We start from the raw sequence: 922,746 nt of genomic DNA, 5'->3' as shown, positions 1-922,746 counted from the left end.
ATTTGGCCAAACGCCAGACAAACAAAAGGGCCATTCAATAATTGAATGACCCTTATAAAATCCCGCATAGCGGGTAATCGTGGCGTCCCCTAGGGGACTCGAACCCCTGTTACCGCCGTGAAAGGGCGGTGTCCTAGGCCACTAGACGAAGGGGACGCAAAACCTTCTATACAACTGATCAGTGCTGAGAGCTGATCGATTCAAAGTCTGCGTGGCCAGACCTTGAACTGTAAAATTGGTGGAGCTAAACGGGATCGAACCGTTGACCTCTTGCATGCCATGCAAGCGCTCTCCCAGCTGAGCTATAGCCCCGATTTATCGCCTGGCGGCGGAGCAGCATCTTGCGACACTGCTTCTGTAAAACTGGCGTCCCCTAGGGGACTCGAACCCCTGTTACCGCCGTGAAAGGGCGGTGTCCTAGGCCACTAGACGAAGGGGACGCAAACCCTTCTATACAACAGATCAACGCTGAGTGTTGATCGCTTCAAGGCCGGTGTGGCCAGACCTTGAAGTGTAAATTGGTGGAGCTAGACGGGATCGAACCGTCGACCTCTTGCATGCCATGCAAGCGCTCTCCCAGCTGAGCTATAGCCCCTCATCGCTGAGGACGGGGCGAATCTTAATGGCGGATCGAAAAGCTGTCAAACTTATTTTTAAAATATTTCAAAGTTTTTTGCCGACATAACAATCACTTACCGCCGAACCCCGTAAATCCGAGGCCAGATCCGTCCCTGTAGCAGCTGCCGCAGGCTGCGTTCGAGTGCGCAGCACTCGCGATTCGGCCACCCTGCCCTTTCAGACAAAATGTGTAGCGGCCACAAAGGGCCGCTGCGCAGCCCAACGCAGCCTTCGGCAGCTGCTACACGGGAACGGAGTGGATCAGGCGATGTTGCCCAAGAGTTTTTCCCACTCCTTGTTTTCCTTCTTCGACACGCCGCCCAACAAGTCAATTGCCTGGCGCAGACGGAAACGGGTCAGGTCCGGACCGAGGATTTCCATCGCATCCAGCACCGACACCGAGCTGGCCTGGCCTGTGATCGCGGCAAACATCAGCGGCATGGCGTCACGCAGCTTCAATTCCAGCGATTCGACCACTGCCTGAATCGTCGCGGTGATGCTGTCCTTTTCCCACTGACGCAGGCTTTCCAGCTTCCACAGGATCAACTGCATCAACTGACGCACCTGATCGCCCGAAAGCTTCTTGGATTCGAACAATTTGGCATCCGGATTCACGCCGCCGGCAAAGAAGAAACCGGCGAGCGGAGCCACCTGGCTGAAGGTTTCAACGCGGCCCTGAACGTGCGGCGCGATCTTCATCATGTATTCCGGGTTCAGCGCCCAGGTCTGCAGGCGCGAGGCGAACTCTTCCACCGGCAGATCACGCAGCCATTGGCCGTTGAGCCAGGACAGCTTCTCGATGTCGAAAATCGGCCCGCCCAGCGAGACACGGCTCAAGTCGAAGTTGTCGACCATTTCCTGCAGCGAGAACTTCTCGCGCTCGTCCGGCATCGACCAACCCATGCGGCCCAGATAGTTGAGCATCGCTTCCGGCATGAAGCCCATGCGCTCGTAGAACGTCACCGAGGTCGGGTTTTTGCGCTTGGACAACTTGCTCTTGTCCGGGTTACGCAACAGCGGCATGTAGCACAGCTCCGGTTGTTCCCAGCCGAAGTACTCGTAAAGCAGGATCAGTTTCGGCGCCGAGGGCAGCCACTCTTCACCACGCAATACGTGGGTGATGCCCATCAGGTGGTCGTCGACCACGTTGGCCAGGAAGTACGTCGGCAGGCCGTCGGTCTTCATCAGCACTTGCATGTCCATGCGATCCCACGGGATCTCGACATCGCCACGCAGCATGTCCGGCACCACGCACACGCCTTCGCTCGGCACTTTCATGCGGATGACGTGCGGCTCGCCCGCCACCAGGCGACTGGCGACCTCTTCCTTGGACAGCAACAGCGCACGGCCGTCGTAACGCGGGGTTTCGCCGCGTGCCATTTGCTCGGCGCGCATCTGGTCCAGCTCTTCGGCGGTGCAGAAGCACGGGAAGGCATGACCCATTTCAACCAGTTGCTGGCAATACTTCTGGTAGATATCGCCGCGCTCGCTCTGACGGTAGGGACCGTGCGGGCCACCGACGTCCGGGCCTTCGCTCCAGTCGATGCCCAACCAGCGCAGGGCGTCGAAAATCTGCTGTTCGGACTCGCGGGTCGAACGCAACTGGTCGGTGTCTTCAATCCGCAGGATGAACTCACCGCCATGCTGCTTGGCAAAGCAGTAGTTGAACAAAGCGATGTAAGCGGTACCTACGTGGGGGTCCCCGGTAGGCGATGGCGCGATGCGCGTGCGGACGGTGGTCATGGCAAGTCTCGAAATGAAGATAAAACAAAGGGCGAATGGTAACAGGCGATACCCGCCCCGCTCCAGTGAACAGGGCATTTAAGCCAAGTTTGCGTCTACAGAGCGCGTATGGCGTGGTGAATGGCCGAATATCAACCGATGGCATTTACCGCTTGTCGGCTGTATGACAGATTCACCTGCTGATAACTTTCCTTACAATTTCTCGACTACAGTCTGCCCCATGCCTGCCCAACTCAAGCGTCGCCTGTTTATTTTCTTGTTGCTCGTCCTGCTGATTGCCGGGGCCTTCTTTGCCCAGTGGTTCTTCAAGGGGCGATTTTATGAAAGCACCGATAACGCCTATGTCCAGGGCGAGATTACCCGCGTCTCAAGCCAGTTGAGCGCGCGCATCGACCAAGTCTTGGTGCACGACAACCAGCATGTCGAAAAAGGCCAGTTGCTGGTCAAGCTTGAAGGCGCCGACTTCCACCTCGCCGTTGACCGCGCCAGCGCTGCCCTCGCCACTCGCGAGGCCGAACGCCTGCAAGCCCAAAGCAAGCTGACCCAACAATCGAGCCTGATCGCGGCCAGTGAAGCGCAAGTCGCGTCCAGCCAGGCGAGCCTCGGCCGGTCGCTCATCGATTTGACTCGCGCCCAAACCCTGCGCAAACCCGGTTTTATTTCCGAAGAACGGGTGACCACCCTGTCCGCCGATAACCACATCGCGCGCTCCCAGGTCGTCAAGGCTCAGGCGGACGCTCAGAGCCAACGCCAGCAAGTCAACGCCCTGACCGCTGAGATCAAACGTCTTGACGCGCAGATCGCCAACGCCAAGGCCGACCTGGCGCAAGCCGAACTGAACCTGACCCGCAGCGAAATCCACGCGCCCATCAGCGGCCTGATCGGCCAGCGCGCCGCCCGCGAAGGCCAGGTGGTGCAGGCCGGCGCGTATTTGCTGTCGATCGTCCCGGACCAGGACATCTGGATTCAAGCCAACTTCAAGGAAACCCAGATCGGCCACATGGTGCCTGGCCAGAGCGCCGAACTGATTTTCGACGCCTACAGCGACACGCCGATCAAGGCGCGAGTCGACAGCCTGTTCGCCGCTTCGGGCGCGCAGTTCAGCCTGTTGCCGCCGGACAATGCCACGGGCAACTTCACCAAAGTCGTCCAACGGATTCCGGTCAAACTGACCTTCGCCGCGGACAATCCGCTGCAAGGCAAGATCCGCCCGGGCATGTCTGTCACCGCTAAAGTGAACATCAAAGACGCCCCTGACGATGGCCGGTGATCAACTGATCCGCCCGGTCGGCGAACCGACCCGGCGGGACTGGATCGCGGTGATGAGCGTCATGCTCGGCGCCTTCATGGCCGTGCTCGACATCCAGATCACCAACTCTTCGCTCAAGGACATTCAGGGCGCCCTGTCGGCCACCCTGGAAGAAGGCTCGTGGATTTCCACCTCGTACCTGGTGGCGGAAATCATCATGATTCCGCTGACGGCGTGGCTGGTGCAGTTGCTGTCCGCACGACGGCTGGCGGTGTGGGTTTCACTGGGATTCCTCGTCGCCTCGCTGCTGTGTTCCATGGCGTGGAGCCTGGAAAGCATGATCGTCTTCCGCGCCTTGCAGGGCTTCACCGGGGGCGCGCTGATCCCGCTGGCCTTCACCCTCACGCTGATCAAACTCCCGGAACACCACCGCGCCAAAGGCATGGCCATGTTCGCCATGACCGCCACCTTCGCGCCCTCCATTGGCCCGACGCTAGGCGGTTGGCTGACCGAAAACTGGGGCTGGGAATACATTTTCTACATCAACATACCGCCGGGCCTGCTCATGATCGCCGGCCTGATGTATGGCCTGGAGAAGAAAGAAGCGCATTGGGAATTGCTCAAGAGCACCGACTACATGGGCATTCTGACCCTCGGCGTCGGGCTCGGTTGTTTGCAGGTGTTTCTGGAGGAAGGTCACCGCAAGGACTGGCTGGAATCGAACCTGATCGTGACCCTGGGCAGCATCGCACTGATCAGCCTGATCACCTTTGTGATCGTGCAGTTTTCCAAACCCAACCCGCTGATCAACCTCGGCATCCTGCGCAATCGCAACTTTGGCCTGTCGAGTATTTCCAGCCTGGGGATGGGGGTCGGGTTGTATGGCTCGATTTATCTGTTGCCGCTGTACCTGGCGCAGATCCAGAACTACAACGCCCTGCAGATCGGCGAAGTGATCATGTGGATGGGCGTGCCGCAACTGTTTTTGATTCCGCTAGTGCCCAAGTTGATGAAGTACATTTCGCCAAAATGGCTGTGCACCCTGGGATTCGGGTTGTTCGGGCTGGCGAGTTTTTCATCGGGAGTGCTGAACCCGGACTTTGCCGGGCCACAGTTCAATCAGATCCAGATCATCCGCGCGCTGGGCCAGCCGCTGATCATGGTCACCATCTCGCTGATCGCCACCGCGTATATCTTGCCGCAGGACGCGGGGTCGGCGTCGAGCCTGTTCAACATCCTGCGCAACCTCGGCGGCGCGATTGGCATCGCCCTCCTCGCCACCCTGCTGGATGCGCGAACCAAGACCTACTTTGATTATTTGCGCGAAGCCATTGTGCCGAGCAATGCGCAGGTGGCCGAGCGGCTGTCGTCGATGGCGGACAGGCTAGGCAATGAGACGGCGGCACTGGCAAAGATCAGCGAGATTGCGCACCAACAGGCGTCGATCATGGCCTACAACGATGCGTTTCACTTTGTCGGGATTGCGCTGGGGGTGAGCATGCTGGCGATCTTGTTGACCAAGAAATTGCCAGAGGGGATTAAGGCTGGGGAAGCACACTAAGACCGAGTACGCCCCTATCGCGAGCAAGCTCGGCTCCTACATGTAGGAGCCGAGCTTGCTCGCGATGGCGGCCTGACAGGCACCGCAAATCTCAGACAGTAATCAACCGCTCCCGCAACTTGCCAATCTCATCACGCATCTGCGCCGCCGCTTCAAACTCCAGATCACGCGCCAACGCGTACATCTTCTCTTCCAGGGCTTTAATCCGCTTGGCGATCTCGCCCGGCGAGCGCAATTCCGCTTCGTACTTGGCGCTTTCCTCGGCAGCCTTGGCCATGCCCTTGCGCTTCTTGCTGCGCGAACCCGGCACGGTGGCGCCTTCCATGATATCGGCGACGTCCTTGAACACGCCCTTGGGCGTGATGCCGTTGGCCAGGTTGAAGGCGATCTGCTTGTCGCGCCGCCGCTCGGTTTCGCCAATCGCCCGCTCCATAGAGCCAGTGATGCGGTCGGCGTACAAAATCGCCCGGCCGTTGAGGTTACGTGCCGCCCGGCCGATGGTCTGGATCAGCGAGCGCTCGGAGCGCAGGAAGCCCTCCTTGTCCGCATCGAGAATCGCTACCAGCGACACTTCCGGCATGTCCAGGCCTTCACGCAGCAGGTTGATCCCCACCAGCACATCAAAGGTGCCCAAGCGCAGATCACGAATAATTTCGACTCGCTCTACCGTGTCGATGTCAGAGTGCAGATAACGCACGCGAACGCCGTGGTCGGCCAAGTAATCGGTCAAGTCTTCGGACATGCGTTTGGTCAGGGTCGTGACCAGAACCCGCTCTTCGAGCGCAACGCGCTTGGTGATTTCCGAAAGCAGGTCGTCGACCTGGGTCAGCGCCGGGCGGATTTCGATTTGCGGATCAACCAGCCCCGTCGGACGCACCAACTGTTCAACGACGCGGCCTGCATGTTCTGCCTCGTAATTGCCGGGCGTCGCCGAGACAAAAATCGTCTGCGGGCTGATGCTTTCGAACTCGTCGAAACGCATCGGCCGGTTATCCAACGCCGACGGCAGGCGGAAACCGTATTCCACCAGCGTCTCTTTACGCGAACGGTCGCCCTTATACATGGCGCCGACCTGCGGCACGCTGACGTGAGATTCGTCGATCACCAACAAGGCGTCAGCCGGCAGATAGTCGAATAACGTCGGCGGCGCCTGACCGGATTCACGGCCGGACAGGTAGCGCGAGTAGTTTTCGATCCCGTTGCAGTAGCCCAGTTCGAGGATCATCTCCAGGTCGAAGCGGGTGCGCTGCTCCAGACGCTGGGCCTCAACCAGTTTGTTGTTGGTGCGCAGATAATCGAGGCGTTCCTGCAACTCGACCTTGATCCCTTCGACGGCGCCCAACAGGGTTTCTCGCGGCGTCACGTAGTGGCTTTTCGGATAGAAGGTGAAGCGCGGCAGCTTGCGGATCACTTCGCCGGTCAGCGGATCGAACGCCGACAGGCTCTCGACCTCGTCATCGAACAGTTCGATGCGGATCGCTTCGAAATCGGATTCCGCCGGGTGGATATCAATCACATCGCCACGCACCCGAAAAGTCGCACGGGCGAAGTCCATGTCGTTGCGGGTGTATTGCAGGTCCGCCAGGCGACGCAGCAGCGCACGCTGATCGAGTTTGTCGCCGCGATCCACGTGCAACACCATCTTCAGATAGGTCTCCGGGCTACCCAGGCCGTAGATGCACGACACGGTAGTGACGATGATCGCGTCTTTGCGCTCCAGCAACGCCTTGGTTGCGGACAGACGCATCTGCTCAATGTGGTCGTTGATCGAGGCGTCTTTCTCAATGAAGGTATCGGACGACGGCACGTAGGCTTCGGGCTGGTAGTAGTCGTAGTAGGAAACGAAGTACTCCACCGCGTTGTTCGGGAAAAACGCCTTGAACTCGCCGTACAACTGCGCGGCCAGGGTCTTGTTCGGCGCCAGCACCAGCGTCGGACGCTGCACTTGTGCAATCACGTTGGCGATACTGAAGGTCTTGCCGGAGCCGGTCACACCGAGCAACGTCTGGTGCGCCAGCCCGGCTTCGATGCCCTCGACCATCAGGCGGATGGCTTCTGGCTGATCGCCGGCGGGCTCGAAGCGGGTGACTAGCTGGAATTCAGACATTCAATACCCCTGGATTCGCGCCTGCCCGGTCAAATGGGACAGCAACGAAAAAGACCGCAAACGGCTAAAACCGCCCGAGGAAAAAACTGGATTGTGCTCAATGTGGAGTCGATTGCCTGCTCTTTCAAGGCAAACGTCCTACATCCGGCGAATCGTTTGACGTCAGCATTCGACTAACGGTCGGAAAATAATCGGAAAAACTTAACGGAAAAGCCCAATCGTCTGTCGCCATCGATCGCAGATGGCCTCTATACTAGCTCCCCGTTTGTGCACCGCTCTAGTGCATTCGGCTGGAGCGCGACACGTCCCTCCATTCTCCATTCAGAGCCGCCGCAAAAATGAGCCTGTTCTCCGCTGTCGAAATGGCACCACGCGATCCAATCCTGGGCCTCAACGAAGCATTCAACGCCGATACCCGTACCAACAAGGTCAACCTGGGGGTCGGTGTTTACTGCAACGAGGAGGGGCGAATTCCACTCCTGCGCGCCGTTGTCGAAGCCGAGACAATTCGCGCCGCTCAACACGCTTCCCGTGGCTACCTGCCAATCGACGGCATCGCTGCCTACGACCAGGCAGTGCAGAAACTGCTGTTCGGCAACGACTCGCCACTGATCGCCGCTGGCCGCGTCATCACCACCCAAGCGGTGGGCGGCACCGGCGCACTGAAAATCGGTGCCGACTTCCTCAAGAAACTGCTGCCGAACGCCGTTGTAGCGATCAGCGACCCAAGCTGGGAAAACCACCGCGCACTGTTCGAAACCGCCGGTTTCCCGGTACAGAACTACCGCTACTACGACGCCGCGACCCACGACGTTAATCGTGCCGGCCTGCTGGAAGACCTGAACGCCCTGCCAAACGGCTCGATCGTTGTGCTGCACGCCTGCTGCCACAACCCGACCGGCGTGGACCTGAGCCCTGCCGACTGGAACAACGTGCTGCAAGTCGTCAAAGCCAAGGGTCACGTACCGTTCCTCGACATGGCCTATCAAGGTTTCGGCGATGGCATCGACGAAGACGCCGCCGCTGTGCGCCTGTTCGCCGAATCGGGTCTGACGTTCTTCGTATCCAGCTCGTTCTCCAAATCGTTCTCGCTGTACGGCGAGCGCGTTGGTGCGCTGTCGATCGTCAGCGAGTCCAAAGAAGAAAGCGCGCGCGTACTGTCGCAAGTCAAACGCGTCATCCGTACCAACTACTCCAACCCGCCTACTCACGGTGCAAGCATCGTTGCCGCTGTGCTGAACAGCCCGGTATTGCGCGCCCAGTGGAAAGAAGAACTGGCTGAAATGCGCCTGCGAATTCGCGGCATGCGCATCCAGATGGTCGACACCCTGGCAAAAAACGCGCCTCAGCGCGATTTCAGCTTTGTGGGCCGCCAGCGTGGCATGTTCTCTTACTCCGGCCTGACGGTTGAGCAAGTCACCCGCCTGCGCACCGAGTTCGGCATCTACGCCCTGGACACCGGCCGCATCTGTGTGGCTGCGTTGAACCAAAGCAACATCAAGGCCGTAACGGACGCCATCGTTCAGGTGATCTGAGTCGCCCGGTAGTACGAAAACGGGAAGCCGATGGGCTTCCCGTTTTTTATTTGTCGCAGATAATTCTCAAAGCAGTGGCTGCGCCCTCTAAACTCCCCCCATTCAACCTGTAGGAGTGAGCCTGCTCGCGATAGCAGACTGTCGGGCGACAATGATGTTGAATGTGATGGCCCTATCGCGAGCAGGTCGGATCGCCGCACCGTCACTCCTACAGGTTTGTGTACATCCAGGAATTTTACGAGCCCCCCATGAAAAACGATGACCTACGCGCTGACCGCGATGAGCTGGACCACTTCGTGCCTCGCACCCCAGCCAAACGCGGCAACAACCTGGTGCTGCAAGTCGCTGCGGGCGTATTTCTTGGCGGCCTGGCCTTGTGGCTGGTGCAACTGGGCGCCACGATGCTCTATGCCAAACTGATGCTCGGCACCCTTACCTTCGGCGGTTAAGCCAGTTCGGTGGCACGCTGACTGGCGGCGTCGTCATAGGCGACGTAGAGCGATTCCGCCACCTGACTCTTGATGGCCTTGGTGCTTTCCAGCCCCAGAACAAACCCTTCGGCCTTGCCGCCAGCACGGTTCAACTCCTCGGCGTTGCTGGCCTGAGTGATTGCGTCGAACAGTTTTTCGGCGTGCGAGCCAACCCCTTTGGGCAAGCTGATCTGAGCGATGCTCATGCGAACACCCCGTTGTTGAGAGGTGTAAGGATTGAATGGTTCATGGCGCGTACCTTTTCGGCGAATGGCCGGCAGCGCGTGTGACCACTTCCGGGCGGCCATGGTAGACCTCTGAAACGATTCTGGTAACCGCCCACGACCGATTAACCGCCGTCTGTCCCGACGAATCGGTCAAGTTGCTATCAGACGCTTGACTTCTCTTTTTGAATCAGTAACATAGGCGCCATTCCGCGATAGCTCAGTTGGTAGAGCAAGTGACTGTTAATCACTGGGTCCCTGGTTCGAGTCCAGGTCGTGGAGCCAGACAAGGTTCCAGAGAAGGCTTTCAAAATCTCTGCCCCCCGAAAAACCCGCCTTCTGGCGGGTTTTTTCGTTTGCAGGTCAAGCGAATGCTGGCGGATGCCATTGCCCCCCCCCATAGAAGCTAGAAGCCAAGAACCAAGCCAAGACGGAGGCCCCATCAACGGCCGCCACCTGGAAAGCGTTGCCCTCGACTGGTATTACGGCACGACCAAAGCGCACAGTGATCGGTGGCAAGCGGTACTCAAGCAACGTGAGTGTTCGCTGCAAACTCATGCGCGGGCTCAGGCTTGATCTTGAACCAGAGGGCATACATCGCTGGCAGGAACACCAGGGTCAGCACGGTGCCAGCAAACGTACCGCCAATCAGGGTGTAGGCCAGCGTTCCCCAGAACACCGAATGGGTCAGAGGAATGAACGCCAGCATCGCCGCCAACGCCGTGAGAATCACGGGCCTCGCGCGCTGCACAGTGGCTTCGACCACGGCGTTGTATGGCGACAGGCCGGCTTGCTCATTTGAGTGAATCTGGCCGATGAGGATCAGCGTGTTGCGCATCAGAATCCCTGACAAGGCAATCAGTCCCACCAAGGCGTTGATCCCGAACGGTTGCTGGAACAGCAGCAGAATTGGCACCACACCAATCAGGCCCAAAGGCGCGGTGGCGAACACCATCATCATTGCCGACATCGAGCGCACCTGAATGATGATAGTCAGCAACATCAGCGCGATCATGATCGGGAACAACGGCAACAATGCCTTGTTTGCTTTACCCGACTCCTCGATCGCGCCGGCAAACTCAATGCGGTAGCCCGCCGGCAGTTTTTCGGTGATGGGCTGCAACTGCGTTATCAAGGCGTTGGAGACATCGGGAGGCTGAAGACCTTCAGCCACGTCACCGCGCACGGTTATTGTCGGCGTACGATCACGACGTCGCAGGATGGGCTCTTCCATGCGCACATCCACCGCCCCGACCTGGGACAGCGAAACGCGCTGGCCTTGGACGCCGGTCAGCGTGAAGGCGGCAATTTTCGATGGATCCAGACGCGTCTCACCCGCGGAGCGAGCGACCACCTGAACCGAACGAATGTCCTCACGCACCTCGGTGACAGGCACCCCCGTGAGCAGAAATTGCAGCTGTTGCGCGACATCGGTCGAGGTCAAGCCGAATGCTTGCAGGCGATCCTGATCCAGCGTGAGATGAAGTGCCGGCACGCGCTCGCCCAAGTCGGTGTTGACGGTCCTCATCATGGGGCTGGCGGTCATGATCTCACGCACCTGCGCGGCGATATCCCGCAACACTGCGGGGTCGGCGCCCATCACCCGAAAGGCCACCGGATACGGTGAATAAGGACCAAATACCAACTGCGTCACTCGCACCCGAGCTTCAGGCGCCAAGCCATCGGCCGCCGCTTGTCTGAGGCGGAGCTTGAGCGCCTCACGCTCTTGCTGATTCGCGGTCAGGACGACGATTTTTGCGAAGGATGGATCGGGTAGTTCAGGGGCCATCGCCAAGTAGAAGCGCGGCGCGCCCTGGCCAATGTAAGCAGTGACGATCTTGGCCTCCGGCTGCTGAGCCAACCACGCCTCGACCTTGGCCGCCGCCACATCAGTCTGTTCGATAGAGGTGCCGTAAGGCATCTGCATCTCAACCAGCACCTCAGGTCGGTCGGACGTGGGGAAGAACTGCTTGTTGACCACGCCCATGCCCAAAATCGCAACAACAAACAAGCCCACGACGGATGTCGCCACCAGACCTTTGCGGCGGATCACACTGCCCAGCAGGCGCCTGAAACGCTGGTAGTTCGGTGTACCGTAAATCGCCGTATGTCCGCCTTCAGGCACCTTGATCTGCGGCAGCAGTTTGACGCCCAGGTAAGGGGTAAACACCACGGCCACCACCCAGGAAGTGATCAGCGCGATGCCAACGATCCAGAACATGTTCGCGGTGTACTCACCAGCGGTCGACTTGGCAAAACCGTTGGGCATAAAGCCGATCGCTGTCACCAACGTTCCCGACAACATCGGCGCGGCCGTGTGGCTCCAGGCATAAGCGGAGGCCTTGATTCGGTCGTAGCCCTCCTCCATCTTCACCACCATCATTTCAATGGCAATGATTGCATCGTCCACCAGCAGTCCCAGCGCCAGAATCAACGAGCCCAGGGTAATTCGATCAAAGTCTTTGCCCGTGGCCGCCATGACAATGAACACGGCCGCCAGGGTCAGCGGCACCGCCGCGGCAACCACAACGCCGACACGCCAGCCCATGCTGAGAAAACACACCAGCAGCACCACGCCCAAGGCAGCAAAAAACTTCACCATGAACTCGTTGACGGAGGCGCCAATATTCACCGCCTGATCCGTGACCTTGGTCAGGCTCATGCCCAAAGGCATCTGCTCGTTGATCGCTGTGGCCTCAGCGTCCAGCGACTTCCCCAAATCCAGGCCGTTCCAGCCGTCGCGCATGACCACGCCGAGCAACAGTGCCGGCTCGCCGTTGTTGCGTACCAGGAACGTCGCGGGGTCCTCATAACCACGCTTGACCTCAGCCACATCGGACAACTTGAGGGTTCTGCCTTGCACCGTCAGTGGGGTATTACGAATCTTCTGCAGGTCATCAAACGCGCCATCCAGGCGGATGAAAACCTGTGGGCCCTTCGCTTCTACCGAACCTGCCGGGGTTATCATGTTTTGCGTGTTCAACGCACTGAAGATGTCTCGTGCGGAAATGCCCAGTGTCGCCAAACGCTCGTAGGACAGCTCGACAAAAATGCGCTCGGCCTGTTCACCGATGATGTTGACCTTCTTCACACCCGCCACATGCAGCAGACGCTGGCGCAAGCTCTCGGCTTCGCGCACCAACAGACGTTGGGGCTCGCCCTTGGCCTTGAGCGCATAGAGCGCGAAGGTGACATCGGAATACTCATCATTGACCATCGGGCCGATCACCCCAGACGGCAACCCCTTCTGCTCATCCAGGATTTTCTTGCGCGCCTGGTAAAACTCCTCCTGGACGGCTGAGGGGGGCGTGCTGTCGAGCAGGTACACCGTAGTGAATGCCAAGCCGGGCCGGGTAAAGGTCTCGGTCCGATCGTACCAACGCAGTTCCTGCATGCGTTTTTCCAGCTTTTCTACCACCTGGTCTTGCATCTCCTGGGCCGTCGCCCCAGGCCAGGCGGTGACCACCGTCATTTGTTTAATGGTGAATGCGGGATCTTCCGCACGCCCCAGTTTGAAGAAGGCGTACAACCCACCCACAGAAATCAGCAGGATCAAAAACAGGGTGATTGAGCGCTCGCGTACGGCCAGCGCCGAAAGATTGAAGCCGCTCATCGACTTACCTCAACCACTGAATTTTGCGGAGCATCGGCGAGTTCAGTCCTGACCTTCTCTCCCTCGCTCAGCAAGTGAGCACCCAATGCGACAACTCGATCACCCACCTGCAGATCCCCCGTCACGCGCACGCTGGCCTCATTATTCAGGCCGCGAACCTTGATCGGGCGCCATGCCACCTGCTCAGCTTCCCCGCCCACCACCCAGACCCCCGGGCCTTTACCGGCGTCGTAGAGGGCCCCCATGGGCACCTGTAATTCCTTGGCATCAGCAACATCCGTGTCAGCGATAACCACTGAGATCGTCGAACCCAGGGTGGCGTTGGAGAGCGCCCCCTCCAGCACATAACGCGCTTCAAACGTTCGGGTCTGTCGGTCGGCAGAGTCGGACAACTGGCGTAAACGCGCTTTACCTGCAGTCTGGTGCTGGCCGTATAACTCAACCGTCGCCGCCGAGCCCAGCGCAGGACGTAGCGTCTCGGGTAACTGGATCACGGCCTCGCGCTGCCCTGAATGGGCAACGCGTACCACCACCTGCCCTGCGCCAACTACCTGCCCCGGCTCCGCCAAGGTATCCACTACCACCCCGTCAGCATCCGCCAGCAACGTCGAATAACCGGTCGCGTTTTTCGCCACATCAGCCTGGGCCTGGGCAGCGTTGAGTTGGGCTTTCGCCGAGTCGGCAGCTGCTTTGAACCCTGCGTAAGCTGAAGCAGATACCGCTCCGACGGACACCAGATCACGGTAGCGAAGCTCGTCATCGGAGGCCTGCCGAGCTCGGGCCATGGCGGCCAGTACCGCTTCCTGCTGTGCCCGCGCGGTCAGCGTCAGGTCGTTGGCATCGATTCGCATAAGTGGCTGCCCGCGCTTGACACTTTGTCCAGCATCCACCAAACGCTCCAAGACCTTCCCAGGGACCCGAAAACCGAGATCGCTCTGAACTCGGGCCGCGACGATACCGGTGAATACCCGTGCCGCAGGCGCGGAGGGTTGAACCACGCCGATGCGCACCAAGGGCACTTGAAGGCGAGGATCGGCAGGCGTGGCCTCGTTGCAGGCCGCTAGGGCAAACGGCAACAAGACAATGAAAATGGCTGACATGCGGTGGCGCTGGATCATAAAGATCTCTCGGTAGCGGATGCACCATGCTTATTCAAGTGACCATTTATGTCAATAGTCACTACCGAGACGAATGAACATCGCCCACTTGATCAGAGCAAAGCAAAGAGGCTCGATATCTAGTTTTTTCAGGCGCACACGCTGATACGGATGCGCAGCGCATCCGTCAGCAGAGGTTTAAGGCATCAGGCTGCGCAGAACAAGATTGGAGATAAGCGAGGGGGCTTCTTCAACAAAATCGAGGTTGTACTGCAATAGCAGAGGATTGATGAAGGGCCGCAGAGCGAGATGAATCGCCTCTACCGTCTCGTCCAGCGGAGTCTTGCGTTCAAACTCACCGAGCTCTCGCCCCTCACGCACGATTTGCAACACGAAGCTCTTGATCTGAGCGTCATAGACTTGTGAGCAGGGCCATCGCTCCGACGCGGCGAACGCTGCGATGTCGTAGAGTTTACGGTCGTTAAAGAACAGGCTCACCCCTGTAGCGATTAAGGTTTTGACCAGGCGCCGAAAACGTTCAGTCGGCGAGATGCCGTCTACATTGATGGCTTGCTCCACTGCCGCAACGATTTCAGTCAGGCAATTTGTACAGATTGCTTCACCAATCGCCTGCTTGGATTCAAAGAATTTGTAGATGTAAGCCTTGGAAAAGCCGATGGCCTTGGCTAGGTCAGAAACCGTTGTTTTGCCATAACCGTATTGACTGAAATGTTCGTTGGCCGCCGCGACAATCTGGTCTCGAATGTCGTGATCGGCTGGGCCACGGGCGCTGGGCGAAGAAACTGAAGGCTGATTCATGCGAGCAGCTTACTCATCCCAAAGGTGGTTGACAACTTGTGACCAATTTGTAATATCGTCACAAACCGACCCTTTCGCAGGTATCGCATGCACCCTCCTCCTCGTTTCGCCGTTTTGCTGTGTTTGGGTATGGTTGCAGGTTGCGCAGTGGGCCCTGACTACTCAAAACCCCGTGTGGAATTGCCCGAGCATTTCTCCGCGCAAACGTCCAAGGCACGACAACTGGGCGCCGCAAATGACGATCTCGCCGCTTGGTGGAACGCATTTAATGACCCAATACTCAGTCAGCTGATAAATCGAGCACTTGAACAGAACCTCGATTTAGCCCAGGCAAACGCAAGGATCGAGCAGGCTCGCGCCGGTTTGGGCGCAGCTAACGCAGCCCTCCTGCCGTCGGCTACCGTCAATGGTCAAGCGGCCCGAGCCCGTCAGTCATTGGAGACGCCGTTGGGCCAAGCGCTGAATTCAGACCCTTCCTATAATCGCTACGGCAGTGCCTATGAGGCGAACTTGAATGCCGGCTGGGAGCTGGATGTGTTTGGCGGGCTGCGCCGAGGTAAAGAAGCCGCCTTCGCCGATTATCAGGCCTCGCAAGCCGGAGCGATTGCCACACGCCTGGCAGTGGTCGCGCAGACAGCCGATCTTTACATCAGCATCCGCGGCCTTCAAGCACGCCTGGAAATTGCCCGGCAGCAAGTAGACACACGACAACAACTGCTCACCACCATCGAACATCTCTACGCAAAAGGCCTGGCGGCTGAACTGCAGTTGAACCAGACCCAAGGCGCGCTGAACCAAGCGCAGGCCACCGTGCCGGTACTGCAAGCAGGCATTGACACGGCAATGAATGCGCTGGATGTCATGTTGGGCAAGGCGCCCGGCACTTACAGCGCGCAGTTGACTAAGCTGGCGCCCATCCCTGAGGCGCCAGGCCTCTCGGACATGGGCGCTCCAGCCGACCTGCTGCGTCGGCGTCCAGACTTGATCGTCGCGGAGCGCCGTCTTGCGGCATCCAGCGCGCGCATCGGCGAAGCCATGTCCGAGTACTACCCCAAACTGTCTGTGGCTGCGCTGCTCGGCAGTGCTACATCGGTATCCAGTGCAAACCTGTTCAGCAACGGCGCCAGTCAGGCTTCGGCGGCACTGGGATTACGCTGGCGGCTGTTCGATTTTGGCCGCATCAACGCCCAGATTGATTTGGCAAAGGGCCAGGAAGCCGAAGCCTTGGCCGCTTACCGCCAGTCCGTTCTGCGGGCCTGCGAAGATGTGGAAAGCGCTGTTTCGGCACGGATCAACCGCGAGCAACAATCGACCCAGTTCGCCCAGGGCGAGTCGGCGTATGCGAAAGCCAGAGCGACATCGTTTGCCGCCTATGAAAAAGGCGTGGTCAGCTTGATCGAAGTGCTGGATGCCGATGAACATCTCCTAGCGGCATCTGATGGCAGAGCCCAGGCACAAACTGAATCGGCTCGCGCTGCAGTGGGCACGTTCAAAGCATTGGGCGGCGGTTGGCAGCGAGATGACTCAGATGCTCGCGTTGTCTCAAAAAGAGCGGAAACACGAATGTTTTTTCCTGATCCAGGGATATCGAAAGAACTCCAATAAAATACGGGCTGGATTAGGATAATCGTAGGGATATATATACTAAAAAACAGAATAATTTCATTGTAGAACAAATGCTTATTTTTCTGTTCGAGTCCAGGTCGTGAAGCCAGACAACGTTTCAGGGAAGGTTTTCAAAATCTCTGAAGCTCCGAAAAAACCCGCCATTTGGCGGGTTTTTTCGTTTCTGGCTACCGAGCCTACTGCTGCAGTATGAACGTTGCCAGGGTTTGCAGATTGTCCGGGCTTATCTGTGCGAACGGTGGCATCGGGATATTCCCCCATTTGCCGGTACCGCCGTGCTGGATGCTGGATGCCACCTTGACCAGTGCCTGCGGGTCACCGGCGTACTTGGCAGCTACAGCATGATAGGCCGGCCCTACGACTTTTTGATCGATCGAGTGGCAAGCCAGGCAACCGTTGCTCTGGAGCAACGCCATGGCATCGACTTTTGCTGCTGGCGCCGCCGGGGGCGGCCCCGCGGATGGATTCAAAGCAGCCTGCACATCGGCATCGCTCGTTTGGGCACTCCCGTAGGTCACCGCCAGGTAGACGCCGATAGTGCTCACATCCTGATCGCTGATCGGAGCCCCGTACACGTGCTGCATCTTGCCCGCCTCAGCGGTCCACTGCGCCAGCGTCATGCCCGGAGGCTGGAAGTTGATGTAATCGGCCGAATGGCAGATGGAGCATTTCTGCTGGGCCAACGGATAGCCAGGCAGCGCACTGGGTTTGAGCACAGCCGTTTCGGGCGGCAAGGTGATCGATAGTGGCGCTGCGTTAGCCCAGCCAGCCAAACAAACCTGAGCCGCACAGAGCAAAATCATCATGTATTTCATGCGTTTCATGCGAGCCCCTCAGGCGACAGTCACGTGGCTGGTTTCTACGACGTGGCGGCGGTAGCCAGCCGGGTTCCAGTCGGCCTGCAGCGGCTGTGTTTCGCCCGCACTGTTACTGGCTCGCACCATCAACTGGGTGGCACCCGCGCTGGTAAAGGTGATCGGCAGCGTCCACTCACGGAAGGAGAAACGGCCAAGGTCCTGCCCAAGCGCGGCTTCGCGCCAGACTTTTCCTCCGTCGATCGAGATTTCCACCTTGTTGACGCCAACACCGCCGTCGAACGCAATACCCTTGAGCACCACGCTTTTTTTCAGCGGCAACACATCGCCATGTTTAACGTTGGTGATGAAACTGCGCACCGCCAACTTGGAAATCGGCAGGGTTTTTGCCGCTGTGGTGCCCGGGGCAATGCAGAAGCAATCGTTGTCCGGCAGGCGGTAACCTTTCGCCATGAAGAAACCTTCATAGGTATGGTCGACGACTTCAATCTCACTGAGGTGCTTGACCCAGTAGGTGCCGAAATAACCGGGTACGACCAGACGTATCGGGTAACCGTTGAGGAATGGCAGATCGGTGCCATTCATCGACCAGGCAATCATGGGCTCGCCGTCCATGGCATGGCTGATGTCCAGCGCCTTGATGAACTCCGGCGTACTTGGCAGCACGGGCTTATCGAGCCCACGGAAGGTCACTTGCCTGGCATCGGCTGTCACACCCGCCTTTTCCAGTACCGCCTTGAGCGGCACCCCCACCCAGCGCGCATTCCCCATCGAACCATTGCCCAACTGAGCACCAAACACGCGGGGCATCGAGAAGCCGCGGCTGTTACCTGAGCACTGATTGACGGCCACCACTTCTACCGGCTCGGCAAGGGCCTTGAGCTCTGCCAGGGAAAGTGACAGCGGCGTGTTGACCGAGCCCTTGATCGTCAAGCGGTAGCTGTCTGGATCAATGCTGGTAGGGAAATTGGCCAAGTGGTAACGCACGAAAAACGCGTCATTGGGCGTGATGGGCCCTTCGTTGAAGACCGGAAACGGCGTTTCAAGGTGCGGCGGGCGTGTGGTCACCAAGGTCAACGGGCGTTTTTGCGGATACTGCACCAGTGGCCGGGGGCCGGCGGCAAAGGTCACTTCTTCGGCGGTCTCGTCGGCCTTGGTTTCGTCGGCTGCCCTGGCCAGGCTCGCCAACGGAGAAGCCGCCAAAGCGAGGGTGAAGGCATCGCGCAGAACGCGTCGGCGGCTCGGCTTGCTGTTATCTATAAAACTGAACTTCATTCGGTGCTCTCTATAATTGTTTTACTGAGATGCAACTGTCAGCCCGGCCAAGGCACGCAGGCCTCGGGCTCGATGTTTTTTTAAAGGGTTTCGCTTCACGGTTGGACTTCGGTGCGAAACCAGTATCGTCACGCCAAAGTCGACCGCTTTTCATTTGACGTCAGCGGCTTAACATTTGACGACAGTCGTTGCCGACGCATGCGGTCGAGCGTGGTATCTCAACAGACTTGTCCCAAGCCACACATTCAGCCAATAAAAAAGGCGTCCCGAACAGACTGTGTGAAAACGCGCTGAAGGCCGGCCCAACAAACGCCCCGACTTGTTCGGGGCGTTTGTTTTGGTGCGGGCGACAGGCGAAAAAAGCCTTTCAGCCCATTAACGCCATCAATTGGCGGGCCCCGAGCACACTAATTGCGCGTTTTAGGTTGTAGGCACTCACTGCCAAGGCCATTTCCGCTCTCGCGCCCTCCAGTTGACGCAACAGGAAGCGAGCATTGCCAAACAGCCATTGCTTCAGGTTGCCGAAGGGGTGCTCAACAATGGATCTTCGGTTGGCCATCATCTGCGGATGGGCCAGCATTCGTTGCTCCATTCGCTCAAAGGCTTCTTCATGGGCGTGGCGTGAGACGTAGCGGCGCTGAGCGCCAGTGCATTGGGATTTGAGCGGGCAGGCGGCGCAGTCGCTGACATCTGCCTGATAGATCCGATCGCCCTTGTGGCGCTGTTTGAGCGTTAACCACTTGCCTGCCGGGCACTGATAACGATCGTGTTCGGCTTCGTAGATAAAGTCTTTGCGCTCAAAAAAGTCCTCACCACCAGGATTGACCGAGCGGTTGGGCGGCACATAAACGGTAATCGCAGCCTCCTCGCAGGCCTGAAACTGCTGGCCGTTGGAGTAGCCGGCATCGGCAGTCACGGTCAGGGCATCTTGTTCCAGCTGTTCTTTGGCGGCTTTAGCCATTGGTTCGAGTTGCTTGCGGTCGTCGCCATCCTGGGTAACCTCATGATGCAGAATCAGGCAATGCTTGGCATCCACGGCGCTCTGCACGTTATAGGACACACGCGGCCCCTTGGGCGTGCGCATCATTCGGGCATCGCTTTCGTGGGTGTTGAACTGCTCCAGGCCCATCGAGTTCATCAGCGCTTGGCAGCTCTGATTGTCCTGCTGGCGAACTTTAAGCTGCACCAGTGCTGTTTTGATCGCGCCGCGATCAATCACCTCTCCCGCATCGAGCCTGTCAGCCTCATCCAGTTCGGCCAGATACTGAGCGATGCGCTTATCCAGTTTTTCTTCCTGACGCTTGAGTTGCTTGAGGTTCATATGGCGCCGCGAGGAAGCGACTGCCTGAAACTTGCTGCCGTCGATGGCCACCAAGTCTCCTGCGATCAGACCGGCCATGCGGCAAAACCGGACGAAGGCACCGCACGTCGCCACAAAGGCGGATTTGTTGTTTTTGCGAAAGTCGGCGATGGTCTTGAAGTCGGGCTTAAGCCGGTTGATCAGCCACATCACTTCGATGTTGCGCTGGCACTCGGCTTCGAGACGCCGCGATGAGCGAATCCGCTGAAAATAGCCATAGAGGTAGAGCTTGAGCTGATCGGCAGGATCATAAGAAGGACGACCTGTGCTTTTGGGCAGCGCTTTATCAAAGCCCAGTTGCACCAGATCCAGCTTGGCGACGTACAGGTCAATAACCCGAACGAGATGATCCTCGGGGATCAGTTCTTCCAGCGAGACCGGGAACAGACTGGTCTGGCTACGGGACTCACCTTGGATGTAAGCCATAACGAAAAATGCTCCGTATCTTTCGATACGGAGCATTTTCTTTGAGCTTTGCGCAGATTGCTAGGTTTTCACACAGTCTGCGAAGGACGCCTTTTTTATATTTCCATGCCTTGAATGTTGTCAGACATGCTCACTGCTTTTCGCATGCAGCGCTCGCGGCTCTCCATGCCCATGGTCGGTTTCCACCACCGGGATTTCTTTTCCGTCGCAGTCATGCAGTTTGCCTTCGCTGAAATAATCCCCTTCGCGCAACGCCGCCAGGTCCTGATAACGCAACACGCGCTCAGTACCGGCCGCGAACACCGACTGCTGATCCGAGTTACCCGCCGTGAGGTGGTTGAATGTCAGGTTCAACACGATGGCCATGATCGCCGACGAGCTGATGCCCGAGTGGAAGATGGTCGCGAACCAGCTAGGAAAATGGTCGTAGAAGTTTGGTGCAGCAATGGGGATCATGCCGAAACCGATAGAGGTAGCGACGATGATCAGGTTGACGTTGTTGCGGTAATCGACCTTGGACAGCGTCCGGATACCACTGGCCGCCACCGTACCGAACAGCACGATACCGGCACCACCCAGAACAGACGTCGGCACAGCGGCGATGACCCGGCCCATGAACGGCAGCAAGCCGAGAATCACCAGGAACAAACCACCCGTGGCGACCACGTAGCGGCTCTTGATCCCGGTCACCGCCACCAGCCCGACGTTCTGGGCGAAGGCACTTTGGGTGAACGAACCGAAGATCGGCGCAATCATGCTCGACAGCATGTCGGCGCGCAGACCGTTGCCCAGGCGTTTGGAGTCGACTTTGGTGCCAATGATTTCACCGACGGCGAGGATGTCCGCCGAGGTTTCCACCAAGGTCACCATGACCACGATGCACATCGACAGGATGGCGGCGAAGTGGAAGGTCGGCATGCCGAAATGAAACGGCGTCGGGAAGCCGAACATCGGACCTTGGGTGACGGACGAAAAGTCCGCCATGCCGAGGAACACCGCGATGACCGTGCCGATGACCATCGCCAGCAGAATCGACAATCGGGAGATGGTCGCGCTACCGATCTTGCTTAGCAGCAACACCAGCACCAGCGTCACCGCCGCCAGGCCAATGTTCGCCACGCTACCGAAGTCCGGCGCGTGACTATTGCCGCCCATGGCCCAACGCGCAGCCACCGGCATCAACGTCAGGCCGATGGTCGTGATCACAATACCCGTGACCAGCGGCGGGAAGAACTTGGTGATGCGCGAAAACACCGGCGTGATCAGCAAACCAATCAACGACGCGGCAATCACCGCCCCGAGAATCGACTGGAATCCGCCCTCCCCGCCACTGCTGACTATCGCCACCATGGTCGCGACACCCGAGAACGACACGCCCTGTACCAGCGGCAACTGACAACCAAAGAACGGTAAACCGAGGGTTTGCAATAATGTCGCCAAGCCCCCCGCAAACAATGAAGCTGCAATCAACAAACCGATGTCCGCCGGCGAGAGTCCGGCCGCCTGACCGATGATCAAAGGCACCGCGACGATGCCTCCGTACATGGTCAGAACATGTTGCAGGCCGTAAGCCATATTCGCGCCGATCCCGAGATTTTCATCCTCGGGCCGTTGGTGTGAAACATGGGGCGTTTTCATGGTTGGGGGGTTCCCTGGTTTTTGTTGTGCGCACACTGTATTCAAGACACAGGACAAATGTCTATATAGTTGTATACAACTTATCGGTCAGATTATGGACAGGTGTCCATTTTGCTCGTCGAGTGACGAACCTGATCGCACAAAAAACCTTGAAATACATCCCTCCAGGTACTCGCCCCTTCTGCCGCTAATCTTTTTCGTTCATGGCGACCGCCGGCACGGATGCCCTCTTTTTTATACATATAAAGTATGCATAATGAAGCCATTCGACATTCAGTATGACAAGGCAAAGAACGCGGCCAACAAACTCAAGCATAGTGGCATCAGCCTGGCGGAAACCGAACCGGTGTTCGATGACGAGCGGGCCCTGACGCTGCAAGACCACGATCACGACGAACAGCGCTGGATCATCATGGGGCAGGATGCCAAAGGTCGTTTACTGGTGGTTGCCTACACGTGGCGCGAACCGAATTTCGTTCGAATTATTTCCGCACGCGTCGCCACCAAAAACGAGCGTCGCCACTACAGGGATGCATGACCATGAAAGACGAATACGACTTCAGTAACGCCAAGCGCGGGGCCGTTGCCTCCAGCAAAGGCAAGACCCGCATTACCATCATGCTGGATGATGCCGTCATCGAGGCGGCTCGCTCGCTCGCGGAGAACGAAGGATTTGGTTATCAAACAGTCATCAACAACACGTTGCGCCAGAGCTTGCTCAGCGATAAAGGACAAGGCGCGAAGGTCGATCAACCCAGCGGCGCCACTGCCGGCCAACTCAAAAAAGGCGTAACGGCCACCGACCTCAAGAGCCTCGAACAGAAACTCGCAGAGGCCCTTAACGAAATCCGTCGTGTGATGGAGCCGGGGATTCGGCCATAGGGGATAGGATCCTGAAGGCAAGTCAAGATCAGCATTAGTGCGCAAGGCAGATCGGCAGATCTGCCTTGCGCAGGCTCGGTCAGACCTCTTCCTTCGGCGCGATCAAACGCTCGATCACCTGCCTCAACCGGGCGCTCTCAGGTACCAGAATTCCGAACTCGCTGCCCAGCAGCTCGATCAGCTCATCCACATCCGTCACTTGGCGCCGCTCACTCTCGTGACCGATCCGATGTATTGCAAAGTTGCCGTTGTTGAGCGTACGGCGCCAGCCCTCCCCGGTCCGGGCAACCATCAGTTGTTTGGCAAACGAAGACTCGGGATGGGTCGAGACGTACCAGTTGCCGAGGGTGTAATCGATGTCTTCCTGGCGCTGCAGGTCGAAGATGTACATCGCCCGCCACTCGCCGCCGACGTTGGCGCGCAAGGTGTAGCCATCCGCATGTTGTTCAATGCGATACGGCTCATGAGGGGTGGGTTGCCCGGCTTCGGTGTCGAGCATCAGTGGTGCCGTGGGGACCATGCCGCCAAAGCCGACGTCGGTGATGTAGCGCACACCGTCCAGAGTGACCAGGCTCAAACGGTGAGTGCGAGCGGTCCACGCGCCTTCGGGCTGCCCCATCACAACCCGTCCGGTGATGCCACGGGCGTCGAAGCCCAGCTCCTGAAGCAAAGCCAGGAATACATGGTTGAGCTCATAACAGTAGCCACCGCGACCGTCGAACAGGACTTTCTGTTCAATGGACGGCAGGTCTATCCGCACCGGTTCGCCCGACAATGTGGTGAGGTTTTCAAATGCGAAGGCACCGGTGTGGCGCAACTGCAACTGGCGCAGGGTTTCCAGGGTGGGTGCCGGGGGCGCATCGAAGCCCAGGCGCTGCAAATACAACTCAAGGTGGGTCAGGCGTGGCTCGCTCATTGCTCAGTCCTTATGCATGGGGCCGCGGATCGCTCCGCCGATGGCCGCCATGTATAAGGGATAAAGCGCTTCGACTGACAATTGATTTCGCCAATCACTATCCCCGCCGAAATCAATGTTACTTGCGCGAACTCACACGAATCCATGTCGGCGCATGGTCACTGGCATGCGGCTCGTTGCGCACCCAGGCGTCGACACCGGCCTCTTGCAAATAAGGACTCAGCACCGGGTTCAGCAACAGGTGATCGATGCGCAGCCCGGAGTTTGTCTGCCAGTGCTGCCGGAAATAATCCCAGAAGGTGTAGAGCCGGTCCTGCGGATACAGATGTCGCAGGGAATCCGTCCAGCCCTGATCCAGTAAACGTTGATAACACTCGCGGCTTTGCGGTTGCAGCAGCGCATCCTTGAGCCAGGACCGAGTGTTGTAGATGTCCAGATCGGTGGGTACCACGTTGTAGTCACCGGCCAGCACCACCGGGTGTTCACTGCCTTGCAGTTCCTTCGCATAGGCGATCAGCCGCTCAAACCACGCCAGTTTGTAGTCGAATTTCGGCCCCGGTTGCGGGTTGCCGTTGGGCAAGTACAGGCACCCCACCAGCACACCATGCACCGCCGCTTCCAGATAGCGACTGTGGGTATCGGTGTCATCGCCTGGCAAACCGCGCCGACTCTCCAACGGTTGCGCATCTCGCGCCAGAATCGCCACCCCGTTCCATGAAGATTGACCCTGCCAGATGGCACCGTATCCGGCCGCCTCAAGCTCGGCGGCAGGAAAGGCTGCGTCCACCGATTTCAGTTCCTGCAAACAGGCAATGTCCGGTTTTTCCCGTTCCAGCCATACCCGTAAATTGGGAAGACGTGCGCGCAGGCCGTTGACATTGAACGTGGCGATTTTCAGGTTTTTCATGGTCGGACACTCGCTACGGATTGGCGGTATCCAGTTCTGACCGGAGTGCGTGGCAACAGTTGCCCTCGCACACCCGGCGGTCGATTAAAGGTGTCGCAGCGGGACTTGCCAATCGACGGCGGCTCCCTTGTAATGCCCTCTGCGATTCTTTTCCGAGACAGCCTCGAACATGGACACCCTGGAAGGTCACCGAATCAGCCTGCGTCCCCTGCAACTGAGTGATGCCACCCCCCTGCTCAATGCCGCGCAGGACGGCGAATTATGGAACCTGACAGTTACCGTCGTGCCCTCGCCCACCACCATTGATGGCTACCTGAAAAAGGCGCTCGATGGTCGAGATGCCGGCACCGTCCTGCCTTTCGTCATCGTGCTCAACGAAACCGGCGAAGTGATCGGCTCAACGCGCTTCTGGAAAATCGACCGCCTCAACCGCAAGCTGGAAATCGGCAGCAGCTGGATCAGCGCCCGTTGGCAGAAAACCTTCGTCAACACCGAAGCCAAATACCTGATGCTGCGCCATGCGTTCGACGTGCTGGACTGTGTACGGGTGCAGTTCACCACCGACGAAAACAACCAGAAATCACGTCACGCCATTTTGCGGCTGGGTGCGCAACAGGAAGGTATCGTGCGCCACGAACGGATCATGCCGGACGGTCGCAAGCGCAACTCGGTGCGGTTCAGCATCATTGATGATGAGTGGCCGTCGGTGCGCAGCAATCTGGAACAGAAAATGACCGAATACAGCCTTCGATAGTGCTCCCACATTGAATAGCGACCACCGACCGCTCGTCATCCAACCGGTACCCATCGACCCGCCTTCGGACCAACATCAGGTAACGACTCACCTTGGGGAGACGGACCATGATGACCACAAAACTCACTTCACTCTTACTGACCGGGTTGTTATGCGTCGCAGCGACGGCCTCGTTTGCAGCGCCCTACGACAGCCCCCATCCGGCGGACACACGGCCCGGCGGCGCCCGCGGATCAACCCTGTCCCCCGACTACACCCGCAGCGCGCCTTCGGCCGGCAACAACTCAGGCTCGGTTAGCGGCACCGGTACTAATGGCGGGGCCAGCGGCTCGGGCTCTGGCGCAGGCGGCGGCACCGGGGCGGCTGGCGGCGGAACCGGTGGTGCGGGAGGCGGAACAGGCAGCTGGACGAATAAAAGCAAGCCATGAAGCACTTCATGGTCTGCTTTCGCTATAAGTCCATCACAGTCGTTTGACGGCTGGCGGGTTCCATTTGCCGTTCAATGCCTCGGGTTTTGGGCCGTACAGGCGCATGGTCAGGTTAAACGGGCCTTTGGGGGCGGGAAGCCAGTTGGCCTCAAGGTCTTTGCCGGGGCTTTCGTTCTGGAAATAGATGTCCAGGGAACCATCGGCGTTAGTCTTGAACGGCATCCAGCTGCTGACTGCAAAACGGTTTAGCGTATTACCCACCTGGAATCCTTCCGGATCGTACAACGTGATCGACCAGAAAGCGTTCACCGGCGGTACTTCAGCTTTATCAAAATGCAGGACGTACTTGTTGGCCCCATCGAGCGGCTTGCCCTTGTCGTCCCCCATGTTCAGCGGATAAATCGCATCCTCGGGCAAGTTCGCCCCCAACCCGACCTGCGCCACGATCGCGCGTTTAAGGTAGTAATTGCCGTAGACCCCCATGGTGTCGGTGTTCATCGACCAGCCGTTGACCACCCGAGCAAGCGTTTCAACCTTCCACTTCATCAGTGTTTGCGCTTCTTCAGGCACGGTCTGCAATGCGGCTTTCACGGCCGGGTCCAGTGTCTCGATGTTGAACGATTTACCCACCTCGATACCGATGCGTTGCATCTGCGCCAGGATCGGCTGATCGGTGAGGTGAGGCGGATGCACTTTGAGCAATTCGGCGGCGTAGGCAAAGTATTTTGCCGCCGACAGCGTATCGACCTGAATCTTCGGCGGCGTTTTCATGTCCACCGCCGGGTCGACTTTCACGGTGACCGGTTCAGCTTTTTTACCCAGCTGCGACAACGGCGTCACGGTATAGCCCGCCTGAATACTGTGCACTGCCGCGTAGTCGGCTTCCCCGTCGGTCTTGGTCCGGCCGATGATCCAGACGAAAGGCGTCGGCGCTGGCAAATGACTCAATCCGGCAGGTACCGTTCCCGTCCAGCCCGGTGGTGTCACCAGAAACTGACTGGCCTGTGTGCCGGTAGTGCGCCAGCCGGGCGAAGCGAAGACGTCGCTCCACATGTCGAGCATCGGCAACAGATAAAAACGCCCCGCGGTGTCCGGCGCGGAAATCACCAGCGGCTCCTTGGTCAAATCGAGCCAGGCGATGGAATACAACGTATCGAAGTTCGCCCGCACCACCCCTTTGAAACTTGCGGGAGGATACTGCGGCACACTCACAAACATGTTCATCGGGCCTTTACCAAACTCCTTGCCGGGTTCGATATTGGTGAACTGCTTGCGGGTGATGTCCATGGTCAATAGCGGATAAAAATACAGGTAGGCCTCAACGCCGATGGCATGTGCTTCTTCAGGGGTGACTTTGGTTTGAGCCTGGCTGGCCAGTGGAAAAACGGCGGCGGCCGCAAGGGTTAGAGCAACGGCTGTCAATGCTTGAGTAATCAACATCTAGGCGATCGTCCGTGCTATGGGGAACGCTGCCGGGTTCGGCAGGGCTAACGGAACTCTAGACGATCGATTCAGGAAGAACTGACAGGCGGACGACCGGTTGTCGGGTGTTGCAAGGCTCAAACAACAGCACTGAACGGCTCAACGATCCGAGCGCATCAGCGCCTCCACGCCCCCTTCCATGGACAACACCGCAGAACGATTGCGCCCCGAATGCTTGGCTTGATACAGCGCTGCATCGGCACGCTCGATGAACACTTCGATGCTGTCGCGCCCTGACGGTATGAACGCGTAACAGCCAAGACTGACCGTCACATAGCCGGTGGGTGAGCCGCTGTGAGTGATGTTCTTGTCCATGACGCTGCGGCGGATTTGTTCGGCAATCGCGAGCGCGCCGTGGATATCGGTATTGGGTAACAACACCGCGAACTCTTCACCGCCATAGCGCACCGCCAGATCAGCTTTGCGATGACAGCAACTCTTCAGCGCTCGCGCCACTTCGGCCAGGCAATGATCGCCGGCGACATGGCCGTAAGCGTCGTTGTAACGTTTGAAGAAATCGATGTCGAGCATGACCAGGCTCAATGAACTCAACTGCCTGGCACCGCGCGCGAACTCGATGTCCAGCGCTCGCTCGAACAATCGACGATTGGCCAGCCCGGTCAGGCTGTCATGGGTGGCGATCAGCTCCAGGGCTTCTTGCGCTTTGCGCAAATCGGCCTCGATCCGCTCGCTATCGCGCACTTGATGGATGAACACCCAGCCAAACAGCCCCACCCCAAGGATCACCAACGCCACGATGACGCTGGATTGAAACGCCGTGTCGTACCAGCCCTGCAAAACCGAGTCCCGCGAAGAAGCCGCAGAAACCACCAGTGGATAACCCTCCAGCTGACGATAACCATGCAATCGAACGATGCCATCCACCATCGAACTGATCATCGCGTTGCCGGCGGGCGCGTTGGGCAGCAGGTTCCGGAAAATGTCCCCCTGGGCCAATGACGTATTGATCTGCGACTCCACAAACGGCCGTCGCGCCAGCAGCGTTCCATCGGTCAGCGCCAAAAACATCGACCCCTGGTCATCGAGGCTGAAGCTTTTGAAGAACTGATCGAAGTACGCCATCTTGATCCCGGCCAGCAATACCCCTTGGAAGTTGCCGTTTTTGTCATTGATGCGCCTGGAAACCGGAAGGATCCACTCGCCATTCTCCCGACTGCGGATGGCCGGCCCGATGTGCGCAACCGAGGACACATTCTGCTGGTGAAACTTGAAGTAGTCCCGATCGGCCACTCCAGCGCCCCGAGGCAGGTCCTCGAACGAAGTCACCACCCACTGCCCCTGCTTGTCGAACAGGAAAATCCCGTGCAACTGGTCCAGCGCCAGCACCCTGCGGGCAAAGGTTTTCTGCAAGCGCGAGTGTTGCGCAGGGCCATAGCCGTCAACCTGAATCCAGTCCACCAGACTGGTCAGCACCAGATCGGCCTTCATGAAGGTGTCTTCAGCTTGCTGCGCCATGGCTCGGGTCAGGTTCGACGACGCCACTTGCGCCACTTCCAGGTCGTGGCGCTGCGACTGCTGTAGTTGCAGGTACAGCAAACCACAAAGACACAGGCACACTGCCGCGATAAACAGCACCGCGGCTTTAAGCAGCGGTAACCGTTTCAACGTGCCACCGGGGGCGTGATGCGGGTCGTGAATGGGGATAGGCAAAAACTCGTCCTGTAAGGGCATGCGCGGGCGAAGACCCAAAAACCCTTATTTTTTGTGAGCTTAGTCTACGCCTTAGTGAGGAACAATTGTCCTGTGGAGCGTCGGCAGTCGCGCAAACCGGAGCGCTCACCAGGAAACGAATTGTCACGCTTGTATCGCGGGTATGACCCAAGGCAAGACCTGGATGACGTTGTAGGAGCTACGATTACTCTTACATCACGACAGGGAATCGAAATGAGTAAGGCAGACGAACTCGCCGCGAAGTTGAAACACACAGGGTCTACCAACGCAGATCAGATCATCGATAGTTGGCCGGGCCAGGTTTACGACCTGTATCGCCAGATCGAGCATTGGCTGCTGCCGCTGACGGAGGTTGGCCTGGTTTTGCGGCGCAATCCTGTTCACATATTCGAGAGCGATCCGACTGGGGAAACGTTCGACTATTCCATCGACCAACTGGTGATCGAGGGCAACCGCTACTCGCTGACTTTCGACCCGGTCGCACGATTCACCGCGGATGGCGCGGGTCGGGTAGAGATCCATTCCAAAGGCAAGGAGCTCGCACTATTGCGCACTGTGGATGAGCACGGCGAGACGCATTGGTGGCTGCAAACGATTGAGCAATCCGGTCAACAGGAGGATGCGGTAGCGCTGACAGAGCACACCTTGCTCTCGGTGGTGCAGGAAGGGCTGGAGCTCTGAACCCGAGGGATTTATAGCGGGCAGGCTCGGTTCATTGAGCCTGCCCTTTGCGGTTACAGATCCGGCCTCACCGCCACCACAGACCCCGTCGCCGCGCGCAAATCCAGCGCCGGTACTGGCGAAGGCCGGTTCAGCGCCTGCAACACCGGCGCATCGTAGCCATACACATCCGGCTTGAACGCCACCCGCCCGTCACTCTCCAGATCCACCGTCCAGTACGCCAACAACACCGGCACTTTCACAGGAAGCATGACGTTCTCGGTCTTGCCATTGGCCAGTTGTTTTTGAATGCCGGCGCTGTTCCATTTAACCGGATCGTTGAACAACAGCTCCACCAATTGCAGCGGGTTCTCTACGCGGATGCAGCCCGAACTGGTTGCCCGGACCGTTTTGGCAAACAGTTCGCGATGCGGTGTGTCGTGCAGGTAAATCGCATAGTCGTTGGGGAAGCGGATTACCACCTGCCCCAACGAGCTGTCGGGCCCGGAGTCCTGACGCAGGGTGAGCCCGCGTGCGTTGCTCCAGTCGACGGAAGACGGGTCGAGCACATTGCCCTCGCGATCCAGTACTCGCATCCGGTTGGCGGCCAGGTAACCGGGATTGGCCTGAATTTTTGGCAGCACGTCTTCCTTGAGGATCGTAGGCGGCACGGTCCAGGTCGGGTTAAACGTGATGTAGGTGATCTGCGCCTGGAAAATCGGTGTATTGCGCGCCGCTTTACCGACCTGTACCCGGGAACGCCAGATCGGCTTGCCATCGCGGTACATCGCCACCTTGTAGCCGGCGATATCGACAATAACGAACGTGCCCTGAAGTTTATAAAGCAGCCAGCGCGCCCGTTCCAGGTTCACCCGCACCTGGTCGATGCGCGCATCAACGGGCACATTCAGCGCCGCCAGCGTCGTCGCCCCCGCCACGCCATCTGCACCCAGGTATTGCTCGGTCTGATACTTCTTCACCGCTGCGGTGACGGCGCCGTCGTACTTCGTGCCGCGGATCAATCGCGGATCGAGAAAGCCTGCCGCGACCATTCTCGCGCGCAGTTGGGCGACAGCAGGTTCGTCCATGCCGGGTTTGAGCGAATGGTCTACAGCTACTTTCGGCCAGCCGCCCCGGTCCCGAATCCCGCGCAATTGCGCAAGCGCCTGGCGCAAACCAACGTAGACCGCTGCTTGCGGCGGCGCCTGGGCAAAAGCGCTCGCCACGTCGTGATGGTCGAGTGCGATGAAGAAGGCATTGACGTCCTCACGGGGATCGACGCCATTGCCGTCAAAATTCCAGTGATTATCGAGCCGCGACGGATCGACTTTGCCGCGCCGCAATTGCAGCAGCGCAGCAATAAAGGTGTGGGTGGTGGCGATATCAAACGCTGCCCGCTGCTCAGGTGTGACCGTCAAGGTTTGTACTGAGGGCTGCGTACGGACAATTTCATCGATATGGAAATCCGCCGGGTTCAAGCCGTCGGCCTGCGTGTCGTTCAGGCTTTTGATCAACTGCGCGACATCGCTGTCATTCGTCCACGCCGCGCGATAGGCGCGATGGGTGTAAAAATCCATCACCAGACGACTGACATCCACCCGCCGATGGCGCTTTGAGGTGAGCAAGGGCGGGAAGGCGGTTTTCAGAGGGGCGAGCGAGGCCTGAATCGTTTGAGCGACGATGTCGTCCGCTGCGGCGTCCATAACGGTGCTCGGCGCAATTGCCGACTCAATCGGCGAAGTTTCAGCAATCGCTGCACCACTTATCAGAAAGCCCATAAAAAGTATGCGGCTTATGACGAATAACCTTGTTAATTGCACCATAGATAATCCTTAATCTCCCGCATTCAATCGCTAGCTTCCCATGCACTGCTAGACTCGAACTTAACATGATGAGACATCTATATGGCGCTACTACGTTTTGGCCTTCCATTCGCGGCCCTGTTACTGACTGCAATGTCCGTACCGTCAGCCTACGCCGATTCGCTTGCCGCCGCCCTCGTCAAAGCAGCGCCGAGCGCCGACGCCAAGGTCATTGACCTGGCCGTCCGCGCTTCAAAATGCAGCATCGCTCAAGGCAGAGCCCCCGTCCAAAGGCTCGCCATTATCGACTATTCCTTGCCTTCGACTGAACAACGTTTGTGGGTCTTTGACCTGAAAAAACGCAAACTGCTGTTCCATGAACTGGTAGCACACGGTCGAAACAGCGGCGAGAACATGGCCGTTAACTTCTCCAATCAAAACGAAAGCTTCGCCACCAGTCTCGGCTTGTACCGTACACAGTCAAGTTATGTCGGCCAAAATGGCTACTCGCTGCGCATGGAAGGCCTGGAGCCGGGTTTCAACGACAACGCGTACGACCGGGCGATCGTGATTCATGGCGCCCCCTATGTCAGCCCGATGCTGGCCCGTGTGAATGGCCGGATTGGCAGAAGCCTCGGTTGCCCGGCCGTTCGGCCGGCGATTGCGCATCGGCTGATTGATTCGATGAAGGATGGGCAACTGTTGTTCTCCTACTATCCGGATCAGCGCTGGTTGAAGTCGTCTTCTTATATCAATTGCGGTAGCGGCACGGTTGCTTCGGCATTCAAGCCAAATAAAGGCTGACAACAAAGGGCAGCCTTTCATCACCGCCCTCCCCCCGATATCACACAAAGTGATATCGGTCCCACAAGAATTAATTCTGTGCTTCACGCAGAAACAAACATTTGTGGCTACTCCGTGGAAGAAAACACCGAACGGTACTAGCGTATGAGGACGGATAGCACATTTAAGCCGTTTTTGTTCTACGCTTCCATCACGAACAGAAGTCACAGAAGGTGATCACAGTCAACAACCCGGTCTTTACTTAACCTAAAGTCACGGGCTGTTATGCGCGCATACAACTTGGAGGTACGCTTATGAAAACAGGCTTGTTAATACTACCTGCCCTCATATCGCTAACTTCTGGCTGCGTATCATTGGACTCGGTCAAAAACTACGCCTCCTATTCAAAATTAACTGTAGAAAGCACCAGGCCAATTGCACAAGACTACTTTGATTCCTGCATGAGGACCAACAATTACAAACCCTATAGCCATGCCAGCAATTGCCAAAGCGAAAGAGCCACTTCAAATGCGATTTCCGAGATCGCAGAAGTACTGGCCGCTTATAGCGACTCGCTCGGCGCTCTTGCCTCTGACGAGCTCGTTAGCTATGACGACAATCTTAACGAAGTCGCATCCGAACTAAAAAAAAATCAAGGGCGCCTCTCCGGAAAAAGTTGACGCAATCAAAACTCTTTCAGCAAAAATTGCATCAGCGACGACTAACGCCTATCGACAGAAGCAAATTGTAAAATACATATCAGAAAGTAACGATGCAGTAGTTTCGGTTTCCGACACATTGGCATCAGTCATTGAGCAAAATTACTCCTTTGCAATTTCTCTAGAAATTGATGCTTGGAGTGACAGCTATCGTAAAGTAGAAATAGTTGAGCGTGATGCTCACCCCTTAGCGTGGGACGCCTTTGCGACAAGCAAATGGCAGGAGAGAGAGAATCTGGAGAAAAAACAATCTGCCGCCACTGCTTTGGCAGACAGCATCAGAAAAATCGGCTCAACACATGCAAAATTAAAAAAAGATGCAGAACATATTACCGGCGATGAGGTTTATGCATCGGTCAGATCCTTTATTAGCGATGTCAAACCAGCCATTAACCAGGTTAAGGCAGCCTATACTGAAAAATAGAGGTCTTCACAATGAGCATTACTATATCTTCAGAAAATATTCTCGCTTTGAGCCGGGCATATCATGATTTATCTACGGGCTTGGGAAACTACAGATTTGACCACTGGAAGACTCTGTCCGACGATGAGCGTAAAGATCTGGAGGACAAACAGTGGACTTTATTTAACCTCTCCAGCGACCTGAACGCCCAATCCGCGTTATTAGCGTTGAGCGCTACACACGAAGATATAGAAACTCTACAAAAATGCACCAAAGGCATGAAAAAAGCCGCCCAGACCATAGAAGACATTAAAGACGCCATTACTATCGCGAGTAAAGCTATCGCTTTAGGCGGAGCATTTTATCTAGCAATGTCTACAGGCCAGTTGAGCGTCGCCGTGATAGCGGCAAATGAATTGATCGCGCAGATGTCGAATTAACACCTATGCATCACCTCGACCGGAGTGAGCTGACATCATGATGTATCGCCCTAGAACGCCGTGAACTACTCCGTGTCACTTAAAGCCGGTGGGGGAGATGCGTGGTTCATCTCAAAAACGCTCAGCAGTCGTGAGACTTGACTCCAGAACCACGGGCATACGCCTCATTGCCCCACTCGATAATCGATAGGCATCGCCAGCAATATCCCGCGAACCTGTCAAATCTGTAATCCCCGCCTCAGTTTTCTGAAAGGCTGCGCTCGTTAGTCTCGGCGTCAACTACACGTTGACGGACCGGGAACAACGGCATGCATTCCACTACTTCAAGACGCACCTTCGTGAAGGGACTGGCCGCCGGCGGGTTGCTCGGCGGCCTCGGTTTATGGCACACGCCTGTCTGGGCGGTCACCAGCCCCGGCGAAACTCAGGTCCTGGCGGGTACCGATTTCGACCTGTTGATCGGCGAAACTCCAGTCAACATCACCGGCAACCCGCGCACCGCCATGACCATCAACGGCGGCATTCCCGGCCCGTTGCTGCGCTGGCGTGAAGGCGACACCGTCACCTTGCGGGTGCGCAACGCACTCAAGGACGACACCTCCATTCACTGGCACGGCATTTTGCTGCCGGCCAACATGGACGGCGTGCCGGGGTTGAGCTTCCACGGCATCGAACCCGGCGGAATGTACGTCTACCAATTCAAGGTTCGGCAAAACGGTACTTACTGGTACCACAGCCATTCTGGCCTTCAGGAACAGTCCGGCGTCTACGGCCCGTTGGTGATCGACGCCAAAGAGCCGGAACCCTTCCAGTACGACCGCGATTACGTGGTGATGCTGACCGACTGGACCGACGAAGACGCGGCCGGTCTGATGAAGAAGCTGAAAAAACAGTCCGACTACTACAACTACAACAAACCCACCGTGGGGGATTTCATCCACGACGTCGGCGAGAAAGGTTGGGGCGCAACGGTCGCGGATCGAAAGATGTGGGCCGAGATGAAGATGAACCCCACCGACCTGGCCGACGTCAGCGGCGCCACTTATACCTATTTGATGAACGGCCAGGCGCCGGACATGAACTGGACCGGTGTGTTCCGGCCTGGTGAAAAGCTGCGCCTGCGCTTCATCAACGGTTCCGCCATGACCTACTTCGACGTGCGCATTCCCGGCCTGAAAATGACCGTGGTGGCAGCAGATGGATTGCACGTCAAACCGGTGAGCGTCGACGAGTTTCGTATCGCGGTGGCGGAGACGTTCGATGTGATCATCGAGCCGACACAAGAGGCCTACACCCTCTTCGCCCAGTCAATGGATCGCAGCGGTTATGCGCGCGGCACGCTGACCGCGAAGGCCGGGTTATCCGCACCAATCCCTGCGCTGGACCCTCGCCCGCTGGTGACCATGGATGACATGGGCATGGGCGGGATGGACCACGGCAGCATGGGGGATATGGCGGGCATGGATCACAGCAGCATGGCGATGCCGGGCATGCAATCTCATCCAGACACGGAAAAAGACAACCCGCTGGTGGACATGCAAGCCATGACCACGTCGCCAAAACTCGACGACCCGGGATTGGGCCTGCGCAACAACGGGCGACGAGTCCTCACCTATTCCGACCTGCGCAGCACTTTCGAAGACCCGGATGGCCGCGAGCCCGGTCGCACCCTTGAGCTGCACCTCACCGGCCACATGGAGAAGTTCGCCTGGTCGTTCAACGGCGTGAAATTTTCCGATGCCGAACCGCTGCGCCTCAAGTACGGCGAGCGGGTTCGGGTAGTGCTGGTCAACGACACGATGATGACCCACCCCATCCACCTGCACGGCATGTGGAGTGATCTGGAAGACGAGAACGGCCAGTTCATGGTGCGCAAACACACGATCGACATGCCACCGGGTTCCAGGCGCAGCTACCGGGTGACCGCCGATGCGCTTGGTCGCTGGGCCTATCACTGCCATCTCCTGTACCACATGGAAATGGGCATGTTCCGTGAAGTTCGCGTGGAAGAATGAGGCGCTCATGACCAGACTTATCCCGATTTCTTTCGCGCTCATGACTGCGGGCCTGCCGCTCTCATCGGCCATGGCCGCCACCCCCGACATGCAGGGCATGGACCACAGCCAAATGACCGGCATGGACCCCAGCCAGATGCAAAGCATGGACGACTTCCAGATGCAGCCCGCCGCGCCGACCGAAAGTCGCACGCCGATCCCGGTGCTGACCGATGCCGACCGCGCCGCCGTGTTCGTCAGCCCCGGCGGCCACAATGTGCATGACAGCGCGCTCAACTATTACTTCCTTGCCGACAAACTCGAATGGCAGGACGCCGACGACGCCAGCACGCTCGCGTGGGATCTCTCCGGCTGGGTCGGCGGCGACATCGATCGCCTGTGGTTGCGCTCCGAAGGCGAGCGCAGCAACGGCAAGACCGAAGACGCCGAAATCCAGGCCCTGTGGGGCCACGCGATTTCCCCCTGGTGGGACGTGGTGAGCGGCGTTCGCCAGGACTTCAAACCCGGTGCCCCGCAAACCTGGGCGGCATTCGGCGTACAAGGCATGGCGCTGTACAACTTCGAAGCCGAGGCCACTGCGTTCATTGGCGAAGCAGGTCAAACCGGCGCGAGGCTGGAAGGCGACTACGACATTCTGCTGACCAACCGGCTCATCTTGCAGCCGACAGCCGAACTGAATGCCTATGGCAAAAACGACCCACAACGCGGCATCGGCTCCGGCCTGTCCAACACCGAAGCCGGCCTGCGCCTGCGTTACGAAATCCGCCGAGAGTTCGCGCCTTACATCGGTGTGACCTGGAACCGCACGTACGGCAAAACCGCCGATTACGCCGCTGATGAAGGCGAAGATCGCAGTGAAACGCGCCTCGTCCTCGGCGTTCGACTGTGGTTCTGAATGCATCAAATCAAAATCAAAATCAAAAAAACAACCGCTTAAAGAGGCCTTGCATGCGCACCATCAAAATCACCGCTATCACCCTCGGACTGCTGATGAGCACACTCGCTCAAGCGCACCCGAAACTGCTCTCCTCCACCCCCGCTGAAGGTGCCGACGGTACGTCGCCGAACACCATCGAACTGCACTTCTCCGAAAACCTCATGACCCAATTCTCCGGCGCAAAACTGGTCATGACCGAAATGCCCGGCATGGCCCACTCACCGATGCCGATGAAAGCCAAAGTCGCCGCTGGCAGCGACCCGAAAACCATGCTCATCACCCCGCTCTCGCCACTGCCCACGGGCAGCTACAACGTCGAATGGCGCGCGGTGTCTTCGGACACGCATCCGATAACCGGCAACGTTTCGTTCAAAGTGAAGTGATTGATGAGCGAGTCGTTCAGCGTTGCCCTGCGGTTTGTGTTGTATCTGGACTTGATGTTGTTGTTTGGCATAGCGGCATTCGGGTTGTACAGCCTGAACGGACGGGAACGGTTGTCCGGGGTGGTATTGCCGTTTCGGTCGATGCTTGCGGGGGCGGCGATGCTGGGTGTGTTGCTGTCTGTCGCGAGCATGGTGGTGATGGCGAGCGCCATGAGCGGTGAAACGGACTTTACCGAATTGCGCCCGCACATCGAGATGATGGTGCTGGAGACGGACGTCGGGTTGGCCTGGGTGGCGCGAATCGTTGCGCTGACTGTCTGCGGTCTAGCCATGGCGCTCAACACTCGCGCACCCGACTTGAGCTTGCTGATTGCCTCTATTGCCGGCGGCATCGCCCTCGCTTCCCTGGCCTGGAGCGGACACGGAGCAATGGACGAAGGCAGCCGGCGCATTTGGCATTTCACCAGCGACATCCTTCATTTGTTGGCGGCAGGTGCCTGGCTTGGCGCGCTCGTGGTGTTTGCGATGATGGCGAAGATTAATGCGCTGCAATCGCAAGAGCCCGTCAGGCTGCTGGCTCGTGCGGTTGCACGATTTGAAACGGTGGGTGCGGTGATCGTCGTCGTCATTTCGGTGACGGGAGTCGTGAATTACCTGTTCATCGTCGGCCCCAAACTGGATGACGTTTTACTCAGTACTTACGGGATTTTGCTGTTTATCAAAGTGGCACTGTTTGCCGGGATGCTGGTGCTTGCTGCCTTGAACCGGTTTCACTTGGGGCCTTTTTTGGAGCAGTCGTTGCGGGACGGGCAGTATCGAGTCGCGGCAAAGGCGTTGCGGCGCAGCGTGATCCTGGAATTGGCAGCCGCCGTGTTGATTTTGGGATTGGTAGCGTGGCTGGGGACGTTGAGCCCTGAAGTAGAGACGAGCAATCTTTAGCAAATCAAGTTCTACTCTGAGTCCCAAATCCATCATGGAAGCCGGACAACAATGAAACACATAAGCAGCACAATCATGCTCGGGGGCTTACTCGCTCTATCGTTTGGCGTTCAGGCAGAACCTTCGCACCTGGACAGCGTCATTCAACAAGGCCAACTACGGGTTTGTACGACAGGCGACTACAAACCCTACACCTACAAAGCCGAGACCGGTGAATACTCAGGCATCGACATTGCCATGGCTCGTTCACTGGCGGACAGCCTGGGCGTCAAGGTTGAATGGGTGCAGACCACTTGGAAAACCCTGATGCCCGACTTGCTGGCGGGCAAATGCGACATCGGCATGGGCGGGATCTCGGTCACCCTGGAGCGTCAGAAAAAAGCCTTCTTCAGCACCACACTGGACGTCGACGGCAAGATCCCGCTGGTGCGCTGCGAAGATCAGTCGCTGTACCAGACCGTCGAGCAAATCAACCAGCCTTCAGTTCGTCTGGTTGAACCGGCCGGTGGCACTAACGAAGCCTTTGTTCACGCCTTCTTGCCCAAGGCGCAATTGAGCCTTCACGACAACGTGAGCATCTTCCAGGAGCTACTGGACAAGAAGGCGGACGTGATGATTACCGATGCGTCGGAAGCGCTTTACCAGCAGAAACTCAAACCCGGTTTGTGCGCGGTTAACCCGAGCCGGTTTATGCAGTATGGGGAAAAGGCCTACCTGCTGCCGCGCGACGACATCACCTGGAAGTTGTATGTCGATCAGTGGCTGCACCTGGCCAAGGTGACGGGCAACTACCAGAAAGTCCTGGGACAATGGATAGCAACGCCCGAAGCTAAATAACCCGCAACCTGCCACGCCCCCCCTGTAGCAGCTGGCGAAGCCTGCGTCCGACTGCGCAGCAGTCGCCAGCCCTCAAGTAAAACGCAAAACGGCGGAAACACTTCCGCCGTTAATCAATCATCGTGCAACAACCCCGAACTGTACTCGCCAAAGCTGTTGCCGAGCGCACTGCCATGGAAATTCATCTTACCGGGATTGTTGGTGGGTCCCGGGCCAAAGCCGGCAGAGGGCACGGATTCTTCCGAATAATTGCTCTGGGTGCTCACACCCGAACAGGCGCTCAACAGCAACGCACCACCGATCAGCACGACTTTGAACAGTTTCGAGATCATTTTCAGTTCCCTCTATGGGATGGGATGCAAGCGCGGTGATACGACCTTAAGTGGTCATCCTAGACTGCCATTTCGCCGGGCATCATGAAACTTTGCGCGCCGACAGCATTGGTTCAGCTTCGGCGGCCCGGGAGGTGAAAAAGGGTCGTTCAACGGTAGCAGAACGTTACAAAGCAGCCTCGCCAACGGGTGACCTCGTCCAGCCAGATGACATCACACGTTGCCGTCGGTGCTTTGGCCCATGCGGGCCACGTGCGACTTATTTGGGCTGACGTCACCCTTACTCTTTTCCGAGACACGATGAATGAAGCAATGGCGAACATGGATACCTGTATTGATGCTGCTGATCTTGACGGGCTGCACAACGTCGCCACCAAAGGACCAAAACAACCTCTGCAATATTTATCGTGAATACCCTGACTGGTACGAAAACTCGCTGGAGATGCAGGAAAAGTGGGGCACGCCTCAACATGTGGCGATGGCAATCATGAAGCAGGAAAGCAGTTTTGTTGCCGATGCGCTCCCCCCTCGCGACTACCTGCTGTGGGTCATCCCTTGGGGTCGAGTCAGCTCCGCCTACGGCTATGCGCAAGCGCAAGACCCCGTGTGGGGCGAGTACAAAGACGGCACCGGCAATGGCGGTTCGCGCGACAACTTTGATGACGCAATCATGTTCATCGGCTGGTACACCACCGGCACTCAGCGCCAACTCGGGATCTCCAAATGGGATACCTATAACCAGTATCTGGCGTACCACGAAGGACGCGGGGGATATCGCAACGGCACCTATCTCAGCAAGCCCTGGCTAATGCAGGTAGCGCGCAAAGTAGAACAACAATCACAGAACTACAGCTCGCAGCTCAAGCAATGTCGCCAGGAACTTGAGGATGATCGCAGCTGGTTTTTTTGAGCTGCGTACATGCCTAGTGTCCAGCCCTGAAATAGGTGTAACAATATTTCAGGGCTGGAAAAAATCAAAAAGCCTCAACCGGCTTCTTAGCCGCCTGAATAATCTTATTCGCCTCTAACCGCGGAAACGAAAACCGAATCAACACCCCCGCGTCAGCCCCCTCTCCCGCAAGCACCAACTCAGCAGATCTCGTATTCTCAGGCGATGCGTTCAACGCGCCAACCGCATTCGACTGTCCTTTGGCACTCACACCTTCCAAAAACGTATAGGTCAGACTCCCGGAGGTCAGCGCGACCTGTTCGAAGTTAGTTAACTTCGCTGTCAACTCGTCTTTGCTACTCACTTTTTTCGCAACTTCGACCACGTCCAGCATCGACTTATCATCGGTCATGGAAACCAACGTGAATGTCTTGGAAAGCCCTGCGATGGCTTTGCCATACAAATCCTGATCGAACGGGCTGATCAACGACACCATGATCAGCTTGTCTCCCGAGAACACCAACGCCACGGTGAATTTCTCTTCCAGGAAATCGACGTCGTCGATGCACCTTGCCGTCCCGCCGACATCTTCGGAGCAGTCGTAGTAACCAGTGGCTTCGGTGTAGTTCGCGAGGGGGGATTGATAGACGTAATTCTTGAAGAGCTTGTCTTCGGCAGCTGCGCCTTGCGCAAATAGAAAAATGATGGCGGTGACTAAAGCAAATGACGCAATTTTCTTCAACATGGGATCCTTCCTCGAACGGCTTTGTAGTTAGTAGCCATATGCTATCAGTCCGCGTAAATGCTGTCTCGCCCATTACCTCCAGTAGATTTGCCAATGGCAGCCGGAGATATAGCCGCAGGACTCGCCTCAACCCAACAGATCCATTCCTGATAAACTCCCGTCTTTCGCCCCACCGATTCCAGACCGCCAATGCCCCCAATCACCGCCATACCCGCCCCACTTTCCCGCCGCTTCTCCGTCGCCCCGATGATGGATTGGACTCACTAGGCGAACCGCCCCCGCAAATAAAGGCCGATAGGTCTGTTCTGAATCCCCCGTACCAATTTCGTACCATCAACATTCGCTTCCGTCCTCTCTCACTCGCAGTAGCAAAATTTAAGCAACCGTTTTCGGCTCCAATCATGAGCACTGTCGCAGCGCTATGGCTGGATTCTTTTTAAAAGGTGTCGGTAGTCGGGACAATCGAACCGCACAGATAAATACATTCATGAGTGCACGAGTAGCAGCGCTTCTTGAAAGCTATGTGATAGCATAATGACAGGCAGGCTGTCGGAGGCTATGGGGCAACCCAGAATCATTACAGGTCTTAGGATATCTAAGGCAAGGAGGTTCGACTCCTCCCCTGTCAACCCATTGTGAGGCAGGTATTGTGAATTACCGTATTGAATTGGCTTGGAAGGTCTTCTCCACTCTCGCACCCGCGGGAGAGATAGCCACTCGAAAGTCAGGAGCTTTATTCAATGTTAAAGGTGGTAATGTATTCCGCCGGAGTTTAGGGGGAAATATTCGAATCCAATATACCCCCTCAACCTTAGAACCTACTGTCAACTTTCAATATGCATTGAAGCACATAAAGCAAACACTGGGAATTAAAGGAAAAAGATTTCCATTTGAATTATGCTTGACTGGAGTTTCGCAACCACTGAAGGTAAATATTGATATTCGCAGATATCAGTCTGTTGTATGCATTGCGGTAAAAATTGCTCCATTTAACATCGACGAAACAATTGATTTATCAAACCTACAAAAGCTCGAGCACCACTCAGACCTGTATAATATTATCAAAAAGATTCTTGCGATCACTACTGCTTATGACGTGCATAAAAACCTCCTTTCCGAAATCCCAAAAATCTTCCCTATTGTTTCGCTGACCTCCCTTGCCCCCGACACTGTCGACTGGAAGGCGCGCGCAGTAGCAATAGTAACTCGACACAAAGAGCCTAATGAAGAGTTTGTTTGTGACGTTACTAGCAAGAACAGTCACCACCAGGTTGATGCAAGCAGCATTCTAATTGATCGCCAAGGGATTTTTTCTTATATACCTTCATCCTGCATAGAAGCGCAACAGGCAGCCAATTCTCAACGCCTAGCCAATGCCAGCGCACTAATTGAACTCGCGTATGCGATCAAAAAAGACCTGCGCAATGGATACAATCAAAGCGACGACATTAAATACATTATTGAATCACCAGGTACGGCCATCCCCGACAGTACGTCCGCGCAAAGAATGTGGAACTTAATCGTCAAAGAATTCTCTTTAATTACCGAACTTCAACGACAGTCTAAAAAAATGACCACCGTTACCAAAAAAAGAATTTTGCTTGTTTGTGTAACCGACATCGAGACTCAAGCAGTCTTGAACATCTTCGAAAAAGAAACTGGCCAAAGTGCAAAGTCAATATTCGTGGACGACTTTGGTTACCAGTCACTTGGCATACTTGGTGTTTTCGAAGTATTTTTATCCATGTGTGAAATGGGCAGCTCTGGTCTTGGAGGCTCTCAAGAAACTGTTAGACGCAGCATTCGCGCACTTAATATTGATTCAGTTATGATGGTCGGAATTGGCTTCGGCATGGATAAAGATTCGCAGCCGGTCGGCCAAATTTTGGTATCCAAGCAACTGCTATTGTATGATCTCCAAAGAGTAAACACCCCTTTCTCCATTACTCCTCGTGGTGACAGAGTCTCATGTTCATCCAGACTTTTGAACTGGATTAGAAACGCAGACATCTCATGGAAGAAGCTAAGCGACGTAAAAATCAAGACAGGACTAGTATTGAGTGGCGAAAAATTAATTGACAACATTGACTTTAGAAATCAGCTGAAAAATATGGCTCCTGATGCGATTGGTGGCGAGATGGAAGGGGCGGGACTATATACATCCTGCCAGAACGAACGTGTTGATTGGATATTGATAAAAGCTGTTTGCGACTGGGCTGATGGAAATAAAAGCCAAGATAAGCACTCACAACAAGAAATGGCCGCTATAGCAGCCAGTACATTTGTCGCGCATGTCTTGAAGGTCACGCAACTGTAAAGTATGTATATGTAAACAAGATAAATTACTAGCTAATAATAGGCCCTGAAACTCCAGCCCTGCCCCCCCTTGAAGCAGACGCAATCTCGTTATCATCTTCCCAAGCTGATAACGAGGGTTCGATTCCCTTCACCCGCGCCACTATTTTCAAGGCTTCCAGCGGTAAAGAAGCTTGGCTGCTCAAGACTGGTGACAGTTTTGGTGACAGTTTGTCTGTTGGTGCGTTTGAGCATAAGTCTCCCGCAGGCATACAGAGACCCGCCAGTTTTCTGGAAAGCCCTCGGAAACGAGGTAAGCGCTCCATGAACCCCACATTCAAAGCGCTTAGTTGATCCCGGATGCTTTGCTCCCGATTCCCTCAGGAGCCAGCCCGCCATGATGCGACCCGATGCCAAAGTCGAAAAAGTCTATCTCTACCCCAAACCCGTGGACTTTCGAAAATCCATTGATGGCCTTGCCGCGCTGGTCGAACTGGATATCAAAGTCGCTGTATTCGACCCTGTGCTTTTCGTCTTCCTCAACAAGCCACGCAACCGCGTGAAGATTTTGTATTGGGAACGCAACGGCTTCTGCCTTTGGCTCAAGCGCCTCGAATCCGAACGATTTAAAACATCGCCCGATGCCAACGATGAAGCGATCATCCTGACTGTCCAGGAACTGAACTGGCTACTTGATGGTTTTGATCTGTGGCGCAACCGTCCTCATCAGGTTTTGACGCCTCGATACGTGGCCTGATTCGGTATAATCCAGGGCATGATTTCCATGCCCGAAAACCTCCCCGATGATCCTGAATTGCTCAAGCAGATGCTTGCGAAGATGCAGTCCAGAGTCGGTTTCCTCGAAGAAGAAAATACGCTGTTACGTCAGCGCCTGTTCGGACGCAAGTCCGAGCAAACGGCTGATCCGGCAACGCCGCAGTTGGCCCTGTTCAATGAGGCGGAAAGCGTCGTCGAACCCATTGATGAAGCCGCAGAAGAAGAGGCTGTTGCGCCGACCCAGCGGCGTGGCAACCGCAAGCCGCTGCCGGCCGATCTCCCCCGTATCGAAATCATCCACGAACTGCCCGAGCGTGAACTGACTTGTGCCTGCGGCTGCCGCAAACACGCCATCGGCGAGGAGGTCAGCGAGCAGCTTGAAATCGTGCCGATGCAAATCCGCGTGATCAAACACGTCCGTAAGGTTTACGGTTGCCGTGCCTATGAAACGGCACCGGTCACTGCGGACAAGCCCGCTCAGTTGATTGAAAAAAGTATGGCCAGCCCAAGCGTGCTGGCGATGCTGCTGACCACCAAATACGTGGACGGTTTACCGCTTCACCGTTTCGAAAAAGTGCTGGGCCGCCATGGCATCGATATCCCGCGCCAGACCCTGGCCCGCTGGGTTATCCAGTGCGGCGAACACTTGCAGCCACTGCTGAATTTAATGCGCGACCAGTTGCTGGAAAGCCGAATCATCCACTGCGATGAAACCCGCGTGCAGGTGTTGAAAGAGCAGGATCGGGAACCCAGCAGCCAGTCCTGGATGTGGGTGCAAACCGGTGGCCCGCCCGACAAGCCAGTGATCCTTTTCGACTACTCCACCAGCCGGGCGCAGGAGGTGCCGACGCGCCTGCTTGATGGCTATCGCGGATATGTGATGACCGATGATTACGCCGGTTACAACGCGCTGGGCGCGCAGGACGGGGTTGAACGTCTAGGTTGCTGGGCGCATGCACGGCGCAAATTCGTCGAAGCGCAAAAAGTGCAGCCCAAAGGCAAGACGGGACGTGCCGACATCGCGCTGAACCTGATCAACAAGCTTTATGGCATCGAACGCGATCTACAGGCCGGCAACGACGGCGAGCGTAAAACCGGTCGTCACGCGCACAGCCTGCCGGTGCTGGCTCAGTTGAAAAACTGGATGGAAAAGACACAGCCTCAGGTCACAGCTCAGAACGCCCTGGGCAAAGCCATCAGTTATCTGGCCAACAACTGGAACAAACTTGCGCGGTATGTCGAGGAAGGCTACTTGCCGATCGACAACAACCCTGCCGAACGCGCCATCAGGCCCTTCGTGATCGGAAGGAAGAACTGGTTGTTCAGCGACACGTCCAAAGGCGCGACGGCCAGTGCCCAACTTTACAGCCTGGTCGAGACAGCCAAAGCCAACGGCCAAGAGCCCTATGCGTGGCTGCGCCACGCACTTGAGCGCCTGCCGACGGCTTCTTCGGTTGAGGATTACGAAGCTTTACTGCCCTGGAACTGCTCGCCGGTATCGCGTAGTTAAACGCGCTATTTATCTTGATGGCTGGCGGGGTTTACGGTGAGCTTAAAGAGTACGAACGGAGCAACGATCATGGAATACGACGATAAACTGATTGAAGAAGCCGTGCTTGCCCTGTTGGCAACCTTCAGCTTTGATAACGGCAATGCTTGGAAAGGGTTCGACTTCGAGACCATGAACCGATTACATGAACATGGTTTCATCAGTAATCCGGTGAACAAGAACAAATCGATTTGGTTGACGGCTGAAGGGTTGGAGCGAGGTCGGCAGATAGCCGACCGGTTGTTTGGGGTAAGAACTCAAGTGGAGCATGTATCCGACTCGGATATCTGACTTCATACCGCGGACATACGGTAGGTGGGGTTTATGGATCGCATACGAAACGAGTAAGATCGGTACGACGCCCCACAATCCCGCTTTAAACCCTTGATTTCATTAGCTTTCGAAGACTGCGAACAAGGTAATTTTTGAGTAATGTAGAAGTAAGATAATTACTCTCTAGTAAGGTAATTTACTATTTTACAGAACCCTTAAAAATCAATCACTTAAACTCACATCACCTTTCTCATTACTCAAAATCACCTTCCGAAGTAATCCAGAAAAGCCAATAAATACGGGGCTTTCAGCGATGCCGTCGCCCTAGCATTACTCCATTACCTTTTCCCGACAGCGTTTCCGAAAATCCATGCTCGCTTGGTCGATCAGTACAGAGCAGCCAAGCACCACCGTGGCGAACTCTCGTTTTTTGCCTACCCTTCGCAGGGATTCGCAGGCTTTTTTTCACCCCGCGACGCCCTCTCCAGCGCCCAGTCTTTGCCGTCCTCAGCCAGGTGCAGAAGTGCGGAAAAAAAGACCCATTTAGCCCGCAGGCGAGGTGGGGGGATGACAGCGCGCGCCAAGTTTGAACCATATCGCCGGAACGCTTGTGGCGCGCCAACAGCCCGAACATCTGAGCAGCTCAGCGATTCGTGCTCGTGTCCCCTCATCAGCCAGAACACTGTACAAACATCCAGCACTTGTACAGCGATTGATTTTCATGAACTTCGACCAGGCCAATGCGATCAGGCTCAAAGCAGTGGCGCTCGGCCCTCGACGACCACGACTACCGAATACATAACCCAGAGGGCATGAGGAATGATTACCGCACATGTGTCGGTAAAGGCTTTATCAAAGGACCGCTCACCTTTTTGCGATTTTTGCTAATGGCAATATCATTTTTTTCTATTACAAGGTAGCTTCGGTTTCATGCCCGACAGCTGCACTATGACGGTGTCAAATTCACAACATAAAAAGACTGGGCAATAAAAGGATTTGGAAATGGCTGAAGAAGCAATTTACCCTGGTGGCTCAAGAAAACGAGTGAGTCGGGCAGGCGACAACGTTCGAATTGACGCCGCTGGCAAGGACGATTTAGATACTATTGAGGAGTGGCGAGCGGCTCATCGAGGGGTGCTTAACACCTTCCAAGCTATTCTGAGAACTCGAACCAAGTTCACTGACATCATTGTTGCCCAGCGGCACAAACGGAAAAACACGATATTCAATAAGTTGCGACGCCTGCCCGGCATGAAACTTGCCCGCATGGATGATGTAGCAGGATGCAGGTTAATATTTCAAAGCCTCGACGAGTTATATGCTTTTCGGGCAAGTTTTCACAAAGCTCGCTTCAAACACAAAAGAAGAAACGACGAAGAAAAATATCATTACATAAACAATCCAAAGGACACGGGATACAGAGGTATCCACGACGTTTATGAATATGATGTAAATTCAGTTGCAGGCCAGAACTTGACCGGCTTATATATTGAAATCCAGTATCGAACACTAGTCCAACATGCTTGGGCAACAGCGATCGAAGTGATAGGTTTCATCACCGAAAGCCAACCTAAATTCAAGCAAGGTGATCGCAGATATGAACAAGCCATGGCGCTAGCGAGTGAGATACTAGCTAGGGCGCATGAAGGACTGAAGGGACCATTCCCCGACCTATCCGACAGAGAACTGCTTGAAAGCTTTCTTGTTTTAGATAAGGAACTCTCGCTTCTGCAAACATTGCGCGGCCTAAACGAAGCCAAAGGGGAGATTTCCGACAAACGAAATACTATCTTGATTTTTTCTGAATCAGGTGAGCTTGAAGTAAAAAGTTATCGAGACGCGCCAGACGCACTACGTGCATTGTTCGATTTAGAAAAACAAATGCCGAACAAGGACATCGTTTTGGTACGAGCCGACTCAAGCGAAGAAGTAAGATTAGCATTTCGAAACTACTTCTCGGATGCAAGGGAGTTCATTCGGCTGCTAGACGACGCCTGCGACAAACTCGGAAGAGTACCCAACGACCACCCTGCCGACATTGCGAACTACTTAGCAACGTATGAAAATAGCGGCGATTAAATTGTCTTCGGAAGGGGGAGCTCATCACTCCCCACCGATTTCATAAGCCTTAAACCGAATTACTTCCTCACCCAGCCAATCGTTCAGTTGCAACATCCGCGTCTGGATAGGTTCCAGTTCATTCGCCGCGTAAATCTGCGCCGCTTCTCTGATCGATCCGAATCCCCCCGCATTTTGTGGAACGATACCCATCAACTGCGGCGGGATGCGCAGGCTCGCCAGTACGTCATCCCTGGTCTGATTCTTAATCGAGTTGAATTCATCCTTCGCCGCCACCTCACTCACCGGAATCAACTGAATCCCGTCCTTCTTCCCGGTCGGCGAGTAAACAAACAGGTTCCGGAAATTGCCCGGCCCCTTCGAATCCTTCAGCGCCTTGCGCAAAGCATCAATGTCCGCCTCGGTCTGCGCCGCATCCGTCATATACAAAATGAACCCCGCATGACTCCCATTCTCGTAATACTTACGCCGAAACAGCGTCGCCGACTCATTCAACAACGCCGACTGCAACGCGCTGATCCACTCCGGCAGCCCATAAATTTCCTGATGTAGGTCCGCCTCGCGCAGATGAAAAATGCTATCCGGCTCAAAGGCGTGTTCATCCTTCCACCCTCGCACCTGGTAGAACTGCCCATCCGGCCCGGCCCGCATGTACTTGGCCAACGGCGTTTCCAGCTTTCGAACGCCTCCGAGTCGCGAACGTCTTCCTTCAAGGTAACCGTTGCCCACGCATAGAAAGTCCAAGGCGAACTGCTCAAACGAAGCCCGCGACAACAACGGATGCGGAATAAACGTCTTGCTCAACAGGTTGCGCTTGAACATCAACCCCGAATGCAAATGCACGCTCGCCCCCACCGAGCGGGCCAGCCCATCCAGCGACAGCGGCGGCTCATACCAACGCCCGTTAAACCAACACTCCAAGTAGTCGAAAACCTCCCGACCAACCAACACTGGCGACGGCTCCCCGAAGCTAAAAACCTGAGTTCCTGCACCGGTGGAAGCGGTCGCGGGTAGCAGCGCCTGGTTAGCGAGCTGTTCAGTCATCAATAAATCTCCATCCGCCCAGTATTGGCAGCGGTCTGCCCCTCAAGCGGTTCGTTGTGCAATGCATGAAAGAGCGCCCACGCCAGATCGGCATGACCGGTGTTGTCGTTGCGCCCGGCGGTATAGGTGTACTGGCGCCCACCAGCCGTGACCGTTTTACGAATCGCCATCAACGACTGCGCCATGTCGGTCCAGCCAGCATCGAACTCAAGCCGTCCCTTGTGGATCACGTCATAGGCCTTCAGCACCAAGCGGGTTTTGACCTCGGGCGAATAGCTGAAGGCGGTGACCGCCGGGAAGAACTGGCGCACCAACTGGGCCACGCCGCTGCCCAGTCCAGTGACATCGATCCCGATGTAAGTCACCCAGTAACGGTCGCACACGCTCTTGATAAACGCGGCCTGGGCAGCAAAGTCCATCCCTCGAAACTGATGCCGTTCCAGCACCCGAAATTTCCCGCCCGGCACCAACGGCGGCGCGACCACCACCAACCCCGAACAATCACCCGTCTCAGCAGGGTCATACCCCACCCACACCTGGCGATCGCCAAACGGGCGCATGGCAAACGGCTTGTAGTCCTCAGCCCATTCAACCCAGCTATCGACCATGCACGACTGCAAAAGCGTCAGCGGGAAGATGCTCGCCCCGTCGTCGATAAACTCGCACATCAGCAAATTGGCGAACGCCTCGGCGCTGTACTCCCGACGCAGTTCCTCAAGGTTAAATTTGTCGCAGCCGCCCTGCCGCGCATCCAGAATCGTGACGATGTGCCGCCATAACTGGTCCTCACAAAACCGCCCCTGCTGGAGCACGCCGTGGGAGACATCCACTTTCGTGTGCTGCGCGGCCGGCAGGCCCTTGTTAAAGCGTTCACCAGTCCAGAAGCTGTACGCTTCATGGGCCATGCTGGACGGCGTCGAGAAATAGGTCTTGCGCCACTTACTGTGCATCGCCATGCCCGAGGCGACGTTGTTCAGTTCCTCGAACTTGAACGTCCAGAAGAATTCATCGAAATAGAAATTGCCGTGATACCCCTGAGCGGTACGGGCATTGGTCCCGAGAAAATACATCTCGGCGCCATTGGGCAAAACGATGGGGTCACCCGTCAGGTCAACCCCAATCACCTCACGGGCAAACGCCAGAATGTAGCCGCGAAATAGGTGGGCCTGATTCTTCGAAGCCGACAGAAAAATCTGATTGCGCCCGGTCTCCAGCGCGTCAATCAATGCCTCACGAGCGAAGTAGAAAGTCGCGCCGATCTGCCGACTTTTGAGAATGACGCGGGTGCGCTGATTGCCCGCCCGGTACCAGTCTTTCTGGTAGTCATAACAGCCATCGATAAACGCTTCGCGAAGCAGCTCGACCTGGTCTTCACTGATGTCGTTCTTCGGCTTTTTCTTCTTCGGCCCTTCGTTGCGTTTGGCCAGGTTCGGGTTGAGGTCGGTTTCAGTACCGCCGCCCTGAAAGCGCTGAATGCGGGCCTGCCGCTCCAACTGCCGATGCAGCAAGTCAATCTCTTTGAAGTCGCCGCTGGTCTTGCCGTCCTTGAGGATCAGTTGTACTAACCGCGCCTCAAGCGCCCCACCGATACGCTCGACCGTGTCCGCCCGATCCCACTCGTCTCGGGCCTTCCAACTGTGTAGCGTCTTCTCCTTTTCGCCCGTCGCCTCGGCGATCTCACAGACACGCCACCCCATCCAGTACAAGAACTTGGATTGGCGGCGCGGATCGATGGGCAAGAGCGCGGTCGTAGTCATGGCTGCGATGCTGCCGCCCAGACCCGCGACTCAATAGCACCGCCCCTTGTACCCTCCCCGCCGACAGTCCCGCCTCGTTGCCACCACCCGCGCGCGTCCCGAACATGCCCCTCATTGCAACGCACTGAGAATCCACGGCATGAAGAAATTTCGCAGCAACTGGTTCCGCGTCGCCGTCGAAGGCGCCACCTCGGACAAGCGCACCATCAAACGCGACTGGCTGGAACAGGCCGCGAAGAACTTCAACCCGTCCACCTACGGCGCCCGCATCTGGCTGGAGCACTTCCGCAGCCTGCTGCCGGACAGTCCGTTCAAGGCCTACGGCGACGTCCTCGCCGTAAAGACCGAAGAAATCGACATCAACGGCCAAAAGAAACTGGCCCTGTTCGCCCAGGTCGAGCCCACCCTCGAACTGATCGCCATGAACAAGGCCAAGCAGAAGATCTACACATCAATCGAAATCGACGACAGCTTCGCCGACACCGGCGAGGCCTACATCGTCGGTCTGGCGGTGACCGACTCCCCGGCCAGCCTCGGCACCGACGTACTCGCCTTCTCGGCGCAGAAACCCGACGTCAGCCCCTTCAAGGACCGCCACTACTCCGCAACGTCGATGTTCACCGAGGCCGTCGAAGCCGAATTGACGTTCGAAGAGTTTGAAGAAAAGCCCAGCCTCGGCGCCCAGCTCTTCAGCAAGGTACAGACCCTGCTCAAAGGCAAACAGACCAAGGACGACAGCGAGTTCGCCCAGATCGGCCAAGCCGTCGAAACCCTCGCCGAACACGTCAAAGACCTGCCCGAACAACTGGCCGCGGAGAGGCAATTTTCCGGAGCGCTGAAAACGCAGCTCGACCAGTTGGCCAAGGACTTCACCGAACTGAAAACCAAGCTTTCGACCACCCAGGACCACAACCAAAAGACACGCCCTCCCGTCACTGGCGGCGGAAACCAGGTCATGACCGACTGCTGATACCAAGGACGACCCCCATGCGCAACGACACCCGCAACCTCTTCAACGCCTACCTAGGCCAGTTGACCAAACTGCACGGCGTGCCCGACGTCACCACCAAATTCGCCACCTCGCCGAGCGTCACCCAAACGCTGGAAACCCGCATGCAGGAATCCAGTCAGTTCCTCAGCGCGATCAACATCTACGGCGTCACTGAGCAGATGGGCGAAAAGATCGGCATGGGCATCGGCGGACCCAACGCCGGCACCACTGACACCACCCAGCACGACCGCGAAACCAGCGACATCACCACCCTCGATGATCGCGGCTACTTCTGCTCGCATACCAACTTCGACACCCACCTGCGTTACAGCAAACTGGATGCCTGGGCCAAATTCCCCGACTTCCAGGCACGCATCCGAGACGCGATCCTGAAACGCCAGGCGCTGGACCGTATCCTGATCGGCTGGAACGGCACCAGCCGCGCCGCTACGTCCAACCCGGCGACCAACCCACTTCGCCAAGACGTCAATGTCGGTTGGCTGCAAAAGATGCGTACCGAAAACGCCGCGCGAGTGATGAAGGAAATCGCAGAAGGCTCCGGCAAGATCGCCATCGGTGCCGGCAAGGACTTCACCAACCTCGACGCCCTGGTGTTCAGCATGGTCGAAGAATTCATCGCGCCCTGGTATCAGGAAGCCCCAGACCTGGTGGTGATCTGCGGCCGCCAACTGCTGGCCGACAAATACTTCCCGATCATCAACAAGGACAACGCCCCGAGCGAGATGCTGGCCGTCGACATCGTCACCAGCCAGAAGCGCCTGGGCAACCTGCCGGCGGTCCGTGTGCCGTACTTCCCGGCGCGCGGGTTGCTGGTGACCAAGCTCGAAAACCTGTCGATCTACTGGCAGGAAGGCAGCCGCCGTCGCACCGTCCTCGACAACGCCAAACGCGACCGTATCGAAAACTACGAGTCGGTCAACGACGCCTACGTGATCGAGGACCTGGAATGCGCGGCCCTCGCTGAAAATATCGAAATCGCATCGTAAGGCCGATGACCATGACCAACCCCTGCCGTCATCACTTCCTGCGCGTCACGGCCGCCATTGAGGCGGCCGCAGTCGAACCCAACCAGACCATGGCCGGTGCCACTGCCTACGAACATCAACTCAACCAGTTGCTGCAAGATCGCCTGCGCCTGAAACAGATCCAGTCGAATCAGGGCAAGGCCGAACTCAAACGCCAGTTGCTGCCCGACTACGTGCCCTATGTGCAAGGCGTATTGGAAGCAGGGCTCGGTGCGCAGGACGAAGTGCTGACCACCATCATGGTCTGGCGCTTCGATGCCGGCGACTTCACCGGCGGCCTCGACATCGCCGAGTACGTGCTGAAGCACAAAATGGTCATGCCGGACCGCTTCGCCCGCACGTTGGGCTGCCTGGTCGCCGAAGACATCGCCACGGCGGCCTTGAGTGCCCAGAAGATCAACGAACGGTTCGACCTGGCCACCCTGCATCGCGCCGCCGAACTGACCGACACCGAAGACATGCCCGACCAGGCCCGCGCCAAGCTGTTCCTCGCCATGGGTCGCGCCACCCTGGAAGGCATCACCGAAGAACTTCCCGGCCAACCCGGTCAAGTTCAGGCCGGCATCGACCTGCTGAAAAAAGCCATCGAACTGCACGACGCCTGCGGTGGCAAAAAAGATCTGGAGCGGGCCGAACGCCTGCTCAACAAACTCGCTGCCACCGGCAGCTAACCTAGCGTCCCCACGCACCCCGCCGGCTCGGGGCGGATCGGCCAGGCCACGCACCTGAACGAGAAGCCTCGACCACCGGCGACCTATTGCAGAGTGCAGCGTAATGAGCGGATTCATAGCGGGCGGTAAGGCCCCCACCGGCCACATCAACACCGACCCTTTCTGGCCATCGATCAATCTGGACAACGTGCGCGGCACGCTGCGGATCGACGCCAGCGTCACCGCCATCCGACTGGAAACCGCGACCATCGCCGCCGCCATTAGCGTCAACCGCGAGCTCGCCGAGTGGCGCCGTACCCAACAGGCCGAGGGCTACGCCACCCTCACTGACGTCCCTGCCGATCGAGTCAAAGATGTGTCGCAATTCATCCACCTGTACCAACGGGCGATCTACGCCGCGACCGGTGCAGAAATCTGCGAGCGCTATCGTTCCTACGACAGCACCAACAGCGGCAACCAGAACGCCGACGACCTCACCCCCAGCATCGACGAACTGCGCCGCGACCAACGCTGGGCCGTGCGCGACTTCCTCGGCCTCGGTCGCACCACCGTGGAGTTGATCTGATGGCCGTCACCGTTCGCGCCCAGCAAAACGATACCGTCGATGCCCTCTGCTGGCGGCATTACGGCCGCACCGCTGGCGTGACCGAAACCGTGCTGCAGGCCAATCCCGGGCTGGCCGACCACGGCCCTACATTGCCACTGGGCTTGGCCGTGCAAATGCCCGAAACACAAAGCGCAGCCCCTCGCCGCCAAATGGTGAACCTATGGGACTGACCCATTGAAACCACCGACTAAACCATGGAAGGAAACACATGCCTGAACGTCCCGACACCTGGGCCTGGCTCGCAGCTTGGCTCGAACAACACTGGCCGACCCTGTACTCAGGCCTTCTGGCTTTGATCATCGCCGCCCTTCGAATCATGTACGGCGGTGGCACTTGGCGCCGCATCGCCATCGAAGCCCCGCTCTGCGGTGCCTTGGCATTGGCCGCCAGCCACGGCCTACCGTTGCTCGGTGTTTCCGCGTCCACCGCGCCTTTTTTTGGTGGCATCATCGGCCTGCTCGGCGTGGAAGGAACCCGCGCTGCCGCAAGGAAACTTTTCATTCGCAAGGAAGCCTCACGATGATTCCATTACGTCACGGCGACCGCTCGCAAGCGGTGCGTCACCTGCAAACCACACTGAACAACAACGGCGCCCGCCTGGTCGTTGACGGCCACTACGGCGAAACCACTGAAGCGGCCGTACGTGCTTATCAGTTGAGCATTGGCCTAGTGGCCGATGGCATCGCTGGCCCAAAAACCCAGGCAGCGCTCGCCGGCAATGACTGCCAGAAACTGCTGAAAAACGCCGACCTGGTCAACGCCGCACAACGCCTCGACGTGCCGCTGGCTGCCGTCTACGCAGTCAATGAAGTCGAGTCGAAGGGCATGGGTTTTCTCGACATCGGCAAACCGGTGATCCTGTTCGAACGTCACATCATGTACCGCCGGCTTTCGCAAGTACGACACGAAAGCGATAACCCCGCCGACCTTAAACGCCGCGCCGATCAACTCGCCGCCGCTCACCCGGCCATCGTCAATCCGAAAGCCGGTGGCTACGTCGGCGGTAGCGCCGAACATCAACGGCTGGGGAGTGCCCGAGTGCTTAACGACATTGCCGCCCTGGAATCCGCTTCCTGGGGCGCTTTCCAGATCATGGGCTTTCACTGGAAACGTCTGGGCTATGCCGGCGCGCAAGACTTCGTCGCAGCCATGAGCACAAACGAATCGCAGCAGTTCGATGCGTTCGTACGCTTCATCGAAACCGACCCGGCTTTGTACAAGGCATTGAAGGCACGCAAATGGTCCGAGTTCGCCAAGCTCTTCAACGGACCGCACTACCAACGAAACCTGTACGACATCAAGCTCCAGCGCGCCTACGAGCGGCATGAGAACTGCGGTTGTGGTCAGTTGGTGGCCGCATGATCCGTCCTTACATCGCTTATCTACACATCAGCCCCGCAGGTGACCATGAACAAACCCGATAGCCTGCGCACCCATCTGCTGGCCACCATTGCCGAACTCAAGCACAACCCTGACCGGTTGCTGATCTTCATCGACAACGGCAAGGTTCGCTGCACCGCTGCGGCGAGCCTGTCGTTCGAATACAGCTTCGATCTGCAGATCATCCTCACCGACTTCGCGGGTCATCCCGACAGCGTCATGTTGCCGCTGCTCGGTTGGCTGAGCGTGCATCAGTCTGAGTTGCTGGAGAACCTGAGCAAGTCCGTCGACGGCATCCAGTTTGAGGCGGACGTTCTCGACAGCAGCAAAGTGGACATGAGTTTGACGTTGCCGCTGACTGAACGTGTGGTGGTAGGCCAGGATGACGAAGGCAACACCACAATCCGTCATCCTGGTGAACCACAGCGAGTCGCGGCATTTCTCGACCCGAACTGGATACCAGATACTCAAAACACCGGTAGCGAATGGGCAGTACCGTAATGGCCAATCGCCTGGAAGCGCTAGAAGACTGGGCGGCTGGCCTACTCGGACAGCTTGAGCCGGCATCGCGAAATCGGCTCGCCCGCTACCTTGGCCAGACACTGCACCGTAGTCAGCAGCAACGAATCATTGCCCAGCGCAATCCGGCCGGCAACAAATACGCACCGCGTAAACAGCGCGACTTGGGCGGAAAACAGGGGCGGGTGAAGCGGAAGGTTAGGATGTTCCAGAAGCTACGCAAAGCGAACCTTTTAAAAGTTCGGGGTGACGGCAATGCAATCAGCATTGGTTTCACAGGCCGAATTGCACGTATTGCACAGGTTCACCAATACGGTTTGAAGGACCGCGCGGACCGTGGAGCTCCCTATGTACGTTACGAACAGCGTGAATTGCTGGGGCTAACCGAAGCGGACCTTGCTCTGATCCGCGACAGTTTGATTGACCGACTTTTCATATGAATATTTATTGTGTCACCAGCTGGCCTGTATAGAGATGACGAGGCTCAATTTTTTCTTTATAAACCTGATGCAACGAAACCAGATAAGAAAATCCAATACCAGTTATTTCATAACTAGTTTTTATATACTGCTCCGTCTCACCAGCCAACATATTTATTGATTTTGTGGCAATTTCAACTTTACGCCTTGCCATTCGATATGGAACCAAAACATCTCCGAGCGACTCTTCCAAAATGTAAGAATTATGATAACCATGCATAAAATTATGAATATGCAAAGTTAGCATATCATTTGTAATCCTCACTTGATCTTCAAACTGCGCATACTCAATCTCTTCTTTAACTAAGCGCCGAAAGACACCACCCAAAATTTTTGCTTTTTGCTCTGAGCTAACCTGCTCGATAATTTCAAGCAACTCATTAATAAACTGTTCTTTTCTGCCTTCCTTTTCTAACGAAACTGAAAACGCGGCCCATTCGTCACTTGACATCTCTCCAACAGCATCAACAAATGACTTCACTTTCTTCTTGAATTTCCCCTCCTTATACTGAAGAAACAACTTAAGTGTCGCTACGCCTGTAGACACGAACGGAATCTCTTTTAGCGTCTCACTTTCAACACAAGAGTCCAGTAAAGCCTCTGCATAATCAGCAAGTGGAAATTTCCCGGCCGCTTTTTTGACTTCGGTAAACCTCCCTACTCTTTCATCTGTCATAACCAGCCTACTCATAAGATGGATGAATTTTCAAAATCAAGTATGGAATAAAACCATCATCAAACTCAGAACAAAATTAGCAAGTCGCCCCTTATCGCACAAGCAATCACTCTCAGGATTTAAATATCTTCAATACTTAGAACATCCTCTTCAACATCGAAATATTCTGGAACCTTATAAAGTACAGATCGTACAACCGGCCCCTTAAACTGAAGCTTATTCTTAAAATAATACTGAAACGCGTTAACTAACTCTTCGGGCGCTCGAGGATCTAGAAGAATTCTATCAATAAAACCATGAGGATCAACCGGAATCGTAAGGCCTTTTTTATCACTAGCGCGATCTTCAGAAAGCGCTAGCAAAGTGGCTCTCCATTCACTCTCATGACTAAACGCGTCCCTCTTCATGTAAAGCATATCTGCAGCACGCCTCACATCAAAAACCTCGCGCAGTTCATCCGTTATTTTTTTAGCTTGATAATTCAAAGACTTCTGAGACTTATACACCACTTCTCTGACGCGATACTTATATTGATTCGCTTTGCAGGCAGCCTTCAATACAGCTGTTAATTTGTCAACAGTGGTAGATATGCGCACCCCCATGCCATTCTGGGAGTAAATCCTCCACATTGCATCGGATATACCTAACTGACACCAGCACTGAGCAAAAAGCGCATGATCTTTTGGATGTTTTATACGTTGCTCATAGGGGTCTTCCCACGTGCTAGGTTTCGCAAAATAAAGTTCTTGCTTTTCGAAAATCTGAACAACTCGAGAAAAATCCATAATACGGTAAAGAGGCTTCGAACCAGTATCAACTGCCATGTAACTTCTCCGTTGAGTCTCACAGATCATTTCAAGAGGCTACTATTTTGCCACTAGAGTGTCCAACCTGGATTCTCAGGCCGGCTTTCCAGCACTCGTATTTCAGAGAATTCCCCGTAAATCCGGTAGCAACAAGTCAATCGAGCGGCACTAACTCAGTCGCCCGGGCACCATTGCTCTCATGAATGACTTACCTACCCTCGCCCGCCTGATCGAAAACCTCATCCGCCTCGGCACCATCGCCGAAACCCAGATGAAGCCCCCACGAGTGCGAGTGAAAACCGGCGCGCTGACCACCGGCTGGCTCCCCTGGATTGCCCCGCGAGCAGGTGCCGACCGCGAGTGGAGCCCGCCTACCGTGAAAGAACAGGTCATCCTGTTCAGCCCCTCCGGCCAACTTGGCAACGGCATCGTCCTCACCGGCTTGTTCAGCGACCACTCCCCCGCCAACGGCGACCGCGAAGGCTTGCACCGTTTTACCTACCGCGACGGCGCCGTCATCGAATACGACAGCATCGCTCACCACCTGAACGCCACGCTGCCTAATGGCGGCACCACGAACCTGGTCAGCCAAGGCGGCATCCACATCGTCGGTCCGATCACCCATAAAGGCGACTACACCCAAACCGGCAACCAGACCATCACCGGTAAGGTCACCGTGACGGAGGATGTGGTTGCAGCCAACATCAGCCTGGTCAAACACCCCCACGGCGGCGTCATGTCTGGTAACGGCATCACAGGCCAGCCGCAATGAACCGAGAAACCGGCGTCGCCCTCGATCTGGTCGAACACATCACCCAGTCCATCACCGACATCCTCACCACCCGCATTGGCACCCGCGTCATGCGCCGAGAGTACGGCAGCTTGCTACCCGAACTGGTGGACCAGCCGTTCAACGACTTCACCCGCTTGCAAGCCTACGCCGCCACCGTTATGGCCCTCATGCGTTGGGATCCGCGCATCAGTCTCAGCCGCGTGCAATTACTAGGAGCCACATTGGCAGGCCAAGCAACCCTGGACCTAGAGGGCAGCATCGTCGATACCAACGAGCCGCTGAGCCTGAGTGTTCCCTTGCGCCTGGGGGGCAGCGCATGAATACCTTCGTAGCCATCGACCTGAGCCAACTGCCGGCACCACAGGTCGTCGAACAGATTGATTACGAGCAGATCCTTGCCGAGCGCAAGGCCTATGCCATCAGCCTCTGGCCAGTGGAGGAACAGTCACAAATCGCGGCTCGCCTGAACATGGAATCAGAGCCGCTAACCAAACTGCTCGAGGAAAACGCTTACCGCGAAATGGTCTGGCGCCAGCGGGTCAATGAGGCATCAGTGGCGAACATGCTCGCCCTGGCCAAGGGCGCAGACCTGGAGAACCTGGCCGCGAATTACAACGTGAAGCGGTTGATCATTCAGGTCGCCAATCCTTCTGCTATGCCGCCCATTCCAAAGCTGATGGAAAGCGACGACAGCCTACGCGAACGAGCCCAAATGGCCTGGGAAGGTCTCAGTACCGCCGGCCCGCGCAACAGCTACATCTTCCACGCACGTTCCGCCGACGGTCGTGTGGCGGATGCCACAGCAGAAAGTCCGAAACCTGCGGAGGCGGTCATCACCGTGCAATCGGCACTGGGCAATGGCAGCGCCTCGGCGGATCTGCTGGCCACCGTGAAAGCCTACCTGAGCGACGATGACCGCCGCCCATTAGGCGACCGCCTGAGGGTTCAAGGCGCGCAGATCATCAACTATGAAATCAGCGCCGAACTCTACCTCTTAACATCGGGGCCAGAGTCAGAGCTGATCCTGAAAGCGGCCAAAGAACGGCTGCTGAAATTTGTGCATCAACGCCGTCGGCTGGGGCTGGAGGTCTCCGAATCCATCCTCCACGCCTCGCTGCATGTAGAGGGCGTGCGCAAAGTGGTGCTGGACGATTGGGACGACATTGTCGCTACTCCCTACCAGGCGCCGTACTGCACCAACATCGACCTGTCACTGGGTCTCGATGATGCCTGACCTTTCACTGCTGCCGCGCAACGCCACACCACTGGAACACCAAACCGCTCAAGCCTTGGCCCAGATCCAACGCGTACCGATCCCGCTGCGCCAACTCCACAACCCAGACCTTTGCCCTTTGCCCTTGCTGCCTTATCTGGCCTGGGCTTTCTCGGTAGACCGCTGGGACAGCCAATGGCCCGAAGCAGCCAAGCGCTCCGCTATCCGCTCCGCGTACTACATCCACTCGCGCAAAGGCACCCTCGGCTCACTGCGCCGCGTTGTCGAGCCATTGGGCTTTGTGATCGAAGTCGTGGAGTGGTGGCAGACCATCCCCCTCGGCCCTCGCGCGACCTTTGCCTTAAACATCAGCGTCTCCGAAACCGGCATCACCGAACGGATGTATCAGGAACTCACTTGGCTCATCGACGACGCCAAGCCCCTCACCCGCCACCTGACCAGCCTCGACATCATTCTGGAAACCCGCGTCGATACCCACGCCACAATTGCCGTCGATGACGGCGACGAAATCGATGTCTACCCGTGGGTCAACCCGGACATCGACGTGTTCATCCAAGGTTACGGCGGCACTCGCATTTACACCCTCGACGAACTGGACGTGTACCTTCATGGTTGATAAGAACACCCTTTTCGGCGGCATGCTCACCACCCTCGGAGCCGCCAAGAAAACCAACTGCGACGCCCTCGGCATGCCTTGGGAACCGAGCCACATGCTGATCGGCGATGCCAACGGCACCGACCCCGTACCTGATCCTTCACAGACCAAGTTGATCAATCAGGTACACCGCGCGCAGCTCAATCAACTGCGCGTCTCGCCTACTGATTCGAACGTGTTGATTGCCGAAGTCGTGTTACCACCCGAAGTGGGCGGCTGGTGGATGAGGGAGCTCGCCCTTGAGGACAAGGACGGTGTGTTTTCGGCCGTCGCGAATCTGGCGCCCAGCTACAAACCGCTGCTGGCCCAAGGTTCGGGGCGCAACCAAGTGGTGCGGATGCACATCATCACCAACGGCACCGCGAATATTCAGCTCAAGATCGATCCGTCCGTGGTGCTGGCCACCCGTGACTATGTGGATCGATCCGTCAATGCAGGGACTGCCTTCACCAGCGTATCGTCATCCCGAACGTTAAAACCCACAGAGATGGGCTTCGTCCTGATCGATGCCAGCGCGGGGGCGTTGAACATCCAACTGCCGTCAGCCGATGCCACCGTGGGCCGGCGCAATGTCATCGTTCACCGCAAAGACAACAGCATCCATCGCCTGGTCATCAAGGCGAAAGGCAAAGACAAGCTGAAATTCCACACGCATCTGAACCCGGCGGGCTACCCCTTTCTGGTGTTGATGGGCGCGGGCGATTGGTGGCACTTGCGCAGCGATGGTGCCGGGAGTTGGTGGCCGATTGGGCGCTTCGATAGCACAACGCTGGGTCGCCCGGTCTTTGAAACCACGACCGTGTTCAGCCCCGGAGGGTACGGCGCCATGAATGGGCAATTACTCCAAAGGGATGAATGGCCATGGCTGTGGGATCACGCCCAACAGTCGGGAATGCTGTACCCGGAAAAGTATTCGTATATGGAGGGTGCCTGGACCTTCGGTGATTACAAATCGACGTTTCGCATACCCGAGGCGCGAGGCGAATTTTTCAGGGTGCTCGACGAAGATCGGCGCGTCGACAAATCGACCCTGAAGGGGGTTACGAAATCCGGTAGCCCTGTCATCACCCACCTCAACGGTCGCGGGCGTGTAAAGATTGGTATGACGCTGGAGGGTGGCGATTTTCCGAGTGGCACAACCGTTATTTCGGTCGGTGAAGGGGAGATAACAGCTTCCAACGCATCGCAAACGGATGGTGCTGGGGAGTGGCGAATTGTCGGGCGGATAGCCGGCTCGTGGACACCCGACAATCTTGAACGTCACACCCACCCCGTCTCTTTCGGATCAGGCACGGGCGACCGTGTAGCACTTCTTTCGGCACCCTCCTCACTCGCTGGAGGTAACGCTCGACTAGACCATGTCGAGGCCAGAAACACTTCACCCCCCTTCATCGGTCGCGTGGGTGACGAAGAAACCCGCCCCCGCAACATTGCCTATCCCGGCCGTATGAAAATTATTTGAGGTCTTGATGATTACTTATTTGATTGATGACGCAGGCGCCCTTTCTGGCCCGGTCACGTTCCCGGACATTCCCGGTTTCGGTCCGCAACTGCCGGGTAATGCAGTGCAGGTCCCTAAGGCACTCGCGCCACCAGAACCAGGAAAAACCTGGGCATTGATCGATGACGCGACGCAGCAACTGCTCGACCTGCGAGGTACCGTATTCCGCACCACAGACGGTTTGGAGCAATCATGGCAACTACTGGGAGAACTGCCCGAAGGCCTCACCACCCAACCGTGGCCAGGCGAACATTTCAAATGGATCAACGAGCAATGGAACCTCGACGATTCTGCGCAACTTGCGGCACAAAGCGCCCAGGCCTTGGACCATCGCGACAATTTGCTGCGTGATGCGCAACTGCGTATCGCGCCGCTTCAGTACGCGGAGAAACTGGGCACCGCCACACCCGAAGAACAAGCCTCTCTACTGAACTGGATGCGCTACAGCGTCGAACTCAACCGCATCGAACAACAGACTGACTTCCCCAACACCATTGTCTGGCCAACTCAGCCCCAACAGCAGCACCGCTAAACGCCCGTGCTGTAACCGTTCCCCCTACAACCCCTGATGCGCGACGAATTGACGTACGCGCGGCAGCCTGTGCACTGACTCAACATTCACTGCACAGGCCGCAACCATGTCCGACTATCTTCACGGCGTGCGAGTCATCGAACTCAACGATGGCTCTCGCCCCGTCCGCACCATCCCCACCGCCGTCATCGGCATGGTGTGCACCGCCGACGATGCCGACGCCACAGTCTTCCCCTTTGACACACCCGTCCTGATTACCAGCATCCAGACAGCCATCGGCAAAGCCGGTGTAAAAGGCACCCTCGCCGCCAGCCTCCAAGCCATCGCCGACCAAACCAAACCCTACGTCATCGTCGTGCGTGTGAAGGAAGGTCAGGACGAAGCCGAAACCACCAGCGCCCTGATCGGCACCACCACCGAGTTGGGCAAATAAACCGGCTTGAAAGCCTTGCTCGCTGCAAAGTCGAGACTCGGCCTGGTGCCGCGCATTCTCGGTGCCCCAGGCTTGGACACCCTACCCGTCGCTACTGCACTCGTGGCCATCGCCCAACAACTACGAGCGTTCAGTTACGTCAGCGCCTGGGGCTGCAACACCAAGGAAGAAGCCGTCGCCTACCGAAAAAACTTTGGCGCCCGCGAAGTCATGGTCATCTGGCCCGACTTCCTGAGCTGGGACACCGTCACGAGCAAAACCGTGAACGCCACCGCGACCGCTCGCGCCCTCGGCCTGCGCGCCAAGATCGACCAGCAAACCGGCTGGCACAAAACCCTCTCCAACATCGCCGTCAACGGCGTCACCGGCATCAACGCCGACGTGTTCTGGGACCTGCAAAACCCCGCCACCGACGCGAACTACCTCAACAGCCACGAAGTCACCACGCTGATCAATGAAGGCGGCTTGCGCTTCTGGGGCAGCCGCACCTGCAGCGACGATCCACTGTTCGCGTTCGAGAGTTACACCCGCACCGCGCAGGTACTGGCGGACACCATGGCCGGCACGCAGATGTGGGCCATGGACAAACCGCTGCACGCCTCGCTGGTGCGCGACATGATCGAAGGGGTGAATGCCGAGTTCCGCAGCAAGGTTTCGGCCGGCTACCTGATCGGCGGAAGCTGCTGGTATCCGGAAGACATCAACACCAAAGACACCCTCAAGGCCGGCAAGCTCTGGCTCGATTACGACTACACGCCGGTCCCGCCGCTGGAAGACCTGACCCTGCGCCAGCGCATCACCGATCGCTACCTCATCAACTTCGCCAGCCAGATCAATCGCTAACCGGAGAGCTGCGCCATGGCCATGCCGCGCAAACTGAAAAACCTCAACCTGTTCAACGATGCCAACAGCTACGTCGGCGTCGTGAAGTCGGTCGTCCTGCCGCCCTTGGGCCGCAAGATGGAAGCCTACCGCGGCGGCGGCATGAACGGCCCGGTCAAGGCCGACCTGGGCTTTTCCGACGACGGCATTCAGTTCGAATGGAAGACCGGCGGCCTCGATCTGATTTCCCTGCGCCAATTCGGCGCCGTCAATGCGTCGGGCGTTGCGCTACGTTTCGCCGGCTCCTTTCAGCAGGACGACACGGGCGACGTCAGTGCCGTGGAAGTCGTGCTGCGTGGTCGCCACGAAACCATCGAGATGGGCGACCACGAACCCGGCGAAGACACTGAACACAGCGTCACCACCACCTGTACCTATTACAAGCTCATCGTCGACAGCGAAGACATCATCGAAATCGACTTGCTCAACTTCATCGAAAAGGTCAACGGCGTCGACCTGCTCGAAAAACAGCGCGCCGCTATCGGCCTCTAACCCTTGGAAAACACTATGCAGACCGTTGACATTCAACCCCTCGCCGACGACAACACCGTCACCCTAGATGCGCCTATCAAGCGCGGCAAAACCACCATCGACACCCTCACGTTGCGCAAGCCTTCTTCAGGCGAGTTGCGCGGCGTGCAACTGGTGGAGTTGCTGAACATGGATGTGGCCACCCTGATGAAAATCCTGCCGCGCATCACCAGCCCCGGCATCACCGCCCCGGAAGCCGCCGGCATGGACCCCGCCGACCTGCTCGCCTGCGGCAGCAAGATCTCCGGTTTTTTGTTGCAGAAATCGGTGAAGACGGACGCCTTCCTCGTTGCGTAGAGGACGCCATGGCTGACTTGGCGGTGGTCTTTCACTGGGCACCGGCTGATATGAATCAGCTGGGCCTGCAAGAACTCATGGAATGGCGCGAGCGCGCCAGAGTGCGGAGCGTCGCCGATGGCGAATGACCTAAAACTTCGGGTGCTGCTGAGCGCCATCGACAAGGCGACTCGCCCACTCAAGGCCATCAACCACGGGAGTATCGGCGCGGCCCGCGCCTTGAAAGAGGCGCGCGACAGCCTCAAGGCTCTCAACGCGCAACAGAAAGACATCAGCGCCTGGCGCACGCAACGCGCGGCGGCCGAACACACCGAACAAGCCCTCGGTGCCGCGCGGGACAAGGTCAAGGCGCTCAGTCAGCAGTTCTCGGCCATGGGCGCTCCCACCAAAGCCATGACGAAGGACTTTCGTGCAGCAGTGCGGGAAGCGCAAAAACTCAAGCAGCAGCATCAATTCAACAGCGAACAGCTTCAAAGCCTGCGCGGTCGATTGAACGCTGCCGGCATCAGCACCAAAAGCCTCGGCGACCATGAGCGCCAGTTGCGAGAACAGGTCCGCGCGACCAACCACAGCATCAGCGAACAAACCAAACGTCTGGCCGCACTGGGCACTCAACAGCGGCGACTGGCAGCCGCTCGCGCGACCTTTGATAAATCCAAACACCTTGCCAGCGACATGGCTGGGAAAGGTGCTGCCGCCACCGCCGGTGGAGGTACAACGTTATATGCGGGCGCCAAGCTGCTAACACCGGGCATCGACTTCGATGCCAGCATGAGCAAAGTGCAGGCGATCACGCGGCTAGATAAAAACGCTCAAGCGCTCAGAGCAATGCGTAAACAGGCACGTGAACTGGGCGGTAAAACCCAATTCACAGCCGGCCAGGCAGCCGACGCTCAAGGCTTCCTGGGTATGGCCGGCTTCGAGCCTACGGCGATCAAAGCCGCCATGCCGGGGATGCTCGACCTCGCGGCCGCCGGCGGCGCTGATCTGGCACAGACGGCCGACATCGCCTCAAACATCCTCTCCGGGCTTGGCATGAGCGCCGGTCAAATGGGCAAACTGGGTGACGTATTGGTGGGCACCTTCACGCGCTCCAACACCAACCTGCAGATGCTCGGCGAAACAATGAAGTACGCCGCGCCGATGGCGAAAACCTACGGTGTCGAATTGGAGGTGGCCGCCGCCATGGCCGGCAAACTGGGTGATGCGGGGTTGCAAGGCAGCATGGGCGGCACTGCGCTCAGTTCAATCATGAATCGCCTGGCCGCCCCGCCTAAGGCCGCGGAAAAAGCCTTGCAACTACTGAATATCACCACCGCCGATGCCCACGGCAATTTGCGAAACCTGCCGGACATTCTCAAAGAGATCTACGACAAAACCAAAGACCTGGGCACCGCCTCAAAAGGTGGGCTGTTCAAAGCCATAGCCGGCGAAGAAGCGGTCAAAGGCATGGCCCAACTGGTGGAGCAAGCGGGCACAGGTGAATTGCAAAAGCTCATCGTGAGTCTGCGGCAAAGTCAGGGCGAAGCGTCGCAAACAGCCAGCGTCATGGCCGACAACTTCAAGGGTGATTTGAAGACCTTAAGCAGTGCCTGGGAGGATCTCGGTATCGAGATTCAAACCCAGCAGGATGGACCGTTGCGTGGGCTGATTCAGTCCGTCACAGAAGTCATTCAAGGGATCAAGAGCTGGGCCAATGAAAACCCGAACCTCGCCGCCGGGCTGGTGAAAACCATCGCCATCATCGCGGCTCTGGCCATCGTGCTGGGAGGTTTGTTGATGGCAACGGCCAGCGTACTGCTGCCGTTCGCGGCGTTGCGTTTGATGTTCGCCTTGATGGGTATCCGACTGCCCGGCCTGATCAGCCTGCTGTGGAAACTTGGCCGGTTCGTCCTGCCCTTCGTGGGCAAAGCGCTGCTCATGCTTGGCCGTGCGCTGATGCTCAACCCTATCGGCCTGGCGATCACCGCTATTGCCGCGGCGGCCTACCTGATCTACCAAAACTGGGATGCGGTGAAGGCCTACTTCACCGATGCGTGGAAAGAAATCAAAGCCGGGTTCAATGGCGGCACCCGCGGCATCCTCAAAACTTTGGCCAACTTCAGCCCCATCGGATTGCTCTACCAAGCCTTCTCGGCGGTGATGAAGTACCTGGGCATCGAATTGCCCAGCCGCTTTACCGAGTTCGGCGCAATGATCATCGACGGTCTGGTCAGTGGACTGTCGGCAGGCTTCGGCAAGCTCAAAGGCGTCATGGGCGAGATCAGCGATTCAACCATTGGCTGGTTCAAGGAAAAGCTCGGCATCCAGAGTCCGTCGCGAGTGTTTGCCGAACTGGGTGGCTTCACCATGGCGGGTCTCGCCCAAGGGCTGGAGCGTAGCCAGAACGAACCGATCGGCGTGATGGCCGATGTCAGTGGGCAACTCATGGCCACAACCCGCGCCATCACGCTCGCGCAGAACACCAGACCGTCTTCATTGACCGTCGATAACCGGGCACCACTAAAACCGGTCCAGCGACCGGCCTACGACAGTCACGACACTTACGAAATCACCATTCATTCCACACAGGGCATGGACCCATTGGCGATTGGCCGCGCAGTGCGCGCTGAGCTGACCCGCGTCCAGTACGAGAAAGATGCCCGTCAACGCAGCCGACTGGCCGACCTGGAGTAATCCCCATGATGCTTGCCTTGGGCATGTTCGTCTTCAGCCTTTCCACCGCGGCTTATCAGGCACTGCAACGCCAGACCGAATGGCGCCATGTCAGCAACTCGCGCATCGGCGCAGCCCCGGCACGGCAGTTTGTGGGGCGTGGTGACGACGCCATCACCCTCCCCGGCATCATCCTGCCCGAGCTGGCGGGCAGCGCCCTCAGCCTGGATGCCCTTCGCCTGATGGCCAACACCGGTAAAGCCTGGCCCATGGTGGAAGGCAGCGGCCGTATCTACGGCCTGTGGGTGATCGAGAGTTTGAATGAAACCAAGACGGTATTTTTTCGCGATGGCACACCGCGCCGGATCGAATTCAGTCTCAGCCTCAAGCGTATCGACGACGACCGCATTGACCTGATCGGAGCCGGGACCAGCGTGGGCGTCAGCATCATGAGGAGCTTGCTGTGATTGATGCTGCGCTCTCCCGAGTGACCGGTTTCCTGAACGACGCTGCCGAGCGCTACCAGCGCAACGCCGGTTATCCCGTCCCGGCCATTCGCATCACCGTCGATGACACAGACATCGCCCCTGCGATCATCCCTCGCCTGATCAGCCTCGATCTGTTGGACAACCGCGGGATCGAGGCCGACCAATTGACCCTCACCCTCAGCGACCACGACGGTCTACTGGCGATTCCGCCCAAAGGCGCAATCATTCGGTTCTGGCTCGGCTGGAGCGATACCGGCCTGGTGGACAAAGGCACCTACACCGTCGATGAAACCGAACACAGCGGCGCCCCGGACGTACTGAGCATCCGCGCTCGATCGGCGGACTTTCGTAGAAGCCTGAAGACCAAACGCGAACGCAGCTGGAGCAACACAACGCTCGGCGACGTGCTGGGCGACATCGCCCTGGACAACGGCCTGACCGCGACCATTGCCGGAGCCCTCCATGGTCTGCCCATCCTGCAGCTCGACCAGGCCAACGAATCCGATGCCAACCTGATCAGCCGTATCGGTGAAGAATTCGACGCCGTGGTTACCATCAAAGCCGGCCGCCTGCTGTGCCTGCCTGCGGGCCGCGGCAAGACCGCCAGCGGCGCCGAACTGCCTCACATCACCCTCACACGCACCGATGGCGACCAACACCGCTACCTGCAAGCCGACCGCGACCGCTACGACGGCGTGCGCACCTATTTCTACGACGTGAACAGCGCCAAAAAACAGGAAGCCATTGCAGGCGGCGGCGAACACCTCAAGGACCTGCGCCACACCTACAGCGACCGCCAGTCTGCCCTGCGCGCAGCCCGGGCCGAATTCAACCGACTGCAACGCGGCAGCGCCACGCTCAGTTACACGCTCGCGCTGGGGCAAGCGGACCTGATTCCGGAACTGACCTACACGCTCCAGGGCGTAAAGGACGAGATCGATGAAATCATCTGGTATGGCGGAAACGTGCAACACACCCTCAGCGCGGACACCGGCTACACCGTCAGCCTGGCGCTGGAGAGCAAGGTGCCGGACGACACCGTCGAGGAACTGGTTGAAGAGAACAAGGGGGACTTTACCGGCGTCATTGCTCACTACCGCGATAAGAGAACCGGCAAGCAGAAGACTGTGACCGCTGGGGATCAGAGCAAGCCGAAACGGTTGCGATGGTTGTATGCCACTGAGAAAGCGGCGAAACGGGCGGTTGATCGTGAGTGGGGACGGATGCAGGCAGATAAAACATAAACCCACCGGTTACAGAATCGCGTCAATTACTGAGGCCATCAAGGACGATTCCATGCAGGACATACGCTGCGGCCACTGCTGCCGCAAACTCGCCGCCGCCAGCGGCTTCATCGAATTACAGATCAAGTGCCCGCGTTGTCGGACACTCAACCACTTGAAGGCCCAGAGCCTCCCCCAAGCGTGCCGCGAGCATCCAGAACAACGAGTTCATGAATGCAGCAACCCACCCTTGGCAGCCTGTTCGCAGGCATAGGAGGCTTTGATGTCGGATTTGAAAACGCCGGTTACCGCAGTGCTTGGCAAGTTGAACTCAACCCTATCAACCGGGCTGTGCTTGCCGATCGATTTCCCCATGCACGCCAATTTGAAGACGTGCGCCAATGCGGCGCTCACAACCTTTGCCCCGTCGACGTCATCACCGCCGGTTTCCCCTGCCAGGACATCAGCATCGCCGGCGCCCGACCAGGCAACAAAGAAACCCGCGGACTACGAGGTGAACGCAGCGGCCTGTTTTGGGAAGTCATACGAATCCTCAAAGAAACTCAACCTCGCTGGGTGGTCCTTGAGAACGTCGTTAACCTGCTCGCTGTCAACGATAGCCAAGACTTTGAAACAGTCATCCGGGCCCTTGCGGACTGCGGGTATGTGGGATTTTGGCGAGTGCTTAATGCTCAATATTTCGGAGTCCCCCAGCAACGTCGTCGAATATTCCTGGTCGCAGGTTATCGACGAATGCCCCCCTTCGAGTTCCTGGCTGACGCCGCGCCAGTGGACGCAATACCTCCAGCGTCTCAATCGATCCAGTGGCCACGGCCCGCGGATGCCTGGGCTGCCAATACTTTATTGGCAAACAAGGCCGGCTCCCAAATCTCTCTGGGCTGTACCACTTTCGTCGCTCACGCGAACGGATGGGATCAGATGGCTGAGCGGCAGCGAGCGTCTGAAGATGATGGGTTTTGCCTCGGATTGGATGCGGCCAACCTTGCAGAGGCTTTTGGTGCCGGAAATGCCGTTGTTACGCAGGTTGCGGAGTGGATTGGGCGGGGGTTGAAAGCGGGGTGATTCTAAACGGCTAAAACAAACGCCCCAGCTGATAGCTGAGGCGTTTGTTTACTTATAACCAGGTGAAATTCATCTACTCCAGTCGGCACCACCAAGATTGCGCATAGGCGCAGCCACCGATGTATTCAATGCGACTCAGGACAAAGCCGGTAACCGCCATCCCTACCAGTGTTGCGTCGAGCAGCTGCGGTAAAGGGTCGGGCTCAAGTGGCATGCCTACTTCAACACGAGCGACGTTGGTGGCCCGCCCTAGTTCCTGACAGACAGCCGAGTTCACCATCACATTTCCCTTGATCGCGGGATAGCGGCGTCGTGCCTGGGCATCGAGAGCGACACCACGAGACCTCATTGGGGTGACAAGTACATGCATGCAGGAGCCCTACTCATCACTGTCGAGTTCGAGCATTAACTCGACGGCAAAGCCCAACGCCCCGTCTGCCAGTTCAAGCAGGTCGCAGAGGTCATCGCGATCAATCACCTTGTTTTTATGCAACGCGTGAGCGTAGATCAGCAACGCCTTGTGATGAGCACCTGGCTGAGCGAGTAACGCAGTTTTGTCAGCAAGCATGGTTTGCCAATGTGCCAAATCCATTTGCTCGGCGGTGATCGGGTCTGTCATCGGTTCGAATTCCACGGCGAATAATACTGTATGCATAACCAGTATATTGAAGTATTCGGATGAGACCTACAGATATCGACGAAACGCCCTACAGACTCCCGAGAAGAACATCAGAATATTCATACTTTCGACAGCTTTTATAAATCAAAAAAAAGCCCGTTTCAGCCGAAACTGAAACGGGCGTTTCCTCACATCAACGACCGTTACTTCAGGTCATCAAAGTGATCTCGCAGGAACTCGTAAAAGCGAAACGCTTGAAACGATCTCCATACGAGGCTCAGCGTACGCAGCAAAAGCTTCATACGTTTTGGCCTCCAGGTTGGGGGCCAAACCTCCAGCGCACTTACCGGATCACGTGTGCCTTCGGGCATACACGCTAATGTCACCCATGAGGCGGCCGGCTGAGTTCCCCCCGAACAATCATTCCGGCACGGGTGCAAAACCGTGTCAGAGGGCGTGAAACTGTTATGTCGCTGGCCAAACCCCGCAGTCGCACCTGCATGTGAGCGCCGGCATATTAACCTAGAAACAAAAGAGCAATGGCTGATCTTTGACATACCAGAGCAAAGCGACGCGGTGTTTTTGTAAAACGTTATTTCTGTCAGGTTATCGCAGCCGCCTTGAACGCCAAAACCCAACCACTGACGCCTTCAGATGACGTGAGTCAACTAAAGCAAAATAACGTTGCAAGGAAAAGCAAAGCTTAATATTATGCCCCCACGCTAATGTTGCCCGTGAGATGCACCAAGCCCCAGCCGCAAGCTGAGGTTTACAAAAAAACCGCCCCGCAAAGGCGGTTTTTTTTCGCCTGTCACTTGGGGTCTTGGTCATGTTTGTGTTGTACCGCATCGCAGTCCGAGGGATCGAACAGCGAGCATCAAGAAATGTGCGTTCAACCTGACAGTCATTTGCCTTCATTCTGATCACCTCCAATTGCATCGGATTTGACCTGCACGCGTTGTAACCATGATCGGCAGAGAATGGCCGATTCTGTTGAAAAAGTCGGCTGCGGTTTTCGGCTCAGGAAAGAACGCGTCTGAGATTGAAATCCGCACTACGCGCAGAAGGATCAGGGCTCAGATTTTACGTAGCAGCGTACAAAAATTACGTTTTCACCGCTCAATGCATTGCCCATTGGGCCGGGTCGACTTTTTCAACACAATCGGCCAAAAGCGGTCATCAAGTGCTTACAAAACAGGGGACGATGTATCACCAGTTTGGTTGCCCAACGAATGCGACGTTGCCTGTCGCATCCCTGCCTGACACTAGCCTCTGAGATCATCCGCGGGCATAAGGGGAACTTGAATGAAAGAACTCAGCATTTTTGTAATTGGTTTGGTGATCGGTAGCGTACTGACTAAGCAGGCAATGGATGGCAGTGCATTGCGTGCTGCGTTGCGCTATCAGCAACAACGAGATCGCCAGGTTTGACGTGCCCCCATTCTCCAACAGTTTAAATCTGACTGAGCATGCTCGAACTCAACAAGGAGGCGGACTTGAACACATTGGACGTTGTTTCTACAGGAGCATTGATATTGCTTGGGTTGATCCTGCTGGCGCTATTGATACAGACCCTGAGGTTGCGCGATATATGGCAGATGATGCTTGGTTATCAGAAGGCTGTGCGGTGGGTGAGCATCTGGGAAATGGAAAATAAAGAGCTACGCTCAGCCCTGCGGGCAGAGAAAGAGCATGTCGAACAACTCAAAGGAAAGCTGGTGATTTTGGAGGCATTGATACCTGCAGTATGAAGAAGGGATTCGGGGCGATTCAATGGGTCCTTAAAACCAGCGTAGCTTACTGGCTAAAGGCCATTGTTTGGAGTATCTTCAGCCCCGAAAACAGATCTGAGAGCCCGACAAGTCACAAGGCCGTGAACAGGTAAGATCAAGATGTCAGAAGTCAAAGATACGCTGTTCAGATATCTCGCAGTGCTCCAACTCATTCCCTGCCTGCCGGGCCGTATATCCACCCCTGCCCTGCAAGAAAAGCTAAAGGACAGAGGTTTTGAGATCGGCGTGCGCTCGCTGCAGCGCGATCTACGCGATAAGCTTTCAATCCCGTTTTCTATTATCTGTCATGAAGACGAACGCCCATACCGCTGGAGTCTGGACGCCAAGGCCAATTCCAAACTGGACGGCCTAGATCCAGCATCAGCCTTGGCGCTAAATCTGGCTGAGGGTCATTTAAATCGATTATTGCCGCAAAGCGTAATGTCGCTACTTGCACCTCGGTTTCGTGCCGCCACCCACTACCTTATGGGCATGGAAAAAAACGGTCTAGCCCAATGGCAGCGCCGCGTCAGAGCCATTCCCAATGGAAAGGCATTATTCCCGGCCGAAATCTCTCACGCCGTATGGGAGTGCGTTTCTTGTGCTCTTGTGGAACAACGACAACTTCGTGTCCGCTATCTAAGTCGCAGCAAAGGCAATACCAAGATGTTGGATCTTCATCCAACGGGTTTGGTATCACGCCATTCCGTCAACTACTTGGTCGCCTGTGTGGATGGTTATGAGAGCCTACGACACTTTGCGTTGCACCGCATTCAAACCGCCGAACTGCTAGATGAATCCTCACTTCACCGCAGTGATTTCGACATGGATCGCTATATTGCTTCGGGTGCTTTTTCTTTTCGGCAAAGTCTTGAGGAGGTAGAACTGGTTGCAGACATCCATCCGCAAATTGCGTGGCTGCTGAATGAAACTCCACTCAGCCTAGAGCAAGCAATAACGCCTTTACCTGGCAGTGAGTGGCATAGGTTGCGGGCCTCGGTTCCTCAGGACCAAGAAACACTGTGGTGGCTTTTCGGCTTGAACGATCAGATTCGCGTGTACGCACCATCAGTATGGGTTGCTGAGTTTGCATCCAAGGCGAAGAAACTTCATGACTGGTACTCATCGAATGCGACATTGTCTGTCGCATCGTTGCCCGACACTCTTGTATTGACCACCGACACAACTTGCACGGTCGTGCGCTAACTGCGCAGCCCCTCGTTCGCCGATATCTGGTACCCCCATGAACTACTACTGCACTCGATGCACAGCGCTACACAGCCTCGATGAACTATGCGTCTACTATAGAAACAAGCTTCGAGGCGACCCCACGCTTCTATCCGAAGCAGCCAAATTCGCTAGCATTGCAGGCCAGTACGAATTGGTGTCCGGCCAGGGGCTGGATCATGTGGCCAAAAGTATCAACCAGCTATCAGGGATGAACCTGTCTTACGAGGGGGCTCACCAATACGTACGTGATGTACAGGTCTTCCGCCAACTCAATGTTGATGCCTATTGCAAGTCCGGAATCTTTTCTAGCGCCGAAAACGCCCGTGCTTATATGGCCAGCGGCACCGATGGGCAGTTGGCTACGCTGACAAAAAAACTCAATGGCACTGCCCAGGAAATAGATTGGGTGCAGATGCGCAACGGTAAGCTCTCAGCGCTGTGGCAACGCTCCACTCTGTTGGGTGAGGAAGTCACCAATGCTGCTGGCGTGGACGGGGTCACCATCAACAGGTTCACTGGCACACAGATCTCACGCACTACGGTCAAGGCTACACAAGACATTAGTAAGGGGTTGGGCACTAACGTAAAAGATGTTGTTCAAGCCTTGGAAAACGGTACGCTGGACCCCATCGACAATGTCGCCGGCGTTCGAGGTACCGCGTCCGCCGTACGCAAAGCGATAGAGGGTAATCTTGCCAAGGCCGAGCGTGATGGCAACGAAAAGCTGGCGATGTGGAAGCAAGCCCGCGATAAGCTCACCGTCGAGGAAGTCGGTACAGACACCAAGGTCAGGTCTTCTACCGCTCGGCTAAAAGACAAAATCACCAACAGCAGCGCTACGCCGGCCCTGACCGGCGAAGAAATTGCGCGCAAGGCAGTTAATGGTGCGGTGATTGGCGCGGTGATCGGCCTAAGTGTCAGCACCATCGTCAATTACTTGGAGTACAAGGAAGGCAACATCAGCAAGGAACAAGCTTTCCAGAACGTCTCCCAAGCCACGGTCAAGGGTGCCTTGACCGGCGGCGCTTTGAACGTCGCGGCTCTATTCCTGCCCGCCGGCGCCCTAGGCTTTGTAGCGGGTATGGCGGTGGGCATTTATCTGAACGCTGCGCTGACCAATATCCTCGATGAGATCTATGGCAAAGGCACCTACGTTGCGATTCTCGATGCCTCGGGGTTCATCTTAGGGGCCTCGATGAGTCTCCAGGACGCCCTGAGTCAGCTCAAACGCGACCAGATCGTCATCGAGCAAACGGTCCGGGCAATCCGTTCGTCCCAAGCCTCCACCACGCAATCATTCGATATATTCAAAGACTTGATGGGGAAACAACCATGAGCCAGGAAGCTGTAATCACGATCGATGGTGAATACTACTCCAGCGGAAGTTGCCAGTTTGACGACCTGCAAGCGGCGGCCGCAGTGCTGTTCGATGCAAGCGAAGACCAGTTTGAAGCGCTGAAGGCCGAGCGCTGGTATACCCGGGTCTTCGACATCGCGACCTTTTCGCAAAAGAAAAACATCCGCATGGCTAGCCAGATCCAGCACTTGGCCCAGGCGCAGCAGATCCTGTCCGAGATATTGGTGTTTCTCTCCCAGCGCGACAAGCAAGTCTTCGAACTATTTGGACAATGCCAAACCTCGATCGAGTACCTAGCGCGACAAGACGTCGCCCTGGCCAAACGCATCATTGCATTGGAAAACCGCGTGTTGCTTGGGCTTGAGACGTTGCCTACCTTGGAGCAACTGGCCTACGTCGAGAAACAGATTCTCGCCGGCTTGTTGTTGAAGTTCAGCGGCAGCCAAAGCGCAACCGGCGTCGATCAGCAAACCTATGCAAATGGCCTGATTTCGCTTCTCCAGGTCGAGCCCGCCATAGGTGAGCCCCTGCTCGGCGCCCTGGATCACATCCGCGAGATCGAGACCAAGCGGCTGATGCTGGTGTGCTGCTTGGAATACCTTTACCTGCACAGCAACTCGTTCGAGTTCGACGACGACACCCAAGGGGTGATCGACGCTTTCGACTTCGGTGATAAGACTGTCAAGTCCCTCCAGGACAAAGTCCGCGCGGCCCAAATGCTTCGAGGGAATGCAGGGCTAGCCGGCAAGTTTGGCCTGGCCACTAACGACTTATTGGAAAAAGACTTCTTCATCAGTTTCGACGAGGTGGAAGAACCGGCATTCAGCGCCGAGCCCGCGGAGCTGGAGAGCTTCACCATCTCGACTGTACTGCACATCCCGGTCGGTGAAGAACGCGTGTTCACAAACAAAGACATCCTGATCCAGTCCTACGTCAATTGCGAAGGCTCATTGATCTTCGAGAACTGCCGGATCCAGTACAACGTAGGCGACCTGCCCGACCGCATTACCCTAAGCGAAGGGGCCAGATTGAAGTTTGTCGACAGCCATGTGGAGTGCAAGCGCATCGACGAGGGCAACGGTTATTTCGTGCAGGGAAAGGGCAAAAACAGCGTGATGTGTACCAATACGCTGTTCGATGGCTGCAATCACTTCCTTGATGTGGGGGGCTCGGATAATCAGCTCGACATTCAGGCTTGCATCATCAAGAATCCCGGCAAATCTTTCATCCATTCCCATGGCTATGAATCAACTGCGCGGATAGAGAAGAGCGTCGTTAAGTTTTCGGATATTTCCACCGAGCTTCTTTCGCACTACCAATCATACGGGTCAATCATCCATTCATCGGTAGCGATAGAGTTCAACGACTGCGTATTCCAAGGTTGCGAATCGATACTTGAAAAGTCTGTATGCATCACGCTTTTGGATGTCAAGTATGGCAAATTAAAGTCTTGCGGTTTTTTCCAGATAAAAAATGTGGTAATTAGCGCTGATTTGATAGAAGAATGTTACTTTGAAAATTGTGAAGATGTCTATACGTCAGATTATGGCAATCAAAAAACGATCTTGAACAGCGTGTTCAAACGCTGTAATAATGTTATAGATGGCATAGATATAAATATCGAAAACACTCAGTTTTTCGAATGCGGAAAACGCCTTGTAGGTGGCTCCGGTTACAAAATTCGTTTTTGTGAGTTCATCAACACCAAGCCAAACGATAATTCATACAGTGTAAGTAGCGGCACCAGCCTTCATTTCTTGGGTAGTGGTGATAGCGCGCCGAGCGAGATCACGAAGTGTAAGTTTGATGGCTATGACGGCGGCGATTGCTTCCTAATTTCAGCGAGTATCTTTAATAAGTTCTCGGGCAGTAAAGTTAACCTTTCTGAATGCACTTTCAGCAACTGCCGAACCACTCGCCCCTCCGGAAAAATTATCAAGGAATTTGATTTTTATTATGGACTCTTTAATAGAAGGATCGAAACCAAACCCGTTTCCATTTATAAGTGTCGCGGACTAGACAAAATCAATACTGAACGCGCTAAATCTGAAGATGCAAAACCTAAGGGAAAAACGGAAAACGGTACTACCATTGGCGCAGCTTTTGCCACCTCAGCACTGGCCGCTACCCTCGTCGGTGGTGTTCCCGGGTTTTATGCGCATAAATTCCTTAAGGACGACGATTTGCAGGCCGAGTGAGTGAGGGTACGATTATTGGCCTGGGTGACGTTATATCCTCCAAGCCAAGTGGTGACAGGGTCATGTGTGTGTGTGGCTTGGGCCGATGCTTTCTTAGCGCGGAGCAATGGGTGGACGGGTTATTTTTGTTCCAATCATAGGGTCCGTCCAGCCGACTCCCCTAAGCTCACTTTTCCACTCCGGCCAACATTCTTTTCAGAATCTTGGGTGGCTTCATGTCGAAGTTGTAGGCAAAATCCGAAAGTTGCGTAAGGAAGCGCGTTACTGTGCTTTTCAGCAAGCCACCGCCTTGCTGGCCTTTCTTTCGGCGGATATTCTCCAGACGTCGCTGCTATTCAGCGATCGGGCTTGGTAACCCGACGAGTTGCGCAACAGCGCCCCTTCATAGCTCATGGCTTTTTCAAGCCTGTGGTTATGTTATGGCGGCTGTGCGTGGGACGCCTTCGGGCGTGCCGGTCTCCTTGACTCCCGGTTTACCAACCTGCGCGCAGCTGCCACCCATTCGCTTGGTAACGAAAAGTGGCAGCTCCTCACGTCAAGGAGTTAGACAAATGCACACAGTAAATCCGTACACACTCAGCCTTTCCTCTCACCCCGTCAACTTGCGTTATACCCTCTCGCTCAACCTCCCTTGCTTCATCAATGGAGGTGACAAATGACCGAGTCATCAGCAGCTAAAACCATCGGCTTCACCCCCTGCATTTATTGCGAAGACAACGCACTGTTCCACGTCAGCGCGGGCGTTCCTGTCGACGCTGCCTTGGCCATGGCTTCCGACCTACTGTTCCTGGCCAAAGCGCTTACAAAAGACGCGGCTTATGACAGAGAAACCGACCGCTTTGCTTGGGCCGCGCATTATTTGACGGCGATGGGAAAGGCCGTGATTGATGATGTGGTAAAAGCCGTTACGCCTCGGCCTGTGAGGGCGGGCATGAAAGTCGCCAAATAGTATTAAATGAGTCGCGCATAAAAAACCCGGTGGATAGCCGGGTTCTTTGAAGAGTACTGGGTGCAGTCAAAAACTAGTTAACTGGCTTTGTTATCGTTCTACACCGGTCAGAGTGCCGCCAGCGTCTGCGCGATATGCAGGATATAGCCCTGATCCGCCTCAGGCACTTCTCTGTACCATGTAAGAAGTTTCCACTCATCTTGTGTTAGCTCAGAATTTTCGCTAGTGGTGTTATCTCTGCGAATGTTCTCTTTTTCATCCTGATCCAACATGCACACTACTCCGTTAAGTGATTGCAGGCGCAACGTTACTTAGGAGTGTGAAAAATCAAAATGAAATCCGTCGTAACGAATGTTTTAAATATCGACGAGTTATTTCTTGGCGTTTGAAAGACTGGTGACTTCGGACATAGCGCCGACGATGCGATGCACAGCTTTTTGGTCATAATCAGACAGCGTTCTGAACTGCTGGATTAGCCGCTCTTCGGCCTCGTCCAGTCCTTCAACAGCGCGTAGCAAACGCCCGCCCGTCAAGACGTACAGCACGTCGACACCGGCTGCGGCTACGGCAGAGAGGTAGACAGAATCAGCGTTTCGCTCGCCTTTTTCGTAACTGCCCTGGGTATTGCGGGTGATGCCTCCCAGTTGCGCAAAGGCTTCTTGATTAAGCCCCAGTCGCGTCCTTTCTTCACGCAGGCGCTCACCTACGGCAACGTCCAGGTGTTCTTTAGATGCACAACTATTCAAGCTTTCACCCTTTACAGGCCAAAATGTTTGGGCATAATGGCGAAAAATTCAACCCGGATGCCCACGAATGGACACTATGCCCGCCCCTCTCACTACCGAGCAAGCCCGAGCAGCACTTGATCGAAAAGGGATTAGCCTCGCTGAGTTCTCTCGTCAGCATGCGCTAAACAGCAACTTGGTCAGCGACTTGTTGAATGGACGGAAAAAAGGGCGCCGCGGGCAGGCACATCGAGCCGCCGTATTGCTGGGCATCAAGGAAGGCACTATCGATTAATGAGGCACAGGCTCTACTACGTTTCCAGAACAGCGCAAGGATGCATTAAGTGAGCACTTACAAACTGGTTTGCCCTCATTGCCTCTCCCGAATGCGGATACGCACCAGCGAAGGGACCCATATATTTTTACGCGTCGCTTATCTGCAATGCACCAATGAAGCCTGCGGCTGGTCGGTACGCGCTGAATTCGAGATGACTCATGAGATGAGCCCAAGCGGTATGGCCAACCCTACCGTCAAGCTCCCACTGGCTGACACGGCGTTGCGTCGCGAAGCCATGAAACACGCCAGCGATCAGCTGGAATTGCTGCCAAACCAAGGATCGGAGACCGCACCATGACCCTCACGCAAGATTCTTTTCAGGATTACCGCACCAGCATGCAGGAAGCCGCTCGTGCGTATCTGCTGCGCCACCAGGCGCAATACCTGTCTGACTCCGATCAGCTCTTTGAAAGCTGCGTTCGCCATCTGATCGTGGCCCTTGAAGTGCCCACCAGCACCGCAACAAAGCTGGTGCACTTGGCGTGGAGTGAGATTCAGGCCGCAGCCTGATAAACACCGTGTAACCCCCAGCTCAACAAGCCTCACACCTATGCCGCAATGGGTTTGGGTGAGGTGCGCCAAAAATTTGAGGCTAGCATGGAAAACGACGTGAATATCTTCACCACCCTGCCCCGTGAACAAGCGGGAATGTTGCTTGAGACGCTGCGTGCGGATTATGCCAACCAGTTCAACGCGCACTGGTATGAAGAGCGCTTCATTGCGGTGCCCGAACATTTACGGCATGACGCACTGATCGCGACCTTCCCAAAGATGGCGGCGCAGAAGCGATTGATCGGCGCGCTCTCGTTCAGCCTCGGCCGAAGGTGCTGATCGTGAAGGAGTTATCACACACGCTTCGCGCGGAAGTATTGCAGCGCCTTGCCAACGACTACGGCCTGAAAAAACGCCTCAGCACCGACTACCTGCGCGGTGGCCGATGCCCCGCATGCGGGAAAAAAGAACTCTACACCCGCGCTTCCAACCCTTGGCTGATCATCTGTGGCCGCGAGAGTAAGTGTGGGCAGCGTTGGCACCTGAAGGAGATCTATGAGGACCTGTTCGACGACTGGAGCAAGCGTGCGCCCTCCTCCGATCAGTTCCCCACCGCGACCGCCCGCGCCTATCTGGAGTTTGCCCGGGGCTTTCGCTTTGAGCTGATTCAAGGCTGGTTCACCCAGGAGACGTACTTCTCGGGCGAGTTGAACGCCGGCAGCGCGACGGTACGTTTTGCGCTTGATCAAGGCGGTTACTGGGAGCGGCTGATCGATCGACCGCATCGCTTCGGCAAGATGAAAGCCCGTTTTCAGCCCGGGGAGAGTTACCGAGGCACCTGGTGGTGCCCACCCTGCGTTGAGTTGCTGGAGGTCAAAGAGCTGTGGATTGTCGAAGGCATCTTTGATGCGATTGCCCTGGCCCATCACGGCATCGCCGCGGTGTCGGCCATGTCCTCCAACGCGTTCCCGGAAACATCGCTCAAAGAGCTCTCTCGCCAGCGCGGTGGCAAGCTGCCCAAACTGGTTTGGGCGCTGGACAACGAACCCGGTGCACATCGCTACACCAAACGCTGGGTCCGCGACGCGCGCGCCTTAGGCTATGCCTGCGACGCGGCGCAGATCCCGCAACCCGACAACCGCAAGGCCGATTGGAACGACCTGCACCAGCGTTGGCAATTCATCGAGGACATCGAGCAACGCGCCGAGCAAGTTCAACAAGACCTGAGGACCGCCCGCCACTACGGTGCACTACTGATTGCCGAAAGCGCCGCCGAGAAAGGCGTGCTGATGTACGAATGGCGTGAAAGCCATGAGTTTCACTTCGGGTACGAGAGCCGCTTGTACTGGTTCAAGATGGACCTGGATAAATTCAACAAGGCCATGCAGGCGCTGGACACATCCGAGCGCCATGAAGACCTGCAGCTCAGCGACAAGCAGCGCCGGGCCAAAGCGTTGCGCCAGTGTGGCGGCGTGGTGGAGATCGCGAATTGCTACCCGCAAGCTTTGTACTTCCAGCGCAACGACGTCACCGATGAGTCCTGGTACTACTACCGTATCGATTTCCCTCATGACGGCGGCAGCGTCAAAAACACCTTCACCGGTGGTCAGGTTGCGGCGGCCAGCGAATTTAAGAGGCGTCTGCTGAGCATGGCCGCTGGTGCAGTGTTCACCGGCAGCGGCAAACAGCTGGACAAGATCCTCAAAGACCAGCTCTACGGATTGAAAACCGTCGAGACGATTGATTACGTGGGCTACAGCAAGGAATACGGCGCTTACGTGTTTGGTGATGTGGCCATGCGTAATGGGCTGGTGTGTGAGGTGAACAAGGAGGACTTTTTCGAGTTTGGGAAACTGCGGCTGAAGACGCTGCAGAAGTCGATCAAGATGCATATTCAGCGGGATCACAAGCAGTACCGGACTGACTGGCTGCCGATGCTGTGGTTGTGTTTCGGCGCCAAGGGAATCGTCGCCCTGGCGTTCTGGTTCGGTTCGCTGTTCGCCGAACAGATTCGGGCCAAGTACAAATCCTTTCCGTTCCTCGAAGTCACGGGCGAAGCCGGTGCCGGCAAAACCACCCTGCTGACCTTTCTATGGAAATTGCTGGGCCGCGAACACGAAGGATTTGATCCTTCGAAATCAACTCGCGCCGGCCGCCAGCGCGCCATGGGCCAGGTGTCGAACATGCCGGTGGTGCTGATCGAGGGTGACCGCAATGAGCCAGACAAAGCCCATGCAAAAAGCTTCGACTGGGATGAGCTGAAAGACTTCTTCGGCGGCGGCACGCTCGGCACCAAGGGCATGAAGACCAGCGGCAATGAGACGTATGAACCGCCGTTCCGTGGCGCTATCGCCATCAGCCAGAACGCCGATGTCAGCGCGTCTGAAGCCATCCTTACCCGGATTATAAAATCGCACTTTGCGCGGCCTGAAGTTACCACTGAGAGCCGCGCAGCCGCCGACAATCTCAACGTAATTCCGGTTGAACAGCTCAGCCACTTTCTGGTGCTGGCGGTGCGTGCTGAACCGCAGGTCTTGTCGAAATTCGCCGAGCGTGTGCTCGTGCACGAGGGGCGACTGCGACAGATCAAGGAAATCCGCGTGGAGCGGATTATCAAGAACCACAGCCAGATGATGGCCCTGGTTGATTGCCTGCGTCTGATTTGTCCGCTGGATGAGAACCAGGTGGTCACAACTTACCGGCAACTCACCGCCATGGCGTTGGAGCGACAATCTGCGATCAGCGCTGACCATCCGCTGGTGGCGGAATTCTGGGAGGTCTATGAATACCTCGAAAGCCTGGGAGAAGGCCCGCAGGTCAATCACAGCACCGATTCGAAACTCATCGCCATCAACCTCAACGAGTTTGCCGAAAAAGCCGGTGAGCATCGACAGAACTTGGCTGACCTAAAGACGCTGCGGGCGTTGCTTGTCGATAGCCGTAGCCACAAGTTACTGGACATCAATAAAGCCATTTACAGCATTGTCCGCGCGTCCCAAGCGTCGAACAACTCGATGGCCAAGAAACCAACCACTGTGCGCTGCTGGGTGTTCCAGAAGGCGTAACGGCTCAACTCAGTTGAAGGAACAACGCAATGAAAACTCTGTTCGTCCTCATGGCTCAATACAATGGCCAAGTCGTCATTCCCCTCGACCGCGTCTGCAAGGACTACTTCACCCACCTCACCACTGACATGTTCCAGCGCAAGGTGATGGCAGGACAAATAAGAATTCCGATCACACGAATGGAAGCGAGCCAGAAGAGCGCCAAAGGCGTCCACATTACCGACCTTGCCGACTATCTGGATGTGCAGCGCGCTGCTGCGATCAAAGAGAGCAACCAGTTAAACAGCGCACTGCGCAATAGCAGAATTATTTGAACAGTCGGGCGCCGAGTGTCACCGGCGCCTGCAAGATTTTTTCCTTCCACGCCCACTTAACATAGGCATCACCTCGGCCACGTAAATGCGTGTAGCGGCGCATTGAGTTCCAGTCTCGATGCCCCGAAACACTCGCCACTCGGGGAATGTCCCAGTCCATTTCAAACAGCCGACTGACTCCTTCGTGCCGCAGGTCATGAAAGTGCAGGTCTACTATTTCGAGAAACTGGCAAGCTCTTGCCCAGGACATGGACACTGACTCTGCATTGTATGGAAAGATCTCGGGCCGCTCTTTGGGCATGGATTGAAGAATGGCCCAGGCTTCTGGTGGTAAATGGCACCAGACGTCATTGCCGATCTTCTGACCAGGGTTCTTCATGTCGCGAACCAGTACACGATGGCCAACCTCATCCAGATCGGCCCACTTAATCCGAGTGATTTCCTCTTGCCGGCGTGTTGAGAACAGCGCGAACCCAGCTACTTTAAGCATGTTAATAGCCGTCGGACGGCGGGCTTGGATGCCTTGAAAATACGTCAGCAGTCGACCAAGTTCATCCAGCGTAGGACGGCGGTCGCGCTCGCGGCTGCGCATGTTGTAGCCCAATTTTTTCAATACCTTTCGGGCATCACCCATCGCCTGCGGGTCAACCTCATAGCCCACGCTGGGCGAGCCACTGAAAGCACTGCACCCAGATGGGAGAGATCGTTACCGACGGTCTGGGGTTTGACGTCTCCGCCCTCTTTCCCCATACGCCACAGCGCATACTCCACCAACTTCTGGCTGTTGATGTCTTTGTCATTCAGCTCGCCGAAATATGACTCGCCGATGGCATTGAGCGTGGCGAGCTTGGTTTTGCCCAGAGGTCGAACTTTCTTCATTTCGGCCAAGTAGCGCTCGATCATTTCCTTGACCGTCGCGCCCGTGCGGTTTGCTCGCTCGATGGCGCCTGGCTGATCCAACTCGGCCTCGCGATTACGAACCCAGGCCTTCGCGGCCTCTTTTCGAGCGAAGGTCTGGCTCTCTTGGTAAACTTGCGCACCATCACGAGACAGGCGTATCTGTGCGGTGTAGCTGACGCTGCCGTCGGCGCGTTTCCTTGCTCTGATCGTGGCCATGGTCACCTTGGTACAATTGCAAAATTGACTGGTACATTGTACCAGTCACTGGTACAAAACGCCGTTTTACCCCCGAAAACCGGCCTCAAACACGTAGAGCAAAATGATACAGAATCTTGCTACACCCCATGTAAACAAAGGCTCTGCGGTGTCTAGACGGTTTAGCGTTGCCCCCATGATGGATTGGACTGACCGCCATTGCCGTTTTTTCCTACGCCTATTGTCGAAAAACGCCCTGCTCTACACCGAAATGGTCACCACCGGCGCGCTGCTCAACGGTGATCACGATCGCTTCCTGCGTCACAACGAAGCCGAGCACCCGCTCGCCCTGCAACTCGGCGGCAGTGTCCCGTTGGACCTTGCCGCCTGCGCCCGCATGGCACAGGAGCACGGTTACGACGAGGTGAATCTGAATGTCGGCTGCCCGAGTGATCGGGTGCAGAACAATATGATCGGCGCGGTGCTCATGGGGCATCCGCAGTTAGTGGCTGATTGTGTGAAGGCGATGCGTGATGCGGTGTCGATTCCGGTGACGGTGAAGCACCGCATCGGTATCAATGGGCGGGACAGTTACGAGCAACTGTGTGATTTCGTCGGCACAGTGCGGGATGCCGGGTGCACGAGTTTTACCGTGCATGCGCGAATTGCGATTTTGGAGGGGTTGTCGCCGAAGGAGAATCGCGACATTCCGCCCCTGCGTTATGACGTGGCAGCGCAGTTGAAGAAGGATTTTCCGGACCTGGAGATTATTCTCAACGGCGGGATCAAGTCGCTGGAAGCCTGCCATGAACATTTGCAAACGTTCGACGGCGTGATGCTGGGCCGCGAGGCTTATCACAATCCTTATGTGATGGCTGAAGTGGATCAGCAACTGTTTGGCAGTACGGCACCGGTGATCACTCGGGCCGAGGCGCTGGCGCAGTTGCGGCCTTATATAGCGGCGCACATTGATGCGGGCGGTTCGATGCACCACATCACTCGGCATGTGCTGGGGCTGGGCACCGGGTTTCCGGGGGCGCGCAAGTTTCGGCAGCTGTTGTCGGTGGATATTCACAAGGCCAAAGAGCCTTTGGCGTTGCTGGATCAAGCAGCGGAGTTACTTGAGGGACGTTAACGGTTAGCCGTCTGGATTTACGAAAACCAGGCTGTATGTCTTCAGCCTGGTGCACGTATCAGAGTGCTGCCGCTTCAGTCCAGTTAACCCAACCGACTACCCACGTTGCCAGAATCAACAAACCGAATGCGATCCGGTACCAGGCAAATACAGCGTAACTGTGGCTGGCGATGAACTTGAGCAAGCCGCGCACAGCAATCATGGCGAAAAAGAACGCGGTCACGAAACCCAAGGCAAACACCGGCAGGTCGCCGGCCTGGAACAGTTCCCGATATTTGTAGCCTGAGTAGACCGCGGCACCGACCATGGTTGGCATTGCCAGGAAGAACGAAAACTCGGTTGCGGCCTTGCGTGACAGCCCAAACAGCAGTCCGCCAATAATGGTCGATCCAGAACGTGAGGTGCCCGGGATCATCGCCAGGCATTGGGCGAAGCCGACTTTAAGGGCGTCGGTCCAGCGCATATCATCAACGTGATCGACATACACCACATGTTCTCGTCGCTCAGCCCACAACATGATGATGCCGCCCACTACCAATGCCACCGCCACGGTGATTGGATTAAACAGATATTCATGGATCTTATCGGCGAACAACACGCCCAGGACAACGGCCGGTAGAAAACCGATCAATAAGTTCAAAGTAAAACGTTGTGCATTACGTTGAGTCGGCAAGCCTGTGATGATCTCGAGGATCTTGCGACGAAACTCCCAGACGACCGCGAGTATGGCGCCCAGTTGAATAATGATATTGAAAGCCATCGCTCGTTCGCCGCCAAAATCGAGCAAGTCTGCAACAATAATTTGGTGCCCAGTACTTGATATGGGCAAAAACTCCGTCAGCCCTTCGACCACCCCTAAAATCAATACCTTTACGGTAGTCAAAAAATCCATTGCTCCCCCTCATCGTCAAAAGCACACACTGACGTGCTTTTTAATGTATCGCCAAGGAGAAAGTAAACCGCATCCACTCCAAAATTAAAACCCAATGTTAATAATTGTCCAGCGCCACAAATAACATACTCGATGTTATGTATCGGCACAAAGCGGATAGATCATGACCGTAGAAAAACTCAAACTAACCAATTAAGCAATCACGCAATGGTAATTCATAGCACCCCAACAACAATCCAAGTAACAGCAGCATTAACCGACCCCATAGCGAATCGATCTGAAAATGCAGGACATCACAGCAAAAGATGGCACAATGACACTCCCTCCTCAATCGTCACCTCCCACACACGAGCGCAAAGATTCACGTCTTCCTCACCAGCAATGTTAAAAAAAACTATGCCGTCCGCTAGGAAAACCAATGAAATGTTACCAATTGTCAGTCACAAATGAGAATTGGTGCTTTAACATTCAAATGTCAGCACCCAGCCGAGTCAAAGCATGATGCTTACAAGGAAAATAACGACTACCCGTCACAACCATACAAAGGAAATGACCGGTATTCTCACCATCGGACGGACCCATACGTTAGTGGAGAGCTTTAAGACTTTAGTAGTACACCACGTCACCGATGATATATCCGTTGATACGATGTGCTACAGCAACCCCTTCAAACAAAACAAGGACCTCCACTCGTATCGCGCAGTTTTTATTGTCATTGACATCCCTCAGGCGTTTGCTGAAAGCCTCACCTTGGTTGAAAACATTCGCGCCGGTAACCATGCACTTATTATTGTAGTAGCCATCACCGGAAAAGGCACCTTCAACAAGATGAAATACTATCTTGCCGGAGCCGATCACTGCATTAAATTTGACACTGTAACTGAGGAAAACCCGGACGTGATTTCCGAGTTTTTTAATAGCGCCGAATGGAAAAAGCAGCATAATCTACTCCTGGATCCGACTCGCATGTGTCTGATCGGAGACTGTAAAAAACTAGATGTTTCGTTTTCTGAAATGAAGATTCTTGAAGCATTCTCCGAAACTAAAAACCAAATATTGAGTCATGATGAAATCGCCATAATCATGGGCCTCAATATAACTTTTTATGATCCAAGGGCCTTGGAAAAGTCCATTAGCCGCCTTCGCGGAAAAATAAAAGGCCTGTATGGCACGAACGCTATTCAAAGTATTCGTGGTCATGGATATCGTTTAATCAGGGGTCTGATCTCGACCGCCTGATGATTAATGTGCAAGGGAGTTACTGCTGTATGAACGCAACGGGAAGCGTGTCTCACGTCAATCGTGCAAGTCATTACTTGTCTCGACAACTGATCCTCGCTCGCGATGACTGCCCATTTGGCAGTGAGATCAGAATACAACTTGACGACAGTCAGGTTTCGCCTACTCGTGCATCCTGTACGCCACCGCTGCATCAGATGAGTGGCATCTACAGTGAAGTACTCATGCATACTCGACTGATTGCCTTCTCGCTAAAAGATCAAAATGCCACTAGCGAAAACAAGTACTTAAGCCGACGTTTTGTATGCGTAGCACAATCAGATCTCACCAGTGCGGCCCTCACCGAAGAGTTGATACAGTGCAACGATGCGCTGCGCAATTTCGGTCAGACATTGGCTATCGCTCTCAATGAGCTGCCTCTTTCGGCGATCAGCTTCACCGACAAAAAGAAAATCCTCAACAACGTATATCTGTTGAAAGATCACGGCATAGAAATCGCTTTCGATGGCTATAACATCCACGACGAAAGTATCGAAATCTTTACAACCCTGAATCTATTCGACTATATAAAAATCTCCCTTTCAACCCTAGACTCTGGCCTTAAACTGACTGGCAACCCCGAGTTATTCAATCGACTGCATGAACGTATGACCATGCTGACTCACACTACAAAAGTCGTCTTTATAGCTGACAGAGTCGAGCATGCCGCCAGCCATATATTGGCCCGTGCACTGCCCTTTGATTACTTCCAAGGGAGCCACTACTCCCCCGCCGACATACTTTTAAATTAAAACCGAGAGTGCACTTCAGGAGAGAAGACATGGAAAGCCGCACACCCCTCCCCAGAAAATATTTTGTCGTAGTTACTCATAGCCCGGCATTACAACTTGAGCTTGAGGAATTACTGTCAAGCGAGCGATACAACTCATTTGGCACGTCACAGGCAAAAATGTTTGTCGAAGGTGTTGTCATGCCCTCTTCCGCCCCTAAACTCATGGAATTCATTCCCCCTCACTTGGACAACATTGTCCCACCTGTTATTAAACACGATACGCAACGCATACTTTCGATGTTTGAATCCGAATGGCTAGTGGCTCATTCCGATTCTCGGTTTGACAACATCCATTCACTTGCAGTTGAAACCAGAGACACCCTCTCCAAAACGGCCAAACCGCACACCCCCTATGCAGATGCCTGGCGACTGAGCAATGGCAACGGCGCCTTAATCAAAGATGACATCGAGATTGTCTTGACGGGCCTGGAGGCCACACTGGTCAAAAGAATGTTGCACCATGACGATCGCGTGGTCAGCAAGGATGATCTTATTCGGAGCATTGGCAGAGAGCCCGAATATTATCGAGGTCTCGAAATGTGCCTTAGCCGATTACAGGAAAAGTTTAAAAATGCCAGCAATGGCGAGCGTCTTTTCCGCGCGGTCAGGAACCGCGGCTACTGCCTTATACAAAAAATCATTCGAGGAAAAGGCCTCAACTGAGTAAACATAACAACCAGACTGATCGTGCATTACAAAAATAAAAAGCACACTAGTCCCTCGTTGGCGCCAAAACAAACTCCTCTAGTAATACTCCGCCGCCCTCCGCACATTATCGACTATTTCTAACACTTTACCGTCCAGGCTAATGGACGCAGAAACTAACTACTCGTTAGAAGTCGTCAGACAGCCCTCTCCCCAATAATTTAACCTATTCACTGACGAGTACGCCGCACAGTGGCGTTTCGGTCGTCAATGTTTTGCCAACTTATAAAAATAATAACGCCTATTTCATCAACTTTGGCTGTTGTCTGTCGACGCGCAAATGGACGTATTTTGGGGATATCGCATGGTTAACAATCTTCGTATCAATCGAAATACCCACCTCAAAGGATTGACCTTCTGGGGACAATGGGCACTGGGTCAGGGCTTTGTTATTGCCCTGTTATTTTCATTGGTTTATTACAAGACCGGAACGGTAGAGTTTTATTATCGAGTGTGCGCAATTCTTACTGTGCTTGCCTCGGTTCCCGCCTATTCGTGGTGTGGTGTCTATGCAAAAAAGGATAACTACCTGACAGGCTTGGGACGATTGCTGATGGGGTGGTCAATGACCTTGGCCGCGTTAGCCTGTGTGGCGTTTATCTGTAAGGCTGACGAATTGTTTTCTCGTCAACTTATCCTGATATGGGCCGCATGCGGCTACATCGGGCAAGCCCTGCTGTACGTCCCACTGCACGGATTCTCGCAATACTATCGAAGGTCACTACAACGCGAGCATAAGACCCTGATCGTGGGTACTGGCGAGCTGGCGCTGGGACTGGCCAGGAACCTTCGTAGCCTGGAACACTCCCCACTCGTGGGACTGGTCAGCACGGATACCTCGCTCCCGCCGGGAATGGGTTCACCGCGTATTGTGGGTCCGCAAGAGCAACTGCTGGAATTGATCAAAGTCCATGACATCCGACGCTTGTACATTACGCTGCCCCTGAGTGAAGCGGCAAAAATCGAAGCCATGTATATCGATTTGCTGGGAGCTAACGTAGACGTGGTCTGGGTGCCGGACTTGAATAGCCTGACACTGCTTAATCATTCTGTGAGTATCGTGGACGGCTTGCCGGCGATTTACTTGAATGAAAGCCCGTTGACCAGCCAGCCCACCGCTGCATTGAGTAAAAGCCTGCTGGAAAAGGGCGTTGCGCTCTTGGCCATTGTTCTGCTGAGCCCACTACTGTTGCTCATTGCCTTGGCCGTGAAATTCAACTCGCCTGGCCCGGTGTTCTTCAAGCAGGACCGTCACGGCTGGAACGGCAAGGTGATCCAGGTCTGGAAGTTTCGCTCGATGCGCGTGCACGATGATCATGAAGTAAAGCAAGCCAGTCGTAACGATTCACGGATTACTTCAGTGGGACGTTTTATCCGCCGCACCTCGATCGATGAACTGCCGCAACTGTTCAATGTATTGCAAGGCCAAATGGCGCTTGTCGGACCACGTCCGCACGCCGTTGCACACAATGATTACTACTCAGGGAAAATTCTCGCCTACATGGCGCGCCACCGAATCAAACCGGGGATTACCGGGCTGGCTCAAATCAACGGTTGCCGCGGCGAGACCGACACCCTCGACAAGATGCAGAAACGCGTCGAGATCGACCTCAAGTACATCAACAATTGGTCGTTGTGGCTGGACCTGAAGATCCTGGTGAAGACGCCCTTCACCCTGCTGTCTAAAGATATTTACTGATGGCTTGGTAGTTGGACACAGGCAAGCTCGACAAGGGGATGCAAGTCCCCTTTTTCGTGGGCGCCGATTGGGCTCTCTGATGGCCACTCAAGTACGACCAACCACCTCAGGGATTCCCGGGCTCAGTGTTGCATTGGTGTCTTGGGGGGAGATAGCGCAGAGAACTCTGCGCCACATCTTGCGGTTGATCCGGGTGCGATCTACAGCGCTGATTGCCCTGTAGATCGCCCGCAGTCACTCAGTGATCTTGTCAAAGTTGCGGTAGAACAGATCGGTGTCACGGCTATCGGTCATGGCGTGCAACGAGTAACTGCGATTGAGCCGTGCACCACCGTCCCGGGTCAGTGGGGACCAGACGATATTGGCGCGACGCATCGTCGACATACTCATCATTTCGTCGAACGGTATGGAGATGTAAATGCCCTTGTCGAAACTGCCCTCGCCGTATTCCTCACTCGTTGCGGTGGTCAACGTGGCCCAGGCCCCGAATCGCACACCATTGGCGAACTCCCGTGACAGATCGACCGTAGCGCCCCAATCCCGCGCCAGGTAACGACCGACACTGACAGCCGCCTGAGCCTCGAAAGGCAAGTCGGTATAACCGGTGATGTGGCCCGTAACGGTCGAGTAATCCCGCAGGCCGAAGCCTTGGTCAAACTCGCGCTGACGCACGAAATTCAGGTCCGCGCCGACAGACCAGCGCTGCCCCATTGGACGAAACAGTACCTCACCGCCAACGCCGGCAAACATCGACTCCAGGTAGCCGCCATAGACCATGCCATACAGGTCTTTATCCAGCCGTTCAGCGTGATTGAGTTGGAACGTCGGCATGGTGACATCCGAGGTCGTCAGGTACTTGCGCAGGTCCGTCCTCACCCGGGGTAAACCACTTGGCGCGTCGTAGGTGAAGTGATCGTAGTTGTTGGCCAGATTGGTACTGAGCAGGCCACTCCACCAGATATTGCGCGTGAAGCGGTACTCGGCGTCCACATCGGCAGTCAACTGATAGAGCAACCCATCAGGGCCGCCCACGTTCTGTTTGTAGCCCAGCCCGATGCCATATTTGAATGGATCGAGCGCCCCGGTATAGAGCGTGGTCTCCGTGCGCGGGAGCGGGTTATTGACCTCAGTCGCACGGTGCAGACTGTGCAATGGCTCCTCATTGTTGACCACCTCGCGAAAGGTCTCGCGAGGCACACTGGTTTCGTCCAGCGGCATGTCGTAGCGCTTGTTGACCACGGTAAACCAGTCGATATCGTCGTTAACACTGTTGTCCAGAATCCGGCTGGCCCGGCCGACGGCTTTTGCCGAATAGAAATAATTCGACTGTTCGCCGTACACCAATAACTCTGAGCCGCGCTGGGCAATGCGCTCAACGTTGTAGCCCGCATTTTTTTGCAGCCGTTGGGACACGTTGGCCCAGTTGACTTGATCCGGCGCAGTCGCGGGTGCATGCGCCGGCAGGCGCTCCGCTGGCGGATCGTAGGTCTTGGCCGGCGCCTTGCGGCTGACGAAGTTGGTGTGCAGGGTGATGCCGAACATGGCCGTATTGCCACGCTCCCAGCCAGCGCTTAGATCAACCGAATCGGTCAGCTTGAACACTGCGCCAATGTTGATGGGCGAGTCTTGCTTGATGTGGTTGTCCTTCGGCTCGTTTTTATAGTCGTTGCCTTCGTACTCGAGTTTGAGACTGAGCGGGTCCCAGGGCGTCTGGTAGGTCACGCCACCGAACAAAGAGGGTCGACCACGGAAGTAGGCGTTGGTATTGACGTCGCCCGTGCCTTCGCTTTGTGGCCGAGTATTGAAGCGGTCATCCACCCAACCTGGCGGGTTTTCAAAATCGCCTCGATTCCCCAGATAACCCCAGGCAACACCCGCGCTGAAATCAAAGTCGTCATAGCGCTTGTTGGCCACCACGTATTCGCTGGAAAACAGACCAGTACCACCAACGTCGCGAAAACCCACGGCCAATTCAGGTGCCCAATGGCTTTCTTGCCAAAGGCGCAGCTTGACGTCCACAGCCTTGTCTTTATAGCTCTGGTCACCACTCAACGACTCGGGGCCATATTTACGGTTGGTGATCGCGGTATAGCGAAACGAGCCTTCCAGCCATTCAAATGGCTGCAGTGAAACGCTGTAACGACTATAGGGACTGGTTCGACTGGCATTCACGCTCAGCTCGCCGGCCGGAGCCATCCGGGCAGTCGGTGTCTGCATCAAGCCCACACCGCCAAAATCACTCTGAGTAAATCGCGGTTCTCCATGAACCAAACCACATGGCAACAACAATACCGCTGCAAAACGTAAATTCAAGGAACCACCTCAGCCAGTTGCGTGGCAAGAAATTCGGCCAACTGCTGATTCAGTTCAGGTATAGGCGGATTAAGATCATCGTTTTTGATAGGGACCAGGATTTTGCTGCCCGCGGCAGGCACCTGCCCGCTTTCGCGATTCCACGGCGCAATGCCGACCCGGCGGATAACGCCATCGGGCTGAATGATCCAGAGGTAATCGGCTTCAGCATCGGCAAGCGGTGCACACCCTTGCAGGTAGTCACGCGCCTCCTGCATCGCGCGATACGCGAGCCGGCACGGTTCGGCGACAGCACCCAGCACTTCAACCACACTGGAGCGCATCGGGTAGATCAGGCTGTCGCCGTCAGCGAGGCGGAAATTGCGAGCGAACCCGACCTCTACCGCGACCGGATCCAGGACGGCCACCTGGCGCCCCGTGACGGGCAAGTAGCTGACTTGCTCGTACATCCGCAACGCCAACGTCGCCCGGCTGGTTCGCTCCAGGAGCAACGCGGTACGTTGCAACACCTTCAAGTCGAACAAGACTCCGGCTTTAAGCCGAGTCTGCTCTTCGAGCAATGACCGTCGCAGCCACCCTGCCGCCATCCAGTAGCCTTCAGGATTGGGTTGCGCGACGCGGATCACGTCCAGCACTCGACCATCGGGTTGCAGTTCGACCACTCCCGGATTGCGCACGTCACCGCTGACGGTGACAGCTGCACTCACGCCGCCGGAGATCAACCACAGGCACGTCCATAACACCTTGGGAAACTTCAACGGACAGCCCTGCGTTCAGAGGTCAGTTGAACGATCGTCACCCTGAGTTGCGCTGTCAGTTGCTGCTCGCTCTGCAGGATGAAACCGTTATCCGGATTGACCCAATAATGATTGGTCGCGTGCAGTCCAATAAGCGGCGCATCAATATGCTCATCAACACGCATCACAGCGTATTCCTTGTCCAGAATCCTGATGGTTTCCATGGGGTGTCGCGTGAAGCGACTGTTCACGACGACACCCACTTCGTAGCCATGATAAAGATCGATCCAGCGCTGGCTGGTGTACCCATCGGGCAGCCGATGAAGCCCCTGTTTGAATGGCGAGACCGCTTCAAAACGGGTCCCGTCCAGATCCCCTCCGACGCCAAGACCGACACTGCGAATTGCCAGGCCATCGCGCAGCAACAACACCTGCTTGCCGGACGCGACCCAGTACTGCAAGTCACCTCGTTCACGCACCATCGCCAACACCCCTACGCCGGAAGGGGTGGTCAATTTGAGTTGGGGGTAGTGAACTTCGGCTACTTGAGCCGGGGTCAACTCCAGATCATCAGGTCCGCCGGCCACGGCTTTGAAGTTCGCCAGCGTGGCCTTCATCAGCGGATTACATCCACACAACAGCAACGCCGCCATCAAGCAGACGCTAACTCTCAACGCTCTCACAGTTGGACCAGACCTTATCGGTTGTTAGCTTCGCTTAAGTTGTTTTGTGCGGCAGCGCCAATGCCCAGAATCGCGGCCGAAGGCACCAATTGACTGATGAAGCGGTTCCAGCGGGTGACGTTGGCAGGTCCCACATAAACGATGTCCTGGGGGCGAACATCGAAGTGAGTGGCGAGTGCCATGGCGGCAGGCGACTCAGCTTGCAGCTGAAAGATTTTGGCGGGTTCTACATCGAGGTTTTCTACGCCCCTGATGACGTACACGGCGTTGCCGTTCGAGGTGGCCTGATTCAATCCCCCTACCGAACCTATAACGTCAGAAAGATTCATGGTGCGTGTCTTGAACGTCAACGCGCGTGGCTGATTGACCTCGCCCATTACATAAATCTTTTTGCTGTCGTTGTACGGCAGGTACAACTGATCGCCGCCTTTGAGGTAGACCTTTTGCAACGCCGCATCCTGTTGATTGAGCGCATCAAGGTTGAGCGGATACACCCGCCCGTTTCGCGTCAACAGCAACCCGGACAAGTCAGCATTCAGCGGGTCAATGCCGGCGGAACCCAAGGCTTCAACAACATTGAGCGGGGTGGTGGAAATCGCTTGAGGACCTGCTTTCAATACGGCGCCCGACACCACCACTTTCTGGCTGGCAAAACGCAACACGGCGACATCCACTTGCGGATCAGAGATGAAGGTCGACAACTTTTCTGCGATATCGGATCGCAGTTGCTGGATGGTTTTGCCGGCGGCCTGGACTTCCTTGATATAGGGGTAGTAGAGCGTGCCATCGGAACGGACAAGTCGTCCGTTTGCATCGATCTGCTGCTGCGCCCCTGAGGGTGCAGTCAACTCGGGGTGATCCCACACCGTGATGTACAAGACATCGTTATTACCGATGCGGTACTCGGCGGGTGCCGTCAGTAATTCCGCGGGCAGTGGCTTATCGATCGGTGCGGCCCTGTCCATGGCGATGAGCTTGGGGGTAATTGGAATCAGCTCGACCCGACTGCTTTCGCTGGCCCCTTCGCGAGTGATATCACTGGTGCTCAGATGTTGACCCGGCGAAAACATGCAACCTTGCAAAGCAATACTTGCCAGCATTAAAAAAGGAACACTACGAATCATAAAGGCACTACGCTATTCAAGGGCAAATACAAAACAAGATCGCCCAGTGTTAGCCGGGCAATCTTGCATTACACCTGCGAAATTTCTTAGTTACTGGTGCCGGTCGTCCCGGTAGTACCTGTTGTCCCGGTGGTGCCGCCATTGGAACTTCCACCACTGTTGGAGGCGGCCACGGCACCGGCAACCAGTGCGGTACTTGCCAGTACGGCTTGTCCAGCGGTCACGTCACCCAACACTTTTGTTTCCAGAGTGAGAGGTTCTTCTACGGCGAGTACCCAGCTGCTCATCATGGACAACAAGGCTATTACCATCATCTTTTTCATATCAAACTCCTTCCTGCGAGTTCTTTATATCTACGGACTTGCCGGATGGGTTTCCAGTCAATTTTCCCGACCATAAATAACATCGAAGCCTGATATAACAGTTCAGCAGAAAAACAGGCCGTTGAAGGCCCGCCCATCAGTTTCAATCGACGTATCCCCGGGATGATTCGATTGCCAACGCCAGGTATCGGTCATCATCTCCTGCAAATTCCGTGTGGCCTTCCAACCCAACTCCTTCGCCGCTTTAGAGGGGTCGGCCCAACACTCGGCGACGTCGCCCGAGCGTCGCGGCATCATCCGATAAGGCACCGCTCGCCCCGACGCTTGCTCAAATGCCCGCAGTACTTCAAAAACGCTGTAACCATCGCCAGTGCCCAGGTTCCAGATATTGATCCCGGTGCGCGCCGAGATCGACTGCAACGCTTTGAGATGACCATCAGCCAAGTCCACGACGTGGATGTAATCGCGTACGCCGGTGCCATCGACGGTGGGGTAATCGTCACCAAATATCGACAACTCCTGCAGACTGCCGACGGCAACCTGGCTGATGTACGGCACCAGATTGTTGGGAATACCGTTGGGGTCTTCCCCCATTTGCCCACTTGCGTGAGCACCGATCGGATTGAAATAACGCAACAGTGCGATGCTCCAGCGCGGGTCCGCCGCACACAGGTCATGCAATACGTTTTCGATGATCAGCTTGGATTGCCCGTAGGGATTGGTGGGCGTGCCCGTCGGAAAGTCTTCACGAATCGGCATCTGCTCAGGCGCGCCATACACCGTGGCCGATGAACTGAATACCAACCGCAATACACCGGCCGCAGACATCGCCTGGCAAAGCGTAATGCTTCCGCAAACGTTGGTTTCGTAATACTCAAGCGGCTTGCGCACGCTTTCACCTACGGCTTTGAGCCCGGCAAAATGCAGAACAGCATCAATGGAGTGCTGCTGAAAAATCCGGTCCAGCAACGCTCTGTCGCACACGTCCCCGTGAATCATTAAGGCGGATTTTCCGCAAATGGCTTCAACCGCATGAAGGGCGGCATCAGAGCTATTGCAAAGGTTGTCCAGCACAACCACTTCGAAGCCTGCTTCAAGCAGCGCAAGAGTGGTGTGCGAACCGATATAACCGGTTCCACCCGTTACCAGAATCTTCATAGAGCGGTCCATAGTGGGGTATTGAAGTATTCAACTGCATGCCATATTTAAAGCAATTAGCGCACGCAAGAAATTGACGCCAACGACTTATTAGCACTTCACAAGAACCGACACTATTAATAGACACCGACTAAAACTAACCAAATACAGGCAGACCCGACAACTAATAACATTTACCCCATTCTGCACATGCCATTAATTGCCATCAAACCACGCCTCAGGTATTAAAGTACAACCATCGTAAAACATCCAAACTCATGGCCACCCTCTTCTGTGTGGCTGTGAACAATGACTTTCCAGGAAATATCTATGATTCGTAAATGCTTGTTCCCCGCCGCCGGCTATGGCACGCGTTTCTTGCCTGCAACAAAAGCAATGCCAAAGGAAATGCTGCCGATCGTCAACAAGCCTTTGATCCAATACGCCGTTGAAGAAGCACGGGACGCCGGTTTGCAGAACATGGCCATCGTTACCGGTCGGGGCAAGCGCGCACTGGAAGACCATTTCGATATCAGCTATGAACTGGAACACCAGATTCGCGGCACCGAGAAAGAAAAGTTTCTGGCCGGCACACGAGAGCTGATAGAAACCTGCACCTTCGCCTACACCCGCCAGGTCGAAATGAAAGGCCTGGGGCACGCGATTCTCAGCGGTCGCCCCTTGATCGGTGACGAACCCTTTGCCGTGGTGCTGGCGGATGACCTGTGCCTGAACCTGCAAGGTGACGGTGTGCTCGCGCAGATGATCAAGCTCTACAATAAATTTCGCTGCTCGATCGTGGCCATTCAAGAAGTCCCGCGGGATCAGACACACAAATACGGGGTGATCGCCGGCGAACTGGTTTCCGAAGGGATCTACCGCGTCAACAGCATGGTTGAAAAACCCGCCCCCGAGGACGCACCGTCCAATCTGGCAATCATCGGCCGGTACATTCTGACCCCCGACATTTTTGATTTGATCGCCGATACCCAGCCCGGCAAGGGCGGCGAAATCCAGATCACCGACGCGCTGATGAAGCAGGCGCAAGATGGCTGCGTGCTGGCCTACAAGTTCGAAGGCCTGCGCTTTGATTGTGGTGGTGCAGAAGGCTATATCGACGCCACCAACTTTTGTTATGAGCAGCTGTATCTCAAGGGCCTTTAACCAATCGGCTCAGCACACTCACCGCTCACCTTGCGGAGCCCTCCGTCACACTCTTTCATCCAGGCAGGCCACTATGACCACTGCAAAACGCTCGGTAGACACCGAACTGAAAGCGAGCAACTTCGGAATGATGGCCTGGCTGTCAAAAGCGCCATCGTTATCCTTCGACACTGCTGCCTGGCTGGGCACAACCCTGCTGGTTGAACGTATCGGGGTGTTCCCCTCTTCGGGCGATATCCATCGCCCGATCAGGGACCCGCTTTCCCTCCTGGCTCACCTGAAAAGTCTGTATGCCGACAAGGCCCTGGATATCGATGAACGCGAAGGGCTTAAAGTGATTTTCAACGATTGGCGATTCCGGGTTCGCATTCGCTACAGCGACCCGGCGATCGTCATCAATGTTGAAACGCGGTGTGATCCCGAACTCATGCCTCTGAAAACCGCAGAACTGCTGAGTCAGCTGGAGCACTTTGAACGGTGAAGGATTACTTTGAAGCGGCACCACACGGCAATTCACCGACAAGCAGTCGATAGAAGTAATCGGCAATAAGCCGACCTCCCGAACCCGGGATGGGGTGAATCTTGTCCGGGCCGATCATGGGGGTCGGCCCGTCACTGGCATAGCGTTTGAAGTCGGCACCGAACGCACACTGCAAACTCCAATAGGCGACGTTCTGCGAACGCGCCCACGGTTCAAGTGCTTGGGCATAGTCCGACATCGGATAGGTACTGGAACGTGTTGTGTCCTGACGCAAGATCACATTGATGCTCGCCGCCGGATGAACCTCGCGAACCATCTGCACCAAGCCTTTCATGTTCTCAAGATAATCCTTGGGCTTAACGCCAAACCCTTGATCATTGCCGCCCAACATAATCAGGTAAACGTCTGCCGGTATCTTTGAAACGACGGCCTTCCACTGGGTCTGCCATTGGTTGTCGCTTTTAAAAAAGTCACCGGAGGTGGCACCTGAAGCAGCGAGTTTGGAGACCCTGATGCCGCCCCGGTCATTGGCCAGCCACAAGCCAAATAATGTCGGCGCACCTTTCACCACTTCGAGCCTTAGCGCCCAGTCAGCACTGGCGGGGACACTTAGTTGCACTTCCTGAACACCGGCCCCCGCTATCGTCAATGGATGCCACGGGCCTGAAGGTGTCCACCGATACCTCATCTCGCTGGTTTTGCCGTTTCCCAAGTAGAGTAAGTTGGCGTGGGCAATGGACGTATCAATCGCAGCCGTCTGGCTGGAATCGATCTCAAGATAAGCACCCGCCTTCCCGGTAACAGTGCGACTGTCCGGGCTCGCTTGCCCAAGACTGGAAACGCTCCAATCACCACCGAAGTACTGCTGATTGCTGCGGGTGTACTTGAAGTTCGTACCGCCGAGCGCTACGCCGTGGTTAAACCCGACATAACCAGGCCCGGCGAAACCAAAGTCTTTCGCCAATCGTTGAGTGAGGCCATTCAGATAAAAGTTCTGCCCGGCGCTATAGCTGTCGCCAATCACCGAGATGTCCAGCACCATCCCCGCTTTACCCTTGCCCAGTCCGGCAAGCGGTTCGCGTGAGCTTCTCACCTCGATGACCGGAGCCGGGACAGGACGCACATCATCGACATAGACCATTGGCTCATCTATCTAACAGGAAACCTGCTTTGGTGTTCAGGTGCGAGACACGTTCAGACCTTTCGCCGGGGTCTTTTTGCTGATCGCACGTTCGCCCAAAAACAAAGTCGATGTGATGGCGAAACGGCTGAAAACATTCGACAGCACCACGGGCCCCAACAATCCGAACAGCACACCGCCAACAACCAAAACGCTTTCATCGGTGACACCCAAGCGACGTAACGCGACCCGTGAACTGCCCGCAAACAGAACATGAAAGAGGAAAATCGCGTAGGAATATCCACCGAGCCAGATCAGCGCTTTCGAGCGCATGTCACTCGACAACAACGCGATGCAGGAGGCACAGCCAACGAGCAATCCGACAAGGCTTCTGCGATCGACAATGAGCTCGCGATCCACGGCGGCAATGTAGAGCAGTGCGACCGATATCAAGACGAACACGACGGGCCCGATCACTTTCAGGGACTGCTTTAATTCATTGCCCTTTTCGTGGCAAATCATCCCCGTCACGAAGAACGGCAGCAAATAGATGGCGCCATTGATGCCAAAGGCATCGACTGGAAAAAGCGGCATCAAGAACACCACTGCGGAAAACAAAAACAACAGGTACAACCGTGTCGCCGTCTGCAACCAGCCGCGCCACTGAAGAAATCCGACAAACATAAAGATGATAAAAACCGCCTGCAAGAACCAGAAGTGGTTAATCGGCACGTAAAACGACAACAAGGCGTCTATTAACCCGAAGTCGTTGTTTACCCCCGGCCCGACAACCTGCAGCACCGAAAATGGTATACCGACAAAAAACAATGGCACGATCAATCTTCTTACCTTGCCACGCCAGTAAGCGGAAAAGTCGTTGCCTCTGATTTTGTAAATCGAATAGATGTAGCCCGATATAAAAGTGAACAACGGCATCCGGACGTACACCATCGAATCGGCCAGGATTCGAAAAGGTGATCCCAGGTCGATTTTCAATCCGCCGCCTAATGGCCCTATCACGTGATAGAGCACCAGCAGCAGGCATGCCAGCCCTCTGAGTGTTTCTATTTCCAACGACTTCTTATTGCTTTGCATAAACCACAAACCTCAGTTCAAGACGCTTGATTCAAGCGACTCAGGTTTTTTTGAGCGCAACTGCAACCCCAGCCCCACAAACAGAACCGGAACCACCATGGAGAAATGTCGGGCAAACGATCCGAAGTCAGGTTCAAACAGGCCCTGCACCAATAAAAAGGACAGCGGAATAGCGATAAGCTCTTTGACTTTGGGTTCGATGATTGAGCCCTTGTAGTGACTCGACGTCATCATTTTGAACATCAGCAACGAGGTCATCATCATCAGGACGACAAAGATGATCTGCCCCAGGCCGGAAAGAAGGATTAACTCCACCGGGAAAGACAACCTGAAAAAGATGCTCATCGAATCCACGGCCTGCGAAACGAAGTCGCCGCCGTTAATCCACGACACAATCAATGACTTTGAGCCCTCTTCGCCCAGTGTGCGCTGCTCGTTACTATTGGCTCGAATGGACGAAACCGAATAGCCGGCGAGCATCTGAATCGCTGTCGCGATGGCCAAATAGAACGTGAACAACATCAGGAAAAAGCTGAAACGTGACACACGCTTCTTCATGACACACACGCCAACCCAGACCAGCGAAAACAGTATCCAGTAGGGTCGAACCAAGATGCCGTAAAACAGCGCAGAGAGAAAAAAGCCCACTCTGTATTGCTTCGAAAATGAAAAAACCAGGATGGTAATCATCGCCACCGAAACAATGATTTCCTTGGTCAGGTTATCGAGAAAGAACGACCTGACCACCCCCCACAGACACAGGGTCAGAAAAATCGTCAGCGGTATTCTTCTGAAGATAAAGATCGGGATAGACGTGAGAAACAAGTTGCACATCATCCCGTAGGCCCAGGCATTGTCCAGATTGATGCCGGTGGGACGTAGCACGTAAGCAGTGCAATCGTAAGAAGACCGGTCTGGCGAAAAGGGATTCCAGAAATTGCAGTAGTCTGAACGAGCGTATGACGACCACAACGTCATCGCATCCGGGCCCGGTTCTCGGTGAACCAGCAGCGGCATTGCTACGGACAGAAAAAGACCGCACATCAAAATCAGGAGTGAGATCGACGAATCCAGCTTTGTACCGCGAAATTCTATGGAAGGCAGAGATAAAGCCATTACAACGCCCCCTTCGCCTGGGCAAACCTGGCCAGCAAAGCAACAACGACCAGCTGCACCGTAATCGAGAAAACGTTCCCCCAGGCCGCCCCATAAATTGAATAGTGTTTAATAAGGACATAGCTGACAGGCAGTGAAATCAGCAGGCAAATCACCGCACTGGCCAACGACACCCGATTGTTCTTCGACGCAATAAGACCTCCCCATACGATGTCGCCGACTGCTCGCAGCGCAAACGAGAAAATCAGGATGCACAAAACCCCGTTATCCGGACGCGGAACTGCCGCGTCCACATAATCGAGCACAACATTAAAGAAGGCATAAATCAGCACAGCAACTGCGCAGGAAACGACCAGCGAGCGCAACACCCATTGATTGAAGAACAGTTGCCGGACCGTCAGTGCCTGTTGATTATTCTTATAACGCTTGGCGAGCACGGGAATGCCAACGACGGCAACAACGGCAAAAGACAGCGCTTGCAGGGTGTTAGCGGCAGACCAGGCATACACGTACTTGCCAAGGCTGTCGTACGGCTCAAGGTCCACAATCAGAAAACGCTCGGCAAACTGACTCAATAACATCAAACCGTCGCCCAGATAAAAGGGCAATCCGGCTTTCCAGACAGAAGCCGTCGTGAGGGCACTGACCTCCCTCCCCTTATGTACATTCACCACAATAAAGTATCCGGCCACGATCACCAGAAGGTTGCTGATCACCCATAACCAAAGAACACTGGCAATGCTGGACACCACGCCCGTCATTAGCCCTCCCACAGCAATCAGCGCCCAGAGCCCGGTTTTTATGAAGAACAATAACGCTCCCCAATTGGCTTTTTGCGCAGAAAAAACAAAGGAGTTAATTTCGAAGGACAGATGCTCCGTGATCAGGAGCAGCATGACGCAGGCGATCAACGCGGTGCTCGCCGGAACATCGCTGAAGAGTGAGTAGAGTATGACTGTGACCACCGAAAACAACGATCCGACGGCCAAGTACAAGACCAGTACTTTATCGATGACGAATCGGGAGCTGCCCCCGATGCTGATCAACCGATTGATTTCAGAGCTGAACCCGACGCTGTAAAACTTCGAGGCTAGCAAAGGAGCGATCACCACGACGCCGTAGAAGCCTAATGCGTCATAACCCAGGTAATGAGTGATGGCCAACACCAGCAAAAACTTCGCGCCTAATGCAGTCCCCCTAAGCAACAACCGAAATATCATCGAACAACCCCTTTGATGATATTGTCCATCAGCACTGTTTTGGCTTCGATTTCTTTACAGGTATCCGTGAGTTTCTTGGCAAACCTCGATAGAGCGTTGGGGGCGTAAACAGTGTCGATGATGGTATCGACATTGATATCGCCTTCGTTGATCACCCAGTCTTCCACTCCCATGTCCTGATACGCCCCAAAACCTTTGCGTTCATAACTGATATGGAACGCGGGTACACCGGCCAGGAGCGCCTCGATAGCCCCGTGTAACCTCACGGAAATAACCAGATCCGGCTGATATTTCGCAAGTGTTGCCTTCAAAGGCAGCAGGTCTTCGGTAATGCCAAGTTCGCGATAAAACGCGCCATCGTCATTGCCGCAGACGGTGCTTTGCACAGCGCAGACCACTTGGCTTTTCGCCCTTAATCTCCTCAATAGAAGCTTCAGGTTTGCAACGTAGGCGACTTTCTTCTCTTTGCTCCAGTGCGACGGCTTGCGTAGAACAACACAGACCACGGCAGGAGATGATGCACAGTGGATAAACTTGGGCTGCAGCAGTATCTTTTTCGCTAACGCCTGGATCGCCAGGTCCGGCGCCCAGTAGACATTCTCATTGGACTGGAAAATTTCCGAAGACCGGTTGTCTCTGACAAATACCGCATCGGCGCTGGCGTAGTGCTCTACGATTTTGCTGCTCTCGCCATGGAACGGACCGATACTTTGTGGGAGGTAAACCGTCGGTACCTTGCTCAAAATCGCGGTTTCAAGCTGTTTGGCATGACCCAGTTTCAGCTTGAAGTGTTCAAAGGTACTTTTTGAGCGCATGTACCCACCGCCCACCCCGACAACCAGATCGCTGGTATTCAAAAGATCGGCAAGGGGGACATAAGACTGTTTAAGGAAAATAGCTTCCCTCACCCTTCCGAATCCCTTAGCCGCCATGACCGGCGCCTCATATCGCTTACAGGAAAGATAGCTAAATGATTGAGGGTCTGACGCAACTACGTTGATTAAAGTGCCGGCACCAAAATTGCGTTGCACCGTGGCTATTGCCAAATCCACGAGTAGACCATCACCCGAACTGGACGCACTGTAGCCATGCAAAATAGTTACGTTCATCATCTGATTGTCTACTTAATAAGTTTTAGCGGAGTACACGTCATAGGTTTGCTGAATCATCAACGTTGCACTGAACCGCTCGCGCACTTTCTTGCGGCTTTCTGTACCGAGTTCAAGCAGCTTATGTTTTTTGATATTCACTAATATGCTGGCAAGGGCCTGGTAGTCGCCGGTCGAGAACAGGTAGCCGGTGATGTTGTCCGTCACCAATTCAGGAAGCGATGTACAGTCACTGGCAATCACCGGCACGCCCATGGCCATCCCTTCGAGGGGAACCATGGCAAAGCCTTCCCAGCGACTTGGAACAATCAAGGCATCCGCCGTTTTGTACAGTTCGTTGACTTCAGCCGGAGTCACCCAAGGCAGGTACTCCACGGCGTCAATATCGGGGCACTCGACGAAGTCTTCATTGACAGCACTCCCAACGACAGTGAGTCTCAAGTCAGTTCGCTCGACTTCAGCAAACGCCTTGAGCAAAAGATCGAAGCCTTTTTGGTAATCCAGTCGACCTACAAATAGAAGCTGAATGTCCGTGCTTTCGCTGGACTTGTTCTCATCACTTTTATAATGAATCCCGTTGTAGATCAGCTTCATGCGGTGACGATCAATACCAAACGACGCGGCTTTATCCATTTCATACTGACTGACGCAGATAATGACGTCCGTTACTTTCTGCAAGAGTCGCTCCACCAGCGAATACACTTTCTGCTTGACTGGCGAGCTCTCCATCAAGAAGGAAAATGCGTGCGGGCAGTAGACAATTTTAGGTGACCGCCAAGGGCGCAGTAGCAGACAGACACATCGGCCAATGACCCCGGAAAACGTGCTGTGCAAGTGCACGACATCCGGTTTTTCCTTGAAGATCACGCGGGCCAATTGCCAGGCAAACCGCAACAGGGACATGACATCGCGCTTGTTTCGGGAAAAGGTTCTGATGTTTTTTTCATCAATGCCATGCAACTCTTTCTTCTGGTCGTACGGAACCAGATAAACCAGTTCATACTTCAGAGCATGGTCCCGAGGGGGGGTTGATATCGTACGAATGACCGTCGCAACGCCACCCTTGATAGTTTCCGCCACATGTAATATTTTTTTCATAATCCACCTATCTCCATGAACTTAGTCGCAGGCAAAACACGATTAAGAGTGGTGAGTTATCACCCACTCACTCCCAACCGATTACCTGGTAGATAGAACTCGCATCAGGACTTGTCAGAGGCGTACTCATAGTTGTAATAAGCGCCATTACCGTAGTAACTGGATGCCCGCTTCTCGACTCCATTAAAAATAGCGCCCTTCAACTCGATACCGTTTTGCGCAAACCGACGAATTGTCAATTCAATCTCTTTGGCCGGATTTACACCAAAGCGGGTCACGATCAAATTAATGGCAGCTTCACGCCCAACGATTGCAGCATCTGTAACTGCCAGAAGAGGTGGCGTATCGATGATGACGACGTCGTAGAGTTCACTCAGTTCTGCCAGGAGTTCTCTGAAGTTGGCATGCATCAACAGCTCTGATGGATTAGGCGGTACCTGTCCACGACTGATGAAATGCAGGTTATCAACCTCGAGCCTATTGATTGCCTGCTCAATGCTGCAGCGTTTGGTTAAAAGATCGGATAAGCCGTTGCTGATCGGTGTAGCCAAGGTTTTGTGCAGGTGACCTTTGCGCATATCGGCATCGATCAGTACGACCCTCTGCCCGCTTTGAGCAATGACCGCGGCCAGGTTAGAGGAAACAAACGTTTTGCCCACCTGCGGGCTCGGACCGGAAATCATGATCCGGTTGTTGGTCGCATCCAGCCCCGCAAAATGCAAACAGGTTCGCAGGCTGCGTATCGACTCAATGGACAGGTCAGTAGGGTTGCGCAGCGCCAATAGGAAAGCCTGGCGGTTGACGCTATCGCCCAACCGAAGTTTTTTATTGTCTTCTTCTTGTTGCAGGGCGCTGTAGGGAATAGAGGCATAGACGGGCAGCCCGAGTTGTTCGATGGCTTCCGGCCCCTCAAGTCCTCGGCTCAACGATTTACGCACCAACACCAAGGCAACGCCGACAAACCCGCCCAGCAACGTTGCAATAATAATGAGCAAGGCTTTGCGCGGTTTGACCGGGGATGTGATGTCGACATCGGCGGTATCGATCAATCGAGCATTCCCGACCGCCCCCGCTCTTACGATGTCCAGCTCCTGGGATTTATTCAGCAGTTGGGTATAAATCTGTGTCGCCACTTCCACATCACGAGTGAGGTTCAAAAGCTCCTGTTGCGTTGCCGGAAGATCCTGAACCTTCTTCTCCAAACCGCGGCGCTGATTATTCAAATCCCCCAACTGGGCCATCAAGGCGCGGTAGGCCGGATGCTCACGGGTGAACTTTCGATCCAGTTCTGCTTGCTGGAGTTTTAAATCGGAGATGCGCGTATCCAAAACCACCATCTGCTCCAGGACAGACTTGGTTTCGAGTGAGATATTTACTGTATTTCCGCGGGTTTGATAGCTGTTCAGCGCATTGCTGGCCTTGACCAGATCCTCTTTGACTTGAGGGAGCTGTGACTGCAGGAAATCCAGGCTCTGAGCCGCCTCGGCAGAGGTGCGTTGCACATTCTGCTCTACATAAAGCGTAGAAATCTTGTTCAGGATTTTCACAGCCAGGGAGTAGTCGGTGCTGGCTAGCGCCAGACTTATAATGCCCGACTCCTTACCTTGTTCGGAGACTTCAAGGATGTCCTGGTAATTCTGAATAGTGACAATTCGTGGGTTGCGTACGACTTCGAATTTAGTGCCAGGGTTCGCAATCATGTTCGCGACCAACACCTCGACCCCGTTCTCTACCACGGCGACGCCTGTGGTTCCATCGGCCAACAATCCACCCTCTTCATCGTAAAGCTTGAAGCGGTTCTGCTCTCCGGCAATCAGGGTCAGTTTTTCACCTAACAGTTCATCGGGCAGTTTGAGTTTTTCGATTTCAAGCTGCTCGCCACCCCAGGCGAAACTGTTCATGCCAAGGAGTGGAGGCGAAATAGTTTGGCCGGGAGTACTTTTATATCGCCGCGCAATAAAACCACCCACGACGGGAAAGGTGTTCGGCGTGATCACAATATCCAGACGCAGGTCATCGACTGTTTTGCCGATGACTGCGCGAGACTTGATAATTCCGATCTCGGTAGCCGCCGGGGATTGCCCACCCAGCATGCTGCTGATATCCGAAAAGCCCAACATGTCGTTCTTTTTCGGCTCGACCTGCACCAGGGCGTTTGTCAAATACACGGGCGCCGACAAAATCGAATACGCGGCACCGGTCACCATGAACGCTCCGGTAATGGCGCCTATTAACCATTTGTGATCTATCAATGTGCCTAGCAAACCGAGAAGATCAATCTCGTCTTTATCGTTATCTCGGCCACTGACTACTGACGGTAACTGCATAAGGTCTATTCTTTTACCATTAATACTAATCTGAAAATCATCCATCAACGTCCGAGGCGCTGTGCCCATGAGCAAACAGCATCTTCAATCAATGCATGGGCATGGACAAAAGCAGCTTTTCCTTGACGATACGGATCCTTTATTTCGCGCTCACTCTGCCACTTCCCCAGAAGAAACACTTTGCCCCTCGCGTGCGAGGCAATACTCAGCACGCCTTTTACATGCTCTTTCTCCATGACCAGAATGAGGTCTGACTCATTAACAATGGCTGGAGTGATCTGCCGCGCTTTAAACTCTTGGGCGGCGCCACCCTGTTCTTCGAGAACTGAAAGTGCGTTTGGCTCGATAGACTCCCCCACCCGCGCGTTGAGTCCCGCGGAGGTCACCGAGATATCTGAAGGATCCAGCGCGTTGCGGAGCAACATTTCAGCGGTTGGACTTCGGCAAATATTACCAACGCATACGATAAGAATCTTTCTGAACAAGGCTACTCTTCCCGTGTAGTGTCGATTCGGCCAATGTGTAGCGGGGACATGAGTGAACCGACAAAATCGGTCCCGCATTCAGAGATGAATCCATCATAAAAATACAAGTGCATTAAATAGCACGACATACAAAAAACGCCCAACAAGAATAGCCGGACCAAAAATAACGACAACAATCCCGCCGTCATTTACCCGACAAAAAATAACATTGGAGCGTTTGCATAAGAGGGTTGATGATATCGCTGTATATGACTGGCCACACCTGTTTTGACTTCGCCCCCGCCCGGACAAACATCGTAATCATCAGGAAGTCCGCGCTGTCAAGACGCTATTAAAATCACAATAGAAAAAATACTCTCTTCACTTAATGCAGGCGCTTACCAATAAACTCGGAATAATACGCCACGTTCATTGCCAGCGCCCCTTCCACCAGCACCTCCAGCAATACGACCTGTGCTTCGAAGCGCAAGTTCTGGTTACATTTATGCGCGTCGTCCATTTGCTCCTTCATCATGCGGGTCACTTTACAGGGATCACTGTACTTCACTCTTTTTAACCAGACGGGAATTTTCGCTGCGGCTTTAACCCGTCCCATCTCAAGCACACCACTCATATTGTCCGGGTAGTTTCTTTTCGAGACCGCCATCAGCTCTTCCAATACATCGGTCAACTTCTTCAAGACATAAGCGAGTATAAAGTCATCGAAAGCCTCCACAACTCCAGACACTTGTGTTTCCTGTGAAGTCATCTTTCCATCCGCTACCTACGTTAATCGGCAGCACATTACACTTCATCGGCCTTGATTATTTGACATATTATAACGGTCAAAATCGACACTTTTTAACAGCGCTAAACGATCAAAGGCCCGCCCGTAAGAACCGGCGGCGACATTGTTGGCGCGGGGTCAACGGTCAGTTACGTTGAACCTGCGCCCCGTTTTGGCATCGTATAAACCGACACCGCGCCCCTCACCTTTCAAACACCTGTTTTCAGGTTGTTGCCGCTGGGGCCATCGATACGTACATGCGCCCTTGAGTGGCTGTCAGCGCTCGGGTAATGTCATTAGACCCACAGGACAGAGCACGCCCATGACTTCCAAGCTGGAACAACTTAAACAAATGACCACCGTGGTTGCCGACACCGGCGACTTCGAAGCTATCGCCCGCGTTAAACCGGTGGACGCCACCACCAACCCTTCCCTGCTGCTCAAAGCCGCGGCAATTCCTGCGTATGCCGAATTGCTGGATGCTTGCGTTCACGACTGCAAGGGCGATGTGGGCCTGGCCAGCGACCGTTTTGGCGTAGCGGTCGGGCAAGAGATCCTGAAGGTTGTACCGGGTCGTATTTCTACCGAAGTGGATGCACGCCTCTCGTTCGACACTGACGCCGTATTGAAGCGTGCGCACCGTCTGATCGAGCTGTACGACAAGGCCGGTATTGGCCGTGACCGCGTGCTGATCAAGATCGCCTCCACCTGGGAAGGTATCCGCGCGGCAGAGACGCTGGAAAAAGAAGGGATTCAGACCAACCTGACGCTGCTGTTCTCGTTTGCTCAGGCAGCGGCGTGTGCGGATGCCGGTGTGTTCCTGATTTCACCGTTCGTGGGCCGGATTTACGACTGGTACAAGAAAGCCAACGGCAACGACTATACCGGTGCGGATGATCCGGGCGTGCAGTCGGTGACACGCATCTACAACTACTACAAGGCCAATGACTACAAGACGGTGGTCATGGGTGCGAGCTTCCGCAACCTGGGCCAGATCGAGCAACTGGCAGGCTGTGATCGCCTGACTATCAGCCCGGATCTGCTGGAGAAACTGGCGGCTGACACTGGCAAGCTGGAACGCAAGTTGTCACCTGGGCATGCCGGTGAAGCGCGCTTGAGCTTGAATGAAGCGCAGTTCCGTTGGTTGTCCAACGAAGATGCGATGGCGACCGAGAAACTGGCTGAGGGGATTCGTCAGTTTGCCCGGGATCAGGAGAAGCTTGAGGCGTTGTTGCAGGCCAAGCTGTAACAGCTGACAGGCCAACGCAAAAAGGGCGAACCCTCACAGGTTCGCCCTTTTTTGTATGTGTCTGGTGACTGTCAGGACGCCATCGCGAGCAGGCTCGCTCCTACAGGGAATCAGTGTCGCTCCAGCGCATTTACCAAGTCATGGAACGCTTCACGATTGGAGTCGTTCAGACCCATGAGGATTTTGTGCGCTTCGAGGACTTTGATCCGCACCACTTCTTCGGACTGATCCTGGTCTGGCAAGTCGTCCAGGCATTCGGGACAGGGCACGGGCTGGTCAACGATGTTGAACACTTGCTCGAAGCCCATTGACTCCAACAGACGCGTAATGTCTTCGTGGGTGGTGACGACGGTCGGCAGCAGGCCGACCTTTTGCCGCGACAGGATCGACAGCTTGGCCAGCAGGCCCAGCGTGGTGCTGTCGATGCTGCGGGTTTCGGTCAGGTCGATCACGATCGCATTGAAGTTCAACGCGGTGAAGATCCGATCAATAGTCGCATCCAACGCCGAACACAGGGTCAGGCGAACTTCACCGACGAATTTCAGGACGAAGGTGCCGTCCTGCTCGGCGAACTGGATTCTACCGGTACTCATTAAAGATTCCTGCTCAACACCAACAGGGCGATATCATCCGGCATCTCCCCAAGCGTGGCCAATCCAAAAACCTGCCGCAGCCCGTCCAGGGTGCCGCCCGCAGCCTTGACCCTTTGGGGCAACGCCGCTTCTTTTTCTTTGAGTGTGGGTTCTGGCAAAAGATCCAGAATGCCATCAGACATCAGCGTCAGGCTGAACGTCGGCGGCAGTTCCAGTACGTGGTCTTCGTAGGTGGCTTCATTGAAGAGGCCTACAGGCAGACCGCGCCCTTCCAGATAACGAACACTGTCGGGTGTGTACAACACTGGCAACGGCAGGTGACCACCGATGCTATAGGTCAACAAACCTGTCTCCTCGTCGATGACTCCACCGACCATTGTGACGTGTTTGCCCAGCTTACAACTGATCAGGCCCCGGTTGATATGACCAAGGACCTCTGAAGGCTTGAATTCCGGCAATGTGCCGCTGCGTTTGGATTCAAACAGCAAGCGCGTGGTCATGAACTTCAGCAGCACGGTAACGAAGGCTGAAGAAGCACCATGACCGGAAACGTCCGCCAGGTAGAAGGCTACCCGGCGCTCGTCGACCCGAAAGTAGTCAACGAAATCACCCGACAGGTACAGCGACGGGATGATCTGGTGAGCAAACTGGAACTCGTCGATGGCCCAGGGGCTGACCGGCAGCATGTTCATCTGTACCTGGCGACCGGCGTTCTGGTCTTCCTGGAGCAGGTTCAGGCTGGCAGCGAGCTCACGGTTGGCCTTTTCCAGCTTCTCGCGGTAGCGCTGGTTCTCCAGCAGCAGGCGCGCACGATCCAGGGCTCGGCGAACAGAATGCTCGAGCACGGCCAGATCTTCGAGAGGTTTGATCAGGTAGTCCGCTGCACCCAGGCGCAGCGCCTCGACCGCGTCGTTCATCACGCCGGCACCTGAAACCACAATCACAGGGGTTTGCGGTGACCGCTCGGTGACCTGGCGGATAAGTTCGAGTCCGCCCATCTGCGGCATGCGCAGATCGCAGATGACCAAGTCGGGCTTGTCTTGCTCGAATACCTGAAGACCCTGCTGACCATTACTGGCCTGCAGGACACTGAAACCACTGTCTTCCAAATAGGCCGCGAGGCTCGCGCGCACTACTTCGTCATCATCGATTATCAGCAGCGTGGCACTGGTTTTTGGCATGTGGGCAAACGGCGCCAGAATTAGGTTGGCGTAGCAGGCAAGGCCTTTAGCCCGGCTCACACTACTGGATTCGCTTTCTAGCCTCTCTATTGCACCGTTTTCGAGCGTTTGCCCTACTCACACGTACACCAGAGGTGCCCTTCTAAGGCGCAGACGGTACTCCCATCCGCGGGGCGTTTCAAGCTCACGCCGATGGTCGCTTGGCGTCTTTACTTGTCAAATCACCGGGAGTTATAAGAACAGGCAAATCCGTAACCCAATGGAAGGATCGAGCCCATGAGTCAAACCGGTCGGGACTACAGCGAAAAGCGTGATTTCATTCGCATGCGCGTCGATGCCGATGTGTCGCTGATTCATGAAGGCGATGAGGTGCCAGCCGTCTGCATCGACCTTTCCAGCAGTGGTATGCAGGTCGAAGCGAAACGAGAGTTCAAAGTCGGTGACCGGCTCAATGTGCGCATCGATTCCGATCACGCAGCGTTGAAGGGGCTCGAAGCCGACACCGAGGTGGTGTGGGTGAAGTCATTGGACGGTGATGCTCAGAAACTCGGGCTTACAATCTTGAAAATGAAATAAACCGGATCCAAACGAAGAAGGCGGCCAATGGCCGCCTTCTTCGTTTTTACCGGTCGAGATTAAAAATCGTCTTCAACCTGGCCGTCTTTGACTTTGAACTCACGGTTCTGCAAATACGCATTACGGATAAAGGTGTACTTGTCCCCAGTGATCAGTTTTTCGCTCGACAGCAAGCTGGCACGCGTGTCGACGATATTCAGGCCGAAGACCGAGTTACGCACCGGCACGTCGTTGATGTACGGGTACGGGCCCGTGTAGCTGTCGACGACCTTCGACGGCGCATCACGCAAGGTGCTTGGACCCAACAGCGGCAGCATCACGTAAGGACCGCTACCCATACCCCAATAGCCAAGGGTTTGACCGAAGTCTTCGTCGCTGCGTTGCAGGCCCATCTTGGTGCCCACATCGAAGAAGCCCAGCAAGCCGAACGTGGTGTTGAAGATGATGCGTGCAGTGTCGGTGCCCGCTGCAGCCGGTTTGGCTTGCAGAATGTTGTTCACCAGGTTGGTGACGTCACCGACGTTGCGGAACATGTTGTGAATGCCGTCTTCCAGAAACTGCGGCGTGATGAACTCATAGCCCTGAGCCACAGGCTTGAGTGCATACGTGTCGATGACGTCGTTGAATTTATAGATTGGACGGTTAACGCTTTCCCAAGGATCGTCTTCCGAAGCAGCCTGAGCCACAAACGGAACCAGCAACAGGCTGGCACACACAAAAAGCTGAGCGAAATGATTGCTCCAGCGCATAGAAAAACTCCTTGGATTTGTACTGGCGCGAGCACTTGGCCCGGGCATTAAGCTGATTAGTATAAGACGGAAAACCCGGTTTAGGCAGCATCGCGCGCATTTCGACTATAGATGACTCGCGCTGACTGAGAGCGTTTCACATCAATGTCACTCAACTGTCACTCACGCCGCCTAGCCTTGTTGCTATTTCAGGGACGCCGATATGTCGCACGCCGAAACTTTGCCTCTCGCTGCCCCCAGTTTGACCGCCGTCTTGTTCGGCCTCAGTGGTTGCCTGGTGGATTTCGGCGCCCGGACGCGCCAGCACGGGGCGTATTCTGCGGAGCACGCCGAAGCCACGCCCGGCGCGCTGGACAGCCTGCGCAGTTTGCAGCGCCAGCAAATCCCCTGCGCCTGGCTCGATGAACTACCCCCTGCCCTCAGCCATTCTCTGGCCGTTACCTTGCCGGCCTGGATTACATCGTCGCAACACCCGGCAACAATCAATCCATGGCCTGCACCAAACGCTTGCTGGCAAGCCCTGATGGCGTTGAATGTCGATCGCCTGGATGGCTGCGTGCTGGTCAGTGGCGAACCACGCTTGTTGCAATCGGGTTTGAACGCCGGCTTGTGGACGATTGGCCTGGCGTCCTGCGGTTCGCTCTGCGGCCTGGCGCCCAGCGAATGGCACGCATTGAGCCAAAAGGAACGTGAACACCTGCGCGGCAAGGCGACGATGCAGTTGTTCGGCCTGGGCGTGCATTCGGTGATCGATCACCTGGGTGAACTCGACACCTGCCTGGCCGATATCAGCCTGCGCCGACTCAAGGGCGAAAAGCCCTGACCGAGATCATGCAGGTTGCGCGAGAGTGGATTAATCTAAAGGTCAGCCATAGACCTTTGGTGCGCTGCCGTGGTCTATGCCAGTGCCAATCGAGAGAAGGAAGAACGCCATGCCTGCCCGCGAACTGCAAGAACAGCTCAATGCCCTGCGCGAGCAATTGGAACAGAATCCTCCACTGTCCGAATCCGAACGCGAAAACCTGCATGAACTGATGCAACAGATCGAACTCAAGCTTGAGCTAGAAACCAAAACCCAGGACGCCAGCCTCGCCGATGGCGTTAACCTGGCAGTTGAACGCTTCGAACTCGAACACCCTACCCTGGCTGGCACCCTGCGCAACATCGCGCAAGCCTTGGGTAACATGGGTATCTGAACCCGCCAGACGCAAAAAAGCCCCGCCATCGCTGGCAGGGCTTTTTCATTTCCACAATTTGAAACGCAGTCCCTTGTAGGAGTGAGCCTGCTCGCGATACCGGTGGATCAGACGACATCAATATTGAATGTCAGTCAGCTATCGCGAGCAGGCTCACTCCTACATTGGATTTTTATTGACGCACCAACCGATGATTCGGCAGTTGGACGGTTTCGGTGCTGCGGTACGGGTTGATATCCAACCCGCCACGGCGCACATAGCGCGCATACACCGTCAACTTCTCCGGTTTCAACAACCGCTGCAAGTCGAGGAAAATCCGCTCCACGCACTGCTCGTGAAAGTCCGAGTGTTGTCGGAAGCTCACGATGTATTCCAGCAAACTCGCGTGATCCAGTGCCGCGCCACGGTATTCCACCGCCACACTGCCCCAATCCGGCTGACTGGTAACCGGGCAGTTGGATTTGAGCAAATGGCTGTGCACGCTCTCCTCCACGATGCGCGATTCATCGCAACGCAGCAGTTCCGGGCGCGGATGCTCGTAGTTGCTGACGCTGATGTCCAGGTCATCAATGCACACGCCGGGCAGCGCCACGACGCCTTCGGCTTCGACATCTTTCAAGCTGCGAATGCGCACACCGACCGGTTTGCCGGCAGCGGCCGACAGGTCTTTGGCCAGTGTCGCCTCAAGGCTTGCCGTGTCGGCAAACGGTGTCTGGTTCAGTGAGTTCAGGTACAGCTTGAACGACTTCGATTCGATGATATTCGGCGAATCCGCCGGGATGCTGAACTCGCCAATCGCCACCACGGGCTTGCCCGACGGCAACAGCCACGACAGCTCAAAGCAGTTCCAGAAATCCACGCCTTTATACGGCAGGGTTTCAGCCGTCAGGCCCAACTCGGCCCATTTCGCAGTACGCGGGATCGGGAACAGCAAGGACGGCGTGTAAGTGGCGATGTATTCGCTGGATTTGCCCAGCGGCGAATGTTCGGCTGCGGGATGCATGGCGGAAACCTGACTGAAGAATCAGCGGATTCTACCAGCCTTTGCTCCCGCCATTGAGTCCTTACTGACTGACAGTCAACTTGCCGACCATGCCAGCCTGATAATGGCCAGGGATATTGCAGGCAAATTCCAGGTTGGTGGCCTTGGTGAAGGTCCAGGTCAGCTCGGCGGTCTTGCCCGGCTCCACGAGCACGCTGTTCGAGTCGTCATGCTTCATTCCCTGCCCGGATGAGTGGTCCATTTCGGCCATGGCGCTGTGGTCCATTTCCTTCATGGCGGTAGGCGCCAGCATGCCGCTCTGTTGCATCTGCAACATTTCCTGCTGGTGTTTGGCATGCATCGCTGCATCACCGAGGTTGAATTCGTGCAGCAACTGGCCTTTATTCACCAGCACAAAACGAATGGTCTCACCGGCCTTGATATCGATGGCCTTGGGCGAGAACGACATATCACCCATCACCACTTCAACACTGCGAGTCGCCTTGGCCGCCGGCGCAGGTTGGCCGAAATCGTAGGTGTTTGCCGGGCCGGCCCACACTGGCGAGTTCAGCGCCAACAAACACACCACCGGCAGCAAAGATTTGCGCAAAAACATCGTCGTACTCCAACAAGATAAGGTTCAGCCTGTGGAAAACTCTAAACTCCTGTCACTGCCCGCAACCTGACAGCCAGATTACAACTTTGTCAGGTTGACCTGAATTAACGCTGCCCACGGTATAAAGCGTTCGTTCCATTTATCTCGAGTTGCCCATGAAACTGCTGATCGTCGAAGACCAACCGAAAACCGGCCACTACCTGCGTCAGGGCCTGACCGAGGCCGGGTTCAACGCAGAACTGGTGGCTGACGGCAACACCGGCCAACAACTGGCGCTGAGCGGTGACTACGCCTTGTTGATTCTCGACGTGATGCTGCCCGGCCGCAATGGCTGGCAGATTCTGCAAGCAGTGCGCAGTAATGGCCTGGACACACCGGTACTTTTTCTGACCGCACGAGACGCAGTGGAAGATCGGGTTCATGGCCTCGAACTGGGCGCCGATGATTACCTGGTCAAACCATTCGCCTTCTCCGAACTGCTGGCCCGGGTCCGTAGCCTGCTGCGTCGCGGCAACGCCTCACCTCAGGAAACCCAATTACAACTGGCAGACTTGCACCTGGACTTGATTCGGCGGCGCGCTGAGCGCGGCGGCCAGCGCATCGACCTGACGGCCAAGGAATTCGCCCTGCTGGAAATGCTCCTGCGTCGCCAGGGTGAAGTCCTGCCCAAATCGCTGATTGCCTCGCAAGTGTGGGACATGAACTTTGACAGCGACACCAATGTGATCGAAGTCGCGATCCGTCGGTTGCGTCTGAAGATCGACGATGAATTCCCCAACAAACTGATACACACCGTGCGCGGCATGGGCTACGTCCTCGAAGAGCGTGCAGCCTGATGCGGCACCTTTCGTTGAGCAGCCGTCTGGCGTTGCTGTTTGCGGCCTGCACGGCGGTGGTTTCGCTATTCGCCGGAGTATTGTTCAGCCGTGCCAGCGAAGCGCACTTCGTCGAACTCGATCAGCAATTGCTGGACGGGAAATTGATTGGTTTACGCCGGGCGCTTCAGGACATTCAATCCAGCGAGAGCGAAATCAGACTGGCAGATGAACTCAGCCGCCAGGCTGATTTGTCGCTGCGCATCACCGGCAGTGACGGCCAGCGCTGGTATGACAGTTCCGCGCACCTGCCGGAAAAACTCCCGCAACAGCCCGGTTTATCGACCCTGAACAACGACGGCACCGACTACCGCGTGCTGATTGCGCCATTGTTTGACGATAGACCGGATTCCCCACAACTGACGTTATTGCTGGACATCACCCATCACCAGCACTTTTTGCAACGCATGCAGCACCTGATCTGGCTGACCGTGGGTTTGTCAGCCCTGGCCACCGCCCTGCTCGGCGCCTGGGCTGCGCGTAGCGGGTTGCGCCCGTTGCGGCGCATGAGCGCGGTCGCCAGCGGTGTGTCGGCGCAATCGCTCAATGCTCGACTGCCCGAAGAAGACATGCCGCCTGAGCTCGCGGAATTGGCCCACAGCTTTAACGCCATGCTCGGACGCCTTGATGCCTCTTTTCAACGGCTCTCCGCGTTCTCCGCTGACATCGCCCATGAATTGCGCACGCCGCTGTCGAACCTGCTGACCCACACGCAGGTCACCCTCACCCGCCCCCGGCCCATCGAGGACTACCGCGAGGCGCTGCACAGCAACCTCGAAGAACTGCAATGGATGGCGCAACTGGTCAACGACATGTTGTACCTGGCCAAGGCGGATCACGGATTGCTGACGCCCAAACGCGAGCCGCTGGAGCTGGCGCAGGAAGTGGATCTGTTGCTGGAGTATTTTGCACCGCTGGCGGAAGACGCTCAGGTGACGCTCACGCGGGAAGGCACCGCGCATCTGGAGGGTGATCGCAGCATGCTCCGTCGGGCATTGTCCAACCTGCTGGACAATGCGTTGCGGTTCACACCGGCCCAGGGTGAGGTTCGAGTGCGGATTGTCGAGGAGGCTAAAGGGTTGAGCCTGGTGGTTGAGAACAGTGGCGATGGGATTGACGGGGCGTTGCTACCGCGATTGTTTGACCGGTTTTATCGGGCCGATCCGGCGCGCCAGGAAGGCAGTAGCGAACATGCGGGGTTGGGGTTGGCGATTACGCAGTCGATCGTGCGTGCCCATGGCGGGCAGATTCGTTGCGAATCGGCGAATGGGTGGACGCTGTTTGTGATTGAGTTGCCAAAGGGAGATTGAGGCCAGCAGTACCGGCCTCATCGCGGGCAAGCCCGGCTCCCACAGGGTTTTGAGTCGTTCACAAATGTGTGATTCAACTCGATCAACTGTGGGAGCCGGGCTTGCCCGCGATGGCGATTTCAGGAGTTACGAATACCGCAACGCGTGAGCTGGCTCAATTTTCGCCGCACGCCAGGCCGGGTAGACGGTCGCCAGAAAGCTCAAGATGAACCCCGCCGAGCAAATCAGCAGCACATCGGCGCCCTGCAATTCCGAAGGCAGGTTACTGACGAAGTACACATCGGAACTGAAGATGTGCTGACCGCTCACCCGCTCGATCCAGCCCACCATTTCACTGACGTTCAGCGCCGCGATCACGCCGAGCACGCCGCCGATAAAGGTCCCGAAAACACCGATCACCGTCCCCTGAACCATGAAGATCGCCATGATCTGCCCAGGCGTAGCGCCAATCGTGCGCAGGATCGCGATATCCGCACCTTTGTCGTTCACCACCATGATCAAGGTGGCGATGATGTTGAACGCCGCCACCGCGACAATCATCAGCAACAGCAGGCCGATCATGGTTTTTTCCATCTTCATCGCGCTGAACAGGCTGCCCTGGGTGTGGGTCCAGTCGTCAGCCTTATAGGCAGCCCCCAAACCACTGGCGATATCGCTGGATACTTGCGGCGCCGCGTACAAATCCTTCACCGCCAGGCGCACGCTCTGCACCTGATTGGGCTCCCAATGCTGCATCTGCGCGGCATCGGCGACGTGGATCAACGCCATCGAACCGTCGAGCTCGGCACCGACCTTGAACACGCCAACCACGTTCAGGCGCTGCATGCGCGGGGTAATCCCGCCCGGCGCAGTACTCACTTCCGGCACGATCAGGGTGATCTTGTCACCGACGTTCAAGCGAAAGCGCCGGGCCGTGATTTCACCGATCACCACGCCGAACTCACCCGGCTTCAGGGCATCGAGGCGCCCTTGAACAATGTGCTTGGCGACAATTGAAACCTTGCCTTCGAGTGCCGGATCGACACCGCTGACCTGGATCGGCTGCATCGAGCCCTTGTAGGACAGCATGCCCTCCATTTCGGTGAACGGCACGGCGGCCGTCACTTCCGGGTTTTTCATCGCGGCCGCCGCAACGGGCTGCCAATCGTCGATCGGGTTAACGCCGACGATGGTTGCATGCGGCACCATGCCAAGGATGCGCGAGCTCATTTCGCGCTGAAATCCGTTCATGACCGACAACACCACGATCATCGCCAGCACACCCAGGGCGAGGCCGATCATCGAGGTCATCGAGATGAAGGAAACAAAGCGATTGCGGCGCTTGGCGCGGGTATAGCGCGTGCCGATAAAGATCGATAACGGTCTGAACATTCGCTGGGGCACCGTATAAAAATTAAAGACCCGACGCACTGTTCAGCACACCGGGTTTCGGCCAATCAGATGGGTGTCAGGCAACCTTCCTGCAAATGCAGGACGCGATCCATCTGGCGGGCCAGGTTCATGTCGTGGGTCACCACCAGGAACGCCGTGCGCATCGAGGTGCTGAGTTCCAGCATCAAATCCTGAATACCCTGGGCTGTGTGGGAGTCGAGGTTGCCGGTCGGCTCGTCGAGCATCACCAGGCCCGGGTTGTTCACCAAGGCACGAGCGATGGCCACACGCTGGCGTTCACCACCGGACAATTCGGCCGGTTTGTGCTCCAGACGATGGCCCAACCCTACGCGCTCCAGCAACGCCGTGGCACGCTGACGCGCCTCGGGGATCGACGTCTTGCCGATCAGCAGCGGCATGCAGACGTTTTCCAGGGCCGTGAACTCCGGCAGCAAGTGGTGAAACTGGTAAACGAACCCGAGGGCGCGGTTACGCAGCAGGCCGCGATTCTTCTCGCTCAGCGCTGACAGTTCTTCACCGTCGAGCCAGACGCTGCCCTTGGTCGGCGTATCGAGCCCGCCCAGCATATTGAGCAAGGTGCTTTTGCCAGAACCCGACTTGCCGACAATCGCTACGCGCTCACCCGGGTGCAGTTCCAGTTGCAGACCGGCCAGAACCTCAACCGACTCCGGACCTTCCTCGTAGGATTTGCCCAGGTTGCGGCAGCTCAAGATTGCTTTATCACTCATGCCCGACTCACTCATAACGTAGCGCCTCCGCAGGCTGGGTGCGCGCGGCACGCCAGGCTGGATACAGGGTGGCGAGGAAACTCAGGACCAACGCGGCGGCGCAGACCATCAACACATCCTGGCTTTGCACTTGCGACGGCAGGTAATCGATGAAGTACACGTCGGCGTTAAGGAATTTGTGGCCGATCAGGCCTTCAAGCGCCGAGATCGCGGCGCTGACATTCAACGCGGCGAAGATCCCGACCACAGCGCCGATCAGCGTACCGACCACACCGATGACCGTACCCTGCACCATGAAGATTGCCATGATCGTGCGCGGCGTGGCGCCCAGTGTGCGCAGAATCGCGATGTCGCCCTTCTTGTCGTTCACCACCATCACCAGCGTGGAAATGATGTTGAACGCAGCAACGGCGACAATCAGCAGCAACAGCAAACCGATCATGGCTTTTTCCATGCGGATCGCCTGATACAGGTTGCCGTGGGTGCGCGTCCAGTCACGGGCGTAGAAACGGTCCTCGCCGAGTTGCTGGGCGATGCTCCACGCGGTGCGCGGCGCCTGGAACAGGTCGTCGAACTTCAAGCGGATGCCCTGGACCTGATCCGGCTTCCAGCGGTGCAGCCGGGCCAGGTCCTGCAGGTTGGTGATGCCCAGGTAGCCGTCCAGCTCACCGGCGCCCACATGGAAAATGCCCACCACGGTAAAGCGTTTCATGCGCGGGAACATGCCAGCCGGGGTCACGGTGACCTCTGGCGCGACAAACGTCAGTTTGTCGCCGATAGCCGCGCCGAGCTTGGCTGCCGCCTTGTCGCCGATAACGATGCCGAATTCGCCCGGAACGAGATCGTCGAGTTTGCCCTGCTGCATGAAGTTATCAATGATCGAGACCTGCCGTTCAAGCGCAGGATCGATGGCGTTGAGCAGGACTTTGGAGACTTTGCCGTTGTTGGTCAGCAAACCCTGCATCTGAGTAAACGGCGCAACGGCCGTCACCTGCGAGTTCTGCTTGACCTTGGCGGCCAGGCTTTGCCAGTCGCTGATCGGCTCACCGGACTCGATGGTCGCGTGGGGCACCATGCCCAGCACACGGGTGCGCATCTCATGATCGAAGCCGTTCATGACCGACAGCACCACAATCATCACGACTACGCCAAGGGCGAGTCCGATCATCGAGGTCAGGGAAATGAACGACACAAAATGATTGCGACGCTTTGCACGGGTATAACGCGTGCCAATAAATGCGAAGAGAGGTCTGAACATGTCGGGGCTTGTTCGGAGGGAAAAGGAACGTCCTTGTGGCGGGGGTCGATAACCAGCTTTACACTCAGACCACCGCCGCTACCATGGGTTCGCCATGTCGACATTAGATGAAGAAGATCGCCGCGAATACTACCGTATCGAGGACACGATCGCACTGGAAATTCGGACCCTGTCCGCTCCCGAGGCCGCAGGCCTGGAAGTGTTGCAGGATGCTTCTCCACTATTCAACTTGCTCAGCGAACTGCACCTGAGCGAATTCGAGTCACAACACCTGTTACGCCAGATCAGTGAGCGCGAGCGCAACCTCGCAGCCTTCCTGAAATCCCAGAACAAACGTATCGATTTACTGAGCCAGGTGATCGCGATCACCGTGCTCGGACAGATCGGCGAACCGCAGCCGGTGATCATTTCCGAAGGCGGCATCGACTTCCAGCACCCGACACCTATATCCGTAGGTGCACACCTGTCCGTCAAAATGGTGCTGATGCCGCAAGCCCTCGGCCTGTTGCTGCGAGCCCGCGTCACCCATTGCGACCGCAAGGCTGGTGCCTTTGATATCGGCACCGAGTTCGAACGCCCGACCGATGCTCAACGGCAGTTGCTCGCCCGCTATATTTTGCAAAAGCAGGCCCAGGAACGACGACTGGCCCGCGAAAACGAATCAGGCATTTAATTTAAGGAAGAACCGTGACCCTCATCTACGGCCATCGCGGCGCCAAGGGCGAAGCACCGGAAAACACCCTGATCAGTTTTCAGGAATGCCTCAAGCACGGCGTGCGCCGCTGCGAACTGGACCTGCACTTGTCCATGGACAATGAGTTGATGGTCATACACGACCCGACACTCAAACGCACCACTGACCGTCGCGGCAAAGTCGTCGAACACACGGCGGCCGAATTGGTGACCTACGACGCACGCAAGGGTGGCCCGGGCTGGATCAAACCCTGCCCTATCCCGACGCTGGAAGAATTGTTCGAGAAGTGCGACTTCGATCACTGGCAACTGGAAGTCAAGAGCGCCTCACGCACTCGCGCTGCGACGACGGTACTGGCGATTCGTGAAATGGCTCAGCGTTTCGGTCTGCTCGACAAGGTCACGATCACCTCAAGTTCACGCGAAGTGCTGAAAGCCGCGCTGGACCTGGTGCCGGACGTGTCTCGCGGATTGGTGGCCGAATACGCCTGGCTCGACCCGTTGAAGGTTGCGGCAAGCTACGGCTGTGAGATTCTGGCGTTGAACTGGACCCTGTGTACGCCGGAGCGCCTGCAGAAGGCGCAGCGCCAGGGGTTGCATGTGTCGGTATGGACAGTCAACGAGCCCGCGTTGATGCGCAGACTCGCCGACTTCGGCGTTGACAGCCTGATTACAGACTTTCCCGGTTTGGCCAGCGCCACGCTCGAGAATTGCTGAAATCGGTCTCCCCGGCCGGCTCAGGCCACCGGCCGGAGCCCGTCAAAAAAGCCGGTTGAGGCCATCGTACGCCGCTACCCGATAGGCTTCGGCCATGGTCGGGTAGTTGAACGTCGTGTTGACGAAATACTTCAGCGTGTTCAGTTCGCCCGGCTGGTTCATGATCGCCTGACCGATGTGCACGATCTCCGACGCCTGATAACCGAAGCAGTGAACGCCCAGCACTTCCAGGGTTTCACGGTGGAACAGGATTTTCAGCATGCCTTGCGGCTCACCGGCAATCTGCGCCCGCGCCATGCCCTTGAAGAACGCCTTGCCCACTTCGTACGGCACCTTGGCCTGAGTCAGCTCCTGCTCGTTCTTGCCGATCGAGCTGATCTCCGGAATGGTGTAGATGCCGGTCGGCACGTCATTGACGAAGCGCCAGCTGCCGTTGTCGACGATGCTGCCAGCAGCCGAACGCCCCTGGTCATGCGCGGCACTCGCCAGGCTCGGCCAGCCGATGACATCACCGGCACCGTAGATGTTTGGTACGCAGGTGCGGTAAGCCTCGTCGACTTCGATCTGGCCACGGCTGTTGACCTTCACGCCGATGTTTTCCAGGCCCAACTGATCGGTGTTGCCGGTACGGCCGTTGCACCAGAGCAAGGCGTCGGCCTTGATCTTCTTGCCGGACTTGAGGTGCAGGATCACACCGCTGTCCACGCCTTCAACGCGATCGTAGTCTTCGTTGTGGCGAACCGTGATGTTGTTGTTGCTGAAGTGGTAGCTCAACGCCTGGGAAATTTCGGAGTCGAGGAAGCTCAGCAACTGACCGCGGTTGTCCACCAGCTCGACCAGTACACCCAGACCGCTGAAGATCGACGCGTATTCGCAACCGATCACACCGGCGCCGTAAACGATGAGTTTGCGCGGGGTGTGGCCAAGGCTGAGGATGGTGTCGCTATCGTAGATACGCGGGTGGTGGAAATCGATGTCCGCCGGGCGATAAGGACGCGAACCGGTGGCAATGATGATGTGCTTGGCTACCAGCTTTTCGACCACACCGTTGGCGCAGACCACTTCGATGGTTTGCTCGTCGGCGAAGCTGCCGGTGCCGAAAAATACGTCGACGCGGTTACGGGCGTAGTAGCCGGTGCGCGAAGCGACTTGCTTGGAAATGACTTTCTCGGCGCTTTTCAGTACGTCCGGAAACGAGAACCAGCGCGGCTCACCAATGGCCCGGAACATAGGGTTGGTGTTGAACTGCATGATCTGCCGGACCGAGTGACGCAGTGCCTTGGACGGGATGGTACCTAGGTGGGTGCAGTTGCCGCCGACCTGGCGACGGCTATCGACCATCGCCACCTTGCGCCCTGCTTTGGCGGCGTTCATTGCCGCGCCTTCTCCCGCCGGGCCGGAACCCAACACCACCACGTCGTAGTTGTAGACAGCCATGCGTACTCCTCAGAACAGGCCGCGATGCCATCGGCACCCTGCGGCTAAATCACGCCAATCTGTGGCGTGAAGGAACAATTTGGGGCCAGTGCAGAACCCGGACACAGTCTATAGAAGCGTCAACGCCGCGCACATTAACCCTTGGTCGCGTCGTAGGCTACTTTTGCCTGCACTACAACGCCAGCTTTCGTATTGTCCTCAGTCAGTTTTTGCGCCGCTGAGCCGCTCGAAAGCCTGATTGGTTCGTGTGACGAAACCTGTATCGGCACGAATCACAAAGAATGCACCGATGTCATGTGCCTGGGCATAGTCCCACCCCCGTTCAGGGCCGAGAATCAGCAACAGCGTCGATAGTCCATCGGCCATCAATGCCGAAGGATGAATCACCGTTACTGACGCCAGAGTGTGTAGGACCGGAGCACCAGTGCGGGCATCGAAGGTGTGGGAATAACGCCTTCCGTCTTGCTGAAAATAATTGCGATAGTCACCGGAGGTGGAAACGCCATAGCCATCGACAGCAATGATGCGCTCCGCCACTTGCTGGTCGTCACGAGGCTCTTCCAGGGCGACGCGCCACGCTGAGCCATCGATTTTTTTGCCGGCAGCCTTGAGTTCGCCCGTGGCTTCGGCGAGGTAATTGTGGATACCCATGGCTTCGAGTTTTGCGGCAATGGTGTCGACGGCATAACCGGCGGCGATGCTGTTGAAGTCGACTTCGACGGCGGCATCCTTGCACAACTGATCACCGTCGATGCGCAGGTGCTGGTATCCGACACGCTGCCTAACCTCTGCCTGCGCTTGAGCAGAGGGAACAGTTTCCGCTCGCGCCTGCGGGCCGAACCCCCAAAGGTTGAGCAATGGTTCTACCGTCAAGTCGTAGGAGCCTTCGCTTTGCTCTGACAGCTGTTCGCCAACACGGATCAACTTGAGGATGGGCGGAGGCATTTTTTGACAGCGATTGGCAGGGAGATCGTTGAAATGCTCGATGTCCGAGTCGCTGCGGTAGGTCGACATTTGTTGATCGACCTCAGCGAGGATTTTTTCGACTTCGACCTTGACGTCTTTTGGGGCGGGAAGACCTTCGCGGCGCACGTACTTGATCGAATAAGTACTGCCCATGGTCGGGCCGCCGAAACTCTCCATGGAGTCGCTGTTGCCGCAGCCTGGCAACGCGGCGATCAATGTGACGAGACTGAAAAGCCGCCATTTCAACAAATCCTGCATCCCCTGAAAAAAGCCCAGACACGCCGTCAAGGCCCGCCATTATGCGATAGAAATGAGGGTATGATCACCGCACAAACAAAAACGCCCCGACCTAGGTCGGGGCGTTTTCATTTGCAGCGGATAGCGCTTAGCGCGGGAAAGCTGGCGGGTTTACACCGGCCATGTCTTCCATTACGCGAACTACCTGGCAGCTGTAACCGAACTCGTTGTCGTACCAAACGTACAGAACAACGCGGTTGTCTTGGGTAATGGTCGCTTCAGCGTCCACAACACCTGCGTGGCGCGAGCCAACGAAGTCGGTGGAAACCACTTCCTGCGAATTGACGTAGTCGATTTGCTTATGCAGATCGGAGTGCAGCGCCATGTAGCGCAGGTACTCGTTCATCTCTTCGCGGGTGGCGGCTTTCTCAAGGTTCAGGTTGAGAATGGCCATCGACACGTTTGGCGTCGGAACGCGGATCGCGTTACCGGTCAACTTGCCAGCCAGTTCAGGCAGAGCCTTGGCAGCAGCAGTGGCAGCACCGGTCTCGGTGATAACCATGTTCAGCGCGGCGCTACGGCCACGGCGATCGCCTTTGTGGAAGTTGTCGATCAGGTTCTGGTCGTTGGTGTACGAGTGAACGGTTTCAACGTGACCATTGATGATGCCGAACTTGTCGTTGACAGCTTTCAGCACCGGCACGATGGCGTTGGTGGTGCAGGAAGCGGCAGAAACGATCTTGTCATCAGCGGTGATTTCACCGTGGTTGATGCCGTGAACGATGTTCTTCAGCTTGCCTTTACCTGGCGCGGTCAGAACAACGCGATCGATCCCCGGGCAAGCCAAGTGCTGGCCCAGGCCGTCGGCATCACGCCATACACCGGTGTTGTCCACCAGCAGCGCGTCTTTGATGCCGTACTGGGTGTAGTCCACTTCAGTCGGGTTTTTCGCGTAGATAACCTGGATCAGGTTGCCGTTGGCGGTGATGGTGCTGTTGGCTTCATCAATGGTGATGGTGCCATCGAACGGACCATGAACCGAGTCACGACGCAGCAGGCTTGCACGCTTGACCAGATCGTTCTCGGCGCCCTTGCGGACAACGATGGCGCGCAGACGCAGGCCGTCGCCACCACCGGTTTTCTCGATCAGGATGCGCGCCAGCAGACGGCCGATACGACCGAAGCCGTACAGGACAACGTCGGTGCCTTTGCGCGCGGCAACGTTTTGCTGACCAACCACATCAGCCAGTTCTTCACGGACGAACTGCTCGGCAGTACGGCCTTTGCCTTCGGTCTTGAACTTGACCGCAAGCTTGCCCAGGTCTACCGAAGCGGCGCCGAGCTTGAGCTCGCTCATCGCTTTGAGCAGCGGGAATGTTTCGTGGACGGACAATTCGCTGTCATCGGACTGACGATGACGAGCAAAGCGGTGAGCTTTGAGAATCGCAATGACTGAACGGTTGATCAGGCTGCGGCCATAGATCGAGCTCACCACGTTGTTATTGCGGTAGAGCTGACCGATAAGCGGAATCATCGCTTCTGCGAGTGCTTCACGGTCGATCCATTCACCAAGACACTGGTCGGGCTTCTGAGTCACGGGAACCTTCCACATGTAGGGGCAGAAAAAAGGGGCTACATTATGCCGCCGACTCCCTCCCGTAGCAATGCGCGCTTGTCGTGCGATCCGTAACATTTTCCTGTTCAAAAAAATCACGCCTCGCCAAAGCCCAATAAAACCGGGGCTTTCAGCGCAGTCAATTTTTTGGAGACAGCGCGCCCTTATCCGTAACCCTCCGTAACACTCATTGGTTTTGCCACTACATACCCAGTCATTTCCAGTAAAAAACCGCCGAATTTTGTCTTTACCACTACATTTCGCCAAACCTGCGTAATAGACACAGTCTGCAACTGACAGGCGGCACCCGGGACCGCTACAATTACCGACTTTGTCGCAACGCTTGGAGCTCAACCTTCCGTGCCCGTTCTGCGTCTACCGCTTCTCCCTGCCGCGGCAGGTAAACAGCATTGGGGCAACCTGCCCGGTGCTGCCCTCAGCCTGGCGATTGCCGAGGCTGCCAGCGCTGCCAAGCGCTTTACCCTGCTGCTGACCGCCGATAGCCAAAGCGCCGAACGGCTGGAGCAGGAGCTGAGCTTCTTCGCCCCGGATTTGCCCGTGTTGCATTTCCCGGACTGGGAAACCCTGCCCTACGATCTGTTTTCGCCGCACCAGGACATCATTTCCCAGCGCATCGCTGCCTTATATAGGCTGCCGGAGCTGAACCATGGCGTTCTGGTGGTGCCGATCACCACAGCCCTGCATCGCCTGGCGCCGACCAAATTCCTGCTCGGCAGCAGCCTGGTGCTGGATGTTGGCCAGAAACTCGACGTCGAACAAATGCGCACGCGGCTTGAAGCCAGCGGTTATCGCTATGTCGACACGGTGTACGAGCACGGCGAATTCACCGTGCGCGGCTCGCTGATCGACCTGTTCCCGATGGGCAGCAAACTACCGTTCCGCATCGACCTGTTTGATGATGAAATCGAGACGCTGCGCACATTCGATCCCGAAAACCAGCGCTCCATCGATAAGGTCGACACTGTCCGCTTGCTGCCAGCGCGGGAGTTTCCGCTGCAAAAAGACGCGGTCACCCGTTTCAAGGCACGCTTTCGCGAGCGCTTCGATGTCGATTTCCGTCGCTGCCCGATCTTTCAGGATTTGAGCAGTGGCATCACACCAGCAGGTATCGAGTACTACCTGCCGCTATTCTTTGAGGAAACCTCGACGCTGTTCGATTACCTGCCGCAGGACACGCAAGTGTTTTCCCTGCCGGGCATCGAGCAGGCGGCGGAGAATTTCTGGAACGACGTGCGCAATCGCTACGAAGAACGCCGTGTCGACCCGTCCCGTCCTTTATTACCGCCGGCCGAGTTGTTCCTTCCAGTCGAAGACTGCTTTGCACGCCTGAAGACCTGGCCCCGCGTCGTCGCCAGCCAACAGGACGTGGAAACCGGTGTCGGTCGAGAGCGCTTCCCGGCGCGGGAATTGCCAAACCTGGCCATTGAAGCCAAGGCCACTCAGCCATTGGCGGCACTGGCCGGCTTCCTCGATGAATTCCCCGGACGCGTTCTGTTTACCGCCGAGTCGGCGGGCCGTCGCGAAGTGCTGCTGGAATTACTCGAACGCCTGAAACTGCGACCGAAAACCGTCGACAGCTGGCCGGACTTTGTCTCCAGCAAAGAACGCCTGGCGATCACCATTGCCCCGCTCGACGAAGGCTTGGTGCTCGATGATCCGGCGCTGGCGCTAGTTGCCGAAAGCCCGCTGTTCGGTCAGCGAGTGATGCAGCGCCGTCGTCGCGAAAAACGCGCCGACGCCAATAACGATGCGGTCATCAAGAACCTCACCGAACTGCGCGAAGGCGCGCCGGTGGTGCATATCGATCACGGTGTCGGTCGATACCTCGGGCTGGCGACGCTGGAAATCGACGATCAGGCGGCCGAATTCCTCACGCTGCAATACGCCGAAGGCGCCAAGCTTTACGTGCCGGTGGCCAACCTGCACCTGATCGCTCGCTACACCGGCAGCGACGATGCCTTGGCCCCGCTGCACCGTCTCGGCTCCGAAACCTGGCAAAAAGCCAAACGCAAAGCCGCCGAACAGGTGCGCGACGTGGCTGCCGAACTGCTCGACATCTACGCACGTCGTGCAGCGCGCGAAGGCTATGCCTTCGAAGACCCGAAAGCCGACTACGCGACCTTTAGCGCCGGTTTCCCGTTCGAAGAAACCCCGGACCAGCAAACCACCATTGAAGCGGTACGCGCCGACATGCTCGCGCCGAAGCCGATGGACCGCCTGGTCTGCGGCGACGTTGGCTTCGGCAAGACCGAAGTGGCGATGCGCGCCGCCTTCATCGCCGTGCACGGCGGTCGTCAGGTCGCCATTCTGGTACCGACCACCCTGCTCGCCCAGCAACACTACAACAGCTTCCGCGACCGGTTTGCCGATTGGCCGGTGACCGTGGAAGTGATGAGTCGTTTCAAGTCGACCAAGGAAGTGAACGCCGCGGTCGCGGATCTCGCCGAAGGCAAGATCGACATCGTCATCGGCACCCACAAGTTGCTGCAAGATGACGTGAAGATCAAAAACCTTGGGCTGGTGATCATCGATGAAGAGCACCGGTTCGGTGTTCGTCAGAAGGAACAGCTGAAGGCGTTGCGCAGCGAAGTCGACATTCTTACCCTGACCGCCACGCCGATTCCGCGCACGCTGAACATGGCAGTGTCGGGCATGCGCGATCTGTCGATCATCGCAACCCCGCCGGCTCGTCGCCTGTCGGTGCGCACCTTCGTCATGGAGCAGAACAAGAGCACGGTCAAAGAGGCCCTGCTGCGGGAATTGCTGCGTGGCGGTCAGGTTTACTACCTGCACAACGACGTGAAGACCATCGAGAAATGCGCCGCCGACCTCGCCGAACTGGTGCCAGAGGCGCGGATCGGCATCGGCCACGGACAAATGCGCGAACGCGAACTCGAACAGGTGATGAGCGACTTCTACCACAAGCGCTTCAACGTGCTGATCGCCTCGACCATCATCGAGACCGGCATCGACGTGCCGAGCGCCAACACCATCATCATCGAGCGCGCCGACAAATTCGGGCTGGCACAACTGCACCAGTTGCGCGGCCGTGTCGGGCGCAGTCACCACCAGGCTTACGCTTACCTGCTGACGCCGCCGCGCCAGCAAATTACCCCGGACGCAGAAAAACGCCTGGAAGCGATTGCCAACACCCAGGACCTCGGCGCGGGCTTCGTGCTTGCCACCAACGACCTGGAAATCCGTGGCGCAGGTGAGTTGCTGGGCGACGGTCAAAGCGGGCAGATCCAGGCGGTTGGCTTTACGCTGTACATGGAAATGCTCGAGCGCGCGGTGAAATCGATCCGCAAGGGCGAGCAACCCAACCTGGATCAGCCGTTGGGCGGTGGCCCGGAAGTCAATCTGCGCGTTCCGGCGTTGATTCCCGAAGACTATCTGCCGGACGTTCACGCCCGATTGATTCTCTACAAACGCATTGCTTCGGCCACCGATGAAGATGGCCTCAAAGACTTGCAAGTTGAAATGATCGACCGTTTCGGCCTGTTGCCGGAACCGACCAAGAACCTGATGCGCATCACCGCGCTGAAGCTGCAGGCCGAACTGCTGGGCATCAAGAAAGTCGACGGCGGCCCGCAAGGTGGCCGCATCGAGTTCGCGGCGCAGACGCCGGTCGACCCGCTGACACTGATCAAACTGATTCAGGGCCAACCCAAACGCTACAAATTCGAAGGTGCCACGATGTTTAAATTCATGGTCCCGATGGAAAGCCCGCAAGAGCGCTTTAATACTGTAGAGGCGCTGCTTGAGTGCCTCATCCCGAAAACTGCTTGAAGGACGCCGCATGCGCCTGTTTCGCTTACTGACCTTGCTGACAACCCTGGTCGCTCCAACGGCGTTTGCCGATGACCTGTATCAGGTCGAAATGATTCTGGTCCGCCAAAACGCTGTGCCTGCTATCGTTAGCCGCGCAGCACCGGAAGACTGGGCCGCCGGCGCACAAAGCATCAAACCTGACAGCCTGCGTACGCCAAGCCTGAATGGCGAAGTGGAAAAACTCACCGCCAGCGCCGACTACACCGTGTTGCTGCACAAAGCCTGGCAACAGACACTCGGTGAAGCACCGAGCAAAATCGCGATCAGCGACGGCAAGGAACAGTTCGGCCAATTCCCGATCGAGGGCACGCTGAACCTGAAATTGGGACGATTCACCGACGTAGACGCCGATTTCTGGGTTAACCAGATCGACGCCAACGGCATGGTCACCGCCAGCGAGCGCCTCAAGCAAGAAAGCCATACCAAGAACGGCCAGCTGAACTTCCTCGACAACGGCCACCTCGGCTTGCTGATCAAGATCACCTCGCTTACCGCCCCTGCACCTCGGCCAGTCCCCGATGAAATTCCGGACTGATTGAAGTCCCTATGACCTCGACCCTGAGCAAACCCCTGGGACCTTCCTGGGTCAGCCGGTTCAAAGAGCAAAGCCTGGAGCGCGGCCGTCGCTACGCCCTGGAGAATCGCGTCAGAATCGTCGAGGTCGGCGATGCTACGATTATCGCCGCGTGCGAAGGTTCTGGCGGTAACGTTTACCGTCAGACCATTCGCCTGCGCGAGTCGGCCAAAGCCACCTTGCTGATGGTCGACGCGACGTGCACCTGCCCGGTTCACAACAACTGCAAACATTGCGCAGCGGTACTGCTGAAGGTCCAGGAAACCCTGGACTACCCCGCCGCCGCGCAGGACGCCGAGCTACTGGAAAAACTTCAGGCCGTGCTGGAAAACCGCAGCCCGAAAGCACCTCCGCAAATCCTGGTGGATAATGTCCAACCGGTGCCGCGACTGTGGCTGGCGAGTATCGAGTTCAGCGCTTTCGAACCGCGCAACGGCAAAATGCAGCGCTATATCCAGCATCGCGCGGCGTTGTCTTTCAGCTATCTGGATGAATACGTCTGCGGACAAAAGAACACCGACATCCTGATTCGCCAGGAAACCCAGACGCTGCGGATAAAACGTCACCCGGACGTCGAACAAACCTACAGAGAACAGCTGCGAATCCTTGGCTTCAAGATTGCCACCCGGCAAAGTAAAGCGTTGCCGGAAAGCGCCGGCGAGCTCTACGAGATGGTCAATGACAGTGCCTGGCTGACGTTCACCCTGAATGAGCTGCCGAAGCTGCGCACCCAAGGTTGGGAATTGCAGATCGACGAAGACTTCGGTTTCGACCTGACCGCCGTGGACGACTGGTACGCCACCGTCGAGCAGGCACCGGAGCGCGACTGGTTTGATCTCGAGCTGGGGATTATCGTCAATGGCGAGCGCCTGAGTTTACTGCCGATCCTGTTGAACCTGATGCGCTCCCACACCGAAATCCTCAACCCGGAGCGCCTGGCCCGCCGGCGCGACGACGAGCTGATTCTGGTGAACATTCCCAATCGTCCGAACTCCGAATACGGCCCGCTGCAAGTCGCCCTGCCCTTCGGGCGCTTGAAGCCGGTACTGGCGACGCTCGGCGAGTTCTATCTGCAAGAACCCGGCGAAACCACGCTGCGCTTGAGCAAGGCTGACGCCACGCGCCTGAATCCGCTGGAAGACATGCCGCTGCTGTGGGAAGGCGGGGAACAGATCCGCTCGTTCGCCCAGCGTCTTCGCGACATCAAGGACTACACCGCGACCGTACCGGAAGGCTTGAACGCAACCCTGCGCCCCTATCAGCTGGAAGGCCTGAGCTGGATGCAGTCGTTACGGCAACTGGAGGTCGGAGGGATTCTCGCGGACGACATGGGCCTGGGCAAAACCCTACAAACCCTGGCGCATGTTCTTACCGAGAAAAATGCCGGGCGCCTGGATCGGCCGTGCATGGTGGTGATGCCCACCAGCCTGATCCCGAACTGGCTCGACGAAGCGGCGCACTTCACGCCGCAACTCAAAGTGCTGGCACTGTACGGCGCCAGTCGCAAAAAACATTTCGACCATCTGGCCGATTACGACTTGATCCTGACCACCTATGCGCTGCTGCCCAAGGACGTCGAACGCCTCGCCGCGCAGCCATTGCACGTACTGGTGCTGGATGAAGCGCAGTACATCAAGAACCCCAACAGCAAGGCAGCCCAGGCCGCCCGCGAGCTCAATGCGCGCCAGCGCCTGTGCCTGAGTGGCACACCGCTGGAAAACCATTTGGGTGAGCTGTGGTCGCTGTTTCACTTCCTGCTGCCCGGCTGGCTGGGGGATGTAAAAAGCTTCAACAGCGACTACCGGGTGCCGATTGAAAAACGCGCAAGCGAAGTCAGGCTTTCGCACCTCAACGGCCGGATCAAACCGTTCCTTTTGCGCAGGACGAAGGAACAGGTCGCGAAAGAATTGCCGCCAAAGACCGAGATCATTCACTGGGTCGAGCTCAACGAAGCCCAGCGCGATGTGTACGAAACCATGCGCCTGGCCATGGACAAAAAGGTCCGCGACGAGATCACCCGCAAAGGCGTAGCGCGCAGCCAGATCATCATTCTTGAGGCGCTGCTGAAGCTGCGTCAGGTGTGCTGTGATTTGCGCCTGGTCAACGATGCCGCCCTGCCGTCTCGCGGCAGCACATCGGGCAAGCTCGACAGCTTGATGGAAATGCTTGAGGAATTGTTTGAAGAAGGTCGGCGGATTCTGCTGTTTTCGCAGTTCACGTCAATGCTGGCGCTTATCGAAGTCGAACTGAAGAAGCGTGGCGTCGAGTACGCGCTGCTGACGGGACAAACCCGCGACCGACGTGCGCCGGTGAAGGAATTTCAGAGCGGCAAGCGTCAGATTTTTCTGATCAGCCTGAAGGCCGGCGGTGTTGGTTTGAACCTGACCGAAGCGGATACGGTGATTCACTATGACCCTTGGTGGAACCCGGCAACGGAAAACCAGGCGACTGACCGGGCTTATAGAATTGGCCAGGAGAAACCGGTGTTCGTCTACAAGATGATTGCCCGGGGCACAGTGGAAGAGAAGATTCAGCATCTGCAAAAAGAAAAATCCGACCTGGCTGCCGGCGTTCTGGATGGACGCAAGGCCGGGGACTGGAAGTTGCAGAACGATGATATTGAAGCGTTGTTTGCGCCACTGCCGGATAAGCTGGAGAAGCGCTGACGTCTCTGCGTCTGATCGATTGCTTTCGCGGGCAAGCCCGCCCCCACAAGGTCAACATCAATCCTGTGGGAGTGGGCTTGCCCGCGATTGGGTCAACTCGATGCAAAGCCTGCCTTACCCTTTCAGCACCCGCGCCAACGTCGACTTCACCTTCCCCATCCCGTCATGCAATGCCTGCTCGATTTCAGCCATGGTAATCACCGCCGTCGACTTGCCCGCCGCCGGGTTCACCACCAGCGCCAGGCAGGCGTAATCCAGTTCCAGCTCACGAGCCAGTGCCGCTTCCGGCATGCCGGTCATGCCGACGATGTCGCAGCCATCACGCTCCAGCCTGGCGATTTCCGCAACAGTTTCAAGCCGCGGCCCCTGGGTGCAGGCGTATACGCCATGACTGCTGTAGCCGACGCCTTCAGCCGCCAACGCCGCGATTAACTGCTGACGCAATGGCTCGCTGTAGGGATAGCTGAAGTCAATGTGTGTGACGTGTTCCAGCTCATCGGCGAAAAACGTGTGTTCACGACCGCTGGTGTAATCGATCAACTGATGCGGCACGCAGAAATGCCCGGTGCCCATCGCCGCATGAATCCCGCCCACGGCGTTGACCGCGAGGATCGCTTCGGCGCCCGCCTGCTTCAACGCCCAGAGGTTGGCGCGGTAGTTCACCTGATGTGGCGGGAAACGGTGCGGATGACCGTGACGGGCGAGGAACAACACTTCCTTGCCGGCGTATTCGCCGATCTGCACTTCAGCCGAGGGCGCACCGTACGGAGTGTCCACTGCCAGTGACTGGCGAATGCTCAGGCCTTCGAGTTGAGTCAGGCCGGTGCCACCGATAATCGCGTAAACCGTCATAACGTAAAGTCCTTATTCAATCAGTTGAGCGTCTTTGAGCGCGCCGACAGCCGTCAGCCATCGCGGGTTCTGACGGTATTCGGTATTGGCGTATGACTGGCCGCGCATTCGCGCAATACGCTCAGACGGTTTGACCTTCAGCCGCTGGGCAGCGCTGAGCGCCAACTCCGCAGCAGCGCGATCGTTGCACACCAGGCCCATGTCGCAACCGGCGGTCAGCGCGGCTTCGATCCGGCTGGCCGCATCGCCCACCACATGAGCACCGGCCATCGACAAGTCGTCGCTGAAGATCACACCATCGAATTGCAACTCACCGCGCAGGATGTCCTGCAACCATCGACGAGAGAAGCCGGCAGGCTGGGAGTCGACTTGCGGGTAAATAACATGGGCCGGCATGACGGCAGCCAGTTGCTTGCTCAATTTGGCGAACGGCACCAGGTCGTTGGCGCGGATCTCGTCGAGGCTGCGCTCATCGTTCGGGATGGCGACGTGGGAATCCGCCTCAGCCCAGCCATGACCGGGGAAGTGCTTGCCAGTAGCGGCCATGCCGGCGCTGTTCATACCCCGGATAAAAGCACCGGCCAGCAACGCGGCGCGCTCGGGGTCACCTTCGAAGGAACGGGTTCCGACGACGGCGCTGCGCTGATAATCAAGATCCAGTACCGGGGCGAAACTGAGGTCGAGGCCAACGGCAAGCACCTCGGTGGCCATGATCCAGCCGCACTGCTCGGCCAGGTATTCGGCGTTTGGATTGTCGGCGATGGCGCGCATCGCCGGCAGTCGCACAAAGCCTTGGCGCAAACGCTGGACGCGACCGCCCTCCTGGTCCACCGCCAGCAGCAGATCGGGGCGAATTGAACGAATCGCAGCACTCAACTCGCGCACCTGGCGTGGAGTTTCAATGTTACGCGCAAAAATGATCAAGCCGCCCACTTCGGGCTGGCGCAACAATTGGCGATCTTCAGCCGTCAGCCAGGTACCGGCGACGTCCACCATCAACGAGCCTTGCAGGCCAGCAGTCATAGAAATTCCTTGATAACGAGAAACCCGACCCACACGAATTCGCCGCCTTGGGCAAAGCCCGGCAGGTCGGCGATACAAATGGGGAACGGGTTCAAAACGAGAGTCGGCATGGGCGGCTAGCTTAGCGGATGTCAGCTGCCGCGCCCACCCGTGAGCGGTTAAACCTTGGCGGGAGCCGGGGCCGACTTGCTGCGAGGACGCAACTGCGCGGTCGCCATGGCGGAATCGGTCACACCGGTTTCGGCACGCATGCCGGCAGCCAGGAACGGCACCATGAGGCGCATGACTTGCTCGATGGAGGTGTTGACGCCGAAATCGGTTTCGGCAATCGCGCGCAGGGCCTTGATCCCCGACATGCTGAACGCTGCGGCACCGAGCATGAAGTGTACGCGCCAGAACAGCTCGATCGGTGGAATGCGCGGTGCGGCTTCGTTGACCAGCATCATGTAGCGACGGAACACCTTGCCGTACATGTCTTCCAGATAACGCCGCAAGTGGCCTTGGCTCTGACTGAAGGCCAAACCCAGCAAGCGCATGAAGATCGAAAGATCATTGCCGCTACGAGGCTGCACGACAAGGGCTTGCTCGACGAGGATTTCGAGCAGCTCTTCAAGAGTCGGCTTGTTCTCGGGCTTGGCCTGACGCCGCTCGAGCTCTTTATCGAGGCTAATGCAGAACGGCCCGAGGAAGCGCGAAAAGACCGCTTGAATCAGCGCTTTCTTGGAACCGAAGTGATAGTTCACCGCCGCCAGATTGACACCGGCCTTGCTGGTGATCAGACGCAACGAGGTTTCAGCGAAACCTTTTTCCGCGAACAACTGCTCGGCAGCATCAAGAATACGTTCAACGGTTTCCGACTGGGCCATGGCTACTCCGCCTGACAAACACTTGTTTGAAACATACGTTTCAGCCTATGCGTTGTCAAGCCTGGCAGTTCGATTTGGGAATGGTCGGTCAGCTATTTAACCATACAACGGCAAAGCTTCAATCAGCGGGTCGATCGACCGTCCGGCAGTCGGTGAAAAAAGGGGCATTGCCAAGACGCTTTCACTGTATATAATCCCAGTCACTGTATAAAAAGACAGAGCGATCAAAATGCTAAAGCTGACGCCACGCCAAGCAGAGATTCTGGCCTTCATCAAACGCTGCCTCGAAGACAACGGCTATCCACCAACCCGCGCGGAAATCGCTCAGGAACTGGGTTTCAAGTCGCCCAACGCAGCAGAGGAACACCTTAAGGCGCTCGCTCGCAAGGGTGCTATCGAGATGACTCCGGGCGCGTCCCGTGGCATTCGTATTCCAGGCTTCGAAGCCAAGGCCGATGACTCGACGCTGCCAATCATTGGACGAGTCGCTGCCGGTGCTCCCATTTTGGCCCAGCAGCACATCGAAGAGTCTTGCAACATCAACCCCGCCTTCTTCCATCCGCGCGCTGACTACTTGCTGCGGGTTCACGGCATGAGCATGAAAGACGTCGGTATTTTCGACGGGGACCTGCTGGCCGTGCACACCACACGTGAAGCCCGTAATGGTCAAATCGTGGTCGCTCGAATTGGCGACGAAGTGACGGTCAAGCGTTTCAAGCGTGACGGCAGCAAGGTCTGGTTGATTGCCGAAAACCCTGAATTTGCCCCTATCGAAGTGAACCTGAAAGATCAGGAACTGGTGATTGAAGGCTTGAGTGTCGGCGTGATTCGCCGCTAAAGGAGGCTTTATGCAGTTCCCACACACATCACAGCAAGCCCAATTACCGCTGTTTGAGGCGTTCATGGCGCAACCATTGGCGCCGATCCTGAAAGACGTGGTCGAGTCGCCGTGGTGCGCCGAGCCCGAAGCCTTCAGTGAGCTGTCGCTACGTGGTGCAGCCGGGAACTGCCTGAACCTTCTGGCACCTATTCTCAGGGAGCTGAGCCAGGATCAGGACGCACGCTGGCTAACATTGATTGCCCCGCCAGCGAGCCTGACCCAGGCTTGGCTGCGGGATGCAGGTCTTAACCGCGAACGCATCTTGCTGTTGCAACCTCGCGGCACCCAAAGCGCCCAGCAGTTGACCTGCGAAGCCTTGCGTCTGGGCCGCAGCCACACAGTGGTCAGCTGGCTCAATCCGTTGAACACGACTTCACGGCAACAGTTGATCAGCGCCGCCCGAACCGGGGACGCACAGAGCTTGAATATTCGATTGGGCTAACCGAGTAACAATGCGCGCGTTGAACTGCGCGGGGCTTCTCCAAGGATAGAGAAGCCGATCTGTAGCGATTCCTGCAATCCGACGGGCGGGATCAATGAAGGACGCGAGATCCCTGATCTTTATCAAATTCGCCTTCAACCAGGCGCCCTGCCATCTGAACACCGACGCTCAACATCGCCTTGGCGACTTCCACGTACTGACCTTGAAGGAACGCTTTGGCATCCTCGGAGAAATCCAAAGTGACCAGAGAACCCTCGTCCTCGGCCCTGCGCAGCTCGATACGACCGTCTGGTAACTCGACAATTTCTAGAAAGGACGTTGGCATAAAGGTCTGTTCTCCACGAAAGGCGGGGATTATATAGGCATCGGTCAGGCTTCGCTCGGCAACTTGACCAGATGTCATGGCAAGGAAATATCTTTCAGCACCCATCCTTGAGCGGACACCTTTCAAGGCATCCGTCATACCGGCTAATCCGTCAGCACTCGTTCAACCCTTCTCGAAACCGGATTGCCAGCCCTTTCAGGTTCTGACGCCAGCCTTCCAACTCCTCCCGACTCAGTTCCTCTGGCGCCTCTTCTTCATCGAGGTTAACAGCCAGAATCAATGGCTGAGTCACGTCACCCTTAGGCTTGTGCGGCGCGCGCGGAGGTTGAAACAACGCCGCATGGGCCGCCAACAACTTGGCCAGCCAGGTTTCAGGGTTTTGCGCGAGCTCGACCATTTCAGCCATTTCAGGAATTGCGATGGTCTCGAGTATTTCGCGAGTCAGCAACAACTCAGCCCGAGGCGCATTAGCTTGAGGCAAACGATAGAACCCGGCGATTTCATGGCATAGCCCCAACAAGGCACCGTACAGGTGAAACAACGCCGATTCGCGACCCGCCTGGATCAGCGCCAGCGAGTTCATTGCCCGCCCTTCTTCAGCTCTGGCGAGCGCCTCCAGCGACAGACCGGCGAAATAAATCTTCTGATTGGTACGGGTATAGAGTTCGTGGGCCATGACGGCAGTCTCCACAACGAAATAATTGCTTCACACAGGTCAGACAGTGTCGTGGATCACCTCCGCTTCCCGCAAGCACAAAACAAAAGGCCGCATGAAAACCCGAGGGTTGTCATGCGGCCTTTGTAATGTGGCGAGGGAGCTTGCTCCCATTGGCCGACGGCGTCGGCCCACTATCCTTTAAGCCTTTGCAGCGGGACGCTTGTCTTCAACCTTCCACTTGCCGCCGTCGTAGTACGCCTTCCAGCCAGTCGGCTTACCGTCGACTTCTGTCTGCACATACTGCTCTTTGGTCTTGCGGCTATAACGAATCACCGCCGGGAGACCGTCCGGATCCTTCTTCGGCGCTTCGCAGAGGAAGTGGTACTTCGGATCGATCTCGTCCTTGTGCGGCACGATTTCCATGACCAGCGGAGCACGGGTTTCGCGGTTTTTCGGGAATTGGCTCGCCGCCAGGAACAGGCCGGAAGCACCGTCGCGCAGGATATAGGTGTCGTTGACCTTCTCGCACTTCAGCTCAGGCATCTTCACCGGATCCATCTTCGGCGGCGCAGCATCACCGCTCTTCAGCAGCTTGCGGGTGTTCTTGCACGTTGCGTTGGTGCAACCGAAGAACTTACCGAAACGACCGGTCTTGAGCTGCATTTCGCTGCCGCACTTGTCGCACTCCAGGCTCGGACCTTCATAGCCTTTAATGCGATAAGTACCCTCTTCGATTTCGTAGCCATCGCAATCCGGGTTGTTACCGCAGATGTGCAACTTGCGCTTCTCGTCGAGCAGGTATGCGTCCATCGCCGTGCTGCAGATCGGGCAGCGATGCTTGCCACGCAGCACCAGCGACTCCGATTCACCTTCGTCGTCCGCGGCAATCTCATCACCGGGCACCAGATTGACGGTGGCCTTGCAGCGTTCTTTCGGCGGCAAACTGTAGCCCGAGCAGCCGAGGAACACGCCCGTCGAGGCCGTACGAATCTGCATTGGGCGACCACAGGTCAGGCACGGAATGTCCGTCATGACCGGCTGGTTGGCACGCATGCCACTTTCTGGACTTTCGGCTACTTCCAGCTTCTTCTTGAAGTCACCGTAGAACTCGTCCAGTACGTTTTTCCAGTCGCGCTCGCCCTGGGCCACGTCATCGAGGTGCTCTTCCATGCCGGCGGTGAAGCCGTAGTCCATGAGATTGGAGAAACTCTCGGACAGACGCTCAGTGACGATGTCACCCATCTTTTCCGAATAGAAACGACGGTTGTGCAGCGCGACGTAACCACGGTCCTGAATGGTGGAAATGATCGCTGCGTAGGTCGAAGGACGACCGATGCCGCGTTTTTCCATTTCTTTAACCAGGCTCGCTTCCGAGTAGCGCGCCGGCGGTTTGGTGAAGTGCTGGGTCGGATCAAGCTTGATCAGCTTCATCGCATCGCCCTGAGCCATATCTGGCAACACATCATCATCGCCCGGCTTGGTAATTTGCGGCATGACGCGGGTGTAACCGTCGAACTTCAGGATGCGACCCTTGGCACGCAGCTCGAAATCACCAGCACCGACGGTGACCGTGGTCGACAGGTATTGCGCCGGCAACATCTGGCAAGCCAGGAATTGGCGCCAGATCAGCTCGTAGAGGCGCTCGGCATCACGTTCCATGCCCGACAGCTTGCTTGGCTCGGTATTGGCGTCGGAGGGACGAATCGCTTCGTGAGCCTCTTGTGCACCTTCTTTGCTGCTGTAGACGTTCGGGGATTCCGGCAGGTACTTCTTGCCGAACTCGCCTTCAATATAAGTGCGCGCCATCGTCACGGCATCGGCCGAGAGGTTGGTGGAGTCGGTACGCATATAAGTGATGTAGCCGGCTTCGTACAGACGCTGGGCCATCATCATGGTTTTCTTCACGCCGAAGCCCAGGCGGTTGCTTGCAGCCTGTTGCAGGGTGGACGTGATGAACGGAGCCGACGGTTTGCTGCTGGTCGGTTTGTCTTCGCGCTTGACGATGCTGTAGCTGGAAGCCTTGAGCTTTTCCAGCGCGGCCATGGCCTGGGCTTCGTTGAGCGGCTTGAAGGCCTCGCCTTTCTCGCGAGCCACGTCGAAGCGCACGGTCGCGCCCTTGGCGGTGCCGAGGTCAGCATGGATTTCCCAGTATTCTTCCGGGTTGAACGCACGGATTTCACGTTCGCGCTCGACCACCAGTTTTACCGCAACCGACTGCACGCGACCGGCGGACAAGCCACGGGCGATTTTGGCCCACAGCAGCGGCGAAACCATGTAACCCACCACGCGATCGAGGAAGCGACGCGCCTGCTGAGCGTTTACTCGGTCGATGTCCAGCTCGCCCGGCTTGGAGAAGGCTTCCTGAATCGCCTTCTTGGTGATTTCGTTGAACACCACGCGCTTGTAGCGGCTGTCGTCACCACCGATGGCTTCGCGCAGGTGCCAGGCAATGGCTTCCCCCTCGCGATCCAAGTCGGTTGCGAGATAGATGGTGTCAGCATCTTTGGCGAGCCGGCGCAGCTCTTCGATGACTTTTTCCTTGCCCGGAAGGATCTCGTACTTGGCTTTCCAGCCATGATCGGGATCGACCCCCATGCGCGAGACCAGCTGCTTGCGCGCTTTCTCTTTCGGCGAGAGCACCGGACCTTCGCCCGCGGCAGCCTTGCCGCGCTTCGCGGCTGGCTCTTTGCTGGCGCTAGCCGAACCGCTGGTGGGCAGGTCTCGGATATGGCCGATACTCGACTTCACCACGTATTGGTTACCCAGATACTTGTTGATGGTCTTGGCCTTAGCCGGGGATTCCACAATGACCAGCGATTTGCCCATGGATCAGAAAATTCCTGAATTCTAGAAGTGAAAGGCGGTTGGCGCCTGACGCGGCACCGCTATATATAGTGGCTACAAGGTGAGGTCAAGCGCAGGGTTTTGCGCGCACTCAGCTTATGGCTTCGAAAAAAGGCTCGGTTCGGCTTGCACCAAAGCAAAGCGTGGCACCTGTTCGCCGTCAACCTCGACCGACTCAAGAAACATGCTCAAGGGACGTACCCAAAAGCCGTAATCGCCATACAGGGCTTGGTAGAAGACCACTTCTTCTTCAGTTTCCGAATGCCGCGCAAGACTGAATACGCGGTACTGCGGACCTTTGTAATGTTGGTAGAGCCCAGGTTGTATCGGCATGGTTTGGCCCTCACTCAAATCTTTTCAAAATAAAAACAAAAATAAATTCAGAAAAACAAAAACCGGGGCACTTGGCCCCGGCTTCCGTCAACGGAACGCTTAAACGCGTTCGAAGACGGTGGAGATGCCTTGGCCGAGACCAATGCACATGGTAGCCACCCCGAAGGTGCCGCCATTTTGCTTCATCACGTTCAGCAGAGTGCCGGAGATACGTGCACCGGAGCAACCGAACGGGTGACCCAAGGCGATCGCGCCGCCGTGCAGGTTAACCTTCTCGTTCATCTTGTCGAGTACTTTCAAATCTTTCAGCACTGGTAGAGCCTGTGCGGCGAAAGCTTCGTTGAGCTCGAAGAAGTCGATATCGTTAATGCCAAGACCCGCACGCTTCAGTGCTTTTTGTGTAGCCGGTACTGGACCATAGCCCATGATTGCCGGATCCACACCTGCCACTGCCATCGAACGAATCACTGCCATAGGCTGGATGCCCAGGTCCTGTGCACGCTGCGCCGACATCACGATCATGCACGAGGCACCGTCAGTGATCTGCGACGACGTACCGGCTGTCACGGTGCCGCCCTTTGGATTGAAGGCAGGCTTGAGAGCCGCCAGACTTTCCAGGGTGGTTTCCGGACGAATGGTTTCGTCGTAGTCGAACAGTTTCAGGAAACCGTTCTCGTCGTAGCCCTGCATCGGGATGATTTCGTCTTTGAACTTGCCTTCCAGCGTCGCTTTATGGGCGAGCTGGTGGGAGCGCACGCCGAAAGCATCCTGCTGCTCGCGAGTGATGCCGTGCATTTTGCCCAGCATTTCAGCGGTCAGGCCCATCATGCCCGAGGCTTTCGCCGCGTACAGGGACATGTGCGGGTTCGGATCGACACCGTGCATCATGCTCACGTGGCCCATATGCTCGACGCCGCCGACGACGAACACGTCACCGTTGCCGGTCATGATTGCTTGAGCAGCAGTGTGCAGCGCACTCATCGAGGAGCCACACAGGCGGCTGACGGTCTGACCGGCAGCCGTGTGCGGGATCTGAGTCATCAGGGACGCCATGCGAGCGATGTTCCAGCCCTGTTCCAGGGTCTGGTTTACGCAGCCCCAGATCACGTCTTCGACTTCGTTCGGGTCAACCTTGACGTTGCGTTCCAGCAATTTGCTGATCAGGTGCGCCGACATGTCTTCGGCGCGGGTGTTGCGGTGCATGCCGCCCTTGGAGCGGCCCATCGGAGTACGACCGAAGTCGACAATCACGACGTCTCTAGGATTCAAGCTCATAAGTTCACTCTCACTCTAGTTGGGGGCGCTTAACCGAAGAAGCTCTGGCCGTTTTTGGCCATTTCGCGCAGCTTCGCGGTCGGGTGGTACAGCGCGCCCAAATCAGCGTACTGGTCAGCCAGGGCAACGAACTCGGCAACACCGATCGAGTCGATGTAGCGCAGCGCACCGCCACGGAATGGAGGGAAACCAATACCGTAGACCAGACCCATGTCGGCTTCGGCAGCAGTCTCGACGATGCCGTCTTCCAGGCAACGCACGGTTTCCAGGCACAGCGGGATCATCATCCAGTTGATGATGTCTTCGTCGGTGACTTCACGCTGCTCATAAACGATCGGCTTGAGCACTTCCAGCACCGAAGGATCGGCGACTTTCTTCTGCTTGCCGCGCTTGTCGGTCTCGTAGGCGTAGAAGCCCTTGCCATTTTTCTGGCCCAGGCGCTTGGCTTCGTAGAGCACGTCGATAGCCGAACGGCGGTCGTCTTTCATGCGATCCGGGAAGCCTTCAGCCATCACGTCACGACCGTGGTGACCGGTGTCGATGCCGACCACGTCCATCAGGTACGCCGGGCCCATTGGCCAGCCGAATTTTTCCATGATCTTGTCGATACGGACGAAGTCCACGCCGGCGCTGACCAACTTGGCGAAACCGCCGAAGTACGGGAACAGTACGCGGTTAACCAGGAAGCCCGGGCAGTCGTTGACGACGATCGGGTTCTTGCCCATTTTCTTGGCGTAGGCAACGGTGGTGGCAACCGCCAGCTCGCTAGACTTCTCGCCACGGATTACTTCAACCAGCGGCATCATGTGCACAGGGTTGAAGAAGTGCATGCCGACGAAGTTTTCCGGACGCTTGAGGGCTTTGGCCAGCAAGGTGATGGAAATGGTCGAGGTGTTGGACGCGAGGATGGTGTCCTCTTTGACCTTGTCTTCGACTTCGGCCAGTACGGCTTGCTTGACCTTAGGGTTTTCGACAACCGCCTCAACCACCAGGTCCACGTGACCGAAATCACCGTAGGACAGGGTTGGACGAATGCCGTTGAGCACTTCAGCCATTTTCGCGGCGGTCATGCGACCTTTATCAACGCGGCCGACCAGCAGCTTGGCGGCTTCAGCCAGGCCTTGCTCGATGCCGTGCTCGTTGATGTCCTTCATCAGGATCGGCGTACCTTTGGAGGCCGACTGATAAGCGATACCGCCACCCATGATGCCGGCGCCCAATACGGCAGCCTGCTTCACGTCTTTGGCGATTTCGTCGTAGGCCTTGGCCTTTTTCTTCAGCTCCTGATCATTCAGGAACAGACCGATCAAGCTCTGCGCGGCAGAGGTCTTGGCCAGTTTGACGAAACCGGCGGCTTCGACTTCCAGCGCTTTATCGCGACCGAAGTTCGCGGCTTTCTGGATGGTCTTGATCGCTTCAACCGGCGCCGGGTAGTTCGGGCCAGCCTGACCAGCTACGAAACCTTTGGCGGTTTCGAAAGCCATCATTTGTTCGATTGCGTTCAGCTTCAGCTTTTCCAGCTTCGGTTGACGCTTGGCCTTGTAATCAAACTCACCGGAAATGGCGCGTTTGATCAGTTCCAGGGCCGCCTCCTGCAGTTTCTCAGGAGCAACCACTGCGTCCACTGCGCCGACTTTCAGCGCGTCTTCAGGACGGTTTTCTTTACCAGCGGCAATCCACTCGATGGCGTTGTCGGCGCCGATCAGGCGCGGCAGACGCACAGTACCGCCGAAGCCTGGGTAGATGCCCAGTTTGACTTCCGGCAGACCGATCTTGGCCTTGGTGGACATGACGCGGTAGTCCGCCGCCAGGCACATCTCCAGACCGCCACCCAGGGCGATGCCGTTGATTGCGGCGACAGTCGGGACGTTGAGGTCTTCGAAATCGCTGAAAATCTTGTTGGCTTCCAGATTGCCAGCAACCAGCTCGGCATCAGGCAGCTTGAAGTTTTCGACAAATTCGGTGATGTCGGCGCCGACGATGAACACGTCCTTGCCACTGCTGACGATCACGCCTTTGATCGAAGCATCTGCCTTGATGGTGTCTACAGCCTGACGCAGTTCGTTCAGGGTTAGACGGTTGAACTTGTTGACGGACTCACCCTTGAGGTCGAACTTCAGTTCGACGATGCCACTTTCAAGAGCCTTAACCGTGATGGCTTTACCTTCGTAAATCATCAACTGATCTCCACGATATGGAAGCTGAACAGTACACGTCGGACGCAGGTGAATGGCTCGGCAGGACGTTAAACGTCGATGCTACGCCAATCCACCCGGCACACCCTCCAACGCGATAGTCGGGATTCTGTAGGAGCGATCTGAAATACAAACGCTCAATTCATACGCCCGTTTGATTTGGGTACGTCACCTTCACGGAATTTCCGACAATTGTCAATCGCCCAAAATACAGGTTCAAACGCGACTTTCCGGTCATTTCCGTACCGCGAAGCACTTCAACACGCCGCTGCATGTGAAAGCATTCATAGAATCAATAGTTAGAAAAGTCGCCCTAATTCACTGCAGCCTTTGTTTAACAAGCTACGCTGGCAGGAACCTGAAGGAAAATTTGAACGCGTTTGGCGAATACCGTGCGTAAGATCAGCCCTACAGCGAATTACCGGCCTGCCTGGCCAACCCCAGCCCGATGATGATGTCGGGCTTTTTATTGACTGTCTGCCGCGCTTTGCGCCATTGCAGCGCAAAACATTCTCGGCTCACGCCAGCGCTTTCAGCACGGCGTCAATGTCTTGCAGAACCGTCGCCTCGCCCTTCTCTCCCCAATACAAGGTGATCATCTGCTTGTCTGCCTCAACCTTGTAGACATTTTCTGGCAACTTTTCGAAATGAATCAAAAACGCCGGATCCTCGCAAACTTCCTGCCATTGATTCACCCATACACCCGGCGATTTTTGCCAGTAACTCCAGCATGCCGGTTGATTGCCGCGACGCGAGCGATGGTACTGGGCGCAGGGGCTCGGCGGCTCCTTGCTCAGCCAATGCGGCCACTCTTGAGGCGCCAGTTGCATGGCCAGACCGATACGTCGCGCCTCCATGCGCAGGGCCATTCGCCCGCTCTGACCACGAGACGGCCGCAACCATGCGAGCGGACTCAGTACCACCAGCAGGATTGACACCACTATCCAGACCGTCATATCTGTACTCCCGAATCTTGATGAGCGCTTTGAGCCACATAGAAACCAATGCGCTTGAAACCAGCCATACTTACCAATATTGCAACCCTCAGGAGGAGCACCTCATGCCCTACAACCACATTCTGGTCGCTGTAGATCTAACCGAAGAGTGCGACCCTGTAATCCACCGCGCTCGCGAGTTGTCGGTGAGCAATGGGGCAAAGCTGTCCCTGGTGCACATTGTCGAGCCAATGGCCATGGCCTTTGGCGGTGACGTCCCCATGGACCTGTCACAACTGCAACAACAGCAGTTCGATCAGGCCAAGGAGCGCCTTGAGCGCCTGAAACTCAAGTACTCCGAACTCGAAGGTGCCAACTGCCATTTGACTTATGGCCAACCACGCCAGGAAATCCATCATTTCGCCAAGGAACAGCAATGCGACCTGATCGTGGTCGGCAGCCACGGCCGCCATGGTCTGGCACTGTTGCTTGGCTCAACCGCCAATGACGTGCTGCACGGCGCGCCTTGCGATGTACTCGCGGTGCGCCTGATCAAAAGCTGAAACACGCTCCCACAATGGATCGCTGTAGCCTCGTAGATCTCACTCCATATGAAAAGCCCGGCGTTCATCACTGAACGCCGGGCTTTTTTACAACAGGATCAATCAGGCATCCAGCTCGGCCCAGCGCTCGACCATCACGTCGAGCTCAGCCTGCAACTGCTCCAACTGCGCGATCACCGCGGCGGTCTCGGCAGCAGGACGCTGATAGAAAGCGGCATCAGCCATTTGCGCTTCAACCACAGCAATCTGCTGCTCCATGGCTTCGATCTGGCTCGGCAACATTTCCAGCTCGCGCTGCAACTTGTAGCTGAGCTTCTTCTTCGCCACCGGCGCTTCAACAGCGGCAACCACAGGCGCCGCTTCAGCCGTTACGACTGCGGAGGTCAGGTCGGCTTTGCCGGATTTGCTCTCGGTCACGCCCAGCAGACGCGGCGAACCGCCCTGACGCAGCCAGTCTTGGTAGCCACCGACGTACTCACGAACCTTGCCTTCACCTTCGAAGACCAGGGTGCTGGTGACCACGTTATCGAGGAATGCCCGGTCGTGACTGACCATCAGCACGGTGCCGTTGAAGGTCAGCAGCACCTCTTCCAGCAGCTCGAGGGTTTCGACGTCGAGGTCGTTGGTCGGTTCGTCGAGGACCAGCAGGTTCGCCGGCTTGCTGAACAGCTTCGCCAGCAACAAACGGGCACGCTCGCCACCGGACAGCGCCTTGACCGGCGTGCGGGCACGCTGCGGGCTGAACAGGAAGTCGCCGAGGTAGCTCAGCACGTGACGGCTCTGACCATCGATGTCGATGAAGTCGCGACCTTCGGCCACGTTGTCGATCACGGTCTTTTCCAGGTCCAGCTGATGGCGCAACTGGTCGAAGTAGGCGACGTCGATGCGCGTCCCCTCTTCCACTGTGCCGCTGGTTGGCTGCAGACCGCTGAGCATCAGCTTCAGCAGTGTGGTCTTGCCGGTACCGTTGGCACCGAGCAGACCGATACGGTCGCCGCGCGTCAGGACCATCGAGAAATCCTTGATCAGGAACGGGCCACCCGGGTGAGCAAAGCTCACGTTCTCGAGGACCATCACCTGCTTGCCGGACTTGTCAGCGGTATCCAGCTGAATGTTGGCCTTGCCGGTGCGCTCACGACGTTCGCTGCGTTCGACGCGCAGGGCTTTCAACGCGCGGACACGGCCTTCGTTACGGGTGCGACGGGCCTTGATGCCCTGGCGGATCCAGACTTCTTCCTGAGCCAGCTTCTTGTCGAACAGCGCGTTGGCAGTTTCTTCAGCCGCCAGCGAGGCCTCTTTGTGCACGAGGAAACTGGCGTAGTCGCCGTTCCAGTCGATCAGGCCGCCGCGATCCAGTTCGAGGATGCGGGTCGCGAGGTTTTGCAGGAATGAACGGTCGTGCGTGATGAACAGCACGGCGCCCTGGAAATCCTTCAGCGCTTCTTCAAGCCAGGCAATTGCACCGATGTCCAAGTGGTTGGTCGGTTCGTCGAGCAGCAGCAGGTCCGGTTCGGAAACCAGGGCCTGGGCCAACAGGACGCGACGACGCCAGCCGCCGGACAACTCGGCGAGGGTCTTGTCGGCTGGCAACTGCAGACGGCTCAACGTGCTGTCGACCAGTTGCTGCAGACGCCAGCCATCGCGGGCTTCGAGGTCGTGCTGGACGTGCATCAGCTTGTCCAGATCGGCGTCGGTAACGATGTTCTGGCTCAGGTGATGGTATTCGGCGAGCAACGCACCGACGCCGTCCAGGCCTTCGGCAACCACGTCGAACACGGTCCGCTCGTCGGCTACCGGCAATTCTTGCGGCAATTCGCCAATTTTGAGTCCGGGTGCACGCCAGACGGAGCCGTCATCGGGCTTCTGGTCGCCCTTGACGAGCTTCATCATGCTGGACTTGCCAGTGCCGTTGCGGCCGATGATGCACACCCGCTCACCACGGGCGATCTGCCAGGACACCTTGTCCAACAACGGCATAGCGCCGAAAGCAAGGGACACATCGCTGAATTTGAGCAGGGTCATGAGCTTCTCCAAAAACCGGGCGCGCATTCTACCTGACTTGAGGCTTCAGAAGGCCGGCAATTTCACTCTCGAAGCACTCTGCACAACAAATGTTGCGAACTTATGCTGACAGGCCCGCAAAGCTTTCGCCTGCTGCTGGCAAAAGGCTAAGCTACAGACAATTCAGTGCGGGCATTGCCCGCACTTGTCATGATTTCTCTGCCCGGACGTCTCATGCGCAGTCGCCTTTTCAGTCTTTTATCTTGTCTGCTTCTTTCTGCCACTGCCGTCCAATCAGCCCAGGCGGTGGACCTGTCCACCCAGCGTCAGTATTACGATGAAGCCAAGCGTGCCTTGGCCAAGGGCGATTCCGGCCCCTACTTCCGTTACAGCCAGGCCCTCAGGGATTACCCGCTGGAGCCCTATCTGGCCTACGACGAATTGACCGCGCGCCTAAAAACCGCCAGCAATGCCGAAATCGAAAAATTCCTCGCCGAGCACGGTGACCTGCCGCAAGCCAACTGGATGAAATTGCGCTGGCTGCGCTGGCTGGCTGACCGTGGCGACTGGGCGACCTTCGTCAAGTATTACGACCCCAAGCTCAACTTCACCGAACTGGACTGCCTGAATGCGCAGTATCAGATCAGTCATAACCAGAAGACCGAAGGTTACGCCAACGCCAACAAGCTCTGGCTGACCGGCAAATCCCAACCTGAGGCCTGCGATGCACTGTTCGGGCAATGGGCCGCCGAAGGTCAATTGACCGAGCAAAAACGTTGGGAGCGCGCCAAACTCGCCGCCCAGGCACGCAATTATCCGCTGGCCAAAAGCCTCGTTAACGGCCTGACCACCCTCGCCCCTCGCGGTCAGCTGTTGATTGATGTGGCGCAAAAGCCTGAGCTGCTCAACCAGCCTTCGCGCTTCACCCCTGCCGACGAACCGATGTCCGACATCGTCAGCCTCGGCCTGCGCCGCCTGGCCAAGCAAGACCCGGACAAGGCCATGGACCTGCTGGACGGTTATGCCAGCAGCATGCACTTCTCCCGCGATGAAAAAGTGGCGATCGCCCGGGAAATCGGGCTGACCCTCGCACGGCGTTTCGACAGCCGCGCACTGGACGTGATGACCAAGTACGACCCGGAACTGCGCGACAACACCGTGTCCGAATGGCGCATGCGGCTACTGTTGCGCCTGGCCCGCTGGGACGATGCCTATCAATTGACCCGGCGTTTGCCGCAGGACCTGGCGACTACCAATCGCTGGCGTTACTGGCAGGCCCGCAGCCTCGAACTGGCCCAGCCACAGAACGCGGAACCGCAAACGCTTTATAAAAACCTCGCTCACGAGCGCGATTTCTATGGCTTCATGGCGGCCGATCGTTCGCAGTCGCCCTATTCGCTGGTCAACAAACCGTTGGTATTGAGCCAAGCGTTGACCAACAAGGTGCGTAACACCCCTGGCGTACGCCGCGCCCTGGAGTTGCACGCCCGTGGACAGATCGCCGACGGGCGCCGGGAGTGGTACTACGTCAGCCGTCATTTCAGCCGCGACGAAATGGTTGCCCAGGCCAAATTGGCCTATGACCTGAAATGGTATTTCCCGGCGATTCGCACCATCAGTCAGGCGCAGTACTGGGACGATCTGGACATCCGCTTCCCGATGGCCCACCGCGATGCGCTGGTCCGCGAATCCAAAAACCGCGGTATCCATTCGAGCTGGGCATTCGCCATCACCCGTCAGGAAAGTGCCTTTATGGACGACGCCCGCTCTGGTGTCGGCGCCACAGGCCTGATGCAATTGATGCCTGCCACCGCCAAGGAAACCGCGCGCAAGTTCAGCATTCCGTACTCCTCGCCGCAGCAGCTGCTTGACCCGGACAAGAACATCCAGCTCGGCGCCGCTTATCTGAGCCAGGTCCACAGCCAGTTCAATGGCAACCGCGTCCTCGCCTCCGCCGCCTACAACGCCGGCCCGGGCCGCGTACGCCAGTGGCTACGTGGTGCCGATCACCTGAGCTACGACGTGTGGGTGGAAAGCATCCCGTTCGACGAAACCCGCCAATACGTACAGAACGTGCTGTCGTATTCGGTGATCTACGGTCACAAGCTCAACACGCCCCAACCGCTGGTGGAATGGCATGAACGGTTCTTCGACGATCAGTGACCGGTAGCGCCCGTTAAACAGGAACAGCGCGGAACCGGTGTTGTAGGAGATGTGTAGGAGCTGTCGAGTGAAACGAGGCTGCGAATTTTTGATCGCAGCCTCGTTTCACTCGACAGCTCCTACACATCTCCTACACGACGCTTATAGGTGAAGACCACGCTCGGCCTTGCCATCACTGAACTGCAACGCCGCCAACCGCGCATACAGCGCATTGCTCGCAATCAACTCCTGATGCGTGCCCACCGCCACCAACCTACCCTGATCCATCACGGCAATCCGGTCGGCGTTTTTCACGGTGGCCAAACGGTGGGCGATCACCAGGGTGGTGCGGTTTTTCATCAAGCTCGGCAGGGCCTGTTGGATCAGGTGTTCACTTTGCGCATCGAGTGCGCTGGTGGCTTCGTCGAGCAGCAGGATGGGTGCGTCCACCAGCAACGCCCGAGCGATGGCCAGGCGTTGGCGCTGACCACCCGACAAACCCAGCCCTGCGTCGCCGAGATGGGTCTGGTAGCCATTGGGCATGTGCTCGATAAATTCATGGGCGTAGGCAATTTTTGCGGCCTCCTGAACTTGCGCCGGGGTCGCCGCTGGATTGCCGTAGCGAATGTTCTCCTCGATGCTGCCAAAAAACAGTGCCGGGTTTTGCGAAACCAGGGCGAAGCAACGGCGCAGGTCGAGTGGGTCGAGCTGGGTCAATGGCACGCCATCGAGCAGGATTCGCCCTGCGGCCGGATCGTAAAAACGCAGCAGCAGGTCATACACGGTGGATTTACCGGCACCGGAGGGGCCGACCAGGGCCAGGGTTTCGCCCGCGTTAATGGTCAGACTCAAACCATCGACCGCGTAGCTTTGCGGACGCGACGGGTAGGAAAAACGCACATCTTGTAGAACCAGATCGCCCTTCACCCGCTCCGGCAAGGTCACCAGGCCAGAGCTCGGCGGCTGGATGATGTTTTCCGAGCGCAGCAACTCAGCAATCCGCTCGGCCGCGCCCGCTGCACGCTGCAACTCGCCGATCACTTCGCTCAAGGTGCCGAACGCACTGCCCACGATCAGACTGTAGAAAACAAATGCCGCCAGTTCACCGGACGAGATCCGACCGGCAATCACATCCATGCCGCCGACCCACAACATGACGCCCACCGCGCCCAGCACCAGCACGATCACCAGCGTAATCAGCCAGGCTCGCTGGAAAATACGTTTACGAGCCGTGTTGAACGCCTCTTCCACCGTCACGGCGAAACGCTGCTCGTCCTGGACCTGATGGTTGTAGGCCTGCACCGTCTTGATCTGGCCGAGGGTTTCAGCGACGTAGCTACCGATGTCAGCGATCCGGTCCTGGCTCAGGCGCGACAGACTGCGCACCCGGCGGCCGAAAATCAGAATCGGGGCGATGACCACCGGTAATGCGACGACCACGATGCTGGTGAGTTTGGGGTTGGTGATGAACAGCAGCACAATCCCGCCGATGATCATCAGCGTGTTGCGCAGGAACAGCGACAACGAAGAGCCGATCACCGATTGCAGCAACGTTGTATCGGCGGTCAGCCGCGACTGGATCTCGGAACTGCGATTGTTTTCATAGAACCCCGGATGCAAGTAAATCAGATGGTTGAATACTTGCCGGCGGATGTCAGCGACCACGCGCTCGCCGATCCACGACACCAGGTAAAAACGCGCAAAGGTGCCGACCGCCAGCCCGACCACCAACACCATGAACAAGCCGATGGACTGATTGAGCAAGTGCGGTGATCGGGTCATGAACCCCTGATCCACCACCATGCGAATGCCCTGCCCCATCGACAAGGTAATGCCGGCGGTGACAATCAATGCGAGCAGCGCGCCAAGGGCTTGCCAGCGGTAAGGCACAAGAAAGCGACTGGTCAGGCGGATCGCACGGCGGTAACGGGCAGAGAGCATCGGAGTATCCAGTATGCAATGGTTGTAGCCAGCCTACACCGCCAGCGGTTGAACCCTGTAAATCACAATGAGTCAGGTTAAATATGACCGCGACGACTAGTCTCTAGACGCTATTGGTCTAAAGTCCGGGTAGCAACGTTTTTAAATTTCTGGTGGACTGATGTTTCCGTCGGGAAAGATCGCAGGGAGTTGTCATAGCCCGGTCACCTGAGGGTTTTAGAGTAAGCACACAACCTGATGAGGAGACAGGCCATGTCCTTGCAACACAGCAGCGATGACAAGATTCAAGTGATCCGCACGCAGCCAGACCAGTCTCTGGGTTGCTCGATTATCGATGAACAGGGCCGCGAAGTACCGATCACTGAAGACATGATCCAGCAAGCGTGCAGCGAACTGGAAAAGCGATTGGTCAAGCCTGCCAAACAAAAGTGATATAGCCACCGTCTTCTTGACCCGGCCCTGAAGGGCCGGGTTTTTTATGGGTGATTTTTGAGGGTGCTGCGCACCCTATCGCGGGCAAGCCTGAACTGGTCAAGTAATCTCGGACACCGATTACGGTGTTTATGCCGCTTTTTGCTCCATGGCTATTGGCGACAGGTAGTCGTTATAGCTATGGAGTCTGGTGCGGTTGTAGTACATGAAGAAGCGCACGATATCGGTTTTGGCTTCCTCGATCAGGCTGTAACCGCCACGAGGCACCCACTCTGACTTGAGCGTGCCGAAAAAGCGTTCTGTCGGCGCATTATCCCAGCACTGCCCGCGATGACTCATGCTTTGCAAAATGTCGTGTTGCAGCAGCTCTTCTTGAAACTTGCGACTGGTGTACTGACATCCCTGATCTGAGTGAAACATCAGCCCAGGAGGACACGTTCGTACCTCTGTCGCCATACGCAGCGCTTTGCTGACCAAGTTGGCGTCATTGACCAGAGAAAATGCCCAGCCAATAACCCTTCGGGCATACAGATCGATCACGATGGCCAGATGAACCCAACGTTTGCCCACCATCAAACTGGTGACGTCGCCACACCAAACCTGATCGATTGCAGTCGGTTTGAAGTTGCGCTTGAGCCGATTGGGCGCGACAAATGCTTCCACTCCTTTGGATCTGAAAGGGTGAGGCTGGCGTTGTTTACTGACGATATTGGCCTCTCTCATCAGCGCTCTGACAAGACTCCTTCCAGCTGTAATGCTTTGGGATTTCAGGCCTTTACTGATCATTCTGGAGCCCATGGCTTCGCGGCTTTCGCTGTGCAGCTCAACTACTTTCAGCTTGAGCTCTTCGCGTTTGCGCCTCGGTTTGGCGCGTCGCTGAATCCACTCATAAAAGCTGCTGCGCTTCACACCGAAAACACGACACACCACAGCCGTCGGGAATGACTCTCTTAGCTCTGCGATCATCGAAAACGATCGGGATCCGACATCAAGAGAGCGGTAGCCTTTTTTAGGATATCGGCTTCCATCTCCATGCGCTTGATCTTGGCTTTTAGTTCCTGGATCTGGCGCTGATCTTCGGTGATTGCCTTGGTGCCTTTGACTGGCTGCCCTTCACGTTCCTTACGAACCTGATCGACCCAGCGCCGTAAAGCGGTGGGCCCGATATCCAGCGATGCACAAACATCTGAAACCGGGCAGTTATCATCAAGCACCATGCTGGCAGCATGAAGCTTGAACTCGCGCGTATAGACCTTTCTTTCGTTCATGGAGCCTCCAAGTTGGCGAAATCATATCGCCCTTAAGAGGTGTCCGAAATTATTAGGCCAGTTCAGCCACGCTCCCACAGGTTGGGTGGATGACTCAAGATCTGTGGGAGCGTGGCTTGCCCGCGATAGGGCCGACTCGTTCCCTAGACTGTCACAGCACCCAACGCCGCCACGATCTTGTGCAATTGAGCTGACTCGCCCTCAATCCGCACCTGCAACCCTTCAATCTCCCGACGCGACGGATAGTGTTTGCGCAGCGCATCAAACGCTGCGCGCTGTTCGCTCACATTACCGACCAGGCTGCGCCGAAAGTCCGCATCGTCACGGCGCGGGTCGTACACGCCACGGCACAACATGGCCAACGCCCACGCAGGGTCTGTTTGCGCATTCAAGGTCACTTGCGACAACCACGGCGCCGGCAGCAAATCATTCAGGCTGATGGGCGCCGGTTGCCCGAGAAACTCGCAATACGCTTGATAAATCTGCGCCGTCCCACGCTGTTTGCCATCAAGGCTGTATCCGGCAATGTGCGGTGTTGCCAGTACACACAGCTCAGCCAGCGCTACATCGACTTCAGGCTCGCCTTCCCAAACGTCGAGCACGGCTTGCAGGTCTTCGCGCTCCAGCAACACCTGGCGCAGGGCGGCGTTGTCGACCACCGGGCCACGACTGGCGTTGATCAGCCAGGTGCCAGGCTTGAGCTGGTTCAAACGGTTTTGATCGAACAGATGCCAGGTCGACTGCGCGCCGCTTTTCTTCAAGGGCGTGTGCAGACTGATGACATCGCACTGCTCGATGATCTGTTCGAGGCTGACGAAGTCGCCGCCTTCAGCCGCTTGCCGGGGCGGATCGCACACCAGCACTTTCCAGCCCAGGCCTTTCAGGACCTTGACCAGTCGCCCACCCACTTCGCCGGCACCGACCACGCCATAGGTGCGCGGGGTCAGGTCGACCCCTTCGATTTCAGCCAGGGTCAACAGGCTGCCCAGCACATAGTCGACGACGCCCCGAGCGTTGCAGCCGGGCGCGCTGGACCAGGTGATGCCGGCGCGCTGAAAGTAATCCAGGTCCAGGTGATCGGTGCCGATGGTGCACGTACCGACAAAACGCACGTTGCTGCCTTCGAGCAAGGCACGATTGACGTTGGTCACTGAGCGCACCAGCAACACATCGGCTTGTTCGACGGTGGCGCGGTCGATGGACCGTCCCGGTACCCGGCGGATTTCACCGAAACCTGAGAAGAAGGCATCGAGCAGCGGGATATTTTCGTCGGCAACAATCAGCATGGCAGGCTCCTTTGGCGGATCGGCAGTGTAGGCGCAGATGCCTGTACTGAGCCAGCAGGCATTGCGCATCCTTGTAGCAGCTGGCGAAGCCTGCGTCCGGCTGCGCTGCAGTCGTAAAACCTGAGTTTGCAGTCTTACTGAAACACCGCATCGTCTGACTTTACGACTGCTTCGCAGCCGGACGCAGGCTTCGCCAGCTGCTAAAAGGCATGTCGCAACGTCCGAAGTACGATTACAAATCCCTAACACAGGACTTTTCCTGACCACTGCGTCAGGGCGTAGAATGCGTCGCCTTGCGCATTAAAACCTTTGGACGTTTCGCCCTTGAATTCCGTGACTGACCACCCCGCCACACTCTCCCTCACCCGCCCGGCCCGGGTTCGCCTGGAGCTGAAAAACCTGCTCACGCTGGCGCTGCCGATCATGATCGCGCAACTGGCGACCACCGCCATGGGCTTTGTCGATGCGGTGATGGCAGGCCGGGTCGGGCCTCGCGATCTGGCGGCCGTAGCGCTGGGTAACTCGATCTGGGTCCCGGTGTTTCTGCTGATGACCGGCACCTTGCTGGCCACCACACCCAAAGTCGCCCAGCGTTTTGGCGCCGGCACCCACAGCGAGATCGGCCCGATTGTGCGTCAGGCCCTTTGGCTGGCCTTGGTGGTCGGTTTGATGGCGACCGGCATCCTGTTCAGCGCCGAGCCGATCCTGCACATCATGAACGTCGATCCCGAATTGATCGGCCCCTGCATGCAGTACTTGCACGGCATCGCCAGCGGTTTGCCCGCCGTCGCCTTCTATCATGTATTGCGCTGTTTCAGTGATGGCCTGGGCCGCACGCGCCCGGCGATGGTGCTTGGCCTGTGCGGGTTGGCGCTGAACATCCCGCTGAATTACATCTTCATCTACGGCCACTTCGGTGTGCCGGCCATGGGCGGTGTCGGCTGCGGCTGGGCCACCGCGATTGTGATGTGGGTGATGGCGCTGGGCATGGCCGGCTGGGAGCGCTGGGCGCCGGCTTATCAGTCGAGCCAGTTGTTCAGTCGTTTCGACTGGCCACAATGGTCGGTGATCAAACGCTTGCTGGGCATCGGCCTGCCGATCGGCATCGCAGTGTTCGCCGAGTCGAGCATTTTTGCGGTGATTGCGCTGCTGATCGGCAGCCTCGGCGCCACCGTGGTGGCCGGGCACCAGATCGCCCTGAACTTCAGCTCGCTGGTGTTCATGATCCCTTATTCCCTCGGCATGGCCGTGACGGTGCGGGTAGGCCAGGCCCTCGGTCGCCAGGAGCCACGCGAGGCACGTTTCGCCGCCGGTGTCGGCATGGGCACGGCGCTGGCGTATGCCTGCCTTTCCGCAAGCATGATGTTGTTGCTGCGCGAGCACATTGCAGCGATCTATACCGCTGACCCGACGGTGATTCGCGTGGCTGCCATGCTGATCGTGTACTCGGCGTTGTTCCAGTTTTCCGATGCGATCCAGGTGACAGCGGCCGGCGCTTTGCGCGGTTATCAGGACACGCGCGTGACAATGATCCTGACCCTGTTCGCTTACTGGGGGATTGGTTTGCCGGTGGGTTACGCGCTGGGCCTGACCGATTGGTTCGGCGCGCCGAGCGGCCCGAGCGGCCTGTGGCAAGGTTTGATCGTGGGCTTGAGTTGCGCAGCCGTGATGCTGTCGATCCGCCTGGCGCGCAGTGCACGCAAGCGGATTCGCATCAGCCATTCGGCGGGATGAGCGAATACAAAAAAGGGCCTGCGTTTGCAGGCCCTTTTTTTGTGCCCGTTAATCGAGCTTCTTGCGAATCCAGTAGAGGTAGGTGCCAGCCTCTTCGTGCTGCCCCACCAACTCGTGGTCGAGAAACACGCAGAACTTGGGAATGTCGCGACGGGTCGACGGGTCGGTGGCGATCACCTTGAGCAGACCGCCAGGCACCAGGTCACGGATGTGCTGGTGCAACATCATCACTGGCTCCGGGCAATTGAGGCCGGTGGCGTCGAGCGTGCCGTCAACCGGCGTATCAAACATTTCACTCATGATTAACTCCTGAAACTGGCCGGCATTGTCGCGCATTGCCGGGTGTTCGGTCATCTGTGGCATACCGCCGCCCCTGTGGGGGTCAGCTGTTGTGGGAGCTGGGCTTGCCCGCGATGGCATCAACCGGGTTCGACGTCAAACCGAGTCGCCTGCATCGCGGGCAAGCCCGGCTCCCACAAAAGCTCTTTCCCACAGGGGTCCGTGAGAATCAGCGGGACTTGGGTTTCTTCACATCCAGCCGACGCAAATGGCAGGTCACTTCTTCGCGATCGTGGTACAGCTGTTTGCAGCCGATCTCGACCCGGATACCGCGCTCCTTGAAGCCGTCGGCGATGCGTTCCAGCAAACGCTTAACTTCAGCGTAACGCTGTTTCATTGGCAGTTTGAGGTTGACCACCGCTTCCCGGCAATGCCCCTCGCCAATCCACTCCTCCAGCATCGCAGCGTTACGCGCCGGCTTCTCGACGATGTCGCAGACCATCCAGTCCACCGGCTGGCGGGGCTTGAAAGTAAAACCGTCGGCCATCAAGTGTTGCACCAGCCCGGTGTCCATCAAGCTTTCGGCCATCGGGCCGTTGTCGATAGCGGTCACCAGCATGCCGCGATTGACCAGTTGCCAGGTCCAGCCGCCGGGGGCAGCGCCAAGGTCAACGCCGGTCATGTCACTGTGCAGACGCTCATCCCACTGATCGCGTGGGATGAAGTGATGCCAGGCCTCTTCCAGCTTCAGCGTCGAACGGCTCGGGGCCTCACGCGGAAATTTCAGGCGCGGAATGCCCATCGGCCACATCGCCGAGTTGTTTGACTCGGCCAGGCCCATGAACACTTCACGGCCGCTCTTGAACGTCAGCAGCAGACGCGGCTTATGCGCATCTTCCACCAGCTTGCCGGCAGCCATCAGCGCCTTGCGCAGGTGACCTTCGAATTTCTTGCAGAAGTTCGACAGCTCCTTGCCATCGTTGGTGTCGACCATTTCCAGCCACAGGCTGCCGCACAGCGGAAAGTCCGCCATGTGCGCGAGGATTACGCTGATGCGGTCGGTTTCCGGCAGGTCGATGAAAATTCCGCGAGCCCATTGGCGCGGGAAGATCAGCTCGGCGAAACGCTGGCCACGCATCAAGCGCTCGGCGCCGTCTTCTTCGGTGCAGATGAACTCGGCGCAGGCGCTGGCGGTTTTGGCCTTGGCATAACCGGCCACGTTCAGACGCGCCGCGTGTTCAGAAATCTCGGAACAGACTTCGCCTTCGAAGCCCGGCCGGCAATGCATAAAGAGGGTGTTCATTTTTACTCCTGGGCAGATGGCGAGACATTCAACCACTGCGCGATGCCCAGACTTGCGTTGAAGCAAAGCCTGTCACGAAAACCGGCGCATGATAGCCGAGTTCGGAACCTTGGACTTGGCCATAGAGTCCAGTTATTAGCCAGCTACTTAAAACAGGGCTAGGTTTAATGCTCTGCCCATCCCCTCAGTCCGTAGCCGTGCGGACTTAAAGGAGTGATCGTAATGCCCTCTCTCGATAGCCTGAAAACCCTTAAAACCCTGCAAGTCGACGACAAGACCTACCACTATTTCAGTCTGCCCGAGGCCGCCAAGAGCCTCGGTGATCTCGACACATTGCCCATGTCGTTGAAAGTACTGCTGGAAAACCTGCTGCGCTGGGAAGATGAAAAAACCGTCACCGGTGCCGACCTCAAGGCGATTGCCGCGTGGCTCAAGGAGCGTAGCTCCGACCGCGAAATCCAGTACCGCCCCGCCCGCGTACTAATGCAGGACTTTACCGGCGTTCCCGCCGTGGTCGACCTGGCAGCCATGCGCGCCGCCATGGCCAAGGCCGGCGGCGATCCGCAGCGCATCAATCCGCTGTCGCCGGTGGACCTGGTGATCGACCACTCGGTGATGGTCGACAAATTTGGCAGTTCCAGCGCCTTCGAACAAAACGTCGACATTGAAATGCAGCGTAATGGTGAGCGTTACGCATTCCTGCGCTGGGGCCAGAGCGCATTCGACAACTTCAGCGTAGTGCCACCGGGCACCGGGATCTGCCATCAGGTCAATCTGGAATACCTGGGCCGCACGGTCTGGACCAAGGACGAGGACGGCCGCACCTATGCCTTCCCCGACACGCTGGTCGGCACCGACTCCCACACCACCATGATCAACGGCCTTGGCGTCCTCGGCTGGGGCGTCGGCGGAATCGAAGCGGAAGCAGCGATGCTCGGCCAACCCGTGTCGATGCTGATCCCCGAAGTGATCGGCTTCAAGCTCACAGGCAAACTCAAGGAAGGCATCACCGCCACCGACCTGGTGCTGACCGTCACCCAGATGCTGCGCAAGAAAGGTGTGGTCGGCAAATTCGTCGAGTTCTACGGTGACGGCCTCGCCGACCTGCCGCTGGCCGATCGCGCGACCATCGCCAACATGGCCCCGGAATACGGCGCCACCTGTGGCTTCTTTCCGGTAGACGATGTGACGCTGGAGTATTTGCGTTTGTCCGGCCGGCCGCCGGAAACGGTGAAACTGGTCGAGGCGTATAGCAAGGCTCAAGGCCTGTGGCGCTTGCCGGGCAAGGAACCAGTGTTCACCGGCAGCCTGGCGCTGGACATGGCCAATGTCGAAGCCTGCCTCGCCGGGCCAAAACGTCCACAGGATCGCGTTTCATTGCCCAATGTCGCGCAGGCGTTCACCGACTTCATCGACCTGCAATTCAAACCCACCAGCAAGGAAGTAGGTCGCCTGGAAAGTGAAGGCGGCGGCGGTGTCGCAGTAGGCAATGCCGATCTGGCCGGTGAAGCCGACTACGAACACGGCGGCCAGACCTATCGATTGAAAAACGGCGCGGTGGTGATTGCCGCGATCACCTCCTGCACCAACACCTCCAACCCGAGCGTGATGATGGCGGCGGGTCTGGTGGCGAAAAAGGCCATTGAAAAAGGCCTCATGCGTAAACCGTGGGTCAAGAGCTCACTGGCGCCGGGCTCCAAAGTGGTCACTGACTACTACAAGGCAGCGGGCCTGACACGCTATCTCGATGAGTTGGGTTTTGCCCTTGTCGGGTACGGCTGCACCACCTGCATCGGCAATTCCGGCCCGCTGTCGGAGCCCATCGAAAAAGCCATCCAGGCCGCTGACCTGACCGTTGCCTCGGTTTTGTCGGGCAACCGCAACTTTGAGGGACGTGTACATCCACTGGTGAAAACCAACTGGCTGGCCTCCCCACCGCTGGTCGTGGCGTATGCGCTGGCCGGTACCGTGCGCATCGACATCAGCAGCGAACCGCTGGGCAACGACAAGGAGGGCAACCCGGTGTACTTGCGCGACATCTGGCCGAGCAGCAAAGAGATCGCCGACTCGGTGAATCAGGTCAACACCGCCATGTTCCACAAGGAATACGCCCAAGTATTTGCCGGCGACGAACAATGGCAGGCCATCCAGGTCCCGCAAGCAGCGACCTATGTCTGGCAGGATGACTCGACTTACATTCAGCATCCGCCGTTTTTCGATGGCATCGGCGGACCGCCACCCGTGGTCAAGGACGTCGCCGAAGCCAGAATCCTTGCCCTGCTGGGTGACTCCGTAACAACCGACCACATCTCCCCGGCCGGCAATATCAAGGCCGACAGCCCGGCCGGACAGTACTTGCGCAACAAAGGCGTGGAGCCGCGCGACTTCAACTCCTACGGCTCCCGCCGTGGCAACCACGAAGTGATGATGCGCGGCACCTTTGCCAACATTCGTATCCGCAACGAAATGCTCGGCGGCGAAGAAGGCGGCAATACCTTCTATATCCCCACGATGGAGAAAATGCCGATCTACGACGCGGCCATGCGTTATCAAGCGTCGGGCACGCCGCTGGTGGTGATTGCCGGCCAGGAATACGGAACCGGCTCAAGCCGCGACTGGGCAGCCAAGGGCACCAACCTGCTGGGCGTAAAAGCGGTCATCGCCGAAAGCTTCGAACGGATTCACCGCTCCAACCTCGTCGGCATGGGTGTGTTGCCGTTGCAGTTCAAACTCGATCAGAACCGCAAGATCCTGAAACTGAGTGGCAAGGAGACGCTGGATATCCTCGGATTGACTGGCGTAGAGCTGACGCCGCGGATGAACCTGACACTGGTCATCACCCGCGAAGATGGCAGCAAGGAAAAGATCGAAGTGCTGTGCCGGATCGACACACTCAATGAAGTCGAGTACTTCAAGTCCGGGGGGATCTTGCATTACGTGTTGCGGCAACTGATTGCCTCTTAAGCGCTTGCGGACACAGACACCGCCTTCGGGCGGTGTTTTTGTTTGTGCCGCGCGCGCCCCTATAATCCCCCCGCTTTGTAGGCTCGGCACAAAACCACTGAGGCCCGAGGCGTTCCGCAAAATTTGTACACAAGGACTTCACATGCTCGCCCTGCCATGGAGCTACCTGGCCCTGCTCTCCCTCGGCTACGCCCTCGCTTTGACCTACGGCCAACTTGGCTGGATGGCCGTTGTTTCCGTGGCGTTGCTGCTAGTGGCCGGTGTTGCCGTCCGCCAACAAAAACTCCCCGTCGCCCACTACCTCGGTCACGGTCTGTTCGTGATCCTGGCCCTGGCGCTGGCATTGCACTGGCTTCCCGGTTTCTATAACGGTCGCGGCATTGCCCCTCAACGCCTCACCGACGATGCCGTGCCTTTTTCAATGTATTTGAATCAGGACAAACCCCTGATCGGCTTCTGGCTGCTATTGGCTTGTCCGTGGATTGTCGGCCGGCGTTCTTTACGACTTGGAATCTACGCCACTGCCCTCGCCCTGACGCTCAGTGCCGTGCTGGCCTTGGGTGGCGCGTTGCTGTTGGGCATGATCAGTTGGGCGCCGAAGTGGCCGGATCACGCCTGGCTGTGGCTGCTGAATAATCTGCTGCTGGTCACCCTCGTGGAGGAAGCCCTGTTTCGCGGGTATCTGCAGGGTGGCCTGAGTCGTCGCTTCCAGCACCTGCCCCATGGCGAAAACCTCGCCTTGTTAATGACCTCATTGCTGTTTGGCCTCGTGCATCTGGGGGCGGGCTGGCAATGGGGGCTGCTGGCCAGTCTCGCCGGTGTCGGGTACGGCCTGGCCTATCGCTTCGGCGGCCTGGGTGCAGCCATCGCCACCCATTTCGGCCTGAACCTGCTGCACTTCGCGTTCTTCACTTATCCCATGCTCGCGGGCTGAGGCAATTCTCGTTTTGCGACGCACTGCTGATTATTAAAAAATAATTTAAACTAATGCCTGCCACCGCCGACAACCTTTCAAAGCCTTGCAGATTGAGAAAGCCATGCGTAACAACCAGCCCATTACACAACGCGAACGGACCTTCCCGGCCCAGCAACGGTTGATTTCCACCACCGATGCCAAGGGCATGATCACCTACTGCAACGACGCGTTCGTGGAGATCAGCGGGTTTTCTCGTGAGGAACTGGTCCGCGCACCGCACAACCTGGTCCGTCACCCCGACGTTCCGGCCGCGGTGTTCGCGCACATGTGGGACACACTCAAACAAGGCTTGCCATGGATGGGCATCGTCAAGAATCGCTGCAAAAGCGGTGATCACTATTGGGTTAACGCCTACGTGACACCGATTTTCGAAGGCAAACAGGTGATCGGTTACGAGTCGGTGCGGATCAAGCCCACTGCCGAACAGATCCAGCGTGCCGAAGCACTCTACCAACGCATCAACCAAGGCAAGTCGGCCATCCCCTCCACTGATAAATGGCTGCCGGTGCTTCAGGACTGGCTGCCGTTCATTCTGGTCAGCCAGCTAAGCTTCATGATCGGGGCCACGTTGACGTCGCAATGGGGCTTTGCCCTGGCCGCCGGCCTGTCGGTGCCGCTGGGCCTGATGGGGTTGAGCTGGCAACAGCGCGGCCTCAAGCGCCTGCTGCGCCTGGCCGAACAGACCACGTCCGACCCGCTGATCGCGCAGATGTACACCGACAGCCGTGGCGCTCAGGCGCGACTGGAAATGTCGATCCTCAGCCAGGAAGCCCGCTTGAGAACCTGCCTGACCCGTCTGCAGGACACCGCCGAGCACCTGACCGATCAGGCGAAACAGTCCGACGCCCTGGCGCACAACAGCTCCAGCGGCCTGGAACGCCAGCGCGTGGAAACCGAGCAAGTGGCCACCGCCGTCAACCAGATGGCGGCCACCACTCAGGAAGTCGCCAGCCATGTACAACGCACCGCCGACGCCACGCAGGAAGCCAATCGCCTGACCGGTCGCGGTCGCGACATCGCCGGGGAAACCCGCGAAGCCATTCAGCGCCTGTCGGTGGTAGTCGGCGAAACCGGCCTGACCGTGACCCAACTGGCCAAGGACAGCGACGAAATCGGCGGCGTGGTCGACGTGATCAAAGGCATCGCCGACCAGACCAACCTGCTGGCTTTGAACGCGGCCATTGAAGCGGCCCGCGCCGGTGAAATGGGGCGTGGTTTTGCGGTGGTGGCTGACGAAGTCCGCCAACTGGCGCAACGCACCAGCGAATCCACCGGGCAGATCCATAGCCTGATCGCCAAGCTGCAACAAACTGCCAGCACGGCCGTGCAGACCATGGAAGCCGGGCATCGTCAGGCCGAAGAAGGCGTGGCACGGGTGCTGGAAGCGGATCAGGCGCTGGTGGGCATCAGCGAAGCGGTGGCCAACATCACCGACATGACCACCCAGATCGCGGCAGCGACCGAAGAGCAAAGCGCGGTGGCCGAAGAAATCAGCCGCAACATCAGCAACATCTCGCAATTGGCGGACCAGACGTCCGAGCAAGCGCAGAACTCGGCATTGCTGAGTGAAGAACTGACGAAGACCGCGAATACCCAGTATTCGTTGGTGGAGCGGTTTAAACCGCTGATTGCACTGGTGAGACCAAAAACCCGGACAGCGAAAGCTTCCGGGTTTTTTGTGGCCGCTCTGAAAATGAAGCAGCTTGGGTTGGCTTCTTCATTGGCAGCCAGCGAAGAAACCATGACTGCTAACGACAAACTCATTCAACCGACGCTGACGCTGCCTACAACATCGCCAGAATCCGCCGACTTGTACGCATTGGGGGGCAGGTTCTATTGTTTGCCGGTCAAAAACTATTCACATAAGCTGGCCGGTATGAATACACATCCTTCGGAGGCTCCGATGGCCACCACCAAAAAAATCGACAAACCCAACAAAAAGGTTGTTCGTGATGAACTGACATTCCTGGATGTTCGGCAAGCCGCACGTGATGGACAGAAAGTGTTCGATAAATTTGTGATCACAGGCAGGCTACCCATTACAAAGTAGGCCTGGATGCCAACCGTCAAAATCTCCGCGATTTTCGAACAATTAATCAACTGGCAAAACTTCGCGGCACACTTTTATAACTACAAAGTGTGCAACGAACTGTCAGCAATTTTCGGACGGGACGAACGACTCGATCTGAACGACATGCACCACATTCACTTGGCAAGTACTCACACGACTCAAGTGCGATGGGCGAAAATCGAACGCCAGTATTACCGCACAGCATTGGTCAACGACCCTGACAATGACTTCTGGCTGATCTATGCCTATGACGCCTTTCGGGACGAGTACCTATTGCTTACCGTCACCGGCCCGGATGCCCATAATCGAATGGAATGGGGTTCATTTCTGCGTACAGTGAATTGCGAGATTGTTGAGCCTTGGGTGATGGGGAAAATTATCTTTCCCGATCTGGACGATCTTTGACCCGACGGAGTAGTCATGCCCCAAAAAACTCAGCCACCTTCCCCGTCGCAGCCGCCAAATGCTGCTCATGCGTAAACCCCGACGCCTTCAACGGCTTCAAGTCATGATCCCCCGCCGCCAGCCACATCACCTCGATGTTCGGCGATAGCGCGTAACCCTCGACCGCCTCCCGATTGCCCAGCGCATCCCGCTCGCCCTGCACAATCAACGTCCGCGTCTTCAACCCGGCCAGATGTTCGACCCGCGGTTTCTCGGGCTTACCCACCGCATAGAACGGATAACCCAGGCACACCAGCGCCTCCGCGCCCAACTCATCCGCCAGCAAACTGGCCATCCGCCCGCCCATGGACTTGCCACCGATGGCCAGAGGCCCAGTGACATGACGTCGCACTTCGCCATACACCTCGCGCCAGCATTCCAGCAGTTTCGGCGCCGGATTGGGTGGGCGTTTACCGCCCTCGGTGCGCCGCTGCGCCATGTACGGGAACTCAAAGCGCAACACGTTGACGCCTTGTGCAGCAAGGCGTTGCGCCATATCGCTCATCCAGTCGCTGTCCATCGGCGCACCGGCACCGTGGGCGAGAATCAGCGTCGCCGAGGCCGGCGTGACAGCCGCATTCCATAACCATCCATGATCGCGCGTGCACTGCGCCCATTGATCCCCGTCAATACTGGCCTTGTGCTGTTTGTCCATGCTTGCCTCGCTTTTAGTCTGCCTATAACTCCAGGCGAAGGGAGCGTCATTGCCTTGCGAGACGCCTTCACTTCGGCTGAACCGTGGATGGGGAACCATGAACACTTCTATCAGTACCGCCTACAACTACAAGGTGGTCCGCCAATTCGCCATTATGACGGTGGTGTGGGGCATCGTCGGCATGGGGCTCGGGGTTTTTCTCGCGGCCCAATTGGTCTGGCCCGAACTCAACTTCAATCTGCCGTGGACCAGTTTCGGCCGGTTGCGCCCGTTGCACACCAACGCGGTGATCTTCGCCTTCGGCGGTTGCGCCCTGTTCGCCAGTTCGTTTTATTCGGTGCAACGCACCTGCCAAACGCAGCTGTTCGCGCCGAAAATTGCCGCGTTCTGCTTCTGGGGCTGGCAACTGGTGATCCTGCTGGCAGCGATCAGCCTGCCGCTGGGTTACACCAGCTCCAAGGAATACGCCGAGCTGGAATGGCCGATCGACATCCTGATCACCATCGTCTGGGTCGCCTACGCCATCGTGTTCTTCGGCACGCTGGTCAAGCGCAAGACCAAGCACATCTATGTCGGTAACTGGTTCTTCGGTGGGTTCATCATCACCGTGGCCATTTTGCACCTCGTCAACAACATGGAATTGCCGGTCAGTTTCACCAAGTCCTACTCGGTGTACGCCGGTGCGACCGATGCCATGGTGCAGTGGTGGTACGGCCACAACGCCGTGGGCTTTTTCCTCACCGCCGGTTTCCTCGGGATGATGTACTACTTCGTTCCGAAGCAGGCCGAACGTCCGGTGTATTCCTATCGCCTCTCCATCGTGCACTTCTGGGCGCTGATCACCCTGTACATCTGGGCCGGTCCGCACCACTTGCACTACACCGCGCTGCCGGACTGGGCACAGTCGCTGGGCATGGTGATGTCCTTGATTCTGCTGGCACCCAGCTGGGGCGGGATGATCAACGGCATGATGACCCTGTCGGGCGCCTGGCATAAGTTGCGCAGCGACCCGATCCTGCGCTTCCTCGTGGTGTCGCTGGCGTTCTACGGCATGTCGACCTTCGAAGGCCCGATGATGGCCATCAAGACCGTCAACGCACTGTCTCACTACACCGACTGGACCATCGGCCACGTTCACGCTGGCGCTCTGGGCTGGGTGGCGATGATTTCCATCGGTGCGCTGTACCACATGATTCCGAAAGTCTTCGGCCGCGAGCAGATGCACAGCATCGGCCTGATCAACGCGCACTTCTGGCTCGCTACCATCGGCACCGTGCTGTACATCGCCTCGATGTGGGTCAACGGCATCGCTCAGGGCCTGATGTGGCGCGCCGTCAACGAAGACGGCACGCTGACCTACTCCTTCGTCGAAACGCTGGTGGCCAGTCACCCAGGCTTCATCGTGCGGCTGGTAGGCGGGGCGATCTTCCTCAGCGGCATGTTCCTGATGGCTTACAACACTTGGCGCACCGTGCGGGCCTCGCAGCCCGCCGACGTCGCCGCTGCCGCGCAGATGGCTTGAGGAGTCCGCCATGAAACACGAAACAATCGAAAAAAACGTCGGCCTGCTGCTGTTGCTGATGGTACTGGCAGTGAGCATCGGCGGCCTGACCCAGATCGTCCCGCTGTTCTTCCAGGACGTGACCAATAAACCAGTGGAAGGCATGAAGCCCTACACCGCCCTGCAACTGGAAGGTCGCGATATCTATATCCGCGAAGGCTGCGTCGGCTGCCACTCGCAGATGATCCGCCCGTTCCGCGCCGAGACCGAACGCTACGGCCACTACTCGGTCGCCGGGGAAAGCGTCTGGGATCACCCGTTCCTGTGGGGCTCGAAACGTACCGGTCCGGACCTGGCCCGGGTCGGCGGACGTTACTCGGAAGACTGGCACCGCGCGCACTTGTACAACCCGCGCAACGTGGTGCCGGAATCGAAAATGCCCGCCTACCCGTGGCTGGTGGCCAATCAACTCGACAGCAGCCACACCGAAACCAAGATCAAGGCAATGCGCACCCTTGGCGTGCCGTACACCGACGACGACATCACAGGCGCCGTCGCCTCACTCAAGGGCAAGACCGAAATGGATGCCCTGGTCGCCTATCTGCAAGTGCTCGGCACTGCCATCAAGAGCAAGAGGTGAGCCATGGTCATTGAAATGAGCACTGGAATGATCCGCGGCCTGGGCACGGTCGTGGTGTTTGTGGCTTTCGTCGGGCTGACGTTGTGGGTGTTCAACAGCAAGCGCAATCCGGAATTTGCCGAAGCACGCCTGCTGCCGTTCGCCGACGAACCGAAACCCGATGACGCCACCCAAGAACCTGAAACAAGGAGTACCCGGCCATGACCACCTTCTGGAGTACGTGGATCTGCGTGCTGACCATCGGCAGCCTGATCGGCCTGACCTGGCTGCTGATCGGCACTCGCAAGGGCGAAACCAAGGGCAGCGTCGACCAGACCATGGGCCACAGCTTCGACGGCATCGAGGAATACGACAACCCGCTGCCGCAGTGGTGGTTCATGCTGTTTGCCGGCACGTTGGTGTTTGCCGTGGGTTATCTGATCCTTTATCCGGGCCTGGGCAACTGGAAAGGCATCTTGCCGGGCTATGAAAACGGCTGGACCGGCGCGCATGAATGGGAAAAGGAGATGGCCAAGGCCGACGCGAAGTTCGGGCCGATCTTCGCCAAATTCGCCGCCATGCCGGTGGAAGAAGTGGCCAAGGACCCGCAAGCGCTGAAAATGGGCGGCCGCCTGTTTGCGTCCAACTGCTCGGTCTGCCACGGCTCGGATGCCAAGGGCGCGTTCGGCTTCCCGAACCTGGCCGACAGCGATTGGCGTTGGGGGGGCGCGGCGGACACCATCAAGACCACCATCATGGGCGGACGCATGGCCGCGATGCCGGCCTGGGGTGAAATCCTCGGCGAGGCGGGTGTGAAGAATGTCGCCGCGTATGTGCGTCATGACCTGGCCGGCCTGCCGTTGCCTGCCAACAGCGGCGCTGACCTGCAAGCCGGACAGCAACTGTTCAGCACCACCTGCACCGCGTGTCACGGGGCAAACGGCCAGGGTACGCAAGCCATGGGCGCGCCGAACCTGACGCACCCAGCCGGTTTCATTTACGGTACGAGCCTGACGCAGCTTGAACAAACGATTCGTCATGGCCGCCAGGGTCATATGCCAGCGCAGAACGAATTGCTCGGCAACGACAAAGTGCAATTGCTGGCGGCTTACGTGTTCAGCCTGTCCCACGGGTTGAACACCGAGCGTTTGCAGGCTGAAGGCAAGAACGAATAAATCTGGACCGCTCTGCTGCCGCATTCTGCGCAATGCGGCAGTTCCCTGCCCCTTTGCGACTCATTGTCGCACCCTCCCCCTGCTCTTTCTTTCGGTTCGCCAGATTCGGGTCTAAGCTTGCTCCGTGCGAACTGGCATGGGCCGGTTCCGGGTCGTTTTTAGCCGATGTGTTCGACAATTCTGTCCGATGACAACCCGCAAAGGCTGGTAGATACCGGCTGTCGCGCCAATTGCCATCGGTCACTGGATCGTTGCGTTTCAACACACTCCGTTACATCTGACCTGGCCCCCTCATCATTTTCGTTCGCTGCGACATTTTGCCCACGGGCAATTTTGTCCTTACGCGGCGCATGGAAAGGCCGCAGAATCAGCTTTTGAAAGCATTGACCCAGGTCATGGCGCGTTGCAATGACCCCCTGCTTTCTCCATACTTGCGGCCGATTTTTACTCCTAATAAAACACCCAAACCGTGGAACCTTAGAATGAGCACAGCAATCAGTCCGACTGCTTATAACTATAAGGTAGTCCGCCAGTTCGCCATCATGACGGTGGTCTGGGGGATCCTTGGCATGGGGCTCGGTGTCTTCATCGCCTCACAGCTCGTATGGCCGGAATTGAACTTCGGTCTGCCGTGGACGACTTTTGGACGCCTACGCCCGTTGCACACCAACCTGGTGATTTTCGCCTTCGGTGGTTGTGCACTGTTTGCCACTTCTTATTACGTCGTGCAGCGAACCTGCCAAACGCGACTGATTTCCGACAGCCTCGCAGCCTTCCACTTCTGGGGTTGGCAAGCGGTGATCGTCGGTGCAGGCATCACCTTGCCGTTGGGTTACACCACCACCAAGGAATACGCTGAGCTGGAATGGCCTCTGGCAATTTTGCTGGCCATTGTCTGGATCGTTTACGCACTGGTGTTCTTCGGCACCATCGTCAAGCGCAAGACCAAGCACATCTATGTCGGTAACTGGTTCTACGGCGCGTTCATTGTCGTGACCGCGATGCTGCACATCGTCAACCACATGTCGCTGCCGGTCAGCCTGTTCAAGTCCTACTCGGCCTACTCGGGTGCGACTGACGCGATGATCCAGTGGTGGTACGGCCACAACGCCGTAGGTTTCTTCCTGACCACCGGCTTCCTGGGGATGATGTACTACTTCGTTCCGAAGCAGGCCGAGCGTCCGATCTACTCCTATCGCTTGTCCATCGTGCACTTCTGGGCGCTGATCACCCTGTACATATGGGCCGGTCCGCACCACCTGCACTACACCGCTCTGCCGGACTGGGCACAATCGCTGGGCATGGCGATGTCGATCATCCTGCTGGCTCCGAGCTGGGGCGGCATGATCAACGGCATGATGACCCTGTCGGGCGCCTGGCATAAGCTGCGCACCGACCCGATCCTGCGTTTCCTGGTCGTGTCGCTGGCGTTCTACGGCATGTCGACCTTCGAAGGTCCGATGATGGCCATCAAGACCGTCAACTCGCTGTCTCACTACACTGACTGGACCATCGGCCACGTACACGCCGGTGCCTTGGGCTGGGTAGCGATGATCTCGATCGGCGCGATCTACCACATGATTCCGAAGCTGTTCGGTCGCGCGCAGATGCACAGCACTGGCCTGATCAACACGCACTTCTGGCTCGCGACCATCGGTACCGTTCTGTACATCGCGTCGATGTGGGTCAACGGCATTACCCAGGGTCTGATGTGGCGTGCAATCAACGACGACGGCACCCTCACCTACTCGTTCGTCGAAGCGCTGCAAGCCAGCCACCCTGGTTTCATCGTTCGCGCCCTGGGCGGTGCGTTCTTTGCCAGCGGCATGCTGTTCATGGCCTACAACGTATGGCGCACCGTACGTGCCTCGAACCCGGCTGAAGCTGCAGCCGCCGAACAGATTGCTGTAGTTGGAGCTCACTGATGAAGCATGAAGCAGTCGAGAAGAATATTGGCCTGCTGGCCTTCTTCATGGTTATTGCCGTCAGCATCGGCGGCCTGACCCAGATCGTTCCGCTGTTTTTCCAGGACGTCACCAACAAGCCGGTCGAAGGCATGAAGCCGCGTCCCGCCCTTGAACTGGAAGGCCGCGACATCTACATCGCCAACGGTTGTGTCGGCTGCCACTCGCAGATGATCCGCCCGTTCCGCGCTGAAACCGAACGTTACGGCCACTACTCGGTTGCCGGTGAAAGCGTCTGGGATCACCCGTTCCTGTGGGGTTCCAAGCGTACCGGTCCGGACCTGGCCCGTGTCGGCGGTCGTTACTCCGATGACTGGCAGCGTGCGCACTTGTACAACCCGCGCAACGTCGTGCCCGAGTCGAAAATGCCGGCGTACCCGTTCCTCGTGGAAAACAAGCTCGACGGCAAAGACACCGCCAAGAAAATGGAAGTCTTGCGCACGCTCGGCGTTCCTTACACCGACGAAGACATCGCCGGTGCCAAGGATGCTGTGAAGGGCAAAACCGAAATGGACGCGCTGGTGGCCTATCTGCAAGGCCTGGGCACCATCATCAAAAGCAAACGGTGATTTAGATGGATATCGGGATGATTCGTGGCCTGGGCACCGTTGTTGTGATGGTGGCCTTCATCGGTCTGGCGTTGTGGGTGTTCAGCCCCAAGCGCAAGTCGGAGTTTGAAGACGCGACCTTGCTGCCTTTCGCGGATGATCCCGAAGCCATCAAGCACGTCGAGCAAGCTTCTAGGAGTAACAAAGAATGACTACGTTCTGGAGTCTGTACGTCACAGTCCTCAGTCTCGGCACCATCTTCGCCCTGACCTGGCTGCTGCTGTCCACCCGCAAGGGCCAGCGCACCGAGCAGACGGACGAAACGGTTGGCCACTCCTTCGACGGGATCGAGGAGTACGACAACCCACTGCCAAAATGGTGGTTCATGCTGTTCGTGGGCACCATCATTTTTGCCTTGGGCTACCTGGTCCTGTACCCGGGCCTGGGCAACTGGAAAGGCTTGCTGCCGGGTTACAACTACCTTGATACCGAGAAGCAGACCCCATTCGCCAACGGCCAGGCCGGCTGGACCGGCGTTCACGAATGGGAAAAGGAAATGGCCAAGTCGGACGCCAAGTTCGGCCCGATTTTCGCCAAATTCGCGTCCATGCCTATCGAAGAAGTCGCCAAAGACCCGCAAGCCTTGAAGATGGGTGGCCGCCTGTTCGCCTCCAACTGCTCGGTTTGCCACGGTTCCGACGCCAAAGGCGCTTATGGCTTCCCTAACCTGACCGACGCCGACTGGCGCTGGGGCGGCGAGCCGGAAACCATCAAGACCACCATCATGGGCGGCCGTCACGCGGTCATGCCGGCGTGGGCTGACGTGATCGGCGAGCAAGGCGTTTCCGACGTCGCGGCGTTTGTCCTGACCAACCTCGATGGCCGCAAACTGCCGGAAGGCACCAAGGCTGACCCGGTTGCCGGTCAAAAGCTGTTCGCTGCCAACTGCGTGGCCTGCCACGGTCCGGAAGGCAAAGGTACGCCAGCGATGGGCGCACCCAACCTGACCCACCCGGCCGCGTTCATCTACGGTTCGAGCTTCGCTCAACTGCAGCAGACCATCCGTTACGGCCGTCAGGGCCAGATGCCTGCGCAAGAGCAACTGCAAGGCAACGACAAGGTTCACTTGTTGGCTGCTTATGTCTACAGCCTCTCTCACGGTGAGAAGGCTCCGGCGGCAGACGCTCAGTAAGGCAAACGCCTGATGCAACAAAAAACGGCCCCGCCAATGAGAATTGGCGGGGCCGTTTTCGTTGAAGATAATCAGTGAAGGTTTACTTGACTGGAATCGTTTTCACGAAGGTGCGGCTCGGCCAGTGGTTCCCTTTGACAAGGTCAACGGTCACGGATTTGCGGTCCTTCGAAAAGTTGGCAATCAAGTACGTCTGCTGTGAAGCTGCGCCGCTCAGGAACAAGGGCACATCGCCCAAAAAGTATCCACCGTGAAATCCCCCGGCGTCCTCGTGTATATGACCTGCGAAGACAGCGGTGACCTTGTAATCCGCGACGATCCTGCGGAATCTGGCGACCTGTTCCGTGCTGCCTTTCCAGTAACTTGGTTTATGCATGTTAAGAATGATGATCTGACCTTTGGAGCGTGCTTCTTTCAAATTCTGCTCCAGCCAATCCAGCGAGTCCGTTATCTCGAAAGTAGTCGGGTTCAGAGGGTGGTAAATTCGGTCCGTGTACGTCGGTTCGTTATTCAATTGAACAAAATGTACATCCCCGACATCTCTGGACCAAGCGAGGCTTCCGGAATACAACCTGTTAAAGAAAGGACCACTGATCTTCAAATCAAAACTCCCAACTTTGTCGCGATGATGCGCCTCAAAATCGGTAATACTGCCCGCAGCACAACTATTGGAAAAACAATCAAGACCTTCATAATCATGATTACCCAATCCGTATACAAAATCGCTACCGAAATACTTCTTCTGCACCGAGCGGATATAGGAACGCTGCCAGCCATGACCATACGCTGTGATATCACCGTTGATCATGACGGGAACTTCCAACCATGGACGGCTCTTCCTGAAATGAGCAATGTCGGAGTACTGACTTTCGATCAGCGTTCTGGATCGGGCCTGTTGTTCAGAATCTGACTCTTCTACACCCGCGTCCGTTTTGTCAGTCCAGGGGTATTGCGGATCAGATGTAAATATCGCGAACTCAGGATTTTTCGTGCTCGGCACATACGCAGCATTACTGACTAGCGAGATCATCGCGAGACTGACAATCAAACAACTTTTAACTAACAACATTATTGAATTCCATTTCCATTGAACTAAACAAGAACGGCGACTCTTCGCCGAAAACAAACTTATGTCAAAAGACCGAAGATTAAAATACGCAACAGCCATCTAATTAATGAATAGTATTTCAGAAACCGCAAGCACCAAAATTATTAAAGCTGGGTGTTTTTATATAAAACAGCAAAACCGGTGCCGAACATACAGAAGCGAAAGGTCTGTCCGGTCGCCCACCTACCAGAAATCAGCAGATCGATGAACCTCATCGCCAAAAATTCGTCCATACTTCTGAAGTCAATTGATCTGAATCATGTTTTGTTACATTCGCTACACCATTCATGATTTTCCACCAACGCGACCAAAGGTCGCACCCTTGAGCTAGAGCTTCAGGCGTATCATTGGGCCACTGCAACAGCCCTTTTTGACCGCGGTCGGCATGTACTGACCGGGGCATTTTTCCACTGCCGTGGGATGCAACGATGAGCAATCAGATTCCGGTACACGACGTCACTCCCCCCAACAAGAACGCGAACAACAGCGTCGACCTCTATGCCTCTCGGGAAAAAATCTACACCCGCGCCTTCACCGGGTTGTTCCGCAACCTGCGAATGATGGGCGGCGCCTTTTTGTTTTTGTTGTATTTCGGCACGGTGTGGCTGAATTGGGGCGGCCATCAAGCCGTCTGGTGGAACCTGCCGGAGCGTAAATTCTTTATTTTTGGTGCAACCTTCTGGCCTCAGGATTTCATCCTGCTGTCCGGCATCTTGATCATCAGTGCCTTTGGCCTGTTCTTCATCACCGTCTACGCCGGCCGGGTCTGGTGCGGCTATACCTGCCCGCAAAGTGTCTGGACATGGATTTTCATGTGGTGCGAAAAGGTCACTGAAGGCGACCGCAACCAGCGCATCAAACTGGACAAGGCGCCCATGAGCGCCAACAAGCTCCTGCGCAAATTCAGCAAGCATTCGATGTGGCTGTTGATCGGGTTTGTCACCGGCCTGACCTTCGTCGGTTACTTCTCGCCCATCCGCGAACTGGTTTTCGACTTTTTCACCGGCGAAGCCGATGGCTGGTCGTACTTCTGGGTCGGCTTTTTCACCCTTGCCACTTACGGCAATGCCGGCTGGCTGCGCGAACAGGTGTGCATTTACATGTGCCCCTACGCTCGTTTCCAGAGCGTGATGTTCGACAAAGACACCCTGATCGTCTCCTACGATCCGCGTCGTGGTGAGTCCCGTGGGCCTCGCAAGAAAGGCATCGACTACAAGGCGCAAGGCCTTGGCGATTGCATCGATTGCACCATGTGCGTCCAGGTCTGCCCGACCGGCATCGACATCAGAGACGGCCTGCAAATCGAGTGCATCGGGTGCGCGGCCTGTATCGACGCCTGCGACGCGATTATGGACAAAATGGACTACCCGCGCGGCCTGATCAGCTACACCACCGAGCACAACCTGTCCGGGCAAAAAACCCATAAACTGCGTCCGCGCCTGATCGGCTATGCCGTGGTGCTGCTGGCGATGATCTCGTTGTTGATCACCGCGTTCTTCATGCGTTCGCTGGTCGGTTTCGACGTCAGCAAAGACCGCGTGCTGTACCGCGAGAACGCCGAAGGCCGGATCGAAAACGTCTACAGCCTGAAAATCATGAACAAAGACCAGCGCGACCATACCTACGTGCTGGAAGCCACTGGTTTGCCGGACCTCAGGCTGCAAGGCAAGCGCGAGATCAAAGTCGCCGCCGGGGAAATTTTCAGCCAGCCGGTGGAACTGTCCAGCGCACCAGAACAACTGCCATCGAGCACCAACGAGGTGAAATTCATCCTCAAGGATGCCGATGACAACAGCGTTCATGTTGAAGCCAAGAGCCGATTCATCGGCCCACAAATTCGTTGAGAGAAGTGATCATGCCCGCAGCAACTGCCGCAAGTCCTTGGTACAAGCACCTTTGGCCGTGGATCATCATCGGGATTCTGGCCTGTTCGGTGACCCTGACCTTGTCCATGGTGACTATCGCGGTGAACAACCCGGACAACCTGGTGAACGACAACTACTACGAGGCTGGCAAAGGCATCAACCGCTCGCTTGACCGTGAACTGCTGGCCCAGACCCTGCAACTTCACGCCAGCGTTCATCTGGACGGCGTGACCGGCGAAGTCGACCTGCACTTGAACGGCAACAGCCAACCGAAAACCCTGGAACTGAACCTGATCTCGCCGACGCAGCCGGAGAAGGATCGCAAGATCACGCTCGCGCGTAGCGAAACAGAGCAGGGCCGCTACATTGGCCAAGTGAACGACAAGGTCGATGGCCGTCGCTTTGTGGAACTGCTGGGGGTTGAGGGTGACAAGACCTGGCGCCTGTTCGAAGAAGAACAGGTCAGCCACGACAAAGACCTGCTGCTGGGCGATGAGCCGCTGCAAGGCGCGGAAGACTTGAAAAAGTAAGCCTTACCTGATCGTTCCCACGCTCGGCGTGGGAACGCAGCCAGGGACGCTCTGCGTCCCAGCCGAAACGGACGCGGGGCGTCCGGGGAGGCATTCCCACGCAGAGCGTGGGAACGATCATCGGACAACACCCTGTGAATACCTCATGACCAGTCCAACCCCCTGCTACCACTGCGCCCTGCCCGTCCCGGCCGGCAGCCGCTTTACCGCTGCGGTCCTGGGTGAAACCCGTGAGTTCTGCTGCCCGGGTTGCCAGGCCGTGGCCGAGGCCATTGTGGCCGGTGGGCTGGAAAGCTATTACCAGCATCGCAGCGAGTCATCGGCCAACCCCGAAGCCTTGCCGGTGCAGTTGGTGGATGAACTGGCGCTGTACGACCGCGCCGACGTGCAAGCGCCGTTCGTGCGCCACGACGGCGAACTCGCCGAGACCACGTTGTTGATGGAAGGCATCAGTTGCGCCGCGTGCGGATGGTTGATCGAGAAACACCTGCGCAGCTTGCCGGCCGTGGCCGAAGCACGCTTGAACCTGTCCAACCATCGCTTGCACGTACGCTGGGCTGACGCACAATTACCGTTGAGCCAGATGCTCAGCGAATTGCGCCACATCGGTTATGCCGCCCATCCATATCAAGCCGACCGCGCCAGCGAACAATTGGCCAGTGAAAATCGCCTGGCCTTGCGTCAGCTCGGTGTCGCCGGGCTGCTGTGGTTCCAGGCAATGATGGCAACCATGGCCACCTGGCCGGAATTCAACATCGACCTAAGCCCCGAACTGCATACCATCCTGCGCTGGGTTGCGCTATTTCTGACCACCCCCATTGTGTTTTACAGCTGCGCGCCGTTTTTCAAAGGCGCCATGCGCGACCTGCGCACCCGCCACCTGACCATGGACGTTTCGGTGTCATTGGCGATTGGCAGCGCCTACCTCGCCGGAATCTGGACCTCGATCACCGGCGTCGGCGAGCTGTATTTCGATGCCGTGGGAATGTTTGCACTGTTCCTGCTCGCCGGCCGCTATCTGGAGCGCCGAGCCAGAGAGCGCACCGCCGCCGCCACCGCACAACTGGTCAATCTGCTGCCCGCTTCCTGCCTGCGCCTGGGCGCGGATGGCCAGAGCGAGCGTATCCTGCTCAGCGAATTGCGCGTGGGCGATCAGGTGCTGGTGCACCCTGGCGCGATTCTGCCGGCTGACGGCAAGATCCTCGACGGCCATTCGAGCATCGATGAATCGCTGCTGACCGGCGAATACCTGCCGCAACCGCGCACGCCGGGCGATGCAGTGACCGCCGGCACACTGAACGTTGAAGGCGCGTTGACGGTGAAAGTTTTGGCACTGGGCCACGACACGCGCCTCTCCGCCATTGTCCGTCTGCTGGACCGGGCGCAGGCCGAAAAACCGCGCTTGGCGGAAATCGCCGACCGCGCCGCCCAGTGGTTTTTGCTGCTGTCGTTGATTGCCGCCGCCGCCATTGGCCTGTTGTGGTGGGAGCTCGATTCATCCCGGGCCTTCTGGATTGTGCTGGCGATGCTCGTCGCCACCTGCCCCTGCGCCTTGTCGCTGGCAACCCCGACGGCACTGACCGCGGCCACCGGCACGTTGCACAAACTCGGCCTGCTGCTAACCCGCGGCCATGTTCTGGAAGGCCTGAACCAGATCGACACGGTGATCTTCGACAAGACCGGGACCCTGACTGAAGGGCGCCTCGCTTTACGTTCAATCCGCCCGCTGGGCGTGCTCGACAGCGACCAGTGCCTGAGCCTCGCCGCTGCACTGGAAAACCGCTCCGAACACCCGATCGCCCGTGCGTTCGGCCGTGCGCCACTGGCCGCCGAAGAAGTCCACAGTACGCCGGGGCTGGGTCTTGAAGGCATGGTCGGCGTACAACGATTGCGCATTGGCCAACCAGGTTTTGTCTGCGAACTCAGTGGTGCAGCCGTGCCATCGATGCCCGATGAAGCGGGTCAATGGCTGCTGCTCGGCGACAGTCAGGGCCCCCTGGCATGGTTTGTCCTCGACGACCGTCTGCGCGCCGATGCCCCGGCGTTGCTGCAAGCCTGCAAGGCGCGTGGCTGGCGCACCTTGTTGCTGTCCGGCGACAGCTCGCCGATGGTCGCCAGCGTCGCCGCCGAACTGGGCATCGACGAGGCCCGAGGCGGTTTGCGTCCGGACGATAAATTGCAGGTCTTGCAACAATTGCACAAGGAAGGCCGCAAGGTGTTGATGCTCGGTGACGGGGTCAACGACGTGCCGGTGCTGGCCGCTGCCGACATCAGCGTGGCGATGGGCTCGGCCACCGATCTGGCGAAAACCAGCGCCGATGCCGTGTTGTTGTCCAACCGCCTCGACGCGCTGGTGCAAGCCTTCAGCCTGGCCCGGCGGACACGTCGGGTGATCATCGAGAATCTGTTGTGGGCCGGGTTGTACAATGGCCTCATGTTGCCGTTCGCCGCCCTTGGCTGGATTACTCCGGTTTGGGCCGCCGTCGGCATGTCGATCAGTTCGCTGACCGTGGTGCTGAACGCCCTGCGCCTGACTCGCCTGCCGAGTGCGCCTGCTGCCCACACCACGCCAGAAACCCGCCCGCTGCCGGCCTGAGCCGCGCGGGCATGGAGTCCACCCATGCCAGCTCTTTACGTGATGATCCCGGCCGCGCTACTGATCGTGGCCATCGCCGTGTACATCTTCTTCTGGGCGGTCGACAGCGGTCAGTACGACGACCTCGACGGGCCGGCCCACAGCATTCTGTTTGACGACCAGGATCCGGCACACAAGGCGGCGGTCGACGAAGCCAGCGGCCATCCGGCCAAACCCGACGACAAGGCGCCGCCTCATGCTTGAATTGGCGCCCCTGCTGGTGTCTGCGGTAATTCTCGGCTTGCTCGGGGGCGGCCATTGCCTGGGGATGTGCGGCGGCTTGATGGGCGCGCTCACCCTGGCGATTCCCAAGGAGCAACGTAGCCGGCGCTTTCGACTGCTGCTGGCCTACAACCTGGGACGAATTCTCAGCTATGCAACGGCCGGGATGCTGATCGGCCTGGCAGGCTGGGCCGTGGCGAACAGTCCGGCGGCGATGTTTATGCGGGTAATTGCCGGCTTGCTGCTGATTGCCATGGGCTTGTACCTGGCGGGTTGGTGGAGCGGCCTGACCCGCATCGAAAGCCTGGGTCGCGGCCTGTGGCGGCATATCCAGCCGATTGCCAACAAATTGTTGCCGGTGTCGAGCCTGCCCCGCGCCTTGCTGCTGGGCGCGCTCTGGGGCTGGCTGCCGTGCGGGTTGGTTTACAGCACATTGCTGTGGTCGGCGAGCCAGGGCAATGCGCTGGACAGTGCGTTGTTGATGCTCGCGTTCGGCCTGGGCACCTGGCCGGTGCTGCTGGCCACGGGCCTGGCGGCTGAGCGGGTGACGGCGCTGTTACGCAAACGCAGCGTGCGCATGGCCGGCGGGTTACTGGTGATCCTGTTCGGCATCTGGACCTTGCCGGGGCCACATCAACATTGGCTCATGGGCCACTAGTTCGCAGTCCTGTAGCAGCTGCCGAGCCCGCGAGGCTGCGTTCGGCGGCGAAGCCGTCGTGAAATCAGGCAGCGCGGTCTTTCAGGAGGATCTGGGGCTCAGGGTTTGCGACGGCTTCGCCGCCGAACGCAGCCTCGCGGGCTCGGCAGCTGCTACAAGCCCATGCTCACCGTTGATGCAAATCAAGATGCCCCATCGCCGCACCCCCTAGACTCGCTGCCACTGCCAGCCTATCCGGGGGAATGCCCGCATGATGCTCGACGCCATTCGTTGGGACACCGATTTGATCCGCCGCTATGACCTGGCGGGACCGCGCTACACTTCCTATCCGACCGCTGTGCAATTCAATGGTCAGGTCGGCACGTTCGACCTGCTCCATGCGCTGCGCGACAGCCGTAAAACCCTGCGTCCACTGTCGCTGTACGTGCACGTGCCGTTCTGCGCGAACATTTGCTACTACTGCGCCTGCAACAAAGTCATCACCAAGGACCGCGGCCGAGCCCGACTCTACCTGCAGCGCCTTGAGCAGGAAATCCAGCTGATCGCCTGCCACCTCGACCCGACACAGAAAGTCGAACAACTGCACTTTGGCGGTGGCACCCCGACCTTTCTCAGCCACGATGAACTGCGCCAACTGATGGCGCAGTTGCGTAAAAGCTTCAACTTGCTGGACGACGATTCCGGCGACTATGGCATTGAGATCGACCCTCGCGAAGCCGACTGGTCGACTATGGGCCTGCTTCGCGAGCTGGGTTTCAACCGGGTCAGCATTGGCCTGCAAGACCTCGACCCGGCCGTGCAACGGGCCGTCAATCGCCTGCAAAGCCTGGAAGAAACCCGCGCGGTGATCGACGCAGCCCGGACTCTGCAATTTCGTTCGATCAACATCGATCTCATCTACGGCCTGCCAAGACAGACACCGGAAAACTTTGCTCGCACGGTCGACGAGGTTATCAATCTGCAACCGGATCGGCTCTCGGTGTTCAACTACGCACACCTGCCGGAACGCTTCATGGCGCAACGGCGCATCGACATTGACGAATTGCCGACACCGGCACAGAAACTGGAAACGCTGCAGCGCACCATCGAACAACTGACCGCGGCCGGTTACCGCTACATCGGCATGGACCATTTCGCCCTGCCCGACGACGAACTGGCGATTGCCCAGGAAGAATCGACTCTGCAGCGCAACTTTCAGGGCTATACCACCCACGGTCATTGCGATTTGATCGGCCTTGGGGTGTCAGCCATCAGCCAGATCGGTGATCTGTACTGCCAGAACACCAGCGACCTGGCGCAATACCAGAACACCCTGGCCACGGCTCAATTGGCCACTAGCCGCGGCCTGGTGTGTAACGCCGATGACCGGTTGCGGCGGGCGGTGATACAGCAGCTGATCTGTAATCTCAGCCTGGAGTTCGTCGACATCGAACACGACTTCAACATCGACTTCCGCGGCTACTTCGGCCAATTGTGGCCGCAACTGCAGACCATGGCCGATGATGGCTTGATCACGCTCGACAACGAACGAATCAGCGTGTTGCCGGCCGGTCGCTTGTTGGTCCGCTCGGTGTGCATGGTGTTTGATGCGTATCTGCAACACCTCAGCCACCAGCGGTTTTCCCGGGTGATTTGACTTCTTTGCCAGGGAGGCAGCGTTCAGCATTGACTCAAGGCCAGGTTGAGATGCGACAAAGTGGCACACTCTGGCCTGAATGCCCTTCCGTGGGTTACCCTTACGTCTTATGTGTGTTTTCCCACAAGGATTGAAGAAATGTCTGAGCCAGTCAAATTGCGCGCTCATAACCAGGTCCATTGCAAGGACTGCAGTCTTGCCCCCCTGTGTTTGCCGCTTTCGCTGAATCTGGACGACATGGATGCGCTGGACGAAATCGTCAAACGTGGCCGCCCGCTGAAAAAAGGCGAGTTCCTGTTTCGCCAGGGCGACGCCTTCGATTGCGTCTACGCGGTACGTTCCGGCGCCCTCAAGACCTTCAGCCTGAGCGACGGCGGTGAAGAGCAGCTCACCGGTTTCCACCTGCCGAGTGAACTGGTCGGCCTGTCCGGCATGGATACCGAAACGCACCCTGTTTCCGCGCAAGCGCTGGAAACCACCTCGGTCTGCGAAATTCCTTTCGAGCGCCTCGACGAACTGGCACTGCAACTGCCGCAATTGCGCCGCCAGTTGATGCGCGTCATGAGCCGCGAGATTCGCGACGATCAACAAATGATGCTGCTGCTGTCGAAAAAAACCGCCGATGAGCGCATTGCCACTTTCCTGGTCAACCTGTCGGCACGTTTTCGCGCCCGCGGCTTTTCGGCCAACCAGTTCCGTTTGAGCATGTCACGCAACGAAATCGGCAATTACCTTGGGCTGGCGGTCGAAACCGTGTCCCGGGTCTTTACCCGCTTCCAGCAGAACGAATTGATCGCCGCCGAAGGCAAGGAAATCCGTATTCTCGACCCGATCCAGCTCTGCGCGTTGGCCGGCGGCACCGTCGAAGGTTGACTGTAACCATTGCGGCTGAGCGAAACGGTTCAGCCGCCGTTATACTGCGACGTTTGCAGCCTGCCAGGACACCTCGATGATGGTCTTCGACTCCTTCGACATCAAATCCCTGATCCGCCCCGTGATCGACTTCCCCAAGCCGGGCGTGATCTTTCGTGACATCACCCCGTTGTTCCAGTCGCCGACGGCCCTGCGCCTGGTGATGGACAGTTTTGCCCATCGCTACGTCGAGGCCGATTTCACCCACATCGGTGCGATGGACGCGCGTGGATTCCTGATCGGCTCGGTGCTGGCGTATCAGTTGAACAAGCCACTGGTACTGTTCCGCAAGCAAGGCAAGCTGCCGGCCGATGTGCTGGCCGAAGGTTATGCGACCGAATACGGCGAAGCGTTCCTCGAAGTCCATGCCGACAGTCTGTGCGAGGGCGATTCGGTGGTGATGTTCGATGACCTGATCGCCACCGGTGGCACGTTGATTGCGGCAGCAAACCTGATTCGGCGCATGGGTGCGCGGGTGCATGAAGCGGCAGCGATCATTGATTTGCCGGAGCTGGGCGGATCGCAGCGACTGGAAGACATGGGCATTCCTACGTTCTGCCTGACGCAGTTTGCGTTGAGCGATAAGTAAACGGTGCCTGTACCGACGCCATCGCGAGCAAGCTCGGCTCCCACAGTGATCTATGTCGTATACACGATTTGTGTCCGGCGACATTCTCCTGTGGGAGCCGAGCTTGCTCGCGATGACGCCAGCCGCTACACCGCCGATTAAAGCCCCATCTGCTTACTGATGATCTCGTTCATCACTTCCCGCGTCCCGCCACCAATCGACAGAATCCGGTTATCGCGGTACAGCCGTTCCACCAGGCTTTCACGCATATAGCCCAAACCACCCAGAATCTGCACCGCATCGTTGACGATCCGGTCAGCCGTGTCGGTGGCAAAATTCTTGGCCATTGAAATTTCCTTGATCACACTCTGCCCCGCCGCCATTTTCGCCGCCTGGCGATAGGTAAATTCCCGGGACACTTCCAGCGCTGTCGCCATCTCGGCGAGGCGGTGTTTGATGACCTGGAACTTGCCGACAGGCTTACCGAAGGCTTCGCGCTGGCGGGCCCACTTCAGGCTCTCCTCCAGCGCAAGCTGCGCGGTCATGTTGGCCATCAACGCCAGCGCCAGTCGCTCACTTTGAAAGTTACCCATGATGCAGGCGAATCCCATGTTTTCGACGCCGATCAGATTAACCACGGGCACACGGCAATCGTCAAAGAACAATTCGGCGGTGTCCGACGCCCACCAGCCCATTTTCTTCAATTGACGACCGACAGAGAAACCGGGCGTGCCCTTCTCGATCAGCAACAGGCTGATACCGCCAAAACCCGGCTCGCCGGTGCGCACCGCGACGGTGTAGAAATCGGCGCGAATGCCGCTGGTGATAAAGGTCTTGCTGCCGCTGACCCGGTAAAACTCGCCGTCACGCACGGCGCGGGTTTGCAGGTTGGCGACGTCGGAACCGCCGCTGGGCTCGGTGACGGCCAGGGCACTGATCTTCTCGCCGGCCAGCACTTGCGGCACCACCCGATCACGGACTTCAGGCCTGGCCCACTTGAGGATCGGTGGCAAGCCGATGTCCAGCGAACCGAGACCGGCTACAAGCCCGCCGGAGCCACAGCGCATCAGTTCTTCGCTGGCCGCGACCTTGGCAAACAGATCACCTTCATGACTGCCGCCGAGTGCCTCGGGGTAGCCAATGCCCAGAATCCCGGCAGCACCGGCCTTGAGGTAGAGCTCACGGGGAAAGCTTTCAGCTTCCTCCCACAGATCAATGTCCGGGAGAATCTCACGCTCGACGAAACGTCTGACGCTGTCTCGGACCAATTGGTGGCTGGGATCGAAGTATTCCTGAAAGGCAGGCATCGGCGAACTCCACTGAAGGTTCAGCGAAGTTAACCGAGCGCTTGCTTGGTTTTCAACAGGAATGTGTGGAACAGGGTGACCGAGGTAAGCCTTTCGCGAGCAGGCTCACTCCTACAGGGGCTCTGTGAATGCCACAAATCCCGTGTGGGAGCGGGCTTGCCCGCGAAGAGGCCCGTACAGGCACTAGAGGGCTATCGGCTTACGCCCGGCAAACGAATGCGCCAACGTCCCGCCATCCACCAGTTCCAGCTCGCCACCCAATGGCACGCCGTGGGCGATACGCGAGGCAATCAGGCCTTTATTACTGAGCAACTGCGCAATGTAGTGCGCCGTCGCCTCACCTTCCACCGTCGGGTTGGTGGCGAGGATGACTTCAGCAAAGGTCCCGGCCTCTTCAATCCGCGCCATCAACTGCGGAATACCAATCGCCTCAGGCCCGAGGCCATCAAGCGGCGACAAATGCCCCTTGAGCACGAAGTAGCGGCCGCGGAAGCCCGTCTGCTCCACCGCATAGACGTCCATCGGCCCTTCCACCACGCACAACAAGGTGTCGTCGCGACGGGTATCCGCGCACTGCGGGCACAGGTCATCTTCAGTCAGCGTGCGGCACAGGCGGCAATGACCCACCCCTTCCATGGCCTGGCTCAAGGCGAACGCCAGTCGCGAACCACCGCTGCGATCGCGTTCAAGCAGTTGCAGCGCCATACGCTGGGCGGTTTTCTGACCCACGCCCGGCAAAATTCGCAGGGCATCGATCAGTTGGCGAATCAAAGGGCTGAAGCTCATGGGGGAAACGTCCGACAAAACAACGAGATGCGGTTTATACCCGCGCCTCTCATTAGCGTCAAATACTCAGTCTTGCGCGACCCGCACCACCAGTTTGCCGAAGTTGCGCCCTTCCAGCAGACCGATGAACGCTTCGGGCGCCTGCTCCAGCCCGTCGACCACGTCTTCGCGGAATTTAACCTTGCCGTCGCGCACCCATGGCGCCATGGCACTGATGAATTCCGGCTGGCGGTCACCGTAGTCGTCGAACACGATGAAGCCCTGAATACGCACGCGTTTAGTCAATAGCGTGCGCTGCAACAGCGGCAGGCGATCCGGGCCTTTCGGCGCCTCGGAGGCGTTGTAACCGGCAATCAGGCCGCACAGTGGAATGCGTGCCTTGGCATTGAGTAACGGCACTACCGCGTCGAACACATGACCGCCTACGTTCTCGTAATAGATGTCGATGCCATTGGGACAGGCTTTGGCCAGTAGTTCGGCGAAATCAGCCGCCTTGTGATCGATGCAGGCATCGAAGCCCAACTCCTCGACCACGTAACGGCACTTCTCTGCACCACCGGCCACACCCACTACGCGCAGGCCCTTGATTTTCGCCACCTGCCCGACCACCGAGCCCACCGCGCCGGATGCCGCCGCGACCACCAGGGTTTCGCCGGACTTCGGCTGACCGATGTCCATCAAGCCCATATAAGCCGTCATGCCCGGCATTCCCAGTACACCGAGGGCCATCGACGGACTCGGCAATCCGGACGGCACCGGGATGATGTTGCGACCGTCACTGATGCTGTGGCTTTGCCAGCCGGTAGCGCCTACCACGATATCCCCTTCCTGGAATTTTGGATTCAACGAGCGCTCGACTCGGCTGACAGCCCCACCGGTCATGACCTCGTCGATTTCTACCGGTGCTGCGTAGGACGGCGCGTCACTCATGCGCCCGCGCATGTAAGGGTCCAACGACAAGTAGAGGGTTTTGAGCAATAACTGGCCGTCAGTGAGGTCCGGCAACGCCTCCCTTTCCAGGCGGAAATTCTCTGGCGTCGGCGCGCCGACCGGGCGGGACGCCAGGACGATACGTTGGTTGAGGGTCAATGCTTGAGGCATGTGAGCGTCTCCTTTGATCGAGAATTGGGCGGTATAGGGAAGCAGACCTTTGTGGCGGTTTAGTGTTCGATGTTTTTGATCCTGATCGTCCTGATCGTTCCACGCTCTGCGTGGGAATGCAGCCCGGGACGCTCCGCGTCCCAAAGCGTGACGCAGAGCGTCACAAGAGGCATTCCCACGCAGAGCGTGGGAACGATCGGTCGGAGCTGGAACGATCAGTGTGGGCCAGAAACAAAAATGCCAGGCGCATTGCCTGGCATTTTTTTGTAGCTCATCCGACGCGCTTTAGCGAATCAGAATGGCAGCTTCATGCCCGGCGGCAATTGCATGCCAGCGGTCATGCCGGACATTTTGTCCTGGCTGTTGGCTTCGATCTTGCGCACAGCGTCGTTGACGGCGGCGGCAACGACCGCTTCCAGCATTTCCTTGTCGTCTTCGCTCAGGCCTTCGACCAGGCTTGGGTCGATGGTCAAGCTCTTGACGTCATGACGACCGGTCATGACCACGGTGACCATATCGCCGCCGGCTTTACCGATGACTTCAGCATTGGCCAATTCTTCCTGCATCTTGGCCATTTTTTCCTGCATCTGCTGCGCCTGCTTCATCAGGCCGGCCATGCCACCTTTCATCATGGGAATCACCTCGAAAGTACTTGGATTAAAACAGCGCCCGGCCCATGTGACCGAACGCCTTCAGTTATTAGCCCTGACTGACCAGAGCGTCGACAGGTTCAATAGTATCGTTACGGATCACCGCACCGAACTGCTGCATCATTTGCTGGATGAACGGATCACCGTGGATCGACTCTTCGGCTTCGCGCTGACGGTTGGCACGGCGCCTGGACGCGGCCTGGGCCGGGGTTTCCTGTTCCGGCTTGATCAGTTCCATGGTCAGGGTCAGTGTGCGCCCGTGAAACTGGTTCAGTGCATCGTTGAGACGACGCTGCTGGGTCGCGTTGAACAAGGCGCTGTGGGCCGGGTCCAGGTGCATCAGCCAGTGATCGCCCTCGACGGATATCAGTGTGCAATTGGCCGCGATGCTGCCCGTCATGCCGGAGATCGGCAGTTTCGGGAACAGCTCCAGCCATTGCAGCGCCAGGCCCGTGGCCGGCATTGCAGCGGGTTCCGGCTCCGGTTCCGGCGCGGGTTCGGCGGTATGTTCGCTCGCCAGCTCATCGAGATAACTGTAGGCCGAATCCATGTCCGGCTCGATGTAATCCTCGTCCAGCGGCGGCTCGTCGTCCAGGTCCATGCCCGGCGTGGCGGCATCGACTTGGGCCACGGAAGGTTCCGGGATGGGCGCAGCGGCCCATTCCGGCGCATCCGGCACCACGCTGTCCGGCGTCGGCAGCGGCATCGGTGGCAAATCCGGCTGCTCGCCAGTAGTTTCCAGAACTGGCTCGACGGCCGGTTGCTGGACAACTTCAGGCTCGACCGGATCATTCCACGGCAGGTCGACGACGGCTTCGACCGCCACCGGCGCAACGACTGGCTCGGGCACCACAACGGGTGCAACCGGCTCAGGCTCGGGTGCTGGAGCGGGCGCAACAACGGCCGCGACTGGCGCAGGCGAAGGCATAACAGGTGCTACTGCCGCAGCGACTACCGGCGCAACAACCGGCGCGGCAGCCACTGAATTTGCGGAATCAACTGTGGCCTGGCTGATCCCCACTGGCTTTAGCGGTTGCCTCGGGGCGTCGGCGGTGTCTGCCGGGCGGAAGGCGAGCATGCGCAGCAAGACCATTTCGAAGCCGCCACGCGGGTCGGGGGCCAGCGGCAAATCGCGACGGCCGATCAGGCCCATCTGGTAGTAAAACTGTACGTCTTCGGCCGGCAACGCCTGGGCCAGCGCCAGCACCCGGTCACGGTCGCCGTGACCGTTGTCGACACCTTCAGGCAAGGCCTGGGCGATGGCAACACGGTGCAGCACGTTGAGAATTTCCGAGAGCACGCCGTTCCAGTCCGGGCCTTGTTCAGCCAAATGACGGACACCTTCGAGCAACGCCTTGGCGTCACCTTCGATCAACGCATGCAAAACGTCGTAGACCTGGCCGTGATCCAGCGTGCCGAGCATCGCCCGCACGTCGGCGGCCATGACCTTGCCTTCACCAAAGGCAATGGCCTGGTCGGTGAGGCTCATGGCATCGCGCATCGAGCCATCGGCGGCACGGCCCAGCAACCACAGTGCATCATCTTCGAACGGCACGTTCTCGACACCCAGCACGTGGGTCAAATGCTCGACCACACGTTCCGGCGTCATGTTCTTCAGGGAGAATTGCAGGCACCGCGACAGAATGGTTGCAGGAAGTTTCTGCGGATCGGTCGTCGCCAGGATGAACTTGACATAGGGCGGCGGCTCTTCGAGGGTTTTCAACAGCGCATTAAAGGAATGGCTGGAGAGCATGTGCACTTCGTCGATCAGGTAGACCTTGAAGCGCCCGCGGCTTGGGGCGTATTGCACGTTGTCGAGCAGTTCGCGGGTGTCTTCGACCTTGGTCCGGCTCGCGGCGTCGATCTCGATCAGGTCGACAAAGCGCCCCTCATCGATTTCGCGGCACACCGAGCACTCGCCACACGGTGTCGACGTGATACCTGTTTCACAGTTCAGGCATTTGGCGATGATGCGTGCGATGGTGGTCTTGCCGACCCCCCGCGTACCGGTAAACAAGTAGGCGTGGTGCAGCCGCTGGCTGTCCAAGGCATTGATCAGAGCCTTGAGCACATGGGTCTGGCCGACCATTTCGCGGAACGAGCGCGGACGCCATTTACGTGCAAGAACCTGATAACTCATCGAAAACCGTCGCAACTAAGGAACAGAAGCGGCTAATGCTAGCGGAGCAAGGCCAAAATTGCATCCGGTGTGCTCGTCTAATCTGGCTAAGCTGCGCGTTTGGGTCTTTAATCGGCTCGGGTTTCAGTTGTACCGGAGCGTTTATGCGTTGTGCCTTGGGGGCATTGCTGTGGATAAGTCTGAACGTCGCCGCCGCCGAAACGCCGCTGCGTTTTGTCATCCCCGACAGTTGGGCCATGCCAATGGTGCAACTGGATCACGGCCGCCCGACCCAGGGCATCCTGTATGACGTGATGCTCAGCCTCGCCACCCAGGTCGGGGTACCCGCCGAGTTTCATGTAATGCCTCGGGCACGTGTACAAGGCGCCATGGAGCATGGCGACGTTGATATCCGCTGCTACGCCGCGCAGTCCTGGCTTCCGAATCAGTCCGGCGACTACATCTGGAGCATTCCGCTGTGGTTTCAACGCGACGTGCTGACCAGCCAGCAAGACCCTCCCGCCTCCGTGCTGCCTGCAAATTTGTCACGCCAACCCATCGGCACAGTGCTGGGCTATACCTATCCGACGCTGCAACCATTGTTTGATGCCGATCGCCTGCACCGCGAAGACGCGCGCAATCAGGAACAAGTGCTGGAAAAACTCAACGCCGGGCGCTATCGCTATGCCGTGAGCAATCAATGGACACTGGATTGGTTCAATCAGCGCCTGCTGCCCGAGCGGCAGCTCAAAGCAGTGGCCGTGGTGCAGGAACAACGTGTCGGTTGCTACATACGCAATGACCCCAAGGTGCCGGTGCAACGAATTCTGCGCACCTTGTTGCGAATGAAAATGTCGGGGGAAATCGATGACTACATTCGTCTGTATATTGGCACCCCCGCAAGCCTGTAGCAGCTGGCGAAGCCTGCGTCCGACTGCGCAGTAGTCGTAAATCCTGTATCCACGGTACATCTGGAAAACTGCATCGCCTGATTTTACGACTACTGCGCAGTCGGACGCAGGCTTCGCCAGCTGCTACAGGGACGTCACCAGCCGCCATTGCGCCGGCGCAACAAACGTCGCGACCCAGCCAGGCACCTCTTCGGCTGGCATGGGTCGGGCGATGAAATACCCTTGGGCGATCTCGCAGCCCATTTGCAACAGCAATTCACCGTGCTCAACGCTTTCCACCCCCTCGGCGATCACTCGTCGGCCAAACGCCCGGGCCAGCCCGATCACGGCAGTGGTCAGCGCCAGATCATCGCGGTCATCAAGCATGTCGCGAATGAACGACTTGTCGATCTTGATCGTTTGCGTGCGCAAACGCTTGATGTAGCTCAGCGACGAATAACCAGTGCCAAAGTCACCCAGTGAAAACTGCACCCCCAGCGCCTGACAGGCCTGCAAACATGCCGTGACATGATGAATGTTCTCAACGGCGACTGACTCGACGACTTCCAGGTCAAGCATCTGCGGGGGAACGTGGGCATGCCTTGCCAGCACCTGTTTGAGCCGCTCAACAAAATCCGCTCGCTGAAAATGCCGTGCCGCGACATTGACGCTGATCGGCCAGCTCTGCCCCATCTGCTGCCAGCGATGCAGCTGCAACAGGACCTGATCCATCACCCATTCGCCGATGTCGATGATCAGGTCCGTCTCTTCTACCGGCGGCAGGAAATCCCTGGCCCGCAGCATGCCGTTTTGTGGATGGTCCCAACGCAACAGCGCCTCGAAACCGACCACGTCGCCCAACCGCATGTTGACCTTGGGCTGGAAATGCAGGCGCAACTCACCGGCCGTCAGCGCCTGACGCATGCGCTGGACAGTCTGGTGAGTTGCCTTGATCTCACGATCCCGGGACACATCAAACAGATGAAAACGGTTGCGTCCACGCTGCTTCGCCACGTACATGGCCTGATCGGCATGACGCAACAGGGTTTCGGCGTTTTCGTTATCGAGGGGAAACAGCGTGACACCAATGCTGGCGAACACATGGATGTCCTTGCCGTGCAGCGAGTACGGCGCCGAAACCGCCCCCAGCACCCGGTTCAACGCCGCACGCAATTGCGGTAGATCGCGAATATGACGCAGCACCAGCACAAACTCGTCGCCGGCCAATCGCGCCACCACATCCTCGCCGCGCACGATGTCGCGCAAACGCCGGGCCACCTCGACCAGCAACACATCGCCGCTGGCATGACCGTAGCCATCGTTGACCGCCTTAAAACCGTCGAGATCAAGCATGCACACCGCCAACGGGATGTCTTCCTGTCGGGACATCGCCAGTGCCTGATCCAAAAGGTCCGAGAGATACGCTCGATTGGGCAATCCGGTCAGCGCGTCATGCCCTACCCGCCATTGCAAGACGTGCAGCAACTCGCGCTTTTCACTGATGTCGAACCGAATCGACAGGTATCGATCGACCCGTCCGGTGGCATCGTCGAGCACCGGCACCATGGTGCTGTCGACCCAGTAAAGGCTGCCGTCCTTGGCGCGATTGCAGATTTCCCCCTTCCACACACCGCCCAACGCAATGGTGCGCCACATGGCAGAAAAGAAATCGGTGGGATGTTGGCCGGAATTGAGGAGACGATGATTCTGGCCGATCAGCTCTTCACGGCTATAGCCAGACACGTCACAGAATTGGTCATTGACGTAGGTGATCCGGCCTTCCAGATCCGTCTCGGAAAAAATGGCGGCGGCATCCACGGCCCTTCGGTATTTATCATCCATGAATCAGGCTCGTTGTCGCTGGCGGAGGGGTGGCGCAAACACGTTTCATCCCGAGACCCGTAGGCGATGGTTCCCGCAGAACCGCAGATCAATCAGGCGAAAAACCTCGTGCAAGTCTGACGAGGGAGCGCAATGCTGACAGCTTCACATCGCCCAATCTCCGGAATGGCGTCACCCAATGCCGCTCAAGGGTGGCAATTCTACGAAACGCATCACATTTTGCAAGACAAGGTGATGAAACATGCTGTTGTCTAATGTAAAAATCTATCGTTAAGTTCTTGATTCTAAATTGGAATTGAGCAATGCAAATTTCAAGTTTGGGTCCAGCCATCCGACGCTACCGCAAGGTCGCGGGGCTTACTCAGGCTGAACTCGGTGAAAAGACCGGCTTTGACCCCAAAACCATCAGCCGCTTTGAAACGGGCACCTATACCCCCAGCGTGGAAGCGTTGTTCCTGCTTGCCGACGTGCTGGGTGTGAAGCTGGCCGCTTTTTTCGCAGACCTGGGCGATGAAGATGAGCAGCGGGCGTATCTGTTCGGCGTCATACACAAAGCCACCCCGAAGGAACTGGGAAAGCTGATTGCAGCGGTTGACCAGGCCTTGTCCAAGCCTTAGTGCATAAATGACAAAAGGAGGCCGACTTGTCTGATGCGACAGGTCGGCCTCCTTTTTTATTGTGCGCTCCGAAAATCGGAAACGACGAAACACCGCCCTGGACGTGATCCATGGCAGAGAAGACAAATAAGTATTTTCAAACCGATAACGCGAGAGAGGGCTCGCGTGGCGTTAAGGTGGTAACCCCACCAGCCACACCCCGGCACACAATGTTCCCGCTGTGGCTGCTGCCTTCCGGCTCTGACCAGGTTCACGGGTAATCGTTGCGGGGGGACCGATGGGGTCACCATAACGACGCTCACCTGACGGCGAGCCGCGCCATTGTACCTATCTGAGACGAAGTTACAACCGTTGGTGCGGATTAAAAAATATGAGCCGCTTCAAGGACATGCAATGCCTCTGAAACACCGCTGTCTGTAGCAGCTGCCGAGCCCGCGAGGCTGCGTCCGGCTGCGAAGCAGACGTAAAATCAGAGGGCGCGGTTTTTCAGATAAACCACGATCACCCAACAGGCGACTGCTTCGCAGCCGGACGCAGCCTCGCGGGTTCGACAGCTGCTACAAGCGGACGTCCAATTGAGCGATCGTCATAGCTCCTGCATCACCTCATCCGCCCTGCCGCCCTCTTGCTGGATCACCAAGTGAATAAAATGCAGCTTGGCGATCACCGCCGGTGGCAACACGAACGGATAGAAATCCGGCTGCCCCATGCTGCGCGAAAGCTCATTGAGCATGCCGGCCAGTTCGATCCATGCATTGACGAACGACAGGAACGCCCCACCGCCGGGATGCTGTGGATCGTAGAGTGTGCTTAGGGGAAATGGCTGGTAATCAAGATCCATTTCCCGCGCACTCATACCGAATCCCAGAGCGGTGTCCACCGCATCCATCATGTGCAGGTAATGCGCCCAGGTTTCCGCCCAGTCTTCCCAAGGGTGCATGGTCGCGTAAGCACTGACGCACTGTTGCTGCCAACCCTGCGGCGCACCTTGCTGGTAATGCCGCTCCAGCGCCGCTGCGTAACTGGCGCGCTCGTCCCCGAACAGCCCGCGAAAGGGTTCCAGCCAATGGCTTTTGGCGATCAGCCGATCCCAGTAGTAATGCCCGACTTCGTGGCGAAAATGCCCGAGCAACGTGCGATACGGCTCGTGCATTTGCACACGGACCTGCTCACGGTGGGCGTCATCGGCTTCTTTGATGTCGAGGGTGATCAGGCCATTGGCGTGACCCGTGGTCGGCAGCTTGCCTTCGAGGTCGATACCGACGAAATCAAACGCCAGACCGCTTTGCTCGTCGACCGTTTTGGGAGTTACCTGCAAACCCAAGTCGAGCAACTGCGCGACCAGGCGCCTCTTGGCCGTTTCCACCTTGCGCCAGCGTTCGTGGTTTTCGGTAATCGACAGGTCCGGGATGGTGTGATTCAGGCTGCAAGCAATGCATAGCGCATCGTGGTCGTTGGCCGGGAGCAGCCAATTACATGCGGCCGCGGAGTCGAGATTGGCGCAGCGGCGAAACACACCGGCTTGCGGGTCGGCGTCGACCAGCCAGGTATCCGCCTGTAAACCCGGTTGCAGCGACGACAGACGCCCCTGCTCGGGCTGATAACCGAGCGCCGCCGAACAGGCCAGACACTGGCTGTTGCGAAAGAACAGCGACTGCCCGCATCGACACTGCCAGACCTTGCTGTTGCGCGCGCTTTCGCCCATGAAAGGCGCGGCGATGCGCGAGCTGAGCTGTTCAAAGAAGCGGTACATGGCGATCTCTCCCTGGGGCTTGCCAAGACTAGATCATTGTCGCGCGAAGATCGTTCCCACTTTCTGCGTGGGAATGTCGCCCCGGACGCTCCGCGTCCGCTGTGACGCAAAGCGTCACGAGATGCGCTACCACGCGGAGCGTGGGAACGATCGACTAAACAGAAATACCGTGTTGTTTCAGGAATTCGACAAACGCTTCTTCATCCAGCACTTTCAAACCCAACTCATTGGCCTTGGCCAGCTTCGAACCGGCGCCCGGCCCGGCCACCACGCAGTGGGTCTTGGCCGACACCGAGCCCGCCACCTTGGCACCGAGGCTTTCAAGTTTGTCCTTGGCGATGTCGCGACTCATCAACTCCAGCGAACCGGTCAGCACCCAGGTCTGCCCAGCCAGTGGCAAGCCTTCGACGACTTTCTTCTCGCTCAGCCAGTGCATGCCGAAATCGCGCAACTGCTGCTCGGCCGCCTGCGCAAGCTGGCGATTGTCTTCAACGGCAAAAAACTCGCGAACTGAATTGGCCTGCTTCTCTGGCAGCGCCTGACGCATGTCCAGCCAGTCAGCGCTCATCACCGCTTCCAGCGACCCAAACTTGTCCGCCAGCTTCTGTGCCCCGCCCGGCCCCACCGACGGAATGTGCAACTTGTCGAGGAAGCCGCCCAGCGTGGTACTCGCGGCAAACTCAGCACCGAGCTCGCCCTGATCCTGAATCTGCAGGCCGTGCTTGAGCAGTTCCGCGATCACCTGCTGGTTGTGCGCATCTTCAAAGAAACTGTGGATCTCATACGCCACTTCCAGGCCGACATCCGGCAAGTACGTGAGCACTTGCGGCAACGCCTGCCGAACTCGCTCCAGCGAGCCGAGAGAGCGCGCCAGCACCTTGGCCGTCTCCTCACCGACATCAGGAATCCCGAGCGCATAGATAAAGCGCGCCAGGCTTGGCTTCTTGCTGTCCTCGATGGCGCTCAGCAGTTTGTTGCTCGACAGTTCGGCAAAACCTTCCAGGTCGACGATGTCGTCGAACTTCAGGGCATACAGATCGGCTGGCGAACTGACCAGGCCTTCGTCGACCAGTTGCTCGACGCTCTTGTCACCCAGGCCTTCGATGTCCATCGCGCGACGGGAAACGAAGTGAATGATCGCCTGCTTGAGCTGCGCCCCGCAGGCCAGACGACCGACGCAACGGTACACCGCGCCTTCGCTGACGGTCTCGCGACCTTTACTGCGCTTGACCAATTGCGTGCGCTCGACGTGTGAGCCGCACACCGGGCACTGCTCGGGAATCTGCACCGGCCGGGCATTTTCCGGACGGCGCTCGAGCACCACTTGCACCACTTGGGGAATCACATCTCCGGCGCGACGGATGATCACCGTGTCGCCGATCATCAGGCCCAAACGCGCGACTTCGTCCATGTTGTGCAACGTCGCATTGGCCACGGTGACGCCGGCCACCTTGACCGGTTTCAAGCGCGCCACTGGCGTGACAGCGCCGGTACGACCGACCTGGAATTCCACGTCGAGCAACTCGGTGAGTTCTTCCATGGCCGGGAATTTGTGCGCGATCGCCCAGCGCGGCTCGCGAGCGCGAAAACCCAGCTCCCGCTGCGAGGCGATGCTGTTGACCTTGAACACCACGCCGTCAATCTCATACGCCAGGGCGTTGCGGCGCTCGCCGATGTCGCGGTAGTAATCCAGGCATTCGTCGATGCCGTGCGCCAGTTTCAGCTCGTGGCTGATCGGCATGCCCCACACCTGGAGTTGCTTGAGATTGCCGATGTGTGTGTCGGCGATGTCCGCCGAAATCTGGCCGATGCCATAGCAGCAGAATTCCAGCGGACGGTTGGCGGTGATCTTGGAATCCAGCTGGCGCAAGCTACCGGCGGCGGCGTTACGCGGGTTAGCGAAGGTCTTGCCGCCGACTTCCAGCTGCGTGGCATTAAGCCGTTCGAAACCGGCCTTGGACATGAACACTTCGCCGCGCACTTCCAGGGTCGCTGGCCAGCCAGTGCCGTGCAGCTTGAGCGGAATGTTGCGCACGGTGCGCACGTTGATGCTGATGTCTTCGCCAGTGGTGCCGTCACCGCGCGTCGCGCCGCGTACCAGCACGCCGTCCTGATACAGCAAGCTGACCGCCAGGCCATCGAGCTTCGGCTCGCAGCTGTATTCCACCGCCGCGCCGCCACCAAACAGATCGCCGACCGGTAGATCCAGGCCTTCTGTCACCCGGCGATCGAACTCGCGCATGTCGGTTTCTTCGAAGGCGTTGCCAAGGCTGAGCATCGGTACTTCGTGACGCACTTGCGTGAACGCAGACAACGCGGCGCTGCCCACGCGCTGGGTCGGCGAATCGCTGGTGATCAGTTCGGGATGGTCCGCTTCAAGGGCTTTGAGCTCGTGGAACAAGCGGTCGTATTCAGCGTCCGGAATACTGGGCTCGTCCAGCACGTGGTAACGGTAATTGTGCTGATCCAGCTCAGCGCGCAGCTCTAGAATGCGGTTTTTGGCGGCGGTCATGGGTGTTCTCTCATAAAGCAAAAGAGCAGCCGAGGCTGCTCAATCTGTTAAATCATTGTAGGAGCACGGCTTGCCGGCGATGGCGTCTTTGAGATCGCCATCGCGAGCAAGCTCGGCTCCTACAGGGTACGGGAGACGCGGCGCAGTCCCCCATACGTTGTCAATTTCAACGCTTCTGGGTCAGGGCGCGACGCTCGAATTCAACGATGCGCTGACGGTAGTGCTCAATCGTCTGGGCGGTCAGCACGCTGCGCTGGTCGTCTTTCAGTTCGCCGTTCAGTTCCTGGGACAGTTTGCGCGCCGCGGCCACCATCACATCGAAGGCCTGCTTGGGATGACGCGGGCCTGGCAGACCGAGGAAGAAGCTCACCGCCGGGGTGCTGAAATGATCGATGTCATCCAGATCAAAGACGCCCGGCTTGACCGCATTGGCCATTGAGAACAGCACCTCGCCATTGCCGGCCATGCTTTCGTGACGGTGGAAGATGTCCATTTCACCGAAACGCAAACCGCTTTCCAGAATGTTCTGCAGCAGCGCCGGGCCTTTGAAACCGGCAGCGTCACGGCAAATTACGCTGATCACCAACACTTCTTCCGCTTGCGGCTGATCTTTTTCGCTGACCGCTGGCGAGGCCTTGGTGTCATCCGGGAAATCGTCGTCACGGCTGCTGAAGCTCGGGCCGCCGTCCAGATCCAGGCTGAGGTTCATGTCGCCTTGCGACGGCTCGCCATGGCCGCGCTTGCCACGCTTGGAACCCGATTCGCGGGGCTCACGGGCAGGCATGCTCACCGACGGCAGATCGTGCTCGTCCAGTTGTGGTTCTTTGTGGTTGTCCAACACGCGCGGCGGGCCCAACAGCTCGGCGCTGGTGTCCTCGTCCGGCAGATTGGACAAACTTCGGTCAAGACGGAATTTCAGTTTTCCCTTGCCACCGCGCATACGGCGCCAGCCATCAAAAAGAATACCGGCAATGACAATAATGCCGATGACGATCAGCCACTCGCGCAGACCGATTTCCATGTAATCCCGTGCCTCTATAAAAAATGCTGAAAAATAAGGGGTTTACAACCTGTAAACCGCTTTAAAACGTGGCGCCAACTCTATGTTCTGACAGGCGTTTTGCCCACGTATACGAAAAATTGACATTAAACTAGCACGACCAAAGGCAACTTTACACCGTCTGTCACAGTGGCTTTAGCGAATATGTCGATTGGCCAGCAAGTCAGGGCAAGTAAAAACATCCTACAGCCTTGTAATACCTGCCCTACAGACGCCAACTCAGGCATCCACCATCGCCATCGCCTCCTCGACATCCACCGCCACCAGACGCGAGCAACCCGGTTCATGCATCGTCACACCCATCAGTTGTTCAGCCATTTCCATGGCGATCTTGTTGTGGGTGATGTAGATGAACTGCACCGTCTGTGACATTTCCTTTACCAGCCGTGCGTAGCGTCCAACGTTAGCGTCATCCAGTGGTGCGTCAACTTCATCGAGCATGCAGAACGGCGCCGGGTTCAATTTGAAGATGGCAAAAAACCAGGGCCAATGCGGTCAGGGCTTTTTCGCCACCGGAGAGCAAATGGATGGTGCTGTTCTTCTTCCCTGGCGGCTGCGCCATGATCGTTACCCCTGTATCGAGTAGATCTTCGCCCGTCAGTTCCAAATACGCGCGACCTCCACCGAAAACTTTTGGGAAAAGCGCCTGTAAACCGCCATTGATCTGATCAAAGGTATCTTTGAAGCGGTTACGGGTTTCCTTGTCGATCTTGCGAATCACGTTCTCGAGCGTGTCCAGCGCTTCCACCAGATCATCGTTCTGCGCATCCAGATAACGTTTACGCTCCGATTGTTGCTGGTATTCGTCGATGGCCGCGAGGTTGATCGCACCGAGACGCGAAATACGCGCGGCAATGCGTTCGAGTTCTTCTTCGGCATCCTTCTCGTTGGCCTCGGCCGTCAGCGTGGCGAGCACACCGTGAAGGTCGTAGCCGTCTTCCAGCAACTGCTCTTCAAGGGCCTTGCGGCGCACGGTCAGGGCTTGCCATTCCATGCGCTGGCCTTCCATTTGCCCGCGAATCAATTGCGATTGCTGCTCGGCCTGATTACGCCGTTTTTCGGCATCGCGCAGTTCGCGGTCGGCGTCTTCCAGGGCGATCTGCGCGGTCTTGAGTTCTTCGTCGACGGTCATGCGCTTGTCGAGCAACTCTTCCAGTTTCAACCGCAACTCTTCCAGGGGCGCCTCGCCCTCTTCCAGGTTCAGGTTGAGTTGTTCGCGTTTTTCGGTCAGGCGCTCGGATTGCATTTCCAGGCGCTCCAGCGCCTGACGCGTCGAGTCGTGTTGCGCCTTGAGCGAACCGAGGCGCACGGCCAATTGATGCGCGTGATCCTTGTGCTGCCGGGCTTCCTGACGCACCCGATCCAGTCGCTCGCGCAGGCTGTCGCGCTGGGCCAGCAGCAACTCGCGCTGTTCGGTGTCCAGCGCCATGGCGTCAAGGGCTTCCTGCAATTGCAGGCGCGCCTCACCGATATTCTCGTGCTCCAGCGCACGCTGCTCACTCAGCTCGGCCAGCTCTTCGTCCAGACGTGTGCGCCGCAACGTCAGTTGTTCGACCTTGGCTTTGCCGGCAGACAGTTGCGCTTTCAATTCGCCTTGCTGACGCGCTTCGTCTTGCAGCAGACGACGCAAATGCTCGCGCCCGTTTTCCTGCTGACGCTGTTGCGCCCGCAGATTTTGAAGTTGGGTTTCCAGTGTTTCGACCGTGGCTTCGCGTTCTTCGCGTTCCTCGGTCAGGCGCTGGATTTCCTGCCCTCGCGCCAGCACACCGCTTTCCGCTTCGCTGGCCCGGCGTACGCGTAAAAAGTGTCGGCCGACCCAGTAGCCATCACGGCTGATCAGGCTCTGCCCGGCGCTCAATTGACCGCGCAGTGCCAGTGCCTGTTCGAGGCTATCGACCGGTTTGACCTGCCCCAGCCACGGCGACAAATCAATTCGCGCCTCGACCTTGTCGAGCAAACTGCCCGGTACGCGCACGCCGTCGGTGGCCGGGCTGAGCAAGCGCAAATCGCCTTGGGCGAAACCCGCCAGATCGAAGTCGCCAAAGTCGTCCACCAGCACGGCTTGCAGGTCGGCGCCCAGCACGGTTTCCACCGCCAGCTCCCAACCCGCTTCCACCTTCAAGCCTTCGGCCAGGCGCGGGCGATCCGCCAGGTGCTGTTCGCGCAACCATTCGGCGGTGCCGGTGCCCGGATCGAGCGCGGCCTGCTGCAAGGCTTCAAGGGAGGCCAGTCGACCGTTGAGGCGCTGCAAATCGCCTTGAGCCTGTTGCTGATTGTGCAGGGCCAATTGCAACTCTTGACGCAGTTGCTCAAGGCGTTCGACCTGAGCCTCTTCACTGGCCTGCAAATCTTCAAGCGTGGCTTCACTGGCCGCCAGCTGCTCGCTGAGCTCCATGATCGCCGCATCTTCCGGGTCCGCCGAGAGCAACGCACGCTCTTCGCCCAGCCGCTTCTGGCGGTCGGCCAAACGCTCCAGGCTGGTTTCCAGCTGCTGGATGCGTGACTGCTGCACTTCGGATTGGCGACGCGGCTCGGCGGCAGTGAGGTTGAACGTGTCCCACTGCTCCTGCCAGCCGTGCATGGTGGTTTCAGATTCTTCCAGCGCGGCGGCGGCCTCTTCGGCGGCGGCGCTGGTGACTTCCTGTTCCGGGGCGAGCATGTCGAGCTCTTCGCCCAGGGTCAGCAGCAGCGTGCGGTCGTGGCCCAGGTGAGATTCGGTTTCCAGACGCGCGCGCTCGGCCTCCTTCAAATCGTCTTGCAGCTGACGCAGACGCTGTTGGCCGTGCTGGATGCTTTGCTCGACCCGGGCGATATCGCCGCCGACCGAATAGAAGCGTCCTTGCACCAGATTGAAGCGTTCAGACAGGTCATGGTGCCCGTCGCGCAAGCGTTCGATGCTCGCATCGGCATTGCGTTGCTCGGCGACCAAGGCTTCGAAGGTGACTTCCTGGTTGCCGATCACCGCTTCACGCTGACCGACCTGCTCGTTCAGCGCCTGCCAGCGCAAGGCTGACAACTGGGCCTTGAGCTGACGCTCTTCGCCTTTGTATTCCTGATACTTCTTCGCGGCCTCGGCCTGGCGGTGCAGGCGTTCGAGTTGACGCTCCAGCTCTTCGCGCAGGTCAGTCAGGCGTGCGAGGTTTTCGTGGGTGCGGCGGATGCGGTTTTCAGTTTCGCGCCGGCGCTCCTTGTACTTGGAGATGCCTGCCGCTTCTTCAATAAAGTTGCGCAGGTCTTCGGGCTTGGATTCGATCAGCTTGGAGATCATCCCCTGCTCGATAATCGAATAGCTGCGCGGGCCCAGGCCGGTGCCGAGGAAGATGTCGGTGATGTCGCGACGCCGGCATTTGGTGCCGTTGAGGTAATAGGTGGTCTGGCTGTCGCGCGTCACTTTGCGGCGAATGGAAATTTCCGCATAGGCGGCGTATTCGCCGAGCAGGGTGCCGTCGGAGTTATCGAACACCAGTTCGATACTCGCCTGGCTCACCGGTTTGCGGCTGGTCGAACCGTTGAAGATGACGTCGGTCATCGACTCGCCGCGCAAGTTCTTCGCCGAACTCTCGCCCATCACCCAGCGTACGGCGTCGATGATGTTGGACTTGCCGCAACCGTTCGGCCCGACGACTGCCGCCATGTTACTGGGGAAGTTCACCGTGGTTGGATCGACGAAGGATTTGAACCCCGCCAGCTTGATGCACTTGAGCCGCACGCTTAGGCGTCCGTCAGGGCAGAGATCACCAGATCGCAACTGCGCTGGCCGTAAGCGGTCAGCACTTCACGGATCTGCGCAAAATCGCGGGCAATCACGGCTGCGAGCAAGCGCTCGAACAGTTCCAGATACTCGCTCATCGACGCCTTGCGCTGATCCAGGGCAAGGAAGTAAGCACGGCTCATGGCTGGCTGCAGATTCTCGACGGTTTCCTGCAGATACGGATTGTTGGCAAATGGATACGTGGCGCGCATCACGCTGAAACTGTCGTCGACGAAGGTGTGGATGTCCTGGCGTTCGTAACTGGCAGCCAAACGCTGCTGTATTTGCACGAACGGCGCCAGGTCGGCCTGGACTTTCCAGCCACTGGCCACGGCATTGGCGAGCAGGATGTACATCTCGCCCATCAGCGTGCACAGGCTCTGCACCTTGTGCGGGGTGAGCTCGGTCACATGGGCGCCACGTCGCGGCAGGATCGCGATCAAGTGACGGCGCTCAAGGATCAGCAAGGCTTCGCGGACCGAACCGCGGCTGACATTGAGAGCCAGCGTGACCTTCTGTTCCTGAATGCGCTCCCCGGGCTTCATTTCGCCGCGAATGATGCGTTCGGCGAGGTGGTGAGCAATTTGCTCGGCGAGGCTGTCCGGCGCCTTGAACGTCATGGTTGTCCTTCAAACTCTTCGATCTGCACAAGCGGCGCAGTGTAGCGCACTTGATAGGTCATGGCGCAGGGCCCACTCGGCGGTTTTGGCACGATTCAAGCAAAAAGCAGGCAAGTGCGCGAGGGTCAATAATGAATAAATGAGGTGTTAACCGACAAAATGCTTTTTCCTGACCTTCAAGTCAGAAAAACATTGACCGAAAAGTCAGACCTGCTAAATTCGGTTCAAGTGGGTTAACAACAATAATGAGTCTGCGAGGCCTTCCGTGATCCAGTTTTTACTTAACCAGGAACTCCGTAGTGAGCACGCCCTGGACCCAAACCTGACCGTGCTCAATTATCTGCGCGACCATGTGGGCAAACCCGGCACCAAAGAAGGCTGCGCCAGCGGTGACTGTGGCGCCTGCACCGTGGTGGTCGGCGAGTTGCAAACGGATGACGATGGCCGCGAACACATTCGTTATCGCAGCCTCAATTCGTGCCTGACGTTCGTCTCGTCACTGCACGGCAAACAATTGATCAGCGTTGAAGACCTCAAGCACAAAGGCCAACTGCACAGCGTGCAACAAGCCATGGTCGAGTGCCACGGCTCGCAATGCGGTTTCTGCACCCCCGGCTTTGTCATGTCGCTGTTCGCCCTGCAAAAGAACAGTGATCAACCGGACGCGCACAAGGCCCACGAAGCGCTGGCCGGCAACCTGTGCCGCTGCACCGGCTACCGACCGATCCTGGAAGCGGCCCAACAGTCCTGCTGCGGTAAAAAACCGGATCAGTTCGACGCCCGTGAAGCAGAGACCATCGCGCGCCTGAAAGCCATCGCCCCCACCGCCATCGGCGAACTCAACAGTGGCGACAAGCGCTGCCTGGTGCCGTTGACTGTCGCCGACCTGGCCGACCTCTATGACGCTTATCCACAAGCCCGCCTGCTGGCCGGCGGCACGGACCTGGCGCTGGAAGTCACGCAGTTCCACCGTACCTTGCCGGTGATGATCTATGTCGGCAACGTCGCCGAGATGAAGCGCATCGAGCGCTTCGACGATCGCCTGGAAATCGGCGCCGCCACCGCCCTCTCCGATTGCTACGAAGCGCTGAACGCCGAATACCCGGATTTCGGTGAACTGCTGCAACGCTTTGCGTCCCTGCAGATCCGCAACCAGGGCACCCTCGGCGGCAACATCGGCAACGCCTCGCCTATTGGCGACTCACCTCCCCTGCTGATCGCCCTCGGTGCGCAGATCGTGCTGTGCAAAGGTGAAACCCGTCGCACCCTGGCGCTGGAGGATTACTTCATCGATTACCGGGTGACGGCGCGCCAGGAAAGCGAGTTCATCGAGAAGATCATCGTGCCGCGTGCCAGCGCCGAACAACTGTTCCGCGCCTACAAGGTGTCCAAGCGTCTGGACGATGATATTTCCGCGGTCTGTGCCGCGTTCAACATCCGTGTGGAAAACGGCGTGATCGCCGATGCCCGCGTGGCTTTCGGCGGCATGGCGGCCATCCCGAAACGTGCCAGCACCTGCGAAGCCATGTTGGCTGGTGCACCGTTCAACAGCGCCACCGTCGAGCGCGCCTGCGCCGCACTGGCCGAAGATTTCACCCCGCTGTCGGACTTCCGCGCGAGCAAGGAATACCGCCTGCTCAGCGCGCAGAACCTGCTGCGCAAATACTTCATCGAACTGCAAACACCGCACATCGAGACTCGGGTGACCGCTTATGTCTAATCATCACGCTGTAGAGAAGACCCAAGCCGAACTGGCTGAACTGTTCGCCAAGGACCTGACCACCGGTGTCGGCCGCAGCGTCAAGCACGACAGTGCCGCCAAGCATGTGTCCGGTGAAGCGCAGTACATCGATGACCGCCTGGAATTTCCGAACCAGTTGCACGTCTATGCGCGCCTGTCAGACCGCGCCCACGCGAAAATCATCAGCATCGACACCGCGCCCTGCTACGCCTTCGAAGGCGTGCGCATCGCCATCACTCATGAAGACGTGCCAGGCCTGAAAGACATCGGCCCGTTGCTGCCGGGCGACCCGTTGCTGGCCATCGACACCGTGGAATTCGTCGGTCAACCGGTGATCGCCGTCGCGGCGAAAGACCTGGAAACAGCGCGCAAAGCCGCGATGGCCGCAATCATCGAATACGAAGATCTGGAGCCGGTACTGGACGTGGTCGAAGCCCTGCGCAAACGCCACTTCGTGCTCGACAGCCACACCCATCAACGCGGCGACTCAGTCACTGCATTGGCCACCGCTAAACATCGCATCCAGGGCACGCTGCACATCGGCGGCCAGGAACACTTCTACCTCGAAACCCAGATCTCGTCGGTGATGCCCACCGAAGACGGCGGCATGATCGTTTACTGCTCGACCCAGAACCCCACCGAAGTGCAAAAACTGGTGGCCGAAGTGCTGGACGTGTCGATGAACAAAATCGTCGTCGACATGCGCCGCATGGGCGGTGGTTTCGGTGGCAAGGAAACCCAGGCAGCGAGCCCGGCGTGCCTGTGTGCCGTGATCGCGCACCTCACCGGTCAACCGACCAAGATGCGCCTGCCGCGTGTCGAAGACATGCTGATGACCGGCAAGCGTCACCCGTTCTACGTCGAGTACGACGTGGGCTTCGACAGCACCGGTCGCCTGCATGGCATCAACCTCGAACTGGCTGGCAACTGCGGTTGCTCGCCGGACCTGTCGGCGTCGATTGTCGACCGTGCGATGTTCCACTCCGACAACTCGTACTACCTGGGCGATGCGACCATCAACGGTCACCGCTGCAAGACCAACACCGCGTCGAACACGGCCTATCGCGGCTTTGGCGGCCCGCAAGGGATGGTCGCCATCGAAGAAGTGATGGACGCGATTGCCCGTCACCTGGCCCTCGATCCGCTGGCCGTGCGCAAGGCCAACTATTACGGCAAGACCGAGCGCAACGTCACCCATTACTACCAGACCGTCGAGCACAACATGCTCGAAGAAATGACCGCCGAACTGGAAGAAAGCAGCCAGTACGCCGAACGCCGCGAAGCGATTCGTCGCTACAACGCCAACAGCCCGATCCTGAAAAAAGGCCTGGCGCTGACCCCGGTCAAATTCGGCATTTCGTTCACCGCCAGCTTCCTCAACCAGGCGGGTGCGCTGATCCACGTCTACACCGACGGCAGCATCCACTTGAACCACGGCGGCACCGAAATGGGCCAGGGTTTGAACACCAAGGTCGCGCAAGTCGTGGCCGAAGTGTTCCAGGTGGAAATGGACCGCGTGCAGATCACCGCGACCAACACCGACAAAGTGCCAAACACCTCGCCGACGGCCGCTTCCAGCGGTGCCGACCTGAACGGCAAGGCTGCACAGAACGCCGCCGAAACCATCAAGCAGCGCTTGGTCGAATTTGCCGCGCGCCAGTACAAAGTCAGCGAAGAAGACGTGGAATTCCACAACGGTCACGTGCGGGTTCGCGATCACATCCTGACGTTTGAAGCGCTGATCCAGCAGGCTTATTTCGCGCAGGTGTCACTGTCGAGTACCGGCTTCTACAAGACCCCGAAAATCTACTACGACCGCAGTCAGGCCCGCGGTCGTCCGTTCTACTACTTCGCCTTTGGCGCCGCGTGCTGCGAGGTGATCGTCGACACCCTGACCGGCGAGTACAAAATGCTGCGCACCGACATCCTCCACGACGTCGGCGCCTCGCTGAACCCGGCCATCGACATCGGCCAGGTCGAAGGCGGATTCATTCAGGGCATGGGGTGGCTGACCATGGAAGAGCTGGTCTGGAATGCCAAAGGCAAACTGATGACCAACGGCCCGGCCAGCTACAAGATCCCGGCCGTGGCGGACATGCCGCTGGACCTGCGGGTGAAGCTGGTGGAGAACCGCAAGAACCCGGAAGACACGGTGTTCCATTCCAAGGCCGTGGGCGAGCCGCCGTTCATGCTGGGCATTGCGTCGTGGTGCGCGATCAAGGACGCCGTGGCGAGCCTGGGTGACTACAAGCATCAACCGAAAATCGACGCACCGGCGACGCCGGAGCGGGTGTTGTGGGGCTGTGAGCAAATGCGCCAGTTGACGGCAGTGAAGGCTGTTGAGGCTGAGACCGAGTTGGCTTCGCTTTAAGACCGCAGTGCGGCCATCGCGAGCAAGCTCGGCTCCCACAGGGATTGCACGAAACCTGTAGGAGCATGGCTTGCCAGCGATGAGGCCCGAACAGACAACAAAAGATGTCGAGGTGAATATGTACAACTGGATCGACGCCCTCGCCGACCTGCAATCCCAGGGTGAACCCTGCGTGTTGGTAACCATCATCGAAGAGCTCGGCTCGACGCCGCGCAATGCCGGTTCGAAGATGGTCATCAGCGCAACCCAGAGCTTCGACACCATCGGTGGCGGGCACTTGGAATACAAAGCCATGCACATCGCCCGCGACATGCTCGCCAGCGGTAAGCAAGACACACATCTGGAGCGTTTCAGCCTGGGCGCCAGCCTCGGCCAGTGCTGCGGTGGCGCGACGGTGTTGCTGTTCGAACCGATGGGCCAGGTCCAGGCACAGATCGCCGTATTCGGTGCCGGCCACGTTGGCCGCGCATTGGTGCCACTGCTCGCCAGCCTGCCTTGCCGGGTACGCTGGATCGATTCGCGCGAAGACGAGTTCCCGGAACAGATCCCCCACGGCGTGCGCAAAATCGTTTCCGAAGAACCTGTGGATGAAATCGACGACCTGCCCGCCGGCAGCTACTGCATCGTCATGACCCACAATCACCAACTCGACCTCGAACTCACCGCCGCCATCCTCAAGCGCAACGACTTCGCCTACTTCGGCCTGATCGGTTCGAAGACCAAACGGGTGAAATTCGAACATCGCCTGCGCGACCGTGGTTTCGACAGCGGCGTCGTGCAACGCATGCGCTGCCCGATGGGTATCGGCGAAGTCAAAGGCAAGCTGCCTGTGGAAATTGCCATCTCCATCGCCGGCGAAATCATCGCCACCTATAACGCGAATTTCGGCCAGCAGACCGCCAGCGCCGGATCATCGATTGCCAAACTGCTGCCTGCTTCACGCCGCAGCCAAGCCTCCAATTGATAAGCCTAAAAACCGAGAACCCCCATGCCTTTGACTCGCAAAGCTTACCGCGCCGCCATCCTGCACAGCATTGCCGACCCTGCTGAAGTCGGCATTGAAGCCTCGTACGAGTATTTCGAAGACGGCTTGCTGGTGGTCGACAACGGCCAGATCAGCGCGCTCGGCCACGCCAGCGACTTGCTGCCGACCCTGCCGGCCGACATTGAAATCACCCATTATCAGGATGCGTTGATCACCCCGGGTTTCATCGACACCCATATCCACTTGCCACAAACCGGCATGGTCGGTGCCTACGGTGAACAACTGCTGGACTGGCTCAACACTTACACCTTCCCGTGTGAAAGCCAGTTCGCCGACAAGGCCCATGCGGACCAGGTGGCGGACATTTTCATCAAGGAACTGCTGCGCAACGGCACCACCACCGCACTGGTGTTCGGTAGCGTGCATCCACAATCGGTGAACTCATTCTTCGAGGCCGCCGAACAGTTGGACCTGCGCATGATCGCCGGCAAGGTGATGATGGACCGCAACGCCCCGGACTACCTGACCGACACCGCCGAATCCAGCTACGTCGAAAGCAAGGCATTGATCGAGCGCTGGCACGGCAAGGGTCGCCTGCACTACGCCGTCACCCCGCGCTTTGCGCCGACCAGCACCCCGGAACAACTGACCCTCGCCGGCCAACTGCTCAGCGAATTCCCTGACGTGTACATGCAGACCCACATCAGCGAAAACCTGAAGGAAATCGAGTGGGTCAAGGAACTGTTCCCCGAACGCAAGGGCTACCTCGACGTTTACGATCACTACCAATTGCTGGGTGAACGCTCGGTGTTCGCTCATGGCGTGCACCTGTGCGACGACGAGTGTGCGCGGCTCGCGGAAACCGGCTCGGCCATCGCCTTCTGCCCAACGTCGAACTTCTTCCTCGGCAGCGGTTTGTTCAATCTGCCGATGGCCGAGAAGCACAAGCTCAATGTCGGCATCGGCACCGATGTGGGCGGCGGCACCAGCTTTTCGATCCTGCAGACGTTGAACGAAGCGTACAAAGTCATGCAATTGCAAGGCGCACGCCTGAGCCCGTTCAAATCGCTGTACCTGGCCACCCTGGGCGGTGCGCGTGCGCTGCGCCTGGAAGACAAGATCGGCACCTTGCTGCCGGGCACCGATGCCGACTTCCTGGTGCTGGATTACAACGCCACGCCGCTGCTGGGCTATCGCTTGAAACAGGCCAACAACATTGCCGAGACGTTGTTTGTGTTGATGACGCTGGGGGATGACCGGACTGTTCTGCAGACGTATGCGGCGGGGAATCTGGTGCATCAGCGCTAAGGTATTCCGGGCTGATCGTTCCAACGCTCTGCGTGGGAATGCCTCTAGGGACGCTCCGCGTCCAGTGACGCGGAGCGTCACGGGCTGCATTCCCACGCAGAGCGTTGGAACGATCAGACGCTCAAAAAAATCCCCCGCAGTCTTCAGGCTACGGGGGATTTTTTTGTCCCGGGTCTATCAGAGTTTCGCGGCCGAACGCCCTGGCTTTTTGGTCTGCAACAAATGCGAGAACACCGCGTGCAAATCATCCGACGCGCTTTCTTCGTCGAGGTTGAGTTTGCTGTCGATGTGATCCATGTGATGCATCATCAAATTCACCGCCAGCTCAGCGTTGCGCGCTTCGATGGCATCGATCAGTTGGGTGTGTTCATCGTAGGAACAGTGGGAACGGTTGCCACTTTCATATTGGGCGATGATCAATGAAGTCTGCGATACCAGGCTGCGCTGGAAGCTGATCAATGGCGCGTTCTTCGCCGCTTCGGCGAGTTTGAGGTGGAATTCACCCGACAGACGGATGCCCGCACCGCGATCGCCACGGGAGAAGCTGTCGCGCTCATCGTTGACCATTTGCCGCAACTCGGCGAGCTGCTCGGCGGTGGCATGCTCCACCGCCAGTTCGGTGATGGCCCGCTCCACCAGACGTCGGGCGAAGAACACCTGACGGGCCTCTTCGACGCTCGGGCTGGCGACGACCGCGCCACGGTTCGGACGCAGCAGCACCACGCCTTCATGGGCCAGGCGCGAGAGTGCGCGACGAATGATGGTGCGACTGACCCCGAAAATTTCCCCCAGCGCTTCTTCGCTCAACTTGGTGCCGGGCGCCAGGCGCTGTTCGAGGATGGCCTCGAAGATATGCGCGTAGACAATATCGTCCTGGGTACCGCTGCGGCCGGCTTTGCCTGCTCGCGGTTGTTTCTTGAGGGGCTGCAACTGTTCGTTCATGGGCACTCGAGTCGGGGGAGAACTGCGGCGAATTGACGGTGACTGTAATACGGCACAGTGGGTCGCTGGCAAGTATCGCGTAAAAAACACCGCGATTGTACACAATGGATGGTGGCAACACGACTGTACGGCTGTTTGTCGCTTCCGCTGTATTGCAACGATCCGCTACGTTTGAGTTTAGGCTTGAACGCAGAATCCGCGCGTTAACCCGATCCCTGTAGCAGCTGGCGAAGCCTGCGTTCGGCTGCGTAGCAGTCGTAAAACCTGAATACGCGGGCTCCCTTATACGCCGTGCCGGCTGATCTCACGACTGCTTCGCAGCCGAACGCAGGCTTCGCCAGCTGCTACAAAGGGCCTGGGCATCTCCACTAGAACAAGGAACAACGCCGTCATGAACGACGCCACGCACACGCAGCTCCGCCCCTTGGCCGACACCTCGCCTTCGGCCATCGTCGCCGGTTTCATTGCGATGATGACCGGCTACACCAGCTCCCTGGTCCTGATGTTCCAGGCCGGACAAGCGGCGGGCCTGACCAGTGGGCAGATTTCGTCGTGGATCTGGGCGATCTCGATTGGCATGGCGGTGTGCTCGATCGGTTTGTCCCTGCGTTATCGCACCCCCATCACCATTGCCTGGTCGACCCCCGGCGCGGCGTTGCTGATTACCAGCCTGGGCGGTGTGAGTTATGGCGAAGCCATCGGTGCCTACATCACCTGCGCGGTGCTGGTGACGATTTGCGGCCTGACCGGCAGCTTTGAACGATTGGTGAAAAAGATTCCGGCATCCCTGGCCGCGGCGCTGCTGGCGGGGATTCTGTTCAAGATCGGCAGCGAAATCTTCGTCGCCGCCCAGCACCGCACCGGGCTGGTGCTGGGCATGTTCTTCACGTACTTGCTGGTCAAACGCCTGTCGCCGCGTTATGCCGTACTGGCCGCGCTGTTGATCGGCACCGCATTGTCAGGGGCCATGGGGCTGCTGGATTTCACTGGTTTCCATCTGGAGGTGGCCACGCCGGTCTGGACCACCCCGCATTTCTCCCTGGCTGCAACCATCAGTATCGGAATTCCCCTGTTCGTGGTGGCCATGACCTCGCAGAACATGCCGGGCATCGCCGTCCTGCGTGCCGATGGCTACACTGTGCCGGCCTCACCGCTGATCACCACCACCGGCATCGCCTCGTTGCTACTGGCTCCGTTCGGCTCCCACGGCATCAACCTCGCGGCCATCAGCGCGGCGATCTGCACCGGGCCGCACGCCCACGAAGATCGCAACAAACGCTACACGGCAGCAGTGTGGTGCGGGATTTTCTACGGGATTGCCGGGGTGTTCGGCGCGACGCTGGCGGCGCTGTTTGCCGCATTGCCGAAAGAGTTGGTGCTGTCGATCGCGGCACTGGCGCTGTTTGGCTCGATCATCAATGGCTTGAGCATTGCCATGACCGAAGTGAAGGAGCGGGAAGCGGCGTTGATTACCTTTATGGTCACGGCGTCAGGGCTGACACTGTTTTCCATCGGTTCGGCGTTCTGGGGGATTGTGGCGGGGGTGGTGACGCTGGTGATTCTGAATTGGCGTAAAAGTTAAACGCTTCGCAGCCTCGTTTCACTCGACAGCTGCTACAGGACCACAAAATCCATGTAGCAGCTGTCGAGTGAAACGAGGCTGCGTGCATTTAATCTGCACATAAAAAAACGGCGACCCTTGGGTCGCCGCTTTTTTTAAGACAAAAAGCTATGACATCAAGCTACCGGATTGATCGGCTTTTCCGGGTACCAGACGTCCAGCAGCGGGCTGACTTCAACGCTGGTCAGCTCGGTGCGGCCTTTGAGCCAGGCTTCAACGGCAGCGCGTTGTTCAGCGCTGACCGAGCCACGCTTCTGCAGGCAAACCAGACCGTAGTCGTCGCCGCCAACATAGCCCAGACCGTTGGCTTCCATGGCTTCTTTGAGGAACGCGTCGAGGAAAGCATCAATGGCTTCATCAGCCAAATCTTCTTTGAAATCCAGGTTCAGTTCGAAACCCAGCTCTTGAAATTCATCGACGCACAGTTTTTTGCGCAGACGCTGGGAACGGTTAGTCGCCATTGGAACAATCCTCAAAAGTAATAACGGGCGGCACTTTAGCAGTTTAAGCCGCTTATTGCCCGACTCTCTGGCCGCCAATGCTGACCGTCGGTAAAAAAATAGCGGTTTAGAGGGGTATCGCAAGGCACAAGCCATCAAGCCTTGGGGCATAATGCCGACACGTTCATGACCACTGAGGGATTTTTATCGCCATGCCCTCGTCTTTTCCCCCCTCGCCTGTAGGGTTTTACTGCACATGATCAAATCTTTGCGTCCATTGCTGCTGGCCGGTTTCATTCTTCCCCTGGCCCTCTCCGTTTCCGCCGCTCCAATCAACACTGCGCTCTCGCCCAACGTCGAAAAAGCCCTCAAGGCCAGCAAATTGCAGGACAGCGCCTTGTCGCTGGTGATGATTCCGCTCACCGGCCCAGGCACTCCCACCGTTTTCAACGCGGATGTTTCGGTCAACCCGGCCTCGACCATGAAGCTGGTCACCACCTATGCGGCGCTGGAAATGCTCGGCCCCAACCACCAGTGGAAAACCGAGTTCTACACCGACGGCACCCTCAGCGGTGGCATCCTCAACGGCAACCTCTACCTCAAGGGTGGCGGCGATCCAAAGCTGAACATGGAAAAACTCTGGCTGCTGATGCGTGACCTGCGCGCCAACGGCGTGACGCAAATCACTGGCGACCTGGTGCTGGACCGCAGTTTCTTCACGCAACCGCAATTGCCCGAGTTCAACGACGATGGCAATGACGAGAACAAGCCGTTCCTGGTCAAGCCCGACTCGCTGATGGTCAACCTCAAGGCGCTGCGCTTCGTGGCGCGCAACGACAATGGCCGTGTGCTGGTGTCCGTCGAACCGCCGATTGCCAGCATCCGCATCGAAAACCAGGTCAAGGCCCTCAACTCCAAGCAATGCACCGGTGGCGTGCGTTACAACCCGGTAACCCAGGCCGATGGCAGCGTGACCGTGACCGTCGGTGGCCAGTTGGGCGATGGTTGCAGCTCCCAGACCTACCTGTCGCTGCTTGACCATGCGACCTACACCGCCGGCGCCGTGCGGGCAATCTGGAAAGAGCTGGGCGGCAGCATTCAGGGCAAGGATGTATTGGCGCCGACCCCAAGCAATGCCAAATTGCTGGCCCGCGCGTTTTCGCCGGACCTGGCGGAAATCATCCGCGACATCAACAAATACAGTAACAACACCATGGCTCAGCAACTGTTCCTGAGCCTGGGCCAGAAGTACCGCACGGACGCCGACGGTGACGACGCCAAAGCCGCGCAGCGTGTGGTTCGTCAGTGGCTGGCGAAGAAAGGCATCACCGCGCCGCACCTGGTGATGGAGAACGGTTCCGGCCTGTCCCGCGCCGAACGCGTCAGCGCTCGTGAAATGGCGTCGATGCTGCAAGCCGCCTGGCACAGCCCGTACTCCGCCGAGTTCATTAGCTCGATGCCGATTGCCGGCACCGACGGCACCATGCGCAAACGCCTGAAGACTACTGCGATGCGCGGTGAAGCCCACGTCAAGACGGGCACCCTGAACACTGTGCGCGCCATCTCCGGCTTCAGCCGCGACGTCAATGGCAACACGTGGGCCGTGGTGGCGATCCTCAACGACAAAGCACCGTTTGGCGCATCGTCGGTACTGGATCAGGTCCTGCTGGACTTGTATCGCCAGCCGAAACTGCCGGAAACGGCTTCGGTCTTGTAACCCCCCGATCCGATCGTTCCCGCGCTCTGCGTGGGAACGCATTCAAGAGCGGACGCAGAGCGTCCATTGAGGCATTCCCACGCAGAGCGTGGGAGCGATCAAATGTTGGCGCGGGCTTGCTCCCACATCGACTGTTTCCGGTCTTAGCTTATCTGCGTCTCGACCCGATCCCGACCGGCCTGCTTCGCCGCGTAAACCCCCGAATCCGCCCGCAACAACAGCGCATCCGCGCCCTCTCCGACCTGCCAACTGGCAATCCCGAAACTCGCGGTAACGAACCCCACACCCTCGATCGGTGAACTGCGCAACCCTTGCCACAACTGCAAGGCCAGCACTTGCGCCTGCTCGCTGTCGGTGTCCGGGCACAACACCATGAACTCCTCGCCACCGAGGCGACAGAACACGTCTGTGCGCCGCAGTCGATGACCGATGCGCTCGCACACCACCTGCAACACCCGATCCCCCACGGCATGGCCATGTTGATCATTGATGCGTTTGAAGTGGTCGATGTCGAGCATGATCACCGACAACTCGCCCCCTCCGCGTTCGACGCGGGCCATTTCGGTGGTCAGGCGCTCCTGGAAGTAGCGGCGGTTATGAATCCCGGTCAGCGAATCGGTGATCGACAGCGCACGCAATTCTTGTTCTACCCGTTTCAAATCGGAGATGTCGGAAACGTAGCCATGCCAGAGCACGCCGCCACCGGGCTGCTCTTCAGGGGTCGCCTCACCGCGAACCCAGCGCAGGCCGCGCATGGGCAACTGCACGCGATATTCCTCGCGCCACGGGCTGAGGGTGTCCGCCGACGCCCGGATCGAGGCTCGGACCCGGGTCGTGTCTTGTGGATGAATGCGCGTGAAGATCGATTCGGCGTTGAACAGCAGCACGTCCGGCTCGAGTTCGTAGATCTCGCGGATACCGTCGCTGGCATAGATCACGCTGAAGCGACCGTCGAATTCCATCTTGAATTGATAGATGCCGCCGGGGACATGGGCACTGAGTTTCTTCAACAACAGGTCCCGCGCCGCCAAGGCCTCATGGACGCGTTTGCGTTCGGTAATGTCGATGCAGATCGCCAGGTGACCGACCCACAGACCTTGCTCGTCGAGTACCGGGGTCGCCAGCATGTTGACCGCCAAATGGCTGCCATCGCGGCGCACCAGCGTCCACTCCCGCGCAGCGTTACCAATTTCATCGCCGTCTTTGACCAACATCGCCTGACAGGTTGGAATCGGTTTTCCATACCGCGCGCTCAACTCCGCCGCCCGTGCCACCAGCTCTCGGGGGAAATGCAGGTTTTCCAGAGTCATGCGCCCCACAACCTCAACGCCGGCGTAACCCAACATCTGCTCGGCACCGGCATTGAACGTGGTGATGACCCCGCGCAGATCGGTGGCGATGATCGCCACCTGGGTCGCCGCATTCAACACGCCACGCAACTGGCCGTGAGTGCCACGTAACTCCTGCTCGCGGGCGCGCAACTCCTCGGTCTGTTGCTCAACCATTTTCAGCGCTCGCTGACGCTGGCTGACCAACACGTACAGCAATGCGCTGACCAGCAGACTGAGCAAGCCGCCCAGCACTATCAGGGTCGTCACCGAGGAATGGTTGGCTTGTATAAAGGCTTCGCTGGGCTTGATGTCGACCTGATAGTCGTGATCGGCCATTCGCAATAGTCGGCTCGCGGACAAATCACTGGCCGCCGGTCCGTTGAAGGACTCGTAAAGCACTTCGTGCTGGTTGACGATCGACAAGTCGAGAATGCGGACCGAGAGATAGTCGTAATTGGCATCGGGCAAGCCATCCGCCAGCAACTGACGCATGCTGATCACCGCCATGACATAACCGTAGGGTTTTACCCCTGCGCCGCTTGGCGTGTTAGACACAATCACCGGGGCCACCAGCAGCACGCCACGCGCATAGGCCGGCTCGATACTGACCAGATGCATGGGCTGCGACACCGCCAGGCTGCCGCGTTTATCCGCTCGCTCAAGGGTCGCCCGACGCATCGGCTGAGCCCATAAGTCGTAACCCAGCGGCGAGCCCAGTCGGCTTAGCGTCTGGCTGTAAAGCACCACCACGTATTCATCGCGTTCAGCGGCCAATTGCAATTGACCATCGCTGGCGAGTTCACGAACGGTGAAATCGCTAAAGCCCTCGTCACGCACCTTGCGCTCGAACTCTGCGCGCTCGGCACGCGTCACGCGGGCCGCGAATGAATAGGCTTGAGCGCGGTGCAACAGGGGTTTGGTGAAACCGTCGAACTCCTCGCGGGAGACCGAGTCGGAATTGGCGAAGAACCGGCGCAGGCTGTCGAGGCGCTGCTCCTGGTCCTGAAATCGTTCTTCAATGCGGCTATAGCGTTCACTGGCCAGCAGTTGGAAGCGTTGCTTGAGTTGATGGCGAAACACGTTGACCGTCGACCAGGCCAACAACCCCGTCAGAACACACCCCATAAGCAATACCAGCAGCGCGACCAGCCAGGCCGACACATCTTCGCTGATAAAACCCAGGATCTTGGGGCGCACGGCGTGTAACGACATAAACGCAACTCACAACGCCAGGTGCGGGAAAGCCCATTGGCCATGAGAGAGTTATAGCTATTAGCCACTAATTTGACCAGCACTGAAAGAAGCCACAGAGCCTTTAAAAATCAAGGCTCTGTGGATCCAATCCACACAGCTATCAACGTGCGGTGATTTTCCATGCGCGGTGGATCTTGCCGTTGCGGGCGAAATCCGGATCGATGGTCTGGGCGGTGATTTCTTCGACCGCGTAACGCTGCGTGAGATTTTCCTCAAGGGCGAACTTGCGGAAGTTGTTGGAGAAGTACAACACGCCACCGGGTGCCAGACGGGCCATCGCCAGGTCGATCAGTTGCACCTGATCGCGCTGCACGTCGAAGATCCCTTCCATGCGCTTGGAGTTGGAGAACGTCGGCGGGTCGATGAAGATCAGGTCGTACTCGTCACGGCAGGCGTCGAGCCAGACCATCACATCGCCCTGCTCCAGACGGTTCTTGTCAGAGAAACCGTTCAGCGACAGGTTGCGACGCGCCCAGTCCAGATAGGTTTTCGACAGGTCGACGCTGGTGGTGCTGCGTGCCCCCCCCTTGGCGGCGTGAACGCTGGCCGTCGCGGTGTAGCAATACAGGTTGAGGAAGCGCTTGCCGGCCGACTCTTTCTGAATGCGCATGCGCATCGGGCGGTGGTCAAGGAACAGCCCGGTGTCGAGGTAGTCAGTCAGGTTGACCAGCAGCTTCACGCCACCTTCGTTGATCTCGACGAACTTGCCCTGCGCGGCTTGACGCTCGTATTGCTTGGTGCCGCTCTGACGCTCGCGACGCTTGACCACCACGCGGCTCTTGTCGATGTTCAAGGCCTGCGGAATAGCGGCCAAGGCATCGAACATACGTGCCGAGGCTTTTTCCGGATCGATGGATTTCGGCGCCGCGTATTCCTGAACGTGGACCCAATCCTGATACAGGTCGATGGCCATCGAGTATTCCGGCATGTCGGCGTCATACACGCGATAGCAGTCGATGCCTTCGCGCTTGACCCACTTGCCCATGGCTTTCAGGTTTTTTTGCAGGCGATTGGCAAACATCTGCCCGCCTTCGCTCAAACGCGGCTGCTCGATCACCGGCGCAGGTGCTGGTGTCGGTTTGATCGGGTTGCCGTTTTTGTTGTACTTGCGCTCTTCTGGCTCGCTCGGTGCCTGATCGTAAGCCGCCTGCTCGCGCTCGACCTGACGCTGCTCAGGGGTGCGACGCTCGCCCGTGACGAACTGGTCTGGCGTGACTTTGATCAGCAGCAGCTTGCACGGCAATGCGCCGTTCCAGAACGAATACTGCTTGTGACTGCGAATGCCCATGCGCTTGCCCAGATCCGGGGCGCCGGTGAACACCGCGGCTTCCCAGTTCAAGCAGGCCTGACGCAGACGCTCGCCGAGGTTTTGATAGAGGTAGAGCAAGCTCGCCTCGTCACCCAGACGCTCGCCGTAGGGAGGGTTGCAGATCACCAGGCCTTTCTGGTTCTGGTCCGGACGCGGCTCGAACGTACCGACTTCGCCCTGGTAGATCTTGATCCACTCGCTCAGGCCGGCACGCTCGACGTTGTTGCGGCCCGGTTGAATCAGGCGCGGGTCGGCTTCGTAACCGCGAATCCACAGCGGTGGCTTGGCCAGGCCGGCCGCGCAACGTTCGGTGGCCTCTTCGTGAAGCTTTTTCCACAGCGCCGGAACGTGGCCCAGCCAATGGGTAAAGCCCCACTGCTCGCGACGCAGGTTCGGCGCCATGTCGGCGGCGATCATCGCCGCTTCGACCAGGAACGTACCGACACCGCACATCGGGTCAGCCAGCGCGCCGCCTTCGGCCGCAATGCGTGGCCAGCCGGAACGGATCAGGATCGCGGCCGCCAGGTTTTCCTTCAGCGGTGCCGCGCCTTGCTGCAAGCGATAACCGCGCTGGTGCAGGCTGTGGCCGGACAAATCGAGAGAAAGAATCGCTTCGCCACGGTCCAGGCGCAGGTGAATGCGCAGGTCCGGGTTGAGTTTGTCGATCGACGGACGGTCACCTTGCGGGGTGCGCAGTTTGTCGACGATGGCGTCCTTGACCTTCAAGGCACCGAAGTGGGTGTTGTCGATGCCCGAACCGTGGCCGCTGAACTCGACGGCCAAGGTACCGGCGTTGAGCATGTGGTCTTGCCACTCGATGTCCAGTACGCCGTGGTACAGGTCTTCGGCGTCCTTCATCGGGAAACGCTTGAGCACCAGCAGCACCCGGTTCGCCAGACGCGACCACAGGCACAGGCGGTAAGCGGTTTCCATGGTGGCCATGCCGCGCACGGCCGAGGTGTGCTCGCGTGCCTCTTCAAGGCCAAGCCCGACGGCTTCCTCGATGAGCAGGCCTTCAAGGCCTTTTGGGCAGGTGAGGAAGATTTCGAATTGGTCGGACATGGGAATTTCAGAGCCTTTGGCGAAGTGAACCGGCAACGCATTGCCGATCCGGTTTTCAATCAGGCGCTTTTCTCGAAGAGCGCCCGCGTGGCACGAAGGTGTGCCGTCCCACCCCTGCTGCTCGGGTTAAAAGAGCTTAGATGCAAGGACAGATAAAATAGTTGATGCAACAAAATGTCATAAAGCGACCCTTCGTCGAATAATGCTTCCACCAACAGAAGTCATTCTCACTAAGGGATTACTCCCGTCATCCTGCGGGGGGCCGATCATACAGGGCTTTTGCCAATCAACACCGGGCATTCATCGTGATGCTTATGGCCTTAGCATCTTTATGGTTACGTTCTTATGACAAAACGATCATTCCCTCGATGTGACGCATTGGTTAGAACTCAACACAGGTTGACGCCGCAACGACGTCAACACCTTGGCTCGTCACGCCGGCAGCGAGCCCCCAACGGCAGAGTTTTTCTGCCAGACCTCAATAGAGGTCGACGCGATAAATACAGTCAACAAGTGAGGGCAACACCCTATGAGAAGACTTAAGCGTGATCCGTTGGAAAGAGCATTTTTGCGCGGATATCAATATGGCGTTGGTGGCAAATCCCGTGAGCTTTGCCCATTTACTCTACCGTCGGTACGCCAAGCCTGGATTAACGGCTGGCGAGAAGGACGCGGCGACAACTGGGACGGTATGACCGGCACTGCGGGAATCCACAGACTCAACGAACTTCACGCCGTCGGCTAATTTACAGGGCCAAACACTCCGACACGACAATCTGATGACTGACTGAATTAACCACGCACGTCCCATCCGGACGGCGGGCTCCGGCCCAGGGGCTCCTTCGAGGAGCCCTTTTTTATGCCTGCGTTCTAGCCAAACACCATCCCTGTAGCAGCTGCCGAGCCCGCGAGGCTGCGTCCGGCTGCGAAGCAGTCGTGAAATCAGACACCGCGATTTGCAGAGGCACCGTGCATGCAGGTTTGACGACTGCTGCGCAGCCGGACGCAGCCTCGCAGGCTCGGCAGCTGCTACACAATCAGCGCAGGGCTGCGATGGCGTCTACAGACTCACGAATCAGCGCCGGGCCTTTGTAAATGAAGCCGGAGTAAATCTGTACCAGGCTCGCACCTGCCGCGATTTTCTCTGCCGCGTGCTTGCCTTCGGTGATACCGCCCACGGCAATGATCGGCAAGCGACCCGCCAGTTCCGCCGCCAGTACTTTCACGGTGTGAGTGCTCTTGTCGCGAACCGGTGCACCGGACAGACCGCCCGCCTCGTCACCGTGCTCCATGCCTTCGACGCCGACGCGGCTGAGGGTGGTGTTGGTGGCGATCACTGCGTCCATGCCGGTTTCAATCAGCGCTTGTGCGACCTGCGCCGTTTCTTCGTCGCTCATGTCCGGCGCGATCTTGATCGCCAGCGGCACGTGTTTGCCGTGGCGCAAGGCCAGTTCTGCGCGGCGCGTGGCCAGATCAGCGAGCAACTGCTTGAGCGAATCACCGAACTGCAGGCTGCGCAGGCCCGGTGTGTTGGGCGAGCTGACGTTGACCGTCACATAGCTGGCATGGGCATAGACCTTGTCCAGGCAAATCAGGTAATCGTCGACCGCACGTTCAACCGGAGTGTCGAAGTTCTTGCCGATGTTGATACCCAGCACGCCCTTGTATTTGGCGGCGGCGACGCGGGCCAGCAGGTGATCGACGCCCAGGTTGTTGAAGCCCATGCGGTTGATGATCGCCTCGGCTTCCGGCAGGCGGAAAATCCGTGGCTTCGGGTTACCGGGTTGCGGACGCGGGGTGATGGTGCCGATTTCGACAAATCCAAAGCCCAACTGGGCGAAACCGTCGATGGCCGCGCCGTTTTTGTCCAGACCGGCGGCCAAACCGACCGGGTTCGGAAAATCCAGGCCCATGACCGACACCGGCATGTTCGCCGGAGCTTTGCACAGCAAGCCGTTGAGGCCCAAACGCCCACCCGCGCCGATCAGGTCCAGGGACAGATCGTGGGAGGTTTCCGGGGAAAGTTTGAACAACAGCTGACGGGCCAGGGTGTACATGGGCGGGTTTGACTCTGGGCTACGAAAAGTGGCGGCAATTATAGCCGCGCATCGGCGTCGCAGGCGAGGCACGCGACAAAATCAGCCCGCGATGGCATATGCCTTGCACCACCACCGCTATCAGCACTCATGCCAACGGCGGGATGGGTCGAAAGACAAAGGCGTCGTCACTGGCCCTTGCTCTGGCAAGCCGCCCGGTACGGCGTTTTTTTATGGAAGGTGCTTAACGATGATTGAAGTTCCAGCCACCCCCCTGGCCTGGGTCAATGGCAGCGATGCCCCGGAAAAGACCGACATCAATCTCGGCTTCATGGCCCTGAGCGACTGCGCCTCGGTCGTGGTCGCCGCCACCCAGGGGTTCGCCCAGCCCTACGGCCTGACCCTGAACCTCAAGCGCCAGTCGTCCTGGGCCAACCTGCGCGACAAACTGGTCAGCGGCGAACTCGACGCCGCGCACAGCCTGTACGGCCTGATTTATGCGGTGCACCTGGGCATCGGCGGCGTAGCCTCGACTGACATGGCCGTGCTGATGGGGCTGAACCAGAACGGCCAGAGCATCAATCTCTCCCACGGTTTGCAGGCGCTGGGCGTGACCGGTCCTGAAGCACTCGACCGACACGTGCACCAAACTCGCCCAAAACTCACGTTCGCCCAGACATTTCCCACCGGCACCCACGCCATGTGGCTGTATTACTGGCTGGCGAGCCAGGGTATCCATCCGTTGCAGGATGTCGACAGCGTGGTGGTACCGCCACCGCAAATGGTCGCGCACCTGCAAGCGGGGCGTATCGACGGTTTTTGCGTGGGTGAGCCATGGGCCGCCAGCGCGGTGCAGCAAAACCTGGGGTTCACAATGGCAACCTCCCAGACCATTTGGCCCGACCACCCGGAAAAAGTCCTCGGCTGTACCCGTGCGTTTGTCGAGCACTACCCCAACACCGCGCGGGCCTTGGTGATGGCGATCCTGGAAGCCAGCCGCTTCATCGAGCAAAGCACGGAAAATCGCCGCAGCACTGCACAACTACTTAGTGCACCCGATTACCTCGACGCCCCTCTGGACTGCATCGAGCCACGTCTGCTGGGCGATTACGCCGACGGCCTGGGCAATCGCTGGCAGGACCCGCACGCACTGCGTTTCCACGCCGGTGGCGAGGTCAACGTTCCGTACCTGTCTGACGGCATGTGGTTCATGACCCAGTTCCGGCGCTGGGGTTTATTGCGCGACGACCCGGATTACCTCGGTGTGGCCCGTCAGGTTCAGCAGTTGGACCTGTACCGCGAAGCCGCCAACGCCGTCGGTGTCGCCGCTTCGGATCAAGACATGCGCAGCAGCCAGTTGATCGACGGCAACGTCTGGGACGGTTCCGATCCGGTCGGCTATGCCCGCAGTTTCAAGCTGCACGCGATGAGCGACAGCTCTTACCGATTCGCCCACCGCTGACAGGAGACTGCGAACATGTTGCGTATCCTGCTGATCAACGACACGGCGAAAAAAGTCGGCCGCCTGAAAGCCGCGCTGACTGAAGCCGGATTCGAGGTGATCGACGAATCGGGTTTGACCATCGACCTGCCCGAGCGCGTCGAAACGGTGCGCCCGGACGTGATTCTGATCGATACCGAGTCACCGAGCCGCGATGTGATGGAACAAGTGGTGCTGGTCACCCGCGATCAGCCACGGCCGATCGTCATGTTTACCGATGAACATGACCCCGGCGTGATGCGTCAGGCGATCCAGTCCGGGGTCAGTGCCTACATCGTCGAAGGCATTCACGCACAACGCTTGCAGCCGATTCTCGACGTGGCCATGGCGCGGTTTGAAAGCGACCAGGCACTGCGCGCCCAATTGCATGCCCGCGACCAGCAACTGGCCGAGCGCAAGCGTATCGAGCTGGCCAAGGGCTTGTTGATGAAGATGAAGCATTGCAACGAGGAAGAGGCCTACACCCTGATGCGCCGCCAGGCCATGAGCCGCCAGCAGAAACTGATTCAAGTGGCGGAGCAGATCATTGCCATCAGTGAGTTGCTCCAGTAACCGATCTCCCGAACCTGGCACAGATGATCGTTCCCACGCTCCGCGTGGGAATGCATCCCGTGACGCTCCGCGTCACAGCGTGAAGCGGATGCAGAGCGTCCACGGCGGCGTGACCACGCGGAGCGTGGGAACGATCTCCACCAGGTCTCGGTTGTTGGCACAGATTTGGCTATGTAATCACCACAGGTAACCAACGGCGGTTGCCCCACCTACGACAAAGACGTCGCTCACCTCATTTGCCCCTGGCGAATCGGGTAGCGGCGTTTTTTCGTTTTGGCCCCACAGCCCGGGGCCGGTGGTGCGGCCCAAAGGCGCCCCACCTGCTAGCTCATGACTCCTTCTCGAGACTCTTCACAGCTGAGGTGCGCGATGAATTCAAGCTTCTGGAAATCCGGCCATACCCCGACCCTGTTCGCGGCCTTTCTCTATTTCGACCTGAGTTTCATGGTCTGGTACCTGCTCGGCCCACTGGCAGTGCAGATCGCCGCCGACCTGCACCTGACCACGCAACAGCGCGGGCTGGTGGTGGCCACGCCGATTCTGGCCGGGGCCGTGCTGCGCTTCATCATGGGCATGCTGGCAGATCGGCTGTCGCCCAAAACCGCCGGGCTGATCGGCCAGGTCATTGTCATCTGTGCGCTGTTCGGCGCCTGGAAACTAGGCATTCACAGCTACGAGCAAGCGCTGGTGCTGGGCCTGTTCCTGGGCATGGCCGGTGCGTCCTTCGCCGTCGCCCTGCCGCTGGCGTCGCAATGGTATCCGCCACAGCATCAGGGCAAAGCCATGGGCATCGCCGGAGCGGGCAACTCCGGCACGGTTCTGGCGGCATTGATCGCCCCGGTACTGGCGGCGGCATTCGGCTGGAGCAACGTGTTCGGCTTCGCCCTGATCCCGCTGATCCTGACCATTATCGTCTTCGCCTGGCTGGCGAAAAACGCACCGGAGCGGCCGAAAGCCAAATCCATGGCCGACTACTTCAAGGCCTTGGGTGACCGCGACAGCTGGTGGTTCATGTTTTTCTACAGCGTGACTTTCGGTGGTTTTATCGGCCTGGCCAGCGCCCTGCCCGGCTACTTCAACGACCAGTACGGCCTGAGCCCGGTGACCGCCGGTTACTACACCGCGGCCTGCGTGTTCGGCGGCAGTCTGATGCGTCCTTTGGGTGGCGCACTGGCCGACCGGTTCGGCGGTATTCGCACGCTGCTCGCGATTTACACCGTGGCCGCCGTCTGCATCGCGGCGGTGGGTTTCAATCTGCCGAGTTCCTACGCAGCGCTGGCACTTTTCGTCTGCACCATGCTCGGTCTGGGCGCTGGTAACGGCGCGGTTTTCCAGTTGGTGCCGCAGCGTTTTCGTCGGGAGATTGGTGTAATGACCGGTTTGATCGGCATGGCCGGCGGCATCGGCGGCTTCGCGTTGGCGGCCGGCATGGGCGCGATCAAGCAAAGCACCGGCAGCTACCAACTGGCGTTGTGGTTGTTCGCCAGCCTCGGTGTTCTGGCCTGGTTCGGCTTGCACGGGGTGAAACGTCGCTGGAGAACCACATGGGGTTCGGCCGCCGTGACGGCGGCTCGGGTCTGACGCCTCAATGAGCCTGCAATTGAGTTTTGCCGAAGCCAGCGCCACGGGGCCGCGCGAGGAAAATCAGGACGCCCTGCGCCTGGTGACGCCCGCCCCGGCATTGGCGGCGAGCAAGGGTTACTTGTTCGCCATTGCCGACGGCGTCAGCCAATGCGCCGACGGCGGCCTCGCCGCTCGCTCGACCTTGCAGGCCCTGGCGCTGGATTATTACGCCACCCCGGAAACCTGGGGTGTCGCCCAGGCATTGGACCGTCTGCTGCTGGCGCAAAATCGCTGGTTGCAGGCCAATGGCGGTGGGCAGCCGCTGCTGACCACCGTCAGCGCCCTGGTCATGCGCGGCAGGCGTTTTACCTTGGCCCATGTCGGCGATTGCCGCGTGTACCGCTGGCACGCGGATCAGTTGCAGCGCGTCAGCGAGGATCACGTCTGGGACCAACCGGGCATGCAACATGTGCTCAAACGGGCGCTGGGCCTCGACCAACATCTGGTGCTGGATTTTCTCGATGGCGAATTGCGCCTCAATGAAAGTTTTGTCCTGCTGAGCGATGGCATCTGGGCCGTGCTGGGCGATACGGCCATTGCCGCTATTTTGCGCGATCAGCCCGATCTGGACAGTGCCGCACAGACCTTGGTCAGCGCGGCGCACCTGGCCGGCAGCCAGGACAACGCCAGCGCCCTGCTGGTGCGCGTTGACGCCCTCGGTGAAACGAGCATCGGCGACGCACTGATTCATTTGCAGCAATGGCCGCTGCCTCCTGCACTGAAACCCGGTCAGTCCTTCGAAGGCTGGCAGGTCGAGGGGATCGTCGGCCAGAGCCAGCAGTCACTGCTCTACCGAGTGCGCGATGGGCAACAGCAACCCTGGCTACTGAAAACCTTGCCCGGTGCGCTGCGCGACGATCACTTGGCCGGGCAGGCACTGCTGTCGGAGGAATGGTTTCTCAAACGCGTGGCCGGACGGCATTTCCCTGAAGTCCATGCCGCCAGTCAGCGTCAGCATTTGTACTACGTGATGCGTGAATATTCCGGATCGACGCTGGCAGAACTGCACGCAGGTGTCGGACCACTGCCACTGGCTCAATGGCAAGACCTGGCCGAACGCCTGCTCCGCGCCGTGGGGCTGCTGCATCGCCGACAAATCCTGCACCGCGACATCAAACCGGACAACCTGCTGCTGGGGGACGACGGTGAGCTACGTCTGCTGGACTTCGGCCTCGCCTACTGCCCGGGCTTGTCCGAGGATCAACCCTCGGCCCTGCCCGGAACACCCAGCTATATCGCACCGGAAGCCTTTCGCGGGGGCATCCCGACGCCGCAACAAGACCTGTATGCCGTCGGCGTGACGTTGTACTGGCTGCTGACCGGGCACTATCCCTACGGCGAAATCGAAGCGTTTCAGCGGCCCCGGTTTGGTGTACCGGTGAGCGCCAGTCGCTACCGGCCGGATGTGCCCGACTGGATCGCGCAGTGTTTGCAACGGGCTGTCGCAGCGGATCCGCTTGTGCGCTTTGAAACGGCGGAAGAATGGTTGCTGGTACTGGAGCAAGGCGAGCGGCGCAGTTTGAGCGTGCGCCCCAAGCCGTTGCTGGAGCGCGAGCCGTTGAAAGTCTGGCGCACGATGGCGCTGGTGTCGCTGGTGATCAATCTGGCGCTGCTGTTTCTAGTGGTTCATGGCTGACACAGATCCCTTGTAGCCGCGCCAATTGCGGGCGACGTGCATTGAATCGGTGCAAAAACGCTCCTGCCAAAGTCCGAAACCACGACTAAACCCAACAAACCCGTTGACCTGGAGCACTTGGCACAACCACTGCATTACCTTCTTCACCACACATAAAGCCCGGCCTTCAACGTAGAAGGCTGCGCTGCCCGAGAGAACGGGACAAGGACAAAGGCGTCCTCGCTAGGCAACTAGCGGGACGCCTTTTTTTGTTTGCGCAAAATTGTCGAGCAAGACCTGAAAGCCCTGATGAGGCGGGTCTGAACTCCCCGGAGAACCTGATGAAAAAACTAAAACTGGTGATGATCGGCAACGGCATGGCCGGGGTTCGCACCCTGGAAGAACTGCTCAAGCTGAGCAACGAGCTGTACGACATCACGGTCTTCGGCGCCGAACCTCATACCAACTACAACCGCATCCTGCTGTCGCCAGTACTGGCCGGTGAGCAGACGTTCGAAGAGATCGTGCTCAACGACCTCGACTGGTACCTGGAAAACAACATCAAGCTGTTGCTCAACCGCAAAGTCGTGGAGATCGACCGGGTCAAACGCCGCGTCATCGCCGAAGACGGCACCGAAGCCGAATACGATCGCCTGCTGATCGCCACCGGTTCGACCCCATTCATCTTGCCGATCCCCGGCAACACCTTGCAGGGTGTGATCGGCTACCGCGACATCGCCGATACCCAGGCCATGATCAACACCGCCAAGACCCACAAGCACGCTGTTGTGATCGGTGGAGGCCTGCTGGGCCTGGAAGCCGCCAACGGCCTGATGCTGCGCGGCATGCACGTGACCGTGGTACATATCGGCGAGTGGTTGCTGGAACGACAATTGGACAAGACCAGCGGTCAACTGCTGCAAACCGCCCTCGAAGCGCGCGGCCTGCACTTTCGCCTGCGCGAGCAAACCCAGGCGCTGCACGACGGGGGCAATGGCCGGGTCGGGTCGGTTGAATTCAAGAACGGCGACATCATCCCCGCCGACTTGGTGGTGATGGCCGCTGGCATTCGCCCCAACACCGAACTCGCGGAAAAATCCGGCATCCCCTGCAACCGCGGGATTCTGGTCAATGACACGATGCAAACCTACGACCCGAGGGTCTACGCCATCGGTGAATGCGCCAGCCATCGCGGCATCGCCTACGGCCTCGTCGCGCCCCTGTTCGAGCAAGCCAAAGTCTGCGCCAACCACCTCGCCCAATTGGGCTTCGCCCGCTATCAAGGTTCGGTGACGTCGACCAAATTGAAAGTCACCGGCATCGATCTGTTTTCTGCCGGCGACTTCATGGGCGGCGAAGGCACGGAAACCATCACCCTCTCCGATCCGATCGGCGGGATCTACAAAAAACTGGTGATCAAGGATGACGTGCTGGTCGGCGCCTGCCTGTACGGCGACACGGCCGATGGCGGTTGGTATTTCCGGCAGATTCGTGAGAATCACGCCATCGACGAGATCCGCGATCACCTGATGTTCGGTGAAAACGCTCTAGGTGACGTCGGGCATCAAGGTCAGGACAAAGCCATGAGCATGGCCGATACCGCCGAAGTGTGCGGTTGCAACGGCGTGTGCAAAGGCACCATCGTCAAGGCGATTCAGGAGCACGGACTGTTCAGTGTCGACGAGGTGAAAAAACACACCAAGGCTGCAAGTTCATGCGGCTCCTGCTCAGGGCTGGTGGAGCAGATCCTGATCAACACCGTGGGTGGCGCGGCGGACGTCAAACCGAAAAGCGAAAAAGCCATCTGCGGATGCAGCGACCTCAACCACGGCCAAATCCGCCAGGCCATCCGCGAGCAACATTTACTGACCATTGCCGGGACCATCAGCTACTTGAACTGGCGCACACCGAATGGCTGCGCCACGTGCCGCCCGGCCCTCAACTACTACCTGATTTCCACCTGGCCGGGTGAGGCAAAGGACGACCCGCAATCACGCCTGATCAACGAACGCGCCCACGCCAACATTCAAAAAGACGGCACCTATTCGGTTGTCCCGCGGATGTGGGGCGGCGTGACCAACCCTTCGGAACTGCGGCGCATCGCCGACGTCGCCGACAAGTACAACGTACCGATGGTCAAGGTCACCGGTGGCCAGCGCATCGACTTGCTGGGGATCAAGAAACAGGACTTGCCGGGCGTCTGGAAAGACCTCGACATGCCATCCGGTCACGCCTACGGCAAATCCATCCGCACCGTGAAGACCTGCGTTGGCAGCGAGTTCTGCCGCTTCGGCACCCAGAACTCCACCCAATTGGGCATCGAACTGGAGCATGACCTGTTCAACATGTGGTCACCGCACAAAGTGAAACTGGCGGTCTCCGGTTGCCCACGCAACTGCTCGGAAGCGGGCATCAAGGACGTAGGAATCATCGGCGTGGATTCCGGCTGGGAGATGTACATCGGCGGCAATGGCGGGATCAAAACCGAAGTCGCCGAGTTCTTCGTCAAGCTGAAAACCGCTGAAGAAGTTCGTGAATACAACGGCGCGTTCTTGCAGCTCTATCGCGAAGAAGCCTTCTACCTGGAGCGCACCGTGCATTACCTGCAACGGGTCGGCATGGAACACATCAAGAAAGCCGTGCTGGAGGACCCGGTGCGGCGCAAGGCACTCAATGATCGCCTGCAATTCTCGCTGTCGTTCGAGCAAGACCCGTGGAAGGAACGCCTGGCGCAGCCGCAGCTGAAAAAAGAGTTCGACGTCATTCCGTTGAAGAACCTGGAGGTGCTGGCATGAACTGGCTGGATATCTGCGCACTGGAAGACATCAATGCCCTGGGCTCGCGGATCATTGCCGGGCCGAAAGGTGATATCGCGATTTTTCGTACAAGCGACGATGAGGTTTTCGCCCTCGACGACCGCTGCCCACACAAGGGCGGGCCGCTGTCACAAGGCTTGGTGTACGGCAAACGCGTGGCCTGCCCGCTGCACAACTGGCAAATCGACCTGGAAGCCGGCGAAGCCCTGGCCCCTGACATCGGCTGCGCCCACCATCACTCGGCACGGGTCGAGAATGGTCGGGTGCTGCTGGCCCTGCGGGAAGCAAGCTGATGAACCGTCAAATCACCGCTTCTACCTGCTGCTATTGCGGCGTCGGCTGCGGTGTGCTGATCGAACATGACGACGAGCGCATCCTCGGCGTCAGTGGCGATCCGGCCCACCCGGCCAACTTCGGCAAATTGTGCAGCAAGGGATCAACCCTGCATTTGACCGGTGACCTGACTGCGCGAGCGCTCTATCCCGAACTGCGCCTGGGCAAAGGCCTGGCACGCAGCCGCACCGACTGGGACACCGCCCTCGATCATGCCGCCAGCGTTTTCGCCCGGACCATTGCCGAACACGGCCCGGACAGCGTGGCGTTCTACATTTCCGGGCAATTGCTGACCGAGGACTATTACGCCTTCAACAAACTGGCGCGGGCGTTGGTGGGCACCAACAACATCGACAGCAATTCGCGACTGTGCATGTCGTCGGCGGTGGTCGGCTACAAGCGCAGCCTGGGCGCCGATGCGCCACCGTGCAGTTATGAAGACGTGGAGTTGAGCGACTGCGTGATGATCGTCGGCAGTAACATGGCCTACGCCCACCCGGTACTTTTTCGTCGACTGGAAGAAGCCAAATCCCGCCGACCACAGATGAAAGTCATCGTCATCGATCCGCGTCGCACCGACACGTGCGATCTAGCTGACCTGCACTTGGCGATTCTTCCCGGGACCGATGTCGCCCTGTTCCATGGGATTTTGCACCTGCTGCTGTGGGAAGACTGGATCGACCGAGACTTCATCAAGGCCCACACCGACGGTTTGACCGAGCTGAAAAACCTGGTGCGCGATTACACACCGCAAATGGTTTCGCAGCTGTGTGGAATCAGCGTTGAGCAATTGCAGCAATGCGCCGAATGGGTCGGTACGACACCGAGTTTCCTGTCGTTGTGGTGCATGGGGCTAAACCAGTCCACCGCCGGCAGCGCGAAAAACAGCGCGCTGATCAATTTGCACCTGGCGACCGGGCAAATTGGCCGCCCCGGCGCAGGACCTTTCTCATTGACCGGTCAGCCGAACGCCATGGGCGGGCGGGAAACCGGCAGTCTGTCGAACCTGCTGCCAGGGCATCGCGACGCCGCCAACCCTGAGCATCGTGCCGATGTAGCGGCTTACTGGGGCGTCGATCAACTGCCTGAGAACCCTGGGCTGACGGCCATCGAGTTGTTTGACCAGGTCGGCCGCGGAAAAATAAAAGCACTGTGGATCGCTTGCACCAACCCCGCACAATCACTGCCTGATCAGACGGCTGTGCGTGCGGCACTTGAAACCTGCCCGTTCGTGGTGCTGCAAGAAGCCTTTCGTACCACTGAAACCGCCGGGTTTGCCGACCTGTTGTTGCCCGCTGCGAGCTGGGGTGAAAAGGAAGGCACCGTCACCAATTCGGAACGGCGTATTTCCCACGTCCGCCGGGCAATCGTCGCACCTGGTTCCGCGCGCCCGGACTGGGCGATCACGGTGGATTTCGCGCAGCGGCTGGAAAAACATTTACGCCCCGAATCCCCAAGTTTGTTTGCCTTTGAAACACCGGCGCAGGTGTTCGACGAATACAAATTACTGACCCGCGGCCGTGATCTGGACTTGTCCGGGGTCAGCCATGCGCTGATCGACCAGCTCGGCCCGCAGCAATGGCCATTTCCGGCCGGCGCCCGCCAAGGTACCGCCCGCCTCTATCTCGACGGTATCTTCCCGACTGCCAGCGGCCGCGCGCAATTCGTCGCCGACCCGTATCGCGCCGCCAAGGAACAACGGGATGCGCGTTTCCCACTGACGCTGATCACCGGTCGCCTGCGCGATCAATGGCACGGCATGAGCCGTACCGGCACTGCGGCGCAGCTGTTCGGTCATGTCAGCGAAGCGGTGTTGAGCCTGCACCCGGACGAGTTGCGCAGGCATCGCCTGCAACCAGGTGACTTGATCAGCCTGAAAAGCCGTCGCGGCGCCGTGATCGTGCCAGTCTCCAGCGATGACAGCGTGCGCCCGGGGCAGGCGTTTTTGCCGATGCATTTTGGTGACCGCTTCCTCAAGGGAGGTGTAAACACCCTCACCCTTGCGGCCTTCGATCCACTGTCGAAACAACCGGAACTCAAGCACAGCGGTGTGCGCCTTGAGCCCGTGCATTTGCCATGGCACCTGTTTGCGCTGATCGAGGGAGACATCCCACAGCATTTTGAGAGCCTACGCACCCTCTGCGAGGCGTTTTCCTACGCCAGCCTCAGCCTTGCCGGCCGTGAGCGCCCCGCGCTGCTGATACGCGCTGCCAGCGCCTTCGCGCCAGCCCCGAAACTGCTGCGTGACATTGATGAGTGCCTCGGGCTCCTCGATGGACCGGTTTTGGCATACGACGATCCACGGCGCTCCATCGGCAAGCGAGTGCGGATCGAGAACGGGCGCATCACCGCTATTCGCCTGGCGGGTGAAACTCTCGCCCAACACTGGTTGCAAAGCCTGTGGCTCGAAGGTCGCGCCGATGAGCAACTGCGGCGCTGGCTGCTCGCGCCCCTGAGCGCACCACCGGGGCAGATCGATGCCGCCTCGATCGGCAACAAAACCCTGTGCAACTGCAAAAACGTCAGCCAAAACGCAGTCTGCGCCGGTATCCGCCGTGGCCTGGACTTGCAAGGTTTGAAACAGGAATTGGGTTGCGGCACGCAATGCGGTTCGTGCGTCCCGGAAATCAAGCGTTTGCTGGCTGCTACTGCGCAGCCGGTCGCCGTCATCTCGTGAGGAAAACACTATGAGCGCAAAAGTCTGGCTGGTGGGTGCGGGTCCCGGCGACCCTGAATTACTGACGCTCAAGGCTGTGCGGGCACTGAGAGAAGCGGATGTGGTGCTGATCGACGATCTGGTCAACGAAGCGGTGCTGGAGCATTGCCCCGATGCGCGGATTATCCCGGTGGGTAAACGTGGCGGCTGCCGCTCAACCCCTCAAGCGTTCATTCACCGCCTGATGCTGCGTTATGCCCGACAGGGCAAATGCGTGGTACGGCTCAAGGGTGGTGATCCGTGCATCTTCGGTCGAGGTGGCGAAGAGGCGCAGTGGTTGCGCGAACGCGGGGTCGATACCGAATTGGTCAATGGCATCACCGCCGGGCTGGCAGGCGCGACGCAATGCGATATTCCGTTGACCTTGAGGGGCGTTGCCCGAGGAGTGACGTTGGTCACCGCCCACACCCAGGATGGCAGCAGCCTGAACTGGCAGGCACTGGCCCAAGGTGGCACGACGCTGGTGGTTTACATGGGGGTGGCGAAGCTCAGCGAGATACGCGAGCAATTGTTGGCCGGCGCGATGGCGGCAGATACGCCGGTGGCGATGATCGAAAACGCATCGCTGCCGCATCAACGGGAATGCCGCAGCACCCTGTCAGCCATGGAAGTAGATGCCGGCGCCTTTGAGTTGAAAAGCCCGGCCATTCTGGTGATCGGCGCAGTAGCGGCCAGTGCAACTCAATCCCTGTGGGGGTGTGAGTCACTGCGAAGACAAGTAAATCGATCTGAGTAGTTCTGACTTGCCTCACCAAATCGCAGACAAAGAAAAGCCCAGCCTAAGCCGGGCTTTTCTCAGAGCTTAAGGCTAATTACTTGCCTTTAGCTTCAACCTGCGCTTCTACGCGACGGTTTACAGCGCGACCTTCTGCAGTTTTGTTGTCAGCAACTGGGCGGGATTCGCCGTAGCCAACAGACTGAACGCGGGAGGATTCAACACCGTACTGGTTGGTCAGAACTTGTTTAACGGCGTTTGCACGACGCTCAGACAGTTTCTGGTTGTAAGCGTCAGGACCGACGTTGTCGGTGTGACCTTCAACAGTAGTGGTAGTCGATGGGTACTGCTTCATGAAATCAGCCAGGTTCTTGATGTCGCCGTAGCTGTTTGGCTTGACTACCGACTTGTCGAAGTCGAATTTCACGTCCAGCTCAACACGAACAACTTCAGCAACTGCCGGGCAGCCATCAGCGTCAACAGTTACGTTGGCTGGGGTGTCTGGGCACTTGTCAACGTTGTCGCACACGCCATCGTTGTCGCTGTCGGAGCAGACTTCTGGAGCTGGAGCTGCAGCGACTGGCTTGTTGCCGCCACCGAAGTTAACACCCAGACCTACGGAAGGAATGTAATCCCACTTGCCGTTGTCCAGTTTGTAGTCAGCTTCTACGCCAGCACGTGCGTAAACGTTTTCTACGAAGTAGTACTTAACGCCAGCGCCAGCAGTCAGGAAAGTCGACTGGTCACGGCCGCTGTGGCCGTCAGCTTGAACGTTGCTCATGCTGCCGTGCTTAACACCACCTTGAACGTAAGGACGCAGAGCGTCGCCGGCGTTGTTGAAGTGGTACTGAGCGTTCAGACCGAAGCTGTCGCCTTCGATTTTCTGCTTGCCAGTGTTGTTGTTCGAACGGGTGTAGTCTTCAGCGTTGTAGGTGAAGTTCAACGATACGTCGTCGGTCAAGAAGTAACCGATGGAGGCGCCAGGAGTGTAGCCGTCTTCAACGTTCTTAACGCTGTCGTTGTACTTCTTCCCGTAGTTGAGCTCGCCTTCAACTGCGCCTTGGCCTTGTGCCAGAGCGCCGAAAGAAGTAGCGGCAATAAGAGTACCAATGGCCAAGCCCAAGGTGTTTTTCAGTTTCATCCGTTAAATCCCCATCTGGTGATTGTAAAGCAGTCCCTCAAACCGGGGGACAACTCGGCGGCAAGTCTATCAGAACTTGCCTACACGTAAGAGATATTTGCGCTGAACTAAGTTTCAGCAATGCCTGCAAATTTCTCACGCAATTTATCTAGAGCACGTTTATACCGCATTTTTGTCGCACTCAATCCCATATGCATGATATCCGCGATCTCTTGAAATTCCAGCTCTGCGACAAATCGTAGCACCAGAATTTCACGGTCAATCGGATTTACATACACCAGCCAGCGATCAAGTCCACCCTTATCCTCAGGTTTCGGCGTCTTCTCTTCAGACGCTTCCTCGAGGGGGTCCAGACTCAAAGCGTCCATCAAGCGACGCTTTCGCCGTTCCTTCCGATACTGTGTGATGCATTCGTTGTACGTGATGCTATATAGCCATGTCTTGAACTTCGATTTACCCTCAAAGTTCTTCAGGCCATACAGCACCTTCAACATGACCTCCTGACAGACATCATCTGCGTCGCGATCGTTCCCAAGGTATCGGGCACAGACGTTAAATAATGTTCGCTGGTAACGCCGCATCAGTTCTTCATAGGCGCGCGTTACGTGAAACAGCTCGGTGTGCGAGCGCGCGACCAACTCCTCATCAGAGAGCTCGCGGGGGTCGTAGCGCGTGGAGAGCGATTGAGCTTTATTCAAAACAAGTCGGGCCGACAGTCAGGTCAATGTCCGCCGCAGCCCCTCAGGGCATTTTGCGGCGGCGTACATTAGCAGGGTTTGCCGGGTTAGCGGCTACTCACATGCTGCTCCAGGAGAATCCGATTTGAGAGAGAGACTAGCTCACCCTCATCGGTCAGCAATGTGGTTTTAACCGTGCCGATCTCTTCGATCTGGCCTTCGACCTCGCCAACACGCACTTGTTGCCCAACCTGATACAACTCACGCACATAGATTCCCGCAAGAATCTGACCGGCAATTTCCCGGCTTCCCAAACCCATGGCCAACGCTACCGCCAGACCAACGGTAATCAATACGATAACGATCACATGGTTGAGCAGGTCAGTCTTGACCTCCAACTGGCTGATCGCTACCGAGATACTGATGATGATCACCAGGCCCTGAGCAATACGTCCCAACCCGGAAGCATAGTCCAGACCTACGCCTTCTGCTGCGCCGCGCACCAATCCATTGGCCAGTTGTGCCAGCAAGACACCCACCAACAGGACCAGCGCCGCACCGAACACCTTCGGCAAATAGAGCGCAAGCATATCCAGCGTAGCTGAAACTCGTTCAAGTCCAAGGGATTCCGCTGCAGAAACCAGAAAAATAAGCAGAACGAACCAATAGACAATCTTGCCGATCAAGGTAGAGATCGGTACTTGAAGACCGGCCCGGGACAGTAATTTAGTCAGACCGGTACCGCCCATCAGGCGATCAAGACCCAGTTTGGCCAGCAGCTTGGACAGCAAAGTGTCCAAAAGTTTCGCCACGACAAAACCCAACAGCAGCACGACCAGTGCGCCGAACAGGTTCGGAATGAAGTTCGCAACCTTGGTCCATAACGCAGTCATTGCAGTGACGAGGCTCTGAGTCCAGAGATCAAGTTCCATATTCAATCAGCCTTATCAGCAGTGCGAACGGTAGGTTTACGGTGACGGGATACCGGCGAGATGTGGGCCGAGCCGTTATTGAGGGCGATCATCAGCGCGGGCAACCAGCGGCCCAACAGGCTGAACAGATCACCGGCGCCGACCTGGCGGTTGGCGGTTTTCAGTACACGCCCAAGGCACGCATCGTCGTCCCGGGTGGACGGTGATGCATTGAGCATGTCGCGCAAAGACTGTTCAAACGGATCGTGCATACGCACCTCTCGTGATGTCTGTGAAAGACGCGGTCAAATTTGCTCGGGTCACATGCCGCATGCTCAGACCCAGCGCAAACGTCGAAATAACCACCACTGCCCGACCGCCACCGAAACCATCATCAGGCACGCAATCAGGAAGCCATACGGACTGGCCGAGAACGGAATCCCACCCACATTGATCCCCAGAAGACCGGTCAAAAAACTCATCGGCAAAAAGATCCCGGTGATGATCCCGAAGCGGTACATCGTGCGATTCATCCGCACGCTCAAGCGTCTGTCTTCAGCCTCGAGAACCAGGCCCACCCGCTCGCGGGTCAATTCCAGCTCTTCCAGATACCGGGTCAGGCTGTTGTTCAATTCGTTCCAGTAATCCGCATCGTCGTCGACGAACCAGGGCAATTTGATCCGTGTCAGCTGACCGAATATATCTCGCTGCGGTGCCAGGAATCGTTTCAGCGCTGCGGCCCTGCGACGGATCTGCAAAATGGCTCCGTGCTCGGGAGTATACCGTTCGTCGGCATCCAGTTTTTCCTCTTCGTCATCGACCACTTCCGAGAGGCAACTGACCAGATCCTGCACTTTGTTGGTGAGGTACTGCGCCATATAGAGAACGAGTTCGGAGGCCGTTTTTGGCCCTTTGCCTTCGGCGAGCTGCACCAGCAATTCATCGGTTGCGCGCAATGGGCGCAATCGCAAGGAAATAACACGCTGGGCCGATGCAAAAATCCGCACCGAGACCATGTCTTCCGGTTCAGCGCCGGGGTTCAGGTTGACCCCGCGCAGAAACAGCAACAGTTCGGCATCCGGCAACGGCAACAGGCGCGGCCGGGTGTTTTCTTCGAGCAGAAGGTCACAGCTGAATTCACTCAAACCACTGGATTTACGCAGCCAGGTCTGAGTTTGCGGGTGACTGCGATCCCAGTGCAGCCACAGACTTTCATAAGCCTGAAGCTGCAAGTCATCGAGTTCAGTCCGGGCTATCGAACGCGCACCGCCTTTACCGTCCAGCACCAGGGCATGCACCAGGCCCCATTGCGCGTTTTCTTCCTCGAACATCCTCACTCCTTTGTTGGCAACGCTTTATTCAGGCATTTTCAGCGGGCTTGGCGAGATAATCACGCCATTGTTGTCCGCATAGATGTAATGGCCTGGATGGAACGTCACGCCCGCAAAGGTCACCGCAACATTGAGATCGCCAATACCGCGCTTGTCGGTTTTCATCGGGTGACTGGCCAGGGCCTGCACGCCCAGATCGGTCTGTGCAATGACGTCGACATCACGAATGCAACCGTAGATCACCAGCCCTTCCCAACCGTTTTTCGCGGCTTTCTCGGCGATCATGTCGCCCAGCAGCGCACGACGCAGGGAACCGCCACCGTCGACTACCAACACCTTGCCATTGCCCTTGAGCTCGGCTTGTTCCTTGACCAGCGAGTTGTCTTCGAAGCACTTGATGGTCACGATTTCGCCGCCGAACGAATCACGGCCACCGAAATTGCTGAACATCGGTTCCAGCACCTGCACCAGCTCCGGATAGGCGTCGCACAGGTCAGGCGTGAGGTAATGATTCATCGAGAAACTCCTGTAAAAAAGAAGACAGTCGAGTTGGCCGCGCTGAATGAAACGTTAATTCAGTCACTGAAAATGACCAGAACAACACAATGCGTCATATCTTAGCCTCAAGCCGACCAGAGCGAAATGCCCTTGTTAGAGCATCGGGCTCAAATGGCCGCGGCCAGATCCGGCTTGTCGCCCAACAATGGCGTCAGTTGATCGCCCAACCAACGGGCCACCAACGGCCAGACCTCTGCCTGAGCCGCTTTGCTGACGAGCATTTCCACGTGACCGAAATTGTCGCCAAAGCCATGCTCACGCCCAAGGTTCATGAACTGCTTGTGTTCGCTACCAATCTGCTCGAACAGTTTGTGGCATGCCCACGTCGGGTCCTGATGATCGCCAACCGCGCTCACCGCTAACACCGGCACCTGAACGTTGGCCAATCCGGCCCACCAGTCCTTGTCGACATCGCCAAAGCGCCCGAACAAACCGTACCAACGCATGCTTTCCAGGGCCAGGCCAATCGGCTCGTCTTCCGGGCCACGCTTGAGCCGTGAGCCCGACAGCTGCGCAAAGCGCTTGAGAATGAAGCGTCCGCCCCACTCCACCGGGGGAATCTTCAACGGCCAGTAAGTGCGGCTGACTTGCGTGCCGAAAAACGCCGCAGACGCCACCACAGGCTCACCGATGTACTCACCGCCCAATGCCGCCGCCAGGGTAATCCCGCCCAGCGAGTGACCGATCCAATGCGGGACCTGGCCACTTTGCTCGCGCACAAAAGCACCGATGGCCGGCAGGTCGTAACGAGCGTAGTCGGCGACGCGGTTCTTGCGGTAGTTCTGATTGCGCTGGGACAGGCCATGGCCGCGCATTTCCGGAATCCATACATCAAACCCCAGACGCGTCAGATAAGCGCCCAACCCCAAGCCTTTCGGGGAAAACCAGAAGCGTCGATTGGAAAAGCTGCCGTGCAACAGAATCACCGGCACGCCACGCACCGCCGCTTCATCGGCCATGCCCAGTCGCGTGACGGCCAATTCAACGGTGCCATCAGGGCTGTTGCCCGGCTTCAAACGGTAAACGTCTTCGCTCAGATCGCCGCGCCGTTCGGCGCTGATCAGGGCGACAGGAAATAGGTTGCTGCTGCTTTGCATAATGCTCTTGCACAAAAAAGGGCGGCATCCAGAGGAGCCCGCCCTACTCAAATCTTAAAGCCCCGGCCACTTGACCGGGGCTTCATTCACATCAAGCCTGCGCCTGACCCTCAGCCAGGAAGAACCAGGTTTCCAGTACGGAATCGGGGTTCAACGAAACGCTTTCAATGCCCTGCTCCATCAGCCACTTGGCCAGGTCCGGGTGGTCCGAAGGACCCTGACCGCAAATGCCGATGTACTTGCCGGCCTTGTTGCACGCGGCGATGGCGTTGGCCAGCAGCTTCTTGACCGCCGGATTACGCTCATCGAACAGGTGCGCGATGATCCCGGAGTCACGATCCAGGCCCAGCGTGAGCTGAGTCAGGTCGTTGGAGCCGATCGAGAAGCCGTCGAAGAATTCGAGGAACTCTTCAGCGAGGATCGCGTTGGATGGCAGTTCGCACATCATGATGATGCGCAGACCGTTTTCGCCGCGAGCCAGACCGTTTTCGGCCAGCAGATCGATCACTTGGCTGGCTTCGCCCAGGGTACGGACGAACGGCACCATGATTTCGACGTTGGTCAGACCCATCTCGTTGCGCACGCGCTTGAGGGCGCGGCACTCGAGTTCGAAGCAGTCACGGAACGATTCGCTGATGTAACGCGAGGCGCCACGGAAGCCCAGCATCGGGTTTTCTTCTTCCGGCTCGTAGAGCTTGCCGCCGATCAGGTTCGCGTATTCGTTGGACTTGAAGTCCGACAGACGCACGATGACCTTTTTCGGCGTGAACGCTGCAGCCAGGGTGCTGATGCCTTCCACCAGTTTGTCGACGTAGAAGTCGACCGGGTCGTTGTAACCGGCGATGCGCTTGTCGACGCTGTCCTTGATGTCCTGCGGCAGGCCGTCGTAGTTCAACAGCGCTTTCGGGTGAACACCGATCATGCGGTTGATGATGAACTCCAGACGGGCCAGGCCCACACCGGCGTTCGGCAGCTGCGCGAAGTCGAAGGCGCGGTCGGGGTTGCCGACGTTCATCATGATTTTGAACGGCAGGTCCGGCATCGCGTCGACGGAGTTCTTCTTGATGTCGAAGCCCAGTTCGCCTTCGAAGATGTAACCGGTGTCGCCTTCAGCGCAGGAAACGGTCACGCCCTGGCCGTCTTTCAACAGCTGGGTGGCGTTGCCGCAACCGACCACGGCCGGGATGCCCAGCTCGCGAGCGATGATCGCCGCGTGGCAGGTACGACCGCCACGGTTGGTGACGATGGCGCTGGCGCGCTTCATGACCGGTTCCCAGTCCGGGTCGGTCATGTCGGAAACCAGCACGTCGCCCGGCTGGACTTTGTCCATCTCGGACACGTCCTTGATGATGCGAACCTTGCCGGCGCCAATGCGCTGGCCAATGGCGCGACCTTCAACCAGCACGGTGCCGGTTTCTTTCAACAGGTAACGTTCCATGACGTTGGCCTGGGTACGGCTCTTCACGGTTTCAGGGCGAGCCTGAACGATGTAGAGCTTGCCGTCGTCGCCGTCTTTGGCCCATTCGATGTCCATCGGGCACGCGTAGTGCTTCTCGATGATCATCGCTTGCTTGGCCAGCTCGCTGACTTCGGCGTCGCTCAGGCAGAAACGTGCGCGATCAGCCTTGTCGACGTCGATGGTCTTGACCGATTTACCGGCCGTGGCGACTTCGCCGTAGATCATCTTGATGGCTTTGCTGCCCAGGTTGCGGCGCAGGATGGCTGGGCGACCAGCGGCCAGCGTGCCTTTGTGGACGTAGAACTCATCCGGGTTCACGGCGCCTTGTACGACGGTTTCACCCAGGCCGTAGGCGCCGGTGATGAACACCACGTCACGGAAACCCGATTCGGTATCGAGGGTGAACATCACACCGGCAGTGCCGGTTTCGGAGCGGACCATGCGCTGAACGCCGGCCGACAGGGCCACCAGCTTGTGGTCGAAGCCCTGGTGCACGCGATAGGAAATCGCACGGTCGTTGAACAGGGAAGCGAACACCTCTTTGGCGGCGCGGATAACGTTTTCCACACCACGGATGTTCAGGAAGGTTTCTTGCTGACCGGCGAAGGAAGCGTCCGGCAAGTCTTCGGCGGTAGCGGAAGAGCGCACGGCCACGGCCATGTCAGGGTTGCCGGCCGACAGCGTGGCGAACGCGGTGCGGATCTCGGCGTTGAGCTTCTCGGGGAATTCGGCTTCCATGATCCATTGACGGATCTGGGCGCCAGTGCGGGCCAGGGCGTTGACATCGTCGACATCCAGGGCATCGAGGGCGGCGTGGATCTGATCGTTCAAGCCGCTCAGTTCCAGAAAATCACGATAAGCCTGAGCTGTCGTGGCGAATCCACCGGGCACCGAAACACCGGCACCTGCCAGGTTACTGATCATCTCGCCCAGGGATGCGTTCTTGCCCCCCACATGCTCAACATCGTGTTTGCCGAGCTTATCGAGGGAAACTACGTACTCTACCAAGGTGATCTCTCCACTAACTGTGTTGGAAAAGCTCAGGAGCCGGCTGCTCGGAGGAGCGTTTGCCAGCTGTATGGCCTGGACCTGGAAAATAAGTGAGAATGCGGGCCACTGGCGGCCAACAAACCGCGCCTATCATATCCAAGATTCGTCTTTAGCTTAAGGCCCAAGGTGCAAATGAAACGATCTGCTTTCTTTATTTCCGACGGGACAGGCATCACAGCCGAAACCCTGGGTCAAAGCCTCCTGGCGCAGTTCGAAAACATTACCTTCAGCAAATTCACGCGACCGTATATCGATAGCGTGGATAAAGCGCGGGCCATGGTACAACAAATCAACAAAGCCGCCGAAAATGACGGCTTCCGGCCGATTATTTTCGACACCATCGTCAACCAGGACATTCGTGAGATTCTCGCGACCTCAAATGGTTTCATGATCGACATTTTCTCGACGTTCCTGGCACCGCTTGAACAGGAATTGACCGAGCATTCTTCCTACACCGTCGGCAAATCCCATTCCATTGGCGCCAACACCAACTACATGGAGCGTATCGAGGCCGTGAACTTCGCCCTCGACAACGACGATGGTGCCCGCACGCACTATTACGACAAGGCCGATTTGATCCTGGTCGGCGTGTCGCGTTGCGGCAAAACCCCGACATGCCTGTACATGGCCATGCAATTCGGTATTCGCGCGGCCAACTACCCGCTGACCGAAGACGACATGGAGCGCCTGACACTGCCGAACGCCCTGCGCGCCCATCAACACAAGCTGTTCGGCCTGACCATCGACCCGGACCGCCTCACCGCGATCCGCAACGAGCGCAAGCCCAACAGCCGCTATTCGAGCTATGCCCAGTGCGAGTTCGAGGTGCGAGAAGTGGAAAACCTGTTCCGCCGCGAGAACATTGCGCACATCAACTCCACGCATTTTTCCGTCGAAGAAATCTCGGCGAAAATTCTCGTGGAGAAAGGTGTGGAGCGGCGGTTCAAGTAGTTCTGCGGCGCTTGATTGATCGCAATCGCTCCCACAGGGATCCTCAGTGGACACAATATTTGTGAACGACTGAGGCCCCTGTGGGAGCATGGCTTGCCCGCGATGAACGATTACTCGGTCTCGACCAACGCCCCCACCAACGCTTCAAACCCTCGCAACAACAATCGATCATCCCCCGCCGAGTTACACACACTCGCCCGAACACACTGCGCAACGGCGGCATGCCCAACCGCAAACGCCTCCGCTGTCGCCACCCGATAATTTTTCTCCTTGAGCTCCGCCGCAATCTGCGACGCCCGCCACGGCTCAGGCACTTCGATCCAGAAATGCGGACTGTGGGAATGAGTCTTGTACACCGCCCCTTCCAGCAACCCCGCCACCAATGATTTACGACGGCTGATCTCGGCAATTTGCTGCGCCAACAACTGCTCGGCCATGCCGTTTTCTATCCACAGGCTCGCCACTTCCAACGTCAACGGACTGGCCATCCAGCAGGTCCCGCGCACCGCGGCGCTCAAGCGTCCGATCAACGGCTGCGGCGCGTGCAGATAGCCAACCCGTAACCCCGCTGAAACAGCCTTGCTCAAACTGCCGATCAGCACCGAGCGCTCCGGGGCGAAATAGCTCAGCGGCAACGGTCGCTGTTGAGCCAATACCGCGTGGGCTTCGTCTTCGAAGATCAGCAGATTGTGCTGACGACAGACCTGTGCAATCGCCTCGCGTCGTGCGACGGACATCACCGCAGCCGTAGGATTCTGGATCGTCGGCGTGCAGTACAGCGCAGAAACCCGGTGCTGACGGCAAATGTCCTCCAGCGCTTGCGGCATCAGCCCTTCATCGTCCATCGCGATGCCGATGAGTTTGATTCCCAGCATCCGTGCAACACTGATCAACCCCGGATAAGTCAGGTGTTCCGTCACCAACGTATCACCGGATTTGAGCAGCGCCATCAGGGCACACAACAGACCGTGCTGGCCGCCATTCACGCAGACAATCTGATCCGCGTGCGGCGCAAACGCACCGTGCTGAAGCCAACGTGCACCCGCCTCGCGGTAGTGCTGCAAACCGACATCGGCGGTGTAGCCGCTGACGCGCTGCATCGCTGCAGAATCGAGCGACACGGCGTGCAGACTCTGGCTCAGAAACAGCGCCTCCTGCCCCGGAATCGGCTGATTGCGGCTCATGTCAAAAAACGGCTGCGGTTCGTCGCTGACATTGCGAAAGCCTGCGTCTCGCACACGCTCCATCCCTTGCTGACGCACATACGTCCCGTCACCGACGCGAGCGACTACCACACCGATTCGTTCGAGTTCGCCGTAAGCGCGACTGACGGTGCCGATGGTCACACCGACGCTATCGGCCAGCAGTCGATGGGGCGGCAATTTGCAGCCGGGTTCGATCAATCCGTCGACAATGCTTTTGTGCACGGCATCGGCAAGGCGCTTGTACTTCACGCCCACACCATTGGCGAGCCCGTCGCGCAGAATTGACACCATGGCAATACTTGTTTTGACAGTCATTGATGCCCCGAATAGCGTGCTGAAAACAGGTGCAATCATGGATAGACCGTTTACAGATGCAGGTCAATTGCGCCGACTCCGGGAGCTCGATCATGTCCGTCGCCATCAGCACGTCTTCAACCCCTGAAAAACCCTGGCTGGCCGCGCTCGTTACCAGTGTGTTGTTCCTGATCGTGTGCCTGAGTTGGGGCACGACCTGGCTGGGGATCAAGATTGCCGTTGAAACGGTGCCGCCATTGACCGCGGCCGGGTTGCGCTTCCTGATGGCCTTTCCACTGTTCCTGACCTTCGCGCTGTTGCGTCGTGAACCGCTGCGATTTCCGAAAAAAAGCCGCTGGTTTTTTGTGTTCGTCACGCTGTCGTACTTCAGCCTGCCGTACTACTTGCTCAACTACGGCGAGATGCACGTTTCGTCCGGGCTGACCGCCCTGCTGTTCAGTTGCATGCCCGTGTTCATCCTGGTGTTTTCGGCGTTGTTCCTGCGGGAAAAAATCTACCCGTCACAGGTACTCGGCATCGTCATTGGCTTCGGCAGTTTGTTCATGATTATTCGCAGCCAGGGCCTGCATCTGGACCATGCCGAATTGTTCGGAGTGTTGGCCATTCTCTGCGCCGCAGTGATGCATGCGTTGTGTTATGTGGTGACCAAAAAACACGGCACGGCGATCAGCGTGATCACCTACAACACCTTGCCCATCGGCATTGCCGGATTGATGTTGTTCGTCGCCGGACTGACGGTCGAAGCGCCGGTGTTTACGGCCATCAGCCTGCGTTCATGGAGTGCCCTGTTCTATCTCGGGCTGGTGGCCTCGGTGGGCGGTTTTATCGTTTATTTCCTGCTGCTCAAACGGCTGAGCCCAATCATTTTGTCGTTCGTGTTTATCATCTTTCCGGTGTTCGCCGTGATCATCGGCGCCTGGTACGAGGGGCAAACCTTGTCCCGGGAACTGATGATCTACTCGGCGATTTTGCTGACAGGGTTTGCGATCACCAAACTGCCTGTGGAAAAGTGGCTCAGATGACCAACAAATCCATGAAGCGGTTGACCGGCATGGCTTCGAGGGCAGTCTGATCCTTGCACAGCGTAACAATCTGCGCACTGCGCTGAGCGGTAAAACGCGTCGCCAGATTCGCTTTGAACTTGTCTTCCAGCAGCGGGATACCGTCGGCGCGACGACGGCGATGACCGATTGGATACTCCACCACCACGTTCTCGGTGCTGGAGCCGTCCTTGAAGAACACTTGCACCGCATTGGCAATGGAGCGTTTGTCGGCTTCCAGGTATTCACGGGTGAAGCGCGGGTCTTCGACGATGACCATTTTCTCGCGCAGCACATCGATGATCGGATGCGCAGCGTGGAAGTCGTCTTCGTAGTGCTCGGCCACCAGAGTGCCGAACGCCAACGGCACGGCGGTCATGTACTGGAGGCAGTGATCGCGGTCGGCGGCGTTGGCCAGCGGGCCGACTTTGGAAATGATGCGGATCGCCGACTCGTGGGTGGTGATGACGATGCGGTCTATCTCGTGCAGACGATTGCGAACCAGCGGGTGCAACGTCACGGCGGCTTCACAGGCGGTTTGCGCATGAAACTCCGCCGGGAAGCTGATTTTGAACAGCACGTTTTCCATCACATAACTGCCGTACGGCCGCGAGAAACTGAAGGCTCGTTTGCCTTCAGGCTTGAGCGCCAGATCGTTGTTGGTGTGGCTGAACAAGACGTCGTAAAAGCCCCATTGCTTGGCCGTCAGCACACCGGGAATTCCCATCTCGCCACGCATCGCGATGTCTGCCAGCCGCACGCCACGACTGGTCGCATCCCCGGCCGACCAGGACTTACGCGAGCCGGCATTTGGCGCATGCCGATAGGTGCGCAGCGCCTGGCCGTCGGCGAATGCATGGGACAACGCCGACAACAATTGCTCGCGATTGGCGCCCATGAGTTTGGCGGTGACGGCAGTCGAGGCCACTTTCACCAGCACGACGTGATCGAGGCCTACGCGATTGAAGGAGTTTTCCAGGGCGATCACGCCTTGAATTTCGTGGGCCATGATCATCGCTTCCAGCACCGCGCGAACAGTCAGCGGCGCCTCGCCATTGACCAGACGTTTTTGCGAGAGGTGATCGGCCACCGCGAGAATCGCGCCAAGGTTGTCTGACGGATGCCCCCATTCGGCGGCGAGCCAGGTGTCGTTGTAATCGAGCCAGCGCACGGTGCAGCCGATATCCCACGCCGCTTTGACCGGATCAAGTCGATAAGGGGTGCCCGGCACACGAGCACCGAACGGCACGACGGTGCCTTCGACGATAGGCCCCAGGTGTTTGGTGCATTCGGGAAACCGCAGGGCCAGAAGACCGCAGCCGAGTGTGTCCATCAGGCAGTTGCGGGCGGTGTCGAGGGCTTCTTGGGATTCGATTTTGAAGGTAAGGACATAGTCGGCAATGTCCTGTAGGACACGGTCGTACTCGGGGCGGATGTTCTGGTCGACGTTGGCACTCATGTTCGATTCACTCTTGAAGTGGTTCGTTGATGGGACCTCGGTTCAGGGATAAGTCTCGGTTGGTGTAACCATTCTTGTTATTGAAATGCAATAACCTGTGGGAGCGGGCTTGCCCGCGATAGCGGTGTATCAGCCGACATCAATTTCGGATGTGCGGGCCTCATCGCGGGCAAGCCCGCTCCCACAGGGTTTAGCGTTTATCTCAGAACGAATCACCCGGTACACGGACGTAACCTTCCATCAACACCCGCGCACTGCGGCTCATGATGGCTTTTTTCACGACCCATTCACCGTTGACCAGACTGGCTTCGGCACCGACACGCAGCGTGCCCGACGGATGCCCGAAGCGCACCGCGTTGCGTTCGACACCGCCGGCGGCGAGGTTCACCAACGTGCCGGAAATAGCGGCCGCCGTGCCGATGGCCACCGCTGCGGTGCCCATCATCGCGTGGTGCAATTTGCCCATCGACAGCGCACGCACCAACAGGTCGACATCGCCCGCCGCAATCGCCTTGCCGCTGGACGAAACGTAGTCCGCCGGTTTGGCCACGAAAGCCACTTTCGGGGTGTGTTGACGCTTGGCCGCTTCGTCGATGTTCGAAATCAGGCCCATGCGCAATGCGCCATAAGCGCGGATGGTTTCGAACATCAGCAGCGCTTTCGGATCGCTGTTGATCGCGCCTTGCAACTCGGTGCCGGTGTAACCGATGTCCTGGGCATTGACGAAAATCGTCGGGATGCCGGCATTGATCATGGTCGCCTTGAAGGTGCCGACGCCGGGTACTTCGAGGTCATCCACCAGGTTGCCGGTAGGGAACATCGAACCGCCGCCGCCCTCTTCTTCCGCTGCTGGGTCCATGAATTCGACCTGCACTTCGGCGGCTGGAAAGGTCACACCATCGAGTTCGAAATCACCGGTTTCCTGCACTTCACCGTTGGTGATCGGCACATGGGCAATGATGGTCTTGCCAATGTTGGCCTGCCACACGCGAACCACGGCCACGCCGTTGTGCGGAATGCGGCTGGCTTCGACCAGGCCGTTACTGATGGCGAACGAACCGACCGCTGCCGTCAGGTTGCCGCAGTTGCCGCTCCAGTCGACGAAAGGCTTGTCGATGGACACCTGACCGAACAGGTAATCAACGTCGTGATCGGCCTTGAGGCTTTTCGACAGGATCACGGTTTTGCTGGTGCTGGACGTCGCACCGCCCATGCCGTCGATTTGCTTGTCGTACGGGTCGGGGCTGCCGATCACGCGCAGCAGTAAAGCATCGCGGGCCGGGCCTGGAACCTGTGCCGCTTCGGGCAGATCTTGCAGGCTGAAAAACACGCCTTTGCTGGTGCCGCCACGCATGTAGGTGGCAGGGATTTTGATCTGAGCTGCGTGAGCCATGTGCTCGTTACTCCTTACCTTGAAAACAGACACGGGACTTGAAGTCCCGTGTCTGTACAGCGTGTGTTAAACGGCGACTGCCGACTCTTCGAGGAAGTCCTGGGCAAAGCGTTGCAACACGCCACCCGCTTCGTAGATCGACACTTCTTCGGCGGTGTCGAGGCGGCAGGTCACCGGCACATCGACGCGCTCGCCGTTCTTGCGATGGATCACCAACGTCAGCTCGGCACGCGGTGTGCGCTCGCCGATCACGTCGTAGGTTTCGCTGCCGTCGATGGCCAGGGTGTGACGGTTGGTGCCGGCCTTGAACTCCAGCGGCAACACGCCCATGCCCACCAGGTTGGTGCGGTGAATGCGCTCGAAGCCTTCAGCGGCAATCGCTTCCACACCCGCCAGACGCACGCCCTTGGCTGCCCAGTCGCGGGACGAACCCTGACCGTAGTCAGCGCCGGCAATGATGATCAGCGGCTGCTTGCGTTCCATGTAGGTTTCAATCGCTTCCCACATGCGCATCACTTGGCCTTCCGGCTCGACGCGAGCCAGCGAACCCTGCTTGACCTTGCCGTTTTCCAGAACCATTTCGTTGAACAGTTTCGGGTTGGCGAAGGTCGCGCGCTGCGCGGTCAGGTGGTCACCACGGTGAGTCGCGTAGGAGTTGAAGTCCTCTTCCGGCAGGCCCATTTTCGCCAGGTATTCGCCGGCGGCGCTGTCCAGCATGATCGCGTTGGACGGCGACAGGTGATCGGTGGTGATGTTGTCCGGCAGTACCGCCAGCGGGCGCATGCCCTTGAGCGGACGAGCGCCGGCCAGCGCGCCTTCCCAGTACGGCGGACGGCGGATGTAGGTGCTCATTTCGCGCCAGTCGTACAGCGGCGCGACTTTCGGGCCAGTGTCTTCGTGGATGGCGAACATCGGAATATAGACCTGGCGGAACTGCTCCGGCTTCACCGATGCCTTGACCACGGCGTCGATTTCTTCGTCGCTCGGCCAGATGTCCTTCAGGCGGATTTCCTTGCCATCGACCACGGCCAGCACATCTTTTTCGATGTCGAAACGGATGGTCCCGGCAATGGCGTAAGCGACCACCAATGGCGGCGAAGCAAGGAACGCTTGCTTGGCGTACGGGTGAATCCGGCCGTCGAAGTTACGGTTACCGGAGAGCACCGCCGTGGCGTACAGATCGCGGTCGATGATTTCTTGCTGGATCACCGGATCGAGTGCGCCGGACATGCCGTTGCAGGTGGTGCAAGCGAAGGCGACGACACCGAAACCGAGCTTGTCCAACTCATCGGTCAGGCCGGCTTCATCCAGATACAGGGCGACGGTTTTCGAACCCGGGGCCAGGGACGACTTGACCCATGGCTTGCGGGTCAGACCGAGCTTGTTGGCGTTACGCGCCAGCAGGCCGGCAGCGATCACGTTGCGCGGGTTACTGGTGTTGGTGCAGCTGGTGATGGCGGCGATGATGACGGCGCCATCGGGCATTTGACCCGGTACATCGTCCCATTGGCCGGAGATGCCTTTGGCGGCCAGATCCGAAACCGCCACACGGGCGTGCGGGTTGCTCGGGCCAGCCATGTTGCGCACGACCGTCGACAGGTCGAAGGTCAAGCCGCGCTCGTATTGCGCGCCTTTCAGGCTGTCGGCCCACAAGCCAGTGGTCTTGGCGTAATGCTCGACCAACTGCACCTGATCGTCTTCACGGCCGGTGAGTTTGAGGTAGTCGATGGTTTGCTGGTCGATGTAGAACATCGCAGCCGTAGCGCCGTATTCCGGGGCCATGTTGGAAATGGTTGCGCGGTCGCCGAGGGTCAGCGCGGCGGCGCCTTCACCGAAGAACTCCAGCCATGCGCCAACGACTTTTTGCTTGCGCAGGAACTCGGTCAACGCCAGCACCATGTCGGTGGCGGTGATGCCCGGTTGCAGCTTGCCGGTCAATTCAACGCCGACGCTTTCCGGCAGACGCATCCAGGAAGCACGACCGAGCATGACGCTCTCGGCTTCCAGGCCACCCACACCGATGGCGATCACACCCAGCGCATCGACGTGCGGGGTGTGGCTGTCGGTGCCGACGCACGTGTCGGGGAACGCCACGCCGTCACGTACCTGGATCACCGGAGACATTTTCTCCAGGTTGATCTGGTGCATGATGCCGTTGCCTGGCGGGATCACGTCGACGTTCTTGAACGCCTTTTTGGTCCAGTTGATGAAGTGGAAACGGTCTTCGTTGCGACGGTCTTCGATGGCGCGGTTCTTCTCGAACGCCTCCGGATCGAAGCCACCGCGCTCGACGGCCAGGGAGTGGTCGACGATCAATTGAGTCGGCACCACCGGGTTTACTTGCGCAGGATCGCCGCCTTGCAGGGCGATGGCGTCACGCAGGCCGGCGAGGTCGACCAGTGCGGTCTGGCCGAGAATGTCGTGGCACACCACACGGGCCGGGAACCACGGGAAATCGAGGTCGCGCTTGCGTTCGATGAATTGCTTCAGGGAATCGGTGAGCGTGGCCGGGTCGCAGCGACGCACCAGGTTTTCCGCCAGCACGCGGGAGGTGTACGGCAGGGTGTCGTAGGCGCCGGGCTGGATGGCCTCGACCGCCGCGCGGACGTCGAAATAATCCAGATGGCTGCCGGGAAGCGTTTTACGGAATTGTGTGTTCATCGTCAGGACTCGGGTCACGGTAGTTACAAAGGGTGGGGCCTGGCATTGCATTGAAACCGATCCCCTGTAGGAGCCGAGCTTGCTCGCGATGGCGGTGTATCAGACGACATCAATGTTGAATGTCAGTCCGTCATCGCGAGCAAGCTCGGCTCCTACAGGTTTGCGGTTAGCCGGCCTCCACCATTCAGCGTTGTTCGATTGGCACGAACTTGCGCTGCTCAACGCCGGTGTACTCGGCGCTTGGGCGGATGATGCGGTTGTTGGCGCGCTGTTCGTACACGTGTGCAGCCCAGCCTGTCAGGCGCGAGCAGACGAAAATCGGGGTGAACAACTTGGTCGGAATGCCCATGAAGTGGTACGCCGAGGCATGGTAGAAGTCGGCGTTCGGGAACAGTTTCTTTTGCTCCCACATGGTCTTGTCGATGGCTTCGGAAACCGGGAACAACACCTTGTCGCCCACTTCGTCCGCGAGTTTTTTCGACCAGCCCTTGATCACCTCGTTGCGCGGATCGTTGTCCTTATAGATCGCGTGACCGAAGCCCATGATCTTGTCCTTGCGCTCGAGCATGCCGAGGGTGCCTTCGATCGCCGCTTCCGGCGAGCTGAAGCGCTCGATCATTTCCATCGCCGCTTCGTTGGCGCCGCCGTGCAGTGGACCGCGCAGCGAACCGATTGCAGCAGTGATGCAGGAAAACAGGTCCGACAAGGTGGACGCGCAAACACGCGCAGTGAACGTCGAGGCGTTGAACTCGTGCTCTGCGTAGAGGATCAGCGAAACGTTCATCACCTTGACGTGCAACTCGCTCGGCTTCTTGCCGTGCAGCAGGTGCAGGAAGTGGCCGCCGATGGATTGCTCGTCGCTCACGCAGTCGATGCGCTTGCCTTCGTGGCTGAAGCGATACCAGTACGTCATGATCGCCGGGAACGCGGCCAGCAGACGGTCGGTTTTGTCGTGTTGCTCGGAGAAGTTGTTCTCCGGCTCCAGGTTGCCCAGGAACGAGCAGCCGGTACGCATCACGTCCATCGGGTGGGCGTCGGCGGGGATGCGTTCCAGTACTTCTTTCAAGGCTTGCGGCAGGTCCCGCAGCTTGCTCAGTTTGGCGACGTAGGCGGCCAGTTGCGCTTTGCTCGGCAGTTCGCCGTAGAGCAGCAGGTAAGCGACTTCTTCGAATTGCGCGTCCGCCGCCAACTCACGAACGTCATAGCCACGATAGGTCAAACCGGCGCCCGACTGGCCCACGGTGGACAGTGCGGTTTGCCCGGCAACCTGGCCACGGAGCCCGGCGCCACTGAGTACTTTTGCTTCGGCCATTGCTGTCTCCAGTATTTTTTGAATTTGTCAGGGAATCTGCAATTTCTTTCAGATTTACATCGCACATCCGTAGCAGCTGTCGAGCACCGCGAGGCAGCGTCCGGCTGCGAAGCAGTCGTAAATCCTCGCCTGATTTGGCGAGTCCTTCGGCCTCGAACGCAGCCTCGCGGGCTCGGCAGCTGCTACATGATTGCGTCCTTCATTACTTCTTCGCGGCGAACAACGCATCGAGCTTCTGCTCGAAGGTGTGGTAGTCGATGCGATCGTAAAGCTCCATGCGGGTCTGCATAGTGTCGATGACGTTCTGTTGCGTGCCGTCCCGGCGGATAGCGGTGTAGACGTTTTCCGCGGCTTTGTTCATCGCACGGAAGGCGGACAGCGGGTACAGCACCAGCGATACATCGGCACCGGCGAGTTGCTCGGTGGTGTACAGCGGTGTTGCACCGAATTCGGTGATGTTGGCCAGGATCGGGGCTTTCACACGACTGGCGAACAGCTTGTACATGTCCAGTTCGGTGATGGCTTCCGGGAAGATCATGTCGGCGCCGGCCTCGATGCACGCAGCCGCGCGATCCAGGGCAGACTCCAGGCCTTCGACGGCCAGGGCGTCGGTACGGGCCATGATCACGAAGCTGTCATCGGTACGCGCATCAACGGCAGCCTTGATGCGGTCGACCATTTCCTGCAACGACACGATTTCTTTATTTGGGCGGTGACCGCAGCGCTTGGCGCCGACCTGGTCTTCGATGTGAACGGCTGCGGCGCCGAACTTGATCATCGACTTCACGGTGCGGGCAACGTTGAACGCCGAAGAACCGAAACCGGTGTCCACATCCACCAGCAGCGGCAGGTCGCAAACGTCGGTGATGCGACGCACGTCGGTCAGCACGTCATCCAGGCCAGTGATGCCCAGGTCCGGTACGCCGAGGGAGCCGGCAGCCACCCCGCCACCCGACAGGTAGATCGCCTTGAAACCGGCGCGCTTGGCCAGCAACGCGTGGTTGGCGTTGATCGCGCCGACCACTTGCAATGGATGCTCGCTGGCGACCGCATCGCGGAAACGCTGGCCTGGAGTGCTCTTGTTCAAACTCATGACTCACCTCGTTTGGCTGTCGGGTTAGCGCCGTCCTGGTAATGACGGGCGATATTGCGTTTGGAGGCGCCGATGTGACGGCGCATCAACAACTCGGCCAGCTCACCGTCACGGTCGGCGATGGCATCGAGAATTCGGTGGTGCTCGGCAAACGCCTGATGTGGGCGATTGGGTACGGTGGAGAACTGGATGCGGTACATGCGCACCAATTGATAAAGCTCGCCACAGAGCATTTGGGTCAACGTGCGATTGCCGCTGCCCTGGATAATCCGGTAATGGAAGTCGAAATCGCCTTCCTGCTGGTAGTAGCCACGTCCGGCCTGAAACGCCTCATCGCGCTCATGGGTTTCGAGGACCCGACGCAGTTCGTCGATTTCTTCAAGGGTCATGCGCTCGGCAGCGAGACGGCAGGCCATGCCTTCAAGGGATTCGCGGATCTCGTAGAGCTCCAGCAGCTCGGCATGATTGAGCGAAACCACCCGTGCCCCGACGTGCGGCACACGCACCAGCAGGCGCTGGCCTTCCAGGCGATGGATCGCCTCACGCAGTGGCCCGCGGCTGATGCCGTAGGTACGCGCCAGCTCTGGCTCGGAGATCTTGCTGCCCGGGGCGATTTCACCCTTGACGATGGCCGCTTGAATACGCCGGAAGACGTTTTCGGAAAGCGTCTCCGAATCGTCTTGCGTTGTGAGCGGGGGATCCAGTTGATCCAGCATATTGTCGACACCTTGAAAGCTGATGCGGCAAAAACTAGCGAAAACCGGCCGCACAGTCAAAGGTTAATTGGATATTGTCGACAATCGTCTAATAACCTGCCGCACCATAACAAAGCAGCACTACCATTTATAGCCGCCTGCCAGCGCTGGCGCCATCAAGCCACCGTGCTAGAATGCCGCCCGCAATTGTTTGGGACATCTGCATTGATTGTCACAAATGGCTGATAGGCATACGAGGGAGCTTGCGCAGCGATGCCAGGGCCTTGAATCAAGTACGGACCGCTGCGCGCCAGGATTTATGAGACTCAAGCTTCTCCCTACATTCCTTTATCTACTGTGTCTGCCCGGTTTTGCCGCGGCGGCGGGGAAAACGGTGTACGGCCTCAACGAGTACGCCTCCCTGGATGGCATCAACCTTGAAGTCGCGGCCAAACTCGACACCGGGGCGAAAACCGCTTCATTGAGTGCGCGCGACATCAAACGCTTCAAACGCAATGGCGAATCCTGGGTGCGCTTCTATCTAGCCATCGACACCGCTCATTCGCACCCGATCGAACGGCCACTGGCCCGGGTCAGCAAGATCAAGCGCCGGGCCGGTGACTACGACCCGGAAGAAGGCAAGAAGTACACGGCCCGCCCGGTGATCGAGCTGGACATCTGCATGGGTTCGGCTTTACGCAGCATCGAAGTGAACCTGACCGACCGCAGCGCCTTCCAATACCCGCTGTTGATCGGCTCCGAAGCGCTCAAGCGCTTCGACGCGCTGGTTGACCCCAGTCTTAAATACGCTGCTGGCAAACCCGCCTGCGCCACCGACGCTCATACCGCAGAGTAATTCCAATGCGCTCTCTTACCCTCCATCTGAAACTGCTGATCACCATCCTGGTGGTGCTGGGCATTTCAGTTACGGCCTATCAGATCTTCGTGCTCGGGATTCCCGTGACCGAAGACGCCACCGACGACTTGTGGAACATCGACGCCAAGGTCGAGTTCGTCGCCAGTGCCAAGGATCCGGTCAAGATCCAGATGTTCGTACCGCCACTGAGCCGCGATTACGTCAGCCTCAACGAGAGCTTCATTTCCAATAACTACGGCGTCGCCGTGAACCGTGTCGACGGCAACCGCAAGGTCACCTGGTCGGCGCGTCGGGCCAAAGGCAATCAAACCCTTTATTACCGCCTGGTGCTGACCAAACGCTACACCGGCGAAAAATCCAAGATCAAAGGCCCGACCTTCCGCGACAGCATCGCCGTCGAAGGCCCGGAAAAAATCGCCGCAGAAGCCCTGCTCGCCCCTATTCGCCAGCACTCGGCCGACGTCGAAACCTTCATCGGTGAAGCCATCAAGCGGGTCAATAACGTCAACGACGACAATGTGAAGTTGCTGCTGGCCGGCGATCCTTCCTCCGCTCACAAAGCCAAAATCGTCGAACTGGTGCTGTCCATCGCCCACGTGCCGGTGGAAAAAGTCCACACCATTCGCCTGGTGGCCGACCAGCCGCAAATCCCTGAACTGTGGTTGCGCAGCTTCAATGGCACCGACTGGCTGTACTTCAACCCGGAAACCGGTGAACAAGGTCTGCCGACCGACCGCCTGCTGTGGTGGACGGGCGATGAAAACCTGATCACGGTCGATGGCGGCAAAAAAGCCAACGTGACCTTCAGCCTGAACAACAGCGAAATGAACGCCATTCGCCTGGCCAAGCTGACCGACGAAAACACCGACGCCAGTTTCCTTGAGTACTCGTTGTACGGCCTGCCGCTGCAAACCCAGCAGACGTTCATGATCATGGTGATGATCCCGATTGGCGTACTGGTGATTCTGATCCTGCGCAACCTGATCGGCATTCAGACGCTCGGCACCTTTACCCCGGTGCTGATCGCCCTCGCCTTCCGCGAAACCCAGCTCGGTTTCGGCATCATGCTGTTTACGATCATTACGGCGCTGGGGCTGTCGCTACGCTCCTACCTTGAACACCTGAAGCTGCAAATGCTGCCCAGACTCTCGGTGGTACTGACCTTCGTGGTGGTGCTGATTGCGGCCATCAGCCTGTTCAGCCACAAACTGGGCCTGGAGCGCGGGCTGTCGGTGGCGCTGTTCCCGATGGTGATTCTGACCATGACCATCGAACGCCTGTCGATTACCTGGGAAGAACGCGGCTCGGGCCACGCCATGAAAGTGGCCATCGGCACCCTGTTCGCAGCGTCCCTGGCGCACCTGATCATGACCGTGCCGGAGCTGGTTTACTTCGTGTTCACCTTCCCGGCGATCCTGTTGATCCTGGTGGGTTTCATGCTGGCGATGGGTCGCTATCGCGGCTACCGCTTGACCGAACTGGTGCGTTTCAAGGCTTTCCTGAAGAAGGCTGACGCCTGATGTTCGGCTTCTGGAAGACCTGGAAGGCCCTGGAAGCCCGGGGCATCATGGGAATCAATCGGCGTAACGCCGACTACGTGCTCAAGTACAACAAGCGCAGCCTGTACCCGATTGTCGATGACAAGATCATCACCAAGGAACGCGCCATCGCCGCCGGCATCCATGTGCCGGAACTGTATGGCGTTATTTCTACCGAGAAAGAAATCGACAACCTCGACGAGATCATCGGCGGGCGTACCGACTTCGTGATCAAACCGGCCCAGGGCGCGGGCGGTGACGGCATCATTGTGATTGTCGACCGTTTCGAAGGCCGCTACCGCACGGTGTCCGGCAAGATCATCAGCCATGAGGAGATCGAGCACCATATCTCCAGCATCCTGACCGGCCTGTATTCCCTGGGCGGTCACCGCGACCGTGCGCTGATCGAGTATCGGGTGATCCCGGACCAGATTTTCAAGAGCATCAGCTACGAAGGCGTGCCGGACATCCGCATCATCGTGTTGATGGGCTACCCGGTGATGGCCATGTTGCGCCTGCCGACCCGGCAATCCGGCGGCAAGGCCAACCTGCACCAGGGCGCCATCGGCGTCGGTGTCGACCTCGCGACCGGGGAGACACTGCGCGGCACCTGGCTGAACAACATCATTACCAAGCACCCGGACACCACCAACGCCGTCGATGGCGTGCAACTGCCCTACTGGGACGGTTTCATGAGACTCGCTGCCGGCTGTTATGAGCTATGCGGGCTGGGTTATATCGGGGTCGACATGGTCCTGGACCAGGAAAAAGGCCCGTTGATCCTTGAACTCAATGCCCGACCGGGCCTGAACATCCAGATCGCCAACGATTGCGGCCTGACATTGCGCACGCATGCGGTTGAAGCGCGACTGGAGGAGTTGAAGGCACGCGGGATCACCGAGACGGTTCGTGAGCGGGTGGAGTTTGTGCAGGAGATGTTTGGGCATATTCCGGCGGTTGAGGGCTGATCAGAGACCGAGTCGCGGCCTTCGCGAGCAAGCCCGCTCCCACACTCGATTTGTGTAGCACCGAAGATCAAGGGACTGTCAGATATTTTGTGTGCGGGCCGTTAACGGCCTGCCGTTAGGCAGGCCATGCTTTTACCAGGTCGGCCTGATAAATCGATCTCCGTACAGAATCGCGAATTGATTCATCGCACTTTTCCAGTCATGGGCCGCGGCCCCCCAGTTTGCTGTGATATTGCGCAGTCCAAGCCAGATCAGTTTTGTCGCCGCATCGTCAGTCGGGAAGTGACCTCGGGTCTTGATGATCTTGCGCAGCTGAGCGTTGATGCTCTCAATGGCGTTGGTCGTGTAGATCACCTTTCGGATCGCCGGCGGGAAAACGAAAAATGGAATCGCTCGATCCCAAGCGCGGCGCCAAGCAGCCACTACCGTCGGATACTGCTTGCCCCATGGCCCGCTTTCAAACGCATCCAGCGCCTGCTCGGCTGCTTCGGCGGTGACTGCCTGATAGATCGGTTTGAGCGCCTTGGCCAATTCGCGACGCTTATCCCAAGCCGCGTAATCAAGACTGTTGCGGATCAGATGAACAATGCAGGTTTGCAGTGTCGTGTCTGGAAATACGGCGCTGAGAGCTTCTGGCATGCCTTTAAGGCCATCGGTCACAGCAATCAACACGTCTTCGACGCCGCGTGTCTTGAGGTCGTTGAAAACCTTCATCCAGAATTTGGCGCCCTCGGTAGTTTCGATCCAAATGCCGAGAATATCGCGTGTTCCGTCAGGTAAAACCCCCAGGGCCAAGTAGATCGCCTTGTTGCGAACCAGCCCCTCTTCGCGGATTTTGACCCGCAGAGCATCGAAGAAAATAACCGGATACATCGGCTCCAAAGGCCGCTGTTGCCATGCACCGATCTCTGCCATGACCTCGTCGGTTACGGAGCTGATGAAGTCGGGAGAAACGTCCGTACCGTACTGCTCGGAAAGAAACGCACGGATCTCTCTGACCGTCATTCCACGGGCATACATGGCGATGATCTTGTCGTCGAAACCGGTGTAACGACGCTCGTGTTTGGGGATCAGGATGGGCGAGAAACTACCGTCCCGGTCCCGAGGAATATCCAGTCGAAGCGGGCCATCGCCGGTTAGAACCGTCTTGCTGCTTTTGCCATTGCGCTGGTTGGTTTCATCCTCTGGGCGCTGCGCGCCCGGCGGATAGCCCAGGTGGTGGCCGAGCTCAGCACTCAGGGCTCGCTCGATCAAAGCCTTCTTGAACGCCGCAGAGGCGTCCTCAATGGCTTCCGCTGTCATCGGTCCATCAGTGAATTGCTCGAGCAGCTCTTTCGGGATTTTCGGCAGCTCTCGCAACGCGGGTTTCTTCTTGGTTGGCATACATGCACCTCTTACTCATGTTATGCCCGAACACAAAATTTCTGACACCCCCAAGATCAAATGTGGGAGCGGGCTTGCTCGCGAAGGCTGACCGCCAGTCACTACCCCCCCAACCCTGCCTCCAATCTACCCAACACCGACATCCCCTCTAGGAGCAAATCCTGCAGAGGACTACAATCGCCACCCCGCCTCGATGGCTGACCCGCCCCGCCCATGTTGACCTGTTCCGTACACCCGCTCCCCTATCGCGCCAATCCCGCCGAGTACTTCGCGGCGATTCGTCATGCCCCCGGCGCCGTACTGCTCGACAGTGGCCGGCCGAGTGCCGAGCGTGGCCGCTTTGATCTGCTCAGCGCCTGGCCGCTGGCGCAATTGGCCGTGCTGCCTGACGAAAGCGGCAACGACTTCCTGCAACGCCTGCGCGAGAATCTGGCGCAACTGGGCGAAGCGAATGTTCCGTTTGACCTGCCCTTCGCCGGCGGCCTGATCGGTTATCTGAGCTACGACTTCGGTCGGCACCTGGAACATCTGCCGAGTCAGGCACAAGACGATTTGCAATTGCCCGACGCGCGTTTCGGGCTGTACGACTGGGCCTTGATCAGCGATCACCACTTGAAGACCAGCCAACTGGTGTTTCATCCGTCGTTGATCGACAGCGAATGCCAGCGTCTGATCGCGCTGTTCAGCCAGCCGACGGCTGATGCCGTGGCCCCCTTCAAACTGAACGCGCCGATGAGTGCCGACCTCAGCGCTGACGAATACCGCCAGGCGCTGGAGCGTATCCAGCAATACATTCAGGCCGGTGATTGCTATCAGGTCAACTTCGCCCAGCGCTTTCGCGCACCCTGCGAGGGCGATTCATGGACCGCTTACTGCGCGCTGCGGGCGGCGTGCCCGACACCCTTTTCCGGTTTCCAGAGCCTGCCCGACGGCGGCGCGGTACTGAGCCTGTCACCGGAGCGCTTCGTCAAAGTCAGCCAACGCCATGTGGAAACCCGCCCCATCAAAGGCACCCGCCCTCGCGGCCTGACCGCCACCGAAGACGCAGCGAACGCCGCCGAATTGCTGGCCAGCCCCAAGGATCGCGCGGAAAACCTGATGATTGTCGACCTGCTGCGCAACGACCTCGGCCGCACCTGCCGCATTGGCTCGGTGCGCGTACCGGAATTGTTCAGCCTGGAAAGCTATCCGAACGTGCATCACCTGGTCAGCAGCGTGACCGGTGAACTGGCCGATGACCGCGATGCGCTGGACCTGATCGCTGGCAGCTTCCCCGGCGGCTCGATCACCGGTGCGCCGAAGATTCGTGCGATGCAGATCATTGATGAGCTGGAGCCGACCCGTCGCGGCTTGTACTGCGGCTCGTTGTTGTACCTGGATGTGCGCGGCGAGATGGACAGCTCCATCGCGATTCGCAGCCTGCTGGTCAAGGATGGACAGGTGTGTTGCTGGGGCGGCGGCGGGATCGTCGCCGATTCCGAGTGGCAGGCTGAGTACCAGGAGTCGATTACCAAGGTGAAGGTGCTGCTCGATACCCTGCAGAACCTTTAAAAGCATCGTCGGAACGCCGCCCGGACCAAGCCTTGCTCCTACGGGTTCTGAGTCGTTCCGACTTCCGGCGTACGACACAAAATCTGTAGGAGCAAGGCTTGCCCGCGATGGCGTCCTCGAAAACGATTACAAACTCAATGCCCGGTTCGAAGCCTTGATGAACTCCTGCTTCAAGTCCTCAAACGTATGCACCGCCGGGAACTGCGGGAACTCGCGGATCACATTGTCCGGCGCGTGGAACAGAATCCCGGCGTCCGCCTCACCCAGCATCGTGGTGTCGTTGTAGGAGTCGCCCGCCGCAATCACCCGGTAGTAAAGGCTCTTGAAGGCCAGGACCGACTGACGCTTGGGATCTTTCTGACGCAACTGATAGCTCGTCACCCGACCGGAATCGTCAGTAATCAAGCGATGGCAGAGCAGCGTCGGAAAGCCCAGTTGGCGCATCAGCGGCTGGGAAAACTCGTAGAACGTGTCCGACAGAATCACCACCTGAAAGCGCTCACGCAGCCAGTTGACGAACTCAATGGCGCCATCGAGCGGCTTCAGCGTGGCAATCACTTCCTGAATGTCGGTGAGTTTCAAACCGTGCTCGTCGAGGATGCGCAGGCGTTGCTTCATCAGCACGTCGTAATCGGGAATGTCCCGAGTGGTGGCCCGGAGCGATTCGATCCCGGTTTTTTCGGCGAAAGCGATCCAGATTTCCGGGACCAGTACACCTTCAAGATCCAGACAGGCAATTTCCACAAGACACTCCCATTTGTATTGATTATTGAGTCGAGCGAGCAAAAAGACTGCCGAACTCTAGCGATTCATGCTGACGGGCGCAACGCAGAGGGCGCGCCAGTAGCCGCAGGATTTTGTTACCATCTGGTCCATATAGAGCGCCCAGCGCCACCGACCTGTAGGAAGCCGCCCTGATGAGCCCAACGTTCGACGTCGTGGAACTCGCCACGACCTATGCCAACAAATCCGCCCAGGACATCCTGAAACTCGCGTTCGCCGAGTTTGGCGATGACCTGTGGATATCTTTCAGCGGTGCCGAAGACGTGGTGCTGGTGGACATGGCCTGGAAACTGAACAAGAACGTCAAAGTGTTCAGTCTCGATACCGGCCGCTTGCACCCGGAAACCTACCGTTTCATCGATCAGGTGCGTGAGCACTACAAGATCGACATCGAATTGGTGTCGCCGGACTACACGAAACTTGAACCGTTCGTGAAGGAAAAAGGCCTGTTCAGTTTCTACAAGGATGGCCATGGCGAATGCTGCGGCATCCGCAAGATCGAACCGCTGCGCCGCAAGCTGTCCGGCGTAACCGCTTGGGCCACCGGTCAGCGCCGCGACCAAAGCCCAGGCACTCGCAGCGCCGTAGCGGTGCTGGAGATCGACACCGCGTTCTCGACACCCGAGCGCACCCTGTACAAATTCAACCCGTTGGCGCAGATGACCAGCGAGGAAATCTGGGGCTACATCCGCATGCTGGAGTTGCCGTACAACAGCCTGCATGAGCGCGGCTTCATCAGCATTGGCTGCGAACCGTGCACTCGCCCGGTGCTGCCGAACCAGCACGAACGCGAAGGTCGCTGGTGGTGGGAAGAAGCAACGCAGAAAGAATGCGGGCTGCATGCGGGGAATATCATCAGCAAATCCAAAGGCTGATTCCGCCTGACAGACTGCCCTTGTGGGATCGGGGCGGGCAAGAGCCCGGCTCCCACAATGGATCTGTGACGTTCACTAATTCCTGTGGGAGCCGGGCTTGCCCGCGATGGCAGCACCTCGGTTCCAAGGCAGGCTCAAACCGCACTAAACCGCCGGCTCAACCCCTGCTCCGCAAACTGCTCAATGATGAAATCCACAAACGCCCGGGTCTTGCCCGGCAACAGTTTGTGTTCCGCGTAATAGATCGAAATGTTGCCATCGTCGACATACCAGTCCGGCAACACCCGCTGTAGCTTCCCGCTTTCCAGATACCCCGAGGCAAACGGCATGCTCACCAGCGCAATCCCCAGTCCTTGGGCCGCCGTTGCGCACGCCGCTTCCGAATCGCTCATGGTCATTCGCGCCTTCAGCGTCAACGGGCTGTGTTGCTGCGTGCGGCTGGTCAACTGCCAGGAACGCACCCGGCCGGTCTGCGGGGAACGAATCAGGATGCCATCGTGGCGCTTCAAGTCGTCTGGCTCGATGATCGCTTCGTGTGTGCTCAAGTAATCGGATGACGCCACCAACACCCGGTGCGCCGGTGTCAGCTTGCGTGCCACCACGCCTTGGGGCAGTTCGAATCCACCGCCAATGGCCGCGTCGAAACCTTGCGCGATCAAATCGACCTGGCGGTTTTCGAAATGCCAGTCCGGATTGATCGCCGGAAACCGCCGTAAAAACTCGCCCAGCAACGGCACCACATACAATCGTCCAAACACCGTGCCCATGCTGACCTTCAACGTCCCCGCCGGCCGCCCTTCGGCGCTGGCCAGATTGGCGACGGCATTCTGGATGGTGTGCAGGCTGGAACTGACTTCGTTGAGAAACAGCTGACCGGCCTCCGTCAGTGTCAGGCTGCGCGTGCTGCGCTGAAACAGCCGCACGCCGAGCCGCGCCTCAAGTTTGGCAACACTCTTGCCCACGGCGGCCGGGGTCAGACTCAAGCGCCGGGCGGCTTCGGCAAAGCTGCCCACCTCGGCACTGCGCACGAAGCATTCGATACTGCTGAAGGTTTCCATAGGCGCCACTATAAACTTTTGGTTTACACAGACTATCGTAATTACCGTCTACTCAGCCTTCGGCGGTCATTAGAAACTAAAATGGAGTCATTAGATTCTAAATCCAAGGAGAGCTGAAAGCCTTTACCCACGTGTATTGCCTCGGATTGCAAGGACCGAAGCACGCTTAAAATCGGTCGTTCATGAGCGTGATGTTTCTGGCAAATAGCTGCTGTAAAAAGCCTCATAAGCGCAAACGTCTTGTGAAATAAAACTGTTGCACTGGGCTCGATGCAGCCCTAACAGCTAGTCCCGCACAGAGCGAAGCATCAGCGTTGCCATTTCAATACATTGCGCGTATAGCGAATTGATCACAAAGATCAATTTACTAGAGTCGTAAGCGCCTGTTGTCATGGCATCTGACGTAGCTTTGTAAAATGCCTTGGCGTAGCTCTCCTTGTATTCGAGCGCACCCTGATAGATATCCAACGACTCCTTGTAGTTTGTCCAAATCACCTGCGGGGGCGGGCGATCTTTTAATCGAAGATCCAAATAGCATTCGATGGCTGCTGCACGACCATTGATATCTACATTCTCAACACCGCTGGGCCCCCGGGCCGAAAAACTGCGTAGCTCTTCAAGGGCAGGCAGAAGCATTGCTCGCATGTTTGCCGGAAAGTTGAAACGACGGAGGCCTTCAAACGCTTCGACCCCTTCCGCATCGTTGTCAAATAGGATGACAACACGATTGTGGACATCAATCTTGATCAATCCCTCGGCAAACTTTGACAAGCTCCCTGTTCCGGAGAACGGATGTCGCTCCTCTATGTCGATGAACCGAAAAAAATCTTCGATATCTGGTCGGAGAAGCATGAGGGCTCTCTTCAGGATTCGAGTGTCGGATGTCCCTTCAGTCGCGATTAAATAAGTCTGAGAACGACGGGCATTGGGATGGAAGTCTTCGTTTTGCGCCCAGCCTGCACTGACGAAATTGCCGTAATCCCACACCACATCAAGGCTTAGATTGGCCGGATTCTCAGCAAGAGTTCGGAGAATGGAATACGGGTGGAGGAACTCAATTAATGCGAAAAAATGACTGCGTTCAGAGTATCCACCCCTTTCTCGGCCAACATCCCCTTCGGGTAGCAGCAAGACAGCGGGTTCGCTAGCGAGTCGACCATATCCTTCTGCGTGCTTGGCATCATAATTTTCAACGTAATCGTTCTTCAGATCACACACGGCATTCGTGCGTATAAAGTCAATGAACTGCTGGAACGTTAAACGATTCGGCGGGGGGCCGCCGTCTTCGGTATAAGCGAACCGTTCGCTGTCGAGTGCTATTTGAACCTGATAATCAGCCTCGACCGATTCAAGTGTGTGCCCGAGAAGTTCCAGCCGCGAGACCATCGAACCAAGGGTGCGACAAAAGCAAAGCTCGCTTTGTGAAACATCCTTTGAGTGCTTCTCGTAGTATTCGTAATTGATACTCGCATGACGACGGCGACGCCGGTCGCGCTCTTGGAACAGCATGCCGTGGTCCATGCCCATGTGTCCCGTGTTGTACGTGAGGTCGATATCGCCCACAGCCAAAGTGATCGGCGTGCTCATAATTCTCTACTCACAGGCACACGCCTGCCATTGCCGATAATCGTCAGAGACTTGGATCCGCGAGTCATCGCAACATACAGATGCTTGGCATCGAGAGAATCCGCATCCAGGATCACTGCATGATCGAATTCAAGACCTTTAACCAACAAGGTGGTGCCGATGAGTTTGCGGTGAGAGATGGGGCGCCCCGTATGCCTCATATCGCGTTGGTAGATCTTGCCCACCTCTATTAGGGTCAACCCTTCACTCTCGCTATGCATTTTGAGTACATGGAGCAGGCGAAACAACAAGTCACGGCGATAAGCACCCGTCTCCGGGTTTGCTTTGAGCTCTAGGAAGAATGCTATCAGGTGACGGCTTGTAGGGTCTCCGAGGTAAACATTTGCGGCCAAAAGCAGGCCTGGGTATTTGGTAGTTTTCCGGAGGATCGCAGACTCTCCGCGACTGGTACCGGCCGTCACTACGCTGCCAACGCCAGTGAAACACTTTTTCGCAAACGCCAGCGCTAGTAGTAACCCCTTCTGGGCGGTCTTCGCCGCAGTCAATTGCTTGAGGAATGTGTGAAGCGCCCTGCCCTCAATTTCCTCAATTGAAGAGAACCGGCCCGCCATTCCTTGAGCCAAATTGTGCGTCATATTCTTGGATCGTGGGTCTCCACCGTGGAGCGCGATGACGCTTTCATTGTGACCTAGCAAGCTCCAAAGTGCAGAGCGCTGCTTTTTTTCGAGGTCTTCAGGTTCGGTGCGGTACCGAATTACGCAGGGAGGCCTCTTCCCTAAAAGATCGACCTGCTGACCTGCCTGAATTCTGGTGCGGACGTCCTTAAGCCAAGCGCCCAACGCTGGATTATCAGCCCAGCACCATGGTGTCTCCAGCAGGCCTAGACACTCGAATTTGGGATAAACGCTACGCCCCCAATCCACAGGCTTGGCGTCGTCAAAATCATAAATAGCCTGCATTGGATCGCCCAAGAGCCGACAGGGTAAGAGGTCTGCCAAGGCACATACCAACGAGTGCTGCAAATCAGAGCAATCCTGATATTCGTCGACATAAATACCCGCGTATGAAGCTGATATGGCATGCCGAATGAACGACTTCGCTAGCAGGACAGAGCAGCATCCATAAAGCTGGTTCCACTGTTCATCTGTCGGGTTGTCTACATTCCACCCTGATGTCTTCGGATAGGCCAAGCACAGACGCAGAGACCAGCTCGCAATGGTGTCGACTTGGTATTTTGAAGTCGGTACTCCGAGCGAAGTCATCTTCGCTCTGATCGAATTTACGCCGGCGAAGGTGTGAGTCAAAACCAGCTGCTTACCGTTAGAAACCCGCGTTGCCAAAGCAATGAGATGCGTCTTTCCGTAGCCTGCTGGGGCGATTACGTACCCTTTGGTCCTGCAGTCGTTGAGCTTGATGGCTAATTCTTCAGACATGCTCGACCCACCTCCAAAGCTTGGTTAACTGGATGGATAGGTCCGTTTTAGCGAATTCAGCGTCCTCAAACGCAGGTTTGATCGTTTTGAACCACAGGTCGCCACGTGTGATGTCTTTGAACCAGTTCGATTTTTTGGCCGCAATACCAATCGCCTTTCGCAGCTCAGGGCTGTCTTCCCAGTGGCCAAGCTCCTTTTCCAAGTTACCTTCGAACTTATTGAGTACTTGATCCCTAACCGAGTAATTCAGCGTATCCCGTGCCAGATAGAGGCTATGCAAGACAAATTCCCACGGCACATCTTGAAAAGCACGCTCCTCCAATGACAGCTTGTCACTCCACATGAAGACTGGAATCTCCAACTCCCTAAGCTCACGCGCATCAGCCTCGGAAAATTGGTCGTCCGCATCTCCATCGGCGAGTGCAGACACATTGTAGTGAAGTGCCTTAAACGCCTTGGCGATCGGTTTCACCTTTGACCCACCGATGACGTCCAGCAGTGCCACTCCATGGTATGACAGTGGATCTTTCTTATTCTCGACCTGGTAATCATCGAATCCCCGGAGGAAGCCAACCTCTGTTGCGCCTTCACACACGATGACCTTCTTGGCTAGGAATGCGTCGGAGCTTGAACGTACTTTTCCCTGTAGTTCATGCTGTTCAAGCCCTTTTTTTGCTGCTGGGATAACCTGAGTTAAGCCACCTTCACGGTGCACGACGTAGAGCTCATTGATGGTCAGCTCACGCAATACTGTCGGCGAGTGGGTCGTGAGGAAATATTGGCCCCGTTTGTCTTCCCTGATGTGCTTGATCAGCCGTGTAATCCGGTGAGGCTCCAGGCCGAGCTCCACCTCGTCGAACAGGGTGATATGGCCGTCATCCAATCCCATCTTCTGAATACCGCACAGAAGCATGCGCCTGGATCCTAGCCCCAACTGGCGCAGCGGAATTTCACCGTCATGCAGGACTAGTCCACCAGCTTTCAAATTTATGGAGGCAAGATCGAGGTGCGCCTTGTAGGCATCGACCACGGGAACCCCAAGGAGCTTGGCGACTTCCTGAGATTTCAACGCCGCAGCATCGAAATTTTTTAGCGTCTCCCCCCGCTTCGCATCTAATGACGATCGCGCAGTTCTAGAGGCATCTGCCAGCAGTTCATTCAGGCTCTGTGCCGCGGTCAGCTTCGACAAGGCAGTACCCGTAGCCCATGAAAGCTGCCTTTCACTGAATGTGCCGATCAAGCCGACGCTGACTTTGTTCCGGTCGGCTTGCTTGAAGGGAACTCCCTCCGGTTGTCGGTCGCATACGACAACCCATTGGGGTTCGAGATCTTTGCCAACAGTGAAACGCACGGTGAGCACGTTTTCGAGATGGTCATCTGGCTCATCGTTGATCTGAAACGCGTCGATGTCCCAGCCTCGGAGGTAATGCCCATACTTAGCGAGAGAACAAAAATCGTCTACAAGCTCGCCGATCGTTGCTTCGATTGTGATCGAATTTTCAATGTTGCCGTTATGGAAGTCGGCGTCGCTGAGCGTGAGATTCCACTGGGGATAGAACGTATACCGAATGGCATCCAGTATGGTCGATTTAGACGAGTCTCCCTTTCCAATCAGACAGAAGATGTGAGCCTTCGGGAGGTTCCATTCCAGCTTGCTGACGCCACGGAAGTTCCTGATCTCCAGCTTTCTAATTTTCACCAGACTGTATCTCCTTCACATTCGCGCTCCTGGAAGGAGCAGCTTCGAAGCGTGGATGCGACGCAGCCTCGCTGATGCTCCCTAGGCATTTCCAAACCCTGAGCCATCGTCTCTCGCGGCTATGAAGGCACGGAGGCATAATGCTGGCCACCCAAGATAAGCACGAAACTGTTCAAGGAGCCATATGGGCGGCATTAAGGATGTATTTGATGATGCAAACTATCTGGGAAGGCTAGCCAACTGGATTACGTCCCAGGCCTCGAAACGCGCACTCACCAGGGTGCTGCTCATGGCCAGCGTGGGTATCGTGATTTTAGGTAGTTACCTTGGATACCTTACCTATCTGCTCGGTGAGTATCGGAAGAGTTCTAACGAACATAACGCTAAGTACAGTTATATGGTTGCCGAAAACCAAGACAAGCGAACGTTTGATTACCTTGAGCTATGCATCGACGCATCAAAAAATAATGATGCGAATCGCAATTACTACTGCGGTAAGGCAGTGGATCTTTACAAACTCACGTTCAAGGAAATGCCTGGCGACACAGATGAGAATATAGAAAAAGAAGCGTTCGGCGCCATGAAGGCCGACATCGCAGGCAGAATTCGTTTCATGGCTCTACAGCGCACGATGGGTCAAAGCTCAGAAATGGATGGCGTATTAAGCTTCCTGCTGAGCATCACAGGAATTACGATTGCTATGTTCGTAGCCGTAATTTGCATGCTCACTACGATTGTCTGGACTTGGCGAATTTCTCGAGCACAGCTCATCGCTCAGCAAAACACCAACCCGCCCCCCACGCCAACGTAGGACCAGCGCGCGCTGGACGATAGGCAATATCGGCGACTCGAGCTTTGACGCCGGGGCGAGAAGAATCAATCAGAGATTCGTATGGCTCCGGCGGAATATCGCAGCTTCAACATTCGTTCGATTTCGGCTACGTATTTCTCAGGAGCCATGCCGCAAGGCTCATTTCGAAGCTGGTGCACGGCGAGCACCGTTTCCGCGCGGATTTTTTGATTGCTGGTCAACTGGATAACCATTTCCAGGTTGGCGGGATTAAGGAATTCGTCGATCAGCTTCGTCTGGGACTGTATATCTCTCTCGATGACTGTCAGTTCACACTAGCTACTCATAACATCCCTCCGAGAATCGGCATGAACCCAGAACTAACTGAAGAAGAGATGCGCCGGGTGCTGTTCGGTGCTGACGAGCCGGTTGCGCAGGACGATGCGCCTCCCGTGCAAAAGCCTCTCACGGATATCATGATCGCGCAGTCGACGAAGGTGGCAGAGAAAAAGAAGGTCGCGAAGGCATTTACACCTAGGCTGCAAGTCACGCTTCCGGTGGGCAATGAATTTGAAGGCAAAACGTACGAGATGGTCCATGAGGCCGATACGTTGAGCACCTCCTAGCTGAGCAAGAAACGGCTAGGGTGGCCAGGAAAAAATTCCGATTTGTGGAAGTAGTTTCGATCAAGTCGATGTAGATGGATTTTCACGAGGCTACCGGGCTAGTCGTTGAAAGGCTTTCATTTGGTGGCTAACACGAACGACCTCGCTGGAAGGACTCCCGTCTTGGACGTCACTGGCCGTAATCGACCCAAACCGACCGGTCTCGATGCCACAGAGTCCTATTTTCTCTCGCGTCAAATCAGGACTCGATCACGCGAGAGGAACAGAATGTTTGATGATGCCTACAACTGCCGAAGCCGCATGATGGCGTCTGTGATGCCTTGAGCGTTTGTATCCAGCGTTTCCATGGCCTCTAATGCGTTAGCAGAAACACTTCCCACACCATTTTCTGAGAGCCACTCGGTGATCTCCTCTATGGCTGCACATATGGCGTGCTGGTTGTGCAGGAGCAACGTGAGTGCGTCCGCTGTAGCAATCTTGGCTTCTGAGTTATCTGACATGGTTATCGTCCTTGAGTGATGTTGAGGGAACCTAGTACACCTCACCACAGGCTAGGGGTAGGCGTGTAATACCTGTTTTCGTTCGACCTGACTAACCTCTTGGACCGGGCTGACCAGCACATTTTCTGGCTTGACCAACAGAGGACGACCCAAGACTGACGGTGGTGACAGACAGCCAAAAGCGATCGGTGGACAGGTTAGTGGCCGCACTTGCCAACGAAATATAGGAAGGTCTCGATCCGTTTCCCGGCATCACGACCGCTATCTCATGTACACCTCGGCAGAGGTGGTTGAGAAGCTTGCCAAAGCATCGGGTTGGTCTGGGAAGAAACAAAAGCCTGTGACCTACCTAGGTAAGGTCTGGGCAGAGGCTGAGGACATGCCTGAAAGCTCCAAAATCAGGTTGCTGAGAAACTGGGTTCAACTCAAACCAAGTCGACCCTCCTTCAAAAGCATGCAAAACCTCGTACGCGTATGCTTCGATCTGGCTGTTAAAGCGCGTCATGAGCTACCTGCTGACGTGGTAGTCGCTTATTTGCAAGGTGCATGCTGGTTTCGCTTTGCCGAGACGATGGCAATTCTGGTTCGAGACTTCCAGAAAGATGGCTGGTCCACAGATTTGATGGCTTCAATGATGAGTGTCTACGAGTCGGAATATCGAACTGCTCGTCGCGAATCAGCTGATGGACTTCGACGTTCCTGTTTTCTACGATGAAGCTTTCGAGGCGAATTTCCTAGGAAAGGCCTGGACAAAAAAACTCAAAGAGATTTTCGCGGACGAAAGCCGCTATGTCGTCGTACTCCTCGACAAGCACCATGCCGATAAAATCTGGCCAACGTTCGAGCGCGAGCACTTTGCACCACGCATCGCCGATGAGCACGTTATCCCCATTTACTTAGACGACACCAAGTTTGTGGGAATCCCCGCGGACATCATTGGCGTCCGTTTTAAATTCGATATGGAAGACCCCGATTGGCGCGAGAAAGCCGACCGAGAGATCGTTGAAAAATTGATTGAGAAGCTGACCTGAGAGTCTCCGACGAGGCCGTGAATATCACTGATGGTCGATTGTAGCCCCAACGCTGATATCAAGAAGGTGACTTGGCCGAACGCTTACTGTTCCTATGCTACCGAGTAGGAACGATTCATATGCGAGAAGGCCAATCACCGCGTCAGTCACCCTATTGACTTGCTGGAGAATCCTTGCGCGGCAAAGACATCGCCCCTCGAAATGGGAATTTCGTTCTCGTTGTGGTTACTAGGTATCTAGACCGGAACCAATAAAGCGCAGCAGTCAACGATTACCCCGTTACTGCCACGCTTTCTGGAGTGCCGACTTAGTGCCCGTTTTTGATCATGTCAGCGGCCTTTTCGCCGATCATGATGCACACCGAGTTAGGGTTCCCTGAAATCAACGTGGGCATGACCGATGCGTCGGCAACGCGCAACCCTTCCATACCATGCACCTTGAGATCCGGGCCCACTACCGAAAGCTCATCTACCCCCATGCGGCAAGTGCCGGATGGGTGCAGTGCGGCGTGTGCCTCTTCGTGACAGAATTTTTTCATCTCTTCCCGAGACCTGACCACCGCGTCCGGCACATGGCGCCTGGCAATGAAAGGCTTGAAGGCGGCCTGGGCCATGATCTTCTCACCCACCATGCAACCATCCACCAGGCTTTCAATGTCGTAAGGGTCCGAGAAGTAGTTGGGCACGATCCGCGGAGGTGACATCGGGTCGGCTGAATAGAGTTCGACATAGCCTCTGGACCTTGGACGTATCTGGCCCAGGTTCAGCGTGCAGCCATTGCCACCAGGAACAGAGTCAACGCCCTCTTCAATACCTGCTCCCACGACCATGAAGTACTGGATATCCGGATGGGCAGCCGCCTTATCGCCCCACCAGAAGGCCCCGCCCTCGATAAGGTTCGACGCCGCCGGGCCCTGCCTGAACAACGCGTATTGCAAGCCAGCCATCATTTTCCAAAGCGGCTTTTTGTATTTGTCGTAGCTGTGCGGCCCCGTCAGCTCATACACCAGCGACACTTCAATATGGTCCTGGAGGTTCTGGCCGACGCCGGGCAAGTCCTTGACCACTTTAATGCCATGCTTATCCAGTTGTGCGGCCGGACCAATGCCGGACAACATCAACAATCGCGGCGAGTTGATGGCGCCGGACGACAAAATGATTTCCTTTTCGGCGTGCATTACATGGCGCACCCCCTTCTCGATGTATTCAACACCAATGGCTTTGTTGCCCTGCGTCAAGATACGAATGACGCGACACCCGGTCTTTACCGTCAGGTTCTTGCGCGATTTGGCAGGTGCTAGGTAGGCCACGGCCGCACTGCTGCGAAAGCCGTTTTTGGCAGTGATTTGATAAAGCCCGCAGCCTTCAGGCTTACCCGAGTTGAAATCTTCGTTGTATGGCAAGCCGTATTGCTGGCATGCGCGAAGCCACACTTTGGTCAGCGGGTGGACATTGATCGGATCAGAAACACCCAACGGCCCGCCAACGCCATGGGCTTCGTTGCAGAAGCGCTCGTTGTCTTCGGCCTTTTTGAAGTAAGGCAGTACGTCGTTGTAAGACCAGCCGCTCGCTCCCTGCTCGGCCCAGCCATCGTAGTCGGCCGGGACACCACGGATATAGATCATCGCATTGACCGAACTGCCGCCACCCAGCACGCTGGCCTGAACCATCGTTGGCGTCTCGGTCCGGCGTTGATCTTCAGTGGGCTCCCATGCATAGCGTTTGAGTAGCGGGCCCTGCGCCGTCTTGTAGTAGGCGCCGGGAATATGGATATAGGGGTTGCGGTCGCGAGGCCCCTCTTCGAAAAGGACGACGGATGCAGATGCGTCTTCGCTCAGTCTCGAAGCCACGGTGCAGCCTGTCGATCCGCCTCCGATTACGATGAAATCCACCATTACGACCTCAGATCTTCTTAGTATTGAAAATAAGGCTGCCGGGAGCGGTGGCAGCCCATAGATGTTGGCAAGCTTTGACTTGTCCTCTGCTCAATGACGAGCAGGCCGAAATCAAACTTGAAAGTATTTTTGGTTCTTGTTGAACAGAGCTGTTTATTGACCCACAAGCCGGCTCAATAGTGACTTCAACTCTTTGGCGACTTCGTAGCTGTTTTGTTGTTGCTGTTTCTTGCAAAACAGTTCGCAACTCCACCAGCCCTCGTAGCCGTTTGCCTTCACCGCGTCCGTCCATTCGACGAGGTTCAGAACCCCGCTTCCCGTCGGAACATCCCTGAGGATCTCTTCGTTCGGGATACCCCCTTCAAACGGCAGCGAGTCACAAACATGCACGCCGTAGATCAAGTCTTTGTTCATCCTGGCAATGTCTTGCGGATTCACGCCGGAGGTAAAGCAATGCCAGTAATCGATGACTATCTTAACGTTATCGCGCTCGGTGCGATCAATAAGCTGAAGTTGATGGTCCAGGCTGTTCAGCGGGGTCCAGGACAACGCTTCAAGATAAAGTAGAACGTCATACTGCTTCGCCAGGTCAGCCAGCAAGGCGAGGTTTTTTGCGGTCAAGTCATACTGAGTCGCTTCATCAAAACCCAGCAAACCCGAGTAATACGTGCTTTTGCCGTGTTTCTGAAAATCGATCACGGCCTGTACATTGATTGGTCCGGTGAGCACCTGCACACCTTTTGCGCCTGCCAGATTGGCCAATTGGAAAAGCCGCTCGGCCTCTTTCAGCAAATCATCGCGTTCAGCACCCTGGCGCTCGATATCCCTCAGGTAACCAATGCCTGTGACCTGTACGTCCTTGAGCAGATTTTTAAGTTCCTGTTCGGAATAACCTGCCTGCAGCCAGTCTTCCAGTTTTGCACTGTTGATCTCCAGCGCATCGAAACCCACGGCTCTTGCGATATCGATATCCATCGCCAGGGTCGAGTGCTTTGCAACTGTGGAATGCAGGGCCAGGATATTGTTTTGGGTTTGCATATGACGCTCCTACGGTTGTCATTCATTGTAGAGCGATCGGATTCAAGTAGAGATTTCGCAGTCACTGAAAACACGGCGCAACCTGACGCAGTCACTGCGTCAGGTTCCTATGGCCCGAGTTCTCAAGCGTCTGCAAGTCGGTTGGCCAAGGTCGATACCGCCAAGGCAGCTGCGTTCAGTCGCTCCTGAGGCAAGGCCCCACGAGCGACGGCTGCGACAATCGCACCAGCAATCTGCGCGACCTCGGGCATGGCCTTTGCCGATATCAGCAGCAGATCAGCCCCTGCATTCAGCGCGGCGACCGCCACGTCACCAAGCGATGACGTACCGATGATGGAGCGGTGGTCAAGGTCTATGGTCATGACCAACCCCTTGAACCCCAATTCACGCCGCAGCACCTCGATCAGCTCAGAAGAAACGGATGCCGCCATCGGTGGCTCACACGCAGCGAAAATCGCCGGCCCCATCATGACCGCGTCCGCTCCGGCATCCACTCCGGTTTGGAAGGGGGGCCAGTACGCGCGTAGTTGATCCAGCGACTCGGTCACTACCGCCACCTCTGTCGCGGGTTGACGCAGCAACACCGGGTGCCCCGGAAAATGCTTCAAGGTACTCGCCACCCCGGCCCGTCGCACACCACGGACATACGCCCCGACCATGGCTGCAGCCTGGTCCACATCATCGGACAGCGTGCGTCCCTGCAACCAGATGTTGGTTCCACCCACGACATCGGCGGTCGGCGACAACAGCAGATTCACTCCGGCATTTCGAACGGCCGTCGCCATCTGAAAACAGGCTTGTTCAAGTTCAGCGAGCGCCATGCTCCTGGCCAGATCCGGTTCAGGAAGTGCCGGCGCCACACCTTGTAAACGGTGAACGGCGGAGATGTCAGCGTCGGCCGCCAGTATCAGCGGTCCGGCCATTTTTTTTGCTGTGCCAGTGAATCGTTGCCACTGTTCCAAGGTTTCCGATTCCAGACGGCCGGCGCTCATTTTCCCGCTGGCGTACTCCTGCACCGTCTCGCCAAAGAGCAGGCTACACCCGCCCGACTCGAGAAATCTGCGCACGTCATCACTCATGTGCAGATCGAGCAAAACCGGAAACAGGACGCTGAATGCCTTGCTTTCATTTGAGCTCATGGTCAGTCCTGGTTTGAAGCGTTCTGATCGTGCGTCGCATTGGCCAACTCACGCACCTTGAACGAGGCGTTCAACAGAGTTTGACGGTCCAGTACACCTCCATGGACAGCCGAAACAATGGCTTCGGCGATGGCATCAAGGCCAGACTCACTGGACACCAGCAATAGATGCGCGCCTGCCTTCAGTGAAGCAACGGCCGTGTCCGTAATGGAGTTTGTGCGGAGAATGGACACCGCATCGAGGTCATCGGAAATGATCAAGCCATCGAAACCAAGGGTGTCACGCAGAATGCCAATGACTTTTGACGAGGTAGAGGCAGAATGCTCAGGGTCGATCGCCGGAAAAACTGCTGGCCCCGGCATCACCGCTTTTACACCGGTGGCAATGACGTTCTTGAACACTTCAAGGTTGTCATGCAGCAATTCCAGTGGCCCGGGAACCGTGGCTTCAGCAATCGCCGGATCTTCTTCAGTGACGTAATGGCCAGGAAAGTGCTTAGCCGTCGCAATCACTCCGGCCCGTTGAACACCACGGATAAAAGCACAGGAAACTCGGCTGACCTCAACCGGTTCCGCGCCCAGGTGCCGATTGAGTAACCATGGGTTGGCGCCGGTCACCACGTCGACAATCGGCGCCAGAAAAAGATTGACGCCCAAGCTTCGTGCCGCCCTGGCCATCTCGAAGCATCGATGTTCGATGTCCTGCGAACTCAATTCCTTGAGTTGCTCTCTCGACGCGATTGCAGGGACCAGTTGATGAAGGCGTTCGATGCCGCCGAGTTCCTGATCCACTGCAATCAGCAAAGGCGCACCCGCCAAAGCGGCTGCTTGCCGCACGATGTTGATAAAGTCTGCCGGGGTTTCCGCGCCCTTTCGAGCCTCGCTCATGGCTCTGCCGACGTACTCGTCCCGTGTCTCCCCCAGCAAAAGGGAAACGCCACCTCGGCTTAGATAACGACGGACGTTGTCATCCAGGTTCAAATCCCCGAACGCGGGCAGTAGTACCGAATAGGCAGCTCTATAGAGTTCGCTAAACATTGATTGTCCTCAGTTCCGTAGTGTTGAGCACAACGCTCACTTTTTTTGCTGCGTGCAAAACCCTTGTGTCGCCAAACGAGTCGATAACCCGCTGCCGAGATACGGGTGTCAGCTGTATGGAAAAGGCACCCAGGCACGCCGTCGGCTGGACTCGACACACGCCTGGGACAGGGCGACGCCGCGCACGCCTTCGTGGATGTCAGGTAGCGGGATGGAGGTCGCCGAGCGCCAACCTGCGCCGGCATCAAGTGCCTCGGCGAAGTCGGCATAGAGAACGGCAAGTGCTTCCAGGTAGCCCTCGGTATTGCCGGCGGGCAAACTGGTGAAGGTCAGCGTCTGGGCGGCGTTATCACTCTGCCCACGGCGGTAGAGGCGTTCGGCGCCGTCGACAGGCGTAAACCGGAGTATTTCCGGGGACTCTTGGCACCATTCGAGCGAGGCCTTGCTGCCGATGATCTTGAAACGCAGGCCATTACGATGACCAGGCGCTGCGAAACTGGCCCACAGCAAACCGTCTACGCCGCCTTCAAACTCCAGTTGCACCACACAGGTATCGTCCAGCCCCCAGCCGGGTACGACCGTGGTCAACTTGGCATTCAGGCTTGTGCAGCGACGCCCGCACAGGAACTCCAGCATGTTGAAGGCATGCGTCCCGATATCCCCCACAACACCGGTCGGGCCAGCCTTCTGCGAGTCACCGCGCCAGGCAAGGCTTTTGCTCAACGTCGATACACCCGGCGCCAACCACTCCAGCAAGTACTCGACATACATGAAACGAATGTCGCCAAGTTCTCCAGCCTGAATACGGCTGCGAGCATCCTTGACCATGGGGTAGCCTTGATAGGTATAGGTAAGCGTGAAGAACGTGTCGTTCTGATCGGCAATGCTCGCCAACTCAATGGCTTCTTGTGGGCTGTTGACCAATGGCTTGTCGCAAATGACCGGGATTCCCGCCTGCAGAAACAAGCGGCAAGGTTCAAAGTGCAGGTGATTGGGTGTGACGATGACGACCGCCTCTATGGGGTCGGACCGACGCGACTCGACAGCGGCCATTTCCTCGAATGACAAGTAAATCCGCTCTGGTTGGAGGCCAAGTGCCTCGCCCGCTTCCCGGCACTTGTCAGGGTTCGACGAGAAGGCCCCGGCGACAATGTCGAAGCGATTTGAAAGGCGCATGGCCGCCCGGTGATAACTAGCGAAGTAAGCGCCCTGCCCACCGCCAACCATGCCTACCTTGAATCGCCTTTTCCCTGGAATGTCGCCGGTTAACCTTGCCATCGCTTAAAGACTCCAATAGTTAACGCTCACTCGCGCATGATCTCTGAGTTGAGAACCCCTCTCATCTCCAGCTTTCGAATTCGCAGCGTTAAGTATCGACGGCGGCTTTTCTCTGCACCATTTCGCACACTATCGATACATGACGCGGACTGACGCACTCGCCAATTGCACCAGAAAGCAAGGGTCATGTTCGTAATCTGGAAATTCCCGTTCAAAACCGACGGCAACAGTTGTTACCGACACCAGGTAAGTGTTACTTGCCGGGCTTATCAGTACCCAACTTACGGGGCCGACACAGGTTCCCGGTCACCCTCAGCGGTGACTTCCCCCGCATTGACAGTACGGGGGCATGCGTCAAAGCGCTTACAATCTGACGCATTGACTGATATTGACAGGTTGAACTTAAATATCATGATTGGGCATGGAACATGCTTATTCAAAACATTGAATACGCAAGTGTTTCTCGGCACGGAGCTATACAAACAGCTATTTCGATAACTGATTTATAACCTATATAACCTATATAACCTTCCGCTCTTACATCCAGGCCAACATCGAGATAAAAAATGCCCAGCCGAGGAGATTCGTCCCCCATGTCATTAACTGCTGCCACCTCTCACCCTGAGCGACAACAGGTTCGCAGTGACTTGCAAGCCAACGTGCAAAAAAACCTGAGTACGCTGGTTGAGTCTTGCCGCTCGGTTGCAGACATGTGCCGCAAAGTTGATGTCAATCGCCAGCAGTTCAATAAGTACCTGGTGGGCCAGCACGTACCCTCACAGAAAATCCTCCAGAAAATCGGCCGGTATTTCATGATGGAGGCCGAAGATCTTTTCCGGCCGCCCGCCGAGTTCAAGAAGTTTTATGAAGGCTACGAAAACGAATTGCCGACAGATTTGCGTGCCTCGGCGCAATTCAATCATTTCCTGCCCCTGGCGAAGCAGTCAGCGGATCTGCTCGAAGACTACCTGGGCGTCTATTACCGGTACCACAACTCATCTATCTATAAAGGCCGAATCCTGCGTTCGGTCACCTGCCTGTATCGGACCGATTCGATGGTCCAGTACGTCACCGTAGAACGCTTCCCCTTGCTCGATGGCAGCGGAAAGATCGGCTATTCGTTCACTTATCACGGTTTTTGCCTGTTGCTGGGCGATCGCCTGTTCATGGTCGATTTTGAGGGCAAGCAACGCAATGAAATGACGTTTTCGATTCTCACGCCGCAGCATCGCCGACCGATCCGGTTCCTTTATGGGTTAGTCACCGGTGTGGCGTCGTCCTCTTTCCGTCAGCCCTTCTCTACCCGTATGGCGCTGGGGCTGGTGGACAAAGGCAAGATCCGTAAACATCACCTGCGCAATGCAACCGCTGTGCTTCCCAGCGATCAGTCGTTACCGCTGGAAGTGCGCGAGTACATGACCGGCGACAACGCCACTATTGTCTGGGGCGGTCAGGACTGAGGCGGCTGAGGCCGCCTGCGCGCTGCTCAGACCTGGCGATGCTGGCCGTCGATGACCGGCGGCGCATCAAAAGCAGTGCCAGCCTGCTGCACCGAGGCCGGCGGGCGTTCGCTGTCCGCGTCCTCGTCATTCATTGCGTTGCGAAAACCCTTGATGGATTCGCCGACATCGGTGCCTAGGTTTTTCAGTTTTTTGGTGCCGAAGACCAGCACAACCACCACCAGAATGACGATCCAGTGTTTCCAGTCCAAAATGCCCATTTTGTGATCCCTCTGCTGATGGCTTGATTAATTTACGCGTGAACCGCGGGCGGTAATTATCTCGACCAACGAAGGCCCTTTGCTGTTCAGCGCCTTGATGAAGGATGGATTGAGTTGCGAAGCATGTTCGACTCTCCACGCTTCAAGACCAAAATTTCTGGCGATGCCCGCGAAGTCAGGCGAGTAAGGTTTGCCGTCCGGCAAATTGAATTCCCCGGTCCGATGTTGCCCCACGAGCGAAACGTGCACATCGCTCAACGACTCCGGCCCGCTGTTGTTAAACACCAGGAACACCACGGGAAGACTGTGCATGACGCAGACCGCCATCTCCTGCATCGACTGCAAAAAATCCCCGTCACTGATGGCACACACAACTTGACGTGCCGGCATGGCGAGCTTCGCACCAATGGCCGCTGGAACGGCCCAACCCACCGTACCGACGTTAGCGGTGCAGAAATGTGCTCGGTGTTGATAATCCGGGAACATCTCACCGACTGTCTCCTGGAGACTCTGCGTCCCGACCATCAGCAGCGCATCGCCTTCCAGGACCGAGCTCAGTTGCGCCAAAGGTCTGGGAACCATCAGTGGCAGGATGTCGCTGGCGCCGTTCGCCCGCAAGGTGGAGGGTGACAAACTGGCGTCAACCCGGGCTTTCTGAACAGCCGTCGAGATATCCAGGCAGACAGGGCCGATGCGACCACTGAACATCGTATCGAAGGCCTGGCGCAGGGTCTGCGGTAACTGCTCAATCGACGAAACTCGCACATGCTCTTTGGTGATGCCAGTGGCGGTGAATTCAGGCAAGTCATCGCCGCGATCGGTGTCGCCGCCACTGATCACCAGCATGGCCGAGGAATCCGCCAACGCAACCGCGATCCCGCCCAAGGCTTTCGAGATGCCCAGCGGCGCCGGCAGGAGAACAGCCATCGGACGACCGCAGGCACGAAAATAGCCGTCGGCAAGATGGACTGCGCTTTGCTCCTGTATGACATGAATGAACGGGATGTCGGAGCCTGTCCTCAGCAATGCTTCCACCAAGGCCCACGAACCGTCGCCCGGCACACCGGCAACATAGTCGACACCGTTCGCTTTCAGCGCTTTCGCAACAATCTGACCACCCGTGAGCTTCACAGAAAAAACTCCCATCGAATAGACGCTGGCGCGAGGGCGGATGCACCTTGCTTCGTCTCAAGACCGTCATCGGAGTATTCGCCTGGAACAAACACGGCTCAATTTCGCACCCCCCGCAAAAGAGACGCACGTTGACGCAGGTGAACACCGCCCGTCTCCCGTTCAGGCGGGGCTATGGTTATCAGGAGCCTGCTGCGCCGATTAGGTCACTTTGATGCGTCAGAGTGCGTCGCTTTTAAAGGGGCTGCGAAATTGAGTGCCCTGCCCGCCAGGCCAATACTCGACCCATGAAAACAACAAGCCGAGCCTATCAAGCGCTGGGCGCGCCACGTGAAGCCTTCCACTTGCAACCTGAGGAAAGCGGCGCGCAACCAGCTAGGGAAGAGTCAATCGGACCAGTGGAGGCCAACTGCGCAATGCTCTGTTTACCAGGCAGCAAAGCGCCACAACCTCCCCAGCAGCATGGAAACAATGCTGGCCATAACTCTGCCGATGTACAGGACTGCATGCATAAGGATGTGCCCGGCTAAACCCGCCGAGCCCAAGCCACTTGCAGGTCGCTAATTGTTTGCTAACAACCACCCTAGGCAGGAACTCAAAATGAAAAAAGAAAAAGAGACGGGTTATGGATCAGCCGGCATCAACCTGGATTCGATCAGCCTGAACCGGCGCACCTTTATGCTGGGGGCTGCAGCATCTGCCGCAGGGTTGTACATCAGTTCGTTCGTGCCAAGTGCGTTCGCCGCATCTTCCGGCCATCTGGAGATTCTTGGCTGGGAAGGTGAAACCGGTGATGCGGAGCTGGCCGACTGGCGCAAACAGCGGGGCATTACCGTACGTTCAAGCTATGCCAGCAACCAGGACGACATCACCGCGCGACTGGCCGGCTCCGACCCTGTGCAGCTTGACTTGACCATGTATGCGTTGGGCTACGAGACCATCTATCAGGAAATGGGACTGCTCAAGGCGATCGATACCTCGAAGATCCCAAACTACTCGGCAGAGAATACCGTCCCGCTGTTCTACAAGGGCAGCCGCTGGTACTGGGATGGCAAGCAGTGGGGCATCCCGCTGTTGTGGGGCATGAACACCATCGTCTACAACCCCAAGAACGTGAAGAAACCAACCGAGTACAAAGACCTGCTTGACCCGAAATTGAAGGGCCGTCTGACCTTTGTCGATGACGGTACTTCCAACTGGTCACTCATCGCGATTATTGCCGGTTATGGCGACAAGTTTCCTAACCTGACCCGCGCCGAATTCGACGACGCCTTCGAAAAACTCAAACCGTATCGTGATCAATGCCGAGTCTTTGCAGCTTCCTCGGGCGATGCAGTTTCGCTGTTGGTATCGGGCGAAGTCGACGCGGTGTTTTCGGCGTCGGCCAACACCCCCAGCGAGACCAAGAAGCGCGGCGTAGTCACAGAACTGTCGGTGCCCAAAGAAGGGGCTGCCCTTTGGTGTGACGCCCTGTTCATTCCGAAGACAGCCAAGGATGTACCGCTCGCACTGGAATTCATCAACAAGACGCTTGAAGCGGATACCCAAGCGAAGATGGCAACCACGATGTTCTCTGGCGTGGTCAACAGCAAGGCTGTGCCGCTGCTCCCCGAAGAGCTGAGAAACACTTTCGACTACGCGAACCTGGACAGCTTTTTCGAGAAGTCGAAGCTCTACGGCCAACCGCCCCTGAGCTCCGACAAGTACGTGACCTATGCTGAATGGATCGATCAGTGGGCGAACTTCAAGGGCTCGTTCTAGCCCCCTCGGCAATCCGGTGGGCTGAAAGAACGGCTTGAGAGGACTGTACGAGTGAGTGGGTGCTTGCGGGCACACACTCCTCTGCTCGATGCCGGATGCTGTCCGTACCACTCAGACAGAGCACAGGTCACAACGTGCATGCGCCCGGCAAGGCGCCCTCGTTATCGAAATAAAAAAGCAAAGGCACAAAAATCATGAACGTAGTCAACAACAGCGAGCCCATCCTCCTCGATGACAGGGATTCCAAGGCTGGCAAACACATGAAAATCGACAAGAAAACCCTCAGCGGGTATCTGTTGGCGTCGCCTCCACTGTTCTTTCTGGTGGTGTTCTTCCTCATTCCGTCGCTACTGTTATTGGTCGCGAGTTTCTGGACCGCCAAAACCTTCAGCATGGAACCCGCCGCAACACTGGCCAACTACGCCAAGGCCTTGAGTGCCACTGGGTTTTACGACTCGCTGTGGATCGCCTTGCAGAACGGTTTCTGGACCGCCGTGCTGTCGACGGTCATCAGTGCACCGGTGGCCTACTACATTGTCTATCGGACGCGCTCCAATGCCGTTCTGTACCTGGCCTTGGTCTCCTGGTTCTCCAGCTACCTGGTACGGGTCTACGCCTGGCGCTCGATTCTGGGTACCAACGGCGTGATCAACTCCACCCTGCTACACCTCGGGCTGATCGATCAGCCGCTGGAATGGCTGGTGTTCAGCAAGTTTTCGGTGGTGTTGACTCTGGTGCACATCATGCTGCCCTTCACCCTGCTGCTGTTGGTATCGGGCTTGCGCGATATCAAGAAGGACTACCTGGAGGCCGCGGCGGACCTGGGTGCCGGCGGCGCCACCATCCTGTGGCGCGTGATCATGCCTATGGCGCACAAGAGCATCGTCAGCTCCTTCATGTTCACCTTCGTCCTTGCCGCCAGTGACTATGTCACCCCCCAACTGTTGGGCGGCAGAGACGCGATGACCACGGGCCTGGTGATCGCCAACCAGTTTCGCTCGGTCGGCAACTGGCCACTGGGTGCTGCGATGGCCTACTTGCTGCTGCTGGTTTTCATGCTGGTCTATGCGCTGTTGCTGGGTGTGTTGCGGGCTGCAAACCTGGCACCCGGCAAGCGTTACCACGACTGATGACCGCTCATAAAAAAGGTAACTCGCCATGATCAGGCTATTCACTTACGTCTACATGCTTTTTCTGTACGCGCCCATCGCGATCATCGCGCTGTTCAGCTTTCATTCGTCGGCCTCGCTGTCGTTCCCGTTCGAGGGCTTTTCGACTCAATGGTACGAGGCGCTGTTCAGCAGCCTGGATTTCATGACGGCATTGACCAACAGCGCCATCGTCGCCGCGGGCTCGACCATTCTGACCACCTTGCTGGGGACCTTCTCAGCCCTGGCGCTGATGCGCATGAAGGGCCGGTTCAAATCCATTTTCGCCTTCATGAACTTCGCTCCCATCGCCTTGCCCGGTTTGTTCCTGGGGATTGCGCTGGTGATTTTCTTCTCGTTGATCGGCCTGCCACGTTCACTGCTGACGGTGATCATCGGCCATACGTTGTTCACCTTCCCATTCTTTGTCGAGTCCGTACGTTCTCGTCTTGAGTACTTCGATCTGTCGTTCGAAGAAGCCGCTCGCGACTTGGGTGCCTCACCGCTCAAGGCGTTCTGGCTGGTCACACTGCCCATCATAGGCCCGACGATTGCCGGTGCCGCGATCCTGGCGATCGCACTGTCCCTGGACGAATTCCTGATCACCGTGTTTGTCACCGGCAGCGACACCACGTTGCCACTCATGATTCTTTCGATGATGCGCCGCGCTGTCAGCCCAACCATCAATGCCGCCTCGGTATTCATGCTGGTCGTGACCATTGCCATCATTGTCATCGCCGGCCTGGTCATGACCCTGCGCCGTCGCCGCCTCGAACTTGAACGCGCAGAAACTGCAGAGTAATCGCCATGACCAACAGCATCGAACTGACCGGAATATCCAAGAGCTACGGTAATCTGACTGCCCTGGGCAAAGTCGACCTGACCGTAAAGCGCAACGAAATCCTGACGTTGCTGGGCCCAAGTGGCTGCGGCAAGACCACACTGATGCGCATCATTGCCGGCTTCGAAGAGCCCACCACCGGCAAAGTGGTGATCGATGGCAAGGACTCCACGGCACTGGCGCCGGAACATCGCCCCGTCAACATGGTGTTCCAGAAGTATGCCCTGTTCCCGCATCTCGATGTCTTCGACAACGTGGCTTTCGGCTTGCGCCTGAAGAAGAAACCGCGGGATGAAATCAAGCGTGAAGTGACCAAGGCATTGGAACTGGTGCAACTGGAAAGCTTCAAGAATCGCTGGATCTCCGAACTCAGTGGCGGCCAGGCGCAACGGGTCGCCCTAGCTCGGGCCTTGGTTAATCGCCCCGCCGTGCTGTTGCTCGACGAGCCACTCGCGGCACTTGACCTGAAGATTCGCCACCACATGCTCAATGAGATAAAAAGGATCCACGAAGAGACTTCGACCACCTTCGTTTACGTCACCCATGACCAGGACGAAGCGATGATCCTGTCCGACCGGGTGGTCCTGCTGAACAAGGGTGGCATCGAGCAGATTGGTGGACCGCAGGAGATGTATTGGTCGCCGCGTACGTTGTTCGCCGCCAAATTTTTCGGCGACACCAATATCGTCAACGGCACCTATGGGCTGGGCGATACCACCAGTGGTTATGTCGAGCTTCCGTTCGGGCGCTACGCACACACGGCCAAAAACAGCCTGAGTGCCGGGCCGGTCAATGTCTCGATCCGTCCGGAAACCATCTGCCTTGAGCCAGCCAAGGGCAACCCGCTGGCAGACGGCGCCTTTATCGGAAAGGTCAAAGATACCTCGTTCATCGGCAATCGGGTCATTTACCGCGTCGCCGTAGCCGGCGGAACCATTGACCTCAAATGCCAGCAATTGCCCACCCCCGGCAGCCTCACTCTGCCGCCGGGTGCGGATGTCGCCTTGACCTGCAAACCGGACAGCTTCGTGGTGATACCCGCCTGAACAGCTTTCGTTTGAACGACAATCCCTGCTGCATTTCGCGCAGGGTCTGCCAGTAACGCCAACGCTGGATCACCTCTTCACCAAGAGTCTGATCCGGCGTTTTTTTGACCTGAACGGTGAACAACAATGGTCCAATACATCGTGGTCGGGGGTGGGTCAGCCGGGTGCGTCATCGCCGCGCGCCTGAGCGAAGATTCACTGGCGTCAGTCGTGCTGCTGGAAGAAGGGCCGAGAGACACCCACCCATTCATTCATCTGCCGGTGGGTTTCTATAAAACCAGCCAGGGCAACCTGGTTGAACGCTACCCCTGGGAACCACCAGCCGATTATATCGGCACGCCGAATCCGACCATGGTGCAGGCCCGGGTGCTCGGCGGCGGGAGTTCGGTAAACGCCATGGTTTACTTGCGCGGGCAACCTGCCGACTACGACAGTTGGGCCGATGGCGGTGCCTGGGGCTGGGCCTACAAGGACGTACTGCCGTTCTTCAAGAAATGCGAAAACAATGACCGCTTCAGCAACGACGCCCATGGCACCGACGGCCCGCTCGGCGTCTGCGATCAACATTTCACCCACCCCTTGACCAAACTCTGGCTACAGGCCTGCCAGCAGGCAGGTCTGGCCTATAACGCCGATTTCAACTCCGGGGTGCAGGACGGTTGCGGGCTGTATCAGATCAACGCCAGCAACGGCCTGCGATCGAGCACTTCGGTGGCCTATCTCAAACCCGCGCGGCGGCGCCCCAACCTGACGGTGAAGACCAATTGCCGGGTGCTGCGAATCCTGGTCGAGAACGGTCGGGCCACTGGCGTTGAATACCTGGAGAAAAACCGTCGTCATGTTTTGCGGGCAGAACGCGAAGTGATTGTCAGCGCCGGGGCGATCAATACGCCAAAACTGTTGATGCTGTCGGGCATTGGTCCCGCCACTCACCTGCACGACAAGGGCATCAAGTGCATCCATGACCTGCCAGGGGTCGGTCAAAACCTGCAGGATCACATCGAGGTGTCGTTGATCAATGAACTGCGTCGCCCCTTGAGCTACGACAAGTACAAGACGCCGCACTGGAAGATCGCCGCCGGCTTGCAGTACGCCTTGTTCCGGCAAGGCCCGGTGACCTCCAACGTGGTCGAAGGTGGCGCGTTCTGGCGTACTTCTCTGGCCGAGAACCGCGCGGACGCCCAGTACTGTTTCATGGCCGGGGCCGGCGTCGAGGCCGGTGTAGGTTCCGTCCCCGGTGGCAACGGCTGCACCTTGAACGTGTGTCAGACCCGTCCCCGTTCCAGCGGATTCCTGCAACTGCGCAGCGCAGACCCCATGAACTTGCCCCGCATCGAGCCTAATTACCTGACCGACCCGCTCGACGTGGAGTGCATGGCACAGGCCACTGAGTTTGGTCGGCACATCATGTCCCAAGCTGCATTGGCCGGCCACATTCTGCGCGAGCACGTGCCCGCAGAACCGTTACGCACACGTGACGACTATCGGCGCTTCGTGCGCCAACACGCCCACGCCGCGCTGCATCCGGTGGGCACCTGCAAGATGGGTACGGACGCCATGGCGGTGGTGAACAACGATCTGCGGGTACACGGCATCAATGGCCTGCGGATCGCCGACAACTCCATCGCACCGAGCTTGTGCTCCAGCAACACCAATGCACTGGCAATCATGATCGGCGAGAAAGCGGCTGATCACATTCTGCGTGCTGATCAGGCCCTGTAGCGGCCTGGCCGCGATGGACAAACTCGACGCCATCGCGGCCAACCTCTTACAGGCGGGTCAAACCCGGAAGTTGTTCATCAGCACTTGCTGCCGGTTGGCAAAATCGTTCAGGGACAGGCTGATACGCGCCGATTGATCCGCCTGTTCCACCAAGGCCCCCGTCACATCCCTGATAGCCGAAATGTTACGACTCACCTCTTCGGATACGGCACTTTGCTCTTCGGCAGCACTGGCGATTTGCAGGTTCCTATCGGTGATGATGTCGATACTGCGACTGACATGGGTCAATGCATGTACAGCCTCAAGTACTTGCGCTGCGCTGGTGTCGGCCTGGCGGTGCTGGCTCTGCATAGCGTTGACCACTTCGCTCGCCCCGTTCTGCAGGCTTTCGATGACACCCTGAATCTCACTCACGGAGTCCTGGGTACGCTGGGCCAGATGACGAACCTCGTCAGCGACTACAGCAAACCCTCTGCCCGATTCCCCTGCTCTGGCAGCCTCAATCGCAGCATTCAACGCCAGCAAATTGGTCTGCTGGGCAATAGTGCGGATAACATCGAGGACGCTACCGACTTTCTCACTGCTGTGGGCGAGATCGCGTACCCCCGTCATGGCGCCATTCATATGCGTCGCGAGTGACTGGATGGACTGTGCAGCAGTCTCGATGGTGTCTTTGCAGGAGCGGGCCGCGACATTGCCATCGCACGCGGCAGTCGCCGCCATGGAAGCATGTCGGGCCACCTCCTGAGAAGTCGCACTCATCTCGTGAGCGGCGGTCGCCACTTGCTCAACCTCCCGCAGTTGCTGTTGCATACCGCGGCTGGCGCACGTTGCAATCGAAGACGCTTGGTCAGCCGTGGAGCGGGTGTCCAGTACGCTCTGACTGACCTGAGCGATGATCGGCTGCAGCTTATCGAGGAATCGATTGAACCAACCTGCCAGCACGCCAATTTCGTCCCTCCGCTCAACGCTGAGTCGGCGGGTCAGATCGCCTTCGCCATTGGCGATGTTTTCCAGCATTTCCGATACGCGTCGAATAGGCCGGGTGACACTCGCCGCCAATAATCCCATCAGCAACGTACCCGCCAGAGTGACACCAATCCCGGTGGCCATCTGCACGGTGACCGACTTTTGATTTGATTGATCCAGAACCTGCTGCAACGTAGCGACGGAGGCCATCAACGTGGCACGCGGCACTTCAATAACCGTCATCCAGTGGTTGGCGTTCGGTATAGGGGAAAACGGTACAACGAGCATGATGACCGGGTTGTCAGGATCATCAATGGATAGGGTTTCGCCAGTTTTAGATCCCTCAAACATCTTTGCAGCCTGCCCCGGATAGATGTCCCTGATAGATTTTCCCAGCGATGCAGGATCGTCACTGCGCCCCATGATGACGCCGGCGGCACTGACAAAGGTGAGCTTTCCTTGCCCCTCGAACAGGGAAGCACTGCCTTTCTGTGCAATGTTTTGCAGGCTACTCAACGCCAGGTCGATACTGACCACGCCGATGAACTTTCCGCCGTCCATCAGGGGTAACGCAATGCTCGAGGTCAGTGTTGGCGCTCCATTCAACAAGAAGGAATAGGGCTCGATCAAACAGGGCTTGCGCGTTTTCTTCGGGCAATTCCACCACGCTTTTCCCGGGTCACCGTCATCCTGCATTTCCTTTTCTTCAAGGGCGAAGTTCTGCATGGAAGAGACGTACACCGCAAAACGCCCATTGGCATTGCCGGTGAACTCTGCTGCATTGACGCTGTTCGAGTCGGCGCCATCCAACGCATTGGGCTCAAATGAGAGGCCTACGCCGAGTATCTCCGGCGTGGTTGCCACCTGCGCCCGAATCAGGCGATACAGATCGCCTCGCAGTTGCCTGGCAGCCAATCCATTTTGTCGTGCTTGCCGGCGCATCATTACGACCTGGGTAGCCAAGGAACGGGTAAACATCATGCTGCTGAGGAACCGCTGCTCAATCCCATTGGCCTGCAGGTGTCCGGTCGCCCCAAGGTACTGCATCGAGGCCAGTGACAGCGAGTTCGTGCCGGACTCTCTGACCACCGTTGACGTGTCGCGCATCTGCTGAATTGAAAAGCCCACCAAGCAAAACACCATGACAAACAGGCAACTCCCGGCGGCTAGCGTTATTTTTGTTTTAATCGACAAGGTTCCCATCGCATTGCCTCACTAAAATTCAACTAAAAAAAAAGCCCCCCAGTTGGGGAGCCTGAAAACACTTAGCAAGCGGTAAGAGTGACCCGTAGTACCGAGAAACGACCCTTTTTCCCGCTACCCACTTGCCAAGTGTTGCAACTAACCAGTGACCTGGTGAGATCCGTCGGTTCGATGTTGGAGAACGAACGCTCTCACCCAGACAAACGTTGCGCTCTATAAACGGCAGACATCAGACTGGCTGCTTGTAACGCCGAATGCGGATATCCGCCTGTTCCTTGTGCCCGGCAAAGCCTTCCATGCCGCACAGGCGCGAGCAGTACTCGCCCACCAGCACAGAGGCCTCGTCCGTCAAGACACGTTGATAAGTGCAGGTCTTGATAAACTTGCCGACCCACAGGCCGCCGGTGTAACGCGCCGTCCCGGTGGTAGGCAGTGTGTGGTTGGTGCCGATCACCTTGTCGCCGTAGGAAACGTTGGTCCGCTCTCCGAGAAACAGCGCACCGTAGTTGGTCATGTGCTCCAGGAAATACAGCGGGTCACGGGTCATGACCTGGACGTGTTCGGAGGCAATGCGGTCGGCTTCCTGGACCAATTCGTCCACGGTGTCGCACAGGATGATCTCGCCATAGTCACGCCAGGCGACGGAGGCGACCGGCGCGGTCGACAGAATGGCCAGCTGACGCTCGATTTCCGCCGGCAGGGTTTCTGCCAGTTCAGCGCTGTTGGTCAAAAACACCGCTGGCGAGTTGACGCCGTGCTCGGCCTGACCCAGCAAGTCTGCGGCAATGATTTCAACGTCGGAACTGTCATCGGCGATCACCAGTGTTTCGGTCGGGCCGGCAATCAGATCGATGCCGATTTTGCCGAACAGCTGGCGCTTGGCTTCGGCGACAAAGGCGTTGCCCGGGCCGACGATCATATCGACCGGCTTGAAGTCATCTGTGCCCAATGCCAACGCGGCAATGGCCTGAACCCCGCCCACACAATAGATTTCATCGGCACCGGCGAGGTACATGGCCGTCACGATGGCCGGATGTGGCTTGCCGTCGAACGGCGGAGCCGCTGCCACCACACGCTTCACCCCCGCCACCTTGGCGGTCAATACGCTCATGTGTGCCGACGCCAACAACGGATACTTACCGCCGGGGATGTAGCAGCCCACCGAGTTCACCGGAATATTGCGATGCCCCAGGATCACACCCGGGAGTGTTTCGACTTCGACATCGTGCATCGAGGCTTTCTGCACTTCGGCAAACCGACGGACCTGTGCCTGCGCAAATTTGATGTCGCCGATTTCCTGTTCCGACAGACTGGCCACACACGCGGCGATTTCTTCGTCGGTCAAGCGGAAGGTAGCAGGCTCCCACTTATCAAATTTCTTCGAATACTCCCGAACGGCTGCATCACCGTTTTTGGCGACATTGGCAATGATCTGCTCGACCGTATCGCGGACTTGGGAGGCGATTTCTGCTTGGGCTTCGACGGGCTTACTTTTTTTCAGATAACGAATCATCAATTTGCTCCAGGTGGTTCTTGATGCACGCAACATGCACTCAGCCTTGGCAAACATCTTTTCTCACCCCCCTGCTCCCGGCAATTTCGCAGCGGGTTTATTGCTGACGCGATCTGACGCAGCACAGACGCAAAGTTGAAGCACTGTTGACAGCACCGCCGCTCTGGCACGGGCATCTCTATTATTCGTATAACCTTTTCTTATCAAAAGCGCAGCGAACAAAACTGTTCCGTTGTTTGTGGCCATTCACGCCATCTTGACGAATCTCCAGGCCGACTTGGCCATTCAATTAAAAAATGCACTCCAGGCATTGACAGCGCCGTTTTGAGTGATAGCTTAAATAAGCGGTTATACGTATAACCTAACAATCACAACCAACCAAAGAGGTGACTAACCGTGAGTCGAGTCTTGTATCTATACGGTGGCTGGCCCGGCCATTTCCCCTATGAAATCGCCGCTTGGGCCCGGACCGTTTTCCAGGAGCTGGATTTCGACGTTGAAGAGTCCACAGACATCTTCACCTTGGACAGGGATTTGACCGGTTACGACCTGATCGTCATTGGCTGGAACAACGCAGTTACCACTGAAACGCTGACCGCATCTCAGGAAAACCGCCTGCTCGAAGCGATCGAAAGCGGCACCGGCCTGGTGGGTTGGCACGGTGCGGGCGCGGCTTTTCGTGCAAGCCTCAAGTACCACTGGGTACTGGGTGGCTCCTTTCTCGAGCATCCGATGGGCGAAGGCTTTCCCCATCCTTACCAGGTCAACGTGATCGACCACACCCATGAGGTCACTCAAGGCGTCGAGGATTTCGAGGTGCGTTCCGAGCAGTACTACATGCAAGTGGACCCGAACATCCATGTGCTCGCCGAAACCACGTTCGACGGCAATCCGTTCCCCTGGATCAAGGGTCATCGCAGCCCGGTCGCCTGGGTACGCCAGTGGGGTCAGGGACGGGTTTTCTACCACTCCATCGGCCACGACACCAGCAACCTGGCCGACCCGAACATTCGCCGCCTGACCAAGCAGGGCCTGAACTGGGCAACGCGCGGACGCGCTGAAGGTCACGGCAAAACCACCGCATCCACCCCGCTTTCATCAACCCAAGGAGTCCTGTCATGAGCAAATTGACCGGCAGCCAGATCGTGGCACAAACCCTGAAAAACTACGGCGTCGAGTATGTCGCCGGTATTCCCGGCCACGGTATCTGGACACTCACCGACGCCTTTCTCGAAGAAGACTCGAAACTCAAGTTCATCCAGGTCTTCCACGAGCAGAGTGCCGTGCACCTGGCAGACGGTTACTACCGGGTGTGCGGCAAGCCGATGGCGGCTGTCACGTCCATCGGCGCCGGTGCCACCAACACCATCATTGGTCTCGCCACGGCCTTCACCGACTCCACCAGCCTCATGCTGATCACCGGTGGGCCGCCCACCCACATGCGCGGCCACGGTTTGCTGCAAGAACTGGAGCGCTACACCGATAACGATTTCCCGAAAATCGCCGAAGCGGTGACCAAGCGCCATTGGGTCGCAACGCGCGTCGAAGAGCTGCCGTTCATGATGCACCGCGCCTGGAGCGCGATGGTCACCGGCCGTCCTGGCCCGGTGCACATCGAAATTCCGATGGACGTGCAAGCCGAAGCGGCTGAAGTGACGCTGCATGACCTCGAAGAGCGCACCCCGATCGGCAAATCGTTCCCTGACCCGGCGGCCACCGCCCGTGCCGTGCAAGAACTGCAAGCCTGCCAACGCCCGGTGCTCGTGATCGGTGGCGGTGTGATTACCGGTGAAGCGCACGCCGAGATCCTGGCCCTGGCCGAAGCGTGGAAAATCCCGGTGGTCACCACCTGGAACGGCAAAAGCGGTTTCCCCGAGGACCATGAATTGTTCGCCGGCAGCGTCGGACAGACCGGCACGATGTGCGGCAACAAAGTGGCTTCCACCGCCGATGTGATTATCGCCGTGGGTTGCCGCTTCACCGACTGGTCATCGTCCAGCTACGCCAAGGGCGTGACCTTTGCGATTCCGCCGTCGAAGCTGATTCACATCGACATCGACCCGCACGAAATCGGCAAGAACTACCCGGTGACCGTAGGCATTTGCGCCGACGCCAAGTACGCCCTCGCCGCCATCGTCGAAGGCCTAAAGGGTCAGACCGTCGATCGCGAATCGTACCTTAGCGATCTGCGTGGCTATCAGAATGAATGGGAAACCAAGCTGGCCGGTCGTCGTGACTCGGACCGTTTCCCGTTCACTTCTCAACGTCCACTGGGTGCGCTGCGCAAGATTTTCCCGCGGGACACCATAGTAGTGGTCGGCTCCGGCAATACCCAGGGCGCGGTCAAGCAGACCTTCCCGGTCTATACCCCTCGCACTCACCTGACCTCCGGCGGGTTCTCCTCCATGGGCTGGGCCGTACCTGCCGCCATCGGCGCCAAGCTGGCTGCGCCGAACCAGCCGGTGGTGTGCATCCTGGGTGACGGTGACTTCCTGATGACCTCGCAGGAAATTGCGATCTGCGTGACCAATAACATTCCAGTCGTGTTCATGATCCAGAACAATGCCGGGTACATGTCGATTCGCGGTGGCCAGCGCAAGCAGACCAGCCGCCATATCGGTACCGAGTTCAACCATCCGGATGGCACTCCATATAGCCCGGACTTCAAGGCGGTGGGCGAAGCCTTCGGCCTGAAGTCCTACCGTGTGGAGCGCCCGGAAGACCTAGAGCCGATCCTGCAGGAAGCCCTGGATTTGAACGCGCCGGTGCTGATCGAGGTCCCGACCGACCGCGACGCTGCGGGCCCTTGGGTACCGGGTTGGTGGGACTTCCCGATTCCTGAGTACATCACCGATGAGCGCCAGGACGAATACCGGGAACTGCGCAACTCCGAACAACACCTATAAGAACTGGAGCGGCTCAAATGAGTGATGCATTGATTACGCATCATGCAGAGCTGAATCCACAATCGGGGGCGTCGCGCGAACCGCGCGCCCTCGACGTGGTGACACCTGATGCAGATGGCAATATCAATTGTGATGTGGTGATTATCGGCTCGGGCATGGGCGGTTCGACCTTTGCCCATGCGCTGCGCGACAGCGGACTGGACATTGTCATCGTTGAACGCGGTGATTTCCTGCCGCGAGAAATACAGAACTGGAGCACCGAATCGGTTTTCGGCCAAGGCCGTTATCGCAATGCCGAACAATGGCTGGACGAATCCAACCAACCCTTTTCGCCAGGCGTTTTTTATTACGTCGGCGGCAACACCAAATTCTACGGCGCGATGCTGCCACGGTTTCGCGAAGCCGACTTTGCCGAAATCCAGCACGCCGAAGGCCTCTCCCCGGCCTGGCCGATCAGCTATGCGGACCTGGAGCCCTGGTACGACGAGGCGGAAAAACTCTACCGCGTGCATGGCGCAGCAGGCGTAGATCCCAGCGAGCCTTGGCGCTCAGGCCCCTACCCAAGACCTGCGCTCAAACATGACCCTGCCCTGGCCTCCCTGGAGCAGAGCATGCGCCGGTCCGGGCTCAAGCCTTTTGTGATGCCCGCGGCAGTGGACTATGGCAATGGCGGTGACTGCGTACTCTGTTCAACGTGTGATGGGTACCCTTGCCTGCTGGACGCCAAAGCTGACGCAGAGGTCAGCGCGTTGAGACCGGCCTTGCGCAGTGCAACCGTCAGGCTGTTGACCCGTACCACGATCAACCAACTGAAGACAGCGGCAGACGGGCGGACGGTCACTGAGGCCCACGGCCTGATCGAGGGTCGTGCAGTGACGCTGCGTGCCAAGCGCTTCGTATTGGCCTGCGGAGCCGTGAACAGCGCTGCGCTGCTGCTCAAGTCGGCAAACGAACAGCACCCCGAAGGCCTGGGCAACAGCTCAGGGCAAGTGGGTCGCAATTACATGGTGCACAACAGCACCTTCATGCTGGCGGTAGACCCTCGACGCAAGAACAAGGTGGTATTCCAGAAGACCCTGGCCCTCAACGACTGGTACAGCGCCGGTGCGAACAACGCGTTTCCTCTGGGTAACGTGCAGATGCTGGGGAAAATTCGCGAACCCATGATCAGCTCCATGCGTCCGTGGCTGCCGAAGTTCGCCTCGCGATACATCACCGATCACAGCGTCGACCTGTACCTGACGTCGGAAGACCTGCCCACCCAGGAAAACCGGATCACGTATGACGCGCAACGGGGTGCGATCAAGGTCCATTGGACACCCAACAACCTCAAAGCCCATGAAGGCCTGGTGAACAAGACCAGCCGTGTCATGCGGGCCGCGGGCTATCCGCTGATCCTCAAGGCGCGCATGGGCATTGCCACCAACTCGCATCAATGCGGTACGGCGGTCATGGGCAAGGACCCGGCGTCGAGCGTGCTGGACCTCAACTGCAAGATGCACGACCTGGACAATGTCTGGGTGGTCGACAGTTCGTTCTTCCCGTCCTCGGCCGCGGTCAATCCGGCACTCACCATCGCTGCCAACGCCCTGCGGGTCGCGGCGAACTTCAAACACGAAGTGTCCTGAGCGGCAAGCGCTGCGGTGTAGTGATTACACCGCAGCCTGATGCCATGAGCGCGGTTAAACGCCCGGCACCTTCTGGGTTGAACCACGCACGATCAGTTTGGTGGCGAAAATCTTCTGCTCAGGCTCAAGCCGGGTGTCGGCCGGTGCATTGAGTTGCTCGGTCAAAAGCCTCGCGGCGTAGACGCCCTTCTCCACCATGGGTTGACCAATAGTAGTCAGGCCCAATTGCACCGCTTCGGGAATGTCGTCGAAACCGATCACCGACAGGTCTTGCGGAACCTTGCGATTGAGCGCGTGAGCCGTTTTCATGCAAGCGATCGCCATCACATCGGAACAGGCAACCACCGCCGTGACGTCGCTGGACGTCAGCAGGGTAAACGCGGCCGCTTGCCCGGACGTCGAATCCAGTCCACCAGCTTCGATAATGCTCAGGTCCTCGAATGCCAGGCCAGCCGCATTCGCCGCCTCGACGTAGCCGGTCAGCCGCTCCCTGACAATGCGCTCACTGGCATGCTTGAAACGCTGCGGATCGATCGGACCGCGATAACCGTCAGGGTTCAGACGGTCAATGATGATCCCTATTTTGCGATGCCCCAGATCCAGCAAGTGCTGCACCTGCGTGCGGGCGGCCCCCCGGTCATCGATCCCGACAAAAAAAGCACCTTCCACCAGCGGCGAATCGATCACCACAAACGGAATGTTCTGTTTCACCACCGCCAGTACCGCAGGGTGGTCATCGGGCAGGGTCGAGATGATCAAGCCATCAACCAACCCTCGCAGCGCCAGGCTGCCGTGATTGGCTGCCGGTGTCCGACCGACCAACCGGTTGTTGTTGAGAGGGAACAACGTCAGCGCAACGTTCTCCAGTTCGCCCACCTCGCTGATCCCGCGCAGCAAGGCAACGGTGCAAGGGTCGGCGAACGCCAGGGACAACTTGTCCATCATCATCAACCCGATCGCCCCGATCTTGCCCGAGCGAAGGCTCCGGCCAAGCACATTGGGTCCCGGGTAGCCCAGCGACGCGGCTACGGCAAGGATATGCTCACGTTGGGCCTCGGACAGCTTGGATGGGCGATTGTAAGCGTAAGACACCGCAGGCTGAGACACCCCCGCCGCCAGTGCTACATCTTTCATTGAAACGGATGCCATCGCTTGCTTCCCAACCTTTGTGAAAACCCCGTGCGAGGTCAGTGATAAAAAACGCCACGCGCTCAGTGTAACTGTTGAGGCGAAAACTTCGGAACCAGCCGAGTGGCAGTGACAATGACCGCGATCATTAGCGCGGCAACCACGAGCAGCGCCAGGGGCAGGCTGCTGGCATGGGCGACAAACCCGATGGCGGCCGGGCCCATTAAAATCCCTAGGTAACCCAGGCTGGTGGCAGCGGCAATGGCCAGTTCGCCAGGCATGGTCTTTTGCGCACCTGCCAGCGACAAATAAACCGGAGCGATGTTGGCCAGACCGGCGCCAATCACCGCAAACCCAACCAGGTTCAACAGCCAGTCATTGGCCAACACGACCATCGCGAATCCCAACATGACCACGAGTCCACCGCCGATCAACACCACCCGTGCCCCCAGCTTCAGCAGTATCCGGTCACCGTTCAATCGCCCCAGCGCCATCATCACCGCAAACACGGCGTACCCCAGGCCGGCAAGGGAATGCTGGACACCTCGTTCGTCAGCCAGGAACACCGCGCTCCAGTCGAGAATCGCCCCTTCGGCCAGGAAGGCGAACAGACACAGCATGCCCAGCAGTAAAACCTTTCGGGTAGGCCGGACAAAAATCGGGCTGCCTTCGTCACCGCTGCGCCCCAACAACTGGCGGCCATGGGTCAGGACGAAGGCGACCAGGATTGCCATGACCGCACTGCTGGCCATCAACGGCGTGGCGCCCAGCCATAACAACGCGGTAATACCTGCCGCACTGATAATCGCGCCGAGGCTGAACAGGCCATGGAAACCGGACATGAGTGAACGTCCCGTCGCGCGCTCGACCATCACGCCCTGAACGTTCATGGTCACGTCGACCGACCCGCACCCTGCCCCAAATACCACCAAGGCGAACATCAAACCGATAAAGGAATGAGTCGTCGCCAACAAAGGCAAGGTCAGCAGTACCAGCGCAATGCCCACGTGCATCGTAAAACGACAGCCCCGGCGCGCGTTGAGAATGCCGGCCAGTGGCATCATCACCAATGAGCCCAAGCCCAGGCACAGCAACAGCAGCCCCAGGGCCGCGTCGTCAACCCCGGCCCGGGTGCGTGCATAGGGCACTAGGGGCGCCCAGGCACCCATACACAGCCCTGACAACAGGAACGTCGATCGATAGGCCAACATATGAGGCGTGGTGCACGGCAGTAGCAATTCTTGAGACGACACGAAAACCCCTGCGCTCGGATCAATGCAAGTTATACGTATAACTCAAATTACCCTGTTCGACCACAGGCCACGTTAAAAACTGATCGCCTTGCCGAGCATATCTGCATGCCATATGTCACCTGAATGGCAATCGCCTCCCAGAAACAGTTGACATCAATGCCGTCACCGATATTATTTTTGAACGGGTTATACGTATAACTCTTGTGTGACTCAGCTTTTGCATGAACACCCCCACAAAAACAACAGGGACAAATGCAGCGTGATGAATAACGTTCAAAAAACACCGATCCCCACACGCATCCGCAAGGCGCGTATCGCGACCTTCCTCGGCTTCATGATGATCGGCGCAATGATGTACATCTGGTCGACCGGGGTGAGTGTCTTCAGGACACAACTGGGTTTCACCGGCGAGCTGGGTGATGCGAACTTCGGCCTGATCGCGCTCGGGGTCGGCGTCGGCTCAGCGGCGGGAGCCCTGCTGGTCGGCCGTCTGCTGGACAGCTTCGGTGCAAAACCGGTGATCACCGTCTGCGCCCTTGCCTATCCGCTATCCATCATTCCGTTGGGTTTCGTCAGCGGTTTCTGGTTTGCAATGAGTTTTGGCGTGGTGCTGGGTTTGCTGCGCGGCGCGCTGGATACCGCGTTGAATGCCCATGGTGTGCAAGTCGAGCGGTTTTATCGGCGCTCGATCATGTCCGGCTTCCACGCGTTCTATTCGCTGGGTGGTTTTCTGCTCGGGATGGCCTGCAGTTGGCTGACGGGTTTCTACACCGACAGCGTCAAAGTGCCGTTTACCGTGCTGGGCATTGCCATGCTGATCGTCGGCTGTGTGTTCAGCCGCTGGCTGCTGGGCAAGCATGACGTTCCCGACGCGGCTTCAGGCGACTGGCAAACAGACGCTCAGTCCGCGGATGAAATCGGCAAGCCTCCATCGACCAAAACGCTGCTGGTGATGATTGCACTTGGTGCACTGTTGTTGGGCAGCATGATGGGGGAAAACGCGATTGCCGACTGGGGCCAGGAATACATTCGCCGCGAGTTCTCGACCTCGACGTCCACCGCCGGCATGGCAGTGTCGATATTCGTCGGTGCGGCGTTCATCGGGCGTCTGTTCGGCGACCGGCTGGCGGCGGCCTTTGGTAACGCTCAAGTGGTGTTCGCCTGCGGCACAGTCTGTGTGCTGGGCATGACCCTCACCATCGTCGGCGGCACGGTCGTTACCGGAATTCTCGGCTTTGCGTTGTTCGGCCTTGGACTTTCCTGCATCGCGCCGCTGATGATTTCCGCTGCCGGACGCCGGGACCCGCGACATGCCGGTCGCAACATCGGCATCGTCAATTGCATCGGCTTCTCCGGCATGCTCGTGGGACCCGCCGCCATCACCGTGATCGTCAGCCAGTTCGGCCTGGAGTCACTGATGTTTTTCCCGTTGATCATGCTTGGCCTGCTCGCAACATTTGGCCCGCTGCTGATGAGAGCGCCAAAAACCGCGAAGGGCGTCAAACAGACCGCCGTAAGCAACACCCGCGCCTAGATCATCGGCGAACTGCTGACGATACGCAGAGCCAGGCCTTCATAGGCATCGAGGGTGATGGTGAATTCGCCCTCGGGCGTGAGGTCGCCCTCGACCCGCTCATTGATGATGTCGACCACCGGCCCCGGTGCAATGTTGGGCAAGTGCAGGGTTTCGGTGATCGGTGTCGCGCCAAAGTTCAGCGCGGTGATTTGTGTGCCTTTGCCCGCCGGCAATTCGTGGACCATGATCAATAGCCCTGGGTGCTGGACATCCGGAACCAGGATCTGCCGACTGGCGGCAATATCGTAGGCTCGGCGAGCCGCCAGGATTCGCTTCAGTTGCGAGGCAAACGAATCCGGGTCTTTCAATTGCGTGGGCAGGCTGTCGTACAGGGTTTTCGGACGGGGCATCAGGCCCGCTGACAACAATGCATCCGGGTTCAAGTCCACCAGATCGTAGGCGCCACGGTGAATCCAGCGGGTATCGCCATCGCTCATCAGGTGTTCGACCTGGTCCGCCGGCAGCGGCAGTGCACCCACGAGGTCCCATCCCGATAACGCGAACACACCGGGTTGCATCGCGTTGTACATCACCAGCAGCAAATGAATCTGGCGGATCTGTTGGATATCGGCAGCAGTAATTGCATCGAGATCGCGAATCCCGAGCGCGGCCGTGATGATGCTGGCGGTGGTACACGACACGCCGTTGGTGACGAACTTCAGGTTGTAGGGCGCGTGTTCTCCGGCCAGGCGTTCATACATCTGCTCGCGGATGTGTTCGCGCAAGATGTTGCCGGGGAATGTCTGGCCCTGGAACAAAAAGGTGTCGTGGGCATGCAGTGTCCAGAAATGCACCAACTCCAGCGTCAGCTCGTCATGATTCTGCAAGGCATGGATCAGCGAGCCGGGGTCGATACCTAGCGAACGCATCTGGCGCAGCATCAGTCGCAAAAATTCCGTATCCCCCATCAGCAACGCGTGCTGGTAGGCCGGCCGGGTGATGAAATCGTACGAGAGATCAGCACCACCGTGGGACATCGCGGCGATATCGTCAACGGTCAGGTTTAGTTCCTGAAAACTGAAGCCGCCGGCCTTGCGAATCGCCCCGCCCAGCAACTGGTTACCGGTGATGGACAGAGGATGGCTTTCCGACCAGGCCGTGCCATCGAGCTTGCGTTCCACACCGAGAAATCCGTTGGCATCGAGACGCAGGATTTTCGCCCCCATGACGTCTATGGCGTGCAGCGCGTCGCCGATGATCATCTGTTGCGCGGCAAAGGTTGGGTCCAGCCAGTTCAACGAGGGCTGGCCTTCCTTGAAGTAATGCAAGTACACCCAGCGCCGTGGCTTGCCATCGACGCCCAATATGATCGGCGTCGCACTCCAGTCGGTTTCCTTCACACCCGGTTCGAAGAAAATCACCCGCTGCAACTGGCCGACGATGTAATGCTTGTCTCGCAGCGCATCAACCTGCTGCGGGTTGAGGTTCTGCGCGTCGCGCCCTTTTGCAACGTCAGGGAGCAGCGGCCAGTCTTCATCGCGGATTTCCACCATGTGATAGAGCCCCGGATAATCTTCATAGGCCATCTCGGCCAGACGGAAATCCGCGCCCTTTCCGGTATGAGACGGGATGACATCATCGATGATGACGGCGTTGTGCGCGGCGGCCATGCGGGTCAACGCCTGAAGCTGCGCCTCCGTGCCCAGTTGCGGGTCGATGTCGAAACTGATGCGGTCAAAATTTCCATCGATGGTCGGCGTGTGCTCCGTCCCCCTCAGACCCCCGGACTTTTTCAGCGGCCCATTGTGGATGCCCTGGATGCCGATCCTCGACAGCGCATGCCACAAGGTTTCATCGCCCAAGGCCTCAAGTACGGTGCCGTTTTCCCGGGTAACAATGGAAGACGGATAGGCAGTAAACCAAACCGAAGCCAGGGCCGAAGCGTCGCGAGGTCGGGTATGGGCATAGGGCTGTTGCCACAAGCGTCCTTGTCCCGAATAAAGTAGGGTCCGTTGCCTTGCGGCATGTAGCATGGATTGTTCGACCAACCACGCCACATGGTTATTTTCAGCAGTCGTCATGAAATCCATTGCCTCTAGTTGGGGGGGAGCCTGCAACCGACCCTTGCATCCATTACCAGCAACAATGGCTCGGTTCGTTTATGTATGAGGCCCGGGCGTGGAATTCGTTGCATTGACCTTGGAGAACACTCCTCGCCCCATTAGACAAGATAAAAAATCAGGTGTTGGACATTGCCTACCTGGAGCTTTATTCAATCTTTCCGGACAGGCAACAAACGGCCCAGAGTGTGTAAAAACGCCTTCGCGAACTCTTGCTATGATTTCTGAGGATTTCATGGCAGGGATCGCCCATGAAGCGTTTTATCCAAGGTGAACATCGAGGCCAAGGCACCTTACTTCCCGAGAGTCTCGACGACTACATCAGCGATACCAACCCGGTGCGCGTAGTCGACGTCTTTGTCGATGAACTCGACCTGGTCTCCTTGGTTTTTGACGGTGCTATCCCAGCCGACACAGGCCGGCCTGCTTACCACCCAGCGATCCCGCTTAAGATTTACATTTACGGCTACCTCAACCGCATCCAGTCGAGCCGACGTTTGGAGCGAGAAGCCCAACGCAACGTCGAGCTGATGTGGCTGACCGGGCGGTTGATGCCAGATTTCAAGACCATCGCCAACTTCCGAAAAGACAACAGCAAGGCCATCCGAGGCGGATGTCGCCAGTTCGTCGTGCTGTGTCAACAGTTGGGACTATTCGGAGAAAATCTGGTTGCCATCGACGGCAGTAAGTTCAAGGCAGTCAACAATCGCGACCGCAATTTCACCAGCGCCAAACTGAAGCGGCGAATGGAAGAAATCGAATCGAGTATCAACCGTTACCTGACGGCACTCGATGCAGCCGATCGGCAAGAACCCACAGCTTCAGAGCCCAGTGCCATGCGGCTGGCAGTGAAAATCGCCAAGCTCAAAACTCAAAACTCAAAACTCAAAACTCAAAACTCAAAACTCAAAACTCAAAACTCAAAACTCAAATGAAGGAGCTTCAGGCGATCGAAATCCAGCTCAATGAATCGCCGGATAAACAGGTCTCACTGACCGATCCAGACGCCCGCTCCATGATGACGCGCGGTTCGGGAATCGTCGGCTACAGCGTGCAGACAGCGGTCGATACGCAGCACCATTTGATTGTTGCACATGAGGTTTCCAACATCGGTTACGACCGCGATCAACTCAGCTCAATGGCCAAGCAGGCCCGCGAGGCGATGGCGTCAGAAACGTTGTCGGTAGTGGCTGACCGAGGTTACTTCAAAAGCGAACAAACCTGGCTTGTCCCGGCATCACCGCCTACGTGCCCAAGCCGATGACCTCTCGAGCTAAGGCTGACGGGCGTTTCAATAACGATGCGTTCATCAGTGGAAGTAGTGTCAAACCACCCAGGTTTTAATGTTCCTACCGTTGATTCCCAACGTAGTGAGATGGGGGAAAGGTCGTGGCTTACACGATTGCAGCGCAACCCAAGGCGGCTGCAGCCCTAGGTGTTTCGCTACGAATTCATTCCACCTGCAACCTAACGGACCGGTACAACCTCAAGCTTGTCGGCGTAAGTATGGCGATGCTTGATGGTTTGCTGATCATCGGTAATGACTTTAGTAATCGCGTCGAGGCTACAAACATGCGAAAAGGCCTTGTATCCGAGCTTGGAGCTATCCGCCAGGACGATGGTCTGATTCGCCGAGGCGATCATCGCTTGCTTGATCGGAATTTCCACCGTGTTGATATTGGTGATGCCACTTTCCGGATGCACGCCTTCAGCCCCCAGAAACGCCCAGTCCGTGTGGATGTTCTCGAATTTTTGCACGGTGTCGGGCCCGACCAGGGTGAAAACATTGTTGAGCATCATTCCGCCGGCGACATGCAGTGTAATGCTCGGGTGCTGGGAGAGCTGCATCGCGATCATCAGGTCATTGGTAATGACCGTGATGTTCTTGCGGGCTTTCAAGGCCAGCGCCAACTGAAACACCGTCGAGCCGTTATCCAAGATGATCGATTGACCGTCCTCGATGTAGTCCAGCGCGGCCCGGGCAATGGCGGCTTTGCCCTGCTCATGCATGTTGCGTCGTACGTTATACGGCGTATCGCCTTGGTCGGCATCCTGCGAGGGCAGCACACCGCCGTGGGTACGAATCAGTTTGCCGCTGTTCTCCAGGGATGACAGGTCCCGGCGGATAGTGGAACTGTCGACCGAGAACATTTCGGACAACTCGGCGGCATTGACGTAGCCACGCTCTTTTATGAGTTCCACAATCTGGAGCCGCCGTTCGGACGCTGTCATTTTCTGCTCATTTACTGAAAGGGATTGCACGATTGCGTGCAAAGAGTAGCCATTTAACCCCTTGAACGCAAAAGAGCCCACCGTCAAAACAGCAGCGCAGCGCCCATGGCCCCCGCCCCGTCACCCAAAGTGGACATCACAATGCGCGTGTTTAACTCAAAGCCTTTCGAACGTACCAACGAAGCCTGGACCGCGTCTTCGTATAGCGGGAAAAGCTGCGCCGCACTGCCGCTCAGTACGGTCAGATCGGGCCCGTAGAGCGACATCAACGAACCCAGGCCCCGACCGACCTGATTCCCGTACTGCTGAAACAGCCGGGCGATCCGGGAATCGTTCTGATAAAGGTCTCGATAGAAACCCAGGTCGTGCCGCTCATAAACGATCCCGGGCAACAACCTTGCCAGCTCGGCCTGCAACCAGGTGCGTGATGCCAGGGTTTCCCAGCAACCGGACACACCACAGTAGCAAGGCGTGTCCGAGTCACCGATGGGAATATGCCCGCCTTCAGAGTGCGCGCCGTTTGCAGTGCGCAACGGCTGCCCGCCGATCAGCAAGGCAACGCCGACACCGGTTCCGAGAGTAACGGCGAGCATTCTGCGGCTATCGATCCCAGCCCCCAGATGAAACTCGCCCAGGGCCGCTGTCACCGCATCATTATCGATACGCACCGGCACCTGCAGATGCGTCGACAATTCCGCCACCAGCGGAAATGAGGAAAAGGTCGGCAGCGTGCTAGGGTTTTCGATGACACCGGCCACCGTATCCACCGGCCCGCTGGCACCAATCCCCAACGACATCAGTGTCTTGTCATTCGGCACCAGTGCGCGGATGTGGCGAGCCAGCGCCATCGAGCGCTGGTGGCGCTCGAAGCGTTCGAAAGACGATGTGGGCAGCGTGACAGCGGCGATTTCACGGCGATCCTCGAGGATGACCACGCGAATGCCGGTGCCGCCGATATCGACACCGGCCCGAACGCCACCCTCAGCTGCCCCACTCATAGTTTCACCGTGATTTTATTGCCATAGAGGAATTCGCCCGGCACCAGGCCCCGGGCTCGCGCAAAGGTCACTGTAAAGTGCTGAACATACAGAATCCCGGCGATCAGGCGGGTTAATTCATCATGCCCGGGGGTGGGCAACAGTTGGCTCTGAGCGTAAGCCTTTGGCCCGATGGTCACCACCGTCGTGCCATTGGCGAGCAAGTCTTGGGCGAGGGTTTCAAGCGTGCTGTCAGTGCCGTCGCCGATCAACACGGCAATCATTCCCGGGCCTGAGGTTTCCAGCGGGCCGTGGCGAAACTCTCCACCCAAATACCCTTCGGCCATGACCTTGCAGGCTTCCTTGAGTATCAATGACCCTGTCATCGCAGTGGCACCGTCGGCGCCAATGCCTACCAATGTCAGTCGTGGCTCGGCGTTATCGAACGCATTGTCGGTCAGCTGTTGAACATGCTGCCGGTCGTTGATCAGGCTCGCCATGTGCTCCCGAAAATCGTTCAGTGTCGCCAGCAGCGGTGCTTCACTTTCGCCCCGCAGCGCCAGAGCGATGCGGTATTGCGCGACCAGGGTGTTGATGTAGCTTTTGGAGCTGACCGTCGCCTCGTCCCCGGACTTGAGTGCCACCAAAATATCGCAAGCCTGCGCCAGCGTGCTGTTTTCTGCGTTGGTGACCCCGATTATCGTTTTGGGCCGTTTCGTCCCGGTCAACTGCCCCAGCAGGGAGACGATTTCCCCGCTCATGCCTGACTGCGAAGTTGCCCACAGCAAGGTGCTGGAGGTGATCAGTTGCGGGAAATCCAGCAAGCGTCCCGCATCGATGCGCCACACCGGATAGCCACGGGCAGCCAGATCGCGCTCGATCGGCAGCGCGGTGTAATCGGAAGACCCCATGCCGGTGAGAATGATGCGGTCATAGGCCGTCAGGTCCAGCTCAGCCAACGCTACCGGCAGCTCATAAGCCAGCTGGTCATCCAGCGCGGCAATCTGATCGTTAATATCGAGTTCATAAGGACTGGCAGAAAAAGGCATCAGGAAACTCCAAGATCGATGTGCGTGTTTTTCAATGCTATATGCACGATATCGTGCAGTCAATGCACATATACCACCACAAATCCGAACGATATACCCGATACCACTGAGCAAATACACGATAAGGGGTATTGACTGCACGATTTCGCGCATCAATACTCGCAACCTCAGAGGCCCGGTGCGCACTACCGCTCCTCGTACCACAATAAGATGAGGAGATATCGATGAACGACGATCACCCCCACTCGGTGCCGGCCACCGGCTTGCAAAGTAACTCTGTCGGCCTGGTCACCGTGCTGATGCAAAGTATTGCCCAGATCGCCCCCGCTGTCGGCGTGCTCACGACCATTGCGTTCAATACCCAGCAAGCCGGTCTCGGTGCACCTTCTGCGTATATCGCGGCCTTTATCATTGGTTTGATCGTTGCCGTGTCCCTGGCGCAATTGGGCAAGCACTTTCCCTCCGCTGGCGGTTTCTACACCTACGTCAGCGCCACGGTCGGTCCGAGCGCCGGGTTCATGGTCGGCTGGCTCTATTCCTGGATTGTGGCCCTGATTCCAGGTGGCCTGGCCGCGTTTACCGGGTACGTGCTGCAAACTGAAATCAGCAAAAACTATGGAATAGACATTCCATGGCAGTACATTGCCGGCGTCATCCTCTTGCTCGTGGGTTTCATCGCCTACAAAGGCATCAAGACCTCCGGAAAGATGCTGACCGTGCTGTCAGTGGTGGAGATGCTGATCATTGCGGCACTGGCAGTCGGCGGCTTGATTTCTCCAGGTGAAGGTGGGGTTTCTCTAGAGGGGTTCAACCCGGCCAATAGCACCAGTTCCCATGGCTTTTTCCTGGCGGTGGTGTTGTCGATATTCGCGTTCACAGGTTGGGAAGGCGCCGCTGCAGTGGCCGAAGAAGCGCGCAATCCTCGCAAGGTGATCCCGCAGGCCATCATTGGCTCGCTGATTCTGTTGGGCATCTATTATGTGTTCTGCGCTTGGGGCATTCAGACCGGCTGGGGCATTGCGCACCTTGATACGCTGGCCGACTCCAAGGACAGCCCTGCATTCGCCGTCGCTCACCGACTGTGGGGCAACGGCTGGATTCTGATTCTGCTGGCGCTACTCAACTCCGGGATCGCGGTATGCATTGCCTGCACCGTGGACTCGACGCGTAACTGGTACGCCATGGCCCGCGCGGAAGCGATTCCTGGTTGGCTGAAAAAGGTTCACCCCGTGCACCGCACTCCGCACACGGCGATCCTGACTCAAACAGTACTGGCGTTGATAGTCGGGCTGGTTGGCGGCAGTTTCATGCAACCCGACCAGGCCTTCTTCATGCTGGCGACACTGGCGACCATTATTTACGTGTTCGTCTACTTCATGGGCAACATTGGTGTCGCGCGTTTCTTCACCACCGTCATGCGCAAGGACTTGAATGTCATCGTGCATATTATCTTCCCGATCATCTCGACCATCGCGCTGTTCACCGTTCTTTACTACTCCCTCGTGCCGCTGCCGGGGCCTCCGGTGGGTTATGCACCGATTGCTTTCGTCGCTCTGATGATCCTCGGTTTGTGGCGTTTGATGCACCTCAAACGCAGCGGTAGCAACACCTGGAAGACGCTGTCCAAATACGTGGTGGAGAGCGACAGTCGCCCCGCCGCGGGATCGGAACATACGTCCCCCACTGCGAGTCCTGTTTCTGCGACACGCAAAGCCTAAAGCCTCGATTTAAGGCAGCCCCGGATTCACGGGGCTGTTTCAGCCAAACATGTCTTACCGGGTTACTCAAGATGGTCAATAAGGTTAACGAATTTGATTACGTCATCGTCGGTGCAGGATCGGCAGGCTGTGTCCTCGCCAACCGCCTGACCGAAGACTCCAGCGTCACGGTCTGCTTGATCGAGGCCGGGCCCAGCGATAAAAGCATTTTTATCAAGATGCCCGCCGCCCTGACCTTTCCCATTGAAAGCGATGTATTCAACTGGAAGTTCGAGAGCGAACCCGAGCCCGAACTGCATGATCGGGTGATCGGCCAGGCACGCGGCCGCTGTCTGGGCGGCAGTTCATCCATCAATGGCATGGTCTATGTCCGGGGCTGCGAAAAGGACTATGACCACTGGCGCACGCTGGGTGTCGACGGTTGGGACTTTGCCGATTGCCTGCCTTTCTTCCGCAAGATGGAAAGTTTCGAAAATGGCGCAGACCCTGCGCGTGGTGCGGACGGCCCGATCACCGTGGTGCGCAGCAAGGCTGACCACCCGCTGTATCAATCGTTTCTGGACGCCGGCCAGCAATTCGGCCTGGACGACGCCGGCGACTACAACAGCGGCAATCAGGAAGGGGTGCACGTCACCCAAACCACCATTCGCGATGGCGTGCGTTGCAGTACCAGCCTGGGCTATTTGAAACCGGCGATCCGCCGGCCTAACTTGACCGTTCTGACCAACTGCCTAGTCAAGCGGGTGAACCTGGAAGGCAATGTCGCCAGCGGTGTCACTGTGCAGCACAAGGGCGAGCAGAAAATCATCCACGCTGCCCGGGAAGTCGTGCTTTGCGCCGGCACCATCGGCTCGCCTCATCTACTGATGCTGTCGGGTATCGGCAACCGCGACGATCTGGCCGCCCATGGCGTGATATCCCGCGTGCACTTGCCCGGTGTCGGTTCCGACTTGCAGGATCATGTGGTCGCGCCGTTGCGCTTCAAGTCACCCTCGGGCGTATCCATTTGCAAAGAGTTGAATACCTTCGGTCGATTGAAGCTTGGGGTGCAATGGTCGTTGTTCAAGACAGGACTGGGAGCAACGCCTTTCTTCGAAGTGGGCTCATTCTTCAAGAGCAGCGACGATGTCGACTACTTCAATATGCAGCATGAATTCTTGCCCTTCCTGGCGGACTTCCAATCCGGCAAGGTGCACATCGCCGACGGTTTCCAGTACTTCGTCAGCCAGATGCGCCCGCACAGTCGCGGCAACATCACGCTGCGCTCGGCCGACCCACGCCACAAGCCGGTGATTCGCTTCAACTACCTGACCGATCAGCGGGACGTTACGCAGATGGTCGACGGCATTCGCAAAACCCTGCAAATGGTCGAACAGCCGGCCTGGTCGCGTTATCGCGGCGAATCGGTGGACACGCCAGGGCTTAACGCGACGGACAGCGAACTGGCCGCGTGGTTACGCCAGGTGGCCAACACCGAGCACCATCCTACCAGTACGTGCCGCATGGGTGTGGACGATATGGCCGTCACCGACAGCCAGGGTTGCGTGCATGGCGTGAGTCGCCTACGAGTGGTCGATGGCTCCATCCTTCCACGCGTGCCGACGGCCAATATCAATGCACCGATCATCATGGTGGCGGAGAAAATTGCCGCCGCAATGTGCGCCCGCTAAAAGAGCGGCCCTGCCCAGCCGCTACGTGAAAATCGCGGCCGGGCTTATTGGCGATACCTCGCGACATTTGCATAAGGAAAACCGCAGCGATGGCGTACTACCGCACTCCTCACGATGTGACCGCTCTGCCCGCCTGGCAAGCCTTGAATGACCACCGCCAATCCATGCAGGATTTCAGCATGCGCGAGGCCTTCAATGCCGATCCGCAGCGCTTTACTCAATTCACCCTCAGCAGCTGCGGCCTGTTTCTCGACTATTCGAAAAACCTGATCAACGCCGAGACCCGCAACCTGCTGGTGGACCTGGCCAACGAAGTCGATCTCAAAGGCGCGATCAAGTCGCTGTTCGATGGCGAAATCGTCAACTCTTCCGAAGGTCGTCCGGCCCTGCACACGGCCCTGCGCCGTCCGGTCGGCGACAAACTGTCGGTCAATGGCGTCAACGTGATGCCTGAAGTGCACAAGGTGCTGAACCAGATCACTGACCTGGTTGGCCGCATCCACGACGGGCTGTGGCGCGGTTACACCGAGAAGCCGATCACCGACGTGGTGAACATCGGCATCGGTGGCTCGTTCCTCGGCCCGGAACTGGTCTCCGAAGCGCTGTTGTCCTACGCCCAGAAAGGTGTTCGTTGCCACTACCTGGCGAACATCGACGGCAGCGAGTTCCACGAACTGACCATCAAACTGCGCGCCGAGACCACGCTGTTCATCGTCTCGTCGAAATCCTTCAACACCCTCGAAACCATGAAAAACGCTCAGGCCGCCCGTGCATGGTACTTGGCCCAAGGTGGTTCGGAAGCCGAGCTGTATCGTCACTTCATCGCCGTTTCCAGCAACAACGCCGCCGCAGTGGCGTTCGGTATCCGCGAAGAAAACATCTTCCCGATGTGGGACTGGGTTGGCGGTCGTTACTCGCTGTGGTCGGCCATCGGCCTGCCAATCGCACTGGCCATCGGCATGTCGAACTTCAAGGAACTGCTGTCCGGTGCCTACGCCATGGACCAGCACTTCCAGAGTGCGCCGTTCGAACAGAACATGCCGGTGCTGCTGGCCCTGCTCGGCGTGTGGTATGGCAACTTCTGGGGCGCGCAAAGTCACGCGATCCTGCCGTACGACCACTATCTGCGAAACATCACCAAGCACTTGCAACAGCTGGACATGGAATCCAACGGCAAGAGCGTGCGTCAGGACGGCACCCCGGTGTCCACTGACACCGGCCCGGTCATCTGGGGCGGCGTGGGTTGCAACGGTCAACACGCCTATCACCAGTTGCTGCACCAGGGCACCCAACTGATCCCGGCCGACTTCATCGTGCCGATCGTCAGCTTCAACCCGGTGTCCGACCACCACCAATGGCTTTACGCCAACTGTCTGTCGCAAAGCCAGGCATTAATGCTCGGCAAGACCCTTGCCGAGGCTAAAACAGAACTGCGCGACAAAGGCATGAGCGAAGCCGATGTGCAGAAACTTGCACCGCACAAGGTGATTCCGGGCAACCGTCCGAGCAACACGCTGGTGGTCGAACGCATTAGCGCTCGTCGTCTCGGCGCGCTGGTTGCGATGTACGAACACAAGGTTTTCGTGCAAAGCGTGATCTGGGGCATCAACGCCTTCGATCAGTGGGGCGTGGAGTTGGGCAAGGAGTTGGGCAAAGGCGTCTACAACCGCCTGGTTGGCATCGAGGAAACCGAAGCTGAAGATCCGTCCACTCAAGGCCTGATCAATTACTTCCGCGGTCGTCATCGCGGGTGATCTGACGCCACTGTGCCCCGTCGCGAAACGCTGCCTGGTTAAGTGCCCATAGTGCCAATAATACTGTGGTCACGGTGTTGCCAAAACCCTGCTAGCAACGCCGTCTTACAGTACCTCTTGAGTACCTCCTGGATTGTTGAGGCCGATGCCGAATTGACCCACATGCCGACGTAAGACTGCCCCACCTCTATATCGGCACAAACCCTGCACGGGCAATGTTGTTCGAGGAATCAGACTGGGTCAGTGACATCTCGGCAACTGGGTCAATTCGACGTCAGTGCCAACAGCCGACCCGCTGACGGTGCGACCCTGATGCTCACGATCGGACTTACAGCTCGACAGAAACTGGTCAATTCAGCATCGGTCTTAACACTCAAGCCATGTAGTGTTGCTAAATTACACTCAGCCTCTTATAACCAAACTAAATATTCACTTTATTTCGTTATTCTGTGCAGTTATTTTAGTCACTTTCATCGACTGACATCCATCAATCAGGATCGGGGGCTGCATATGGACCCAGAGACTCGTGAGGCAATGGTTCTCCATTTAGCGCAGCCATGATTTGGTCCAGAACCTCAACCTTGGCGTCAAGCATTCCGCAGACGTGGTAAAGATCAGCCAATACGCCGAGTAATGTTTCAACATCATGCTGATAACGAACTGGTGTCAGGGTTATCGTGCCGTCAGGCTGTTTTTCCATGTTCAGCTTGTCGCCGCTGGTTAACCCGATAGCCGCCAGCAGATCGTCAGGCAAAGGTATGATCAGGTCGCCAGTTCCATCTTCAGTGTCTTGGCAGGTAACAATCCATCTGCCATTTTCAGAGAGTGGTGTTGGGTTCATTTTTTTCCCCTGCTGATCAAATGACATAGCTCAATTCTGATTTTGACCCTGCGGACTACTTGGATAATGCAAAAGTCGTGGCGTTCTTTATGGCTGATGCGTAAGGCACCGGGGACGATGCATGGATTGCCGAGGCGATGGCCATTGTTACCCGCGCCAAAATTCGTATCGATGCCGCTGAAGAAGTACAGAATCCATCGTCATATTCGTGAAGGCGTTTTTCTCGCATGCAAGAAATTCGGCCTGACCAGTCTGACGCCCAACATTTAGGGGACCGGAATTTCTTGTACGGAGCGGCAAGACTTACCGCCAATGGCTGAGCCCTCAACCTTGGCAAAGGCATCGATAGCAAACGACGTTAAAAAAGCTATGGTACCTGGAGCACTTCTGCAGACGCACAAGTTTGGCTTGGGCCTCGCCTTTGACGGTGCTGTTGATTTTCAACTTCGGATACTTGGCGTGATCAATAGAATTGTAGTGAGGCAATGCCTGGCTGCAAATCCGATCACCGGAGACTCTCAGGTCTCTATAAGAAGGTTCGCATAATGTGAGGAACGTTATGTTAGCGCCGCTGGCGGAATGGCCGAATCAGGCGCCTGGATAATCGCGAACTCACGGCGCCGGATTTACACATAGCGTGCATGATGCGAGGCTTAGAAGTAGAGGTTTGTGCTGACGAGACTCGCTGAGAGCGCCATTCTATAATCGCTCTATAATCGCTCTATAATCGCTCTATAATCGACTATAAAGTCCTCTTTCTGCCAGTTGAAGGGCTACCTCAATTTCAGCTGTCCTCAAGTTCCACCGTGGAATTTTTGCGAGCTTTTTCAGAAAACCACACAGGTGCAGATAACGCTGTTTCGTTAAATGGCACCGTCATCCAAGCCCACACCCCGGTGGGCTTTTTTGTGGGTGCTGGACGCCAGAGTGGTGGGGGATGGTCCACCACAGCTCTCGACACCTAAATACACCGCTCGATCAACGAGGTAGCCTTTGATGTTGGCGCCGACGCCAGATCGAGTTCATCGGCGAAAACGTCGACCGCCCGCACTGGATTTTCTTCGGCAACGTAATCGTCCAGGCCCGGCAGCAACGTGACTTGCGTCCAAGCCTCCCCTTAAATGAAATCCCTTATGATCGTCCCTCCATGATCTGGACGACCAGAGGATTGGGAAATCGCGGACGTTTTCACTCAAGCTGGGTCGGAAGCTGCCCGCCGTATTGCACTCCTACCAGTCATCAGTTGAGGAGCAAAAAACGGGGCTAAATGTACCTATCCCCATTTTTTTTGCTTGCTCTTCAATACGGCCAGCCTGTAGGACATCGTGCTTAGTCGGAAAGTGGCGTAAAAGGAAGTGAGCGTTTTTTCTAACGCGTTCGGGCACTTCTGTGTCGAGGGCAAGTTCCGTCAGGAAAGCGTGAGTTTGTGCGACGGACCTGGTCCGTTCAAATGGCATCGTCATTTAAGCCTCCACGCGTTGAGATCGTTAGTCCAAGACAAGGCGGCCAGATTCAGTCGCCTATTTTCGCAAGTCTAGTCCTGCTAAAGAAGTTTCTGCAGCTGTCGATTTATCTTCAATACCCGAGGCAGGAGCCGTATTCGGTCATTCCGCAGGTACAGATCTGTGCGGGGTGCGGCAGGTAACTACCGTCCCTGCCGCTACCGGATGAAATACAATAATAGCTTCTAGCCGGTAGAAAATCTTAATGAGCGACGTTTCTTGGCGACGAATTCCGTTTTACCCCCCCCTTTAGCTACCGGCAGCAAGGAAAAGAAAACTTTTCTTTAAGAGCTCAAAGCAGTGGTAAGGACAAACATTCTTTACTTAAGGTTCTGCTGTGTTGACGCCGACGCGGTGTTGACCCAGCTGCCGAGATGGCTGTCCCGGTCCGACTCCTCGCGAACGGTTTCCTGTTCTAAATTGCCGATTTTGAGGTGCTCAGTCTTAAATCGGCGTCGGCGCCTCCCCCCGATCTGCTGGCGCCAACAAATCTATACAGCCGTTGATATCATGCACGCCAGACCTGCAGGAAGGTGGCTCAACATGCCTGTCCCCCGAACCCCGTTCGAAATAACGGAGAATCTCGACACTGAGCAAGCAATCAGCGAATACCTGTCTCCAATCCTGGCTGACGGTAATACCGACGAACTGATACGCGCCCTCAATCATGTGGTGAAGGTTCGCGGAATGACTCGGATTGCAAAGGACTCAGGCATCAGTCGCGCCCGCTTGTACAAAGCATTAGCGCCAGGTGCCAAGCCCAGTTTTCACACCGTAGTGAAGGTAATGCGTGCGATGGGGGTCGTGCTCCGAGCACGGCCAGTACCCACCTGAGCAAAGGAAAGCTCGATGCACCCTGTCTGGCACCCGCAGAAACAGTAGGGGGTGAAAACATTCAGCGGTATCGCTAAGTAATCCCGCCGCCAGCCGCGACTTATCGCGTTCGATACATCACAGGCTTCGACATTTTTCTCTGCAATGCCCATCCGCTCGACGCCCCCCTTGCTTGAGCCCCATCAACACCCTTTGAGCACCTCACGGGGTGCCCGTTTAACTCAAAACCCCACAGCCGTCCAGATCACCGACACAAAGCAAACTGCAGAGTATCGCCCGCTTACTGGCCTCGCATCGAGGCGTGGACGACTAACTCAGTACCGGCCAACCAACCCCTTGCCCTATACCGAAAAGACACCGGCATACTTTTTCTTCGTATCGTATTATTGTACGTAGCAAGTGCCGCCGGCTGCTGTGGGAACAGGCGCGATACATGGCCGCCCGACAAATCGTGAAAAAGCAGATTGAGGTATCGCGGCTGAAAGCAGTAAGGCGAACCGTCTATAGCCCCAAACAATCGCTGGCGCCCCCTCAATGATACCCAAAACGCGCCACTTAACCCGATGAACGGTCATCACCCGTGATAACGCTCAATTATCCCGTGTTAATAAGCTCCATAAACAAGCGTTCGATCAGGGACCTTGTACACTGTAATTACATGCAACGTAATACAGGGCGTAAAAGTAGGGGATCACATGGCTCGCGAAGGCATCACCAAGCAATTGGTGCAACAAGCCAAAACGGCGCTGCTGGCCCAAGGCAAGCGCCCGACCATCGACGCAGTGCGCATCGCGCTGGGCAATACCGGATCCAAAACCACGATTTCCCACTACCTCAAAGAACTCGAAGAAAAACCCAAACCCACGCTTGAGCGTCTCAGCGAGCCGCTGGCGCAGCTGGTTTTGGGTTTGAGTGAACAACTGCAAGCTGAAAGCGAGGAGCAATTGACTAGGGCTCAAGCGCAACTTGCCCTGGATAAAACCCAGTTGGAATCACAGTTTCAAAGAACGCAGAAACAATTAGAGGAACAGCAAGACCACAAGGAGAACTTGGAGGCACGCCTGCTCAACGAGCAACAACAACGACAAGAAGCCACGGCCAAAGTTACCAAACAGACTTCCGATTTAGCTCTCGCACAACAACGAATTGAAGAATTAACCAGACAGCTGCAGGAACAACACACGCAGATCGCGATACTTAACAATGAACGGCAGCATGCCGATGAAATTTTTAAACAGTTTCGTCAAGTACGCCAGGAGGAACACGACACCCTGTTACTGCAACACGCACAACAGGTGACCCAGCTGTCTGAAGAACTACACCACAATTTCGAGAAACTCTCGATTACGCAAAAAGAGCTGATTGAGCTGCATCGCGAGAATGCTCGACTCCTGCAGCAACTCAGCACTCGGCATTCGGCACTCGGCACTCGGCAAAAATTTAATGAATGAGCAATAACCGCGGCCTGCCTATAACTGCAGTTCAAGCAACTTGGCAAGCTGGCTAAGCCATCAGTAAAGTTTGGTAATTTTCATTCGACTATGTTCCGGCCGTTGCTGAAGTTATTCAGCAGACGGGCAACCAACAGCCTCCCCTTTAGCGCAATGCCTCTTGGCCATGACGATTTCTTCCCCGGGAACGTGCCCTTCCCCTCAGGGCTTTACTTTCAAGAGATAGCGACTGCATCGACATAGGAATGGCCTCATAACCGCCTAGTCACCACCGGAAAATGAGACGAACCAGGTTGGGTTCAAAAGTCGAGTGGTATTGACCTGCATCTCACCCTGCATCGAGGCCCTATCAACTCGTGCCATCACTCGCCCCCGAAGTGTCAACACTTAGGAGCTCGAGGGCGTACGTATCAAAACCATGTCAATTTACCAGCAACAGTTAATTACTTTCTATACAGCAGTCTTAACTAATTGTATTTATTACATAATTCCGTACGTCGCGAACTAAAATTGATAAAGGGTACAGGCGTAAAATCATATGTACGCAGTCGATTTCACGTTTTTGAGTGGTCAACTGATCGATGACTAAAAGGCCAGATAACCCGAAGCTCAATAAATATCGAGCTCGTCTTCGGCGGACAAAGGTGATTACTACATGGCAGGTCGGATATAGCCGGAAGCACTAATGCCCTTGTGGACATACAAAGCGCCTCGACCAATAAAAACTCCGATCTGTATGCCATCCGTTGTCGCAGGGGTGGCGCCGTCAGAACATTAGAGGAGTGTCGCAAGATGATCATCACGTCCAAGGAAATGAACCTCGAGAATGGTCCCGCGCGGTGTTCCCCCCGGCGGCGCCGTCAAAATTTCATCGTGGACTTTCCTTCCCTCAAAAATCGCCATTCAGTGGAGTGTGATTCGATACTTGAATCCGCGTACTGCATTTGGTTAGAGCATGACCCAACGGTAGCAAAGTACTACGCGCAACCTCACACGTTCACCTGGACAGACGAAACTCAACGCTATCGCTATACCCCGGATTTCCTTGTGGTGCTGACGAACGGGGATAGTTACTTCTCTGAGGTCAAGCTCGATTTCACCAAACAAAGGACGAGTCGACTGGCGACGCTGGAGAGCTTCCGGGCACTCTGTTTTCAGGAAGGGTGGACCTTGACATGCCACGACCAGCGGAGTCTCACCGGGCCACCCAGTTTTCATAACTTACAGGTGCTTTACAGTCGATCAAGTACTTGGAACGAGCAGCGGCAAATGCATTTCTACCATTACGTGCAACACCGTCATTGGCCGACGACGCTCGGCGATCTGGTCCAAGACAGTGCCGCACCAACCATCGGCACGATTTGCTACAACCTGTTCACAGGACAATTGAGCGCCGATTTGAGCCAACCTTTGACGTTGCACCTCATAGTTGATTGGAAGGCGCCTCATGAGTGAGCAACCGGAAGCACCTACCGTCGGGAGCCAATACATCGTCCATGGCCGAACCATGGAGGTCATTCATGTGGATGAGGAGCTGGTGACGCTAAGGGACTTGGAGCGAACGTACACTCGCGCCCTAGCAGTCGATGCCATGATGTCCGAGTTGTCTCATCACACCATCGTGCCATTTGCCCGCCCGCCGGGTGCGGGCTCCAAAGCATTGGCTTTCCTTTTCCCAGACGATCCCCAGGTGATTGCAGCGCAACGAAAGTATCGTTACGTCGATGCCGCATTTAAGCAATTTGGTGGCCCCCTACCTGTGGAAGCAACTAAAGCACTGATTGATCGCCTCAGCGCTGAGATGAGCGACTCCTCACCGCCCTCCTACAACTCTCTGTACAAATGGCTCAAATACTACAGAGAGCACAACTTCGACCGATTTTGCTTACTGAAGGACAAAAGTGTTGCGCCGCGCGGGAAACGACTGGCTGCAGATGTTGAAGCCATCACCCGCGAAATAATCGATCAAGAATACAAACAAACTACACCACCTACCCGACCGATAACGATACATAGACTTATTGATGGTCAGATCACATTGATGAATCGTCTCCGCGCAGGTTACTCGACTCTGTTGCTCAAGGCCCCCTCGCTTTCAACAATCCAGAGAAGGCTAAAAAAACTTTGTCAGTTCACTAGCGATACTAAGCGTTACGGCTCAGACTATGCTAAGAAAAAGCATCACTCAAGTAAACTAAGCATGGACCCTGATGAGGTGTTGGATCTTGCCGAGATCGATTCTCACCTCGTTGACATTGTTATCATCGACAATCAGGGAAAATCATTAGGAAAAATCCTATGGTGGACAGTCATTCTTGAGATTAAGACTCGAATGATCATCGGCTGGGAACTTTCAACAACGTATCCTTGCGCGGAAAAAACTATTCGTGCATTAAAAAATGCATTAAGGGCTGTACCCGGAGAGGAATATCTTCGCGGTAAGCCCATCCGTTTACGCAGTGACAACGGCTCTGAATTCGTAAATGCGATAATTAGATACTTTTTGGATCGATTGAATATTACGTATGACAGACCTCCACCTTATACCCCCAATGCACGTCCGGATATTGAGCGCCTTTTCAGAACGTTTGAGCTGTGGCTACATGAACAGGCTGGTAGCACGATGTCTACTCCTGCCGAATGTCAATACTATAACTCGGAAAGCGAAGCGGCATTTACCGAAGAGAGTATGAATCGGCACGTCGAGGATTGGGTAGAGAAGATATATCATCAAAGGAAACATAGCGCATTAAATATGCCGCCAGCGATAGCTTGGGAGCGGGCAATGAAAAATGGGCTACCACCAGAAAAATTTTCCGAAGAGGACCTAGATAAACTGTGTCGAGTTATCCAACCAGGAATGATCAGCGCTGCAGGACGAATCAATTTCCTATGCTTAAGTTGGTACGGTCCAGATCTACAAGAAATTCGCTCACGACTGAAAAAAGGGCAACCGGCAATTTGCTATTACAACCCCTTGGATTTAGGTGAAATATGGGTCGCCCACCCAAATGACACGCGTAACCCTGTGCGTGCGTCTGGTACCAACCCCCAGTACCAAAACGGACTCACCCTGACAGAGCATAAGTTATTACATCAACAGTATCTTGACGCGGGGCGAAAATTCGACAACAGCGAGGCCAATGTCGCCCTATGGCGGCTTCGACAGCGTATGGTTCAAGAATACGAAGCGTCTCGACATTTACGCACAACCAAGCCGAATAATAAAACCAAACTCGATCCCTTTTTCGATAACGAAACCAATACCGCGATATCGGAGGACAAGCCGATTGTCGACGGCGAGATCCCTACTTTCATGGTAGACCAATTATGAATATATCCCCTAATGGTATCAACATTGATGAAGCGTTAGAAGCTCTGGCGGCCTGTACGGTCTGGTATCCAGATTATCGGGAGGCAATGCGAATCATTACTAAATGCATAAACACTACGCGCCACCGCAAAGACCCCTCGTCAGCCATGTTAATCGGCCCGACGGGGGTTGGTAAAACCAGACTGTGTCGCATGATTGAAAAGGATCTAGGCCCGACTCAACAGGCTCGGAACTCCGAATGCGACAAAAAAACATGGCCTTGTGTTTATATAGAGCTGCCGGAATCCGCCACAATAAGAAACTTATCCGTGGTCATGGCGCAAGTACTCGGCGGAAAACCAACCGACAATCAAAGTGTTGTTATTTTAGAAGATTTTATCATCCAAAGACTTGTTACGATAGAGGCAAAACTTGTGATTTTGGATGACTTTCACCATGTAGCTGAGAAGGGTTTAACAAAAACCAAAAGCTCACTGTGCAACTGGATCATTAAACTTTTAAACAGATCGGGAGTTGCTTTTTTGATATCGGGGTCGTCCAGCGCAGAAGAAACAATAGATTTAGTTGAGGAGTTAAGCGACCGATTTCCCTATCGCGCCAAACTGCAGCCACTCCCAATGGCTGATAAGGCATCGACGTCTGTGCTTCTGGGTGTATTGGCGAGCTTAGAAAAAGAGATGATAAAACTTGGGCACTTGAAAGAATACGCTCACTTAACTGACCCCACTCCTTACAAGGCCATTTACCTCGCCACTCGAGGGAATTTTAGGCGATTAAGCGATTTGCTGCATGATAGTTTCGAAATCGCGCTCCTAAGAGGGGACTACACCCTGAAAATCAGCGATTTCGCAGAGGCTGCTGCAGACTTGGCATTCTGTTGTTGCCCAAACTACTTCCTCATGTCGCATTCTCAGCTGAACTTTGCATTGAAGTTTCAAACCAACAAATCTAGTGAGACTGCGAAGAAATGAACGCTATTTGTTATGTAGGTATCCCACAAAAATGGGAAAGTCCTAAAGGGGTTATGATGCGAACTGCATTTTACAATGGTTATTCCACTGTTGCCGCTATGTGCGCGGCCCTAAACGTTCCTCTTTATGGAGATGCGCTTGAAATATTAACGGAGCAATCATCACTGCTCACTAGCTTAACCATGGAAGCGCCGGATATCGCACAGTTGCTCTTGGCAAACAGTTATACGGTGAATAATCCGGATGCTTCGCTCTGGATCATCGATGCGGTCACTCTTCATCGCTCGCAGTTTTCACGCCACTTCATGTACTGCCCAGAATGTTTACGCAACAAACTCATTACGGTTTTCCAAGACATACGGGATTTACCTGTTTGCCCGCTTCATGCAACACGGATAATTACGCACTGCCCTCAATGTCATATGCGAGAACATTGGACCAAGGCCAATCTATTTTTTTGCAAATGCGGCTCTGATAGACGAAATACTAAATGTGAAAGCGGCGCAGTATTTGAAGAGGAACGGCTAGAAATATTCGGTCCAGACGCTGACATCCGCGACCTTTCATACATGACATACGTTGCACAAATTTGTGAAAAAATTTGGACCTCAAGAAAATCCACCGAAGATAAAAACTCATGCTTGCTTGAAGACGCCATTCGAAAGCATGCGATAAAAATGATTAGAGCACAGCTTGTAAAATACCCCGGATTCACGCGATTGATGCATCTTTCACCCTGGCGGTCTAGCCACCCCCTGCTGGTAGCACTTTCAAATGAAATCCCTCAAGAACCAGATACTTTCAATGAAAAATGCAAGACCGGACTTTGCTGTGCGGATCTCGAACTGACATTATCTCAGGCAATATATCCATTCAACAATCGAAAACAACTATCAAAAGAAGGCACTTTCATTTCCAGCAACTTTACAATAAACCGATACGGAAAAAGCATGCCGTATTATCATTGCAACACCCCTATTTGCCATCTAATAAGAGTTACAAACAAGCAACTACCGCCACTCAAAATTGAGAAAAATACACCGGAAGAAAAAATTGAAATTATTAATCTTTCCACACAATACGCCGCCTTGCTACTTCACTGCAGCAGACGTACAACCTTAATGCTAACCAAGCTAGGATACTTGAAACTCGCACCGACTAAGTCAGGAAAGGGAAAATCCGTGCTAATCACTAGGAAATCAATAGAACATTTCAATAACACTTATATCTTAATTAGGGAAATCTCACAGCAGCTAAACACGACACCTATACATATCATTCGCGCACTTGATAGGCTAGGTTTCGAAAATGACCACGACGAGCCAGCTCCCTATTTCTATAAAAAATCTAAAATTTTTTCCATAATTGATGAATTGATAGACGAAGTACAAAATCCTTCGCGACACTCTAACAAAGAACCATTAGAAGAACCACCAGAAGAACCAATTGATTTTATTTGGTTATCTACACAACACGCTGCTCTACTACTTCACTGTAGCAGTCACACAGTTCTAGAACTAGCCACGCTAGGATACTTAAAGCGATCAATCAGCAAATCAGGAAAACGAACAGTGTCATTAATTAGCAAAAGCTCAATAGAGACCTTCAACAACTCTTATATTTTAGTTAGTGAAATCTCTCAGCAGCTAAACACAACACCTATACATATCATTCGTGCACTTGATAGGCTAGGATTCGAAAATGGCCATGACGAACTAGACCAACATTTCTATGAACAATCTAATATTAACTCCATTTGGGATGAACTGGTAGACGAAGTTAAAAACCCTTCGTGTTGTGCTCCAAGAGCCTGCCGTCAGCTTATAACAAAGCCATTAATCATATCCCCCCCATTACAAAAGCGCCCACCCAAGTAACGATCAACCTCCGAAATATATCGACCCATTACCAAACAATGGATTCACCGAAAATAAACAGCTACTATCCCAATACATCGCCACATACCACAACCCAAATCCAGCCAACAAATGAACTCATCATAAAAAGTCCCTTTGAGCGCCCCAGATAGTCACAGTTTATTCAACCCACTCTATAACGCACTCGTGAAAAACAACGTCCGCCAGGCTAAACAGGCTTCCCAAATCTAACTAAATTGCATATTAACTGCACGCGACAGCAATGCCTTCCAAAGCATTTTGTAGTCGAAGGCGTGAATCTCACCCCATCAGTAAAACTAACTCGGTCAATCCACTCTATGCATCCATAGACCGAGAATAGGTTTCGCCTCTGTGAATAATTTTTATCGTCAATTGACCGCAGCTATATTTCTTTTAATATCTAATGCAATTTAATTTTATCTTCTGATGCCTCAATGGCTGTAACCTCTTGATTTCTTGTGATGCGATTTTATTTTCAGATGATCAACGAAGTCAGCGTGTAATCCTCAATCGATACTAGGCTCCATCAACCGGGGCATCTCGCTTCGGGACTTTGGAGATCGATATGACTACTCAGAACCTCAGCGGCAAAGTGGCTTTGATTCAAGGCGGATCTCGGGGTATCGGCGCAGCCATCGTCAAACGCCTGGCCGCTGAAGGCGCGGCAGTTGCCTTCACCTACGTCAGCTCCACGGTCAAAGCCGAAGAACTGCAAAACAGCATCACCGCCAACGGCGGCAAAGCCCTGGCCATCAAAGCGGACAGCGCCGACGCCGAGGCCATTCGCAACGCTGTGAGCGCTACCGTCAAAGCCTTCGGTCGCCTGGACATCCTGGTCAACAACGCCGGCGTGCTGGCCGTTGCCCCCCTGGAAGACTTCAAGCTCGAAGACTTCGACCAGACCCTCGCCATCAACGTGCGTAGCGTATTCATCGCCACCCAGGCCGCCGCCCAACACATGACTGAAGGCGGTCGCATCATCAACATCGGCAGCACCAACGCTGACCGCATGCCCTTCGCCGGTGGCGGCCCGTACGCCATGAGCAAGGCAGCGCTGGTCGGCTTGACCAAAGGGCTGGCCCGCGACCTCGGCCCACGCGGTATCACCATCAACAACGTGCAGCCCGGCCCGGTCGACACCGACATGAACCCCGCCGACGGTGACTTCGCCGAAAGCCTGATCCCGATGATGGCAGTGGGTCGTTATGGCAAAGCCGAAGAAATTGCCAGCTTCGTTGCCTACCTCGTCAGTCCAGAAGCCGGCTACATCACCGGTGCCAGCCTGACCATCGACGGTGGTTTCGGCGCCTGACCCTCGGCTTGATCAAAACAAAAACGCCGGCAACCCTGATCAGGTTGCCGGCGTTTTTTGTTTATCGCTTCAGGTCCATTCCAGGGCCGGCAAACCACACGCGCTCGGCGTGAAGGCTTTCAGCGAACGAAGAATGCCATCGGCATGTGCGTATTTTTCGTCAGCCATGGCCGCGTCCGGGATCGCAATAGCAGTCATCCCCGCCGCCTTCGCCGCAGTGACCCCGAACGGCGAATCTTCAAACACCAGGCAGTCCTCAGGCGCAACACCCAGGCGGCGCGCCGCCGTGAGGAAGATATCCGGTGCCGGCTTGGCTGCACCTACTTCCGGGTCATCGGCCGTCACGATGAAATCGAACAGCGCAAACCAGTCACGGTGCAACGTGGTTTTCTGGCCGAACGACTGGCTCGAAGAACTGGTACCGACTGCGATCGGAATACGGTTGGCCTTCAAGTGCCGAACCAGCTCCTGCGCACCGGGCATCGCCAGCGCCGTAGGAAAACGCTCACGCATCAGCGGCTCGCGGATCACCAGGAACTCTTCGGCGGTGATCGGCAGATCAAGCGCCTCGACCACGTACCGCGCCAGATCACCCGCCCCACGCCCGATGATGTTCTGCTTGATGCTCCAGTCGAACACCCGGCCGTAACGCGCGGCAATCAGGGACGTGACCTCGGTATAAATGCCCTCGGTGTCCAGCAGCAAACCGTCCATGTCGAAAATCACAGCCTTGATCGGGCCGAACGTGTTGAGCGGTGCATTCATCGCATCTGATCCGTTTTCAAATGACACCTCAGAGACGGCTCAGGTACGGCCGGGTCCGTGATCGATTAAAGGATTCAGCAGCATAGCGAGCGCGGCTGACGTTGGGCAACGGGCAATGCCTGGCCGTTACAAAAAGTGCTCGTCGTCATTTAGCGAATCCTCCTACATAAAACGCCTCCTTTCCCGACTTCTTTACCCGTTGATCCCAAGCAAAGTCTCGCGCTCATCTTGATCTGCGCGAGGGACTGCGAATGTTCGTACCTGACAAGGTACTGGCCTTGAATAACGCCATCGGCTTGCTGGTGGTCGCCGCCATGGACCCCAAACAGCCGAACGTCGAGGCGCTGCTCGCTGACTTTCGGCTCTGTCTCAACGATTACGACGCGTGGGCCGAGAGTTTCTGGACTGGCAAGGCACTGGAGATCGAGCAGGTATTCAAGGTCGGCAACGATGTCCGGCTGATCGCACCGAAGCACTCCACTGCGCCCGTCAGTTCAACCGTCGGCGCATGCCCGGCCAGCGGCCCGTTGACACTGGTGCACATGTTCGAGGCCGCGCGATTCGTCCCCATTGGCAATACGCCGGTGACGCTGGAACCGTTGAACCCGGACGGAACATTTGGCGAGCCGGTTCACCACCAGATCGGCCCCAGCGGCATCCTGGAGGTCCCCAAGTGCGAGCGCGGTCAACGTTACCGCATCACCTTCTTTCCAAACGTTTCCACCGAACACGTCAAAGCGCTGTACGCCTCTTATCAAAGCGTCATCGGCGAACTGGAAGGTTGGTTGCGCAACGAATGGACGACTGAATTCGAACCTTCCTGGGTCGAGTTCGCCGAGGCGGGTTTCATCAAGCGCTACGGCCTGCTGCAACAGGCTGACTGGCGAGGCTTCGAGAATGCGCTGAACGGTTTGTGGGACGACGTGAAGCAGATATACGAGCTGATCGCGGACCTGCAAGCCAACAGCCAAAAGCTCCTTGAGTACCTGACCGAGACCGAACTTGAAACACTGCTGAAGGCCTCGGCGGAGTCGATCGCCAATCTGCTGCTGATGCTGAGTGACGAGCCGTTGATGTTCATTCATCTCGCGGCGTTTACCAGCTGGGTGCGGATGCTGCCGCCACATCACGCTGCAGAGGTTGTGGCGGAAATCCGCACAGGCATTTTGATCGGTTTTCTCCTGGCACGATTTACCGGCACCAAAGGACTGAAACTCGGCATCAGTGCCAAGGTGCTGAACAAGCTCAAATCGGAACGGGCGCGCAAATGGCTGGCTGCCGCGAGTTTGCGGCTGGCCGCTCAATCCGACCTGACGCCCCATGCGGAGGTATTCAAACCCCTTGCGGTCAACGCCCGCACTGCTGCGCTGAACCCCGCGCCTACGCTGCCATTACAGATAAGTGCCGGCTCTGCGCCCATAACGCAGGTGGAAAATCCGCTCGCCATCGCTCGCAAAAAATCCGCAGCCACCACCCGCCTCAGCCGTCACGAACACCGTGACGACGCCTCCGAACAGGCGAAAAACCCCAATGGCGACAGCGCCGACTGCGGGCCGCTGACCTGTACGAACGGTTGCCCGGTGTCGATGGTCACCGGCGAAGAGTTGCTGACCCTGGAGGATGGTTCGCTCAATGGCTTGCTGCCCTTTGCGTTCACCCGGTTGTACCGAACCAGCGCGGTGGAAATCGATTGCGGGCTGGGCTGGGGCTGGAGTCATTCGCTGGCGCATCGGCTGGAGCTGGACGCTGAACACGTCGTCTGGATCGACCATGAAAACCGCCGTACGACGTTTCCGCTGCCCAGCCAGGAACGCCCGGCCATCCATAACAGTCTGTCGCGGGCCGCGATTTATCTCGGGGATCAGCCAGAGGAATTAGTGCTCGCATTGGCTGGCGAGACGGTGCGGTTTTATCACTTTCGCACTGGGCGGCTGACCACGATCAGCAATGCCTACAACAACCGGGTGCACATCACCCGCGATCGTCAGGATCGCATTCAGCGCCTCGACAACGGTGCAGGCCGTTCGCTGCTGTTGCGCTACGAGCGCCGGCACATCGTTGCCGTCGAGTATCAATCGTTTCATCCCGCCGACACTGCGGATGACGCCTGGCGTACAGAGCAAACGCTGATTTCCTACCGCTACGACGCCCGCCAGCGACTGATCGAAGCGACCAATGCCGCCGGTGAAAGCGAGCGGTACGACTACGACGACCACCACGTGATTCTCCAGCGGCAACTCGCCGGCGGGGCAAGTTTCTTTTGGGAGTGGGAACGGTCGGGCAAAGCGGCCCGATGCATTCGGCACTGGGCGACGTTTTCGCAGATGGATACACGCTATGCCTGGGACGACAACGGTGGCGTGCGGGTTAAAAGCGTCGATGGCAGCGAAGAAGCCTACGTCCATGACGATACGGCGCGGTTGGTGCGTCGGGTTGAGCCAGAGGGTGCCGAGTATCTCAAGACTTATGACCACAAGGGTCATCTGATTGCCGAACAGGGGCCGCTGGGAGCGATCACTCAATACCGCTACGACGAGATCGGGCGGCTGATTGCGCTGATTCCACCTGAAGATGAGCCAACGTCCTACGAATACCGCAACGGTTTCCTGCATGCGTGCTCTCGCGGTAAAGCCGTATGGAAATATCAACGCAATGCTCAAGGCGATGTCACCGAGGCCATCGATCCCGATGGCCAAACCACCCATTACCACTACGACACCCAAGGACGGCTGCTCTCGATTCGTTTTCCGGACAGCAGTCGCCAGGTTTTCGTTCGGGATGCACTTGGGCAACTGATCGAAGAAACCCTGCCGGACGGCGGTCAGCGGCGGTTTTCCTACGATGTTCTGGGACGGAAAATAACCTTTCAGGACGAATTCGGCGCTGTCACTCACTACCAACGGGACGCCGTTGGCCGACTGATCCAGACAACTCTTCCTACTGGCGCCAGTCGAGCCTTCAGTTACAACGCCTACGGCAAGATCACTGCCGAACGGGATGAACTGGGTCGTGTCACGCGTTTTGAGTACGACGATGACTTGCACCTGGTCAGCCGCCGGATCAACCCCGACGGCACACACCTGCGTTACCGCTATGACAACGCACGGCTGCTGCTGACCGACATCGAGAACGAGTCCGGTGAACGTTATCGACTGGACTACACCGCCAGTGGATTGGTCCGACAGCAAACCGGTTTTGATGGTCGACGCACGGCGTATGCCTACGACCTGAATGGCCATTTACTGGAGAAAACCGAGTACGGCGATGACGGCTCGAAGCTGATTACGCGCTACCAGCGGGACTCGGCCGGTCGGTTGCTGATCAAAACCCTGCCTGACGGCACCAAGGTTGAATATTGCTACGACAGCCTCGGTCGGCTGGTCAGCGTCGACGACAGCCAAGACCACCCACTGGAGTTCGAATACGACACCCAGAACCGCCTGATCACTGAACACCAGAGTTGGGCCACGTTGCGTTATGGCTACGATGCCTGCGGCCGGCTCAATCACCTGCGCCTGCCGGACAACAGCAAACTCAGCTACCACCGCGCCAAAGGTGGCGCGCTGACCGCCATCGACCTTAACGGCACACGCCTCACAAGCCACACCTCCCGATTCGGTCGCGAGTTACAACGCCAGCAAGGCCTGTTGCGCAGTCAGTACGACCACGACGAACAAGGCAGCCTGAAAGCCCACGCTGTCAGCCAACACCAACAGTCGCTGTATCGGCGCGACTACACCTACAACGCCAACGGCAATCTCGACTACATCGCAGACACCCGTCATGGCCAACGCAACTACCAATACGACCCTCTCAACCGCCTGATCCGGGTCCGTCACTCGCGCGATCAACAACCCGAAAGCTTCGCCCACGATCCCGCCGGCAACCTGTTGATGCAGGACCGCCCCGGCCCGGCAGCCGTCAAAGGCAATCGTCTGTCGATGCAAGGCGACCGTCACTTCGACTACGACGCCTTCGGCAACCTGATCCGCGAACGCCGCGGCACCGCGCAAAAACTCGTCACCGAATACCGCTACGACTGCCAGCACCGGCTCATCGGCGTCACGCTGCCCAATGGCACTTGCGCGACCTACCGCTACGACGCCTTCGGCCGCCGCATCCGCAAAACCGTCGACGGCAAAACCACCGAGTTTTTCTGGCAGGGCGACCACCTCATCGCCGAACACAGCCAGGAGCATCACCGCAGCTACCTCTACGAACCCGGCACCTTTCGCCCCCTCGCCATGCTCGACGGCAAAGGCCCGCGCCAGGCCTGCCCGTTCTACTACCAACTCGACCACCTCGGCACCCCGCAAGAACTCACCGATTACAGCGGCGACATCATCTGGGCCGCGCAATACACCGCCTACGGCCGCCTGACCCGACTGAACCGCGATACCCACCAGGTGCTGGACCAACCGTTGAGGTTTCAAGGGCAGTACTTCGACGCGGAGACAGGCCTGCATTACAACCGGCATCGTTACTACAACCCGGATATCGGGCGGTACCTGACACCGGATCCGAGTGGGTTGGCGGGCGGGATTAACGGGTATCAGTACACGCGGAATCCTACGGGCTGGGTTGATCCGTTGGGGCTGAATGAATGTCCTGGCGCGGATGGGTGCAAGAGGCCGGGGTTTGGGGATGAGGATCCGGCGGGGAAGGTTAGGGTTGATGAGGGTGAAGTAACGCTTCCCGTACCTAACGGCAAGATTGATTATCTCTATCGGGGTGACGTGAAGCACCCCGACGAAATCTTCAGAACGGGATTTAAGAGTAAAGGCGAAAGCAATGACCTATTGCTTCATGCTATCGACAGCGATGATCCGCCAAGCAATTTCGTCAGCACCTCACCATCCAAGGTTACGGGCATCCAATTTGCGACGAAATTTAGAACAAGAAAAGGTTTTTTGTACACACTCAGACAAATTGATGGGATAGATGTCAATAAAGAGTTGAAAAACCTTGTTCCGTTTGCAGATGAAACTGAAATAGCTATCCCAAACAGGATTGATACAGCCGATATAATAGGCGTGACACCGATGAAAAAGGACGGGAGCTACGTTGGATACTCCATTCCTAACCCAAATAGGAAGCCAAATGGAAACCACTAAAATCACAATAATAATTGACAACCATAAGGAGCAGGCACAGCTGCAATATGATGCCGCGAAGATGGTTATAATTTTTACAATGAAGAATGGTTTCCGCAAAAGGTATGAAAGCGAGGATCTCTATCTATGCCTAGCAAAAATAAGGCTTGACTTCCCCTATGTAAAATTCCTATGCAAAGGGGCAAAACTAAACGTAACCCCTTCTAGAATGTGCTCCCAAATGAGTGGCGGGTTCGTTGCATACGAACTAAAAATGGGAAAATCCGCGACATTTGATGACATCGTCTACATATTTGACTATGAAGAAACCGATATCGTAAACACATTGAAAGAGCAAAAAGATTTTTATAAAAAATGGCTACAGTCATTGAAAATAGAGTAATCCGGATCAGCCTCCCTCCTAAACGGTATTGACCTTGGAATCTTCGAGCAACGTGGGACATGACAGACTGGAGCATCGAAGAGAATGAGTCATAGAAACGACAGTCTCGAACAACTTGTATCCGATTTTCTTTCGATGGTGGATAAAGCCACCGACCTGCTCGAAGAAAAATTTGGCACCAGATGCATCCTAAGGTTATGGCGCGCCAATAAAATCGAACAATGCGGTGTAATCGTTGGCGACATAACGTACGAGTTACACGCCGTTGGATGTGCTGTTTACTTCCCCGACTTGTGCATTGATTTTGATTATGGACCAGAGGGAAGGACAGACTGCTTCGATGCTTTGAGACTTTATATGTTTGCTTGCGAGTCGCCGGAGAAGTTCAAAAAATATACTGACAAAAAACAAATCAAGGCCGAATTCGAAGAATATCTAACTATGGGTGAACTTTCCCGGTGAAGTGTATTGTTTAAAGTCCCCCAAAATAAGCAACAAAATCCACTAACTGGGGAATTGCCAATCGAATTGACCCCTAGCATGGGGTGCTAGGGGTCAGGTACTTCAACTACCCGAACCACTCGTTCCACCCCCAGCACCACCTGTTCCTCCACCTGCACTCCCAGAACTTCCACCTACCCCACTTCCACTCATCCCGGAGCTACCAGATCCTCCAGACCCACTCCCTCCACCCTTCCCCATCGAACCTCCACCACTCGCCGCCCCACTTCCCGCCCCCGGGGACGTACTACTTCCATTGGCATCCCCACCATTCCCACTATTAATAGAGCCAGGCGGCAGTGCGTTACCATCCGCAGAATTCGCATTCATTTCAGTGGACGGAGGCATCCCGCCTTTATCCACAGGAGCATCGTTCCCGTAAGACTGGGCAAACGCGGTCAGCGAGCTGACTGACAACAGCCCTGCAATGGCCAAGGCCGCAAACTTTGAACCGATCATGATGCGTCTCCTTAAAAACGTGCATACCTGATCTGGCAGCAGTCATTTTTCAAAGGTGCCGCACAATCGACGAGCGGCTTTTCAGCTCGGTTCACCCGAGTAATCATCACCGGCAATGTCCGGATCTTCAGGATCAGCCTCGACATCACCGCGCTTCACATCATCAGCGGGCACTTGTTCCACCGCTGTATCGTCATCCGGCGGACGTTGATCGCGACTCAGCGAGTCGGTCGGCGAAGGCAGCGGATACTCTGGAGTGTCATCAATGTCGGGGTTTTTCGGATCAGCGTTCATAAGCACCTCTCGAAGGACCTGAAGAGCAGGTCCTGATATTTCGAGGTGGCAGGTTATGCATGGGTTCGATGAAAGAGACGTTCGGTCAACGAGACCGCACAAAGATCAATCTTCGTCGTCTTCATACTCGTCTTCGTACTCAAGATTTCCCACATCACCCGCGTCATCGGAATCATTGAGCGGCACCGTGGCGTCGTCAATCAATGAACCTGGATCTTCATTGCCGGGATCATTGATGAACGGAAGCCCACTCGGGCCTTTTTGTTCTTTGCCTTCGGTTTCCGGCGTCATGGCGGGCCTCGCAATTATTGGGGGGTGTATAAAGTTCGAGAGTAGCTGCCGCCATTCGTTCCGGCTTGCCAGGCACAGATACGAAAAGCCCGGCGCTAGGCCGGGCTTCTACTCGTTGGCGAGTTAGTGATGCTTGTTTTTGTGCTTATGCTTGTGTCCGTTACCGGAATGGGAGCTGCCATGATTATCGTCGTCGCCCAGGTTGTTACCGACGGCACCACCCGCGGCACCACCCAGGCCAGCACCGATGGTCGAACCGGTAGAGCCGCCGAGGCTGTTGCCAACCACCGAGCCGCCTGCTGCGCCCAAGCCGCCGCCAATGGCCGCCTCATTGCGATTGCCTTTTTCCGCCCCGACCGCGCTCCCTGCCGCGCCGCCGACACCGGCGCCGATGGCCGCTCCCGTGCTGCCGCCCAATTGTCCGCCGACGACATTACCCAACGCCCCGCCCAGGCCGCCGCCCACCGCAGCGGTGCCGTCGTTGGCCGCCATTGCACCTTGAGCCGCCAACAGTCCCACCACAAACACGGACAGCGCCAAACGTCGAGCGTTGATGCTTGTACACTTTTTGCCATTGTTAACCGGGGTCATGGGAAGCCTCGTATTCTTCTGGGGTATATGAGCTTCGAGGCTTTGTTTAAAGAATCGTTCATAAACGAAAAAGCCCGGCATTTAGCCGGGCTCTTCAATGGGCCGATCAGGATCAGTGACGCTTGTGACCTTTGGCCATGTTGCTGCCTACGCCGCCGCCCAGTGCACCACCCAAACCTGCGCCGATGGTAGAACCGGTCTTGCCACCCAGGCTGTTGCCGATCACTGAACCACCCGCTGCACCCACACCGCCACCAATGGCGGCTGAAGTGCGGCTGCCTTTGCGTGCGGTAGCAGCACTGCCGGCCGCGCCCGCTACGCCAGCACCAATCGCTGCGCCGGTGCTGCCGCCCATGCTTTGGCCGACCACATTACCCAGCGCGCCACCCAGACCACCGCCGATTGCGGCGGTGCCATCGCTGGCAGCCATCGCACCTTGAGCAACCAGAAGCCCAAGAACCAGGGAAGGCAGTGTTAAACGCATGACGAAACCTCAAAAATAGGGGAAAAAAGAAAGCCGGGGATTAAATGCTGTCACGCAGTAAACGTCCACACAAAAACCACCGCACCGCTCAATCAGCGACGGTTGGACAGCTTTTATGGGAAAGGTTTTATGACAGGCAAAAAAAAGCCCGCTGGGGAACGGGCCAGGTACTGCTTTCTAACGGATGGTTTGAGCCTACGGAGGTGGCTGTGAAAAGTATGTGAAAAAGTAAACGGCATCATTACCGAACGTCGGCACTTCAGGTTTCAACCGGTAATCGAGATTTCACACATGAAAAACCCCGCTCGATGGCGGGGTCTGTCCAGTTAACGATTACTTCCTGGAAGGCGCCGCCACTCTCGGCAGAAATTTGGCCTTCGGCCCTCTGGGCGTCGTCGATTTCACTTTGCTGGTCTGGATCGGGTCTTCCCCAAAGCCCGCCACATACTCTGTCTGGCCGCATTTAACGCAATTGTTGATCGGAAATTCAGCCCCGTCGTCTTCGATATACGGATCAGCCATACCTCTTCCCCTCTCAAATGGATCGACACCGGCAAAGCCCTTTGCCTGAAAAATATCGATCACCAAGGGTTTTGAGACTAGTCGGTCATTACCGGACTTGGAATTCAGATTTCCGCGTGCCCGACGAATGGCCCACGTTTCACCTCATCTCAGTTTCACCGCCGTCCCTGTCACAAACACCACCACCATCCCGCCCTTGCCTGCCGGCATGCTGATCTCAAAATCAAGCCCCACCACCGCGTCCGCCTGAAGTGCTCGCGCCCGCTCCTTGATTTCGTCGGTCGCCTGAATCCGCGCTTCCTTCAACGCTCGCTCCAACGTCTGGGAACGCCCACCAAAAAAATCCCGCATCCCGGCAAACATGTCGCGAACAACGTTTATGCCCTGCACCGACTCGGCGCTGACGATGTCCAGGTAAGCGGTGATCTGGCGGCCTTCGATGGCGTGAGTTGTGGTGGTGATCATAGGAATTCCTTCTTAATAAACAGCGAATCAAGGCAACTTGGACAAATACGCAGCCAACGCATCAAACGCCGGCAACGTCACCGGATCATTCGCCGAGTTACTGGCAACCGGGTGCGAGGCATAACGAACAATCACCATCTCGGCTTTCGGATCAACATAAATGCGCTGGCCATGAACACCGCGCGCCATGAATGCCCCGCCCTCCTTGTCCGTCACCCACCACATCGAGCGATAACTCCAGCCCTTCAACAAGTCATAGCCGGCCTTGGCAAAAACCTGTTTGTCGCCGCCACGGCGAATGTCGTCCACCACCGCTTTGGGCACGATCTGCTGGCCATTGAACAGCCCATCATTGCGCAACATCTCGCCAAATCGGGCGAGGTCTCGCAAGCCAGTATTCAATCCACCACCGGCAAACGGCGTGCCGATAGAGTCCACCGTGAAATAGGCATCCTGCTCGGCGCCCAGTCGACTCCAGATGCGCTCCGACAACAACTGCGCCACGTTGCGGCCGGTCGCTCGGGCGATGATCCAGCCCAATACGTCGGTGTTGACGGTCTTGTAGCCAAACGCACTGCCGTGTTCGCCTTGCAGTTGAACGGTCTGCAAAAACTCGTAGTAACTTCGCGGCCCGGTGTAGTCCTTTGGCTTGGGCAAGGGGCTACCCGCTTTTGCGTGAGCCCATACTTCTGCGTTTGGGTCGGCATAGTCTTCGCTGTATTTCAGAGCCGTTGTCATATCGAGGACCTGACGTACCGTGGCGCTGCCAAACGCGGAAGCTGCCAACTCGGGAACGTATTCGACAACAGGCTTGTTCGCGTCGATTCGCCCTTCGGCGACCAACATCGCGCCCAATGTGCCAACTACGGACTTGGTCACCGACATCGCCGCGTGCTGACCTTCGGGTTTCAGCACGCCGAAGTAACGCTCGTACACAACCTTGCCGCGATGCATCACCACAATTCCATCGGTGTAAGTGGCCGCCAGGGATTGATCCCAGGTCATCGGCTTTTTAGCGCCGAGCGGCGTGAAGCTGATGGCGTCGATATCGTTGCGCAACAAGGACGCCAATGGCACAGGGGCGCCGAGACCTCGTGAGACGTTGATCGTAGGCATGAGTTGCCGGAAGTTCGAGACGCTCCAGCGCATCGCCGGGAACTGGAAATAGCTGCCGTCTTCGAAGCGTACGGTGCGATCAGCAGGGGGTGGCGAGCCGACCATCCAGCCGAGTTTAGCGGGGTCGCTGGCTTCGGCGTCCGGGAATGTTGTTGCGGTGGCGAGTGATGACAGAGTGCACGCCAACACGGCGGCAATAGATATGACCTAGCGGCGGTAAGTGGCGCGTGGGCGGGACATGGTGTCGATTCCGTTCGAGGGGTTCGGGCAGTCTAACAGGTGGGTGACGAGGCTGAAGACCAGGCTTTTCGAGGCGCCAAATGAAATCAACTATCCAAGCCCATTGAAAAAAATCAGAGGCTAAAGAAGCTTAATCAACACCGCCGTGACGGTTGCCACCGCCCCAATCATCCCGATGGCGATCGCCACCGGGCATCAAAAGGTTTCACGGGTCATCTTGCCGGCTTCGGTATTCAACTTGCTCGCCTCGGCATTCAGCTTGCGCTGCTCAGCAAGCAGCTTGATGATTTCAACGTGGAGCTTTTCGAGCTCGGCCTGTTTCATGGTCATTTCCTGCATAAAGCGCGTCAGTCCATTCCAGGGAAATGGGGCGCCCCTGAGGTGTGCTGCCCTTTTTTTCATCTTGAACCCTAAGGCCCAAAGCGAACAACCCGTCCCGAGATGGGCTATGTGGAGCGCATTTCCCGTGGAAGCACCTAACCTGCTAGCTTTCCAGCGTTACGCCCCACACGCCCAAGACTCGTCCTACATAAAACTCGGAAACTACAGCGTCGTTCACAAACTCCAGACACCAGAAACCACAAAACCCCTGACTTCTTTCGAAATCAGGGGTTTTGGTTACATCGAATTTGGCGGTGAAGGAGAGATTCGAACTCTCGATACAATTTCTTGTATACACACTTTCCAGGCGTGCTCCTTAAGCCACTCGGACACTTCACCGTATCTCGTCAAACATGTTCTGTCTGTCGAGGCGCGCTAATGTAGTCGAAACCTTTTCCGATGGCAAACTTTTTTTGCAGAATTTTCATGCGCTTAGCGTTTTAGTCGTTCCGGCGGGTTCCGGGCCATGGCAAACCTGCCAATCTCTGGCTTCGCCCTCCCTTCTATATAGAGAGGAATACGCGACGGGTGTGGCCGGCTACGCTTGCCCGGCGGGGAAAGGGTGACTGGCGGGTCAGTCACGGCGCTTTACCTGGCCTGCCGTGGTGGGTAACGTCTGCCCCAACTTTCATACAAGGAATAGCGTCATGAGTGAGTTGATTTCCTACCATCTCGAAGACGGTATCGCGACCCTGACCTTGAGCAATGGCAAGGTCAATGCCATCTCTCCGGACGTGATTGCTGCGTTTAATGCTGCGCTGGATCAGGCCGTGACTGATCGTGCGGTGGTGATCATTACCGGTACGCCCGGGATTCTGTCGGGTGGTTATGACTTGAAGGTGATGACGTCCGGCCCTAAAGAAGCCGTGGCGTTGGTCACGGCCGGTTCGACACTGGCCCGTCGCCTGCTGTCGCACCCGTTCCCGGTGATCGTCGCGTGCCCTGGGCATGCTGTGGCCAAGGGCGCGTTCCTGCTGTTGTCGGCGGATTACCGCATCGGTGTCGATGGCCCGTTCAGCATTGGCCTGAACGAAGTGCAGATCGGCATGACCATGCACCACGCCGGTATCGAGATCGCCCGTGATCGCCTGCGCAAGTCGGCGTTCCACCGTTCCGTGATCAATGGCGAGATGTTTAACCCGCAGAGCGCTGTCGATGCCGGTTTCCTCGACGCGGTGGTGTCGGCCGAAGAGCTGCAAGGCGCAGCGTTGGCGGCGGCTCGTCAGCTGAAGAAGATCAACATGACCGCGCACAAGAACACCAAGTTGAAAGTGCGCAAGGCGTTGCTGGAGACGCTGGACAACGCGATCATCCTGGATCAGGAGCATTTGGGTTAAGCCCAAAACTCGCTGCACCGAAAAGCCCGACCGTCGTGTCGGGCTTTTTCTTACACATCGCGATGAAAGGTCTGTAACCGCTCTAGTATGCGACTGACCAACAAGTCGGAAACATGCGCACAAATATCGCCTATCTCCCCCTTCTATAGCGGCAATTGCCGAAAACAGTGCACATCCGTACACTGCGCCACCTTTTGTCCCGGTGGGGCCTGTAAATGCTGTTTGTGTTTCGTATGTTCTTGATGGGCCTGCACTTTATTCTGGCCGGAGTGCTTGGGGTGTTTCTGGGCCTGTGTCGCCCGTTCAACCCGGACAACAGCCGTTTGTGCGCACGCCTGTATGCGTGGCCGGCGATGTGCATTTTGCGTTTACGGGTGAAGGCTGACGTCGGGCCATTGATGGATAAACCCGAGAGCTGCGTGATTATTGCCAATCACCAGTCCAACTACGACCTGTTCGTATTCGGCAACGTGGTGCCCCGCCGCACCGTGTGCATCGGCAAGAAAAGCCTCAAGTGGGTGCCGCTGTTCGGGCAGTTGTTCTGGCTGGCCGGGAACGTGTTGATCGACCGCGGCAATGCGCACAAGGCGCGCCAGTCAATGTTGACCACCACGCACACCTTGCAGCATGAAGACACGTCTATCTGGGTGTTCCCGGAAGGCACGCGCAACCTTGGCGAAGAGCTGCTGCCATTCAAGAAAGGCGCGTTCCAGATGGCGATTGCTGCCGGCGTGCCGATCGTGCCGGTGTGTGTCAGCAGTTACGTCAAACACATGCGATTGAACCGCTGGCGCAGTGGGAAGATTCTGATTCGTTCGTTGCCGGCAATTCCGACGGTGGGGTTGAGCCTGGACGATATGCCCATGCTAATGGACCAGTGCCGCGAACAGATGCGCGAGTGCATCGCTTCGATGGATCGGCAACTGCAAGCCGCGTAAAAAGAAACCCGCCTGGTGCGGGTTTTCTTTTGCCTGCGAACTTTCGCCTGCGAACGATGCAGAGTTTGCTCACTCTCAAGCAGTAGACAAGGCTAAGCTGAAGATTGCCTGCCACTGCCACCTGCTAAAAAGAAGTGAACTTGAATCATGGGTAGAGTTGTTGCTGCTGCGGTTTACAGCGCCGGTAAGAAAGTCACCAATATCACCTTGGATGAAGGCGCAGCCTGGGCCGCAAAGCCCGGCCATTTTGTCTGGATCGGCCTCGAAGAGCCAGACGCCCAGGAACTGGCCAACCTGCAACGCCAGTTCAACCTGCATGAACTGGCCATCGAAGACGCCCTGGAAAAACACAGCCGACCGAAGCTCGAAACCTTCGGCGATGCACTGTTCATCGTCACCTACTCGCCGATTCGCAAGGAAGGCAAACTCGAATTCATCGAGACGCATATCTTTGCCGGCAACGGTTACATCATTACCGCACGCAATGGTCACTCCGCGTCCTACGCCTATGTCCGACAGCGTTGTGAGGCGCGTCCGTTATTGCTTGAGCACGGGGAAGATTTCGTCCTCTATGCCCTCCTCGATTTCGTGATTGAAAACTACCAGCCGATGGGCGAAGCGATTCATGCCGAGATTGATGAGCTGGAGCGCAACGTGTTGTGCAGCGCGCTGAATGAACATGACATCCAGAAGCTTCATGGCCTGCGCCGGGACGTCTTGCGCCTGCGTCGTTATGCGGCGCCGATGGTGGAGATCGGTGAAGAGCTGCAGAAGCTGAGCTTTCCGTTTATCGACAAGAACATGCGCCCCTACTTCCGCGATGTGCAGATCCACGTCACACGACAGATGGAAGACCTGACGACTTTGGCCGACATCGCCAGCCAGACGATCGAAATTGGCGTGCTGCTGGAGGCTTCACGTCAGAGCGTGGTGCAGCGCAAGTTTGCAGCGTGGGCGGCGATTCTGGCGTTTCCGACGGCAGTGGCCGGGATTTACGGGATGAACTTCCAGAACATGCCGGAGCTGGCGTGGCAATACGGGTACTTCGGGGTACTGGGGGTTATTGCCGTGGGGTGTACGGGTTTATGGGCGAGTTTCAAGAAGTCGGGGTGGCTTTAGTCAATACCGAGTCGTCTGTGACAATCGCGAGCAGGCTCGCTCCCACAGGAAATCAGCATTGTGGGAGCTGGCATGTGTTGGCATTAAACCGTTTCTGGCTTGTGCGCCACAAACCGCATCATCCACTCCGCCACCGTAGCGCCATGATGCTCATGCTCAAGGCTGGCTACACCTTTGGAGTAGATTTGCTCGCCCAGTGCTTGCTGGCGGATTTCCAGCAGCGCTCGTGAGTAATCGTGAATGAATTCCGGATGCCCCTGGAAACAAAGCACCTGATCGTTGATGTGGTAAGCCGCATACGGGCAGAAATCGCTCGAGGCGATGACTGTGGCGTTTTTCGGTAGCGTCGTCACTTGATCCTGGTGGCTGATCAGCAAGGTCAACTCTTCCCTGACCGGGCTCATCCACGGTGCTTTCGCCGCCAGTTTGTAACTGTGGGTGCCGACGCCCCAGCCTTGGCTGGCACGTTCGCTTTTGCCGCCCAGCAACAACGCCAGCAACTGGTGGCCGAAACACACGCCCAGCAGTTTGTCGCCGCGCTCGTAACGGGTCAGCAGGTACGCCTTGAGGGTTTCGATCCACGGGTCGGTGCCGAAAGAGTCGGCCTTGCTGCCGGTGACCAGATAAGCGTCGAAGATCAGATCATCGCTGGGGTATTCGCCCTGCATCACGTTGTAGACCGTGAACTCGGCCGCGATAGGCTGCTGCGAAAACAGGTGTTTGAACATCTGCCCGTAGCCCTGATATTGGTCGACCAATTCTGGACGCAGGATGTCGGTTTCCAAAATGCAGATGCGTAACGACATAAAAAATACCTGACACGTGATGGGAATAATGCACACCCCAGAGCCTGCCTCGAAACACTGTTCCAAGGCAAGCCCCGCGAGGCGTCATCGGTCCCTTAAAACGCCTCCCCTTTAGCGGCTTTATCCAGCAACAAGGCCGGTGGATTGAAACGCTCGCCATACTGCCCAGCCAGGTATTGGGCTCGGGCGACGAAGTCTTTCACCCCGTACTGATTGATGAATTGCAGCGCGCCCCCCGTCCACGCCGCGAAACCGATGCCGAAGATCGAGCCGATGTTGGCGTCTGCGGTCGACATCAGCACGCCCTCCTCCACGCAGCGCACGGTTTCCAGGGCTTGCACGAACAACAGGCGATCACGCACATCCTTGGGCGATATCTGCCTGTCTGGCTGCTCGAAACGGCTTTTCAGCTCGGGCCACAGATGTTTCTGGCCAGCGGCCGGGTAATCGTAGAAACCGCCTCCTGCCGCTTTGCCGGGCCGTTTGTATTCGTTGAGCAGCAAGTCAATCACGGCAAAGGCCGGGTGCTCAATCAGCGGTTTCCCTTCGGCTTGCAGGTCTTTGGCCGTTTGCTGGCGGATATGGCTCATGAGGCTGAGGGAAACTTCGTCAGAGATCGCCAGTGGTCCGATGGGCATGCCGGCCTTGCGGGCTTCGGTTTCAATCATCGGTGCACTGACGCCTTCGCCGAGCATGGCGATGCCTTCGTTGGTGAAGGTGCCGAACACCCGCGAAGTAAAGAAACCGCGACTGTCGTTGACCACAATCGGAGTTTTCTTGATTTGCAGGACGAAATCGAACCCGCGAGCCAGGGTTTCGTCGCTGGTGTTCGCGCCTTTGATGATTTCTACCAGCGGCATTTTCTCTACGGGGCTGAAGAAATGCAGGCCGATGAACTTGGTCTGATCCGGTACAGCCGTGGCCAGGCCGCTGATCGGCAAGGTCGAAGTATTGGAGGCGATCACCGCCGCCGGGCCGACGACTTTTTGCGCAGCCGAGGACACTTTGGCCTTGAGCTCGCGGTCTTCGAATACCGCCTCGATGATCAGGTCGCAACCGGTCAGGTCAGCATCGCTTTCAGTGGTCACGATCCGCGCCAGAATCGCCTCGCGCTGCTCGGGGAGTAGCTGGCCCCGCGCGACTTTTTTGTCCAGCAGCGCCGCCGAATGGGCCTTGCCCTTCTCGGCTGCCGCGAGGTTGATGTCCTTGAGCACCACTTCAATGCCCGCCGATGCGCTGACAAATGCAATGCCGGCGCCCATCATCCCGGCACCGAGCACGCCGACTTTTTGCGTCACATAAGGGGCAAAACCCTGTGGCCGCGAACCGCCGGCGTTGATTTCGTTGAGCTGGAACCAGAACGTGCCGATCAGGTTTTTAGAGATTTGACCGGTGGTCAATTCGGTGAAATAGCGGGTTTCGATCAGGTGCGCGGTGTCGAAGTCCACCTGAGCACCTTCAACGGCTGCGCAGAGAATTTTCTCCGGCGCCGGCATGCAGCCTTGGGTTTTACTGCGCAGGATCGACGGCGCGATGGCGAGCATCTGCGCGACTTTCGGGCTGGACGGTGTGCCACCGGGGATCTGATAGCCCTTCACGTCCCAGCGTTGTACCGCCGTCGGATTGGCCAGAATCCAGGCCCGTGCCTTGCTGAGCAGCTCGCCAGAATCTTTCGCCAACTCGTCAATCAAACCCGCTTGCAATGCCTGTTGTGGCCGGACTTTTTTGCCCTCCAGCAAGTAGGGCAATGCTTTCTCAATACCCAGCATCCGCACCATGCGCACCACCCCGCCGCCGCCCGGCAACAGACCCAGCGTGACCTCCGGCAAGCCAAGTTGTACGGACGGATTGTCCAGCGCCACGCGGTGGTGGCACGCCAGGCAGATTTCCCAGCCGCCGCCCAATGCTGCGCCGTTGATCGCCGCCACCACCGGTTTGCCGAGGGTTTCCAGGGTGCGCAATTGACCTTTGAGGGTCAGCACCATGTCGTAGAACGCTTTGGCTTCGGGTTTGCCGACCTTGATCAGTTCATTGAGGTCGCCACCGGCGAAGAACGTCTTCTTCGCCGAGGTGATGATGACCCCGGCAATGCTGTCTTTTTCAGCGACCAGGCGAGCGACGGAGGCCTCCATGGCTTCGCGGTAGACCGCGTTCATGGTGTTGGCGCTCTGGCCCGGCATGTCGATGGTCAGGACGACAATCTGGTCCTGACCCTTTTCGTAACGAATGGCTTCAGTCATGAACATGTTTCCTTGGAAGTCGGGGGGCTCAGAGGCGTTCGATGATGGTGGCGATGCCCATGCCGCCGCCGACACATAGCGTCGCGAGGCCATAGCGCAGGCGCCGGGTTTCCAGCTCATCGAGCAGCGTGCCGAGAATCGCGCACCCCGTGGCGCCCAGCGGGTGGCCCATGGCGATGGAACCGCCGTTGACGTTGACCTTGTCCGGGTCGATGGCCATGTCCTTGATGAACTTGAGCACTACCGAGGCAAACGCCTCGTTGACCTCGAACAGGTCAATGTCTTCGACCCGCAGGCCGGCCTTGGCCAGTGCTTTGCGGGTAGCCGGCGCCGGGCCGGTGAGCATGATGGTCGGGTCGGTGCTGGTGACCGCCGTGGCGACGATCCGTGCCCGCGGCTGCAAGCCCAGCGCCCGGCCCTTGGCTTCGGAACCGATCAGCATCAGCGCCGCACCATCGACGATCCCGGAACTGTTGCCGGGCGTGTGTACGTGATTGATCCGTTCGACGTGGCTGTAGACGCGCAACGCCGTGGCGTCGAAGCCCATTTGCCCCATCATTTCGAAACTCGGCTTGAGCTTGCCCAGGCCTTCCAGCGTGGAATCGGCCCGAATGAATTCATCGTGATCGAGCAGGATGATGCCGTTCTGATCCTGCACCGGTACCAGTGACTTGTTGAACGAACCATTCGCCCGCGCCCGCGCGGCTTTCTGCTGCGAGTGCAGCGCGTAGGCATCGACGTCCTGGCGGCTGAAACCTTCAAGGGTGGCGATCAGGTCAGCGCCGACACCCTGCGGGGTGAAATGGCTGTGCAGGTTGGTTTCCGGGTCCAGCGCCCAGGCCCCACCGTCGCTGCCCATCGGCACGCGAGACATCGACTCGACGCCACCGACCACCACCAGATCTTCGAAACCGGAGCGCACCTTCATCGCGCCAAGGTTCACCGCCTCCAGCCCCGAAGCGCAAAAGCGGTTGATCTGCACGCCCGAGACGCTGACGTCCCAATCCGCCACTTGGGTCGCGGTCTTGGCGATATCGGAGCCTTGATCGCCAACCGGCGTCACGCAGCCAAGCACGACGTCATCGACCTGGCTGGTGTCGAGCGAAGTACGCTGCTGCAACGCCGTCAGCAACCCGGCCACCAGATTGACCGGTTTGACGCTGTACAAGGCGCCATCGGCTTTGCCTTTACCACGGGGCGTGCGTAATGCGTCGAAAATCAAAGCGTGGGTCATGACGTCCTCGAACCTGGGCAGTGGGTAAATGCGAGTTCTTACCTTATGCCGAGCCGCTGCGGATTCAATGACCGCAGCGCTCATCGACGTTGACGCACACGCTCAGACGGACGGTAGTGAACTACCGAATTAACCGATTCAGGAGACGGAGCTGTCTAGCAAACGGGCGCCCAAGAAGCTGGCAATAGGCCTCATGCCTTTTTAAGAGCTTTTAATGGCATCTCCATACGAAATGGATCTAAACCGCGGCTGACGCGGGCTCTAAGGTGAAGTGTACGAAGTTGTCGTCGGGTTTTGCCGAGGCGCTCGTCTGACAGGAAGTGCAACGCTCTGCCGTCATGGAGATATGCAGGCAGGCATCAGGAAATAACAAAAAAGGCGGTCAAGCCATGTTCAAACATTCGAAAGTACGTCAAGCCGGGCTCATTCTTTTCGCCACTACGCTGTTGTTGATTTTGCCGAACCTGACCAAGGTGATTGGCTGACTCAAGCGCCAAGAATTTATCGCCATCTTAAAATTGTGACCGGCTCGCTACCCGGGCCAGCGTGGGTGTGCCAACCTTTATGGCACTTGCACGACATGGACGGCGATCTATTGAAAACGCTCACACTGCTCGGGGCCTTGCTGCTCAGCACGCCTCTGTTTGCCGCACAGCTGAACCTTGAGCTGGGCGCGAACAGCCGCACCTGGCAAACCGGGGAACTGCTCAAGCACCCTAAAATCCAGACCCTTCACATTGCCGACGACGTTTCCTACAAACGCGAGATGAACTATCAAGCCGTGCCGCTGGCGGCGTTGTTGACCGGCATCAAGCCTGATGACCACCTGCAAGCCGTGGCGCTGGATGGGTTTGCCGCCGAGCTGGCCGCCGCCCCGTTGCTCAACACTCAGGGCGCGCAGGCGTGGCTGGCGATTGAAGACCCGGCCAAACCATGGCCGGCATTGTCTGAAGGCAAACCGGGTGCCGGGCCGTTTTATCTGGTCTGGACGAATCCGCAAGCCGGCAACATCAGCCCGGAGCAATGGCCGTTCCAGGTCGCCAGCATCAAGCGCCTGGCGCCGGTGGCGGAACGCTTCCCTGCCCTGCTGCCTGATCCCGGGTTAAAAGCCGATGATCCGGTCAATCAAGGTTTTGCACTGTTTCAGAAAAATTGCCTGGCCTGCCATCGACTGAACGGTGCCGGGGATGCGCAGTTCGGGCCAGATCTGAATATTCCGTACAACCCGACCGAGTATTTTGGAGCGGATTTCCTGAAGCGGTATATCCGTGATCCGCAGAGCTTGCGCCAGTGGCCGCAGGCGAAGATGCCGGGGTTTTCCGCGCAGGTATTGCCGGATGGGGATCTGGAGAAGTTGGTGGGGTATTTGAAGCACATGGTCGGGCGCAAGGTTAAACCGTAACCGATCGTTCCCACGCTCCGCGTGGGAATGCCTCAATGGACGCTCTGCGTCCGCTTCGGTGGGACGCGGAGCGTCCCGGGCTGCATTCCCACGCAGAGCGTGGGAATGATCAGCGTGCAGGTTTATTGCTGCTGGACAGAGATAACCGGCATCGGTGTCGGCGACACAAACACTTTCGCATGCATCTGTTCACACCCGCCGCCCCGGCGCATCCCGCGCACCGGGCAGGCATCCAGATAATCCAGGCCTACCGCCAGTTTCAAGTGACGTTCCGGCCGGGCCAATTCGTTGGTCACGTCGAAGCTGTACCAGGCGTCATCCAGCCAGGCTTCCGCCCAGGCGTGACTGGCCAGGTGTTCGCTGTTCTCGCTGTACAGATAACCCGAGACATAACGCGACGGAATGCCCAGGCTACGCGCGCAGGCGAGAAACGCATGGGTGTGGTCCTGACAGACGCCGGAGCGCCCGGCGAAGGCCTGAGCCGCACTGGTGTCGACTTCGGTTGAGCCCGGCGTGTAGGTCATGTGCTGGTTCAAGCCATGCATCAAGTCGATCAGCGCCGTGCGATCCCGGCGTGTTTTGCACTCTTTTTGCGCGAATGCGCGCAAGGCTTCGTCGGGCTCGGTCAGGCGGGTAAAACGCAGGAACGGCAGCGCCGATTGGCTCTCATGCTCGGCTTCACTCAGTTCGTCGATGTCCACCTGGCCACGGGCGCCGATGATGATCGCCTCGTGCGGCTCGTCCATGGTCAGCACGTGCAGGATGTTGCCGAACGGATCGAGTTGCGCGCGCACCGGGCGCGGCAGGTCGAGTTGCCAACTGAGCACGTGCTGGCGCTCGCTGTCGTGGGGTGTCAGTCGCAGGTACTGGATGCTCGCCCGCACCTGATCTTCATAGTGATAGGTGGTTTCGTGGCTAATGGAAAGTCTCATGCAGCCTCCAGGTAAGAACTGTGAATGGCGTTGCCCAACTGGCGCACCAGCGGGATGAATTCGGTCAGCCAGGCGTGCAGGCCTTCGTCGAGAATTTCGTTGATACCGGTGTAGCGCAGGCGCGCGTCGATTTCGGCGGCCAGACGCTGTGCGGGACGGCCATTGGCTCCCGGCAGACTGGCAAGGATCTGGTCGATTTCTTCGGTGCAGGCGCGCAGCGAACGCGGTACATCCGCCCGCAGTAACAGCAACTCAGCCACATGCCGGGCACCGGGCGCGTCGCGGTAGATCTCGGTGTACGCCTCGAACGATGACAGCGCCCGCAGCAAGGCACTCCACTGGTAATAGGCGTGCGCCGTGCCGTCACTGACGGCTTCGGCCTGATCGCCGGCCATTTCGTAGCGAGCGTCGAGCAGGCGCAGCGTGTTGTCCGCCCTTTCGATAAACGTCCCCAGGCGAATGAAGCGGAACGCATCGTTACGCATGATGGTGCCGTAGGAAGCACCGCGAAACAGATGGGAACGCTCCTTGATCCACTCGCAAAAGCGACTCATGCCGTAGCGACTCAAGCCCTGCTCGGCAATCCCGCGAATTTCCAGCCAGGTGGCGTTGATGTTTTCCCACATGTCGGCGGTGATTCGCCCACGCACCGCATGGGCACTGGCCCGCGCCGCGCCGAGACAGCTGTAGATGCTGGCCGGGTTGGCGGCGTCGAGGGCGAAGAAGTGCAGCAACCGTTCGGCATGCAACTCACCATGGCGCTCCAGGTAATCGTCCAGGGTGCCGGTGATCAGCAACGGCATGGCGAGTTCGTGCAGGCCGTTGCCGCGACCATCCTGCGGCATCAGCGACAGCGAATAACTGATGTCGAGCATCCGTGCGAGGTTTTCCGCCCGCTCCAGGTAACGCGACATCCAATACAGATCCGAGGCAGTTCTACTTAACATGGCAGGCTTCCTTCAATCCTCGACCACCCAGGTGTCCTTGGTTCCGCCACCCTGGGAGGAATTCACCACCAGAGAGCCTTCACGCAGGGCGACACGGGTCAAACCGCCGGGCACGACCCGGGTTTCGCGGCCAGACAAAACAAACGGACGCAGGTCGATATGGCGTGGCGCAATGCCGTTTTCGACAAAGGTCGGACAGGTCGACAGGGACAACGTCGGTTGCGCGATGTAGGCGTGCGGCTTGGCTTTGATCCGCTCTCGGAACGACTCGATTTCCGCCGTCGTCGCCGCCGGCCCCACCAGCATTCCGTAACCGCCCGAGCCCTGGGTTTCCTTGACCACCAGATCCGGAAGATTGGCCAGTACGTGGGACAGCTCAGACGGGTTGCGGCACTGGAACGTCGGTACGTTCTTCAGGATCGGTTCTTCGTCGAGGTAGAAACGGATCATGTCGGTGACAAACGGATACACCGACTTGTCGTCCGCAACGCCCGTACCGATGGCGTTCGCCAGCACGACATTGCCGGAGCGGTACGACGACAGCAGCCCCGGAACGCCCAGCATCGAGTCCGGATTGAAGGCCAACGGGTCGAGGAACGCATCGTCGAGGCGACGGTAGATCACGTCGACGGCTTTCGGGCCGTCCGTGGTACGCATGAATACTTTGTCGTCACGCACAAACAGGTCCGCACCTTCCACCAGTTCAACCCCCATCTCCCGAGCCAGAAAGGCATGCTCGAAAAAGGCGCTGTTGAAACGACCCGGCGTCAGCACCACCACGCTCGGATTGTCGATCGGGCTGGAGCTTTTCAGCGTGTCCAGAAGCAGATTCGGATAGTGATCGATGGGCGCGATGCGTTGTGCCGCGAAGAGTTCGGGGAACAGCCGCATCATCATCTTGCGGTCTTCGAGCATGTAGCTCACGCCGCTGGGTGTGCGCAGGTTGTCTTCGAGCACGTAATACGTGCCGTCACCGTCGCGCACCAGATCGACGCCAGAGATGTGCGAATAGATATCGCGATGCAGGTCCAGCCCCTGCATCGCCAACTGGTATTGCTCGTTGGCCAGCACTTGCTCGGCCGGAATGATGCCGGCCTTGATGATGCGCTGCTCGTGATAGAGGTCGGCAAGGAACATGTTCAATGCCTTGACCCGCTGAATGCAGCCGCGCTCGACGACCCGCCATTCGCTGGCAGGGATGCTGCGGGGGATCGTGTCGAAGGGAATCAGGCGCTCTGTCCCCTGCTCGTCCCCGTAGAGCGTGAAGGTAATCCCGGCGCGATGAAATAACAGATCGGCCTCGCGTCGCCGTTGTGCCAAAAGCTCGTCAGGCGTTTCGGCCAGCCAACGGGCAAACTCCCGATAATGCGGGCGGACCTGGCCGCCGGCATCGTACATTTCATCAAAATAGGTGCGGATCATGCCGTACTCCTTGTCACCCGGACATCCAGACCTTCGCAAGGCCCGTGCCAGCGGCATAAACGCTTTGATATCAATCAGTTGGATTTTCACACCGCCAATACCGCACCAATCCTGTGCAGCAAACGCCCCAACCTGATTGCCCCCGCTTCATTGCAAGGCGACGTTGTCGCCTATCACCAGCATAGTCAGAGTTGATTTCACTGCCCGGTTTCGGCCCGGGATAATCCGCGCATTCGCTGGAAAAACAGCCCGAACTTCCCTTTAGCCGCCTGCTCAGGCGGTTTTTTTTTGCCTCGGATTCTTGTTTCAGGGTTTTGCCAGCAGCGGTTTACTGCGCCCATAAACCAAAACGGCCAACCCGAAGGTCAGCCGTTAGTGCGTGTCACTGTTCATAGGATTATGCGAGTAGCCCTCGTACCTCCTGCTTGACGCCCCATCCTTCAATGATGCCGCCCAGAGGCTCGACCACCGCCTCGAAACCTTGCTCGAAATCGCCGATGTCATCATAAGTGGCGTACATGACCTTGCTCAGTTCGAGTGCCCATGCGCCATCGTCGCGCACACTGATTTGCGCATTCAGCGATTCGCCACGGTAATGACCTGCTGCTCTGCGGGCCCGCTCCTCGTCGGGAAAAATGGCGTAGAACTCGATGGGGTGGAATCTTGAAAAGTCGAAACCGCCTTCTTTCATGCGGCGCAGTACCGAGCTGCTGATGTCTTCTTGATAGGCTGTGCTCATGAAACGTCCCCCTCATAGTGATGGATAGACTTTCCGTATTCCCGGCACACGCAACCGAATGGTGCGTGCGATGCGGCAACCTCGTTGCCGGTGGGAAGCAAGCATGTAGCTGACAAGACCAGACCTTAGCGATCCATTCGCTGATCTCGATTGCAGAGTAGCCTCAAGAGAGAGCCGCTGCCAAGGCCTGGATGAGAATGAGACAGGAGGTGTTCAGATTGGCGTGATGCCGAGGATTTGGATGCTGTTCTGGGCTTTGAGGCTTTTGACGCCGGCATCAACGGTTCGTCCTTCCAGATCATTCAGATCCAGTTCGGCGGCCACAGGAAGAAGCCTGGCCTTGATGAGTTTGGCTGCTTCCTCGTTGTCCGGGCACTCGTCGCACTCAAAGACTTCGTCGATGGTTTCGCCGTGATCATCCACGAAAGTGATTTTCCACTTTTGCATCAGTGCCTCCTCGATAAAACCCATGGATGGGCTTACAAGCATCTCGACCTTGTTAGCAGGCTAATTGTTCCACTGACGCGCTCCAGGACAGATGAAAAAAAGGGCCGGTAGCGGTGTGTTTTCACACCACCACAAACGGCCCTTTCTGATTGACGCGGGATCAGTCGTTGCTTGGCTTGTTCACAGCCTGCAGGACGTATTGCGGCAAGGCAAAAGCGCCGATGTGTATCTCTGGATTGTAGTAACGGGTGATGATGCCGCTACCGGCAAAGCGCTGCTGCAGGGTTTCGCGGGACAGTTTGCGATAAGCGGTATTGGTCGCGCCCCAGGCAAACGTCATCGAGCCGCCGATGTAGGTCGGCACGGCCGCCTGGTAGAAGTGCCAATCCGGGAACAGGCTGCGCAGGCGCCCGGCGGTGGTTTTGACTTCTTCGATCTGCATGAACGGCGTGCCGTTCTGGGTCACCAGAATGCCGCCTTCGTTCAGGCAGCGGCGGCAGGCCTGGTAGAAGTTTTCCGAGAACAGCACTTCGCCCGGACCGATCGGGTCGGTGGAGTCGGAAATGATCACGTCGAACTTTTCAGTGGTGGTGGCGACGAAACGCATGCCGTCGTCGATCACCAGGTTCAGGCGAGGATCTTCGTACGCACCTTTGGAGTGGTTTGGCAGGAATTCCTTGCACATGTCGACCACGGTGCCGTCGATTTCGACCATGGTGATGTGTTCGACGCTGCGGTGCTTGGCCACTTCACGCAGCATGCCGCCGTCGCCGCCACCGATGATCAGCACGCGCTTGGCGCTACCGTGCGCCAGGATCGGCACGTGGGTCAGCATTTCGTGGTAGATGAATTCGTCGGCTTCGGTGGTCTGGATCACGCCGTCCAGTGCCATTACCCGGCCCATGCGCGGGTTTTCGAAAATCACCAGGTGTTGATGCTCGGTGCGCACTTCGTGCAGCAGTTTTTCCATGCGAAAACGCTGGCCATAGCCTTCGTAGAGGGTTTCCAGGTAGTCGCTGGTAGCGGTGGTGCTCATGGGAAGTGCTCCGATGAATGCGGGTGGCAACGGACGGTTACCCGCCCATGATGGCCAATCGATTGGCTCGATTGACCGGGAAAGGCGCGCATTCTACGTCGCGAAAGATGACAGGTCGAACCTCTTGATCGGCTCACCCCAATCCTGTGGGAGCGGGCCTGCCCGCGAAGCAGACGACGCGGTCTGTCAGTTGCACCGCGATATCGTTCATCGCGGGCAAGCCATGCTCCCACAGGTTCAGTGTCGTTTTTTGGGAGACCCGTCAGAATTTGACGTTGCCCCGTGGCCCGGCGATGGCCCAGATGATCAGGCCCAGCACCGGCAGAAAGGCGATCAACAACACCCAGAGGATTTTCATCCCGGTGGTGGCACCACTTTTAAACACGTTGATGATGGCCCAGATGTCCAGGACAAAAATGATCAACGCAACAAGGCTGTTGAACGTGGAACCCATGGTGACGCTCCCGAAGAGTGATAAGCCCCCTTAGGATAGACGGTCGTCGCGAGGGTTCCTTTTTATTGACAGTGTCTGGGTGTCAGACGTGGATGGCCACTTTCAGCGCTTCCAGCGATGGCGCGGCAGCGATGCCGACTTCGGCGCACAGCTCCAGCACGCGAGGAATGTCGTTGCCGTAGACCAACACCACTTGCAGCTCATCGTCGAGCAACTGGCTGAAGTTCATCAGCGTGTAGCCGCCGTTTTCCTTGTTCATGCTGCCCATCTGCACCTGAATACGGTTGAGCGCGGTCAGGGCTTCGGTTTTGGCCAGTTGCTTGGGTTTGATATTGAAATCAACGCCTGGGCCGAACGAGGCGACGATCTGCGCGAACAGGTCCACGTAGGTATCCGCCTGGAACAGCACCGTCTCCGGCAGGCTGCCGACCACCACCCATTCGCCTAATGGAATCGGGAACGTGTCGTCGTAGTTGATATCCGGATTGGCCGTCAGAAAAGCTTCAGGATCGGCGTAGGCCTGGGCCGCTTCGTCCGCGACCTTGAGGATTTCGTCGTCGCTCATGCACCCGGAGCTGATTTTGCTGATGAGTTCGACGAGTGCGGCTTTCATGGCGACGGATCCTGTAGCGAGTGAATTTTGAGGGCGCGAAGGATAGCGCATTCAGGAGGGATTGCGGACCTGTGGTGAGGGAGCCAGCTCCCTCGCCACAAAAGGTCAGCCGAGCAGCTTTTCCAGCTGAGCGATGGTATCGACAGCGCCCAGGGTTTTCGCCGCATCGAGTGCCGACACGCCGTTGGCGTCCTTGGCTTTCGGATCGGCGCCTTTGCTGATCAGGTAGTCCACGATGGCAACGCGGTTGAACATCGCGGCCATCATCAAAGCAGTACGGCCATCAAACGATGAACCTTCCACTTGCGCGCCACCGTCGACCAGTGCCGTGACCACTGCCAGATCGCCCTTGAACGCCGCACCGGCGATCGGGCTCTGGCCGTTGTCGTTGCGAATTTCCGGGTCGGCCTTGTGTTCGAGCAGGACTTTCACGGTCTCCACGTGGCCATGGTAGGCGGCCAGCATCAGCAAGGTGTCGCCTTTGTGGTTGCGCAGGTTAGGCGGCAGGCCTTTGGTCAACAGCGCAGCCATCATGGCCGCATCGCCCTCGCGCGCCTTGTTGAATACCTGTTCGGCAAATTCAGCGGCTTCTTCGGGGGTCATCTGGCGGCTTTGGTCTGACATCGGGGGCTCCCTGTTGGGTTATTCGCAAAGCCGACAGTTTCCCGAGCGGCCCCCACGCTGTCACTTGTTTTTTCTCAAGGGCCGCCATAGCCACATTCAATAGCGGTACTTGCCACCCTGGATATCCGCCAGCACCTGCTCGGTCACTTGTACGTAAGTCTGGGTGCCGGGTAGCCAGGCATAGATCGGGTCGTCGCCGGTTTTGCCTGGGTCGAAGGCTTCGTCCTTGAGCCGGGTCTTTTGGTATTTGAACGTCCCGGTGGTCTCCATTTTCACTTTCACCCGCAAGAACAGCGGCACCGCATAGGCCGGCATTTGCTGGCGAGCAAATTCCAGCAGTTCGCTGAAGTCCAGGGTGGCCAGGGATTCAGCCGGCGTAATTGCCGCCATCCCGGCACGCCCGTTGGTGTTCTGGACTTCCACGCCATACGCCACGGCTTCGGCGATGTGCGGGTGTTGCAAGAGGATATTTTCGACTTCCGTGGTCGATACGTTTTCGCCCTTCCAGCGGTAGGTATCGCCCAGCCGATCGACGAATTGCGCATGGCCGAAACCGATGTTGCGCAGCAGGTCACCGGTGTTGAAGAAACGGTCGCCCTTCTGGAACACGTCATGCAATACGACTTTTTCGGTCTTTTGCGGATCGGTGTAGCCGTCCAGCGGCGCCTTGTCGTCGATCCTGGCCAACAGCAAACCCTGTGCACCCTTGGACACTTTGCTCATGAAACCCTTGGCATTGCGAATCGGCTGACCGCTGTCGTGGTCGTAAGCCACCAATTCCCAGGCCATCAGCGAGAAACCGATGGTGTGGTCAAAGTTGAGGATATTGGTGAACCCGATGTTGCCGTCGCTGGCCGCGTACAGCTCGCAGATGTGGTCGATGGCAAAACGGGTTTTGAAGGCGTCCCAAGCGCCGGGACGCAGACCGTTGCCGACCATTTTTTTCACGGTGTGCTGGCTGTCGTCGGTGCTCGGTGGCTGATCCACCAGATAACGGCACAGTTCGCCCACGTAGCCGAGGGTGGTCGCGTGGTATTTGCGGACGTCGCTCCAGAACTGGCTGGCGCTGAACTTGCGTCGAATGGCAAACCCCGAGGCGCCACTGATGGCCGAGCCCCAGCACACGCAGAGCCCGGTCGCGTGATACAGCGGCAAAGTGCAATAGACGATGTCGTGCGGCTGCATATCGAGGGCGATCAGGCCGAAACTGGCGGAGCTACGCATCCAGCGCCCGTGCTTGAAGACACCGGCCTTGGGCAATCCGGTGGTGCCCGAGGTGTAGATATAGAAACAAGGATCGTCGAAAAAAACCTGCTGGCTGCTGGCCGGGTTGTCGTCGATCGCGTCGGCACTGGCCGTCATCAGGTTGACGAAACCATCGGGGGCAATGCCCGGATGGCTGTAGGTGTCTTGATCGGCGACGTACCAGATTCGCGCTGGCGCGATGGACACCCGTTCGCGGACTTGCGAAAACGCCGGGACCAGTTCGCCGCCGACAATGATCGCCACGGGCGCCACCAGGTTCAGGCTGTGCGCCAGCGTATCGCGGGTCTGCGAGGTATTGAGCAAGGCGCTGATCGCGCCGACCTTGGCCACCGCCAGTATTGTCACCAGCAATTCCGGGCGGTTCTCGATGAAGACCGCGACCACGTCACCCTTGCCGATGCCTTGGGCCATCAGGTGATGCGCAATGCGGTTGGCCCATTGGTTGACCTGCGTATAGGTCAGCGTGACATCGCCCTGCAGTAATGCGGGCCCCTCGGGGTTGCGCAACGTCGCCTGCTCGAAACTCCAGCCCAGGCCACACGGTTGGGTCGGATCCTTGACGTTGGCGACTTTCAGGCCCTTCACCACGCGGGGAATGGCTTTGGCGATCGTCGGCAGTTTGCGGAGCATCATGCCCCAGGTAATCGTGTCGCTGGACGTGCGTTTCATGCGTGCTCCCGCTGATTTTTTTATTGTCGGGCGGCGTTTATAGAGGCCGAAAATACGTCAGCGGTTCTGGCGCTGTACACGCGGTTTTTGCAATGTTTTGTATCCGCCCAGCGACGGATGAATCGTGAACATCGACGCGCCGATTGGTTCCATTCAATCATCGCTCATCTTTCAAAATGCAGGATGCACGATGGCCATTCATGCAGATTGCACGAAACCGAAAAACAGCAAGATTATTAACTTATTGATTCACAACGACTTTATAAAAATCAGGTACTGGCACAATCACTGCAACCTCCTCTCCATGCTTGCCAATCATGTGCAAATGGAGCTGATCGACATGAACCTGATCCAAGAAAAATTTTCGTCCCTGTTCTCCAACTTCGAAGTCACCACCCAACCGCGCCCGGACGGCGGGATTCTGCTGACCCTGCGCAGCACAGAAGGCAAAGTGTTTAAACGTTCGATTTCCTACCAGCAATTGCACGCTGGCGATCAGCTGTCGTGGGTAATCAGTGCGATTCGCCGTGACTTGGCCGAACAGGCCAGCGAATTACCGCAGATCTCCATGCTGCAAAGCCAGCAACGGTTTGCGCTGCCGACTTATCACACGGCGTAAACCGCGCCAGCGCTAAAACAAACAGGCCGTGAGAGCTTTCGCTTCACGGCCTGAGTTGTTTCTGGCGCTGCAGACAATATCTGGTTGCACACCAACCCTGTAGGAGCCGAGCTTGCTCGCGATGGCGGTGTGTCATTCAACAACAATATTGAATGACGGGGCCTCATCGCGAGCAAGCTCGGCTCCTACAGGTTATGTGTTGTGGGCTTTAGAAGGTGGTGGGGTTTATCCGCTCGAAACTGTCGACGGTTACATGGCCCGCCAACTCCCCGCCCTCTCGCGCCAACCCGCATGTCGCCATCCCGGCCGTGCGCGCAGCGTCCAGCTCTTCGACGATGTCGGACAGAAACAGAATCTGCGAAGGCTCAAGGCCGATGGCCTGGGTGATGCGCTCATAAGACTGCGCTTCACGCTTGGGACCGGACGTGGTGTCGAAGTAACCGCTGAACAGCGGCGACAAGTCACCCGCCTCCGAGCAACCGAAAATCAGTTTTTGCGCCTGAATCGAACCCGACGAATAAACAAACAGTTGATAGCCTTCCTGATGCCAGCGCTTGAGCGCTTCAACGGTATCCGGGTAAACGTGGCCCTTCAACTGCCCCGCCTGATAACCCTGCTCCCAGACCATGCCTTGCAACGCCTTGAGCGGCGTGGCTTTGCGGTCTTCGGCAATCCAGCCCAGAAGAATCTCGATCACGCGCTCAACGTCGGCGTCCGGTTCATTGCTGTCACGGCGAACGGCGGACAGTTGTTCAGCCACATCGGCGCGCCCGGCGTGCTGACGGACAAAATCCGGCAGGTGTCTGGCGGCGTAGGGAAACAACACGTCGAACACAAAACTCACCGCGCTGGTGGTGCCTTCGATGTCGGTGAGCATCGCTTTGATCGGCATCGGTTCAGTCCTCAAGACGCGGGAAGCGGCTGGCGATGTCTTCGCCGGTGAAGTTGGCCACCCAGCCTTCAGGGTTGTTGAACAGGCGGATCGCGACGAAATGCGGATGCTCGCCCATGTCAAACCAGTGCGGCGTGCCCGCCGGCACCGAGATCAGGTCGTTCTTTTCGCAGAGTACCGCGTAGACGTAATCACCGATGTGCAGGGTAAACAAACCACGACCGGCCACGAAAAACCGGACTTCGTCTTCGCCATGACGGTGCTCGTCGAGGAACTTGGCACGCAGTTCGGCCTTTTGCGGGTGATCGCTGTTCAGGCTGATGACATCAACGGTGATGTAGCCGCGTTCGGTCATCAGCTTGTCGATTTGTTCCTGGTAGGCGGCGATCACTTCTTCCTGACTGGCGCCAGGCTGGATCTTCACCGCCGCTTGCCAGCGGTCGAAGCGCACGCCCTGCTCGGCCAGCGTCGAGGCGATGTCTTCGAAATGGGTCAGCACCTTGTTCGGTAAGTCAGGGCTTGAGACGTGGTAAACGGACAGGCTGCTCATCAGGGCAACTCCTTAACGGTTAAGGATCGTGCGCGTCTTCAACTCGCACTCGAACAAAAATTCAAAGGCCTCGATCTGCCGCAACGCATCGCTCATCCGTGCGCCCCAGGTGTAGAGGCCATGACCGCGAATCAGGTAGCCGACGCAATCAGGGTGGGCGTCCAGCCAAGGCTGCACCTCGGCGGCAAGGCGCGCAATATCCTGATCATTGTCGAAAATCGGTACCCGTACCCGAGACTCGTGGGTTGACACGCCGCTGAAGGCTTTTTGCAGTTCGTAGTCTTCGAACTCGATGAAGTCTTCCGGCGTCAGGCGCGACAACACCGTGGCGTTGACCGAATGGGTGTGCAGCACCGCGCCGATCTCCGGGCGCCAGTTGTAAAGCTGGGTATGCAGCAAGGTTTCGGCCGACGGTTTTTTCCCCGGCTCCAGGCTGTTGCCCGCCAGGTCGGTGGCCAACACATCATCCAGACCCAACTGACCTTTGTGCTTGCCGGACACGGTCAGCAGCGCTTCGCTCGGCGACAGGCGCGTCGAATAGTTGCTGCTGGTGGCCGGTGACCAGCCGCGGCCATACAGAAAACGCCCGGCGTCGATGATTTCCTGGGCAAGGTGTTCACGGGTAAGGCTCATGGCCTGTCCTCTTGCAGAAGTGTGGCAATGATAACGGCAGCCGCCAGGGCTGCGAGGCTTGCAATACTAAAGGTCAATGTGGCGCCCAAGGCATTCCAACTGTAGCCGGAATACAGCGCGCCCAATGCGCCACCGGTGCCGGCCAGCGCGGCGTACAACGCCTGGCCCTGGCCCTGCTGGCGTGCGCCAAAGCTACGTTGCACGAACTGGATGGCAGCTGCGTGAAAGCTGCCGAAGGTCGCCGCGTGCAGCACCTGGGCAAACAGCAACACCCACAGATGGTCGGCAAATGACCCCAGCAGCAGCCAGCGCAGTGCCGCCAGCAGAAAACTCGCCATCAACACCCGGCGCACCGAGAAGCGCATCAGGATTTTGCTCATGGCCAGGAACATCAGGACTTCGGCGACCACGCCGACCGCCCAGAGCATGCCGATCACGCCACGGCTGTAGCCCAATCGCTCAAGGTGCAAGGTCAAAAACGTGTAATACGGCCCATGGCTCAACTGCATCAACGCCACGCAACCATAAAACGCCAACACGCCGGGGCTGCGCAATTGCGTGAGGAAGCCCTCGCCCGCCAGCCGCTCACCCTGGACCGGTTGCGCATTGGGCACCCACAGGCTGCTGAGCACGATCCCGGCCATGATCAACACCAGCGCGGCCGGATAGATGTCGAGGCTGAGCCATTCGAACAACCGCCCCAGCGCTACCACGGTGATGATGAAGCCGATCGAACCCCAGAGGCGAATCTGGCTGTAGCGCGCAGTCTGGCCTTTCAAGTGCGCCAGGGTGATGACTTCGAATTGCGGTAATACCGCGTGCCAGAAGAACGCGTGCAACGCCATGACCATCGCCAGCCAGGCGTAGGTCTTGCTGACGAAAATCAGCGAAAACGTCAGCAACGTGCACACCGCGCCGAAGCGCACGATGGCCAGGCGTCGGCCTGTGTAATCACCCAGCCAGCCCCAGATGTTCGGTGCCACGCAGCGCATCAGCATCGGGATCGCCACCAGCTCGCCGATCCGCGCGCTGGAAAAACCCAGGTGATCGAAATACAGCGCCAGAAACGGCGCCGTCGAACCGAGCAAGGCGAAATAGAACAGGTAGAAACTGGAGAGCCGCCAGTACGGGAGCGCCGCCACAGTCATCAGACTGCAGCGACTTCAAGGCCAGCCATTAAAGCTGACCCAGCACCGGTGTGCTCACACGCACATCGGCGTTCTGCCCGCGATGGCGCAGCAGATGATCCATCAGCACGATGGCCATCATCGCTTCAGCGATTGGCGTTGCACGAATACCGACGCACGGGTCGTGACGGCCCTTGGTGATGACTTCCACCGGGTTGCCATGGATGTCGATGGAGCGACCCGGCGTGGTGATGCTCGACGTCGGCTTCAGCGCCAGGTGCGCAACGATCGGCTGACCGGACGAGATCCCCCCCAGAATGCCGCCAGCATTGTTGCTGAGGAAACCTTCCGGGGTCATTTCATCACGGTGCTCAGTGCCGCGTTGGGCGACGCTGGCGAAACCGGCGCCGATTTCCACGCCTTTGACCGCGTTGATGCTCATCAGCGCATGGGCCAGTTCAGCGTCGAGGCGGTCGAAGATCGGCTCGCCAAGGCCTGGCATGACACCTTCAGCCACGACGGTGATTTTCGCACCGACCGAATCCTGATCGCGACGCAGCTGGTCCATATAGGCTTCCAGCTCCGGGACTTTGTCCGGATCAGGGCTGAAGAAGGCGTTCTCTTCGACCGAATCCCAGGTCTTGAACGGGATTTCAATCGGGCCGAGCTGGCTCATGTAGCCGCGAATGACGATGCCCTGGGTCGCCAGGTACTTTTTCGCAATGGCACCTGCCGCCACGCGCATCGCCGTCTCGCGCGCCGAGCTGCGACCGCCACCACGGTAATCGCGCTCGCCGTATTTGTGGTGGTAGGTGTAGTCGGCGTGGGCCGGACGGAACAGATCCTTGATCGCCGAGTAGTCCTTGGACTTCTGGTCGGTGTTGCGAATCAGCAGGCCAATGGAGCAGCCGGTGGTGCGACCTTCGAACACGCCGGAGAGGATTTCGACTTCGTCGGCTTCCTGGCGTTGAGTGGTGTGACGGCTGGTACCGGGCTTGCGCCGATCCAGGTCGCGCTGCAGGTCCTCAAGGGAAATTTCCAGGCCCGGCGGGCAGCCGTCGACAATGGCGACCAACGCCGGACCATGGCTTTCGCCCGCGGTGGTGACAGTGAACAGCTTGCCGTAGGTATTGCCGGACATGCAGGACGCTCCGTGAAATAGAACCTGAATACGTAATGCGCGCCAGTATACGCAGGCTACCCAAGTAGTTCATCCTCGAACCTTATGGGTGCCTGCGAGTCCAACCGGCATCTTTGTGAATGATGGCGTGATGATGCTGCGAGTTCTAGCCTTGAGCCTTACCCTGATATCTGGCTTTGCCCAGGCCACTGTGTTGCAACGGCCCATTACATTGGACACCGGCAGCGGTGAGCTTTTCGGCTCGTTGTTGCTGCCAAAATCCGACAATCCCGTGCCGGTTGTCCTGATCATTTCCGGCTCCGGCCCTACGGATCGTGACGGAAACAATACCGACGGAGGGCGCAATGACAGCCTCAAACGGCTGGCCTGGGTGCTGGCCAAACACAACATCGCCAGCGTGCGTTACGACAAACGCGGCGTGGCGGCGAGCCTTGCAGCCACGCCGGACGAGCGCAATCTGTCGGTAGAGGCCTATGTCGCCGACGCTGAAGCCTGGGGCGAGAAACTCAAACATGATCCACGTTTCGGCCCATTGATTTTGCTCGGCCACAGCGAAGGCGCCTTGATCGCCACATTGGCGGCACCGAGTGTCGATCCTGCGGCGGTCATTTCCCTGTCCGGCAGTGCTCGACCGGTCGATCAGGTGTTGCGCCAGCAGTTGAGCAATCGCCTGCCGCCCGCCCTGATGCAGCGCAGCAATGAGCTGCTCGACAGCCTCAAGGCCGGGCACATTGACGAAAACGTGCCGCCACCGCTCCAGGTGATTTTCCGCCCAAGTGTACAGCCGTACCTGATTTCGCTGTTCCGTCAGGACCCGGCGGCAGCGTTCGCCAAGTTGAAGATGCCGGCGCTGATCATTCAGGGCAGCAACGACATTCAGGTCGGCGTCGGTGATGCCAGGCTGCTGAAGGCTGCCAAACCGGACGCTGAACTGGCGCTGATCGAAGGCATGAACCACGTCATGCGCATCGTGCCCAACGATGTAAAACGGCAAATGGCCTCTTATAAAGATCCGCAATTGCCGCTGGCGGCCGAACTGGGCACTCGCATCCTCGGGTTTATTGACGGACTTCGCACCAGTTAAGCGCCGTTTGCCCTCCAGTCCTGTCAAAAACGGCCGATAAGCCTTTGTCGCCAGCGCAATGGCTGGCGGCAGGGCTTGGACAGGATCTCGCCGTTATGACTGATACCCAGACTTCACCCGACACCACCGCTGAAAAAGACGCTCCTACAGCGGTCGAGCTGCCGTGGGCGGACGTCCACGTCGAGCACCACAAGATGCTCCGTCTGGCGCCGCTGAAAACCGACCGCAACACCGGTGGTCGGCCACTTCGCTTTGTCGAATTCGGCTATGCCGAACGCAACAACAAAGAGCAGAGCCTGATGCGCATGAGCATCACCCTGCCCGGCCAGCGTGTGCGCAAAGAACAGAATCATCTGGACGTGTGGGTCGATCACACCACCAAACGTGTGCATTTCGGGCCCGACAGCGGCTTGCAGATTGAACCGATGAACCGTGGCATCGGCCGCTTCATGGCGGCTCAAGGGATTACCTGGGCGAAAAAGCGCTGGTCCGGCTACACCGTCGACGGCACGGACCTGAACAACAAAGATGCGTTGAACGAAGACACTCGCCTGCGTCGCGATCACTTCCTGAAGGCGCATGGTTTTGAAGTGGTGTATGCCGATGCCCAGCATTTGAAGGGCAGCGTCAAAGACGTACAGGTGGGTGATCTGTCGGGCGAGTGGAACACTGAAAAACTGCAACTGGTGGAAATTCTCGAAGCCGCGCAGATGCTTCAGCAGGCCGAGCAGAATCTGGCCGAGCAAGAAGTGAAGCTCAAGACGCACGAAGAAAAGGTCAGCAAGTACAAGCGTGAAGACGCCGGGCTGCGCTTTACCATTACGTGTCTGGTGGCGTTTGCGGTGTTTCAGGCGGGGTTGTTGATCTGGATTGCGACACACCGGTAAAGATTCAGGACCGAGGCGTGCCCATCGCAGGCAAGCCGTGCTCCCACAGGTTTTATGTTGTGCTCAAGTTATGTGGCACACCCAAAACCTGTGGGAGCACGGCTTGCCCGCGATGGCGTCCTCAGGTCAGACGCGGGAAGCGAACAAGGCCTGATGTTCGCGGCATTGTTCCGCCGTCAACATGAACACCCCATGCCCGCCACGCTCGAAATCGAGCCAGGCGAAATCGACTTCCGGGTACAGCGCCTCGACGTGAACCTGGCTATTGCCCACTTCGACAATCAGCAAGCCCTTCTCGGTCAGATGATCCGCCGCTTCTGCGAGCATGCGGCGCACCAGGTTCAAACCATCATCGCCACAGGCCAGTCCCAGCTCGGGCTCGTGTTGATATTCGTCCGGCATGTCGGCGAAATCTTCCGCATCGACGTAGGGCGGGTTCGACACGATCAGGTCGAAACGCTGACCCGGCAAACCATCAAAACCATCGCCCTGAACGGTGTACACCCGCTCATCGACACCGTGGCGCTCGATGTTCTGATTGGCCACCTCCAGCGCTTCGAACGACAGATCGGCCAACACCACTTCGGCGTTCTGGAACTCGTAGGCACAGGCGATGCCGATGCAGCCGGAACCGGTGCACAGGTCCAGAATGCGCGCAGGCTCGGTGCCCAGCCATGGCGTGAAGCGGTTTTCGATCAGTTCGCCAATCGGTGAACGTGGAATCAGCACACGCTCGTCGACAATGAACGACATGCCACAGAACCATGCTTCGCCCAGCAAGTAGGCGGTCGGGATGCGTTCTTCGATGCGGCGCTTGAGCAAGCGTTGCAGATTGACCAGCTCGTCTTCTTCCAGCGCGCAGTCGAGGTAGCTGTCGGCAATTTCCCACGGCAAGTGCAAAGCCCCCAACACCAACTGACGGGCTTCGTCCCAGGCGTTGTCGGTCCCATGGCCGAAAAACAGATCCTCCCCATGGAAGCGGCTGACGGCCCAACGGATATGGTCACGCAGGGTACGAAGGCGGGAAGTGATCACGGCGGCAAACTCCAGAAAAAACGACTGGCAATTCTAACAGCCAAAACGCGCCACGACGACGCAGGAAAAACACCGGAGCAGATGTAGGACCGATCCCTTTTTTCCGCTGGCTATTGAACAAATCGAGTAACTTGACAAGGCTGCAAGCCAGCAAAGACGGCGCCTACGATAGTAGCGATTCACAGAACCGCTCAGCCAGAGGACAATGTCGCAAAAGCCCCACTCCAAGGAGCCCCAGAATGTCCGTTCCAAAAACGATGTTTCAACTCAGCGGCCGCGGTTATGCAGCCGCCAATCTGAGCCATGCGACGCTTGTTATTATCGATGCCCAGAAAGAGTACCTCAGCGGCCCGCTGGCCCTGAGCGGCATGGACGCTGCCGTCGCGAACATCAAGCAATTGCTCAACGCTGCCCGCGCCGCCGGCCGGCCAATTGTGCATGTACGCCACCTCGGCACGCTGGGTGGGTTGTTTAACCCGCAAGGCGTCGGTGGCGAGTTCATCCCGGGGCTTGAGCCACAGGCTGACGAAACCATCATCGGTAAAATGCTGCCGAGCGCGTTCCACGGCACCGAACTGGCCAAACGCCTGGAAGACCTTGGTGCCCTTGACCTGATCGTCTGCGGTTTCATGAGCCACTCCAGCGTCAGCACCACGGTGCGCGCCGCCAAGAACCTGGGCTTTCGTTGCACCCTGGTCGAAGACGCCTGCGCCACGCGCGACTTGCCTTACAAGGGTGGCGTACTGACTGCCGAGCACGTTCATCAGACCGAAATGGCGATCATGGGGGATAACTTCGCTACCCTCGCGCTCACTCACGAACTGATTTGATCGGCACTCGATGTGCGGCCAATACTGCCGCTCATCCGCAAAAGTCTCTCATTTGCCGCAATTGTCTTAGCCTCAGGAACATCCCGGTCAACTCCCGGTCGAAGGGCCGATACCCATTGAGGAAGGTCGGAATGAAGTTATCCGATGGTTTTGACGCTCGGCGCTTGCGGCCTAAAGGCCAACGCAACTGGCGTTTTCGAATTGGCGCCGCGTTTGCCGCATTGCTGGCAACCTGCGGTGTGTTGCTCGCCATGGCCGCCGCTGCCAGCCTGTTTGGCCACGTACCCGCGCTGGGTGAATTGAACGCCAGCCGGACCGCAGCGGCAGTGATTCTGGCGGTCGGCCTGTTCGTGCTGTACCTGGGCGTGTGGCTGTGGCGGCGCTGCCGGCGGCGTGCACGCCAGTCGCGCGAGCTGAACATGTCCCCGCACCTGATGAAAAAACACGACTGAACCGACGGCCTGGCTTTTTGCCGGGCCGTTTCGTGATTACTTGGGTAAACTGGCCGCCCTTCGCGGAGGCTGACATGCAAGACGACGATTTTTCCCTGTTCAAAAGTGCGATCCAAGGCGTCAAGCCGATCAAGCACGATCGCGCCGAAACCGGCAAACCCAAGGCCGACCGCGCGCAAATCGCCAAGCTGCGTCAAGCCGCAACCATTCGCACTGATGCCACCACGGTTGATGGGCTGTCCGATCAGTTCGTCATCGACGTCGGCCCGGAAGACGAATTGATGTGGGCCCGTGACGGTGTGCAGGAAAGCCAGATGCGCAAACTCAAGATCGGGCAGATTCCGTTCGAGGGCAGCCTCGACCTGCATGGCATGAACGTGGAAAAAGCGCGAGAAACCCTTTGGGCCTTTCTCGCCGAAGCCACCAAATTCGAAATTCGCTGCGTGCGCGTCACCCACGGTAAAGCCGTGCGTCTGGACGGCAAGCGGCCGATGATCAAGAGTCACGTCAACACCTGGCTACGCCAGCATCCACAGGTGCTCGGTTTCACTTCATGCCAGGCAAAACATGGCGGCGCGGGAGCAGTGTATGTAATGCTCAAACGCACCATGATGGAAGGTCGCGACGAGTAAAGCTGTCGCGTCGCTCTTGCAGCACCGTGTTTGCCACCGTACCCTTGCCCTTTGCGTAAAATCCCACAGGTAGTTTCATGTCCCTGGAACAGAATTACACCGCGATCCTTGGCCAACTGGGCGAAGACGTCTCCCGCGAGGGCCTGCTCGACACGCCAAAACGTGCCGCCAAAGCCATGCAGTACCTCTGCCGCGGTTATGAACAGACGCTCGAAGAAGTCACCAACGGTGCCTTGTTCAGCTCCGACAACAGCGAAATGGTGCTGGTCAAGGACATCGAGTTGTACTCGTTGTGCGAACACCACCTGCTGCCGTTCATCGGCAAGGCCCATGTCGCTTATATCCCGAGCGGCAAAGTATTGGGCCTGTCGAAAGTCGCGCGCATCGTCGATATGTACGCCCGCCGCTTGCAGATCCAGGAAAACCTCAGCCGCCAGATCGCGGATGCGGTCCAGCAGGTCACCGGCGCCCTGGGCGTTGCGGTGGTGATCGAGGCCAAGCACATGTGCATGATGATGCGCGGTGTGGAGAAACAGAATTCGTCGATGATCACCTCGGTGATGCTCGGTGAGTTCCGCGAAAACGCGGCCACCCGCAGCGAGTTTCTCAGCCTGATCAAGTAACGGGCCGCACGAAGAAAACCGGCATTCATCGCCGGTTTTTTTTCGTCCGCAAAAAATCAGGTAAGCTGCGCGCCCTTCTTCATTCGCACCGTGAGGCTTTCAACGTGTTCGTAAAAGCGCTTCGTGTCGGCCTTGGCCAACTGATCATCTTCATCGACTTCATCACCCGTCCGGGCAAGAAGCAGCGCCCTGCCGCTGCTCAGGCTCAGGTCGAAGCGGCCGCCAAGGGCCTGACACTGTATCAATTCCACGCCTGCCCGTTCTGCGTGAAGACCCGCCGCTCCCTGCGCCGCCTGAACGTGCCGGTGGCCCTGCGCGATGCGAAGAACAACGAGCAGGATCGCCAGACTCTGCTGGAACAAGGTGGCAAGATCAAAGTGCCGTGCCTGCGTATCGAAGAGAACGGCCAGACCACCTGGATGTATGAGTCCAAGGTGATCATTGATTATCTGGACAAGCGATTCGCGGCAGCCTGACACCGCAAACTCCAGACAAAAATAAACCGGCCCTTGAGCCGGTTTATTTGTTTCTGCCCCCCCTCAGGCTGCTTTAGCCGCCAGAGCCTGACGCACGACCGCCGCCAATCGCTTCAGCCCTTCATCCAGTCGAGCCGGGTCAATGTGACTGAAGTTCAGCCGCAGATGCCCGTGATGGTTGTCCGGCTCGGGAAAGAACGGTTCCCCCGGCATGAATGCCACGTCATTGTCCAACGCCGCATTGAGCAGGGTTCGTGTGTCCATTGGCTGTTTCAACGTCAGCCAGAAAAACAACCCACCCTGGGGCACGTTCCAGTCCGCCAGATCGGCAAAGTGCGTTTGCAGTGCTGCTTCAAATGCGTCTCGACGGCAGCGGTAGAAGTTGCGCAACTCACTCAGGTGCTGCTGGTATTTCTCGGTGCCGATCCATTGCAGCGCTTGCCATTGGCCAATCCGGTTGGTGTGCAGGTCCGCCGATTGCTTGAGCTTCAACAAATGCGGAAACAGGTCTGGGCTGGCAATCAGGTAACCGACACGCAGGCCCGGCAACAGGGTTTTCGAGACGGTGCCGGTGTAGATCCAGCTGGCTTTCTTCAAGCGACTGACAATCGGCGTGGCGCTGGCGCCGTCGAAGGTCAATTCGCGATAAGGCTCGTCTTCGATCAGGGTCACACCGAACTCGTCGAGCAATGCCGCCACGGCATCGCGCTTGGCCTCGCTGTAACGCACTGCCGATGGATTCTGGAACGTTGGAATCAGGTAGATGAACGCCGGACGATGTTTTTCCAGGCGTGCGCGTAACTGCATCAGGTCCGGGCCATCCGATTGCTGCGGCACGGTGATGCAGTCGGCACCGAACAGCTGGAAGATCTGCAACGCCGCCAGATACGTCGGTGCTTCGAGCAATACCTCGGTGCCTTTATCGATATAGAGCTTGGCCGCCAGATCGAGGGTTTGCTGGGAACCGCTGACCACCAGCACCTGACTCGCCTCGCACGGCACGCCCAGCGCCCGCGCCTCTGCTGCCAGGGCTTCACGCAATGCGGGTTCGCCTTCGCTCATGCCGTACTGGCCCATGGACAACGGCAAGTCGGCCCATTCCACCTTCGGCAACATGGCTTCGGCCGGCAAGCCACCGGCAAACGACATCACTTGCGGACGTTGAGCGGCCGCGAGGATTTCTCTGATCAAAGAACTTTTGAGGCGCGAGACACGTTCGGAAAAAGCCATGAGAGTCACCGGTAGCGAGGCCTGAGGAAAATGAGTCAAACTTGTTGACCGAAATTACGACAGACCTGACGGATACGTCAACATGATTGACCTTAAAAACCCGACATCCCAGCAACAGGCCATGGAAGCGTTTTTCTTTGGCTACCAGGCGTTCACCGCCAAAGCCGATGAAATGCTCGAACGTCGCGGCTTGAGCCGGGTGCATCAACGCATCGTGTTTTTCATCGCCCGTTATCCGAACCTCAGCGTGAAGGAGTTGCTGGCGCTGCTCGGCGTGAGCAAGCAAGCGCTGAACATGCCGTTGCGTCAGTTGGTAGAGATGCATTTGGTGAACAGTGTAGCGTCAGAAACTGACAAGCGGAAACGCCTGCTGGAGTTGACTGAGGATGGCGCGCGGTTCGAGCAATCGTTGCGGCGCGAGCAAGTGAAATTGCTTGAGCGGGTGTTTGCCGAGGCCGGGGAGACGGCGGTGAATGGGTGGTTGGCGGTGAACAAGGCGCTGGGGCAAACCCAGGTGCTTGCGGACTGAGTGTTCTGGTTGATGGATTTGTAGTGGGTGGTTTGGCCCCTTCGCGAGCAGGCTCACTCCTACAGGGGAATGCGGTCAACTGTGGGAGCGTGGCTTGCCCGCGATGGCGTCCTTCCTGGCGATATACCCCTATCGCCAAATATTTCGTCGACAAAATCAAAAACATTATTTGCTTTCTTTGTATACAAAAGCATAATCCACTTCGTGCGAGTTTCTGACCGTACGGTCAACAAATTCGCAAGTGCCTCAAAGGGCCGCTGCCACCCTCATGGGTCCGGCCCTGGAAATAACAATAAAACTCTTGAGGAGTACTCGCTGTGGAAAGCCGCAAATCCGAAGCATCGACGCTGGATCTCTCGCCGCCTTTACGAAATGGCTGGCTGGAGCGCATCTTTAAACTCAGCTTGCATGGCACCACGGTGAAGACCGAGCTGATCGCCGGTCTGACAACCTTCATCACCATGGCTTACATCATCTTCGTCAACCCGAACATCATGGCCGATGCCGGCATCGATCACGGCGCCGCGTTTGTCGCCACCTGCATCGCCGCTGCATTGGGTTGCCTGCTGATGGGCCTGTACGCCAACTGGCCGGTCGGCCTGGCGCCGGGCATGGGACTGAACGCCTTCTTTACCTACACCGTGGTCGGCACCATGGGCTACAACTGGGAAACCGCCCTCGGTGCGGTGTTCGTGTCCGGTGTGTTGTTCATGATCCTGACCTTTTCGCGGATTCGCGAATGGCTGCTCAACAGCATTCCGGTCAGCCTGCGCTTCGCCATGGGCGCCGGCGTGGGGCTGTTCCTGGGCCTGATCGGCCTGAAAACCGCAGGCATCGTCGTCGATAGCCCGGCGACCCTGATCAAGCTCGGCTCCCTGCGCGAACCCGGCCCGCTGCTCGCCGCCGTTTGCTTCTTGATGATCGCCATCCTCAGCTACCACAAAGTGTTCGGCGCGATCCTCATCAGCATCATCACCGTGACCCTGGCTGGCTGGGGTCTTGGCCTGGTGCATTACGAGGGCATCATGTCCGCCCCGCCGAGCCTGGCCCCGACCTGGATGGCCATGAACCTCGCCGGCGTCTTCAACGTCAGCATGATCAGCGTGGTCCTGGCTTTCCTCTTTGTGCACATGTTCGACACCGCCGGCACGCTGATGGGCGTGGCCCAGCGCGCCAACCTGGTCGGCGCTGACGGCCGGATCGAAAACCTCTCCCGCGCGATGAAAGCTGACAGTGCGTCCAGCGTATTTGGTGCGGTTGTGGGTGTTCCGCCGGTTACCAGCTATGTGGAAAGCGCCGCGGGTGTTGCGGCGGGTGGGCGCACCGGCCTTACGGCGGTCACCGTCGGCGTGCTGTTTATCGCGGCGATGTTCTTCGCCCCCCTGGCCGGGATGATCCCAGCCTATGCCACCGCCGGCGCGCTGATTTATGTGGCGATGCTGATGATGGGCGGCATGAAGCACATCGAATGGGACGAAGCTACCGATAGCATTCCGGCGATCGTCACCGCGATCATGATGCCGCTGACCTTCTCGGTCGCCGACGGCATCGCACTGGGTTTCATCACCTACGTGGCGCTGAAGGCCGGTACCGGTAAATACAAGGAAATCTCCGTCAGCTTGTGGGTGCTCTGCGCGATCTTCATCGCCAAGTTCATCTTCTTGTAAGCGGTCCTCGTTTCAACCCGCCTCACCCACCGGGTGGGGCTTTTGCACATTTGGAGGAAAGTGATGAGTCTGGAAACCTGGCTGCTGTTCAGCGGCGCTGCGCTGGTAGTGATCCTGATCCCGGGGCCGCTGTCTTTGCTGATGATCAGCAACAGTCTCAATTACGGTTTGCGCCGTTCTTACCCGGCGTTTCTCGGCGGTGTCATTGCCTCGATTTGCTTGCTCAGTGCCTCGGCGCTGGGCCTGGGCGCCTTGCTGTTGGCGTCGGAACAACTGTTCAGCGCGCTGAAAATCGTCGGCGCGCTCTATCTGTTCTACCTCGCCTGGCAGAGCTGGCAGCAATCGCGCCAGCCGTCGGTGGGCGCCGAAGTGCCTCTGGCGGCGCCAGTGCCGCGCTTTCGTGCCCTGTTCGGGCGCGCGTTTGTATTGGGCGCGAGCAACCCGAAAGACATTCTGTTCTTTGCCGCCTTCCTGCCGCAGTTCCTCAGCGCCGAGCAGCCGTTCCTGCCGCAGTTGCTGGTGATGATTGCGACCTGGACCGTGCTCGATCTGCTGTGCAAGTTGGCTTATGGGCTGGGTGCGCATGGTGCGGCGCGGTATTTGCGTAGCGGCAAGGGGCAGAGCTGGTTTAACCGGGTGAGTGCGGGGTTGTTTGGTGGTGCAGGCGCTGCATCTTTGTTGAGCCGCTAAGAGCATCGCGGGCAAGCCCGCTCCCACAGGGTTATGTGAGCGCCACAACTCCTTGTGGGAGCGGGCTTGCCCGCGATGGCATCGGCACAGGCAACATTTCTCCAGACGAAAAAAAGCCCGCAGTGTGAGCGGGCGAAAGACCAAAGAAGCTATATGCGCAGTCGCTTCCAGGTTGTGGCAGCTGCTTGGGGGATCAGCTGCCGCGGTACGTGGAATAGCTATAGGGCGAAATCAGCAGTGGCACATGGTAGTGATCCTGCTCGGCAGAGATGCCAAAACGCAGCACCACCACATCCAGAAATGCCGGCTCCGGCAGCGCAACGCCACGGGCGCGGTAGTAATCGCCCGCATGGAACTGAACCTGATAGACCCCGGTACGGTAGTCATCGCCTTGCAGCAGGGGTGCATCGACCCGACCGTCGCTGTTGGTTATCGCGCTGGCGACCAATTCCAGCTGCGATCCTTCAACGCGGTACAACTCGACCTTGATCGAGCTGCCCGGGCAACCGTGTGCTGCGTCCAAAACGTGTGTAGTCAAACGTCCCATTGATTCTGCGCGCCTGCCTGCGTCAAGCAGTCAGACCTCGCGCCTCCCGAAGTCAGTTAAAAAGGAGACCGCACCGGTTCGGAGCACGAAACGCTGCGGCGAGCGATTGATTAAGACACTTTTCAAAAAAATTGTACACAATAAAAACGACATATTTACCTCGATGCCCGCCAGTCGGGAATTTCCGGCGAATTTGCGCCACCTCATAAGATCAGAGGAGCCTCTACCATTTAGCTGACCGGTCAGGCAGGTTTCTTGCAGTATCATCAATTCATGACAGTTCGCGAAAAATGCAAAAATTCAGGCTTACAAAGTGAATATAAAGTTGTATACAATCAGCCCATCGCTGTGACGCCAGCCTGGCACTCAATGTTCAGGCACGTCGCGCCAACGTCATCACCGAATTAAGAAGGAAGACTGCAGTGAGCGCTGACTACCCACGCGACCTGATCGGTTACGGCAGTAACCCTCCTCACCCACATTGGCCGGGGAACGCCCGCATTGCCTTGTCTTTCGTACTCAATTACGAAGAAGGCGGCGAGCGCAACATCCTGCACGGCGATAAAGAATCCGAAGCCTTCCTCTCCGAAATGGTCTCGGCGCAGCCACTGCAAGGCGCGCGCAACATGAGCATGGAATCGCTTTACGAGTATGGCAGCCGTGCCGGTGTCTGGCGGATTCTGAAGCTGTTCAAGGAATTCGACATTCCACTGACCATCTTCGCCGTGGCCATGGCCGCCCAGCGCCACCCGGACGTGATCCGCGCGATGGTCGATGCCGGCCACGAGATCTGCAGCCACGGCTATCGCTGGATCGACTACCAGTACATGGACGAAGCCCAGGAACGCGAGCACATGCTCGAAGCGATCCGCATCCTCACCGAAATCACCGGTGAACGTCCGCTGGGCTGGTACACCGGTCGCACCGGCCCCAACACCCGCAAGTTGGTGATGGAAGAAGGCGGTTTTCTCTATGACTGCGACACCTACGACGACGACCTGCCCTACTGGGAACCCAACAACCCGACCGGCAAGCCGCACCTGGTGATCCCGTATACCCTGGACACCAATGACATGCGCTTCACCCAGGTCCAGGGTTTCAACAAGGGCGACGACTTCTTCGAATACCTCAAAGATGCGTTCGACGTGCTGTACGCCGAAGGCGCCGAAGCACCGAAGATGCTGTCGATCGGCCTGCACTGCCGCCTGATCGGCCGTCCGGCGCGTCTGGCATCGCTCAAGCGCTTTATCGAATACGCTAAGAGTCATGAACAGGTGTGGTTCAGCCGCCGCGTCGACATCGCTCGTCACTGGCACGAAACCCACCCGTACCAAGGGGCTGCGAAATGAGCACCTTTCAAACCGTCAAACCTTCGAGCCTGAGCCGTGACGCGTTCGTCGCCGCTTTCGCCGACATCTACGAACATTCGCCATGGGTGGCCGAGAAGGCCTTTGACCTGGGCCAGGACGCTTCGATCGACGAGATCGAAACCCTGCACCAGCGCATGAGCGACATCCTGTTGAGCGCCGATCACGCAAGCCAGCTTGCCCTGATCAACGCTCACCCGGACCTGGCCGGCAAAGCTGCCGTCCAGGGCCAACTAACCGAAGCCAGCACCCATGAACAGGCTGGCGCCGGTATTCACCAATGCACGGCCGAAGAGTTCCAGCGCTTCACCGAGCTGAACGACGCCTACAAAGCCAAGTTCAAGTTTCCCTTCATCATGGCGGTAAAAGGCAGCAACCGGCATCAGATCCTCGCAGCGTTCGAAACGCGCATCCACAACTCGGTCGACACCGAATTCAAATGTGCGCTGGCAGAGATCAACAAGATCGCCCTGTTCCGATTACTGACCCTATAGCAAGCCTGGCCCGAGTGGATTCAAGAACGCTGATTCACCCAGGGCCTCGCAAGCATCCCAAGCCAACTTATTAAAGGCAGACAAGAAGAATGAAAGCTTACGCCGTACCTTTCGAGAAGTTCGTCAACCTGGCCGATGCCCGTTTGGGCACCAAAATCATCTCGGTCACCGATGACTGGTTCGCAGACGCCAACCGTCTGTTCCAACCGACCCCGGCCGTGTGGAAGGAGGGCGTGTTCGATGACAACGGCAAGTGGATGGACGGCTGGGAGTCGCGCCGCAAGCGCTTCGAAGGCTACGACAGCGCGGTGATCCGCCTGGGCGTACCGGGCTCGATCAAAGGCGTCGACATCGACACTTCATTCTTCACCGGCAACTTCCCGCCGTCGGCCTCCCTGGAAGCCTGCTTCCTGGCTGAAGGCGAGCCGACCGAAAACACCCAGTGGGTTGAAGTTCTGTCCGCCGTCGAACTGCAAGGCAACAGCCACCACTTCCACGAAATCAACAACGATCAGGCGTTCAGTCACCTGCGCTTCAACATCTACCCGGATGGCGGCGTGGCCCGTCTGCGTGTGTACGGCGTGCCGCACCGCGACTGGTCCGCTGTGGGCGACAACGAGCAAATCGACCTGGCCGCAGCCCTCAACGGTGGCCGCGCCCTCGCCTGCTCCGACGAACACTTCGGTCGCATGAGCAACATCCTCAACCCGGGCCGTGGCATCAACATGGGCGACGGCTGGGAAACCGCACGTCGTCGCACGCCAGGCAATGACTGGGTGATCGTCGCGCTGGGTCATGCCGGCGAGATTGAAAAAGTCATCGTCGACACCCTGCACTTCAAGGGCAACTACCCGGACACTTGCTCGATCCAGGGCGCCTTCGTGAAGGGCGGCACCGACAGCCAGATCGAAACCCAATCGTTGTTCTGGCGCGAATTGCTGCCGGCGCAGAAACTGGAAATGCACGCCGAACACACCTTCGCCGAGCAGATCAAGGCATTGGGCCCGATCACCCACATCCGCCTGAACGTGTTCCCGGATGGTGGTGTGAGCCGCCTGCGCGTACTGGGCAAGGTCGCTAAATAAGGGTGAACCTAAATGATCGTTCCCACGTTCTGCGTGGGAACGCATCCCGTGACGCTCTGCGTCACAGAGTGGACGCGGAGCGTCCGGTGAGGCATTCCCACGCAGAGCGTGGGAACGATCAAACACAGAATTCGGATAAGAACAGCATGCGCACACTGACGATTGAACCGCTGACCAAAGAAGCCTTCGCCCCTTTCGGTGACGTGATCGAAACCGACGGCAGCGATCACTTCATGATCAACAACGGTTCGACCATGCGTTTTCACAAACTGGCGACGGTGGAAACCGCGAAGCCAGAAGATAACGCGATCATCAGCATCTTCCGCGCTGACGCGCAGGACATGCCGCTGACCGTCAGCATGCTGGAGCGTCACCCGTTGGGCAGCCAGGCGTTTATTCCGCTGCTCGGCAACCCTTTTCTGATCGTGGTCGCGCCACTTGGCGATGAACCTGTATCAGGCTTGGTCCGCGCCTTCGTCACCAACGGCAGGCAGGGCATTAATTACCATCGCGGCGTCTGGCACCACCCGGTGCTGACGATCGAAAAGCGGGATGACTTCCTGGTGGTTGATCGCAGTGGCACAGGCAATAACTGCGATGAGCATTTTTTCAAAGAGGATGAGCGTTTGATCCTCGCCCCCCACCAATAAGAGAAGGTCTGATCACTCGACAACAGAGTGACAGGCGAGAGGTAAAGACTGTGGAAGCACATCTGTTGGAATGGCTGAACCTCAGCGTGCGCTGGGTTCATATGATTACTGGCGTGGCCTGGATCGGTGCGTCGTTCTATTTCGTCTGGCTGGAAAACAACCTCAATCGGGTCAACCCGAAAAGTGGGCTGGCTGGCGATTTGTGGGCAATCCACGGTGGCGGTATCTACCACCTGGAAAAATACAAACTGGCTCCACCAACCATGCCGGACAACCTGCACTGGTTCAAATGGGAAGCTTACTTCACCTGGATGTCGGGGATCGCGCTGCTGTGCGTGGTGTTCTACTCCAACCCGACGCTCTACCTGCTGGCACCGGGCAGCGCCCTGAGCGGTCCTGAAGGCGTACTGTTGGGCATCGGCTCGCTGTTCGTCGGCTGGTTCGTCTACTCCTTCCTGTGTGACTCGGCCCTGGGCAAGCGCCCTGCCCTGCTCGGGTTCATCCTGTTCGTACTGATCATTGGCGCGGCCTACGGCTTCAGCAAAGTGTTCAGCGGACGCGGTGCTTACCTGCACGTCGGCGCGATCATCGGCACCATCATGGTCGGTAACGTGTTCCGCATCATCATGCCGGCGCAGCGCGCACTGGTGGCGGCGATTGCCGAGAACCGCACGCCCGATCCGGCCCTGCCGGCCAAAGGCCTGCTGCGTTCGCGTCACAACAACTACTTCACCTTGCCGGTGCTGTTCATCATGATCAGCAACCACTTCCCGAGCACTTACGGCAGCCAGTACAACTGGCTGATCCTGGCCGGGATCGCGGTGTTGGCGGTGTTGGTGCGTCACTACTTCAACACCCGTCACGACAGCCACAAGTTCGCCTGGACATTGCCAGTCGCGGCAGTTGGCATGATCAGCCTGGCTTACGTCACCGGTCCCGCACCGATGACCAGCCCGGACGTGGCCAAGGCTCCGGCAAAAATCGAATACCAGCCGCTGCCGGAAACGGCGCTGGGTGGTGGTTTGAAACCTGCTGAAACCAAACCCGCCGAAGCACCCACCGCCGCACCGGCGCAAGCGTCCAACGCAGGCCCCGGTTTCGACAAGGTGCACAGTGTGATTCAGGAGCGTTGCGCGGTTTGCCATTCGGCCAAACCAACCAGCCCGCTGTTCAGTGCCGCCCCGGCCGGCGTGATGTTCGACACCCCCGAGCAAATCCGCCAGAACGCGGCGCGGATCCAGGCTCAAGCCGTCACCAGCCAGATCATGCCACTGGGCAACATCACTCAGATGACCCAGCAGGAACGTGACCTGATCGGCGCCTGGATTGTTCAGGGAGCACCGACCAACTAAGTAGCAAAAGCATCGCGAGCAAGCTCGCTCCCACAGGTTTTGCATTGTCTGTGTGGGAGCTGGCTTGCCTGCGATTGGCCGCAACGCGGTCTACCTGATGCACAAAATCACAAGAATAAAAAAGATCCGAGGTGTTGCATGTCCGAGCTATCCGCAGCGCGCATCCCCGACGCACCCGCCATTCAGCGTTTGCCCCTTTTGCAACTGATCCTGGTCGGTCTGCAACATGTTCTGCTGATGTACGGTGGCGCCATCGCGGTGCCGCTGATCATCGGACAGGCCGCTGGCCTGAGTCGTGAAGAAATCGCCTTCCTGATCAACGCCGACCTGCTGGTCGCCGGCATCGCCACCATCGTTCAGTCGCTGGGCATCGGCCCCATGGGCATTCGCATGCCGGTGATGATGGGCGCCAGTTTCGCTGCGGTCGGCAGCATGGTCGCCATGGCCGGCATGCCCGGAATCGGTCTGCAAGGGATCTTCGGCGCAACCATCGCCGCCGGGTTCTTCGGCATGCTCATCGCGCCGTTCATGTCCAAAGTCGTACGCTTCTTCCCGCCGCTGGTGACGGGCACGGTCATCACCTCGATCGGTTTGTCGCTGTTCCCCGTGGCCGTGAACTGGGCCGGCGGCGGTGCGAGCGCCGCTCAGTTCGGTTCACCGATTTACCTGGCCATCGCCGCACTGGTGCTGGGCACCATTTTGCTGGTGCACCGTTTCATGCGCGGTTTCTGGGTCAATATTTCCGTGCTGATCGGCATGTGCCTGGGCTACGTGATCTGCGGCGTGATCGGCATGGTCGACCTCAGCGGCATGGCCAACGCGCCGTGGGTTCAGTTCGTCACCCCACTGCATTTCGGTATGCCGAAGTTCGAACTCGCGCCGATCCTGTCGATGTGCCTGGTGGTGGTGATCATCTTCGTCGAGTCCACCGGGATGTTCCTCGCGCTGGGCAAAATCACCGGCCAGGAAGTCTGCCCGCGAATGCTGCGTCGCGGCTTGCTGTGTGATGCCGGCGCCTCGTTTTTCGCCGGGTTCTTCAACACCTTCACCCACTCCTCTTTCGCGCAGAACATCGGCCTGGTGCAGATGACCGGCGTGCGTTGCCGCTCGGTCACCATCGTTGCCGGCGGTTTGCTGATTGTGCTGAGCCTGCTGCCCAAGGCCGCGTTCCTGGTCGCATCGATTCCGCCAGCAGTACTGGGCGGCGCGGCGATTGCGATGTTCGGCATGGTCGCGGCGACCGGAATAAAGATTCTCCAGGAAGCTGACATCGGTGACCGTCGCAATCAGTTGCTGGTGGCGGTGAGCATCGGCATGGGGCTGATCCCGGTGGTACGCCCGGAGTTTTTCGCCCACCTGCCCGTGTGGATGAGCCCGATCACCCACAGCGGCATCGCGATGGCCACCCTCAGCGCGCTGACGCTGAACCTGCTGTTCAACATCCTGGGTGGCGCCGAACGCGCAGCCATCAACGACTGCCACGCACACACCCATTGATCTGACGAACAACCAAGGGGGCCCGCCTGTGGTCAGCCCCCTGGCCACAACCTGCGCCTCGAACAATAAAAACAAGAGGGAGCAACAGATGATTCGGACACAAACCAACGTGCTGTTGAGTGGTGGCCTGCTGGCCGCGAGTCAGGCCATGGCTGGCGATTTACTGCTGTGGCAAACCAACAGCCTGAGCTACCTGTACGGCAAGGATTTCGTGGTCAACCCGGCGATCCAGCAGACGATAACCTTCGAACACGCCGACCGCTGGAAGTACGGCGACAACTTCCTGTTCGTCGACAGCACCTGGTACAACGGCGAGAAAGACCGGAACAAAGGCGCCCACGCCTATTACGGCGAGTTCAGCCCGCGCCTCTCCTTCGGCAAAATCCTCGATCGCCGTTTCGAATTTGGCCCGATCAAAGACGTGCTGCTGGCCATGACCTACGAAAGTGGCGAAGACGACACCGAGGCCTACCTGATCGGCCCCGGCTTCGACCTCGCTGTCCCGGGCTTCAACTTTTTCACCTTGAACTTCTATTACCGTCAGACCGAAGGCTCGCGCCCCGGCGACGATGTCTGGCAAGTCACCCCGGCCTGGTCCTACACCCTGCCATTGGGCAACTCGAACGTGTTGATCGACGGCTACATCGATTGGGTGGTGGACAACGACCAGAACTCACACGGCACCTATCACGCCAACCTGCACTTCAACCCGCAGATCAAATATGACCTGGGCAAAGCCCTGGGCTGGCGTGAGAAACAGGTGTACGTCGGCGCCGAATACAGCTACTGGAAAGACAAATACGGCATCGAGAACACCTCTAACTTCGACACCAATGAAAACACCACCAGCCTGCTGGTGAAGGTGCATTTCTAAGATGACCGGCAACCGTGCCCCAAACCTGTCGTCGGTGCGCTGTTGCGGGGCACTTGAGACCTGGCCAAGGAGTCAGTATTCTCCGCGGCCGCCTGAATCCGCTTTAAAAAAAAGCCCGGATTTAATTCCTGACCAGAAGGCCAACTTATCCCGGCTCTGGACGGTACCAAGGCATTCCACCCCCCCTCTCAATCGACTGTTCTTGAGCAGCCGAGCGGGAGTTTTTTTGCTTTTTGAAAGCCTTGGCGCAGCTCTTGCTAACAGCATTAAAGCTGACCGATTGGATGATTTTTTACCGCTACAGAAACAGGCGCCACACCAGAGCGCCGACCTTAAAAAAATAACGTGGAACCACCTACTTTTTGGGAGCAACCGAATGAAACGTACGTGCACTAGCCTGATGTTGGCGGGATCGATGCTGGCCGGGGGCCAGGCCATGGCCGGCGACTTGCTGCAATGGCAGACCAACAGCCTGACTTACCTCTACGGTAAAGAATTCAAGGTCAACCCTGCCATTCAGCAGACCGTGACGTTCGAACACGCCGATGGCTGGAAATACGGCGACAACTTCTTCTTTATCGACAAGATCTTCTACAACGGCAAGGAAGACGCCTTTGCGGGCAAGAACACTCACTACGGTGAGCTCAGCCCGCGCTTGTCGTTCAACAAGATTTTCGACCAGAAATTCGAACTCGGCCCGATCAAAGATGTACTGCTGGCCATGACCTACGAGTTTGGTGAGGACGATACTGAGTCCTACCTGATCGGCCCGGGTTTCGACCTGGCTATTCCGGGCTTCGACTACTTCCAGTTGAACTTCTACAACCGTCACACCGAAGGCGATCGCCCAGGCGACAACGTCTGGCAAATCACCCCGGTCTGGTCTTACACCATTCCAGTGGGCAGTTCGAGTGTGCTGATCGACGGTTACATGGACTGGGTCGTCGACAACGACGTCAACAGCCGAGGCGAATACCACGCCAACCTGCACTTCAACCCACAGGTCAAATATGACTTGGGCAAGGCGCTGAATTTCGGTGCGAAGCAGCTGTATGTCGGTGTTGAATACGACTACTGGAAAAACAAATACGGGATCGAAGATTCCGGTGCCTTTACGACCAATCAGAACGTGACGAGCCTCTTGGTGAAGTTCCACTTCTGATCCGGCTGTAAGTGGCGTCTGCGAGGACGCCATCGCGGGCAAGCCACGCTCCCACAGGGTTTCAGGTCGTTCTCAAATTGTTTAAACGACACAAAACCCTGTGGGAGCGTGGCTTGCCCGCGATGGCCGCACCACAAGTCTCAAGCCGGGACCACAGACTCCACCAATCCCAGAAACCGGCAAAGCTCCCCACGCTTGGCCAACGCATCGCGTCGCCCCAGCTCAATCAATTCGCTGCAATACCCCGCCTCGAACAGCAAATAGCTCAACACCCCCGCCCCGCTCGTCTTCGTAGCCCCAGGCCCACGCAGAAACAGGCGCAACGCTGCCGGTAATTCCTGCCGATGCCGCGCCGCAATCTCGTCGATCGGCTGACTCGGCGAAATCACCAGCACGTCTACCGGCGCCACGCCCAGCGCACGGGTCGGCGTACCATCGGGCATCAAGTGACTGAACTGATTCAGACGCTGCAACAGCTCGATGTCGCTTTCCAGGCTATCAATGAACGTACTGTTGAGCATGTGCCCGCCGATCTGCGCCAGCGTCGGCTGTTGCCCGGTGTAGGTGCGTTGCAGCGGTTGCTGCGGGTCGACGCCACGCGGGTTGCCGCTGACACCCACCACCAGCACGCGGCTGGCGCCCAGGTGCAGCGCCGGGCTGATCGGGGCGGATTGGCGCACGGCGCCGTCGCCGAAGTACTCGTCGCCGATTTTCACCGGGGCGAACAACAGCGGAATGGCGGAGCTGGCCAGCAAATGCTCGACACTCAATGCAGTCGGAACGCCGATGCGCCGATGACGCAACCACGAATCGATGGTGCCGCCGCCCTGATAGAAGGTGACGGCCTGACCGGACTCATAGCCAAACGCAGTCACCGCCACCGCCTGCAATTGCTTTTGCGCAATCGCTTCGGCGATGCCGGCCATGTTCAGTTTGTCATTGAGCAAACCGCGCAGTGGCGAACTGTTCAGCAATGCCACCGGCACCTGAGCGCCGATGCCCAACAGGCTGTGACTGACAAAGCGACTGGCCTGGCTGATCACGCCGGGCCAATCGCTGCGCAGCACCAGATGGCTGCGAAAGCCCTGCCAGAACGCCGTCAGTTTTTCGATCGCGCCGCGAAAATCCATCGCCCCGCTGGCCAGGCTGACCGCGTTGATCGCCCCGGCCGAGGTGCCGACGATCACCGGAAACGGGTTGCTTGCGCCCACCGGCAATAGCTCGGCAATCGCCGCCAACACCCCCACTTGATACGCCGCCCGAGCCCCACCGCCGGAAAGAATCAACCCTGTAACCGGTTCAGCAGGACTCATCGCAACACTCCATGGCGCTTAAAGGGATCGGTCACTCAACCGCGTTTTTTGTACAGCTTCGGCTCGCCCGGTGGACGGCTCTTGAAGCGGCGGTGAGCCCAGAGGTATTGCTCCGGGCATTCGCGCAAGGCGCCTTCGACCCACTGATTGATGCGGATGCAATCGGCCTCTTCGGTTTCGCCGGGGAACCCTTCAAGTGGCGCATGAATCACCAGTCGATAGCCGCTACCGTCCGCCAGGCGCTCCTGAGTGAACGGCACCACCAACGCCTTGCCCAACCGGGCAAACTTGCTGGTGGCGGTGACCGTTGCGGCCTGAATGCCGAACAGCGGAACGAAAATACTTTGTTTGGCGCCGTAATCCTGATCCGGTGCGTACCAGATCGCCCTGCCCGCGCGCAGCAATTTGAGCATGCCGCGCACATCGTCGCGCTCTACCGCCAGCGAATCGAGGTTGTGCCGCTCGCGACCACGGCGCTGGATATAGTCGAACAACGGATTTTTGTGTTCGCGGTACATGCCGTCGATGGTGTGCTGCTGCCCCAACAGCGCCGCGCCGATTTCCAGCGTGGTGAAATGCACCGCCATCAGGATCACGCCCTTGCCCTCGAGCTGAGCCTTTTTCAGGTGCTCCAGCCCTTCGACATGGGCCAGTTTGGCCAGACGCTGACGCGACCACCACCAACTCATCGCCATTTCAAAGAAGGCGATACCGGTGGAGGCAAAGTTTTCCTTGAGCAGCCGCTTGCGCTCGGCGGGCGATTTTTCAGGGAAACACAGTTCGAGATTGCGTTTGGCAATGCGCCGTCGGTCGCCGGCCAGGCGATACATCACGGCCCCCAAGAGGCGACCGATAAACAGCAACGCCGGATACGGCAACTGCACAACCAGCCACAACAGCCCCAAGCCACACCACAGCGGCCAGAAACGCGGAGAAAGAAATGCTGTTCGAAAACGCGGGCGATCCATTAAAGGTTCCGGAAAGACAATGGCCGGGCATTCTACATCGTTCGACCCGGCTTGCGGCTTGCGGGCGTTCTCGTTATAAGTCTCGGCACTTTTAGTGACAAGCCGTTGTATGCCGACCATGAGCCAAACCGAACTGCAAGACCAGGATCCCGTGTTCCAGTTGAAGGGCAGCATGCTTGCCATTACGGTGCTGGAACTGGCCCGCAACGACCTCGAGAACCTTGATCGGCAACTGGCCGCCAAGGTCGCACAGGCACCCAACTTTTTCAGCAACGCCCCGCTGGTGCTGGCCCTGGACAAGCTCCCGGCCAGCGAAGGCGCGGTGGACTTGCCGGCCCTGATGCGTGTCTGCCGTCAACACGGCCTGCGTACCCTGGCCATCCGCGCCAGCCGCATCGAAGACATCGCTGCCGCCATTGCGGTCGATCTGCCGGTGCTGCCGCCGTCCGGTGCCCGTGAGCGCCCGCTTGATCCGCTCGAAGGCCAGGTGAAGAAAAAACCGGAAAAACCACCGGAATCGACTATCAAACCGACGAAAATCATCACTTCGCCCGTACGCGGCGGTCAGCAGATTTATGCACAAGGCTGCGATCTGGTGGTGATTTCCTCGGTCAGCCCGGGTGCGGAACTTCTCGCCGATGGGAACATCCATGTATACGGCCCTATGCGCGGCCGGGTATTGGCCGGCGTCAAAGGTGACACGAAAGCCAGGATTTTTTGTCAGCAAATGAGCGCTGAACTGGTGTCCATCGCAGGCCACTACAAGGTTTCCGAGGATCTGCGTCGAGATCCCTTGTGGGGTGCGGGCGTACAGGTCAGCCTGTCCGGCGACGTGTTGAACATCATTCGGCTTTAACGGATACTGCCGCATTTTCCAAGCATCTCTAAAACGTAGCGAAAACGGCTCAAACGAAGTAGGAAAACGGCCAAAGGCAGTGTTTACCGGAGGTAAACCCCGCCCAGGACCGTATTCCAGCCAAGGCTGTCCGACTGCAGTAGTTTTTCAAGAGATGTTTTTCAGGGGCTAAAAGTCCTTTTTCCTTAGGGGTGAAACACCTTGGCCAAGATTCTCGTGGTTACATCCGGCAAGGGTGGTGTGGGTAAGACCACCACCAGCGCCGCTATCGGTACCGGCCTCGCTCTGCGTGGTCACAAAACAGTTATCGTCGACTTCGACGTCGGCCTGCGTAACCTCGACCTGATCATGGGTTGCGAACGTCGCGTCGTGTATGACTTCGTCAACGTGGTCAATGGCGAAGCCAACCTGCAACAGGCGCTGATCAAAGACAAACGCCTGGAAAACCTTTACGTACTGGCCGCCAGCCAGACTCGGGACAAAGACGCGCTGACCACTGAAGGCGTGGAAAAAGTCCTGATGGCGTTGAAAGAAGACTTCGAATTCGTGGTCTGCGACTCTCCGGCGGGCATCGAGAAAGGCGCCCACCTGGCCATGTATTTCGCTGATGAAGCGATTGTCGTGACCAACCCGGAAGTGTCCTCGGTACGTGACTCGGACCGCATGCTCGGCCTGCTGGCCAGCAAGTCCCGTCGTGCCGAACGTGGTGAAGAGCAGATCAAGGAACACCTGCTGATTACCCGCTACCACCCGGAACGTGTCGAAAAAGGCGAAATGCTCAGCGTCGAAGACGTCAAGGAAATCCTTTCGATCAAATTGCTCGGCGTGATTCCGGAATCCCAGGCGGTGCTCAAGGCTTCCAACCAGGGCGTGCCAGTGATTCTTGACGACCAGAGCGATGCAGGTCAGGCCTACAGCGACACGGTTGATCGCCTCTTGGGCAAAGAAAAGGAACATCGTTTTCTCGATGTAACGAAGAAGGGATTCTTCGAGCGCCTGTTTGGAGGTAGGTAATGAACATTTTTGACTTCTTTCGTGCCAACAAGAAGCCAAGTACCGCATCGGTAGCGAAAGAGCGTCTACAGATTATCGTGGCGCATGAACGCGGCCAGCGCAGTACCCCGGACTACCTGCCAGCCTTGCAGAAGGAATTGGTCGAAGTGATCCGCAAGTACGTCAACATCGGGTCCGATGACGTGCACGTCGCTCTGGAAAACCAGGGCAGTTGCTCGATTCTGGAACTCAACATCACCCTGCCGGATCGTTAATCGATCCAGCGGTAGCCACGGCGGCTCAGGCTTGCGCCCCTGTAGGAGCCGAGCTTGCTCGCGATGACGGTTTTACATTCAACGACGATGTTGAATGAACCACCGCTATCGCGAGCAAGCTCGGCTCCTACAGGGTGCGAGGTTCTGAGCCGCCGTTGGCGTTTGTTACGAGGCTGTTTTAATGCCGTTGTCCAACGTTCACATCATCCATCAGGACGCCGCCGTACTGGTGGTGAACAAACCGACCCTGTTGCTCTCCGTGCCCGGCCGGGCCGATGACAACAAGGACTGCCTGATTACCCGCCTGCAGGAAAACGGCTACCCGGAAGCGCGAATCGTCCATCGTCTGGACTGGGAAACCTCCGGCATCATTCTGCTGGCCCGTGACCCGGACACCCATCGCGAGTTGTCTCGGCAATTTCACGATCGCGAAACCGAAAAGGCCTACACCGCCCTGTGCTGGGGTCAACCGGAACTGGACAGCGGCAGCATCGACTTGCCACTGCGCTACGATCCGCCGACCAAGCCTCGTCATGTGGTCGACCACGAATTCGGTAAAAACGCCCTGACATTCTGGCGTGTGCTGGAGCGCTGCGGCGACTGGTGCCGCGTCGAACTGACGCCGATCACCGGCCGCTCGCACCAACTGCGCGTGCACATGCTTTCCATTGGCCACCCGCTGTTGGGTGACGGGCTCTACGCCCATGAGCAAGCCCTGGCCGCCTGGCCGCGCCTGTGCCTGCACGCCAGCATGCTGAGCTTTACTCATCCGCAAACCGGCGAACGTTTGCGCTTCGAGTGCCCGGCACCGTTCTGACAGCCGATGATTAATCTGTAGGAGCTGAGCTTGCTCGCGATAGCGGTCTGTCAGCCGACATCCACGTTGAATGTGGCATCGTCTTCGCGAGCAAGTTCGGCTCCTACAAGTGATTTTCCACACCCGCAGCCCACCGCCAATTCTCTGACCAATACGTTAAACTGGCGCCACTGCTGTCTGGAGCTTCTTATGCGCGAAGAGTTGAACCAAGGCCTGATCGACTTCCTCAAGGCCTCCCCTACCCCGTTCCATGCCACCGCCAGCCTTGTTCAACGGCTGGAAGCGGCGGGCTATCAACGCCTCGACGAACGCGAGCCATGGACCACCGAAGCCAACGGTCGCTACTACGTCACCCGTAACGACTCCTCGATTGTCGCGTTCAAGATGGGCCGTCATTCGCCACTGCATGGCGGTATTCGCCTGGTGGGCGCGCACACCGACAGCCCATGCCTGCGGGTCAAGCCCCAGCCGGAGCTGCAACGCCAGGGTTTCTGGCAATTGGGCGTCGAAGTCTATGGCGGTGCGTTGCTGGCGCCGTGGTTCGACCGTGACCTGTCCCTTGCCGGCCGCGTGACCTTCCGCCGTGATGGCAAGGTCGAAAGCCAGTTGATCGATTTCAAGGCGCCCATCGCCACCATCCCCAATCTGGCCATTCACCTCAACCGTGAAGCCAACATGGGCTGGGCGATCAACGCGCAAACCGAACTGCCGCCGATCCTTGCGCAATTCGCCGGTGACGAGCGCGTGGACTTCCGCGCCGTACTGACCAATCAGTTGGCGCTCGAGCATGGTTTGAACGCCGATGTCGTTCTTGACTACGAGTTGAGTTTCTACGACACCCAAAGCGCTGCGGTCATCGGTCTGCATGGTGACTTCATCGCCGGGGCGCGCCTGGATAACCTGCTGTCGTGCTACGCCGGCCTGCAAGCTTTGCTGACCGCCGAAACGGACGAAACCTGTGTGCTGGTCTGCAACGATCACGAAGAAGTCGGTTCCTGCTCGGCCTGCGGCGCCGATGGCCCGATGCTCGAGCAGACGTTGCGTCGCCTGTTGCCTGAAGGTGACGAGTTCGTACGCACCATCCAGAAATCCCTGCTGGTGTCGGCGGACAATGCCCACGGCGTGCACCCGAACTACGCCGATAAGCACGACGCCAACCACGGCCCGAAACTCAACGCCGGCCCGGTGATCAAGGTCAACAGCAACCAGCGCTACGCTACCAACAGCGAAACCGCCGGCTTCTTCCGCCACCTGTGCATGGCCGAAGAAGTACCGGTGCAAAGCTTTGTGGTGCGCAGCGACATGGGCTGTGGCTCGACCATCGGCCCGATCACCGCAAGCCACCTGGGCGTGCGCACTGTCGACATCGGCCTGCCGACGTTCGCCATGCACTCGATCCGCGAACTGTGCGGCAGCCACGATCTGGCGCATCTGGTCAAAGTCCTGAGCGCGTTCTATGCCTGCCAGGAATTGCCGTAGCCGCTGAAAGGCTTCGCGAGCAGGCTCGCTCCCACAGGTTGATACGAATCATGTGGGAGCGAGCGCTCTGCTCAGACCGGCTCATTTCTGATACACATCACCCTCGGTCACCCAAAAGCCACCTAGACTTAAATTATCCCTCCTGACAAGGCTGTCTCCATGATCTCGTTGTCTTCGTTTCACGCCATGCTGATCCCGATCCTCGCCGGGATGATCCTGCTGGCCCTCGGCTTCAACTTTCGTGACAAAAACGCCGGCGTGTTTGCCATGTGGATCGGCATGATGACGATCCTCGCCACCGTGGTAATTAAAATCCTCGCCAAACTCAACGAATAAATCCTCCCCTGGCTCGCATTGATTTAGACGGGCTCGTACACTCGGCCAATCCGTTCATCCCGAGGTTGACCGCCTAGTGCTCGCTCGTCTTTTCGCCCTGCCGTGTTTCTTCCTTGCCTGCCTCTTGGTGCTGCTGCCGATGGCACCTGCCCAGGCGGTCGGTTTGCCGAGCTTGCTCGGCGGTTCGACGAAAGCCCAGCCAGAGGCGCAAGTCCCGTTGGGGCAATCGCTCGACGAAGTCATCAAGTCGCTGGAAAACGATCAGCAGCGCACCAAGCTGCTCGCGGACCTGAAGAAGCTGCGCGACGCCACCAAAAAAGCCCAACCCGCCGCCGAAGAAGGCGTACTGGGCTTGATCGGCGGCACGTTGGCCACGTTTGAAAAACAATTCTCCGGGGCCGACAGCCCACTCAATCGCTGGTCTGAAGAGTTTGGCCTGGCTCGCGATGAGCTGTCTGCGTTGCTGCTTCCCGCCAGCGAATGGCTGCCGATCATCTTCGCCTTCGCCATGATCCTGATGGTCTGGAGCCTGTTGGCAGCAGCCCTGATCTGGGTCAGTCATCGGGTGCGGATGCGCTTCGGCCTGACCGAAGAATTGCCGCAACACCCCAAGGCGCTGGACATGTTGCGCTTCGCCCTGCGCAAGCTCGGGCCATGGATGATCGCGTTGGTGATCACCGTCTACATGAGTTACGCCCTGCCCTCATCGCTGGGCAAAAGCCTGGCCATGGTGCTGGCTTATGCGCTGGTGGTCGGCACCTGTTTCTCGGCAATCTGCGTGATCGCGTTCTCCCTGCTCGACGGCCCGCACCGCCACCGCGCCTTGTACATCCTGCGTCACCAGGCGTTCCGGCCGTTATGGCTGATCGGCAGTTTCGCCGCGTTCGGTGAAGCGCTGAACGATCCCAGACTGGTCGCCGGCCTTGGCAGTCATCTGGCCCACACGGCCGCGACGGCCGCCAACGTCCTGGCGGCGTTGTCCACCGGGCTGTTCATCATGCGGTTCCGCCGGCCGATCGCGCATTTGATCCGCAATCAGCCGCTGTCCCGACGCCTGACCCGGCGCGCCCTGAGCGATACCATCGAGATCCTCGGCACCTACTGGTATGTCCCGGCACTGGTGCTGGTGGGCGTCTCGCTGTTCGCCACGTTCGTCTCGGCCGGCGACACCAGCACCGCCTTGCGTCAGTCGCTGATCTGTACCGTGCTGCTGGTGTTGTGCATGGTCATCAACGGGCTGGTGCGGCGCCATGCCCTCAAACCGCAACGCGGTGTGAAGCGCCACGCGCTGTATTCGGAACGGCTGAAAAACTTCTTCTATACCCTCGCCCACTTGCTGGTGTGGCTGGCGTTCATCGAACTCGGCCTGCGGGTCTGGGGCATGTCGTTGATCTCGTTCACCGAAGGTGAAGGCCATGAGGTCAGCGTCAAACTGTTCAGCCTTGCCGGCACGCTGATTTTCGCCTGGCTGATCTGGATCCTCAGCGACACCGCCGTGCACCACGCGCTCACCCGTTCACGCAAAGGCCTGGCCAATGCCCGCGCGCAGACGATGATGCCGCTGATCCGCAACGTGTTGTTCGTGGCGATTTTCATTGTCGCGCTGATCGTCGCGCTGGCGAACATGGGCATGAACGTCACGCCATTGCTGGCCGGTGCCGGTGTCATCGGCCTGGCCATCGGTTTCGGCGCGCAGTCTCTGGTGGCAGACCTGATCACCGGACTGTTCATCATCATCGAAGACTCCTTGGCCATCGACGACTACGTGGACGTCGGCGGTCACCTGGGCACCGTCGAAGGGTTGACCATCCGCACCGTGCGCCTGCGGGACATCGACGGCATCGTCCACACCATTCCGTTCAGCGAAATCAAAAGCATCAAGAACTACTCCCGAGAATTCGGCTACGCCATTTTCCGCGTGGCCGTGCCCGCCAGTATGAACATCGATGAGGCCATCAAGTTGATGCGCGAAGTCGGCCAAAAAATGCGCACCGACCCGCTGCAACGGCGCAACATCTGGTCGCCGCTGGAGTTCCAGGGGGTTGAAAGCTTCGAGTCCGGCAACGCGATTCTTCGCGCCCGGTTCAAAACCGCGCCGATCAAACAGTGGGAAGTTTCACGGGCATTCAACCTGTCGCTCAAGCGTCATCTGGACGACGCAGGGATGGACCTGGCGATGCCGCGCATGAGCGTGCAGGTGGTGACCGCTGGCGGCGGACCGCAGACCGAAAACGATCAGACCACATCCACCCCGACGTGAATCGCATCATGGCGCCAAAACTCCAGGTCACAATCGATCAGCCGCTCATGCTGATCGTAGTTGACCCGGGCGATGCGCAGTCCCGGGCTACCCACTGACACCCGTAGCGCGGCGGCCGCATCCGCCGAGAGCGACGTTGGCACAATTTCGAAACGCACCCGCCCGTAGTGCAAATCGTAATGCCGCGCGTACAACTCGGTGATCGACTGATTCAAATCAAATTCAAGAATCCCCGGAAAATACTGCGGGTTCAGATAGTGCTCCACGTACAACACCAGCCGCTCATCAATGCGTCGCGCGCGGCAAATCTGGATCACGCTCGACAGCGCCGGCAATTGCAACCAGGCGCACACCGCCGCTGACGCCGGCTGCAACCGCGCCGAAATCACCTCGGTGGACGGCACCCGCCCCTGCGCACTGACCATCGCGTGAAAGTGACTGCGCTGCATCAGGTTATAGGCCAGGCGCGGTGGTGAAACGAACCAGCCGCGACGCTCCTCGCGATAAATCTGCCCCTGCGCCTCCAACTGCAACAGCGCCTCACGCACGGTAATCCGCGTGGTCCCGAACAACTCACTGAGCTTGCGCTCGGCCGGTAGCTTGTTGCCGGGCGCCAACAGACCGTGGTCGAGCTGTTCCTGCAGGACCTGACCTATGGCTGTCACCGCTTTTGTTGCCTCATCACGCATCAACGTTACCTATCTGGACTAGACCAGCACAGTTTCGGGGCAGAACCGCACTGTAACCCCGGCTCATTTTCATCCTGCAAGCGTAGGCAGTGCAGATGACTGATCGATGACAAAGCTACCCAACGGTCATGCCCACGGTCGCTTCAAGCCCTGCAATACATCGGCCAAGTCCCTTGCTCACCGGGCCTTTGCCCATGGTCTACGCTTATCTGGCACCTGCCAATACCGGGCAAATAATTGTGCTGCCGGGCGACGACCGACATGAAAGTGTCATCGAGCCCACCTAAATTGGCTCAGGTATTGCTGACCTAGACCAACACAACCGCAATCGCAGCGTTGAAAACGCCCAAAGGAGCTTCGGATGAAAAAGCTTTTCCTGGCATCACTGTTAGGCTCGACCATTGCCATGTGCACCGCCGCCATGGCGGCTGATGATTTGAAAACCCTCGAAGCCGCTGCGAAAGCGGAAGGCGCCGTCAACAGCGTCGGCATGCCCGATGACTGGGCCAACTGGAAAGGCACCTGGGAAGACCTGGCCAAAACCTACGGCCTCAAGCACATCGACACCGACATGAGCTCGGCACAGGAAATCGCCAAGTTCGCCGCTGAAAAAGACAACGCCAGCGCTGACATCGGTGACGTGGGCGCAGCGTTCGGCCCGATCGCGGTCAAGCAAGGCGTAGTTCAACCGTACAAGCCGACGACCTGGGATCAGGTTCCCGCCTGGGCCAAGGACAAGGACGGCAACTGGGCTCTGGCCTACACCGGCTCCATCGCGTTTATCGTCAACAAGAAGCTGCTGCACGGTTCCGAAGCACCGACCAAGTGGGCTGACCTCAAGGGCGGTAAATACAAGGTTTCCATCGGCGACGTGAGTACCGCGGCCCAAGCGGCCAACGGTGTATTGGCAGCGGCATTGGCCAATGGCGGTAACGAGGCAAACCTTGAACCGGCCCTGAAACTGTTCGCCGAAATCGCCAAGCAGGGTCGCCTGTCCATGGCCAACCCGACGATTGCCACCATGGAGAAGGGTGAAATCGAAGTCGGCGTGGTCTGGGACTTCAACGGCCTGAGCTACAGGGCCAAGATGGCCAACCCGGATGACTACGTAGTGCTGATTCCATCCGATGGTTCGGTGATCTCCGGCTACACCACCATCATCAACAAATACGCAAAAAACCCGAACGCCGCCAAGCTGGCCCGCGAATACATCTTCAGCGACGCCGGCCAGATCAACCTGGCAAAAGGCAACGCGCGTCCGATCCGTGCCGAGCACATCACATTGCCGGCCGACGTGAAGTCCAAGCTGCTGCCTAACGAGCAGTACAAAAACGTGACGCCGATCAAAGACGCAGACGCATGGGAAAAGACCTCCAAAGCCCTGCCTCAGAAGTGGAACGAAGAAGTCATCGTAGAAATGAAGTAATGCTTCATCCGTAAGAGCAAAGCTTGCTCGCGATAGGGGAAACCCCGGTCTATCCAAAGAACGGGGTAACTCCATCGCGGGCAAGCCTTGCTCCTACAGGATTTGAGAATATTCAATGTTCGCGGAGTTTTTGCCCCTATGAAGCACAACGTCATCCTTGTCGTGCTCGACGGCCTCAATTACGAGGTCGCGCGCCACACCATGGGGCACCTGCAGGCCTACGTCGGCGCAGGACGCGCAGCGCTCTACAAACTGGAGTGCGAACTGCCGGCCCTGTCTCGCCCCTTGTACGAATGCATTCTCACCGGCGTCCCGCCGATCGAGAGCGGCATCGTTCACAACAATGTCTCGCGCCTGTCCAACCAGCGCAGCATCTATCACTACGCCACCAACGCCGGCCTGAAAACCGCTGCGGCGGCTTATCACTGGGTCAGTGAGCTGTACAACCGTTCGCCGTTTATTGCCGCACGGGACCGTCACACCGACGACGAGAACCTGCCAATCCAGCACGGTCACTTTTACTGGAACGACCACTACCCGGATTCGCACCTGTTCGCCGACGCCGAAAGCCTGCGCGTGCGTCATGCGCCGAACTTTCTATTGATCCACCCCATGAACATCGACGACGCCGGGCACAAGCACGGCCTCGATACCCCGCAATACCGCAACAGCGCCCGTTCGGCCGACATCATCCTGGCCGACTACCTGCGCACCTGGCTCGACGCCGGTTATCAAGTACTGGTGACGGCCGACCACGGCATGAACAACGACCGATCCCACAACGGCCTGTTGCCGGAAGAACGCGAAGTGCCACTGTTTGTCCTCGGCGATGCGTTCAGCTTGAACACCAGCGCTATGCCGAAACAGACTGAAATCTGCGGCACCGTCTGCGAACTGCTGGGCGTGGCCCACGACAAACCTGTGTGCCGGGAGCTGCTCAAGTGAATGCCAATACCCGTGGCAAGTGGCTGGCGGCGTTGTGTCTTGTGCCCTTTGTACTGTTCTTTATCGTGTTCGAAATCGCCCCGCTGATCTGGGTGATGATCAACAGCCTGGAATCGGAAGAGTTTGGCTGGGGCCTGGCCAACTTCACCAAGATCTTCAATTCAAAGTTCTATTTGCAGGCGATCCAGTACAGCCTTGAGATCAGTTTCTGGTCCAGCGTATTCGGAATCATCATCGCGGTGCTTGGCGCCTACTCCCTGCGTCGGGTCGACTCGAAACTGCGCAACTTCGTCAACGCCTTCGCCAACATGACCAGTAACTTCGCCGGCGTGCCACTGGCCTTCGCGTTCATCATTCTGCTGGGCTTCAACGGCAGCTTCACCATCATGCTCAAGCAGGCCGGGATCATTCAGGACTTCAACCTGTACTCGAAAACCGGGCTGATCATTCTCTACACCTACTTCCAGATTCCACTCGGCGTGTTGCTGCTCTACCCGGCGTTCGATGCTTTGCGCGAAGACTGGCGCGAGTCCGCCGAACTGCTCGGCGCCAGCGGCTGGCAGTTCTGGCGGCACATCGGTTTGCCGGTGCTGACGCCAGCGCTGCTCGGCACATTCGTGATCCTGCTGGCCAACGCCCTCGGCGCCTACGCGACGGTGTATGCACTGACCACCGGCAATTTCAACGTGATGACCATCCGCATCGCGGCAATGGTGTCCGGTGACATTTCCCTCGATCCGAATCTGGCCAGTGCCCTGGCGGTGGTGTTGGTGGCGTTGATGACCCTGGTGACCATCGTGCATCAGCTGCTGTTGAAGAGGAGTTACCATGTCTCGCGCTGAACTGGGCCCCGTGGGCGTTTACCACCGCGTCGTGGTGTACCTGCTGTTTGCCATTCTGTTGTTGCCGCTGCTCGGCACGTTCATCTATTCGATCTCCAGCAGTTGGTCGGCCACTATCCTGCCCAGCGGCTTCAGCATCAAATGGTACGTCCAGCTGTGGAGCGATCCGCGCTTTCTGAACGCTTTCGGTCAATCGCTACTGGTCTGCGTCGGTGCGCTGATCCTGTCGGTGGTGCTGATTCTGCCGCTGCTGTTTGTGGTGCATTACCATTTCCCGAAACTCGACGCATTGATGAACATTCTGATCCTGCTGCCCTTCGCGGTGCCGCCGGTGGTGTCTTCGGTGGGGCTGTTGCAACTCTACGGGTCGGGGCCTTTCGCGATGGTCGGCACGCCGTGGATTCTGATTGGCTGCTATTTCACGATTGCCCTGCCGTTCATGTACCGGGCCATCACCAACAACTTGCAAGCGATCAACCTGAGCGACTTGATGGACGCGGCCCAACTGCTCGGCGCCAGCACCTGGCAAGCGGCCTTCCTGGTGGTGCTGCCGAACCTGCGCAAAGGCTTGATGGTGGCGTTGCTGCTGTCGTTCTCGTTCCTGTTCGGCGAGTTCGTGTTCGCCAACATCCTCGTCGGCACCCGCTACGAAACCCTGCAAGTCTACCTCAACAACATGCGCAACAGCAGCGGCCACTTCACCAGTGCACTGGTGATTTCCTACTTCCTCTTTGTGCTGGTTCTGACCTGGGCGGCCAATATCTTGAACAAGGACAAAAGCGAATGAGCTATGTGAGCGTCCAACATCTTCAAAAGAGCTACTCATCATCAAGGCAGGCCGGCACCACAGTATTCAGCGACATCAACTGCGAAATCCAGAAAGGTGAATTCGTTACCCTGCTCGGCCCGTCCGGTTGCGGCAAGTCCACGCTGCTGCGCTGCATCGCCGGCCTGACCTCGGTCGATGGCGGCAAGATCCTGCTCGATGGCCAGGACCTCGTTCCCCTGAGCCCGCAGAAACGCGGAATCGGCATGGTGTTTCAGAGCTATGCGCTGTTTCCGAACATGACGGTGGAACAAAACGTCGCCTTCGGCCTGCGGATGCAGAAGGTCAACGCCGACGACAGCCAGAAGCGCGTCGCCGAAGTGCTCAGTTTGGTGGAGTTGAACGACTTCGCCGCTCGATATCCGCATCAACTGTCCGGCGGCCAATGCCAGCGCGTCGCCCTCGCCCGTTCACTGGTGACCCGGCCACGCTTGTTGTTGCTGGACGAACCGCTGTCAGCCCTCGATGCACGGATTCGCAAGCACCTGCGCGAACAGATCCGTCAGATCCAGCGTGAACTGGGCCTGACCACGATCTTTGTCACACACGATCAGGAAGAAGCGCTGACCATGTCAGACCGGATTTTCCTGATGAATCAGGGAAAGATCGTACAAAGCGGCGACGCCGAAACCCTGTACACCGCCCCGGTGGATGTCTTTGCCGCCGGTTTCATCGGCAACTACAACCTGCTGGATGCCGACAGCGCCTCGAAGCTGCTGCAACGGCCAATCAGCCACCGCATCGCCATTCGCCCGGAAGCCATCGAGCTGAGCCTGAACGGCCAACTGGATGCCCAGGTGCGCAGCCACAGTTTGCTGGGCAACGTGATTCGGTACCGGGTCGAAGCCCGTGGTGTGGAATTGGTGGTAGATGTGCTCAACCGCTCGGCGGCCGACCTGCATCCCGATGGTCAGCGCCTGGCGCTTTCCATCGATCCGACGGCCCTGTGTGAGGTAGCCTGATGACCTTGCTGATGTTGAAGAGAGAACTGCACTAATGGCCCTGGCAATTTTTGATCTGGATGAAACCTTGATCCACGGCGACTGCGCCACCCTCTGGAGCGAGCAAATGGGTCGACTGGGCTGGGTCGATCCCGAGTCGTTCATGCGTCAGAACAACGAACTGATGGACGCCTACAGCCACGGCAAGTTGCGAATGGAGGACTACATGACCTTCAGCCTGGAACCGATGATCGGCCGCACGCCGGAAGAGGTTGAGCACTTGGTCGGGCCTTGGGTGGAGGACTTCATCGAGCCGATTATCTTCAGCGACGCTACCAAGGCCATCGCCGCCCACCGCAAGGCCGGCGACCGGATTCTGGTGATCTCGGCGTCCGGCACGCACCTGGTGAAGCCGATTGCCAATCGCCTGGGCATCGACGAGATTCTCGGCATCGAACTGGAAGTGGCGCATGGCGTGTACAGCGGCCACACCGTGGGCACGTTGACCTACCGCGAAGGCAAGATCATCCGATTGCTGGAATGGCTGGATGCGGAAGAGGAAAACCTCGAAGGCGCGAGTTTCTACTCGGACTCACGCAATGATTTACCGCTGTTGCTGAAAGTGGATTTTCCCCACGTGGTGAATCCGGATCCGGTGCTGCTTGAGCATGCCGAAAAGGCCGGCTGGCCGATCCACCTCTGGAAGTAACAGGTAGCCCCTGTAGGAGCATGGCTTGCCAGCGATTCAGGCGACGCGGTGTGTCTGTCAAAACACGCCAACGTTCATCGCGGGCAAGCCATGCTCCTACAGGAGAGAGTCAAACCAGGCTTTCGTCGATCACCAGCACCAGCTTCCCCGCCACCGTGTTGGTCGCCAATTCGGCAAACGCCGCTTCGGCATCCTTGATCGGGAACGTCCTGGCCAACTGCGGGCTCAAACGCCCCTCGGCAAACAGTGGCCAGACGTGCTGGCTCAAATCGCTGAACAAGTCCGCCTTGAACTGATCGTCGCGACTGCGCAAGGTCGACCCCAGCAGTTGCACACGCTTGGCCAGCACTTGCGCCAGGTCCAGCTGCGCCTCACGGCCGCCCATCAGGCCGATCAGCACCCAACGTCCATCTCGGGCCAGCAGCTTGAGGTTCAGCGCCGCGTAATGACCGCCAACCGGGTCGAGGATCACATCGAACGGCCCCAGGTCATTCAAACTGTCCAGGCCACCCTTGCGCACCACCCCGCCCTGCGCCCCCAGCGCCTCACAGTAAGCCAGACGCTCGGCAGAACCGACGCTGACCCAGCACGGGTTGCCAAACGCCTTGCACAGCTGAATGGCGGCTGAACCAATTCCACTTGCTCCGGCGTGCAGAAGAACTTTCTCACCCGGTTTAAGCGCCGCGAGTTGATACAAATTCAGCCAGACGGTTGCATACACTTCGGGCAGTGCTGCCGCCTCGACCAGTGACAAACCGTCTGGCACTGGCAACACATGCCGTCCGTCGACAACTACCTCTTCGGCCATCCCGCCCCCGGCCAGCAAGGCGCAAACCCGATCTCCGACCTGCCAGGAAGACCCCGGGCCGACCTCGCTGATCACCCCTGAACACTCAAGACCCAGTACTTGACTGGCCCCGGGCGGCGGCGGATACAGACCCGCTTTCTGTAACAAATCGGCGCGATTGAGACCCGCAGCCGCCACGCGAATGCGAACTTGTCCTACATCGCATGTAGGACTGGGCTCTTCAAGCCACTCCACTTGACCGTCAACGCCTTGCAATGCTTTCACAGTGCCTCCATAGTGAGTCTGGACTGAGCCCGTAGCTGTAGCCTCGGGCTTTCTTGCATTATGCGACCGGCCCTTGTGGATCCGGCGACTTCAAAGACGGCCTAATATGCGTGATCAATTGTCCCCGCGTCGAATCAGCATGAAGCATTTTTTTCCTGGCACCGCCCTAGCCCTATTCATCGGTATCGGCCTGTTGCCGCTATCGACCAATACGTTTGCAGCCAATAGCTGGGACAAGCTTCAGCCTGATCGTGACGAAGTAATCGCCAGTCTGAACGTCGTCGAATTGCTCAAGCGCCATCACTACAGCAAACCGCCGCTCGATGACGCGCGCTCCGTGATCATCTACGACAGCTACCTCAAGCTGCTGGACCCGTCGCGCAGCTACTTCATGGCCAGCGACATCGCGGAATTCGACAAATGGAAAACCCAGTTTGACGACTTCCTCAAAAGCGGCGACCTGAACGCCGGGTTCACCATCTACAAGCGCTACCTGGACCGCGTCAAGGCGCGTCTGGACTTCGCCCTTGCCGAGTTGAACAAAGGCGTCGACAAGATCGATTTCACCACCAAGGAAACCTTGCTGATCGACCGCAAGGACGCGCCTTGGCTCAAGTCCACCGCCGAACTCGACGACCTGTGGCGCAAACGCGTCAAGGACGAAGTGCTGCGCCAGAAGATCGCAGGCAAGGACTCCAAGCAAATCCAGGAAACCCTGACCAAGCGCTACAAGAACCAGTTGGCGCGCCTGGACCAGACCCGCGCGGAAGACATCTTCCAGGCGTACATCAACACCTTCGCCATGTCCTACGACCCGCACACCAACTATCTGTCGCCGGATAACGCGGAGAACTTCGACATCAACATGAGCCTGTCCCTGGAGGGCATCGGCGCTGTGTTGCAGAGCGATAACGACCAGGTGAAAGTCGTGCGTCTGGTGCCGGCAGGCCCGGCCGACAAAACCAAACTGGTTGCTCCGGCCGACAAGATCATTGGTGTTGCCCAAGGCAACAAAGAGATGGTCGACGTGGTCGGCTGGCGTCTCGACGAAGTGGTCAAGCTGATCCGCGGCCCGAAAGGCACCGTGGTGCGCCTGGAAGTCATTCCGGCCAGCAATGCGCCTAACGACCAGACTTCCAAGATCGTGCCGATCACCCGCGAAGCGGTGAAGCTTGAAGACCAGGCCGTGAAGAAGTCCGTGCTGAACCTGAAACAGGACGGCAAGGACTACAAGCTCGGCGTCATCGAGATTCCGGCCTTCTACCTCGACTTCAAAGCCTTCCGTGCCGGTGATCCGGACTACAAGAGCACCACGCGCGACGTCAAGAAACTGCTGACCGAGCTGCAGAAGGAAAAAGTCGACGGCGTGGTCATTGACCTGCGTAACAACGGCGGCGGTTCCCTGCAGGAAGCCACCGAACTGACCAGCCTGTTCATCGACAAGGGCCCTACTGTTCTGGTGCGTAATGCCGACGGCCGTGTCGACGTGCTGGAAGACGAAAACCCGGGCGCGTTCTACAAAGGCCCGATGGCGTTGCTGGTCAACCGCTTGTCCGCCTCGGCTTCGGAGATTTTTGCCGGCGCCATGCAGGACTACCACCGCGCGTTGATCATCGGCGGCCAGACCTTCGGCAAAGGCACCGTGCAGACCATTCAGCCGCTGAACCACGGCGAACTGAAACTGACCCTGGCCAAGTTCTACCGGGTTTCCGGCCAGAGCACCCAGCATCAGGGCGTACTGCCGGACATCGATTACCCGTCGATTATCGACACCAAGGAAATCGGCGAAAGCGCCCTGCCGGAAGCCATGCCGTGGGACACCATCCATGCGGCCATCAAGCCTGCGGTCGACCCGTTCAAACCGTACCTCTCGCAACTCAAGTCCGAGCATGACGTGCGTTCGGCCAAAGACGCGGAGTTCGTGTTTATCCGCGACAAACTGGCCCTGGCGCAGAAACTGATGGCAGAAAAAACCGTTAGCCTCAATGAAGCGGATCGTCGTGCACAACACACCGATATCGAAGCCAAACAACTGGCCATGGAAAACATCCGTCGCAAGGCCAAGGGCGAAGAGCCGCTCAAAGAGCTGAAGAAAGAAGACGAAGACGCCATCGCGGCCGAGCCGGACAAGACCAAGCCAGAAGACGACGCCTACTTGAGCGAGACCGGTCGGATCCTGCTGGACTACCTGAAACTCAACAGCGCGGTCGCCAAGCACTAAGTTGATACAATCACGATGATGGCAATTTAATGCTGACGCTCCCCGGAGCGTCATCAAACAGTCATCATTCTGTCGTGAAATAAGGGACTGGGAGCACCTCTGACAAGAGGCTGCTCCCAGTCCTTTTTTATCGCCCCGAGATTGCCATGACCATGACAGAACAGCTGAGTGCCTTGAGTTCCATACTGGCTCAAAGCGGCTTGCACAGCCTGTTCCAACCGATCATTTCCCTCTCCGAGCGATGCATTGTCGGCTATGAAGCCCTTACTCGCGGCCCTTCGAACAGCCCGCTGCACTCCCCCATTGCCTTGTTCTCCGTGGCGCGCCAGGCCGGTCGCTTGAGCGAGCTGGAAATCGCTTGCCGTGAAAGTGCTTGCCGACGTTTCAACGAACAGCAACTGCCAGGCAAGCTGTTTCTCAACGTCTCCCCGGAATCCCTGCTCGAAGCCGCCCACCAGCCTGGGCGCACCCTGCAACTGCTGCAGGATTTCGGCATTCCACCGAGTCAGGTGGTCATCGAACTCACTGAACAGACCCCGACCGACGATTTCCAGTTGCTGCAAAACGCGCTGCATCACTATCGGGCGATGGGCTTTTCCATCGCACTGGATGATCTGGGGGCGGGGTATTCAAGCTTGCGATTGTGGTCCGAGCTGCGTCCGGATTACGTGAAGATTGATCGCCATTTCATCGACGGGATTCACCAGGACGCGCTCAAACGCGAATTTGTCGGCTCGATCCTGCAAATCGCCAAAGCCTCGCGGGCCCAAGTGATTGCCGAAGGTATCGAATTGCCGGAAGAGCTCGCGGTGTTGACCGAGATGGGCGTCGACCTGGTCCAGGGCTATTTGCTGTGCCGTCCTCAGGAGCACCCGCCCCGGGATGCACGTAACCTGATGCCCAAACACGACAGCACCGCCGTCGCGCTTAACGACGAAGGCAGCGACCTCAGTGCCCTGCTCAACGACCAACCGGCCGTGTCGCGCGACACGCCGACCGCCACCGTGCTGGAAGCGTTCCGCCGCCAGGCCAACCTGAACTCCCTGGCGGTGCTCGACGAGCAAGGCCACCCCTGCGGCATCGTTCACCGGCATTCGCTCTCAGACGCGCTACTCAAGCCGTTTGCCACCGACCTGTTCGCGCGCAAACCGATCAGTCGCTTGATGAACGACGACTTTCTGGCCGTGGAAATGAGCCAGTCGCTGCAACAGGTCAGCCGCCTGATCACCAGCCGCGCCCGCCAGCGCATCGAAGAAGATTTCATCATCACCCTCAACGGCAGCTACCTGGGACTGGGTCGGGTCATTGATGTACTCAAACTGATTACCGAACTAAAAATCCAGCAAGCCCGCTACGCCAACCCGCTGACCCTGTTGCCCGGCAACGTACCGATCCAGCAATGCCTGACACGGTTGCTGCAACAGGAGCGCGAGTCGATCATCTGCTACGTCGACATCGACAGCTTCAAACCCTTCAACGACATCTACGGCTACGGCCGTGGCGACGAAGTCCTGTTGTGCCTGGCGCAATGCCTGAACGATCGCGTCGACCCTTCCCGCGACTTCGTCGGCCATATCGGCGGCGACGACTTCCTGCTGGTGCTCGGCCCGGAAGACTGGCGAAAACGCTTGAACCAACTGCTGGACGACTTCCACAGCCAATGCCGACGCTTCTACCGCAGCGAACACCTGGAAGCCGGCTGCTTCATCGCCCCCAATCGTCAGGGAGTGCGCCAGGAATTTGCGCTGCTGTCACTGTCGATTGGCGTAGTGCACCTGCATCCGCGGGCCTGTGGACAACTCGATGCGAGCCAGTTGGCGGAGATGGCATCGCAGGCTAAACACCATGCGAAGAATGTGCAGGGGTATAGCGTGCATGTGATTGATAGTTTGGCGGTGCCAGAAAATGAGGACGCACTGTTTGAAGGGCAGCGCTGAATGATCTGACGCCATAGCGAGCAGGCTCGCTCCTACATTAACCGCTTACTTCTGGAAATACTCGGTTAAATGTAGGAGCGGGCTTGCCCGCGAAGAGGCCCAATCAGACTGACCAAATTTTGAGCCTGATCCTCAATTTCTAAACCTCAGAAAATCGAGCCCGCAACCGCCGCCCCAGCACATCAAGCACGTCACAGCCATCGCGCAATGGAATGGCACAGAGTAAGGCAAAGTCGCTGAGGATAAAGGATTCACACTCAACCGATCCGCGCATCGACATGTTCTCCAGCACCTGTGTAACGGCGCGAATTCGATAGTTGGCGGCGTCGTATAAAACATCGAGCGGGGCGTGGGTATCGACGAACAGCGTAGGCATGTTGGTGCAGTTGCTGGTGAGCGCCATGAAGCGATTTTTGGGATGCGGGATTGGTTTTTCGTAGGGTGGATCAGGATGTAGTGTTGGCATTTAAGACCTTCCGATGAAAATAGGAGCTGCCAAAAGCCTTCCTACAGGCTTGGGTGGCAGCTATACGCGGGGTAGGAATACCGAGCATCGGAAACTCGACCACGCCGAAACGTGCCCGCGCACAGCCGCCGTAACAGATGTTACGGACGTGCATTGACGGCCGCAAATCAAGTTTCGAACGCTTACAGCGCTACCGATGCTATGAAGGGTTCCTACACCCCACCACTGAATTTTCAGTGACCATCAAAGGCTATCGGTTGAATTCGATTCACACCAGTTCATGGAAACCGATACGAGTTGAAGGAAACTTCCGACGGGCTTGCCCAGAAATTTCGCTCAAAAAAGCAAACGTGGCGAAAGGCTCCACTGCAGCTTGGCTTGATTTCGCCACCTGTTGAATCCACCACCTATAGCTGCCGCTCAGCAACGACAGAATGCGGCCCAGAGTGTGTAAAAACGCCTGCCACTCTCTTGCTACCGACTTCAGACGGAGCAGAACGCCAAGCTATCAAGATCGATCTTGGCGTAGCTCCCCAATTCGCCCTTGTAGAGATTGATCTTGGAAACTCCTAGCTCGGATTGTAAAAACTCAACAATCTTTCTAAGATTACCGTTTTTAGATATCGTAGTCGGACGTACTACCGTTGCCTGTCCGGGTTCATCATCGTAAATTCTGATCAGAAACAAATCCACTTCGTTCTGTATTTCGTAGTTACAACCACGGTACTCATATCCAACTTCGTGGTCGACATCATCAAATCGAGTAGATTTCACTATCTTCAAAGTAGAAGCCCGTTAAATATTTTTCACAAAGGACCACAAAGGGGACGGATGTATCTATTACTTAGAACGGGACCAAAAAGAGGACGGATTTGTTTGTTGCTCTTATTAATGCTACCAATACCTTCGAAGCTGACAGCAAAAATAATCCGCCCCCCTTTACTCCGCTACTTATCGCGACAAACCATCAAAATCGATATTCTAGATAAAAAACACATCCTCACCAATTAACTGCGCTCTTAAAGTAGAGATTCGACATAGAGCCAGAAACCCTCTCTACCTTTCCAAGACTGATATATTCATTGAGGTCTCGCTTCACCGCATCCTGATCTATGTATTTAGGGTGTAGCAGAGGAACTTCACATGCGTAAATGTATAGTCTCCACACATCAAATCCATCGACTCGTTCGCCTGGCCCGTAATCGAAATCAACGCATATCTCCGGAAAATACACCCTACAACCAACACCATGCAATTCGTAATTTATGCCATCTAAAATTTCACCTCGCTGCGGAATTTCATTTGCTCGCCACAGCCGCAGAATACATTTTTTACCAAATCGTTCCTCAAGCAAGTCTGTAGCTTTTTCTACCTGAGCCAGAAAGTCATCAATCAAACATTCTAAATCTTCGTTTTTCATCTTCTTGCCCTCACCAATCTATCATGCCCTACATTATCGGCAGACTCTTTAACTTCATCGATACTATTGAAAATACTGTGATGGCTTACAATATCTTTAATCAATACGATACTGACTTTAGTGTGGGTTTGTCTGGCCGCAGAAGCCCTATGGTGCCCATCGACTATATAGCGGTTTCCATTATGTTCCACAACATCAATTGGCCAATCGTCGTCATATCCTTTTTTTTGCATTTTTCCAGCTATAGCTTCTACTTGCTTGGTGGAAGTTTTACCCTCTATTGAATGAGTTCTTTTTAAACTGCCTGGATCTACTCCGCTGATTATTGTAGGAAGCGCCGGTTCACCCTCATCCACCCTAGCGCCAGTCGTATCATCCGGCGCCGAACACCCAGGCTTATTCGGCGGCGGGCAGTTCCCGCTCAACCCCAACGGATCAACCCATCCCGTCGGATTCGGCGTGTACTGGTACTGGTTCAGCCCACCCGCCAACTTGATCGGGTCCGGCGTCAGGTACCGTCCAACATCCGGATCATAGTACCGATGCCGGTTGTAGTGCAGGCCGCTCTCGGCGTCGAAGTATTGCCCCTGAAACCGTAGCGGCTGCTCAAGCTGCTCGCCTCCGCCGAACGCCAGGCGCGTGACTTTGCCGTAGGCGTTGTACTTCGCCGACCAGACGATTTCGCCGCCAAAATCGGTCAGTTCCTGCGGTGTGCCGAGGTGGTCGAGTTGGTAGTAGAACGGGCAAGCTTTGTGTGGGCCTTTGCCGTCGAGCATCGCCAGCGGGCGGAAGCTGCCGGGTTCGTAGATGTAGCTGCGGTAGTGTTCGCGGCTGCTTTCGGCGATGAGGTTATCGCCTTGCCAGAAGAATTCGGTGGTGTGGCCTTCGACGGTTTTGGCGATGCGGCGGCCGAAGGCGTCGTAGCGATAACTTGAGTTGCGTCCATCCGGGGTGGTGACGCCGATGAGCCGGTGCTGGCAGTCGTAGCGGTAGTCGGTGACGAGTTTCTGTGCGGTGCCGCGACGTGCGCGGATCAGGTTGCCGAAGGCGTCGTAATCGTAGTGGCGGTCGCCTTGCAGGAGCAGGCGATTGCCCTGCACTTTGGCGGCGCCGGGTCGGTCCTGCATCAGCAGGTTGCCGGCCGGGTCGTGGGCGAAGCTTTCCGGTGGGTCGTCGCGAGTGTGGCGCACGCCCGTCAGGCGGTTGAGCGGGTCGTATTGGTAATTGCGCTGGCCGTGGCGGGTGTCGGCAATGCTGTCGAGATTGCCGTTGGCGCTGTAGGCAAAATCGCGTCGATACAGCGATTTCTGCCGTTGGCTGACAGCGTGAGCCTGCAAACGACCCTGATCGTCGTAGGCATATTCGCTGAGCAACTGGCCTTGCTGGCGACGCTGCTCGCGACCGAAGGCAAACTGATGGCTGGTGAGCCGCGTGTCGTTGAGGTCGACGGCGGTCAGCGTACCGCCCTTGGCGTGGTGGTAGTCGAGTTTGCTGTTGTCCGGCAGGCGCAGGCGCGTGAGCAGGCCGCAGGCGTCGTAGGCATAACGCAGCGTGCCCCAGCCCTGATGTTCGGTGATCAGCCGGTCCTGTCGGTCGTACTCGAATTCCAGCGGGTGGTCGTGGCCGTCGTCGACGCTAATCAGCCGACCGAGTCGGTCGTAGCGGTACTCGACCCGGATGCCGTCAGGCAGCGTTTTGACGAGCAAGCGCCCGGCCGCATCCCGTTCATAGGCGGTAACGAGCTGCGAACCATCAGCGCCGAACTCGGTTTTCTCCAGCAGATGCCCGTTGAGGTCGTAGGCATACGCGGTGCGTTGGCCGTCGAAGCCGGTTTCCTGTCGGATCAGGCCGCTGGGCGTGTAGTCCAGCTGATATTTTTCACCGGATTCGTTCTCGATTTCCGTGAGTAACAGCTGCGCGTTGTCGTAGCGATATTTCAGCTGAGTGCCATCGGCGTTGAGACGGCGGCTGACCAGGTGCAGATCGTCGACGTACTCGTAACGCGTGACGCGCCCCAGTTCGTCGCGTTCGGCGGTGACTTTTCCGTAGGCGTTGTAGCTATAGGCGCGACTGGCGCCTGTCGGCAGGGTCGTCTGGATCAGTCGACCGACGGCGTCCCATTGGTACTTCGTGACGGCGCCATGTTCGTCCTGACGGGTAAGCTGCCGCCCCAAGGCATCGTAGGAAAAGCGCCGTTGACCACCGTCCGGCAAGGTCTCTTCGAGCAATTGCCCCAAGGCATTCCAGACGAATACATGGCGGCTGGTGTCCGGGTAGCGGATCGACAGCAAACGTCCTTGGGCATCGTAGTGGTAATGGGTGCTTTGGCCATCGGGGTCGGTCGCTTCAGTGACGTCGCCCTGAGCGTTACGGTGGTACTTCCAAATGGCTTGGCCGCGATAGCGCGCATGCAGGAAACCGTTGCGGTACTCGTAGGCCGTTGGCTCGTCTTCTGGCGGAATCAGCGCCACCAGGCGTCCGACTTCGTCATAGCGGTATTCGGTGACGGCGCCGAGCGCATCCTGCTCGGCGATCAGCCGCCCTTGCTCGTCGTAGGCCTTGAGCTGTTCGCCACCGTCCAGGTCGACCTTGCGCACCAGCCGCGCACGCTCGTCGTGGACGTAAACTTCTTCGCTGCCATCGATGTTGTGGACGGTGACGCTACCGGCGTCATCCCAGACGTAGCGCGCGTCCATCTGCGCAAACGAGGCCCAGTGGCGGATGCAGCGTGCCGCCTTGCCGGAGCGCTCCCACTCCCAGAAAAAACTCGCCCCGCCGGCCAGTTGCCGCTGGAGGATGACGTGCTGGTCGTCGTAGTCGTAGCGCTCGCTTTCGTCGGCGGCGTTGGTCGCTTCGATAAGCTGTGCGCGTTCGTCGTAGGTGTAACTGACCAATGTTTGCTCGGTCTGCCAGGACGCTTCGAGGGTCTGCGTCGGGGCAAATACCTGATAGTCGACGGCGACCAGATGATTGCGTTCATAACGCAACAGCAAGGCGCGACCGGCACCGTTGTCGAGGCGCTGAATGCGCGCCTGGCGGTCGCGGGTGATGCGCAAGCGGTTGGCGTAGGCGTCACTGATCGCCGTGAGTTGGCCGTGGTGAAAATGGTAAAAGCGCGTGTCGTCGCCGGCCTGGGCGAGGATCAGTTCTTGCGGTTCAGTACCGAGGTAAATCGCCGCACGCGACAGGCTGTTGTGGATGGCCGGACGCTCGCTGCTCGGCAGTGGGAAAGCGCTGCGACGGTTTTCGTGGTCAATCCAGATGACGCTGTCGCCATCGATTTCCAGTCGATGGGATAAGGAATGACTCCAGCCGAAACCGAGGCCGCTATCGAGCTCGGCAGCGCTGGTGCGGTAGAGCCGGGTGAAGTCGAACGGCAGGAGGCCGTCCAGCGTACCGTCAGTGAGGGTCAGCAGTTCTTCGCCGGTGACCATCGACACCGGGCATTTGTTGGTGGCGGTGTTGGCAGCGGAATCGGCACTGTCGCCGTTGGGGTTGGTGGCTTGTTTTGAGGCGTCGTCGTGGAGTTCGTTTTGCTTGAGGGTGGTGTTGCGTTTGGGCTCCCAGCGCAGCTGCATCCGGCCCTTTTTCAGGCCGGCCGCGCCGCCGCGGGCGGCGACGGTTTTGTAGTGGTCGACGTACTTCATGAAGCGGTTGAGGATGTTGAAGGTGGCCTCGACAAAACGTATCGCGAGACCGGACAGAACCTTTCCGTAATGAAGTCCGCGGGAGGTTAAATAGGCTTTGGCGACGGGTATTCCGACTCGCGTGGACACCAGCGCAGAAGCGATCAACAGGTCGATCAGTAATGAGGCAATCACATGGCTGGTGATCTTTGTCGATTCACCCGCAACCACACTCGGCGGCAGCATCTCCAACCACAAGCTGGCTGTGCGCAGCAGCAAACACAGCGCCGCTTCGTCGCTGGCCAGCAACTGAACCTTCTCCATCGTGGCCGGAAATTGTTCAGCCAGTTCGACCAAGTGATCGGCACCACTGCCCAACCGCTCAGCGAACTTGCGAGGATCCTTAAGAATGTCCGACAGCAGGCTGATGCTGTCCCACACCCCGACCACCGCCGCCCAACTCCCGGCGAGCATGCCGTTGCCCGCCGCAGCAAAAGCCGATTGCGACCACTGCGGTTTGAACCCTTGCCACTCGCTGCGCAGCCACCCGTCCAGCTCTTTGCTCAGGCCGTCATAGGAGGCAAAAAGCTCATCAATTTGCTCAGGCGTGACCTCGCTCTGAACATGCACGCGGTAGAACTTGCCGGGTATCCCTTCGAACTGCCCTTTACCGTTTTCATCGAGCTTGACCGATTTAATCTCGCCGCCATCCTTGGCAATCACATCCACCGAAATATTCCCCAACGGGATGTCATAAACCGACTCGAACTTGCTCTCGATCTGCAGAATGCCGCCTGCCGGACACTGCGCCACACTGGACAGAAAATCCGCATCGCCACTGCTCACCGCCGTCGTGGTATTGCCCAGTTTGATCAGCCGTTCCATACCCATCAGCGCAGGCATATCCACGGCGTGACTGGCCGTGTCCGCCGTTCGGTTAAACCAGCGCTTGAGCTGCTCGCGGTATAGCGAAAGCGTGTCTGGAAAACTGTCGAGTTCCTGCTCGATGCGGGCGATGTGCGGGTGAACAATCGGGTCAATCATGGGCAATCCCTCGCGCAGAAAATGGGCGCGCGAGACTTTGCCGGGGATCAAACCGGAAAGAAGTCAGGGAAGTAGGCAATGGCCGTAGGGCAAATCTCTAATTCGCCCTCACAAAACGCCAGACAGGCACAAACAAAAACGTGGCGTGAGTTCGCCCTCACGCCACGTTCATTTATCAAACAATTTTTTGGGAGTTACTGTGTAGGACCGCGAGACGCCAGCTCTTTCAATTTGAGCTCGGCCAATGGATGCCCGGCCTTGGCGGCCATGCCCCACCAGCGCGCGGCTTCAAGTGGGTCCGGCGCCTTGCTCGGCGTGCCGGCCAGGCTGATCACACCGACCTGGTAGGCGGCCTTGCCGTCACCCGCCAACGCCGCCAGGCGCAGCAGTCGAACGCCCTCTTCACGAGCACCCAGCCCGACACCGCGAAAGGTCAAAATGTGGCCATAGAAGCTCTGAGCGCCAACGTCACCCAGGTTCGCCATGCGTGCGAACTGGCCTTCCAGCCAGTGCCAGCCCCGCGGCTGGCGCACAAACCATGACCAATGAAACAAACGGCGAGCCAGCCAGTAACCAGCCCGCGCCTTGAGCTTTAAAAACACTCAGGCCTCTGCCGATTCGGGGTATTCGTATTCGAACACTCGCACCACTTCCGATGCATGCCAGGACGCGGCGGCGACACCGTCAGACGGTCCGGAAAAACGCCCCAGACGCTCGACACATTCGAAGAAGCCGGTGCGCGGCAGACGGCTGGCACCCTGGCTGATTACCAGCGAACTGCGCAACGGCTGTTCGGCCCTGGCATCCAGTGCGGCCAGATGTTCAAGGGCTGCCGTCAGGGTTTGCATGGCCGGCGTGGGCAATTGCAAACGCTCCAGCAACGCTCGATACGTCAAGAGATGGCGCTGACGTCGCGCCTGATCCAGCTCCCCAAGCAATCCGTCCCAATGTTGACGACTGATGCGTACGCTCACGATTCATCCCTCCACCCTGGCACCGTCAATTCCCAGGCCAGGCTGCGGCGAATCGCAGCGTCGGGTTGACGCTCGCCACTTTCGATCAAGGCCAGATAAGACGGGCTGATGCCTACCGTGCGGGCCAACGCTTCAATGGCGATGCCCTTCCCTTCGCGCAAACTGCGTAGTTGATCCAGACCGGGAAGAATCGGTTCTGGTGTTGCCACGTGAGGCACTGGCGCTTCGCGTGGCGGTTGCTCGTTGATGCCTGCTGCTTTCAGTAGAGCCTGATATTGAGCCCACGGTAAAACTGCATACTCGGGCTCGCCTTCGCGTGTGATTATCTGAATATCCATGACTTCCCCGTAGGACAACGACACTTAGCGAGTCGGCACTTTTCCCTAGAAGTGTAATCCTAACAGCGGCCAAGGTCGCGCGGGGGTATGAATAAAGGGGGATTCTCAATCAGTTCAGTGTTTTCTCGGGCCCTGAAGCTGAAGTTTTTCCGGGGTGTCAGGCAGACGCTCGACCACCGCCAGCTTTTCCGGCACCTGACGTTTGCGCCAGAGGCGGAAGGCGTTGAGTTCGTCGTCGAGCACTTTCATCAGCCAGGCCAGCACTGCGATGTCATCGAGCATGCCGAACACGGGAAGGAAATCCGGAATGGCATCCACCGGACTGAGGAAATACATCAGGCCTGCGACCACCGAGATCAGCGCCTTCGGGCTGATGGCACGGTACTCCCCACGCCAGTAGGCCAGGCACAGTGCCTGCAACAAGCGCAAATCGTCTTTGACCTTGCCCAGGCGATTACCCTGGCTGGCACCTTTGCTGGCGACAGCGAACAGCAGCGTCGGCAAACGCCCGCGTGCGAGCAGGCGCCCGGCGAGTGGCAAGAATCGAGCGAAACTCCAGGGTGCTTTCATCATTCCTCCCACTGAAATGTTATCCACACAAATTGTGGATAACCTTGTGAACAGAGCTGCATTTCACGGCTGAAACCCCCGTTTCATAAGGGTCTCGCTCAGATCGGGCGTTTTTTACTCACATAAAAAAACCCAAGATTTCATTGACTTGGAGCGCCGGCACCGCTAGCACGGGCCTCTTCAATGGCTATGACTCCAGCGTACAGCAACCGTTCGCTTTGTTTACCTTCGCTAAACGCCAGATGCAACAACGCCCCGCATTAAGCGAGGCGTTGTTGTCAAAGCAGACGCAGATTACTTGGCGGCGTCTTCTTTGGCTGGATCTTTGATCGCCAGCAGTTCCAGGTCAAACACCAGCACCGAGTTGGCTGGAATTGCCGGGCTTGGGCTTTGGGCGCCGTAAGCCAGTTCGCTAGGGATGTACAGTTTGTACTTCTCGCCAACGTGCATCAGTTGCAGGCCTTCGACCCAACCCGGGATCACACCGCTGACCGGCAGATCGATCGGGCTACCGCGCTCGACGGAGCTGTCGAAAACGGTGCCGTTGGTCAGCTTGCCGGTGTAGTGAACGGTCACTACATCAGTCGGCTTAGGCTGTGCGCCATCGGCTTTCTTTTCCACTTCGTATTGCAAGCCCGAAGCGGTGGTCACTACGCCGGCCTTCTTGGCGTTTTCTTCGAGGAACTTCTTGCCGGCAGCGGCCGACTCTTCGCTCATCTTGGCCATACGCTCTTCAGCACGCTTTTGCAGCGCGGCGAAGGCTTCGACCAGCTCCTCGTCTTTGAGTTTCTGCTCTTTCTTGCCGACGGCATCTTCGATGCCCTGGGCTACGGCCTTGGAATCCAGGTCATCCATGCCTTCCTGAGCCAGGCTTTTGCCCATGTTCAGGCCAATGCCGTAGGAAGCTTTTTGCGCCGGAGTTTTCAGCTCTACGCTGGTCTGCGAATCACAACCCGCGAGTACCAGGCTAACCAGGGCTACCGCCGCCGCCAACCGATGCTGTTTCATGCTATTTCCTTGTTCATGCGCCTAAAGGGCAATCGAGTAAAGCCGCGAGCTTATCAGGCGGCCACGACCAATGGCTACCGGCATGAGAGCGGGAAACTTCTGATAAGTTCAGGTGTTTTAACCCATTTGAGCAATGGGATGATGAAGCTTCTGTCATCTGACTCCTACAGACACTGATCCCGGATCCCATAACATGGCGTAATGGCCACTTGCCGCACCTCAGACACTGAGGCATAAGAGAGCTACAACTCGACAAGGAAGTTCATCTTGCGCCTCTTATCTCGCCTCTTAATGCTGGTCGCTGTATTGCTGGGTCTTGGCCTGACCGTAGCGTTGTACTACGTCGCCAACCCCAAGTTACCGAGCTGGTCGCCCGCTCAACAGGTGCATTACCTGGAGCAATGGAGCGCAGAGGACCGCCAGACTTACTATTTCACCCCTCAAGGCACTCAGGTCAAAGGCTTGCACTATGACTGGTTCAACGCCCTCGAGCTGCCCTTCTCGCAGCAACGATTCGCTTCGCCGGACTACCTCGCACGCTTTGGTTTCCTGATCGACCCTGGCCTGAAAGCCACACCCGACAACCCCGGCAATCTGCCCGTCGGGTTTGCCCGTCACAAAAACCCCGGCAGTCAGGACGAGTTTCTCGACATCACGTGCGCGGCCTGCCATACGGGCGAATTGCGCTTCAAAGGCCAGGCGATTCGCATTGACGGTGGCTCGGCACAGCATGTGTTGCCTTCCAGTGTGCCTACATTGAAAGGGGGCAGTTTCGGACAAGCGCTGGTCGCCAGTCTGACCTCGACTTACCTCAACCCCTGGAAATTCGAGCGCTTCGCCCGCAACGTGCTGGGCGAGGACTACGACGCCCGACATCAACAGCTGCGCAATGACTTCAGGGCGTCTCTCCTGACCTTCGTCAAAGTTGCCTGGAACGACACCCACCGTGGGCTCTACCCCACCGAGGAAGGACCGGGCCGCACCGACGCCTTCGGGCGCATCGCCAATGCGGCCTTCGGCGATGCGATTTCCGCCGACAACTACCGCGTGGCTAACGCCCCGGTGGACTACCCGCAGCTGTGGGACATGTGGACGTTCAATTGGGTGCAATGGAACGGTTCGGCGCAACAACCCATGGCCCGCAACATCGGCGAATCGTTGGGCGTGGGCGCCACCCTGAGCTTCTTCGATGCCAGCGGCCAGCCGCTTAAAGGCGATGAGCGCTACCCGTCGAGTGTCCGACTGCGCGACCTGCACCAGATCGAACAAACCCTGCAACGACTCAAACCACCGGCCTGGCCTGAAGCATTGCTCGGTGCTGTCGACAAGCCCCTGGCCGCCAAGGGTCGCGAGTTGTTCAGTGAAAATTGCGCCGGTTGCCATATACCGCGCTCGGTCGAAAGTGACGGACGCTGGGTGCAGCATCTGAAAATGCTGCCGGTGGATGTCATTGGCACAGACCCGGGGGCCGCCAACAACATTGCCGACCATCGTTTTGACTTGAGCGCCTTGCAATGGGATGTGACTGAGCTGAAACAACTGGACGTTCACCTACAGCCGACACCCACTGAACCGCTGGACTTGAGCAAGCTGTCGTCGGCCAAAGGGTTGGCCTACATCACCGCTTTCGTTGGCAACCGCGCCTACCGCGACGCGAAAATTCCCACGGAGGAACAACCTGCCATGAATGGTTTCGGCCTGCCGATTGGTGTGCGGGAATTGCGCGCCTACAAGGCACGACCGTTGGCGGGTGTCTGGGCGACGGCGCCCTTTCTGCACAACGGCTCAGTACCGAGCATTTATCAATTGCTCTCGCCTCAGGATGAACGCGCCACCACCTTCTATAAAGGTACGTTCGAGTACGACCCCCAACACCTTGGTTATCGCACCGAGGCCTTTACCGATGGCTTTGTGTTCGACACACGCATCACCGGCAATCACAACAGCGGCCACGAGTTCCGTGCCGGCCAGCGCGGCAATGGCGTGATTGGTCGTCTGCTGCTGCCAGAGGAACGCTGGGCGCTGCTGGAATACCTGAAAGTATTGGGCGGCCCGCTGGAGACACAATTGCCATGAGCACACTTTGGATGCGCTTGGGCGCTTTTCTCGGCAAAACCCTTCTGTGGCTGCTGGGTCTTGGCGTGCTCGCCTGGGCGCTGGCCACGGCGTGGTTTGCCTGGCAGCACAGTGGCCCGGTTTCGGCAGATGAATTGATTCCGGAAGGCGAAGCCGCGATGACCCAGGACGTGATTCAGACGGCCGTGCGCATTGTCGATCAACACCGCGAGCCCACCCGCTACCTGCGCGACGCCCATGCCAAGGCCCATGGCTGCGTGAAAGCCGAAGTTCAGGTGTTGCCGGACCTGGCTGGAGAGATGCGCCAAGGTGTGTTCAGCGAGCCCGGCAAAACCTGGCAAGCGACGATGCGCTTGTCCAACGGCAATGCGTATCCGCAGTTCGACAGTATTCGCGATGCCCGGGGCATGGCGATCAAATTGCTTGATGTGCCTGGTAAACAGCTGCTCGCCGACCAACAGCGTCGCGCCGAACAGGACTTCGTGATGTTCAGTCACCCGAATTTTTTCGTCAGCGATGTCGCCGAGTATCGTCAGAATGTGGCGGCTCAGGCTGACGGCAAGAAGCTGATGGCGTTTTTTCCGGGGTGGGACCCGCGCAGTTGGCAGGTTCGCCATCTGTTTATCGCGTTGGCGACCTTGTCGCCTGCTCCGGAAAGTCCAACCCGGACCACCTACTTTTCGGTGTCGCCCTACAAGTTTGGTGAAGCCAATGCCAAGTTCCGGGTGATACCGGACCCGGATAGCTGCCCGGCCTACACCCTGCCCGCGCAAAACCAGAAATTGCCGAACTTTCTGCGCAACGCGCTGAACCAGCAATTATCTACGGATCGGGTGCCGGCCTGTTTCGTCTTGCAGATTCAGCGCCAGGACCCAAGCCACTACATGCCCATCGAAGACACCAGCATCGAATGGAGTGAAAACGAGGCGCCGTTCCAGACCGTGGCGCGGATCAAAGTCCCCGCGCAGGACTTCGACACGCCAGCGCTGAACCTGCAATGCGACAACCAGTCGTTCAATCCGTGGTTTGGCCTGGAGGCTCATCGGCCGATTGGCGGCATCAACCGTCTGCGTAAGGCGGTGTATGAAGCCGTGAGCGACTACCGGCACAGTCGCAACGCTGAGCAATAAGCCGATAGAAACGAAAAAGCGACCCGGACAGGTCGCTTTTTTTGTGGAGGCCCGGCAATTGCCAAACCCCGGACAGCAAAAAGCCCGCATTAAGCGGGCTTTCTGTGTGGTGACCTGGCGTTCAGTGTTCCAGGTTACCGAATATGGCGCAGCGGACGGGACTCGAACCCGCGACCCCCGGCGTGACAGGCCGGTATTCTAACCGACTGAACTACCGCTGCGCGTAGCGTTGAAAGTGGTGGGTGATGACGGGATCGAACCGCCGACATTCTGCTTGTAAGGCAGACGCTCTCCCAGCTGAGCTAATCACCCTTTACCTTCGTTGCGGGGCACATTATGCCACAGGTTTTCGTAAAGTGTTGATTTAATTGAATAATTTTTCAAATAAATCTAAAAACCAGTGAAACGACGCAACCCACAGGAACAACATGCAAACTTCAGACAGAAAAAAACCCGCGTTAGCGGGCTTTTCCGTGGTGACCTGGCGTTCAGCGTTCCAGGTTACCGAATATGGCGCAGCGGACGGGACTCGAACCCGCGACCCCCGGCGTGACAGGCCGGTATTCTAACCGACTGAACTACCGCTGCGCGTAACACTGAATGCGAATGGTGGGTGATGACGGGATCGAACCGCCGACATTCTGCTTGTAAGGCAGACGCTCTCCCAGCTGAGCTAATCACCCTTCACGTTCGGTGTGGCGCGCATTCTACGGAGCGACCTCACCTCTGGCAAGCACTTTTTTAAATAATTTTCTCAGGCCTTCCAAAGGCTTAGCGAAGGGTTGGCCTATGGCGCCGCTAAGAGAATAATGCCCACCTTTGTATATAAGGAGAGACTTACCCCATGTGGTTCAAAAACCTGCTTATCTATCGCCTGACCCAAGATCTGCCTGTTGATGCCGAGGCGTTGGAAACTGCACTGGCCACCAAACTGGCGCGTCCATGTGCAAGCCAGGAGTTGACCACCTACGGTTTCGTCGCGCCATTCGGTAAAGGCGAAGATGCGCCGCTGGTTCACGTCAGCGGCGACTTCCTGCTGGTCTCGGCGCGTAAAGAAGAACGCATTTTGCCGGGCAGCGTCGTGCGCGACGCTGTGAAGGAAAAGGTCGACGAGATCGAAGCCGAGCAAATGCGCAAGGTCTACAAAAAAGAACGCGACCAGATCAAGGATGAAATCATCCAGGCTTTCCTGCCTCGTGCCTTTATTCGCCGCTCCTCGACGTTCGCCGCCATTGCACCGAAGCAGGGCCTGATCCTCGTCAACTCGGCCAGTCCGAAACGTGCCGAAGACCTGCTGTCCACCCTGCGCGAAGTGATCGGCACCCTGCCAGTACGTCCACTGACCGTAAAAATGTCGCCGACCGCCACCATGACCGAATGGGTCACCACGCAGAAAGCGGCGGACGATTTCTTCGTGCTGGACGAATGCGAGCTGCGTGATACCCACGAAGACGGCGGCATCGTGCGCTGCAAGCGTCAAGACCTGACCAGCGAAGAAATCCAGCTGCACCTGAGCACCGGCAAAGTGGTCACTCAGTTGTCGCTGGCCTGGCAGGACAAACTGTCTTTCGTGCTCGACGACAAGATGGTGGTCAAGCGCCTGAAGTTCGAAGACCTGCTGCAAGACCAGGCCGAACAGGACGGCGGCGAAGAGGCCCTGGGTCAACTGGACGCCAGTTTCACGTTGATGATGCTGACTTTCGGTGACTTCCTGCCGGCACTGGTAGAAGCGCTGGGCGGCGAAGAGACGCCGCAGGGGATCTGATAACAACCGGTTTCTACTAACGAAACCGAACTAATTGTGGGAGCCGGGCTTGCCCGCGATGGCGATCAGTCAGCTATCAATCGGCTGACTGATACACCGCTATCGCGGGCAAGCCCGGCTCCCACAATGATTGAATTCCACCCTGGGATTGCTACTGAATAATAAGGATCAAGCCATGCGCGCACTGGCTGCATTGAGTCGTTTTGTCGGCAACACTTTTGCTTACTGGGTACTGATTTTTGCAGTCGTGGCGTTCCTGCAACCGGCCTGGTTCATCGGCCTCAAAGGCGCGATCGTGCCGCTGCTGGGGTTGGTGATGTTCGGCATGGGCCTGACCCTCAAACTTGAAGACTTCGCCGAAGTCGCCCGCCATCCGTGGCGCGTGGCCTTGGGCGTGGTTGCCCATTTCGTGATCATGCCCGGTGTGGCGTGGTTGCTCTGCCAGGCGTTCCACCTGCCACCGGAAATCGCCGTCGGCGTTATCCTGGTCGGTTGCTGCCCAAGCGGTACCTCGTCGAACGTGATGACCTGGCTGGCGCGCGGCGATCTGGCGCTGTCAGTGGCCATCGCCGCCGTCACCACCCTCCTCGCCCCACTGCTGACCCCGACACTGATCTGGCTGCTGGCGTCGGCCTGGTTGCCGGTGTCCTTCATGGAGCTGTTCTGGTCGATTCTGCAAGTGGTGCTGTTGCCGATCATTCTTGGCGTGGTGGCTCAACGCGTGCTCGGCGCCAAGGTGCGTCATGCCGAGGAAGTCTTGCCGCTGATTTCGGTGGTGAGCATCGTGATCATCGTCACCGCCGTGGTGGCCGCCAGCCAGGCGAAGATCGCCGAGTCCGGCCTGCTGATCATGGCGGTGGTGATGCTGCACAACAGCTTCGGGTATCTGCTGGGTTACTTCACCGGGCGCCTGTTCAAGCTACCACTGGCGCAACGCAAATCCCTCGCGCTGGAAGTCGGCATGCAAAACTCCGGTTTGGGCGCTGCGTTGGCCAGTGCCCACTTCTCCCCGCTGGCGGCGGTGCCGAGCGCTTTGTTCAGCGTGTGGCACAACATTTCCGGGGCGCTGCTCTCAACGTATTTCCGTCGCATGAGCGAGAAAGAAGATCGAAAACTGGCGGCACGGCCCGTCGCCGACTGAGCCACAACTTGATCCCCGGATTAATGATTGGCACTCTATGGCGCATTGCGAGGACGACCTCGCGGCTCGATCGAGTCATTAATCTGGGGACGACCCCGTCAATCGATGGAGGTCTTTCATGTCCTGGATCATCCTGTTTTTCGCCGGCCTGTTCGAAGTCGGCTGGGCCGTCGGCCTGAAGTACACCGACGGTTTCAGCCGTCCCCTGCCCACCGCTTTGACCGTTGCAGCCATGGCCATCAGCCTTGGTTTGCTGGGCCTTGCCATGAAGGAATTGCCGCTGGGTACGGCCTATGCGATCTGGACGGGCGTGGGTGCCGTGGGCACGGTGATCGCGGGGATCATTCTGTTTGGTGAGTCGATGGCGTTGTTTCGGCTGGCCAGTGTGGCGTTGATCATTGCCGGGTTGATCGGCCTAAAGGTTAGCGCTTAGGCCACTGACGCCATCGCGGGCAAGCCCGGCTCCTACAGGGTCCTTGGAGCGCCTAAAATCTGTGGCACAACACAAAACCTGTGGGAGCCGGGCTTGCCCGCGATGAGTCCGGTACATTCACCCACTATCTAACGGTGCCGCGCAACTCGCCGACCATCGCCTGCAACGCCGCCGGCTGCGCCGCCTCAACGGCCACCGCCGGCCCCGCCACCAACGTCACCCGCGACCACAACCGGTGAAACACGCCTTTGCCCGGATCACGGCTGAAGAAACTCCCCCACAAGCCCTGCAACGCCAGCGGAATCACCGGCACCGGTGTCTCTTCGAGAATCCGCGCCAACCCGCCCTTGAATTCGTTGATCTCCCCATCCGCAGTCAATTTGCCTTCCGGGAAGATGCACACCAACTCGCCATCCTTCAGATACTGCGCTATCCGCTTGAAGGCTCTTTCGTAGATTTGAATGTCTTCCTGACGACCCGCTATGGGAATTGTCCCGGCCGTGCGGAAGATAAAGTTCAGCACCGGCAAGTTGTAGATTTTGTAATACATCACAAAGCGAATCGGCCGACGCACTGCGCCGCCAATCAGAAGTGCATCGACAAAGGACACGTGATTGCACACCAGCAACGCCGCGCCCTCATCGGGAATCAGATCAAGATTGCGATGCTCCACGCGGTACATGGAGTGACTGAGCAACCAGATCATGAAACGCATGCTGAATTCAGGGACGATTTTGAAGATGTAGGCGTTGACGCCGATGTTCAGCAGCGACACCACCAGGAACAGCTGCGGAATCGACAGTTTGACCATGCTCAACAACACGATCGAGACAATCGCCGACACCACCATAAACAGCGCGTTGAGAATGTTGTTGGCGGCAATCACTCGTGCCCGTTCATTCTCGGCGGTGCGCGACTGGATCAGCGCATACAGCGGCACGATGTAGAAACCGCCAAAGATCCCCAGACCCAGGATGTCGATCAGCACCAGCCAGGTGTGGCCAAACCCGAGGATTTCGACCCAGCCATGGCCCGTCACGCTGTCCGCAATTCCACCGGAATGCCACCACAGCAGCAGGCCAAACACGGTCAGGCCAAACGAGCCGAACGGCACCAGGCCTATCTCGACTTTGCGCCCGGAGAGCTTTTCGCACAGCATCGAGCCGAGCGCGATACCGACCGAAAACACCGTCAGAATCAGGGTCACCACGGTTTCGTCGCCGTGCATCCATTCCTTGGCATAGGCCGGAATTTGCGTCAGATAAATCGCCCCGACAAACCAGAACCACGAGTTGCCGACGATCGAACGCGACACTGCCGGGGTCTGCCCCAGGCCCAGTTTCAAGGTGGCCCAGGATTGACTGAAGATGTTCCAGTTCAGGCGCATTTGCGGTGAAGCCGCCGCCGCCCGTGGAATGCTGCGACTGGCCAGGTAACCGAGCACCGCAACGCCAATGATCGCGCTGGAGACGATCGGCGCGTAGTGACTGGACGACATCATGATGCCGGCGCCGATGGTCCCGGCGAGAATGGCCAGGAAGGTCCCCATTTCCACCAGCCCGTTACCGCCGACCAGTTCTTCTTCGCGCAGGGCCTGGGGCAAGATCGAGTATTTCACCGGCCCGAACAGCGCCGAGTGGGTGCCCATGGCAAACAGCGCGACCAGCATCAATGACAGATGATCGAAGAGAAAACCGACTGCACCGACCGCCATGATGACGATTTCGCCGAGCTTGATCAGACGGATCAAACGGTCCTTGGCGAACTTCTCGCCGAACTGCCCGGCCAGCGCCGAAAACAGAAAAAACGGAAGGATGAACAACAGCGCACAGAGGTTGACGTAGATCGAGCGGTCACCGTCGATGGTCAGTTTGTACAAAATGGCCAGGATCAACGACTGCTTGAAGATATTGTCGTTGAACGCCCCGAGGGACTGCGTCACGAAAAACGGCAGGAAACGCCGGGTGCGGAGCAAGGTGAACTGTGAGGGGTGACTCATCTTCCATGTGTCCCTGATGTTAGGTAGCGAGTGGCGTGGATACGGTTATTGGAATGTCGAACGTCGATCCAGGCCACACATTACCTAATCTTTGCAGGTTATTTCTTTAATCCTGCAATGCATGGCGAGACAAACAGCTCACCGCGCCAGGCGCCTTTCAGCGTGCGTTGGGCAACGATCATCCACATCACCACCAGCAGGGCCACCAGCACGCAGCCAAAGACACTGAAGAACGTCAGGTTCAAGGTGCTGGCCAGTTTCAACGTCGTCAGCGAGTAAACACCCAACGGGAAAGTAAACCCCCACCAGCCGAGGTTGAACGGAATGCCGTCGCGCAGGTAGCGCACGGTGATCAGCACCGCGATCAGCATCCACCACAAGCCAAGCCCCCACAGCGTGATCCCGGCCACCAGCCCCAGGCCGGCGGCGACTTCCCCTATGCCCGGCAGACCGTTGGCGGCGAAGATTGCCGGTGCGTCGGCCCCCAGCAGCAACATGCCCAGTGCCCCGGTACCAATCGGGCCCAGCGCCAGCCAGCTCGAAGCAGCCATGTTTTCGTGGGGCAGTTTATGCAGCGCCATGCGCAACAACAGGATCGTCAGAATGCTGAACGCGACCGGCAAGGAAAAGGCCCACAGCACGTAGCTCGTCACCAGCACCACCAGTTGCGAATGAGCGTCCGCCAAGTGCGGCGCCAGCAAACCACCGCTGGCCGCAGCGACTTCTGCGGCCACCACCGGCAACAGCCAAACGGCGGTCATCTGGTCGATGCTGTGTTCCTGACGAGTGAACATCATGTAAGGAATCAGTACGCCGCACGCGAGCGACATCGCCACATCCAGCCACCAGAGCATTTCGGCGACATGAATCACACCGTCGCCCCAGCGCGGCAGGCCAAACACCAGGAAGCCATTGATGATGGTCGCGAGGCCCATCGGGATGGTGCCGAAAAACATCGACACGGTGGAGTGGCCGAAAATGCGCCGGGCTTCGTCGAAGAACAGTACCCAGCGGGCCGCGTACATGACGCTGAACAACACGAACAACAAAATATTGAACAGCCACAGGCCTTCGGCGAGCGCGCGCAAGCCGGGTATGGCGACGGGCAATTGCGCCAGCGCCAACGCGAGCACGCCGGTGCCCATGGTCGCGGCAAACCAGTTGGGTGTGAACTGACGGATGACTTCACGCGGGTGCTGCAAATGGCTTAAGGGTTTGAAACCGGTTTTGACGCTATTGGGGCATGTCATGGCGAACTCCTGTCCTCTGATGAGGTAGAGCCCATGGTAGAACCGAATAGAATATCTATATAACGGGTAATATCTCTAACTGTTATCTGTTTTGCAGATATAGAGTCAAATACTGCCTTCTGATTCGATCACCAATATCCGTGCCGCGCCCTGCGGATGGGCCACATGCTCGGTGCCGACGGACGCATAAAAAATGTCGCCGACGTCGAGCAGCGCTGCCTTCTCGATGCCCTCTTCGCGGTAACGCATCTGCACCTGCCCATCCAGCACCACGAACACTTCCTGGCCATCGTTGACGTGCCATTTATAAGGCTGATCGGTCCAGTGCAAACGCGTGGTGATGCCGTTCATGTTGGCGATGTCCAGCGCCCCCCAAGCACGGTCAGCGGTGAAGGATTTGCTGCGGATGATTTTCATCGGGGCGGTCCGTCGAATGAGTGGCGAGGCCTAGGCTAACGATCAACGCACATCAGCGCCACAGACTTTCAATGAGCGCTGAAGCATCAAGGCCAGTAACGCGCCAACGGACAACACAATCAAAATCAGGCCATACCCATCGGTTGTTGCGACCAACCCGAAGGCTCGGATCAGATTCCCCGCCAGCAACGATGGCAAACAGAACGCCAGGTAACTGAGCACATAAAACGCCGACATCAACCCTGCGCGCTCATGGGGTAAAGCCAACGGCACCAGACTGCGCACGGCCCCCAGAAAACCGGCACCGAAGCCACATCCAGCGACAAGCGTACCCAGGAAAAACAGCGACAGGCTGGCGCTGTGCACGCCCAGTAACACCAGGACAATGCCCATCGGCAGCAGACTCGCCCCCAACCGTAGCGCCAGGGCGGCAGGTCGATTGCGCAGGGTGAAAATCATCAATGCCCCGGTGAGTGTCAGCGCGGCAACGGTCGAGCCGGCAATCAGGTTCGAGGTGGAACCGGTGGCCGCGCGTACCAACGAAGGCGCCAGGGACGCATAAAAACCACCGAGCGCCCACGTCGCGGTGTTGAGCGGCAACACCCGCCACAAGGTGGGGCGCGCCTGAACCGGCACATGCAGGGTCGGTCGCAATGACGCCCATGCCCCGGCCTGTCGCGAGACACTTTCCGGTAAACGCCAGCTGTACAACGCCTGCAACGCAAACAGAACCAGCAGCAGCCAGTAGGTCAAGTGCAGCGGCGCCGGGGCAAATTCTGCCAGTAAGCCGCAGCCCATACCGCCGAGGGCCATGCCGATCAACGGCGCAACGCTATTGATCAACGGCCCTTGCTGGCGGTCAGTGTCCAGCAGCGTGGCACTGAGCACCGCGGTTGCCATGCCGGTGGCAAACCCTTGCAGCACCCGCGCGCTGATCAGCCACGTGACGCTGTCAGCGTAGATAAACAGCAACATCGCCAGAGCATTCAGCACGACAGCGGTGAAAATCACCGGTTTGCGCCCGAGGTAATCCGACAGCGACCCGACCGTCAGCAGCGCGGCCAGCAGGCTCAAGGCATAGACGCCGAAAATCAGGGTCAGGGTGGCCGCCGAAAAATGCATCTGCTCCTGGTACAAGCGATACAACGGCGTCGGCGCCGTGGAAGCCGCCAGAAAACTGAGTAAAGTGATCGCCAGGAACCACAGGCTGGCACGGTTTGAATGGGAACTGGACATCAGCACACTCCGCAAAAGCTAATTTTTTGCTTTGCGGAGTGTGCTACCGACCAAGGCTTAAAGCAAATTCTTTGTGTTAAGGTCCGCTGCATGGCTTTTACCACCGATGCCCAGCTAGTCAGCGGGTTGCGGCGAGAACAGGAAACACGCAATGACAGGCCCCACTTTACGTCCCGGCGGCCGAAGCGCCCGGGTGCAGGAATCAATTCACAAAGCCGTGCACGCACTGCTCGAAGAGCAGGACCGCGCCAGCGTGACCGTGCCGCAAATCGCAGCGCGCGCAGGGGTTACGCCGTCCACCATCTATCGACGCTGGGGGGATTTGTCAGCGCTGCTGGCGGACGTCGCGCTCGCCCGAATGCAACCGGAAACCGAGTCGGCCAATACCGGCAGCCTCTCGGGTGATGTGCAGGCCTGGGCGGAACAGTATCTGGACGAGATGAGCTCCGAACCCGGTCGCAACATGCTGCGCGACGTGCAATCAAGCCTCAAACCCAGTTATTGCGCGACGATCATTGGCGGACAGTTACAGCTGATTCTGGATCGCTACCCGAATGAGCCCAAACCGGATGTCGATCGGCTGATCAACATGGTGGCGGCGCCCATTGTGTTTCGTATCCTGTTTGCGCAGGCGCCGCTGGAGGTTGAGGAGCTGCATCGGTTGATCGCGATTGCGTTGAACCAGTAAGGGCTTGCTCGCAAAGGGACCCGAAAATACACCCTTGATCCCCCTGCGCCCCCGCGCCAAGTCTCGACCTTGGTCGACACTGACTAACCGGGGCGGTCGTGCGAGACTGTCTGACCGGGCGGGAGTCCCGGCTGTCTTTTGTCTGGAGTTCCCATGTCGCTGTCCAGCGGGCTGATCGCCGCCGTCGCCCTGGCCTATATGGCCATCATGTTCGCCATCGCCTTTTACGGTGACCGTCGCAGCACACCGTTGCCGCCGCGAGTGCGCGCTTGGGTGTACAGCCTGTCGCTGGCCGTTTATTGCACCAGTTGGACCTTCTTTGGCGCCGTGGGCCAGGCGGCGGAACAGCTCTGGTCGTTCCTGCCGATTTACCTCGGGCCGATCCTGCTGTTAGTGGGCGCGCCCTGGGTCCTGCAAAAAATGGTGATGATCAGCAAGCAGGAAAACATCACCTCCATCGCCGACTTTATCGCCGCCCGTTACGGCAAATCTCAGTCGTTGGCGGTGGTGGTGGCGCTGATTTGCCTGGTGGGCGTGCTGCCCTACATCGCGCTGCAGCTCAAGGGCATCGTGCTTGGCGTGAACCTGCTGATTGGCGCGGGCGCCGACGCCATGGGGGTTCGCGCTCAGGACACGGCGCTGATTGTGTCGCTGGTGCTGGCGCTGTTCACCATTGTCTTCGGTACCCGCAACCTCGATGCCACGGAACACCACCGTGGCATGGTGCTGGCGATTGCATTTGAATCACTGGTCAAGCTGTTCGCCTTTCTTGCCGTCGGCGCTTTTGTCACGTTTGGTCTGTACGACGGTTTCGACGATCTGTTCAACCAGGCCATGCTCGCACCGCGCCTGGAGCAATACTGGAAGGAAACCGTCAATTGGCCCTCGATGGTGGTGCAGACCGGCGTGGCGATGATGGCGATCATCTGCCTGCCCCGGCAGTTCCATGTGACGGTGGTGGAAAACATTGATCCTCAGGATCTGCGCCTGGCCAAATGGGTGTTCCCGGCCTACCTGGCGTTGGCGGCATTGTTTGTAGTACCCATCGCCCTCGCCGGCCAGATGCTGCTGCCCAGCTCGGTGTTGCCGGACTCCTTCGTCATCAGCCTGCCCCTGGCGCAGGCTCACCCCGCCCTTGCCTTGCTGGCGTTTATCGGTGGCGCTTCGGCGGCAACCGGCATGGTGATCGTCGCCAGCGTGGCACTGTCGACCATGGTGTCCAACGACATGCTGTTGCCATGGTTGCTGCGACGCAATAATGCCGAGCGGCCGTTCGAAGTGTTCCGCCAGTGGATGCTCTCGGTGCGCCGCGTGAGCATCGTGGTGATTTTGCTCCTGGCCTACGTCAGTTATCGCTTGCTGGGTTCGACCGCCAGCCTGGCAACCATCGGCCAGATTGCCTTTGCTGCCGTGACACAACTGGCACCGGCCATGCTCGGCGCGCTGTACTGGAAACAGGCCAACCGCCGCGGTGTATTTGCCGGCCTCGCTGCCGGGACATTCCTGTGGTTTTACACGCTGATCTTGCCGATTGCGGCCCGTGGCCTCGGCTGGCCGCTGGAGAGCTTTCCGGGCTTGGCCTGGTTGCACAGCAACCCGATGAACCTGCCGATCACCCCGCTAACCCAAGGCGTGGTGCTGTCGCTGGCCGGTAATTTCACGTTATTTGCCTGGGTGTCGGTGTTGTCGCGTACACGGGTGTCGGAGCACTGGCAGGCCGGTCGTTTCATCGGCCAGGAAATCAGCGCACGCCCCAGCGCCCGTTCGATGCTGGCGGTGCAGATCGACGATTTGCTGCAACTGGCGGCGCGTTTCGTCGGCGAAGAACGGGCGCGCCAGAGCTTCATCCGATTCGCCTACCGTCAGGGCAAAGGCTTCAACCCGAATCAAAACGCCGACAGTGAATGGATCGCCCACACCGAACGTTTGCTGGCGGGTGTACTCGGTGCCTCCTCGACACGCGCAGTGGTAAAAGCCGCCATCGAAGGTCGGGAAATGCAGCTTGAGGACGTCGTGCGGATCGCCGACGAGGCGTCGGAAGTGCTGCAGTTCAACCGCGCCCTGCTGCAAGGCGCCATCGAAAACATTACCCAGGGCATCAGCGTGGTCGATCAGTCGCTGAAACTGGTGGCCTGGAACCGGCGCTATCTGGAGCTGTTCAATTACCCGGATGGACTGATCAGCGTCGGCCGGCCGATTGCCGACATCATTCGCTACAACGCCGAGCGCGGTTTATGCGGCCCCGGCGAAGCCGAGGTGCACGTTGCCCGCCGTCTGCACTGGATGCGCCAGGGGCGCGCCCATACCTCTGAACGACTGTTCCCCAACGGGCGGGTAATCGAGCTGATCGGCAACCCGATGCCCGGTGGTGGTTTCGTCATGAGTTTCACCGACATCACCGCGTTCCGCGAAGCCGAACAGGCGCTGACCGAAGCCAATGAAGGCCTGGAGCAGCGGGTGACCGAGCGCACCCACGAACTGTCGCAACTCAACGTCGCGTTGACCGAAGCCAAGGGCACCGCCGAGTCCGCCAACCAATCGAAAACCCGTTTTCTCGCAGCCGTCAGCCACGACTTGATGCAACCACTGAACGCCGCGCGCCTGTTCTCCGCCGCCCTGTCCCACCAGGACGATGGCTTGTCCGCTGAGGCACAGAAGCTGGTCCATCACCTGGACAGCTCATTGCGCTCTGCCGAAGATTTGATCAGTGACCTGCTGGACATTTCCCGTCTGGAAAACGGCAAGATCAACCCTGACATCAAGCCATTCGCGCTCAACGAACTGTTCGACACGCTCGGCGCCGAGTTCAAGGCGCAGGCTCAGGAACAAGGGCTGACGTTCAACGTTCGCAGTAGCGCATTGCGGGTCGACAGTGACATCAAACTGCTGCGACGAATTCTGCAAAACTTCCTGACGAATGCATTTCGCTACGCCAAAGGGCCCGTGCTGCTCGGCGTTCGCCGGCGCAAGGGCGAGTTGTGCCTGGAGGTCTGGGATCGGGGACCGGGCATTGCGCCAGACAAACTGCAGGTGATTTTCGAAGAATTCAAACGTCTCGACAGTCACCAGACTCGCGCGGAGAAAGGCCTGGGGTTGGGTCTGGCGATTGCCGATGGTCTGTGTCGCGTGCTGGGTCACACGCTGCGCGTTCGCTCCTGGCCGGGGCGTGGCAGTGTATTCAGCGTCAGCGTGCCGCTGGCCCGGGCGCAAACCGTCGTGGCGACGCCGACCGCTGAACTCAACGGCCATGTGTTGAGCGGCGCGCAGGTGCTGTGCATCGACAATGAAGACAGCATCCTGATCGGCATGAACAGCCTGCTGACGCGCTGGGGTTGCCAGGTCTGGACCGCGCGCAATCGGGATGAATGCGCAGCGCTGCTCGAAGACGGCGTGCGCCCGCAACTGGCACTGGTGGATTACCACCTCGATCATGGCGACACCGGGACGGAGCTGATGGCGTGGCTGCGCACCCAAATGGGAGAGCCGGTGCCTGGCGTGGTGATCAGTGCCGATGGCCGGCCGGAGATGGTGGCGCAAGTGCATGCGGCGGGGCTGGATTACTTGGCCAAACCGGTGAAACCGGCGGCATTACGGGCGCTGCTGAGTCGGCATTTGCCGTTGTAGCGCGGCAGGCCGCGCCCTAACTGAAAATTTACTCGGGCAACTCGACCAGGCCATCCACATCGGTCATCGCCCGCTCCAGCAAATCGGCCGGCAAACTCTTGCTGGCTCGCGCGCCGAGCAACTTCAATTGTTCGCTGCGACTAACCAGGTTACCGCGCCCCTCTGTCAGCTTGTTGCGCGCAGAGCTGTAGGCTTTGTCCAGTTGCTGCAAGCGATTGCCGACTTCGTCCAGGTCCTGGATGAACAACACGAACTTGTCGTACAGCCACCCCGCTCGCTCGGCGATTTCACGGGCGTTCTGACTTTGCCGTTCCTGCTTCCACAGGCTGTCGATGACCCGCAGCGTGGCCAACAACGTGGTGGGGCTGACGATCACAATGTTGCGGTCGAAGGCTTCCTGGAACAGTGTCGGCTCGGCCTGCAAGGCGGCGGAGAACGCGGCCTCGATCGGTACGAAGAGCAAAACGAAATCCAGGCTGTGCAAGCCGTCGAGCCGTTTGTAATCCTTGCCGGCCAGGCCTTTGACGTGATTGCGCAGCGACAGGACATGCTGCTTGATGGCGATCTGGCCGATGGCGTCATCTTCAGCCGCCACGTATTGCTGATAGGCCGTAAGGCTGACCTTGGAGTCGACCACCACCTGCTTGTCGCCCGGAAGGTAAATAATCACATCCGGCTGGAAACGCTCCCCGTCCGGGCCCTTGAGGTTGACCTGGGTCTGGTACTCACGGCCCTTCTCCAGGCCCGCGTGTTCCAGCACTCGCTCGAGAATCAGCTCGCCCCAGTTGCCTTGGGTTTTCTGCCCTTTGAGCGCACGAGTGAGGTTGGTGGCTTCGTCGCTCAGGCGCAGGTTCAGCTGCTGCAGGCGCTCCAGCTCCTTGGCGAGCGAGAAACGCTCGCGGGCTTCGGCCTGATAACTTTCCTCGACGCGTTTTTCGAAGGACTGAATGCGTTCCTTCAGAGGATCAAGCAACTGTCCCAATCGCTGCTGGCTGGTTTCGGCAAAGCGTTGCTCGCGCTCGTCGAAAATCTTGCCCGCCAGTTCTGCAAACTGCGCCCGCAGCTCATCTCGCGAACCTTGCAGGTCACTGAGGCGCTGCTGATGGCTTTCCTGCTGCTCACGCAACTCGGCCTTGAGGGACGCCGCCTGGGTGTCCAGGCGACGCAACTCAGCCTCTTTGCCGGAGCGCTCAATGTTCCAGGCATGGGCCGCATCTCGGGCGTCGTCGCGCTCGATTTGCAGCAGTTCGACTTCACGGCGCGCGGCGGCGAGGTCTGCTTGTCTGGCGGCGTTAGCCTGGCTCAGATCAGCGACTTCATCGCGACACGCATCGAGTTGGGCGTTCAAGCCGTCCTGCGCCAGTTGGGCCATGGCCAGCCGTTCTTCCAGCAGTGCAACCTCGGCCTGTGAGGAGCTCGCACGGCGCTGAATTTGCCAAGCCAGTACCAGCAATGGCAGGCCAGCGCCCGCCAGACCGAGTAATAGGCTGGTCAAGTCCATAGCCATAGAGATTCCTGCTGATGAGATAAAGCTTGAAGGTTAACCAAGGCAACCGGACTTGGACAGCTCAGTCTTCGATCAGGCCCAGTTCCTGTAGGGCGCGTGTATCTCCTGCTCGCGCGGCTTGGCGCAACAGGTCCTGGCCGATGCGGCGATCACGGGCATTGCCGCATTCGCGGCACATCAATTGCCCGAGACGGCTTTGCGCGGCCACGACGCCTTCACGGGCAGGCTGTTTAAGCAAACGCCCGGCGAAGTGCTTGATGTTGGGGTTATCCCCAAGGCGTGGACTGTCCAGCAACCACTCTGCCACGCGCATTGAAAAGCGCTTGGGCGGGGTAACACTTGAGGGCGTTGAGGTAGCAGGGTTTGATACTGAGCGAAACTTCATAAAGCACTGCAGGGCAAATCCGAAGGCGCGCAACTTTACTCTTTTTTTCTTACAGGTAAAGCCCAAAAAAACCCGGCACGCCCGTGCTAGAGCAAGCGCTCGGGACAATCCACAGAAGCTGTGGATAACTCAGTGGACAACCGCCCTTGAACTCGCGCAAAGCCTTGTGGAATGGGGCTCGCAGTCAAACTGACGATTTTTTCACCAGTAAAAAAAAGCGATGTTTTTCATTGACTTAAATTTTCAACACAGGCACCCACTGCGACTGAGGCGTGGATGACAGTGGGGTTACAGTCTGCGCAACTTATGTGCACAAGTACCTACGAGGCGGTTATATCGCTGCCCTTTTTCGGCGCATATTTGCCTGGCTTCTGGGGATAAACCGGGAAAACCCTTGATCCAGGCAGATCGCGGCCCGATGAACGACCGCCACCACCGGTCGGAATGTGGACGATTGCGGGGCACATCGTCCGACCTCACGAATTCTTTTTGCTAACACACTTCCTTTCTGAAATTCAATCCGTTAGTATCCGCGGCGTTAGTACCAAGCTGAAAGTCAATTCTGGTCGAACAAATCCTCGCGGTCAGCCTTCCCTCAAGAGAAGCCTCCACCGACAAAACAGGATCGACCACCTCGATGGTTTCCAGGTAAACCTTGCGCCAACACAGCCTTCGAACAAAAGCGAAGGGTGTTGCGAAGCTCACTTACTCTGACCGAACCAGCCTGCAAATTGATCAGGATCTTCACCCCGGGCCCAGAACCTTTGCCCTTGATGTGTTGCCTGCCCTCCTAAGTACCTACCTGCCAGCCCAAGCGCGCCAATTATCAGCGCTTCAAACTGGCTGCTTTGTTCCAGTCGGGTTCTTCGTTCGACCAACGGTGGTCGTCGTCACTGGAACGTTTTAATTTTGCACGGCTCTTATCCGTGTCGCTTGTAGGAACACCAACACTATGTCTACTCAAATCCACACTCAGGATGCCATCCGCACCCTAACCAACGCTTTTGCACCAATGAACTGCCTGATCATGGCCGCTCGCAAAGGCTGCTTCAGTTTCACCCTGGTCAACGAACACGGCATCGCTCGTCACAGCGAACGCCTGTACCCCGATCAATACTCCAGCGCAGAGCCGCTGCAGGCCGTGATCGAGCGTACCCGCCAGGCATTGATCGCCTGAGACGCCAGAAAGACTGAAAAACCGAAAAGCCCTGCTCAAAAAGCGGGGCTTTTTATTACCCGTTATTTCTCTTTTCACCCCCAGCGGCTAAGCACTAACCGATATAACGGTTATAACTCGAAGCTGGAAATATTTTAAAAACAGTCCTTTACAACGCGAATATGACACTACACTTCAACTCAAGCGGCGTGATCCGCTTCCGGCGAGCCTGATTCGATCCACCGCTGCCAATGCCCCTTCAGGTATCGCCGCCCACTTCATGTTTCGAGGGCTTTATGGGTATCGCTGCCAGCGAACTGTGCCGTTATGTGATTCGTCCGACACTGATTTACCTCGGACGCCATAGCGCAACTGCCGAATCCCTGCTGCTGGGCATTGCCGCCAGCCAGTCTGCCCTTGGTTCCGCCCTGCATGACCGCCGTGGCCACGGCCTCTACCGAATCGCCGAACCCCGCCACCAGGCACTCTGGGATCATTACCTGGCCCTGGACCCCGAACGCGCGAGCCTCGTGCGCGGCCTGGCCAGCCAACATGCCTTTCTCAGTGGGCCGCACCTGGAATTGACCGTTAACCTGCGTTACGCCACCGCCATCGCCTGGCTGCTGGTAGAAGAACAGAACACGCCCCTCCCCGCCGCCGATGACTTGTTGGGCATGGCCCGCATCTGGCGTCAGACCTTTCAGCCTCAAGGACGCCTGCGCGACTTCACCTGCGCCTGGCAAACTTGTGTTTCACCACTGAATCAGGTCGCTTGCTGACCCACCAGTTCTGAAAGATCGTGCAACCGGTCGCGAATCTGGTCGGATTGTCCTACAAAACCGCTCTAACTCAAGCCATACAGCCTATAGCGCTGGGACGAAAATGTTGGTAGTTTTCGCCCCGGTGATCACCAGGAGTTCTAATAATGAAAAAAGTAATGCTCAAAACTACCCTTAGCCTCGCCGTTACCCTGGCATCCACCCAGATCTTTGCAAGTGGCTTCGCCATTAACGAACAAAGCATTAGCGGGATGGGTACAGGTTTTGCCGGGCGATCTTCCGCTGCCGATGACGCAAGTACAATTTTTGGCAACCCTGCCGGCATGTCCCGCATCAAGCGTGAACAAGTCACTGGTGGTGTTGCGATGATCGACGCACACACTGACATCAGCCACGCAAGCTCCTTCCCGAACGGCGGCAGCAACGACGGCGACATGGTACCGTTCATCGCCGTACCTATGGGCTACTACGTCAAGCCAATCGACGACCACTGGGCCTTCGGTATTGGCGTGTACGCACCGTTCGGTCTGGTAACCGACTACGAAAACAACTTTGCCGGTCGTTACTTCGGTAGCAAGAGCGAAGTAAAAATCGCCACTCTGCAACCGACTGTCAGTTACGCCTTCAACGACAAGGTTTCCATCGGTTTCGGCCCGACCATCAACCGCATCGACGGCACCCTGGAATCGAACCTGTCGATCACCCAGGCTGCACCAGACGGCAAGGTCAAGATCACCGGTGACGACACCGCGCTGGGCTACAACATCGGCGTGCTGGTTCAAGCCACCGACAGCACGCGCGTCGGCCTGACTTACCACTCGAAAGTGAAGTACAAGCTCGAAGGCAACACCAAGGTCAACTACGGCGTGCTGGGCCTGATCGGCCAGAACCCGAATCAGAAATACGACGCTTCGCTGGACGTGACCACGCCTGAATCGGTGGACTTCTCGGTTACTCACCAGCTCGACGACAAGTGGACTCTGTACGCAGGCAGCACCTGGACTCGCTGGAGCCGCCTGAAAGACATCACCGTCGAAAACAGTGGTGTTCCAACCGTTCTGAACGGCCAATTCGGTACCATCACCGAAGAACAGAACTGGCACGACACCTGGGCTTCCGCCATCGGCGCGTCCTACCAGCTGAACAAGGAATGGGTACTGCGTGGCGGTCTGTCCGTTGACCAGGCACCGACCAACAACGCCGACCGTTCCCCACGCATCCCGACGGGCGATCGCAAGGCGTTCAGCCTGGGCGCTGGCTGGAGCCCAACCAACGACCTGACCATCGACGTGGCGTATTCGTACCTGCGTGAAGAGTCGGTCAAGATCAACAACTCCAACGACCGTGGCCAGACCTACAACGCCAAGTACGAAAACAGTGCAAACGGTTTCGGTCTCGGCGCGACCTACCGCTTCTGATGATTCACGGCGAACCTGAATCACTCGCCGGCTGAATCAAAAAAGCCCCGCTCTCTGGTAACAGAGGCGGGGCTTTTTACTGGGCGCCGATCAGGGTTGGGAAGCCAGGGCTTGCTCCACCGCGGCGATGAACTCGGGATCGTCGGGTTTGGTCAGGCTAGAAAAGTTGGCGATGACGTTGCCTTTGCGATCAACCACGTATTTGTAGAAATTCCATTTCGGCGCACTGCTCTGCTCGGCCAGCACTTTGAACAGGTGGGTCGCGTCAGCGCCACGTACTGACTGCGGTTCGGTCATGGTGAAGGTCACGCCGTAATTCACATAGCAGACCTTGGCAGTCTCGGCCCCGTCCTTGGACTCCTGCTTGAAGTCATTGGACGGAACACCCAGCACTTCCAGTCCCTGCCCTTTATAACGCTGATTCAGCGCCTCGAGGCTTTTGAACTGCGGGGCGAAACCGCAGAAGCTCGCGGTATTGACCACTACCAACGGCTTGCCTTCAAACCGTTGGCACAGGTCGATGGATTCCTTGGCGCGCAGCTTTTGCAATGATCCTTGCAACAGCTCCGGGCACTCGGCCGCACAGGCCAGCCCGGCAGATGTCACCAGTAACACGGGGACTGCAATCCAGCGCATCAGCATGTCGGTGCATCCTTGATAAGTCGTCAAAAACGACGTTACTCGCCCTCGCCGTTCGCTAGCAAGCACCCATGCCCAACTGCATCAACGCGAGCCCGCCCTGATGCCAGCCCCACCATGACAACGCCAGCAATAAGGCGCAGACGGCCGCTACAGCGATCCGCGGCCACAGACTGTTCATATCGCACTCATTTGTGATTGCAACCGCGCTACCGGCCGCTCACGCACTGGCCAGTTGAGGGCAGCGGCCAGCAGGCTCAAAAGAATTGCCACTTGCCAGATCAAGTCGTAACTCCCGGTTCGGTCGTACACCACCCCGCCCAACCAGCCGCCCAGAAACGAGCCGAGCTGGTGAAACAGGAAAACAATCCCGCCGAGCATGGACAGATTTCGGACACCGAACAAGGTCGCCACGGTGCCGTTGGTCAACGGCACGGTCGACAACCACAGGAAACCCATGGCCATGCCGAACAGGTATGCCGTGGTCGTGGTGACCGGCGCCCACAGGAACAGCGCAATCACCACCGCCCGCAGCAAGTACAAACCGGTGAGCAAGCGCGGTTTTGACATGCGCCCGCCAAGCCAGCCTGCGGTGTAGGTGCCGAAGATGTTGAACAACCCGATCAGCGCCAGCACCGTCGTGCCGACCGTCGCCGGCAGGTGCTGATCCACCAGATACGCCGGCAAATGCACGCCGATGAACACCACCTGGAAACCGCAAACGAAAAAGCCGAACGCCAGCAGCCAGAAACCAGAATGGGAACAGGCTTCACGCAGCGCTTCGCTGAGGGTTTGTTCATGACCGAGCGTCGGCAGCGGCTTGTCCTTGAGCATGCTCACCAGCGGCACGATCAACGCCACCAACAGGCCGAGCACCAGCAACGCGGCGGACCAGCCGAGCCAGCCGATCAAGCCCAGCGTGCCCGGCAACATCGCGAACTGACCGAACGAACCGGCGGCACTGGCGATACCCATGCCCATGCTGCGCTTCTCGGGCGGCACCGCACGCCCCACCACGCCGAGGATCACCGAGAACGAGGTGCCCGACAGACCGATGCCGATCAGCAGGCCGGCGCTCAGGGACAGGGTCACGGCGGAATCGGACAAGCCCATGAACACCAGGCCCAGCGCATACAGCACGCCACCGACCAGCACCACTTTCGCCGCGCCAAAACGGTCGGCCAGCGCGCCGGTGAAGGGCTGCGCCAGGCCCCAGATCAGATTTTGCAAGGCGATGGCAAACGCAAATGTCTCACGCCCCCAGCCGAACTCCGCGCTCATCGGCGCCAGAAACAGTCCGAAGCCGTGCCGCACGCCCAAAGACAACGCAAGGATCAGCGCACTCCCCAATAACACCCAACCGCAAGTACGCCACATCGATGTCATTTCTTATTCTCCGGTAGCGGGTATATACCCGCTTAAGATCGGAAAAACCGGCCTTACGCCAGTTCGTCCAGCAGTCGCAGCAAGGTTTCACGTTTCTCGGCCCCCAGGCGGTCCACCAACCGCTGTTGCGCGGCCTCCCAGGCGGGCAAGGCGGCCTTCAGACGTTCGGCACCGGCCTCGGTCAGGCGAACAATGCGATTGCGCATGTCCTCGCCTTCGGCCAGCGCTACCAGCCCTTCGCCTTCAAGCACGCGCAAATTGCGCCCCAAGGTGCTGCGGTCCAGGCCCATGGCCTCGGCCAGGGTGGAAATACTCGGTTGATCCAGTCGTTGCAAATTACACAGCAAAGAATACTGGGCAACGTTGATTCCGAAGCCGTCCAGAGCGCCGTCGTAATGCCTGCTGACGCCACGGGCGGCGCGACGCAGGTTGATGCATAAACATTGGGAGTCGAGCATGGTGCGTGTATATACCCGTGGTTGTGTTAAATCAAGTTACATGATGTGGGAAGATTAGAAGATCGCCAAGCCCACCAGCACCGCCACTTCCAGCAATTCCAGGAGTGCGCCGGCGGTGTCGCCAGTCGTACCACCCAATCGCCGCACCATTTGCCGCCGTAAGCAGGCGAACACCACCGCCGCTAAAACTACCGCGACGACACCGCTCAGACCCGCGATCAATACACAGGCCAATGCGCTGACCGCCAACACCTGCTTACCGGCCAATCGCGGCAGATGATCGGCCAGCGCTTGCCCCAACCCGCCAGCGCGCACGTACGGCGTGGTCAGGAATAAACCCAGCATCGCGCTGCGGCCGATTAGCGGAACGATGACCAGGAAAATACTGTGCGGCTGCTCGATCAACGCCAGCAATGCGGCGAACTTCAGCAGCAGCACCAACACCAGCGTCACCACGGCAATCGGGCCGCTGCGCGGGTCCTTCATAATCGTCAGTGTGCGCTCACGGTCACCGAAGCCACCCAGCCATGCGTCGGCGCTATCGGCCAGACCGTCCAGGTGCAACCCGCCGCTGAGCAATACCCAAACGGTCAGCAACAACGCGGCATGCAGCAATAATGGCGTGCCCAGCAACAGCCAGTTCAATGCCCACAGAACCACACCGAACAGCAGCCCCACCAACGGATAAAACAGCAGCGACCGCCCCAATTCCTCTGGCGTCGGCATGCCGGGCAGACGAATCGGCAGACTGCTCAAAAATTGCAGGGCGATCCAGAACGGCAGCATGTTCAGTTCGCTTCCTTGAGAATGACGCCGGCCTCGACACTCAACGAAAACAACGCGCCGTGAGCGACTTCGACATCGAGCAACTGCTCACGCGGCAACCCCCGCGCCTGAGCCAGCAACAAACGCATGACGCCACCATGGCTGATCAACAGAATCCGCTCGCCAGCGTAGGCCACGGACAGGCGTTCGATGGCCGCCAATACCCGAACGGAAAAATCTGCCACCCGCTCGCCATCCGGCGGTGTAAACGAATAGGGATCAGCCCAGAACAGCCCCAACGCCTCGGCATCGGTTTCCATCAACGCCGCTGCGCTCTGCCCTTCCCATGAACCGAAGTGCAGTTCTTGCAGGTCTTTCTCCAATTGCACCGGCAAACCCAGTTGCGCACCGAGCTCTTGCGCAAACCGAGCACAACGCTGCAACGGCGAACTGACCAATCGATCCCACGGCCCCTGCTCGATCACCGCCGCGCGCATCTGCTCCCAGCCCTTGGCGGTCAGCGCGTCGTCGAGACTGCCGCGCAACCCGCCACCGAGTTCGGTCTCACCATGGCGCAACACGTCCAGACGCAACGTCATACCGGACGATCCGCAACCGCCGCTTCGGCGAAGGTCGCCATTTGCCCGTGCAGATCGCAAGCCAGACGCAACAACGGCACGGCCAACGCGGCACCGCTACCCTCGCCCAGTCGCAGGCCCAGGTCCAACAGAGGTTCGGCGTTCAGGCTTTCCAGTACATGGCGATGGCCCGGCTCGGCACCCCGATGGCCAAACAACAACCACGGCCGACACTCGGGGTTCAAACGCACCGCCACCAATGCCGCGACGCTGCAAATGAATCCGTCTACCAGCACGGCCACACCTTCTTGCGCACACGCCAGGTACGCCCCCACCAGCGCGGCTATTTCAAAGCCGCCCAGATTGAACAACGTCTGCAAAACGTCCCCGCGCTGAGCACTGTGAAGCGCCAACGCACGCTCGATAACCTGGGCTTTGTGATTGACACCCGCCGCGTCCAGACCGGTGCCCGGCCCGGCCAGATGCGCTACCGGGCAATCGAGCAAGGCACAGGCCAACGCACTGGCTGCGGTGGTGTTGCCAATGCCCATTTCGCCGCCGATGAACAACTGCGCTCCTGCCGCGAGGGCGCGCTGCACGCTGTCACGACCGGCGTGCAAGGCGAGTTCACCCTGGGCTGCGGTCATGGCCGGGCCATTGACGAAATTCGCCGTACCGGGGCCAATGTTCAGATGACGCACACCCGACAGATTCAGCGTCGGCGTCACCGTACCCAGATCAACCACTTCCAGGGACGCGCCCAATTGCCGCGCCAACACGCTGATCGCTGCGCCACCGGTGACGAAGTTGTGGAGCATTTGCCCGGTGACTTCCTGAGGAAACGCCGACACGCCTTCCGCCACGACACCATGGTCACCGGCAAAAATCGCGATCCACAGTTGATCCAGACTGGGTTTGAGCTGCCCCTGCAATCCGGCCAATTGCACCGCCACCGATTCCAGTCGGCCAAGCGAGCCGGCCGGTTTGGTCAGCTGCTGTTGACGCGCCACAGCCTGTTCGATGGCGTGCGCATCGATCGACTTGCACGGGTTCAGCCACCAGGATTGAGTCATAACGCAGTTCCTTTCAGAGTCAGGGGCAGGCCGGCGACGGTCAGGACGACACGTTGGCAGCGCTCGGCCAGAGCTTGATGCAGCCAACCGGCTTCATCGACGTAGCGGCGAGTCAATTCGCCCAGCGGCACGACACCCATTCCGGTTTCGTTGCTGACAAAAATGATTTCACCCGGCAACGAGGCCAGGCAGTCCAACAGGGCTTCGCGTTCAGCGTTGAGACGTTCGGCGTCGTCGAGCATCAGCAGATTGGTCATCCACAGCGTCAGGCAATCCACCAGCAGGCAACGGTTGGCACTGGCGGTTTCGCGCAGGACGCGGGCGAGTTCGACCGGTTCTTCGATCAAGGCCCATTCGGCGGGACGACGGGCACGGTGATGGGCGACGCGGTCGTTCATTTCGCCGTCCAGTGGTTGGCTGGTGGCGATGTAGGTCACGGCCAGTTGGCTGTCTGTCGCCAGTTTTTCAGCCAGACGGCTCTTGCCGGAGCGGGCGCCGCCGAGGATTAGTTGCAGCATGTTCATTCCTTTAAATCATCGGTGTCGTTGGGGGCCTCATCGCGGGCAAGCCCGCTCCCACAAGGATCGAGCCTGTTCGCAGATTTCTTGCCCTCCCACACAACCTGTGGGAGCGGGCTTGCCCGCGATGGCGGCCTCTAACTCAGCTCAAAACCCGCAGAGCTCTCGCAACAGCCCGGTATCCAGATGCTTCTCCACCAGATCCGCCAGCCGTTCGATATCGCGCTCGCGCAAGGCGTGGTAATCGACGTCCTGCACCTGCTGCAAACCGGCCCAACGCAACAACGCACCGCACGCTGCCGGCGATTCAAACAGGCCATGCAGGTAGGTGCCGAAAATCTGTCCATCGGCACTTTGCGCGCCATCGCAGCGACCATCGTCCAACTGCACGGCCGCGTTTTCCAACGCCGGCCCGGTGGTTACGCCCGCATGGATTTCATAGCCGCTGACCACTGCATCTTCCAGGGCCAGGCGACCGCGCACATTGCGCAATTGTTTCTCTTCTTCGAGTTGGGTCTGGAACGCCAGCAACCCCAGGCCAGCGCTGGAGCCCGGTGCGCCTTCAAGGCCCAGCGGGTCATGCACCTGTTCACCGAGCATTTGCAGTCCTCCGCAAATCCCCAGCACTTTACCGCCGTAACGCAGATGACGACGGATCGCCGTTTCCCAGCCATTGGCCCGCAGGTACGCGAGGTCGCTGCGTACGCTTTTCGAGCCCGGCAGGATGATCAGGTCGGCCGGTGGAATCGCCTGGCCGGGGCCGATGAATTGCAGGTCCACTTGCGGATGCAGGCGCAACGGATCGAAATCGGTGTGGTTGCTGATGCGCGGTAGCACCGGCACCACCACTTTGAGCACATGGTCAGCCTTGTCGGTCTGGCGCTGATCGATGCCGTCTTCAGCCTCCAGGTGCAAGTCCATCACGTAGGGCAGCACGCCGATCACCGGTTTGCCGGTGCGCGCTTCCAGCCAGTCCAACCCCGGCTGCAGCAAGGCGAGGTCGCCACGAAAACGGTTGATGATGAAACCTTTGACCCGCGCCTGTTCAGTCGGTGACAGCAGTTCCAGCGTGCCCACCAGATGCGCGAAAACCCCGCCGCGATTGATGTCGGCAATCAGCACCACCGGGCAATCCACCGCTTCGGCGAAGCCCATGTTGGCGATATCGCCGGCACGCAGATTGATCTCGGCCGGCGAGCCCGCGCCTTCGACCATCACCACCGGATACGCCGCACTCAAGCGTTCGTGAGAAGCCAGCACCGCTTGCATGGCGATGGTTTTGTAGTCGTGATAGGCGACCGCGTTCATCGTGGTGACGGCGCGACCATGGATGATCACTTGGGCGCCGGTGTCGCTGTTGGGTTTGAGCAGCACCGGGTTCATGTCGGTGTGGGGTTCGAGGTTGGCGGCCTGGGCTTGCACGGCTTGCGCGCGACCGATTTCGCCACCGTCAGCGGTCACCGCGCTATTGAGCGCCATGTTCTGCGGCTTGAACGGCACGACGCGCACGCCGTGGCGGGTCACCCAGCGACACAGCGCCGTCACCAGCGTGCTTTTACCGGCGTCGGACGTGGTGCCCTGCACCATCAACGTCGTCATTTTGTTTCCTTGGCGTAGGCTTCGAAGGCTTGCTTGAGGCGCGCCCAGTCCGCTTCGTCGGCGGGCAAGCCAAAACGCAGGCTGCTGTTGTGAGCAAACAACCGCAGCAAAATGCCCTGCCGCGCCATGAACTCATGCAGTTGCTCAGCCTGTTCGGTGATCAACCACTGAAACAAAGCGCATCCCCCCTGAGATTTAAAGCCCTGCTGTTCAAGCAGCCGCGCCAGACGCTCGCTGGCCTCCTCGCTGCGATGGCGCTGGCGGGCGTGCCCTTCGGTGTCCAGCAAACACGCTCGGCCAATCACCCGGGTTGGTCCACTGACGGCCCAGGGCCCGACTTGCTCGGCGAGCAATTTGAGCAACTTGCGTTCTGCCAGCACAAACCCCAGCCGCACACCGGCCAGACCAAAAAACTTGCCGAATGAACGCAACACGATCAAGCCAACCTGATGAGTAAACGGTGCCAGGCTCAGCTGCGGCGTGTTGTCCATGAACGCTTCGTCCACCACCAGCCAACCACCGCGCGACGCCAGTCGAGTGTGCCAGTCGAGCAGACGGCCTGGCGTCAGGCTCAGGCCAGTCGGGTTGTTGGGGTTGACCACTACCAGCACGTCAAGGCTGTCGAGAAAGAAGTCGACTTCCTGCTCCAGCACTTCGCGCACGATATAGCCGCAGCGCCGCCAGGCTTCGGCGTGCTCGGCGTAACACGGCGACAGCACCCCGACCTTACCGGCACGGCGCAAACGCGGCAGCAGTTGGATAGCCATTTGCGAACCAGCCACCGGCAGCGCGTGCGCTGCACTGTAATAGTCGCAGGCCGCCTGCTCCAGGCCGTCATCGTTTTCCGGTAAACGGGCCCAGGCGCGCGGCTCGATATCCGGGATCGGAAAAGGCCACGGCGCCAGACCGGTGGACAGGTCGAGCCAATCGGTTTCCGCGATGCCGTATTCGAGCGCCGCCTTGCGCAACCGGCCGCCGTGCTCAAGCATAGAATTCAGCCCCCACGCAGAGAATCAGTAACCACAACCATACCCCGCGCTGGACCAATTGCCAGCCACGGTCAATGGAGTCGGCATCCGCCGGCACACCTTCGCCCAGTTGCGGACGCTGATGCAGTTCACCGTGATAAATCGCCGCTCCGCCCAACTCGACACCCAATGCACCAGCACCCGCCGCCATGACCGGGCCGGCATTCGGGCTGTCCCAGGTAGGGCCTTGCGTGCGCCAGCATTTCAACGCCAGACGGGTTTTACCCAGCAGCGCGTAGGTCAACGCCACCAGACGTGCCGGAATGTAGTTGAGGATGTCGTCGATCTTCGCCGCCGCCCAGCCGAATCGTTCAAAGCGTTCATTGCGATAACCCCACATCGCGTCCAGCGTATTGCTCAAACGGTAGAGCACCACGCCCGGTGCGCCGGCCACGGCAAACCAGAACAACGCGGCGAACACCGCATCGCTGCCGTTCTCCAGCACCGATTCGGTGGCCGCGCGGGCGACTTCAGTCTTATCCAGTTCACTGGTCTGGCGGCTGACCAGATACCCGACACGCTTGCGCGCCTCTTCCAGATCATCACTGCGCAGCGCTTTGGCCACCGGCTCGACGTGTTCACCGAGGCTGCGCAGACCAAGGGCACAATACAACGCAAGAATCTCGACGACCCAGCCAATATAAGGCGCCCAGGACAATGCCGTCGCCAGCAAGGTCAGCGGCAACACAGCCATCACCCACGCCGTGACGCCATGACTGCGCCAGCCGCGCCCGGCGGAATTGAAACGTTGCTCGATGCGATCGGCAAAACGACCGAACGCCACCAGCGGATGCCAGCGTTTGGGTTCACCCAGCAGCGCGTCCAGCGCAACCGCGGCGACACTCAATAACGCCACACTCATTGACTCACTCCCCAATAATTTTCATACAGCAACTCACTCAGCGGACGCGCTTGCGCCCAACCTTCGAGTACCAGCATCGGCGCCGGATAGAATTCCTTGACCGGCCCCAGACAAAGAACCGCCAGCGGCTTGGCCCCGGCCGGCAGACCCAGCAGGTCCGCCAGCGCTTGCGGCTCGAACAGCGACACCCAGCCCATGCCCAGACCTTCCGCGCGCGAAGCCAGCCATAAGTTCTGGATGGCGCAGGACAGCGAGGCCATGTCCATTTCCGGCAAGGTGCGACGCCCGAAGATGTGGCGCTCGCGATCGTCCATCAGCGCGGCGACCAGCACTTCGGCACAGTCATTGATGCCTTCGACCTTGAGCTTCATGAATTCGTCGGTGCGCTCGCCGAGGGCTTCGGCGGTGCGCACGCGCTCTTCTTCCACCAGCAACTGGATCTTGTCGCGCACGTCTCGGTCGCTGATGCGGATGAAACGCCAGGGCTGCATCAGGCCGACACTAGGGGCCTGATGCGCCGCTTCGAGCAGGCGTCGCAGCAGCTCGGGCTCGACCGTGCCGCCACTGAAGTGACGCATGTCGCGGCGTTCGCCGATGGCGCGATAGACCGCTGCGCGTTCGGCATCTGAAAAAGCGTTGTCGCTCATGGCCGCTTCGCGAGCAAGTCGGCCTCAAGGTCCGGCGCAAACAGCGCGGCAATGGCCGATGGATTGGATGGAAAATAGAAGTGCACGTACGACGCGGTCATCCGCCCCTCACGATAAACCGCCTCGGCGCCGCGACCGCCGTTCGGACTGAGGCCGCGCGCGATAGGGTCAAGCTCGGTGCTGGTCAGGGAGTGGTGATACGTGTGGCCGCGCAGCGAACCTTCCGGCAGCTCGACCGCTTGCAAAGCCAACGCGGCCAGACGCTTTTGCATCACCGCGTCCCCTTTCAACAAACCGACCAGCTCTGCACGAGTGCCCTCGACATCGGTCAACGAGTCGAGCAAGTACAGCATGCCGCCGCACTCGGCCAACAACGGTTTACCGGCCGCATGGTGCGCACGGATTGCGTTGAGCATCGGGGTGTTCTGTGACAGTGCGACATGATGCAATTCGGGATAACCGCCCGGCAGGTAGAGGCTGTCGGCGTCCGGTAATTGGCGGTCGCGGATCGGCGAGAAGAACGACAGCTCGGCGCCCATGACTCGCAGCAAATCCAGGCTCGCGCCGTAAGTGAAGGCGAACGCTTCGTCACGGGCTACCGCAATGCGCACGCCCGCGAGCAACGGCTCGGCAACAATCACATCCGGGGCGGCAAACTCTACCGCCGGCGGCAATGCCACTTCACAGCTGCTGGCCAGCGCATCGGCTGCCGCGTCGAGACGCAAGTCCAAATCATTCAACTCGCTGGCCTGCACCAGCCCCAGATGACGGCTCGGCAACTCGATCCCGGTTTCCCGCGACAACGCACCGTACCAACGCAAGCCTTCGGTCAGGCTGCCTTCAAGCAATTGCGCATGGCGCAGCGTGCCCACGCGGTTGGCCAATACACCGGCAAACGGCAAATCCGCTTGATAGCGCGCCAGCCCTAACGCCAGTGCACCGAAGGTCTGCGCCATGGCAGTGCCGTCGATCACCGCGAGCACCGGCACTCCGAAGTGCCGCGCCAGGTCGGCGCTGGACGGCGTGCCGTCGAACAGCCCCATGACACCTTCGATCAGGATCAAGTCGGCTTCAGCAGCGGCTTCCCACAGCAGTCGCCGACTTTCCTGCTCGCCGACCATCCACATGTCCAATTGATACACCGGCGCACCGCTGGCGCGCTCGAGGATCATCGGGTCAAGAAAGTCCGGACCGCATTTGAACACACGCACCTTGCGCCCCTGATTGCGATGCAAACGGGCCAGCGCGGCAGTGACGGTGGTCTTGCCCTGACCGGAAGCCGGGGCGGCAATCAGTACCGCCGGGCAACAACGTGGCTGATTCACAGCTCGACGCCTTTTTGCGCTTTGATCCCGGCCTGGAACGCGTGCTTGATCACACCCATTTCGGTGACGGTGTCGGCCAGTTCGATCATTTCCGGCTTGGCACCGCGACCGGTGACCACCACGTGTTGCATCGGAGGACGGGCCTGCAAGTCGCTGAGCACTTGATCGAGATCGAGATAACCGTGCTTGAGCGCGATGTTCAGCTCATCCAGCACCACCAGACCAATGGACGGATCGCTGAGCAATTCGCGGGACACCGCCCAGGCAGCTTCGGCGGCGGCAATGTCACGCTGGCGGTCCTGGGTTTCCCAGGTAAAGCCTTCGCCCATGACATGGAAACGCACTTGCTCCGGGAAGCGTCGGAAGAACAGCTCCTCGCCGGTGCTGTTGCGCCCCTTGATGAATTGCACCACGCCGCACTGCATGCCGTGCCCCATGGACCGGGCAAGCATGCCGAATGCCGAACTGCTCTTGCCTTTGCCATTGCCGGTCAGCACCAGCAACAAACCGCACTCGTTGGGAGAATTGGCAATGCGTTCGTCGATCACGGCTTTTTTTCGCTGCATGCGCGCCAAATGGCGTTCGTCACGATCAGGGGTATCGGTCATGGGGGAGCTCTCCGTTGAGGCTGGATAACGGCGGGCGGGCACAAGAATAGACGGCAAGAAGCCTGGCATCGCCCACCGTGATGCCGCTGGATGAATCAGGCCGGTCTCCGGGCTCATGAGCGGCGTGATGCCGGACTGCGCGCCTTCCCATGTCGACAATAGACACAGTGGCTCAAGGCGCAGTTTTCACTCATTTACCGTTGCGGGGGCAGCGCCGGGATCGTGACGTTTCGTCGTTTTACGATAGTCACTCACCGGCTTCCCTGTTTCACTCTGTCGGCCACTGCCACAGAGCACCTGAAACAAGCCGCGAAGGTTAGAGGGTTGGGGGTGGAGCGTCAAATGAAGACAAAGCTGCGGCGAGCGATATACTGCCGCCGATCAATTTACTGACGCCAATCTTGCACCACACTGTCAGCAGTGATATCAAAGCGCCACAAAACCCAACAACACAATTACAAGGGTGAGCAACATGCAAGGCATGATCATCAGCAATCCGAAGCTGGAATTCCTGCGGCCGGTGCTGGAGCGCTGGTTTGACTGTATCGACCGCTACAACACGGTGCGCGGTGATAACGACTCGCCTTATTGGCACGATGAAAAAGCCAACCTCGGCCTGCTCTCCGCAGCAGCCTGGATGGCGGAAATGGTCACGCTGCCAAACACGTCGACGCGCAAACAGAACGAAGAAGGCGAGCGCAACGCCCGCGCCGATCTGTTTATCGCAACCGCCGAAGAGCGCGCCTACCTTCAGGCCACTCAACGCTGGCCCAAGGTCAACAGCCTGAACCTGACGCAGGCACTGCAGGACATCACCAGCGATGCCAAACGAATCAGCTACGCCAGCGACCTGAAACTTGGTTGCCTGTTCGTTGCCCCGCAAAAAGCCCAGCAAAGCGCCACCCCTGAAGAACTTCAGGACATGGTCGACGATCTGCAAAAAGAACACTGCTGTGCCGTCGCCTGGTATTTCCCCTACGCCTATCGCAAGTTGCGCAACGAAGCCGGCAACTATCACCCAGGCGTTGCCGTGTTGTTCAAGGAAGCCCGCGGCTAATCGACGGAACCATCGCACGCTGAAGCTTCTCTATGATTAAGTCAGAGCAATCATAGGGAAGACCAGCATGCGCAAGTCCCCGCTCGCTATCGTCATAGTGCTCGCCGGAGGGCTTGCCGCCTGTGGTGAGACCTCCATACTGCAAGTCTCCGACGGCACCGGCCCGTCACCCAAGCTGCCTGAACCCAACAAAACCCTGATCCCGACGGTGAATATCGCCCCGGCGATCGGCTGGCCGAAGGGCGCGAAACCTACTGCCGCTGCCGGCACTCAAGTGGCCGCCTTCGCCGAAGGCCTCGATCACCCGCGCTGGCTCTACGTGCTACCCAACGGCGACGTGCTGGTAGCCGAAACCAGCGCGCCACCCAAACCCGATGACGGCAAAGGCATTCGTGGCTGGGTCATGGGCAAAGCCATGGGCCGTGCCGGCGCCAAAGTACCGAGCCCGAACCGCATCACCCTGCTGCGTGACAAGGACCACGACGGCGTCGCCGAAACCCGCACGGTGTTCCTGGAAAACCTCAATTCGCCCTTCGGCATGACGCTGGTCGGCAATGACCTGTACGTGGCCGACACCGACCGTTTGCTGCGCTTTCACTATAAAAACGGTGATACCGCGATCAAGTCACCGCCGACCAAGGTGGTCGATCTGCCGGGAGGCACTCTGAATCATCACTGGACCAAAAACGTCATCGCCAGCAAGGACGGCCGCAAGCTGTACGTCACGGTGGGCTCCAACAGCAACGTCGGTGAAAACGGCCTGGATCAAGAGGAAGGTCGCGCAGCGATCTGGGAAGTGGACCGCGCCACCGGCAACCACCGGATATTCGCTTCAGGCATTCGCAATCCAAACGGGTTGGCCTGGGAGCCCCGCAGTGGCGCACTGTGGACGGCGGTCAATGAGCGGGACGAAATCGGCAGCGACCTGGTGCCGGACTACATCACCTCGGTCAAGGATGGCGGGTTCTACGGCTGGCCGTTCAGCGACTACGGTCAACATGTCGACATTCGTGTCGAGCCACAAAACCCGGACCTGGTGGCCAAGGCCATTGCGCCGGACTACGCAGTGGGTCCGCACACGGCATCGCTGGGGTTGACGTTCGCCGAAGGCACCAGCCTGCCCGCGCAATTCAAGGAAGGCGCCTTTATCGGCCAGCACGGCTCGTGGAACCGCAAACCGCACAGCGGCTACAAAGTGATCTTCGTGCCATTCGCAGGCGGCAAACCGACCGGGAAACCGGTCGATGTACTGACCGATTTTCTCAATAAAGACGAAGAGGCCATGGGTCGGCCGGTAGGCGTCGTGATCGACCAGCAGGGTGGCTTGCTGGTGGCGGATGATGTCGGGAACAAGGTGTGGCGCGTGTCAGCCGCTAAGTAACCGCCCCCCAACCCCCTGTAGGAGTGAGCCTGCTCGCGATAGCGTTGGGACAGTCACATCGATATTGACTGACCCAACGCTATCGCGAGCAGGCTCACTCCTACACGGGGCAGCAGCGTGACTAGGGATTGCGCGCCAAGTGCTCGGGTTGCAGAACGCGCTTGGCGCTCAGGTAAGCCCGTTGCCAATAGGCTTTGGACAAGCTGTCGAGCTTCACCGTGCCGCCCGTGGCGGGTGCATGAACGAAGCGGCCCTCGCCCACGTAAATCCCGGCATGGCTCACCTGAGAACCGCCATTGGTAGCGAAGAAGATGAGATCACCGGTTTGCAGACCTTCCTTGCCCACATTGGCGGCTTGCATGCTGATCATCTCGTGCGTGGTACGCGGCAGGGAAATGCCGGCGGCATCACGATAGACAAAGCCGATTAACCCACTGCAATCAAAACCGGAGTCCGGCGTATTGCCGCCCCAACGGTAAGGCGTGCCCACCAGGCCCAACGCGCGAAAGAGCACCTCTTCTGCTTCAGGGGAAGATGCCTGGGAGGAACCAAAGACGATCGGCGCGCGATTCACCGGCGCAGGAGGCGGTGTGCGGCTGGCGCAGGCGCTGAGCAGCGCTGCGAAGAACATGAGTGCAAGGCGGGCCGACATCGTCATAAGCAGAGCATCCTGATCTGGCTGCGGCTTTTTCCTGCTGGGAGTGCAGAAAAGAAAACCGCCTGCGCGTGACGCAGGCGGTTTGCCATCATTAAGATCAGAATTCTAGCGCCTACGCAGCAAACTTCAAGTAAGACTTTAACTTCGCCTTACAACTTGTACGTTTACTTGCGAGCGGTGACCACTGTCGGTGCCATCGCGAGGGCGCGCTTGGCTTCGATAAAGGTCTTGCTCCAGTAGCTGTCACCCAGGCTGTCGACCCGGACGCCACCGCTTTTGCGGCTGCTGGAGTGGATGAACTGGTTGTCACCCAGGTAGATCCCGGCGTGACTGACGCGACCACGACGACCATTGGTCGCGAAGAACAGCAGATCGCCTGGCTTCAGCGCGCTGCGAGCCACCAGAGGAGCGTCCACGTTGATCATTTCGCGAGTAGAACGAGGCAGGTTCATGCCCGCTTCCTCACGGAACAGGTAACCGATGAAGCCGCTGCAATCAAAACCGGCTTCAGAAGTGCCGCCGAAACGGTAACGGGTACCGATCAGGGACATGCCACGCTCAAGAATGCTGTCGGCCAGAACCGGTAGCTGGTAGGCCTTGCCGTCGGCAAAGTCGGCCAGTTCTTTATCGGTGGCCAGTTCTTCCTGGAAAAGAACGGAAGAAGATTGTGCGGTAACTGAATTTTTAGCCTGCTGTTGTTGCTCTTGCTGGGACACTGGAGAGTGAGCAGCGCAACCGAACAACAGGGTGACGAGTGCGAGAGGCACGAGGGGTGCGAAGCGCTTTAGCATGGGCACGACCGTGGCTGATAGTTGTAAAGAAGTCGAGACTATGCCCGCTATCATCCTCATTTGCAAATTCAATCGAACTTTATGTGACTTATCGGTTTCTCGTTAACATCTAAGCGCTTAAGCCCATTTTAAACGCTTGCGCAGCCTGCAGCTCTGTAGGAAAGCGGATTTCCTGGCGCCTGAAATATGCCGAAACCCCTGCCAGGCTTTGGTTTTACCAGCCCAGCGTTTCCTTCAGGAAGGGGATTGTCAGCTTGCGCTGAGCTTGAAGAGAGGCCTGATCGAGACGTTCAAGCAGCTCGAAAAGCGCACTCATGCTGCGAGTACCGCGAGTCAAAATAAAATGGCCGACTTCATCGGTCAGGTGTAGGCCGCGACGCGACGCACGCAATTGCAAGGCGCGCAATTTGTCTTCGTCGGAGAGTGGACGCATCTGAAAGATCAGCGCCAGGGTCAAGCGGGACTTCAAGTCTGCCAGCTTCACCGGCAGTTCACGCGGGGATGTCGACGCGGCGATCAGCAAGCGCCGACCACTGTCACGCAACCGATTGAACAGATGGAACAGCGCCTCTTCCCAATCCGCCCGGCCGGCAACCGCCTGCAAATCATCCAGGCAGACCAGTTCGTATTGTTCGAGGTTATCGAGAATCGAGATGCCACGATCCAGCAGCTCGGCCAACGGCAGGTACACCGCCGGCTCCCCCAACTGCTCGAAGCGCAGGCAGGCCGCCTGCAACAAATGCGTACGCCCTACCCCGTCCTTGCCCCAGAGATAAATCAGGCTTTCGGTCCAGCCGGCGTCGGCTTCGCATAGCCGCTCGACATAGCCGAGTGCTGCGGCATTGGCGCCAGGGTAGTAATTGATAAAGGTAGCGTCATCACGCAGACGCACACCTAGGGGCAGCTGAATCGGTTTCATGCTGACTGAACAGTTCCAAAGGAACCGTTAGTGGCCTCTGTGTAAAGTTTGCGAAGTTTATACCCGTGACGCTGGTCGCACAATGCGACAGACCACAAGCAAAATCAAAGGTTTGCGTTGACGCACCGGTTTTATGACAGTTTCTTTGACAGCACCGGCCTCTGGCACACCCGGGATGCAGGCCGACCTGGCACGAAAACAGGCCGACCTCTGTGAACCGTCGACAACCGTTGCAATCAAGGTTTGTCGACACCACCGTACATATCTGAATCCCTATACAAATCTTGTACATGGCGCACCAGCACCATGATCACCGCCGCCACCGGCAGTGCCAGCAACACGCCGGTAAAACCGAACAATTCTCCCCCTGCCAGAATCGCGAAGATCACCGCCACCGGATGCAGGCCAATCCGGTCGCCAACCAGCAATGGCGTCAGCACCATACCCTCCAGCGCCTGCCCGACCATAAACACCGCGACGATCCCCAGCATGGGATACAGTTCGCCGCCGAACTGAAACAGACCGGCAATCAACGCCGCGCCAATCCCGATGACAAACCCCATGTACGGCACGATCGCGGCCAGACCGGCAATCAGGCCGATCAGCAGCCCCAACTCCAGCCCCACCAGCATCAGGCCCGACGCGTAGATCACGCCCAAAGCCACCATCACCAGCAATTGCCCACGCACGAACGCACCGAGCACTTCGTGACATTCACCGGCGAGCTCGACGACGCGCTCTTCACGATCGCGCGGCAGCAGGCTGCGGATTTTTGCCATCATCAGGTCCCAGTCCCGCAGCAGGTAAAAACTTACCACCGGGATCAACACCAGATTGGCCAACCAGCCAATCAATGCAAGACCGGACGCTGTGGCCTGGCTCAACACCACACCGACAATATCGCTGGTCTGCCCCATGTGTTCACTGATCGCGGCCTTGAGCTTGTCGAATTTCCAGAACCCCTCCGACAACCCGAACTTCGACTGCGCCCACGGCAATGCGGTGTGCTGCAGCCAGTCGAGCATTTGCGGCGCCAGCTCATACAAACGAAACAACTGCCTGGCCAGCAGCGGCACCAACACCAGCAGCAGCGTGGTGAAAATCAGGGTGAACAGTGCGAACACCGCCACCACGCCCCACGTCCTTGAAAGTCCGGCTTTCTCCAGCCGATCCACCAGCGGATCGAACAGATAGGCCAGCAGCAACGCCACCAGGAAAGGTGTCAGGATCGGATGCAACAGCCAGATAAACGCGCAGAGCAGAACCACTCCACCCAACCAGAACCAACGCCGCGTATCGGCCATGTACCACTCCATATGCATCTATATAAAGAAAGAAAACCTTACCAACGGAAGCGCAATTGCGGCACCGGTGCCGGCGCTGGGGCCACGGCAGGCGTCGCACCCTGCGCCACGGGCTGAACCGGCGCAACGGGCGCGGGCACTTCACCGGCGGGCATTTCCTGCAACTTCGCCAGCGACAACTGCGAGCGCAATTGCTCGGCGCTGCCGTTAACCCGATAAAGAATGCGATCACCGTCAACACTTTGCAGACGCGCGCCAAAAGGGTCGAGCAATCGCCCCAGCGCCGCATAGCGCTCCAGGTTCATGCCCTGCACTTCCAGCAATTGCTCGCCAGAAGCGCCCGGCTTGACAACAAACCGTGGCGCCAGTCGCTCGCTGACCGCCAGCATCACAGCGTCAGCCACAGCGGCCTGATCCGCGCCCTGTACGTTGCCCGCTTCCTTCTTGTCGCCCATCCACAAATTCCATTTGGCCTGCCACTGGCCGCCCTCTTCGCGGGCATGCACGGCGAGCAAGGCGTCAGCGTTGTAACGTTCCGAGACCCCGCGCAGTGGCGTTGCGTCGGTGCCTTCCAGGTTGGGCGCCGTAGCGACCAGTTGCTCACTCAGGTCCGCCAGCGGCAAACGCAGCGGCAAACCACGGTGCTGCGCCGCTCGACGCAACGGTGTAGCGGCGGCCTGGCCATCGCCCACCAAACTTGAACCCTCGGTGGCATCGTTCAACCACCAACCGAGGATCGACGGTCGATTGGCACCCCACAACGACAACCCGGCACGACGCAATGCTTGCTCGGTAGTGTTCGGATCAAAATCGACCTTCAGTACTTCTGGAGGGCCCGCGTCAAAACCAAATTGGCTGATGATTTGCTGCGGATCTTTGCGCAGGGCTGCCAACCCCGGACTCTGCACCGCCTTGGGATCGCCGGTCAGACGCAACACCAGCGTGTCCAGCGCCCGCTGGATCGCTTGATCACGCTCCGCGGGCGCCTGACTGGTGACAGGCTCGCGCACCTGATAAAGGCCTTTCACGTTTTCGGCATGACTCGTGAGGCTGATCAGGGAAAAACAGCTCAAACACAACAATTTAGAAAAAAAACGCATGGAAGATTCCTGACGACAAGAGCGGCTGGAACAGACCGCATGAAGACGATCGAACAGGGCTGTGACCACTTCCCTGTGCAAAACATTCACACGGCCGCGATAAGTTTTCGCACTGTCATAACGATAGACGGTTAATCGCGTTACCTTATACAGCCCACTAACACGCTCAATATCAATTTTTTTAATAGGATATGCCCCTGCCGTCGGCGTGAGGATGGCCGCTGCCCCTCAAGCCTGATAAAATCGCGCGCCTTCGCAGACCGGCAACAGCCGGGCACATCGAATTTCGCGTGAGGCAATCGCCCCCGTCGATTTCGGCGTCCCCCGCTGGACTCGGTCGTTACCCCTGAATCCCCCCTAAAGGCCTGGATCATGAGCAAGCAACCCTCCCTGAGCTACAAGGACGCCGGTGTAGACATCGACGCCGGTGAAGCATTGGTCGAACGCATCAAGAGCGTCGCCAAGCGCACTGCGCGCCCGGAAGTCATGGGCGGCCTGGGCGGTTTCGGCGCCCTCTGCGAAATCCCGGCTGGCTACAAGCAGCCTGTGCTGGTTTCCGGCACCGACGGCGTGGGCACCAAGCTGCGCCTGGCCCTGAACCTGAACAAGCACGACAGCATCGGCATCGACCTGGTGGCCATGTGCGTGAACGACCTGGTGGTCTGCGGCGCCGAGCCACTGTTCTTCCTCGACTACTACGCTACCGGCAAACTCAACGTCGAAACCGCGACCCAGGTCGTCACCGGCATCGGTGCTGGCTGCGAACTGTCCGGTTGCTCCCTGGTTGGCGGCGAAACCGCTGAAATGCCGGGCATGTACGAAGGCGAAGACTACGACCTGGCCGGTTTCTGCGTCGGCGTCGTGGAAAAATCCGAGATCATCGACGGTTCCAAAGTCGCAGCCGGCGACGCCCTGCTCGCCCTGCCGTCTTCCGGCCCGCACTCCAACGGCTACTCGCTGATCCGCAAGATCATCGAAGTGTCGGGTGCCGACATCGAAAACATCCAGCTCGACGGCAAACCGCTGACCGACCTGCTGATGGCCCCGACCCGTATCTACGTGAAGCCGCTGCTCAAGCTGATCAAGGAAACCGGTGCTGTCAAAGCCATGGCCCACATCACCGGTGGCGGCCTGCTGGACAACATCCCGCGCGTTCTGCCAAAAGGCGCACAAGCCGTGGTTGACGTGGCGAGCTGGAACCGCCCAGCCGTGTTCGACTGGCTGCAAGAGAAAGGCAACGTCGACGAAAACGAAATGCACCGCGTGCTGAACTGCGGCGTGGGCATGGTCATCTGCGTCGCTCAAGAGCACGTTGAAACCGCGCTGAACGTTTTGCGTGAAGCCGGCGAGCAGCCTTGGGTCATCGGTCAGATCGCCACCGCTGCCGAAGGCGCGGCCCAGGTTGAACTGAAGAACCTCAAGGCTCACTGATGTCAAAGACCTGTGATGTCGTGGTGCTGCTCTCCGGCACCGGCAGTAACTTGCAGGCCTTGATCGACAGCACGCGGACCGGCGACAGCCCGGTCCGCATTGCTGCGGTGATTTCCAACCGCGCCGATGCCTATGGCCTGCAGCGCGCCAAGGACGCGGGTATCGACACCCGCGCCCTGGATCACAAGGCTTTCGAAGGCCGCGAGGCCTTCGATGCCGCGCTGATCGAGCTGATTGACGCCTTCAATCCCAAACTCGTGGTACTGGCCGGTTTCATGCGCATTCTCAGCGCTGACTTCGTGCGCCACTATGCGGGTCGCCTGTTGAATATCCACCCGTCGCTGCTGCCCAAATACAAAGGGTTACACACTCATCAGCGCGCGCTGGAGGCCGGCGATACCGAGCACGGCTGCTCCGTGCACTTCGTCACCGAGGAACTCGATGGCGGACCACTGGTCGTACAGGCAGTAATACCGGTAGAGTTGCACGATTCGCCGCAAAGCCTGGCGCAGCGAGTCCACGTTCAGGAACACCTGATCTACCCGTTGGCAGTACGCTGGTTTGCCGAAGGTCGCTTAGCACTCAGCGAACAAGGTGCTTTACTGGATGGGAAGTTACTCGCGGCCAGCGGCCACTTGATTCGAACTTAGGAGATATTATGCGTCGCGCCCTGCTCTTCGCTTGCGCTCTGTTTGCCCTGCCCCTGGCACAGGCTTCGGAACTTCAACCTTTCTCCGCCAGCTACACCGCCGACTGGAAGCAGTTGCCCATGAGTGGCACGGCTGAACGCAACCTGACCAAGGAAGCCAACGGCGTCTGGAAACTCAGCTTCAAGGCGTCGATGATGATCGCCAGCCTGACTGAAGAAAGCACCCTGACCGTCGACAAGGAAACTCTGCTACCTCAGACCTACCACTTTGAACGTGGCGGCCTGGGCAAAGCCAAGAAGTCTGATCTGGATTTCGACTGGGCCACCAAAATGGTCACCGGCACTGATCGCGGTGACGCAGTCAAGGTCCCGCTGAACCCTGGCATGGTCGATAAATCCACTTACCAGTTGGCCTTGCAGCACGATGTCGCCGCCGGCAAGAAAAGCATGAGCTATCAGGTAGTCGATGGCAACGAAGTCGACACCTATGATTTCCGCGTGCTGGGCTCTGAAAAAGTAGACACCAAGGCTGGCAAGATCGATGCAATCAAGGTCGAGCGTGTGCGCGACCCGACACAAAACAAGCGCATCACCGTCCTGTGGTTTGCCAAGGACTGGGATTACCTGCTGGTCCGTCTGCAACAAGTTGAAACCGACGGCAAGGAGTACAACATCATGCTCCTCGACGGCACGGTCAACGGCAAATCGGTCAAGGGTAGCTAATCCAGGATCGACAAGAAAATCCGGAATCCGATAAGGGTTCCGGATTTTTTTTGTCCGCTGAAACTCAGATCAGCGCCAGCGCTTGTGCCAGATCGGCACGCAAGTCTTCGACGTCCTCAACGCCCACGGACAACCGCACCAGCGCATCGCCAATGCCAAGTTGTGCGCGGGTATCGGCGGGGATGCTGGCGTGAGTCATGATCGCCGGATGCTCGATCAGGCTTTCCACCCCGCCCAGACTCTCCGCCAACGCAAATATTTGCACGTTCTCAAGGAAGCGCTTGGCGCCGGCCAGGTCACAGTTCAGGTCGAGGGAGATCATGCCGCCAAAACCGCGCATTTGTCGTTGTGCCAGTTCGTGCTGCGGATGTGACGGCAGGCCTGGGTAGTAGACACGCGCCACTTGCGGTTGTTGCTCCAGCCATTGCGCCAGCGCCAGTGCGTTGCTGCAGTGGCGTTCCATGCGCAACGCCAGGGTCTTCACCCCGCGTAACGTGAGGAAGGCGTCAAACGGCCCGGCGATAGCGCCCACGGCGTTTTGCAGAAAGCCCAGCCGTTCGCCCAGCTCCGCATTCTGCCCGACCACCGCAATGCCACCGATGACGTCAGAGTGACCGTTCAAATACTTGGTGGTCGAATGCACCACGATATCGAAGCCCAGTTCCAGCGGACGCTGGATCCACGGGCTCGCAAAGGTATTATCGGCCACACAAATGATGCCGCGCTGGCGACAGATGCGCGCGATGGCTTCGAGGTCAGTCAGGCGCAACAACGGATTGCTCGGCGTCTCGACGCAGACCATCCGCGTGTCCTCCTGCAGCGCCGCTTCAAAGGCCGCCAGATCCGTCAGGTCGACGAAACTGAAGCGATGCCCGGCGCTGCGCCGGCGTACTTTGTCGAACAGGCGAAACGTCCCGCCATACAAATCATTGCCCGAGACGATATGCGAGTCGGCATCGAGCAATTCGAGCACGGTGGAGATCGCCGCCAGCCCGGACGCGAACGCGAACGCCTTGGTGCCGCCTTCGAGGTCCGCCACGCAGCGCTCCAGCGCCCAACGTGTCGGGTTGTGCGAGCGCCCATAGTCGAGGCCTTTGTGTACGCCGGGGCTTTGCTGCAAATAGGTGGAATTGGCGTAAATCGGCGGCATCAGCGCCCCGGTGGAAGGGTCCGGCGTCTGCCCGGCATGAATCACCCGAGTAGCGAACCCACGTGGCGCAGCGTTTTCATCGTGTTGACTCATGCAAGAGATCTCCGTAAATGATTGAGTAGGTCAACGCGGGTAATCAGGCCATGGAAGCCCGAGGCATCGGCAATGATCGCCACCAACCCACGGTCGAGTTCGGCTTGCAGCTCAGCCAGGCTGGCAGCGGCCGGCAAGGTTTGCAGTTTGCCCGTCATGGCGCTGGCGACGGTCAAGCGGAAGTGCGATGGGTCTTGGTGCACCCCCAGCAAAATGTCGGATTCGTCGATGACGCCGACCAAACGCTGCCCCTCTACCAGCACGGGCAGTTGCGACACATCGGCCAGGCGCATGCGCTGGAAAGCGGTGAGCAACGTGTCGTCCGGGCCGACGCTGATCACCCGCCCGTCCTCGAAGCGCCGCGAGATCAAATCGCGAAGATCACCGTAGCGCTTGTATTGCAGCAGGCCCTGATCGTTCATCCATTGATCGTTGTAGACCTTCGACAGGTAGCGGGTGCCGGTGTCACAGACAAAACTCACGACCCGCTTCGGCTCGGTTTGCTCACGGCAATAACGCAACGCCGCCGCCAGCAACGTGCCGGTCGATGATCCGCCGAGAATGCCTTCGGCGCGCAGCAGCTGGCGGGCATGATCGAAGCTTTCCTCGTCGCTGATCGAATACGCGTGGCGCACGCTGGACAGGTCGGCAATCGAGGGAATGAAATCTTCGCCAATGCCCTCCACCGCCCACGAACCGGGTGTCCCAAGGGTGCCGCTGCGGCTGTATTCGGCCATCACCGAGCCCACCGGGTCGGCCAGCACCATGACCAGGTTTGGCTGCACGCGGCTAAAGAACCGGGTCAAGCCGGTCAGCGTGCCGGCTGAACCGACGCCGACGACGATGGCATCGACATCATGCTGGGTCTGTGCCCAGATCTCCGGCGCGGTGCTGCACTCGTGCGCCAGAGGGTTGGCCGGATTGTTGAATTGATCGGCAAAGAACGCGTCGGGAATTTCCTTGGCCAGCCGCGCGGCCACGTCCTGGTAATACTCGGGATGGCCCTTGCCGACATCGGAACGGGTGATGTGCACTTCGGCGCCCATCGCCTTGAGGTGCAGGACTTTCTCCGTCGACATCTTGTCCGGCACCACCAACACCACGCGATAACCCTTGGCGCGGCCGACAAGGGCCAGGCCCAGGCCGGTGTTGCCGGCCGTGGCCTCGACGATGGTGCCACCGGGTTGCAGGCGACCATCGCGCTCGGCGGCGTCGATCATCGCCAGGCCGATGCGATCCTTGATCGATCCGCCGGGGTTTTGTGATTCGAGCTTGAGGAACAGCGTACACGGGCCGGTATCGAAGCGGCTGACGCGCACCAGCGGCGTATTGCCGATCAGCTCAAGGACGGCAGGGCGGGAGTCGTTCGGCATGTCGTCACCTCGCTGCAGTGATTCGTACTGGATGGACACAAACCTGCGGCGCGTCATCATGCGACAGTCGCAGGCAACACCTCGCTTGGACCATAGGCCGCGATGGCGTCATTCGCAACCGCGCGCGGCCAGCCGGTAACCCGCTCGTATGAACCCCGCAAGAAAGTGGAACGCGCCGCTGGCGCAATGCTCTATAACTTCACAGTCTTTTTTGATCGAACGACTTTTCCAGCCTGGGAGGCTTTCCATGACCGTTACCGTCAATACCGTTTCCGCCGAAGGTTTTCGTCACAGTGTGCAGATTGATGACCATGAACTGTTTGCCGATGTGCCGACCACTTCCGGCGGCGAGGGCTCGGCGCCAGAACCCCACGATTATTTCGATGCCGCTCTGGGTGCCTGCAAAGCCCTGACCCTGAAGATGTACGCCAACAAGAAGGACATCCCATTGACCGGCGTCACCGTCGAGGTCAAACGCGACAACAGCGAAGAGCAGAAAGGCAAATACGCCCTGCACGTCAAACTGACCCTAAAAGGCGTGCTCACCGATGCGCAACGCGAAGAACTGCATCGCGTGGCCGACCGTTGCCCGGTCCACAAACTGATGACGACCACTGACGTCAGCATCGAAACCCACTTGTCCGAAGGGGCGTTCAGCCAATAGCGGCAAGGGCTGCGCAAGCGGGTTATGCTCCACGCATCACCCGCTCAGCCTGGAATGCAGCATGAACACTCCGCTCGTGATCCGCCCCCGCGCCGAAGATGTAGAAGGCCAGCCGATATTTCGCCCGTTGCCGTCCGCCAAATGCCGCAGTGTCGGGCCTTTCGTGTTTTTTGACCACATGCTCGAAACCGTTTATCCGGCGGGCAAAGGCATGAATATCCGACAACATCCGCACATCGGCCTGTCGACCCTCACCTACTTGTTCGAAGGGCAAATCCAGCACAAGGACAGTCTCGGCTCCGACCAGGTGGTGAGCGCCGGTGATGTCAGCTGGATGACTGCCGGCAGCGCAATTGCCCACGTAGAGCGCACGCCCGAGGCGTTGAAGGACAGCGGCTTTACGATGCACGGCTTGCAGATCTGGCTGGCCTCACCCAAGGACCATGAGCAGGGTCCAGGCCACTACAGCCATCACCCGGCGGCCACCTTGCCGGTCAGCGATAACCTTGGCGTGAAGATCCGGATGATTGCCGGGTCAGGCTTTTGCCTGGAGTCGCCGGTGCCAGTGCTGTCCCCTACGTTGTACGCGGAATTGAACCTGCAAACGGCGACCACACTGCTGATTCCCACCGAACATGAAGAGCGTGCGTTGTATGTCTTGAGCGGTGAAGCGCAGCTGAATGGCGACACGCTGGAGGTGAATTCGCTGGTGGTGTTGCCTGCGGGGGAAGAAATGACCCTGTTCGCCGAAAGCGACTGCCACGCCGTGTTGTTCGGCGGCGCGCCGCTGGACGGGCCACGGCGGATCAACTGGAATTTTGTGGCCAGCGATCCGGCGGCCATCGATGAAGCGCGGCGGCGCTGGGCGGCCGGGGATTGGCCGACAGTGCCGGGAGAAAGCGAGCGGATCGAACTGCCTTAGCTTTTCGATCGTTCCCACGCATCATCGTTCCCACGCTCTGCGTGGGAATGCAGCCCGTGACGCTCCGCGTCACTGGACGCAGAGCGTCCCTAGAGGCGTTCCCACGCAGAGCGTGGGAACGATCCGAAAATCAGTGGTCAGCCTTTAAACACTTCATCCAGCAAATTGTGCATCGACGTAAACGCCCGTGCAGCGATCTTCGCGTCGTACATCATCATGCCTGGCACATTGGCATGCGGATCGGTAAAGGAATGCACCGCCCCGCCGTAGCTCAGCAATTGCCAGTCCACACCCGCCGCATTCATTTCCGCTTCGAATGCCGGCAGTTGCTCCTTGGGCACCAATGGATCGGCGGCACCGTGCAGCACCAGCACCGAGCCCTTGATGTTTTTGGCATCCGCCGGATTTGGCGAGTCCAGCGTGCCATGGAACGACACCGCCGCTTTCAACGGTGCCCCCGTGCGTGCCAGGTCCAGGGCGCAGCAACCACCGAAGCAAAAACCGAATGCCGCCAGTTTCGAGGTATCGACCGCCACCTCGTCCTGATTTTTCAGTTGTTCAAACGCCGCCTGCAGGCGCTTGCGCAACAACGGACGGTCATGTTTGAGCGGCATCATCGCCGCGCCCGCCTCGTCGCCGTTCTGCGGGCGAACCGACTGACCGTACACATCCGCGATCAGCACCACGTACCCCTTGGACGCCACCGTCTTGGCAATCACTTCGGCCCCGGCGCTCACACCCATCCAGTTCGGCGCCATCAGCAAGCCCGGGCGCGGGCCTTTGTGGTCGGCGTCGAAAGCCAGGCGGCTTTCATACGAGTGGCCATCAATTTGATAAACGACTGAACGAACAGTGATTTGACTCATGACTCTCTCCCAGCAAAAGGCACCAGAATGAAAAAAACCCGCCGAAGCGGGTTTTTTTACAACGCAGTTAAACCGACAGTTCAACCAGCAGCTTGTTCAGACGGCGCACGTAGGCGGCCGGGTCTTTCAAGCTGTCACCGGCAGCCAGTGCCGCCTGATCGAAGAGAATGTGCGACAGGTCGCCGAAACGCTCCTCGCTCTGCTCGTTGTCGAGCTTCTCGATCAGTGGGTGGGCCGGGTTGAATTCGAAGATCGGCTTCGAGTCCGGAACCTTCTGACCGCTGGCTTCCAGGATCTGACGCATTTGCATGCCCAGGTCCTGCTCGCCGATGGCCAGAATCGCCGGGGAATCGGTCAAACGGTGGGAAACCCGTACTTCAGCAACCGAGTCACCCAGTGCGGTTTTCAGACGCTCAACCAGACCTTCTTTGGACTTGGCGACTTCTTCTGCGGCTTTCTTGTCCTCTTCCGAGTCCAGATTGCCCAGGTCGAGGTCACCGCGCGCCACGTCAACGAAGCTCTTGCCGTCGAAGTCGTTGAGGTAGCTCATCAGCCACTCGTCGATACGATCGGTCAGCAGCAGCACTTCGATGCCTTTCTTGCGGAAGACTTCCAGGTGCGGGCTGTTTTTGACTTGCGCGTAGGTTTCGCCGGTCAGGTAGTAAATCTTGTCCTGACCTTCCTTGGCGCGAGCCAGGTATTCGGCCAGGCCAACCACTTGCTCGCCTTCCTCACCATTGGTCGAGGCGAAACGCAGCAAGCCAGCGATTTTCTCTTTGTTGGCGAAGTCTTCTGCCGGGCCTTCTTTCATGACCTGACCGAAGTTCTTCCAGAAGCTCTTGTATTGCTCAGGCTCGTTCTTCGCCAGTTTTTCCAGCATGTCCAGAACGCGCTTGGTCAGCGCCGACTTCATCGAATCGATGATCGGGTCTTTCTGCAGGATTTCCCGCGACACGTTCAGCGACAGGTCGTTGGAATCGACCACGCCTTTGATGAAGCGCAGATACAGCGGCAGGAACGACTCAGCCTGGTCCATCACGAACACGCGTTGCACGTACAGCTTCAGGCCTTTCGGCGCTTCACGCTGGTACAGATCGAACGGAGCACGGGCCGGCACGTACAGCAGCGAGCTGTATTCGAGCTTGCCTTCGACCTTGTTGTGGCTCCAGCTCAGCGGGTTCTCGAAATCGTGAGCGACGTGTTTGTAGAACTCCTGGTATTCCTCGTCTTTCACTTCAGTGCGAGGACGAGTCCACAGGGCGCTGGCACGGTTGACGGTTTCCCACTCAACGGCTGGCTGCTCTTCGCCTTCTGCGGCGGCCGCTTCCTTGGGCAACTCGATCGGCAGCGCGATGTGGTCGGAGTACTTCTTGATGATGTTGCGCAGACGCCAGCCATCGGCGAATTCGTCTTCACCGGACTTCAGGTGCAGGACGATGCGAGTGCCGCGCTCGGCTTTCTCAACGGTGGCGACTTCGAAATCGCCTTCGCCCTTGGACGACCAGTGCACGCCTTCGCTCGCCGCATCACCGGCACGACGGCTGAACACGTCGACTTTGTCGGCGACGATGAATGCAGAGTAGAAACCCACACCGAACTGACCGATCAGGTGCGAATCTTTCTTCTGATCGCCGGACAGGTGTTTCATGAAATCGGCGGTACCGGATTTAGCGATAGTGCCCAGATGGGTGATCGCGTCTTCGCGGGTCATGCCAATGCCGTTGTCTTCGAGGGTGACGGTTTTGGCGTCTTTGTCGAAGCTCACACGGATTTTCAGTTCGGCGCCACCTTCCAGCAACTCAGGCTTGGACAGGGCTTCGAAACGTAATTTGTCGACAGCGTCAGAGGCGTTCGAGATCAATTCGCGAAGGAAAATTTCCTTGTTGGAATACAGCGAATGGATCATGAGGTGCAGCAGCTGCTTCACCTCGGTCTGGAAGCCCAGGGTTTCCTTTTGAGTTTCCACACTCATGGTCATCAAACTCCAATCAGATGGCTAAGCCGCGACCTTGAGGGTCGGCGGCGGGATGTCATCAGAGTTGGGGGCTGTGTTCAGGATTTCAAGGGCTCTTCAATTTTGAAATGCGCGCGGGCCGTGGCAATGGGCTCGGATTCGGTGCTTTGCCAGGCCGTCACGGCCACGTTGGCGACCCGGCGCCCCTGCCGGCAAACCTGACATTTGGCCCAGGTATCGCGAAACTGCCCGGCGCGCAGGTAGTCGAGGGAGAAGTCGATGATTTTCGGCACACCCGGTGAGCCGGTAAAAATCAGCAGGTGCAGCGCAGCCGAGAGTTCCATGAACCCGGCGATCACGCCGCCATGAATCGCCGGCAATAAAGGGTTGCCAATGTTGTCCTTGTTGGCCGGCAGGCGAAACAGCAGGTCATCCCCTACCCGCGAACATTCGACGCCGATCAGTTTGGCGTAAGGAATCAGGTGCAGCAGCGAGGCGTAGTCACCCTGCTCATGGGCCAGTTGAAGTTGTTCCTTGAAAGCGTCCGTCATTGCGCACCTCCGGCAATCGCACCGCCAAAACTTTTGGTGCCCTTAATGCCTTTGCCCATGCGCATGAATGTACCGACAACATGAGCGATAGGTTGCTCGGGATCATCCTGATAGGCAAAGCCGCGAGCGAAGATCACGTCAGTGGTCACCCGATAGCATTGGGCAAAGCCGTAGACATCTTTATGTGGCTCGGCGGCATGCATGTAATCGATGCGCAAATCGAGGGTCGGGCAGACTTCGAATTCGGGCAGCACACACAGTGTCGACATACCGCACGCGGTATCCATCAACGATGTCAACGCCCCGCCATGAATGACCCCGGTTTCTGGATTCCCCACGATTTGCGGACTGTAAGGCAAGATGACCGTTAGTCCGTCACTGCTGGCGCTGTGAACCCGCAGCCCGAGGACCTGACAATGACGCAGCGCCGACAGGAATCGCGTCGCACGCTCAAAAACGGGGTTTTCGGCCATGTGTTTAAAACTCTTCTTAATGTTCGGTCAAAGTAGCTCGTCAGCGGGGAAAAGTTCCATCACCTAACAAACTTATATATCTGAACGAATTGAGGAACTTAACGCTATGGAGCGTGCTCGAAAGGCCAGTAGTTATTTCCATAAGGAGAAACACCCCATGCGTAAGACTTTAGCTATTGCCTTGATGTTGACCGCTACCCTCGGTCTCGCTGCCTGCGATAAAAAATCCGAGGACAAAGCTCAAGATGCTGCCAAACATGCTGAGCAAGCTCAGCAAGATATGAGCAAAGCTCAGGATAAAGTGAACGACGCGGCAAAAGAAAACGCCGAAGCTGCCAAAGCTCAGGCTGAATCGAACGAAGCTGCTGCAAAAGAAGCACCTAAAAACTAAAACAGTTTTTAGCGTGACAAAAGAAAACCCGCCAAGTGCGGGTTTTCTTTTATTTGTGATTTGCTGCGTTAGAGCAAAACGCTTCTAAAAGTCGGACTAATCATCAGTAACAACGAACAGACGAAACCCACAAACCAGACCAGACTGCGCTGCCAGGCCAAATCCCCCCAGTAACACAGCAAGTAAATAACACGTGTGATCACAAAAATGATCGCCAACACATCGATCAACCATCCTGCAGTTTGTGTGGTGTGCGCCATCAACACGCCCACCGCAAACAATATGAATGCCTCAAAACAGTTTTGATGCGCAGCCACCGCCCTGGCGCCGAAACCGGTAAGTTGTGCCTGTTGCTGGCGTGGCGAGTGATTGTTGTAACCACCCTGCTCTTTCATCGCCTTGGCCACCGGCATGCGGGCCACGTAAATCAGTAGTGCGCTGATAAACACACACCAGAACGGAATACTCATCAAGCGACCTCTTTGTTCGCCTCAGGCAAGGGTGCCTCTGTAGGGGTATAGACCATCACGTCGAGCACGTCGGAATGGAATTCCCGGCGATACAACACCAGCACCACGCCGGCACTCATCAACATGAACAACCACGGGCTGACAAACCAGGCCAGCATGGTCATGCCGAAGTAATAGGAACGCAGGCCAAAGTTGAACTGGTTCGCCGCCATCGAGATAACGCGAGCCGCTCGGGCAGCAAAGGCTTTGCGCTCCTGTTCGGACACATGGCGCTCACCCACCATCGGCGCCGAGCCAATCAGGATCGCCGCAAAGTTGTACTGACGCATGCACCAGCTGAACGTGAAGAACGCGTAGACAAACACCATTGCCAGGCACAGCAACTTGATTTCGGACATGCCCTGGGACGCCTGCTGCACCATCGGGATATCCGCCAGTAACGACACTGCTCTTTCGGAAGCACCGAGTACCGTCAAAATACCCGCCAGGATAATCAATGTGCTGGAGGCAAAGAACGAAGCGTTGCGCTCCAGGTTGCCGATCACACTGGCGTCGGCAATGCGGTTATCGCGCAGCAACATGCGACGCATCCAGTCTTCCCGGTAAAGGTGCAACACACTGGCCAGGCACGCGGTGTCGCGGCCCTTCCACGAGGCATAGCGGGTGTAACCACCCCAGCAGATGACAAACCAGAGCGCGGCGAGGATGTGGATCAGGTTGGCGTGGATGAACGACATGCAATTCCTTGTGAGACGTTGGCATTGGTAATCCCCGTAGGAGCAAGGCTTGCCCGCGATAGGGCCTTGGAAATCGCCATCGCGGGCAAGCCTTGCTCCTACAGGTAGTGCTTCGACGTTAGCTCAAGGAAAAAGACACTGCCTGACGCCCATAAAAAATGCCCCGTATCGATTGATACGGGGCATTTCTGTTTCAGCGTGACAGCCCGCTTGTGGCGGGCCATTGCGCGACTTAAGCCAGCACTTCTTCGCGCTTGCCCAGCAGACGATCGCAAACCACTGCGACGACCAGGGTCATGACCGATGGCACCAGCCACGCCAGGCCCTGCTCGCTCAGCGGCAAATGGGACAGCTGAGTCGGCATCCAGTCTGCCAGACCGGCGCCCTTGAGCGCGTCGATCAGGCCGAAGATGAACGACACCAGCATCACCGGACCGACAATGCGGCCCTGCTCATGCCAGAAGTCCTTGCAGAAGCTCAGCGCCACCAGGGCGATGCACGGCGGGTAAATCGCGGTCAGTACCGGGATCGAGAACGCAATCAGCTTGGTGAGTCCCAGGTTGGACACCAGCAAGGAGAACGCCGCCAGGATGATGACCAGGGTCTTGTAGGACAGTGGCAACACGCGGCTGAAGTACTCGGCGCAGGCACAGGTCAGGCCGACCGCCGTCACCAGGCAGGCCAGCGAGATCAGCACCGCCAGGAAACCACTGCCCAACGAACCGAAGGTGTGTTGAACGTAGGCGTGCAACACGGCCGCGCCGTTGGTGGCACCGGCGGCCACTTCATGGCTGCCCGAACCGAGGCGGAACAGGCTGACATAAACCAGCGCCAGGCCCACGCCGGCAATCAGGCCGGCAATGATCGCGTAACGGGTAATCAGTGCCGGTGATTCCACACCGCGGGAACGGATCGCGTTGACGATGACAATGCCAAACACCAGCGCGCCCAGGGTATCCATGGTCAAGTAACCGTTGATGAAGCCCTGAGAGAACGGTGCCGCCACATATTCAGGCGTGGCCATGCCGATATCACCGGCAGGCAATGCAAACGCAGCGATACCGAGCGCGGCCAGGGCGATGATCTTCAGCGGCGCGAGGAAACGTCCGACGGTATCCAGCAAACGGCCCGGATAGAGCGAGATGAAGAACACCACCAGGAAGTACACGGCACTGTAGATAAACAACGCCAACGGGCTCTCGCCGGTCAACGGCGCCAGGCCGACTTCGAACGATACGGTGGCGGTACGTGGTGTCGCGAACAACGGGCCGACGGCGAGGTAGCACGCGGCAGCCAGCAGGCCACCGGCGATTTTGCCGATAGGACTGCTCAGGGCATCCATTGCCCCGCCGACTTTTGCCAGCGCAACCACCGTGACCACCGGCAAACCGACTGCGGTGATCAGAAAGCCCAGCGCCGCCATCCAGACATTAGGCCCGGACTGCAAACCGACGATAGGCGGGAAGATGATGTTGCCAGCCCCGACAAACAGGGCAAACGTCATAAAACCAAGTGCCAGGATGTCCTGGCCTTTCAACACTTTCATTAAGGAAATACCACACTACTGAATCGGAATTTAGAGAGGGACTTCCCTTGGGGGTGAGGGAAATGCTGTCGGTCCGTATAGGACTGACCCTTTAGCGCGTAGCAACCTTGTGGGACGCGGACGCAAAAATGGCGAGTAGCCTAACGAATTTGCCCGACAAACGCACTGTTAGAGGGCGAACTATCCGATACGCGACGTTTCTGTGTCGCGTTTATGCATGTAAATGGTGGATGCCTGTAAATCCGTCTTCGCGAGCAAGCCCGCTGCCACAAGACTTGGGGCGTTCAACCGATGATTGATCGTTCCTACGCAGAGCGTGGGGACGATCACCCGGAAACGACAAAGGCCACCCGAACAGACTGTGTGAAAACCTAGCAATCTGCGCAAAGCTCAAAGAAAATGCTCCGTATCGAAAGATACGGAGCATTTTTCGTTATGGCTTACATCCAAGGTGAGTCCCGTAGCCAGACCAGTCTGTTCCCGGTCTCGCTGGAAGAACTGATCCCCGAGGATCATCTCGTTCGGGTTATTGACCTGTACGTCGCCAAGCTGGATCTGGTGCAACTGGGCTTTGATAAAGCGCTGCCCAAAAGCACAGGTCGTCCTTCTTATGATCCTGCCGATCAGCTCAAGCTCTACCTCTATGGCTATTTTCAGCGGATTCGCTCATCGCGGCGTCTCGAAGCCGAGTGCCAGCGCAACATCGAAGTGATGTGGCTGATCAACCGGCTTAAGCCCGACTTCAAGACCATCGCCGACTTTCGCAAAAACAACAAATCCGCCTTTGTGGCGACGTGCGGTGCCTTCGTCCGGTTTTGCCGCATGGCCGGTCTGATCGCAGGAGACTTGGTGGCCATCGACGGCAGCAAGTTTCAGGCAGTCGCTTCCTCGCGGCGCCATATGAACCTCAAGCAACTCAAGCGTCAGGAAGAAAAACTGGATAAGCGCATCGCTCAGTATCTGGCCGAACTGGATGAGGCTGACAGGCTCGATGCGGGAGAGGTGATTGATCGCGGCGCGATCAAAACAGCACTGGTGCAGCTTAAAGTTCGCCAGCAGGACAATCAGAGCTGCCAAGCGCTGATGAACTCGATGGGCCTGGAGCAGTTCAACACCCACGAAAGCGATGCCCGAATGATGCGCACGCCCAAGGGGCCGCGTGTGTCCTATAACGTGCAGAGCGCCGTGGATGCCAAGCATTGCCTGATTCTGCATCATGAGGTTACCCAGGATGGCGACGACCGCAAGCAACTCGAACCAATGGCTAAAGCCGCCAAAGAACAGCTGGAACAAGATGCCCTGACCGTGACTGCCGATGCCGGCTACTCCAACGGCCAGCAGTTTCAGGCCTGCGAGGAGGCTGCGATTACCGTTTATGTGCCGCCCAACCGCTCGGTCAATCCTGGTGGTGAGGACTTTTTTGAGCGCAAAGACTTTATCTACGAAGCCGAACACGATCGTTATCAGTGCCCGGCAGGCAAGTGGTTAACGCTCAAACAGCGCCACAAGGGCGATCGGATCTATCAGGCAGATGTCAGCGACTGCGCCGCCTGCCCGCTCAAATCCCAATGCACTGGCGCTCAGCGCCGCTACGTCTCACGCCACGCCCATGAAGAAGCCTTTGAGCGAATGGAGCAACGAATGCTGGCCCATCCGCAGATGATGGCCAACCGAAGATCCATTGTTGAGCACCCCTTCGGCAACCTGAAGCAATGGCTGTTTGGCAATGCTCGCTTCCTGTTGCGTCAACTGGAGGGCGCGAGAGCGGAAATGGCCTTGGCAGTGAGTGCCTACAACCTAAAACGCGCAATTAGTGTGCTCGGGGCCCGCCAATTGATGGCGTTAATGGGCTGAAAGGCTTTTTTCGCCTGTCGCCCGCACCAAAACAAACGCCCCGAACAAGTCGGGGCGTTTGTTGGGCCGGCCTTCAGCGCGTTTTCACACAGTCTGCGAAGGTGGCCTTTGTTTGGTGAAGCGTGAATTAAGCGCGAGGCTTACTTCATCGCCCAACCGGTCAGCTCGGACAAAGCCTTGCCGATGTCTGCCAGCGAACGCACGGTTTTAACGCCTGCGTCTTCCAGGGCAGCAAACTTCTCGTCTGCAGTGCCTTTGCCGCCAGAGATGATTGCGCCAGCATGGCCCATGCGCTTGCCCGCAGGGGCAGTCACACCAGCGATGTAGGAAACAACCGGCTTGGTCACGTGTGCCTTGATGTAGGCAGCCGCTTCTTCTTCAGCCGAACCGCCGATCTCGCCGATCATCACGATCGCTTCGGTCTTCGGGTCTTCCTGGAACAGCTTCAGGATGTCGATGAAGTTCGAACCCGGGATCGGGTCACCACCGATGCCGACGCAAGTCGACTGACCGAAACCGGCGTCAGTAGTCTGCTTCACAGCTTCGTAGGTCAGGGTGCCGGAACGGGAAACGATACCGACCTTGCCTGGCAAGTGAATGTGACCTGGCATGATGCCGATCTTGCATTCGCCTGGAGTGATCACGCCTGGGCAGTTAGGGCCGATCAGGGTGATACCCAGCTCGTCGCACTTGACCTTGGCATCCAGCATGTCCAGGGTAGGAATGCCTTCAGTGATGCAAACGATCAGCTTGATGCCGCCGAATGCTGCTTCCAGGATGGAGTCCTTGCAGAAAGGAGCTGGAACGTAGATCACGCTGGCGGTGGCGCCAGTGGCAGCTACAGCATCTTTCACGGTGTTGAACACTGGCAGACCCAGGTGCTCGGTGCCGCCTTTACCCGGAGTTACGCCACCCACCATCTTGGTGCCGTATTCGAGCGCTTGCTGGGTGTGGAAACTACCTTGCGAACCGGTAATACCCTGGCAGATAACTTTGGTGTCTTTATTGATCAGGACGCTCATTATTTGCCCTCCGCAGCTTTAACAACTTGTTGAGCAGCGTCGGTCAGGCTGGTAGCAGCGATGATGTTCAAACCGCTTTCTGCCAGTACTTTAGCGCCCAGCTCAGCGTTGTTGCCTTCAAGGCGAACAACAACCGGGATTTTCACGCCGACTTCTTTCACAGCGCCGATGATGCCTTCGGCAATCATGTCGCAACGAACGATGCCGCCGAAGATGTTAACCAATACTGCAGCGACGTTAGTGTCGGACAGAATGATCTTGAACGCTTCGGTAACGCGTTCTTTGGTAGCACCGCCGCCCACGTCGAGGAAGTTGGCTGGTTTGCCGCCATGCAGGTTGACGATGTCCATGGTACCCATGGCCAGGCCAGCACCGTTGACCATGCAACCGATGTTGCCTTCCAGTGCTACGTAGTTCAGTTCGAACTTGGCAGCGTGCGCTTCGCGCGGATCGTCTTGCGACGGATCGTGGAAAGTCTTCAGCTTAGGCTGACGGTACATGGCGTTGGCGTCGATGTTGATCTTGGCGTCGAGGCAATGCAGATCGCCGTCAGCCTTGATCACCAGCGGGTTCACTTCCAGCAGAGCCAGGTCGTGATCCTTGAACAGCTTGGCCAGACCTACGAAGATCTTGGCGAACTGAGCAACCTGCTTGCCTTCCAGACCCAGCTGGAATGCCAGCTCGCGACCCTGGAATGGCTGAGCGCCAACCAGTGGATCGATAGTGGCTTTCAGAATTTTTTCTGGAGTGTCGTGAGCGATTTTCTCGATGTCCACGCCACCTTCGGTGGAAGCCATGAACACGATACGACGGCTCGAACGGTCAACGACAGCGCCCAGGTACAGCTCTTTAGCGATATCAGTGCACGATTCAACCAGGATCTTGGTGACTGGCTGACCATTGGCGTCAGTCTGGTAAGTCACCAGACGCTTGCCCAGCCACTGCTGTGCGAATGCCTTAGCGTCTTCTTTGCTGCGAACCAGCTTTACGCCGCCCGCTTTACCGCGACCACCAGCGTGGACCTGGGCTTTGACAACCCACTCGGTGCCGCCGATTTTGTCGCAAGCTTCTGCTGCTGCTTCCGGGGTGTCTACTGCATAACCGGTGGAAACTGGCAGGCCGTATTCAGCGAACAGCTGCTTACCCTGATACTCGTGAAGATTCATGCTTATTACCGTCTTCGTTAGGTACTGCGCATTCGGTGCTGCACTCATTCAAGTGCCGCACCACCTGTGACTGCTGCTTGCGTAGCCTTTCCGGGCATCCGGTGCAGCTACGCAAGACTGCGTCCAGCGGATATTCCGCGGTGAGTCTTGCATGCAAGGCTCACGACGGGCCATTCCGCCGTGGTTTCTTATTGTCTTAACGCTTCTTGCGGTTGGCGATGTGGATGGCGCCGCCATTCACTGCCAGAGCAGCTTCGTGCAAGGCTTCAGACAGGGTCGGATGGGAGAAAACCATCATGCCCAGGTCTTCAGCGCTGGTGCCGAATTCCATACCGATCGCGCCCTGCTGAACCAGTTCTGCAGCGCTCGGGCCAATCACGTGGACGCCCAATACGCGGTCGGTCTTGGCATCGGCGATAACTTTTACGAAACCGCCGGTATCGTTGGCAGCCATGGCACGGCCACTGGCTGCGAACGGGAAGGTGCCAACGTTAACTTCAACGCCTTCTGCCTTCAAGGTCTGCTCGGTTTTGCCGACCCACGCGATTTCCGGGTGAGTATAAATAACAGACGGGATCAAATCATAGTTCATCTGGGCTTTGTGGCCCTTGATGCGCTCGACGACCATGATGCCCTCTTCCGAGGCCTTGTGTGCCAGCATCATGCCGCGAACCACGTCGCCGATAGCGTAAACGCCCGGTACGGTGGTGGCGCAGTGATCGTCAACGTGCACGAAACCGCGCTCGTCCAGGGTCACGCCGCAATCAGCGGACAGCAGATCAGTGGTCACTGGACGGCGACCAACGGCTACGATCAGCTTGTCAAAAGTGATGTTCTGCTCGCCTTTGGCATCGGTGTAGTTCACAACGACTTCGTCGCCGTTCACTTTGGAACCGGTAACGCGAGCGCCCAGTTTGATGTCCAGACCTTGTTTGGTCAGGGTTTTCAAAGCTTCTTTGGACACAGCAGCGTCGGCAGCCATCAGGAACGTGTCCAGGGCTTCCAGAACAGTGACTTCAGCGCCCAGACGGGACCATACCGAACCCAGTTCCAGACCGATCACGCCAGCGCCGATCACGCCAAGACGCTTAGGTACGGACTGGAATTCCAGTGCGCCAGTCGAATCGACGATCACATTCTGGTCAACCGGAGCTGGCGGAATGTCGATCGGACGCGAACCTGGAGCCAGGATCACGTTCTCGGCTTCAATGATTTCTACCGAACCGTCAGGCTTGGTGACTTCGACTTTCTTGCCGGCCAGCAGTTTGCCGTGGCCCTGGATCGAGGTCACGCCGTTAGCCTTGAACAGGGTGGCAACACCCGAGGTCAGGCCTTTGACGATGTTGGCTTTACGGCCGACCATTGCTGGCACGTCCATGGTCACGCCGGCGTGGTTGATACCGTGGATCGCGAAGCCGTCTTGGGCTTCGTGGAACTTCCAGGAGCTGTCCAGCAGCGCCTTGGATGGAATGCAGCCGACGTTCAGGCAAGTACCGCCGAGGGCCAGTTTGCCTTCCTTGTCGGTGTACTTCTCGATGCAGGCAGTGGTGAGACCCAGCTGGGCTGCTTTGATGGCAGCAACGTAGCCGCCAGGGCCCGCGCCGATCACTACTACGTCAAATTTCTGCGACATTCAAAAAATCCTCTTTTTTGCGGCAAGCTTGAAGCCGCAAGCCTCAAGCCAGACTGCCCTTTCGTGCAGCCTGGACCTTGAAACCTGCAGCCGCTTCTATCAGATATCCAGCAACAAACGAGCCGGGTCTTCCAGCAGGTTCTTGATGGTAACCAGGAAGGTCACAGCTTCTTTGCCATCGATCAGACGGTGATCGTAAGACAGAGCCAGGTACATCATCGGACGGATAACGACCTGACCGTTGATCGCCATAGGGCGCTGCAGAATGTTGTGCATGCCCAGGATAGCCGCTTGCGGCGGGTTGACGATCGGGGTCGACATCATCGAACCGAAGGTACCACCGTTGGTGATGGTGAACGTGCCGCCGGTCATTTCGTCCATCGACAGTTTGCCGTCACGAGCCTTCTTGCCGAAGGTGGCGATGCCGCCTTCGATTTCAGCCAGGCTCATCAGTTCGGCGTTACGCAGAACCGGTACAACCAGACCACGGTCGCTGGAAACAGCAACACCGACGTCGGCGTAGCCGTGGTAAACGATGTCGCCACCGTCGATCGACGCGTTGACAGCCGGGAAGCGTTTCAGCGCTTCGGTAGCGGCCTTGACGAAGAACGACATGAAGCCCAGGCGTACGCCGTTGTGGGACTTCTCGAACAGGTCCTTGTACTTCGAACGCAGGGCCATGACTTCAGTCATGTCGACTTCGTTGAAAGTGGTCAGCATCGCCATGTTCGACTGAGCTTCTACCAGGCGCTTGGCCACGGTAGCGCGAACGCGGGTCATCGGTACGCGCTTCTCGACGCGGTCGCCGGCGGCGAACACAGGAGCAGCGGCAGCCGGGGCAGCAGCCTTGGCAGGCGCGGCAGCCGGAGCGGCTTTCTTGGCAGCGACAGCGGCTACTACGTCTTCCTTGGTCACACGACCGCCTTTGCCGGTGCCGGCAACGGAAGCGATGTTGATGCCGTTTTCTTCAGCCAGCTTGCGAGCAGCCGGTGCAGCAACAGGATCGTCTTCGCCATCAGCAGCTGGAGCAGCCGCTTGTGCAGCGGCCGGAGCGGCAGCAGGAGCAGCGGCTGCAGCGCCGCCTTCTACGATGGAGCCCAGAACTTCGTCGGACAGGACGGTCTCGCCCTCGCCCTTGACGATTGCGCCCAACACGCCATCAGCGGTAGCCAGAACTTCCAGTACGACTTTGTCGGTTTCGATGTCGACGATCAGTTCGTCACGCTTGACGGCGTCGCCCGGTTGCTTGTGCCACGTGGCAACGGTGCCATCGGCAACCGATTCCGGGAAAGTGGGGGCTTTGATTTCGATAGCCATTATCTGTGAGTCCTTAAATTCGGTTTCAGGTGCGCGAAGGCGTTAAACAGTAAAGGCGTCTTGCAGCAGTTTTTCCTGCTGTTCGGCGTGCATCGATGCATAACCACATGCCGGTGCAGCAGAAGCCTCACGGCCCGCGTACTCGAGTACGAGAGACTTGTTGAGGGTACTGATGCTGCGACGCAAATGGTGTTGGCTGCAGTACCAGGCACCCTGGTTCATCGGCTCTTCCTGACACCAAACGGCATGTTTGGCGTTGGTGTAAGGAGCCAGGACTTCTTTCAAGTCGTCCTCAGGGAATGGGTACAGCTGCTCGATACGCACGACGGCGATGTCGTCACGACCTTCGGCACGGCGTTTTTCCAACAGGTCGTAGTAGACCTTGCCGCTACACAGAACAATGCGCTCGACCTTTTTCGGATCTTGAGCATCGATTTCCGGGATCACGGTCTGGAACGAACCTTCGGCCAGATCTTCCAGCGTCGAGATGGCCAGTTTGTGGCGCAACAGCGACTTCGGAGTCAGAACGATCAATGGCTTGCGCAGCGGGCGAATGACCTGGCGACGCAGCAAGTGATAGATCTGAGCCGGCGTAGTCGGTACGGCTACCTGAATGTTGTGCTCGGCGCACAATTGCAGGTAACGCTCCAGACGTGCCGAGGAGTGCTCAGGACCCTGACCTTCGTAACCGTGCGGCAACAGCATGGTCAGACCGCAGAGACGGCCCCACTTGTGTTCGCCACTGGTGATGAACTGGTCGATAACCACCTGGGCACCGTTGGCGAAGTCGCCGAACTGGGCTTCCCAGATCACCAGCGCATCAGGCGTGGTGGTCGAGTAACCGTATTCGAACGCCAGTACGGCTTCTTCGGACAGGAACGAATCGTACAGGTCGAAACGTGGCTGGCCGTTGTACAGGTTTTGCAACGGGATGTAGGTACCCGCGTCTTTCTGGTTGTGCAAGACAGCGTGACGGTGCGAGAACGTACCGCGACCGATGTCCTGACCCGTCATGCGAATCGGGTGACCTTCGAACGCCAGGGTCGCGTACGCCATGGTTTCGGCGTAACCCCAGTTAATCGGCAGGCCGCCGGCTTGCATTTTCTGACGGTCTTCGTAGATTTTTGCGACCTGGCGCTGAACCACGAAACCTTCTGGAATTTCCAGCAGCTTGGCGGACAGTTCCTGCAGGGTCTTGAGGTCGAAACGAGTGTCGTGACGCGCAGTCCAGGCATGGCCCAGGTACGGACGCCAGTCCACGAACAGCTCTTTGTTCGGCTCTTTGACCAGGCTTTTTACAACATGCAGACCGTTGTCCAGTGCGTTGCGGTATTCGTCGATTTTCGACTGCACACGCTCTGCGTCCAGCACACCGCTCTGTGTCAGGCGATCGGCATACAGCTCACGGGTGGTGCGCTGTTTGGTGATCTGCTGATACATGATCGGCTGGGTGCCGCTTGGTTCGTCGGCCTCGTTGTGGCCGCGACGACGGTAGCAGACCAGGTCGATCACCACGTCACGCTTGAACTGCATGCGGTAGTCGATGGCCAGCTGGGTCACGAACAATACAGCTTCCGGATCATCACCATTCACATGGAGGATCGGTGCCTGGATCATTTTCGCAACGTCAGTCGCGTACTCGGTGGAACGCGAGTCCAGCGGGTTGCTGATGGTGAAACCGACCTGGTTGTTGATCACGATGTGCACGGTACCGCCGGTTTTGAAACCGCGGGTCTGCGACATCTGGAACGTTTCCATGACCACGCCTTGACCTGCGAACGCAGCGTCACCGTGGATGGAGATCGGCAGGACTTTTTCACCGGTAGGATCGTTACGACGGTCCTGACGGGCGCGAACCGACCCCTCGACCACCGGGGAAACGATTTCCAGGTGGGACGGGTTGAACGCCATGGCCAGGTGAACTTCACCGCCGGCGGTCATCACGTTGGACGAGAAGCCCTGGTGATATTTAACGTCACCAGAACCTAGCTCGACCTTCTTCTTGCCTTCGAACTCGTCGAACAGCTCGCGCGGGTTCTTGCCGAAGGTGTTGACCAGCACGTTAAGACGACCACGGTGGGCCATGCCGATGACGATTTCCTTGGTGCCGTAGGAGCCGGAACGCTGGATCAGTTCGTCGAGCATCGGAATCAGGCTTTCGCCGCCTTCCAGACCGAAACGCTTGGTACCCGGGTATTTGGTGCCCAGGTATTTTTCCAGGCCTTCGCCGGCGGTCACGCGCTCAAGCAAGTGGCTCTTGATGTCAGCGGAGTACGTCGGACGACCGCGCACGCTTTCCAGACGCTGCTGGAACCACTGGCGCTGCTCGGAATCGGTGATATGCGTAAATTCAGCGCCGATGGTGCGGCAATATGTCTGCTGCAACGCTTCGTGAATTTCGCGTAGGCTCGCCTCCTCTTTGCCGATGAACAGGTCGCCGGCACGGTAGGTCGTATCAAGATCGGCATTGGTCAAGCCGTAGTGATTGATTGACAGGTCTGCAGGTGCAGGACGCTGCCACAGCCCCAGCGGGTCAAGCTGGGCTGCCTGGTGGCCACGCATACGGTAGGCCTGGATCAATCGCAGCACTTCAACTTGCTTCTTCTCGTGCTCACTGCTCACGCTGCCGGCGGAAACCGGTTGGGCGCGGCGCTGGTTCTTTGCCAGCAAGACGAAATGATCGCGAATTGTGGAGTGCGAAACATCGGTGGCAGTGTTGCCGTCAGCAGGCAACTTCTGGAAGTAGGTGCGCCACTCTTCTGGCACAGCGTTAGGGTCGTGCAGGTAGAGCTCGTAAAGCTCTTCCACATAGGCAGCGTTACTACCGGACAGGTAGGCGCTGTTCCACATGCGCTGCATCACGCTTTCTTGCATGCTTGGTCACCCTCGGTTAGGGGAACACCACCGGCGTCGACACCGAGCAAACTTGCAGAAGTCCGAATGCAGCGACCAAAACAAGCCACTTAGGATCACGCTGATAGTCCGGGTACCAGCCCGGATGCCCCTGCTTGTCTCATTTCTTCAAAATAAGAGCTGCAGCTTTGTGAGCTGCTGCTCAGGTTAAAACTACGGCGCCGGTTGAAGCCTGCGCCGTAGCATCTACGGGTACAGCGGTCTTACGGGTACAACAGCTGAATCACACGCCGCTTTGCAGAAGCATGTTACGAATGTGACCGATGGCCTTAGTCGGGTTCAGGCCTTTCGGACAAACGTTGACGCAGTTCATGATCCCGCGGCAGCGGAATACGCTGAACGGGTCATCCAGCGAAGCCAGACGCTCGGAAGTCTTGGTGTCGCGGCTGTCTGCCAGGAAGCGATAAGCTTGCAGCAGAGCAGCTGGACCCAGGAACTTGTCCGGGTTCCACCAGAAGGACGGGCAAGAAGTCGAGCAGCAAGCGCACAGGATGCACTCGTACAGACCGTCAAGCTTTTCACGCTCTTCAGGGGACTGCAGACGCTCGATGGCCGGAGCCGGCGTGTCGTTCTGCAGGTAAGGCTTAACCTTCTCGTATTGCTTGTAGAAGATGCTCATATCGACGACCAGGTCACGGATAACCGGCAAACCTGGCAGAGGACGAACGATCAACTTGTTACCTTTTACGACGGCGGACAGCGGCGTAACGCACGCCAGACCGTTTTTGCCGTTGATGTTCATGCCGTCGGAACCGCATACACCTTCACGGCAAGAGCGACGATAGGAGAAACCTTCGTCCTGCTCTTTGATCAGGGCCAGCACGTCCAGCACCATCAGGTCTTTACCACCGGTATCGACCGAGAATTCCTGCATGAACGGCGCGGCGTCCTGATCAGGGTTGTAACGATAAACGCTGACTTTCAACATGGCGGCCACCCTTAATAAGTCCGAATCTTAGGTTCAAAAGTCGGAACAGTCTTCGGCGAGAAGTTCACAGCACGCTTGGTCACGCGCTTGTCACCCGGGAAGTACAGGGTGTGGCACAGCCAGTTTTCGTCGTCACGGTCTTCGAAGTCTTCACGGGCGTGAGCACCGCGGGACTCTTTACGTACTTCGGCAGCGATGGCAGTAGCTTCAGCCACTTCCAGCAGGTTCTGCAGCTCCAGAGCTTCGATACGTGCAGTGTTGAACGCCTGCGACTTATCGTTGATCTTGACGTTGGCGATGCGCTTGCGCAGGTCAGCCAGCTGGGCAATACCCTTCTGCATGTATTCGCCAGTACGGAATACACCGAAGTAGTTCTGCATGCAGTTTTGCAGCTCGCGACGCAGGGTTGCCACGTCTTCGCCTTCGGTACGCTCGTTCAGAGCAGACAGACGCGCCAGGGCCGCATTGATGTCGGCGTCGGTGGCGTCGTCGTATTCGATACCGTCGGTCAGTGCTTTTTCCAGGTGCAGGCCGGCAGCGCGGCCGAATACCACCAGGTCGAGCAACGAGTTGCCGCCCAGACGGTTGGCACCGTGAACCGATACGCACGCCACTTCACCCACTGCGAACAGGCCAGGGATGATTTCGTCGACGCCTTCGTCGTTCTGGGTGATTGCCTGACCGTGAATGTTGGTCGGAACGCCGCCCATCATATAGTGGCAAGTCGGAACAACCGGAACCGGAGCAACAACCGGGTCAACGTGAGCAAAAGTCTTGGACAGTTCGCAGATGCCTGGCAGACGGCTGTGCAGCACTTCCTCGCCCAAGTGGTCGAGTTTGAGCATTACGTGGTCGCCATTCGGGCCGCAGCCGTTACCAGCGATGATTTCCTTAACCATCGAACGGGCAACAACGTCACGACCTGCAAGGTCTTTGGCGTTCGGAGCATAACGCTCCATGAAACGCTCGCCGTGCTTGTTGATCAGGTAACCACCTTCACCACGGCAACCCTCGGTAACCAGTACACCAGCGCCGGCGATACCGGTCGGGTGGAACTGCCACATTTCAATGTCTTGTACCGGCACGCCAGCACGCAGAGCCATGCCGACGCCGTCACCGGTGTTGATCAGGGCGTTGGTGGTGGACGCGTAGATACGACCTGCACCGCCGGTAGCCAGTACGGTGGCCTTGGCACGGATGTAGGTGGTTTCGCCGGTTTCGATGCAGATGGCGATCACGCCGACGAACTCGCCTTCGCCGTTCTTCACCAGATCGACAGCGTAGTACTCGTTCAGGAACACGGTACCGGCTTTCAGGTTGCCCTGATAAAGGGTGTGCAGCAGCGCGTGACCGGTACGGTCGGACGCAGCGCAAGTACGAGCAGCCTGCCCGCCTTTACCGTAATCCTTCGACTGACCGCCGAATGGACGCTGGTAGATACGACCTTGCTCGGTACGCGAGAATGGCATGCCCATGTGGTCCAGCTCGTAAACGGCAGCCGGGCCTTCCTGACACATGTACTCGATAGCGTCCTGGTCACCGATGTAGTCGGAACCCTTGACGGTATCGTACATGTGCCAGCGCCAGTCATCGTTCGGATCAGCCGAAGCGATGGCGCAGGTGATGCCACCCTGGGCAGATACAGTGTGCGAACGGGTCGGGAAAACCTTGGTGATCACGGCAGTCTTGTGACCGCCCTGCGCCAGTTGCAGCGCAGCGCGCATGCCGGCACCGCCACCACCAATGATGATGGCGTCGAAAGAAATCGTTGGAATGTTAGCCATGAATCAGATACCCCAGAGAATCTGCACACCCCAGACGAAGTAAGCGAACATCGCAACGCCGCATACTGCCTGGAAAAGGAAACGTACTGCAGTCGCGGACTTGCCCAGCGCCATTGGCGTCAGGTAGTCGGTCGCGATGGTCCACATGCCGACCCAGGCGTGAGCGCCCAGGGCCACAAGGGCCAGCAGACTGAAGATACGCATCCCGTTGTGGGCGAACAGGCCATGCCATTGGCCGTAGCCAATGCCCGGATTCGCCGCGAGGTATCCGATCAGGAAGATGAAATAAGCCGCGAGAACAACCGCAGACACACGTTGTGCCATCCAGTCATAGAGGCCCGAACGCGAAAGGTTCGTAACGCTGGTTACCATATCCAAACTCCTGCCAGAACGATCAACACCACGGAAACGGCGATGATAATTTTCGAGCCCAGGCGGCCGCCTTCAAGCGTCTCGCCGATGCCCATATCCATGATCAAGTGGCGCACACCGGCTACCAGGTGATACAGAAGAGCGGACAGGAGGCCCCATGCTACGAACTTGGCCAGCGGGCTGGTCAAGCATGCCTTCACCTCGGCAAAACCTTCCTCGGAACCCAGGGATTTGCCCAATGCATAAAGCATGAAGCCAAGGCCCAGGAAGAGGATGATGCCGGAAACACGGTGAAGAAACGACGTAACGCCGGTGATGGGGAGTTTGATGGTCCTTAGGTCTAGGTTTACAGGTCGTTGGCTTTTCACGGCTTTTTTTTCACACTGAAGAGCCCCTAACAATCAGGGCAAAGTTGTTGGGGAGTGCACTGGTCAGGTAACCACCACCCAGGGATGCGACCCCCAATAAAGCAGGCCCAAAAGCCCCTGGCGGTCGGTGGCCGAGTATAGACAGTTAGGCTACTAATGACAACGCGTTCACCTTCCCCTAATAGCTGATTGCACAAGTTGGATAAAAGGCGTAAATGGCAGTCAATTTCGAGGAAAAAGTCCGGTTAAAGCCTTCTGGAGCAAGACTTTAGGCAAATTGACATTCGAATTTATCTCACTATAGTGGTGCGGGCCCTGCGTGGGGGGTCTGTCTGATGATTTCAAGCATAAATAGGAGGCCACATGGCTGACAAAAAAGCGCAGTTGATCATCGAGGGCGCAGCCCCCGTCGAGCTGCCCATTTTAACCGGCACCGTTGGTCCCGATGTTATCGATGTTCGGGGCCTGACGGCCACGGGCCGTTTCACCTTTGACCCTGGTTTCATGTCGACAGCCTCCTGCGAGTCGAAGATCACCTATATCGACGGCGACAACGGCATTCTGCTGCACCGCGGTTACCCGATCGAACAACTGGCTGAAAAGTCGGACTACCTGGAAACCTGCTACCTGCTGCTCAACGGCGAATTGCCGACCGCAGAACAGAAGGCCCAGTTCGTCAGTACCGTCAAGAACCACACCATGGTTCACGAGCAGTTGAAGACCTTCTTCAACGGCTTCCGTCGCGACGCCCACCCAATGGCCGTCATGTGCGGTGTAGTCGGCGCGCTTTCCGCCTTCTACCACGACTCCCTCGACATCAATAACCCGCAGCATCGCGAAATCTCTGCGATCCGCCTGGTTGCCAAGATGCCGACCCTGGCAGCAATGGTTTACAAGTACTCCATGGGCCAACCTATGATGTACCCGCGCAACGACCTGACGTACGCGGAAAACTTCCTGCACATGATGTTCAACACCCCGTGCGAGATCAAACCGATCAGCCCGGTGCTCGCCAAGGCCATGGACCGGATTTTCATCCTCCATGCCGACCACGAGCAGAACGCATCGACGTCAACCGTACGCCTGGCCGGTTCTTCGGGTGCCAACCCGTTCGCCTGTATCGCCGCCGGCATCGCTGCACTGTGGGGCCCTGCCCACGGCGGTGCGAACGAAGCCGTTCTGACCATGCTGGATGAAATTGGCGATGTATCGAACATCGACAAGTACATCGCCAAGGCCAAGGACAAGAACGATCCGTTCAAACTGATGGGCTTCGGTCACCGGGTTTACAAAAACCGCGACCCACGCGCCACCGTGATGAAGCAGACCTGCGACGAAGTACTGAAAGAACTGGGCATCAAGAACGACAAGCAGCTCGAACTGGCCATGCGCCTGGAAGAGATCGCCCTGACCGACCCGTACTTCATCGAACGCTCGCTGTACCCGAACGTCGACTTCTACTCGGGGATCATCCTCAAGGCGATCGGCATTCCAACCAGCATGTTCACCGTTATCTTCGCCCTGGCGCGGACTGTTGGCTGGATCTCCCACTGGAAAGAAATGCTCTCCAGCCCGTACAAGATTGGCCGCCCGCGCCAGCTGTACACCGGCTACGAGTCGCGTGACATCACCAAGCTGGAAGACCGCAAATAAGACCTGTCTTGCGATAACGTCTTAACTGCACCGGAAACGGCCTCTATTTATATAGAGGCCGTTTTTGTTTGTGCGCTTTGAAAGTCCTCATCCCACCACCCTCCTCGCCGCGCCGGAAAAAGCGGGACGCAGAGCATCCCCGGCAGCATTCCCACGCAGAGCGTGGGAACGATCATCCTACACATCTGTTAGAGATGGGTCGGCTGGCAGGCCGCCATCGCCGGCAAGCCTGAACTGGTCAAGTAATCTCGGACACCGATTACGGTGTTTATGCCGCTTTTTGCTCCATGGCTATTGGCGACAGGTAGTCGTTATAGCTATGGAGTCTGGTGCGGTTGTAGTACATGAAGAAGCGCACGATATCGGTTTTGGCTTCCTCGATCAGGCTGTAACCGCCACGAGGCACCCACTCTGACTTGAGCGTGCCGAAAAAGCGTTCTGTCGGCGCATTATCCCAGCACTGCCCGCGATGACTCATGCTTTGCAAAATGTCGTGTTGCAGCAGCTCTTCTTGAAACTTGCGACTGGTGTACTGACATCCCTGATCTGAGTGAAACATCAGCCCAGGAGGACACGTTCGTACCTCTGTCGCCATACGCAGCGCTTTGCTGACCAAGTTGGCGTCATTGACCAGAGAAAATGCCCAGCCAATAACCCTTCGGGCATACAGATCGATCACGATGGCCAGATGAACCCAACGTTTGCCCACCATCAAACTGGTGACGTCGCCACACCAAACCTGATCGATTGCAGTCGGTTTGAAGTTGCGCTTGAGCCGATTGGGCGCGACAAATGCTTCCACTCCTTTGGATCTGAAAGGGTGAGGCTGGCGTTGTTTACTGACGATATTGGCCTCTCTCATCAGCGCTCTGACAAGACTCCTTCCAGCTGTAATGCTTTGGGATTTCAGGCCTTTACTGATCATTCTGGAGCCCATGGCTTCGCGGCTTTCGCTGTGCAGCTCAACTACTTTCAGCTTGAGCTCTTCGCGTTTGCGCCTCGGTTTGGCGCGTCGCTGAATCCACTCATAAAAGCTGCTGCGCTTCACACCGAAAACACGACACACCACAGCCGTCGGGAATGACTCTCTTAGCTCTGCGATCATCGAAAACGATCGGGATCCGACATCAAGAGAGCGGTAGCCTTTTTTAGGATATCGGCTTCCATCTCCATGCGCTTGATCTTGGCTTTTAGTTCCTGGATCTGGCGCTGATCTTCGGTGATTGCCTTGGTGCCTTTGACTGGCTGCCCTTCACGTTCCTTACGAACCTGATCGACCCAGCGCCGTAAAGCGGTGGGCCCGATATCCAGCGATGCACAAACATCTGAAACCGGGCAGTTATCATCAAGCACCATGCTGGCAGCATGAAGCTTGAACTCGCGCGTATAGACCTTTCTTTCGTTCATGGAGCCTCCAAGTTGGCGAAATCATATCGCCCTTAAGAGGTGTCCGAAATTATTAGGCCAGTTCAGCCATGCTCCTACAGGGAATGAGTACATCTGCAAAAGGCTGGCCGGCTGTCAGGCCGCAATCGCGGGCAAGCCCGGCTCCTACAGGGAATGAGTACATCTGCAAAAGGCTGGTCGGCTGGCAGGCCGCCATCGCGGGCAAGCCCGCTCCCACAAAAAGCAAAACAACACACATCCGCTGTTGCCCCTCACCACTCATCAGGCCGAGCGTTAGCTCGCCTACAGCTTTTGATCTTGATCCACCCGCCCCTTCGGGAGGCTGAGTAGAGGTGTTCATCCGGGGAGTGGCGCGCAGCGCCGTTCGACGCAGTCGAACACGCTGCATGTAGGTCGAAGCGAAGCCGACCGGAGGGCAGTGTCCCCGGAGGGATACCGGAGCGAAGGAACGCCGAGCCTTAGCGAGGGGCCGGACGCTCGGGGCGAGCGCTTTTGGTTACTTTTAAGGCGTTTGTTAAAAGTGACTCGCCGTAAGGGCGAAACCCTAAGCCGCCATTACCGCAGCAACGGATATGTACTCAACCAACCAAAACACAGGCCGGCTATCAGGCCGCCTCGACAAAAAACCAAATTCAGACCGATAACCGCCCAATAAAAAATGCCCCGATCTCTCGACCAGGGCATTTCATATTTAACGCAACTTACATAAATACCACTGAAACCTTAGTGCGCAACCGCCCCACTCGCCCCCAACCCAGTCTGCGAACGAACAAACTGCGGGAAGAACAGCGCACGCTCATTGTCAGCTGCGGTCGATTTGTCAGTAACCGAGAAGAACCAGATACCGACAAACGCAATCGCCATCGAGAACAGTGCAGGGTACTCATACGGGAAGATCGCCTTCTCGTGATGCAGGATCTGCACCCAAATGGTTGGCCCAAGCACCATCAAGCCCACAGCGCTGACCAGCCCCAACCAGCCGCCAATCATCGCACCGCGCGTGGTCAGCTTCTTCCAGTACATGGAAAGCAGCAGCACCGGGAAGTTACAGCTCGCCGCGATGGAGAACGCCAAGCCCACCATGAAGGCGATGTTCTGGCTTTCGAACAGAATGCCCAGGCCGATCGCCAACACACCGAGTGCGATGGTGGTGATTTTCGAGACGCGGATTTCATCCTTGTCGTTAGCCTTGCCCTTCTTGATCACACTGGCGTACAGGTCGTGAGACACCGCAGTAGCACCGGCCAGAGTCAAACCAGCCACTACAGCCAGAATGGTTGCAAACGCGACCGCCGAGATAAAGCCCAGGAAAATACTGCCACCCACCGCGTTGGCCAGGTGCACCGCCGCCATGTTGTTACCGCCCAACAGTGCGCCAGCCGCATCTTTAAAGGCCGGGTTGGTGCTGACCAGCAAGATCGCGCCGAAGCCGATGATGAAGGTCAGGATGTAGAAGTAACCAATGAAGCCGGTTGCGTACAGCACGCTCTTGCGAGCTTCTTTCGCGTCACTCACGGTGAAGAAGCGCATCAGAATGTGCGGCAGGCCAGCGGTACCGAACATCAGCGCAAGCCCTAAGGAGAATGCCGAGATCGGGTCTTTCACGAGGCCGCCTGGGCTCATGATCGCTTCACCTTTAGGGTGAACCTTGATCGCCTCGGAAAACAGCGTGCTGAAGTCGAAGTTGACGTGCTTCATCACCATCAGTGCCATGAACGAGGCACCGGACAGCAGCAGCACAGCCTTGATGATCTGAACCCATGTGGTCGCCAGCATGCCGCCAAACAACACATACAGGCACATCAGGATGCCGACCAGAATCACCGCAACGTAGTAGTCGAGACCGAAAAGCAGCTGGATCAGCTTGCCGGCACCCACCATTTGCGCGATCAGGTAGAACGCCACCACCACCAGCGAGCCGCAAGCAGACAGCGTGCGGATCTGGGTCTGCCCCAGGCGATAGGACGCCACGTCGGCAAAGGTGTATTTACCCAGGTTACGCAGGCGCTCGGCGATCAGGAACAGAATGATCGGCCAGCCCACCAGGAAGCCGATCGAGTAGATCAGGCCGTCGTAGCCGGAGGTGAATACCAGGGCGGAAATCCCCAGGAAGGACGCCGCGGACATGTAGTCACCGGCAATCGCCAGACCGTTCTGGAAACCAGTGATCTTGCCGCCCGCCGCATAATAGTCGGCAGCAGAATTGTTGCGCTTGGAAGCCCAATAGGTGATGCACAGGGTCAAACCGACAAACGCCACGAACATCAAAATGGCGGAAACGTTGAGCGGTTGTTTATGCACTTCGCCGGTCAGGGCTTCACCCGCCCAAACGGCCGGGGCAAAGGCTGCGATGCTCAATAGAGCCATTAGACGCCGGATCATTGCTGAGCCTCCTTGAGAATCGCATTGTTCAGGTCGTCGAATTCGCCATTGGCGCGTCGTACGTAGATTGCAGTCAGGACAAAGGCCGAGACAATCAGCCCGACACCAATGGGTATCCCCCAGGTAATCGAAGACTCAGGGGTGATTTTCGCCCCCAGCACCTGCGGCCCGTAAGCAATCAAAAGGATGAATCCGGAGTAAAGCCCAAGCATGATTGCCGAAAGAATCCAGGCGAATCGCTCCCTCTTGCTGACCAGCTCCTTGAAGCGCGGGCTGTTTTGAATCGAGAGGTAAATGCTGTCGTTCATTGTTTTTATCCTCGCAGCACAGATTATTGTTAGAACGTTATCCACTCTATGCGGCTGCGATACAGGTTCCAGACGACCTTAGTATTAGAACGACATGACTGTTTTGTTTCCTGTAGGAGCCCGGCTTGCCGGCGATGGCGATTTTGAGACCGCCATCGCAGGCAAGCCGGGCTCCTACAGAAACGCAAAAGGCCGCTTGGCGGTTATGCCAAGCGGCCTTCAGAAGTGCTGACCAGACGCGTCAAATCAAATCATTTGGTCCAGTCGGCAACACGTTCCGGGTGTTTGGCCACCCAATCCTTCGCCGCGGCTTCCGGCTTGGCACCATCCTGGATTGCCAGCATGACTTCGCCGATTTCATCTTTCGACGCCCACTGGAAGTTCTTCAGGAACTTGGCCACTTCCGGTGCCTTGGTGGCGAGTTCTTTGCTGCCGATGCTGTTTACGGTTTCAGCGGCGCCATAAACGCCTTTCGGATCTTCCAGGAAGCGCAGCTTCCACTTGGCGAACATCCAGTGCGGCACCCATCCGGTCACGGCAATGGATTCGTTTTTCTTCTCGGCACGGGTCAGCTCGGCAATCATGCCGGCGCCGGAACTGGCCTTGAGTTGATACCCGGTCAGGTCGTAGTCCTTGATTGCCTGTTCGGTCTTGAGCATCACGCCTGAACCGGCGTCGATGCCGACAATGCGGTTTTTGAAGCTGTCGTCGGTTTTCAGATCGCCGACGGTTTTGGCTTTGACGTACTCCGGCACGATCAGGCCGATTTTTGCGTCTTTGAAGTTCGGACCGTAATCGACGACCTGATCCTTGTTCTTGGTCCAGTAATCACCGTGTGTCACCGGCAACCAGGCCGACAGCATGGCATCGAGTTTGCCCGTGGCCACACCCTGCCACATGATCCCGGTCGCGACGGCTTGCAGTTTCACGTCATAACCCAGTTTCTGTTTGATCACTTCAGCCGCTACGTGGGTCGTCGCGACGCTGTCGGACCAACCGTCAACGTAACCGATGCTCAGGGTTTTGCTCTCGGCATTGGCCATGGTGGAGCCAATCGCAAGCACCAGAGCGGCACCTGCACCTAAAAGTCGTCGCATCTTCATCGTTACTTCCCCGAAAGTGCTGCGCTCGACGGATGCCGAGTCGCGTCAACGTATTGTTATGGTGCACAGCGCCCTCATCACGCCCACCGCAAACTCGTTCGAACATCAGCGTGATTTATCTATGAGAGCACTGATGCTTCGATAATCAACCTCGCGACAATAGCGACCTGCTCTGCCAGCGACATCAAGGCATCGAGAAACGACATCAGAACGCCATTAATCTTGAGCGGCGCAAACGCCTCGGTCGTCCCGCCCGAACTTTGCATGTCAAAACCATGCAGGCCACCTGAGCCGGGAGAAATGCAGGTAACATGCGCGGCTTTGCTCTCAGACGGCCTGACCATGCCCGCGACATCACGCTTTCCTTTTTTTGCTTACCTGTTCGCCTGTCTGCTGGGGTTGTTTGCCTTCGGCGGCTTTTGGTACGGCCTCGGCAAACCGGTGATTCTGCCGGACGTGGCCAGCGCGACACACAAACTGCAATGCGCCTCCTACACCCCGTTCGACAAAGATCAATCGCCGTTCGATGTTCCGTTCAAGTTGCGTCCGGAACGCATGGACGCCGACCTCGCGCTGCTGGCCAAAAGCTTCGAATGCATCCGCACCTATTCCATGACCGGCCTCGAGGCCCTGCCCGACCTGGCGCGCAAACATGGCTTGAAACTGATGATCGGCGCCTGGGTCAACAGCAACCCGGTGGACACCGAGAAAGAAGTCGACCTGCTGATCGCCTCGGCCAATGCCAACGCCGACGTGGTGACCTCGGTCATCGTCGGCAATGAAACCTTGCTGCGCAAAGAAGTCACCGGCGCGCAGCTGGCCAGGCTTATTAACAAGGTCAAAAGTCAGGTCAAGCAGCCGGTCACTTACGCCGACGTCTGGGAGTTCTGGCTCAAGCACCCGGAAATCGCCCCGGCGGTGGACTTCCTGACCATCCACTTACTGCCGTACTGGGAAGATGATCCCTCGAACATCGACGCGGCCCTGCAACATGTGGCCGAAGTGCGCCAGGTTTTCGGCAACAAGTTCGCGCCCAAAGACGTGATGATTGGCGAAACCGGTTGGCCGAGCGAAGGCCGCCAACGGGAAACCGCCCTGCCGAGCCGGGTCAATGAAGCCAAGTTCATTCGCGGTTTTGTCGTGATGGCAGAACAGCATGGCTGGCATTACAACCTGATCGAAGCCTTCGACCAGCCATGGAAACGTGCCAGCGAAGGTGCGGTCGGTGGCTACTGGGGATTGTTTGACGCTGATCGCCAGGACAAGGGCGTGCTCGCAGGCCCGGTGTCGAACGTGCCGTACTGGTCGCAGTGGCTGGCGGTGGGCGTGGTGATTTTTTTCGGCACGTTGATGCTTGGCGGTCGCGTTCGCAGCACTCGCGCCGCGTTGGTACTGCCACTGCTCGGCGCACTGGCGGCTTGTTCGATTGGCGCGTGGGGTGATCTGGCTCGCGTCACCACACGGTTTGCCAGCGAATGGCTGTGGGTGGCGCTGCTGACGGTGTTGAATTTGCTGGTGTTGACCCATGCCGCACTGACGCTGAGCGCCCGCACGGGTTGGCGTGAGCGCGCCTTCAATGCGCTGGAGCGCCGGGCTGGCTGGTTACTCGCGGCGGCAGGATTTGCCGCCGCGGTGATGATGCTGGAACTGGTGTTCGATCCGCGCTATCGCAGCTTCCCGAGTGTCGCGTTCATCCTGCCGGCGTTGGTTTACCTGTGCCGCCCGGTGAGCGTGCCACGTCGCGAGATTGCGTTGCTGACCTTCATCATCGGGGCTGGCATTGCGCCGCAGTTGTTCCGTGAAGGTTTACACAACCAGCAAGCCTGGGGCTGGGCGCTGGTGAGCGGGCTGATGGTTGCAGCGTTATGGCGCAGTTTGCGGGTTCGCAACAGGTAAACGTCGGCGAAGCTTCTGGCCTCATCGCGGGCAAGCCACGCTCCCACAGGACTCTGCAGCGAATGCAGCATTTGTGTACGACAAAATCCCTGTGGGAGCGGGCTTGCCCGCGATGACGATTTATCAGGCGCTACGAGAAGCCCGAACCAACCGCAAACCCGCAATCACCACCGCAAAAACAGCCAGCGTCGTGTTGTACAACGCCAGTGCCGGGAACCCGAACACCAGCGCCAGCACCGCCAGCCACCAACCTGCCCGGCCCGGCAGCACGAAGCCAAGCACCGCTGCCGAAATCGCCGCCCAGCCCAGCACGTTGAAGTGAATCATCAAGCCCAGATTCGAACGCACCCCACATTCCCAGCGGTTAGCCTCGTCCACGCAGATGCCCACCCACTGCCCATCCTCCATGAAGCCATAACGCGCGCCGTAACTGGCGGCCAGCCATAAAGGCAGCAAAACGAGCAGCAAAAACACGGGCAGACGGCGGGACATGAAACACTCCAATAGGGGAAAACGGCGGCCAGCTTAATCCCCCGACAGCGGTATGCAAACGCGAGCAACAGATAATTGGTAAGGAAACCGCTGCAAAGTGTATCGTCCAGCTACTATTACCCGAAAATAAGCCTCTTTGGTGCCGATGCGTGGCACTTTGGCGCAATACAAGTGGTCTTAGCCTGCGAACTTTATTCAGCACCTTCTTCTAAGGGATCTAGTCATGCTCCGTTCCTTGCGCTTCGCCGCCCTGTTTTGCGGCCTTATATTGAGTGCGTCCGCACTGGCAGTCGATATCGACGCCGCCAGTTATGGCTACCCCTTGACCAACCCGTTCGAGGCGACCATCGCAACGACACCTCCGGACCTGCGTCCGGAATTGCCGCTGGACGACGACATCAATCAGCGGGATGAAACCATCACGCTACGCCCGGAGCGCGCCTTCGAACTGCCAGACAACTTCTGGGCCGTGAAGAAGCTGACCTACCGCATCGCTACGCAAGATAAAGCCGCACCGCTGATCTTCCTGATTGCCGGCACCGGTGCCCGTTATGACAGCACCCTCAACGAATACCTGAAAAAGCTCTACTACCAGGCCGGCTATCACGTGGTGCAACTCTCGTCGCCGACCAGTTTCGACTTCATCGCCGCCGCCTCTCGCTTCGCCACCCCCGGCATAACCAAGGAAGATGCCGAAGACATGTATCGAGTGATGCAGGCCGTGCGGGCACAAAACCCGAATCTGCCGGTCACCGATTACTACCTGACCGGTTACAGCCTGGGCGCCCTCGACGCGGCGTTTGTCGCGCATCTGGACGAAACCCGCCGCAGTTTCAACTTCAAGAAAGTCTTGCTGCTCAACCCGCCAGTCAACCTGTACACCTCGATCACCAACCTGGACAAACTGGTCCAGACAGAGGTCAAGGGCATCACCAGCAGCACTACGTTTTATGAGCTGGTGTTGAACAAGCTGACCCGCTACTTCCAGCAGAAAGGCTACATCGACCTCAACGATGCCCTGCTCTACGACTTCCAGCAGTCCAAGCAACACCTGACCAACGAACAGATGGCCATGCTGATCGGCACTTCATTCCGTTTCTCGGCTGCCGACATTGCCTTCACCTCGGACCTGATCAACCGTCGCGGCCTGATTACGCCGCCGAAATTCCCGATCACCGAAGGCACCAGCCTCACGCCGTTTCTCAAGCGTGCGCTGCAATGCGACTTCGACTGCTACATCACCGAACAGGTCATTCCGATGTGGCGTGCCCGCACTGACGGCGGCAGCCTGCTGCAACTGATCGACCAGGTCAGCCTGTATGCGCTCAAGGACTACCTGCACGACAGCCCGAAAATCGCTGTGATGCACAACGCCGACGACGTGATCCTGGGCCCGGGCGACCTCGGTTTCCTGCGCAAGACCTTCGGCGATCGCTTGACCGTTTATCCACTCGGCGGCCATTGCGGCAACCTTAACTACCGCGTCAACAGCGACGCCATGCTGGAGTTCTTCCGTGGCTAAATATCTCCTGCTTATCGCTGCGTTACTCTGTGCAGGCGTCGCCAATGCCGACAACAGCAAAGCCAACGCCCCCGTCGTGATCGACAATGACGGCTTCAAGGAGCCGCTGAGCAAACTCAAGTTCAACCCCGGGCTGGACCAGCGCGAGTTCGAACGCTCGACGCTCAACGCACTGGCCGTCTATGACCCGCTGGAAGAGTGGAACCGCCGGGTGTATCACTTCAACTACCGCTTCGACCAATGGGTGTTCCTGCCCGTGGTCGACGGCTATCGCTACGTCACGCCAAGCTTCCTGCGTACCGGCGTGAGCAACTTCTTCAACAACCTCGGCGACGTGCCGAACCTGGTGAACAGCCTGCTGCAACTCAAGGGCAAGCGTTCGATGGAAACCTCTGCGCGCCTGCTGCTCAACACCACCATCGGCATCGCCGGCCTGTGGGACCCGGCCACCGCCATGGGCCTGCCGCGCCAGAACGAAGACTTCGGCCAGACCCTGGGCTTCTACGGTGTACCAGGCGGCGCCTACTTCGTCTTGCCAATTCTCGGGCCGTCCAACATCCGCGACACCGGCGGCCTGGCAGTCGACTTCACCGTAGAGTCGGCGATCAACTACCTGAACGTCTCCGAAGTCAGCTCCAATCATCCTGAAGTGTGGATCCTGCGCGGCATCGACAAACGCAACCAGACCCGCTTCCGCTATGGCCAGCTGAACTCGCCGTTCGAGTACGAGAAAGTGCGTTACGTGTATACCGAGTCACGTAAGTTGCAGATCGCCGAGTAATTCCGGCGGCAACAAAAAAGGCCATTCGATGTGAGTCGAATGGCCTTTTTTCATGCCTGTGTCCCGTCCTGAATAAGGTTTACACCTTCTGATCTACTTCAGACTCCAATGGGTCCAGACCGAAATTATTCTCTCCCTTCGTCCCGCTTGCCGCCATCATAATCAGGAGAATAAACGGCCCAATCAGAGGGATACCTGCCCAGAAGAAATTCAGTCCACTTCTATTCATGTCGTGGAATCGGCGCCAAATCAGCGCCAATCTTGGACATACAGTTAAAAGCCCATATACAAGTTCAGCAATAAGAAAACCTATTTCACGGATCAAGCCAGTCCAAATAGCTATGGCCGTCCAAACGCCAAGAAAACAAGTCTCCAAGAGCACGAACATCCAGAACTCTTCTCTACTGGCGCGCCCTCTAAACGTGGCGTACTTCCTCAGCACCTGCAAATACCACTTCATCCCTAAACCCTTTCGCTACCGGAAATTCTATTCAGGCCATTGCAGCCCAAATAGCGGAGCGCAGTTTACGAGAACCCCAAAAATAGCCTTGTAGGAACAATCTGAAAGGAATGTGGGCGCTTTGAGTTCCTTAACCTTTCACCGCTTTCCAGATTTTGCTGGCTACCAGCACACCCGCCAACACCACCGCGCCGGCCACAATCCCCGCGACCCCATTGAGCAAGGTCGGCACGATAAACCCGGCGCCACCGGCCGCTGCGCCAACACCTTCAATCCAGTGATGAATCACCGGCACGCCGTGAGTCAGGATCCCGCCACCGACCAGGAACATCGCTGCCGTACCGATCACCGACAGGCTTTTCATCATGTAAGGCGCTGCGCGCAAAATGCCGCCCCCGATGCTTTTCGCCATCTGCCCAGGCTTTTGGGTCAACCACAAACCGAGGTCGTCGAGTTTGACGATACCGGCGACCAGGCCATAGACGCCGACGGTCATGACGATGGCAATCCCCGAGAGCACGATCACTTGCTGGGTCAGCGAGGCGCCCGCCACGGTGCCCAACGTGATGGCGATGATTTCTGCCGACAGGATGAAGTCGGTGCGGACCGCGCCCTTGATCTTGTCCTGTTCGTAAGCCACCAGATCGACCGCCGGATCGGCAACAGCCTCGACCAGCTCTGCATGTTCAGCCTGATCCTCGGCCTTGCTGTGCAAAAATTTGTGGGCAAGTTTCTCGAAGCCTTCGAAACACAGGTACGCGCCGCCGACCATCAACAATGGGGTGACCAACCACGGAATGAATGCGCTGATGGCCAACGCTGACGGCACCAGGATCAGTTTGTTGCGAAACGAGCCCTTGGCGACCGCCCAAACCACCGGGATTTCCCGCTCGGCCCGCACGCCGCTGACCTGCTGGGCATTGAGCGCCAGATCGTCGCCCAGTACACCGGCGGTCTTCTTGGCGGCCATTTTGGTCATCAATGCCACATCGTCGAGCACAGCGGCGATGTCATCGATCAGCACCAGCAAACTGCTTCCTGCCATGAATCAGGTTTCCTTCTTGAATGAATGCTGCGCAGCATAGCGCGGCCGAGTGCCACACGGGGCATTCTTGAGCGGCGCGCGAGGCCGGTGATACCATGCGCAACCGCCAGAACAGGCAAGGAACCCCCTGGTTTATGAGCACTATCCGCGAGCGCAACAAAGAACTGATCCTGCGTGCCGCCAGTGAAGAATTTGCCGACAAGGGCTTCGCTGCGACCAAAACCAGCGACATCGCAGCCAAGGCGGGATTGCCCAAGCCCAACGTCTACTACTACTTCAAATCCAAGGAAAACCTCTACCGCGAGGTCCTGGAAAGTATCATCGAGCCGATTCTGCAGGCCTCGACACCGTTCAACCCTGAAGGTGTGCCCAGCGAAGTGCTGAGCGGCTACATCCGCTCGAAAATCCGCATCTCCCGCGACCTGCCTTTCGCTTCCAAGGTGTTCGCCAGCGAAATCATGCACGGCGCCCCGCACCTGAGCGCCGACCTGGTCGAACAACTCAACAGCCAGGCCAGACACAACATCGACTGCATCCAAACCTGGATCGACCGCGGCCAGATCGCCGCCATCGACCCTAACCACCTGATGTTCAGCATCTGGGCCGCGACCCAGACCTATGCCGACTTTGACTGGCAGATCACCGCCATCACCGGCAAAGCCAAACTGGATGAGGCCGATTATGAAGCAGCGGCGCAGACGATTATCCGGTTGGTGCTCAAGGGGTGTGAACCGGACTGACAGACCGGTTCAAAGCGAAAAGATCACCGGCCCATGCAGCAGTCGCGCGCTGGCGAAGATTGCGATCTTTGAGCCTAAACTTCACCGCCCATCATCCAGCGCAATGCCTGCGGGAGTGATGTTCTCCAGCCGTCCGGAAACGTGTGCCCGCCATCATGGGTAATGGATTTAACCTCGTTACCCTCACTGAATAACGCACGAAAATCGGCACTCATTTGCAAGTTGCCCGGTCCTTCCATCTTCCCGTTGATCACAAACACCTTTTTGCCACGCGCCTTGCTCGTGGTCGGTGTCGGTTGCATACCGCCGGGTGACAGCAACAATGCGCCTGCGTAATCATCCGGATGTTGCGCCAACAACGCTCCGGCATGCTGTGAGCCTTGAGAAAAGCCCATCAGGTAAACATGTTTGCGGTCGATGCATTGCTGCACCGCCAGCTCCTTCAGACCGTTTTGTACCGCTTTATGCGTGCCCTCAAAACCCGGGCCGATCCAGCGGAAGCTGTCGACAGAATTGATCATTTCAGTGCCATTAATGCCCAAGATAATGGCACCGGTGTCCGCAAGTGGCTGGTAATCCTCATCGACTTCACCGTTCACGCCATACCCGTGCAACCAGACCACCACCGGCCGACACGCGGCGGGCACAGGAATAGTGGCGGAAGGATTGAGCACTGAAATAGCTCCGACCTTGCCTAGGGCAATTTTCTGATAGCGTTGCTGGGCATTGGCCAACACGTTCTTGTAGGTGGATGTCTGGCGCAGATCGGCAAAGTCCTCGTCGCTCGCCATCAGTGGACCGAACCACATGCCGCGGTCATCGGCTTCCTTCAAAAAGCGCTCCGCCAGCTTGTTGTCACCGCGACGGGCAAACAGCGCCGCCACCTGATAAGGCGCTATCAACTGCTCGGGTTCTTCGCGGCTCGCCGCCAGGTAAACAGCAATAGCCTGCAAGGTGTCGGTACCTTCCAGTTTTTCAGCCCGGGCCATTAGCTCTTCTGCATCTTCGGCGTTGAGCAACGCAGTGACGACAGGACTGAGCGCCTGGAAAGCGATTTCATCGGCGTCCAGCGCTTCGTCGGCGTGCAGAAAAGGGGGGCAGAGGGTCATGGCCGCAGCCAGGGTGATGCCAAACAGCGTCTTCACGCATATCTTCCTTGATACAAAAACGAGAGGGGCGGCAGTCTATAGAGGCCGCCCCGCTTCGTCACCAGCGTCCTGCCGGCAGTATCGATTTAATTCACATCAAGCCGTTACCCCAGCATCCGCCGTCAACCCCAACGCCTCGATCGCACTAATCGCGCACTGTTCATCAACATCCGACAGATCCCCGCTGATGCCGACCGCCCCCAGCACGTTCCCTGCCAGATCGCGAATCAGCACACCACCCGGTGCCGGCACGATGCTGCCCTGCCCCAGGCTGTTCAACGCCGCGATAAACGCCGGGCGTTGTTGTGCGTCCAGCGCCAGCAGACGCGAGCCTTTGCCCAGGGCAATGGCGCCCCAGGCCTTACCGATGGCGACCTGCGGGCGTAGCAGGCTGGCGCCGTCTTCGCGTTGCAGGGTGATCAGGTGCCCGCCGGCATCCAGTACTGCAATGGTCAATGGAGCTGCAGAGATTGCACGCCCGGCAGAGATGGCCTGATCGATCAGGTTGACTGCGACTTTCAAGGTTAAAGCGCTCATGGTGCCGTCCTCATTTTGTTTTTCGGAAAGCCGTTGGGCTGCGCCGTTGTGCCGCAGTCCGATGCAACAAATAGAACACAATGAATTATTTTTTTGTATACAATAATTATCGAAAAGCGCCACATGCGACGAAAAGCCACACGTTAAAGGGCTTCCGACGAATGAAACAGTCGCTTGAGAAAATGGATTGACCTGCGCCGTCCGCCGTGAATACACTCTGCGCAAAGCCACTTGTATACAATTACAAAACGTAAGAGGCACAAAACCATGAGCAAAATGAGAGCAATCGAAGCCGCCGTTCTGGTGATGCGCCGTGAAGGGGTTGATACCGCTTTTGGCATCCCGGGTGCTGCAATCAACCCGCTGTACTCCGCCCTGCAGAAGGTCGGTGGCATCGATCACGTCCTCGCTCGCCACGTTGAAGGCGCCTCGCACATGGCCGAGGGCTACACCCGCACCAAGGCCGGCAACATCGGCGTGTGCATCGGTACTTCCGGCCCTGCCGGTACCGACATGGTCACCGGGCTCTACAGCGCCTCGGCCGACTCGATTCCAATCCTTTGCATTACTGGCCAGGCACCCCGCGCCCGTATGCACAAGGAAGACTTCCAGGCTGTCGACATCACCACCATCGTCAAGCCAGTGACCAAGTGGGCAACCACCGTCATGGAACCGGGCCAGGTGCCTTATGCGTTCCAGAAAGCCTTCTACGAAATGCGCTCCGGCCGTCCAGGCCCGGTGCTGATCGACCTGCCGTTCGACGTGCAGATGGCCGAGATCGAATTCGACATCGACGCTTACCAGCCGCTGCCGTTGGCCAAGCCCACCGCTAACCGCGTGCAAATCGAGAAGGCCCTGGCCATGCTCGATCAGGCTGAACGCCCATTGCTGGTTGCCGGTGGCGGCATCATTAATGCGGACGCCAGCGAGTTGCTGGTCGAGTTCGCCGAACTGACCGGCATCCCTGTCATTCCAACCCTGATGGGCTGGGGCACCATCCCGGACGATCACCCGTTGATGGTGGGCATGGTCGGCCTGCAAACCTCGCACCGTTACGGCAACGCGACGATGCTCAAATCCGACCTGGTACTGGGCGTCGGCAACCGTTGGGCCAACCGCCACACCGGCTCGATCGACGTGTACACCGAAGGCCGCAAGTTCATTCACGTTGATATCGAACCGACGCAGATCGGCCGCGTGTTCAACCCGGACCTGGGCATCGTTTCTGACGCCGCAGCCGCGCTGACCGTGTTCATTGAAGTCGCTCGTGAATGGCAAGCCGCCGGCAAGCTGAAAAACCGCAGCGCCTGGCTGCAAGACTGCCAGCAGCGCAAAGCCAGCCTGCAGCGCAAGACTCACTTCGACAACGTGCCGGTCAAGCCGCAGCGCGTCTACGAAGAAATGAACCAGGTGTTCGGCAAAGACACCTGCTACGTCAGCACCATTGGCCTGTCGCAGATTGCCGGCGCGCAGTTCCTGCACGTCTACAAGCCGCGTCACTGGATCAACTGCGGTCAGGCAGGTCCCTTGGGCTGGACCATTCCGGCGGCACTGGGCGTGGTCAAGGCGGATCCGACCCGTAAGGTCGTGGCGCTGTCGGGCGACTATGATTTCCAGTTCATGATCGAAGAGCTGGCAGTCGGCGCGCAGTTCAAACTGCCGTACATCCATGTTGTGGTAAACAACTCGTACCTGGGGCTGATTCGTCAGGCTCAGCGCGGTTTCGACATGGACTACTGCGTGCAGCTGTCCTTCGATAACCTGAACGCTCCGGAACTCAACGGTTACGGTGTCGATCACGTCGCAGTGGCCGAAGGCCTGGGCTGCAAGGCATTGCGCGTGTTTGAACCAAGCCAGATCCAGCCTGCCCTGCGCAAGGCTCAGGAACTGATCGAAGAGTTCAAGGTGCCGGTGATTGTCGAGATTATTCTGGAGCGCGTGACCAACATTTCCATGGGCACCGAGATCAACGCCGTCAACGAATTCGAAGACCTGGCGCTGGTCGGCAACGATGCGCCAACGGCGATTTCGTTGCTTGATTAAGAAGACCTGATACCTGTAGCAGCTGCCGAGGCACGAGGCTGCGTTGCGTGTCCGCAGGACCGCCCTCGGGGGCCGCTTCGCAGCCCAACGCAGCCTCGTGCCTCGGCAGCTGCTACAGGCAACTATTTTTACAGGAGACCACCATGCCGCGTTTCGCAGCCAACCTGTCCATGCTGTTCACAGAGCAAGATTTTCTTGCCCGTTTCGAAGCGGCCGCCAAGGCCGGCTTCAGTGGTGTCGAATACCTGTTCCCGTATGACTTCAGCTCCGCCGAGATCAAGGCCAAGCTGGATGCCAACGGTCTGACCCAAGTGCTGTTCAACCTGCCAGCCGGTGACTGGGCCAAGGGCGAACGCGGTATCGCGTGCCTGCCGGATCGGGTTGAAGAGTTCCGCGCCGGTGTCGACCTCGCCATTGCTTACGCGCAAGTGCTGGGCAACACCCAGGTCAACTGCCTGGCCGGTATTCGCCCACAAGGCGTGGACGATGCCACCGTGGAAAAAACCTTCGTCGCCAACCTCAAATACGCAGCAGACAAGCTGCAAGCGGTGGGCATCAAACTGGTGATGGAAGCGATCAACACTCGCGACATCCCGGGTTTCTACCTGAACAACACCGCGCAAGCCCTGTCGATTCGCGAACAGGTCGGCAGCGCCAATCTGTTCCTGCAATACGACATCTACCACATGCAAATCATGGAGGGTGACCTGGCCCGCACCATGGCCACGCACCTGGGCGAAATCAACCACATCCAGTTGGCCGACAACCCTGGGCGCAACGAACCGGGCACCGGTGAAATCAACTACCGCTTCCTGTTCGAACACCTTGACCGCATCGGTTATCAGGGTTGGGTGGGTTGCGAATACAAGCCGCTGACCACCACTGAAGCGGGCCTGGGCTGGCTGAAAACCCATAACGCGATCTGACACCGATCCCTGTAGGAGTGAGCCTGCTCGCGATGAAATCACCTTGGTACACCTGATGTACCGCAGCGGCTGAATCGCGAGCAGGCTCACTCCTACAAAAAGCTACGCCCCCTATTTGCTTGAGCAAGACAAAAACAAGAGGATTTTCTCATGGCTAAAATCGGATTTATCGGCACCGGCATCATGGGCCACCCAATGGCGTTGAACCTGCAGAAAGCCGGCCACAGCCTGTTCCTGTCGGCGCACCACGACGCTGCCCCTGCCGACTTGGTTGCTGGCGGCGCCGTTGCTCTGGCGAACCCGAAAGAAGTCGCACAAGAAGCCGAATTCATCATCGTCATGGTGCCGGATACCCCCCAGGTCGATGACGTGCTGTTCCGCGCCGACGGCGTTGCAGCCGGTGTTGGCAAAGGCAAAGTCGTCATCGACATGAGCTCGATCTCGCCTACTGCCACCAAGGCTTTCGCCGCCAAAATCAATGAAAAAGGCGCCCAGTACCTCGACGCACCGGTGTCCGGCGGTGAAGTCGGCGCCAAGGCGGCGAGCCTGAGCATCATGGTCGGCGGCGATGCCGATGCTTTCGAACGCGCCCTGCCGCTGTTCCAGGCCATGGGCAAGAACATCACCCTGGTCGGTGGCAACGGCGACGGTCAAACCGCGAAAGTGGCGAACCAGATCATCGTGGCGCTGAACATTCAGGCGGTGGCTGAAGCCCTGCTGTTCGCTTCGAAGAACGGTGCTGATCCAGCCAAGGTGCGTGAAGCACTGATGGGCGGTTTCGCCTCCTCGAAGATCCTCGAAGTACACGGCGAGCGCATGATCAAAGGCACCTTCGATCCGGGTTTCCGCATCAGCCTGCACCAGAAGGACCTGAACCTGGCCCTGCAAGGGCCAAGGAACTGAACATCAACCTGCCGAACACCGCCAACACCCAGCAAGTGTTCAGCACCTGCGCAGCCATTGGTGGCAGCAATTGGGACCACTCGGCGCTGATCAAGGGCCTGGAGCACATGGCGAATTTCTCGATTCGCGATAAGTAAGCCCTGCGCTACAGAGGGCCTGACTGGCCCTCTGTAGGAGCAAGGCTTGCCCGCGATGGAATCGCCTCGGTGCAGCAGAAACACCTCAGCGTCTGCATCGCGGGCAAGCCTTGCTCCTACAGGGATCGTGCACGTTCGATAACCCCAATAACAAGAATTCCGGGAGCCCGCCATGTCGGTCGATCCGCAACAATTCCTGCGCGAGCTGTTTGCCACAGCCATCGACGCCGCCCACCCACAGCAAGTCCTCGAAGCCCATTTGCCCAAAGACCGTAGCGGTCGGGTGATCGTCATCGGCGCCGGCAAAGCTGCGGCCGCCATGGCCCAGGTGGTCGAGCGTTGCTGGCAGGGTGAAGTCTGCGGTCTGGTGGTGACCCGTTACGGTCACGGTGCCCCGTGCGAAAAAATCGAAGTGGTCGAAGCGGCCCACCCAGTGCCGGACGCTGCCGGTCAGGCCGTTGCCAAACGGGTCTTTGAACTGGTCAGCAACCTGACCGAAGACGACCGCGTGATCTTCCTGCTTTCGGGCGGCGGCTCTGCCCTGCTGGCATTGCCGGCGGCCGGCATCACCCTCGTCGACAAGCAATCAATCAACAAAGCCCTGCTCAAATCCGGCGCGACCATCGGCGAGATGAACTGCGTGCGCAAGCACCTCTCGGCGATCAAGGGTGGCCGTCTCGGCAAAGCCTGCTGGCCTGCCACTGTTTATACCTATGCGATTTCCGATGTACCGGGCGACCTCGCCACGGTCATCGCCTCCGGTCCGACCGTGGCCGACCCAAGTACCTCTGCCGAAGCACTGGCGATCCTCAAGCGCTACGACATTGACGTTTCGGTCTCTGTGCGCAACTGGCTGCAAAGCCCGGAATCGGAGACGGTCAAACCCGGCGACCCGAGCCTGGCCCGCAGCCACTTCCAGTTGATCGCCCGCCCACAGCAATCGCTTGAAGCGGCCGCCGTGAAAGCGCGGCAGGCCGGTTTCAGCCCGCTGATCCTCGGTGATCTGGAAGGCGAATCCCGTGAAGTGGCCAAGGTTCACGCCGGCATTGCGCGGCAAGTGGTCCTGCACGGCCAGCCACTGGCGGCGCCATGTGTGATTTTGTCGGGCGGTGAAACCACCGTGACCGTGCGCGGCAATGGCCGTGGCGGGCGCAACGCCGAATTCCTGCTGAGCCTGACCGACAGCCTCAAAGGCCTGCCCGGTGTGTATGCCCTGGCCGGTGACACCGACGGCATCGATGGCTCCGAAGACAACGCCGGCGCCCTCATGACCCCGGACAGCTACGCCCGTGCCACGGCGCTGGGCCTGAGCGCCAGCGACGAGTTGGACAACAACAATGGCTACGGTTATTTCGAGGCACTGGACGCCCTGATCGTCACTGAGCCGACCCGCACCAACGTCAACGACTTCCGCGCCATCCTGATTCTCGAGAACCCAAAAAATGACGCCTGACAAGAAGGTTAAAATCCTCGCCACCCTCGGCCCCGCCACCGACGGGATCGACGACATTCGCGAACTGGTGCAGGCCGGGGTCAACATTTTCCGCCTGAACTTCAGCCACGGCGATCACGCCGACCACGCACAGCGCTACCAGTGGATTCGTGAAGTCGAGCGCCAGCTTAATTATCCGCTGGGTATTCTGATGGACCTGCAAGGCCCGAAACTGCGGGTCGGCAAGTTTGCCGAGGGCAAGGTGCAACTGCATCGCGGTCAGGCCCTGCGACTGGACCTGGACCCGACGCCAGGGAACGAGCGCCGCGTTAATCTGCCTCACCCGGAAATCATCGCGGCGCTGGAGCCGGGCATGGACTTGCTGCTGGACGACGGCAAGCTGCGTTTGCGAGTGGTCACCAAGTACTCCGACGCCATCGACACCACCGTGTTGAATGGCGGCGAACTGTCGGACCGCAAAGGCGTGAACGTGCCGCAAGCGGTGCTGGACCTAAGCCCGCTGACCGCCAAGGATCGCCGCGACTTGAGCTTCGGTCTGGAGTTGGGTGTGGACTGGGTCGCGCTATCGTTTGTGCAACGTCCGCAAGACATTCGCGAAGCCCGCGAACTGATCGGCGACAAGGCCTTTTTGATGGCCAAGATCGAGAAGCCATCGGCCGTGACGCAACTGCGGGAAATCGCCGAGTTGAGCGACGCGATCATGGTGGCGCGTGGCGACCTCGGCGTGGAAGTGCCCGCCGAAAGCGTGCCGCAGATTCAGAAAAACATCATCACCCTCTGCCGCGAGCTAGGCAAACCGGTGGTGGTGGCCACGCAGATGCTGGAGTCGATGCGCTTCTCCCCGGCCCCGACCCGGGCCGAGGTTACCGACGTGGCCAACGCCGTGGCCGAAGGTGCGGATGCGGTGATGCTGTCGGCGGAAACCGCCTCCGGCGAGTACCCGCTGGAAGCCGTGCAGATGATGAGCAAGATCATCCGCCAGGTGGAAAACGGCCCGGACTATCAGGCACAACTTGACGTGAGCCGACCGAAAGCCGAGGCGACGGTGTCCGATGCGATCAGCTGCGCGATTCGTCGCATCAGCAACGTGCTGCCGGTGGCCGTGCTGGTGAACTACAGCGAGTCCGGCACCTCGAGCTTGCGTGCGGCGCGGGAACGGCCGACGGTGCCGATCCTCAACCTGACACCGAACCTGCAAACCGCGCGCCGCTTGACCGTGGCGTGGGGCGTGCATTCGGTGGTCAATGACCGACTGCGGCAAGTGGATGAAGTGTGCTCGACGGCGCTGGAAATCGCCCAGGCACAGGGCATGGCCAAGCGTGGCGATACATTATTGATCACGGCAGGTGTGCCGTTTGGGCAGCCGGGATCGACTAACTCACTGCGTATCGAGACATTGATTTAGCGCCTATCCGGCCTCATCGCGAGCAAGCTCGGCTCCTACGGTTCGTTGAGGACCTGTAGGAGCCGAGCTTGCTCGCGATGCAGGCGACACGGTCCCACTGACACACTGAACTAAAATGCCTGCCCACCATTTCAACACCCACTGTCCCGACTGGGCCGAAGCGTTGCTCAACGGCTTCAGTCAGATCTTCCTCCAGCGCAATCCGCTGTGCGGCCTGCTGTGCCTGTTGGCGATTCTGTTTACCGCGCCGACGTTGCTCGGCGGTGCGCTGCTGGGCGGTGTCGCCGGTTTGCTCACTGCGCAACGCCGCAACTATGCCAAGGCTGATCGTCAGGCCGGGTTGTTCAGCTACAACGGCGTTCTGCTCGGTCTGTTGCTGAGTTTGTATTTCCCTTGGTCGGCGATGATGCCACCGCTAATTCTGGCCGCCGGCGGTCTGAGCGCGATGATCACCCAGCAGTGGCTCAAGCGCGTCCGGGTCAGCCAATGCCTGCCGGCCTACACGGCGCCCTTCGTCGGGCTGGGCTGGTTGCTGCTGTGCTTCGCCACGCCCTCGACAACGGCGCATTTGATCGAAATCAACACGCTGAACATGCTCGCCGCCCCCTTCAAAGGCGTGGGTCAGGTGATGTTCCTCGGCCATCCACTGGCCGGTGCGATGATTGCCGTCGGTTTGCTGATCGCAGATCGCCGTGCATTCTGCTGGGCGTTGTTGGCGTCTGTCGCGGGCATGGGCTGGAGTATGTTGCACCACGACTTCTACAGCGCATTGCTCGGTCTCGGGAGCTATAACGCCGTACTCGCCGCCCTCGCCTTCAGCTCACAGCGTCGCCAACCGTGGCTGCCGTTGGTGGGCATCGGCCTGGCGCTGTTACTGACGCCGGTGTTTGCCGCCATCGGCCTGCCCACGCTGACCGCGCCGTTCATTCTCGCAGGCTGGTTGATCCGCACGGTTGTGCAGATGCTCGGCAAAGCCACGGTCGAAAGCGCGCCTTGCGTTCCCGGGGAGAATCAACCTAGGCTGCGCTGATTAGCGGCCAAGGCGATTTGAATGAACAGCAACGACACGTGGCGCAATCGCCTTTACGTGATTATTTTCCAGACCGACACCGTCGCCGGACGGCGCTTCGACTCAAGCCTGCTGCTGATTATTTTCGCCAGCTTGGTGGTGGTGATCCTCGACAGCATCGATGACGTTCATCAGAACTACGCCGGCCTGCTGGCGGCCATCGAGTGGGGCTTCACGGTGATTTTCCTGGGCGAGTACTTCCTGCGCCTGTATTGCTCGCCCAAACCCATGCGTTACGCGTTCAGTTTTTACGGCCTGGTGGATCTGCTGGCCATCGTGCCGGGCATCCTCGCGCTGTATTACAGCGACGCCCAGTACTTGCTGATCATTCGGGTGATCCGGATGCTGCGCATCTTCCGCGTGCTCAAGCTCGGTCCCTACCTCAAGCAAGCCCATTACTTGCTCGATGCCCTGCGCGGCAGCAAGCAGAAAATCCTCGTGTTCCTCCTCAGCGTCTGCACCCTGGTCACGGTGTTCGGCACCCTGATGTATGTGGTTGAAGGCCCGCAACATGGCTTCACCAGCATTCCCAAAGGCATCTACTGGGCGATCGTGACGCTGACCACCGTCGGCTATGGTGACATCGTGCCCAAGACCGCGTTGGGCCAGGTGATTTCGTCGATGGTGATGATCACCGGTTACTCGATCATCGCCGTACCCACCGGGATCTTCACCGCCGAACTGGCCACGGCCATGCGCGGTGGCCAGTTGCATCACGATTGCCCGGTGTGTACCAAAGACAACCATGAACAGGAAGCATCGTTCTGCTCTCGCTGCGGCAATGCGCTGTTCAAAAAACAGGAATAAGCAAAGAGCTTTTTAATCTTTAAGGCTCTATGCGAGCCCAGTTATAGTCGCTGGCAAATTGCCTCAATTTAAATAGAACAAGGACTGCGCAGTGAAAAAACTCTTTGGCGCCTCACTTCTGGCCGCTGGCCTGGCACTGACCAGCATGGCCCAGGCCGCACCGACCCTGCTCAACGTTTCTTACGACGTGATGCGCGATTTCTACAAGGACTACAACACTGCCTTCCAGAAACACTGGCAAGCCGAACACAACGAAAACATCACCCTGCAAATGTCCTTCGGCGGCTCCAGCAAACAAGCGCGCTCAGTCATCGACGGCTTGCCGGCTGATGTCATCACCATGAACATGGCCACCGACATCAACGCCCTGGCAGACAACGGCAAACTGGTGCCGGAGAACTGGGTCACGCGCCTGCCGAACAACAGTGCGCCGTTTACTTCCGCCACGGTGTTCATCGTCCGTAAAGGCAACCCGAAAGCCCTGAAAGACTGGCCTGACCTGCTCAAGGACGGCGTTCAGGTGATCGTGCCCAACCCGAAAACCTCGGGCAATGGCCGCTACACCTACTTGTCCGCCTGGGGTTATGTGCTGAAGAACGGCGGTGACAAGAACAAGGCCAAGGAGTTTGTCGGCAAGCTGTTCAAGCAAGCACCGGTGCTGGACACCGGCGGTCGTGCCGCTACCACAACGTTCATGACCAACCAGATCGGCGACGTCCTGGTGACCTTCGAGAACGAAGCGGAAATGATTGCCCGCGAGTTTGGTCGCGACCAGTTTGAAGTGATCTACCCAAGCGTTTCCGCCGAAGCCGAGCCACCGGTGTCGGTGGTCGACAAAACCGTCGACAAGAAAGGCACCCGTGCCGCCGCCGAGGAATACCTGAAGTACCTGTGGTCGCCGGAAGGCCAGGAAATTGCGGCAGCCAATTACCTGCGCCCGCGTGACCCGGCGGTGCTGGCCAAGTACACCGATCGCTTCCCGAAAGTGGACTTCCTGTCGGTGGAGAAGACCTTCGGTGACTGGCGCACCGTGCAGAAGACTCACTTCAATGATGGCGGGATTTTCGATCAGATTTACACCGGTCAGTAATCGCTGAGCGGCCATGAAAAAGGCGACCTTTGCAGGTCGCCTTTTTTGTGGGTTTCAGCGGTTACAGTTTCCTTGTACGACGTCAATCCTGTGGGAGCGGGCTTGCCCGCGATGGCGGTTTATCAGTCACATCAATGCTGAATGTAGCGCCTTCTTCGCGGGCAAGCCCGCTCCCACAAGGATTTCGCCAAGCCCTTACATCGGCGGCGTCACACCCTCCTTACCCGCAGAAATCGACTGAGCCGTCAGCGTCCCGTCCGCACTCTGTGTCACAAATGTCACGATCTTCACCCCCACTTTCAACAAGCTGCGATCCCCCGGCATCAGGTTCACAATCGGCACGTCCTCCGGCACCAGAATCTTCTGCTGGCCGCCCTTGTAGTTGACCGTCAAGACCCGGCCGTTGCTGACCACCAGATCGCCGACGCTGCCGTTGGTCATGCTGCTGCCCTTGACCAGGTCGAACGGTCGATGCCCGTCGCCGCTACCCGCCAGTTCCGGTGGGAAGACATGGACTTCCAACGCCTTGAGAGTGCCATCCTCCTGAGGAATAGCCGCCGAGCCGATGTAGCTGCCCGGTTTGATGTCGTCGATATTGGCCAACGTGACAGCGCGGACTTTGGTATCCGGGGTCAGGTTGATCACGACGTTTTCGCCGCTGTTGACGTGAACCTTCAACACTTCAGGGCTGACCCCGGTGATTTCGCCACGAACACCGATACGCAATCCCGGCGCGTCGGCGGCCTGGGCCAGGCCTGTGGTGAACAATGTGATCAGTGTCAGGGCCGAAGCGCCGCGAATCAGGTGACGGAACATCGTATTCATGGAAGTACCTTGCGGTGATGAAACGTGAGAGAGAACATAAGCACGCTATCGAACAGGATGTAAGTGAATGTATCATCGGACCTGATTATTTGGACGCAAGGTGCATGGGCCAACTGCACATGCCGGTGCCACTCATTCCGCAATGGAATGATTACTATCACTTCAATCCCACTTCCGCCGTCCCGGCTTGCCGCTTAGCCTTCGCGCATTCCCTTCTGTTCAGCGAGACACGTTATGAATCCAGCGACGCCGGCGCCTCACGGTGCCACGACAATGACCAAAGGCATGGTGCTGCTCTTCGCCTTCTGTTGCGGCGCCATTGTGGCCAACCTCTACTATGCCCAACCGATCATCGGCCTGATCGCGCCGGACATCGGCCTGACCAGCACCATGGCCAGCCTGATCGTTTCCCTGACACAGATTGGCTACGCACTGGGGCTTTTCTTCCTCGTGCCGCTGGGCGATTTGCTGGAAAACCGCCGACTGATGATCATCACCACCGTGGTGGCGATTGCGAGTTTACTGGGCGCCGCGTTCACCGATCAGCCCAATGTATTTTTGCTGATTTCGTTGCTGGTGGGCTTCAGCTCGGTGTCGGTGCAAATCCTGATTCCACTGGCCGCGCACCTGGCTCCGGAAGAGTCGCGTGGCCGCGTGGTCGGCGGGATCATGGGCGGGTTGCTGCTGGGGATTCTCCTGGCTCGCCCGGTGTCCAGCGTGGTGGCTGACTATTTCGGCTGGCGCGCGATGTTTGTGATAGCAGCGGTGTTGATGGTGGCGATCAGCATCGTGCTGGCGCTGACCATACCCAAGCGCCAGCCTGATCACAGTGCATCTTATGGGCAATTGCTGGGTTCGCTGTGGACATTGCTGCGCCAACAACCGGTATTGCGTCAGCGTGCGTTTTATCAAGGCTGCATGTTCGCGACCTTCAGCCTGTTCTGGACCGCCGTGCCGCTGGAGTTGGCGCGCAATCACGGCCTGTCGCAAACCCAGATCGCGATCTTCGCCCTGGTCGGCGCCATCGGCGCTATCGCGGCGCCCATCGCCGGTCGCCTGGCGGATGCCGGCCACACGCGCATCGCCTCGCTGCTGGCCCTGCTGTTCGCCAGCCTGAGCTTTCTGCCGGCGTTCATCCATCCGCTCTACAGCGTCATTGGCCTGGCCGTGACCGGCGTGGTCCTCGACTTCTGTGTGCAGATGAACATGGTGCTCGGCCAACGCGCGGTCTACGCCCTCGACGCCAAAAGCCGCAGCCGCCTGAATGCGCTGTACATGACCAGCATCTTCATCGGCGGCGCCTTTGGCTCTTCGGTGGCCAGTGCCGTGTACGAGCACGGTGGCTGGTTGTGGATCGTGATAGTCGGCAGCGCGTTTCCACTGTTGGCGTTGCTGCGTTTTTTGAGTGTTTCGCAGAAGGGCTCGCTGGCGACGGCTTAAGTGTTCAAAAACAACTTCGCAATACCGGCCGGAGCAAGATCCGGTCGGTGTTCCGACAAATGTGACGTATCCGCCACCTCATTCCCCCCAAGAATGAATCCTATGCCCCCCGCCTGCGTTCCGCCCTCCCCGCCTCAAGGTCACCATTGATCCCAGCCAACCGGCTTTCCCACCAAGGATTACGATCATGACCCTACAAGCAAAACTCGATGCCTTCAAAGCGGACTTCAAGGCTGGCAAACCGCCCTATAACGCCCCGGCTGACATCCACCCGATCATGGAGCGCGCGACTGCCGAGCTGATCGCCTCGGGTGCGGCGAACAAAGCGCTGAAGGTCGGTGACAAGGCGCCGCTGTTTACCCTGAAAGATCCCGACGGGCATCCAGTGTCCTCCATCGATCTGCTGGCCAAGGGGCCTTTGGTGCTGACGTTTTACCGTGGCGTGTGGTGCCCTTACTGCAACATGGAGCTGCAAGCGTTGCAGGATTTTCTGCCACTGCTGCAGGACGCCGGCGCCAGCCTGCTGGCGATTTCGCCACAGATCGCCGCCAACAGCCGCAAGTCGATGCGTACCAATGGCCTGACGTTTCCTATCCTCAGCGACACCCACAATGACGTGGCGCATGCATTGGGTTTGCGCTTTGAGTTGCCGGATTACCTGATCGAGCTGTACAAGAATCTGCGTAACGATTTGCCAACTTTCAATGATGATCCGTCGTGGACGCTGCCGATGCCGGCACGCTATGTGATCGGTCAGGACGGTGTGATTCGTTACGCCGAGGTCAACCCGGATTACACTCAGCGTCCTGAGCCTGAAGCGATGCTGGATGCTATTCGCGGCTAACCGATCAAATGCCGCCTGACCCGCGGCATGTTTTTTCAAGGAGTGTGAAATGACCCGTCGTACCTTCCTCATCACCGGCGCCAGCAAAGGCATTGGCCGCGCTGTGGCCGAGCACCTGGATCGTGCGGGCCACCGGGTGGTGGGCATCGCCCGCACGCCCGACCTGACGTTCCCCGGCATCCTGTTTCCGCTGGACCTGAGCGACCGCGTCCTGACCCAGGAAGTGCTGGCCGATCTGGCCCGGACTTACGAATTTGACGGGCTGGTGAACAACGTCGGCCTGGTGCGCCCACAAGTACTGGGCGAGATTGACCTGGACACCTTCGACGACGTGATGCGGGTCAACCTCCATTCGGCGTTGCAGGCCACTCAGGCGCTGCTGCCCCACATGCGCGACAAGGGGTGGGGTCGTGTGGTGAACATTTCCAGCCTGACCGTCCTCGGGATTACCCAACGCACGGCCTACGCGGCGGCCAAAGCAGCGCTGATCAGCTTCACGCGCTCCTGGGCGCTGGAACTGGCGAAAACCGGCGTGACGGTGAACGCCGTGGCGCCAGGGCCGACCGAGACCGAACTGTTTCGCACCAATAACCCGCCGGGCAGTGAAGGTGAAGCACGGTATCTGGCGGGAGTGCCGATGGGTCGATTGGGGCAACCACAAGAAATCGCGGCGGCGATTGCGTTTTTGTTGTCCGAGCAGAGTGGGTTTATTACCGGGCAAACGTTGTTTGTCGACGGCGGCGCCTCAATAGGAAAAGCCGCTTTCTGACCGACGATTTTCGGTGAATTTCAGAACCTCATAAGGACCTTCGATGGACCGCCTCGGCGCAATGGAAACCTTCGTCTACGTGGTGGAAACCGGCTCGTTTTCCGCTGCCGCCCGGCGTCTGAATATCGGCCAGCCCGCCGTGTCGAAAGCCATTGCGCAGCTGGAATCACGTCTTGCCGTGCGACTGCTGTTGCGCTCAACCCGAGGCCTGACACCGACCGAGGCCGGCCTGGCCTTTTTCGAGCGTTCCAAACGCGCCCTCGAAGAAGCCGACGAGGCCGACAACGCCGCCCGCGGTGCCGCCAGCGGACTCACTGGCAACCTGCGCATTTGCGCCGCCGTGACCTTCGGCCGGCTGCACATCGTGCCGCACCTTGGGCCGTTTCTCGAACAGAACCCGGACTTGAACATCGACCTGATGCTCGACGACCGTAACGTCAATCTGGTCGAGGAAGGCGTCGACATTGCCCTGCGCATGGGCGCCCTGAGCGACTCGGGGCTGACGGCCCGCAAAATCGCCGAGTGTCGACGCGTGGTACTGGGCACACCGGCCTACTTCGAAAAATACGGCGAACCCACCTGCCCCGCTGACCTGTGCAAGCATCAGGCGGTCGTCTACTCCTTGGGCGGCGGCGCCAATTGGCAATTTCGAAACGCCTCTGAAGAACAGGCCGTGATCATCAGCGGCCGAATCCGCGTCAACGCCGCCGAGGGATTGCGAGAAGCAGTTCTGGCTCATCAGGGGCTGACCATGGCGTCGCAATGGATGTTTGCCCCGGAGTTGGCCAACGGGGCGGTCAGGGAAGTGATGACGGACTGGACGCTGCCCAACCTGGACCTGTGGGCAGTGTTTCCAACCGGAAGAATGGCCAGCGCCAAGGCGCGGGCGTTTGTGGAGTATGTGCAGGAGTTGCTGACAAAAGAGACCTGAGGTTCGCCGGTTTCGTTTCCTGACAGTACGCGTGGACTGATTTCACGACTGCTTCGCCCGAGCGCGGACCGGCCGAACGCAGGCTTCGCCAGCTGCTACAGGTTTGGGGTGAATCGGGAATTTCAACAGGCACAAAAAAGGCGACCCGAAGGTCGCCTTTGCTTACTGCCCGAATTGCCGTCCCAACCCACCCGGCACGCCGTGAATATCCGTGTCTTCCCATGGCCCGTTGGGGCTGATCGAGCGGCTCCAGCCATTGTTCCAGCGGTAGTAGGTGCGCTGGCGGTAGAAGGTGTTGGTCTGGTCATCCAGCACGTAGACGCCGAGTTTGGCATCCCAATGGCTGTTGCCACCCGGCGGCGGCGCGAAGCTGGCGGAGGTGCGCGGCATCGGTTTGGCAGGCTTGGCCGGAATGCCCGGTTTACCTGGCGTGGGTGTTGGCGACGGAGTAGGCCTTGGCTGTGACGGCGGAATCGGTGGCGGCGACGTTCGCTCCGGCGGCTGGACCGCACAAGCGCTTAACCCCAAGACCAGACTGAGCAGGGTGATACGAGCGATGGCGGTCATGGGGCGTTTTCCTGTTATTTGTCAGGGCTGTCGATGGTCAGTGTCTGCGGCGCCGTCGTGTTGCTGGCCAGAGGCTGGCTGCGACCGACCCATTCACCGGCAGTCGGTTGGCCGGCACGGGAGACGCGCGCAACCAGTTGGACTTCAGGAAAGTTCGACAGTTTCAACTGCGGCATCATGGCGTCGGCATCGCCTAATTCGACGGTCACCGGCAAGTCGGCCACGGTCAGGCGCTTGGCGGCCAACGGTGCAGGTGGACCGGAGGTGGCGCGGGCGAAAATGAACACGCTGTCGCCCGGCTGGACCTTGGCTTTGAGCGCCGGGGCCAGGTCAACGGTGACTTTCAACAACGCTGCAGCTTTGGCCGCAGGTGCCTGAACCACCTTGCCGCCGCTGGCTTCGAGCTTCTCGGTGGCCCGGGCAATCCCGCCTTGCAGCGCAGCGCGGGAGTTGTCATCGGGTGGCAGTTGCGTCAACAGACGATTCCAGTAGTTGATGGCGTCCTGGTAACGCTGGCTTTCAAACGCGGCGATACCGAGCAGGCCCAGGCTGGTGACTTCTTTCGGATCGGCTTTCAGCGCTTCATCGGTCAGGGCCTGAATCTTGTCCGACCACTTTTTACCTTCGGCAAAATACAGCGCCTGAGCCCATTGGCCGAGCAGTTCCGGTTGGCGACCGGCCAGGTTCACGGTGCGTTCGAAAATCTTCGCCGCGTCGCCCGGACGATCCTGAGCCATGTACGTGCGGCCGAGGAAATACAGGCCTTCAGCCGACTCCGGTTGAGCAGCGACGGCGCGTTCCAGCCGACGGGTCATCTCTTCCATCGACTGCGGCGCCTGAGCGAACTCGCGGGTCAGCTCGACTTTGTCGCTGGCACCGAAATGCAGGTACAAACCAAGGCCCAACACCGGAACCAGAACCGCCGCCAGCAAAGGCAACGGCTTGCCCAGGCGGGTCACTCGCGGCGCCCCAACGCCTTCGGTGTCGGCGAGCAGCTCACGGGCCGCTTCGGCGCGGCCGGCGTCCATTTGCGCCGCGTCGAGAACGCCCTCTTCCTGCTGAACCTGCAGCTCAGCCACGCGCTCTTGATACAGCGCGACGTTCAGGGCAGTACGATCCTCTTCACGCTGAGCGCGGCGACCGCGCAGAACCGGGATCAACAGAAAACTCAGGGCAACCAGAAGCAGCAGACCTGCAGCGAGCCAGAAATCAATCATTCTTGGTTTTTATCCAACAGGTGGTCGAGGCGCTCACGCTCATCGGTGGAAAGCTCAGTCTTGGTTTCGGCGCGTTGCACGCGACGACGGCGGACGATCACGGCGATGACCACAAAACCGCCCAAAAGCAGACCGGCCGGGCCGAACCAGAGCAGTGCAGTCTTGGCGTTCAGTGCGGGTTTGTAGCGGACGAAATCGCCGTACCGATCAACCATGAAGTCGATGATCTGCTGGTTGTCCTTACCCTCGCCCAGCATGCGAAAAATCTCTTTGCGCAGGTCGGCGGCAATCGGTGCGTTGGAATCGGCAATGTCCTGATTCTGGCACTTGGGGCAACGCAGCTCTTTGGTCAGCTCGCGAAAACGCTCGCGATCACCTTCTTTGGCGAACTCGTAGGTGTCGATGGCCGCGTGTGCCACGCCGGCCAAGCTCAAGCCCAACACCACGGCGGCTATCCAGCGCTTCATGGCTTGGCCTCATCGACCAGCGCCTGATACTTGGCGGCCAGTTTTTCACGCCAGACTTGCTCGTCGATCACGCCGACGAACTTGTCGCGGATGATGCCCTTGGCGTCGATGAAGAAGGTTTCCGGCGCGCCGTAGACACCGAGGTTCAGACCCAGGGTGCCGGCATCGTCACGAACATCCAGTTGGTAGGGGTTGTGAAACTCCACCAGCCACTTCAAGGCGTCGGCATTGACGTCCTTGTAGTTGATGCCATAAATCACCACGCCCTGCTGGGCCAGCTTATTCAGCACCGGGTGCTCGACCCGGCAGGAAATGCACCAGGTGCCCCAGACATTGACCAGCGCCGGTTTACCGACGATGTCAGCGCGGGTCAGGGTCTTGTCGCCCTGCACCGAAGGCAGGGAAAACTCCGGGAACGGCTTGTTGATCATCGCCGAAGGCAGCTCGGCCGGGTCCAGGTACAACCCACGGTAAAGGAATACAGCGACCACTAGAAAAATCGCCAGTGGCAACAACATCAACCAACGCTTCATGCAGTGGCTCCCGACATGCCCAGTGCTTCACGCACCCGGCTTTTCACCTTGACCCGATAACGGCGATCCAGCGCCGCCAGCAACCCACCGAAACCGGTCAGCAGTCCGCCGAACCAGATCCAGCGCACAAACGGTTTGACGTGAACACGAACAGCCCAGGCGCCATCGCCCAGCGGCTCACCGAGGGCGACGTAGAGGTCACGGGTGAAACCGGCGTCGATCCCGGCTTCGGTCATCACCGAGTTCTGCACGGTGTAGAGGCGCTTTTCCGGGTGCAGCACGCTGACTTCCTTGCCGTCGCGAATCACTCGAACGGTGCCCTTGTCGGAGGTGAAGTTCGGGCCTTCGAAGTGCTTGGCGCCTTCGAACACGAAGTGATAACCGGCCAGGTCCATGGACTCGCCCGGCGCCAGGCGCAGGTCACGCTCGGCGCTGTTCTGGCTCGACAACACGACGCCCAGTGCGCACACGGCAATGCCCAAATGCGCGACCTGCATGCCCCAATAGCTGCGAGTCAGGGTCGGCAAGCCTTTGATCAGGCCTTTGTGGCGGGTCTTGTCGAAGATGTCTCGCACGCCGGCCAGCAATACCCAGGCCGCGAGCATGAACGTCGCGATCACCGCCCAGTTGAAATCGCCGTAAGCGACGCCGGCCACTACGGCCAGTGCGGCACTGCCGAGCAATACCGGCGTGAGCATGCTGGCCAGCCATTTCACCGGCGTGTCTTTCCAGCGCACGATCACACCGACCGCCATCACCATCATCAGCAACGCCATCAATGGAATGAACAACGCGTTGAAGTACGGCGGGCCGACCGACAGCTTGGCGCCGGTCATTGCGTCAAGGATCAGTGGGTACAAGGTGCCGAGCAGGATCATCGAGGCCGCCACCACCAGCACCAGGTTGTTGCCCAGCAGCAGGGTTTCCCGGGACCAGAGGTTGAAGCCCACCTGACTCTTGACCACAGGCGCGCGCAGGGCGAACAGCGTCAGCGAACCACCGACCACAAACAACAGGAAGATCAGGATGAACACGCCGCGCTCAGGGTCGGACGCAAACGCGTGAACCGACGTCAGCACGCCGGAACGCACGAGGAACGTACCCAGCAAGCTCAACGAGAACGCGGCGATGGCCAGCAACACGGTCCAGCTCTTGAACACGCCACGTTTTTCCGTGACCGCCAACGAGTGAATCAGCGCGGTGCCCACCAGCCAAGGCATGAACGAGGCATTTTCCACCGGGTCCCAGAACCACCAGCCGCCCCAGCCAAGTTCGTAATACGCCCACCACGAACCGAGGGTGATGCCGATGCCGAGGAATGCCCAGGCGACGATGGTCCACGGACGCGACCAGCGAGCCCACGCGGCATCCAGGCGACCGCCCATCAGCGCCGCGATGGCGAAGGCAAAGGCCACTGAGAAACCGACGTAACCCATGTACAGCATCGGCGGGTGAACGATCAGGCCGATGTCTTGCAGTAACGGATTGAGGTCGGCGCCATCGCTGGGCATCTGCGGCAGGATGCGCTTGAACGGGTTGGACGTGAGGATCAGGAACAACAGGAAACCGGTGCTGATCATGCCCATCACGGCCAGTACCCGGGCCAGCATGACTTGCGGCAATTGGCGGGAGAACACCGACACCGCGAAGGTCCAGCCGCCGAGGATCAATGCCCACAACAGCAATGACCCTTCGTGGGCGCCCCATACCGCGCTGAATTTGTAGTACCACGGCAAGGCACTGTTGGAGTTGCTGGCGACGTAGCCGACCGAGAAGTCGTCAGTCATGAACGCGTAGGTCAGGCACCCGAAGGCGAACACCAGGAAGGTGAACTGACCCCAGGCGGCCGGCTGCGCCAGGCTCATCCACAAGCGGTCACCGCGCCAGGCACCGAGCAACGGCACCACGGCCTGAACCAGCGCGAAACACAGCGCCAGGATCATGGCCAGGTGGCCCAGTTCGGGGATAAACAGCCCTGAATTATAGAGAGCGGATGTCATCAATTAACCCTCTTTGGCTTGTGTGGGCGCCGACTGGCCGCTGTCTTTCAGGGCCTTGGTCACTTCCGGCGGCATGTACTTCTCATCGTGCTTGGCCAGCACTTCGTCGGCCACCACCACGCCGTCGGCGTTGATTTTGCCCAGGGCCACGATACCCTGCCCTTCACGGAACAGGTCTGGAAGAATGCCGCGATAGGTGATGGTCACGGATTTGTTGAAGTCAGTAACGACAAATTTCACGTCCAGCGAATCACCGGAACGTTGCAGCGAACCTTTCTCGACCATGCCACCGGCACGGATGCGCGTGTCTTGCGGCGCTTCGCCATTGGCGATCTGGGTCGGGGTGTAAAACAGATTGATGTTCTGCTGCAGGGCGCTCAGGGCCAGGCCGACGGCAGCGCCGACACCCACCAGGATCGCGAGAATGATGATAAGACGCTTTTTGCGCAGCGGATTCACTTGCCGTTCTCCCGGCGCAGACGACGCGCCTCTTGTTGCAGATACCGCTTGCGGGCCAGGATCGGCGCCGCCACGTTGAGGGCCAGCACCGCCAGGCAGATGCCATAGGCTGACCAGACATACAGGGCGTGATGGCCCATGGCGAGGAAGTCGCCAAATGAAGCAAAACTCATCGAGCGACCTCCAGACTGTTCTGTACTTCGGCCTTGACCCAACTGGCCCGCGCTTCGCGCTTGAGTACTTCAAGGCGCATGCGCAGCAACAGGACCGCGCCAAAGAAACAGTAGAAGCCCAGCACCGTCAGCAGCAGAGGCAGCCACATTTCGGCCGGCATGGCCGGTTTTTCGGTGAGGGTGAAGGTCGCGCCCTGGTGCAGGGTGTTCCACCACTCCACCGAGTATTTGATGATCGGGATGTTGATCACGCCAACAATCGCCAACACCGCACACGCCTTGGCGGCGCTGTCACGATTGCTGATGGCGTTGCCCAGCGCAATCAGACCGAAGTACAGAAACAGCAGAATCAACATAGACGTAAGTCGCGCATCCCAGACCCACCACGAGCCCCAGGTCGGTTTGCCCCAGATCGCGCCGGTGACCAGCGCCACGGCAGTCATCCAGGCACCGATGGGCGCCGCGCATTGCAGGGCGACATCGGCCAGTTTCATCTTCCAGACCAACCCGACAATGCCGCACACGGCCAGCATCACATAGCAGGATTGCGCCAGCATCGCGGCAGGAACGTGGATATAGATGATGCGAAAGCTGTTGCCTTGCTGGTAGTCGGGCGGCGCGAAGGCCAGGCCCCAGACTACGCCAACGCCGATCAACAGCAACGCCGCGACGCTCAGCCAGGGCAACAGTTTGCCGCTGATGCCATAAAACCATTTGGGCGAGCCGAGCTTGTGAAACCACGTCCAGTTCATACTGTTTCCATCACGGTTGCCCTTCGCTGTGAAGGGCTGGGTCTTTACTGGTCAAATTTTAACCAGACCTCATTATTCGCCGACGCTGATCTTCAGGCCAGCAGCTATTGCAAACGGTGTCAGGGTTATCGCCAGGGCGGTCAGGCTACCAAGCCACAAGAGATAACCGGTCGCCGGCATGCCCATCAAGGCTGCCTGCAAGGCGCCACTGCCGAGAATCAACACCGGGATGTACAGCGGCAGAATCAGCAGCGCCAACAACAGGCCGCCACGCTTCAATCCTACCGTCAGGGCTGCGCCCACCGCACCGAGCAGGCTCAGTACCGGTGTACCCAGCAATAACGAAAGCAGCAACACCGGCAGACAAGCGGCAGGCAAACCGAGCATCAACGCCAGCAGTGGAGCGAGCAAAACCAGTGCCAGGCCCGAGAAGGCCCAGTGTGCCAGTACCTTGGCCAAAACCAGAAGAGGCAGAGGGTGCGACGAAAGGACCCACTGTTCGAGGGAACCGTCCTCGAAATCACTGCGGAAAAGCCCGTCCAGCGAGAGCAAAACCGATAAAAGGGCCGCGACCCAGACCAGCCCCGGAGACAAGGTTTGCAACAATTGAGCCTCGGGGCCGACCGCTAGCGGGAACAGGGCAACCACGATGGCGAAGAACACCAACGGGTTCGCCAACTCCGCAGGACGGCGGAACAACAAACGGGCCTCACGGGCGACCAACAGGCCGAAAACACTCATACGGCCCAATTCCCCAGATCAATGTCGCGATAACCGGCCGGCATCCGTGTCAGCGTGTGGTGAGTGGTCAGAACGACCATGCCGCCGCGCTCGCAGTGTGCGGCCAGGTGCTCTTCGAGCTGCGACACGCCTTGTTTGTCGAGCGCGGTGAACGGTTCATCGAGAATCCACAACGGCGGGCTATCCAGGTACAACCGCGCCAGCGCTACACGGCGATGTTGGCCGGCAGACAGCGTGTGACAGGGAACGTCCTCGAAACCGCGTAACCCCACCGCCGCCAAAGCTTGCCAGATGGCGTCATGGGACGCCGGATGATGCAGGGCGCAGAGCCAGCTGAGGTTTTCCTCAGGGGTCAGCAATTCCTTGATACCGGCGGCATGTCCGATCCACAACAGGTTGCGTGCCAGCTCAAAGCGTTGCTCATTGAGCGGCTGGTCATTGAGCAGCACTTGGCCGGCGGTCGGTTGCATCAGACCGCACAGCAGGCGCAACAGGCTGGTCTTGCCACTGCCGTTGGGGCCGCTGATTTGCAACATTTCGCCACTGGCCAGTCTCAAATCGAGATTTTCGAAGAGCAGCCGAAGGTCTCGCTCACAAGCGAGGGCAACGGTTTGCAGGACTGGGCTGGTCAAGGGATCACGGGCCTTTTGCGGTTCAAGTCGGCAGTAGTACGGCCGCTAAAGAGATGCAGAATAGATGCATTGGCGGCCCGTCATAGAGAGCTGGGTCAAACATTTGCAATGTTTTTAGCGCCCCAGTGATAACGGGGCGGCATTATACATGCCATGCCCTACTCTCAAGAGGGCAATTTCCTCAGGTTGTGACCGCGTATGACAGGCGAAATGAACATTCTCCCGCTACCGCAGACCCCGCCCGCGACGTCGCGGCCGCTGGTGGTGAGTGGCGACCTGCTCAAGTTACTGACGCCAATGGAGGGCCTGATCTCCGTCGGGCAAACCGCCAAGGCTGAAGTGCTGTCGCTCAAGCAGACGGATCAGACCTTTCAATTGTTGCTCAAAGTCACCCTCGACAGCGGTCGCCAGACCACGGTCCAGGCCACCAGCAGCCAGCCTCTGCCTCAAGGCACCAGCCTGGCGATCACCCAACCGTCGGCCAGCAACCTGGCGATCACCGTGCAACAGGCCATCGCGGCGAGCGTCGCCACCCTCACCCGCATTGACACGGCGCAACTGCCCGCTGGCACGCTGTTGCAGGGCAAAGTGCTGACCTCACAAGTCCTGCCACAAGTACCGGGGCAACCCACGGTGTTCCGCTCCATGGTGAGCTTGCTGAACACAGTGCTGAGCGGCAGCACGCTGAGCATCGACAGCCCCACGCCCCTGCGCATTGGCACGTTGTTGAGCGCCATGGTGCAAGACACCCAAACGCTTAAATTCGTCCCGCTGAGCAGCCGTCAGGAACAGTTGGCGGTGACGCAGCAACTGGTCAGCCAGCAAAGCCGCCAAGGTTCGCTGGATGGCTTGATCAAAGCCTTGCAAAACCTGACGCCGACGCCGCAATCGTCACTGCAGCCGCCATTGCAGCCATCGCCACTTGCGTTGGACCCAACCTCCAGCGACCTGCGCCTGGCCGTGGAAAAACTCCTCGCCGGCCTGCCGGACGTTCAGCAACTGAGCACGCCAAAGGGCCTGGCTCAAGCGCTGGCAAACAGCGGACTGTTCCTGGAAGCGAAATTGCTCACCGGGCAAAATCCGACATTGGCGCCGGACATGAAAGGCGATTTGCTCAAGCTGATCGCGCAACTGACACCGGGACTACCGGCCAATACCAACCTCAACGCGATCATCGCCGCCAATACATTGGTGCAGACGATGCCGAGCTTCGTGCGCAGCGCCCTGGGGATGCTCGGGCAAGTCAGCGCCAAGCCGCTGCCGACCAGTTTCCCGCTGCCCGAACGCCTGCTGCAAAGCCATGACGGTGAAGGTGATCTGGAGCATTTGCTGCGTTTGGCGGCGGCAGCCGTTTCGCGCCTGCAAAGCCATCAACTGTCGAGCCTGGAGCAAACCGGCGTGACCGACGATGGTCGGCTGCTCAGCACCTGGCAACTGGAAATCCCGATGCGAAACGCGCAGGACATTGTCCCGCTGCAGGTCAAGTTCCAGCGCGAAGAAGCGCCCGAGAAAGAACACCCCCACGAACGCCGCGACGAACACGAACCCAAGCAACCGCTGTGGCGTGTCGACCTGGCCTTCGACATGGAACCGCTGGGCCCCTTGCAGGTTCACGCGCAACTGATCAAGGGCAGCCTGTCCAGCCAGCTCTGGGCCGAACGGCCGTACACCGCCAGCCTGATCGAAAGTAACCTGGCCGGCCTGCGCGAACGCTTGCTGGCATCGGGCCTGAACGTCGGCGATCTGGATTGCCACCTCGGCACCCCGCCACAAGGACCGCAAACCCGTCTGGAACAACGCTGGGTCGACGAAACCGCATGAAAACCACCAACGCCCCACGCCAGGCCATCGCCCTCAAATACGACGGCAGCCACGCCCCTACCCTCACGGCCAAGGGTGACGAAGAACTGGCCGAAGAAATTCTGCGCATTGCCCGCGATTATGAAGTGCCGATCTATGAGAACGCCGAGCTGGTAAAGCTGCTGGCGAGGATGGAACTGGGGGAAAGTATTCCGCAGGAGTTGTACCGCACGCTGGCCGAAATCATCGCGTTTGCGTGGAATTTGAAGGGCAAGTTTCCGGCGGGGCATGATCCGCACGCGCCGATGATCGAGAAGGATGTCACCGATCGCGGGGATGATTATTGATCGTTCCTACGCTCTGCGTGGGAATGCAGCCCGTGACGTTCCGCGTCACATTCAACAACGGAACGCGGAGCGTCCCCAGAGGCATTCCCACGCAGAGCGTGGGAACGATCTCTGACAGGCATCAGTTCTTGTGAAGCTTACGCATCAACTCCGCCTCAGCCTGGGTCAACCCGCAAGACTGAGTCAGTTCATCAACCGTCGCCCCCATTCCCACCAATCGCGCCGCCTGGGCGAACGACAGGCTCGACGGGTCGCGCTGTTCCAGCTGTGCCAGTTTGTCCGGCAAGGGACCAACCACCGCGCGCAGTTCGTGCAGGTCTTCACCCATGCGCACGTTGCCGCTCTGGTAGTCGTCCACGCGTTTGGCCAGGTCCTTGATGCGCTGATCCCGCAGCGCATCGCCCTGGGCCTGTTGAGCGGCGATCAGTCGTTGACCGCGAATGTACGCCAGAAACATCGCCAGCGTGCCTGCCCAGAAGAGGAACAGGACAATGACCGCAACCTCAAGAATCAATCAGATGTTCTCCAGGTCCGACCATTCTTCTTCGCTCATCATCTTGTCCAGCTCGACCAGGATCAGCAGTTCGTTGTTCTTGTTGCACACGCCTTGAATGAACTTGGCGGATTCTTCGTTACCGACGTTTGGCGCAGTTTCGATTTCCGACTGACGCAGGTAAACCACTTCGGCCACGCTGTCGACCATGATCCCGACAACCTGCTTGTCGGCTTCGATGATGACGATACGGGTGTTGTCGCTGATCTCCGCATTCATCAGGCCGAAGCGCTGACGGGTGTCGATCACGGTGACCACGTTACCGCGCAGGTTGATGATGCCCAGCACGTAGGTCGGGGCACCCGGAACCGGGGCGATTTCGGTGTAGCGCAGGACTTCCTGGACGCGCATCACGTTGATGCCGTAGGTTTCGTTGTCCAGCTTGAAGGTTACCCATTGCAGGATCGGATCTTCGGAACCCTTTGCAGCCGTCGCCTTATCATTCATACCCTGACCCCTCAAAAAACCGCCCTGGCGGTGTGTGTTCTGTGCAGCGGCATTCACTGCCGTTGCGTGTTTTTTATGCTGGTTTGTGAGCCGGCTTGATATTGCTTATGTGCTTTGCCCCGCCACTGGCGATCAACTCGGCCAGCGCGGAGACGTCGAGCAATGCACACATGTGTTCAATCACAGTGCCCGCCAGCCATGGCCGTTGACCACGGTGGCTGCGCCATTTGATTTCGTTCGGGTCCAGGCGCAACGAGCGGCTGACCTGATGCACCGCCAGCCCCCACTCGTAGCCCTGAACCGAAATAACGTATTGCAGGCCCTGCCGGAAATCGTCGCGGTAGCGGTCGGGCATGACCCAACGTGCGGTGTCCAGGACTTTCAGGTTGCCGGCCTGGCTCGGCAGAATCCCGAGGAACCATTCTGGCTGGCCGAACAGCGGCGTCAGCTCGTGGCCCGCCAACGAATAAATCGAACCCAGGCACACCAGTGGCACCGCCAGGGTCAACCCGGCGACGTCGAATAACAGACACTCGAACGGCTCGGCGGCCCACGACGGGCGACCATCGGTTTCGACCGGTGGCGGCGTGTTGCTCGGTGGCAAGTGGACTTCGACGACGGGCGGCACCAATGTTTGCAGCAGGGGTGCAATGGTCGATACCGGTGCGAGGATCGGTGCCGGCGCCTCCATGACCGGCGCTGGCGCCTTGGCCACGGCGGCGATCACGGGCGCTGCAACCACAGGTGCGGCAACTACAGGCGCAGCAACCGCCGCCGGGCGTGCATCGCGCGCTTGTTCTTCGAGGACCGCGGCCTGGAATTCGTCCAGGGTGTTATCCGGTTCGAGCACTTCGGCGGGCGCTTCGATGATCGGCGCAAGCTCCTCCGTCGCGTCCTGCAGCAAGCTGTCCAGATAATGCTGGAGCGCCAGTTGCGGGCGAGAGGTGATCTTCACCGGCCGATTCATTTAAGCACCACGCAAGGAAGGTTCATCTCACGCCACCTGCGCGACAGATTGCTGCGCCAGCAAATGCTTGAGCAGCGCACGGTAAGCGAGAACTCCACGGCTCTTGCCGTCGAATTGCGAAGGCGTTAGGCCGGCCCGGCTCGCATCCCGCAAGCGGGTGTCGACCGGGATGTAACCTTGCCAGATTTCTTCCGGGTACTTGTCACGCAGCACGCGCAGGGTCCCGAGGGACGCCTGGGTACGACGGTCAAACAAGGTCGGGATGATGGTGAACGGCAGCGCCTGTTTGCGTGAACGATTGATCATGTCCAGGGTGTTGACCATGCGTTCCAGGCCTTTGACGGCCAAGTGCTCGGTCTGCACCGGGATCACCAATTGCTGGCTCGCCGCCAAGGCATTGACCATCAGCACACCGAGCAACGGCGGGCTGTCGATCACCGCGTAATCGAAGTCCTGCCACAACTGCGCCAGGCTCTTGGCGATCACCAGGCCCAAGCCACTCTGCCCCGGCGATTGACGCTCAAGCGTGGCCAGTGCGGTACTCGAAGGCAGCAGCGAAATACTGTCGTGACTGGTGGGCAACAACAACTGACCGGGCAAGCCTTGCGGCACGCTGCCCTTATGCAGGAACAAGTCGTAGCTGCTGTGTTCCAGGCTATCGGGATCGTAGCCGAAGTAGCTGGTCATGGAGCCGTGCGGATCGAGATCGACCACAACCACGCGCTTGCCCGCCTCGGCCAGCAAACCGGCTAAAGCGATAGAGGAAGTGGTTTTACCAACACCACCCTTTTGATTGGCAACGGCCCAGACTCTCATTTGAATGTTTCCTCCCGGCCGACGAGGTCAGCCGAGAAATAGCTCAACGTTTTAATGCGGGTGACGGAGAATTGACGGCGCTCTCTCGTACCGGCGACTTGACCGCTGACGGTGCAGTTTGTGTGCCAGCACGCTTCAACGCGGCGTCCGGTTGCGCATGAGCGGTTCCGGTGCCGGTGAGGCTGCGACGTACATCGAGATTGCGCGAAACCACCAGCACCACACGACGGTTGCGTGCCCGGCCTTCGGCGGTGGCATTGTTGGCCACGGGCTGAAACTCGCCATAACCCACGGAGGCCATTCGGCTCGGGTTCACGCCCTGCATCGCCAGAATGCGCACAATGCTCGCCGAGCGGGCCGAGGACAGTTCCCAGTTAGTGGGGTACTGCGCGGTGCGGATCGGTTGATCGTCGGTAAAGCCTTCGACGTGAATCGGGTTGTCGAACGGCTTCAGAATCCCGGCCACCTTGTCGATGATATTGAACGCGTTGTCGCTGGGCATGGCATCGCCGCTGCCGAACAACAGGCTGGAATTGAGTTCGATCTCGACCCACAACTCATTGCCACGCACGGTCATCTGATTGGAGCTGATCAGGTCGCCGAACGCCGCGCTGATGTCGTCTGCAATGCTTTTGAGCGGGTCGTTGGAACCGGCAACACCGGCATCGACCTGCTCGCTGTCTTTCACCAACGGCTTGGCCGGCGTCACTGTCATCGGTCGCTCTTCACCCACCGGGATCGGTTTGAGAGAGCGATCGGCATCGGTGAAGACCCCGATCAGCGCTTGCGAAATGATTTTGTACTTGCCTTCGTTGATCGACGAGATCGAGTACATCACCACGAAGAATGCGAAGAGCAAGGTAATGAAGTCGGCATAGGAAACGAGCCAACGTTCATGGTTTACATGTTCTTCAGGTTGGCGACGACGAGCCATAATCCATTACCCCCATCAATCCATGAAGCCCTGAAGCTTCAACTCAATAGAGCGAGGGTTCTCACCTTCGGCGATCGACAGGATCCCTTCCAGCAACATTTCGCGGTAACGCGATTGGCGCAATGCAACCGATTTGAGCTTGGACGCAATCGGCAGCAACACCAGGTTGGCACTGGCCACGCCGTAGATGGTGGCGACGAAGGCCACGGCAATGCCGCTGCCCAGTTGCGTCGGGTCAGCGAGATTGCCCATGACATGGATCAGGCCCATCACCGCACCGATAATCCCGATGGTCGGCGCGTAGCCGCCCATGCTTTCGAAGACTTTGGCGGCCTCGATATCGCGGCTTTCCTGGGTGTAGAAATCCACTTCCAGAATGCTGCGAATCGCTTCCGGTTCCGCACCGTCGACCAGCAACTGAAGGCCTTTGCGCGAGTAGCTGTCGGGTTCGGCATCGGCCACCCCTTCCAGGCCCAGCAATCCTTCCTTGCGCGCGGTCAGGCTCCAGTTCACGACTCGATCAATGCCACCGGCCAGATCAACGCGAGGTGGAAACAGAATCCAGCCAACAATTTGCATGGCGCGCTTGAAGGCGCTCATCGGCGACTGCAACAAGGCTGCGCCAATGGTCCCACCGAGAACGATCAGCGCCGCCGGGCCGTTGGCCAGCGCGCCAAGGTGGCCACCTTCAAGGTAGTTGCCGCCAATAATGGCGACGAACGCCATGATGATGCCGATAAGGCTTAAAACATCCATCAGATACACGCCTCGACCAAGTGCTTGCCAATATCTTCCAGCCCATAGATCGCATCCGCGAGATCGGCTTTGACGATGGCCATCGGCATGCCGTAGATCACGCAACTGGCTTCATCCTGAGCCCAGATCGCGCTACCGCTCTGTTTGAGCAGGCGAGCACCTTCACGACCGTCGGCGCCCATGCCGGTGAGTACGACCGCCAGAACTTTGTCGCCGTAGGACTTGGCTGCCGAACCGAAGGTGATGTCCACGCACGGTTTGTAATTGAGACGCTCGTCGCCCGGCAGGATTTTCACCGCGCCACGGCCGTCGATCATCATTTGCTTGCCACCCGGTGCCAGCAACGCCAGGCCCGGACGCAGGATGTCGCCATCCTCGGCTTCCTTGACGCTGATGCGGCAGAGCTTGTCCAGACGCTCGGCGAAGGCCTTGGTGAAGGCTGCCGGCATGTGCTGGACCAACACGATCGGTGCCGGGAAGTTGGCCGGCAACTGAGTCAAGACTCGTTGCAGCGCAACCGGACCGCCCGTGGACGTGCCGATGGCAACCAGTTTGTAGGCTTTGCGCTTGGGTGCAGGCGACGATGGGCCGGGGGACGCAGGGGCATGATGCGTACGTGTCGGGATCGGTGCCGGTGCAGGGCGCGAAGGTGTGCTGCTGCCGTAACTGCTGACGCTCGAAGGCGCGGGCGTCGGGGTTGGCGCGGCAACCGGTGCCGGCGCGCTGTAGGCGCTGGCGCGACGGTTACTGCGTGAAATGCTGAGAATCTTCTCGCACAGCAGTTGCTTGACCTTCTCCGGGTTACGGGAGATGTCTTCAAAATTCTTGGGCAGGAAATCGACGGCGCCGGCGTCCAGCGCATCGAGGGTGACCCGGGCGCCTTCGTGCGTCAGCGACGAGAACATCAACACCGGCGTCGGGCAGCGCTGCATGATGTGCCGCACGGCGGTGATGCCGTCCATCATGGGCATCTCGTAGTCCATGGTGATCACGTCCGGCTTGAGGGCCAGGGCCTGATCGATCGCCTCTTTTCCGTTGGTCGCCGTACCGACGACCTGGATATTCGAATCCGCTGAAAGAATTTCCGAGACGCGGCGGCGGAAAAACCCCGAATCGTCCACCACCAGGACTTTAACTGCCATAAACACTCCGTTAGACGCAGCGGGGCCTCAGTCGCCCCGCTCCACCAGAATCAAATACGCCGTGTGGCGTAACGCTTGAGCATGCTCGGAACATCGAGAATCAGCGCAATACGGCCGTCACCGGTGATGGTGGCGCCCGACATGCCCGGGGTTCCCTGGAGCATTTTGCCCAATGGCTTGATGACCACTTCTTCCTGGCCCACCAGTTGATCGACGACAAAGCCGATCCGCTGCGTGCCCACCGAAAGGATCACCACATGGCCTTCGCGCTGCTCTTCGTGAGCGGCGGAGCTGACCAGCCAGCGCTTGAGGTAGAACAGTGGCAGCGCCTTGTCTCGCACGATCACCACTTCCTGGCCGTCCACCACGTTGGTGGTCGACAGGTCGAGGTGGAAGATCTCGTTGACGTTCACCAGCGGGAACGCAAACGCCTGGTTGCCGAGCATGACCATCAGCGTCGGCATGATCGCCAGGGTCAACGGCACCTTGATGACGATTTTCGAACCCTGGCCCTTGGTCGAGTAAATGTTGATCGAACCGTTGAGCTGGGAAATCTTGGTTTTCACCACGTCCATGCCCACGCCACGACCCGACACGTCGGAGATCTCGGTTTTGGTCGAGAACCCTGGCGCAAAAATCAGGTTGTAGCACTCGGTATCGCTCAAGCGATCGGCCGCATCCTTGTCCATCACACCGCGTTTAACCGCGATGGAACGCAGGACGTTCGGGTCCATGCCTTTGCCGTCATCGGAAATCGACAGCAGGATGTGGTCGCCTTCCTGTTCGGCAGCAAGGACCACCCGGCCGCCACGGGACTTGCCCGAAGCTTCGCGTTCTTCCGGCGACTCGATGCCGTGGTCGACCGCGTTGCGTACCAAGTGGACCAGCGGGTCGGCCAGGGCCTCGACGAGGTTCTTGTCGAGGTCGGTTTCTTCACCGACCAGTTCCAGGTTGATCTCTTTCTTGAGCTGGCGAGCCAGGTCGCGAACCAGGCGCGGGAAGCGCCCGAAGACTTTCTTGATCGGTTGCATCCGGGTCTTCATGACCGCGGTTTGCAAGTCAGCCGTGACCACGTCGAGGTTCGACACAGCCTTGGACATTGCCTCGTCGGCACTGTTGGCACCCAGGCGAACCAGGCGGTTACGCACCAGCACCAATTCGCCCACCATGTTCATGATTTCGTCGAGGCGAGCGGTATCGACCCGCACGGTGGTCTCGGCTTCGCTGGCCGGTTTTTCCGGTGGCGGCGCGGCTGGAGCACGGACCGGGGCCGGTGCAGCAGTGGCGGCTGGTTTCGGTGTTTCAGCTTTCGGTTCAGGCGCCTTGGCGATCGGGGCCGGTGCGGCAGCCTTGGCGACGGGTGCCGCGACATTCGATACAGCAGAACCTGTGCCGACTTCGCTGAACTTGCCTTTACCGTGCAATTCGTCGAGCAGCGATTCGAACTCGTGATCGGAGATCAGATCACCACCCGCCGCCGCTGCAGTTGGCGCAGCAGGAACTGGCACAGAAGCAATGGCCGACTCCAGCGCATCCACCGCAAAGTTGCCTTTGCCGTGCAACTGGTCGAGCAGTGCTTCAAATTCGTCGTCGGTAATGTCGGAGCTATCGCCTGCCGCTTTCGGGGCGGCTGGTGCAGCTGGCGCGGCGGCCACGGCATCGACAGCGAACTGGCCTTTACCGTGCAGTTGATCGAGCAAGGACTCGAACTCGGCATCGGTGATTTCGTCGCTCGCAGCGGCATCGCTGGAAGGCGTTGGTGCAGGTGCAGCCGCCGGAGCCTCAGCTTGAGCCTTGACGGCATTGAGCGAGTCCAGCAGTTGTTCGAATTCGTTATCGGTGATGTCGCCCGATTCGGCTTCAGCGGCAGGCGCTTCAAACACTTCAGCGACCGGTGCAGCTTCATCAGCCGTTTGCGGCTCGGCCAGTCGGGCCAGAGCTGCCAGCAATTCAGGTGTGGCAGCCGTGATCGGGCTGCGCTCGCGGACTTCGCTGAACATGCTGTTCACCGCGTCCAGCGCTTCGAGCACCACGTCCATCAGTTCTGAATCAACGCGACGCTCACCCTTGCGCAGGATGTCGAACACGTTCTCGGCGATATGGCAGCACTCCACCAGCTCGTTGAGCTGGAGGAAGCCGGCGCCCCCTTTTACAGTGTGAAAACCGCGAAAAATTGCATTGAGCAAGTCCGCATCATCCGGTCGGCTCTCAAGCTCGACCAGCTGTTCGGACAGTTGCTCTAGAATCTCGCCGGCCTCAACCAGGAAATCCTGAAGGATCTCTTCATCGGCGCCGAAGCTCATGTATGGGGTGCTCCTAACAGGTTTAAAAACCTAAAAAACCTAGAATGCTAAAACTCTAAAATCCCAGGCTGGATAGCAAATCGTCCACATCGTCCTGACCGGACACAACGTCTTCTCTTTTATCGGCATGAATCTGCGGACCTTCACCCTGAGAGAGATGTTTTTGCGGATCTTTTTCAGCCAGCATCGATTCACGGTCATGTTCGATACCCGCAAAGCGGTCTACCTGGCTGGCCATGAGTACGAGCTTGAGCAAATTGCTTTCAACTTCGGTGACCAATTGGGTCACACGCTTGATGACCTGACCGGTGAGGTCCTGGTAATCCTGAGCCAGCAGGATGTCGTTGAGGTTGCTCGACACCATGCGGTTGTCTTCGATACTGCGAGTCAGAAAACCGTCGACCCGACGGGCCAGTTCACGAAACTCTTCAGCCCCGACTTCACGACGCATGAACCGGCTCCAGTCGGTGCTCAACGCCTGGGCTTCATCGCTCAGGTTGTTGACCAGCGGCGTGGCGCTTTCCACCAGGTCCATGGTGCGGTTGGCCGCGGCCTCGGTGAGCTTGACCACATACCCCAGGCGCTCGGTGGCGTCCGTGATCTGTGACACTTCCTCGGCTTGCGGCATGTTCGGGTCAATCTGGAAGTTGACGATCGCGCTGTGCAGCTCGCGAGTGAGCTTGCCCACTTCCTGATACAGGCCGCGGTCACGGGTCTGATTGAGCTCATGGATCAGTTGCACAGCCTCGCCGAACCTGCCTTTTTCAAGGCTGGCGACCAGTTCGACGGCGTGTTTTTTCAGGGTCGATTCAAAATCGCCCAGTGAAGATTCTTTATGCTCCATAGCTCCCCCGTGGCGCAGTGGATCAACCGATGCGTTCGAAAATCTTCTCGATTTTTTCTTTCAACGCCTGGGCCGTGAAGGGTTTGACCACGTAGCCGTTTACACCGGCCTGGGCTGCTTCAATGATCTGCTCGCGCTTGGCTTCAGCGGTCACCATCAGCACCGGCAGGTGCTTGAGCTTTTCATCGGCGCGCACGTGACGCAGCAAGTCGATACCGGTCATGCCAGGCATGTTCCAGTCCGTTACCAGAAAGTCGATGCTCCCGCTGTTGAGAACCGGAATGGCAGTAGTGCCATCGTCGGCCTCGACCGTGTTGGTGAACCCAAGGTCACGCAACAGGTTTTTTATGATCCGCCGCATCGTTGAGAAGTCATCAACGATGAGGATTTTCATGTTCTTGTCCAATTCGACCTCCAAGCAGTCTTAAACGCGCCCAGCACCTGGACGCGCCATTTCAATCAATCCGGCAATGCATTCGATGACTGTCTGGAGCACAACAGATCGCAACCGGTGCCGTTCAAAACCGCACCAGCCACGTTCGCAGTGTCCCCACACTGCCTTCAGCGCGCTCGCCACTCCCCCAAACGCCCCCGCAAGCGGGCCGCGCACTGGCTGTGTAACTGGCTGACCCGCGATTCGCTGACCCCCAGGACCTCACCGATTTCCTTGAGATTCAACTCTTCGTCGTAGTACAGCGCCAACACCAGTCGCTCGCGCTCCGGCAAATTGGCAATCGCGTCCGCCAGCGCCGCCTGGAAGCGTTCATCTTCCAGATCGCGTGACGGTTCGAGATGAGCACTCGCGCCATCCTCGTGCAGCCCTTCGTGTTCGCCGTCTTGCAACAGATCGTCGAAACTGAATAGGCGGCTGCCCAGGGTGTCGTTCAAAATCCCGTAATAATCGTCGAGACTCAATTGGAGTTCGGCCGCAACCTCGTGATCTTTAGCGTCACGGCCGGTTTTAGCTTCAATAGAGCGAATTGCGTCACTGACCATGCGGGTATTTCGGTGGACCGAGCGTGGCGCCCAGTCCCCCTTGCGCACTTCATCGAGCATTGCGCCGCGGATTCGTATGCCCGCGTACGTCTCGAAACTCGCGCCTTTGCTGGCGTCGTATTTGGTCGATACTTCCAGCAGGCCGATCATCCCGGCCTGAATCAAATCTTCAACCTGCACACTGGCTGGCAGACGCGCCAGCAAATGGTAAGCAATGCGTTTGACCAGTGGCGCGTAACGCTCGATCAGCTCGTACTGCGCGTCACGCGCCGACTTCTTGTAGAGGTTGTAGCCACTGGCTGTCATAGGACGGGTCCTGCGGTCTGTTGCACGAGGCGCTCGACGAAAAACTCCAGGTGCCCACGCGGGTTGGCAGGCAACGGCCACGTATCGACCTTCTGAGCGATGGCCTTGAACGCCAGGGCACACTTGGAACGCGGGAAGGCTTCGTACACGGCGCGCTGTTTCTGCACGGCCTTGCGCACGCTTTCGTCGTAAGGCACCGCGCCGACGTATTGCAGGGCGACGTCGAGGAAGCGATCGGTGACTTTGGTCAACTTGGCGAACAGGTTGCGACCTTCTTGCGGGCTCTGGGCCATGTTGGCCAGGACACGGAAGCGGTTCATGCCGTAATCGCGGTTGAGCAATTTGATCAGCGCGTAGGCGTCAGTGATCGAGGTGGGCTCATCGCAGACCACCAGCAATACTTCCTGGGCCGCGCGAACAAAACTGACTACCGAGTCACCAATACCTGCAGCGGTGTCGATGACCAGTACGTCGAGGTTGTCGCCAATATCACTGAACGCCTGGATCAGGCCGGCGTGTTGCGCCGGGCTCAAGTGAACCATGCTCTGTGTACCGGACGCCGCCGGAACGATTCGAATACCGCCCGGCCCTTGCAACAGAACGTCGCGCAGCTCGCAGCGGCCTTCGATCACGTCGGCCAGGGTACGTTTGGGTGTCAGTCCCAGCAGGACGTCAACGTTCGCCAGGCCCAGGTCAGCGTCCAACAGCATGACGCGACGGCCGAGCTCAGCCAGGGCCAGCGACAAATTCACTGACACGTTAGTCTTGCCGACGCCACCCTTGCCGCCGGTCACCGCGATCACCTGTACGGGATGCATGCTGCCCATGTTATTTCTTTACCTTGTCTTGCATAGACGGAGGCCACATTACTGGCTGCGCGTTCGCAATTGGAACAATGCATGGCAGACCATCGATGTAGGTACAAAAACTGTTCATTACTACCTTAGCCAACCTGCTTGGTCGGGCTGTGGTAAATATCAGCGAACATGTCAGCCATGGCTTCTTCGCTGGGTTCTTCCTGCATTTGTACGCTGACGGCACGGCTGACCAATTGATGACGACGCGGCAGATGCAAATCATCCGGAATCCGCGGACCGTCAGTCAGGTAGGCCACCGGTAACTCATGACTGATCGCCAGGCTTAACACCTCGCCCAGACTTGCCGTTTCATCCAGTTTAGTCAGGATGCAGCCAGCGAGCCCGCAGCGCTTGTAACTGTGATAAGCGGCTGTTAGAACCTGTTTCTGGCTGGTGGTTGCCAATACCAGATAATTTTTTGATTTGATGCCACGTCCGGCCAGGCTTTCAAGCTGCATGCGCAGTGCCGGATCGCTGGCCTGAAGGCCCGCGGTATCGATCAGCACGACGCGTTTGCGCAGCAGCGGCTCCAGTGCCTGAACCAGGGACTGGCCCGGATCGACGTGGGTTACCGACACATTGAGGATACGCCCCAACGTCTTGAGTTGTTCCTGGGCACCGATGCGGAAGCTGTCCATGCTCACCAGCGCGATGTTCTGCGCGCCGTACTTAAGCACGTAACGGGCCGCGAGTTTGGCCAGCGTGGTGGTCTTGCCCATGCCGGCAGGACCGACCATGGCAATCACACCGCCCTCTTCCAGTGGTTCGACTTCCGGCGTGGCAATCATCCGCGCCAGGTGCGCCAGCAACATGCGCCAGGCCTGACGGGGCTCATCGATGTCGGGAACCATCGCCAGCAAATCGCGGGACAACGGGCCGGACAAGCCGATGCGTTGCAGGCGACGCCACAGATTGGCCTGGGCCGGACGGCTGCCTTGCAGTTGATTCCAGGCCAGCGAGCCGAGCTGCACTTCCATCAGTTCGCGCAGGCTGTTGAGTTCGAAACGCATCGAGTCGAACGCACGCGGATCCACGCCGCCCGCGGCAGGTGCCGGTGCTGGCGCAGCGCGACGCGGCTCGGCGTAGGTCGGCTCGATCAGCGGCTCGGCGGCGGTCAGCGGCAGACCGGCGAACAGCTGGCGATTGGTGGTCTTGTCGCCGTCAGTTTCGCCATCGCCACGCAGGCTCAGTTCGGCCTGGGCGGTGACGATCCGCGACTGGGTCTTGCGCAGCTCATCCTCGAGTTCCATGTTCGGAACACGCGGGGCCAGCGCCGACAACTTGTAATCCAGGGCAGCCGTCAGCTCGACACCACCGGCGATCCGGCGATTGCCAATAATGGCTGCATCGGCGCCCAGCTCATCACGAACCAGTTTCATGGCCTGACGCATATCGGCGGCGAAAAAACGCTTAACTTGCATAAACCACTACCTCAGCCGTTGGGCCCTACTGTCGCAACGATGGTCACTTGCTTGTTGTCAGGGATTTCCTGATAAGCCAACACATGCAAACCCGGGACTGCCAGTCGGCCAAATCGCGACAACATTGCGCGAACCGGACCGGCCACCAGCAGAATCACCGGTTGACCTTGCATTTCCTGACGCTGCGCCGCATCGATCAACGAGCGCTGCAGCTTCTCCGCCATGCTTGGCTCCAGCAGAACACCCTCTTCCGAGCCTTGTCCTGCCTTCTGAAGACTATTGAGCAATATCTGTTCCAACCTTGGCTCCAGAGTGATCACTGGTAGCTCGGAGTCAGTGCCTACAATGCTTTGCACGATTGCGCGCGATACGCCGACGCGCACTGCGGCCACCAATGCGGCAGTATCTTGACTCTTGGCCGCATTGTTGGCGATCGCTTCGGCGATGCTGCGAATATCGCGCACGGGCACCTGTTCGGCCAGCAGCGCCTGCAACACCTTGAGCAGTTGCGACAGCGAAACCACGCCCGGCACCAATTCCTCGGCCAGTTTAGGCGAGCTTTTGGCCAGCAACTGCATCAGTTGCTGGACTTCTTCGTGACCGATCAGTTCGCTGGAGTGCTTGTACAGAATCTGGTTCAAGTGGGTTGCCACGACCGTACTGGCATCGACCACGGTGTACCCGAGCGATTGCGCCTGGGCCCGCTGGCTGATTTCGATCCAGACCGCCTCCAGGCCAAATGCCGGATCCTTGGCAGTTATGCCATTAAGCGTGCCGTAAACCTGCCCCGGGTTGATCGCCAGTTCGCGATCCGGATAAATCTCCGCCTCGGCCAGGATCACCCCCATCAACGTCAGGCGATAGGCACTCGGCGCCAGATCGAGGTTGTCACGGATATGCACGGTCGGCATCAGGAAGCCCAGGTCCTGGGACAGCTTCTTGCGTACGCCCTTGATCCGCGCCAGCAACTGACCACCCTGATTGCGGTCAACCAACGGAATCAAGCGGTAGCCGACTTCAAGGCCAATCATGTCGATTGGGGTGACGTCATCCCAGCCAAGCTCTTTGGTTTCCATGGCACGGGCCGGCGAAGGCAGCAGTTCCTGCTGACGCTTGACCTCTTGCAGCGCCTGAACCTTGACCACGTTCTGTTTTTTCCAGAACAGGTAGGCACCACCGGCGGCGACGGCGGCCATGCTCAAGAACGAGAAGTGCGGCATGCCGGGCACCAGGCCCATCACTGCCATCAAGCCAGCGGCCACCGCCAACGCTTTGGGCGAGGCGAACATCTGGCGGTTGATTTGCTTGCCCATGTCTTCCGAACCGGAAGCACGGGTCACCATGATCGCTGCAGCGGTGGACAACAGCAGTGATGGCAATTGCGCCACCAAACCGTCACCAATGGTCAGCAGCGCGTAAACCTTGCCTGCGTCGGCAAATGACATGTTGTGCTGGAAGATACCAACCGCCATGCCGCCGATCAGGTTGATGAACAGAATCAGCAGGCCGGCGATGGCGTCACCGCGCACGAACTTACTGGCACCGTCCATGGAACCGTAGAACTCGGCTTCCTGAGCGACTTCCATCCGGCGCAGCTTGGCCTGGTTCTGATCGATCAGGCCGGCATTGAGGTCGGCGTCGATCGCCATTTGTTTGCCGGGCATCGCATCGAGGGTGAATCGCGCGCTCACCTCGGAAATCCGCCCGGCGCCCTTGGTCACCACGACGAAGTTGATAATCATCAAAATCGCGAACACTACGATACCGACCACGTAGTTACCGCCGATCACCACCTCACCGAAGGCCTGGATCACCTTACCGGCGGCAGCATGACCGTCCTGACCGTGGAGCATCACCACTCGCGTCGAGGCCACGTTCAGCGCCAGCCGCAACAGCGTCGCCACCAGCAGAATGGTCGGGAACACCGCAAAATCCAGCGGCCGCAAGGCGTAGACGCAGACCAGCAACACGACGATGGACAGCGCAATGTTGAACGTGAAGAACACGTCCAGCAGGAACGGCGGCACCGGCAGCATCATCATGGCCAGCATGACCAGCAGCAGCAACGGCACGCCCAGATTGCCCCGACTTAAGTCGGCAACGTTTGTGCGGGCACTGTTGAGTAACTGAGAGCGATCCACCGGTTTTCCCCGTTCCTTTAAAGCAAACTTTTGACGCCTGAAGCAGGCGCAGGGCGGCTATTGCAAGAAGCCTTCCAACTTTTGCAAAGGTCGTAAATAGAGGGGTTTATTAGGGTTTGTAGCAGCTGCCGAGCCTGCGAGGCTGCGTCCGAGGACGGAGTCCTCGCAAAGCCTTACGACTGCTTCGCCCGAGCGCGGACCGAGCCGGACGCAGCCTCGCAAGCTCGGCAGCTGCTACAGGCGTAGGGATCAGGAATCGCGGCGCAGATCCGGTGGAATCGGCAGATCATCCTTGAGCGGCTCCGGCGGCTTGCCCTTGCCCGCACGGTGCTGGCGGATCTGGTAGACGTAGGCCAGGACCTGAGCGACCGCCAGGTACAGCCCGCCGGGAATTTCCTGCTCAAGCTCGGTGGAGTGATAGATCGAACGCGCCAGGGCTGGCGATTCGAGCAGCAGCACCTCGTTGGCCACGGCGATTTCACGGATCTTCAAGGCCAGGAAATCAGTACCCTTGGCCAGTAGCACCGGCGCGCTGCCTTTGTCCGGGTCGTACTTGAGCGCGACGGCGTAGTGGGTCGGGTTGGTGATAACCACATCGGCCTCGGGAATGGCTGCCATCATCCGGCGCTGCGACATCTCGCGCTGCAACTGGCGAATGCGCTGCTTGACCTCCGGCCGCCCTTCCTGATCCTTGTGTTCGTCGCGCACCTCCTGCTTGGTCATCAGCAGTTTATTGTGGCTTTCCCACAACTGCACCGGCACGTCGACAGCGGCGATGATGATCAGCCCACAGGCCATCCACAACGTGCTCCAGCCGACGACTTGCAGACTGTGAATGATCGCCATCTCCAGCGGTTCGTGCGCGATACGCATCAGGTCGTCGATGTCGGAAGACAACACCGCCAGCGCCACGAACAGCACGATCAAAAACTTCGCCAGCGCCTTGAGCAGCTCGACGATAGCCTTGGCCGAAAACATTCGCTTGAGGCCCGCACCGGGGTTCATTCGACTGAATTTCGGTGCCATCGAGCCTGCCGCAAACAACCAGCCACCCAGGGAAATCGGGCCAATCAAAGCAGCCAGCAACAAGGTGATCATCACGGGTTGAATCGCGACCAGGGCAATCTGCCCTGAATGCAGCAGGAAGGCCCCCATGTTGCGCTGATCCAGAATGACTTCCCGCGACAGCGTGAAGTTCATCCGCATCAATTCCATCATCTCCTGCGCCAGGGCACCGCCGAAAATCAGCAATCCGCCCGCGCCGGCGAGCATGATCGCCAGGGTATTGAGCTCCTTGGAGCGCGCAATTTCACCCTTGTCCCGGGAGTCCTTTTTGCGTTTCTCCGTGGGGTCTTCTGTTTTGTCCTGACCGCTTTCGCTCTCAGCCATGACTCAGCGCGCCCGTGCCAGTTCGCGTAAAAACTGCAAGGCCTCGCTGGCCAGCGGTTGATACTGATTGATGATGTCCGCCAGCCCGACCCAGACAATGAACAGCCCGAGCACCAGCGTCAGCGGGAAACCGATAGAGAAAATGTTGAGCTGCGGCGCAGCCCGGGTCATCACGCCAAACGCGATGTTGACCACCAGCAGCGCCGTAATCGCCGGCAGCACCAGCAACAACGCGGCACCCAGGACCCAGCCAAGCTTGCCGGCCAGCTCCCAGAAATGATTGACCATCAACCCGCTACCGACCGGCAGCGTGGTGAAGCTTTCCGAGAGAATTTCGAAGACCACCAGATGCCCGTTCATCGACAGGAACAGCAGCGTGACCAGCATGGTGAAGAACTGCCCGATCACCGCCACCGAAACGCCGTTGGTGGGGTCGACCATCGACGCGAAACCCATGCCCATTTGAATCGAGACGATCTGCCCGGCGATCACGAAGGCCTGGAAAAACAACTGCAAGGAAAAGCCCAGCACCGCGCCAATCAGGATCTGCTCGGCAATCAGCAGCAACCCGCTCAGGTCCAGCGCATTGACCGGCGGCATCGGTGGCAGGCCCGGCGCAATCACCACGGTGATTGCCAGCGCGAAGTACAAACGCACTCGCTTGGGCACCAGCGTCGTACCGAACACCGGCATGACCATCAGCAACGACCCGATGCGAAACAGCGGCAACATGAAAGTCGCCACCCAGGTACTGATCTGGATGTCGGTCAGCTGCAACAACGAGGGCATGGTTCAGCCAATGACCTGAGGAATACTGCCGTACAGCTGCAGGATGTATTCCATGAACGTCTGCACCAGCCACGGACCGGCAACGATCAGCGTCACCAGCATGACCAACAGGCGCGGCAGGAAGCTCAGGGTCTGTTCGTTGATCTGCGTCGCGGCCTGGAACATCGCCACCAACAGGCCGACCAGCAGGCTGGGAATCACCAGCACGGCGACCATCATAGTGGTCAGCCACAGCGCTTCGCGAAAGATGTCTACCGCCACTTCCGGCGTCATGGCGATACACCGCCGAAGCTGCTCGCCAACGTACCGATGATCAACGCCCAGCCATCCACCAGCACGAACAACATGATTTTGAACGGCAGGGAAATAATCAGCGGCGAGAGCATCATCATCCCCATCGCCATCAACACACTGGCCACGACCAGGTCGATGATCAGGAACGGAATGAAGATCATGAAGCCGATCTGGAACGCGGTTTTCAGCTCGGACGTGACAAACGCCGGCACCAGAATGGTCAGCGGCGCCTGATCCGGCGAGGCGATATCGGTACGCTTGGACAGGCGCATGAACAGTTCAAGATCACTGCTGCGCGTCTGGGCCAGCATGAAATCCTTGATCGGCACCTGGGCCTTGGCGACGGCGTCCTGAGCGGTGAGTTTTTCCGCCAGATACGGTTGCAAGGCGTCCTGGTTCACCCGATCAAAGACGGGCGCCATGATGAACATCGTCAGAAACAACGCCATGCCCGTGAGAATCTGGTTCGACGGTGTCTGTTGCAGGCCCAGGGCCTGACGCAGAATCGAGAAGACGATGATGATCCGGGTGAAACTGGTCATCAGCATGACGAACGCCGGGATGAAACTCAGCGCCGTCATGATCAGCAGGATTTGCAGGCTGACCGAATATTCCTGAGCGCCATTGGCGTTGGTGCCCAGGGTGATCGCCGGGATCGACAACGGATCGGCGGCGAACGCCAGCGGTGCAGCCAGCATCAGGGCCAGCGTCAAGACGATGCGTAACGCACCCATTACTTCTTATCCTTCTGATCCTTGCCGAGCATCTTCAACAGATGCTGGGCAAACTCGGGGGTCGCTTTCTCAGTCCCGCCCGGCACTTGCACCGGCTCCTTGAGCACATGCAGCGCAGTGATGGTGCCAGGGCTGAGGCCGAGCAGAATCTGTTCGTTACCGACTTGCACCAGCATCAAACGGTCGCGCGGGCCCAGCGCACGGGAACCGATCAACTCGATCACCTGCCCTTTACCGGCCGGCCCGGCCTGCTGGACCCGGCGCAGCAGCCAGGCGAGGAAGAAGATCAACCCCAGCACCAACAGCAAGCCGAACACCAACTGTGTCAATTGCCCGGCCACACCGCTGCTGACGGCGGGCGCTGCGGCCACCGTCGCGGTCGTTACCGGTTCGGCAGCCAGCACGCTGAACGGCAACGCCAGCGCGAATGCCAGCAAAGAACCCAGGACCTTTTTCACTTAGCGCAGCTTCTTGATGCGTTCGCTTGGGCTGATCACATCGGTCAGGCGAATGCCGAACTTCTCGTTGACCACAACCACTTCGCCATGAGCGATCAATGTGCCGTTGACCAGCACGTCCAGCGGCTCGCCGGCCAGACGATCCAGCTCGATCACCGAACCCTGGTTGAGTTGCAGCAGGTTGCGAATGTTGATGTCGGTGCTGCCCACTTCCATGGAAATCGATACCGGGATATCCAGGATCACGTCCAGGTTCGGACCTTCCAGGCTTACCGGATCGTTGCTTTTCGCCACGCCGCCGAACTCTTCCATCGGCACACGGTTGGACGACGAGCCAGCGGTATCGGCAGCCAGCAAGGCGTCGATATCGTCCTGACCGGCGTCACCGGTTTCTTCCAGGGCCGCAGCCCACTCATCAGCCAGCGCCTGGTCGTCCTGGGCGTTCATATCGTCGTTCATCATTTGTCCTCGGCGGGCAACTATTCAATCAAGAGCAGTCAATTAATAGGGAAGTGGAGCGCCGGTCAGCGGCGCTCGATCGGCTCGATCACTTGCAACGCGAGGTTGCCTTTGTGCGAGCCCATCTTGACCTTGAAGGCCGGCACGCCATTGGCGCGCATGATCATGTCTTCCGGCATCTCGACCGGGATAACGTCCCCCGGCTGCATGTGCAGGATGTCGCGCAAGCGCAACTGGCGACGGGCAACCGTGGCGCTGATCGGCACGTCGACATCCAGCACGTCCTGACGCAAGGCATTGACCCAGCGCTCGTCCTGATCGTCGAGGTCGGACTGGAAACCGGCGTCGAGCATTTCACGCACCGGCTCGATCATCGAGTACGGCATGGTGACGTGCAGGTCGCCGCCACCGCCATCGAGTTCGATGTGGAACGTGGACACCACTACCGCTTCGCTCGGGCCGACGATGTTGGCCATGGCCGGGTTCACTTCCGAGTTGATGTACTCGAAGTTCACTTCCATGATCGCCTGCCAGGCTTCCTTCAAATCGACGAAGGCCTGCTCCAGCACCATGCGCACCACACGCAGTTCGGTCGGGGTGAATTCACGCCCCTCGATCTTGGCGTGACGGCCGTCGCCACCGAAGAAGTTGTCCACCAGCTTGAACACCAGCTTGGCGTCGAGGATGAACAGCGCGGTACCGCGCAACGGCTTGATCTTGACCAGGTTGAGGCTGGTCGGTACGTACAGCGAGTGCACGTATTCGCCAAACTTCATGACCTGCACACCGCCGACGGCAACGTCCGCCGAGCGGCGCAGCATGTTGAACATGCTGATGCGGGTGTAACGGGCAAAACGCTCGTTGATCATTTCCAGGGTCGGCATGCGTCCGCGGACGATGCGATCCTGGCTGGTCAGGTCGTAGCTTTTGACGCTGCCGGGTTCAGCAACGTTATCGGTCTGTACCAGACCATCGTCGACGCCATGCAACAGCGCATCGATCTCATCCTGGGACAGCAGGTCCTGCACGGCCATGTCGTGTTCCTACTGCAGTACGAAATTAGTGAAAAGCAACTGTTCGATAACCACTTTGCCGAGCTCTTTCTGCGCCACTTCCTGCACGCTGGCCGTAGCCTTCTGGCGCAACATTTCCTGACCAACCGGCGTTGCCAGCGTGGCGAAATCCTGACCGGAGAACAGCATGACCAGATTGTTGCGGATCACCGGCATGTGCACCTTGAGCGCTTCCAGGTCGGCCTGATTGCGCCCCTGCATGGTGATGCTCACCTGCATGTAGCGCTGACGGCCATTCTGGTTGTAGTTGGCCACGAAGGCCGGCGCCATGGGTTCGAAGATCGCGGGCTGCTTGCCAACCACTGCGGGTTCCGCGGCAACAGGCTTGCTCTGGGCGCTATTCATGAAGAACCAGGTCGCCCCCACGGACATGCCGATCGCCAGCAGCAAGGCCACCACGATCAAAATGATCAGCTTGATCTTGCCTTTGGTTGCGGGGTCTTTTACTGCTGCTTCGCTCTTCGCCATGCCAATAATCCGTCACTATTCGGGTTTTCACAGTCGCACGGCAAGGCAAGAGCAAGTGTTATGCCAGAAGTGTCGGAGGCAGTTGGGGCCGGGAGCTTCAGCCACCCTAAACGACTGTGGGAGCGGGCTTGCGCGCGATAGCGGTGTGACAGTCAATGAAGATTTTGACTGTCAGACCCTCATCGCGGGCAAGCCCGCTCCCACAGGTTTTTGTTGCGTTTGATCAGGCGTAGTAGTCGACCGCGCTTGAGCCGATCACGCTGCTGGTTTCGGCGGTGGCTTCAGTGATGGAAGCCGAAAGCTCCTCATCCATCGAATCAACGCGACCGCCACTGGCGCTGGTGCGTCCACCCTGCCCCTGCTGAGCCTGCTCTTGACCCTGCCCCTGCCAGCCACGGGACTGATCGGACACGTTGACGTCGACCTGCCCCATGCCCTGTTGCGAGAACATGTCACGCAGGCGATGCATTTGGCTGTCCAGCGCTTCGCGAACGCTTGGATGGGCGCTCATGAAGGTGACTTGGGTCTGCTGGTCCGGAACCATGTTCACCCGAATATCCAGGCGACCCAGTTCGGCCGGTTGCAACTGAATGTCCGCCGCCTTGAGATTGGCGCTGGAGAGGTACATGACCCGGTTGACCACTTCTTCGGTCCAGCCACTTTGATGCATGGCGATCGGCTGATTCACCGGCAACGCGTTGGCGGTCTTGGGTGTGGCTGCCTGAGTCAATGCCGCCAGACGGTTGGCGAAGTCGTCGACACGGGTATCGCTGCTGGCGGAGGTCAGGTCTTTCAGGCCATCGTCGATGAGACCGCTGAAGGCTTTCTCGCCGCCTTGGCTGGTGCTGTCTTTATCGACTTGCAGGTCGAGCATGCTCGCCATGCCGGCGGCAAAATTCTGCGCCGACGTCGGCTCGCTGTTGGCCTGGACTTGGGCCTGGGAAGCTTTTGGCTGGGCCTGGCTGGAAGCGGACACGTGACCACTTTGCTCCATGGCCAGACGCACGGCTGGTAGCGCATCAAGTGGATCGGCTTCAGGATCGAACCCGCTGTCAGCGAGAGGAGCGGCCACTTGCGCGGGAGCGGCAACGACGGCTGCAGCCACCGGCGCTTCAACTTTCGGCGCAACGCTCGCCACAACCGGTGCAGGTGCCGGCGTTACCGGCACAGTCACCAACGGCTGCACGGCTTGCATCAAGACAGGATCGAGGGCCGGATCGAGGGTCGGATCTGCCGGTGGAACATCGGCTACCGGCGTATCAATTGTCAGCAGTGGGTCATCGCTGGCCGTCGTGTCATCTGTCGGCGCCGGTTTATCGGCGGGCAAGGAATTGCCGCTATCGGCAACCGCAGGTTCCACGACGGCAGCCGTATCGGTGCTGGCGCCAGGCTTGGCGGCGTCTTGCGGCGCATTGTCAGTCGTCGGCTTGGCCGATTTATCAGCGACCACAACAGGCGTGTCCTGACCCTGTTTGGCGTAAACCTCAGCAAAGCTGGACGCCTTGTCCCCTGGCTCGGCAGCCACCGCCGGGGTATTGGCGGAAGCGGCGGGAGTCTTGGCCGCCGGGCTGGCCTGAAGAAGTGAATTGGGGGTAACGGGCATAAAACGGTCTCCGCTGCACTGGGATCGTAGGTACAGTTGATCGGTATACGTGCAAGTGTCGGGCCAGAATTGCCAGAATAATGTTTAAAACGTCGAGTGGCTGGATAGCCCAGCCAGAGAGCGTTGCTTTTCCGCCCCGTAAAGCACTCGGACGATGGCGAATTCAGCCTCAATTTTCTCCACCAGATTCCCAATGACTTCGGGGCTTTCTTGCTTGGCACGCCGTTCAAGGTCACCGCACAACTCAGCCAGGCGAACGGCGCCCATGTTACTGCTGCTTCCCTTGAAGCTATGGGCGGTTTCCACGAGCTGCGCGGCATCGCCAGCCTTTTTCAGCAGAAGCAAACGCTCTTCTGAATCGCGAAGGAACGTATCCAGCAATTCGGGATAGTCTTGTTCCATGACCTCTTGCAACGCGCTCAGCACGTTTCGGTCCAGATGTTCGTCAGCCACTTGCTCACTCCTTGATCAAGAATGGGTGAATTATGCCAGAGCCTCCCAGAGAAACTCCACGCGCGCACTTCGACCATCGTCAGACCAGCTCGCGTTACGGCTCAACTGGCGGATAAGACTGATGCCACGACCCGACAGACGGATACCATCAAGCGGTCGCTCCAGCACCCGATCCACATCAAAACCGATACCGCTGTCCTCAACCCGAACAATCAGCCGACCGCCCTCGCCTTCGGGCACCACTTGCAAATGCACCCGCACATAGCCGTCCTGCAGCGCCTCCAGCCGCTCATTTCGCTGAAGATAATAACGCGCGAACCCCGACGAATCACGCTTGAGGCTTGAATCCAGCCCCAGCACGCCGTGCTCCAGGGCATTGGAATACAGCTCGGCGAGCACGCTGTGAAGCGCGCCACTTTGAGCCCGCAGCCCATGAACCTCAAGCAACAACTGCAAGAGGTATGGCAGCGGGTTGAAACGCTTGAGGGTGGCCGCACGAAACTCGAAACTCACCGACCAGTCCAGCGGGCAGGACTGACCACTGTCGGAATACACCAGTGCCGGCGGGCTCAGTTGCGCCGCCTCCAGCAGACTGACCTCGACCATACTCACGTCATCACGGGCCTGGCCACCGAAATCGCGCAAGGCCTGTTCGATTTCCTCAAACAGCAGGTCAGGCTGACGATTGGCTGCAAACACCTGCTGCAACCGGTCCACGCCAAACAATTGTTCGTGGCTATCGCAGGTGTCGATGACCCCGTCGGACAGCAGGAACACGCGATCCCCGACCGCCATCGGAAACACTTCGGTGCGGTCATCGAAGGTTTGCGGACTCAGCACCCCCAGCGGCAGGTGGCGCGCTTTCAATCGTTTGCGCTCCCCCGTAGCAATGACGTGCAGGTAGCCATCCGGCATTCCGCCATTCCAGACTTCCACCGAACGTCGTTGAAAACTCAAACTCAACAGCGTTGCGCAACAGAACATGTCCACCGGCAGGATGCGTTTGAGCTTGGCGTTCATTTCACGCAGGGTTTCGGCCAGCCCGTAGCCCTTGGCGGTCATGCCGTAGAACACTTCCGCCAGCGGCATGGCGCCCACGGCCGCCGGCAAGCCATGGCCGGTGAAATCCCCCAGCAGCACGTGCATGTCGCCGGCCGGGGTGAAGGCCGCTAACAGCAGATCACCGTTGAACAGCGCATAGGGTGATTGCAGGTAGCGGATGTTCGGCGCATTCAGACAGCCCGAATGCGCCACTTTGTCGAACACCGCCTTCGCCACCCGCTGCTCATTGAGCAAATAATCGTGATGTTTGGCGATCAGGTCGCGCTGTTGCAGCACCGTCGCCTGCAAGCGGCGCAAGCGATCCATCGCGTTGATCTTGGCGGCGAGAATGACCGGGTTGTAGGGCTTTGCCAAAAAGTCGTCACCGCCGGCCTCCAGGCAACGGGCCAAGGCTTCACTTTCGGTGAGCGACGTCAGAAAGATGATCGGCACCAGGGTTTCCCCGGCCAACAGTTTGATCTGGCGCGCCGCCTCGAAACCGTCCATCACCGGCATCATGGCGTCCATCAAGACCAGTTGCGGTCGCTGTTCACGAAATGCATCGACCGCTTCGGCGCCATTGGCGGCCGTCAGCACCTCATGGCCCTGGCGACGGACGATAGTCGACAGCAGCATGCGATCGGCCGCGCTGTCTTCGGCGATGAGTATCGTCAGGGGGGCGAGCGACTGCATGGCAGTCAACTGATGTCGAACAGCTTGTCGAAGTTGGAGATGGCGAGGATCTTCCTGACGTCCGAACTGCTGTTGACCACGCGAATATCGGAATCGTCGCCACCGGCGTGATCCCGTAGCAGCAGCAACATGCCCAGCGCGGAGCTGTCGAGGTAGGTCGCATCTTTCAAGTCGACCACGACCGCCGAAAGCGCCTTGTCCTCGTAAGACTCACGAAACTCCTGATGCTTGGCGAAATCGAATCGTCCCTTGATCGAAATCGTCAGTTTTTGCCCATCTTTGGACACTTCTGAGATGACTGACATTTAACGGCTTCCTTGTCATGGGGTAGCGTGCTGTACAAGGTTTAGCACTTGGTAGAGAGGGGAGCAAGGCGCAGCGATTGTTCAATACGGATTCTGACGCGGCAAGCGCTGGGACAGCTCATCCAGCAATCTCTGCTCGCGCTTGTCCTCCAACTGCCGCGCTTCGTCCATGTAACGTTGTACAAGTTTGCGCAAGCCTTCAACCCGCGCGAACGCCTGCTGCCAGGAATCGCGCGCTTTGCTCAGGTTGTTTTGATGCCAGTTCAGGCTCTGTCGCTGCTGATCGATGGCCGTACCGAGTTGCGTCAGAAAGCCCTGATAGCCGAGCAACCACTGACCAGAAACGCCACTGCTGCCGCGCACGATCCATTGTTCCTGGTATTCGAGGCGAAAGGCTTCGAGGTCGGCGAGTTTGCTTTCCGCCACGCGAACCTGACCCTGAAAGTGCCCGAGGCGCATGACGGCGGTTTTCTCGGCCTTTTCGGCCATTTCCACCACCGGCGCCAGGCGCGCGGCTCGACTCAGGGCCATGGTCGGTTAGCCGCCCGCTGCCGGGGCAAAGACGGAGGCGAGATGGTTGACGCTGGCGCCCATGCCAATGTTGTCGTTCAAACCCTGACGCAGGTAAGTAACCATGGCCGGCTGGAGGGAGATCGCGGTGTCGGTTTCACGATCGCCGCCCGGCACATAGGCACCGACGCTGATCAGATCGCGACTCTGCTGATAGCGTGACCAGTATTGCTTGAACATTTGCGCACGGGTCATGTGTTCCGGGCTGACCACCGACGGCATGACCCGGCTGATGGACGCTTCGATATCGATGGCCGGGTAATGCCCTTCCTCGGCCAGGCGCCGGGACAACACGATGTGCCCGTCGAGCACGCCTCGCGCGGCATCGGCAATCGGGTCCTGCTGATCATCGCCTTCGGACAACACCGTGTAGAAGGCGGTGATCGAACCTCCGCCCTTCTCGGCGTTACCGGCCCGCTCCACCAGTTTTGGCAACTTGGCGAACACCGACGGCGGATAACCCTTGGTGGCAGGTGGTTCGCCGATGGCCAGGGCGATTTCCCGCTGAGCCTGGGCAAAACGGGTCAGGGAGTCCATGAGCAACAGGACGTTCTTGCCCTTATCGCGGAAATATTCGGCGATGCGCGTGCAGTACATCGCTGCGCGCAGACGCATCAGCGGCGCATCGTCCGCAGGCGACGCCACTACCACGGAACGCTTGAGCCCTTCTTCACCGAGGATGTGCTCGATGAATTCTTTAACTTCGCGACCCCGCTCACCGATCAGCCCGACGACGATGATGTCGGCCTCGGTGAAGCGCGTCATCATGCCCAACAGCACCGACTTACCGACGCCGGTACCGGCGAACAGCCCGAGCCGCTGACCGCGACCGACTGTCAACAAACCGTTGATGGTACGAATGCCAACGTCCAGCGGTTCGCTGATCGGCTCGCGCTTGAGCGGGTTGATCGTGGGGCCGTCCATCGGCACCCAGTCTTCGGCTTTCATCCCGCCCTTGCCGTCGAGCGCGCGGCCGGCGCCATCAAGCACCCGCCCGAGCATGCTCATGCCCATCGGCAAGCGACCGGTATCGGCCAGGGGAACCACGCGGGCACCGGGCGCAATACCGGCAACGCTGCCGACCGGCATCAGGAAAACTTTGCTGCCGGAGAAGCCCATGACCTCGGCTTCGACCTGCACCGGGTGATACGTGTCGTCGTTGATGACCATGCAGCGGCTGCCCATGGCCGCCCGCAAGCCTTCGGCTTCGAGAGTCAGGCCGACCATGCGCAACAAACGGCCTTCCAGGATCGGCGCGCCGGCAAGCTCCGTGGCCTCGGCGTAACCGCCCAGGCGCTTGGCGAAGCTGGTGCGATCAAGGCGCATCGGGGTCGTCCAGTGTCGGCTCGGCAACAGGTTTTTCGTCGACCGGAACGTCCAGGCTCAGATCCGGCGCAGACGGGTGCAACGCCTGATCGTGCAGTTGATCGAGCAACTTGGCCATGACTTGGGCAACGCGGGTTTCGACGGTGGCATCGATGCGGCTGTGTTCCGTCTCGACGCGGCAACCGCCAGGCAACAGCGACTCGTCTTCGACGATGCGCCAGGTTTCTTCATGGCGTTCGCGCAGGGCTTTGACTTGTTCGAAGTCTTGCGGGTTGATGTACAAGCGCACGTTACCCACGCCCAATGGCAGGAGCTTGAGCGCTTCACGCATGACGTGTTCGATCTGTGTCGAATCGATGGCCAATTCGCGCTGGATCACCTGTTTGGTGATGTGCTGCACGAGGTCGACCAGCGATTTTTCAATCTGGGTGTCCTGCTCGGCGATGGGCTCGAACAGGTTGACCATCAGTTGCTCCAGCCCGGCGATTTTCGGCGCCAGGGCCGCTTCGGCTTCCTGACGGACCTTGAGCGTGGTGCTGTGGAAACCTTCTTTCTCGCCAACGGCGAAGCCTTCGTTGTAGGCCTCCTGGCGAATGGCTTCGAGCTCTTCGAGGGTCAGTGGCTGGACTTCTTCCAGCGGCACTTCTTCCATCTCCGGTGGCTCGGGCTCAGGTTCTGGCTCGGGCTCCGGGACGAAAGGGTCGAAACTGGGCAGCGCCCAGACGTCGAAACCGGCAACGTGCTTACCGCGAATCAGGTCGGTCTGGGACTCATCATGTTTGGACGACATAGTGACCTTAGATCATCTCTTCGCCGCCCTTCCCGCCGAGAACGATTTCTCCGGCTTCGGCCATACGGCGGGCAATGGTGAGGATTTCTTTCTGCGCGGTTTCCACGTCGCTGACGCGCACCGGGCCTTTGGCCTCGAGGTCGTCGCGCAACAGTTCGGCCGCCCGTTTGGACATGTTCTTGAAGATCTTTTCCTTGACGCCTTCGTCCGAACCCTTGAGGGCCAGCACCAGCACGTCGGAGGACACTTCGCGCAGCAACGCCTGAATTCCGCGGTCGTCGACATCGGACAGGTTGTTGAACACGAACATGAGGTCTTCGATCTGACCGGACAGGTCTTCGTCGACTTCGCGGATCGAGTCCATCAGCTGACCTTCGATCGAGCTGTCGAGGAAGTTCATGATGTCGGCCGCGCGCTTGATACCACCCAGGGTGGTGCGCGAGGCATTCGAGTTGCCGGAGAACTGCTTCTCGAGAATCTGGTTGAGTTCCTTCAGGGCCGCCGGCTGCACAGTGTTCAGCGAGGAGACTCGCAGAATGATGTCCAGTCGTACCTTGTGGTCGAAGTTACCCAGCACTTCGCCAGCCTGATCCGGGTCGAGATACGCCACCACGATCGCCTGGATCTGCGGGTGCTCGTAACGGATCACGTCGGCGACGGCGCGCGGCTCCATCCACTTCAGGCTGTCGAGGCCGCTGGTGTTGCCACCCAGTAGGATGCGGTCGATCAGGCCGTTGGCCTTGTCTTCGCCCAGTGCCTGGGTGAGCATTTTGCGCACGTAGTCGTCGGAGCCGACGCCCAGGCTGGTCTGGTCGCCGACGATGTCGACGAACTCGCTCATGACCTGTTCGACTTGCTCGCGGTGCACGTTGCCCATCTGGGCCATCGCCACACCTACACGCTGGACCTCTTTAGGCCCCATGTGGCGCAACACCTGGGCAGCATCGGTCGAACCGAGGGACAGCAGCAGGATCGCGGCTTTGTCGACCTTGGTCAGTTTGGCGGCAACGGCTCGGTTATCACTCATCTGCGTTAATCCACTCTTTCACGACCTGGGCCACGCGACCCGGGTCTTCTGCCACCAGACTCTTGATTGCATTCAACTGTGCGTCATAGCCTTCGCTCGGGCTCGGCAGCAGGATGCTTTGCGGGCCGCCGAGGCTGACGCGATCGTTGGCCAGTTCGCCGTCCAGGCCGACCATGCCACCGAGTTCTCCGTCGCTGCCCAAGCCAGCCAGTTGCTTGTCTTTGCCGCCACCGGTGATGTTGTTGAGCACCGGACGCAGCACGCCGAACACCAGCACGAGGATGAACAAGACACCCATCACTTGCTTGACGATGTCCCAGAACCACGGCTGCGAGTAGAACGGAATATCGGCAATCACTTCACCGCGTTCTGCGGAGAACGGCATGTTGATCACGCTGACGCTGTCGCCACGGCTGGCGTCGAAACCGACGGCGTCCTGCACCAGGCGAGTGAAGCGTGCCAATTCGTCGGCACTCCACGGCGCACGGGTGGTTTCGCCGTTGGCTGCATTGACCTTGACCTGATCGTCCACCACCACCGACACCGACAGGCGATTCAATCGACCCTGCTGTTGCTTGGTGTGACTGATGGAGCGGTCGAGCTCGAAGTTCTTGGTGGATTGTTGACGCTTGTCTGCCGGGTACGGCGCCAGCATTGGCTGACCGGTGGCAGGATCCATGATTTGCTGGCCGTTGGCATCGATCAACGGCTGGCCTGGCTGCACCATGCCGGCTGAGGCGGTCGTGCCACCAGTGGTTTGCGGTGCCGAGGCTGGCGACGGCGGCTGGTTGCTCAAGGCACCCGGCACACCTTGCGGGCCATTGCTGGCGGTGCGTTGTTCGTTGACCGATTGCTCGCTGCGCAACGCCGGTTGATCCGGGTTGAACTGCTCGGAGGTCGACTCGACGGCACTGAAATCGACGTCAGCCGAGACTTCGGCTTTATAGCGGTCATTGCCCAACACCGGTTGCAGGATGTTGTGCACGCGCTGGGTCAGCATGGTTTCCATGCGACGGCTGTAATCGAATTGCTTGCCGGCCATCGTCAGTTCGGAGTTCTCCGCCTGATCCGACAGCAGGTTGCCTTTCTGGTCGACGACGGTGATCTGCGATTTGCTCAGTTCAGGAACACTGGTCGCGACCAGGTTGATGATCGCGATCACCTGACCCGGTTCCAGCGAACGACCGGAATACAGCTCAACCAGTACCGAAGCGCTTGGCTTGCGTTCATCACGCACGAACACCGAGCTTTTCGGAATCGCCAGGTGCACGCGGGCACCCTTGACGTTGTTCAGGCTGGAAATGGTCCGTGCCAGTTCGCCTTCGAGGCCGCGACGATAACGGGTCGCTTCCATGAACTGGCTGGTCCCGAGCCCCTGGTCCTTGTCGAGGATTTCAAAGCCGATGTTGCCATCGCTGGGAGTGACACCAGCGGCCGCGAGCTTGAGACGCGCACGGGACAGGTCATCGGCCTTGACCAGCAAGGCACCGGAATTGGGTTCAACGGTATAGGGAATATCGGCGGAGGCCAGGGTGTCCATGACCTGCTTGGCGTCCATACCGGCAAGGCTGCCGTACAGAGGCCGGTAGTCCGGCTGCTGGGACCACAGCACGACGGCAAAACCAATCGCCACGCTCGCAGCCAGGCCGACCAACAGGCCTACCTGACGCAACATGGTCATCTCGGAGAGGTTTTCCAGGAAGGACAACCCGAACAGCGGCGGTTTGCCGTCTATTGGAGTGACCTTGGCCGGAACGTTATCGGCGACTGCTTCTGCCATGACTCAATTCGTCCTTAAACCGGCATCTGCATGATGTCTTGGTAAGCCTGAACCAGCTTGTTGCGCACTTGCGTCAACGCCTGGAAAGACACGCTGGCCTTCTGCGAGGAGATCATTACGTCCGTCAGGTCGACGCCGCTCTTGCCGATCTCGAAGGCACTGGCCAACTGATTGGACGCCTGCTGGGTGTCGTTCACTTTATTGACGGCCTGACCGAGCATGTCGGAAAAGCTGCTGCCACCCAATTCAGGGACTGCGGCAGTCGATTTCGGCGCAGACATGGCATCCATTTGCATGGAACGCATATCCAGCATCAACCGATTAAATTCAATACCTTGGCTCATGGTCTACTCTCATTGGCGACCCGCAATTTTTTGACACTCACTCGGCGGGTAGTGAGGTGTTAGCAACAAGGGTGCCAGCTCCGTGGCCACTCCAAACAAAACCGCATCCTCACAACCTGTAACGCTATCTGTAGCAGCTGGCGCAGCCTGCGTCCGGCTGCGCAGCAGTCGTAAAATCAGTCAATGCGGTGTTTCAGGAAAATCGAGTACTCAGGCTTTACGACTGCTACGCAGCCGGACGCAGGCTTCGCCAGCTGCTACAGGGATCCGGTGGCGAACAAGTAAGCTTCGACGTCCATGCCGGCGTCGCGCATCTGCGCCAGCTTGTAGCGCAAGGTGCGCGGGCTGATGCCCAGTCGTTCGGCGGCCTCTTTGCGACGGCCGCGCTCGGAACGCAAGGTGTCGACGATCATCTGGTACTCGCGGCGACGCAGGTCATCACCCAAAGCGCCAGCCGATTCAGCATCAACCTCCACCGCACGCACCGGCACCGGCGCCATTGCAGGCAACGGCGCGCAGGCGACCGGCCCGGACAGGCAGAAATCCTGCGGCTGAATCAAACCACCCTGCTGCAAAATCAAGGCACGCTGGATCGCATTATCCAGCTCCCGCACGTTGCCCGGCCACGGATATCCCATCAGGCAGGCCTGCGCCTCGGGCGACAGCTTCGCCGCGGCATGCTTCATTTTATTGACGTGCTTGGCCAGAAGGCGCTCGGCCAGCGGCAGGATGTCGGCGGTGCGTTCGCGCAGCGGACGCCAGGCCAGCGGAAACACCGACAGCCGATAGTAAAGGTCTTCACGAAAACGCCCCGCCGCCACCTCACCGGCCAGATCCCGGTTGGTGGTGGCCACCACTCGGATGTCGAGCGTGATCGTTTTGCGTGCGCCCACCCGCTCGACTTCGCGCTCCTGCAAAACACGCAGCAACTTGGCTTGAAGTCCAAGGGGCATTTCGGAAATTTCGTCGAGCAGAATCGTGCCGCCGTCAGCCTGTTCGAACTTGCCAGCCTGCGCCGCGATGGCGCCAGTGAACGAACCTTTTTCGTGACCGAACAACGTGGCTTCGAGCATGTTGTCGGGAATCGCCGCACAGTTGATCGCAATGAACGGCTGACTGGCGCGATGGGAATACTGGTGAATGTAGCGCGCCAACACTTCTTTACCCGTGCCCGATTCGCCAGAGATCAACACCGTGGAATCACTGCGCGCCACTCTGGCGGCTAATTCCAGCAATTGCGCACTGGCCGGCTCGAACGCCACCGGGCCTTCGCCCTCGGCCGTACCGAGATTGCCCAGCGCATGCCGCGCCACCAAATCAAGCAATGCCTTGGGTTCGAACGGCTTGACCAAATAATCCGCCGCGCCCTGGCGCATTGCATCGACCGCCCGCTCGACGGCGCCATGAGCCGTCATCAGCAACACCGGCAATTGCGGCTGACGCGCCCGAAGCAAGCCAAGCAGTTGATGCCCGTCCATGCCCGGCATGTTGACGTCACTGATGACCAGATTGAACGCCTCGACAGCCACAGCCGCCAACGCATCCTCGGCCGAGCCGACTGCCTTGTAGTCGTGACCCGCCAACATCAGCGTATCGGCCAACGCTTCGCGCAGCGCGCGGTCATCTTCGACCAGCAGAACCTTGATTGTCATGCCCTTCACTTCGCTCCCTGAGCATTGCGCTTTTCACCCGAAAACAGCGGCAGGATCACTTGCGCACACGTACCGCGCCCGGGCCGCGAGTGCAGCTGCAATTCTCCCTGATGCGCACGCGCTACCGCCTTGACCACGGTCAGGCCCAGGCCGGTTCCGGTGGTCTTGGTGGTAAAGAACGGCTCCCCCAGACGCGCCAGCACTTTGCTGTCGATGCCACTGCCACTGTCGCTGACGCACACGCGCAGGTTGTTTTCACGGGTATAAAAGTGAACCTTCAAACGGACATCGCCGGCACTCGCCTGAATCGCATTCTCGATCAGATTGAGGATCGCCCCAATCAGCGTGTCGCGATTGCACAGCAACTCTCCGGCGTGACTGTCGCACTGCCAACGCACCGGCAAATCCTGAACCTGGGTCAATGCCGCCGCTTGCAGCGACCGCATCAGCTGCCCGGGCGTGAGGCGATCGGTCAACGGTAACTCCCCACGCGCGAACACCAGCATGTCGCGAACCTGATGCTCCAACTCATGCAAGCGCTCTTTCAGGCGACCGGCAAAACGTTGCTGCGTTGCGACGGGGAGTTCCTGCTCAGTCAAGTGACTGGCGTAAAGCAGAGCGGCCGACAACGGCGTACGAATTTGATGAGCCAGCGAGGCAACCATTCGACCCAGGGAAGACAATCGCTCATGACGGGCCAGTTGATCTTGCAGGTGGCGGGTTTCAGTCAGGTCGTTGAGCAACACCAACTGCCCCGGCTCAGCATCAAGCGAGCGAGTGGCGATCGACAGACGGCGACCGTCCTTTAGCGAAACTTCGTGACCGTCGTCTTCGCGAGGCGCGAAGCAACGGGCGATGACATGGCGCCACAGCTCTCCTTCCAGAGGCAACCCAAGCAATTCGCAAGCCGCCGGGTTGGCTTCGCGCACGATGCCTTGGGCATCGATAACGATGACGCCGCCGGGCAATAGATCGAGGAGGTTTTGCAGACGATTAGCCAGGCGTTCTTTTTCCGCCAGCTCTTGCATGCGCTGGGCACTGACCACGGCCAGCTCGCCCTTGAGCTCAGTGACCCGAGCTTCAAGCATGCTGTAGGAATCGGTCAATTGGCTCGACATCTGACTGAACAGTGCAAAGGCCTGCTCAAGGCCTGGCCGGTTTGCCTGCTCTACGGACGACAGTTGCCCCGAGGTGTCAGGGACAGGAGACATCTGGGCGGCTTGGGGCATCGTGCTCTCTCGCTTGGCTGACCGTCAGTTAAACGGAACGTTGCGAGGGACTTAGCAATACCCGTGCCTAAAAAAAACCGCCCAAATATGAAGGACTTGAAAAACAGGCGTCAATCATCCGCCTGTTCATCACCGTCACGACGACTCATGCCGTACTTGCGCATCTTTTCCACCAGCGTGGTGCGACGAATACGCAGGCGTTCAGCCGCGCGTGCAACGATGCCATTGGCATCATCCAGCGCCTGCTGAATCAGGCCCTGCTCCAGACCACCGAGGTAGTCCTTCAGGTCCAGGCCTTCCGGCGGCAGCATGGCATTGGCGGTGAAGTCCGGGGTATGACCATTGATGGCCACCCGCTCTTCAAGCTCGCTGCGCAAGCTGTCGACCAGCTGCTCGTCTTCGTCATCGACGTAGCGGAATTTCTTCGGCAACTCGACGACGCCGATTACCCCGTACGGGTGCATGATCGCCATACGCTCCACCAGGTTGGCGAGCTCGCGGACGTTGCCCGGCCAACCGTGACGGCACAGCGACATGATCGCGGCGGAGTTGAAACGGATCGAACCGCGCTTCTCGTGCTCCATGCGCGAGATCAACTCGTTCATCAGCAACGGAATGTCTTCGACGCGTTCGCGCAGCGGCGCCATTTCGATCGGGAACACATTCAGGCGGTAGTACAAGTCTTCGCGGAACGTGCCGATCTCGATCATGCTTTCGAGATTCTTGTGGGTCGCGGCAATGATGCGCACGTCGACGCTCTGGGTCTTGTTGCTGCCCACGCGCTCGAAAGTGCGTTCCTGCAGCACGCGCAACAGCTTGACCTGCATCGGCAGCGGCATGTCGCCGATTTCATCGAGGAACAGCGTACCGCCATTGGCCAGTTCGAAACGCCCGGCACGGCTGGTGATCGCCCCGGTGAAGGCACCTTTCTCATGACCGAACAATTCGCTTTCCAGCAACTCGGCCGGGATCGCCCCACAGTTGACTGGAACGAATGGCGCATCACGGCGCTTGGAGTGGTAATGCAAGTTGCGCGCAACCACTTCCTTGCCAGTGCCGGACTCACCGAGGATCAGCACGCTGGCGTCGGTGTCGGCCACTTGCTGCATCATCTGACGGACGTGTTGAATCGCCCGGCTGGTGCCGACAAGGCTGCGGAACAGATTGGGTTCACGGTGACGACCGCGCTCGCGAGCCTGGTCGTACATCTCGCGATAGACCTGGGCACGGTGCAGCGAATCGAGCAATTTGCTGTAGCTGGGTGGCATTTCGAGGGTCGAAAGTACCCGGCGACGCTGGTCTTCTGGCAGGTCAACGGAAGAATTATCGCCCATTAACAAAACCGGAAGGAACTCATCCCAGGTTGCGAGTGTCTTTAACAAGCCCGTAAGTGCGCCAGGAGCATTGACCGTCCCGATGAGGACACAGATCACTTCACGACTTGATGACAAAGAGCCGACAGCCTGCTGCCAGTCATGGCTACCACAGGGTAAATTTTCTTCGCCAAGAAAATTTAAAATCACCGCCAGGTCGCGGCGACGGACGCTATCGTCATCAATCAGCAGAATTTTGGTTTCACGCCACATGCAATAGCAACTTCCCTAGTCAACTCAATGCCCAAAAATGATGGGGCAAGCTAGACGCTTGCAGACACATTCTGCCTGTAAACGTCTGAAATCTGGAACCAGCCACTAGTTAAGTCAAAAAACCGTGCACAGTCAAATTTATGGCGCACTATCATTGGATTAACTGAGGATTAATTAACCGAACAGATGGTAAACCTTTGCCGCGTTCTGTGCTTGATGGATCTGCGACATCTCGTCGACTATCGCTTGCCTCTCCCCCGTCGCCGCCTCAAGAAGCTGCTTGTACACCCCAAGCAACTCCTCAAGATTGTCGCGCAACGCGGCCTCGTCCACCGAAGCTTCACTCAAGACGTCTTCCATGCAGGACCGGCACGCCAGGTCCAACTCACCGATGGCCTCCCAATTACGCTCGGCCAATGCACCGACCAGGGCTTCGCGGGTGTGTTCGATTCGCTGCAATACAAGACTCATGGTGACCCCCTTAAAACTGCGGAACAGGTGCGGCGATACCATCCCAACCGTCTTTGACAGTACGAAGCAAATCAGAGACTTCGTCGAGAATCTTCGGATCAGTCTTAATATTGGCTTCTGCCAGACGCTTCATCATGTAGGTGTATAGATTATCCAGTTCACCGACCGTTTCGATGGAGTTTTCGAGGTCCAGGCCTTCACGCAAACCACCGATGATGCCGATGGCCTTGCCGATCAGAATGCCTTTGTTCGGAATGTCTTTACGCTCCATCGCGCCTTTGGCCTGGGCAATACGATCCAGGCCACCTTCCATCAGCATCTGCACCAGTCGATGAGGACTGGCTTCGGAAGTTTGCGCTTGAGCGCCAATCTTCTGGTACTGGCGAAGGGCTAACATTGGATTCATGTTGTACCTCATCAAAATTCTGTGTTCGTCTAACCAGTGTATCGACGACGCGTCAAAAAACTTTAGATTCAAATGCAAAAAGCCCGGAGCGCTTGAAAACGCTGCCGGGCTTTTGGCGTTTTGGGTGTTACGAGTTCTTCTGCTGAGCAGCCATGGCATCGAACATGCTGGTGATATTGCTGGCTGTCGCCTTCAATTTACCAACGAGGGAATCCATGTCGTTGTACTTTTTAGTCAATAGAGCGGTCAGCGTTTCGACTCGACGATCCAAATCAGCCTGATCGGCGGTCAGCTTGGTTTTGGTTTTATTCAGGTTGGCGGTGCGTGTGTCGATAATGCCACCGGTATCGGTGTAGGGCTTGATCACATTGTTCATGCGCTCAAGCAGACCGTTAGTACCGGTAAACAGGGTCTGAACCTCGCCACCAAGCTTCTTGTCGTTCATGGCAGCGGTGAACTTGGTGCCATCAAAGGTCAACGCACCGGTTTTCTGGTCGGTGTTGATCCCCAGCTGCGACAGAACAGTCAGCTTGTCGCCGGCACCGGTCTGGGACAATGGGCCACGAATGGCCGCCAACAGGGCACGAGGCATCGGGTCACCGGTCAGCGCAGCCGGTACGGTTGGCTTGCCATCGTCGTCCAGGGACGGCTTGGTCAGCGAGGTCACAGCGTTGGCGACTGCGTTGTAGGCGTCGACAAACTTCTGGATCGACGCTTTCAGACCATCGTTGTTGGAAGCGACGGTTACAGTCGATGTACCTACGGCGACCAGGTTCAGACTCAGACCAGAGATCGTCTTGTCGATGGTATTGGACTTGCTGGTCATTGCCAGACCGTCGACCGAGAACACCGCATCCTTGGCAAGGGCACTAATGGCACCCGAAGACGTCGCCGTCGGGGTGGCGCCCATTGGGAGCGACCCGTTGATTGCCAGTTCCGCAATGCCGCTGGCAGAGATATCAGAACCTGCACCGGTCGTGGTAGAGCCCAACACCAGGCGGGAACCGAAACTGTCGGTCACGATGTTGGCGCTCAGACCACTGGCCTGGTACTGGCTGTTGATCGAGTCACGCACCGATTGCAGCGTGGCGCCCGCACCGACGGTAACAGGGTAGCTGGTGCCGTTCTGAGTAATGGTCAGCGTGCCCGGAGTGATCGCACTGGTCGCACCGCCGGCAAATGCCGCAGAGGCTACTTTGGACGCAGTGGCAAGACTGGTGACGTTGACGACGTAGTTGCCGGCAACAGCCGTGTTACTGGACGTGGCGGTCAGCACCTTGGCGTCGGACGACGTGGCCGCATACCCCGTGAACTGAGGGGTTGTCGTGCTGCCCAGATCGGCGAGCGCTTTCTGGAACGTGGCCAGAAGCGACTTCAGGGTACCGATCCCAGAGATGCTCGCGGTATTGGTAGTGGTCCCACGGTCGATCTGACCTTGCTTGGCCGCTTTGTCAGCGTTCACCAAGGCCTTGACGATAGCACCGGTATCAATACCTGAACCTAAACCCGTGCCCGGTAAAATTGGACTTGCCATGTGGAACTCCCTTCAGTGTGTCGCCGGTCTTTTGACCACTACAACGCCCAAAAGAACATAGCAACAAAATTCGTGCCAGCTGTCAGGCTTTAGCGCTGAACAACAAGCTGCTTGCATCATTCAAACTATTGGCCAGCTTCAGGACTTCTTCGTTGGGGATCTGGCGAACCACCTCACCCGACTCACTGGCAATGACTTTCACAACCACTTGCCCGGAAGGCTCATCAATCGAGAATTCCAGGTTACGCTTGACCGACTGAACGAACTTTTCAATTTCCTGGACAGCCATCTTCAGCTTGTCCTGTTCAGTCTGGGCAGTCTGGCGCGCGCCCTTGACGTCGACCACTTTCGCGGGCTCCGCTCGAGGCTTTTCCGCAGGCTTATCGGCAACGGTCGTCGCCTGCTTGGCCGCCGGATAAGACAAGTTCAGCTTCACGCTCATATCCATGTCCATCACCTCTAAAAGTGAAAAAGCGAGAGGGCGCCAACAGCGCGCACCCCTCGCCAAAACTCAATCAGCTATTACTGAAGCAGTTTCAGTACAGCGGATGGCAGTTGGTTGGCCTGAGCCAGAACTGCGGTGGAAGCTTGTTGCAGAGTTTGTTGCTTGGTCAGCTGTGCAGTTTCAGAAGCGAAGTCGGTGTCTTGTACGCGACCACGAGCAGCTTCGGCGTTTTCGTTGATGTTCTGCAGGTTGGAGATGGTGCTGGTCAGACGGTTTTGTGCAGCACCCAGGTCAGCACGGCTGGCGTTGATTGTTGCCAGAGCAGCGTCGATCTTGGTCACAGCAGCGGTGAACGAAGCCTGAGCAGTAGCCGAGCTGTTACCAGTGATCTGCAGGGCAGCCGAGTTAACGGACAGAGTTGTTGCGTCGAAGCCGCTGGCCAGAGTCAGAGTGATCTGGTTAGCAGTACCGCTGTTGGAACCAACCTGGAAGGTCATGGTGCCGGCGGTGCCGTCGATCAGGTTTTTGCCGTTCAGGTTGGTCGACTGGGCGATACGAGTCACTTCGTCCGACAGAGCCATGAACTCTTTGTTCAGAGCGGTGCGGTCAGCAGTACCGTTCGAGTCGTTTCGTGCCTGAACAGCCAGTTCACGCATACGCTGCAGAATGTTGGTCGATTCCTGCATCGCGCCTTCAGCGGTCTGAGCGATCGAGATACCGTCGTTGGCGTTTTTGATCGCCATGTTCTGACCGCGGATTTGCGAGGTCATACGGGTAGCGATCTGCAGGCCGGCGGCGTCGTCTTTAGCGCTGTTGATTTTCAGGCCGGAAGACAGGCGGGACATCGAAGTCGACAGGGCATCGGAAGCGCGGTTCAGGTTTTTCTGAACGTTCAACGACGTGGTGTTGGTGTTTACAGTTAAAGCCATGACGAATTCCTCGTTGGTTGGGTACTGCGGCTTCCGGCCCTGGCAACCGCCGGGTATGGCCTAGAGAACCTTCGTAATAGTTATCGTCGCCAATGCAACTTGCTTTAGGGGATTTTCAAAAATATTTGCCATCACGTTGCCACCCCCCACAAATCAAGGGGTTGGCAACGATTTGATTGCGAAAAAATGACGCCAGGGAAACGTCGGCGACAGATTGGCGAGCGTTCGCCGGCACCGAAAGAAGAGAAAATTGCTTAAATGGACAGGCTTTCGGTCAACAACTCGACCAGTTCGTATTCCAGATAATCGGCCAGCGCGAGCCAGTTCTGCGCTTCCTGACACGCAGACAGCTGGCCGAGCAGAGATACCCACTGCTGCTGCGCTTGCTGCGACGCCGAATCGAATGCCGGGTGGACCTCACCGACCAGGTCGGTCATCTCTATTCCGGCTTCGACGTCACTCCCCAGACGGAACAAGGTGGCGCAGTGTTGCGCCTTGGCAATGAAAGACTCACGAACGCTCATGACGCAAACTCCGGATGAAACGTGGTCCCGACGATAATCGCCCCTGCCCGGCTGCTGTTATAGAAGCGCACCTGCGGATGGCCGGCAATAAACCGCTCCAGCTCACACAAGTAGCTGCGGAAGTTGAGCTGCGTCTTGATCCGCTGACCGTGACCATCCAGCACCCAGTGCTTGGCCGCGCCCAGTTGCGGCCCCAGATCGCCATCGTTCCAGCCGGCGTGGGTCTTGTCGCCGGGGAAGGCGAAATCGGCGCCAAACAGCGTGATCTGCGCCGCTCCCATTTTCACCGCCAGGTCTGCCGCCGGATGAATCACGCTGCCACCGACATACAACTCGCCCTTGGTCAATTGTTCGCGCAACGATTGGTAGATGGGGCTGGTGGAGTAAGCGGCATACCGCGCCCCCTGCCAGGCTTGAAGTACCAACGGGGCCAGCATGGGCATGTACACCAGGCGAATGCCGGCCGAATCTTCAGAGGGCAGATGGCGAGCCGAGATGCGTTGATCGATGCTGACCACTATATCCGGGTGAATCCCGTGTTTAAGCAAGGGTCGGTAAGCTGTATCGACGCAAATGAACAACGGCCGTCCTTCCTGCCCGCGAATCGCGCGCAACGTATCGAAGTGCTGCTCCAGGCTTGGGCCGGTGGCAATCACAAAGACCTCCCGCCCCGCTTGCGAGCCAAACAGTTCAGCCACGTCGGCATCGGCGGTCGCGAGCGGCAAACAGGCCTGCAAGCGTTCGATGATCTCAGGCGACTGCGGATTGAACTCACGATTATTGAACGTCAGATGAGTTTCGCTGATCAACCGGTCGCGGATCTTGGCATTGAAGTCATCCGCCAGCACCAGCTCGGACGGCAAGGCAAAAAACGGCAGTTGGATTTCCGCCAGGTCGCCGGCATACAACAGCTCGACGCGAGGGTCGCTGAGCCATTGATGTTGTTCGAGCAACTGCAACACCAGCGCAAACACCGCACCATTGAGAATGTGCACGTACAATCGCTGCAGACTGGCGCGCTCAAGCAACTCGACCTGCAGATCGCCAAGCCCGGTGCCGTAGACATGCAGCACCGCACTGTCGACGGGCAAGCTATCGGCCTGGACCCTGGCCTCGCGAGTGCGATCGTGGCGGCTGGTCAATTGAATGCCGTTGATGCTCAACGTCGAACCCAGGCCTTCCACCAGATCAGCCTGCAACAGGCTCGTGTCTTCAACCAGCAAACGCACAGCCAGTGCCGGCCAACGCTGCTGGATGACGTCGACGTTGCGCTCAAAGAACTCGCTCATGCAGCCTCGCTTTTCGTTCGGGCAAAAAAATAGCGCTCAAGATTACACCTTGAGCGCTATTTTTGTGTCTGGCTTTCTATGACTGAAGCGCCGCCGTCACGGGCGATAAAGAATCGCCGAACCCCATGACAATCCAACACCGAAACCACTCAGCGCGACACGCTTCCAACTGGAATCCAGTACATGTTTTTCCAGCAGCAACGGAATGCTCGACGACACGGTATTGCCGGTCTCGACCATGTCCTTGATGAACTTCTCCGGCTCGCCTTCGAAGCGGCGTGCCACGGCGTCGACAATCGCCGCACTGCCCTGGTGAATGCAGAAGGCATCGATGTCGTCGGCGGTCAGTTGCGAATCGGTCAGCAGCTCATGCAAATGCGCCGGAACTTTGAGCAACGCAAAGTTGAACACCTGACGACCGTTCATGAAGAACACGCCATCGGTCACTTTCAGGTGCGGAGCACCAGAACCGTCGGTGCCGAACTTGGCCTTGCCCAACTGCCAGGGGGCGTTTTCGCCCATCCAGGTCGCGGTGGCGGCATCGCCGAACAGCATGGTGGTGTTACGGTCTTCCGGGTCGACGATCTTGGAGTACGGATCGGCGGTGATCAGCAAGCCATTCTTCAGGCCCGCAGCTTCCATGAAGCCCTTGATCGCGTAGATGCCATAGACGTAGCCGGAGCAGCCCAGGGAAATATCGAACGCTGCCACAGTCGTTGGCAGGCCCAATTTGTCCTGAACGATGGCCGCCGTGTGTGGCAGGCCTTCTTCGTCACCGTTCTGGGTGACCACGATCAGCGCGTCGATCGCTTCACGTTTCAAATCAGGGTTATTGGCGAACAGCGCGTTGGCAGCTTCGACGCACAGGTCCGAAGTCTCTTGCCCGTCGCCTTTGCGCGGCAAGAAAGCCGAACCGATTTTGCCGAGGATGAACTCTTCATCCTTCTCGAATTTTGCACCTTGTGCGTAATTGTCTATGCCGGCTACAGGAACGTAGCTCGCAATGCTCTTTATGCCAATCATTACGGCTTCCCAATAATAAACAGCCCAATACCACCGCTCGTAATGATTCGAGGGGCGCCGACAAGCAGAGAAATACGTCGCCCCGAAAAGGCGACGGCGGGAAGAATAAAAGGCTGTCACTGGGCCAAAAAGCAGGCCAGGCGCCACCTTCCCGATTAATACAATACAGTGAAGATGCGCGTTATGACTCGCAGGTCACGCTAATTTGCCGAATCAACCCGATAAGCTGTTATTCGACCAGCGACCAATCCAGCGGGGTTCCACGCGTGATGGCGTGGCGGGCGCGGCGGCCCAGAAGGGTTTCAGCGTGTTTGGGGGCCAGCCCCAGGCCAGGACGGATGGCTCGCAGGTTGGCTGTGGTGAATGGCTCGCCGGCGGCCATGTCCTGGGTGACATACAGCGATCGGCGGTACACCAGCGATTTGCGCTCGGCGTCAGTCACGCCGTAATGCACCTGCCCCATCGCCTGCCAGGCGCGTTCCGTTTCGATCACCAGGCTTTCGAGTTCGGCCGGTTCCAGCGAGAAACTCGCGTCTACGCCACCGGCCGCGCGGTCGAGGGTGAAATGTTTCTCCACCACTGTCGCCCCCAGCGCCACCGCCGCCACGGACACCCCGACACCCATGGAGTGATCGGACAAACCGATCTGGCAACCGAACAATTCGCGCAGATGAGGAATCGTGCGCACGTTGCTGTTGGCCGGTGTCGCCGGATACGTGCTGGTGCACTTGAGCAGAATCAGGTCCTTGCAACCGGCCTCGCGGGCGGCACGCACGGTTTCATCGAGCTCGGCGATGCTGGCCATGCCGGTGGAGATGATCAATGGCTTGCCAGTGGCGGCCACCCGGCGAATCAGCGGCAGGTCAGTGTTTTCAAAACTGGCGATTTTGTACGCTGGCACATCGAGGCTTTCAAGGAAGTCGACGGCGGTGTCATCAAACGGCGTGGAGAAGGCCAGCATCCCCAGCTCTTTGGCCCGGGCGAAAATCGGCGCATGCCATTCCCACGGCGTATGCGCCTTCTCGTACAACGCATACAACGAAGAACCAGCCCACAGGCTGTTTGGATCCTTGATGAAGAACTCGCCTTCCGATAAATCCAGGGTCATGGTTTCAGCGGTGTAGGTTTGCAGTTTCAAGGCATGGGCGCCGGCCTTGGCCGCCGCTTCGACGATGCGTAAGGCCATGTCCAGCGACTGGTTATGGTTACCACTCATCTCAGCGATGATGAAGGGTGGCGCATCCGCACCGATCAAGCGGTTGCCGATCTTGAAACTAGTCATTGCAGTGATCCTTCAATACGCGCGTAAACGCGCAGGCACTCTGGGTAAAACCGGCTTCGCGAAAGACTTTCAGCGACGGCTGATTGGTCGGCACTACCTGGGCGGTAATCACCTGCAATTGCGGCCAGTGGGCCTTCACAAACGTTTCGCCCCGCGCCAGCAGCGCCCTGCCCCAGCCCAGCCCGAAACGGCCTTCAAACAGATAAATCGAAACTTCGGCTTCAACGCCGCGCCGGTCATATCGCAGCACACCCACCGGGCCGTCATCCGCCTCGGCGATCAACAACAAGCGCTGGGCGTTGCTCAAGCTGGCGGTCAGCCAGTTTTGATGCGATTGCCAGTCGATGACCCCGGTCTCCAGCGACCAGCGTCGCACGGCCTCGGCATTGCGCCCCTCGAACAGCAACCGGGCATCGGCCGGTGTCGCCGGGCGCATCTGCAAAACAGCACCGGCCAATGCGGCAGCCACGCGTTGCGCGCCCCGGCCATCGACCAGTTGCCGGGAATGTTGCGCGAGACTCTGGCGCAGCCCCTGATTGCCAGCGACAAAGCCAATGGCCTGACGCAACTGTTCAACGCTGACCTGCTCGCGAGGCCCCAGATAGACATGGGCGCCCGCCGTCGCCATCACCTCGCCGTTGGCCTGCTGATTATTCGACACGGCAATGCAAATCGTCGGGAGCCCCAGGGCCGCCCGCTCCCAACTGGTGCCGCCACCGGCTCCGATAAACAGGTCCGCTTCGGTCATCAACCGATAGAAGTCGCGGACGAAACTGTGCAATCGCCAGTTCGGACGCTTGGCCGCCAGCGCCTGCATTGGCTCCCAGGCCGGGTTATCGGCACCGGCAACAAAATCGACTTCCAAGTCATGGAAATCCGTCAGCGCCAACATCGCATGGTGAGTCTGCATGGCGGCATCGAAACCACCGAAGTTCACCAGCACGCGTTTGGCCTGCGGTTTGATCTCGATGGCCGGGCAGCTGAATTCTTCGCGCAGCATCGCAAACCGTGGGCCGAGCAAGGCCTGGCAACCGGGCGATAGCAGCGAGGCGTAAGCCTCAGGTGTACCGGACAGGTTTTGATTGAGCAGCAGATCGACATCGTAGGTGCGCGTCGCGAGGTCATCCACGGCCGCAATCCGGGGCGCCCAGCGCCGTGCTGCGCGCTGCCAGTGATGGTCGAGGCCATAGTGATCGACGACGATCCAGTCGAATACCGCCTGGTTTTCCAGTGCCTGCGCCAACGCGTCGATGTCGGCCTGCCACGGCAGCATGGACTCGATGGCTTGCTGCGGGTCTTCATCGGGATAACGATCGGGCAGCGCAAAGGTTTCGAAGCCTTCGCCAGCCAGCATGTCCAACCGATGTCCCGGCAGCCGCCGGCACGCAAACGCCACGTACACCCCTTGCTTGCGCAAGGTTCTGGCCAGTGGCAACAAACGGGCGATATGCCCGCTGCCAATAGTCGGCGAGGCGTCGGAACGAATCAGCACTCTCATTGCAATTCACCGCCGGCTTTCAACGCGGCGTACAAATATTCGGCGCGTTTCCAGTCTTCAGGGGTGTCGATGTCCTGCACCAGATAGCGTGGCAGAATCACCGGCAGGCTTTGTGGCGAGTACAAGGTGTCGCCCCGCAACCATGCCTCGCGGCGGCCCCAGTAGAACTGGCCGGCGTCCTGATAGGCCGGCGGCAAGTCCTGGGAACGGGCGTTGCGAAACTCTGGGTACAACGCGGTCAAGGCCCCTTGGTCGTCGACGGTTAAAGCACGCTGTACCGGGAAACCGAAATCGCACACCGAAAACGCGAAAGACTTGGCCGGGTGCTGCTGCAGAAGCGCCAGCCCTTGTTGCAAAAACCGGGCTTGCAGCAGTGGCGCAGTGGCGTAGATGCAACAGGCAAAATCAAAATCCAGGCCCTGTAACGCTTGCAAGGCATGAGCAATCACCGCCGCCGTGCCGGTGTAGTCATCAGCCAGTTCTGCGGGCCGCATGAATGGCACCTGAGCGCCGCACGCCAGGGCCAGCTCGGCAATCTCCTCGTCGTCAGTGCTGACCACGACTTGAGTGAACAAACCGGAATCGAGCGCGGTTTGAATCGAGCGGGCAATCATCGGAACGCCATCGAACGGCTTGAGGTTCTTGCGCGGGATACGCTTGCTGCCGCCTCGGGCCGGGATGATCGCGACGCTGTTCAAGGACGTTTTTCCAGAAGAAACCAAGTGATGTCATCCACCGGGAATTGCGGGTCGCGATGATAGCCAAAACCGTAGTCGAGCAATTGCAGGTCGCTGTAGCGATCAAGCATTTCACCGGCGAAATCGCGCTTGAACAGCTTGCCGCTGTTGCCGCGATAAGACACCTCCACCGGTGCCGGGTTGTAGTACTCCGCGATCAGGATGTAACGCTCGCTCAGTTCATACAACTGTGCATAGGCGGCGGACAGCAGCTCGGGCGCCAAGTGAATCAGCACGCCCTTGCTCAAGGTCAGGTCATAGCGGCGTGTCCGGGGGAAGTCGAACAGCGATCCATGCCAGATCTGCGCAATGTCCAACGCCTGGGCCTGGGTGCAGGCGCTGGCATTGATCTCCACACCAAACAGCTCGCACCGGGGCAACAGTTGACGCAGCGCCTGCAAATTGTTGCCGGCATTGGTGCCCAACTCCACCAGGCTGTCGATCCGCCCGGCCCGGGTCAGTGCCTTGGCAAACAGCGCCAGGTTAGCCGCCACCAGCGGCTGCCCGACGTTGCGGTCAACGTACTGGTTACCAAAATCGCCCTGCCAGAATTTTTCCTGCTCGGTCAGTCCACGCATCACACATTCTCATCAGCCGCTTTCGCAGTGTTTACTCAGTCAATCGTCGCAATTGCTCGACCACATAATCTTGCTGCTCATCGCTTAGCAAGGGGAACAGCGGCAGGCTGATGGCCTCGGCGTAATAACGCTCCGCTTGCGGGAAGTCACCCTCGGCAAATCCAAGGTCACGATAGTACGGCTGCAAATGCACGGGTATGTAGTGCAGGTTCACACCAACCCCGGCCGCTCGCAACCCTTCGAACACTTGGCGATGGCTGAGACTGATCCGATCTGTCTGCAAGCGAACGACGTACAGATGCCATGCGGACTCGGCCTCAGGCTGAATACCGGGCAAGGTCAGCGGCAGGTGCGCCAGCAAACGCTCATAACGCGCCACCAGTTCACGACGACGCTCGATAAACCCGTCGAGCTTGCTCAACTGAGACAAACCCAGCGCTGCTTGCAGGTCCGTGATTCGGTAATTGAAGCCCAGTTCCACTTGTTGGTAATACCAGGGGCCGTGGCTGGGCTCGGTCATATGCTGCGGGTCGCGGGTCATGCCGTGGCTGCGCAGACGCTGCAAGCGTTCGGCCAGTTCCGGCCGATTGGTCAGCACCATGCCACCTTCGGCACTGGTGATGATCTTGACCGGATGGAAGCTGAACACCGTCATGGCGGCAAACTCACCACAGCCCACCGGGCGCCCGGCGTAGGAAGCGCCGACCGCGTGGGAAGCGTCTTCGATGACCGTAAAACCGTAGCGCTCAGCCAGTTCGGCGATCATACGCATGTCACAGCTTTGACCCGAGAACGCTACCGCCACCAGCACTTTAGGCAGCGTATTGTTCTCTTCAGCGGTTTCCAGCTTCGCTTTCAGGGCGTGGGTGTCAAGGTTCCAGGTCAGCGGATCAATGTCGACGAAATCCACCTCCGCACCGCAATAACGGCCGCAGTTGGCCGAGGCCAAAAAGGTGTTCGGCGTGGTCCACAAACGGTCACCCGGCCCAAGCCCTGCCGCCAGACAGGCAATGTGCAGCGCCGCTGTGGCGTTGCACACCGCGACGGCAAAATCGGCCTGGCAACGTTCGGCCATGGCCTGCTCGAAACGCTCGATGGTCGGCCCTTGCGTGAGCCAGTCAGACTGCAACACGGCAACCACCGCGTCGATGTCTGCCTGATCGAGGCTTTGCCGACCGTAGGGAATCATGCCGGCAGCTCTGCGTGCAGGTCAGCGATCTGGCCCACGGACAAGAAATGTGGATTGGTGTCAGAGCGGTACTCGAAGTCTTCGCTCACGGGCTTGCCCTGCTCACCCAGCTTGTCCACGGCAAAATCCACATCGACGCTGGTGAAGCGCACTGATGGCTGAATCGTGTAGTGGTCGGCGAATTCCAGGGTCATCCGCGCGTCGTCCAGCGGCACCATCAGCTCGTGGAGTTTTTCACCCGGTCGAATCCCGACGTGCTTGTGCGGCAAGTGTTCAGCCATGCCCAGCGCCAGATCGACAATGCGGATCGACGGGATCTTCGGCACGAACACTTCACCACCGTGCATGCGCGCGAAGCTGTCGAGTACAAACTGCACGCCGTGATCCAGGGTGATCCAGAAGCGGGTCATGCGCTCATCGGTGATCGGCAGTTCGGTTGCGCCTTCGTTGATCAGCTTGCTGAAAAACGGCACCACCGAGCCCCGCGAACCGGCAACGTTGCCGTAGCGAACCACGGCGAACCGGGTTTGCTGTTCGCCGGCAATGTTGTTGGCCGCAACGAACAGTTTGTCCGACAGCAACTTGGTCGCGCCGTACAGGTTGATCGGGCTGGCCGCCTTGTCCGTGGACAACGCCACGACTTTTTTCACGCCGTTATCGATCGCTGCGGCGATGATGTTTTCTGCGCCGTTGACGTTGGTGCGGATGCACTCGGTCGGGTTGTACTCGGCTGCCGGCACTTGTTTCAGGGCGGCGGCATGCACCACGTAATCGATGCCGCGCATGGCCTGGCGCAAACGGTCGGCGTCGCGCACGTCACCCAGGAAGTAGCGCATGCACGGGGCATTGAACGTCTGCTGCATTTCGTACTGCTTGAGCTCGTCGCGCGAGAACACGACGACGCGCTTGGGCTGGTATTGCTCCAGCAGGCGACGGATGAAATTGCGTCCGAACGAGCCGGTGCCGCCGGAGATGAAAATCGATTTACCGTTAAACATGCCTTGAGTCCTTGTACCTGTCAGCCAGGCTTAAGCGAGCAACTGCGCCCAGTTCACACTGGACGCTGCGCCGAGGGTAAAGCCCTTGCCGGTCAAGGCCAGGTTCTGGTTGTACGCCACATCCTGGGTGAAGCGTGCGCGCCACTTGTCTTGCAGGGCGGCAGCCGTTTGCGGTGCATCCGGCAACAGGCCCGGGTGCAGCATCTGGGCTTGAGGGCACCAGACAATCAGGTAACCGGCGTCTGCGGCTTTCAGGCACAGGTCGATGTCGGCAAACGCTTCATCGAAATGTTCTTCGTCCAGCCCACCGACGGCTTCATACAGATCCTTGCGAATCATCATGCAAGCCCCGGACACGGCCGAGTAGTTCTGCTCGACCAGGTGACCGTTCATGTAGCCCTTGGCATCTTTGCGCTCACCGATAAACATCGAACCGACCACACCATTGAAGCCCAGCACCAGACCGCCTTGCGTGGTAACGCCACGGAAATCCATCAGTTTGGCACCTACGATCCCGACTTCCGGACGCTGGGCCTGGTTCAGCAAACTGTCGAGCCAGTTGGAGTTGACCACTTCAACCTGGGCCGACATCAACACCACATACTTGCCCTTGGCTTCAGCGACCGCGAAGTTGTGCAGCGCCGAGGCGCTCAGACGTTCACCGGTGCGCAATATGCGCAAGCGATCACTCTTGCCGTCCAGGCTGGACAGCCAGGCTGCCAGTTCTTCGGACTGACTGTGATTGTCGGCGATCAGAATTTCGTGCTGCTGGTAACGGGTACGTTGCAGCACGCTGACCACGGCGCGTTGCAGCGTCTCCAAATTGTCCTGGCTGTGCAGGATGATCGAGACCTTTGGCCGCTCGCTGTGCTGGTAATCGATCTGCCAGGTCTGCGCCAGCTCGGAGCTGACTTGACCGCGGTAGCCGCGGGCCGTCAGGTGTCGGGTCAGGGTTTGACGCTCGTGAGGGTTTTCCTCTGCGGACGGTGCATTGCAGATCAGCAGCGGCTCAGCCAGATGCGCCAGGCCACCGAGCCCGCCGTCTTCGATCAGGCGCAACAGCAGGTCGAACTCCAGCGCCGACATGTATTCAGCCGAGTAGCCACCGGCGCCCACCAACACGTCACGCTGGATCAACCAGTGCCGGGCCATCATCGACGGCACGGTTTGCAGCAGATCAAGATTGACGCCCGGACGGAACACATCCGCCAGGGAACCATTGTCCTGGCGCTGGATTTCGTCCATCGCCACCGCACGAACGCCTTCGGCACCCATCAGTTCGAGGCTGGCGCGCAGCAGGCCACTGGCGGTGAACTGATCACCAGCCTCGGCCAGTACCAGCCAGTCGGCGGTGGACTGGTTAACGCTCTGGTTGAGGCGTTCGACGTAGTTGTTGGCCGTGACTTTGACGAAGTGCACAGTGTCACGCGACGTGGTGGTCGCCGGCAAATCGCCGGTGGTGAACACCACGACTTTGAACGCCTTGCAGTGACCTCCGGCCAGACTGTCGAAGGTGGCCTGCAACTTGACCATGTCCGCATCGAGATCCAACAGCATGATGCCGAACTGCGGGCCACCATTACGTTTGCGCAGCTGCGCCGCAATCACTTTGAGCTGTTTGGCATCCGGGTTGCGAGCCTCCAGCCAGTTCAGCAGACGCCCGGACGGCATGTTTTCGAACAACGATTGTTCGTCCTGTGCCGGCACCGACGCCAGACGGTCTGCCCAGGCTTGCAGCTTGAGGCCTTCTTCCGCTTCTTCTGTGCCCTTGAGCGACTCGACCAGACGCGAAACCACCGTGCGGTTGAACGCATAGAGGCTCAAGGCCTCCCACAAACGACTGCGCAAAGTGCGCTCGTTGTCGTTGGGATGAACGCGCATCAACTCATGCTGTTTGAGCAAAATGCCTTCCAGTTCCTGCAACTGATAATTGGCGGCAGGCATGGTGTGCAGAAGGAATTCGAACTCAGTCAGCAGATCGAAAACCGGCTGGTTATAGAACGGCATCTCGACAAATTGCAGTTGACCAAACAGACGCTCCGGCTCTTCGCCGGCTTTATGCCAGGCCGAATTGAAAATGGCCGTTCCCTTGAGCGAGCGGGTGTTACTCAGGCAGTCAGCCATGGTGGCGAAACTGTCCAGCGCAACCTGCTTGCCCTCAGCCAGAGTCTTGTGGCTCATACCGGTCGGTAGCGACGCCAGAAACTCGGCAAAGCGCTCGCGGTCGGCAACGGTTTTGGCGTCCTTGAACGTCAACACCGTCAGTACGTTGGTGTTGTGCTCCGTGGCACCGTAAGTGATTTCCCGCACAGCGAACGGAATCGGCAGGATCCGCGCCTTGGCACGCGCGAGCATGTAATAGGCATGCCCGATTTCCTGCCACTCGAAGCTGGTGCCCGGCAGTAACGTGTTGTGCCAGTCCTGCAGCAACTCGGTACGGCTGACCGCGTAGAACGGCGGCAGGAAGTGCCCCATGAATTGCATCAGGCGCTCTTCGGCGTTATCCGAGCAGTAATCTTCCGGCCCCTTGCGGTCACGGCGGAAATAATCCACTTGCGTGGCGCGCGCCAGGTACATGATCCCGTAGCCGTGGCACATGCCGTAGTCGGCGTTGTCTTCCAGAAACTCCAGGGACTCGGTCACCGCGTCGTGAATCAGGAAATCATCGTCGGCCGACAGCACCATGTACGGTGTAGTGACCTGATTGACGCCAAAGGCGAGTTTTTCCTGCAACCCGGTATAGGTGAATTGCGGCAGATGCCGGTAATCAACCATAGGGTAATCACGGGCGATGTTCTCGTCGATTTTCAGCGAAGAGTCCAGCACCAGGATCTGGCAGGGATAGCTGCTGTAATACTGCAAGGTGCGCCGCAGGTAGGCGTTGCGGTTGTGGGAAATCACCACCACCGTCAATCGTTCATTCAGCGGTGCCACATCATTTCGAGCAGTGTTTTGAACGCGCATATTTCTATCCCCACAACCGGCCAGACGCCGAGAACCTACTTTCAATAGTGATTAACGAACGCGACGCAGGTAGCCGTCCGGCGCCACGGTGATCAGCAGTTTGTTCTGCAACTGACGGTCGATTTCGAAGTCAGCGTTTTCTTCCAGGTATTTCCATACCGCGGTTTTCGGGTTGTCGCCCGGGCCCCATGGACGGTCCGGGAAGAAGTCGGCCGGCATGTCTTCAACCACGGTGTCCATGACCACGCAGTAGCTGTCCACCGACACCAGTGGTGCGTACAGGCGCAGCTCTTCGAGCACGTGATCGTGGGTGTGGTTGGAATCGAGGACCAGAATGACTTTCTTGCCTTCGGCGGCAGCGCGGACTTGCGCGGCGATGCCGGCGTCGATGCTCGAACCTTCAATCATCTTGATGCGCTTGCTCATCGGGTGGCTTTCGATGGCTTCGCGGTTGTGCGGGCGAATGTCGAGGTCAATGCCCAGCACTTCGCCGTGACCTTGCAGTTCCAGCAACGAGGCGTAGTAGATGATCGAACCGCCGTGAGCGATGCCGCATTCAATCACCAGGTCTGGTTTGACCTGCCAGATGATTTCCTGCATGGCCATCATGTCTTGCGGCAACTGGATGATCGGACGGCCCATCCACGAGAAGTGGTAGCTGTACTTGTGCTTGGCCGACTGATTGAAGAAATCCTGGGCCAGGCCGGTGAGTTTCTGGTCGTCGCCCTGAGCGGCGATTTGTTCTGCGCATTCGGCTTCGAAGGCTTTATTGATGGTGTTGTCAGTCATTTTTCTAATCTCAATAGTCACTGGAACGAAGCGCTGTCGACGGCGTGATAGACGTAGCGTCCACCGGTCATCCGCTTGATCTCTTCGAGGTAGTTGGAATTCATTACAAACAGGTTGGCGCCTTCGGGCAGTGCATCCATGGCCTCTTGCGGTGAGGAAACCCGCGCGCCACTGAGGGGCAGATACCGGCCCTGTTTGGCCGGGTTGATATCCACCACGCGGTCCACCGCCACGCCGGCCCGTTGCAGGAACAGCGAATAGATCACGCCTTTGGATGACGCGCCCCAGATCGCCGAACCTTGCTGCGGCGCGCCTTGAACAATCTGCACCGCACGCTCAAGGCTCGCGGTGAAACCGTCAGGCAGGTCCAGGCGTGGCACCGGTTGTTCCGGGGTCAGGCGCAAGGTTGCAAGGTCTGCAACGATGTACAGGTACTGGCCACCGAAAAGATGGCCGGCCTCGTGCACGGTGCCGAACATCCGGCGCAGGTCATCGAGGCGGAAATAATTGACGTGCTCGTAGAACAGGTCGAACCAGGCTTTGTGCTCCAGGATCCAGTCGAAGCACGGCACTTCGATGTAGATCTGCCCGCCCTGATTGGCGTCGGCGATCTCGGCGAGGAAACTCACCGGGTCCTGAATGTGTTCCAGTACATGGCGCAGCACGATGGCGTCCGCCGCCAGACCGAGGCCACGGGTGAACGGAGCCTTGATCACGTCGGCGTTGCTGCCTTCATAGGCCGGGTCGATGCCGGTGATGGCGTAGCCCAGGCCTTTGAGCAGTTCAAGGAAGTAGCCCTTGCCGCAACCGACTTCGATCAGTTCCCGGCCTTTGAAGTGGCGGGCAATGATGCCCTCGACATCGTTCAAGTGCTTCTGGAACTGGCCCGAATGCGCCTGCTCGTTCTGATAGTCGGCGTCGTAGCTGAGCTTGTTGGCGTTAAAGGCCTGATTGAAGATCAACCCGCTCTTTTCGTCCTGCACCAGCAGCATGTCGGCGCTGGCCGAAGCCCTGGCTGACGCGGGGTCGGCGAAGGTGCGGTTTTGCAACACCGGCAGGTCGGCGACCCGATACAACTCATGCCTCATGCTCTGCTCCCAGTAGCTGTTGCAAACGGTCCGTCACGCCCCAGAACGCCATCGGTTCGTGAGTCGGGTATGGGTAATGACCGAGGTTCAACCGGATCGATGAACCACGCGCCTGTAGCCGTTGCTCAACCAGCGCCCGCACCGAAATCGGCTGGCCGCTGGCGCAATTGATTACGCCATCGAATTTGCGCTGTTGCAGGATCGCGGCGAGGTAACCGGCAGCGGTTTCAATCGCCAGGTAATCACGCAACTGCTCGCCGGCCGACATGTTGAAACGCTCGTCACCGGCATCGATTGCCCGGTCCAGTGCCGCCAGCAAACTGTTGGGGTTTTGCCCCTCGCCATGCAGGTAAAACAACCGAGCCCATTGCAGGGTGAACGGTTGAGCCTGCTGCAGGTTTTGCAAAAACACACGCAGCGTATTTTTTGCCAACCCGTAAGGGTTGCTGGGTTGCGGTGCGGTTTGCTCGCTGAGCGGGCCGCTTTGCAGGCCGTATTCGAAACACGTTCCGGTGACCAATACTTGCGAGATCCCCGCCTCCACCGCGCCCTTGATGAACCGGTAATCGGCCATCAGGTTGTGCTCGAAGTGAAACAGCGCCTGATAGTTCGGCAAGCCCGGCCACGCCAGATGCACCAGCGCATCGACGCCATCGGTCAGTGCCTGGATGTTCAGTGTCGGGGCGTGAATATCCGCCGCAATGAACTCCACCGCATTGATCCACGACATATCCGCAGCGGTCTCGGCGTTGCGCGCCACGGCGCGGACTTCGCAGCCACGAGCAAGCAAGGCCTGGACCACATGGCGGCCGACAAACCCGGTGGCACCGGTCACGAGCACTTTCACAGGACGGTCAACTCAGGCACGGCGATGACAAAACGGCCATCCCACTGGCGCACCTGCGCCAGTTGCTGACTGACTTCGTGCAGCAGGTTCCACGGCAGCACCAGGACGTAATCGGGCTTTTCAAGATCGATCTGCGCCGGCGACACAATCGGAATGCGGCTGCCCGGCAAGTACTTGCCCTGCTTGTGCGGGTTGGCATCGGCCACCCACGCCAGCAAGTCAGGTTTGACCCCGGCGTAATTGAGCAAGGTGTTGCCCTTGGCGGCGGCGCCATAACCGACCACACGCTTGCCGTCGGCCTTGGCCTGCAACAGGAAGCGCAGCAGTTCGTGCTTGATGCGTTCAGCGGCGGGCGCGAGGGTCGCGTAGTACTCGGCGGTTTTCACCCCGGCGGTGAGTTCGGCTTGCAGTTGCTGTGCAACCGCTGGCTGCACGTCGCGACGCACGCCATCGGCACGCTGGACGAAAACCCGCAGCGACCCGCCATGGGTCGACAACTGACTGACGTCGAACACGTGCAGACCGTTGCGCTCGCACAAGGTCTGCACGGCCGTCAGTGACAAGTAGGAATAGTGTTCGTGATAGAGCGTGTCGAACTGCTGGCCGGCCATCAGCGTCAGCAGTTGCGGAAACTCGAACGTCGCCACACCGGTCGGCTTGAGCAGGGTCGCAAAGCCGCCAAGAAAATCATTGATGTCCGGGACATGGGCCAACACGTTGTTGGCGGCCATCAGGTCGGCGGACCAGCCTTCGCTGACCAGCTGCGATGCGGTGTCGCGACCGAAGAACAGTTCACGAATTTCCAGGCCTTTTTCCCGCGCCGCTTGCGCGGTACTGCGGGTCGGCTCAACGCCCAGGCACGGGATGCCGCGACCGGCGACGTACTGCAACAGGTAACCGTCGTTGGCGGCGATCTCCACCACGCGGCTGTCCGCCGTCAGGCCGAAGCGCTCAGTCATCTCGGCGACGTAACGCTCGGCATGGGCCAGCCAGGTTGTGGAGAACGAACTGAAGTAGGCGTACTCAGCATCGAACAGGCTGTCGGCGCTGGTGTAATCCTCGGTCTGCACCAGCCAGCATTGCTGACAGACCGCGACCTTGAGCGGCACCCATTGCTCGGCTTGCTCAAGTTGATCGGCACGCACGTAAGCGTTTGACGGCGGCGAGGTGCCGAGGTCGATCAGCGGCAAGGCCAGGGAAGTCCCGCAACCACGGCAGTTCATACACGCACTCCAGCGAAGTGTTCATCGAGCAAGAGATGGCTGGAATCCCGGGCCGACAGATTATTGACAGGCAACGGCCAGGTTATCGCCAGCCGTGGATCGTTCACACTCAAACCACCCTCATGCGCAGGCGTGTAATCGGCGCTGTGCAGGTAGAGCAATTCGGCATCGTCAGTCAGGGTCTGGAAGCCGTGGGCGAAACCGGCCGGGATCAGCAAGCTGCGTCCGTCGCCGGCACGCAAGTGCTCGGCATGCCAGTGCAGGAAGGTCGCGGAATCAGGGCGCAAATCCACCGCCACGTCCCAGACTTCGCCACGCAGGCAGGTGATCAGCTTGGCTTCCGGCGCACTCGCATTTTGAAAATGCAGGCCTCGCACACTGCCCCGCTCGCGGGTGCAGGAATGGTTGATCTGACGGATATGAAACGGCTGGCCGAAGGCGCTCAGGCTGCCTTCGCAGAACAGGCGCGCGAAGTGCCCGCGCTCATCCTCGAAGCGTTTGTGCTGCACGCTGAACAGACCGGCCAGCGGCAATGGCTTTAACAGAAACTCGCTCACAACGCGCCCCGATACAGGTTTAACTGAGCCAGGGTGATGGCGCGCATGTCGTCGCCGTTTTGCCAGGCCAGGTGCCAGTCCAGCGTGTGGGTCAGGCACTGCTGCAACGACCAGCGCGGTTGCCAGGCCAACAGTTGACGTGCGCGGCTGCTGTCCAGGCGCAGCAGGCCCGCCTCATGCAATTCACTCGGTTCGATGCGCAAGCCACGGGCTTGCGGCCAGCGGTCGGCGAGCAATTCGACGACTTCGCCGACGCTGCACATGTCCGTTTCACTCGGGCCGAAGTTCCACGCACCGGCAAACTTGGGGCCATTTTCGTAGAGGCCGGCCGCCAGTTGCAGGTAACCGGCCAGCGGCTCCAGCGCGTGCTGCCACGGGCGCACGGCTTGCGGGTAGCGCAGGGTCACCGGTTCGTCAGCGGACCAGGCCTTGAGCACATCGGGAATCAAACGCTCCGGTGCAAAATCACCACCGCCCAACACGTTGCCGGCACGGGCCGTGGCCAGGGCCAGACCATGCTCGGCATATTTTTCAGCCGGGAAGAACGAAGCCGCGTAAGACTGCGCCAGCAACTCGCAGCAGGCTTTGCTACTGCTGTAAGGGTCATGCCCGCCCAGCGCTTCGTTTTCGCGGTACGGCCACACCCATTCCTGATTGGCGTAGACCTTGTCGGTGGTCACCAGCACGCAGGCGCGCACACCGCCAACCTGACGGATCGCTTCGAGCAGATTGAGCGTGCCCATGACGTTGCTGGAGTACGTTCCCAGCGGATCACGATAACCTTCGCGCACCAGCGGCTGGGCCGCCAGGTGCAGGACGATTTCCGGTTGGGTCTCGGCGATCAGCTCCAGCAACGCGCCCAAGTCGCGCAAGTCGCCGCGCTGATCGTTGATGCCTTCGTGCACGCGCGCCAGTTCAAACAGGCTGGGCTCGGTGGACGGGTCCAGCGAAAACCCGCTGACCTCGGCACCCAGGCTTTGCAGCCACAACGTCAGCCAACTGCCCTTGAAGCCGGTATGGCCGGTCAGCAGAACCCGCTTGCCGCGCCAGAAGTCCTGGCTCAGTCCCATTGCTTCCATGGGGCCTCCCCGCTCTGCCACAGATGCTCGAGGTGGTTTTTGTCGCGCAGGGTGTCCATCGGATGCCAGAAGCCATCGTGCTGGAACGCTTGCAACTGTTGTTCGTTGGCCAGCGCGGCCAAGGGCTCGGCTTCCCAGGAGGTTTGATCGTCGGCGATGTACGGCAGCACTTTGGGCGACAGCACGAAGAAGCCGCCGTTGATCCAGCCACCGTCACCGCGCGGTTTTTCAATGAAGCCCTTGACGCTGTCACCGTCACGCTCCAGGGCGCCGTAGCGTCCCGGTGGCTGCACGGCGGTCACGGTCGCGAGCTTGCCGTGGGTCAGGTGGAAGTCCACCAAAGCGCCAATGTTCAGGTCCGAGACACCATCGCCGTAGGTGAAGCAGAACGCTTGCTCGCCTTCCAGGTAACGGGCGGCACGACGCAGGCGGCCACCGGTCATGGTGTCTTCGCCGGTGTCGATCAGGGTCACGCGCCACGGTTCGCTGTAGTTCTGGTGAACGTCCATGCGGTTGTTGCACATGTCGAAGGTGACGTCGGAGGTGTGCAGGAAGTAGTTGGCGAAGAAGTCCTTGATCGCGTAGCCCTTGTAGCCAAGGCAAATCACGAAGTCATGAATCCCGTGGGCGGAGTACTGTTTCATGATGTGCCAAAGAATTGGCTTGCCGCCGATTTCGATCATTGGCTTGGGCTTGAGGTGCGACTCTTCGCTGATCCGCGTACCGAGACCACCCGCCAGAATTACTGCCTTCATCGCTGTCCTCTTGCTCTTCACGCGGCTTGGCCACCCCCGCAAGGGTTGGCGAACCGTCAGATGCACATCATTAACCCGCAGCCACTGGGGCCTTCACGCCTTTGAGGTGAAGGATTTATGGCGATATACGGGGGACTTGCAGGAAGTGAGCCAATTGCTTGGGGTGGGCGACTGATGGAGGGGGTGAAGGTTTGTAGTTGGAGGTGAACTTGGGATTGGGCACATATCCGTTGTTTTGGTTACGGCTGCTGGCGGTTTCGCTCTTACAGCGAGTCACTTTGGAAAAGCCCAAAGTAACCAAAGGCTTTTGCCCCTCCATTCGGTGCCTCGCCTAGGCTCGGCATGCCCTCACTCCGGCATTGCTCCGGGGGCCCGCCGCCATCGGCCATCCATGGCCGGGGGCGGCTACCGCGGCATCCTTGCCGCGGTGCCCCCTACGCAACGCCTGCGTTCGGCCTCTGGGAAAGGGGCAAAAGATCAAAAGCAAAAGCAAAAGCAAAAGCAAAAGCAACGGCAACGGCAACGGCAACGGCAACGGCAACGGCAACGGCAACGGCAAAATCAAAAGCTTCGCGAGCAGGCTCACTTGCACACAGAGATGCGTGCTCTGAGCTCAGGCCGGCCCATAGGCCGCCTCGCTTTTGATTTTGATCTGCTTTTGATCTTTCGCCCCTTCGGCAGGCCGAGCGTAGGTGTTCATCAGGGGGTTAGGCGCGTAGCGCCGTGCGGCGAAGCCGCACACATCGAGAGGAGGTCGTCGCGAAGCAGACCGTAGGCGATGCCCCCTGATGGATACCGGAGCGAGGGAACACTGAGCCTTAGCGAAGTGCCGTACGCCGGGGCGAAGCCTTTTGCTTACTTTTCGGCGTCTGGAAAAGTGAGTCGCTGTAAGAGCGAAACCATAAGCCGCCGTTACCGAAGAAACGGATATTCACTCAGACCAAAGCGCACACACGAAGCCTTTGATTTTGATCCGCCCCCCACGGACCGAACGCAGAAAATCAGTCTGGCAACCACCCCCACAACCAATGCTGAAGATTATCCCCCCGCAACATGAAGTCCCGATGCACCGCCTCACGCAATTGATCACCCATGCGATAACTGGCATCCGGATCAGCCAGATGCATGCGAATCGCCTGCAACCACTCATCGGTGCTATTGCTCAAAATCTTGGTGCACGGCAAGAAACCGTCATAAGCACGGGTATCCGTGCAAATCACCGGATAACCGCACGCGCCATATTCCAACAACCGCAGGTTACTTTTGCAATCGTTGAAGATATGGAACTCCAGCGGCGCCAGTGCCAGATCGAGATTCAGGCTCGCCAGTTTGTACGGGTAGTTTTGTAGATCGATGGTGCCATAAAACTCATGAACGTACGGGCGCAAGGCGTCCGGGCACATGCCGAAGAACACCCACTCCACTTCATCGGCCAGCTCGCGGACCACCTCGGCAATGATTTCCAGATCACCGGTGTGGCTGGTGCCGCCACCCCAGCCAACCCGTGGTTTTTTCGACGTGCGGCGTTGACTGGTCAGCGTCGCCCACGGCTCGGGTGGCAGCATGTTAGGCACCACGCGAATTTCACTGTGCATACTCGACAGGGCATCCGCCAGCGCCTGGGTAGTCACCACCACGCGGTCGCATTGGGCAATGCCCTCACGCAGCAACTGCTCGGTGTTGACCGGCTTGTTGCGCGCATGAGTGTTCTTTTTCGGCGTGCTGACGATGTAGTCGTCCAGCTCGAAAATTCGCAAGGCGTTGGAGAATTTCTTCATGCGCAGAATGTCTGCCGCCGAGCCTTCCCCGTAGCGCCCCTGCAAAACAATAGTGTCAGGCGACAGGCGCTCGATTTCCACGGTCGATGGCGACTCGTAGGCCACACGTGAAATGACTCGCCCAGCCGACTCAAGTGCCGCCAGGGGTGCTGTCACGCGGTAATACCCGATCGCCGACTCGTTGACCGGCAACCCGAGAATCACCGGCAGGTCGCGATGGCAGAACGGATTCCAGTTATTGCGCAGCGAAGGCTCCAGACTGAAGCTCGACACACCGAGTGTCAGCGCCGGATTGTAGGCCGGATCGCGAGATATTTTCGGCAACCACTTTTGGTAGAAAATTTCCTGTTCAAGTACCAGCGCCTGCACATCGCCCGGCGACGCAGCTGGCGGGGCATCCTCCCCAATCACGACGCTCGCAAAAGGCGTCCAGACGATCAAGTAGCCGTTTTTATCCGCCTTGAGGCACAGATCAGTTGCGCCGAGTTCCAGATTGAATTCGGCGTCATCCAACTGACCCAGGCTGTCGAACACTTCTTTACGCACCATCAGGCAATCACTGCTGACCGCGCTCCAGTTCTGCACTACTTGCAGACGCTGCATGTAGCCACGCGCACTGACATGTTCGCCAAGGAACGGCGAGGTGGCGGGTCCGGCCAGCCCCAGAATCAAACCGGCGGAGACAATCGCACCGCTGGGGTTCATCAGGCGCGCGCCGACCACGCCGACTTCCGGACGCTGGGCGTGGTTGAGCAGTTCGGCGAGCCAGTCGCCGGCGCAAATCACACTGCGCGGGTTGAGCGTCAGCAGATACTCGCCACGCGCCTGGCTGGCTGCGAAGTTGACCAGGGACGCTTCACCGGTACGACCGTCAAAAGGCAGCACTCGCAACATCGCGGCGCCCAGCTGAGACATCGCGCCCAGCCAATCGGCCATCGCCGAATCGCCGCGCCCTTCATCGACAATCAGGATTTCGTATTCGGCGTACGTAGTCTGCTCGATCAGGCTTTCCGTGCAGCGTTGCAAGGCGGACAGCGAGGCGCCCGCCGCAATGATGATCGAGACCACAGGTCGGTGAGTGTGCAGGTAATCGATGCGTTTTAGCAGCGGCAACTCTTGATCGCGAATCCGGTGTTCGAGACCGATGCGGGTCAGGTGCGCGCTGACCAGCGCCTCACTGCCTTCGATCACTTCAGGCAACGACAGCCAATCGGCGTAGGTCTGTGTCGACTCCACCTGAATCTCGCTGATGTGCTCAATGGTGTGCAACCCGGCCTCTTCCACCAGCCGCCAGAGCAAATCATGCGGCGCCAATTCGCCATGAGCCGAATCGAAACCGCCCACCGCCAAAAAGCGCTGGCGCTCAAACGCCAGGGTGCGCCCGACGTATGGGTAGGAACGCATCAGGTCGAGATTGAAGCCTGGCTTGAACACTGGCTCCACGGACTCCCCTTCCACCAACGCGCCTTCGTCACTGTAGGCGCAGAGCATGCCCGGCGTACCGGCAATGCGTTCCGCGAGCACCACCAGTGACGACTCACGCAACGTGTCGCCGGCGCGCAGCAAGTAGAACCAGTGCGCGCCTTCCAGCTGCGGTATCACAGCATTGAGCTGGCGCGACCAATTTGCCTCAAGCGGCAATGGCAGCACGTTATCGGCGGCATCGAATGGCGTGTTGGACAACACCACGATGGCTTGCGGTGCGTAGAGTTGAGTGGCGAGGCTGTCCAGCGTGGCTTTCAGCGCAACGCCATCCGACTCGGTGTCGATGATGATTGGCACCAGGTTCGGACGCACAGCCCAGCGGCTGATTGTTTGCGGCATGTGCCGCGTTTCCGCCGAGGTAAATCGGCGGCTTGCCAGCCATTCGCGATAGAACTCGGCATAGCTGTCGCTCTGCCCGCCGACTCGGCCGTTGACCACGGTGTTGCGACCGCCCAGCACGCGTACCACGCACAACTCTTCCCACTGACGAGGCTCATCAGCAGCCTTGTTTAAATCAACCATGCGCACCCAACCCGAGGCCGGTGCCGACTCCCCCCCTCGCGAGGTGAGCATTTGAATCAACCATTCCAGTTCCTGAGCGCCGGCGCGGACCATTTCCGACGTCTTGCTCAGACGTTCCGGGTACATACGCTCGGTGCTCATTACCGTGTTGAGCGCCGCCATATTGCCGCGTCGCAGCAGGCACACGAATAAAGCGAAATCGAGCATCGCGACAAAACCGGTGCCTTCCTGGACCAGCGCAGGCAACACTTCCAGCACATCGGCACGGCGCATCAGGGTCGAGCTGAAGTTGCCGATGAAATTCTTCGTCGTGTTCTCGAAAATGGCCAACATGTCATCGCCCTTGAGCAACGCATCACCATACGTGAAACGGCAGTTATCGAGCCGCGGCGGCAGGATGAAGTTACCGGCATCGCTCAACATGCGCAGACCGCAAACGAGGTTGACCTCGGGATGATCGATCAGTACCCGGGCCTGCAACTCGATGCTCGGCGCAAACAGACGGTCGTCGTCGCACAGCACTTTGATGAACTCGCCTCGAGCTTCCTTGACGCAGCGCAATACGTTCTTTTGCAGGCCCAGACGCTTTGGGTTGCGCAAGTAACGAACGGTGTGTGCAGGGTCGGCAAACGACTCGACGATGCGCTGAATCTCGGCGGAGGACGAATCGTCACAAATGACGATTTCAACGTTCTCGTAAGTTTGAGCAAGCGAGCTTTCCAGCGCCTGACTGAAGAAGCGCGGGTTGAAGGCAGGGATGACGATACTGACTAGAGGGCGTTGATTCACGACAGAACTCTCGAGCGGCGAGCCTCTGCCCTTTCAGGCAGAGGCTGCGGAACCGCTTAGGAAAAGACGGCTGGTAGCTCGGCAGCCACAGACTCAGATTTTGTTGAACAAGCCCAGTTGAGCAATCTTGCTGAAAGCCAGTTGCGACGCTTGCAACATGGTTTGCTGCAAGGTCAGGCGGGTCATGACTTCGGCTGGATCAGAATCGCGGATCGCCGACTGGGTCTGGGTGTTGGCCATGACCAGACTCTGATTGGTTTCGCTCTGGGTAGACAGGGCTGCACCACGACCGCCCACCGAACTCAGAGAGCTGGACAACTGATCGCTGCCGCTCGCCAGGTTGCCGATGCCCGAGGCCAACGCAGCCTGAAACTTCTGAATCTGGATCGGATTGCCGCTGATTGGCGTATTCAGCGCAGTCTTCAACTGGTTCACGGTATCCAGGATGTTCTGGGTTTCGTGGGTATTGACGGCCACGCTGAACTGATCGCCCGCGCCCGGCGTACCGGCCAGGGTGAAGCTCACGCCCGAAGCGGTGGCGATGCCAGCCGCTACGGTGCCGGAAGACACTGGCTGGCTGTTGGCGGTCAAAGGTGCTGCGTACAGGTCGAACGCCGTGGCGCTGGTGAACTTCATCACTGCCGATCCCGTAGGGAAACTGGCGTGATAAGCCACTGGGTTGGTGATGCTGCTGCCAGTGACCTGAGTGGCTGTCGGGTTGCCCGGGCTGCGGGTTGCCGTGAAGGTGTCAGGCTTGGCCGCAAGCGTAAAGCTGTGGCCTGGCAGCACGGTGGCTGCGTTGTCACCGACCGCCAGATTGATGTTCAGGTTCAGGTCGACGCCACGGAACGACACGGTCTGGCCAACCGTGGTCGCCGGGTTGAACGCGCCACCCTGACTGGCTTCAGCGGTCACGTCGTTACCGCCCGAGTCGGTGATTTTCAACTGGGTGCCGCTGACGAAATCGACGGTGTACGGCTCGCCCGAACGGAACTTGCTGTTGTAGGTCACGCTCGACGACACCTGGCCATTGGACAGGACCACGCGACCGTCATCCACGGCCGGCGCGGTCATGGTGACCTGGCTGCGGCTGGTGTTGACGGCCTGCTGGAACACTTCCCAACCGGTGCTATTGGTGGCCATCGACATGGTGTCGCCGACTTTCAAATCGAGGGTGACCTGGTCGCCGTTGTAGCTGTAGGTACCATCGGCGTTGCGGGTGAACGGCACGGTGTCGCCCTTGGAGCCGGAGAAGATGTACTTGCCGTTCTCGTCCTGGCTGTTCATCAGGCTCAGCAACTGCTCTTCGATCTGACCCAGTTCCGAAGCGTTGGCCTGACGGTCGGCGTCGGTGTAACCGGCGTTGCCGGCACCGATCGCCAGTTCCTGGGCGCGCTGAAGTACGTTGGTGATGCTGGTCATGACCGACTCGGTCTGACCCAGGGTCGACTTCAGGGTATTGGTGTTGGCTTTGTACTGGTCGAGCATCGAAGCCTGTTGGCCGAGCTGCAACAAACGCGAAGCGCCAACCGGATCATCCGCAGCAGTGTTGATGCGAACCAGGCTGCTGGCCTCTTCGCTGCTCTTGACCACGTTGGAGAAGTTCTTCTGATAGTTGGCAGCAGAGGACTCGTAAAACTGGGCGGTAGAAATGCGCATGGGCTACGACTCCTTAAAGACTGTTGATCAGTGTGCTGAAGATTTCTTGCGCAGCTTTAATGATCTGCGAAGAGGCGGTGTAGTACTGCTGGTATTTGACCAGGTTGCCGGTTTCCTCATCGAGGTCGACACCGGACAGCGAATCGCGAGCGCCCTTGGCGTTGTCCAGGATGGCGCCGGTCGCGGCGCTGTCGAGCTTGCCCTGAGCAGCTTTGGCGCCCACACCCTCGACCAGTTTGCCGTAGGCGTCGGTCAGGGAAATGCCTTTGCTCGCGGAGCCGGTGTCGACCACCTGCTTGGTCTGCAAGCCGGCCAGTGCGGTGCCGTTACGGTTATCCATCGTGCCTGGTTGCGCGATGTTGATGTCCACCGCTGTGCCAGTGGCCGGCGAACCGGCCACGGTCATGTCGAAGCTGACCGTACGCTGCACGGCAGGTGGGCCCGGATCCATGATCGGCGCACCCGTGCCATCTTGCAGCGGCACGGTCAGGCTCAGGGTGTTGTTCTGGTTCGGTATGATGGTGCCGGTGCTGATCTGCACGCCTTTGGCATCGAGCAACTGGTAAGGCTGGCTGGCACCACCGGCCGCCGGGGCACCGAACACCACTTTGACCGGCATGGAGGTTTTCATGCCGTTCTGGATGAGTGCGGTGGTGGCCGTGTCGTAGATGTCGAACTTCGTGGTCACGGTTGGCTGACCGCTGGACGAAATGGTCAGGGTACCGCTGCCGCCCGGCGCAATGGCCGCGCTCAACGGTGCCGCGATCGCCAGACGCTTGGAGTCGGTCATCTCGGTCTTGATGTTCGCCGCCGCGTTGCGGGTCGGGGTGATCTTGAACGTATCACCGGCGGCGGCAGTACCGCCACTGAGCGTCAACGAGAAACCGTCAATCACTGGCGGCGGCGTGGTCAGGGTGCTGAATGCGCCCATGGACGTGCCGTCCGGCAGACGTTGTACGGTGTAGTTGGTGCCACTGGTGAAGGTGACTTTGTAATCGTTGATAGTCAGCTTGCCGCTGTCCTCGATGCTCACATCGAAGTCGCCTGAACCGGCGCTGTTGCCGACGGTGGCAACACTGCGATCGGCCATCTGTGCGGCACTGTTGATGCTGTTGAACAGGTTGGAACCGAACGCACCGTTCTTGTCGATGCCCTGGGCCTGGAGGCCGTTCATCTGATCGGCGACGACCAGCGCCACGCGTCCCAGCTCGTTCATGGCCGGATCGAGCACGGTGCTGCGGTAGCGCAGCAGACCGCCAATCTCGCCACCGGTGATCACCGAGGTGATGTCGACAGTGCTGCCGCCACGGTTGAGCTGAATGCCCATGCGCGAAGGATCGGCCAGGCTCGGCACCACTTGCAGGGTGCTGGCGGTACCGCCCATGACCAGCGGCTGGCCGCTGCCCAGGTACACATCAAGGTTGCCGTCGCGCTCGATGACTTGCGCGCCGGTGAAGGTGGAGAGCTGACGCACGGTTTCGTTGCGCGCATCGAGCAACTCGTTCGGCATGCCGCCGGCCTTGGAAACCTCGGAGATTTTCTGGTTCATCTGGGCCACGGTGGCGGCCAGTTTGTTGATCTGGTCGGCCATGTTCGTCAGGTTGCCGTTGATGCTGGCGTTCTGCGCGGTCAACTGGCTGGATACGGAGTTGAAACGAGCGCTCAAGGCCTGAGCATCGCTGAGCAGCAATTGACGAGACGCATCGTCACCCGGCTTGGCGTTGACGTTCTGCACCGAGGCGAAGAACTTGGTCAGCGCGCCGTTGAGGCCGGTGCCGCTGTCCGACAGCAAGGCATCGAGCGGGCTGATCTGCCCGGCGTACGCGGCCGCATCGCTGTTGAGCGAGGTGGTGGTCTGCAGTTGTGCATCGAGGTAGCTGTTGTACACCCGACGCACATCGGCCAGGGTCGTGCCGGTGCCGATGTAGACGTTGCCGAATTGATTCGAGGCTTTGCTGCTCTGCACGGTTTGCTGACGCGAATAACCGGCGGTGTCGGCGTTGGCAATGTTATTGCCGGTAGTCATCAACGAGGATTGGCCAGCGGCCAGACCCGACATCCCGATATTGAGCAAACTCATGGTTCAGACCTTATGCCTTGTGCCTATAGAGGCGTGGTGGAAGCGCCCGCCGCAGCGTAGTTTTGGTAACTCGTCATCTGCTTGGCTATCTGCGAGATCTTGCTTGCGTAATCCGGGTCGGTTGCATACCCGGCTTTCTGCAACTCGCGTACAAACTGTTCTGGGTTATCGGCCGACTTCACAACATCTTGATAGCGATTGTTGGTTTGCAGCAAAGTCACAAGGTCATGGAAGCTGTCTTTGTACGAGTCGTAGGAACGGAACTCGGCCGTCTCCTTGACCATCTCGCCATTCCTGAATTCGCTGGTGATGGCCCGCGCCGAATCGCCCTTCCAACTGGTGCCGGCCTTGATGCCGAACAGGTTGTGGCTACTGCTGCCATCCTGGGCGCGCATGACCGATTTACCCCAACCGGTTTCCAGCGCCGCCTGGGCCACCAGGTAACGCGGATCGACGCCAATGCGCTCGGCGGCTTCCTTGGCCATCGGCAGCATGGTGTTGACGAATTCGTCGGCGGAACTGAAGGCTTTCTTCGGCGGTGCCAGGGGAATCTGCGCCATGGCACGGCCGTAAATCTGCAGGCGTCCGCTCGATTTCGTGTCCGTTTGCGAGGCCAGCCAGTCACCATTGAACAGCGGACCGGCACCGGTCGCTGCCGCAGGCGTCGCGACGCCACGCTCAGGCAACAACGGTTTGTTGGCGGTCGCAGCAGTCGTTGCCGAAGGCACCAGACCGGCGAGCAAGCGATCCGCCAGTTTCGGTGGCAAGGCCAGACGACGCTGATTGATCAGCTCCATGTCATTGCGATGCGTGCCCTCGCCTGCCGGCGCTTTCACCGAGCGCGAAGCCCACAACGGACGCTGACCATTGAGCCGCGACAGCGGACCGTCGGTGGCCACGGTGCCCGCTGCAATCGGCGTCGGCACGGCGGCTTTCGCCGCTTCCTGCTTGGCCGCGGATGCCGCTGCCGCCTCACCCGGCGCCAGTGGTTTGTTCTTCGACATCTGACGCATCAGCACGTCCGCCAGACCAATACCACCGCCCTCACGGGACATGGAAATGGCCAACTGCTGGTCGTACATTTCCTGATACTGCTTGGCCGCCGGCGTGTTGAGCGGGTTGTCCTTGCCCAACGCTTCGGTGGCCGAGCGCATGGACTTGAGCATTTCACCAAGGAACAGCGACTCGAATTCCTGCGCAACCTTGCGCATGTTGCCGTCACTGTTCTTGTCGCCCACCTTGAGCTGGTTCAAGCGATTCAAGTCCGAATAGGAACCGGAGTCGCTACTGCTGACCAGACCGCTCTTGCGCATATCCATGACGACGGTCCCTTAGATCACGATCAGGTCGGCTTGCAATGCGCCAGCCTGTTTCAGTGCTTCGAGGATCGCCATCAAGTCGCCCGGTGCCGCGCCGACCTGGTTCACCGCACGCACGATTTCGTCGAGAGTGGTGCCCGGGCCGAACTTGAACATCGGCTTGGCTTCTTGCTGTGCGTTAACCCGCGAGCGCGGCACAACCGCCGTCTGACCATTGGACAGAGGGCCGGGCTGGCTGACAATCGGGTCTTCGGTAATGGTCACGGTCAGGCTGCCGTGCGTCACGGCGGCCGGTGAAACCTTGACGTTCTGGCCGATCACGATGGTGCCGGTACGCGAGTTGATGATGACTTTCGCCACCGCCTGCCCCGGATCGACTTCAAGGTTTTCCAGGAGCGACAGGTAGTCGACCCGCTGACTTGGATCAAGCGGTGCGCTGACGCGGATCGAACCGCCGTCGATGGCCTGGGCAACGCCCGGGCCGAGCATGTTGTTGATCTTGTCGACGATGCGCTTGGCGGTGGTGAAGTCCGAACGGTTGAGGTTCAGCGTCAGGCTGTTGCCCTGGTTGAAACCGCTCGGCACTGAACGCTCGACCGACGCACCACCAGGGATACGACCGGCCGACGGAACGTTGACGGTGATCTTCGAACCGTCACGGCCTTCGGCATCAAAACCGCCCACCACCAGGTTGCCCTGGGCGATGGCATAGACGTTGCCGTCGATACCCTTGAGCGGCGTCAGCAACAGGGTACCGCCGCGCAGACTCTTGGAGTTACCGATGGACGACACGGTGATATCGACTTGCTGACCCGGCTTGGCAAACGGCGGCAGGTCCGCGCTGATCGATACCGCGGCCACGTTCTTCAACTGCACGTTGCCCGAACCCGGCGGCACCTTGATGCCGAACTGAGAGAGCATGTTGTTGAAGGTCTGCAGGGTGAACGGGGTTTGCGTTGTCTGGTCACCGGTGCCGTTAAGCCCCACCACCAGACCGTAACCGATCAATTGGTTGGAGCGTACGCCGGAAATACTGGCGATGTCCTTCAGCCGCTCGGCTTGAACGTTGAAGGCTGCCGACAGCAAAAACGCAGCCACCATAAGGCTTTTGAAATTCAACGTAGCCACCTAGAAAGGGAACAGCGGGCTGAGGAAGAAACGGTCGAACCAGCCTGGCTGACTCGCATCGGCAAACGAACCGGTGCCCGAGTAGGTGATGCGTGCATCGGCGACACGGGTCGACGACACGGTGTTATCGGTCGAGATGTCATCGGCGCGCACCAGTCCGGCAATCCGCACCAGCTCATCGCCCGTGTTAAGGGTCATCCACTTCTCGCCACGTACGGCGATGATGCCGTTAGGCAACACGTCGGCAACGGTGACGGTGATCGAGCCGGTCAGGGTGTTGCCCTGCGCCGCCTTGCTGTCACCCTTGGTCGCGCGGTCGCCTTCATAGCTGGCGTCCAGGCTCAAGTCACCACTGCCAAACGGGTTGTTGGTGTTGGGGGTAGAGCCGAACAGCGAACTCAGGCCGATGCTGGTTTTGCTGTTCTTGCCAATTTGCGAGTTGGCGTTTTTGCTGGCCTGGGTCTTCTCGTTCAGCGTGATGGTGATGATGTCACCCACCCGGAACGCCTTGCGGTCGCTGTACAGGTTCTGTTCGAAACCGGCCTGATAAATCGAGCCATTGTTCGCGGCCGCCGGCAACGGTGTGCGCGGCAACACCGGGGCGTAATAAGGGTCATTGGGCTTGGGCGTCGTTGGGACGCAGCCCGCGAGCACAACAGCCCCACTCAGTGCCAGAACAGATACAAAGCGATTCATGACCCTACCTCACGGTGTTGCAGGCGACCTCATGGCCGCCTCATAGACTTGATTACAGATTCTGCGTTACGAACGAGAGCATCTGGTCGGCGGTGGAGATCACCTTGGAGTTCATCTCGTAAGCACGCTGAGTGGTGATCATGTTGACCATCTCTTCAACGGTGCTGACGTTGGACGTTTCCAGGGTGTTCTGCAGCGTGGTACCGAAACCGTTCAGGCCCGGGGTACCGACTTGCGGTGCTCCGCTGGCCGCGGTTTCCAGGAACAGGTTGTTGCCCACTGCTTGCAGACCGGCCGGGTTGATGAAGTCGGCGGTTTGCAGGTTGCCGATCACCTGGTTGGCCGGGTTACCCGGAACGGTGATGGACACGGTGCCGTCGCGACCGACCGTGAAGGTCTGCGCGTTGCTGGGAATGACAATGGCTGGCTCAAGGGCGAAGCCGCTGGCGTTCACAACCTGACCGTTGGAGTCGAGGTGGAACGTACCGTCGCGGGTGTAAGACGTGGTGCCGTCCGGCTGCAGGATCTGGAAGAAACCGCGACCGTCGACCGCCAGGTCAAGTGGCTGCTCGGTGGTTTGCAGGCTGCCGGCGGTGAAGTTTTTCTGGGTGCCGACGATGCGCACACCGGTACCCACTTGCAGACCCGACGGCAGTTCGCTGTCCTGGGTCGACTGGGCGCCTGGCTGGCGCTTGATCTGATAGAGCAAGTCCTGGAATTCGGCACGATCACGTTTGAAACCCGTGGTCGACACGTTGGCCAGGTTGTTGGAAATGGTGGTCAGGTTGGTGTCCTGGGCGGACAGACCTGTTTTGGCAACCCATAGAGCCGGAAGCATTCGATTCTCCTCGTGCGCCTGTTTTACGGCGCGACGTTCTGATAATTAGCTGATCTGCAAGACCCGAGCCATGGCCTGGTCATCGTCTTTGGCGGTGTTCATCATCTTGATGTGCAGCTCGAACTGCTTGGACAAAGCCAACACCGAGGTCATTTCTTCCACGGCGTTGACGTTGCTCGACTCGAGGAACCCGGACACCAGTTTGACGCCGGAGTCGGCTTGCGCCGGCTTGCCGTCCTTGGTGTGGATCGAACCATCCAGGCCTTTGGTCATGTTCTTCATGTCCGGGTTGACCAGCTTGATGCGGTCGACTTCAGCCATCACGCGCGGGCCTTCGCCCATCGCACGGATGCTGATGGTGCCGTCCTCGCCCACCTCGATTTGCTGCTCGGGCGGCACGGCGATCGGTCCGCCATTGCCCATCACCGGCATACCGTTGCCAGCCCGCAGCACGCCCAGGGCGTCCACGTTCAGGCTGCCAGTGCGCACGTAGGTTTCTTGACCCCCAGGGTTCTGCACGGCGATCCAGCCATTGCCTTGCACGGCGACATCGAGGTCGCGGCCGGTCTCGACCAGCGAGCCAGGGGAGAAGTCGGTGGCCGGGCGTTCGGTCATGGCAAACGCACGCGCCGGAAAGCTGTCACCAAACACCGGCATCGAACGGGCCTGTTCCAGGTCCTTCTGAAAACCGTTGGTGGAGATGTTTGCCAGGTTGTTGGCATGAGCCTTCTGCGCCAGTGCATTCTGGCTGGCGCCGGTCATTGCCACATAAAGGTACTTGTCCACACTCTTTCCTCTGCATGCCGGACGTTTGCCGCCCACCGCTGTACTTCGCAGGCTGTAGCAATTTGCAGACCAACTTGCACGCAGAGGCTCAAAGCCCTTTAAAACACTGGGCTTGAGGGTTATCAGGGGAGGCTGACGGATTGTGTCAAAGTCGAAAAACCGGCGCGGATATGCCGCTTCGCGGCAATACGGTGAAAGCCCTCGGCCGGATTTGCTACCAGCCTTTGACTCCGCTCATGTCGGGCAACTGGTGGGCAATGCCTTTGTGGCAGTCGATACAGGTCGCCTGGCCGCTGGCCAGTGACGTGGAGTGCATATTGGCGGCGCGTTTGCCCTGACGGGTGAAATCCATGAATTCGAAGTTATGGCAATTGCGGCACTCCCGGGAGTCGTTGGCCTTGAGCCGCCCCCACTCGTGTTCGGCCAACTCACGCCGCATATCAAGAAACTTTTCACGGGTATCGATCGTGCCGAACACCTTGCCCCACACTTCCTTGGAGGCCTGCATCTTGCGGGCAATCTTGTGCGTCCATTCATGGGGAACATGGCAGTCCGGGCACGTGGCTCGAACGCCGGAGCGATTGGTGTAGTGAATGGTTTCCTGCAACTCGACAAAAACGTTGTCGCGCATTTCATGGCAGGAAATACAGAACTTCTCGGTATTGGTCGCTTCCAGCGCGGTGTTGAAACCGCCCCAGAAAATCACCCCGGCAATAAACCCGCCAAGCGTCAGGAAGCCCAGGCTGTAATGCACGCTGGGCCGACGCAGAACACCCCAATAATCCTTGAGCAGGGCAAGCAACGATTTCATGTCCTCTCCTCAGGGTTTCGACTGGCCGTTGATTTCGTCTTGCAGCACCTGGTCAATGTTCTTGAAGCTGTTGTTCACCAGAGGTTTCACGTCTTTTTGCGGCACATGGCACTGATTGCAGAAATACCGGCGTGGCGATACCGCGGCCAGCGCCTGACCATCACGGTCCATGTAGTGGGTGATGCTGATCATCGGCGCCTGAGTGCGAGCGCTATTGGCGCGGCTATGACAAGACAGGCACTTGTTGCTGTTCTTGTCGATGCGGTATCCCCGAGTGCTGTGCGGGATGGTGGGCGGTTGCTCGGGATAATTGCGCTCGCGCTTGAGGTCCTTGTTCTCGTCTTCAGCTATCGGCGGGGCCGGGAACTCCTGCGTCAAGGTCCCTCCGGGTCGCCGACCATCCGGCGCCGGGGCGTCCAGCGGGTAACCCGGCTGCGCCGCGAATGCCGCTGGCAACCCAACCAGCAGAGCAGCAAGCAAGGACAGCGAACGACAATTCATCAGAGCTCTCCTTATGCCGTCTTGATCACTTCAATCCTGATCGCGCATTTTTTGTAATCAGTTTGTTTGGAGATAGGGTCCGTCGCATCGAGCGTGACTTTGTTGATCAGCCTGTTGGCATCGAAGAACGGTACAAACACCAGGCCTTCGGGTGGCTTGTTACGCCCTCGGGTTTCGATGCGCGCACGCATCTCACCGCGCCGACTGATCAGTTTCACTTCGCTGCCACGGCGGGCATTCAGGGCTTTCGCATCCGCCGGATGCATGTAGACCAAGGCGTCGGGGACCGCTTTATAGAGTTCCTCTACGCGCTGCGTCATGGTCCCGGTGTGCCAGTGCTCAAGGACCCGGCCGGTGCTGAGCCAGAACGGGAAGTCCGCGTCCGGGGACTCTGCTGGCGGCTCGTAAGGAAGCGCGAAGATGATCGCTTTCTTGTCGGGATAGCCATAAAACTGCACACCGCTGCCCTTCTCCACGTAAGGGTCATACCCCTCCCGGAAACGCCAGAGTGTTTCCTTGCCCTCGACGACGGGCCAGCGCAATCCACGTTCGGTGTGATAGCGATCAAACGGGGCAAGGTCATGACCGTGGCCACGGCCGAACTGGGCATATTCTTCGAACAGCCCTTTTTGCAGGTAAAAGCCAAAATCCCGGGCCTCGTCGTTTTGATAACCCGCCGCCATCTGATCCAGTGGGAACTGATCGACCTGACCGTTCTTGAACAGCACCTCATACAGGGTCTTGCCCTTGTACTGCGGTGACGTGGTCAACACCTCTGCCGACCAGACCTCATCGGTTTTAAAGCGCTTGGAAAACTCGACCAGTTGCCACAGATCAGACTTGGCCTCACCCGGCGCCGAAACCAACTGATGCCAGAACTGCGTACGCCGCTCCGCATTGCCATAAGCGCCCTCTTTCTCGACCCACATCGCGGTGGGCAGAATCAGATCGGCCGCTTGGGCGGAGACCGTGGGGTACACGTCCGAGACCACCACAAAGTTCTCGGGGTTGCGCCAGCCCGGCAACACTTCCTGCATGATGTTGGGGCCGGCCTGCATGTTGTTGCTGGCCATCGTCCAATACACGTTGAGCACACCGTCCTTGAGCATGCGGCTCTGCTGCACGGCGTGAAACCCGACCTTTTCATTGATGGTGCCCGGCGGCACTTTCCAGATCTGCTCGGCCTTGGCGCGATGCGCCGGGTTGGTGACCACCAGGTCGGCGGGCAAGCGATGGGAGAACGTGCCCACTTCGCGCGCCGTCCCGCAGGCCGAAGGCTGGCCCGTCAGGGAGAATGGACTGTTGCCCGGCTCGCTGATCTTTCCGGTCAACAGGTGGATGTTGTAAATCAGGTTATTGGCCCACACGCCACGCGTGTGCTGGTTGAAGCCCATGGTCCAGAACGAAACCACTTTGCGCTTGGGGTCGGCATACAGTTCGGCCAACGCCTTGAGGCGCTCGGCCGGCACGCCGGTTTCCTTGGCCGTGCGCTCAAGCGTGTAAGGTTTTACGAACGCCGCGAATTGCTCAAAATCGATATCGGTCCAGGTATTCGCCTTGGCGGCATTGCGCGCCTTCATCTCCAGCGGATTATCGGCACGCAGGCCGTAGCCGATGTCATCCGTACCTTTGGCGAACTTAGTGTGCTTACTGACAAAGTCCTTATTGACCGAGCCGCTTTCAATAATGTGATTGGCAATGTAGTTGAGGATAAACAGGTCAGTCTGTGGCTTGAACACCATGGGAATGTCGGCCAACTCAAAACTGCGATGCTCGAAGGTAGAAAGCACCGCGACCTTGACGTTGGGCTGGCTCAATCGGCGATCCGTCACCCGACTCCAAAGAATCGGATGCATCTCCGCCATGTTTGAACCCCACAACACGAACGCGTCGGTGACTTCGATATCGTCATAACAGCCCATCGGCTCATCGATACCGAACGTACGCATAAACCCCATGACCGCAGACGCCATGCAATGACGTGCATTGGGATCAATGTTATTTGAGCGAAACCCGGCCTTCATCAACTTGTTGGCCGCATACCCTTCCCAGACGGTCCACTGACCCGAACCGAACATGGCGATTGATTCGGCCCCTTTGTTTTTTATCGCCTCCTTAAACTTCAATTCCATCACATCAAACGCTTGATCCCAGGACACCGGCTGAAACTCGCCCTGCTTGTCATACTGCCCGTTGGTCATGCGCAACAGTGGCTGAGTCAGGCGATCAACGCCGTACATGATCTTTGACAAGAAGTAGCCTTTGACGCAGTTCAGCCCGCGATTGACCTCGGCTTTCACATCACCGTGAGTGGCGACCACCCGATTGTCCTTGGTCGCCACCATCACGCTGCACCCGGTACCGCAAAAACGGCAGGGTGCCTTGTTCCAGTCCAGGGCCACCCGATCTTCTTCGGTGATGAGATTGCTGGCAGAGGTAAATACCGGAAGTCCCGCAGCCGCCGCAGCAATCCCCGCAGCCTGGGCTTTGACAAATTCTCGCCGCGTCATAGGCATGTGCTTTCTCCCGTCACATCGAGAATCTCGTGATAAACGAGGGAGGCATTGAGCACACCCGGCAAGTTGTTGATCTGGTTTATGCGCTGGGAAATCTCGCTTTCTTTTTCCATCTCCAGCACCACCACCAGTTTGCCGGCGGGACTTTCCTGATGCAGTTCAACGCCATTGAGCAAACGTAAATTGGCCTTCACCGCCTTGAACAACTCAGGACGAGCAAGCACTACCAGACTGGCAATATGCAGCGTCTTTTCCATGATCAGTACTCCCCGTCATGCCACTAAGAGGGACAACAATCAATTGGGTGGTCCGGGAGGGCCAAGCAGCATTTGCAGAAACCAGACAAAGAAACCGTAACCACCCACTATCGCCACCGACAGCACTGGAAAAAGAACAACAATCAGAAAAAAGAACAGGCGAGTTTCTTTGCGCACTTGCTGGGTAGAGTCATCCGCTGATGGCATGGTGATCGCTCCTGCCAAACTTTGAATTGAGCCTAGATGGCCTGCCTGGGAAGCTCTACGATTCGGATCAACGGTAAGGGTAAAGCGCTTCCAATGCGATTTAGAGGCGCTAGAGAACAACTAACAGCCGATAATTATTCTTGTCTTGGCTGCTCGCCGAATAACGTTAACGCTCAAGTTTGCCAATTTCATAATCACGCAACTTATTGGCAATGGTTGTATGAGAAACACCCAGGCGCTTGCCCAATTGCCGGCTGCTGGAATGCTCCGAATAAAGTCGCTCCAACACCGCTTTCTCGAAACGCCCGACGATCTCGTCAAGCCCGCCCTCCAGCGAAAAATCGCCAAGCGGCTGACGCACACCGTAATCCGGCAGACGAATATGTTCGGCCTTGACCGTCCCGCCCTCACACAACGAAACCGCCTGGAACAACACGTTTTCCAATTGCCGGACGTTACCCGGCCAGTGGTAATGACTGAGCCGCTCCATCGCGGCCGGTGCCAGTTTCGGCAGCGGGCATCCGATTTGCCGGCTGGCCTGATCGAGGAAGTGCTCCACCAGCGGCGTCAAACCATCAAGGCATTCACGCAGTGGCGGGATGTGCAGCGACAACACATTCAAGCGGTGATAAAGGTCCTGGCGAAACTCGCCCCGCGCGCACAGTTCGGACAAATCCACCTGGGTCGCGCAGATCACGCGCACATCGAGGTAGACCTCTTCATCACTGCCCACACGACGGAAGCAACCGTCCTGCAGGAAGCGCAGCAATTTCACCTGCAAGCGCGGGCTCATTTCTCCCACGCCATCGAGAAACAGCGTACCGCCCGCCGTCAGTTCCAGCAGCCCGAGCTTGCCTTCGGCGCGTGCGCCTTCGAAGGCACCGGGGCCATAGCCGAACAATTCGGTCTCGGCCATCGACTCCGGCAGCCCGGCGCAGTTGAGTGCCATCAAGGGTGATTGCCCGCGCGGGCTGGCCAAATGACAGGCCCGGGCCAACAATTCCTTGCCGGTGCCGGTCTCGCCTTCTATCAAAAGCGGCGCATCCAGCGGCGCCATGCGCCGGGCTTCGCGCACCACGGCCGCCATGACTTTCGAGCTTTGGAAGATGCTGTCGAACCCACGCAGTTCCTGCTTGCGCACGTTATAGATGCGCTCCCCTACCCGGTCCGCGCGGTGCAGCGTCAGGACCGCGCCGGCCATGGCTTCGCTGTCGTCATGTTCCGATTGCAGCGGCGCGATATCAGCCAGAAACACGTCGCCCTTAACCTTGACCCGCAGCCCGTTGATTCGCGATTTGTTGGCGCGCACCAGTTCCGGCAAATCGAAATCCTCGGCATAACGCGACAGCGGAATCCCCGGCACTTCATCCACCCGCACCCCGAGCAACTGCGCCGCCGCGCGGTTGGCCGCAACGATGGAACCGCCCATGTCGATCGACAACACCGGAAACTCCAGGGCACCGAGCAACGCATTGAGTTCCATGTGCCGACGCTCGCTGGGCATCAGCCCTACGCGCTTGACGCCAAATACGCCGGCAATCGATTCAAATTTCGGACGCAGCGCCTGGAACTGAATGTTGATCAGGTTCGGGCAATGCAGGTAGATCGCGTTGCCATGTTCGCCGCCGACCTCACCGCGGGCGACGTTGATCCCGTACTCAACCAGCAAGTTGAGAATGTCGCGCAGGATACCGATACGGTTCTGGCAGTGGACTTTGATACGCATATAAATGGCCCGAAAAACGATAAATGAGGTCAGTGCCTGCACACATTCCCTGTGGGAGCCGAGCTTGCTCGCGATAGCGGTGTACCAGCCGACATCCATGCTGAATGTGGCCCCCTCATCGCGAGCAAGCTCAGCGCCTACAGGGGAATCGCAGCGCTCAACTGAACGTGCCGGCAGAATTTTTCTGTCGAGCGTGAAGATAGTCGTCAAGATTATGTGACACCTTTGCACCATTTCAAACCCGCGAATCTCAACAGCTAGGCCATAGCCGCCAATCCGTAACGAATTCTTTACGAAAAATGGCGAATTTTCCTACGCAACAAGCCGTCACCCTGCTGCAACGCCGCAATCCTTGGGGTATTTCTAGGTCCATAGCAGTACATAACAAGAACGAATCCCCTCGCAGGAGAGCAGCATGAAGCAGACGCAATACGTGGCTCGCGAGCCCGATGCGCAAGGTTTTATCGACTACCCCGCTGAAGAGCATGCGGTGTGGAACACGCTGATTACTCGTCAACTGAAAGTGATCGAGGGTCGTGCGTGCCAGGAGTACCTGGACGGTATCGAAAAACTCGGCCTGCCCCACGACCGCATTCCGCAACTGGGCGAGATCAACAAAGTCCTCGGTGAAACCACCGGCTGGCAAGTGGCCCGGGTTCCGGCGCTGATCCCCTTCCAGACTTTTTTCGAGTTGCTGGCCAACAAGCAGTTTCCGGTGGCGACGTTTATTCGTACCCGCGAAGAGCTGGATTACCTGCAAGAGCCGGACATTTTCCACGAGATTTTCGGGCACTGCCCGCTGCTGACCAACCCTTGGTTTGCCGAATTCACCCACACCTACGGCAAACTGGGCCTGCAAGCGACCAAGGAAGAACGCGTTTACCTGGCGCGCCTGTACTGGATGACCATCGAATTCGGTCTGGTCGATACCGCTGAAGGCCTGCGCATTTACGGCGGCGGCATTCTTTCTTCTCCAAAAGAAACCGTTTACTGCCTGTCGAACGAACCTGAGCATCAGGCGTTCGATCCGCTGGAATGCATGCGCACGCCGTATCGCATCGACATCCTGCAACCGCTGTACTTTGTCCTGCCGAACCTCAAGCGTCTGTTTGATGTGGCTCATGAAGACATCATGAGCATGGTCAAACAAGGCATGCAGCTGGGCTTGCACACCCCGAAATTTCCGCCAAAGGCTGCGTGATCCGCTGCTTTTAGAAACAAGTGAGCCTGTCAGGAACCGACGCTTTGGTTTAGCGTGGTGTGACACTGACGGCCGATGTCCAATCATTCGATTTCAGGAATTCATCATGTCCACATTGAACCAAGCCCACTGCGAAGCCTGCCAAGCCGGTGCCCCTCAGGTCAGCGACGAAGAGTTGCCGGTACTGATCAAGCAGATCCCAGACTGGAACATCGAAGTACGCGACGGCGTGATGCAGCTGGAAAAGCTGTTCCTGTTCAAAAACTTCAAACACGCGCTGGCGTTCACCAATGCCGTTGGCGAGATCTCCGAGGCCGAAGGTCACCACCCGGGCCTGCTGACCGAATGGGGCAAAGTCACCGTCACCTGGTGGAGCCACTCCATCAAGGGCCTGCACCGCAACGACTTCATCATGGCTGCGCGCACTGACGAAGTGGCCAAGGACGCCGAGGGCCGCAAATAATGCATTTCGACGCCATAGGTCGAGTCCCCGGCGACCCGATTCTCGGCTTGATGGAGGCTTATGCGCAGGACCCCAACCCGCGCAAATTCGACCTCGGCGTGGGCGTCTATAAAGATGCCCAGGGCCTGACGCCGATTCCGCAGTCGGTGAAGCTTGCCGAGCAGCGTCTGGTGGATCGTCAAACCACCAAGACCTACATTGGCGGTCACGGCGAACCGGCCTTCGGCAAAGCCATCAATGAGCTGGTGTTGGGTGCCGATTCCGCCTTGATCGCCGGGCAACGGGCCGGGGCGACCCAGACCCCGGGCGGCACCGGTGCATTGCGCTTGAGCGCCGACTTCATCGCCCAGTGCCTGCCGGGCCGTGGCGTGTGGCTGAGCAACCCGACCTGGCCGATCCACGAAACGATTTTCGCGGCGGCCGGGGTCAAGGTCAGTCACTACCCGTACGTGGGCAGCGACAACCGCCTCGACGTCGACGCTATGCTCGCGGTACTCAGCGAAGCGCCGAAGGGCGACGTGGTGTTGCTGCACGCCTGTTGCCACAACCCGACCGGTTTCGACTTGTCCCACGACGACTGGCACCGAGTGCTGGACGTGGTGCGCAGTCGAGACCTGTTGCCGTTGATCGACTTCGCTTACCAGGGCTTCGGCGATGGCCTGGAGCAGGATGCCTGGTCGACCCGGTTGTTCGCCGCGGCGTTGCCGGAAGTGCTGATCACCAGTTCCTGCTCGAAGAACTTCGGTTTGTACCGCGACCGCACCGGCGCACTGATTGTCTGTGCAAAAACCGCAGACAAGCTCGTGGACATCCGCAGCCAGCTGGCCAACATCGCGCGTAACCTGTGGTCGACGCCACCGGATCACGGCGCGGCCGTAGTCGCAACCATCCTTGGCGATCCGGAGCTGAAAAGCCTCTGGGCCGACGAAGTGGAAGCCATGCGTTTGCGCATCGCCCAATTGCGCAGCGGCCTGGTCGAAGCGCTGGAGCCACATGGCTTGCGCGAGCGCTTTGCCCACATCGGCGTGCAACGCGGGATGTTTTCCTACACCGGGCTGTCGCCGGAGCAAGTAAAAAACCTGCGGGACCATCACAGCGTGTACATGGTCAACTCGGGCCGGGCGAACGTGGCGGGCATCGATGCTACGCGTCTGGATCTGTTGGCCGAGGCAATCGCCAAGGTTTGCAAATAACCCCCGCCTTACGCTGATCGTTCCCGCGCTCTGCGTGGGAATGCAGCCCGGGACGCTCGGCGTCCCTTCCAGAGCCGAACGCGGAGCGTCCGTTGAGGCATTCCCACGCAGGGCGTGGGAACGATCAGCGCAGGCTGCGCCAACTCCTACACAGACCTGTCTAGACAACCCCTTCCGTCGCAACAATTGGATATAAAAGTCCGATTGTCATTTTTACTGCTGTATTCTGCCCAAGCTTTTTAAAAGCGCGGATCTACCAGATCTATCAACAGACTTTGCGAGGAGCGCGAAACATGCACGAGATTCCTAATCTCCCCTTCCCAAGCCTGCACGAAACTGAGCAGACAACCACGCAACAAGCCGGCGCCCAACAGCCCGAGCCAAAAAAAGAAGCCACTGAACGCCGCCAGGCCGACAGCGAAGACTGAAACACCTGCAATGCCAGACCGTGTGGAAAGCGCTAACATGCGCTTTCCACACCGCCTGAACCCTTGAGCTACACACCATGACCGATGAATTCAGCGAGACCCAAGCCAGCGTCCTGATCGGCACCGCCGAGAAGATGATCGAGATCTGGAATCGCCTTTCCCCCGAGAAACAAGCCGCGTTGCTCGCCCGTTTCGGCAGCGAAGAAAACGCCTTGGCCGCCCTGGTCACGACGCAACTGGTTGCCCCCGCCAAGCCCTGATTCACCCCGCCCGGCAAATAGTTTTACTTTTTCCACGACCCGCAGCCGCTCGCGCCGCTATCATAAGCAGCCTATCTATCCTGCTTTCCCCGTGGACCTTTACCCATGTCTGAAAACCAGCGCCCCCTGGCGGTCACGCTGCAAGTCGTTTCCATCGTTCTGTTTACCTTCATCGGCTACCTGAATATCGGCATCCCCTTGGCCGTATTGCCCGGCTACGTCCACAGCGACCTGGGTTTCGGCGCAGTCATCGCCGGCCTGGTAATCAGCGTGCAATACCTGGCCACCCTGCTCAGCCGCCCTTACGCCGGGAAAATCATCGACAACAAGGGCAGCAAACTGGCGGTGATGTACGGCCTCGCCGGTTGCGGCTTGAGCGGCGTGTTCATGTTGATTTCGGCCTGGACCCAGAGCTTGCCGACCCTGAGCCTGATCAGCCTGCTGATCGGCCGCCTGGTACTCGGCAGCGCGGAAAGCCTGGTCGGTTCAGGCTCGATTGGCTGGGGCATCGGCCGGGTTGGCGCGGCGAACACCGCCAAGGTGATTTCCTGGAACGGCATCGCCAGCTACGGCGCATTGGCCGTCGGCGCGCCGTTGGGTGTGCTGTTGGTCCATCAATTGGGCTTGTGGAGCATGGGCGTGAGCATTGTGCTGCTGGCCATTCTTGGCCTGGCACTGGCCTGGCCAAAAACCGCTGCGCCGATCGTGGTCGGCGAACGCCTGCCGTTCATGCATGTGCTGGGGCGCGTGTTGCCGCATGGTTGCGGCCTGGCGCTGGGCTCGATTGGCTTCGGCACCATCGCCACCTTCATCACCTTGTATTACGCCACGCAACACTGGGACAACGCGGTGTTGTGCCTGAGTTTGTTTGGCGCCAGCTTCATTGGTGCACGCTTGCTGTTCGGCAACTTGATCAACCGCCTCGGCGGCTTTCGCGTGGCGATTGCCTGCCTGTCCGTGGAAACCCTGGGCTTGTTGCTACTGTGGTTGGCACCGGACGCCCATTGGGCGTTGGCTGGCGCGGCGCTGAGCGGTTTCGGGTTCTCGCTGGTGTTTCCAGCGCTGGGCGTGGAAGCGGTCAACCTGGTGCCGGCCTCCAGCCGTGGCGCGGCCGTCGGTGCTTATTCGTTGTTCATTGATTTGTCGCTGGGGATTACCGGACCGCTGGCGGGGGCCATTGCGGCCGGATTTGGTTTTGCCTCGATCTTCCTGTTCGCCGCCCTCGCCGCGTTGAGCGGTTTGATGCTGAGCATTTACTTGTACCGGCAAGCACCGAAGCAACGCGAAGCGCGTGAGTCGCGTTAAAAATCGACCTTGCCGCGTCCGGCCTTGATACTCCCGCGCTGGCTCTTCGATTCGAGCCGACGCTTTTTTGAACCCAGCGTCGGTTTGGTCGGGCGGCGCTTCTTTTCGACTTTGGTCGCGCTGAGGATCAGTTCGGTCAGCCGTTCCAGCGCATCGGCGCGATTGGCCTCCTGCGTGCGGTATTGCTGGGCCTTGATGATCAACACACCTTCGCTGGTGATGCGACTGTCGCGCAGTGCCAGCAACCGCTCCTTGTAGAACTCGGGCAAGGACGAGGCCGGAATGTCGAAACGCAGATGCACGGCGCTGGAAACCTTGTTGACGTTCTGCCCGCCGGCACCCTGAGCGCGAATGGCCGTCAACTCGATCTCGGCATCCGGCAGATGCACGTTGTTGGAAATTACCAGCATGTAAAAGCGTCCGGGTTCAGAGTGCGCAGGATACCGCGAATAGACCGGTGCAACGCGCCCCTGTAGGAGCATGGCTTGCCCGCGATGAACGAAAACGCGGTGTACCTGGTAAACCGCGGTGCCTGAATCGCGGGCAAGCCATGCTCCTACAGGGGTTTTGTGTGAACCCTGAAAACAACAAACCCGGCACATTGGCCGGGTTTATTGTTTTTGCGTACGGCGTTATTTCACTGAAGCCTGGAGCGCATGCTGCGCACTGCGCTTGTTCTTGATGCCGTAGCAGATCCACATGAACACGACCCACACCGGAATCGCGTACACCGAGATCTGGATCCCCGGAATCAGCAGCATCACGCACAGGATAAACACCACGAACGCCAGGCAGATGTAGTTCCCGTACGGGTACCACAGCGCCTTGAACAGCGGCGTTTGTTTGGTCTTGTTCATGTGCTGGCGGAATTTGAAGTGCGAGAAACTGATCATCGCCCAGTTGATGACCAGGGTCGCGACAACCAGTGACATCAACAGTTCCAGCGCATTTTGCGGGATCAGGTAGTTCAGCAACACCGCAATCAGCGTCACCGCGGCCGAAGCGAGGATCGAACGCACAGGCACGCCGCGCTTGTCGATCTTCGACAAGGCTTTCGGCGCATCGCCCTGCTCGGCCATGCCCAGCAGCATGCGGCTGTTGCAATAGGTGCCGCTGTTGTACACCGACAACGCCGCGGTCAATACCACGAAGTTGAGGATGTGCGCGGCGGTGTTGCTGCCGAGCATCGAGAACACTTGTACGAACGGGCTGCCGCTGTAGGAATCACCTGATGCATTCAGGGTGGTCAGCAGGGCGTCCCATGGCGTCAGGGACAACAGAATGACCAACGCGCCGATGTAGAAAATCAGAATCCGGTAGATCACCTGGTTGATGGCTTTCGGGATCACGGTTTTCGGCTTGTCCGCTTCTGCTGCGGTGAAACCGAGCATTTCCAGGCCACCGAAGGAGAACATGATGATCGCCATGGCCATCACCAGACCGCTGACACCGTTCGGGAAGAAACCACCGTGGGACCACAGGTTGCTGACCGACGCTTGCGGGCCGCCGTTACCGCTGACCAGCAAGTAGCTGCCCAGGGCAATCATGCCCACGATGGCCACAACCTTGATGATCGCGAACCAGAATTCGGCCTCGCCAAAGACTTTGACGTTAGCCAGGTTAATCAGGTTGATCAGGACGAAGAACCCGGCTGCCGAAACCCAGGTCGGGATGTCCGGTGCCCAGTAGTGGATGTATTTGCCGACTGCGGTCAGCTCCGACATGCCCACCAGGATGTACAGGATCCAGCAGTTCCAGCCCGACAGGAAGCCGGCGAAACCACCCCAGTATTTGTGCGCGAAGTGGCTGAAGGATCCGGCCACGGGCTCTTCGACGATCATTTCGCCGAGCTGGCGCATGATCATGAAGGCAATGAAGCCGCAGATGGCGTAGCCGAGGATCATCGACGGGCCGGCGGACTTCAGCACCCCGGCCGAGCCGAGGAACAAACCGGTGCCGATCGCGCCACCGAGGGCAATCAATTGAATGTGGCGGTTTTTCAGGCCGCGCTTCAGCTCGCCTGAATTCGAGTTTTGTCCACTCATGAAAAGGCTCTCACGTTCTGCATAGTTACAACGGTCATGCGTCACCTGTTTGTTTTTATCTGTGACGAAATCGAACCCGACACACTCGTGGCGTGGCGGAGTGAACAAGACGGGTAGCCTTGAGGTTTGCGCATTTGCGCAGGAGGTCACAGTTAAAACGCGGCGCATTGTACACCCGTAACCCCCTGCTGCCAGACCCGCTGGATCAGCGTGTTGTAAGCCGGGATTGCCTGTGTCCGCCCCGAGTGTCCCGGGCGGCTGCAAATAGAGAGTCAGACCCTTGCGGGCCATCGACGGGAACGATTGAAAAATCGCCCCACGGGGAGAGATGGAGATGAATCACGGCGTACATTGCGCCTCCTTCTTGTTATGCACCTGCACGACAGGCATGCGGCGCATCTGACCCTGCATGGCGTGCTGAAACAAGCGGGGGAGAGCCTTGGAGCGAGAATGGAGCGGTCACGAAATGGAAGAATTTTCTTACAGTTCCCGGGAGATGGGAGTTTCATGGGGTTAATGGGTGGTTTTCGTAAAGTATTCGTTACAGGGCGTAACGACGGTTTTCCATTCTGGAAATGGCGGAGCCTGAGTTGACGCCTTCGCGGGCAAGCCCGCTCCCACCATTGGCGCGATCGTTCCCATGCTCCGCGTGGGAATGGCTCACCGGAGGCTCCGCGTTCGGCTTTGAAGGGACGGGCTGCATTCCCACGCGGAACGTGGGAACGATCAGTCAGCCAAAAAAAAAACGCCATCCCGAGGGATGGCGTTTTTATGCAGCGCTTACCGATTACTCAGGTTTGCGACGACCGAAACCCGGACGCTGGCCCGAACCGGCTGGCGCGCCGCGGCGCTTGCCCGATGGTGCGTCCTTGTCGACCAGGACGATGCCCGGGCGTTTCTTCGGCGCAGGCTTGGCCGGGCGCTTGGTGTCAGCAGGACGGTCTGCCACTGGCGTTCCGCGACCGGCTGGAGCACCGCGATCGCTGCGGCCGCCGCTTGGCGCACCACGGCCTTCGCCACGTTCAGTGCGGCCGTTGGCCGGGCGTGGAGTGCGTGGACCGCGCTCGCCGTCTGCACGAGGTGCAGCAGGTTTGCGGGCCGGGCGCTCGCCTTCGATCTGCGGCTCGCGAGAATCACGCGCCGTGGCCGGGGCACCCGCCGCTGGACGCAACGTACGCACGCGCTCGGTCTTGCCCATCGGACGCGACGATTTACGCTGCATACGATCGAGCTTGTCTTTGCTCTTGGCGTTCAACTGTGGCATCGCGACCGGCGTCAGGCCAACCTCGGCACTCAGAATGTCGACTTCGTACTGGCTCATTTCGCGCCAGCGGCCCATCGGCAGGTCGGAGTTGAGGAACACCGGACCGAAGCGCACGCGCTTCAGACGGCTGACCACCAGGCCCTGGGATTCCCACAGGCGACGTACTTCGCGGTTGCGACCTTCCATCACCACGCAGTGGTACCAGTGGTTGAAACCCTCACCACCTGGCGCTTGCTTGATGTCGGTGAACTTGGCCGGGCCGTCTTCGAGGACAACGCCTGCTTTCAGACGCTCGATCATCTCGTCATCAACTTCGCCACGTACACGTACCGCGTATTCACGGTCCATTTCGTAGGAAGGGTGCATCAGGCGGTTGGCCAATTCACCGTCGGTGGTGAACATCAGCAAGCCGGTGGTGTTGATGTCCAGACGACCGATGTTGATCCAGCGACCTTCTTTCGGGCGCGGCATCTTGTCGAATACGGTCGGACGGCCTTCGGGGTCGACACGGGTGCAGATTTCACCGTCGGGCTTGTTGTACATGATCACGCGGCGTACCGATTCGGCCGCTTCTTCGCGCTTGATCACCTTGCCATCAATGGTGATGGCGTCATGCATGTCGACACGCTGACCGAGCGTGGCGTCTTTGCCGTTGACCTTGATGCGGCCGTGGCTGATCCAGGCTTCTACGTCACGGCGCGAGCCGACGCCGATACGGGCGAGGACTTTCTGCAGTTTTTCGCCTGCTGGGCCGATTTCCTGGTCGTCTTTCTGGTCGTTGATACTCATCTGGGCACCTCCCGGTGTGGTCTGTTCAGGCGTTGCCTGAAGCGATGTAAATCTGTGCACTTGGGCGAAGGGATCGCCGAAGGGTCGCGAATCATACGCTCATGTGGGCGATTTCGCATCAGAGACTAGCTGATGATCACAGCGTTACTGGTTTTTCCGCCGACCGGTGGCACCGTACGCGTATTGAGCTTGTGTAGAAGCCGAGCTTGCTCGCGATAGCGGACGTCCATTCACTTTGATGTTGAATGTGCTGACGTCATCGCGAGCAAGCTCGGCTCCTACAGGACTGGGGTCAGTCGTCGAATTCGCGGCGTTCGGCTTCGATGGCTTCGGCGAGTGCCCGGGCTTCGGCTTCTTCGTCGCTCAACTCGGGCTCAGGCTCGGGTTTCGGCTGTTCAAGGGCCGCGACGGCAGCCAGGAGTTTTTCGCGAGCTTCGGCGACGCCTAGCACGTCGTCTTCAAGCTCTGGCTCCGGCTCCGGCTCTTCTTCGACTGTGGCTTCTGGCCCTACCTGAAGTTCATTGTCGATTAGCGGCTCAACCGCGGTCATCTCGCCGTCACGCAACAAATCATCGAAATCAGTCTTGAGCCCCTCCTCCATGGTGTCCAGTTCCAGCAACAACGTGTGGAAACTGGTTTCTTCCTTGGGTTCTTCCGGCTCGGCGCTGGCGTCCGCCAATTCCTGCAGGCTGGCAGGCACGGGTGCGTCGTCGAAATCGAGAACCGGGTCCGGTTCAAGTTCGCGCAGTTCGGCCAGCGGCGGCAGATCGTCGAGGTTTTTCAGGTTGAAGTGGTCGAGAAATGCCTTGGTGGTGGCAAACATCGCCGGTTTGCCGGGCACATCGCGGTAGCCAACAATGCGAATCCACTCACGTTCCAGCAGCGTCTTGACGATTTGGCTGTTGACCGCCACGCCCCGCACGTCTTCGATTTCGCCCCGGGTGATCGGCTGGCGATAGGCAATCAGGGCAATGGTTTCGAGCATGGCGCGGGAATAACGCTGCGGGCGCTCCTCCCACAAGCGCCCGACCCACGGCGAAAATTTCTCGCGGATTTGCAGACGGTAGCCCGAAGCCACTTCCTTCAGCTCGAAAGCGCGGCCGTCGCAGGATTTGGCCAAAATCGTCAGCGCTTTCTTGAAGACCGGCGGCTCTGGTCGCTCGCCCTCTTCGAAGAGTTCGAACAGTCGTTCAAGCGATTGCGGTTTTCCCGAGGCCAACAGAAAGGCTTCAAGCAGTGGCGCCAGCTCGCGGGGTTCAGTCAGGTTCATGATTCAACTCGTTATTCGGCTCGGGCCCGCACATGGATCGCTGCGAACGGCTCATTCTGCACCAGCTCGACCAAGGATTCCTTGACCAGTTCGAGGATTGCCATAAAGGTCACCACTACCCCGAGCCGCCCTTCCTCCGCCGTGAACAGCTCGACAAAGGGCACGAAACCACCGCCCTTGAGCCGGTCCAGCACATCGCTCATGCGCTCGCGGGTAGACAACGCCTCGCGGCTGACCTGGTGGCTTTCGAACATGTCGCCCCGGCGCAGGACCTCGGCCATGGACAACAGCAACTCCGACAGACGCACGTCCGGCAAGAGCTTGCGCGCCCGGGCTTCGGGGGCATCCAGCTTGGGCACGACGACATCGCGTCCGACGCGGGTCAGACCATCGATGCCTTCGGCGGCCGCCTTGAAGCGCTCGTATTCCTGCAAGCGACGGATCAGCTCGGCGCGCGGGTCGTCTTCTTCGTCTTCAATGGTTTCGGCGCGGGGCAAGAGCATCCGCGACTTGATTTCGGCCAGCATCGCGGCCATCACCAGGTATTCGGCGGCCAGTTCCAGGCGCACCGACTGCATCAACTCGACATACCCCATGTACTGACGGGTAATTTCCGCCACCGGGATGTCGAGGATGTTGATGTTCTGTTTACGGATCAGGTACAGCAACAGGTCGAGCGGGCCTTCGAAGGCTTCGAGAAACACTTCGAGCGCATCCGGCGGGATGTACAGGTCCAGCGGCATTTCCAGAACTGCCTGGCCATAGACCATCGCGAAGGGCAGCTCTTGCTGGGCTCCGGCTTGACTGTCGACAACAGGTTCTACTGCAGACATCTACGCCTCGGCCATGAACGGCACAGGGTCGCCGCAACCGACGCGGATCACTTCCGGCTCGCCGTCGGCGAGATTGATCACGGTGGACGCCTTGATCCCGCCGAAACCGCCGTCAATGATCAGGTCGACCTGATGTTCAAGCAGTTGGCGCATTTCATAGGGATCAAACATCGGGTCGGTTTCACCGGGCATGATCAGGCTCACACTCATCAACGGCTCACCGAGCTCCTCCAGCAGCGCCAGGGCAATCGGATGGCTTGGCACACGCAGGCCGATGGTGCGTTTTTTCGGGTGCAACAACAGCCGCGGGACTTCGCGGGTGGCGTTGAGAATAAAGGTGTACGGCCCTGGCAAATGAGCCTTTAGCAGGCGGAACGTGCCGGTATCGATTTTGGCAAACAGGCCCAGTTGCGACAGGTCGCAGCAAATCAGCGCGAAATTGTGCTTTTCATCCAGCCCGCGTAAACGGCGCACGCGCTCTACGGCCACCTTGTCGCCGATCTGGCAACCAATGGCGTAGGAAGAGTCCGTGGGATAAACCACCACCCCGCCCTTGCGGATGATCTCGACCGCCTGTTTGATCAGGCGCACTTGCGGATTTTCCGGATGAATCTGGAAAAATTGACTCACATTCTCTACCTGTTCAGACGGCGGCAATATTTGGGTCATGTTTGAATCGACACCACAGTGGTGGCAGATCCTCCGGCAGAGGTCGGTATTCACCGATCTCGGACCAGCCTCCAGGGCCATGAAAATCACTGCCGGCGCTGACCAGCAGACCGAACTCGCGAGCAAGAATCGCCAGGCTGCCCACTTGCTCGGCGGGCTGATGGCCATTGACCACTTCAATCGCATGGCCCCCGGCTTGAATATAGTCAGAAATTAGCCGACGACGCTTGCTGCGTGTGAAATCGTAATGCCAGGGATGCGCCAGGCTGACCCAGGCCTTTGCCGCGCGCAGGGTTTCGACGGTCTCTTCCAGGGTCGGCCAGTGTTGCTTGACGTCGCCCAGCTTGCCGGCGCCCAACCATTTGCGGAAGGCTTCGGCGCGATCCTTTACATACCCTTCACGCACCATCCAGTCGGCGAAGTGCGGGCGGGCCGGCGCGTTGCCGCTGTCGCCCAGTTCCTGCTGTATGGCCCGGGCACCGTCCAGCGCGCCCGGCATGCCTTTCAATGCGAGTTTTCGGCCAATTTCCTCGGATCGCAGCCATCGGCCATCGTGCAACTTTGCAATGGCCTCGACCAACGCCGGCGCGTTTACATCAAACCCGTAACCCAATACGTGAATGGTCGCGCCGCCCCAGGTGCAGGACAATTCGACGCCGTTGACCAGCAGCATCCCCAGCGCCGTTGCCGCGGTGCGGGCCTCATCAAGGCCCTCGAGGGTATCGTGATCGGTCAAGGCCAGGACTCGCACGCCTTTCTCGAACGCACGCGCAACCAGTACCGCAGGCGCCAGGGCGCCATCGGAGGCCGTGCTATGGCAGTGCAAATCAACATTCACAGGACTTTGTTACCTCAAATCAGCTGGCGCTATCGCGCGCCCATATGTTTGTTATTATGCCGCCACATCCTGCTTCTGGCTGCCACTGTGAAACAATTCATCGATTTCATCCCGCTTCTTCTGTTTTTCATCGTCTTCAAACTCGATCCACGGGTCGTCGACATCGGCGGTCATGAATTGACTGTAGGCGGTATTTACAGCGCCACCGCGATGCTGATCATCAGCTCCCTGGTGGTTTACGGCACGCTGTTCATCAAGCAGCGCAAGCTTGAAAAGAGCCAGTGGCTGACGCTCATCGCCTGCCTGGTCTTCGGTAGCCTGACCCTGGCGTTCCACAGCGAAACCTTCCTGAAGTGGAAAGCGCCGGTGGTGAACTGGTTGTTTGCCCTGGCATTCATTGGCAGCCATTTCATCGGTGACAGCCTGTTGATCAAACGCATCATGGGCCACGCGCTGACCCTGCCGGAACCGGTCTGGACGCGTCTGAACATCGCCTGGATCGCCTTTTTCCTGTTTTGCGGTGCCGCCAACCTGTTCGTCGCGTTTACCTATCAGGACTACTGGGTCGACTTCAAAGTCTTCGGCAGCCTGGGCATGACGCTGCTGTTCCTGGTCGGCCAGGGCATTTACCTGTCCCGCCACCTGCACGACGCCGATACCACAACGCCAAAAACCGAGGACTGACATGCTTTACGCAATCATTGCCACAGACGTCGCCAACTCCCTGGAAGCCCGACTGGCCGCGCGCCCTGCCCACCTTGAGCGCCTGCAAGTGCTCAAGGGCGAAGGCCGCATCGTATTGGCCGGTCCACACCCGGCGGTCGACAGCAATGATCCGGGCGCGGCGGGTTTTACCGGCAGCCTGATCGTTGCCGAATTCGATTCCCTGAGCGCCGCACAGGCCTGGGCCGACGCAGATCCGTACATCGCGGCAGGCGTCTACGCCAACGTTCTGGTCAAGCCGTTCAAGCAAGTCCTGCCGTAACTTTCCCCCACAAATGCCCCCGCGCGGTGAACCTTGTCGGTTCATCGCGCTCTCAATCGCTCATTATTCTCGTTTGCCTGCCGATAACCTGCCCAATTACTCGATTGGAATCAGGAGTCGCGATGCGCAAGGGTCCGTTGTGTCTGTTGTTGGTGACGTTGTCGATCATGGCCCCGGCTCATGGTGAAGAAGGCGTCGAGGGCGGTAATTCGACGCCGCTGTCCCTGAGCGCCGGCAGCCAGATCAGCGAGTTGCAGCAGCGCTTGAAGGCAAGCGAACAACAACGAGAAGAACTGAGCAAACAATTGCAAACTACCGATGGCGAACGCGAAAGCGCTCAACTGAGCCGGTTGCGCCAAGAGAATCAGCGCCTCAAGCTGCAACTCAAGGAAGCGCAGGCCAGCAGTCCGCTGCCACGCTTTCTGTCTGATCAGCAGCAGTGGTTTGTTATCGGCGGTGGAGTAGCGCTATTGGCCCTGCTCTGCGGTATCTTCGCCAGTGGTGCCACCAGAAAACGTCGGCAATGGCTGAATTGAGTGATTCATGAGCGAGCTGTTACTAATTGATGATGACCAGGAACTGTGCGAGCTCCTGGTCAGTTGGTTGAGCCAGGAAGGCTTTCAGGTCCGCGCTTGCCACGATGGCCATAGTGCCCGCCGCGCGCTGGCCGAAACCTCCCCGGCCGCCGTGGTGCTGGACGTCATGCTGCCGGACGGCAGCGGTCTGGAATTGCTCAAGCAATTGCGCAGCGATCACCCGGACTTGCCGGTGCTGATGCTTTCAGCACGCGGTGAGCCACTGGACCGCATTCTCGGCCTGGAACTGGGCGCCGATGATTATCTGGCCAAACCCTGCGACCCACGAGAACTGACAGCCCGTCTGCGCGCCGTGTTGCGCCGCAGCCATCCGGCGGCCGTGTCCAGCCAGATGGAACTGGGAGATCTGTGTTTCAGCCCGGTGCGTGGCGTGGTCAGCATCGATGAACAGGAGTTCACCCTCACCGTCTCCGAAAGCCGCCTGCTTGAAGCCCTGCTCAAGCAACCCGGCGAGCCGCTGGACAAACAGGAGCTGGCGCAGATTGCCCTGGGCCGCAAGCTGACCCTGTACGACCGCAGTCTGGACATGCACGTCAGTAACCTGCGTAAAAAAATCGGCCCACACCCCGACGGCCGTCCTCGCATCGTTGCCCTGCGTAGCCGCGGCTACTACTACAGCCTCTGAAGCGTGTAGCAGCTGCCGAGCCTGCGAGGCTGCGTTCGGCTGCGCAGCAGTCGTAAACCCGACAACGCGGTTTACCTGAAAAATGTAGCGCCTGATTTCACGACGGCTACGCCACCGAACGCAGCCTCGCAGGCTCGACAGCTGCTACACGGGGCGTGCGTGTGCAAAAGGTGGTGGAGTTGTCAGGTCAGTACAACCCCGTCTTTACCCAAGCTTTACGTTCCGCTGACCGCCGCTGACCTTGATCTGCGTAATCTGTACTCATCCGGAACGTACCGGGAACGAGACAAGGAGATTCACCATGCGCAAGACTCTTATCGCTCTGATGTTTGCTGCCGCCCTGCCGACTGTTGCCATGGCCATGCCTGAAGGCACCGGCCCGATGGATGGCTCGATGGACGGCTCGCGCCACGGCGGTCAGATGCACGGCATGCACGGTAAAGGCCCGTACAGCCAGCTGGACCTGAGCCGCGAACAGCGCGAGCAGATCCGCAAGATCATGGGCGAACAGATGCACGAGCGTAAGCAACTGGTCGACAAATACCTGGAGAAACTCTCCCCGGCTGACCAGAAAGCCTTGAAAGACGAAATGACCGCCAAGCATCAGAAAGCCGAAGCCGATGTGCGCGCCGTACTGAAGCCGGATCAACAGAAGAAATTCGACGAGATCCAGAAAAAGCAGGCTGAGCGTCGCGCCGAATGGGCCGAATTCAAGGCCTGGAAAGCGCAACAACCGCAAAAAGCGCAATAATGCGCTAACCCCGGACCCAACGGCTCAACCCCGCTGGGTCTGCTCCATTGAGCCAAATGTGAGAACGGGCTTGCTCGCTCCCACATGGATTTGCGTTTGTTTGAGGATTTTCTGTGCGCTCATTGTTCTGGCGTATCCTGGCCAGTTTCTGGCTGGCCATCGCTCTGGTGGCAGGGCTTTCCATTCTGCTGGGGCATATGCTCAACCAGGATGCGTGGATTCTCAGTCGCCATCCGGGCCTCAATACCTTGGCCGAACAATGGACGCAAACCTACGAATCCCAGGGTGAAGAAGCCGCTCAGGACATTCTGGAACAGCGCAAACGTCAATATCACATTGACGTTCAGGTGCTGAACGAGAGCGGTGACCCGGTAGTTCGAGGCACCTTCCCTCGTCGTGCTGCGGCGTTCGAAGCGCGGCAGAACAACGATGACCGGCGCCTGCCATGGCGTCGTTTGACCGCGGAATACACCAGCGAAAAGACCGGCGATACCTACCTGCTGATCTATCGCATCCCGCACCCCGAACTGGATTCATGGCACCGCGAAAGCCTGTTGTGGCCGTTGAGTGCCCTGGGCATTGCTCTGGTGGTGCTGACCTTGTTCAGCTTGTTCGTCACGCTGTCGATCACCCGCCCGCTCAGTCGTCTGCGCGGCGCAGTGCATGACCTGGGGCAAACCACCTATCAGCAGAACAGCCTGGTGAAACTGGCCAATCGCCGCGATGAATTCGGCGTACTGGCCAACGACTTCAATCGCATGGGCTCACGCCTGCAAAGTCTGATCGGTAGCCAACGGCAACTCCTTCGCGATGTATCGCACGAATTGCGCTCTCCGCTCGCCCGGCTGCGCATTGCACTGGCGCTGGCTGAACGGGCCACCCCTGAAGAACGGGAGAAACTCTGGCCGCGCCTGACCCGAGAATGTGACCGGCTTGAAGCGTTGATCAGCGAAATTCTGGTGCTGGCGCGGGTCGACGCCGACAACGCCAGCGCCGAAGAGGTCGACCTCAGCGCGCTACTCAATACGCTACACAAAGATGCGCAACTGGGCTCGCCGGAGCAGAGCGTGCGACTTGAAGCTGAGCCGCAACTGAACCTCAAAGGCTGGCCGACGATGATCGAGCGTGCCGTCGACAATCTGCTGCGCAATGCTCAGCGTTTTAACCCGGTTGGGCAGTCGATTGAAATGCAGGCCGTGCGTCAGGGCGAGCGGATTGTGGTCAGCGTGCGTGACCATGGGCCGGGTGTAAGCGCCGAGTATTTGAACCAGTTGGGTGAGCCGTTTTATCGGGCTCCGGGGCAGACAGCCGCCGGGCATGGCCTTGGATTGGCCATTGCGCGCCGCGCGGCAGAACGGCACGGCGGGAGCCTGGTGCTGGCCAATCATCCGCAGGGCGGGTTTATTGCCAGCCTGGAACTGCCGTTGGTGCCGGGTGCTGTCGTCCAGCCATAAATGCAGTGAGGATGCAAAAAGCACGCAGCCTCGTTTCACTCGACAGCTGCTACAGGTGTACACATATCTCTGTAGCAGCTGTCGAGTGAAACGAGGCTGCGATTTTTTGAACGTCAGGATTTAGCGGGCCAGGCGCTGACAAATTCGGCCAAATCGACTTTCTCCGCCACTCGCGGTTCTTTCTGCGGCGTGCCCAGGTAGAGGAACGCAATCACCTCCTCCCCTTGCGCCAACCCCAACCCATTGGCCACATGTGCGGAATACGCCAGTTCACCGGTGCGCCATACCGCGCCAATCCCCTGCGCATACGCCGCCAGCAAAATCCCGTGTGCCGCGCAGCCCGCTGCCAGCAGTTGTTCGGATTTCGGATATTTGACGTGATCCTGTAACCGCGCGATCACCACCACAACCAGTGGCGCCCGGAGTGGGCCGTTGCGCGCCTTGTCCAGCGCGGCCTCGGACACCTCGGCGTCTTGTAGCCTGGCGGCTTCAGCCAGCAACTCGCCCATCTGCTCACGCGCCGCACCCTCGACCGTCAGGAAGCGCCACGGCTGCAAATGGCCATGGTCCGGTGCACGCATGGCGGCGCCAAACAGAACTTCGCGCTGCGCTGCGGTCGGTGCCGGGTCAAGCAGTCGTGGAACGGAAACACGGTTGAGCAAAGCGTCGAGAGCCTGCATCGGCCACCTCCTGAAAAAATGTTTGGCTATTCTAGCTGCAAGTGCGCAAGCGGCGTCGGTTTACATGCCCTGCCCCGCAGGTAGAATGGCGCCCTCCTCCACAACAGCCCGAGCGGATTTCATGGCGTTGCCGACCTTACGGATTATTGGTTTTATCATCGGCATCTTCCTGATCACGCTGGCGATCTCCATGATCGTGCCCATGGCAACCCTGGTGATCTTCGACCGCACCAACGACCTGCCGTCGTTCCTGTGGTCGAGCATGATTACGTTTGTGGCTGGCCTGGCGCTGGTCATCCCCGGACGTCCCGAGCATGTTCACCTGCGTCCACGGGACATGTATTTGTTGACCGTCAGCAGTTGGCTGGTGGTGTGCATCTTCGCCGCGCTGCCATTTTTGCTGACCCAGCACATCAGCTACACCGACTCCTTCTTCGAAAGCATGTCCGGCATCACCGCCACCGGCTCCACAGTACTCAGTGGCCTGGACACCATGTCACCCGGCATTCTGATGTGGCGCTCGCTGCTGCACTGGCTCGGCGGCATCGGCTTTATCGGCATGGCAGTCGCCATTTTGCCGCTGTTGCGTATCGGTGGCATGCGCCTGTTTCAGACCGAATCGTCGGACCGCTCCGAAAAAATCATGCCTCGCTCGCACATGGTGGCGCGCTTGATCGTGGCCGCCTACGTCGGCATCACCATTGTCGGCAGCCTCGCGCTGTGGTGGGCCGGAATGAGTCTGTTTGATGCGATCAACCATGCGATGTCCGCGATCTCGACCGGAGGGTTTTCCACGTCGGACCAGTCACTGGCCAAGTGGACACAACCGGCGGTGCACTGGGTGGCGATCGTCATCATGATTCTCGGCAGCCTGCCCTTCACCCTGTATGTGGCGACCTTGCGCGGCAACCGCTGGGCGTTATTCAGGGATCAGCAGGTTCAAGGGATGCTCGGCATGCTGCTGGTGACCTGGCTGGTGCTCGGCACCTGGTACTGGTGGACCACCCAACTGCATTGGCTCGAAGCCTTGCGGCACGTGGCGTTTAACGTGACGTCGGTGGTCACCACCACCGGTTTTGCGCTGGGGGATTACAGCCTGTGGGGCAATTTCTCGCTGATGCTGTTCTTCTACCTGGGCTTTGTCGGCGGCTGCTCCGGCTCGACGGCCGGCGGGATCAAGATATTCCGCTTCCAGGTCGCCTATATCCTGCTCAAGGCCAACCTTAACCAGTTGATTCACCCGCGCGCGGTGATCAAGCAGAAGTACAACGGTCACCGTCTCGACGAAGAAATCGTGCGTTCGATCCTGACGTTTTCGTTCTTCTTTGCCATCACCATCTGCGTCATCGCGTTGCTGCTCTCACTGCTCGGCGTGGACTGGATGACCGCCCTGACCGGTGCGGCCAGTACCGTGTCCGGTGTCGGGCCGGGGTTGGGTCCGACCATCGGGCCGTCGGGTAACTTTTCATCGTTGCCGGACGCCGCCAAGTGGATTCTGTCGTTCGGCATGCTGCTCGGCCGACTGGAGATCATTACGGTGTTTGTTCTGTGCATTCCTGCGTTCTGGCGGCACTGACCAGCCCTGCCGCGTCCGTCAGATGCGCCCGGTACTCGCCGGGCGTGGCGTCAAACCAGCGGCGGAAGGCGCGGAAGAAGTTGCTCGGATCGGCGAACCCCAGCAAGTAGGCAATTTCCAGCAGGGTCATGGTGGGCTGGGCAAGGTATTGCTCGGCCAATTCACGTCGCGTGTCATCGAGCAACGCCTGAAAACTGGTGCCCTCCTCCTGCAAGCGCCGCTGCAAGGTGCGCTGTGACAAGTGCAGCGTTTGCGCCACGGTATCGCGCTTGGGTTCGCCCTGCGGCAGCAGACGACACAACACTTGACGCGCATTGTGCGTCACGCGGCTCTCGGAGAACCGTGCCAGGTACTCGCCGGCAAACCGGTCATGCAGCAGCGCCATCGCTTCGTTGGCAGTTGGCAGGGGGGCTTCCATGTCGGCACGTTCAAAGATCAACGCATCGTAAGCCGCGTTGAACACCAACGGCGCATGAAAGGCTTGTTTATACGGTTCGAGGTCGACGGGTTGATCGCCCTGCACCAGCACCTTGCGCGGTTGCAGCGTGCGCCCGGTCAACCAGCCGCACAACGCCAACGCACAGGCCAGCGACGCTTCGGCACTTTGCCGGGTGGGTGGCAAGTGGTCGCCATGCACCGTCAGAATCAGCGCATAACCCTCATCCAGCAGGCGGAAACTCAAGTCGGCACTTTCGGCAATGATCCGCTGATAGCGCACCAGTCGCTGAAAGCCTTCGGCCAGGGTCTGGCTGGACATCAAGGCGTAACCCGCCACATGGAAGGAGGCCGGTCGCACCACTTTGCCCATGTTCAGGCCTATCGCCGGGTTGCCGGACAGCTCGACCGCGCGCTGCCACAGACGCGTCATGGAATCTTGCGTGAAGCGCGCATCCGGATCATCCAGCGATGCGTAGTCGAGCCCTAGCTGCTTGAACAGAGCCCGGCAATCCAGACCGTCCATCTCCAGTGCCTTGACAATCCCCATCGCCCAGCTTGCAGAAGTCGTTCGTTCGCTCATGGCGTTTACTTCACGTTCGGTGAGCCGTCTGACGCGGCTGATTTCCAAAGGATACTAAAGTGGCGCCTATTGTCACTGGCTGATGCCATTGATCACTCTAGACTCAAATAAGCTACCCGCAGAACAACTTGCAATCAGAACAATAACCACAGAGATCGCAGTCGTGGAAAACATCAAACGTTTCAACAGTTTTGCTGAGTTCTACCCGTATTACCTCAGCGAACACAGCGACAGTACTTGCCGACGACTGCACTTTATCGGCACGACGCTGGTCATTTTCATCCTGGCCCTGACCATCGGCAAAGGCGCATGGCTGTTGCTTTGGGCCCTTCCGCTGGCCGGTTACAGCTTCGCCTGGGTCGGGCATTTCTTCTTTGAGAAGAATCGACCTGCAACCTTCCAACATCCTCTTTATAGCCTGCTTGGCGACTTTGTCATGTACCGCGACATGATTCTGGGTCGTGTGCCCTTCTAGGCTCCACTGGCCATAAAAGCGACCTGCGTGGCCAATGTAATATTGGATCCAAGTTCTACACTCAAGACATCCCATTCGATTAGAACAAGAGGATAGCTGATGAATGCCCATGCCCGATTCACGCACATGCAGGATGGCACGCAGGAAGACTGGGCGATCATCGCCGCGGACTTCAGTGCCTACGCCAAACAATTACCGGCACGGATTGTGGCGCACCTGAAGTTGCTGGCGGGTGATTTTGGCGGCTTCCCGGTAGATCGCCTGACCCATTCGCTGCAAACCGCCAGCCGCGCCTGGCGCGATGGCCGTGATGAAGAATACGTGGTCTGTGCGCTGCTGCACGACATCGGCGACACCCTTGGCTCCTACAACCACCCGGACATTGCAGCGGCGATCCTCAAGCCGTTCGTCAGCGCCGACAACTTATGGATGGTGGAGAAACACGGGATTTTCCAGGGTTACTACTTCTTCCATCACCTGGGGATGGATCGGCACCTGCGCGAGCAATTCAGCGGACACCCGCAATATCAGGCGACCATCGAGTTCTGTGCCAAGTACGATGCGGCGGCGTTCGACCCTGAGTATGAGACGCTGCCACTGAGCTTCTTTGAGCCGATGATGGAGCGGGTGTTCGCCCAACCGAAGAACTCGATTTATACAGCGGCGATGGAACAACATTCGCCGGCCTGATAGACCTCAGGGGACCGCTGCGCGGTCCATCGCGGGCAAGCCCGCTCCCACAGGCTTTTCTAGCAGTCACAAATCTAGTGTTCACCTTGCTCAATGTGGGAGCGGGCTTGCCCGCGATGAGGCCTGCCCAGACACCGTATTCCTAGGCCGGTTCGGCGACCTTGATGGCCCTCAATTCAGCTTCCCGCGCCTGAGCATCCGCCAGGCGATACAGCTCGATCGTCCCGTCCCAATGCTCGATCAGCGCCGTGCACGACTCCACCCAGTCCCCGCAATTGAGGTAATCCACCTCGCCGACCTTGCGAATCTCGGCGTGGTGAATGTGCCCGCACACCACGCCATGCAACTCGCGCTTCAGGCATTCGTGAGCGATAGCTTCCTCGAAGTCGCTGATGAAGCTGACCGCGGTTTTCACCTTGTGCTTGAGGTACGCCGACAACGACCAATAACCATAGCCATAACGGGCGCGCCAATGGTTGAGCCAGCGGTTGAGGGTCAGGGTGAATTCGTAGGCCGAGTCGCCGAGAAAGGCCAGCCAGCGGTGATACCGGGTGATGACATCGAACTGATCGCCATGGATAACCAGCAGGTGACGGCCATCGGCGGTCACGTGCACGGCTTCATCCACCAGTTGGATGTTGCCCAGAATCAGCTTGGAATAGCGACGCAGGAATTCGTCGTGATTGCCGGTCACATAGATGACTTCGGTGCCGCGCTTGCTCATGGTCAGCAAGCGCCGGATCACGTTGGTGTGCGCCTGCGGCCAATACATGCCGCCGCGCAGTTTCCAGCCGTCGATGATGTCGCCGACCAGGTAAATCTTGTCCGCGTGGTAGCCCTTGAGAAACTGCGACAGGTGTTCGGCCTGGCAATCCCGAGTGCCCAGGTGCACATCGGAAATCCATAAGGTGCGCACACGTTGCTTACGACTGGGTTTGGCGAGCTCGGCGCTGGTCATGGGCAACCCTCTGCGATGGTTTTTCCAAGGTTGCGCCGATCGGGTTAATTGAGCATGACAGTGGCGAGTCATTCCTGTGACAGCGGCAGGCCGGTGTAGACTGGCCCCATCATGCCAGGAGACCTGTGATGAGACCGATCCTCACACTACGCCAGTACACCGAAGACTTGATCGTCCACAGCCACGACCACGCTCAACTGGTGTTCGGCTTGTCGGGTGCGCTGGACTTCGAAGTCGATGGCCATGGCAGCCAGGTGGTGCAGCAGAGTTTCGTGGTCGTCCCGTCCGGTTTCCATCACGCGTGCGGCAGTAGCAATGGCAGCCGTTGCCTGGTGCTGGATGTGCCGAGCGATCAATGGATTTCACAGTCTCTGGGTGACCACGCCGAAGCCAGTCGCCGCCTGCTCGACAACGCCGGGCGCCTGCCGCTGGATGCCGGGCAAAGCCAATTGGTCAATTGGCTGGCAGGCAGTCAGGTCAACGATCCGTTGATCGCGCAACAAGGCGCAGTGCTGTTGCTGGCCAGCCTTAATAACGCCAAACCTGACAGCGTCGGCGGACGGCGCCTGCCGTATGCGGCGATGAATGCGCACATCGATCAATACGCGGCTTATCCGCTGCAAGTGGCAGATCTGGCCCAGGTGGCCGGGCTGTCCAGCGCTCGCTTGCACGCACGGTTTATCGCCGAATGCGGGCAGACGCCAATGGACTACATCCGCAGCCGGCGGCTTCATCTGGCGGTGGGATTGCTGCGCGATTCACCATTGCCCATCGGCGAGATTGCCAGCCGGGTCGGCTATAGCTCCCAGAGTGCTTTCGCCGCGGCGGTATTGCGTGAGTTTGGCGCTTCCCCCGGCAAACTGCGGCGCGAGGCTGGCGATAAATGACGCGAGTCTGACGACAGACACGCCAAGCCTCACGCGATTTAATGTAGCCGCTGGCGAAGCCTGCGTCAGACTCGGGCTGCGTTCGGACGAAGCGGTCGCAATCGGGACAAATGCGATGTGTCTGATGCACCGCGTTTTCCGGTTTTACGACCGCTTCGTCCGAACGCGGCCCGAGTCTGACGCAGGCTTCGCCAGCTGCTACAAGTCCGTGGACTCTGTCGGTTTGGCTTACTACGTTAATCAAGGATTGTAATGACTCCCCGTACCGCCCTTGGCGCTTTGCATATCGGCGCACTGATGTTCGGCCTGACCGGTGTGTTCGGCAAGCTCGCTGCCGCCTCCCCCGCTGTCATCGTCTTTGGCCGTGCCGCGTTTGCGGTCCTGGCCCTGGCGGTGTTTGCGCGCTTCGCCAGCAACACCCGCTGGCAACAGCTTGAAGCCGTGGACTGGCGCCGTCTGCTGCTCAGCGGTTTGTTGCTGGCCGGGCACTGGGTGAGTTTCTTCATTGCGGTGAAGGTGGCGGGTGTGGCGATTGCGACCCTGGGTTTTGCCAGTTTCCCGGCGTTTACCGTCATGCTCGAAGGGCTGGTTTTCCGCGAGCGGATTCGCGCCAACGAAATCCTGCTGGTCGTGCTGGTGAGTGTCGGGTTGGTGCTGGTCACCCCGGACTTCGATCTGGCCAGCGGCGCTACCACCGGCCTGCTTTGGGCCGTCGGTTCCGGGCTGTTGTTTGCCTTGCTGTCACTGACCAACCGGGCCAGCTCCGGGCGAATCCCGCCGGTGCAGGCCGCGCTGTGCCAGAACGTGGTGGTCGCGGTGTGCCTGCTGCCCGTGGCGGCACCGCAATTGAGCGAAGTGCGCGGCATCGACTGGCTGTGGATCGGTCTGCTCGGGGTGTTCTGCACCGGCGTTGCACACAGCCTGTTCGTCGCCAGCCTGGCGGTGATCAAGGCACGCACTGCGGCGGTGGTGTTCGCCCTGGAACCGGTTTACGGGATCACCATGGCCTGGCTGCTGTTCAATGAAAACCCGACGCTGGGCATGCTGGTCGGCGGCGCGTTGATCATCGTCGCGATCGTGGTGTCCAGCAGGCTGTCGGGTGGCTCAAGCAAAAAGACCGTGGTCGCTGAAGCGGCGTCTCACTGAGTCCGGTCGTTGTGGCCCAGGTCGCGGTCCGGGTCAATCTGATCGCGGACCCGCTGCTTGAGCACCTTGGCCTCCGGGAAACCGCCATCGGCTTTGCGCTCCCAAAGCTGCACCTCGTCACAGAAAATATGGAACACCCCGCCGGTGCCGGGCACCAGCGACACTTTGCCCAAGTCATCGCCAAAGGTACTGAGCAGTTCCTGAGCCAGCCAGGCGGCACGCAATAGCCATTGGCATTGCGTGCAGTAGGTGATGACGATTTCCGGTTTGTGCGCGGTCATGACGGGCGAGTCTCTGAATCTGAGGGCGTCGCTATCATAGAGCCTCAGCGGATACCGGCCAACAGACTGCGGGCGGTCTGGCGAAGTGGCTCGTCGCCGTCCTTGAGCAATTCATTCAGCAGCGCGATGGCGTTGTCGTGATCACCATCGTCAATGCAGGTCTGGGCCTGCTCGAGTTTACCGGCGTTGCTCGGCTCCAGCGGCGCAAGGCTCAGCGGTTCATGTTGCAATGACTGACTGACGTCGCTGAATTCATCGAGAAAATCGACAGCCTGCAACGGCAAATCAGGTACCGGGTCCCACTCCAGCTCGGGTTCCGGCAGCAATGACGCGTCGGGCAATGGGTGCACGTCGGGCGTCGAACTGTCGAAGGGACTGACGAGATCCCAACTGGAATCCATCGACAAATCATCCAGGTTCAACTGGAAACCGTCGTTGGGTGAGGCTTGCTCAGGGGCGACGACCGGTGCCGCGACCGCAGGTACCGCACTGTTCAGTTTCGGGTGACGGGTGCGGATGTCCTGAAGTTTTTGTCGGTCAAACCCGGCTTGTCGCAGGCTGTTTTCCTGTGCCTCATAGGCGGGCACATCACCTTGTTTACCGAGCACCTCCAGCAGTTGCACGGCCAGGTCCGAGCGTTGAGGCTCTTTGCTCAGCGCCTCTCGCAACAAGGCTGCGGCTTCGGAAAAACGACCATAGGTCAGGTAGATGCCGACACCTTCCAGCACATCGCCTGCTGACGTTGCTTCACGGTGATCGGTGGCCGGTTTAAGCATGGCGGTGTGTGCCAATGGTTGTGCTGGACGATCGTGTACCGGCTCCTGCGGTGACGGCAAATCGGTGAAAGCCTCGGGCAACACCAGAACTTGCTGGCGTCGATGACGAACGAACCACCCCAGCAGTGCCAACGCCACCAGCGCCAGCAATCCAATGATCAACTGCCAGTGGGTCGCTCCCTGCTCCTCGACAACGACGGGTGTGGGCGCGACAGGCACTGGCGTCACGGGCTCGGCGGCCGCGTGAGTGACTTCAGCCAATCGGGTTTGCAATTCGGTCACCTGTTTTTTCTGACCGGTGATCTGCTCGTTCTGCGCTTGAAGCTTTGAATTCAACTCGTCGACAGTGGTTTGCAGCTGCTGGTTGTGCAGCACGCTGGCGGCCAGTTGTTCGGCAACAACGGGATCATTCACGGGGACGGTGGCAGGTTGCACCGCTACCGGCACTGCGGCGGATGTCTTCACCGGGTTTGATGGCGCGCTGGGTTTGACGACGGGGAAGGCAGAAGACTGAGGCGTGGTGACCGGCTCATCCGCGACGGGTTCGACACCCGGAGTACCTGGTGGATCAATCAGTACCGTGTACTCACGCAGCACGCGCCCGTTGGGCTGATTGAGCTGCACCACAAAATTCAGGAAAGGTTCGCTGACCGCTTTGCTGGAGGTGACCCGGATCAGGCTTCGATTGCCCCGCAGGATCGGGGTGAACTTCAGGGTGTTGAGGAAGAACAACCGCTCCACGCCAGCGCGACTGAATTCATCTGCCGTCGCCAGACTGACAGACAACTCGCCCTCCTCCAGCCCGCCGACATCCACCAGGGCGATGTCGGCACTCAATGGCTGATTCAGCGCGGAGTGAAGCGTGATATCCCCCAAGCCCAGCGCGGGCGCCAATGCCGAGTAAGTGATCGCACCACCGACCAGAAACAACCTGGCGCCACACCGTAAAACCAATGGCCAACTCTCAAGCATGAGCATCCCTTAGATAACAGAACCAACCTATGCGTGTTCGCACATCCGTTACGAACACGATATTGCGTAGTAGTTCTTTATAGTCTGCCCAGCGGGGGTATCTCAAAAGTCTGGCGAGGGGTTATGCGTCAAGATTTTTCCAGGTTGGCCAGAATGTGCCCGTGAACCCGCATGCAGACCTTTAGATCGGCCTCGTCGACGCCTGCGAACAGCTCTTGGCGCAGTTGGGTGGCAATGGTTTCAATTTGTTCGATCAGGGGAAGGGCCGGCGCGCAGAGAGCGATTTTTTTCGCCCGGCGGTCTTCCAGCACCGCTTGGCGCTGCACCAGTCCCTGGGTTTCCAGGCTGTCGAGCAATCGGGCCAGGGTCGGCCCTTCAACACCGACGCTTTGCGCCAGTTCACGCTGGGTGGGGGCTTGTTCGAAGCGTGCCAGGTGCAGCAGCACTAGCCAGCGAGCCTGGGACAATCCCAGCCCCGCCAGTCGACGGTCCAATTCGGCACGCCAGCCTCGCGACATCTGGGCCAATTGCATGCCAAAGCGGTGTTGATCGGTTAACGGCATAAAACACTCATGATTAGACTGAAGTAATAAAAACTAATTATTAGCCAGCTAAGCATGCCCCTTGGCTTGAGGCAAGGCTCGGTCTGTAGTGAATCGTTACATCAACCTACAAAACCGCTTAAACCTCAAACTCCGATTGCAGGGCCGCACGCACGCAATACAAAACCCCTTCTGGCACTCGCCCGGCAAACAGCGCGGCAATCTCCGAAACCGCCGGCAACTCACCTTCGCCGTCGAGGAAGGCATCCTGGACTTCGCCCATCAGCTCTTCAGGCAAATCCAGCGCCTGCTCCAGCGACAACTGTTGCTTGCCGATGGCCTCGGCGAGCATGGTGTAGACGTTCTTCTCCGAACACTGCAACTGACCGGCGATTTGCAGCGGCGTCATGCCGGCTCGGGCCAGGGTGATCAGTTCGTGGCGCACGTCGGCCACGACTTTCGGCGCTTCGACCTGACCGCCGAGCACTTCGAGGAACGCTTCGCCGTAACGCTCCAGCTTGCGTGCACCGACGCCGCTGACCGTGGCCATTTCCGAGAGTGAGGTGGGCTGGCTGCGGAGCATTTCCAACAATGTCGAATCGGGGAAAATGACATACGGCGGCACGCCATGTTCTTCGGCGAGTTTGCGGCGCAGAGCGCGCAAGGCTTCCCACTGCTCGCGCTCTTCGCCCCGGACCAGTTGGCTCGCCTGGCTCTTGCTGCTTTTGGCGGTGGTTTGCGGCTTGAGGTCGCGGCGCAGTTCCAGGGTCACTTCGCCCTTGAGCAGCGGCCGGCAGGTGTCGCTCAGGCGCAGGCCACCGTAGCCTTCGAGGTCGATGTCGGCCAGGCCACGGGCAACCAGCTGTCGGAACAGCGACCGCCACTCACTCTCGCCCATTGCCTTGCCAACACCAAACACTGACAGATGCTGATGACCAAAGCTGCGGACCTTTTCGTTGTCCTTGCCCAGCAACACGTCCACCAGGTGCCCGACGCCATAACGCTGGCCGGTGCGATAAATCGCCGACAGCGCCTGACGCGCAGGTTCAGTGGCGTCCCAGGTCTGCACGCCATCGACACAGTTGTCGCAATGGCCGCATGGTTCGGGCATGTCTTCATCGAAGTAGGCCAGCAACGTCTGGCGACGGCAGCGGGTTTCTTCGCACAGCGAGAGCATGGCGTCGAGCTTGTGCTGCTCCAGACGCTTGTGGCGCTCATCGCCTTCGGAGTTTTGCAGCATTTGCTTGAGCATCACCACGTCTTGCAGGCCGTACGCCATCCAGGCATCCGCCGGCAGACCGTCACGACCGCCGCGACCGGTTTCCTGGTAATAGGCCTCAAGGGACTTCGGCAAATCGAGGTGAGCGACAAACCGCACGTTGGGCTTGTCGATGCCCATGCCGAACGCCACGGTGGCGACCATGATCAGGCCTTCCTCGTTGAGGAAGCGTTTCTGGTGATGGGCCCGGGTTTCGTTGGGCAAACCTGCGTGATACGGCAGCGCCGGGAAACCTTGTTCGCTGAGGAACACCGCCACTTCGTCGACCTTTTTGCGCGACAGGCAGTAAACAATGCCGGCATCGCTGCGCCGCTCGGCCAGGAACGCCAGCAACTGCTTGCGCGGCTGCTCCTTGGGCACGATGCGGTAGAAGATGTTTGGACGGTCGAAACTCGACAGAAAACGTTCCGCATTGTGCAAGTGCAGGCGATCGACGATTTCTTCGCGGGTACGTTTATCGGCGGTGGCCGTCAGGGCGATACGCGGGACGTTCGGGAACAATTCCGCCAATTGGCCCAGTTGCAGGTATTCACGGCGGAAGTCGTGACCCCACTGCGATACACAGTGCGCTTCGTCGATGGCGAACAGGGCAATTTCAAGGCTTTGCAGGAACGCCAGCATGCGCGGCTGGACCAGACGCTCGGGCGCCAGGTAGAGCATTTTCACTTCGCCACGCTTGATGCGGGCCGCCAGGTCGCGCTGTTGTTCAGCGCTCAGCGTGGAGTTCAATGCAGCCGCCGCGACACCCAGCTCTTCGAGGGTGGCGACCTGGTCGTCCATCAGTGCGATCAGCGGCGAAACCACCACCGCCAGGCCTTCACGCAGCAGTGCCGGGACCTGGAAACACAAGGATTTGCCGCCACCGGTAGGCATCAGTACCAGGGCGTCGCCGCCACTGGCCACGCGCTCAATGATTGCACCCTGACGGCCACGAAAACTGTCGTAGCCGAAGATGTCCTTGAGGACGCGTTGAGCCTGTTCGAGCATAAAAACTCCAAAAATCACAAAAACATCCCTGCAAGGCTGGTTCAGAACCACGCACGCTGCACCGACAAATCGTAAGGGCGCGTTGCATGACGCTTCACATTTCAGCCGGGACGCCAGCAGGGCATCACAAAACGCGCGAGTATACCCGAGGCCTCCCTCGCACAGGGCACCGCTGATAAGACACATGAAGCAAATCCAATGAAGAACCCTGTGGGAGCGAGCTTGCTCGCGATGGCGGTGGGCCAGTCAACATTGATTTTGAATGTGGCACCGCTTTCGCGAGCAGGCTCACTCCTACAGGGATTGCGGGGTTGCCTGTTCTTACGAGGGTGCAAATATGCCGCGCGGCTGGCCTGAGCGCTCAAGAAGGCCTAGAATTCCCGCATCGAACATTCCCCAAGGTAGCCCTTTAATGTCCTTCGCTGAGCAACTAACCCGTTTGCAAGTCTTCCTCGACGCCGACGAACTGCATGACGAGGCGCTGGACTATGTGGCCGCTCACGGCTACCTCACCGCGCTGTCGATCTGTTCCGAAACCGTTCCTGACCGTGAGTGGATCGACGCCCTCTTCGCCGAAGAACCGCATTACAGCAGCGAAGCGCAGCGCGAAGAGATCGAAGCCACACTGATCGGCCTCAAGGCTCACATTGCCCGCCAACTGGCGTCCGATGAAGAATTCGAACTGCCATGCGACCTGGACCTGGGCGAAGAGCCGGATGATTCCGACCTGCGCGGCTGGTGCATCGGTTTCATGGAAGGTGTGTTCCTGCGCGAAGCAGCCTGGTTCGAAAGTGCCGAAGACGAAGTCAGCGAAATGCTGCTGCCGATCATGGTCGGCTCGGGCCTGTTCGACGAACAGCCAGAGTTCGAAGACATCGCCAAGGATGCCAACCTGATGGACGACATGATCGTTCAGATCCCGGAAGCCCTGACTGCGCTGTACCTGCTGTGCAACGCACCAGACGAAAAACCGGCGATCCTCAAGCCACGTCACCACTAAGGTCTTGCCTATGGACAACCCCATAGGCAACCGCCCCCTGATGTTGCGCTATGTGCTGCTGGCCATCGGCTGGCTGAGCGTAGCGCTGGGGGTGATCGGGATTTTCCTGCCAGTTTTGCCCACCACCCCCTTCCTGTTGCTGGCCGCCGCGTGCTTCGCCCGCAGTTCGCCGCGTTTTTATCAGTGGCTGGTGGAGCATCCACGGCTCGGCCCGTGGATTCGCGACTATCTCGACGGCAACGGCATCCCGCTCAAGGGCAAGGTCTACGCCATCGGGCTGATGTGGGCGAGCATCCTGTTCTCCTGCTATCTGGTGCCCCTGCCGTGGGCGCGCGGGTTCATGCTGACCAGCGCCGTGCTCGTCACGATTTATATCCTGCGACAGAAGACCTTGCACAAGCTATGAGAGGCTTCAGCCCGAGGCAACCGTCACAACTCCGCCGGTGACCGCTCGTCTAAAACCAGCCGTAACCTGTCAGATTTGACAGTAGCCAGGATCCCCCTCCCAGACCATAAATAACTCCGTCGCCCATTCCTTCGACCGGAGTTATCACCATGCTCATCCAACCGCCGAGAGACGTTGCACCCCTGGCGCTGCGCGAACCGGAAATCCCCGGCCGTACCGAGCCGCAACTTCCGTCCGGGGAATGGGGTATTAACCGAGCCGCCGCGCTCGACAACTTTCCCGACAAGGGTTTGAAAGTTCATCTTCCCGACTGGGCGAACATGAGCAAAGGCGACAAGGTTGAACTCTTGCTCAATGGCAACGTAGTGGATCAACACACACTCTCCGAAGACACCGAAGTGGGCCAACGCGTTACGTTGTGGATCGCGCCGGGTCGCCTGCAAACCGGTACTTATTCACTCGCCTACCGCGTGACTCGTCTCAGCCAGGCCCCCGAAACCTCTACGCCCGCCACCAAGCTCTACATCAAACTCGAATTGCCTGGCGGTCAGGATCTGAACCCGGAACCGGGAGCCCACTCCGAGCTGTTCATGTACATCGACCCGGCACTGATCGCCGACGGTGTGGACAAGGACGTCGCCAAGGACGGCGTGGACATCACCATCCAGGCCAAACCCGGTAGTCCCGAAAAATCGCCCTACCCGAATGTCTTCGAGGGCGACGTGATCACGCTCAGTTGGGGCGGCATCATGGTGCTGTCCGACCCGGTCACCCAAGAGCAGGTCGATGACCCGGCCAACAATCCCATTGTGATCCACGTGACCGAAGCGGTGATTCTTGACGCCGCGGATTCAGGGCCCGATGGTCTGGCCGTGACGTTCCTGATCCATGACAAGGTGAACAACGTCGCCGAAGACTGGTGTGAAGAAACCCGCATCATGGTCGACACCGGCAACTCACGGCTGGAGGCGCCGATTCTCGAGCAGGCTAATGGCAGCGTACTCAATCTGGACAGCCTCGGCGACGAGGACCTCGACCTGCAGGTTTGGGCCGCCTCCCCCGTCGATTTCATGCTCGACGATGTCATCATCATGCACGTCAAGGGCACCACCCTTGAGGGTGAGCAGGTCCATGCCAGTGTTCGCCAACCCATCGAGAAGAATCCACCCGTCGTAGTCGATGTTTTCCTGCCCAACAGCGCCGCACGCAAGCTGGCCAAGACCCAGGCGATATTTTCCTATGAGCTGGAGCGTGGCGGCTCGGTCATCCAGCGCTCGAAGGGCCGGTTCATCAACATCATCGGTGAACCCAGACGTCTGGCGGCGCCCAGCGCCGAAGATGCACTGAACGGCAGCATCGACCCCGACCTGCCGAGCACCCGGGTACAGATCCCCTTCGACGAAATCTTCGAAGAAGGCATGGCAATCGAATTGAAATGGCTCGGTACCCGACCTGACCTGAGCACCTATGACCCAGAGTTGGACTGGCACCAAATCAGCCATGGCGACGTCGACGCCAAGGAAGATTTTTTCATCACCGTGGAGGGCCGGCACCTCAAGACCCTGGAAGGTGGCACGCTGGACCTTTCGTACAACCTGCTGAGCGACGAGGACGGCGAGATTGTCCGCCGAGCGTCACGGCATGCGGCGTTGCTGAATGTCGGCGAAGCGCAATTGGAACTGGTCAAGCCGATCGTCCTCGGTGAAGCAGACGGCATCCTGGAACCCAACGAGCTTTCTAACGGCATCAGCAAGGTGACCTGCCCCAACCCGGTCTCCAATCCGAGCAAGGCCAAGGACGTGGTGACCTGGCAGTTACGGGACGCCGCAGGCGCGCTGATCGCAGAAGACTCAAAAACGCTCAATGCACTGAGCGCCGGCAAGGACGTGGATTTCCCCCTCAACGCAGCGTTTGTGCAGCAACACTTCGAAGCGCGACGTCATGAAAAACTGAGTGTCAGTTACAACATCCTGCGTTTTGAAACAGGCAGGACCAGTTATTCAAACCCATTGACGTTCCTCATTGGAGGGATTGGGCTTGATCTGACCACATTTGACAATGGAAACTGGAACGAGTGGGCAAGAGGGGAAGCAACTCATCCATCGGACTGGTCGATCATCCTAGTGGACGGTAATTCGGTTGCCAGAAACTATACCTACAGCAACGACTCTGCCGGCACTGTCCTGCAGAAACAATTTTTGAACCTGCAAGCAAACAGCTCTTATTCATTTACGATCAATTACCGCAGACTTGTTGAATCCCAAGCTGTCCCATCGATTTCGCTAAGCGCAAATGGAGTACAGATTGCCGGGCCTGTTATGGTCGACAGTCTGACCTGGAAATCGCTTTCGGGAACGTTCGTTGCCTCGTCTCCGGAAACGACATTGACCATAGTCAGTCATGTAGCATCAGGACAGGGCAACGATTACGTAATTGACGATATCGAAGTAAAAATAATCTAGACCGCTATCGGTAAAAAGAAAATCCGCCACCTTACTTCAAGGATGGCGGATTTTTTCGTTGAACTTACGTCCCCTGGCCCACTGACACCGATTTAAATCAGATCCCGAACCGCGTCAGGCACGTTTCACACGGATCAGCCTTCGCCAACCGTTCGTCGAAAAGCCAGCCTAACCTGTTACTTCTGACAGTAGCCAGATCCACTTTCAAGGTTCCAAATCCTCCTCATTACCTTCGTAACGAAATAGCCGAACGTATTGGGAAAGGAATTGACCATGACCTCTTACACCCGCTACCTGCCTCTCGTTGTCGCGCCGCGTGCCGGTCTCCTGGCCCTGCATCCTCTGTTCGTCACCGGCATGACCAGGCCGATAGTGGGGGGTGATGGCGGCATCAGCATTGCCGTAGTCAACGACCATGCCCAAGGGGCGCTGTTTGTCATTGACCCATGGGTTTCCATGCTGGAAGGCGACACGATTGACGTTTTCCTCGATGCGCAAATCGTGTACCACCACGTAGTGACGGCAACGGAGGTCGATCAGCGCCTGTTCTTCTACGTTGAGGCTGTGCGATTCGTACCCGGCTGGATCGAGCAGTGTTATTACCTGTTACTTCGCAAAGGTGAAACAGCGCCCGATGATCCTTCGGTAGCGCTGCGACTGCGGGTCAAGCTTGACCGCCCCGCAGGCCCCGACAGGGAGCCACACAAACCGGGGCATTCGGAGCTCAAGATCGTCCAGTTGCCCGAAGAGGTCATCAGGCAGGGGGTTGATGCCGAGTGGGCGGCCAAGGGTGTGCCGATGACCCTCCAGCCCTACCCCAACATCGCCTTGCGCGACACGGTACAGGTGAAGTGGGGCAGCGTTTTTCTCAAGCCTCTGGTGCTCACACAAGCGCATGTCGACGGCACGCAGCCCATTGTGATCACTGCCGACCAGGGCGAAATCCTGGCGGGTGGTGACAGCGCGGCCCTACTGATTCAGTACGAGGTGTACGACGAAGTCTGGAATTATTCGGAAAAATGGTCGATCCCCACCACGGTCAACGTCGATGCCGGAGCCTGGCGCCTGGAACAACCCATCATCAAGGAATCGGTCAATGGCGTTATCGACCTCAAGGGATTGAACCAGCAAGACGTCACGGTGCAGATCCATGTCCGCACCGAGGATTTCGAACTCGGCGATACGATCACGATGACCTGGATAGGCACGCCACAAATCGGCAAGCCGTTGATCCACACCCAATCGCGCGACATTACCAACGTACCGAGCATCCTCGAACTGAAAGTGCCTTACGAAGAAGTCCGCGCCATTGCCATGGGCTCGGCCGATGCCTCGTATGTGCTGACCAAGAAAAACGGTGGCCCCCCGCTCTCCTCCAAACGTACCTTTGCCGATGTGATCGGAGACGTGTACGCGCATCCCGCACCGACCATTCGCGAAGTGGTGGGTGAGGTCCTTGAGCCGGACGTGATGTATGCCACCGTGGACATTTCGTACCTTGGCATGACCGACGGTGACGTCATCGAACTGATGTGGGACGGTTCCTTGTCCAGCGGAGCGCCGTATTTACATACGGAGCAACATACCGTCAGCAGAAATGAAGCCGCAGACAAGCTCATAACGATCTACATACTCGACGAGCACATCAGTGTGCTTGCCAATGGCCGCCTCACGCTTTGGTATCGCGTGTCCAATGACAATGCTGCGTACGGCGTGAGCGAGTCCGAGCGCTTGCTGGTGAAAGTGCAGGCGATTGCTGCGACATTACCCGCGCCGCAAGTACCGGAAGCGCCAGACGGAGTGCTTGATCCGTCAAAAGTATTCGACAAGGTTACGGTGCGGATCGACTACACAGGAACGGTGAAGGACGACTTTCTGACTTACTACTGGACCGCTATCAGTTCGGCCATCAGTACCAGCGACTGGCTTCCCATCACCACCGTCTCGGCGGGTAAACCGGTCAATTTCCGTGTCGATGCAAGCTACGTCACGCCAAGCATCGGCCAATACGTCAAGATCCGCTACACCCTCAAACATGCCAGCACCCAACTGCTGAGTTATTCCGCTACGTTGAACCTGCAAATCGGACAACGGGTGGGAGATCTTCCCCCACCAGAAGTGGTTCAAGCGGCCAATGGCAGTCTTGATCCCATGGTCGCAACCAACGGTGTCGACGTGATCGTCAAGTACGACAACATGGATCCGGCCCTGGACACCATTGCCCTGAAATGGCGTGGAACCCCGGGGCCAGGGACCTCCGACGACCTGGAACTGCCGGCGCATGCCAGTGGTCAGGTGCAATTCCGTCTCCCGGCCACGCTTATCGGTCCCAATATCGGCAAATCTGTTGCGGTGAGCTACGACGTCAAGCGCTACAACTTCTGGAACACATCCGAACTGCTGACGCTGAATGTGCTGAGGTTTCAGAATCCAGAAACTCAACTGCCACGCCCCGAGGTGCCACAGGCTATTGCAGGCGTCCTTGATCTGATGGCGTTCTCTGGCAACCCCGATGTCGTTGTACAAAAGTGGCCGTTCATTGCCCTTGGGCAACGCCTCTGGCTGCGATTGGAAGGCAAGACAATCGCCGGAGCGGATTACCGCATCGTGTTACTCGATGGCGTACTTGTCACGGCCGGGCAAGTCAGCAACGGGCTCAAGGAAATCCTGTCACGCACCGAGCTGCTGAAACTGGCGCATGCATCGGCGGCGACTGTCTTGTGCAAAGTGGCATTCGACGGTGCCAACGATGAATCGAGCGCCATCGCGTTTCCGTTGTTGCCGTTAACTGTCCGGACCCGCTATGACTACGTCACCCCAGTCATTACCCAAGTCAGTGATTCACGAGGCGAGGTTGCCGAGGGCGGCTTGACCTTCGATAAGGAAGTGACACTCAAAGGAACGGCAACGCGAGGTGAAAAAGTCGAGCTTTACGATGGTTCCACATCATTAGGATCTGCTGACGTTGGCACCAATGGCACGTGGGAAAGATTACTGACCAATTTGACGGTGAAGAATTATCACATCACCGCCCACGCTCTTTATGATGCCGATCCCGTGTCCAGCCTGCTTCGGGCCTTTACGGTAGAAGCGGCGATCACCCCGACGATTGACTCTGTCAAAGACTCCAAGGGAGCAGACGTCCCACTCAACGGCGCCACCTTCGATACCAGTGTCACCGTCACCGGCAAGGCGAGCCCTGACCAGGCCGTGCAGTTGTATGACGGCAGCACACCGATCGCTCCCGTCACACCGGTTGATAGCAATGGCGACTGGAGTAAGACATTTACCGGCCTGAGCGTCGCGGCGCACACGATCAAGGCAAAAGCGCGGTACGGTACGGAACCCGAATCCACTGCTCGCACCTTCACCGTCTTGCAAACGGTGACGCCAACCATCACGGGGGTCAGCGACACCAAGGGAGAAGTACCACCCAACGGCACCACCTTCGACACCAGCGTGATCGTCTCCGGCAAGGCGAGCCCTGACCAGACCGTGCAGTTGTATGACGGCAGCACACCGATCACTCCCGTCACACCGGTTGATAGCAATGGCAACTGGAGCAAGACATTTACCGACCTGAGCACCGCGTCGCACACGATCAAGGCAAAAGCGCTGTACGGTACGGAACCCGAATCCACTGCTCGCACCTTCACCGTCTTGCAAACGGTGACGCCAACCATCACGGGGGTCAGCGATTCCAAGGGAGAAGTACCACCCAACGGCACCACCTTCGACACCAGCGTGACTGTCTCCGGCAACGCGAGCCCTAACCAGGCCGTGCAGTTGTATGACGGCAGCACACCGTTCCCCTCTGTCACACAGGTCAATGGCAATGGCGACTGGAGTCAATTACTCCCCGGCCTGAGCGTCGCGGCGCACACGATCAAGGCAAAAGCGCGGTACGGCACACTGCCGGAGTCTACTGTTCGGGCGTTCACCGTCGCCGTGGCATCGGCGCCGACAATTGTCTTCGTCAAGGACTCCAAGGGAGCAGAAGTCCTGCACAACGGCACCACCTTCGACACCAGCGTGATCGTCTCCGGCAAGGCGAACGCCAATCAGACCCTGCAGCTGCATAACGGCAATACACCGATAGGCCCTGTCACATCGGTCAGTGGCAATGGCGACTGGAGTCAAGCACTCCCCAACCTGAGCGTCGCGTCGTACATGATCAAGGCAAAAGCGCTGTACGGCACGCAGCCGGAATCGGCGGTTCGGGCGTTCACCGTCGCCGTGGAATCGGCGCCGACGATTGCCTTCGTCAGGGACTCCATGGGGGCAGATGTCCAGCACAACGGCACCACCTTCGACACCAGCGTGATCGTCTCCGGCAAGGCGAGCCCCAACCAGACCCTGCGGCTGTATGACGGCAGCACACCGACCCCCTCTGTCACACAGGTCAATGGCAATGGCGACTGGAGTCAACCAATCAGCGGCTTGAGCGTCGCGTCGCACACGATCAAGGCAAAAGCGCTGTATGGCACACAGCCGGAATCCACAGGTCGCACCTTTACCGTTTACCAAACGGTGACGCCAACCATCACAGGGGCCACCGATTCCAAGGGAGAAGTACCACCCAACGGCACCACCTTCGACACCAGCGTGAGGGTCTCCGGCAGGGCGAGCCCCAACCAGGCCCTGCGGTTGTATGACGGCAGCACACCGACCCCCTCTGTCACACAGGTCAATGGTAATGGCGACTGGAGTCAGCCACTTACCGGCCTGAGTGTCGCGGCGCATACGATCAAGGCAAAAGCGCTGTATGGCACACAGCCGGAATCCACAGGTCGCACCTTTACCGTCTTGCAAACGGCGACGCCAACCATCACGGGTGTCAGCGATTCCAAGGGAATAGTAGTCATACCCAATGGCACCACCTTCGACACCAGCGTGACCGTCTCCGGCAAGGCTAACGCCAATCTGTCCCTGCAGCTGTATGACAACGGCACACCGAAAGGTCCTGTCACATCGGTCAATGGTAATGGCGACTGGAGTCAGACACTTACCGGCCTGAGTGTCGCGGCGCATACGATCAAGGCAAAAGCGCTGTATGGCACACAGCCGGAATCGGCGGGGCGCGCCTTTACCGTCGCAGCTCATACCGCCCCAACACTAAACTCGGTGAGAGATGCCAGCAGCGAAGTGCAAAACGGCGGACAGACAACAAGCAGCACGGTCACCCTGCAGGGCACCGTGACGCCCGGCCACCAGGTGCAGATTTTCGACAATGGCGTCGGAAAACACACAGTAACCGCTGTCGGAGCGAACTGGACCACGTCACTTACCGTGGTCCTGGGTAGTCACGCGGTGAAGGCGAAAGCAGTCACCACCGGGCAGGATTCAAATACTCGCAGCTTTACCGTGATTTCACCGACACCCCCCTTGAACTTCAACACAAGCCCCGTGACGTTGAGCGGCAAGATTTACCTGTTGCGAGACTATCCCGCTGTGCTTCCCGCCTTCGGCCCGGGAACCTCGGTGCATCATCAAGCCACCGGTGGACAACCGGGATACCTCTACACCTCCAGTAATCCTGCGGTGGCTGCCGTTGACACCACCGGACTGGTGACCGTCAGAGGGCGTGGCACCGCCAGCATTACGGCCAGAGACGCGGCTAATCAATCCTTGAGTTACACGGTGACCGTTACGGGGGTAATCCACTGCTTGGGATTGGGGAAACCCACCTGGGCGAATGCCAACTCGCAGGCCTCCCAACAAGGCGCGCGGATCCCCAGCTATGGCGAGCTGATCGAAATTCATCAGGCCTACGGTGCGCTCTGGCCAATGGGCAATGACCTTTATTGGTCGACAGACCCCAGCAATGCGTGGTGGCCAATTCCAGCAAGAAAAACCTTTAATCTTGTAACAGGAGCAAACGCTGCCGCGCCACAAATCAACGCCGCCCTGGGGGTCGCAATCCAATAGTCGCAGAGCTACAACCGCACCGCACAACCCTAACCATCCAGCAGGATAGAAACCCGCCCCCCCGTTTAGACGAGAGGGCGGTTTTTTTTCATTTCAGGTTACTGCCTCCCCTCAACGAAGGTTCCAAAACCACCCCGACCTCCCCCACAAAACCCTCGATTCAAAAAGCGCCGCAACCCGACGATCTACCTCACCTTTCAAAAAACACCGCCTAGACTTCAGGCATCTGCACGCGAGCAGCCAGACATGTCCCGTCGTCCGCGAAGTCCAGGATGGTCAACGCTCCGACTTCGGCTCGGCGGGTGGCTACTGCTGGCCAGTTTTCTGCTGGCGGGGCTGGGCACAGTCCTGGCCGACTGGGACTTTACGCAGATCCTGCAAACCGCCGAAAAGCGCTATGGCCCCCTCGGCCCGGCCCAGGGAAGAATCGAGGCCTGGAGTCAAATGCTCAAAAGCGAACAGCAGCAGCCCGAGCGCGAGCAACTGAACGCGGTCAATCGGTTCTTCAATCAGCAGCTGAATTTTCAGGACGACACGCGCATCTGGCGTCAGACCGATTACTGGGCCACGCCAGTAGAGTCGCTGATCAAGGGTGCCGGCGACTGTGAAGACTACGCGCTGGCGAAATATTTCAGCCTGCGCTACCTCGGGATTCCCAGCGAAAAACTGCGCATTACTTACGTCAAGGCGCTGGCCCAGAATCAGGCGCACATGGTGTTGACCTTCTACAGCACCCCAACGGCCGAACCGCTGGTGCTGGACAACCTGATCAGCGAAATCCGCCCCGCGTCCCAGCGCAAAGACCTGTTGCCGGTGTACGCCTTCAACGCCGAAGGCCTGTACTTGCCGGGGGCCAATGGCGGTAAACGCAGCGGCGACACTAAAAAACTGTCGCGCTGGCAAGACGTGTTGAAAAAGATGCAAGCCGAAGGATTCGCCGTAGGCGAAGGCTAGCCGTCACAGCAAGGAGCGATTTATGTCACTGCGCAAACAGTTGTTTCTCGCCATTTGCCTGTTCCTGCTGGTGGCCTTCAGTGGCAGTTTTTTTGTCAGCCTGGAAAGCTCCCGCGAACAAACACTCAGCCAGTTGCGCTCCCACGCCCAGGACGCCGCCACCGCGCTGGGTTTGTCGCTGACCGCACAAATCGACGACCCGGCCATGACCGAACTGATGGTCAGTTCGATTTTCGACAGCGGCTATTTCCGCAGCATTCGCGTGGTCAACATCGTCGATGAAAAGGTGTTGGTGGAGCGCAATGCCTCCGCAAAAATCGACGGCGTTCCGCGCTGGTTTGTCCGCCTCGTCAACCTGAGCCCGGAAGGGGGCGACGCGCTGATCATGCGTGGCTGGGAACAGGTAGCGCGGGTCGAAGTGTTGAGCAATCCGCAGTTCGCCCTGGCCAAACTCTGGGACAGTACGCTCGGCAGTCTGATCTGGCTGCTGCTCTGTGGATTGCTCAGTGCGGTGTTCGGTGGCTGGTTGTTACGCCGGCAATTGCGCCCGCTCGACAAAATGGTCAAACAGGCCGAAGCCATCAGCAAACGCGAGTTCCTGAGCCTGCCGAAACTGCCACGCACACCGGAATTGCGGCGCGTGGTGCTGGCGATGAACCAGATGGTCGAGAAACTCAAGGCGCTGTTCGCCGAAGAAGCCACCCGCAGTGAAAAACTGCGGGCCGAGTCCTATCAGGACAGCCTCACGGGCCTCGCCAATCGCCGTTTGCTGGATGAACAATTGGCCGATCAGCTGCTGATCAGCGAACAGAGCAGCGCCGGCCATTTACTGATGTTGCGGGTCAACGACCTGATCGGCCTCAACCAGCGCCTGGGTGGTCAACGCACCGATGCATTGATCAGCGCTGTCGGCGAACTGCTCAAGCGTCTGACGCATTTGCCGGAACGTCGCACCTGGTTGGCGGCACGCAATCGCGGCGGGGAGTTCAGCCTGCTGACGCCGGGCCTGGATGGCGCCGACGCCGAACGCCTGGCCTCGGAAATCAGTGCGACCCTGGAAAACCTGCGCCTGACCGGCGCCAGCGATTGCATGCCGGTGGCGCATTTGGGCATCGTCCCCTACCACCCCGGCGAACCGGCCAGCGACGTGCTGCTGCGCCTCGACCAAGCACTGACGCAAGCCCGGCAACATCCCGAGCGGCCGTGGGTCCATCTGGCCGACACCGACACCGCGAACAACCACTCCCAGCATGACTGGCGCAGTTGGATCGACGACGCCCTGACCCACGGCAAACTGCAACTGTACTTCCAACCTGTCGTGCAATGCGCCGACACCAGCCAGGTGCTGCACCACAAAGTCCTCGCGCGTCTGCTCGACCCGCAGGGCGAGGCGATTGCGGCCGGGCATTTCCTGCCGTGGATCGAGCGTCTCGGCTGGTCCGCGCGGTTCGACCTGACGATGCTCGAAGCAACCCTCGACTATCTTGTCGTCAACCGCTGGCCCCTGGCGTTGAGCCTGTCCGGTAGCACCCTGCGTGACCCGGCGCAGCTGCGACAAATCATCGACCTGCTTGATTCACTGCCGGAACTGGCACCCCTGCTGACCCTGGAGATCGACGAACGCCAATTACCGCCGCCGGAAGAGTTGCAGCGCCTGAGCCATAGCCTGCTCGATACCGGCTACCGCATCGGCTTGCAGCACTTTGGTGGCAGCTTCAGCCAGATCGGCAACCTGACGCAGCTCGGGTTGGCGTATTTGAAAATCGATGGCGCGTACCTCCGCAGCATTGATGTGCAGCCTGACAAGCGGCTGTTTATCGATGCGATTTATCGGGCGACCAACAGCATTGATCTGCCATTGATTGCGGAGATGGTGGAGACGCAGGGGGAGTTGGAGGTGATTCGGGAACTGGGGTTGTTTGGGGTGATGGGGCGGTTGATCGGGCCGCCGGAGCCGATGTGAGTGGTATGACCGCTCGTCTTAAATCTGTGTGTACCTGTCAGATCTGACAGTAGCCGGCTGCTCCGGACCGGGTGTCTGATACCCATCAGCCCATCCTATCCTTCAGGAGTTACCCCATGACCAGCGTTCAAGCCGACGCTTTCGATAACACGGTTTTGGTGCTCTATGCCCCCAGAGTGCCCGAAGCCACCGAGCCGGTCGTGGGCGCAGATGTTGGCGTACCCCTGCGTATTTATGACCTGGCCCCCATGGGCGCTACTGTTTTGGTTGACCCCTACCTGGGTCAAGAACCGGGCGATACCGTCTCCCTCAATCTGAACGGTCAGCCCGGCATCGACAGTCAACTCACTCAGGCCGAGGACGACACCGTCACCCTCTACATTCCGAAAAAGTTGCTATTCGCCGACATCATCAATCGCCTGACCTATACCGTCACGCGCAGCAGCCAGAACATGGGCACTTCCGAGCCACCGCTGGAGCTACTGTACAACGCCATTCGGCCCGGCAATCAGGACACGGATCCCGGCGAGGATGGCCACTCCCGGCTGGAGCTGATTTTGCCGGATGCCATTAAAAATGGTGTCGGCCCGGACTTTCCCGCAACGGGCGCTCAAGTGTGCGTCTCCTACCCGTTTTGCCGGGCCCACGACCTCATCCGCCTGAACTGCAATGGCCACGATGTGTTTCACAAGGTCACGGAACTGCAAGCGCCCAGTCCCGGTTCCGACGAGCCTGTCACCGTGTGTTTCACTGTGAGCCGCGCCGATCTGGAGACTGCCAGGGACCATCCGCAATTCAAGTTTTCCTACACGGTCACCGACCAGCTCGGTAATGGGCCCGATACCGATTCCCCCTGGTCGGCGACGCAGATCGTGGATGTGGACCTGGCCGGCAGCCGCTTGCCGATGCCCATCCTGCGGGAAATCCAGAGCGACGCGGCAGACGACCCCAGCCTCATCGACCTGGAAAAACTGGGCAAGAATCCGCTGCTGCTGATTGTGCTGACCAACGATCCGCGCTTCCTGCCCGGCGATACTCTCAGTGCGACCTACACCGCCAAAGTCACCGGCCAGCCAGACGTGGTGGTGACGGCAAATGGCGTCGTCGACGCGGACGAGTTCGGGCAGAAAAAACCTTGCGTGTTGCAAGTGCCCAACGACAGCGTCATTGCCGGCAGCCTGGTGACGGCAACGTATCAGTTGTTCAGAAACGGCACGCCGATCGGCACCTCCCGAGTGGCCTCGGCCCGGGTCATCGGCGAAGGCTTGCCGGACCTGTTCGCGCCAAGGCTGCAGAAATCCGTCAATGCCGTGCTCGATCCGCTGGACGTCGCCAACCTGCAAGGCGCCAACGGCCAGGTTGAAGTGCTTGGCCACCGCGTGGGCGACACAGTCCAGCTCATTGTGGAGGGCGCCCCCGGTGCGGGCTCTCCCACCTTCACCGCCCAGCCTCTGAACGCCAATAGCCGCGCCAACTTCCCGCTGGACAAGGCGTTCGTTGCGGCGAACATGGGTAAACCGGTCAAGCTCAGTTACCTGCTGTTTCGTGACGGCAAGTCCTATGTGTCGCCAGTGTTGAACGCGTCCATTGGCCGGATCCCGGATAGCCATCCCGGTTTACCGACACCGCACGTCGACGGTTCACCGGGTACGACACTGGATGTGAGCAAACTGCAGGCCACGGATCAGCTCCGGGTGGCTGAGTGGCCCCATCAGGTGCTGGGGCAAAATGTCTGGTTGCGGTATGACGGATTCGATATGAATGGCGCCCCGGTTTACTTCGACGACCGCACTGGCGAGCCCCATGGCACGCTTCCCGGGTTGGGTCGGCCAGTGCCGCTTGATTGGTTGAAAACACTGAAGGATGGCAGTGCGCTGACGATCAGTTTCAGGGTGAATTTTGAGGGTGTTGCCGACAATGCAACAGCAGTGTCATTTCCGTCACGCGGGTACATCGTTAAATCCGCTGTCCTGATCATCGACCCATCCGACATGATTCTGGACGGCTTCGCAGTTCATGCCGATGTCACCTGGACATTTTCTGGCTTAGACGCACCGAACAATACCGCTACTCGCATTCCAACGGGGGGAACCCCTCCTTACACCTATACCTCCGACAACCCAACGATTGCATTAGTCATGGATGGCAAGGTGGTTGGGACGGGCAATGGCCGCACAACGATACGGATCACGGACAACAGCGGTATTACCGCCAATTTCCAGGTGCAAGTATCCAATGTGTATCGATTGATCGTTAGTCCCAAAAAAATGAACCATGCCGAAGGCACCGCCTGGGCAGCGAGCCACGGCCAAATTGTCGATTTCCAGGATGTCAGCCTAAGAGAGATCCTGTTAACCGATATCTACAGAAAATGGCCAAAAACATCCGAATACCTGGATAACACTGGGGCTAATACAATCCGAATCGCTCGCATTCCGGTACCGGCACAAGGTAATCAAGATTCGCACCTGTCGATTAGGTACAACACAAACGAACGACCCGTTTGGTACTTTCATTCAACTCCACTCCCCTACACCGTCACCACATGGGTGTTGAAGCAATAACCCCTCTGCATGGCGTTATGGATATTGGGCAAATAAAAACGAAATGTTTAAAAGACACCTCAAGACACTCTCTCAGGCTACACATCCTTGCGCCGCTGCCTACGACTGCGCCAGAATCCGCCGGCTTGTGCGCTTTGTCCCTGATCTTTATCGTTTCCGCATCGCTGCCAATCAGCGATCGGGTTTAGCGACCCGGACTATTCAAAGTGCATCAGTGCTCCAGACTTTGTTGCAGACTTTTGACGTCGGCAATAACGTTATGGTGGCTGTATGCGGGAGACCTTCGGGTCTACCGGGTACCTTTGACCGGTTCGCTAACCTGCATACAGTCGCCACCCTTACGTGTTTAGCGACAGGTTCTGGTGGTCTTGTTTTTCAAAGGAGCTTCACCCTGTTCAAAATCACACCCAACCCGCCCGAAACCGACGACGTCTCCCCCTACGAAACCACCGATTCCAAAAAGCTCAACACCGCCGCCGATCGCGCCCTCGACTACTATCTCAAACCGGTCATTCCCAAAGACACCCCGCGTAAACCCAGCACGATCTACTTCTTCGGCTCCGACACCGATCACGAAACCCTGCTGGTCAACGCCTGTGAGACGTTGGCCTCAGCGAGCGTGATGTTGAGTGATTTCGCGGGACAACTGAACGGTACACAGCGCCACACCCTGCTCGGCATTCAAAACTCCGTCATGTTGGGCGAACTGGCGGTGAACCGGATGCTCGACAACGTCGACCCACAGGGCTGACGCGGATCTACAGTCAAACGCGTATCTGTGAGGTGTTTGATCGGGCCGCTTCGCGGGCATGCTCCGGGCGTCGATCCGACGATAGCGATTTCACCGACGAAAAAATCCCGCCACTCCTCACACAGAAGTGGCGGGTTTTGTCGTTTCAAACTCTGTGGCATCGGCCCGTAGAGCGATACGGGATCGTTCATCGAGCCGATTGTTGGAGCAACCGTTCGTCTTAAACCTGCCAAGACCTGTCAGATTTGACAGTAGGCAGAACGCCTGAATCACACCATAAATGACGTTGTCGCTCATTCCTCCGGCAGGAGTTTTCGCAATGCTCATTCAACCGTTGAAAAACCTCGCCCCCCTGGCGCTGCTCACCCCGGAGATTCCCGGCGCTATCGAGCCCCAGGCACCCGCTGATGAATGGGGCATCAACCTCGCGGCGGCGGTGGGCAACTTTCCTGACAAGGGCCTGAAAGTCCAGATTCCCATCTGGTCGAGCAAGAGCCTGGGCGACAAAGTCGAGCTGCTGCTCAACAACAATGTGGTGGACCAACACACCATCAGTGACCCCGTCGAACTCCGCGAGCGCACCACGCTGTTCGTCGCCCCCGGCCGCCTGCAAACGGGCAACTGGGCACTGGCCTACCGCGTAACGCGGTTGTCGCAGCAGCCCGAACTGTTTGCGCCACCGCTCAAACTCTACGTCAAATTCGAACTGCCCGGCGGCCAGGACACAGACCCGGATTTTGGTCATTCCGGGTTATACATGGCCTTTTTCCCGCCGGAGGTCGTTCAGGACGGCGTCGACAAGGACAGCGCAAAAAACGGCGTGGATGTCATCGTCCAGGCCAAACCCGGTAGCGGCACTGACCGGCCCTACGAAAATATCGCGGTGGGCGACGTGATCACGGTGAGCTGGGGCGGCCAACTGGTGCTGTCCACGCCAGTCACCCAGGCGCAAATCGACGCGCCCCTGACCAATCCGGTCAAGGTTCACATTGATGAAGCCACGATCCTGGCCGCCGGGGACTCCGGCACCGAAGGCCTGGCCGTGACCTTTATGGTCCGCGACCGGGTGCACAACCAGGCTGAGGACTGGTGCAAGGAAACACGCATCGTCGTCGACACCGGTAACTCGCTGCTGGACGCGCCCATTCTCGAGCAGGCTGACGGCAACATGCTCGACCTTGACACGCTGGGCGAGGAGAAGCTGCTGCTCCATGTCTGGGCGGCATCAGCCGAGTTCAATCAAAACGACGTCATTATCATGAGCCTCAAGGGCACTACGGTTGACGGTGATCCCATCAACATCACTGTGCGCCAAGCCATCGAGAAGAAACCACCGACCGTGGTCGAAGTGTTGCTCGACAACGCGGGCGCCCGTGCGCTGGCAAAAACCCAAGGGGTGTTTTCCTACGTACCGGAGCGTTCCGGCACGATCGTCAATCGCTCCAAGGGCCGCTTCATCAACATCATCGGTGAAGCCAAACGCCTGGCCGCGCCCATCGCTCTGGACGCAACGAGTGGAGCACTCGATCCCGATCTGGCCGGCACCCGCATTCGCATTCCTCATGACCCGCTGATCACCGCCGAGAATGGGATAGAACTCAAATGGTTCGGCACCCGGCAGGACCTCACCACGTACGACCCCGAACTGGAGTGGTTCGTCCCCAGCACGGATGAAGCCAATGACCCCGATGGTTTCGTCATCGTTGTCGAGGGCAAGCACCTCAAGACCCTCGACGGCGGCACCCTGGATCTTTCTTACAACCTGCTCAGCGATGACAACGGCACCATCGTCCGTCGTGGTTCACAGCATGCGGCGCTGTTGAACGTGGGTGAAGCGCAATTCGAACTGGTCAAACCGATTGTTCTCGGTGAAGTGGATGGCGCGCTAGAGCCCGACGAACTGCCCGGAGGCATCGGAAAACTGACCGCGCCGAGGCCGATCGCGACCCCGACCGTGTCCGGAGACGTCGTGACTTACACCTGGCTCGGGGAGGTGACCGGCAAGAAAGAGGACTCGATTACCCTCAATGCGCTCTCCAAGGACAGGGACGTGAACTTCGCCCTCAACGTTCAGTTCGTGACCGACCACATCGAACCCAATCGTGGGAAGAAGATAACGGCGAGCTACCGGATCTTGCGGAACGTGACAGGAAAATACAGTTATTCGAATCTGTTGGAGTTCATTGTCGGTGAAGCGGTGAGCCTGGATCCTCCGACCATTGACTCGGTGAAAGGCTCGCCCAGTAACGACGAGATCGCCGACGGCAGCAACACCGTCGAGACCATCGTGGTGCTGACCGGTACGGCCAGTAAAGGTCAGAAAGTCGATGTACTCGACGGCACCGTGTCCAAAGATCAGCCCATCGCCGATCCGACAACGGGCATCTGGACCCTGACCGTCAGCGGCCTGGCGGTGGCGGAGCACAGTTTTACCGCGAAGGCACTTTACGGTTCGGGCCAGGTTTCAGCAGCGCGCACCCTCACGGTGGTCGCGGTTGTAGCCCCGACCATTACCACGGTGAAAGGCTCGCCCAGCAACGACGAGATTCCAGAAGGCAGCAACACCGTCGAGACCATCGTGGTGCTGACCGGTACGGCCAGTAAAGGTCAGAAAGTCGATGTACTCGACGGCACCGTGTCCAAAGATCAGCCCATCGCCGATCCGACAACGGGCATCTGGACCCTGACCGTCAGCGGCCTGGCGGTGGCGGCGCACAGTTTTACCGCGAAGGCACTTTACGGTTCGGGCCAGGTTTCAGCAGCGCGAACCCTCACGGTGGTCGCGGTTGTAGCCCCGATCATTACCACGGTGAAAGGCTCGCCCAGTAACGACGAGATTCCAGAAGGCAGCAACACCGTCGAGACCATCGTGGTGCTGACCGGTACGGCCAGTAAAGGTCAGAAAGTCGATGTACTCGACGGCACCGTGTCCAAAGATCAGCCCATCGCCGATCCGACAACGGGCATCTGGACCCTGACCGTCGCGGGTCTGGCGGTGGCGGCGCACCGTTTTACCGCGAAGGCACTTTACGGTTCGGGCCAGGTTTCGGCGGAGCGCACCCTCACGGTGGTCGCGGTTGTAGCCCCGACCATTACCACGGTGAAAGGCTCGCCCAGTAACGACGAGATCGCCGACGGCAGCAACACCGTCGAGACCAGCGTGGTGCTGACCGGTACGGCCAGTAAAGGTCAGAAAGTCGATGTACTCGACGGCACCGTGTCCAAAGATCAGCCCATCGCCGATCCGACAACGGGCATCTGGACCCTGACCGTCAGCGGCCTGGCGGTGGCGGAGCACCGTTTTACCGCCAAGGCGCTTTACGGCTCGGGCCAGGTTTCGGCGGAGCGCACCCTCACGGTGGTCGCGGTTGTAGCCCCGACCATTACCACGGTGAAAGGCTCGCCCAGTAACGACGAGATCGCCGACGGCAGCAACACCGTCGAGACCAGCGTGGTGCTGACCGGTACGGCCAGTAAAGGTCAGAAAGTCGATGTACTCGACGGCACCGTGTCCAAAGATCAGCCCATCGCCGATCCGACAACGGGCATCTGGACCCTGACCGTCAGCGGCCTGGCGGTGGCGGAGCACCGTTTTACCGCCAAGGCGCTTTACGGCACGGGCCAGGTTTCGGCGGAGCGCACCCTTACCGTTGTCGCTGTGATAGTCCCGACGCTCACCAACGTGCAAGACGATAGCGGCAAGGAGATTCCAGAGGCGGGAACCACGACCAGCACCACCTTGAAACTCAAAGGCAAGGCAAGCAACGACCAGCAAGTCGAGATTTTTGAGGGTGATGATCCAGGTGCAGTCTCCAAAGGGAAAGTAACCGCCCATCCAACCACCGGCGACTGGGAACTCATCATCAGCGTAGCGGTCGGTGCACGTCGCTTGTACGCGCTATCGCTTTATCACAGCGCACCAACCTATTCGAATGTGCGTACCTTGACTGTGGCGTCCGGGCTAATTGTTGATACTTCTCCACTCGCGCTATCCGGGCTGAACTTCTCAATCAAAGACTCAGGCCTGCCCTGGGTTCTCTCAGGAATAGACCCCGTTGGTACCACTGCAAATCGGGCAGCTTCGGGTGGCGCTCCTCCCTTCACTTACACATCATCTGATGCTCAAATTGCCTCGGTTGATGGCAATGGAGTAGTTCGTAGCCTGGAGAACGGCTCGACTAAAATCACAGTCAGCGATACAACCGGCCAATCCGCTTCATTTGATGTGACGGTTACAAATGTCAAGAGACTGTATCGCAGTGCCACGTATATGCAGATCAGTGGAGTCGCAACCTGGTTTCAATCCGTATCAGGTGCTAGTCCCATTGACCGCATTCAGCATCTCCGGGTGCTGGATAAATTTAGTACCACTATATACGACGACGACCCCGACGATTTTGGCTTTTACTGGTGCGCAGCCCCCATTTTTACGCAGAAAGCTGTATTGATAAGAGATTTTTCTGGTTGGTACGTAGAGACTGGTAATCATGGATGGAACATTTTTGCAGTCTGTATCCGTTAGACGTTGCGGTGAATCTGGCGTTGGCAACGACAAAGGGGACGTATTTATTTATCCGTCCTGCACCCGCTCCGTGACCTGAGACAACATTAAATACCAGTGTTTAAAAGACACCTCCAGACACTCTCTCAGGCTACACATCCTTGCGCCGCTGCCTACGACTGCGCCAGAATCCGCCGGCTTGTGCGCCTAAGGGCCGGGCTCTATTGTTTCCCGGTCGCTGACGAATCAGCGATCGGGTTTAGCGACCCGAACCTTTGTAGGCGCAACAGCGCTCCAAACACTCTTGCAGACAGTTCATGTTTGCGATTGTTGTCATGGCGGCTGTGCGCGGGAGATCTTTGGATCTGCCGGGCGCCTACACCCGGTTCGCTAACCTGCGTGCAGCCGCCACCCTCACTTGTTTAGCGACAAGTATTGGTGGCTCCATTTTCTGTAGGAGTTTCACCATGTTCAAAATCACACCCAACCCACCCGAAACCGACGACGTTTCCCCCTACGAATCCACCGATTCCAAAAAGCTCAACAACGCCGTCGACCGCGCCCTCGATTACTACCTCAAACCGGTCATTCCCAAAGACACGCCGCGCAAGCCCAGCACCATTTTCTTCATTGCTCCCGAGACCGATGACGAAACCTTGCTGGTCAACGCCTGTGAGTCATTGGCGTCCGCCAGCGTCATGCTGAGCGATTTCGCCGGGCAACTGAACGGTACACAGCGCCACACCCTGCTCGGCATTCAACACTCCGTGATGTTGGGTGAACTGGCAGTGAACCGGATGCTGGATAACGTCGACCCGCAAGGCTAACGAAGTCTCTGTACCGAACGGACAACAAAAAACCCGCCATTCCTTACCCAGGAATGGCGGGTTTTGTCGTTTCAGACGTCAGGTCACACGGTGTCCACCTTCAACGAATGGTCGTTGAGCATGCCGGTGATGATGGTCGCCGTGTCATGCCCCCCGGCCACCACACCGCCCGCCCCCGGCGTGACACCGTAGTGGCTGGCGAGGTCGACGCCCGCCAGGTCGATGGTCTGGTTCGGTGTGGCGCCGGCCATGGCGCTGACATCAATGCTGGTGATGACCGAGGCGCCGCTGCCGACCACTTTGAAATGCAGGTAGTCATCCAGCGAGGCCGTGGTGCTGTTTTCACCTTGCAACAGTTGCGACAAATCGAGTTTGTCGGTGCCTGGGGTGAAGTCGGTGACGACGTCGTGGCCGCTGTTGCCTTTGAGCCACTGGAAGGTGTCGGCCCCTGCCCCGCCCGTGAGGGTGTTGTTACCCAACCCGCCAATCATGAAGTCGTCACCACCGCCACCCTTGAGGATGTCGTCGCCCAACCCGCCGTTGATGACGTTGCTGTTGTTGTCACCCGTGAGGGCATCATTGAAATTGGAGCCGACCAGGTTTTCGATGCCGGTGAGGGTGTCAGTGCCAGCGCCTCCTGTGTTTTGCGGGGTGAGCAAGCTCAGGTCAACCGTGACCCCGGCAGTGGCGTGGGTGTAATTCACGGTGTCAATACCCGTGCCGCCGTCGAGCAGGTCATTGCCCGTGCCGCTGAACAGCAAGTCATTGCCAGCGCCGCCATGCAGTTCGTTGTTGCCGGTGCCAGCGGTGAGCACGTCGTTGCCGTCGCCAGCGTTGATGATGTTGTTGCCGGTGCCCGCCACCATGACGTCGTCGCCCGCGGTGCCGGTGAGGGTGTGGCCGTCCTGGTAGGTGATGGTCACGGCCGCGGTGTCGCTGCCGCCGTGGTTGTCGCTGGCGGTGTAGGTGCCGTGGGCGTCCGGTGTGCTGTCATGGGCGCCGGCGTAGTTGACGGACATGGTCAACTGGTAGTTTTCGTCTCCTTTGGCGTTGCCGCCACTGGTGTTTTCGATGTTGGTGATGTGGATCCGGTAGGTCCCATCCGCCGAGGCGGTGATCGTCTCTCCGTCCCCGATGCCGATGAAGGCGCCGCCATTGAGGGAGTACTCCATGGTGATGTGCCCGGCCGCCAGGTTGTGATCCAGATTGAGGGTTTCACCCGCTTTCAGCTTCACGGTGATGAGGTCTTCATCGTTGGCGTTGTTGCCAGTCACCTGCCCCAGATAACCGCTGACCACCAGCAATGCCGTCATCGCCGCAGTGTTGCCCGCAAAGGCATTGCGCACGTCGGCCAGGTTCTGGTTGGCCGCGGTGTCATTGGTGCCTTTGAAATTGATCGCGCCGGTGCCGGTGAAGTCCGCGCCCTTGGCCACCCAACCGGTAGCGAAGTTGGTGGGCGATGCGGTCAGCGGATCCTTGTCGGCATCGGTGTCGTTGGCCAGCAGCAACTCGCCCGGCACCACGATATTGCCCGACATCACGTTGGTGATGATGTGGTCATCGACGGCCACCGGTGCCGCGTTCGGAATGACTTTGACCGTCAGCGTGGAGCTGGCCAGGTCGCCGTCGTTGTCGCTGACGGTGAAGCCGATGTTTTCGGTGATCACCACCGACGTGAATTTTTGCGAGGTGTAGGTGTATTCACCGGTGTCGAGGTTAACCACCAGCGTGCCGCCATTGTTGGTGGCGATACTGATGCTGTTGTTCACCGTGTTGAACGTGCCGTGGTTGACGCCGCCACTGAAGGTCAGCGAACCCTGGTTGGTGTTGCCTTTAGGGTCGAAGGTGTACGTGGTGCCGTCAACCGTAAGGGTTTTGATGAAGCCGCCATCAGCGCCGAATGTGCCGCCCTCCAGCAGCGTACCGGTGACCGGCGCGCCGACCACTGTGCCCGAGAGCACCGAGTTGAGTTGGTTGAGGTCGGTTACCACCACCGCGTTGTTGTCGGTGTGGGTGCTGCCGTCATAGGCGATCGGGTTGAGGTTGGCGTTGCTCACGCCGCTGCCCAGGCCGATCGCATAGTTCTTGATGCCGTTGGCGTCGAGGAAGGCTTTCAACGTTGCCTCGTCCGACGCACCGATGTCCTGGCCGGTGGTCGGTTTGCCATCCGAGAAGAAGTACCCGACGTTCTGCGCACCGGTCAGTTTGCCGGACGTATTGAACGCTGTCTGAAGCATTGCCACGGCAGCATCGTAGTTGGTGCCACCGCCCGCGGACAGCCCGGCAAGCAGTGTCTTGGCGGTTGCCACGTCGACCCACACCGACGTCCTGTCAGAGGCGGTGCTGCTGAAGGTGACAAGCTGCACTTTCACATCGCCCAGGTCATCGTATTTGTCGAGCAAGGCGCTGATGGCCTGCTTGGCCAACTCCAGCCGCGACAGGCCCGGCACGCCGGAGTCGTCGGCCATACTGCCGGAGATGTCGAGCACGATCAGAATGTTGGAGTCGATCTCCACCGCTGCCACCGAGCGATCCGAGGCCACCGCTGTGGGCACGTCATCGACAATGTTGACGATGATGGTGCTGGTGACGCTGTTGCCCGCGGCATCGGTGGCTTTGTAGGTGAAGCTTTCACTCAGGGTGTTTGGCCCGTCATTGGCGTTCGGCGAGGTTTTGGGCGCCGAGGTGAGCGTATAGGTGTAAGTGCCGTTGGCGTTGAGCAGGATCTGCCCGTACGAGCCAGTGGCGCTGCCGACCAGGCTGTAGGTGAGCCCGCCGATGCCGCCGGTGACCGAACCGACCAGCGTACCGGCGGCGGTTTCCCCGGTGTTGCCCGGGTCGCTGCCGGTGACAGTGCCCGCCGCCAGGTCCTGACCGTCCTGGTTCAGGTCGAGGGCTTTTTCGTAGACCGTCACGTCCTGGTCAATCACCGCTTTGAGGCTCGTGTCGGTGATATTGATGGTGATGGTGGTGGTGCTTTCGTCGCCATCGGAATCGCGAATGGTGTAGGTGAACGTGTCGGTGGCACCTGCTTCACCCACTGAGTTCGGGTTGCTGTGGTACACGGCGTTACCGGCCGCATCCAGGGTCAGGTAGCCGTAGGTGCCATTGATATTGAGGCCCACTCCCCCGCTCGCCGGGGTCCCTGTGTTGCCGCCGGCCCGTACACCCACCACCGCCCCACCCACTGCGGCACCATCGGCGCCGAGGACATCGTTGCCCAGGACGCTGATGTTGACCGTTGAACCTTCGGCCGCGTTGGCGGTGTTCGGGGCAGCGGTAGGCAAGTCATCGACAATGTTGACGTTGATCTGACCCGACGCAGTGCTGCCGTCGCCGTCCGTGGCCACCACGTTGAAGTTCTCGGTGAGGCTATTGGCGCCGTTGGCGTTTGGATGTGCTTCGTTGTCGACCAGGGTGTAGCTGTAACTGACCACGCCTGTCGTCGGGTTGTAGCCAGTGATGGTCAGCGTGCTGCCCAACGGCGTGACGATCGATTGTGGGAAACCGGCGGCGACACCACCGACCACCACATGAATACCGCCGATATCGAGGGTTTGCAGACCATCGAGCGCGGTCACGGTGAAGGTACCGTTTTGAGTCAGCGCCGGAGTGTTCGGGTTGCTGCCGTCGCTGAGGTTTTTCTCGTAGACGGTGAGTTCGCCGCCGTAAACATCCAGCCCACTGATGGTCACCGGATCGTCGTTGTTGTGGATGTTCAACACCAGATTGGCGGTGCTGGTATCGCCGTCAGCATCGGTGATGGTGTAGGTGAAGGTTTCCGTGCCATTGCCATTGCCGTGCAGGGCTTTGAAGTCGGCATCGCTGGTGTTCAGGGTGTAGGTGTACGTGCCGTTGGCATTCAACACCAACGTGCCGTAAGTGCCGGTGAAGGTGCCGGCAGTGATCGGCCCGGCATTGGGGCCGGTGGTCACGCGGTCGGCGCCTTGGACGTCATTGGTCAGCACATTGCCGTTGAGGGTGAGCAAGATTTCCGAGGCAGTCCCGGCGTTGCTGTCATCCACGCCTTTTGGCAAATCGTCGACGATGTTGACGTCGAGGTTGGCATTGGCAGTGGTGCCGTTGTCGTCCACTACGGTCACGGCGAACTGCTCGGAGAGCGTGTTGGCGCCGTTAGCGGTTGGGTGCGCTTCGTTATCGACCAGGGTGTAACTGTAACTGACCACGCCAGTGGTGGCGTCGAACCCGGTGATGGTCAGCGTGCTGCCCAGCGGGGTGACGATCGATTGCGGGAAACCGGCGGCGACACCACCGACGACCACATGCAGACCGCCGATATCGAGCGTCTGCACGCCGTCGAGGGCGGTGATGGTAAAGGTACCGTTTTGAGTCAGCGCCGGAGTGTTCGGGTTGCTGCCGTCGCTGAGGTTTTTCTCGTAGACGGTGAGTTCGCCGCCGTAAACATCCAGCCCACTGATGGTCACCGGATCGTCGTTGTTGTGGATGTTCAACACCAGATTGGCGGTGCTGGTATCGCCGTCAGCATCGGTGATGGTGTAGGTGAAGGTTTCCGTGCCATTGCCATTGCCGTGCAGGGCTTTGAAGTCGGCATCGCTGGTGTTCAGGGTGTAGGTGTAGGTGCCGTTGGCATTCAGCACCAGGGTGCCGTAAGTCCCAGTGAAGGTGCCAGCAGTGATCGGGCCGGCGTTGGGGCCGGTCGGTACGCGGTCGGCGCCCTGCACGTCGTTGGTTAGCACATTGCCGTTGAGGGTGAGCAGGGTTTCCGAGGCAGTCCCGGCGTTGCTGTCGTTCACGCCTTTTGGCAGGTCATCGACGATATTGACGTCGAGGTTGGCATTGGCGGTGGTGCCGTTGTCATCCACTACGGTGACGGCAAATTGCTCGGAGAGCGTATTGGCGCCGTTGGCGGTTGGGTGCGCTTCGTTATCGACCAGGGTGTAGCTGTAACTGACCACGCCAGTGGTGGCGTCGAACCCGGTGATGGTCAGCGTGCTGCCCAGCGGCGTGACGATCGATTGCGGGAAGCCGGCCGCGACACCACCGACGACCACATGCAGACCGCCGATATCCAGCGTCTGTACACCGTCGAGCGCGGTGATGGTGAAGGTGCCGTTTTGGGTCAGTGCCGGGGTATTCGGGTTGCTGCCGTCACTGAGGTTTTTCTCGTAGACAGTGAGCTCGCCACCGTTGACGTTGAGGCCGTCAATCGTGACAGGGTCATCGTTGTTGTGGATTTGCAGCACCAGCGTCGCGGTGCTGGTGTCACCGTCCGAGTCGGTGATGGTGTAAGTGAAGTTCTCGGTGCCGTTGCCATTGCCGTGCAGCGCTTTGAAGTCGGCATCGCTGGTATTCAGGGTGTAGGTGTACGTGCCGTTGGCGTTCAACACCAACGTGCCGTAAGTGCCGGTGAAGGTGCCAGCAGTGATCGGGCCGGCGTTGGGGCCGGTCGGCACGCGGTCGGCGCCTTGGACATCGTTGGTCAGCACGTTGCCGTTGAGGGTGAGCAGGGTTTCCGAGGCAGTCCCGGCGTTGCTGTCGTTCACGCCTTTTGGTAAATCGTCGACGATGTTGACGTCGAGGTTGGCATTGGCGGTGGTGCCGTTGTCGTCCACTACGGTGACGGCGAATTGCTCGGACAGCGTGTTGGCGCCGTTAGCGGTTGGGTGCGCTTCGTTATCGACCAGGGTGTAGCTGTAACTCACCACGCCGGTGGTGGCATCGAACCCGGTGATGGTCAGCGTGCTGCCCAACGGGGTGACGATCGATTGTGGGAAGCCGGCCGCGACACCACCGACGACCACATGCAGACCGCCGATATCCAGCGTCTGTACACCGTCGAGCGCGGTGATGGTGAAGGTGCCGTTTTGGGTCAGTGCCGGGGTATTCGGGTTGCTGCCGTCACTGAGGTTTTTCTCGTAGACAGTGAGCTCGCCACCGTTGACGTTGAGGCCGTCAATCGTGACAGGGTCATCGTTGTTGTGGATTTGCAGCACCAGCGTCGCGGTGCTGGTGTCACCGTCCGAGTCGGTGATGGTGTAAGTGAAGTTCTCGGTGCCGTCGCCATTGCCGTGCAGGGCTTTGAAATCGGCATCGCTGGTGTTCAGGGTGTAGGTGTACGTGCCGTTGGCGTTCAGCACGAGGGTGCCGTAAGTGCCAGTGAAGGTGCCGGCAGTGATCGGGCCAGCGTTGGGGCCGGTCGGCACGCGGTCGGCGCCTTGGACATCGTTGGTCAACACGTTGCCGTTGAGGGTGAGCAAGGTTTCCGAGGCGGTGCCGGCGTTGCTGTCATCCACGCCTTTCGGCAGGTCATCGACGATATTGACGTCGAGGTTGGCGTTGGCAGTGGTGCCGTTGTCGTCCACTACGGTGACGGCGAATTGCTCGGACAGCGTATTGGCGCCGTTAGCGGTTGGGTGCGCTTCGTTATCGACCAGGGTGTAGCTGTAACTGACCACGCCGGTGGTGGCGTCGAACCCGGTGATGGTCAGCGTGCTGCCCAGCGGCGTGACGATCGATTGCGGGAAACCAGCGGCGACGCCACCGACGACCACATGCAGACCGCCAATATCGAGGGTTTGAACGCCGTCGAGGGCGGTGATGGTGAAGGTGCCGTTTTGAGTCAGCGCCGGAGTGTTCGGGTTGCTGCCGTCACTGAGGTTTTTTCGTAGACGGTGAGTTCGCCGCCGTAAACATCCAGCCCACTGATGGTCATCGGATCGTCGTTGTTGTGGATGTTCAGCACCAGATTGGCGGTACTGGTATCGCCGTCAGCATCGGTGATGGTGTAGGTGAAGGTCTCGGTGCCATTGCCATTGCCGTGCAGGGCTTTGAAATCGGCATCGCTGGTGTTCAGGGTGTAGGTGTACGTGCCGTTGGCATTCAGCACCAACGTGCCGTAAGTCCCAGTGAAGGTGCCGGCAGTGATCGGGCCAGCGTTGGGGCCGGTCGGCACGCGGTCGGCGCCCTGTACGTCATTGGTCAGCACGTTGCCGTTGAGCGTGAGCAGCGTTTCCGAGGCCGTGCCGGCGTTGCTGTCATCCACGCCTTTCGGCAGGTCATCGACGATGTTGACGTCGAGGTTGGCGTTGGCGGTGGTGCCGTTGTCATCGACCACGGTGACGGCGAACTGCTCGGACAGCGTATTGGCGCCGTTAGCGATTGGGTGCGCTTCGTTATCGACCAGGGTGTAGCTGTAACTGACCACGCCAGTGGTGGCGTCGAACCCGGTGATGGTCAGCGTGCTGCCCAGCGGCGTGACGATCGATTGCGGGAAACCAGCAGCCACGCCACCGACGACCACATGCAGACCGCCAATATCGAGGGTTTGAACGCCGTCGAGGGCGGTGATGGTGAAGGTGCCGTTTTGAGTCAGCGCCGGAGTGTTCGGGTTGCTGCCGTCGCTGAGGTTTTTCTCGTAGACGGTGAGCTCGCCGCCGTAAACATCCAGCCCACTGATGGTCACCGGATCGTCGTTGTTGTGGATGTTCAGCACCAGGTTGGCGGTACTGGTATCGCCGTCAGCATCGGTGATGGTGTAGGTGAAGGTTTCCGTGCCGTCGCCATTGCCGTGCAGGGCTTTGAAGTCGGCATCGCTGGTGTTCAGGGTGTAGGTGTACGTGCCGTTGGCATTCAGCACCAACGTGCCGTAAGTCCCAGTGAAGGTGCCGGCAGTGATCGGCCCGGCATTGGGGCCGGTGGTCACGCGGTCGGCGCCTTGGACGTCATTGGTCAGCACGTTGCCGTTAAGGGTGAGCAAGGTTTCCGAGGCAGTCCCGGCGTTGCTGTCATCCACGCCTTTCGGCAGGTCATCGACGATATTGACGTCGAGGTTGGCGTTGGCGGTGGTGCCGTTGTCATCGACCACGGTGACGGCGAACTGCTCGGACAGCGTATTGGCGCCGTTAGCGGTTGGGTGCGCTTCGTTATCGACCAGGGTGTAGCTGTAACTGACCACGCCAGTGGTGGCGTCGAACCCGGTGATGGTCAGCGTGCTGCCCAGCGGGGTGACGATCGATTGCGGGAAGCCGGCGGCGACACCACCGACCACCACATGCAGACCGCCGATATCCAGCGTCTGTACACCGTCGAGGGCGGTGATGGTGAAGGTGCCGTTTTGCGTCAGCGCCGGGGTATTCGGGTTGCTGCCGTCGCCAAGGTTTTTCTCGTAGACAGTGAGCTCGCCACCGTTGACGTTGAGGCCATCAATGGTCACCGGGTCATCATTGTTGTGGATTTGCAGCACCAGCGTCGCACTGCTGGTGTCGCCGTCCGAGTCGGTGATGATGTAGGTGAAATTCTCGGTGCCGTCGCCATTGCCGTGCAGGGCTTTGAAATCGGCATCGCTGGTGTTCAGGGTGTAGGTGTAGGTGCCGTTGGCATTCAGCACCAGGGTGCCGTAAGTCCCGACGAACGTGCCTGGGGTGATCGGGCCGGAATTTTCCCCCGTGATCACGCGGTCGGCGCCCTGTACATCGTTGGTCAGCACATTGCCGTTGAGGGTGAGCAGCGTTTCCGAGGCAGTGTCGGCGTTGCTGTCGTCGACGCCTTGAGGCAGGTCATCGACGATGTTGATGTCGAGGTTGGCGTTGGCAGTGGTGCCGTTGTCGTCCACTACAGTGACAGCGAATTGCTCGGACAGGGTATCGGGGCTGTTGGCGGTTGGATGCGCCAAGTTGTCCACCAGGGTGTAGCTGTAACTCACCACGCCGGTGGCGGCGTCGAACCCGGTGATGGTCAGCGTACTGCCCAACGGCGTGACGATTGATTGTGGGAAACCGGCAGCCACGCCACCGACGACCACATGCAGACCGCCGATATCGAGGGTTTGAACGCCATCGAGGGCGGTGATGGTGAAGGTGCCGTTTTGCGTCAGCGCCGAGGCGTCCGGGCTGCTGCCGTCGCTGAGGCTTTTCTCGAAAACGGTCAGCTCGGCGCCTTCGATATTGAGGCCGTCAATCGTGACCGGGTCATCGTTGTTGTGGATTTGCAGCACCAGGTTGGCGGTGCTGGTGTCGCCGTCCGCATCCGTCAGCGTGTAGGTGAAGGTTTCCGAGCCGCTGCCACCGCCATGCAACGCTTTGAAATCGGCACCGCTGGTGTCGAGGGTGTAGGTGTACGTGCCGTTTGCGTTGAGCACCAGGGTGCCGTAGGTCCCGGTGAAGGTGCCGCCAATTACCGGGCCGCTGTCAGGGCCGGTGGAAATGCGGTCCGCGCCCTGAGTGTCGTTTGGCAGGACGCTGCCGGTCAGGGTCAGCAAGGTTTCCGACGCAGTGTCGGCGTTGCCGTCATCGACCGCCTTGGGTACGTCGTCAGTGATGTTGATGTCCAGCGTGCCAGTGGCGGTGTCACCGTTGCTATCGCCGGCCACCACAGTGAACTGTTCGCTGAGGTTGTTGGCGCCATCGCCGGCCGAATGGGTGTCGTTGCCGTTGAGGGTGTAGCTGTAACTCACCACGCCCGTGAGCGAGTTGTAACCGGTGATGGTCAGGGTATTGCCCAGTTGAGTGGTGATCGACTGCGGAAAACCGGCGGCCACCCCGCCACTGATCACATTGATGCCGCCGATGCTCAGGCTGTTCAACCCGTCCGGTGCCGACACGCTGAACGTTCCGTTCTGAGTCAGCGCGCCCGGATTGCTCGCAGAACCGTCAGCCAGGTTGGCTTCGCTGACGGTCAGTTCGCCGCCCGTCACCGACAGGCCGTTGAGCGTGACCGGGTTGTTGACCGGGATTAGCGGAGGTACCTCGACGGTCGGAGTTAGCGGTGGCGCCACGACGGCCGGGGTGCCGTCGGCGTTCTGGATATCGGCGTTGTGCCGTTCTTCCGGGAATTCGGGAATGCTGCCAAACCCAGCCGTCGGGAAGCCAATGGTCGGGTCAACCCGCCCGCCCACTTCTTCGAGCATGACAAAACTGTGGCCGCCGCCCAAAGCACCGCCGGCCGCCCCGGTCGAACCACCTGGCCCGGCCGCCGTGGCTTCACCGGTCTGGGTCGGGTCAGCGCCGGCCGCGATGGCTTTTTGCAGTTGCTCGACATCGGTCAGTTGCGCTTCGCTCGGCGTCACCGCCTCAGAGGTGCCGACGTGCGGCGACTCATTGGCGAGGAGCTGCGGGGTCATTTGCAGGCTGCTGTCACGCCCGAGGGTCAGTTCCTGGCCATTTTTCAGATGAACGGCCACTGCGCCTTCGGCTCCGGTAACCAGTTGCTCGCCGGCGAACAATCGATCGCCCTCGACCAACGCACGCCGGGTGCCATCGCTCGCAACCGCGAACACCTGACCAATGACTTTACTGACGATACCGATGAGCGTAGCCATGTGCATTTCCTCCGCTGCCAACAGCTGTCGTCGGCATCCTGTTTGTCAGCGAAGAATGTGCTCATGGTTAAAAGCAGGTGGCTGCGCGGCTCGCCTGCAGGGAGGGTTTACCGGAGTAAACCGCCGCCCTGGCGATGAACTCGCCCAGCGTGTCGATCAACGGCAATGTTTGCGACTGTGGGATAAACCCTATGCAATCAATGGCTTCAGGGCCCATTAGTGTCGCGATTTGCCTGATGAACGATGCGTAACAGTCCTGATCCAGTCGAGTGACAAAAAACCGTCACTCCCTACCGTTACGCCTCCCTCCCCTTCAGCACTTCCCCGCCCCATGTCGATAAGTGGATGGAACTTTTGTTAAAACCCCTGCAAGCTCCCTAAAGCTCATAATTCAAGGGCTTTCGTATTGAACAATGTGCTGGATTTTGCTGACGGCATAAGTTTTTTTTGGCATAAGGATTATGAAAAATATTTCTTAGCTACGCTCTAGAATGTTCTTAGCTCTGTTGTTACAAGGGTGAAACGGTTTTACCTATAAATGCCGTCAAATAATTGGCGACTAATAAGCACCATCAGGAATTCAGGGAGATGCACCCATGCGCGTTTTAACCCCCCTCTGCAGCGCGGTTTTGCTGGCCATGGCCTGCACTTCCAGCGCTCAAGCCATGTCGTTGACCGAGGCTATCCAGAGCACTATCGCGACCCACCCGGAACTGGCCTCGCGAGTGGACGCGCGCCTGTCCGCGGATGAGCAGGTGAAAGTTGCCAAAGGGGGCTTTTATCCATCAGTTGATCTGAACGCCGCCTACGGGCGCGGGTACAGCGACAACACCAACACCCGGGCATTCGGCAATCACCACACTGAAACCCTCAATTACACCCAGTCGGAACTGCGCCTGCGGCAAATGCTGTTCGACGGTTTCAACACCTCGAACGAAGTAGCGCGCACCAAAGACGTGGCCAACTCCCGCGCTTATTACGCGCAAGGCACCGCTCAGGACCTGGCGCTGCGCACCATCGAGGTTTACCTTGAAGTCCTCAAGCGCCGTGAACTGGTGACCCTGGCCACGAACAACCTGCAAGCCCACTTGCGCGTCAACGACCAGATTGGCCTTCGCACCCAACGTGGCGTCGGCAGCAACGCTGACTCCGATCAATCCGGCGCCCGTCGCGCACTGGCACAAAACAACCTCGACACCGCCGAAGTCGATCTGGCGGACGCCGAGTCGAACTTCTACGCCGTTGTAGGGCGCATCCCCGATGAGCTCGAAACACCGCCATCGATCCGCGGCGAAGTACCCACCGCCCTGCCGGAAGCCCAGCAGAGCATGGTGGAGAACAACCCGTACCTGAAATCCGCCCAGGCGGACGTGCAATCGGCCGAGAGCCAGTACGAAGTCGCCAAATCGCCGTTCTACCCACGCTTCGACGCCGAAGCCGCGGTGGGCGCGAACAACAACGTGCAAGGCGATGAAGGCCATGACAACGAGTGGCGTGTGGGTGTAGTGATGAACTACAACCTGTTCCGAGGCGGCAGCGACAAGGCGCGCCTGGCTTCCGATGCGCACCAGATCAACCAGGCAATGGACATCCGCAACAACGCCCTGCGCCAACTCAACGAGAACATTCACCTGGCCTGGAACGCCATGGTCAATGCGAAGAAACAAACCCCGACCGCCCGCGAGTACGCCGAAACCAGTAAACGCGTGCGCATTGCGTATCAGGATCAGTTCGGCCTCGGTCAACGGACACTGCTCGACTTGCTCGACAGTGAAAACGAGCTCTACAACGCCAACCGCCGCTACACCGAAGTGCGCTATACCGAGGAGTTCTCGATGTACCGCGTACTGGCTAACATGGGCCAGCTACTGAGCAAGCAACGGGTGGTATTGCCCGCCGATGCGATCGCCTCCACCGAAGTGAAGAACGAAGCCCGTTTGCCTGAATTGAAGTAGCTCACTGGAGCGATCAATGTGACCAGCATGGAATCCGGCAACACCGGTGTCGATCCGCGCCTGAGCTTCGATGACCCGCTTCTGGACGGTCTGTTGATCCTCTGCAAACTCCACGGCGCGACCGTCAGTCGCGCCAGCCTGAGTGCGGGGCTACCGCTGGACAAACAACGCTTGAGCCTGGACCTGCTGCCCCGCGCAGCGGCCCGGGCCAGTCTGCAGGCGCGTTTGTTGCGCCGCGAGCTGGGGGACATTTCTGCCCTCAACCTGCCCGTGATGTTGATCCTCAATAATGGCCGCACGGCCATCCTGCGCCGCTTCGGCGATGACGGTCAGGTGTTGATCCTGCCCAGCGAAGCCGACGGCGGCGAACAATGGGTCAGTCGTGAAGAACTGGCCGAAAATTACAGTGGCCAGGCCTTGTTCGCCCGGCCACGCCATGAACTCGAAGACTTGCGCTCGCCCTTGGTGCCGCGAGTGCATGCCTGGTTTCGCGACACGTTGAAACTGTCGAAATGGCTGTACAGCGATGCGATTCTGGCGAGTTTTTTGATCAACCTGCTCGGGTTGATGGTGCCGCTGTTCGTGATGCAGACCTACGATCGGGTGGTGCCCAACCAAGCCACTTCGACCTTGTGGGTGCTGTCGATCGGTTTGCTGATCGGCACCGGTTTCGAACTGGTGCTGCGCGTCGTGCGTGCGCATTTGCTGGACACCGCCGGGAAGAAAACCGACGTAATCCTTTCGGCGACCTTGTTCGAGCGCATCACCGGCATGTCGATGAAGGCACGCCCGGCGACCATCGGTGGCTTCGCCCAGAGCATTCATGACTTCCAGGGCCTGCGCGAGTTTCTCACGGCGGTCACCCTGACCAGCCTGATCGACCTGCCCTTCGCTGTATTGATGCTGGTGGTGATCGGCTTGCTCGGCGGTTGGCTGGTGGTGATTCCGTTGCTGGCGTTTCCGATCACGATCCTCTTCGCGATGGTGATCCAGGTGCGCCTGCGCGATACCGTGCAAAAAAGCCTGAGCCTGGGCGCCGAACGCCAGGCCTTGCTGATCGAAACCCTCGGCGGCCTGGAAACCCTGAAAGCCTGTAGCGCCGAAAGCGAGCGCCAGCACAAATGGGAAAGCACCCACGGCGCCCTCACCCGCCTCGACAGCCATGCGCGCAACCTCTCGGCGCTGGCCACCAACGGCACCTTGTTCATCCAGCAGTTCTCCGGCATGGCGACCATCGTCGCCGGGGTCTACAGCATCATCGCCGGCAACCTCAGCGTCGGTGCGCTGGTGGCGACTTACATGCTCGGTAGCCGTGTGCTCGCGCCGCTTGGGCAGATTGCCGGTTTGATCACCCGTTACCAGCAAGCACAGCTGACCATGAAAAGCACTGACGCGCTGATGGGGCTGCCGCAGGAGCGTGACGCCAAACAGCGGCCGCTGGAACGCACGCAACTGCAAGGTGCCCTTGAGGTCAGCGGCGTGACCTTCCACTACAACGGCCAGAACGCGCCGGCACTGGCCAACGTCAGCTTCAGCATGAAGCCGGGTGAACGCATCGGCATCATCGGCCGTAGCGGTTCGGGCAAAAGCACTCTGGCCCGCCTGGTGATGGGTTTCTATGAGCCGGAAGAAGGCCAGTTGTTGCTCGACGGTCTCGACTTGCGGCAACTGGATGTCGCCGACCTGCGCCAGCAAATTGGTTACGTCGCCCACGACCTGCCGCTGCTGGCCGGCAGCCTGCGCGATAACCTGACTCTGGGCGCCCGCTACGTCAGCGATTCACGGATGCTCGAAGTCGCCGAACTGACAGGCGTCACCGAGCTGGCTCGCCAGCATCCTCAAGGCTTCGACCGGCCGGTGGGTGAACGCGGGCAGTTGCTGTCCGGCGGTCAACGCCAGGCGGTGTTGCTGGCCCGGGCCTTGTTGCTCGATCCGCCGATCATGCTGCTCGATGAGCCGACCAGCGCCATGGACAACAGCAGCGAAGACATTCTGCGGCAAAAACTTCACGGCTGGGTCCAGGGAAAAACGTTGCTGCTGGTCACTCACCGCACCTCGATGCTCAGCCTGGTAGACCGGCTGGTGGTGCTGGATAACGGGCGGATCGTCGCCGACGGTCCGAAGGAAGCAGTCATCGATGCACTGCGCAAGGGCCGTGTCGGCTCTGCGGCTGTCTAGGAGCTCCCCATGGCCCGTTCCTCATCCGACACCTCGCTCCCTGATTCGAAGCCGCGAGGCTACTTCGGCAGTTTCGGTAAAACCGCCGAAAGCGAATTCATGCCGGAAACCGCCGGCGCCTCGTTGCAGGATTCCCCTCGCGGGTCACGGATCACTGTATGGTTGGCCGCCGGGCTGATTATCAGCGCACTGGTCTGGGCCAAGTTCGCGGTACTGCAAGAAGTCACCATGGGTGAAGGCAAGGCGATCCCGTCGAGCAAGGTCCAGGTGATCCAGAACCTGGAGGGCGGCATCGTCACCGAGATCTTCGTGCGCGAAGGGCAAATGGTGAACAAGGGCGACACCTTGCTGCGCCTGGATGACACGCGGTTTCTGTCGAACAAGGGCGAGAGCGAAGCGGATCGCTATGCGCTGACCGCGCAGGTTGAACGTCTGTCGGCGGAAGCCGAGGGCAGGCCCTTCAAGCTGTCAGAAGAAGTGATTGCCAAGGCACCGCAAGTCGCTGAAGACGAGCGCTCACTGTACGAGCAGCGGCAACGTCGGCTCGCCAGCGAACAGCGCACCCTGAGTGAACAACTTCGGCAAAAAACCCAGGAACTGGCGGAGTTCCGTTCCAAACAGGGGCAATTCAGCTCCAGTCTGGCGTTGCTGCAACAAGAGATGAACATGTCCACGCCACTGGTGGGCACCGGCGCGGTTTCACCGGTGGAAATCCTGCGCCTCAAACGCAGCGCGGTGGAGATTCGCGGCTCATTGAATGCAACGACGCTGGCGATCCCTCGAGCCGAAGCGGCGATCAATGAGATCAAGAGCAAGATCGACGAGTCGGAACAATCCTTCCGTTCGGAAGCAGCTAAAGAGCTGAATGAGAAACGCACCGACCTGTCGAAAATCACGGCATCGAGTATCGCCATTGATGACCGTGTGACACGCACGACCGTGGTGTCGCCGGTTCACGGCATTATCAAAGTGCTGAAGGTCAATACCATCGGCGGCGTGGTCCAGCCCGGCAGCGACATGGTGGAAATCGTGCCGCTGGAAGACAACTTGCTGATCGAGGCCAAGGTGCGACCGCAGGACGTGGCGTTCCTGCATCCGGGCCAGAAAGCGATGGTGAAGTTCAGTGCGTACGACTACACGATTTATGGTGGGTTGAGTGCGAAGCTGGAACTGATCGGGGCCGATACCATCACGGATGACAAGGGCAACAGCTTCTATCTGATTCAGGTGCGCACTGACAAAAACCACCTGGGCGGGGATGTGAAACCGCTGCTGATCATTCCCGGCATGGTCGCCACGGTGGACATTATTACGGGTGAGAAAAGTGTTTTGGATTACCTGCTGAAACCGGTGCTTAAAGCCCGGACGGAGGCGATGCGGGAAAGGTAGTCATTCTGAACCGGCCTCTTCGCGGGCACGCTGAACTGGCCTAATAATTTCGGACACCTCTTAAGGGCGATATGATTTCGCCAACTTGGAGGCTCCATGAACGAAAGAAAGGTCTATACGCGCGAGTTCAAGCTTCATGCTGCCAGCATGGTGCTTGATGATAACTGCCCGGTTTCAGATGTTTGTGCATCGCTGGATATCGGGCCCACCGCTTTACGGCGCTGGGTCGATCAGGTTCGTAAGGAACGTGAAGGGCAGCCAGTCAAAGGCACCAAGGCAATCACCGAAGATCAGCGCCAGATCCAGGAACTAAAAGCCAAGATCAAGCGCATGGAGATGGAAGCCGATATCCTAAAAAAGGCTACCGCTCTCTTGATGTCGGATCCCGATCGTTTTCGATGATCGCAGAGCTAAGAGAGTCATTCCCGACGGCTGTGGTGTGTCGTGTTTTCGGTGTGAAGCGCAGCAGCTTTTATGAGTGGATTCAGCGACGCGCCAAACCGAGGCGCAAACGCGAAGAGCTCAAGCTGAAAGTAGTTGAGCTGCACAGCGAAAGCCGCGAAGCCATGGGCTCCAGAATGATCAGTAAAGGCCTGAAATCCCAAAGCATTACAGCTGGAAGGAGTCTTGTCAGAGCGCTGATGAGAGAGGCCAATATCGTCAGTAAACAACGCCAGCCTCACCCTTTCAGATCCAAAGGAGTGGAAGCATTTGTCGCGCCCAATCGGCTCAAGCGCAACTTCAAACCGACTGCAATCGATCAGGTTTGGTGTGGCGACGTCACCAGTTTGATGGTGGGCAAACGTTGGGTTCATCTGGCCATCGTGATCGATCTGTATGCCCGAAGGGTTATTGGCTGGGCATTTTCTCTGGTCAATGACGCCAACTTGGTCAGCAAAGCGCTGCGTATGGCGACAGAGGTACGAACGTGTCCTCCTGGGCTGATGTTTCACTCAGATCAGGGATGTCAGTACACCAGTCGCAAGTTTCAAGAAGAGCTGCTGCAACACGACATTTTGCAAAGCATGAGTCATCGCGGGCAGTGCTGGGATAATGCGCCGACAGAACGCTTTTTCGGCACGCTCAAGTCAGAGTGGGTGCCTCGTGGCGGTTACAGCCTGATCGAGGAAGCCAAAACCGATATCGTGCGCTTCTTCATGTACTACAACCGCACCAGACTCCATAGCTATAACGACTACCTGTCGCCAATAGCCATGGAGCAAAAAGCGGCATAAACACCGTAATCGGTGTCCGAGATTACTTGACCAGTTCACGCCCGCTCCCACAGGTTCAGTGGCGTTCGCAGAGTTTGTGTACACAACGGACACTGTGGGAGCGGGCCGCGAAGAGGCCCGCACATACACCGATCACCTGTCGGCATGATTACGCTGGTAGGTCTCCTCCCCCATCGCCGCAATCTGCCCCTCGATCAACGCTTCAAACGGTTTCAACAACGGCTCGAACGAGCTCGGCGCTTCCAGGGTTTGCAACGCCTGCACAATCGCTTCCACCGTCGACAACGCGCCCGGCCCCGGTGCCTTGCGCAGCCGATAGCGCGACACTGCGCCGTCCGCCAGCGTCACCCTCGGCAACGCCGCCAGCAGCGGATTGAGGTGCAGCAGCTTGCGCGCCTTACGCCAGGTGCCGTCCGGAACCACCAGCAATAGCGGCTCGTCAGTCGCCGTATAGGTTTGCATCGGCTGAGCGCCCTCGCCGGGAAACAACAAGCGCGCCTGATATCCCGGCTGATTCAGCAATGTCGGCAAATCCTCGAAGACCTCGCCCACCATCAGCTCGGCATTCTTCAGCCCCAACGCCGCCAGCCGCGCAGTGTTCAGCGCATGATTCACTTCGCTTGGATGTTGCAACAGCAACACCCGGGTTCGGCTGTCGAGGCTCGGGATCAGCGGACACAAGCAATGGGTTTGTGGGCGCAGGCAACGGGGACACTGGATTCTGGACATTGATCAAGCCTGATTCAGTTGTGCTTTGAGCAGATCGCGAAAGGTCTGGATCAGCGGTTCGCGACTGCGGCCACGGCGCACGATCATCGAAAACGGCGCCTGATAACCGAACGTTGCCGGCAGTAATACGCGCAGATCACCCTTGTCCGCCCAGGCCTGGGCGTAGTGCTCCGGCAGGTAACCGATGTAGGCACCGGACAGCACCAGAATCAACTGCGCCTCCATACTCTCCACCGTGGCCGCACTGTGTTTGAAACCGTGACGCGCCAGTTCGGCCTGGCTCCAGTAACCCCGGCCGACCATGCGCTGCTGGGTAATCACTTGCTCCGGGATGCGCCGCTCGGTAAATAGCGGATGACGGCTACTGCAATACAACCAGTGTTGCTCGCGATAGAGCGGCATGTAGACCAGGCCGCTCATGCGCGTGGAGAACGCACCGATGGCCAGGTCCAGGCGGTTGTCCTGCACGCCGAGTTGCAATTCGTAAGGGCTCATCACCGACAGGTGTAAATGCACGGCCGGGTGTTCCTGGCTGTAGGCGCCGATGGCTTCGGCGAAGGGCAAGGCCTTGTCGCTGACGGTGGAGTCGATGACGCCCAGGTTCAATGTGCCGCGCAGCTCACCTTTCAAGGCTGCGGCGTATTGCTCGAAACCTTCGAGTTCACCGAGCAGGCGCAGGGTTTCCTGATGAAACAACTCGCCCTTGCTGGTCAGGCTGAAACCACCGCGACCGCGATGACAGAGCACCAGGCCGAGGGCCGCTTCGAGCTGGCTCATGTAGGTGCTGATGGCCGAGGTCGAGAGGTTGAGCTCTTGCTGGGCGTTGGCAAACCCCTGATGGCGAACCACGCTGACGAAAATGCGCAATAGTTTCAGGTCGGGTAAAGCGTTGGCCATGGGGATCTCTCCAAAGATCGTTCCCACGCTCTGCGTGGGAATGCCGCCTCGGACGCTCTGCGTCCGCTCCGGGGTTGTGACGCGGAGCGTCACGGGATGCATTCCCACGCAGAGCGTGGGAACGATCAACCGCGAGTCTATCGCCACCGCCGCCATTAGTTTAGAAAAATCTGAACTAAGTATTTGCCCGTAGCGATTCTTCCCGGCCACTACATTTCGCAGAATCGCCCCACAACGGAGCCTGTGTCTGTCCTGACCTGCGCATCCGACATAAATAAAACAACGACGATGAGGCCCTACCCGTGGACAAGATTCTTCACCAACCACTGGGCGGCAATGAAATGCCGCGCTTTGGCGGCATCGCCACCATGATGCGCCTTCCCCATTTGGATACTGCTGCCGGTCTGGACGCTGCCTTCGTTGGCGTGCCACTGGACATCGGCACCTCGCTGCGCCCCGGCACCCGTTTCGGACCTCGCGAAATCCGCGCGGAATCGGTAATGATCCGTCCGTACAACATGGCGACCGGCGCTGCGCCGTTCGATTCGCTGTCGGTGGCCGACATCGGCGACATTGCGATCAACACGTTCAACCTGCTGGACGCAGTACGGATCATCGAAGAGTCTTACCACAAGATCCTCGAACACGATGTGATCCCGCTGACCCTGGGCGGCGACCACACCATCACCCTGCCGATCCTGCGTGCCATTCATAAAAAGCACGGCAAGATCGGCCTGGTGCACATTGATGCTCACGCCGATGTGAACGATCACATGTTCGGCGAGAAAATCGCACACGGCACCACCTTCCGTCGCGCTGTCGAAGAAGGCCTGCTCGATTGCGATCGTGTCGTACAAATTGGCCTGCGCGCTCAGGGTTACACCGCTGACGACTTCAACTGGAGCCGTAACCAGGGCTTCCGTGTGGTTCAGGCCGAAGAGTGCTGGCACAAATCCCTGGCCCCATTGATGGCCGAAGTTCGCGAGAAAGTCGGTGGCGGCCCGGTGTACCTGAGTTTCGACATCGATGGCATCGACCCTGCCTGGGCACCGGGTACCGGCACCCCGGAAATCGGCGGTCTGACGACCATTCAGGCAATTGAAATCGTTCGCGGCTGCCAAGGCCTCGACCTGGTCGGTTGCGATCTGGTAGAAGTCTCGCCCGCTTATGACACCACCGGCAACACCTCGCTGCTGGCCGCCAACTTGCTGTACGAAATGCTCTGCGTACTGCCAGGCGTGGTCCACCGCTGAGGAATGGTCGTGAACGAACGTGATCAGGTTCTGAAAGCCGCCGCCGATCTGGTGTCGGCGTTTGCCCGTAACGATCGCGAAGCCTACTTCGGTGCGTTCAGCACCGATGCCAGCTTCGTGTTCTACACCCTCGAGCTGCCTCTGCTGTCACGCGATGCCTATCAGGCGTTGTGGGACACCTGGCGCTCGGAGGATGGCTTTGAGGTGCTTTCGTGCACCTCGAGCAACGCCTTCGTCAGCCTGCAGGGTGATGCGGCGATTTTCATTCATGACGTCGCCACCGAGCTGCGCATGCAGGGGGAGCAGCACTTTAGCCAGGAGCGCGAGACGATTGTTTTCAAAAAACAAACGTCTGGCCAAGAACAACAAGGCCTATGGCTGGCCTGCCACGAACATTTATCCGCAATGCCGGAAGGGCTGCCAACCCCTTAGCCAAACAGGCGACGCTCACACACGATGAGCGCGCCTTTATGATCGGAGCAGATCATGAATAACAACAACAACGACCAAAGCCTTACGCAAATTGAAACCCACGGGGTCGAACAGATCCCGGACAACGAACGCACCGCAGGCCCGACGGACTTGTTCCGGATGATCTTCGGCGGTTCCAACACCTTTGCCACCGCCGTGCTCGGCAGTTTCCCGGTATTGTTCGGCCTGTCGTTTCAGGCGGGCGTCTGGGCGATTGTGCTGGGCGTATTGCTGGGTTCGCTGATCCTCGCGCCTATGGGCCTGTTCGGCCCGATCAATGGCACCAACAACGCCGTGTCTTCCGGTGCGCACTTTGGCGTGCACGGACGGATCGTCGGTTCGTTCCTGTCGTTGCTGACCGCCATCGCCTTCTTCTCGCTGTCGGTGTGGAGTTCCGGTGATGCGTTGATCGGTGGTGCCAAACGCCTGATCGGCCTGCCGGAAACCGACCTGACCCTGGGCCTGGCCTACGGTCTGTTCGCGATTCTGGTGCTGACCGTTTGCATCTATGGCTTCCGCTTCCTGCTGTGGGTCAACAAGATCGCCGTGTGGAGCGCCAGCCTGCTGTTCCTGCTGGGCGTCTTCGCCTTCGCCGGTCCTTTTGATGTGAACTACGCCGGTACCGTCGGCATGGACCAACCCGGTTTCTGGGCGGCGTTCATCGGCGCTGCGCTGGTGGCCATGAGCAACCCGATTTCCTTCGGCGCGTTCCTCGGCGACTGGTCGCGCTACATTCCGCGTGAAACCTCCAAGCGCCGGATCATGGCAGCGGTGGTGATCTCGCAGATCGCAACCTTCATTCCGTTCCTGTTCGGCCTGGCCACCGCGACCATCGTGGCAATCAAGGCGCCGGACTACATCGCGGCCAACAACTACGTCGGCGGCCTGCTGGCGGTATCGCCGAGCTGGTTCTTCCTGCCGGTGTGCCTGATCGCAGTGATCGGCGGCATGTCCACCGGCACCACGTCGCTGTATGGCACCGGGCTGGATATGTCCAGCGTGTTCCCTCGCGTGCTGTCGCGGGTTAAAGCGACGCTGCTGATCGGTGTGTTGTCGATTGCCTTCATCTTTATCGGTCGCTTCGCCGCGAACCTGGTGCAGAGCGTGTCGACCTTCGCCGTGCTGATCATCACCTGCACCACCCCGTGGATGGTGATCATGATCATCGGCCTGTTGGTCCGTCGCGGCTTCTATTGCCCGGATGACCTGCAAGTGTTCACCCGTGGCGAGAAAGGTGGCCGTTACTGGTTCACCCACGGCTGGAACTGGCGTGGCCTGGGTGCCTGGATCCCGAGCGCGGCCGTCGGCCTGTGCTTCGTGAACCTGCCGGGTCAGTTTGTCGGACCACTGGGCGAAATGGCCGGCGGTATCGACATCAGCCTGCCGGTCACCCTGGGCCTGGCCTCGCTGGTGTACCTGGCACTGCTGAGCCTGTTCCCGGAAACGGCAGCGGTGTTCGGCCCGAACGACTCCCGCAGCAAGGGCACCCATTCGCTCGCTAAACCAGCGATGCGACAAGCTGCCTGATTCAACGCATTACCTGTGATCAATGCAGTACCTGTGGGAGCGAGGCTTGCCCGCGATGAACGATGACGCGGTCTGCCTGACGGACCGCGGCGCCCCCATCGCGGGCAAGCCACGCTCCCACAAGGGATTGATGTTCCCACAGGGATTGATTTCTGCTTCACCATAAAAAAGACAATTGGAGACACGCAACAATGGCTTTGGATTTATTCGTCGTACTCATCTACGCCGCCGCGATGCTGATACTCGGCTATTACGGCATGCGCAAGGCCAAGACCAACGAAGACTTTTTGGTCGCCGGTCGTAACCTCGGCCCGAGCCTGTACATGGGCACCATGGCTGCCACCGTTCTGGGCGGCGCCTCCACTGTCGGCACCGTACGTTTGGGTTATGTGCATGGCATTTCCGGTTTCTGGCTGTGCGCAGCCCTCGGTTGCGGGATCGTGGCGCTGAACCTGTTCCTCGCCAAACCGCTGCTGAAACTGAAGATCTACACCGTTACCCAGGTGCTGGAAAAACGCTACAACCCGATGGCCCGCTCCGCGAGCGCGGTGATCATGCTGGCGTATGCGCTGATGATCGGCGTGGTCTCGATCCTGGCAATCGGCACCGTGCTGCAAGTGCTGTTCGACCTGCCGTTCTGGCTATCGGTATTGGTCGGCGGTGGCGTGGTGGTGATTTATTCGGCGATCGGCGGCATGTGGTCCCTGACCCTGACCGACATCGTCCAGTTCGTCATCAAGACCGTGGGCCTGATGTTCATCCTGTTGCCAATCTGCCTGTACCGCGTCGGTGGTTGGGATGAGTTGGTGTTGAAGCTGCCGGCGTCGAACTTCAGCTTCACGACCATCGGCTGGGACACCATCATCACCTACTTCATGATCTACTTCTTCGGGATCCTGATCGGTCAGGACATCTGGCAACGGGTGTTCACCGTCAAGACCGCTAAAGTGGCTCAGGTTGCCGGTACATTCGCAGGCTTCTACTGCATCCTTTACGGACTGGCCTGCGCCCTGATCGGCATGGCCGCTCATGTGCTGATCCCGGACCTGGACAACGTCAACAACGCCTTCGCCGCCATCGTCAAACTGTCCCTGCCGGACGGTATTCGTGGTCTGGTGATTGCGGCTGCCCTGGCGGCCATGATGTCTACCGCCAGCGCCGGCCTGCTCGCCGCTGCTACCACCCTGACCGAAGACCTGCTGCCGAAACTGCGCGGCGGTAAACAGTCGACTCTGGGCATCAACCGCCTGTTCACCCTGTTGACCGGTATCGTGGTGCTTGGCATCGCACTGGTGGTCAACGACGTGATCAGCGCCCTGACCCTGGCCTACAACCTGCTGGTGGGCGGCATGCTGATCCCGCTGATGGGTGCGATTTTCTGGAAGCGCGCGACCACCGCCGGCGCTATCGCCAGCATGGGCATGGGCTTCGCCACCGCGCTGGTGTTCATGTTCAAAGACGGCCTGGACGCCAACACCCCGATCTACTACAGCCTCGGTGTAGGCCTGGTGAGTTTCGTGCTGGTGAGCTTGATGTCCCGCCGCCCAGCCTTGGTGGCGAACGCCGCCTAAGCTGAACATAACGACTTGATGCTTTCTTCGACGGGTGTGGCGTCGGTTGCCACACCCGTTTTTTTTCGTCTGGAGAAAACTGCTTATGAAGATCGTCAGCCGCGATCAGTGGTTCGAGGTGAAACAGCTCAGCGATGGCATCCGCCTGATTCACGAGCCTTACATCCGCCCTTTCTACCGCTGCAACCTCTGGCACATTCAGGGGCGTGACAAGGATCTGCTGCTGGACAGCGGCTCCGGACTGGTCAGCCTGCGCGAGCAACTGCCGTGGATCACCGAGCGGCCGTTGGTGGCGGTGGCCAGTCATTGCCATTTCGACCACATCGCCGGGCATCACGAATTCCCAGAACGGCTGGTGCATCCGGCTGAGGCGGACATCCTCGCCGCGCCCGACGGCGACAACGATCTGAGCAAAGCCTTTGTCGGCGATGACATGTTCGAAGCCCACCCCGATTGCCCGTTGTGCTACGCCGAATACCGGGTCAAAGCCGCGCCGGCCACGGGCATGATTGAAGAAGGCGATGTGCTGGACCTGGGGGATCGCGTGCTGCAAGTGCTGCACACACCGGGGCATTCACCGGGCGGCATCAGCCTCTACGAAGCGGCGACCGAGACGCTGTTCAGCGGCGACATCATTTACGACGGGCCGCTGATCGAAGACGCCTACCACTCCAACCTCGACGACTATGCCCGCAGCCTGCAACGCTTGCGCGCGTTGCCGATCCGTACCGTGCATGGCGGGCATTTCGGCAGTTTTTCCGGGGAACATTTGCGCACGATGATTGACGAGTGGCAGCGCTTGCACGGCTGAAGCCTGCTGTACTCATGCGCAGGGAAAACAACAATAACGCCCTTGAAGAATTTCCATGAAAAGAGCCGTCGTGCGTGCCGCCGTTCACCAATTCATCAGCCGGTTACTGGAAGGTCGGCAAGACTTCGACGACAACGCCAGTCTGGCGCAATTGGGTCTGGATAAAGCGGATATCGAAGATCTGATCTTCCATCTGGAAGATGAGCTGGGGTTGACGGCGTTTACCGCCGAGGAAGACCAGATGCTCAAGACCGCCAGGACGGCGAATGACTTGAGCCGGTTTTTGATTGAGATCGGGCGGCATTGAGTGTGCCCGGTCTCAGGAACGCATCTGAACCCTGTAGCAGCTGCCGAGCACCGCGAGGCTGCGTTCGGCGCAAGCCACATTCAGACGAAGCCGTCGGTGGGTTCAGATCCTGCGTGCAGGGATTGCGACTGCTGCGCAGCCGAACGCAGCCTCGCAGGCTCGACAGCTGCTACACCGGCCGCATCGCCATTACCGGCGGCGTGGCTGGCGTCGGCGCTGTTCGTCGTCCGTACGGATGGGCACAGGTTGCAGAGGCGGTTCGATCAAACCGAGTGCGACACCCAGGTCATGCAGCCAGTTTTGGATTTTCTCTTTCATGGTGCCCCCTTCAGGGTAGTGCCGAGCGACCGGAATTCTGAGGCCGCTTCGCACTGATAATAGTCCGAAGTCCTACGCAATGCTCATCAAAAGTAGCAATGATCTGTTACTGAATTGAACAGAATACCTGACCGATCGTTCAAGCCAGCGCCTGCGCTGGAACCGGCGCCAACGGATAGACCGTCTGCTGCTGCTCGATCCACGCGTTCAAGTTGGCCCCGACCATCCCCTTGCGCCACATCAGCCACGTCGTCGCACGGGCGAACGGCTCGGCCAGCGGATGCACCGCGACGCTTTCACGGCCCGGCAGGCTGGCGAGCATCGATTCGGACATCAACGCCACGCCCGAGCCGGCAATCACGCAGGCAAGCATGCCCGGATAGGATTCGATCTCCATCGCCCGGCCCATGGCGGCACGGTCATGCGCGAACCAGGCCTCCAGGCGCATCCGGTAGGAACAGCCCTGGCGAAAGGTGAACACCGAGCGCCCTTCCACATCCAGCGCACTGTGCACCGGCGGGTGATCGGCCTCTGTGATCAGCACCAGCCGTTCGTCGCACAAGGGCACACCGTCCAGCCCAGCAAGCTCCAGCGGGCCATCCACCAGCGCTGCATCAAGCCTGCCGGTCAGCAAGCCTTCAAGCAGTTCGCCGCTCGGCCCGGATTGCACTTGCAGGTTTACCGCCGGGTAGGTGCGGTGGTAACGCGCCAACAATGGCGGCAGATGAATCGCCGCCGTGCTGTACATGGTGCCAAGCACGAAGTCCCCCGCCGGTTGCCCGCCTTGAACTGCCGCCTGGGCTTCGTCGTGCAGGTTGAACAGCTTGGCGGTGTAGTCCAGCAGGACTTTTCCCGCAGGCGACAACTGCAAACGCTGACGCTCGCGGAGGAAGAGTTCTACGCCGAGTTGCTCCTCAAGCTGTTTAAGCCGCGTCGACAGGTTGGACGGCACCCGGTTCATACGTTCGGCGGCACGGGTAATCGAACCCTCCTGTGCCACGGCCTGGAAGATCCTCAGTTGGCTGAATTCCACGATATTCTCCAATACAGAACAAGTTGCTCACTATTATTCATTTTTAAAGAAAGTCAAACAGCCCTAGCCTGACGGTCATTGATCTCCGATTGGAACTCAGGCTATGTCCCCTCTGATTCGCTTGTCCGCCAGTTTTATCGCCCTGATGATGGCCATGGGCATAGGGCGCTTTGCCCTCACCCCGCAAATGCCGCACTTACTCAGCGAAGGTCAGATCGACTTGACCGCGGCCGGGCTGATCGCCGCAGCCAATTACCTTGGCTACTTCCTCGGCGCGCTGGATGCCATGTTCTCCCGCCGGCCGACGCAAGTCCGTCAGCGTCTGCTGGGAGGGTTGTGGCTCTGTGTGCTGCTGACCCTGGCGTCGTTCTGGGCCAACGGGTTCTGGTCGCATTTGCTGCTGCGCTTCGGCACCGGCGTGGCCAGCGCCTGGGTGTTGGTCATGATCACCGCGCTGAGCCAGCCATTGGCGGCAGCGGCCGGGCGTCCACGATTGGGCGCCCTGGTATTTGCCGGACCGGGTCTGGGGATTTTTCTCACGGGTTTATTGGCCTTGGGGTCGAACTTGATGCAGCAGACTTCCGCCACGTTATGGCTGGTGTATGCCGGTGTTGCGCTGGTGATGCTGCTGGGGATTCTGCCGTTCCTTCCACAACCTGCGCCCACCGTGAGCACGGTGCAAAACCCGGCCCCTTCTGGCAATCAGGGTATCGCTCGATTGGGCCTGATTTATGGCTTGTACGGTCTGGGCTACATCATCCCCGCCACTTTCCTCTCACAAATGGCCAACGCGCAGTTTCATGGGCAATGGCAGGCTGACCTGTTTTGGCCATGCTTCGGCCTGGCGTCGGCGGTCGGCGTAGTGCTGGTGAGCCTGCGTCGACAATCCATGAATGGCACCCGCCACTGGCTGATGATCACTTTGTGGCTGCAAGCTGTCGGGGTCTTCGCTTGCCTGTTGGGCAGCGGTGCGGGGTTGGCGCTGGGCGTGTTGCTGTGCGGCACGCCGTTCCTGGCCTGCATGCAACTGGTGATGCAACGCTCCCGCGAACTGGCCCCCCATGCCACCCAGCGCAACGCCGGGATGCTGACCGCGTGCTTCGCCGTCGGTCAACTCGCCGGGCCTTTGCTGGCCGCGCTCAGCAGCCATTTCAGCGGGGGTTTGCAGCCAGCGCTGGTGTTCGTCGGTGCCGGGCTGGTCGTTGCGGGGGGATTGTTACTGCGTCCGGTCAGTGCTGCCCAAGGGCTTTGCGCAACCGACGGCGCACCCACTGCTCAGCGCTGACAAACGTGATGCCGAGCAGCACCAGCACCGCGCCGATGACGAAATTGAGGCTCAGTTCTTCACCCAGCAACACCACACCGAACGTGACGCCGAACAGCGGCGTCATGAACGAAAACACCGCCAGGTTCGCCGCCAGATAACGCCGCAACAGCCAGAACCAGGTCAAGTAGCTGAAGAACGACACCACCAGTCCCTGGAACAACACACTGGCCACCGCCACGGGGGTCAGGCTGACGTGAGTAACCTGACCACTCAGGATGGCGATCAGGATCAGGCCAACAAAACCGACGATCAATTGATAGAACAAGGTGAGCGTCACCGGCGCTTCCGACAGCCGCGAAGCGCGCACCACCACCGTGGTTGCGCCCCACGCTGCGCCGGCCAGTACGCCCAGCGCATCGCCCATCAACATGCGGTGATCAAGGTTGTCCCAGGACACACCACCGGCAAATGCGATGGCGATTCCGACGAAGGCGAGGAAAATCCCCAGCCACTGCACAGGCCTTAAACGTTCACTGGGTAACAACCAGTGAACGCCCAGCGCGGTGAAAATCGGTGCGGTGTAAAGGAACACCGACATGTGCGCCGCCGTGGTCAGTTGCAAACCTTCGGAGATGAAGAAGAACTCCAGACCAAACAGCACACCGGCCAGCAAACCACCGCGCCAGGTCGTGCCGACCTGATCCCAGCCGCCCTTCCAGCAGATCAGCAATCCTACGAGCAATGCGGAAATGCCTGACCGCCCCGCCGCCTGCATGACTGGCGCGATGTCGGGTGCCGCCCACTTGATCATCACCTGCTGCACGCCCCAGATCAGGCACAACCCGATCATCACCTGCAGGGCAAACCCGTCGGCGCTACGCCGGCTGGCGCTCACCGTGACACCTCGACAACACAATCCATGGCAGAAACTCGGCAGTAGAATACGAAAGCCCGGCGCTGACCCCCTGTAGCAGCTGTCGAGCCCCAGCGAGGCTGCGTCCGGCTGCGTCCGGCTGCGTAGCAGTCGTAAATCCTGTACACGCGGACTTTCTGAAACACCGCATCGTCTGAAATTACGGCCGCTTCGCAGCCGGACGCAGCCTCGCTGGGGCTCGACAGCTGCTACGGGCTGGACGGGCGGTGCGGGGTCAGCTTAGTTCAATGCGATCCGCGTGAATCACGATCTGGCCATTCTTGTACAACGCACCGATGGCCTTTTTGAAGTTGCCTTTGCTGACGCCAAACATGCTGCTGATCACCGTTGGATCGCTTTTGTCGCTGACGGGCAGGCTGCCGTTGTTTTCACGCAACTTGGCCAGGATCTTCGAGTTGAGACTGGTCGCAGCTTCTTCACCCACCGGTTGCAGGCTCAGGCTGATCTTGCCGTCGGCACGGACTTCTTTGATAAAGCCCTTCTCTTCTTTGCCGGCACGCATGAACTTGAAGATTTCGTTCTTGTGGATCAGGCCCCAGTGCTTGTTGTTGATGATTGCCTTGAAGCCCATGTCGGTCGCTTCGGCCACCAGCAAATCAACTTCCTGGCCCGGGGTGTAGTTGGCCGGGGTCTTGTCCAGGTAGCGATCCAGACGCGCGGTCGCGGTGATGCGACGGGTGTGCTTGTCGAGGTAGACATGCACCACCACATACTCACCGGCGGTCATCTGACGTTTTTCTTCGGAGTACGGCAGCAGCAGATCCTTCGGCAAACCCCAATCCAGGAAAACGCCGATGCTGTTGACTTCAACGACTTTCAAACTGGCGAATTCACCGACCTGAACTTTCGGCTTTTCCGTAGTTGCAATGAGTTTGTCATCGCTGTCCAGATAAATAAAAACGTTGAGCCAGTCTTCATCTTCGCTTGGAATATCTTTGGGAATATAACGATTAGGCAAAAGGATTTCGCCATCCGCCCCACCGTCAAGATATAAACCGAAGTTAGTGTGTTTAACCACTTGCAAACTGTTGTAACGCCCGACTAAAGCCATTTCAAATACCCTCATTACGTGGGCGGCATTCTACCCGGTTTTGCGGGCGACGTTCGGTGGCCGGCCCGGTGGCGAAAGAAAATACTCTGCAAGCTTTGATTTTCCTGGGGGGGTGCCCCGATGGGCGTGCCGCTCGTCAGCCCGACAGGGTAATTTTGCCCTCTCCAAGCCCCCTCCAGGAACGGCCTCTTTTGAGCAGAAGTTCTTAGTTAAAACAGCGGGTTATAGACCTATTACAGATCACCGCCCGGGATAAATTCCGGCCTTGCGATGTGTATTTCGAGGGGATATTAGCCAAGCAATTGTCAAGTATTTCCTGTACGATGCCTGGCCAAGTTAATTTTCTACAGGTTAATGGCCGCCATGCGTGTAAAAGCATCCAACAGCAAAGCAAAGCCAGCTCCAGCCGTTGAAACCAGCGAATCGATCAACAGCCAGATCGCTGCGTTCCTCAAGTCCGGCGGTGAAATTCAGCAAATTGCCAAAGGCGTCAGCGGCCAGACGTTCGGCCCGTCCAAGCAGATCACTTTGGGCAAGAAGTAACACCCCCGCAGCAACTGGTCCATAGGCGCTTTGAGCTTCGAAGCGCTTGGACTGGAACCCTCCCGCAACACCCCGATACTCCCATCCTTCCAAAAATCGACGAACGGCCCACCATGCCGAGCATTCGCCGGTATCCTTGCACACGTCTAGAACAAGCGTTTCGGTAGGTTTTCGATTCCTGCTCCTCGCTGTCAATGGAGTGACGCATGCTCAAACCCTCTTATTTATTACTCAGTCTCCTGTTGTCGAGTTCGCTCGCCAATGCACAAATCTTTCAGCGTGAACTGGGCGATTTCGACCTCAAGCTCGGCACCACGCCCAGCCGCAGCATGGCCCAAGGGTTGGTCAAACCATCCAGCTCCGGCTCATTCCATGGTGGCCTCGACCTGACGCACGACAGTGGTTTTTACGTCGGCCAATGGGCACCGAGCATGGGGTTAAGCCCGGGCAAGAACCTTGAAGTCGAATCCTACGTCGGGTTTAAACAACCCTTCGATCAAACCCTCGGCTACGAAGTCGGCATGATCCACTACAGCTATCCGAAAGTGGACACCCTCGACAGCCAGGAACTCTTCGGCGGCCTGACCCTGCTCGGCAGTCGCTTTGGGGCGGCCTTCAGCAACGACCCCGACAAACTGAACCAAACGTTGTTTGCCGACCTCAGGGGCAACCAACCGTTCGGCATCGGGATCAGCATGAAATACACCACCCACCAGCTCTACAAACCGGTGACGGTCGACGGAGGGTATGTCGGCAGTTTTACCGACTGGTCAGTGCAACTTTCGCGGCCGTTCATGGGCATCGACCTGGACCTGATCTACAGTGACTCTAACCTCAGCGGCAGCCAGTGCTCGGCCTATTCCGGGCACAACAGCCAATGCGACGGGCTGGTCACCCTCAAGGCCGAACACGCGTTTTATTGAGCGGCTGAACGGCCAGGCTCATCCAGCGTTCACATGAGAACTACGCATTCGCAAGGATCCGCCCATGTCGTACTGGCCAGTTCGTTTCGCCACGTTGATCATCCTGGTCCTCGCCCTCGGCGCGTGCAGCCGAATGGGCCTGGCCTACCGCAACCTCGACGTGATCATTCCGTGGACGCTCAACGACTACCTGGACATGAACAGCGAGCAAAAAGGCTGGTTCAACGAGCGCCTCAAGGAACACCTGAGCTGGCACTGCACCACGCAACTGCCGGGCTACCTGGATTGGCTGGACCGCTTGCAGACCATGGTCGAAACCAACCAGGTCACCGACGCAGCCCTGCAAGCCCGCACGCAGGAAGCCAAAGCCGCCATCGCCCAGACCGCCCGGGAAATCACCCCGTCGGCCATCGAGTTGTTGCAGGGGCTGGATGACAAACAAGTCGCGGAAATGAACGATGCCTTTGCCAAGGATCAGCGCAAACGCCAAGAGGAATACCTCAAACCGTCCCTGGATCAGCAGATCAAGCAGCGTGCCGCCCGTATGGAGAAGCGTCTGGATGACTGGCTTGGTCCGCTGAGCCCCACCCAGCAACAACGGGTGCTCACCTGGTCGAAAGCCCTGGGTGATCAGAACACGCAATGGATCGCCAACCGCGCACATTGGCAGACGCAGTTCAGCGCAGCCGTTGCCCAGCGCCATAGTGCGGATTTCCCACAGTTAATCGAGACGCTTCTGGTCAATCGCGAGAGTTTGTGGACGCCGGCCTACCGTCAGGCCTACGCCAATACCGAAGCCCAGGCGCGGGGATTGATCGTGGATCTGATGGCCGAGAGCACACCGACCCAGCGTCAGCGGTTATTGAAAAAAATTGAAGGTGTGAGGAAAGACTTCAACGACCTCAAGTGCCTGAAGGCCGCCAAACAAACTTAACCCCCCCTGTGGGAGCGAGCTTGCTCGCGATTGCGGTACATCAGTCACATCATAGTTAACTGACACACCGCAATCGCGAGCAAGCTCGCTCCCATAGGGTTATGCGCTGTCTTCAGGCAATCTGCGCTTTAGACGCGACGTGATCAAACGTCAATTCATCCAGCGCATCGTCCTGCTCATCCAGCACCTGCCGCGGATGGTCATTGCCCGGAATGCTGCTGTCGATCAGGCTTAATAAGCTGGAGCCGCGCGGGGTCAAGATGTAATTCGAACCGGTGCCGCCCTGCTCCTCAGGCCGAGGCTCGATGTAGCCTCGTAGCAGAAGTAACTTTTCGTACTCGCCCGCCACCGCTTTCAGGTGATCCAGGTTTTCCGTCTGTTCGCCCTCCGCCGTTTTTTGTGCCACGTACTGCTCGGCATAGGGCCGCGGCGTGAAACTGCTGGCGCCGTTCTGCACTTCGTGCAGCAAGCGTTCAATCAAATCCCAGTTATAAGTCGTCATCCTGATTCAACCTCCGGACCGCGTGATTCAAAGGGCCTTCTTAGGTTGTGACCGGTGCCGCGCGCAGCCGTTCAGCCGAGGTCTTGAACAGCACCGACCGGCGGTATGTCGAATCGGGCGCAGGCCAAACGACTAGGCTGTGTAAGTCACCTCCCCGCCCCCCGCAGGAGAAAAGCCAATGAACATTCAGAATCACCCCGTCGTGTCCCGCGAAGAATGGCTCGCCGCGCGCAAACAACACCTGGCCCACGAAAAAGCCTTCACCAAGGAACGCGACAAACTCAGCGCCGAACGCCGCGCCCTGCCCTGGGTGAAAATCGACAAGGACTACCACTTTCAGGGCCCACACGGCGAACTGAAACTGGCCGACCTGTTTGGCGGCCGCAGTCAATTAGTCATCTACCACTTCATGTTCGCCGACGGATGGGACGAAGGCTGTCCCGGCTGCTCGTTCCTGTCTGACCACATCGACGGCGCCAACCAACACTTGGCGCACCATGACATCGCCGTCGTGGCGGTTTCCCACGCCCCCTTCGCCGAATTTCAGGCCTTCAAACGGCGCATGGGCTGGAAATTCGACTGGGTGTCGTCAGAGGGTTGCGATTTCAACTACGACTTTGGCGTCACCGCCCGAGCCGAAGAGGTGGCGGCTGGCAAAGCTACCTACAACTACGAAAAAACTGACGGCGCCGAAGAAGAACTCCCAGGCTTGAGCGTGTTTTATCGCAATGAAGCCGGCGATATTTTCCACACCTATTCCACCTATGCCCGAGGCCTGGACCTGCTGGTCGGCGCCTACAACTACCTCGACCTCACGCCCAAGGGCCGCAATGAAGAAGAGATCATGGAATGGGTGCGGCATCACGACCGCTACGAAGACAAAGCCGCAGCTGCCTGCTGCCATGGTGGCTAGATCACAACACTGAGTTGCGCCCATCGCGAGCAGGCTCGCTCCGACATTGGATTTGCATACGCCAACCCGCTGCTGACCAGGTCTTTTTTGGCAGTCGCTTCCAGATTCTGGCTGGCGCGCAGGGTACCGGCGTTGTTCAGGTCTTTGCCCGCGATCAGGGTCACGTCGCTGCCCTGGATCAACGCGCCGTTGGCGGCGAGGCGGTTGTTGGCGTTGGCCAGGTACAGCACCGGCACCAGGACTTTTTCGCCATTCACTTCGTGCTCTTCGAGCCAGACGATATCGTGGGTCAGGGCCGCGACCTGTTGTGCGGTGAGGGTGACGCCGAGGCTGAGGTTCAACGCGTCCTTGCTGGCGATGGCGTTGTTCATCAGATACTTGAAAACCGCCTCGTCCGAGGTCTGGCCGTCGATGAAGCGTTGGCCGGTGCGGGCGACCACGGCTTGCTGGATCATTTTCTGTTCGAAGAGGCCATCGCCCAGGCGCTTGGCGCTTTGATCAGGGTTGTAACCCAAGCCTTGGAGCAGGTAGTCCGAGCTCATGAATTGCTTGAGGTCGGTGAGGACCGGGTTGGTTTCGATCAGGTATTTGTGCGGCTGGGATTTGCCGGCGTTGCTGGGCAGACCTTGGACACGGTTGATCGTAAAGGTCCTACACCAACCTCGGAATCAGGCACCTTGCACCGCTGGAACGATGAAGCTTATAGTCCGCCCGTCGTCAACATGGCGACCGGGTTTGGCGACCTGACGAACGAGTGCGAGAGCTGTCTGCTTATTTGCAGGCGCCTTCGCATCCGCAAAACTGTTTTTATGGCAGTTGTGCGCGGGAGACCTTCGGGTCTGCCGGTTACTCGTTTCCGGTTCGCCAACCTGCGTACAGCTGCCACCCCATTTCGTTTGGCGACGATCTGCTGGCAGTCTCAGCAAACTAAACGAGGCTTCAACTATGGATAGATACATGCCCCTCACCGGAATCGACCTGATCCCGGCTTCTCTGCTCATCGACACCCAAGCGCCACTCGACGTGCTACAGGCGATGGCGGATTACCGCATTCGCACGGTTACCCAGGTATTGGAGAACATCGCCTTTCGTGCCGAGATTGGTTGCGACACGGTAGTGCTTTCAGACTTTTCCAAACTGCTGGCCATTCCGTTGCGCGATGGCTGTGATTTGATGGATGTGATTGGCCGGCGGTTGCGGGCGCAGCCTGCGGAGTGAATGAAAACGGGCGACCTGTAGGTCGCCCGTTTTATATGGTTCATACAAAAAACCTGACAGTCTCGGTTCTTTGATTTGTCGTACGAAAAATCGGAGATTTTTCAGGGAGAGATTTATTTTCTGGGCACAGGCAATAAATAAATTCGTCCCCTTTTATCTACTTTTCTCTGAGTCAAAACCGAGTTCGGCACTTCTTTTGCACAATCTACATAGCTTTAATCTCTGAAATCAGAGCCAAAAGCTCAGACTCAGTCAACTCAAATTCCTCACCTTCCTCCATTGCCATCAATGTGAGGAGTGCTCGATCCATGAGGGCAGTGACTTCTAAGCCATGGTTTTGATAGATTTCAAATGCCACTTTAGAAATCCTAAAGACATCGAAACCATTAACCAGTGCCTTTTCTAAATCTAAAGCAAGGTCGGCTTGTGAGTACATTATTCCCAACGCTTCAATTCTGCACCTGTCGGTGAAAAAGTGAAAAAGGGGACAGATTTATTTCCTGGCCAATCCCTCCCCTTTTCCGTGACCATCTTTTTGCACCATAAAATTATCGGGGCAAAAACTCTCTCGTAGTTTTTTCACAACTTGGCTCATGGCTACAAGCGGGTCAACACCATCTTGAGAGTAAATACTGCAAGAAGCCATATCTTCCGGATAATCAAAGTCCGCATAGACTTCCTGAAGCCTATTTATTTTATTTTCGTCATTATCATTCGACGCTTCAATACAAAGCAGGAAAGCTAAACGCCACTTATCCATTTCGGCAACATAATTCGTCATCTCCGTTTGTTTTGAGATAACCTCAAGAAGCTCTTCATCGCTTAAGTATTCACCTCCAGCAATGATGGCGACACTTTCGCTTTCGCAACCGTTTAAAAGCTGACTCATGGCATATTCAAAAATATCTTCTCGCCTTATCCAGCGCTTTCTAAATCCCAAAAAAATGGTTGACCAACAATCCAAACCCAAACTAATCAATACACCAAGTGGAGACATTACTTCCTCCTTATTTTTTCGGAATCTGGTTGGGCAGGCCAGTTACTTGACCGCCGGGGATAAAACGTCGATGAGTCACGTTGCCTTCATCAACAATCCATTCAAAAACTCCACCAACTCCGTTATTGCTGCCTTCGACTTGTCTTAACTCGGACACTCTCACCACCTCGCCACCAGGTCCTTTGGTTGGTATCTCAAACTTAGCTGCTTCACCAGCATAGTTATCAATTAAGTGAAAAAAGGGGACAGATCTATTTTTCTGGTTTGTCCCGCCCTGAATAAGGTTTACACCTTCTGATCTTTATGGGACATGGCAAGCAAATAGATCTGTCCCTTTTTCTGATCCTTTTTCTTGATCTGTAATTTAAGTCTAGCAGCATTAGCCGCGCTGCTCGCTCCTGACTCAGCAATAGCAGGAACGCCCTTTGCACCGAAGGCAAATTAAAAGCCATGCTGATTAAACTTACTGAACTATCCACTCCACCTCAAAATCAACTAGCTGAGCCTGAAGCCCTGCCTCATTCTCGAACCAGTAGTCAAACCCTTCAATATCACTTTTCTTCAAGTAAAGATAATACCCGCCAGTGTCGCCATCACGGTCGTCCGCAACAACAATTTCCCACCCAGAATATTCGCCAGTGACAACAATACCCTTCCCAACGATAGACATATCCATATCCTAGTCCGCATAGGGAACATGATTGTTAGAAATATATTTTCCAGTCACAGGGTCTTTAACTCCGAAATGTACATGCGGAACTCCCGGGGCGTGTGCTCCTGATATAGATCCTGAGTCGATACGGAACTCCTTGGCGCCATCAGCGCTGTGAAACACCCCAGAGCCGGGCTTACCGATTTCCCTGTACTCGGGGCCGAGATATTTTTGCCCTGCTGATAGGGCCTCATCGGTTGTGAGCGTCATAGAGCTCGTGAAATTTTTCTTACCAGATAGAGTTTCATTGATAACTTGATCTACACGCTGCCCAGCACCTGCTTCCAGTTGAATCTGCTTTTCAGCACTAACAAAGGTTTTCCAGTTTTCAGTAGGACCAGCTAGTGGAGTGCGTGGAGTAGCAGTAGCTTTTGCACCAACTATAACTGACTCTTTTGCAAACCACGACCCCGCCTTCCCTAGTAACGCAGCCAACCCTAATCCGGAAAGCTCTCCCGCAGTGAAGGCGCCCCACGCCTTGACGAACTCGTTTGCAGGCAGGACGCCATCAAAACCTTGCCCTTGAGCCAGTGCCAATTGCGTTTGGGCAATTTCTTCTGCTGAGGCTTTATTTTGCCGCATGAATTCCGTGAGGGACGTTGCTGCTTGTCCATACTCCGTCAAACCTGGCGGCATGTGAATTTCAAAATTGTACTGCGTAGCATTGTTGGCAACCCATGCCCCACTTTGCAGCGTTTCTGCATTCCCCCCTTGAGTCGACGCCGCCAGTACCCCGACGATCTGAGATGCCATGGAACGCAAATCAGGGTCGCCAGCAACCAATTTATTCAGGTCTACGATGAGGGCTTCATTCGCACCTGCTGCCAAGGCGCCCGTTGTAAAATCACCACCCGATATTTCTGAAAGCAACCCACCGACCATCGCGTGTATCGCGATTTTCTGAACAGATCCGTCGGCATAGGCTTTCGTATAGTCACCGACCGCGTTGAAACTGGCTGCCGCCAATGTATTGAACAGAGCTGTTTTCAATACATCACTGACACTGACGTCCTGCCCCAACGCCTTGCCCAGCAGTGCTGAAGTCCCACCTTGCAGCACTTGGCTTGAAGCAAACTGACCGACGCCCGTCCAGGTGTTCAGTGGGGGGCCAGTGACTTTGCCAGTGAAGGAGTTTGTAGTCGTCCCAGTCAAATCATTGATGTAAGCGGCCGTGAAACCCGCCGTCACACCTGAAATCACATAGCCTTTTAGCGCATCCGAGGACGTCACATCCTTGAATACAGCACCAAGATTCCCTCCATTGTTGATAAAACTGGTCGTCGCATTTGTCGCAGCACCCGTAGCCACCGCAGCAAGACCTGCGGCCCCAACGGTCCCCATACTGGCAAAAGCCGTCAGTGCAGCAGGGCCGACAATGGCCGCCATGACAATCGCAATGATTATCTGAGAAGCCGGACCAAGCCCCGAGTTCTCGTACTTGAACGACTCGTGGATTTCCTTGACCAACTGCCAATCGACATCGCCCCGAGCTTCGGCTTGCTTCAGCCAAGCCAGTTGCGGATCGGCCTGGACCATCGCATCAATGGTCTGACTGACGCTTTGCTGATCGACCTGTTTGATGTCGATTTTCAGGCCATCCACAGCCTTAATCACGATGTTGCCTTTAGCAATCATCTGGGTCTGGCGCAGTGTCTCGTCGGTATTGCCCTTGCCTTTCGATGAGGTCCAGAAGGCGTCGCCATCACTCTTGGTATGGCTTTCGTCATGCAGGTCCTTCACCCCTTCAAAAATGATCGCCCCACCACTGTCCAGCGTGATGTCCTTGCCACTCTCCAGCTTCGCCACCTGATAGCGCTGATCCCCACCACTGGACAACGTCAAGTCGCCACCGGACTTAATCTGCGTACCGATGTGGGTGACCTGCGTCACCTCATCGTGCTGGGTCTTTTTACTGCCCCAGCTGCCACTTTTTTCCATGTCATACAGCGAGTAATCACGGTCCTGTGCGGCCAGCAGTTGCAGGTCGCCGTCGGCATGCAGGTAGGCTTCTTTGCCGGCGCTGATGTCGCTGGCGATCAGGGTCATGTCCTTGCCGGACTTGAGGGTGAGTTTGCCGCCTGCATCCAGTGAGGTGCCGATCTGACTGACGTGGTCTTCCTGGCGGGTTTCCTTTTTGTCCTTGAAGTAGCTGTGCTGTTCGTCGGCGGCGGTGGCGAACAGCAGGTCGCCCTTGGCGTCCATCGTCACGTCGCCTTTGGCGTCGAGCTTGCTCGCCACCACGGTTACGTCGCCGCCGGCATTGACGGTCAGGTCACCGCCCGCACTGACGCTGGCGCCGTGCTGGGTGAGGGTTGAGTCGAGGAAGTCGGTACGGCTGTCGGAGTGGCGTTCTTCCACGGCGGTGATGCTGACGTCGCGCTTGGCATTGATGGCCATGTCGCCACCGCTTTTCAACACACCACCGGTATTGAGAACGTCGCGCCCGGCGTTGATCACCAGTTTGTTGGCGGCCTCGATGCGGGCGGCGCTGTCCACGAAGTCGCGCGCGTGGCTGTAGTCGCCGACGCTACTGTCGTGGGAGGTCACTGTGCGCTCGTTGACGACGTCGCCGTTCGTGGCGCTGAGCGTTACGTCCCGCCCGGCAATGATGCCCCCCGCCTTGTTGGTCAGGTTATTGGTGGCGAGCAAGTTCAACCGCTCCCCAGCCTCCACCAGCCCGCTGCTGACCAGGTCTTTTTTGGCCGTTGCCTCCAGGTTCTGGCTGGCGCGCAGGGTGCCGGCGTTGTTCAGGTCTTTGCCCGCGATCAGGGTCACGTCGCTGCCCTGGATCAACGCGCCGTTGGCGGCCAGGCGGTTGTTGGCGTTGGCCAGGTACAGCACCGGCACCAGGACTTTTTCGCCGTTCACTTCGTGCTCTTCGAGCCAGACGATGTCGTGGGTCAGTGCCGCGACCTGTTGTGCGGTGAGGGTGACGCCGAGGCTGAGGTTCAACGCGTCCTTGCTGGCGATGGCGTTGTTCATCAGATACTTGAAAACCGCCTCGTCCGAGGTCTGGCCGTCGATGAAGCGCTGGCCGGTGCGGGCGACCACGGCTTGCTGGATCAGTTTCTGTTCGAAGAGGCCATCGCCCAGGCGCTTGGCGCTTTGATCAGGGTTGTAACCCAAGCCTTGGAGCAGGTAGTCCGAGCTCATGAATTGCTTGAGGTCGGTGAGGACCGGGTTGGTTTCGATCAGGTATTTGTGCGGCTGGGATTTGCCAGCGTTGCTGGGCAGGCCCTGGACGCGGTTGATGGTGACCGGCGTAGACGATGCACCGGCGGTGACTTTGCCGCCGCTCAGCGTCCAGCTCTGCGGGCCGGTCGAGGTCGGGGCGCTGATGCCTTCCTGGCTCAGACGGAAGATCCCGTTCTGGCCGGTGGGTAGGCTGAAGCCGGGCAGATCCACCGGGTTGACGTGCTGTTGGGCAAGATCCGGCGGCAGTTGCGCGTTGATAGTCACCGGCGTGGAGAAGCCGTTGCCGGTACCCGTCTCAGTGTTGGTCTTTCCGCCAGCGACGTAGCTGTAATAAGGACGCACCACGCTGTTGTCGATGGTCTGCGTCGCGTTGAGGGAAATGTTGCCGCCGGCCTGGATCACCGCATCATAGGAACTGTCGGAACCCGCTACCGTGGTGGTGCTTTCGGTCAGCATGCCGCCGCCCAGCAGGCTGATGAAATAGCTCAGATCCGACTCGACAGTGGCCGAGGGTGTCGGACTGTTTTTATCGTTGAAGGCCGCCGCCGCGGGCACCGTGGCGAAGATTTGGTCGACGTAGTTCCAGAATGTGCGCTTGGTGATGATGTCCTGCTCTTGCAGGCCGGTGTTATTGATTGTGTCGGCAGTGACAGTGATGTTGCCTGTGGACGCGATGGTGCTGCTAGTGTTGTTCAACACCTGAGCGTTGATCGTCATTTCGCCGCCGCTGGTCAGACTCGCAGCCTCGCTGCTGTCAGAGACCTTCAGGCGGTCAGTCTCGGCAATCTCCCAATGGCCGTTACGACGCGAACCGCTGCGGAAGTCGCACCCCGCAATCGGGATCAGGTTGCAGTCCAGCTCTGTGATAACCACCGAACTTTTCTCATGCGCGGTGTATTCCAGAATATCCCGTACGTTGTTCACCGTCAGGGCATTGATGATCAGGTCCTGCGCGCTGTAGATATCGCCGGAGCGGTTGTCCAGCAAGTCGGCCTTGCCGCTGTCGCGGTCTCGGCCAATGTGCACGTTGCTCAGGCCATAGACCTGGCCATAGGCGTTGGTGAAGCTGGACAGCAGCAGCCGCATATCGCCACCGCTGGAAATCAGGCCGCGACTGTTGAGCAGCGCGCCGGTGGTGAGGGTCAGGTCTTTACCGGAACCGATCGTGCCGTAGTTGTTAAGGTTGGCGGCGGTGATGATCAGGTCGCCGCTGGAGGTCAAACGGCCTTGGTTATTCAACTCGCCATTGATGTTAACCGTGGTGTTGCCACCACCGGCGATGCTGGTCGCCGCGTTGAGGGTCAGTTGATTGGCTTTGAGCGTCAGATCACCGAGGCTGCTGAGGCGACCATTGCCGCTGTAGTTGCCCCACAGGGTCAGATCGAGTTTGCCATCGCTGGCGATCAAGCCATCGTTGTTCCAACTGCCGCCATTGCCGGTCAACTGGCTGACGGCCAACAACTGGCCGCCGGATGTCTGATTGAGGCTGTTGACGTTGACGGTCAGGCGATCGGCCTGGATCACACTGCTGTTGGTCCAGCCGTCGGCGGTGAGCGTCAGGCTGCCACGGGTGACGAAGGTGCCGCCGGCACTGCCGAGTTGACCTGTCGCGATATCGAAAATACCGGTACCGACGTGCAGTACGTTGCCGCCGATGTTGAGCAGTCCTCCAGCGCCAAGGCTCAGATCAGTGTTGGCGCTTTCGACTGTGCCGCTACTGTTGTCGAACACGCCACCAATGCTGAATGCTGTTTTGCCGGCAGTGCCCAGTGCGCGCAACTGGCCGGTCTGGTTGTCCACACCACCGGCGCTGATGCTCAGGGTGCTGGTGCTTTCAATGATCCCTTTGCGGTTGTTCAAGGCGCCGCGCAGGCTGAGGTCGATCTGTTTTGCTCCGACCTGGCTGTCGGTGTCGCCGTTGTTGTAAAAGTCCTTGCCCGAGACACTGACGCGCCCCAGCGCAAACAGCCCGCCATTGCGGTTGTCGAAGTTGCCGTTGGTGCCGGTGTCGACGATGGCATCACCGGTTTGCGCGGTGACTCGCCCGCCATAGTTGTCGAGGCCGGCCAGCGCCTTGAGGTCCAGGCTCTGGGCCTGAATGATCCCGCCCTGACGGTTATTGTTCAGGTCATAGCCGTTACGCAGTACGCCGGTGATATGGCTACTGAACGCACCTTGCAGGCTGGAGAGCACACCGCCACGGCTGTCGAGGCTGGCGGCGGTGATGTCGAGGTTGCTGCCCTTGGCGACGATGCGCCCGCTTTGGTTATCGATGGCACCGACGGTTTTCACCGTCAGATCGCCCTGGCTTTGCACAATGCCTTTGGCGTTATCGAAGCTGGCGGCGTCGAGCGTCAGTCCTGCGTCACTGCTGAAGATCTGACCGCCCGCGCTGTTCTGTACGGTGCCGCTGGCGGAAATGGTCAACGAATCACTGGCCGCGACAGTGCCGCCATTGCGGTTATCGAGGCCTCCGGTCAACAGGCTCAGCAAACCCTGGCTTGCAAGCTGGCCACCCTGGTTGTCGATTTGCTGCGCGCGCTTGATCACCAGTGGGCCGTTGCTCACCAGTTTGCCGTTGGTATTGGTCAGGGTGCCGAGCAGATCGAGGGTGATCGCGCCCTTGCCGGCCAAGGTACCGACGCTGTTGTTCAGATGGGTGCCGGTGATACTGATGTCGTTTTGGGCGTTGATGGTTGCATTGGCGTTGCTCAGGGTTTGAGCCTGAATATCCAAAGCGGCGCCGCTGTCGATCAAACCGCCTTGGGCGTTATTCAGTGTTCCGGCAATGACGAAAGTTTGCGCACCGGCACTGGAAAGAATGCCGTTGTCGCTGTTGTCGAGGCTGGCCGCCGTGACCTTCAACGTGCCGTTACTGGCCAGAGCGCCAGCGTTGCTGTTACGCACAGCGCCGGTAAGGTCCACCAGCACGTCACCGTCGCGGCTCGACAAGGTGCCATGATTGCGGTTGTCGAGGCTGCCGCCCAAAAGGCTCAGACTTTGCCATCCGGAAATCAGACCATTGAGGTTAGTGGTGGCATCGGCAGTAAGGTCCAGTTGTTGGCGACTGATGAGTTTGCCGTCGCTGTTGTCCAGGTTGCGACCCTTCAGCGTGTAGCTTTGGCTGCTGGAGAGTTCACCGTCACGGTTGTTCAAGTCCCGCAGGTTGCGGATGCTCAATTGCCCGGCAGTGGTGATCAGGCCGTTGGCGTTGTTCAGATCGCCCATGGCGCCGCTGAAGTCGATGGTAATGGCGCTGCCGAGCAACGAGCCGCCGTTCTGATTGTTCAAACTCGCCGCGTTGATGTTCAGGTTTTGAGTAGCGTTGATCAGCCCGTTGTCCTGATTATCGAGCTGGCCGGTAACCCGAAGATCGAGGTTGGTGCGGCTGGTAAGGGTGCCGTCGTTGTTGTTCAGGCTACCGGCCTGTACATCGACGCTTTCCGCCGCGATCACGCCTTTAACGTTGGTCAGGGACTGCTGCACGCGCAGGGTCACGGCCTGGTTGCCGAGCAGTTTGCCGTTGCTGTTGTCGAGGCTGTCGGCCGCCAGCGTGAACGCTTGGGCACTGGAGATTTCGCCGTTGCGGTTGTCCACCTGCGCGAGGTTTTTTAGCACCAGCAACGGGGCGTTAATCAAACCGTTCTGGTTGTTCAGCTCGCCGTGATTCAGATCCAGCGCCAACGACGTAGCGCTGGTGAGTTGCCCACCATCATGCTGATCGAGACTGACGACACTGGCGGTCAGCGCTTTGTTGCTGGCGATCCGCCCCCCGCTGCTGTTATCGACCTTGCCGGCGTTAAGGCTCAGGGCGTCGAGGCTGGTCAGTTTGCCGCCCTGATTGTTCACCGCCGCCGTGGCGGTGATGCTCAAGGTCTGACCGGCGTTCACCAACCCTGCCACGTTATCCAGAGTCGCCATGCGCAACGTCGCGGCGCCCAGGCTCGAGAGTTCGCCAGCGCGATTGTTCAGGTGACCAAGGGTGGCATTGAGATTACCGGTACTGGCAATCAGACCATTGCCATTGAGTACCTGATTGGCCGCGAGATTGAGATTGCCGCTACTCAACACCCGACCCTGGTTCTGGTTATCCAGGGTCCCGGCGGTGATGTTGGCGGTTTGCCCGGCGCTCAGCGTACCGCCCTGGTTAGTCAGCGTCTGCGCGGTATTCACGATCAGATTGCGACTGGCAACCACACTCTTGCCGCTGTTGTTGAGGTTCTGCGCTGTCAGGCTCACATCACCCGTGGCGTTGCGGCTGTTATCCGCGTTGACCCCGGCCTCGATGATGCCGTTGTTGGTCAGTTGGCCGCCGGCACTCAGGACGATGCCGTCCCGCGCTGCGAGGGTTTGCTGGTTCGTCAGGTTGCCCTGAGTTTGCACATTGACGGCGCTGCCGGCATAGACCGGTCCCTGGGCGTCGAGGCTCGCTGCTTTGACGTTGATCGCGCCAGTGGCAGCGGTCTGCGCCAGGCTCAGATGACCATTGGCATCGATCTGAATGTCACCACCACTGGCCGCCAGGTTCCCGGCCAGTTTCACCCCGACCCCGGCTTCAGTGCCTACCAGTTTGATCGCCCCGGCGTACATGCCGCCCAGCGCCGAACTGTCGATGGCCAGTTGTGGTTTGGCGCTGCCATCATCGGCGCGCGCGGTAGCGTTGAGGGTCTGTGCGTTGACGTCGTTGCGGCCGGCCACAATCGTCAGGTTTTTCGCCTGAATCTCGGCGTTGATCTTTGCGCTGCGGGTGATGATTTCGAAGCTGTCGACGTTGTTGGCGTTCAGCCCGGCGCCGTCGATGGTGACGCTGCCTTGATCCACCTGAAAGCGATCCAGACGTCCGTTATCCAGCACCGGTTTGCCGGTGGTGAGGGTCACCCGCGGGGTGTTGATGAACCCGCAACCGTTGCAACTGATGCCGTACGGGTTGGCGACGATCACTCGTGCCGACTGCCCTGCGACTTCGGTGTAACCGCGCAACTGGCTCGGGCTGCCGCCGACCACTTCGTTGAGGATGGTCTGCGCCGCGACCCGGTTGGTCATGTTCGGGTTGCCGACGATGATCCCGCCCAGTTGCGTCGCACCGGTTTGCGCGGCGACGTTGTTGAGGATGACGCCCTGGGTGCCGACGTTGTAATCGTGGAACTGGTTATGCGACAGCCCCGTGCCGTTGGGCGTGGCAATGTTGACGATCGGCACGCCATTGCCCGCCTGACCGAGACTGGTGCCCGGCGTGGCCACGACGATGCCGTCGGCCTGCGCCCACATCGGTTGCCAGAACATCACGTTCGCCAACAGGAACGCCAATCCGCGCTTGGGCATACCCCAGAAGTGCTCGCGGGTTCTCACAGCAGCAGAAGGCTGACGGCTCAGGAAGGCGAATTGGCGGGCGTCCATGTCGAAGGTCTCGATGAGGCGAAATTAGAGAAAGAAATCCATGCGGAAATAGATCGGCGCTTCGCGCTCGGTCAGGGTGTCCGGACGTTCCAGGGAATGGGCAAAGGTCACGCTGGCCGCCACGTGCTGGCCGCGAGCAAACAGCTCGATGGAGTTGCTGGACATGCGCCCGTGTTGATCGGCGTTGTATCGATCATGGGTGATCACGCCTTGGTCGTAACCGAGGCTGGTGCCGTATTCAGCGAACACCGGACGCAGCCATTCCAGGGTGACTGGACGGTTCCAGCGCAGGTCGTTACGCCAGTAACCACCGCTGTCGCCGGACAAGGATTGATCCTTGTAACCCCGAATCGACGACAGCCCGCCGAGGCTGGTGCGCTGCGGGCTGAACAGCACGTCTTCACTGTGCTGCCCGGTCATAAGGCTGCTGAAGCTGAATGACTCGCCCCACACCTTGAATGGCTGCAGGTAGCTCGCGGTCGCGGTGTATTTGCGGTAGCGCGCGTCGGGTTCACCAGGGCCTGGATGGTCGTTACCCTGAGCGTCGAATGCACCGATCCCCTCTTGCATCCCGAGGTCGAGGTTGACGAATGCACTGCCGATTCGCCGACCGTGGTTGATGCCGAACTGTGCTTCGCTGATGCGGTTGCTGCTCAGCTTGAGCTTGCTGTCTTCGATGAAGTTGTTGGTGCGCAAGTACGACAGACCGGTGCTGAGCGAGGTTTTGCTCACGGCATCGCGATGGATCACCCGCTCGGCGTGCAGTTGATGGTTTTCGCTGTCGCCGGTCTGTTTGAAGTTGAAGCCGTTGGCTTGGGCCAATGAGCGATAGTCACTCTGGCTGTAGGTGTAACTGAAGTTCCACCAGCCCCACGGCAGGCTGTAATTGAGCATTGCGTTGCTGGAGGTGTGCTGGTGATCGCTCACTGCATCGTGACCGCCGCGCAGATTCAACTGGTCGGCCAGGCCCAGCGGGCTGTCCCAATCAAACGTCGTGCCCCACTGCTGCTCGCCGGTGCTTTGCAGACCGTCGTTGCTGCGTGACAACCCGGCGCGCCAAGGCTTTTGCGGGGTGTTCTTGACCAGTACTTCGCTGCCGCCGACGTTCTTGCCCGGCGCTAATTCCATTTGCGCCTGATTGGAGGGCAAGCGGTTGAGTTGATCGACCAACTGCTCGATTTCGCGCAGGTTGACCAGCTCGCCGGTCTTGCCGGGGAAAGCCATGCCCAACTCGCGCTCCGACAGATTGCTGTCGTCCGCGCCTTTCAAGCCCTCAAGCTTGCCCTCGACGACCAATACCTTCAGATGCCCGCCGGACAAATCCTGTTGCGGCAAGTAAGCACGGCTGGTGACCAGGCCTTTTTCGATGTAGTGATCGGTGATGACTTTCAGCAGTTCGTTGAGCTGGGTAACACCCAGGCATTGGCCGATGTAGGGCTTGAGCAGGCGATTTTTCTCGCTCTCGGAAAGGCTGTCGGCGCCCTTGAGTTCGATGTCTTTGATCGCAAAGCAACGGGTGTCCGCAGGCGCCGCGGGCTGTACGGGTTTGGCTTCCTTGCCGGGCAATTCCTTGAGTTCTTCGAGACGCCGGCGCTGCTCTTCGAGCAGGCGATCCTGACGTTCGCGGATGAGATCCGTATCACCTGGGGTGGTGGCTGCATGAGCAATGTTTAGCGGAGAAAGGCACAGCAAAGCCAGGCATAACCTCGCCACTTGGGCGGGTGAGTACATGTTCGATCCCTCGAAGCGGAAAGTGATAGCAAAATAGTGGCGCGATATTAGAGAGCCATCATCTTGACATCAAATAATGGATCCATTCGAAAAGTATGGGGGACGAACGGTAGTGGTGAAATCGGGCGCTTCCGACCGGTATGCAGGATGTTTCTTGATGCCATGAAGAAAAGTGACGGCCAGAGTGACGGCATTTCCGAATGCGTATTTGTCCTACAGAAGCAACGGTATGAACTTTCCGAACAGTGCAGCCTCAACCGTTTAACCGCCCAACACGGATACCGAGGCCCCCCATGAAAACCCTTCTGACGCTAACTTTCGCCACCACCCTCGCCTGCGCCCTCCCCGTTTGGGCCTGCACCCCCGAGGAAGCCACCGCCAAACGCGAGCAACTGGCTCAGGAAGTGGCCAGGCTCACCGAGCAGAATCCGGCCAAAGCCAAAGAGATCAACGACGAGTTGCAGAAGATGGACCTGGGCACAGCCGCCAAGGATTTGCCGGATAAATGCCAGTTGATTGATCAGCGTTTGAAGGAGTTGCAGACGGCGGACAAGAAAGCCGAGAGCTGATCGATACAGGAATTTCGAGCATAAAAAAACCGGACATCCGTCCGGTTTTTTTTGGGTCACGACAACGGCTTATTCAGCAGCCGGCGCTTCCGGCTTGCGGCGCTTGAGCGGCGCCATGCCGTCCTTGCTGACCAGCGACAGGGCGTCGGTCTTCGGGCGGTTGGCGATTTTGCGCTTGGTCGGGGCCTTGGCGCCGGTTTTTTTCTTGTCGCCTTTGGCGTCGACTTTTTTCTTCTTCACGCCAACGGCTTTGCCCGAGGCCTTGACCTTTTTCGGTCCGCCGTAGGTGCCTTTGACTTCCTTGATGGTGCGGCGCTCGAAGCTCTGCTTGAGGTAGCGCTCGATGCTCGACATCAGGTTCCAGTCGCCGTGGCAGATCAGCGAGATGGCCAGGCCTTCATTGCCAGCGCGGCCGGTACGACCGATACGGTGAACGTATTCGTCGCCGCTGCGTGGCATGTCGAAGTTGATCACCAGGTCCAGGCCTTCGACGTCGAGGCCGCGAGCGGCAACGTCGGTGGCGACGAGGATTTTCACGCCGCCCTGCTTCAGGCGGTCGATGGCCAGTTTGCGGTCTTTCTGGTCTTTATCGCCGTGCAACACGAACGCTTTGTATTCCTGCGCCACCAGACGACCGTAGATGCGGTCGGCCATGGCCCGGGTGTTGGTGAACACGATGGCCTTCTGATAGGTCTCGTTGGCCAACAGCCAGTTGAGGATCTGCTCTTTATGCACGTTGTGGTCAGCGGTGATGATTTGCTGACGGGTAGTCGCGTTCAGGTCGCTGACGTTGTTGACCTGCAAGTGCTCAGGGTTGTTCAGCACTTTGGCGACCATGTCGCGCAGGCCCGAACCGCCGGTGGTGGCGGAGAACAGCATGGTCTGCTGACGGTTGGTGCACTCCTCCACCAGACGCTGCACGTCTTCGGCAAAGCCCATGTCGAGCATGCGGTCGGCTTCGTCGAGCACCAGCACTTCCACTTCTTTCAAGTCGAGGTTACCGGCGTTCAGTTGCTCGATCATCCGGCCTGGCGTGCCGATCAGGATGTCCGGCACCTTGCGCAGCATGGCAGCCTGGACCTTGAAGTCTTCACCGCCGGTGATCAGACCGGATTTGATGAACGTGAACTGCGCGAAGCGCTCGACTTCCTTGATGGTCTGCTGAGCCAGCTCGCGGGTCGGCAGCAGGATCAGGGTCTTGATGCTGACACGGACTTTCGCCGGGCCGATCAGACGGTTGAGGATCGGCAAAACGAAAGCAGCGGTTTTGCCGCTACCGGTTTGCGCTGTCACCCGCAGGTCACGCCCTTGGAGCGCCAGCGGAATAGCCGCTGCTTGCACTGGCGTTGGCTCGACAAATTTAAGCTCGGCCACGGCTTTGAGCAGGCGTTCGTGCAGGGCGAATTGGGAAAACACGGGTGCTACCTCGAAGAAATACAAAAAAACAGCTGCATAGGGTAACGGTTTCGAGCGCTCAGGCCGAGTTTCTTTATACAAACGACGGTAAACAGTGGCTTTTTGTTGCCTGATTTGTCTTCAAATGTCATCCCAAGTGTCTTAAATGCTCTAATCGCCCCATCGCGTCCTACAGGAAAATCGTTTTAGCCCATGGATATCAAACAGCTCTGGCTCAACGCCCAAGACCTCTGGGGGGCCCTTGATCAGCACCCGCTCCTGCATTCAAGCCTGGGATTGGTGTTGTTACTGGTCATTGCGCTAGTCCTCGGACGAGTGGCGCGCTTCCTCATTCTTCACGCCACCAAAATGCTGGGTCGTCAGCCAGCGCTGCACTGGATCAACGACTTTCTGCACAACAAGGTGTTTCATCGCCTGGCCCAGATAACGCCGTCGCTGGTGATTCAGTTCGGCCTGCACCTGGTGCCGGAGTTGAGCAAGACCAGCCAGAACTTCCTCGGCAATGTGGCGCTGTCCTTCACCATTCTGTTCCTGCTGCTGGCGTTCAGCGCCCTGCTCAGCGCCTTGCTGGACATCTACGCGCGCACCCAATACGCCCGCACCCGCTCGATCAAAGGCTACGTGCAACTGGCGCAGATGGTTTTGTACGTGCTGGGCGCGATCATCATTGTCGCCACCCTGATCGACCGTTCGCCGCTGTTGCTGCTCTCGGGTCTGGGCGCCATGTCGGCGGTGATTCTGTTGGTCTACAAGGACACCCTGCTGTCGTTCGTGGCCAGCGTGCAATTGACCAGCAACGACATGCTGCGGGTGGGCGACTGGATCGAGATGCCACAAGTCGGCGCTGACGGTGACGTGGTCGATATCACGTTGCACACGGTAAAGGTGCAGAACTTCGACAAGACCATTGTGTCGATCCCGACCTGGCGCCTGATGTCCGAATCGTTCAAGAACTGGCGCGGCATGCAGCAATCCGGGGGGCGACGGATCAAGCGCAGCCTGTTCATCGACGCCAGTGGCGTGCGTTTCATCCGCGATGATGAAGAGCTGAAGTTGTCGCAGGTGCATTTGCTGACCGATTACATCGGCCGCAAACAGGCAGAACTCAAAGCCTGGAATGAAGCACAGGGCAATGTGGCGGCCATGGCGGCCAACCGGCGGCGGATGACCAACATCGGCACCTTCCGCGCTTACGCATTGGCGTATTTGAAAAGTCACCCGGGGATCCAGCCAGACATGACGTGCATGGTCCGCCAGATGCAGGCCACTGCGCAGGGAATCCCACTGGAAATCTACTGCTTCACCCGCACCACGGCGTGGGCCGATTACGAGCGGATTCAGGGGGATATTTTCGATTACTTGCTGGCGGTGCTGCCGGAGTTTGGCTTGAGTCTTTATCAGCAGCCGAGTGGTGGGGATTTACGTGCCGGGTTGTTGCCCGCGATGCTGGGCGCAAGCCACATCCCCGAAGCCGAAAAACACATCATGTAAACACCACAGAACCCAATGTGGGAGCGGGCTTGCTCGCGAAGGCGGTGTGTCAGTCAATGTAGATGTCGACTGACACTTCGCCTTCGCGAGCAAGCCCGCTCCCACAGGGGTTTGCATTTGTTTCCAAGGTTGGCGGATTACTTGACCTGACGCTGCGGCGCCTTGTGCACCATGGTGTACGCGTAATCCACGCCCATGCCATACGCGCCGCTGTGTTCCAGCACCAGGCCCATCACGGCTTCATAAGTGTCTTTGTGTGCCCAATCGCGCTGGTACTCAAGCAGTACCTGTTGCCAGGTCACAGGCACCGCACCGGCCTGAATCATCCGCTGCACCGACATGTCGTGCGCTTCCTTGGTGGTGCCGCCGGAAGCATCCGTGACGATGTACACCTCGTAGCCTTCTGCCAACGCTTCCAGTGCCGGGAAGGTCAGGCAGACCTCGGTCCACAGCGCCGCAATGATCAGTTTTTTACGGCCGGTGGCTTTCACCGCATCAACCAGCGCCTTGTCTTCCCAGGAGTTCATCGAGGTGCGCTCGATCGGCTTCTGATCCGGGTGAACAGCCAGCAACTCAGGCCAGATGTAACCGCTGAAGCTTTCAGTTTCGACCGAGGTGTAGATGGTCGGAACGTTGAAGATCTTCGCAGCCTTGGCCAGACCGATTGTGTTGTTCTTCAGGGTCTGACGGTCGATCGACTGCACGCCGAACGCCATTTGTGGCTGGTGGTCGATCAGGATCAGGGCGGAGTTAGTTGGGTTGAGCAGTTCACGGATAGACATGGCGCGTTCCTTTTGATGTCGATATTCAGGTGAGTAATGAGTGAGTCGACGTTGCCGTCAGCGGCTTTGTTGTCGGCTTGGATGTCACTTTAGGGGCTAGCCACAAAAGGGACAATTACCTAAAATCGAGAATCATTGATTCTAAAACAGGGACAATCATGGACCGCATCGAATGCATGCGCGCCTTCGTCGTCACGGTCGGCGAGAACGGCTTCGCCGCCGCTGCCCGGGCAATGGATGTGCCGCGATCAAAAGTCAGCAAACAGATTCAGGCGCTGGAGGAAGCCATCGGCGTGCAACTGTTGCAGCGCACCACCCGCAGCCTGCACCTGACCGAGGCGGGCGCCGAGTACTTCGACGCGGCACGCGAGGTGCTGGCGTCGCTGGACGAGGCTGAACAGCGAGCGCGTAATGGCATTGGCGAATTGCGCGGGGTGTTGCGGGTCAATGCGCCAATGTCCTTCGGCTTGCGCCGGCTGGGGCCGCTGATTCCGCTGTTTCATGAACAGCACCCGAACATCGAACTGCAACTGGTATTGAGCGACCAGCAAGTGGACCCGGTACGCGGTGGTTTCGACGTGACCATCCGCATCGCCAGCCTGCCGGATTCGACGATGATTGCCCGGCAACTGGCACCGGCACCACGAATCATGGTGGCGTCCCCGGCTTATCTGGCACGTGCCGGTATACCGCAGACCCCGCAAGACCTGCGCGCCCATCAGTGCCTCAACTACGGGTACCTGCAAAGTGGCGTCAGCTTGCAGCTGTGTAATGGCACGGAAACTCAACGGGTCAACGTGACCGGCCCGTTGCATGCCAACAATGGCGACTTGCTCGCTCAGGCGGCCGAGGCTGGCATGGGCATTACGCTGCTGCCGGACTTCATAGTCGAAGAGGCCTTGGAGGCCGGTCGGCTGGTGCCGGTGCTGTGCGAGTGGCAGGCACCGGCGATCAGCATCAACGCCGTCTACTCGTCAGCGCGGCGCGTGCCGCAGAAAACCCGAGCGTTTATCGAGTTTCTGGTGGGGCAACTGGCTCTGAAGTAGTGCTGGCTTATAGAGCAAAATCCGGCGCATTGCTAAACATGAGGTATACCGGTTCGAGGCCTGAATCCTCCGGAAAAACCACGACGTAATCATCAGAAACCACAGTTTCCGGGTCCGCGAAATTTTCCAGTAGTGGCGTCGACGAAGATCGAACTGTGCCCAACCGATAGTCCGCAATAGAAGCTGATGGCCGATAGTGTTCCAGCGCGTCAGGAAGGCTCCAGTTGACGGTGATGGGGGCGAATCCTTCAGCCGTGAAACTGTAGGTTTGCGAGGTTTCACTCCATAACGCAGGGCTAACCCTTACGCCCTCTGTCGGCTTCGCGGCGTTGACCGGTGCAAGCACCACCTGGTGCAAGGTTTTTATTTCCCTGATGCCCTGAAACAGGGTGCCGGACGGAACGGTGTAAGTGCCGCTGCTCATTCTGAACGGGACGTCGACTGTCTCCTGGGTTGCCGCCAGAAACTGCCAGTCCAGCCCTTCAACCGGCAGAAACTCCGCTAAAGGAACACAAACCCCGTAGCGGCCAACCTCGGCACGGCTGCGAAAGTCGAACCGCAGCACTGCGGCATACTCAGCTACATCCGCTTGAGCGTTTGAGGTGATTTGCCAAGTGAACTCAGCGACTGCCGAGCGAATCGACTTTTGCAGATCGACCCGGTGGCTTTCCAAGGTTCGCGATAGCTCGCCGTCGATCAGAATTGCAGGGCGTGCATTGACGAATGCCAAGGGGGCAAACAGCTCCACCGGCACAGGTGTTGGACCGAATTGCTGTTGCTCACGCCGTTTTACAAGTTGAGTCTGGACTGTCGTCAGCAGCACTTCGGCCTGTTCCTGAAAACGCCTGAGTTGCTGATTGACGATATTCAGCGACGCCACATAACGATCGTAAGTAGCGCTGATTTGCTCAGCAATGCTTTGCCACTGTCCACGCTCGGCTTGAGCGTACGTCACCTCACGCTGCGCACCGTCTCTTTTGAACTGGACATGCATCTTCCAATACTCGTAATTGCGCACTGCTGAGCGAGCGTCGAACTCAGCGAGTTCCAGAGCGCGGATATCCGCTTCACTACCAGAAATAGCTAATTGAGCATTTGATCGTGCGCGCAGATGGTTAATCCGTTGATGCAGAACAGTCAGTGCTGCTTCGGCTGCGCGCTGTGAGCTCGCCAGATCGGCATTGATCTTATGAACCTCGGCCAGACTTCGGGCGATGCGCTGCTGAGTGATTTGCGCGTGACCGACCGGAACTTGAGGTCTTGCAGGTGGCGCAGTCAGTGCTGCTTGCCCCTTGAATGCCGCACGGCCCTGCTTGCTGTGCCACTCTTTGACGAAGTACACGACTGAGCCGGAGGAGTTTTGATTCGGCTCAATCTCTGGGTGGTAGAAAAACAGATCAGCACCCTTGGGATGCCCTGCTATGCGGTCGAAGTGATTAATCAACCAGTCGTGGTCAGCCTTGGGCAGATCGACAGCCCAGATTAGGTCAACCAATGCCTGAAATTCAGGTTCGGTGTAGTCGTTGAGGGTTGGTTTGAGCTTCATGCTTTAAAACTTCCTTGTTTATTTGTACTGCGTTCGGCGACGGCATTCGCTCGATGCTTGAGCGAATGCCGTCGGTTGGTTAGCCATCTATTCGAATGCGTTTATTCCGATTTGAAACCTGGCTTGTTGTTACGCGCACGCCATTCTTTGACTTCTTTCAAAATTCCTTCGGGGCTGTCTTCCTGCCCTTCTTTGGGATAGAAGATGACGTCTGAGCCACTTGGATGCTCTGTTACCAGCTCAAAATGTTCCACTCGCGCCAACATATATTTATCAAAATCATCCGATGATAAATCTTCCCCTCCTTCAAAAATCTCTCGAAGAAAGGAGAGAAATTCAGACTCTGTGTAGTCTTCAAGACGAGTTGTATTTTTCATTGCTGATTACCTCTTTGATGCAAGCGAATATGTCGCCGCGGGGTCATCACCAGAATGTTTTCCATATCAAAAACTGCACCTCCTTTTGCGACCTCAACATGATGATGTAACTCAAACTTCTGCCTACCTCCATAGTGGTCATCCTTTGATGGAAACGGGGCTGTGCCCTTGCTCATGAATCTCAAGTTGGTGACATTAAATTGCTTCCTCAAATTTTTATTCTCGGCCACCGCCCTCCAGAACGCCTCTCTAAACCGATGAAAATTGGCAAACTCTCTTCCTCGTAGCTTGTCGGCAATCTGCCTCGGAATCGGCGCCCCGTCCGTACGTGCATCCTCACCCAACCAGATCCCCGTCACGTCCCGCCCGGTACCCGTCGCAATCCCAGGATCATCCCGCCGATCCAGAAACAACACATCCGGCGAAGGCAACTCCATATCCGCCGGGAACCCAGGAATCCTCGCACCAATCTGCCCTTCGTCAACAGCCGGAAACGTCTCGTTTTCCGGTAGGACGAGGACGAACAAACTGTGGAAACAGAGCTATAAAGCCGAGGACAGCTACCAGCTAGAAGCAGCTGGTAGTTTTGCACTCCAACTAGTTACTCTCGCTCTTTATCAATCAGTGTAAAGACCAGCGTATTAACTTGCATATCGGCGGCATATTGAAACATTACTTTTTTACCAGGATAAATATCTTGATCAAGCGGGTAGGCGTCCCACCCACCCGTTTGGCCCATTGGCTGAGGCATCTTTATTGGCCCCATTGACTCCACTGGGGTTCCAAAAATCGCGCGAACATCAGACTGAGTCATTAAAGAAAAATAAGGATCTGGCAACTCCCCTCTATACTCAGTCGTTGACGGCATAGTTTTTCTTAACGTCACGAAAAAAATTTCAAACCTTAGTGTTTCACGCCAAAAATTCAAACTCAATCCGCCCTCAAACTTAAAACTCAAAAGATCGCGCCCTGGATAAAGTTCGGTGAGCGGGCCGGGTATAACCCCAGCCTGCTTCAAAACTGGGTATTTTTCGCCGAGGCTTTTTATCAGTCTGTCAAGCTCCGCCTTTATCATCAGTACCACCCCTGTTCTTTATGAAGTTTATGCAATAACGATCGTGCCTTGGCTATATCATCCTCAGTGAATCCAGACTCTATCAAGCCAGGCTTCAGCGCATCAAAGTTTCTATTTACGGCAACTTCTAGATTCGAAGCGTCATTCAATTTACGAGTAGCGTTGTTTCTCCCACCGTACGTTTCGCTAAATTTTTGATGGACATGAGACGGTATGGCGACGCTTGGAGCTTTGCGTATGAAGCCTTCTATTTGAGCGTCCTCCAAACCTTCAAAATTCTTGAGTATGTAAGCCTCTAACGCCCTACGCGAAGGAATGTGGTCAATATCCAACCCATCCCCCCTGCTCCTGCCGCTGAGCTCGTTATACGGCCCTACCTCCAGCGGCTCTACCGGTGGCCCGACGAACACCAGATCCGGCGAAGGCAACTCCATATCCGCCGGGAACCCGGGAATACTCGCACCAATCTGCCCTTCGTCAACAGCCGGAAACGTCTCGTTTGCCGGTAGGACGGGGACGACAGGCGCACCGGGGTACACCGCTGGAACTGGCGTTGTGATGGGCGTTTGTGTCGACCCGAGGTGTTCGACGCCCGGTGGTTGCAGCGGCGTCCAGGTGCCGATACCGACCGGAGGCACCGGCCAAGGTTGAATGGCCGGAACAATCCCGCGGCGGCCATGCACGCTTTGTGGCGTATTGACGCTGATTCGGTCGAGGTTGAACGGATTTTCACCGAGCGCCGCGGACTCCTGAAAGCGCAGTTCAAACTCCCGGCGCTCTCCGACCCAGGTGCTTTTCGGCGCATAGGGTGCGAAGCCTTGCTCTACCCGCCTTTTGTTGACCTCATCAAATTGACTGGTAAGTGCAGGTTGCTCGCCCAATACCCGCCACAGCACGTCATGAAACGCGTCGAACGAATGGATTTCGCGTCCACGCATCTGGTCGCCGATCTGGCTTGGGATAGCTGCACCCGCGTTGCGACTGGCAGTCTTCCACCAGTCCGCCGTGGCGGGCTGGCCATTGCCGGTGACAATGCCTGTGCCCGGCGGAGGCAGATTGAAGGACAAGTACATCGACGCCGAACCCGGCAAGCAGATGATGCAGTCCTGAATGCGCAGGTCGGCGCCTGTCGGTACGTCCTGAGTTATGGGCGATAGCACCGCTATACCGGCATGACTCGCAGCGCCTGCCTGAACGGTTGTGTCGGGAGTGATCTGCAGTCGCCGGGGCGGTGAACCTGGGACTTCTGCGGTGTAGTTCCCCGTCAATGGATCCAGTACAGCGTTGATCACCGGCACCTTCGCGCCCAAATCATCACCGGTAGAGACTGCAAGGATCGCCGTGCCTTGCGCTACAGCCTCAATTTTCAGCCGATAGGACATCTCCACCGAGCCACCAGCATCGGCAATTGATTGCAGCGTCCGGCTGTCATCAAGGCCCAGTGTCCCGACTGGAACAGCAATCGACTGAAGCATTCGCTGACGCTGTTCGGCGGTCAATTCACCGTTGCCCAGGGTGGGCGAGTACACCATTGCCGCAGCAAATAACTTGGCGTGCTGCGGGGCAAGTCGTGCCAGCGTCAAGACCGCAGACCGGATAGAAGCCTCGATCACGGCTTGCGCTGTTGGTGAGCCGATGGCGCCTTCACGCGTAAAAATGGCACCGTTCACCGTCATCGATGACATCGGAACGGTCAACGTATTGGCCTGGCGGATTCGGCTTACGCGTGAATCTTCATCAGACTGCTGCTTGAAACGAACCCGTGCCTCACGCTGTTGGACGTATTGGCGCTGCGCCTCCCAAGCGGCCTCCCGCTGACGCCAGGACACGGTTTGCTCGGCATGATGTCGTGCCAATGCGGCCGTTTTTTCTCTGAGAGCATTGATTTGCGCCGCCAGTACTCGCGCTTCATGGGCAGCGTTATAGGCGTTCTCCCAAATCTGATGACCTTCATTGAGCGCTTGGCCGAACTGGCCCAGCCGCGTCAGGTAATCGTTGGAAGTGCGAGTCAGCGGATCGAGGCCATCGAAGGATCGGGCCGTTGAGTTCTTTGAATCGAGCTCTGCGGACTTGCGAGCAATCAGTCCGTCAATTTCGTTCTTTTCTTTGGTAATCAGGTAAAGCTGATAGCGCTCGCTGTCATCGCTGTTCGGCGGCTTGCGCGAAGCGAGAATTTCCTGCTCCAGCAACGGTGCGAGCTGTCTTGCTCGCTCGGCGAAACGGCTGTCTGCCTCGGCTCTGATAGCGTCATGTCGCTGAGTAAGCCCTGCCAGGAACTGCAAAAGGGCCTGATGACGTGTCTGTTCCTGAGTTTGTGCTGCGGCAGCCTCAGCCTGGGTTACTTCGGCTTGTGCCTTGGCCGCAGCCAGCGCTCGCTCTTGCTGCTGTTTTTGCAAATGCGCCGCTTTGACCCGTGCCCGGGCCTTTTGCTTTTTCTTGCTGGTTTTACCGAATCCGCCGGAGACTCCGCCGCCGCCAATACCACCACCCGAGCCGCCACTTGAAGCCGGCGGACCGGATCTGATGACGACGCTACCTGACGATCCATCGTTGAATGTGTTTTGTGCCATACAGTCACTCCTTGTCTGTAGGGCACAGCGTGTCGATTAAGCGTTTGTCAGGTGCGGTACATAGTTATCGCAATGAAAAATAATGGCTGATTGGCGATTCAGCGGATGACTAGCGGTTTGCGAATCCCCAACCGGCTGCCCCACACCGCCATCAAAATCACCGACCCACCGAGAAGCAACCGTCCCAACTCCTCATGCTGATTCCAGATCAGCAGATTGATCAACAACCCCACCGGCACGTGCAGATTGTTCATCACCGCCAGCGTCCCGCCATTCACCAGACAGGCGCCCTTGTTCCACCAATACAAACCCAGCGCCGTCGAGACCAGGCCGAGGAACACCAGCACGCCCCATTGCAGCGGCGCTTCGGGCAGGAAGTTTTGTTTGCCAAACAGCAGGAATGCGGGCAATGCCACCGCCAATGCCCCCAGATAGAAGTAACCGAATCGCCGGTAATGCGGCAGATCGCTCGGATGGCGGGCCACCAGATGTTTGTAAAGCACCTGGCCGGCAGCGTAGGTGAAGTTGGCCAGTTGCAGCAGCAAGAACCCCATGAAGAAATCCGGGTTGATCCGGTCGTAGCGAATCACCGCTGCGCCCATCACCGCCACCACTGCGGCAATCAACGCCCACGGATTGAAACGCCGGTTCAGCGCGTCTTCGATCAAGGTCACGTGCAATGGCGTGAGGATGGTGAACAGCAACACTTCCGGCACCGTCAGTACCCGGAAGCTCAGGTACAGGCACACGTATGTCACGCCGAACTGCAACGCGCCGATCAACAGCATGCCGCGCATGAACGCAGGCTCCACCGAACGCCAGCGCGTCAACGGAATGAACACCAGTCCCGCCAGCACTACGCGCACCAGTACCGCGAAATAACTGTCGACGTGACCGGCCAGGTATTCGCCGATCAAACTGAAGGAAAACGCCTGGATCAGCGTGACAAAAAGTAGATAGCCCATGCTCGCCTCATTTCGAATGGCGGCGACGATAGCGGGTTTTACCCGTCACAGCGAATCGTCAGACGACACACAGCCCTGTAGGAGCTGAGCTTGCTCGCGATGAGGGGGCCACATTCAACATGGATATCGGCGGGTACACCGCTATCGCGAGCAAGCTCAGCTCCTACAGGGTTATGTGTGTGCCCATCAAATCGCAGGCAAAAAAAAGCCCGATCTCGCTAAAGCGTTCAATCGGGCGACAGCACTCAGGAGCAAAAAGTGCAAAGGGAGGTTCGATGCGCGTAAAGCCGTGAAGGGGTTGCGCCAGGTCACTAGACCATCCAGTGATTATCTGGCGATTAAAGGATCAGGCGACCTGAGAAAGCTTGGCGTTGGCCTGGTTCAAGCCCTTCTCCTGGAAGTCGCCGCCCAGGTTCATGCCTTCGGCGTGAATAAAGGTCACGTCGTGGATGCCGATGAAGCCCATGACCTGACGCAGGTACGGTTCCTGGTGATCCGATGTGCTGCCTGCGTAGATCCCGCCGCGAGCGGTCAGCACGTAGGCACGCTTGCCGCTGAGCAGACCTTGCGGGCCGGTCTCGGTGTATTTGAAGGTCACGCCGGCACGCAACACATGGTCGAGCCAGGCTTTGAGCGTGCTGGGAATAGCGAAGTTGTACATCGGTGCGGCCATGACCAGCACATCGGCGGCCAGCAGTTCATCGGTCAGCTCGTTGGAGCGTTCCAGTGATGCCTGTTCGATGTCGCTACGTTGCTCGGCCGGTTTCATCCAGCCGCCCAACAGATTGATGTCCAGGTGCGGCACCGGGTTGACGGCCAGGTCACGAACAGTGATCTGGTCAGCCGGATGGGCGACTTTCCACTGGCTGATGAAGGTCTGGGTCAGCTGACGGGAAACCGAGTCTTGCTGGCGGGCGCTGCTTTCGATGATCAGAACGCGTGACATAGGTTGTAGGCTCCATCTGAGAATGCTGTAAGTCGATGGAGTGAAGATTAAACAGAGTCAAATCGATGAAAAAGCGCAAATAACTGCTATAACCCATCAATTAATTCGTTTATAAGCTGAGCATGCCTTTGTAGGAGCTGAGCTTGCTCGCGATAGCGGTGTGTCAGCCGACATCAAATTAAATGACACACCGCTATCGCGAGCAAGCTCAGCTCCTACAAGAGATTGCAGTCATTTCGGGGTGCAGGTCAGCTCGATACGCAGCTTGATAATGCTGCGGGTGAACTTCGCGGTGGCGTTTTTATGTTTGCCGGCAGGCACATCGATCGTGCGCGTACGCGGCGCTTCCGGACCATTGCTGAAAACCGCCTTGCAGGTAGCATCGACGTCGCCGTAGTTAGCCACCCGGATGGAGCCGATGTCGTTATCCGTATCGAAGGTCTCGTAATCGATCTTCAAGCCGTTGAGTTTTTTCTGCACATCGATCGGATAAGCAAACGCCGTCAGCGGCAGCATCGCCAGCAGCACACAACCCGATACCACACAGCAAAGCTTTTTCATTCAGCAGTCTCCAAAAGGGCTGCCAGCTTAGGACAAGAGGAGCCATTCATGAAAGCGCCCCGCGTGACCCTTGATCAATGGCGAACATTGCAAGCCGTGGTCGACCACGGTGGTTTCGCCCAGGCCGCCGAAGCGCTGCACCGCTCGCAATCATCGGTGAGCTACACCGTGGCCCGCATGCAAGACCAGCTCGGCGTGCCGCTGTTGCGCATTGACGGTCGCAAAGCGGTGCTGACCGAAGCCGGCGGCGTGTTGCTGCGTCGCTCCCGGCAACTGGTGAAACAGGCCAGTCAGCTCGAAGACCTGGCCCATCATATGGAGCAAGGCTGGGAAGCCGAAGTGCGACTGGTAGTCGACGCGGCATACCCAAGCGCCCGCCTCGTCCGCGCCTTGACCGCGTTCATGCCGCAAAGCCGCGGCTGCCGGGTTCGCCTGCGTGAAGAGGTGCTTTCGGGCGTGGAGGAAGTTTTGCTCGAAGGTGTGGCCGACCTGGCGATCACGGGATTGAGCATCCCGGGTTATCTGGGAGCGGAGTTGAGCGACGTAGAATTCGTCGCAGTGGCCCATCCCGAACATGCGCTGCACCGCCTCAACCGTGAGTTGAATTTCCAGGACCTGGAAAGCCAGATGCAAGTGGTGATCCGCGACTCCGGTCGGCAACAACCGCGCGACGTCGGCTGGCTTGGAGCCGAACAGCGCTGGACCGTCGGCAGCCTGGCCACCGCCGCGACGTTTGTCAGCAGCGGCCTGGGGTTCGCCTGGCTGCCCCGGCACATGATCGAACGAGAACTCAAGGAAGGCACGCTCAAGCTGCTACCGTTGGATCAGGGCGGCAGCCGCAACCCGAGTTTTTACCTGTATTCGAACAAGGACAAACCCTTGGGGCCGGCGACGCAGATTCTCATTGAACTGCTGCGCACCTTCGACACCGCACCGCTGGACGCGCCTTTCGCCGCCCCTGAACAAGCCTGATAAGGAGTATCTGCATGGCCTATTTCGAACATGAAGGTTGCAACCTGCACTACGAGGAATATGGCCATGGCACGCCGTTGCTGCTGGTCCACGGCCTGGGTTCCAGCACGCTGGACTGGGAAATGCAGATCCCTGCACTGTCTGCGCGCTACCGGGTGATCGTCCCTGATGTGCGTGGCCACGGTCGCTCCGACAAGCCCCGCGAGCGCTACAGTATTGCCGGTTTCAGCGCTGACCTGATCGCGCTGATCGAACATTTGAACCTCGGCCCGGTGCACTACGTGGGGCTGTCGATGGGCGGCATGATCGGTTTTCAACTGGCCGTGGATCAACCGCAATTACTCAAGAGCCTGACCATCGTGAATAGTGCGCCACAGGTCAAATTACGCAGTCGCGACGATTATTGGCAGTGGTTCAAACGCTGGAGCCTGATGCGCGTCCTCAGTTTGGGTACCATCGGCAAAGCCCTCGGCGACAAGCTGTTTCCGAAACCGGAACAGGCGGACCTGCGACAAAAAATGGCCGCGCGCTGGGCAAAAAACGACAAACATGCTTATCTCGCCAGCTTCGATGCCATTGTTGGCTGGGGAGTCCAGGAACGACTTTCGAGGGTCTCCTGTCCAACCCTCATCGTCAGTGCCGACCGTGATTACACCCCGGTTGCACTGAAGGAAACCTATGTAAAACTGCTGCCCGATGCGCGGCTGGTGGTGATCGCCGATTCGCGCCACGCCACCCCGCTGGACCAGCCCGAACACTTCAACCACACACTGCTCGAGTTTCTCACCGCAGTCGACACCACCCCACTCAGGATCACTGACCCATGCTGAAAAAAATCGCCCTCGTCGCCGGCTCCGTGCTGTTTGCTGCCAACCTGATGGCTGCGACGCCTGCCAAGGCGCCGCACGTTCTGCTGGAAACCACCAACGGCCAGATTGAAATCGAACTGGACCCGGTCAAGGCGCCGATCAGTACCAAGAACTTTCTTGATTACGTCGACAGCGGCTTCTACAACAACACGATTTTCCACCGTGTGATTCCTGGATTCATGGTCCAGGGCGGCGGGTTCACCCAACAAATGCAACAAAAAGAAACCAAGGACGCGATCAAGAACGAACACAAGAACGGTCTGGTCAACGTTCGTGGCACCTTGTCCATGGCACGCACCTCGGCGCCTGATTCGGCCACCAGCCAGTTCTTCATCAACGTCAAGGACAACGATTTCCTTGATCAGGGCGATGGCTACGCCGTGTTCGGCAAAGTGGTCAAAGGCATGGACGTGGTCGACATCATCGTCAACTCGCCGACCACTGTACGTGGTGGCATGAAAGACGTGCCGGCCGACCCGGTCCTCATCAAGTCGGCCAAGCGCATCGACTGAGACTAAGCTGGACAGGGATGTCAGAGCCGTTGCCGGTTTTGCCGGCAACGCTCAAACCGTTTAAAGGAGAGCCCGTTTACGGGCGAGAAACTGATGCTTTATCGCCGTTTTGAACAACTGATCGACGTGTTTCGCGACGCCCCGACGGCCGCTCCGCCGGATCGCGTTCTCCCTTTTTATACCTACTACCTCAAGCAGGTCTGGCCAAGCTTCGCCGCCCTGCTGATCGTCGGCCTGTTCGGCGCACTGATCGAAGTGGCGCTGTTCAGCTACCTGAGCCGCATCATCGACCTCGCCCAAGGCACGCCCGGTGCCGACTTCTTCAAGGAACACGGCATTGAACTGGCCTGGATGGCCGTGGTGGCGCTGATCCTGCGCCCGGTGTTCGTTGGCCTGCATGACTTGCTGGTGCACCAGACCCTGAGCCCCAGCATGACCAGCATGATCCGCTGGCAGAACCACAGTTACGTGCTCAAACAGAGCCTCAATTTCTTCCAGAACGACTTCGCCGGGCGCATCGCCCAGCGCATCATGCAGACCGGCAACTCGCTGCGCGATTCGGCCGTGCAAGCGGTGGATGCGCTCTGGCACGTGCTGATCTATGCGATCAGTTCACTGGTGTTGTTTGCCGAAGCCGACTGGCGCTTGATGATCCCGTTGCTGAGCTGGATCGCCGCGTACATGGGGGCGCTCTATTACTTCGTGCCACGGGTCAAGGAGCGTTCGGTGGTGTCTTCCGATGCGCGCTCCAAACTCATGGGGCGGATCGTCGATGGCTACACCAACATCACCACGCTGAAACTGTTCGCCCACACCAACTTCGAACAGCAGTACGCCAAGGAAGCCATCGAAGAACAGACGGTGAAGGCCCAACTGGCCGGTCGCGTGGTCACCAGCATGGACGTGGTCATCACCAGCATGAACGGCTTGCTGATCGTCACCACCACCGGCCTGGCGCTGTGGCTGTGGACGCAGTCGCTGATCTCCGTGGGCGCGATTGCCCTGGCCACTGGCCTGGTGATCCGCATCGTCAACATGTCCGGCTGGATCATGTGGGTGGTCACGGGCATCTTCGAAAACATCGGCATGGTCCAGGACGGTTTGCAGACCATCTCGCAACCGGTCAGCGTGACCGATCGGGATGAGGCCAAACCGCTGGCCGTCGCCCGTGGCGAAGTGCGTTTCGAGCACGTGGATTTCCACTACGGCAAGAAGAGCGGGATCATCGGCGACCTCAACCTGAGCATCAAGGCCGGTGAAAAGATCGGCCTGATCGGGCCCTCCGGTGCCGGGAAATCGACCTTGGTCAACCTGCTGCTGCGTCTGTATGACGTGGAGGGAGGGCGAATCCTTATCGATGGCCAGAACATTGCCGATGTCGGCCAGGAAAGCCTGCGCGAGCGTATCGGCATGATCACCCAGGACACGTCGCTGTTGCACCGTTCGATCCGTGACAACTTGCTGTACGGCAAACCCGACGCCACCGACGCAGAGCTCTGGGACGCGGTCCACAAGGCCCGCGCCGACGAGTTCATCCCCTTGCTGTCCGATGCCGAAGGCCGCACCGGCTTCGATGCGCATGTCGGTGAACGCGGGGTGAAACTCTCCGGGGGGCAGCGCCAGCGTATTGCGATTGCTCGCGTGCTGCTCAAGGATGCGCCGATCCTGATCATGGACGAGGCCACGTCGGCACTGGATTCGGAGGTGGAAGCAGCGATCCAGGAAAGCCTGGAAACCCTGATGCAGGGCAAAACCGTGATTGCCATCGCTCACCGACTTTCGACCATCGCCCGGATGGACCGGCTGGTGGTTCTGGAAAACGGCAAGATTGCCGAAACCGGCACCCACGCCGAACTGCTGGCCCATGGCGGGTTGTATGCACGGTTGTGGCAGCACCAGACCGGAGGCTTTGTCGGCATCGATTGAGTCTTGTTCTCACCACAGATCCTGTCTGATCGTTCCCTCGCTCTGCGTGGGAATGCAGCCGGTGACGCTCCGCGTCACTGGACGCAGAGCGTCCCTTGAAGCATTCCCACGCAGAGCGTGGGAACGATCGGCCCTCGGCTACCTGCTGGAATTCTCTTGAAACCCTGCTGTACTCAGCCAAGGTTCTGGTGATGGTTCTGCAGTCCATCTGCTGGATGCGATAGACAGTAAAACCTCGAAAGGGCACGCTCTATGTCTCTATTCAAACGATCAGCGACAGAGTTGGTTGGTACGTTCTGGCTGGTGCTGGGGGGGTGTGGCAGTGCGGTGCTGGCCGCCGCTTTCCCGGAGGTGGGGATCGGTTTGCTGGGGGTGTCCCTGGCGTTTGGGTTGACGGTGCTGACCATGGCGTTCGCTATTGGCCATATCTCCGGTTGTCACCTTAACCCGGCCGTGTCATTGGGGTTGGTAGTCGGTGGACGCTTTCCCGCCAAGGAGCTGCCGGCGTACATCATTGCGCAGGTCATCGGCGGGATAATTGCAGCCGCATTACTGTACTTCATTGCCAGCGGCAAACCCGGTTTCGACCTGGCCGGTGGCCTGGCATCCAACGGTTATGGTGAACATTCCCCTGGCGGCTATGCCATGGCGGCAGGTTTTGTCTGTGAACTGGTGATGACGGCGATGTTCATCCTGATCATCCTCGGCGCCACCGACAAACGCGCTCCGGCTGGACTGGCCCCTATTGCCATCGGCCTGGGGCTGACCCTCATCCACCTGATCTCGATTCCGGTCACCAACACCTCGGTCAACCCGGCGCGCAGTACCGGCCCGGCACTGATCGTCGGCGGCTGGGCGATTCAACAACTGTGGATGTTCTGGGTGGCGCCACTGCTGGGCGCGATAGTCGGCGGCGTGCTCTATCGGTGGCTGGGCAAGGAAGACACTTAAGACCTGGGACGAGGATCAGTCTTGCCGATAAGGCAAGGCGGTCCTCGCCTCCTCGGCATACGCCAACACCCCAACGCGTTCTTGCTGCAGGAAGTCTTTGACCGCTGCTTTCAGGCCGGGATGGCGCAAGTAATGCCAGGAATGCGTGATCACCGGTTCAAACCCGCGAATCAGTTTGTGCTCGCCTTGGGCACCCGCGTCAAAACGCTGAAAGCCGTTGGCAATCGCATAATCCATACCTTGATAGAAACAAGTCTCGAAATGCAGTCGATCAAACTCGGCCAGACAACCCCAGTAACGACCGTAAAAACTGTCGCCACCCACCAGACTGAACGCCATGGCCACCGGTCTTGAGCCCTGTTTGGCCAACACCACCCGAATCGATTCCGGCATGCGCTCGGCCAGCAGGCTGAAGAATTCGCGCGTCAAGTAAGGCCTTTGTCGACGTACCGCATAGGTATTGGCATAGCAGGCGTAGACGAAATCCCACTGCGCCTGATCCAGTTGCCGCCCCTCAAGCCATTCGAACTCAATCCCCTGCCCCGCTACCTGTTCACGTTCTTTGCGCATCTGCTTGCGCTTGCGTGAACTCAGGACGTCGAGGAAGTCCTGAAAGTCCCGATAGCCGCGATTTTGCCAGTGGTACTGACAGCCTATTCGCTGCAACCAACCGGGTTGTTCGGCCAGTGCCGCGTCCGTAAACGAATCGGTGAAATTGATGTGCGCGCTGGAGAGCTCTTCAATCTCCAGATACCCCGGCAAGCTCTTGAGTAACTCGAAACCGTCCTCGACGCTGGCCGCCAGCAGCCGTGGCCCGCTGACCGGGCTGAAGGGCACGGCGGTCAATAATTTGGGGTAATAGTCGATGCCGGCTCGCTCACAGGCATCGGCCCAAGCGTGATCGAACACGTACTCGCCGTAAGAATGCCACTTGCGGTAACTGGGCAGCGCGGCGATCAGCCGATCACCTTCCATGTGCAACAAATGCTCGGGCTGCCAGCCGGAATGCGGCCCAAGGCTGCCGCTGTCTTCCAGCGCACTGAGAAAGGCGTGGCGCAGAAATGGCTGATTCTCAGGCACCAGGGTGTCCCAGGCCTGGGGGGCGATTTCAGACAGATTTTCCAAACGTTGCAGCGGCATCAACTTCCTCTCCACTTCTTGCGTGAAAGCCTCGCGAGTATCGCTTATCGCCACCGGTTGCACACACGCGTTTCGCCGACAAACGTCCGAAGAAAAAGTTCAAACAGCCTTTTTATCGTCATCTAGACGCCATCACTTCGCCACTGCTTTGTCATAAACCATCGCGATACTGGCGCCTGTTTTTATAGCGCCGGGTTATACCCGGCCACTGTTTTCCGTCCATCAATGGTCGGTTGTGCCCTGGATGGCTCAGTCATCCACTCTCATCTTCGGAGATTGATATGCGTCTTGCTTCCACGAAAACTGCGGCGGCCCTGTGTGGCGGGCTGTTGCTGGCCATGAGCGTTTCCGCCAGCGCCGCAGTCGACGCCAAACTGCTCGACATGCTCAAGGCTAACGGCTCGATTACCACTGCGCAGTACAGTGAACTGCAAGCTGAACTGGCCCGGGATCAGAAAGATCAGCAAATCGCCCGTCAGGCTCAGCAAGAGACCAACGAGCAGATCGCAGCAACCGCGAAGAAAACCACTGAACTGAGCACCTTCGACCAGAAACTGGCGTGGGCTGCCAAGACCCAATTCAAGGGCGACGTGCGCTTCCGTGAGGAAACCGTACACAACGATGGCGTTCCAAACAACAAAGACCAGGATCGCCAGCGCATTCGTGCCCGCCTGGGTGCCTACAGCGAAATCAACCCGCAAGTCGACACCGGCATCCGTATCGCCACCGGCAACAACGACGATGCCCGTTCCACCAACCAGGACCTGAACAACTACTTCGACAAGAAGTCGATCTGGCTGGACCAGGGTTACGTCGACTACCACCCTGACGCGATCAAGAACCTGCACCTGGTTGGCGGCAAGATGCCACAGCAATGGGTGAGCATGGGCGACATCATCTGGGATAGCGACATCAACCCGGAAGGCCTGGCTGCGACCTACAAATACCCGCTGAGCGGCAGCACCGAGTTGTTCGGTAGCGCCGGTCACTACACCCTCAAGGACAACGTCGACGGTGAAGGCGTGCAGTTCAAGCATGACCTGCGTCTGTACGCCGGCCAGTTGGGTGCACGCTTCGCCATCACCGACAGCATGAAAATGACGTTGGGCGGCAGCATCTATTCGTATGACAACGACAGCAACAGTGCTTGCCCGACCACCGGCACCGTCACCGCGCCATGCGCACTGGCCGTCAACGGCAACAGCCCGGGCGAAACGTTCAAGCTGTATGAAGGTTTTGGTCAGCTCGACTTCACCAACCTGCCAGTACCGCTTTCGTTGTACGGTCAGTACGTCAACAACAAAGACGCGAGCAACGACCAGGACACTGGCTGGTTGGCCGGCGTCAAGTCCAAGTTCTACGGCTTCGCAGTGGACTACAACTACCGCGACGTCCAACAGAACTCTGTGGTGGGTGCCTTCACCGACTCCGACTTCGCCAACGGCTACACCGGTTCGCGCGGCAGCAAGCTGAAAGTGAGTTACGAGTTGGACAAGAACTTCAACCTCGGCGCCACGTACTTCATGGCTAACTCCGACTACACCAACGCCAGCATCAAGAAGACCGATTCCGACATCAACACCCTGCAACTGGATGCTGAAGCGAAGTTCTGATTTACCCCGCTACACGACCCGGGCAAGGAAGCCCGGGCCGCTTTTACAGTCTGGCGTGGATGGATTGATCCCCATCATCCGTTCGGCTCATCCACGCGAGCCTGTTTCTTGATCCGCGCGATAAATATCCTCTGCTACGGATTGTCCTTGCGACGCTCGGCAGCGAGACGTTCAGCCAGTGCATCAACGTCTGGCACCGTTTCTTCCGGCATGGCACGCAACGTCGCCTGCATCAGCCGCATCTGACGAATGAACCGCCGACAATTACGGCAGAACATCAGATGATGCCGAACCATCAACTTCTCGCGAAAGCTCAACTGACCGTCGAGATAATCGCTGGAGCGCGCCACTTGTTCCTTGCAGGTCAACATTCCCCTGTCTCCTCAAAATGCTCCACGGTCGCAAATACCTTCAACCGTGCCCGATGCAGCAGCACGCGAACATTGGAGAGCGAGATGTCCAAAAGATTACAGATCTCCTCCAGCTCGAGCCCCTGACGCTCGCGCAGTAATAACACGCTGCGTTGCAGTTCCGACAGACTGAGCAACGTATAGTCCAGGCATGTGCGCAGCTCGGTTTCGAGCAGTAGCGCTTCCGGGGTGTCCTGATGCCAGGCAAACGGCGCCACCAGCCAATGGCCATCGCCGGATGAGAAACGATCGTCATCGATGGTGCCGTGGGGGGATGGAATGTCATCAAGCAGCACCTCGCGGCGGTTTTGCTTGTAGCGACCTTTGGCCGCGTTGGCGGTGATGGTCAGCAACCAGGTCTTGAGGCTCGAACGCCCTTCGAACTTGCTCAGGTTACGCACCACCGACAGCCACGCATCCTGCACTATTTCGTCGGCATGCCGACTGCCGACAATGGCATACGCCACCGCGCGCATGGCGCTTTGGTAGGTGCTGACCAACTCTTTGAAAGCGCGTTGCTCCCCTGCCAGCAATCGTTCCAGCAATTGCGCGTCATCAGCCGCCATCAAACAGTTTCCTTGTTCTGAACTCGAATTTGACTACAACAGGACGTCACCCAAAGGTTGTCCTGCTGTCATTTCCGAAAGTTACAGCGTCCTGACGGTTTCGAATGTAGGAAACTTCATCACAACTCAAGGAAAACGCTCAAAAACACTCGATTAACGCTTGCGCAGTAGCACGCTGCCAATCGAGTAACCGGCGCCAAACGAACTGAGCACCGCCAGGGAACCGGCAGGCAGATCATCCTGGTTCTTGTGAAACGCAATCACGGAACCGGCGGAACTGGTGTTCGCGTAAGTGTCGAGAATCACCGGTGCTTCTTCTTCGGTGGCCTCGCGACCCAGCAGTTTCTTGACGATCAGGTGGTTCATGCTGAGGTTGGCCTGGTGCAGCCAGAAGCGCTTCACGTCGCTGACGTTGAGCTGGTTTTCTTCCAGGTGCGTAGCGATCAACTCGGCAACCATTGGGCAAACATCGCGGAATACCTTGCGGCCTTCCTGCACGAACAGTTTGTCCTTGGCACCGATGCCCTCTTCCGCCGCGCGGTTGAGGAAGCCGAAGTTGTTGCGGATGTTGTTGGAGAACTTGGTCAGCAGCTTGGTGCTGACGATGTCGAACTGGTACTTGGACGTCGCCAGGTCAGCACGCTCGATGATCACCGCCGTGGCCGCGTCACCGAAGATGAAATGGCTGTCGCGGTCGCGGAAGTTCAGGTGGCCGGTGCAGACTTCCGGGTTGACCATCAGGATGGCCCGGGCCTGGCCCAGTTGCACGCTGTTGGCGGCCGCCTGAATGCCGAAGGTCGCCGAGGAGCAGGCAACGTTCATGTCGAAACCGAAACCCTGGATGCCCAGCGCTTCCTGGACTTCGATGGCAATGGCCGGGTAGGCGCGTTGCAGGTTGGAGCAAGCGACGATCACACCGTCGATGTCCGCAGCGGTCTTGCCGGCGCGTTGCAAGGCTTGTTCGGCGGCGCCGATGGCCATTTGGCACAGCACCGACCACTCGTCGTTCGAACGCTCCGGCAGGCGTGGTGCCATGCGTTGCGGGTCGAGAATACCGTCCTTGTCCATGACAAAGCGGCTTTTGATGCCAGAGGCTTTTTCGATAAACGCCGCGCTGGACTCGGTCAGCGCCTCGATCTCGCCATGGGCAATGGCCTGGGCGTTGTCGGCGTTGAATTGCGCGACGTAGGCGTTGAAAGACTGCACCAGCTCTTCGTTGGAGATGCTGTTGGCCGGGGTGTACAGGCCGGTGCCGCTGATGACGACGTTATGCATGGTCGTTTCTCTAATCTGTTCAGGCAGAAAGCATTGGCACCGACGTACCAACACACAAAGGGTCTATTCCCATCCGGGGGACGCAAACCTGGCATCGCTTTATTCCGACCTGCCCGCGGCCGTAGAGGCTCAAAACCGTGGGGCCGGTGTTTATAGGCGCGAAGTTTGCCATAAACGTTAGAATTTGGCGCCTTTTGCTGGATAAAGCACCTTCCTCAAACGCAAGGGCGTATCGGTAGGAGCACGGCTTGCCGGCGATGGCGTCCTTGAGGCCGCCATCGCGAGCAAGCTCAGCTCCTACAACCCGAGGGTTCTACGGTTCGACCTGGGTCCACTGTTTATTCAGGCGCTTGTCGGAAATCGGCACCTTCGTCCCCAATTGCTGGGCGAACAGCGAAACCCGGTATTCCTCCAGCCACCAGCGATAGAGCTCCAGCTGCGGATCGCGTTTGCCTTCCTGGGCATGTTTATTGGCGCGAGTCTGGTACTGGGTCCAGAGGCCGGACAATTCGCCGCTCCACACCCGGTCTTTCTGCACCTGAGCGCCCAGCTTCTCGAAACGCTGCTCGATTGCCTTGAGGTAGCGCGGCAATTCCTTGAGCCACTGCATCGGCGTCTCCCGAACGAAGCCCGGATACACCAGGTGACTGAGCTGCTGCTTGATGTCGTTCAGGGCCACCGCTTGCGCCAGGTCGATCTTGCCCTTGAAGCGCTTTTGCAGGCCATGCCACAGCTTGAGGATTTCCAGTGTCAGCTTTGCCAGACGCTCCGCGTGCTCGGTCCAGCCGCCGCGCTTGCGCTCGGCCAACGCCGCCAACCCGGCGCCGTCGCGCGGCAATGGGTCTTCACCGTCGAGAATGCAGCTGTCGAGGCTGGCCAGCAGAATGTCTTCCACCAGGCTATCGACGCGCCCCATGTCGCGGTACATCAGGCCCAGCTCAGTCAGGCCCGGCAACTTACTGCGCAGGAACTTCGCCGGTTCGGCCAGTTGCTGCATCAGCAAGCGCTGCAAGGCGCGGCGATGCTGGAACTCGGCTTCGGCCGGCGTCGAGAATCGACCTTCCTTGACCGTGCCGCCCTCTTCCACCAACGCCGGATAAACCGTCATCGACAGCCCGGCGATCTTTTGCTGGGTTTTCTCGGCCACGGCGGCAAAGACTTTCGCCTCCACCGGCTGCTGGCTTTTCGCGGTTTGCGGTACCGCCAACGCCGCCTGACTGGCTTCGGCAAATCGTGCGGTCAACTCCGCCAGATCACGTCCTTCGCCCAGGAACTTGCCCTGGCCGTCGACGATTTCCAGGTTCATGCGCAAATGACTGTCGACTTGCTGCGACGCCTCCGCCCACGCTTCATCGCTGACCCGCGCACCGGTCATGCGCAGCAATTCACGGCCCAGTGCCTGAGGCAACGAGCCCTCGGCGAACGTCATGCGCTGCAACGCCGCTTTGACGAAGTCCGGCACCGGCACGAAATTCTTGCGCAGTGCCTTGGGCAGGTTACGCACCAGCGCGATGCACTTGGCTTCGATCACACCCGGCACCAGCCATTCCAGACGTTCCGGCGGCAGCATCGGCAATAGCGGCGCCGGCACCCGCAAGGTCACACCGTCGCGCGGATGATTGGGTTCGAAGTGGTAACTCAGCGCCAGCTCCAGATCGCCGATATGCAGCGTGTCCGGGTAATGCAGGGCGGTGACTTCGCTGGCCTCGCGAGCCAGCACGTCTTCTTCGCGCATGATCAGCAACTGCGGGTCTTTCTGGCTGTTGATCCGGTACCAGCTGTCGAAGGTCGCCGTCTGGTGGATCTCTGCCGGCAGCCGTGCATCGTAGAAGGCGAACAGGGTTTCTTCGTCGGCGAGGATGTCGCGACGACGGGCCTTGGCTTCCAGTTCGTCGAGTTGTTCCAGCAACTGCGCGTTGGCCGACAGGCATTTGGCTTTGGATTGAATCTCGCCGCGCACCAGGCCTTCACGAATGAAAAACTCACGGGACACCACCGGGTCAATCGGCCCGTAATGCACCGGCCGGCGACCGACCACGATCAGCCCGAACAAAGTGATCTGCTCGAACGCCACGACCTGGCCGCGCTTCTTCTCCCAGTGCGGTTCGAAGTGGTTTTTCTTGATCAGGTGCCCGGCCAGCGGTTCGATCCAGTCGGCGTCGATCTTGGCGACCATGCGCGCGTAAAGCTTGGTGGTTTCCACCAGTTCGGCGGTCATCAGCCATTGCGGGCGTTTCTTGCCGATCCCCGACGAGGGGTGAATCCAGAAGCGTCGCTGGCGGGCGCCGAGGTAATCGCCGTCTTCGGTTTTCTGGCCGATCTGGCTGAGCAGCCCCACCAGCACCGCTTTGTGCAGTTTCGGGTAGTCCGCCGGCTCTTTATTAATGTGCAACTGCATGTCGCGGCAGATCAGGCTCAACTGACGGTGAGAATCGCGCCACTCGCGCAGGCGCAGGTAGTTGAGGAAGTTCTTGCGACACCAGTTACGCAACGGGCTGGCCGTCAGCGCCTGGCGTTGTTCTTCGAAACCACGCCACAGATTGACCAGCCCGGCGAAGTCCGAGTCCACGTCTTTCCACTGCGCGTGCGCCTGGTCCGCCGCTTGCTGACGCTCCGGTGGACGTTCGCGCGGGTCTTGAATCGACATGGCGCTGGCGACGATCAGCACTTCCTGCAAACTGCCGAGTTTCGCTGCTTCCAGCAACATGCGGCCCATGCGCGGGTCCACCGGCAAACGTGCCAATTGACGCCCGAGCGGAGTCAACTGACTGTTGCGGTCCACGGCCGAGAGTTCTTGCAGCAAGTTGAAACCGTCGCTGATGGCTTTGCCGTCAGGTGGTTCGATAAACGGGAAATCGGTGATCTCGCCCAGGCGCAGGTGCAGCATCTGCAAGATCACGGCGGCGAGGTTGGTCCGCAGGATTTCCGGGTCGGTAAATTCCGGACGACCGATGAAATCGTCTTCGCCATAGAGGCGGATACAGATACCGGGCTCGACCCGACCACAGCGACCTTTACGCTGGTTGGCGCTGGCCTGGGAAATGGCTTCGATGGGCAGGCGCTGGACCTTGGCGCGATAGCTGTAACGGCTGATGCGCGCGGTGCCGCTGTCGATCACGTAACGAATGCCCGGCACCGTCAGCGAGGTTTCGGCAACGTTGGTCGCCAATACGACTCGGCGTCCGGGGTGCGACTGGAAAATCCGCTGTTGCTCGGCCGGCGACAGCCGTGCGTACAACGGCAGGATTTCGGTGTGCTTGAGCTGGGCCTTGCGCAGCATGTCGGCCGCGTCACGAATCTCGCGCTCACCGGGCAGGAACACCAGCACATCGCCGGGACTCTTGCGCTCACTGCGTTCGAACGCGGCGATTTCATCGAGGGTGGCGAGGATCGCCTGGTCCACAGTCAAGTCATCTTCGACGCGGTTGCCCTCTTCGTCCTGCTCCAGCGTCAGCGGGCGATACCAGGTTTCTACCGGGAAGGTACGGCCGGAGACTTCGACAATCGGCGCGTCGTCAAAATGCTTGGAGAAGCGCTCCAGGTCGATGGTCGCCGAGGTGATGATGACTTTCAGGTCCGGGCGACGCGGCAGCAGGGTTTTCAGGTAACCCAGCAGGAAGTCGATGTTGAGGCTGCGTTCGTGGGCTTCGTCGACGATGATCGTGTCGTAGCGTTCGAGGTAGCGGTCGTTCTGGGTTTCCGCCAGCAGGATGCCGTCGGTCATCAGCTTGATCAGGGTGTTGGAATCGCTCTGGTCCTCGAACCTCACCTGATAGCCGACCAGCGCGCCCAGCGGCGTCGCCAATTCTTCGGCGACCCGGCTGGCGACGCTGCGCGCCGCAATTCGACGGGGCTGGGTGTGGCCGATCAGGCCATGCTGGCCGCGACCGATTTCCAGACAGATTTTCGGCAACTGAGTGGTTTTACCCGAGCCGGTTTCGCCGGCAATGATCAGCACCTGATGCTTGAGCAGCGCTTCCTTGATTTCGTCGCGCTTGGCGGCGATGGGCAGGCTGTCGTCGTAACGAATCACCGGCAGGCTGGCGCGTCGCGCCAACACCTGATCACAGGACGCCTGCAGGCGCGTCACCCACAGGGCCAGCTTGGCCTCGTCAGGTTTCTTGCGCAGCTCAAGCAACTGCCGCCGCAGCCGGTGACGGTCGGCGAGCATGGCGTGATCGAGGTTTTTCAGCAGTTTGTCGATGGAGGGCGATTCGTCGGTCATCAGGTACGCAATTCAGTCGTCTAGTGGCGCAGGGGGGCGATTGTCGCAGATTTAAAGGACGAACGAGATCCCTTGTAGCGCCGACGTTCGGTTCCGTAGCTGTCGAGCCCCGGCGAGGCTGCGTTCGGCTCCGTAGCTGTCGAGCCCCGGCGAGGCTGCGTTCGGCTCCGTAGCAGCTGTCGAGCCCCGGCGAGGCTGCGTTCGGCTGCGAAGCAGTCGTCATTCGGACTACCCCGGTTTACCTGAAACACCGCGTGTGCTGATTTTACGACCGCTTCGCAGCCGAACGCAGCCTCGCCGGGGCTCGACAGCTGCTACGGGCGTGCGGGTCTGGTTATTCGTTATCGAGGCCTTTGCGTCGATACGGGAACACATCAATCACCTTCCCCGCCCGAATCGCCTCTTGCAGGCTTTTCCAATAATCGGCGTTGTACAACTCACCATGCAGCTGATCAAACAGGCGCCGCTGCCCCCAATCTGCAAACAGGAACGGCGGAAACTCCTCGGGAAACACATCCAGCGGCCCGATCGAATACCAGGGCTCGGACGCCATTTCGTCTTCCGGGGTGCGCGGCTGCGGGATGTGCCGGAAGTTGGCTTCAGTCAGGAAACAAATTTCGTCGTAGTCATAAAACACCACGCGACCGTGCCGGGTGACGCCGAAGTTTTTCAGCAACATGTCGCCGGGAAAGATATTCGCCGCCGCCAGTTGCTTGATCGCCAGGCCGTAATCCTCCAGCGCCTCATGCACCTGCGCCTCGTTGGCGTTTTCCAGGTAGAGGTTCAACGGTGTCATCCGTCGTTCGGTCCAGCAGTGGCGAATCAACACGGTGTCGCCTTCGAGCGACACCGTAGAGGCTGCCACGTCGAGCAATTCCTCCAGGCACGCCGGATCGAACTTGCTCAGCGGAAAACGGAAATCGGCGAACTCCTGGGTATCCGCCATACGCCCGACGCGGTCAACGCTTTTGACCAAACGGTATTTCTCGATCACCGTGGCGCGGTCGACGTTCTTCGAGGGCGAGAAGCGGTCCTTGATGATTTTGAACACGGTGTTGAAACCCGGCAGGGTAAACACGCTCATGACCATGCCGCGCACACCGGGGGCCATGATGAATTGGTCGTCGGTGTTGGCCAGGTGATTGATCAGCGCCCGGTAGAACTCGGACTTGCCGTGCTTGTAGAAACCGATCGAGGTGTACAGCTCGGCGATGTGCTTGCCCGGCAAAATGCGCTTGAGGAAACCGATGAACTCCGCCGGCACCGGCACATCGACCATGAAATACGAACGGGTGAACGAGAAGATGATCGACACATCCGCTTCATCGGTGATCAGCGCATCGATCTGAATCCCGCGGCCTTCACGGTGCAGCAGCGGAATCACCAGCGGCCACTGTTCGTCCTGGGTGTAGATGCGCCCGACCAGGTACGCACCTTTGTTGCGGTAGAGCACCGAGGAAAACAGTTCGACGCTCAATTCCGGGTCCTTGCACACCCAGTCCGGCAGATTCTCGCGCAACTGCGCTTCGAGGCGGCTCAAGTCGCCGGCCAGATCAGCGTAATCCTCACTGAAACGGTAGTCGGCAAAAATGCTCGCGAGCATGCCGGACAACTGGCCCTGAGGTTTGTAGGTGCGGGTTTGCGCGGCGCGAGCCCGGCGCAGGCTTGGGCGGGTGGTGTGGATGAACATGCAGCCGTCGCTGATCAGGTCATGGCTGAACAAGCCGCAGAAGATCGAGTTGTACCAGGTCTCGGACAGTTCATCGTCGAAACGCAGGTCGATCAGCGTGATGTACGCGCTTTTGACCAGCGGCCAGCAACTGACATCCAGCGTGTCGGCGTCAAACGCGATGCGCAGGCGCTCGACCGTTTCGCCGACTTTCTCTTCGTAAAGATTGATCCGCGCCGCCGACGCGATTTGCGTTTCCTGCCACTGGGCCTGTTCGAAGCGGGCCCGGGCGCCGTCGGTAATCTGACGGAAATGCTCGCGGTAATCGTCAAAGCCATCGAGGATCATTCGGGCGATATCGGCGGCTGGCCATTGCTGCGGCATGGTGAGACCTCTGCGGGAATTTTCGAGCCCTGAGCTTAGCCAGTGAACCGGGTCGAGGAGAAGCGTAATTTTCGGCCCGGATTGATTGCTCGTTTTTCGGTTGCCATCAATCGGGCGCTCGGCAACACTCTCGTCCCGATCAAGGAAGGAGTGCACCGTGAGCCCCGTCGATATCGTTCGTTTACTGTCACTGGCGGCCATTTGGGGTGCGAGCTTTCTGTTCATGCGCATCATCGCCCCAGTGATTGGCACAATCCCCACGGCTTTTTTCCGTGTGTCGATTGCCGCCGTCGGCCTGCTGGTAATTGTCGCGTTGATGCGCATCAGCTGGGATTTCAAAGGCAAGCTCAAGACCGTGATGCTGCTCGGGGTAATCAACTCCGGGATTCCGGCGACCCTGTATTCCGTGGCCGCCCAAGTGTTGCCGGCCGGGTACTCGGCGATCTTCAACGCCACGACGCCGCTGATGGGCGTGCTGATCGGCGGGTTGTTCTTCCATGAAAAGCTCACCGCGGCCAAGCTCGGCGGGGTGTTTCTCGGGCTGCTCGGAGTTGGCGTGCTGACCCGTGCGGGCCCGGTGGCGTTCGACATGCAATTGCTGATGGGCGCCCTCGCCTGCCTGATGGCCACGACGTGCTATGGCTTCGCCGGCTTTCTCGCCCGCCGCTGGCTGGACCAGGCCGGTGGTCTCGACAGCCGTTTGTCTGCGTTGGGCAGCATGCTGGGTGCGACGCTGTTTCTGTTGCCGTTGTTCGGGTACAGCGCGATCAGCCAACCGCCGGCGAGCTGGGGTGGCTGGAATGTCTGGTTGTCGTTGCTTGGGTTGGGGCTGGGATGTACCGCGCTGGCGTACGTCATTTACTTCCGGTTGCTGAGCTCGATCGGGCCGGTGAGGTCGATGACCACGACCTTCCTCATCCCGCCGTTCGGGGTGTTGTGGGGCGCGTTGTTGCTGGATGAGCCGCTGTCCATGGCGCATATCTATGGCGGGGTGTTGATTGCGGCGGCGTTGTGGCTGGTGTTGAAACCGGCCAAAAAGGTAACCCAGTAATTTTGTGGTGCTGCTGATGACGCCATCGCGGGCAAGCCCGCTCCCACAGGGTTGGGTATTGAACACAGAATCTGTGCACGACACCCATCACTGTGGGAGCGGGCTTGCCCGCGATGGCGTCAATTCAGACACTACAGAGGTGAATCGCTAACCTCCCCATCCACCAACCGCCGAATCCCCAGCGGATTGGCGTTCTGCAACGGCTCAGGCAGCATCGCATCCGGGTAATTCTGGAAGCACACCGGCCGCAGGAATCGATCGATCGCCAGCGTCCCCACTGACGTTCCCCGCGAATCGGACGTGGCCGGGAACGGCCCGCCATGCACCATCGCCTCGCACACCTCGACCCCGGTCGGATAGCCGTTGAGCAAAATCCGCCCGACCTTTTCCTGAAGCGACTCGGCCAGCCAGCGGTATTCCAGCAACTCCCCGGCCTCGCCAATCAGCGTCGCCGTCAATTGCCCGCGCAATCCGTGCAACGCCGCCGCCAACTGCGCCTGGTCTTCCACCTCGATGACGATAGTCGTCGGCCCGAAGACTTCTTCCTGAAGCAGTTCATCGCCCTTGAGCAACAGACTGACATCAGCCTTGAATACCTGCGGTTGCGCCTGATTGCCCGCTTGCCGTCTGCCTGCCAGGTGCGTCAGCCCCGGATGTTCGTGCAACTCCGCGAGCCCTCGGCTATAGCTGACCAGGGCACCGACGTTGAGCATGGTTTGCGCCGGTTGCTGGTTCATGCTCGCGCAAAAAGTTTCCAGGAAGGAGCTGAACTGCGGCGAACGCAGGCCAATGACCAACCCCGGATTGGTACAAAACTGACCACACCCCAGCGTCACCGAACCGGCCAGTTGCGCAGCGATTTGCTCACCGCGTACCGCAAGCGCTTCGGGCAACAAGAACACAGGGTTGATGCTCGACATCTCGGCAAACACCGGGATCGGCTGCGGCCGGGACGCGGCCAGCTGGCTCAGGGCATTGCCGCCCTTGAGCGAACCGGTGAAGCCCACGGCCTGAATCGCAGGGTGTTTGACCAGCCACTCACCGACGCCCCCGCCGTAGACCATGTTGAACACGCCGGCTGGCATTTCGGTGCGTTCGGCCGCCCGGATGATGGCGTCCGCTACCCACTCAGCCGTTGCCATGTGACCGCTGTGAGCCTTGAACACCACCGGACAACCGGCGGCCAATGCCGAAGCGGTATCGCCACCGGCGGTGGAAAACGCCAGTGGAAAGTTACTCGCGCCGAACACGGCGACTGGCCCTAAAGCGATGCGGTACTGACGTAGGTCCGGACGCGGCAACGGCTGGCGGTCCGGCAGTGCCCGATCAATTCGTGCACCGTAGAAATCCCCGCGACGCAGAACCTTGGAGAACAACCGCAGCTGGCCGCTGGTGCGTGCGCGCTCACCCTGGATACGCCCTGTGGGCAGTGCGGTTTCGCGGCAAACGGTGGCGACAAAATCGTCACCGAGTGCATCGATTTCATCGGCAATGGCATCGAGGAATCGTGCGCGTTTTTCCGCGCTCAGGCTTCGGTAGATCGGGTAAGCGGCAGCCGCTGCTTGGGCGGCGGCAGACACTTCGGCTTCCGACGCCTGAATGAAGGTGCCCGGCAGCGGCTCGCCGGTCGTCGCATCAAGGCTTTGCAGGTGCAAGGTCCCATTGGCGCTGCGGCGACCGCCGATGTAGTTGTGTCCGAGTGGCAATGTCATGAGGCTTTCCTTTTGAACACTCAAAGCGCACGAACCTGACCGATAGCCAATGGCTGGGCACTTTCGCCGATACCGTTGACTAAAGGCGCGCCGAACTCGTCGAGGCTGATCTGGAAACGATCCCCCGGCCGGGTTTTGACCCCATCGGCAAACGACAACGTGGCGGTGCCGAAGTAATGCACATGGACATCGCCAGGGTGCAAAAACTGCGCATATTTGAAGTGGTGGAATTCAAGGTTGGCGAGGCTATGGCACATGTTGTCTTCGCCGCTGAGAAACTCCTTCTCCCAGATCGTTTCGCCGTTGCGCTTGATCCGGCTGGTACCTGCCAGGTGTTTGGGCAACTCACCGATGCGCAGTTCCGGCCCATAAGAACAGCAACGCAACTTCGAATGCGCGAGGTACAGGTAATTGCGCCGTTCCATCACATGGTCAGAGAACTCGTTGCCCAGCGCATAACCGACGCGATACGGCTGGCCGTCATCGCCGATGACATAGAGGCCGGTCAGCTCCGGTTCCTCACCGGCATCTTCAGCGAACGGCGGCACCGGGAAGTCCGCGCCGGGGCGCACGACGATGCTGCCGTCGCCTTTGTAGAACCACTCCGGTTGCGCGCCCACCTCACCGGCCGCCGGTTTGCCGCCCTCAAGACCCCACTTGAAGATGCGCATGGTGTCCGTCATGCCGGCTTCGACTGCGCCGTCATGCTGGTGCATTTTGTCCCGCGCCGAAGCACTGCCCAGGTGAGTCAGGCCGGTGCCGCTGATCAGGCAATGGGCCGGGTCTTCGTGGTCCAGCGGCGGCAGGACGCTGCCTTGGCGCAATAGCTGCGCATAGTCCGGGCCGGGCTCGGTGCCGCGCAGGGCCACTTCTTCTTGCAGGCTGCGCTGGCCGCGGATCGCCGCGAGCGCCAGTTCGCGAGTGTTGCGGGTGTCGCGCAGCACCTGAATCTGTGCCCCATCAACCAGGCCAACCTGGCGCTGCCCGGCGGTGTTTTCAAATTGAATCAGGCGCATGACGGCCTCCAGAAAGTCGGGGATGGCGCCGCAGGCATGCGACGCCTCAAGGTCACTCGATGATGTTGAAGTCACTCAGGTATTCATCGGAGATTTCCAGGCCCAGGCCCGGCGTGTTGTCGTCGAGCTGGATGTAACCGTTGACCGGTTGAGGCTCGCCCTTGAATACGTAGTAAAAGAGTTCGTTGCCGACTTCGACGTCGAATACCGGGAAGAACTCGGCCATCGGCGAGGCGGTGGTGGACATGGTCAGGTGATAGTTGTGCATCTGCCCGGCATGAGGAATGACCGGCACCGACCAGGCTTCGGCCATGGCGTTGATTTTACGTGCGGCGGTGATGCCGCCAACGCGGTTGGTGTCGTACTGGATCACGTCGACGGCGCGGCGCTCCAGCAGGTCTTTGAAACCGTATGAGGTGAATTCGTGCTCGCCGCCGGAGATTGGCATGATCCCCATTTTTTTCAGCTCGATGTAGCCTTCGATGTCGTCGGCGATCACCGGTTCTTCGAGCCAACGCGGTTCGAATTCGGCGAGTTTGGGCAACATGCGCCGCGCATATTCCAGGGTCCAGCCCATGTAGCATTCGAGCATGATGTCGATGTCGGGGCCCGCCAGATGGCGCAACGCGCGCACTTGCTCGATGTTCTTGCGCATGCCCGCCGGGCCGTCTTTCGGGCCGTAGCCAAAGCGCATCTTCAGCGCGGTGAACCCCTGATTCAGATAACCCTGGGCTTCTTCGAGGAACAGGTCGAGGTTGTCGTTGGCGTAGAGCTTGGAGGCGTAGGTCCAGATTTTTTCCTTGGTGCGTCCCCCGAGCAACTTGAACACCGGTTTGTTCACGGCTTTACCCATGATGTCCCAGATGGCGATGTCGATCGCCGAGATCGCCGCCATGCCGATGCCTTTGCGCCCCCACGCGTGGCTCTGACGGTACATTTTCTGCCAGATGTATTCGTTGTCGAACGGGTCTTCGCCGATTGCAATCGGTGCCAGGTAGGTGTCGATGATCTCCTTGGCTACACGTGGCGCGAGGGCGCAGTTACCGATGCCGACCAGACCGGTATCGGTCTCGACTTCCACCACCAGCCAACCGTGAAAACGGAACGAGCCCATGGCATCGCCACGCTCGAACAGGATGTCGCTGGCGTTAGTGCAGAAGTGCGCCTGAGGCGGAACGACTTTGCCTTTCCACTCAAAAACGCGGGTACGGATTGCTTTGATTTTCATGAATACAGTTCCTTGCGCTGCCGGCTTCTTGTAGTTGTTGAGTCGCGTACGCCGAGCCGCTCGGGGGCGGGTTCCGGGCATTCGATGGAGCGACTTTAGCCAGCGCTCGGGGGGCGCGGATAATCACTTATGCGTATCCGGCGATAACCTGGGGTGATCGCTAAAAGTGTTTTTCAGATAGATAAAGTTATCGACCACACACAAACAACTGTGGGAGCGGGCTTGCCCGCGATAGAGGTAGTACAGACACTTTGGTAGTGACTGTCAGACCGCCATCGCGGGCAAGCCCGCTCCCACAGGGTCCAGGGTGGACAGGGGATTTATGATGTTGAGATCAGGGATCAGTAGTTGTTGGTGCCCATCCGGCACGCGATCTCGAACGCCTGCCGAATCGCCCCGACATTCGCCTTGCCCTGCCCCGCGATATCAAATGCGGTGCCATGCGCCGGGGTGGTAATCGGAATCGGCAAGCCGCCCTGCACCGTCACGCCGCGGGAGAAGCCCATCAACTTGATCGCGATCTGGCCCTGGTCGTGATACATCGTGACCACCGCGTCGAAGGCACTGGCATCGCCCTGCACCTTGAGGAAAATCGTGTCCCCCGGGTACGGCCCTTCCGCCGCAATCCCTAACGCCTGAGCGGTCCGCACGGCGGGGCCGATGATGTCCAGTTCTTCGCGTCCGAACGAACCGTTGTCGCCGTTGTGCGGGTTCAATCCACACACGCCGATGCGCGGCTTTTCCAGGCCATTGCGCTTGAGCGCGGTGTCGATCAACTGAATCGCTTCCACCACCCGCGCCTGGCTGAGCAGGCCCGGCACATCGGCCAAGGCGACGTGGGAGGTCACGCGTGACGTCCAGAGATTGTCGAGTACGTTGAACTCGCAGAACGGCCCGTGAAAATCCAGCAGTTCGGCGAACCAATGCAATTCATCGCTGTGGGCCATGCCGGCCATGTGCAGCGAGGTCTTGTTCAGCGGCCCGAACAGCACGGCATCAGTGATACCGGCCTCGGTCAGGCGCAAGGCTTTCTCCAGGGTATCGAGGCTGTAGCGACCGCCGATGTCACTGGCTTCACTGCGTGCGAATTCGCCGACCGTGTCGCCGCGATAGTCGTAGAACAGCGGCGTGTCATCGACGAACGACAGTTGCTCCAGCGACTCCACGCGACGGTAAGGAAACTCCATCCCGGCGATGCGCATGCCGCGACGCATTTCTGCTTCGTCGGCGATCAGGATCACATTGGCCTGACTGCGCACCTGGGGTTCGGCGAGCAGGCGTGCGATCAGTTCCGGGCCGATGCCCGCCGGGTCGCCCAGGACCATCGCGATGGTGGTTTTGTTCATGCTTCACTCCTCAAGGGTTCGGGCCATGTCCGATCAATGGCGCAAGGCTCGCAGCGATAAACCTGCTGCGCATTGCTGTAGAAAAGACGTTGCTGATCGGCACTCGGAAAATCGGCAACGATGGATTTGAAACCGCTATAGATGTCGTCGAACGAGCCGCACAGGCTGTCCACGGGGAAGTTGCTGGCGAACATCGCGCGGTCGCAGCCGAACATCGCTATGACTTCGCGCACGATCCAGGCGTTGTCCTTGGCACGCCAACGCTGACCGCCCTGGCCCAGGCCGGAAATCTTCACCCGCACATTCGGCCACTGCGCCAGCCGCGCCATCGCCAGGCGCCAACCGGCCAGGCCTTCGGCACTGCGGTCGTTGGGTAATCCGGCATGATTGAGAATCAGCGTGATACCGGGAAAGTCCCGGGCCAGGCGTTCGGCTTCGTGCAGATTCCACCAAGGCGTCTGCAGGTCGAAATGCAGGCCCAGGCCTTCAAGCGCGGCGTAACTGCGGCGCCAGTGTTCGTCACTCATCAAGCTACGCATGTGCCCAACCTGCTCCGGCGCGATCGGGCCGCCGGGTTTGTGGCGCACGCTGCGCACGCACTTGAAATTCGCTTGCTCGGTCAGCACTGCGATGGCGTCCGGATGGTCGAGCCAGGCTTGTGCGACGATCGCGTTCGGCACGCCATAGCGAGCGGCCAGTCCCTCGATGAAACGGGTTTCGCCAATCGGGTCTTGCGGGTTCCATTCGGTCTCGACATACACCGTTTGCACGACGTTATGGGCACCGGCATCGGCGAAGTAGTCATCGGGAAAATAGCGACGCTTGATCGCGCTGTAATCACCGTAGCGAAATGGGATGTTGGCCTCAGGCGCCAACCAAGGATGGTCATTGATCGCCGGGTCCCAGAAATGGTGATGCGCGTCTACGATCGGGCCGTCCCACACCTTAGTCATGACGCACCTCATCCAGGCTGATAAACAATGTGGCCAACACGAAGACCGCCGAGCACGCTGCAAAGAACCCCAGCACCGGCGCGAAACCGCCGGCCATTTGCACAATGACGCCCACCAGAATCGGCACCGCGATACCGCCCGTGCTGCCGGCCATGTTCATCACGCCGCCGATCAAACCGACCCTGGCCGGGCTGCCAGCAATGCCGGAAAGCTCCAGTAAAGACTGCCCCACATCAGGAAAAACGCCGTCATGGCCAGCAACGCCACGGCGGCAAAAGGATCGCTCAGGGTCGGCAGCAACAGGAACGCTCCCAACGCCACGACACCGGAAAACGCCAGCAGACTCTTGACCGCCACACCGCGGCTCACACCTTTGCGAATCAGACCGTCGCAGAGGAAACCACCGGTCAACGACCCCAACGCACCGCAGATGAAAATCACGAACGTCGCCGCGCCAATGCCCTTGATATCGAAGCCGCGAGCCTGCGCCAGGTAACTCGGGCCCCAGGTCAGCAAGCCGAAATAGACCATCGCCCAACTGGCGCGACCGATCAGCAGCCCCGTCAGTGAACGGGCCGCGATGCCCAGGCCCTTGACCGGCGCACGGGCGGCTTCGGCAGCCGGCGTGGCGCGTCCGGCGTTGATCTTCTCCAGCTCCAGGGCATTCACTTGTGGATGCGTGGCCGGGTCATCGCGCAGATAACGCCGCGCCAGCCAGGCCAGCACCAGAGTGGCGATGCCGGCAATCACGAAGGCCAGGCGCCACGAGTCCAGCGAAGCAATCAGGTAGGCAATGATCAAACCACCCACGGCCACGCCCAACGGGCTGCCACTGTCCATCAACACCGCGCCGCGACTGCGCTCACTCGGCGCCAGCCACAGGGAAATCAGTTTGCCACCCGAAGGAAACAGAGGCGCTTCGGCGGCGCCCAGCGCCACCCGGGCAAACAACAATGACAAGCCGCCCGTGGCAAACGCCGCCAGCACCTGAAACGTGCCCCACAAACCGGTGGACCAACTGATAACCCGGTGCGGGCCGAAACGGTCGATCAGCCAGCCGCCGGGAATCTGCAACAGCGCATACGCCCAGAAAAAGCTGCTGAGGATCAGCCCTTGCAGGCTCGGCGACAGGGAAAACTCATGGGCAATGGTCGGCATCGCAATGGACAGCGACACCCGGTCGATCAGGTTGATCATGGTCAACGCAAAGATGATCGCAAAGATCCGCCAGCGTACGCTGCTGGCTTTGCTCGCACCGGAGAGCGGGACAGCCGCTGCCGTTGATTGAACACCTGCTGATTGAACACCAGAGTTGTGCAGATGCAGGGAAGCACTGGGACGAGCCATGGTGCGTACCTCGATTTATTATTCTTGTGGTGACGACATGCCGCTGCGTGGCGGCGTTGGTGAGCACTATCGAAGGCTCAGTGATAACCGTCTAATCAAAACTTGAAATCAGGCGATAGCCACGAGTTATGGCATGCCCTGCTTTCAGGCAGCTTTCAACGGGCAGCGGCCCTTTCGGCTTTCCTCGAAAACCGCTCTGGCGCACAGCCTGGCGCCTCAGCTGCCACTTTCACTGCCCAGACCTATAACCCCAGGCTATCGGTGTATGTATTGTTTTGACTAGACGCGGGCCCTGAGGCTTCACACACTCAGGCCAGGCTTGCAGCAATCGAGCATCGACAAGCCACTCATAACAACTACAAAAACGAGGCCCTTCCATCATGCGAAATGCATTCGTCCGTCGCACCTCCCGTTTGTTTCTCGGCTGCACACTGATCGCCGCAGGCGCCCTTCCCGCTCTCGCCAACGCTGCCTGGCAGCCGGACAAAAACGTCGAAATCGTCGTCGCGGGTGGTCCCGGCGGCGGCACTGACCAACTCGGTCGCCTGATCCAGTCGATCATCACCACCCACAAGTTTCTCGATGTGAATACCATCGTCCTGAACAAGGGCGGTGGCAATGGTGCCGAAGCCTTTCTCGACCTGAAAATGAACAAGGGCGACCCGGAAAAACTGGTGATCGGCACCAACAACATCTACCTGTTGCCGCTGGTGTCCAAGCTCGGTTACCAATGGCAGGAACTGACGCCCGTCGCCGCCGTGGCCGAAGATGACTTCATTCTCTGGAGTTACAAAGACGCCCCCTGGAAGGACGCCAAGGGCTTCTACGCCGCGGTCAAGGCCGACCCGTCGAACCTGCGCATGGGCGGCAGCCAGTCCAAGGATGTCGACCAGACCCTGACCCTGCTGCTGAACCAGACCAACGACGCCAAACTCGTCTACATCCCGTTCAAGAGCGGCAGTGAAGCCGCGACCCAACTGGCCGGCAAACACATCGCCGCCAACGTCAACAATCCCAGCGAAAGCATCAGCCAATGGCGCGGCGACCAGGTCGAGCCGCTGTGTGTCTTCAGTAAAGAGCGCATGAACTACACCGAGAAAGTTGCCGGTGACAAATCCTGGGCCGACGTGCCGACCTGTCACGAAGAAGGCCTGGGCATCGATCAGTACCGCTTCCCGCGCACCGTGTTCATGCCGGGCGACGTCACTGCCGAACAGCGCGCGTTCTATGTTGAGCTGATGCGCAAAGTCACCGAGACGCCGGAGTTCAAGGCGTACGTGAAGCAGAACGCGCTGGTACCGACCTTCCTCGAAGGTGAGCCACTGACCGCCTACATTGAGAAGGACACCGCCCGCGTGACCCCGGTGTTTAAAGAAGCCGGCTGGCTGAAAAACTGAGTCGCCAACGGCCGTCCGCACGCGCACGGCCGTCATCTGCTGGAGGTGTTTTCATGTCCCAAAATTCGGATTCACCGGCGCTGGTCGGCACCCGCTGGGTCGAGCTCGGCCTGACACTCTTCACCACGCTGATCGGCGCGGTGGTGATGTTTGGCAGCGTCGAACAAGGTATCGGCTGGGGCGATTCCGGCCCTGAGCCGGGTTACTTCCCCTTTTACATTGGCCTGCTGTTGAGCGCCGCCAGTGTCGGCAACGGCGTGTTGACCGTGGTGCGCTGGCAAGCCCTGAGCGTTTCGTTCGTCAGCCGCAGCGCGTTCAAGCAAGTGTTGTCGGTGTTCATCCCGATTGCGCTGTTCGTCGCTGCCATGCCGTTCACTGGCATCTACGTGGCCTCGGCCTGTTTCATTGCCTGGTTCATGTGGCGTGACAAGGTCCGCGTCAAACCGTACGGCAAACTGATGATCGGCACGGTGTCACTGGGCGCGGTGCTCGCCAGCTACCTGATTTTCGCGCTGTGGTTCAAGGTCCCGCTGGATGCCGGCCCGATGGGCGACTGGATTGCCCTGGCCGGGAGAAATTTCAAATGAGCGAGTTCGATTCCCTGCTGCAAGGCATGAACCTGATCCTGACCCCGGGCCACATCGGCCTGATGGTGATCGGCGTACTGCTGGGCATTCTGGTCGGCGTGTTGCCCGGCCTCGGCGCCCCCAATGGCGTGGCGTTGCTGCTGCCGCTGACGTTCACCATGTCGCCGGTGTCGGCGATCATTCTGCTGTCGTGCATGTATTGGGGCGCGCTGTTCGGCGGCTCGATCACTTCGATCCTGTTCAACATTCCCGGTGAGCCCTCATCGGTGGCGACGACGTTCGACGGTTACCCTATGGCCCGTGAAGGCCGCGCCGCCGAAGCCCTGACTGCCGCATTCAGTTCCGCGCTGATTGGCGCATTGGCCGGGGTGTTGCTGCTGACATTCCTGTCGACCAGGATTGCCGCGTTCGCCATGTCGTTCAGCTCGCCGGAGTTCTTCGCGGTGTACCTGTTGGCGTTCTGTACCTTCATCGGCATGAGCAAGAACCCGCCGCTGAAAACCGTGGTCGCGATGATGATCGGTTTTGCCATGGCGGCGGTCGGCATGGACACGGTGTCCGGCAACCTGCGCCTGACCTTCGACCAGCCAATCTTGATGACGGGCATCAGTTTCGAAGTGGCGGTGATCGGTCTGTTCGGTATTGGTGAAATCCTCTGCACCGTCGAGGAAGGCCTGGTGTTTCGCGGCGAGCATGCGCGCATCACGCCGATGGTGATTCTGCGCACCTGGGCAAAGCTGCCGCGCTACTGGTGGACGATTGTGCGCAGCACGCTGGTCGGTTGCTGGATGGGCATCACCCCCGGCGGCCCGACTGCTGCGTCGTTCATGAGCTACAGCCTGGCGCGGCGATTCTCGAAGAACCGCGAGAATTTCGGCAAAGGTGAACTCGAAGGCGTGATCGCTCCGGAAACCGCCGACCACGCGGCGGGCACCAGCGCCCTGCTGCCGATGCTGACCCTGGGCATTCCCGGCTCGGCCACGGCAGCGGTGATGCTCGGCGGCTTGATGATCTGGGGCCTGCACCCTGGCCCGACGCTGTTCGTCGAACAGCATGATTTTGTCTGGGGCCTGATCGCCAGCATGTACCTGGGCAACGTGGTCAGCCTGATCGTGGTGTTGGCCACCGTGCCGCTGTTTGCCTCGATCCTGCGGATTCCGTTTTCGATCATTGCGCCGATCATCATCATGGTCTGCGCCATCGGTGCCTACTCGGTACACAACTCGTTCTTCGACGTGGTGCTGATGCTGGGCTTTGGCGCGCTGGGTTATCTGTTCAAGAAACTCGGTTATCCGATTGCGCCACTGGTACTCGCCGCCGTGTTGGGGGACAAGGCTGAAGATGCGTTCCGTCAGTCGATGCTGTTTTCCGATGGCCATTTGGGGATCTTCTGGTCCAACCCGCTAGTGGGTAGCCTGACCACGGCGGCGTTGCTGATGCTGTTCTGGCCACTGATTTCCAAGGCGCTGGGCGGCCTGATGGGCCTGCGCAAATCCCACGTCGCCAAACCCAAATCGGTGCTGTGACACGGCAATGCTGGCAACGCCTGACATTTGTTGGCAGGCTTGCCGCAGACTTCCCAGCGAGCCACGGCCCATGACCCGAATTCCTGCTGCCAATGTGATCCACAGTCGCCTGCGCCTGCGCCAACTGCGGTTGATGCTGGCGTTGCAGGAGTTCGGCTCGTTGCGCCGCGCGGCCGACCATATCGGCATGACTCAACCGGCCGCGACCAAGATGCTCCACGAAGCCGAGGACTTGCTCGGTGTCGAACTGTTCGAACGCCTGCCACGGGGCATGCGCTCTACCGCGTTCGGGGAAACCGTTATTTACTACGCGCGCATGGTGTTTGCCGAACTCAGCGGCATGCGTGAAGAACTGGTGGCACTGGAATCCGGCAACCTGGGGCGAGTCGCGGTCGGTGCGATTCCGGCACTGGCGTCGGGGCTGTTGACTCGCACCATCGCCACGCTGAAACAAAGCCATCCCCGACTGTCCATGAGCATCCAGGTCGATACCAGCGACGTGTTGGTCCAGGCGCTTTTGCAGGATCAACTGGATATCGTGCTGGGGCGGATTCCGGCCGGTGCACGCGCCGAAGAGTTGCTGTTTGACAGCCTCGGTGAAGAAGCGTTGTGCGTGATCGCCGGCGCGAAAAACCCACTGGCGCAGGAAAAACAACTGAGCTGGGCGGAGCTGCAGCACATGACCTGGGTACTGCAACAGCATCCCAGCCCGATGCGCGCCATCATCAATCAGGTGTTTCACAACGCGCGGGTCGATATCCCCAGCAGCATCGTCGAAACCACGTCGATCATGACCTTGCTCTCCCTGGTCCAGCAAACCGACATGCTCGGCGTCACACCGGTGTCGGTGGTTGAGGATTATCCCGGTCGTGATCTGCTCGCCATACTGCCGATCAAGTTCGAAGCGCGGCTGCCACCCTACGGGCTCATCACCCGCCGCCATCGCATTCAATCATCGGCGATGCAGGCGTTCATGAATTCGGTACGGGCCGAGCATGCGCTGGCCAAATAAAAAGACCCGGAGCCAATGCTCCGGGCCTTTGGGTGTTTACGCTGTCTTACGGAACACAAACACCAAGCCGACGATGATCAGCAGCATGCCCAGCAGGCTCAACGCCGCCAGCCTGTTGCCGAAAATCAGATAGTCCATCACCGCCGTTACCGCCGGCACCAGGTAAAACAGACTGGTGACATTCACCAGATTGCCCCGGGCGATCAGGCGATACAGCAGCAACGTCGCCAGCACCGACACCACCAGCCCCATCCACAACACCGGCACGATAAAACCTGTGCTCTGTTCGAAATGAAACGGCTGGAACGGTACGAAGATCCCGCACAGCAACAGCCCCGCCAGGTACTGCACCGGCAAAGTGCCCAGAGGATTGTCGGTGATGCGCTTCTGCATGATCGAGCCGAACGTCATGCTCGCCAGCGCCAGCAAACCGTAGAGCATGCCGGCCAGTGACATGCCGGCCAGACCGATGCCCTGATACACCACCATGATCAATCCGGTCAGGCCCAATGCCAGACCGAACATCCGGCTGATGGAGCGCTGACGCTCCATGATGACCACCGTCAGAATGGGCTGTACACCCATGATGGTCGCCATCACACCCGGCGTGACTTTCAGGTCCAGGGCCAGCAGATAGAAAATCTGATAAGCCCCCAGCAACACCATGCCCGTGGCCATCGCATACAGCATCGGCTTACCGCCCTTGGGCAACTTCAGCTTGAGCAACGGCACCAGCAACACCAGACCGCACAAGGCAATCACGAAGCGAAACAACAGAAAGGCAAACGGTGACGCGTGGGCCAGGCCCCATTTGGAGAAGATCGCCCCACTGCTCCACAGCAGGACGAACAGGCTCGTGGACGCCGCCGCGAGCGCGGTTTTTTTCGAAAGGACAAACATGAAAACCACCTGTAGTCAGGCAAAAAGCCAACTCAGCCGAAGCTGAAATTCAGTTGTTTTTTCTGGGGGCACAGGGGAACAGCAAAGAGACGCTGATCAGCCCGAAATGCCAACACCCGGCGGCGATACGACTGCACACACCGGTGTGTTACTGACAGGTGGGGGGTAATGACTGATCTGCACAGGCTGCTGATTCCCGCACGGCACCACGACAGCGTTGACCGCTGAATCGACTACCGCGTTGATGTGGGATGCAGGCATGGGCTGATCTTTTTTGATGAGGTTGACGGTGGGCTGGAAATCACCGTGCGCCGACTATAACCAGCGACTGACATAGATTGCAATGACCTGGACAAAGGGCCAGTAACGACAGCCGGAGAAGTGCTGCTTACTCTGAGTGAAAGGGAATCGCCCGCGTTGGGAGGACAGGGAATGCAAGAGATCACATGCCAAGGGAACGGACGTGTCTGCGGTATCAGTTGTATAAATCAAGGGCTCGAAAGCTGGCTGCCGCTAGTACTTCCCAGCTTCAACATGAACTGGAACTAGCCGGCCCAACCGCCCTCGATTTATCCAGGGTGCGCTTCGAAGCGATCAACGCGCAGGCACTGGGTGCTTTCGAGCATTGGGAACATCCACATTTTTCGTGGGGCGACGTTGTTGGATGGAAAGCTCGAGAGCCATTGGCTCTGGATATTGCCATCTGGTTCGAGGACGAACTCTGTGGAATGTGCTTCGCGAATCCAAACAAAAGTCGGTTGCGAATCCGCATCGTGCGACTGGAGGGGCGTCCAAAGGAAGCACATCCATTGAAAAATCGCGTGGCGACACTGTCGATGATTGCCATTGAACACTACGCAAAAATCATCGGCAGCCGATTCCTCGAAGTTCAGGAGCCTCAGGAAGGTGCGGTATCAATTTATCAGGAGCTTGGCTTTGACTTCGACACAGAAGGCCGGCTTGTCAAAACATTGGAGCACCTTGTATCGTGACAATTGTTCAATTAGTAACCAGCCACGGAGGGAATATGCGCAAAGTCATCAAGAGGTCCGCCACAAGGAAAAGCTCGCGCACTACTGAAGACAAGACCATCGCTGTAGAACTGACTGCCAGTCAGCGGCGTCTCTTACAGATACTTGTCACGGGCACCGAAGGCGACGAACCGAGCCTGCTCGCAGGACGCCCTTGAAAAAGGCGAAAAAAAACCGCTCCAGCAGACTGTGTGAAAACCTAGCAATCTGCGCAAAGCTCAAAGAAAATGCTCCGTATCGAAAGATACGGAGCATTTTTCGTTATGGCTTACATCCAAGGTGAGTCCCGTAGCCAGACCAGTCTGTTCCCGGTCTCGCTGGAAGAACTGATCCCCGAGGATCATCTCGTTCGGGTTATTGACCTGTACGTCGCCAAGCTGGATCTGGTGCAACTGGGCTTTGATAAAGCGCTGCCCAAAAGCACAGGTCGTCCTTCTTATGATCCTGCCGATCAGCTCAAGCTCTACCTCTATGGCTATTTTCAGCGGATTCGCTCATCGCGGCGTCTCGAAGCCGAGTGCCAGCGCAACATCGAAGTGATGTGGCTGATCAACCGGCTTAAGCCCGACTTCAAGACCATCGCCGACTTTCGCAAAAACAACAAATCCGCCTTTGTGGCGACGTGCGGTGCCTTCGTCCGGTTTTGCCGCATGGCCGGTCTGATCGCAGGAGACTTGGTGGCCATCGACGGCAGCAAGTTTCAGGCAGTCGCTTCCTCGCGGCGCCATATGAACCTCAAGCAACTCAAGCGTCAGGAAGAAAAACTGGATAAGCGCATCGCTCAGTATCTGGCCGAACTGGATGAGGCTGACAGGCTCGATGCGGGAGAGGTGATTGATCGCGGCGCGATCAAAACAGCACTGGTGCAGCTTAAAGTTCGCCAGCAGGACAATCAGAGCTGCCAAGCGCTGATGAACTCGATGGGCCTGGAGCAGTTCAACACCCACGAAAGCGATGCCCGAATGATGCGCACGCCCAAGGGGCCGCGTGTGTCCTATAACGTGCAGAGCGCCGTGGATGCCAAGCATTGCCTGATTCTGCATCATGAGGTTACCCAGGATGGCGACGACCGCAAGCAACTCGAACCAATGGCTAAAGCCGCCAAAGAACAGCTGGAACAAGATGCCCTGACCGTGACTGCCGATGCCGGCTACTCCAACGGCCAGCAGTTTCAGGCCTGCGAGGAGGCTGCGATTACCGTTTATGTGCCGCCCAACCGCTCGGTCAATCCTGGTGGTGAGGACTTTTTTGAGCGCAAAGACTTTATCTACGAAGCCGAACACGATCGTTATCAGTGCCCGGCAGGCAAGTGGTTAACGCTCAAACAGCGCCACAAGGGCGATCGGATCTATCAGGCAGATGTCAGCGACTGCGCCGCCTGCCCGCTCAAATCCCAATGCACTGGCGCTCAGCGCCGCTACGTCTCACGCCACGCCCATGAAGAAGCCTTTGAGCGAATGGAGCAACGAATGCTGGCCCATCCGCAGATGATGGCCAACCGAAGATCCATTGTTGAGCACCCCTTCGGCAACCTGAAGCAATGGCTGTTTGGCAATGCTCGCTTCCTGTTGCGTCAACTGGAGGGCGCGAGAGCGGAAATGGCCTTGGCAGTGAGTGCCTACAACCTAAAACGCGCAATTAGTGTGCTCGGGGCCCGCCAATTGATGGCGTTAATGGGCTGAAAGGCTTTTTTCGCCTGTCGCCCGCACCAAAACAAACGCCCCGAACAAGTCGGGGCGTTTGTTGGGCCGGCCTTCAGCGCGTTTTCACACAGTCTGCCAGGGAGCGGTTTTTCATTTCTTGACGGGTCTCACCCAAACAACCAATACCCCAACAACGTCAGCACCACCACCGCCAACACCGGCCGCAGCACGCGGTAGGCCTTGGGGTTGCGACGTTTCCACTTTTTGATCACGCCGCTGAACTTGTCGCTGGAATTCTTGCTCCAGGCATACGCCCGGTTAATCCCGCCGACGCGTTCATCATCAAGGTTTTGAGGTGCTGTGGCGCGACCGAGCTGACTGCTGATCCAGCGGTTAATGCGGGTCATGACGCGGTTGCTCAACGGACGTTCGATATCGCAGAAAAGGATCACCCGGGTTTTCTCGGTTTCGTTCTTGACCCAATGCACATAAGTCTCATCGAACATCACGTCTTCGCCATCGCGCCAGGCGTATACCTGGCCATCCACAAAGATGCGGCAATCATCGGAGTTGGGGGTCGACAGCCCCAGGTGATAACGCAAGGAACCGGCAAACGGATCACGGTGCGGATTGAGGTGACTGCCACCCGGCAACAGCGCGAACATTGCACCCTTGACGTTGGGAATGCTGCTGACCAACGCCACGGTTTTCGGGCACAGGGTTTCGGCCGATGGCAGTGGTTTGTCATACCACTTGAGGTAAAAACGCTTCCAGCCTTTCTTGAAAAACGAACCGAAACCGGCGTCGTTATTCTTCTCGGCAGCGCGAATGTAACCCTCGTCGAACAGGTGCATGGCCTCGTCGCGGATGACTTCCCAGTTGTCCTTGAGTACGTCAAGTTCCGGAAACTTGCTGCGGTCCAGATAGGGTTTGGATGGCACGCCGGAAAACAGGTACATCAAGGCGTTGTAGGGCGCAAACAAAGCCGAGTGGTTGACGAATTGACGCAAGACCGGCAGACGCGCCTTGCCACGCAAATGGACATAGAGCGTGCTGCAGAAAAATAGCAGCAACACCGACGTTTTCGCGGCAAACGAAAAACTCATCAACGACTCCTTGAGAATAGGCTCATTGCTCAACGCCTTTTACCCGACGTGGCAGTCGGCCATGATAAACATTCCCGACCTTGGGAAATACCCGCCCGTCGCAACATTCAGTATTAAAGATTGCGCAACAAAGCCCTTCTTAGCATAAGTTCCCTGAACGGAGGCTGACCTGATGTCCTCTGTCCATTATCAATGGCTACTTAGCCGCAGCCGCTGTTACTGCTGATTCTCCTGTTCGGTAAACAGATCGCTGAACAGCATGCTCGACAGGTAGCGCTCACCGGAGTCCGGCAGGATCACCACGATGGTCTTGCCCTGCATTTCCGGGGTTTCCGCCAGACGGACAGCGACCGCCATGGCAGCGCCGCACGAGATACCGCACAAAATCCCTTCTTCCTGCATCAAGCGCAGGGCCATGGCCTTGGACTCGTCGTCAGTGGCCAGCTCCACTCGATCAACCATCGTCAGGTCCAGGTTCTTCGGTACAAAACCGGCACCGATACCCTGAATCTTGTGTGGGCTCGGCTTGATTTCTTCACCGGCGATGGCCTGGCTTATCACGGGTGAAACAGCAGGCTCCACGGCCACCGAGATGATCGGTTTGCCCTGTGTATTCTTGATATACCGCGAAACACCGGTGATGGTTCCACCCGTTCCGACCCCAGCCACCAACACATCGACCGCGCCGTCGGTATCGTTCCAGATTTCCGGACCGGTGGTCTTTTCATGAATGGCCGGGTTGGCCGGGTTGTCGAACTGCGCCGGCATGAAGTACTTGGCCGGATCGCTGGCAACGATGTCGCCCGCTTTTTCAATCGCGCCTTTCATGCCCTTGGCCGGTTCGGTCAGCACCAGTTCGGCGCCGAGTGCCTTGAGCACTTTGCGCCGTTCGATACTCATGGACGCCGGCATGGTCAGCATCAGCTTGTAACCACGTGCTGCGGCAACAAATGCCAGGCCGATGCCGGTATTACCAGAGGTGGGTTCGACGATGGTCATGCCAGGCTTGAGTTTGCCGCTGCTCTCGGCATCCCAGATCATGTTCGCGCCAATCCGGCACTTGACCGAGTAACCGGGGTTGCGCCCTTCGATCTTGGCCAGGATGGTCACGCCGCGCGGGGCGATGCGGTTGATCTGCACCAAAGGCGTATTGCCGATGGAGTGGGCGTTGTCAGCGAAGATACGGCTCATGACTGGGTCCTTAGCTACAGCATGGAATTAGCGCATCAAGGTAAGCCTCTTGCCCTTGGGCGTCCAGTCAGGTCGAACGTCCGGCTGTCAGCGCAGTCAATGGTTTTACATCGCCAGAGATTTGCCACCATGAAACGTCGATACAGCTGGCCCCTGTGGATCTTCGTCGGCCTCGTTGTGCTCCTGATTGCCCTGCACATCGCCCTGCCCTACATGGTGCGCAACTACCTGAACGACAAACTGGCGAATATGGGTGACTACAGCGGGCAGATCACGGACGTAGACCTGGCCCTGTGGCGCGGCGCCTACAAAATCAACGGACTGAAAATCGTCAAAGTCGACGGCAAGGTCCCTGTGCCTTTCGTTAACGCACCTTTGATCGACCTCGCGGTCAGTTGGCACTCGCTCTGGTACGACCACGCGGTGGTGGCCCATGTGCAGTTCTTCAATCCCGAGGTGAACTTTGTCGATGGCGGTGCCAATAAGCAGAACTCTCAGACCGGTCAGGGCACCGACTGGCGCGCACAACTTGGCAAATTGTTACCCATAACCCTGGATGAGGTGCAGATCCACGACGGCAAGCTCAGTTTTCGAAACTTCAACTCCAAGCCACCGGTGAACATGAACGCCACGCAGGTCAACGCCAGCATCTATAACCTGACCAACGTGGTCGACACTAAAGGCAAGCGAGACGCCCGCTTCGACGGTAAAGCCCTGCTGCTGGGGCATGCGCCACTGGAAACCAGCGCAACGTTCGACCCATTGAGCAATTTTGAAGACTTCCAGTTTCGCCTGCGCGCCAAGGACATCGAACTCAAGCGCATGAACGATTTCGCCGCGGCCTACGGCAAATTCGATTTCAATGCGGGCCACGGTGATGTGGTCATTGAAGCGCAAGCCAAAAAAGCCCAATTGACGGGCTATATCAAACCATTGCTCAAAGACGTCGACGTGTTCAATTGGCAACAGGACGTGGAAAACAAGGACAAAGGGATCTTCCGATCCATCTGGGAGGCCATCGTCGGCGGCTCCGAAACCGTGTTGAAAAACCAGGGCAAAAACCAGTTTGCAACCCGAGTGGAACTGCGCGGCAATGTGCATCGGCAGGATATCAGCGCGTTTCAGGCGTTTTTGCAGATTTTACGCAATGGTTTCATCCAGGCATTCAATGCGCGCTATGAGCAGCCGAAGCCGGAAGCGGGCTAAGGTTTGCGTGTGACGGTATAGCGCCCCCTTGTTTCTGCGGCTCGTGTAGACGTTGATTGCTGTTGCAAGAAATCCCATCCCAGACAGGCCAAGGCTAACGATCGTGGCACCGCTTCACGGCCACTACTATATCGGGTGATGCTCCGCGCACTCACCCCAAGCGCCTCCGCTGCCTGATTGAGTGACAAACCGGTGCGAGCGCGCCATTCAATGAACGTTCGCGTGTTTTCATCGGGAGAGTTTTGAGCGAGCGCATCCAGATACAACGTATCAGCCCCTATCTGGATGTCCAGGTCAGGCCACTCGACGCTCCAGCCATCATCGGCCAACGCGGCGCCTTCAAACGCAGCCTGCGCCTGCAATGGCTGCAACCCTGGATAGGCTTGCAGGTCACGGCTCAAATCGAGTGTGAGTTGTTGGCCATCGATAAAGGTCAGCGCCAGACGGTTTTCCGGCAATGCCTGAACGGCCAACAGCCGCGGTCGCTTCATGGGTAACATCGTTTCCAATCCTCCAATAACGGCACTTGATGGGCGCTGACCCACTCGAGCGCTTCCTTGATTATCAGCGGCGGTGCCTTGCCCACCATGACTTCTACGGTTTCAAGGCTGAGCATTACATCCAGCCCACCCCCTGTCAGGTGGACATGGGGGTGGCGGATGATCCTTCTCGCGCAACTGAATACGGTATGTGTCGCGAAATCGATATTTAGTAGACATGCCCCGAAAGCTATCGCCAAAATGGCGATAGCTCAATACTGGCCAGCAGCCGAGACTGAGTCAATATGTGACGTGCCATTCAGAGACTGAATAAGTCGTCTGCGTTCACAGTCGACCGGGCAGCGCGGTATAGTCGGGCATCACAATTATTGCGTCCCGGCCTGCATTACTCAGGTCGGCGTCACCGTTCGAGGATTAGCAGATGAAGTTCGAAGGCACCCAGGCCTACGTCGCCACCGATGACCTGAAGCTGGCGGTCAACGCCGCCATTACCCTGGAACGTCCACTGCTGGTCAAGGGCGAGCCAGGTACAGGCAAAACCATGCTGGCCGAGCAATTGGCCGAGTCGCTTGGCGCCAAGTTGATCACCTGGCACATCAAGTCCACCACCAAGGCGCATCAGGGCCTGTACGAGTACGACGCGGTCAGCCGCCTGCGCGACTCGCAACTGGGCACGGAAAAGGTCCATGACGTTCGCAACTACCTGAAAAAGGGCAAGCTCTGGGAAGCCTTCGAATCCGAAGAGCGGGTGATTCTGCTGATCGACGAAATCGACAAGGCTGACATCGAATTCCCGAACGACCTGCTGCAAGAACTCGACAAGATGGAGTTCTACGTTTACGAGATCGACGAGACCATCAAGGCCAAGAAGCGCCCGATCATCATCATTACCTCCAACAACGAGAAAGAGCTGCCGGACGCCTTCCTGCGTCGCTGCTTCTTCCACTACATCGCCTTCCCGGACCGCACCACGATGCAAAAGATCGTCGACGTGCACTACCCGGACATCAAGAAAGACCTGGTCAGCGAAGCGCTGGACGTGTTCTTCGACGTGCGCAAAGTGCCGGGGCTGAAGAAGAAGCCATCGACGTCCGAGCTGGTGGACTGGCTCAAGCTGCTGATGGCCGACAACATCGGCGAAGCGGTACTGCGCGAACGCGATCCGACCAAAGCCATCCCGCCGCTGGCCGGCGCGCTGGTCAAGAACGAACAGGACGTGCAACTGCTTGAACGCCTGGCGTTCATGAGCCGCCGCGGCACCCGCTAAGAGGCTGATGCCATGTTGCTCAACCTGTTCAATGAAATGCGTGCCGCCAAAGTGCCGGTTTCGGTGCGCGAGCTGCTGGACCTGATCAACGCGCTTAAACTGCGCGTGACCTTCGCCGACATGGACGAGTTCTATTACTTGTCCCGGGCGATTCTGGTGAAGGACGAAAAGCATTTCGACAAGTTCGACCGGGCGTTCGGGGCTTACTTCAATGGCCTGGAAAAACTCGACGATCACCTTCAGGCACTGATTCCCGAAGACTGGTTGCGCAAGGAATTCGAACGTTCGCTGACCGACGAAGAGCGGGCGGCGATCCAGTCCCTCGGCGGCCTGGACAAACTGATCGAAGAGTTCAAGAAGCGCCTCGAAGAGCAGAAAGAACGCCATGCCGGTGGCAACAAGTGGATCGGCACCGGGGGCACCAGCCCGTTCGGCTCCGGTGGCTTCAACCCGGAAGGCATTCGGGTCGGCGATGCCGGCAAACGCCAGGGCAAGGCGGTCAAGGTCTGGGATCAGCGCGAGTACAAGAACCTCGACGATTCTGTCGAGCTGGGCACGCGCAACATCAAGGTTGCCCTGCGCCGCTTGCGCAAATTTGCGCGTCAGGGTGCAGCAGAAGAACTCGATATCGACGGCACCATCGACCACACCGCCAAGGATGCAGGGCTGCTGAATATCCAGATGCGGCCGGAGCGGCGCAACACCGTCAAGTTGTTGCTGCTGTTCGACATCGGCGGCTCGATGGACGCCCACGTAAAGATCTGCGAGGAGCTGTTTTCGGCCTGCAAGACCGAGTTCAAGCACCTGGAGTACTTCTACTTCCACAACTTCATTTATGAATCAGTGTGGAAGAACAATATGCGTCGCACCTCCGAACGCACATCGACCCAGGACTTGCTGCACAAGTACGGCGCCGACTACAAAGTGATCTTCATCGGTGATGCCGCCATGGCGCCTTATGAAATCACCCAGGCCGGCGGCAGCGTCGAGCACTGGAACGAAGAAGCCGGTTATGTGTGGATGCAGCGGTTCAAGGAGAAGTACAAGAAACTCATCTGGATCAACCCGTATCCGAAAGATACGTGGGGCTATACGTCGTCGACCAACATTGTGCGGGACTTGATTGACGACCAGATGTATCCGCTGACCCTTCGTGGGTTGGAAGAAGGGATGCGGTTTCTTTCCAAGTAATCTTCGCTGTCCGTTCGGGCCTCATCGCTGGCAAGCCAGGCTCCTACAGGGATTTAAGTGGTTCACATGTTTTGTGAGCGACCTCAATCCCTGTAGGAGCCTGGCTTGCCAGCGATGCTTTTAGCGTTTTGAAAACCGCCGCAAATACTCGACCTGCTCCCGATGCGCCACATCCTGCACCACCGGCCGCAGTCGCACCTTCGCTCCCGGCAGGCACTGCGCCAATCGTGCCAGCGCCAACGGCGTCAACGCGCCCAATCGTGGATACCCACCAATAGTCTGCCGATCATTGAGCAACACAATCGGCTGCCCATCCGGTGGCACCTGCACCGCGCCGAGCGGGATGCCCTCGGAGATCATTGGTTTGCCCTGGTACTGCAACGCCATACCCAACAGGCGAATGCCCATCCGGTCGGCGCGGCTGTCGAGGGTCCAGGCGTTGTTGAACGCGTCGAACAGACTCTGCCCGCTGAACTCGCCGATCTGTGCGCCCAGCACCAGATCCAGCGGCGAATCGTTGGTGAGGTCCGGTCGATGCTCCTCCGGCAATTCTCGCAGCAGTAGCAATGCACTCCCGGAGTAACTCAGTTGCGAACCTTTGGCCAAGGCCCGACCCATCCCATCCAGGCCGCCAAGTTCCTCACGGACCACCGTCGAACGGCTGCCCAGTACGTTTGGCGCATCAAACCCACCGGGTGCCGCAAGATAAGCCCGAGCCCCGAGCAGCGGCTGGGTGAAGTGCAATCGCTGGCCCTTTTGCAGCCTGAAACTGCGCCACGGCGCCAGTGCCTCGCCCTGCACCTGTGCCCCCAGATCCGCCCCGACCAGTGCCAGCACGCAATCCTCTTCGGCCACCACCGTGAATCCGCCGAGGGTGATTTCGATCACCGGCGCGTTCAGGTCATTGCCCAGCAGCCAGTTGGCCCAGGACATCGATCGCCAATCCAGCCCGCCCCCCTGGGTCACGCCCAAGTGCCGCACGCCAAAACGACCGGCGTCCTGCAACAGGCACAGCGGCGTACTCGCTTCAATGGATAAGCGGCTCATGCCTGCGCCTCCAATGGCGTATCGTCACCGCCCAGATTGATGAATTCGGCATGGTCGACCGCTTCGAAGCGCACGGTGTCTCCCGGTTGCATCAGGCTGTAGCCGTCGCGCTCACGGTCGAACAGTTTGGCTGGGGTGCGACCGATCAGGTTCCAGCCTCCGGGCGAAACCACCGGATAAGCCGCCGTTTGCCGCTCGGCAATCCCGACACTGCCCGCCGCCACCTTCTTGCGGGGCGTATTCAGACGTGGAGCCGCCAGCACTTCTTCTACCAGCCCCATGAATGCGAAACCTGGCGCAAAGCCTAGCGCGAACACCTGATATTCACGCTCGCAGTGGCGGCGGATGACGTCGTCCACCGCCAGCCCACAGCGCCTGGACAACAGGCTCAGTTCCGGGCCGACGCTCAGGTCGTACCAGACCGGCAACACATGGCATTTGCCACGGCTACGGGCGTTGGGCGACAAATCGATCAAGGCTTCGGCAATCAGTTCCCGAGCCTGAGCCGGGGTTAATGCCAGCAGATCGTAATGCACCATCAGAGTCGTATAAGACGGCACCAGGTCAATCAGTTGCTTGCCAAAGGCTTCGCGCAAGCGCTCGCTGGCGGCGAGCATCCACGGCATGTTGGCCTCGTTGATCTCGTCGAACAGACGCAGCATCAGGCAATCCAGCGCCACCACTTCCACGCGCGGTTTCATGGTGCGCTCTGCTCATCGAGGGCTTGGCGAATCCGGCGCACGGCAGCCACGGAACTGGCGTTGTCGCCGTGCACACAGAGGGTGTTGGCCTGCAAGTGCAAGGCACTGCCGTCGCTGGCGACAAGGTGATCGCCACGGGCAATGGTCAGCGCCTGCTCAATAATTTTTTCCGGATCGTGATGCACCGCCCCCGGCAGTTGTCGAGAGACCAGCATCCCAGCGCTGTCGTAGGCACGGTCGGCAAAGGCTTCGAACCACAAGGTCACGCCATATTCATCGCCCAGTTGTTGCGCGGCGCTGTTGTCTCGGGTGGCCATCAACATCAGCGGCAATGTCCGGTCGTAAGACGCCACGGCCTGAAGCACCGCGCGCAATTGTGCCGGGTTGGCCATCATGTCGTTGTACATCGCGCCGTGAGGTTTGACGTAGCTGACACGTGCGCCCTGAGCCCGGCAGATGCCGTCGAGAGCGCCGATCTGGTAGTGCAGAATGTCTTGCAGTTCCTGGGGGGTGTAGGCCATGGAGCGACGGCCGAAACCGACCAGGTCCTGATAGGCCGGGTGTGCGCCAATCTGTACGCCATTGCCCAGGGCCAGGCTGACGGTCTTGCGCATGATGCTCGGGTCGCCGGCGTGGAAACCGCAGGCGATATTGGCGCAATCAATGAAGGGCATGACCTCGGCGTCCAGACCCATGGTCCAGTTGCCGAAACTCTCGCCGATGTCGCAGTTCAATAGCAGGCGGCTCACGGTGAACACTCCTGTAGGCATTGTTCTTTTCAGATGCAGGCAGATTACTGCGCATCCAGTTGTTTGCCACGGGTTTCCGGCAGGCTCAGCGCTGCAAGGATCACCACCCCATAGGACACTGCCGCAAAAGCCCCGATGCCCACGCTCAGCGGCACACGCTGGCTAAGCAAACCAATCAGCAGCGGGAACAATGCCGCCAATGCGCGGCCAATGTTGTAGCAAAAACCCTGGCCCGAACCGCGAATCCGCGTCGGAAACAACTCAGTCAAAAACGCGCCCATGCCGCTGAAAATCCCCGAAGCGAAGAAGCCCAGCGGGAAGCCCAGCCAGAGCATCACAGCGTTGCTGACCGGCAGTTGGGTGTAGAGCAAAACGATGGTGAACGAGCCGACCGCGAACAGGATGAAGTTCTTCTTGCGCCCCAGGAGGTCAGTCAAATACGCGCTGATAACGTAACCGACGTAGGAACCGACAATCACCATCGCCAGATAACCGCCTGTGCCGAGTACGCTCAAGCCCCGCTCGTTCTTCAGAAACGTCGGCAACCATGAGGTGATCGCGTAGTAACCGCCCAGTGCGCCCGTGGTCAGCACCGAAGCACGAATCGTGGTGAACAGAATGCCGGGGGCAAAAATCTCGTAGAACTTCGCCGGGTTGCTCGGTTCCTGTCTGGCTTTGGCTTCACGATAGATTTCCGGGTCTTTGACCAGACGACGAACGAAGATCACGAAAATCGCCGGCACAATGCCCAGAATAAACAGGGCGCGCCAGGCGTCTTCCGGCGGCAACACTGAGAACAGCAGCGCATAGAGAATCGCCGTCAACCCCCACCCCAACGCCCAACCCGATTGCACCATGCCCACGGCTTTGCCACGGTCCTTGGCGCGAATCACTTCGCCCATCAGTACGGCGCCGGCGGTCCATTCACCCCCAAAACCGAATCCCATCAGGGTGCGACTGATCAACAGTTGTTCATAGTTTTGCGCGAAGCCACAGAGGAAGGTGAAGAAGGCGAACCACAGCACCGTCAGTTGCAAGGTGCGCACACGACCGATGCGGTCAGAGAGAATCCCCGCCACCCAACCGCCGATGGCCGAGGCGATCAGGGTGCTGGTGTGAATCAGCCCGGCCTCGCCGGTGGTAATGCCCCACATCGCAATCAGGGTCGGCACCACGAAGCTGAGCATCTGGGTGTCCATGCCGTCCAGGCCATAACCGATCTTGCAACTCCAGAAGGTGCGACGCTCCTGCTGATTGATGTTGCGGTACCAGTCGAAAGGTCCCGGGCGGGCCTTGGCATTGGGGATGTCGAGCGTGTCGGGCGCACTCATGGCAACTCTCCGTGCAAATTTTATTGGTATTGTTCTAAGCCCCGACGACGCCTATCGTGGGAACCGGATGCGTCGATTTTTGGGTCCGTGGCCCTGCTGCGTCCAACTAATAAAAACCCGCTCCAGACATAAGAAAACTTTATCCCCACGAGCTGACCCCATGAATTTGAAGTTTCTTGAAACCTTTGTCTGGGTCGCTCGACTCAAAAGTTTTCGTCTGACCGCCGACAAACTCTTCACCACCCAGGCCTCGATTTCCAGCCGAATTGCGGTGCTTGAAGGTGAACTGGGGGTGAAGCTGTTTTTGCGCGATTCCCGCGGCGTCAGCCTGACGCCTGAAGGCTTGAAAGTGCTCGACTATGCCGAGCAGATGATGGACACCATGCAGGCACTCAAACAATCGATCGAGACCCGATCGAGCAAGGTCGGACGGGTGCGGATCGGCGTCATGGACACGGTAATCCACACCTGGCTGAGCCCGCTGGTGGCGCAGATGACGGATCTCTATCCGTTGGTGGAAATCGAACTGGTGGCCGATACCTCGCTCAACCTCTGCGATCAGCTGCAAAAAGGCTTTCTCGATCTGATCCTGCAAACCGACCTGATGCGTCAGGAAAGCGTGCGCAGCCTGGAGCTGGCCAGCCATCCCATGGGTTGGATCGCGGCGAATAATTCACTCTACAACCGCGAATATTCGGGCATCGCCGATCTGGCGCGCGAGCGGATCATTACCTACTCGAAAAACTCCCATCCACACCAGGAAGTGCTGGCCCTGATGCAGGCCAATGGCGTAATGGCCCCGCGCCTCAACTGCGTGAATTCGGTGTCGGCGATAACCCGCTTGTTGCGTGATGGTTTTGGCATTGGCGCGCTGCCGCCGGTGCTGGTAGCCGAGGAATTGGCGCGCGGGGAATTGACGCTGTTGGCCATTGATCAACGACCGCCGGATTTACAGGTGGTGGTGTCGTGGCGCACGGGCGTTGAGTGGGTCGAGGAGATTGTGGCGTTGTGTCAGCAGGTGCTGAAACGGTATGCGCAGGAGATGGGCGAGGATTTCATCGTTCTGGCGCGCCAACCTATGTAGCAGCTGGCGTAGCCTGCGTCCGGCTGCGCAGCAGTCGTAAAATCAGCCTCCGTGGTGTTTCAGGTAAATCCCGGTCGCTGGTTTGACGACTGCTGCGCAGCCGGACGCAGGCTGCGCCAGCTGCTACAGGGGGCCGATTCGGCCTAGAGGCCGCGCACATCGCGGTCTTCAATCGGTCGGCTCTGGCGCAGGCGTTTGCCGCCCAGCACCACCCAGTCGATCAAGCGGAACAGGCATTCAATCCCGAACGACAGCAACAACGCGCCGCTCATCCCCCAGATCATCGCTTCGGGCGTCAGCAGGATCTGATAGCTGTAGCCGTTCCAGGTTTCCTTGCGAATATCAGGGTCAGCCGCCAGTACCACCTGCAGGAAGCGGATGTACCACGGGCCTTGCATGGCCTGGAATTGTTTGTCCAACGCCAGCTGACGGGTCAGCAGGTTGCTCAGGCTGTCGGCATCGCTGCGAAAGATCGGGTCTTCGCTGGCGCGGTAATGAGCGACCAGTGCCTGCATATCCCCCTTGAAGAACTGATTGGCGGTGCCCTGAAAACCGCTCAAGCCTGTTTGCGCCTCTATCAGATGCGCCTCGACCCGCTTGGCGTAATCATTGATAAACCCCGGCACCTGTACACCGACCAACAGACCCGCCGCAAACAACACCAGGCGTAGATAACTGAGCAACATCGGGGAGATCCTTATTCGGTCTTGCCCTGGCTGACGCATTCGCCGCGTCGCCAAAGGCTCCATTGGCCCGGTTCGTAGCGGGTCCAGGTTTCGTTTTCGGTCAGGGGTTCGGTGGCAATCACCGTGACCACGTCGTTGGGCGTGGTTTCGGCCTGGAAGTCGACAATCACATCGACATCCTTCAAGCGCGCAGGGCCGAAAGGTGCCCGACGAGTGATCTGGGCCAATTTGGTCGAGCAATAGCAGAACAGCCAGTCGCCGTCGCTGAGCAGGCAGTTGAACACGCCTTTGCTGCGGTATTCGGCGCAGGCCGCCACCAGGTCGGGTAGTAATTCTTCAACCTCGACCGGTTCCGGGAAGGCTGCGCGCACACGGTTGAGCAAATCGCAGAATGCCGCTTCGCTGTCGGTGTCGCCGACGGGGCGGTAGAAACTGGCGGTCGGTTGAAAGTCAGCGAGTTGGCCGTTGTGCGCGAAACACCAATTACGCCCCCACAGTTCGCGCACGAACGGGTGGGTATTGGACAGGCAGACCTTGCCGACATTGGCCTGGCGGATATGCCCGATCACCACTTCACTTTTGATCGGATAGCGCTGCACCAGGTTCGCCACCTCAGACTCGCAGCTGGCAGCCGGGTCCTGAAACAGGCGCAGGCCGCGCCCCTCATAGAACGCGATCCCCCAGCCATCGCGGTGCGGCCCGGTACGGCCGCCGCGCTGCATCAGCCCGGTGAAGCTGAACACGATATCGGTCGGCACATTGGCGCTCATGCCCAATAACTCACACATGCTCGGGTTCTCGATGAAAAGGCAGGGGCAAGGTTACAAACGTGGCTCGACCCGCAATCGCTGAGGATTGCTCGGGACCGGCGGTCGGCCGTAACGATCATCGCCGGCACCGCCGAAGGGATGATCATCGTCAGGGTCTTCTGCCTTGGCAGCAGCCTTGGCGGCGGCCGCCTGTTCCTTGCGAGCGTTGGAAGCGCGCTCGATCGGGAAGCGGATCGCCACCATCACCAGGTACAGTCCGAAGGCGATCATGCCGTACATAAAAAGATCGGAAATTGCCCGCCAGGCGTTGTTGCCGACCTTGAATAGCAGGTCGAGCGCCGTGATGGCGATGGCCGGTGCGACTTTGTCCTTCACCGGGTCGATGATCGTCGGGCTAAACAGCAACACTGCCACCAGCAGCCGCAACGGCTCGCGCAGCCAACGCCACATCCAGCGGGTCAATCGCATCCACACCAACAGGCAGCCCAAAGCGGCGAAGGCGTAGAGGCCCCAAGCGATCAGATAGTCGTTCTCGGTCATGGTGTCCATGGCAAGGCAGGCAAAGAGGCGCTTATAGTAACGACTTTTCGCACATCAGGCTTGCCCGCTGTCTGCGACCCGCCAATTTCGTACAACGTTCGAGAGTCTTTCATGCCCCTATCCGCCAACGTTTCCGACGCGCCCATTGCCCACAAGGCGGAAGGCGATGACCCGTATGCCTGGCTACAGGAGCGCGACACCAACGCGGTGCTCGACTACCTCAAGGCTGAAAACAGCTATCAAGAGGCACAAACCGCCGATCAGGCCGGCCTGCGCGAGACCCTGTTCGAAGAGATCAAGGGGCGGATTCTCGAAACCGATTTGTCGCTGCCCTCCCCTTGGGGGCCGTACCTGTATTACACGCGCACCACGGCCGGTGACGAATATGCCCGGCACTACCGCTGCCCGCGCCCGGCCGATGACAGCCTGCAACTCGACGAAAGCCAGGAACAGCTGCTACTGGACCCGAACGAATTGGCCAACGGTGGCTTCTTTTCCCTGGGGGCGTTCAGCATCAGCCCGGACCACCAGCGCCTGGCCTACAGCATCGACTCCACGGGTGATGAGATTTACACCCTGTTCGTGAAGGAATTGTCGGACGGTCGCGTCAGTGAACTGGAGTTCCAGGACTGCGACGGCAGCATGACGTGGGCCAACGACAGCCTGACGCTGTTTTTTGGCGAGCTGGACGACACCCATCGCCCGCACAAACTGTTCCGTTATCGGCTGGACGGCACGGCGGCCGAAGAAGTGTTCCACGAGCCGGACGGCCGATTCTTCATGCATTGCTACCGTTCAAGCTCCGAGCTGCAACTGCTGCTGTCCCTGGGCAGCAAGACCACCAGTGAAGTCTGGGCGCTGGACGCCTCCCTGCCGCATCAGGCCTTCACCTGTCTGGCGCCACGGGTTGAGGACCATGAGTACGACGTCGACCACGGCGCCCTCGATGGCCAATGGGCCTGGTTCATTCGTACCAACCGCGACGGCATCAACTTCGCGTTGTACAGCACCGTCGATACCGGGGTGGCGCCCACCGAGGCCGAATGGCAAAACCTGATCCCCCATAGCGACACGGTGATGATCGACGGCATGAGCCTGAACACTGGCGCCATGACCCTAAGCCTGCGCGAAGGTGGCTTGCCGATCATCGAAGTCCACCCACAAGGCCAGTCGCCTTATCGCGTGCAATTGCCGGACGCGTCCTACAGCCTGCACGTACAGAACAGCCTGGAGTTCGCCAGCGACAGGATCCGCCTGCGCTACGAGGCGTTGAACCGTCCGGCGCAAATCCGTCAGCTCGTACTGGCGAGCGGCGAGCAAAAAGTCCTCAAGGAAACGCCGGTACTCGGCCCGTTCGACGCCGATGCCTACGTCAGTCAGCGCCTGTGGGCAACGGCACCGGACGGTACGCAGGTGCCTATCAGCCTGGTGGTCAAGCGCGAGCACCTCGGCAAACCGGTGCCGCTGTATCTGTATGGCTACGGCGCTTATGGCGAAAGCCTCGACCCGTGGTTCTCCCACGCTCGCCTGAGCCTGCTGGATCGCGGCATGGCCTTCGCCATCGCGCACGTGCGTGGCGGTGGCGAATTGGGTGAGGCCTGGTATCGGGCCGGTAAACAGGAACACAAGCACAACACGTTCAGCGACTTCATTGCCTGTGCAGAGCATTTGATTGCCAACGGTTTCACCAGCGCAAAACAATTGGCGATCAGCGGCGGCAGCGCCGGTGGCTTGCTGATTGGCGCCGTGCTCAATCAACGGCCGCAATTGTTCGGCGCGGCGATTGCCGAAGTGCCGTTCGTCGACGTGCTCAACACCATGCTCGACCCCGACCTGCCATTGACCGTCACGGAATACGACGAGTGGGGCAATCCTGAAGAGCCGGACGTTTATGATCGGATCAAGGCCTACGCCCCGTACGAAAACGTCACCGCACAAGCCTACCCGGCAACGCTGGTGATTGCCGGCTACAACGACAGCCGCGTGCAGTACTGGGAAGCGGCCAAGTGGGTGGCTAAATTGCGTGCGACCAAAACCGACGCGAACCCTCTGCTGCTCAAGACCGAATTGGGCGCCGGACATGGCGGAATGAGCGGTCGTTACCAGGGATTGCGTGACGTAGCGCTCGAATATGCATTTTTGTTCAAGGTATTGGGTATTGCCTGAGGAACTTGGCCCGGTGTGTCGGTCTTAAGACCAGACTCCGGGCCCGCTACCACTCAGATCCCCTGTGGAAGCAGGGGACGTGTGGTGCGTTCAAACTCGACCCAGCAACAGACACAAGAAAAAAGACCGTGACGACATGTCAGAACTAACCTTACTGAACAACGAAATTCGCGACTGGCTGATGGATTGCGGCCTGTTCGATCAATTGCTGCCCGCAGACTTCGCGGCCGCCTCGGGCTATTTCAGCATCAGCACCGTGGCGCAAGGTGAGGAAATCTTCCACGAGGGCGATGCCGGCAGCTTCATGTGCATCATTCACACCGGCCAGGTGGCGGTGCAAAAAACCAATGGTGACGGGCAACTGGTGACCATGGCTACATTGCGCAGCGGCCGCTCGTTCGGCGAGATGGCGGTGCTGGACGGTGAACGACGCTCCGCCAGTTGCGTGGCCGCCAGTCACTGCCAACTGCTGAACCTGGGCAAGGACTCGCTGGAAAAGATGATCAACGACGCACCGAAAATCGCCGCCAAGATCATCCGCGCCCTCGCCGTCTCCCTCTCCAAACGCCTGCGCATGGCGGATGGACAACTGCTTTCGCAACAGGTTTAGCCGCCCGGCGATTTGGCTTTCGTCGGGGTCGGCTCGATCCCCGGCACAGGCTGGTCCTTGGTCGGCGGGCTCGGCATTTCAATCGGCACCAATGGCGGACCACTGCTGCCCGGCCCCGTTTTTGGCAAGGAAGGCGCGGTGATTTGCGGGTACGGCGTCGGCGTCGCGGTGCCGGGCGAACCGGGCATGGTTGGGGGGCTGACGGGGATGGATTGCAACTGTTGCGCCTGCACTGCAGTAATCGAGAGCGCGGCCAGAGCAATGGCCGTTAGAATGGTGCGCTTCATCAATGGCTCCGTTGGCGATTTCGTCACATTCAGGCTACTCCCAACTGCGCCCGTTTGCCCTCCCAGTTTATGCAAGACTTTCTCAAGAGAGCCCCATGAAACGTTTCGTCCTGCTCGACACCACGCCCATTCCTGAAAACGGCGGTGCCCTGTGCCTGTTCGAATACGGTGAGGACTTCGTCATCAAGATCCAGGGTGGCGACGGCGGGCAGTTGATGAACACGCGCATGCACGGCTCCGAGGATGCACTGGCCGAGATCCCCTGCCGCAAAGTGGCCGGCCGGCCGAATTCGCGCGTGCTGATCGGCGGCCTGGGCATGGGCTTCACCCTCGCCTCGGCGCTCAAGCATTTGGGCAAAAGCGCGCAAGTGGTGGTCGCCGAGCTGGTGCCGGGCGTCGTGGAGTGGAACCGTGGGCCGCTGGGCGAAAAAGCCGGCAACCCGTTGCTCGACCCGCGTACCGTCATCCGCATGGAAGATGTCGCCAACGTCCTGCAAGCCGAACCACAAGGGTTCGACGCGATCATGCTCGATGTCGACAACGGCCCCGAAGGCCTGACCCAGAAGGCCAACAGCTGGCTCTACTCCGCCGGCGGCCTCAGCGCTTGCGCCAAGGCCCTGCGGCCCAAGGGCGTATTGGCGGTGTGGTCGGCGAGTGCCGACCGACAGTTTTCCGACAAATTGAAAAAGGCCGGTTTCAAGGCCGAGGAAGTCCAGGTCTTCGCCCACGGCAACAAGGGCACACGCCACACCATCTGGATTGCCGAGAAGCTCAAGGGCTGAGCTAAACTCTGAACATAACCGTCATTAGTCTTTTACAAAGGTGAACCCATGAGTTCGTCCACCCCGACCAACACTTCGAAGCTGGATCGCATCCTCGCCGACAACCAGCGCGACAAGGAAATGGGCTACCGCGACAAAGCCCTGAAGATGTACCCGCACGTGTGCGGCCGCTGCGCCCGTGAGTTTTCCGGCAAGCGCCTGAGCGAACTGACCGTGCACCATCGCGATCACAACCACGACAACAACCCGCAGGACGGCTCGAACTGGGAATTGTTGTGCCTGTACTGCCACGACAATGAACACTCGCGCTATACCGACCAGCAGTATTTTGGCGAAGGGTCGCTGAGCACGCCGAAGATCGCCAAGGCGACACACAACCCGTTTGCGGCGTTGGCGGGGTTGATGAAGAAGGAAGACTGAAGGTCTTCGGCGCCCTTACTGGCCTCATCGCGAGCAAGCTCGCTCCCACAGTTATTGTGTACACCACGAATCCTGTGGGAGCGGGCTTGCCCGCGATAGCAATTGTCCAGGCACCACCAATCTCAAACCAAACACCCCTCCCCCAATCCCCGTATAATCGCCGTTTTTTCCCCGAAGGCACCCCGCTCGTGGCAGACAAACGGTACAGCTGCATTGGTTTGTATAACCCCAAATCACCCGAAAACGTCGGTTCGGTCATGCGCGCCGCCGGCTGCTATGGCGTGGCGTCCGTGTTCTACACCGGCAAGCGCTATGAACGCGCTGCCGACTTCGTCACCGACACCAAGCGCGTGCACTACGACATCCCGCTGATCGGCATCGACGACCTGAAAAAAATCCTGCCTCTGGGCTGCGTGCCGGTTGCCGTGGAACTGGTCGATGGCGCCCGTTCCCTGCCGGAATACACCCACCCGGACCGCGCCCTCTACATCTTCGGCCCGGAAGACGGCTCGCTGGATAAAGACATTCGCGACTGGTGCGAAGACGTGGTCTACATCCCGACCACCGGTTGCATGAACCTGGCGGCCACCGTCAATGTCGTGCTCTACGACCGCATGTCCAAAGGGCTCAACACCCGTTCCGGTGCGAAATTTCGCTGAATCAATGCACATCCAATGGAACAAGCCGCCGGCCTCGGCAGTCAGCTTAACTATCCACGACTGAATCAGTGATTTCTGCCAGGAGAAAGATCATGAGCGAACTCAAACGTGTAGAGCGCATCGAATCCACCCCGTTCCAGACCCCTTCCGAGCAGAACGTTCACGGCTGGGAACGCGCCGGCTCCGTGGCCGGTGGCGTGTTGATGATGGGCAAGGGCCTGCGTCGCGGCGGTATTTTCGGCTTGATTCAGGTGGCGATCGGCGGCGTGGCACTGGCTCGAGGGATTACCGGGCACAGTTCGCTCAAAAGCATGATCGAGAAAAGCCGCCAGGACATGGACATCGTGCGGGCGAAGATCGAGCGGGCCGGGGAAGAGTTGAGCAAGCTGAAGGCGAATGCCGAGGCGGCGACCAACACGGCTACGGTGACGGGGAATGATTCGTTGAAGTCGCCGAAAGCCGAGGTTTGATCCTCAAGATGTACTGAAGCTGAGGGCCTCATCGCGGGCAAGCCCGCTCCCACCTTGGAATGCGTTTCCCTGTGGGAGCGGGCTTGCCCGCGATGGCGGTGTTACTGAAGCAACGCGGTATCAAGGACCTTGGACGATTCGCCAATGACGCTCTCGGCCAACTGAACGAACGCCTTGGTATCCACACTTCCCAGATGCATCGCCTCGCGCAGTACATCATCCAGCGAACGCTTGTTGCGGGTTTTCAAGCGTATCTCGCGATCCAGTTCCTGTAACAGCACCACGGCTTTCGACACTTGCGCCGAATTGATCTGTTCGCCGCGCAGGGTCGTGACTTTCTGGCTGTCCTTGATCAGCTTGCCGTGCAAGCTTTCATACCGCTCATCGCTCATGCCGCCGGCGCGGCGCATCAGCTCAATGGCGTAATACTCGGCAAAACCTTCGCTGATCCAGTCGCTGCGCTGCGTATCGTTGAGCCGTGCGAACACCTGCACCAATTCACGCACCAGCGCACTGCTGCCGCTTTCGCTGACCAGCGGCAGACGCGTATTGAGGTAGATCGATTCATGCGCCGCGAGGCTACCGCGCCACATCGGGTCGTTGGCACCGACAATCAGCAATTTGCCTGGATGGCTCGGGAACACGGCTTGAACTTGCGGCCAGACAAAGGTCAGCAGCGTCAGTACGTCCATGCGATGCATGCCCTGGCCCTGAGGCGAAGCGACGGTGACTTCGGTTTCCCCCAACCGCGTGCGGCGGCTGCCGAGGTGGCCGGCGAGCATCCACCCAGTCGGCCGGTCGAACAGCCGGGACACGTTGTCGATGCGGAATTTGTTTTTGCCGATCCGCGGCCAGGCGGTTTCGACGCTTTTCCAACCGGTGGGCAACTCGAACTCAAGGCGTGATACCAGCTCGACGCCGTCCTGCTGATCGAGCTTGGCGGCCGGCACCAGATCGTCACCGCGCATCAGCGCCCAGGTCGGCGTCATGCGCGTGTCGAAACTGCCGCTTTTGCGCCCATGGCTGATGCGCACGCGGTAGGTCAGGCTGGCCTTGTCGGCGGCGGGATGCCAGACACCCCGCGCCACCTTGCCCGGCGTGAGCTGCCACTGGCCATCGGCCTTGAAGTCGCTGTAGCGGCTGCCATCGCCTAGGTCAAAATCCAGGCTGCGCACCGACGAACCCTGCGTCAGCGTCAGGCGCACCTCAGCCTGATCACTTTGCGGCAACAGGCGCACGTGATAATCCAGATCGACTTTCATCGCCGCCCACACGGACGAATTCAGGGCCAGCAGCCCAACGACCAACGCCAGCCGCAATCCCACAGCCATACACACTCCTTCGTGAAACGTTAAAACCCTGGTGCGATCAGCCCGCCCGGAAAATCAGGTGATCTTCCCAATCATCTTCAGGCACGCTGCCTTCGGCAAGCATGCGTCCGGATTGTGAAATACGTTCGTGGTGCACCGCATCGCGGTCGCCGCACACCAGATGGTGCCAGAGCGGCAGGTCCTTGCCTTCACTGACCAAGCGATAGCCGCAGGTCGGTGGCAGCCATTTGAATTCGTCCGCCTTGCCCGGCGTGAGCTGGATGCAGTCCGGAACGAAGTCACGCCGGTTCGGATAATCGGTGCACTGGCAGGTTTTCAGGTCGAGCAATTTGCAGGCGATACGCGTGTAGTAGACGCTGTTGTCGTCTTCATCTTCGAGTTTTTGCAAGCAGCAAAGGCCACAACCGTCGCACAGCGACTCCCATTCCTCTTGATCCAGTTGATCGAGGGTTTTGCGTATCCAGAACGGTTCGACTTTGGCGGCCATGGCTCAAGCATCAACATCAGGTGGTGAAAAGGCCGCCAGTCTAGTGCCAAGGCCCCTGTGGGCCAAGCATTGGCGACTGCCGGTAGAAACGGGCTTGTCAGTTTTTGCGCCGGCCAGTAGGGTTTCGCCTCGCCCCCTCACTTTCAAACGTAGCAAGGAATCTCTTGATGAGTGCTAATCCACGCGTTGCCGACTATGCCATCCACCCTCAGTTCACTGATCGCTGGTCGCCCCGCGCCTTCACCGGTGAAGCGATTCCAGAAGAGACACTGCTGAGCTTCTTCGAAGCAGCACGTTGGGCGCCGTCGGCCTACAACTCGCAGCCTTGGCGCTTTCTTTACGCGCGTCGCGATACGCCAAACTGGCAGCGTTACCTGGGGCTGCTGAACGAATTCAACCGCAGCTGGGCCCAACATGCCTCGGCTCTGGTGATCGTGATCTCGAAAACCACCTTCGCCGTGCCGGGCGCCACCGAAGAAACCCCGGCCCTGTGGCACACCTTCGACACCGGTTCAGCTTGGGGCCATCTGGCGCTGCAAGCGAGCATCAGCGGCTGGCACACCCACGGCATGGCCGGTTTCGATCAGGAATTGACCCGCAAGGAGCTGAATATTCCTGAAGGTTATGCACTGCATGCGGCGGTCGCCGTCGGCAAGCTGGGCGACAAGGCATCGCTGGCCGATTACCTGCAAGCGCGTGAAGAGCCGAGCCCGCGCCGCCCGTTGAACGAACTGGCGGCTGAGGGCGACTTCACCCTCTAAGCCCCACTGAAGATCTACTGTAGGAGCCGCCCGGACCAAGCTCGGCTCCTACAGTGTTTTGGCATGTGTTTAATACCCGCGTTCGAAATCCACTTCCCCGCGCAATGCCTCACCGGCCTGATACGCCCGCAGGTTCTCGACAAACAGGTCCACCATCATCGATGGCGACGTCGGCGCCGAGCTGTGGCCGGTCAGCAGCAAGCCCCAGGCGGTCCAGAATGGATGGCGCTGCGGCAGCGGTTCCTGACGGCAGACATCAATCACCGCGCCCGCCAGATGCCCTTCTTTCAAGGCTTCTACCAAGTCAGCATCGACCACGGCCACACCGCGCCCGACGTTGATGAACAACCCCGTCGGCTTGAACTGCTTGAACAGCGCCGCGTCGTACAAGTCATGGGTCGTGGGGGTGTTGGGCAGCAGATTGACCACGTAATCCACTTCACCGACCAGTCGCGGCAAATCGGCCAGCGAACCCACTTCAACAAACGGCGCCAGCTCGCGAGATTCGCTGGCGATGCCGTACAACTTGACCCCAAACGGCACGAGGAACTGCGCCACGGTCTGACCGATGTCACCGGTACCGACGATCAACACCTTGCGTCCGGCCAGGCTTTGGCCGTGGCGGCTGTCCCATTTGCGCTCGACCTGGCTAATCAGCCGCGCCAGTACTTCACGCTCGTGGCCAAGCATATAAGTCAGCACATACTCGGCCATGACCTGACCGAAAATGCCTACCGCGCGAGTCAGTCGATAGTGCCGGGGCAAGCCGTCGGCCAGCAGCGGCGTGATGCCCGCCCAGGTCGATTGCAGCCACTGTGGCTGGTGGCCCTGACGCAGGAGTGTCGCGAGTAAATCCGGCTGGCCCAGCCACACCGGGCAGTCCGCCGCCTGACGGGCCAGCTCGGCGGAGTCGCCACTGGTCAGCACTTCCAGCTCTGGCGCTGCCTGACGCAACAATTGGGCGTACACAGGGTGATCGTGTTCAGCAATCAGAACGCGCATGGTTAAACCTTTCAAAAACAGTGCAGACGGCCACCGAAGGCAGGTCGCGCCCTCGCTATAGCCATCATCAAAAATTGTTCCAGTGTTTCATGAAGGTCCTGAACAGAACCTGTCAGCCCCTCACATCGGGTCGTTGCGTCGCAGCAATTCTTCCGGCAAGTGCTCGATGTACTCGTCCTCGGCGGGCGGCATTTGCAGGTGATAACCCTGCGTGTCGAGATTTTCCAGAACCACGGCGATGTCTTCGCGCGACAACTTGCGCTCGGGGGTCAGCACCAGGTCGAACGCATGGATGGCTTTGCCGAAGGCCGCCATCAATGAGTCCGGGACGCGCTCCAGTGCATCGCTTTTGAGCACATAGAGGTACATTTCACTTCTTTTCGAGCTGCGGTAGATCGAGCAAATACGTTTCAAGGCTGTTCTCCGGCGGTGGCCAGGCTGTCGAGCAGCGCCTGGCCCATCAATTCGCGGCGCCAGCCACGCAACGAATCAGGCAATTGGTAAGGACCATTGGGGAAGCCGCTCTTGAGCAGCGCTTCCAGGGTTTTCTTGCGCAGCATCAATTCCGGCGCGATGTTCAAGCGTTCGGCTTCGGCCTGGCCGATAGCGCGCAATTGTTTGACCAGTGCGGCGGCATCCACCGGCAACGGCTCCGGCACGGTTGGCGGCCATTGATCAGGCGACACACTGCCGGAACGCTTGATCAGATCAAGCAGAAACTCGCCATCCTGACGCACGGTACGCGGGTGCATGTCTTCGATTTTCGCCAGCGCGCCGAGGTTGTCCGGCTGAGTCCGCGCCAGCGGCCACAACGAATGCTCACGAACGATACGATTGCGCGGCAGATCCCGGGCGCGGGCTTCGCGCTCGCGCCAGGCGCACAGTTCACGCAACACGGCGAGTTGGGCGCGAGACAGCTTCCAGGCCAGTTTGGCGTCGCGGTAGACCTCGTAAGGGTCGACCTCGCGGCGCAGGTTGGCCACCAGCTCGGCGCCGTCTTCCAGGACCCAGGCATACTTGTCGTCAGAAAGCTTCGGACGAAGCTGTACGAAAACTTCCGCCAAATGCAAAGCATCTTCGGCGGCGTAGCTGATTTGGGTGTCGGAAAGCGGACGTTGCAGCCAGTCGGAACGGGTCTCGCCCTTGGGCAGGTCGATGCCGAGCACCTCTTGCACCAACCGCGAATACCCCATGGAAAAGCCCAGGTTCAGGTAGGCCGCCGCCAGTTGCGTATCGAACAACGGCGCTGGCAGGCTGCCGGTCAGGCGCAACAGCACTTCGAGGTCTTCGCTGCAGGCATGGACGACTTTGACCACGGCCGGGTTTTCCAGCAACGCGGCCAAGGGCTGCCAATTGTCGATGGTCAGCGGGTCTATCAGGTAAGCGCGTACGCCATCGCCGATCTGCAGCAGGCCTGCGATCGGGTAAAAGGTGTCAACCCGCATGAATTCGGTGTCGAGGGCAACGAATGGCAACTGCTGCCACTCGGCGCAAAACTGACCGAGGCTATCGTTGTCGCGAATCCAGTGAATATCGATGGCCACACGGCTCTCCCTTGAAGAATGGCGCGCAGTATATATCGCCCCCGGCGATTTCCGCGCATCCACTGAACAAGAGCTTTAGCGAAAAGACCTACCCGACGGCAAGAAAAGTCTGACAAGTGGAGACTAGCTGGTCTTACTCAGTACGTAGACCCGCATCCACGTGCAGCCCGGGAGGAAATCTTTATGACGCAACACGCGAAAACCCGCCTGTTTGAATTCGGCTTCAATCTCGACCTTGCTGACCAGCTGTGGAGCGTTAGCGGTCGCTATTTCGGGTAGCCGCAGCTTGAACAATCCGTCCACCCGCACTGCAACAATGACCGTATCGCGACTGACCCGATGGAACTCCTCAAGCATCGCCAATCGATGTTCGGCGCAGGTGATGTGCTGAAACAGGTGCATGCAAAAAATGCAGTCCACTGCATTCGCCGACAGTCCAAGGGTGAAGGCTGAACTCTGGAAGGTCTTGATCCGCTTGAGCAAGCTCTGCGGATGATGAGTCTGCGCATGGTTGAGCATGTCCTGAGACGGGTCCGACGCGAGGATCACGCGGTTCGCATGCTCCGCCAGCACCGGCCAGAAACGCCCGGCGCCGCACGCCACGTCAAGGATCAACCCCGGCTCGCCCGCAACCTTGAGCGCATTGCGCACCAGGTTTTCCTCGCGCCAGAACGCCAGACGCCCCGTCAGGCTACGCGGTTGCGGCTGCTGGCAGACGCGGGCGTGTTCCTGATCGTAGCGCCGGGCGAACTCAAGCTCGATGGCGGATGTGGGTTGCGCAGACATGTGCAATGACTCTTGGTAGTGACTCTACCGGCTGCCTGTTAGCGGCCGGTGCGTAAAAAGCTTGAAGCCTTCATTTCTTGGCCAGCACACCGTCGCCAGCTGCACCACGACACCCGGCGAACATATCCAGGTCCGGGTTGTAGACCTTGCTACTGACTTCCAGCAGCCCCAGCATCGAATGGAACAGGTTGTCCTGGCTCAACGGTTTGTCGCGAGTCAGCTGCAGGCATTGGGTGTCCACCGAGAACGATTTCTGAAAGCTGTCGGAAAACCACGCCAGCATGGCCACGTGCTTCTGTTGTTCTGGCGCCAGCATGTAAGGCGTGCCGTGCAAGAACAGGTTGTATTCACCCAACGACTCGCCGTGGTCGGACAGGTACAGCATCGCGGTGTCGACTTTCTCCTGGTTCTTGCGCAACAGATCGATCAGGCTCGACAGTACGTGGTCGGTATACACCAGCGTGTTGTCGTAACCATTGACGATACTTTCGCGACTGCAATTGTTCAGTGCGTTGCTTTCGCAAACCGGGGTGAAGCGCTCGAACTCCTTCGGGTAACGCTTGAAGTACTCAGGGCCATGGCTACCCATTTGATGCAAGACCAGCACGGTGTCTTTATCGAGTGTGTCGATAAAATGTTGCAAACCTTGCAGCAGGATTTCATCGCGGCATTCGCTGTTGGCGCACAGTACCGGGTCTTTCAAGTTGCTCACGTCGTCGAGGGTGACCCGATCGCAAGTGCCTTTGCAGCCCGACTGGTTATCACGCCAGATCACTTCCAGGCCGGCACGTTTGAGTACATCCAGCAGGCCTTCTTCATTCTTCGCCTTGCTGGCGTTGTAGTCCTTGCGGCCCATGTTGGAGAACATGCACGGCACGGACACGGCGGTTTCCGTGCCGCAGGAATGCACATCGGTAAATGCGATCAGGCCGGCTTCTTTACTCAGCTTCGGGGTGGTGTCGCGGTCATAGCCCAGGATGCCGAAGTTCTCGGCCCGGGCGCTCTCGCCCACCACCAATACCGTCAGGGATTTGCGATCGCGGCCCTGCCAGGTCGGATTCTTCTGCGCGTCTTCGCCGATTTTGACAAAGGGTTGATGGGCCGAAGCAACCTGTTCGCGCAAATAGCCAGCGGAGGCACCGATGTAGTTGCTCGGCACGACCATCAGGCGCAACTCGTGATGATTGCGGAACAATGAGGACAAGCCCTGATAGTTAATCAGTGCCACACCACCGATGACGGTAGCCGACACAACACTCACCAGAACTTTACTTAATAACTCATGGTGCCAACGGCGATAATTAACCGGGGTTTTCCATAATAACCATGACGGCAAAACACCCAGGAACAGGATATAAGCCAACAACTTCAACGAGAGTAAGTCTCGTACTTCCGTCGCATTGGTTTGTGCGAAGTTACGCAACATGCCGGTGTCAATCAGTACACCGTATTGACTCATGAAATACGCCACCCCGGCGCTGATCATGAAGATCAGCATCAGCACCGGCTTCAACACACGTTTGAACGCCAGCAAGGTCAGCACAATGTTGAACGCCGCCAGAATCATCGCCCCGAATGCCACGCGCATGACGATGCCTTTACCGTCGGACGTCGTGATTTCAAACAGGTGTTGCCAGAGCACAAAATTGAAGGCGGCTAACAAAAAGGCACTGGCAATCAGTGTCACCCATTCCGGGCGCACGGCTTTAATCTTCAACATGGTGATCGGCTGTTCCTAAAAAGAAGTGCCTACGGCAAATGTGAAAATTTCATTGACCGTGACAACACTTATGTTAGGTACCCAACCATCAATTTTTTGTGAAAAAGAAGCCAACGAATAGTTGGCTTCGAAAACCAGCGACACACATCGCAATTATTTGAGAATGCTTCAGGCCTGGTTCAGGTACCAGCGCCAATCCTGTTCACCGACCTCGCCCATGAATTGTCGGTACTCGGCGCGCTTTACGGCCAGGTAAACGCCAAGGAAGGGGCCGCCGAACGCTTCACGTGCCCAGGTCGAACTTTCAAGCGCACGTAACGTGGTCAGCCAATCGGTCGGCAACAACTCCGTGGCCTGGGCGTACCCGTTGCCTTCCACCGGCGCACCCGGGTCCAATCGTTCGCGGATACCGCGATGGATGCCGGCCAGGATCGCCGCGGCGGCCAGGTACGGGTTGGCGTCGGCACCGCAAATACGGTGTTCGATGTGCCGGGAAAACGCAGGCCCGCCTGGCACGCGCAAACTCACCGTACGGTTGTCCACACCCCAGGTCGCCGCCAGGGGGGCGTAGCTGTTGGTCTGGAATCGGCGGTAGGAGTTGGCATTCGGGCAGAACAACAGCAGTGAATCGAGCAAGGTGCTGAGCATCCCGCCGACGGCTTGTCTGAGCAGTGGTGTGCCGTCTGGCGCTTCGCTGGCGAACAGGTTGTTGCCCTCTTTGTCCGCCAGGCTGACGTGCATGTGCATCCCGGTGCCCGCCAGGTCATCAAAGGGTTTGGCCATGAAGCACGCCGTCATCCCGTGTTTATGGGCCACGCCCTTGACCAACCGTTTGTAACGCACCGCTTCATCCATTGCCTGTAGGGCATTGGTGCGGTGTTCGAGGGTAATTTCCACTTGCCCCGGCGCATATTCGGAAATTGCCGTGCGCGCCGGAATTCCTTGCAGCTTGCAGGCACTGTAGAGATCGGCCAGAAACGGCTCGATCTGCTCCAGTTCACGCAAACCGTAGACTTGAGTCGTGCGAGGTCGCCCGCCGTCGACATCGCGCGCCGGTTGCGGTCGCCCCTGACTGTCGCGCTGTTGGTCCAGCAGATAAAACTCCAGCTCTGCCGCCATGACCGGGTAATAGCCATCGGCCTGCAAGTCTTCGATCACTTTCGCCAGGAGGTGCCGAGGATCAGCGATCGTCGCCGGCATGCCTTCTTTGGGGTGCATGCTGACTTGCACCGCCGCTGTCGGAATCAGCCGCCACGGCATGCGCGTCAGGCTGCCGCTGACCGGGTAGGCGCGGCAGTCAATATCGCCGACATCCCAGACCAGTCCGGAGTTTTCCACGTCATCGCCATTAATGGTCAGGCCGAGAATGGTACTCGGCAATGGCCGGCCACTTTCGTAGACCGCCAGCAGCTCATCGCGATGCAACAACTTGCCCCGTGGCACGCCGTTGTTGTCGAGAATGAACAGCTCGAACATTTCGATATCCGGGTTCTGTTCGAGAAAGGTCAGGGCTTCTTGCAAGGTGGCGAACGATGTCGTGGCACTACTCATGAGCATTCTCTTATTTCCGCGTCAGGCGAACGCGCAGGCGTCGCCGATTTGATCCAGCGCCGGGCGCGGGACCTGTCAGAACAATCAACGGGAAATGCAGGAATCCGGTGGGCGTGCGTGACGACAATGCCACAGCGCCCAGAAGGCCAACTCGGAGGGAAGTGCGACGGGACAATCGCCCATAGAAAAAACCGCAGAGAACAGATGAGCAGCAGCGTCACACGGCCGGTTATGTCTTTAAATCTGGATTTGAAGAACCTTGGTTACGGATTGGCTAAACAATCATTCGCGCCCTACCCCACGCCTTTCAATGAAACTTCCTACAAGGCATTCTCCTGGTACGGTCGTTCCGTTAGGATCGTTCGCACACGTTTGCGCACTGTCAGCGCAAGGAGCACAGCGAGTCAGAATGGATGCTGAACAGTAATTTGCTTAGAAAGCTCGACATGCAAGACCTCATGGTATTTGTCGCCGTGTACGAGCAAAGCAGCGTCACCGGTGTGTCGGCGGCACTCTGCGTCAGCCAGTCCACGGTAAGTTACTGCCTGAAAAAGCTGCGTATCAGTTTTGAAGACGAGCTCTTCACCAATACCCGCACCGGTATGCGCCCTACCTACAAAGCCAGCACCATGTACACGCATGTGCAGAAAATTCTCGAAAGCATCAACTTGTGTCACGTCAGTGCCCCGGCGTTTAACCCGACCTTGCAAGCGGTGACGTTCAATATTTGCGCGCCGGAGTATTTCGAGCAGCTGATTCTGCCGCGCCTGTTGAAGCGCTTCGACTTCGCCGACCTGCCGGTGATGGTCAACCTGCACACATTCGAAACCGATATTCCGGTCGAAGAGTTGCGCGATGGCAGTCTCGATCTGGTGATCTGTTTCGGCCCAAACTTCCATCGCAGCCACACCGGCTTCAAATCCCGAATGTTGCTGGAAGATGACTTGGTCTGCGTGTTCGACAAACGCGCCACACCCCTGGAACCGCGTTTAAGCCTGCAAGCCTTTGTCGAACGCCGACATGTGTTCCCGACCCCATGGACGTCCACCGCCAACAGGGTCGACGGCTGGCTGGCGCAACAGGCGCACAAACGGCAGGTCGTCGCGCGCGCCAACAGCTACAGTGCGGCACTGAAAACCATCACCGGCACAGACTTCATCCTGACGTTGCCCCGTCGCATCCAGCAATTGCTGGCCAACAAAGCGATCTTCAATCACTGCGAAGCCCCCAACGGGCTGCCGGGTTTCACCCTGGACATGCAGTGGAGTCAACGTGCCGATCAGGACAATGCCAACACCTGGTTGCGCGAGCAGGTGATCGAGGTCTGTGCCGAGCAGGCAATGGCTTGAAGCTCAGCGGCTGATGGCGGTCTTGGCGTAGGACTCGCGATCAATGTCGAGAATCTCGACACACAGTTGCACTTCAACCTCCGCCGGCCACTCGCAAAGGTCCTGTACCACCGCCAGCAAGCTTTCAGACAGTTGCTGCTTGATCTGCGGCGAGCGACCGCTCAACAACGCCAGCTTCACATGGACGAACCCCCGTTCAGCCAACGCGGTACCCACCTTGAACGTCTCGACCTTCATCGCTCGGCTCTTGATGTCGAACTCCGCAGCAAACTGACCGGAAGCCACCAGGGTGTTATTGAGCCGGATCAACGCCACGTCGGCGTTCAGCCCGGGCAGGTTGGCGGTGTATTCCATGTGCAGGTGTGGCATGACGCGGCTCCAGAAAGGGTGTGCAGAAAGAGTGTGCAGAAAGGTCCTACGTATAACACAGCGTTGACCGACGACTCACTGGGCCAACGGCAGTGACGAACGTTCACTCATGAACCCCTCCAGACGCGAACGCAACCAGCGTTCAGCGGGGTCGGTATCGACATGGCTCAACCAGACCATCGACAAGTCCAGCGTCGGGGTCTCGAACGGAAAGGGTTCCTTGAACAGCAAGCCAGAGGCGGCCATGGCTTCGGCGGTGTAATCCGGCAGGCTGGCAATCAAATCAGTGCCGGCGAGCAAGGCCGGCAACGCACTGTATTGCGGCACGGAAAGGACGACCTGGCGCGTGCGACCAATCTCCGCCAGCCACTCATCGGCGTAACCACTGACGTTCGCGGTGTGGGAAACCAGCACATGAGGGCGTGAGCAATATTCATCGAGCGTCAGCGGTGTGTCGGACGCATCGGCGCGCAAGATGCTCGGTTGAATGTGCCGCAACAGCTTGCGCTTGGCATTGGCTGGCAGGCCGCGGGTCTGGCTGATGCCGACGGTGATGTCGCCGGACGCCAACAAGTCCGGTATGCGCCAGTAGTCGACGTGCTGAACCACGAACACCACCTTCGGCGCTTCCTGGCGCAAGGCCCGCAACAGCGGCGGCAGCAGGCCGAACTCGACGTCATCCGACAACCCGATGCGAAAGGTCATGGTGCTGCTGGCGGGGTCGAAATCGTGGGTCAGGCTCAGGGCCACCGACAGCGAATCCAGCGCCGGCGACAGGTACTGAATCAGTTCCTCGGCGCGGGCCGTCGGCTCCATGCGATGGCCGACGCGAATGAACAACGGGTCATTGAACATCGTGCGCAGGCGATTGAGCGCGGCACTGATGGTCGGCTGCCCGAGAAACAGCTTCTCCGCAACCCGCGTCACGTTGCGCTCGAGCATCAACGTTTCGAACACCACCATCAGGTTGATGTCCGCCTTGCGCAGTTCATTGCGATTCATTCATTGCCCCCGGTCCCCGACACTCACGGCAGTGTAGAAAGGCGCGAGGGGAGCGTCTACGTGCAACGGCCATCAATTGACCGTCAAGGCCTTCAATCCGAGTGCAAGTTGTCGCACGTCCTGGCCCATTGCGAACTGTTTTGGACTGACGGCATCGGCAAACTGAAATTGCAGCCTCAGTACACCCTGACTCGCTACCCGCGCTTGCATCTCGGTGGTGAGCGGCATTTCGATAACATTGCCATCGGCCTGCTCAAGCAGAGTATTCATGGCCGGCAGGTCATTGATGCTGATGGCGACACGTTGGCGAGCATGCCCGGGAGGAAGGAACGCCGTGGCCTCCAGACGCAAGGAATGCACGGGCGCCGGGACCCGGAACATGACTTCAGCTTCAGGCTCCTTGGACCAGGTCCCCCAAAGCTCGGTATCGGACCACCCCTTGGCCAGCAGCGCCCCGCCTTTGCTGCCGGTGTTGAACAGCGTTTTTTGTCCGGGCTCCAGCGATGGAACCAACTCCAGCGGATTGATTTGCGAGGTAGCCTGTGTGCAGGCGCTGCACTGTTTCCAGCCCGGAGCAAGCACCGTGAACCCGTCAATCCTGGCGAACAGATCCGTTGGGGTATTCACGTTTCTCACGGCCTGCATCCAGGCACGGTCATCGAACAGGTACAACGAATCAGCGTCGTACTTGCCCGACGCCATTTCACGCCCGGTGTCCTGCCCGGATTTTATCCAATTGCCCGTGTCCACCCGCCCCAGGTAAACGGCATTCGTGGCAAGGCCATGGGCGCTGGCAAAATCAGCCACTGCCATCCAGTTTGGGGACTGGTTTTGCGGAACCACCCAACGAATGTTCCGGTAATGAGCCGCTGCACTGTTCCAGAAGGGATCGACCATGGGCGAGGCCCACTTCGATGCGGGTTCAACCATCAACTGCTTGCGAACGCCGGCCCAGCCGGCATGGGTGTCCAGCACCTGTATCAGCAATGCCAGGGACAACAGACTCACGGCGGTGCGGGAGGTATTGGCGCGGATCACCAGGAAAATCATGGCGAAGATAAACGCGTAGTACAGCGGCCAGAACATCCGCCCGGAAGCACGGAAGACGTTGGCGATTGAAATCACCCAAGGCGGCAGTGGAAAGGTTATATCGAGCGAGCCTAAAGCCACATGGTTGGAAATCGAGAACAGGCCCAGTCCCACCAACGCTACCAGCAATAACGGCCAGCGCCGCAGTCGCTGGAAAAAACCTGTACGGCCTTGAAGTAACCCCACCAGTGCGCAAATGCCCAGCGTCATCAGCCCAAGGCCAAGGAAAAGAAATCCTTCAACCTCACCGAGCCCTTGAACACCGGGTAAATCCTTCAGCACATAGGACCACTGCCCCGCCCAGTTCCCCGGATCGATCAGCGACAGCAGGTTCATGGCGTACAGACCAAAACCGGCCGATATCGCACCCTCGCTGCCCACCGAAAAATAGCCCGCCTGCCAGCAGCAAACAGTGACCAGCGAAAACAGCCCGATCAATTCGATGGCAGCAGGCTGCAGTGTCAGTTTTTTCTTGAAATAGCCGCTCGTGAGATCGGCGATCCAGATCACTGCAACCATCGCCAAAAAATACGCATGGATCAACGCGGCCGCCGCTAGCAACGCCCCCCAGGCCAGGCGTCGACGACGCAATTGCGGGTGCAGCGCCAGATACAACGAGGCCAACACCAGAAAATGCCCACCCAGGGACAAATGGAAAGGCATGCGCATGAGCATGGGCGGAACAAACAGGAACAACGCCGTACTCACGGCACGCACACCCACGTGGGTCGACACCAGCCCTACCAGTTTCCAGGCAAACCAGGCCTGTAAAACGAAGCAGGCCAGGAACCAGAGTCCGAAATACTGGAAAGGCGTTGGCAACAGAGAGGCGAACGGTTTGAACAAGAATGCCAGCAGTGGATTGGAGTCAGAGAAAATGATGCCATTGCTCAATTCCAGCCCATAGGAAGGATTGTGTCCAATGGGAAAGGTCCAGGGCGACTGTCGGAAAAACACCCAGCCCAGATAATGCGTCGCCGGATCACCATTACCCAGCCATGCAATGTTTTGAGGGTTCAGCGCCCTTGGCCCAACGACGATGAAAAAGGCCAGAACACCGATCAACACAGGCAACAGGTTGATCGGCAACTGCTTAACCAAGTCCTTCATCGATACGTCCAGAAGTTATGCAGTACAAAGGTAAATGCCGGAATAGTCAGCGCCACCGCGCCAATCCCCAGCAAATAATGCAGCCCGGCCAATTGCGCGGCCCACGCCACCAGCATCGCCAGCAGAAAACCGGCACCGGACACCATCATGAAACGCAGCAGCGTTCGGCCGTGCAGCCGTGCGGAAAAACTCCAGGTGGTGTTGATCACGTAAGACACCACCGTCGCCACGGCAAAAGCCACGCCGTTGGCCAGTGGTGGCTGCGCCACCACGAAATTGATGAACAGCACGGCCACCAGCGCATGCAGCGCCGTGACGAACAATCCGGTCACGGCAAAACGCAGGCCACGCTTGATCAGGGCGGATTTTTCGGCCGACGTCACGGCTTCTGCGCCAGCACAAACACCGTCAGACCCGCCCAGCGATTGGCGCCCATAAGCGGCAATTCGAGGCGGCACAGCGTCTTCAGGATCGAATTGACCAACGGGTGATGTCGCTTGAGTTGCGAGCGCGGCGGTGACGGTTGCGCGCCTTTGGGCAGCAGCCGCAATGTGGCTGCTATCGGGAACACCAGGCCGAAGTAGTAAGCACCCTGCTTCACCGTCAGCCCGGCATCGCGCGCCACCGTTTCCAGCTGAGCCAAGGTGTATCGGCGTTTGTGTTCAAGAAAGTCATCGTGTCCGCTCCACAGAAACTGAAACGCGGGCACCGTCATCAGGAATCGACTGCCGGACGGGACTTTATCCACATACGCCTTGAGCAAACCGACGTCGTCATCGACATGCTCCAGCACGTCCATCAGCAGCACCAGGTCGGCATCCAGCGCGTCGACTGCGCGTCGGTAATGCACGGGTTTTGCGGCGGTGGTCGTGTCCGAGTCAGCTTCATAACTAATGTCTACGCACCACGCCTCGGTGGCCGGTGAATGCTTTAGCAAGTGGTGAGTAAAGAACCCGGAGCCTGCGCCCACATCGAGAATCTTTGTGAAAGGTGTGTTGCCCAACAAGCGCATGGTCGCCGCCGCTTTGGAGGCGTAATACCAATGCTGGTCGATGCTCGAACCGAGGATGTCGGTTTCCTTGAGGTCCATGCTTCAGTCCTTGGGGTCGTAGACACGACGCACCAAGAAAACCGGGCGGCGCTTGGATTCGATGTAGGTCCGGCCCAGGTATTCACCCAGCACGCCGATGCCGATCAATTGCAAGCCACCCAGAAAAGTCACGGCGACCATCAGCGAGGCGTAACCCGGCAGGTCAATTCCGGAAATCAAGGTGCGCAGGATGATGAAAATGGCGAACGCGAAAGAAATCAGCGAAACAACCAGACCAAGGTAGGTCCAGACCCGCAGCGGTTCAGTGCTGAAACTGGTGATGCCTTCCAGGGCGAAATTCCACAAGCGCCAGCCGTTGAACTTGGTCGCCCCCGCCACCCGTTCGGGGCGCTCGTAGTTCACGTAAGTGGTGCGAAATCCGACCCAGGCGAACAGGCCTTTCATGAAGCGTCGCGACTCGGGCAGTGTCTGCAAGGCATCGACCACGCAACGGTCCATGAGCCGGAAATCACCGACGTTTTCCGGCAGGTGTTGTTCGGCAATCTTGTTGTGCAGGCGGTAGAACCAGTTGGCCGAGGTCTGTTTGACCCAAGAGTCGGTGTTGCGACTCAGACGATGGCCCAGCACCACTTCATAGCCTTCACGCCAGCGGGCGATCATTTCAAGAATGACTTCAGGCGGGTCCTGCAAATCGACATCGATCGGCACCACGACCTGTCCGGTAGCCGTCTGTAAACCCGCAGTCAGCGCCGCTTCCTTGCCGAAATTACGACTCAGGTCGACGATGCGCAGGCGTGGATCTGTCTGCTGGCGTTCCAGCAGCAGGTCCAGTGTGGCGTCGGTGCTGCCGTCGTTGACGAAAACCAGCTCCAGACCAATCAGCGTCTCTTGGTTGAAGACGTCATTGATCCGCGCGATGAACAAATCGACGGTCGCTGCTTCATTGAACACCGGGATGACGAGCGACAACGCCAGAGGCCCGGTCAGATGCGTTCCGTGCTGATGAGTCAATTGATTGCTCTTTTTTATAGTGGTTTTACGACAATCCGGGGGCATCGACAGGTGCTCGACGCATGAACCGAATCGTATTAAGCAGGACCGAGGAAGGTGATGCAAGGGCGAATCCGAGGGGGAATTGGCCATTCCCACCGGCCCGCTGGCGCCGGCAGAAATATTTTCAAATGCCTGGAAACAAATGCTGGATGGCCAAAAAAGCCAGCTCCGCTAGGCTTGCCCCCGATGCGTCACACTGGTTGTCGCTATAACCCATCGCATGGAGCGAGCAGTATGTATTTCGAGATCTACAGGCAGTCCAAAGGCACCCCGAGCACCGGCAAAGGACAATGGCGCTGGCGGTTGAGGGCGGGGAATCACGAGACGATTGCCAGTGGTGAGTCGTATGTGAACAAAGCCGATTGCCTGCACGTCATCGGGTTGATCAAAGGGGTCGAGGGTGAAACGCCGGTGAAGGAAATCTAGGCCTGATAGCCAGTGCCCGAGGCAGATAGCTGATTCTTGGGCTGATTTCACTGGCCTCATCGCGGGCAAGCCCGCTCCCACAGTGGATTGCATTCGTTCAGGAAGAATGCGGTCTACTGTGGGAGCGGGCTTGCCCGCGATGGAGCCCGAAAATGCACCATCAAATTCCTGGGTAACAATCCGCGTCAGACAGGCAACGGATTCAGCGCCTCATCAAACTGCGACAAGCGCGGAAACTGCATCGGCAGGTCATCGCTCAAGTGTTCCAGACGCTGCTGATAACCCTGCAGGAACTCCTTGCGCGCTTCATCGCTGATGTACGGCACATGCCAGGCCACGAACGGTTCCAGCACCTCGAAGCCGACATACGCCAGCGTGCCGCGCAGAATCGGTCGCAGCATGTCTTCCAGCGGACCGTGAATCGCGCCGTCACCGAACATGTGCTCGCGCCCGCCCAGGGTAACGGTCACCAGCGCTTTCTTGCCGCTCAAGCCACCCTGGTCGTAAAAGCGTTTGCCGCCGTAGCAAATCCCCGACACCAGCACCCGGTCAATCCAGCCCTTGAGCATGGCCGGGGCCGAGAACCAGAAAATCGGGAAATTGAGGATCAGCAGGTCAGCCCACAGCAGTTTGTCGAGTTCTTGCTGGATGTCCGGCGCCAATGACTGGCTCTTCACCCCAAGACGTTGCTCCAGCGCATACACCAGATATTCAGGATTCTCTCGCGAAGAAAAGTCATCGGCGCTTGCCACCGGGTTCCAGTTCATCGCGTACAAATCGCTGACCTGAACTTCATGCCCCTGGGCTTGCAGGGTTGCGACAGCCTGGTCACGCAACGCGGCGGTGAAGGACTTCGGCTCCGGGTGGGCGTGGACGATCAGTACTTTCATGGCAATTCCTTAAACGTTTACACACGTTGAATTTGAAGGCGGTAACGCGCGGGGTCATTGGACGATTACACCTGAATCGCCTTCACTTCAACGAACTCGTTGAGCCCTTCCTCGCCCCATTCCCGGCCATTGCCCGATTGTTTGTAGCCACCGAACGGCGCCTGATAATTGAAGACAGCGCCGTTGAGGAAGCACTGCCCGGCACGCAGTTGCCGCCCAAGCTGCAAGGCGCGCTCGGCGCTGCCGGCCCAGACGCCGCTGGACAGGCCGAAAGGTGAATCATTGGCGATCTGGATTGCCTGCGCTTCATCGGTGTAGGGAATCAGGCACAGCACCGGGCCGAAGATTTCTTCCTGAGCGATGCGCATACGGTTGTCGACATCGGCGAACAGCGTCGGGGTGACGTAGAAACCACGCTCGAACTCGCCCGCCGTGTCCCCGCCATACACCAACCGTGCGCCCTCCTGCTGGCCGACCTTAATGTAATCAAGCACGGTACGACGTTGCGCTGCCGAGCACATGGGCCCGAGGAAACTGTTCGGGTCCAGAGGATCGCCCATGCGCAGGTTCCGGGTTTCGGCGATGGCCAGTTCCACGGCTTCGGCGTAACGACTGGCCGGCAGCAACATCCGGGTCAACGCGGTGCAGGTCTGGCCGGAGTTGATCATCACGTCCTGCACGCCGTAACGCACGGCGGCGGCGAGGTCCGCGTCTTCGGCAATCAGCAGCGGCGACTTGCCGCCGAGTTCCAGGCACACTCGTTTTACCGACGGCGCGGCCGCTTGCGCCACGCGAACGCCGGCACCGGTCGAGCCGGTGAACGAGACCATGTCCACGTCCGGGTGTTTGGCCAGCGCTTCACCGACCTTCGAGCCGGGCCCGCTGACCAGGTTGAACACACCGGCCGGCAAGCCGATGGCTTCGATCATCTGCGCCAGCAAAAAGGCGTGCAGCGGGGTTTCCTGACTGGGTTTGACCACCACGGTGCAACCAGCGGCCAGCGCCGGGGCGAGCTTGCCGATCAATTGATGCAGCGGGTAATTCCACGGGTTGATGAAGGCGCACACGCCCACCGCTTCGCGAATCACCAGCGAGTTGCCGACCTCACGCACTTCGTCCATCAGGCCTGCGAGTTCGACGTAGTGCTCCAGCCCGATGATCGGCCCGTCGACTTGCACCGAGCGGCACCATTGCACCGGCATGCCCAGTTCAGCGGTAATGACCGAAGCCATCTCGTCAGCCCGCGCGCGCAACTGCTCGGCGAGGGCGCGGATGTAACCGGCACGCACGCTCGACGGCGTGCGTGACCATGAATTGAACGCCTTGCGTGCGGCGGCCACCGCGTTGTCGACATCGCGCTCATCACCCAGCGGCACCGAGCCTGCGACTTCTTCTGTGGCCGGGTTGATCACTTCGGCAATGCCCCGCCCCGACGGGGTTTGCCAGCGACCATCGATAAACAGCGTGGTGTGGTTATGCATGAATGGGGGACTCCAGCAGTTCAATGGCGCAGCGGGTAATGCGCTGGCAGGCGTCACGCAACGGCTCCGCACCCAACACCAGGCCCAGTCGAATGTGCCCTGCGGCGCTCGGACCGAAGGCTTCACCGGCCAAAACTGATACGCCATGGCGGTCGAGCAAGCGGTCGGCAAACGCCTGGGCACTGAGGCCTGTGTCACGAATGTCGACCATCACGAACATGCCGCCATCGGGTTTCAAGGCGCGCACGCCGGGGCAATCAGCCAGGCATTCGCAGACCAGATCACGGCGTTGGCGATAGGCTTCGCGCATCGCGTCCAGTTCCGGCAAATGGCTTTCGAGGGCGACGACGGCGGCGTCCTGCACGAAGTCCGGCAAGCCGTACAGCATGCACAGCGCAAGGTTTTCCAGATGTGCCGCCAGGGCCGGTGGTACGACAGCCCAGCCGATTCGCCAACCGGTCATGGCGTGGGATTTCGACAAACTGTTGAGTGTCGCGGTGCGCTCGGCCATGCCCGGCAAACTCGCCGGGCTGACATGCTCGCCGTCAAACAACAATTCGCTGTAGACCTCATCGGAAATCAGCCACAGGTCGTGGGCGATGCACAGGTCTGCCAGCGCTTGCCAGGTGGCCCGCGATAAACTGGCCCCGGACGGATTGTGCGGGCTGTTCAGTGCCAAGGCCCGAGTGCGCGGCGTGATGCGGGCGGCGACGTCTTCAGGCAACACGCGAAAACCGTTTTCGGAACGCACCGGCACCGGCACCACCACCGCGCCACACGCACCAAACACGGCTTCATACGTCACGTACATCGGTTCGGCGACAATCACTTCATCACCGGGGTTGAGCACGCATTGGGCAACGCTGAACAACGCGCATTGCGCGCCGGCCAGCACGATGACTTGATCGGCCGAAACCTGTTGGCCGCTGCGGCGCCCGTAGTGCCGGGCGATGCTTTCACGCAGGGCACGCTTGCCACGCACGTCGGCGTAGTGAGTATGGCCGGACAACAGGCTGTCGATGGCGGCTTGCACAATCGGCGCCGGCGTATCGAAATCCGGGTCGCCGACCGACAGCAGCAGGATATCTTCACCCTGCTCCTGCAGCGCCAGCGCGCGGTAATGAATGTCCCAGGCGGCAGCGCCGTCTCCGGCGATGCGTTGTGTCAGATCAGAAAAGCGCATGGCGATACCTCTGCCAAAAAATGAAAATCAGTGCGCGCACGCATGCTTGAGTTCGATCAGGGTCACGCCGTTGCGCTTGAAGCCGTGGCGCAAATCGGTTTGCAGCTCGGCCAGGCTTTGCGGCTGGCTCACTGTGCAGCCGAACGCGCGACCGAGGGCGGCGAAGTCCGGGTTGCGCGGCAGTACGCCAATCGGTTCGATGTCGAGCCCGAGCATGTCGTCGCGAATCTGCCCCAGCGCGTCGTTGTTCCACAGCAACACCACCAGCGGACTGTCGAGTTCTTCGACGGCGGTCGCCAGTTCTTGCGCGGTGTAGAGGAAACCGCCGTCGCCGACCAGCACCAGACCCGGCCGCTGCGGCGCGCCGAACTTGGCGCCGATGCCCGCCGGCAAGCCATACCCCAACGTGCCGTAGCCGGTCGGGTGCAACCAGCTGCGGGTTGCCAGGCTGTTGAAGGCGTAGTTGCCGGTGTAGGCCAGCTGGGTCATGTCGGTGCTGATGAACGCGTCGTCCGGCAGCTCGGTGGCGATACGCTCGAGTATCGCCTGGTGAATCGACTGCAACGGGCCGTGGCCCTGCTTCACCGCTTCACGCATTGCCGCGACGGCGGCAATCGCCGCGCTGGCATCGCGCGTGGCGGGCGGCAGGCGTTCCAGCAACGCTGCAAGGGTTTGTTGCGCGTCACCGTGCAACGCCACCGCACAAGGGTAAAAGTCGTTGAATTTGCGTGGGTCGATGTCCACCCGCAGCAGTTCGGCATTCAGTGGCAGACGCTCTCGCCAGAAATCGGTGTCGGCCATTTCGGTGCCAACCGCCAACACCACGTCGGCCTCGGCGATCAGGTTCCAGCCGGGCTCGACGCACAGGGTCGAGCCCGCATTGAGCGGTGCATCCGGCGGCAACAAGCCTTTGCCGGCGACGCTGGTGAACAGTGGCGCGGCGAGTCGGTTGCTGATGTCTTGCACTGCTTGCTGCGCGTTCAATGCGCCACCGCCCGCAATGATCATCGGCCGCTTGGCGTTTTGCAGCTTGGCCACGGCTTCTTCCAGCGCGGTGGTTGAGGCGGCGCCACGACCGGGACGACGGACCACGTCGCTACTCCAGTCGCGGCTTATTTTTGCTGACAGCACGTCCAGCGGCACCGAAATGTGCACCGGGCGCGGACGTTCGCTGTCGAACACCGCGTAGGCACGGGCGATCAATTCAGGCAGATCGTCAGTGCTCAGCGCCACCGCCGAGAAGGCGGTGATCGGCGCGGTCATCGCGCGTTGATCCTGGGTTTCGTGCAGGCAGCCCCAGCCCTTGCCGAGGCTGGCGGTGTGGTTGACGCTGGAAATCACCAGCATCGGAATCGAGTCGGCATACGCTTGGCCAATACCGGTCGCGGCGTTGGTCACACCGGGACCGGTGATGATGAAGCACACGCCCGGTTTGCCACTGACCCGGGCGTAGCCGTCGGCCATGAAACTGGCGCCTTGCTCGTGGCGGGTCAGCACATGGCGAATGCCACTGCCGGGCAAGCCGCGATACAACTCCAGCGTGTGCACGCCGGGAATCCCGAACACGGTGTCGACGCCGTAGTTGGCCAGCAATCGCACCAGTGCCTGGCCGCCCGTCAATGTTGTGGTTTGCATGTTCACATCCTCACTCGTGGCCAAGGCGAATCAACGCATCGACCGCAGTCGTGCCAGCGGCACCGACCAACAATGGGTTCACATCGAGTTCCAGCAGTTGACCGGCGTTCTCACAGGCGTAATCGGCCACCGCGCGGATCGCCGCGACCAGCGAGTCCAGGTCCGCTGTTTCGCGCCCGCGAAACCCTTGCAGCAATGCAGCACTGCGCAGGCTCGACACGGCCTTGCGAATGGCGCCGTCGGTGGTCGGCAGCAGCAGGCTGCGACTGTCCTTGAGCAACTCCACCAGAATTCCGCCAGCGCCAATGACCAAGGCGAGGCCAAAGTCGTTTTCGCGCTTGATGCCGACGATCAATTCGGCCAGCGGCGGCTTGGCCATCGGCTCCAGCAGCACTTGATCGAACGGCACCTGCGGCGCGTACTCGGCAATGCTCGCACGCATTTTTTCCAGCGCGGCGCTCAGGGCCGCGGTGTCCTTGAGGTTCAGCGCCACGGCACCGGCTTCGGTTTTGTGGGGCAGTTGCACGCTGACCGCTTTGAGCACCAAGGGGTAACCCAGTGCATTGGCATCCGTCAGAGCGTTGGCTGGCGTGCTCAAGACACCGTTGGGCGTCGGCAGGCCAAAGGCGCGCAATGCCGTTTTGGATTCCCACTCGTTGAGCAGGTGACCATCACTTTCTAGCGCCTGTGGGCACAGCGGCACCAGCGCCGATTCACCGAGCGCCAGCAGTGCCTGACGATTGCGCTGATAACCGGCAATGCGCCCCCACGCGGCCAAGCCGTCTTCCACGCCTTGCAACGCTGCCACACCTTGCGCATGCAGGCGTTCACGAGCGTGGGCCGGTAGCAATTCGGGAAACGCCGAGGTGACAAAACCGGTCTTGCCGTGGCGCACCAGTGCGGCGCAAAACAGCTCCAGCAGCAGGTCGCATTCTTTGCGTTCGCCGGTGGATTCAGACGGGTAATCCAGCACCAGCATCGCCGCGTCCGCTTCGGTGCGCAGGGCGCTGTCGAGCATGCGGTTCAACGCTTCGCCGTCACCCCAAATTGCAGTGGTGAAATCCAGCGGATTGACCAGGTTGGCGTAGCTGGGCAGCACCTGCGCCAGTTCGTTGATTTGACCGGCATCGAGCTTGGGCAAGCTCAGGTCATTGCGTTCGGCATAGTCAGCAATCAGCCCGGCATCGCCGCCAGAACAGGCGAGCGCAATCAGGCTGTTGCCTGCTGGTAGCTTGCCGCACGCAGCAGCCTTGAGGGTTTCGACAAAACTCACCGGGCCACTGACGCGGATCACGCCCAGACGCGCAAACAGGCTGTCATACAGCGCATCGGAACCGGACAGCGAACTGGTGTGGCTGAGCGCCAGTTCGGCGCCGATCTGCGACACGCCGGTTTTCAGGGCGATGATCGGAATGCCCTTCTCCAACGCCTTGTGCGCGGCGCGGGCGAAACCCGGCACGTTTTTCAGGCCTTCGAGGTGCAAGCCGATGGCGGTGACGCGCGGTTCATCGAGCAGCACGTCCATCAATTCGGCGATGCCCAATTGCGCCTGATTACCGACCGACGCCATGTAGGCCACCGGCAGCGAGCGGTCGCTCATCGACAGGTTGTAGGCGAAGTTGCCGCTCTGGGTCAGGACGGCGACGCCCTTCTCCACCGGTTTGCCGCCATGGGCCACCGGCCACAACGCGGAGCTGTGCAGGTAATCGAGCAAGCCGTAGCAGTTAGGGCCGAGCAAGGCCATGCTGCCGGCCGCTTTCAGCAACTTCTGCTGCAAGGCCTGGCCTTCGGCGCCGGTTTCGGCAAACCCGGAGGCGTAGCAGATCGCGCCGCCCGCGCCTTTGGCGGCCAGTTCGGCCACGCAGGTCAGGGTCAGTTCACGGTTGGTGGCGATGAACACCGCGTCCGGGCCGCACGGCAGTTCGGCGATGCTGCGCACACACGGCACACCTTCAAGGCTTTCATGCTGCGGGTTCACCAGCCACATCTGCCCCTGGTAGCCACCTTCGGCGCAACGCTTGAGCGCGCGGGCCATGCTGCGGCCACCGACAAACGCCAGATGACGCGGCGCGAGCAGGCGTTTGAGGTTGTCACGAATCGTCTGCGACATAGAAATTCTCCGGGGCGATCAGCGCAGCAGCGGCCGCAGTAATTCGCGGGAAATGATGTGCCGCTGGATCTCCGAGGTGCCTTCCCAGACGCGCTCGATCCGGGCGTTACGCCAGATGCGTTCCACCGGGCATTCATCCATCAGGCCCATGCCGCCGAAAATCTGCACCGCTTCATCGGCGACTTTGCCGAGCACCTCACTGGCGAACAGCTTGGCCATGCCGGCCTCGCCATCGGTCATGGTGCCCTGGTCCATTTTCCAGGCGGTGTGCAGGGTCAGCAGTTCGGCCGCGCGGATCTGCGTGACCATGTCCGCGAGCTTGAACGAGATGCCCTGATAGGTGCCGATCGGCTGGCCGAACTGCTTTCGATCCGCCGCCCATTGCAGCGACACATCCAGCGCGCGTTGCGCCTGACCGACGCAGTTGGCGGCGACCATCACCCGCCCGGCGGTGAGCCAGGCGTTGGCCACGTCCCAGCCCTTGCCGACTTCGCCCAACACTTTGGAAGCCGGTACGCGGCAGTCGTCGAAGAACATTTCGAAGGTGTGATAACCGCGATTGCTCACGCATTTCGGACCACGGCGAATGGTCATGCCCGGCGTGTTGCGATCGACCAGGAACGAGGTCACGGCGTTACGCTTTTTGCCGTTGTGTTCGTAGGTGTCAGTGACGGCGAAGACGATGGCGAAATCGGCGTGGCCGGCGTGGCTGATGAAGTGCTTGCTGCCGTTGAGAATGAAGTCATCGCCCTCGCGCACGGCGCGGGTCTTGATCGCATTGGCGTCGGAGCCGGCGCCCGGTTCGGTCAGTGCGAAGCAATCAATCTTCTCGCCCTGAATGCACGGCAACAGGTAATCGTTGATCTGGTCGCCGGTGCAGGCCATGAGGATTTTCGACGGGCGAGCGACGAACACGTGCAGCGCCCAGGAAACCTTCGACAGCTCACGCTCGATCAGCGCCTGGGACAGGTAGTCCAGACCGCCACCGCCCACCTCCTCCGGCATGTTGAAGGCATAGAAACCGGCGGCGATGGCCTTGCCGCGAATCTGTGCCGCCAGCTCTGGGGAGACTTCGTCGGCACGGTCGACCGCTTCCTCATGAGGCAGCAGTTCCTTGGCGACAAAGCTGCGTACCGCGTCCACCAACATTTCTTGTTCTTGGGTCAGTTGGAAATTCATGGGGCTACCTGTTGTTCGTGTGCTGAAGGTGGTGTTCGGGCTTAGCGGCCGATGAAACGGGCCGGGCGTTTTTCAATGGAGGCGCGCAGGGCTTCGTTGCCGTCTTCGCTGCGACCGCACAGCAGGCCGGCGGCGAGCTCGGCTTGCAGTTGTTCGGGCAGGCTGCGCTGGGCGCCTTCACGCATGAGTTTTTTGGTCTGGGCAAACGCGAAGGTCGGGCCGTTGGCCAGGCGAGAGGCCAGTTCGGTGGTCACCGCCAGCAGTTGTTCATCGGCGCAGACTTCACCGACGAGGCCTGCGGCCAAGGCCCGATCGGCGCCCCACAACTCGTCAAGGAACAACAGGCGTTTGGCTTGTTCGGTACCGATCAGCCGTGGCAGGTGCCAACTGGCACCGGCATCCGGCGAGTAGGCCATGCTGGTGTAGCCGGCCTTGAAGCGTGCCGATTGCGCAGCGATACGCAGGTCGCAGCACAGCGTCAGGTCCATGCCGGCGCCGACGGCGGTGCCGTTGATAGCGGCGATGGTGGGTTTTTCCAGGCTGTACAAACGGCTCATCAAGGCGTGAGCCGTTTCCGTCCAGCCGTAGGTTTCGAGGGCGCCACGGGCTTCAGCGTCGGCCCACTCGGCGAGGTCGGCGCCGGCGCAGAAGCTGCGACCGCTGCCGGTCAGGACCACCACTCGCACGGCGGGGTCGGCGCTGAAATCATCCAGCAACGCGTGGAGGTTTTTCAGGGTCGGAATGTCCAGCGCATTGCGCTGGGCGGTGCGATTGAGGGTGATCCAGGCAACGCCGGCTTCGACCTGACTGAGCAGAGAAGATTGAGTAGTCATGCGAATCCTCGAATTATTTTGATTGGTCTGAGGTGATGCGACTTGAGGCCATACTAAACGAGTGTTCAGTAAGGCGGCAATTGGTGGTGGAATCAGCTGTAACAGTTGAAAAATAAGTCTAACTAACTGTATTTGAAGGATTTATTCGACGAGACCAGAACGGCGAGGATTGCGCTGTTACAACTTCGAACAACTGCCTACAGGATGAGTCGTGCAGCGCATTGATCGTTCCCACGCTCCGCGTGGGAATGCAGCCCATGACGCTCCGCGTCACTGGACGCAAAGCGTCCCTAGAGGCATTCCCACGCGGAGCGCGGGAACGATCAGTGGTTAGCTGGAGTAGTTACGCAGTCGGCAAGCTCGGTGCCAGCACCGCTTCGCGCTTGCGATGGATCAGGAAGTACGCGCCATAGCACAGCGCAATAAATCCAAAGCCCCAGTACAACGAAGGCCGTTGCGTTTCATCCAGCGCCAGGAATACGAACAACGAGCAGCACAACGCGATGCACGTCAGCGGCAGCAGCGGGAACCATGGCGCGCGGTATTTCAGATCGCTGAGCTTGCCGCCATCACGCAGATACGCCTTGCGGAATTTGTACTGGGCCAGCGCGATGACAATCCAGGTCACGGTGCCCGACATGCCGCTCACCGCCATCAACACCATGAACAGCGTGTCTGCCGCGACGAAGCTGGTCATCAGCGACACCAGCGCAAAACACAACGTGATGCTCAGTGCCCGCAGCGGTACGCCGCGCTTGCTCAACGGCGACAGGCTTTTCGGTGCCATGCCGGTTTTCGACATCGCCCACAGAATGCGCGTCGAGGCATACAGACCGGAGTTGCCCACCGACAGAATCGCCGTGAGGATCACGAAGTTCATCAGGTCGGCGGCGTACGGAATGCCGACCATGTCGAACACCTGCACGAACGGGCTTTCCATCAACCCGGCCTGCTGCCACGGCACGATCGCCGACAACACCACGATCGCCAGCACATAGAAAATCAACACGCGAAACACCACGTTGCGCACCGCGCGCGGGATGCTTTTTTCCGGCTGATCGGTTTCGCCGGCAGCCACGCCCATGATCTCGCAGCCCTGGAAGGCGTAGACCACGGTCATCATTACCGCGAACACCGCTGACAGGCCGTTGGGGAACAGTGAATCGCCGATCAGGTTGTTCATCATCGGCGCCGGTGCACCGCTGGTCAGCGGGATAGCGCCGAAGATCACCAGCACGCCGACCACGATAAAGCCAAGAATCGCCGCCACCTTGATCCCGGAGAACCAGTATTCGGCCTCACCGAAGGCGCGAGTCGCCAGTGCGTTCAAACCGAACAGCACCACCACAAACAGCGCCGACCAATACCAGATCGGCACCGCCGGAAACCAGCGTGTCATCAACATGCCCGCTGCCGTGAACTCCAGGCCCACGGTGGTCGCCCAGCTCATCCAGTACACCCAGCCGATCATGAACCCGGTGGCCGGGCCGATGAACTTGGTGGCGTGGGTCTGAAACGAACCGGACACGGGCATTTGCACGGACAGTTCACCCAGGCAAACCATCACCAGGTACATCAGGAAACCGGCCACCAGATACGCCAGGATTGCTCCCACCGGCCCGCCCTGATTGATGGTCACACCGGAGCCCATGAACAGCCCGGTACCGATCACGCCGCCCAGCGACAACATGAAAATGTGCCGGCTCTTCAGGGCGCGGGTCAGTTGGATGCCTTTACGTTCGATAGATTCGCTCATGTGCGCACCTCAATAGTCAGCAAGGTGCGCGGCATGGCGCGAGGAAGGATCAGCTTTACGGCAGTTCATTATTATTATCTCCAATAAGCTTCGAAGACCGCGCTGTGGCGGTTGCCTCGATTATTGGAAGACCTTGTAAGGTCCCGTTGACCGTAAAGATCAAAGATGTAAAAAGTCGTAACGAACTTGTACGTCAGCTGCGCAAAAGGTCCGCCAGCGTCTGTTGCGCGTTGTGCAGTTGCGCCTGAACCTTCGGCGCCATGGCGCGCAATGCCGACTCGTCGTTGACCAGCGCGGCCTCCTCCAGGGCCCGCAACACATTGGCCAACGCGCGAAAGCCCAATGAATCGCTGCTGCCGGCCAGTCGATGGGCCAGCTGTGCGACTTCGGTGCAGTCGTCGGCTTCGATGGCTTCGGTGAGTGCTTCGCGATGCTGACTGATCGAGTCGAGCAGCACTCGCAACAAGCCCCGAAGTTTCTGTTCACCCAGCAACGTGCGATGGGTCTCTAGCAACGGCCAATCCATGGCCTCGTCATCCGGCTGTGGCGCGGATACCGGCAACTGCCCGGCCAACGCTTGTCGCAAGTTTTCGAGTTTCAGAGGCTTGGCGAGAATGCCATCCATCCCGGCATCCAGATAACCGCGCATCAAGGCCGGCTGTACGCTGGCGGTCAGGGCGAAGATGCGGGTGTGACGGTTCGGCCCGTTGTTGCGCCGGATCAGTTTGCACAGCTCGACGCCGCTGATACCCGGCAGGTGCACATCGAGCAGGATCAAATCAAAGGTCTGTTCGGCACATTGCGCCAGCGCCTGCTCGCCTTCTTCAGCGAGCCAGACCTGATGCCCGTCACGCTGCAACAAGCCGCTGACCACTTCGCGGTTCAGCGCCACATCCTCGACCACCAACACCTTCAACGCCTCACCCGGCGCGCTGCTCAGCGCACTCGCCGCCACGCCGATTGCCGGCTGCAACGTCAACTCGAACCAGAAACAACTGCCGCGCCCGACGTCACTGTCGACGCCAATTTGCCCGCCCAACTGCTCGACCAGATGTTTGCTGATCGCAAGGCCAAGCCCGGTGCCGCCGAAGCGTTGCGCCACTTCTTCGCTGGCCTGGGTGAAGCGCTCGAAGATCTTTGCCTGCATGGCAGGAGCGATGCCGATGCCGTTGTCCGTCACGCTCACGCGCACGTGTTGCCCGGTCTGTTTCGCAGCGTGAGCCAGCAGCGTTATTTCCACATTGACGTCGCCGCCCTCAGTGAACTTGATCGCATTGGCCAGCAAGTTGCTCAGCACCTGACGCAGGAATTGTTCGGCGCCGTGATGGCGCTCGGCGACGTGCGGATCGATTCGACAGCGCAGCGTCGTGTCGTTGCTCCGCGCGCGCGGTTCCAGCAGTGTCAGCACTTCGTCGAGCAGTTGCCGGATTGAAAAGTCCACCGGTTCCGGGTGGCTGACGCCCTCTTCCAGTCGGGCGAAATACAGCACTTCGTTGAGAATCGACAGCAAGCCTTCGCCGGCCTTGTACAGCGCATCCAGACGTTTGCCGTCGCGCTCATCCAGACTCGCGCCGCGCAGCAGTTCGGCCATGCCGAGAATGCCGTTGAGCGGGGTGCGCAACTCGTGGCTCATGGTCGCCAGAAAACGCGACTTGGCAAGGTTGGCGGCCTCGGCTTCATCCTTGGCGCGCATCAGGCTGGCGGTGCGGCGTTCGACCAGCCTGAGCAACTCGTCGCGATTGTCTTGCAGGGCCAGCCGATCGGTTTCGCGACGGTCAATGTCGCTGAGAATCGCCCGGCGCATATCGTCCAGTGCATGCGCCACGGTGTCGATTTCGTCTTGCTGGGCGTGACGGCGCTTGTCCAGGTGCAGGGGCTCGTGCCAGTCACCGGCGGCGATGCGCCGGGCAAACTCGGCCATCACTTGCAGGTGCCGCGTGACCAAGCGGTAAAACAGCCCCGACAACGCCACCGCCAGACCGCACAGAAACACACTCATCCACAGCAGGCTGGTCAAACCGGTGGCGAACAGGCGCTGATGCACTGCGCCCAAATCGGTGCTGACTTCCAACTGCCCCAAGTGCCGTGAAGGCCCGGTCGGTGGCTGATAATCCAGTTCAAAACGCTCGATGCGCAACGGCCCGACCGGGTCCGAACTGCCGTGCAGCAGATCGAAATCGGGGCTGATCAGATGAACCCGCGCCACGTCGGAAAAGTCCACCAGCCCTCGCAACTGAACGTTCAATTGTTCCTGGTTCAAGTCCCAAAGACTGCGCTCCAGACTGGCCAGGTAACCGGCCCGAATCAGCTCCATGCGCGAATCGATATCGCGCATCTCGCGGCGGTATTCGAAGTACAGCTGCACGGTGCTCGCCAGCACGGTAAAGCACAGGCTGAACAACAGAATGAACAGCAACAGACGCCGTAACAGTCCACCGGGTCGGGCGCGGATCATTTCGAGTTCGCCGGCAGGTTGATCATGTCGCGGTACGTGACCTCGCTTTCGCTGAGTAAACGATCGACCTCCCCGGAATCGACCATGCGCTTCAATTGCGCGTCGATCTGCGGCATGCGCGTGGCCAAGGAGGATTTGCGCGAGACGGCCACTCGCAAATAGTCGACGCTCAAGGCATTGGGTAGCGCGACGATGTCTTGCGCGCCCGGCAGGTTCTCGACGTAAAGCTGCCCGGTGCGGCGTTCCGAGGTGATGAAATCGATGCGCCCGCGAATCAGTTTGCCGAAATTCTGGCCGCTGTCAGACACCCATTCAATGTTCTGATGCTCGGCCACCAAGCGGTCGAAATCCACGCCGTAACTTTCGCCGAACAACAGCCCGCCACGGTAATTTGCCAGGTCTTCCAGGCGCTCGAATTTCACCGGGCGCTGACGGTTGATGAATAACGCCACCTCCTCGCGCAACACCGGCACCGTCGAAAACACCATGCTCTGCTCGCGTTGCGCGGTGCTGTAGGCCAGCACCACATCGACCCGGCCTTCGGCGGCGTCGAGCAGGCAACGTTTCCAGTTGCCGAGCACGACGATGTCGACGTCGTAACCCAAACGCCCGAAGAGGTTTTTAACGACGCTGGGGGCGAGGCCGCGAACCTGTTTGCCGTCGCTCCAGGAAATCGGCGGGTACACCGGGTAATCGCAGTAGCGAACTTTTTCCGCCGCCATCGTACCGTTCGCGACCAGCGCCAACAGCAGGCCAAACACCCGCCGCATGGTATTCAGGCCGCCACGCTGGCGGTGAACAGGTAACCGGCACCGTGAATGGTAATGATCAATTGCGGTTCGGCCGGGTCGTCGTGCAACTTGCGACGCAAGCGTCCGACCAGCACGTCGATGGAGCGATCATTGGGCACCCATTCGCGGTTGCGGATCTGATCCATCAGTTGATCGCGGCTCAAGGTGTGGCCGCTGTTGCGCAGGAACACGCTGAGCAACTGGTACTCGCCGTGGGTCAGCAGGGTTTCGGCGCCGGTCTGGTCGATCAACCGTCGACGGTCAGTGTCCAGCGCCCAGGCGGCGAATTGCTTGACCGGTTTGGCGATGGCCGCTGCAGGTTGCGGTGTCTGCGCGTGGCGAACCCGGCGTATCAGGTTTTTCGCCCGTGACACCAGTTCGCGTGGGTTGAGCGGTTTGATCACGTAGTCATCGGCGCCGCATTCAAGGCCGACGATGCGGTCGATTTCGTCGTTGCGCCCGGTGATCAGAATGATCCCGACTTCCGAACGGACCCGCAGCTCCCGGGTCAGGGTCAGGCCGTCCTTGCCCGGCAGGCGGATATCGAGCATCACCAGGTCGACCGCCTGGCTCGCCAGGAAGGTTTCGGCCAGCTCCGCCGTGGCGGCGCAATGCACCTCATAACCCTCTTGGGACAAGTAGGCCTGCAGCAGTTCGCGTATCAGCGGATCGTCGTCGACGATCAATACCCGAGGAGTCATCGCATGGTGTCCCGCGTATGCCCGAAGGCGTGTTTCTTATTAGAGTGTTTTACTGCTTTGGCGCCAGAGAGTATCGACAGCTGAACGACCGATCAACAGCCCGTCGTCTGGACGCAAAACCGTTGCCGGCCGCCCGCCTGCAATCCGTCGACCCAGGCTTCGCAAATCTGGATGCCCTGTTCCGGGGTGAACGTACCGGGGTTGAGCCCCGACTCCAGCCACAAGCCGTCGAGCAAGGCGCTGAGGCTGATGGCGGCCAGATCGGCGTCGAAGTTTTCCCAGCTTTCTTCCTGCGCCAATTCGGTCAGCACCTTGCGCAAAATGCCGCGGTACTCGCCATAGGAATGCTCGTGCGCAAGGTTGATCGACTCCGCCGTGCGTACCGCGCCCCAGAACGCCAGCCAGGCATCGATCAATTGCGGGTCGAGCAATTCGGCGGAAAACGAGCCCCGGAAGAACGCCGACAATCGCTCGCGAGCAGTCGGAGCCGCCTGCGCCATGGACTCGCGCAACAGGTTCATGACCCGACCGGTAATCGCCCGGTAGGCCTCGGCCACCAGTTCATCCTTGCCGGAATAGTGATGGCTGATCAGCCCGACCGAGACGCCCGCCTCGGCGGAAATCTTGCGGATCGAGGCACCCTGGAAACCATGGCGCTTGAGGCATACCAGCGTCGCCTCGATCAGATTGGCCTTGCGCAACTCCGGCTCCATGCGGGAAAAACGGGCTTCCTGACTCATGCGCGACACTCTCTGTGGATCAATCGTTGGGGATGCGGCTGGCTAAGCCGCGCGCTGAACGACTGTACAGCAAGAGAGTGGCAAGTCTCTAGTCGGTTGCAGGGTTCTGGGACCGTGTCGCGCCCATCGCGGGCAAGCCACGCTCCCACATTTGATCTGTGTGTTTTCATTGTTTGCGTCCAACACACAACCCTGTGGGAGCGAGCTTGCTCGCGATGGGGCCAGCCGATTAATACATGAACATCGGTCAATCCCGATAACCCGGTGCCACCCGATCAAGCAATCGCAACATCGCAGCCCAAGCCAATTGCATGGCGTCCGGGTCACTCAACTCGCCTTCCTCCAGCGGCCGGCCTGGGTCGTTGAACTGACGCTCGGTATATTCGCAAACCTCCGCCGGCGGCAACACCAACTCACCGGCAGCTTGCGCGGCGAGCTGAATTTCGCAAGCTTTCTCCAAGTAATACATACGCAAAAACGCCTGGCTGACGGTTTCACCCACGGTCAGCAAACCGTGGTTGCGCAGCATCAATACCGGTTTGTCGCCGAGGTCCTGCACCAAGCGCTGTTGCTCGCTCATGTCCAGCGCCACGCCTTCGTAGTCGTGGTAAGCGACCCGGCCATAAAACTCCATGGAAATCTGGTTCACCGGCAACAATCCGCACTTCAACGCAGCGACCGCACATCCGGATTTGGTATGAGTGTGCAGCACGCACTGCGCGTCTTCACGAGCCCCGTGAATCGCGCTGTGAATCACAAACCCCGCCGGGTTGACCGGGTACGGCGACGCCTCGACGGCCCGGCCATCGAGGCCGATTTTCACCAGATTGGACGCGGTAATTTCATCGAACATCAACCCGTACGGATTGATCAGGAAGTGATGCTCAGGCCCCGGTATGCGCACCGAGATGTGAGTGAAGATCAGATCGGTCATGCGAAAGTGCGCGATCAATCGATAACAGGCGGCCAACTCCTCGCGCAGGCGCTGCTCGGTGGCGCTGCGCTGAGAAAACGTGGCGATATCGTTCATTGTTTTAGTCTCCAGGCTGATCGGCTGCGCAGACAGTAAGGCTGGACGCCTTGAGGCGTCCAGCCGCGTGCGATTACTTGCTGGCCCAGGCGTTGAAGCGCTCCTCAAGTTCTTCGCCATGATCGACCCAGAACGCCACGTCCATCGACAGCGCGCCCTTCAGGTTTTGCGGCGCGGTGGGCACCCATTGCGCGAGTTGGCTATCGAGTTTGGCGGCCGCTTCGGTATTGGTCGGGCCGTAAGGAATCTGCTCGACGTACTTGACCTGAGCGTCCGGCTGATTGGCGAAGGCGATAAAGCGCTTGGCCTGATCGACATGTTTGGAGCCCTTGATGATCGCCCAGTAATCCATGCCATACAGGCTGCCCGGCCAGACCAGCCCGAGGTGACTGCCGCTTTGCGCGGCGGCGGCCACCCGTCCGCTGTAGGTTGAAGTCATTACCACATCCCCGGCGGTCAACCATTGCGCCGGTTGCGCGCCGGCCTCCCACCACTGGATGTAAGGCTTGAGTTCTGTGAGTTTGGTGAATGCACGGTCGACGCCTTGCGGAGTGTTCAGCACGGAATACACGTCCTCGACTTTCACGCCGTCGGCCAGCAAGGCGAATTCCAGGTTGTACACCGCGCGTTTACGCAGCCCGCGCTTGCCGGGGATTTTCTGCACGTCCCAGAAATCCGCCCATGACGTCGGGGCCTGCGCCAGCTTCTGCGTGTCGTAGGCAATCGCCACGCTCCACACCAGCGCCGCCGAACCGCACGCTTGTGCCGCATCGGGAATCAATTGCTCGACGCGGCCGAGTTTGCTCCAGTCGAGTTTCTCGTACATGCCCTCATCGCACCCGCGCATCAAGTCCGGGCCTTCGATCTGCACCACGTCCCAATCGGCATTGCCGGTGTCGACCATCACTTTGATCCGGGCCATCTCGCCGTTGTATTCGCTCTGGATCAGCTTGCTGTGATCCGCGACGCTGAACGGCTGGAAAAACGCCACATCCTGGGCTTTCTGGCCGGCACCGCCGTAACCCACCACGACCATGTCCGGGGCGGCCTGAGCGCTACCGAGCCCCATGGCGAGGGACAGGACCAAGGGATAAAAACCGTGCTTGAGCGTATTCGATTTCATCGGTGGTTCCTCTTGCAGGTGCCACGCGACCCACGCCGCCGTGACCCATTTTTATTGTTGTGAGGTTCGCCCCAGGTGCGGGCGCCAAATGAATCTACTGCGAGCACCAGTAAAAAAACAAGTTGATTTTTTACTGAAGGTAAATTTCTATAGGCAAATAATAACAACGCCGAAAACCCGGCCTTTCGGCTTCAGCCAGCCTGGAGTAACCGCACCATGCCGTCCTCTTCCGCCGCTTTTGCACACCTGTTCGAACCCTTGCAGTTGCGGGGCAAACGCCTGAAAAACCGCATCATGTCCAGCGGTCACGACACCTCGATGCCCACCGACAACCTGGTCAATGAGCAGCTGATCGCCTACCACACCGCACGAGCCGAAGGCGGTGTCGGGCTGATCGTGTTGCAAGTGGCCGGGGTGCATGACAGTGCGCGGTACACCTCGCACGTGCTGATGGCCACTGACGATGCCTGCATCGAGGGATATCGCAAAATCGCTGAGCGTTGCCATGCACATGGCACCGTGGTGCTGTCGCAGATCTTCCATCCGGGTCGGGAAATCATGGAGTCTAGCGATGGTCTGCTGGCGGTCGCCTACTCGGCTTCGGCGGTGCCTAACGAACGATTCCGGGTGATGCCGCGTGCGCTGGATCAGGCGATGATCGACGAGATTGTCGCCGGTTATGCCGCCGCCGCCCGGCGTTTGCATCAGGCCGGGATCGACGGAGTGGAAGTGGTCGCCAGCCATGGTTACCTGCCGGCGCAGTTCATCAACCCGCGGGTCAACCGTCGCACCGATGGCTACAACGGCGACCTGGAGCAGCGCCTGCGCTTTTTGCGCGAAGTGATTGCCGCCGTGCGCGCCAGCACCGATGAACACTTCATTATCGGTCTGCGCATCTCCGCCGATGAGCGCGATCCCGAGGGGCTGACTGAAGACGAGTCCTTGTCGGCCGTGCAATTGCTGCAACCGAGTTTGGATTACGTGCACATCGTCGCGGGCACCTCGGCATCCTTGGGTGGCGCGGTGCATATCGTGCCGCCGATGGCGATCGAGGCCGCGTATCTGGCGAAGGAAGCCGGAACGTTCAAGGCCTGCCTGTCGATTCCGCTGTTCGTGACCGGGCGCATCAACCAGCCGCAGGAGGCCGAGTTGATTCTGTCCCGCGGTCAGGCCGACGTTTGCGGCATGACCCGCGCCCTGATCTGCGACCCGCAAATGCCCAACAAGACCGACACCGGCCACCTCGAAGATGTGCGCGCCTGCATCGCCTGCAATCAGGCGTGCATCGGTCACTTCCACAAAGGCTTGCCGATCTCCTGCATCCAGCACCCGGAAACCGGGCGCGAGCTGATTTTCGGCCAGCGGCAAATGACGGGGCAACGTAAACGCATCATGATCGCCGGCGGCGGCCCAGCCGGGATGAAAGCCGCTGCCGTGGCCGCTCAGCGCGGACATGACGTGACCCTTTACGAAGCCAGTTCGCAACTCGGCGGCCAGGTATTGCTCGCGCAACTGCTGCCCCGGCGCAGCGAATTCGGCGGCGCCAGCACCAACCTGCAACGTGAAATGGAACTGGCCGGCGTGCGCGTCGTGCGCAACACCCGCGTCGACCGCGCGCTGGTGGAACGCGAACGGCCGGACGTAGTGATCGTCGCCACCGGCGCCGAGCCGTACTGGCCAGCGTTCGAGCGCGGCGGCGAATTGCAGGTGGTCGACGCCTGGCAAGTGCTGCGCGAGGAAGTGCCAATCGGCCGCTCCGTGGTGGTGGTCGACTGGCGCTGCGACTGGATCGGCCCCGGCATCGCCGAACGCTTGGTACGCGCCGGGCATCAAGTGCAACTGGCGGTCAACGGCACCCATTGCGGGGAAAACCTGCCGCTGTACGTGCGCGATCAACTGGCCGGCGAACTGCACAAACTTGGCATCCCGATCACCCCCTACGCCCGCCTGTATGGCTGCGACGACAACACCGTCTACCTGCAACACACCGCCAGCGGCGAACCGATGATCTTCGAAAACATCGACACCCTGGTGCTCTGCCAGGGCCATCAACCGGTCGACACCCTCGGCGCAGAACTGCAAGGCCTGGTGGAGTTTCGACGCATCGGCGACTGCCTCGCCCCGCGTACCGCCGAAGAAGCCATTTACGAAGGTTTGAAAGTCGCCTGGGAGCTTTAAGGCTGTTTATACTCCGGGGTTTTGACAGATCCCGGTTTGGAGCACGCCATGAGCAACAGCAGCAAGATGCAGCCTGCCACCGGCGCGTCCACACTGGACAGCGCCAGCGCTGAGCCGCACTTCCTCGGCACGCGAATTCGTGGGTTGCGTAAACGCCGGGGCATGACCCTGGCCGAATTGGCGCAGATGAGCGAATTGACGGCGGGGTACATCAGCCAGCTCGAACGCAACCTCGCCTACCCTTCCATTCCGGCCCTGTTCAACATCGCCCGGAGTCTGGGCGTGACCATTCAATGGTTCTTTGCCAGCGAAACGCAAACGGCGCCGGAGGATGACGGCATCGTGGTGCGTAAAAACTCCCGGATGAGCGTGCATTACGAAGACGGCATCGTTGATCACCTGCTGACACCACAGCCGAATCGACAATTGGAAATGCTGCATTCGCGGTTTCCCCCTGGGACTTATAGCCAGCAGAGTTATAGCCATGAAGGGGAAGAAGCGGGGTATTTGCTGTCGGGGAGTTTTGAGTTGTGGGTCGGGGAGCGGCACTTTTTGCTGGGTGAAGGCGATAGTTTCAGCTTTTCCAGCCAGGAACCGCATCGGTATGGGAACCCTGGAGATGTGGATGCGGTGGTGATTTGGGTGGTGACGCCGCCGACGTTTTGAGAGGGGCTGAATAACACCCTCTCACCGTTGTTTCTGCTGGGTTGAATCACCAGCGGGCAGTATCAACGTTTGTTCCTCAGTCAGCGCCACATCGTTCTCATGCTCCGCTTGAGGCGCGGGCTTGGCAGGGACAAAACGGGCCACTAAACGCTTCACCGTCCTTTCAATCAGTGAAAGGAATCCAAAAATGATGAAGCCGAAGATCAGCCCGGTCACCAGAATGCTCAACGGATGTATTCCCGTGGCGTCAGGGCTGTCCAGCATGTAGTAAAAAGCCTGGAAACCAGCAGCCGCACAGGCCGCTACGGCTGCAGCCAGCTTCACTCCCAACCAAAACCGTTGCCATTTGTTCATGCACTCCCCCGCTATCCGGTGATTTGCTCTGTGTGCATGATAGCTAATGACGTGGAGGTGTCTTGTTTCTGTTGTCGTCAGGCATGCGCCTCACGATCTGGAACGTCCCGGGTTAGCCCTAGATATAAACGACATCTTCGCTCGGTACCCAATGCAGGATGCGGGCAAGATCATGCCACGGGTAGTGCTGGGGGTCCGCGCGAAGACAACTGCTCTCATGGGGGAATGGCAAGTTGGCTTCACTGGCTTTTTGCCCGCTGCCACAGGACGTACAGCGCAGATAGACACCACTCAAATACCAGTGACGGGAAAACTTCAATACTTGGTTATCTAGCCCTGTCAGTCTTGGCGGTGGGAGCTTTTCAGCCAACTCGAACTCGTCATTCATTGCGTGAACGTCCCCAGAATTGCGCCGCCAGCAGTTGAAGGCGCTCGGCCAGTTTGGCGACATGGGCAGCAGTCGTGTGGCTCTGGCTACTGGCAAGCACGTTACTTTGGGTGGCTTGACTGATACTTTTCAGGTTGCACTGGATACTGTCACCTACCGCGCTCTGCTCCTCCACGGCGGTGGCTATTTGCACACTCATGTCGCTTATTTCACCGACTCGTTGGGTGATCCCATCCAGCGCCCGGGCGGCAAACAGTGCCTGTTCAACACTGGTTTCGGCCTTGCTGTGGCTACGCTGCATCGCGACCACCGCATCCCCCGTGGAACGCCGTAAGGTATTGATGGTTCCCTGGATTTCTGCGGTGGATTGCTGGGTGCGCGTAGCCAGCCCGCGCACCTCGTCGGCGACCACGGCGAAACCACGCCCAGCCTCGCCGGCGCGAGCGGCCTCGATAGCGGCGTTGAGGGCGAGCAGGTTTGTCTGTTCGGCGATGCTTTGGATGACCTCGACTACACGGTTGATTTCCTGGCTATGTTGTTCCAGTTGATAAATCACTGCGCCGCTCTGTTGCACCTCGCTGGCGAGGCTGTCGATGTGCTGGCGGGTTTGCTCGACCAGTTGTCGACCTCGGTCGGTTTCTTGATTGGCCAGACTCGCGGCGCTGGCGGTGAGCTGAGCGTTGCGCGCCACTTCCTGCACACTGCTGGCCATCTGGGTTATGGCGCTGGACACCTGAGCAGTTTCCCCTTGCTGCTGTAGGGTCGCGCAGTTGTTGTTGTCCACTGCGGCGACGAGCTCTTCGGCTTCTTTGTTCAGTTGACGGGCCGAGTCGGCAATGCGGCCGACGACTGCCAGCGTCTCGGCTTCAAGCATTTTCAGGGTGAAATCGATCTGTCCAAATTGGTCGCTGCGGCCGCTGTAGAGCATTTGGCTTAGTGGGTTATCGGCGATATTTTTAGCTTTTCTGGCAAGGGCGTCCAAGGGGCGCAGGCTGTAGCGCAGCATGCCTGCGAGCAACAAACTGAGTAGTGGCGCAGCGATAACCACCATGTTCCAGGCGAGGGCACCGACCATGCCAAGGACGGTAAAACCGAGTAGGTTCAGCCCGGTGCCGGCGAGTGCTACGCGCATGCCGACAGACAGTCGTGACGGCGTCAGGTAGCGTATTTTTTTACCGTTGCGCAACTGTGCATAGAGATGTTCGGCGGCGAATACCAGTGCTTTCGGCGGGAGCGTTCGAACCGACTGGTACTCTACTATTTCACCATTGCGCTGCATCGGCGTGACGTAGGCGTTGACCCAGTAGTGGTCACCGTTTTTACAACGATTTTTTACAAGGCCCATCCACGAGCGTCCGGCCTTGAGGGTCTGCCACAGGTGTGCGAAGGCTTCTGGCGGCATATCCGGATGACGCACGATGTTGTGATTGACGCCGACCAACTCGGCCTCACTGAATCCGCTGATGTTGATGAAATCCGGATTGACGTAAGTGAGGGCGCCCTTGGGATTGGTAGTTGAAATAATGTTCGCATCGACGCTGAACTCGACAGCACGACCACTGACCGGAAGATTGATTTTCATTATTTGCCTCCTTAGCTGATGGATACCGCTGGGTGCCTGCTGTGCTTACTGCAACGGGCACCCAAGCCCCTCGAAACTGTCTTCGCCGCTGAATAACCGTTGCATCTGCGCAGCCGGTCGTGCTCGGCTGAACCAGTAGCCTTGGCCGTAGTGGCAGCCTTCACTGATCACAAAGTCGAGTTGTGCCGGGCTCTCGATGCCCTCAGCCACCACTTCCAGGCCCAGGCTACAGCCGAGGCCGATGATCGCCTGGCTGATCGCGCTCTTTTTGTGGTCGTACGGGATGCCGCCGATGAAGCTTTTATCCAGCTTGAGGATGTGCAGCGGAAAGCGCGTGAGATAGCCAAGCGAGGAGTAACCGGTGCCAAAATCGTCCAGCGCCAACAACACGCCAAGGCTGGCCAATTCGTTCAGACAGGCCAATGTGTCCTCGTCGTCGTGCATCAGTTGGCTTTCAGTAATCTCCAGGATCAGGCTGGCGGGTGGCAGGCCGCTTTCTTGCAAGATGTCGATTAGCCGGAGGATGAAGTCGACTTGTTGCAATTGGAGGCTGGAGATGTTGACCGAACAACGCAGGCTTTCATGACCGGCCAGTTGCCAGAGGCGGGTCTGCTGACAGGCTTGGCGCAATACCCATTCGCCGACGGGGATGATTTCCCCCGACTCCTCCAGCGCCGGGATGAACTCCAGTGGTGAGATCAAGCGTTCGCCATGGCGCCACCGCAACAGCGCTTCGACCCCAGACACGAGGGGTGCCCCTTGATCAAGACGATAGATCGGCTGGTAGTGCAGTTCGAATTCATTGTGTTTCAGCGCTTGGCCCAGAGCGGACTCCAACTCCAGATGGTGCTGTGCGGTGTCTTGCAACGCCTCGCTGTAGTGGGCGAACCGCGCCTTGCCGGCAGACTTGGCTCTGTAGAGGGCCAGGTCGGCGGCCTGGAGGACATCCAGCGCCTTGCCGTTATCATGTAATGGCGCGATCCCGATGCTGGCACTGACCACCAGGGTCCTACCGTCCATGTGCAGCGGTTGATGCAGGTTGTCGAGAATGCGCTGGGATATTTGCTCGGCGTCGCGGCCGCAAGTGAGTTCATGAAGCAATACGATGAATTCATCTCCGCCGAAGCGGAATAGCTGATCACTGGGGCGCAGAGAGTCTCTCAAGCGCTGTGCCACTTCTACCAGCACTCGATCACCGACGTTGTGGCCAAGGCTATCGTTGATCAACTTGAAGCGGTCGAGGTCGATGAACAGCAGCGCCTCCTGGACACCTCCCTTGCGCTGTTTCATGAAGGTTTTCTGCATTTGCTCATCAAGGCGCGTTCGGTTGGCCAAGCCGGTCAGCGGGTCATGGTGGGCGGCATGTTTAAGGCGCTGCTCGACATCCTTTTTTGCACTGATATCGGTCTGTGAACCGGCCATGCGCAGTTGGCCCGGTGTCGTCGCTTCGGCGACCCCACGCACCAGTACCCAAATATAGCCACCGTTGTTTTGGCGGATGCGGTACTCATGGTGAACAAAGGAAGTCTGCCCCTGTAAATGGGCATCGATGGCTTGGCGAAAATCCGGCAAGTCGTCCGGATGCACACGACCGAACCAACTGGCGCTACTCTCGCCGACGCTGTCGCGGCTGAGGCCGAGCATGTTGGCCCAGCGTTCGGAAACATACAGTCGATCCAGATCGACATGCCAATCCCAGATACCGTCGTTGGCACCGCGTAGCGCTCGGGCGAAGCGAGCCTCACTGTCCTCCAGAGCCTTGTGCTGGGCCGCACTGTAAGTGTCGATGGCCAGAGTCATGTCGAAAAAAACCGCTTTCAACAGACTTGAATAGAGCGTGGTGTTTTGGCAGTCGCCGAACACACTTGCAAGCATGTCGTTGAGGTATAGACGATAGGCGCCCAGATACCACTTCAACTCCAGGCCGACCTGCTGGTGGATCACACCGATGCGCAGACGGCCGTTGACGTACTCGTCATCGTAAGGCCCGCCCCACAAACACTGGTAATACTCGACCTGGCTGTGCTTCAGTCGGGCGGTGACGTCCGGTGCGCGAAGCAGCACAGACGGAGTAGGAAATTTCGCCAAGTGACCGTACAAATGATCAACGAAAGCCTGCTGAGCCGAGGCCATATGCGGGGCTGCTGCGCCGAGACGTTCGCCATCTTCGGCACTCCAGTCGAGAAAGCGGAAACGCTCGACGATCTCCTCGTGATCGAGACGGATGCGCCTGAGCAACTCCGTCAGATCTTGTGTCACCTTCATTCTCACTCCCCGGTGTTTGTACGGATGACTTTTTACTGACAAAAAAAAACGCCGTGACAACCAGTTCTTGACCAGAACTGGTTGTCACGGCGCTTCGTCTTCCAGGCCCATTGTCCTGCTCGGCAAAGCCGGCCCCCGCCTTGGGCGGAACCTACTAATGGCATATTTACATCATTCTGGGCTGTCTGACAATTTATCTAGCAATGCCTGCAATCGTCGTCGTAGCAACCCCAGTTCGCGAGATTTGAAGGCATGTCTTGTCTGCTCTAAAACCTCTGTAGCTTCGAGCAAAGCGGACTGTATCCGCCCGGTTGGTCCCAATTGCCCTTCACCGAGCCAGCGGCAAAACGGCGCGGCAGTGCAATTACCCGGCGCGCTCAGCACCTCGCAATCTGGCGCTATCTGAACCAAGAGAGGGCGCAATTGATCGGCTAGTTCACGATCATTGCAGATAACTCTGGCTGTCTGGTTGGACTCGTACATAACACATCATCCCCATAAGGTTGATGTGCTGTTTACAGCACTGTTCTTGTCATTTTATTGACTAAAATCAATGTTGTAGCCGTTGCTTTGGATTCTCTATTTACCCTGTGAAACTCATCACTCTTCATTCCATTCAGGGAGCCCGGAGGGGAGTCCGCGAAAGCACAAAGCCATGCTGGTCCAAAAAAGTAGGGGCCGGGATTTTTTCAGAAACACAGAAACGAAAAAGCCCTGAATAATCAGGGCTTTTTCGTATATGTAATGGCGGAGAGATAGGGAGTCTCCGATTTCAGACCTACAGCCCGCAGAACACGGTATTTCTTGGCTTACAGCCTCAAGAGTGGTCAAATTGAGTGGTCAAAATAGAGACCTATCAGCATGGCGACTCACCTTGTACAGAAACCCGGCGAAAGCACTTGGTATGTTCGTATGGCAGTACCAGCCGGCGTTCGTCATGCCTTTGGTGGTCGCACCAAGCTGATCAAGACCACGGGCACCAGCAACAAAGCTGAAGCTATGGATAGACGACTGCCAATCCTTGCCCAGTGGAAAGCTCAAATTGCGGCGGCGAAGGAACAAAAGCTCACAGTGGCTGACCAGTGGCGCCCCGAACTGGCAGACAGAGGTTTGACGCTGGAACAGAAGATAAATGCACGTTTGCTAGACGCGATAAAGAACCCGTCAAAAGGTTCAGATTTCCTCTCTGGTGCGTACCAGTTGGACGTCCCTGCACAAGAGTTACCATGGTCCGGTAAACAACCGGGGCAACCAATCCCTAGCGAATATGTAGAGGTCATGAAGGCTGCCTTCAAACGAGAACCTTCCTCAACTGTCGATGCCGTGTTGGGTGGTTCTCAATTCACTGCTGACTTTATGGTGTTACTCGCCAAAGACAAATACAAACTTTCTCAGCTTGAGTCGGAGGAAGCTCGTGAGTTGATCATTAACCCAACAAGCTACAAACCAGTTTCACCTATTACAGATCGCCGTTTGGAACAGTTCCGAGCTCACCGGGTGAAAGACAGTATTGCGGCCAAGACCATTGACCAGCAGGAAAGCAAGCTCACCAAACTGTCTGATTACCTCCGTGATCAAGGTTCATCGCTGACCAGTGCGACCATTGCCTCGTGGCTGGAAACGCTCAATCTATCGAGCAAGACCAAAGCTCAATACTTGTTAGCAGGTTCAACGTTCTGGCGGTGGGCAACGAAGAATGATGCGCGCTGGCAAGAGTTGCACCTGGGACTGGACAACCCGTTCAAAGGCCAAGAACTTCCCAAGGTGCGTGGTAAGGCCAAGGCAGATGCAGCCCGCAAGGCGTTCGCCCCAGAGCAGATTGAATACCTGTACGGAGTCGCCCTAGCAGACGGTAACCAGACGTTGTGCGACTTGATCATGCTGGGTGCCCACACGGGCTGCCGTATCGAGGAGCTTGCTCAGCTTCGGAAAGAATCAGTGGTGAAAGTTGAAGGCGTTCTAAGTTTCAAGATTGACGACAGTAAGACTGTTGCCGGTATCAGAGAAATACCTGTTCACCCTTCCCTGTCGGCCACGGTAGAACGCCTGATCGCTGATAGTACTGATGGCTTCCTTCTACCAAGCTCAGCCGGTAACAAGTACGGGATTCGATCCGACTCCCTCAGCAAGGCATTCGGTAGATTGAAAACGGCACAAGGTTTCGGCAAACACCACGTTTTTCACAGTGTACGGTCGATGGTCGTTACCCTCCTACTGCGCAGTGGAGTACCCGGCCCTACTGTGGCAAACATCGTTGGTCATGAGACTGGGTTGGTTACGTTTGACGTTTACGATGAAGGCGCTAGCCCTAGGCAAAAGTTTGACGCACTTTCCAACCTGTCATTTAACTTCTCAGGCATCAACCTTCCAGCCGGTGGTTGACCTGACGAAGCTGAAAATAAATGACGAAAGTGCTTGACAAAGAAGCACAACGTATTGACTTTTTTGAAGAAAATCTGTAGAATAGTGCGTAGAAGGAGGAGAAAACCGACACAACCATATCAGTACCTTCAATAGTCTTGTGGCTCCTCTTACGACGTTTAGTTTCTTCCTTCCTAACCGTCGTAAGTTGTTGGTTTCCTTCTCCGCTAAAATACTTAGAGCCGTACTCTTCAACCAGTACGGCTTTTTGTTGCCTGATACACAACACATCCAACAACTCTTTATAACCAACTTTAAATGGAGGCGATTCTATGCCTGTAGTAAAGCAATGCGCGTCATGCAACAAACCTTTAACTGGATACAGGTCGCACGCCCTAACTTGTGGATCAACCTGTCGCGGAATCAAATGGCGAGCAAAGAAAGAAACAATCGTACCTGTGAAACTTGCTTTCAGTGTTACCCACTTTGAGGCAATCAGTAAGGCTGCTGACAAGCTGGGTGTAACAGTTGCCAGCTACATTATCAGCCGGTCAATTGGTTCTGACATCAACACTGTTACCAGCTGCTGAAAGCAACGGTAGCTAGTACGTACAGATGACTGGCTACATTGCTCTAAGCCTTATAGAGCGTGGCCTTGACCCAAAACAGGAATTTCAAAAATGAAGATTAGACTTAACCCAGACCGTGTTGAACAACTTGTCTGGATCATGGAGAAGACAGGACATACAAATCCGACACATTGTCTCCAAGTGATGATATCGACCATCTACAACAACCTAAACAAGAATTCGAACAGAAATGTGAACAACCCTAAATCCCCAAGTGAGGACACCCATGGCAATCAATCGAGTAAAACAGTGCCTAACATGTAAGACAGAATTCAACACCAGTCATATCAGAGCAAAGTATTGCCCCAACTGTCGTACAACATCCTACACCAAGGTCAAGAAAGACCGGCGTCAGACAGTTGCTGAAAAGCGAGTATTAAAACTTGCACTGTCAGATGAATGGCGATCAGTTGCTAAAGAGTGCAAACGATCAGGTACAGTCGAGATTCTACAAGGTGTCGACCTTGTTGCATTGTTTGCATTACGTAACGCCACGTTCAAAACTTATGGATACAACCCTGAGACAAAGAAGTCTCAATATCATCTCTGTCATATCTCACCAGCAGTTGGTAAAGATACAGTAGGACTATTGAATCATCTTAACCTGTTTATTGGTACTGCATTCCTTAATCAAAAGCACAGCAACAAGGTCTACAAAGATCGTGGATTGTCCATTCCAAAGAAACAGCTTAAAGCCAAGTGGAAAGTAACGAAGGAAACCAGTGATCGCGTTGTGCTTGATAAAGTAACTGAGTATCTTGGTCAAGTGTTAATTGACTATGCCAAAGAACACCCGGTCAACATAAGTCGGCGTTACAGCTTGGCTAAATGGGTATTCCAAAACGATCCTGACAATACATTACCACTAAGTAAACTTGAAACAATGTCAATGTATGACCTACAGGCAATCAGAACAAAGATAGAAAACAAACCAGCCTTTACAATTGAATATGCAACTAAACGATCATTCATTGTCATGCTAGAAGAATGTCAGCGGTTGTCTGAACAACTGCCGGATGGTCAGCATAAAGATGACATCTCATTCATGGTACCAGTGTTGCAAGTTGCAATTGCTTTCTTGAGTCGTCAACAAGATCAACATGGACTTTCAAGTGTACTTACAAATCCACACGGTGTTACATGGAATCCACTAACACTACGTGAAGATATGAGTGCTTCAAAGTTCCGTGACTATATAAGCTTTCAAGCCTTTGACACGCTCCAAGGCAAGGCTGTAGACCGCAAGATTGTTCGTAGCACCCTGAGTACGTATTTGAGCGTAACGTCGTTGACACCGGACTACAGCCAGTCTGACAGTGCAATACAGAATTACTACGCAGACGATTACACTCAGTTTGTTAAACAAGTACCAGTGATTAAGAATGCACTCATCACACTTAGTATGGTTGACAAGTACATGCTGGCCGATGAGATTGAGAAAGCTCAAATAGCATTGCATGAGGAAACAATGTTCACCAGTTTCCCACCGCAACTGTGTGAAGGTGAACACGACTACTCAACAACTCACTATGAGATTGAAGATGATTACGTGCCAAACCCTAACCTTGTCACATACAAAGAGCCAGTTTATGTACCACCTAAACCTGTACCTGCATGGATGAGAGAGTGCGAGTTCTAATACCGAGGTAGTACGTACACTGGGTTGGCTACATGCCTCAAAGCGTGATTCTATAAGGGCTACAGCTTATTTGAGAGTATGAATTCTCTGTCTGATTGAGACAGAAACCACAACATCAAAACAATACATAGAAAAGGGAAAATGAAAATGAAAGATACAGAATTCACATCATACGATGTAGATCGAGCATTAGCTGTAAAACAGATGGTTCATTACCTACATCTTAAACAGTCAGCGGTAACCATTGATGACAAACAAGAGGTACGTCGTACCACAGACATCCTTGACCAACTGGTAACAGAGTATGGTGTACAAGCCCTGATTGAAGCCGAAGGGGAACTGCTATGAATGAACGTCTAAACTACTATGCCAAACGACTTCAACAAGCATTCGACAAACAGCAACAAGAAGCCAAGCAACAGGTTGTACAGAAAGCTGAAGTAGGTAAGGTGACATCTAGAACAACCAAGCCTGATCGACTATGTAAAGCAACCATCATTAAAGAAATGACTACATTAATTAAACAGAGGAAAATGAAATGACCAACAAGACAGAAGAACGAATTACGATCCAAGGTGTACCACCACAGTACGATGAGAAAGAACTTTTACGACATCAAGCAGAACGCCATACCGAGTATCACAGCAGTCGCGAAAGTTACACGCATGTATTTGGCGAGCTTCCATTTGACTTCATAAACAATGTTATCGAACTCGCTAACCAAGGTTATGAACTGAGTAACAAACTGCCGATCACCCTTGCACCACTATCAAATCACGCATTTATGCGAAAGCCGGAAAATGTACGAGCGGTTGACCTTGAAGCAATCGACATTCAAGTTAAACAGTCATACGTGACTTGGCTTGAAAGTGAACATGAAGATTATCGTCAACGGCTGAAAGCACAGTTGATTCAGACTGCTGAGATTAAAGAAGCTAAGCGAATTGCTGACAAGGAGGCCAAGATGATTGCTGACATTGAACGTCAGGTTGCCGACACTTTCACTCCATTAGTTATTCCAGCATAAACCAAAGACAACCCCTGTAACACTCTACAATTGATTCTGAGAGCGTTTACAATGTTAGTGGTAACGAGCAACAACCAGAGCCCTTGACTGCCTAACCGCACTCAGGGGCATTTTCACATCTGAAATATAGCTATAACAACAGGCAATCATTCAGACATAGCAACAGGGATGACAGTCAGTAACAACTCTTGAATTTTTGTGCTAACACCTCTGAAACACTGATTATACCTGGGATTAAGACCTTTAAGGTTAAGCACGATTCACTTTCCACCTCAAAATCACGTAGAGTTAAACAACACGATTGAAATAAGGCAATAAACTATTCGTTTTTCAAGCCGCTCATTGCATTACCAAACTCCGCCTCCATTACCGCCCAATGCCGCTCTAGTTGCCGCTCAAGGTCTGCGACATTAAAGGAAACACCAAGGTCTTTACGTATAGCAATTGCAACCTTCAATTGCAGCTTAGATAGTTCTTTCATCTCAGGCAGAAGCATTGCGTTAAATTCATTCACCCTAATATTACGCACAGTGTACGCAAGGGCTCGCGCGCTTGCATATTGCTGAGCCTGCGCAGAAAAAAAGTCATAATTGCTTTGAAGAGCCTGAAAGATAACTGCATCTTGTCGTCCTTCCTCGTTAAACTTATGCAGGTCCCGCATGACTCTAGAAGCCTCTGCCGAAGAATTGACATAAGCGGAATCGTTGATTTCAATGTCTGACCTTGCTTCCATTACCGGCATGAGCCTAGGTATGAGTCTTAAAAACAACGCCCCAAACGCGGCACTCAACTCTCCTGCTAATCTCGCTGTCTCAGGCTCAGATACCAATTTTAGCTTTGCTATCGATGCGGTAATCGCTTGAATTTCCGCAGTCATATTTGAATTAACAAGATCGCGATTTACCAGAGTACTCATATGAATGTTTGTAGCTTCAATATCTTCGATAACCTTGAGGTATACTTCTTTCCTGAGATTGTTGATTTTGTCCTTCGATTTCTCTCGCGCATCATGATCCAGTTGCAACTTCAGACGCTTGGTGTTACTACCATTTGAAAGCATAACGCCTAACAAAGTTATGCAAGACGCGACTATACCGGACCAAACAACGTTAGGAATATCTTTCAAGCATGAAATCAACTGCTCAAACATTTCTCAATCCTTTTGTAAAGAAGCATCTTAATCTACAGGCGATTGTATCTGCGGCTCATTGAGAACAGTCACATGTAGCGGACCATCCATCAATTCTCCATACAACTCTTCAAGTACCTTTTTTACTGTAACCGCGTCAGTCATATTTTCAGGTCGGAGACAGTTAATAACGAAAGGCCATTCCTGCCCTATCATTCCTCCAACGTCAACAAATGCCGTATGCAGCTTCCCTTTCATGGTGAAAGTTAAGGCGTACCGGACGAGGTCATTAAATATATGCCCGTTAAACAAGCGTCTATGAATTTGCACATGTTGGTACTCTTCGTCTCTTGCAATTGAGAAAAGATTTGGAGTGGGGTCTGCATCACATTTGAATCTACCACCTGTAGTTAGTACGTAAATTTCCCACACATGCTGAAAGTCAAATTCAAATGAATGCTCACCTACGCTATATGATGATACCGGATCGCATTCGATCAGAGCACTCTCCAGCCCCTTTATTACTAACGGTGGACTGAATTCTTTGAGTGGCACGAGAATGTGACGGTCAACGATGATGTACAAGGCATGAACAATCAGTGGTCGGTCCTTACAGTTGGTCAGTGCAATGTCCGTCAGACGTGGTGCCATGTAGAGATTGTGTGTGAGGGAGTATGTAACCAGAGCTTTGTTGCCAAATTTCTTCCATGCCAGCATCAAGGTAAGTGGAAACAACACCACTCCCGGAACGATTTTGAAAAAATCACCAACATACGGCCATCCAGCCCAAGCGATAAAGTCTTCCATCGTAAAACTCGCAATCCGTCGAAGGTCGAGAGCATACCTGTTTCCAGACACCTTGCCCTGTCCCACGGTTCTAATAACTATCACCTGGCACTGCTTGTACAATAATTCCAGATGGCCAAAAATCGATCACTCAAGGATGACCGCCCCATGCCAGACAACCACGCCGCAATCGCCACCGCCGATGTACTCACACTGTTGCTGCACAACCAGCACGCTTTGGCTGCTGCAATTGAAGAAGTTTCTTTGTGGGTAAAGTCCGCAGGCTCGCCCGACGTGCATGACAATGCGATAGCGGCATTGGAAACCCTCGACAGGAACGCGTCAGCTATCACCGCTGGCATTCTTCGGATACGTCAGTAGGTATTAGAAGTGGCGGTATCAACAAACGACCGTTAAACGATGACCGGAAAACCGGCCTGAATTAGCACCATCAAAATAGGGTTTCTTGTTTGTTGATACCTTGGTACACTGATACCACGTTAAACGATACCAAGGAGTCACCCATGTCACGCACCTTCTTGTACTGCCGCGTTAGCACGTCGTCACAATTTACTGAAAACCAAGTGCAGGAAGTGAAAGCCGCTGGTTTCGACGTACAGTCGAGTCGGGTAGTAGAAGAAACCATCTCAGGAAGTATTCCTGCAAAGGAACGTACAGGCTTTCAAGCACTGTTGACCAAGATGGAATCAGGTGACGTGTTGATCGTAACCAAACTGGACAGGCTTGGTCGTAACGCCATGGATGTACGTCAGACAGTTGAACATCTGGAATCGAGTGGTATCCGTGTTCACTGCCTTGCACTTGGTGGCGTAGACCTGACCAGTCCAGCGGGCAAGATGACCATGCAGGTTCTAGGCGCTGTCGCAGAGTTTGAACGTGACCTGTTGATAGAACGCACTCAGTCAGGTTTGCAGCGTGCAAAGTCTGAAGGTAAGAAGTTGGGCAGACCAGAAGCCACCGACACCACAACCGCCGTACAGAAGCTCAAAGCAAAAGATATGAAGCAATCTGAAGTAGCCGCTGAGCTGAAGATCGGTATCGCAACTGTTAAACGCCACTGGAATAAAGCGTAATACAGTAACGCAGTCAAAGCTCACAGGAGCAACGACAAAGCCGGGTGAAGTGGTGGCATTTCTAATCGGCTTAACCTTCCCATACGCAATCCTGCGCAGTCTCAGACCACTTCCTGACCCTCACCCTACGGATTTCAGAGAACATTGAAGGGGGTATGGTCAGTTATTGTTCTAGCAGTTAAACCCTCGTGACCAATCACTGACACCCAACAACCAACAACCAACCACCGGATTCTGGTCAGTGAATATCTTGAGTCGACTCTGAAATCGACTTTCCTAAAATATGGAGAATTGGTTTTGAGGGGAAGTTGAGTGGTCAAACTGAGTGGTCAAACGCAAAAATCAGCAGACACAAAAAAACCCCGTAAATCAACGACTTACGAGGCTTTTTGAATAATGGCGGAGAGATAGGGATTCGAACCCTAGGTACCGGTGAAGGTACAACGGATTTCGAATCCGTCCCATTCGGCCACTCTGGCATCTCTCCAACGGCGCGCATCATAACAACACTTTCGCCGGAAGCGAACCCCCTTTTGCGATTTTTTTCCGTGCTATCAGATGCTTGCGTCGATTAAAGCGGTACGCCCAGACGATTGGCGACTTCTTCGTAGGCTTCGATGACGTCACCGAGGCCCTGACGGAAGCGGTCCTTGTCCATTTTCTTGCCGGTGGCCTTGTCCCACAGGCGGCAGCCGTCCGGGCTGAATTCGTCGCCCAGGACGATGGAGCCGTCGTGGAATACGCCGAATTCGAGTTTGAAGTCGACCAGCAGCAGGCCGGCGTCGTCGAACAGTTTGCTCAGGACTTCGTTGACCTTGAGCGACAGTTCTTTCATGCGAACCAGTTGCTCGGCGGTGCCCCAACCGAAAGCCACAACGTGGGATTCGTTGATGAACGGGTCGCCCTTGGCGTCGTCCTTCAGGAACAGTTCGAAAGTGTAAGGGTTGAGCTTCATGCCCTCTTCGACGCCCAGGCGCTTGACCAGGCTGCCGGCGGCGTAGTTACGCACGACGCACTCGACCGGGATCATGTCGAGTTTTTTCACCAGGCATTCGTTGTCGCCCAGCAGTTTGTCGAACTGGGTCGGCACGCCGGCGGCTTCGAGTTTCTGCATGATGAAGGCGTTGAACTTGTTGTTCACCATGCCTTTGCGGTCGAGCTGCTCGATGCGCTTGCCGTCGAACGCCGAGGTGTCGTTGCGAAACAGCAGGATCAAGCGGTTAGCGTCGTCGGTCTTGTAAACCGATTTGGCTTTGCCGCGGTAGAGTTCTTCACGTTTTTCCATGATGGGCTCCGCTTGCTAAGTAGGTGGGCTAGGCGATGTGTCGCCAGTCGAGCCCTGAATCTTGATCGGCCAGTTGCAGCCAGTCCGGGTCGCACCCGAGGGTGTCGACAAAACATTGCCGGGCCAGCTGCGGCAGGTTGTTCTTGCTGCTCAGATGGGCCAGGACCAGGTGTTGCAGGCCTTGCCAGCCCAACTCAGACACCAGGAATGCCGCCTGGTGGTTGTTCAAATGTCCCAGTTCACCGCCCACCCGCTGCTTGAGAAAGTACGGGTAGTGACCGCGAGCCAGCATGTCACGGCAATGGTTGGACTCGATCATCAACGCATCGAGGTCACGATAGCCGTCCAGCACCTTGTTGCAATACGAACCCAGGTCGGTCAACAGGCCGAAGCGCCGCTCACCGTCGCTGAAGACGTACTGCGTCGGTTCCTGTGCATCGTGGGCCACGGCAATGACGCCGATGCTCAGTGCGCCGATCTGCAGTTGCTCGCCGCCAGCCAGAAGGCCCGCCGGTTCAATTGGTTTGCGCATCCCGCGCAGGGTCCCGCGACTGAGGTAGACAGGCAGATTGTAGCGCCGAGACAGCAAACCCACGCCATGCACGTGGTCGGCATGTTCGTGGGTCACGAGTATCGCGCTCAACTGCGCCGGATTCACACCCAGGCGCAGCAGGCGTTTTTCGGTTTCTCTCAAGGAAAAACCACAATCCACCAGCACGTACGTGTCATCGCTGGCTACCAGCGTGCCGTTCCCTTGGCTACCGCTGCCGAGAACGGCAAAACGCATGTGATCAGCCCAGTTTGTCCTGAATCTCACTCAACACTTTACGCGCCACGTCTGCCGGCGCCACGGTGTTGATGTTTTTCTCGACTGTAACCTGGACGTTTTCACCGACCTTGCTCAGGCGAACCTGATAACGCTCGGCACGGGCTTCAACTTCTTCCTTGCTCGGCGCGCTGCCGAACAGGCTGCTGAAGAAGCCGGGCTTCTCGTCTTTCTTATCGGCTTTCTCGGACAGGTTGATGTAGTACAGGCCCAGGCTGCGGTTGATGTCTTCAACACGCCATTCGCCCTGTTCCAGCGCACGACCGACGCTCGACCAGGCACGATCCAGGTCTTTGCCGACGTTCAGCACCGGGTTACCGCTGCCGTCTTCGCTCAGGCTGACGCGACTCGGTGTATCGAAATCACGCGAAGCCAGCATCGAGACCGAACCGCCCTTCTCCGAGATGCGGCTCATGCTGGCGAGCATGTCGTCGACCAGCGCCGCGTCCAGGCCGGTGTTGACCGAACGGTTGGTGAAGTCCACGTCGGCCGTGCTGCCGGCAGGACGCTCGGCGCTGACCACATAGACTTCACTGGTGTTGCGCTGCACGCCCGGCTCGATACGCACCCGCACGCGGGTTTGGCTTTCGGTGCTGACACCGGCTGCGCTCAGACGCTTGGCCATCGCGGCGGACAGTTCGTCGGAATGTTGCCAGGTGGTAGTAAATTCGCCGGTTTGTGGACGCTGTTCATCCAGACGGAAACCGTTGTCCTGGAAGAACTGCACTGCCACTGGCCAGACTTCAGCCGGCGGGTTCTGCGCCAGGATAGAGCGCGAATCGCCGGTTTTCTGCAAGGTGTAGGCACTGGCTTCGACAGAGGCCGACAACGGCTGCGGACGAGGAACAATGTATTCGCCCTTGACGGTGTCATCGGCCACGTTACGCGGGATCGGCAGCAGCGGATCCAAGCGTTTGGCGTCGGTGATATTCGGTGGCAATTGCATTGGTGCAGTCTGTTGCGCTTCCAGGTAATCGCTACCACGGTCACGGAAATAACCTTCCGGGCCCCAGACCCATCCACAGCCACTGGTGCTGGAGATAATCAAGGCAAGTGCGGAAAGTCCGGCCATTCGCTTCATGCGTTGTACTTCCTCAATTAAACCAGGACGCTGCACTGGCGCAGGGCCGTGCGAAGCGTTTCATGACAAGGTGCGCTCAGCCAGGTCAGCGGCAGGCGAATGCCTTCGTGCATCAGGCCCATCTCCACCAAAGCCCACTTCACCGGAATCGGGTTGGCTTCAATGAACAGGTCCTTGTGCAGCGGCATCAATTTTTCGTTGATAGCCCGTGCGGTTTCGGCGTCGCCCTTGAGCGCGGCCTCGCACAGGTCGGCCATTTCGCGCGGTGCGACGTTGGCGGTGACGGAGATGTTGCCCTTGCCGCCCATCAGGATCAGCTCGACAGCAGTCGGATCATCGCCGGACAGCACGATGAAGTCCTTGCTCACGCCATCAAGGATTGCCTTGGCACGCTTCAGGTCGCCGGTGGCTTCCTTGATACCAATGATATTCGGCACGGTAGACAGGCGAATCACGGTCTCGGCCTGCATGTCGCAGGAGGTGCGGCCTGGAACGTTATAGAGGATCTGTGGAATGTCGACCGCTTCAGCGATGTGCTTGAAGTGCAGGTACAAGCCTTCCTGGGTCGGCTTGTTGTAGTACGGAACGACCAGCAGGCAGGCGTCGGCGCCGGCTTCTTTGGCATTGCGGGTCAGTTCGACGGCTTCGCGGGTCGAATTGGCGCCGGTGCCGGCGATAACCGGAATGCGACCGTTGACCTGCTTGACCACTGCCTTGATGACAGCGATGTGTTCATCGACATCAAGGGTTGCCGACTCGCCGGTCGTACCGACCGCGACAATGGCATGAGTGCCGTTTTCAAGGTGGAAGTCCACGAGTTTGCTGAGGCTGTCCCAGTCAAGACGCCCTTGTGCATCCATGGGTGTGACCAGTGCCACCATACTGCCCGCAATCATGAAACCGCTCCTGCCGGAAAAAGAGAGCCGTAATGGTACTGGCGCCAAGATGCTTGCACAAGCAAAGTACTGCGCTGCCGCCATTCCCCTTGGCGTTGCTTTTCGCTACCCTTCAGACTTTGATCGGTACTGACTAAGGTCGTACGCCAGATTCCAGCCTCCAGTTACGACATCACAAGCCCCGATCCAGCGTTGCCGCCCCGCGCTCCTGCCACACTGGAGCATATTGCAACCTTGGGCCCGGGCCTTTTGAATTCGCATTCGCAGGCTCGTTCCCGGTAAAAACCCTCTTGGACGTATCGACCGCTCATCGCTTTAGGAATGCTGCATGTCCACCCCCACAGTTCGCGAACAATTCCTTGTCATCAGTGCCCTCGGCGCCAACCCCATGGAGCTGACTAACGTCCTGTGCCGCGCCAGCCATGAAAACCGCTGCGCCGTAGTCACGTCCCGCCTGACCCGTCATGGCGAGTGCAGTGCGTTGATCCTCGAGATCTCCGGTAGCTGGGACGCCCTGGCGCGCCTGGAAGGCAGTTTGCCGAGCCTCTCCAAAAAGCATGCGTTCACCGTCAACGTGGTGCGCAGCGCTGCCCTGGAGAACCGTCCTCAGGCCTTGCCTTACGTGGCTTATGTCAGCTCGGCCTATCGCTCGGACATCATTAACGAGCTGTGCCAATTCTTCATGGACCACAACGTCGAGCTGGAAAACCTGACCTGTGACACGTACCAGGCACCGCAAACCGGTGGCACCATGCTCAACGCCACGTTTACCGTAACCTTGCCGGCCGGCGTGCAGATCAGCTGGTTGCGCGATCAGTTCCTGGATTTCGCCGACGCGCTGAACCTGGATGCCCTGATCGAGCCGTGGCGCCCACAAAACCCAATGTAAGGAAGCTTTCATGGCCGTTGCCATCGACCAACCGGTTGCCGACTTCGAAGCACCCGCCACCAATGGGCAGACCGTCAGCCTCGCGGGCCTGAAAGGCAAGCAGGTGGTGATTTACTTCTATCCGAAGGACAGCACGCCGGGTTGCACCACTGAAGGCCAGGGCTTTCGCGATCAGCTTGAAGCGTTCAAAACGGCCAACACCGAAGTGTTCGGTGTGTCGCGTGACAGCCTCAAATCCCATGAAAACTTCAAGGCCAAGCAGGCGTTCACCTTCGAGCTGATCAGCGACAAGGAAGAAGCGCTTTGCCAACTGTTTGACGTGATCAAACTGAAAAAGCTTTATGGCAAGGAGTACATGGGCGTTGATCGCAGCACGTTCCTGATCGACAAGGACGGCGTGCTGCGTCAGGAATGGCGCGGCGTAAAGGTGCCGGGGCATGTGGATGCCGTGCTGGCTGCTGCTCAAGCGCTGAACAAGGCCTGATTCATCTGGCGCCTGTTCCGACGCTATCGCGAGCAGGCTCACTCCTACATTAGTTGGCCGAGTTGTTTTGACTGACGCGATCTAATGTGGGAGCGAGCCGGCTCGCGAAGAGGCCATCAGCCTCACTAAAGAATTAAAGCAGCGGCGCGACTTCCGGCTCTTTGCGTGGCCACGCATCCAGCACGGCTTTGAACAGCGTCGCCAGCGGAATCGCGAAGAACACCCCCCAAAACCCCCACAACCCACCAAACAACAGCACCGCACAAATGATTGCAACCGGGTGCAGGTTGACCGCTTCCGAAAACAGCAACGGCACCAGCACGTTGCCGTCCAGCGTCTGGATAATCCCGTAGACCGCCATCAAGTAGATGAACTGATCACTCCAGCCCCACTGGAACAGGGCAATCAGCATGACCGGCACGGTCACCACCACGGCACCGACGTACGGCACCACCACCGACACGCCCACCAACAAGGCCAACAGCGCTGCGTAGTTCAGCCCAAGAACCACAAAACCGATGTAGGTCACGCCCCCGCAAATGAAAATCTCGATGACCTTGCCGCGAATGTAATTGGCGATTTGCCGGTTCATTTCGTGAGCGACGCGGGTGATCAGCGCCCGTTCACGGGGCAGGTAGCCCCGCACCCACTGGCCGATCATCTCCCGGTCCTTCAAGAAGAAGAACACCAGGATCGGCACCAGGACGAGGTAGATCATGATGTTGACCAGCAGCGGCAAACTCGACAGAGAGAACGTCAGCGCCCACTGGCCGAATTTGCCGATTTCGCCGCGCGCCACTTCAATGGCCCGCAACACCTGCTCATCGGACACCAGATGCGGATAGCGCTCGGGTAGCAGCAATAACAGCGACTGCCACTTGACGAGCATGCCGGGCAACTCGTTGAACAGCGTGATCAGTTGATGCCAGAGCAGCGGCACGACGACAACAATGAAAACCAGCAACACCCCCATGAACAGCGCAAAGACCAGCCCCACCGCCACGGCGCCGGGTATACGCAGACGTTCGAGGGTGACCACCAGACCTTGCATGAGATACGACAGCACCATCCCGGCGAGCACCGGCGCGAGCATGCCACCCAAGGTGAGGACAGCCGTGAATGCCAGAACCAGCAGCACGGCCAGCACCACGGCTTCTTCATCGGAAAAATAGCGCTGAATCCAGTCGCGTAACACCTTGAACATCGATATTCCTTAGAAACGAACGCAGCCGGTTTCAGGCTTTTTTTAACCAGTAGCGGTAAACACCCGCCTCATCTTCTTCGCGAAGCAGCGTATGACCGGCCAATCGGGCAAAGGTGCGAAAATCGCGCTGAGAACCTGCATCCGTGGCGATGACCTTGAGCACCGCGCCGCTGGCCAGGCGATTGAGCTCCATCTTGGCCTTGAGCAGCGGCAATGGACAATTCAGGCCGCTGGCGTCCAGTTCGGCGTCATGGGCTACTGTGTCAGTCATTGCTTCACTCCGGGTCTGGTGGTTGAGTTGCCTAGAATATCTGGTCGCAAGCCAAGTGTCCGGCTACAGTAAGGTCTTTGTCGACTAAGGCTTTGTGCATGACTTTTTTGCGCCCTACCCTGCTGACGCTCGCTTGCCTGCTCGCCTCACCGGGCTTTGCCGACGACCTGCCGTCACTCGGCGACGCCAGTTCTGCCATCGTCTCGCCGCAACAGGAATATCAGTTGGGCCGTGCCTGGCTGGCGCTGTTGCGCAGCCAGGTCGCGCAGCTCAACGACCCACAACTCAAGGATTACGTCGAATCCAGCGTTTACCGACTGGTGGAAACCAGCCAGGTCAATGACCGGCGCCTGGAGTTCATCCTGATCAACAGTCCACAGCTCAACGCCTTCGCGGCGCCCGGCGGGATTGTCGGGGTCAATGGCGGCTTGTTCCTCAATGCGCAGACCGAGGGCGAATACGCGTCAGTACTGGCTCACGAATTGGCTCACTTGTCGCAACGCCACTTTGCCCGTGGCGTTGAAGCCCAAAAGCGTATGCAGGTGCCGATGATGGCCGCCCTGCTGGCCGGGATCGTGATTGCGGCGGCCGGTGCTGGCGATGCGGGGATTGCGACCATTGCCGGTACGCAAGCGGCGGCGATTCAGGAACAGCGGCGTTTCTCGCGTCAGAATGAACAGGAAGCCGACCGGATCGGTATCCTCAATCTGGAAAAAGCCGGTTACGACCCACGCTCAATGCCGAGCATGTTCGAGCGCCTGGGGCGCCAATACCGCTATGACGCCAAGCCACCAGAATTTCTGCTGACTCACCCGGTTACCGAATCGCGGATCGCCGACACCCGCAACCGTGCCGAACAAGCCCCACAGGGCGGCATTGAAGACACGATGCGTTATCAGCTGATTCGTGCGCGGGTCCAGTTGATTTATGAAGAAACCCCTGGCCTGGGCGCCAAGCGCTTCCGTGCCTTGCTTGAGGAAAACCCGAAAAACGATGTCGCGCGCTACGGTTTGGCGATCGCACAAATCAAGGGTGGCCAGCTCAATGAAGCTCGGGAGAACCTCAAGCTGCTACTGGCAAAATCACCGAATGAGATCATCTACAATCTGGCGCAGGTCGATTTGGACATCACCAACAATCGACTGCCCGACGCTCAATCACGCGTCGAGCGGATGCTCACGCAATACCCCGGCAACTACCCGCTGAATCAGATACGTGTCGATTTGCTGCTGAAACAGAACCGCACCGCCGATGCTGAGAAGGCCCTGGAAGGCCTGCTCAAGTCGCGTCCGGACGATCCGGATGTTTGGTATCAGGTGGCGGAGACTCGCGGCCTGTCGGGCAACATCATCGGCTTGCATCAGGCTCGTGCAGAATACTTTGCGCTGGTTGGCGACTATCGCCAAGCCATTCAACAGCTCGATTTCGCCAAGCGTAAGGCCGGCAGCAACTTCCCGCTTTCTTCGCGTATCGATGCACGTCAACGCGAGCTGATGGAACAGGAGCGCATGATCAAGGACATGATGGGCTGACGCTCAGCAAAATCCAGGCACAAAAAAACCGCCTCTTTCGAGGCGGTTTTTTATTCAGCCGACAACCGGTTTATTCAGCCAGTTTGAAGGTGATGAAGCTGGCACGACCTTGACGCAGAACCCGCATCGATACCGAACGGTTCTTCGGCAGTGCCTTGGCAATCTCGGTGAACTCCTTACTGGAGCCGATGGCCTGGTTGTTCAGGTGAGTGATGATGTCGCCCGGTTGCAAGCCAATCAGCGAGGCAGGGCCTTCCTGCACTTCCTTGATCACCACACCACCTTTGAGGTCGTAGGTTTTCTTCTGCTCATCAGACAGCTCGGCGACGGAAACACCCAAACGATTGCTGCTGATTTCAACGCCCGATTTAGGCGTTGCATCCAGCTCTTTGCCTTCGTCAGGAATCGCGCCAACCGTCAGCTCGACGTTTTTGCGCTTACCTTCGCGAATGACTTCAAGATTCGCCTTGGCGCCCGCCTTCAGCGCACCCACCAAGTGTGGCAGATCGGCCGACATGATGATCGGCTGACCGTTCATGCTCAGAATGACGTCGCCGACTTGCAGGCCACCCTTGGCCGCCGGGCCGTCGTCCTGGATTTGAGCCACCAGCGCACCAGCCGGTTTCTCTAGACCAAACGACTCGGCCAGGTCCTTGTTCACTTCCTGAATCACCACACCCAACCAGCCTCGGCTGACTTTGCCGCCGTCTTTCAACTGGTTGGAAACATCCATCGCGACATCGATAGGGATCGCGAACGATACCCCCATGAAGCCCCCGGAGCGGGTGTAGATCTGCGAGTTGATCCCGACCACTTCGCCATTCAGGTTGAACAGCGGACCACCGGAGTTACCCGGGTTGATCGGCACGTCAGTCTGGATGAACGGCACATAGTTTTCGTTCGGCAGGCTGCGCCCGATGGCGCTGACGATGCCTTGGGTCACGGTGTGGTCGAAACCAAACGGCGAACCGATGGCGACAACCCACTGACCGGCTTTCAGGTCCTGGGATTTACCGAGTTTAAGGACCGGCAGGTCCTTGCCTTCGATTTTCAGCAGCGCCACGTCGGAGCGTGGATCAGTGCCGACCAGTTTGGCCTTCAGCTCACTGCGATCAGCCAGACGGACGAGGATTTCGTCGGCATCGGCGATCACATGGTTGTTGGTCAGAATGTAGCCATCAGGCGAGATGATGAAACCCGAGCCCAGAGACTGCGCCTCACGCTGGCGATCACCGCGAGGGGAGCGCGGCTGAGGCATGCCCCGCTCGAAGAACTCGCGAAGCGCTGGTGGCAGGCCTTCAAGGTCCGGCATTTGCCCGGACACTTTGCGGTCCGGCAGTTTCTGGGTGGTACTGATATTCACCACGGCAGGCGAGGCCTGCTCGACGAGCTGGGTGAAATCAGGCAACTCGACTGCTTGAACAGCAGCCGCCTGACCGAGGACCAACACGGTGGCAAAAATGGAAAGGTAAGACTTCAAGCGTGGTATCGACATACGGCTCCCGTTACGACGAGCATGGTTAAGCGATATGGAGCAAGGAACACCGGGAACAATACGCCGGTATTTTTGTTCCGGGAACAACAAAACAAGGCCAGAGCCGTGAGGCTCTGACCTATAGAAAAATTCTGGTTTGTTTGCAACTTGAAATGCTCACCAAACATTTCGAAATCGGCTCACTACTGGGTTGCAGTGGCATCGTTGCGCATGGAGAGCGCGATCCGTTCAGCTGTGCCAATCGGAATCTCACCGACCACGGTCACCATCATTTCGCCTTGAGGCGTGGTCAGGCGCCGGGATACAGCAACGGTTGGTCCCAATTGTGTGCGAGTGTCCGTCACAGTTGCGCCATTCAATGGCTCGAGAAATACCGAGAACCGCGCCAGACCGTCGTCATACATCAGGCTATTGACCTGGGTCTTGGTCTGCGGATCCTTTCTAGCACTGCTGCTGGTCAACTCGAAACCGGGTGGTAACCAGTCCGAATGCCAGACTTGAGCCACTTTAACGGCGGAAGCCTTGTCACTGTCAAAAGTGATGGCCTTACATTCGGCGCCGGGCTGTAAATCCTGGTCTGATGGCACTTCGGCGGTGTCCAGTTGCGTGAACTGGAATCGCTCCAGCAACTGCCCTTTGTCATTGAGTAGCAATGACTTGAGCGGCAGGCCGGTCTCTTTATCCAAATGAAGCTCAAAACCGTATCGGTGCTGATCACGTGGCGTCAGTGAAACAATCACCGCTGCACGACCAGCCACACGCGACTTGCCAATGACGGCAAGGTCATACCAATTCTTTAACTTTTGGGGATCCAGTGCACGAGCAGCGGAGTTGGGAGTATCCCCAAGTCCTGCTATCAGGGTGCCGCTAACGCATTGAGTATGCCCATCAATGCGTACGACTTCCTGTGCGGAGCCGTCAAGCTGGAGTAAACGCTCTCGGACTTTGCCATCCTGGACGCGATGCCAGATGTTATGGGTAGAAAAACTACCGTTACGCTCGTAAACGAATGTGCCGTGAAAGCTTTGCTGTTGCTCGGCCTGACCCAAGCGGGTCAACCAGTCCTGGGCTTCATCAGCGTGGGCTGGAACAACAATCCAGCCTGCGAGCAGAAGCGAAAGTAGAGGTATGGAGCGCATGATCCTCCTTAACGGTTTTCCAGGCTTGCTGCACGAGCATAAGGCAGCGCACTTTCAGTGCCTTTCAATGCAGCCTGTTGAGCATGTTGGCGCAAGTAGCTTGGCAGACGCTGATCGTGCCAGCCTGGCTGACCTTGCAATACGCCGTTGGCCATAGGGCCAGTGGCTTCCGAACTCTCATTGTAGCCTGCCAATACAGCTGGACCCTTGACCTGAGGAACGGCCAGACCCGGTTGATTGGATTGCTGAGCCAGTTCTACACCAGCGATCTCGTCCTGATTGTACAAACGAACGCCAGCCAGCACAGCAAGTGTTACCGATGCAGCGACTGCCAGACGACCCAGGCTGCGCCAAGGACCACGGGAAGCTTTTGCCGGCACGGCTTCATCGGCCAATGCAGCCGATACTGCCGCAGCGATATCCAGGCGTGGAAGCAACAAGTCCTTGTGCATGACTGCCCGAGCGATTTGGTAACGAGCCCAGGTTTCACGGGTTTCAACATCGTCAAAGGCATTCAGTACCCGACGCAATTCCAGTTCGTCCGCTTCGTTATCCATCACTGCGGACAGCGATTCCTGCAGGGCTTCACGACTCATGGCGTTCCTCTCTTGGCTATCGCCGCTGTCTCAGTTTTCCTGCAACAACGGCTGCAGGGCTTTATCGATGGCCTCCCGGGCGCGGAAAATCCGGGAGCGCACGGTACCCACCGGACACTGCATGACTGCCGCAATGTCCTCGTAACTCAGACCATCGAATTCACGTAAAGTTAATGCCGTACGTAAATCTTCTGGCAGTTGCTGGATGGTTCGATGGACGGTGCCTTCGATCTCATCCCGCAGCAACGCGCGTTCTGGCGACTCGAGATCCTTGAGGCCATGATCGCCATCGTAGAACTCTGCATCCTCGGAACTGACATCGCTATCCGGCGGCCGGCGGCCGCGTGAAACCAGATAGTTTTTCGCCGTGTTAATGGCGATGCGGTAAAGCCACGTGTAAAACGCGCTGTCCCCGCGAAAATTTCCAAGTGCACGGTATGCCTTGATAAAGGCTTCTTGTGCCACATCCTGGGCTTCATGGGTGTCGTGCACGAAACGCACGATCAACCCGAGAATTTTGTGCTGGTATTTCAGCACTAGCAGATCGAAAGCACGCTTGTCGCCGCGTTGAACGCGCTCGACCAGTTGCTGATCCTCTTCCTGGGTTAGCATGAACACTCCTCGATAAGCTCGGAGGAGGCTTGCATTACTAAACGACCGGACTTGCAAACATAGACTCGGGCTTTTCGCAAAAGTTCTCCCCCTCCAAGCAAGTTTCCTGCGCGCTCTGATTCGGCACGCACGAAAAACGCAGCGCGAGATTCCCCGGCTGCGCGAATAATCTTGTCATCGGATTCGCCGGCAAGGATCCAACCCGCAGATCCCGCACCTGAAGCCGACACTGTCCCTTGAATCAGGCAACCGTCTATTGATCTTGAGCCCTTGGCAAAAGTTCCAAATATTTATAACCAGACGGCACCGACATTGTGCAACCGTGAATAGAAAAATACTGTTAAATCGACGATACAGTCGTCTTGTCGTCGAACCGTTCAAAAAACCATCCGACGAAGCGTCAGGTTTTTCCCGTCACAGTAGTTTCACAATGCCATGTGTGCACGGGTATTGTGCCGCCCCACCCCTCTATATACTAGTGGGCTGTGTGGCCGCCCTGACTCGCCGTTACAGCAGTCTCGCGCCAACCCCGACCCGGGTCGCTTTGAGCGGAATCCTGAAATGAGCCAACAGTTTCAACACGATGTTCTGGTCATTGGCAGCGGTGCTGCCGGTTTGAGCCTTGCGCTGACCTTGCCTGGTCATTTGCGCATTGCGGTACTGAGCAAAGGCGACCTCGCCAACGGCTCGACATTCTGGGCCCAGGGCGGCGTTGCAGCCGTTCTGGATGACTCCGATACCGTCGAGTCCCACGTCGATGACACCCTCAACGCCGGCGGTGGCCTGTGCCATGAAGACGCTGTGCGTTTTACCGTCGAGCACAGTAAAGAGGCGATCCAATGGTTGATCGACCAAGGCGTGCCCTTTACCCGTGATGAACAATCCGGCACCGAAGACGGCGGCTTCGAGTTTCACCTGACCCGCGAGGGTGGCCACAGCCATCGGCGCATTATTCATGCTGCGGATGCAACGGGTGCTGCGATATTCAGAACACTACTGGCCCAAGCCAGGCAACGCCCGAACATCGAATTGCTGGAACAGCGGGTCGCGGTGGACCTGATCACCGAAAAACGCCTCGGCCTTGAGGGCGACCGCTGCCTCGGCGCCTATGTCCTCAATCGCGGGACCGGCGAAGTCGATACCTACGGCGCACGCTTCGTCATACTCGCCTCCGGCGGCGCGGCCAAAGTCTACCTGTATACCAGCAACCCCGACGGAGCCTGCGGCGACGGCATCGCCATGGCCTGGCGCTCTGGCTGCCGGGTGGCGAACCTGGAATTCAACCAGTTTCACCCCACCTGCCTTTACCATCCGCAGGCAAAAAGCTTCTTGGTCACCGAGGCCCTGCGCGGCGAAGGTGCGCACTTGAAGCTGCCCAATGGCGATCGCTTCATGCAACGCTTCGACCCGCGCGCAGAACTGGCACCACGGGACATCGTGGCCCGGGCCATCGACCATGAAATGAAGCGCCTGGGTGTCGATTGTGTCTATCTGGACATCAGCCACAAGCCCGAAGCGTTCATCAAGACCCACTTCCCGACGGTATACGAACGCTGCCTCGAGTTTTCCATCGACATCACCAAGCAACCGATTCCGGTAGTGCCAGCGGCGCACTACACCTGTGGCGGCGTGATGGTTGATCAAAACGGTCGCACCGACGTACCGGGGCTGTATGCCATTGGCGAAACCAGTTTTACCGGACTGCACGGCGCCAACCGCATGGCCAGCAACTCGTTGCTGGAGTGCTTCGTTTATGCCCGTTCGGCGGCAGCGGACATTCTTGAGCAGTTGCCGCACGTGTCGATTCCAGTCGCCCTGCCCATTTGGGATGCGAGCCAGGTGACCGATTCCGATGAAGACGTGATCATCGCGCACAACTGGGATGAACTGCGGCGATTCATGTGGGACTACGTCGGCATCGTGCGCACCAACAAGCGCTTGCAACGAGCCCAGCACCGTGTGCAGCTATTGCTGGACGAAATTGACGAGTTCTACAGCAACTACAAGGTCAGCCGTGATTTGATCGAATTGCGTAACCTGGCTCAGGTAGCGGAACTGATGATCCAGTCAGCCATGGCGCGCAAGGAAAGCCGGGGCCTGCATTACACCCTCGACTACCCCAACATGCTCCCGGTTGCCCTGGACACTATTCTGGTGCCGCCCACCTACGCCGACTGAACGTGAGGCGAACCCGCAGGCGTCGGTGCACATCCGCCGCCTGCGAGTCGCGGGGTACGCAGATCGACCTGATCCGCCGTTCGCCACGCAGGCGAAACCGCAGCACCACGATCAATGGCAGCGCCAGGCTGTCCGGGCGCAACTGCACGGCTTGCCAACCCGCGGCCCGATTCCACAATTGCCAGCCATCGGCGACCCGGCGCAAGCCGCAGAAGGCCTGTGGGTGTTTGAGCAAGATCTGTCTGGGTAACACCCAAAAACCGTGAGCCGCGCACAGCGCAATGCCGAGCAGGCTGGCCCAGGCCGGTATGGATAGAAGAATCAACGAACCCAGCGCGAACAGCTGGGCCACACCATACGCCGCCAGCAACTGCCGAGAGGCATGCCAGCGGCATTCGAACATATTACTTGGGCTGGACACGGTCCAGGATCATGCGAACCATGCGCTGAAGCTCTGGATCTTCCGATTCGGCGCGTTCCATGAACCAGCCGAACATGTCCTGATCTTCGCATTCGAGCAGCCGGACGTAACAGGCACGATCTACTTCGTTGAGGTGCGCATAAACTTCTTTCACAAACGGCACCAGCAACACGTCCAACTCAAGCATGCCGCGGCGGCTGTGCCAGTAGAGGCGATTCAGTTCAACATCTTCGACCATGGAGCGCTCCTCAAATAGGCGGCAAGTATACAGCCCCGGACAGTGTCGAACAGTCGGCTTTGGTCGGGCACCACCTCCTTTTGTGAACTACCCATTTCCAGGGCGCCACCTTATGATGTCCCCCAGACTCTTTACCCTGCGATGACTCATGGCCGATTCTGCTTTTTTCTGCACCCTGTCTCACGAAGGCGTTCTCGCGGTCCGCGGCGTGGATGCTGGTAAATTCCTGCAAGGCCAATTGACCTGCAACCTCAACTACTTAAGCGATACCCAGGCCAGCCTTGGCGCACGCTGCACGCAAAAAGGCCGGATGCAGTCGAGTTTCCGCATCCTGCTGGAAAGCGACGGCGTTGTGCTGGCCATGGCTACCGAACTGCTGGAACCGCAGTTGGCTGACCTGAAAAAGTACGCCGTGTTCTCCAAATCCAAATTGACCGACGAAAGCGCCGCCTGGGTCCGTTTCGGGATCGACCATGGCGATACCGCGCTGAGCAGTCTCGGTCTTGAATTACCGGCAGACACCGACAGTGTCGTGCGTCACGAAGGCCTGATCGCCATCCGCGTCTCGCCGGATCGCGCTGAACTGTGGGTCGCCGCCGATCAAGCCGACGCAATCAAAGGCAAGCTGTCCACCCTGTTGGCCGAAGGCAATCTGAACCAATGGCTGCTGGGCCAGATCCGCGCAGGGATCGGTCAGGTCATGCCGGAAACACGCGAGCTGTTCATTCCGCAGATGCTCAATCTGCAAGCCGTCGGCGGCGTGAGCTTCAAGAAAGGCTGCTACACCGGCCAGGAAATCGTCGCGCGCATGCAGTACCTGGGCAAACTCAAGCGTCGCTTGTATCGTCTGACCCTGGAGGCCAGCGAACTGCCGGCCCCTGGCACGCCGTTGTTTTCCCCGAGCCACGGCAGTTCCATCGGCGAAGTAGTCCTGGCTGCCAATGCTGAACACACCATTGAACTCCTGGCCGTGCTGCAAGCCGAAGCGGCCGAGGGCGGGGACATTCATCTCGGTGCCCTGGAAGGACCTGCACTGAACTTGCTCGACCTGCCTTACTCACTGGATCGCGATCTAGAAATCCAGCGCTAACCGCAGCATTTGTTGCAACACCTAGAGAAAAGAAATGAGCGATCTGGCGGAAAAGGTCCAACAGGATTTGGTTGAGGCCATCGATAACGATGACCTGGTTCTGCCAACGTTACCGGAAGTGGCCCTGCAGATTCGCAAGGCCGCTGAAGACCCGGAAATCAGTGTCAGCACCCTGAGCAAAGTAATTGGCCGCGATACGGCGCTGTCGGCGCGCCTGATCAAAGTGGTCAACAGCCCGCTGCTGCGCGCCACTCAGGAAGTGAACGACCTGCACACCGCCATCACGCGGCTGGGCATCAATTACAGCAGCAATCTGGCGATCGGCCTGGTGATGGAACAGATTTTCCACGCCCGCTCCGAGGTGGTCGCACAGAAAATGCGCGATGTCTGGCGCAAAAGCCTGGAAATCGCCGGGGTCAGCTATGCGCTGTGCCGCAGTTACACACAACTCAAACCCGACCAGGCGGCACTCGGCGGCCTGGTGCATCAGATTGGCGTGTTGCCGATTTTGACGTACGCCGAAGATCACTATGAACTGCTGTCCGACCCGGTCAGCCTCAACCATGTGATCGACCACATTCACCCTTTGATCGGCGTAAAACTGCTCAAGGTCTGGGAGTTTCCGGAATTGCTGGCGAAGCTGCCGGGGATGTACCTGGACTTCAACCGTCAATCCGGGCAGGTCGACTATGTCGATCTGGTGCAAGTGGCCAGCCTGTACTGCCACAAGGACACCGACCATCCACTCGCAAAAATCGATGCGTTCAACGTGCCTTCATTCAAGAAGCTTGGGATTGATCCGCAGAACGAGGCGATGTGCAAGGAACTGGAAGAGTCGCGTTCGATGTTTTACTAGCCTATATAGCGAGGGGGGCTTACCTCCATTGCTCCCCTTCACCACACACGATGTGTTCACTCTCCTGCAATAAAACTCACCCGAACCTTCAATCCTGACGGTTCACCATCGTGCAGGCTGATCTGCGCCAAATGCGCACGGCAGATCTCGCCGACAATCGCCAGGCCCAGCCCCGACCCGGCCACCTGCTGATTGCGCCGGTAAAAGCGCTCGAACACTCGATCCCGCTCATCGACCGGAATCCCCGGGCCATCATCTTCGACCTCCAACACCGCCGGCGTCATGACCCGCAAAATCACATTGCCGCCCGACGGCGTATGAGCCAGGGCGTTATCCAGCAGATTACTCAGCAGCTCGTTCAACAGCGTCGGCTCACCGCGCAGCCACACCGGCTCGTCCGCTTCCAGTGCCAGGGCAACACCGCGCGCGTGGGCCAACGGCGCCATGGCCATGCCCAATTCGCGCGCCAACTGACTCAAATCCAGCAACTGGGCACCGCCCTCGGCAATCGCCCGGGCACCGTTTTCGACCCGAGCCAACGAGAGCAATTGGTTGGCAAGGTGAGTCAGGCGATCCGTGCCCTGGGCGGCGCTTTCCAGGGTGCTGCGCCAGGTTTCAGGTTCATTCGTGCGCAGGCCAAGCTCAAGGCGCGCCTTGAGCGCCGCCAGCGGCGTACGCAGCTCATGGGCGGCATCGGCGATGAACTGGGCTTGGCGCTCAAACTGCTCGCGCAACCGCTCGGTAAAGTGATTGAGCCCGCGCACCAGCGGCCACAACTCGCGCTGCACTTCCACCAACGGCAACGGTCGCAAATCGTCGGGCTGGCGCTCCTCCACGGCCGTGCGCAAGCGCTCCAGCGGACGCAACGCCGCACTCACCGCAAACCAAACCAACAGCAGCGCACCAATCGCCAGCATGCCAAGGCGCAGCAACGTGTCGGCGGCCAGACTGCGCGCCATGCTGACCCGCGCCTCATCGGTTTCCGCCACACGAATTTCCGCCATGCCATTCATGTTCGGCTCGCTGACCGGCTTGAGCAGGCTGACCACCCGCACGTTCTGCCCCCGATACGTGGCGTTGTAAAAACGTGCCAGCGCCGGGTAGTCATCAGTGCGAGGCGTTCCCGGAGGCGGCGCGGGCAGGTTCTCGTAACCGGAAATCAAATTCTGGTGGATGTCATTGACCAGGTAAAAAATGCGCCCGGCACTGTCGTAGGCAAACGTATCCAACGCCACGTAAGGCACGTCGGCGCTAAGCGTTCCATCACGCTGGGAGACACCTGCCGCGATCGTTCGCGCCGACGCCAGCAACGTACGGTCATAGGCGGTGTCGGCCGCTTCGCGACCATTCCAGTACGCACTCAAACCGCTGGCCAGCATTAACACCACCAGCAACAGCGCAAGGTTCCACAGCAACCGCCAGCGCAGGCTGCTGGGCTTATGCATCGCGGCTTTCCAGCAAGTAGCCAAGACCACGGAAGGTCACGATGGCGACCGGCTGACCATCGAGTTTCTTGCGCAAGCGATGCACATAGATTTCGATGGCGTCCGGGCTGGCTTCTTCGTCCAGACCAAACACCTGGGAGGCCAACTGCTCTTTGCTCATCACCCGACCCGGCCGGGCAATCAACGCTTCCAGGACAGCCTGTTCACGCGAGGTCAGGGTCAGCAACTCTTCGCCCAGCGTGAAACGCCGGGTGTCCAGGTCATAGGCCAGCACACCGCAACGCTGCTGACGCTCACCGCCCAGCACACTGCGGCGCAACAGGGCTTTGACCCGTGCTTCGAGCTCAGTCAGTTCAAAGGGTTTGGCGAGGTAATCGTCAGCGCCAAGGTTCAGGCCATGAACCCGATCCTTGACGTCACTGCGAGCGGTCAACATCAGCACCGGCAGGTTTTTCCCCCGCGAACGCAAGCGCGCGAGCACTTCAAAACCATCCATGCGCGGCAGGCCGACATCGAGAATGGCCATGGCGTACTCCTCGCTGCTCAAGGCCAGGTCTGCGGCCACGCCATCGTGCAGCACATCCACGGTCAGCCCTGTGCTCTTGAGCGCCTGGGCGACACTTTCGGCTAACTGCAAATGGTCTTCGACGAGCAGAACACGCATGGATCTTTTCCTCATTCAGGGATGGTCGACACCATTCTTTGGCGCGGAGTTTACAGCCGCAACCGCTGCTGTGAAGCCCGAAAACCGTGAAAGTCTGCTGAAAGGCTAGCGAAAGGTTAGCCCGTTAGAGTCGAGTCACGGACAGTTTCGACTGCCGTCGCTGCTGCCACACAGCGATCCGAAAAACGCCTCGAAGCGTTTTCGACAAATAAGAACAATAAACGGAGTACGACACCCATGCAGTCCTTGCAGACCCAGGCTCTTGCGCCTGCCCGCCTCTCCCGTTTCAGCCACACCGCGCTTGCCAGTGCCGCCGCTCTTGCCGGCTTTTCGCCGTTGAGCCAGGCTGCCTTCTTCGAAGACAGTACGGCAACACTTGAAACCCGCAACATGTATTTCAACCGCGACTTTCGCGATGGCACCAGCGCCCAGCAATCCAAGCGAGACGAATGGGCACAAGGCTTCATGCTCAATCTGCAATCGGGCTACACCGATGGCACCGTAGGGTTCGGGGTGGATGCATTGGGCATGCTGGGGATCAAGCTCGATTCGAGCCCCGACCGTACCGGCACCGGCCTGCTGCCGACCGATGACGGGCGCGCGGTTGGCGAGTACTCCAAGCTGGGCCTGACCGGCAAAGTGAAAATCTCCGCCACGGAACTGAAAATCGGCAGCCTGATTCCGGAAATGCCGATCCTCAAGCCCAACGACGGGCGCATCCTGCCGCAGACCTTTGAAGGCGGGCTGCTGAACTCCAAAGAGCTGAAGAACCTGAGCTTCACCGGCGGGCGTCTCGACAAAGCCAAGGATCGCGACAGCACTGACTACCAGGACATCGCCCTCAACAACAAGAACAGCCGTTTTGCCGGCACCGTCACCGGCAACCACTTCGACTTTGGCGGCGTGGACTACAAGTTCACCGACAAAATCACCGGCAGTTACTACTTCGCGCAACTCGATAACGTCTACAGCCAGCACTTCCTCGGCATGGTGGCCTCGGAAAAATTCGGCCCCGGCACTTTTGGCACCGACCTGCGCCTGGCCATCAGTGATGATGACGGCGAAGCCCGTGGCGGCAAGATCGACAACACCTCCCTCAATGGCCTGGTGAGCTACGCCTTGAGTGGGCACAAGTTCAGCGCCGGTTATCAGCACATGTCCGGTGACAGCGCGTTCCCTTATGTCGATGGCGCCGACCCTTACCTGGTCAACTTTGTACAGATCAACGACTTTGCCGGTGCCGAAGAACGCTCCTGGCAAGCACGTTATGACTTCGACTTCGTCAGGCTCGGCATTCCCGGCCTGACCTTCATGAGCCGTTACGTGAGCGGTGACAACATCAAGCTCAAGAACGGTGACGAAGGCAAAGAGTGGGAACGCAACTCCGAGATTAAATATGTAGTACAAAGCGGCGCTCTCAAGGATGTCGCCGTGCGCCTGCGTAATGCCACCTACCGCTCCAACTACTCCGCTCGCGATGCCGACGAAGTGCGTCTGCTGGTGAGCTATAGCGTTGCCCTTTGGTAATTCAGCACGTCCATAACAACAACTCCCAAGGAGACTTGAATGAACCTATCAATGCGTAAAGTTGCTCTCGCCGCCAGTTGCATGCTGTTTGCCGGTCAATTGATGGCCGAACCCAAGCGTCCGGAATGCATCGCCCCGGCCTCGCCGGGCGGTGGTTTCGACCTCACGTGCAAACTGGCGCAGAGCGCGCTGGTCAACGAAAAGCTGCTGACCAAACCGATGCGCGTGACCTACATGCCCGGCGGTGTCGGCGCGGTAGCGTACAACGCGGTGGTCGCCCAGCGTCCCGCCGATGCCGGCACGCTGGTGGCCTGGTCCAGCGGTTCGTTGCTGAACCTGGCCCAAGGCAAGTTCGGGCGTTTTGATGAAACCAACGTGCGCTGGCTCGCCGCCGTTGGCACCAGCTATGGCGCCATCGCGGTTAAAAGCGATTCGCCTTACAAGACTCTGGACGACCTCGTTCAGGCGCTGAAAAAAGATCCGAGCAAAGTGGTGATCGGTTCCGGCGGCACCGTCGGCAGCCAGGACTGGATGCAAACCGCACTGATCGCCAAGGCCGCCGGAATCAACCCGCGTGACCTGCGTTACGTGGCGCTCGAAGGCGGCGGTGAAATCGCCACCGCCCTGCTCGGCGGCCACATCCAGGTCGGCAGCACCGACATCTCCGACTCCATGCCGCACATCCAGAGCGGCGACATGCGCCTGCTCGCCGTGTTCGCCGAAAAGCGTCTGGACGAGCCGGAAATGAAAGACATCCCGACCGCCAAAGAACAAGGCTACGACATTGTCTGGCCAGTGGTTCGCGGCTTCTACCTCGGGCCGAAAGTCAGCGACGAAGACTACGCCTGGTGGAAAGCTGCCTTCGACAAGCTCCTGGCTTCCGAAGACTTCGCCAAGCTGCGCGATCAGCGTGAACTGTTTCCGTTCGCCATGACCGGCCCGGAACTGGACACCTACGTGAAGAAGCAGGTTGCGGACTACAAAGTGCTGGCCAAAGAGTTCGGCCTGATCCAGTGATCGCCTCTGTCTAGCGGCTGCGGCCCCGTTTCGCGGGGTCGCGGCACAGGAGTTTCCCATGCTCTTACAACGCATTTTTGCTGCGGTGCTGTTGCTGGCCTGCGCTGGCCTGACGCTGATGGCGTGGCCGTATCAAGCGGCATTTTCCTACGAACCGGTGGGGCCTCGGGCCTTTCCACTGTTGATGCTCGGGCTGATGGGCCTGGCGCTGCTGTACATGGTATTTCGTCCGGCGCCGATCAAACATGACGACGATGCACCACCGATGGACCGCGAAACCTTGACCAAAATCGGTATCTGCGTCGTGTTGCTCTTGGTATTCGCCGGCACCTTCGAACCCCTGGGTTTCATTGTCGCCAGCACCTTGATCGGTATCCCGATGGCGCGCCTGTACGGCGGCCGCTGGTTGCCCAGCATCGTGATCATCACGCTAATGGCCGTCGGCCTTTATCTGCTGTTCGACAAGTTGATGGACGTGCCGCTGCCGCTTGGCGTGCTCGATGTTCTGGAGAACTGATATGGATACTCTTGGCTATTTGGGTCAGGGTTTCGGCGTTGCGCTGAGCCCGTACAACCTGGTGACTGCCCTGTGCGGCACCCTGATCGGCACCGTCGTTGGCTTGTTGCCGGGCCTGGGTCCGATCAACGGCGTGGCGTTGTTGATCCCGATCGCATTCGCCCTCGGCCTGCCACCGGAATCGGCACTGATCCTGCTGGCGGCGGTTTACCTGGGCTGCGAATACGGCGGGCGGATAAGCTCGATCCTGCTGAACATTCCCGGCGAAGCCTCTACCGTCATGACCACCCTCGACGGCTACCCGATGGCCCGCAAAGGCCTGGCCGGTGTCGCACTGTCGTTGTCCGCGTGGAGCTCGTTCATCGGTGCGTTCATCGCCACCTGCGGCATGGTGCTGTTCGCCCCGCTGCTGGCGAAATGGGCGATTGCCTTTGGCCCGGCGGAGTACTTCGTGTTGATGGTGTTCGCCATTGTCTGCCTGGGTGGCATGGCCGGTGACCGACCGCTGAAAACCTTTATCGCTGCGTTGATCGGTCTGTTTCTGTCGAGCGTCGGTATCGATGCCAACAGCGGCGTGTACCGGTTCACCGGGGACAACATCCACCTGACTGACGGCATTCAATTCGTGGTGTTGGTGTTGGGCCTGTTCTCCATCAGCGAAATCCTCCTGCTGCTGGAAAAAACCCATCATGGCCAGGAAGCCGTGAAAGCCACCGGCCGCATGATGTTCAACTTCAAGGAAGCCTCGGCAGTGTTCGTGGTGAACCTGCGGTGCGGCGTACTGGGCTTCATCATGGGTGTGTTACCGGGTGCCGGCGCAACCTTGGCCAGCGCCGTGGCCTACATGACCGAGAAACGCATCGCCGGGGCCAAAGGCACGTTTGGCCAGGGTGATATGCGTGGCCTCGCGGCACCGGAAACCGCCATCGGTGGCGCAGCATGCGGCGCTCTGGTGCCAATGCTGACCCTCGGCGTTCCGGGTTCGGGCACCACGGCGGTGATGATCGGCGCGCTGTCGCTGTACAACATCACGCCGGGGCCGCTGCTGTTCCAACAGCAACCCGACATCGTCTGGGGCCTGATCGCTTCGTTGTTTGTCGCCAACATCATGCTGGTGATCCTCAACATCCCGATGATCCGCATCTTCACCCGCATCCTCGCCGTGCCGAACTGGGCGCTGGTGCCGGTGATCGCAATCATCACCGGGATTGGCGTCTACGCGGTGCACGCCACCACGTTCGACCTGTTCCTGATGATCGGCATCGGTATCTTCGGCTACATCCTGCGCAAGCTGGATTTCCCGCTGTCGCCGATCCTGCTGGGCTTCATCCTCGGCGGCCTGATGGAACAGAACCTGCGTCGCGCCCTGTCGATTTCCAACGGTGCACTGGAAATCCTCTGGTCCAGCCCGATCACCTTCGGTTGCTGGGTCCTGACCGCGATCATGCTGCTGATGCCACTGCTGCGGATCTGGCGCAAACGTTCGGCCGCTCAGCGCGCAATCGCCGATGTCTGATCGAACACCGCTCAAAGCCTGGTGGGGAACACCGCTGGTCGGTCTGCTGGGCGGTTACCTCGCCAGCCAGATCGGCTGGCCGCTGCCCTGGATGGTCGGCTCGTTGCTGGCGATCATCCTGGTGCGCTGCCTGACGCCCTGGCAATTGGCGGAAATCCCTGGCGGCCGCAAGTGCGGCCAGTGGATTGTCGGAATCGGGATCGGCCTGCACTTCACCCCGGTGGTGATGGAGCAGGTACTCAGTCACTTCGGCTTGATCTTCTTCGGTGCGTTGGTCACCAGCCTGTCAGCCGTGGTCGGCGTATGGTTGATGCGGCGTACCGGTGAGGATCGCGCCACCGCATTTTTCTCCAGCATGCCCGGCGGCTCCGGCGAGATGGTCAACCTCGGCGCGCGCAATGGCGCAGTGCTCAGTCGCGTGGCGGCAGGGCAAAGCCTGCGGGTGCTGGTGGTGGTGCTGTGCGTACCGGCAGCCTTCAAATACTTGCTGGGTGACGGCGCGCCGGTGTTGCACGCAACGGCCGTCGACTGGCGGTGGCTGGCCTTTTTATTCCCGGCAGGCGCCCTGGCGGCGTGGCTCTGGGAGCGCTTGCGTCAACCCAACCCATGGTTGTTCGGGCCGTTGCTGGTGAGTGCGGCGGTGAGCATCGGTTGGGATCTGCATATCGGTTTGCCACACGGCGGCAGCCAGATCGGCCAATGGCTGATTGGCAGCGGCCTGGGTTGTCACTTCAACCGTCAGTTTTTCCGGCGCGCGCCTTCCTTCATGGGCCGAACCTTGATCGGCACAGTGCTGACCATGTTGATTGCCACGGCGGCTGCCTTGGGGTTGAGTGCGTTGACTCATCTGGATCTGCGTTCATTGACGTTGGGCATGATGCCCGGCGGGATCGCGGAGATGAGCCTGACGGCGGAGACCCTGCAATTGTCAGTACCGCTGGTAACGGCGATGCAGGTGATGCGGTTGTTGTTTGTGTTGTTTCTGGCCGAGCCGTTGTTCAAATACTGGAACCGCGAGAGCATGCCTTAGCGGAGGCTTGTGATACCCGCCAGGAAAGAGTTTGCTACCATCTCTGCTTCGGGAGAGGTGATTAGATGCACATCAGCAAACTACAGATAGAAAACTTGCGGTCTTTCGAGAAGGCCACCCTTGAATTCAATCTGCCGGGCACCAAAGACCTCCAATACCCTAACGTCAACGTATTGCTGGGGGACAATGGTCTCGGCAAGACCAGCATTCTAAAAGCTGTTGCACTTGCGGTACTCGGACCGTTGCTGAGCGGCAACTCTGGTTTTGTACCTGAAGGCTTGATCCGGCGTGCTCCGGCGAAGATCGCCGGCAAGGTCAACCTCAAGAAAAACACAGCCATTCTGACCGCCGACATCATCTCGACCGTAGAAGAACGGCCGCTGAAAGCTGCGACGGACCTCATGCCCGAAACGTTTTCAGTGAGTACCGAAGTCCGCACGGTCAGCTCCGTAGAGCGGATGAGTTGGCATATGTCGCCAAAGAGCGCGGATGAAACGATCGAGGCGATGCAGCTCGATGAAAAAAGCCCGGCCTTTTTCATTGTCGGATATGGAGCTACCCGCCGTGTGGAAGCATCCGCACGGGTGGATGAAAGTGCCCGTACCCGATCCCGTCTACGTCGTTACGAACGCGTTGCAGGCCTTTTCGAAGACCACCTGACGCTCATGCCGCTGTCTTACTGGCTGCCGGCCTTTTCCGTGGAAAACAAGGGCCGTTACAAGCAAGTTATCAATCTGATCAATGAACTGCTGCCACCGGCCTGCCAAATTCAAACGCAGCCAACGGGCCGTGAACACTTGTTCGAAATGAACGGCATCGTTCTGCCCTTCCGCGCCTTGTCTGATGGTTACAGGGCCTATATCGGCTGGATCGGCGACATGCTGTTCCACGTCTGTAAAGGTATCGCCAGTGGCTTGAAACTGAGAGAAATGCGCGGCGTGATCATGGTCGATGAAATCGATCTGCACCTGCATCCCGAATGGCAGCGCAGCGTAGTGCCCACACTGGCCAAGGCACTCCCGAATGTTCAGTTCATCCTGACGACCCATAGTCCGTTGGTCGTCGGCTCATTGATGTCGCAAAACCTGTTTGTGCTGGCAGAGGAAAACGGCTCGACCATTGTCAAGCGGCTGCCCGAACATGTGCGTGGAAAAAGCGCCGAGCAAATTCTGCTGTCGCCCTACTTCGGCCTTGATAGCACTCGGGCGGCGCCCGTGGCGGATAAGCTCAACGAACTGGCTCGCCGAGCGGTGTCGGGCAATGTTAAAGCCTCTGTCGACTACCTGAGAGTGCTCGCCGAAGGCATGTCCTTCGAAGACATGGCAAAACCGCAAAAGGTCCAAGTGGCCACTGCTCGTGTTCGACGCCCGCGCGCTGTCAAAGCCAAGCCTGAAGTTGTTGCTCAACCGCAGCGCAGTAAGCAGGCAGAGTCCAAAGAATGATCCGTTACCCCATTTCGGAAGCTGAGCTGATTGCATTAATCAACGGCAAAAAACCGAACTGGTTGGGTCGTGCCCAGCAGCGAACCCAGCACTACGTCGATGCGGGCGGCTATACCGATGACTCGGACTTCTGGGGAGAAATCAAACAGGTCTACATTACGCTGCAGCACGAAAAATGCGCGTACTGCGAGACCAAGCTTCAAGGCGCGGTATTGGCGAGCAAAGTCCATGAAGTGGAACACTATCGCCCCAAAAGCGAAGTCAAGACCTGGCCCAACCACAACGTCGAGCACTGGAAAAAATTCAAACCTGCCTGGACGACTGGTGCAGGCAGCAAAGTCGGGTATTACAAGCTCGCTTACCATCACTTGAACTATGCCATTGCCTGCACCCGCTGCAACTCCACGCTCAAGTCGAGCTACTTTCCGATTCGCGGCAATCGCGACACTCAGAACGGCGATCCGGCGGACATGCAGGATGAGTCGGCGCTGTTGCTCTATCCGGTTTCAATGACCGACGCCGACGACCCTCAAGACATCATCACCTTCAATGGCGTGCTAGCCGTTCCGAAACACAACTCCGGCCCCGCCTATGAACGTGCAGTCACCAACATCGAGTTCTTTCAGCTTAACCATGAGGACCTCACTTCACGCCGGGCCGAAGAAATCAGGACATGTTGGCTAGCACTGCAAATGTCGAGAAACGTCCCGCAAGACAAGCAAATGTATGACGACACAATCGCATTGATGTGCAGCCCTGAAAGTGCATTCAGTTCATGTGTGTCTGCCTTTTTTTTACTCAGTCAAACCGATTATCCAGTGGCGGAAACAATGGCCAGATTCATCATCAAGGCGCTGTTAACAAAACAACCGCTGACGCCCTGATTTATTGCCTACGCGAAACCGAAACCTCTCAAACTGGCGGCAACCGCCACTCAATCGGCGTCTCGCCATTCTGCTCAAGAAACTTGTTGGTGCGGCTGAAGTGTCCACATCCGAGAAAACCGCGATAGGCCGACAGCGGTGACGGGTGCACCGAGGTCAGCACCAGATGCTTGGTGGCATCGATCAGCTTCTGTTTGCTCTGGGCATGGGCGCCCCACAGCATGAACACCAGGTGCGGTTGCTGCTGGCTGACCACTTCAATGATCCGGTCCGTGAAAAACTGCCAGCCCTTGTCCTTGTGCGCGTTAGCGTTGGCGCGCTCCACGGTCATGGTGGTGTTGAGCATCAGCACGCCTTGGTCGGCCCAGCTCTGCAAATAGCCATGGTTGGGAATATCGATGTTCAGGTCGCGCTTCAATTCCTTGTAGATGTTTACCAGCGACGGCGGCGCCGGCACGCCCGGTTGCACCGAGAAGCACAAGCCGTGCGCCTGGCCCGGGCCGTGATACGGGTCCTGACCGAGGATGACGACCTTGACCTTGTCCAGCGGCGTAGAGTTGAGCGCGTTGAAAATCATCGGGCCCGGTGGATAGATCTCCTTGCCCGCCGCGCGCTCCAGTTGCAGGAAATTACGCAACTCTGCCATGTAGGGCTGGTCGAATTCGGCACGCAGTGCCTCCTTCCAGCTCGGTTCGAGTTTGATACGGTCGTCAGCAGTCATGGTTACATCCGGCAAAAACAATGGGGCGAACCCTAGGAAAGCCCATCACGCTTGTCAATTGATCTGACGCACATCCGGCACTTTCCCACACAGCGATCATACTTAACCCTCAAATTCCCGATCGAGGTCACGATGAATCTGCACTTCGAAGAACTCACTGGCACCGACGGCGCTCGCATCGGCGTCGCCAGCCTCGATGCCGAAAAGTCCCTCAACGCCCTGTCCCTGCCGATGATCAACGCCCTGCGCGATCAAATGGACGCCTGGGCCAAAGACCCGCAAGTTGTCTGCGTGTTGATGCGTGGCAACGGCGCCAAGGCATTCTGTGCCGGCGGTGAAGTGCGCAGCCTGGTGGAGGCCTGTCGCGCCCATCCCGGGGAGGTGCCACCGCTGGCCGCGCACTTCTTTGCGGCGGAATATCGCCTGGACTTCAAACTGCACACCTACCCGAAACCGTTGATCTGCTGGGGCCATGGTTATGTGCTCGGTGGCGGGATGGGGTTGTTGCAAGGGGCGAGTATCCGCATTGTCACGCCAAGCAGTCGGCTGGCGATGCCGGAGATCAGCATCGGCTTGTACCCGGACGTCGGCGCCAGTTGGTTCCTGTCGCGGCTGCCCGGCAAGCTCGGATTGTTTCTGGGCCTGACCGGCGCCCATATGAACGGGCGCGATGCGATCGACCTGGACCTGGCCGACCGCTTCTTGCTCGATGAACAACAGGAGGAGCTGATCGAAGGGTTGCTGCAATTGAACTGGCAGGAACAGACGCCGATGCAGCTCAACAGTTTGCTCAAGGCCTTGCAGCAAGAAGCGGTTGCGCAACTGCCCGAAGCCCAGTGGCTACCGCGGCGCCAGCGCATCGACGAACTTTTGGACGTCAGTGATGTGAGTTGCGCCTGGAAAGCCATCAGCCTGCAACGCGACAGCGCCGACCTGCTGCTCAATCGTGCTGCAAAAACCATGAGTGAAGGCTCGCCGCTGACCGCTCATCTGGTCTGGGAGCAAATCGCCCGGGCCCGGCACCTGTCGCTGGCTCAGGTTTTTCAGATGGAATACACCATGAGCCTCAACTGCTGCCGACATCCGGAGTTCAGCGAGGGCGTGCGCGCACGGTTGATCGACAAGGATCAGAAACCGCACTGGCACTGGCCGGACATCAACAACGTGCCGGATGCCGTGGTGCTGGCGCACTTTCATAAAGTCTGGGAAGGACGGCACCCGTTGGCGGATTTGTCGGAATACTGAAATCCGGGCATAAAAAAAGCGGCGCTTGATGCGCCGCTTTTGTTTGAGCGATTACCGGTTGCCGCCTCGGCCCATGTGATCGCCGCGCCCGTCGTGATGGCGTCCACCCCCTCGATTGTCATTATCCCAGCCTCCTCGGCTGCCATTGTTCCAGTTACCTTGGTTCCCTTGGTGGTCATTATTCCAGCCACCTCGATGATGACCGTCCCAGCCCTGATTCTGATGAGACCGGTAATAGCTCCGGGATTGGTAATAACGCGGGGCCGGTTGATAGACGCGCGGCTGATAGTAATAACGCGGTGTTGGCTGGTAATACCGCGCGGGGGGCGCGTAGTACCGGGGCGGTGGCGAGTAATAACCACCGCCACCTGAATAGTAGGAACTGCCACCAGCGTAATAGGCGGGTGCAGGCGAGGTATAGCCATCTGAATAGTAGCTGTCTCCTCCATCGGAATAGGGCACGCACGCACCAAGAGACAATCCCGATAAAGCAATCAGCAGAATTTGGCGGAGCTGTTTTCGACAGAGCATGGCGGCCTCCTGGACCGCGAGTGAGCCGTACCAGCGACGCTGGCAGGCGGCAGTCAATTATTCGGTGACTGTCGAAAGATCAGACCTCCGTTTCCTGAATCTGGTGCGTTCACGAAACAGATTGAAACATCTGTCCGATGAAAGGTTTTTCATCTATTCACCCCCTGATTAATGGTGCCCGCCGTGATATCCACCGCCGTAATAACGCGAGCCGTGACCGCCGTGATAGCCGTGGTTGTAGTAGCGATAACCCCCGTAATAACGCGGGCCGTAATAGCCGTGGTTGTAGTAAGGCGAGTAGTAGTAAGGCGCGTAATAACCGGGGTAGTAATAAGGTGCGGAGTACGCATCGTAAGGGTCTGCGTAGTAGTAGCAGCCAGACACCCCCAGACCGAGCAACACATAGAACACGATTCGACGCAGCATGACGGCCTCCGAAAAGACCCTGGACAGCAGCCGACAATGGCCGGCTGACACTGCTTTTGACTGAGAATCCGCCATCAAGTGCTGTGCCGCAAAATCCTTCAGATCAGCGGGCGATGCGTCCCATTGCGGTGCAATCGCGCACCATCACAAGGCAACCGTAAGCCTCTTTACCGACGCGGCTACGCGCCATCCCCCACGCTAGAGCGCTCAAGAGGAGTTGGCACGCCTCTCGCTTTAGCAACTGCGTGCAGGAGTTCATTACAGGTTCGCGGCACCACAATTTGCAATGGCTGACTAGGGTTCCGGCTCGCTGAGCGAGTGACTGGTCCGAGAGTTGGCGACCTCCAGTTGAGGTTACACGGCGGGACAAAAGCCCGGGAGACAAGCCACCGTTCGCGGTGCCGCGTTGACTCCTGCCCGCCCTCGATCAACTGGAGAACCACCCATGTCCCAGCTACGTTTCCCCGCCCTGCTCGCCGCGGCCTTTGCCGCCCTCGTGAGCGTCTCGTCCCAGGCTGCACCGAAAGACCATTTCAGCGTGTGCTGGACAATCTATGCCGGCTGGATGCCCTGGGAATACGCCGGCAGCCAAGGCATCGTCGACAAATGGGCGAAGAAGTACGGCATCAAGATCGATGTGGTGCAGCTCAATGACTACGTCGAATCCATCAATCAATACACTGCCGGCCAGTTCGACGGTTGCACCATGACCAACATGGACGCGCTGACCATTCCGGCCGCGGGCGGCGTCGACAGCACCGCGCTGATCGTCAGCGACTTCTCCAACGGCAACGACGGCATCGTGCTCAAGGGTGACGGCAAGAAAGTCACCGACCTCAAGGGCATGGACGTCAACCTGGTGGAGCTGTCGGTTTCCCACTACCTGCTGGCCCGGGCACTGGATTCGGTGGACCTCACCGAGAAAGACCTGAAAGTGGTCAACACCTCCGACGCCGACATTTCCGCCGCGTTCAACACCGAACAGGTCAACGCCGTCACCACCTGGAACCCGATGCTCTCGGACATCAAGGCCAAGCCTGCCGTGACCGAAGTCTTCAACTCCAGCCAGATCCCCGGCGAAATCATGGACATGATGGTGGTCAACAGCGCCACGCTCAAAGACAACCCGGCTCTGGGCAAAGCGCTGACCGGTGCCTGGTTTGAAGTCGTCGAGTTGATGAACGCGAAAAACGCCGCCAGCAAAACCGCACTCGAACACATGGCCAAAGCCTCGGGCACTGACCTGACCGGTTTCCAGGCGCAACTCGACACCACCAAATTGTTCGCCACGCCCAAAGAGGCCCTGGACTTCTCCACCAGCAAGCAACTGCCGGAAACCATGCGCAAAGTCGCCGAGTTTTCGTTCCAGCACGGCTTGCTCGGCGAAGGCGCCAAGGACACCAGTGCCGTCGGCATGGCGTTCGCCAACGGCGTGACCAGCGGTGACAAGAGCAACCTCAAGCTGCGCTTTGACCCGACCTACGTGCAGATGGCTGCCGACGCCAAGCTGTAATCACGAGGAGCTGGCCATGCGCCTGATCAATCGCCACCCGGATCGTCCGAGCCGCCTGTTGTTGGTGATCCTGCCGTTCGCTCTGGTGCTGTTCGCCTACTTCATGGGCTCGGCCGAGCGGCTGACGGACAACCCCAACGACAAGCTGCTGCCCAGCGCCGTACAGATGACCGATGCAGTGAAGCGCCTGGCCTTCGTGGCCGACGCACGCACCGGCGAATACCTGCTCTGGCAGGACAGCGCCTCCAGCCTGCGCCGCTTGGCCATCGGCCTCGGTATCAGCGCCCTGGCCGGACTGTGCCTGGGCATGGCGGCGGGAACCCTGCCACTGTTCGGCACACCGTTGTCACCGTTGCTGACGGTGCTGTCGATGGTGCCACCGCTGGCGATCCTGCCGATTCTGTTCATCGTTTTCGGGCTGGGGGAATTGTCGAAAGTGATGCTGATCGTCATCGGTATCACCCCGGCCCTGGCGCGGGATCTGGAACAGCGCGCCCGGGAAATTCCCGTGGAGCTGCTGATCAAGGCCCAGACCCTTGGCGCCTCGACCTGGACCCTGATGCTGCGCGTGGTGCTGCCGCAACTGTTGCCGCGCCTGCTGATCTCGTTGCGCCTGATGCTCGGTTCGGCGTGGTTGTTCTTGATTGCCGCCGAGGCTATCGCCTCCACCGATGGCCTCGGCTATCGGATTTTCCTGGTGCGCCGTTACCTGGCGATGGACGTGATCCTGCCGTACGTGGTGTGGATCACCCTCCTCGCCTGGCTGATGGACTGGGGCCTCAAGCGCCTGACCCAGCATGCGTTCCCTTGGTATGAAGGAGCGCGCGCATGAGCTTCATCACGGTGAAAAACGTCTGGCAGCAATACGCCGATCAGGTGGTGCTCGAAGGCCTGAACCTCAACGTCAACGAGGGTGAGTTCTGCACCCTCGTCGGCGCCTCCGGTTGCGGCAAATCGACCTTCCTGCGCTTGCTCCTCGGCCAGGAACGCGCCAGTCGCGGCGAGATTCTGCTCGACGGCCAGGCGCTGGCCGGCGAACCGGATTCGAGCCGTGGCGTGGTGTTCCAGCGCTACTCGGTGTTCCCGCATTTAACGGTGCTGGACAACGTCACCCTCGGCCTCGAACTGCCGCGCTCGCCCCTGCTCGGACGCCTGTTTGGCAGCGCCAAACGTGACGCTCGGGAACAGGCTTCGGTGTTGCTGCACAAAGTCGGCCTCGGTCATTCGCTGGACAAGTACCCGGCGCAACTGTCCGGCGGCATGCAACAACGGTTGGCCATCGCCCAGGCGTTGATCATGAAACCTCGCGTGTTGCTGCTCGACGAACCCTTCGGCGCACTCGATCCGGGCATCCGCAAAGACATGCACGCCTTGCTGCTGGAGCTGTGGCGCGAGACGCAACTGACGGTATTCATGGTCACCCACGACCTGTCCGAAGGTTTCAGTCTCGGCACGCGCCTGCTGGTGTTCGACAAGGTTCGTGTCGACCCGCACGCCCCCGGCGCCTATGGCGCACGCATCACCTACGACATCCCTTTGAACAGCGACCGCCGCGCCACCCGCGCCGCCGTCGACGCCCTGCCGATGCCGCTGGCAGGCACGCTTCGTACCGCTTAGAGGAATCTGCAAATGACTGATTCGACCTTGCTGTTCACGCCCTTCGCCGAAGAATTGCTGCCCGGTGGTGGCCACCGTTCGTTCGTGTTGAAACGCGGCCAACTGCTGCGCCTGACCGATCTGCGCGGCGGGGCCAACGTCAGCCTGACGCTGCTCAACGCCAACGAAAAAACCGAACGCCTGAACCTGCCTGACAGCCTCAAATGCCAACACACCGCCAAACTCACTCGCGGCCATTGCCTGTACTCGGACATGGGCCGCGTACTGGCCGCCATCACTGCCGACACCTGCGGCTGGAGCGACAGCCTCGGCGGTGTGCTCTGCGCTGAAGAAGTCGCCGAAAAATACGGCGCGGGGCGCTATCAGGAACTGCGCAACGGCTTCTTCCGCAACGGCACTGACAACCTGCTGGTGGAACTCGGCAAGTGGGGATTGGGCCTGTCGGATTTGCTGATGACCCTCAACCTGTTCAGCCGCGTCGATGTCGACGAAGCCGGGCGCTTCCACTTCGTCGAAGGCAATTCCCGGGCTGGCGATTACATCGAGTTGTACGCGCCGATGGACACATTGGTGGTGCTCACGGCCCTGCAACACCCGATGGACCCATCGCCTGAATACGCGCCAAAACCGCTGAAGCTCAGCTGGATGAACGCCGACGCCAGCGTGGCCGAACACTGCCGCACCTCGCGCCCGGAAAACGAGCGCGGCTTCATCAACACCGACCGTTTGTTCGCCTGAGGATCGCTGCCATGTCACTCGCAATCGCTACCGTTCATAACGAACCCGACACCGCGATCTATCGCGCCACCATCCCCGCCGGCGAACCGTGGCTGATGGAGGTCAAGGCCGGCCAGACCCTGCGCATCCTAGACCTGGAAGGCAACCAGGCCGTCGACACCTTGTTCTACAGCGTCGCCAATCCCAAGGAACGCTACGACGTGCAGCGCACCTTACGCCGGCAGAACAGCGTGTACCTGAGCACCGGCAGCGTGCTGTATTCCAACCTCGGCAAACCGATGCTGACCATCGTCGCCGACACCTGCGGACGTCACGACACCCTCGGCGGTGCCTGTGCGCAGGAGAGCAACACCGTGCGCTACGCCCTGGAAAAACGCTACATGCACAGCTGCCGCGACAACTACCTGCGCGCCTGCGTTCACGACGGGCGCCTGGGCAAGGGCGACATCGGGCCGAACATCAACTTCTTCATGAACGTGCCGGTCACGGCGGACGGCGGGCTGACCTTTGAAGACGGCATTTCGGCGCCGGGCAAATACGTCGATCTGCGGGCCGAGATGGACGTGATCGTGTTGATCTCCAACTGCCCGCAACTGAACAACCCGTGCAACGCCTACAACCCGACCCCTGCGGAGCTGCTGGTATGGAATTGAAATTAGCGCGGTTGCGCAGATGGTTGTTCGCCCTGTGCCAGGCACGCTCCGGCCAGTGCCTGAAACAACCCTGACACCGCCGAACCTGTGGGAGCGGGCTTGCCCGCGAAGGGGCCAGCACATTCGATATTGATGTCGACTGACCCACCGCTATCGCGAGCCGGCTCGCTCCTACAGGGGGACGGCGGCGTTTGAGAAATCTGATTTTTCATCCGGGACGGCCCGGATGCATCTCGAAAAACTGCGGGACGGCCCGCATCCCAGGTCGAGGCTGATGCGCTATCGCCTCCGGGGGTTATGCCATGTTCGAAAAAGTCCTGATTGCCAACCGTGGCGCGATTGCCTGCCGCATCCTGCGCACCCTGCGTGAATTGCAGGTTAAAGGCGTCGCCGTTTACTCCGAGGCCGATGCGGCCAGCCTGCACATCCTGCAAGCCGATGAAGCCCACAGCCTCGGTGAAGGCGCGGCGGCCGGCACTTACCTGGCGGTCGACAAGATCCTCGCCATCGCCAAAACCACCGGCGCCACGGCAATTCATCCCGGCTACGGTTTCCTCTCGGAAAACGCCGCGTTTGCCCAGGCCTGTGAAGACGCCAACATCGCCTTCATCGGCCCCACACCCGAACAGCTGCGCGTATTCGGTCTCAAGCACACGGCTCGCGCCCTGGCCAAACAACACGGCGTGCCAATGCTCGAAGGCACTGAACTGCTCGACAGCCTCGACGCGGCCCTGATCGCAGGCGAACAGGTCGGCTACCCGGTGATGCTCAAAAGCACCGCAGGCGGTGGCGGCATCGGCATGCGCGTGTGCCGCAGTGCGGCTGAGTTGAGCGAGTCCTTCGAAGCGGTCAAACGTCTGGGCCAGAATAACTTCAGCGACGCCGGGGTGTTCATCGAGAAGTACATCCAGCGCGCCCGTCATCTGGAAGTCCAGGTGTTCGGCGATGGCCGGGGCGAAGTGATTGCCCTCGGCGTACGCGACTGCTCGGTGCAGCGCCGCAACCAGAAAGTCCTCGAAGAAACCCCGGCGCCGAACCTGCCCGACGGCATGGCCGAAGACCTGTGCGCGGCGGCGATCAAACTGGCCAAAGCGGTGAATTACCGTAGCGCCGGCACCGTGGAGTTTGTCTTCGACAGCGAAGATCAGCGCTTCTACTTCCTTGAAGTGAACACCCGTTTGCAAGTCGAACACGGCGTCACCGAACAAGTGTGGGGCGTTGACTTGGTGCGCTGGATGGTGGAACTCGCGGCCGGTGATTTGCCACCGTTGAGTGAGTTGAGCCAAGGTTTGAAAGCCGAAGGGCATGCGATTCAGGCGCGACTGTATGCCGAAGATCCGGGACGCGATTTCCAGCCCAGCCCGGGCTTGCTCACCGCCGTGAATTTCCCGGCCGCCAACGGCATTCAACTGCGCATCGACACCTGGGTCGAGGCCGGTTGCGAGATCCCGCCGTACTTCGACCCGATGATCGCCAAGGTCATCAGTTGGGCGCCGACCCGCGAAGAAGCACGCGCTGATCTGCATCAGGCATTGAGCGACAGCCTGCTGTATGGCGTGGAAACCAACCGCGATTACCTGCGCCAGATTCTGCTGGATGCGCCGTTCGCCAGTGGCCAGCCGTGGACGCGTTGTCTGGAAGGCCTGATCTATCAGGCCAACACTTTTGAAGTGTTAAGCGCCGGGACCCAGACCAGCGTTCAAGACTATCCCGGTCGCCTCGGCTATTGGGCGGTGGGCGTGCCGCCGTCGGGCCCGATGGACAGTCGCGCGTTGCGTCTGGGCAATCTCCTATTGGGTAACGAAGAAGGTGCCGCCGCCCTCGAAATCACCATGACCGGGCCGTTGCTGCGCTTCAACTGTGATGCGGTGGTGGCGGTCACCGGCGCGGTTATCCCGCTGACGTTGAACGGCGAAACTGTCGCGATGAACACCGCGCTGTTGATTCCGGCCGGTGCCACGTTGAGCCTCGGCACGATGGCCGGCGCCGGCGCCCGCAGCTATCTGTGCGTGCGCGGTGGTCTGCAGGTTCCGGATTACCTGGGCAGCAAAAGCACCTTCACCCTCGGTCAGTTTGGCGGGCATGGTGGTCGCGCCTTGCGCGCTGGTGACGTGTTGCATGTGCCAGCGTTGAGCGACCGCAGTGCCGGTGCAGAACTGCCCGAGGTTCAAGTCACCGCGTTGCCCGCGGTGCGGCAAATCCGCGTGATCTACGGCCCGCATGGCGCACCGGAATACTTCACCGAACGCTACATCGGCACGTTCTTCGCGACCCAATGGGAAGTGCACTTCAACTCCAGCCGCACGGGTGTGCGGTTGATCGGGCCGAAGCCTGAATGGGTGCGCGCCGACGGCGGTGAAGCGGGCCTGCATCCGTCGAATATTCATGACAATCCGTATGCCATCGGCGCAGTGGATTTCACTGGGGACATGCCGGTCATCCTCGGCCCGGATGGCCCGAGCCTGGGCGGGTTTGTGTGCCCGGTGACGGTGATCGAGGCGGACCTTTGGCAGCTGGGGCAATTGAAGGCTGGAGACAAGGTTCAGTTCATCCCGGTCGATATCAAAACCGCCCGCAATCTCGCCTGCAAGTGGAATACCTGTGGGAGCTGGCTTGCCAGCGATGGGGCCCGTCCAGACACCGCTTCAACTTCATCGCTGGCAAGCCAGCTCCCACAGAGTCTTATGTCGCCTGTGGTGTTGGAGTTGGGTCAGGGAGATACGCGGTTGGTGGCGCGTCTTTCTGGGGATACTCATCTACTACTGGAAATCGGCGCCCCCGAACTCGACCTGGTCCTGCGTTTCCGCGCCCACGCCCTCATGCAAGCGCTGGAAAGCAAACACCTGCACGGCGTGATCGATCTCACGCCGGGCATTCGCTCGCTGCAAGTGCACTACCAACCCGAGCAACTGCCGCTGGCCGATTTGCTCGGCATCGTCGCCGGGGAATGGGACGCCGTGTGCGCCGCCAAGGACCTGCAAGTGCCGTCGCGCATTGTCCATCTGCCGCTGTCCTGGGATGACCCGGCCTGTCAGTTGGCGATCGAAAAATACATGACCACCGTGCGCAAGGACGCGCCGTGGTGCCCGAGCAATCTGGAGTTCATCCGCCGCATCAACGACCTGCCCAACCTCGATGAAGTGCAGCGCACGGTGTTCGACGCCAGTTACCTGGTGATGGGCCTGGGCGACGTCTACCTCGGCGCACCGGTCGCCACGCCGCTCGACCCGCGTCATCGTCTGGTGACCACCAAATACAACCCGGCCCGCACCTGGACCGCGGAAAACTCGGTGGGCATCGGGGGCGCCTATATGTGCGTCTACGGCATGGAAGGCCCCGGCGGTTATCAGTTTGTCGGTCGCACGTTGCAGATGTGGAACCGCTACCGCGAAGTCGCCGCGTTCGACGGCAAACCGTGGCTGTTGCGCTTCTTCGACCAGATCCGTTTCTACCCGGTGAGCGCCGATGAACTGCTGCGCATCCGCCGGGATTTCCCGCTCGGACGTTTCGATCTGAACATCGAGCACAGCCAGTTGAACCTCGCGGATTACCAGGCATTCCTGAGCAAAGTAGCCGACACCATTGCTGCGTTTCGTGATCAGCAAAAAGGCGCGTTCAACGCCGAGCGCGAGCGCTGGATCGCCAGCGGTCAGGCGCACTTCGACAGCGAAGAACGGGTCGCCGAAACCACCGAAGATGCGCCACTGGCCAACGGTCAACAGAGCGTCGACAGCCACATCGCCGGCAACCTCTGGCAGGTTCAGGTGCAAACCGGCAGCCGCGTGGCCGTCGGTGACGTGCTGGTGATTCTGGAGTCGATGAAGATGGAAATCCCACTGCTGGCCCCCATGGCCGGCGTGGTGCGCGAGATTCGTTTGCAACCGGGCTCGGCGGTACGTGCCGGGCAGCGCGTCGTGGTGCTGGAACTCGACTGAACCCATTTCGAAAAGGATTAACGCCATGAACATCAATCTACAACTCGACGCCCTGCGCAGCGCTTACCGCGACGGGACCCTCACGCCCCGGCAATTGCTGCTGAGCCTGCGCGATAAAGCGGCGGCGCTGAACCCGGACTATCACCTGTTCATCCATTTGCTCAGTGTTGAAGAACTGGAGCCGTACCTCGCCGCCCTCGACGGCCACAGCATCGACAGCCTGCCGCTGTACGGCGTGCCGTTTGCAATCAAGGACAACATCGACCTGGCGGGCATTCCCACCACGGCGGCGTGCCCGGAGTTTGCTTACGTGCCCGAGCGTTCGGCGACCATCGTCGAACAGTTGTTGGCGCTGGGGGCGATCCCGTTGGGCAAGACCAACCTCGACCAGTTCGCCACCGGCCTCAACGGCAGTCGCTCGCCGTATGGCGCGTGCCCCAACAGTGTGTTGCCGGAGTATCCGTCAGGCGGTTCCAGCGCCGGGTCTTCGCTGGCGGTGGCGCTGGGCGTGGCGAGTTTTTCGCTGGGCACTGACACCGCAGGTTCGGGGCGTGTACCCGCGGGGTTGAACAATCTGGTGGGGCTCAAAGCGACCAAAGGATTGATCTCCACGGCAGGTGTGGTGCCCGCCTGTCGCACGCTCGATTGCGTAACGACTTTCACCGCGACGGCTCGGGAGGCCAGCCAATTGCTCGCGCTCACGGCACACCTCGACCCGCGCGATGAATACAGCCGAAGCAACCCGCAATGGAATGACGGCGCGGCATTCGGCACACCGCGCCCGTTCCGCTTTGGCGTACCCCGTGCGCAAGATCTGGAGTTCTTCGGTTGCCCCGAAGGCCCGCTGTTGTTCGGTGATGCCATCGACCAACTCAAGGCTTTGGGCGGTGAAGCCGTCGAACTGGACCTGTCGCCGTTTCTCGAAGCCGCACGTCTGCTTTACGAAGGGCCGTGGGTGGCCGAGCGTTACAGCGTGGCCGGCGAATTGATGGAACAAAACCCGGAAGCGGTGCTGCCGGTGATCCGTGCGGTGCTGGCCAAGGCTCCGGCGGTGACGGGCGTGCAAACCTTCCGCGCCCAGTATCGCCTGCAAGCCTTGAAGGCGCTGTGCGACACCGCACTGGCAGACCTCGATTGCGTGGTCACACCGACCATCGGCCGCCCGGTGACACGGGCGCAACTGGACGCCGAACCGGTGCTGCGCAATTCGGAGTTGGGTTACTACACCAACTTCATGAACCTGCTCGATTACGCCGCCGTCGCCGTGCCCAGCGGTTTCATGGGCAATGGCCTGCCGTGGGGCGTGACCCTGTTTGGTCGGGCGTTCACCGATCAGTACTTGTTGAGCGTGGCGGACGCTTTCCAGCGTCAGCACGGTGTGACGGCGCCCACGTCAACAACCGTTGCGCGCAATGACCGCGCGCGGTTGGTGGTGTGTGGTGCACATCTGAACGGGTTGGCGTTGAACTGGCAATTGAAGCGGCGCGGGGCGCGGTTGATCGAGACGACTTACAGTTCGCCGGACTATCAACTGTATGCGCTGGCCGGTGGCCCGCCATTTCGTCCGGGGATGGTTCGCGTAAAGTCCGGTGGCGTGGCGATTGCGGTGGAAGTCTGGGAACTGCCAAGCAGTGAATTGGGGTCGTTTTTGACCGGAATTCCGGCGCCGCTGGGGTTGGGCAAGGTGCAACTGGCAGATGGGCGATGGGAGAGCGGGTTTATCTGTGAGGCGTATGGGTTGGAAGGTGCCACCGATATCAGCCACCTAGGAGGCTGGCGCGCTTATCTCGCTCAATGATCGTCCCCATGCTCTGCGTGGGAATGCATGCTGTGACGCTCCGCGTCACGCTCGCAAAGGGACGCAGCGCGTCCGGGGCGGCACTCCCACGCAGAGCGTGGGAATGATCATTCCGTTGAGGCCCGTGAGCGATCATTCGCGTTCGACATAGAGCAGTTATTTCCCGGCAGTGCCATTAGAATGCCTGCCTTGGACCATTACCCACGGAAGTGTCATGTCGCCCCGCTCGCCTCTGTATTCTCAACGTTCGTTGGTCCTCACGCTGATCGCGCTGCTGGGCGCCGGGTTTCTTGCCACGTCCTTCCTCAGTTACTACGCCTCTCGCGCGTCGATTCGCGACAACATCGTCAACACTGAACTGCCGCTGACATCGGACACGGTCTACTCGGAAATCCAGAAAGACCTTGTCAGACCGATCCTGATTTCCTCGATGATGTCCCGCGACACCTTCATGCGGGACTGGGTGGTGAACGGCGAGCACGACCCCGAGAAAATGACTCGTTACCTCAACGAAGTCATGACGCACTACGGCGCCTACACCTCGTTCTTCATTTCCAACAGCACGCTGACCTACTACCACGCCAAAGGCGTGCTCAAACAGATCAAGGCCACCGAGCCCCGTGACACTTGGTATTTTCGCGTGCGGGACATGGCCGAGCCTTACGAAATCAATGTCGACCCGGACATGGCCAACAAGGACAACCTGACCTTCTTCATCAACTACAAGGTCTACGACTACAACGACCGTTTCATCGGCGCGGCGGGTGTCGGCCTGACGGTCGATGCGGTGATCAAGCTGATCGACAAGTACCAGCAGCGCTACCAGCGCAGCGTGTATTTCGTCGACAACTTCGGGCGCCTGGTGCTCACTGGCGCCGAGGGTGGCCCACAAGGTGCACACATCGGGCAGAGCCTCAGCGAGCTCGACAGCATGAAAAGCCTGGTCAGCCAATTGCCCAAACCCCACAGCGGCAGCTACGAATATTCCGTTCAGGGCCAGGGACATTTCCTCAATGTGCGCTTCATTCCAGAGCTGAATTGGTACCTGTTCGTCGACAAACGCGAAGACGGCGCCCTCAGTGAAATCCGCCAGTCGCTGTACCTCAACCTGCTGATCTGCCTGCTCGTCACGCTGATTGTGCTGGCCCTGCTGAACCGGGTAATCAAGCGTTTTCAGGGCAAGATCCAGGCCCAGGCCACCCTCGACACCCTGACCGAATTACCGAACCGTCGCGGCTTCGATCTGCTGGCCGCACAGGCCATGCATGAAGCCCAGCGCGAGCCGAAACCGCTGACCGCGCTGCTGCTGGATCTGGACCACTTCAAGGTGTTGAACGACACCTACGGGCATCTGGCCGGCGATCAGGTGCTGATCGGCTTCGCGCGGGATCTGGAGAGCTGTCTGCGCCATTCCGACATCGTCTGCCGCTGGGGCGGTGAAGAATTTATCGTGCTGCTCAAGGACACCGACGGTGAGACCGGCCTGATGATCGCCGAGAAGATTCGCCAGCATGTCGAAACACAACGTTATGCCTACAACGATCAAGCCTTGCAGCTGTCCGTCAGCATCGGCTTGACCACGTTGCAGCCGGATGACACCTTGCACACCCTGCTCTCACGAGCCGATCATGCGATGTATCGCGCCAAGCAATCGGGCCGTAATCGCACCTGCGTGGAAATGTCTCACTCCAGCTATGAATGACCTTTATGAACCGGCCTGAACACTGCCCGGCCTGCGGCGCCTCCAACGACTGCAGCCTGGCCGACCCGCGAACCGCTGATCGCGCCTGTTGGTGCTACGGCGTCAGCATCGACCCGGCCGTGCTCGAAGCACTGCCGGCCGAACTGCGCAACGCCTCCTGCCTGCGCCCGCGCTGCGCGCAGGTCGAGGCACAGCTGTAAGCAGGCCTCCGGCGGATCACGTAAGATACGCGACCCTTTTCCCACCGATCCCTTGCCATGCGCGTTGACCGTTTCCTCAGCAATCTGCCGTGCTTCAACCGTAAGCAGGTGCGCCTGTTGCTGGTGGAAAAGCGCGTGCGGATCGACGGAAACATCGTCAGCGACCCGCACGCCGACGTCCGCGAATTCAGTCGTGTTGAAGTGGACGACGACGTGCTGCAAGCCGGCAAGCCGCTGCGCCACTTCATGCTGCACAAGCCCGCCGGCTGTGTCAGCGCCACCCGCGACCCGGAACACCCGACAGTCCTCGACCTGATTCACGAGCCCGACAAGGATGAGTTGCACATCGCCGGTCGCCTGGATTTCAATACCACCGGCCTGATGCTGATCACCAATGACGGCAGCTGGTCACGACGCCTGACCCAACCGCAGACCAAACTGCCCAAGGTTTATTACGTCGAGACCGAGCAGGAGATCGGCCCGGAATATGCGTTGAAATTCACAGAAGGGCTGTATTTCGCTTTCGAGGACCTCACCACTCAACCCGCCGGGTTAGAGCTGTTGGGGCCGAAGTCGGCGTGCCTTAGCATTGTTGAAGGTCGCTATCATCAGGTGAAGCGCATGTTTGGCCACTTCGACAACAAGGTGCTACGCCTGCACCGCGAGCGCATGGGCCCGCTGGCGCTGGACAATGCGCTAAAACCGGGCGAGTACCGCCCATTGCGCACCGAAGAGATTCATTTGATCTAAGCAGGCAACCGCTCAGCAGAAGTTGTCGAACAATTTACGAAAGACACTTGCGCGATGCCGCCTCCCCTGCTTGAATCAGGTCGTCAGCCGAAATGTGACTGACGAGTCACAACATACTTCTAAGAAACTTTTTGCCGGTTAGAGAACCCTCAGGTTCCGCCTCAGACCGACAGACTGCCCGCCAATAATAATACCCGTCGACCTGCTGCATGGATCGACATGGGCCTCCAAATTCCAGGCGTATGCCTACCTGTCACAAAGCTCGTGCAATCTCATTTGCGCGCATACCCGCTTGCCAGGAGTCTTATGACATGAGGCCAGAAATCGCTGTGCTGGATATACAAGGTCAGTATCGGGTTTACACGGAGTTCTATCGCGCAGACGCCGCAGAGAAGACCATTATTCTGGTCAACGGCTCGATGGCCACGACTGCGTCGTTTGCACAAACCGTGAAAAACCTGCACCCGCAATTCAACGTGGTTTGCTACGACCAGCCCTACGCGGGCAAGTCCAAGGCCCACAACCTGCACGAGAAATTGCTGACCAAGGAAGTCGAAGGGCAGATCCTCCTGGAGCTGATCGACCACTTCGGCGCCGAACACGTTCTGTCGTTTTCCTGGGGCGGTGCCGCGACCCTGGTCGCCCTCGCCCACCGGCCACGACGGATCGAAAAAGCCGTAATCAGCTCGTTCTCCCCGGAGATCAATGCGCACATGCTCGACTACCTCGAGCGAGGCGTCGATTACCTCGGCAGCCGGGACGGCGACCGGGTCGGCACCCTGGTGAACAGCACCATCGGTAAACACTTGCCGACTCTGTTCAAGCGCTTCAACTATCGGCACGTCAGCAGCCTGGCCGATCATGAATACGGGCAGATGCACTTCCACATCAGCGACCTGCTGCACAGTGATCGCCAATGCTTTCTGAAGGCTGCGGAGAAAATCAACGTACCGGTGCTGTTCATGAACGGCGAATGGGACGAATACACCGCCGCCGACGGCGCGCGATTGTTCGCCAACCATGTGCAACACGCCACCTTCACGACCCTGGAAGCGACCGGCCACTTTCTCGACATGGAACACAAAGCCGCCTGCCGAGACAGCCGCAATGCACTGATGGGGTTCCTGAGACCGGCACAGCATGAAAGCCGACCGCGTTACCACTACGTTCAGGACCACCATGCACTGGCTATCTGAAACAGCGTCCTCGCGAGCAAGCTTCGCCCTACAGTGTTGAATGCAGTCCTGTAGGCGCGAGGCTTGCCCGCGATAGACCGTGCTTTCGTTTCAGCCGTGCTAAATGCAGCGCGCATAAAGAAAAACTTCAAATCCGTGCGCACATCTGGTACAAAGTCAGCCGCTCTGAGCGGGTGTCGTATAATGGCATTACTCCAGCTTCCCAAGCTGATAACGAGGGTTCGATTCCCTTCACCCGCTCCACTCAGACTTCAGTCTCACGTTGTTTTTTGACGGGGGATAAAAAAACCGGCCTTGATGGCCGGTTTTTTTGTGTCTGGGGTTTGGTGGACTCGGGTATGTGGTCAACTTGGCCAATCTTTGATAAATAGATCAGTCCCCAATTTTCCACAGCTGAATAAGCATGGTTGTGCATCTCTGGCTTATCAACTCCCGCCGCATGCCCCAGGCATGACCTTGCTGACATCTTCGCGAGCCATTTCTCAGAGTAGGTCTGATACAGTCGTCCCCGTTAAATTCGTTGACAGGGAGTCAAGCATGGCAAAGCCAGCTGCACGTATCACCGACCCAACCAGTTGTCCCATCCCTGGGCACGGCCCCAAAGCTATCGCCTCTGGCTCTCCTGATGTGTTCTTCGACGGCCTTGCAGCCGCTCGCAAAGGTGACACCTGCACCTGCGGTAGTGCGTTAGCTTCAGAAGTGTCCGGCACAGTGTTAATCAACGGCAAAAATGCCGCGCTGGTCGGTACTGTCGGCACATCATGGCGATGTCGTGATCGGCGGTTCGGGCACGGTCATCATCGGAAGCCCCCATACCCCTGCCCCCTTTATTCCGCCTACGCCCATGGTCATTCACGGGAACTGGATCGGCTTTAAGATTCCCGCAGAAGAAAGCTACGAAGGGTTTGCTTGCACGGCTCACTTTGACGATGGGTCTTCCATGCCCGGCGTCTTTGACGCAAACAACTCGGTCAAATTTTCCAACCCCACCGGAAAGGCATGCCATACCTTGGCATTTGCCCAACACGAAAACACCTGCACAACCGCAGGTATCGACGGACTGCTGAACGACATTTTGGGATAAGGATATTCTAGTGACGGAACCGAACCTGGTAACCGGAAGTTATGTTGTTAAAAGCGAACATACGCTCGACCGGTCTCCCCTTGAGATGGCGGTTGCAGGCATGGAGGGGGCGGCCAGTCGTTTCTCCATCGATGCCATCAAGGACGAACGCGTCCGCGCAAGCTATGAGAGCAATATTCGACGAATGTCACAGCAGATATTCGCTGAGGTGAGAGCTGGCAATATCAGCGTCGAGGACGCGACAAAGTTCAGCAATGAGATGCGCAACAAAATCATGTTCGAACACCGCAAGCTGACCTCTGCACAGGGTTTGGCCATCGTGCAAAAAAAGAAAAAGGCCGGCCGAACACACAGCGACATCCTGAACGAAAAATCTCAAACCCAGTTCCACAAGAACTACGAACAACTTTCTAAGGCTCAACAGAAAGAGGTCTTGTACAGAGCTCTGGAGCGGTCCGGCAGTGCCAATGCCAAGTTCACTTCTGGCACAAAAATCATGTCTGTCATGGGCAAGGTTGGCATCATCTTGACGGCGGTGCTGGCCACCTACCAAATACTGAACGCTGATGACAAGGCCAAGGAAACGGCGCGTCAAGCCACGATCCTGGGTGGTGGTGCGGCAGGTGGGTTTTTGGCGGGCTTGGGCATATCCGCTCTTTGTGGTCCTGGAGCTCCGGCCTGCGCAATCGCCGTAGTTCTCATCGGTAGCGTTGTCGGCGGCATCGCCGGCGGGGTCGCGGCTGACACGTTCGACGCAGAGCTAGAGGAGCTGGCCCATTGGGACATATTCTGACGCCTACGGAACGAGCGAACATCCAGATCGCGCTGGCAGAGGCCTTTGTAGACAGCACTGTCGACTACGCCTCTATCGCAGAACGAATTCGAGGCTATGACCCAAAGGACGTTGAAGAAATCTTGTACTCAGAGGTCGCGCCTGTCTGCTTCAGCAACCTTGAAACGCCCGTCCCTCCTGTTTGGAGTGGTTTTAAGGATGAATGGTTACTAGAGGAAATAGCCAAAGAACTCAAAGCGCGAGAACACAGTTGGTTTCGACGTCGCTTCGACCAGTTAAAAGTGGCATGGCTACGCTACAGCTACGGTTACATCTGGAAGGAGCTCATGAAATTTCATCGTTTCCAGTAACTGCCCCCCTAAGAATGAATTACGAATTCCTTATGAGAGTTTGTTCCCTGCTGTTGCCTGACGGGCGACCATAACGAAAAAACCGGTCCTGTGTGGCCGGTTTTTTTGTGGGCGGGATTTAGTGAAACGCTGATTCTTCATCCTGAACAAAGCAGTCAACGTCTGCCCAATCACGCGTCGATCACCCAATTCCCTGATGGCACGAAAGTGGCCAATTTCCGAAAAGGCAACGTCCTACACGACGCTGGGAATTGTCCGTACACTTGCGCATTGCTGTGCCTTTGTCACGAGGCCTATAGTCCGAGCGCGCCCAAATGGCGTATCGGGTTTGGCGACTCGATGCCTTGGTACAGGAGCCTCCGAGAATTTCTCGGAGCGCTTTTGAACGTACGTTGCTACCTCATTTATGGTGGCTGTGCGTGGGAGACCTTAGGGTCTGCCGGTTTTACCATGGCCCGGTTCGCCAACCCGCGTACAGCTACCACCCTATTGTTTGGCGACGATTGAGTGGTAGGTCTTCCTCCTATCATGGAGATCAATCTTGAAAGAATATATGGCTCTAACCAGCAACGCCGACGATCTGCCCTCCCTCTTCGTCAACACCACCCAACCGCTGCACTCACTGCTCAGCACGGCCAGCTACAGAATACGAGCCGTGACGCAGATCCTCGAAAACCTCGCCATGCGAGGCGACATCACCACCGACGCGGTCATCCTCAGCGACTTTGCATTGCTCTGCTGCGTGCCCTTGCGCGACGGTTGCGATGTGCTGGACGTTATCGCTCGACGCATGGATGCCGAACCGTCCTGAGGTGATACCGGGCGCCTTTCGGGGCGCCCTTTGCCTTTCATGGCCTGACAGCCAGTCAAAGGAGGACGATGAACATGCTTTTTCCAATTGCGATTTCAGCAGGCGATGACCAACACGCGTGGGGCGTAGAAGTGCCTGATGTCCGGGGTTGTTTTTCGGCTGGAGAAGGACTGAACGATGCAATAGCCATGGCGCGCGAAGCCATTGAAGGCCATTTCGAAATTCTCGCGGACCAAGGATCCCCGATTCCACTGGCAAACAATGTCACCCTGCACATATCGAATCCGCAGTACGCGGAATGTGTATGGGCAGTTTTGGACATCGACAGGACTAAATACTCGGGGGAAGCCCGGTAGCATTGATAGTTGACGCCCTTCCGTCAGAATGACCGAAGCACCACTGTGGCGAGGGAGCAAGCTCCCTCACCACAGGTTCAGTGTGCTTTTACCGAGTCGCCACAATAAACAACCGTGGAAACGGCAGCAGCACCGAACCATCGCTCAACGCCGGATAAGCCTGCTCGATCGCGGCTTGATACTGCTTGAGGTACTGCGCCTTTTCCGCGTCATCCAGCGGTTCGAGAAACGGCCGCAAACCGCTGCCCTTGAACCACTCAACCACGCCCGACGCCCCGCCCGCCAGCGGGTGATGGTAGGTGGTGCGCCATACATCGACGCGCGCGCAGTGCGGTCGCAACATCGAGTAGTAATCGCTGGCACTGGCCATTTCGGTGCGCTGCCCGGCTGCGCTCGCCAGTTTGTCGGCCCACGGGCCCTCGGCGGCCACTTCACGCATCAGGCGATGGGACGGTTCGTTGAGGTTGTCAGGCATCTGGATGGCCAGGCTGCCGCCCGGCGTCAGTCTGGCGGCCAGCGAAGGCAGTAACGTCGCGTGATCGGGCAGCCACTGCAAAACCGCATTGGCAAAAATCACGTCGAACGGTCCGCTATCGTTCCAGGTACCGATATCGACGGTGTCGAACTGCACGTTGGGCAAGCGCTTGCGAGCCGCATCGATCATGTCCGGCGAACTGTCCGCGCCACGCACCGTGGCGCCGATGAAGCGCTCGACCAGCAGTTCGGTCGAGTTGCCGGGGCCGCAACCGATATCAATGGCCGAGCGCGCCTCCACGGGCGGGATGGCGGCGAGCAAGTCTCGCGCCGGGCGTGTGCGTTCATCTTCAAAAGCGACGTATTGTTTGGCGGACCAACTCATTGCGTTCTCCTGCAGGTGCGGTGTTGTGGCCCGAGGCGCACAACCGGTTCGCTACGATACCTCGACCAACCTTCAAGGCCCTATCCCCGACCTTTGTCCAACCATGACAACTTGACCGCTCGTCGAGCCATACACGAGGTAGTTTTGACAGCCTCAATTTCGCATCTATAGTCCAATCGCGGCCCGTCGGAAGGAACCCGAACCCGTTAGTTTGCACGCAAGGAGCAAGGCCAGCTCATGTTCGTGACAGGTGGGTTCCGCCCGTAGTGTTTGCGCAACGACCGCAAGGCAAGCAAGCGTTGTTGTGCCTGGAAAGATGCCAGGCGTTCACTATGAAGAAGGAGCTTTACTATGTCTCGAGTCACGGACGTACTGGTTTCGATCGACACTGAAACCATCCTGAAAAACTACCCGAACATCAGCAAAAACCCTGCCGCGCCGACGATGATCGACGTCAATCATGTGTACATGGTGACCAACCAGAACAACGTGATTAATGGTCAGGCGGGTGGCGAACTGAACTTGAAAGCACAAGTGGGCGACCTGATCCGCTGGCGGGAAACCAGCCTGTCGCAGAGCTTTGAAACAGCGGTGATTTTCTACAAATTCATCGGCAATGTCGGCAACGAGCTGATCTCCACCCCCACGCCACGCAAGGCCACTGCTTGCGTGGCCGTCCCCAACACCAGTAATCCTTCAGTGCCGAGCTGCCAGAAAGTCGACAACTATTACTGGTCGTCGGAAACACTGGCGTGCGGTAGCGTGACCTACCATTTCAACTTTTTGATCGTGGATCGCGAGTGCAAGATTGTCGGCTGCTGTTCGTGGGATCCGTTCATTACCATCCGTAACTGACGAGGGTCTGGCCCCTTGGCGACAAGGGGCTTGCCGAACACGTTGCCGCCTCGACAGGAACCGGGATGTCTTGCATGAACCGACGCGGCTGCCGTCATGTACCACCATCATGAAAGGAATCCATGATGACTTCCGAACCGATCAACGCCCCCTCCTCCGCGAACAATATATTGCTGATCGTGGATGCCGAATCACTGCTTTCACGTTATCCGCAACCCAGTCTGAAACCGCCATTACCAACGGTGATTGAAGAGGGTTTCATCCTCGTCATCGCTGGAGGTAAAAGTACAATAAATGACAGTAAAATTACGTTACACACGAGTAAAGAAACGACATTCCATCTCCGTGGAAGGACCATCAGCCTGCTGGCCGAACACAGCGTGGTGTTTTACGAGATATCAGTGGGCGATGCCGGCGTACTGTCAGCGCCCGAATTGGTGGTCCATGGCAACCTGACGGTGCCTGTGCCCGACCCGGCAACGCCGACGGAGCCGGGTAACCACCAGGCCGATGATCATTATTGGAAATGCACTCGACGGTCCTCAGGCGTGGAGACGTGTGAGCTGAATTTCATGCTGATCGACAAAAACTGCGAGGCGCTGGGCTACTTCAGTTGGGCGGTTGAAGTGGAAATGGCTGACTAGGCGCACATACGTAGCAGCTGGCGCAGGCTGCGTCCGGCTGCGTAGCCGTTGTAAATCCTGAGTTCTCGGTCTCCCTGAAACACCGGTCGCATGGCTTCACGACTGCTGCGCAGCCGGACGCAGGCTGCGCCAGCTGCTACAAAAGTCGCGTCGCTGGCGAATCTGGAAATGTGGATAGAATTTTCAACACGCCGTCGCTGTCTGAAAATCAGACACACCCCAACAAGGAACACGGCCATGAAATTCGCAAAGATTTCGCAGAAACTCGCCCTCTGGGCCGGTAGCCCAAAGACATTCATGGGGGCGCTGATTCTTATTGGCTTGTGGGGCCTGAGCGGGCCGATTTTTGATTTCAACGACACCTGGCAACTTATCATCAACACGTCGACCACCATCATCACGTTCCTGATGGTGTTCCTGATCCAGAACACGCAGAACCGCGATACCGACATCTTGCACTTGAAAATCGATGAGTTGCTGCGGGTGAACAAGGAGGCGCAGAACGCCATGCTGGGGCTGGAGTTGCTCGATCTCAAGCAACTGGAAGCACTGCGCAGACACTATCGCGCCATGGGCGAAAAAGATGTGCATGGCCTGGCAGGGCTGGCGACGTCGAGTCAGCGCAAGCAGGATTTGAACGAGTGCTGAACCCAAACAAAACGGCGCGTGATGTGAATGACGCGCCGTTTGCTTTAAACACCCCCAAACCTGGTGCTAGCGACCGGCTTGCAACGCCTTGGCCATCTGCAGGTGGTTTTGCAGTTTGGGCAGGGTCTCTTCAGCAAACGCCTTGATTTGCGGGATGTCGGTGGTCTGCGCTTCTTGCTGAAGTTGCTCGATGGCTTCCTGCGTGGTTTTCACCTGACTGGCGGCGTACGCCTCATCGAAGGTTTCGCCGTCCATCACTTGCGGCATCAAGGCTTTGGCCTTGTCGACCACCTCTTCGCGCGGGGCTACCGACAAATCCAGCTGTTTGGCGATTTTCGCCAGGTGCTGGTTAGCGGTGGTGCGGTCGTTGATGACGACAATGGTGTAGTCCTTGACCTCTTTGGATTCGGTTTTCTGATGGGCCAGGCGACTGGTTTCAATATCGGCCATGCCTTGGGCCGAGGCCTCGTTGATGAATTCTGCGGGGGACTGGGCAAAGGCACTGCCGGCACACAGGCCCAGCAACGTAGCAAAACATACATATCGTATTCGGGTGGCCATCCGGATCATGGTCGCGCCCTCCTTCTGAAAAATTCAAGCGGGAGCTTTCGCCCCCGCCTCTCATCAAAACCACCTTCAATCACTACTTGGATTTCTGACCTCCTTTGCGGCCCATTTCGGGCTTCGAAGGGTCTTTGTCGACAGTCGTAGTGGTGGTTTTCCCACCCTTGCGACCGGCTTCAGACGCCTTCGTTCGATCGTTGGCGAAGTTTCCCGAGTTCGAGTTTCTTGAGTTAGGCATGATTCTCTACCTCTTGGTAATGACCCAGGCGAGCAGCAGCCCGCATAGAATCAGAATTGAGGCGCACTGAAAGGTTTAGAAAACCTGATAACGCCGCGACGAACGGCAGCGGATATTTCAGGTGTCGAGCCGCAGGTGATGCCGGCGCTTGGCGGTGTACATGGCTTCGTCGGCATGCCGGAACAGCTGCTTTTCTTCGGTACCGTGCTCGGGGTAATGAGCGACACCGATACTGACCTGGATGTTCAGGCTGTGCCCGTCCAGACGCAGCGGCTGCGCCAGAATCTGAAGGATTTTCCCCGCCACGCTGTCGGCGTCTTCCGCGGCCTGGATGCTGTGCAACAACACCACAAACTCATCCCCGCCGATGCGCGCCACGGTGTCAGTTTCGCGCACGCAACCCTTGAGCCGATTGGCGACCGCTTGCAACAGCATGTCGCCCACCGCATGGCCGTGTGTGTCGTTGACGTTTTTGAAGCGGTCAAGGTCGACGTACAGCAACGCCATGCGCCCGCTATCTGCCCGAGCCAGCTCCAGTGACGCTTTCAGACGATCACGCAGCAGCTCGCGATTGGGCAATTGCGTCAGTTGGTCGTACTGGGCCATGCGCTGCAACCTGGCATGCAATTGCTTGCGTTCGATGGCGGTCGCGACCTGGGCGCAGACGTATTGCAGCAATTCCTTGTCCCGCTCGGTGTAGCGCTCTCCGCCGGGAATGCTTTTGACGATGAGCGCGCCAATCGTGCCGTTTTTCGAGTTCAGCGGAACGCCCAGCCAACACGGCGAATTCGGCCCGGAGACCAACATCTCAAAACCTTCGTGCGAATTTTCCTGGCCCGGGGTCAGCAAAATCGGCAGGCCACTGCGGATCACTTCCGCACACAGACGCCCGGTCATGGTGCCGGGTTGTTCGGGTTGCAGTTCCTGATCGTCGACGTGATACGGAAAATTCAGCTGCGCGCAGTGCTCGTCATACAGCGCCACCGAGAAATTAAGCGCCGGCAGCCATTCGCCAATGATCAAGTGAATGCGCTTGAACAGTGCCAACAAATCTTCCGCCGCGTGAGCCGCTTCGGAGATCGCGTACAACGCCGCTTGTCGGGACTCGGCCAGCTTGCGTTCGGTGATGTCCCGGGCCACGGCGATGCGTAACTGATCGACTTCCGACCAACGCGCCGACCAGAGGATATGCACCACCTGGCCGTCCTTGCGTACGTAGCGGTTTTCGAAATTGAGTTTGGGCTCACCGCCCATGATCTCCCGCGCGGCGTCGAGGGTGCGCTGGCGATCGGCCGGGTGCACCAGATCAATCATTGGCTGGCCGATCAGTTCGTCGGGGGTGTAACCGAAAATGCGCTCGCAGGCCGCACTGACAAAAACGAAGCGACCTTGCTTGTCGACGGCACACACGGCGTCCAGCAAAAGATCGATGTAGCTCGCCAACGGCGCGGAGTTTCTGGATGCCATGGTGCCCTGCATGTGGCCTCAAGCCTTGTTCGTGACCAGCCCCGGCAACGCGTGCGCCAGGGCATTAATGGCAAAACCGATAAACATTACCCCGCACAACCGGGTGATCGCCAGTTCATGGCGCTGATACAAGGTGCGGACCTGCCGCGCGCCCACGATGCCGATGAGAATAGCGTAGGCGATCAGGCCTCCAACAAAGCTCAGGACGATCAGCCACGGCAGCATCGACCAGTGCAGCAGTTCTGCGCGGCTCGACAACAATGCGGTGAAGGTGGCCACCGCCACCGGGTAAGCCTTGGGATTGGTCAAACCGAACATGATGCCGTGCCAGAACGGCTGGCGAGCCGGGCCCTGAGGCGCTTCGGCACTGCTGCGTTTGGCCCGTACCGCGCGTAAACCCAGCCAAAACAAATACAGTCCGCTGAGCACACCCAACACATCAAACGCAGTACTACCGATTTCGCGTGCGCCGACAATCGCAATCAGTGCCGTGCTGCACCAGACCACATCCCCCAGCAAATGCCCGCACAAAAAACCCGCCCCCGCCCGTCGCCCATGCGCCGCACCGATCCCGAATACCGCCAACACACCCGGCCCGGGGGTGATGCCGTAGATAAAACCCGAGGCAAGAACGGCCATTAGCAGGGATGGGGTCATAGAAAAACTCTTTTGAACCACTTAGTGAATGGACGCCAGTCTATATCAGGTCCAGCAACATCGACTTACAGATCGTCGAAGAACTTCATCCCCGCATACGGCCGCTGCCGGCAGGCCGCCAGGCGCGACGCCAGGTCACCCACATGGGCTTCCAGCTTGTGGCCGTCCGGATCAAGGAAGTAGAAGGACGCGCCCTCGCTGCGATTGTCGCGCCATTCCTGCACGTGGGTGGATCGCAGACGTTCGACGAAGCGTGGGAAATCCGCCGCATCGAGGCTGAAGGCGTAATGGGTGTAGTCGGCAGCAGGCTCGGGATGGCGCAGCGGGTCGAGGGATAGACACAACCACAAACCCGGCAGCGAAAGATAGGCGCCGCAGTCCCACGTGGCTTCGAGGCGCAGTTGCAGGAGGTTCTGGTAGAACGCCACGCTGCGGCTCAGGTCGGTGACGGCGAGGGTCAGGTGGTTGAGGCCTGTGAGCAATTTGATCGCCTCAAGAGTTTGGAGTTGAGTCAGTGGACATGTCACCGCGCACTATCCCCTGCGCAATCCGCCCATTCAACCAATTCAACGCCTGATCCCCACCCCGCCGTTTGTGCCACGCCAACACAAAGGTGAACGACGGAATATCAAACGGTGGCGGCACGACGACCAGCGACTGTTCATCAATATCACGCAGCCCACGGGACGCCACTGTCAGAATCAGATCAGTACCGCTGATAAATCCCGGGGCGACGCTCCAGTGCGGCAGGCTGATCGCCACGCGACGGCGTTCGCGCAGTGCGGTCAGGGCCCGTTCGATTTCCGGGGTGCCGCTGCCGCGCATTTCCAGCAGGACGTGCGGTCGCGCGAGGTAGGTTGGCAGGTCGAGGATGCCATTGGCGGGCAGGCTGTAACGGTCGACGAGGCACACGTAGTGCTCTTCGAACAACGGTGTGCTGCGCAACTCATTCGGCAATTCGGGAAAGACCCCTGCGGCGATGTCGATATCACCATTGAGCACACCCTCGATCATGCCTTCGCGGCTGGCGTGGGAGATCAGCAGGTCGATGCCCGGCGCTTCCCGGCGCAAGGTCCGAATCAGCCCCGGCAGGATAATCGCCGCGCCATAATCCGACATCGCCAGGCGAAAGGTGCGCTTGGCGGTGGCGGGATCGAAGGTGTTTGGCGCCAGCAGTGATTGCACCTGAGCCAGGGCTTCGGCCAACGGTGCGACCAGTTCCAGCGCACGTGGCGTCGGCACGAGTGTGGCGCCCGCGCGCACCAGCAGCGGATCGCCGAGCATGTCGCGCAGTCGGGCCAGCGCGTGGCTGACCGCCGGCTGGCTCAGGTGCAGGCGCTCGGCAGCCCGGGTCACGTGTTGTTCGCTGAGCAATGCGTCGAGAATCACCAGCAGGTTGAGGTCGATGCGTCGAAGATCATTCATTTGATGCATGTTCTGTATAGCAAACCGGAATTTAAATTTGCGTGACGAATACCCTACAGTCCAGCGAAACCTGTTGGAGAACACATCATGAGTACATTGCACTGGGCCGGTCTGTTGCTGCTGGCGCTGATTGCCGGGGCGGTGGTGCCCTTTCAGAGCGCGATCAACGCCAACCTCACGCGAGGTCTGGGCCATCCGTTGTGGGCGACGCTCGCCTCGTTGCTGGTGAGTATTGTGGTGTTGCTGCCGATCATCGTGGCGCTGCGCTTGCCGTTGCCGTCGCTGGCCTTTATCACCCGGGCACCGCTGTGGATGTGGGCAGGAGGCGCGTTTGGGGTGTGCTTTATTTCGTTGGCGTTGATGCTGCTGCCCAAGCTGGGAGCGTCAGGCTTTATTGCGCTGGCGTTGGCGGGGCAAGTGGTGGCGTCGCTGGTGCTGGATCACTTTGGGTGGTTTGGATTGATGGAGCGGCACATGACGTTGCCTCGGGCGTTCGGGGCCGTCTTGTTAGTGGCGGGGGTGGTGTTGATTCAGTTGGGCGGCATGACGGAAAAAGCCATCGCCGCAACGCCTTGAAAACCTAAAGATCGCACCCTCCGGCAGCGCCTGCGTGGATGCGTGGTCCACGTAGGTGCTGCCGGAGGACGATCTTTAAAACTTGTCCAGCGTGCGCAACTTCTGCGGCAACCCCCACAACAGCAGCGCCACCGCGATCAACGCGCAGACACCGATGACATACAGGGCCGGTGTGGTGCTGCCGGTCAGGTCCTTGATCCGCCCGACCATCACCGGGCTGACGATGCCGCCGAACTGACCCAGGGTGTTGATCACCGCAATCCCGCCGGCGGCCCCTGCGCCAGCACCGGCCAGCAGTTTGGGTGGCAGGGTCCAGAAGCTCGGGATGGACGCGATAATGCCGGCACCGAGCAGGCCCAGTGCGACAATCAGAAAGGTCGTGTGGTTGGCGAAGATCCCGGCGCAGAAGAACCCCACCGCCCCCACCGCCACCAGCCCTGCGACAAACTTGCGCCGCTCGCCGGTCGAGTCAGACAACCGCCCGATCACCACCATGCTGATGGCGCCGCAGATGTAAGGAATGGCGGTCAGCAAACCGATCATCACCGGGCTCTCGGTGCCGGCACTGCGAATCAGTTGCGGGGCCCAGAAATTCAAGCCGTAGGACGCTACCTGAATGAGGAAGTAGATCAGCCCCAGTGTCAGGAAACCCGGAATTCGCAGCGCGGCGAGCAACGAGCCGCCACTCTTGTGCGGTTCATGCTGAGCGATGCGGCTGGCCAGCAGCGTCTTCTCGGACGGCGTCAGCCAATGGGCATCTTCGATGCGGTCCTTGAGCAATGTCAGCACCAGCAAGCCGAGGCCGATGCAAGGTACGCCGCCGAGCAAAAACAGCCAGTGCCAGCCGCGCATATCGAGGAAACCGTCGAGGTGTTGCAACACCAGACCGGAGAACGGTGCGCCGACCAGACCGGCGAACGCCGACGACAAAAACAGCATGGAGGTGATGCGTCCGCGATAGTGCTGCGGGAACCACAGCGTCAGGTAATACAGCACGCCCGGCGCAAACCCGGCTTCCATCGCACCGATCACAAAGCGCAGCGCGTAGAACTGCCATTCGCTGTTGACGAAGACCATGGCCGCCGTGGCCAGCCCCCAGGACATCATGATCCGGGCGATCCAGCGCCGCGCGCCGACCTTGTACAGCATCATGTTGCTGGGCACTTCGAATATCACGTAACCGACCACGAACAACCCGGCGCCGAGGCCGTAAGCGGTGTCGCTCAGGCTCAGGTCGGTTTGCAACTGGAACTTGGCGAAGCTGATGTTGATGCGGTCGAAAAACGCGAACAGGTAGCAAACCATGATCAGCGGCATCAGGCGCCAGGCGACCTTGCTGACCAGGGCTTTTTCTTCGTCGTGGCTAACGGACGGGCTCACGCCCGCCTCCAGTACATTGAGGCTCATGATGATTCTCCAGGCGGACTTCCCGTGGGTGTCCGATTGTTTTTGTTGTCTGGTTGAGATGCTTTTTTGCAGGAGCCGAGCTTGCTCGCGATAGCGGTGGTTCAGTCGACATCAATGTTGGATGCGACTCTGTCATCGCGAGCAAGCTCGGCTCCTACAGGGATTAGGTGTGGTCAGGAAGGCACGGGATGCAGATCGCAATTGCGTCCGGCCTTGGCCAGTTGACCGGGCACTTCGTGACCCAGCAGCGCCGGCAATCCTCGGGACAGTTTCAGCAGCAGAGGCAAGTCGATGCCAGTTGGAATACCGATTTCATCGCACAGGTTGACCAGGTCTTCGGTGCAGATGTTGCCCGACGCACCCGGTGCAAACGGACAACCGCCGAGCCCGCCCAGCGCGGCATCGAAACGTCGGGCGCCGGCCTCGTAGGCGGCCAGCACATTGCACAAGCCAAGGCCGCGAGTGTTGTGGAAATGCAGGGTCAAATCCGCTGGCGAGACCCGTTGCAACACCCGGCGCACCAGCCTGTCGACCTGTCGCGGGTTGGCCATGCCAGTGGTGTCGGCCAACGTGATGCCCTGGATGCCGAGTTCCTGATAGGCCTCGACGATTTGCAGCACCCGGTCCTCATCGATCTTGCCTTCGAACGGGCAGCCGAAGGTGGTGGCGATGCTGGCGTTAAGGCGCACCGGCGTGCCCTGAACGTAGTGCACGATCTCACCGAATGCGGCCAACGAGTCTTCGCAACGCATGCGCATGTTCGCCAGGTTGTGCGTCTGGCTGGCGGACATCACCAGATTCAGCTCATCGGCCCGCGTCGCCAACGCCCGTTGCGCGCCTTTGAGGTTGGGGATCAACGCAACGTAGATCACGCCCGGTTGGCGGGTGATGCCCTTGAACACCGATTCACCGTCACGCAACGCCGGGATGGCCTTGGGCGACACGAACGAGCCGGCTTCGATCCGGCTGAAGCCGGCCAGCGACAGCTGATCGATCAGGGCAATCTTGTCGACGGTTTCAACCCAGGTTGGCTCAATCTGCAAACCATCGCGCGGGGAGACTTCCTGAACGATCAGGGTCTGGGAGTAATCAGTAATCATTGCACCACTCCTTCAGCTTTCAGGCGTTCGATGTCTGCCCTCGTGAGGCCAAGCGTCCCGAGGATGTCATCGGTGTGCTGGCCCAGGCCAGGTCCCGACCAGTTCACGCCGCCGGGCGTTTCGGACAGTTTGGGCACGATCCCCGGCATTTTCACGGTGGCGCCACCCGGCAGTTCGGCGCTGAGCAACATGTCCCGCGCCTGATAATGCGGATCGGCGACGATATCGGCCACTGAATAGATACGACCGGCCGGGACTTCGGCCGCTTCCAGCGCCGCCAACACGGCATCGATCGGCAGGCTGCTGGTCCAGTGGGTAATGGCGGCGTCGAGCACATTGCTTTTCAATGCACGCCCGTCGTTGTGAGCAAACTCGGGGGCTTCGGCCAGATCATGCCGACCGATGACCTCCATCAGACGCTTGTAAATCGGGTCGCTGTTGCCGGCGATCACCACGTAAGCGCCATCGGCCGTCAGGTACGTATTAGACGGGGCGATGCCCGGCAAGGCGCCTCCACTGCGTTCACGCACATGGCCGAGCATGTCGTATTCCGGCACCAGGCTTTCCATGACGTTGAACACGCTTTCAGCCAGCGATACATCGACCACTTGCCCACCGCCCTGCCCGGTCTTGACCCGCAGCAACGACATCAAGGCGCCGATCACCGCGTGCAGCGAAGCGAGGGAATCGCCGAGGCTGACACCCACCCGCGCCGGTGGTGAACCGGGTGTACCGGTGGTATAGCGAATCCCGCCCATGGCCTCGCCGATGGCGCCGAAGCCCGGGCGATCACGGTACGGGCCGGTCTGGCCGTAACCGGAAATGCGTACCAACGTCAGGTTGGGATTGAGGGCGTGCAACACGTCCCAGCCCAGGCCGAGTTTTTCCAGGGCACCGGGGCGCAGGTTTTCGATCAGCACGTCGGCACTGGTCGCCAGTTGCTTGACCAGTTCGATGCCTTCAGGGGATTTGAGGTTGAGTGCCAGCGACTTCTTGTTGCGCGATTGCAGGTACCACCACAGCGACGTGCCTTCGTGCAGCTTGCGCCACTTGCGCAGTGGGTCGCCCTGGCCCATGGCTTCGATCTTGATGACTTCGGCGCCGAACTCGGCAAGCATGCGCGCGGCGAATGGCGCGGCGATCAGCGTGCCGATCTCGATCACTTTGATGGCGCTTAAAGGGGCAGACATCGCAAGTTACCTCTTATTCTTGGAATATGTGCCAAGGCTAGAGGAGCGGGGGTCAAGGAATCCAACCTTCAGTTGGCAACGGGCGTTCGTGAAACGCGAACGCTCGGTTGGAGATTGTCGGCAAACTCAGGTCAGTCATCGCGGGCAAGCCCGCTCCCACACTGGATTTATGTCACGCCAGAAAACCCTGTGGGAGCGGGCTTGCCCGCGATGAGGCCCGCCCATTCAACCGAGAATGATCAGACCTGCCCGCGCAACTGTTCAAACAACATCCGGCTCACCGGCGACAACGCCGCTTCGTCCCGCACCACGATGATCAACGCTCGATCCGACCAGTCATCCGTCAACGGCACTGCGTGCAACCCCAGCGCCCGGCCAAACAATTCATAAGCCTTTAGCGGAAGAATGCCGATGCCCATGTTGGCCTGCACCATCCGGCACATGGCGTCGAATCCCGGCACATGAATGCGCAACCGCAGCACTTTGCCGGCCTTGCGAGCGGCGGCATGGGTGCGCATGTTGATCGAACTGGCGGCATGCAAACCCACGTAATCGCTGTCCAGGGTGTCGGCAAACGCCAGGTTCGAACGGCTCGCCAACGGGTGATCGGGCAGCATCAACACCACCAGCTTGTCTTGCCGGTACAGCACGCTGTGCAAACCCTTGGTGTCGCTGTCGATCGAGCAAATGCCCAGGTCCGCCACACCGTCCAGCACCCCTTGAATCACGCCGCTGCTGGGGCGCTCTTCGAGGTCGGTCTTGACCTGCGGATGACGCTCGGAAAAGTCGCGCAAGTCCTCGGGCAAAAACTGAATGATCGCCGACAGGTTGGCGAGCATCCGCACATAGCCGCGAATGCCGTGGCTGTGCTCGCCCAGTTCAAGGCCCATTTTCTCGACGTTGAACAGCATCTGCCGCGCGTGGTGCAGCAAGGTTTCGCCGGCCGGCGTCAGGGTCATCCCCTTCGCCTGGCGCACGAACAGGCTGATGCCCAACGCGTCTTCCAGCTCCACCAGGCGCTTGCTGGCCGCCGACACCGCGATGGCTTCACGCGCGGCGGCACGGGTCAGCGTGCCCTCTTCATGGACGGCGACGAACAGTTGCAGGGTGAGCAGGTCGAGACGGCGGATCAGGCTTCTTTGCAGCATGGAGGGCTCGATGACTTCTGCGCGGCTGAATGGGCAGGATAACCGGGTTTTGCCCCACATCCACACCGCTATCGCCCTACACATAAATCTCTTGTAACACTCGACCGAAGCGGAAACGGCCGATTCAGCGGCAACGTCGCACTCTGTAAAGTCTGGCAACACACACGGACGGCTTCACCACTCAAGGACAGACACTTCAAATGGACCAGACAACGCACGCGGCAAATACCTTCACCAACTATCGAAAACTGGTCGCGCTGGCCGATCACGACTGGGAAACCGCAGAAGCGGGGAAAGTCGCGGGACTGAATGTCGACATCAGAAGCAGCAACCGCATGGTTGACCAGCACGGACGTGCGTTTCATCACTTCTGCACCACCTCCTACCTGGGCCTGGATCACCACCCTGATCTGCTCGACGGCGCCATGACCACCTTATGGGAAACCGGCACTCTGCGCGTCGCCAACTCAAAAAACCGCTGCAAACTGACGATCCTCGATCAGTACGAAACCGAGCTATCAGCATTGTTCGGCGCCACCTGTTTGAGCACCTTGTCGTGCAGCGCAGCAAGTGCCGGCATCCTGCCGCTGCTGGCCAGCGGCGTGTTCACCGAGAACCGGCCGCCGGTGATGGTGTTTGACCGTTTGGCGCACTACTCGATGAATCACCTCAAAGCCGCCTGCGCCGATGAAACCAGGGTCGTGACCAGTCCGCACAACGACATGGATTTCCTCGAAACCCAGTGCCAGCAAAACAGCAGGGTCGCGTATGTTGCCGACGGTGCGTACAGCATGGGCGGGGTCGCCGACATGGACAGCCTTTTGTATCTGAAGGACCGTTATGGGTTGTTTCTCTACCTTGACGACTCCCATGCTCTATCCACCGTTGGTACATTCGGTGCCGGCCTGGCGCGCCCCAGGTTTCAGGCCCTGGAAGATGACGGCCTGATCGTCGCCTCATTGGCCAAGTCATTTGGCGCCAGCGGCGGGCTGGTGATGCTGGGCAATGAACGGCAGAAAAAGCTGATTCAACGCTACGGCGGCCCCAGCAATTGGTCGCAAAGCCTGAACAGCGCGGCCATCGGCGCGGGCAGAGCCTCCATCCAGCTGCATCAAACGCCGGCATTTGCTGCGTTACAGGAAAAACTTCAGGTTAATATCCGCCTCTTTGACAGCCTGATCCGAACCGCACAGCACGGCAGCAACATGGCGATTCGCTTGATCCACTGCGGGGATGCGGCGCCGGCCAACCGCATCGCCATCGAATTGGCCAACCTCGGTTTCTTGACCTCGGCGGTATTTTTCCCTGTGGTTGCACAAGGCAAGGCCGCTCTCAGAATCACTTTGCGGGCGGACATGGAACCGATGCTGATCCGCCACTTTTGTCAGCTCCTCACCGAGCTTTTATGTACACCCGCCGCAGTCCTCGGCGACTGAACACCAGGGAAGATGTCATGAAGAGCCGCACCACCCTCCTCGTCACCTGCAGCACGGTTTTTCTCGCTCAACTGGGCATGAGCATTTACCTGCCGGCGCTGCCGGAGATGGCTCGGCATCTGTCCGCCGACGCCTCGCAAGTATCCTGGGGCCTGGCGGTGTACTTGATCGGGATGGCGCTGCCGATGTTGTTCTGGGGCAGCCTCGGTCAGCGCATCGGTCGTAAACCGGTATTGCTCGCGGCGCTGGGCATTTATGGGTTGGGAAACCTCGCACTGCCGCTGGGCCAAACACTTGAATCGTTTCTGTTTTTTCGGCTGCTTCAAGGCATTGGTGCCAGCGGGATTTCAGTCATGGCACGGGTGTTGATCCGCGACAGTTTCCGCGGCGATCTGTTGGCCAAGGCGTTGTCATGGATTTCGATTTCATTCGTGGTGGCGCTGGGAATCGGCCAGTACCTGGGGTCGGTGATTCAGGTGGCGCTGGGCTGGCCGGCGATTTTCTATCTGCTGGGTGGCGTGAGCCTGCTGATGGCGGCGGTCGTGGCGCGGGTCCCGTTTGCGGTTTTGACCGAGGGTAATGTGCAGTCGTCTGCTTGGCCGAGTTACAGGCGCATTCTGCGCGATCGTGCCTTCTTGCTGCCGGCCCTCACCGGCGGCCTCGGTTATGGGGTGATCGTCGCCTTCAACACTGCCGCGCCGTTGATTCTGCAAGGACCGTTCAACTGGTCGGCGGTGGAATACGGGCTGTTGGGCTGGCCGATCAGCGCGGCGTATTTTTTGGGGGCGTTGGGGGTCAATGCCTTGGTACTGCGCACTGGTCAGCGTCGACTGATGGAAGCCGGCGTGGGGCTGGTGCTGACCGGGAGTGCGGTGATGTTATTGGGCAGCATCGCCGGCACCTCCATTGCCCTGCTGTTCTGGTTGCCCTATTGCGTGGCGGTGTTCGGGCAGTCGCTGACCTACCCGATCAGCCTGTCGCTGGCCAACGACGGCTCACCGGTCGGCGGCGCTTATGCGATGGCGTTGAGCGGTTTCATTCATCAACTGATGGCCGCGTCCATTGGCGCGATTGCCAGCCTGATCGCCAGTGAACAGGCCTGGCCGTTGTCGTTGCTCTGCACCTTGCTGGCGTTGGGCGCGATGCTGTGTGTCATGCTCGCGCCCGGTCGCAAAACGGCCTAAAAGGCGCTACGGAAAATCTCCTCGATCTGGCTCTGATCCGCCGCCCGGGGATTGGTAAAACCGCAGGCGTCTTTCAGCGCATTGGTGGCAAGCATGGGGACGTCGTTGAGGTTGACGCCTAGCTCACGCAACCCGGCAGGGATTTCCACATCACTGGACAGTCGACGGATCGCTGCAATAGCCGATTGAGCACCCTCTTCAGGGCTCAAACCACGAATGTCGGCGCCCATCGCATGAGCCACCTCGGTCAGGCGTGGGGCGCAAACCTGAGCGTTGAAGCCCTGAACGTAGGGCAGCAGTACCGCGTTGCAGACTCCATGAGGCAAGTCATAGAACCCGCCCAGTTGGTGAGCCATGGCGTGGACATAACCCAGAGACGCGTTATTGAACGCCATGCCAGCGAGGAACTGCGCATAGGCCATGTTTTCCCGCGCAGCCATGTCACCGCCGTTGCGTACCGCCAGTCGCAGGTTGTTGCTGATCAACGTGATCGCCTTCAGGGCGCAGGCATCGGTGATCGGGTTGGCTGCGGTGGAGACGTACGCTTCGATGGCGTGGGTCAATGCATCCATACCGGTGGCTGCCGTCAGCCCCTGGGGCATGGCGACCATCAGCGCCGGGTCGTTGACCGACAGCAGCGGCGTGACGTTGCGGTCGACAATGGCCATTTTCACGTGGCGCGATTCGTCGGTGATGATGCAAAAACGTGTCATCTCGCTGGCGGTGCCGGCGGTGGTATTGATTGCGATCAGCGGCAGCTGTGGTTTGCTCGATTGATCGACACCTTCATAGTCGCGAATCTGCCCGCCGTTGGTCGCACATAACGCGATGCCCTTGGCGCAGTCGTGGGGCGAACCACCACCGACAGACACCACAAAATCACAGCGGTTTTCCTTCAACAAGCCCAGCCCGAGCTCGACGTTGGCCATGTTCGGGTTTGGTTTGGCGCCGTCGAAGATCACCGAGTCGATGTCCTGCATCGCCAGTTTTTCCGCAAGCATTTTCGCTACGCCGGCCTTGGCCAGCCCAACGTCGGTGACAATCAGCGCTTTACGAAAGCCGTACTTGCCAATGGCGTCCATGGCTTCGTCGAGGCAACCGGTGCCCATGATGTTCACGGAGGGAATGAAAAACGTGCTGCTCATGAGCGATTCTCCTGGCTGGGCCGAATCGGCGACGCCGATCCAGCGGGACGCCCACAGCTTCGACCCTTCGCTCACGCAGTAACTTGATCTGGCTCAAGTCATGGTCGTGATAAAGTCGCCGCCCATCAGACCTTTTGCTTTGAGACATTGACCGCAATGACCGATTTCCAGGATGTTGATGCCCAACTTGAAGACTGGAACGCCTTGCGCGCCACCGCCTCGTTCAGCGGTTTGCTGGTGGGCAACGGCGCCAGCCGCGCCGTGTGGGACGATTTTGGTTACGACTCGCTGTTCGAGAATGCACGCACCGTCGAAGAAAAACCGCTGAGCCAATCGGAGCTGAGCGTGTTCGAGGCGATGCAGACACGCAGTTTCGAGCAAGTGCTGAGCGCCCTGAAAACCACGAGCCGGGTCAACAAGGCGCTGGCCGTGAGTTCTGCCGCACCGCGCAATCGCTACTACGCGATCAAGGAAGCGCTGATCAACACCGTGCATGCGGTCCACATTCCGTGGCGACTGGTGGTGCCTTCGACCCTGGCGGCTATCAACCAGGAACTGGCCAGCTACCGGACGGTGTTCACCACCAACTATGACCTGCTCAACTACTGGGCCATCCAGCATCAACCGGGCGCGGTCAGCGACCTGTTCCAGGGCACCGAGCCGGGCTTTGACCTGAGCGCCACGGCGACCGATAAAACCCGTTTGCTGTACCTGCACGGCGGCCTGCATCTGGTGCGCAACCAGGACGGCACGGCGCGCAAACTGATGTCGACCGAGGGCACGCTGCTCGGCAGTTTTGCGATCAACAATACGATCAAGACCCTTGATGACGTGCCGCTGTTCGTCAACGAAGGGCCGGCGCAGGACAAGCTCAAGACCATTCGCAGCTCGGACTATTTGTCGTTTTGTTATGAGCAGTTATTGGGGCACGCAGAGGGGTTGTGCCTCTTCGGTCATGCCCTGGGCGAGCAGGACAGCCACATTGTTCATGCGTTGCGCCAAGCGCAGCCGAAGGTGGTGGCGATCTCGATCTACCCGCGCAGCAAGGCGTTTATTGAGCATCAGAAGCGCCATTACGCGAAGGTGTTTGAGGGGACTGGAAGTGAGCTGCGGTTCTTTGATTCTAAAACCCATGCCCTGGGCAGTCCGAAGCTGACGGTTCCGGTTGAGGTTTAGCGTTGACGGGCTCGACGCCTTTGTCGCAATGCCGCCCGGAACAAGCCCGCTCCCACAGAGGATGTGAACACCTCAGATCCAGTGTGAGAGCAGGTTGTTGTTTAGAGCACCGGTAACGTCTTGTCCTTGATCACCGTGGTCGGACCGTTGGCCTTCACGCTGGCGATGCCTTTTTCCTGCGCGGCCTCGGAGGAATAGGCTTCGCTGCTACCGATGATTTCGTGGTTGGCCGCCTTGAGGTTGAAGTAAGGATGGCCATCCTTGGTGGTCTTTTTCTCGTAGCGCTCATCCAGCGGGCTGTTTTTCTGCACCGAGGCAATGCCGTTTTCAGCAGCGCCACGGGTCGTGTAATGCTCGCTGCTCAGAATGGTTTCGGCATTGGCCGCTTTCAATACAAAGCGAAACTGGCCGCTGCTGGTTTTGCTCAATTCGTACCATCCAGACATGCTCTTTCTCCTTGGCAATTGAGAGGTTTGGCGCTTCAGAGTAAAGACCCGCCAGGGACATTTGTCGCCTGAACCGACCTCATTGTCGGGTCACCGTCCGAACCACCGACAACTCTGGCGCCACCCCCCTTCGTTGACTCAGATACCGCATGCAACTCACCCGCAAGAACGACGCAAAGTTCACCACTTCCCCCCGGTAATCCATCACTTCTTCGTACAGCTTGGCGATCAGTTGGTTGGTGCTCATGCCGTCGACCTCGGCGATCTCACTGAGGATGTCCCAGAACTGATTCTCCAGCCGCAGGGTCGTCACCACCCCGCAGATGCGCAGCGAGCGAGAGCGCGATTCGTAGAGGATCGGATCGGCCTTGACGTAGAGCTCGCACATGGACAATTCCCTCGTTACAGCGTGATTTTGGTGCCCAGCAAACCCAGGAAACCCGCGAGCCAGCTCGGGTGTGCCGGCCAGGCCGGGGCTGTGGCCAGATTGCCTTGAACGTGGCCCTGTGTCACCGGGATGTCGATGTACGTACCGCCGGCCAGACGCACTTCCGGAGCACAGGCCGGGTAGGCGCTGCATTCGCGACCTTCGAGTACGCCAGCTGCGGCCAGCAATTGCGCGCCGTGACAAACGGCGGCAATCGGCTTGCCGGCCTTGTCGAACGCTCGCACCAGGCCCAGGACGTTTTCGTTCAAGCGCAGGTACTCCGGCGCACGACCACCCGGTATCAGCAGCGCGTCGTAGTCCGCTTCAGCGACCTTGGCGAAATCGAAGTTCAGGGCAAACAGGTGGCCGGGCTTTTCGCTGTACGTCTGGTCGCCTTCGAAATCGTGGATGGCCGTGCGCACAGTCTGGCCGGCGATTTTGTCCGGACAGACGGCGTGCACGGTATGACCGACCATCAGCAGTGCCTGGAATGGCACCATTACTTCGTAGTCTTCGACGTAGTCGCCGACCAGCATCAGGATTTTTTTAGCCGCCATGGGGAGAACTCCTCTGGGAAATGCTTGGGAGTATTCAAGGTAGTCCCTATCCGGCAGGTCGGGTAATAACCAGCTACTACCTGACGGATCGCGTCATCGTTCATCGCGGGCAAGCCATGCTCCCACAGTTGACCGAGTCTCCCTTTGGAATGCGGTCAACTGTGGGAGCATGGCTTGCCCGCGATAACGTCCTCAAACTGTACGGATAACTCTGCGCCTAGCTGTAACAGCGCAGCCGGCGCGGTTTGTGGCTAGATGAAGACTCTTCCCGCCACCCTCGATTCTGGTTGCCATCATGTCCTCGCGCGAAAACACCGGCATGGCCCTCGGCCTGCTCGGCGTTGTGATCTTCAGCCTCACCCTGCCCTTCACACGCATCGTCGTGCAGGAACTGCATCCGCTGCTCAACGGCCTGGGCCGGGCGCTGTTTGCGGCGGTGCCGGCGGCGTTGTTGTTGCTGTGGCGGCGGGAGAAATGGCCAACCTGGAAGCAGGTCAAAGGCCTGACGCTGGTGATCGCCGGGGTCATTCTCGGTTTTCCGGTGTTGTCGGCGTGGGCCATGCAAACCTTGCCGGCGTCCCACGGGGCATTGGTCAACGGCCTGCAACCGCTGTGCGTGGCGCTGTACGCCGCGTGGTTGTCCCACGAACGACCGTCGAAAGCCTTCTGGGCCTGCGCCGCACTGGGCAGTGCGTTGGTGCTGGGTTATGCGTTGATCAGCGGCGCCGGCAGCATTCAGGCCGGTGATTTGCTGATGCTCGGGGCGATTGCCGTGGGTGGTTTGGGCTACGCCGAGGGCGGTCGGCTGGCCAAGGAGATGGGCGGCTGGCAGGTGATCTGCTGGGCGCTGGTGCTCTCGACGCCGCTGCTGATCGGGCCAGTGGTGTACCTGGCGTTGCAGCATCAGGGCGAGATTTCGGCCAAGACCTGGTGGGCGTTTGGTTACGTCTCGCTGTTCTCGCAGTTCATCGGTTTCTTTGCCTGGTATGCCGGGCTGGCGATGGGCGGTATTGCCCGGGTCAGTCAGATCCAGCTGCTGCAGATCTTCTTCACCATCGCCTTCTCGGCACTGTTCTTCGGCGAGCACATCGAGCCGATCACCTGGCTGTTTGCCGCCGGGGTGATCGTGACGGTGATGTTGGGGCGCAAGACAGCAGTCAAACCGGCGCGTGTGGCCACCGCGTAATCCCGTAGGAGCACAGCTTGCTGGCGATGGCGCCTTTGAAATCGCCATCGCCAGCAAGCAGTGCTCCTACAGGAGTGTCGTGTTTAGAGGAAGCCGTCAGCCCGCAGCAGGGTCTCCAGGCAATGCTCGCTGATGTGGTAGAAATCCTTCAGCGCTTCAATCTTCACCAACAGCTGAGTCGGGTCCACCGGCTCGGCGCGTTTGACCGCCAGAATCATCTTGTTCTTGTTGGTGTGGTCCAGCGAGATGAACTCGAACACCTTGGTTTCGTAGCCGCAGGCTTCAAGGTACAGCGCACGCAGGCTGTCAGTGACCATTTCCGCCTGCTGACCCAAATGCAGGCCGTATTGCAGCATCGGCTTGAGTAATGCCGGGCTCTGGATTTGCAGGCGAATCTGTTTATGGCAGCACGGCGAGCACATGATGATCGACGCGCCGGAACGGATGCCAGTGTGAATCGCGTAGTCCGTGGCAATGTCGCAGGCATGCAGCGCGATCATCACGTCCAGCTCGCTCGGCGCCACGCTGCGCACGTCCCCGCACTTGAACGCCAACCCTGGATGCTCAAGCTTCGCAGCCGCGGCGTTGCACAGGTTGACCATTTCTTCGCGCAGTTCGACGCCCGTCACCACACCTTCGGCGTTCAAGGTGTTGCGCAGGTAGTCATGGATGGCGAACGTCAGGTAACCCTTGCCCGAACCGAAATCCGCCACTTGCACCGGTTTGTCCAGCGCCAGCGGCGAGGTGGTCAGTGCATGGCTGAAGACTTCGATGAACTTGTTGATCTGCTTCCACTTGCGCGACATCGCCGGGATCAGCTCGTGCTTGCTGTTGGTCACGCCAAGGTCGGCGAGGAACGGACGGCTGAGGTCGAGGAAGCGGTTTTTCTCGCGGTTGTGCTCGGCGGACGGTACTTCACGTAATTGCTGAGGTTTGCTCTTGAACAGCGAAGACTTGCCCTTTTTGCTGTATTCGAGCTGGGCTTCGTCCGTCAACGACAACAAATGCGCATTTTTGAACGAGGCCGGCAGCAAAGCGGCAATGGTCGCGACGCCTTCGGCCAGCGCCAGGTTTTTGGTGATATCGCGGGTTTTATAGCGGTAGACGAAGGACAGGCAAGGCTGATCCTTGACCGTGGTTTGCTTGATGATCAGCCGCTGCAAGTCCGCTTCGGTGCCGACGTACTTGGCCAATACCAGTTTGATGAATGCGTTGGCGTCGAGGCTGGTTTGCAGCAGGTCGATGAACTGGGCGTGGTGATCCGGCGCGAGGCTGGCGGGAGTGGCGGTGACGGACATGTAAAAACGGCCTCGGACGGGGCGAATCGGGGAATGGCGGGTATTTTAGGGGGGATGTGGATGCAGGGCACGGGTAATTTCCCGAACGGTGCGATCTGTAGCAGCTGGCGAAGCCTGCGTCCGACTGCACAGCAGTCGTAAACCGGTTAGCACGGTCTTCCTGATGCACCGCGTGTGCTGGTTTTACGACTGCTGCGCCCGAGCGCGGACCGGCCGACGCAGGCTTCGCCAGCTGCTACAGGGAAGTGAGTTGCGGCCTGCATTTAGCCCAACACCACCAACCGGTTCGGCAACTCGTTGCGCACTTGCGTCACGGGCACATGCACTTTGAGCAACTCACCACAGGCCTCGATACAGGTCACAAACCCTTGCAACGTCTGGCCCTGTTTCACTTGCTGGGTGAACGCCGCCACAATCGAATCCCAGTTCTTGTTATCCAGCCGACTGGAAATCCCTTCGTCCACCAGGATTTCTACATAACGCTCGGCTTCGCAGACAAAAATCAGCATGCCGGTGCTGCCGACCGTGTGGTGCAGGTTTTGCTCCAGGAATTGCCGGCGTGCCAGGTTCGATGCACGCCAGTGCCGCACCGAGCGCGGGATCAGGTAGGTGGTGACTTTTGGAATGCGGAATACCAGGCACAGCGCGATGAAGAGGATCCATTGCACCAGCAGCAAACTGTGCAGGGTCAACCAGCCGGTCAGGTAATGCACGATTCCCGGCACCATCAGCGCCAGCAGGCTGGCCCACAGCAGCGGGATGTACGCGTAGTCATCGGCGCGGGCCGCGAGGACCGTCACCAGCTCGGCGTCGGTGTCACGCTCGACCCGGGCGATTGCCTCGGCCACCTTGCGTTGTTCGTGTTCAGTCAGTAATGCCATGTTTAAAAGTGCCTGATCATTATTGTTATCACCAGCCGCCCGACGAACCGCCGCCCCCGAAACTGCCCCCGCCGCCGCTGAAGCCCCCGCCTCCACCGCCGCCACCAAAACCGCCACCGCCAAAGCCACCGCTGGAACCGCCCGAGCCTCCTCGCCCGACCGGCAGAATCCCGAGCATCTGCAAGACGAAAATCGTCAGGATGAACAGCATTACCAGAAACACGAAGACGCCGGGATGGCGCGCAACGAAGTCACTGTCCTCGTCACCTCGCGGCTCGTAAACCGTGGACGGTTCATCCAGCGAGCTACCGCCCAGCACCACCAGCATCGCCGCGACCCCGTCGCTGATGCCTTTGCTGAAGTTGCCGGTCTTGAATGCCGGGGTGATCACCTGGTTGATGATCACCGAACTTTGCGCGTCGGTCAGGCGGTCTTCGAGGCCGTAGCCGACTTCGATGCGCAATTTACGCTCATCGCGCGCGACGATCAGCAGCGCGCCGTTATTTTTATCTTTCTGGCCGATGCCCCAGTAACGCCCCAGTTGATAGCCGAAGTCCGCAATGTCGGTGCCCTGCAAGTCCGGGAGCGTGACCACCACCAGTTGCTCGCCGGTGGCCGATTCATGGGCCTGAAGTTGCTGCGTCAGCTGCTCGCGCACCGACGGTTCGATCATCTGGGCGTTATCGACCACACGCCCGGTCAGCGATGGAAATTTCAGTTCAGCCTGGGCCGCCAGGGCAAACACCCAAAACAACAACATCAGGCCCACTTTCAACACGCGCATTGGCAACCTCATCCGTGGTGATGCGTTGAGTCGCTCAGCACTTCAACCGATCAAAATTTCACTTGGGGCGCTTTGTCGGCATCGGGCGTGGTCGCCTCGAAGGTTTCGCGGATCGGCAAATCGCTGTACATCACGCTGTGCCACAGGCGCCCTGGAAAGGTGCGGATTTCTGTGTTGTATTTCTGCACCGCGAGGATGAAATCACGACGCGCCACAGCGATACGGTTCTCGGTGCCTTCCAGTTGCGACTGCAAGGCCAGGAAGTTCTGGTTGGCCTTGAGGTCCGGATAACGCTCGGACACCACCATCAAACGGCTCAAGGCACCGGTCAGTTGATCCTGGGCCTGCTGGAACTGTTTGAGTTTTTCCGGATTGTCGAGGGTCTTGGCATCCACTTGAATGGACGTTGCCTTGGCCCGTGCTTCAATCACCGCGGTCAGGGTTTCCTCTTCATGCTTGGCGTAGCCTTTGACGGTTTCCACCAGGTTTGGAATCAGGTCGGCACGACGCTGGTACTGGTTCTGAACCTGGCCCCACGCGGCTTTGGCCTGTTCGTCGAGGGTCGGAATCGTATTGATGCCGCAGCCCGTCAACACGCTGGCCAGCAACAACAAGGCGGCCACCTGCAGGCTCGACCGATAGTGGTGTCGTACATTCATTTGGGTCACTCCCTGGCACATTCCGTTGAATAACAACCTGCACCCCTCTGACCGGGCACTTGGGGCATAATCTGCCGCCGCCACTGGATTGCATCGAGCCAATGGGCTAAAAGATGCCCCCAGCGCAAAACGCTGGGCAAGTGTGCATGCATTTACCTGAACAACAATAGTCGCTCCCTAACTTTTGGCTGACCGGCGCGTATTCACAGCCGTTTGGGCTTTTGAGAAAAAAATTCATGAAGAAGCTGTGTTTGCTGGGCCTGTTCGTCGGCCTGGCCAGTCATAACGTATTGGCCGCCACGACGCCCGCACCTCTAGAGAACAAGGACGCTTTCATCAACAATTTGATGAAGCAGATGACCCTCGATGAAAAAATCGGCCAGTTGCGCCTGATCAGCATCGGCCCGGAAATGCCCCGCGAACTGATCCGCAAGGAAATCGCGGCCGGCAACATCGGCGGCACGTTCAACTCGATCACTCGCCCGGAAAACCGTCCGATGCAGGACGCGGCCATGCGCAGCCGGTTGAAGATCCCGATGTTCTTCGCCTACGACGTGATCCACGGCCATCGCACCATTTTCCCGATTCCGCTGGCCCTGGCCTCGAGCTGGGACATGGACGCCATTAGCCTGTCCGGGCGCATCGCCGCCAAGGAAGCCTCATCGGACGGCGTCGACCTCACCTTCGCTCCGATGGTCGACATCTCCCGCGACCCGCGTTGGGGCCGTACTTCCGAAGGCTTCGGCGAAGACACCTACCTGGTGTCGCGCATTGCCGGCGTCATGGTCAAGGCGTTCCAGGGCACCGGCGCAAATGCGGCCGACAGCATCATGGCCAGCGTCAAGCACTTTGCCTTGTACGGCGCCGTCGAAGGCGGCCGCGACTACAACGTCGTCGACATGAGCCCGATCAAGATGTACCAGGATTACCTGCCGCCTTACCGCGCCGCGATTGACGCGGGTGCTGGCGGGGTGATGGTTGCGCTGAACTCGATCAACGGCGTGCCGGCCACCGCCAACACCTGGCTGATGAATGACCTGTTGCGCAAGGAGTGGGGCTTCAAAGGCCTGGCCGTCAGTGACCATGGGGCGATTTTCGAGCTGATCAAGCACGGCGTTGCCGCCGATGGCCGCCAAGCCGCGAAGCTGGCGATCAAGGCCGGTATCGACATGAGCATGAACGACACCCTCTATGGCAAAGAGCTGCCTGGGCTGTTGAAGGCCGGCGAAATTGAACAAAGCGACATCGACAACGCCGTGCGTGAAGTGCTGGCGGCCAAGTACGACATGGGCCTGTTCAAGGACCCGTACCTGCGCATCGGCAAGGCCGAGGATGATCCGGCCGACACCAATGCCGATAGCCGCCTGCACCGCGCCGAGGCCCGCGACGTCGCGCGCCGCAGTCTGGTGCTGTTGAAAAACCAGGGCGAAATCCTGCCGCTGAAAAAAACCGCGAAAATCGCTTTGGTGGGTCCGCTGGCCAAGGCACCGATCGACATGATGGGCAGCTGGGCCGCCAACGGTCGCCCTGCGCAATCGGTCACGCTGTTCGACGGCATGACCACAGCATTGGGTTCGCAATCGACGTTGATCTACGCCCGTGGCGCCAACATCACCAGCGACCCCAAAGTCCTCGGTTACCTCAACTTCCTCAACTTCGATGCCCCGGAAGTGGTAGACGATCCGCGTTCGGCGCAAGTGCTGATCGACGAAGCGGTGAAAGCCGCCAAGGATGCCGATGTGGTGGTCGCAGCGGTGGGCGAGTCCCGCGGCATGTCGCACGAATCATCGAGCCGCACCGATATCAACATCCCGCCCAACCAGCGCGAATTGATCAAAGCCTTGAAAGCCACCGGCAAACCGCTGGTGCTGGTGTTGATGAACGGCCGTCCGCTGTCGATTCTCGAAGAGAAGGAACAGGCTGACGCGATTCTGGAAACCTGGTTCAGCGGCACCGAAGGCGGCAACGCGATTGCCGACGTGCTGTTCGGCGACTACAACCCGTCGGGCAAACTGCCGATCACCATCCCGCGCTCGGTAGGCCAGATTCCGACCTACTACAACCACCTGAGCATTGGCCGACCATTCACACCGGGCAAACCGGGCAACTACACGTCGCAGTATTTCGATGACACCACCGGCCCGCTGTTCCCGTTCGGCTTCGGCTTGAGCTACACCGATTTCAGCCTGAGCGACATGGCCCTGTCGTCGACCACGCTGAACAAGACCGGCAAGCTCGACGCCAGCGTCACGGTGAAAAACACCGGCAAGCGTGACGGCGAAACCGTGGTGCAGTTGTACATTCAGGACGTGACCGGTTCGATGATCCGGCCGCTCAAGGAGTTGAAGAACTTCCAGAAAGTCATGCTCAAGGCCGGCGAACAGAAAGTCGTGCACTTCACCATCACCGAGGACGACCTGAAGTTCTACAACGCACAGCTCAAGTTCGCAGCCGAGCCGGGCAAGTTCAACGTGCAGATCGGCCTGAACTCCGAGGACGTGACGCAGCAGAGCTTTGAATTGCTGTAATCCTGTAGGAAACACATAACAACTGTGGGAGCCGAGCTTGCTCGCGATGAGGCCATCACATTCAGCATCTTCGTTGAATGTTAAGCCGCAATCGCGAGCAAGCTCGGCTCCCACAGTGGTTTTTTGGGTGTGGCTGAGTAAGCACTAACCCCGGCCACCCAGCAAATTCACCACCACCCGATCCACCCATCCCCAGATCCGTTGCTTGATCCGCTTCCACAGTGGCCGGCGTTGCCATTCTTCGAGGCTGACTTCCAGGCTCTGCGCAAAGTCGCGCTCGAAACTCCCCGCCACTGCCCGCGTCAGCCCAGGGTCGAGCGCTTCAAGGTTGGCTTCAAGGTTGAAGCGCAGATTCCAGTGATCGAAATTGCACGAGCCGATGCTCACCCAGTCATCGATCAAGACCATTTTCAGGTGCAGGAAACACGGCTGGTATTCAAAAATCTTCACGCCGGCCTTGAGCAATCGCGGGTAGTAGCGATGCCCTGCGTAGCGCACCGAGGGGTGATCGGTGCGCGGTCCGGTGAGCAGCAAGCGCACATCGACACCCCGGGCCGCGGCCCGGCGTAACGAACGGCGGACTTTCCAGGTCGGCAGGAAGTACGGGGTCGCCAGCCAGATCCGGCGCTGGCCGCTGTTCAACGCCCTGATCAGCGATTGCAGAATATCGCGATGCTGACGGGCGTCGGCATAGGCCACCCGGCCCATGCCCTCGCCCATCGACGGCACTCGCGGCAGACGCGGCAAGCCGAAATGCGAGGCCGGTTTCCAGGCACGCCGATGGCGGTTGGCGATCCATTGGCGATCGAACAGCAACTGCCAGTCGATGACCAAGGGCCCGGTGATTTCCACCATGACTTCATGCCATTCGCTGGTGTCTTCACCCGGCGTCCAGAACTCGTCGGTGACGCCCGTGCCACCGACCACGGCCAGGCTCTGATCCACCAGCAACAGCTTGCGGTGATCGCGGTAGAAGTTGCCGACCCAGCGCCGCCAGTTCAGGCGATTGTAGAAACGCAGTTCGACCCCGGCCGCCGTCAGACGCTGACGCAAAGTCAGCGTGAACGCCAGGCTGCCGTAATCATCGAACAGGCAGCGCACGCGAACACCACGCTCAGCCGCCTGGACCAGTGCCTGGACCATGGCTTCGGCGCAGGCACCGGCCTCGACCAGATACAGCTCCAACTCGACCTGTTCTTCGGCGCGGGCAATCGCGACCAACATGCGCGGGAAGAACTGCGGACCGTCGACCAGCAGTTCAAAGTGGTTGCCTTCACGCCAGGGGAAAATTGCACCGGCCATGTCAGCGCGCCGTGAAAATCAGTACCGCACCCACCGGTACCGACAGACTGATGGCCGACAAATCGGCGAGCTTGCGCAGCGCTTCCAGTCCGGGTACCAGATCAAAGTCTTCGGCATTGATCACCAGTGGCTCCAGTGTCACCACCTGAAATCGCCGGTCATCGAGCCGCGTCGCCAGCAGTTCGGCGTTGTACTCGTGGGTTTTACCGTGAAGGTTGACGGTCAGCGGCAAACGCAACTCCAACTGCGCACCGGGCGCGAGATCGTTGATCGGGCGCAGATCGATCTGCGCGGTGATCAGTGCTTCGGGAAATTTCTCAATCTCGAACAGCTGCTTGCGCATGCGTTCATCGCGCAATGGAACGCCACTGTTCACAGATTCCAGCTCCACTTCCACTTCGGCCAGGCCATTGGGATCGACCTTGCCGTGCAACACCAGAAAGCGCTGCACTTCAGAGATGTTGGCGTTTTTGGTGCTGACGAACGACAGCCGCGAAGACTCGCCGTCCAGGTACCAATCGGCGTGGGCCGACAGCGTGGCACCGGCCAACAGCAGGAAGGCGAAGGTTTTGGCGTGGAAGCGGTTGAACATAAAGACTCATGGGGGCAGATAAACCTGTGCTGAACCTTAACCGTCCGTGAGCAAGATGCAAGCCTGTAGCAGCTGGCGAAGCCTGCGTCGGCCGGTCCGCGCTCGGGCGCAGCAGTCGTCAAACCCTGCCTACCGGGGGCAACCTGAAGTACCGCGGCGCCTGGTTTTACGACGGCTTCGCCCGAGCGCGGACCGGCCGACGCAGCCTTCGGCAGCTGCTACAAAGGTTCGTGGGAGTCAGGGATTCAGGCGGCAGCCCTGGCGTTCGCCGACCCACGCGGCGCTGTGGGTGCGGCCCATGCCGCTGACCGTGATGCGTTTGCTGGCAGAGTCATCGACGAAGCGGCTGGTGGGCAGCCACTGCTTTACATAGCTGCGGCAATACTCGGTCTCGTTGTTCATTACATACCGGCACGAGCAATATTCCTTGGCGGTGTAGGCGCTGATGATGTCGGGGAATGCCCACAGCGCCACCCGCTCCTGCCAGCCCCAGCCGAGCAAGGCGATCAGCAGGATCACCAGCAACGTGCTCAACGGTCGGCGGCGAACAACACTTTGGCGGCTCATGGCTGCACCTGTTGGGCAAACGCCTTGAGCGTGAGTTTGAGCAAATCGTTGTGCCGATAGCTGCCGTCGCGATCATCGCCATAGCGCACGATCACCAGGTTTTCGCTGGGGATTACGTACATTGCCTGGCCCCAATGTCCCAGCGCGGCGAAAGTATCGGCGGGAGCATCAGGCCAGGGTTGTGGCGCGCCCGCCACCGCACGATTGAGCCACCACTGACCACCGGGCACGCTGTCATCCTGATGGGCTTGATAGTGGGCGAACGGTTCGCGATTGAAGGCGACCCAATCCCGGGGCAGTAATTGGCGCCCCTGCCAGCGCCCGTCGCGCGCCATCAACAAACCGACCCGCGCCAGATCGCGAGCCGTGAGGTAGACGTAAGACGAAGCGACGAAGGTGCCCGTGGCATCGGTTTCCCAAACGGCATGACGAATACCTAGCGGCTCGAACAGTGCGGTCCATGGAAAGTCCGGGTAACGGGCAGGGCCGACGATGTTTTTCAGCGCGGCGGAGAGCAGGTTGCTTTCACCACTGGAATAGCGAAAGGCCTGACCGGGTGCGGCGTATTCGGGGTGATCGGCGGTGAACGCAGCCATGTCCTGATGGCCACGGGTGTAGAGCATGGCCACCACCGAGGATTTCAACGGGGCGTACTCGTAGTCTTCCTGCCAGTCCAGTCCCGAGGCCCAGTGCAGCAGGTCGGCCATGGTCACGCCGGGGTGTTGTTTCATCGGCGGATAAAACGTCTGCACCGGGTCCTGGAGTTTGAACAGGCCTTCGCCATAGGCCACGCCCAGCACCGTGGCCATGAGGCTTTTGCTGATCGACCAGGTCAAGTGTGGCGTGTCGGCGCGGGCCGGGCCGGCGTAGCGTTCGTAGATCAATTGGCCGTCGCGGATCACCAGCAACGCATCGGTGCGAATGCCTTTTCGGGTGCTGTCGTCGCGGGGTGGGAAGGCGTAGGTTTCCAGGGCTTGAAGCGCCGGCCCGGTAACCGTCGGGCCGTTCGACCATTGCTCGCCGGGCCAGTTTTCGGCGTGGGCCGGGAGGCTGAGCAACAGCATGAAAGTCAGGGACAAGCCTTTGAACATGGCAGGGGCTCGGAGGGATTAACGTGCTGAGCCTAGCTGGACTTGATGACAGTTTTGGAATTTGTATTGGCCTTGAGGCCGCCATCGCGAGCGTTCCGACGATGAGGCCCGTCAGTTCACCGCGAGTGCCTTGGCCAACCGCTTCCCCCGCGCGCCCGCAGCCAGATCCATCACCGCCCGATCGCGCTGCCACATCTGCGCCCAATGCGCCGGACCATCGGCCATTGCCTGATCAATCTCGGCCTTGAGCCCGTCGAATTGTGCAAACAACCCGCCCAGCAATACATGCCCGGCGGCATTGTTCGGTGCCTGACGGCTGGCTTCCGCGCACCCGGCCAGCAACGCCAGTAACCGCAACTGCAAGGCTTGCGGCCAGTCGCAGTCCTGGCCGACGCCATACAGCCACGACGTCATCGCACTCAGCACATAAACGTCTTCAAGGGTGCGGAACGGTTTGACGTACGCATCCCAGCCATCCCCCGCCAGCAACTCGCACAGGGTGTTGTCGAGAAACAACCGGCCATGGCTGATGTCCGGCATCAATGGGATCGCCGGGAGTTTTTCCAGACGTACGCCCGGTTCGCCGGGATAGACCACCGCCAGGCTCAGGCGCGGCGATTCACCGGTTTCTTCGCTGCGTGCAGCGATCAGCAGCCATTCCGCGGCATCACCGGCCGTGACGAAATCCTTGCGCCCGCTCAGGCGCAGGTCGGTAAGGCGGGTTTGCATGTCTGCCGGTCGCAGGCTGCGCTGTTCGGTTGCACACAACGCGCCGAGGCTCAACGGTGCGCTCGGCCAGAGCATGCGCAACGCCGCCTGATACCCCACCAGAAATGCCAGCCCCGGCGTCGCCATCAAACGCCCGCCAGCGACGGCCAACTCAAACGGCGTCACCGTGCCCAACTGGTGCAACAAGGTCACGAAACCTTCCGCCAGATCCGGGTTGGCGGGCAGGCGGTCGTGGCGGTTCAACAGGTTTTGCCAGGGCATAAGAGGCTCCTCGTGGGCTGTCATATAAGCATCACCAAAGCTTAATGGCGATGACACCGGGGCTACATAGCCTGACCTTGCACAAAACGGCTGCATAAAGAAAGTCGATCCGCTGTAACCCAAGACGGGTGAGCAGCCCGCACGGAGAATCGCCATGACTCAGATCGCCCGCATCCGCGACACCGGCAACGACCGCCGCCTGCAAGCCGAACGCCTGATCGGCAGCCAAGCCTTGCAGGAAGCCCAGGCCTTACGCTTCAACGTGTTCAGCGGCGAGTTCAACGCCAAGCTGAAGGGCGCAGAGTTGGGTCTGGACATGGATGACTATGATGTTCACTGCGCCCACATTGGCGTGCGTGACTTGAACACCGGACGTCTGGTGGCGACCACACGTTTACTCGATCACACGGCGGCCAGCAGCCTGGGCAAGTTCTACAGCGAAGAAGAATTCAGCCTGCATGGCCTGGTTCACCTCAAAGGCCCGATTCTGGAAATCGGCCGCACCTGTGTCGACCCGGCGTACCGCAACGGCGGCACCATCGCGGTGCTGTGGGGCGAACTGGCCGAGGTGTTGAATCAGGGCGGCTACAGCTATTTGATGGGCTGCGCGAGCATTCCAATGCAGGACGGCGGCATCCAGGCCCACGCGATCATGCAGCGTTTGCGCGAACGCTACCTGTGCACCGAACACCTGCGCGCCGAACCGAAAAAGCCACTGCCGACCCTGGATATTCCTTCCAACGTCATCGCCGAAATGCCCCCGCTCCTCAAGGCCTACATGCGCCTGGGCGCGAAAATCTGCGGCGAGCCGTGCTGGGACGAAGACTTCCAGGTGGCCGATGTCTTCATCCTGCTCAAGCGCGATGAACTCTGCCCGCGTTACGCCAAGCACTTCAAGGCGGCCATGTGATGATCCGTTTGCGGGTGTACGCGCGGATTGCGCGAGTGCTTGTCGTGGTCGCACTGGGTTTGAGCATGGCCAGTATATTTGGGGCTTTCGAGCGTATGGGCATCGCCCATTCGATGGTCCGCCGCCAGCGCTGGTCGCGATTTTTCATGGCGCGGTTGAGCAATGCCCTGCCCTTCCAGGTCACCGTTCATGGTGAACTGCCCAAGCAACCGATGCTCTGGGTCAGCAATCACGTGTCCTGGACCGACATCCCGCTGCTGGGCATGCTTACGCCGCTGTCGTTTCTGTCCAAGGCCGAAGTGCGCACCTGGCCGGTCGCCGGTTGGTTGGCAGCCAAGGCCGGCAGTCTGTTTATCCGTCGTGGCTCGGGTGACAGCCAGTTGATCCGCAAACAAATGACCCGCCACCTGGAACAAGCGCATCCGCTGTTGATGTTCCCGGAAGGCACCACCACCGATGGCCGTTCGCTGCGCACCTTCCATGGTCGCTTGCTGTCAGCGGCGATTGATTCCGAGGTGCAAATGCAACCGGTGGCGATCCGTTACCTGCGTGACGGTCAACTCGACACGCTGGCACCGTTCATTGGCGATGATGATTTGCTCTCGCACTTGATGCGTTTGTTCGCCAACGACCGGGGGGATGTGGAGATTCACCTGCTCAAGCCGATTGCTTGCGAAGGTCGCGAGCGCGCGGCGCTGGCGTTCGAAGCGCAGCAGGCGGTGCAGAAGGCGTTGTTTGGTGAAGTGGCGAAACCTGCCGAACCGCGTCGTGCTGGCGAACTGATCGCCGCCTAACCGCTTTTCTGTAGGAGCAAAGCTTGCTCGCGATTGGGGCACCGCGGTTTGACTGATGACCGCGTTATCGTTCATCGCGAGCAAGCTCTGCTCCTACAAAATTTGTGTCAGCGGTTTTGGGCGAAATCCTGGAGTTGTGGGTAGAACAACCTGAAGTCCTCGCTCAACGGTTCATACAACCGTCGCAATTCCTGCATCGCCCCCGCCAGTTCCTCAGGTCGGGTCAACCGCTGAGAAATCCCCCGCAGCACCTGCTCCAGCACCTCGAATTCCCGGTAAGAACCCAACCAGTCATTGGCCACCATGTGCGGTGCGATCCTGGCCAGGCGTTCCGGCAATTGCGGCTCGGCGGTCAGTATCCGGTACACATCTGACGTGAACAGTTCCAGCGGCCGATCGGCGTATAGCGTCCAGTCCCGTGCCAGGCAATGGTCGAAAAACACATCGAGCACGATCCCGGCGTAACGCCGGCGCGTCGTGGAGAACCGCGACAACGAGGCATCCACCAGCGGATGGCGATCCGTAAACACGTCAATGCTGCGATGCAGCTGGATGGCTGCTTCGACATCGGGTTCAAACTGCCCCTGCAACCGTCCTTTGACGAAATCGCCATACAGACTGCCGAGCAATTGGCCGGGACGCTGGCCACCAAGGTGAAGATGTGCGAGATAGTTCATGGGCGCAGCTTAGCACTGCGCCTTTGTTTCTTTACACCCAACGTATCGTTATAACCCGATATACCGATTTACACGGTCATCAGATCGAATGCGTATTGGTATATCGCGAAATACCGATTTAAAGTTCGCTTCATCGCGATATAGCGTTTTACACATCACGAGCCCCCGACCATGAACCTTGACCTCGACGAAATAATAAAAGCCCTGGCACACCCGGTACGGCGAGAAATCCTGCACTGGCTCAAAGACCCGACCGTCGAATTCCCTGACCAGTCCCACAGCAACGAGCACGGCGTTTGCGCCGGGCAGATCGATCAACGTTGCGGCCTGTCGCAGTCCACGGTGTCCGCGCACCTGGCCACCCTGCAACGCGCCGGCCTGATCAGCAGCCGCAAAGTCGGCCAGTGGCATTTTTTCAAACGTAATGAGGAAACCATTCAGGAGTTCCTCAAAACCTTCAGTAAAGAGCTCTGACCCTTAACGTCAGCCAGCCCAAAAGGAATTCAACAATGCCCCTCTCGCTCCTCATCCTGGCCTTGAGCGCCTTCGCCATCGGCACCACCGAATTCGTCATCATGGGCCTGCTGCCCGACGTGGCGGCGGATCTCGGCGTGTCGATCCCCGGCGCCGGCTGGTTGGTGACCGGTTACGCCTTGGGCGTGGCCATTGGTGCGCCGTTCATGGCACTGGCCACCGCCAGGCTGCCGCGCAAGGCTGCGCTGATCGCGTTGATGGGCATTTTCATCATCGGCAACTTGCTCTGCGCCCTGGCCAGTGACTACAACGTGTTGATGTTTGCGCGAGTCGTCACCGCGCTCTGCCACGGTGCCTTTTTCGGTATCGGTTCGGTGGTGGCAGCAGGCCTGGTGCCGGCCAACAAACGTGCGTCGGCCGTGGCGTTGATGTTCACCGGTCTGACCCTGGCAAACGTGCTCGGTGTGCCGCTGGGTACTGCGCTGGGTCAGCAAGCCGGCTGGCGTTCGACTTTCTGGGCTGTGACCGTGATCGGTGTCATTGCCCTGATCGGCCTGATCCGCTTCCTGCCGGCCAAGCGCGACGAAGAAAAACTCGACATGCGCACCGAGCTCGCAGCCCTCAAGGGCGCCGGGATCTGGTTGTCCCTGAGCATGACAGCGCTGTTCGCTGCCTCAGTCTTCACCCTCTTCACTTACGTCGCACCGCTGCTGGGCGAAGTCACCGACGTCTCGCCCCGTGGCGTGACCTGGACCCTGATGCTCATCGGCCTGGGCCTGACCGTCGGCAATATCATCGGCGGCAAACTGGCTGACAAAGGCATGGCCGCGACGCTGATCGGCGTGTTCATCACCATGGCCGTGGTCTCCACCGTACTGACGTGGACCAGCGTTGCGCTGATCCCGACCGAAATCACCCTGTTCCTCTGGGCCACGGCGTGTTTTGCCGCCGTACCCGCCCTGCAAGTGAACGTGGTGACCTTCGGCAAAGCGGCACCCAACCTGGTGTCGACCCTGAACATCGGCGCTTTCAACATCGGCAACGCACTCGGTGCCTGGGTCGGCGGCAGCGTCATCGCCCACGGCTTCGGCCTGACCAGCGTGCCACTCGCCGCAGCGGCACTGGCGGTACTCGCCCTGCTGGTGACCCTGATTACTTTCCGTCAGAGCGGCAATCCCGAACTGGCACCTGCTACCAACTGATCTCCATAAGAGAGCTACTTCATGACGACTATTTTCGATCCGATCAAACTGGGCGACGTTGAGTTGGCCAACCGCATCATCATGGCACCGCTGACCCGCTGCCGCGCCGACGAAGGCCGCGTGCCGAACGCGCTGATGGCCGAATACTACGTCCAGCGCGCCTCCGCGGGCCTGATCCTCAGCGAAGCCACCTCGGTCACGCCAATGGGCGTCGGCTACCCGGACACCCCGGGCATCTGGTCCAACGACCAGGTACGTGGCTGGGCCAACGTGACCAAGGCAATCCACGGCGCGGGCGGCAAGATCTTCCTGCAACTGTGGCACGTCGGCCGGGTTTCGCACTCCTCGTACCTGAACGGCGAAGCACCGGTCGCACCGAGCGCCATCCAGCCTAAAGGCCACGTCAGCCTGGTTCGCCCATTGGCTGACTACCCGACGCCGCGTGCCCTGGAAACCGCAGAAATCGCCGACATCGTCGACGCTTACCGCACCGGCGCCGAGAACGCCAAAGCCGCTGGTTTTGACGGTGTCGAGATCCACGGTGCCAACGGTTACCTGCTCGACCAGTTCCTGCAAAGCAGCACCAACCAGCGCACTGACAATTACGGCGGCTCCCTGGAAAACCGTGCGCGCCTGCTGCTGGAAGTGACCGACGCGGCCATCGAAGTCTGGGGCGCCGGCCGTGTCGGTGTGCACCTGGCACCGCGCGCCGATTCCCATGACATGGGCGACGACAACCTGGCAGAAACCTTCACCTACGTCGCCCGCGAACTGGGCAAGCGCGGTATCGCGTTCATCTGCTCGCGCGAAAAAGAAGCCGGCGACAGCCTCGGTCCACAATTGAAAGAAGCGTTCGGCGGCCCGTACATCATCAACGAACGCTTCACCAAGGACAGCGCCAACGCGTGGCTGGCCAGCGGCAAGGCCGATGCGGTCGCCTTCGGTGTGCCGTTCATTGCCAACCCTGACTTGCCTGCCCGCTTGAAGGCCGACGCGCCGCTGAACGAAGCGCGTCCGGAGTTGTTCTACGGCAAAGGCGCGGTTGGCTACATCGACTATCCGACGCTGTAAACGTTAGCCATTGAAATGCAAAAGCCCCGACTCGTGAGAGTCGGGGCTTTTGGGTTTTAGGAGTGGAGTGCTCACGCTCATTCACACCCAAGACACAATTTCCCTACAAAATACGTAGCTCGCTACCTGTCAACCTGGCGAGCGTCCGTATATAAAAGCACCCCTGGCCATAAATCGAGCCGGCGAAGGATTCAGCGCCCGCCTTGATCGTTGATACAAACGAAGCCAATGACTGACTTTTGTTTCATTTGCACAGGCTTGGGCTCAAGCGCAGCATGTCCAGCCCGGCCTCGACCCAGCGTTCGGCTTCGGTGTGCAATTGAAAACTGTCGGGCGCCAGCAACCACTGGTACAGGATGCCATCGATGTAAGCGTGCAGGCTGATGGCAGCGCGCGCCGTGTCAAGGTCTTCGGGCATTTGCCCCCGATTCACGGCATTACTCAGGGCCAGGCTGATGCGCACATTGCAATCAAGGCTGGCCGTTCGACGCTGCTGACGCAGGTCACACATTTCATCGGTGAATTCGCACTTATGAAACAAAATCTCATTAATGCGTCGGGTTTTCGGGTCCAGTGCAATTTGATGAAACAAATGAATCAGCAGCTTGCGCATGCAGCCCAGCGGATCGAGTTCCTCTTCGCTTTCACTGGCCCTGGCCAATTCATCCAGTGGCTCATGCAAGGTATCCAACATGGCCTGCACCAGATCGGCCTTGTTGCTGAAATGCCAGTAGATAGCACCGCGAGTCACGCCGGCCAGGGTAGCGATGTCCGCCAGCGTCGTGCGCGCCACGCCCCTTTCATAAAAGGCTTTCTCTGCCGCTTCAAGTATCTGGCTGCGGGTTTCTTGAGCTTCCTCTTTGGTACGACGGACCATGGCAGTAAAACCTCAATCAGGATGCTTCAGCGATGTCTGAACATCAGCTGAATAAAAGTGGAGCGAGCGCTCTTGGGCGCAGTCCCCGTCTTACAATTCGAAGCTTTGAACGGCTTTTGTAATGAATCGGGTACGCAGCCAAGGTGTTTACAAACAACCATGAACGTAAGTATATTCCTTAGCAAGCTACTTATCCACTCAGCACCCTATTTTTAACCTTCCACCTTTCTAGTGCGCATGATGCGCGCCTGACCCGAGGATTTTCATGCAATTCAAGCCAGCTGTTACCGCTCTGGTCACTGCCGTCGCCTTGGCATCGCTGCTCAGCGGATGCAAAAAGGAAGAAGCGCCACCAGCCGCACCGCCTCCTCAGGTCGGCGTCGTTACCCTGCAACCTCAAGCCTTCACCCTGACGTCCGATCTTCCGGGTCGTACCAGCGCGTACCGCATCGCCGAAGTTCGCCCTCAGGTGAACGGCATCATTCTCAAGCGCATGTTCAAGGAAGGCGGCGACGTCAAGATTGGCCAGCAGCTGTACCAAATCGATTCGTCGGTCTATGACGCCACGCTGAAAAGCGCAGAAGCCAACCTGCAACAGACCAAGTCGATCGCGGACCGCTACAAGCAACTGGTCAACGAACAAGCCGTGAGCCGCCAGGAATACGACACCGCCGTGTCTAACCGGATGCAATCGGAAGCGGCCCTGCAAACGGCCCAGATCAACGTGCGCTACACCAAGGTTTACGCGCCGCTCACCGGTCGTATCGGTCGCTCAAATGTGACCGAGGGCGCGCTGGTCACCAGCGGCCAGGCCGACCCGATGGCGGTGATCCAGCAACTCGATCCGATCTACGTCGACGTGACGCAGTCTTCGGTGGAGTTGCTGCAACTGCGCCGCGAACTGGAAAGCGGTCGCCTGCAAAAGTCGGGCGACAACGCGGCGAAGGTCAAGCTGACCCTCGAAGACGGCAGCGAGTACAAGCTGGACGGCAAGCTCGAGTTCTCCGAAGTCTCGGTTGACCAGACAACAGGTTCCGTCACCCTGCGCGCCGTGTTCCCCAACCCTGACCACACCCTGCTGCCGGGCATGTTCGTGCACGCGCAATTGTTGGCCGGTGTGAACGCCGCAGCAATCCTGGCCCCGCAACAAGGCGTGACGCGCGACCTCAAAGGCACCCCGACCGCTCTGGTCGTTGGTCCTGACAACAAAGTCGAGCTGCGTCAGCTCAAGGCCAACCGCACCGTCGGCAACCAATGGCTGATCGAAGATGGCTTGAAGGCAGGCGATCGCCTGATCACCGAAGGGCTGCAATTCGTCAAACCTGGCATCGAAGTCAAAGCCAGTGAAGCGACTAACGTTGGCACAAAGAACCCGGCCCCCGCACAGACAGCTGATAAGGCGTCCAGCGGCAAAGGGGAGTAACCCATGTCGAAATTTTTTATCGACCGTCCGATTTTCGCCTGGGTAATTGCCCTGGTGATCATGCTGGTCGGGGCTCTATCGATCCTCAAGTTGCCGATCAACCAATACCCGAGCATTGCGCCTCCGGCCATCGCCATTTCCGTTGCCTATCCGGGTGCTTCGGCACAAACCGTACAGGACACCGTGGTGCAGGTGATCGAGCAACAGCTCAACGGTATCGACCACCTGCGATATGTGTCCTCGGAAAGTAACTCCGACGGCACCATGACCATCACCGCGACCTTCGAGCAAGGTACCAACTCCGATACCGCGCAGGTTCAGGTCCAGAACAAGCTGAACCTGGCCACCCCGCTGCTGCCGCAAGAAGTACAGCAGCAAGGTATCCGCGTGACCAAGGCAGTGAAGAACTTCCTGTTGGTGATCGGTGTGGTCTCGCGTGACGGCAGCATGACCAAGGACGACCTGTCCAACTACATCGTGTCGAACATGCAGGACCCGATCTCGCGGACCGCCGGTGTCGGTGACTTCCAGGTATTCGGCTCCCAGTACGCCATGCGTATCTGGCTCGACCCGGCCAAGTTGAACAACTTCAACCTGACCCCGATCGATGTCAAAACCGCCATCGCCGCGCAGAACGTCCAGGTGTCGTCCGGCCAGCTCGGCGGCTTGCCTGCCCTGCCCGGCACACAGCTGAACGCGACGATTATCGGCAAGACCCGTCTGCAGACCGCCGAGCAATTCGACAAGATCCTGCTCAAGGTCAACAAGGACGGCTCTCAGGTTCGCTTGAAAGATGTCGCCGATGTCGGTTTGGGTGGTGAAAACTACAGCATCAACGCCCAGTTCAACGGTGCTCCGGCGTCCGGCCTGGCTGTGAAGCTGGCCACTGGCGCCAACGCCCTCGATACTGCCAAGGCCTTGCGCACCACCATCGACAGCCTCAAGCCGTTCTTCCCGCAAGGGATGGAAGTGGTGTTCCCGTACGACACTACTCCGGTGGTGACCGAGTCGATCAAGGGCGTGGTTCACACCCTGGTCGAAGCGGTCGCACTGGTGTTCCTGGTGATGTTCCTGTTCCTGCAAAACTTCCGCGCCACCATCATCACCACGATGACCGTGCCGGTGGTGTTGCTGGGGACGTTCGGCATCCTTGCGGCAGCCGGTTTCAGCATCAACACCCTGACCATGTTCGGTATGGTCCTGGCCATCGGCTTGCTGGTAGACGACGCCATCGTTGTAGTGGAAAACGTCGAGCGGGTGATGAGTGAAGAAGGCCTGTCGCCCAAGGAAGCCACCAAGAAATCGATGGGGCAGATCCAGGGTGCATTGGTGGGTATCGCCCTGGTGCTGTCGGCGGTTCTGCTGCCGATGGCATTCTTCAGCGGCTCCACCGGCGTGATCTACAAGCAATTTTCGATCACCATCGTTTCGGCCATGGCGCTCTCGGTTCTGGTTGCTCTGATTTTCACCCCGGCGCTTTGCGCCACCATGCTCAAGCCTATTCCCAAGGGTGAGCACGGCATGCCAAAACGCGGCTTCTTCGGCTGGTTCAACCGCAACTTCGATCGTGGCGTCAAAAGCTACGAGCGCGGCGTGGGCAATATGCTCACCCAGAAGGCGCCGTACCTGCTGGCCTATCTCATCATCATTGTCGGCATGATCTGGCTGTTCACCCGTATCCCGACGGCGTTCCTGCCTGAAGAAGACCAGGGCGTACTGTTCGCCCAGGTGCAGACGCCGGCCGGTTCGACCTCCCAGCGCACCCAGGTGGTCGTGGACGAGATGCGTGAATTCCTGTTGCGTCCGGGTAAGGATGGCGGTGAAGGCGATGCGGTGAACTCGGTGTTTACCGTCACCGGCTTCAACTTCGCCGGTCGTGGCCAGAGCTCGGGTATGGCGTTCATCATGCTCCGTCCATGGGACGAGCGTAACGCCGACAACAACGTGTTCAAGGTGGCGGCCCGTGCCCAGCAGCACTTCTTCACCTTCCGTGATGCCATGGTGTTTGCCTTCGCGCCACCGGCGGTACTGGAACTGGGTAACGCCACCGGTTTCGACGTGTTCCTTCAAGACCGTGCCGGTATCGGTCACGAAAAACTGATGCAAGCGCGCAACCAGTTCCTCGGCATGGCAGCGCAAAGCAAGATTCTGACTCAGGTGCGTCCGAACGGCCTGAACGATGAACCGCAATACCAACTGGAAATCGATGACGAGAAGGCCAGTGCCCTGGGCATTACCATCGCGGACATCAACAACACCCTGTCGATTGCTCTGGGCAGTAGCTACGTCAACGACTTCATCGATCGTGGTCGAGTGAAGAAGGTTTACGTGCAAGGTCAGCCCGGCTCGCGTATGAGCCCTGAAGACCTGAAGAAATGGTATGTGCGCAACAGCGCCGGCACCATGGTTCCGTTCTCGGCGTTTGCCAAGGGTGAATGGATTTACGGCTCGCCGAAGCTGGCCCGTTACAACGGCGTCGAAGCGATGGAAATCCTCGGTTCCCCGGCGCCGGGCTACTCCACCGGTGAAGCCATGGCCGAAGTCGAGGCCATTGCCGCCAAACTGCCGGCGGGTGTCGGTATTTCCTGGACCGGCCTGTCGTACGAGGAACGGTTATCCGGTTCGCAAGCGCCCGCGTTGTACGCCCTGTCGTTGCTGATGGTGTTCCTGTGCCTGGCAGCGCTGTATGAAAGCTGGTCGATCCCGATCGCGGTGATGCTGGTGGTGCCTTTGGGGATCATCGGTGCGTTGATGGCGACCAGCCTGCGTGGTCTGTCCAACGACGTGTACTTCCAGGTGGGCCTGTTGACGACTATCGGTCTGGCGGCGAAAAACGCCATTCTGATTGTCGAATTTGCTAAGGAGCTGCATGAGCAAGGGCGTAGCCTGCGCGATGCCGCGATCGAAGCCAGCCGCATGCGTCTGCGACCGATCATCATGACCTCGCTCGCGTTCGTTCTCGGTGTGGTACCCCTGGCGATATCCACGGGTGCGGGTTCCGGTAGCCAGCATGCCATCGGCACCGGCGTGATTGGCGGTATGATCACCGCCACCGTTCTGGCGATCTTCTGGGTCCCACTGTTCTTCGTCACTGTGTCGTCCATCGGTCAGCGCAAAATAGTCGACCAGGATGACGCCACTGAAACTCCTAAAGAGGCTGGCCAATGAGCAAGTCGCTACTCTCCCTAGCCGTCGCCGCGTTCGTGCTCGGTGGTTGCTCGCTGATACCCGATTATCAGCAGCCTGAGGCACCGGTGGCGGGCCAATACCCGCAAGGTCCGGCGTACTCGCCGGCCCAGGCGCCGAGCCAGGCTGCTGCGGAGCAAGGCTGGAAGCAGTTTTTCCATGACCCGGCACTGCAACAGCTGATCCAGGTTTCCTTGGAAAACAACCGGGACCTGCGTGTCGCGGCCCTGAACATCGACGCCTTTGCGGCCCAATACCGCATCCAGCGTGCGGATCTGTTCCCGGCCGTATCGGCCAATGGCAGCGGCAACCGCCAGCGCGTTCCGGAAAACTCTTCGCAGACCGGTCAGTCAGGCATTGTCAGTTCGTACTCGGCCACCGTCGGCATCAGCGCCTATGAACTCGATATGTTTGGTCGGGTTCGCAGCCTGAGCGAAGAAGCGCTGCAGAAGTACTTCGCCACTGAAGAAGGTCGTCGCAGCACGCAGATCAGCCTGGTGGCCAGCGTGGCCAATGCCTACCTGACCTGGCAAGCCGACAAGGAACTGCTGAAAGTCACCCAGGACACCCTCGGTGCGTTCGAGGAGAGCTACAAGCTCACCGCGCGCAGCGCCGAAGTCGGTGTAGCGTCGGCGCTGGACCTCGCTCAGTCGCGGACCTCGGTAGAGAACGCCCGGGCACAACTGGCGAAGTACACCCGTCAGGTCGCGCAGGATGAAAACAGCCTGGTGCTGCTGCTCGGCACTGGCATCCCGGCCAATCTGCAAGCAGCCAAGCCGCTGTCTGACGATTTGCTGAGCGACGTGCCGGCCGGTCTGCCATCGGACTTGCTGCAACGTCGTCCGGACATCCTCCAGGCCGAATACAACCTCAAGGCCGCCAACGCCAACATCGGCGCGGCACGGGCTGCATTCTTCCCGAGCATCAGCCTGACAGCCAACGCTGGCACGCTCAGCCCGGACTTGTCCGGTCTGTTCAAGGGCGGTTCCGGCACCTGGTTGTTCCAACCGCAAATCAACCTGCCGATCTTCAACGCCGGCAGCCTGCGCGCCAGCCTGGATTACTCGAAAATCCAGAAAGACATCGGCGTGGCGAACTACGAGAAGTCCATTCAAACGGCCTTCCAGGAAGTCGCCGACGGCTTGGCCGCCCGCCAGACCTACACCGATCAGTTGCAGGCCCAGCGTGACTTCGTCACCGCCAACCAGGACTACTACCGCCTGGCTCAACGTCGCTACCTCATTGGTGTCGACAGCAACCTGACCTTCCTCGATGCCCAGCGTCAGTTGTTCAGCGCCCAACAAGTGCTGATCACCGACCGTCTGGCGCAGTTGGTCAGCGCGGTCAATCTGTACAAGGCGTTGGGTGGTGGCTGGAATTCGCAGACTGCCAAGCTCGAACCGCTGAAAGAAGAAGCGCCGAAGATGAAGTTGTTCTGATAGCGCTGTGAACACAAGAAGCCCACCGATTGGTGGGCTTTTTGTTGGCTACAGGAAAATGTGTGGCGTGATCACTGCCCTCATCGCGGGCAAGCCCGCTCCCACCCCTTCAAGTCTAAACATACAAGCGGGCTTGCCCGCGATGTGGCCAGTACAGCCACCCAAAAAACCAGGCTAATGTTACGTTCGATAATCGCCCAAAACCCGCTTTCGCCGATTGAACCATTCAGTACATTCACCGCACCATTCGCCCCACAAAACCAATAACAACAGGTTCGATGTCATGCCCCCACGCCCTGCCCTGTCCGGCTGATCTTCAGGTTTCACCCTCATATTTCGATCATTTGTCCGCACCTTCAAAAGTCGCGGCATCGCCCCGTTTCATCCCCAAGAATTAGAGAGACCCGAGCTCATGAAGCCTTCCACCGCGCAGTATTTGTTTCCCGGCCTGATCGCCATCGCCGTGGCCTCAGCGGTCTTGCCCGCCCAGGCCGAGGAATCAGGTTTTGTCGAAGGTGCCAAGGTCAACCTGAACCTGCGCAACTTTTACATCAACCGCAACTTCACCAACCCGACCAAGGCTCAGGGCAAGGCTGAAGAGTGGACACAAAGCTTCATCCTCGACGCCAAGTCCGGTTTCACTCAGGGCACCGTCGGTTTCGGCATGGATGTGCTGGGGCTCTACTCGGTGAAACTCGATGGCGGGAAAGGCACTGGCGGTACGCAGTTGCTGCCGCTGGATCACGACGGACGCCCGGCGGACAATTTCGGGCGCACCAACGTCGCGTTCAAAGCCAAGCTGTCGCAGACCGAAGTGAAGGTTGGCGAATGGATGCCAGTGCTGCCGATCCTGCGTTCGGACGACGGTCGTTCGCTGCCGCAAACCTTCCGTGGCGGGCAGATCACGTCGAAGGAAATCAATGGCCTGACGCTCTACGGCGGCCAGTTCCGCCAGAACAGCCCACGGGACGACAGCAGCATGGACGACATGTCGATGACCGGCAAAGCCGCGTTCACCTCTGACCGGTTCAACTTTCAGGGCGGCGAGTACGTGTTCAACGACAAGCGCACCCAGGTAGGCCTGTGGAATGCCGAACTCAAGGACATTTACAGCCAGCAATTCATCAACCTGACGCACAACCAACCGATTGGCGACTGGACCCTGGGTGCCAACCTTGGTTATTTCTACGGCAAGGATGACGGCAGTGCCCGCGCCGGCGAGCTGGACAACAAAACCATGTACGGTCTGTTCTCGGCCAAATACGGCGGCAACACCTTCTACGTCGGCCTGCAAAAACTCACCGGCGACAACGCCTGGATGCGCGTCAACGGCACCAGCGGCGGGACCCTGGCCAACGACAGCTACAACTCCAGCTACGACAATGCCCAGGAGAAATCCTGGCAAGTACGCCACGACTACAACTTCGTCGCACTCGGCGTACCGGGCCTGACCTTGATGAACCGCTACATCAGCGGCGATAACGTGCACACCGGCACGATCACCGACGGCAAGGAATGGGGGCGCGAATCAGAGCTGAGCTACACCGTACAAAGCGGCGCGCTCAAGGACCTCAACGTCAAATGGCGCAACTCGACCATTCGCCGCGACTTCAGCAACAACGAGTTCGACGAGAACCGCTTAATCGTCAACTACCCGATCAATTTGTTGTAAACCTCAAGTACGCCATCGCGGGCAAGCCCGCTCCCACAGGTTTTGTGTGTGCCCCAAGATTTGGGCATGACATAAAACTTTGTGGGAGCGGGCTTGCCCGCGATGGCGTTAGTTCAATCAACGCAAATCACCGGGATCACTCCCGCGACTCAACTCCCAACTCATCCCAAACCGACTCGGCCAGATGGAACGTCGCATTTGCCGCCGGGATGCCGCAATAGATCGCGCTCTGCATGATCACTTCCTTGATCTCGCCACGGCTCACGCCATTGTTGGCGGCGGCGCGCAGGTGCAGTTTCAGCTCTTCGTTGCGGTTCATGCCGATCAGCATGGAAATGGTGATCAGGCTGCGGGTGTGGCGTGGCAAGCCTGGACGGGTCCAGATGTCACCCCAGGCGTGACGGGTGATCATCTCCTGAAACTCCGAGTTGAACTCGGTCAGGGCATTCAGGCTGCGGTCGACGTGGGCGTCGCCGAGCACCGCGCGACGGACTTTCATGCCTTCGTCGTAACGTTGTTTCTCGTCCACAACAATCCCCTTAATGAGCGTTCAAAAACGCCAAGACGCGCTCGCTGAACGCTGCGCCGGCCTGGACGTTGGACAAGTGCGCAGCGTAGAACTCGGCGTACTCGGCGCCCTGCACATGTTCTTGAATGAAGTGCCCGCCGGACGGCGGTGTCACGGCGTCTTCGGTGCCGGCGATCACCAGCAGCGGCACCTTGATCAAAGGCAACTGATCACGGAAATCGGCATCGCGCACTGCCGCGCAATTGGCCGCGTAACCTTCAGGCGAAGTGGCCGCGAGCATGTCGGTGATCCGCTTGGCCGCGGCCGGGTTGGCCTGCGCGAAGTCCGGGGTAAACCAGCGCGCAATCGAGGCATCGCGCAGGGCAACCATGGCCGCTGGACCGTCGCGCAGCACCGTTTCAATGCGCGGGTTCCAGATCGACGGATCGCCGATTTTCGCGGCGGTATTGCACACCGCCAGCTTATGCAAACGCTGTCCGGCGTTGATCCCCAGCCACTGGCCGATCAAACCGCCCATGGACAAACCACAGAAATGCGCACGCTCGATGTGCAGCGAATCCAGCAGTGCCAAAACGTCTTGGCCCAGTTGCTCGATGCTGTACGGCCCCGGCGTCACCAGCGATTGACCGTGACCACGGGTGTCGAAACGCAGCACGCGAAAATGCTCGCTGAACGCCGCAATCTGCGCATCCCACATATGCAGGTCAGTGCCCAACGAGTTGGACAGCACCAGCACTGGCGCATCTTTCGGGCCATCCAATTGGTAATGCAGTTCGCCCTCGGCGAGTTGTACAAAAGCCACAGCAATCTCCTTCAGGCAGTCAACGCAATATGTTCAGCCACCGCTCGCTCGACCCAGGTACGGGCCTGACCGAGGTAATGGGCGGGGTCCAGCAAATGATCGAGTTCAGCGCCAGAAAGCTCGGCGGTCACTTGCGGCTCGTCACCGAGGACGGCACGCAGATGACGCTGTTCAGCCACCGCACGCTTGCAGCACTGTTCCAGCAGATGATGCGCAGTGTCGCGGCCGACCCGCTGGGCGAGGACAATGCTCACCGCTTCGGCCAGCACCAGGCCCTGGGTCAGATCGAGGTTGCGCGCCATGCGCTGCGCATCCACTTCCAGGCCCTGCGCGACCAGCAGCGCTTGCTTCAGGCTGCCGGACACCAGGCAGCAAATCTCGGGCAGGGTTTCCCATTCGGCATGCCACAAACCGAGGCTGCGCTCGTGTTCCTGCGGCATTGCGCTGAACAGCGTCGAGAGCAAGCCGGGAACCCGAGTCGCCGCGCCGATCAGCACCGCCGCGCCCACCGGGTTGCGCTTGTGCGGCATGGTCGAGGAACCGCCCTTGCCCGGCGCCGACGGCTCGAACACTTCGCCGGCTTCGGTCTGCATCAGCAAGCTGATGTCGCGGCCGAGTTTGCCCAGGCTGCCGGCGATCAATCCCAGCACGGAGCCGAACTCCACCAGACGATCGCGCTGGGTGTGCCAGGGTTGTTCCGGCAAGGTCAGTTGCAACTCGCCGGCCAGCGCTTCGGCAATCGGCATCGCTTGCGCGCCAAGGGCTGCCAGGGTTCCAGAGGCACCGCCGAATTGCAGCACCAGCAGACGTGGCTTGAGCTCTTGCAAGCGCTGACGGCTACGGGTGACCGCGCCCAGCCAACCGGCGATTTTCATGCCGAGGGTGACCGGCGTTGCGTGCTGCAACCAGGTGCGTCCCGCCAGCGGAGTGGCGATATATCGCTTGGCTTGAGTGGCGAGGGTATCGCCCAGTTGCGCGAGATCGCTTTCGATCAATGCCAGTGCCAGACGCAGTTGCAACACCAGGCCGGTGTCCATCACGTCCTGGCTGGTCGCGCCAAAATGCACATAGCGCTCGGCTTGCGCATCACGGGTTGCGATCTGTTTGCCCAATGCCTTGACCAATGGAATGGCGGAATTGCCCGCCGTGGCAATCGCCTCGCCGAGGGCGGCGAAGTCGTAATGCCCGGCCGCACACGCCGCTTCAATCGGGGCGACCGCGGTTTGCGGAATCAGACCGACACGCGCCTCGGCCCGGGCCAGCGCGGCTTCGAAATCGAGCATGGCCTGAACCCGGCCTTGATCGCAAAACACGTCACGCATATCGCGGGCAGTGAAGTAGGCATCGAACAATTGATTGCCCGGTCGCTCGTTCATAAACAGTCCCTGGAGGCGCGGGCCGGTCAGGCCCGCGCGTAAAGATCAAAGGTCGTGGTGCAAATATTTCGCCTGCCGGGGCAGACGCAGACTGAACAGGAACGCCACCGCCATCATCACCGTGACGTACCAGTAAAAGGAGTTTTCCATGCCAACAGCCTTGAGGCTCAGCGCCACGTATTCCGCCGAACCACCGAAGATCGCGTTCGCCACCGCGTACGCCAGGCCGACGCCCAGTGCGCGCACTTCCGGCGGGAACATCTCGGCTTTTACCAGGCCGCTGATCGAGGTGTAGAAACTCACGATCGCCAGCGCCAGGGTAATCAGCCCGAAAGCCATGAACGGACTGCTGACACTTTTCAGGCTCAACAGAATCGGCACGGTGCACAAGGTCCCGAGGGCACCGAACCAGAGCATCGAGTTACGCCGGCCGATCTTGTCGGCGAGCATGCCGAAGAACGGCTGCATGCACATATAGAGGAACAGTGCGCCGGTCATGATGTAACTGGCGGTCTTGGCCGGCATGCCGGCGGTGTTCACCAGGTACTTCTGCATGTAGGTAGTGAACGTGTAGAAAATCAGCGAACCACCGGCGGTGTAACCGAGCACGGTAATGAACGCGGCTTTGTGGTCACGGAACAGCGCGCTGATGCTGCCGGCGTCCTTGTTTTCGCGCATTTCCTTGCTGGAGGTTTCTTTCAGCGAACGACGCAGGTACAGCGAAATCAGCGCCGCGCACGCACCGACCACGAATGGAATCCGCCAGCCGTAGGCACGCAGGTCATCCTCGGTGAGGAACTGTTGCAGGATCACCACCAGCGACACCGCCAGCAACTGCCCACCAATCAGCGTCACGTATTGGAACGAGGCGAAAAACCCGCGCTGGCCCTTGAGGGCGACTTCACTCATGTACGTGGCGGTGGTGCCGTATTCGCCGCCCACCGACAAACCTTGAATCAAACGCGCGAACAGCAGCAGGATCGGGGCCCAGACGCCGATGTCCTTGTAGGTCGGCAGGCAAGCGATGAGCAACGAACCGAAGCACATCATCAGAATCGAAATCATCATCGAGCTCTTGCGCCCGTGCTTGTCCGCCAACCGGCCGAAAACCCAGCCGCCAATGGGGCGCATCAGGAACCCGGCGGCGAATACGCCAGCGGTGTTGACCAACTGCACCGTGGGGTTGTCAGACGGAAAAAAGGCCGGCGCAAAAAAAATCGCGCAAAAAGCATAGACGTAGAAGTCGAACCATTCCACAAGGTTGCCGGACGAGGCACCGACAATGGCAAAGATCCGCTTGCTGCGTTCTTCACCGGTGTAGTGATCTGTAATAGCCGTGGGCGTTGTCATTGTTTTTCACTCAATGGGGACAGTGAGAGTCTAGACACACTTCGCAACAGTCCCGTTCCGCAGATTCAGTCCTCACATCGATCGTTCCCACGCTCTGCGTGGAAATGCATCCCGTGACGCTCCGCGTCACAGTGGACGCGGAGCGTCCCTGGCGGCATTCCCACGCAGAGCGTGGGAACGATCAGCACAGGTTCTGTGGTGTTCGATCAATAATCGAAGAACACCGTCTCGGCATCAGTGCCTTGCAGGATCACATTCCACCGGTAAACACCGGACGCATCCTGCTTCGCCAGCAAGGTACTGCGGCGCTCGGCCGGCACGCACTCCAGCAACGGGTCCGACACGTTCGCCGGCTCGCCATCAAAGTAAATCCGCGTCAGCAAATGCTTCACCAATCCGCGAGCAAACACCAGCACCACCAGGTGCGGTGCCTGGGTCGAGCCTTTCAGGCCTTCAACCGTGCCCGGCTTGATGGTGGTAAAACGAAAGCGCCCTTCTGCATCTACCGGCACCCGGCCTAAGCCTTCAAAGTTCGGGTCCAGCGGCTTGTCCTGATCATCTTCCGGGTGGTCGTACTTGCCCGCCGCGTTGGCCTGCCAGACTTCCAGCATCGCATCATTGACGAAGTCGCCATTGCCATCGACGACTTGCCCGGTGATCGCCACGCGCTCACCCAGGGTTTTTGCGACGGTCAGGTCTTCGCGGTTCAGCCAGGTCAGGCCAATGTGGTAATACGGCCCGACGGTGTGGGACGTGGTCGCGTTCAGCGTCATCTTATTTCTCCATCGGCGTGGCATCGCGGCCGCGCAAGACGATGTCCCAGCGATAACCGAGGGCGTAGGAAGGGACGGTTTTTTCCAGATCGAACGTGGCGATCAAACGCTCCTTGGCGCGGGTGTCGGGCACGCAATTGTAGATCGGGTCATACGCCAACAGCGGGTCGCCGGGGAAATACATTTGCGTCACCAGGCGCGTCAGGATGCTCGGCCCGAACAGCGAGAAATGGATGTGCGCCGGGCGCCACGCGTTGTGGTGGTTACCCCACGGGTAGGCGCCGGGCTTGATGGTCTGGAACTGATACCAGCCATCGGCGTCGGTCACGGTGCGACCGGTGCCAGTGAAGTTCGGGTCCAGCGGCGCGTCGTGCAGGTCGCGAGCATGGTTGTAGCGACCGGCGGCGTTGGCCTGCCAGATTTCCACCAGAATGCCCGGCACCGGCAGACCGTTTTCATCCAGCACGCGGCCGTGAATGATGATGCGCTCACCCAACGGCTCGCCTTTGTGCTGGGCCGTCAGGTCGTTGTCCGTCTCGTTAACGCGTTCAGCGCCAATGGTCGGTCCGGTGATTTCCGACAACGAATGAGGCAAAAACACCAACGGTTTGGACGGTGAGCGCAGGTTGGTGGATTGATACGTCGGGTGCAGGTACTCGGGCTGGGTGCCCTCCTGCGGACGACGGTAACCAGGCTTGTCAGTCATTTCGCTTTCCTCTGTTCTTATTAGTCGACGCAGCGTGTCAGACGCGTTCGATCGCCAGGGCCAGACCCTGACCGACGCCAACACACATGGTCGCCAGACCTTTCTTGCCACCGGTTTTTTCCAGCTGATGCAACGCGGTCAGCACCAGACGCGCACCGCTCATGCCCAGCGGATGGCCGAGCGCAATGGCGCCGCCGTTCGGGTTAACCTGGGCTGCATCGTCGGCAATTCCCAATTCACGCAGCACCGCCAGGCCTTGGCTGGCAAAGGCCTCGTTGAGTTCGATCACGTCGAAATCGCTGACAGCCAGACCGAGGCGCTCGGTCAGTTTGCGCACCGCCGGCACCGGGCCAATACCCATTACCCGAGGGGCAACGCCGGCGCTGGACATGCCCAGCACTTTGGCGCGGGCGGTCAGGCCATGTTTCTTCACCGCCTCACCGGAGGCGAGAATCAACGCCGCCGCGCCGTCATTCACACCGGACGCATTGCCAGCCGTGACGGTTTTGTCAGGGCCGTTGACCGGCTTGAGTTTGGCCAGGGTTTCCAGGGTGGTATCAGCGCGAGGGTGTTCGTCCTGCGTCACCACGGTTTCACCCTTCTTGTGGGCAATGCGCACTTCGACGATTTCTTCGGCGAAAAATCCTGCGGCTTGCGCGGCAGTGGCGCGTTGTTGGCTGCGCAGTGCGAAAGCGTCCTGATCCTCACGGGACACTTCGTAATCGTCCGCCACGTTGTCAGCGGTCTGCGACATCGCATCCACACCGTATTGCGCTTTCATCAACGGGTTGATGAAACGCCAGCCGATGGTGGTGTCTTCCAGCTTCATGTTGCGCGAGAACGCTGCGTCAGCCTTGCCCATTACGAACGGCGCGCGGGACATCGACTCGACACCGCCGGCAATCGCCAGCTCCATTTCGCCACTGGCGATGGCGCGGAACGCGGTGCCGATGGCATCCATGCCCGAGGCGCAGAGGCGATTGAGGGTCACGCCCGGAATGGTTTCCGGCAGGCCCGCCAGCAACAACGCCATGCGTGCGACGTTACGGTTGTCTTCGCCGGCCTGGTTGGCGCAGCCGAGGAACACCTCGTCCACTGCGTTCCAGTCCACCGACGGATTGCGCTCCATCAGGGCCTTGATCGGCACGGCGGCCAGGTCATCGGCACGAACGGTCGACAGCCCGCCGCCAAAACGGCCAATGGGGGTGCGAATGGCGTCGCAGATATAAACGTCACGCATCAGGCTTCTCCGGGGGCTTGGCCGTGGGCGGCAGCGGTACGAGCTTCCAGATCACGCAGCGCGGTCAGCTCGACTTCAGTCGGCTCGGCGGTTTGCTCAACAGTGTCGGCAAAGCGAATCGCCCAACCGGTGGCGGCGACCACTTGCTCGCGGGTCACGCCCGGGTGCAGTGCGGTGACCACGAATTCATGGGTACCGACTTCCGGTTCCATGATGCACAGGTCGGTAATAATGCCGACCGGCCCGGCGCCCGGCAGACCGAGACGTTTGCGCGAATCACCGCCCTCGCCATGGCCGACCGAGGTGATGAAGTCGAGTTTATCGACGAAGGAACGCGCCGACTGCTTGAGGATGATCAGCACGCTCTTGGCCGAGCCGGCAATTTCCGGCGCGCCACCGGCACCCGGCAGACGGACTTTCGGCGAATGGTAATCGCCGACCACGGTGGTGTTGATGTTGCCGAAGCGGTCGACTTGCGCGGCGCCGAGGAAGCCGACGTCGATGCGCCCACCCTGCAGCCAGTAACGGAAAATCTCGCCGGTCGGCACCACGGTGTCGGCGGTTTCGGCCAGTTCGCCGTCACCAATCGACAGCGGCAGTACGCTCGGCTTGGCACCGATCGGGCCCGATTCGTAGATCAGGACAACGTCCGGCGACGAGGTCAGACGTGCCAGGTTGGCTGCTTTCGATGGCAGGCCGATGCCGACGAAGCACACCGAACCGTTCTTCAAACGGCGTGCGGCGGCGACGGTCATCATTTCATTGGTGGTGTAAGTCATTACTTGGCCTCCGAAGCAGCGGCCAGCTTGGCCTGGAACTCGCTGAAGTCAGCGCTACCGTGGATGTATTCGTTGATCCATGCGGTGAAAGTTTCACGGTCGCGGGCAATCGGATCCCAGGCCTGGTAGAAGCGGTTGTCACGCTCGTTGTAACCGTGCGCGTAGGAAGGATGCGCGCCGCCCGGTACGTGGCAGACCGCGCTCAGCGCCCAGGTCGGCAGCACACAGGAGTTCATCGGGGCATTGAGGTCGTCGACAATTTCCTCGACGGTGACGATGCAGCGCTTGGCGGCCAGTGCGGCTTCTTTCTGCACACCGAGAATGCCCCACAGCAGCACGTTGCCTTTACGGTCGGCTTTCTGTGCGTGAATCACGGTGATGTCCGGACGCACCGACGGTACGGCGGCCAGCACTTCACCGGTAAACGGGCAGGTGACGCTCTTGATCAGCGGATTGACCTTCGGCAAGTCGGAACCGGCGTAGGCCCGCAGCACCGCGAACGGTAAGCCAGAGGCGCCAGCGACGTAGGCATTGGCCAGGTCGGCGTGGCTGTGCTCTTCGATCTCCAGTGGATGCGGCCACTGTTTCTCGACAGCGTCGCGCAGACGGTGCAGCGACCCCACGCCCGGGTTGCCACCCCAGGAGAAAATCAACTTGCGAGCACAACCGGCGCCGATCAACTGGTCGTAGATCAGGTCAGGAGTCATGCGCACCAGCGTCAGGTCTTTCTTGCCCTGACGAATGATTTCATGACCCGCCGCCGTAGGAATCAGATGAGTAAAGCCTTCGAGCGCGACCGTATCGCCGTCGTTTACGAATTGCTTCACCGCGTCGTGCAGCGAAAGAATTTCAGCCATGGGGCAGGCTCCCGTTTTGTTATGAACCGACAGTGGAAGAAAAAGGCGCGATGCGCAGCGCCGGAATGCCTGAAGGTTAAGCCTGTGCAAAACGCCAAACAATCCGATAATCGACTGAGTGTTCGTTTATCGAACAGATTGTTGTCTGGCTACCTACCTGCCTGATCGTTCCCACGCTCCGCGTGGGAATGCAGCCCGTGACGCTCCGCGTCACTGGACGCGGAGCGTCCCTTGAGGCGTTCCAACGCGGAGCGTGGGAACGATTATGTGGAGCCTGGTGTCAGGTCGCATCCGCATGACTGACCATGCCTTTGATCACCACAGCCGTGGTCGCCAACGCCGCCGGAATCACCAGCGCGGTCAGCACTTGCTCGAAGTTCCAGCCAAGGCCCAGCAGCGTCGCGCCCATCCATGCGCCGAGAATCGCGCCGAAACGGCCAATCCCCAGCATCCACGAGACGCCGGTCGCCCGCCCTTGCGTCGGATAGAACCGCGCCGCCAGCGACGGCATTGCCGATTGCGCACCGTTGACGCACATACCCGCCACCAGCACCAAGGTCGCCAACAAGGTGATGTTGCCCAGGCTCTGCCCCACTGCGTAGGCAAACACCCCGGCCATCAAGTAGAAAATGCCGATGACCTTGTGCGGATTGAACCGGTCCATCGCCCAGCCCACGCCCACTGCACTCAGCACGCCACCAAACTGGAACAATGCGCCAATGAACGCGGCCTGCTCCATGCTGGCGCCACTGTCGCGCATCAGCGTCGGCAGCCAACTGGTTAGCAGGTACACAATCACCAGCCCCATGAAGTAGGTCAGCCACAGCAATAACGTGCCGGCGCTGTAGGTGCCCGAGAAAATCACCGCCAGCACGTTGCGGGCCTTGACGGTTTTCTGTTCCGGCACGCTGAAGCTCGACGCTTGGGCGACGACGCTCGGGTCGATCGGCGCCAGGGCCTTGCGTACTTTGTCGGTGCCGCGATTGCGCACGACCAGGTAACGCGCCGATTCCGGCAGCCATAACAGCAGAACGACGGCGAGGATCAGCGGCAGAACCCCACCGATCAGCAGCAGGCTGTGCCAGCCGAACGCCGGAATCAGCTTGGCGGAAATAAACCCGCCGCCGGCCATGCCGAGGTTGAAGCCGCAGAACATGCTGGTCACCAGCAAGGACTTTTTGCGCTCCGGGGTGTATTCCGACAGCAATGTCGTGGCGTTGGGCATGCCCGCGCCAAGACCCAGGCCAGTGAGGAAGCGCAACACCAACAATTGATCGACGTTGGTGCTGTAGGCCGACGCCAGACTGAAGGCACCAAACAGAAACACCGCGCCGACCAGTACGACTTTTCGCCCGAAACGGTCAGCCAACGGGCCGGAACCCAATGCGCCGAAGACCATGCCGATCAGCGCCGCACTCATGACCGGGCCGAGACTGGCGCGGTCGATCCCCCAATCCTGCGACAACGCAGGCGCAATAAAGCCCATGGCTGCGGTGTCGAGGCCATCGAGGAAGACAATCAAGAAACACAGGATCACCACTCGCCACTGATAGCGCGAAATGGGTTGAGCATTGATGAAGGACTGCACGTCGAGGCAGTTACCTACAGCAGACTGGGGCTGGTTCATTATTTTTATTCCACGCAAGAACGCAGTCGGACAGGTGCCAGCCAAGGGCTGGCGCTGCCGCGACAGTAATGATCAAGGGGAAAGAGCGTCAATTCGATAAACGCGAGTCTGTGCGTTTATCGAACAGCTTAAACGGACGCTTAAGCGAAAAGCTGTGCGCTGAGGTCGCGGCTGGCGCTGAGCAGCCCTGGCAGAAAGCGTTGTTCCAGCTCATTACGACTGACACGGCCAGCATGGGTGCTGACGTTCAAGGCGGCCACCACCTGGCCGGAGGCGTCATACACCGGTACGGCAATCGAACGCAGGCCCTGCTCCAGTTCCTGATCGACGATGCACCAACCCTGTTGCCGCACTTCTTGCAGGCATTCGAGCAACGCCTCGGGCGTGTGCAAGGTGCGGCTGGTCTTGGCTTGCAGCTCGGCATGATCGAGGTACTCGCGCAGCGAAGTGTCATCCAGTGCGGCGAGCAGAATGCGGCCCATTGACGTGCAATAGGCCGGCAAGCGACCGCCCACTGAAAGGTCGACCGAGATCAGGCGCTGAGTGGTGGCCGAGCGTGCGATATAGAGAATATCGTCACCTTCCAGCGTGGCCATGTTGCACGCCTCATGCAGTTGCTCACTCATGCGGTCCAGATACGGCTGGGCAGAAACCGCCAGCGGCGTCGAAGACAAATAGGCATGGCCCAGCGTCAGCACTTTGGGAAGCAACGAATAGGTGCGACCGTCAGTGGTGGCGTAGCCGAGTTTGATCAACGTATGCAGGCAGCGTCGCACGGCGGCGCGGGGAATTTCGGTACGGTGGCTGATCTGGGCAATCGTCAGGTGTCGCTTGCGCTCTTGAAACGCCTGCACCACCGCCAGCCCACGGGCCAGGGACGTCATGAAATCGGGATCACCGGTCAGGGCCTGGATTCGCTTGGCGGGTGAGGCGACGATGGGTGGCGCCACTGAAGCGAAGGAGTTGCGCATTTGATCGTTCATATCAGGTCCTTTCCTACACGGATCAGCGACTATTACAGGCGGTTCCAGGCCTGACACACAAGACAGGCAACACCAAGATTGGGCGATTATCGAACCATCGACCGGTAATCGCAATCCATGCTACGCCGGGCTTGCCGCCACTCACACCATCCAGTGCCTGCTTTTGTTCTTGACTGCACGCCCTCTAAAAGGTCGAAGTAACAATTAAACTTATTCACTTTAGTGACGTCAGAATGACAACGTCGCACAGTCAGCTGCATCGACGTTATAGTTGCCGCCGAAACTTGTGAGTAACAAAACAATCACACATGACGAACTACTTTTAACGCCTCGGAGATAGTGTTCTTCGAATCGACCGCTATAATGCAATTAGTGGCGTAACGGTTTTTTATCCGCCGAGTCCGCCACCCGGCAACACGATCTCCCATCGTCGTTGCCCACAGCAAGCGCCTGACGCTCATTTCATATGCACCGCCAATGCGCTTGCTGAAACAGGAACCTGATGCTGCGTCAGCTGTTTTCTCTGGTGTCGTGGCCGCCTGCAACATGGAAGTATTGTTCGCATGCCGTCAAAAAGGTTGCCTTCTTTGGCAATAGCCTTTCTACGAGCGTGGTCAATCGACTCGATGCAGCGCGATTCACCGGAATTTATCTCAACTCAAACAGGTAGCACTGTGACGAAAGACGAACTGCGCGCGGAACTTGAGCGCCAGGAACAACGTTACAAGGAAGTTTACGGCGGAGAAGTCACCACCTACGCCGCCCAGCCCGAGCCGGAACGTAAACCCTGGCGTAAACGCGCCACCGTTCAGGATCAGGCGTTTACTCAGGAATTGCAGAAGATGGAAAAGGAACTCAAAGCCGAAGAGCCCTGACTGCCTCGGCCCGAATCCCTTCAAGGGTCTGCGTCTGCTCCCGTTAAAAGCGGGTTGCATCAATGAAGCCTTTCGCGCCTGCTACAAGCGGGCAGCGGCTCCCTCACCCATCGGATGAGGCAAAAGGCTCATTTCTGACCCTCTTCTCAGATATTTCACACAAGCGTTCAAGCCTCTCGACTTCACGGGAGAAACCCTTGTGGCTGCTGCATTCCCCAATGAATTCAATGGTTTGAAAAACCCGGTAAAACGCTGGGAGATAGGCGTTCGTCACAAACTATTTCGTTGAAGAATGTTACCGATGAGCACCTAGTGCATTGATTAGCAGTCTTTTCTGGCATAATCGCGCCCCCTTATGACCGGGTCAGAAAACCTTCATGATCGATTTATTCAGCGGACTGGATGCTTGGGTGCTTGTGAGCCTCTTGCTCGCCCTGGCCTTTGTCCTCGCCTTCGAGTTCATCAACGGCTTTCATGACACCGCAAACGCGGTGGCCACCGTTATCTACACCAAAGCCATGCCGCCTCACCTGGCGGTGTTCTTTTCCGGTGTGTTCAACTTCCTCGGCGTGCTGCTGGGCGGTGTTGGCGTGGCGTATGCCATCGTCCACCTGCTGCCGGTAGAACTGCTGATCAATGTAAACACCGGTCACGGACTGGCGATGGTGTTCTCGTTGCTCGCCGCCGCCATCACCTGGAACCTGGGCACCTGGTACTTCGGTATCCCCGCCTCCAGCTCCCACACCCTGATCGGTTCGATCCTCGGTGTCGGACTGGCCAACGCATTGATCAACGACATTCCGTTGGCCGATGGCGTGAACTGGCAGAAGGCGATCGATATCGGTGCTTCCCTGGTGTTCTCACCAATGGCTGGCTTCCTTGTCGCGGCCTTGGTGTTGATCGGCCTTAAATGGTGGCGTCCCCTGTCCAAGATGCACAAGACACCGGACCAGCGCCGCAAGCTCGATGACAAGAAGCACCCACCGTTCTGGAACCGCCTGGTATTGGTGATCTCGGCCATGGCCGTGAGCTTTGTGCACGGCTCGAACGACGGCCAGAAAGGTATCGGCCTGATCATGCTGGTGCTGATCGGTATCGTGCCGGCTCAATTCGTACTCGACCTGAGCAGCACGACTTACCAGATCGAACGGACTCGCGATGCGACCCTGCACCTGAGCCAGTTCTACAAGCGCAATGCCGACACCCTGGGTGAATACCTGGCGCTGGGCAAAAGCATAGAAGGTGATCTGCCGGAGAAATTCCGTTGCAACCCGCAACAGACCGAACCGACCATCACCGCCCTGCTCGGCACCCTGAATGGTGTATCGGACTACCACTCGTTGACGTCGGAAAGCCGCATCGAAGTACGTCGCTACCTGCTCTGCCTGGATGACACCGCAAGGAAAGTCGGCAAGCTGCCTAATCTCAATGCCCGCGAAAAGGCTGACCTGGACAAACTGCGCAAAGACCTGACCACGACCACCGAATACGCGCCATTCTGGGTGATTCTGGCGGTAGCACTGGCGTTGGGCCTGGGCACCATGGTTGGCTGGAAACGCGTAGTACTGACCATCGGCGAGAAAATCGGCAAGCAAGGCATGACTTACGCGCAAGGCATGTCGGCGCAGATCACCACCGCGTGCATGATCGGCCTGGCCAACATCTTCAGCCTGCCGGTCTCCACCACCCATGTGCTGTCCTCGGGCGTGGCCGGTACCATGGTCGCGAACAAAAGCGGCCTGCAAGGCGGCACGGTAAAAACCATCCTGTTGGCCTGGGTCCTGACCCTGCCTGCGACCGTGGCCCTGTCGGCCGGCCTGTTCTGGCTGGCGTCGAAGGCACTCGGCAGCTGATACACAGCCGCACAAAAAAAGGCGCGTTCCGTGAGGTTCGCGCCTTTTTATTGCCTCCGGAACCCCCAAAAAACCCCATAACCTGTAGGAGCCGAGCTTGCTCCGGGCGGCGTTCCGACGATCGCGGCCTTACAGGCAACATGAATGTTGAATGGTATGGCCCCATCGCGAGCAAGCTCGGCTCCTACAATAGGTCGGCTTATTCCGATAGATTTGCAGGCAAAAAAAAAGGGCAACCGAAGTTGCCCAAAATGCCTTGCGTGCTCATTACATCCAGAAGGAACTACGGTTTGCGCTTATGCGAATCCTTCCAGATAAAAAATCCAAAACCTGCGAAAAACACAACCATGAGGCTGACAGTCAGCACCCCGGCGATCACCACGTTGTCGAAAAACATGACTGGCCTCTTGGACTTGCCCTGTTGCGATAGGGCTAAGTTAACCAAACAGGCGGAAGAAGAAATTGACTTGGATCAAGATCGCCCGAGACCGGACTTAAAGGAGGGGTAACAGCTGACCTGCATCAATAAGTGCAGGGTACTTCAACGCTTTTTCGGCTTGTTCTTCGGTTTCTTCTTGGCTTTACCCAATGGCATCGCCTGCTCAAACGCCTGACGAACTTCGTTCAGACGTTTTTCATTAAGGTCGTGAACCCGTTTTGCGCGTTCAGCGTTGAGATCAATCAGTTTGTCGTCTTGGCTCATGGTGCTCAGTGCATCGTTTGGCAGGTGTGTCGCAATAATGCGGTCTGGCGGTCGCGCTGACCAGCCACAACCTCAAATCTGGATATCGACCCACAAGCCCTGGCGCGGTTGATCTTCCATCAATGGCGCCACCGGTACCGTGTTGTCGGCATTCAACTCATCACCGGGTATCGCCAGGTGTTCTTCAGGGTCTTCATCGGCTTCGCGACGACGGCGCTCGCGCTCCAGCTGGCGGCGCTGCTCCTCTCGCAGCTGAAACGCCGCTTCTTCAGGGTCGCGCTGCTGCAGGTCGATCGTGCTCTCGTTCGAGCTCTCCTGCACCGCCACCACCGGCGGAATATCCGGGCGCTGGCGAATCGGGTCCTGCTGTGAGGTGATCGGCACGGCACTCAAGGGGAGCATCGGTAGCAGCATGATTATTGGTCTCCTGTCAGCAAGCTGTCGGCTGCGGCGATGGCGACTTGAGCCATCGGTCGCAAACTGTGACCCGTTTGGCACGATTTGGTGCCCCGACCTGCGGGCGCGGCATCGTTGGGCTAACGTAAGACTGCGAGTTTTTATGAGAGTCCTTTGGCCCTGAAGGTCTCATTCCGTTAAGATAGCCCGCTTTTTCAAGGTGGGAGTCAGGCAGCATGGCGCAGCAGTATCAACCGGGGCAACGCTGGATCAGTGACAGCGAAGCCGAGCTGGGTTTAGGCACCGTTCTGGCACAGGACGGCCGCTTGTTGACCGTGCTCTATCCGGCCACTGGCGACACTCGCCAATACGCGCTAAGGAATGCGCCTCTCACCCGTGTGCGGTTTTCGCCCGGTGATTCCATCACTCACTTCGAAGGCTGGAAACTGACCGTCCAGGAAGTCGACGATGTCGACGGCCTGCTGGTCTACCACGGCCTCAACGCGCAGAACGAAGTGGTGACCCTGCCGGAAACCCAACTGTCGAACTTCATTCAGTTCCGCCTGGCCAGCGACCGCCTGTTCGCCGGGCAGATCGACCCGCTCGCCTGGTTCTCCCTGCGCTACCACACGCTGGAACACACCAGCCGCCAGTTGCAGTCCTCGCTTTGGGGTCTGGGTGGCGTGCGTGCGCAACCTATTGCACACCAATTGCACATCGCACGCGAAGTTGCCGACCGCATTGCGCCGCGGGTTCTGCTGGCGGACGAAGTAGGCCTGGGTAAAACCATTGAAGCCGGTCTGGTGATCCATCGCCAACTGCTCTCGGGTCGCGCCAACCGCGTGCTGATTCTGGTTCCCGAGAACCTGCAGCACCAGTGGCTGGTCGAGATGCGCCGCCGCTTCAACCTGCAAGTCGCGCTGTTCGACGAAGAACGCTTCATCGAAAGCGATGCCACCAACCCGTTCGAAGACACTCAGCTCGCACTGGTTGCGCTTGAGTGGCTGGTGGAAGACGAGAAGGCCCAGGACGCGCTGTTTGCCGCCGGCTGGGACCTGATGGTCGTCGACGAAGCCCACCACTTGGTATGGCACGAAGACAAGGCCAGCCCGGAATATACCCTTGTCGAGCAACTCGCCGAGACCATTCCCGGCGTCCTGCTGCTGACCGCGACCCCGGAACAACTGGGCCAGGACAGCCACTTTGCCCGTCTGCGCCTGCTCGACCCGAACCGCTTCCATGACCTGGCCGCCTTCCGCGCCGAGAGCGAAAATTATCGCCCGGTGGCCGAAGCCGTTCAGGAACTGCTGGACAAGGGGCGCCTGTCGCCTGAAGCACACAAAACCATTCACGGTTTTCTTGGCAACGAAGGCGAAGCCCTGTTGACGGCCGTGAATGACGGCGACACCGAAGCCAGCGCCCGCCTCGTGCGCGAACTGCTGGACCGCCACGGCACCGGCCGCGTGCTGTTCCGTAACACCCGCGCCGCCGTGCAGGGTTTCCCGGAGCGCAAACTGCACCCGTACCCGCTGCCATGCCCTGACGAATACCTCGAATTGCCATTGGGTGATCACGCCGAGCTGTACCCGGAAGTCAGCTTCCAGGCCCAGCCGGACGCCAGCGAAGAAGAGCGCTGGTGGAAATTCGACCCGCGCGTCGAGTGGCTGATCGACCAGCTGAAAATGCTCAAGCGCACCAAAGTGCTGGTGATTTGCGCCCACGCCGAAACCGCCATGGACCTGGAAGACGCCCTGCGCGTGCGCTCCGGCATTCCGGCCACGGTGTTCCACGAAGGCATGAACATCCTCGAACGTGACCGCGCCGCCGCTTACTTCGCCGACGAAGAATTCGGTGCACAGGTGCTGATCTGCTCGGAAATCGGCAGTGAAGGTCGCAACTTCCAGTTCTCGCACCACTTGGTGCTGTTCGATCTGCCATCGCACCCGGACCTGCTGGAGCAGCGTATCGGTCGTCTGGACCGGATCGGTCAGAAACACGTGATCGAATTGCACGTGCCGTATCTGGAAACCAGTCCGCAAGAGCGCCTGTTCCAGTGGTACCACGAAGCGCTGAACGCGTTCCTCAACACCTGCCCGACCGGTAACGCCTTGCAGCATCAGTTCGGTCCACGCCTGCTGCCGTTGCTGGAAGAGGCCGACGACGGTGAGTGGCAAGCGCTGATCGACGAGGCCCGCACCGAGCGTGAGCGTCTGGAAGCCGATTTGCACACGGGTCGCGATCGCCTGCTGGAACTCAACTCTGGCGGTGCCGGCGAAGGCGACGCGCTGGTTGAAGACATTCTTGAGCAAGACGATCAGTTCGCCCTGCCGATCTACATGGAAACCCTGTTCGACGCGTTTGGCATCGACAGCGAAGACCATTCGGAAAACGCACTGATCCTCAAGCCGAGCGAAAAAATGCTCGACGCCAGCTTCCCGCTGGGCGACGACGAAGGCGTGACCATCACCTACGACCGCAACCAGGCACTGTCTCGCGAAGACATGCAGTTCATCACCTGGGAACACCCGATGGTTCAGGGCGGCATGGACCTGGTCCTGTCCGGCTCGATGGGCAACACCGCCGTGGCGCTGATCAAGAACAAGGCACTGAAACCTGGCACCGTATTGCTGGAACTGCTCTACGTCAGCGAAGTGGTTGCACCGCGTTCGCTGCAACTGGGCCGTTACCTGCCGCCGGCCGCCCTGCGCTGCCTGCTCGATACCAATGGCAATGACCTCTCGGCCCGGGTGTCGTTCGAGACCTTGAACGATCAACTCGAAAGTGTGCCGCGTGCCAGCGCCAACAAGTTCATTCAGGCTCAGCGTGACCAGCTGACGCCACGGATCAACGCGGGCGAAGACAAGATCTTCCCGCGTCATGCCGAGCGTGTTGCCGAGGCGCAGCGTCGCCTGGCCGCCGACACCGACGAAGAACTGGCTCGCCTGACAGCGTTGCAAGCCGTGAACCCGACGGTGCGCGACAGCGAACTGGTTGCCCTGCGCAAGCAACGCGAGCAAGGCTTGGCCATGCTTGAAAAAGCGGCGTTGCGCCTGGAAGCGATTCGGGTGTTGGTGGCGGGTTAAGTCCCCTGCTCTACCCGGCTAAATAAAAAAGGCCCGCAGTGATGCGGGCCTTTTTTTGTCTGCTTGATTGTTAAGTTGTTGCTGATGGCCTCATCGTCGGAACGCCGCCCGGAGCAAGCTCGGCTCCCACAGGAGGTCTGAGTTGCCCACAATTTTGTGGTTCCACTCGATCAGTGTGGGAGCCGAGCTTGCTCGCGATGGCGATTAGGCAGTCGCCACAGAAATACCCGGCTCAACCACCGCCACCAACCCCGCCTTCATCCGCTTGGCATCGCGCACAAAACACCGCGACGCCAGAAACAGAAAGACCATGGTGAAGAACAACGCCACCGGGATCAGGTACATCGCATCGTGCAAGCCGACCGCTTTGAACGCCTCGGTCATCTGTTCGGCTCCCGCCGCCAGCATCGCCGTGTGCGCAAAGTGATCGGACAAACCGCCCACCACCACCGGCCCCAATCCACCGCCCAACAGGTACAGCCCGGCAAAGAACAGCGCCATCGCCGTGGCCCGCAAACGCGGCTCGACCACATCCTGAATCGCGGTGTAGACGCAGGTATAGAAGTTATAGGCAAACAACCAGCCCACGCTGAAGACCGCCACAAACACGCCGATCTCGATGCGCCCGGAGTGCAGCGCCCAAGCCGTGCACACGGTGGAGATAATCAAGCTGAACGCTGCAAACAACAGCCGCCCGCTGGCTACCCGCTGGTGAATCTTGTCAGCCACCCAACCGCCAATCGTCAGGCCGAACAAACCGGTCACACCGACGATCACTCCCGTCGCCACCGCCGCTTCCTGCAATGGCATCAGGAAGTAGCGTTGCAACATCGGCACCAGGAATGAGTTGCAGGCGTAAGTCGCGAAGTTGAAGCACAACCCCGCCATCACCAGCCACAGGAACGTCGGCACCGCCAGTACCCGGCGGATCGGCCGCTCTACGCGCTCCTGCGAAACCTGTACGGTTTCTGCTGCACCGCGTTTCGGCTCTTTAATGAAGAACATGAAAATCGCCAGGATCAGCCCCGGCACTGCCGCGATAAAGAACGGCGCGCGCCAGCTGTCGAACGCCTTGACCATGGCGCCAATGGTGAAGAATGCCAGCAGCAGCCCCAACGGCAGACCCAGCATGAAAATGCCCATCGCCCGCGCCCGGCGGTGGGCCGGAAACAGGTCGCCGATCAGCGAATTGGCGGCCGGTGCATAACTGGCCTCACCGATGCCGACGCCCATGCGCACAATCAGGAAACTCCAGAAGCTGCCCACCAACCCATTGACCGCCGTCAACCCGCTCCACACCGCCAGCCCCCACCCCATCAATTTTCTGCGCGAACCGGTATCGGCCATCCGCCCCAGCGGCAGACCGGCAATCGCATAGACCAGGGTGAACGCGGTACCGACGATCCCCAACTGAAAGTCGCTGAGGTGCCATTCCATGCGGATCGGCTCGATGATGATCGCGGGAATGGTGCGGTCGAAGAAGTTGAACAGGTTTGCCAGAAACAACAGGAACAGAATGCGCCAGGCATTCGCCGCTTGGGTCGAGTTCTGCATGGGTCCGTCTCTTTTATTGTTATTGGGGCCTCACTGCCCCCGGAATCTTCAATCTAGAGAGGCCCGGCAAAGCTGTCTGTCATTATTTGTAAGGCTGATATCAGCCCATGGCATTCACGCAACTCATGCCGACCGCCAGGCCCGGAACTCACGGGCATCCAACGGCACTTTCACGGTACCGACAGCCGGTAAAAAATACCTTTCGCCCCCCCTTCCAAAGCCCGTTGCGAAGCCTAGAATAGCGACCTTCGCCGCCCCCCTGCGTGCCCACTCCTCTTAGATAATCGCCCATGTCCGAAGTCAGTCCGTGTCTGAATTGCGGTGCCTGCTGTTCCCATTTCCGTGTGTCTTTCTTCTGGGGTGAATGCACCTCGGCCGGGGGAACGGTGCCTGACGATCTGGTCGCTTCAATCAGCCCCAGCCGGGTAGCGATGCTCGGAACAGACTGCAAACCCACCCGCTGCGTCAGCCTGGTGGGCAACGTCGGCAGCGAAACGAAATGCTCGATTTATGATCAACGCTCCAGCACCTGTCGGGAGTTCGAGGCATCGTGGGTCAACGGTGAAGCCAATGTCGATTGCGACGCCGCCCGGGCTGCATTTGGCCTGCCGGCCCTGCAACCCGAGTTCGAAATCCCCTACGAACAAAGTGCCTGAGACTTAGTACACAACGCGATTAGCGCCGCGGGGTGATTTGCGTCCAGCGCGGAACGAAATCAACCAGCGCAAGCAAACGTGCAATGTCATGCCTTTGAATTTGGCTCGCGGTACATCTGCACCAGCGTCGACGGATCTTTTTCCAGGAAACCCTGGCTCCCATGCAGTCGCATCAATTGCGCAGCCAATCCGCTGAGTGGCGTCGCCGAGCCCTGTTCGCGGGAAAACTTCACCGCAGTGTCGAGATCCTTGAGCAGCGTGCGCACATGCCACTTCACCGGTTCGAATCGGCTTTCGGCCATTTGCGGGGCGAGAATTTGCAAGGGTTTTGAATCGGCAAAGCCACCGGCCAACGCTTCGGCGATCAACCGCGCGTCTACCCCGGAACACTCGGCCAGCGCCACCACTTCAGCAATGACCAGCGCATTGCACGCCACGATCATTTGATTGCACGCCTTGGTCACCTGCCCGGCCCCGACGCCGCCCATGTGAGTAACACGCTGGCCCAGGTTCATTAACACCGTATGCACTCGCTGCAAGTCCTCGGTCTCGCCGCCGACCATGATCGCCAGGCTGCCGGCCTCGGCACCGATCACGCCGCCAGACACCGGCGTATCCAGCCAACTCATTCCGGTTGTGTCACTCAGCTGTTTGGCCATGTCTCGTGTCGCGCCGGGCTCGAGGCTGGAAAAGTCCACCAGCAACTGGCCGCTTTTCGCTCCCGCCGCCACCCCGGCCGGGCCAAAAACCACTTCACGTACAACGGCGGTGTCCGCCAGGCACAGCATGACGATGTCGGCGTGCTGACCCAGCTCAGCCGGAGTTGCCACTTGTCGGACACCGGCCTCAACCAGCGGCGCGCACTTGGCCGGATTGCGGTTCCACACGGTCAGCGGATAGCCCGCAGCCAGCAGGCGCCGGCACATTGGCAGGCCCATCAAGCCGATCCCGGCGAACCCCAACGAAGGTAGCGTTGACATCATTTAGCCTCCTTTTGGATTAAAGATCGCCGAATAGTGGCCGATTCATCATGACTAAGGAAAGGATTCCCCCCAGTGTTGCTCAGGCCCGTTCCTGAGTCTTGGGCCAAATACGCGCAAAAAAAGACGCGAGATCCCATTCCGTGAATGGTTCGACGACAGCTGTCGCTCAGCCAACAAGTCCAGGTAGATGGCGCACAATGACTTCTAAAAATAACCCGGCCACTACGGTCTCCGATCTGACACTGAGCCCCGCGGCGAACAGCCCCTCATCGTCGAAGCCATTGACCCCGGCGCGCCCGCTGGCCACTCAGCAGTACCTGTATTTCACCGAAACCAACACCGACCGTATCCTCGATAACCTCGATGGCCTGCGCGACATGGTGTTCCCGCGTCCACCCCATCTCGAGGGCATCAGCGAACAGCACAACGACCAGGAATTCCCGTCGGTGTGCCTGATTGGCCTGGGTCGTTGCGGCTCCAACATCGCCCTGGACGTCGCGGAGCTGGTGTACAACGCCCGCAAGTTTTACCTCAACGAATTCAACAACGAAGACCGTCTGTCGCCGGACAAACGTTTTGCAGAAAAGGGCTACAGCCCGGCGCAATGGATTCGTAACAACCTGCGCCTGGGTACCAACAAGGGTGCCAAACCGGTGTTCCTGGTAGAGCCGCTGGTCATGCTCGGCGACCTGGACAAAGACATCGCCGGTCGCATCCGCTTCTCGCGCAAAGGCGAAAAGAGCGGCTTCCTGCGCGACTACAGCAAAATGAAAATCATGGACTTGTCGGAAGTCCACGCCGGTGGCGCCGGTAACGCGCCGATTCTCGGTCAGTACCTGGCCAAGATCATCCTGAACAAGGACACCCAGCGTTTCTCCAGCCCTGACTGGAAGATGATTCACTCGTACCTGATCGACAGCTGCGGGATCAAAGCCAACCAGTCGCGCCTGTACTTCTCGATTTTCAGCGCCGGTGGCGGTACCGGTTCGGGCATGGCTTCGGAATTCGGCCTGGCCCAACAACACTCGTACATGAACAAGACGTTCGACACCAAGCCGATGGATGAACACGACGGCAAAAGCGGTCACTCCTTCGTCTTCGAGCCGATCTTCACCAGCGGCATTTGCGTGCTGCCGAACATTTCCGATCACCGCAGTGAAATGTCTGAGGCGCTGCACATCAACGCCGGTCGCCTGCTGTGCAAATACCTGTCAGAAGAGTGGGACTTCTCTTACAACTTCGCCAACGAAGACAGCAGTGAAGCCAGTGTCATGGGGCGTATCCGCCCATGGAACGCCATGATGCTGATCTCCAACGACATCATGCGTTATGCCGAAGAAAGCGATGACGGCAACATCCAGAACATTGACGTCAATGCGATGGAAAAGCACGCCAACCAGTACATCTCGCAACAGATCTTCAACATTCTGACGGCGCAGGCGGTCACCACTGACTACGACCAGAACTATTTCCGTCGTGCCGGCATCGACATCGGCGAAACCATTCGCCTGGACGCCAACGACCTGTTCATGAGCCTGGCCGGCCCGGTGGCGATTGCCTACGCCGAATCCGTCGTCCCGGAAACCCCGCCGCCGAGCAGCGACAAGTTCAAGGTGTTCGAGAAAGAGCCGCAGCGCCTGAACATCGACGACCTGTTCTTCCGCTCCATCGACCTGCCGCACTTCAACAAGGTGACCCAGGCGATCGAAGGCATCAGCCTGCTGCCGATCGAGTCCAAGCGCTATCGCGCCTCGCTGGAGCAGTACAAGAATTCGGGTTACGACGCCGCGGCGCTGCACGACCTGCACTTCTTCAAGAACTGCTCGTCGGTGGTGTCGATTGTTTCGCTGCCAAAAGACTACAAGCTGTCCTACATGGACCTGAACCGGTTGAAGACTCACCTCAACAGCCTGTTCCCGAACACCACGCTCAAGCGTTATGCGCTGGTGATTGGCGCTTCGGCCAACTTGTCGCTGACCACCCTGATCGCCAAGAGCCCGTGCCTGTCGGACGACTTCCTGACGCTGATCGTGGCCTTCATCAAGCGCTGCTTTGCGAAAAACCCGTACCGCTTCGACGAGACGCTGGACAACTCGATCCTCGATTTCATCATTAATGAAGAGTTCGACGAAGACCGGATCGATGATTTGCTCAACGAGTTCGAAAACCCGGCGAAGATCCTCGATACCAACTGGTACGCGATCAAACCGATGTACGAGAAGAAGTACCGCGAGCTGATCAATGACAAAGACAAGTTTGTCTCGATCAACGACATTCGTCTGTCACGCGATTGCGTGAAGAAGGCGATCAAATACCTGCGCGAGATCTACCGTCACCGCATCGGCAAGACCAAGGTTATTTCGCTGAATAACCATACGGGCAAAACCGCTTAATCGGCGGAGCCCCAATCGCGAGCAAGCTCGGCTCCTACAGGGACGATGTCGATCACACATGTTGTGAACGCCATCAACCTTGTAGGCGCCGGGCTTGCCCGCGATTGCGGTTTCGAAATCAGCTAAATCCAATATCCAGAAACAATTAAGCAGCCCTTCGGCTGCTCACTGAACTGTGCCCGTTACGTTTACGTTACCGTGATGCTGGCCCTGTACGTGGCCTTTCTCCACGGCAACGTGCCATCACGCTACTCACCTACACACTTTTTATCATCGGGACTAAGCACTACTTTGGTGCGACGCTTTCGCCCGCTGCCCTTTCCTGGATCAGAATCCACGGCGAAACCACCACAGCCCACAGCTGCGGATCACGTTCAAAAAGATCCAGCGCCCGCGTTTCAGAGAGCTTGGCGACCTTGTCGGCGGCCAGCCAGGCGGCCACTTTCTCGCCTTCATCCTGAGCCACGGCCTCCGCGGCGGCGATCAAATCCAGGCCGGGGTCGACCCACAATAGGGCACCCTTGGCGAAGAACGGCTCCAACTCTTTCCAGGTAATAGATGCGGTTTCACCAAGCAGCTTGGCATAGAGGGTGCTAGGTTCTTGATTCATGGGACTGTCCGGAAATGAAATCGACGCAAATGATAACGTCGATAATCTGGCAGAAAAACCCGGATGCAATTGAGTCACTGAATTGAAAAGCGCAGGAATGCCAAGGAATGCACTGGATCCGGCTATAAGCCCCTCAATGCCCCGCCGCAATTCTGTCTTTTTCATTCAAAAAAGCGACACTCGCAGGATTTGCCCCCCGGCGCCGCCTTCCCAGGCTGACAATCGGCGCTCTACACTGTACCGGTACAGTTGCCGAGGGGCTTTTCCGGGGAATGTCGCAGATATCTGACCCGGTTCTGCTGCTTTCGGCGCCAGGACTATAAAAACTACAACAGTAAGAGTGGAGCACTATGACTAAGGCTACTAAGCAGATTTCCAAACTGTTTGCCGCTATGGTTCTGGCCGGGGTTGCCAGCCATTCGTTCGCAGCTGACACCATCAAGATCGGCATCGCCGGCCCTAAGACCGGTCCTGTAGCCCAATACGGCGACATGCAGTTCAGTGGCGCCAAAATGGCCATCGAACAGATCAACGCCAAAGGCGGCGTAGACGGCAAGAAACTCGAAGCCGTTGAATACGATGACGCCTGTGATCCGAAACAAGCGGTAGCGGTAGCGAACAAAGTCGTCAACGACGGCGTCAAGTTCGTGGTCGGTCACCTGTGCTCCAGCTCCACTCAACCGGCTTCGGACATTTACGAAGACGAAGGCGTGATCATGATCACCCCGGCTGCCACCAGCCCGGACATCACCGCTCGTGGTTACAAAATGGTGTTCCGCACCATCGGTCTGGACAGCGCCCAAGGCCCTGCCGCCGGTAACTACATTGCCGATCACGTAAAACCGAAAATCGTTGCTGTTCTGCACGACAAACAGCAATACGGTGAAGGCATCGCCACCGCCGTGAAGAAAACCCTCGAAGGCAAAGGCATCAAGGTTGCCGTGTTCGAAGGCATCAACGCCGGCGACAAAGACTTCTCTTCGATGATCTCCAAGCTCAAGCAAGCCAATGTCGACTTCGTTTACTACGGCGGCTACCACCCGGAGCTGGGTCTGATCCTGCGTCAATCCCAGGAAAAAGGCCTGAAAGCCAAGTTCATGGGTCCGGAAGGCGTGGGTAACGACTCCATTTCGCAGATCGCCAAAGACGCTTCCGAAGGTCTGCTGGTAACCCTGCCGAAATCCTTCGACCAGGATCCGGCCAACGTTGCCCTGGCTGACGCGTTCAAGGCGAAGAAAGAAGACCCGAGCGGTCCGTTCGTGTTCCCGGCCTACTCGGCTGTGGAAGTGATCGCCGACGGCATCAAGGCTGCCAAGTCCGAAGACACCGCCAAAGTGGCTGCTGCCATCCACGCTGGCACCTTCAAAACCCCGACTGGCGACCTGGCGTTCGACGACAAGGGCGACCTGAAAGACTTCAAATTTGTGGTTTACGAGTGGCACTTCGGCAAACCAAAAACTGAAGCTTCGCCTCAGTAAGGCTTTGCCTGACTGACTGCCAATAGAGCCCACGGCGTGCCGTGGGCTTTGTTTTACGAACGTTTTGGGCCGCGCTGGCGTGATCCGCCAGTCTCCCCACCTGAAAATCTCAAAACCGTCATCAGCGGTTCGCTGGCAAACCTCGCGTTCGAAGTGGATGCAGATCCACGGGGCTCGAGCGGGAAAATGACTCCACCAGTGAAATGCGTATCAGGTTTTTAGGAGCGCTGTAATGCCTGACATCTATCACTTTTTCCAACAGCTGGTTAATGGTCTGACCATTGGCAGCACGTATGCCCTGATCGCCATCGGCTATACGATGGTTTACGGCATCATTGGAATGATCAACTTCGCCCACGGCGAGGTGTACATGATTGGTTCCTACGTGGCGTTCATCGCCATCGCGGGCCTGTCCATGATGGGACTCGACAGCGTTCCGCTGTTGATGACTGCCGCTTTCCTCGCGACCATCGTCGTGACCAGTGCCTACGGCTACAGCATCGAACGGATTGCCTACCGCCCCTTGCGCGGCAGCAACCGTCTGATTCCGCTGATTTCCGCCATCGGCATGTCGATCTTCCTGCAGAACACGGTTCTGCTGGCGCAAGACTCCAAGGACAAATCCATCCCCAACCTGATCCCCGGCAACTTTGCCATCGGGCCAGGTGGTGCACATGAAGTGCTGATTTCCTACATGCAAATCGTGGTGTTCGTGGTGACGTTCATCGCCATGCTCGGCCTGACGCTGTTCATCTCCCGCTCTCGCCTGGGTCGCGCCTGCCGTGCCTGTGCCGAAGACATCAAGATGGCCAACCTGCTGGGTATCAACACCAACAACATCATCGCCCTGACCTTCGTCATCGGTGCTGCACTGGCGGCCATCGCGGCTGTGCTGCTGAGCATGCAATACGGTGTGATCAACCCGAACGCCGGTTTCCTCGTCGGCCTCAAGGCCTTCACCGCAGCGGTATTGGGCGGTATCGGCAGCATTCCCGGCGCCATGCTCGGCGGGATTGTGCTGGGGGTAGCGGAAGCCTTTGGTGCCGACATTTTCGGCGACCAGTACAAGGATGTCGTGGCTTTCGGTCTATTGGTTCTGGTGTTGTTGTTCCGGCCAACCGGCCTGTTGGGCCGTCCGGAGGTTGAAAAAGTATGACTAGGAATCTTAGACAGGCGTTGTTCAGCGCACTGTTAGTTTGGGCTGTGGCGTATCCGGTACTCGGGCTGAAGTTGACCATCGTCGGCATCAACCTGGAAGTCCATGGCACCAGCACCACCACGCTGATCACCATTGCCCTGTGCTCGGTACTGATGTTCCTGCGAGTGTTGTTCGACAAGTCGATCAGCGCGGCATGGAAATCCTCGCCGAACATGCCGGTGATGCCGGCCAAGGCCAGTAATTTCCTGACCCTGCCGACCACCCAGCGCTGGATCATCATTGCGCTGATCATCGGTGCGCTGGTCTGGCCGTTCTTCGGCTCGCGCGGTGCGGTGGATATTGCAACGCTGGTGCTGATCTACGTGATGCTGGGCCTGGGCCTGAACATCGTGGTCGGCCTGGCCGGCCTGCTCGACCTGGGTTATGTCGGTTTCTATGCCGTCGGTGCCTACAGTTATGCGTTGCTGTCGCACTACTACGGTCTGAGCTTCTGGATCTGCCTGCCGATTGCCGGCCTGATGGCGGCCACGTTCGGTTTCCTGCTGGGCTTCCCGGTGTTGCGTTTGCGTGGTGACTACCTGGCCATCGTGACCCTGGGCTTCGGTGAAATCATCCGGCTGTTCCTGCGTAACCTGACCGACCTCACCGGTGGCCCGAACGGCATCAGCAACATTCCCAAGCCAACACTTTTCGGACTGACCTTCGATAAAACGGCCGCAGAGGGATTGCAGACCTTCCACGAGTACTTCGGTCTGACCTACAACCCGGTGAACAAGGTGATCTTCCTTTACCTGATCGCGGTGTTGTTGTCGCTGTTCGCCCTGTTCGTCATCAATCGCTTGCTGCGCATGCCTCTGGGCCGTGCCTGGGAAGCACTGCGTGAAGACGAAATCGCCTGCCGGGCGCTGGGGCTGAACCCGACGGCGATCAAGCTTTCTGCGTTCACCCTGGGTGCCTGCTTCGCCGGTTTCGCCGGCAGCTTCTTCGCTGCGCGTCAGGGCCTGGTGACACCGGAGTCCTTCACCTTCATCGAGTCGGCGACCATCCTCGCCATCGTGGTGCTGGGCGGCATGGGTTCGCAACTGGGCGTCGTACTCGCCGCCACGGTGATGATCCTGCTGCCGGAAATGATGCGTGAGTTCAGTGAATACCGCATGTTGATGTTCGGCGCCTTGATGGTGCTGATGATGATCTGGCGCCCTCAAGGCCTGCTGCCCATGCAACGTCCTCACATGGAGCTGCGCAAATGAGCCGCGAGATCCTGAAAGTAGAAAACCTGAGCATGCGCTTCGGCGGCTTGCTGGCGGTCAACGGCGTGGCCCTGACCGTGAAGGAAAAACAGGTCGTGGCATTGATCGGCCCCAACGGCGCCGGCAAGACCACGGTGTTCAACTGCCTGACCGGCTTCTACAAGCCGAGCGGCGGTAGCATCCTGCTGGACGGCGAGCCGATCGAAGGCCTGCCGGGCCACAAGATCGCCCTCAAAGGCGTGGTGCGCACCTTCCAGAACGTGCGGTTGTTCAAGGACATGACCGCGGTCGAGAACCTCTTGATCGCCCAGCACCGTCATTTGAACACCAACTTCCTGGCCGG

The 922,746-nt window shown here is 58.4% G+C and carries 820 protein-coding genes, 12 tRNA genes, 1 other RNA gene, 18 pseudogenes and 2 riboswitches (1 of these 853 cut by a window edge); of the genes and pseudogenes, 374 read left to right on the top strand and 477 right to left on the bottom strand.

Going from position 1 to position 922,746, the window contains the following annotated elements:
- Positions 1 to 80 precede the first annotated feature (80 nt).
- The 5 genes from LOY55_RS10205 to gltX all read right to left on the bottom strand — a co-directional run bounded on the left by LOY55_RS10205 (position 81) and on the right by gltX (position 2,361).
- Positions 81 to 156: transfer RNA gene (locus LOY55_RS10205), tRNA-Glu, on the bottom strand.
- Between the two features lie 80 nt (positions 157 to 236).
- Positions 237 to 312, bottom strand: a tRNA-Ala gene (locus LOY55_RS10200).
- A 52-nt stretch (positions 313 to 364) separates the two neighbouring features.
- Positions 365 to 440: transfer RNA gene (locus tag LOY55_RS10195), tRNA-Glu, on the bottom strand.
- 79 nt (positions 441 to 519) lie between these two features.
- Positions 520 to 595 (bottom strand) — tRNA-Ala (locus tag LOY55_RS10190).
- A 284-nt stretch (positions 596 to 879) separates the two neighbouring features.
- Positions 880 to 2,361 (bottom strand): glutamate--tRNA ligase, encoded by a 1,482-nt coding sequence (gene gltX, locus LOY55_RS10185; RefSeq protein ID WP_223524024.1) that lies wholly within the window; start codon positions 2,359 to 2,361, stop codon positions 880 to 882.
- 220 nt (positions 2,362 to 2,581) lie between these two features.
- Between gltX and LOY55_RS10180 the strand changes: the two genes are divergently transcribed.
- A complete protein-coding gene (locus tag LOY55_RS10180) occupies positions 2,582 to 3,631 on the top strand; it encodes an HlyD family secretion protein (RefSeq protein ID WP_109785881.1) in 1,050 nt (349 codons plus the stop codon).
- A gap of 49 nt (positions 3,632 to 3,680) precedes the next feature.
- Positions 3,681 to 5,171 carry an MDR family MFS transporter gene (locus LOY55_RS10175; protein ID WP_177412239.1) on the top strand — a complete coding sequence of 497 codons (1,491 nt, stop codon included), beginning with the start codon at positions 3,681 to 3,683 and terminating at the stop codon, positions 5,169 to 5,171.
- A 91-nt stretch (positions 5,172 to 5,262) separates the two neighbouring features.
- Here the strand turns inward: LOY55_RS10175 and uvrB are convergent, their stop codons facing one another.
- Positions 5,263 to 7,278: an excinuclease ABC subunit UvrB gene (gene uvrB / locus LOY55_RS10170; protein WP_109785883.1), complete on the bottom strand. Its 2,016-nt coding sequence runs from the start codon at positions 7,276 to 7,278 to the stop codon at positions 5,263 to 5,265.
- A gap of 338 nt (positions 7,279 to 7,616) precedes the next feature.
- Here uvrB and LOY55_RS10165 point away from each other — a divergent pair, with 338 nt between their 5' ends.
- Complete coding sequence (locus tag LOY55_RS10165) at positions 7,617 to 8,813, top strand: amino acid aminotransferase (RefSeq protein WP_223524021.1); 1,197 nt, start codon at positions 7,617 to 7,619, stop codon at positions 8,811 to 8,813.
- Positions 8,814 to 9,061: 248 nt separating this feature from the next.
- Positions 9,062 to 9,262 (top strand): hypothetical protein, encoded by a 201-nt coding sequence (locus LOY55_RS10160; RefSeq protein ID WP_077430544.1) that lies wholly within the window; start codon positions 9,062 to 9,064, stop codon positions 9,260 to 9,262.
- On the opposite strand, the gene LOY55_RS10155 is transcribed toward LOY55_RS10160, so the two are convergent.
- Positions 9,259 to 9,489 carry a hypothetical protein gene (locus tag LOY55_RS10155; protein WP_258667970.1) on the bottom strand — a complete coding sequence of 77 codons (231 nt, stop codon included), beginning with the start codon at positions 9,487 to 9,489 and terminating at the stop codon, positions 9,259 to 9,261. The genes LOY55_RS10160 and LOY55_RS10155 overlap by 4 nt on opposite strands.
- Positions 9,490 to 9,716: 227 nt before the next feature.
- Here LOY55_RS10155 and LOY55_RS10150 point away from each other — a divergent pair.
- Positions 9,717 to 9,792: transfer RNA gene (locus tag LOY55_RS10150), tRNA-Asn, on the top strand.
- A 241-nt stretch (positions 9,793 to 10,033) separates the two neighbouring features.
- Here the strand turns inward: LOY55_RS10150 and LOY55_RS10145 are convergent.
- The 3 genes from LOY55_RS10145 to LOY55_RS10135 form a co-directional block, all read right to left on the bottom strand.
- Positions 10,034 to 13,120 (bottom strand): efflux RND transporter permease subunit, encoded by a 3,087-nt coding sequence (locus tag LOY55_RS10145; RefSeq protein ID WP_223524018.1) that lies wholly within the window; start codon positions 13,118 to 13,120, stop codon positions 10,034 to 10,036.
- Positions 13,117 to 14,238, bottom strand: coding sequence for an efflux RND transporter periplasmic adaptor subunit (locus tag LOY55_RS10140; protein WP_223524016.1), 1,122 nt, complete (start codon positions 14,236 to 14,238; stop codon positions 13,117 to 13,119). The genes LOY55_RS10145 and LOY55_RS10140 overlap by 4 nt, the downstream gene beginning before the upstream one ends.
- Positions 14,239 to 14,415: 177 nt before the next feature.
- Entirely contained in the window at positions 14,416 to 15,036 is a 621-nt protein-coding gene (locus LOY55_RS10135; protein WP_077430547.1) for a TetR/AcrR family transcriptional regulator, read from the bottom strand.
- A gap of 87 nt (positions 15,037 to 15,123) precedes the next feature.
- On the opposite strand from LOY55_RS10135, the gene LOY55_RS10130 reads away from it, so the two are divergent.
- The gene (locus LOY55_RS10130) at positions 15,124 to 16,641 is read left to right on the top strand and encodes an efflux transporter outer membrane subunit (RefSeq protein ID WP_223524013.1); all 1,518 of its coding nucleotides are present in this window, start codon (positions 15,124 to 15,126) and stop codon (positions 16,639 to 16,641) included.
- A 197-nt stretch (positions 16,642 to 16,838) separates the two neighbouring features.
- Here LOY55_RS10130 and LOY55_RS10125 read toward each other — a convergent pair whose 3' ends face one another.
- The 4 genes from LOY55_RS10125 to LOY55_RS10110 form a co-directional block, all read right to left on the bottom strand.
- Positions 16,839 to 17,486 carry a c-type cytochrome gene (locus LOY55_RS10125; RefSeq protein WP_223524010.1) on the bottom strand — a complete coding sequence of 216 codons (648 nt, stop codon included), beginning with the start codon at positions 17,484 to 17,486 and terminating at the stop codon, positions 16,839 to 16,841.
- A gap of 9 nt (positions 17,487 to 17,495) precedes the next feature.
- Positions 17,496 to 18,752, bottom strand: coding sequence for a molybdopterin-dependent oxidoreductase (locus LOY55_RS10120; protein ID WP_223524007.1), 1,257 nt, complete (start codon positions 18,750 to 18,752; stop codon positions 17,496 to 17,498).
- A 367-nt stretch (positions 18,753 to 19,119) separates the two neighbouring features.
- The gene (locus tag LOY55_RS10115; RefSeq protein WP_223525272.1) at positions 19,120 to 20,538 is read right to left on the bottom strand and encodes an IS1182 family transposase; all 1,419 of its coding nucleotides are present in this window, start codon (positions 20,536 to 20,538) and stop codon (positions 19,120 to 19,122) included.
- Positions 20,539 to 20,658: 120 nt separating this feature from the next.
- The gene (locus LOY55_RS10110; RefSeq protein ID WP_077430551.1) at positions 20,659 to 22,176 is read right to left on the bottom strand and encodes a nucleobase:cation symporter-2 family protein; all 1,518 of its coding nucleotides are present in this window, start codon (positions 22,174 to 22,176) and stop codon (positions 20,659 to 20,661) included.
- 256 nt (positions 22,177 to 22,432) lie between these two features.
- Between LOY55_RS10110 and LOY55_RS10105 the strand changes: the two genes are divergently transcribed.
- Both LOY55_RS10105 and LOY55_RS10100 read left to right on the top strand, forming a co-directional pair.
- The gene (locus LOY55_RS10105; protein ID WP_223523312.1) at positions 22,433 to 22,714 is read left to right on the top strand and encodes a BrnT family toxin; all 282 of its coding nucleotides are present in this window, start codon (positions 22,433 to 22,435) and stop codon (positions 22,712 to 22,714) included.
- Between the two features lie 2 nt (positions 22,715 to 22,716).
- Entirely contained in the window at positions 22,717 to 23,058 is a 342-nt protein-coding gene (locus LOY55_RS10100) for a BrnA antitoxin family protein (protein WP_223523314.1), read from the top strand.
- Between the two features lie 79 nt (positions 23,059 to 23,137).
- On the opposite strand, the gene LOY55_RS10095 is transcribed toward LOY55_RS10100, so the two are convergent.
- Both LOY55_RS10095 and xth read right to left on the bottom strand, forming a co-directional pair.
- Positions 23,138 to 23,974: an arylamine N-acetyltransferase gene (locus tag LOY55_RS10095; protein ID WP_223523316.1), complete on the bottom strand. Its 837-nt coding sequence runs from the start codon at positions 23,972 to 23,974 to the stop codon at positions 23,138 to 23,140.
- 118 nt (positions 23,975 to 24,092) lie between these two features.
- The gene (xth, locus tag LOY55_RS10090; protein WP_109785891.1) at positions 24,093 to 24,881 is read right to left on the bottom strand and encodes an exodeoxyribonuclease III; all 789 of its coding nucleotides are present in this window, start codon (positions 24,879 to 24,881) and stop codon (positions 24,093 to 24,095) included.
- A 169-nt stretch (positions 24,882 to 25,050) separates the two neighbouring features.
- On the opposite strand from xth, the gene LOY55_RS10085 reads away from it, so the two are divergent.
- Complete coding sequence (locus LOY55_RS10085; protein ID WP_223523318.1) at positions 25,051 to 25,635, top strand: GNAT family N-acetyltransferase; 585 nt, start codon at positions 25,051 to 25,053, stop codon at positions 25,633 to 25,635.
- A gap of 107 nt (positions 25,636 to 25,742) precedes the next feature.
- Positions 25,743 to 26,063: a hypothetical protein gene (locus LOY55_RS10080; RefSeq protein ID WP_223523320.1), complete on the top strand. Its 321-nt coding sequence runs from the start codon at positions 25,743 to 25,745 to the stop codon at positions 26,061 to 26,063.
- 33 nt (positions 26,064 to 26,096) lie between these two features.
- Here LOY55_RS10080 and LOY55_RS10075 read toward each other — a convergent pair whose 3' ends face one another.
- Positions 26,097 to 27,503 carry a DUF1254 domain-containing protein gene (locus tag LOY55_RS10075; RefSeq protein ID WP_223523321.1) on the bottom strand — a complete coding sequence of 469 codons (1,407 nt, stop codon included), beginning with the start codon at positions 27,501 to 27,503 and terminating at the stop codon, positions 26,097 to 26,099.
- A gap of 141 nt (positions 27,504 to 27,644) precedes the next feature.
- Complete coding sequence (locus LOY55_RS10070; protein WP_223523322.1) at positions 27,645 to 29,216, bottom strand: GGDEF domain-containing protein; 1,572 nt, start codon at positions 29,214 to 29,216, stop codon at positions 27,645 to 27,647.
- A gap of 234 nt (positions 29,217 to 29,450) precedes the next feature.
- Here LOY55_RS10070 and LOY55_RS10065 point away from each other — a divergent pair, with 234 nt between their 5' ends.
- Positions 29,451 to 29,918, top strand: a complete 468-nt coding sequence (locus LOY55_RS10065; RefSeq protein ID WP_223523324.1) for a hypothetical protein — start codon at positions 29,451 to 29,453, stop codon at positions 29,916 to 29,918.
- A 53-nt stretch (positions 29,919 to 29,971) separates the two neighbouring features.
- On the opposite strand, the gene LOY55_RS10060 is transcribed toward LOY55_RS10065, so the two are convergent.
- Positions 29,972 to 31,720, bottom strand: a complete 1,749-nt coding sequence (locus LOY55_RS10060) for a murein L,D-transpeptidase (RefSeq protein ID WP_223523326.1) — start codon at positions 31,718 to 31,720, stop codon at positions 29,972 to 29,974.
- Positions 31,721 to 31,801: 81 nt separating this feature from the next.
- Here LOY55_RS10060 and LOY55_RS10055 point away from each other — a divergent pair, with 81 nt between their 5' ends.
- The 9 genes from LOY55_RS10055 (at position 31,802) to LOY55_RS10015 (ending at position 39,155) form a co-directional block, all read left to right on the top strand.
- A complete protein-coding gene (locus tag LOY55_RS10055) occupies positions 31,802 to 32,503 on the top strand; it encodes a murein L,D-transpeptidase catalytic domain family protein (RefSeq protein WP_109785897.1) in 702 nt (233 codons plus the stop codon).
- A gap of 293 nt (positions 32,504 to 32,796) precedes the next feature.
- The gene (locus tag LOY55_RS10050; protein WP_258667969.1) at positions 32,797 to 33,162 is read left to right on the top strand and encodes a hypothetical protein; all 366 of its coding nucleotides are present in this window, start codon (positions 32,797 to 32,799) and stop codon (positions 33,160 to 33,162) included.
- Positions 33,163 to 33,280: 118 nt separating this feature from the next.
- Entirely contained in the window at positions 33,281 to 33,625 is a 345-nt protein-coding gene (locus LOY55_RS10045) for a hypothetical protein (RefSeq protein WP_258667968.1), read from the top strand.
- Positions 33,626 to 33,636: 11 nt separating this feature from the next.
- The gene (locus LOY55_RS10040) at positions 33,637 to 34,044 is read left to right on the top strand and encodes a hypothetical protein (protein WP_109785899.1); all 408 of its coding nucleotides are present in this window, start codon (positions 33,637 to 33,639) and stop codon (positions 34,042 to 34,044) included.
- A gap of 308 nt (positions 34,045 to 34,352) precedes the next feature.
- A complete protein-coding gene (locus tag LOY55_RS10035; protein WP_223523330.1) occupies positions 34,353 to 36,059 on the top strand; it encodes a copper resistance system multicopper oxidase in 1,707 nt (568 codons plus the stop codon).
- 7 nt (positions 36,060 to 36,066) lie between these two features.
- Complete coding sequence (locus LOY55_RS10030) at positions 36,067 to 36,954, top strand: copper resistance protein B (protein WP_109785901.1); 888 nt, start codon at positions 36,067 to 36,069, stop codon at positions 36,952 to 36,954.
- Between the two features lie 53 nt (positions 36,955 to 37,007).
- Complete coding sequence (gene copC, locus LOY55_RS10025) at positions 37,008 to 37,379, top strand: copper homeostasis periplasmic binding protein CopC (RefSeq protein WP_109785902.1); 372 nt, start codon at positions 37,008 to 37,010, stop codon at positions 37,377 to 37,379.
- 3 nt (positions 37,380 to 37,382) lie between these two features.
- Positions 37,383 to 38,318, top strand: a complete 936-nt coding sequence (gene copD, locus LOY55_RS10020; protein WP_109785903.1) for a copper homeostasis membrane protein CopD — start codon at positions 37,383 to 37,385, stop codon at positions 38,316 to 38,318.
- Positions 38,319 to 38,369: 51 nt separating this feature from the next.
- Complete coding sequence (locus tag LOY55_RS10015; RefSeq protein ID WP_223523332.1) at positions 38,370 to 39,155, top strand: transporter substrate-binding domain-containing protein; 786 nt, start codon at positions 38,370 to 38,372, stop codon at positions 39,153 to 39,155.
- A 113-nt stretch (positions 39,156 to 39,268) separates the two neighbouring features.
- Here LOY55_RS10015 and LOY55_RS10010 read toward each other — a convergent pair whose 3' ends face one another.
- Positions 39,269 to 39,487, bottom strand: a complete 219-nt coding sequence (locus LOY55_RS10010) for a hypothetical protein (RefSeq protein ID WP_109785905.1) — start codon at positions 39,485 to 39,487, stop codon at positions 39,269 to 39,271.
- A gap of 304 nt (positions 39,488 to 39,791) precedes the next feature.
- On the opposite strand from LOY55_RS10010, the gene LOY55_RS10005 reads away from it, so the two are divergent.
- Complete coding sequence (locus LOY55_RS10005; protein ID WP_109785906.1) at positions 39,792 to 40,397, top strand: hypothetical protein; 606 nt, start codon at positions 39,792 to 39,794, stop codon at positions 40,395 to 40,397.
- A gap of 64 nt (positions 40,398 to 40,461) precedes the next feature.
- Here the strand turns inward: LOY55_RS10005 and LOY55_RS10000 are convergent, their stop codons facing one another.
- A complete protein-coding gene (locus LOY55_RS10000; RefSeq protein ID WP_109785907.1) occupies positions 40,462 to 41,121 on the bottom strand; it encodes a hypothetical protein in 660 nt (219 codons plus the stop codon).
- A 649-nt stretch (positions 41,122 to 41,770) separates the two neighbouring features.
- On the opposite strand from LOY55_RS10000, the gene LOY55_RS09995 reads away from it, so the two are divergent.
- From LOY55_RS09995 to LOY55_RS09975, 5 genes are all read left to right on the top strand, one after another.
- Positions 41,771 to 43,438, top strand: a complete 1,668-nt coding sequence (locus LOY55_RS09995) for a hypothetical protein (protein WP_258667967.1) — start codon at positions 41,771 to 41,773, stop codon at positions 43,436 to 43,438.
- Positions 43,439 to 43,813: 375 nt separating this feature from the next.
- Positions 43,814 to 44,173: an IS66 family insertion sequence element accessory protein TnpB gene (gene tnpB / locus LOY55_RS09990; protein WP_052966798.1), complete on the top strand. Its 360-nt coding sequence runs from the start codon at positions 43,814 to 43,816 to the stop codon at positions 44,171 to 44,173.
- Between the two features lie 18 nt (positions 44,174 to 44,191).
- On the top strand, positions 44,192 to 45,703 hold the full coding sequence (tnpC, locus tag LOY55_RS09985; RefSeq protein ID WP_258667966.1) for an IS66 family transposase: 1,512 nt from the start codon (positions 44,192 to 44,194) through the stop codon (positions 45,701 to 45,703).
- A 69-nt stretch (positions 45,704 to 45,772) separates the two neighbouring features.
- Positions 45,773 to 46,033, top strand: coding sequence for a DUF6429 family protein (locus LOY55_RS09980; protein WP_046027818.1), 261 nt, complete (start codon positions 45,773 to 45,775; stop codon positions 46,031 to 46,033).
- 984 nt (positions 46,034 to 47,017) lie between these two features.
- Positions 47,018 to 48,094, top strand: a complete 1,077-nt coding sequence (locus LOY55_RS09975; RefSeq protein ID WP_258667963.1) for a RelA/SpoT domain-containing protein — start codon at positions 47,018 to 47,020, stop codon at positions 48,092 to 48,094.
- Between the two features lie 24 nt (positions 48,095 to 48,118).
- On the opposite strand, the gene LOY55_RS09970 is transcribed toward LOY55_RS09975, so the two are convergent.
- Positions 48,119 to 49,138 (bottom strand): phage portal protein, encoded by a 1,020-nt coding sequence (locus tag LOY55_RS09970; protein ID WP_258667962.1) that lies wholly within the window; start codon positions 49,136 to 49,138, stop codon positions 48,119 to 48,121.
- A complete protein-coding gene (locus LOY55_RS09965; RefSeq protein WP_258667961.1) occupies positions 49,138 to 50,895 on the bottom strand; it encodes a terminase ATPase subunit family protein in 1,758 nt (585 codons plus the stop codon). The genes LOY55_RS09970 and LOY55_RS09965 overlap by 1 nt, the downstream gene beginning before the upstream one ends.
- Before the next feature lie 139 nt (positions 50,896 to 51,034).
- On the opposite strand from LOY55_RS09965, the gene LOY55_RS09960 reads away from it, so the two are divergent.
- The 9 genes from LOY55_RS09960 (at position 51,035) to LOY55_RS09920 (ending at position 56,549) form a co-directional block, all read left to right on the top strand.
- Positions 51,035 to 51,865, top strand: coding sequence for a GPO family capsid scaffolding protein (locus LOY55_RS09960; RefSeq protein ID WP_258667960.1), 831 nt, complete (start codon positions 51,035 to 51,037; stop codon positions 51,863 to 51,865).
- 17 nt (positions 51,866 to 51,882) lie between these two features.
- Positions 51,883 to 52,893 carry a phage major capsid protein, P2 family gene (locus LOY55_RS09955; RefSeq protein WP_258667959.1) on the top strand — a complete coding sequence of 337 codons (1,011 nt, stop codon included), beginning with the start codon at positions 51,883 to 51,885 and terminating at the stop codon, positions 52,891 to 52,893.
- An 11-nt stretch (positions 52,894 to 52,904) separates the two neighbouring features.
- Positions 52,905 to 53,603, top strand: coding sequence for a terminase endonuclease subunit (locus LOY55_RS09950; protein ID WP_258667958.1), 699 nt, complete (start codon positions 52,905 to 52,907; stop codon positions 53,601 to 53,603).
- Positions 53,604 to 53,706: 103 nt separating this feature from the next.
- Complete coding sequence (locus LOY55_RS09945) at positions 53,707 to 54,168, top strand: head completion/stabilization protein (RefSeq protein ID WP_258667957.1); 462 nt, start codon at positions 53,707 to 53,709, stop codon at positions 54,166 to 54,168.
- Positions 54,168 to 54,380: a tail protein X gene (locus LOY55_RS09940; RefSeq protein ID WP_258667956.1), complete on the top strand. Its 213-nt coding sequence runs from the start codon at positions 54,168 to 54,170 to the stop codon at positions 54,378 to 54,380. Before LOY55_RS09945 ends, LOY55_RS09940 begins: the two co-directional genes overlap by 1 nt.
- Before the next feature lie 38 nt (positions 54,381 to 54,418).
- On the top strand, positions 54,419 to 54,733 hold the full coding sequence (locus LOY55_RS09935; RefSeq protein ID WP_258667955.1) for a phage holin, lambda family: 315 nt from the start codon (positions 54,419 to 54,421) through the stop codon (positions 54,731 to 54,733).
- On the top strand, positions 54,730 to 55,572 hold the full coding sequence (locus tag LOY55_RS09930) for an N-acetylmuramidase family protein (protein ID WP_258667954.1): 843 nt from the start codon (positions 54,730 to 54,732) through the stop codon (positions 55,570 to 55,572). The genes LOY55_RS09935 and LOY55_RS09930 overlap by 4 nt, the downstream gene beginning before the upstream one ends.
- 45 nt (positions 55,573 to 55,617) lie before the next feature.
- The gene (locus tag LOY55_RS09925; RefSeq protein ID WP_258667953.1) at positions 55,618 to 56,091 is read left to right on the top strand and encodes a phage tail protein; all 474 of its coding nucleotides are present in this window, start codon (positions 55,618 to 55,620) and stop codon (positions 56,089 to 56,091) included.
- A complete protein-coding gene (locus tag LOY55_RS09920; RefSeq protein ID WP_258667952.1) occupies positions 56,091 to 56,549 on the top strand; it encodes a phage virion morphogenesis protein in 459 nt (152 codons plus the stop codon). Before LOY55_RS09925 ends, LOY55_RS09920 begins: the two co-directional genes overlap by 1 nt.
- 4 nt (positions 56,550 to 56,553) lie before the next feature.
- Here the strand turns inward: LOY55_RS09920 and LOY55_RS09915 are convergent, their stop codons facing one another.
- On the bottom strand, positions 56,554 to 57,264 hold the full coding sequence (locus LOY55_RS09915) for a hypothetical protein (protein ID WP_258667951.1): 711 nt from the start codon (positions 57,262 to 57,264) through the stop codon (positions 56,554 to 56,556).
- A 119-nt stretch (positions 57,265 to 57,383) separates the two neighbouring features.
- Positions 57,384 to 58,088, bottom strand: a complete 705-nt coding sequence (locus LOY55_RS09910) for a DUF2971 domain-containing protein (RefSeq protein ID WP_258667950.1) — start codon at positions 58,086 to 58,088, stop codon at positions 57,384 to 57,386.
- Between the two features lie 181 nt (positions 58,089 to 58,269).
- Between LOY55_RS09910 and LOY55_RS09905 the strand changes: the two genes are divergently transcribed.
- The 15 genes and pseudogenes from LOY55_RS09905 (at position 58,270) to LOY55_RS09835 (ending at position 70,377) form a co-directional block, all read left to right on the top strand.
- Positions 58,270 to 58,842, top strand: coding sequence for a phage baseplate assembly protein V (locus tag LOY55_RS09905; protein WP_258667948.1), 573 nt, complete (start codon positions 58,270 to 58,272; stop codon positions 58,840 to 58,842).
- Positions 58,839 to 59,183 carry a GPW/gp25 family protein gene (locus LOY55_RS09900; RefSeq protein ID WP_258667947.1) on the top strand — a complete coding sequence of 115 codons (345 nt, stop codon included), beginning with the start codon at positions 58,839 to 58,841 and terminating at the stop codon, positions 59,181 to 59,183. The genes LOY55_RS09905 and LOY55_RS09900 overlap by 4 nt, the downstream gene beginning before the upstream one ends.
- Positions 59,180 to 60,097, top strand: coding sequence for a baseplate assembly protein (locus LOY55_RS09895; protein ID WP_258667946.1), 918 nt, complete (start codon positions 59,180 to 59,182; stop codon positions 60,095 to 60,097). The genes LOY55_RS09900 and LOY55_RS09895 overlap by 4 nt, the downstream gene beginning before the upstream one ends.
- The gene (locus LOY55_RS09890; RefSeq protein WP_258667945.1) at positions 60,090 to 60,713 is read left to right on the top strand and encodes a phage tail protein I; all 624 of its coding nucleotides are present in this window, start codon (positions 60,090 to 60,092) and stop codon (positions 60,711 to 60,713) included. Before LOY55_RS09895 ends, LOY55_RS09890 begins: the two co-directional genes overlap by 8 nt.
- Positions 60,706 to 62,214, top strand: coding sequence for a phage tail protein (locus tag LOY55_RS09885; RefSeq protein ID WP_258667944.1), 1,509 nt, complete (start codon positions 60,706 to 60,708; stop codon positions 62,212 to 62,214). Before LOY55_RS09890 ends, LOY55_RS09885 begins: the two co-directional genes overlap by 8 nt.
- A 7-nt stretch (positions 62,215 to 62,221) precedes the next feature.
- Positions 62,222 to 62,785: a tail fiber assembly protein gene (locus LOY55_RS09880; RefSeq protein WP_258667943.1), complete on the top strand. Its 564-nt coding sequence runs from the start codon at positions 62,222 to 62,224 to the stop codon at positions 62,783 to 62,785.
- Positions 62,786 to 62,891: 106 nt separating this feature from the next.
- Positions 62,892 to 64,061: pseudogene (locus LOY55_RS09875) on the top strand (phage tail sheath protein).
- 15 nt (positions 64,062 to 64,076) lie between these two features.
- Entirely contained in the window at positions 64,077 to 64,592 is a 516-nt protein-coding gene (locus LOY55_RS09870) for a phage major tail tube protein (RefSeq protein WP_258667942.1), read from the top strand.
- A gap of 15 nt (positions 64,593 to 64,607) precedes the next feature.
- Entirely contained in the window at positions 64,608 to 64,928 is a 321-nt protein-coding gene (locus tag LOY55_RS09865; protein WP_258667941.1) for a phage tail assembly protein, read from the top strand.
- 8 nt (positions 64,929 to 64,936) lie between these two features.
- A complete protein-coding gene (locus LOY55_RS09860; RefSeq protein WP_258667940.1) occupies positions 64,937 to 65,056 on the top strand; it encodes a GpE family phage tail protein in 120 nt (39 codons plus the stop codon).
- Positions 65,046 to 67,604, top strand: a complete 2,559-nt coding sequence (locus LOY55_RS09855; RefSeq protein ID WP_258667939.1) for a phage tail tape measure protein — start codon at positions 65,046 to 65,048, stop codon at positions 67,602 to 67,604. The genes LOY55_RS09860 and LOY55_RS09855 overlap by 11 nt, the downstream gene beginning before the upstream one ends.
- 5 nt (positions 67,605 to 67,609) lie before the next feature.
- Complete coding sequence (locus LOY55_RS09850) at positions 67,610 to 68,050, top strand: phage tail protein (RefSeq protein WP_258667938.1); 441 nt, start codon at positions 67,610 to 67,612, stop codon at positions 68,048 to 68,050.
- Positions 68,047 to 69,315, top strand: coding sequence for a phage late control D family protein (locus tag LOY55_RS09845; protein WP_258667937.1), 1,269 nt, complete (start codon positions 68,047 to 68,049; stop codon positions 69,313 to 69,315). The genes LOY55_RS09850 and LOY55_RS09845 overlap by 4 nt, the downstream gene beginning before the upstream one ends.
- Positions 69,245 to 69,568 (top strand): Com family DNA-binding transcriptional regulator, encoded by a 324-nt coding sequence (locus LOY55_RS31020; protein WP_309475398.1) that lies wholly within the window; start codon positions 69,245 to 69,247, stop codon positions 69,566 to 69,568. Before LOY55_RS09845 ends, LOY55_RS31020 begins: the two co-directional genes overlap by 71 nt.
- Positions 69,529 to 70,377 (top strand): DNA cytosine methyltransferase, encoded by an 849-nt coding sequence (locus tag LOY55_RS09835; protein WP_258667935.1) that lies wholly within the window; start codon positions 69,529 to 69,531, stop codon positions 70,375 to 70,377. The genes LOY55_RS31020 and LOY55_RS09835 overlap by 40 nt, the downstream gene beginning before the upstream one ends.
- Positions 70,378 to 70,450: 73 nt before the next feature.
- On the opposite strand, the gene LOY55_RS09830 is transcribed toward LOY55_RS09835, so the two are convergent.
- Together LOY55_RS09830 and LOY55_RS09825 are read right to left on the bottom strand one after the other, a co-directional pair.
- On the bottom strand, positions 70,451 to 70,747 hold the full coding sequence (locus LOY55_RS09830; RefSeq protein ID WP_258667934.1) for a hypothetical protein: 297 nt from the start codon (positions 70,745 to 70,747) through the stop codon (positions 70,451 to 70,453).
- A 9-nt stretch (positions 70,748 to 70,756) separates the two neighbouring features.
- Positions 70,757 to 70,996, bottom strand: a complete 240-nt coding sequence (locus tag LOY55_RS09825; protein ID WP_258667933.1) for a hypothetical protein — start codon at positions 70,994 to 70,996, stop codon at positions 70,757 to 70,759.
- A gap of 1,305 nt (positions 70,997 to 72,301) precedes the next feature.
- Between LOY55_RS09825 and LOY55_RS09820 the strand changes: the two genes are divergently transcribed.
- From LOY55_RS09820 to LOY55_RS09795, 6 genes are all read left to right on the top strand, one after another.
- Positions 72,302 to 72,427, top strand: coding sequence for a hypothetical protein (locus LOY55_RS09820; protein WP_258667932.1), 126 nt, complete (start codon positions 72,302 to 72,304; stop codon positions 72,425 to 72,427).
- A gap of 38 nt (positions 72,428 to 72,465) precedes the next feature.
- Positions 72,466 to 72,747 (top strand): hypothetical protein, encoded by a 282-nt coding sequence (locus tag LOY55_RS09815; RefSeq protein ID WP_408980978.1) that lies wholly within the window; start codon positions 72,466 to 72,468, stop codon positions 72,745 to 72,747.
- A gap of 141 nt (positions 72,748 to 72,888) precedes the next feature.
- Positions 72,889 to 73,974, top strand: a complete 1,086-nt coding sequence (locus LOY55_RS09810) for a YafY family protein (protein ID WP_258667930.1) — start codon at positions 72,889 to 72,891, stop codon at positions 73,972 to 73,974.
- Between the two features lie 37 nt (positions 73,975 to 74,011).
- Positions 74,012 to 75,334: a hypothetical protein gene (locus LOY55_RS09805; protein WP_258667929.1), complete on the top strand. Its 1,323-nt coding sequence runs from the start codon at positions 74,012 to 74,014 to the stop codon at positions 75,332 to 75,334.
- Positions 75,331 to 77,553, top strand: coding sequence for a hypothetical protein (locus tag LOY55_RS09800; RefSeq protein ID WP_258667928.1), 2,223 nt, complete (start codon positions 75,331 to 75,333; stop codon positions 77,551 to 77,553). Before LOY55_RS09805 ends, LOY55_RS09800 begins: the two co-directional genes overlap by 4 nt.
- Positions 77,554 to 78,208: 655 nt before the next feature.
- Entirely contained in the window at positions 78,209 to 78,502 is a 294-nt protein-coding gene (locus LOY55_RS09795) for a DUF3077 domain-containing protein (RefSeq protein WP_258667927.1), read from the top strand.
- A gap of 107 nt (positions 78,503 to 78,609) precedes the next feature.
- Here the strand turns inward: LOY55_RS09795 and LOY55_RS09790 are convergent, their stop codons facing one another.
- Both LOY55_RS09790 and LOY55_RS09785 read right to left on the bottom strand, forming a co-directional pair.
- Positions 78,610 to 78,774 (bottom strand): hypothetical protein, encoded by a 165-nt coding sequence (locus tag LOY55_RS09790; RefSeq protein WP_258667926.1) that lies wholly within the window; start codon positions 78,772 to 78,774, stop codon positions 78,610 to 78,612.
- 99 nt (positions 78,775 to 78,873) lie between these two features.
- Entirely contained in the window at positions 78,874 to 79,248 is a 375-nt protein-coding gene (locus LOY55_RS09785; RefSeq protein ID WP_258667925.1) for a helix-turn-helix domain-containing protein, read from the bottom strand.
- A 76-nt stretch (positions 79,249 to 79,324) separates the two neighbouring features.
- On the opposite strand from LOY55_RS09785, the gene LOY55_RS09780 reads away from it, so the two are divergent.
- The 6 genes from LOY55_RS09780 to LOY55_RS09755 all read left to right on the top strand — a co-directional run bounded on the left by LOY55_RS09780 (position 79,325) and on the right by LOY55_RS09755 (position 83,435).
- A complete protein-coding gene (locus tag LOY55_RS09780; RefSeq protein WP_258668307.1) occupies positions 79,325 to 79,522 on the top strand; it encodes a DNA-binding protein in 198 nt (65 codons plus the stop codon).
- A 49-nt stretch (positions 79,523 to 79,571) separates the two neighbouring features.
- Complete coding sequence (locus LOY55_RS09775; RefSeq protein WP_258667924.1) at positions 79,572 to 79,862, top strand: ogr/Delta-like zinc finger family protein; 291 nt, start codon at positions 79,572 to 79,574, stop codon at positions 79,860 to 79,862.
- Positions 79,859 to 80,074, top strand: coding sequence for a hypothetical protein (locus tag LOY55_RS09770; protein ID WP_258667923.1), 216 nt, complete (start codon positions 79,859 to 79,861; stop codon positions 80,072 to 80,074). The genes LOY55_RS09775 and LOY55_RS09770 overlap by 4 nt, the downstream gene beginning before the upstream one ends.
- An 87-nt stretch (positions 80,075 to 80,161) precedes the next feature.
- Positions 80,162 to 80,395, top strand: coding sequence for a hypothetical protein (locus tag LOY55_RS09765; RefSeq protein ID WP_258667922.1), 234 nt, complete (start codon positions 80,162 to 80,164; stop codon positions 80,393 to 80,395).
- A gap of 2 nt (positions 80,396 to 80,397) precedes the next feature.
- On the top strand, positions 80,398 to 83,121 hold the full coding sequence (locus LOY55_RS09760) for a bifunctional DNA primase/helicase (RefSeq protein WP_258667921.1): 2,724 nt from the start codon (positions 80,398 to 80,400) through the stop codon (positions 83,119 to 83,121).
- A 29-nt stretch (positions 83,122 to 83,150) separates the two neighbouring features.
- Positions 83,151 to 83,435 carry a pyocin activator PrtN family protein gene (locus LOY55_RS09755; RefSeq protein ID WP_258667920.1) on the top strand — a complete coding sequence of 95 codons (285 nt, stop codon included), beginning with the start codon at positions 83,151 to 83,153 and terminating at the stop codon, positions 83,433 to 83,435.
- On the opposite strand, the pseudogene LOY55_RS09750 reads toward LOY55_RS09755, so the two are convergent.
- Positions 83,428 to 84,551, bottom strand: a pseudogene (locus tag LOY55_RS09750) (site-specific integrase). The gene LOY55_RS09755 and the pseudogene LOY55_RS09750 sit on opposite strands and share 8 nt — an antisense overlap.
- A 103-nt stretch (positions 84,552 to 84,654) precedes the next feature.
- On the opposite strand from LOY55_RS09750, the gene dusA reads away from it, so the two are divergent.
- Positions 84,655 to 85,665: a tRNA dihydrouridine(20/20a) synthase DusA gene (gene dusA / locus LOY55_RS09745; RefSeq protein WP_258667919.1), complete on the top strand. Its 1,011-nt coding sequence runs from the start codon at positions 84,655 to 84,657 to the stop codon at positions 85,663 to 85,665.
- Between the two features lie 58 nt (positions 85,666 to 85,723).
- Here the strand turns inward: dusA and LOY55_RS09740 are convergent, their stop codons facing one another.
- The gene (locus LOY55_RS09740) at positions 85,724 to 86,557 is read right to left on the bottom strand and encodes an undecaprenyl-diphosphate phosphatase (RefSeq protein WP_258667918.1); all 834 of its coding nucleotides are present in this window, start codon (positions 86,555 to 86,557) and stop codon (positions 85,724 to 85,726) included.
- Between the two features lie 498 nt (positions 86,558 to 87,055).
- Here LOY55_RS09740 and LOY55_RS09735 point away from each other — a divergent pair, with 498 nt between their 5' ends.
- From LOY55_RS09735 to LOY55_RS09720, 4 genes are all read left to right on the top strand, one after another.
- Positions 87,056 to 87,796, top strand: a complete 741-nt coding sequence (locus LOY55_RS09735; RefSeq protein ID WP_408980977.1) for a winged helix-turn-helix domain-containing protein — start codon at positions 87,056 to 87,058, stop codon at positions 87,794 to 87,796.
- Between the two features lie 29 nt (positions 87,797 to 87,825).
- Positions 87,826 to 88,587, top strand: a complete 762-nt coding sequence (locus LOY55_RS09730) for an EAL domain-containing protein (RefSeq protein ID WP_109785910.1) — start codon at positions 87,826 to 87,828, stop codon at positions 88,585 to 88,587.
- Between the two features lie 29 nt (positions 88,588 to 88,616).
- A complete protein-coding gene (locus LOY55_RS09725; protein WP_046026951.1) occupies positions 88,617 to 89,291 on the top strand; it encodes a helix-turn-helix domain-containing protein in 675 nt (224 codons plus the stop codon).
- Between the two features lie 346 nt (positions 89,292 to 89,637).
- A complete protein-coding gene (locus tag LOY55_RS09720) occupies positions 89,638 to 91,032 on the top strand; it encodes an undecaprenyl-phosphate glucose phosphotransferase (RefSeq protein ID WP_046026952.1) in 1,395 nt (464 codons plus the stop codon).
- A 234-nt stretch (positions 91,033 to 91,266) separates the two neighbouring features.
- Here LOY55_RS09720 and LOY55_RS09715 read toward each other — a convergent pair whose 3' ends face one another.
- From LOY55_RS09715 to galE, 6 genes are all read right to left on the bottom strand, one after another.
- Positions 91,267 to 93,345, bottom strand: coding sequence for a YjbH domain-containing protein (locus tag LOY55_RS09715; protein ID WP_109785911.1), 2,079 nt, complete (start codon positions 93,343 to 93,345; stop codon positions 91,267 to 91,269).
- The gene (locus LOY55_RS09710) at positions 93,342 to 94,103 is read right to left on the bottom strand and encodes a capsule biosynthesis GfcC family protein (protein ID WP_223523338.1); all 762 of its coding nucleotides are present in this window, start codon (positions 94,101 to 94,103) and stop codon (positions 93,342 to 93,344) included. Before LOY55_RS09710 ends, LOY55_RS09715 begins: the two co-directional genes overlap by 4 nt.
- Positions 94,100 to 94,735 (bottom strand): YjbF family lipoprotein, encoded by a 636-nt coding sequence (locus LOY55_RS09705; protein WP_263295610.1) that lies wholly within the window; start codon positions 94,733 to 94,735, stop codon positions 94,100 to 94,102. The genes LOY55_RS09710 and LOY55_RS09705 overlap by 4 nt, the downstream gene beginning before the upstream one ends.
- A 44-nt stretch (positions 94,736 to 94,779) precedes the next feature.
- The gene (locus tag LOY55_RS09700; RefSeq protein WP_223523340.1) at positions 94,780 to 95,835 is read right to left on the bottom strand and encodes a polysaccharide biosynthesis/export family protein; all 1,056 of its coding nucleotides are present in this window, start codon (positions 95,833 to 95,835) and stop codon (positions 94,780 to 94,782) included.
- Between the two features lie 140 nt (positions 95,836 to 95,975).
- On the bottom strand, positions 95,976 to 96,212 hold the full coding sequence (locus LOY55_RS09695) for a hypothetical protein (RefSeq protein ID WP_046026956.1): 237 nt from the start codon (positions 96,210 to 96,212) through the stop codon (positions 95,976 to 95,978).
- A gap of 102 nt (positions 96,213 to 96,314) precedes the next feature.
- The gene (gene galE / locus LOY55_RS09690) at positions 96,315 to 97,370 is read right to left on the bottom strand and encodes a UDP-glucose 4-epimerase GalE (RefSeq protein WP_258667917.1); all 1,056 of its coding nucleotides are present in this window, start codon (positions 97,368 to 97,370) and stop codon (positions 96,315 to 96,317) included.
- 309 nt (positions 97,371 to 97,679) lie between these two features.
- On the opposite strand from galE, the gene galU reads away from it, so the two are divergent.
- Both galU and LOY55_RS09680 read left to right on the top strand, forming a co-directional pair.
- Positions 97,680 to 98,513, top strand: coding sequence for a UTP--glucose-1-phosphate uridylyltransferase GalU (gene galU, locus LOY55_RS09685; RefSeq protein WP_046026958.1), 834 nt, complete (start codon positions 97,680 to 97,682; stop codon positions 98,511 to 98,513).
- A gap of 73 nt (positions 98,514 to 98,586) precedes the next feature.
- Positions 98,587 to 98,994: a mannose-1-phosphate guanylyltransferase gene (locus LOY55_RS09680; RefSeq protein ID WP_046026959.1), complete on the top strand. Its 408-nt coding sequence runs from the start codon at positions 98,587 to 98,589 to the stop codon at positions 98,992 to 98,994.
- 4 nt (positions 98,995 to 98,998) lie between these two features.
- On the opposite strand, the gene LOY55_RS09675 is transcribed toward LOY55_RS09680, so the two are convergent.
- The 9 genes from LOY55_RS09675 to LOY55_RS09635 form a co-directional block, all read right to left on the bottom strand.
- Positions 98,999 to 100,135: an SGNH/GDSL hydrolase family protein gene (locus LOY55_RS09675; RefSeq protein ID WP_223523342.1), complete on the bottom strand. Its 1,137-nt coding sequence runs from the start codon at positions 100,133 to 100,135 to the stop codon at positions 98,999 to 99,001.
- A 36-nt stretch (positions 100,136 to 100,171) separates the two neighbouring features.
- On the bottom strand, positions 100,172 to 101,209 hold the full coding sequence (locus LOY55_RS09670) for an acyltransferase family protein (protein ID WP_223523344.1): 1,038 nt from the start codon (positions 101,207 to 101,209) through the stop codon (positions 100,172 to 100,174).
- 12 nt (positions 101,210 to 101,221) lie between these two features.
- Complete coding sequence (locus tag LOY55_RS09665; protein WP_109785918.1) at positions 101,222 to 102,325, bottom strand: hypothetical protein; 1,104 nt, start codon at positions 102,323 to 102,325, stop codon at positions 101,222 to 101,224.
- Positions 102,325 to 103,545, bottom strand: a complete 1,221-nt coding sequence (locus LOY55_RS09660) for a polysaccharide biosynthesis C-terminal domain-containing protein (RefSeq protein WP_223523346.1) — start codon at positions 103,543 to 103,545, stop codon at positions 102,325 to 102,327. Before LOY55_RS09660 ends, LOY55_RS09665 begins: the two co-directional genes overlap by 1 nt.
- A complete protein-coding gene (locus tag LOY55_RS09655) occupies positions 103,542 to 104,654 on the bottom strand; it encodes a polysaccharide pyruvyl transferase family protein (RefSeq protein ID WP_309475409.1) in 1,113 nt (370 codons plus the stop codon). Before LOY55_RS09655 ends, LOY55_RS09660 begins: the two co-directional genes overlap by 4 nt.
- A gap of 15 nt (positions 104,655 to 104,669) precedes the next feature.
- Positions 104,670 to 105,752, bottom strand: coding sequence for a glycosyltransferase (locus LOY55_RS09650; protein WP_109785920.1), 1,083 nt, complete (start codon positions 105,750 to 105,752; stop codon positions 104,670 to 104,672).
- Between the two features lie 104 nt (positions 105,753 to 105,856).
- Positions 105,857 to 108,079 (bottom strand): polysaccharide biosynthesis tyrosine autokinase, encoded by a 2,223-nt coding sequence (locus LOY55_RS09645; RefSeq protein WP_109785921.1) that lies wholly within the window; start codon positions 108,077 to 108,079, stop codon positions 105,857 to 105,859.
- Positions 108,080 to 108,123: 44 nt separating this feature from the next.
- A complete protein-coding gene (locus LOY55_RS09640; RefSeq protein WP_223523350.1) occupies positions 108,124 to 108,564 on the bottom strand; it encodes a low molecular weight protein-tyrosine-phosphatase in 441 nt (146 codons plus the stop codon).
- A gap of 364 nt (positions 108,565 to 108,928) precedes the next feature.
- Positions 108,929 to 109,312 carry a hypothetical protein gene (locus LOY55_RS09635; RefSeq protein ID WP_223523352.1) on the bottom strand — a complete coding sequence of 128 codons (384 nt, stop codon included), beginning with the start codon at positions 109,310 to 109,312 and terminating at the stop codon, positions 108,929 to 108,931.
- A 340-nt stretch (positions 109,313 to 109,652) separates the two neighbouring features.
- Between LOY55_RS09635 and tal the strand changes: the two genes are divergently transcribed.
- Positions 109,653 to 110,579: a transaldolase gene (gene tal / locus LOY55_RS09630; RefSeq protein WP_109785923.1), complete on the top strand. Its 927-nt coding sequence runs from the start codon at positions 109,653 to 109,655 to the stop codon at positions 110,577 to 110,579.
- A gap of 110 nt (positions 110,580 to 110,689) precedes the next feature.
- Here the strand turns inward: tal and rssC are convergent, their stop codons facing one another.
- Together rssC and rssB are read right to left on the bottom strand one after the other, a co-directional pair.
- Positions 110,690 to 111,172: an anti-sigma factor antagonist RssC gene (gene rssC, locus LOY55_RS09625; protein ID WP_046026968.1), complete on the bottom strand. Its 483-nt coding sequence runs from the start codon at positions 111,170 to 111,172 to the stop codon at positions 110,690 to 110,692.
- Positions 111,172 to 112,353: a two-component system response regulator RssB gene (gene rssB, locus LOY55_RS09620; protein WP_046027144.1), complete on the bottom strand. Its 1,182-nt coding sequence runs from the start codon at positions 112,351 to 112,353 to the stop codon at positions 111,172 to 111,174. The genes rssC and rssB overlap by 1 nt, the downstream gene beginning before the upstream one ends.
- 276 nt (positions 112,354 to 112,629) lie before the next feature.
- Here rssB and LOY55_RS09615 point away from each other — a divergent pair, with 276 nt between their 5' ends.
- Positions 112,630 to 112,929, top strand: coding sequence for a PilZ domain-containing protein (locus LOY55_RS09615; protein WP_046026969.1), 300 nt, complete (start codon positions 112,630 to 112,632; stop codon positions 112,927 to 112,929).
- Between the two features lie 59 nt (positions 112,930 to 112,988).
- On the opposite strand, the gene LOY55_RS09610 is transcribed toward LOY55_RS09615, so the two are convergent.
- Positions 112,989 to 113,678, bottom strand: a complete 690-nt coding sequence (locus LOY55_RS09610; RefSeq protein WP_109785924.1) for a VacJ family lipoprotein — start codon at positions 113,676 to 113,678, stop codon at positions 112,989 to 112,991.
- A gap of 202 nt (positions 113,679 to 113,880) precedes the next feature.
- On the opposite strand from LOY55_RS09610, the gene LOY55_RS09605 reads away from it, so the two are divergent.
- The gene (locus tag LOY55_RS09605) at positions 113,881 to 114,501 is read left to right on the top strand and encodes an HAD family phosphatase (RefSeq protein WP_223523354.1); all 621 of its coding nucleotides are present in this window, start codon (positions 113,881 to 113,883) and stop codon (positions 114,499 to 114,501) included.
- Positions 114,502 to 114,610: 109 nt separating this feature from the next.
- Positions 114,611 to 114,874, top strand: a complete 264-nt coding sequence (locus LOY55_RS09600; RefSeq protein ID WP_109785926.1) for a DUF4404 family protein — start codon at positions 114,611 to 114,613, stop codon at positions 114,872 to 114,874.
- Between the two features lie 172 nt (positions 114,875 to 115,046).
- On the opposite strand, the gene queF is transcribed toward LOY55_RS09600, so the two are convergent.
- The gene (gene queF, locus LOY55_RS09595) at positions 115,047 to 115,877 is read right to left on the bottom strand and encodes an NADPH-dependent 7-cyano-7-deazaguanine reductase QueF (protein ID WP_027921667.1); all 831 of its coding nucleotides are present in this window, start codon (positions 115,875 to 115,877) and stop codon (positions 115,047 to 115,049) included.
- A 61-nt stretch (positions 115,878 to 115,938) separates the two neighbouring features.
- The gene (locus LOY55_RS09590; protein WP_223523356.1) at positions 115,939 to 116,472 is read right to left on the bottom strand and encodes a plastocyanin/azurin family copper-binding protein; all 534 of its coding nucleotides are present in this window, start codon (positions 116,470 to 116,472) and stop codon (positions 115,939 to 115,941) included.
- A 155-nt stretch (positions 116,473 to 116,627) separates the two neighbouring features.
- On the opposite strand from LOY55_RS09590, the gene LOY55_RS09585 reads away from it, so the two are divergent.
- Together LOY55_RS09585 and LOY55_RS09580 are read left to right on the top strand one after the other, a co-directional pair.
- Positions 116,628 to 117,308, top strand: coding sequence for a heavy metal response regulator transcription factor (locus tag LOY55_RS09585; RefSeq protein ID WP_223523358.1), 681 nt, complete (start codon positions 116,628 to 116,630; stop codon positions 117,306 to 117,308).
- On the top strand, positions 117,308 to 118,657 hold the full coding sequence (locus tag LOY55_RS09580; protein ID WP_223523361.1) for a heavy metal sensor histidine kinase: 1,350 nt from the start codon (positions 117,308 to 117,310) through the stop codon (positions 118,655 to 118,657). Before LOY55_RS09585 ends, LOY55_RS09580 begins: the two co-directional genes overlap by 1 nt.
- Positions 118,658 to 118,783: 126 nt before the next feature.
- On the opposite strand, the gene LOY55_RS09575 is transcribed toward LOY55_RS09580, so the two are convergent.
- The 3 genes from LOY55_RS09575 to LOY55_RS09565 form a co-directional block, all read right to left on the bottom strand.
- Positions 118,784 to 120,028: a lipoprotein-releasing ABC transporter permease subunit gene (locus LOY55_RS09575; protein ID WP_046026976.1), complete on the bottom strand. Its 1,245-nt coding sequence runs from the start codon at positions 120,026 to 120,028 to the stop codon at positions 118,784 to 118,786.
- Between the two features lie 65 nt (positions 120,029 to 120,093).
- Positions 120,094 to 120,777: a lipoprotein-releasing ABC transporter ATP-binding protein LolD gene (lolD, locus tag LOY55_RS09570; RefSeq protein WP_162830870.1), complete on the bottom strand. Its 684-nt coding sequence runs from the start codon at positions 120,775 to 120,777 to the stop codon at positions 120,094 to 120,096.
- A 7-nt stretch (positions 120,778 to 120,784) separates the two neighbouring features.
- Entirely contained in the window at positions 120,785 to 122,035 is a 1,251-nt protein-coding gene (locus LOY55_RS09565; RefSeq protein ID WP_046026977.1) for a lipoprotein-releasing ABC transporter permease subunit, read from the bottom strand.
- A gap of 94 nt (positions 122,036 to 122,129) precedes the next feature.
- Here LOY55_RS09565 and LOY55_RS09560 point away from each other — a divergent pair, with 94 nt between their 5' ends.
- A complete protein-coding gene (locus LOY55_RS09560; RefSeq protein ID WP_109785930.1) occupies positions 122,130 to 122,708 on the top strand; it encodes a PilZ domain-containing protein in 579 nt (192 codons plus the stop codon).
- 14 nt (positions 122,709 to 122,722) lie between these two features.
- Positions 122,723 to 123,445: a glycerophosphodiester phosphodiesterase family protein gene (locus LOY55_RS09555; protein WP_046026979.1), complete on the top strand. Its 723-nt coding sequence runs from the start codon at positions 122,723 to 122,725 to the stop codon at positions 123,443 to 123,445.
- 42 nt (positions 123,446 to 123,487) lie between these two features.
- Here the strand turns inward: LOY55_RS09555 and sthA are convergent, their stop codons facing one another.
- The 3 genes from sthA to LOY55_RS09540 all read right to left on the bottom strand — a co-directional run bounded on the left by sthA (position 123,488) and on the right by LOY55_RS09540 (position 127,697).
- Positions 123,488 to 124,882 carry a Si-specific NAD(P)(+) transhydrogenase gene (sthA, locus tag LOY55_RS09550; RefSeq protein ID WP_046026980.1) on the bottom strand — a complete coding sequence of 465 codons (1,395 nt, stop codon included), beginning with the start codon at positions 124,880 to 124,882 and terminating at the stop codon, positions 123,488 to 123,490.
- 198 nt (positions 124,883 to 125,080) lie between these two features.
- A complete protein-coding gene (locus LOY55_RS09545) occupies positions 125,081 to 126,106 on the bottom strand; it encodes an FAD:protein FMN transferase (protein WP_223523363.1) in 1,026 nt (341 codons plus the stop codon).
- Positions 126,107 to 126,233: 127 nt separating this feature from the next.
- Positions 126,234 to 127,697, bottom strand: coding sequence for a glyceraldehyde-3-phosphate dehydrogenase (locus tag LOY55_RS09540; protein ID WP_046026982.1), 1,464 nt, complete (start codon positions 127,695 to 127,697; stop codon positions 126,234 to 126,236).
- A 363-nt stretch (positions 127,698 to 128,060) separates the two neighbouring features.
- On the opposite strand from LOY55_RS09540, the gene mfd reads away from it, so the two are divergent.
- The 3 genes from mfd to LOY55_RS09525 are packed head-to-tail and all read left to right on the top strand — an operon-like array spanning position 128,061 to position 134,792.
- Complete coding sequence (mfd, locus tag LOY55_RS09535) at positions 128,061 to 131,510, top strand: transcription-repair coupling factor (protein WP_046026983.1); 3,450 nt, start codon at positions 128,061 to 128,063, stop codon at positions 131,508 to 131,510.
- Between the two features lie 10 nt (positions 131,511 to 131,520).
- The gene (locus LOY55_RS09530) at positions 131,521 to 132,087 is read left to right on the top strand and encodes a CsiV family protein (RefSeq protein ID WP_109785932.1); all 567 of its coding nucleotides are present in this window, start codon (positions 131,521 to 131,523) and stop codon (positions 132,085 to 132,087) included.
- Between the two features lie 11 nt (positions 132,088 to 132,098).
- A complete protein-coding gene (locus LOY55_RS09525; protein WP_223523365.1) occupies positions 132,099 to 134,792 on the top strand; it encodes a DEAD/DEAH box helicase in 2,694 nt (897 codons plus the stop codon).
- Between the two features lie 114 nt (positions 134,793 to 134,906).
- On the opposite strand, the gene LOY55_RS09520 is transcribed toward LOY55_RS09525, so the two are convergent.
- The 3 genes from LOY55_RS09520 to LOY55_RS09510 all read right to left on the bottom strand — a co-directional run bounded on the left by LOY55_RS09520 (position 134,907) and on the right by LOY55_RS09510 (position 137,533).
- Entirely contained in the window at positions 134,907 to 135,644 is a 738-nt protein-coding gene (locus tag LOY55_RS09520) for an S-methyl-5'-thioinosine phosphorylase (protein ID WP_109785934.1), read from the bottom strand.
- Between the two features lie 12 nt (positions 135,645 to 135,656).
- Positions 135,657 to 136,655, bottom strand: coding sequence for a beta-N-acetylhexosaminidase (gene nagZ, locus LOY55_RS09515; protein ID WP_177412240.1), 999 nt, complete (start codon positions 136,653 to 136,655; stop codon positions 135,657 to 135,659).
- Between the two features lie 170 nt (positions 136,656 to 136,825).
- On the bottom strand, positions 136,826 to 137,533 hold the full coding sequence (locus tag LOY55_RS09510; protein WP_109785935.1) for a TetR/AcrR family transcriptional regulator: 708 nt from the start codon (positions 137,531 to 137,533) through the stop codon (positions 136,826 to 136,828).
- Between the two features lie 229 nt (positions 137,534 to 137,762).
- Here LOY55_RS09510 and lexA point away from each other — a divergent pair, with 229 nt between their 5' ends.
- The gene (lexA, locus tag LOY55_RS09505) at positions 137,763 to 138,371 is read left to right on the top strand and encodes a transcriptional repressor LexA (protein ID WP_046026989.1); all 609 of its coding nucleotides are present in this window, start codon (positions 137,763 to 137,765) and stop codon (positions 138,369 to 138,371) included.
- A 10-nt stretch (positions 138,372 to 138,381) separates the two neighbouring features.
- Positions 138,382 to 138,855 carry an SOS-induced cell division inhibitor SulA gene (gene sulA, locus LOY55_RS09500; protein WP_046026990.1) on the top strand — a complete coding sequence of 158 codons (474 nt, stop codon included), beginning with the start codon at positions 138,382 to 138,384 and terminating at the stop codon, positions 138,853 to 138,855.
- Between the two features lie 91 nt (positions 138,856 to 138,946).
- On the opposite strand, the gene LOY55_RS09495 is transcribed toward sulA, so the two are convergent.
- The 7 genes from LOY55_RS09495 to LOY55_RS09465 form a co-directional block, all read right to left on the bottom strand.
- Positions 138,947 to 139,180: a hypothetical protein gene (locus LOY55_RS09495; protein ID WP_007944145.1), complete on the bottom strand. Its 234-nt coding sequence runs from the start codon at positions 139,178 to 139,180 to the stop codon at positions 138,947 to 138,949.
- Positions 139,181 to 139,331: 151 nt separating this feature from the next.
- The gene (locus LOY55_RS09490) at positions 139,332 to 139,856 is read right to left on the bottom strand and encodes a DUF6586 family protein (RefSeq protein WP_046026991.1); all 525 of its coding nucleotides are present in this window, start codon (positions 139,854 to 139,856) and stop codon (positions 139,332 to 139,334) included.
- 180 nt (positions 139,857 to 140,036) lie between these two features.
- Positions 140,037 to 142,664: a type I DNA topoisomerase gene (topA, locus tag LOY55_RS09485; RefSeq protein WP_109785936.1), complete on the bottom strand. Its 2,628-nt coding sequence runs from the start codon at positions 142,662 to 142,664 to the stop codon at positions 140,037 to 140,039.
- A gap of 114 nt (positions 142,665 to 142,778) precedes the next feature.
- A complete protein-coding gene (locus tag LOY55_RS09480; protein WP_046026993.1) occupies positions 142,779 to 143,015 on the bottom strand; it encodes a DUF1653 domain-containing protein in 237 nt (78 codons plus the stop codon).
- A gap of 99 nt (positions 143,016 to 143,114) precedes the next feature.
- On the bottom strand, positions 143,115 to 144,290 hold the full coding sequence (gene fadA, locus LOY55_RS09475; RefSeq protein ID WP_007944141.1) for an acetyl-CoA C-acyltransferase FadA: 1,176 nt from the start codon (positions 144,288 to 144,290) through the stop codon (positions 143,115 to 143,117).
- Between the two features lie 29 nt (positions 144,291 to 144,319).
- Positions 144,320 to 146,467: a fatty acid oxidation complex subunit alpha FadB gene (fadB, locus tag LOY55_RS09470; protein WP_109785937.1), complete on the bottom strand. Its 2,148-nt coding sequence runs from the start codon at positions 146,465 to 146,467 to the stop codon at positions 144,320 to 144,322.
- Between the two features lie 536 nt (positions 146,468 to 147,003).
- The gene (locus tag LOY55_RS09465; protein ID WP_223523366.1) at positions 147,004 to 147,441 is read right to left on the bottom strand and encodes a hypothetical protein; all 438 of its coding nucleotides are present in this window, start codon (positions 147,439 to 147,441) and stop codon (positions 147,004 to 147,006) included.
- 104 nt (positions 147,442 to 147,545) lie between these two features.
- On the opposite strand from LOY55_RS09465, the gene LOY55_RS09460 reads away from it, so the two are divergent.
- A complete protein-coding gene (locus LOY55_RS09460; protein ID WP_109785939.1) occupies positions 147,546 to 147,983 on the top strand; it encodes a universal stress protein in 438 nt (145 codons plus the stop codon).
- 102 nt (positions 147,984 to 148,085) lie between these two features.
- Here LOY55_RS09460 and LOY55_RS09455 read toward each other — a convergent pair whose 3' ends face one another.
- Positions 148,086 to 150,005, bottom strand: coding sequence for an ATP-binding cassette domain-containing protein (locus LOY55_RS09455; RefSeq protein ID WP_223523367.1), 1,920 nt, complete (start codon positions 150,003 to 150,005; stop codon positions 148,086 to 148,088).
- A gap of 213 nt (positions 150,006 to 150,218) precedes the next feature.
- Here LOY55_RS09455 and LOY55_RS09450 point away from each other — a divergent pair, with 213 nt between their 5' ends.
- Complete coding sequence (locus tag LOY55_RS09450) at positions 150,219 to 152,147, top strand: transglycosylase SLT domain-containing protein (protein WP_109785941.1); 1,929 nt, start codon at positions 150,219 to 150,221, stop codon at positions 152,145 to 152,147.
- Positions 152,148 to 152,288: 141 nt separating this feature from the next.
- Here LOY55_RS09450 and LOY55_RS09445 read toward each other — a convergent pair whose 3' ends face one another.
- A complete protein-coding gene (locus tag LOY55_RS09445; RefSeq protein WP_223523369.1) occupies positions 152,289 to 154,067 on the bottom strand; it encodes an ABC transporter transmembrane domain-containing protein in 1,779 nt (592 codons plus the stop codon).
- Positions 154,068 to 154,319: 252 nt separating this feature from the next.
- Here LOY55_RS09445 and LOY55_RS09440 point away from each other — a divergent pair, with 252 nt between their 5' ends.
- Positions 154,320 to 154,499, top strand: a complete 180-nt coding sequence (locus tag LOY55_RS09440; RefSeq protein ID WP_046027000.1) for a PA1571 family protein — start codon at positions 154,320 to 154,322, stop codon at positions 154,497 to 154,499.
- Between the two features lie 129 nt (positions 154,500 to 154,628).
- Here LOY55_RS09440 and LOY55_RS09435 read toward each other — a convergent pair whose 3' ends face one another.
- The 3 genes from LOY55_RS09435 to pdxB form a co-directional block, all read right to left on the bottom strand.
- A complete protein-coding gene (locus tag LOY55_RS09435; protein ID WP_223525384.1) occupies positions 154,629 to 155,465 on the bottom strand; it encodes an IS3 family transposase in 837 nt (278 codons plus the stop codon).
- The gene (locus LOY55_RS09430; RefSeq protein WP_046033372.1) at positions 155,462 to 155,767 is read right to left on the bottom strand and encodes an IS3 family transposase; all 306 of its coding nucleotides are present in this window, start codon (positions 155,765 to 155,767) and stop codon (positions 155,462 to 155,464) included. The genes LOY55_RS09435 and LOY55_RS09430 overlap by 4 nt, the downstream gene beginning before the upstream one ends.
- 143 nt (positions 155,768 to 155,910) lie before the next feature.
- Positions 155,911 to 157,053 (bottom strand): 4-phosphoerythronate dehydrogenase PdxB, encoded by a 1,143-nt coding sequence (pdxB, locus tag LOY55_RS09425; RefSeq protein WP_223522452.1) that lies wholly within the window; start codon positions 157,051 to 157,053, stop codon positions 155,911 to 155,913.
- Positions 157,054 to 157,377: 324 nt separating this feature from the next.
- Here pdxB and LOY55_RS09420 point away from each other — a divergent pair, with 324 nt between their 5' ends.
- Positions 157,378 to 158,787 (top strand): MATE family efflux transporter, encoded by a 1,410-nt coding sequence (locus LOY55_RS09420; RefSeq protein ID WP_109785944.1) that lies wholly within the window; start codon positions 157,378 to 157,380, stop codon positions 158,785 to 158,787.
- Positions 158,788 to 158,835: 48 nt separating this feature from the next.
- Here LOY55_RS09420 and tusA read toward each other — a convergent pair whose 3' ends face one another.
- A complete protein-coding gene (tusA, locus tag LOY55_RS09415; RefSeq protein WP_046027146.1) occupies positions 158,836 to 159,087 on the bottom strand; it encodes a sulfurtransferase TusA in 252 nt (83 codons plus the stop codon).
- Between the two features lie 208 nt (positions 159,088 to 159,295).
- Positions 159,296 to 160,369 carry a 23S rRNA (cytidine(2498)-2'-O)-methyltransferase RlmM gene (rlmM, locus tag LOY55_RS09410; protein ID WP_046027003.1) on the bottom strand — a complete coding sequence of 358 codons (1,074 nt, stop codon included), beginning with the start codon at positions 160,367 to 160,369 and terminating at the stop codon, positions 159,296 to 159,298.
- 222 nt (positions 160,370 to 160,591) lie between these two features.
- Here rlmM and acnA point away from each other — a divergent pair, with 222 nt between their 5' ends.
- From acnA to LOY55_RS09390, 4 genes and pseudogenes are all read left to right on the top strand, one after another.
- A complete protein-coding gene (gene acnA, locus LOY55_RS09405) occupies positions 160,592 to 163,333 on the top strand; it encodes an aconitate hydratase AcnA (RefSeq protein WP_046027004.1) in 2,742 nt (913 codons plus the stop codon).
- Positions 163,334 to 163,475: 142 nt separating this feature from the next.
- A complete protein-coding gene (locus LOY55_RS09400) occupies positions 163,476 to 164,267 on the top strand; it encodes a CPBP family intramembrane glutamic endopeptidase (RefSeq protein ID WP_223522453.1) in 792 nt (263 codons plus the stop codon).
- A gap of 103 nt (positions 164,268 to 164,370) precedes the next feature.
- Positions 164,371 to 165,906: pseudogene (locus tag LOY55_RS09395) on the top strand (methyl-accepting chemotaxis protein); the annotation flags it as partial.
- Positions 165,907 to 166,365: 459 nt separating this feature from the next.
- Positions 166,366 to 166,785 carry a type II toxin-antitoxin system YafO family toxin gene (locus LOY55_RS09390; protein ID WP_223522454.1) on the top strand — a complete coding sequence of 140 codons (420 nt, stop codon included), beginning with the start codon at positions 166,366 to 166,368 and terminating at the stop codon, positions 166,783 to 166,785.
- A 13-nt stretch (positions 166,786 to 166,798) separates the two neighbouring features.
- Here LOY55_RS09390 and LOY55_RS09385 read toward each other — a convergent pair whose 3' ends face one another.
- The gene (locus LOY55_RS09385) at positions 166,799 to 167,479 is read right to left on the bottom strand and encodes an alpha/beta fold hydrolase (RefSeq protein WP_109785948.1); all 681 of its coding nucleotides are present in this window, start codon (positions 167,477 to 167,479) and stop codon (positions 166,799 to 166,801) included.
- 97 nt (positions 167,480 to 167,576) lie between these two features.
- On the opposite strand from LOY55_RS09385, the gene ccoN (LOY55_RS09380) reads away from it, so the two are divergent.
- From ccoN (LOY55_RS09380) to ccoP (LOY55_RS09345), 8 genes are all read left to right on the top strand, one after another.
- Entirely contained in the window at positions 167,577 to 169,001 is a 1,425-nt protein-coding gene (ccoN, locus tag LOY55_RS09380) for a cytochrome-c oxidase, cbb3-type subunit I (RefSeq protein WP_046027009.1), read from the top strand.
- Between the two features lie 10 nt (positions 169,002 to 169,011).
- The gene (gene ccoO, locus LOY55_RS09375) at positions 169,012 to 169,620 is read left to right on the top strand and encodes a cytochrome-c oxidase, cbb3-type subunit II (RefSeq protein ID WP_046027010.1); all 609 of its coding nucleotides are present in this window, start codon (positions 169,012 to 169,014) and stop codon (positions 169,618 to 169,620) included.
- Positions 169,621 to 169,623: 3 nt separating this feature from the next.
- On the top strand, positions 169,624 to 169,824 hold the full coding sequence (locus tag LOY55_RS09370) for a cbb3-type cytochrome c oxidase subunit 3 (protein WP_046027011.1): 201 nt from the start codon (positions 169,624 to 169,626) through the stop codon (positions 169,822 to 169,824).
- Positions 169,821 to 170,774: a cytochrome-c oxidase, cbb3-type subunit III gene (gene ccoP, locus LOY55_RS09365; RefSeq protein WP_223522455.1), complete on the top strand. Its 954-nt coding sequence runs from the start codon at positions 169,821 to 169,823 to the stop codon at positions 170,772 to 170,774. Before LOY55_RS09370 ends, ccoP (LOY55_RS09365) begins: the two co-directional genes overlap by 4 nt.
- A gap of 482 nt (positions 170,775 to 171,256) precedes the next feature.
- Entirely contained in the window at positions 171,257 to 172,699 is a 1,443-nt protein-coding gene (ccoN, locus tag LOY55_RS09360; protein ID WP_046027013.1) for a cytochrome-c oxidase, cbb3-type subunit I, read from the top strand.
- Positions 172,699 to 173,307 (top strand): cytochrome-c oxidase, cbb3-type subunit II, encoded by a 609-nt coding sequence (gene ccoO / locus LOY55_RS09355; protein ID WP_027921709.1) that lies wholly within the window; start codon positions 172,699 to 172,701, stop codon positions 173,305 to 173,307. The genes ccoN (LOY55_RS09360) and ccoO (LOY55_RS09355) overlap by 1 nt, the downstream gene beginning before the upstream one ends.
- 5 nt (positions 173,308 to 173,312) lie before the next feature.
- Positions 173,313 to 173,498, top strand: a complete 186-nt coding sequence (locus LOY55_RS09350) for a CcoQ/FixQ family Cbb3-type cytochrome c oxidase assembly chaperone (protein WP_003175465.1) — start codon at positions 173,313 to 173,315, stop codon at positions 173,496 to 173,498.
- On the top strand, positions 173,495 to 174,478 hold the full coding sequence (gene ccoP / locus LOY55_RS09345) for a cytochrome-c oxidase, cbb3-type subunit III (protein WP_223522456.1): 984 nt from the start codon (positions 173,495 to 173,497) through the stop codon (positions 174,476 to 174,478). The genes LOY55_RS09350 and ccoP (LOY55_RS09345) overlap by 4 nt, the downstream gene beginning before the upstream one ends.
- An 82-nt stretch (positions 174,479 to 174,560) precedes the next feature.
- On the opposite strand, the gene LOY55_RS09340 is transcribed toward ccoP (LOY55_RS09345), so the two are convergent.
- Positions 174,561 to 175,547, bottom strand: a complete 987-nt coding sequence (locus tag LOY55_RS09340; RefSeq protein ID WP_223522457.1) for a metallophosphoesterase — start codon at positions 175,545 to 175,547, stop codon at positions 174,561 to 174,563.
- Positions 175,548 to 176,014: 467 nt separating this feature from the next.
- Between LOY55_RS09340 and ccoG the strand changes: the two genes are divergently transcribed.
- The 8 genes from ccoG (at position 176,015) to LOY55_RS09300 (ending at position 184,633) form a co-directional block, all read left to right on the top strand.
- Complete coding sequence (ccoG, locus tag LOY55_RS09335) at positions 176,015 to 177,430, top strand: cytochrome c oxidase accessory protein CcoG (protein ID WP_109785951.1); 1,416 nt, start codon at positions 176,015 to 176,017, stop codon at positions 177,428 to 177,430.
- A gap of 11 nt (positions 177,431 to 177,441) precedes the next feature.
- Positions 177,442 to 177,981 (top strand): FixH family protein, encoded by a 540-nt coding sequence (locus LOY55_RS09330; RefSeq protein WP_046027017.1) that lies wholly within the window; start codon positions 177,442 to 177,444, stop codon positions 177,979 to 177,981.
- 145 nt (positions 177,982 to 178,126) lie between these two features.
- Complete coding sequence (locus LOY55_RS09325; RefSeq protein WP_109785952.1) at positions 178,127 to 180,577, top strand: heavy metal translocating P-type ATPase; 2,451 nt, start codon at positions 178,127 to 178,129, stop codon at positions 180,575 to 180,577.
- A 24-nt stretch (positions 180,578 to 180,601) separates the two neighbouring features.
- Complete coding sequence (gene ccoS, locus LOY55_RS09320) at positions 180,602 to 180,820, top strand: cbb3-type cytochrome oxidase assembly protein CcoS (RefSeq protein ID WP_027921715.1); 219 nt, start codon at positions 180,602 to 180,604, stop codon at positions 180,818 to 180,820.
- Entirely contained in the window at positions 180,813 to 181,496 is a 684-nt protein-coding gene (locus LOY55_RS09315) for a sulfite exporter TauE/SafE family protein (RefSeq protein WP_109785953.1), read from the top strand. Before ccoS ends, LOY55_RS09315 begins: the two co-directional genes overlap by 8 nt.
- A 253-nt stretch (positions 181,497 to 181,749) precedes the next feature.
- Entirely contained in the window at positions 181,750 to 183,132 is a 1,383-nt protein-coding gene (gene hemN / locus LOY55_RS09310) for an oxygen-independent coproporphyrinogen III oxidase (RefSeq protein ID WP_046027149.1), read from the top strand.
- Between the two features lie 138 nt (positions 183,133 to 183,270).
- The gene (gene fnr, locus LOY55_RS09305) at positions 183,271 to 184,005 is read left to right on the top strand and encodes a fumarate/nitrate reduction transcriptional regulator Fnr (protein ID WP_046027020.1); all 735 of its coding nucleotides are present in this window, start codon (positions 183,271 to 183,273) and stop codon (positions 184,003 to 184,005) included.
- 79 nt (positions 184,006 to 184,084) lie between these two features.
- Entirely contained in the window at positions 184,085 to 184,633 is a 549-nt protein-coding gene (locus LOY55_RS09300) for an adenine phosphoribosyltransferase (RefSeq protein ID WP_008057870.1), read from the top strand.
- 137 nt (positions 184,634 to 184,770) lie between these two features.
- Here LOY55_RS09300 and LOY55_RS09295 read toward each other — a convergent pair whose 3' ends face one another.
- From LOY55_RS09295 to dnaX, 5 genes are all read right to left on the bottom strand, one after another.
- Positions 184,771 to 185,919: an acyl-CoA dehydrogenase family protein gene (locus tag LOY55_RS09295; RefSeq protein WP_109785955.1), complete on the bottom strand. Its 1,149-nt coding sequence runs from the start codon at positions 185,917 to 185,919 to the stop codon at positions 184,771 to 184,773.
- Between the two features lie 183 nt (positions 185,920 to 186,102).
- Entirely contained in the window at positions 186,103 to 186,705 is a 603-nt protein-coding gene (gene recR, locus LOY55_RS09290) for a recombination mediator RecR (protein WP_109785956.1), read from the bottom strand.
- A 66-nt stretch (positions 186,706 to 186,771) separates the two neighbouring features.
- Positions 186,772 to 187,806, bottom strand: coding sequence for an NADP-dependent oxidoreductase (locus tag LOY55_RS09285; RefSeq protein ID WP_046027023.1), 1,035 nt, complete (start codon positions 187,804 to 187,806; stop codon positions 186,772 to 186,774).
- A 293-nt stretch (positions 187,807 to 188,099) separates the two neighbouring features.
- A complete protein-coding gene (locus LOY55_RS09280; RefSeq protein WP_258667916.1) occupies positions 188,100 to 188,438 on the bottom strand; it encodes a YbaB/EbfC family nucleoid-associated protein in 339 nt (112 codons plus the stop codon).
- Between the two features lie 67 nt (positions 188,439 to 188,505).
- Positions 188,506 to 190,596: a DNA polymerase III subunit gamma/tau gene (gene dnaX / locus LOY55_RS09275; protein WP_223522458.1), complete on the bottom strand. Its 2,091-nt coding sequence runs from the start codon at positions 190,594 to 190,596 to the stop codon at positions 188,506 to 188,508.
- Positions 190,597 to 190,739: 143 nt separating this feature from the next.
- Between dnaX and LOY55_RS09270 the strand changes: the two genes are divergently transcribed.
- Entirely contained in the window at positions 190,740 to 191,486 is a 747-nt protein-coding gene (locus tag LOY55_RS09270) for an ABC transporter substrate-binding protein (RefSeq protein ID WP_046027025.1), read from the top strand.
- 123 nt (positions 191,487 to 191,609) lie between these two features.
- On the opposite strand, the gene LOY55_RS09265 is transcribed toward LOY55_RS09270, so the two are convergent.
- Positions 191,610 to 193,307 (bottom strand): bifunctional diguanylate cyclase/phosphodiesterase, encoded by a 1,698-nt coding sequence (locus LOY55_RS09265; RefSeq protein ID WP_223522459.1) that lies wholly within the window; start codon positions 193,305 to 193,307, stop codon positions 191,610 to 191,612.
- A gap of 302 nt (positions 193,308 to 193,609) precedes the next feature.
- Between LOY55_RS09265 and LOY55_RS09260 the strand changes: the two genes are divergently transcribed.
- Entirely contained in the window at positions 193,610 to 193,924 is a 315-nt protein-coding gene (locus LOY55_RS09260; protein WP_046027027.1) for a helix-turn-helix domain-containing protein, read from the top strand.
- A gap of 183 nt (positions 193,925 to 194,107) precedes the next feature.
- Here LOY55_RS09260 and ffs read toward each other — a convergent pair.
- The 6 genes and pseudogenes from ffs to LOY55_RS09230 form a co-directional block, all read right to left on the bottom strand.
- Positions 194,108 to 194,204: signal recognition particle sRNA small type (gene ffs / locus LOY55_RS09255), an RNA gene on the bottom strand.
- A gap of 306 nt (positions 194,205 to 194,510) precedes the next feature.
- Positions 194,511 to 195,677, bottom strand: coding sequence for a putative zinc-binding metallopeptidase (locus LOY55_RS09250; protein WP_223522460.1), 1,167 nt, complete (start codon positions 195,675 to 195,677; stop codon positions 194,511 to 194,513).
- A 154-nt stretch (positions 195,678 to 195,831) separates the two neighbouring features.
- Positions 195,832 to 198,189, bottom strand: a complete 2,358-nt coding sequence (ligA, locus tag LOY55_RS09245) for an NAD-dependent DNA ligase LigA (protein WP_223522461.1) — start codon at positions 198,187 to 198,189, stop codon at positions 195,832 to 195,834.
- A gap of 166 nt (positions 198,190 to 198,355) precedes the next feature.
- Positions 198,356 to 199,210 carry a cell division protein ZipA gene (gene zipA, locus LOY55_RS09240; RefSeq protein WP_077430580.1) on the bottom strand — a complete coding sequence of 285 codons (855 nt, stop codon included), beginning with the start codon at positions 199,208 to 199,210 and terminating at the stop codon, positions 198,356 to 198,358.
- 258 nt (positions 199,211 to 199,468) lie between these two features.
- A pseudogene (smc, locus tag LOY55_RS09235) lies at positions 199,469 to 202,958 on the bottom strand (chromosome segregation protein SMC).
- A gap of 2 nt (positions 202,959 to 202,960) precedes the next feature.
- A complete protein-coding gene (locus LOY55_RS09230) occupies positions 202,961 to 203,620 on the bottom strand; it encodes a GntR family transcriptional regulator (RefSeq protein ID WP_046027032.1) in 660 nt (219 codons plus the stop codon).
- 265 nt (positions 203,621 to 203,885) lie between these two features.
- On the opposite strand from LOY55_RS09230, the gene xdhA reads away from it, so the two are divergent.
- From xdhA to guaD, 4 genes are all read left to right on the top strand, one after another.
- The gene (xdhA, locus tag LOY55_RS09225; protein WP_223522463.1) at positions 203,886 to 205,340 is read left to right on the top strand and encodes a xanthine dehydrogenase small subunit; all 1,455 of its coding nucleotides are present in this window, start codon (positions 203,886 to 203,888) and stop codon (positions 205,338 to 205,340) included.
- On the top strand, positions 205,333 to 207,732 hold the full coding sequence (gene xdhB, locus LOY55_RS09220) for a xanthine dehydrogenase molybdopterin binding subunit (RefSeq protein ID WP_223522464.1): 2,400 nt from the start codon (positions 205,333 to 205,335) through the stop codon (positions 207,730 to 207,732). Before xdhA ends, xdhB begins: the two co-directional genes overlap by 8 nt.
- Positions 207,733 to 207,850: 118 nt before the next feature.
- Positions 207,851 to 208,696 carry a xanthine dehydrogenase accessory protein XdhC gene (xdhC, locus tag LOY55_RS09215; protein WP_046027035.1) on the top strand — a complete coding sequence of 282 codons (846 nt, stop codon included), beginning with the start codon at positions 207,851 to 207,853 and terminating at the stop codon, positions 208,694 to 208,696.
- A gap of 24 nt (positions 208,697 to 208,720) precedes the next feature.
- A complete protein-coding gene (guaD, locus tag LOY55_RS09210; RefSeq protein ID WP_109785964.1) occupies positions 208,721 to 210,025 on the top strand; it encodes a guanine deaminase in 1,305 nt (434 codons plus the stop codon).
- A 177-nt stretch (positions 210,026 to 210,202) separates the two neighbouring features.
- On the opposite strand, the gene LOY55_RS09205 is transcribed toward guaD, so the two are convergent.
- Entirely contained in the window at positions 210,203 to 210,967 is a 765-nt protein-coding gene (locus LOY55_RS09205; protein WP_046027037.1) for a GntR family transcriptional regulator, read from the bottom strand.
- Positions 210,968 to 211,358: 391 nt separating this feature from the next.
- On the opposite strand from LOY55_RS09205, the gene LOY55_RS09200 reads away from it, so the two are divergent.
- A complete protein-coding gene (locus LOY55_RS09200) occupies positions 211,359 to 212,549 on the top strand; it encodes a benzoate/H(+) symporter BenE family transporter (protein ID WP_046027038.1) in 1,191 nt (396 codons plus the stop codon).
- Positions 212,550 to 212,704: 155 nt separating this feature from the next.
- On the opposite strand, the gene LOY55_RS09195 is transcribed toward LOY55_RS09200, so the two are convergent.
- Entirely contained in the window at positions 212,705 to 213,049 is a 345-nt protein-coding gene (locus LOY55_RS09195; protein ID WP_007971486.1) for a YggL family protein, read from the bottom strand.
- A gap of 235 nt (positions 213,050 to 213,284) precedes the next feature.
- On the opposite strand from LOY55_RS09195, the gene dacB reads away from it, so the two are divergent.
- The gene (gene dacB / locus LOY55_RS09190; protein WP_046027039.1) at positions 213,285 to 214,745 is read left to right on the top strand and encodes a D-alanyl-D-alanine carboxypeptidase/D-alanyl-D-alanine-endopeptidase; all 1,461 of its coding nucleotides are present in this window, start codon (positions 213,285 to 213,287) and stop codon (positions 214,743 to 214,745) included.
- A gap of 143 nt (positions 214,746 to 214,888) precedes the next feature.
- On the opposite strand, the gene LOY55_RS09185 is transcribed toward dacB, so the two are convergent.
- Both LOY55_RS09185 and rlmKL read right to left on the bottom strand, forming a co-directional pair.
- Positions 214,889 to 217,288, bottom strand: coding sequence for a GGDEF domain-containing protein (locus LOY55_RS09185; protein ID WP_223522466.1), 2,400 nt, complete (start codon positions 217,286 to 217,288; stop codon positions 214,889 to 214,891).
- Positions 217,289 to 217,430: 142 nt separating this feature from the next.
- Positions 217,431 to 219,701: a bifunctional 23S rRNA (guanine(2069)-N(7))-methyltransferase RlmK/23S rRNA (guanine(2445)-N(2))-methyltransferase RlmL gene (gene rlmKL, locus LOY55_RS09180; RefSeq protein WP_223522467.1), complete on the bottom strand. Its 2,271-nt coding sequence runs from the start codon at positions 219,699 to 219,701 to the stop codon at positions 217,431 to 217,433.
- A 529-nt stretch (positions 219,702 to 220,230) separates the two neighbouring features.
- Between rlmKL and rmf the strand changes: the two genes are divergently transcribed.
- Positions 220,231 to 220,446: a ribosome modulation factor gene (gene rmf, locus LOY55_RS09175; RefSeq protein ID WP_003223300.1), complete on the top strand. Its 216-nt coding sequence runs from the start codon at positions 220,231 to 220,233 to the stop codon at positions 220,444 to 220,446.
- Positions 220,447 to 220,738: 292 nt separating this feature from the next.
- Here rmf and LOY55_RS09170 read toward each other — a convergent pair whose 3' ends face one another.
- Positions 220,739 to 221,758, bottom strand: coding sequence for a quinone-dependent dihydroorotate dehydrogenase (locus LOY55_RS09170; protein ID WP_046027042.1), 1,020 nt, complete (start codon positions 221,756 to 221,758; stop codon positions 220,739 to 220,741).
- A gap of 229 nt (positions 221,759 to 221,987) precedes the next feature.
- Between LOY55_RS09170 and LOY55_RS09165 the strand changes: the two genes are divergently transcribed.
- From LOY55_RS09165 to cobA, 8 genes are all read left to right on the top strand, one after another.
- The gene (locus LOY55_RS09165) at positions 221,988 to 223,199 is read left to right on the top strand and encodes a CmpA/NrtA family ABC transporter substrate-binding protein (protein WP_223522468.1); all 1,212 of its coding nucleotides are present in this window, start codon (positions 221,988 to 221,990) and stop codon (positions 223,197 to 223,199) included.
- 15 nt (positions 223,200 to 223,214) lie between these two features.
- Entirely contained in the window at positions 223,215 to 223,790 is a 576-nt protein-coding gene (locus LOY55_RS09160; protein WP_258667915.1) for an ANTAR domain-containing response regulator, read from the top strand.
- A gap of 369 nt (positions 223,791 to 224,159) precedes the next feature.
- Entirely contained in the window at positions 224,160 to 225,371 is a 1,212-nt protein-coding gene (locus LOY55_RS09155; protein ID WP_258667914.1) for a NarK/NasA family nitrate transporter, read from the top strand.
- A gap of 7 nt (positions 225,372 to 225,378) precedes the next feature.
- Positions 225,379 to 227,049, top strand: a complete 1,671-nt coding sequence (locus LOY55_RS09150; RefSeq protein ID WP_223522469.1) for a bifunctional protein-serine/threonine kinase/phosphatase — start codon at positions 225,379 to 225,381, stop codon at positions 227,047 to 227,049.
- Positions 227,050 to 227,369: 320 nt separating this feature from the next.
- On the top strand, positions 227,370 to 229,823 hold the full coding sequence (nirB, locus tag LOY55_RS09145) for a nitrite reductase large subunit NirB (RefSeq protein WP_223522470.1): 2,454 nt from the start codon (positions 227,370 to 227,372) through the stop codon (positions 229,821 to 229,823).
- The gene (gene nirD, locus LOY55_RS09140) at positions 229,820 to 230,137 is read left to right on the top strand and encodes a nitrite reductase small subunit NirD (protein ID WP_223522471.1); all 318 of its coding nucleotides are present in this window, start codon (positions 229,820 to 229,822) and stop codon (positions 230,135 to 230,137) included. Before nirB ends, nirD begins: the two co-directional genes overlap by 4 nt.
- Positions 230,137 to 232,854 carry a nitrate reductase gene (locus LOY55_RS09135; protein WP_223522472.1) on the top strand — a complete coding sequence of 906 codons (2,718 nt, stop codon included), beginning with the start codon at positions 230,137 to 230,139 and terminating at the stop codon, positions 232,852 to 232,854. The genes nirD and LOY55_RS09135 overlap by 1 nt, the downstream gene beginning before the upstream one ends.
- 10 nt (positions 232,855 to 232,864) lie before the next feature.
- Complete coding sequence (gene cobA / locus LOY55_RS09130; protein ID WP_223522473.1) at positions 232,865 to 233,629, top strand: uroporphyrinogen-III C-methyltransferase; 765 nt, start codon at positions 232,865 to 232,867, stop codon at positions 233,627 to 233,629.
- A gap of 76 nt (positions 233,630 to 233,705) precedes the next feature.
- Here cobA and LOY55_RS09125 read toward each other — a convergent pair whose 3' ends face one another.
- The 8 genes from LOY55_RS09125 to ppsA form a co-directional block, all read right to left on the bottom strand.
- Positions 233,706 to 234,749, bottom strand: a complete 1,044-nt coding sequence (locus tag LOY55_RS09125) for an OmpA family protein (protein WP_109785972.1) — start codon at positions 234,747 to 234,749, stop codon at positions 233,706 to 233,708.
- A 107-nt stretch (positions 234,750 to 234,856) separates the two neighbouring features.
- Complete coding sequence (sigX, locus tag LOY55_RS09120) at positions 234,857 to 235,447, bottom strand: RNA polymerase sigma factor SigX (protein ID WP_010456518.1); 591 nt, start codon at positions 235,445 to 235,447, stop codon at positions 234,857 to 234,859.
- An 86-nt stretch (positions 235,448 to 235,533) separates the two neighbouring features.
- Positions 235,534 to 236,358, bottom strand: a complete 825-nt coding sequence (locus tag LOY55_RS09115; RefSeq protein ID WP_008048604.1) for a mechanosensitive ion channel family protein — start codon at positions 236,356 to 236,358, stop codon at positions 235,534 to 235,536.
- 2 nt (positions 236,359 to 236,360) lie between these two features.
- Entirely contained in the window at positions 236,361 to 236,609 is a 249-nt protein-coding gene (locus LOY55_RS09110) for a hypothetical protein (protein ID WP_046027052.1), read from the bottom strand.
- A gap of 63 nt (positions 236,610 to 236,672) precedes the next feature.
- On the bottom strand, positions 236,673 to 237,668 hold the full coding sequence (locus tag LOY55_RS09105) for a zinc transporter ZntB (protein ID WP_046027053.1): 996 nt from the start codon (positions 237,666 to 237,668) through the stop codon (positions 236,673 to 236,675).
- 24 nt (positions 237,669 to 237,692) lie between these two features.
- The gene (gene rraA / locus LOY55_RS09100; RefSeq protein ID WP_027922555.1) at positions 237,693 to 238,184 is read right to left on the bottom strand and encodes a ribonuclease E activity regulator RraA; all 492 of its coding nucleotides are present in this window, start codon (positions 238,182 to 238,184) and stop codon (positions 237,693 to 237,695) included.
- A 149-nt stretch (positions 238,185 to 238,333) separates the two neighbouring features.
- A complete protein-coding gene (locus tag LOY55_RS09095; RefSeq protein WP_223522474.1) occupies positions 238,334 to 239,323 on the bottom strand; it encodes an alpha/beta fold hydrolase in 990 nt (329 codons plus the stop codon).
- A 91-nt stretch (positions 239,324 to 239,414) separates the two neighbouring features.
- On the bottom strand, positions 239,415 to 241,790 hold the full coding sequence (gene ppsA, locus LOY55_RS09090; RefSeq protein WP_223522475.1) for a phosphoenolpyruvate synthase: 2,376 nt from the start codon (positions 241,788 to 241,790) through the stop codon (positions 239,415 to 239,417).
- Positions 241,791 to 241,964: 174 nt separating this feature from the next.
- Between ppsA and LOY55_RS09085 the strand changes: the two genes are divergently transcribed.
- A complete protein-coding gene (locus LOY55_RS09085; RefSeq protein ID WP_046027057.1) occupies positions 241,965 to 242,783 on the top strand; it encodes a pyruvate, water dikinase regulatory protein in 819 nt (272 codons plus the stop codon).
- Positions 242,784 to 242,893: 110 nt separating this feature from the next.
- Here LOY55_RS09085 and LOY55_RS09080 read toward each other — a convergent pair whose 3' ends face one another.
- A complete protein-coding gene (locus tag LOY55_RS09080; RefSeq protein ID WP_223522476.1) occupies positions 242,894 to 244,303 on the bottom strand; it encodes a PLP-dependent aminotransferase family protein in 1,410 nt (469 codons plus the stop codon).
- A 137-nt stretch (positions 244,304 to 244,440) separates the two neighbouring features.
- Between LOY55_RS09080 and LOY55_RS09075 the strand changes: the two genes are divergently transcribed.
- The gene (locus tag LOY55_RS09075; protein WP_223522499.1) at positions 244,441 to 245,325 is read left to right on the top strand and encodes a DMT family transporter; all 885 of its coding nucleotides are present in this window, start codon (positions 244,441 to 244,443) and stop codon (positions 245,323 to 245,325) included.
- Here the strand turns inward: LOY55_RS09075 and prpD are convergent.
- From prpD to LOY55_RS09045, 6 genes are all read right to left on the bottom strand, one after another.
- Positions 245,318 to 246,802: a 2-methylcitrate dehydratase gene (gene prpD / locus LOY55_RS09070; protein ID WP_223522477.1), complete on the bottom strand. Its 1,485-nt coding sequence runs from the start codon at positions 246,800 to 246,802 to the stop codon at positions 245,318 to 245,320. The two genes, LOY55_RS09075 and prpD, sit on opposite strands and share 8 nt — an antisense overlap.
- 202 nt (positions 246,803 to 247,004) lie before the next feature.
- Positions 247,005 to 248,195 (bottom strand): 2-methylaconitate cis-trans isomerase PrpF, encoded by a 1,191-nt coding sequence (gene prpF, locus LOY55_RS09065; RefSeq protein ID WP_046027061.1) that lies wholly within the window; start codon positions 248,193 to 248,195, stop codon positions 247,005 to 247,007.
- 66 nt (positions 248,196 to 248,261) lie between these two features.
- Positions 248,262 to 250,856, bottom strand: a complete 2,595-nt coding sequence (gene acnD / locus LOY55_RS09060; RefSeq protein WP_046027062.1) for a Fe/S-dependent 2-methylisocitrate dehydratase AcnD — start codon at positions 250,854 to 250,856, stop codon at positions 248,262 to 248,264.
- A 184-nt stretch (positions 250,857 to 251,040) separates the two neighbouring features.
- Positions 251,041 to 252,168, bottom strand: a complete 1,128-nt coding sequence (gene prpC / locus LOY55_RS09055; protein ID WP_109785977.1) for a 2-methylcitrate synthase — start codon at positions 252,166 to 252,168, stop codon at positions 251,041 to 251,043.
- 202 nt (positions 252,169 to 252,370) lie between these two features.
- On the bottom strand, positions 252,371 to 253,261 hold the full coding sequence (gene prpB, locus LOY55_RS09050) for a methylisocitrate lyase (protein ID WP_027922545.1): 891 nt from the start codon (positions 253,259 to 253,261) through the stop codon (positions 252,371 to 252,373).
- Positions 253,258 to 253,974, bottom strand: coding sequence for a GntR family transcriptional regulator (locus LOY55_RS09045; protein WP_404942948.1), 717 nt, complete (start codon positions 253,972 to 253,974; stop codon positions 253,258 to 253,260). The genes prpB and LOY55_RS09045 overlap by 4 nt, the downstream gene beginning before the upstream one ends.
- 301 nt (positions 253,975 to 254,275) lie before the next feature.
- On the opposite strand from LOY55_RS09045, the gene LOY55_RS09040 reads away from it, so the two are divergent.
- From LOY55_RS09040 to LOY55_RS09030, 3 genes are read left to right on the top strand one after another with little or no spacing between them, the layout of a single operon-like run.
- Positions 254,276 to 254,812 (top strand): ATP-dependent zinc protease, encoded by a 537-nt coding sequence (locus LOY55_RS09040; RefSeq protein WP_046027065.1) that lies wholly within the window; start codon positions 254,276 to 254,278, stop codon positions 254,810 to 254,812.
- A 5-nt stretch (positions 254,813 to 254,817) separates the two neighbouring features.
- The gene (locus LOY55_RS09035) at positions 254,818 to 256,353 is read left to right on the top strand and encodes an inactive transglutaminase family protein (RefSeq protein ID WP_109785979.1); all 1,536 of its coding nucleotides are present in this window, start codon (positions 254,818 to 254,820) and stop codon (positions 256,351 to 256,353) included.
- Entirely contained in the window at positions 256,353 to 257,339 is a 987-nt protein-coding gene (locus tag LOY55_RS09030; RefSeq protein WP_046027067.1) for an alpha-L-glutamate ligase-like protein, read from the top strand. Before LOY55_RS09035 ends, LOY55_RS09030 begins: the two co-directional genes overlap by 1 nt.
- A gap of 132 nt (positions 257,340 to 257,471) precedes the next feature.
- Here LOY55_RS09030 and LOY55_RS09025 read toward each other — a convergent pair whose 3' ends face one another.
- Entirely contained in the window at positions 257,472 to 258,722 is a 1,251-nt protein-coding gene (locus LOY55_RS09025) for an IS256 family transposase (RefSeq protein ID WP_223523046.1), read from the bottom strand.
- A gap of 213 nt (positions 258,723 to 258,935) precedes the next feature.
- On the opposite strand from LOY55_RS09025, the gene pabB reads away from it, so the two are divergent.
- Positions 258,936 to 260,273, top strand: a complete 1,338-nt coding sequence (gene pabB / locus LOY55_RS09020) for an aminodeoxychorismate synthase component I (RefSeq protein ID WP_046027068.1) — start codon at positions 258,936 to 258,938, stop codon at positions 260,271 to 260,273.
- Positions 260,274 to 260,399: 126 nt separating this feature from the next.
- Here the strand turns inward: pabB and thrH are convergent, their stop codons facing one another.
- On the bottom strand, positions 260,400 to 261,017 hold the full coding sequence (thrH, locus tag LOY55_RS09015; RefSeq protein WP_033055708.1) for a bifunctional phosphoserine phosphatase/homoserine phosphotransferase ThrH: 618 nt from the start codon (positions 261,015 to 261,017) through the stop codon (positions 260,400 to 260,402).
- Positions 261,018 to 261,190: 173 nt separating this feature from the next.
- On the opposite strand from thrH, the gene LOY55_RS09010 reads away from it, so the two are divergent.
- A complete protein-coding gene (locus LOY55_RS09010) occupies positions 261,191 to 261,931 on the top strand; it encodes a phosphoadenylyl-sulfate reductase (protein WP_077430595.1) in 741 nt (246 codons plus the stop codon).
- 134 nt (positions 261,932 to 262,065) lie between these two features.
- On the opposite strand, the gene LOY55_RS09005 is transcribed toward LOY55_RS09010, so the two are convergent.
- The 4 genes from LOY55_RS09005 to LOY55_RS08990 form a co-directional block, all read right to left on the bottom strand.
- Positions 262,066 to 262,989: a LysR family transcriptional regulator gene (locus LOY55_RS09005; RefSeq protein WP_109785981.1), complete on the bottom strand. Its 924-nt coding sequence runs from the start codon at positions 262,987 to 262,989 to the stop codon at positions 262,066 to 262,068.
- 285 nt (positions 262,990 to 263,274) lie between these two features.
- Positions 263,275 to 264,576 carry a HEPN/Toprim-associated domain-containing protein gene (locus LOY55_RS09000; protein WP_258667913.1) on the bottom strand — a complete coding sequence of 434 codons (1,302 nt, stop codon included), beginning with the start codon at positions 264,574 to 264,576 and terminating at the stop codon, positions 263,275 to 263,277.
- The gene (locus tag LOY55_RS08995; RefSeq protein ID WP_258667912.1) at positions 264,573 to 266,009 is read right to left on the bottom strand and encodes a UvrD-helicase domain-containing protein; all 1,437 of its coding nucleotides are present in this window, start codon (positions 266,007 to 266,009) and stop codon (positions 264,573 to 264,575) included. Before LOY55_RS08995 ends, LOY55_RS09000 begins: the two co-directional genes overlap by 4 nt.
- The gene (locus LOY55_RS08990; RefSeq protein ID WP_258667911.1) at positions 266,002 to 267,708 is read right to left on the bottom strand and encodes an ATP-dependent endonuclease; all 1,707 of its coding nucleotides are present in this window, start codon (positions 267,706 to 267,708) and stop codon (positions 266,002 to 266,004) included. Before LOY55_RS08990 ends, LOY55_RS08995 begins: the two co-directional genes overlap by 8 nt.
- 184 nt (positions 267,709 to 267,892) lie before the next feature.
- On the opposite strand from LOY55_RS08990, the gene LOY55_RS08985 reads away from it, so the two are divergent.
- Positions 267,893 to 268,519: a hypothetical protein gene (locus LOY55_RS08985; protein ID WP_258667910.1), complete on the top strand. Its 627-nt coding sequence runs from the start codon at positions 267,893 to 267,895 to the stop codon at positions 268,517 to 268,519.
- Positions 268,520 to 268,866: 347 nt separating this feature from the next.
- Positions 268,867 to 269,198 (top strand): annotated as a pseudogene (locus LOY55_RS08980) (hypothetical protein).
- A 207-nt stretch (positions 269,199 to 269,405) separates the two neighbouring features.
- On the opposite strand, the gene LOY55_RS08975 reads toward LOY55_RS08980, so the two are convergent.
- On the bottom strand, positions 269,406 to 269,624 hold the full coding sequence (locus tag LOY55_RS08975) for a hypothetical protein (RefSeq protein ID WP_258667909.1): 219 nt from the start codon (positions 269,622 to 269,624) through the stop codon (positions 269,406 to 269,408).
- A gap of 268 nt (positions 269,625 to 269,892) precedes the next feature.
- Between LOY55_RS08975 and LOY55_RS08970 the strand changes: the two genes are divergently transcribed.
- Together LOY55_RS08970 and LOY55_RS08965 are read left to right on the top strand one after the other, a co-directional pair.
- Positions 269,893 to 270,339, top strand: coding sequence for a hypothetical protein (locus LOY55_RS08970; RefSeq protein ID WP_258667908.1), 447 nt, complete (start codon positions 269,893 to 269,895; stop codon positions 270,337 to 270,339).
- Positions 270,308 to 270,655 carry a hypothetical protein gene (locus tag LOY55_RS08965; protein ID WP_258667907.1) on the top strand — a complete coding sequence of 116 codons (348 nt, stop codon included), beginning with the start codon at positions 270,308 to 270,310 and terminating at the stop codon, positions 270,653 to 270,655. Before LOY55_RS08970 ends, LOY55_RS08965 begins: the two co-directional genes overlap by 32 nt.
- 307 nt (positions 270,656 to 270,962) lie before the next feature.
- On the opposite strand, the gene LOY55_RS08960 is transcribed toward LOY55_RS08965, so the two are convergent.
- The 5 genes from LOY55_RS08960 to LOY55_RS08940 form a co-directional block, all read right to left on the bottom strand.
- Positions 270,963 to 272,549 (bottom strand): GMC family oxidoreductase, encoded by a 1,587-nt coding sequence (locus LOY55_RS08960; RefSeq protein WP_258667906.1) that lies wholly within the window; start codon positions 272,547 to 272,549, stop codon positions 270,963 to 270,965.
- Positions 272,550 to 272,702: 153 nt separating this feature from the next.
- Positions 272,703 to 273,587: a sugar phosphate isomerase/epimerase gene (locus LOY55_RS08955; RefSeq protein ID WP_258667905.1), complete on the bottom strand. Its 885-nt coding sequence runs from the start codon at positions 273,585 to 273,587 to the stop codon at positions 272,703 to 272,705.
- Between the two features lie 122 nt (positions 273,588 to 273,709).
- Positions 273,710 to 274,726 (bottom strand): glycoside hydrolase family 3 N-terminal domain-containing protein, encoded by a 1,017-nt coding sequence (locus tag LOY55_RS08950; RefSeq protein WP_258667904.1) that lies wholly within the window; start codon positions 274,724 to 274,726, stop codon positions 273,710 to 273,712.
- A 2-nt stretch (positions 274,727 to 274,728) separates the two neighbouring features.
- On the bottom strand, positions 274,729 to 275,613 hold the full coding sequence (locus LOY55_RS08945; RefSeq protein WP_258667903.1) for a glycoside hydrolase family 3 N-terminal domain-containing protein: 885 nt from the start codon (positions 275,611 to 275,613) through the stop codon (positions 274,729 to 274,731).
- Between the two features lie 258 nt (positions 275,614 to 275,871).
- Positions 275,872 to 276,990: a Gfo/Idh/MocA family protein gene (locus LOY55_RS08940; RefSeq protein WP_258668303.1), complete on the bottom strand. Its 1,119-nt coding sequence runs from the start codon at positions 276,988 to 276,990 to the stop codon at positions 275,872 to 275,874.
- 644 nt (positions 276,991 to 277,634) lie between these two features.
- Here LOY55_RS08940 and LOY55_RS08935 point away from each other — a divergent pair.
- Complete coding sequence (locus tag LOY55_RS08935; protein WP_095057944.1) at positions 277,635 to 278,501, top strand: helix-turn-helix transcriptional regulator; 867 nt, start codon at positions 277,635 to 277,637, stop codon at positions 278,499 to 278,501.
- A 26-nt stretch (positions 278,502 to 278,527) separates the two neighbouring features.
- On the opposite strand, the gene LOY55_RS08930 is transcribed toward LOY55_RS08935, so the two are convergent.
- On the bottom strand, positions 278,528 to 278,761 hold the full coding sequence (locus LOY55_RS08930; RefSeq protein WP_258667902.1) for a twin-arginine translocase TatA/TatE family subunit: 234 nt from the start codon (positions 278,759 to 278,761) through the stop codon (positions 278,528 to 278,530).
- 27 nt (positions 278,762 to 278,788) lie between these two features.
- Positions 278,789 to 279,892 (bottom strand): thiamine pyrophosphate-dependent enzyme, encoded by a 1,104-nt coding sequence (locus tag LOY55_RS08925; protein WP_258667901.1) that lies wholly within the window; start codon positions 279,890 to 279,892, stop codon positions 278,789 to 278,791.
- Between the two features lie 600 nt (positions 279,893 to 280,492).
- Between LOY55_RS08925 and LOY55_RS08920 the strand changes: the two genes are divergently transcribed.
- From LOY55_RS08920 to LOY55_RS08900, 5 genes are all read left to right on the top strand, one after another.
- A complete protein-coding gene (locus tag LOY55_RS08920) occupies positions 280,493 to 281,653 on the top strand; it encodes a PotD/PotF family extracellular solute-binding protein (protein ID WP_258667900.1) in 1,161 nt (386 codons plus the stop codon).
- Positions 281,654 to 281,847: 194 nt separating this feature from the next.
- Entirely contained in the window at positions 281,848 to 282,783 is a 936-nt protein-coding gene (locus LOY55_RS08915; protein WP_258667899.1) for an ABC transporter permease, read from the top strand.
- Between the two features lie 28 nt (positions 282,784 to 282,811).
- Positions 282,812 to 283,603, top strand: a complete 792-nt coding sequence (locus tag LOY55_RS08910) for an ABC transporter permease (RefSeq protein ID WP_095057949.1) — start codon at positions 282,812 to 282,814, stop codon at positions 283,601 to 283,603.
- Between the two features lie 5 nt (positions 283,604 to 283,608).
- Positions 283,609 to 284,688, top strand: coding sequence for an ABC transporter ATP-binding protein (locus LOY55_RS08905; protein WP_258667898.1), 1,080 nt, complete (start codon positions 283,609 to 283,611; stop codon positions 284,686 to 284,688).
- A 126-nt stretch (positions 284,689 to 284,814) separates the two neighbouring features.
- Positions 284,815 to 286,410 carry a GMC family oxidoreductase gene (locus LOY55_RS08900; RefSeq protein ID WP_258667897.1) on the top strand — a complete coding sequence of 532 codons (1,596 nt, stop codon included), beginning with the start codon at positions 284,815 to 284,817 and terminating at the stop codon, positions 286,408 to 286,410.
- Positions 286,411 to 286,467: 57 nt separating this feature from the next.
- Here the strand turns inward: LOY55_RS08900 and LOY55_RS31155 are convergent.
- The 3 genes and pseudogenes from LOY55_RS31155 to hisD form a co-directional block, all read right to left on the bottom strand.
- Positions 286,468 to 287,016, bottom strand: a pseudogene (locus tag LOY55_RS31155) (methyl-accepting chemotaxis protein); the annotation flags it as partial.
- A gap of 357 nt (positions 287,017 to 287,373) precedes the next feature.
- Positions 287,374 to 288,321, bottom strand: a pseudogene (locus LOY55_RS31150) (methyl-accepting chemotaxis protein); the annotation flags it as partial.
- A gap of 490 nt (positions 288,322 to 288,811) precedes the next feature.
- Positions 288,812 to 290,095, bottom strand: a complete 1,284-nt coding sequence (gene hisD / locus LOY55_RS08890; RefSeq protein WP_258667895.1) for a histidinol dehydrogenase — start codon at positions 290,093 to 290,095, stop codon at positions 288,812 to 288,814.
- A 396-nt stretch (positions 290,096 to 290,491) separates the two neighbouring features.
- On the opposite strand from hisD, the gene LOY55_RS08885 reads away from it, so the two are divergent.
- From LOY55_RS08885 to LOY55_RS08875, 3 genes are read left to right on the top strand one after another with little or no spacing between them, the layout of a single operon-like run.
- Positions 290,492 to 291,217, top strand: coding sequence for a ThuA domain-containing protein (locus LOY55_RS08885; protein WP_258667894.1), 726 nt, complete (start codon positions 290,492 to 290,494; stop codon positions 291,215 to 291,217).
- Positions 291,214 to 293,001, top strand: a complete 1,788-nt coding sequence (locus LOY55_RS08880; protein WP_258667893.1) for a thiamine pyrophosphate-binding protein — start codon at positions 291,214 to 291,216, stop codon at positions 292,999 to 293,001. The genes LOY55_RS08885 and LOY55_RS08880 overlap by 4 nt, the downstream gene beginning before the upstream one ends.
- Before the next feature lie 17 nt (positions 293,002 to 293,018).
- On the top strand, positions 293,019 to 294,629 hold the full coding sequence (locus LOY55_RS08875) for a GMC oxidoreductase (protein ID WP_258667891.1): 1,611 nt from the start codon (positions 293,019 to 293,021) through the stop codon (positions 294,627 to 294,629).
- 54 nt (positions 294,630 to 294,683) lie between these two features.
- Here the strand turns inward: LOY55_RS08875 and LOY55_RS08870 are convergent, their stop codons facing one another.
- Positions 294,684 to 295,778, bottom strand: coding sequence for a LacI family DNA-binding transcriptional regulator (locus tag LOY55_RS08870; RefSeq protein ID WP_095057955.1), 1,095 nt, complete (start codon positions 295,776 to 295,778; stop codon positions 294,684 to 294,686).
- A 62-nt stretch (positions 295,779 to 295,840) separates the two neighbouring features.
- Positions 295,841 to 296,968 carry an MFS transporter gene (locus tag LOY55_RS08865; protein WP_258668301.1) on the bottom strand — a complete coding sequence of 376 codons (1,128 nt, stop codon included), beginning with the start codon at positions 296,966 to 296,968 and terminating at the stop codon, positions 295,841 to 295,843.
- Positions 296,969 to 297,272: 304 nt separating this feature from the next.
- Between LOY55_RS08865 and LOY55_RS08860 the strand changes: the two genes are divergently transcribed.
- A complete protein-coding gene (locus LOY55_RS08860) occupies positions 297,273 to 298,544 on the top strand; it encodes an MFS transporter (RefSeq protein WP_258667890.1) in 1,272 nt (423 codons plus the stop codon).
- On the opposite strand, the gene treS is transcribed toward LOY55_RS08860, so the two are convergent.
- Positions 298,541 to 300,607 (bottom strand): maltose alpha-D-glucosyltransferase, encoded by a 2,067-nt coding sequence (treS, locus tag LOY55_RS08855; RefSeq protein ID WP_258667889.1) that lies wholly within the window; start codon positions 300,605 to 300,607, stop codon positions 298,541 to 298,543. The two genes, LOY55_RS08860 and treS, sit on opposite strands and share 4 nt — an antisense overlap.
- Before the next feature lie 290 nt (positions 300,608 to 300,897).
- Here treS and LOY55_RS08850 point away from each other — a divergent pair.
- Positions 300,898 to 301,957: pseudogene (locus tag LOY55_RS08850) on the top strand (IS1182 family transposase); the annotation flags it as partial.
- 156 nt (positions 301,958 to 302,113) lie between these two features.
- On the opposite strand, the gene LOY55_RS08845 reads toward LOY55_RS08850, so the two are convergent.
- The 3 genes from LOY55_RS08845 to LOY55_RS08835 all read right to left on the bottom strand — a co-directional run bounded on the left by LOY55_RS08845 (position 302,114) and on the right by LOY55_RS08835 (position 304,904).
- Positions 302,114 to 302,878, bottom strand: coding sequence for a DeoR/GlpR family DNA-binding transcription regulator (locus LOY55_RS08845; RefSeq protein ID WP_258667888.1), 765 nt, complete (start codon positions 302,876 to 302,878; stop codon positions 302,114 to 302,116).
- An 83-nt stretch (positions 302,879 to 302,961) separates the two neighbouring features.
- Positions 302,962 to 303,876 (bottom strand): ROK family protein, encoded by a 915-nt coding sequence (locus LOY55_RS08840; protein ID WP_258667887.1) that lies wholly within the window; start codon positions 303,874 to 303,876, stop codon positions 302,962 to 302,964.
- A complete protein-coding gene (locus tag LOY55_RS08835; RefSeq protein WP_258667886.1) occupies positions 303,873 to 304,904 on the bottom strand; it encodes an SIS domain-containing protein in 1,032 nt (343 codons plus the stop codon). Before LOY55_RS08835 ends, LOY55_RS08840 begins: the two co-directional genes overlap by 4 nt.
- A gap of 224 nt (positions 304,905 to 305,128) precedes the next feature.
- Between LOY55_RS08835 and LOY55_RS08830 the strand changes: the two genes are divergently transcribed.
- The 3 genes from LOY55_RS08830 (at position 305,129) to pgi (ending at position 310,046) form a co-directional block, all read left to right on the top strand.
- Positions 305,129 to 306,622, top strand: a complete 1,494-nt coding sequence (locus LOY55_RS08830) for an APC family permease (protein WP_258667885.1) — start codon at positions 305,129 to 305,131, stop codon at positions 306,620 to 306,622.
- Between the two features lie 71 nt (positions 306,623 to 306,693).
- Positions 306,694 to 308,292 carry a choline dehydrogenase gene (locus LOY55_RS08825; RefSeq protein ID WP_258667884.1) on the top strand — a complete coding sequence of 533 codons (1,599 nt, stop codon included), beginning with the start codon at positions 306,694 to 306,696 and terminating at the stop codon, positions 308,290 to 308,292.
- An 89-nt stretch (positions 308,293 to 308,381) separates the two neighbouring features.
- The gene (gene pgi / locus LOY55_RS08820; protein ID WP_258667883.1) at positions 308,382 to 310,046 is read left to right on the top strand and encodes a glucose-6-phosphate isomerase; all 1,665 of its coding nucleotides are present in this window, start codon (positions 308,382 to 308,384) and stop codon (positions 310,044 to 310,046) included.
- Between the two features lie 487 nt (positions 310,047 to 310,533).
- On the opposite strand, the gene LOY55_RS08815 is transcribed toward pgi, so the two are convergent.
- The 3 genes and pseudogenes from LOY55_RS08815 to LOY55_RS31015 form a co-directional block, all read right to left on the bottom strand.
- Positions 310,534 to 310,914: an AbrB/MazE/SpoVT family DNA-binding domain-containing protein gene (locus LOY55_RS08815; RefSeq protein WP_258667882.1), complete on the bottom strand. Its 381-nt coding sequence runs from the start codon at positions 310,912 to 310,914 to the stop codon at positions 310,534 to 310,536.
- 979 nt (positions 310,915 to 311,893) lie between these two features.
- Positions 311,894 to 311,980 (bottom strand): annotated as a pseudogene (locus LOY55_RS31145) (hypothetical protein); the annotation flags it as partial.
- Positions 311,981 to 312,116: 136 nt separating this feature from the next.
- Positions 312,117 to 312,344 carry a BPSL0761 family protein gene (locus LOY55_RS31015; RefSeq protein ID WP_309475408.1) on the bottom strand — a complete coding sequence of 76 codons (228 nt, stop codon included), beginning with the start codon at positions 312,342 to 312,344 and terminating at the stop codon, positions 312,117 to 312,119.
- A gap of 588 nt (positions 312,345 to 312,932) precedes the next feature.
- On the opposite strand from LOY55_RS31015, the gene LOY55_RS08810 reads away from it, so the two are divergent.
- The 7 genes from LOY55_RS08810 to LOY55_RS08780 all read left to right on the top strand — a co-directional run bounded on the left by LOY55_RS08810 (position 312,933) and on the right by LOY55_RS08780 (position 322,189).
- The gene (locus LOY55_RS08810; protein ID WP_258667881.1) at positions 312,933 to 313,223 is read left to right on the top strand and encodes an addiction module antidote protein; all 291 of its coding nucleotides are present in this window, start codon (positions 312,933 to 312,935) and stop codon (positions 313,221 to 313,223) included.
- Positions 313,224 to 313,918: 695 nt separating this feature from the next.
- Positions 313,919 to 314,674 carry a DNA-binding protein gene (locus LOY55_RS08805; protein ID WP_258667880.1) on the top strand — a complete coding sequence of 252 codons (756 nt, stop codon included), beginning with the start codon at positions 313,919 to 313,921 and terminating at the stop codon, positions 314,672 to 314,674.
- A 792-nt stretch (positions 314,675 to 315,466) separates the two neighbouring features.
- A complete protein-coding gene (locus tag LOY55_RS08800; RefSeq protein ID WP_258667879.1) occupies positions 315,467 to 316,129 on the top strand; it encodes a TnsA endonuclease N-terminal domain-containing protein in 663 nt (220 codons plus the stop codon).
- Complete coding sequence (locus LOY55_RS08795) at positions 316,122 to 318,008, top strand: DDE-type integrase/transposase/recombinase (RefSeq protein ID WP_258667878.1); 1,887 nt, start codon at positions 316,122 to 316,124, stop codon at positions 318,006 to 318,008. The genes LOY55_RS08800 and LOY55_RS08795 overlap by 8 nt, the downstream gene beginning before the upstream one ends.
- Entirely contained in the window at positions 318,005 to 318,979 is a 975-nt protein-coding gene (locus LOY55_RS08790) for an ATP-binding protein (RefSeq protein ID WP_258667877.1), read from the top strand. Before LOY55_RS08795 ends, LOY55_RS08790 begins: the two co-directional genes overlap by 4 nt.
- On the top strand, positions 318,976 to 320,856 hold the full coding sequence (locus LOY55_RS08785; protein ID WP_258667876.1) for a hypothetical protein: 1,881 nt from the start codon (positions 318,976 to 318,978) through the stop codon (positions 320,854 to 320,856). Before LOY55_RS08790 ends, LOY55_RS08785 begins: the two co-directional genes overlap by 4 nt.
- 586 nt (positions 320,857 to 321,442) lie before the next feature.
- Positions 321,443 to 322,189: a 3-oxoacyl-ACP reductase family protein gene (locus tag LOY55_RS08780; protein ID WP_109785982.1), complete on the top strand. Its 747-nt coding sequence runs from the start codon at positions 321,443 to 321,445 to the stop codon at positions 322,187 to 322,189.
- A gap of 69 nt (positions 322,190 to 322,258) precedes the next feature.
- Here the strand turns inward: LOY55_RS08780 and LOY55_RS08775 are convergent, their stop codons facing one another.
- On the bottom strand, positions 322,259 to 322,954 hold the full coding sequence (locus LOY55_RS08775) for an HAD-IA family hydrolase (RefSeq protein ID WP_046027071.1): 696 nt from the start codon (positions 322,952 to 322,954) through the stop codon (positions 322,259 to 322,261).
- A gap of 251 nt (positions 322,955 to 323,205) precedes the next feature.
- Between LOY55_RS08775 and LOY55_RS31140 the strand changes: the two genes are divergently transcribed.
- The 3 genes from LOY55_RS31140 to LOY55_RS08750 all read left to right on the top strand — a co-directional run bounded on the left by LOY55_RS31140 (position 323,206) and on the right by LOY55_RS08750 (position 328,912).
- The gene (locus tag LOY55_RS31140; protein ID WP_223522478.1) at positions 323,206 to 328,068 is read left to right on the top strand and encodes an RHS repeat-associated core domain-containing protein; all 4,863 of its coding nucleotides are present in this window, start codon (positions 323,206 to 323,208) and stop codon (positions 328,066 to 328,068) included.
- A complete protein-coding gene (locus tag LOY55_RS08755; protein WP_223522479.1) occupies positions 328,055 to 328,450 on the top strand; it encodes a hypothetical protein in 396 nt (131 codons plus the stop codon). Before LOY55_RS31140 ends, LOY55_RS08755 begins: the two co-directional genes overlap by 14 nt.
- A gap of 84 nt (positions 328,451 to 328,534) precedes the next feature.
- Positions 328,535 to 328,912, top strand: coding sequence for a DUF6896 domain-containing protein (locus LOY55_RS08750; protein ID WP_223522480.1), 378 nt, complete (start codon positions 328,535 to 328,537; stop codon positions 328,910 to 328,912).
- 579 nt (positions 328,913 to 329,491) lie between these two features.
- Here LOY55_RS08750 and LOY55_RS08740 read toward each other — a convergent pair.
- The 9 genes and pseudogenes from LOY55_RS08740 to LOY55_RS08700 form a co-directional block, all read right to left on the bottom strand.
- Positions 329,492 to 329,704 carry a hypothetical protein gene (locus LOY55_RS08740; protein WP_046027074.1) on the bottom strand — a complete coding sequence of 71 codons (213 nt, stop codon included), beginning with the start codon at positions 329,702 to 329,704 and terminating at the stop codon, positions 329,492 to 329,494.
- A 105-nt stretch (positions 329,705 to 329,809) separates the two neighbouring features.
- A complete protein-coding gene (locus LOY55_RS08735; protein WP_046027075.1) occupies positions 329,810 to 329,995 on the bottom strand; it encodes a hypothetical protein in 186 nt (61 codons plus the stop codon).
- A 123-nt stretch (positions 329,996 to 330,118) separates the two neighbouring features.
- On the bottom strand, positions 330,119 to 330,586 hold the full coding sequence (locus LOY55_RS08730; RefSeq protein ID WP_177412238.1) for a glycine zipper domain-containing protein: 468 nt from the start codon (positions 330,584 to 330,586) through the stop codon (positions 330,119 to 330,121).
- Positions 330,587 to 330,698: 112 nt separating this feature from the next.
- Positions 330,699 to 331,070, bottom strand: coding sequence for a bacteriocin (locus LOY55_RS08725; protein WP_046027077.1), 372 nt, complete (start codon positions 331,068 to 331,070; stop codon positions 330,699 to 330,701).
- 333 nt (positions 331,071 to 331,403) lie between these two features.
- The gene (locus LOY55_RS08720) at positions 331,404 to 331,592 is read right to left on the bottom strand and encodes a hypothetical protein (protein ID WP_046027150.1); all 189 of its coding nucleotides are present in this window, start codon (positions 331,590 to 331,592) and stop codon (positions 331,404 to 331,406) included.
- Between the two features lie 144 nt (positions 331,593 to 331,736).
- A complete protein-coding gene (locus LOY55_RS08715) occupies positions 331,737 to 332,057 on the bottom strand; it encodes a YbjQ family protein (RefSeq protein ID WP_046027078.1) in 321 nt (106 codons plus the stop codon).
- Positions 332,058 to 332,084: 27 nt separating this feature from the next.
- Positions 332,085 to 333,359 (bottom strand): serine hydrolase, encoded by a 1,275-nt coding sequence (locus tag LOY55_RS08710; RefSeq protein WP_263295500.1) that lies wholly within the window; start codon positions 333,357 to 333,359, stop codon positions 332,085 to 332,087.
- A gap of 174 nt (positions 333,360 to 333,533) precedes the next feature.
- Positions 333,534 to 333,737 (bottom strand): annotated as a pseudogene (locus LOY55_RS31005) (hypothetical protein).
- A gap of 306 nt (positions 333,738 to 334,043) precedes the next feature.
- Positions 334,044 to 334,133: transfer RNA gene (locus LOY55_RS08700), tRNA-Ser, on the bottom strand.
- Between the two features lie 308 nt (positions 334,134 to 334,441).
- On the opposite strand from LOY55_RS08700, the gene LOY55_RS08695 reads away from it, so the two are divergent.
- From LOY55_RS08695 to LOY55_RS08685, 3 genes are all read left to right on the top strand, one after another.
- The gene (locus LOY55_RS08695) at positions 334,442 to 335,131 is read left to right on the top strand and encodes a crotonase/enoyl-CoA hydratase family protein (protein ID WP_046027080.1); all 690 of its coding nucleotides are present in this window, start codon (positions 334,442 to 334,444) and stop codon (positions 335,129 to 335,131) included.
- A gap of 215 nt (positions 335,132 to 335,346) precedes the next feature.
- Positions 335,347 to 336,069, top strand: a complete 723-nt coding sequence (locus tag LOY55_RS08690; protein ID WP_109788204.1) for a 1-acyl-sn-glycerol-3-phosphate acyltransferase — start codon at positions 335,347 to 335,349, stop codon at positions 336,067 to 336,069.
- 147 nt (positions 336,070 to 336,216) lie between these two features.
- Entirely contained in the window at positions 336,217 to 337,188 is a 972-nt protein-coding gene (locus LOY55_RS08685; protein WP_258667875.1) for a magnesium and cobalt transport protein CorA, read from the top strand.
- Positions 337,189 to 337,271: 83 nt separating this feature from the next.
- Here LOY55_RS08685 and LOY55_RS08680 read toward each other — a convergent pair whose 3' ends face one another.
- The 3 genes from LOY55_RS08680 to LOY55_RS08670 form a co-directional block, all read right to left on the bottom strand.
- Entirely contained in the window at positions 337,272 to 337,994 is a 723-nt protein-coding gene (locus LOY55_RS08680) for an amidotransferase (protein WP_109788203.1), read from the bottom strand.
- 95 nt (positions 337,995 to 338,089) lie between these two features.
- Positions 338,090 to 340,234, bottom strand: a complete 2,145-nt coding sequence (locus tag LOY55_RS08675; RefSeq protein ID WP_223522483.1) for a 3-hydroxyacyl-CoA dehydrogenase NAD-binding domain-containing protein — start codon at positions 340,232 to 340,234, stop codon at positions 338,090 to 338,092.
- Positions 340,235 to 340,262: 28 nt separating this feature from the next.
- Entirely contained in the window at positions 340,263 to 341,468 is a 1,206-nt protein-coding gene (locus LOY55_RS08670; RefSeq protein WP_046027085.1) for an acetyl-CoA C-acetyltransferase, read from the bottom strand.
- A 580-nt stretch (positions 341,469 to 342,048) separates the two neighbouring features.
- Here LOY55_RS08670 and LOY55_RS08665 point away from each other — a divergent pair.
- Positions 342,049 to 342,870: a cytochrome c gene (locus LOY55_RS08665; protein WP_223522484.1), complete on the top strand. Its 822-nt coding sequence runs from the start codon at positions 342,049 to 342,051 to the stop codon at positions 342,868 to 342,870.
- A 122-nt stretch (positions 342,871 to 342,992) separates the two neighbouring features.
- On the opposite strand, the gene LOY55_RS08660 is transcribed toward LOY55_RS08665, so the two are convergent.
- The 10 genes from LOY55_RS08660 to LOY55_RS08615 form a co-directional block, all read right to left on the bottom strand.
- A complete protein-coding gene (locus tag LOY55_RS08660; RefSeq protein WP_046027087.1) occupies positions 342,993 to 343,802 on the bottom strand; it encodes a transglutaminase family protein in 810 nt (269 codons plus the stop codon).
- Complete coding sequence (locus tag LOY55_RS08655) at positions 343,799 to 344,749, bottom strand: alpha-E domain-containing protein (RefSeq protein ID WP_046027088.1); 951 nt, start codon at positions 344,747 to 344,749, stop codon at positions 343,799 to 343,801. The genes LOY55_RS08660 and LOY55_RS08655 overlap by 4 nt, the downstream gene beginning before the upstream one ends.
- A 12-nt stretch (positions 344,750 to 344,761) precedes the next feature.
- Positions 344,762 to 346,171 (bottom strand): circularly permuted type 2 ATP-grasp protein, encoded by a 1,410-nt coding sequence (locus LOY55_RS08650; RefSeq protein WP_077430604.1) that lies wholly within the window; start codon positions 346,169 to 346,171, stop codon positions 344,762 to 344,764.
- Between the two features lie 397 nt (positions 346,172 to 346,568).
- Positions 346,569 to 346,910: a ribonuclease E inhibitor RraB gene (locus LOY55_RS08645; protein ID WP_027922513.1), complete on the bottom strand. Its 342-nt coding sequence runs from the start codon at positions 346,908 to 346,910 to the stop codon at positions 346,569 to 346,571.
- A gap of 213 nt (positions 346,911 to 347,123) precedes the next feature.
- A complete protein-coding gene (locus LOY55_RS08640) occupies positions 347,124 to 347,357 on the bottom strand; it encodes a hypothetical protein (RefSeq protein ID WP_046027089.1) in 234 nt (77 codons plus the stop codon).
- Between the two features lie 160 nt (positions 347,358 to 347,517).
- Positions 347,518 to 348,393 carry a polyamine aminopropyltransferase gene (gene speE, locus LOY55_RS08635; protein WP_109788200.1) on the bottom strand — a complete coding sequence of 292 codons (876 nt, stop codon included), beginning with the start codon at positions 348,391 to 348,393 and terminating at the stop codon, positions 347,518 to 347,520.
- Between the two features lie 262 nt (positions 348,394 to 348,655).
- Positions 348,656 to 348,847 carry a PLDc N-terminal domain-containing protein gene (locus tag LOY55_RS08630; protein WP_046027091.1) on the bottom strand — a complete coding sequence of 64 codons (192 nt, stop codon included), beginning with the start codon at positions 348,845 to 348,847 and terminating at the stop codon, positions 348,656 to 348,658.
- 82 nt (positions 348,848 to 348,929) lie between these two features.
- Entirely contained in the window at positions 348,930 to 349,460 is a 531-nt protein-coding gene (locus tag LOY55_RS08625) for a hypothetical protein (RefSeq protein ID WP_046027092.1), read from the bottom strand.
- A gap of 105 nt (positions 349,461 to 349,565) precedes the next feature.
- Complete coding sequence (locus LOY55_RS08620) at positions 349,566 to 350,084, bottom strand: ankyrin repeat domain-containing protein (protein ID WP_046027093.1); 519 nt, start codon at positions 350,082 to 350,084, stop codon at positions 349,566 to 349,568.
- A gap of 96 nt (positions 350,085 to 350,180) precedes the next feature.
- Positions 350,181 to 352,019 carry a long-chain-acyl-CoA synthetase gene (locus LOY55_RS08615; RefSeq protein WP_258667873.1) on the bottom strand — a complete coding sequence of 613 codons (1,839 nt, stop codon included), beginning with the start codon at positions 352,017 to 352,019 and terminating at the stop codon, positions 350,181 to 350,183.
- Positions 352,020 to 352,359: 340 nt separating this feature from the next.
- On the opposite strand from LOY55_RS08615, the gene LOY55_RS31000 reads away from it, so the two are divergent.
- Entirely contained in the window at positions 352,360 to 352,638 is a 279-nt protein-coding gene (locus LOY55_RS31000; RefSeq protein WP_046027152.1) for a DUF3509 domain-containing protein, read from the top strand.
- Positions 352,639 to 352,846: 208 nt separating this feature from the next.
- Here LOY55_RS31000 and mtnC read toward each other — a convergent pair whose 3' ends face one another.
- The 5 genes from mtnC to aroC are packed head-to-tail and all read right to left on the bottom strand — an operon-like array spanning position 352,847 to position 356,981.
- Complete coding sequence (mtnC, locus tag LOY55_RS08605) at positions 352,847 to 353,530, bottom strand: acireductone synthase (protein ID WP_258667871.1); 684 nt, start codon at positions 353,528 to 353,530, stop codon at positions 352,847 to 352,849.
- Positions 353,531 to 353,534: 4 nt separating this feature from the next.
- Positions 353,535 to 354,080 carry an acireductone dioxygenase gene (locus LOY55_RS08600; protein WP_258667870.1) on the bottom strand — a complete coding sequence of 182 codons (546 nt, stop codon included), beginning with the start codon at positions 354,078 to 354,080 and terminating at the stop codon, positions 353,535 to 353,537.
- Positions 354,081 to 354,092: 12 nt separating this feature from the next.
- Complete coding sequence (locus LOY55_RS08595; RefSeq protein WP_258667869.1) at positions 354,093 to 354,713, bottom strand: methylthioribulose 1-phosphate dehydratase; 621 nt, start codon at positions 354,711 to 354,713, stop codon at positions 354,093 to 354,095.
- On the bottom strand, positions 354,710 to 355,861 hold the full coding sequence (locus LOY55_RS08590) for an MFS transporter (RefSeq protein ID WP_175648952.1): 1,152 nt from the start codon (positions 355,859 to 355,861) through the stop codon (positions 354,710 to 354,712). The genes LOY55_RS08595 and LOY55_RS08590 overlap by 4 nt, the downstream gene beginning before the upstream one ends.
- Positions 355,862 to 355,889: 28 nt before the next feature.
- Positions 355,890 to 356,981, bottom strand: coding sequence for a chorismate synthase (aroC, locus tag LOY55_RS08585; protein ID WP_046027098.1), 1,092 nt, complete (start codon positions 356,979 to 356,981; stop codon positions 355,890 to 355,892).
- 84 nt (positions 356,982 to 357,065) lie between these two features.
- Between aroC and LOY55_RS08580 the strand changes: the two are divergent.
- A pseudogene (locus LOY55_RS08580) lies at positions 357,066 to 358,065 on the top strand (alpha/beta hydrolase).
- A 95-nt stretch (positions 358,066 to 358,160) separates the two neighbouring features.
- Positions 358,161 to 358,952, top strand: coding sequence for a hypothetical protein (locus LOY55_RS08575; protein WP_046027100.1), 792 nt, complete (start codon positions 358,161 to 358,163; stop codon positions 358,950 to 358,952).
- A 126-nt stretch (positions 358,953 to 359,078) separates the two neighbouring features.
- Here the strand turns inward: LOY55_RS08575 and prmB are convergent, their stop codons facing one another.
- Complete coding sequence (prmB, locus tag LOY55_RS08570) at positions 359,079 to 359,987, bottom strand: 50S ribosomal protein L3 N(5)-glutamine methyltransferase (RefSeq protein WP_046027101.1); 909 nt, start codon at positions 359,985 to 359,987, stop codon at positions 359,079 to 359,081.
- A 239-nt stretch (positions 359,988 to 360,226) separates the two neighbouring features.
- Between prmB and LOY55_RS08565 the strand changes: the two genes are divergently transcribed.
- The 5 genes from LOY55_RS08565 (at position 360,227) to LOY55_RS08545 (ending at position 363,000) form a co-directional block, all read left to right on the top strand.
- On the top strand, positions 360,227 to 360,817 hold the full coding sequence (locus tag LOY55_RS08565) for a cysteine hydrolase family protein (RefSeq protein ID WP_046027102.1): 591 nt from the start codon (positions 360,227 to 360,229) through the stop codon (positions 360,815 to 360,817).
- Between the two features lie 131 nt (positions 360,818 to 360,948).
- Positions 360,949 to 361,269 (top strand): hypothetical protein, encoded by a 321-nt coding sequence (locus LOY55_RS08560; protein ID WP_046027103.1) that lies wholly within the window; start codon positions 360,949 to 360,951, stop codon positions 361,267 to 361,269.
- A gap of 74 nt (positions 361,270 to 361,343) precedes the next feature.
- Positions 361,344 to 361,901 (top strand): Smr/MutS family protein, encoded by a 558-nt coding sequence (locus LOY55_RS08555; protein ID WP_046027104.1) that lies wholly within the window; start codon positions 361,344 to 361,346, stop codon positions 361,899 to 361,901.
- Between the two features lie 77 nt (positions 361,902 to 361,978).
- Positions 361,979 to 362,524, top strand: coding sequence for a GTP cyclohydrolase I FolE (folE, locus tag LOY55_RS08550; protein WP_003204506.1), 546 nt, complete (start codon positions 361,979 to 361,981; stop codon positions 362,522 to 362,524).
- A gap of 104 nt (positions 362,525 to 362,628) precedes the next feature.
- On the top strand, positions 362,629 to 363,000 hold the full coding sequence (locus tag LOY55_RS08545; RefSeq protein ID WP_046027105.1) for a glutathione S-transferase N-terminal domain-containing protein: 372 nt from the start codon (positions 362,629 to 362,631) through the stop codon (positions 362,998 to 363,000).
- A 63-nt stretch (positions 363,001 to 363,063) separates the two neighbouring features.
- On the opposite strand, the gene LOY55_RS08540 is transcribed toward LOY55_RS08545, so the two are convergent.
- On the bottom strand, positions 363,064 to 364,230 hold the full coding sequence (locus tag LOY55_RS08540) for a PLP-dependent aminotransferase family protein (RefSeq protein WP_223522489.1): 1,167 nt from the start codon (positions 364,228 to 364,230) through the stop codon (positions 363,064 to 363,066).
- 82 nt (positions 364,231 to 364,312) lie between these two features.
- Here LOY55_RS08540 and LOY55_RS08535 point away from each other — a divergent pair, with 82 nt between their 5' ends.
- From LOY55_RS08535 to LOY55_RS08525, 3 genes are all read left to right on the top strand, one after another.
- Positions 364,313 to 364,759: a MarR family winged helix-turn-helix transcriptional regulator gene (locus LOY55_RS08535; RefSeq protein WP_046027107.1), complete on the top strand. Its 447-nt coding sequence runs from the start codon at positions 364,313 to 364,315 to the stop codon at positions 364,757 to 364,759.
- Between the two features lie 317 nt (positions 364,760 to 365,076).
- On the top strand, positions 365,077 to 366,426 hold the full coding sequence (locus LOY55_RS08530; RefSeq protein WP_109787705.1) for an NCS2 family permease: 1,350 nt from the start codon (positions 365,077 to 365,079) through the stop codon (positions 366,424 to 366,426).
- Between the two features lie 63 nt (positions 366,427 to 366,489).
- Positions 366,490 to 367,116: a LysE family translocator gene (locus LOY55_RS08525; protein ID WP_046027109.1), complete on the top strand. Its 627-nt coding sequence runs from the start codon at positions 366,490 to 366,492 to the stop codon at positions 367,114 to 367,116.
- 193 nt (positions 367,117 to 367,309) lie between these two features.
- Here LOY55_RS08525 and uraH read toward each other — a convergent pair whose 3' ends face one another.
- The gene (gene uraH, locus LOY55_RS08520) at positions 367,310 to 367,663 is read right to left on the bottom strand and encodes a hydroxyisourate hydrolase (protein WP_046027110.1); all 354 of its coding nucleotides are present in this window, start codon (positions 367,661 to 367,663) and stop codon (positions 367,310 to 367,312) included.
- 422 nt (positions 367,664 to 368,085) lie between these two features.
- Between uraH and puuE the strand changes: the two genes are divergently transcribed.
- The 8 genes from puuE (at position 368,086) to LOY55_RS08480 (ending at position 376,144) form a co-directional block, all read left to right on the top strand.
- The gene (gene puuE / locus LOY55_RS08515; RefSeq protein ID WP_258667868.1) at positions 368,086 to 369,012 is read left to right on the top strand and encodes an allantoinase PuuE; all 927 of its coding nucleotides are present in this window, start codon (positions 368,086 to 368,088) and stop codon (positions 369,010 to 369,012) included.
- The gene (gene uraD, locus LOY55_RS08510; protein ID WP_109787707.1) at positions 369,009 to 369,524 is read left to right on the top strand and encodes a 2-oxo-4-hydroxy-4-carboxy-5-ureidoimidazoline decarboxylase; all 516 of its coding nucleotides are present in this window, start codon (positions 369,009 to 369,011) and stop codon (positions 369,522 to 369,524) included. Before puuE ends, uraD begins: the two co-directional genes overlap by 4 nt.
- 89 nt (positions 369,525 to 369,613) lie before the next feature.
- Positions 369,614 to 370,609, top strand: a complete 996-nt coding sequence (gene alc, locus LOY55_RS08505; protein WP_046027113.1) for an allantoicase — start codon at positions 369,614 to 369,616, stop codon at positions 370,607 to 370,609.
- Between the two features lie 146 nt (positions 370,610 to 370,755).
- On the top strand, positions 370,756 to 371,259 hold the full coding sequence (locus LOY55_RS08500) for an ureidoglycolate lyase (RefSeq protein WP_008146154.1): 504 nt from the start codon (positions 370,756 to 370,758) through the stop codon (positions 371,257 to 371,259).
- A gap of 50 nt (positions 371,260 to 371,309) precedes the next feature.
- Positions 371,310 to 372,611 (top strand): urate hydroxylase PuuD, encoded by a 1,302-nt coding sequence (locus LOY55_RS08495; protein WP_223522491.1) that lies wholly within the window; start codon positions 371,310 to 371,312, stop codon positions 372,609 to 372,611.
- A gap of 138 nt (positions 372,612 to 372,749) precedes the next feature.
- Positions 372,750 to 374,108, top strand: coding sequence for a nucleobase:cation symporter-2 family protein (locus tag LOY55_RS08490; RefSeq protein ID WP_223522492.1), 1,359 nt, complete (start codon positions 372,750 to 372,752; stop codon positions 374,106 to 374,108).
- Between the two features lie 88 nt (positions 374,109 to 374,196).
- Positions 374,197 to 374,982 carry an outer membrane protein OmpK gene (locus LOY55_RS08485; protein WP_109787709.1) on the top strand — a complete coding sequence of 262 codons (786 nt, stop codon included), beginning with the start codon at positions 374,197 to 374,199 and terminating at the stop codon, positions 374,980 to 374,982.
- A 376-nt stretch (positions 374,983 to 375,358) separates the two neighbouring features.
- Entirely contained in the window at positions 375,359 to 376,144 is a 786-nt protein-coding gene (locus LOY55_RS08480; RefSeq protein WP_046027117.1) for an outer membrane protein OmpK, read from the top strand.
- A 140-nt stretch (positions 376,145 to 376,284) separates the two neighbouring features.
- Here LOY55_RS08480 and LOY55_RS08475 read toward each other — a convergent pair whose 3' ends face one another.
- Together LOY55_RS08475 and LOY55_RS08470 are read right to left on the bottom strand one after the other, a co-directional pair.
- The gene (locus LOY55_RS08475; protein ID WP_223522493.1) at positions 376,285 to 377,457 is read right to left on the bottom strand and encodes a patatin-like phospholipase family protein; all 1,173 of its coding nucleotides are present in this window, start codon (positions 377,455 to 377,457) and stop codon (positions 376,285 to 376,287) included.
- 35 nt (positions 377,458 to 377,492) lie between these two features.
- Complete coding sequence (locus tag LOY55_RS08470; RefSeq protein ID WP_046027119.1) at positions 377,493 to 378,425, bottom strand: lipid A biosynthesis lauroyl acyltransferase; 933 nt, start codon at positions 378,423 to 378,425, stop codon at positions 377,493 to 377,495.
- Between the two features lie 118 nt (positions 378,426 to 378,543).
- Here LOY55_RS08470 and minC point away from each other — a divergent pair, with 118 nt between their 5' ends.
- The 7 genes from minC to LOY55_RS08435 all read left to right on the top strand — a co-directional run bounded on the left by minC (position 378,544) and on the right by LOY55_RS08435 (position 385,441).
- Positions 378,544 to 379,281: a septum site-determining protein MinC gene (minC, locus tag LOY55_RS08465; RefSeq protein WP_223522494.1), complete on the top strand. Its 738-nt coding sequence runs from the start codon at positions 378,544 to 378,546 to the stop codon at positions 379,279 to 379,281.
- Positions 379,282 to 379,482: 201 nt separating this feature from the next.
- Positions 379,483 to 380,295, top strand: coding sequence for a septum site-determining protein MinD (minD, locus tag LOY55_RS08460; protein ID WP_046027120.1), 813 nt, complete (start codon positions 379,483 to 379,485; stop codon positions 380,293 to 380,295).
- Positions 380,295 to 380,549 carry a cell division topological specificity factor MinE gene (minE, locus tag LOY55_RS08455; RefSeq protein ID WP_007944431.1) on the top strand — a complete coding sequence of 85 codons (255 nt, stop codon included), beginning with the start codon at positions 380,295 to 380,297 and terminating at the stop codon, positions 380,547 to 380,549. Before minD ends, minE begins: the two co-directional genes overlap by 1 nt.
- Before the next feature lie 181 nt (positions 380,550 to 380,730).
- Positions 380,731 to 381,366 (top strand): RluA family pseudouridine synthase, encoded by a 636-nt coding sequence (locus LOY55_RS08450; protein ID WP_046027121.1) that lies wholly within the window; start codon positions 380,731 to 380,733, stop codon positions 381,364 to 381,366.
- A gap of 189 nt (positions 381,367 to 381,555) precedes the next feature.
- Positions 381,556 to 382,845, top strand: coding sequence for a M18 family aminopeptidase (locus LOY55_RS08445; protein WP_109787711.1), 1,290 nt, complete (start codon positions 381,556 to 381,558; stop codon positions 382,843 to 382,845).
- A 159-nt stretch (positions 382,846 to 383,004) separates the two neighbouring features.
- The gene (locus LOY55_RS08440) at positions 383,005 to 383,181 is read left to right on the top strand and encodes a hypothetical protein (RefSeq protein ID WP_175648953.1); all 177 of its coding nucleotides are present in this window, start codon (positions 383,005 to 383,007) and stop codon (positions 383,179 to 383,181) included.
- 76 nt (positions 383,182 to 383,257) lie between these two features.
- Positions 383,258 to 385,441, top strand: a complete 2,184-nt coding sequence (locus LOY55_RS08435; protein WP_109787712.1) for a mechanosensitive ion channel family protein — start codon at positions 383,258 to 383,260, stop codon at positions 385,439 to 385,441.
- Here LOY55_RS08435 and LOY55_RS08430 read toward each other — a convergent pair.
- Positions 385,417 to 386,130: a UTRA domain-containing protein gene (locus LOY55_RS08430; protein WP_046027124.1), complete on the bottom strand. Its 714-nt coding sequence runs from the start codon at positions 386,128 to 386,130 to the stop codon at positions 385,417 to 385,419. The genes LOY55_RS08435 and LOY55_RS08430 overlap by 25 nt on opposite strands.
- Positions 386,131 to 386,491: 361 nt before the next feature.
- On the opposite strand from LOY55_RS08430, the gene LOY55_RS08425 reads away from it, so the two are divergent.
- The 6 genes from LOY55_RS08425 (at position 386,492) to LOY55_RS08400 (ending at position 391,819) form a co-directional block, all read left to right on the top strand.
- Positions 386,492 to 387,556, top strand: coding sequence for an ABC transporter substrate-binding protein (locus LOY55_RS08425; protein ID WP_109787713.1), 1,065 nt, complete (start codon positions 386,492 to 386,494; stop codon positions 387,554 to 387,556).
- Positions 387,557 to 387,694: 138 nt separating this feature from the next.
- Complete coding sequence (locus LOY55_RS08420) at positions 387,695 to 388,501, top strand: alkaline phosphatase family protein (protein WP_109787714.1); 807 nt, start codon at positions 387,695 to 387,697, stop codon at positions 388,499 to 388,501.
- Entirely contained in the window at positions 388,498 to 389,343 is an 846-nt protein-coding gene (locus LOY55_RS08415; RefSeq protein ID WP_109787715.1) for an ABC transporter permease subunit, read from the top strand. The genes LOY55_RS08420 and LOY55_RS08415 overlap by 4 nt, the downstream gene beginning before the upstream one ends.
- Positions 389,330 to 390,130: an ABC transporter permease gene (locus LOY55_RS08410; protein WP_046027128.1), complete on the top strand. Its 801-nt coding sequence runs from the start codon at positions 389,330 to 389,332 to the stop codon at positions 390,128 to 390,130. The genes LOY55_RS08415 and LOY55_RS08410 overlap by 14 nt, the downstream gene beginning before the upstream one ends.
- Positions 390,127 to 391,131: an ABC transporter ATP-binding protein gene (locus tag LOY55_RS08405; RefSeq protein WP_046027129.1), complete on the top strand. Its 1,005-nt coding sequence runs from the start codon at positions 390,127 to 390,129 to the stop codon at positions 391,129 to 391,131. The genes LOY55_RS08410 and LOY55_RS08405 overlap by 4 nt, the downstream gene beginning before the upstream one ends.
- Before the next feature lie 34 nt (positions 391,132 to 391,165).
- Positions 391,166 to 391,819, top strand: coding sequence for an HAD family phosphatase (locus LOY55_RS08400; RefSeq protein WP_109787717.1), 654 nt, complete (start codon positions 391,166 to 391,168; stop codon positions 391,817 to 391,819).
- A 109-nt stretch (positions 391,820 to 391,928) separates the two neighbouring features.
- On the opposite strand, the gene LOY55_RS08395 is transcribed toward LOY55_RS08400, so the two are convergent.
- Positions 391,929 to 392,891 carry a zinc-binding dehydrogenase gene (locus LOY55_RS08395; protein WP_046027131.1) on the bottom strand — a complete coding sequence of 321 codons (963 nt, stop codon included), beginning with the start codon at positions 392,889 to 392,891 and terminating at the stop codon, positions 391,929 to 391,931.
- Positions 392,892 to 393,030: 139 nt separating this feature from the next.
- Here LOY55_RS08395 and LOY55_RS08390 point away from each other — a divergent pair, with 139 nt between their 5' ends.
- Together LOY55_RS08390 and LOY55_RS08385 are read left to right on the top strand one after the other, a co-directional pair.
- Complete coding sequence (locus tag LOY55_RS08390) at positions 393,031 to 395,112, top strand: carboxy terminal-processing peptidase (RefSeq protein ID WP_175649011.1); 2,082 nt, start codon at positions 393,031 to 393,033, stop codon at positions 395,110 to 395,112.
- 146 nt (positions 395,113 to 395,258) lie between these two features.
- Positions 395,259 to 397,049: a bifunctional diguanylate cyclase/phosphodiesterase gene (locus LOY55_RS08385; RefSeq protein ID WP_223522495.1), complete on the top strand. Its 1,791-nt coding sequence runs from the start codon at positions 395,259 to 395,261 to the stop codon at positions 397,047 to 397,049.
- A gap of 139 nt (positions 397,050 to 397,188) precedes the next feature.
- Here LOY55_RS08385 and LOY55_RS08380 read toward each other — a convergent pair whose 3' ends face one another.
- From LOY55_RS08380 to LOY55_RS08345, 8 genes are all read right to left on the bottom strand, one after another.
- Entirely contained in the window at positions 397,189 to 397,515 is a 327-nt protein-coding gene (locus LOY55_RS08380) for a hypothetical protein (RefSeq protein ID WP_223522496.1), read from the bottom strand.
- A 1,000-nt stretch (positions 397,516 to 398,515) separates the two neighbouring features.
- Complete coding sequence (locus tag LOY55_RS08375; RefSeq protein WP_223522497.1) at positions 398,516 to 398,935, bottom strand: DUF6896 domain-containing protein; 420 nt, start codon at positions 398,933 to 398,935, stop codon at positions 398,516 to 398,518.
- Positions 398,932 to 403,605, bottom strand: a complete 4,674-nt coding sequence (locus tag LOY55_RS08370) for an RHS repeat-associated core domain-containing protein (protein WP_258667866.1) — start codon at positions 403,603 to 403,605, stop codon at positions 398,932 to 398,934. The genes LOY55_RS08375 and LOY55_RS08370 overlap by 4 nt, the downstream gene beginning before the upstream one ends.
- A gap of 194 nt (positions 403,606 to 403,799) precedes the next feature.
- Complete coding sequence (locus LOY55_RS08365) at positions 403,800 to 404,207, bottom strand: sel1 repeat family protein (RefSeq protein ID WP_223524119.1); 408 nt, start codon at positions 404,205 to 404,207, stop codon at positions 403,800 to 403,802.
- Positions 404,208 to 404,579 carry a hypothetical protein gene (locus tag LOY55_RS08360; protein ID WP_007898892.1) on the bottom strand — a complete coding sequence of 124 codons (372 nt, stop codon included), beginning with the start codon at positions 404,577 to 404,579 and terminating at the stop codon, positions 404,208 to 404,210.
- The gene (locus LOY55_RS08355; RefSeq protein ID WP_223524122.1) at positions 404,576 to 404,917 is read right to left on the bottom strand and encodes a helix-turn-helix domain-containing protein; all 342 of its coding nucleotides are present in this window, start codon (positions 404,915 to 404,917) and stop codon (positions 404,576 to 404,578) included. The genes LOY55_RS08360 and LOY55_RS08355 overlap by 4 nt, the downstream gene beginning before the upstream one ends.
- A gap of 114 nt (positions 404,918 to 405,031) precedes the next feature.
- Entirely contained in the window at positions 405,032 to 405,487 is a 456-nt protein-coding gene (locus LOY55_RS08350) for a YkvA family protein (RefSeq protein ID WP_046032937.1), read from the bottom strand.
- 294 nt (positions 405,488 to 405,781) lie between these two features.
- Positions 405,782 to 406,495: an FKBP-type peptidyl-prolyl cis-trans isomerase gene (locus LOY55_RS08345; RefSeq protein ID WP_008060887.1), complete on the bottom strand. Its 714-nt coding sequence runs from the start codon at positions 406,493 to 406,495 to the stop codon at positions 405,782 to 405,784.
- A 267-nt stretch (positions 406,496 to 406,762) separates the two neighbouring features.
- Here LOY55_RS08345 and LOY55_RS08340 point away from each other — a divergent pair, with 267 nt between their 5' ends.
- Both LOY55_RS08340 and LOY55_RS08335 read left to right on the top strand, forming a co-directional pair.
- Positions 406,763 to 408,571 carry a di-heme-cytochrome C peroxidase gene (locus LOY55_RS08340; protein ID WP_223524125.1) on the top strand — a complete coding sequence of 603 codons (1,809 nt, stop codon included), beginning with the start codon at positions 406,763 to 406,765 and terminating at the stop codon, positions 408,569 to 408,571.
- On the top strand, positions 408,568 to 409,701 hold the full coding sequence (locus tag LOY55_RS08335) for a catalase family protein (protein ID WP_109787724.1): 1,134 nt from the start codon (positions 408,568 to 408,570) through the stop codon (positions 409,699 to 409,701). Before LOY55_RS08340 ends, LOY55_RS08335 begins: the two co-directional genes overlap by 4 nt.
- A gap of 144 nt (positions 409,702 to 409,845) precedes the next feature.
- Here LOY55_RS08335 and LOY55_RS08330 read toward each other — a convergent pair.
- The 4 genes from LOY55_RS08330 to LOY55_RS08315 form a co-directional block, all read right to left on the bottom strand.
- Positions 409,846 to 409,922 (bottom strand) — tRNA-Asp (locus LOY55_RS08330).
- Positions 409,923 to 409,937: 15 nt separating this feature from the next.
- Positions 409,938 to 410,013: transfer RNA gene (locus tag LOY55_RS08325), tRNA-Val, on the bottom strand.
- A gap of 199 nt (positions 410,014 to 410,212) precedes the next feature.
- Positions 410,213 to 410,289 (bottom strand) — tRNA-Asp (locus LOY55_RS08320).
- 19 nt (positions 410,290 to 410,308) lie between these two features.
- Positions 410,309 to 410,384 (bottom strand) — tRNA-Val (locus tag LOY55_RS08315).
- A gap of 161 nt (positions 410,385 to 410,545) precedes the next feature.
- Here LOY55_RS08315 and rdgC point away from each other — a divergent pair.
- From rdgC to sugE, 3 genes are all read left to right on the top strand, one after another.
- Positions 410,546 to 411,466, top strand: coding sequence for a recombination-associated protein RdgC (rdgC, locus tag LOY55_RS08310; RefSeq protein WP_046032934.1), 921 nt, complete (start codon positions 410,546 to 410,548; stop codon positions 411,464 to 411,466).
- A 175-nt stretch (positions 411,467 to 411,641) separates the two neighbouring features.
- Positions 411,642 to 412,607 carry a bile acid:sodium symporter family protein gene (locus LOY55_RS08305; protein WP_223524127.1) on the top strand — a complete coding sequence of 322 codons (966 nt, stop codon included), beginning with the start codon at positions 411,642 to 411,644 and terminating at the stop codon, positions 412,605 to 412,607.
- Positions 412,608 to 412,725: 118 nt separating this feature from the next.
- Entirely contained in the window at positions 412,726 to 413,040 is a 315-nt protein-coding gene (gene sugE, locus LOY55_RS08300; RefSeq protein WP_010456757.1) for a quaternary ammonium compound efflux SMR transporter SugE, read from the top strand.
- A 124-nt stretch (positions 413,041 to 413,164) separates the two neighbouring features.
- Here sugE and LOY55_RS08295 read toward each other — a convergent pair whose 3' ends face one another.
- From LOY55_RS08295 to LOY55_RS08280, 4 genes are all read right to left on the bottom strand, one after another.
- The gene (locus tag LOY55_RS08295) at positions 413,165 to 415,039 is read right to left on the bottom strand and encodes an MFS transporter (protein ID WP_109787727.1); all 1,875 of its coding nucleotides are present in this window, start codon (positions 415,037 to 415,039) and stop codon (positions 413,165 to 413,167) included.
- A gap of 98 nt (positions 415,040 to 415,137) precedes the next feature.
- Complete coding sequence (locus tag LOY55_RS08290; protein ID WP_109787728.1) at positions 415,138 to 416,289, bottom strand: TDT family transporter; 1,152 nt, start codon at positions 416,287 to 416,289, stop codon at positions 415,138 to 415,140.
- 105 nt (positions 416,290 to 416,394) lie between these two features.
- A complete protein-coding gene (locus LOY55_RS08285; protein ID WP_046032930.1) occupies positions 416,395 to 416,706 on the bottom strand; it encodes a cupin in 312 nt (103 codons plus the stop codon).
- A gap of 42 nt (positions 416,707 to 416,748) precedes the next feature.
- A complete protein-coding gene (locus LOY55_RS08280; RefSeq protein ID WP_046032929.1) occupies positions 416,749 to 417,942 on the bottom strand; it encodes an MFS transporter in 1,194 nt (397 codons plus the stop codon).
- Between the two features lie 151 nt (positions 417,943 to 418,093).
- On the opposite strand from LOY55_RS08280, the gene LOY55_RS08275 reads away from it, so the two are divergent.
- Together LOY55_RS08275 and LOY55_RS08270 are read left to right on the top strand one after the other, a co-directional pair.
- A complete protein-coding gene (locus LOY55_RS08275) occupies positions 418,094 to 418,630 on the top strand; it encodes a TetR/AcrR family transcriptional regulator (protein WP_046032928.1) in 537 nt (178 codons plus the stop codon).
- 153 nt (positions 418,631 to 418,783) lie between these two features.
- Positions 418,784 to 422,254, top strand: coding sequence for a PAS domain-containing hybrid sensor histidine kinase/response regulator (locus tag LOY55_RS08270; RefSeq protein ID WP_223524130.1), 3,471 nt, complete (start codon positions 418,784 to 418,786; stop codon positions 422,252 to 422,254).
- Positions 422,255 to 422,282: 28 nt separating this feature from the next.
- On the opposite strand, the gene rmuC is transcribed toward LOY55_RS08270, so the two are convergent.
- Complete coding sequence (gene rmuC / locus LOY55_RS08265) at positions 422,283 to 423,647, bottom strand: DNA recombination protein RmuC (protein ID WP_177412296.1); 1,365 nt, start codon at positions 423,645 to 423,647, stop codon at positions 422,283 to 422,285.
- 175 nt (positions 423,648 to 423,822) lie between these two features.
- Entirely contained in the window at positions 423,823 to 424,146 is a 324-nt protein-coding gene (locus tag LOY55_RS08260; RefSeq protein ID WP_077432170.1) for a sel1 repeat family protein, read from the bottom strand.
- Between the two features lie 952 nt (positions 424,147 to 425,098).
- Here LOY55_RS08260 and LOY55_RS08255 point away from each other — a divergent pair.
- The 3 genes from LOY55_RS08255 to LOY55_RS08245 all read left to right on the top strand — a co-directional run bounded on the left by LOY55_RS08255 (position 425,099) and on the right by LOY55_RS08245 (position 427,499).
- A complete protein-coding gene (locus tag LOY55_RS08255; protein WP_019407963.1) occupies positions 425,099 to 425,323 on the top strand; it encodes a hypothetical protein in 225 nt (74 codons plus the stop codon).
- Positions 425,324 to 425,598: 275 nt separating this feature from the next.
- Positions 425,599 to 426,081: a hypothetical protein gene (locus LOY55_RS08250; protein ID WP_046032924.1), complete on the top strand. Its 483-nt coding sequence runs from the start codon at positions 425,599 to 425,601 to the stop codon at positions 426,079 to 426,081.
- Positions 426,082 to 426,227: 146 nt separating this feature from the next.
- Complete coding sequence (locus LOY55_RS08245) at positions 426,228 to 427,499, top strand: OmpP1/FadL family transporter (RefSeq protein WP_109786453.1); 1,272 nt, start codon at positions 426,228 to 426,230, stop codon at positions 427,497 to 427,499.
- A 90-nt stretch (positions 427,500 to 427,589) separates the two neighbouring features.
- Here the strand turns inward: LOY55_RS08245 and LOY55_RS08240 are convergent, their stop codons facing one another.
- The 14 genes from LOY55_RS08240 to cobO all read right to left on the bottom strand — a co-directional run bounded on the left by LOY55_RS08240 (position 427,590) and on the right by cobO (position 438,985).
- Complete coding sequence (locus LOY55_RS08240; protein WP_109786452.1) at positions 427,590 to 428,141, bottom strand: glutathione peroxidase; 552 nt, start codon at positions 428,139 to 428,141, stop codon at positions 427,590 to 427,592.
- Between the two features lie 55 nt (positions 428,142 to 428,196).
- Entirely contained in the window at positions 428,197 to 428,319 is a 123-nt protein-coding gene (locus LOY55_RS08235) for a hypothetical protein (RefSeq protein WP_007977581.1), read from the bottom strand.
- The gene (locus tag LOY55_RS08230; RefSeq protein WP_109786451.1) at positions 428,316 to 429,524 is read right to left on the bottom strand and encodes an MFS transporter; all 1,209 of its coding nucleotides are present in this window, start codon (positions 429,522 to 429,524) and stop codon (positions 428,316 to 428,318) included. Before LOY55_RS08230 ends, LOY55_RS08235 begins: the two co-directional genes overlap by 4 nt.
- Before the next feature lie 53 nt (positions 429,525 to 429,577).
- Positions 429,578 to 429,982, bottom strand: a complete 405-nt coding sequence (locus LOY55_RS08225; protein WP_046032920.1) for a MarR family winged helix-turn-helix transcriptional regulator — start codon at positions 429,980 to 429,982, stop codon at positions 429,578 to 429,580.
- A gap of 54 nt (positions 429,983 to 430,036) precedes the next feature.
- Positions 430,037 to 430,768, bottom strand: coding sequence for an adenosylcobinamide-GDP ribazoletransferase (locus tag LOY55_RS08220; RefSeq protein ID WP_223524132.1), 732 nt, complete (start codon positions 430,766 to 430,768; stop codon positions 430,037 to 430,039).
- Positions 430,769 to 430,770: 2 nt separating this feature from the next.
- Entirely contained in the window at positions 430,771 to 431,346 is a 576-nt protein-coding gene (gene cobC, locus LOY55_RS08215) for an alpha-ribazole phosphatase family protein (RefSeq protein ID WP_223524135.1), read from the bottom strand.
- The gene (gene cobT, locus LOY55_RS08210) at positions 431,343 to 432,398 is read right to left on the bottom strand and encodes a nicotinate-nucleotide--dimethylbenzimidazole phosphoribosyltransferase (RefSeq protein WP_223524138.1); all 1,056 of its coding nucleotides are present in this window, start codon (positions 432,396 to 432,398) and stop codon (positions 431,343 to 431,345) included. Before cobT ends, cobC begins: the two co-directional genes overlap by 4 nt.
- Complete coding sequence (cobU, locus tag LOY55_RS08205; protein ID WP_223524141.1) at positions 432,395 to 432,916, bottom strand: bifunctional adenosylcobinamide kinase/adenosylcobinamide-phosphate guanylyltransferase; 522 nt, start codon at positions 432,914 to 432,916, stop codon at positions 432,395 to 432,397. Before cobU ends, cobT begins: the two co-directional genes overlap by 4 nt.
- 147 nt (positions 432,917 to 433,063) lie before the next feature.
- On the bottom strand, positions 433,064 to 434,515 hold the full coding sequence (locus tag LOY55_RS08200; protein WP_223524144.1) for a cobyric acid synthase: 1,452 nt from the start codon (positions 434,513 to 434,515) through the stop codon (positions 433,064 to 433,066).
- Positions 434,512 to 435,504, bottom strand: coding sequence for a threonine-phosphate decarboxylase CobD (gene cobD / locus LOY55_RS08195; RefSeq protein ID WP_223524147.1), 993 nt, complete (start codon positions 435,502 to 435,504; stop codon positions 434,512 to 434,514). The genes LOY55_RS08200 and cobD overlap by 4 nt, the downstream gene beginning before the upstream one ends.
- Positions 435,497 to 436,405 carry an adenosylcobinamide-phosphate synthase CbiB gene (gene cbiB / locus LOY55_RS08190; protein ID WP_046032913.1) on the bottom strand — a complete coding sequence of 303 codons (909 nt, stop codon included), beginning with the start codon at positions 436,403 to 436,405 and terminating at the stop codon, positions 435,497 to 435,499. Before cbiB ends, cobD begins: the two co-directional genes overlap by 8 nt.
- Positions 436,402 to 437,052 (bottom strand): 5,6-dimethylbenzimidazole synthase, encoded by a 651-nt coding sequence (gene bluB, locus LOY55_RS08185; protein WP_109786446.1) that lies wholly within the window; start codon positions 437,050 to 437,052, stop codon positions 436,402 to 436,404. Before bluB ends, cbiB begins: the two co-directional genes overlap by 4 nt.
- The gene (locus tag LOY55_RS08180; RefSeq protein WP_223524149.1) at positions 437,049 to 438,377 is read right to left on the bottom strand and encodes a cobyrinate a,c-diamide synthase; all 1,329 of its coding nucleotides are present in this window, start codon (positions 438,375 to 438,377) and stop codon (positions 437,049 to 437,051) included. The genes bluB and LOY55_RS08180 overlap by 4 nt, the downstream gene beginning before the upstream one ends.
- A complete protein-coding gene (gene cobO, locus LOY55_RS08175; protein WP_027922439.1) occupies positions 438,374 to 438,985 on the bottom strand; it encodes a cob(I)yrinic acid a,c-diamide adenosyltransferase in 612 nt (203 codons plus the stop codon). Before cobO ends, LOY55_RS08180 begins: the two co-directional genes overlap by 4 nt.
- 80 nt (positions 438,986 to 439,065) lie before the next feature.
- A riboswitch (cobalamin riboswitch) is annotated at positions 439,066 to 439,301 on the bottom strand.
- Between the two features lie 156 nt (positions 439,302 to 439,457).
- Here cobO and LOY55_RS08170 point away from each other — a divergent pair.
- The gene (locus LOY55_RS08170) at positions 439,458 to 440,042 is read left to right on the top strand and encodes a hypothetical protein (protein WP_077430638.1); all 585 of its coding nucleotides are present in this window, start codon (positions 439,458 to 439,460) and stop codon (positions 440,040 to 440,042) included.
- Positions 440,043 to 440,109: 67 nt separating this feature from the next.
- Positions 440,110 to 441,423, top strand: a complete 1,314-nt coding sequence (locus tag LOY55_RS08165) for a sorbosone dehydrogenase family protein (RefSeq protein WP_258667864.1) — start codon at positions 440,110 to 440,112, stop codon at positions 441,421 to 441,423.
- A gap of 121 nt (positions 441,424 to 441,544) precedes the next feature.
- Here the strand turns inward: LOY55_RS08165 and LOY55_RS08160 are convergent, their stop codons facing one another.
- The 5 genes from LOY55_RS08160 to LOY55_RS08140 all read right to left on the bottom strand — a co-directional run bounded on the left by LOY55_RS08160 (position 441,545) and on the right by LOY55_RS08140 (position 446,195).
- The gene (locus LOY55_RS08160; protein ID WP_046032908.1) at positions 441,545 to 442,081 is read right to left on the bottom strand and encodes a C40 family peptidase; all 537 of its coding nucleotides are present in this window, start codon (positions 442,079 to 442,081) and stop codon (positions 441,545 to 441,547) included.
- A 164-nt stretch (positions 442,082 to 442,245) separates the two neighbouring features.
- A complete protein-coding gene (locus LOY55_RS08155; protein ID WP_046032907.1) occupies positions 442,246 to 442,872 on the bottom strand; it encodes a C40 family peptidase in 627 nt (208 codons plus the stop codon).
- A gap of 214 nt (positions 442,873 to 443,086) precedes the next feature.
- A complete protein-coding gene (hda, locus tag LOY55_RS08150) occupies positions 443,087 to 443,791 on the bottom strand; it encodes a DnaA regulatory inactivator Hda (protein ID WP_010456804.1) in 705 nt (234 codons plus the stop codon).
- A gap of 236 nt (positions 443,792 to 444,027) precedes the next feature.
- On the bottom strand, positions 444,028 to 445,095 hold the full coding sequence (locus LOY55_RS08145) for an AI-2E family transporter (RefSeq protein WP_046032906.1): 1,068 nt from the start codon (positions 445,093 to 445,095) through the stop codon (positions 444,028 to 444,030).
- Between the two features lie 38 nt (positions 445,096 to 445,133).
- A complete protein-coding gene (locus LOY55_RS08140; RefSeq protein ID WP_223524151.1) occupies positions 445,134 to 446,195 on the bottom strand; it encodes a DUF2066 domain-containing protein in 1,062 nt (353 codons plus the stop codon).
- 372 nt (positions 446,196 to 446,567) lie between these two features.
- Here LOY55_RS08140 and purM point away from each other — a divergent pair, with 372 nt between their 5' ends.
- From purM to LOY55_RS08125, 3 genes are read left to right on the top strand one after another with little or no spacing between them, the layout of a single operon-like run.
- Complete coding sequence (purM, locus tag LOY55_RS08135; protein WP_008033526.1) at positions 446,568 to 447,626, top strand: phosphoribosylformylglycinamidine cyclo-ligase; 1,059 nt, start codon at positions 446,568 to 446,570, stop codon at positions 447,624 to 447,626.
- On the top strand, positions 447,626 to 448,276 hold the full coding sequence (purN, locus tag LOY55_RS08130; RefSeq protein ID WP_046032904.1) for a phosphoribosylglycinamide formyltransferase: 651 nt from the start codon (positions 447,626 to 447,628) through the stop codon (positions 448,274 to 448,276). Before purM ends, purN begins: the two co-directional genes overlap by 1 nt.
- A gap of 8 nt (positions 448,277 to 448,284) precedes the next feature.
- Positions 448,285 to 448,998, top strand: a complete 714-nt coding sequence (locus tag LOY55_RS08125; protein WP_046032903.1) for a DUF3108 domain-containing protein — start codon at positions 448,285 to 448,287, stop codon at positions 448,996 to 448,998.
- A gap of 64 nt (positions 448,999 to 449,062) precedes the next feature.
- Here the strand turns inward: LOY55_RS08125 and LOY55_RS08120 are convergent, their stop codons facing one another.
- Positions 449,063 to 450,241: a PLP-dependent aspartate aminotransferase family protein gene (locus LOY55_RS08120; RefSeq protein WP_109786443.1), complete on the bottom strand. Its 1,179-nt coding sequence runs from the start codon at positions 450,239 to 450,241 to the stop codon at positions 449,063 to 449,065.
- Positions 450,238 to 451,614 carry a cystathionine beta-synthase gene (locus tag LOY55_RS08115; protein ID WP_046032901.1) on the bottom strand — a complete coding sequence of 459 codons (1,377 nt, stop codon included), beginning with the start codon at positions 451,612 to 451,614 and terminating at the stop codon, positions 450,238 to 450,240. Before LOY55_RS08115 ends, LOY55_RS08120 begins: the two co-directional genes overlap by 4 nt.
- A 247-nt stretch (positions 451,615 to 451,861) precedes the next feature.
- Between LOY55_RS08115 and LOY55_RS08110 the strand changes: the two genes are divergently transcribed.
- Complete coding sequence (locus LOY55_RS08110) at positions 451,862 to 452,278, top strand: OsmC family protein (RefSeq protein ID WP_223524153.1); 417 nt, start codon at positions 451,862 to 451,864, stop codon at positions 452,276 to 452,278.
- Positions 452,279 to 452,339: 61 nt separating this feature from the next.
- Entirely contained in the window at positions 452,340 to 453,200 is an 861-nt protein-coding gene (locus LOY55_RS08105) for a pirin family protein (RefSeq protein WP_109786441.1), read from the top strand.
- 137 nt (positions 453,201 to 453,337) lie between these two features.
- On the opposite strand, the gene LOY55_RS08100 is transcribed toward LOY55_RS08105, so the two are convergent.
- The 4 genes from LOY55_RS08100 to LOY55_RS08085 all read right to left on the bottom strand — a co-directional run bounded on the left by LOY55_RS08100 (position 453,338) and on the right by LOY55_RS08085 (position 457,044).
- Entirely contained in the window at positions 453,338 to 454,066 is a 729-nt protein-coding gene (locus tag LOY55_RS08100) for a dienelactone hydrolase family protein (RefSeq protein ID WP_109786440.1), read from the bottom strand.
- Between the two features lie 67 nt (positions 454,067 to 454,133).
- Positions 454,134 to 456,038 (bottom strand): molecular chaperone HtpG, encoded by a 1,905-nt coding sequence (htpG, locus tag LOY55_RS08095; RefSeq protein WP_046032945.1) that lies wholly within the window; start codon positions 456,036 to 456,038, stop codon positions 454,134 to 454,136.
- An 80-nt stretch (positions 456,039 to 456,118) separates the two neighbouring features.
- A complete protein-coding gene (locus tag LOY55_RS08090) occupies positions 456,119 to 456,571 on the bottom strand; it encodes a PaaI family thioesterase (RefSeq protein ID WP_046032897.1) in 453 nt (150 codons plus the stop codon).
- Entirely contained in the window at positions 456,568 to 457,044 is a 477-nt protein-coding gene (locus LOY55_RS08085) for a PaaI family thioesterase (protein ID WP_046032896.1), read from the bottom strand. The genes LOY55_RS08090 and LOY55_RS08085 overlap by 4 nt, the downstream gene beginning before the upstream one ends.
- Before the next feature lie 157 nt (positions 457,045 to 457,201).
- On the opposite strand from LOY55_RS08085, the gene LOY55_RS08080 reads away from it, so the two are divergent.
- Positions 457,202 to 457,435, top strand: coding sequence for a hypothetical protein (locus LOY55_RS08080; protein WP_046032895.1), 234 nt, complete (start codon positions 457,202 to 457,204; stop codon positions 457,433 to 457,435).
- Between the two features lie 68 nt (positions 457,436 to 457,503).
- Here the strand turns inward: LOY55_RS08080 and LOY55_RS08075 are convergent, their stop codons facing one another.
- From LOY55_RS08075 to brnQ, 3 genes are all read right to left on the bottom strand, one after another.
- On the bottom strand, positions 457,504 to 457,905 hold the full coding sequence (locus tag LOY55_RS08075) for an MAPEG family protein (protein WP_046032894.1): 402 nt from the start codon (positions 457,903 to 457,905) through the stop codon (positions 457,504 to 457,506).
- Positions 457,905 to 458,642: a DUF599 domain-containing protein gene (locus tag LOY55_RS08070; RefSeq protein WP_223524155.1), complete on the bottom strand. Its 738-nt coding sequence runs from the start codon at positions 458,640 to 458,642 to the stop codon at positions 457,905 to 457,907. Before LOY55_RS08070 ends, LOY55_RS08075 begins: the two co-directional genes overlap by 1 nt.
- A 232-nt stretch (positions 458,643 to 458,874) precedes the next feature.
- Entirely contained in the window at positions 458,875 to 460,188 is a 1,314-nt protein-coding gene (brnQ, locus tag LOY55_RS08065) for a branched-chain amino acid transport system II carrier protein (RefSeq protein WP_046032892.1), read from the bottom strand.
- Positions 460,189 to 460,623: 435 nt separating this feature from the next.
- On the opposite strand from brnQ, the gene LOY55_RS08060 reads away from it, so the two are divergent.
- Positions 460,624 to 462,042 carry an IS1182 family transposase gene (locus LOY55_RS08060; RefSeq protein WP_223525272.1) on the top strand — a complete coding sequence of 473 codons (1,419 nt, stop codon included), beginning with the start codon at positions 460,624 to 460,626 and terminating at the stop codon, positions 462,040 to 462,042.
- A 140-nt stretch (positions 462,043 to 462,182) separates the two neighbouring features.
- Here LOY55_RS08060 and sucD read toward each other — a convergent pair whose 3' ends face one another.
- The 9 genes from sucD to sdhC all read right to left on the bottom strand — a co-directional run bounded on the left by sucD (position 462,183) and on the right by sdhC (position 473,545).
- Complete coding sequence (sucD, locus tag LOY55_RS08055) at positions 462,183 to 463,064, bottom strand: succinate--CoA ligase subunit alpha (protein ID WP_109786438.1); 882 nt, start codon at positions 463,062 to 463,064, stop codon at positions 462,183 to 462,185.
- A complete protein-coding gene (sucC, locus tag LOY55_RS08050) occupies positions 463,064 to 464,230 on the bottom strand; it encodes an ADP-forming succinate--CoA ligase subunit beta (protein WP_007898980.1) in 1,167 nt (388 codons plus the stop codon). Before sucC ends, sucD begins: the two co-directional genes overlap by 1 nt.
- A 196-nt stretch (positions 464,231 to 464,426) precedes the next feature.
- Positions 464,427 to 465,863 (bottom strand): dihydrolipoyl dehydrogenase, encoded by a 1,437-nt coding sequence (gene lpdA / locus LOY55_RS08045; RefSeq protein ID WP_046032890.1) that lies wholly within the window; start codon positions 465,861 to 465,863, stop codon positions 464,427 to 464,429.
- A gap of 99 nt (positions 465,864 to 465,962) precedes the next feature.
- Complete coding sequence (gene odhB, locus LOY55_RS08040; RefSeq protein WP_046032889.1) at positions 465,963 to 467,180, bottom strand: 2-oxoglutarate dehydrogenase complex dihydrolipoyllysine-residue succinyltransferase; 1,218 nt, start codon at positions 467,178 to 467,180, stop codon at positions 465,963 to 465,965.
- A 42-nt stretch (positions 467,181 to 467,222) separates the two neighbouring features.
- The gene (locus tag LOY55_RS08035) at positions 467,223 to 470,054 is read right to left on the bottom strand and encodes a 2-oxoglutarate dehydrogenase E1 component (RefSeq protein ID WP_046032888.1); all 2,832 of its coding nucleotides are present in this window, start codon (positions 470,052 to 470,054) and stop codon (positions 467,223 to 467,225) included.
- A gap of 262 nt (positions 470,055 to 470,316) precedes the next feature.
- Complete coding sequence (locus LOY55_RS08030; RefSeq protein ID WP_046032887.1) at positions 470,317 to 471,021, bottom strand: succinate dehydrogenase iron-sulfur subunit; 705 nt, start codon at positions 471,019 to 471,021, stop codon at positions 470,317 to 470,319.
- An 11-nt stretch (positions 471,022 to 471,032) separates the two neighbouring features.
- Positions 471,033 to 472,805, bottom strand: a complete 1,773-nt coding sequence (sdhA, locus tag LOY55_RS08025; protein WP_046032886.1) for a succinate dehydrogenase flavoprotein subunit — start codon at positions 472,803 to 472,805, stop codon at positions 471,033 to 471,035.
- Positions 472,806 to 472,808: 3 nt separating this feature from the next.
- The gene (gene sdhD / locus LOY55_RS08020; protein WP_109786437.1) at positions 472,809 to 473,177 is read right to left on the bottom strand and encodes a succinate dehydrogenase, hydrophobic membrane anchor protein; all 369 of its coding nucleotides are present in this window, start codon (positions 473,175 to 473,177) and stop codon (positions 472,809 to 472,811) included.
- Complete coding sequence (gene sdhC, locus LOY55_RS08015) at positions 473,171 to 473,545, bottom strand: succinate dehydrogenase, cytochrome b556 subunit (protein WP_015096190.1); 375 nt, start codon at positions 473,543 to 473,545, stop codon at positions 473,171 to 473,173. The genes sdhD and sdhC overlap by 7 nt, the downstream gene beginning before the upstream one ends.
- A 363-nt stretch (positions 473,546 to 473,908) precedes the next feature.
- Here sdhC and gltA point away from each other — a divergent pair, with 363 nt between their 5' ends.
- Entirely contained in the window at positions 473,909 to 475,198 is a 1,290-nt protein-coding gene (gene gltA / locus LOY55_RS08010) for a citrate synthase (RefSeq protein ID WP_007945132.1), read from the top strand.
- A gap of 268 nt (positions 475,199 to 475,466) precedes the next feature.
- Here gltA and LOY55_RS08005 read toward each other — a convergent pair whose 3' ends face one another.
- The 6 genes from LOY55_RS08005 to LOY55_RS07980 form a co-directional block, all read right to left on the bottom strand.
- A complete protein-coding gene (locus tag LOY55_RS08005) occupies positions 475,467 to 476,303 on the bottom strand; it encodes an IS3 family transposase (RefSeq protein ID WP_223525384.1) in 837 nt (278 codons plus the stop codon).
- Complete coding sequence (locus tag LOY55_RS08000) at positions 476,300 to 476,605, bottom strand: IS3 family transposase (RefSeq protein WP_046033372.1); 306 nt, start codon at positions 476,603 to 476,605, stop codon at positions 476,300 to 476,302. Before LOY55_RS08000 ends, LOY55_RS08005 begins: the two co-directional genes overlap by 4 nt.
- A 723-nt stretch (positions 476,606 to 477,328) precedes the next feature.
- Positions 477,329 to 478,987, bottom strand: coding sequence for a cation acetate symporter (locus LOY55_RS07995; protein WP_046032885.1), 1,659 nt, complete (start codon positions 478,985 to 478,987; stop codon positions 477,329 to 477,331).
- Complete coding sequence (locus LOY55_RS07990) at positions 478,984 to 479,295, bottom strand: DUF485 domain-containing protein (RefSeq protein ID WP_109786436.1); 312 nt, start codon at positions 479,293 to 479,295, stop codon at positions 478,984 to 478,986. The genes LOY55_RS07995 and LOY55_RS07990 overlap by 4 nt, the downstream gene beginning before the upstream one ends.
- Positions 479,296 to 479,546: 251 nt before the next feature.
- The gene (locus tag LOY55_RS07985; protein ID WP_046032883.1) at positions 479,547 to 480,398 is read right to left on the bottom strand and encodes a glycine betaine ABC transporter substrate-binding protein; all 852 of its coding nucleotides are present in this window, start codon (positions 480,396 to 480,398) and stop codon (positions 479,547 to 479,549) included.
- A gap of 119 nt (positions 480,399 to 480,517) precedes the next feature.
- On the bottom strand, positions 480,518 to 480,664 hold the full coding sequence (locus LOY55_RS07980) for a hypothetical protein (RefSeq protein ID WP_223522602.1): 147 nt from the start codon (positions 480,662 to 480,664) through the stop codon (positions 480,518 to 480,520).
- Positions 480,665 to 480,698: 34 nt separating this feature from the next.
- On the opposite strand from LOY55_RS07980, the gene LOY55_RS07975 reads away from it, so the two are divergent.
- Positions 480,699 to 482,294 (top strand): beta (1-6) glucans synthase, encoded by a 1,596-nt coding sequence (locus LOY55_RS07975; protein ID WP_223522601.1) that lies wholly within the window; start codon positions 480,699 to 480,701, stop codon positions 482,292 to 482,294.
- Between the two features lie 123 nt (positions 482,295 to 482,417).
- On the opposite strand, the gene LOY55_RS07970 is transcribed toward LOY55_RS07975, so the two are convergent.
- Positions 482,418 to 482,786: a hypothetical protein gene (locus LOY55_RS07970; RefSeq protein WP_046032881.1), complete on the bottom strand. Its 369-nt coding sequence runs from the start codon at positions 482,784 to 482,786 to the stop codon at positions 482,418 to 482,420.
- A gap of 223 nt (positions 482,787 to 483,009) precedes the next feature.
- On the opposite strand from LOY55_RS07970, the gene LOY55_RS07965 reads away from it, so the two are divergent.
- Both LOY55_RS07965 and LOY55_RS07960 read left to right on the top strand, forming a co-directional pair.
- Positions 483,010 to 484,308, top strand: a complete 1,299-nt coding sequence (locus LOY55_RS07965) for a serine/threonine protein kinase (RefSeq protein ID WP_046032880.1) — start codon at positions 483,010 to 483,012, stop codon at positions 484,306 to 484,308.
- Positions 484,301 to 485,089, top strand: a complete 789-nt coding sequence (locus LOY55_RS07960) for a VacJ family lipoprotein (protein WP_046032879.1) — start codon at positions 484,301 to 484,303, stop codon at positions 485,087 to 485,089. Before LOY55_RS07965 ends, LOY55_RS07960 begins: the two co-directional genes overlap by 8 nt.
- A 79-nt stretch (positions 485,090 to 485,168) precedes the next feature.
- Here the strand turns inward: LOY55_RS07960 and LOY55_RS07955 are convergent, their stop codons facing one another.
- The gene (locus LOY55_RS07955; RefSeq protein WP_223522600.1) at positions 485,169 to 485,549 is read right to left on the bottom strand and encodes a DUF805 domain-containing protein; all 381 of its coding nucleotides are present in this window, start codon (positions 485,547 to 485,549) and stop codon (positions 485,169 to 485,171) included.
- Between the two features lie 130 nt (positions 485,550 to 485,679).
- Positions 485,680 to 486,594, bottom strand: coding sequence for a DUF808 domain-containing protein (locus LOY55_RS07950; RefSeq protein ID WP_223522599.1), 915 nt, complete (start codon positions 486,592 to 486,594; stop codon positions 485,680 to 485,682).
- A 134-nt stretch (positions 486,595 to 486,728) separates the two neighbouring features.
- Between LOY55_RS07950 and LOY55_RS07945 the strand changes: the two genes are divergently transcribed.
- Positions 486,729 to 487,334 carry a TetR/AcrR family transcriptional regulator gene (locus tag LOY55_RS07945; RefSeq protein WP_109786432.1) on the top strand — a complete coding sequence of 202 codons (606 nt, stop codon included), beginning with the start codon at positions 486,729 to 486,731 and terminating at the stop codon, positions 487,332 to 487,334.
- Between the two features lie 74 nt (positions 487,335 to 487,408).
- Here LOY55_RS07945 and LOY55_RS07940 read toward each other — a convergent pair whose 3' ends face one another.
- A complete protein-coding gene (locus LOY55_RS07940) occupies positions 487,409 to 488,479 on the bottom strand; it encodes an alpha/beta hydrolase (protein ID WP_109786431.1) in 1,071 nt (356 codons plus the stop codon).
- A gap of 99 nt (positions 488,480 to 488,578) precedes the next feature.
- Complete coding sequence (locus LOY55_RS07935) at positions 488,579 to 489,019, bottom strand: heme-binding protein (protein ID WP_046032875.1); 441 nt, start codon at positions 489,017 to 489,019, stop codon at positions 488,579 to 488,581.
- A 267-nt stretch (positions 489,020 to 489,286) separates the two neighbouring features.
- Between LOY55_RS07935 and gcl the strand changes: the two genes are divergently transcribed.
- The 8 genes and pseudogenes from gcl (at position 489,287) to LOY55_RS07895 (ending at position 498,852) form a co-directional block, all read left to right on the top strand.
- Positions 489,287 to 491,062 carry a glyoxylate carboligase gene (gene gcl, locus LOY55_RS07930; RefSeq protein ID WP_077430648.1) on the top strand — a complete coding sequence of 592 codons (1,776 nt, stop codon included), beginning with the start codon at positions 489,287 to 489,289 and terminating at the stop codon, positions 491,060 to 491,062.
- Between the two features lie 143 nt (positions 491,063 to 491,205).
- The gene (gene hyi, locus LOY55_RS07925; RefSeq protein ID WP_109786430.1) at positions 491,206 to 491,988 is read left to right on the top strand and encodes a hydroxypyruvate isomerase; all 783 of its coding nucleotides are present in this window, start codon (positions 491,206 to 491,208) and stop codon (positions 491,986 to 491,988) included.
- 150 nt (positions 491,989 to 492,138) lie between these two features.
- Positions 492,139 to 493,028, top strand: a pseudogene (locus LOY55_RS07920) (2-hydroxy-3-oxopropionate reductase).
- 172 nt (positions 493,029 to 493,200) lie between these two features.
- On the top strand, positions 493,201 to 494,481 hold the full coding sequence (locus LOY55_RS07915; protein ID WP_223522598.1) for a glycerate kinase: 1,281 nt from the start codon (positions 493,201 to 493,203) through the stop codon (positions 494,479 to 494,481).
- Entirely contained in the window at positions 494,471 to 495,886 is a 1,416-nt protein-coding gene (gene pyk / locus LOY55_RS07910; RefSeq protein ID WP_109786429.1) for a pyruvate kinase, read from the top strand. Before LOY55_RS07915 ends, pyk begins: the two co-directional genes overlap by 11 nt.
- A gap of 115 nt (positions 495,887 to 496,001) precedes the next feature.
- Positions 496,002 to 496,916, top strand: coding sequence for an urea transporter (locus tag LOY55_RS07905; RefSeq protein ID WP_046032869.1), 915 nt, complete (start codon positions 496,002 to 496,004; stop codon positions 496,914 to 496,916).
- A gap of 21 nt (positions 496,917 to 496,937) precedes the next feature.
- Positions 496,938 to 497,762 carry an ion transporter gene (locus LOY55_RS07900; RefSeq protein ID WP_046032868.1) on the top strand — a complete coding sequence of 275 codons (825 nt, stop codon included), beginning with the start codon at positions 496,938 to 496,940 and terminating at the stop codon, positions 497,760 to 497,762.
- A 91-nt stretch (positions 497,763 to 497,853) separates the two neighbouring features.
- Positions 497,854 to 498,852 (top strand): sulfate ABC transporter substrate-binding protein, encoded by a 999-nt coding sequence (locus tag LOY55_RS07895; protein ID WP_223522597.1) that lies wholly within the window; start codon positions 497,854 to 497,856, stop codon positions 498,850 to 498,852.
- Between the two features lie 195 nt (positions 498,853 to 499,047).
- Here the strand turns inward: LOY55_RS07895 and LOY55_RS07890 are convergent, their stop codons facing one another.
- Entirely contained in the window at positions 499,048 to 499,677 is a 630-nt protein-coding gene (locus LOY55_RS07890) for a hypothetical protein (RefSeq protein ID WP_223522596.1), read from the bottom strand.
- Between the two features lie 234 nt (positions 499,678 to 499,911).
- Here LOY55_RS07890 and LOY55_RS07885 point away from each other — a divergent pair, with 234 nt between their 5' ends.
- The 4 genes from LOY55_RS07885 (at position 499,912) to LOY55_RS07870 (ending at position 503,661) form a co-directional block, all read left to right on the top strand.
- Positions 499,912 to 501,117: an MFS transporter gene (locus LOY55_RS07885; protein WP_109786425.1), complete on the top strand. Its 1,206-nt coding sequence runs from the start codon at positions 499,912 to 499,914 to the stop codon at positions 501,115 to 501,117.
- A 187-nt stretch (positions 501,118 to 501,304) separates the two neighbouring features.
- A complete protein-coding gene (locus tag LOY55_RS07880; protein WP_223522595.1) occupies positions 501,305 to 501,961 on the top strand; it encodes a peroxiredoxin-like family protein in 657 nt (218 codons plus the stop codon).
- Positions 501,962 to 502,010: 49 nt separating this feature from the next.
- On the top strand, positions 502,011 to 502,730 hold the full coding sequence (locus tag LOY55_RS07875) for an SDR family oxidoreductase (protein ID WP_046032863.1): 720 nt from the start codon (positions 502,011 to 502,013) through the stop codon (positions 502,728 to 502,730).
- 43 nt (positions 502,731 to 502,773) lie between these two features.
- Positions 502,774 to 503,661: a LysR family transcriptional regulator gene (locus LOY55_RS07870; RefSeq protein ID WP_109786424.1), complete on the top strand. Its 888-nt coding sequence runs from the start codon at positions 502,774 to 502,776 to the stop codon at positions 503,659 to 503,661.
- Positions 503,662 to 503,823: 162 nt separating this feature from the next.
- On the opposite strand, the gene LOY55_RS07865 is transcribed toward LOY55_RS07870, so the two are convergent.
- The 10 genes from LOY55_RS07865 to ccmA all read right to left on the bottom strand — a co-directional run bounded on the left by LOY55_RS07865 (position 503,824) and on the right by ccmA (position 511,202).
- Positions 503,824 to 504,228, bottom strand: a complete 405-nt coding sequence (locus LOY55_RS07865) for a hypothetical protein (protein ID WP_046032861.1) — start codon at positions 504,226 to 504,228, stop codon at positions 503,824 to 503,826.
- Positions 504,229 to 504,242: 14 nt separating this feature from the next.
- Positions 504,243 to 505,445, bottom strand: a complete 1,203-nt coding sequence (gene ccmI, locus LOY55_RS07860) for a c-type cytochrome biogenesis protein CcmI (protein ID WP_046032860.1) — start codon at positions 505,443 to 505,445, stop codon at positions 504,243 to 504,245.
- Positions 505,442 to 505,912: a cytochrome c-type biogenesis protein gene (locus LOY55_RS07855; RefSeq protein WP_046032859.1), complete on the bottom strand. Its 471-nt coding sequence runs from the start codon at positions 505,910 to 505,912 to the stop codon at positions 505,442 to 505,444. Before LOY55_RS07855 ends, ccmI begins: the two co-directional genes overlap by 4 nt.
- On the bottom strand, positions 505,909 to 506,445 hold the full coding sequence (locus LOY55_RS07850) for a DsbE family thiol:disulfide interchange protein (protein ID WP_046032858.1): 537 nt from the start codon (positions 506,443 to 506,445) through the stop codon (positions 505,909 to 505,911). The genes LOY55_RS07855 and LOY55_RS07850 overlap by 4 nt, the downstream gene beginning before the upstream one ends.
- Positions 506,442 to 508,445, bottom strand: a complete 2,004-nt coding sequence (locus LOY55_RS07845; protein ID WP_046032857.1) for a heme lyase CcmF/NrfE family subunit — start codon at positions 508,443 to 508,445, stop codon at positions 506,442 to 506,444. The genes LOY55_RS07850 and LOY55_RS07845 overlap by 4 nt, the downstream gene beginning before the upstream one ends.
- 3 nt (positions 508,446 to 508,448) lie before the next feature.
- Positions 508,449 to 508,904, bottom strand: coding sequence for a cytochrome c maturation protein CcmE (gene ccmE, locus LOY55_RS07840; RefSeq protein ID WP_027922384.1), 456 nt, complete (start codon positions 508,902 to 508,904; stop codon positions 508,449 to 508,451).
- On the bottom strand, positions 508,901 to 509,077 hold the full coding sequence (ccmD, locus tag LOY55_RS07835; protein WP_008145547.1) for a heme exporter protein CcmD: 177 nt from the start codon (positions 509,075 to 509,077) through the stop codon (positions 508,901 to 508,903). Before ccmD ends, ccmE begins: the two co-directional genes overlap by 4 nt.
- Positions 509,074 to 509,829 carry a heme ABC transporter permease gene (locus tag LOY55_RS07830; protein WP_046032856.1) on the bottom strand — a complete coding sequence of 252 codons (756 nt, stop codon included), beginning with the start codon at positions 509,827 to 509,829 and terminating at the stop codon, positions 509,074 to 509,076. The genes ccmD and LOY55_RS07830 overlap by 4 nt, the downstream gene beginning before the upstream one ends.
- A 72-nt stretch (positions 509,830 to 509,901) precedes the next feature.
- Positions 509,902 to 510,570 carry a heme exporter protein CcmB gene (gene ccmB / locus LOY55_RS07825; RefSeq protein WP_046032855.1) on the bottom strand — a complete coding sequence of 223 codons (669 nt, stop codon included), beginning with the start codon at positions 510,568 to 510,570 and terminating at the stop codon, positions 509,902 to 509,904.
- Complete coding sequence (gene ccmA / locus LOY55_RS07820; RefSeq protein ID WP_223522594.1) at positions 510,567 to 511,202, bottom strand: cytochrome c biogenesis heme-transporting ATPase CcmA; 636 nt, start codon at positions 511,200 to 511,202, stop codon at positions 510,567 to 510,569. Before ccmA ends, ccmB begins: the two co-directional genes overlap by 4 nt.
- Positions 511,203 to 511,400: 198 nt before the next feature.
- Here ccmA and LOY55_RS07815 point away from each other — a divergent pair, with 198 nt between their 5' ends.
- Together LOY55_RS07815 and LOY55_RS07810 are read left to right on the top strand one after the other, a co-directional pair.
- A complete protein-coding gene (locus LOY55_RS07815) occupies positions 511,401 to 513,023 on the top strand; it encodes a flagellar hook-length control protein FliK (protein ID WP_223522593.1) in 1,623 nt (540 codons plus the stop codon).
- On the top strand, positions 513,020 to 513,349 hold the full coding sequence (locus tag LOY55_RS07810; RefSeq protein ID WP_223522592.1) for an EscU/YscU/HrcU family type III secretion system export apparatus switch protein: 330 nt from the start codon (positions 513,020 to 513,022) through the stop codon (positions 513,347 to 513,349). The genes LOY55_RS07815 and LOY55_RS07810 overlap by 4 nt, the downstream gene beginning before the upstream one ends.
- A gap of 121 nt (positions 513,350 to 513,470) precedes the next feature.
- On the opposite strand, the gene LOY55_RS07805 is transcribed toward LOY55_RS07810, so the two are convergent.
- From LOY55_RS07805 to LOY55_RS07455, 71 genes are all read right to left on the bottom strand, one after another.
- Positions 513,471 to 513,863, bottom strand: a complete 393-nt coding sequence (locus LOY55_RS07805) for a DUF2802 domain-containing protein (protein WP_046032851.1) — start codon at positions 513,861 to 513,863, stop codon at positions 513,471 to 513,473.
- Entirely contained in the window at positions 513,864 to 514,349 is a 486-nt protein-coding gene (locus LOY55_RS07800) for a chemotaxis protein CheW (RefSeq protein ID WP_046032850.1), read from the bottom strand.
- 73 nt (positions 514,350 to 514,422) lie between these two features.
- Complete coding sequence (locus LOY55_RS07795) at positions 514,423 to 515,316, bottom strand: CheW domain-containing protein (protein WP_223522591.1); 894 nt, start codon at positions 515,314 to 515,316, stop codon at positions 514,423 to 514,425.
- A gap of 27 nt (positions 515,317 to 515,343) precedes the next feature.
- The gene (locus tag LOY55_RS07790; protein WP_109786419.1) at positions 515,344 to 516,132 is read right to left on the bottom strand and encodes a ParA family protein; all 789 of its coding nucleotides are present in this window, start codon (positions 516,130 to 516,132) and stop codon (positions 515,344 to 515,346) included.
- A 43-nt stretch (positions 516,133 to 516,175) separates the two neighbouring features.
- Positions 516,176 to 517,066 carry a flagellar motor protein MotD gene (gene motD / locus LOY55_RS07785; RefSeq protein ID WP_046032847.1) on the bottom strand — a complete coding sequence of 297 codons (891 nt, stop codon included), beginning with the start codon at positions 517,064 to 517,066 and terminating at the stop codon, positions 516,176 to 516,178.
- Between the two features lie 15 nt (positions 517,067 to 517,081).
- Complete coding sequence (locus LOY55_RS07780) at positions 517,082 to 517,822, bottom strand: flagellar motor protein (RefSeq protein WP_046032846.1); 741 nt, start codon at positions 517,820 to 517,822, stop codon at positions 517,082 to 517,084.
- Complete coding sequence (locus tag LOY55_RS07775; protein ID WP_223522590.1) at positions 517,822 to 518,964, bottom strand: chemotaxis response regulator protein-glutamate methylesterase; 1,143 nt, start codon at positions 518,962 to 518,964, stop codon at positions 517,822 to 517,824. The genes LOY55_RS07780 and LOY55_RS07775 overlap by 1 nt, the downstream gene beginning before the upstream one ends.
- Positions 518,965 to 519,014: 50 nt before the next feature.
- On the bottom strand, positions 519,015 to 521,267 hold the full coding sequence (locus tag LOY55_RS07770) for a chemotaxis protein CheA (RefSeq protein ID WP_223522589.1): 2,253 nt from the start codon (positions 521,265 to 521,267) through the stop codon (positions 519,015 to 519,017).
- A gap of 55 nt (positions 521,268 to 521,322) precedes the next feature.
- A complete protein-coding gene (locus tag LOY55_RS07765) occupies positions 521,323 to 522,111 on the bottom strand; it encodes a protein phosphatase CheZ (RefSeq protein ID WP_046032843.1) in 789 nt (262 codons plus the stop codon).
- A 22-nt stretch (positions 522,112 to 522,133) separates the two neighbouring features.
- On the bottom strand, positions 522,134 to 522,505 hold the full coding sequence (locus LOY55_RS07760; RefSeq protein WP_003183998.1) for a chemotaxis response regulator CheY: 372 nt from the start codon (positions 522,503 to 522,505) through the stop codon (positions 522,134 to 522,136).
- Positions 522,506 to 522,672: 167 nt separating this feature from the next.
- Positions 522,673 to 523,413: an RNA polymerase sigma factor FliA gene (gene fliA / locus LOY55_RS07755; protein WP_007894214.1), complete on the bottom strand. Its 741-nt coding sequence runs from the start codon at positions 523,411 to 523,413 to the stop codon at positions 522,673 to 522,675.
- Positions 523,410 to 524,240, bottom strand: a complete 831-nt coding sequence (gene fleN / locus LOY55_RS07750; protein WP_003222917.1) for a flagellar synthesis regulator FleN — start codon at positions 524,238 to 524,240, stop codon at positions 523,410 to 523,412. The genes fliA and fleN overlap by 4 nt, the downstream gene beginning before the upstream one ends.
- A 116-nt stretch (positions 524,241 to 524,356) precedes the next feature.
- Positions 524,357 to 525,691 carry a flagellar biosynthesis protein FlhF gene (gene flhF, locus LOY55_RS07745; RefSeq protein WP_046032842.1) on the bottom strand — a complete coding sequence of 445 codons (1,335 nt, stop codon included), beginning with the start codon at positions 525,689 to 525,691 and terminating at the stop codon, positions 524,357 to 524,359.
- 11 nt (positions 525,692 to 525,702) lie between these two features.
- Positions 525,703 to 527,832, bottom strand: coding sequence for a flagellar biosynthesis protein FlhA (gene flhA, locus LOY55_RS07740; protein WP_046032841.1), 2,130 nt, complete (start codon positions 527,830 to 527,832; stop codon positions 525,703 to 525,705).
- A 249-nt stretch (positions 527,833 to 528,081) separates the two neighbouring features.
- A complete protein-coding gene (gene flhB / locus LOY55_RS07735; protein WP_223522588.1) occupies positions 528,082 to 529,221 on the bottom strand; it encodes a flagellar biosynthesis protein FlhB in 1,140 nt (379 codons plus the stop codon).
- Between the two features lie 3 nt (positions 529,222 to 529,224).
- The gene (fliR, locus tag LOY55_RS07730) at positions 529,225 to 530,010 is read right to left on the bottom strand and encodes a flagellar biosynthetic protein FliR (protein WP_046032839.1); all 786 of its coding nucleotides are present in this window, start codon (positions 530,008 to 530,010) and stop codon (positions 529,225 to 529,227) included.
- Positions 530,011 to 530,013: 3 nt separating this feature from the next.
- Entirely contained in the window at positions 530,014 to 530,283 is a 270-nt protein-coding gene (gene fliQ / locus LOY55_RS07725; protein ID WP_007948918.1) for a flagellar biosynthesis protein FliQ, read from the bottom strand.
- Positions 530,280 to 531,038 (bottom strand): flagellar type III secretion system pore protein FliP, encoded by a 759-nt coding sequence (gene fliP / locus LOY55_RS07720; RefSeq protein ID WP_109786416.1) that lies wholly within the window; start codon positions 531,036 to 531,038, stop codon positions 530,280 to 530,282. The genes fliQ and fliP overlap by 4 nt, the downstream gene beginning before the upstream one ends.
- Positions 531,038 to 531,496 carry a flagellar biosynthetic protein FliO gene (gene fliO / locus LOY55_RS07715; protein WP_046032837.1) on the bottom strand — a complete coding sequence of 153 codons (459 nt, stop codon included), beginning with the start codon at positions 531,494 to 531,496 and terminating at the stop codon, positions 531,038 to 531,040. The genes fliP and fliO overlap by 1 nt, the downstream gene beginning before the upstream one ends.
- Positions 531,497 to 531,955 (bottom strand): flagellar motor switch protein FliN, encoded by a 459-nt coding sequence (gene fliN / locus LOY55_RS07710; protein WP_046032836.1) that lies wholly within the window; start codon positions 531,953 to 531,955, stop codon positions 531,497 to 531,499.
- 65 nt (positions 531,956 to 532,020) lie between these two features.
- Positions 532,021 to 532,989 carry a flagellar motor switch protein FliM gene (fliM, locus tag LOY55_RS07705; protein ID WP_046032835.1) on the bottom strand — a complete coding sequence of 323 codons (969 nt, stop codon included), beginning with the start codon at positions 532,987 to 532,989 and terminating at the stop codon, positions 532,021 to 532,023.
- Positions 532,990 to 532,998: 9 nt separating this feature from the next.
- Positions 532,999 to 533,496, bottom strand: a complete 498-nt coding sequence (fliL, locus tag LOY55_RS07700) for a flagellar basal body-associated protein FliL (RefSeq protein ID WP_046032834.1) — start codon at positions 533,494 to 533,496, stop codon at positions 532,999 to 533,001.
- A gap of 223 nt (positions 533,497 to 533,719) precedes the next feature.
- Positions 533,720 to 535,099, bottom strand: coding sequence for a flagellar hook-length control protein FliK (locus tag LOY55_RS07695; protein ID WP_223522586.1), 1,380 nt, complete (start codon positions 535,097 to 535,099; stop codon positions 533,720 to 533,722).
- An 84-nt stretch (positions 535,100 to 535,183) separates the two neighbouring features.
- Positions 535,184 to 535,552, bottom strand: coding sequence for an Hpt domain-containing protein (locus LOY55_RS07690; RefSeq protein WP_046032832.1), 369 nt, complete (start codon positions 535,550 to 535,552; stop codon positions 535,184 to 535,186).
- A 30-nt stretch (positions 535,553 to 535,582) separates the two neighbouring features.
- Positions 535,583 to 537,286, bottom strand: coding sequence for a fused response regulator/phosphatase (locus tag LOY55_RS07685; protein WP_109786413.1), 1,704 nt, complete (start codon positions 537,284 to 537,286; stop codon positions 535,583 to 535,585).
- A gap of 5 nt (positions 537,287 to 537,291) precedes the next feature.
- On the bottom strand, positions 537,292 to 537,591 hold the full coding sequence (locus LOY55_RS07680; RefSeq protein WP_109786412.1) for an STAS domain-containing protein: 300 nt from the start codon (positions 537,589 to 537,591) through the stop codon (positions 537,292 to 537,294).
- Positions 537,592 to 537,672: 81 nt separating this feature from the next.
- Positions 537,673 to 538,122, bottom strand: a complete 450-nt coding sequence (gene fliJ / locus LOY55_RS07675; RefSeq protein ID WP_223522585.1) for a flagellar export protein FliJ — start codon at positions 538,120 to 538,122, stop codon at positions 537,673 to 537,675.
- Positions 538,123 to 538,128: 6 nt separating this feature from the next.
- A complete protein-coding gene (fliI, locus tag LOY55_RS07670) occupies positions 538,129 to 539,487 on the bottom strand; it encodes a flagellar protein export ATPase FliI (protein ID WP_046032828.1) in 1,359 nt (452 codons plus the stop codon).
- Positions 539,477 to 540,277, bottom strand: coding sequence for a flagellar assembly protein FliH (gene fliH, locus LOY55_RS07665; RefSeq protein ID WP_046032827.1), 801 nt, complete (start codon positions 540,275 to 540,277; stop codon positions 539,477 to 539,479). The genes fliI and fliH overlap by 11 nt, the downstream gene beginning before the upstream one ends.
- Before the next feature lie 7 nt (positions 540,278 to 540,284).
- Entirely contained in the window at positions 540,285 to 541,304 is a 1,020-nt protein-coding gene (gene fliG, locus LOY55_RS07660) for a flagellar motor switch protein FliG (protein ID WP_007894195.1), read from the bottom strand.
- The gene (fliF, locus tag LOY55_RS07655) at positions 541,297 to 543,084 is read right to left on the bottom strand and encodes a flagellar basal-body MS-ring/collar protein FliF (protein ID WP_109786410.1); all 1,788 of its coding nucleotides are present in this window, start codon (positions 543,082 to 543,084) and stop codon (positions 541,297 to 541,299) included. The genes fliG and fliF overlap by 8 nt, the downstream gene beginning before the upstream one ends.
- 14 nt (positions 543,085 to 543,098) lie before the next feature.
- Positions 543,099 to 543,428 carry a flagellar hook-basal body complex protein FliE gene (fliE, locus tag LOY55_RS07650; protein ID WP_008072611.1) on the bottom strand — a complete coding sequence of 110 codons (330 nt, stop codon included), beginning with the start codon at positions 543,426 to 543,428 and terminating at the stop codon, positions 543,099 to 543,101.
- Between the two features lie 257 nt (positions 543,429 to 543,685).
- A complete protein-coding gene (locus LOY55_RS07645; protein ID WP_223522584.1) occupies positions 543,686 to 545,080 on the bottom strand; it encodes a sigma-54 dependent transcriptional regulator in 1,395 nt (464 codons plus the stop codon).
- 5 nt (positions 545,081 to 545,085) lie between these two features.
- Positions 545,086 to 546,291, bottom strand: coding sequence for a PAS domain-containing sensor histidine kinase (locus LOY55_RS07640; RefSeq protein ID WP_223522605.1), 1,206 nt, complete (start codon positions 546,289 to 546,291; stop codon positions 545,086 to 545,088).
- A gap of 128 nt (positions 546,292 to 546,419) precedes the next feature.
- Positions 546,420 to 547,895, bottom strand: a complete 1,476-nt coding sequence (locus tag LOY55_RS07635; RefSeq protein WP_046032824.1) for a sigma-54 dependent transcriptional regulator — start codon at positions 547,893 to 547,895, stop codon at positions 546,420 to 546,422.
- 174 nt (positions 547,896 to 548,069) lie between these two features.
- A complete protein-coding gene (locus tag LOY55_RS07630; RefSeq protein ID WP_046032823.1) occupies positions 548,070 to 548,366 on the bottom strand; it encodes a hypothetical protein in 297 nt (98 codons plus the stop codon).
- A 10-nt stretch (positions 548,367 to 548,376) separates the two neighbouring features.
- A complete protein-coding gene (fliS, locus tag LOY55_RS07625; protein ID WP_046032822.1) occupies positions 548,377 to 548,772 on the bottom strand; it encodes a flagellar export chaperone FliS in 396 nt (131 codons plus the stop codon).
- 127 nt (positions 548,773 to 548,899) lie between these two features.
- Positions 548,900 to 550,306: a flagellar filament capping protein FliD gene (gene fliD / locus LOY55_RS07620; RefSeq protein ID WP_109786408.1), complete on the bottom strand. Its 1,407-nt coding sequence runs from the start codon at positions 550,304 to 550,306 to the stop codon at positions 548,900 to 548,902.
- 82 nt (positions 550,307 to 550,388) lie between these two features.
- Positions 550,389 to 550,754, bottom strand: a complete 366-nt coding sequence (locus LOY55_RS07615; protein WP_109786407.1) for a flagellar protein FlaG — start codon at positions 550,752 to 550,754, stop codon at positions 550,389 to 550,391.
- Between the two features lie 74 nt (positions 550,755 to 550,828).
- The gene (locus tag LOY55_RS07610; protein ID WP_109786406.1) at positions 550,829 to 551,680 is read right to left on the bottom strand and encodes a flagellin domain-containing protein; all 852 of its coding nucleotides are present in this window, start codon (positions 551,678 to 551,680) and stop codon (positions 550,829 to 550,831) included.
- Positions 551,681 to 551,934: 254 nt separating this feature from the next.
- Positions 551,935 to 552,204 carry a hypothetical protein gene (locus tag LOY55_RS07605; protein ID WP_109786405.1) on the bottom strand — a complete coding sequence of 90 codons (270 nt, stop codon included), beginning with the start codon at positions 552,202 to 552,204 and terminating at the stop codon, positions 551,935 to 551,937.
- Positions 552,201 to 553,493: a motility associated factor glycosyltransferase family protein gene (locus LOY55_RS07600; RefSeq protein ID WP_258667848.1), complete on the bottom strand. Its 1,293-nt coding sequence runs from the start codon at positions 553,491 to 553,493 to the stop codon at positions 552,201 to 552,203. The genes LOY55_RS07605 and LOY55_RS07600 overlap by 4 nt, the downstream gene beginning before the upstream one ends.
- Before the next feature lie 96 nt (positions 553,494 to 553,589).
- The gene (locus LOY55_RS07595; RefSeq protein ID WP_109786403.1) at positions 553,590 to 554,516 is read right to left on the bottom strand and encodes a ketoacyl-ACP synthase III; all 927 of its coding nucleotides are present in this window, start codon (positions 554,514 to 554,516) and stop codon (positions 553,590 to 553,592) included.
- A 229-nt stretch (positions 554,517 to 554,745) separates the two neighbouring features.
- On the bottom strand, positions 554,746 to 555,798 hold the full coding sequence (pseI, locus tag LOY55_RS07590) for a pseudaminic acid synthase (protein WP_223522582.1): 1,053 nt from the start codon (positions 555,796 to 555,798) through the stop codon (positions 554,746 to 554,748).
- Positions 555,791 to 557,296 (bottom strand): UDP-2,4-diacetamido-2,4,6-trideoxy-beta-L-altropyranose hydrolase, encoded by a 1,506-nt coding sequence (gene pseG, locus LOY55_RS07585; protein ID WP_223522581.1) that lies wholly within the window; start codon positions 557,294 to 557,296, stop codon positions 555,791 to 555,793. Before pseG ends, pseI begins: the two co-directional genes overlap by 8 nt.
- Positions 557,293 to 557,994, bottom strand: coding sequence for a pseudaminic acid cytidylyltransferase (pseF, locus tag LOY55_RS07580; RefSeq protein WP_223522580.1), 702 nt, complete (start codon positions 557,992 to 557,994; stop codon positions 557,293 to 557,295). The genes pseG and pseF overlap by 4 nt, the downstream gene beginning before the upstream one ends.
- Positions 557,991 to 558,611 carry a pseudaminic acid biosynthesis-associated methylase gene (locus LOY55_RS07575; protein ID WP_223522579.1) on the bottom strand — a complete coding sequence of 207 codons (621 nt, stop codon included), beginning with the start codon at positions 558,609 to 558,611 and terminating at the stop codon, positions 557,991 to 557,993. Before LOY55_RS07575 ends, pseF begins: the two co-directional genes overlap by 4 nt.
- Before the next feature lie 31 nt (positions 558,612 to 558,642).
- Positions 558,643 to 559,800, bottom strand: a complete 1,158-nt coding sequence (gene pseC, locus LOY55_RS07570) for a UDP-4-amino-4,6-dideoxy-N-acetyl-beta-L-altrosamine transaminase (RefSeq protein WP_109786399.1) — start codon at positions 559,798 to 559,800, stop codon at positions 558,643 to 558,645.
- A complete protein-coding gene (gene pseB / locus LOY55_RS07565) occupies positions 559,797 to 560,798 on the bottom strand; it encodes a UDP-N-acetylglucosamine 4,6-dehydratase (inverting) (RefSeq protein ID WP_109786398.1) in 1,002 nt (333 codons plus the stop codon). Before pseB ends, pseC begins: the two co-directional genes overlap by 4 nt.
- Before the next feature lie 30 nt (positions 560,799 to 560,828).
- Positions 560,829 to 563,762 carry a TIGR00180 family glycosyltransferase gene (locus LOY55_RS07560; protein ID WP_223522578.1) on the bottom strand — a complete coding sequence of 978 codons (2,934 nt, stop codon included), beginning with the start codon at positions 563,760 to 563,762 and terminating at the stop codon, positions 560,829 to 560,831.
- Positions 563,763 to 563,813: 51 nt separating this feature from the next.
- Entirely contained in the window at positions 563,814 to 564,551 is a 738-nt protein-coding gene (locus tag LOY55_RS07555; RefSeq protein WP_007948882.1) for a cephalosporin hydroxylase family protein, read from the bottom strand.
- 17 nt (positions 564,552 to 564,568) lie between these two features.
- Positions 564,569 to 565,639, bottom strand: coding sequence for a class I SAM-dependent methyltransferase (locus tag LOY55_RS07550; RefSeq protein ID WP_223522577.1), 1,071 nt, complete (start codon positions 565,637 to 565,639; stop codon positions 564,569 to 564,571).
- On the bottom strand, positions 565,629 to 566,486 hold the full coding sequence (locus LOY55_RS07545) for an NAD(P)-dependent oxidoreductase (protein ID WP_223522576.1): 858 nt from the start codon (positions 566,484 to 566,486) through the stop codon (positions 565,629 to 565,631). Before LOY55_RS07545 ends, LOY55_RS07550 begins: the two co-directional genes overlap by 11 nt.
- A complete protein-coding gene (locus LOY55_RS07540) occupies positions 566,483 to 567,709 on the bottom strand; it encodes a class I SAM-dependent methyltransferase (RefSeq protein WP_046032807.1) in 1,227 nt (408 codons plus the stop codon). Before LOY55_RS07540 ends, LOY55_RS07545 begins: the two co-directional genes overlap by 4 nt.
- Complete coding sequence (locus LOY55_RS07535; protein WP_109786394.1) at positions 567,706 to 568,266, bottom strand: dTDP-4-dehydrorhamnose 3,5-epimerase family protein; 561 nt, start codon at positions 568,264 to 568,266, stop codon at positions 567,706 to 567,708. The genes LOY55_RS07540 and LOY55_RS07535 overlap by 4 nt, the downstream gene beginning before the upstream one ends.
- Positions 568,263 to 569,345, bottom strand: a complete 1,083-nt coding sequence (rfbG, locus tag LOY55_RS07530) for a CDP-glucose 4,6-dehydratase (protein ID WP_223522575.1) — start codon at positions 569,343 to 569,345, stop codon at positions 568,263 to 568,265. The genes LOY55_RS07535 and rfbG overlap by 4 nt, the downstream gene beginning before the upstream one ends.
- On the bottom strand, positions 569,327 to 570,100 hold the full coding sequence (gene rfbF / locus LOY55_RS07525; protein ID WP_046032804.1) for a glucose-1-phosphate cytidylyltransferase: 774 nt from the start codon (positions 570,098 to 570,100) through the stop codon (positions 569,327 to 569,329). The genes rfbG and rfbF overlap by 19 nt, the downstream gene beginning before the upstream one ends.
- Before the next feature lie 1,001 nt (positions 570,101 to 571,101).
- The gene (locus LOY55_RS07520) at positions 571,102 to 574,674 is read right to left on the bottom strand and encodes a glycosyltransferase (protein ID WP_258667843.1); all 3,573 of its coding nucleotides are present in this window, start codon (positions 574,672 to 574,674) and stop codon (positions 571,102 to 571,104) included.
- Between the two features lie 93 nt (positions 574,675 to 574,767).
- Complete coding sequence (locus tag LOY55_RS07515) at positions 574,768 to 576,333, bottom strand: flagellar hook-associated protein 3 (RefSeq protein WP_223522573.1); 1,566 nt, start codon at positions 576,331 to 576,333, stop codon at positions 574,768 to 574,770.
- Positions 576,334 to 576,346: 13 nt separating this feature from the next.
- A complete protein-coding gene (gene flgK, locus LOY55_RS07510) occupies positions 576,347 to 578,413 on the bottom strand; it encodes a flagellar hook-associated protein FlgK (protein ID WP_223522572.1) in 2,067 nt (688 codons plus the stop codon).
- A gap of 23 nt (positions 578,414 to 578,436) precedes the next feature.
- On the bottom strand, positions 578,437 to 579,732 hold the full coding sequence (flgJ, locus tag LOY55_RS07505) for a flagellar assembly peptidoglycan hydrolase FlgJ (RefSeq protein ID WP_223522571.1): 1,296 nt from the start codon (positions 579,730 to 579,732) through the stop codon (positions 578,437 to 578,439).
- Between the two features lie 12 nt (positions 579,733 to 579,744).
- Complete coding sequence (locus LOY55_RS07500; RefSeq protein ID WP_109786389.1) at positions 579,745 to 580,833, bottom strand: flagellar basal body P-ring protein FlgI; 1,089 nt, start codon at positions 580,831 to 580,833, stop codon at positions 579,745 to 579,747.
- A gap of 27 nt (positions 580,834 to 580,860) precedes the next feature.
- Positions 580,861 to 581,556 (bottom strand): flagellar basal body L-ring protein FlgH, encoded by a 696-nt coding sequence (flgH, locus tag LOY55_RS07495; protein ID WP_109786388.1) that lies wholly within the window; start codon positions 581,554 to 581,556, stop codon positions 580,861 to 580,863.
- A 52-nt stretch (positions 581,557 to 581,608) separates the two neighbouring features.
- Complete coding sequence (flgG, locus tag LOY55_RS07490; RefSeq protein WP_109786387.1) at positions 581,609 to 582,394, bottom strand: flagellar basal-body rod protein FlgG; 786 nt, start codon at positions 582,392 to 582,394, stop codon at positions 581,609 to 581,611.
- A 45-nt stretch (positions 582,395 to 582,439) separates the two neighbouring features.
- On the bottom strand, positions 582,440 to 583,180 hold the full coding sequence (locus LOY55_RS07485; RefSeq protein ID WP_109786386.1) for a flagellar basal body rod protein FlgF: 741 nt from the start codon (positions 583,178 to 583,180) through the stop codon (positions 582,440 to 582,442).
- Positions 583,181 to 583,394: 214 nt separating this feature from the next.
- Positions 583,395 to 583,991, bottom strand: coding sequence for a cytochrome c3 family protein (locus tag LOY55_RS07480; protein ID WP_046032795.1), 597 nt, complete (start codon positions 583,989 to 583,991; stop codon positions 583,395 to 583,397).
- Between the two features lie 9 nt (positions 583,992 to 584,000).
- Complete coding sequence (locus LOY55_RS07475) at positions 584,001 to 584,492, bottom strand: nitrate reductase cytochrome c-type subunit (protein ID WP_046032794.1); 492 nt, start codon at positions 584,490 to 584,492, stop codon at positions 584,001 to 584,003.
- Positions 584,493 to 584,503: 11 nt separating this feature from the next.
- Positions 584,504 to 587,008 (bottom strand): nitrate reductase catalytic subunit NapA, encoded by a 2,505-nt coding sequence (gene napA, locus LOY55_RS07470; RefSeq protein ID WP_109786385.1) that lies wholly within the window; start codon positions 587,006 to 587,008, stop codon positions 584,504 to 584,506.
- Positions 586,999 to 587,265: a chaperone NapD gene (locus tag LOY55_RS07465; RefSeq protein WP_109786384.1), complete on the bottom strand. Its 267-nt coding sequence runs from the start codon at positions 587,263 to 587,265 to the stop codon at positions 586,999 to 587,001. The genes napA and LOY55_RS07465 overlap by 10 nt, the downstream gene beginning before the upstream one ends.
- Before the next feature lie 39 nt (positions 587,266 to 587,304).
- Positions 587,305 to 587,472 (bottom strand): periplasmic nitrate reductase, NapE protein, encoded by a 168-nt coding sequence (locus LOY55_RS07460; protein ID WP_046032791.1) that lies wholly within the window; start codon positions 587,470 to 587,472, stop codon positions 587,305 to 587,307.
- A gap of 166 nt (positions 587,473 to 587,638) precedes the next feature.
- The gene (locus tag LOY55_RS07455) at positions 587,639 to 589,198 is read right to left on the bottom strand and encodes a sigma-54-dependent transcriptional regulator (protein ID WP_109786383.1); all 1,560 of its coding nucleotides are present in this window, start codon (positions 589,196 to 589,198) and stop codon (positions 587,639 to 587,641) included.
- 415 nt (positions 589,199 to 589,613) lie between these two features.
- On the opposite strand from LOY55_RS07455, the gene phhA reads away from it, so the two are divergent.
- The 6 genes from phhA (at position 589,614) to LOY55_RS07425 (ending at position 594,048) form a co-directional block, all read left to right on the top strand.
- Entirely contained in the window at positions 589,614 to 590,399 is a 786-nt protein-coding gene (gene phhA / locus LOY55_RS07450; RefSeq protein ID WP_027922317.1) for a phenylalanine 4-monooxygenase, read from the top strand.
- 106 nt (positions 590,400 to 590,505) lie between these two features.
- On the top strand, positions 590,506 to 590,862 hold the full coding sequence (locus LOY55_RS07445; RefSeq protein WP_046032790.1) for a 4a-hydroxytetrahydrobiopterin dehydratase: 357 nt from the start codon (positions 590,506 to 590,508) through the stop codon (positions 590,860 to 590,862).
- Positions 590,862 to 592,055: an amino acid aminotransferase gene (locus LOY55_RS07440; protein ID WP_263295516.1), complete on the top strand. Its 1,194-nt coding sequence runs from the start codon at positions 590,862 to 590,864 to the stop codon at positions 592,053 to 592,055. Before LOY55_RS07445 ends, LOY55_RS07440 begins: the two co-directional genes overlap by 1 nt.
- 293 nt (positions 592,056 to 592,348) lie before the next feature.
- The gene (locus LOY55_RS07435; RefSeq protein ID WP_256577151.1) at positions 592,349 to 592,483 is read left to right on the top strand and encodes a hypothetical protein; all 135 of its coding nucleotides are present in this window, start codon (positions 592,349 to 592,351) and stop codon (positions 592,481 to 592,483) included.
- Between the two features lie 77 nt (positions 592,484 to 592,560).
- Positions 592,561 to 592,743, top strand: a complete 183-nt coding sequence (locus tag LOY55_RS07430) for a hypothetical protein (protein WP_077430673.1) — start codon at positions 592,561 to 592,563, stop codon at positions 592,741 to 592,743.
- A 105-nt stretch (positions 592,744 to 592,848) separates the two neighbouring features.
- Positions 592,849 to 594,048, top strand: a complete 1,200-nt coding sequence (locus LOY55_RS07425; RefSeq protein ID WP_077430674.1) for an MFS transporter — start codon at positions 592,849 to 592,851, stop codon at positions 594,046 to 594,048.
- On the opposite strand, the gene arfB is transcribed toward LOY55_RS07425, so the two are convergent.
- From arfB to LOY55_RS07390, 7 genes are all read right to left on the bottom strand, one after another.
- A complete protein-coding gene (gene arfB, locus LOY55_RS07420) occupies positions 594,045 to 594,458 on the bottom strand; it encodes an alternative ribosome rescue aminoacyl-tRNA hydrolase ArfB (RefSeq protein WP_046032786.1) in 414 nt (137 codons plus the stop codon). The genes LOY55_RS07425 and arfB overlap by 4 nt on opposite strands.
- A 222-nt stretch (positions 594,459 to 594,680) precedes the next feature.
- Positions 594,681 to 596,093 (bottom strand): amino acid permease, encoded by a 1,413-nt coding sequence (locus LOY55_RS07415; protein ID WP_109786380.1) that lies wholly within the window; start codon positions 596,091 to 596,093, stop codon positions 594,681 to 594,683.
- 787 nt (positions 596,094 to 596,880) lie between these two features.
- Positions 596,881 to 598,146, bottom strand: a complete 1,266-nt coding sequence (gene rluB / locus LOY55_RS07410; RefSeq protein WP_046032784.1) for a 23S rRNA pseudouridine(2605) synthase RluB — start codon at positions 598,144 to 598,146, stop codon at positions 596,881 to 596,883.
- A gap of 292 nt (positions 598,147 to 598,438) precedes the next feature.
- Positions 598,439 to 599,416: an SMC-Scp complex subunit ScpB gene (gene scpB / locus LOY55_RS07405; protein WP_223522570.1), complete on the bottom strand. Its 978-nt coding sequence runs from the start codon at positions 599,414 to 599,416 to the stop codon at positions 598,439 to 598,441.
- A gap of 11 nt (positions 599,417 to 599,427) precedes the next feature.
- Complete coding sequence (locus LOY55_RS07400; RefSeq protein ID WP_123434000.1) at positions 599,428 to 600,249, bottom strand: ScpA family protein; 822 nt, start codon at positions 600,247 to 600,249, stop codon at positions 599,428 to 599,430.
- Entirely contained in the window at positions 600,250 to 600,879 is a 630-nt protein-coding gene (locus LOY55_RS07395) for an L-threonylcarbamoyladenylate synthase (RefSeq protein WP_223522569.1), read from the bottom strand.
- Between the two features lie 13 nt (positions 600,880 to 600,892).
- On the bottom strand, positions 600,893 to 601,756 hold the full coding sequence (locus LOY55_RS07390) for a PHP domain-containing protein (protein WP_223522568.1): 864 nt from the start codon (positions 601,754 to 601,756) through the stop codon (positions 600,893 to 600,895).
- A gap of 87 nt (positions 601,757 to 601,843) precedes the next feature.
- Here LOY55_RS07390 and LOY55_RS07385 point away from each other — a divergent pair, with 87 nt between their 5' ends.
- The 6 genes from LOY55_RS07385 (at position 601,844) to LOY55_RS07360 (ending at position 606,167) form a co-directional block, all read left to right on the top strand.
- Positions 601,844 to 602,440: a septation protein A gene (locus LOY55_RS07385; protein WP_046032779.1), complete on the top strand. Its 597-nt coding sequence runs from the start codon at positions 601,844 to 601,846 to the stop codon at positions 602,438 to 602,440.
- Position 602,441: 1 nt separating this feature from the next.
- Positions 602,442 to 602,741 (top strand): YciI family protein, encoded by a 300-nt coding sequence (locus tag LOY55_RS07380; RefSeq protein ID WP_007984134.1) that lies wholly within the window; start codon positions 602,442 to 602,444, stop codon positions 602,739 to 602,741.
- Between the two features lie 122 nt (positions 602,742 to 602,863).
- A complete protein-coding gene (locus LOY55_RS07375) occupies positions 602,864 to 603,277 on the top strand; it encodes a translation initiation factor 2 (protein WP_077430676.1) in 414 nt (137 codons plus the stop codon).
- Between the two features lie 7 nt (positions 603,278 to 603,284).
- A complete protein-coding gene (locus tag LOY55_RS07370; protein WP_223522567.1) occupies positions 603,285 to 603,962 on the top strand; it encodes a response regulator transcription factor in 678 nt (225 codons plus the stop codon).
- A 301-nt stretch (positions 603,963 to 604,263) separates the two neighbouring features.
- Entirely contained in the window at positions 604,264 to 604,713 is a 450-nt protein-coding gene (locus LOY55_RS07365; RefSeq protein ID WP_109786377.1) for a Spy/CpxP family protein refolding chaperone, read from the top strand.
- A gap of 113 nt (positions 604,714 to 604,826) precedes the next feature.
- Entirely contained in the window at positions 604,827 to 606,167 is a 1,341-nt protein-coding gene (locus LOY55_RS07360) for a HAMP domain-containing sensor histidine kinase (RefSeq protein WP_223522566.1), read from the top strand.
- A gap of 113 nt (positions 606,168 to 606,280) precedes the next feature.
- On the opposite strand, the gene LOY55_RS07355 is transcribed toward LOY55_RS07360, so the two are convergent.
- Complete coding sequence (locus LOY55_RS07355) at positions 606,281 to 606,847, bottom strand: nitroreductase family protein (protein WP_223522565.1); 567 nt, start codon at positions 606,845 to 606,847, stop codon at positions 606,281 to 606,283.
- Between the two features lie 121 nt (positions 606,848 to 606,968).
- Here LOY55_RS07355 and LOY55_RS07350 point away from each other — a divergent pair, with 121 nt between their 5' ends.
- Positions 606,969 to 608,423, top strand: coding sequence for a TrkH family potassium uptake protein (locus LOY55_RS07350; protein WP_077430677.1), 1,455 nt, complete (start codon positions 606,969 to 606,971; stop codon positions 608,421 to 608,423).
- Here the strand turns inward: LOY55_RS07350 and LOY55_RS07345 are convergent.
- Positions 608,380 to 609,441, bottom strand: coding sequence for an AraC family transcriptional regulator (locus LOY55_RS07345; RefSeq protein ID WP_077430678.1), 1,062 nt, complete (start codon positions 609,439 to 609,441; stop codon positions 608,380 to 608,382). The two genes, LOY55_RS07350 and LOY55_RS07345, sit on opposite strands and share 44 nt — an antisense overlap.
- Positions 609,442 to 609,604: 163 nt before the next feature.
- On the opposite strand from LOY55_RS07345, the gene LOY55_RS07340 reads away from it, so the two are divergent.
- Complete coding sequence (locus LOY55_RS07340) at positions 609,605 to 609,916, top strand: DUF962 domain-containing protein (protein ID WP_046032770.1); 312 nt, start codon at positions 609,605 to 609,607, stop codon at positions 609,914 to 609,916.
- A 99-nt stretch (positions 609,917 to 610,015) separates the two neighbouring features.
- The gene (locus LOY55_RS07335) at positions 610,016 to 610,606 is read left to right on the top strand and encodes an HD domain-containing protein (RefSeq protein ID WP_046032769.1); all 591 of its coding nucleotides are present in this window, start codon (positions 610,016 to 610,018) and stop codon (positions 610,604 to 610,606) included.
- A 142-nt stretch (positions 610,607 to 610,748) separates the two neighbouring features.
- On the opposite strand, the gene LOY55_RS07330 is transcribed toward LOY55_RS07335, so the two are convergent.
- Entirely contained in the window at positions 610,749 to 611,564 is an 816-nt protein-coding gene (locus LOY55_RS07330) for a UDP-2,3-diacylglucosamine diphosphatase (protein ID WP_046032768.1), read from the bottom strand.
- 128 nt (positions 611,565 to 611,692) lie between these two features.
- On the opposite strand from LOY55_RS07330, the gene LOY55_RS07325 reads away from it, so the two are divergent.
- Positions 611,693 to 612,451 (top strand): AraC family transcriptional regulator, encoded by a 759-nt coding sequence (locus tag LOY55_RS07325; protein ID WP_223522564.1) that lies wholly within the window; start codon positions 611,693 to 611,695, stop codon positions 612,449 to 612,451.
- Positions 612,452 to 612,703: 252 nt separating this feature from the next.
- A complete protein-coding gene (locus tag LOY55_RS07320; protein ID WP_223522563.1) occupies positions 612,704 to 613,597 on the top strand; it encodes a DMT family transporter in 894 nt (297 codons plus the stop codon).
- Here the strand turns inward: LOY55_RS07320 and LOY55_RS07315 are convergent.
- The 4 genes from LOY55_RS07315 to recQ form a co-directional block, all read right to left on the bottom strand.
- The gene (locus LOY55_RS07315) at positions 613,591 to 613,878 is read right to left on the bottom strand and encodes a SelT/SelW/SelH family protein (protein ID WP_046032765.1); all 288 of its coding nucleotides are present in this window, start codon (positions 613,876 to 613,878) and stop codon (positions 613,591 to 613,593) included. The two genes, LOY55_RS07320 and LOY55_RS07315, sit on opposite strands and share 7 nt — an antisense overlap.
- Before the next feature lie 44 nt (positions 613,879 to 613,922).
- Positions 613,923 to 615,626 (bottom strand): FimV/HubP family polar landmark protein, encoded by a 1,704-nt coding sequence (locus LOY55_RS07310; RefSeq protein WP_223522562.1) that lies wholly within the window; start codon positions 615,624 to 615,626, stop codon positions 613,923 to 613,925.
- Between the two features lie 128 nt (positions 615,627 to 615,754).
- On the bottom strand, positions 615,755 to 616,189 hold the full coding sequence (locus LOY55_RS07305) for a MarR family transcriptional regulator (protein WP_046032763.1): 435 nt from the start codon (positions 616,187 to 616,189) through the stop codon (positions 615,755 to 615,757).
- Positions 616,190 to 616,307: 118 nt separating this feature from the next.
- Positions 616,308 to 618,434 (bottom strand): DNA helicase RecQ, encoded by a 2,127-nt coding sequence (gene recQ / locus LOY55_RS07300; protein ID WP_109786372.1) that lies wholly within the window; start codon positions 618,432 to 618,434, stop codon positions 616,308 to 616,310.
- 412 nt (positions 618,435 to 618,846) lie between these two features.
- On the opposite strand from recQ, the gene LOY55_RS07295 reads away from it, so the two are divergent.
- The 10 genes from LOY55_RS07295 to LOY55_RS07250 all read left to right on the top strand — a co-directional run bounded on the left by LOY55_RS07295 (position 618,847) and on the right by LOY55_RS07250 (position 639,790).
- Positions 618,847 to 619,434: a YecA family protein gene (locus LOY55_RS07295; protein ID WP_046032761.1), complete on the top strand. Its 588-nt coding sequence runs from the start codon at positions 618,847 to 618,849 to the stop codon at positions 619,432 to 619,434.
- 10 nt (positions 619,435 to 619,444) lie between these two features.
- The gene (locus LOY55_RS07290) at positions 619,445 to 619,840 is read left to right on the top strand and encodes a YbaN family protein (protein WP_109786371.1); all 396 of its coding nucleotides are present in this window, start codon (positions 619,445 to 619,447) and stop codon (positions 619,838 to 619,840) included.
- A 149-nt stretch (positions 619,841 to 619,989) separates the two neighbouring features.
- Positions 619,990 to 622,302 (top strand): hypothetical protein, encoded by a 2,313-nt coding sequence (locus tag LOY55_RS07285; RefSeq protein WP_223522561.1) that lies wholly within the window; start codon positions 619,990 to 619,992, stop codon positions 622,300 to 622,302.
- Between the two features lie 273 nt (positions 622,303 to 622,575).
- Positions 622,576 to 628,230, top strand: coding sequence for an Ig-like domain repeat protein (locus LOY55_RS07280; protein ID WP_223522560.1), 5,655 nt, complete (start codon positions 622,576 to 622,578; stop codon positions 628,228 to 628,230).
- 246 nt (positions 628,231 to 628,476) lie between these two features.
- Entirely contained in the window at positions 628,477 to 629,184 is a 708-nt protein-coding gene (gene lapG, locus LOY55_RS07275) for a cysteine protease LapG (protein ID WP_109786367.1), read from the top strand.
- Between the two features lie 22 nt (positions 629,185 to 629,206).
- Positions 629,207 to 631,147 carry a cyclic di-GMP receptor LapD gene (lapD, locus tag LOY55_RS07270; protein WP_223522559.1) on the top strand — a complete coding sequence of 647 codons (1,941 nt, stop codon included), beginning with the start codon at positions 629,207 to 629,209 and terminating at the stop codon, positions 631,145 to 631,147.
- A gap of 116 nt (positions 631,148 to 631,263) precedes the next feature.
- Positions 631,264 to 633,711, top strand: coding sequence for a hypothetical protein (locus LOY55_RS07265; RefSeq protein WP_223522558.1), 2,448 nt, complete (start codon positions 631,264 to 631,266; stop codon positions 633,709 to 633,711).
- A 391-nt stretch (positions 633,712 to 634,102) separates the two neighbouring features.
- Entirely contained in the window at positions 634,103 to 634,462 is a 360-nt protein-coding gene (locus tag LOY55_RS07260; protein WP_223522603.1) for a DUF6124 family protein, read from the top strand.
- 319 nt (positions 634,463 to 634,781) lie between these two features.
- On the top strand, positions 634,782 to 638,984 hold the full coding sequence (locus LOY55_RS07255) for a hypothetical protein (protein ID WP_258667838.1): 4,203 nt from the start codon (positions 634,782 to 634,784) through the stop codon (positions 638,982 to 638,984).
- Between the two features lie 446 nt (positions 638,985 to 639,430).
- Positions 639,431 to 639,790 carry a DUF6124 family protein gene (locus LOY55_RS07250; protein WP_109786364.1) on the top strand — a complete coding sequence of 120 codons (360 nt, stop codon included), beginning with the start codon at positions 639,431 to 639,433 and terminating at the stop codon, positions 639,788 to 639,790.
- 83 nt (positions 639,791 to 639,873) lie between these two features.
- Here LOY55_RS07250 and LOY55_RS31135 read toward each other — a convergent pair whose 3' ends face one another.
- On the bottom strand, positions 639,874 to 646,323 hold the full coding sequence (locus LOY55_RS31135) for an Ig-like domain-containing protein (RefSeq protein ID WP_408980976.1): 6,450 nt from the start codon (positions 646,321 to 646,323) through the stop codon (positions 639,874 to 639,876).
- A gap of 68 nt (positions 646,324 to 646,391) precedes the next feature.
- A complete protein-coding gene (locus LOY55_RS31130) occupies positions 646,392 to 650,087 on the bottom strand; it encodes a retention module-containing protein (RefSeq protein ID WP_408980975.1) in 3,696 nt (1,231 codons plus the stop codon).
- A 596-nt stretch (positions 650,088 to 650,683) separates the two neighbouring features.
- Between LOY55_RS31130 and LOY55_RS07240 the strand changes: the two genes are divergently transcribed.
- The 5 genes from LOY55_RS07240 (at position 650,684) to LOY55_RS07220 (ending at position 656,844) form a co-directional block, all read left to right on the top strand.
- Complete coding sequence (locus LOY55_RS07240) at positions 650,684 to 652,042, top strand: TolC family outer membrane protein (RefSeq protein ID WP_223522448.1); 1,359 nt, start codon at positions 650,684 to 650,686, stop codon at positions 652,040 to 652,042.
- 18 nt (positions 652,043 to 652,060) lie between these two features.
- Positions 652,061 to 654,220, top strand: coding sequence for a type I secretion system permease/ATPase (locus LOY55_RS07235; protein WP_109788227.1), 2,160 nt, complete (start codon positions 652,061 to 652,063; stop codon positions 654,218 to 654,220).
- Between the two features lie 9 nt (positions 654,221 to 654,229).
- Positions 654,230 to 655,609 (top strand): HlyD family type I secretion periplasmic adaptor subunit, encoded by a 1,380-nt coding sequence (locus LOY55_RS07230; protein WP_109788228.1) that lies wholly within the window; start codon positions 654,230 to 654,232, stop codon positions 655,607 to 655,609.
- Between the two features lie 96 nt (positions 655,610 to 655,705).
- On the top strand, positions 655,706 to 656,011 hold the full coding sequence (locus tag LOY55_RS07225) for an IS3 family transposase (protein ID WP_046033372.1): 306 nt from the start codon (positions 655,706 to 655,708) through the stop codon (positions 656,009 to 656,011).
- Entirely contained in the window at positions 656,008 to 656,844 is an 837-nt protein-coding gene (locus LOY55_RS07220; protein WP_223525384.1) for an IS3 family transposase, read from the top strand. The genes LOY55_RS07225 and LOY55_RS07220 overlap by 4 nt, the downstream gene beginning before the upstream one ends.
- Positions 656,845 to 656,976: 132 nt before the next feature.
- Here LOY55_RS07220 and LOY55_RS07215 read toward each other — a convergent pair whose 3' ends face one another.
- On the bottom strand, positions 656,977 to 657,573 hold the full coding sequence (locus tag LOY55_RS07215; RefSeq protein ID WP_077430683.1) for a tRNA-uridine aminocarboxypropyltransferase: 597 nt from the start codon (positions 657,571 to 657,573) through the stop codon (positions 656,977 to 656,979).
- 3 nt (positions 657,574 to 657,576) lie between these two features.
- On the bottom strand, positions 657,577 to 658,470 hold the full coding sequence (locus tag LOY55_RS07210; protein WP_007945995.1) for a LysR family transcriptional regulator: 894 nt from the start codon (positions 658,468 to 658,470) through the stop codon (positions 657,577 to 657,579).
- 302 nt (positions 658,471 to 658,772) lie between these two features.
- Between LOY55_RS07210 and speB the strand changes: the two genes are divergently transcribed.
- The 6 genes from speB to LOY55_RS07180 all read left to right on the top strand — a co-directional run bounded on the left by speB (position 658,773) and on the right by LOY55_RS07180 (position 664,410).
- Positions 658,773 to 659,723, top strand: coding sequence for an agmatinase (gene speB, locus LOY55_RS07205; protein WP_027925808.1), 951 nt, complete (start codon positions 658,773 to 658,775; stop codon positions 659,721 to 659,723).
- Between the two features lie 9 nt (positions 659,724 to 659,732).
- Positions 659,733 to 660,155: a nuclear transport factor 2 family protein gene (locus LOY55_RS07200; protein WP_109788239.1), complete on the top strand. Its 423-nt coding sequence runs from the start codon at positions 659,733 to 659,735 to the stop codon at positions 660,153 to 660,155.
- A gap of 54 nt (positions 660,156 to 660,209) precedes the next feature.
- Complete coding sequence (locus tag LOY55_RS07195) at positions 660,210 to 661,721, top strand: cytosine permease (RefSeq protein ID WP_223522447.1); 1,512 nt, start codon at positions 660,210 to 660,212, stop codon at positions 661,719 to 661,721.
- A 191-nt stretch (positions 661,722 to 661,912) separates the two neighbouring features.
- Complete coding sequence (locus tag LOY55_RS07190) at positions 661,913 to 663,292, top strand: sodium:solute symporter (RefSeq protein WP_223522446.1); 1,380 nt, start codon at positions 661,913 to 661,915, stop codon at positions 663,290 to 663,292.
- A gap of 85 nt (positions 663,293 to 663,377) precedes the next feature.
- On the top strand, positions 663,378 to 664,103 hold the full coding sequence (locus tag LOY55_RS07185; RefSeq protein ID WP_046033359.1) for an MBL fold metallo-hydrolase: 726 nt from the start codon (positions 663,378 to 663,380) through the stop codon (positions 664,101 to 664,103).
- A gap of 55 nt (positions 664,104 to 664,158) precedes the next feature.
- Positions 664,159 to 664,410 (top strand): phosphopantetheine-containing protein, encoded by a 252-nt coding sequence (locus tag LOY55_RS07180; RefSeq protein WP_109788232.1) that lies wholly within the window; start codon positions 664,159 to 664,161, stop codon positions 664,408 to 664,410.
- 189 nt (positions 664,411 to 664,599) lie between these two features.
- Here the strand turns inward: LOY55_RS07180 and LOY55_RS07175 are convergent, their stop codons facing one another.
- The gene (locus LOY55_RS07175; protein WP_003184145.1) at positions 664,600 to 664,728 is read right to left on the bottom strand and encodes a PA1414 family protein; all 129 of its coding nucleotides are present in this window, start codon (positions 664,726 to 664,728) and stop codon (positions 664,600 to 664,602) included.
- A gap of 139 nt (positions 664,729 to 664,867) precedes the next feature.
- A complete protein-coding gene (gene ptrR / locus LOY55_RS07170) occupies positions 664,868 to 665,761 on the bottom strand; it encodes a putrescine utilization regulator PtrR (RefSeq protein WP_223522445.1) in 894 nt (297 codons plus the stop codon).
- 103 nt (positions 665,762 to 665,864) lie between these two features.
- Here ptrR and LOY55_RS07165 point away from each other — a divergent pair, with 103 nt between their 5' ends.
- The gene (locus LOY55_RS07165) at positions 665,865 to 667,046 is read left to right on the top strand and encodes an MFS transporter (protein WP_223522444.1); all 1,182 of its coding nucleotides are present in this window, start codon (positions 665,865 to 665,867) and stop codon (positions 667,044 to 667,046) included.
- Here LOY55_RS07165 and LOY55_RS07160 read toward each other — a convergent pair.
- Together LOY55_RS07160 and LOY55_RS07155 are read right to left on the bottom strand one after the other, a co-directional pair.
- Entirely contained in the window at positions 666,991 to 667,923 is a 933-nt protein-coding gene (locus LOY55_RS07160) for a DMT family transporter (RefSeq protein WP_046033355.1), read from the bottom strand. The two genes, LOY55_RS07165 and LOY55_RS07160, sit on opposite strands and share 56 nt — an antisense overlap.
- A 253-nt stretch (positions 667,924 to 668,176) precedes the next feature.
- Positions 668,177 to 669,013, bottom strand: coding sequence for a S1 RNA-binding domain-containing protein (locus tag LOY55_RS07155; protein ID WP_046033354.1), 837 nt, complete (start codon positions 669,011 to 669,013; stop codon positions 668,177 to 668,179).
- 354 nt (positions 669,014 to 669,367) lie between these two features.
- Between LOY55_RS07155 and LOY55_RS07150 the strand changes: the two genes are divergently transcribed.
- The 3 genes from LOY55_RS07150 (at position 669,368) to LOY55_RS07140 (ending at position 671,413) form a co-directional block, all read left to right on the top strand.
- Complete coding sequence (locus tag LOY55_RS07150; RefSeq protein WP_172668627.1) at positions 669,368 to 669,556, top strand: hypothetical protein; 189 nt, start codon at positions 669,368 to 669,370, stop codon at positions 669,554 to 669,556.
- A gap of 206 nt (positions 669,557 to 669,762) precedes the next feature.
- The gene (locus LOY55_RS07145; protein WP_223522443.1) at positions 669,763 to 670,479 is read left to right on the top strand and encodes a TorF family putative porin; all 717 of its coding nucleotides are present in this window, start codon (positions 669,763 to 669,765) and stop codon (positions 670,477 to 670,479) included.
- Between the two features lie 64 nt (positions 670,480 to 670,543).
- Complete coding sequence (locus LOY55_RS07140) at positions 670,544 to 671,413, top strand: DUF6279 family lipoprotein (RefSeq protein ID WP_077430686.1); 870 nt, start codon at positions 670,544 to 670,546, stop codon at positions 671,411 to 671,413.
- A gap of 112 nt (positions 671,414 to 671,525) precedes the next feature.
- Here the strand turns inward: LOY55_RS07140 and LOY55_RS07135 are convergent, their stop codons facing one another.
- Entirely contained in the window at positions 671,526 to 671,915 is a 390-nt protein-coding gene (locus LOY55_RS07135; protein ID WP_223522442.1) for a transcriptional regulator, read from the bottom strand.
- Positions 671,916 to 672,093: 178 nt separating this feature from the next.
- Here LOY55_RS07135 and LOY55_RS07130 point away from each other — a divergent pair, with 178 nt between their 5' ends.
- The gene (locus tag LOY55_RS07130; protein WP_223522441.1) at positions 672,094 to 672,828 is read left to right on the top strand and encodes a thioredoxin family protein; all 735 of its coding nucleotides are present in this window, start codon (positions 672,094 to 672,096) and stop codon (positions 672,826 to 672,828) included.
- Positions 672,829 to 672,881: 53 nt separating this feature from the next.
- Here the strand turns inward: LOY55_RS07130 and LOY55_RS07125 are convergent.
- Positions 672,882 to 673,472 (bottom strand): annotated as a pseudogene (locus tag LOY55_RS07125) (adhesin); the annotation flags it as partial.
- Between the two features lie 301 nt (positions 673,473 to 673,773).
- Here LOY55_RS07125 and LOY55_RS07120 point away from each other — a divergent pair.
- Positions 673,774 to 674,046, top strand: coding sequence for a hypothetical protein (locus LOY55_RS07120; protein WP_223522439.1), 273 nt, complete (start codon positions 673,774 to 673,776; stop codon positions 674,044 to 674,046).
- A 205-nt stretch (positions 674,047 to 674,251) separates the two neighbouring features.
- On the opposite strand, the gene LOY55_RS07115 is transcribed toward LOY55_RS07120, so the two are convergent.
- The 6 genes from LOY55_RS07115 to LOY55_RS07090 form a co-directional block, all read right to left on the bottom strand.
- The gene (locus tag LOY55_RS07115; protein ID WP_223522438.1) at positions 674,252 to 674,482 is read right to left on the bottom strand and encodes a hypothetical protein; all 231 of its coding nucleotides are present in this window, start codon (positions 674,480 to 674,482) and stop codon (positions 674,252 to 674,254) included.
- Between the two features lie 57 nt (positions 674,483 to 674,539).
- Positions 674,540 to 675,043 (bottom strand): DUF2247 family protein, encoded by a 504-nt coding sequence (locus LOY55_RS07110; protein ID WP_258667834.1) that lies wholly within the window; start codon positions 675,041 to 675,043, stop codon positions 674,540 to 674,542.
- Between the two features lie 10 nt (positions 675,044 to 675,053).
- Positions 675,054 to 675,200, bottom strand: coding sequence for a hypothetical protein (locus LOY55_RS07105; protein WP_223522436.1), 147 nt, complete (start codon positions 675,198 to 675,200; stop codon positions 675,054 to 675,056).
- A 306-nt stretch (positions 675,201 to 675,506) separates the two neighbouring features.
- Positions 675,507 to 675,719, bottom strand: coding sequence for a hypothetical protein (locus LOY55_RS07100; RefSeq protein ID WP_223522435.1), 213 nt, complete (start codon positions 675,717 to 675,719; stop codon positions 675,507 to 675,509).
- Between the two features lie 3 nt (positions 675,720 to 675,722).
- The gene (locus LOY55_RS07095; protein ID WP_223522434.1) at positions 675,723 to 684,347 is read right to left on the bottom strand and encodes a filamentous hemagglutinin N-terminal domain-containing protein; all 8,625 of its coding nucleotides are present in this window, start codon (positions 684,345 to 684,347) and stop codon (positions 675,723 to 675,725) included.
- 24 nt (positions 684,348 to 684,371) lie between these two features.
- Positions 684,372 to 686,078 carry a ShlB/FhaC/HecB family hemolysin secretion/activation protein gene (locus LOY55_RS07090; protein WP_223522433.1) on the bottom strand — a complete coding sequence of 569 codons (1,707 nt, stop codon included), beginning with the start codon at positions 686,076 to 686,078 and terminating at the stop codon, positions 684,372 to 684,374.
- Positions 686,079 to 686,371: 293 nt separating this feature from the next.
- Here LOY55_RS07090 and LOY55_RS07085 point away from each other — a divergent pair, with 293 nt between their 5' ends.
- Positions 686,372 to 686,647: a hypothetical protein gene (locus LOY55_RS07085; RefSeq protein WP_046033344.1), complete on the top strand. Its 276-nt coding sequence runs from the start codon at positions 686,372 to 686,374 to the stop codon at positions 686,645 to 686,647.
- Between the two features lie 69 nt (positions 686,648 to 686,716).
- Here the strand turns inward: LOY55_RS07085 and LOY55_RS07080 are convergent, their stop codons facing one another.
- Positions 686,717 to 688,063, bottom strand: a complete 1,347-nt coding sequence (locus tag LOY55_RS07080; RefSeq protein ID WP_046033343.1) for a DEAD/DEAH box helicase — start codon at positions 688,061 to 688,063, stop codon at positions 686,717 to 686,719.
- A gap of 192 nt (positions 688,064 to 688,255) precedes the next feature.
- On the opposite strand from LOY55_RS07080, the gene LOY55_RS07075 reads away from it, so the two are divergent.
- On the top strand, positions 688,256 to 689,554 hold the full coding sequence (locus LOY55_RS07075; RefSeq protein ID WP_109787982.1) for a mechanosensitive ion channel family protein: 1,299 nt from the start codon (positions 688,256 to 688,258) through the stop codon (positions 689,552 to 689,554).
- 137 nt (positions 689,555 to 689,691) lie between these two features.
- On the opposite strand, the gene LOY55_RS07070 is transcribed toward LOY55_RS07075, so the two are convergent.
- On the bottom strand, positions 689,692 to 690,336 hold the full coding sequence (locus LOY55_RS07070) for a hydrolase (RefSeq protein WP_223522432.1): 645 nt from the start codon (positions 690,334 to 690,336) through the stop codon (positions 689,692 to 689,694).
- 158 nt (positions 690,337 to 690,494) lie between these two features.
- Here LOY55_RS07070 and LOY55_RS07065 point away from each other — a divergent pair, with 158 nt between their 5' ends.
- Positions 690,495 to 691,382, top strand: a complete 888-nt coding sequence (locus LOY55_RS07065) for a LysR family transcriptional regulator (RefSeq protein ID WP_223522431.1) — start codon at positions 690,495 to 690,497, stop codon at positions 691,380 to 691,382.
- A gap of 7 nt (positions 691,383 to 691,389) precedes the next feature.
- Here the strand turns inward: LOY55_RS07065 and LOY55_RS07060 are convergent, their stop codons facing one another.
- From LOY55_RS07060 to LOY55_RS07025, 8 genes are all read right to left on the bottom strand, one after another.
- Positions 691,390 to 692,928 carry a bacteriocin immunity protein gene (locus LOY55_RS07060; protein WP_223522430.1) on the bottom strand — a complete coding sequence of 513 codons (1,539 nt, stop codon included), beginning with the start codon at positions 692,926 to 692,928 and terminating at the stop codon, positions 691,390 to 691,392.
- A gap of 101 nt (positions 692,929 to 693,029) precedes the next feature.
- Entirely contained in the window at positions 693,030 to 693,305 is a 276-nt protein-coding gene (locus LOY55_RS07055; RefSeq protein ID WP_223522429.1) for a bacteriocin immunity protein, read from the bottom strand.
- Positions 693,302 to 693,742, bottom strand: coding sequence for a hypothetical protein (locus LOY55_RS07050; protein ID WP_258667829.1), 441 nt, complete (start codon positions 693,740 to 693,742; stop codon positions 693,302 to 693,304). The genes LOY55_RS07055 and LOY55_RS07050 overlap by 4 nt, the downstream gene beginning before the upstream one ends.
- 164 nt (positions 693,743 to 693,906) lie before the next feature.
- Positions 693,907 to 694,380 (bottom strand): DUF6392 family protein, encoded by a 474-nt coding sequence (locus LOY55_RS07045; protein ID WP_223522427.1) that lies wholly within the window; start codon positions 694,378 to 694,380, stop codon positions 693,907 to 693,909.
- The gene (locus LOY55_RS07040; protein ID WP_258667828.1) at positions 694,380 to 696,950 is read right to left on the bottom strand and encodes an S-type pyocin domain-containing protein; all 2,571 of its coding nucleotides are present in this window, start codon (positions 696,948 to 696,950) and stop codon (positions 694,380 to 694,382) included. The genes LOY55_RS07045 and LOY55_RS07040 overlap by 1 nt, the downstream gene beginning before the upstream one ends.
- A gap of 98 nt (positions 696,951 to 697,048) precedes the next feature.
- Positions 697,049 to 697,915, bottom strand: coding sequence for a carboxylate/amino acid/amine transporter (locus LOY55_RS07035; protein WP_258667827.1), 867 nt, complete (start codon positions 697,913 to 697,915; stop codon positions 697,049 to 697,051).
- A gap of 346 nt (positions 697,916 to 698,261) precedes the next feature.
- Positions 698,262 to 698,861 (bottom strand): FMN-dependent NADH-azoreductase, encoded by a 600-nt coding sequence (locus LOY55_RS07030; protein ID WP_109787976.1) that lies wholly within the window; start codon positions 698,859 to 698,861, stop codon positions 698,262 to 698,264.
- 231 nt (positions 698,862 to 699,092) lie between these two features.
- Positions 699,093 to 699,422 carry a hypothetical protein gene (locus LOY55_RS07025; RefSeq protein WP_046033336.1) on the bottom strand — a complete coding sequence of 110 codons (330 nt, stop codon included), beginning with the start codon at positions 699,420 to 699,422 and terminating at the stop codon, positions 699,093 to 699,095.
- A gap of 48 nt (positions 699,423 to 699,470) precedes the next feature.
- Between LOY55_RS07025 and LOY55_RS07020 the strand changes: the two genes are divergently transcribed.
- The 5 genes and pseudogenes from LOY55_RS07020 to aqpZ all read left to right on the top strand — a co-directional run bounded on the left by LOY55_RS07020 (position 699,471) and on the right by aqpZ (position 704,652).
- Complete coding sequence (locus LOY55_RS07020) at positions 699,471 to 700,394, top strand: LysR family transcriptional regulator (protein ID WP_046033335.1); 924 nt, start codon at positions 699,471 to 699,473, stop codon at positions 700,392 to 700,394.
- A gap of 14 nt (positions 700,395 to 700,408) precedes the next feature.
- A pseudogene (locus LOY55_RS07015) lies at positions 700,409 to 701,214 on the top strand (alpha/beta fold hydrolase).
- A gap of 3 nt (positions 701,215 to 701,217) precedes the next feature.
- Complete coding sequence (locus tag LOY55_RS07010) at positions 701,218 to 701,775, top strand: peptidylprolyl isomerase (protein ID WP_046033333.1); 558 nt, start codon at positions 701,218 to 701,220, stop codon at positions 701,773 to 701,775.
- 93 nt (positions 701,776 to 701,868) lie between these two features.
- Entirely contained in the window at positions 701,869 to 703,701 is a 1,833-nt protein-coding gene (locus LOY55_RS07005) for an ABC transporter ATP-binding protein (protein WP_258667825.1), read from the top strand.
- Positions 703,702 to 703,953: 252 nt separating this feature from the next.
- Positions 703,954 to 704,652: an aquaporin Z gene (gene aqpZ / locus LOY55_RS07000; RefSeq protein ID WP_109787974.1), complete on the top strand. Its 699-nt coding sequence runs from the start codon at positions 703,954 to 703,956 to the stop codon at positions 704,650 to 704,652.
- A gap of 15 nt (positions 704,653 to 704,667) precedes the next feature.
- Here aqpZ and LOY55_RS06995 read toward each other — a convergent pair whose 3' ends face one another.
- Positions 704,668 to 705,792 carry a GNAT family N-acetyltransferase gene (locus tag LOY55_RS06995; RefSeq protein ID WP_223522424.1) on the bottom strand — a complete coding sequence of 375 codons (1,125 nt, stop codon included), beginning with the start codon at positions 705,790 to 705,792 and terminating at the stop codon, positions 704,668 to 704,670.
- 281 nt (positions 705,793 to 706,073) lie between these two features.
- Here LOY55_RS06995 and LOY55_RS06990 point away from each other — a divergent pair, with 281 nt between their 5' ends.
- Positions 706,074 to 707,405: a putative porin gene (locus LOY55_RS06990; RefSeq protein WP_046033329.1), complete on the top strand. Its 1,332-nt coding sequence runs from the start codon at positions 706,074 to 706,076 to the stop codon at positions 707,403 to 707,405.
- A gap of 134 nt (positions 707,406 to 707,539) precedes the next feature.
- Here LOY55_RS06990 and LOY55_RS06985 read toward each other — a convergent pair whose 3' ends face one another.
- The 5 genes from LOY55_RS06985 to aceK all read right to left on the bottom strand — a co-directional run bounded on the left by LOY55_RS06985 (position 707,540) and on the right by aceK (position 715,934).
- Entirely contained in the window at positions 707,540 to 707,776 is a 237-nt protein-coding gene (locus LOY55_RS06985) for an anti-sigma factor (RefSeq protein ID WP_046033328.1), read from the bottom strand.
- Complete coding sequence (locus LOY55_RS06980) at positions 707,770 to 708,384, bottom strand: RNA polymerase sigma factor (protein WP_258667823.1); 615 nt, start codon at positions 708,382 to 708,384, stop codon at positions 707,770 to 707,772. Before LOY55_RS06980 ends, LOY55_RS06985 begins: the two co-directional genes overlap by 7 nt.
- A gap of 150 nt (positions 708,385 to 708,534) precedes the next feature.
- The gene (locus LOY55_RS06975; protein ID WP_223522423.1) at positions 708,535 to 709,656 is read right to left on the bottom strand and encodes a beta-ketoacyl-ACP synthase III; all 1,122 of its coding nucleotides are present in this window, start codon (positions 709,654 to 709,656) and stop codon (positions 708,535 to 708,537) included.
- A gap of 313 nt (positions 709,657 to 709,969) precedes the next feature.
- Positions 709,970 to 713,881, bottom strand: a complete 3,912-nt coding sequence (gene hrpA, locus LOY55_RS06970; protein ID WP_109787969.1) for an ATP-dependent RNA helicase HrpA — start codon at positions 713,879 to 713,881, stop codon at positions 709,970 to 709,972.
- Between the two features lie 334 nt (positions 713,882 to 714,215).
- Complete coding sequence (gene aceK / locus LOY55_RS06965) at positions 714,216 to 715,934, bottom strand: bifunctional isocitrate dehydrogenase kinase/phosphatase (protein WP_046033324.1); 1,719 nt, start codon at positions 715,932 to 715,934, stop codon at positions 714,216 to 714,218.
- Between the two features lie 157 nt (positions 715,935 to 716,091).
- Here aceK and LOY55_RS06960 point away from each other — a divergent pair, with 157 nt between their 5' ends.
- The gene (locus tag LOY55_RS06960) at positions 716,092 to 716,985 is read left to right on the top strand and encodes a DMT family transporter (protein ID WP_046033323.1); all 894 of its coding nucleotides are present in this window, start codon (positions 716,092 to 716,094) and stop codon (positions 716,983 to 716,985) included.
- A 131-nt stretch (positions 716,986 to 717,116) separates the two neighbouring features.
- On the opposite strand, the gene LOY55_RS06955 is transcribed toward LOY55_RS06960, so the two are convergent.
- From LOY55_RS06955 to LOY55_RS06930, 6 genes and pseudogenes are all read right to left on the bottom strand, one after another.
- Entirely contained in the window at positions 717,117 to 718,697 is a 1,581-nt protein-coding gene (locus tag LOY55_RS06955) for an aldehyde dehydrogenase (NADP(+)) (RefSeq protein ID WP_223522422.1), read from the bottom strand.
- Positions 718,698 to 718,717: 20 nt separating this feature from the next.
- Positions 718,718 to 719,713 (bottom strand): AraD1 family protein, encoded by a 996-nt coding sequence (gene araD1, locus LOY55_RS06950; RefSeq protein ID WP_223522421.1) that lies wholly within the window; start codon positions 719,711 to 719,713, stop codon positions 718,718 to 718,720.
- Positions 719,714 to 719,765: 52 nt separating this feature from the next.
- Positions 719,766 to 720,941 carry an L-rhamnonate dehydratase gene (locus LOY55_RS06945; RefSeq protein WP_109787964.1) on the bottom strand — a complete coding sequence of 392 codons (1,176 nt, stop codon included), beginning with the start codon at positions 720,939 to 720,941 and terminating at the stop codon, positions 719,766 to 719,768.
- Between the two features lie 341 nt (positions 720,942 to 721,282).
- Positions 721,283 to 722,287 carry a 4-hydroxythreonine-4-phosphate dehydrogenase PdxA gene (locus tag LOY55_RS06940; protein WP_223522420.1) on the bottom strand — a complete coding sequence of 335 codons (1,005 nt, stop codon included), beginning with the start codon at positions 722,285 to 722,287 and terminating at the stop codon, positions 721,283 to 721,285.
- On the bottom strand, positions 722,284 to 723,240 hold the full coding sequence (locus tag LOY55_RS06935) for an amidohydrolase (RefSeq protein WP_258667822.1): 957 nt from the start codon (positions 723,238 to 723,240) through the stop codon (positions 722,284 to 722,286). Before LOY55_RS06935 ends, LOY55_RS06940 begins: the two co-directional genes overlap by 4 nt.
- Positions 723,233 to 724,587, bottom strand: a pseudogene (locus LOY55_RS06930) (MFS transporter). Before LOY55_RS06930 ends, LOY55_RS06935 begins: the two are co-directional and overlap by 8 nt.
- A 380-nt stretch (positions 724,588 to 724,967) precedes the next feature.
- Here LOY55_RS06930 and LOY55_RS06925 point away from each other — a divergent pair.
- The 4 genes from LOY55_RS06925 to LOY55_RS06910 all read left to right on the top strand — a co-directional run bounded on the left by LOY55_RS06925 (position 724,968) and on the right by LOY55_RS06910 (position 729,109).
- Positions 724,968 to 725,984 (top strand): tripartite tricarboxylate transporter substrate binding protein, encoded by a 1,017-nt coding sequence (locus LOY55_RS06925; protein WP_223522417.1) that lies wholly within the window; start codon positions 724,968 to 724,970, stop codon positions 725,982 to 725,984.
- A 53-nt stretch (positions 725,985 to 726,037) separates the two neighbouring features.
- Positions 726,038 to 726,571, top strand: coding sequence for a tripartite tricarboxylate transporter TctB family protein (locus LOY55_RS06920; protein WP_223522416.1), 534 nt, complete (start codon positions 726,038 to 726,040; stop codon positions 726,569 to 726,571).
- Positions 726,568 to 728,097, top strand: a complete 1,530-nt coding sequence (locus LOY55_RS06915; protein WP_109787958.1) for a tripartite tricarboxylate transporter permease — start codon at positions 726,568 to 726,570, stop codon at positions 728,095 to 728,097. The genes LOY55_RS06920 and LOY55_RS06915 overlap by 4 nt, the downstream gene beginning before the upstream one ends.
- 70 nt (positions 728,098 to 728,167) lie before the next feature.
- A complete protein-coding gene (locus tag LOY55_RS06910) occupies positions 728,168 to 729,109 on the top strand; it encodes a LysR family transcriptional regulator (protein WP_046033313.1) in 942 nt (313 codons plus the stop codon).
- A gap of 36 nt (positions 729,110 to 729,145) precedes the next feature.
- Here the strand turns inward: LOY55_RS06910 and LOY55_RS06905 are convergent, their stop codons facing one another.
- Positions 729,146 to 730,009, bottom strand: a complete 864-nt coding sequence (locus LOY55_RS06905; protein WP_046033312.1) for a DMT family transporter — start codon at positions 730,007 to 730,009, stop codon at positions 729,146 to 729,148.
- Positions 730,010 to 730,455: 446 nt separating this feature from the next.
- Between LOY55_RS06905 and LOY55_RS06900 the strand changes: the two genes are divergently transcribed.
- Entirely contained in the window at positions 730,456 to 731,001 is a 546-nt protein-coding gene (locus tag LOY55_RS06900) for a hypothetical protein (protein ID WP_109787956.1), read from the top strand.
- Between the two features lie 302 nt (positions 731,002 to 731,303).
- Positions 731,304 to 732,722, top strand: coding sequence for an IS1182 family transposase (locus tag LOY55_RS06895; RefSeq protein WP_223525272.1), 1,419 nt, complete (start codon positions 731,304 to 731,306; stop codon positions 732,720 to 732,722).
- A 128-nt stretch (positions 732,723 to 732,850) separates the two neighbouring features.
- On the opposite strand, the gene LOY55_RS06890 is transcribed toward LOY55_RS06895, so the two are convergent.
- Complete coding sequence (locus LOY55_RS06890) at positions 732,851 to 733,789, bottom strand: aspartyl/asparaginyl beta-hydroxylase domain-containing protein (RefSeq protein WP_077430705.1); 939 nt, start codon at positions 733,787 to 733,789, stop codon at positions 732,851 to 732,853.
- A gap of 216 nt (positions 733,790 to 734,005) precedes the next feature.
- Positions 734,006 to 734,980 (bottom strand): cysteine synthase A, encoded by a 975-nt coding sequence (cysK, locus tag LOY55_RS06885; protein ID WP_109787955.1) that lies wholly within the window; start codon positions 734,978 to 734,980, stop codon positions 734,006 to 734,008.
- 129 nt (positions 734,981 to 735,109) lie between these two features.
- On the opposite strand from cysK, the gene LOY55_RS06880 reads away from it, so the two are divergent.
- Positions 735,110 to 736,186 (top strand): DUF748 domain-containing protein, encoded by a 1,077-nt coding sequence (locus tag LOY55_RS06880; protein WP_046033309.1) that lies wholly within the window; start codon positions 735,110 to 735,112, stop codon positions 736,184 to 736,186.
- On the opposite strand, the gene LOY55_RS06875 is transcribed toward LOY55_RS06880, so the two are convergent.
- Both LOY55_RS06875 and LOY55_RS06870 read right to left on the bottom strand, forming a co-directional pair.
- A complete protein-coding gene (locus LOY55_RS06875; RefSeq protein ID WP_258667820.1) occupies positions 736,183 to 736,686 on the bottom strand; it encodes a DUF2442 domain-containing protein in 504 nt (167 codons plus the stop codon). The genes LOY55_RS06880 and LOY55_RS06875 overlap by 4 nt on opposite strands.
- Positions 736,674 to 736,905: pseudogene (locus tag LOY55_RS06870) on the bottom strand (DUF4160 domain-containing protein). Before LOY55_RS06870 ends, LOY55_RS06875 begins: the two are co-directional and overlap by 13 nt.
- Before the next feature lie 202 nt (positions 736,906 to 737,107).
- Here LOY55_RS06870 and LOY55_RS06865 point away from each other — a divergent pair.
- Together LOY55_RS06865 and LOY55_RS06860 are read left to right on the top strand one after the other, a co-directional pair.
- Positions 737,108 to 737,953, top strand: a complete 846-nt coding sequence (locus tag LOY55_RS06865) for a MoxR family ATPase (protein ID WP_046033307.1) — start codon at positions 737,108 to 737,110, stop codon at positions 737,951 to 737,953.
- Positions 737,954 to 737,965: 12 nt separating this feature from the next.
- Entirely contained in the window at positions 737,966 to 739,144 is a 1,179-nt protein-coding gene (locus LOY55_RS06860; RefSeq protein ID WP_223522412.1) for a VWA domain-containing protein, read from the top strand.
- Positions 739,145 to 739,264: 120 nt separating this feature from the next.
- Here the strand turns inward: LOY55_RS06860 and LOY55_RS06855 are convergent, their stop codons facing one another.
- The 4 genes from LOY55_RS06855 to LOY55_RS06840 are packed head-to-tail and all read right to left on the bottom strand — an operon-like array spanning position 739,265 to position 742,972.
- Positions 739,265 to 740,191 carry a biotin-dependent carboxyltransferase family protein gene (locus LOY55_RS06855; protein ID WP_046033306.1) on the bottom strand — a complete coding sequence of 309 codons (927 nt, stop codon included), beginning with the start codon at positions 740,189 to 740,191 and terminating at the stop codon, positions 739,265 to 739,267.
- On the bottom strand, positions 740,188 to 740,892 hold the full coding sequence (gene pxpB / locus LOY55_RS06850; RefSeq protein WP_258667819.1) for a 5-oxoprolinase subunit PxpB: 705 nt from the start codon (positions 740,890 to 740,892) through the stop codon (positions 740,188 to 740,190). Before pxpB ends, LOY55_RS06855 begins: the two co-directional genes overlap by 4 nt.
- Positions 740,889 to 741,641, bottom strand: a complete 753-nt coding sequence (locus tag LOY55_RS06845; RefSeq protein WP_046033304.1) for a 5-oxoprolinase subunit PxpA — start codon at positions 741,639 to 741,641, stop codon at positions 740,889 to 740,891. Before LOY55_RS06845 ends, pxpB begins: the two co-directional genes overlap by 4 nt.
- A 44-nt stretch (positions 741,642 to 741,685) precedes the next feature.
- The gene (locus LOY55_RS06840; RefSeq protein WP_046033303.1) at positions 741,686 to 742,972 is read right to left on the bottom strand and encodes an MFS transporter; all 1,287 of its coding nucleotides are present in this window, start codon (positions 742,970 to 742,972) and stop codon (positions 741,686 to 741,688) included.
- Between the two features lie 160 nt (positions 742,973 to 743,132).
- On the opposite strand from LOY55_RS06840, the gene LOY55_RS06835 reads away from it, so the two are divergent.
- Positions 743,133 to 744,056 carry a LysR family transcriptional regulator gene (locus LOY55_RS06835; RefSeq protein WP_258667818.1) on the top strand — a complete coding sequence of 308 codons (924 nt, stop codon included), beginning with the start codon at positions 743,133 to 743,135 and terminating at the stop codon, positions 744,054 to 744,056.
- 143 nt (positions 744,057 to 744,199) lie between these two features.
- Here the strand turns inward: LOY55_RS06835 and LOY55_RS06830 are convergent, their stop codons facing one another.
- Genes LOY55_RS06830 through LOY55_RS06820 form a run of 3 tightly spaced genes read right to left on the bottom strand, consistent with a single transcriptional unit; the run spans position 744,200 to position 746,061 of the window.
- Positions 744,200 to 744,742 carry a DUF2937 family protein gene (locus LOY55_RS06830; RefSeq protein WP_077430707.1) on the bottom strand — a complete coding sequence of 181 codons (543 nt, stop codon included), beginning with the start codon at positions 744,740 to 744,742 and terminating at the stop codon, positions 744,200 to 744,202.
- Positions 744,743 to 744,753: 11 nt separating this feature from the next.
- Positions 744,754 to 745,530, bottom strand: coding sequence for a class II glutamine amidotransferase (locus tag LOY55_RS06825; RefSeq protein WP_034150022.1), 777 nt, complete (start codon positions 745,528 to 745,530; stop codon positions 744,754 to 744,756).
- 33 nt (positions 745,531 to 745,563) lie between these two features.
- Complete coding sequence (locus tag LOY55_RS06820; RefSeq protein ID WP_046033300.1) at positions 745,564 to 746,061, bottom strand: hypothetical protein; 498 nt, start codon at positions 746,059 to 746,061, stop codon at positions 745,564 to 745,566.
- Positions 746,062 to 746,163: 102 nt separating this feature from the next.
- On the opposite strand from LOY55_RS06820, the gene LOY55_RS06815 reads away from it, so the two are divergent.
- Entirely contained in the window at positions 746,164 to 748,218 is a 2,055-nt protein-coding gene (locus tag LOY55_RS06815; protein WP_258667817.1) for a S9 family peptidase, read from the top strand.
- A 136-nt stretch (positions 748,219 to 748,354) separates the two neighbouring features.
- Positions 748,355 to 748,828, top strand: a complete 474-nt coding sequence (locus tag LOY55_RS06810; protein WP_258667816.1) for a cyclic nucleotide-binding domain-containing protein — start codon at positions 748,355 to 748,357, stop codon at positions 748,826 to 748,828.
- Here the strand turns inward: LOY55_RS06810 and LOY55_RS06805 are convergent.
- Positions 748,825 to 749,115, bottom strand: coding sequence for a hypothetical protein (locus LOY55_RS06805; RefSeq protein ID WP_046033297.1), 291 nt, complete (start codon positions 749,113 to 749,115; stop codon positions 748,825 to 748,827). The genes LOY55_RS06810 and LOY55_RS06805 overlap by 4 nt on opposite strands.
- Positions 749,116 to 749,210: 95 nt before the next feature.
- On the opposite strand from LOY55_RS06805, the gene LOY55_RS06800 reads away from it, so the two are divergent.
- The 4 genes from LOY55_RS06800 to LOY55_RS06785 all read left to right on the top strand — a co-directional run bounded on the left by LOY55_RS06800 (position 749,211) and on the right by LOY55_RS06785 (position 751,446).
- Positions 749,211 to 749,897, top strand: coding sequence for a spermidine synthase (locus LOY55_RS06800; RefSeq protein ID WP_258667815.1), 687 nt, complete (start codon positions 749,211 to 749,213; stop codon positions 749,895 to 749,897).
- A 48-nt stretch (positions 749,898 to 749,945) separates the two neighbouring features.
- Complete coding sequence (locus LOY55_RS06795; protein ID WP_007944009.1) at positions 749,946 to 750,317, top strand: YajD family HNH nuclease; 372 nt, start codon at positions 749,946 to 749,948, stop codon at positions 750,315 to 750,317.
- 188 nt (positions 750,318 to 750,505) lie between these two features.
- The gene (locus tag LOY55_RS06790) at positions 750,506 to 750,976 is read left to right on the top strand and encodes an RNA methyltransferase (RefSeq protein ID WP_046033295.1); all 471 of its coding nucleotides are present in this window, start codon (positions 750,506 to 750,508) and stop codon (positions 750,974 to 750,976) included.
- A 92-nt stretch (positions 750,977 to 751,068) separates the two neighbouring features.
- Positions 751,069 to 751,446: a DUF2892 domain-containing protein gene (locus LOY55_RS06785; protein WP_258667814.1), complete on the top strand. Its 378-nt coding sequence runs from the start codon at positions 751,069 to 751,071 to the stop codon at positions 751,444 to 751,446.
- Positions 751,447 to 751,547: 101 nt separating this feature from the next.
- Here the strand turns inward: LOY55_RS06785 and LOY55_RS06780 are convergent, their stop codons facing one another.
- Positions 751,548 to 752,777, bottom strand: a complete 1,230-nt coding sequence (locus LOY55_RS06780) for a hypothetical protein (RefSeq protein WP_109787946.1) — start codon at positions 752,775 to 752,777, stop codon at positions 751,548 to 751,550.
- Positions 752,778 to 752,814: 37 nt separating this feature from the next.
- A complete protein-coding gene (locus LOY55_RS06775; RefSeq protein WP_007944020.1) occupies positions 752,815 to 753,264 on the bottom strand; it encodes a YcgN family cysteine cluster protein in 450 nt (149 codons plus the stop codon).
- Between the two features lie 167 nt (positions 753,265 to 753,431).
- Between LOY55_RS06775 and LOY55_RS06770 the strand changes: the two genes are divergently transcribed.
- Entirely contained in the window at positions 753,432 to 754,025 is a 594-nt protein-coding gene (locus LOY55_RS06770; RefSeq protein ID WP_046033292.1) for a nitroreductase family protein, read from the top strand.
- 69 nt (positions 754,026 to 754,094) lie between these two features.
- Here the strand turns inward: LOY55_RS06770 and LOY55_RS06765 are convergent, their stop codons facing one another.
- The 6 genes from LOY55_RS06765 to LOY55_RS06740 form a co-directional block, all read right to left on the bottom strand.
- Complete coding sequence (locus LOY55_RS06765; protein ID WP_258667813.1) at positions 754,095 to 755,027, bottom strand: D-2-hydroxyacid dehydrogenase; 933 nt, start codon at positions 755,025 to 755,027, stop codon at positions 754,095 to 754,097.
- Between the two features lie 120 nt (positions 755,028 to 755,147).
- Positions 755,148 to 755,441 carry a YcgL domain-containing protein gene (locus LOY55_RS06760; protein ID WP_046029619.1) on the bottom strand — a complete coding sequence of 98 codons (294 nt, stop codon included), beginning with the start codon at positions 755,439 to 755,441 and terminating at the stop codon, positions 755,148 to 755,150.
- On the bottom strand, positions 755,438 to 756,571 hold the full coding sequence (gene rnd, locus LOY55_RS06755) for a ribonuclease D (RefSeq protein ID WP_046029617.1): 1,134 nt from the start codon (positions 756,569 to 756,571) through the stop codon (positions 755,438 to 755,440). Before rnd ends, LOY55_RS06760 begins: the two co-directional genes overlap by 4 nt.
- Positions 756,572 to 756,694: 123 nt before the next feature.
- Positions 756,695 to 757,357 (bottom strand): class I SAM-dependent methyltransferase, encoded by a 663-nt coding sequence (locus LOY55_RS06750; RefSeq protein WP_046029614.1) that lies wholly within the window; start codon positions 757,355 to 757,357, stop codon positions 756,695 to 756,697.
- A 70-nt stretch (positions 757,358 to 757,427) separates the two neighbouring features.
- The gene (locus tag LOY55_RS06745; protein ID WP_077430710.1) at positions 757,428 to 759,077 is read right to left on the bottom strand and encodes a phosphoethanolamine transferase; all 1,650 of its coding nucleotides are present in this window, start codon (positions 759,075 to 759,077) and stop codon (positions 757,428 to 757,430) included.
- A 168-nt stretch (positions 759,078 to 759,245) separates the two neighbouring features.
- Positions 759,246 to 760,628, bottom strand: coding sequence for a glutamine synthetase family protein (locus LOY55_RS06740; protein ID WP_223522407.1), 1,383 nt, complete (start codon positions 760,626 to 760,628; stop codon positions 759,246 to 759,248).
- Between the two features lie 413 nt (positions 760,629 to 761,041).
- On the opposite strand from LOY55_RS06740, the gene LOY55_RS06735 reads away from it, so the two are divergent.
- Positions 761,042 to 761,977 carry a LysR family transcriptional regulator gene (locus tag LOY55_RS06735; RefSeq protein WP_223522406.1) on the top strand — a complete coding sequence of 312 codons (936 nt, stop codon included), beginning with the start codon at positions 761,042 to 761,044 and terminating at the stop codon, positions 761,975 to 761,977.
- Positions 761,978 to 761,980: 3 nt separating this feature from the next.
- Here the strand turns inward: LOY55_RS06735 and LOY55_RS06730 are convergent, their stop codons facing one another.
- The 6 genes from LOY55_RS06730 to LOY55_RS06705 form a co-directional block, all read right to left on the bottom strand.
- Positions 761,981 to 762,346: a 5-carboxymethyl-2-hydroxymuconate Delta-isomerase gene (locus LOY55_RS06730; protein WP_046029609.1), complete on the bottom strand. Its 366-nt coding sequence runs from the start codon at positions 762,344 to 762,346 to the stop codon at positions 761,981 to 761,983.
- Positions 762,347 to 762,421: 75 nt separating this feature from the next.
- Positions 762,422 to 763,348: a LysR substrate-binding domain-containing protein gene (locus tag LOY55_RS06725; RefSeq protein ID WP_223522405.1), complete on the bottom strand. Its 927-nt coding sequence runs from the start codon at positions 763,346 to 763,348 to the stop codon at positions 762,422 to 762,424.
- A 72-nt stretch (positions 763,349 to 763,420) separates the two neighbouring features.
- Positions 763,421 to 765,547, bottom strand: a complete 2,127-nt coding sequence (locus tag LOY55_RS06720) for a DUF6311 domain-containing protein (RefSeq protein ID WP_223522404.1) — start codon at positions 765,545 to 765,547, stop codon at positions 763,421 to 763,423.
- On the bottom strand, positions 765,544 to 765,930 hold the full coding sequence (locus LOY55_RS06715; protein ID WP_109787414.1) for a GtrA family protein: 387 nt from the start codon (positions 765,928 to 765,930) through the stop codon (positions 765,544 to 765,546). The genes LOY55_RS06720 and LOY55_RS06715 overlap by 4 nt, the downstream gene beginning before the upstream one ends.
- On the bottom strand, positions 765,927 to 766,637 hold the full coding sequence (locus LOY55_RS06710; protein WP_109787413.1) for a bifunctional 2-polyprenyl-6-hydroxyphenol methylase/3-demethylubiquinol 3-O-methyltransferase UbiG: 711 nt from the start codon (positions 766,635 to 766,637) through the stop codon (positions 765,927 to 765,929). Before LOY55_RS06710 ends, LOY55_RS06715 begins: the two co-directional genes overlap by 4 nt.
- Positions 766,638 to 766,640: 3 nt before the next feature.
- Positions 766,641 to 767,654, bottom strand: a complete 1,014-nt coding sequence (locus tag LOY55_RS06705; RefSeq protein WP_223522403.1) for a glycosyltransferase family 2 protein — start codon at positions 767,652 to 767,654, stop codon at positions 766,641 to 766,643.
- 231 nt (positions 767,655 to 767,885) lie between these two features.
- Between LOY55_RS06705 and LOY55_RS06700 the strand changes: the two genes are divergently transcribed.
- Complete coding sequence (locus LOY55_RS06700; RefSeq protein ID WP_046029596.1) at positions 767,886 to 768,077, top strand: DUF1508 domain-containing protein; 192 nt, start codon at positions 767,886 to 767,888, stop codon at positions 768,075 to 768,077.
- A 185-nt stretch (positions 768,078 to 768,262) separates the two neighbouring features.
- Here LOY55_RS06700 and LOY55_RS06695 read toward each other — a convergent pair whose 3' ends face one another.
- The 14 genes from LOY55_RS06695 to LOY55_RS06630 form a co-directional block, all read right to left on the bottom strand.
- On the bottom strand, positions 768,263 to 768,967 hold the full coding sequence (locus LOY55_RS06695; RefSeq protein ID WP_046029594.1) for an NAD(P)H-dependent oxidoreductase: 705 nt from the start codon (positions 768,965 to 768,967) through the stop codon (positions 768,263 to 768,265).
- Positions 768,968 to 769,032: 65 nt separating this feature from the next.
- On the bottom strand, positions 769,033 to 770,448 hold the full coding sequence (locus LOY55_RS06690; RefSeq protein WP_223522402.1) for an aldehyde dehydrogenase family protein: 1,416 nt from the start codon (positions 770,446 to 770,448) through the stop codon (positions 769,033 to 769,035).
- Positions 770,441 to 771,631 carry a pyridoxal phosphate-dependent aminotransferase gene (locus LOY55_RS06685; RefSeq protein WP_077430714.1) on the bottom strand — a complete coding sequence of 397 codons (1,191 nt, stop codon included), beginning with the start codon at positions 771,629 to 771,631 and terminating at the stop codon, positions 770,441 to 770,443. The genes LOY55_RS06690 and LOY55_RS06685 overlap by 8 nt, the downstream gene beginning before the upstream one ends.
- Positions 771,632 to 771,658: 27 nt before the next feature.
- The gene (locus LOY55_RS06680) at positions 771,659 to 773,266 is read right to left on the bottom strand and encodes a 5-guanidino-2-oxopentanoate decarboxylase (protein WP_223522401.1); all 1,608 of its coding nucleotides are present in this window, start codon (positions 773,264 to 773,266) and stop codon (positions 771,659 to 771,661) included.
- Positions 773,267 to 773,276: 10 nt separating this feature from the next.
- Entirely contained in the window at positions 773,277 to 775,376 is a 2,100-nt protein-coding gene (locus LOY55_RS06675; RefSeq protein ID WP_223522400.1) for an acetate--CoA ligase family protein, read from the bottom strand.
- Positions 775,377 to 775,394: 18 nt separating this feature from the next.
- On the bottom strand, positions 775,395 to 776,555 hold the full coding sequence (locus LOY55_RS06670; protein WP_077430717.1) for an acyl-CoA dehydrogenase family protein: 1,161 nt from the start codon (positions 776,553 to 776,555) through the stop codon (positions 775,395 to 775,397).
- Positions 776,556 to 776,596: 41 nt separating this feature from the next.
- The gene (locus LOY55_RS06665) at positions 776,597 to 777,388 is read right to left on the bottom strand and encodes an enoyl-CoA hydratase/isomerase family protein (RefSeq protein WP_223522399.1); all 792 of its coding nucleotides are present in this window, start codon (positions 777,386 to 777,388) and stop codon (positions 776,597 to 776,599) included.
- A 343-nt stretch (positions 777,389 to 777,731) separates the two neighbouring features.
- The gene (locus LOY55_RS06660) at positions 777,732 to 779,144 is read right to left on the bottom strand and encodes an amino acid permease (protein WP_223522398.1); all 1,413 of its coding nucleotides are present in this window, start codon (positions 779,142 to 779,144) and stop codon (positions 777,732 to 777,734) included.
- Positions 779,145 to 779,337: 193 nt separating this feature from the next.
- Positions 779,338 to 781,599 (bottom strand): ATP-binding protein, encoded by a 2,262-nt coding sequence (locus LOY55_RS06655; RefSeq protein ID WP_223522397.1) that lies wholly within the window; start codon positions 781,597 to 781,599, stop codon positions 779,338 to 779,340.
- Complete coding sequence (locus LOY55_RS06650; protein WP_109787406.1) at positions 781,596 to 782,369, bottom strand: ABC transporter substrate-binding protein; 774 nt, start codon at positions 782,367 to 782,369, stop codon at positions 781,596 to 781,598. The genes LOY55_RS06655 and LOY55_RS06650 overlap by 4 nt, the downstream gene beginning before the upstream one ends.
- Before the next feature lie 5 nt (positions 782,370 to 782,374).
- A complete protein-coding gene (locus LOY55_RS06645) occupies positions 782,375 to 783,091 on the bottom strand; it encodes a response regulator (protein WP_077430722.1) in 717 nt (238 codons plus the stop codon).
- A 92-nt stretch (positions 783,092 to 783,183) separates the two neighbouring features.
- A complete protein-coding gene (locus tag LOY55_RS06640) occupies positions 783,184 to 783,831 on the bottom strand; it encodes a TetR family transcriptional regulator C-terminal domain-containing protein (protein ID WP_077430723.1) in 648 nt (215 codons plus the stop codon).
- 247 nt (positions 783,832 to 784,078) lie between these two features.
- Positions 784,079 to 784,861 carry a class II aldolase/adducin family protein gene (locus tag LOY55_RS06635; RefSeq protein ID WP_223522396.1) on the bottom strand — a complete coding sequence of 261 codons (783 nt, stop codon included), beginning with the start codon at positions 784,859 to 784,861 and terminating at the stop codon, positions 784,079 to 784,081.
- 73 nt (positions 784,862 to 784,934) lie between these two features.
- Entirely contained in the window at positions 784,935 to 785,984 is a 1,050-nt protein-coding gene (locus tag LOY55_RS06630; RefSeq protein ID WP_046029562.1) for an ABC transporter substrate-binding protein, read from the bottom strand.
- A gap of 216 nt (positions 785,985 to 786,200) precedes the next feature.
- On the opposite strand from LOY55_RS06630, the gene LOY55_RS06625 reads away from it, so the two are divergent.
- Entirely contained in the window at positions 786,201 to 788,162 is a 1,962-nt protein-coding gene (locus LOY55_RS06625; RefSeq protein ID WP_223522395.1) for an FAD-dependent oxidoreductase, read from the top strand.
- A 66-nt stretch (positions 788,163 to 788,228) separates the two neighbouring features.
- Complete coding sequence (locus LOY55_RS06620; RefSeq protein ID WP_223522451.1) at positions 788,229 to 788,828, top strand: cupin domain-containing protein; 600 nt, start codon at positions 788,229 to 788,231, stop codon at positions 788,826 to 788,828.
- Positions 788,829 to 788,849: 21 nt separating this feature from the next.
- Here LOY55_RS06620 and LOY55_RS06615 read toward each other — a convergent pair whose 3' ends face one another.
- The 3 genes from LOY55_RS06615 to LOY55_RS06605 form a co-directional block, all read right to left on the bottom strand.
- Positions 788,850 to 789,182, bottom strand: coding sequence for a hypothetical protein (locus tag LOY55_RS06615; protein WP_046029554.1), 333 nt, complete (start codon positions 789,180 to 789,182; stop codon positions 788,850 to 788,852).
- 380 nt (positions 789,183 to 789,562) lie between these two features.
- On the bottom strand, positions 789,563 to 791,152 hold the full coding sequence (locus LOY55_RS06610) for a PAS domain-containing methyl-accepting chemotaxis protein (protein WP_223522394.1): 1,590 nt from the start codon (positions 791,150 to 791,152) through the stop codon (positions 789,563 to 789,565).
- A gap of 45 nt (positions 791,153 to 791,197) precedes the next feature.
- Positions 791,198 to 793,417, bottom strand: a complete 2,220-nt coding sequence (locus LOY55_RS06605; RefSeq protein WP_223522393.1) for an EAL domain-containing protein — start codon at positions 793,415 to 793,417, stop codon at positions 791,198 to 791,200.
- A gap of 861 nt (positions 793,418 to 794,278) precedes the next feature.
- Here LOY55_RS06605 and LOY55_RS06600 point away from each other — a divergent pair.
- Complete coding sequence (locus tag LOY55_RS06600) at positions 794,279 to 795,799, top strand: tyrosine-type recombinase/integrase (protein ID WP_258667811.1); 1,521 nt, start codon at positions 794,279 to 794,281, stop codon at positions 795,797 to 795,799.
- Here the strand turns inward: LOY55_RS06600 and LOY55_RS06595 are convergent.
- Positions 795,777 to 796,292, bottom strand: coding sequence for a hypothetical protein (locus LOY55_RS06595; RefSeq protein ID WP_258667810.1), 516 nt, complete (start codon positions 796,290 to 796,292; stop codon positions 795,777 to 795,779). The genes LOY55_RS06600 and LOY55_RS06595 overlap by 23 nt on opposite strands.
- A gap of 341 nt (positions 796,293 to 796,633) precedes the next feature.
- Between LOY55_RS06595 and LOY55_RS06590 the strand changes: the two genes are divergently transcribed.
- From LOY55_RS06590 to LOY55_RS06575, 4 genes are all read left to right on the top strand, one after another.
- Complete coding sequence (locus LOY55_RS06590) at positions 796,634 to 798,046, top strand: hypothetical protein (RefSeq protein ID WP_258667809.1); 1,413 nt, start codon at positions 796,634 to 796,636, stop codon at positions 798,044 to 798,046.
- Positions 798,047 to 798,193: 147 nt separating this feature from the next.
- Positions 798,194 to 798,394: a hypothetical protein gene (locus LOY55_RS06585; protein WP_258667808.1), complete on the top strand. Its 201-nt coding sequence runs from the start codon at positions 798,194 to 798,196 to the stop codon at positions 798,392 to 798,394.
- Positions 798,391 to 798,588: a hypothetical protein gene (locus tag LOY55_RS06580; RefSeq protein ID WP_258667807.1), complete on the top strand. Its 198-nt coding sequence runs from the start codon at positions 798,391 to 798,393 to the stop codon at positions 798,586 to 798,588. The genes LOY55_RS06585 and LOY55_RS06580 overlap by 4 nt, the downstream gene beginning before the upstream one ends.
- Entirely contained in the window at positions 798,585 to 799,073 is a 489-nt protein-coding gene (locus tag LOY55_RS06575; RefSeq protein WP_258667806.1) for a hypothetical protein, read from the top strand. The genes LOY55_RS06580 and LOY55_RS06575 overlap by 4 nt, the downstream gene beginning before the upstream one ends.
- A 319-nt stretch (positions 799,074 to 799,392) precedes the next feature.
- Here the strand turns inward: LOY55_RS06575 and LOY55_RS06570 are convergent, their stop codons facing one another.
- Both LOY55_RS06570 and LOY55_RS06565 read right to left on the bottom strand, forming a co-directional pair.
- Entirely contained in the window at positions 799,393 to 800,223 is an 831-nt protein-coding gene (locus tag LOY55_RS06570) for a hypothetical protein (RefSeq protein ID WP_258667805.1), read from the bottom strand.
- Between the two features lie 27 nt (positions 800,224 to 800,250).
- Positions 800,251 to 801,009 (bottom strand): hypothetical protein, encoded by a 759-nt coding sequence (locus tag LOY55_RS06565; RefSeq protein WP_258667804.1) that lies wholly within the window; start codon positions 801,007 to 801,009, stop codon positions 800,251 to 800,253.
- A 147-nt stretch (positions 801,010 to 801,156) separates the two neighbouring features.
- Here LOY55_RS06565 and LOY55_RS06560 point away from each other — a divergent pair, with 147 nt between their 5' ends.
- Both LOY55_RS06560 and LOY55_RS06555 read left to right on the top strand, forming a co-directional pair.
- On the top strand, positions 801,157 to 801,369 hold the full coding sequence (locus LOY55_RS06560; protein WP_258667803.1) for a hypothetical protein: 213 nt from the start codon (positions 801,157 to 801,159) through the stop codon (positions 801,367 to 801,369).
- A 143-nt stretch (positions 801,370 to 801,512) separates the two neighbouring features.
- A complete protein-coding gene (locus tag LOY55_RS06555) occupies positions 801,513 to 802,082 on the top strand; it encodes a recombinase family protein (protein WP_258667802.1) in 570 nt (189 codons plus the stop codon).
- 397 nt (positions 802,083 to 802,479) lie between these two features.
- On the opposite strand, the gene LOY55_RS06550 is transcribed toward LOY55_RS06555, so the two are convergent.
- The 5 genes from LOY55_RS06550 to dapA form a co-directional block, all read right to left on the bottom strand.
- Positions 802,480 to 802,569, bottom strand: a tRNA-Ser gene (locus tag LOY55_RS06550).
- An 84-nt stretch (positions 802,570 to 802,653) separates the two neighbouring features.
- Positions 802,654 to 803,367 (bottom strand): phosphoribosylaminoimidazolesuccinocarboxamide synthase, encoded by a 714-nt coding sequence (purC, locus tag LOY55_RS06545; protein ID WP_007944067.1) that lies wholly within the window; start codon positions 803,365 to 803,367, stop codon positions 802,654 to 802,656.
- A gap of 28 nt (positions 803,368 to 803,395) precedes the next feature.
- Complete coding sequence (locus tag LOY55_RS06540) at positions 803,396 to 804,154, bottom strand: MBL fold metallo-hydrolase (protein WP_077430728.1); 759 nt, start codon at positions 804,152 to 804,154, stop codon at positions 803,396 to 803,398.
- Positions 804,155 to 804,158: 4 nt separating this feature from the next.
- Positions 804,159 to 805,274 (bottom strand): outer membrane protein assembly factor BamC, encoded by a 1,116-nt coding sequence (gene bamC / locus LOY55_RS06535; protein WP_077430729.1) that lies wholly within the window; start codon positions 805,272 to 805,274, stop codon positions 804,159 to 804,161.
- 17 nt (positions 805,275 to 805,291) lie between these two features.
- Positions 805,292 to 806,170 (bottom strand): 4-hydroxy-tetrahydrodipicolinate synthase, encoded by an 879-nt coding sequence (gene dapA, locus LOY55_RS06530; protein ID WP_007979774.1) that lies wholly within the window; start codon positions 806,168 to 806,170, stop codon positions 805,292 to 805,294.
- Between the two features lie 328 nt (positions 806,171 to 806,498).
- On the opposite strand from dapA, the gene LOY55_RS06525 reads away from it, so the two are divergent.
- A complete protein-coding gene (locus tag LOY55_RS06525; protein ID WP_027925530.1) occupies positions 806,499 to 807,059 on the top strand; it encodes a glycine cleavage system protein R in 561 nt (186 codons plus the stop codon).
- Between the two features lie 10 nt (positions 807,060 to 807,069).
- Positions 807,070 to 807,543 carry a peroxiredoxin gene (locus LOY55_RS06520; protein ID WP_046029517.1) on the top strand — a complete coding sequence of 158 codons (474 nt, stop codon included), beginning with the start codon at positions 807,070 to 807,072 and terminating at the stop codon, positions 807,541 to 807,543.
- 133 nt (positions 807,544 to 807,676) lie between these two features.
- Here the strand turns inward: LOY55_RS06520 and LOY55_RS06515 are convergent, their stop codons facing one another.
- Positions 807,677 to 808,747 carry an AI-2E family transporter gene (locus LOY55_RS06515; RefSeq protein WP_046029516.1) on the bottom strand — a complete coding sequence of 357 codons (1,071 nt, stop codon included), beginning with the start codon at positions 808,745 to 808,747 and terminating at the stop codon, positions 807,677 to 807,679.
- Positions 808,748 to 808,778: 31 nt separating this feature from the next.
- Positions 808,779 to 809,018 (bottom strand): sulfurtransferase TusA family protein, encoded by a 240-nt coding sequence (locus tag LOY55_RS06510; RefSeq protein ID WP_046029515.1) that lies wholly within the window; start codon positions 809,016 to 809,018, stop codon positions 808,779 to 808,781.
- 98 nt (positions 809,019 to 809,116) lie between these two features.
- Here LOY55_RS06510 and LOY55_RS06505 point away from each other — a divergent pair, with 98 nt between their 5' ends.
- A complete protein-coding gene (locus LOY55_RS06505; protein WP_046029514.1) occupies positions 809,117 to 810,550 on the top strand; it encodes a M48 family metalloprotease in 1,434 nt (477 codons plus the stop codon).
- Between the two features lie 70 nt (positions 810,551 to 810,620).
- Here the strand turns inward: LOY55_RS06505 and LOY55_RS06500 are convergent, their stop codons facing one another.
- The 4 genes from LOY55_RS06500 to rpoE form a co-directional block, all read right to left on the bottom strand.
- The gene (locus tag LOY55_RS06500) at positions 810,621 to 812,045 is read right to left on the bottom strand and encodes a DegQ family serine endoprotease (RefSeq protein WP_109787400.1); all 1,425 of its coding nucleotides are present in this window, start codon (positions 812,043 to 812,045) and stop codon (positions 810,621 to 810,623) included.
- Between the two features lie 182 nt (positions 812,046 to 812,227).
- Positions 812,228 to 813,184, bottom strand: coding sequence for a MucB/RseB C-terminal domain-containing protein (locus LOY55_RS06495; protein ID WP_109787399.1), 957 nt, complete (start codon positions 813,182 to 813,184; stop codon positions 812,228 to 812,230).
- Between the two features lie 8 nt (positions 813,185 to 813,192).
- Entirely contained in the window at positions 813,193 to 813,780 is a 588-nt protein-coding gene (locus LOY55_RS06490) for a sigma-E factor negative regulatory protein (protein WP_046029509.1), read from the bottom strand.
- Between the two features lie 30 nt (positions 813,781 to 813,810).
- Positions 813,811 to 814,392: an RNA polymerase sigma factor RpoE gene (gene rpoE / locus LOY55_RS06485; RefSeq protein ID WP_007944079.1), complete on the bottom strand. Its 582-nt coding sequence runs from the start codon at positions 814,390 to 814,392 to the stop codon at positions 813,811 to 813,813.
- A 561-nt stretch (positions 814,393 to 814,953) separates the two neighbouring features.
- Here rpoE and nadB point away from each other — a divergent pair.
- Positions 814,954 to 816,570 (top strand): L-aspartate oxidase, encoded by a 1,617-nt coding sequence (gene nadB / locus LOY55_RS06480; protein ID WP_109787398.1) that lies wholly within the window; start codon positions 814,954 to 814,956, stop codon positions 816,568 to 816,570.
- On the opposite strand, the gene LOY55_RS06475 is transcribed toward nadB, so the two are convergent.
- Positions 816,539 to 816,991 (bottom strand): protein YgfX, encoded by a 453-nt coding sequence (locus tag LOY55_RS06475; protein ID WP_109787397.1) that lies wholly within the window; start codon positions 816,989 to 816,991, stop codon positions 816,539 to 816,541. The genes nadB and LOY55_RS06475 overlap by 32 nt on opposite strands.
- A complete protein-coding gene (locus LOY55_RS06470) occupies positions 816,975 to 817,229 on the bottom strand; it encodes a succinate dehydrogenase assembly factor 2 (RefSeq protein ID WP_077430733.1) in 255 nt (84 codons plus the stop codon). The genes LOY55_RS06475 and LOY55_RS06470 overlap by 17 nt, the downstream gene beginning before the upstream one ends.
- A gap of 148 nt (positions 817,230 to 817,377) precedes the next feature.
- Here LOY55_RS06470 and LOY55_RS06465 point away from each other — a divergent pair, with 148 nt between their 5' ends.
- The gene (locus LOY55_RS06465; RefSeq protein ID WP_046029503.1) at positions 817,378 to 818,319 is read left to right on the top strand and encodes a folate-binding protein YgfZ; all 942 of its coding nucleotides are present in this window, start codon (positions 817,378 to 817,380) and stop codon (positions 818,317 to 818,319) included.
- A 34-nt stretch (positions 818,320 to 818,353) separates the two neighbouring features.
- On the top strand, positions 818,354 to 819,175 hold the full coding sequence (locus tag LOY55_RS06460) for an HDOD domain-containing protein (RefSeq protein WP_046029500.1): 822 nt from the start codon (positions 818,354 to 818,356) through the stop codon (positions 819,173 to 819,175).
- Positions 819,176 to 819,231: 56 nt separating this feature from the next.
- Here LOY55_RS06460 and LOY55_RS06455 read toward each other — a convergent pair whose 3' ends face one another.
- Entirely contained in the window at positions 819,232 to 820,620 is a 1,389-nt protein-coding gene (locus tag LOY55_RS06455; protein ID WP_109787395.1) for a sensor histidine kinase, read from the bottom strand.
- The gene (locus LOY55_RS06450) at positions 820,613 to 821,284 is read right to left on the bottom strand and encodes a response regulator (protein WP_007944085.1); all 672 of its coding nucleotides are present in this window, start codon (positions 821,282 to 821,284) and stop codon (positions 820,613 to 820,615) included. Before LOY55_RS06450 ends, LOY55_RS06455 begins: the two co-directional genes overlap by 8 nt.
- A 237-nt stretch (positions 821,285 to 821,521) precedes the next feature.
- On the opposite strand from LOY55_RS06450, the gene LOY55_RS06445 reads away from it, so the two are divergent.
- The 7 genes from LOY55_RS06445 (at position 821,522) to LOY55_RS06415 (ending at position 829,217) form a co-directional block, all read left to right on the top strand.
- On the top strand, positions 821,522 to 822,811 hold the full coding sequence (locus tag LOY55_RS06445; RefSeq protein ID WP_046029495.1) for an OprD family porin: 1,290 nt from the start codon (positions 821,522 to 821,524) through the stop codon (positions 822,809 to 822,811).
- Between the two features lie 39 nt (positions 822,812 to 822,850).
- Complete coding sequence (locus LOY55_RS06440; protein WP_046029492.1) at positions 822,851 to 823,828, top strand: tripartite tricarboxylate transporter substrate binding protein; 978 nt, start codon at positions 822,851 to 822,853, stop codon at positions 823,826 to 823,828.
- A 58-nt stretch (positions 823,829 to 823,886) separates the two neighbouring features.
- Positions 823,887 to 824,345 (top strand): tripartite tricarboxylate transporter TctB family protein, encoded by a 459-nt coding sequence (locus LOY55_RS06435; protein ID WP_223522392.1) that lies wholly within the window; start codon positions 823,887 to 823,889, stop codon positions 824,343 to 824,345.
- Between the two features lies 1 nt (position 824,346).
- Entirely contained in the window at positions 824,347 to 825,861 is a 1,515-nt protein-coding gene (locus LOY55_RS06430; RefSeq protein ID WP_046029488.1) for a tripartite tricarboxylate transporter permease, read from the top strand.
- Positions 825,854 to 826,891: an AbrB family transcriptional regulator gene (locus LOY55_RS06425; RefSeq protein WP_046029486.1), complete on the top strand. Its 1,038-nt coding sequence runs from the start codon at positions 825,854 to 825,856 to the stop codon at positions 826,889 to 826,891. The genes LOY55_RS06430 and LOY55_RS06425 overlap by 8 nt, the downstream gene beginning before the upstream one ends.
- A 65-nt stretch (positions 826,892 to 826,956) precedes the next feature.
- Complete coding sequence (locus LOY55_RS06420) at positions 826,957 to 828,333, top strand: AAA family ATPase (RefSeq protein WP_052961881.1); 1,377 nt, start codon at positions 826,957 to 826,959, stop codon at positions 828,331 to 828,333.
- A complete protein-coding gene (locus LOY55_RS06415; protein WP_046029485.1) occupies positions 828,330 to 829,217 on the top strand; it encodes a hypothetical protein in 888 nt (295 codons plus the stop codon). Before LOY55_RS06420 ends, LOY55_RS06415 begins: the two co-directional genes overlap by 4 nt.
- A 28-nt stretch (positions 829,218 to 829,245) precedes the next feature.
- Here the strand turns inward: LOY55_RS06415 and ung are convergent, their stop codons facing one another.
- On the bottom strand, positions 829,246 to 829,938 hold the full coding sequence (ung, locus tag LOY55_RS06410; RefSeq protein WP_223522391.1) for a uracil-DNA glycosylase: 693 nt from the start codon (positions 829,936 to 829,938) through the stop codon (positions 829,246 to 829,248).
- A gap of 132 nt (positions 829,939 to 830,070) precedes the next feature.
- Between ung and LOY55_RS06405 the strand changes: the two genes are divergently transcribed.
- Positions 830,071 to 831,183, top strand: coding sequence for an enoyl-CoA hydratase/isomerase family protein (locus LOY55_RS06405; RefSeq protein WP_109787392.1), 1,113 nt, complete (start codon positions 830,071 to 830,073; stop codon positions 831,181 to 831,183).
- Positions 831,184 to 831,234: 51 nt separating this feature from the next.
- Here LOY55_RS06405 and LOY55_RS06400 read toward each other — a convergent pair whose 3' ends face one another.
- Together LOY55_RS06400 and LOY55_RS06395 are read right to left on the bottom strand one after the other, a co-directional pair.
- Positions 831,235 to 831,714 carry a hypothetical protein gene (locus tag LOY55_RS06400; protein WP_109787391.1) on the bottom strand — a complete coding sequence of 160 codons (480 nt, stop codon included), beginning with the start codon at positions 831,712 to 831,714 and terminating at the stop codon, positions 831,235 to 831,237.
- A gap of 168 nt (positions 831,715 to 831,882) precedes the next feature.
- Positions 831,883 to 832,140 carry a hypothetical protein gene (locus LOY55_RS06395; protein ID WP_077430740.1) on the bottom strand — a complete coding sequence of 86 codons (258 nt, stop codon included), beginning with the start codon at positions 832,138 to 832,140 and terminating at the stop codon, positions 831,883 to 831,885.
- Positions 832,141 to 832,423: 283 nt separating this feature from the next.
- A riboswitch (guanidine-I (ykkC/yxkD leader) is annotated at positions 832,424 to 832,523 on the top strand.
- A 62-nt stretch (positions 832,524 to 832,585) separates the two neighbouring features.
- Between LOY55_RS06395 and LOY55_RS06390 the strand changes: the two genes are divergently transcribed.
- From LOY55_RS06390 to LOY55_RS06310, 17 genes and pseudogenes are all read left to right on the top strand, one after another.
- Complete coding sequence (locus tag LOY55_RS06390; RefSeq protein WP_223522390.1) at positions 832,586 to 833,653, top strand: putative urea ABC transporter substrate-binding protein; 1,068 nt, start codon at positions 832,586 to 832,588, stop codon at positions 833,651 to 833,653.
- A gap of 16 nt (positions 833,654 to 833,669) precedes the next feature.
- The gene (locus LOY55_RS06385) at positions 833,670 to 834,485 is read left to right on the top strand and encodes an ABC transporter permease (RefSeq protein WP_223522389.1); all 816 of its coding nucleotides are present in this window, start codon (positions 833,670 to 833,672) and stop codon (positions 834,483 to 834,485) included.
- Entirely contained in the window at positions 834,482 to 835,270 is a 789-nt protein-coding gene (locus LOY55_RS06380) for an ABC transporter ATP-binding protein (RefSeq protein ID WP_223522388.1), read from the top strand. Before LOY55_RS06385 ends, LOY55_RS06380 begins: the two co-directional genes overlap by 4 nt.
- A 12-nt stretch (positions 835,271 to 835,282) precedes the next feature.
- Positions 835,283 to 836,008 carry an urea amidolyase associated protein UAAP1 gene (locus tag LOY55_RS06375; RefSeq protein ID WP_223522387.1) on the top strand — a complete coding sequence of 242 codons (726 nt, stop codon included), beginning with the start codon at positions 835,283 to 835,285 and terminating at the stop codon, positions 836,006 to 836,008.
- 11 nt (positions 836,009 to 836,019) lie between these two features.
- Positions 836,020 to 836,661 (top strand): urea amidolyase associated protein UAAP2, encoded by a 642-nt coding sequence (locus LOY55_RS06370; RefSeq protein ID WP_077430742.1) that lies wholly within the window; start codon positions 836,020 to 836,022, stop codon positions 836,659 to 836,661.
- Positions 836,662 to 836,963: 302 nt separating this feature from the next.
- A complete protein-coding gene (gene uca / locus LOY55_RS06365; RefSeq protein ID WP_258667801.1) occupies positions 836,964 to 840,596 on the top strand; it encodes an urea carboxylase in 3,633 nt (1,210 codons plus the stop codon).
- Between the two features lie 25 nt (positions 840,597 to 840,621).
- Entirely contained in the window at positions 840,622 to 842,394 is a 1,773-nt protein-coding gene (gene atzF, locus LOY55_RS06360; RefSeq protein ID WP_223522385.1) for an allophanate hydrolase, read from the top strand.
- Between the two features lie 214 nt (positions 842,395 to 842,608).
- Complete coding sequence (locus tag LOY55_RS06355; RefSeq protein WP_077430744.1) at positions 842,609 to 844,096, top strand: sensor domain-containing diguanylate cyclase; 1,488 nt, start codon at positions 842,609 to 842,611, stop codon at positions 844,094 to 844,096.
- A gap of 5 nt (positions 844,097 to 844,101) precedes the next feature.
- Positions 844,102 to 844,296 (top strand): cysteine-rich CWC family protein, encoded by a 195-nt coding sequence (locus LOY55_RS06350; protein WP_258667800.1) that lies wholly within the window; start codon positions 844,102 to 844,104, stop codon positions 844,294 to 844,296.
- A 57-nt stretch (positions 844,297 to 844,353) separates the two neighbouring features.
- Positions 844,354 to 845,046, top strand: coding sequence for a pseudouridine synthase (locus LOY55_RS06345; protein WP_258667799.1), 693 nt, complete (start codon positions 844,354 to 844,356; stop codon positions 845,044 to 845,046).
- A gap of 311 nt (positions 845,047 to 845,357) precedes the next feature.
- Positions 845,358 to 846,242, top strand: coding sequence for an alpha/beta fold hydrolase (locus tag LOY55_RS06340; protein WP_109787384.1), 885 nt, complete (start codon positions 845,358 to 845,360; stop codon positions 846,240 to 846,242).
- Positions 846,243 to 846,411: 169 nt separating this feature from the next.
- A tRNA-Gly gene (locus LOY55_RS06335) sits at positions 846,412 to 846,485 on the top strand.
- Positions 846,486 to 846,779: 294 nt separating this feature from the next.
- Positions 846,780 to 847,326, top strand: a pseudogene (locus LOY55_RS06330) (PAAR domain-containing protein).
- A gap of 10 nt (positions 847,327 to 847,336) precedes the next feature.
- Positions 847,337 to 848,119, top strand: coding sequence for a hypothetical protein (locus LOY55_RS06325; protein ID WP_223523964.1), 783 nt, complete (start codon positions 847,337 to 847,339; stop codon positions 848,117 to 848,119).
- Positions 848,104 to 848,469 (top strand): hypothetical protein, encoded by a 366-nt coding sequence (locus LOY55_RS06320; RefSeq protein ID WP_046029456.1) that lies wholly within the window; start codon positions 848,104 to 848,106, stop codon positions 848,467 to 848,469. Before LOY55_RS06325 ends, LOY55_RS06320 begins: the two co-directional genes overlap by 16 nt.
- 541 nt (positions 848,470 to 849,010) lie before the next feature.
- Complete coding sequence (locus LOY55_RS06315; RefSeq protein WP_046029454.1) at positions 849,011 to 849,280, top strand: hypothetical protein; 270 nt, start codon at positions 849,011 to 849,013, stop codon at positions 849,278 to 849,280.
- 74 nt (positions 849,281 to 849,354) lie between these two features.
- Positions 849,355 to 849,633: pseudogene (locus LOY55_RS06310) on the top strand (type II toxin-antitoxin system HicB family antitoxin); the annotation flags it as partial.
- A gap of 91 nt (positions 849,634 to 849,724) precedes the next feature.
- Here LOY55_RS06310 and tam read toward each other — a convergent pair.
- Positions 849,725 to 850,495: a trans-aconitate 2-methyltransferase gene (gene tam, locus LOY55_RS06305; protein ID WP_109787381.1), complete on the bottom strand. Its 771-nt coding sequence runs from the start codon at positions 850,493 to 850,495 to the stop codon at positions 849,725 to 849,727.
- Between the two features lie 351 nt (positions 850,496 to 850,846).
- Here tam and LOY55_RS06300 point away from each other — a divergent pair, with 351 nt between their 5' ends.
- The 3 genes from LOY55_RS06300 to LOY55_RS06290 all read left to right on the top strand — a co-directional run bounded on the left by LOY55_RS06300 (position 850,847) and on the right by LOY55_RS06290 (position 852,642).
- Positions 850,847 to 851,350: an inclusion body family protein gene (locus LOY55_RS06300; RefSeq protein WP_046029450.1), complete on the top strand. Its 504-nt coding sequence runs from the start codon at positions 850,847 to 850,849 to the stop codon at positions 851,348 to 851,350.
- A 125-nt stretch (positions 851,351 to 851,475) separates the two neighbouring features.
- Complete coding sequence (locus LOY55_RS06295) at positions 851,476 to 851,994, top strand: AidA/PixA family protein (RefSeq protein WP_109787379.1); 519 nt, start codon at positions 851,476 to 851,478, stop codon at positions 851,992 to 851,994.
- 237 nt (positions 851,995 to 852,231) lie between these two features.
- Positions 852,232 to 852,642, top strand: a complete 411-nt coding sequence (locus LOY55_RS06290) for a low affinity iron permease family protein (RefSeq protein WP_046029446.1) — start codon at positions 852,232 to 852,234, stop codon at positions 852,640 to 852,642.
- A 66-nt stretch (positions 852,643 to 852,708) separates the two neighbouring features.
- On the opposite strand, the gene LOY55_RS06285 is transcribed toward LOY55_RS06290, so the two are convergent.
- From LOY55_RS06285 to LOY55_RS06260, 6 genes are all read right to left on the bottom strand, one after another.
- Entirely contained in the window at positions 852,709 to 853,212 is a 504-nt protein-coding gene (locus LOY55_RS06285; protein WP_109787378.1) for a DUF4142 domain-containing protein, read from the bottom strand.
- A 73-nt stretch (positions 853,213 to 853,285) separates the two neighbouring features.
- Positions 853,286 to 853,444: a KGG domain-containing protein gene (locus LOY55_RS06280; RefSeq protein WP_077430748.1), complete on the bottom strand. Its 159-nt coding sequence runs from the start codon at positions 853,442 to 853,444 to the stop codon at positions 853,286 to 853,288.
- Positions 853,445 to 853,561: 117 nt separating this feature from the next.
- Entirely contained in the window at positions 853,562 to 854,911 is a 1,350-nt protein-coding gene (locus tag LOY55_RS06275; RefSeq protein WP_109787418.1) for a diguanylate cyclase domain-containing protein, read from the bottom strand.
- Between the two features lie 18 nt (positions 854,912 to 854,929).
- Entirely contained in the window at positions 854,930 to 855,568 is a 639-nt protein-coding gene (locus LOY55_RS06270) for a LysE family translocator (RefSeq protein ID WP_109787377.1), read from the bottom strand.
- A 65-nt stretch (positions 855,569 to 855,633) separates the two neighbouring features.
- Positions 855,634 to 856,050, bottom strand: a complete 417-nt coding sequence (fos, locus tag LOY55_RS06265; protein ID WP_109787376.1) for a fosfomycin resistance glutathione transferase — start codon at positions 856,048 to 856,050, stop codon at positions 855,634 to 855,636.
- Positions 856,051 to 856,060: 10 nt separating this feature from the next.
- Positions 856,061 to 857,002: a LysR family transcriptional regulator gene (locus LOY55_RS06260; RefSeq protein WP_223523962.1), complete on the bottom strand. Its 942-nt coding sequence runs from the start codon at positions 857,000 to 857,002 to the stop codon at positions 856,061 to 856,063.
- Positions 857,003 to 857,080: 78 nt separating this feature from the next.
- On the opposite strand from LOY55_RS06260, the gene LOY55_RS06255 reads away from it, so the two are divergent.
- Positions 857,081 to 857,569, top strand: a complete 489-nt coding sequence (locus LOY55_RS06255; RefSeq protein ID WP_109787374.1) for a DMT family transporter — start codon at positions 857,081 to 857,083, stop codon at positions 857,567 to 857,569.
- Positions 857,570 to 857,644: 75 nt separating this feature from the next.
- Here LOY55_RS06255 and LOY55_RS06250 read toward each other — a convergent pair whose 3' ends face one another.
- The 4 genes from LOY55_RS06250 to LOY55_RS06235 all read right to left on the bottom strand — a co-directional run bounded on the left by LOY55_RS06250 (position 857,645) and on the right by LOY55_RS06235 (position 862,414).
- Positions 857,645 to 858,976 (bottom strand): MFS transporter, encoded by a 1,332-nt coding sequence (locus LOY55_RS06250; RefSeq protein WP_077430752.1) that lies wholly within the window; start codon positions 858,974 to 858,976, stop codon positions 857,645 to 857,647.
- Between the two features lie 173 nt (positions 858,977 to 859,149).
- Entirely contained in the window at positions 859,150 to 860,076 is a 927-nt protein-coding gene (locus LOY55_RS06245) for a hydroxymethylglutaryl-CoA lyase (RefSeq protein WP_046029435.1), read from the bottom strand.
- Positions 860,073 to 861,266 carry a CaiB/BaiF CoA-transferase family protein gene (locus LOY55_RS06240; protein WP_109787373.1) on the bottom strand — a complete coding sequence of 398 codons (1,194 nt, stop codon included), beginning with the start codon at positions 861,264 to 861,266 and terminating at the stop codon, positions 860,073 to 860,075. The genes LOY55_RS06245 and LOY55_RS06240 overlap by 4 nt, the downstream gene beginning before the upstream one ends.
- Before the next feature lie 239 nt (positions 861,267 to 861,505).
- A complete protein-coding gene (locus LOY55_RS06235) occupies positions 861,506 to 862,414 on the bottom strand; it encodes a LysR family transcriptional regulator (protein WP_223523960.1) in 909 nt (302 codons plus the stop codon).
- Positions 862,415 to 862,614: 200 nt separating this feature from the next.
- Here LOY55_RS06235 and LOY55_RS06230 point away from each other — a divergent pair, with 200 nt between their 5' ends.
- The gene (locus tag LOY55_RS06230; RefSeq protein WP_109787371.1) at positions 862,615 to 863,850 is read left to right on the top strand and encodes an aminotransferase class I/II-fold pyridoxal phosphate-dependent enzyme; all 1,236 of its coding nucleotides are present in this window, start codon (positions 862,615 to 862,617) and stop codon (positions 863,848 to 863,850) included.
- Positions 863,851 to 863,867: 17 nt separating this feature from the next.
- A complete protein-coding gene (locus LOY55_RS06225) occupies positions 863,868 to 865,034 on the top strand; it encodes a multidrug effflux MFS transporter (protein WP_109787370.1) in 1,167 nt (388 codons plus the stop codon).
- On the opposite strand, the gene yiaY is transcribed toward LOY55_RS06225, so the two are convergent.
- Positions 865,031 to 866,179 carry an L-threonine dehydrogenase gene (gene yiaY / locus LOY55_RS06220; protein WP_077430755.1) on the bottom strand — a complete coding sequence of 383 codons (1,149 nt, stop codon included), beginning with the start codon at positions 866,177 to 866,179 and terminating at the stop codon, positions 865,031 to 865,033. The genes LOY55_RS06225 and yiaY overlap by 4 nt on opposite strands.
- A gap of 156 nt (positions 866,180 to 866,335) precedes the next feature.
- Here yiaY and LOY55_RS06215 point away from each other — a divergent pair, with 156 nt between their 5' ends.
- A complete protein-coding gene (locus LOY55_RS06215) occupies positions 866,336 to 867,355 on the top strand; it encodes a DUF4917 family protein (protein ID WP_109787368.1) in 1,020 nt (339 codons plus the stop codon).
- A 101-nt stretch (positions 867,356 to 867,456) separates the two neighbouring features.
- On the opposite strand, the gene LOY55_RS06210 is transcribed toward LOY55_RS06215, so the two are convergent.
- The 3 genes from LOY55_RS06210 to LOY55_RS06200 all read right to left on the bottom strand — a co-directional run bounded on the left by LOY55_RS06210 (position 867,457) and on the right by LOY55_RS06200 (position 868,785).
- Positions 867,457 to 867,801 (bottom strand): YegP family protein, encoded by a 345-nt coding sequence (locus tag LOY55_RS06210; protein ID WP_046029425.1) that lies wholly within the window; start codon positions 867,799 to 867,801, stop codon positions 867,457 to 867,459.
- 79 nt (positions 867,802 to 867,880) lie between these two features.
- The gene (locus tag LOY55_RS06205) at positions 867,881 to 868,189 is read right to left on the bottom strand and encodes a ribbon-helix-helix domain-containing protein (protein ID WP_109787367.1); all 309 of its coding nucleotides are present in this window, start codon (positions 868,187 to 868,189) and stop codon (positions 867,881 to 867,883) included.
- Between the two features lie 14 nt (positions 868,190 to 868,203).
- Positions 868,204 to 868,785, bottom strand: coding sequence for a DJ-1/PfpI family protein (locus LOY55_RS06200; RefSeq protein WP_223523957.1), 582 nt, complete (start codon positions 868,783 to 868,785; stop codon positions 868,204 to 868,206).
- A gap of 295 nt (positions 868,786 to 869,080) precedes the next feature.
- Between LOY55_RS06200 and LOY55_RS06195 the strand changes: the two genes are divergently transcribed.
- A complete protein-coding gene (locus LOY55_RS06195; RefSeq protein WP_046029420.1) occupies positions 869,081 to 869,971 on the top strand; it encodes a DMT family transporter in 891 nt (296 codons plus the stop codon).
- A gap of 83 nt (positions 869,972 to 870,054) precedes the next feature.
- Here the strand turns inward: LOY55_RS06195 and LOY55_RS06190 are convergent, their stop codons facing one another.
- From LOY55_RS06190 to LOY55_RS06175, 4 genes are all read right to left on the bottom strand, one after another.
- Positions 870,055 to 871,269 carry an SAM-dependent methyltransferase gene (locus tag LOY55_RS06190; protein ID WP_223523954.1) on the bottom strand — a complete coding sequence of 405 codons (1,215 nt, stop codon included), beginning with the start codon at positions 871,267 to 871,269 and terminating at the stop codon, positions 870,055 to 870,057.
- A gap of 263 nt (positions 871,270 to 871,532) precedes the next feature.
- On the bottom strand, positions 871,533 to 872,150 hold the full coding sequence (locus LOY55_RS06185) for a TPM domain-containing protein (RefSeq protein ID WP_046029417.1): 618 nt from the start codon (positions 872,148 to 872,150) through the stop codon (positions 871,533 to 871,535).
- Positions 872,151 to 872,178: 28 nt separating this feature from the next.
- Positions 872,179 to 872,934, bottom strand: a complete 756-nt coding sequence (locus tag LOY55_RS06180; RefSeq protein WP_046029415.1) for a YgcG family protein — start codon at positions 872,932 to 872,934, stop codon at positions 872,179 to 872,181.
- Positions 872,935 to 872,984: 50 nt separating this feature from the next.
- Positions 872,985 to 873,593 carry a LemA family protein gene (locus tag LOY55_RS06175; protein WP_046029414.1) on the bottom strand — a complete coding sequence of 203 codons (609 nt, stop codon included), beginning with the start codon at positions 873,591 to 873,593 and terminating at the stop codon, positions 872,985 to 872,987.
- Between the two features lie 236 nt (positions 873,594 to 873,829).
- Here LOY55_RS06175 and bglX point away from each other — a divergent pair, with 236 nt between their 5' ends.
- Positions 873,830 to 876,121 (top strand): beta-glucosidase BglX, encoded by a 2,292-nt coding sequence (gene bglX / locus LOY55_RS06170; protein ID WP_046029410.1) that lies wholly within the window; start codon positions 873,830 to 873,832, stop codon positions 876,119 to 876,121.
- A gap of 144 nt (positions 876,122 to 876,265) precedes the next feature.
- On the opposite strand, the gene LOY55_RS06165 is transcribed toward bglX, so the two are convergent.
- The 5 genes from LOY55_RS06165 to LOY55_RS06145 all read right to left on the bottom strand — a co-directional run bounded on the left by LOY55_RS06165 (position 876,266) and on the right by LOY55_RS06145 (position 880,663).
- The gene (locus LOY55_RS06165) at positions 876,266 to 877,423 is read right to left on the bottom strand and encodes a phosphatidylserine/phosphatidylglycerophosphate/cardiolipin synthase family protein (protein WP_046029409.1); all 1,158 of its coding nucleotides are present in this window, start codon (positions 877,421 to 877,423) and stop codon (positions 876,266 to 876,268) included.
- 1 nt (position 877,424) lies between these two features.
- Positions 877,425 to 878,015 carry a YceI family protein gene (locus tag LOY55_RS06160; RefSeq protein ID WP_109787366.1) on the bottom strand — a complete coding sequence of 197 codons (591 nt, stop codon included), beginning with the start codon at positions 878,013 to 878,015 and terminating at the stop codon, positions 877,425 to 877,427.
- A 237-nt stretch (positions 878,016 to 878,252) separates the two neighbouring features.
- Positions 878,253 to 878,582: an amidase gene (locus LOY55_RS06155; protein ID WP_077430759.1), complete on the bottom strand. Its 330-nt coding sequence runs from the start codon at positions 878,580 to 878,582 to the stop codon at positions 878,253 to 878,255.
- Entirely contained in the window at positions 878,579 to 879,673 is a 1,095-nt protein-coding gene (locus LOY55_RS06150) for a serine hydrolase (RefSeq protein WP_258667798.1), read from the bottom strand. The genes LOY55_RS06155 and LOY55_RS06150 overlap by 4 nt, the downstream gene beginning before the upstream one ends.
- Positions 879,674 to 879,784: 111 nt before the next feature.
- Positions 879,785 to 880,663 (bottom strand): acyl-CoA dehydrogenase family protein, encoded by an 879-nt coding sequence (locus LOY55_RS06145; RefSeq protein WP_223523951.1) that lies wholly within the window; start codon positions 880,661 to 880,663, stop codon positions 879,785 to 879,787.
- Between the two features lie 154 nt (positions 880,664 to 880,817).
- On the opposite strand from LOY55_RS06145, the gene olsB reads away from it, so the two are divergent.
- Together olsB and LOY55_RS06135 are read left to right on the top strand one after the other, a co-directional pair.
- A complete protein-coding gene (gene olsB, locus LOY55_RS06140) occupies positions 880,818 to 881,573 on the top strand; it encodes an L-ornithine N(alpha)-acyltransferase (RefSeq protein ID WP_046029403.1) in 756 nt (251 codons plus the stop codon).
- Positions 881,573 to 882,367: a 1-acyl-sn-glycerol-3-phosphate acyltransferase gene (locus tag LOY55_RS06135; RefSeq protein WP_223523949.1), complete on the top strand. Its 795-nt coding sequence runs from the start codon at positions 881,573 to 881,575 to the stop codon at positions 882,365 to 882,367. Before olsB ends, LOY55_RS06135 begins: the two co-directional genes overlap by 1 nt.
- Positions 882,368 to 882,474: 107 nt before the next feature.
- Here LOY55_RS06135 and LOY55_RS06130 read toward each other — a convergent pair whose 3' ends face one another.
- Entirely contained in the window at positions 882,475 to 883,044 is a 570-nt protein-coding gene (locus LOY55_RS06130) for an ACP phosphodiesterase (protein ID WP_109788047.1), read from the bottom strand.
- A gap of 171 nt (positions 883,045 to 883,215) precedes the next feature.
- Here LOY55_RS06130 and LOY55_RS06125 point away from each other — a divergent pair, with 171 nt between their 5' ends.
- Genes LOY55_RS06125 through LOY55_RS06115 form a run of 3 tightly spaced genes read left to right on the top strand, consistent with a single transcriptional unit; the run spans position 883,216 to position 885,791 of the window.
- Positions 883,216 to 883,518, top strand: a complete 303-nt coding sequence (locus LOY55_RS06125) for a helix-turn-helix transcriptional regulator (protein ID WP_046029399.1) — start codon at positions 883,216 to 883,218, stop codon at positions 883,516 to 883,518.
- Positions 883,519 to 883,553: 35 nt separating this feature from the next.
- Positions 883,554 to 884,720, top strand: coding sequence for an MFS transporter (locus LOY55_RS06120; protein ID WP_223523946.1), 1,167 nt, complete (start codon positions 883,554 to 883,556; stop codon positions 884,718 to 884,720).
- 21 nt (positions 884,721 to 884,741) lie between these two features.
- Positions 884,742 to 885,791 carry an alkene reductase gene (locus LOY55_RS06115; RefSeq protein WP_109788045.1) on the top strand — a complete coding sequence of 350 codons (1,050 nt, stop codon included), beginning with the start codon at positions 884,742 to 884,744 and terminating at the stop codon, positions 885,789 to 885,791.
- Positions 885,792 to 886,035: 244 nt separating this feature from the next.
- Here LOY55_RS06115 and emhR read toward each other — a convergent pair whose 3' ends face one another.
- Positions 886,036 to 886,668, bottom strand: a complete 633-nt coding sequence (emhR, locus tag LOY55_RS06110) for an efflux system transcriptional repressor EmhR (protein ID WP_223523943.1) — start codon at positions 886,666 to 886,668, stop codon at positions 886,036 to 886,038.
- Between the two features lie 265 nt (positions 886,669 to 886,933).
- Between emhR and LOY55_RS06105 the strand changes: the two genes are divergently transcribed.
- The 4 genes from LOY55_RS06105 (at position 886,934) to LOY55_RS06090 (ending at position 894,388) form a co-directional block, all read left to right on the top strand.
- Complete coding sequence (locus tag LOY55_RS06105) at positions 886,934 to 888,091, top strand: efflux RND transporter periplasmic adaptor subunit (RefSeq protein ID WP_046029394.1); 1,158 nt, start codon at positions 886,934 to 886,936, stop codon at positions 888,089 to 888,091.
- Between the two features lie 3 nt (positions 888,092 to 888,094).
- Complete coding sequence (gene emhB / locus LOY55_RS06100) at positions 888,095 to 891,259, top strand: efflux RND transporter permease subunit EmhB (protein WP_046029393.1); 3,165 nt, start codon at positions 888,095 to 888,097, stop codon at positions 891,257 to 891,259.
- Entirely contained in the window at positions 891,256 to 892,716 is a 1,461-nt protein-coding gene (gene emhC, locus LOY55_RS06095; RefSeq protein WP_046029392.1) for an efflux RND transporter outer membrane subunit EmhC, read from the top strand. Before emhB ends, emhC begins: the two co-directional genes overlap by 4 nt.
- Before the next feature lie 412 nt (positions 892,717 to 893,128).
- Positions 893,129 to 894,388, top strand: coding sequence for an OprD family porin (locus tag LOY55_RS06090; RefSeq protein WP_223523941.1), 1,260 nt, complete (start codon positions 893,129 to 893,131; stop codon positions 894,386 to 894,388).
- 136 nt (positions 894,389 to 894,524) lie between these two features.
- Here the strand turns inward: LOY55_RS06090 and pcaC are convergent, their stop codons facing one another.
- The 11 genes from pcaC to pcaR form a co-directional block, all read right to left on the bottom strand.
- Positions 894,525 to 894,917, bottom strand: a complete 393-nt coding sequence (gene pcaC / locus LOY55_RS06085; protein ID WP_046029390.1) for a 4-carboxymuconolactone decarboxylase — start codon at positions 894,915 to 894,917, stop codon at positions 894,525 to 894,527.
- Positions 894,918 to 894,927: 10 nt separating this feature from the next.
- Positions 894,928 to 895,719, bottom strand: a complete 792-nt coding sequence (gene pcaD, locus LOY55_RS06080; protein WP_223523938.1) for a 3-oxoadipate enol-lactonase — start codon at positions 895,717 to 895,719, stop codon at positions 894,928 to 894,930.
- An 11-nt stretch (positions 895,720 to 895,730) separates the two neighbouring features.
- Positions 895,731 to 897,095 (bottom strand): 3-carboxy-cis,cis-muconate cycloisomerase, encoded by a 1,365-nt coding sequence (locus tag LOY55_RS06075; RefSeq protein WP_223523935.1) that lies wholly within the window; start codon positions 897,093 to 897,095, stop codon positions 895,731 to 895,733.
- A 45-nt stretch (positions 897,096 to 897,140) separates the two neighbouring features.
- The gene (locus LOY55_RS06070) at positions 897,141 to 898,445 is read right to left on the bottom strand and encodes an MFS family transporter (protein WP_046029387.1); all 1,305 of its coding nucleotides are present in this window, start codon (positions 898,443 to 898,445) and stop codon (positions 897,141 to 897,143) included.
- Positions 898,446 to 898,651: 206 nt separating this feature from the next.
- On the bottom strand, positions 898,652 to 899,218 hold the full coding sequence (pcaG, locus tag LOY55_RS06065) for a protocatechuate 3,4-dioxygenase subunit alpha (protein ID WP_258667797.1): 567 nt from the start codon (positions 899,216 to 899,218) through the stop codon (positions 898,652 to 898,654).
- A 1-nt stretch (position 899,219) separates the two neighbouring features.
- Positions 899,220 to 899,924: a protocatechuate 3,4-dioxygenase subunit beta gene (gene pcaH, locus LOY55_RS06060; protein ID WP_046029385.1), complete on the bottom strand. Its 705-nt coding sequence runs from the start codon at positions 899,922 to 899,924 to the stop codon at positions 899,220 to 899,222.
- 37 nt (positions 899,925 to 899,961) lie between these two features.
- On the bottom strand, positions 899,962 to 901,167 hold the full coding sequence (pcaF, locus tag LOY55_RS06055; RefSeq protein ID WP_223523995.1) for a 3-oxoadipyl-CoA thiolase: 1,206 nt from the start codon (positions 901,165 to 901,167) through the stop codon (positions 899,962 to 899,964).
- Positions 901,164 to 901,943 carry a CoA-transferase subunit beta gene (locus LOY55_RS06050; RefSeq protein ID WP_046029383.1) on the bottom strand — a complete coding sequence of 260 codons (780 nt, stop codon included), beginning with the start codon at positions 901,941 to 901,943 and terminating at the stop codon, positions 901,164 to 901,166. The genes pcaF and LOY55_RS06050 overlap by 4 nt, the downstream gene beginning before the upstream one ends.
- Entirely contained in the window at positions 901,943 to 902,800 is an 858-nt protein-coding gene (locus tag LOY55_RS06045; protein WP_020798340.1) for a CoA transferase subunit A, read from the bottom strand. Before LOY55_RS06045 ends, LOY55_RS06050 begins: the two co-directional genes overlap by 1 nt.
- Positions 902,801 to 903,080: 280 nt before the next feature.
- Positions 903,081 to 904,427, bottom strand: coding sequence for an MFS transporter (locus tag LOY55_RS06040; RefSeq protein WP_109788041.1), 1,347 nt, complete (start codon positions 904,425 to 904,427; stop codon positions 903,081 to 903,083).
- Positions 904,428 to 904,567: 140 nt separating this feature from the next.
- Positions 904,568 to 905,410, bottom strand: coding sequence for a pca regulon transcriptional regulator PcaR (gene pcaR / locus LOY55_RS06035; protein ID WP_008074568.1), 843 nt, complete (start codon positions 905,408 to 905,410; stop codon positions 904,568 to 904,570).
- A gap of 674 nt (positions 905,411 to 906,084) precedes the next feature.
- On the opposite strand from pcaR, the gene LOY55_RS06030 reads away from it, so the two are divergent.
- Positions 906,085 to 906,285 (top strand): hypothetical protein, encoded by a 201-nt coding sequence (locus LOY55_RS06030; protein ID WP_007935837.1) that lies wholly within the window; start codon positions 906,085 to 906,087, stop codon positions 906,283 to 906,285.
- Positions 906,286 to 906,662: 377 nt separating this feature from the next.
- Complete coding sequence (locus LOY55_RS06025) at positions 906,663 to 908,138, top strand: inorganic phosphate transporter (RefSeq protein WP_046029381.1); 1,476 nt, start codon at positions 906,663 to 906,665, stop codon at positions 908,136 to 908,138.
- 283 nt (positions 908,139 to 908,421) lie between these two features.
- Here LOY55_RS06025 and ccoM read toward each other — a convergent pair whose 3' ends face one another.
- The 3 genes from ccoM to LOY55_RS06015 all read right to left on the bottom strand — a co-directional run bounded on the left by ccoM (position 908,422) and on the right by LOY55_RS06015 (position 909,255).
- Positions 908,422 to 908,535, bottom strand: a complete 114-nt coding sequence (ccoM, locus tag LOY55_RS30995) for a cytochrome c oxidase subunit CcoM (RefSeq protein WP_028622453.1) — start codon at positions 908,533 to 908,535, stop codon at positions 908,422 to 908,424.
- 144 nt (positions 908,536 to 908,679) lie between these two features.
- On the bottom strand, positions 908,680 to 908,841 hold the full coding sequence (locus LOY55_RS06020) for a hypothetical protein (protein WP_008074569.1): 162 nt from the start codon (positions 908,839 to 908,841) through the stop codon (positions 908,680 to 908,682).
- A gap of 72 nt (positions 908,842 to 908,913) precedes the next feature.
- On the bottom strand, positions 908,914 to 909,255 hold the full coding sequence (locus LOY55_RS06015) for a hypothetical protein (RefSeq protein ID WP_046029374.1): 342 nt from the start codon (positions 909,253 to 909,255) through the stop codon (positions 908,914 to 908,916).
- Positions 909,256 to 909,473: 218 nt separating this feature from the next.
- On the opposite strand from LOY55_RS06015, the gene rapA reads away from it, so the two are divergent.
- Positions 909,474 to 912,320 (top strand): RNA polymerase-associated protein RapA, encoded by a 2,847-nt coding sequence (gene rapA / locus LOY55_RS06010; RefSeq protein ID WP_109788040.1) that lies wholly within the window; start codon positions 909,474 to 909,476, stop codon positions 912,318 to 912,320.
- A 204-nt stretch (positions 912,321 to 912,524) separates the two neighbouring features.
- Here rapA and LOY55_RS06005 read toward each other — a convergent pair whose 3' ends face one another.
- Positions 912,525 to 913,874 (bottom strand): MFS transporter, encoded by a 1,350-nt coding sequence (locus tag LOY55_RS06005; RefSeq protein WP_046029371.1) that lies wholly within the window; start codon positions 913,872 to 913,874, stop codon positions 912,525 to 912,527.
- Between the two features lie 290 nt (positions 913,875 to 914,164).
- On the opposite strand from LOY55_RS06005, the gene LOY55_RS06000 reads away from it, so the two are divergent.
- Positions 914,165 to 914,530, top strand: a complete 366-nt coding sequence (locus LOY55_RS06000; RefSeq protein WP_046029369.1) for a YkgJ family cysteine cluster protein — start codon at positions 914,165 to 914,167, stop codon at positions 914,528 to 914,530.
- A gap of 86 nt (positions 914,531 to 914,616) precedes the next feature.
- On the opposite strand, the gene LOY55_RS05995 is transcribed toward LOY55_RS06000, so the two are convergent.
- Positions 914,617 to 915,513: an NAD(P)-dependent oxidoreductase gene (locus LOY55_RS05995; RefSeq protein WP_046029367.1), complete on the bottom strand. Its 897-nt coding sequence runs from the start codon at positions 915,511 to 915,513 to the stop codon at positions 914,617 to 914,619.
- Between the two features lie 197 nt (positions 915,514 to 915,710).
- On the opposite strand from LOY55_RS05995, the gene LOY55_RS05990 reads away from it, so the two are divergent.
- Complete coding sequence (locus LOY55_RS05990; protein ID WP_109788038.1) at positions 915,711 to 917,906, top strand: hypothetical protein; 2,196 nt, start codon at positions 915,711 to 915,713, stop codon at positions 917,904 to 917,906.
- A gap of 286 nt (positions 917,907 to 918,192) precedes the next feature.
- Here LOY55_RS05990 and LOY55_RS05985 read toward each other — a convergent pair whose 3' ends face one another.
- Positions 918,193 to 918,516 carry a DUF2288 domain-containing protein gene (locus LOY55_RS05985; RefSeq protein WP_223523992.1) on the bottom strand — a complete coding sequence of 108 codons (324 nt, stop codon included), beginning with the start codon at positions 918,514 to 918,516 and terminating at the stop codon, positions 918,193 to 918,195.
- A gap of 350 nt (positions 918,517 to 918,866) precedes the next feature.
- Here LOY55_RS05985 and LOY55_RS05980 point away from each other — a divergent pair, with 350 nt between their 5' ends.
- The 4 genes from LOY55_RS05980 to livG form a co-directional block, all read left to right on the top strand.
- A complete protein-coding gene (locus LOY55_RS05980; RefSeq protein ID WP_109788037.1) occupies positions 918,867 to 919,994 on the top strand; it encodes a branched-chain amino acid ABC transporter substrate-binding protein in 1,128 nt (375 codons plus the stop codon).
- Between the two features lie 232 nt (positions 919,995 to 920,226).
- The gene (gene livH / locus LOY55_RS05975; protein ID WP_109788036.1) at positions 920,227 to 921,150 is read left to right on the top strand and encodes a high-affinity branched-chain amino acid ABC transporter permease LivH; all 924 of its coding nucleotides are present in this window, start codon (positions 920,227 to 920,229) and stop codon (positions 921,148 to 921,150) included.
- Entirely contained in the window at positions 921,147 to 922,403 is a 1,257-nt protein-coding gene (locus LOY55_RS05970) for a high-affinity branched-chain amino acid ABC transporter permease LivM (RefSeq protein ID WP_046029359.1), read from the top strand. The genes livH and LOY55_RS05970 overlap by 4 nt, the downstream gene beginning before the upstream one ends.
- Positions 922,400 to 922,746, top strand: the beginning of a protein-coding gene (gene livG, locus LOY55_RS05965) for a high-affinity branched-chain amino acid ABC transporter ATP-binding protein LivG (protein ID WP_046029357.1). The gene runs 421 nt beyond the window's last position; the window shows 347 of its 768 coding nt (coding positions 1–347); its start codon is at positions 922,400 to 922,402; the stop codon falls past the right edge of the window. Before LOY55_RS05970 ends, livG begins: the two co-directional genes overlap by 4 nt.

Origin of the sequence: Pseudomonas sp. B21-040, from assembly GCF_024748695.1 — a bacterium.
Taxonomy (GTDB): Bacteria; Pseudomonadota; Gammaproteobacteria; order Pseudomonadales; family Pseudomonadaceae; genus Aquipseudomonas.
The sequence above is the reverse complement of the archived record's forward strand: the minus strand, read 5'-3'. Positions and strand labels throughout refer to the sequence as shown.

Excerpts from the sequence above, each read along its gene's own strand:
- gltX (WP_223524024.1), bottom strand. The coding sequence starts at position 2,361 with ATGACCACCGTCCGCACGCGCATCGCGCCATCGCCTACCGGGGACCCC.
- LOY55_RS10180 (WP_109785881.1), top strand. The coding sequence starts at position 2,582 with ATGCCTGCCCAACTCAAGCGTCGCCTGTTTATTTTCTTGTTGCTCGTC.
- uvrB (WP_109785883.1), bottom strand. The coding sequence starts at position 7,278 with ATGTCTGAATTCCAGCTAGTCACCCGCTTCGAGCCCGCCGGCGATCAG.
- LOY55_RS10165 (WP_223524021.1), top strand. The coding sequence starts at position 7,617 with ATGAGCCTGTTCTCCGCTGTCGAAATGGCACCACGCGATCCAATCCTG.
- LOY55_RS10160 (WP_077430544.1), top strand. The coding sequence starts at position 9,062 with ATGAAAAACGATGACCTACGCGCTGACCGCGATGAGCTGGACCACTTC.
- LOY55_RS10155 (WP_258667970.1), bottom strand. The coding sequence starts at position 9,489 with ATGAGCATCGCTCAGATCAGCTTGCCCAAAGGGGTTGGCTCGCACGCC.
- LOY55_RS10145 (WP_223524018.1), bottom strand. The coding sequence starts at position 13,120 with ATGAGCGGCTTCAATCTTTCGGCGCTGGCCGTACGCGAGCGCTCAATC.
- LOY55_RS10140 (WP_223524016.1), bottom strand. The coding sequence starts at position 14,238 with ATGATCCAGCGCCACCGCATGTCAGCCATTTTCATTGTCTTGTTGCCG.
- LOY55_RS10135 (WP_077430547.1), bottom strand. The coding sequence starts at position 15,036 with ATGAATCAGCCTTCAGTTTCTTCGCCCAGCGCCCGTGGCCCAGCCGAT.
- LOY55_RS10130 (WP_223524013.1), top strand. The coding sequence starts at position 15,124 with ATGCACCCTCCTCCTCGTTTCGCCGTTTTGCTGTGTTTGGGTATGGTT.
- LOY55_RS10125 (WP_223524010.1), bottom strand. The coding sequence starts at position 17,486 with ATGAAACGCATGAAATACATGATGATTTTGCTCTGTGCGGCTCAGGTT.
- LOY55_RS10120 (WP_223524007.1), bottom strand. The coding sequence starts at position 18,752 with ATGAAGTTCAGTTTTATAGATAACAGCAAGCCGAGCCGCCGACGCGTT.
- LOY55_RS10115 (WP_223525272.1), bottom strand. The coding sequence starts at position 20,538 with ATGGCTTACATCCAAGGTGAGTCCCGTAGCCAGACCAGTCTGTTCCCG.
- LOY55_RS10110 (WP_077430551.1), bottom strand. The coding sequence starts at position 22,176 with ATGAAAACGCCCCATGTTTCACACCAACGGCCCGAGGATGAAAATCTC.
- LOY55_RS10105 (WP_223523312.1), top strand. The coding sequence starts at position 22,433 with ATGAAGCCATTCGACATTCAGTATGACAAGGCAAAGAACGCGGCCAAC.
- LOY55_RS10100 (WP_223523314.1), top strand. The coding sequence starts at position 22,717 with ATGAAAGACGAATACGACTTCAGTAACGCCAAGCGCGGGGCCGTTGCC.
- LOY55_RS10095 (WP_223523316.1), bottom strand. The coding sequence starts at position 23,974 with ATGAGCGAGCCACGCCTGACCCACCTTGAGTTGTATTTGCAGCGCCTG.
- xth (WP_109785891.1), bottom strand. The coding sequence starts at position 24,881 with ATGAAAAACCTGAAAATCGCCACGTTCAATGTCAACGGCCTGCGCGCA.
- LOY55_RS10085 (WP_223523318.1), top strand. The coding sequence starts at position 25,051 with ATGGACACCCTGGAAGGTCACCGAATCAGCCTGCGTCCCCTGCAACTG.
- LOY55_RS10080 (WP_223523320.1), top strand. The coding sequence starts at position 25,743 with ATGATGACCACAAAACTCACTTCACTCTTACTGACCGGGTTGTTATGC.
- LOY55_RS10075 (WP_223523321.1), bottom strand. The coding sequence starts at position 27,503 with ATGTTGATTACTCAAGCATTGACAGCCGTTGCTCTAACCCTTGCGGCC.
- LOY55_RS10065 (WP_223523324.1), top strand. The coding sequence starts at position 29,451 with ATGAGTAAGGCAGACGAACTCGCCGCGAAGTTGAAACACACAGGGTCT.
- LOY55_RS10060 (WP_223523326.1), bottom strand. The coding sequence starts at position 31,720 with ATGGTGCAATTAACAAGGTTATTCGTCATAAGCCGCATACTTTTTATG.
- LOY55_RS10055 (WP_109785897.1), top strand. The coding sequence starts at position 31,802 with ATGGCGCTACTACGTTTTGGCCTTCCATTCGCGGCCCTGTTACTGACT.
- LOY55_RS10050 (WP_258667969.1), top strand. The coding sequence starts at position 32,797 with ATGAAAACAGGCTTGTTAATACTACCTGCCCTCATATCGCTAACTTCT.
- LOY55_RS10040 (WP_109785899.1), top strand. The coding sequence starts at position 33,637 with ATGAGCATTACTATATCTTCAGAAAATATTCTCGCTTTGAGCCGGGCA.
- LOY55_RS10035 (WP_223523330.1), top strand. The coding sequence starts at position 34,353 with ATGCATTCCACTACTTCAAGACGCACCTTCGTGAAGGGACTGGCCGCC.
- LOY55_RS10030 (WP_109785901.1), top strand. The coding sequence starts at position 36,067 with ATGACCAGACTTATCCCGATTTCTTTCGCGCTCATGACTGCGGGCCTG.
- copC (WP_109785902.1), top strand. The coding sequence starts at position 37,008 with ATGCGCACCATCAAAATCACCGCTATCACCCTCGGACTGCTGATGAGC.
- copD (WP_109785903.1), top strand. The coding sequence starts at position 37,383 with ATGAGCGAGTCGTTCAGCGTTGCCCTGCGGTTTGTGTTGTATCTGGAC.
- LOY55_RS10015 (WP_223523332.1), top strand. The coding sequence starts at position 38,370 with ATGAAACACATAAGCAGCACAATCATGCTCGGGGGCTTACTCGCTCTA.
- LOY55_RS10010 (WP_109785905.1), bottom strand. The coding sequence starts at position 39,487 with ATGATCTCGAAACTGTTCAAAGTCGTGCTGATCGGTGGTGCGTTGCTG.
- LOY55_RS10005 (WP_109785906.1), top strand. The coding sequence starts at position 39,792 with ATGAAGCAATGGCGAACATGGATACCTGTATTGATGCTGCTGATCTTG.
- LOY55_RS10000 (WP_109785907.1), bottom strand. The coding sequence starts at position 41,121 with ATGTTGAAGAAAATTGCGTCATTTGCTTTAGTCACCGCCATCATTTTT.
- tnpB (WP_052966798.1), top strand. The coding sequence starts at position 43,814 with ATGATGCGACCCGATGCCAAAGTCGAAAAAGTCTATCTCTACCCCAAA.
- tnpC (WP_258667966.1), top strand. The coding sequence starts at position 44,192 with ATGATTTCCATGCCCGAAAACCTCCCCGATGATCCTGAATTGCTCAAG.
- LOY55_RS09980 (WP_046027818.1), top strand. The coding sequence starts at position 45,773 with ATGGAATACGACGATAAACTGATTGAAGAAGCCGTGCTTGCCCTGTTG.
- LOY55_RS09975 (WP_258667963.1), top strand. The coding sequence starts at position 47,018 with ATGGCTGAAGAAGCAATTTACCCTGGTGGCTCAAGAAAACGAGTGAGT.
- LOY55_RS09970 (WP_258667962.1), bottom strand. The coding sequence starts at position 49,138 with ATGACTGAACAGCTCGCTAACCAGGCGCTGCTACCCGCGACCGCTTCC.
- LOY55_RS09965 (WP_258667961.1), bottom strand. The coding sequence starts at position 50,895 with ATGACTACGACCGCGCTCTTGCCCATCGATCCGCGCCGCCAATCCAAG.
- LOY55_RS09960 (WP_258667960.1), top strand. The coding sequence starts at position 51,035 with ATGAAGAAATTTCGCAGCAACTGGTTCCGCGTCGCCGTCGAAGGCGCC.
- LOY55_RS09955 (WP_258667959.1), top strand. The coding sequence starts at position 51,883 with ATGCGCAACGACACCCGCAACCTCTTCAACGCCTACCTAGGCCAGTTG.
- LOY55_RS09950 (WP_258667958.1), top strand. The coding sequence starts at position 52,905 with ATGACCAACCCCTGCCGTCATCACTTCCTGCGCGTCACGGCCGCCATT.
- LOY55_RS09945 (WP_258667957.1), top strand. The coding sequence starts at position 53,707 with ATGAGCGGATTCATAGCGGGCGGTAAGGCCCCCACCGGCCACATCAAC.
- LOY55_RS09940 (WP_258667956.1), top strand. The coding sequence starts at position 54,168 with ATGGCCGTCACCGTTCGCGCCCAGCAAAACGATACCGTCGATGCCCTC.
- LOY55_RS09935 (WP_258667955.1), top strand. The coding sequence starts at position 54,419 with ATGCCTGAACGTCCCGACACCTGGGCCTGGCTCGCAGCTTGGCTCGAA.
- LOY55_RS09930 (WP_258667954.1), top strand. The coding sequence starts at position 54,730 with ATGATTCCATTACGTCACGGCGACCGCTCGCAAGCGGTGCGTCACCTG.
- LOY55_RS09925 (WP_258667953.1), top strand. The coding sequence starts at position 55,618 with ATGAACAAACCCGATAGCCTGCGCACCCATCTGCTGGCCACCATTGCC.
- LOY55_RS09920 (WP_258667952.1), top strand. The coding sequence starts at position 56,091 with ATGGCCAATCGCCTGGAAGCGCTAGAAGACTGGGCGGCTGGCCTACTC.
- LOY55_RS09915 (WP_258667951.1), bottom strand. The coding sequence starts at position 57,264 with ATGACAGATGAAAGAGTAGGGAGGTTTACCGAAGTCAAAAAAGCGGCC.
- LOY55_RS09910 (WP_258667950.1), bottom strand. The coding sequence starts at position 58,088 with ATGGCAGTTGATACTGGTTCGAAGCCTCTTTACCGTATTATGGATTTT.
- LOY55_RS09905 (WP_258667948.1), top strand. The coding sequence starts at position 58,270 with ATGAATGACTTACCTACCCTCGCCCGCCTGATCGAAAACCTCATCCGC.
- LOY55_RS09900 (WP_258667947.1), top strand. The coding sequence starts at position 58,839 with ATGAACCGAGAAACCGGCGTCGCCCTCGATCTGGTCGAACACATCACC.
- LOY55_RS09895 (WP_258667946.1), top strand. The coding sequence starts at position 59,180 with ATGAATACCTTCGTAGCCATCGACCTGAGCCAACTGCCGGCACCACAG.
- LOY55_RS09890 (WP_258667945.1), top strand. The coding sequence starts at position 60,090 with ATGCCTGACCTTTCACTGCTGCCGCGCAACGCCACACCACTGGAACAC.
- LOY55_RS09885 (WP_258667944.1), top strand. The coding sequence starts at position 60,706 with ATGGTTGATAAGAACACCCTTTTCGGCGGCATGCTCACCACCCTCGGA.
- LOY55_RS09880 (WP_258667943.1), top strand. The coding sequence starts at position 62,222 with ATGATTACTTATTTGATTGATGACGCAGGCGCCCTTTCTGGCCCGGTC.
- LOY55_RS09870 (WP_258667942.1), top strand. The coding sequence starts at position 64,077 with ATGGCCATGCCGCGCAAACTGAAAAACCTCAACCTGTTCAACGATGCC.
- LOY55_RS09865 (WP_258667941.1), top strand. The coding sequence starts at position 64,608 with ATGCAGACCGTTGACATTCAACCCCTCGCCGACGACAACACCGTCACC.
- LOY55_RS09860 (WP_258667940.1), top strand. The coding sequence starts at position 64,937 with ATGGCTGACTTGGCGGTGGTCTTTCACTGGGCACCGGCTGATATGAAT.
- LOY55_RS09855 (WP_258667939.1), top strand. The coding sequence starts at position 65,046 with ATGGCGAATGACCTAAAACTTCGGGTGCTGCTGAGCGCCATCGACAAG.
- LOY55_RS09850 (WP_258667938.1), top strand. The coding sequence starts at position 67,610 with ATGATGCTTGCCTTGGGCATGTTCGTCTTCAGCCTTTCCACCGCGGCT.
- LOY55_RS31020 (WP_309475398.1), top strand. The coding sequence starts at position 69,245 with ATGCCACTGAGAAAGCGGCGAAACGGGCGGTTGATCGTGAGTGGGGAC.
- LOY55_RS09835 (WP_258667935.1), top strand. The coding sequence starts at position 69,529 with ATGCAGCAACCCACCCTTGGCAGCCTGTTCGCAGGCATAGGAGGCTTT.
- LOY55_RS09830 (WP_258667934.1), bottom strand. The coding sequence starts at position 70,747 with ATGCATGTACTTGTCACCCCAATGAGGTCTCGTGGTGTCGCTCTCGAT.
- LOY55_RS09825 (WP_258667933.1), bottom strand. The coding sequence starts at position 70,996 with ATGACAGACCCGATCACCGCCGAGCAAATGGATTTGGCACATTGGCAA.
- LOY55_RS09820 (WP_258667932.1), top strand. The coding sequence starts at position 72,302 with ATGAAAGAACTCAGCATTTTTGTAATTGGTTTGGTGATCGGTAGCGTA.
- LOY55_RS09815 (WP_408980978.1), top strand. The coding sequence starts at position 72,466 with ATGCTCGAACTCAACAAGGAGGCGGACTTGAACACATTGGACGTTGTT.
- LOY55_RS09810 (WP_258667930.1), top strand. The coding sequence starts at position 72,889 with ATGTCAGAAGTCAAAGATACGCTGTTCAGATATCTCGCAGTGCTCCAA.
- LOY55_RS09805 (WP_258667929.1), top strand. The coding sequence starts at position 74,012 with ATGAACTACTACTGCACTCGATGCACAGCGCTACACAGCCTCGATGAA.
- LOY55_RS09800 (WP_258667928.1), top strand. The coding sequence starts at position 75,331 with ATGAGCCAGGAAGCTGTAATCACGATCGATGGTGAATACTACTCCAGC.
- LOY55_RS09795 (WP_258667927.1), top strand. The coding sequence starts at position 78,209 with ATGACCGAGTCATCAGCAGCTAAAACCATCGGCTTCACCCCCTGCATT.
- LOY55_RS09790 (WP_258667926.1), bottom strand. The coding sequence starts at position 78,774 with ATGTTGGATCAGGATGAAAAAGAGAACATTCGCAGAGATAACACCACT.
- LOY55_RS09780 (WP_258668307.1), top strand. The coding sequence starts at position 79,325 with ATGCCCGCCCCTCTCACTACCGAGCAAGCCCGAGCAGCACTTGATCGA.
- LOY55_RS09770 (WP_258667923.1), top strand. The coding sequence starts at position 79,859 with ATGACCCTCACGCAAGATTCTTTTCAGGATTACCGCACCAGCATGCAG.
- LOY55_RS09765 (WP_258667922.1), top strand. The coding sequence starts at position 80,162 with ATGGAAAACGACGTGAATATCTTCACCACCCTGCCCCGTGAACAAGCG.
- LOY55_RS09755 (WP_258667920.1), top strand. The coding sequence starts at position 83,151 with ATGAAAACTCTGTTCGTCCTCATGGCTCAATACAATGGCCAAGTCGTC.
- dusA (WP_258667919.1), top strand. The coding sequence starts at position 84,655 with ATGATACAGAATCTTGCTACACCCCATGTAAACAAAGGCTCTGCGGTG.
- LOY55_RS09740 (WP_258667918.1), bottom strand. The coding sequence starts at position 86,557 with ATGGATTTTTTGACTACCGTAAAGGTATTGATTTTAGGGGTGGTCGAA.
- LOY55_RS09735 (WP_408980977.1), top strand. The coding sequence starts at position 87,056 with ATGATGCTTACAAGGAAAATAACGACTACCCGTCACAACCATACAAAG.
- LOY55_RS09730 (WP_109785910.1), top strand. The coding sequence starts at position 87,826 with ATGAACGCAACGGGAAGCGTGTCTCACGTCAATCGTGCAAGTCATTAC.
- LOY55_RS09725 (WP_046026951.1), top strand. The coding sequence starts at position 88,617 with ATGGAAAGCCGCACACCCCTCCCCAGAAAATATTTTGTCGTAGTTACT.
- LOY55_RS09720 (WP_046026952.1), top strand. The coding sequence starts at position 89,638 with ATGGTTAACAATCTTCGTATCAATCGAAATACCCACCTCAAAGGATTG.
- LOY55_RS09705 (WP_263295610.1), bottom strand. The coding sequence starts at position 94,735 with ATGGCGGCGTTGCTGTTGTGTGGATGTAATCCGCTGATGAAGGCCACG.
- LOY55_RS09700 (WP_223523340.1), bottom strand. The coding sequence starts at position 95,835 with ATGTTTTCGCCGGGTCAACATCTGAGCACCAGTGATATCACTCGCGAA.
- LOY55_RS09695 (WP_046026956.1), bottom strand. The coding sequence starts at position 96,212 with ATGAAAAAGATGATGGTAATAGCCTTGTTGTCCATGATGAGCAGCTGG.
- galE (WP_258667917.1), bottom strand. The coding sequence starts at position 97,370 with ATGAAGATTCTGGTAACGGGTGGAACCGGTTATATCGGTTCGCACACC.
- galU (WP_046026958.1), top strand. The coding sequence starts at position 97,680 with ATGATTCGTAAATGCTTGTTCCCCGCCGCCGGCTATGGCACGCGTTTC.
- LOY55_RS09680 (WP_046026959.1), top strand. The coding sequence starts at position 98,587 with ATGACCACTGCAAAACGCTCGGTAGACACCGAACTGAAAGCGAGCAAC.
- LOY55_RS09675 (WP_223523342.1), bottom strand. The coding sequence starts at position 100,135 with ATGGTCTATGTCGATGATGTGCGTCCTGTCCCGGCTCCGGTCATCGAG.
- LOY55_RS09670 (WP_223523344.1), bottom strand. The coding sequence starts at position 101,209 with ATGCAAAGCAATAAGAAGTCGTTGGAAATAGAAACACTCAGAGGGCTG.
- LOY55_RS09665 (WP_109785918.1), bottom strand. The coding sequence starts at position 102,325 with ATGGCTTTATCTCTGCCTTCCATAGAATTTCGCGGTACAAAGCTGGAT.
- LOY55_RS09660 (WP_223523346.1), bottom strand. The coding sequence starts at position 103,545 with ATGATATTTCGGTTGTTGCTTAGGGGGACTGCATTAGGCGCGAAGTTT.
- LOY55_RS09655 (WP_309475409.1), bottom strand. The coding sequence starts at position 104,654 with ATGAACGTAACTATTTTGCATGGCTACAGTGCGTCCAGTTCGGGTGAT.
- LOY55_RS09650 (WP_109785920.1), bottom strand. The coding sequence starts at position 105,752 with ATGAAAAAAATATTACATGTGGCGGAAACTATCAAGGGTGGCGTTGCG.
- LOY55_RS09645 (WP_109785921.1), bottom strand. The coding sequence starts at position 108,079 with ATGCAGTTACCGTCAGTAGTCAGTGGCCGAGATAACGATAAAGACGAG.
- LOY55_RS09635 (WP_223523352.1), bottom strand. The coding sequence starts at position 109,312 with ATGACTTCACAGGAAACACAAGTGTCTGGAGTTGTGGAGGCTTTCGAT.
- tal (WP_109785923.1), top strand. The coding sequence starts at position 109,653 with ATGACTTCCAAGCTGGAACAACTTAAACAAATGACCACCGTGGTTGCC.
- rssC (WP_046026968.1), bottom strand. The coding sequence starts at position 111,172 with ATGAGTACCGGTAGAATCCAGTTCGCCGAGCAGGACGGCACCTTCGTC.
- rssB (WP_046027144.1), bottom strand. The coding sequence starts at position 112,353 with ATGCCAAAAACCAGTGCCACGCTGCTGATAATCGATGATGACGAAGTA.
- LOY55_RS09615 (WP_046026969.1), top strand. The coding sequence starts at position 112,630 with ATGAGTCAAACCGGTCGGGACTACAGCGAAAAGCGTGATTTCATTCGC.
- LOY55_RS09610 (WP_109785924.1), bottom strand. The coding sequence starts at position 113,678 with ATGCGCTGGAGCAATCATTTCGCTCAGCTTTTTGTGTGTGCCAGCCTG.
- LOY55_RS09605 (WP_223523354.1), top strand. The coding sequence starts at position 113,881 with ATGTCGCACGCCGAAACTTTGCCTCTCGCTGCCCCCAGTTTGACCGCC.
- LOY55_RS09600 (WP_109785926.1), top strand. The coding sequence starts at position 114,611 with ATGCCTGCCCGCGAACTGCAAGAACAGCTCAATGCCCTGCGCGAGCAA.
- queF (WP_027921667.1), bottom strand. The coding sequence starts at position 115,877 with ATGCATCCCGCAGCCGAACATTCGCCGCTGGGCAAATCCAGCGAATAC.
- LOY55_RS09590 (WP_223523356.1), bottom strand. The coding sequence starts at position 116,472 with ATGTTTTTGCGCAAATCTTTGCTGCCGGTGGTGTGTTTGTTGGCGCTG.
- LOY55_RS09585 (WP_223523358.1), top strand. The coding sequence starts at position 116,628 with ATGAAACTGCTGATCGTCGAAGACCAACCGAAAACCGGCCACTACCTG.
- LOY55_RS09580 (WP_223523361.1), top strand. The coding sequence starts at position 117,308 with ATGCGGCACCTTTCGTTGAGCAGCCGTCTGGCGTTGCTGTTTGCGGCC.
- LOY55_RS09575 (WP_046026976.1), bottom strand. The coding sequence starts at position 120,028 with ATGTTCAGACCGTTATCGATCTTTATCGGCACGCGCTATACCCGCGCC.
- lolD (WP_162830870.1), bottom strand. The coding sequence starts at position 120,777 with ATGAGTGATAAAGCAATCTTGAGCTGCCGCAACCTGGGCAAATCCTAC.
- LOY55_RS09565 (WP_046026977.1), bottom strand. The coding sequence starts at position 122,035 with ATGTTCAGACCTCTCTTCGCATTTATTGGCACGCGTTATACCCGTGCA.
- LOY55_RS09560 (WP_109785930.1), top strand. The coding sequence starts at position 122,130 with ATGTCGACATTAGATGAAGAAGATCGCCGCGAATACTACCGTATCGAG.
- sthA (WP_046026980.1), bottom strand. The coding sequence starts at position 124,882 with ATGGCTGTCTACAACTACGACGTGGTGGTGTTGGGTTCCGGCCCGGCG.
- LOY55_RS09545 (WP_223523363.1), bottom strand. The coding sequence starts at position 126,106 with ATGCAGGATTTGTTGAAATGGCGGCTTTTCAGTCTCGTCACATTGATC.
- LOY55_RS09540 (WP_046026982.1), bottom strand. The coding sequence starts at position 127,697 with ATGTGGAAGGTTCCCGTGACTCAGAAGCCCGACCAGTGTCTTGGTGAA.
- LOY55_RS09530 (WP_109785932.1), top strand. The coding sequence starts at position 131,521 with ATGCGCCTGTTTCGCTTACTGACCTTGCTGACAACCCTGGTCGCTCCA.
- LOY55_RS09525 (WP_223523365.1), top strand. The coding sequence starts at position 132,099 with ATGACCTCGACCCTGAGCAAACCCCTGGGACCTTCCTGGGTCAGCCGG.
- LOY55_RS09520 (WP_109785934.1), bottom strand. The coding sequence starts at position 135,644 with ATGACGGTTTACGCGATTATCGGTGGCACCGGCCTGACTCAACTCGAA.
- LOY55_RS09510 (WP_109785935.1), bottom strand. The coding sequence starts at position 137,533 with ATGGCCCAGTCGGAAACCGTTGAACGTATTCTTGATGCTGCCGAGCAG.
- lexA (WP_046026989.1), top strand. The coding sequence starts at position 137,763 with ATGCTAAAGCTGACGCCACGCCAAGCAGAGATTCTGGCCTTCATCAAA.
- sulA (WP_046026990.1), top strand. The coding sequence starts at position 138,382 with ATGCAGTTCCCACACACATCACAGCAAGCCCAATTACCGCTGTTTGAG.
- LOY55_RS09495 (WP_007944145.1), bottom strand. The coding sequence starts at position 139,180 with ATGCCAACGTCCTTTCTAGAAATTGTCGAGTTACCAGACGGTCGTATC.
- LOY55_RS09490 (WP_046026991.1), bottom strand. The coding sequence starts at position 139,856 with ATGGCCCACGAACTCTATACCCGTACCAATCAGAAGATTTATTTCGCC.
- topA (WP_109785936.1), bottom strand. The coding sequence starts at position 142,664 with ATGGGCAAATCGCTGGTCATTGTGGAATCCCCGGCTAAGGCCAAGACC.
- LOY55_RS09480 (WP_046026993.1), bottom strand. The coding sequence starts at position 143,015 with ATGCCGATACAACCTGGGCTCTACCAACATTACAAAGGTCCGCAGTAC.
- fadA (WP_007944141.1), bottom strand. The coding sequence starts at position 144,290 with ATGAGCTTGAATCCTAGAGACGTCGTGATTGTCGACTTCGGTCGTACT.
- fadB (WP_109785937.1), bottom strand. The coding sequence starts at position 146,467 with ATGATTTACGAAGGTAAAGCCATCACGGTTAAGGCTCTTGAAAGTGGC.
- LOY55_RS09465 (WP_223523366.1), bottom strand. The coding sequence starts at position 147,441 with ATGACGGTCTGGATAGTGGTGTCAATCCTGCTGGTGGTACTGAGTCCG.
- LOY55_RS09460 (WP_109785939.1), top strand. The coding sequence starts at position 147,546 with ATGCCCTACAACCACATTCTGGTCGCTGTAGATCTAACCGAAGAGTGC.
- LOY55_RS09455 (WP_223523367.1), bottom strand. The coding sequence starts at position 150,005 with ATGACCCTGCTCAAATTCAGCGATGTGTCCCTTGCTTTCGGCGCTATG.
- LOY55_RS09450 (WP_109785941.1), top strand. The coding sequence starts at position 150,219 with ATGCGCAGTCGCCTTTTCAGTCTTTTATCTTGTCTGCTTCTTTCTGCC.
- LOY55_RS09445 (WP_223523369.1), bottom strand. The coding sequence starts at position 154,067 with ATGCTCTCTGCCCGTTACCGCCGTGCGATCCGCCTGACCAGTCGCTTT.
- LOY55_RS09440 (WP_046027000.1), top strand. The coding sequence starts at position 154,320 with ATGTCCTTGCAACACAGCAGCGATGACAAGATTCAAGTGATCCGCACG.
- LOY55_RS09435 (WP_223525384.1), bottom strand. The coding sequence starts at position 155,465 with ATGATCGCAGAGCTAAGAGAGTCATTCCCGACGGCTGTGGTGTGTCGT.
- LOY55_RS09430 (WP_046033372.1), bottom strand. The coding sequence starts at position 155,767 with ATGAACGAAAGAAAGGTCTATACGCGCGAGTTCAAGCTTCATGCTGCC.
- pdxB (WP_223522452.1), bottom strand. The coding sequence starts at position 157,053 with ATGCTGATTGTTGCCGACGAAAATATCCCGCTGCTCGATGCCTTCTTC.
- tusA (WP_046027146.1), bottom strand. The coding sequence starts at position 159,087 with ATGAGTGAAATGTTTGATACGCCGGTTGACGGCACGCTCGACGCCACC.
- rlmM (WP_046027003.1), bottom strand. The coding sequence starts at position 160,369 with ATGAACACCCTCTTTATGCATTGCCGGCCGGGCTTCGAAGGCGAAGTC.
- acnA (WP_046027004.1), top strand. The coding sequence starts at position 160,592 with ATGCCCTCTCTCGATAGCCTGAAAACCCTTAAAACCCTGCAAGTCGAC.
- LOY55_RS09400 (WP_223522453.1), top strand. The coding sequence starts at position 163,476 with ATGCTCGCCCTGCCATGGAGCTACCTGGCCCTGCTCTCCCTCGGCTAC.
- LOY55_RS09390 (WP_223522454.1), top strand. The coding sequence starts at position 166,366 with ATGCCAACCGTCAAAATCTCCGCGATTTTCGAACAATTAATCAACTGG.
- LOY55_RS09385 (WP_109785948.1), bottom strand. The coding sequence starts at position 167,479 with ATGGACAAACAGCACAAGGCCAGTATTGACGGGGATCAATGGGCGCAG.
- ccoN (WP_046027009.1), top strand. The coding sequence starts at position 167,577 with ATGAACACTTCTATCAGTACCGCCTACAACTACAAGGTGGTCCGCCAA.
- ccoO (WP_046027010.1), top strand. The coding sequence starts at position 169,012 with ATGAAACACGAAACAATCGAAAAAAACGTCGGCCTGCTGCTGTTGCTG.
- LOY55_RS09370 (WP_046027011.1), top strand. The coding sequence starts at position 169,624 with ATGGTCATTGAAATGAGCACTGGAATGATCCGCGGCCTGGGCACGGTC.
- ccoP (WP_223522455.1), top strand. The coding sequence starts at position 169,821 with ATGACCACCTTCTGGAGTACGTGGATCTGCGTGCTGACCATCGGCAGC.
- ccoN (WP_046027013.1), top strand. The coding sequence starts at position 171,257 with ATGAGCACAGCAATCAGTCCGACTGCTTATAACTATAAGGTAGTCCGC.
- ccoO (WP_027921709.1), top strand. The coding sequence starts at position 172,699 with ATGAAGCATGAAGCAGTCGAGAAGAATATTGGCCTGCTGGCCTTCTTC.
- LOY55_RS09350 (WP_003175465.1), top strand. The coding sequence starts at position 173,313 with ATGGATATCGGGATGATTCGTGGCCTGGGCACCGTTGTTGTGATGGTG.
- ccoP (WP_223522456.1), top strand. The coding sequence starts at position 173,495 with ATGACTACGTTCTGGAGTCTGTACGTCACAGTCCTCAGTCTCGGCACC.
- LOY55_RS09340 (WP_223522457.1), bottom strand. The coding sequence starts at position 175,547 with ATGTTGTTAGTTAAAAGTTGTTTGATTGTCAGTCTCGCGATGATCTCG.
- ccoG (WP_109785951.1), top strand. The coding sequence starts at position 176,015 with ATGAGCAATCAGATTCCGGTACACGACGTCACTCCCCCCAACAAGAAC.
- LOY55_RS09330 (WP_046027017.1), top strand. The coding sequence starts at position 177,442 with ATGCCCGCAGCAACTGCCGCAAGTCCTTGGTACAAGCACCTTTGGCCG.
- LOY55_RS09325 (WP_109785952.1), top strand. The coding sequence starts at position 178,127 with ATGACCAGTCCAACCCCCTGCTACCACTGCGCCCTGCCCGTCCCGGCC.
- ccoS (WP_027921715.1), top strand. The coding sequence starts at position 180,602 with ATGCCAGCTCTTTACGTGATGATCCCGGCCGCGCTACTGATCGTGGCC.
- LOY55_RS09315 (WP_109785953.1), top strand. The coding sequence starts at position 180,813 with ATGCTTGAATTGGCGCCCCTGCTGGTGTCTGCGGTAATTCTCGGCTTG.
- hemN (WP_046027149.1), top strand. The coding sequence starts at position 181,750 with ATGCTCGACGCCATTCGTTGGGACACCGATTTGATCCGCCGCTATGAC.
- fnr (WP_046027020.1), top strand. The coding sequence starts at position 183,271 with ATGTCTGAGCCAGTCAAATTGCGCGCTCATAACCAGGTCCATTGCAAG.
- LOY55_RS09300 (WP_008057870.1), top strand. The coding sequence starts at position 184,085 with ATGGTCTTCGACTCCTTCGACATCAAATCCCTGATCCGCCCCGTGATC.
- LOY55_RS09295 (WP_109785955.1), bottom strand. The coding sequence starts at position 185,919 with ATGCCTGCCTTTCAGGAATACTTCGATCCCAGCCACCAATTGGTCCGA.
- recR (WP_109785956.1), bottom strand. The coding sequence starts at position 186,705 with ATGAGCTTCAGCCCTTTGATTCGCCAACTGATCGATGCCCTGCGAATT.
- LOY55_RS09285 (WP_046027023.1), bottom strand. The coding sequence starts at position 187,806 with ATGCCTCAAGCATTGACCCTCAACCAACGTATCGTCCTGGCGTCCCGC.
- LOY55_RS09280 (WP_258667916.1), bottom strand. The coding sequence starts at position 188,438 with ATGATGAAAGGTGGCATGGCCGGCCTGATGAAGCAGGCGCAGCAGATG.
- dnaX (WP_223522458.1), bottom strand. The coding sequence starts at position 190,596 with ATGAGTTATCAGGTTCTTGCACGTAAATGGCGTCCGCGCTCGTTCCGC.
- LOY55_RS09270 (WP_046027025.1), top strand. The coding sequence starts at position 190,740 with ATGCGTTGTGCCTTGGGGGCATTGCTGTGGATAAGTCTGAACGTCGCC.
- LOY55_RS09265 (WP_223522459.1), bottom strand. The coding sequence starts at position 193,307 with ATGGATGATAAATACCGAAGGGCCGTGGATGCCGCCGCCATTTTTTCC.
- LOY55_RS09260 (WP_046027027.1), top strand. The coding sequence starts at position 193,610 with ATGCAAATTTCAAGTTTGGGTCCAGCCATCCGACGCTACCGCAAGGTC.
- LOY55_RS09250 (WP_223522460.1), bottom strand. The coding sequence starts at position 195,677 with ATGTACCGCTTCTTTGAACAGCTCAGCTCGCGCATCGCCGCGCCTTTC.
- ligA (WP_223522461.1), bottom strand. The coding sequence starts at position 198,189 with ATGACCGCCGCCAAAAACCGCATTCTAGAGCTGCGCGCTGAGCTGGAT.
- zipA (WP_077430580.1), bottom strand. The coding sequence starts at position 199,210 with ATGGAAATCGGTCTGCGCGAGTGGCTGATCGTCATCGGCATTATTGTC.
- LOY55_RS09230 (WP_046027032.1), bottom strand. The coding sequence starts at position 203,620 with ATGACGTTCAAGGCGCCGGACAGCCTCGCCGAGCAAATTGCTCACCAC.
- xdhB (WP_223522464.1), top strand. The coding sequence starts at position 205,333 with ATGTCTAATCATCACGCTGTAGAGAAGACCCAAGCCGAACTGGCTGAA.
- xdhC (WP_046027035.1), top strand. The coding sequence starts at position 207,851 with ATGTACAACTGGATCGACGCCCTCGCCGACCTGCAATCCCAGGGTGAA.
- guaD (WP_109785964.1), top strand. The coding sequence starts at position 208,721 with ATGCCTTTGACTCGCAAAGCTTACCGCGCCGCCATCCTGCACAGCATT.
- LOY55_RS09205 (WP_046027037.1), bottom strand. The coding sequence starts at position 210,967 with ATGAACGAACAGTTGCAGCCCCTCAAGAAACAACCGCGAGCAGGCAAA.
- LOY55_RS09200 (WP_046027038.1), top strand. The coding sequence starts at position 211,359 with ATGAACGACGCCACGCACACGCAGCTCCGCCCCTTGGCCGACACCTCG.
- LOY55_RS09195 (WP_007971486.1), bottom strand. The coding sequence starts at position 213,049 with ATGGCGACTAACCGTTCCCAGCGTCTGCGCAAAAAACTGTGCGTCGAT.
- dacB (WP_046027039.1), top strand. The coding sequence starts at position 213,285 with ATGATCAAATCTTTGCGTCCATTGCTGCTGGCCGGTTTCATTCTTCCC.
- LOY55_RS09185 (WP_223522466.1), bottom strand. The coding sequence starts at position 217,288 with ATGTCGTTACACGCCGTGCGCCCCAAGATCCTGGGTTTTATCAGCGAA.
- rlmKL (WP_223522467.1), bottom strand. The coding sequence starts at position 219,701 with ATGTCCGACCAATTCGAAATCTTCCTCACCTGCCCAAAAGGCCTTGAA.
- rmf (WP_003223300.1), top strand. The coding sequence starts at position 220,231 with ATGAGAAGACTTAAGCGTGATCCGTTGGAAAGAGCATTTTTGCGCGGA.
- LOY55_RS09170 (WP_046027042.1), bottom strand. The coding sequence starts at position 221,758 with ATGTACACCCTGGCCCGTCAGCTGTTGTTCAAACTTTCCCCGGAAACC.
- LOY55_RS09165 (WP_223522468.1), top strand. The coding sequence starts at position 221,988 with ATGATTGAAGTTCCAGCCACCCCCCTGGCCTGGGTCAATGGCAGCGAT.
- LOY55_RS09160 (WP_258667915.1), top strand. The coding sequence starts at position 223,215 with ATGTTGCGTATCCTGCTGATCAACGACACGGCGAAAAAAGTCGGCCGC.
- LOY55_RS09155 (WP_258667914.1), top strand. The coding sequence starts at position 224,160 with ATGAATTCAAGCTTCTGGAAATCCGGCCATACCCCGACCCTGTTCGCG.
- LOY55_RS09150 (WP_223522469.1), top strand. The coding sequence starts at position 225,379 with ATGAGCCTGCAATTGAGTTTTGCCGAAGCCAGCGCCACGGGGCCGCGC.
- nirB (WP_223522470.1), top strand. The coding sequence starts at position 227,370 with ATGAAAAAACTAAAACTGGTGATGATCGGCAACGGCATGGCCGGGGTT.
- nirD (WP_223522471.1), top strand. The coding sequence starts at position 229,820 with ATGAACTGGCTGGATATCTGCGCACTGGAAGACATCAATGCCCTGGGC.
- LOY55_RS09135 (WP_223522472.1), top strand. The coding sequence starts at position 230,137 with ATGAACCGTCAAATCACCGCTTCTACCTGCTGCTATTGCGGCGTCGGC.
- cobA (WP_223522473.1), top strand. The coding sequence starts at position 232,865 with ATGAGCGCAAAAGTCTGGCTGGTGGGTGCGGGTCCCGGCGACCCTGAA.
- LOY55_RS09125 (WP_109785972.1), bottom strand. The coding sequence starts at position 234,749 with ATGAAACTGAAAAACACCTTGGGCTTGGCCATTGGTACTCTTATTGCC.
- LOY55_RS09115 (WP_008048604.1), bottom strand. The coding sequence starts at position 236,358 with ATGGAACTTGATCTCTGGACTCAGAGCCTCGTCACTGCAATGACTGCG.
- LOY55_RS09110 (WP_046027052.1), bottom strand. The coding sequence starts at position 236,609 with ATGCACGATCCGTTTGAACAGTCTTTGCGCGACATGCTCAATGCATCA.
- LOY55_RS09105 (WP_046027053.1), bottom strand. The coding sequence starts at position 237,668 with ATGTTCGAGGAAGAAAACGCGCAATGGGGCCTGGTGCATGCCCTGGTG.
- rraA (WP_027922555.1), bottom strand. The coding sequence starts at position 238,184 with ATGAATCATTACCTCACGCCTGACCTGTGCGACGCCTATCCGGAGCTG.
- LOY55_RS09095 (WP_223522474.1), bottom strand. The coding sequence starts at position 239,323 with ATGCAAAGCAGCAGCAACCTATTTCCTGTCGCCCTGATCAGCGCCGAA.
- LOY55_RS09085 (WP_046027057.1), top strand. The coding sequence starts at position 241,965 with ATGAAACGATCTGCTTTCTTTATTTCCGACGGGACAGGCATCACAGCC.
- LOY55_RS09080 (WP_223522476.1), bottom strand. The coding sequence starts at position 244,303 with ATGACTGTCAAAACAAGTATTGCCATGGTGTCAATTCTGCGCGACGGG.
- prpD (WP_223522477.1), bottom strand. The coding sequence starts at position 246,802 with ATGAGTGCCAACGTCGACCAGAACATCCGCCCCGAGTACGACCGTGTC.
- prpF (WP_046027061.1), bottom strand. The coding sequence starts at position 248,195 with ATGGCTCACGCAGCTCAGATCAAAATCCCTGCCACCTACATGCGTGGC.
- acnD (WP_046027062.1), bottom strand. The coding sequence starts at position 250,856 with ATGAACACACAATTCCGTAAAACGCTTCCCGGCAGCCATCTGGATTAT.
- prpC (WP_109785977.1), bottom strand. The coding sequence starts at position 252,168 with ATGGCCGAAGCAAAAGTACTCAGTGGCGCCGGGCTCCGTGGCCAGGTT.
- prpB (WP_027922545.1), bottom strand. The coding sequence starts at position 253,261 with ATGAGTTTGAACAAGAGCACTCCAGGCCAGCGTTTCCGCGATGCGGTC.
- LOY55_RS09040 (WP_046027065.1), top strand. The coding sequence starts at position 254,276 with ATGAGACTCAAGCTTCTCCCTACATTCCTTTATCTACTGTGTCTGCCC.
- LOY55_RS09035 (WP_109785979.1), top strand. The coding sequence starts at position 254,818 with ATGCGCTCTCTTACCCTCCATCTGAAACTGCTGATCACCATCCTGGTG.
- LOY55_RS09030 (WP_046027067.1), top strand. The coding sequence starts at position 256,353 with ATGTTCGGCTTCTGGAAGACCTGGAAGGCCCTGGAAGCCCGGGGCATC.
- LOY55_RS09025 (WP_223523046.1), bottom strand. The coding sequence starts at position 258,722 with ATGCCAACCAAGAAGAAACCCGCGTTGCGAGAGCTGCCGAAAATCCCG.
- pabB (WP_046027068.1), top strand. The coding sequence starts at position 258,936 with ATGTTGACCTGTTCCGTACACCCGCTCCCCTATCGCGCCAATCCCGCC.
- LOY55_RS09010 (WP_077430595.1), top strand. The coding sequence starts at position 261,191 with ATGAGCCCAACGTTCGACGTCGTGGAACTCGCCACGACCTATGCCAAC.
- LOY55_RS09005 (WP_109785981.1), bottom strand. The coding sequence starts at position 262,989 with ATGGAAACCTTCAGCAGTATCGAATGCTTCGTGCGCAGTGCCGAGGTG.
- LOY55_RS09000 (WP_258667913.1), bottom strand. The coding sequence starts at position 264,576 with ATGAGCACGCCGATCACTTTGGCTGTGGGCGATATCGACCTCACGTAC.
- LOY55_RS08995 (WP_258667912.1), bottom strand. The coding sequence starts at position 266,009 with ATGTCTGAAGAATTAGCCATCAAGCTCAACGACTGCAGGACCAAAGGG.
- LOY55_RS08985 (WP_258667910.1), top strand. The coding sequence starts at position 267,893 with ATGGGCGGCATTAAGGATGTATTTGATGATGCAAACTATCTGGGAAGG.
- LOY55_RS08975 (WP_258667909.1), bottom strand. The coding sequence starts at position 269,624 with ATGTCAGATAACTCAGAAGCCAAGATTGCTACAGCGGACGCACTCACG.
- LOY55_RS08970 (WP_258667908.1), top strand. The coding sequence starts at position 269,893 with ATGTACACCTCGGCAGAGGTGGTTGAGAAGCTTGCCAAAGCATCGGGT.
- LOY55_RS08965 (WP_258667907.1), top strand. The coding sequence starts at position 270,308 with ATGGACTTCGACGTTCCTGTTTTCTACGATGAAGCTTTCGAGGCGAAT.
- LOY55_RS08960 (WP_258667906.1), bottom strand. The coding sequence starts at position 272,549 with ATGGTGGATTTCATCGTAATCGGAGGCGGATCGACAGGCTGCACCGTG.
- LOY55_RS08955 (WP_258667905.1), bottom strand. The coding sequence starts at position 273,587 with ATGCAAACCCAAAACAATATCCTGGCCCTGCATTCCACAGTTGCAAAG.
- LOY55_RS08950 (WP_258667904.1), bottom strand. The coding sequence starts at position 274,726 with ATGAGCTCAAATGAAAGCAAGGCATTCAGCGTCCTGTTTCCGGTTTTG.
- LOY55_RS08945 (WP_258667903.1), bottom strand. The coding sequence starts at position 275,613 with ATGAGCGAGGCTCGAAAGGGCGCGGAAACCCCGGCAGACTTTATCAAC.
- LOY55_RS08940 (WP_258668303.1), bottom strand. The coding sequence starts at position 276,990 with ATGGTTGGCGGTGGGCAGGGCGCTTACTTCGCTAGTTATCACCGGGCG.
- LOY55_RS08935 (WP_095057944.1), top strand. The coding sequence starts at position 277,635 with ATGTCATTAACTGCTGCCACCTCTCACCCTGAGCGACAACAGGTTCGC.
- LOY55_RS08930 (WP_258667902.1), bottom strand. The coding sequence starts at position 278,761 with ATGGGCATTTTGGACTGGAAACACTGGATCGTCATTCTGGTGGTGGTT.
- LOY55_RS08920 (WP_258667900.1), top strand. The coding sequence starts at position 280,493 with ATGAAAAAAGAAAAAGAGACGGGTTATGGATCAGCCGGCATCAACCTG.
- LOY55_RS08915 (WP_258667899.1), top strand. The coding sequence starts at position 281,848 with ATGAACGTAGTCAACAACAGCGAGCCCATCCTCCTCGATGACAGGGAT.
- LOY55_RS08910 (WP_095057949.1), top strand. The coding sequence starts at position 282,812 with ATGATCAGGCTATTCACTTACGTCTACATGCTTTTTCTGTACGCGCCC.
- LOY55_RS08905 (WP_258667898.1), top strand. The coding sequence starts at position 283,609 with ATGACCAACAGCATCGAACTGACCGGAATATCCAAGAGCTACGGTAAT.
- LOY55_RS08900 (WP_258667897.1), top strand. The coding sequence starts at position 284,815 with ATGGTCCAATACATCGTGGTCGGGGGTGGGTCAGCCGGGTGCGTCATC.
- hisD (WP_258667895.1), bottom strand. The coding sequence starts at position 290,095 with ATGATTCGTTATCTGAAAAAAAGTAAGCCCGTCGAAGCCCAAGCAGAA.
- LOY55_RS08880 (WP_258667893.1), top strand. The coding sequence starts at position 291,214 with ATGAGCAAATTGACCGGCAGCCAGATCGTGGCACAAACCCTGAAAAAC.
- LOY55_RS08875 (WP_258667891.1), top strand. The coding sequence starts at position 293,019 with ATGAGTGATGCATTGATTACGCATCATGCAGAGCTGAATCCACAATCG.
- LOY55_RS08870 (WP_095057955.1), bottom strand. The coding sequence starts at position 295,778 with ATGGCATCCGTTTCAATGAAAGATGTAGCACTGGCGGCGGGGGTGTCT.
- LOY55_RS08865 (WP_258668301.1), bottom strand. The coding sequence starts at position 296,968 with ATGTTGGCCTATCGATCGACGTTCCTGTTGTCAGGGCTGTGTATGGGT.
- LOY55_RS08860 (WP_258667890.1), top strand. The coding sequence starts at position 297,273 with ATGAATAACGTTCAAAAAACACCGATCCCCACACGCATCCGCAAGGCG.
- treS (WP_258667889.1), bottom strand. The coding sequence starts at position 300,607 with ATGACGACTGCTGAAAATAACCATGTGGCGTGGTTGGTCGAACAATCC.
- LOY55_RS08845 (WP_258667888.1), bottom strand. The coding sequence starts at position 302,878 with ATGACAGCGTCCGAACGGCGGCTCCAGATTGTGGAACTCATAAAAGAG.
- LOY55_RS08840 (WP_258667887.1), bottom strand. The coding sequence starts at position 303,876 with ATGAGTGGGGCAGCTGAGGGTGGCGTTCGGGCCGGTGTCGATATCGGC.
- LOY55_RS08835 (WP_258667886.1), bottom strand. The coding sequence starts at position 304,904 with ATGCCTTTTTCTGCCAGTCCTTATGAACTCGATATTAACGATCAGATT.
- LOY55_RS08830 (WP_258667885.1), top strand. The coding sequence starts at position 305,129 with ATGAACGACGATCACCCCCACTCGGTGCCGGCCACCGGCTTGCAAAGT.
- LOY55_RS08825 (WP_258667884.1), top strand. The coding sequence starts at position 306,694 with ATGGTCAATAAGGTTAACGAATTTGATTACGTCATCGTCGGTGCAGGA.
- pgi (WP_258667883.1), top strand. The coding sequence starts at position 308,382 with ATGGCGTACTACCGCACTCCTCACGATGTGACCGCTCTGCCCGCCTGG.
- LOY55_RS08815 (WP_258667882.1), bottom strand. The coding sequence starts at position 310,914 with ATGTCATTTGATCAGCAGGGGAAAAAAATGAACCCAACACCACTCTCT.
- LOY55_RS31015 (WP_309475408.1), bottom strand. The coding sequence starts at position 312,344 with ATGCCATTTGAACGGACCAGGTCCGTCGCACAAACTCACGCTTTCCTG.
- LOY55_RS08810 (WP_258667881.1), top strand. The coding sequence starts at position 312,933 with ATGCCTGTCCCCCGAACCCCGTTCGAAATAACGGAGAATCTCGACACT.
- LOY55_RS08805 (WP_258667880.1), top strand. The coding sequence starts at position 313,919 with ATGGCTCGCGAAGGCATCACCAAGCAATTGGTGCAACAAGCCAAAACG.
- LOY55_RS08800 (WP_258667879.1), top strand. The coding sequence starts at position 315,467 with ATGATCATCACGTCCAAGGAAATGAACCTCGAGAATGGTCCCGCGCGG.
- LOY55_RS08795 (WP_258667878.1), top strand. The coding sequence starts at position 316,122 with ATGAGTGAGCAACCGGAAGCACCTACCGTCGGGAGCCAATACATCGTC.
- LOY55_RS08790 (WP_258667877.1), top strand. The coding sequence starts at position 318,005 with ATGAATATATCCCCTAATGGTATCAACATTGATGAAGCGTTAGAAGCT.
- LOY55_RS08785 (WP_258667876.1), top strand. The coding sequence starts at position 318,976 with ATGAACGCTATTTGTTATGTAGGTATCCCACAAAAATGGGAAAGTCCT.
- LOY55_RS08780 (WP_109785982.1), top strand. The coding sequence starts at position 321,443 with ATGACTACTCAGAACCTCAGCGGCAAAGTGGCTTTGATTCAAGGCGGA.
- LOY55_RS08775 (WP_046027071.1), bottom strand. The coding sequence starts at position 322,954 with ATGAATGCACCGCTCAACACGTTCGGCCCGATCAAGGCTGTGATTTTC.
- LOY55_RS31140 (WP_223522478.1), top strand. The coding sequence starts at position 323,206 with ATGTTCGTACCTGACAAGGTACTGGCCTTGAATAACGCCATCGGCTTG.
- LOY55_RS08755 (WP_223522479.1), top strand. The coding sequence starts at position 328,055 with ATGGAAACCACTAAAATCACAATAATAATTGACAACCATAAGGAGCAG.
- LOY55_RS08750 (WP_223522480.1), top strand. The coding sequence starts at position 328,535 with ATGAGTCATAGAAACGACAGTCTCGAACAACTTGTATCCGATTTTCTT.
- LOY55_RS08740 (WP_046027074.1), bottom strand. The coding sequence starts at position 329,704 with ATGAACGCTGATCCGAAAAACCCCGACATTGATGACACTCCAGAGTAT.
- LOY55_RS08735 (WP_046027075.1), bottom strand. The coding sequence starts at position 329,995 with ATGACGCCGGAAACCGAAGGCAAAGAACAAAAAGGCCCGAGTGGGCTT.
- LOY55_RS08730 (WP_177412238.1), bottom strand. The coding sequence starts at position 330,586 with ATGACCCCGGTTAACAATGGCAAAAAGTGTACAAGCATCAACGCTCGA.
- LOY55_RS08725 (WP_046027077.1), bottom strand. The coding sequence starts at position 331,070 with ATGCGTTTAACACTGCCTTCCCTGGTTCTTGGGCTTCTGGTTGCTCAA.
- LOY55_RS08720 (WP_046027150.1), bottom strand. The coding sequence starts at position 331,592 with ATGGCTGATCCGTATATCGAAGACGACGGGGCTGAATTTCCGATCAAC.
- LOY55_RS08715 (WP_046027078.1), bottom strand. The coding sequence starts at position 332,057 with ATGATCACCACCACAACTCACGCCATCGAAGGCCGCCAGATCACCGCT.
- LOY55_RS08695 (WP_046027080.1), top strand. The coding sequence starts at position 334,442 with ATGAGTGAGTTGATTTCCTACCATCTCGAAGACGGTATCGCGACCCTG.
- LOY55_RS08690 (WP_109788204.1), top strand. The coding sequence starts at position 335,347 with ATGCTGTTTGTGTTTCGTATGTTCTTGATGGGCCTGCACTTTATTCTG.
- LOY55_RS08685 (WP_258667875.1), top strand. The coding sequence starts at position 336,217 with ATGGGTAGAGTTGTTGCTGCTGCGGTTTACAGCGCCGGTAAGAAAGTC.
- LOY55_RS08680 (WP_109788203.1), bottom strand. The coding sequence starts at position 337,994 with ATGTCGTTACGCATCTGCATTTTGGAAACCGACATCCTGCGTCCAGAA.
- LOY55_RS08675 (WP_223522483.1), bottom strand. The coding sequence starts at position 340,234 with ATGACTGAAGCCATTCGTTACGAAAAGGGTCAGGACCAGATTGTCGTC.
- LOY55_RS08670 (WP_046027085.1), bottom strand. The coding sequence starts at position 341,468 with ATGACCCACGCTTTGATTTTCGACGCATTACGCACGCCCCGTGGTAAA.
- LOY55_RS08665 (WP_223522484.1), top strand. The coding sequence starts at position 342,049 with ATGGACGGCGATCTATTGAAAACGCTCACACTGCTCGGGGCCTTGCTG.
- LOY55_RS08660 (WP_046027087.1), bottom strand. The coding sequence starts at position 343,802 with ATGAGACTTTCCATTAGCCACGAAACCACCTATCACTATGAAGATCAG.
- LOY55_RS08655 (WP_046027088.1), bottom strand. The coding sequence starts at position 344,749 with ATGTTAAGTAGAACTGCCTCGGATCTGTATTGGATGTCGCGTTACCTG.
- LOY55_RS08650 (WP_077430604.1), bottom strand. The coding sequence starts at position 346,171 with ATGATCCGCACCTATTTTGATGAAATGTACGATGCCGGCGGCCAGGTC.
- LOY55_RS08645 (WP_027922513.1), bottom strand. The coding sequence starts at position 346,910 with ATGAGCACAGCCTATCAAGAAGACATCAGCAGCTCGGTACTGCGCCGC.
- LOY55_RS08640 (WP_046027089.1), bottom strand. The coding sequence starts at position 347,357 with ATGCAAAAGTGGAAAATCACTTTCGTGGATGATCACGGCGAAACCATC.
- speE (WP_109788200.1), bottom strand. The coding sequence starts at position 348,393 with ATGAGCACCACCGCTACCAGCGACTACCTGGAAACCCTCTACGAAGGC.
- LOY55_RS08630 (WP_046027091.1), bottom strand. The coding sequence starts at position 348,847 with ATGGGTTCCACGTTCAACAGCCTTGTTGCGTTGATCATTTTTGTCCTG.
- LOY55_RS08625 (WP_046027092.1), bottom strand. The coding sequence starts at position 349,460 with ATGAAAGCCGCACTCGTCGAACTCATCAGCAAAATCAGCTCCGGGTGC.
- LOY55_RS08620 (WP_046027093.1), bottom strand. The coding sequence starts at position 350,084 with ATGTCAGACCAAAGCCGCCAGATGACCCCCGAAGAAGCCGCTGAATTT.
- LOY55_RS08615 (WP_258667873.1), bottom strand. The coding sequence starts at position 352,019 with ATGAAACGCACGTCCAGCGACACGATTACCTGGGGCATGATGCTCCGC.
- LOY55_RS31000 (WP_046027152.1), top strand. The coding sequence starts at position 352,360 with ATGAACCTGATCCAAGAAAAATTTTCGTCCCTGTTCTCCAACTTCGAA.
- mtnC (WP_258667871.1), bottom strand. The coding sequence starts at position 353,530 with ATGCCGATCAAAGCGATGCTCACCGACATCGAAGGCACCACCAGCGCG.
- LOY55_RS08600 (WP_258667870.1), bottom strand. The coding sequence starts at position 354,080 with ATGAGCAGCCTGTCCGTTTACCACGTCTCAAGCCCTGACTTACCGAAC.
- LOY55_RS08595 (WP_258667869.1), bottom strand. The coding sequence starts at position 354,713 with ATGAGCCTTACCCGTGAACACCTTGCCCAGGAAATCATCGACGCCGGG.
- LOY55_RS08590 (WP_175648952.1), bottom strand. The coding sequence starts at position 355,861 with ATGACTGTGGCGGCGCTCCCGTACTGGCGGCTCTCCAGTTTCTACCTG.
- aroC (WP_046027098.1), bottom strand. The coding sequence starts at position 356,981 with ATGTCCGGCAATACCTACGGCAAGCTGTTCACTGTCACCACCGCGGGC.
- LOY55_RS08575 (WP_046027100.1), top strand. The coding sequence starts at position 358,161 with ATGACTGATACCCAGACTTCACCCGACACCACCGCTGAAAAAGACGCT.
- LOY55_RS08565 (WP_046027102.1), top strand. The coding sequence starts at position 360,227 with ATGTCCGTTCCAAAAACGATGTTTCAACTCAGCGGCCGCGGTTATGCA.
- LOY55_RS08560 (WP_046027103.1), top strand. The coding sequence starts at position 360,949 with ATGAAGTTATCCGATGGTTTTGACGCTCGGCGCTTGCGGCCTAAAGGC.
- LOY55_RS08555 (WP_046027104.1), top strand. The coding sequence starts at position 361,344 with ATGCAAGACGACGATTTTTCCCTGTTCAAAAGTGCGATCCAAGGCGTC.
- folE (WP_003204506.1), top strand. The coding sequence starts at position 361,979 with ATGTCCCTGGAACAGAATTACACCGCGATCCTTGGCCAACTGGGCGAA.
- LOY55_RS08540 (WP_223522489.1), bottom strand. The coding sequence starts at position 364,230 with ATGGCTTTTTCCGAACGTGTCTCGCGCCTCAAAAGTTCTTTGATCAGA.
- LOY55_RS08535 (WP_046027107.1), top strand. The coding sequence starts at position 364,313 with ATGATTGACCTTAAAAACCCGACATCCCAGCAACAGGCCATGGAAGCG.
- LOY55_RS08525 (WP_046027109.1), top strand. The coding sequence starts at position 366,490 with ATGAGTCTGGAAACCTGGCTGCTGTTCAGCGGCGCTGCGCTGGTAGTG.
- uraH (WP_046027110.1), bottom strand. The coding sequence starts at position 367,663 with ATGGGACGTTTGACTACACACGTTTTGGACGCAGCACACGGTTGCCCG.
- uraD (WP_109787707.1), top strand. The coding sequence starts at position 369,009 with ATGAGCACCTTTCAAACCGTCAAACCTTCGAGCCTGAGCCGTGACGCG.
- alc (WP_046027113.1), top strand. The coding sequence starts at position 369,614 with ATGAAAGCTTACGCCGTACCTTTCGAGAAGTTCGTCAACCTGGCCGAT.
- LOY55_RS08500 (WP_008146154.1), top strand. The coding sequence starts at position 370,756 with ATGCGCACACTGACGATTGAACCGCTGACCAAAGAAGCCTTCGCCCCT.
- LOY55_RS08490 (WP_223522492.1), top strand. The coding sequence starts at position 372,750 with ATGTCCGAGCTATCCGCAGCGCGCATCCCCGACGCACCCGCCATTCAG.
- LOY55_RS08485 (WP_109787709.1), top strand. The coding sequence starts at position 374,197 with ATGATTCGGACACAAACCAACGTGCTGTTGAGTGGTGGCCTGCTGGCC.
- LOY55_RS08480 (WP_046027117.1), top strand. The coding sequence starts at position 375,359 with ATGAAACGTACGTGCACTAGCCTGATGTTGGCGGGATCGATGCTGGCC.
- LOY55_RS08475 (WP_223522493.1), bottom strand. The coding sequence starts at position 377,457 with ATGAGTCCTGCTGAACCGGTTACAGGGTTGATTCTTTCCGGCGGTGGG.
- LOY55_RS08470 (WP_046027119.1), bottom strand. The coding sequence starts at position 378,425 with ATGGATCGCCCGCGTTTTCGAACAGCATTTCTTTCTCCGCGTTTCTGG.
- minC (WP_223522494.1), top strand. The coding sequence starts at position 378,544 with ATGAGCCAAACCGAACTGCAAGACCAGGATCCCGTGTTCCAGTTGAAG.
- minE (WP_007944431.1), top strand. The coding sequence starts at position 380,295 with ATGAACATTTTTGACTTCTTTCGTGCCAACAAGAAGCCAAGTACCGCA.
- LOY55_RS08450 (WP_046027121.1), top strand. The coding sequence starts at position 380,731 with ATGCCGTTGTCCAACGTTCACATCATCCATCAGGACGCCGCCGTACTG.
- LOY55_RS08445 (WP_109787711.1), top strand. The coding sequence starts at position 381,556 with ATGCGCGAAGAGTTGAACCAAGGCCTGATCGACTTCCTCAAGGCCTCC.
- LOY55_RS08440 (WP_175648953.1), top strand. The coding sequence starts at position 383,005 with ATGATCTCGTTGTCTTCGTTTCACGCCATGCTGATCCCGATCCTCGCC.
- LOY55_RS08430 (WP_046027124.1), bottom strand. The coding sequence starts at position 386,130 with ATGCGTGATGAGGCAACAAAAGCGGTGACAGCCATAGGTCAGGTCCTG.
- LOY55_RS08425 (WP_109787713.1), top strand. The coding sequence starts at position 386,492 with ATGAAAAAGCTTTTCCTGGCATCACTGTTAGGCTCGACCATTGCCATG.
- LOY55_RS08420 (WP_109787714.1), top strand. The coding sequence starts at position 387,695 with ATGAAGCACAACGTCATCCTTGTCGTGCTCGACGGCCTCAATTACGAG.
- LOY55_RS08410 (WP_046027128.1), top strand. The coding sequence starts at position 389,330 with ATGTCTCGCGCTGAACTGGGCCCCGTGGGCGTTTACCACCGCGTCGTG.
- LOY55_RS08405 (WP_046027129.1), top strand. The coding sequence starts at position 390,127 with ATGAGCTATGTGAGCGTCCAACATCTTCAAAAGAGCTACTCATCATCA.
- LOY55_RS08400 (WP_109787717.1), top strand. The coding sequence starts at position 391,166 with ATGGCCCTGGCAATTTTTGATCTGGATGAAACCTTGATCCACGGCGAC.
- LOY55_RS08390 (WP_175649011.1), top strand. The coding sequence starts at position 393,031 with ATGAAGCATTTTTTTCCTGGCACCGCCCTAGCCCTATTCATCGGTATC.
- LOY55_RS08385 (WP_223522495.1), top strand. The coding sequence starts at position 395,259 with ATGACCATGACAGAACAGCTGAGTGCCTTGAGTTCCATACTGGCTCAA.
- LOY55_RS08380 (WP_223522496.1), bottom strand. The coding sequence starts at position 397,515 with ATGCCAACACTACATCCTGATCCACCCTACGAAAAACCAATCCCGCAT.
- LOY55_RS08375 (WP_223522497.1), bottom strand. The coding sequence starts at position 398,935 with ATGAAAAACGAAGATTTAGAATGTTTGATTGATGACTTTCTGGCTCAG.
- LOY55_RS08370 (WP_258667866.1), bottom strand. The coding sequence starts at position 403,605 with ATGATTGACCCGATTGTTCACCCGCACATCGCCCGCATCGAGCAGGAA.
- LOY55_RS08355 (WP_223524122.1), bottom strand. The coding sequence starts at position 404,917 with ATGGATATTCAGATAATCACACGCGAAGGCGAGCCCGAGTATGCAGTT.
- LOY55_RS08350 (WP_046032937.1), bottom strand. The coding sequence starts at position 405,487 with ATGAAAGCACCCTGGAGTTTCGCTCGATTCTTGCCACTCGCCGGGCGC.
- LOY55_RS08345 (WP_008060887.1), bottom strand. The coding sequence starts at position 406,495 with ATGAAACAGCATCGGTTGGCGGCGGCGGTAGCCCTGGTTAGCCTGGTA.
- LOY55_RS08335 (WP_109787724.1), top strand. The coding sequence starts at position 408,568 with ATGAGCACACTTTGGATGCGCTTGGGCGCTTTTCTCGGCAAAACCCTT.
- rdgC (WP_046032934.1), top strand. The coding sequence starts at position 410,546 with ATGTGGTTCAAAAACCTGCTTATCTATCGCCTGACCCAAGATCTGCCT.
- LOY55_RS08305 (WP_223524127.1), top strand. The coding sequence starts at position 411,642 with ATGCGCGCACTGGCTGCATTGAGTCGTTTTGTCGGCAACACTTTTGCT.
- sugE (WP_010456757.1), top strand. The coding sequence starts at position 412,726 with ATGTCCTGGATCATCCTGTTTTTCGCCGGCCTGTTCGAAGTCGGCTGG.
- LOY55_RS08295 (WP_109787727.1), bottom strand. The coding sequence starts at position 415,039 with ATGAGTCACCCCTCACAGTTCACCTTGCTCCGCACCCGGCGTTTCCTG.
- LOY55_RS08290 (WP_109787728.1), bottom strand. The coding sequence starts at position 416,289 with ATGACATGCCCCAATAGCGTCAAAACCGGTTTCAAACCCTTAAGCCAT.
- LOY55_RS08285 (WP_046032930.1), bottom strand. The coding sequence starts at position 416,706 with ATGAAAATCATCCGCAGCAAATCCTTCACCGCTGACCGTGCTTGGGGG.
- LOY55_RS08280 (WP_046032929.1), bottom strand. The coding sequence starts at position 417,942 with ATGTCCAGTTCCCATTCAAACCGTGCCAGCCTGTGGTTCCTGGCGATC.
- LOY55_RS08275 (WP_046032928.1), top strand. The coding sequence starts at position 418,094 with ATGACAGGCCCCACTTTACGTCCCGGCGGCCGAAGCGCCCGGGTGCAG.
- LOY55_RS08270 (WP_223524130.1), top strand. The coding sequence starts at position 418,784 with ATGTCGCTGTCCAGCGGGCTGATCGCCGCCGTCGCCCTGGCCTATATG.
- LOY55_RS08260 (WP_077432170.1), bottom strand. The coding sequence starts at position 424,146 with ATGAAGTTTCGCTCAGTATCAAACCCTGCTACCTCAACGCCCTCAAGT.
- LOY55_RS08255 (WP_019407963.1), top strand. The coding sequence starts at position 425,099 with ATGTCTACTCAAATCCACACTCAGGATGCCATCCGCACCCTAACCAAC.
- LOY55_RS08250 (WP_046032924.1), top strand. The coding sequence starts at position 425,599 with ATGGGTATCGCTGCCAGCGAACTGTGCCGTTATGTGATTCGTCCGACA.
- LOY55_RS08245 (WP_109786453.1), top strand. The coding sequence starts at position 426,228 with ATGAAAAAAGTAATGCTCAAAACTACCCTTAGCCTCGCCGTTACCCTG.
- LOY55_RS08240 (WP_109786452.1), bottom strand. The coding sequence starts at position 428,141 with ATGCTGATGCGCTGGATTGCAGTCCCCGTGTTACTGGTGACATCTGCC.
- LOY55_RS08235 (WP_007977581.1), bottom strand. The coding sequence starts at position 428,319 with ATGAACAGTCTGTGGCCGCGGATCGCTGTAGCGGCCGTCTGCGCCTTA.
- LOY55_RS08230 (WP_109786451.1), bottom strand. The coding sequence starts at position 429,524 with ATGACATCGATGTGGCGTACTTGCGGTTGGGTGTTATTGGGGAGTGCG.
- LOY55_RS08225 (WP_046032920.1), bottom strand. The coding sequence starts at position 429,982 with ATGCTCGACTCCCAATGTTTATGCATCAACCTGCGTCGCGCCGCCCGT.
- LOY55_RS08220 (WP_223524132.1), bottom strand. The coding sequence starts at position 430,768 with ATGCTGCCGTTCTGGATCGCCCTGCAATTTTTGAGCAGTCTGCCGATT.
- cobC (WP_223524135.1), bottom strand. The coding sequence starts at position 431,346 with ATGACGTTGCGTCTGGACGTGTTGCGCCATGGTGAGACCGAACTCGGT.
- cobT (WP_223524138.1), bottom strand. The coding sequence starts at position 432,398 with ATGACTCAATCCTGGTGGCTGAACCCGTGCAAGTCGATCGATGCGCAC.
- cobU (WP_223524141.1), bottom strand. The coding sequence starts at position 432,916 with ATGCTGCAACTAATCCTCGGCGGCGCCCGCTCCGGCAAGAGCCGTCTG.
- LOY55_RS08200 (WP_223524144.1), bottom strand. The coding sequence starts at position 434,515 with ATGACGACGTTGATGGTGCAGGGCACCACGTCCGACGCCGGTAAAAGC.
- cobD (WP_223524147.1), bottom strand. The coding sequence starts at position 435,504 with ATGCTTGAGCACGGCGGCCGGTTGCGCAAGGCGGCGCTCGAATACGGC.
- cbiB (WP_046032913.1), bottom strand. The coding sequence starts at position 436,405 with ATGAGTGTGGCGTTATTGAGTGTCGCCGCGGTTGCGCTGGACGCGCTG.
- bluB (WP_109786446.1), bottom strand. The coding sequence starts at position 437,052 with ATGAGCGACAACGCTTTTTCAGATGCCGAACGCGCAGCGGTCTATCGC.
- cobO (WP_027922439.1), bottom strand. The coding sequence starts at position 438,985 with ATGACCGATACCCCTGATCGTGACGAACGCCATTTGGCGCGCATGCAG.
- LOY55_RS08170 (WP_077430638.1), top strand. The coding sequence starts at position 439,458 with ATGCAAGGCATGATCATCAGCAATCCGAAGCTGGAATTCCTGCGGCCG.
- LOY55_RS08165 (WP_258667864.1), top strand. The coding sequence starts at position 440,110 with ATGCGCAAGTCCCCGCTCGCTATCGTCATAGTGCTCGCCGGAGGGCTT.
- LOY55_RS08160 (WP_046032908.1), bottom strand. The coding sequence starts at position 442,081 with ATGACGATGTCGGCCCGCCTTGCACTCATGTTCTTCGCAGCGCTGCTC.
- LOY55_RS08155 (WP_046032907.1), bottom strand. The coding sequence starts at position 442,872 with ATGCTAAAGCGCTTCGCACCCCTCGTGCCTCTCGCACTCGTCACCCTG.
- hda (WP_010456804.1), bottom strand. The coding sequence starts at position 443,791 with ATGAAACCGATTCAGCTGCCCCTAGGTGTGCGTCTGCGTGATGACGCT.
- LOY55_RS08145 (WP_046032906.1), bottom strand. The coding sequence starts at position 445,095 with ATGGCCGATACGCGGCGTTGGTTCTGGTTGGGTGGAGTGGTTCTGCTC.
- LOY55_RS08140 (WP_223524151.1), bottom strand. The coding sequence starts at position 446,195 with ATGCGTTTTTTTTCTAAATTGTTGTGTTTGAGCTGTTTTTCCCTGATC.
- purM (WP_008033526.1), top strand. The coding sequence starts at position 446,568 with ATGAGCAAGCAACCCTCCCTGAGCTACAAGGACGCCGGTGTAGACATC.
- purN (WP_046032904.1), top strand. The coding sequence starts at position 447,626 with ATGTCAAAGACCTGTGATGTCGTGGTGCTGCTCTCCGGCACCGGCAGT.
- LOY55_RS08125 (WP_046032903.1), top strand. The coding sequence starts at position 448,285 with ATGCGTCGCGCCCTGCTCTTCGCTTGCGCTCTGTTTGCCCTGCCCCTG.
- LOY55_RS08120 (WP_109786443.1), bottom strand. The coding sequence starts at position 450,241 with ATGAGTCAACACGATGAAAACGCTGCGCCACGTGGGTTCGCTACTCGG.
- LOY55_RS08115 (WP_046032901.1), bottom strand. The coding sequence starts at position 451,614 with ATGCCGAACGACTCCCGCCCTGCCGTCCTTGAGCTGATCGGCAATACG.
- LOY55_RS08110 (WP_223524153.1), top strand. The coding sequence starts at position 451,862 with ATGACCGTTACCGTCAATACCGTTTCCGCCGAAGGTTTTCGTCACAGT.
- LOY55_RS08105 (WP_109786441.1), top strand. The coding sequence starts at position 452,340 with ATGAACACTCCGCTCGTGATCCGCCCCCGCGCCGAAGATGTAGAAGGC.
- LOY55_RS08100 (WP_109786440.1), bottom strand. The coding sequence starts at position 454,066 with ATGAGTCAAATCACTGTTCGTTCAGTCGTTTATCAAATTGATGGCCAC.
- htpG (WP_046032945.1), bottom strand. The coding sequence starts at position 456,038 with ATGAGTGTGGAAACTCAAAAGGAAACCCTGGGCTTCCAGACCGAGGTG.
- LOY55_RS08090 (WP_046032897.1), bottom strand. The coding sequence starts at position 456,571 with ATGACGGACGCTTTCAAGGAACAACTTCAACTGGCCCATGAGCAGGGT.
- LOY55_RS08085 (WP_046032896.1), bottom strand. The coding sequence starts at position 457,044 with ATGGCCGAAAACCCCGTTTTTGAGCGTGCGACGCGATTCCTGTCGGCG.
- LOY55_RS08080 (WP_046032895.1), top strand. The coding sequence starts at position 457,202 with ATGCGTAAGACTTTAGCTATTGCCTTGATGTTGACCGCTACCCTCGGT.
- LOY55_RS08075 (WP_046032894.1), bottom strand. The coding sequence starts at position 457,905 with ATGAGTATTCCGTTCTGGTGTGTGTTTATCAGCGCACTACTGATTTAC.
- LOY55_RS08070 (WP_223524155.1), bottom strand. The coding sequence starts at position 458,642 with ATGTCGTTCATCCACGCCAACCTGATCCACATCCTCGCCGCGCTCTGG.
- brnQ (WP_046032892.1), bottom strand. The coding sequence starts at position 460,188 with ATGAAAGTGTTGAAAGGCCAGGACATCCTGGCACTTGGTTTTATGACG.
- LOY55_RS08060 (WP_223525272.1), top strand. The coding sequence starts at position 460,624 with ATGGCTTACATCCAAGGTGAGTCCCGTAGCCAGACCAGTCTGTTCCCG.
- sucD (WP_109786438.1), bottom strand. The coding sequence starts at position 463,064 with ATGAGCGTCCTGATCAATAAAGACACCAAAGTTATCTGCCAGGGTATT.
- sucC (WP_007898980.1), bottom strand. The coding sequence starts at position 464,230 with ATGAATCTTCACGAGTATCAGGGTAAGCAGCTGTTCGCTGAATACGGC.
- lpdA (WP_046032890.1), bottom strand. The coding sequence starts at position 465,863 with ATGTCGCAGAAATTTGACGTAGTAGTGATCGGCGCGGGCCCTGGCGGC.
- odhB (WP_046032889.1), bottom strand. The coding sequence starts at position 467,180 with ATGGCTATCGAAATCAAAGCCCCCACTTTCCCGGAATCGGTTGCCGAT.
- LOY55_RS08035 (WP_046032888.1), bottom strand. The coding sequence starts at position 470,054 with ATGCAAGAAAGCGTGATGCAGCGCATGTGGAACAGCGCCTACCTGTCC.
- LOY55_RS08030 (WP_046032887.1), bottom strand. The coding sequence starts at position 471,021 with ATGTTGAAAGTCAGCGTTTATCGTTACAACCCTGATCAGGACGCCGCG.
- sdhA (WP_046032886.1), bottom strand. The coding sequence starts at position 472,805 with ATGGCTAACATTCCAACGATTTCTTTCGACGCCATCATCATTGGTGGT.
- sdhD (WP_109786437.1), bottom strand. The coding sequence starts at position 473,177 with ATGGTAACCAGCGTTACGAACCTTTCGCGTTCGGGCCTCTATGACTGG.
- gltA (WP_007945132.1), top strand. The coding sequence starts at position 473,909 with ATGGCTGACAAAAAAGCGCAGTTGATCATCGAGGGCGCAGCCCCCGTC.
- LOY55_RS08005 (WP_223525384.1), bottom strand. The coding sequence starts at position 476,303 with ATGATCGCAGAGCTAAGAGAGTCATTCCCGACGGCTGTGGTGTGTCGT.
- LOY55_RS08000 (WP_046033372.1), bottom strand. The coding sequence starts at position 476,605 with ATGAACGAAAGAAAGGTCTATACGCGCGAGTTCAAGCTTCATGCTGCC.
- LOY55_RS07995 (WP_046032885.1), bottom strand. The coding sequence starts at position 478,987 with ATGATCCGGCGTCTAATGGCTCTATTGAGCATCGCAGCCTTTGCCCCG.
- LOY55_RS07990 (WP_109786436.1), bottom strand. The coding sequence starts at position 479,295 with ATGAACGACAGCATTTACCTCTCGATTCAAAACAGCCCGCGCTTCAAG.
- LOY55_RS07985 (WP_046032883.1), bottom strand. The coding sequence starts at position 480,398 with ATGAAGATGCGACGACTTTTAGGTGCAGGTGCCGCTCTGGTGCTTGCG.
- LOY55_RS07980 (WP_223522602.1), bottom strand. The coding sequence starts at position 480,664 with ATGCAAAGTTCGGGCGGGACGACCGAGGCGTTTGCGCCGCTCAAGATT.
- LOY55_RS07975 (WP_223522601.1), top strand. The coding sequence starts at position 480,699 with ATGCAGGTAACATGCGCGGCTTTGCTCTCAGACGGCCTGACCATGCCC.
- LOY55_RS07970 (WP_046032881.1), bottom strand. The coding sequence starts at position 482,786 with ATGTCCCGCCGTCTGCCCGTGTTTTTGCTGCTCGTTTTGCTGCCTTTA.
- LOY55_RS07965 (WP_046032880.1), top strand. The coding sequence starts at position 483,010 with ATGCTCCGTTCCTTGCGCTTCGCCGCCCTGTTTTGCGGCCTTATATTG.
- LOY55_RS07955 (WP_223522600.1), bottom strand. The coding sequence starts at position 485,549 with ATGAAGTGGTATTTGCAGGTGCTGAGGAAGTACGCCACGTTTAGAGGG.
- LOY55_RS07950 (WP_223522599.1), bottom strand. The coding sequence starts at position 486,594 with ATGGCAGGAAGCAGTTTGCTGGTGCTGATCGATGACATCGCCGCTGTG.
- LOY55_RS07945 (WP_109786432.1), top strand. The coding sequence starts at position 486,729 with ATGAGCACTATCCGCGAGCGCAACAAAGAACTGATCCTGCGTGCCGCC.
- LOY55_RS07935 (WP_046032875.1), bottom strand. The coding sequence starts at position 489,019 with ATGAGCGCTTTAACCTTGAAAGTCGCAGTCAACCTGATCGATCAGGCC.
- gcl (WP_077430648.1), top strand. The coding sequence starts at position 489,287 with ATGAGCAAAATGAGAGCAATCGAAGCCGCCGTTCTGGTGATGCGCCGT.
- hyi (WP_109786430.1), top strand. The coding sequence starts at position 491,206 with ATGCCGCGTTTCGCAGCCAACCTGTCCATGCTGTTCACAGAGCAAGAT.
- LOY55_RS07915 (WP_223522598.1), top strand. The coding sequence starts at position 493,201 with ATGTCGGTCGATCCGCAACAATTCCTGCGCGAGCTGTTTGCCACAGCC.
- pyk (WP_109786429.1), top strand. The coding sequence starts at position 494,471 with ATGACGCCTGACAAGAAGGTTAAAATCCTCGCCACCCTCGGCCCCGCC.
- LOY55_RS07905 (WP_046032869.1), top strand. The coding sequence starts at position 496,002 with ATGCCTGCCCACCATTTCAACACCCACTGTCCCGACTGGGCCGAAGCG.
- LOY55_RS07900 (WP_046032868.1), top strand. The coding sequence starts at position 496,938 with ATGAACAGCAACGACACGTGGCGCAATCGCCTTTACGTGATTATTTTC.
- LOY55_RS07890 (WP_223522596.1), bottom strand. The coding sequence starts at position 499,677 with ATGAATACGATGTTCCGTCACCTGATTCGCGGCGCTTCGGCCCTGACA.
- LOY55_RS07885 (WP_109786425.1), top strand. The coding sequence starts at position 499,912 with ATGAATCCAGCGACGCCGGCGCCTCACGGTGCCACGACAATGACCAAA.
- LOY55_RS07880 (WP_223522595.1), top strand. The coding sequence starts at position 501,305 with ATGACCCTACAAGCAAAACTCGATGCCTTCAAAGCGGACTTCAAGGCT.
- LOY55_RS07875 (WP_046032863.1), top strand. The coding sequence starts at position 502,011 with ATGACCCGTCGTACCTTCCTCATCACCGGCGCCAGCAAAGGCATTGGC.
- LOY55_RS07870 (WP_109786424.1), top strand. The coding sequence starts at position 502,774 with ATGGACCGCCTCGGCGCAATGGAAACCTTCGTCTACGTGGTGGAAACC.
- LOY55_RS07865 (WP_046032861.1), bottom strand. The coding sequence starts at position 504,228 with ATGACCGCCATCGCTCGTATCACCCTGCTCAGTCTGGTCTTGGGGTTA.
- ccmI (WP_046032860.1), bottom strand. The coding sequence starts at position 505,445 with ATGATTGATTTCTGGCTCGCTGCAGGTCTGCTGCTTCTGGTTGCCCTG.
- LOY55_RS07855 (WP_046032859.1), bottom strand. The coding sequence starts at position 505,912 with ATGAAGCGCTGGATAGCCGCCGTGGTGTTGGGCTTGAGCTTGGCCGGC.
- LOY55_RS07850 (WP_046032858.1), bottom strand. The coding sequence starts at position 506,445 with ATGAAGCGTTGGTTGATGTTGTTGCCACTGGCGATTTTTCTAGTGGTC.
- LOY55_RS07845 (WP_046032857.1), bottom strand. The coding sequence starts at position 508,445 with ATGACATCCGCTCTCTATAATTCAGGGCTGTTTATCCCCGAACTGGGC.
- ccmD (WP_008145547.1), bottom strand. The coding sequence starts at position 509,077 with ATGAGTTTTGCTTCATTTGGCGACTTCCTCGCCATGGGCCATCACGCC.
- LOY55_RS07830 (WP_046032856.1), bottom strand. The coding sequence starts at position 509,829 with ATGAACTGGACGTGGTTTCACAAGCTCGGCTCGCCCAAATGGTTTTAT.
- ccmB (WP_046032855.1), bottom strand. The coding sequence starts at position 510,570 with ATGAGTGTTTTCGGCCTGTTGGTCGCCCGTGAGGCCCGTTTGTTGTTC.
- LOY55_RS07815 (WP_223522593.1), top strand. The coding sequence starts at position 511,401 with ATGACAGGCGAAATGAACATTCTCCCGCTACCGCAGACCCCGCCCGCG.
- LOY55_RS07810 (WP_223522592.1), top strand. The coding sequence starts at position 513,020 with ATGAAAACCACCAACGCCCCACGCCAGGCCATCGCCCTCAAATACGAC.
- LOY55_RS07800 (WP_046032850.1), bottom strand. The coding sequence starts at position 514,349 with ATGAATGATAAGGCGACGGCTGCAAAGGGTTCCGAAGATCCGATCCTG.
- LOY55_RS07795 (WP_223522591.1), bottom strand. The coding sequence starts at position 515,316 with ATGAATCGGCCGGTGAAGATCACCTCTCGCCCGCAACTGGCGCTCCAG.
- LOY55_RS07790 (WP_109786419.1), bottom strand. The coding sequence starts at position 516,132 with ATGAGAGTCTGGGCCGTTGCCAATCAAAAGGGTGGTGTTGGTAAAACC.
- motD (WP_046032847.1), bottom strand. The coding sequence starts at position 517,066 with ATGGCTCGTCGTCGCCAACCTGAAGAACATGTAAACCATGAACGTTGG.
- LOY55_RS07780 (WP_046032846.1), bottom strand. The coding sequence starts at position 517,822 with ATGGATGTTTTAAGCCTTATCGGCATCATCATGGCGTTCGTCGCCATT.
- LOY55_RS07775 (WP_223522590.1), bottom strand. The coding sequence starts at position 518,964 with ATGGCAGTTAAAGTCCTGGTGGTGGACGATTCGGGGTTTTTCCGCCGC.
- LOY55_RS07770 (WP_223522589.1), bottom strand. The coding sequence starts at position 521,267 with ATGAGCTTCGGCGCCGATGAAGAGATCCTTCAGGATTTCCTGGTTGAG.
- LOY55_RS07765 (WP_046032843.1), bottom strand. The coding sequence starts at position 522,111 with ATGGAGCATAAAGAATCTTCACTGGGCGATTTTGAATCGACCCTGAAA.
- LOY55_RS07760 (WP_003183998.1), bottom strand. The coding sequence starts at position 522,505 with ATGAAAATCCTCATCGTTGATGACTTCTCAACGATGCGGCGGATCATA.
- fliA (WP_007894214.1), bottom strand. The coding sequence starts at position 523,413 with ATGACAGCCAGTGGCTACAACCTCTACAAGAAGTCGGCGCGTGACGCG.
- fleN (WP_003222917.1), bottom strand. The coding sequence starts at position 524,240 with ATGGGCAGCATGCATCCCGTACAGGTGATCGCGGTGACCGGCGGCAAG.
- flhF (WP_046032842.1), bottom strand. The coding sequence starts at position 525,691 with ATGCAAGTTAAGCGTTTTTTCGCCGCCGATATGCGTCAGGCCATGAAA.
- flhB (WP_223522588.1), bottom strand. The coding sequence starts at position 529,221 with ATGGCTGAGAGCGAAAGCGGTCAGGACAAAACAGAAGACCCCACGGAG.
- fliR (WP_046032839.1), bottom strand. The coding sequence starts at position 530,010 with ATGCCCTCGTTGTTGCAGCTGACCGACATCCAGATCAGTACCTGGGTG.
- fliQ (WP_007948918.1), bottom strand. The coding sequence starts at position 530,283 with ATGACGCCGGAAGTGGCGGTAGACATCTTTCGCGAAGCGCTGTGGCTG.
- fliP (WP_109786416.1), bottom strand. The coding sequence starts at position 531,038 with ATGGGTGCGTTACGCATCGTCTTGACGCTGGCCCTGATGCTGGCTGCA.
- fliN (WP_046032836.1), bottom strand. The coding sequence starts at position 531,955 with ATGAACGACGATATGAACGCCCAGGACGACCAGGCGCTGGCTGATGAG.
- fliM (WP_046032835.1), bottom strand. The coding sequence starts at position 532,989 with ATGGCCGTGCAGGACCTGCTGTCCCAGGATGAGATCGATGCGCTGTTG.
- fliL (WP_046032834.1), bottom strand. The coding sequence starts at position 533,496 with ATGGCGAAGAGCGAAGCAGCAGTAAAAGACCCCGCAACCAAAGGCAAG.
- LOY55_RS07695 (WP_223522586.1), bottom strand. The coding sequence starts at position 535,099 with ATGCCCGTTACCCCCAATTCACTTCTTCAGGCCAGCCCGGCGGCCAAG.
- LOY55_RS07685 (WP_109786413.1), bottom strand. The coding sequence starts at position 537,286 with ATGCAGTCGCTCGCCCCCCTGACGATACTCATCGCCGAAGACAGCGCG.
- LOY55_RS07680 (WP_109786412.1), bottom strand. The coding sequence starts at position 537,591 with ATGTCAGTCATCTCAGAAGTGTCCAAAGATGGGCAAAAACTGACGATT.
- fliJ (WP_223522585.1), bottom strand. The coding sequence starts at position 538,122 with ATGGCCCTGAGTCGAGCCGCGCGCCTGGCGCCGGTGGTGGAAATGGCC.
- fliI (WP_046032828.1), bottom strand. The coding sequence starts at position 539,487 with ATGCGCCTTGATCGCACCAGCTTCGCCAAGCGCCTGGGCGGTTACGCC.
- fliH (WP_046032827.1), bottom strand. The coding sequence starts at position 540,277 with ATGTCGTCCAAACATGATGAGTCCCAGACCGACCTGATTCGCGGTAAG.
- fliG (WP_007894195.1), bottom strand. The coding sequence starts at position 541,304 with ATGAGTGATAACCGAGCCGTTGCCGCCAAACTGACCAAGGTCGACAAA.
- fliF (WP_109786410.1), bottom strand. The coding sequence starts at position 543,084 with ATGGCAGAAGCAGTCGCCGATAACGTTCCGGCCAAGGTCACTCCAATA.
- fliE (WP_008072611.1), bottom strand. The coding sequence starts at position 543,428 with ATGAGCCAAGGTATTGAATTTAATCGGTTGATGCTGGATATGCGTTCC.
- LOY55_RS07645 (WP_223522584.1), bottom strand. The coding sequence starts at position 545,080 with ATGACAATCAAGGTTCTGCTGGTCGAAGATGACCGCGCGCTGCGCGAA.
- LOY55_RS07640 (WP_223522605.1), bottom strand. The coding sequence starts at position 546,291 with ATGTCTCCTGTCCCTGACACCTCGGGGCAACTGTCGTCCGTAGAGCAG.
- LOY55_RS07635 (WP_046032824.1), bottom strand. The coding sequence starts at position 547,895 with ATGTGGCGTGAAACCAAAATTCTGCTGATTGATGACGATAGCGTCCGT.
- LOY55_RS07630 (WP_046032823.1), bottom strand. The coding sequence starts at position 548,366 with ATGAGTCTTGTATTGCAGCGAATCGAACACACCCGCGAAGCCCTGGTC.
- fliS (WP_046032822.1), bottom strand. The coding sequence starts at position 548,772 with ATGAATCCAATGTTAGCCCTTCGCCAGTACCAGAAGATTGGCGCTCAA.
- fliD (WP_109786408.1), bottom strand. The coding sequence starts at position 550,306 with ATGGCAAGTCCAATTTTACCGGGCACGGGTTTAGGTTCAGGTATTGAT.
- LOY55_RS07615 (WP_109786407.1), bottom strand. The coding sequence starts at position 550,754 with ATGGATATGAGCGTGAAGCTGAACTTGTCTTATCCGGCGGCCAAGCAG.
- LOY55_RS07610 (WP_109786406.1), bottom strand. The coding sequence starts at position 551,680 with ATGGCTTTAACTGTAAACACCAACACCACGTCGTTGAACGTTCAGAAA.
- LOY55_RS07605 (WP_109786405.1), bottom strand. The coding sequence starts at position 552,204 with ATGAGCGTTCGTGAGTCTTTCATTGCCAAGGCGCAACACTGCGCCACC.
- LOY55_RS07600 (WP_258667848.1), bottom strand. The coding sequence starts at position 553,493 with ATGAGCGAGTTCTTTGAGCGCAACGTCGACGTCATCCAGCAGCGTTGG.
- LOY55_RS07595 (WP_109786403.1), bottom strand. The coding sequence starts at position 554,516 with ATGATTGGCATAAAGAGCATTGCGAGCTACGTTCCTGTAGCCGGCATA.
- pseI (WP_223522582.1), bottom strand. The coding sequence starts at position 555,798 with ATGACTAGTTTCAAGATCGGCAACCGCTTGATCGGTGCGGATGCGCCA.
- pseG (WP_223522581.1), bottom strand. The coding sequence starts at position 557,296 with ATGAGAGTGCTGATTCGTTCCGACGCCTCGCCGACTATTGGCAGCGGG.
- LOY55_RS07575 (WP_223522579.1), bottom strand. The coding sequence starts at position 558,611 with ATGCGTGGACTGACCGAGCAGGAAAAATTCTGGCAGGGCGATTTTGGT.
- pseC (WP_109786399.1), bottom strand. The coding sequence starts at position 559,800 with ATGATTCCCTACGGTCGGCAAAGCCTCGATCAGGCAGACATCGACGCG.
- pseB (WP_109786398.1), bottom strand. The coding sequence starts at position 560,798 with ATGTTTAACGGTAAATCGATTTTCATCTCCGGCGGCACCGGCTCGTTC.
- LOY55_RS07560 (WP_223522578.1), bottom strand. The coding sequence starts at position 563,762 with ATGCGCGTTCAAAACACTGCTCGAAATGATGTGGCACCGCTGAATGAA.
- LOY55_RS07555 (WP_007948882.1), bottom strand. The coding sequence starts at position 564,551 with ATGACTGACAACACCATCAATAAAGCCTTCGAAGCCGAATGCGCAGAA.
- LOY55_RS07550 (WP_223522577.1), bottom strand. The coding sequence starts at position 565,639 with ATGAGGCATGAGTTGTATCGGGTCGCCGACCTGCCGGTGTTGCAAAAC.
- LOY55_RS07540 (WP_046032807.1), bottom strand. The coding sequence starts at position 567,709 with ATGAACTGCCGTGGTTGCGGGACTTCCCTGGCCTTGCCGCTGATCGAC.
- rfbG (WP_223522575.1), bottom strand. The coding sequence starts at position 569,345 with ATGGAAGCAATGGGACTGAGCCAGGACTTCTGGCGCGGCAAGCGGGTT.
- rfbF (WP_046032804.1), bottom strand. The coding sequence starts at position 570,100 with ATGAAGGCAGTAATTCTGGCGGGTGGTCTCGGTACGCGGATCAGCGAA.
- LOY55_RS07515 (WP_223522573.1), bottom strand. The coding sequence starts at position 576,333 with ATGCGCATTTCTACCGCCCAGTTTTACGAGTCCTCTGCTGCCAACTAT.
- flgK (WP_223522572.1), bottom strand. The coding sequence starts at position 578,413 with ATGAGTTTGCTCAATATCGGGATGTCGGGTCTGGCCGCTGGCCAATCC.
- flgJ (WP_223522571.1), bottom strand. The coding sequence starts at position 579,732 with ATGGATATGCGCAAGAGCGGTCTGGTCAGCAGTAGCGACTCCGGTTCC.
- LOY55_RS07500 (WP_109786389.1), bottom strand. The coding sequence starts at position 580,833 with ATGGTGGCTGCGTTTTTGCTGTCGGCAGCCTTCAACGTTCAAGCCGAG.
- flgH (WP_109786388.1), bottom strand. The coding sequence starts at position 581,556 with ATGAATCGCTTTGTATCTGTTCTGGCACTGAGTGGGGCTGTTGTGCTC.
- flgG (WP_109786387.1), bottom strand. The coding sequence starts at position 582,394 with ATGCTTCCGGCTCTATGGGTTGCCAAAACAGGTCTGTCCGCCCAGGAC.
- LOY55_RS07480 (WP_046032795.1), bottom strand. The coding sequence starts at position 583,991 with ATGAAATCGTTGCTTGCCCTGCTCAAGGATTATTGGGGTGTTCTGCGT.
- LOY55_RS07475 (WP_046032794.1), bottom strand. The coding sequence starts at position 584,492 with ATGAATTGTCGTTCGCTGTCCTTGCTTGCTGCTCTGCTGGTTGGGTTG.
- napA (WP_109786385.1), bottom strand. The coding sequence starts at position 587,008 with ATGCCTATGACGCGGCGAGAATTTGTCAAAGCCCAGGCTGCGGGGATT.
- LOY55_RS07465 (WP_109786384.1), bottom strand. The coding sequence starts at position 587,265 with ATGGAAAAGACGCTGCATATTGCCAGTCTGGTAGTGCTTGCTCGTCCT.
- LOY55_RS07460 (WP_046032791.1), bottom strand. The coding sequence starts at position 587,472 with ATGCCATCAGCGGATGACTCTACCCAGCAAGTGCGCAAAGAAACTCGC.
- LOY55_RS07455 (WP_109786383.1), bottom strand. The coding sequence starts at position 589,198 with ATGCGTATCAAAGTCCACTGCCAGAACCGTATCGGTATCCTGCGCGAC.
- phhA (WP_027922317.1), top strand. The coding sequence starts at position 589,614 with ATGAAGCAGACGCAATACGTGGCTCGCGAGCCCGATGCGCAAGGTTTT.
- LOY55_RS07445 (WP_046032790.1), top strand. The coding sequence starts at position 590,506 with ATGTCCACATTGAACCAAGCCCACTGCGAAGCCTGCCAAGCCGGTGCC.
- LOY55_RS07440 (WP_263295516.1), top strand. The coding sequence starts at position 590,862 with ATGCATTTCGACGCCATAGGTCGAGTCCCCGGCGACCCGATTCTCGGC.
- LOY55_RS07435 (WP_256577151.1), top strand. The coding sequence starts at position 592,349 with ATGCACGAGATTCCTAATCTCCCCTTCCCAAGCCTGCACGAAACTGAG.
- LOY55_RS07430 (WP_077430673.1), top strand. The coding sequence starts at position 592,561 with ATGACCGATGAATTCAGCGAGACCCAAGCCAGCGTCCTGATCGGCACC.
- LOY55_RS07425 (WP_077430674.1), top strand. The coding sequence starts at position 592,849 with ATGTCTGAAAACCAGCGCCCCCTGGCGGTCACGCTGCAAGTCGTTTCC.
- arfB (WP_046032786.1), bottom strand. The coding sequence starts at position 594,458 with ATGCTGGTAATTTCCAACAACGTGCATCTGCCGGATGCCGAGATCGAG.
- LOY55_RS07415 (WP_109786380.1), bottom strand. The coding sequence starts at position 596,093 with ATGAGTGGACAAAACTCGAATTCAGGCGAGCTGAAGCGCGGCCTGAAA.
- rluB (WP_046032784.1), bottom strand. The coding sequence starts at position 598,146 with ATGAGTATCAACGACCAGAAAGACGACCAGGAAATCGGCCCAGCAGGC.
- scpB (WP_223522570.1), bottom strand. The coding sequence starts at position 599,416 with ATGAACCTGACTGAACCCCGCGAGCTGGCGCCACTGCTTGAAGCCTTT.
- LOY55_RS07400 (WP_123434000.1), bottom strand. The coding sequence starts at position 600,249 with ATGTCTGCAGTAGAACCTGTTGTCGACAGTCAAGCCGGAGCCCAGCAA.
- LOY55_RS07380 (WP_007984134.1), top strand. The coding sequence starts at position 602,442 with ATGCTTTACGCAATCATTGCCACAGACGTCGCCAACTCCCTGGAAGCC.
- LOY55_RS07375 (WP_077430676.1), top strand. The coding sequence starts at position 602,864 with ATGCGCAAGGGTCCGTTGTGTCTGTTGTTGGTGACGTTGTCGATCATG.
- LOY55_RS07370 (WP_223522567.1), top strand. The coding sequence starts at position 603,285 with ATGAGCGAGCTGTTACTAATTGATGATGACCAGGAACTGTGCGAGCTC.
- LOY55_RS07365 (WP_109786377.1), top strand. The coding sequence starts at position 604,264 with ATGCGCAAGACTCTTATCGCTCTGATGTTTGCTGCCGCCCTGCCGACT.
- LOY55_RS07355 (WP_223522565.1), bottom strand. The coding sequence starts at position 606,847 with ATGCAGGCTCTCGACGCTTTGCTCAACCGTGTTTCCGTTCCACGACTG.
- LOY55_RS07350 (WP_077430677.1), top strand. The coding sequence starts at position 606,969 with ATGGCGTTGCCGACCTTACGGATTATTGGTTTTATCATCGGCATCTTC.
- LOY55_RS07345 (WP_077430678.1), bottom strand. The coding sequence starts at position 609,441 with ATGAGCGAACGAACGACTTCTGCAAGCTGGGCGATGGGGATTGTCAAG.
- LOY55_RS07335 (WP_046032769.1), top strand. The coding sequence starts at position 610,016 with ATGAATGCCCATGCCCGATTCACGCACATGCAGGATGGCACGCAGGAA.
- LOY55_RS07330 (WP_046032768.1), bottom strand. The coding sequence starts at position 611,564 with ATGACCAGCGCCGAGCTCGCCAAACCCAGTCGTAAGCAACGTGTGCGC.
- LOY55_RS07325 (WP_223522564.1), top strand. The coding sequence starts at position 611,693 with ATGAGACCGATCCTCACACTACGCCAGTACACCGAAGACTTGATCGTC.
- LOY55_RS07320 (WP_223522563.1), top strand. The coding sequence starts at position 612,704 with ATGACTCCCCGTACCGCCCTTGGCGCTTTGCATATCGGCGCACTGATG.
- LOY55_RS07315 (WP_046032765.1), bottom strand. The coding sequence starts at position 613,878 with ATGACCGCGCACAAACCGGAAATCGTCATCACCTACTGCACGCAATGC.
- LOY55_RS07310 (WP_223522562.1), bottom strand. The coding sequence starts at position 615,626 with ATGCTTGAGAGTTGGCCATTGGTTTTACGGTGTGGCGCCAGGTTGTTT.
- LOY55_RS07305 (WP_046032763.1), bottom strand. The coding sequence starts at position 616,189 with ATGCCGTTAACCGATCAACACCGCTTTGGCATGCAATTGGCCCAGATG.
- recQ (WP_109786372.1), bottom strand. The coding sequence starts at position 618,434 with ATGCTCGAACAGGCTCAACGCGTCCTCAAGGACATCTTCGGCTACGAC.
- LOY55_RS07295 (WP_046032761.1), top strand. The coding sequence starts at position 618,847 with ATGTCCTTCGCTGAGCAACTAACCCGTTTGCAAGTCTTCCTCGACGCC.
- LOY55_RS07290 (WP_109786371.1), top strand. The coding sequence starts at position 619,445 with ATGGACAACCCCATAGGCAACCGCCCCCTGATGTTGCGCTATGTGCTG.
- LOY55_RS07285 (WP_223522561.1), top strand. The coding sequence starts at position 619,990 with ATGCTCATCCAACCGCCGAGAGACGTTGCACCCCTGGCGCTGCGCGAA.
- LOY55_RS07280 (WP_223522560.1), top strand. The coding sequence starts at position 622,576 with ATGACCTCTTACACCCGCTACCTGCCTCTCGTTGTCGCGCCGCGTGCC.
- lapG (WP_109786367.1), top strand. The coding sequence starts at position 628,477 with ATGTCCCGTCGTCCGCGAAGTCCAGGATGGTCAACGCTCCGACTTCGG.
- lapD (WP_223522559.1), top strand. The coding sequence starts at position 629,207 with ATGTCACTGCGCAAACAGTTGTTTCTCGCCATTTGCCTGTTCCTGCTG.
- LOY55_RS07265 (WP_223522558.1), top strand. The coding sequence starts at position 631,264 with ATGACCAGCGTTCAAGCCGACGCTTTCGATAACACGGTTTTGGTGCTC.
- LOY55_RS07255 (WP_258667838.1), top strand. The coding sequence starts at position 634,782 with ATGCTCATTCAACCGTTGAAAAACCTCGCCCCCCTGGCGCTGCTCACC.
- LOY55_RS07250 (WP_109786364.1), top strand. The coding sequence starts at position 639,431 with ATGTTCAAAATCACACCCAACCCACCCGAAACCGACGACGTTTCCCCC.
- LOY55_RS31130 (WP_408980975.1), bottom strand. The coding sequence starts at position 650,087 with ATGGCTACGCTCATCGGTATCGTCAGTAAAGTCATTGGTCAGGTGTTC.
- LOY55_RS07240 (WP_223522448.1), top strand. The coding sequence starts at position 650,684 with ATGCGCGTTTTAACCCCCCTCTGCAGCGCGGTTTTGCTGGCCATGGCC.
- LOY55_RS07230 (WP_109788228.1), top strand. The coding sequence starts at position 654,230 with ATGGCCCGTTCCTCATCCGACACCTCGCTCCCTGATTCGAAGCCGCGA.
- LOY55_RS07225 (WP_046033372.1), top strand. The coding sequence starts at position 655,706 with ATGAACGAAAGAAAGGTCTATACGCGCGAGTTCAAGCTTCATGCTGCC.
- LOY55_RS07220 (WP_223525384.1), top strand. The coding sequence starts at position 656,008 with ATGATCGCAGAGCTAAGAGAGTCATTCCCGACGGCTGTGGTGTGTCGT.
- LOY55_RS07215 (WP_077430683.1), bottom strand. The coding sequence starts at position 657,573 with ATGTCCAGAATCCAGTGTCCCCGTTGCCTGCGCCCACAAACCCATTGC.
- LOY55_RS07210 (WP_007945995.1), bottom strand. The coding sequence starts at position 658,470 with ATGGCCAACGCTTTACCCGACCTGAAACTATTGCGCATTTTCGTCAGC.
- LOY55_RS07195 (WP_223522447.1), top strand. The coding sequence starts at position 660,210 with ATGAATAACAACAACAACGACCAAAGCCTTACGCAAATTGAAACCCAC.
- LOY55_RS07190 (WP_223522446.1), top strand. The coding sequence starts at position 661,913 with ATGGCTTTGGATTTATTCGTCGTACTCATCTACGCCGCCGCGATGCTG.
- LOY55_RS07185 (WP_046033359.1), top strand. The coding sequence starts at position 663,378 with ATGAAGATCGTCAGCCGCGATCAGTGGTTCGAGGTGAAACAGCTCAGC.
- LOY55_RS07180 (WP_109788232.1), top strand. The coding sequence starts at position 664,159 with ATGAAAAGAGCCGTCGTGCGTGCCGCCGTTCACCAATTCATCAGCCGG.
- LOY55_RS07175 (WP_003184145.1), bottom strand. The coding sequence starts at position 664,728 with ATGAAAGAGAAAATCCAAAACTGGCTGCATGACCTGGGTGTCGCACTC.
- LOY55_RS07165 (WP_223522444.1), top strand. The coding sequence starts at position 665,865 with ATGTCCCCTCTGATTCGCTTGTCCGCCAGTTTTATCGCCCTGATGATG.
- LOY55_RS07155 (WP_046033354.1), bottom strand. The coding sequence starts at position 669,013 with ATGGCTTTAGTCGGGCGTTACAACAGTTTGCAAGTGGTTAAACACACT.
- LOY55_RS07150 (WP_172668627.1), top strand. The coding sequence starts at position 669,368 with ATGGCCGCCATGCGTGTAAAAGCATCCAACAGCAAAGCAAAGCCAGCT.
- LOY55_RS07145 (WP_223522443.1), top strand. The coding sequence starts at position 669,763 with ATGCTCAAACCCTCTTATTTATTACTCAGTCTCCTGTTGTCGAGTTCG.
- LOY55_RS07140 (WP_077430686.1), top strand. The coding sequence starts at position 670,544 with ATGTCGTACTGGCCAGTTCGTTTCGCCACGTTGATCATCCTGGTCCTC.
- LOY55_RS07135 (WP_223522442.1), bottom strand. The coding sequence starts at position 671,915 with ATGACGACTTATAACTGGGATTTGATTGAACGCTTGCTGCACGAAGTG.
- LOY55_RS07130 (WP_223522441.1), top strand. The coding sequence starts at position 672,094 with ATGAACATTCAGAATCACCCCGTCGTGTCCCGCGAAGAATGGCTCGCC.
- LOY55_RS07120 (WP_223522439.1), top strand. The coding sequence starts at position 673,774 with ATGGATAGATACATGCCCCTCACCGGAATCGACCTGATCCCGGCTTCT.
- LOY55_RS07115 (WP_223522438.1), bottom strand. The coding sequence starts at position 674,482 with ATGTACTCACAAGCCGACCTTGCTTTAGATTTAGAAAAGGCACTGGTT.
- LOY55_RS07110 (WP_258667834.1), bottom strand. The coding sequence starts at position 675,043 with ATGTCTCCACTTGGTGTATTGATTAGTTTGGGTTTGGATTGTTGGTCA.
- LOY55_RS07100 (WP_223522435.1), bottom strand. The coding sequence starts at position 675,719 with ATGGATATGTCTATCGTTGGGAAGGGTATTGTTGTCACTGGCGAATAT.
- LOY55_RS07095 (WP_223522434.1), bottom strand. The coding sequence starts at position 684,347 with ATGGACGCCCGCCAATTCGCCTTCCTGAGCCGTCAGCCTTCTGCTGCT.
- LOY55_RS07090 (WP_223522433.1), bottom strand. The coding sequence starts at position 686,078 with ATGTACTCACCCGCCCAAGTGGCGAGGTTATGCCTGGCTTTGCTGTGC.
- LOY55_RS07085 (WP_046033344.1), top strand. The coding sequence starts at position 686,372 with ATGAAAACCCTTCTGACGCTAACTTTCGCCACCACCCTCGCCTGCGCC.
- LOY55_RS07075 (WP_109787982.1), top strand. The coding sequence starts at position 688,256 with ATGGATATCAAACAGCTCTGGCTCAACGCCCAAGACCTCTGGGGGGCC.
- LOY55_RS07070 (WP_223522432.1), bottom strand. The coding sequence starts at position 690,336 with ATGTCTATCCGTGAACTGCTCAACCCAACTAACTCCGCCCTGATCCTG.
- LOY55_RS07065 (WP_223522431.1), top strand. The coding sequence starts at position 690,495 with ATGGACCGCATCGAATGCATGCGCGCCTTCGTCGTCACGGTCGGCGAG.
- LOY55_RS07060 (WP_223522430.1), bottom strand. The coding sequence starts at position 692,928 with ATGAAGCTCAAACCAACCCTCAACGACTACACCGAACCTGAATTTCAG.
- LOY55_RS07055 (WP_223522429.1), bottom strand. The coding sequence starts at position 693,305 with ATGAAAAATACAACTCGTCTTGAAGACTACACAGAGTCTGAATTTCTC.
- LOY55_RS07050 (WP_258667829.1), bottom strand. The coding sequence starts at position 693,742 with ATGGAGTTGCCTTCGCCGGATGTGTTGTTTCTGGATCGGCGGGATGAT.
- LOY55_RS07045 (WP_223522427.1), bottom strand. The coding sequence starts at position 694,380 with ATGATAAAGGCGGAGCTTGACAGACTGATAAAAAGCCTCGGCGAAAAA.
- LOY55_RS07040 (WP_258667828.1), bottom strand. The coding sequence starts at position 696,950 with ATGGCACAAAACACATTCAACGATGGATCGTCAGGTAGCGTCGTCATC.
- LOY55_RS07035 (WP_258667827.1), bottom strand. The coding sequence starts at position 697,915 with ATGGGCTATCTACTTTTTGTCACGCTGATCCAGGCGTTTTCCTTCAGT.
- LOY55_RS07030 (WP_109787976.1), bottom strand. The coding sequence starts at position 698,861 with ATGTCACGCGTTCTGATCATCGAAAGCAGCGCCCGCCAGCAAGACTCG.
- LOY55_RS07025 (WP_046033336.1), bottom strand. The coding sequence starts at position 699,422 with ATGAAAAAGCTTTGCTGTGTGGTATCGGGTTGTGTGCTGCTGGCGATG.
- LOY55_RS07020 (WP_046033335.1), top strand. The coding sequence starts at position 699,471 with ATGAAAGCGCCCCGCGTGACCCTTGATCAATGGCGAACATTGCAAGCC.
- LOY55_RS07010 (WP_046033333.1), top strand. The coding sequence starts at position 701,218 with ATGCTGAAAAAAATCGCCCTCGTCGCCGGCTCCGTGCTGTTTGCTGCC.
- LOY55_RS07005 (WP_258667825.1), top strand. The coding sequence starts at position 701,869 with ATGCTTTATCGCCGTTTTGAACAACTGATCGACGTGTTTCGCGACGCC.
- aqpZ (WP_109787974.1), top strand. The coding sequence starts at position 703,954 with ATGTCTCTATTCAAACGATCAGCGACAGAGTTGGTTGGTACGTTCTGG.
- LOY55_RS06995 (WP_223522424.1), bottom strand. The coding sequence starts at position 705,792 with ATGCCGCTGCAACGTTTGGAAAATCTGTCTGAAATCGCCCCCCAGGCC.
- LOY55_RS06990 (WP_046033329.1), top strand. The coding sequence starts at position 706,074 with ATGCGTCTTGCTTCCACGAAAACTGCGGCGGCCCTGTGTGGCGGGCTG.
- LOY55_RS06985 (WP_046033328.1), bottom strand. The coding sequence starts at position 707,776 with ATGTTGACCTGCAAGGAACAAGTGGCGCGCTCCAGCGATTATCTCGAC.
- LOY55_RS06975 (WP_223522423.1), bottom strand. The coding sequence starts at position 709,656 with ATGCATAACGTCGTCATCAGCGGCACCGGCCTGTACACCCCGGCCAAC.
- hrpA (WP_109787969.1), bottom strand. The coding sequence starts at position 713,881 with ATGACCGACGAATCGCCCTCCATCGACAAACTGCTGAAAAACCTCGAT.
- aceK (WP_046033324.1), bottom strand. The coding sequence starts at position 715,934 with ATGCCGCAGCAATGGCCAGCCGCCGATATCGCCCGAATGATCCTCGAT.
- LOY55_RS06955 (WP_223522422.1), bottom strand. The coding sequence starts at position 718,697 with ATGACATTGCCACTCGGACACAACTACATCGGCGGTCGCCGCAGCGCC.
- araD1 (WP_223522421.1), bottom strand. The coding sequence starts at position 719,713 with ATGCGCCTGATTCAATTTGAAAACACCGCCGGGCAGCGCCAGGTTGGC.
- LOY55_RS06945 (WP_109787964.1), bottom strand. The coding sequence starts at position 720,941 with ATGAAAATCAAAGCAATCCGTACCCGCGTTTTTGAGTGGAAAGGCAAA.
- LOY55_RS06940 (WP_223522420.1), bottom strand. The coding sequence starts at position 722,287 with ATGAACAAAACCACCATCGCGATGGTCCTGGGCGACCCGGCGGGCATC.
- LOY55_RS06935 (WP_258667822.1), bottom strand. The coding sequence starts at position 723,240 with ATGACTAAGGTGTGGGACGGCCCGATCGTAGACGCGCATCACCATTTC.
- LOY55_RS06925 (WP_223522417.1), top strand. The coding sequence starts at position 724,968 with ATGCGAAATGCATTCGTCCGTCGCACCTCCCGTTTGTTTCTCGGCTGC.
- LOY55_RS06920 (WP_223522416.1), top strand. The coding sequence starts at position 726,038 with ATGTCCCAAAATTCGGATTCACCGGCGCTGGTCGGCACCCGCTGGGTC.
- LOY55_RS06915 (WP_109787958.1), top strand. The coding sequence starts at position 726,568 with ATGAGCGAGTTCGATTCCCTGCTGCAAGGCATGAACCTGATCCTGACC.
- LOY55_RS06910 (WP_046033313.1), top strand. The coding sequence starts at position 728,168 with ATGACCCGAATTCCTGCTGCCAATGTGATCCACAGTCGCCTGCGCCTG.
- LOY55_RS06905 (WP_046033312.1), bottom strand. The coding sequence starts at position 730,009 with ATGTTTGTCCTTTCGAAAAAAACCGCGCTCGCGGCGGCGTCCACGAGC.
- LOY55_RS06900 (WP_109787956.1), top strand. The coding sequence starts at position 730,456 with ATGCCAAGGGAACGGACGTGTCTGCGGTATCAGTTGTATAAATCAAGG.
- LOY55_RS06895 (WP_223525272.1), top strand. The coding sequence starts at position 731,304 with ATGGCTTACATCCAAGGTGAGTCCCGTAGCCAGACCAGTCTGTTCCCG.
- LOY55_RS06890 (WP_077430705.1), bottom strand. The coding sequence starts at position 733,789 with ATGAGTTTTTCGTTTGCCGCGAAAACGTCGGTGTTGCTGCTATTTTTC.
- cysK (WP_109787955.1), bottom strand. The coding sequence starts at position 734,980 with ATGAGCCGTATCTTCGCTGACAACGCCCACTCCATCGGCAATACGCCT.
- LOY55_RS06880 (WP_046033309.1), top strand. The coding sequence starts at position 735,110 with ATGAAACGTCGATACAGCTGGCCCCTGTGGATCTTCGTCGGCCTCGTT.
- LOY55_RS06875 (WP_258667820.1), bottom strand. The coding sequence starts at position 736,686 with ATGTTACCCATGAAGCGACCGCGGCTGTTGGCCGTTCAGGCATTGCCG.
- LOY55_RS06865 (WP_046033307.1), top strand. The coding sequence starts at position 737,108 with ATGAAGTTCGAAGGCACCCAGGCCTACGTCGCCACCGATGACCTGAAG.
- LOY55_RS06860 (WP_223522412.1), top strand. The coding sequence starts at position 737,966 with ATGTTGCTCAACCTGTTCAATGAAATGCGTGCCGCCAAAGTGCCGGTT.
- LOY55_RS06855 (WP_046033306.1), bottom strand. The coding sequence starts at position 740,191 with ATGAGCCGCTTATCCATTGAAGCGAGTACGCCGCTGTGCCTGTTGCAG.
- pxpB (WP_258667819.1), bottom strand. The coding sequence starts at position 740,892 with ATGAAACCGCGCGTGGAAGTGGTGGCGCTGGATTGCCTGATGCTGCGT.
- LOY55_RS06840 (WP_046033303.1), bottom strand. The coding sequence starts at position 742,972 with ATGAGTGCGCCCGACACGCTCGACATCCCCAATGCCAAGGCCCGCCCG.
- LOY55_RS06835 (WP_258667818.1), top strand. The coding sequence starts at position 743,133 with ATGAATTTGAAGTTTCTTGAAACCTTTGTCTGGGTCGCTCGACTCAAA.
- LOY55_RS06830 (WP_077430707.1), bottom strand. The coding sequence starts at position 744,742 with ATGTTGCTCAGTTATCTACGCCTGGTGTTGTTTGCGGCGGGTCTGTTG.
- LOY55_RS06825 (WP_034150022.1), bottom strand. The coding sequence starts at position 745,530 with ATGTGTGAGTTATTGGGCATGAGCGCCAATGTGCCGACCGATATCGTG.
- LOY55_RS06820 (WP_046033300.1), bottom strand. The coding sequence starts at position 746,061 with ATGGACACCATGACCGAGAACGACTATCTGATCGCTTGGGGCCTCTAC.
- LOY55_RS06815 (WP_258667817.1), top strand. The coding sequence starts at position 746,164 with ATGCCCCTATCCGCCAACGTTTCCGACGCGCCCATTGCCCACAAGGCG.
- LOY55_RS06810 (WP_258667816.1), top strand. The coding sequence starts at position 748,355 with ATGTCAGAACTAACCTTACTGAACAACGAAATTCGCGACTGGCTGATG.
- LOY55_RS06805 (WP_046033297.1), bottom strand. The coding sequence starts at position 749,115 with ATGAAGCGCACCATTCTAACGGCCATTGCTCTGGCCGCGCTCTCGATT.
- LOY55_RS06800 (WP_258667815.1), top strand. The coding sequence starts at position 749,211 with ATGAAACGTTTCGTCCTGCTCGACACCACGCCCATTCCTGAAAACGGC.
- LOY55_RS06795 (WP_007944009.1), top strand. The coding sequence starts at position 749,946 with ATGAGTTCGTCCACCCCGACCAACACTTCGAAGCTGGATCGCATCCTC.
- LOY55_RS06785 (WP_258667814.1), top strand. The coding sequence starts at position 751,069 with ATGAGCGAACTCAAACGTGTAGAGCGCATCGAATCCACCCCGTTCCAG.
- LOY55_RS06780 (WP_109787946.1), bottom strand. The coding sequence starts at position 752,777 with ATGGCTGTGGGATTGCGGCTGGCGTTGGTCGTTGGGCTGCTGGCCCTG.
- LOY55_RS06775 (WP_007944020.1), bottom strand. The coding sequence starts at position 753,264 with ATGGCCGCCAAAGTCGAACCGTTCTGGATACGCAAAACCCTCGATCAA.
- LOY55_RS06770 (WP_046033292.1), top strand. The coding sequence starts at position 753,432 with ATGAGTGCTAATCCACGCGTTGCCGACTATGCCATCCACCCTCAGTTC.
- LOY55_RS06765 (WP_258667813.1), bottom strand. The coding sequence starts at position 755,027 with ATGCGCGTTCTGATTGCTGAACACGATCACCCTGTGTACGCCCAATTG.
- LOY55_RS06750 (WP_046029614.1), bottom strand. The coding sequence starts at position 757,357 with ATGTCTGCGCAACCCACATCCGCCATCGAGCTTGAGTTCGCCCGGCGC.
- LOY55_RS06745 (WP_077430710.1), bottom strand. The coding sequence starts at position 759,077 with ATGTTGAAGATTAAAGCCGTGCGCCCGGAATGGGTGACACTGATTGCC.
- LOY55_RS06740 (WP_223522407.1), bottom strand. The coding sequence starts at position 760,628 with ATGAGTAGTGCCACGACATCGTTCGCCACCTTGCAAGAAGCCCTGACC.
- LOY55_RS06735 (WP_223522406.1), top strand. The coding sequence starts at position 761,042 with ATGCTGAACAGTAATTTGCTTAGAAAGCTCGACATGCAAGACCTCATG.
- LOY55_RS06730 (WP_046029609.1), bottom strand. The coding sequence starts at position 762,346 with ATGCCACACCTGCACATGGAATACACCGCCAACCTGCCCGGGCTGAAC.
- LOY55_RS06725 (WP_223522405.1), bottom strand. The coding sequence starts at position 763,348 with ATGAATCGCAATGAACTGCGCAAGGCGGACATCAACCTGATGGTGGTG.
- LOY55_RS06720 (WP_223522404.1), bottom strand. The coding sequence starts at position 765,547 with ATGAAGGACTTGGTTAAGCAGTTGCCGATCAACCTGTTGCCTGTGTTG.
- LOY55_RS06710 (WP_109787413.1), bottom strand. The coding sequence starts at position 766,637 with ATGGACCTCAAGGAAACCGACATCCTCGGTTCGAGCATCGACCAGCAT.
- LOY55_RS06705 (WP_223522403.1), bottom strand. The coding sequence starts at position 767,654 with ATGCCCCCGGATTGTCGTAAAACCACTATAAAAAAGAGCAATCAATTG.
- LOY55_RS06700 (WP_046029596.1), top strand. The coding sequence starts at position 767,886 with ATGTATTTCGAGATCTACAGGCAGTCCAAAGGCACCCCGAGCACCGGC.
- LOY55_RS06695 (WP_046029594.1), bottom strand. The coding sequence starts at position 768,967 with ATGAAAGTACTGATCGTCCACGCCCACCCGGAGCCGAAGTCCTTCACC.
- LOY55_RS06690 (WP_223522402.1), bottom strand. The coding sequence starts at position 770,448 with ATGCATAACCACACCACGCTGTTTATCGATGGTCGCTGGCAAACCCCG.
- LOY55_RS06685 (WP_077430714.1), bottom strand. The coding sequence starts at position 771,631 with ATGCGCTTTTCTGATCTGACACAACGCATCGCCGGAGACGGCGCTGCC.
- LOY55_RS06680 (WP_223522401.1), bottom strand. The coding sequence starts at position 773,266 with ATGCAAACCACAACATTGACGGGCGGCCAGGCACTGGTGCGATTGCTG.
- LOY55_RS06675 (WP_223522400.1), bottom strand. The coding sequence starts at position 775,376 with ATGTCGCAGACGATTCGTGACAACCTCAAACGCCTGCTCGCGCCGCGT.
- LOY55_RS06670 (WP_077430717.1), bottom strand. The coding sequence starts at position 776,555 with ATGAATTTCCAACTGACCCAAGAACAAGAAATGTTGGTGGACGCGGTA.
- LOY55_RS06665 (WP_223522399.1), bottom strand. The coding sequence starts at position 777,388 with ATGACTACTCAATCTTCTCTGCTCAGTCAGGTCGAAGCCGGCGTTGCC.
- LOY55_RS06660 (WP_223522398.1), bottom strand. The coding sequence starts at position 779,144 with ATGAGCGAATCTATCGAACGTAAAGGCATCCAACTGACCCGCGCCCTG.
- LOY55_RS06655 (WP_223522397.1), bottom strand. The coding sequence starts at position 781,599 with ATGATCCGCGCCCGACCCGGTGGACTGTTACGGCGTCTGTTGCTGTTC.
- LOY55_RS06650 (WP_109787406.1), bottom strand. The coding sequence starts at position 782,369 with ATGCGGCGGGTGTTTGGCCTGCTGTTGGCGCTGGTCGCGAACGGTACG.
- LOY55_RS06645 (WP_077430722.1), bottom strand. The coding sequence starts at position 783,091 with ATGACTCCTCGGGTATTGATCGTCGACGACGATCCGCTGATACGCGAA.
- LOY55_RS06640 (WP_077430723.1), bottom strand. The coding sequence starts at position 783,831 with ATGAGTCAGGAAGCCCGTTTTTCCCGCATGGAGCCGGAGTTGCGCAAG.
- LOY55_RS06635 (WP_223522396.1), bottom strand. The coding sequence starts at position 784,861 with ATGAACGATATCGCCACGTTTTCTCAGCGCAGCGCCACCGAGCAGCGC.
- LOY55_RS06630 (WP_046029562.1), bottom strand. The coding sequence starts at position 785,984 with ATGAAATCGAATACGCTCAAGCACGGTTTTTATCCCTTGGTCCTGTCC.
- LOY55_RS06625 (WP_223522395.1), top strand. The coding sequence starts at position 786,201 with ATGCCGTCCTCTTCCGCCGCTTTTGCACACCTGTTCGAACCCTTGCAG.
- LOY55_RS06620 (WP_223522451.1), top strand. The coding sequence starts at position 788,229 with ATGCAGCCTGCCACCGGCGCGTCCACACTGGACAGCGCCAGCGCTGAG.
- LOY55_RS06615 (WP_046029554.1), bottom strand. The coding sequence starts at position 789,182 with ATGAACAAATGGCAACGGTTTTGGTTGGGAGTGAAGCTGGCTGCAGCC.
- LOY55_RS06610 (WP_223522394.1), bottom strand. The coding sequence starts at position 791,152 with ATGAAAATCAATCTTCCGGTCAGTGGTCGTGCTGTCGAGTTCAGCGTC.
- LOY55_RS06605 (WP_223522393.1), bottom strand. The coding sequence starts at position 793,417 with ATGAAGGTGACACAAGATCTGACGGAGTTGCTCAGGCGCATCCGTCTC.
- LOY55_RS06600 (WP_258667811.1), top strand. The coding sequence starts at position 794,279 with ATGGCGACTCACCTTGTACAGAAACCCGGCGAAAGCACTTGGTATGTT.
- LOY55_RS06590 (WP_258667809.1), top strand. The coding sequence starts at position 796,634 with ATGGCAATCAATCGAGTAAAACAGTGCCTAACATGTAAGACAGAATTC.
- LOY55_RS06585 (WP_258667808.1), top strand. The coding sequence starts at position 798,194 with ATGAAAGATACAGAATTCACATCATACGATGTAGATCGAGCATTAGCT.
- LOY55_RS06580 (WP_258667807.1), top strand. The coding sequence starts at position 798,391 with ATGAATGAACGTCTAAACTACTATGCCAAACGACTTCAACAAGCATTC.
- LOY55_RS06575 (WP_258667806.1), top strand. The coding sequence starts at position 798,585 with ATGACCAACAAGACAGAAGAACGAATTACGATCCAAGGTGTACCACCA.
- LOY55_RS06570 (WP_258667805.1), bottom strand. The coding sequence starts at position 800,223 with ATGTTTGAGCAGTTGATTTCATGCTTGAAAGATATTCCTAACGTTGTT.
- LOY55_RS06565 (WP_258667804.1), bottom strand. The coding sequence starts at position 801,009 with ATGGAAGACTTTATCGCTTGGGCTGGATGGCCGTATGTTGGTGATTTT.
- LOY55_RS06560 (WP_258667803.1), top strand. The coding sequence starts at position 801,157 with ATGCCAGACAACCACGCCGCAATCGCCACCGCCGATGTACTCACACTG.
- LOY55_RS06555 (WP_258667802.1), top strand. The coding sequence starts at position 801,513 with ATGTCACGCACCTTCTTGTACTGCCGCGTTAGCACGTCGTCACAATTT.
- purC (WP_007944067.1), bottom strand. The coding sequence starts at position 803,367 with ATGGAAAAACGTGAAGAACTCTACCGCGGCAAAGCCAAATCGGTTTAC.
- LOY55_RS06540 (WP_077430728.1), bottom strand. The coding sequence starts at position 804,154 with ATGCGTTTTGCCGTTCTCGGCAGCGGTAGCCAAGGGAACGGCACGCTG.
- bamC (WP_077430729.1), bottom strand. The coding sequence starts at position 805,274 with ATGAAGCGAATGGCCGGACTTTCCGCACTTGCCTTGATTATCTCCAGC.
- dapA (WP_007979774.1), bottom strand. The coding sequence starts at position 806,170 with ATGATTGCGGGCAGTATGGTGGCACTGGTCACACCCATGGATGCACAA.
- LOY55_RS06525 (WP_027925530.1), top strand. The coding sequence starts at position 806,499 with ATGTCCACCCCCACAGTTCGCGAACAATTCCTTGTCATCAGTGCCCTC.
- LOY55_RS06520 (WP_046029517.1), top strand. The coding sequence starts at position 807,070 with ATGGCCGTTGCCATCGACCAACCGGTTGCCGACTTCGAAGCACCCGCC.
- LOY55_RS06515 (WP_046029516.1), bottom strand. The coding sequence starts at position 808,747 with ATGTTCAAGGTGTTACGCGACTGGATTCAGCGCTATTTTTCCGATGAA.
- LOY55_RS06510 (WP_046029515.1), bottom strand. The coding sequence starts at position 809,018 with ATGACTGACACAGTAGCCCATGACGCCGAACTGGACGCCAGCGGCCTG.
- LOY55_RS06505 (WP_046029514.1), top strand. The coding sequence starts at position 809,117 with ATGACTTTTTTGCGCCCTACCCTGCTGACGCTCGCTTGCCTGCTCGCC.
- LOY55_RS06500 (WP_109787400.1), bottom strand. The coding sequence starts at position 812,045 with ATGTCGATACCACGCTTGAAGTCTTACCTTTCCATTTTTGCCACCGTG.
- LOY55_RS06495 (WP_109787399.1), bottom strand. The coding sequence starts at position 813,184 with ATGCGCTCCATACCTCTACTTTCGCTTCTGCTCGCAGGCTGGATTGTT.
- LOY55_RS06490 (WP_046029509.1), bottom strand. The coding sequence starts at position 813,780 with ATGAGTCGTGAAGCCCTGCAGGAATCGCTGTCCGCAGTGATGGATAAC.
- rpoE (WP_007944079.1), bottom strand. The coding sequence starts at position 814,392 with ATGCTAACCCAGGAAGAGGATCAGCAACTGGTCGAGCGCGTTCAACGC.
- nadB (WP_109787398.1), top strand. The coding sequence starts at position 814,954 with ATGAGCCAACAGTTTCAACACGATGTTCTGGTCATTGGCAGCGGTGCT.
- LOY55_RS06470 (WP_077430733.1), bottom strand. The coding sequence starts at position 817,229 with ATGGTCGAAGATGTTGAACTGAATCGCCTCTACTGGCACAGCCGCCGC.
- LOY55_RS06465 (WP_046029503.1), top strand. The coding sequence starts at position 817,378 with ATGGCCGATTCTGCTTTTTTCTGCACCCTGTCTCACGAAGGCGTTCTC.
- LOY55_RS06460 (WP_046029500.1), top strand. The coding sequence starts at position 818,354 with ATGAGCGATCTGGCGGAAAAGGTCCAACAGGATTTGGTTGAGGCCATC.
- LOY55_RS06455 (WP_109787395.1), bottom strand. The coding sequence starts at position 820,620 with ATGCATAAGCCCAGCAGCCTGCGCTGGCGGTTGCTGTGGAACCTTGCG.
- LOY55_RS06450 (WP_007944085.1), bottom strand. The coding sequence starts at position 821,284 with ATGCGTGTTCTGCTCGTCGAAGACCATTTGCAGTTAGCCGAAAGTGTC.
- LOY55_RS06445 (WP_046029495.1), top strand. The coding sequence starts at position 821,522 with ATGCAGTCCTTGCAGACCCAGGCTCTTGCGCCTGCCCGCCTCTCCCGT.
- LOY55_RS06440 (WP_046029492.1), top strand. The coding sequence starts at position 822,851 with ATGAACCTATCAATGCGTAAAGTTGCTCTCGCCGCCAGTTGCATGCTG.
- LOY55_RS06435 (WP_223522392.1), top strand. The coding sequence starts at position 823,887 with ATGCTCTTACAACGCATTTTTGCTGCGGTGCTGTTGCTGGCCTGCGCT.
- LOY55_RS06430 (WP_046029488.1), top strand. The coding sequence starts at position 824,347 with ATGGATACTCTTGGCTATTTGGGTCAGGGTTTCGGCGTTGCGCTGAGC.
- LOY55_RS06425 (WP_046029486.1), top strand. The coding sequence starts at position 825,854 with ATGTCTGATCGAACACCGCTCAAAGCCTGGTGGGGAACACCGCTGGTC.
- LOY55_RS06420 (WP_052961881.1), top strand. The coding sequence starts at position 826,957 with ATGCACATCAGCAAACTACAGATAGAAAACTTGCGGTCTTTCGAGAAG.
- LOY55_RS06415 (WP_046029485.1), top strand. The coding sequence starts at position 828,330 with ATGATCCGTTACCCCATTTCGGAAGCTGAGCTGATTGCATTAATCAAC.
- ung (WP_223522391.1), bottom strand. The coding sequence starts at position 829,938 with ATGACTGCTGACGACCGTATCAAACTCGAACCGAGCTGGAAGGAGGCA.
- LOY55_RS06405 (WP_109787392.1), top strand. The coding sequence starts at position 830,071 with ATGAATCTGCACTTCGAAGAACTCACTGGCACCGACGGCGCTCGCATC.
- LOY55_RS06400 (WP_109787391.1), bottom strand. The coding sequence starts at position 831,714 with ATGCTCTGTCGAAAACAGCTCCGCCAAATTCTGCTGATTGCTTTATCG.
- LOY55_RS06395 (WP_077430740.1), bottom strand. The coding sequence starts at position 832,140 with ATGCTGCGTCGAATCGTGTTCTATGTGTTGCTCGGTCTGGGGGTGTCT.
- LOY55_RS06390 (WP_223522390.1), top strand. The coding sequence starts at position 832,586 with ATGTCCCAGCTACGTTTCCCCGCCCTGCTCGCCGCGGCCTTTGCCGCC.
- LOY55_RS06385 (WP_223522389.1), top strand. The coding sequence starts at position 833,670 with ATGCGCCTGATCAATCGCCACCCGGATCGTCCGAGCCGCCTGTTGTTG.
- LOY55_RS06380 (WP_223522388.1), top strand. The coding sequence starts at position 834,482 with ATGAGCTTCATCACGGTGAAAAACGTCTGGCAGCAATACGCCGATCAG.
- LOY55_RS06375 (WP_223522387.1), top strand. The coding sequence starts at position 835,283 with ATGACTGATTCGACCTTGCTGTTCACGCCCTTCGCCGAAGAATTGCTG.
- LOY55_RS06370 (WP_077430742.1), top strand. The coding sequence starts at position 836,020 with ATGTCACTCGCAATCGCTACCGTTCATAACGAACCCGACACCGCGATC.
- uca (WP_258667801.1), top strand. The coding sequence starts at position 836,964 with ATGTTCGAAAAAGTCCTGATTGCCAACCGTGGCGCGATTGCCTGCCGC.
- atzF (WP_223522385.1), top strand. The coding sequence starts at position 840,622 with ATGAACATCAATCTACAACTCGACGCCCTGCGCAGCGCTTACCGCGAC.
- LOY55_RS06355 (WP_077430744.1), top strand. The coding sequence starts at position 842,609 with ATGTCGCCCCGCTCGCCTCTGTATTCTCAACGTTCGTTGGTCCTCACG.
- LOY55_RS06350 (WP_258667800.1), top strand. The coding sequence starts at position 844,102 with ATGAACCGGCCTGAACACTGCCCGGCCTGCGGCGCCTCCAACGACTGC.
- LOY55_RS06345 (WP_258667799.1), top strand. The coding sequence starts at position 844,354 with ATGCGCGTTGACCGTTTCCTCAGCAATCTGCCGTGCTTCAACCGTAAG.
- LOY55_RS06340 (WP_109787384.1), top strand. The coding sequence starts at position 845,358 with ATGAGGCCAGAAATCGCTGTGCTGGATATACAAGGTCAGTATCGGGTT.
- tam (WP_109787381.1), bottom strand. The coding sequence starts at position 850,495 with ATGAGTTGGTCCGCCAAACAATACGTCGCTTTTGAAGATGAACGCACA.
- LOY55_RS06300 (WP_046029450.1), top strand. The coding sequence starts at position 850,847 with ATGTCTCGAGTCACGGACGTACTGGTTTCGATCGACACTGAAACCATC.
- LOY55_RS06295 (WP_109787379.1), top strand. The coding sequence starts at position 851,476 with ATGACTTCCGAACCGATCAACGCCCCCTCCTCCGCGAACAATATATTG.
- LOY55_RS06290 (WP_046029446.1), top strand. The coding sequence starts at position 852,232 with ATGAAATTCGCAAAGATTTCGCAGAAACTCGCCCTCTGGGCCGGTAGC.
- LOY55_RS06285 (WP_109787378.1), bottom strand. The coding sequence starts at position 853,212 with ATGATCCGGATGGCCACCCGAATACGATATGTATGTTTTGCTACGTTG.
- LOY55_RS06280 (WP_077430748.1), bottom strand. The coding sequence starts at position 853,444 with ATGCCTAACTCAAGAAACTCGAACTCGGGAAACTTCGCCAACGATCGA.
- LOY55_RS06275 (WP_109787418.1), bottom strand. The coding sequence starts at position 854,911 with ATGGCATCCAGAAACTCCGCGCCGTTGGCGAGCTACATCGATCTTTTG.
- LOY55_RS06270 (WP_109787377.1), bottom strand. The coding sequence starts at position 855,568 with ATGACCCCATCCCTGCTAATGGCCGTTCTTGCCTCGGGTTTTATCTAC.
- LOY55_RS06260 (WP_223523962.1), bottom strand. The coding sequence starts at position 857,002 with ATGCATCAAATGAATGATCTTCGACGCATCGACCTCAACCTGCTGGTG.
- LOY55_RS06255 (WP_109787374.1), top strand. The coding sequence starts at position 857,081 with ATGAGTACATTGCACTGGGCCGGTCTGTTGCTGCTGGCGCTGATTGCC.
- LOY55_RS06250 (WP_077430752.1), bottom strand. The coding sequence starts at position 858,976 with ATGAGCCTCAATGTACTGGAGGCGGGCGTGAGCCCGTCCGTTAGCCAC.
- LOY55_RS06245 (WP_046029435.1), bottom strand. The coding sequence starts at position 860,076 with ATGATTACTGATTACTCCCAGACCCTGATCGTTCAGGAAGTCTCCCCG.
- LOY55_RS06240 (WP_109787373.1), bottom strand. The coding sequence starts at position 861,266 with ATGTCTGCCCCTTTAAGCGCCATCAAAGTGATCGAGATCGGCACGCTG.
- LOY55_RS06235 (WP_223523960.1), bottom strand. The coding sequence starts at position 862,414 with ATGCTGCAAAGAAGCCTGATCCGCCGTCTCGACCTGCTCACCCTGCAA.
- LOY55_RS06230 (WP_109787371.1), top strand. The coding sequence starts at position 862,615 with ATGGACCAGACAACGCACGCGGCAAATACCTTCACCAACTATCGAAAA.
- LOY55_RS06225 (WP_109787370.1), top strand. The coding sequence starts at position 863,868 with ATGAAGAGCCGCACCACCCTCCTCGTCACCTGCAGCACGGTTTTTCTC.
- yiaY (WP_077430755.1), bottom strand. The coding sequence starts at position 866,179 with ATGAGCAGCACGTTTTTCATTCCCTCCGTGAACATCATGGGCACCGGT.
- LOY55_RS06215 (WP_109787368.1), top strand. The coding sequence starts at position 866,336 with ATGACCGATTTCCAGGATGTTGATGCCCAACTTGAAGACTGGAACGCC.
- LOY55_RS06210 (WP_046029425.1), bottom strand. The coding sequence starts at position 867,801 with ATGTCTGGATGGTACGAATTGAGCAAAACCAGCAGCGGCCAGTTTCGC.
- LOY55_RS06205 (WP_109787367.1), bottom strand. The coding sequence starts at position 868,189 with ATGTGCGAGCTCTACGTCAAGGCCGATCCGATCCTCTACGAATCGCGC.
- LOY55_RS06200 (WP_223523957.1), bottom strand. The coding sequence starts at position 868,785 with ATGGCGGCTAAAAAAATCCTGATGCTGGTCGGCGACTACGTCGAAGAC.
- LOY55_RS06195 (WP_046029420.1), top strand. The coding sequence starts at position 869,081 with ATGTCCTCGCGCGAAAACACCGGCATGGCCCTCGGCCTGCTCGGCGTT.
- LOY55_RS06190 (WP_223523954.1), bottom strand. The coding sequence starts at position 871,269 with ATGTCCGTCACCGCCACTCCCGCCAGCCTCGCGCCGGATCACCACGCC.
- LOY55_RS06185 (WP_046029417.1), bottom strand. The coding sequence starts at position 872,150 with ATGGCATTACTGACTGAACACGAACAACGCAAGGTGGCCGAGGCAATC.
- LOY55_RS06180 (WP_046029415.1), bottom strand. The coding sequence starts at position 872,934 with ATGCGCGTGTTGAAAGTGGGCCTGATGTTGTTGTTTTGGGTGTTTGCC.
- LOY55_RS06175 (WP_046029414.1), bottom strand. The coding sequence starts at position 873,593 with ATGAATGTACGACACCACTATCGGTCGAGCCTGCAGGTGGCCGCCTTG.
- bglX (WP_046029410.1), top strand. The coding sequence starts at position 873,830 with ATGAAGAAGCTGTGTTTGCTGGGCCTGTTCGTCGGCCTGGCCAGTCAT.
- LOY55_RS06165 (WP_046029409.1), bottom strand. The coding sequence starts at position 877,423 with ATGGCCGGTGCAATTTTCCCCTGGCGTGAAGGCAACCACTTTGAACTG.
- LOY55_RS06160 (WP_109787366.1), bottom strand. The coding sequence starts at position 878,015 with ATGTTCAACCGCTTCCACGCCAAAACCTTCGCCTTCCTGCTGTTGGCC.
- LOY55_RS06155 (WP_077430759.1), bottom strand. The coding sequence starts at position 878,582 with ATGAGCCGCCAAAGTGTTGTTCGCCGCCGACCGTTGAGCACGTTGCTG.
- LOY55_RS06150 (WP_258667798.1), bottom strand. The coding sequence starts at position 879,673 with ATGTTCAAAGGCTTGTCCCTGACTTTCATGCTGTTGCTCAGCCTCCCG.
- LOY55_RS06145 (WP_223523951.1), bottom strand. The coding sequence starts at position 880,663 with ATGCCCTGGCAAAACCTGTTGAACCGCCACGACCGCCTGCCCGCCAAC.
- olsB (WP_046029403.1), top strand. The coding sequence starts at position 880,818 with ATGACTCAGATCGCCCGCATCCGCGACACCGGCAACGACCGCCGCCTG.
- LOY55_RS06135 (WP_223523949.1), top strand. The coding sequence starts at position 881,573 with ATGATCCGTTTGCGGGTGTACGCGCGGATTGCGCGAGTGCTTGTCGTG.
- LOY55_RS06130 (WP_109788047.1), bottom strand. The coding sequence starts at position 883,044 with ATGAACTATCTCGCACATCTTCACCTTGGTGGCCAGCGTCCCGGCCAA.
- LOY55_RS06125 (WP_046029399.1), top strand. The coding sequence starts at position 883,216 with ATGAACCTTGACCTCGACGAAATAATAAAAGCCCTGGCACACCCGGTA.
- LOY55_RS06120 (WP_223523946.1), top strand. The coding sequence starts at position 883,554 with ATGCCCCTCTCGCTCCTCATCCTGGCCTTGAGCGCCTTCGCCATCGGC.
- LOY55_RS06115 (WP_109788045.1), top strand. The coding sequence starts at position 884,742 with ATGACGACTATTTTCGATCCGATCAAACTGGGCGACGTTGAGTTGGCC.
- emhR (WP_223523943.1), bottom strand. The coding sequence starts at position 886,668 with ATGGTCCGTCGTACCAAAGAGGAAGCTCAAGAAACCCGCAGCCAGATA.
- LOY55_RS06105 (WP_046029394.1), top strand. The coding sequence starts at position 886,934 with ATGCAATTCAAGCCAGCTGTTACCGCTCTGGTCACTGCCGTCGCCTTG.
- emhB (WP_046029393.1), top strand. The coding sequence starts at position 888,095 with ATGTCGAAATTTTTTATCGACCGTCCGATTTTCGCCTGGGTAATTGCC.
- emhC (WP_046029392.1), top strand. The coding sequence starts at position 891,256 with ATGAGCAAGTCGCTACTCTCCCTAGCCGTCGCCGCGTTCGTGCTCGGT.
- LOY55_RS06090 (WP_223523941.1), top strand. The coding sequence starts at position 893,129 with ATGAAGCCTTCCACCGCGCAGTATTTGTTTCCCGGCCTGATCGCCATC.
- LOY55_RS06075 (WP_223523935.1), bottom strand. The coding sequence starts at position 897,095 with ATGAACGAGCGACCGGGCAATCAATTGTTCGATGCCTACTTCACTGCC.
- LOY55_RS06070 (WP_046029387.1), bottom strand. The coding sequence starts at position 898,445 with ATGACAACGCCCACGGCTATTACAGATCACTACACCGGTGAAGAACGC.
- pcaG (WP_258667797.1), bottom strand. The coding sequence starts at position 899,218 with ATGACGCTGAACGCGACCACGTCCCACACCGTCGGGCCGTATTACCAC.
- pcaH (WP_046029385.1), bottom strand. The coding sequence starts at position 899,924 with ATGACTGACAAGCCTGGTTACCGTCGTCCGCAGGAGGGCACCCAGCCC.
- LOY55_RS06050 (WP_046029383.1), bottom strand. The coding sequence starts at position 901,943 with ATGACTTACACCACCAATGAAATGATGACCGTCGCCGCCGCACGCCGT.
- LOY55_RS06045 (WP_020798340.1), bottom strand. The coding sequence starts at position 902,800 with ATGGCTGAAATTCTTTCGCTGCACGACGCGGTGAAGCAATTCGTAAAC.
- LOY55_RS06040 (WP_109788041.1), bottom strand. The coding sequence starts at position 904,427 with ATGAACCAGCCCCAGTCTGCTGTAGGTAACTGCCTCGACGTGCAGTCC.
- pcaR (WP_008074568.1), bottom strand. The coding sequence starts at position 905,410 with ATGAACGATCAAATGCGCAACTCCTTCGCTTCAGTGGCGCCACCCATC.
- LOY55_RS06025 (WP_046029381.1), top strand. The coding sequence starts at position 906,663 with ATGATCGATTTATTCAGCGGACTGGATGCTTGGGTGCTTGTGAGCCTC.
- ccoM (WP_028622453.1), bottom strand. The coding sequence starts at position 908,535 with ATGTTTTTCGACAACGTGGTGATCGCCGGGGTGCTGACTGTCAGCCTC.
- LOY55_RS06020 (WP_008074569.1), bottom strand. The coding sequence starts at position 908,841 with ATGAGCCAAGACGACAAACTGATTGATCTCAACGCTGAACGCGCAAAA.
- LOY55_RS06015 (WP_046029374.1), bottom strand. The coding sequence starts at position 909,255 with ATGCTGCTACCGATGCTCCCCTTGAGTGCCGTGCCGATCACCTCACAG.
- rapA (WP_109788040.1), top strand. The coding sequence starts at position 909,474 with ATGGCGCAGCAGTATCAACCGGGGCAACGCTGGATCAGTGACAGCGAA.
- LOY55_RS06005 (WP_046029371.1), bottom strand. The coding sequence starts at position 913,874 with ATGCAGAACTCGACCCAAGCGGCGAATGCCTGGCGCATTCTGTTCCTG.
- LOY55_RS06000 (WP_046029369.1), top strand. The coding sequence starts at position 914,165 with ATGTCCGAAGTCAGTCCGTGTCTGAATTGCGGTGCCTGCTGTTCCCAT.
- LOY55_RS05995 (WP_046029367.1), bottom strand. The coding sequence starts at position 915,513 with ATGATGTCAACGCTACCTTCGTTGGGGTTCGCCGGGATCGGCTTGATG.
- LOY55_RS05990 (WP_109788038.1), top strand. The coding sequence starts at position 915,711 with ATGACTTCTAAAAATAACCCGGCCACTACGGTCTCCGATCTGACACTG.
- LOY55_RS05985 (WP_223523992.1), bottom strand. The coding sequence starts at position 918,516 with ATGAATCAAGAACCTAGCACCCTCTATGCCAAGCTGCTTGGTGAAACC.
- LOY55_RS05980 (WP_109788037.1), top strand. The coding sequence starts at position 918,867 with ATGACTAAGGCTACTAAGCAGATTTCCAAACTGTTTGCCGCTATGGTT.
- livH (WP_109788036.1), top strand. The coding sequence starts at position 920,227 with ATGCCTGACATCTATCACTTTTTCCAACAGCTGGTTAATGGTCTGACC.
- LOY55_RS05970 (WP_046029359.1), top strand. The coding sequence starts at position 921,147 with ATGACTAGGAATCTTAGACAGGCGTTGTTCAGCGCACTGTTAGTTTGG.